Origin of the sequence: Janibacter sp. FSL W8-0316, assembly GCF_038004165.1 — a bacterium.
GTDB lineage: Bacteria > Actinomycetota > Actinomycetes > Actinomycetales > Dermatophilaceae > Janibacter > Janibacter indicus.
Genome location: NZ_JBBOQX010000001.1, coordinates 114850 through 1020199, shown reverse-complemented (window position 1 = coordinate 1020199; position 905350 = coordinate 114850). Strand labels below are relative to the sequence as shown.

Below are 905350 nucleotides of genomic sequence, written 5' to 3'. Positions count from 1 at the left end.
GGTCGAGGTCGTCTACGCGGCCCGCCACGAGGCGACGCTCCACCTCAACGACCTGCTCACCCGCCGGATGCGCATCTCCATCGAGACACCCGACCGCGGCGTCGAGGCCGCCGAGCCCGCCGCGCGGATCCTCGCGGCCGAGCTCGGCTGGGACGAGGAACGCACGACCTCCGAGATCGACCACTACCTGCGCCGCGTGCGGGCCGAGATCGAGAGCCAGCAGCTGACCGAGGACGAGCGGGCCGACGCCGAGCGCACCGAGGCGACCGACATCCGGGTTCTGGCCAAGGGCTGACCTGCCGGTCACGTGCCGGCCACCTGGTGCCCACGTCGTCGCCACCCGGGCGCGGGAGCCTCGACCCATGCCCGAGATCTCCCGTCGCGTCGTCCTGTCCACCACCGTCGTCGCCGCCGGTGCGGCGGCCCTCCAGCCGTCGGCCGTCGCCGCCCCCTTCCAGGTGCACCGCAGCCGGCCACTGCTGCCCTCCGGCGTCGCCTCGGGCGACGTCACGACCAACTCGGCGGTGATCTGGGCCCGGGCGGACCGCCCTTCGCGCATGGTCGCCACGCTCCGGGGGCCGGGTCGCTCCCGGCGGACCGTCCGCGGACCGTGGGTGACGCCCGGCACCGACCACACGGGCAAGATCGACCTGCGGCACCTCGCCCCGGGGCGGCGGCACGAGATCGAGGTCGCCTTCGAGGACGAGGAGAGGCGAAGGGGGCAGACCGCGGACCTGACCTTCACGACGGCACCGCGTGGCCGGTCCGGCCAGTCCTTCGTGTGGACCGGGGACACGGCGGGTCAGGGGTGGGGGATCAACCCCGACCTCGGCGGGTACACGGCCTACCGGACGATGCACGAGACCCGTCCGGACTTCTTCGTGCACTGCGGTGACACCATCTACGCCGACGGGCCGATCGAGGCCCGCGTCACCGAGCCCGACGGGCAGGTCTGGCGCAACCTCGTCATCCCCGAGGTGGAGGAGCGGGCGCAGAGCCTCGCGGAGTTCCGTGGGCGGCACCGCTACAACCACCTCGACGACAACCTGCGGGCGATGTACGCGGACGTGCCGGTGCTGGCCCAGTGGGACGACCACGAGACGACCAACAACTGGTACCCCGGCGAGATCCTCACCGACCCCGCCTACGACCGTGAGCAGCGTGTCGACGTCCTCGCCCGCTGGGCCAAGCAGGCGTGGTGGGAGTGGCAGCCGATCAGCAACGGCCAGGACCGTCGGGACGGGCAGCGCATCCACCGCAAGGTCTCCCGCGGCAGGCACCTCGACGTCTTCTGCCTCGACATGCGCACCTACAAGGACCCCAACACCGCGGGGCTCGAGGGCCACCGGACCTCCCTCATCGGCGACGAGCAGGTCCGCTGGCTGGCGGCCGAGCTCAAGGCGTCGAAGGCCACCTGGAAGGTCGTCTCGGCCGACCTGCCGATCGGGATCGTCGTCCCGGACGGCGACGCCCAGGAGTCGCTGGCCAATCGGGACCCGCGTGCCCCGCTCGGCAAGGAGATCGAGCTGGCGTGGCTGCTGCGCGAGATCAAGGACGTGCCCGGCGTCGTGTGGATCACCGCCGACGTGCACTACTGCGCGGCCCACCACTACAGCCCGGAGCGAGCGGCCTTCACCGACTTCCGACCCTTCTGGGAGTTCGTCGCGGGTCCGATCAACGCCGGCACCTTCGGGCCCAACGAGATGGACGCGACCTTCGGCCCGCGGGTCGACTTCGTCAAGAGTGCCGACTACCCCAACCAGTCGCCGCGCGGGGGCAACCAGTTCTTCGGGCACGCCGACATCGCCGACGACGGCACGCTGACCGTCACCCTGCGCGATGCCCGCGGCACCGTGCTCTACACCCGGGAGCTGTCACCGGAGAGGTGAGCCGCGTCCTCGAGGACGATCGGTGCCCTCCCTTCGTCCCGCACGAGGGTGAACCACGCGATCGTGAGGAGCACGAGGGCGCCGGCACCGACGAAGAAGGCGTTGCGGCCGGACTCGGTCGTCGCCAGCAGCACGATGACGCCGACCATGAAGGCCATCGCGATGACGTTGAGGATCGGGAAGAAGGGCATCGCGAAGCCGGTGGGTGCCACGCCCGCGCGGGCCATGCCGGCCCGCATCCGCCAGTGCGCGAGCAGGATCATCAGCCAGGTGAAGACCGTCGCGAAGGACGCGATCGCGGCGACGAAGAAGAAGAGCCGGTCCTCGATGACGAGGAAGAGCACGAGGCCCACCGCACCCGCACCGAACATGCACAGCACCGGGTAGATCGGGATGTGCGCCCGCGGCGACAGGTGGAGGAAGGAACGCGGCGCGTGACCCTGCTCGGCGAGGCCGTACATCGTGCGTGAGCAGGCGTAGAAGATCGCGTTCATCGCCGACAGGGCAGCGGTGAGGACGACGAAGTTCATCACGTGCTGCGCCGCGGGGACCTGGAGCGCGGCGAAGACCTCGACGAAGGGGGAGGACTCGCCGGTGACCTCGTCCCACGGGATGATCGACATGATCACCGCGAGCGCCGCCACGTAGAAGAGCAGGATGCGGAAGGGCACGGTGTTGACCGCGCGTGCGATGGAGTGCTCGGGGTCGTCGGCCTCGCCGGCCGTCATCCCGAGCGTCTCGATGCCGCCGAAGGAGAAGACGACGACGCTGAAGCTCATGATGATGCCCCACAGGCCGAAGGGGGCGAAGCCGTCGTGGCTCCACAGGTGGGCGACGTCCGGGGTCGTGCCGCCGACCTCGCGCCCCCAGAGGATGAGCGCCAGCCCACCGACGACGAGGGCGATGATCGCCGTCACCTTGATGAGGGAGAACCAGAACTCCATCTCCCCGAAGACCCGCACCGCCATGAGGTTGAGGGCGCCGATGAGGGCGATCGCCGCGGCCATCCACACCCAGCCGGGGACGCTGGGGAACCACAGCCCCATGTAGGTCGCGACGGCGGTCATGTCGGCGATCGCGACGACCGCGAGCTCGAGCCAGAAGACCCAGCCGACGATGAAGCCGGCGTAGGGGCCGAGGAAGGAGCCGGCGTACTGCGCGAAGGACCCGGCCACGGGATGGCGGACCGCCATCTCACCGAGGGCGCGCATGACGATGTAGACCATGAAGCCGGCCACGGCGTAGGCAACGAGGACGGCCGGGCCGGCGGCCTGGATCGTCTCGGAGGAGCCGTAGAACAGGCCGGTGCCGATGGCGGTGCCGAGCGCGATGAACTGCACGTGGCGGGGGTTGAGCCCGCGGTCGAGGTGCTCGTGCTCGGGGACGGTGGTGGGGGAGTCGGACACGGCTGGAGACCCTACGCTCTTGCCTCGTGCGACGCGGCACCGGTGGCACGATGCGGGTATGGGGATCTTCCCGACTCCGTCCTGCCGACGCTGAGCAGGGCGCGGCCGCCGGCTCATGGCGCTCGCTCGACAGCATCTCGCCTCACGAGGGGTCGAGACGACCATCGACGCCGGCCACCTCGAGGCCGCTGACGGGCAGGTCTACGGGTTGCGGTGCCCGAGCCGCTGCCCCCCTCGTCCTCGACGAGTGGCTCGCTCAGTTCGCCGCGGGCGAGTTCGAGTCCCAGCCCGGGCCGGTGACACCGCACGCCTACCACCGCGCTGCCGACGGGTCGACCAGCGTCGTCACCCATCAGGGAGAGGAGGGCATCGAGATCCTCGTCGCGGGCGCCTTCGGGCAGGCCTTCAATGCCGTCATGGGGGACGGCCGGGACTAATGGTTGGCCCTGCGGCGTTGCAGGGTGAGATCCTGAGGAGAACATGACCGAACCACTGCACAGCGCCCACGACGACGCCGACGACGACACCACCCCCAGCCCGATCATCGACCGGGTGCTCTCCCGCCGCGCCCAGGCGCTGGCCGACCGCGACGGCTTCCTCGAGCCGGCTGGCGACATCGACTACGACGGCGACCAGTTCGACCGCGAGGAGCGCTCCGCCCTGCGCCGTGTGCAGGGCCTGTCGACCGAGCTCGAGGACATCACCGAGGTCGAGTACCGGCAGCTGCGTCTGGAGCGCGTCGTCCTCGCGGCGGTCTGGAGCGACGGGACCGTTGCCGACGCGGAGAACTCCCTGCGTGAGCTGGCGGCCCTGGCCGAGACGGCCGGCTCCGAGGTGCTCGCCGGTGTCCTGCAGCGGCGCCAGACCCCTGACCCCAGCACCTATCTCGGCTCGGGCAAGGCCCAGGAGCTCAAGGAGATCGTCGTCGCCGAGGGCGCCGACACCGTGGTCTGCGACACCGAGCTGGCACCGAGCCAGCGGCGTGCCCTCGAGGACGTCGTCAAGGTCAAGGTCATCGACCGCACCGCCCTGATCCTTGACATCTTCGCCCAGCACGCCAAGTCCCGTGAGGGCAAGGCGCAGGTCGAGCTGGCCCAGCTGCAGTACCTCCTGCCGCGCCTGCGTGGCTGGGGCGAGTCGATGTCCCGGCAGGCCGGTGGTCAGGCCGCCGGCGGTCAGGGCATGGGCTCGCGTGGTCCGGGTGAGACCAAGATCGAGCTCGACCGCCGCCGGATCAACTCCCGCATCGCCAAGCTCAAGCGCGAGCTCGCCGGCATGAAGACCCACCGCGACACCCGTCGCGCGGCCCGCGCGCACCACGAGGTGCCGGCCGTGGCCATCGCCGGCTACACCAACGCCGGCAAGTCGACCCTGCTCAACCGCCTCACCCATGCGGGCGTCCTCGTCGACAACCAGCTCTTCGCGACCCTCGACACCACCGTGCGTCGCGCCGAGACGCCCGACGGGCGCGAGTACACGCTCACCGACACCGTCGGCTTCGTCCGGGCGCTGCCGCACCAGCTGGTCGAGGCCTTCCGCTCCACGCTCGAGGAGGTCGCCGACGCCGACCTGCTCCTGCACGTCGTCGACGGCTCTCACCCCGACCCCGAGGGCCAGATCTCGGCCGTGCGCGCGGTGCTGGCCGACGTCCACGCGACCGATGTCAAGGAGGTCGTGGTCGTCAACAAGGCCGACGCCGCCGACCCCGAGGTCGTCGACCGGATCCTGCGGCACGAGCGCCACTCGATCGCGGTTTCGGCGCGCACCGGCGCGGGGGTCGAGGAGCTGCTCCAGCTCGTCGCCGACGAGCTGCCCAAGCCCGACATCGACGTCGAGGTCCTCGTGCCCTACTCGCGCGGTGACCTCGTCAGCCGGTTGCACGACGAGGCCGAGATCGTCTCCGAAGAGCACCTGGGCCAGGGCACGCTCGTCGTCGCCCGGGTGCACGGTGACCTCGCGGCCGAGCTGACCCCCTTCGCCACCACGCCGGCGGCCGGCTGACCGTCGCGGTCAACGGCTGACGAGCAGGACCGCCAGCCCGATCATGGTCAGGCCGATGAGGCCGTCGAGGACGCGCCACGTCCCCGGGCGGCCCAGCGGGCCGGCGAGCGCCCGGGCACCGAGGCCGAGGCCGGTGAACCACACTGTGCTGCCGAGCGCTGCCCCCGTCGCGAAGGCCCACCGCTGCTCGCCGTGCCCGTTGGCGATCGACCCGAGCATGAGCACGGTGTCGAGGTAGACGTGCGGGTTGAGGAAGGTGATGGCGAGCGTGGTCGCGATGACCGACCCGCGGCCGGCCGGAGCGGAGGCCTCGAGGCCCTCCGGCGAGGCGGCCCGGCGCAGGGCGAGCAGCCCGTAGCCGACGAGGTAGGCCGCGCCGAGCCAGGTGACGACGCGCACCGCGGTCGGGTGGTCGCTGACGAGCGCGCCGACGCCCGCTGTGCCGAGCAGGATGAGCAGGGCGTCGGCGGCGATGCAGATGAGCACGACGGGGGCCAGGTGCTCACGCCGGATCCCCTGGCGCAGCACGAAGGCATTTTGTGCGCCGATGGCGACGATGAGGGTGAGGCCGGTGAGCAGGCCGGCGACGGCGGAGACGATCACGGACTGACGGTAGGCGTCGGGCCCATATGAAGGCCAACGAAAGATCCTGCAGCATCATGAGCATTGCTTCATGCAGATCGATCAGCTCCGCGCCCTGCTCGCCGTCGTCGACGAGGGGACCTTCGAGGCGGCGGCCGGTGCGCTGGGCATCACCCCCTCCGCCGTCAGCCAGCGCATCAAGGCGCTCGAGGCCGCGTCCGGCCGGGTGCTCGTCGAGCGCAGCGCTCCCGTGCGGGCCACCGCCGCCGGCACGGCTGTCGTGCGCACGGCCCGCCAGATGGTCCTGCTCGCCGACCAGCTCCGGGCCGATCTGGGCGAAGGGGGGTCCGCTCCCGTCGAGCTCCCGGTCGCCGTCAACGCCGACTCCCTCGCGACGTGGTTCGAGCCGGTGCTCGCTACCGCGGCCGGGTGGCCCGACGCCCTGCTGCACCTCGAGGTCGAGGACGAGGAGTACAGCGCCGACCACCTGCGGCGGGGTGCGGTCGTGGGGGCCGTGACCGCCGACCCGACCCCGGTCGCGGGCTGCCGCACCGAACCGCTCGGGTCGATGCGCTACCTGCCGGTGGCCTCCGCGGGCCTCGCGACGGAGTACGTGAAGGGCCGCGGTCACGACTGGGAGCGCATGCCGGTCCTGCGCTTCAACGCCAAGGACGACTTGCAGCACGGCGTGCTGCGTGACCTCGGGATCGGCGTGGTCCCGCCGACCTCCCAGGTGCCCTCCTCGGAGGGCTTTGCCGCGGCGGTGCGGGCCGGGCTGGGGTGGGCCATGCTCCCGGAGGCCCAGGTGGGCGATGACCTCGACACCGGCCGGCTGGTGCTGCTGCGTCAGCGGGAGCACCGCGACGTCCCGCTGTACTGGCAGGCGTGGACGCTGCGCACCACGCGGATCGACCGGCTCGGCGAGGCGGTGCACGAGGCGGCTCGGGCGCTGCGGCCCGTTCGCCCCACGCGGACCAGGTGATGCACGCCAGCCTCGTCACCGAGGCGGGCTAGACGATCTTCGCCAGCGACACCCCGCCCGGCATCCCGTGGATGGTCAACATCACCGTGAGCTGAGCACCGCCGCGCCCGTCGCGACCTCGATCTGCGGTGGGTACAGCGCCATGACCTGCAGGGCGGCCTCGTGGTTGTCCTGGGTCGAGCCTGCACAGGCGTCGGCGGCCACCACGACGGTGGCGCCGTCGTCGGCGGCCGGCAGCGCCGTCGAGATGACGCAGCAGTCGGTCGAGACACCGGCGAGCACGATCGTGGGGGTGGGGCCGGTGATGCGGGTCAGCGGCTCACCCCACTTGCCGAAGGTCGAGCAGTCCACCGACCCGCGGTTGCTCCAGCCCGCGGCCGGGGTGACGAGGTCGAAGACCGGGTCGGTCGCGGGGCGATCGGCGAAGGACCAGCGCTCGAAGTAGGGCCCCCACGAGCCGGGTCGCTCCGAGCCGGGGACCCACCGGGTGACGATCGTGCGCCCGGCACCGAAGCTCGAGCGCAGCGACTTGATCGGCGCGAGCGCGTCGTCGAACATCGGCGAGCCCCACTCCGAGGTGGGGTCGGCGAAGATCCGCTGGGGGTCGATGACCACCAGCCAGGCGTCGTCGAGCGGGGGCAGCTGGGTCATCGCTCCTCCTGCCGCCGCACGATGCCGCGTCGCGCGACCAGGGTGACGACGAAGGCGATCCCGAGGGCGACGATGACGCCGAGGTTGGCATAGGACCAGTCGCCGGCCCAGTAGTTGCCGGCGGGGTCCTCGACGAGCTCGGTGCCGAGGAAGGCCTTGAGCAGGTAGCCCTGCCAGTTGTTCCACGTCGAGTCGGGCATCGCATTGGTCACCAGACCCCAGCCGATGACCGAGGCGAGGACCATCGTGCCGATGGAGATCCAGTCGACCGAGCCGTAGCGCCCGCGGGCGTCGAAGAGCGCCTCCTCGTCGTAGTCACGCCGGCGCAGCGCGAGGTCCGACAAGAAGATGCCGGCCCACGCGGCCAGCGGCACGCCGAGGGTGATGAGGAAGGACTGGAAGGGGCCGAGGAAGTTCTCGGCGAAGAAGACGACGTAGATCGTGCCGAGGGTGAGCAGCAGGCCGTCGAGGCCGGCAGCCGCCGGGCGGGGGATGCGCACCCCGAGGCTCAGCAGGGTCAGGCCCGAGGAGTAGATGCCCAGGACCGCGCCCGAGACGAGCGCGAGCACGGCCGCGACCCCGAAGATCACGAGGTACCAGGTCGGCAGGATCGTGGCGAGGGTGCCGACGGGGTCGGCGACGATGCCGGCGCGCAGGGTCTCGTCGGAGCCGGCCAGACCGATGCCGTAGGCGACGAGGAGCGCGGGCGCCAGGGCGCCGCCGAGGGTGTTCCACGCGACGATCGCGCCGGAGGAGGCCTCGCGGCTCTGGTAGCGCGACCAGTCGGCGGCGATGTTGATCCACCCCAGCCCGAAGCCGGTCATGACCATGATGAGCGCGCCGAGCACCTGCTGGAAGGAGCCGCCCTCGAGGGAGGTCAGGGTCGACCACTCGATGTGCCCCACCGTCAGGCCCACGTAGACGATCGTCGCCAGCCCGGTCAGCCAGGTCAGCCACGACTGCATGCGCATGATCAGGTGGTAGCCCGCGACCGAGGCGCCGACGATGAGGGCCGCGACGACGAGCATGGCGACGACCTTGGTCGCCGTGCCACCGCCCCAGCCGAGCTCGCGCATGACGGTCGCCGTCGCGAGCGTGGCCATGATCGCCAGGAAGGTCTCCCACCCGATCGAGACGACCCACGAGACGACCCACGAGACGACCCCGGGCAGCTTCTGCCCCCGGACGCCGAAGGCGGCGCGCGAGATGACCATCGTCGGTGCCGAGCCGCGCTTGCCCGCCACGGCGACGAGCCCGCACAGCAGGAAGGAGACGACGATGCCGATGACCGAGACGAGGAGGGCCTGACCGAAGGAGATCCCGAAGTCGAGGACGAAGCTGCCGTAGGAGATGCCGAAGACGGAGACGTTGGCCGCGAACCACGGCCAGAAGAGGTCGGCCGGGCGGGCGGTCCGGTCGACCTCGTCGACGATCTCGATGCCGGTGGTCTCGACGCCCGCACGCCGGACGGACTCGAGGGTGTCGCTCCGCGGGGAGTCAGCGCTCATTCCGGCAGAATTGCACGGTGGACACGTTGCGCAGTCGATGGCACGCCGATGTGACCGCTCTGTGCCCAGACGCACCCTACGAGCGGGCCGCGGCGGAGGTCACCGATCTGCTCGACCGGTGGCTTGAGGACCACCGCTCCTACCACGACGTCGTGCACCTCGCGGAGGTCCTCGCGGCCCTCGACGAGCTGGCCGAAGGGGGTGACCTCCCCGCGCGGGATCGGCACCTTGCCGGACTGGCTGCGTGGTACCACGACGCGGTCTACGAAACCCACGCCGCCGCCGGCGCCAACGAGCAGGCGTCTGCGGAGCTGGCGCAGCAGCGCCTCGGTGCCCTCGGCCTCGGCCCGTCGGATCTCGCCCTCGTCGCCCGGCTGGTCCGGGAGTCGGCCACCCACGAGATGAGCTCGCCGGGTCCTGCGGCTCGCGCCTTCCACGACGCCGACCTGTGGATCCTCGCGGCGCCGACCGAGCGCTTCGACGCCTACTGCCACCAGGTCCGGATCGAGTACGGCATGGTCGGCGACGAGGACTTCGCGCAGGGCAGGAGCGCGGTGCTCGCTCCCTTCGTCGAGCGCGACCGTCTCTACCTCACCGACCACGCGCACGAGAGGTGGACCGGGCGCGCGCGGGTCAACCTGCGACGCGAGCTCGACCGGCTCAGCGGCGCTTCGCCGCGCTGACGCGCAGGCCGCTGGCGATGAGCCGGCGGATCAGGTCGCTCCCACTGACCTCGGTGGCACCCGCCGCCACGACCTCGTCGTAGCGCTCGACGGGCACGTCGTAGTGGTCCTCGTCGAAGAGCCGCCGTGGCAGCCCGACGCGCTGGGCGAACTCGTGCAGCTCCGCCAGCGACGAGTCCGAGACCAGATGGCTCCACGTGCGGCCCCAGCCGGGCCACGTGGGTGGGTCGACGAGGATCATCGCAGCGGCACCTGCACCGTCACAGCGGGTCGAGGATCCGCTGGAGGAAGGACCGGGTCCGCTCGGCCTGCGGGTCGAGGATCACCTGCTCGGGTGCGCCGCGCTCGACGACGACCCCGCCGTCGATGAAGAGCACCTCGTCGGCGACCTGCCGGGCGAAGCGGATCTCGTGGGTGACGACGACCATCGTCCAGTGCTGCTCGGCGAGGTCGCGCATGACCTGCAGCACCTCACCGACCGTCTCGGGGTCGAGCGCCGAGGTCGGCTCGTCGAAGAGCACGACCGACGGGCGCAGGGCGAGGGCCCGGGCGATGCCGACCCGCTGCTGCTGTCCGCCGGAGAGCTGGAAGGGGTACTTGTCGGCCTGCTCGGACAGGCCGACCTGGTGGAGCAGGGCCAGGGCGCGCTCGCGGGCGGCCTGCGGGTCCTCGCCCTGCACGACGACGGGACCCTCGGTGATGTTGTCGAGGGCGCTCTTGTGGGCGAAGAGGTTGTGGCCCTGGAAGACGAAGCCGCTTTGCCGGCCCAGCGCGGTCAGCTGCTCGCGCTGACCCCGGGGGAGCCGGTCGTGACGGCCGGGCGTCAGCTGGCCGAAGTCGAGGCTCGCGTCGCCGACCGTGATGACGCCGGCGTCGGGGCGCTCGAGCCCGCCGAGGGCGCGCAGCAGGGTCGTCTTGCCCGAGCCCGAGGGCCCGAGGATCACCGTCACCTCGCCGGAGCCGACCTCGAAGGAGATGTCGCGCAGGACCTCCTTGTCACCGAAGCTCTTGCGGACGTGGGCCGCGGAGACGACCACCTCAGGCTGCGACATAACGGCTGAACCTCTCCTCGGCGCGGTCCTGGAGGACGGACAGGATCGTGCAGATGATCCAGTAGTAGAGGGCGGCGAGCGCGAACATCGGCATGTACTGGAAGGTCGGTGCCGCGGCGAACCGGGCGGTCTGGGTCAGCTCGACGACGAGGATGATCGAGGTGAGCGAGGTGTCCTTGAGCAGGGAGACGAGGGTGTTGGACAGCGGCGGGATCGCCGTGCGGGCCGCCTGCGGCAGGATGATCCGCCGCAGTGCCGTCCGTGGCCCCATGCCGATCGTCTGCGCCGCCTCCCACTGCCCCTTGGGGATCGACTCGATGGCCGAGCGGATCACCTCGGCCGCGTAGCCGCCGACGTTGAGCGACAGGGCGATGACGGCGGCGACGAAGGGCGGCAGGTCGATGCCGATCTCGGGCAGCGCGTAGAAGATGAGGAAGAGCTGCACGAGCAGCGGGGTGCCCCGGATGATCGAGATGTAGGCGCGCGCGATGGCCCGTGGCACGGCGGAGGTCGACATCCGGCCGATGGCGGTGACGAGGGCGAGCACGAGGCCGATGGCGAAGGAGATCGCGGTGAGTGGGATCGTCACCTTGATCGTCGCCCAGGCCATGGGCCAGGCATTGTCCTTGACGAGTTCCCAGGCGCTCGGGGCGGCATTGTCGGCGGAGAAGTACTTGTCGTAGATCGCCTGGGTGGTGCCGTCCTCCTCCATCTCCGCGAGGGCCTGGTTGATCTCCGGCATGTAGCCGGTGCCCTTCTTCGCGGCGAAGACCGACTGGGCCTGGTCGTCGGTCTCGGCGACGATCTTGACCCCGGGGTCGGGGCTGGTCGCGATGTAGTTGCGCACGGCGAGCTTGTCGTTGACGATCGCGTCGACGCGACCCTCCTTGAGGCTCGACATCGCCTCGTTCATCCCGTCGACGCCGACGATCTGGGCGCCGTGGTCCTTGGCCACCTCGGCCCAGCTGCTCGTGAGGTTCTCGGCGGCGCGCTTGCCCTTGAGGTCGGAGAGCTCCTCGATCCCCTCGGGGTTGTCCTCGGCGACGACGAGGACGCCGGCGGTGTCGACGTAGGGGTCGGAGAGGTCGTAGAGCTTTTCGCGCTCGGGGTTGACGTTGACCTGGTTGGCGACGACGTCGAAGCGCCCTGCGGCCAGGGCGGCGAACATCGAGTCCCACGGCGTCGCGACGAACTCGACCTGGACCCCGAGACGCTCGCCGACGGCCTTCATCACCTCGACGTCGAAGCCGGTGAAGTCGTCGCCCTGCTTGATCGAGAAGGGGGCGTACACCCCTTCGGTCCCGACCCGAAGGGGGTCGGGCACCTGCGCAGACGCTGCGTCGGGGGTCGTGGGCGCGGCCTGCGCTGCGGGGGCGGACAGCAGTGCCGGGCCGAGGGCGACGGCGAGCGCGAGCAGGAGGTGGGCGAGACGCCGGGGGAGCGTGGTCATCAGGTCGTCAGGATATGCCCGGGCTCACAACCGCCGCAGGGCGGTGGCGAGCACGACCGCCTCGCCGACGCGGTCGGACGCGTCGAGGTCGACGGTGGCCTCGATGACCCAGTCGCCGTCGCCCTCGGGGTCGGCGAGCGTCTGGCGCACCTCCCACAGCCGCGCGTCCGGGGCCACGTCGGGGTCGAGCCCCGGTGCCGGGCCACGGACCTCCGCGACGTGCAGGTGGTGCGGACCGCGCGCGTCCTGGTCGGTCCCGATGCGGTCGTGCTCCTCCCAGTAGTCGCCGAGGGCGACGTCCCAGTCCTCGTGGCGCATCAGCGGCGCGCGGCCGTCGTCGGCGAGCTCGGCCGCCGCGGCCTCGAGGGCCGACAGCGCCGACAGGTCGTCGCGCGCGGCACGCTCGACGCGCTGCCACAGGGCACCGCGCACCATGGTGCGGAAGGGGCCGGTGCGGGCGGACAGCGGTCGCGGCGGTGCCGCGGCCTCGCGGCCCTCGGCCAGCCGGGTGGCCGCATCGGGGTCCGTGAGTGCCTCCCACTCGTCGAGGAGCGAGGAGTCGGTCTGCCGCACGGTCTCGCCGAGCCACTCGACGATCTCGCGCAGCTGCGGCGAGGAGTGCGCCTCGGGCACGGTGCGTGTCAGGGTGCGGTAGGCGTCGGTGAGGTAGCGCAGCACGAGTCCCTCGCGCGGGCCGAGGGTGAAGCGCCGCACGAAGTCGGCGAAGGACATGCCCTCCTCCCACATGAGGCGCACGACCGACTTCGGGACGAGGGCCTCCTCGGGCAACCACGGGTGGGTCTGGCGGTAGGTCTCGAAGGCGGCCGCGAGCTCCTCGGCGAGCGGCCGGGGCCAGGTGATCTCGTCGAGCAGGCGCATCCGCTCCTCGTACTCGATGCCGTCGGCCTTCATCTCGGCGACCGCCTCGCCGCGGGCGGCGTGCTGCTGGGCGACGAGGACCGCCATCGGCGCCTCGAGCACCGCCTCGATCGTCGAGACGACGTCGAGGGCGTGGGTCGGGGAGTCGGGGTCGAGCAGGTCGAGCGCCGCCAGCGCGAAGGGGGCGAGCGGCTGGTTGAGCGCGAAGTCCGGGGGCAGGTCGAGGGTGAGGGCCACGGTCCGGCCGGTCGCGTCCGGCTCCGGGAGGCGTTCCAGCACACCGGAGTCGAGCAGGCTGCGCCCCAGCCGGATGGCCCGTCGGGCGAGGCGAGCCCTCCCCTTCGCGTCCTCGTGGTTGTCCCTCGTGAGGCGCGACAGGGCGGTCACCGGGTCACCGGGCCGGGCGACGACGTTGAGGATCATCGAGTTGTCGACCTTCATCCGCGACCGCAGGGTCTCGGGCGCATTGCTCGTCAGCTTGGTGAAGGTGTCCTCGGTCCACACGACGAAGCCCTCGGGCGGCTTCTTGCGCTGGACCTTCTTGCGCTTCTTCTCGTCGTCGCCGGCCTTGAGCAGCGCGCGGTGGTTGTCGATGACGTGCTCGGGTGCCTGCACGACGACGTAGCCCTCGGTGTCGTAGCCGGCGCGGCCGGCCCGCCCCGCGATCTGGAGGAACTCGCGCACCCGCAGCACCCGGTGGCGGGTGCCGTCGAACTTCGTCAGCGAGGTGAAGAGCACGGTGCGGATCGGGACGTTGATGCCGACGCCGAGGGTGTCGGTGCCGCAGATGACCTTGAGCAGGCCCTCCTGGGCCAGCTGCTCGACGAGCCGGCGGTAGCGGGGGAGCATGCCGGCGTGGTGCACGCCGACGCCGCGACGCAGCATCCCGCCGAGGGTGCGGCCGAAGCCGGCGGAGAAGCGGAAGCCGGCGAGCCGGTCGGCGATGGCCTGCTTCTCGTCCTTGTCGAGCAGCTTGAGCGTCTGGACCAGCCGTGCGTGCTCGGCGGCATTGGCCTGGGTCTGGTGGACGACGTAGACGGGGGCCCGGCGCCACTCGAGGATCTCCTCGATCGTCTCCTGCAGCGGGGTGAGGGCCATGCGGAAGGTCAACGGGACCGGTCGCTCGGCGTCCTTGACGACCACGACGTCGCGCCCGGTGCGCTCGGCGAGGTCGTCCTCGATGGCCCGGGTGTCGCCGAGGGTGGCCGACATGAGGAGCATCTGCGCCTGCGGCAGCTCGAGCAGTGGGACCTGCCAGGCCCAGCCGCGCTCCGGCTCGGCGTAGTAGTGGAACTCGTCCATGACGACGAGACCGACGTCGGCCTCGCGACCCTCGCGCAGGGCGAGGTTGGCGAGCACCTCTGCGGTGCAGACGATGACGGGCGCGTCGGCGTTGACCGACGCGTCGCCGGTGAGCATGCCGACGTTGTCGGCGCCGAAGATCGCGCAGAGGTCGAAGAACTTCTCCGAGACGAGCGCTTTGATCGGCGCGGTGTAGAAGGCGACCTGGTCCTTGGCCATGGCGTGGGCGATGGCCCCGGTCGCGACGAGCGACTTGCCGGACCCGGTGGGAGTGGCGAGGACGACGTGGTCGTCGCCGAGGAGGGCGAGCAGCGCCTCCTCCTGGTGCGGGTAGAGCGCCAGGCCACGATCGGCCGTCCAGGCGGAGAACCGCTCGAAGAGCTCGTCGGGACCGGTGCCGACGGGCACGGAGAGCGGATCTGTCATCCGCCCATCGTCCCAGCGTGGTGACTCGGGTGTCACGATGGGGTCCGTGACCGCACCACGCACCCTCACGACCGACCTCGTCTCGCTGCAGCCACCCGAAGAGCAGGACGCCGCCCTCGTCGCCGAGCTCATGGGGGTGCCCGAGGACGCCGAGCGACCGGCAGAGATCGTCCGGGGCTGGCGAGAGCACTGGGACGAGCACGGCTACGGCACCTGGATCGCCACCGACGGGGCGGGGCGGCGCGTCGGCTTCGTCGGCCTGCGGGCGCACGACGACTTCATCCGGGTGACGATCCGCACGCTCGAGGGGCAGGGCGAGGAGGACCTCGCCGGCCCGGCCATGCGGCTGGTCGTCGCGCACGCCCTCGAGTGGCTGCCGGACCTGCCGCTGCGCCTGCGGGTGGCGCCCGAGGACCTCGCAACCCGCTTCGTCGCCGAGTCCGCGGGCATGGTCCACGCGCCCGACCTCGACCACACCGTCGGCGAGGACGACTGGCAGGTCCTCGAGCTGCCGTGGGTGCGGGTCACCGACAAGATCCCCGCCCGGGCGCGTGAGGCGATGCTGCGGATGTGGGTCGAGGTCAACGAGGCCGGGGGAGCGGTCGGTTTCCTGCCCGGCGCCGACGAAGGGGAGGTCGCGGCGGTCCTCGACGGGTACGCCGCGCGGCTGGAGCGCGGGGACACCACCCTCGTGGCGCTCAACTCCCCGCACGGGGACCTGCTCGGCTTCGGCTTCGTCGTCCGCCCCTCGGGCGCGACCGTGGCGCACACCGCCAACCTCGAGCGGATCATGACCGACCCGGCACGCCGGGGGACCAACCACGGGGCCCTGCTCATGGCCGGGATGCACCGCGCGGCGCGCGAGCGAGGCGTCGAGCTGGTGACGCTCGACTACCGCGGTGGCACCGGTCTGGGCGAGTTCTACACCCGCTTCGGCTACACCGAGGTCGGCCGCGTGCCCGGAGGCGTCCGGGTGGCCCCGGGCGAGGACCGTGACGGCGTCATCATGGCGCGCTCGTTGTGACCCACCTCGAGCCCTTCGGGTACAAGACCGCCTGGCTGGCGGTCCATGACCGCTCGCAGGCGCAGGTGGCCGAGGCCCTCGGCCTGACCGGCGGGCGCAACGTCTCGGGCGCCGAGGCTGCCGACGCCTTCGGTGAGGTCGGGATCCTGCCGCCGGTGCCGGGGGCCGACGGTCGGTGGACGCTGGCCGTCAGCTTCGAGCTCTCGGACATCTCGCCCACCCGGCTCGTCTCGCTCTCGGCGCTGCTCGGCACCCGGGTGCAGGCCTTCGCAACGCACCGCGTCGCCGAGGCGCACCGCTGGCTCGCGGCCGACCGCGGGCGACTGCAGCGCCACGTCGAGCTCGTGGGCGAGAGCGGTGAGCTCGTCGCCTGGACCGGGGAGCCCACGCCCACCGAGACCGGTCTCGGGCTTCCCGCCCTCGAGGAGATCACCGACGAGGAAGCGCGATTCCAGGTCGTCCTCGACGTCAACGAGGAGACCGTCATGGCGGTCGCGCGCGGCTGGAGCATCGACCCGACGACCCTCAGCGGCGAGGTCCCGGGGCACGCGCTCCTCTTCGACGACGTCGACGAGGGGCCACCCCCGCCCGAGCCGATGACGACGCGCCAGCGGCGCTGGTGGTGGCCGTGGTCACCACCGACCGACCGCTGACCTAGCATTCCGGCCATGACCGAGACCGAGCACGACCAGGCGACGCGACCCCCCTTCGGCCTCGGGTGGACCGTCCACGGAGACGGTCGCGGGGTGCAGCCCGGCGAGGTCGTGCTGCCGGGCGAGCGCCTGTCCTGGCCGCGCACGATCGGCCTCGGCGCACAGCACGTCGTCGCGATGTTCGGGGCGACCTTCCTCGTACCGCTGCTCACCAACCTGCCGCCGACGACGACCCTCTTCTTCTCCGGCATCGGCACGATGCTCTTCCTGCTCGTCACCGCCGGTCGTGTGCCGAGCTATCTGGGCAGCTCCTTCGCCTTCATCGCCCCGCTGACCGCCGCGACGGCCAGTCACGACATGTCGACCGCGCTCGGTGGCGTCGTCATGGCCGGCCTGACCCTCGCCGCCATCGGCGTCGTCGTGCAGGTGGCCGGCGACCGCTGGCTGCGGGTGCTCATGCCGCCGGTCGTCACCGGTGCGATCGTCGCGCTCATCGGGCTCAACCTCGCACCGAGCGCCAAGGCCAACTTCATGAAGTCGCCGGTCACGGCGCTCGTCACGGTTGTCGTCATCCTGCTCGTCACGGTCGCCACCCGGACCCTGCTGTCGCGCATCGCGATCCTCGTCGGCGTGGCCGCCGGCTACGGCACCGCCCTGCTGCGGGGCGAGGTCACCTTCGCCCGGATGCACGACGCCGACTGGTTCGGGGCTCCGGACTTCCACGCGCCCAGCCTCGACCTCGCCGTCGCCGGCCTCTTCATCCCGGTCGTGCTCGTCCTCGTCGCCGAAAACGTGGGCCACATCCGCTCGGTCGCCTCGATGACCGGGGAGGACCTCGACCCGGTGACCGGCCGGGCGCTCATCGCCGACGGGCTGGCGACGACGCTGGCCGGGGCCGGCGGCGGGTCGGGCACGACGACCTACGCCGAGAACATCGGCGTCATGGCCGCCACCCGGGTGTACTCGACGGCCGCCTACTGGGTCGCCGCGGTCGTCGCGCTGCTGCTGTCCTTCTCGCCGAAGTTCGGCGAGGCCATCGCCACCGTGCCCCCGGGCGTCCTCGGCGGTGCCGGAGTGGTCCTCTACGGCATGATCGGCCTGCTCGGGGCCAAGATCTGGGTCGAGTCGCGGGTCGACTTCGGCAACCCGATCAACCTCATGACCGCCGCCGTGGCCCTGATCATCGGCATCGCCGACTTCACCTGGACCATCGGTGACCTGGAGTTCGCCGGCATCGCCCTCGGCACTGCCGCCGCGCTGGGCGGGTTCCACCTCATGCGCGGCATCAACCTCGTAACCCGGGCCGTGCCCGACCCGCTGATGAAGGCTTCTTCATCCGACCCTCATCCGTGACTCATGCCCCCTTCGTAGCCTCGTCGACATGACCCCAGCCCCTCGACGTCGGCTCGGCCGCGACGGCATGCTCCTCGCGGCGATGCTCTGCGTCCCGCTGCTCGTGCTGCTCGGCTTCCGGGTGGCGGCCGCGCCCGCTGACCCGCCGCCGGTGCAGGAGCGCCCCCTGCAGCTGACGACCGACCCGACCTCGTCGCCGACGTCCTCGACGTCCAGCAGCTCGACGTCGAGCAGCAAGCCCTCCAGCAGCACGTCCAAGACCCCGAAGCCCACGAGCACCTCGAAGACCCCGAAGCCCACGAGCACGCCGACCCCGAAGCCGACGAGGACCTCGGCGCCGAGCACGACGCCGCGACCGACCTGGACGCCCACGCCGACATGGACCTCGCAGACCCAGGCGCCGGCGCCGCGGTATGACGATGATGATGACGACGACTGGGACGACGATGACGACGAGTGGGACGACGACGATGACGACTGATGGCCTCTGACCGCCCGCGGCCGAGGCTGGCCCGCGACACGATCGTCGGCTGGATGGTGCTCGTCCTCTTCGTCAGCCTGCTGAGTGTCGTCATCGTCGTGCGCGAGAGCCTGCACCTGTCGGTGACCGAGCGCGCCAATGCTGATGTCGCCCAGGAGATCGACGAGTTCCGGACCTTCACCGAGGACGGGACCGACCCCGAGACCTCGAAGCCCTTCACCACGGCCGACCGGCTGCTCGAGGTCTACCTGTCGCGACAGCGACCGGGCAACGACGAGATCATCGTCGGCTACGTCGGCGACACCGGTCAGGTCCTGCCGGTCCGCGGACCGGGCGCGCCCGAGCCCGAGGAGTACGACCTCACGCGTGACCGCGAGCTGCTCGCCGAGGCCGGCCGGGCGTCGTCGGGGACGCGCGAGACCCCCGCCGGGGAGATGAGGTGGGCCCGCGCCGGGGTCGACGTGCGCGGGGGCCAGGACGCCGTGCTCGTCGTCGCGGTCTTCACCGACCCGGCCCGGGCGGACGCCGACCGGACCGTGCGCACCCTGACCTTCGTCTCCCTGGGAGCCCTCCTCTTCGCCGGTGTCGTCTCCTGGCTCGTCGCCGGCCGCATCCTGCGCCCGGTGCGCCAGGTGCAGGAGGCCGCGGAGGAGATCACCGAGCACGACCTCACTCGCCGCATCGACGTCGGCGACGACGACGTGTCGGGTCTGGCCTCGACCTTCAACCGGATGCTCGACCGCCTCGAGGAGGCCTTCCGCGCGGAGCAGCGCTTCGTCGACGATGCCGGGCACGAGCTGCGCACCCCGATCACGGTGATCCGCGGACACCTCGAGCTCATGGACGACGACCCCGAGTCGCGGCAGGCGACGCTGCGCATCGTCACCACCGAGCTGGACCGCATGGGGCGGATCGTCACCGACCTGCTCGCCCTGGCCAAGGCCGACCGGCCCGACTTCGTGCGGGCGAGCGAGGACGTCGACACCTCGATGCTCACCGTGGCCCTCGAGGCGAAGATCTCGGCCCTGGCCGACCGCCGCTGGCGCGTGGCCCGGATCGCCGAGGGCACCGCCCGGCTCGATGCCCAGCGGATCACCCAGGCGGTGCTCCAGCTCGCGCAGAACGCCGTGCAGCACACCCGCGACGGCGACGCCATCACCCTCGCCTCCGACATCGTCGACGACCCCGAGCTCGGGCGCGCGCTGACGATCAGCGTCGAGGACACCGGGCCGGGCGTCCCGCACGCGGACCGGGAGCACATCTTCGAGCGGTTCAGCCACGGCGAGCCACCGGACGGCCGCCGCCACAGCGGTGCCGGCCTCGGCCTGGCCATCGTGCGCGCCATCGCCGAGGGTCACGACGGCCGCGTCGACGTGGGGGGCGAGCCCGGTCAGGGCGCCGTCTTCACCCTCGTGCTGCCCGTCGACACCCCCCTGCCCGAGCCGACCGACACGGAGGAGCCATGAGCGCCATCCTCATCGCCGAGGACCACGACGAGATCGCCAGCTTCGTCGACAAGGGGCTGCGGGCGAGCGGCTACCGCACGACGATCGTCGGCGACGGCCGGCAGGCCTGGGCCCTCGCCTCGACCGGTGCCTTCGACCTGCTCGTCCTCGACGTCGGACTGCCCGGGCTCGACGGCTTCGAGGTGCTGCGCCGCCTGCGGGGCGACGGTGTCGACGTCCCCGTCATCATCCTCACCGCGCGTGACGGCGTCGACGACACCGTCGCCGGGCTCGAGGGCGGGGCCAACGACTACATGACCAAGCCCTTCCAGTTCGCCGAGCTGCTCGCCCGGGTGCGACTGCGCCTGCGCGAAGGGGGTGCCGCACCTGCCGACGACGGCACCCTGACCGCCGGTGACCTCAGCCTCGACATCCGACGCCGGACCGCCCTCGTGGGCGGGCGCGAGGTCGAGCTGACCGCCCGCGAGTTCTCCCTGCTCGAGGCCTTCGTCGAGCACGCCGAGCAGGTCCTCTCGCGCGAGCAGCTGCTCGGCATGGTCTGGGACATGGACTTCGACCCGGGGTCCAATGTCGTCGACGTCTTCGTCCGCTCCCTGCGGGGCAAGATCGGCGCCGAGCGGATCCTCACCGTGCGGGGCGTGGGCTACCGCCTCAGGGGATGAGGCCGTCCTCGCGGGCTCGCGCCACGGCCGCCGTGCGCGAGTCGACCTCGAGCTTGGTGAAGACGTGCACGAGGTGCGTCTTGACCGTCGCCTCGGAGATGACGAGGGCGCGGGCGATCTCGCGGTTGGACAGGCCACGTGCGACGGCGGCGAGAATCTCGACCTCGCGGGGCGACAGGTCGGCCTGCGGGCGGGAGATGCGCGCGACGACCCGCTGGGCCAGGTCGGGGGAGAGGACCGTCTCACCGGCGGCCGCGCGGATCACAGCGTCGGTGATCCGGGCGGGGTCGGCGTCCTTGAGGAGGTAGCCCGCTGCGCCCGCCTCGACCGCGCGCACGATGTCGCGGTCGGTGTCGTAGGTCGTCAGGACGAGGACCGATGGTGCGGGGCGGGTCCCGCGGACTGCGCTCGTCACGCCCACACCGTCGAGCCCGTCGCCCAGCCGCAGGTCGGTGACGACCACGTCGGGATGCTCGCGCGCGACGACCCCGAGCGCGTCCTCGCCGGCGCCTGCCTCGCCGACGACCTCGATCCGCTCGTCCTGCCCGAGCAGGGCCACGACACCCATCCGGGTCACCGGGTGGTCCTCGACGACGACCACCCGCACCGTGCTCGTCGTGCTCATCGCCCGACCTCCACCCATCCGGAGACGGCCGTGCCCTCACCGGGGGCGGACTCGACGCTGAGGCCGCCACCCAGCTCGCGCAGGCGGGCGCGGGTGGCGCGCAGGCCGTAGCCCCCTTCGCCCGAGGTCGGGGAGGGTCGCTGCCACCAGTCGGTCGGGTCGAAGCCCACCCCGTCGTCGACGACGTCGACACGGACCGTCGTGCCGGCCTCCTCGAGGCTCACCCCGACGGTCTCGGCCCCGGCGTGCGTGCGGACATTGGCCAGCGCGCCCTGGACGAGGCGCAGCAGCGCTACCTCGACCGTCGTCGGGACCGGCGGCAGGTCCGGCGACGCGGTGACCGTCGCCCGCACCCCGCTCTCCGCGGCGAAGCGGTCGGTGACACGGCGGATCGCGGCGGCCAGGCTCCCTTCGTCGAGGTCGGTCGGGACGAGCGCGCCCACGATCCGGCGCGACTCCTCCAGCCCCTGGGCGGCACCGGACTCGATGTGCTCGAGCAGCTGCGCCCGCCGCTGGGGGTCGGACTCGGCACGGGCGGCCCGGGAGAGCAGGAGCAGGGAAGAAAATCCCTGGGCGATGCCGTCGTGGATGTCACGCGAGAGACGGGTCCGCTCGCTCGTCACGCCCTGGGCCCGCTGCACCCGGGCCAGCTCGTCGGTCAGGGCGGCGCTCTCCTCCTGCGCGGCGTAGAGCGAGGCGATGAGGCGCTGGCGCTCGATGCCGTCGCGGACCAGGGCCTGCTGCGCGCGGGCGACCCCGAGCGCGACGACCATGCCGATGCACGGCCCGATGATCGCGGCGTAGGAGACCTCGCCGCTGCGCCGCACCGGCTCGAGCGCGACGACGACGAGGACCGCGAGCGAGGTGAGCACCGCGGGCAGCAGCGGCAGCACGTGCCCGGCGAGGAGCCACAGGGGGAAGGCGAGCCAGACATTTTCGGGGGAGACGAGCACGAGCAGCCCCCACAGGAGCACGAGCCCGACGAACCAGCCGGTGCCGTCGCGGCCGGCGCGCGCGACCCGCGGGCCGAGGGCGTACCAGCCGGCGAAGAGCGCGAGCGCGGCGAGCTCGGCCGCCGGGTGGGTGCCGTCGGCGATCGCCCGCACGGCGCACACGACGGCGAGCACCGCGAGGAGCGCGTGCTGGCCCAGCCGCAGCCAGCGGCTCGTGCCCGTCGGGTCGCTCGTGCTGCTCACGAGCGCGACGCTACCCGGCCCGGCCACCAGAAGCGCTCACCCAGCAGGGCGGTCGCCGCCGGGACGACGAGGGTGCGCACGAGCAGGGTGTCGAGCAGGACCCCGAGGCCGACGACCAGGCCGAGCTGACCGAGGACGACGAGCGGCAGCACGCCGAGCGCGGCGAAGACCGCGGCCAGGACGATCCCCGCACTCGTGATGACGGCCCCGGTGCGCGCGACGGCTCGGGCGACACCCTCGCGGGTGCCGCGGCCGACCGCCTCGTGCCGGGCCCGGTGCATGAGGAAGATCGTGTAGTCGATGCCGAGCGCGACGAGGAAGAGGAAGGCCACGAGCGGGGTCTGCACGTCGAGCGCCGGGTGGCCGAGCAGGTGCTCGTCGAGCCAGGCGCCCAGACCGAGGGCGGCGAGGGCGCTCAGGGCGTTGAGGGCGAGCAGGACGAGCGGCCCGACGAGCGCGCGCAGCAGCACGACGAGCACGGCCAGGCTCACGAGGAGCACGAGCGGCACCACGGTGCGCAGGTCTGCCTCGGCGGCGGCCCGGGCGTCGAGCAGCTCCGCGGACCCACCGCCGACGAGGGCCCGGGCGCCCGGCACCTCGTGGGCTGCAGACCGTAGGTCGGTGGCGAGCTCGAGGCTCGCGGGCGTGCCGGGGGACGGCTCGCCGACGACGGTGAGCCGGGCGCGGCCTGCGCCGTCGGTGCCGGCCGGGGCGACGGTCGTCACGCCCGGCACCGAGCGCAGGGCAGCGGTCGTCGCGGCGGTGGAGTCCTCGTCCGTCGTGACGACGAAGGGGGCGGCGGACCCGGCAGGGAAGTGCTCGCCGACCGTCACGAGACCGTCGGCCGACTCGGAGGCGGTGCGGAAGGAGTCGGTCTGGCTCAGCCCGACGCGGGCGCCGAGCAGCCCCGAGGCGAGAACCGCCAGGACGACGAGGCCGCCGACGAGGAAGGCGGCCGGACGCCGCACGACCACGCGAGCGACCCGGGCCCAGACGCCCTCGTGGGAGATCTCGTCGCCTGGGTGCGGGACGAAGGGCCAGAAGACGCGGCGCCCGACGAGCGCCAGAGCGGCGGGCAGGACGAGGACGACCGCGGCGAGGGCGATGAGCAGGCCGACGGCGGAGGCGAGCCCGAGCCCACGGGTGCCGGGCACGGCCGCGAGGAGCAGGGTGCCCAGGGCGAGGACGACGGTGGCATTGCTCGCGACGATTGCCGGGACCGTGGCCCGCCAGGCAGCACGCAGGGCGATGAGGTGGTCGTCGTGCTCGTGCAGCTCCTCGCGGTAGCGGGAGATGAGCAGCAGCGCGTAGTTGGCCCCCGCGCCGAAGACGAGGACCGAGACGATCCCCGCGTCGAAGGGCAGGCCGCTCGCCTCGCCGACCGCGGCCGTCACGGTGCCGGCGAGCTGGTCGGCGATCCCGACGACGGTGAGCGGCACGAGCCACAGGACGGGGGAGCGGTAGGTGAGCAGGAGCAGCAGCGCGACGACGCCGATGGTCACCGCGAGGAGGGTGAAGTCGACCCCCTCGAAGGATGCGGCGATGTCGGCACCGAAGGCCGGCCCGCCGGTCACCTGCACGTCCAGACCCGCCGGCGCGTGGTCGGCGACCTCGGCGCGCAGATCCTTGATCTTCTGCACCTGCGCGTCGGAGTCCTCGCTGGTCGCGACGGGCACGGTGACCGTCGCGGCCTGCCCGTCGTCGCTGACCTGTGCCTGGGCGCGCTGCGCGCCGAGGTCGGTCGCCAGCCGGGTGAGACCCGTGGTGTCGGCCTCGGAGAGGGGCGCGCCCCCCTTCGTCGCGACGAGGAGGACCGGCGCCTCCTCGCTGCCCGGGAAGCCCTCGAGCTGCTCGGCGACGACTGCCGACTCCGCGGAGGCAGGGAAGGCATCACGCCGCGGCGGCGCCTCCGCCGATCCCAGCAGGGCCGACGCCAGACCCACGACGAGCACGGCGAGGACGAGCACGATCGCCGCCCCCCGCCGACTGACGAGGCGAGCCGCGAAGGTCGGGCGGTGGGTCATGGGTGGGTTCTCCTGGGGTGCGGGGCGCAGGGAGGTCGACATGCCATCCAGTCCACCGGCGCAGGGGGTCCCGCCACATCGCGCACGAGGTTGGTCCTGCGATCAACCTTTCGATGGATGGGCGACGCACCAGCGAGCGGACGACGAAGCAGGTCGGCGCAGGCCAGCGCCTGCCACCACGACCCCTGAATCTGCATTGCCCTACGGCAATGCAGATTGGTTGGGCCTGGAGGCGGCATTGCCGTAGGGCAATGCAGAGATCAGAGGGCCGGCCGCACACGGTGACGGGCGGGGAGGTCGGTGCGGGTCCTCGTCGGGAGCACACGGGCGACGGCGGCCGCGGGTTGTGGAAGGCGCGGCTGAGCTGTCCCCAAGGCGCATAGGGTGGGGCGGTGTCCTCGTCCGTGGAGTCCCTGCTTGCCGCCGCCGTCGGGGGAGTGGGTGGTTCGACCCGGCCCGGGCAGGTCGAGATGGCCCTGGCCGTCGCCCGCGCCATCGACACCGAGGAGCACCTGCTCGTGCAGGCCGGCACCGGCACGGGCAAGTCGCTGGCCTATCTCGTGCCGGCTGTCGAGCACGCCCAGCGGGTGGGCAAGCCCGCGGTGGTCGCGACTGCGACGCTCGCGCTCCAGGGGCAGATCGTCGACCGTGACATGCCTCGCCTGGCTGATGCCCTGACTCCGCACCTGCGGCGCCGCCCGACCTACGCGATCGTCAAGGGCCGCCGCAACTACGTGTGCAAGCACAAGATCGAGGGCGGCTTCCCCGACGACGAGGACGGGCTCTTCGACGTCGGCGAGGCCGATGCGCAGGCCGGCTGGCTGGGCAAGGAGGTCGTGCGGGTCCGCGAGTGGGCCGCCGAGACCGAGTCGGGCGACCGCGATGAGCTCGTCCCCGGCGTCTCCGAAAAGGCGTGGCGCCAGGTCTCCGTGTCCGCCCAGGAATGCCTCGGCTCGAAGTGCCCCATGGTCATCGAGTGCTTCGTCGAGCGCTCGCGCGAGGCGGCCAAGGACGTCGACGTCATCGTCACCAACCACTCCTTCATGGCCATCGACGCCTTCGAGAGCCGGCCGATGCTGCCCGACCACGACGTGCTCGTCATCGACGAGGCGCACGAGCTCGTCGACCGGGTGACCTCGACCGTCACCGACGAGCTCGCCCCCGGAGGAGTGCGGGCAGCGGCCAAGCGGGCCCGCAAGTTTGCCGAGACCTCCGAGGTGCTCGACGACCTCGCGACCGACCTCGAGGCGGTCCTCGAGGAGGCCCCAGAGGGACGGCTGGCCACCGGCATCCCCGACGCGCTCGCCGGGGTGCTCGGCCGCTGCCGCGACGTCGCCCGCTCCCTCCTCACGGAAATGAAGCCGCCCAAGGGCGAGCAGGTCGACGGCACCCGTCAGGTCGCGCTCGTCGCCGTCGAAGAGGTCCACGACACCGCTGCCCGGATGCTCGAGGAGCACGAGCTCGACGTCATCTGGGTCAGCCGCGACCTGCGGCGCGGTCCGCTGCTGCGGGTCGCACCGATGAGCGTGGCCATGCGCATGCGCGAGCGGATCTTCGGCACCGGGGCCAGCGACGACGACGAGTCGGTGCGCGACCGCACCGTCGTGCTCACCTCCGCGACCCTCGAGCTCGGCGGCACCTTCGACGCCGTCGCCGGCACGCTCGGGCTGCGCGGGCCGGGTTCGCCCGAGTGGACCGGGCTCGACGTCGGATCCCCCTTCGACTACGCGCAGCAGGGCATCGCCTACGTCGCCGAGCACCTGCCGGCTCCCGGCCGCGACGGGCTGGCGGCGCAGACGCTCGACGAGATCGAGGCCCTCGTGCGCGCCGCCGGCGGTCGCACGCTCGGCCTCTTCTCCTCGATGCGCGCGGCCAAGGAGGCCACCGAGGCGATGCGTGAGCGGCTGGGCGACGACTTCGCCGTGCTGTGCCAGGGCGAGGAGATGATCGGCACGCTCGTGCGCGAGTTCGCCCGCGAGCCGCGCACCATCCTCTTCGGCACGCTCACCCTGTGGCAGGGCGTCGACGTGCCTGGCAGCAGCTGCCAGCTCGTGCTCATCGACCGCATCCCCTTCCCCCGTCCCGACGACCCGCTCTCCTCGGCGCGCACCCAGGAGATCGCCCGGCGCGGGGGCAACGGCTTCATGGCCGTCTCGGCGACGCACGCGGCGCTGCGCCTGGCCCAGGGGGCCGGCCGGCTGATCCGCCGCGGCGACGACCGCGGGGTCGTCGCCTTCCTCGACCACCGGATGATCAAAGCGCGCTACGCGGGCTTCCTCCAGCGCTCGCTGCCGCCCTTCTGGCCGACGACCGACCGCGACCTCGTGCTCGGGGCACTGCGCCGGCTCGACCAGGTCGCGCCCCCTCCGCAGCCGGTCGCCGAGCCGGCCCGGCGCGGCATGACCGGCCGGGCGGGCGCGTCGGTCGCCGATCCCGGTCCGGCCGACGGAGCTCGCACGGCCGTCGTCCGTGGCGAGGGCTGGTCCGCCCAGGACGACGACGAGCTGCGCGACGGGGTCGACCTCGGGCTGCCGCTCACGGAGCTCGCCGAGTCCCTCGACCGCGACGAGGGCGCCGTCGCGGCCCGGGCCGCGACGCTCGGCCTGGTTGTCCCACCCCGCGGTTAGCCTGTCCTCCATGGAACTTCGTCGACTTGGTCACTCAGGGCTCACCGTCTCCGTCGTCGGGCTGGGGTGCAACAACCTCGGCCGCAAGGGCACCGCCAGCCGAACCCAGGAGGGCGCCGACGCCGTCGTCCACGCCGCGCTCGACGCGGGCGTCACCCTCTTCGACGTCGCCGACGCCTACGGCGCAGAGCCGGGGCTCTCCGAGACGGTGCTCGGTCGGGCCCTGGGCAGCCGCCGCGACGAGGTCGTCGTCGCGACGAAGTTCGGCATGGACGTGCGCGGGGCCAACGGCCCCGACTTCGGTGCCCGCGGGTCGCGGCGCTACATCACGACCGCCGTCGAGGCCTCCCTTCGTCGGCTCGGCACGGACCGCATCGACCTCTACCAGTTGCACACGCCCGACCCGCTGACGCCCGTCGAGGAGACGCTCGACGCGCTCGACGACCTCGTGCGCGCGGGCAAGGTGCGCTACATCGGCCACTCCAACCTCGCCGGCTGGCAGATCGCCGACGCCGAGCACACCGCGCGCGCCCGCCGGGGAGCGCGCTTCATCTCGAGCCAGAGCCACTACAACCTCCTCGACCGCCGGGCCGAGCTCGAGGTGACCCCGGCGGCCGAGCACTTCGGGCTCGGTGTGCTGCCCTACTTCCCCCTCGCCAGCGGGCTGCTCACCGGCAAGTACTCGTCGGGCTCCGCGCCCGAGGGCAGCCGGCTGACCCACTCGCGCCAGTTCCTGCTCGAGGAGGCCGACCTCGACCAACTGCGCGCCTTCGGCGACTACGCCCGGGCCCGGGACCTCACCGAGCTCGAGGTGGCCTTCTCGTGGCTCGCCTCGCGCCCGGCCGTCACGAGCGTCATCGCCGGCGCGACCCGTCCCGAGCAGATCGCGGCCAACGCCGCGGCCGTCTCGTGGGTGCCGACCCCCGACGACGAGGCCGAGCTCGACGAGATCTTCCCGACGGTGCCGCGAGTGGCCCTGTTTTGAGCACACCCCCCTTCGTCCTCGTCCAGGGACCCGAGGCCGTCCTGGCAGACCGCGCCGTCGAGCAGGTCATCGCCGACGTGCGGGTGACCTCGCCCGAGCTCGAGGTCGTCACCCTGCGGGCCGAGGGTTACGAGGAGGGCGCGCTCACCGTTCAGGCCAGCCCGTCGCTCTTCGGCGAGGACAAGCTCATCGTCGTGCGCGACCTGCACCAGGCGCCCGACGCGCTGCAGGTCGACCTGCTCGCCTACCTCGCCGACCCCGAGGAGTCGGTGACCCTCGTCGTCACCCACGCCTCGGGCAACAGGGGCAAAAAGGTCCTCGACACACTCAAGAAGGCCAAGGCGCTCGTGCTCGAGGCCCCGGCGATCAAGAGCGACCGCGACAAGGCCGACTTCGTGACCAACGAGTTCCGCCGCAGCCGTCGCAAGGCGACGAGCGAGGCCGTCCAGGCCCTCGTCGAGGCGGTCGGCAGGGACGTGCGCGAGCTCGCCTCAGCCTGCCAGCAGCTCGTCGACGACACGACCGGCACGATCGACGCCGACGTCGTCGAGCGCTACCACGGGGGTCGGGTCGAGGCGACCGGGTTCAAGGTCGCCGACGCCGCGGTCGCCGGGCAGACCGGCGAGGCGCTGCGGCTGCTGCGCCACGCGGTCAACGTCGGTGTCGATCCGGTGCCGATCGTCGCCGTCCTGGCCCAGCAGCTGCGCCAGCTGGCCAAGGTCGGGGGAGCGGGCCGCGGCCGCAGCGCCGACCTCGCCCGTGACCTCGGCATGGCGCCCTGGCAGGTCGACAAGGCGCGCCGCGCGCTGCAGGGGTGGACCGGGCCAGGACTCGGCCGCAGCATCCAGGCCGTCGCGGCCGCCGACTTCGAGGTCAAGGGCGGTGGTCGCGACCCCGTCTACGCCGTCGAGAAGGCGATCCTGTCGATCACCAGCGAGTTTGGCCGCGACCAGCGCCGCTGATAGATTTGTCGCTTGCGTGCGCGCATGGTCGTGCGCGCACCGCAGCAGTACCCAGGGCGTCTCTCCCACGGTGTCCCCACGCCGGTCCCGAGACGTCTTGCCGCCCTCTAACGGCAATCTTCGACCAAGCAGAAAGAAACCTCGTGGCAAACATCAAGTCCCAGATCAAGCGCGTCAAGACGAACGCCGCCCGGACCGAGCGCAACCGCGCCTACAAGTCCGAGCTGCGCACGTGGATCCGCAAGGTCCGCACGGCCGCCGACGCCGGCGACGCCGAGGCTGCCCAGGCCGCTCTCGTCACCGCCAGCAAGAAGCTCGACAAGGCCGTGAGCAAGGGTGTCATCCACGCCAACCAGGCCGCCAACAAGAAGTCGGCCCTGGCCAAGCGCGTCAACTCGCTCTGAGCTGACAACCTGACGAAGGGGGCCGGTCACCGCGAGGTGACCGGCCCCCTTCGTCGTGCGCACGACCTCCGGGCCAGGCGCTAGACCGGGTCGTCGTCGTAGTCTCGGCCGGCGGCCACGGCACGGACGGCGTCGGTCACCGCCGCGAAGACCTGCTCGTCGAGGACGGCTCCGTCGCGTCGGACCGAGCCGGGGTCGATCCGCAGCACCCGGTTGACCCGGGCCTCGCTGCGGCGACCGCCGCGGTCCCAGGCGCCGGCACCGATGTCGATCCAGCGTCGACCGGCGGCCGCCTCCTGCTCGGCGTCGAGGTCGTGGTCCTGACTGGTCAGCTGCAGACCGAGGAGCCAGCCGCCGTCGCGGCCGACGAGGAGCACCGGGCGGTCCTTGCCCTGGGCGTGGTCCTCCTCGTAGGGCACCCACGCCCACACGACCTCGCCGGGGGAGGGCGTCGGGTCGTCGGGGGTCGGGGCCCAGTGCATCGTCGGCGTGCCGGTGAAGTCGCCGGGGTAGTCGCTCATGGCAGCCCACGCTAGTGCCGGCGCCCGTGAGCATCCTCACGAACTGTCCGCCGGGAAAGTTACCCGCGAGGTAACCGGCCGTCCACCTCCGCCCGCAAGCCTTGCCGCCATGCCCTCGGACGCCACACCCCAGTCACCCCTGCCCGGACCCGCCCGACGCGATGTCGTGCGCGGGGCCGCCGCCGGGGTCGTCGTCACCACGGCGACGCTCGCCCCCTTCGCCACGTCGCCGGCGCACGCCGCACCGACCACCGGCTTCCTCCACGGAGTCGCCTCCGGCGACCCCCTGCCCACGTCCGTCGTCCTGTGGACGCGCGTGACCCCGACCGCCGACGCAACGCCCGGATCGGGCCGCGGGAGCCGCGTGTCCGTCGCCTGGGAGGTCGCGACGGACGCGAGCTTCGCCAAGGTGGTGCGGCGCGGCTCGATGGCGACCGGCACCGAGCGCGACCACACGGTCAAGGTCGACGCGACCGGACTGAAGCCCGGGACGCGCTACGCCTACCGCTTCCGCAGCCGCGGTCACGTCTCGCCGGTGGGCTGGACCCGGACCGCCCCGGCGGCCTCGGCGACGCCCTCCCGGCTGCGCCTCGGCGTCGTGTCCTGCTCCAACTGGGAGGCGGGCTACTTCGCCGCCTACCGGCACCTGGCCGACCGCGGCGACCTCGACGTCGTGCTGCACCTGGGGGACTACCTCTACGAGTACCCCACCGGCGAGTACGGCGCGACGAAGGGAGCGGTGCGCGCCAGCGAGCCGGCCCACGAGATCGTCACCCTCGCCGACTACCGGGTGAGGCACGGTCACTACAAGACCGACCCCGACCTGCAACGGCTGCACGCCGCCGCGCCCTGGGTGACCACGTGGGACGACCACGAGAGCGCCAACGACGCGTGGATCGACGGGGCCGAGAACCACCAGCCGGAGAGCGAGGGGTCCTGGGCCGACCGCGCGGCTGCCGCCCGCCGGGCCTACGACGAGTGGATGCCGATCCGCCTGTCGGGGACCTCCGCCCTGGGCGACGGGAGCCAGGTCTACCGGCAGCTCTCCTTCGGCACCCTGGCCGACCTGCGGATGCTCGACCTGCGCTCCTACCGCAGCGAGCAGGCGTCGCCCGCCGCGCTCGGTGCGGTTGGCGACGCCGACCGCACGATCCTCGGAGACGGGCAGATGGCCTGGCTCAAGCAGTCGCTGAGCGACTCGTCGGCCACGTGGAAGCTCGTCGGCAACCCCGCGATGATCTCGCCGGTGACCTTCGGCGCCGTGGACGTCGAGGTCGGGCAGGCGCTGCACGACATGGGCGGGATCCTCCCGCCCGAGGGGATCCCCTACAACGTCGACCAGTGGGACGGCTACACCGCCGACCGGCGCGAGCTCATCGACCACCTCGCCGACCACGCGATCACCAACACGGTCTTCCTCACGGGCGACATCCACTCCGCGTGGGCGTGCGACCTGCCGAAGAACGTCGGCACCTACCCCTTCAGCAAGAGCGTCGCCGTGGAGTGGGTCGGCACGTCGGTGACGTCCAACAACCTCGACGACATCCTCAAGGTCGCGCCGCGCACGGTGTCGCTGAGCGTCGAGGGCGCGATCCGCACGGCCAACCCGCACGTGCGCTACCTCGACTTCGACCGGCACGGCTACAGCGTGCTCACCCTCACCCCGGCGCGGGCGCAGATGGACTGGTACGTCCTGGCCGACCGCACCGACCCGGACTCCGCCGCTCGGTGGAGCGCGGGCTTCGAGACCCTGCCCGGCACGCAGCGCACCCGCCGCGTCTGGTACCCCGCCAGCTGACACCCCCGGAGAGACGATGACCGACCAGACCCAGCCCTCCCGCCGGACCCTGCTGCGCTTCGCCGCGGCCGGCGGCACGAGCGTGGCGATCTCGGGGGTGCTCGGTGCCCCCTGGGCGTCCGCGGCGCCCCGCAAGAGCTCGCGCCGCGTCTACGTGCTCGTCACCGACGGCCTGCGCCCCGACGAGATCACCGCCGACTGCACCCCCCACCTCCACGCCCTGCGCAGCGGTGGCACCTGGTACCCCAATGCCCGGTCGCTGCCGATCATGGAGACCATCCCCAACCACGTGATGATGATGACCGGCGTGCGGCCCGACCGTAGCGGCGTGCCGGCCAACAAGATCTACGACCGTGGCCTCGGCGAGGTCCGCGACATGGACCAACCGAGCGACATCAAGGTGCCGACGGTCATCGAGCGCCTCAACGCGCGGGGCCTCACGACCGGCACCGTGCTGTCGAAGGACTACCTCTACGGGATCTTCGGCGACCGGGCCACCTACCGGTGGGAGCCCAAGCCGCTCATGCCGATCACCGACCACGCGCCCGACGGCTACACCTACGACGCCCTGGTCAAGATGGTCGACGAGGCCGACCCGCACCTGGTCTTCGCCAACTTCGGCGACATAGACCGCGTCGGTCACGCCGACCTCGGCGGCACCATCAACCTGCCGGCGATGCGGTACGCCGCGCTGGCCAACACCGACCGCCTCGTCGGCAACTTCGTCGAGCACCTCAAGGCGAAGGGGGTGTGGGAGCAGTCGGTCGTCATCGTCCTCGCCGACCACTCGATGGACTGGTCGATGACCCACCGGGTCATCTCCATGGGCGCACCGATCTGGTTCGACACCACCCTGCGGGACAAGGTCGAGATCGCGCAGAACGGGGGCGCCGACAGCTTCTACTGGACCGGCCCGGCGGGGGAGAAGGCCGCCGGCATCGCCCGGCTGCGCGAGGTCGTGCTGCGCCAGCCGGGGGTGCTGTCGGTCCACGCGCCGGCCCAGCTGCGGCTGAGCCCGGTGGCCGGTGACCTCATCGCCTACTGCAAGCAGGGCTGGCGCTTCTCCGACCCGACGATCTTCGACAACCCGATCCCGGGCAACCACGGCCACCCGGTCACGGCGCCCATCCCCTTCGTCGTCGCAGGAGGCTCCTCGCTCGTGCGGCCCGGCACCCGGACCGCGACCGCGCACACCGTCGACGTGGCGGCGACCGTCGGTGCGGTCTTCGGCCTGCCGTCCCTGCCCGGCGGCTACGACGGGGTCTCCCGTCTCTGACCCGCGCCGTGTGCCGGCCCGGCCCCTCGTCCGTGGGAGGATGGGGGGCCGAGCCCTGTCCCGTCGATCCCGAGGTCCGTCACCCGTGTCACCCCAGGCCAGTCAGGCCCTCCCGCCGAACGCGACGCCGCCCGCGCAGATCCGCAACTTCTGCATCATCGCCCACATCGACCACGGCAAGTCGACCCTGGCCGACCGGATGCTGCAGATCACCGGTGTCGTCGAGGCTCGCCAGATGCGCGCGCAGTACCTCGACCGGATGGACATCGAGCGCGAGCGCGGCATCACCATCAAGTCGCAGGCCGTGCGCATGCCGTGGGCGCAGCAGGGCGAGGTCTTCTGTCTCAACATGATCGACACCCCGGGCCACGTCGACTTCACCTACGAGGTCTCCCGCTCGCTCGCCGCGTGCGAGGGCGCGATCCTGCTCGTCGACGCCGCGCAGGGCATCGAGGCCCAGACCCTCGCCAACCTCTACCTGGCGATGGAAAACGACCTGACGATCATCCCGGTGCTCAACAAGATCGACCTGCCGGCGGCCCAGCCGGAGAAGTACGCGGAGGAGATCGCCGGCCTCATCGGGTGCGAGCCCGAGGAGGTGCTCAAGGTGAGCGGCAAGACGGGCGAAGGGGTCGAGGAGCTGCTCGACGAGATCGTCGCCAAGCTGCCCCCGCCGGAGGGCGACGCGGACGCGCCCGCCCGGGCGATGATCTTCGACTCCGTCTACGACAACTACCGGGGTGTCGTCACCTACGTCCGCGTCGTCGACGGTGCCCTCCACCCGCGCGAGAAGATCGCGATGATGTCGACCAAGGCGACCCACGAGCTGCTCGAGATCGGGGTGATCTCCCCGGAGATGCTGCCGAGCAAGGGCCTCGGCGTCGGTGAGGTCGGCTACCTCATCACCGGCGTCAAGGACGTGCGCCAGTCCAAGGTGGGTGACACGGTGACCAATGCGGGGGCGCCGGCCACGGAGGCGATCGGGGGCTACAAGGACCCCAACCCGATGGTCTTCTCCGGGCTCTACCCGATCGACGGCAGTGACTACCCGACGCTGCGCGATGCGCTCGACAAGCTCAAGCTCAACGACGCTGCGCTCGTCTACGAGCCCGAGACCTCGGCGGCCCTGGGCTTCGGCTTCCGCTGCGGCTTCCTCGGACTGCTCCACCTCGAGATCGTGCGCGAGCGCCTCGAGCGCGAGTTCGACCTCGACCTCATCTCGACCCAGCCCAATGTCGTCTACGAGGTGACGATGGACGACGGGTCGCTCATCACGGTGACCAACCCGAGCGAGTTTCCCTACGGCAAGGTGGCCGAGGTCCGCGAGCCGGTCGTCAACGCGACGATCCTCGCACCGAGCGAGTTCATCGGCGCGATCATGGAGCTGTGCCAGTCCAAGCGCGGCCAGCTCGGCGGCATGGACTACCTCTCCGAGGACCGCGTCGAGATGCGCTACACGCTGCCGCTCGCCGAGATCGTCTTCGACTTCTTCGACCAGCTGAAGTCCAAGACCCGCGGCTACGCCTCGCTCGACTACCAGGAGGCCGGCGACCAGGCGGCCGACCTCGTCAAGGTCGACATCCTCCTGCAGGGCGAGACCGTCGATGCCTTCAGCGCCGTGGTCCACAAGGACAAGGCCTATGCCTACGGCACGATGATGGCCGGCAAGCTCAAGGAGCTCATCCCGCGGCAGCAGTTCGAGGTGCCGATCCAGGCCGCCATCGGCGCCCGGATCATCGCCCGCGAAAACATCCGTGCCATCCGCAAGGACGTGCTCGCCAAGTGCTACGGCGGAGACATCTCCCGCAAGCGCAAGCTGCTCGAGAAGCAGAAGGAGGGCAAGAAGCGGATGAAGAACATCGGCACCGTCGAGGTGCCGCAGGAGGCCTTCATCGCCGCGCTCTCCTCCGACGACTCCGCGGTGGACAAGGCCAAGAAGTAGCCCATCCCACTAGCGTGGGTGGATGACCGACGCCGTCACGGCCGCGCTGCCCCGGCACCTCACCCCCTTCGTCGAGGCGATGGTCGGCTATCGCATCACCGGCGCGTCCCCGGGGACGCACGTCGGGATGCCGTCCGGGACGGTCACGCTCGTCCTCTCCCTCGACGCCCCGCTCGACCTGGTCGGGCCGGACGGCCGGGAGGGTCGCTTCGACGCGGTCGTCGCCGGGCTGCACGACCGCCCCGCCCTCATCCGGCATGACGGCAGCCAGCACGGTGTCCAGCTCGACCTGACCCCGGCCGGTGCGTCGCTGCTGCGCGGCGGTCCGGCCGCGGAGCTCGCGGGGACGGCCGTCGACCTCGCCGCGCTCGTCGGCCCGGATGCCGCGCGGCTGCACGAGCGCCTGTCGGAGACCGACGGCTGGGAGGGCCGCTTCGCGCTGGTGACCGACGCCCTCTTCGCCCGGCGCGAGCCGCGCCGACGGCCGCAGCCCGAGGTCGAGCACGCCTGGCGACTCCTGCAGCGCACCGCCGGGCGGGCCCCGGTCCACGAGGTGGCCCGCGAGGTGGGCTGGTCCACGCGACACCTGGCCGCACGCTTCCGGGCCGAGTACGGCCACGCGCCCAAGACGACCGCGCGGGTCCTGCGATTCCAGCGCAGCCACCGCCTCGTCGGGGCGGGGAGGCCGCTCGCGGACGTCGCGGCCGTCTGCGGCTACTCGGACCAGTCGCACCTGACCCGCGACTGGGTCGCCCTCGCGGGTGCCTCCCCGACCCGCTGGCTGCGCGAGGACGAGATCGCATTCGTCCAAGACGCCGGCGGCCCCCACGCCCGAGACTGAGGGCATGGACACGACCACCGACCACAGCATCTGGCCCGGCCTGACCGCCCGCGACCCGCACGCCCTGCGCGCCTGGCTCGTCACGCTCGGCTTCACCGAGGGCGTCCTCGTCGAGGAGGGGGACCTCGTGCGGCACAGCGAGATGCTCTGGCCCGAGGGCGGCCGGGTGATGATCGCGAGCGCCCGGTCGGACGACCCGCACTTCACGACGCCGGCCGGCAGCGCGAACCTCTACGTCGTCACCGACGACCCCGACGCGGTGCACGCGCACGCCGAGGCGCTGGGGGCGAGCTTCACCCGGCCGATGAAGGAGGAGGACTACGGCTCGCGCGGGTTCAGCATCCTCGATCCCGAGGGCAACTCCTGGAGCTTCGGCACCTACGCCGGATGACGTGACGCAGCCGACGCGGCCACCGCTTCCCGGGGACTAAGCGCTGGCTTAGTGTGTCGGGCATGGCCCAGCAGACCTTCGACCTGTACCAGCGCATCACGAGTCTCCCGGCGGGTAAGCGGATCTTCTCCCTGCTCTACGCCGTCAAGGCGCCCTACTTCGCGACGGTGCGCCCCCAGGTGCGCGAGGTCCGCGCCAACCACGCCGAGCTGTCGATCCGCAACCGCAAGCGGGTGCACAACCACATCGGCACCCTCCACGCGATCGCCGTGTGCAACGGCCTCGAAGCCGCCATGGGCCTGCTCGCCGAGGCGACCTGCCCGGGCGACCAGCGCTGGCTGCCGCGCGGCCTGCAGGTGAGTTACCTGGCCAAGTCGACGACCGATCTGCTGTGCGTCGCCGAGACCGATCCCGAGCAGTGGACGGGCGAGGCTCCCTACGACGTCGACATCCGGGTCAAGGCGGTGCGCACCGACGGCGTCGTCGTCGTCGAGGGCGTCATCCCCGTCTACGTCACCGCCAAGCCGAAGAAGGCCTGAGCCTCACCCCACGAGCCGGTCGCGCAGCCGCGTGACCTCCTCCTGGGTCCACCCGGCGGCCTCGAGCCAGCCGACTGTCCCGCCGTGCTCCGCGTCGAGGTGCGAGAGCACCGCGGCCATCGACTCCGCGCGGGGTAGCTGCTCCTCGAGCGTGTGGGTCGGCAGCGACCTGCGGTAGGGCTCCACCTCGATCAGGCGCCCGATGATCCGCTCGAGTCGCTCGGCGGTCAGGACGTAGTCGGCGATGATCTCCTCCTCGGGCACCCCGGCGACGGCCAGGGCCATGCCGACGACCGTGCCCGTGCGGTCCTTGCCCGCGGCGCAGTGGACGACGGTGCCCCCGGCGCTGTCCCGGACCGCGGCGAGCGCGGCGGCCACGGAGTCGGGACGCCTCGTGAGGTAGCCCGTGTAGTGACGCGCCCAGAAGGTCCCGTCCCGCGGGGCGGGGTCCTCCCGACCCCACCGCACCGCGAGCGCCTCCGCGACCGTCTCGCCGGCATCGAGGTCCTCGCGCAGCAGGCTGTGGTGGTGGTGGGTGAGCGGCGTGGACCGCAGCGGCCCGGCGCCGGTGACCTCGTGCTCCACGTGGCTGCGCAGGTCGACGACGTCGGTCACCCCGAGCTCCTCGACGAGGTGACGGACGTCCCCTTCGCTCAGGGCCTGGAGGTTGTCGCTGCGGATCAACCGACCCTCGCGGGTGGTGCGGCCGTCGCGGGTGGGGAGCCCGCCGAGGTCCCGCATGTTGACGACGCCGTCGAGCTCGATCCACCGGGTCATGGCGACCACGCTATCGGTGGGAGGATGGGCCGGTGCGTCCCCCCTTCGGCATCTACCTGCACGTGCCCTTCTGCACGGTCCGCTGCGGGTACTGCGACTTCAACACCTACACGGCCACCGAGCTGGGTCCCGCCGGCGGGGCGAAGGGGGCGAGCGTCGCCACCTTCGTCGACGCAGCGATCAGCGAGCTCGACCTGGCGCTGCGGTCCGTGGGCACCGATCGCCCGGTCTCGACGGTCTTCGTCGGCGGCGGCACGCCGACCCTGCTGCCGCCGCAGGACCTCGTGCGCTTCCTCGACGCGGTGCGCGAGCGGTGGGGGCTGGCCGACGACGTCGAGGTGACCACCGAGGCCAACCCGGACAGCGTCACCGAGGAGTCGCTGCGCATGCTCGCCGACGGTGGGTTCACCCGGGTGAGCATCGGCATGCAGTCGGCCGTGCCGCAAGTCCTCGCGACGCTCGACCGCACCCATGACCCGGCCAATGTCGCCCGTGCCCTGGCCGCCGCCCGTGCCGCGGGTCTCGCGGTGAGCCTGGACCTCATCTACGGCACGCCGGGGGAGTCCCTGGAGCAGTGGCGCACCTCGCTCGAGACCGCGCTCGCCCTCGAGCCCGACCACCTGTCCGCCTATGCCCTGACCGTCGAGGACGGGACCAAGATGGCCGCCCGGGTGCGCCGCGGCGAGCTGCCGATGCCGACCGGCGACGACGAGGCCGACAAGTACGAGCTCGCCGACGAGCTGCTCGCCGCCGCCGGCTACGACTGGTACGAGATCAGCAACTGGGCCCGCACCGCCGCCGACCGCTGCCGGCACAACGAGGCCTACTGGCGCAGCCACGACTGGTGGGGCGTCGGGCCGGGCGCCCACAGCCACGTCGACGGTGTGCGCTGGTGGAACCTCAAGCACCCAGCGACCTGGGCCAAGGCGCTGGCCGAGGGCGACCCGGCCGCCGAGCGCGAGGCCCTGACGGCCGAGCAGCGCGCCGACGAAGAGGTCCTCCTCGGCGTGCGGCTGCGCGAGGGGCTGCCGACCGATCGCCTTGAGCCGCAGGGCCGCCGGGCGGTCGCCGGCCTCGTCGCCGACGGTCTCGTCGACGGCCGCGAGGCAGTGCGCGGTCGGGTCGTCCTCACCCGCCGGGGTCGGCTGCTCGCGGACACCGTCGTCCACCACCTCGTGGGGAGCGCCGGTGCCTGACGTCCCGCAGATCCCTGACCTCATCGCGGCCGTCGACCTGCTCGGCGTCTTCGCCAACGGTCTGCTGGGTGGGGCCGTCGCCCGCCGCCACCAGCTCGACCCGGTCGGATTCTCGGTGCTGGCGATCATCTCCGCCCTCGGGGGCGGCGCGATCCGTGACGTGCTCCTCGACGTCCAGCCCGTCGCGCTGACCGACCTGCGCTACCTCACCGTGGCCCTCGTCGCGGCGGGCATCGCCTTCTTCGTCCCGCTCGAAGGGCGCCGCTGGCGGCAGGTCTTCCCGTGGGTGGACGCCGTGGCGCTCGGCACCTGGGCCGTCGTCGGCACCCAGAAGGCGCTGCTGCTCGACATCCACTGGCTCCCGGCGATCCTGCTCGGCGTGCTCACCGCGTGCGGGGGAGGAGTCCTGCGCGACGTCATGCTCGGCAGCGTGCCCGCGATCCTGCAGCGCTCCGAGCTCTACGCGACCGCGGCCTTCGCCGGCGGCGCCTCCTTCGTCCTGCTCCAGCTGGTGACCACTGATCCGCTCGCCTCGTTGGGCGCACTGCTCATCGGCGGCGGCGTGTGCGACCTCGCTCGACGGCGTGGGTGGATGCTGCCGACCGAGCCGAAGTGGCGCCCGAGCAGGGTGCACCGCCGCTGACCCGGCCTCGATGACCGCTCCGCGGACTCAGGTGTGCGAGCGCTTACCCGATGGCGCACGATGGGCCGCATGACCACGACTCGTACCGCCATCGTCACCGGAGCCGCCCGCGGGATCGGCCGGGCCATTGCCCTTCGGCTCGCCACCGACGGCCACCACGTCGCCGTGCTCGACCTCGACGAGTCCGCCTGCCAGGCGGTCGTCGACGAGATCACCGAAGGGGGAGGCACCGCCCTGGCCGTGGGCGTCGACGTCTCCGACGCCGAGCAGGTCGAGGCGGGCGTCGCCCGCGTGGCCGAGGAGCTCGGTGCCCCGACGCTGCTCGTCAACAACGCCGGCATCATCCGCGACAACATGCTCTTCAAGATGAGCGTCGACGACTGGGACTCGGTCATGGCGGTCCACCTGCGGGGCGCCTTCCTCATGACCAAGGCCGTCCAGGCGCACATGACCGCTTCGACGTACGGCCGCATCGTCAACCTCAGCTCGACCTCTGCCCTCGGCAACCGCGGCCAGGCCAACTACTCGGCCGCCAAGGCCGGCATGCAGGGCTTCACCAAGACCCTGGCGATCGAGCTCGGCAAGTTCGGCGTGACGGCCAATGCGATCGCCCCCGGCTTCATCCAGACCGACATGACGGCCGCGACCGCGGAGCGCATCGGTGTGCCCTTCGAGGACTTCCTCGCCCACGCGGCCAAGGAGACCCCGGTCGGCCGCGTCGGCCAGCCCGAGGACATCGCCGCCACCGCGTCCTTCCTCCTGTCCGAGGAGGCCGGCTTCGTGTCCGGCCAGGTCATCTACGTCGCCGGCGGCCCGAAGGACTGACCCCTACTCGGCCGTGACGAAGTCGATGAGTTCCTCGACGCGCCCGAGGAGGGCGGGCTCGAGGTCGGCATAGTTGCGGACGGTGCCCAGGATCTGCTTCCAGGCGCGGGCGATGTCGGCCTGGGAGTCGTGGGGCCAGCCGAGGTGGGCGCAGATCCCGCGCTTCCACTCCATCGAGCGGGGGATCGTCGGCCAGGCCTCCATGCCGAGTCGCTGCGGGCGCACCGACTGCCACACGTCGACGTAGGGGTGCCCGAGGACGAGCACGTGCTCGGGCGCGAGCCTGTTGGCCTCGGCGACGATGCGCGACTCCTTGCTGCCCGGCACGAGGTGGTCGACGAGGACCCCCATCCGCCGACCGCGGCCGGGGGCGAAGTCGCGGATCGCGGCCGCGAGGTCGTCGACGCCGTCGAGCATCTCGACGACGACGCCCTCGACCCGCAGGTCGTGGCCCCAGACCTTTTCGACGAGCTCGGCGTCGTGGCGGCCCTCGACGAAGATCCGGGACCCGATGGCGACCCGGGCCTTGGCGTCGTGCACGGCGACGGACCCGCTCGCGGTGCGGGAGGCCTGCTTCTCGGCGGCTGCGAGGGCCGCGCGCTGGGCCCCCTTCGGCGCGGTGAGCGAGACCGGGGAGCCGTCGACGAGGAAGCCCGGACCGAGCGGGAAGGCCTTGACCTTGCCTCGCCGGTCCTCGAGGTGGACGACGTGGACGCCGCCCGCCTTCTCCACGGCGACCACGGCGCCGACCCAGCCGGTCTCGACGTCCTCGACGACGGTGCCCGGCGTGGCCTCCATCGCCCGCGCGGTCGGTCGGGCCAGCCGGCCCTTCGACTTCCAGTCGCCGGAGAGGACGTCCATGCCGTATCGATCGCTCACGGCACGGACGGTAGGCCGAAGGGAGGTCACTCGCGGCGTCGGCACGCCGGATTCCGGGGAATGGCCGCCCCGGTCGTAGACTTGGCACTCAGGTGGACCGAGTGCCAGCGGTCCCGTTCGTGGGTGTCGAAGGAGGTCAGCATGAGCCAGGAGCGCCGCATGGCCGTGCTCAGCGCCATCGTCGAGGACTACGTGCAGACGTCGGAGCCGGTCGGTTCCAAGGCGCTGCTCGACCGCCATCAGCTCAACGTCTCGGCCGCGACCGTGCGCAACGACATGGCCGCGCTCGAGGACGAGGGGCTGATCATCGCCCCACACACCTCTGCGGGGCGCATCCCGACCGATGCCGGCTACCGGCTCTTCGTCGACCGGCTGCAGGCGATCCGCCCCATGTCGCGGGGGGAGCGCGCGGCGATCACCGACTACCTCGAGGGCGCCGACGACCTCGACGTCGTCCTCGACCGCACGGTCCGTCTGCTGTCGACGCTGACCCGGCAGGTCGCGGTCGTGCAGTACCCCTCGCTCACCCGCAGCACGGTCAAGCACATCGAGCTGGTGCCGATGAGCGAGACCCGGCTCATGGTCGTCGTCATCATGGGCACCGGCCGCGTCGAGCAGCGCGTGGTGCCCACGGGGGTCGACTACCTGGCTCCCCAGGGCGCCGATGCCCTGGCCAGCGCACGCGGCCGGGTCAACGCCGCCACCCGCGACCGCCGCCTCGCCGAGGCGCTGGAGTCGCTGCGCACCCTGCACGACGAGGACGTCGAGACCGAGGACGCCCTCACGGCCGGGGTCATCGGTGTCGTCGAGGCGGCACTGGCCGAGGAGCGGGCGACCAAGGTCACCCTGGCCGGCACGGCCAACCTCGCGCGCAGCTCGAGCGACTTCCCGATGACCCTCGAGCCGGTGCTCGACGCCCTCGAGCAGCACGTCGTGCTGCTCAAGCTGCTCAGCGTCGAGGCCGATCAGGAGGCGCCCGGCGTGTCCGTGCGCATCGGCTCCGAAAATCCCGTGACCGGGCTGCAGGGGACATCGCTCGTCACCTCCGGCTACGGCGCAGGCGACGAGCAGGTCGGTGCCGTCGGCGTGCTCGGCCCGACCCGCATGGACTACCCGGCGACGATGGCGCAGGTGCGTGCCGTCGCCACCTACCTCTCGCGGATCGTGGACGCCTGACCGGCGTCCGCTCCGCACCGACCAGACCGACCCACGACCCACGAGGACGTCACGCGTGAACGACTACTACGAGGACCTGGGCGTCAGCCGCGAGGCGACGCCCGAGGAGATCAAGCGGGCCTACCGCAAGCTCGCCCGCACCCTGCACCCCGACGTCAACCCAGGCCCCGAGGCCGAGGAGCAGTTCAAGCGGGTCTCGCAGGCCTACGACGTCCTCTCCGACGAGGCGAAGCGTCGCCAGTACGACATGGGCGGCGACCCCTACGGCGGTGCCCACGACGGCTTCGGGGCCGGCTTCACCTTCAGCGACATCATGGAGCAGTTCTTCGGGCAGGCAGCCGGCGGCGCCGGCCGCGGCCCCCGCTCGCGCTCGGCGCGCGGGCAGGACGGTCTCGTCGGGCTCGAGCTCGACCTCGCGACCGCGGTCTTCGGCGGTCAGGAGGAGCTGACCATCGACACCGCCGTCGTCTGCGGCACCTGCTCCGGCGACGGCGCCCAGCCGGGCACCGGCCGCCGCACGTGCGACACCTGTGCCGGCCGCGGCGAGGTCCAGCAGGTGCAGCGCTCCTTCCTCGGCCAGGTCATGACCAGCCGCCCGTGCCCGACCTGCCAGGGCTTCGGCGAGGTCATCCCCAACCCCTGCCACGAGTGCTCCGGCCAGGGCCGGGTGCGCACCCGCCGCACGATGACCGTGCGCATCCCCGCCGGCGTCGACAGCGGCACCCGCATCCACCTCGAGGGCGAAGGGGAGGTCGGTCCCGGTGGCGGGCCGGCCGGCGACCTCTACGTCGAGCTGCGGGTGCGCGACCACGAGACCTTCACCCGGCGAGGTGACGACCTGCACGCGTCCGTCGCGGTGCCGATGACCGCGGCCGCGCTCGGGGTGACGATGAGCTTCGCCACCCTCGACGGCGAACAGGAGATCACCATCAAGCGGGGCACCCAGCCCGGCGACACGATCGTCCTGCCCGGCCTCGGCGTCACGCACCTGCGGCGCGAGGGCCGTGGTGACCTCGTCATCCACGTCGACGTGCGCACCCCGACCAAGCTCGACGCGGAGCAGGAGCGCCTCCTGCGGGAGCTCGCGGCCGTGCGCGACGAGGAGCAGCCCGACGGCGAGCTCGACGACGTCGACTCCGGCTTCGTCGGTCGGCTGCGGCACGCCTTCAAGCGCTGATTCGACGGGGGAGTCCTCCCCATGGCTGGCCCCTGCTGAGCCCGGATACGTTGTGGGCACCACGACAGGGAGAGGCCATGACGGTTACCGACGGGATGGACACCGCGCGAGCGCGGGTCGTCGCAACGCAGCTCAAGCACCAGGGGGCGGTGCTGGCCGGCATCGGGACGCAGGGCTCGGCCCTCGCCGACGTCCTCAAGGACGTCTGGGGTGGGCCCGATGCCGAGAAGTTCGCCCGTGAGTGGCAGGCGGCTCGCCCGGCACTGAACCGCTCGAGCCGGGACCTCGACGAGGTCGCCAACGAGCTGACCCGTCAGGCCGACGAGCAGGACGGGGCCTCGGAGGGTGGCCCTGGTCGCGGAGCCGCGGCTGGAGACGGCGGCGGGCCCGGCCGGGCGCCATGGCACGGAGGGCGTACCCCCGAGCTCGATGGTCGGCCGGGGCCGACCGATCCCTTCGCGCACCCACTCGGGGCTGCCCCTGCTGCGTGGGAGGCGATCACCGACACGCTGAAGGACGTCTGGGAGATTTACACCAGTCCGTTCTTCGGCCTGGCCCAGATGGTGGTCGACGAGGTCGTCGGCTACGTCGTCGACAAGCTCGAGAAGCTCGACGGCAGGTTCAAGATCCTGGGCAAGCTCGCCAAGATCGCCGGCGTTGCCGGTGGTTACCTCTCCATGATCTTCGGTCAGGTCGACATGGTCCAGGCCGTGTGGCGCCTCTTCACGGAGGGGCCTTCCGTGGACGGCGTCCTCCAGTTCTTCGAGGGCCTCACCGGGTGGCTCTCCGGTGGCCTCGCCATCGCCGCGGTATTCGCCGGGGGCACGATCTTGGGGGCACCCGCCGGCATCGTCCTCGGCGGTGCTGCAGCCATCCTGGCGGTGATCTCCCTAGGGATCGGGGTCGTCCGCGAGTACGGCCCGTGGTTCATCGACGTCGTCGAGGGGGACCCTGCCTGGGCGGCGGAGGTCGGCTTCGGCGGGGGCGGCATGCGACACGGGTACGAGATGCCCGAGCGCAACGGCCCCATCCCACCGCCCTACAAGGCCAGCGATCGGCGGTCCCAGATGGGGATGTTGGCAGGTGCCTGAGCGACGTGATGGGGTGAAGCCATGACCACGTGGGCCGACCTGAGCCTCGACACCCCCGTCGACGACCTGCCCGATCTCACGTCGATCGTCGACTCGCCGCAGTCCGTGGACGCAGTGACCGTCGTGATCGACGAGTACCGACAGGCCGACCGAGGTCTGGCTCTCGGAGCGCTCTCCGACGAGGAGCTCGTGGCCTGCGCGCCGGTCGGCGCCGAGGTCAGGCCACACGGAACTTGGTACGCGTCGCTCGGCGACCGGGAGCGTCGCACTGCCCGGGCCACGGCGTTGCGTTCGCTGACTACCCGCGAGGAGCTCTACGTCGAGTCGGGTGATGACGGGCTGCAGGCGCGCATGAGCCTGCGGCTGATGGCCCTGCTCCGCCTGCGCCGGGAGCCGGTGGTGCTCAGTGCGCAGGGCATGACGCGCCAGGGCCCCTCGTGGTACCAGCTGCGCCGGTACGACGACGTCTGGCTGCGCGAGGTCGTCTCGGAGCACGGTTTCCACAGCCATGATCTGGTCCCTCTCGACGAGATGGAGGAGACGTTCTTTCGTGTCTTCTGCGCGCTTGGCGACAAGCCGCAGCCGTCTCAGGCTTCCTTCCGCCAGTCGGCCGACGGCCTTCCGTCGCGCCAGCTGCGAGGCTTTCTTGCTGAACAGCGGCACGTCACCCAGCTGGCGATGGTGCACCCGGGTGAAGACGTCCCCGAGAGCTACGTCGTGTGCGTCGACCAGCACAACGCCATGACGATCGGCGTGCCCGACGGCGACGACCTGGTCTACTCGGGAGGCTCCGCGGACACGGTGGTGGAGCGATGGCGGGCGTGGCGCGACCTGTGGTGACGACGAGGACGGTGGCCGCATGACCGCGCCGCTCTTCCAGGTCGACCCCGGTGACCTGGACGGTCTCGCCGCGGACGGAGTCGTCGACCTCACCGGGCCCGAGGCCCACCACGCCGCCACCGTCGTGCGGCTCGAGGTGGGGGAGGAGGTGCTCGTGGCCGACCGGCACGGAGCCCGCGTGCTCGCCGAGGCCGTCGAGGTCGACCGCGACCTCGTGCGGCTGCGGGTGGTCGAGCGGCTCGACGAGTCCGAGCCCTCCCTTCGCCTGACGCTCGTGCAGGCCCTGTCCAAGGACGGGCGCGACGAGGACGCCGTCGAGGCGGCCACCGAGCTCGGCGTCGACGGGATCGTCCCGTGGCAGGCCGACCGCTCGATCGTGCGGTGGAAGGGCCCCAAGGTCGACAAGGGCCTGCGCAAGTGGGCCAACGTGATCGAGCGCGCCGCCAAGCAGTCCCGGCGCGGTCGGTGGCCGCGGCTGGACGAGCTGGTGACGAGCCAGGGGCTCGCCGAGCGGTTCGCCGGGGCGACCCCCTTCGTCCTGCACGAGGACGCCACGACGCCGCTGGCCACCGTCGACCTGCCCGACGAAGGGGAGGTCCTCCTCGTCGTCGGACCGGAGGGCGGGATCTCGCCGCAGGAGCTGGAGCGCTTCGTGGCTGTCGGGGGTGTCCCGGTCCGCCTCGGCACCCAGGTGCTGCGGGCCTCGACGGCCGGGCCTGCGGCCATCGCGGTGCTCAGCGCCCGAGGTCGCTGGCGGTAGGGGAGTGCTCCCCATGTCGTGGGGCCGTGATGGTCTCTAGCATCGGGAGCCGGTCATGACCATCGAGCAGGAGGGCCGCGCATGAGCGTGCAGGAGGGCATGGACGTCGAGCGCGTCCGTCAGATCGCGGGCGATCTGCAGCGCAACGGTGAGGCGCTGACCAACATCGGGGCCCAGGGGCGCGGTCAGCTCTCCGTCCTCTCCGGGGCGTGGGAGGGTCCGGACATCGAGAAGTTCAGCGGGTCGTGGGGCGGCGCGGAGAAGTCCCTCGCCGCGGCCAGCCAGACGATCCAGGCCATGGGCAAGGGCCTGCAGCAGCAGGCGACCGACCAGCACCAGAGCTCGCAGGCCAGCGGCAGCATTCTCGGCGGGGGTCGCGCCGGGCTGGGTGGCTCGGGCGCCCCGACTCTCTCGGGCACGAGCACGACCTCGCCCAACATCATCGACCATCTGTCGACGGTCGTCGGGCGGCTCGGCGCCCTCGGCGGGGTCAACGACATCGTCAAGGCGCTCAACGGCGGCCGTGGTCTGGGGGCCCTGCTCTCCCAGGTCCCTGCGCTCACCAAGCCGCTGCTGTCGCCCGGCGCCCGGCTGGGGCTCTTCATGCAAGCGCAGCTGACCCACCCGCTCTTCGGCAAGGGCGCGGCCGCGCTCTTCGGCAGCTCGCGCCTGGCGCCCCTCTTCAACGGCTCGGTCCTCAAGGGCCTCAAGGGGTTCGGCAAGCTCCTCGGCCCACTGGGCGCCTTCGTCGGTGGTTACGACCTGGCCGCGGGGATCATGAAGGGGGACTGGTCCCAGGCGATCTCCGGCGGGCTGGGCATCGCCTCGGTGGCCGCGCCGCTGCTCATCGCGTCCGGGCCGGTCGGCTGGGCCGTGGGTGGCGCCCTGGCCATCGGCTCCTTCGTCGCCGCGCAGTGGGGTGACGAGATCGCCGACGGCGCGAAGGCCGCCTGGAACTGGACCGGCGACCGGCTCGCGGACGCCGGCGGTGCCGTGGCCGACTTCGCCGAGGACGCCGGTAGTGTCCTGTCATCCGGCGCCAAGAAACTTGGAGGACTCTTCTCGTGACCGACACCAGCACCCCCGCCGAGGCGCCTCTGCTCGACCTCGTCGGCAGTGACGAGGCGCGTCGCGTCGCCGAGGACCTGCTCGCCACGGCCGGCTCCAGCGAGCTCCCGCTCGAGATCGGGACGCTGACCGACGAGGAGCTCGTGGCCTACCTCGGGTCCGAGGACGCCGCCGGGCCGATGGGTGTCTGGTACACCGCCCTCGTCGTCGAGGCCAAGGAGCTGGCCCAGCTGTCGACCCTGCGGGCGCTCACCGCCCGGGGCCAGTTCCGCCAGCTCGCCGACGAGTCCGGGCAGGAGGCCTACCAGCTCGCCGAGCCCGTGCTCGCGACGCTGCGGCTGCGCTCGACCGAGCCGCGCCTGTCCGCGCAGACCGCGCGTGACGACGGGCCCTGGTGGTACATCCTGCGCCCGCTCGAGGGCGGGCTGTGGTTGCGCGAGGTCGTGACGCCGGTCGGCATGCACAGCTTCCACCTCGTGCGCCTCGAGAGCGAGGAGGAGCTCTTCCTCACCGTCGTCGGCGTCGGGGCCGACGCCCCGCCGGCCGAGGTCAGCGCCGACCTGACCCCCGAGCAGCTCGAGGAGAAGACGCCGGCCAACTCCTTCCTCGAGGGCTGCACCCACTCGACGTCGCTCATGGCGATTGTCCCGGGCCAGCCCCACCCCGACGTGCTCAACATCCACGTCTCGAGCGAGGGCAAGGTCTTCCTCGGCCGCCGCATCGAGGACCGGATGGCCTTCCGCGGCGCGCCGGGTGACGTCGTCGTCGACACCTGGCGGTCGTGGGTCGCGGCCCAGTGACCCGAGCCTTCTACCAGTGGTCCGGCGGGACACCGCAGGACCACGAGGCCCTCGCGTGGTTCTCCGGCGCGACGCCCGAGCACATGGGCCCCAGGTGTGCGAAGTTCCACGGCGGCCTTACCGCGCGGGCCTGGGCCTCCTCGCTCGCCCTGTGCGCCGTCGTCGTCGTGGCCCTCGGCCTCCTCGTCGCGCTCCTGTCCCCGGAGGGGCCGAGCGTCGGCCTGCTGCTCGGGGTCGCGTGCACGGTCGGGGGGATCTTCTTCGCGATCATGGTGCTCGTGTGGGCCCTCGCCCGGGCCACCCGTCAGGACGTCCACCAGCACGGGCTCGTCGTGCGTGGGGCGTGGGGCCGCCGTGAGGCGATCCCGTGGGCGACCATCGACCCAGGTCGGATCTTCATCTCCAAGACGGTGCGGTCGATGACCCGCATGCCCCTCGCCCTGCACCGCCAGCAGGCCGTGCTCCCGCCCGGGGTCGTGGTCAACGGGTGGACCGATCGACCCCTCGGCTCCTTCCCGGGCCTCGAGGCCTTCTCGCAGGGCTACCGCTACCAACCCGCGCCGAGCGAGACGCCCTTCGGCTGGTGGCAGCTGGGCACCACCGACCCGGAGACCTTCCTCCGGGCGGTCGAGACGGCCATGGTCGCCGACGGCTACCCGGCGGCGGGGCTGACCCCCTTCGTCCTCGCCCGAAAAGTCACCGCGACGGACCTGCGCCGAGCCCCTGAGCTGCAGCGCGAGCGGATGCTCACCGATCCGGTCCTGGGCCTGCCGCGAGGCTGAGCACAACCCGGTCGTCCACAGCGGCTCGCGCCCGTAGAATCGGGAGCACGATGCCTCCATCAGACCACCCCGACCTGCGCGCCCTCGACGCGATCTCCGACGACCCGCGGGCGGCCGCGTCCGGCCCGGCGCCCCGGGTCCAGCAGACGATCGTCCTGCCCGACAACATCCCGATGGTCAGCCTGCTCGGCCCGACCGACGAGCTGCTGCGGACCATGGAGCGGGCCTTCCCGCGCACCGAGATCCTCGTCCGGGGCAATGAGTTCCGCCTCCACGGGCCGGCCGGCGACCTCGAGGTCCTCGACCGGCTGCTCGACGAGCTGCTCGAGATCCTCGAGGCCGGGCAGCCGCTCAACAAGGACGCCGTCGAGCGCTCGATCACCATGCTGCGCGGCCAGACCCGCGAGCGCCCCGCCGACGTGCTGACGACCAACATCGTCTCCAACCGCGGCCGCACGATCCGCCCCAAGACGCTCGGGCAGAAGCACTACGTGGACGCCATCGGCGACAACACCGTCGTCTTCGGCATCGGGCCCGCCGGCACCGGCAAGACCTACCTCGCGATGGCCAAGGCGGTCGCCGCCCTGCAGGCCAAGCAGGTCAACCGGATCATCCTCACCCGCCCGGCCGTCGAGGCGGGGGAAAAGCTCGGCTTCCTGCCCGGGACGCTCAACGACAAGATCGACCCCTACCTGCGACCGCTCTACGACGCGCTGCACGACATGATCGACCCCGAGTCGATCCCGCGGCTCATGGCCGCCGGCACCATCGAGGTCGCGCCCCTGGCCTTCATGCGCGGACGCACGCTCAACGACTCCTTCATCATCCTCGACGAGGCGCAGAACACCTCGCCCGAGCAGATGAAGATGTTCCTCACCCGACTCGGCTTCGGCTCCAAGATGGTCGTCACCGGCGACACGAGCCAGGTCGACCTGCCCGGCGGTATCGAGTCCGGCCTCAAGGTGGTCCAGCGGATCCTCACCGACGTCGACGGTGTGCACTTCGCCCACCTCGACGCCGCCGACGTCGTCCGGCACCGGCTCGTCGGGGAGATCGTCAGCGCCTACGACCGCTACGACGCGACGAAGGGGGCCCGCCGATGAGCATCGACGTGCTCAACGAGACCGACCACGTCGTCGACGAGGCCGAGTTCGTCGAGATCAGCCGCTACGTGCTGGCGCAGATGCGCGTGCACCCGCAGGCCGAGCTGTGCATCCGCTTCGTCGACGAGGCGACGATGACGGTGCTGCACGAGCAGTGGATGGACCTCGCCGGCCCGACCGACGTCATGAGCTTCCCCATGGACGAGCTGCGACCGGGGCGCGAGGGCGAGGCCCCGCTCGAGGGCGTCCTCGGAGACATCGTGCTGTGCCCCTCGGTCGCCGAACGCCAGGCCGCGACGGCCGGGCACGCCCCGATCGAGGAGATGCTGCTGCTCACCACGCACGGCATCCTCCACCTGCTCGGCTACGACCACGCCGAGCCCGAGGAGGAGCGTGAGATGTTCGAGCTGCAGCGCCAGCTCCTGCTCACCTTCCTCGCCGGGCGGCGCCGGGAGAGCGGCGCGTGACGACGCTGATCATCGGCGCGGTCGTCTCGATCGTCGCCGCCTTCGTCCTCACCCTCGTCGACGCGGCGATCGGATCCGCCTCCCGGGTGGCCGCCGACGAGGCCGAGGCCGAGGGTCGCCGCGGGGCCAGCGCGCTGCGGACGATCCTCGCCGACAGCGCCGGTCCGATCTCCGTGCTGGCCTTCCTCCGGGCGATCGCCGAGGCGACCGCGGCGGTGCTCATCACACTCGTCGTCGTGGAGCAGGCCGAGCGCACCTGGGTGGCCCTGCTCATCTCCACCGCCATCATGGTCGTCGTGACCTTCGTGCTCGTCGGGGTCTCCCCGCGGACCCTCGGGCGGCAGCACAGCACCGCGATCGCCCTGGCGTCCGCCCCCTTCGTCGTCGGGGTCCGGCGCGTCCTGGGGCCGGTGGCGCGGCTGCTCGTCACCTTCGGCAATGCCGTCACGCCGGGGCGCGGCTACCGCGACGGGCCCTTCCGCTCCGAGGCCGAGCTGCGTGACCTGCTCGACCTCGCGGGGGAGTCGTCGATCATCGAGGACGAGGAGCGCGACATGCTCCACTCCGTCTTCGAGCTGGGCGACACCCTGGCGCGCGAGGTCATGGTGCCCCGCACCGACATGATCACCATCGAGTCGGACAAGCCGGCGCGCAAGGCGCTCAACCTCTTCATCCGGTCCGGCTTCTCGCGGGTGCCGGTCGTGGGGGAGTCCAGTGATGACATCGTCGGCCTGCTCTACCTCAAGGACGTCGTGCGGCGCCTGCTCGCCGACGAGGAGGGACGCGACCTGCCCGTCGCGGACTTCATGCGGCCGGCCCCCTTCGTCCCCGAGAGCAAGCCCGTCGACCAGCTGCTGCGCGACATGCAGCGCGACCAGATCCACGCGGCGATCGTCGTCGACGAGTACGGCGGCACGGCCGGCCTGGTGACGATCGAGGACATCCTCGAAGAGATCGTCGGCGAGATCACCGACGAGTACGACCGCGAGGGGCCGGGCATCGAGGAGCTCGACGACGGACGCACGCGGGTGCCCGCAGGGTTGCACGTCGACGACCTCGCCGAGCACTTCGGCGTGACGATCGACGAGGAGGAGGTCGACACCGTCGGTGGCCTCATCGGCAAGATCTCCGGGCGCGTCCCCATCGTCGGGGCCCACTGCGAGGTCGCCGGCCTCTCCCTCACGGCTGAGAAGATGTCCGGACGACAGCACCGCATCGCGACGGTCATCGTCGAGCGGGTCGAGCCCGTCGACAGCCGGCAGAGCGAGCACGAGGAGATCGGGGCATGACGATGGACGAGACGCAGACCGAGTGGCGCGCCGGGTTCGCCTGCCTCGTCGGCCGGCCCAATGCCGGCAAGTCGACCCTGACCAATGCCCTCGTCGGCGACAAGGTCGCCATCACCTCGAGCAAGCCGCAGACGACGCGGCACACGATCCGCGGCATCGTCACACGCGACCACCAGCAGGTCGTGCTCGTCGACACCCCCGGCCTCCACAAGCCCCGCACCCTGCTGGGGGAGCGGCTCAACGACCTCGTCCGCGAGACTCTCCTCGAGGTCGATGTCATCGGCTTCTGCCTGCCGGCCGACCAGAAGATCGGTCCGGGCGACACCTTCATCGCCAAGGACCTCGCGGAGCTGCAGCGGGCCAAGCGCGTGCCCGTCGTCGCGATCGCGACCAAGAGCGACGCCGTTGACCGCGACCGGCTGGCCGAGCACCTCATCGCCATCGACCAGCTGGGCGACTGGGCCGCGATCGTGCCCTGCTCCGCGGTGCGCGGCGACCAGGTCGACGACGTGCTGCGCGTCCTGGCCGAGCACCTGCCGCCGTCGCCGGCGCCGCTCTACCCCGAGGACCAGCTGAGCGACGAGGACGACGAGCGGATGATCGCCGAGCTCGTCCGCGAGGCTGCCCTCGAGGGGGTCCGCGACGAGCTGCCGCACAGCCTGGCCGTCGTCGTCGAGGAGATCGTCCCGCGCGAGGGGCGCCCGGCCGACGACCCGATGCTCGACGTGCGGGTCAACGTCTACGTCGAGCGTGACAGCCAGAAGGCGATCATCATCGGGCGAGGTGGGTCACGGCTGCGCGAGGTGGGCACCACGGCGCGGGCGGGCATCGAAAGGCTGCTCGACCACAAGGTCTTCCTCGACCTGCACGTCAAGGTGGCCAAGGACTGGCAGCGCGACCCCAAGCAGCTGCAGCGTCTGGGCTTCTGACCGGGTCGGATCACCCGACCCCAGGTCACGAGTCGGTCACGACCATTTGGGCGGCCGTGCGCCCGTGGGTCAAAGTGAGTGGTTGGCAGCATGCTGCCCAGAGACCGCCACCAACTCGAGTTCGGGAGGAGTGGCCCCGGAGGCCTCGTCCACCGGGCCATACAGAACGTGACAGACACCGCGCAACCACCAGCCTCTGGCAAGAACGCCCCGCCGCGTGACACCCGCCGGGTGGACCACCCGGCTCTCGAACCGCGGATCATCCGCAAGCAGGACAAGCTCGGGATCGACTGGATCGTCTTCGGCATCACCGCCGTGCTGTCCCTGGCCTTCGTGCTCTGGGGCGTCATCAGCACCTCGTCGCTGTCCGATGCCTCGGCCACCGGCCTGGACTGGGTCGTGACCAACACCGGCTGGCTCTTCGCCCTCGCGTCGACCGGCTTCGTCTTCTTCGTCATCTGGCTCGCGGCGAGCAAGTACGGCAACATCCCGCTCGGCGCCGACGGCGAGGAGCCGGAGTTCCGCACCATCTCGTGGATCGCGATGATGTTCTCCGCCGGCATGGGCATCGGCCTGATGTTCTGGGGCGCGGCCGAGCCGCTGGCCCACTACATCACCCCGCCGCCCGGCACCGGTGAGGCGGGCAACGACAGCGCGACCCGCACCGCGATGGCGACCACGCTCTTCCACTGGACCCTGCACCCGTGGGCGATCTACACGGTGGCCGGTCTGGCCATCGGTTACGGCGTCTTCCGCAAGGGCCGCGGCCTGACGATCAGCGCGGTCTTCGAGCCGCTCATCGGCAAGCGCCAGGTCAACGGCCCCGTGGGCAAGGTCATCGACATCTTCGCCATCTTCGCCACGCTCTTCGGCTCGGCAACCTCGCTGGGCCTGGGCGCGCTGCAGATCGCCTCGGGCGCCAAGATCGTCGGCTGGGCCGACGACGTGACCAACACGGTGCTCGTGCTGATCATCGTCGTGCTGACCATCTGCTTCATCTTCTCCGCCGTGTCCGGTGTCGAGAAGGGCATCCAGTGGCTGTCCAACACCAACATGGTGCTGGCCTTCGTCCTGGCGCTCTTCGTCTTCGTCCTCGGCCCGACGATCTTCATCCTCAACCTCGTCCCGACCTCGCTCGGCACCTACCTCCACCACCTCATGGAGTACTCCGCGCGCACCAACGCGCAGGGCGAGCACGGCATCAAGTCGTGGCTGTCCGGATGGACGATCTTCTACTGGGCCTGGTGGGTCAGCTGGACCCCCTTCGTCGGCATGTTCATCGCCCGCATCTCCCGCGGCCGCACCATCCGTGAGTTCGTCACCGGCGTCCTGCTCGTCCCGAGCACGGTGAGCCTCATCTGGTTCGCGATCTTCGGTGGCGCCGCCATCAAGGCGCAGGAGATGGGCGCGACGCTCGACAAGTTCGGCGACGGCGAGGAGAGCACACTCTTCGCGCTCCTCGACTCGATGCCCTGGGCTGGGGTCACCTCGATCCTCGTCATGGTCCTCGTGGCGATCTTCTTCGTCTCGGGTGCCGACGCGGCCTCGATCGTCATGGGCTCGCTGAGCGAGCGCGGCACGCTCGAGCCCAACAAGTTCACGGTCGTCTTCTGGGGTGTCGCCACGGGTGCTGCCGCGGCGATCATGCTCACGATCGGCGGCGAGGACTCGCTGACCGGTCTGCAGCAGATCACGATCATCGCGGCCCTGCCCTTCGTGCTGATCATGATCGGCATGGCGGTCGCACTGGTCAAGGACCTGCAGACCGACCCGATGGCGGTCCGCCGCGCCTACGCTCGCGAGGCCCTCAAGCAGGCCGTCGTCGCGGGGGTCAAGGAGCACGGCGACGACTTCGTCCTGTCGATCGACCACGCCGAGCCGGGGGAGGGCATCGACCGCGACAAGGTCGTGCCCGTCGTCGCCAACGGTGACCCGGCGCCGACCACCGAGGGGAGCGACACGGACACGCGGAAGGACGACACGCCGACCGCCTGACCTGCTCCACCGCGTCCGGGGCCTGAACACGATGTGGGTGTTCAGGCCCCGACGCCTATCCTTGGCCCATGCACATCGGAGTCTTTGGAGCCACCGGCCAGGTGGGACAGGTCATGCGCACGCTGCTCGAGGAGCGGAACTTCCCCGTCACCTCGATCCGCTACTTCGCCTCTGCCCGGTCCGCCGGGTCGACCCTGCCGTGGAAGGGCGAGGAGGTGACCGTCGAGGACACCGCGACCGCCGACTTCTCCGGTCTCGACATCGCGCTGTTTTCCAACGGCGGGTCCACGAGCAAGGAGTGGGCGCCCAAGGTTGCGGCCGCCGGCGCCACCGTGGTCGACAACTCGAGCGCCTGGCGCAAGGACCCCGAGGTCCCGCTCGTCGTCTCCGAGGTCAACTCGGGCGACCTCGACGACCTGCCCAAGGGCATCATCGCCAACCCCAACTGCACGACCATGGCCGCAATGCCGGTGCTCAAGCCGCTGCACGACGAGGCGGGCCTGGTCGCCCTTCGCGTCGCCACCTATCAGGCCGTCTCCGGCTCGGGCGGTGCCGGCCTGACCGAGCTCGACAGCCAGCTGCGGGGCGGCTACGCCTCTGGTGACCCCAAGGACCTCGCCCGCGACGGTGGCGCCCTGACGCTGCCGGCCCCGCAGGTCTACGAGGTGCCCGTCGGCTTCAACGTCGTCGCGATCGCCGGGTCCGTCCAGGACGACGGCACCCTCGAGACCGACGAGGAGCAGAAGCTGCGCAACGAGTCGCGCAAGATCCTGCACATCCCCGACCTGCGCGTCTCCGGCACCTGCGTGCGCGTGCCCGTCTTCAGCGGCCACTCGCTGGCGATCCACGCCGAGTTCGAGCGCGAGATCAGCCCCGAGCGGGCCACCGAGATCCTTCAGGCGGCCGACGGCGTCGTCGTGACGGCCGTGCCCAACCCCCTCGAGGCCACCGGCAAGGACGAGGTCTTCGTCGGTCGCATCCGCGCTGACCAGTCGGTCGCGGACGGCAAGGGCCTGACGCTCTTCGTCGTCGGCGACAACCTGCGCAAGGGCGCCGCGCTCAACGCCGTGCAGATCGCCGAGGCGATCGTCGCGCGCAAGGGCTGACGGCGCCTCGTCCCACCCGTCACCCGATTCTCGGGTCACCCGATGAACCCCGGCTTCGCAAGGGTTTGGTACTCCTGTGAAGCCGGGGTTTCTCTTGCTCAGCGCGAAGGGAGGACCGCTCGGGCCGTCGTCGCGTCGAGGTGGCGGACGTAGAAGTCCTCGTGCGCGGAGGCCGCCGCGGCCCAGGTGTAGCCGGCCGCCAGCTCCCGCCCGGGCTCGGCATGGCCAGAGGGGTCGGACAGCGCAGCGTCGAGCGCCGCCGCCAGACCGTCGACGTCGCTGCCGTAGCGCACGGTGTCCCCGAAGACCTCCCGCAGCACCGGCAGGTCACGGGCGACGACAGGGACCCCGGCGGCGAGTGCTTCCATCGCCGCGAGCCCGAACCCCTCCTTCGTCGAGGGGAAGCCGAGGACCCGTGCGCCGGCGACGAGTGCTGGCAGCTGGTCGTCGTCGACCGGCCCCAGCACCAGCGGGCTGACGCCGAGCTCGCGGGCGCGGGCGTCACATCGTGCGCGGTAGTCGCGGTAGTCGAAGAGCGTCTCCCCACCACCGATGACGAGCTGCAGATCGCGGCGGTCGAGCCGGGCGAAGGCCTCGATCAGGTCGATCGTGCCCTTGCGTGGCTCGATACCACCGAGCGCCAGGACGTAGCCGCCCAGCTGGGCGGTCCAGGCGTCGCGGGCGGGCGCACCCTCGGGGCCGGCAGCGCGGGCGAACCGGCCCGCGTCGACCCCGTTGGGAATCACCGCCGCGCGGTAGCCGTAGGCGGCCTCGACCTCGTCGGCAACCGCCCGCGAGACGCAGATGCGCGCGGCCGGGGCGTGGATGGCGCGCTCGTGGCAGGAGACCAGACGAGGTGTCGTGAAGGCGTCGAGGTGGTGGATGGTGCGGATGGGCGCGACGCCGGCGTCGAGCACGGCATTGGCCGAGATGCAGTCCTGCGCGTGCACGACGTCCGCGCCGGTGTCGAAGGCCGCGGCCAGAGCCGCGATGGACCTCTCGATGCGGTCACCGACGCTCTCGTCCTCGCGGGAGACGAAGGGGACGACCCGCACCTGCACGCGCGGGTCGAGGTCCCGAAAGAAGGCGCGGTCACCGCCCCGTCCCAGGGTCCAGATCTCGACGTCGTGCCCGCGGGCCGCGAGTGCCTCTGACAGGGCGAGCGTGTGGACGACCCCGCCACGGGGCTTGGTGGAGTAGGTGAGCTGGGCGATACGCATGGGTGGTCCGATCGTGCGCCGCCGGTGACGGTCAGGCGCTGGTGGTGGTGAGTCGGTAGGCGTGCTCCACCCGCTGGTGGATGTGGTCGAGGGAGCGGCGGGCCCGCGCCACGGCAGTGCTGACATCGGCCCCGGCGACGGCCAGTCCCCCCTTCGCCCAGGTCTTGGCGACGATCTCGCCGGCGGGGTCGACGACCTTGGCCTGACCGAGGAAGCGCAGGCCCCCGAGCACCCCGGTCTGGTTCGACGACACGAGGTACACCTGGTTCTCGGCGGCCCGGGCGCAGTCGTAGAGGTCGAAGAGGTGGGCCTGGCGGTCGTTGCGGATCCGGTCCGACCGGTCTGTGACGCTGGCGGGCCACGCGCTGAGGCAGGTCACCACCTCGGCGCCGTCGAGGGCCAGCGTGCGGGCGGCCTCGGGGAAGGTCTTGTCGAAGTCGATGAGCATGCCGATCCGTCCGACCGGGGTGTCGAAGGCCCGGAACCTGTCGCCGGGGCGATAGGCCTCGGCCTCGCCGAGCGGTAGGTGCACCTTGCGGTGCACGCCGAGCAGGCCGTCGCCGCTCACGCAGGCCGCGGTGTTGAAGCGCACCTCCTCGCCGTCGACGACGGCGCGCTCCGTGAGGCCGAAGCAGACCGTCATCCCGCCCGCCAGCGACACAACGGCGGCGACCTCGGGCCCGTCGAGCGCGATGGCCGGAGGCAGGTCGGCCCCCGTGCCTCCCGGATGCCTCAGATCGCCGAGGTAACCGCCGATCGTGGCATCCGGGAGGACGAGCAGATCGACGCCGCGCTCGCGGGCCTGCTGGACGATGCCGGACAGCTTGGTGAGGGTGCGCTCGACGTCGCGTCCGAAGTGTGCGGCCACGGCCGCCATCGTCACGGTGCTCATCGGCCCAGACTAGGGACGCGTCAGGCCGCGCGGGCGGCCGCGCTCTCGGCGACGAGCGATGCCACGTGCTCCGCGTCGCGGGCGATCGCGTGGAACCGCCCGGAGCCCCAGGTGTGGAGCCACGGCAGCCCGAGGAAGTGGAAGCCGGGCACGGACGTGGCACCGCGCTCGTGCCTCGGGTGGCCGTCCTCGTCGAGGACGCCGAGCTCGCCGAGCCAGCCCCAGTCCGCCCGGAAGCCGACGGCCCAGAGGATGCTGCCGATGTCGCGGAGGTCGAGGCTGCTGCCCCCGGGCCGTGGTTGCCACACAGGGGCGTGGCGTGCCTCCACGGGGGCGTCGATCCCTTCCCGCTCGATGTACCGGTCGATGTCGTCCTTGATGGACTCGGCGACCGAGTCGGCGTGGTCGAGGTTGCTCGCCAGGGAGTCGTCGAAGTGGACTGCCCCGTCGACGACTGCGAGCGCCCGGCCGTGCAGCGTCATGCCGCCGACGGCGAACTGCCGCAGATCGATGTCGCGGCCGCCGTCGCGCCCCGTGACGTAGTGGTTGGTGGACTCCCGCTTGGTGAGGCCGCGCGTCGTGACCGGCACGTCGTACAGGCCCATCTCGGCGAGCCAGGTCATGCAGTCCCTGCCCCGGTAGAACCGGGCGACACGGGGTGCCCGGCCCACGGCGAGGTGCACGTTGCGGCCCTCGATGTGCAGGTCCTCGGCGATCTGGGTGCCCGACTGCCCGGTGCCGACGACGAGCACCGGCCCCTCCGGCAGCTGGCGCGCGTTGCGGTACTCGTGCGAGTGCACATGCGTGACCGACGCGGGGACGTCCTTCGCCCAGTCGGGCACCACGGGCTCGTGGTACCCACCGGTGGCGGAGGTGACGGTGTCGGCGGTGATCACCCCGGCCGAGGTGACGACGGTGAAGCCGCCCTCCGGCCGCTGCTCGACCCGGACGACCTCGACGCCCTGCGCGACGGGAGCGTCGAAGGTGTCGGCATACGCCCGCACCCAGGCGTGGACCTCGTCGCGCGTCATGAACCCGTCGGGGTCCGGGCCGTCGTACGCGTATCCCGGGAGCCGGCAGTGCCAGTTCGGCGTGACGAGCGTGAAGGCGTCCCACCGGCCGTCGCGCCACTCGTGGGCGACCTCGTCACGCTCGATGACGAGGTGCCGGATGTCCCTCTCGACGAGGTGGTGGCTGAGCGAGAGGCCGGCCTGCCCGCCTCCCACGATGACGGCGTCGAAGTGGTCACCTGCGACGACTGGGGTCGGGATCATGATCCGGTCCTCTCGAGCTGCGGTTCCATGGTGAGTACCTCGACCTCGGCCGTGGGGTGGATGTCGGCCGGGTAGTGGGCGGCCGTGGCCGCGATCGTCTGCTGCGACTGCATGGCCGAGGTGCAGGCCATGCCGTACTTCGCGCGCACGCGCTCGCTGGCCTCGCCCAAGGCCGCGCCCGTCCGGGCGACGAAGTCCGCAAGCGGGTACCGGGCACCCGCCTCGAGGTGGTCGTGCATCACCAGGCTGGGGGAGTAGTGCGAGGTCTCGGCGCCGTCCGGCCAGCGCACGGAGAAGGTCATCTCAGGCATGGGCGAGCTCCCGCCACCGGTCGACGTGCGGCGCCGAGACCTCGGCCACCGGGCCGTACACGTGCGGGCACCGGTCGCGCAGGTGGAACATCCCGGCACGCATGGTCCGGAAGGTCGCGTCGACGTCGATCTCCGCGATCGCCAGCCCGGTCCCGAGCAGGGTGGTGGCGAGGATGTTGCCACCCGGGTCGACGACCTTGGCGTTGCCGACGTAGCGCAGCGAGCCGAAGGTGCCGGACTGGTTCGCCGCCATCCAGAAGACCTGGTTGTCCAGGGCACGCGCGATGTCGAACTGGTTGAACCGGTAGGTCCAGCGGTCCTCCTGCAGGTTGTCCGCCGTCGCGGTCCGGGCGGCGGGCCACGCGGACATGCTCACGACGATCTCGGCACCGTCGAGGGCGAGCATGCGGGCGGCCTCGGGGAAGGCCTTGTCGTAGCAGATCTGCATGCCGACGCGGCCGACCGGGGTGTCGAACGCGCGGTAGCTGTCACCCGCGGAGTACGACATGTTCTCGCCGAGCGGCTGGTGCACCTTGCGGTAGGAGCCGTAGATCGTGCTGCCGTCGAGACACACCGCGGCGTTGTAGCGGGTGCTCCCGTCGTCGGCGAGCTCGCAGAAGCCGATCGTCAGCACGATGTCACCCGCGAGCTCCTGCACGCGTCGGATCTCCGGTCCGTCCAGCCGGATCGCCGGCGGCAGGGACCTGCTGGTCGTCTGCAGGGTGTCCCCGTGGTTGCCGAGCGACGAGAGGTAGCCTCCGATCGCGGCCTCGGGGAAGGCGACGAAGGAGACCCCCTCGGCGCGGGCGTCGTCGAGCAGCTGGGCGATGAGGGCGTAGTTCTGCTCCAGGTCCCGGGTGAAGTTCGCGGACACGGACGCGACTTTGATGGTCATCGCAGGCCCTCAGAGGTTGTAGGTGGAGTTGATGATGGCGCCCTTGCGGGCGTAGTGGATGAGGGCGTCCTGCACGTCCAGGGGGTGCGCGGGGATGACGCCCTCGATGAGGTCCTCCTCGCGGATGCCGTGGAGCGCGAGCCCGAAGCGACAGCAGTAGACCGTGCCGCCCTCCTTGATAAAGGTCTCGAGCGAGTCGTTCATGTTGAGCTCACCCGGGAAGCCCGAGTCACCCGAGGTCGGGAACCCGCGGTTCGCGGTGGCCGCCAGGGTGCCCGGTCCGTAGAGGTAGATCGCGGACTCGAAGCCCTTGCGCAGGGCGCGGGTGGCCTGGAGGACGGCGACGAAGCTCACCGACGACTCGTGCGGGATCCCGTGGATGAGGGTGAAGTAGCTCTCCCCGTCCTCGGCCTGATAGTCGGGGAAGATCTTCGTCGAGCCGTACACGTTGCTGCCCTTGGGCAGGGCGGGGTGGGGGATCTCGCCGAGCGACTTGGCGATGTTGTCGGCGATCTGGGCGTCGATGTCGTTCGTCACGGTGGTGCCTTTCGTGGGTGTGCGATGGGTGGTCAACCGGCCATGAGCCCGGTGGCTGTGGGGCCGACGGCGTCGGTCTCGACGCCGTCCGGCCAGAGGAGGCGCACGCCGGGCTCGGCGGTGGCGGTGCCGATGCGCGCGGTCCGCGCGATCGGGGAGGTCATCCGTCCCTGCCCGGGGCGGTCGGCGGTGAGCATGGCGAAGCCGGGGAAGCAGGTGAGCCAGTCGCCGAAGGGGACGCCGTCCGGTGCGGGGATCGAGTCCGGTTCGAGGGTTGCCCCGATGGCCGACGCCTCGGCGAGCATCGCGGCCGTGCCGACGATGCCGGCCATGCTGACGTCCTTGGCCGCTGCGGGACGAGCACCCGCGACGAGCGACCCCAGTGCGCGCAGGTCGGCGCCGGTGCGCGTGGAGGTGCTGTCCCACTGACGGCCCTCGAATCCGGGACGCCAGCGACCGTGCAGGTCGACGGTGAGCGAGATGTCGTCCCCACGGCGCGCGCCACCACCTGGGACCGGGGCGTCCGTCCGGCCGAGAGCGGTGACGGTGAGCGCGGAGGGCACACCGATCTGGGTGTGGCCGCCCAGGACGGGCGCACCCCACGCCTGGGCGGCGCTGCGGATGCCACCGACGACCCGCCGGGCGATCTCGGGGGAGGGGGCGCCGATCGCGTCGAGGAGGCCGACCGGCGAGGCGCCCATCGCGGCGAGGTCGTTGACGTTGACGAGCACGGCGCACCAGCCAGCCCACTCGGGGTCCCGGTCGACGAGGGCCGGGAGGATCGCGTCGCAGGCGGCGACGACGTCGGTGCCGGGGACAGGGGCTCCGTCGTCGCCGAGGAACTCGGCCCCGCCGAGGGCGAACGGGCTGTCCTGCCGCAGGTCGCCGACGAGAGAGCCCAGCTCGCTCTTGGTGGCCGCCACGAGGTCGCGGATCCGGGTGATGGGCCAGCGCATCCGCACGTGCGGCGTGCCTTGGATGCGCGTCGCCCCCCAGGCCGTCCACCCGAGTCTGCGGAAGAGGACCTCGTTGGGCTCCTGGACGGTCGCCTCGAAGCGCAGCACGCCCATCCGCAACGCGGTGGCGCAGGCCTCGCGGACGAGCGCGGGTCCGATGCCACCCGACTGGCGAGCGTCCCGACGGACCACGAGCCGGCTGCCCGTCCACCAGCCGATGTCGCGCCCCGGGGTGGCGGGGGCCAGCCTGACGCCGCCGAGCACTCGGCCGTCCGCGCCGCGGGCGACGAGGACGATCGTGCGCGGGTCGTCGTCGAGATCGTCGTCGTCGACGTCGAGGACGCGTTGCTCGGCGACGAAGACCTCGCGGCGCAGGGCCCGGTAGTCCGCCGTCTCGCGCGGGTCGGCACGGTCGATGGTCCAGGCTCGCGTGTCGTGGGCCACCGTCGGCCCCATGAGCGAGGGGATCTCGAGCCGCATCAGGCACCTGCCGTCTGCAGGGCGCTGCAGGCGCCGCAGGCGGCGCACCCGGCTCGCTGGTCGGCGCCGCGCATCCCGGCGTCCCGCAGCAGTGTCGCCACGCGGGCCGTGACGTCGTTGACGACCTGTCGGTCGGGGGCCGGGACGTGGTCGACGTCGGTCGCGAGGGTCCCAGCGAGCGGGCGGAAGGGGACGACGAAGGGGTAGACGCCCATGTCGACGAGCTCCCGTGCTCCGTCGACGAGCTCGTCCGGGTCCTCCCCGAGCCCGACGAGCAGGTAGGTCGAGACCTGGTTCCGGCCGAAGACCCGCACCGCCTCCCGCCAGGCAGTGCGGTACTCGGCCATGGTCACGCGTGACTTGCCCGGCATCCAGCGGGACCGTACGGCGTCGTCCATCGACTCGACGTGGATGCCGATGGATCGGGCGCCGGCGTCGTAGAGGTCGGTGATCGCCTGCAGGTCCGCGGGTGGCTCGCACTGGACCTGGATCTCCAGCGAGGGCACCGCGTCCTTGACCGCCCGGACGCATCGGGCGAGGTGCTTGGCGCCGCGGTCCCACCCGTTCGACGTCCCGGTGGTCATCACCATGCTCGTCACGCCGTCGAGGCGGACCGCCGCCTCGGCGACCTCGGCGAGCATCGCCGGGGTCTTGACGGCGATCGTCGAGCCGGCGTCGAGGGAGGCCTCGATCGCGCAGAAGCGACAGCGCTCGCTCTCCGCATACCGCACGCACGTCTGCACGACGGTCGTGGCGAGCACGTTGGTTCCGTGGAGCTTGGCGATCTTGTCGTAGGCGACGCCGTCCGCCGTCGACAGGTCGTAGAAGCTGGGGCGGGCGACGGGGGAGATGTCGAGGCCCAGGTCCGCGCCGTCAAGCGTCAGACGGCCGGCCGGATCGACGACGTAGGGGCTGCTGCTGTCGAGCCGGAGTGCGGCTCCGAGGCCATCAATGGCAAAATGTCCGTCATCGCTCGGGCCCGCACCACCCGTACGGCGGACCGGTGCGTCGCTACGGACGCCGAGGATCGCGATGTCGACACGAGTGGAGACGCGGTCGGGGTTCGGTGTCGGGTTCGGGGCCATGCGGCAAGTACACGGTCGGCCCGTTTCGGAGTGGTTTCACTCGGAATGCAGGACTGTTTCCGGGTGAAACGATCGTGTTTCGTCCGCATGGTGACCGCCGTCATGACCCTCCGGGGTGAGGGGTAGGGTGCTGGGCATGCGGACGGACCTCCTCCTTCTCTGCCGCGGCGAGGCCTGACAGACGGCCACCTCGTCGCGGAGTTCGTGGTGCCGGCCAGCCCCCACCCCACGTGACGAAGGACAGAGCATGATCCACCCCCAGCAGCCCACCGCGATGCCGGTGCGCAAGTACGTCCCCTTCCAGGACCAGATCGCCGTCGAGCTGCCCGACCGGACCTGGCCCGACCAGGTCATGACCCGGGCGCCGCGCTGGTGCGCGGTCGACCTGCGCGACGGCAACCAGGCCCTCATCGACCCGATGGACGCCGAGCGCAAGCTGCAGATGTTCCAGCTGCTCGTGAGGATGGGCTACAAGGAGATCGAGGTCGGCTTCCCCAGCGCGAGCCAGACCGACTACAACTTCTGCCGCCAGCTTATCGACGGCGGCCACATCCCCGACGACGTGACCATCCAGGTGCTCACGCAGTGCCGGGACCACCTCATCGAAAAGACCTTCGACGCCATCGCCGGCAGCAAGACCGCGATCGTCCACTTCTACAACTCGACGTCGGTCCTGCAGCGCCGGGTGGTCTTCAACTCCGACCAGGACGGCATCGTCGACATCGCCCTCCAGGGCGCCCGGCTGTGCAAGAAGCTCGAGGAGACCATCCCCGACACCGACGTCTACTACCAGTACTCGCCGGAGTCCTACACGGGCACCGAGCTCGACTTCGCGGCGCGCATCTGCAACGAGGTCATCGACATCATCGACCCGACGCCGGACCACAAGATGATCATCAACCTGCCGGCGACGGTGGAGATGGCCACGCCCAACGTCTACGCCGACTCGATCGAGTGGATGAGCCGCAACCTCGAGCGTCGCGAGTCGGTCGTGCTGTCCCTGCACCCCCACAACGACCGCGGCGAGGGTGTCGCCGCCGCCGAGCTGGGCTACCTCGCCGGTGCCGACCGCATCGAGGGCTGCCTCTTCGGCAACGGCGAGCGCACCGGCAATGTCGACCTGGTGACGCTGGGGATGAACCTCTTCAGCCAGGGCATCGACCCCCAGGTCGACTTCTCCCAGATGGACGAGATCCGTCGCACCGTCGAGCACTGCACCCAGCTTCCGGTCCACCCGCGCCACCCGTGGGGCGGCGACCTCGTGTACACCGCCTTCTCGGGCTCGCACCAGGACGCGATCAAGAAGGGCTTCGCGGACATGGAGGTGCGGGCCAAGGAGGCCGGCACCGATGTCAACGGCATCGACTGGGGCGTGCCCTACCTGCCCATCGACCCGCACGACATCGGCCGCTCCTACGAGGCCGTCGTCCGAGTCAACTCCCAGTCCGGCAAGGGCGGCGTCGCCTACCTGCTGAAGTCCGAGCACGGCCTCGACCTGCCGCGTCGCCTGCAGATGGAGTTCTCCGCGGTTGTCCAGCACAAGACCGACAGCGACGGTGGCGAGATGAGCGGCCTGGCCCTGTGGCAGGTCTTCAACGACGAGTATCTGCACAGCGAGGACAAGGACGGCTGGGGTCGCTTCCAGCCGGTGCGCTCCACGCTGACCGGTGAGGACTCCGGCCTGGACCGCATCGAGGGGCACATCCTCGACGCCGGCCAGGAGGTCGAAATCTCCGGCAGTGGCAACGGCCCGATCGCGGCCTTCCTCGACGCGCTGGCTCCGCTGGGTGTCGACGTGCGGGTCCTCGACTACGCCGAGCACGCCCTGTCGGCCGGTGGCGATGCCCGCGCCGCCGCCTACGTCGAGTGCGCCGTCGGTGACCGTGTCCTGTGGGGTGTCGGCTTGCACGACTCGATCGTCAAGGCCTCGCTGCGCGCGATCCTCTCCGCGGTCAACCGCGCCGAGCGGGACGCCGTCCAGGGCTGAGGTGCCGTCAGCGCACCCCGGCCACGCGGAACTGGATGGACACCCTGGGCCCGACCCGGGCGCTCGTCTTGGGCACGGCGTGGTCCCAGGTCCGCTGGCAGGCGCCACCCATGACGACGAGGTCACCGTGGCCGAGCGAGACCCGTTGCGAGACACCGCCATCGCGCGGGCGCAGGCAGAGGTGCCTCGCCGAGCCGAGGGAGACGATGGCGATCATCGTGTCCTGCTCGCGGCTGCGGCCGATGCGGTCGCCGTGCCAGGCCACGGAGTCCCGCCCGTCGCGGTAGAGGCACAGCCCCGCGGTGACGAAGGGTTCACCCAGCTCGGTCGCGTAGTGCGCCGAGAGCTGCTCACGCATGTCGGTGAGCAGCGGGTGGGGGAGGCTCTCGCCTGCGGCGTAGAAGCAGGTCAGACGAGGGACGTCGACGACCGAGTCGTACATCCGACGGCGCTCGGCCCGCCACGGGACGTCGTGGAGCAGGGCGTCGAGGACCTCGTCGCTGCCGCACGCCCACCCTGGCAGCAGGTCGACCCACGCCGTGCCGTCGAGGTAGCGCCGATGGCGCCGCTCGAGATCACCGAGCGTGGGGGAGTCGGCGGTGTCGAAGAGCGAGGACTGGAGCTCCTGCATGTTTAGACCATAGCAGTGGGTCGAACAACTGTTCGACAGGTCGTGCGGGTGCGGCGTGGGGTCGGCGCGCTGTCAGGGCGAAGGGAGACAATGGAGCCATGCCCCTCTACCGCGACTCCGGAGTCGTGCTGCGCACCCACAAGCTGGGTGAGGCCGACCGGATCATCACCGTGCTCACACGGGGCCGGGGCAAGATCCGCACGGTGGCCAAGGGGGTGCGCCGCACCAAGTCCAAGTTCGGCGCCCGCCTCGAGCCGGGCATGCACGTCGACCTCCAGTGCTACGAGGGCCGCAACCTCGACACCGTGACGCAGGCCGAGTCGCTCGACCCGTGGGGCGACCAGATCGCGCGCGACTACTCGCGCTGGACCGCAGGCACGGCGATCCTCGAGACGGCTGACCGCCTCAGCGAGGAGCACGAGCCCTCGGTGCAGCAGTACCTCCTGCTCGCCGGAGCCTTGCGGACCCTGGCCCAGGGCGACCACGCCGCCGAGCTCGTCCTCGACGCCTACCTCCTGCGGGCGCTGGCCGTCGCGGGGTGGGCGCCGAGCTTCCACGACTGCGCCCAGTGCGGCGAGCCGGGGCCGCACCGCGCCTTCCACGTCGCCCACGGCGGGGTCCTGTGCCGCAGCTGTCGGGTCCCGGGCTCGTCGGCCCCCGCGACCGAGACCCTCGAGCTCCTCGCTGCGCTGATCGTCGGTGACTGGGTCGTCGCCGACGCCTCCGACCCACGCCATCGACGTGAGGGGTCCGGCCTGACCGCCGCCTACCTCCAGTGGCACCTCGAGCGCGGGGTGCTCTCCCTTCGTCACGTCGACCGCACGACCAGCCACCCCACCCCATCGCAGAGGACCGGATGAGCCGCTACGAGACCCCCTTCGCCCACCCGAGCGGAGCGACGCCGCCGCCGGTGCCCGCCGACCTGGTCCCCGGGCACGTCGCAATCGTCATGGACGGCAACGGCCGCTGGGCCAACCAGCGCGGCCTGCCGCGGACCAAGGGGCACGAGGCCGGCGAGGGCGCGCTGCTCGACGTCGTCGCCGGCTCCCTCGAGATCGGGGTGCAGCACCTGTCGACCTATGCCTTCTCGACGGAAAACTGGCGCCGCTCGCCCGAGGAGGTGCGCTTCCTCATGGGCTTCAACCGCGACGTCATCCGGCGCCGGCGCGACCAGCTGCACGCGTGGGGCGTGCGCATGCGCTGGGTCGGGCGCCGGCCGCGGCTGTGGAGCTCGGTCGTCAAGGAGCTCGAGATCGCCCAGGAGATGACCCGCGACAACGACGCGATGACGCTGTACTTCTGCGTCAACTACGGCGGCCGCGCCGAGATCGTCGACGGGGTGCGGCGCATCGCCGACGACGTCAAGGCCGGCCGGCTCAAGGGCTCGGGCATCGACGAGCGCACCATCGCGCGCTACCTCACCGAGCCGACGATGCCCGACGTCGACCTCTTCCTGCGCAGCTCGGGGGAGCAGCGCACGAGCAACTTCCTGCTGTGGCAGTCGGCCTACGCCGAGATGGTCTTCCAGGACACCCTGTGGCCCGACTACGACCGCCGCCACCTGTGGGAGGCCATCGAGACGTATGCCCGGCGCGAGCGCCGGTACGGCGGAGCGGTGGACGCCCCCACCCCGGGGATCGTCTGAGCGTCACCTACGCTGGCGAGACCGTGCACCGACGCACGGTGAGCCGTCACGGAGAGGTCGCACATGTGTCGAGTCCTTGCCTACATCGGGCCGGAGACCCCGCTGGAGAGCCTGCTGCTCACGCCGGACAACAGCCTGATCAACCAGGCGCTCGACCCGGAGCGTCACCCCGAGCTGCAGCTCGCGGGGTGGGGCTTCGGCGCGTGGGGTGACCACCTGCTCAAGCCCGACGAGCCACTCATCTACCGCCGGCCGATGGCGGCCTTCTACGACGACAACGCCGCAAGTATCATCCCCAGCCTCGAGGCCAACACCCTCCTCGCGCACGTGCGGGCGGCGGCCTACGACTCCCAGGTCGTCCTGGCCGACGAGAACTGCCACCCCTTCTTCTTCGAGGGCGCGCCGTGGCTCGTCGCGCAGAACGGCTACCTGCCGGGCTGGCAGATCCTGCAGCGCGAGCTGCTGCAGCACTGCATGGACGAGTTCCTCCAGCAGATGCGCGGCACGACCGACACCGAGTTCCTCGCCGTGCTCCTGCTGTCCTTGCTCGAGGGTGAGAGCGACGAGGACGTCCAGCGTGCCGTCGAGCGACTGGTCCGACTCGTGGCCGATGCCATGGAGACCCTGCAGCTCCCGGGCCTGACCAAGCTCAAGATGGCCCTGGTCTCGCCGGGACGCATCATCGGGATCAACTGGGGTCTCGGGCACCACGGCGAGGTGGACCCGCCGGGAGACTGGCGCGAGCTGCGCAAGGCTCCCGCAGGCAGCGACGACTTCGACCTCGGGATGCTCCTCGAGCCGATGTACCTGCTGCTGGGACGCAACTTCGAGCAGGCTGAGGGAACCTACGGCTTCGAGGAGTGCACCGAGGAGGACGCCACCGCGGCCGTCTTCGCCTCCGAGCCCCTCACCGAGGACGGCGAGGGCTGGCTGCCGCTGGAGTACGGCTCGATGATGTTCCTCGCGAAGCAGGAGGACGGGCGCATCACCCGGTCGGTCCGCGGGCTCGCCCTGCCCGGCGCGCCGTAGCCGGATCGCCTAGCCGCAGTCCCCGCAGCGGCCGAAGAGCTCGAGGGTGTGCGACACGTCGGTGAAGCCGTGCTCGGCGCTCACCTTGTCGGCCCACCGCTCGACCGCCGGGCCCTCGACCTCGACGGTGCGGCCGCAGTCGCGGCAGACGAGGTGGTGGTGGTGCCCGGTGCTGCAGCGGCGGTAGACGATCTCCCCGTCGTCGGTGCGAAGGGAGTCCAGCGCCTCTTCGTCGACCATCGCCTGCAGGGTCCGGTAGACGGTCGCCAGACCGATCTTGTCGCCGCCGGCGACGAGGCTCGCGTGGACCTCCTGCGCCGAGCGGAACTCGTCGGACCGGTCGACGTCGGCCTCGATCGCCGTGCGCTGGCGGGTGGGGCGGCGGGTGCGGGTGTCGGTCATCGGGGGCTCCCTTCGAGGGTGGGGTCTGCGCGGTCGGGGGTGTGCTCGTCCCAGTGGTCGCCGTGGCGGGCGTGCCGGTGCCCGTCGTGCAGGTAGTCGACGTGGTCGCCGTGCAGGACGACCTCGTGACCGCAGTCCTCCCAGTGCACGTGCTCGTGCGCCTCGGCGGTGCGGTGCCGTCGGTGGCCGAGGGCCCGCACGAGCGTCATGCCCGCAGCGGCGACGACGAAGACGGCGATGGCCAGCAGGACGATCGTCGCGCCCGAGGGGGTGTCGGCGTAGAAGCTCGTGACGACGCCGCCGACGCTCGTCAGCGTGCCGACGAGCACCGCCCAGACCAGGCTCCCGCGGAAGGAACGTCCGAGGTACTGGCCGGTGGCATTGGGCAGGATCATCAGGGCGCTGATGAGCAGCAGCCCGATGACCCGCATCGAGATGACGACGGTGACGCCGGTGAGCACGGCGAGCAGGATGTTGGTGGCGAGCACGGGCAGGCCCGAGGCGCGGGCGTACTCGTCGTCCTGGGCGACGGCGAAGAGCCGCTCGCGCAGGACGATCACCGTGACGACCACGACCGCCGCGAGCACGGCGAACTGGACGAGGTCGCTGGGCGAGACGGTCGTCAGGGCTCCGAAGAGGTAGCCCTGCAGGTTGTTGGCCGACCCGGCGGGGGCCTTGGCGATGATGACCACACCGGCGGCGAGGCCGCCGTAGAACATCACGGCGAGCGCGAGGTCACCACCGGTGCGGCCGAGGTGGCGCAGCAGCTCGATGGCGACCGCCGCGAGGACGACGACGAGGAGGGCGGTGAGCACGGGGGAGGTGCTCGTGAGCACCCCGATGCCGACGCCGGCGAGGGCGACGTGCCCCATGCCGTCGCCGACGAGCGACATGCCCCGCTGCACGAGGAAGACACCCACGAGCGGCGCCGACGCCCCCACGAGCAGGGCGGCGATGAGCGAGTTGCGCATGAAGTCCAGGGCCAGCAGGTCCATCAGCGGTGCCCTCCCGTGGACGTGATGATCGTGGTCGGCACGGTCGAAGGGGGTGGTGCCGCCTCGCCGGAGTGGTGGGTGTGGGCCTCCTCGCCGGCGGCCAGCTCGCCCGGGGCGCAGTCCTGCCGGATGCCGCCGCCCCGCACGACGATCGTGCGGGTGACGATCTCGGCGAGGGCGTCGAGCTCGTGGGTGACGATGATCAGGGTCGCGCCCCGCTCGACGAGGCGGCGCATGACGGCAACGAGCACCGCCTGGTGCCCGCGGTCGACCCCGGCGGTCGGCTCGTCCATGAGGAAGACGTCGGCCCGGCTGGCCAGGGCGCGGGCGATGAGGACCCGGCGTTGCTGGCCGCCCGAGAGGGTGGCGACGTCGTGTGTGGCCAGGTCGGCGAGGCCGACGACCGACAGCGACTCGTGGACGAGGTCGCGCCCGGCGGCGTCGCGGATGCGCCACGGCGCCCACCACGGGGTACGCACGGTGCGGCCCATGGTGACGATCTCGGCGGCGGTGGCCCGCACGGCCGAGGCGAGGGTGTGCCGCTGGGGCACGTAGCCGATCCCGGCGCGCGCGCCGGGGGAGCCGACCTCGTGACCGAGGACCCGCGCACTGCCGGCGTGCAGCTCGGACAGGCCGAGCAGCCCCTTGACCAGGGTCGACTTGCCGGAGCCGTTGGGGCCGAGCACGGCGACGACCTCACCGCGGCGGACGGTGAGGTCGAGGTCGCTGACGATCGTGCGGTCCTCGTAGCCGAAGGCGGCGCCCTCGAGCTCGATGACGGGGGGTGCTCCGGTCATGAGCAGTCCTGCCCCTCACGCACGGTCTCGAGGTTGCTGCGCATGACCGAGACGTAGTCGTCGCCGGCGGACGCGTCGGTGAGCCCCTCGATCGGGTCGAGCACGGCGACCTCGGCGCCCGTCTCGCGGGCGATGGTGTCGGCGGTGTCCTGGGGGACGAGCGTCTCGGCGTACACGGTCGTGATCTTCTCATCCTCGATGTGCTCGACGAGGTCGGCGAGGGCCGTCGGGCTCGGCTCGGCGCCGGGGGCCAGCCCGCTCACCGACTCCTGGTGGAAGCCGTAGCGGTCGGCGAAGTACGCGAAGGCGGAGTGCCCGGTCACCAGGTCGGTGCTCGTGCAGTCGTCGAGCCCGGCCGTGAGGTCCTCGTCCAGAGCTGTGAGCTCGCCGGCGAACTCCTTGGCGTTGGCGCGGTAGTCGGCGGCGTGGTCGGGGTCGGCCTCGGCGAAGCGCTCGCCGAGGGCCTCGACGACGTCGGCGTAGCGCGTCGGGTCGAGCCAGAAGTGCGGGTCGGTGCCGCCGTGATCATGTCCGGCGTGGCCCTCCTCTCCTTTTTCGTGGTCGTGCCCCTCGTGCTCGTCGGTCTCGATGTCCAGGCGGGCGAAGGGGGAGACGTCCATCGCGCTGTCGCCGGCCTCCTTGGCCGCGTCGTCGACCGACGGCTGGAAGTCCTTCAGGTAGACGAGGGCATCGGCGCGGGTGGCCTCGAGGACCTGCTTGGGCGTCAGCTCGAGGTCGTGGGGCTCGGCGCCGGGCTTGGTGAGGTTGGTGACGGCGACGTGGTCGCCGCCGATCTGCTCGGCCGCGTGCTGCAGCGGGTAGAAGGAGGTGGCAATCGTGAGCGAGGCGTCACCGTCGGCGGAACCCCCTTCGCCGCCGTCGGCGGAACCGCACCCGGTGAGGGCGAGGACGAGGGCAGAGACGGTGAGGGGAAGGCGGTGGCGCATCGGCATGAGAACGATTCTCAGATGAAATGAGAACCGTTGTCAAACCGTGGGCGAGCTACCGGGGGAAGAGCCGCACGGCCGTCACGCCCACGACCAGGAGAATCACCGCGACGCGCATGAGGCGCTCGCTCGACGTCAGTCGCGGCCAGCTCAGCGCGAGCATCCACGCGAGGAAGAGCACGACGATGCCGAGCGGGATTGCTCCCCAGGGACCGAGGAAGGCGCCGACGAGCACGAGGGCGAAGACGACGACGATCGGCACGGCCGGCGGCAGGCCCGCGATGACACGGGTCAGCGGCAGGCTCGCGCGCTCGAAGGCATTGGTCGCGACGGGCTCGGGGCGGCGGGAGGAGCTGCTGGACACCCCCATAGGGTAAGCGGGCCGATGCGGCTGCTCGGCACGGCGCCGGATAACCTCTCCCACATGGCCAAGCAGACCTCCACCGTGGACACCGTCGTCAACCTCTGCAAGCGCAGGGGCTTCGTCTTCCCGTGCGGTGAGATCTACGGCGGTACCCGCTCCGCGTGGGACTACGGGCCGCTCGGTGTCGAGCTGAAGGAGAACATCAAGCGTCAGTGGTGGCGCTCGATGGTCACCGGCCGCGACGACGTCGTCGGCCTCGACTCCTCGATCATCCTGCCGCGGGAGACCTGGGTCGCCTCGGGGCACGTCGGCACCTTCACCGACCCGCTCACCGAGTGCCTCAACTGCCACAAGCGCCACCGCCAGGACCACCTGCAGGAGGCCGTGGCCGACAAGGCGGCGAAGAAGGGTGAGGAGATCGACCCCGACTCGATCCCGATGAGCGAGATCGTCTGCCCCGACTGCGGCACGCGCGGCCAGTGGACCGAGGCCCGCGAGTTCAACATGATGCTCAAGACCTACCTTGGGGTCATCGAGGACGAGTCCGGGCTGCACTACCTGCGGCCCGAGACCGCTCAGGGCATCTTCATCAACTTCAACAACGTCCTGCAGACCTCGCGCAAGAAGCCACCCTTCGGCATCGCGCAGACCGGCAAGTCCTTCCGCAACGAGATCACGCCGGGCAACTTCATCTTCCGCACCCGCGAGTTCGAGCAGATGGAGATGGAGTTCTTCGTCAAGCCGGGTGAGGACGAGGAGTGGCACCAGTACTGGATCGACGAGCGCACCCGCTGGTACACGGACCTGGGCATCAACCCCGACAACCTGCGCCACTTCGAGCACCCGCAGGACAAGCTGAGCCACTACTCCAAGCGCACCGTCGACATCGAGTACCGCTTCAACTTCGCGGGCAGCGAGTGGGGCGAGCTCGAGGGCATCGCCAACCGCACCGACTTCGACCTGACGAGCCACAGCCAGCACTCGGGCACCGACCTGAGCTTCTTCGACCAGGCCAACAACGAGCGCTACACCCCCTACGTCATCGAGCCGGCGGCCGGTCTGTCCCGCTCGATCATGACCTTCCTCGTCGACGCCTACGCCGAGGACGAGGCCCCCAACTCCAAGGGCGGCGTCGACAAGCGCACCGTCCTGCGTCTCGACCACCGGCTCGCGCCGGTCAAGGCGGCCGTGCTGCCGCTGTCGCGCAATGCCGACCTGTCGCCCAAGGCGCGCGACCTGGCGGCGCAGCTGCGCAGGAGCTGGAACGTCGACTTCGACGACTCGCAGGCCATCGGCAAGCGCTACCGCCGCCAGGACGAGATCGGCACGCCCTACTGCATCACCGTCGACTTCGACACCCTCGAGGACAACGCGGTGACGATCCGCGAGCGCGACACCATGGCGCAGGAGCGGGTCTCGATCGACCAGGTCGAGGCGTGGCTCGCGCCGAGGCTGCTCGGGTCCTGACGTCATGACCCGGGCGGGAGCGCCGATCCGGCTGCTGCTCGTCCACGGCAGCCGGCTCAACTCCGCCTCCTGGATCCCCCTCGAGGAGGCCCTCCTCGGGCGGGTCGTCTGCCACCACGTCGACCTGCCCGGGCACGGCCTCGCGACCGAGCTGCCCTTCACGATGGAGGGTGCGCTCGAGGCCGTGAGCGGCGGCGTGGCCGAGCTCGACCCCGGTCGTCACCGGGTCGTGCTCGCCGGCCACAGCCTGGGCGGCTACGTGGCGATGGAGTGGGCGGCGCAGCACCACATGGTCCTGTCCGGGCTCGTGCTCATGGGCTCGACGGCCCAGCCGAGCTCTCGGCTCGCGGGCGTCTACCGGGCGATGGGGTCCGCGCTGCGGGCCGGGCTCGGCGACGAGCGCCGGGCCTCGCAGATCCGCGAGACCGATGCGGCGTCGCTGCGCCGCATCATCGGTGACCGCACGGCCGACGCGGTGCTCGAGCGCGGCCCTGGCCTTGCGGCGATCCCCGACGCCTGGGATGCCGTGATCGACGAGGTCGACCTGAGATCACTCACCGAGGTCGACGTGCCGATCCTCGCGATCAACGGCGAGTTCGACCAGTTCCGGGTGGGCGAAGGGAGGGCCCGTCGCCTGCGTCAGGACCTCGAGATCGTCCACGTGCCCGGTGCCACGCACTTCGCGCCGATGACCCACCCGTCGCCGGTGGCCCGGGCGATCGCGGAGTTCGTGTCGGGCCTGCCGGCCTGAACCCGCCGAAGGATCTGCATTGCCCTACGGCAATGAAGGATCTGTATTGCCGTAGGGCAATGCGGAGTGGGCGGGGGGTCAGGCGCCGGTGGCGATCGGGCGGCTCGGGTCGGTGATCCACTCGCTCCAGCTGCCGACGTAGACATCGGCGTCGACGCCGGCCTCGTGCAGGGCGAGGGCGGTGTGGGCCGCGGTGATGCCCGAGCCGCAGTAGGTGCCGACGACGGTCACCTCGTCGATGTCCTCGCGGGCGAAGCGCTCGCGCAGCTCGCGCGCCGGCCGCAGCCGCCCGTCGGGCTGCACGAGGTCGCTCATCGGCACGTTGACCGCGCCGGGGATGTGGCCCGCGACCGGGTCGATCGGCTCCTCCTCGCCGCGATAGCGCTCCGGCGAGCGGGCGTCGACGAGCACCCCGAGCTTGGCCGTGGCGACGGCGTCCTCGGCGTCGAGCGCCACGAGCTGGTCGGCCTCGAGGTGGACCGCGCCCGGCTCCGGGCTCACCGGCTCGGTGACCACGGTGCCGCCGGCGGCACGCCACGCGGCCAGCCCGCCGTCGAGGACGCGCACGTCCTCGACCCCGGCCCACCGCAGGACCCACCACGCCCGGGCGGCGCCGAGCGAGGTGCCCTGGTCGTAGACGACGACGCGCGAGTCGTCGTCGAGACCGGCCGCGCGCAGGCCGGCCTGCAGCGTCTCCACGTCGGGCAGGGGGTGCCGCCCCCCTTCGCCCGCGGGGCCGGCGAGGACCGTGTCGAGGTCGACGAAGGGAGCGCCCGGCACGTGGCCCCCGGTGTACAGGCGGGGCCCGTCGCCGGTGAGCGTGTACTGGACGTCGAGGACGAGCAGGTCCTCCTCGTCGATCTCGTGCAGCAGGTCGTCGGCGGTGATCAGGGCGGTCATGCGGGCTCCTCGGGGTCGTGGGGCAGGGTCTGGATCGGGACCTCGTAGTCACCGAAGTCGTCGTAGGCGCGCGGGTCCTCGCGCGGCTCGATGTGGGTCGTCACCGTGAGGTCGTCGAACTCGTCCTCGAGCGCGCGCTCGATCCCCTCGACGATGTCGTGGGCGCGGCGCACGGACCAGGCGCCGGGGACCAGGACGTGCATCTCGGCGAAGGACAGGTGGCCGGCACCCCGGGTGCGCAGGCCGTGGATGTCGACCTCGTCGGTACGGTGCCGGGAGAGCGCGTCGGCGATGCGGGCATTGGTCTCCGGGTCGAGCGCCTCGTCCATGAGGCCGCGGCCGGACTCGCTGACGAGCTTCCACCCGGTCCAGATGATGTTGGCCCCGACGAGCAGGGCGACGACCGGGTCGAGCCGGTCGATGCCGGTGACGACGACGAGGAGCACGCCGACGACGACCCCGACGGAGGTCCACACGTCGGTGAGCAGGTGCTGACCGTCGGCCCGCAGGGTGATCGAGTGGTGGCGGCGGCCGGCGCGCAGAAGCACCCACGCCACCGCGCCGTTGATGACCGACGCGATGACCGAGATCGCCAGACCAACGCCGGCCTGCTCGACGGGCTGCGGGTCGAGCAAGCGACCGATCGACTGCCAGATGATGAAGCTCGCGGCGACGAAGATCATCCCGCCCTCGATCGCCGCGGAGAAGTACTCCGCCTTGCTGTGGCCGAAGTGGTGGTTGTCATCCGCAGATCGAGCCGCGACCCGCAGGGCGACGAGCGCGGCCACGGCCGCGACGAGGTTGACGATCGACTCGGCGGCGTCGGCGAGCAGGCCGACCGAGCCGGTGACCCACCAGGCGCCGGTCTTCAGTGCGATCGTCGCGAGGGCCGCGGCGATCGAGAGCCAGGCGAACCTCTCCAGACGGCTGCGCGATGAGGAGGCTCGGGTGGTCACGCCCACGATTGTCCCTGCTGGCCTCGCCGGTGCGACACTGGGAGGCGCGATGACGTCCTCCACTCTTGCCCCCACCACCCCGGCGACCACGGGGGAGCGCGTGCTGCCTCCCCTTCGCATCGGCCGGCACGTCATCGACTCGCCGGTCGTCCTGGCACCGATGGCCGGCATCACCAACCGCGCCTTCCGTCGACTGTGCCGCGAGGCCGGCGACGCCGGGCTCGCCGCGAGCGGGCTCACCGGCGCGAGCAGCCTCTACGTCAACGAGATGGTGACGTCGCGGGCGCTCGTCGAGCGCACCCCGGAGTCGATGCGCCTCATCGAGCACGACGAGGACGAGCGGCCGCGCAGCGTGCAGCTCTACAGCGTCGACCCGGCGACGACCGGGGCGGCCGTGCGCATGCTCGTCACCGAGGACCGGGCCGACCACATCGACCTCAACTTCGGCTGCCCGGTGCCCAAGGTGACCCGCAAGGGCGGGGGAGCTGCGCTGCCGTGGAAGCGCGACCTCTTCCGCGGGATCGTCTCGGCTGCCGTCACCGAGGCCGCCCGGGCCGACGTGCCGGTCACGGTCAAGATGCGCAAGGGCATCGACGACGAGCACCTGACCTATCTCGAGGCGGCGCAGGCCGCGGTCGAGGAGGGGGTCGCCGCGGTCGCCCTGCACGGCCGGACCGCGAGCCAGGCCTACTCGGGCCACGCCGACTGGTCGGCGATCAAGCTGCTCAAGGAGACGATCACCTCGGTGCCGGTCCTCGGCAACGGCGACATCTGGTCGGCCGAGGACGCCCTGGCGATGGTCGAGCAGACCGGCTGCGACGGCGTCGTCGTCGGTCGCGGCTGCCTCGGTCGGCCGTGGCTCTTCGCCGACCTCGCAGCCGCCTTCGCCGGGGCCGAAGTGCGCGTGACACCGACGCTGGGTGAGGTGACGGCCACGCTGCGCCGGCACGCCGAGCTGCTCACCGACTTCTACGCCGGCGACGAGCTGCGGGCCTGCCGCGACATCCGCAAGCACATCGCCTGGTACCTCAAGGGCTTCCCCGCCGGGTCGACGGTGCGCAACCAGCTCGCGCTCGTCGACTCGCTCGCCGCCCTCGACCGGCTCATCGAGACGATGGACCCGACGAGCCCGTGGCCCGGCGCTGCCGCCGAGGGTCAGCGTGGTCGGGCCGGGTCCTCGCGCGTCGTGGCGCTGCCGGAGAACTGGCTCGCCTCCCGCGAGCTCGACGAGGACCAGCGGGCGCAGGTCGCCGCCGCCGAGCAGTCCGTCGCCGACGGCGGCTGACCCTCACTCCACGACGACGAGCAGGTCGCCCCCTTCGACCTGCTGGCGCGCGCCGACCGCGAGCCGGCGCACCGTGCCCGCGACGGGGGTCGTGATGCCGGCCTCCATCTTCATCGCCTCGATCGTCGCGACGGTGGCGCCCGCCTCGACCTCGTCGCCCTCGGCGACCTGGACCGTGACGACCCCGGCGAAGGGGGCCGCGACCTGACCGGAGGCGCCCGGGTCGGCCTTCTCGGCCGCGACGACCTCCGCGTCGACGCCGCGGTCGCGGACCTGGACGGGGCGCAGCTGACCGTTGACCGTCCCCATGACGGTGCGCATGCCGTGCTCGTCGGGCTCGCTCACCGAGCTCAGGCCGATCGTCAGGGTCTTGCCCGGCTCGATCTCGACCTCGTCGTCGCGCCCCTGCTCCAGGCCGTGGAGGAAGAGGCCGGTGTCGAGCACCGAGGTGTCGCCGAAGCTCGCCCGGGCGGTGCGCATCTCCTGGGTCGGGCCGGGGAAGAGCAGCTCGTTGAGCGTCTCGCGCGGGGCGTCGCGCAGGGCCTGCTCCTGCTCGGGGGTGAGATCGGCGGTCGGCGGGTGCTCGCGGCGGCCCTCGAGCGCCTTGCTGCGGAAGGGCTCAGGCCACCCGCCGGGCGGGTCGCCGAGGTCGCCGCGGAGGAACCCGATGACCGAGTCGGGGATGTCGAAGCGGGCCGGGTCGGCCTCGAACTGCGCCGGGTCGGCGCCCAGGCCGACGAGGGAGAGCGCGAGGTCGCCGACGACCTTGCTGCTCGGCGTCACCTTGACGATGTGGCCGAGCATCGCGTCGGCGGCCGCGTACATGTCCTCGACCTCCTCGAAGCGCTCGCCGAGGCCGAGGGCGATCGCCTGCTGGCGCAGGTTGGACAGCTGCCCGCCGGGAATCTCGTGCCGGTAGACGCGGCCGGTGGGGGAGGCCAGCCCGGACTCGAAGGGCGCGTAGAGGCGCCGCACGCCCTCCCAGTAGGGCTCGAGCGCGAAGACCTGCTCGATGTCCAGGCCGGTCGGCCGGTCGGTACCGTCGGTCGCCGCGACGAGGGCGGACAGCGAGGGCTGCGAGGTGGTGCCGGCCATCGTCGCGCTCGCCGCGTCGACGGCATCGACGCCGGCCCCGATCGCCGCGAGGAGGGTGCCGATCTGGCCGCCCGCGGTGTCGTGGGTGTGCAGGTGCACCGGGAGGTCGAACCGGTCGCGCAGCGCGGTCACGAGTCGGGCCGCCGCGGGGGCGCGCAGCAGCCCGGCCATGTCCTTGATCGCCAAGACGTGCGCGCCGGCGTCGACGATCCGTTCGGCGAGGCGCAGGTAGTAGTCGAGCGTGTAGATCTCCTCGCCCGGGTCGAGGAGGTTGCCGGTGTAGCACAGGGCGACCTCGGCGACCGCGGTGTCGGTCGCGAGCACCGACTCGATCGCGGGGCGCATCTGGTCGACGTCGTTGAGCGCGTCGAAGATGCGGAAGATCGACAGGCCGCTGCGGGCGGCCTCGGCGACGAAGGCGTCGGTGACGCTCGTCGGGTAGGGCGTGTAGCCGACGGTGTTGCGCCCGCGCAGGAGCATCTGGAGGGCGACGTTGGGCATCGCCTCGTGCAGGGCCGAGAGCCGCTCCCAGGGGTCCTCGTGGAGGAAGCGCAGGGCGACGTCGTAGGTCGCGCCGCCCCAGGCCTCGACGGACAGCAGCTGCGGGGTGAGCCGGGAGACGTGCTCGGCGACGTGGAGCAGGTCGCGGGTGCGCACGCGGGTGGCGAGCAGCGACTGGTGGGCGTCGCGGAAGGTCGTGTCGGTCACCGGGACGTCGGTGCGGGAGCGCAGGTCGGCGGCGAAGCCGGCGGGGCCAAGCCGCAGGAGGCGGTCACGGCTGCCCTCGGGGCGCTCGCCCTGCGGCAGCTGCGGCAGCTTGGTCCTCGGGCGCAGGTCGCTCGTGCGCGGGCCGTGCGGCTGGTTGACCGTGACGTCGGCGAGGTAGGTGAGCAGCTTGGTCGCCCGGTCCTTGCCCGTCGGGGCCTCGAGCAGCTCGGGGCGCTCGTCGATGAAGCTCGTCGTGACCCGGCCGGCCTGGAAGTCGGGGTCGGCGAGCACCGCCTCGAGGAAGGGGAGGTTGGTCGCGACCCCGCGGACGCGGAACTCGGCGAGCGCCCGTCGGGCCCGGCGGACCGCGAGCGGGAAGGTGCGGGCGCGGCAGGTGAGCTTGACGAGCATCGAGTCGAAGTGGGCGCTCACCTCGGCCCCGACGAAGGTCGTGCCGCCGTCGAGGCGCACCCCGGAGCCGCCGGCGGAGCGGTAGGCGGAGATCGTGCCCGAGTCGGGGCGGAACCCGTTGGCCGGGTCCTCGGTCGTGATCCGGCACTGCAGGGCGAAGCCGTGCGTGCCGATGTCCTCCTGGCGCATGCCGAGCTCAGCGAGGGTCGCGCCGGCCGCGATCCGCAGCTGCATGACGACGAGGTCGACCTCGGTGACCTCCTCGGTCACGGTGTGCTCGACCTGGATGCGCGGGTTCATCTCGATGAAGACGTAGCGGCCGTCCTCTCCGAGGAGGAACTCGACGGTGCCGGCGTTGACGTAGCCGATGGACTTCGCGAAACGCACCGCGTCGGCGCACATCCGCTCGCGCAGGTCGGGATCGAGGTTGGGCGCCGGGGCGATCTCGACGACCTTCTGGTGGCGCCGCTGCACCGAGCAGTCCCGCTCGAAGAAGTGGAGGACCTCACCGCTGGCGTCACCGACGACCTGGACCTCGATGTGCCGCGGGTTGACGACCGCCTCCTCGAGGTAGAGGGTCGGGTCGCCGAAGGCCGACTCCGCCTCGCGCTGGGCGGCCTCGAGGGCCCCGCGCAGGTCCTCCCGGCGCTCGACGCGCCGCATGCCGCGGCCACCGCCGCCGCTCACCGCCTTGACGAAGACGGGGAACCCGATCTCCTCCGCGGCGCGCTCGAGGGCGTCGAGGTCGGTCGTCGCCTCGGCGCCGTCGAGGGTCGGCAGGCCGGCCTCCTTCGCCGCGGCGATCGCGCGGGCCTTGTTGCCGGTGAGCTCGAGGACCTCGGCCGGGGGACCGATGAAGGTGATGCCGTGGCGCGCGCACTCCTCGGCGAGCTGGGGGTTCTCGGAGAGGAACCCGTAGCCCGGGTAGATCGCGTCGACGTCGGCCTCGCGGGCCACCCGCACGATCTCCTCGGGGTCGAGGTAGGCACGGACCGGGTGGCCCTCCTCGCCGATGACGTAGGCCTCGTCGGCCTTCATCCGGTGCTCGGAGAGGCGGTCCTCGACCGGGTAGACGGCGACGGTCGTCGCGTCGACCTCGGTGGCCGCGCGGAAGGCGCGGATGGCGATCTCGCCTCGGTTGGCGACGAGGATCTTGCGGAACATGGGAGCCTCCGGGGTGTGTCGGCCATGGGTCGTGACAACGCTAGCCGCGATGCCGCTCCAGGCGCAGGGTGTGTTCCGCAAGCTGGGTCCGCCCCGGCCGACGTAGGCTCGCCAGCGTGAGCGAGAGCAGCGAGCGGGAGCGGTGGGTCTCCGAGGACCCGGTGCACAAGCGCGCCGACCGTGACGACTTCGCGCGCGACCGCGGGCGGCTCATCCACTCCGCGGCTCTGCGACGGCTCTCCGCCAAGACCCAGGTGCTCGGGCCCGGCAGCGACGACTTCGTGCGCAACCGGCTGACGCACAGCCTCGAGGTGGCCCAGATCGGCCGCGAGTTCGGCGGTGCGCTCGGCTGCGCGGCCGATGTCGTCGAGGTCGCCTGCCTCGCGCACGACCTGGGGCATCCCCCCTTCGGTCACAACGGCGAGACGGCGCTCGACGAGGTCGCGGCCGACATCGGCGGCTTCGAGGGCAATGCGCAGACGCTGCGCATCCTCACCCGGCTCGAGCCCAAGCGGGTCCACCCCGACGGGCGGCCCGCCGGCCTCAACCTCACCCGCGCGAGCCTCGACGCGGCCACGAAGTACCCGTGGCGGCGGGGTCGCGGCCCTGCTCCCACACCGAAGTTCGGCGTCTACGAGGACGACCTGCCGGTCTTCGACTGGATGCGCGAAGGGAGCCCGGGTGGCCTCGTGCGCTGCCTGGAGGCCGACGTCATGGACTGGTCCGACGACGTCGCCTACTCGGTCCACGACGTCGAGGACGCCGTCGCCTCCGGCCGGCTGGACCTGCGCCGACTGCGCGACGCGGAGGACACCGAGGCGGTGCTCGACATGGCGGTGCGCTTCTTCGCCGCCGACCTCGGTCGGGACGCCGTCGGCGAGGGGCTCGAGCGGATCCTCGCCACCGGTGCCGTGCCCGAGCACTACGACGGGTCGCGCGCCGGCCTCGCGGGGCTCAAGGACATGACCTCACGGATCATCGGACGCTTCGTCCACGCCGCCGAGCAGGCGACCCGGGCCGTGCACGGGCCCGGCGACCTCGGGCGCTACGACGCCCGTCTCGTCGTCCCCGACGACTCGCGTGCCGAGGTCGCGGTGCTCAAGGCCGTGGCCGCGCACTTCGTCATGTTCTCCGGCGAGCGTGACGACGAGTACGCGCACCAGCGCGCGGTCGTCGCCGACCTCGCCCGATGGTTCGCCGCGGACCCCGAGGCGCGGGTCGACGCCGACCTGCGCCCCGATCTCGCTGCGGCGCAGGACGACTCGGCCCGGCTGCGGGTCGTCGTCGACCAGGTGGCGAGCCTGACCGACGTGCGGGCCCTCGCGCTGCACGGGGCGCACTGCGACTGACGGGTGAACTCCCGGTGACAGGGGAGTCCTCCCCATTCCCGCAGCCCGCCGGGTCCTGCCACGGTCGGGCGCGTGACGGTCATGCAGGGGATGGACGCGGCGCGAGTCCGCGAGGTCGCGCAGGCGCTGCGCGGCTGCGCCCGCGACCTCGAGGAGGTCCGTGTCGCGGGGACGGCCAGCGCGGGCGTGCTCGGGGAGGTCTGGTGGGGCGGTGATGCCGAGTTCCTCCTGCGCTCGTGGGCGGACCTGACGCCCGCGCTCGTCGGCGCCGGGACGGCGCTCGAGGAGGCGAGCGCGACCCTGATGCGTCAGGCCGCCGACCAGGAGTCGGCCTCCGACGAAGGGGGAGGGGCCGCACCCTTCGTCCTCGCGTCCTCGACGACGCCGCTCAAGGTCGCCGAGGACACCAACCCGGCGCCGCGCGAGGCGCTCGCCGACGTCGACCCCGAGACGGGGGCGATGTCCCGGGACGCGGCGCAGCGGTGGCGCGATGAGCAAACCGACGGGGTCAACCCCGCGTGGGACGTCGACCCGGAGGACGGGACGGCGGTCGTCAGCGGGCGGGGGGTGCCCAATGGCGACTTCGCCGGGAAGACCTACGGCGGGCCGGACTGGAGCGAGGAGACGTCCGAGGAGCACGGGCCGCAGTGGAGCGAGGAGCTGCAGGAGGCCTACCCCGACGGCGTCGAGATCGACGAGTTCGGCTTCCCGAACTTCTACCCCTATGCCAGCACGGAGTACCCCCCGGTGCTCGTCGAGCTGACCACGACGTCGAGCAAGGACATCCGACTGGCCTACGAGGCCGCCGGCATCGACAAGGACACGGCCAAGGAGCTGCAGGAGGACTGGGTGTGGCACCACACCCACGCCTACGACCCCGAAACCGGGCGCGGTGAGCTGATCCTCATCCCGCGTGACCTGCACGCGGCGGTCAAGCATGCTGGGGGACGGTCACTGCACAAGCACAACGGAGCCGAGACGAGCGATTGATGGACTTCCGCACCCGCTACGCCGCACCCGACGACGCCGCGCTCGCGGCGCTCGAGGCGCAGATCGGCTCACCCCTGCCCGGCGACTACCGGGAGTGGCTGCGCGCCAACGGTGGTGGCGTCACCGAGGACGACCTCAAGTACGGCACCGACGACCTGGACGTCGACGAGGCCACCCACCCGGTGGTGACGATCTTCTTCGGGCTGGGCGTCGATCACGCCGAGCTCGACCTGCTCCGCTCGCGCGAGGTCTACGCCGGCCGGGTCCCGGACGACCTGACGCCCATCGGCACCAACGACGCCGGTGACCTCGTCTGCCTCGCGGTCGCGGGGGAGGCCCCGGGGTCGGTGTGGTCGTGGGCCCACGAGGAGGAGGCGGCCACCCGTGTCACCGCCGGCTTCACCCCCTTCGTCGAGGGTCTGCGGCCGATCCCCTGGTGACCGGGGCCGCCGGCGTCGGTGGCGCGACCTAGACTCGGGACCACGATCGACGTGGGAGCGAGGTGGCCAGTGGCGGGACGGATCCGCGCCGAGGACGTGCAGGCGGTCAAGGAGCGCTCGTCGATCACCGACATCGTCCGCGAGCACGTGAGCCTGCGCCCGGCCGGCATCGGCTCGATGAAGGGTCTGTGCCCCTTCCACGACGAAAAGACGCCGAGCTTCACCGTGCGCGAGACCGTCGGTGCCTACCACTGCTTCGGCTGCGGCGAGGGCGGCGACGTCATCTCCTTCGTGCAAAAGATCGACCACCTGACCTTTGCCGAGGCCGTCGAGCGACTCGCCGGCAAGCTCGGCATGGAGCTGCGCTACGAGGAGGGCGGCGGCCCCCGCGACGGCGTGGGGCTGGGCAAGCGAGGTCGTCTGCTCGAGGCCCACAGAGCCGCCGCGGAGTTCTACCACGAGCGGCTGCTCGGGTCGCCCGAGGCGCGCATCGGGCGGGACTTCCTGCGGGAGAGGGGCTTTGCCTCGCCCGAGGCCAAGCTCTTCGGCATCGGCTACGCGCCCCGCGGCGGTGAGGAGCTGGCCAGGCACCTGCGTGCAAAGGGCTTCACCGACGACGAGCTGACCATCGGTGGCCTCTGCGGCAAGGGCTCGCGGGGCCTCTACGACCGCTTCCGCGGCCGGCTCGTCTGGCCGATCCGCGACATCACCGGCGACACCATCGGCTTCGGTGCCCGCCGCCTGTGGGACAACGACCGCATCGGCGCCAAGTACCTCAACACCACCGAGACGCCGATCTACAAGAAGTCGAGCGTCCTCTACGGCCTCGACCTGGCCAAGAAGTCGATCCGCGACGAGCGCCTGGCCGTCGTCGTCGAGGGCTACACCGACGTCATGGCCGCCCACCTCTCCGGGGTCGAGGGTGCGGTCGCGACGTGCGGCACGGCCTTCGGCGCCGACCACATCAAGGTGCTGCGGCGCATCGTGCGCGACGAGGCCGACCAGGCCCCGGCCAAGGTCGTCTTCACCTTCGACGGAGACAAGGCGGGCCAGGAGGCCGCGATGAAGGCCTACGCCCAGGACGACAAGTGGGCCAGCCAGAGCTATGTCGCCGTGGCCAAGGACGGCATGGACCCGTGCGACCTGCGACTGCGCGAGGGTGACCTCGCCGTGCGTGAGCTCGTCGCCGACGCGGTGCCGATGTTCGAGTTCGCCGTCCGCACCACGCTGGGCCGCTTCGACCTCGACACCGCCGAGGGGCGGGTGCGGGCGATGGGCGCGGTCGCGCCGATCATCAACAGCATCCGCGACAGCGCCCTGCGCCCGGAGTACGTGCGCACCGTCGCCGGCTGGGTCGGGGTCGAGGTCGAGCAGATGCGTGAGGCCGTGACCCGTGCCGGGCGGATCCAGGCGCGCGACGAGGCGAAGGGGGAGCACCGCACCCAGGTCGACGCCCCGGAGCCGACGGCGGCCGAGGCGGCCGGCGGGGTGCCCGCCCCCGACCTGCGCGACCCGGTGGTGCTCACCGAGCGCCAGCTCCTCCAGTCGATGCTCCAGCACCCCTCCCTCTTCACCTCGCAGGACCTCGACGAGGTCGACCCGCAGGGCTTCTCCGCGCCTGCCCACCGGGCGGTCTTCGACGCGATCCGCTCCGTGGGCCCACTCGTCGAGGGGCTGACGCAGACGGCGTGGCACGCGCGGGTCGACGAGGCGACCCCCCTGGCGGCGTCGGCGCTGCTCGCCGAGCTGTCGGTCGCACCCCTGCCCGTCGTCCACGACTCCTCGACCGGTCTGCCGCCGCCGCACTACACCCGCTCGCTCCTCGTGCGGGTCCGCGAGGTGGCCCTGCAGCATCGGATCGCCGAGGCCACCTCGCGCCTGCGGCAGCTCGACACCGACCCGCAGTCCGACCCTGACCAGCGCCGTCAGCTGGGACAGGCGCTCTACGACCTGCAGCGGCAGCGGGCTGCCCTGCGTGAGGAGGCCCAGTGAGCCCCATGTGGTCCCGGCGCCAGCGCGCACGCGCGGTGCCCGTCCCAGACGGCGTCGAGCTCGCTCGCGGTGAGCGGGTTCTCGCGACGGCGGCAGCCGGCGACGAGGTCGTCGTCATCACCTCGCACCGACTCGTCGTGCCCGGCGGCAAGCTGGCCGAGGGGCGGCCGTGGCACCTCGTCGACCGCGGCCGGTGGGACCCCGGGACCGATGTGCTCACCGTGACCTGGGTCGACGGCGGCCCGACCGGCACATGGACCCTCAGCGAGCCCGGCGGCGTCCCCGACGCCTTCCACGAGCGGGTGCAGGCGAGCGTCGTGCTCGTCGAGGAGGTGACCCTCGACCGTGCTCGACGGGCCCGGGTCGTGCTGCGCAAGGACCTCACGAGCGACCGGGTGATCGCCCAGACGATCGTTGGTCGCGGGTGCGACCCCGACGACCCCGAGCTCGTCGCTGCGACCGAGGCCGTCGCGCAGCGACTCGCCGAGCAGGTCGGGAGGGAGGCCTGATGTCCCACGACGCCCTGCCCGTGCTCGACCTGGCTGATCTCTACGCCGGCCCCGAGGCCGTCGAGCGTTTCCGCGAGCAGCTGCGGGTCGCGACCCACGAGGTCGGCTTCTTCCATCTGCGGCATGGCATAGACCGTGCCGTCATCGACGAGCTCTTCGCGACCGCACGGGCCTTCTTCGCCCTTCCCGAGGAGGACAAGCGCGCCATCGAGATGACCAACAGCGCGCAGTTCCGCGGCTGGACGCGCCTGGGCGGCGAGCTCACCCAGGGCCAGGTCGACTACCGCGAGCAGATCGACATCGGCCCGGAGAGGCCGCTGCGGGTCGACGTCGATCCGCCCTACCTGCGGCTCGACGGGCCCAACCAGTGGCCCGCGGCCCTGCCGGAGCTCCGCACGGTCATCGAGGCGTGGACCGACCGGCTCGGGGCCATCGGCCGCGACCTCATGGCGCAGTGGGCGCTGTCGCTCGGCGCTCCCGCAGACCACTTCACCTCGAACTTCGACGACGCGTCGACGCTGCTGAAGATCGTGCGCTACCCGGGGACGGAGCAGACCTCCCAAGGGGTCGGTGACCACAAGGACCCCGGCTTCCTCACCCTGCTGCTCATCGAGCCGGGCAAGTCCGGCCTGCAGGTCCAGACCGACGACGGGTGGATCGACGTGCCACCGACCGACGACTGCTTCGTCGTCAACATCGGCGAGCTCATGGAGGCGGTCACCGACGGCTACCTGAGGGCCACCTCGCACCGGGTGACGGCACCGGCCGTGGGCTCGGAGCGGCTGTCGATCCCCTTCTTCTTCAACCCCGCTCTCGACGCGGAGGCGCCGGTCGTCCCCCTTCGTCCGGAGTACGCGGAGCGAGCGCGAGGGGTCACCCAGGACGCCGCCAACGTCATCTCGGCGCGCTACGGAGACAACCTCCTCAAGGCACGGCTGCGGGCCCACCCGGACGTCGCGGCCCGCCACCACGCCGACCTCGTGGGCGGCGCCGGCTGACCGCCGCCCCGTTTTCGTATCCCGGCCACCTTCTTGCTATGGTGGCGCAGCGCTTCGGCGCGATCCCCTGTAGCTCAATTGGCAGAGCATTCGGCTGTTAACCGGAGGGTTGTTGGTTCGAGTCCAACCGGGGGAGCCACCACGAGAGGCCCAGCGTCCGCACGGACCTGGGCCTCTGGTCTGCCCGGGCTCAGCTCGAGGCCGGAGAGGGCCCGGTGGTGCGTGTGCTCGGGCCGAGTGGGGCTGGGCAGTCGACGAGCGTCGGGGGAGTGGCGGTGCCCCTCGGCAGGCTGCGGGCGGGGCCGAGGTTGTCAGTGACCGCGCGCTTCCACGCGCCGGTCTCGACCATGTCCGCCAGGGCGTCGCTGACGTACTCGCACAGCGCAGTGTCCTCGCGGCGCATCGCCACGCCCCACCGCTCGCGGGTGAAGGGCCGGCCGACCAGCCGCAGGCGGTCGGCACCCGACGACCCAGGGACGAAGGGGAGCAGCACCGCCGCGTCGGACGTCACCGCGTCGACCGTGCCCTCGCGCAGCAGGGCGACACAGTCGGAGATCTTGGGTTCGACGGTCAGGTGCAGCCCCGGGTGGTCGTCGACGAGCTCGTCGGTCGAGCGAGACCCCTGCACGCTGCACAGGGTGGACCCCTGCAGCTGCCCCACGGAGCGGATCCGGCTGCGTGCCGGGACCAGCAGGTCCTGCCCGGTGGTCAGGTAGGGGCCGGCGAAGGTCACGTCGTCGGCCCGCTCGGGCGTCATCGAGTAGGCGGCGAGCACGAGGTCGACCTGGCCGGTCGCCAGCAGCGTGCGCCGCTGGTCGGTCACTGCCTCGACGAAGCTGATGCGTGGGATCCCGAGGTAGCGCGCGATGTGCTCGGCCACGGCGACGTCCAGCCCCGTGTACGAGTTCCCTTGCCGCAGACCGATGCCCGGCTGGTCGAAGGACACCGCCACCCGGAGGGTACGCGGCAGGTCGGTCCGGTGGGGGCTGGTGCGCGACGACGCGGATGCGGTGCCCGAGGGCGTGACCGTCGAGGTCACGGCCGGCTCGGCGGTGGTGCTCGGCGCGACGTCGACCGGCCGGAGGCACCCGGCGAGCAGGGCAGCTCCCACGGCGGCGGCAGCCAGCGCTCGGACCGGGCGCACGTCGTCCCCCTTCGTCGGACGGCTCCATCCTCGCAGCCCGCGGCCGCGGGCGAAGGGGGTGTCCGCCGAGTCGGGCGCACGGATGAGGCCACTTTCATCGCGGTCTCATCCATACTTCATCCGGGAGCGGTTGCCTGTGTCGTGTCAGCACGGCGGCCGGAAGTACGGGGAGGAACATCATGGGGATGACGACGAGGGCTGCGGTCGTGACCGCAGCGCTGCTGGTGGGAACCATCGGAGGAGCTGCGGCGAACTCCGCACGAGTTGCGACGCCACAGCTCGCACCGACGCAGTCGTCGGTGAGTGTCGGTGGCTGCGTCATCCGGCTCTACACCGCGGGGCCGGAGCTGCACGCCAACTCCACGCACACCTGCGTGGGCGTCCGCAGCGTCGATGTCACGTCGATGGGCCGGCTGCGTGTGCGCTACACGGCGGCGTCCGATGTCGTGGGGCTGAGCGCGGGGGCCGACGAGACGCTGGCCGGGCGCGGCATCCAGGTCGGCGTCGACGGGACCTCGAGCTACGCGACGATGACTCTCTACGACACCAAGCTCGAGCGCCGACTCAACCTCTCGCGGACCACCGACTACCGACGCGCCGCGGGCTCCTCGTCGAACATCTGGTTCGGCTCGGTGAAGGCCGCGTCGTGAGGCGGGCGACCTTCGTCACCGCGGCCCTGGCCGGAGCTGGTGTGCTCGCCGGAGCATCGACCGCCTACGCCACGCTCGCGCCTCGCATGCACGAACTCGCGCCGGACGAGACCGGGGTCCTCGCGTGTCACGTCGCGTGGGACGGGGCGGCCCGCGCGCCCGTGCTCGATCACCGGGAGGGGAGCGGCTGCGCGGGGTTCACGGGAGCATCGGTCGATGGTCAGGGCCGGATCAACGTGACCCACACCTACGACCCGGTGGTCGCCATCATCGTCACCCCGGACGAGGCCGCTGCCGGGCGCGGACTCACGGCCGGTGCGTCCGGGGGCTCTGCTCGCACGATGCTCACCGTCACCGACGCGCGCGTGGGACGACGGCTCTACCTGCACACCGAGGGCGATGCCGACCGCGTGGGGAGTGGCTCCGGGTGGTGGCTGGTCATCACGAACGACGCCCGGTGACCGTCCCCGACGCGGGATCGCCGGCGTGGCTAGGCTGGCGTGGTGACCACGACACTCGTCCTCTCCGTCATCGGCAATGACCGTGCCGGCCTCGTCAAGGCCCTGGCTGACGTCATCGAGCAGGAGGGTGGCAACTGGGAGCGCAGCCACCTGAGCGAGCTCGCCGGCAAGTTCGCCGGCATCGTCGTCGTCACGGTGCCGGGTGAGCGGGCGGACGGCCTGCGTGCGGCACTCGAGCCGCTCCACGGGCTGCTCGACGTCGCGGTGCACGACGCGACGGTCGCCGAGGACCTCGTCGAGAGCGGCCAGGAGGTGCGCGTCGAGCTGCTCGGCAACGACCGGCCCGGCATCGTCGGTGCCGTCTCCGGTGTGCTCGCACAGCACGGGCTGAGCGTCGCCGAGCTGGTGAGCACCACGAGCGACGCCCCCATGGCGGGCGGACGGCTCTTCGAGGCGATCGCGGTCGCGACGGTGCCGGCTGGCACCGATCTCGACGCCGTGCAGGGTGACCTCGAGCGCCTGGCCACCGAGATCATGGTCGACCTGACCCTCAGCCCCCACGACGACGAGGACTGAGGGCCCGGTCCCCCGGGCTCAGCGGCGCGCGGACGTCGAGGCTCGGCCCCAGGTGGTGCTGGTGTCGACCGTCGCGAGCTGCCAGTAGCGGGTGGTCGACGCGTAGGCCTTGAGCGTGACCCGGCCGTAGCGGTCGGTGGTGCCGGACTTGACCCACGTCCACGAGCAGGAGGAGCAGGTCTTCTGCCGGAGGGCGACCTTGGTGCCCGGCCAGGCGCGGAAGCCGCTGGGGTACGAGGTGCGCGAGTAGCGCGTCGAGGTGCCCTTGACCGTGACGTAGCGGCCCGACCGGCTGGTGCTGATGCTCTGCCGGGCGCCGATCTTGACCGTCATCTTGCGGGTGTTCTGCGTCATGTCGTTGTAGTTGTAGTCGTACGCGCCCTCCGGCCGGACTGTGTAGGTCCCGATGGGGTTCCAGTCGTACCAGTCCATGGTCTGGGTGGACGACGAACCGTCGTAGTAGATGAAGTCGAAGGAGCCCTGCGTCGGGTGGATGACGCTCCACGCGGCCGACTCCGCGTAGCGGAGGCAGCCAGCGCTGTAGGTCGCGGTGAGCGCACGGTAAGGGCTGGTGACGGACACCTTGCTCGGCGTGGTGACCGAGCACGAGTAGGCCGCCTGCGCGGGGACCGCGGTGACCGCGACGGGGACGAGGGAGAGAGCGGCGGCGGCCGCGACGCGCGTGAGCATGGGTGGATGACCTCGGGTGAGCGAAGGGAGTGTGGCGGGGCAGCCCCCCGACCGAGGAGAAGACTAGGGCCGGGCCCCGACAACCGCCAGACCCATGTCACACCTCGCTGTCACCAGGTGTGCGCGACGTCGACGACGAGGCGCGACCCGCCCGTGGTCTTGATGATGAAGACGCGCATCGGCAGGCGCGCGCGGGTGCCGACACCGAAGGTGCTCTGCCCCTCGAAGCTGCCCGCGAAGGCGATCTGGCGAAAGGTCCGGAAGCCGGTGACGTCAACCGCGTTGAGCTTCGAGCGGGGGTTGTAGGTGGCTCGTCCCCGGCTGTCGTAGGCCGGGCCGCGCACGATGACGCGCAGATCGGCTCCACCCTTGAGCCAGACCCGCTTGCCCTGCCCCTCGGTGTAGACGGGGGCGTAGCGCACGTCGTAGCCGCGCAGCGTGCCCCGCAGATCGACGACGAAGCGGTCGTAGCACGCGTGTCGCCCCGCCCGCGCGTTGGTGATCTGCGACCACGACATCGTTGGTGCGCTCTTGGCGCCCGAACCCCAGTCCGTCGCGCAGGCGGTGCCTGCCGCAGCGGCGCCGGTCGATCCCTGGGCGGGCGCGCTCGCCAAGGCACCTCCCGCGACCGTCAACGCCGCCGCACACGTCGCGGCCGCAAGCCGCGCCTTTATGGTCCTGCTCATGGTGCCCACATCCCCTGATCGGGCGGCGGCTCCGGTGTCGCCGCGATCCACCAAGGATCCTCCCGGGAGTGGAGTCACGCGAGAGGCTGTCGCCGAACGGCTCGTTGGCGGCATGGTGGGGCCACTGGGGCTTGAACCCAGGACCGACGGATTATGAGTCCGCTGCTCTGACCGACTGAGCTATAGCCCCTTCGCCCGAGGGCGACGGCGTGAGGTTACCCCGTCGGATCGACCCGGCTCGACAGCGGGATGGTGCCGGGGTGCTCTCGCCCCGGCACCAGCCCGAGTGGTCAGTCCTCCTCGAGGACCGGCGATCCGTCCTGCGGGATGACGATCGCACTGGCCTTCGTGAGGTCCACGCGGTAGGTGCCCCCCGCTTGCACCGTGCTGAGCACGGCCTCGGCCTCGGCCCGGGAGCCGAAGCGCTGGGTGCGCAGGATCTCCGTCGCCTCGGGCCGGATCGACTCGACGGGTCCCACTCCCGGGAGGAAGCCCGCGTAGGAGTCGTCGACGTCGAGCTCGAACTGCACGTACCAGCCTTGCGGGTCATGGACGTGCCCGTCGAGCGCAATCTCCACACCGTCGGCGAGCAGTGGGATCTTAGGGTTGACGTTCATGGCCCGGTCGTAGCCCTGGATGACCCGACCACCGTCGACGAGCGTGACCTCGGCATCGGTGACGCCCTCTTCGCGACCCGGCTTGAAGGGGCCGTAGGCCTCGATGGACTGGTAGCCCGGCTGCTCGTCGGAGACCTTGTTCGTCGCCACGGCGTAGCGCTTCTCCAACTGGTTGGTGAACTCGTCGGTGGTGAGCCCGTCGAGCGTCGTCAGCTGGTCGTCGGCATTGGCAGGGTCGTTGTTGTAGGCCACGAGCGCCTGGTTGATGTCGACGAGCGGGAACTGGTTGGCGTGCTGAGGCGCCGCGTAGTCCACGTCGCCCCATCGCTGCTGGAGCCAGGCGAGGTTGTGGGCGAAGCCCAGTCGCTGCCACCCGTTGGTCGCCGTGACCGTCTTGGGGCTCCAGCCGTATCCGCCCATGTAGCCGAAGGTGAGTCGCTCGCCCGATCCGGGGTCCTCGACGTCGAAGACGAAGGAGGTCGAGCCGGGCGTGTGGCCGGGAGACCACAGGGGGAGCATCCGCACGTTGCCGAAGTCCATCCACGTGTCGTACTCGATGAAGTCGGTGCGCTCGCGAATCTCCGACTCGGACGCGGGGAGCGCCGGCGGCAGGTTCCACGTGTTGCCGGCGGCGTCCTGAGCCAAGCCGTTGACGTCCTCACGTGGGGACAGCAGCTGGACGCTGCCCCCGGAGTTCTCGATCATCGTCACGAGCTCCATCGTCGTGCCGTAGTGGTCGAGGTGACCGTGCGGCATGACCACCACGTCGACGTCACGAGGGTCGTACCCCATGGCTTCGATGTTCTTCCAGTACTGGTAACCGCTGTTCGGCCAGCCACTGTCGACCAGCACCAGCTGGTCGTCCTTCGGGCTCTTCGTGCCCATGTCCGCGTCGAAGAGGTAGAGCGAGACCTCGTTGTCGCCGACGTAGTGGAAGGTCTCGGGGACGATGTTGAAGGGCTCGGTGCTGCGCGTGTAGGGCGCGGTGGTGACCCCGGTGGCGTTGATGTCCTGGTAGCGCTCACCGGACACGGGGTCGGTGCCCTTGTCGCCCAGCAGGTCGCTCTTGGTCGGCACGTCCCAGACCGGCTTGCCGTCTGAGGTGTCCGAGGGCGTGAAGTAGAAGACGTCGGTCACCTTGGCCTGCTTGGCGTGGGTGTGCGCGCGATCGAAGACGACGAAGACCTGCTGGCGCTGCGTCGTCGTGTAGTCGTGGTCCGGGGTCACGGGCACGTCGGCCAGCGTCGCGGGCTTGGACACCGACCAGTCCTCGGTGTCAACCTCGTAGATGTTGGCGTCCTTGGCGACCCGGTAGGTCTCCTCGTAGCGGGCCCGTGGCGAAGGGAGGGCACGTCCGGCCATGTCGTGGGTGACCTGGCGGCCGTCGCCGACGGTGAGGCTCGAGGAGCTCTTGTCGTAGACCCAGCCCGCGGCGACGCTGTTGCCGGGCTTGCCGCCGCGCGGTGCCAGCTCGGGGCCGTACTCCTGCATGTCGAAAACGGCGTTGTCCCCCTTCGTCAGGGCGGCGTGGAAGGTCTCTCGGGGAGCGCTCGGGACGACGACCTCGCCTCCGCGCACCTCGAAGTCGACCAACGTTCCCGCCGCCAGCGTCGAGCTGATCTCGGCCGCCTCCTCGGAGGAGATCTGTTCGGTGCGCACGCTCGTGCGCCGACCGTCGGTGAGGACCGGCACTCACCCGGGTCTGCGAGCCGTCGCCCACCGTGGTGGGTGCACCGACGACGAAGCCCACCTCGACGGAGGTCTTGCCTCGGCCGGGTGGGGGAGCTTCTTGCGTGGCCTGGGCGAGCTGTCCGCTCCCCAGAGCGATGAGAGCCACTGTCGACGCAGCGGCCACGGAATGTCTGAACACTTCGATCACCTCGTTGTGATTCGCGGGGCCCCAGGACGGCAGCACGGATCAACGGACGGCGGTCCGGCATTGGGGTGGCACCTGGCACGACGCAGCAGGGTGACGGCGTCCCGGTGGTGGAGTGACGGTGCCATGACGCTATGGCCGGCGCGTCGCTGCCGTCCAAGGCCGATCAGGCATGGTCCGATGCCCTGTGCGAATGGTGGCGGCGAGCGGCAGACCCCTGGATCGAAGAGCAGAGGGTGATGAGGGAGTGGCCAGGGTGAGGGCTGGTGCTCCTGTGGTAGTTGGGGCACAATGGCCGCACAAGCACGTTCGCGTGCACATATCGCTCGAGCAGCACGCCGCAGAGTCATCGCGCAGCAGCCGTTCGGTCCCACGGAAGTGCCTGGCGTTGGGGAAGACGTCCATCGCACTCAAGGAGGATCAGGATGTCTGCAGGTAAGCGCGTCACCACTCGAGGTGTGGTGTTCATCCACAGCACCCCGACGGCCCTGTGCCCCCACATCACGTGGGCGCTCGAGTCCGTGCTGGGGCAGTCCGTCACCCTCGACTGGACCGAGCAGCAGCTCGGCCGGTCGCTCAAGCGTGCCGAGTTCTCCTGGACCGGAGAGCCCGGCACCGGCGCCAAGCTCGCCTCCGCCCTGCGCGGCTGGGACAACGTGCGCTACGAGGTCACCGAAGAGCCGACGCCGGGCCTCGACGGCTCCCGCTGGAGCCACACGCCCACGCTCGGCATCCACCACGCCACGATCAGCGCGTCCGGCGACGTTGTCCTCCACGAAAACCGCCTGCGTGAGGTCATGACCCTCGCCCAGGGCGCCGGCGAAGCCGTCGAGGACATGCTCGGCGAGCTCCTCGGCGACGCCTGGGATGCCGAGCTCGAGCCCTTCAGGCACGCCGGCGACGGTGCCCCCGTCCGCTGGTTGCACAAGGTCGGCTGACCGGCACCCACCACCGCCCCATGCACGAAGGGGGCTGCGCACCCTCCTTGGCGCAGCCCCCTTCGTGCTGCCCTTCGAGGCGCCCTTCGAGGCGGTCGCTGAGCGACCTTCCTCAGGGAGCGGGAGATATGCCTCAGGGAGCGGGAGATAGCTGCCTCCGGGACCGGGGGAGCGGCTCCGTGACGTGACCTCTCGGTAGCGCGATGGATTCACAGGTGATTCACACACCACCCGTCCACGTGACCGTGACGAAACCCGTTGCGCGAGACCACGAAACACGCCCTCCATAGCGTCATCGCACCCAACCACAGGAGTGCTGATGATCGACTCGACCTCACGTCGTACCGTCCTGCAGGCAGGCGGGCTCACCGCTGGCTTGGCCGCCCTCACCGCCGCCGTCGGCTCGCCCGCCCACGCCGTCGAGACCCCCGACTTCACCCCGCTCAGCGGGTCGCGGGGCAAGGGGACCAAGGTCGTCGTGCTCGGCGGCGGGATCGCGGGCCTGACCGCGGCCTACGAGCTGCGCAAGGGCGGCTACGACGTCACGGTCCTCGAGGCCATGGACCGGCCCGGCGGACGCAACTGGACCGTCCGCGGCGGCACGAGCGCGACGGACACCCAAGGACGCACGCAGCGGGCGTCCTTCTCCCGCGGGGAGTACATGAACGCCGGCCCCGGCCGGATCCCGCAGCACCACGTCACCCTCGACTACTGCCGCGAGCTCGGCGTGGCCATCGAGCCCTTCGTCAACGTCAACGCCGAGGCGTACCTCTGGCGCCCCGGCACGGCGCTCGACGGTGAGCGGATCAAGCACCGGGCGGCCAAGTCCGACGTCCTGGGCTACATCAGCGAGCTGCTCGCCAAGGCGACGACGTCAGGCTCCCTCGACTCGAGCCTGTCCTCGGCCGAGAAGACCGCGCTGCTGCGCCTGCTCACCGGTCTCGGTGGCCTCAACAGCAGCTACGCGTACACCGGAGGCGGTCGGCGAGGCTACTCCGAGGAGCCGGCCGAAGGCCTGCAGGCGGGCGTCCCGCTCGACCCGTGGTCGATGAGCGACGTGCTGCTGAGCGGCATCGGCAACTACTTCCCCTTCGAGCTCAGCTGGGACCAGTCGATGATGATGTTCCAGCCCGTCGGGGGCATGGACCGCATCGCCTACGCCCTGGAAAAGGCCGTCAGCAAGGGCAACATCACCTACCGGGCCGTCGTCACCGACATCCGCACCTCGGCCGACGGCGTCGAGGTGGCCTACCGGACCAAGGGCGGCACCCGCCGCATCAAGGCCGATTACTGCGTCGCCGCGATGCCCCCGCACATCACCGCCAGGATCAGCTCGAACCTGCCCAAGGACGTCGTCGCGGCCATGAAGTCGGCCAGCGTGAGTGACGCCGGCAAGATCGGCATCGAGTACTCGCGACGCTGGTGGGAGCAGGACCACGACCTCTACGGCGGCATCACCAACTCCTCCAACGAGCTGGCCAACATGTGGTTCCCCTCGCACGGCTTCCAGGGCGACGGCGGCGTCGTCATCGGCTACTACAACACCGGTGCCTCCGCCCGCACCTACGGCAAGCTCTCGCCGGCCGCCCGCCAGGCCAAGGCCGTCGCCCAGGGCGCGGAGATCTTCGGTCCGACCTACGCCGAGGGCGTGCAGTCGGCCTTCTCCGTCGACTGGATGAGCGTGCCGCACATCGAGGGCGCGTGGGTCAGCTGGCCCGACGGCCAGGGCCCCGGCACCCCCTACGCCAAGCTCCTCGAGCCGAGCGGCCGCGTCCACTTCGCCGGTGACCACCTCTCGCACGCCATCGCCTGGCAGCACGGGGCGATGACCTCGGCCCGCGCCGCGGTTGCGGCGATCCACACGAGGGTCACCTCGTGACCCCGATCCACACCCCCCGCACCGGCACCACCCCTGCACAGCACCGCCACACCACCACGAAGGGCACCACCATGCGTCGTCGCACCACCATCGCCATCGCCACCGTCTGCGGTCTCGCCGTCGGTCTCCCCGCTGGGGCCGCGACCTTCAAGGCCGTCGGCCCGCCGAAGCCGACCGAGTACACCCGCGTCCTGCCGGCCGGTCAGGACAACCCGATGATCGCCGACGGCGTCGCGCTCGGCTCCAACCTCTCGACGTACCAGGCGAGCGGCCTCGGTCCGACCTCCGCCAACCCGAGCGCTCCGGCCGGGTCCGCCGAGCGCTACATCGACGCGGCGACCTTCCCCGGCGGCAACCTGCCGCAGGGTGTGACGGTCACCGAGGCGCAGGGGCTCAACGTGCTCGAGGCCATCGGCGACAACCTCGAGCGGGCCGGTCTGGACTACGACGACGTCACGACGATGCGCGTCTTCCTGTCCAACCCGAAGGGCGCCGAGACGGCCGACTTCAACGGCTGGAACCGGGCCTACCGCCAGTACTTCGCCAACACCAGCCTCTCCACGGGCAAGCCGATCCCGGTCTCGATGGGCACTGCCGCACCGAAGAACCCGATCGTCACCAACTCCGCCCGCCCGTCGCGCTTCGCGGTCGAGGTGGAGAACCTGCCGGTCCAGGGCTGGCTCGTCGAGGTCGAGGTGACCGCCGCCTACCCCAAGGGCAAGGGCAAGAAGTGACCCGGCCCCGGAGGTGCCGTCACGTGGCGTGACGGGACCATCGGCATGACGAAGGGAGGGGACGCGCGGGTGGCGCGTCCCCTCCCTTCGACCGTCTCGTGGGGAGGAGGCGTCAGTCGTCGGCGCCAGCGACGGTGGGTGCGGTTGCGACGGCGTCTCCGGCCGTGCGGCCGCGGCGGTTGAGCCGCCGCTCGAGCAGCCCGGCCAGCGAGGTCAACGTCCAGTTGACGATGATGAAGACGATCGCCACGACGACCAGCGCCGCGAAGATGTTGGAGTGCAGCGAGGAGAGGTTCTGCCCCTGCTGCAGCAGCTCCGGGTAGGTGATGACCGTGCCGAGCGCGGTGTCCTTGAGGATGACGACGAGCTGGCTGACGAGTGCGGGCAGCATCGCGGTGACCGCCTGCGGGATCTGGATCGAGCGCAGGACCTGGCCGGGGGCGAGCCCGACCGACAGCCCGGCCTCGCTCTGGCCGCTCGGCAGGGAGTGCACGCCCGAGCGCAGCAGCTCGGCCATGACCGACCCGTTGTAGAGGGTGAGTGCGGTGACGACGGCGGCGAGCGGGTTGAGGTCGGCGGAGAAGACGCCGTTGTAGGCGTAGATCCCGAAGAAGAAGATCATCATGATCAGCACCGGGATCGCGCGGAAGAACTCGACGACCGCACCGCTGACCCAGCGGACGACTCGGTTGCCGGAGAGCCGGCCCGCGCCGAAGACGAAGCCGAAGATGCTCGCGCCGACGACCGACAGGGCAGCCGCCTTGACGGTGTTCCACAGGCCGATGAGCAGGTAGTAGCGCCAGGTCTCCCAGGTCGCCATCGGCGACCACTTCGCGCCGGAGAACTCCTCGTACTCGTTGAGCTTGCCGACGACGACCCATGCGAGCGCCGCGGCGACGAGCAGACCGAGCGCGGCGATGATGCGGTAGCGCATCCGCGCCCGGGGGCCGGGGTTGTCGAAGAGGACGGTCTGGGTGCTCATCGCTTGACCGCCATCCGCCGCGACAGGCTCGTCAGCCCGATGCCGATCGGCAGGGTGAGGAGCAGGAAGAACCCGGCCACGAGGGCGAAGGTCACGTAGTTGAGGTCGGCACGCAGCTCGATCGCCTCGCTCATGAGGGCGGCGGTCTCGGCGACGCCGATGGCCGCAGCGACCGTCGTGTTCTTGATCAGGGCGATGGTCACCGAGGCGAGCGGAGCGATGGCACCGCGGATCGCCTGGGGGAGCACGACGTGGCGCAGGTTCTGGGTGAAGCCCAGGCCGATCGAGCGCGCCGCCTCGGCCTGTCCGGGCGGCACGGTGTTGATCCCGCTGCGGATCGCCTCGCAGACGAAGGCTGCGTGGTAGACGGCCAGGCCGACGATCGCCCAGCGCACACCGTTGTCGGTGATCGAGGTCGGGCTGTTCTCGTCGGCGAGGTTGATGCCCAGGTCGTAGAGCATGACCATGATCGTGAAGGTGAGGATCAGGGTCAGCGGGGTGTTGCGCACGATGTTGACGTAGGCGCTCCCGGCGAAGCGGAAGACCGCGACCGGCGAGACCCGCATGATCGCGATGATCGTGCCGAGCACGAGTGCCCCCGCGAGGGAGAACACCGCCAGCTTGATGGTGAGCCAGAAGGCGCCCCACACGTCGAACTGCTGGAAGAGCTCGCTCATCCACTACTCCTTGTCGATGGCGTCAGCGGCGGGACGAAGGGGGCCGACGCCCGCCACGCGCAGGTGGGCCGGCCCCCTTCGTCCTCGTCGGTCAGGAGCAGGCGTCGAGCTTCGGCGGGTTGGTCTCGGAGTCGACCTCGAAGCCGGCCGGCCCGAAGTTCTTCTCCACCGCCTTGTCCCACTCGCCGTCGTCGACCATCTTGGTCAGCGCCTCGTTGACCTGCTCGCACAGCTCGGTGTCGCCCTTCTTCAGGCCGACGCCGTAGCGCTCCTCGGAGAAGGGCGCACCGACGACCTTGAGCTTGCCCTTGTACTGGTCCTGGGCCGCGTAGCCGGCGAGGATCGTGTCGTCGGTCGTCAGCGCGTCGAGCTGGCCCTTGGAGACCGCCTCCGCGCACTTGGAGTAGGTGTCGAACTCCTGGAGGTTGACGCCCGGGACCTCCTTCTTGACGTTGTCCGCGGAGGTGGAGCCGGTGACCGAGCACAGCTTCTTGCCGTCGAGGTCCTTGGGCCCGGTGATCTTGGCGTCGGTGGCGACGAGGAGGTCCTGGCCGGCGATGAAGTAGGGGCCGGCGAAGGAGACCTTTTCCTTGCGCTCGTCGGTGATCGAGTAGGTCGCGAAGATCAGGTCCACCTGGCCGGTGGCGATGAGGTCCTCGCGCTGCTTGCTCGGGGCCTGGACGAACTGCACATCGGTCTTGCCCATCTCCTTGGCGACGTAGTTGGCCACGTCGACGTCGAAGCCGGTGTAGGTGTTGCCCTCCTTCAGCCCCAGGCCGGGCTGGTCGAACTTGATGCCGATCTTGATGCTGTCGCCGCCGTCACCGCCGGACCCGCCGTCACCGCCGCCGTCGTCGCTGCCGCACGCGGCGAGACCGAGGGTGAGGACGAGTGCGGCTGAGGCTGCGCCGAGACGTCGCATGGTCATGGTGTTCTCCTCATGGTTGTCACGACCCACACCCTGTGCGCCGCGGTCGAGCTGTCGTGCTGGTCAGTGGCTGAGGATCTTGCCGAGGAAGTCCTTGGCGCGGTTGCTGCGCGGGTTGGTGAAGAACTCCTCGGGGGTGGCGGTCTCGACGATCTGCCCGTCGGACATGAAGACGACGCGGTCCGCCGCCCGCCGGGCGAAGCCCATCTCGTGGGTGACGACGATCATCGTCATGCCGGTCTGCGCCAGCTGTGTCATGACATCGAGGACCTCGTTGATCATCTCGGGGTCGAGGGCCGAGGTCGGCTCGTCGAAGAGCATGACCTTGGGGTCCATCGCGAGGGAGCGGGCGATCGCCACGCGCTGCTGCTGCCCGCCGGAGAGCTGGGCCGGGTACTTGTCCGCCTGGGCCTCGACGCCGACCCGGGTGAGCAGCTCGCGGGCCCGCTGCTGTGCGTCCGCCTTCGACTTCTTGCGCACCTTCATGGGCCCGAGGGTGACGTTGTCGAGGATCGTCTTGTGGGCGAAGAGGTTGAAGGACTGGAAGACCATGCCGACGTCGGCGCGCAGCCGGGCCAGCTCCTTGCCCTCCTCGGGCAGCGGCTGGCCGTCGATGGTGATGCTGCCGGACTCGTAGGTCTCGAGCCGGTTGATCGTGCGGCACAGCGTCGACTTGCCCGAGCCCGACGGACCGATGACGACGACGACCTCGCCGCGGCCGACGGTCAGGTTGATGTCCTGGAGCACGTGCAGCTGCCCGAAGTGCTTGTTGACGTCGGTGAGCACGACGAGGGGCTCGTGGGTGGTGGTGTCGCTCGGCATGACGCAGAACCTACTGGCCCGCAAGGGTCAGGGGACGCGGGAACGGCGAGTGTGACCGGAGCGAGACACAACCGGCGCCTGTCGGGCGCCGATGCGTCAGTCGGTGGCGCGCATGTGCTCCCACGGCTTGTGCAGGTGGAAGCGGCGACCGCTCACCTCGTCGGGGGCGATCTCGATGACGTGGTGCTTGTCGTCGCCGACCCAGGGCCGCAACGGCACCTGCTCGGCACGATCGGCCTCGGCGCCCTCGAGCACCCGCGCGGACCCCCGCACGACGACCGACCATGCGCTCTCCTGCGTCAGCTCGTCGATCTCGAGCGCGACACGCGCATGCATGACCACGCCGAGCAGCTTGTTGCCCTCGGCGGTGCGGAAGAGCAGTCGATCACCGTCGACGGCGTAGTTGAGGGGGGTGATCTGCACGTCGCCGACGAGGGGGAAGGCGAGCCGCCCGAACTCGTGGGCGGCGAGCAGGTCCCAGCACTGGGCGGTCGACAGCGTCTGCGGCGGTTCGAAGCTCACAGGGGAATGTTCCCATGCTCACCCCGTCGAGCGGGAGCCTGCGCCAGGGCGGACGCCACGGTCGAGCGCGTCAGCCTCGGCTCGACGATCTCGTCGACGACACCGATCTCGACCGCGCGCGGCAGTCCACCCGAGAGGCGGTCGTGCTCATCGGCGAGCTGCTGCTCGACCTCGGCGACCTCGGACTCGTCGACCTCGGCGAGCCGGCGGCGGTGGAGGATGCGAATCGCCGCGACCGACCCCATGACCGCGACGTGGGCGTCGGGCCAGGCGAAGACCTTGGTGGCGCCCAGCGAGCGCGAGTTCATGGCGATGTAGGCGCCGCCGTAGGTCTTGCGCGTCACGACCGTCACCCGCGGCACAACGGCCTCGGCGAAGGCGTGCAGCAGCTTGGCCCCGCGGCGCACGACGCCATCCCACTCCTGGCCGACGCCGGGCAGGTACCCGGGCACGTCGACGAGCACGACGAGCGGGACACCAAAGGCATCGCACATGCGTACGAAGCGCGCCGCCTTCTCCGCGGATGAGGAGTCGAGGCACCCGCCCAGGCGCATGGGGTTGTTGGCGATGACGCCGACGGTGCGTCCCCCCATGCGGCCGAGGGTGGTGACGATGTTGGGTGCCCAGCGGCCGTGGAGCTCCTGCACCTCGCCGCTGTCGAGGAGCTGCTCGACGAGAGGGTGCACGTCATAGGCGCGCTTGGCCGACTCGGGCAGCTGCTCGGCGAGGTCGACGTCGGTCACCGCGTCGAGGTCGAAGTCGCCCTGACTGCTCAGCAGCCGGCACAGCGTGCCGGCCCGACCGTAGGCGTCGTCGATCGACTCGGCGAGCACGTGGACCACGCCGGAGCGGCGGCCGTGCGGCTCGGGTCCACCGAGGCGAAGGGCGTCGACGTCCTCACCCGTGACCGAGCGGACGACGTCGGGCCCGGTGACGAAGATGCGCCCCTCCGGGGCGAGGATGACGATGTCGGTCAGGGCCGGGCCGTAGGCGGCACCGCCGGCGGCGGCACCGATGACGACCGAGATCTGGGGGATCTTGCCCGAGGCGCGGGTCATGATCGCGAAGACCTCGCCGACGGCGTGCAGCGAGACGACACCCTCGGGCAGACGGGCGCCTCCGGAGTGCCACAGGCCGACGACCGGGACCTCGTCGGCGAGGGCCCGCTCGTAGGCCGTGACGACGACCTTGCACCCGGCGACGCCCATCGCGCCGCCCATGATCGTCGCGTCGGAGGCGAAGACGACGATGGGCTGACCGCCGACGGTGCCCGTGGCGGCGAGCATGCCCGAGTCGTCGTCGTTCGTGATCAGCTCGACCGACCCGTCGTCGAGGAAGTCGGCGATCCGGTGGTTGGGGTTGCGCGGGTCCTGCTCGCGGGGGACCTTGGTCCGCGTCGACACCGATGCGGAGGCCGCATTGGGCTGGCGCGTCACGAGTGCGTCCCGAAGGCCAGGGCAACGTTGTGCCCGCCGAAGCCGAAGCTGTTGTCGAGGACGAGCAGGTCGCCGTCGCCCAGCGGCCGTGGCGTGTCGCGCACGATGTCGAGGTCGACCGCCGGGTCGAGGTTGTCGATGTTGATCGTCGGGGGAGCGACCCGGTCGCGCACGGCCTGGGCGGCGAAGACGGCTTCGAGGGCGCCGGCGGCGCCGAGCAGGTGACCGGTCATCGACTTCGTCCCGCTGACGGCCATGTGGTCGGCGTCCGTGCCGAAGGCCCGGCGGATCGCCGCGACCTCGGCGACGTCGCCGACGGGGGTCGACGTCGCGTGGGCATTGATGTGGCACACGTCGGCGGGCGTCGCGTCGGCGTCGCGGACCGCGTCCGCCATGGCCCGCGAGGCGCCGGCCCCCTCGGGCTCGGGCGCGGCGATGTGGTGCGAGTCGGCGCTCACGCCGAAGCCGGCGAGGGTGCAGATGATGTTGGCGCCGCGTGCCCGGGCATGCTCCTCCGACTCGAGGACGAGGATCGCCCCGCCCTCACCGAGGAGGAAGCCGTCGCGGTCGGTGTCATAGGGCCGCGAGGCGGTCCGGGGGGAGTCGTTGCGCGTCGAGAGGGCCTGCATCGCGGCGAAGCCGGCGATGGGCAGCGGGTGGATCGAGGCCTCTGAGCCCCCGGCGATGACGACGTCGGCCAGTCCCTCGCGGATGAGGTGGGCGCCGTAGCCGATCGACTCGGCGCCGGAGGAGCAGGCCGAGACGAGGGTGTGGGCGCCGGCCCGGGCACCGAACTCGAGCGAGACCGTGCCCGACGCGGAGTTGGGCATGAGCATGGGGATCGACAGCGGGTAGACCCGGCGAGGACCCTTGGTGCGCAGCGCCTCCCACGCGGTGAGCAGGGTCTGCACGCCACCGATGCCGGTGCCGACGGCACTGGCGAGGCGCTCCGGCTCGACCTCGGGCGAGCCGGCATCGGCCCAGGCCTCACGCGCGGCGACGAGCGCGTACTGGGCGAAGGGGTCGAGGCGCTTGGTCTCGACCTTCTTGAGCACCTCGGTCACCGGCACGGCGAGCTGCGCGGCGAAGGTCACCGGGAGCTCGTACTCCTCGACCCAGGAGGCATCGAGCGTGCTCGCGCCGGAACGACCGGCGAGGATGGACTGCCAGGTCTCCTCGGCGGTCCCGCCGAGCGGGGTCGTGGCGCCGAGACCGGTGACGACGACGGTGGGTCGGGGGGAGGACATGCGGGTCTCCTGTGGGTCGGTGGACGAGGACCGGGCGGCTCCCCCCTTCGCTCATGACGAAGGGGGGAACGTCACCGTGGTCAGGCCGCCTGGTTGGCCTTGATGAAGTTGACGGCGTCGCCGACGGTCTTGAGGTTCTTGACCTCCTCGTCGGGGATCTTGGCCCCGAACTTCTCCTCGGCGGTGACGGCGATCGTCATCATCGACAGCGAGTCGACATCGAGGTCGTCGGTGAAGGTCTTGTCGGCGGTCACCTCGGACGCGTCGACACCGGTCTCCTCCGAGACGATCTCGGCGAGGCCGTCGAGGATCTCCTGGTCGCTGAATGCCATGGAACTGCTCCTTGTGTGTGCGGTTGGGGCGGTGTGCTGGCCCGATGACCCGTCGGACCGACGGGTGAACTAGGGGAGGGTCACGACCTGCGCGGCCCAGACGAGACCGGCGCCGAAGCCGATCTGCAGTGCCAGACCGCCGGGCTCGACCTCGCCCTCGCGGAGCATGCGCTCCATGGCGAGGGGGACCGAGGCGGCCGAGGTGTTGGCGGTGGTGACGATGTCGCGGGCGATCGGCAGGTCCGGGGGCAGGCCGAGGGTCTTGGCCATCTGGTCGATGATCCGCACGTTGGCCTGGTGGGGGATGAAGGCGGCGAGCTCGTCGGCACGCACCCCAGCGGCGTCGAGGGCGCGCTGGGCCTCCTTGGCCATCGACCACACGGCCCAGCGGAAGACGCTCGGGCCCTCCATGATGATCGCCGGCCAGCGCAGGTCGCGGTCGTCGCGCAGCTGCGTCCACGCGTCGCGCTGGGTGATGAAGCGGTGCTTGTCGCCGTCGCTGCCCCACACGGTCGGGCCGATGCCCGGGGTCTCGCTGCGGGAGACGATGGCCGCCCCGGCGCCGTCGCCGAAGATGAAGGCGGAGCCGCGGTCCTGCGGGTCGGTGAAGTCCAGCAGCTTTTCGACCCCGACGACGAGGACGTGCTCGGCGGTGCCGACCCGCACCATGTCGTTGGCCACGGAGATCGCGTGGCAGTAGCCCGCGCAGGCGGCGGAGATGTCGAAGGCGGCCGCGCCGGACCCGAGTCGGGCCGCGAGGATCGGGGCGGCCGCGGGGGTCTGGTAGGGGTGGGTCACCGTCGCGACGAGGACGGCGCCGACCTGCTCGGCCCGCAGACCGGCGTAGGCGAGGGCTGCGCGCGAGGCGTGCTCGGCCATGTCGACGACGCTCTCGTCCTCGGCCGCCTTGTGGCGCGAGGCGATGCCGGACCGCTCGCGGATCCACTCGTCGGAGGAGTCGATCGCCTCGATGATCTCGCTGTTGGGGACCACGTGCTCGGGACGGTAGGCGCCCACCCCGGTGATCCGGGCGTGGTGCAGGACGTCGGGGACGCCCAGGGTCGAGGTGCTCACGCGATCGACCCCTCGGGGTGCAGGCGCAGCAGGGGCTGGCCGGGGGAGACCGGGTCGCCGTCCTCGACGAGCCACTCGACGACGGTGCCGCCGTGGTGGGCCCGCACCTCGAGGGTGTCGCGAAGGGAGGAGATGCGGGCCACGACGTCGCCCGGGGTGACGGCCGCGCCGGGGCCGGCCGAGCCGACCTCGACGGTGCCCTTGACCGGTGCGGTGACCAGGCGCCAGGTCGGCTGCGAGGCCGACCGAGCCGAGCCGTGCTCGCGTACCATGCGGTGGGCGGCCTCGAGGTCGTCGGGCGTCTTGAGGGCGAGCACCTCGACTCCCTTGAGACCGCGCTTGGCCAGACCCGTGAGCGCACCGGCCGGCGGGATCTCGATGATCCCGGTGACGCCGAGGTCCTTGAGGGTCTCCATGCACAGGTCCCAGCGCACCGGGTTGCTCACCTGGCTGACGATGCGCGAGAGCACCTCGCGGCCGGAGTGGATGACGGCACCGTCGACGTTGGAGACGAGCGGGACCCGGGCGTCGTGGGTCGAGACGGCGCGGGCCAGCCGGCCCATCTCGGCGACGGCGGGGGACATGTACTCGGTGTGGAAGGCACCGGCGACCTTGAGCGGCATGACCCGCGCCTTGGCCGGCGGGGCCTCGGCGAGGGCGGCCAGCTGCTCGATCGTGCCGGCGGCCACGACCTGGCCGGCGCCGTTGATGTTGGCCGGGGTGAGGCCGTGCTGCTCGAGGACGGCGAGGACCTCGTCGGGGTCGCCGCCGAGGACGGCGCTCATCCCGGTGGGGGTGGCCTGTGCCGCGGCGGCCATGCCGCGACCGCGCTCGCGGACGAGGACCATGGCCTGCTCGGCGGAGATGACGCCGGCAGCCGAGGCCGCGGTGATCTCACCGACGCTGTGACCGGCACCGGCGCCGACCACGCGGAACCCGTCTGCCGGGTGCTCGAAGAGGGTCAGCAGCGAGAGCAGGCCCGCGGCGACGATGAGCGGCTGCGCAATCGCGGTGTCCTTGATCGTCTCCTCGTCGCTCGTCGTGCCGTGCGCGGCGAGGTCGATGCCGGCCACGGCCGAGAGCCAGTGCAGGCGGTCGGCCACGCCGGGCAGCTCGAGCCAGGGGTTGAGGAAGCCGGGGGACTGGGAGCCCTGTCCGGGGCAGGTGATGGCGAGCACCCATCCAGAGTCGCGGTCGAGGGGGGAGATGGGCGAGGTCGACCTCGCCAGAGAATCACCCCGCGATGTTGGAGGGATCCTCCAAGATCGCCCCGAGGGTCAGCGCGACGCGCACGGTGAAGGCCTCGTGCGGCACGGTGAGGTCGTAGCCGATGACCTCGCTGATCCGGCCCAGCCGGTAGCGGACCGTGTTGACGTGGACGATGAGGGTGCGTGCGGTCGCCTCGAGACCCGGGGACTCCAGATGTGTGCGCGCGGTGTCGAGGAGGCTCGGGTGCTCCTCGAGCGGCAGCTGCACCTGCTCGACGAGCGTGGCGCGGGCGAGGTCGTCGCCGGCGATGGCCCGCTCGCCGAGCAGGTCGTCGGCGGCGACGGGGCGAGGGCGCGTGGGCCAGCCGGGAGCGGCGAGGTGCCCGGCGACGGCGGCGTGCGCCGACACGGCTCCCTCCGTGAGGTCGGTGACGAGCGGTCCGTGCACGAGGTCTCCGTCGGCGAAGCACTCGGCGAACCCGGCAGCCGTCGCGGCCGGGTCCTGCACCGAGCCGACGACCGCCACGAGGCGGGCGCCCTGGACGCCGGCGAGCACGGGGAGATCGAGCCGCTGGGCTGTGCGGTGCACCTGCCCGACCGCGAGGGCAGGGTCGTCGTCATCGCTGCTGCGGGGCGAATCGCCCACCAGCACAACGAGATCGGTGACGTCGCCCCAGCCGAGGGCGGCGGCGCGGGTGCGGATGGACTCGTCGACCTCGCCGCGCATGACGGCGTCGATGACGAGCGACTCGAGCCGGGCGTCCCAGGCGCCCCGCTGCTCGGCGGCGTGGGCGTAGACCTGCGCGGCGCCAAAGGCGATCTCGCGCGAGTAGCGCAGGACGGCGATGCGCAGGTCGGTGACGTCTGCCGGCTTGGCGAGCTCCTCCACGTGCTCCTCGACGACCTCGACGACCGAGCGGGCCAGCTCGAGGGTCTGGGCGAGGCTGATCGTGCGGGTCAGCTCCCGGGGCGCGGCACCGAAGGTCGTGCGGGTGTCGGCCGACTCCTCGCCGTCGAGCCACTGGATGAAGTTGGCGATGCCGGCCTGCGCGACGAGCCCGACCCACGAGCGCTCCTGGGCAGTGAGCCTGGCGTACCAGTCGTGCTGCGCCTCGAGTCGCTGGGTCGCCGCCCGGGCCAGGGCGCCGCCGTTGCGGCGCACCTGCCGACGGGTGGTGAGGGAGACGAGGCCACGACGCGACACCCCGTCATCCTATGTGCGAAGACCACAATGCTCAGTCGGTGCCGAACTCCATGGCGGCGCGGTCGAGGGCGTCGTCCTCGTCGTCGACGTTGGCCGCGGCCGGGTTGGAGGCGATCTGGTCGCCGCCGCCGGCCTCGAGCTCGCCCATGATCTCCAGGTAGCCACCGGAGAGCTGGTCCTGCGCGGCGTAGACCTCGAGCTTGCTGCGGCTGTCGGCGATGTCGAGGTTGCGCATCGTCAGCTGGCCGATGCGGTCGACCGGGCCGAAGGCGGCATTCTCGGTGCGCTCCATCGACAACTTGTCGGGGTGGTAGCTGAAGTGCTCGCCGACGGTGTTGACGATCGTCCAGTCCTCGCCGCGGCGCAGGCGCACGGTGACCTCGCCGGTGACGACGGAGGCGACCCAGCGCTGCAGCGACTCGCGGAGCATGAGCGCCTGCGGGTCGAACCAGCGGCCCTCGTAGAGCAGCCGGCCGAGACGGCGGCCCTCGGCGTGGTAGCTCGCGATGGTGTCCTCGTTGTGGATCGCGTTGAGCAGGCGCTCGTAGGTCAGGTGCAGCAGGGCCATCGCCGGGCCCTCGTAGATGCCGCGGGACTTCGCCTCGATGATGCGGTTCTCGATCTGGTCGGACATGCCCAGGCCGTGGCGACCACCGATGGTGTTGGCCGCCATGACGAGCGCGACGGCGTCGCCGCCGAAGTCGTCACCGTTGATCGCGACCGGGCGCCCGCGCTCGAAGCGCACGGTGACGTCCTCGGCCTCGATGGCGACCTGCGGGTCCCAGAAGCGCACGCCCATGATCGGCTCGACCGTCTCGAGCGAGACGTCGAGGTGCTCGAGGGTCTTGGCCTCGTGGGTGGCGCCCCAGATGTTGGCGTCGGTGGAGTAGGCCTTCTCCGCGCTGTCGCGATAGGGCAGGCCGCGCTCGGTGAGCCACTCGGACATCTCCTGGCGCCCGCCGAGCTCGGTGACGAAGTCGGCGTCGAGCCAGGGCTTGTAGATGCGCAGCCCGGGGTTGGCCATGAGGCCGTAGCGGTAGAAGCGCTCGATGTCATTGCCCTTGAAGGTCGAGCCGTCGCCCCAGATGGAGACGCCGTCCTCCTTCATCGCCCGCACGAGCAGCGTGCCGGTGACGGCGCGGCCCAGCGGGGTGGTGTTGAAGTAGGTGCGGCCGCCGCTGCGGATGTGGAAGGCGCCGCACGCGATCGCGGACAGGCCCTCCTCGACGAGCGGGCCCTTGCAGTCGACGAGACGGGAGAGCTCGGAGCCGTACTGGCCGGCGCGACCGGGGATCGACTCGATGTCGTCCTCGTCGTACTGGCCGAGGTCAGCGGTGTACGTGCACGGCACCGCCCCCTTCTCGCGCATCCACGCGACGGCCACCGAGGTATCGAGACCGCCGGAGAAGGCGATGCCGACACGTTCACCAACAGGGAGGGAAGTCAGTACCTTGGACACGCCCCCACCCTAGGACCTCGGCAGCCCGTCGCCGTCCCCGGTCCGCGCCTCGAAGGCGAAGGGCGAACTCCCGTGCGTTCATCGACTGGTCACGACGGCGACACGGTGATGTCGGCAGATGGTGGGCACGACGCCCCTACCGTCCCCGACATGCACCCCACGAAGATCGCCACCGGACTCCTGGCTGCCGCCGCGCTCGTCGCGCCGCAGGCCACCTCGACCGCCGCCACTGCGGCCCCTGACGCCCAGGTCCAGGCCGCGTCGGGCAACCCCGGCTACCGGGAGAAGAACATGGCAGACCCCCTCGTCCTCGCCCACCGCGGCGCCTCGGGCTACCGCCCCGAGCACACCCTCGCCGCCTACGACCTGGCCGTTGTGCAGGGTGCCGACTACATCGAGCCCGACCTCGTCATGACCAAGGACGGGGTGCTCGTCGACCGCCACGAGCCCGAGATCTCGGGCACCACCGATGTCGCCGACCACCCGGAGTTCGCCGACCGCAGGACGACGAAGAACCTCGACGGCGCGCAGGTCACCGGCTGGTTCGTCGACGACTTCACCCTCGCCGAGCTGAAGACGCTGCGCGCCAAGGAGCGCCTAGGTGACATGCGTCCGGAGTCGGCCGGCTACGACGGCCAGTTCGAGGTGCCGACCTTCGAGGAGGTCCTGGCCAAGCGAGAGGCCCTCTCCCGCAAGACCGGTCGCGTCATCGGCATCATCCCGGAGATCAAGCACTCGACCTACCTCCACGACGAGGGCTTCGACCCCGAGGCCGAGCTCGCCCGTCTGGTGACGACGTACCACCTCAACCACCCCAAGGCCCCGCTGTGGGTGCAGTCCTTCGAGCTCACCGCGCTCAAGGACCTGCGCGACGAGCACGGCTACAAGGGCAAGAGCACCTTCCTCACGACGGTCAAGGGCGGCCCCTACGACCTGCACGCTCAGGGCACGACCTATGCCGAGCTGACGACGGCGACCTCGATGCAGGAGCTGTCCCAGTGGATCGACGGCTTCGGCCCGGAGAAGAACGCGGTCATCGCCCGCAACGCCGACGGCACCCTGGGTGAGCCCACGAGCTTCGTCGACGACGCGCACGCCGCGGGTCTCAAGGTCACGCCGTGGACCTTCCGGTCGGAAAACTCCTTCCTGCCGGTCGACTACCGCATCGGCACCGACCCGGCGACGCACGGCCGGGCCAAGGACGAGGTGACCCGCTTCTTCGAGGTCGGCATCGACGGCGCCTTCTGCGACCAGCCCGATGTCTGCGTCGAGGCGCGCGCGGACTTCCTCGAGCAAGACTGAGCCGGCAGGACGAAGGGAGGGCGCGCCCGGCGCGCCCTCCCTTCGTCATAAGGTTAGGCTTACCTTCATTCGACATGGAGGAGGCCCCAGTGGCACAGGACGCACAGCTGGCCAGGACGGTGGTCGCGACAGCGAGCTGCCTCGAGGTGGGACTGATGGGCACCCGTGCTCCCATCAGCCGGCACGCCACCGACGGCTCGGGAGCGGTGTTCTTCGCCCTGGCGGAGGCCGCTCCCGACTGCGTGCACTTGGCGGTCCCGGGTGAGCCCGGACCGGTCGTCGACGCGGTCGCGTACGACGTCTCGTCGGTGGCGCACCCGGGGCGCCTGCGCGGGCTGGTGCGACTCTCCGGCCCGGCCGAGATCGTGCCGCACCCGGTGTGCGAGGAGCTGCTCGACCACCTGGGGGTGGTGCCGGGTGCCCCCGTCGCCAAGCTCGTGCCGCAGACGGTCACCCTCGAGTGGGGCGTCGAGCGGCGTCCGGGCGAGGTCGTCTCGGTGGACCCGCTGGCCTACGCGCGGGCCGGCATGGACGCGCTGGCCGGCTGGCAGGACGAGTGGATCACCCACCTCGACCAGCACCACCGGGACGACCTGCGGGCCCTCGTCGTCGACGAGCTGCAGCCGGTGTCCTCTCTGCGTCCGGTGCTCGCCGACGCCCGGGGTCTGGTCCTGCGCGAGTACGTCGGCACCTGCCGCCGCGACCTGCGCGTCCACTTCCCGTACGAGGTGGCGTGCGGGTGCGAGGCCCAGTCGGCCCTGGCCGACCTCGTGGCGCTGCGGACCTTCTGAGCCCCCTTCGCGTCTCAGACCGTCCAGCCGTACTGCATCCGCAGGTCCTGGGTTGGTGACGGTGACGCCCTCGGGGCAGGTCCACGAGCGCAGCGTCCCGGAGGTGCCGTCGCGGCCGTGCCGGGTACCGTCCCACGACGTCGGATAAGTCGAAGAGCAGCGAACTCGGCGACCGTGGCGTGGCGGCTGCGAGGCGACGAAGGGGGTGCCCGCCCGTCGTCGTGCCACGGTGCGGACACCCCCTTCGTCGGGTGCCGTCGGCTGTGCGTCAGGCGTCACCGCCGGCATTGCCGGAGTTGCCTGCGGAGATGTCGAGCAGGCGGTACTTCTCCGCAGCCTTGCCGGGGGCGTCCTCGGCGACCCAGCCGCGGTCGGCGAGCATCTGCAGCGCCCGCACCGCCATCGACGGACCGTCGACGTGGAAGTAGCGCCGTGCCGCCGCCCGGGTGTCGGAGAAGCCGAAGCCGTCGGTGCCCAGGGCCGAGAACTCCTCGGGGATCCACGGCCGGATCTGGTCCTGGACCTGCTTCATGTAGTCGGAGACCGCGACGACCGGGCCGACGGTGCCCTCGAGCTGTTGCGTGACGAAGGGGGTGCGCCGCTCCTGGTCGGGGTGGAGGAAGCGCTGCTCGTCGCACGCCATGGCCTCGCGGCGCAGCTCGCTCCAGCTCGTCACCGACCACACGTCGGCGACGACGCCCCAGTCGTCGCGGAGCAGCTGCTGCGCCTCGAGTGCCCACGCCATGCCGACACCGCTCGCGAGCAGCTGGCAGCGCGGCGGGGTGTCGCCGAGGCCGGAGGCGTCACCGGCGGCGTAGCGGTAGATGCCCTTGAGCAGGCCGTCGACGTCGAGGCCCTCGGGCTGTTGCGGCTGGACGATCGGCTCGTTGTAGAGCGTGAGGTAGTAGATGACGTTGCGGCTGGGGTCGGACTGCGGGGCGTCGCCGCCGTACATGGTCGCCAGACCCTGACGCATGATGTGCGCGATCTCGAAGCCGTAGGCCGGGTCCCAGGTGACGACGGCCGGGTTGGTCGCCGCGAGCAGGGGCGAGTGACCGTCGGCGTGCTGCAGGCCCTCACCGGTGAGCGTCGTGCGCCCGGCCGTGGCGCCGAGGAGGAAGCCGCGGGACATCTGGTCGGCCGCCGCCCAGATGCCGTCGCCGGTGCGCTGGAAGCCGAACATCGAGTAGAAGATGTAGACGGGGATCATCGGCTCGCCGTGCGTCGCGTAGCTCGTCGCCGCCGCGGTGAAGGCCGCGACCGAGCCGGCCTCGTTGATGCCCGTGTGGATGATCTGGCCCTGCTCGGACTCGCGGTAGGCGAGCATGAGGTCGGCGTCGACCGAGGTGTAGTTCTGCCCGTGCGGGTTGTAGATCTTCTTCGTCGGGAAGAAGGAGTCCATCCCGAAGGTCCGCGCCTCGTCAGGGATGATCGGCACGATCCGGTCGCCGAAGCCCTTCTCCCGCATGAGGTCCTTGAGCAGACGCACCCAGGCCATCGTCGTGGCGATCTCCTGCTTGCCCGAGCCCTTGGCCATCTGCGCGTACTTGTCGTCGCCCGGCAGCTGTGGCGCCGTGTAGTCGACCCGCCGCGAGGGCAGCCCGCCGCCGAGCTTGCCGCGGCGCTCGCGCATGTACCGGATCGCCTCGTCGTCCTCGCCGGGGTGGTAGTAGGGCGGCAGGTAGGGATCGGCCTCGAGCTGCTCGTCGGTGATCGGGATCTTCAGCCCGTCGCGCAGCCCCTTGAGGTCGTCGAGGGTGAGCTTCTTCATCTGGTGGGTCGCATTGCGCCCGGCGAAGTGCGTGCCCAGGCCGTAGCCCTTGATCGTCTTGGCGAGGATGACCGTCGGCTGACCGGTGTGGTGCATCGCGGCGCGGTAGGCGGCGTAGACCTTGTTGTAGTCGTGGCCACCGCGCTTGAGCTTCCACCACACGTCGGCGTCGGACCAGTCCTCGACGAGCTTGCGGGTGCGCGGGTCGCGGTTGAAGAAGTTCTCCCGCACGTAGGCGCCGTCGTTGGCGCGGAAGGTCTGGTAGTCGCCGTCGGGCGTCTGGTTCATGAGGTTGACCAGGGCGCCGTCGCGGTCGGCGGCGAGCAGCGGGTCCCAGCCGCGACCCCAGACGACCTTGATGACATTCCACCCGGCACCGCGGAACTGCGCCTCGAGCTCCTGGATGATCTTGCCGTTGCCGCGCACCGGCCCGTCGAGGCGCTGGAGGTTGCAGTTGACGACGAAGGTGAGGTTGTCGAGCTCCTCGAAGGCGGCTGTCTGCAGCAGGCCGCGGCTCTCCGGCTCGTCCATCTCGCCGTCGCCGAGGAAGGCCCACACGTGCTGCTGCGAGGTGTCCTTGATGCCGCGGTTGTGCAGGTACTTGTTGAACTGAGCCTGGTAGATCGCGTTCATCGGACCGATGCCCATCGACACCGTGGGGAACTCCCAGAACTCGGGCATCAGGCGCGGGTGGGGGTAGGAGGGCATCCCGGTCTCGCCCTGCCCGGCGAGCCGAGCGGCCTCCTGACGGAAGCCGTCCATCTGCTCCTCGCTGAGGCGGCCCTCGAGGAAGGCCCGGGCGTACATGCCGGGGGAGGCGTGGCCCTGGAAGAAGATCTGGTCGCCGCCACCCGGGTGGTCCTTGCCCCGCCAGAAGTGGTTGAAGCCGACCTCGTAGAGGGTCGCCGCGGAGGCGTAGGAGGAGATGTGCCCGCCCACGCCGACGCCGGGGCGCTGGGCGCGGTGGACCTGGACCGCGGCATTCCAGCGGATCCACGCGCGGTAGCGGCGCTCGACCTCTTCGTCACCCGGGTACCACGGCTCGTCCGCCGGTCGGATGGTGTTGACGTAGTCGGTCGTCGTCAGCGACGGGACCCCGACGTTCTTCATGCGCGCACGCTCGAGCAGGCGCAGCATGACGTAGCGGGCCCGCTCGCGGCCCGAGTCGTCGATCAGCGCGTCGATGGAGTCCAGCCACTCGGCCGTCTCCTCCGCGTCGATGTCCGGCAGGTGGGTGGGGATGCCGTTGAGGATGGGGCCGTCGCTGAGGTGATCTGCTGAGCCGGGCACGAGTGTCGTCCTTTCACAAGACCTGTCCGCACGTGGTGACGACGGACACACCCATCCTCTCGCGTGGGTGTCGGGCGTCACAAACCGGGTTCGGACTCCGGGATGCGGTGGGTGTGCGTGTAGACGGTCGCGCGCGGCTCGCGGACGAAGCCGAGCAGGGTCAGCCCGGCCCTGTCGGCGACCTCGATGGCCAGGGTCGTCGCGGCCGAGACGCAGGCCAGGACGGGGACCCCGGCGACCGCGGCCTTCTGCGCGATCTCGAAGCCGGCTCGTGAGGAGACGAGCAGTGCGTGCCCGCGCAGCGGCAGCCGCCCCTCGCGGGCGGCCCAGCCGATGACCTTGTCGACGGCGTTGTGCCGGCCGATGTCCTCGCGCACCACGAGCAGCTCGCCGGCCGGGCCGAGGAGCGCGGCCGCGTGGACCCCTCCGGTCGCCTCGAAGACGCGCTGGCGCTCGCGCATCGCCGCCATGCCGGCGTGGATCGCGGCCAGGTCGACGCGGGCGCCGTCGTCGCCGGGGGAGGTCGGCAGGGCGGCGAGCAGGTCGTCGACGGTCGCCGAGCCGCACACGCCGCAGGCGCTCGTCGCGATCTCGGTGCGCTCGGTGACCCGGCGCTGCAGGGACACCCCAGCGGCGAGCGTCACCTCGACGACGTTGAAGGTCGGCGACCCGTCCGGGCCGGTGTCGGTGCAGTGCATCATCGTCGCCACAGCGTCGCCGTCCGCGACCAGGCCCTCGGCGACGAGGTGCCCCAGCGCGAGGTCGAAGTCGTCGCCGGGCAGGCGCATCGTCGTCGTCACGGTCGTCGACGGCGGACGAAGGGGGGAGCTCCCGGCAGGCACGCCCCCGTCGGGCAGGGCCGCGACCCGGATCTCGAGCGGCTCCTCGACGGCGACCGACTCGATGCGACGCAGGGTGCGTCCGTCACGTCCCTCCACCTTGAGCCGCTGCGTCACCCGACCCATCGGGCACCTCCTTGCTCGCTTGCACGTCGCTCGTCCACCACGCGTCCAGCCTACGGACCGTGGTCTGGTGTGATGGTGCCGTGGACGAGCAGCCGACCCCGCCCCCTTCGGTCCCGCACGTGCTCCCGCTGCACGGTGACGGTGGCGCGGACTGGCGGCCCGTCTCGCCCGCGCTCGCCCGCGTGCGCCGGGTGAGCACGAGCGCGGTGCTCCTGCCGGTGGCGCTGGCCCTCGGCGTGGCCGCGGCGCTGCTGTGGCCGTGGCTGGCGGTCGGCTCCGCGCTGGTCGTCGTCATCTGGGCCTGGCTCATGTGGCTCATCGGGGTCCAGGTGCGGGCGATGAGCTGGGCCGAGCTGCCCGAGGAGCTGGCCATCCGCCGGGGTCGCATGTGGCGGCGCCTGGTCACCGTGCCCTACGGCCGCATCCAGTACGTCGACCTCAGCTCCGGTCCCTACATGCGGCGCGCCGGGCTGGCCGAGATCACCGTCAACACCGCCTCGCCGGCGAGCAGCGGGACGATCTGCGGCCTGCCGGCCGACGTGGCCGAGGAGCTGCGTGTGCGTCTGGCCGCACGTGGCGAGGCGCAGCGAGCAGGACTGTGACCGGAGCCGACGCCGACGGGTTCGCCCGGGTCCACCCGATCTCGCCCTTCATCCGCGGCGGGCTCGTCGTCCTCGGCGTGCTCGGCTACCTCGTGAGCCAGCAGATCGACACCCTCGCCGCGGCCTTCGGTGGTGGTGACGGTGGCTCGGGCCGGGGAGGGCCCGCGGGCGCTGTGCCGGGCGTCGCGACGCTGCTGCAGGTCGGCGCGGTCGCACTCGTCGTCCTCGGCGCGATCCTCCTCGGCCTCGTGTCCTGGTGGTTCACGCGTTACCGGATCGGCGAGGACAGCATCGAGATGCGCACGGGCGCCCTCTTCCGCCAGCACCGTCAGGTGCGCTATGACCGCATCCAGGCCGTTGACGTCGTGCGGCCGCTGCTCGCCCGCCTGTGCGGCCTGTCGGAGGTGCGCGTCGAGTCGGCGGGCGGCGGCGACTCGCACCTGTCGATCGCCTACCTGCGAGCCGCCGACGCCGAGTCGGTCCGAGAGCGTCTGCTGGGCCTGGCCCATCGGGCGGCGGCCGGCCCGCCCGAGACCGCCGGGTCTCCCGAGGAGGGCGGGCTCGGGCCCGATCGCCGCGCAGGTCACCGCCCGGAGGAGCGGCTGTTGACCGTGCCGCCGGGACGGATCGTCGCCTCGGTGCTGCTGAGCGGCGAGGCGATCTTCCTCGCCGGCATCGGCGTCATCGCGGTCGTCCTCGCGCTCGTCGGCCTCTCCCCGGCCGTCACCGGGTTCTTCCCCGTCGTCGTCGTGGCCGGCGGCCGCGCGCTGCTGCGCCTCACCCGCTGGTGGGGCCTGGTCATCGGGCTGCGCGGGGGCACCCTGACCAGCCAGCGCGGCCTGACCGACACCCGTACGTCGTCCGTGCCGATCCACCGTGTGCAGGCCGTTGCGATCGAGCAGCCCTGGCTGTGGCGCCGTCCCGGATGGTGGTCGCTCAAGGTCAACGTCGCCGGCGCCGAGATCGGCTCGGCGTCCGAGGCGGCGTCCGACGCCGTCCTCGTCCCCGTCGCGACCACCGACGAGGTGCTGCGGCTGCTCGCCGTCGTCACCGACGACCCCGAGACCACCGCTCAGGTCGGGTCGCTCGTGGGGGCCACCCCCGACGGGTTCGTCGGCCAGCCGCGACGCGCCCGGTGGGTCCACCCGTTCGCCCACCGCCACATCGGCTACCTGGCCGGGCGCCGGGCCCTGGTCCTGCGACGCGGCTGGCTCGACCGCAGCCTGCAGGTCGTGCCGTGGCACCGGGTCCAGTCGCTCACGGTGAGCCAGGGGCCCGTGTCGCGCCGTCTCGACCTCGCGAGCGTCGCGGTGGTGAGCACCGTGGGGCCGGTGAGCCCAGAGGTCTGCCACCTCGACCGGGCGGGCGCCGAGGCCCTGCGCGGGCTCGTCGAGGCCCACGCGAGCCCCGCGCGACGCGACGAAGACGGTGGACCTGCTTGCAACGGCGGGCCGGACACGGTGGACTATGAGGGATGAGTGATCAGCGAGCAGCAGAAGGGACCAGTGTCGTGACGGGGGAGCCCCGGTCCGCGGGAGCGGATCTTGCCGAGGCCGCGGTGGAGAAGCTCGGCTTCACCACCGGGCAGATCGTGCAGGAGTACGGCTGGGACGACGACGTCGACGACGACCTGCGGGCGGCGGTCCAGGACGTCATCGGCGAGGAGCTCGAGGACGAGGACTACACCGGCGTCGTCGACGCGGTGATCCTGTGGTGGCGCGACGGCGACGGCGACCTGACCGACGCGCTCGTCGACACCCTCGGCACCCTCGCGGAGGGCTCCTCGATCGTGCTCCTCACGCCCCGTCCCGGTCAGGCGGAGGAGGTCGACCCCAGCGAGGTCGACGAGGCGGCGACGACCGCGGGCCTGCACACCTCCGGGTCGGTCATGTGCTCCGAGGAGTGGGTGGCCACCCGGCTGGCCGCGCCCAAGGGCGCGCGCTGAGCCTGTCTGTCGGGCAGCACGCTCCCGACTTCACCCTGCGCGACCAGAACGGCCGTGACGTCTCGCTCGCCGAGCTGCGCGCCGACCGGGCCGTGCTCCTGGTCTTCTACCCCTTCGCCTTCTCGGGCATCTGCACCGGCGAGCTCGGGGAGATCCGGGACGACCTCGGGCGCTTCGAGTCCGAGCAGGTGACGACCGTGGCGATCTCGTGCGACCCGATGTTCAGCCTGCGGGCCTGGGCCGACCAGGAGGGCTACTTCTTCCCCCTGCTGTCCGACTTCTGGCCGCACGGGCAGGTGGCTCGGGCCTACGGCGTCCTCGACGACGAGCGCGGGATGGCCCGGCGGGGGACCTTCCTCGTCGACCCCGCCGGACGCGTGGCCTGGTCGCTCGTCAACCCCACGGGGCAGGCGCGTGACTTCACCGGCTACCACGAGGCGCTCGCGCAGCTCGGCGCTCCCTGACGGGCCTGCACGCCGGGTAGTCTTCGCCCTCATGAGCGATGACATCCTCGAGGTGGACCTGCTGGCCTTCGAGTCCGGGGACGCTGAGCGCGAGCGGGCCGTCGTCGACGGCCTGATGACGTCGCTGGAGACCGGCTTCGTCTACGTCAAGCACGACCTGTCCGAGGACCTCATCGACAGCGCCTACGGGATGCTCGAGGAGTTCTTCACCGCCGAGCGCGAGGTCAAGGAGCAGTTCGTCGCGCCGGGCACCCACGGGCAGACCGGCTACACGGGGCTGCTCGTCGAGACCGCCGCGACCGCCGACGTCGCGGACTGGAAGGAGATGCTCAACTGGGGCCCCGCGATCCCGGCCGGGCACCCGCTGCGCACCCGCTACCCGCACCGCTACCACGACCCGGTGCTTCCCGAGTCGGCCGTGCCGGGCATCACCGAGACGCTGACGACCTTCCACCGCTCGGTCGCCGACCTGCAGCGCCGGGTGCTGCGCATCATCGCGACCGGTGTCGGTGCCCACCCCGACTACTTCGAGAAGATGCTCGTCGACGGGCCGACCCTCTCCCGCGCAATCCACTACCCGGCGATGGAGTCCGCGCCCGAGGCGCCCCACGTGTGGGCCGCGGAGCACGCCGACATCAACCTCATCACCGCCCTGCCGCGGGCGACCGCGGCCGGTCTGCAGGTGCGCCTCAAGGACAGTGGCGAGTGGATCGACGCGATCGCCCCCGACGGCGGCGCGATCATCAACACCGGCCTCATGCTCGAGGTCGTGACCAACGGCGTCATCGAGCCCGGCATCCACCGGGTCGTCGCGGCCCCCGGCCAGGAGGGCGACCGCTACTCCGTCGTGCAGTTCACCCACCCGACGCCGTGGACGGTCCTCAGCCCGCTCGTGTCGACGGTCACCGAGGCGACCCCGCAGCTCTTCTCGCCGATCAGCGCGGCCGATGCCCTCGACCTCGTCCTCTACGAGATCAACCTCATCGAGGACGCGCGGCGCGTCTGAGGTCGGGTCGCGGCCTGACACAATGACGCTGGCGCCCCCTCGGGGCGTCCGGGGCCTGTAGCTCAGTTGGTAGAGCACCGCGTTTACACCGCGGGTGTCGTCGGTTCGAGCCCGGCCGGGCCCACATGAGCCACCTTCGCCTCCAGGACGTCCTGGCGGTCCTCGAGCAGACCTTCCCGCTCGACTCGGCGCAGTCGTGGGACCGCGTCGGCCTCGTGACCGGCGACCCCGAGCAGCCCGTGCGGCGCATCCACGCCGCGGTCGACCCGACCCTCGCCGTCATCGAGGAGGCCCGCGAGGCCGGAGCGGACCTGCTCGTCACGCACCACCCGTTGCTCCTGCGCGGCGTGCACTCGGTCGCCACGACGAGCGCGAAGGGAGCGGCCGTCACCTCGCTCGTCGTCGGAGACGTCGCCCTCTACGTCGCGCACACCAACGCCGACGTCGCCGAGCCGGGCGTCAACACCGCCCTGGCCACCGCGTGCGGCCTGACGACGAGCGAGCCGCTGAGCGTCGAGGAGGGCCGCCCCATGGGACGCGTCGGTGACCTCGACGAGCCGGTGACCCTCGCGGACTTCGCGTCGGGCCTGGCGGCGGCGCTCCCTTGGGCACCGGCGGGGGTGCGGGTGTGCGGCCCGCCCGACGCGCATGTGCGCCGCGTGGCCCTGCTCGGCGGGGCCGGTGACGGGCTGCTCGACGCGGCGGCCGCGGCTGGTGCGGACGTCTACGTCACCTCCGACCTGCGCCACCACCCGGTGCTCGAGGCCCGCGAGGAGGCCACGAGTCGGGGTGGCACCCCCTTCGTCGTCGACGCCGGTCACTGGGCCACCGAGTCGCTGTGGCTGCGCGAGATGCTCGAGCGTCTCGTGGGGTCGCTCGCCGCGGCGGGGCACGATGTGATGGGCTTGGACACCCACGTGAGCACCATCTGCACCGACCCGTGGACCTTCACCGTCGGCGCCCGACCCCTCCAAGGAGACCCGCAGTGAAGGCAGACCCCTTCGTCCAGGCACGACTCCTCGAGCTGCAGGCTCTCGACACGAGGCTGCAGCAGATCGACCACGCGCGCACCCGCGTGCCGCAGATCGCGGCGCTCGCGGAGGCGCGGAGCCGGTTGCAGCAGGTGAGCGACGACGTGGTCCGTGTCGAGACGGGTCTGTCCGACATCCGTCGCGAGGTCGAGCGGGCCGAGTCCGACGTGCAGCAGGTGCGCGACCGGGCGGCCCGCGACCAGGCGCGGCTCGAGGCCGGCACCGGCATGACCTCCAAGGACCTCACCTCGCTCCAGCACGAGCTGCAGACCCTCGCGCGTCGGCAGGCCGAGCTCGAGGACGTCGAGATCGAGGTCATGGAGCGCCAGGAGGGCGCCGAGGCCCGGCTCACCGAGCTGACCACCGAGCGCGACGCGGCGCAGGCCGAGGTCGACCGACTCACGGCCGAGCGGGACACTGCCGTGGGTGACCTCGACGCCGAGCGGGTCGAGGTCGAGCGGCCGCGAGCCGACCTCGTCGGCGGCATCGACGACAAGCTCCTCGCCCTCTACGACCGCATCCGGGACAGCTCGGGCGGTCTCGGGGCGGCGGAGTTCACGCACGGCCGCTGCGGCGGCTGCCGGCTGGAGCTCAACCCGGTCGACGTCTCGGCCATCGAGCGGGCCGCGAGCGACGAGGTCGTGCGGTGCGAGGAGTGCGGCCGCATCCTCGTGCGCACCCATACCGAGAGCTGATGGGTCGCACGCTCCGCGTCGAGGCCGACGGTGGGTCCCGCGGCAACCCCGGCGTGGCCGGTTACGGCGCACTCGTGCGTGACGAGGCCGGGACCGTCCTCGTCGAGCTCGCCGCCCCCATCGGCACCGCGAGCAACAACGTCGCCGAGTACCGAGGCATGCTCGCCGGGCTGGCGGCGGCACATCGGATCAGCGCCGACGCCGAGGTCGTCGTCGCCATGGACTCCCAGCTCGTCGTCGAGCAGATGTCCGGTCGCTGGAAGGTCAAGCACCCCGACATGCGCGCCCTCGCGCAGCAGGGCCGCGACCTCGTCGCCCGCATCGTCGACGCCGGTGGCAGTGTCGACTTCGTGTGGGTGCCACGAGCGGACAACTCCGCGGCCGATGCTCTGTCCAACCGGGGCATGGACGGTGACGAGGTCGAGGACTGGCACGCCGACGAGCAGGAGCGCGACGACCTCGCGCCCTCCCGTGACGGCGAGCAGGAGCCGGCTCGACCATGGAGCGGCCGGGGCACCCCGACGCGCGTGGTGCTCGTGCGCCACGGGGTTACCGCGTTCACCGAGCAGGGGCGCCTCGACGGGCGAGGTGGGTACGACCCGGACCTCACCGACGCCGGCCGGCGCCAGGCGCAGCGAGCGGCCGATCTCGTCGCAGGGCTCGTCGGGGACGACCCCGTGCAGGTCCTCACGTCGGACCTGGCCAGGGCGCGGCAGACCGGAGCGGTGATCGCCGAGCGGCTCGGGACCGCGATCGAGGTCGATCGGGACTGGGACGAGCAGTCCTTCGGCGACTGGGACGGCGCCGCGGTGCGTGACCTCGTCAAAGATGCTGCCGAGGACTTCCGGGCGCTGCGCGACGACCGGGGTTACGCCCGGCCCGGGGGAGAGAGCCACGACGAGATGGTCGAGCGGGTGCTCGGTGCGTGGGAGCGGGTGGTCGCGCGCGGGGGCACGGTCGTCGTCGCGAGTCACCGCAAGCCCATCCTCGCGGTGCTCGGTCTGGTCCTGGGTCTCCCGCACGAGTCCATGTGGCGGATCGCGGGGTCACCCGGGTCCCTCACCGGCATCGAGGCCTGGCCCGACGGGCAGGCTGTCGTCGCCTTCACCAACCGCACCTGAGAGGCGCCGACATCGACGACCTGCCCACCTGGCTCACGGCCTCCGGACTCGTCGGGGCCGTGCTCTTCGGGCTGCTCTCCGCCTACTTCCCGCCGCTCAACGCCGAGATCTACGCCATCGCCGCCCCGGTGATCTTCCCCGAGACCTGGGCGCTGCACGTGGCGGCCATGACCGCCGGACTCGTCGCGGGCAAGATGACCCACTTCGTGGCCGCCGCCAAGGGGGCCGAGGCCTACACCCGGCGACGCGAGGCCAAGGAGGCCCGCGAGGCGCAGGAGGCGGCCGACCAGCGCCGCACCGTCGGTCCGGTCCGCGAGCGCCTCACCCGGTGGAGCAAGGCGATGATCGACGTCCTCGACCGCCCGCGTCTGGGGCCGCTGGTCATGCTCGCCAGCTCGGGCATCGGCTTCCCGCCGCTGGCCGTCGTCACCGTCGCCGCCGGGATCAAGCGGGTCAGCGCGGTCACCTTCCTCGCCGTGACGACGATCGGCTGCCTCGCCCGTTTCCTCGCGACATCGTGGCTGGTCAGCCACGGCGTCTCCCTGGGGCACTGACGCCCGCACCCGCCGACGTCTCGGGTGCTGACCCGAGCGGGGCGTGTGGGGGAGCGGTGACTAGCCTGACGCCATGAGTCAGCACGCAGACCTCACCCCCCAGGAGGCGTGGGAGCGCCTCGAGAGCGACCCCCACGCGGTGCTCGTCGACGTGCGCACGCAGGCCGAGTGGTCCTTCGTCGGGCTGCCCGACCTGACGTCGATCGGCAAGCGGGTCGTCCCCGTCGAGTGGACGACCTTCCCCGACGGCGCTCCCAACCCGCACTTCCTCGACCAGCTGCGCACCGCGCTGCCGAGCGAGGACGCACCCGTGCTCTTCCTCTGCCGCTCGGGCGCCCGCTCCACCGCCGCGACCGCGGCAGCCACCGCGGCCGGGTACACCGCGGCACACAACGTCACCGAGGGCTTCGAGGGAGAACTCGACGCGCAGGGCCACCGCGCCGTCAACGGCTGGAAGCAGGCCGGCCTGCCGTGGAGGCAGGGGTGAGCGCGACTCCCTTCGGCCCGGGCAACCCTCGTCCCTACCTCGATCCCGAGGGGCTGTCCCCGCAGACCCTCGCGGTGCGGGGCGGGCAGGCCAGGTCGACCTTCGACGAGACCTCCGAGGCGCTCTACCTGACCTCCGGCTTCGTCTACGGCAGCGCCGAGGAGGCGGAGGCGGCCTTCACCGACGAGGTGGAGAAGTTCGTCTACTCGCGCTACGGCAACCCGACCGTGGCGATGCTCGAGGAGCGGCTGCGGCTGCTCGAGGGAGCCGAGGGGGCCTACGCGACGGCATCGGGCATGTCCGCCGTCTTCACCGCCCTCGCGGCGCTCCTGGCACGTGGGGACCGAGTCGTCTCCTCCCGTGGCCTCTTCGGCAGCTGCTTCGTCATCCTCGACGAGATCCTGCCGCGGTGGGGTGTCGAGACCGTCTTCGTCGACGGCCCGGACCTTGACCAGTGGCGTGAGGCGCTGTCCGAACCGACGACCGCGGTGTTCTTCGAGACGCCGAGCAACCCGATGCAGGAGCTCGTCGACATCGCCGCCGTGAGCGAGCTCGCGCACGCCGCGGGCGCGCAGGTCGTCGTCGACAACGTCTTCGGCACACCGGTCTTCTCACGTCCCCTCGAGCACGGTGCCGACATCGTCGTCTACTCGGCGACCAAGCACATCGACGGCCAGGGCCGCGTGCTCGGCGGCGCGATCCTCGGGCCGCAGGACTACATCGACGGCCCCGTCCGCAACCTCATCCGGCACACCGGTCCGTCGCTGTCGCCCTTCAACGCCTGGGTGCTGCTCAAGGGCCTGGAGACGATGGACCTGAGGGTGCGGCGCATGGCCGAGTCCTCGCTCGCGGTCGCCCGGGCCCTGCAGGAGCACCCCAAGGTGGCCCGGGTCATCCACCCGTGGCTCCCGGAGCACCCCCAGCACGAGCTGGCTCGGCGGCAGATGACCGGGGGTGGCACGGTCGTCACCTTCGACATCGAGGGGGGCAAGGCCGAGGCCTTCGCGGTGATGAACTCGCTGCGCACCGTCGACATCTCCAACAACCTCGGCGACTCCAAGTCACTCATCACCCACCCGGCGACGACGACCCACCGCCGCATGGGCGAGGAGGCACGGGCCGCGATCGGCATCACCGACGCCACCCTGCGCATCTCGGTGGGTCTCGAGGCCGCCGACGACCTCGTCGCCGACCTGCGCCGCGCGCTGGGGTGAGCTGAGGCGCCGCGGTCACCCCGAGCGCGGTGCCCGCGGGTAGATCGCCCGTGCCGGGCACATGCGCTCGACGGTCGCGGCCTCCGCGGGGCTCGCCCGGTCGTCGAGGACAACGGGATAGCCCTCGGGGTCGAGCACCCACCCGTCGAGGAGCGCGGCGCACACCCCGTGACCGGTGCAGGCGACCCGGTCGACCGCGAGGTGGACGACGTGGGCCTCCGGCTGGCGCTCACCACCGACACCTGCCTGCGCCGTGCGCCACGAGATGACCGCCGTAGGCCCGCAGCGCCGAGCGGACGAGCGCCGCGACCCCGTCGGGGAAGCGGCACGCCCCGCGGCCAGGCAGCAGCCCGAGCCGGTCGTGCAGCGCCTCGAGCTGGCTCGGCCCGGGGTGCGTGAGCACCGCGTCGATGTCGCGGGCCAGGGCGGGCAGGCCGAACATGCACGGACCGCACTGCCCAGCGGACTCGCCGGCCGCGTGGTGCACGCGGGCGGCGACCTGCTCGAGCGGGCAGGTGCGGGGGGCGAGCGCCTCGATCGTGCCGGCACCGATGCGCGCGCCGAAGGGGGCCAGCCCAGCAGTCGACCACCTCGCCTGCTGCGCCTCACCCGGAGCGAGGAGACCACCGGCGAGGCCACCGACGAGGACGGGTCGGTCGTGGTCGCGCTCGAGGCCTCCGGCAGCGAGCAGATCGGCGAGAGCGAGCCCGGCCGCGGTGTCGAGGACCCCGGGACGCGGGAGGTGACCGGTGAGCGTCACCAGACGCGGGCCCGGCTCGTCGGGCGTGCCGTGGCTGCGGAACCACGCGGGGCCGCGCTCGCTCACCTGGGTCACGCGCCAGGCGGTCTCGGCGTTGACGACGAGCGTCGGTGTCACCGGGCGGCCCGCCCCGTCGCGGCCACCGAGCACGATGGGGACCCGGGCGGTCATCGGCCGAGCGAGGCCGCCCGCGGCGAGCGAGACGAGTGCCGACTCCTGCGAGGAGACGTAGCGCGCCGGGACCTCGAGCGTCGGCACACCGCCGGCCTGCAGGCCCGCGAGGGTCGCGCTGCCCTGGTGGGCGGCGAAGCGCACCGGAGCGCCGCCGGCGAGCAGCCCCGCCCCGTGGACGAGCTCGGCCAGGTGCTCGCGCACGACCCAGGCGTCCTTGAGCGAGCCCGGCTCGCCGTCGCAGGCGTTGACGATCAGCTCGGCGTGGGAGGCGCGAGCGGCCCGCAGCTTCGCGCCGGTGGGGAAGGCGCCGCCGCCCCGGCCGGTGAGGCCGGCCTCGTCGAGCAGGTCGGCGAGGGCGAGGTTCGTGACGACGGTCATGACCAGACCCCCGCGGCGGCCGTGGCCCGCTGCCGGGCGTCGTGGTGGGGCACGAGCAGCCGCCAGGCGATCGCCGCGCCACCCACGAGGGCGCAGCCGATGCTCGCCCAGCGCAGCAGCGGGGTGGTCGAGGTCCCGAGAGCGATGCCGTGGACGACGGCGACGGGCCACAGGGCGTAACCGGTGAGGTGCACGAGCCGCCAGACGTGCTCCGGGATCCGGTGCCGCAGCGCGGAGGTGACGACGACGGCGACGAGGACGTCGAGCGCGAGGGTCCCCAGACCGACCCACAGCCGCTCGTAGCCCGAGGTGAAGGGCAGCACGAGCGAGAGCCAGCCGATGTCGACCCAGGTCTCCACGATCGCCGTGACGACGTGCGCGACGACGAAGGTGCCGATACCGAGACCGAGCCAGCGGTGCACGGCGGTGACCGTGGCCCGGGTCGACGGGGAGCCCGAGCGGGAGCCCGACAGCGCGACGCCCAGCGCGAGGACCGCGGTCAGCAGCACGAGGCTCACCACACCGGTGGCCCGGGAGGTGACCCAGAGCAGCTCGTTGGTCGTCATGCCGACCGCACCCCCGCTCGCTGCCGGCGTCCGCCAGCGGACCAGCCGCGCGTCGTGACGACCGTGCCGTCGTGGCGCATGAGTCGGGCGGGCACCCCGTGCCGGGCGAGCCACGTCGGGGCGGCCTCGCCGAGCACGACCGCTGTCGTGGACGCCGCATTGGCGTCGAGGGCGGACCGGGCGGCGCAGGTCACCTGTGCCCAGGGGCTCGCCGCGACGCGGCCGGTGCGCGGGTCGATGATGTGGTGCCGCTCCTCACCCTCGGCACGCCACGTGCGTGCTCGGGTCGACGAGGTGGCGAAGGCCTGGCTCTCCATGCGCACGACCTCGGCCACGTGCCCGTCGGGGTCCTCGACCCCGAGCTGCCAACCGTGCAGCGGTCGTGGACCGGAGCTCGCGACGTCACCGCCGAGGTCGACGAGGAAGCCGCCGGGCAGGAAGCGCACGAGCTCGGCCGCGATCGTGTCGGCGGCGTGCGCCTTGCCGCTCGCCCCGAGGTCGAGCAGGGTGCCGCGCGGCAGGCTCACCGTGCCGTCCGGGTGCAGCCGCACGCTGCCCCAGCCCGGCACGTCGGGCGGCAGCGGGGCACGAGGAGCCGGCGGGGCGCTCCCTTCGCGCTCGTGGACCCGGTCGAGGTCGGTGTCGTAGCCGGCACGCACGAGGGCACCGCCGATCGTCGGGTCGACGATGCCCTCGCTCAGCCGGTGGGCTCGATCGGCCGCCCGCAGGTGCTCGCGGACCAGGGCCGAGACCGGCCAGCCGCGCTCGGCGGTGGTGAGCACATGGGCGAGCAGGTTGACCTCGGAGTCGGCACGAAACCGCGAGATCGCGGCGTCGAGCCGCTCCAGCTGCGTCGCCACCAGACGCATCGCCGCATCGATCTGGGCCGGGTCCGTGGCCGCGACCCGGACCGTCGTGCCGATGGCGCTCAGCTCGCCGGTGGCTCTCATGACGCCCTCGTCGTGCTGTCGACGCCCATCTGGCGACCGGGACCGACCTGCTGGACGGTGCCGAAGCCGTCCGAGGTCCCGGTGTCGGTGCTGCCTTCGGTGGTGCTGCTGCCGGTGTCGACGTCGGTGGTGCCGGGACCGGTGCTGCTCGTCGTCGCCGCGGAGACGGTCGGGTCGAGCGTCTGGGCCAGGCCGAGGCCGATCGAGCCGGCCGCGAGGGCGCCGGCTCCGAGGGCGGCAGCCGTGATGGTGCGGGCTCGACGAAGGGGGCGGGGGAGTGGGGTCATGGGAGCCTCCTGTGGGGGGTGCTCCCACGATGGCGGCCGCGCCTGTCGGTGTGCTGTGGTTGGTCTGTGGCTTCGCTCGGGGCGCCGTCGGGTCAGGCCGCCAGCGCGATCAGGGCCGCGCCGCCCGCGACGAGGGCGACGGCGAGGCCCTGGGCCACCAGGGCGCCGGGGCCGATGCGTACGCCCGCAGCCCGGACCCGGTGCAGCCACAGCAGGGTGGCGAGCGACCCCCACGGGGTGACGATCGGCGCGACGTTGGTGCCGACGAGCAGCGCCACGAGCCGCGTGGGTGTCGTCCCGGCAGCCGCCTCGAGGGCGAGATAGCCCGGCAGGTTGTTGAGCAGGTTGGCTGCCAGCGCGCCGAGGCCGGCGACGCGCGCGAGGTCCCCCACGCCCTCGCCCGAACCCGACAGGTCGGCCAGCACGGCTCCCGCGCCCGCGTCGAGCAGCAGCTGCACGAGCACGAAGAGACCGGCGACGACGAGGGCCATGCCCCACGGCGGACGGACCCGGCGCAGCAGGAAGGGGGCACGCCACGCCATCGCGACGACGAGGACGAGGGCGGCCACGGACGCGACGAGCCACGGCTGCAGACCCACGGCGAAGAGCGGCGCGCTCACGAGACATGTGAGCGCCGCGATCCGCAGCAGGACGCGGTCGTGGGGCGCTGCCGGGGGCTCGACGGCGTAGCGTCCGGTCAGCCCGCGACGGTGCACGAGCCCGATGACGAGCAGGGTGCCCGCGACCGCGGCGAGACCGGGCAGGAGGGTCAGTCGCACGAAGTCGCCGTGGCCTGCGCCCAGCGTCGCGAGGTGCTGCACGGCGAGCAGGTTGGTGAGGTTGGAGACGGGGAGGAAGAGCGAAGCGGTGTTGGCCAGGAAGAGCGTCGTCAGCGCGAAGGGGGCTGCTCCCACCCCGACCTGCCGAGCCACCGTGAGCGCGACCGGCGTGAGCAGCACTGCGGTCGTGTCGAGCCCGAGGAAGGTCGTGACGAGGACCGCCAGCGCGGCGAGCAGCAGCCACAGCACGACGGTGTGGTGACCGGCCAGGCGGGCCGTGGCGTGACCCGCGACGTCGAAGACGCCCGCGAGGTCGGCGATCTCGGCGACGACGGTGATGGCCACGAGGAAGGCCATGACCGGAAGGGTCCGGGCGAGGACCTCGGCGGCCTCGGCGGTGCTCACCTCACGGTGGTGTCGAGCACCCAGGGCTGGCCCGGCCGTGCCGGCTCGGTGAGGCCGACCTCGAAGGCCGGCTCAAGCGCGCGGGCGAGCGCCGCGGGCGTCCGCGGCTCCCGGTCGACCCCGAGCAGGTGTCGGGTCACCAGACCGCGGGTGTGCTTGGCCATGTGGGTCGCCCCAGGGACCCGCACCTGCACCCAGCGCCGGGCGGTCTCGCCGCTGGGGGTCCAGGCCGCGGTGTAGGTGCTCGACCGGCAGTCGACGACGAGCCCGGTCCCCGCCGCGGCGGTCAGCTCGTCGTCGAGGACGGGCCGCCAGTGCCCGGCGAGCGGGCCCACCCCGGGCAGGTTGACCGCCATCGACAGGCGGTAGGGCGGGATCCGGTCGGTGGGCCGGACCGCGCCGAAGAGCGCCGAGACGACGACGATCCAGCGGTTGGCCCGCCGGCGCTGCCCGGGGGTGAGGTCGCCGAGGTCGAGGGCGTCGTAGAGGACGCCGGTGTAGACCTGCGCGGCCGGGGGAGCGGGAGTGCTCATCAGGGCGGTGTTGCGGGCGACCTCGTCGACGAGGTTGGGGCTGACGCCGAGGACCTCGTGGGCGTCGTGGGCGGCGCTCGCCGCGGCGAGCGCGTCGAGCACCTGCTGCCGGTGCGCGGTGAGTGTGGGGAAGGACAGCCGCCCGAGGTCGAGGGGCGTGCCGCGCGAGCGGCCGGTCTTGGACTCCGAAGGGGGCAGCAGCACGAGCACCCCCCGGACGATACGTCAGCCACCTAAGGTGGCTGGCATGGCAGCCGCACAGCGAACCGTCACCCTGCGCCCGAGCGACCCCCAGTCCGGGGAGGTGGTCGCCGCCGCGGGGCTCACGGAGCGCTTCGACGCGATCCGGGCCGAGCAGGAGGTGCCCGACGAGTTCCCCGCGGACGTGCTGGCCGAGGCCGAGCGCGTTGCGGCCCAGCCGCTCTCGCAACCGGAGCGCGACGAGAGCGACCTCCCCTTCGTCACCATCGACCCGCCCGGCTCGATGGACCTCGACCAGGCCATGCACCTGTCGCGGGAGGGCGACGGCTACCGGGTGCGCTACGCGATCGCGCACCTCGAGTCCTTCGTCGAGCCGGGTGGGGCCATCGACGCAGAGGCTCGTCGTCGCGGGCAGACGATCTACGCGCCCGACGAGCGCACGCCGCTGCACCCGCCGGTGCTCAGCGAGGGTGCGGCCAGCCTCCTGCCGGAGGAGGTCCGCCCCGCCTACGTCTGGGACATGCGGCTCGACGCGACGGGCGCCCACACCTCGGCCGAGCTCTACCCGGCGCTGGTGCGCAGCGCCGAGCGGCTGGAGTACACGGCCGTCCAGGCGGCCGTCGACGCTGGTACCGACGACGAGCGGCTGGTGCTGCTCAAGGAGATCGGCGAGCTGCGGATCGCGCTCGAGCAGGAGCGCGGCGGCGCCTCGCTGCCGATGCCGGACCAGCAGGTCGAGGAGGTCGACGGAGGCTTCCGACTCCATCTGCGACCGCTCGTGCCCGCGGAGGACTGGAACGCCCAGATCTCGCTGCTCACCGGCATCGTCGCGGCCGAGATGATGCTCGAGGCCGGGGTGGGGATCCTGCGCACCATGCCCGAACCCGAGGAACGCGACGTGCAGCAGCTGCGCCGGATCGCCCGAGCCCTCGGCGTCGAGTGGGCCGAGGGCACCGACCACGGGACCTTCCTGCGGTCCCTCGACGGGACCGACCCCAAGCACCTCGCGCTGATCCACGAGTCGACCGTGCTCTTCCGCGGGGCTGGCTACACGGCCTTCGACGGCGAGCCCCCCGAGGTCGTCGAGCAGGCGGCCATCGCTGCTCCCTATGCCCACGTGACGGCACCCCTGCGTCGTCTCGTCGACCGCTTCGGGCTGGCGCTGTGCGCCGCGGTGAGTGCCGGCGCGGAGGTGCCCGGGTGGGTGCGCGAGGCGCTCCCGCTCCTGCCGGAGCTCATGGAAGCCTCCGACCGGCGGGCGGGCGCCTTCGAGCGGGCCACGACGGACGCCGTGGAGGCCGCGACCCTGGCCGACCGGGTGGGGCAGTCCTTCGACGCGGTGGTCGTCGACGTCCCGGAGGGCGACGACGGCAAGGGGCGCGTCCAGATCCAGCTCGTGGACCCGCCCGTGATGGCCAAGGCATCGGGTGCCGCGGAGCTCGGCGCCGAGGTCACCGTGCGGCTCGAGAGCGTCGACCTGGCGAAGGGCAGGGTCGAGCTCACGGTGGTGTGAGCCCCGCGTGCGACGGGTGGTTGTCGCTCCCTTCGTCCGTGGGCTAGGGTGGGGCCAGCGAAAGGGAGTAGTCCCCAACAGGTGTGTCGACACACTGAGCCTGAGGTTTCGGCCCCGGCTCCGGCACATCGGGCCAGCACCACTGGCGGACGAGACTTTCGACCGGTTTGTCATACGACGTCCCGGTCGAGGCTCGTCGCACGCAGGCTCCTCGTCCGGGCTGGACGAGGAGTTTTTTCATGTTCTCAGCACTGGTGCTCAGCACCGTGGTCATCTTCGTCGCCGAGCTCGGCGACAAGAGCCAGCTCATGGCGATGACCTTCGCGACCCGCTACCGGGCACGTGACGTCATCCTCGGCATCACCGCCGCGACGGCCGTCGTGCACCTGGCGTCGGTCGGCATCGGCTACTTCATCGGCGCGAGCTTCGAGCGCTACCAGGGACCGATCGCCATCGCTGCCGGCATCGCCTTCCTCGGCTTCGCCGCGTGGACCCTGCGCGGCGACGAGCTCACCGACGAGGAGGCGCAGAAGGCGCGCAAGGCGAAGGGGTCGGCCCTGCTGGCCGTCGGTCTGGCCTTCTTCCTCGCCGAGCTCGGCGACAAGACGATGCTGGCGACGATCACCCTCGCGGTGCGCGAGAACTGGTTCGGCACGTGGATCGGCTCGACCGTGGGCATGGTCGCGGCCGATGCGCTCGCCATCGGCGTCGGCGCCCTGCTCGGGCGCAAGCTGCCCGAGAGGGTCATCAAGTACGGGGCGGCAGCCGCCTTCGCCATCTTCGGACTGGTCCTGATCGCCGAGGGCGCGGGGTGGCTGGGCTGACCTGCGCCGCACCGTAGAATGCTCGTCGGATGAGTCGGCCGGACGGCTGCGTCACCGCCTCGGCGGTGTCGAGGAAAGTCCGGGCTCCACAGGGCAGGGTGGTGGCCAACAGCCACCCGGGGTGACCCGCGGGACAGTGCCACAGAAAGCAGACCGCCTCGACGACCTCGGTCGTCGCGGTAAGGGTGAAACGGTGGTGCAAGAGACCACCAGCGATCCGGGTGACCGGATCGGCTCGGTAAACCCCACCCGGAGCAAGTCCAGACAGTGTGCGTCCGAGGGCGGCCCGCCCGAGCACACGGGTAGGACGCTGGAGGTCGTCGGCAACGGCGACCCGAGATGGATGGCCGTCACCCCGGTCCGGGCAACCGGCCCGGGGGACAGAACCCGGCTTACAGGCCGACTCATCCCCACATCTTGCGGCGGCGTTGGGGTTTCGCCCGACATGCCGGGCGAAACGCGGGGGTTGCGGGGAGTCACGGCGTATCGCGGGGTGCCGTGAGAAACGGACCAGAGACGGACCTGGGTAGGTCCTGATGGACCAGAGACAGACCAAGATCACCGCCTTCGTCCACAGGCTCGCTTGTCGTCGAGTCGTCATCCACAGGTGGTGACGAAGGGGGTGCATCTCGCCCGGAATCACCCCACCCTTTTCACAGGGCCGGGATCACCCGCGTGATGGTCAGCCCTCGGTCGCCTGCCCCGTGCGCCTGGTCGGCGGGGCGGGTGGCCGGTACTCTGGTGGTGGTGATCCGTCCTAGGAATCGGTGATCGCCCAGCCTCAACCCCCGCCGCTCAGGGAGCAGCGGGGGTGCTGTGCGTCGCGGTACTCTGGTGGTGCTAGACGGTTGACCTAGGAAGAGCCGCCGAGCACGTCCTACGCCCTCGGGTCAGAGCTTCGGGCTCACAACTCGGGGGCGTAGTTCCGTCCGGTCTCCGTGGCGTTGTCCCTGCAGGTCGCTACGGTGTCCCGGTGGGCGACTGGGAGAAGCATCCGAAAAAGGAACTCGAGAGCGTGCTGGGTGAGTTCGCTCTCGCGGGATGGAGGGTGTCTCGCAAGAAGCGCTACTATCGGGTCCTCTGTCCGTGCGGGCATCACCAGCGGTCCATCCACCTCTCGCCGTCGGACCCTGCCTACGCCAAGAACGCGCTAATGTGGCTGTATCGACAGCCGTGCTATGAAGGGAGCCAGTGATGACGACGACGGTCCACGTCACCCACTTCTTCACGACCGCATCCCCGCACGTGCTCGACGAGTGCGACCTCCTCATGGACGAGCTCATGGAACTCGAAGAGGCAGACTCCAGCGTGCGTGACGCAGCGGTGAGTGCTGACTCCGACCAGGGCATCGTCGAGGTCGAGGTGCTCGCTGACGGCTACGACGAGTCGGATGCGCAGCGTGCCGCGGTGGCGCGCATCCGAGCGGCGGTCGCCCGGGTAGTCCCCCTTCGCGGATCCATGCGTCAGCGGGACGTGACGGCCGAGCCCGTCCCCTGCTGACCCCCCTGACGACACACGAAGAGCCCCCCCACCTCCGCAGAGGCGGGGGGCTCGCTCGTGCGGGTCGGGTCAGGCGCGCAGGCTGTCGTCGTGCTTGGACTCGTAGCCGGCGGGCGTGTTGGCGGTGGCGGTCCCGAACCCGAGGCCGCCGAGGATGAGCCCGGCGAACTCGACCCAGTCGCCTTGGCTGGCCTTGTATGCGCTGAGGGCGAGTGCCGCGAGGGCAAGCAGGGCGTACACGTACTTCCGGTACTTGGCCGGGATGGTGGTGAGGATCTGCATGTCAGGCTCCGTTCTCTCGGTTCGGTGCGTACTTCCGGACTCTGGCGAGCGCGGAGGTGGCGAAGATGCGGTGGTCGTCCCAAGCCGCGCGGTCGGCTGCCTTGCCGTAGAGCGGACGGGCGACGATGACCCAAATCCCAGGCAGGCGGATGGTCCAGCATCGGCGGCAGAGCATCACGGCCACGGCCATGTACTCACGGGCGTCGGTGTAGTCCCTGACGTAGGCAGGGCGGCTTCGGTGCCAGTCGACGACCGTGAGGACGTCCCGGGCCGCGAGCCACAGGACGCCGAGAGTGATGACGCTTGCCCCGACGAATCGCACGAGCCAGTCGACAGCCTCCACGGTCAGGCTCCGATCGAGGGTGCGTGGTGGGACAGGCGGTGTGCGGCGGCCATGAGCAGCAGCGCCCCGGCCATGACGAGCCCGAGCGCCCGGGCGATCACGCGGTCGTAGTCGCGGCAGTGGAGGGCGTCGGTCCGGCGAGGATGAGGGCGCGGGGGCTCATCGCTTGTGCTGCTCTCGCATGGCGCGCCAGGCAGCGTCCGTGGCCTCGCCCCAATCGCCATCGACGTCGACCTTGAGCGCCCACTGGATGGCGCGGCGCATCGAGTCGGACGTCTGCTTGCCCTGGGGCGGGAGCGGCGCGGTCGCCCGTAGCGGACGCGGTCCCAGACGCCGGGCTTCATGCCGGGCTTGAGGGTACGGCGCAGGGCGAGGGCCTGCCGTTCGGTGAGGCCGTCCCAGATGCCGGTGTCATCGAGGCCGAGGACGCGCTGCAGGCGGGCGACGTCCTCACGGGCGTAGGTCTGGGCGGCACTCGTCTTCGCGGGGGTCGCACCACTGACGGGCATCCCGGTCTTGACCCACGCGATCAGCTTGGGGCCGGGGCAAGCGGTCGGGTAGTCATAGCCGTGCCACGACTTGGCGAGGCCCTTGCCGGTGCGTCGGCACGCCTCGTCGTACAGCCAGCGGGCGGCGCGCTTGGCGGCCTCGGTGGGCTCCTGGTCGCCGCCGACGCCGATGTAGATTCCGAGCCCGTCGGTGTTGTGGCCGGGGCAGTGGGCGCCGACCTTGTCCCAGCCGCGGCCTTCGAAGATCTCGCCGGCCTGCGACACGATGAAGTGGTATCCGACTCCGCTCCAGCCGTTGGCGAGGTGGATGGCCTCGATCTCCTTGGGGACGTTCCGGGAGGCGTGGGCGGAGTGGCGACTCGCCCACCCTGCCTGCGTGGACATGGCCGAGCGGGCGAGTGCATAATGCGTCTCAGCGATTCGTCATGTCCTCGGGCTGGTCGGGTCGCTTCGCTACTTCCCGAGGTCGGTCAGCAGCGACGCCATGAACGCGTCGAAGCCATCTCGCCCCTCGCCGATCCTGACGTTCACCGTGACCATCCTGTCGCCGTAATGGAGTTCAACCGGAGCGGAGTGCCGCGGCCACCCTTCGTTGTTGGGACGCCCGTCCGGGGTGATGCGCGACCACGCGTAGGCAGAATGCTGCCGCCCGCCCGGCTCGTCGCTCGACAAGCGGACCTCACTCAATGCTCCACGGGGCACCAGAGTCACGTCCGTCGCGCCCTTCAGGGGCCCGCCGAGATGGTCGTGGTTCCGCATCTCGTCCGCCAGGTCGACGATGGCCATCACCGACTCCGTGAACACCAGCAGCTGCCCGCTGACGCTCATGTCCTCGTCCGTCAGGTGCCCATCGACCCAAATCACCTCTTGCCTGCCCAGGACCGTCGCGAGGCGGTCCGCCACGTGACGGTGCACGGACACGTGCGAGCCCGACATCAACTCCCCGAGCCGGATCACCCATTGCTCGTGCTCGTCCTTGTCGACCATTTGAACTCCCCTTCATCAACTGCCCCCTCCGGGTGAGGAGGCCGAGATGACCAGCGTGGCACCTACCACCGACAGCTACCGCTTGCCGCCGACTGGAGTCGACGCAGGGGCCCGGTCGCTTCGCTCGTACCGGGGGTGTCGGTGTCGCGCTCTACGCTCAGCGACATGAGCGAACTCGACAGCAACCAAGCCCACATTCGACTCCTCGGGATGGCCCAGACCCTCTTCGGCGACCTCAGCCGCGGTGAGGCCACGCCCGTCGGACCAACCCGAGACGTCTGCACAAACGAGGACGCCGCCCGGGCCATCGAGCACGCCGCCATCGTGCTCGACGCGATCGTGCAGGGTGAGCCCGTCGAGCAGGGCCAGGCAATCACAGCTGTCGCGCTCCTCATGCTCGCTCGTGACCAGCTTCTGCCACTTCCTGCGGTGGATGAGCCCGACATCGAGGGTGACCCCGTCAAGGCGGACCTCGTAACGATGAAGGACTACATGCGAGCAGCCGAGATGGACTTCCACATCGACGACTGACGCAGCGGGTACGGAGGGTGGTGGTCCCGATGACCGCCACCGACTGGGCTGAGGCCGCCGCCCGCTCCTTCGAACACCCCGCCCGACGCTGGGCCACCCCCGGGCACCTCGCCGCCCACCTCAACCCCGCCACCGTCCAAACCCCCGCGCTCGACCTCATCGACACCGAGCTCACCCGGCTCCTCGACACCCCCGACGGGCGGCTCATTATCTCCATGCCACCGCAGGAGGGGAAGTCCACCCGCGCCGCCGGAGACTTCCTCGTCTGGGCCCTCACCCAAAACCCAGACCTGCGGATCGTCACCGCGTCGTACGCGCAGTCCCTCGCCAACCGCAACGGCCGCGCCATCCGCCGACGCATCACCGAACACCCAGACCTCGGGCTACGCCTCGCCCCCGACAACGGCGCCGTCAGCGACTGGACCCTCGACGGCCACACCGGCGGCGTCCTCTCCGTCGGCATCGGCTCCGGCCTCACCGGCCGCCCCGCCGACCTCATGGTCATCGACGACCCCATCAGCAACCGCGAGCAGGCCGACTCCAAGGGGTACCGCGACCGCGCGTGGGACTGGTGGACCGACGTCGCATCCACCCGCCTCGCGCCCGGCGCGCCCGTCGTGCTCATCCTCACCAGGTGGCACCACGACGACCTCGCCGGCCGCTTGCTGGCCGCCGAAGACGGCCACCTGTGGCGCGTCGTCAACATCCCCGCCCAGGCCGTCACCACCGACGACCCCCTCCGCCGGGACCTCGACGAGTTCATGGTCTCCGCGCGTGGTCGCACGCTCGCGCAGTGGGCCGCCGTCAAGGTCCGCGTCGGGTCCCGCACGTGGGCGTCGCTCTACCAGGGCAACCCGACGCCCGACGCCGGCAACCTCTTCCCGTCCGACGGGTGGGCCCGCTACACGACCGCCCCGTTGATCGAACGCGACGACGGCACGAGGGTCGTCCCCGAAGCCGGCCGCGACCCCAACGTCGACCTCGTGCAGTCGTGGGACTTCACCTTCAAGGACACAGCCGCGTCCGACTACGTCGTCGGGCAGGTGTGGATGCGCCACGGCCACCAAGCGTGGCTCCTCGATCAGGTGCGGCGCCGTACCGGGTTCACCGAGTCCGTGCAGATGATGCTCGACCTGACCGCGCGGTGGCCGCAGGCCGTCGCGAAGCTGGTGGAGGACAAGGCCAACGGGCCCGCGATCTTGAACGCGCTCCGCTCCAAGGTCGGTGGCCTGATCCCCGTCGAGCCCGAGGGCTCGAAGTACGCGCGCGCCGCCGCTGTGACCCCCTTCGTCGAAGCCCAGAACGTGGTCCTCCCGGATCCGCTCGCGGTGCCCGGGACGGCGTGGGTAACGGAGTTGACGGAGGAGGCGCGGGAGTTCCCTGCGGGAGCTCACGACGACTCGGTGGACGGCATGTCGCAGGCCGTGCACCGGCTGCTGCTGGTGCCGCTCCTCGAGGGTGGCGACCTTCACGAGTGGGACGAGCTGCTCACCGACGACGGTGGCGGGCTGGCCTGGGCGGCGTCGTACTAGCGGCGGCGCTGCTGCCGGTGGCCGCCGAAGAAGAACGCGACCATGGCGACGATCGTGACGAAGAAGCCCACGAACGAGGCCAGCGGGACCTCGAACACGTAGCCGAAGCCCCACGCGAGTAGCCCCATCAGGGCGATGAGCAGCCACTGCGTGCCCGTGATCGAGTCCATGCCGCACATCCAACCAGCACACCGACACCGTGGGTAGGGGGCAGACGATGACCGACACCGTGACGCTCCCCCGCCACGACCTCGCCAACCTCGAGTCCCTCCTCGAGATGGCGGAGGAGGCCGCGCTCGACGCGCAACGCCTCCTGGCCGCCGAGGACCGCGGGTGGGCGCGTCTGTCCGCCGACGGTGAGGCCGTGATCGACCGGGCGAGCGTCATGCAGGTGTCCGCGGTCGCCCGCATCAACGTCGCCGCCGACCCCCTATCAAGCGTGGCGTCAACCTGCGTGTCGCCTACCTCGGCACCCCGTCCGTGTCCGCGCCCAGCTCCGACGACGGGCAGGACATCAACGCCGTCGTCCAGGCGTTCAGGGACGACCCCGAGAACGCGGAGACCTTCACCAGAGTCCTCGCTGGCGCGGAGCGTGAGCGGGCGTTCAACACCGACGGCAATGTCTTCCTCGCCCTGCCGACCGACCCCCGTTCGGGTGCGGGTGCGGGTGCGGATCATCCGGTGCCGGCGTTCCTCGAGCCTCGCGAGGAGATGGCCGTGGACGAGTTGGCGGCGCGGCGGTTGATCTCGTGGCCGGCTCTGCTGGATGCGTGCCGTTGGGCGCGCACCCTCGAGGAGCTCGCCGAGGAGTTGTGGATGGACGAGGCGACTGCGGAGTGCCGGATGCGGCACCTGCACATGAGCGAGAATGCGAAGCTGATGGAGGTGTGGGCGGATGACGCGCGAGCTCACGGGCACTGAGGTGAAGCTGCTGCAGGTGTGGCGCCGGTGGCCGCTGGACTCACAGCGGGACCGGCGGTTGAACGCGTACGCGCGGCTCGGGCTCACGGAGGTCCGGGCACTGCAGGCAGTGAACGGGCTCTTGACCGACCCGGCTGCGTGGGAGCACGATCCGGTGACCGTCGCGCGTGTGCGGCGGCTCAGGGACTTGAGGGTGAGGTGAGCAGGATGAAGCGTGTCGGGGGAGTGGCGGTCTTGGCCGCGGGGGTGGTCCTGCTTGCGGGGTGTGTAAGAGACAGCGGAGGAGCGTCAACGACCACAGTCACGAAGACGGCGGAGCCCATACCCGAGGAAAGTCTCGCGCCCGAGCCGAGCGCCAGCTCGACAACAACTGTCCCTTGGTCGCTTGGCGAGTACGCCCAGAACGACTATCAGAAGACGCGTGCTATCGCGGTAGAGCAAGCGAGTTCTGAATACTCGCAACTCGCCGCGGACCAGCAGTGGTGGAAGGTCGAGATCGAGACGTGCGCTTTGGCCGACCTGCAGGGAGAGACGGTCACGACGGGCTGGTCTCCGTGGGGTCTGCAGGGTGATGACGGCGGGTCGTACCCGGCCAGCAATATGACTTGGAGTGACTTCCCGAAGCCGCAGTATCCGTTCGGGAGTGATCCGATACCGGTCGGGCAGTGTCGAAAGGGCTGGGTGATGGTTGCCATGAATCAAGGAGTGTCCGCCTCTGCTGTTACGTACTCGCCCGATGGTGCGACGGGCACGACATGGACTGTGGAATAGGCGGGGTGCGTGGGGCACGTCGTAGACCGGTGGACCGTCCCCAACCCGGGCGGTGGACGCCGGCTGAAGGGGCCTCGGCACGGCCGGGGGAAGCGGTGGCTGGCGCGCTGGGTGGAGCCGGACGGCCGTGAGCGGTCGAAGGCGTGCGCGTCGAAGGACGAGGCGTTGGCGGTGCTCGCGCGGGTGGAGACGGACAAGCGTGCCGGCACATACGTCACCCCGTCGACGGTGACGTTCCGGGAGTACGCGGAGGCGTGGCGGGCGCGACAGGCGCATCACGCGCCGTCGACGGCTGCGCAGGTGAAGTCGAGGCTGCAGAACCATGCCTATCCGGCGTTCGGGGACGTGCAGCTGGCACGGGTGACGCGCGGGATGGTGCAGGACCTCGTCGCCCAGTCTGGGCTGGCGCCGTCGACGGTGAAGGTGCTCTACACCTACGTGTCCGCCGTCTTCGATAGCGCGGTGGAGGACCGGGTGATCGCGGTGTCGCCATGCCGGCGGATCGCGCTGCCACGTGACGAGGCTGCCGCGGTGACGCCGTTGACGGTGGAGGAGGTCGCGCAGATCGCCGACGCAGTACCGGGCCCGTTGCGGGCGATGGTGTGGCTGGGGGCCGGGTCTGGGTTGCGGCCGGGGGAGCTGTGAGCGTTGACGGTGGACCGCGTGGCCGGCGGGGTGCTGGTGGTGGATCGGCAGTTGGCGTCGGGGTCGACGCGTGATGGGCTGGTGTGGGGTCCGTTGAAGCGGCCGGGGTCGCGGCGGCGGGTGCCGCTCGCGGAGTCGACCGCGGAGGTGCTCGAGCAGCACCTGCGGGAGCGTCCGCCTGGGGCGTCGGGGTTGGTGTTCACGGCGCGGTCGGGTGGCCCGTTGTCGCGGTCGCATCTGCAGTACGCGTGGCGGGAGGCTGCGGGCCGGCCGAAGGGGGAGGGGTGGCGTGAGCTGCGGCATCATCACGCGTCGTTGCTGATCTCGGCGGGGTTGTCGCCGAGGGCTGTGGCGGACCGGTTGGGGCATGCGGATCCGTCGGAGACCTTGAGGACGTACGCCCATCTGTGGCCGTCAGATCAGTCGTCGATCTTGGCTGCGGTCGAGGCCGCGCACGGGGGTCTCGGGGTTGCGTGAGTGCGGGTCGGGACGGACCTGAGACGGACCTGCAGGGCTGGAGCCCGCTGTTGGCGGGGTGTGTTCGGGTACCCGGCTTACAGGCCGACTCATCCCCCTCCCTTCGCGCCACGTGCCGAAGGGGGTCACTCGCGCGTCGTGTGCCGCACCCATCCGATGAAGGCACCGATCGCCAGGACCACGGCCCCGGCGAGGACCGACTCCCACGGCAGCAGCACGGCCACGAGGAGGCAGCCGATGAACCCGACCGCCGCGACCGCGCGCCCGAGCCAGCCGTCGTCGAGGGTCCACGCGCTGGCATTGGCGATGGCGTAGTAGACGAGCACGCAGAAGCTCGAGAAGCCGATCACCCCGCGCAGGTCGACGAGCACGATCATCACGATGACGAAGCCAGCGACGACGATCTCGGCGCGGCGGGGGACCCGGTGTGGTCCCTCGAGCCGCGCGAGCACCGGTGGCAGGTGCCGGTCGCGCGCCATGGCCAGGACGGTCCGGGAGACGCCCAGTGTCAGGGCGAGCAGCGCGCCGCCAGCCGCGAGCACGGCCGCGATGCGCAGCATGGGGCCCAGCCAGGGCCAGGCGGAGATCTCGGCCGCCTCGGCGAGCGGCGCCTCGCGCGCGGCGACCCACCCGGCACCCAGGGTGCGTCCCAGGGCCACGGTGATGAGCACGTAGAGGCCCAGCACGACGCCCAGGCAGATCGTGACGGCGCGCGGGATGGTGCGCCGCGGCTCGACGACCTCCTCGCCGAGGGTCGCGACCCGGGCGTAGCCGGCGAAGGCGAAGAACATGAAGCCCGCGGCTTGCGCGACGCCCCACCAGCCGCCGGACCCGGGCGGGGTCGGCGGGGGAGCGTCGGCGGTGACCGGTGGGCTCATCAGGAGCACGACGACGAAGGTGAGCACCACGACGAGCACGGCGAGCGTGATCGCCCGCGCGACCCGTGCCGGTCGCTCGATGCCCTGGAGGTTGAGGGCGAGCACCACCAGCACGACGAGGATCGCCACGGCCTTGGACCAGCCGGGGAGCAGGTGGACACCGATCGTCAGTGCCATGGCCGCGCACGAGGCGATCTTGCCGCTGATGAAGGCCCACCCGGCCAGGTGGCCCCAGGGCATGCCCAGCCGCTCACGCCCGTAGACGTAGGCACCGCCTGCCCTGGGATATCGGATCGCCAGTCGAGCGGTCGAGGTGGCGTTGACGACGGCGAGCGCCCCGGCGAGGACGACGGCGAGCAGCAGCAGCGAGCCGGCCCGGGCCGCAGCCGGGGCGAAGACGACGAAGACCCCGGCCCCGAGCATCGAGGCAAGGCCGATCCCGACGGCGTCGGTCAGGCCGAGCCGACGTGAGAGGGCCTGATGGCCCGCTCCCCGCGAGGTCGTCATGGCCCCAGCCTGCCGCATGCGACGGGGCGGGCCGGGCCCGACACCACGAGCCGAGACCGGATCGTGGTCAGGTGCCCTTGGCCGCGAGGTGGGCGGCACCGATGATGCCGGCCTTGTTCTTCAGCTTCGCCGGGACGATCGGCGTCCGCAGGTCGAGCAGGGGCAGGAAGGTGTCGGCCTGCTTGCTCACCCCGCCGCCGACGACGAAGAGGTCGGGCCACAGCAGCGACTCGAGGCGCGAGTAGTAGGTCTGCAGGCGCTCCACCCACTCCTGCGTCGACAGGCCCTCGCGCTCACGCACGGACTCCGCGGCGCGGGTCTCGGCGTCGTGCCCGTCGATCTCGATGTGCCCGAGCTCGGTGTTGGGCACGAGGTGCCCGTCGACGAGCACGGCGGTGCCGATGCCGGTGCCGAGGGTGGTGAGGACGACGGTGCCCTTGGCTCCCTTCGCCGCTCCGTGGTGCCGCTCGGCGACCCCTGCGGCGTCGGCGTCGTTGACGAGGTGGACCTCCCGCCCGAGACGGTCGCTGAAGAGCTCGTCGGCGTCGATCCCGATCCACGCCTTGTCGATGTTGGCCGCGGTCTGGACCACGCCGTGCATGACGACGGCCGGGATCGTGATGCCCAGCGGCAGGTCCTTCTTCACCGAGAAGTGGTCGACGATCTGCGCCACGACGACGCACACGGCCTCTGGGGTCGACTCCTCGGGGGTGGCGATCCGCAGCCGGTCGTCGGTGAAGCTGCCCTTGTCGAGGTCGACCGGGGCACCCTTGATGCCGCTGCCGCCGATGTCGATGCCCAGGGCGTGGGGCTTCTTGCTCATCGCTACCTACCTTCAGGGGAGGGTGAGGATCTCGTTGCCGTCGTCGGTGATGAGGATCGTGTGCTCGAACTGCGCGGACCGTCGACCGTCTGCGGTCACGACGGTCCACCCGTCGTCCCACATCTGCCAGTCGGGCGTGCCGAGGTTGAGCATCGGCTCGATCGTGAAGGTCATGCCCGGCTCGATGACCGCGTCGTGACCGGGGGCGGCGTCGAAGTGGGGCACGACGAGCCCGGAGTGGAAGCTCGTCCCGATGCCGTGGCCGGTGTAGTCGCGCACCACGCCGTAGCCGAAGCGAGCGGCGTAGCGCTCGATGACCCGACCGATGATGTTGATCTGCCGCCCGGGCAGCGCCGCCTTGATGCCACGCATCATCGCCTCGTGCGTGCGCTCGACGAGCAGACGCGACTCCTCGTCGACCTCGCCGGCGAAGAAGGTCGCATTGGTGTCGCCGTGCACACCACCGACGAAGGCGGTGATGTCGATGTTGACGATGTCGCCCTCCTCGATCGCCCGCGAGTCGGGGATGCCGTGGCAGACGACCTCGTTGATCGAGGTGCACAGCGACTTGGGGAAGCCGCGGTAGCCCAGGGTCGAGGGGTAGGCGCCGTGGTCGAGCAGGAACTCGTGGCCGATCCGGTCGACCTCGTCGGTCGTCACGCCGGGAGCCACCGCCGCACCGGCCGCTGCGAGCGCCTGCGCGGCGATCCGCGAGGCGTGGCGCATCCGCTCGATCGTCTCGGCGTCCTTGATCTCGCTGCCGTCGAAGGGGGTCGGCGCCGGCCGGTCGACGTACTCGGGCCGCGCGATGGCGGCAGGGACGGCGCGGCGGGGCGAGACCTCACCGGGTGTCACGGTTGCGGCAGCGGCAGGCATGCGGTGAAGTCTAGGCAACGAGGGCGTGACCGATGCGCCCCGGTCCGCGGGTCACCGCGAGGAAGGACGGCACGACGATGGCGTACTGGTTCAACATCGAGACCCAGCAGGTCGAGACCGACGACAACCGCTCCCAGGGCGAGGACGTCATGGGCCCCTACGAGACCGAGGCCGAGGCCGCCGCCGCGCTCGCCACCGCGCGCGCCAAGACAGAAGCCTGGGACGAGGAGGACCGCAAGGAGCGCGAGTGGCAGACCGGCGACGCCGGGGCCTGACGATCAGCGCGGCCGGTGCACGGTCAGGCCATAGGAGCCGTCACCGGGCCAGCGCTGCGCCTCCCACGTCGCGTAGCGCGTGACGAGGGACAGGTCGGCGGCGAAGGCCGCCCGCTCGTAGTCCTCGGGCGAAACCGCGGCGGCCCCGTCGGGCTGGTGGCCCGGCAGGGACCACCCGGCGACGAGCAGCCCGTCACCCGTGAGGTGTGCCCGCAGTCGGCGCAGGACCTCGACGAGCGTGCCGTCGGCGAGGAAGGGCACGACATTGCCCGCGAGGAGCACGACGTCGAAGGCCTGCGTCGTGAGCGACAGCGTGGCCAGGTCGGCGTGGACGAAGCGGGTCACGTCGTCTCGCTCGCGGGCCACCTCGATCATCGCCGCGTCGGCGTCGACCCCGACGACGTCGTGGCCGAGCCGGGTCAGCTCGGTCGCGACCCGCCCGGTGCCGCACCCGGCGTCGAGGACGCGCACCGGTGCCTCGTGCAGGCCGTGGACGAAGCGGGCCTCGCCGTCGAGGTCGGCACCGCCGCTCGCCAGCTCGTCGAAGCGTCGCTGGTAGGCGTGCGCGGCGTCGATGCCGCCGGACACCTCCGACCACCGCGTGCGGATCTCGGGCAGGTCGTCGGGGGCCATCGTCAGCTCTCGAAGGAGTGCTCGGCTGCCGGGAAGGTGCCGGCCGCGACGTCCGCGGCATAGGCGCGCGCCGCGTCCTCGAGGACGGTGCCGACGTCGGCGTAGCGCTTGACGAAGCGGGGCGCCTTGCCCGTGCGCAGCCCGGCCATGTCCTGCCACACGAGGACCTGGGCGTCGCAGTCGGGGCCGGCGCCGATGCCGATGGTCGGGATGCTCAGCTCGCGCGTCACCTCGGCCGCGGCCGGAGCGGGCACCATCTCCAGGACGACCGCGAAGGCGCCGGCGTCCTGGACCGCCCGGGCGTCCTCGAGCAGCTTGCCCGCGGCCTCGCCGCGCCCCTGGACGCGGTAGCCGCCGAGGGTGTGCTCGCTCTGCGGGGTGAAGCCGATGTGCGCCATGACGGGGATGCCCCCCTGGGTCATCCGCTCGATCGTCGGCGCCATCTCGGCGCCGCCCTCGAGCTTGACGGCGTGCGCCAGGCCCTCCTTCATCAGGCGGGCCGCCGAGAGGTAGCCCTGCTCGGGGGAGGCCTGGTAGGTGCCGAAGGGGAGGTCGGCCACGACGAGGGCGCTCGCCGCGGCACCGGCGACGGCGCGGGTCAGCGGGATCATCTCGTCGAGCGTCACGGGCACGGTCGTCTCGTGGCCGTAGACGTTGTTGCCGGCCGAGTCGCCGACGAGCAGCACCGGGATGCCCGCGCGGTCGAAGACCTGTGCGGCGTACATGTCGTAGGCGGTGAGCATGGCCCAGCGCTCGCCGCGATCGGTCATCGCCTGCAGGTGGGGGATGCGCACCCGCTTGGGCGCCGAAGGGGGAGGGGTGCTCCCGGATCCGTAGGGGGCGGTCGTCTCGCTCATGGGGCCACCCTAGGCCTGACCGCACGATGCGCCGGAGGATAGAGGGAAAACCCGCAGGGTCGCCGGGTCAAGAGTAAGGATTCCTTCAGAAACTCCTGTGGTGACTCCCGGAGGCCGGCAAATCTTGGTTGAGTGCGCTCACCCCCTGTGGTTCGAGCCACAGCATCTTTTTGGAGGACCCGTGAAGAGACGCCACACCCATGTCGTGTCCGGCCTCGCGGCTTCCGCCCTCGTCCTGACCCTCGCGCCGATGGCCGCGAGTGCAGGGACGAGTGCCGCGGTGGCACCCGAGGACAAGGCCGCTTCGTCGGCCCGGCACGACGACCTGCCCAACCCCCTGGGTGACGCGCAGCGCGAGCTGCGCGAGGACGCCGTCGACAAGCTGATGCGCGGCGAGGCCCGCGTCGTCACCAAGAACGGCACGCAGGTCATCGAGATCACCAGCGATGACGCCGCCGAGACCCACGCCAAGGCCAAGGGCCACCAGGACAACACGACCGCGGCCAAGGGAAAGGGCAAGGGCAAGGGCAAGGGCAAGGGCAAGCGCACCAAGTACGTCCAGTACGACGTCGACCGTGAGGCGAGCGTCTTCACGGTCCTCACCGACTTCGGTGACCAGACCAAGCCCGCCCAGGGCGGCGACGCCGGCCCGGTCCACAACGAGATCCCCGAGCCGGACCGGTCGGTCAACAACTCGACCATCTGGGACGAGGACTTCAGCCGGGACCACTACACCGAGCTGATGTTCGGGTCCGACGCCGACACCAAGGGCAAGACCAAGGGCAAGGGCAAGGGCAAGGGCAAGAAGAAGGAGCAGGAGTCCTTCCGCGACTTCTACCTCAAGCAGTCGCAGGGCCGCTTCCTCACCAAGGGTGACGTGAGCGACTGGGTGACGGTGCCCTTCAACGAGGCCCGCTACGGCCACAACCCCGTCGCGGGCGACGGCACCACCGAGGCCGAGGGCTACTGGAACTACGTCAAGGACACCGCCACCGCCTGGTACGAGGACCAGAAGGCCCAGGGCAGGTCCGACGCGGAGATCAAGGAGTACCTCGCGCAGTTCGACGTCTGGGACCGCTACGACTTCGACGGTGACGGCGACTTCAACGAGCCCGACGGCTACATCGACCACTTCCAGGCGATCCACGCCGGGGAGGGCGAGGAGGCCGGTGGCGGCGAGCAGGGCGAGGACGCCATCTGGAGCCACCGCTGGTACGCCTTCTCCAACAACATCGGCAAGGACGGCCCGGGGCAGAACAAGCTCGGCGGTGTCCCGCTCGGTGACTCCGGCATCTGGATCGGTGACTACACGACCGAGCCGGAGAACGGCGGCCTGGGTGTCTTCACCCACGAGTTCGGTCACGACCTCGGTCTGCCCGACCTCTACGACACCGCCGGCGGCGACAACGGCACCGGCTTCTGGACCCTGATGTCCGGCGGCTCGTGGCTCAACGACGGCACCGTCGACATCGGCTCCAGCCCGGGCTACATGGGTGCCTGGGAAAAGCTGCAGCTCGGCTGGCTCGACGCCGGGACTGTCAAGCCGGGGCAGAACGTCAACCTCGACCTGGGCCCCGCCGACCGTGACCACGCCAAGCTGCCCCAGGCCGCTGCGGTCCTCCTCCCCGAGGAGACCGTGACGACCGACTACAACACCCCCCACTCCGGCAGCTACGAGTGGTGGTCCGGCTCCGCCGACAACCTCAACAACACCCTGACCCGCGAGATCGACCTCACCGGGGCGACCTCGGCGTCGGTCTCGGCGCAGCTGGCCACCCAGATCGAGGCCGGCTACGACTTCCTCTACACGGAGGTCAGCACCGACGGTGGGTCCACGTGGGAGGAGCTGTCCGCCACCGACGGCGGCGACCTGTCGTGGAACGAGGTCACGGCCGACCTGAGCGCCTACGCGGGCCAGAAGGTCCAGTTCCGCTGGCGTTACCAGTCGGACGGTGGTGTCTCCGAGCCCGGGGCCTTCATCGACGACATCACCATCACGGTCGACGGGACCGCGGTCCTCACCGACGACGTCGAGTCCGGCGACAACGGCTGGACCGCAGACGGCTTCACCCGGATGTCGGGCTCCACGTCGGAGACGGTCCAGAGCTACTACCTCGCGGAGAACCGCGTGTACTCGGGCTACGACAAGAACCTCAAGACCGGTCCGTACAACTTCGGTGACCCCGAGCGCCCCGACTGGGTCGAGCGCTTCCCGTACCAGGCCGGCTTGCTCGTCTGGTACATCAACAACGCCTACTCGGACAACAACACCAGCGTGCACCCCGGCTACGGCCAGGTCCTGCCCGTCGACGCCCGCCCGGCGCCGGTGAAGTTCTCCAACGGCAAGCTGCTCGGCAACCGCCGTCAGCCCTTCGACGCCACCTTCGGCACCCAGCGCACCGACCGGGTGACCTTCCACAACGCGGGCATCCCGCAGACGGTCCCCTCGACTCCGGGCATCCGCACGTTCGACGACTCCGACCCCAACCGCTACTGGTCGGCCGACAACCCGTGGAGCTCGACCAAGGTCGCCGGATCCGGCACGAAGATCACCGTCCTGAAGGAGAAGAAGGACGAGATGTCCCTCCGGATCCAGTCAGGTAAGTGATCGCACCCACCTGCTGAGCACCGCAGGCGATCGACGGGCCCGCTCCACCCCCTTCGACCGAAGGGGGTGGGGCGGGTCTCGTCGTGCCCTGCACGATCCGTGCCGCCCGCCTAGGGCAGGATGGGCGCATGGATCGTCAGCAGGAGTTCGTCCTCCGCACCATCGAGGAGCGGGACATCCGGTTCGTCCGGTTGTGGTTCACCGATGTCCTCGGCACGCTCAAGTCGGTCGCCATCGCCCCCACCGAGCTCGAGGGCGCCTTCAGCGAGGGCCTCGGCTTCGACGGGTCGGCCATCGAGGGCTTCACCCGGGTCTACGAGGCCGACATGCTCGCGCGCCCCGACCCCTCGACCTTCCAGGTGCTGCCGTGGCGCGGTGAGCACCCGGGCACCGCGCGCATGTTCTGCGACATCCAGCTGCCCGACGGCAGCCCCGCCCTGGCCGATGCGCGCTACGTCCTGCGCCGCACGCTGGGCAAGGCTGCCGACATGGGCTTCAGCTTCTACACCCACCCCGAGATCGAGTTCTTCCTGCTCAAGCAGGGCACGCCGCGGGGCGAGCGGCCCGAGCCGGTCGACGACGGCGGCTACTTCGACCACGTGCCGAAGGGGGAGGCCCACGACTTCCGTCGTGCCGCCATCACCATGCTCGAGTCGGTCGGCATCTCCGTGGAGTTCAGCCACCACGAGGGCGCCCCGGGGCAGAACGAGATCGACCTGCGCTACGCCGACGCGCTGTCGATGGCGGACAACATCATGACCTTCCGCACAGTGATCAAGGAGGTGGCCCTCGAGCAGGGTGTCTACGCGACCTTCATGCCCAAGGTCTTCGCCGAGCACCCCGGCAGCGGGATGCACACCCACCTCTCGCTCTTCGAGGGCGACACCAATGCTTTCTACGAGGCCGGTGCCCCCTACCGGCTGAGCAAGGTCGGCCGTCAGTTCATCGCCGGCCTGCTCCACCACGGTCGCGAGTTCACGGCCGTGACCAACCAGTGGGTCAACAGCTACAAGCGCCTGTGGGGCGGCGGCGAGGCGCCGGCGCACCTGACGTGGGGCCACAACAACCGCTCGGCGATGGTCCGGGTGCCGATGTACAAGCCCAACAAGAGCAACTCCAGCCGGGTCGAGCTGCGCAGCCTCGACGCGGCGTGCAACCCCTACCTCGCCTTCGCCGTCACCCTCGCCGCGGGGCTCAAGGGCATCGAGGAGGGCTACGAGCTCCCGGCGGAGACCGAGGACGACGTGTGGAGCCTCACCGACCGCGAGCGCAAGGCGATGGGCATCAAGCCGCTGCCCTCGAGTCTCTCCGAGGCCATCGAGGCGATGGAGGAGAGCGAGCTCGTCGCCGAGACCCTGGGCGAGCACGTCTTCGACTTCTTCCTGCGCAACAAACGGCAGGAGTGGGCCGACTACCGCAACCAGGTCACCCCCTTCGAGCTGGAAAGTCTGCTGCCGCGACTGTGAGGACCGCGTGACACCACCCGCCCGACCCGGACCCAGCATCTCCCGTCGAGGCTTCGACGACACCCGTCGGGCCGAGTCCCTGCTGGCCGACCCCGCACTCGCGCCGCTCGCCGAGGTCCGTGACGACCTCGTCGCGGCCCTGACACGAGCCGCCGACCCCGACAGCGCGCTGCTCGGGCTCGTCCGGGTCGTCGAGGCGGCTGGCGACGAGGTCGAGGCGCTGCTCGCCGCCCTGCGGGACGACGCGGCGGCGCGCGCCCGGATCATCGGGGCGATGGGCGTCTCGACGGCGCTCGTCGACCATCTCGTCGCCCACCCCGAGCAGTGGCGTGATGCCGTCGACGCCCGGGAGATGACACCGGAGGAGCGGACCGAGGCCCTGCTCGCCGAGATCGCCGACCCCGGCGACCTCGACCCGCAGGACGCCCTGCGGGTCGGCTACCGCCGCCAGCTGCTCGGCATCGCCGCCCGCGACACGACGGCCGAGGACCCCGTGGAGTTCCTGCCCCAGGTCGGGCGCGCCCTGGCCGACCTCGCCGGCTCGGCGCTCGAGGGCGCGGTCCGGATCGCGATCGACGAGCTGGGTGACGAGGGGCAGACCTGCCGCTTCGCCGTCATCGGCATGGGCAAGGCCGGCGGTCGCGAACTCAACTACGTCTCCGACGTCGACGTCATCTTCGTCGCGGAGCCGGTCGAGGGCGCCGACGAGGCCGCCGCGCTCGACGTCGCGACGCGGGTGGCGACCCGGATGATGCACGCGTGCTCCGACGCGACCGCCCACGGCAGCCTGTGGCCGGTCGACCCGGCGCTGCGGCCGGAGGGCAAGCAAGGCCCGCTCGTGCGCACCGTGGCCAGCCACCGTGCCTACTACGAGCGCTGGGCCAAGACGTGGGAGTTCCAGGCCCTGCTCAAGGCGCGTCACCTGGCCGGCGACGCCACGCTGGGGGCGGAGTACCTCGCTGCGCTGCGGCCGATGGTCTGGGAGGCGGCCTCCCGGGAGGACTTCGTCGACGACGTGCAGGCGATGCGCCGTCGCGTCGAGGAGCACATCCCAGCCGCCGAGGCCTCGCGCCAGCTCAAGCTCGGTCCCGGTGGTCTGCGCGACGTGGAGTTCTCCGTCCAGCTGCTCCAGCTGGTCCACGGCCGCACCGACGAGAGCCTGCACTCGGGCACCACGCTCGACGCCCTCGCGGCCCTCTCGGCGGGCGGCTACGTCGGTCGCGCCGACACGGCGGTCCTCACCGAGGCCTACAAGGTCCTGCGCACTCTCGAGCACCGGATCCAGCTGCACCGGCTGCGGCGAACCCACCTCATGCCGACCGCTGAGGCCGACCTGCGGCGGCTCGGACGGGCCCTGCACCTGTGGGACCAGCCGGACAAGCAGGTCGTGCGGCTGCGCACGGAGCACTCGCGCGAGGTGCGGCGCCTGCACCAGCGGCTCTTCTACCGCCCCCTGCTGTCGGCGGTCGCCAAGCTCAGCCCCGACGAGGCGCGGCTGACCCCCGACGCTGCCCGCGCGCGGCTGAGCGCGCTCGGCTACCGCGACCCGGCCGGTGCCCTGCGACACCTCGAGGTCCTCACCGACGGCGTCAACCGCACCGCGGCCATCCAGCGCCAGCTGCTGCCCGTCATGCTCGAGTGGTTCGCCGAGATGGCCGACCCCGACGCGGGCCTGCTCGCCTTCCGCAAGGTGAGCGAGGAGCTCGGCACGACCCACTGGTACCTGCGCCTGCTGCGTGACGAGGGCGAGGCCGCCCAGATCCTCGCCCACACCCTGGGGGCGAGTCGATTTGCCGGGGACCTGCTGCTGGCCAGCCCCGAGGCGGTGCAGATGCTCGGCGACGCCGACGGACTGCGCCCGCGCGAGCGGGAGGAGATCCTCAAGCGGATGCGGGCTGCCGCGAGCCGTCGGGACGAGGCCGATGCGGCCGTCGCGTCCATCCGCGCCATCCGGCGGGCCGAGATCTTCCGCGTCGCGGTCGCCGACCTGCAGGGGCGGATCAACCTCGAGCAGGTGGGCGACGCGCTCACCGACATCAGCGAGGCGGTCATCCAGGCCTCCCTCGAGGTCGTCGTGCGCGCGGTTGAGGCCGATCGAGGGGCGCCGGTCGGCACCGACCTGCTCATCGTCGGCATGGGCCGCCTCGGTGGCAGCGAGATGGGCTACTCCTCCGATGCCGACGTCCTCTACGTGCACGAGCCCCACGAGGGCACGGACGACCAGGCAGCCCAGGAGGCCGCACTCGCCGTCGTCGGTGAGCTGCGACGCCTGCTCGGCGCCCCGGGGTCCGACCCGCCGCTCGGTCTCGACGCCGACCTGCGGCCCGAGGGCAAGAGCGGGCCGATGGTGCGCTCGCTGGCGTCCTACGCGACCTACTACGAGCGCTGGTCCGAGACATGGGAGGCCCAGGCCCTGCTGCGCGCTCGTCCGGTGGCGGGCGACCCCGGGCTGGGGGAGCGCTTCACCGCCCTCATCGACCCCATCCGCTGGCCCGCCGAGGGGCTCGACGCGACCCAGGTGCGCGAGGTGCGCCGACTCAAGGCGCGCATGGAGGCCGAGCGGCTGCCGCGCGGCGCGGACCGCAAGGCGCACTTCAAGCTCGGCATGGGCGGTCTATCAGACGTCGAGTGGACCGTCCAGCTGCTCCAGCTGGAGCACGCGCACGACCACGAGGAGCTGCGCACGACCCGGACCCTGCCGGCGCTCGGGGCGGCCGTCGAGGCCGGGCTCGTCGGGGGCGAGGACGCCGTGGTCCTGCGCGAGGCCTGGTCGATGGCTTCGCTGCTGCGCAATGCCGGCATGCTCTTCCGCGGGCGACCCGTCGACTCGGTGCCGTCCAACCTGCGCGAGGCCGACGGCGTCGGGCGCATCGTCGGCATGGCGCCGCAGTCGGGGCTGGCCCTCGCCGAGTCCTACCGCCGCACCGCACGCCACGCCCGCCAGGTCGTCGACCGGATCTTCTACGGAGAGGTCTGACCCCGACGCATGAGACGCGGGTCAGGAGCCGGCGCGGACATACCTAGACTTGGGGGCATGCTCGCGACGATCGATCTGCGCTCACAGCCCCTCGGCGCCCGGCAGCTGCGTGCCGCCCTGCCGCGGGCCGAGTACGACGTCGAGGCCGCCCTCGACGCGGTCCGACCGATCTGCGACGACGTCCATGGCCGTGGGGCCGCAGCCCTCTACGACCTCGCCGAGCGCTTCGACGGGGTGCGGCCGTCCTCCCTTCGCGTCCCGCAGGAGGTCCTCGAGGCCGCCGTCGACACGCTCGACCCGGCCGTGCGCACGGCCCTCGAGGTGGCCATCGAGCGCACCCGGGCGGTGCACGCCGACCAGCGGCGCACCGACACCACGACCGACCTCGGTGGCGGCGGCACCGTCACCGAGCGATGGGTCCCCGTCGAGCGCGTCGGCCTCTACGTCCCCGGCGGCCGGGCGGTCTACCCGTCGTCCGTCGTGATGAACGTCGTGCCCGCGCAGATCGCCGGGGTCGGCTCGCTCGCCGTCGCCAGCCCGCCGCAGAAGGAGAACGTCGGCGTCTTCGCCGGCTACCCGCACCCGACGATCCTCGCCGCCTGCGCCCTGCTCGGCGTCGACGAGGTGTGGGCCATGGGCGGCGCCCAGGCGGTGGCGGGATTCGCCCACGGCTTCGAGGACGAGACCGCGGGGGAGCGCGGCGAGTGCCTCCCGGTGAGCCTCGTGACCGGCCCGGGCAACATCTACGTGGCCGCCGCCAAGCGCCTGCTCAAGGGGATCGTCGGCATCGACGCCGAGGCCGGCCCCACCGAGATCGCGGTCCTCGCCGACGCCACCGCCGACCCGGAGCACGTCGCGGCCGACCTCATCAGCCAGGCCGAGCACGACCCCATGGCTGGGTCGGTCCTCGTCACCGAGTCCACCGAGCTCGCCGACGCCGTCGCCGGCGCGGTCGAGCGACGGGCCGCCGCGACGAAGCACAGCGAGCGCGTCGCCGAGGCCCTCTCCGGCCGGCAGTCGGCGATCGTGCTCGTCGACGACCTCGACGCCGGCCTGCGGGTCGTCGACGCCTACGCCGCCGAGCACCTCGAGGTCATCACCGCCGACGCGCCCGCGGTCGCCGCCCGGGTGCGTAGCGCCGGGGCGATCTTCGTCGGGGCGCACTCGCCGGTGAGCCTCGGCGACTATGTCGCGGGGTCCAACCACGTGCTCCCCACGGGCGGCAGCGCCGCCCACAGCAGCGGGCTGTCGGTCCAGTCCTTCCTGCGCGGGATCCACGTCGTCGAGTACTCCGAGCAGGCGCTGGCCGAGGTTGCCCCGCACGTCCTCGCGCTGTCCGAGGCCGAGGACCTGCCGGCCCACGGCGAGGCCATCAGCGCGCGCACCGGGGAGGCCCTGCGATGAGCGAGATCGAGCAGCTGCTGCGCCCCGCCCTGCGCGGACGCACTCCCTACGGCGCCCCGCAGCTCGACGTCGACGTCCAGCTCAACACCAACGAGTCCTCCTACCCGGTGCCGCCCGAGGTCGTCGCGGCCATCGTCGATGAGCTCGAGGAGCAGCTCGGGGGGCTCAACCGCTACCCGGACCGGGAGTTCACCGACCTGCGCACGGCGCTCGTCGCCTATCTCGAGGACCGCAGCGGGGTCTCCCTTCGTCCCGAGCAGGTGTGGGCCGGCAACGGCAGCAACGAAGTCCTCTCGCACCTCGTCCAGGCCTTCGGCGGACCGGACCGCACGGCGCTCGGCTTCACGCCTGCCTACTCGATGCACCCGATCATCAGCGAGACGCTCGGCACGACGTGGGTCGACGGCCAGCGCGACAGTGACTCCTTCGACCTGACCGTCGAGTCCGCCGTCGAGCAGGCCGGGCGGGTCGACCCGCACCTGGTCTTCCTCTGCTCGCCCAACAACCCGACGGGCACGGCGCTGCCCTTCGACGTCGTCGAGGCGATGCTCGAGGCGGCTCCGCGGGCGGTCGTCGTCGTCGACGAGGCCTACGCCGAGTTCGCCCGACCCGGCACGCCGAGCGCACTGTCGCTGCTGGCCGCCCACCCGCGCCTGGTCGTCACCCGGACCATGAGCAAGGCCTTCGCCCTGGCCGGTGGCCGCCTGGGGTATCTCGCGGCCGATCCGCAGGTCGTCGATGCGCTGCGGCTGGTCCGCCTGCCCTACCACCTGTCGGCCCCCACGCAGACCATCGCCCGCGTCTCGCTCGAGCACGCCGACCGGCTGCTCGAGACCGTCGACGCGATCAAGGAGCAGCGCGACCGGCTCGTCGCCGAGCTGACCGCGATGGGCCTGCGGCCCGTGCCGAGCGATGCCAACTTCGTCCTCTTCGGCGGGCTCGCCGACGCGCCGGCGACGTGGCAGGCTCTGCTCGACCGGGGGGTCCTCGTCCGCGACGTCGGCATCCCCCACCACCTGCGGGTCACCGCCGGCACCCCTGACGAGACCGGTCGCTTCCTCGCGGCCATGACCGATCTCGTCACCACCCACGCATCGAGCCAGGAGGCCTCGTGAGCACACCGTCCCGCACCGCCACCGTCACCCGCGGCACGTCGGAGAGCCGGGTCGAGGTGAGCGTCGACCTCGACGGCACCGGCCGGGGTGACGTCTCCACGGGCGTGCGCTTCTACGACCACATGCTGCTCTCGCTCGCCAAGCACAGCCTCATCGACCTCACGGTCCGGGCCGACGGCGACGTCGACGTCGACGCCCACCACACGGTCGAGGACGTCGCGATCGTCCTCGGGCAGGCCGTGCGCGAGGCGCTCGGCGACAAGTCGGGCATCAGCCGCTTCGGTGACGCGACGGTGCCGCTCGACGAGGCCCTCGTCCACGCGGTCGTCGACGTCGCGGGGCGCCCCTACGTCGTGCACTCGGGTGAGCCGGCCGGCCAGGAGTACGTCATCATCGGCGGCAACTTCGTCGGGTCCCTCACGCGGCACGTCCTCGAGTCCTTCGCCTACAACGCCGGCATCGCCCTGCACGTGCGCGTGCTCGCCGGCCGCGACCCGCACCACATCGTGGAGGCGCAGTTCAAGGCGCTGGCACGGGCCCTGCGCGCAGCCGTCCAGCCCGACCCGCGCGTCGTCGGCATCCCCAGCGCCAAGGGCGCCCTGTAGAGGATGCGATGACCCAGCAGGGCAGGGGAGTGGTGCTCCTCGCCGCCTCGTCCGCGAGCGCGGTGGAGTGGGTACGTCGTGGTGTCGTGCCGTGCCACGTGCTCGAGCACAGCGCGTGGTCGATCGTCGTGCCGGCGACGCGGGCGAGCGTCACCGCGGCCCCCTACGACGACGCCCTCACGCTTCTCGCCTCGCGGCACGTGGGCCCTCGGCTGACCCCCGCGATCGGCCTGTTCGCCATGGACGACACGGCTGTGGTCACCGCCCGGGCCGGCCGCAGCCCTGCCCGGTGGGCCCTGCGTGCGGCCGACCGTGAGATCGTGCGCGGTCCCCGGTTGCCCGCGCTCACCCCCGAGGACCTGCACCGCACCCTCGCCGGCAATCCCGGCGCGCGGGAGGTGCCGATCCGTGAGGTCCGTGCCCTCTGGGGCCGGACCGACCTGACCCACCTGGAGTGGCTCGTCGAGGTGGTCACGGTGCTCGGGCTCCCCGGTGGGCGGGCACTCGACGGCAGCGACGGGGCCCTGGGGCCGGTCATCTCGCCCGACGAGAGCGCCGTGCGCGCCTTCGAGTCCGTCGTCAAGGATGTGCACCAATGAGCACCAGCCCCCACGTCGTCGTCCTCGACCATGGTTCCGGCAACGTCCACTCCGCCGTCCGGGCGCTCGCCCACGTCGGAGCCCGCGTCGAGCTGACCGCCGACCGCGAGGCGGTGCTCGCCGCTGACGGGCTGCTCGTGCCCGGGGTGGGCAACTTCCACGCCTGCATGGCCGGTCTGCGCGCGGTCGACGGTCCGTCGCTCGTCGACACCCGGCTCGCCGGTGGTCGTCCCGTGCTCGGCGTCTGCGTCGGCATGCAGGTGATGTTCGACGGGTCCGACGAGCCGGCCGGTGCCCAGCCACCGCAGCAGGGACTGCAGCAGTGGCCCGGGACCGTCGCCCGTCTCGACGCGCCCGTCGTGCCGCACATGGGCTGGTCGACCCTCGAGGTGCCCACCGGCACACGGCTCTTCGCCGGTGTCGAGGACGAGCGTTTCTACTTCGTGCACTCCTACGGGGTGCCCACCTGGGACATGCCCCGACCTGACGGTGCGCTCTCGGCCGCAGCGCCCCTGGTCACGTGGAGCGAGCACGGGTCCCCCTTCGTCGCCGCCGTCGAGAACGGCGCCTTGTCCGCCACGCAGTTCCACCCCGAAAAATCCGGGGACGCCGGGCTGCACCTCCTGAAGAACTGGGTGATGTCACTGTGACCACGACCGAGAGCCCCCGCCTGGAGCTCCTGCCCGCCGTCGACGTGCGCGAAGGGCGGGCCGTGCAGCTGCAGCAGGGCGTGGCCGGGTCGGGCTGGGACTTCGGCGACCCGCTGCAGGCCGCCCGGGCCTGGCAGGAGCAGGGCGCCGAGTGGATCCACCTGGTCGACCTCGACGCCGCCTTCGGCACCGGGAGCAACCGTGACCTGCTCGCGGGCATCGTCGGCGGTCTCGACATCAAGGTCGAGCTGAGCGGCGGGATCCGCGACGAGGAGTCGCTGACCGCAGCCCTCGACTCCGGCTGCGCGCGGGTCAACCTCGGCACGGCCGCACTCGAGAACCCGGAGTGGACCGCGCAGGCCATCGCCGAGCACGGCGACCGCATCGCCGTCGGTCTCGACGTGCGGGGCACGACCCTCGCCGCCCGCGGGTGGACCCAGGAGGGCGGTGACCTCTGGGAGACGCTCGCCCGACTCGACCGCGAGGGGTGTGCGCGCTACGTCGTCACCGACGTCGCCAAGGACGGCATGCTCGCCGGTCCCAACCTCCAGCTCCTGAAGGACGTGTGCGCCGCGACCGACGCCGCGGTCGTCGCCAGCGGTGGCGTGACGACCCGCGACGACGTCATCGCCCTGCGCGGGCTCGTCGCCGAGGGCGTCGAGGGCGCGATCATCGGCTCCGCGCTCTACAAGGGCACGGTCACCCTGGCCGAGGCACTCGACGCTGCGGGGCGGCCGTGACCACCGGCGACTCCGCCGGCATCCCGTGGCAGGGCCGAGAGCTGCCCACCGGCGGCTTCGGCGGGGACACGGGCGAGGCCGACCCGGCCCTGCTGCGCGCCCTGACGACAGGGGGCGAGGCCGAGGTCGTCGACCGGCTGGCGGGCGCCCGGCTGCTCGTGCCGGTCAAGGCCGTCGCCGGCGAGACCGCCGAGGGCGAGCACGGGGTCGTGGCCGACAAGGAGGCCGACATGGCGGTCGTGCTGCTCGAGCACCCCGACGGGCGCACGGCGCTCCCGGTCTTCTCCTCCATGGCCGATCTCGCGGCCTTCGACGGGTCCGTGCGGCCGGTGCCCGTCGAGGCCGCCCGGGCTGCCCAGGCGGCCGTGAGCGAGCAGGCCGACCTCATGGTCCTCGACTGCGCGAGCGAGCACGCCTTCGAGGTGCGGTCCTCCCTGGTCTGGGCCCTGGCCCAGCAGCGGGCCTGGCTGCCCGCCCACGAGGACCCCTTCGTCGCCGAGTCGGTGGCGCGGGTCGTCGCCACCCGTGAGGAGATCACCGAGCACGTGCTGGGGGCCGGCGTCCCCGACGGTCAGGGGGTCCTGCAGATCACGCTCACCCTCGTGCCGGGGCTCGGCGAGGAGCAGGTGCGCTCGCTCGTCACCGGTGTGGCCGAGCAGCTGGCCACCGACGGTGAGCTGCGCGCGCGGGTCGACGGGCTGTCCTTCGCGGTCGTCTGAGTCGGCGGCGATTTCGACTCTGCGGGATCCGCTGGTAGAGTTGTGCCACGACCGGTCACCGTCCTCGCGGCGGTGACGCAAGAGGAGCCTCGCTTCCACCCGCGTCGACCACAGGTTCGCATGGACCACTCGGTTGCCGGGTCACAGGTCTCGACGCGGTCCCGACCGCGGGAGTGGCACCGTCACTCCCTTCGTCCGGGTGTGGTGTCGTGCTCTGGTGAGGCTCCTCGCATCGGCGAGGAGCCTTTCTTCGTCGGTGGCGGGAGTGACACACCGAGCTAAGGAGCAGCACATCAGCGAGCCTCGCATCAATGACCGTATCCGCGTCCCGGAGGTGCGGTTGGTCGGCCCCAACGGGGAGCAGGTCGGCATCGTCCGCGTGGAGGACGCCCTTCGTCTCGCCGCAGAGGCGGACCTCGACCTCGTCGAGGTCGCTCCGATGGCCAAGCCCCCCGTCGCCAAGCTCATGGACTTCGGCAAGTACAAGTACGAAGCCGCCATGAAGGCGCGTGAAGCGCGCAAGAACCAGGTCAACACGGTCATCAAGGAGATCAAGCTCCGACCGAAGATCGACAGCCACGACTACGGCACGAAGAAGGGCCACGTCGAGCGCTTCCTGGGTGCCGGCGACAAGGTCAAGGTGACGATCATGTTCCGTGGCCGCGAGCAGTCCCGCCCCGAGCTGGGCTTCCGACTGCTGCAGCGTCTCGCGGAGGACGTCGTGGAGCTCGGCACCGTCGAGTCGGCCCCCAAGCAGGACGGCCGCAACATGGTCATGGTGCTCGCCCCGACGAGGAAGAAGTCCGAGGCCCGCGCCGAGGCGCGACGCAAGAAGGACGAGCAGAAGGCGGCCACCGCGGCCGCTGCCGCCCCGGCGGAGTCGGCCGAGACGACCGAGGCCGAGACCACCGAGGCCCCGGCCGAGTCCTGAGCCGGCCCCAGACCAGCACAGCAACGAGAAGGAGATCGGCGCCATGCCGAAGAACAAGACGCACTCCGGTGCGAAGAAGCGCTTCCGGGTCACCGGCTCGGGCAAGATCATGCGCGAGCGCGCCAACCACGTCCACAAGTTCCACGAGAAGACCCCGCAGCACGCGCGTCGTCTCGCCAACGACGTCCTGGTTTCCAAGGCCGACGAGAAGAAGATCAAGAAGCTGCTCGGTCGCTGACCTGAGCCTCTTGTCCCCACACATCTAAGGAGTCATCACGTGGCACGCGTGAAGCGGGCGGTCAACGCCCACAAGAAGCGCCGGGTCGTCCTCGAGCGCGCCAGCGGCTACCGGGGCCAGCGGTCCCGCCTGTACCGCAAGGCCAAGGAGCAGGTCACCCACAGCGCGGTCTACAGCTACCGTGACCGTCGCGCCAAGAAGGGCGACTTCCGTCGCCTGTGGATCCAGCGCATCAACGCCGGCGCCCGCGCCAACGGCATGACCTACAACCGCTTCATCCAGGGTCTGCGCGCCGCGGAGATCGAGGTCGACCGTCGCATGCTCGCCGAGCTCGCCGTCAACGACGAGGCCGCCTTCGCCGCGCTCGTCGAGATCGCCAAGGCCAACGTGCCGGCGACCACCGACGCCAAGGTCGAGGCCTGAGCGACCGCACCGGACGCCGGGAGCGCCCACCGCTGACCAACCCCGCCTCGGAGCGGGTGCGGTCGGTGCGCGGGCTCTCCCGGCGTTCTGCGCGTCGACGCACCGGCCGTGTCCTCGTCGAGGGACCCCAGGGGGTGCGTGAGGCGGTGCGCTTCACGCCGGAGAGGGTCGTCGACCTCTACGCGACGGCCGAGGCCGCCGAGCGCTACGCCGAGTTCGTCGAGCCGGCCCGTGAGCGCGGGATCTTCGTCCACGAGGTCACCGACGAGGTCCTCGACGCGATGTGCGATGCCGACACCCCGCAGGGGACGGTCGCCGTCGTCGACTGGTCACCCAGTTCGCTGGAGTGCGTCCTCGCCGGCGACCCGCGGCTGCTCGTCCTGCTCACCCATGTCCGCGACCCCGGCAACCTCGGCACGGTGATCCGTGGTGCCGATGCGGCCGGGGCCGACGCCGTGCTCGTCAGCGACGCGTCCGTGGACGTCACCTCGCCCAAGGTGGTGCGCTCCACGGCCGGCTCGCTCTTCCACCTGCCGGTGGTCACCGGTCTGGCGATCGAACCGACCCTGGCGACCCTCGGGGAGGGCGGGGTGCGGCGTCTGGCCGCCGACGGCGGGGGAGCGGGGACGATCGACGACACCGACCTCGCCGGCCCCCACGTGTGGGTCATGGGCAACGAGGCCTGGGGTCTGGAGGAGGCGACCCTCGCCGCCTGCGACGAGGCCGTGCGGGTGCCGATCCACGGGCACGCCGAGTCGCTCAACCTCGCGATGGCGACGACGATCTGCCTCTATGCCTCGGCGCGCCAGCAGCGAGCCTGACACGACGAAGGGCGCCGCCCCCGGTGCGGGGAGCGGCGCCCTTCGTCGTGGTGGGACCGGTCAGGCGTCCGCGCCGGCGCGGGCGTGGGTCTCCTGGCCGCGCAGGATCTCGCCCGGGTCGCTCGGCGCCTCGTCGGCCGCCTGCTTGCCCGCGGCGATGCGCTGGCCGATCTCGGCATCGATGTTCTTCCAGTACTGCAGGGCCTGACCGAGGACCGGCTCCTGCACCCCGGCGAGCGCCCCGACGACCGTCTCGACGAGCCGGTCGCGCTGGGCGTCGTCGAAGACCTCGCGCACGAGGGTGCCGGCCTGCCCGAAGTCGTCGTCCTCGGCGTGCAGCTCGTAGGCCGAGCGGACGATCTCGCCGTCGGCCTCCCACCCGTCGTCGACCGGGCCCTGGGTGTCGGCGTGAGGCCGACCGAAGCTGTTGGGTTGGTAGACGGGGGCGGCACCGGAGTGCTCGTAGCGCATCGGGCCGTCGAAGGAGAAGTGGTTCTCTGCGGCGACCGCCGGCCGGTTGACCGGCAGCTGGTGGAAGTTCGGACCGATCCGGGCGCGGTGGGCGTCGGCGTAGGCGAAGACCCGGCCGAGCAGCATCTTGTCCGGGGAGAAGCCGATGCCCGGCACGGTGTTGCTCGGGGCGAAGGCCGCCTGGTCGATCTGCGCGAAGAAGTTGACCGGGTTCTCGTCGAGGGTCATCGTGCCGACCTCGATGAGCGGGTAGTCCTCGTGCGACCAGGTCTTCGTCAGGTCGAAGGGGTTGAAGCGGTAGGTCTTGGCGTCCTCGTAGGGCATGACCTGCACCGACAGCTTCCACTGCGGGTGCTCGCCGCGGGCGATGGCGTCGAAGAGGTCACGCCGGTGGAACTCCGCGTCCTCGCCGGCGAGACGACCGGCCGCGTCGTTGGTCAGGCCCTCGACGCCCTGCTGGGTGTGGAAGTGGTACTTGACCCAGAACTTCTCGCCCGAGGCGTTGACCCACATGTAGGTGTGGCTGCCGTAGCCGTTCATGTGCCGCCACGAGCGGGGCAGACCGCGGTCGCCCATGAGGTAGGTGACCTGGTGCGCCGACTCGGGGTTGTTGGTCCAGAAGTCCCACTGCATCGTGTTGTCGCGCAGGCCGGAGTCGGGCAGGCGCTTCTGGCTGCGGATGAAGTGGGGGAACTTCAGCGGGTCGCGCAGGAAGAAGATCGGCGTGTTGTTGCCGACGAGGTCGAAGTTGCCCTCGCTCGTGTAGAAGCGCAGCGCGAAGCCGCGCACATCGCGCCAGGTGTCGGGGGAGCCGAGCTCACCGGCGACGGTGGAAAATCGGGCGAGCATCCGCGTCGTCGTGCCCTGCTGGAAGAGCGCCGCCTTGGTGTACTGCGAGACGTCAGCGGTCGTCTCGAAGTGCCCGAAGGCACCGGAGCCCTTGGCGTGCGGCTTGCGCTCGGGGATGTTCTCCCGGTTGAAGTGGGCGAGCGTGTCGACCAGGTGGGTGTCGTGGAGCAGCAGCGGTCCGTTGCTGCCGACGGACAGGCTGTTGCGATCGCTCACGGCGGGGGCGCCGTTGACCTGCGTCGACTGTCCCGACACGTCGAGCGTGCCGTTGGCGTCCGAGCGCGGGGCGGGGGTGGAGGGGGTGGATGACATCTGCTGCTCCTCTTTCTCTGCGGGGTGGGGAGTAGTGCGGGTCAGGGTGCGGCGGTCTGCGCGCAGCCGGGGCAGATGCCCCAGTAGATGACCTCGGCCTCGTCGATGGCGAAGCCGTGGTCGTCGGCGGCGTCGAGGCACGGGGCCTTGCCCGGGGCGCACTCGACGTCGACCATCGTGCCGCAGGTGCGGCACACGAGGTGGTGGTGGTTGTCGCCGAGCTCGAGCTCGTAGCGGGCGGGGTGCCCGGCGGGCTCGAACTTGCGGACCATGCCCTGTGCGGCGAGGGCGCCGAGGATGTCGTAGACGGCCTGGGTGCTCACCGAGCCCAGCCGCTCGCGGGTGGCGCGGGTGATCGTGTCGACGTCGGCGTGGGGGTGCGCGGACAACTCCCGCAGCACCGCCACCCGGGGGGCGGTGACGCGCAGGGAGTGCTCGCGCAGGAGGCCTGCCGCCACGTCGGTGTCGATCATCGTGCTCATCGCTTCCAGAGTCCCACCAGAACTTGAACGAGTCAAAAAAAGGGGCGCGGCTAGGGTGCCGTGCCATGACGTGGTGGCGGACCCTGCGGCAGTGGATCAGGTGGCGGCGACGCGGACCGGGCGAGGTCGAGGCCGGTGCGGTCATCCCCTTCGTCCCCGGCGGCACGGAGGTGCCCCAGGGGCTGGCCCACGACGCTGAGCGCGACGAGTGGCTCTACACCTTCTACGACGCCCGCAACCCCCGGGACGGCCTCCTCGTCATCGCCGATGCGAAGGGGGAGACCACGGCCCGCGTCGAGCTCACCGGACTCGACCACTACGGGGGTGTGACCGTCCTCGGCGACCGGACCTACGTCAGTGGTCGGGGGCGGCTGCAGGTCCACGAGACGGCCCGGCTGCGCGAGGGCATCGCCGACCCGGTGCTCACGGTCAAGGTCAAGGCCAGCTCGACCGTCACCGCCCACGACGGCGAGCTGTGGGTCACCCAGTTCGTCGTCGACGGACCGGGGCGCACCTACCGCTACGTCCTCGACGACGAGGGACGTCCGCAGTGGAGCGGTGAGGAGCTCGTCGTCCCGCCGCGCACCCAGGGGATGGCCTTCGACGAGGATCGGGCCGTGTGGTTCTCGCGCAGCTGGGGGCGCACCGCGCCGTCGACCCTCACCCGGGTGGACGCGGGGGACTTCCGCCGGGACGGAGGATGGACACCCCTGACCGGACGCAACACCCTGCTGCCGCCCATGGCCGAGGGCTCGGTCGTCGTCGACGGGCGGCTGCACCAGCTCTACGAGTCCGGTGCCACCGCCTACTCGCGCCACCAGCGCGGACCCGAGCCGGTGATGAACCTCGTCCTCGGCCGGCTGCACCCGCGCGACCGGCTGACCGTGCACGATCTGGACTGACGAGGGCCCGTAGACTCGGGCCTCGTGTCAGGACCCAACACCAACTACGACCCGGTCGAGGTCGCCGCGCTCGACCCGCAGGTGATCGACGAGGCCGTTCAGGCCGCGCTCGACGCCGCCGCGGCCGCCACGACCCTCGACGAGCTCAAGCGGATCCGCGGGGCGCACCAGGGCGACAAGAGCCCGCTCGCCCTCGCCAACCGCGAGATCGGTGCGCTGCCGCCGAGCGCCAAGGCCGAGGCCGGCAAGCGCGTCGGCCAGGCCCGAGGCCGCGTCGCTCAGGCCTTCTCGGCCCGGCAGGCCGAGCTCGAGGCCGAGCGCGACGAGCGGATCCTCGTCGAGGAGACCCTCGACCTGACCGTGCCCAGCCCGCACCAGCGCCTCGGGGCGCGGCACCCGATCAGCCTCGTGACCGAGCGGGTCGAGGACATCTTCGTCGGCATGGGCTGGGAGATCGCCGAGGGGCCGGAGATCGAGTCCGAGTGGCTGACCTTCGACGCGCTCAACATCGGGCCCGACCACCCGGCCCGCGGCGAGCAGGACACCTTCTTCGTCGAGCCGGCCGACGCCGGCGTCGTGCTGCGCACGCACACCTCGCCGGTGCAGATCCGCACGATGCTCGACCGCGAGCCGCCGATCTACGTGCTGTGCCCGGGCAAGGTCTTCCGCACCGACGACCTCGACGCGACCCACACTCCGGTCTTCCACCAGTTCGAGGGTCTCGTCGTCGACAAGGGCATCACGATGGCCCACCTGCGCGGGGCGCTCGACGCCTTCGTCCAGGGGCTCTTCGGCGAGGGCATCGTCACGCGGCTGCGGCCCAACTACTTCCCCTTCACCGAGCCGAGCGCCGAGATCGACTGCCAGTGCTGGGTCTGCCGTGGTGCCGACTCCTCCTGCCGCACCTGCGGCGGCACCGGCTGGATCGAGCTCGGCGGCTCCGGCATGGTCAACCGTCGCGTGCTCGCGGCCGCGGGCGTCGACCCGGACGAGTACACCGGCTTCGCCTTCGGCCTGGGCATCGAGCGCTCGCTCATGCTGCGCCACGGCGTCGCCGACATGCGCGACATCATCGAGGGAGACGTCCGCTTCTCGGCGGCGTTCGGGATGGAGATCTGATGCGGGCACCGATCGAGTGGCTCCGTGAGCTGACCGAGGTCGATCCGCAGGCGAAGGGGGCGGACGTCGCCGCCACCCTCGTGCGGGTGGGTCTCGAGGAGGAGGACATCCTCGGTGGCGAGGTCACCGGCCCGCTCGTCGTGGGCAAGGTCCTCGAGCGCACGCCCGAGGAGCAGAAGAACGGCAAGACGATCAACTGGTGCCAGGTCGACGTGGGTGCCGCCAACGGCACCGGCGAGCCGCAGGGCATCGTGTGCGGCGCGCACAACTTCGACGTGGGTGACCTCGTCGCGGTGATCCTGCCCGGCGGTGTGCTGCCGGGGAACTTCGAGATCTCCGCGCGCAAGACGTACGGGCACGTGAGCGCCGGCATGATCTGCTCCGCGCTCGAGCTGGGCCTCGGCGAGGACCACGACGGCATCATCGTGCTCACCGAGTACCTCGCCGACCGCCCGGAGGTGCTGGCGGCCCTCACCCCCGGTGACGACCTCATCCCCGTGCTCGGCCTCGACGCCGAGACGGTCGAGGTCAACGTCACGCCCGACCGCGGGTACTGCTTGTCCATGCGCGGCATCGCGCGGGAGTACGCGCTGTCCGAGGGCACCCCCTTCGCCGACCCCGCGGACATCGTCGTCGCGCCGGCCACCGGGCCCGGGCACGAGGTGCGGCTCGTCGACGAGGCGCCGGTCGACGGTGTGCCGGGCTGTGACCGCTTCGTCGCCCGCGTCGTGCGCGGGATCGACGCGTCGGCACCCTCACCCACGTGGATGCGCCGCCGCCTGACCGAGGTCGGCATGCGGCCGATCTCGCTGGCCGTCGATGTCACCAACTACGTGATGATGCTGCTCGGTCAGCCGCTGCACGCCTACGACCTGGCCAAGCTCGGGGGAGCCATCGAGGTGCGTCGCGCCCGGGCGGGAGAGACCCTCATGACCCTCGACGACGTCGAGCGCACCCTCGACCCCGCTGACCTGCTCATCACCGACGGCGGCACGACACCGCTCGCCATCGCCGGCGTCATGGGTGGCGCGACGAGCGAGGTCGACGAGACGACGACCGATGTGCTCGTCGAGGCGGCGCACTTCGACTCCGTCACCGTGGCCCGCTCCTCGCGTCGGCACCGGCTGACGACCGAGGCGTCCAAGCGCTTCGAACGGGGTGTCGACCCTGCCGTGACGGCTGCGGCCGCCCAGCTGGCCGTCGACCTGCTCGTCGAGCACGGCGGCGGTACGGCCGATGACGCGGCGACCGACATCGGGTCCGTCGCCGAGCCCGCGGCCATCCCCTTCGACCCCGCGCTGCCGAGCCGTTACATCGGGCTCGACTACCCGCGCGATGAGGTCGTCGAGACCCTCACCAGGATCGGGTGCACCGTGGTGGACTCAGGGGAGTCCCTCCTCGTCACGCCGCCCACCTGGCGCCCCGACCTCGGTGACGGCCCGGACCTCGTCGAGGAGGTCGCGCGGGTGCGTGGCTACGACCAGATCCCGTCCGTCGTGCCCCGGGCCACGGCCGGGCGTGGTCTGACCCACGGCCAGCGGGCGCGGCGCACGGTCGCCCGCACGCTCGCGGCCACCGGTCTGGTCGAGGTGCTCTCCTACCCCTTCACCTCGAGCGAGCGCCACGATGCCTTCGGCTACAGCGCGGACGACCCGCGACGCACGACGGTGCGGCTGGCCAACCCGCTGCAGGACGAGGCGCCGATCATGCGCACCTCGATCCTCGACACGCTCCTCGACACCCTGCGGCGCAATGTCTCCCGGGGTCACCGCGACGTCGGGCTCTACGAGATCGGCCTCGTGACGGCGGGCGGGATCACCCCCCTCCCGCTGCCGCCCGGTGGGGTGCTGCCCGCCGCGCCGACCCTCCAGCAGATCACCGACGGCGTGCCCCCGCAGCCGCGGCACGTGGCCATCGCCGCGGCCGGGGCGGCGCTGGCCGCCGGACCCCACGGGCCCGCGCGGTCCGTCGACCCGACCGACGTCGTCGGGTGGGTGCGGGCGATCGGTGACTCCATCGGCGTCGAGCTGGGCGTCGAGGCCGCGCAGCGGGAGCCCTTCCACCCGGGGCGCTGCGTCGCGGTCTCCGTGCCCGGTGGCGCGGTCGTCGGCCACGCGGGTGAGCTGCACCCCAAGGTCTGCTCGCGCCTGGAGCTGCCCGAGCGCACCGTCGCGGCCGAGGTCGACCTCGACGCGATCGTCGCTGCCTCCGGTGAGCCGGTCAAGCCCGCCCAGCTGTCCACCCAGCCGGTCGCCAACACCGACGTCGCGCTCGTCGTCGACGAGGGCGTGCCCGCCGCGGTCGTCGCCGCTGCGCTGCGCTCGGGTGCGGGTGACGACCTCGAGTCGCTGACGCTCTTCGACGTCTACCGGGGTGACCAGGTGGGCGAGGGGCGCAAGTCGCTCGCCTACCGCCTGACCTTCCGCTCCGGTCGCACGCTCACGACCGACGAGGTCAGTGCGCTGCGCGACCGGGCAGTGGCCTCGGCGGCTTCGGCGACGGGGGCCCAGCAGCGCTGACCCCGGCGAGCCTTGTGGCACGCGTTTGCATGAAACCATGCGTCTGCGTATGGTCATGCAGGTGATCACCGCAGCCATTGCCGGAGCCAGCGGCTACGCAGGAGCCGAGATCGCTCGGCTCCTGCTCGGCCACCCAGACGTCGAGAGCGGCGCACTCACCGCCTCGGGCAATGCCGGGGTCCGCTTCGGTGACCTCGCGCCGCACCTGCAGCCGCTCGCCGACCGGGTCCTCGAGCCGACGTCCGCCGACACGCTCGCCGGCCACGACGTGGTCTTCCTCGCCCTGCCGCACGGGCACTCCGCGGCGATCGCCGAGCAGCTGCCTGACGACGTGACGGTCGTCGACTGCGGGGCCGACTTCCGGCTCGACGACGAGCAGGACTGGACGGACTACTACGACACCCCCTTCGCCGGGACCTGGCCCTACGGGCTCCCCGAGCTCGTGCGGGCCGACGGCACCAAGCACCGTGACGACCTCGCCGGCGCGCGGCGGATCGCCGTCCCGGGGTGCTACCCGACGGCCGCCAGCCTCGCCCTCGCACCCGGCCTGGCCGCGGGCGTCGTCGAGCCCGGCGACGTGGTCGTCGTCGCCGCCTCCGGCACCTCCGGCGCCGGCCGCTCGACCAAGCCGCACCTCATCGGGTCCGAGGTCATGGGCGCGATGAGCCCCTACGGCGTCGGTGGGGTCCACCGGCACACGCCGGAGATCGAGCGCAACCTCTCCCGGGCCGCCGGGCAGGACGCGACGGTCTCCTTCACGCCGACCCTCGCGCCGATGCCGCGGGGCATCCTGGCCACCGTCACGGCCCGCGCCGCTGCCGGCGCCACAGTGGCGACCGTCCGCGCCGCGTGGGAGGGGGCCTACGCCGACGAGCCCTTCGTCCACCTGCTGCCCGAGGGGCAGTGGCCGCACACGGGCAGCGTCGTCGGCTCCAACCTCGTCCACGTCCAGGTCGTCCTCGACGAGCGGAGTGGCCGGGTCGTCGCGATCGCGGCCGAGGACAACCTGACGAAGGGGACGGCCGGCGCCGCCGTGCAGTCCATGAACCTCGCCCTGGGTCTCCCCGAGACCACCGGGCTGCCGACGACGGGAGTGGCACCGTGAGCACGACGACCCCTGCAGGATTCCGCGCCGCCGGCGTCACCGCCGGCCTCAAGGCGAGCGGCCGACCCGATGTGGCCCTCGTCGTCAACGACGGCCCCGACCGGCACGCGGCGGCGGTCTTCACCACCAACCGGGTCGAGGCTGCCCCGGTCACCTGGTCACGCCAGTCCCTCGTCGACGGTCGTGCCGACGCAGTGGTGCTCAACTCCGGCGGTGCCAACGCGTGCACCGGGGCGCAGGGCTTCCAGGACACGCACGCCACCGCCGAGCACACGGCCGAGGCGCTCGGCGTCTCGGCCGGCGACGTCGTCGTCTGCAGCACCGGCCTCATCGGTGAGCTGCTGCCGATGGCCAAGCTCACCGCGGGCGTCACCGCTGCCGCCGGCTCCCTCACCGCCGAGGGGGGAGCCGCCGCGGCCGAGGCGATCATGACGACCGACACCGTGCCCAAGACCGCTGCGGCCACCCGCGACGGGTGGAGCGTGGGTGGCATGGCCAAGGGGGCCGGGATGCTCGCCCCCGCCCTGGCCACGATGCTCGTCGTCGTCACCACCGACGCGGTGACGAGTGCGGCCGACCTCGACGCGGCCCTGCGCGAGGCGACCCGCACGACCTTCGACCGGATCGACTCCGACGGGTGCATGTCGACCAACGACACCGTCCTCGCCATGGCCTCCGGCGCGTCCGGGACCACCGTCTCCCGCGAGGAGCTCACGGAGGCGGTGCGCGAGGTCTGCGCCGACCTGGCCCGCCAGCTCATCGGTGACGCCGAGGGCGCCCACCACGACATCGAGATCGTCGTGCAGCGGGCCGCGAGCGAGGCCGACGGCCTCGAGGTCGCCCGCAGCATCGCCCGCAACAACCTCTTCAAGTGCGCGATCTTCGGCAAGGACCCCAACTGGGGCCGCGTGCTGGCTGCGGTCGGCACGACCTCGGCCGTCTTCGAGCCCGCACGGCTCGACGTGTCGATCAACGGCGTGCAGGTCTGCCGTGCCGGCGGGGTCGGTGAGGACCGCACGCTCGTCGACCTCGAGGCCCGCGAGGTGCGCGTCGAGGTCGACCTGCACGCCGGTGACGACGAGGTGACGGTCTGGACCAACGACCTGACCCACGACTACGTCCACGAGAACTCCGCCTACTCCACGTGAACGGAATGACAGGCATGCCTGCTGAATCCACCCTTCGCGGTGCCATCGACGCGGCCGCACTGCGGGTCGCCCAGACCAAGGCGAGCACCCTCGTCGAGGCCCTGCCCTGGCTCGAGCGCTTCCGCGGGGCACTCGTCGTCATCAAGTACGGCGGCAATGCCATGACCGACGACGCGCTCAAGGCGGCCTTCGCCGAGGACATCGTCTTCCTGCGCTATGCCGGCTTGCGCCCGGTCGTCGTCCACGGCGGCGGCCCGCAGATCCAGGCGATGCTCGACCGACTCGGACTCCAGAGCGAGTTCAAGGGCGGCCTGCGGGTGACGACCCCCGAGGTCATGGAGGTCGTGCGCATGGTCCTCACCGGCCAGGTCGGCCGCGAGCTCGTGGGCCTGCTCAACCAGCACGGCCCGGTGGCCGTCGGCCTGTCCGGCGAGGACGCGAGTCTCTTCGGCGGCCGCCGCAAGGCCGTCGTCGTGGACGGTGAGCCGGTCGACATCGGCCTCGTCGGCGACGTCGAGTCCGTGGAACCGGCGGCCGTCCTCGACATCCTCGACGCCGGTCGGATCCCGGTCGTCTCGACGATCGCACCCGACCTCGACGTCGACGGTCAGGTGCTCAACGTCAACGCCGACACCGCCGCCGCAGCACTGGCCGTCGCCCTGCGGGCACACAAGCTCGTCGTCCTCACCGACGTCGACGGGGTCTACGCCGACTGGCCCGACCGCGACTCGCTGCTGTCGCACCTCACCGCCTCGGGCGCGCGCGACCTGCTCGCCACGGTCGACTCCGGGATGATCCCCAAGCTCGAGGCCTGCATCCGGGCCGTCGAGCACGGCGTGCCCCAGGCGCACGTCGTCGACGGCCGCCAGCCGCACTCGATGCTCCTCGAGCTCTTCACCAACGAAGGCTTCGGCACGATGATCCTGCCGGACCCCGACGACACCGACGACGAAGGGGAGGGCAGCCCCTCATGAGCACCCCCAGCGAGCAGCACCAGGCTCTGCTCGAGCGCTATCGCGCCAGCCACATCGGGGTCTTCGGCCTCCCCGGCCTCGTCCTCGCCCGCGGTGAGGGCGCCTACGTGTGGGACGTCGACGGCACCCGCTACCTCGACCTCCTCGGGGGCATCGCCGTCAACGCGCTCGGTCACGGTCACCCCGAGCTCGTCGCGGCGATCTCCAAGCAGGCCGGTGAGCTCGTCCACGTGAGCAACTTCTTCACGACCCCCGCGCAGATCGAGGCGGCCGAGGCGCTGCTGCGCGTCGCGCAGGCGCCCCAGGGGTCGGGCGTCTTCTTCTGCAACAGCGGCTCCGAGGCCGTCGAGACGGCGATCAAGCTCTCCCGGCGCACCGGCCGCACAGGCATCGTCGCCGTCGGCGGCGCCTTCCACGGCCGGACCACCGGAGCGGTGAGCCTGACCCACAAGGAGGCCTACCGGGCCCCCTTCGAGCCCCTCCTGCCCGGCGTCACGCACATCGCGCCCGGCGACGTCGAGGCCCTGCGCGCGGCCGTCGGCCCCGACACCGCGATGGTCCTCCTCGAGCCGATCCAGGGCGAGGCCGGCGTGGTGACGCCGCCGCAGGGCTACCTCGCCGCAGCCCGCGAGATCACCCGTGAGGCCGGCACCCTCCTCGTCCTCGACGAGATCCAGACCGGCGTCGGGCGCACCGGGGCGTGGTTCGCCCACCAGCTCGACGGCGTCGTGCCCGATGCGATCACCGTCGCCAAGGGCCTCGGTGGGGGAGTGCCGATCGGTGCCCTGGTGACCTTCGGGCCCGAGAACACCGGGCTGCTCACGGCCGGCCAGCACGGCTCGACCTTCGGCGGCAACCCGCTCGCGTGCAGCGCTGCCCTCGCCGTGCTGTCGACCATCGAGTCCGAGGGCCTGATGGAGCACGCGGTCACTGCCGGCGAGCTGCTCGTCGACCGCGTCGCGGCGCTGGAGCACCCGCTGGTCGCCGGGGTGCGCGGGGCGGGGTTGCTCCGCGCCATCGCGCTGACCGAGCCGATCGCCCCTGCGGCGGCGCTCGTGGCTCGCCGTCACGGGTTCATCATCAACCCGGTCGCGCCCGACGCGCTGCGTCTCGCGCCGCCGCTCACCATCACCACCGACCAGCTCACGAGCTTCGTCGACGCCCTGCCCGGGATCCTCGACGAGGCCGCCAAGGAGTCCGCATGACCGTCCGTCACCTGCTCGCCGACGACGACCTCACGGCCGAGGAGCAGTCCGCGGTTCTCGACCTCGCGGCCGCCCTCAAGGCCGACCGGCACGCCGAGCAGCCGCTCGCCGGGCCCCGGTCGGTCGCGATCATCTTCGACAAGCCGACCCTGCGGACCCAGCTGTCCTTCACCACGGGTGTCGCCGAGCTCGGCGGCTACCCGATGGTCGTCGACGGCAACCTCGCCCAGATCGGCACCCGCGAGTCGATCGCCGACGTCGCCCGGGTCGTGGGGCGCCAGGTGAGCGCCATCGTCTGGCGCACGCACGGTCAGGACCGGCTGCAGGAGATGGCCGACCACGTCGACGTGCCGGTGGTCAACGCGCTCACCGACGACTACCACCCCTGCCAGCTGCTCGCCGACCTGCTGACGATCCGCGAGCACAAGGGCAGCACCGCCGGACGCGCCATCGCCTACGTCGGCGACGGGGCCAACAACATGGCGCACTCCTACCTGCTTGCCTGCGCCCTCGCCGGCATGCACGTGCGCATCGGCACCCCGGCGAGCCACCAGCCCTCGGCCGACGTCCTGGCCAGGGCCGAGCGCATCGCCGGCGAGCAGGGCGGCTCGATCCTCGTCACCGACGACCCCACGGCCGCGGTGGCGGGCGCCGACGTCGTCGCCACCGACACCTGGGTGTCGATGGGCATGGAGAGCGAGAAGGGCGACCGTACCGGACAGACCTCGCCCTTCGCCCCCTTCGCCGTGACGATGCAGCTGCTCGACCACGCCGCCGCGGATGCGATCGTCCTGCACTGCCTGCCCGCCTACCGAGGGCTGGAGATCGCTGCCGACGTCATCGACGGCCCGCAGTCGGTCGTCTGGGACGAGGCCGAAAACCGGCTGCACGCGCAGAAGGCCCTGCTCACCTTCCTGCTGCGCGCCTCGTCATGATCCCCGCGACCCGACCGGGCCGGCAGGCACGGATCATCGAGCTCCTGCGGGAGCACGCCGTGCGCAGCCAGCCGGAGCTGCTCGAGCTGCTCGCTGCCGACGGCATCGAGATCACCCAGGCGACGCTGTCCCGGGACCTGCTCGAGCTGCGCGCCGAAAAGGTGCGGGTGGGCCGCGACCTCGTCTACGCCATCCCCGGCGAAGGGGGCGACCGCACCCCGCGCGCGGCCGTCGACCCGGCGGAGTACGACGACCGGTTGCGCCGGCTGAGCGAGGAGCTCCTCGTCACGGCCAGGGCGAGCGCCCAGCTCGTCGTCGTGCGCACACCCCCCGGTGCCGCCAACTACCTCGCCTCGGCGATCGACCACGCACGTCTCACGGGAGTGCTGGGGACGATCGCGGGGGATGACACGATCATGATCATCACCGGCGGCCCTGACGAGGGTGCCGCCGTCACCGCACAGCTGCTGGGCCTGGCCCAGACCACCGACAGCCAGGAGGCACCGTGACCCAGGACGAGACCGCGACGACCGCCGAGCGGGTGAGCCTGTGGGGCGGCCGCTTCGCCGGGGGACCGAGCGATGCTCTCGCCGCCCTGAGCAAGTCGACGCACTTCGACTGGCGACTGGCCCCCTACGACATCGCGGGGTCGAGGGCCCATGCGCGCGTCCTCCACGGCGCAGGCCTGCTCGACGACGCGACGCTCGGGGCGATGCTCGACGCGCTGCGCCGGCTTGCCGACGACGTGGCGAGCGGGGCCTTCGAGCCCGCGCTCGACGACGAGGACGTGCACACCGCCCTCGAGCGCGGGCTCATCGAGCGCGCCGGTACCGACGTCGGTGGCCGGCTGCGCGCTGGGCGCTCGCGCAACGACCAGGTGGCCACCCTCTTCCGGATGTACCTGCGCGACCACGCCCGGGTCGTCTCCGGCCTCGTCCTCGACGTCGTGCGGGCGCTCGTGGACCAGGCCCGCGACAACATCGACGTGGCGATGCCGGGGCGCACCCACCTGCAGCACGCCCAGCCGGTCCTGCTCAGCCACCACCTGCTCGCGCACGCGTGGCCGCTGCTGCGCGACGTGCAGCGCTTCGTCGACTGGGACGAGCGCACCTCGTTCAGCCCCTACGGGTCCGGTGCGCTCGCCGGCTCGTCCCTCGGTCTGGACCCCGAAGCGGTCGCGGCGGACCTGGGCTTCGCCGGGGCGACCGCCAACTCGATCGACGGCACGGCCTCGCGCGACTTCGTCGCGGAGTTCTGCTTCGTCGCGGCGATGGCGGCGGTCGACATCTCGCGGCTGGCCGAGGAGGTCATCCTCTGGGCGACCAAGGAGTTCTCCTTCGTCACCCTCGACGACGCCTTCTCCACCGGGTCGAGCATCATGCCGCAGAAGAAGAACCCTGATGTGGCCGAGCTGGCCCGGGGCAAGGCCGGTCGTCTCGTCGGTGACCTCGCCGGCCTCATGACCACCCTCAAGGCGCTGCCGCTGGCCTACAACCGCGACCTCCAGGAGGACAAGGAGCCGGTCTTCGATGCCGTCGACACCCTCGAGGTCCTGCTGCCCGCCTTCGCCGGGATGATGGCGACGATGACCTACCACGGAGAGCGGATGGCCGCCCTTGCGCCGCAGGGCTTCTCGCTCGCCACCGACATCGCCGAGTGGCTCGTGCGCCAGGGCGTGCCCTTCCGAGTCGCCCACGAGGTCGCCGGGGCGTGCGTGCGGGTCTGCGAGGAGCGTGACATCGAGCTGTGGGACCTCACCGACGAGGACCTCGCCGGGATCAGTGAGCACCTGACGCCGGGGGTCCGCGAGGTCCTGTCGGTGGAGGGCTCGCTCGCCTCCCGCGACGCCAAGGGCGGCACCGCCCCCGCCCGGGTCCGCGAGCAGCTCGCCGACGCCACGGCCCTGCTCGAGGAGCTGTCCGCGTTCGCCACGAGCCGGATCGAAGCTCGCTGACGTGACCACGACGGGGCGTCGCCTGACCGGGTCCGACCTGGCGGGCGACCCCCTGTCCGTCGCACCCATGCTGCTCGGGACCCGGCTGGTGGCCGGCGACGTCACGCTCCGCCTGACCGAGGTCGAGGCCTACTGGGGCGGCAACGACCCGGGCTCGCACGGCTACCGGGGGATGACCCCACGCACCGAGGTGATGTTCGGTCCGCCCGGGCATCTCTACGTCTACCGCTCCTACGGCATCCACTGGTGCGCCAACGTCGTCGTGGGGTCGAAGGGGGAGTGCGCTGCGGTCCTCCTTCGGGCCGGTGAGGTGGTCCGGGGGGAGGAGACCGCTCGAGAGCGCCGCGGCGACGTGCGTGCGCGGGACCTGGCCCGTGGGCCAGGTCGACTGACCCGCGCCCTGGGGCTGACCGGCGAGCACGACGGCAGCGCGCTGGTCGGGAGCCGGGCTCCCATCGCCCTCGTCGCGCCCGACGAGCCCGTCGACCCCCAGCGCATCCGTACCGGGCCGCGGGTGGGGGTCTCGGGACCCGGGGGAGACGGAGCCGACTACCCGTGGCGCTTCTGGCTCGACGGGGAGCCGACGGTCTCGGCCTATCGGCCGGGCAAGCCGCGGGTCAGGCGGGGTTGACGCCCACGTCGACCTGCTGGGCCAGGTAGTTCTCGACGCCGACGCGGACGATGGCGTCGAGCTGCGCCTCGAACCAGTCGGCGTGACCCTCCTCGTCGCGTGCCATTTCCTCGAAGACCGCTGCGGTCGCGTGGTCACCCAGGTCGTGGCACTCCTGCGCGGCGGAGTTGAACTGCTTGACCGCGACGATCTCGCTGGCGAGGGCCAGCTCGAGCATCTCCTTGGCGTCCTCGCCGATCTGGATGTTGTTGAGCTTCTGGACGTTGGGGTGGCCGTCGAACATCAGGATGCGCTCGATGAGCTCGTCGGCGTCCTTCATCTCACCGATGGACAGATCGTAGAAGACCTTGCCCAGGCGGGGCAGGCCCCAGTTGTCGAGCATGCGGGCGTGCAGGAAGTACGTGTTGACGACGGTCAACTCGAGGGTGAGCGCGTCGTTGAGGAGCGTGATGACTCGGGGGTCAGCTGGCTGCACGGTCTACCTCCGCGGGAGATGGGAAGAGGCCGGTGTCGACCTCGCTCCCGACACTCTCGCAGAGGATCCGCCGTACTGAGAAGACACAGGCACCGCAATCGCGGCCGGCTCCGGTGCTCGCGCACACCCGGGAGAGGGTGGTCGCGCCCGCGGCGGCGGCGTCGGCGATCTGGCGTTCACCGACCACGGCACAGTGACAGACGATCACGCCCGGTCTCCCTTCGTCTTCGTGAGGTGAGGCATACCTTAGCCCGACGAAGGGAGGGTTCGTCACCTGGTGTTCCACATGGCGGACCGACTCTCGCCCACCGGTGCGCCTGACGGCAGTCGCCCCGGTCCGTGGCAGGCTGTCTCCGGGCGTGCGACCGCGTGCCCGGCAACCTCCCGGAAGGACCGAGACGACCGTGACCGACATCCTCGACGAGCTGCAGTGGCGCGGAGCGGTGGCGCAGACCACCGACGAGGCCGCCCTGCGACAGGCCCTCGCCGACGGACCGATCACGGTGTATTGCGGCTTCGACCCGACCGCGCCCTCTCTGCACTTCGGCAACTTCGTGCAGCTCGTCGCCCTGCGACGGTTCCAGCGCGCCGGCCACAAGGTGATCTGCCTCGTCGGCGGGTCCACCGGGCTCATCGGTGACCCCAAGCCGACGAGTGAGCGCCAGCTGCGGACCAAGGAGCACACGGCGCGCAACGTCTCCCGGATCAAGGAGCTCGTGCGCCCCTTCCTCGACTTCGACGGGAGCAGCGGCGTCGCGCACCCGGCGATCCTCGTCGACAACCTCGACTGGACCGCACCGATGACCGCGCTCGACTTCCTGCGGGACATCGGCAAGCACTTCCGGGTCAACCAGATGATCCGCAAGGACGCGATCTCGGCCCGGCTCGAGAGCCAAGAGGGCATCTCCTACACGGAGTTCAGCTACCAGCTCCTCCAGGCGTTGGACTACCTCGAGCTCTACCGCCAGTACGACTGCACGCTCCAGCTCGGCGGGTCCGACCAGTGGGGCAACCTCACCGCGGGGGTCGACCTCATCCACCGTGCGGAGGGCGGGTCGGTCCATGCTCTGACCTCGCCGCTGCTCACCGACTCCCACGGGGTCAAGTACGGCAAGTCCGAGGGCAACGCCATCTGGTTGTCCGCCGACATGACCAGTCCCTACGCCTTCTACCAGTACTTCCTCAACGTCGAGGACGCCTCCGTGGTCAAGCTGCTCAAGGTCTTCACCGACCGAGGCCGCGAGGAGATCGACGAGCTCGAGCGGCTGGTCAAGGACGAGCCCCACCGTCGTGCGGCCCAGCGAGCCTTGGCGTCCGACATGACGACGCTCGTCCACGGCGAGGCCGCCACGATCTCGGTCCAGGCGGCCTCGGAAGCCCTCTTCGGCAAGGGCGATCTCACGGCACTGGACGCCGGCACGCTGCTCGACGCGACGGCCGAGCTGCCCGGCGCCGATGTCCCCGTGGGCACGGGGCTGCTCGATGCTCTCGTGGCGACCGGGCTCGTCGACTCCAAGAAGGCCGCGCGTCGCGCGATCTCGGACGGCGCGGTCTCGGTCAACGGCACCAAGGTGTCCGACGAGCAGTTCGTCCTCGGGCCGGGGGACTACCTGCACGGGCGGGTGGCCGTCCTGCGACGGGGCCGCAGGAACCTCGCGGCGGCCCGGCAGCGCTGACCCGCCAACGACACCCACTCGGGGTCGGATCGCCCGGAAACTCGGGGGATCCGACCCCGATTTGGTGAAGTCGGGATCGGTGATCTAATGTTCTCGACGTCAGCCCGAGAGGGAGGAACGGACACCACGCGGCGGCCCTTGCAGGGTCGCACCAAGCAGGCCGGTCCCGCGAGCTGACACCACTCCCAGCGAGTCACGTGAAGCACTTTGGTGCCACTGCGAAGCGAGTTGGAGCGAGGCAGCCAGGCTGCTAGAGTGGGAGATCGCCGCAGGCGACAAGCACCGCAAGATCCACCGGATCAGCGAGTTTGACCCAGAGGCAATCACAGTAGTAACTTGAAGAAGTTGCCCCTTAAAGTACTGGCCGGTTGGTTGGTGGTGATGGGTGTGCGTGTGAATCTTGAGAACTCAACAGCGTGTCAAAAATCGATGCCAATACCTCGTCTTGGCTGATTGTGCCCTTGCCTTTGTGGGTGTGGGTGTGGTTGGTCGGATGATTTTTTTCCTTTGGTTGACAATGAATGAACACAGCGATTGCGCTGGTTGTTCTTGCTCAGTCACGGTTCAGCCCTTTGTTGGGTTATTGATTGGCCCTGGTGCTTGCTGCTTTTGGTGGTGGGTGTTGGGGTGTTGATCATCAACGGAGAGTTTGATCCTGGCTCAGGACGAACGCTGGCGGCGTGCTTAACACATGCAAGTCGAACGGTGAAGCTCCAGCTTGCTGGAGTGGATCAGTGGCGAACGGGTGAGTAACACGTGAGCAACCTGCCCCTGACTCTGGAATAAGCGCTGGAAACGGCGTCTAATACTGGATACGAGAAGGGCCCGCATGGGCACTTTCTGGAAAGTTTTTCGGTTGGGGATGGGCTCGCGGCCTATCAGCTTGTTGGTGAGGTAATGGCTCACCAAGGCGACGACGGGTAGCCGGCCTGAGAGGGCGACCGGCCACACTGGGACTGAGACACGGCCCAGACTCCTACGGGAGGCAGCAGTGGGGAATATTGCACAATGGGCGAAAGCCTGATGCAGCGACGCCGCGTGAGGGATGACGGCCTTCGGGTTGTAAACCTCTTTCAGCAGGGAAGAAGCGAAAGTGACGGTACCTGCAGAAGAAGCACCGGCTAACTACGTGCCAGCAGCCGCGGTAATACGTAGGGTGCGAGCGTTGTCCGGAATTATTGGGCGTAAAGAGCTTGTAGGCGGTTTGTCGCGTCTGCTGTGAAAATCCGGGGCTCAACCCCGGACTTGCAGTGGGTACGGGCAGACTAGAGTGTGGTAGGGGAGACTGGAATTCCTGGTGTAGCGGTGAAATGCGCAGATATCAGGAGGAACACCGATGGCGAAGGCAGGTCTCTGGGCCACTACTGACGCTGAGAAGCGAAAGCATGGGGAGCGAACAGGATTAGATACCCTGGTAGTCCATGCCGTAAACGTTGGGCGCTAGGTGTGGGACTCATTCCACGAGTTCCGTGCCGCAGCTAACGCATTAAGCGCCCCGCCTGGGGAGTACGGCCGCAAGGCTAAAACTCAAAGGAATTGACGGGGGCCCGCACAAGCGGCGGAGCATGCGGATTAATTCGATGCAACGCGAAGAACCTTACCAAGGCTTGACATATACCGGAAACTTCCAGAGATGGTTGCCCCCTTTGGGTCGGTATACAGGTGGTGCATGGTTGTCGTCAGCTCGTGTCGTGAGATGTTGGGTTAAGTCCCGCAACGAGCGCAACCCTCGTTCTATGTTGCCAGCACGTTATGGTGGGGACTCATGGAAGACTGCCGGGGTCAACTCGGAGGAAGGTGGGGATGACGTCAAATCATCATGCCCCTTATGTCTTGGGCTTCACGCATGCTACAATGGCCGGTACAAAGGGCTGCGATGCCGTAAGGTGGAGCGAATCCCAAAAAACCGGTCTCAGTTCGGATTGGGGTCTGCAACTCGACCCCATGAAGTCGGAGTCGCTAGTAATCGCAGATCAGCAACGCTGCGGTGAATACGTTCCCGGGCCTTGTACACACCGCCCGTCAAGTCACGAAAGTCGGTAACACCCGAAGCCGGTGGCCCAACCCTTGTGGGGGGAGCCGTCGAAGGTGGGACTGGCGATTGGGACTAAGTCGTAACAAGGTAGCCGTACCGGAAGGTGCGGCTGGATCACCTCCTTTCTAAGGAGCTCTGGCCACCGTTGGGTGGTCCAGGACCTATTTCGCCGGCGAGTGTTCGGCGGTAGGTGCTCATGGGTGGAACATCGATTATTTGGCATTGTGCTTCTGAGTGGGTCGAGTACCTGCCGGGTATCTGCTGGTTTTTTGCTGGTGGGTGTGTGGTGGTGGAAAGTGGCTGGCTTGGGGGTGGGGTGTCTGACACGTTGTTGGGTCCTGAGGGTTCACGCGAGTGAAGCTTCATGGACCACGACCCCGACGATTTCGGTTGTTGGGGTTGGGTTGTGGGCCTTGCCTGGTCTGCATACTGCTCCCCTGTGGGGGTGGGTGTGGCTGGTTGGTGGGGTTGCCGCCCGTATGTTGAGAACTACACAGTGGACGCGAGCATCTTTATCTTTGTGGCTCAAGTTTTTAAGGGCGCACGGTGGATGCCTTGGCACCAGGAACCGAAGAAGGACGTAGGAATCTGCGATAAGCCTCGGGGAGTCGATAACCAGACTTTGATCCGAGGATTTCCGAATGGGGAAACCCGGCTGGAGGCAAGTCCAGTCACTCCTGTCTGAATATATAGGGCAGGTAGAGGGAACGCGGGGAAGTGAAACATCTCAGTACCCGCAGGAAGAGAAAACAATAGTGATTCCGTGAGTAGTGGCGAGCGAAAGCGGATGAGGCCAAACCGGGTCTGTGTGATAGCTGTCAGGCGTTGCAGGTTCGGGGTTGTGGGGCTTTCTGTTCCAGGACTGACATTCTGGGCTGGAGTAAGAAATTCATGTCATAGTCGAAGAGTCTTGAATGGCTCGGCATAGAGGGTGCGACCCCCGTAGACGAAATGGTGTGGACTCCAGATGATTGTTCCCAAGTAGCACGGGGCCCGTGAAATCTCGTGTGAATCTGGCGGGACCACCCGCTAAGCCTAAATATTCCCTGGTGACCGATAGCGGACAAGTACCGTGAGGGAAAGGTGAAAAGTACCCCGGGAGGGGAGTGAAATAGATCCTGAAACCGTGCGCTTACAATCCGTCGGAGCCTCCGTGTGGGGTGACGGCGTGCCTTTTGAAGAATGAGCCTGCGAGTTAGTGCTCAGTGGCGAGGTTAACCCGTGTGGGGAAGCCGTAGCGAAAGCGAGTCCGAATAGGGCGAATGAGTCGCTGGGTCTAGACCCGAAGCGGAGTGATCTACCCATGGCCAGGTTGAAGCGACGGTAAGACGTCGTGGAGGACCGAACCCACTTAGGTTGAAAACTGAGGGGATGAGCTGTGGGTAGGGGTGAAAGGCCAATCAAACTCCGTGATAGCTGGTTCTCCCCGAAATGCATTTAGGTGCAGCGTCACGTGTTTCTTACCGGAGGTAGAGCTACTGGATAGCCGATGGGCCTCACCAGGTTACTGACGTTAGCCAAACTCCGAATGCCGGTAAGTGAGAGCGTGGCAGTGAGACTGCGGGGGATAAGCTCCGTAGTCGAGAGGGAAACAGCCCAGATCACCAGCTAAGGTCCCTAAGCGTGTGCTAAGTGGAAAAGGATGTGGAGTTGCCGTGACAACCAGGAGGTTGGCTTAGAAGCAGCCACCCTTTAAAGAGTGCGTAATAGCTCACTGGTCAAGTGATTCCGCGCCGACAATGTAGCGGGGCTCAAGCACACCACCGAAGCTGTGGCATTGACACACTGCTCGGCACCCTTGTGGTGTCCAGGCGTGTTGATGGGTAGGGGAGCGTCGTGTGGCGAGTGAAGCGGCGGAGTGATCCAGTCGTGGATGCCACACGAGTGAGAATGCAGGCATGAGTAGCGAATGACGGGTGAGAAACCCGTCCGCCGAATAACCAAGGGTTCCAGGGTCAAGCTAATCTGCCCTGGGTAAGTCGGGACCTAAGGCGAGGCCGACAGGCGTAGTCGATGGACATCCGGTTGATATTCCGGAACCGGCGAAGAACCGCCCATGATGAATCCAGTGATGCTAAGCGCCTGAAGCTCACCGTTAGATGCCCTTCGGGGTGTCGCTGGTGGGTGGAACGCGTGACCCGAGCTGGTAGTAGTCAAGTGATGGGGAGACGCAGGAAGGTAGCCTCCGCGTGGCGATGGTTGTCCACGTCCAAGGGTGTAGGGAGTCAGGTAGGCAAATCCGCCTGGCACGTATCCTGAGACCTGATGGTGACCGCTTTAGCGGGAAGCAGGGTGATCCTATGCTGCCGAGAAAATCCTCTAGCGAGGTTCGAGCCGCCCGTACCCCAAACCGACTCAGGTGGTTAGGTAGAGAATACCAAGGCGATCGAGTGAATCGTGGTTAAGGAATTCGGCAAAATGCCCCCGTAACTTCGGGAGAAGGGGGGCCTGGACCCTGAAGCTCTTTACGGGCTAGGGGAAAGGGCCGCAGAGACCAGGGAGAAGCGACTGTTTACTAAAAACACAGGTCCGTGCGAAGTCGCAAGACGATGTATACGGACTGACGCCTGCCCGGTGCTGGAAGGTTAAGAGGACCGGTTAGCCCTTTGGGCGAAGCTGAGAATTTAAGCCCCAGTAAACGGCGGTGGTAACTATAACCATCCTAAGGTAGCGAAATTCCTTGTCGGGTAAGTTCCGACCTGCACGAATGGCGTAACGACTTCTCCACTGTCTCAACCGCGAACTCGGCGAAATTGCACTACGAGTAAAGATGCTCGTTACGCGCAGCAGGACGGAAAGACCCCGGGACCTTCACTATAGCTTGGTATTGGTGATCGGGACGGCTTGTGTAGGATAGGTGGGAGACTGTGAAGCATGCACGCCAGTGTGTGTGGAGTCATCGTTGAAATACCACTCTGGTCGTTCTGGTTATCTAACCTCGGTCCGTGATCCGGATCAGGGACATTGCCTGGTGGGTAGTTTAACTGGGGCGGTTGCCTCCTAAAATGTAACGGAGGCGCTCAAAGGTTCCCTCAGCCTGGTTGGCAATCAGGTGGCGAGTGCAAGTGTACAAGGGAGCTTGACTGCGAGACAGACATGTCGAGCAGGGACGAAAGTCGGAACTAGTGACCCGACGGTGGCTTGTGGAAGCGCCGTCGCTCAACGGATAAAAGGTACCCCGGGGATAACAGGCTGATCTTCCCCAAGAGTCCATATCGACGGGATGGTTTGGCACCTCGATGTCGGCTCGTCGCATCCTGGGGGTGGAGTAGCTCCCAAGGGTTGGGCTGTTCGCCCATTAAAGCGGCACGCGAGCTGGGTTTAGAACGTCGTGAGACAGTTCGGTCCCTATCCGCTGTGCGCGTAGGAAACTTGAGAGAGGCTGACCTTAGTACGAGAGGACCGGGTTGGACGAACCTCTGGTGTGTGAGTTGTTCTGCCAAGGGCACCGCTCATTAGCTACGTTCGGGAGTGATAACCGCTGAAAGCATCTAAGCGGGAAGCATGTCTCAAGATGAGGTTTCCATGAACTACGGTTCGAGAGGCTCCCAGTAGACTACTGGGTTGATAGGCCAGATGTGGAAGTGCAGCAATGCATGGAGCTGACTGGTACTAATAAGCCGATAACTTGATACACAACACAACCTTGTTGCGTTAAAGAAGAACGAAGATTGTTCGCGTCCACTGTGCAGTTCCCGAGATACGGTCGGGACACGATGATTGTCCACGCATTTCCATAGAGTTACGGCTGTTATAGCGAAGGGGAAACGCCCGGTCCCATTCCGAACCCGGAAGCTAAGCCCTTCAGCGCCGATGGTACTGCACTGGTGACGGTGTGGGAGAGTAGGACGCAGCCGGACAAACATTCACGAAAGCCCCCCAGCCACCACGCTGGGGGGCTTTCGCCATTCCAGGCCCCATTGCCGACCATCGCGTCAGGGTGTTGCGTCATGTGCCCAGGTCGGGAGAGTCTGGCCCGAGACAACAGGTCAAGAGAGGTTGATGTCGTGGACGAGAGGTCGAGCAGGCCGGATCGTGGTCGTGACGGGTCCGCTGGGCGCGGGGGCCAGGGTCCCCGCGGTGGTTCCGGAGGAGGCCGCGGTGGCCGGCCGGAGCGGCGTGGATCTTCCGGGCGACCCGAGCGCGGTGACCGTCAGGCACGCCCGGAGCGAGGTGGTCGTTCCGATCGTCGCGGGGCACCGCGCGAGGCTGACGCCGACAACCGCGGTGGGTCGCGGCTGGTGCCCAAGGAGGGCCGCAAGCCGGAGCCGGCGATCGCGCCGGACGTCACCGGGGCCGAGCTGGACCGCAGCGTGCGCCAGCAGTTGCGCACCCTGAGCAAGGAAAATGCGGACGGCGTGGCCCAGCACCTCGTCATGGTCGCCGCACTGCTGGAGGCCGAGGACCTCGACGGTGCCTTGGCGCACGCGGAGACGGCGGTGCGACGGGCAGGTCGGGTGCCGGCCGCTCGGGAGGCGCTCGGCTTCGTCGCCTACCGCATGGGCGACTTCGCTCGGGCACTCACCGAGTTCCGCACGGTCCGGCGACTGAGTGGCTCCTCGCACCTGCTGCCGCTCATGGTCGACTGCGAGCGTGGCCTCGGTCGTCCGGCGCGGGCGCTCGAGCTGCTGGGCTCGCCGGAGGCGCGTCAGCTGGGCCAGGAGGAGCAGGTCGAGCTGCTCATCGTGGGCTCCGGCATCCGTCGCGACATGGGTCAGCCGCATGCCGCTGTCCTCGCCCTGCAGGGCCAGGTCGACAAGGTCAAGAACAAGCCGTGGGCTGCCCGCGTCTGGTACGCCTACGCCGACGCCCTGCTCGAGGTCGGTCGTGAGGCCGACGCGCGGTCGTGGTTTGCCAAGGCGGCTGTGGCCGACCAGGACGGCGAGACGGACGCGATCGAGCGCGTCGAGGAGCTCGACGGGGTGCACCTCCAGGAGGTGCCCGACAGCGACGGCCAGGCGGTGCCCGAGGGCGAAGGCGACGACCCGACGTCGACGCCGTGACCCCGCCGGCGGCGGGTGGCCAGCTGGCCGCGGCCTACGACGCGATCATCTGCGACATCGACGGCGTCGTCGTGGCCGGAGCATCGGCTGTGCCGCATGCGGTCGAGGCGCTCGGTGCTCTCGAGGTGCCGGTGGTCTTCGCCACCAACAACGCCTCGCGCACCCCGGCGCAGGTGGCCGACCACTTGGCGGCTCTGGGTGTCCCGCTCACCGAGGGGGACGTGCTCACCAGCTCGCTGGCAGCAGCGCGGGTCCTCGCCGATCGGTATCCGCCGGGGAGCGAGGTGCTGGCGGTGGGTGGTGCCGGGGTCGGGGCCTCCCTTCGCGCTGTCGGTCTGCTGCCGGTGGCACCCGGGACGAAGGGGGCGCCGGTGGCCGTGCTCCAGGGGTACGGACCGCACGTGTCGGCGTCGGACCTCGGGGAGGCCGCCTGCGCCATCCGCGGGGGAGCCCGGTGGGTGGCGACGAACACCGACCTGACCCTGCCGACGGACCGTGGGCCCTTGCCGGGCAACGGGTCGCTCGTCGCAGCGGTGCGCAACTGCGTCGATGTCGACCCGGAGGTCATCGGGAAGCCGCACCCGCCGATGTACCAGCTGGCCGCCCGACGACTTGGCGTCGCGATCGACCGGGTGCTGGCGGTCGGGGACCGGCTGGAGACCGATATCGAGGGCGCGGTGGCCACCGGGATGGACGGTGCACTCGTCCTCACCGGCGTGCACGGGATGGGGGACGCGGCCGCGGCACCCGTCCAGCGGCGCCCGACCCACGTCCTCGAGGACCTGCGAGGTCTCGCGGCCCCGTACCCACCGGCCGAGCAGCACGATGGCTGGGCCGTGCGTGACCGGTCCCGCGCTCGGGTGGTCGACGGGCGCCTCGAGGTCGAGGGCGGTGGCATCGACGCAGACCGGGCGAGCCTGGACGCACTGTGGTCGGCCGTCGACGCGGGGTTCATCACGCCGGCAGACGCGAGCCGGCTCGTCTTCAGCCGGTAGCGTGGGACGCCCCGACCCGAGGAGTGACGTGGACCCCGTACGTGGACTGATCCATCTGGGCCTGAAGACGACCGAGGCGACTCTCGACCGGGTGCTCGACGTCGTGCGTCTGGTCGACACCATGCTCGTCTCGAGCGCGGTGCCGCCCGTGCGTGAGCGCACCGACAGCACGCCGACCTGGCCCCAGGAGGAGCAGGGCGATCTCGACGCGCTGAGCACGGCGCTGCGCGAGCGCGCCGTGGCCGACGAGGTTTCGACTGCTCCGGTGACCGGACCGACGGAATCCACGCCGGCCACGAAGCGTCCGGCGCGCAAGGCGCCTGCCCGGCGCTCGACGTCGACGGCGGCGAAGAATGCGGCCACCAAGACGTCTGCGGCGCCGGCGAAGGCCACTGCGAGGAAGGCGCCAGCCAAGAAGTCTGTGCCGGCGAAGAGGGCCACTGCGAAGAAGGCGTCTGCGAAGAAGGCGTCTGCGAAGAAGGCGTCTGCGAAGAAGGCGTCTGCGAAGAAGGCGACTGCGAAGAAGGCGACGACCGCCAAGACCGCCTCCCCGGCCTCGACCCAGCCCGTGCTCCCCGATGCCTGAGGAGGCCACACCCGTGCCGGAGGCCCCGCGGCCCACTCCGGGCGACCTCGCCCCCAGAGCCCCCGAGCCGATGCCCGAGGGCACCCCGGAGACGGGCGACCTCGTCGTCGACGCGGCGTTGCGTGACCTCGCCGTCGTCGACCCCGACGACCTCGACGCGGTGCTGACTGCGGGGGAGTCGGTGCACGGCACCCTGACCTCGCGCCTGTCCGACCTCGGGACCTGACGGGTGCCCGAGACGACCCGACTGGACCTCGCCCTCGTCGAGCGCGGTCTGGCGCGCAGCCGAACCCGGGCGCGCGAGCTCGTCGAGTCGGGCCAGGTGCGCGTGGCCGGGCAGGTGGCCACCAAGTCCTCGCAGCAGGTCACGCCGGACACCCCCGTCGAGGTTGCCGGTGACGCCGATCGGTGGGTCGGTCGAGCGGCCGGCAAGCTGCTCGGGGCTCTCGACGCCTTCGAGATCGAGGTCGCTGGCCGTCGGGCACTCGACATCGGCGCCTGCACCGGCGGGTTCACCCAGGTCCTCCTCGAGCGGGGTGCCGACCACGTCATCGCCCTCGACGTCGGGCACGACCAGCTCGCACCGGAGCTGGCCGCCGACCCGCGCGTGACCGACCGCAGCGGCACGACGATCCGGGGCCTCGACCCGCACGACATCGGTGGCCCGGTACCCCTGGCCGTCGGGGACCTGAGCTTCATCTCCCTTCGTCTCGTGCTCGCCGAGATCGCGGACCTGCTCACCGACGACGGTGACGCGGTGCTCCTGATCAAGCCGCAGTTCGAGGTGGGCCGGGACCGGCTCGGGCGCAAGGGCGTGGTCACCGACCCCGCCGCCCGACGTGCAGCCATCACCGGGGTGCTCGAGCGGGCCGCCGAGGTGCGGCTCGCGGTCCTGGGCATCGCCCGCAGCCCGGTGCGTGGGGGAGAGGGCAACCACGAGTACCTCGTCCACCTGACCCGGCGCACGGGTGTCGGCCTGACGTGGCAGGCTCAGACCGACATCGCCCACGAGCTGGTCCAGGAGGAGGCCCCATGACCCAGCGGCGTGTGCTGCTCATGGCGCACCCGAGCCGGCCCGAGGCCCTCGAGGTCGCGATGGGCGTTGCCGACAAGCTCGCCCAGGCCGACATCGAGGTGCGCCTGCCCGCGGGCGAGCTCGGCGAGAGCCTGCTCGGCCAGCACCCCGGCGTCGTGGTCCACGACGGAGACCGGCCCGTCGACGGTGTCGAGCTCGTCGTGGTGCTCGGTGGTGACGGGACGATCCTGCGCGGTGCCGAGGCGGCCCGCGGCAGCGGAGTCCCGCTGCTGGGCGTCAACCTCGGGCACGTCGGCTTCCTCGCCGAGGCCGAGCGCGAGGACGTCGACGCGACCGTCGAGCACATCGTCGAGCGCAAGTACGAGGTCGAGGAGCGGATGGCCCTCGACGTCGTCGCGACCCTCGACGGGCAGGAGATCGCCCGCAGCTGGGCCCTCAACGAGGTCACCGTCGAAAAGGCCTCCCGCGAGCGGATGCTCGTGCTCACCGTCGAGATCGACGGCCGACCCCTCTCCACGTGGGGGTGCGACGGCGTCGTCATGGCCACCCCGACCGGCTCGACGGCCTATGCCTTCTCCGCGGGCGGGCCCGTCGTCTGGCCGGGGGTCGAGGCGATGCTCGTCGTGCCGATCAGCGCCCACGCCCTCTTTGCCCGCCCCCTCGTCGTCGCACCCACGTCGGCGCTGGCCGTCGACCTCGTCCCCGGCACCGAGGGCCACGGCGTGCTGTGGTGCGACGGTCGGCGGGCGGTCGACCTGCCGCCGGGGGCGCGCATCGAGGTCAGCCGCTCCGCGGAGCCGGTGCGACTGGCCCGCCTCAGCAGCTCGCCCTTCACCGACCGGCTCGTCGCGAAGTTCGACCTGTCCGTCCACGGCTGGCGCGGCCGCAACCGCTCGGGGGCCTGACATGCTGCGCGAGCTGCGGATCCGCGACCTCGGGGTGATCGAGGACGCCACGCTCACCCTCGATCCCGGCCTGACCGTCGTCACCGGCGAGACCGGAGCGGGCAAGACCATGGTCGTCACCGGCCTGGGGCTGGTGCTCGGGGGCCGCGCCGATGCGGCCCTCGTGCGCACCGGGAGCGACGAGGCGGTCGTCGAGGCCGAGCTCGATCTGGCCGACGACCACCCGGCCCGAGCGGTCGCCGAGGACGTCGGTGGCGTCGCCGACGAGCCCGAGCTGCTCCTGTCGCGCACGGTCTCCGCCGCCGGCCGCAGCCGCGCCCACGTGGGCGGTCGCCGGGCACCGGTCGGCACCCTCGCCGACCTCGGCGAGGGGCTCGTCGCCATCCACGGGCAGGCCGACCAGTGGCGCCTGAAGCGTCCCTCGCAGCACCGTGCCCTTCTCGATGCCTTCGGGGGCGACGAGGTCGCCGATCCGGCGGCGCAGGTCGCGCAGGCGCACCGCACCTGGCACGAGGCGAAGGGGGAGCTGGACCGCCTGGTCGACGGGGAGCGCACCCGCCTGCAGGAGGTCGAGCTGCTCACCCACCAGCTCGAGCAGATCGACGGCGTCGAGCCGCAGCCCGGCGAGGACGTCGAGCTCGCCCGCGAGGCCGAGCGCCTCGGCCACGCCGAGGAGCTGCGCACCGGGGCCGACACCGCCCACCGGCTGCTGTCCGACCCCGACAGCTTCGACGGCGACGACGTCGTCGGTCGGGTGGCCCGGGCAGCCGGCGAGCTGGAGCGGCTCGCCGACCACGACCCGCAGCTGTCCGACCTGCACCGTCGCCTGGCCGAGGTCGGCGTGCTCGCCGCCGAGCTGGCGACCGAGCTGTCCGGCTACGCCGCCGACATCGAGGCCGACCCGGCACGCCTCGGGGCCGTCGAGGAGCGGCGGGCCGCCCTGCACGAGCTCACCCGGCGCTACGGCGACGACATCGCCGCCGTGCTGCGTCACCGCGATGCCTCCCGGGAGCGACTGCAGGGCCTGCTCGGGGCCGACGAGCGGATCGAGGCGCTCACCGCGCAGGTCGCCGAGGCGGAGCAACAGCTCGCCGAGGCGGCCACCCGACTCACCGAGGCCCGGACCGCTGCCGCGGCCGGGCTCTCCCGCGCCGTCGAGGACGAGCTCGCCCACCTGGGCATGGACAAGGCCCGGGTCGAGGTGGCCGTCGAGCCCCGCGGCGAAGAGTCGGCGCTCGAGGTGACTTCGGCTGACGGGACCACCCGGCGGGTCGGACCCGATGGGGCCGATGTCGTCGAGGTCCGGGTCGCCGCCAACCGTGGCGCCCCGCCCCGTTCGGTCGCCAAGGCCGCGTCCGGGGGTGAGCTGAGCCGGATCATGCTGGCCATCGAGGTCGCGACCGCCGGGTCGACCGGCAGCCAGGTCCCCACCTTCGTCTTCGACGAGGTGGATGCCGGTGTCGGTGGCCGCGCGGCCCTCGACGTCGGGGCCCGGCTCGCGGCGCTGGCCCGCACCAGTCAGGTCATCGTCGTGACGCACCTGGCGCAGGTGGCGGCCCACGCCGACCGTCACCTCGTCGTGCACAAGGCCCACGGCGACCAGGTGACCGCGAGCGGGGTGCGCCCCGTCGAGGGCGACGAGCGACTCGGGGAGCTCTCCCGGATGATGGGTGGCGACGACTCGAGCGTGGGCCTGCGGCACGCCCACGAGCTGCTCGAGCAGTGTCGCCGCTGAGCCGCGACGGCTTCGTGGGACGATGCACCGGATGGCCCTTCGACGCACGCGCGATTCCGCCCGCCACCAGGCGCTGCCCGGTGTCCGCGGGCGTCTGCGGATCGACCGGCGGACCAAGAGCCTGACCAAGCGACTGCGTCCCGGCGAGATCGCCGTCATCGACCACTCCGACATCGACCGGGTGAGCGGGGAGGCCCTCGTCGCGTGCCAGCCGATCGCCGTGGTCAACGCCGCGCGCTCGATCAGCGGTCGCTACCCCAACGTCGGCCCGCAGATCATCGTCGACGCGGGCATCCCGCTCCTCGACGTCGACGACGAGGAGCTGCTCGACCGCCTCAAGGACGGCGCGACGGCCAGCGTCGACGGGAACACCATCCACCTGGCCCGCGAGAGCATCACCGGCAGCCGGTGGGACAGCGACCAGATCGCGGCCGCCATGGACTCCGCGCGCGCCGGGCTCGGCACCCAGCTCGAGGCCTTCGCCGCCAACACCATGGAGTACCTCAACCGCGAGCGCGACCTGCTCTTCGACGGGGTCGGCGTCCCCGAGATCGCGACGGACCTGCGGGGCCGCCACGCGCTCATCGTCGTGCGTGGGTACCACTACAAGGAGGACCTCGCCGCCCTTCGTCACTACATCCGCGAGTACAAGCCGGTCCTCATCGGGGTCGACGGGGGCGCCGACGCGCTCGTCGAGGCGGGCCACCGCCCCGACCTCATCGTCGGTGACATGGACTCCGTCTCGGACACGGTGCTCGGCTGCGGGGCGGAGGTCGTCGTGCACGCCTACCGCACCGGTGAGGCACCCGGCGTGGCCCGGGTCGAGGCGCTGGGCGTGACGCCCGTGGTCTTCCCGGCGACGGGCACGAGCGAGGACATCGCCATGCTCCTCGCGGACGACAAGGGAGCCCAGCTCATCGTCGCGGTGGGGACGCACGCGACGCTCGTCGAGTTCCTCGACAAGGGCCGGGCGGGCATGTCGAGCACCTTCCTCACCCGGCTGCGGGTGGGCAGCAAGCTCATCGACGCGAAGGGAGTCAGCCGGCTCTACCGCACGCGCATCTCCTCGTGGTGGCTGCTCGGGCTGGCCCTGGTCTGCCTCTTCTCGCTCTTCGTCGCCCTCTGGGCGACACCCACCGGTCAGGCTGCACTGCAACTGCTCGGGGCCCGTTGGGACGACCTGTGGGCCCTCGTCGAAGGACTCCTCACGTGATCGACTTCAGGTACCACCTCGTCTCCCTCGCGGCCGTGCTCATCGCCCTGTCGATCGGGATCGTGCTCGGGGCCGGGCCGCTCAACGACAACATCGGCAGCACCCTGTCGGGCGAGGTCACCAAGCTGCGTCAGGAGAAGGAGGAGCTGCGCCGCCAGGCCAACGAGGATCGTCGCGGCCTCGAGGCGCGCGACGCCTACGACGAGCAGACCCTGCCCGGGGTCGTCGGAGACCGGCTCGTCGAGCGCACCGCCACGGTCGTCGTGCTGCCCGAGGCGGCCGACGACGACGTGCAGGAGGCGCGCGACGCCCTCGAGGAGTCGGGGGCGAGCGTCGCCGACACCGTGGAGGTCGACGCCGACTGGGCTGCCGCGGGCGACGCGTCCGCGGACGAGCGGGATCGCACCGGCGACGGCGCCCTGCGCGACCTCGGCGTGGATGCCGAGGTCCCCGACGGGGCGCAGACCGTCGACCAGACCCTCGCGGTCGTCGTCACCGGTCGGGAGCGGGCGGGGTCGACGGAGCGGGTCGAGCGCTCGGCACGGGACGCCGCCTGGACGCGGTTGCGCGATGCCGGGCTCGTCGAGGGTCCCGCACAGGCCCCGGCTGCCGCCGACCTCGTCGTGGTCGTCGGAGGACCGGTCGCGGCCGAGTCGGCTGACGACACCTCGGGGTCCGTCGACCGCGCCGCCGAGGCGATTGCCGCCACCTGGGTGGCCCTGACCCACCTCGTGCAGACCCACGCCGACGGGACCGTGCTCGCCGCGCCCGAGGCCGAGGAGGGGTCCGCCGATGCCTCGCCCGTGACCATGGCGCGCACGCAGGGCTCACTCGCCGAGGGGGTGTCGACGGTCGACGACCCTGACCTGCCCATGGGCCGGGCGGCGATCGTCCTGGCTCTCGACGAGCAGCTCGACGGCGGCTCCGGCCACTACGGCATCGGAGCCGGAGCGGACGCCCCGGTGCCCGAGGGCGCATGAGCGCCGTCGTCACCGGCCTCGCCGGGATCGGCCTGACCCGAGCGCTCACCGGTCTCGGCCGCCGACTGCCCGAGGCCGCACGCGCCCCGTGGGCCCGACGCAACCACGCCGGTGCGCCGGTGACCCTCCTCGAGGGACCCGTCGTCGTGCTCGCGGCAGCGGCCACGGCCACGACGGGGGCCCGCGATGCCGGCACGGCCCTCGTCGTGCTGGCACCCGGCCTGCTCGGCGGGCTCGACGACCTCGTCGGCGACGGCACGACCAAGGGGCTACGCGGGCACCTCGGTGCACTGCGGCGTGGTCGCGTGACGACGGGCGCCCTCAAGATCCTCGGCCTGGGCGCCACTGCGGTCCTCGCTGCGCACCTCGAGACACGAGGCAGCACCCGACAGGGGGTGGGGCAGAGCGTCGCCGGGACCGCCGTCGACGCCGTCGTCGTCGCCGGCACCGCCAACCTCGTCAACCTGCTCGACCTGCGCCCCGGGCGGGCGCTCAAGGTGACCACCACGGCGGGGGCTCTGCTCAGCGTGCCCCGATCAGCGCGACCGCTGGGGGTGACCCTCGTCGGGGTCGGCCTCGGCGCCCTGCCCGAGGACCTCGCGGGCGAGACGATGCTCGGCGACTGCGGGGCCAACGCGCTCGGTGCGCTCGTCGGGCTGGCCTTCGTCCGTGGTCTCGGCCCCCGGGGACGTCTCGCCGTCGCCGGGGTGGTCACCGGCCTGACGCTGCTGTCGGAGCGGGTGAGCTTCACCCGGGTCATCGAGTCGACCCCCGTGCTGCGCGAGCTCGACGCCTGGGGCCGACCACGGTGAGCCGGGTGGCCCGGGACGCCGGCACCGTCGCGGTGGTCACGGCCGTGGCGAGGGTCGTCGGCTTCGTGCGCTGGCTCGTCTTCGCCTGGGCGGTGGGCGCGACCGGTGTCGGCACCGTCTACCAGAGCGTCAACACGGTGCCCAACATCGTCTACGAGATCGCCGCCGGGGGCGTCCTGGCCGCTGTGGTCGTCCCGCTCGTCGCGGCCCGCGTCGGTGCCGGCGGCGCCGAGAGCGCCGACGACGTCGCCTCTGCCCTCCTCACCCGCACCCTCGTGGTGCTGCTGCCGCTCGCCCTGCTCGTGGCGGGGGTCGCCCCCTTCGTCAGCCGGATGCTCCTGGGTGACCTCGAGGTCGACGGGGCCGTGCCGCTCGGTACCCGGCTGCTCGTCGTCTTCAGCCCGCAAGTGGTGCTCTACGGACTGGGCATCGTCGTCTCCGGAGTGCTGCAGGCGCACCGGCGCTTCCTCGCGGCGGCGATCGCCCCGCTGCTCTCGAGCCTCGTCGTCATCGTCACCTACGTGCTGTGGGCCCTCGTCGTGCCCGCCGGCACGACGCCGGCCGGCGTGACCTCGGGTGAGCTGCTCCTCCTCGGTGGTGGCACGACCCTCGGAGTCGTCGCGCTGTCGCTGCCGCTCCTCGTCGTGGCCGAGCGGGCGGGGATCCGGCTGCGGCCACGCTGGCGCCTCGCGCCCGAGACGGCGGCGCGGGCCCGGACCCTCGCTGCCGCCGGGGTCGTCGCGCTGCTGGCCCAGCAGGCCACCGTGCTCGCCACGCTCACCGTGGCCAACCGGGCCGGGGGCGACGGCACCCTCGTCGTGCAGAACTACGTCCAGGCTCTCTACCTGCTGCCCTATGCGGTCCTCGCGGTGCCGGTCGCCACGGCGGTCTTCCCGGTCCTCGCGGCCGCTGCGGACGAAGGGAGCCAGACCTCCGTCGCCGAGACGCTCGCCGCGTCGCTGCGTGCCGTCGTCGTCCTCGCCGCGTCGGCCGCCGCCGGGCTGGTCGCCGCGGCCGGCGCGGTGGGGCTGGTCTTCACCGCGATCGACCGCAGCGCCGAGGGCGCGGCCGCGCTCGCCGCGATGCCGGAGGCCCTCGTCGCGATGGCCCCCGGACTCGTCGGCTTCAGCATCGCCGCCGTGGCGCTGCGGGCGCTCTACGCCCGAGGCCGTGCGCTCGTCGCCGGCACGATCATGGCCGCGGGGTGGCTCGTCGCCGCGCTCCTGCCGCTGCTGCTGCTCGCCGGGACGGGTGGCGCCCGACGCACCCTCGTGGGCCTCGGGCTCGCCTCGTCACTCGGGATGACCGTCGCCGGTGTGGGGCTGCTCGTGCAGGTCCGGCGCGACTGGGGGAGCGGCGCGCTCGCCGGCCTGCCTCGGGTCCTGCTCCTCGCCGCCGCCGCGCTCGGCCTCGGCCTGGCCGTGCACCTGGGCCTGGGCGAGCGCTGGCCGGACGACGTCGTGACGGCCACGCTCTCGGGTGCTGTCGTGGCGCTCGTCGTCGCCGGCGGGGTGCTGCTCGGGGGGCTCGGGCTCGACCCGACGCTGCGCTCACGTCTGCCCGGGCGGCGGGTCACCCGATGAGGATCCTGCTGTGCCTCGCCTCGGCCGCCGGAGGGATCGGCACGCACGTGGCCGACCTCGCTGGGTCGCTGTCCGCGGCCGGCCACGACGTGCACGTCGCGACCGACCCGGCGACGCGGGGGCGCTTCGACCTGCCGGGAGACGCGATGCTCACCGTCGGCGAGGTGCGGGCGTTCGGTCGGGGAGCCGATGTCGTCCACGCCCACGGGTTCCGGGCCGGGCTCGTCGCCACGACGGCCATGGCGACGCTCGCTCCCTTCGGCGCAGGCGTGCCGGTCGTCGTCAGCCTGCACAACCCCATCCGAGGGTCCGGGTCTTCGCCGCGGAGGGTCGTGGGCGAGGCGGCCGCGCGCGGGGTCGTGCGTCGGGCCGCGCTCGTCACCGGAGCGAGCAGCGACCTCGTCGCCGACGCCCGGGCGCTCGGCGCCCGCCGGGCCGAGCTCGCCGAGGTGCCCTCCCCGCGCGTCCCGACGCTCCTGGCCACCGACCGGGCCGGGTGGCGGGCGGCGCACCGCGACGCGCTGCTGGCGCGGCACGACCTGGCGGGGGAGACCCCCTTCGTCCTGACGATCGCGAGGGTCGCCCCGCAGAAGGGCATCGACGTCCTCGCCGAGGCCGCCGCCGGTGCCCCCGGGCAGTGGGGGCTCGTCGGGCCGGGGCAGCAGGACCTGGCAGCGGACGGACCCCTGCACCTGCTCGGCGAGACCGCCGACGTCACCCCGTGGCTGCTGACGGCCGACGTGCTCGTCGTGCCGAGCGAGTGGGAGGCCCGCGCGCTCGTCGTGCAGGAGGCCATGGCCGCCGGGACCCCCGTCGTCGCCCGACGCGTCGGTGGCCTGCCCGACCTGCTCGACGGTGTCGGCCTGCTCGTCGACGGGCCCCAGGAGGCGTCGGCCGGTCCGCTCGCCGGTGCCGTGGCGGCGGTCCTCGACCACCCGGACCGGGCCGCGCACGCCGCGCTGGCCGCCCGGGAGCGGGCGCGGGGCTGGGACGGACTCGACGACAGCGCAACTCGCTGGGTGCAGCGTTACCGAGCACTCGCCCGCGTGACGTAGATTGGAACCCCGTGGTGGCACTGACGAAACACATCTTCGTGACCGGAGGAGTCGTCTCCTCACTCGGCAAGGGACTGACGGCCTCGAGCCTCGGGCACCTGCTTCGGGCGCGTGGCCTCAAGGTCACGATGCAGAAGCTGGATCCCTACCTCAACGTCGACCCGGGGACGATGAACCCCTTCCAGCACGGTGAGGTCTTCGTCACCGAGGACGGCGCCGAGACCGACCTCGACATCGGGCACTACGAGCGTTTCCTCGACACCAACCACGACGGCTCCGCCAATGTCACGACCGGGCAGGTCTACAGCCGGGTCATCGCGCGGGAGCGCAAGGGCGAGTACCTCGGCGACACCGTCCAGGTCATCCCGCACATCACCAACGAGATCACCTCGCGGATGCGTGCACCCGCCGCCGGCAGCCCCGGCGTCGACGACGCCGCCGCGCCCGACGTGATCATCACCGAGATCGGTGGCACCGTCGGCGACATCGAGTCGCTGCCCTTCCTCGAGGCCGCCCGACAGGTGCGTCACGAGCTCGGTCGCGACAACTGCTTCTTCCTGCACGTCTCGCTCGTGCCCTACATCGCGCCGAGCGGCGAGATGAAGACCAAGCCGACCCAGCACTCCGTCGCCGCGCTGCGCCAGGTCGGCATCCAGCCCGACGCGCTCGTGCTGCGCGCCGACCGCGAGATCCCCGCCGACATCAAGCGCAAGATCTCGATGTCGTGCGACGTCGACAAGGACGGCGTGGCCGCGTGCGTCGACGCCCCGAGCATCTACGACATCCCCAAGGTGCTGCACCGCGAGCACCTCGACACCTTCGTCATCCGCCGTCTCGGCCTCAACTTCACCGACGTCGACTGGGGGAGCTGGGACACCCTGCTGCGCCGGGTCCACCAGCCGCGCCACGAGATCGAGGTCGCGCTCGTCGGCAAGTACATCGACCTGCCCGACGCCTACCTCTCGGTCACCGAGGCCCTGCGCGCGGGTGGCTTCCACAACGACGCCAAGGTGCGCATCCGCTGGGTGCCCTCCGACGACTGCGAGACGCCGGCCGGGGCGAGCAAGGCGCTCGGCGGGGTCGACGCGGTGCTCGTGCCGGGCGGCTTCGGCGTGCGGGGCATCGAGGGCAAGCTCGGTGCGCTGCGCTGGGCGCGCGAGCAGCAGGTCCCCACGCTCGGCATCTGCCTGGGCCTGCAGTGCATGGTCATCGAGTACGCGCGCAACGTCGCCGGCATCGAGGGCGCCAGCTCCACGGAGTTCGACCCGGCGTCGAGCGCGCCGGTCATCGCCACGATGGAGGAGCAGAAGTCCTTCGTCGACGGTGCCGGTGACCTCGGCGGGACGATGCGCCTGGGCTCCTACCCGGCCGACCTGCGTGAGGGCTCGGTCGCCGCGACCGCCTACGGCTCCACCCAGGTCACCGAGCGGCACCGCCACCGCTACGAGGTCAACAACACCTACCGCGACCAGCTCGAGCAGGCCGGCCTCGTCGTGAGCGGCACCCACCCGCAGCTCGGGCTCGTCGAGTTCGTCGAGCTCCCGCGCGAGGTGCACCCCTACTACGTCTCGACCCAGGCGCACCCCGAGTTCAAGTCGCGCCCGGACAAGGCCCACCCGCTCTTCGCCGGGCTCATCGGTGCCGCGGTCCAGGCGCAGCGCGACTCGCGCCTCGTCGAGGTCGACCCGCCGGAGGAGTCGGCCGAGCCGGCGGCCGAGCCGGCGACCGAGCCGGCGAGCGTGGACGTCGAGGCCTGATGACCGACGAGACGGTGCCGCTGCGCGACGAGCTGCTCACCCGCTCGGTGACCTCCAGCGAGGTGGTCTTCGAGGGCGCGGTCTGGGATGTGCGTCGTGACACCTTCGAGCTCGAGGGCGAGACCCTGGTGCGCGAGGTCGTCGACCACCCGGGTGCCGTCGCCGTCCTGGCCCTCGACGAGCAGGACCGCGTGCTGCTCATCCGGCAGTACCGTCACCCCGTCTCGGCCAACGAGTGGGAGATCCCCGCCGGCCTGCTCGACATCGCGGGTGAGGACCCGCTCGTCGGCGCGCAGCGCGAGCTGGCCGAGGAGGCTGACGTCACGGCCGACGAGTGGGCGGTCCTCGTGGACTACTTCACCTCGCCCGGTGGCATGGACGAGGCGATCCGCGTCTACCTCGCGCGGGGGCTGCGTCCCGTGCCCGAGGGCGAGCGGCACCAGCGCGAAGGGGAGGAGGCGCACCTGCTCCAGCGGCGCGTGCCCCTCGACGAGGTCGCTGCGGCGGTCCTCGCCGGGGACCTGCACAACTCCACCCTCGTCATCGCGACGATGACGGCCCGGGCGTCCCGAGAGGGCGGCTGGACCTCCCTTCGTCCTGCCGACAGCCCGTGGCCCGAGCACCCCGGCCGCAGGGACGGCCCGACCGGCTGATCAACCCGTTGGCCCGGCACCCGCCGGGCTCCGTAGGATGGACCGGCCCGCGCGACCCGCCGGGCGACCCGAAGGACAAGGAAGAACACCCCGTGCTCCGCACCCACGACGCCGGCACCCTGCGTGCCGAGCACTCCGGCCAGACCGTCACGCTCACCGGCTGGGTGGGTCGTCGTCGTGATCACGGGGGCGTGGCCTTCCTCGACCTGCGCGACGCGTCCGGCGTCGCCCAGGTCGTCGCCCGTGACGAGGTCCTCACCGGTGCGGCGCACGACCTGCGCAACGAGTACGTCATCAAGGTCCTCGGCGAGGTCACCCCGCGCGATCCCAAGGACGTCAACCCCAACGTCGCGACCGGCGAGATCGACGTCGTCGCCAGCTCCATCGAGGTGCTCTCCGAGGCCGCGCCGCTGCCCTTCCAGATCGACGAGCGCGTGAGCGTCGGCGAGGAGGCCCGCCTCAAGCACCGCTACCTCGACCTGCGCCGCCCGGGCGCCACGAGCGCCGGCGCCGGCCTGCGCCTGCGCAGCAAGGTCAACGCCGCGGCCCGCACGGTGCTCGCCGAGCGCGACTTCGTCGAGATCGAGACCCCGACGCTCACCCGCTCCACGCCCGAGGGTGCCCGCGACTTCCTCGTGCCCGCGCGCCTGGCGCCGGGCGCGTGGTACGCCCTGCCGCAGAGCCCGCAGCTGTTCAAGCAGCTGCTCATGGTCGCCGGCATGGAGCGCTACTACCAGATCGCCCGCTGCTACCGCGACGAGGACTTCCGCGCCGACCGGCAGCCCGAGTTCACCCAGCTCGACATCGAGATGTCCTTCGTCGAGCAGGACGACGTCATCGAGCTCGGCGAGGCCATCGCCAAGGCCGTGTGGGCGACCATCGGGGTCGACCTGCCGACGCCCTTCCCGCGCATGACCTATGCCGAGGCCATGGAGCGCTATGGCTCCGACAAGCCGGACCTGCGCTTCGGGGTCGAGCTCGTCGACTGTACCGAGTACTTCGCCGACACCCCCTTCCGCGTCTTCAAGAACGACTACGTCGGCGCGGTCGTCATGCCGGGTGGCGCCAGCCAGCCGCGGCGCCAGTTCGACGCCTGGCAGGAGTGGGCCAAGCAGCGCGGCGCCAAGGGCCTGGCCTATGTCACCGTCGGCGAGGACGGCGAGCTCGGTGGCCCGGTCGCCAAGAACATCTCCGACGAGGAGAAGGCCGGCCTGGCCGCCCACGTCGGTGCGGCCCCCGGCGACTGCATCTTCTTCGCCGCCGACAAGGCCAAGGCCGCGCGGGCGCTCCTCGGTGCGGCCCGTCAGGAGATCGCCCAGCGGTGCGAGCTCATCGACGAGACCGCGTGGTCCTTCCTCTGGGTCGTCGACGCCCCGCTCTTCGAGCCGGCCGGCGATGCCGTCGCCGCCGGTGACGTGGCGGTCGGTGCGGGTGCGTGGACCGCGGTCCACCACGCCTTCACCAGCCCCAAGGAGGAGTTCCTCGACTCCTTCGACACCGACCCGGGCCCGGCCCTCGCCTACGCCTACGACATGGTCTGCAACGGCAACGAGATCGGCGGCGGGTCGATCCGTATCCACCGCAAGGACGTGCAGGAGCGCGTCTTCAAGGTCATGGGCCTGGACGAGGAGTCCGCGCAGGAGAAGTTCGGCTTCCTCCTCGAGGCCTTCAAGTACGGCGCCCCGCCGCACGGCGGCATCGCCTTCGGCTGGGACCGCATCTGCATGCTCCTGCTCGGTGCCGACTCGATCCGTGACGTCATCGCCTTCCCCAAGTCCGGCGGCGGCTACGACCCGCTCACCGACGCGCCGGCGCCGATCACCCCGGAGCAGCGCAAGGAGGCCGGCATCGACGCCACGCCCAAGCGTGACGAGGACGCCGAGGCGGCCCAGGCCGCGGGCGACCGGGCGGGCGCCTGATCCGATGAGCCAGCCGGTCGAGGTGCTCCTGTGGGACTGCGACGGCGTCCTGCAGCACGGGCGCTTCGACTGGCGGTCTCGGCTCGATGGTGCAGTCCGGCCGGGCTTCGCCCGGAGGGTCTTCGAGGCCGAGCTGCCGGCCCTGCGGGGCGAGCGGCCGCTGCGTGAGGTGCTCGAGGAGCTGCTCCGGCTGGAGCAGGAGCAGTCCGACCACGTGCCGATCACGGTCGAGGACCTGCTGTCGATCTGGGAGCAGTTCGACCTCGATCCCGAGGCGATCGGCGTGCTCACGGCCGTGCGCGACCTCGGCGTACCCTGCATGCTCGCGACCAACCAGCAGGACCACCGCGTGCAGCACATGCGCGAGGTCCGTGGCTACGACGACCTCGTCGACGGCTCCTACTACTCCAGCGAGATCGGCGCGATGAAGCCGGACCGGGTCTTCTTCGAGCGGGTCCTCGACGACCTCGGCCTGCCGGGGGAGCAGGTCGGTTTCGTCGACGACGTGCCGGCCAACGTCGAGTCGGCGCGTTCGGTGGGGATCCGGGCGGTGCTCCATGACCCGGCGTCCGGTGCGGTCGGCCTGGTCGAGGACCTCACCCCGCTCGTGCCGCAGCTGGCTGATCTGGGCGCACGACCTTAAGGCGATGCGGCCGGGAGACGGTCGAGGAAGGCCGTCTGTGCTGCGACGACGAGCTCTCGCGCGGCGCCGATGTCGTGCCACTCGCCACGGTCGAGCTCCGGGAAGGACTGGCGCAGACCGGACCTCGGGGGCCACTCCAGGTCGAAGGTGCTGCTCTCGACCAGGGTGACGTCAGCCCCCTTCGTCACCTCGATCGCCCACGCGTGGACGACCTTGCCTCCGGACTGGCGCACCTGGCCCAAGGCCAGGCGCGGCCCGGCGGGGGCGGGAGCGCCGGTCTCCTCGGCGAACTCGCGCTCGGCCGCCGCGAGCACGTCCTCGCCGGGCTCCACCTCGCCCTTGACGATGGTCCAGCCGCGAGGCCGACGGGCCCACAGCGGACCGCCCATGTGCCCGAGCCAGACGCGGGTCGCACCCTCCTCCCGGACGAAGGGGAGCAGCCCGGCACTCGTGCGCGGCACGTCAGGCCTCGGCGAGGATCGTCTGGACCCGGCGCAGGTCGGCGGTGATCTCGTCGGCCGACCGGTGGCGGGTCACGGGGTGGACGGTCAGGCCGGAGAGGGCCTCGCGCGCCTGGGCCATGACCTCGCCCTGGCCGCGGACCCGGGGGTTCCACGTCGCGCCGAGGACCTGGTAGCCGATCGCCGCGAGCACCTGCTCCATGCGTCGGTAGGGCGCGACCGCGGCGGGTGCGTCGGCGTGGGCCCGGGCAGCGACCCGGTCGGACTCGAGCAGCTCGACGTAGAGCTGCTTGCAGTGGTCGAGGTGGGCGGCCATGCCCTCGTCGGTGCGGGTGCGGCGCTCGGCGAGGTCGGCGAGGACGTCGTCGAGGGCGAGCACCACCCGACGGGCGTGGGCGCGCAGCAGCAGCTCGGGCCGGCCGAGACGGCTCGAGACGACGAGCACGAGGACGGCGGCGCCGACGCCGATGAGGGTGTCGACCGCGCGGTCGAAGACGATCGTGTCGGGGTCCATGCCGGTCACCGACTCGGAGATCAGCAGGGCGAGGGGGGTGAGGAAGACGACGGCAAGGGCGTAGTTGCGCGTGATCAGCAGCTCGACGACGAACTGGAGGCCGACGATGATCGCGATGATCCACCAGTGCGTGGGGTCGAGGCGCAGCAGGAGGGCGAAGACGAGCAGACCCGCTGCGGTGCCGACGGTGCGCTGGAAGGCCCGGTGGAACTGCACGGAGCGGGTGCCGCCGGTGTGCACGACGAGGACGGCGAAGGCCGCGGCCCAGTAGGCGTGGGCGTTGTCCAGGGCGAGGGCGATGCAGCCGGCGATCAGGGTCGCGGCCGCGACCCGAGCGGCGACGAGGAGGTCCTCGCTGGGCCAGCGCAGGGCCTGCCGCAGGGACCACGAGGCGCGAGGGCGGCCGAGCGAGACCTGACGCACCCGCGCCGCCTCGTGCAGGGCCAGCTCTGCGGTGACCTCGGCATCGGGGCCGTCGACGGCTCGGGAGACGGCGCTGGCGTACCGGCTGTGCACGCGCTGCAGCCGGCCCCCGAAGCGGTCGTCGGAGCCACCGTCGGTCACCGCGGTCCACGCGTCGTTGAGCGCCCTGGCCGCGGCGCGGCGAGCAGCGGGGACCCGGGCCGGGTCGCCTTCGTCGAGGTAGGCGCCGACGACCTGCTCGGCGTGGGTCACCGCTGCGTCCTCGATGCCGTGGGCCCGCAGCCAGAAGTCGGAGGTGCCCACGACGATCGCGGACAGGACACCGGTGCCCGCGATGCCGAGGAGGGTCGTGGCCGGGGTGCCGTTGGTGGCAGCGAGGTTGCCGATGCCGCACACGAGGGCGAAGAAGAAGCCTCCGGGTGGGCCGATCTGGAGCGTGTAGGTGAGCATCGCGGCCACCGTGGCGGCCAGCGCCATCGCGATGATCGCGAGGACGGGGTGACCGGCGAGGGCGATGCCGAGGGCCATCGAGGCCAGCAGGCCCAGGCCCGCGAGGGGGGTGATGACGAAGCGACGTCGGACGGGAGCCGAGGCGCCGTACAGGACGGCGAAGACGCCCATGCCGGCGAGGAAGCCCTGCTGGGCGTGACCGGTGATCGTGTAGCCGATGAGCGGCAGGGCCACGGCGATCGCCGCCCGTCCGGCGACCCAGCGACGCTGCGGTCCGGGGTTCCAGCTGACGAGCGGGCGCAGGTACTCGCCGACGACACCGGCCATCAGGTCAACCTCCCGCTGCTCCACTCGGCATGCACGACGTATCCCAGTGAACGGTAGACCCCGCGCGCCCGGTCGTTGTGCGAGTACATGCCGAGGGTGCACCACCCGTGCTCGGCCACCGCGACCCGGGTCAGGTCGGCGGTCACGGCCCGCCCGAGGCCCAGCCCGCGCGCGGCCGGGACGACGGTGATGCCGGCCAGGACGGGGGCGCCCGAGGACTCCGGCTCGCAGCAGCCGACCGCGAGGAGATCGCCATCCTCGTCGCGGACCCCGACCCACCGCTGCCCGGGGCAGGCGAAGGGCTGACCGTCGGTCCCGGGGTTGTGCTCGTCGAGCAGTGCCTGCACCTCGTCACGGTCGGCGACGGGCAGGTCGACGAGCCCGCGGGGGGCGACCACGGGGACGACCTCGGTCGTCGACATGAACTCCCAGCGTGAGGGCTCGGCGGCGATGAGCCCGAGGTCCTCGGCCGTTCGCGGCAGGGTGACGGCGTTCGCTCCCTTCGCCCGCGCCCGGTCCGACCACGAGGCGAAGGGGGAGGACCTCACGAGCTCACGGAGCAGGGTGTCGTCGCCGCGGAGCATGAGCGAGATGCCATGCGTGTGGGTGGGGCGCACGAAGGCGACGGCCCAGCGGCCGTCACGGCGCAGCCCGAGGGCGGCCGGCTCCACGCTCGGGGTGGCCTCGGCACCCACGGCCGGGTCGTCGTCGGTGAAGTGGAGCAGCCGGTCCATCGGGACCTCGGTGGGGGTCGTCGGGGCGGGGTGTCTGCTCACCGGGATAGCGTGCCACCTGTGGTTCCCGACGATCTCTTCGCCTCCGCCCAGGACGACACGGAACCCACCGGCGCCGACCTCAACGCGCCGCTGGCCGTGCGGATGCGCCCGCGCACCCTCGACGAGGTGCGCGGTCAGGGCGAGGTGCTGCGCCCCGGGTCGCCGCTGCGACGGCTCGTCGAGGGCAGCGCCAATGCCGTCGCCGGGCCGATGTCGGCGATCATCTGGGGCCCGCCCGGCACCGGCAAGACCACCCTGGCCCACCTGGTGGCGACGGCCGCGGACCGCGACTTCGTCCAGCTGTCAGCGGTGACGGCAGGGGTCAAGGACGTGCGTGCGGTCATGGAGCGTGCCGCGACCAATCGGTCGATGTACGGCCGGCAGACGGTGCTCTTCCTCGACGAGATCCACCGCTTCAGCAAGGCCCAGCAGGACGCCCTCCTGCCCGGCGTCGAGAACCGCGAGGTGGTCCTCGTCGCGGCCACGACCGAAAATCCCTCCTTCTCGGTCATCGCGCCCCTGCTGTCCCGCTCGATCCTCGTGACGCTCGAGTCGCTGACCCGCGAGGAGGTCGGCGAGGTCATCGACGCGGCCCTGACCGACGAGCGCGGGCTGGCCGGCGGCTACGACCTCGCCGACGAGGCCCGGGAGCACCTCGTGGCGATCGCCGGCGGCGACGCACGACGGGCCCTCACCTCGCTCGAGGCCTCGGCCGGGGTCGCTGACGGCGATCACCCCTTCGGTCGTGAGGTCCCGGAGGCCGGGATCCCGCTCACGCTGGCGCACGTCGAGCAGGCGGTGGCCCGGGCCGCGGTGCGCTACGACCGCACCGGCGACCAGCACTACGACGTCGCCTCGGCCTTCATCAAGTCGATGCGCGGGTCCGACGTCGACGCCGCCCTGCACTACCTCGCCCGACAGCTCGAGGCGGGGGAGGACCCGCGCTTCATCGCCCGGCGCATCGTCATCTCGGCCTCGGAGGACGTCGGCATGGGTGACCCCACGGCACTGCAGACCGCGGTCGCAGCCATGCATGCCGTCGCCCAGATCGGCATGCCGGAGGCACGGATCATCCTCGCCCAGGCGGTGGTCCACAACACGCTCGCGCCGAAGTCCAATGGGGCGTACACGGGTATCAACGAAGCCGTCGCCGACGTGCGCGCCGGCAAGGTCCAGGCCGTCCCGCCGCACCTGCGCGGGTCCGGCTACACCCAGGCGTCGGACCGGGCGAAGGGAGCCGTCGGCGGCGCCAAGGTCGAGGGCTACGTCTACGCGCACGACCAGCCCGACGGGGTCGCGGCCCAGCAGTACCTGCCCGACGACCTGCACGCCGAGCTGGCCGACCGGTCGTACTACCGCCCGACCGATCGGGGCTTCGAGGCGCGGCTGCAGGAGCGGTGGGCGTGGTTGCGGGGGCGGCTGCGCGGCAAGGGCTGAGGAGTCAGGCCTCGCCCATGAGCTCACGGACCCGCGGCACGACCTGCTCGCCGTAGAAGCGGATCGAGGACATCCGCAGGTCGTGAGGCAGGCGGCCGTTGCTGTACTTGAGCTGGAATCGGGTGGCGCCCAGTGTGCGCAGCGTCGTCGCGATCTTGCGCGCCACGGTCTCTGGGGAGCCGCAGTAGACCGCGCCTTCCGGGGTGAGCTGCTGACGGGCCTGCGCCTCGGTCATGGGTGGCCAGCCGCGCTCGGCGCCGAGCTTGCGCATCTGCTCGACGAAGTACGGGAGGTACTCCTGTGCCGCCTGCTCGTCCGTCTCGGCGACGTGGCCGGGGGAGTGGACCGCGACCGGAAGGCCCGGGTGACCGGCCTCCTCGCAGGCGCGACGGTAGAGGTCGGCGAGCGGCGCGAACTGCGCCGTCGCCCCACCGATGATCGCGATGACGATCGGCATGCCGTAGCGGGCCGCGCGGACGACCGACGCGGGCGTGCCGCCCACCCCCACCCACGTCGGCAGGTGACCGGACTCGGTCGGCGGCATGATCCGGTCGACCTCGACCGGCGGGCGGGTGCTGCCCTGCCAGCGGACCGGCTCCTCGCGCAGCACGTGCGCGAGGAGGTCGAGCTTGTCGGAGAAGAGGACCTCGTAGTCCTGCAGGTCGAGGCCGAAGAGCGGGAAGGACTCGACGAAGGAGCCGCGCCCGACGGTGATCTCGGCGCGCCCGTGGGAGAGGGCGTCGACGGTCGAGAAGCGCTCGAAGACCCGGATCGGGTCGTCGGAGCTCAGCACGGTGACCGACGTGCCCAGGCGGATCCGCTCGGTCGTCGTCGCCAGGCCGGCGAGGAGGGTGTCGGGTGCGGAGACGGCGTAGTCGGGGCGGTGGTGCTCGCCGACCCCGAAGACGTCGATGCCGAGGGAGTCGGCGAGCTGACCCTCCGCGAGGACCTCGCGGACGACGGTGGCCGCCGGCAGCGGCTGCCCGTCGCGGTCGAGGGCGATGTCGCCGAAGGTGTCGAGACCGAGCTGGAGATCCATGGCCCCATCCCAGCACGTCATGGGCCCGGGTGCGTTGTCGGTGCTCGCCCGTAGTGTTCCATCATGGACCTCACCGCACCCCTCGACACCCTCGACGCCACCGGCGTCACGGGGATGATCGAGCGTCTGCGGGAGCTCGGCGGTCCGGTCGACGAGGCGGAGGCGATCGACGAGATCGCAGCGCTGGAGCGGCTGAAGTCCGCCGCCGCGGCCGCCCAGGCCAGGGTCACCGCAGCCCTGCGTGAGGGCCGCGTGGCGCGCGAGATGGATGCCGGGGTGCCCGCCGCGGAGCGGGGCCGCGGGTTGGGGGACGAGATCGGGCTGGCGCGTCGGGAGAGCGCGACGCTCGGCTCCCGGCACCTGGGGCTGGCCCGCGCGCTCGTCGACGAGCTGCCCTGCGCCCTGGCACACCTCAGCGCGGGGACGGTGAGCGAGTGGGGCGCGACCGTCCTGGCCAAAGAGACGGCGGTCCTGGACCCCGACGACCGGCGGCGGGTCGATGCCGAGCTCGCCGACCGGCTGGCGAGCATGACGCCGCGGCAGATCGAGCGGGCAGCTCGGGCGATGGCCGTGGCGATCGACTCCCGGGCCATGGCCCGTCGGCGAGCGCGGGCTACGGCGGACCGGCGGGTGTCGATCCGCCCCCAGCCCGACACGATGGCCGTGGTCACCGGGCTGCTGCCCGTCGAGCAGGGCGTGGCCGCGTGGGCCGCCCTGCGGCGCGATGCCGAGGCCGCCAAGGCTGCCGGCGACGAGCGCGGCATCGGGCAGCTCATGGCCGACCTCTTCGTCGAACGTCTCACCGGCCAGGCCGCCGCCGATGCGGTCCCGGTCGAGGTGCAGCTCGTCATGTCGCCGGGCACCCTGCTCGGCGTGGATGACGCGCCGGCGTCGTTGCTCGGGCACGGTCCGCTCCCGGCCGGACTGGCCCGTGACCTCGTCCTCGGGGTCGACGGCGCGGGTGACGACACCGCGGGTGACGACGCCCCCCGTGATGGCGAGGCCTCGGGTCGCACCTGGTTGCGGCGCATCTTCACCGACGAGGTGGGTCGCGTCGTCGCCACGGATCCGAGCCGGCGTTCCTTCCCTTCATCGCTGCGGCGGCTGCTGCGTGTGCGCGACGGGGTGTGCCGGTTCCCCTTCTGCGACGCGCCGATCCGGCACGACGACCACGTGGTGTCCGTGACCCTCGGCGGCGCGACGACCGCGCACAACGGCCAGGGGCTGTGCGCGCGCCACAACCTCACCAAGGCGCGACCCGGGTGGCGTTCCGCAACCGTCGAAGCGCGCGCAGGCGGCGAGAGCTCGGCCGCGAGCAACGCGCCCGAGGTCGTCACCCTGACCCCGACGGGGCACCGCTACGGCAGTCCCGTGCCGCCGGTCCTCGAGCGCCTGCCGGAGCCTTCCCTCCCGGACCCTTCAAGCGCGGAAGCCCAGTTGCTGTCGATGCTCCCGTGCCGCGACAGGATGGCCCGGCGACGACGCCGAGTCGATGTGCTCACACCCGACGTGCTCAGACCCGCCACAACCATCGAGCTGCTCGACACCGGGTGAGCGTCAGACGGGGCGGGCGCCCTCTGGAGGTGGGGAGGCCCACTCGCCCGAGAACTCCGTGGCACGGGGCGCCTCGGGCCGTCAGACTGCCGACATGTCCGAGCACCCGATCGCCGAGCACGCGAAGGCGTTGCATCACCACCTGACGTTGCACCCACCGACGGAGGGCTTCAACCTCGTCGACGTGCGCGCCGAGATCGGCACCGAGTCCACGGCGGAGGACGAGGTCGCCGTCGTCTTCAGGTGGCGGCGCAACCCGCACACCTTCGTCGTGTGGTTCGGCCGGGACCTCCAGGGGCCGTACAGCGACCACGAGGTCTGGCCTGAGGGGCAGAACCCTCTGGAGGCGTGGTGCGAAGACGTGCAGTTCTGGCTCATGGAGGAGCTCGACACCGGCCTGCTCGCCCGGGCCACCCGGCGTCGGGAGGGGGAGGAGATCGTGCTGTCTTCTCCGTCGACAACGATCGGAGACGAGGTCGGGCTGTGGGTTAGTGATGTCCCGCAGTGCGCGCCCGAGGTCAGCTGGCACCCGGGGCGCAGGGTCCGGTTGCCATGGCGCACGCGCCTCAGGGTGGCCCTTGGCATGCTGCTGGCGCTCCTGCGTGGACGGTCGTTCTCCTTCGGGTGGCTGGCCGACGTCGACACCGAGGCCGAGGCAGGTGACGGAGCGAGTGACGGGAGCTGGTTGGCACGTGCCGGCCTCGACCCTGGCCGGGTGCGCGCCATCCGCGCCGAAGGACGCCTCCTCGTCTGGCTGCAGCTGCTGGGCGAGGACCTCGCTGAGGGGCCCGCTGGGCACTGCGCCGTCGTGACCTGCCCGGAACAGGACGTGGCGTGCATCGAGGTGCTCGAGCTCTCCGAGGACGCACCGCACGATGCTCGTCAGCGCATGGTCGACGCCGCCGTGCACGCTGCGGCCGACCTCGGCGTCCGAACGATACTCGTCCCTGATGGCCAAGGCGGCCACGAGGCCGTCGGCACCGCGCTGTGCTGAGGTCGGACACCGACCGGTGGGTAAGGTAGGGGCCATGACCGTGCCTCTCGGACGGCCGCGCTGGATCACCGCGCGGCGAGCTACCTCGGGGGCGACCCGCGCCTGACGCGCCGCTCGCCCCCTTCGCTCCTGCCCCGAGAACCCCACTGCATCACTGATTGGACGCGAACACCCATGGAAACTGCCGAGATCCGGCGCCGTTGGCTCACCTTCTTCGAGGGCAAGGGACACGCGGTCGTCCCCTCCGCCCCGCTGATCCACGAGGACCCTAACCTCCTCTTCGTCAACGCCGGCATGGTCCCCTTCAAGCCCTACTTCCTCGGGCAGGAGACCCCGGCCTGGACGCGCGCCACGAGCGTGCAGAAGTGCGTGCGCACCGGTGACATCGACGAGGTCGGCAAGACCTCCCGCCACGGCACCTTCTTCCAGATGAACGGCAACTTCTCCTTCGGCGACTACTTCAAGCGCGACGCCATCGCCTTCGCCTGGGAGCTGCTCACCACCCCCCAGCCCGAAGGGGGGTACGGCCTGGACCCGGAGCGGCTGTGGGCGACGGTCTACACGGACGACGACGAGGCCGAGCAGCTGTGGCTGGAGCTGACCTCGATCCCCAAGGAGCGGATCGTGCGTCGCGCCGAGGCCGACAACTACTGGTCGATGGGCGTGCCCGGCCCCGGCGGGCCGTGCAGCGAGATCTTCTACGACCGCGGCGAGGAGTACGGCCGCGAGGGCGGGCCGGAGGTCGACGAGGACCGCTACATGGAGATCTGGAACCTCGTCTTCATGCAGTACGAGCTCTCGGCCGTCCGGTCGAAGGCGGACTTCGACGTCGCCGGTCCGCTGCCGGCGCAGAACGTCGACACGGGCATGGGCCTGGAGCGGATCGCGAGCATCCTCCAGGGCGTCGACAACATGTACGAGATCGACGAGGTCTACCCGGTGCTGGAGAAGGCCGCGGAGATGACCGGCCGCTCCTACGGCACCCAGTCGGGCCAGACCGCGGGCGACTCGCACCCCGACGACGTCCACCTGCGGGTCGTCGCCGACCATGTGCGCTCCTCGCTCATGCTCATCGGTGACGGCGTCACCCCGGGCAACGAGGGCCGCGGCTACGTCCTGCGCCGCATGCTGCGCCGCGCGGTGCGCGCGATGCGACTGCTCGGCTACGAGGACCCGGCCCTGCCGCACCTGCTGCCCGTCTCGATGGAGCGGATGAGCGCGTCCTACCCCGAGCTGCGCACCGGCTTCGACCGGATCGCGCAGATCGCCTACGCCGAGGAGCAGGCCTTCCGTCGCACCCTCGCGCAGGGCACGACGATCCTCGACACCGCGGTGAGCCGGACCAAGGAGAGCGGCGGCGACACTCTCGCCGGCGAGCAGGCCTTCGCCCTGCATGACACCTACGGGTTCCCCATCGACCTCACCCTCGAGATGGCGGCCGAGCAGGGGCTCAAGGTCGACCGTGACGGCTTCGTGCGGCTCATGGACGAGCAGCGCCAGCGCGCCAAGGCCGACGCCAAGGCGAAGAAGGGCGGCCACGCCAACACGGAGGTCTGGAAGGAACTGCGCTCGCTCGGCGCCACCGACTGGCGCGCCTACGAGGAGCTGACGACCCAGGGCTCCGTCGTGGGCCTCGTCCGTGACGGTGCCCGGGTCGAAGAGCTCGAGCCGGGCCAGACCGGTCAGGTCGTCCTCGACCGGACGAGCTTCTACGCCGAGTCCGGCGGTCAGATCGCCGACTCCGGCACCATCGTCGTCGACGGTGCCCGTCTGCTCGTGCGCGACGTCCAGCGCCCGGTCAAGGGCCTGGTCGTCCACACCGTCGAGGTCGCCGACGGGCCGGTGCGTGTGGGGCAGGAGTCCTCGGCCGAGGTCGACCCCCAGTGGCGCATCGACGCCTGTCAGGCGCACTCGGGCACCCACGTCGTCCACGCGGCGCTGCGCCAGGTGCTCGGCCCGTCGGCCCTGCAGTCCGGTTCCTACAACAAGCCCGGCTACCTGCGCCTGGACTTCGCGTGGAACCAGTCCCTCTCCGCCGACGCGCGTGCCGAGATCGAGCACGTCGCCAACCTCGCGGTCCGTGACGACCTGCCGGTCTCCGCCGACTGGATGACCCTGCCCGAGGCGCGTGAGCGCGGCGCGCTGGCCCTCTTCGGCGAGACCTACGACGAGCAGGTGCGCGTCATCGAGATCGGCGGTGCGTGGTCGCGTGAGCTCTGCGGTGGCACCCACGTGCGCCACTCCAGCCAGATCGGCGCGCTCACCCTCACCGGCGAGTCCTCCGTCGGCTCCGGCGTGCGCCGACTGGAGGCCTACGTCGGCATGAACGCCCTGCAGCACCTGGCGACCGAGCGTGCGCTCGTCGCAGAGCTGTCGACCATCGTCAAGGCGCCGGCCGCCGACCTGCCCGAGCGGGTCGGTGAGCTCGTCGCCCGGCTGCGTGAGGTCGAGAAGGAGCTGGAGAAGGTCCGCCGTGAGCAGGTCGCGGCCTCGGCCGGCTCGCTCACCGACGCGGCCAGCGACGTCGGAGGTGTCACCTACATCGGCCAGCACATCTCCGGCGGTGCACCCGACGACCTGCGGCAGATGGTGACCGACACCCGCGCCCAGCTCGGCGAGGAGCGGCCGACGGTCGTCGCCCTCACGGGTGACGGCCCCGGCAAGCCCGTCGTCGTCGTGGCCACCAACGGCGCAGCCCGGGCGAAGGGGGTCAAGGCGGGGGCCCTCGTGCGGGTCGCCGCCCAGGTCCTCGGCGGCGGGGGCGGCGGCAAGGACGACCTCGCCCAGGGCGGCGGTCAGGACGCCACCAAGGTCGAGGACGCCATGGCCGCGATCGAGCGCGAGCTCGGTGCCTGAGAAGGGCACGGCCGAGCGGACCCCGCGGCGCGGGGTCCGCATCGGCATCGACGTGGGCGAGGCCCGCGTGGGGGTCGCGATGAGCGACCCCCACGGGCTCCTCGCCACGCCGGTCGAGACGGTGGCGCGTGATCTCGAGCACGCCACCGACATCGACCGGGTGGTCCAGATCGTCTCGGAGGCGCAGGCCCTCGAGGTCGTCGTCGGCCTGCCGCGCTCCCTCGACGGGAGTGAGGGGCCGGCGGCCGACAAGGCCCGTTCCTGGGCCAGATCACTGGGTCAGGCGCTGTCCGAGGCACCGATCGGGAACACGCCGATCCGCCTCGTGGACGAACGCCTCACGACAGTGGATGCTCATCGGGGCCTGCGGGAGAGCGGTGTTGCCGGTCGTCGCCATCGGGACGTGGTGGACCAAGCGGCAGCGGTGCTCATCCTGCAGACTGCGCTGGACACGGAGCGCGCAACCGGTAGACCCCCTGGGGAACGGGTAGGTCGGCCGCGCCGACGCACACCGCGGAAGGGCAAGAAGGCATGAACCAGCTCGACGACGACATCTTTGACGACGGGCCGCGCGAGCACGGCCACACCCGCCGTCAGCGCCGGTTCAAGGAGGCGCGCTCCAGCCGCAGTGGCGGCGCCGGATGCCTGGCGATGGTCATCGCGGCCGCCGTGGTCGTCGGTGCCGTCTTCTTCGCCTTCGGGTCGCTGCGTTCGATGATCCCCGGCGGCTCCGAGGACAAGGACTTCGAGGGCCCGGGCCACGGCAAGGTCGAGGTCGAGGTCGCCTCCGGCCAGGCCGGCTCCGAGATCGGTGAGACGCTCGTCGAGGCGGGAGTCATCAAGTCGACGAGCAGCTTCACCGAGGTCGCCGCGACGCAGCCCGACAAGGCGGCGTCGATCCAGCCGGGCACCTACGCGATGCTCAAGGAGATGAAGGCCGCCGATGCCTTCGACCGACTGCTCGACCCCAAGAACCGCGTGGCCAAGGGCATCACGATCCCCGAGGGGCTGTGGCGCTCGGAGATCTACACAAAGCTCTCCGAGGGCACCGACGTGCCCGTCGCCGACTACGAGAAGGCCGAGAAGTCGGCGCAGCTGAAGCTGCCCGACGAGGCCGAGGGCGACCTCGAGGGGTGGCTCTTCCCGTCGACCTACGAGTTCGACAAGGACGCCAGCGCCGTCGAGCAGCTCAACGAGATGATCTCGATGACGACCAAGGAGCTGGAGAAGGCCGGCGTCGAGCGGGCCGACTGGGAGCGCACCCTCACCATCGCCTCCATCGTCGAGGGCGAGGCAGGGGCCGCCGACCGCGGCAAGGTCGCGCGGGTCATCGAGAACCGGCTCGAGGACGTGGGCGGACCGACGGTCGGCATGCTCAACATGGACAGCACGGTCCACTACGTCTTCCAGGAGCGCGGCAAGGCCGGCACGACCGACGAGATGCGCAACTCGGACAGCCCCTACAACACCTACAAGCACACCGGTCTGCCTCCGGGGCCGATCAACAACCCCGGGGCCGAGGCGATCAAGGCTGCCGGCAACCCCGACGAGGGGGACTGGCTCTTCTTCGTCACTGTCGACCCCGACACCGGCGAGACGAAGTTCGCCGAGACGCAGCGCGAGCACGACAACAACGTCAAGGAGTTCGAGCAGTGGTGCGCGGACAACCAGGACCGGTGCTGACGAGCGAGACGACCCGGCACGCGGGCGTCCTCGGCAGCCCGATCCGGCACTCCCTCTCGCCGACCCTCCACGTGGCCGGCTACGAGGCGGCCGGCCTCGCCGACTGGGACTACACGCCCCACGAGGTCGACGAAGGGGGACTGGCCCCCTTCGTCGCCGGCCTCGACGTCATGTGGCGCGGCCTGAGCCTGACGATGCCGCTCAAGGTCGCGGCCTTCGACGTGGCCGACGAGGTGAGTGAGCTGGCCCGCCGGGCCGGGGCGATCAACACCCTCGTGCGCACCGACGCCGGCTGGATCGCGGACAACACCGACGTCTACGGGCTCCGGGCCGCGCTGCGCGAGGCGGGGGTGACCGCGCCCGCGAGGACCCTCGTGCTCGGCTCCGGCGCGACGGCTCGCTCGGCGGCGCTCGCGCTGCACGAGCTCGACGCCGAGCAGGTCGGCATCGCCGCCCGCGACGAGGCCAAGGCCGCCGCCCTCGCTGACGCCGTGCCGGGCGTGATCACCGGTGGGACCGGCCCGCTTCGCTCGTGGACCTCGACCGGTCCGCAGGTCGTCGTGAGCACCGTGCCGGGCGGCGCGGCCAACGAGGCCGTGGCGGCCACGGTCGACGGAGCCGACCTCGAGGGGGTCGTCCTGCTCGACGTCGTCTACGCCGACTGGCCGACACCACTGGCTCGCGCCGCGAGGGAGCGTGGCGCCACCGTGGTCTCCGGGCTCGAGATGCTCGTCCACCAGGCGGCGCGGCAGTTCGAGCTCTTCACCGGAGAGCCGGCGCCGGTGGTCGCGATGCAGGCCGCGGGCCGGGCGGCCCTCGGCCACACCCCGGACGCCTGACGGGGTCGCGCCCGCGGGATGGGAAGATGCCGGACATGTTGCGTTGGTTGACTGCTGGTGAGTCGCACGGCCAGGCCCTCGTGGCGACCCTCGAGGGGCTGCCGGCCGGGGTCGAGGTCACGACCTCGGACGTCGCGGGTGCGCTCGCCCGTCGTCGTCTCGGCTACGGGCGCGGTGCCCGGATGAAGTTCGAGCAGGACCAGGTGACCTTCCTCGGCGGAGTGCGCCACGGCAGCACCCTCGGCTCCCCGCTCGCCGTGATGATCGGCAACACCGAGTGGCCCAAGTGGGAGACGGTCATGAGCGCCGACCCCGTCGACGCCGCCGCCTTCGCCGCCTCCGACGACGTCAACGCGGACAAGGAGATCGCCCGCAACCGCCCGCTGACCCGCCCCCGCCCCGGTCACGCCGACCTCGTCGGCATGCAGAAGTACGGCTTCGACGAGGCCCGGCCCGTCCTCGAGCGCGCCTCGGCTCGCGAGACCGCCGCCCGCGTGGCCCTCGGCGAGATCGCCGAGCGCTTCCTCGAGCAGGCCTATGGCATCCGGCTCGTCGCGCACACCGTCGCGATCGGCGAAGGGGAGGCCCCCGCCGACGGTCCGCTGCCGACTCCCGACGACACCCCCACCCTCGACGCCAATCCTGTGCGGGCGATGACCCGCGAGGGCACCGACGCGATGGTCGCCGAGATCGAGGCGGCCAAGAAGGACGGCGACACCCTCGGCGGCGTCGTCGAGGTCCTCGCCTACGGGCTGCCGCCGGGCCTGGGCAGCCACGTCCACTGGGACCGTCGCCTCGACGCCCGGCTCGCCGGCGCGCTCATGGGCATCCAGGCGATCAAGGGGGTCGAGGTCGGCGATGGCTTCACCACCGCCCGCCGCCGCGGCTCGGCCGCCCACGACGAGATGGAGCGTGACGGCGACGGCACCATCCAGCGCCGCACCGGCCGCGCCGGGGGCACCGAAGGGGGCATGAGCACCGGTGACGTGCTGCGCGTGCGCGCCGCGATGAAGCCGATCAGCACCGTCCCGCGGGCGCTCGAGACGATCGACGTCGCCGGCACCGACCCGGCGACCGCGATCCACCAGCGCTCCGACGTGTGTGCCGTCCCCGCCGCGGGCGTCGTCGCCCAGGCGATGGTCGCGCTCGTGCTCGCCGAGGCCTGCGTCGAGAAGTTCGGCGGCGACTCGGTCGCCGAGACCGCCCGCAACCACCGGGCCTACCTCGACGCGATCCCTGAGCTCATGCGGACGTGGGAGGCGTGAGCGGGGCTCCCTTCGTCGTCGTCATCGGTCCGCCCGGGGTCGGCAAGTCGACCGTCGCCGCCGCCCTGGCGCAGCGATTGGGTCGTCGCCTCGTCGACACCGATGCCCTCGTCGAGGAGCGCGAAGGGCGCACGATCTCCGACCTCTTCGTCGACGAGGGCGAGGACTACTTCCGGGCCGCCGAGGAGCGCGCCGTGCTCGACTCCCTGACCGACGACGGCACGGTGCTCGCCCTCGGTGGGGGAGCGCCGATGATCCCCGCGGTCACCGAGGCCCTGGCCGCGCACCGCGTGCTCTTCCTCGACGTCGGTATCGCCGATGCCGCCAAGCGGATCGGCTTCGACAAGAGCCGACCGCTGCTGTCGGTCAACCCCCGCCAGAGCTGGATCAAGACGATGGAGGCGCGCCGCCCGACCTACGAGTCGCTGGCCGACCACCGCGTCGACACCGCCGGACGCGACGTCGAGGCCGTCGTCGCCGAGGCCCTGACCCTGCTCGAGGTGAGCGCATGAGCGACGTGACGACCATCCCCGTCGGTGACGACTACGAGGTGCTCGTCGGCCACGGGGTCTCGGCGCGGGTCGCCGAGGTGCTGCCCGAGGGCGTGGCCCGGGTCCTCGTCGTCCACGGTGCTCCGCTGACCCGACTCGCCGAGCCGGTGACCACCGCCCTGCGCGACGCCGGGCTCGAGGTCCACGTCGCCCCGGTGCCCGATGCCGAGGCGGCCAAGACCGTCGAGGTCGCCGCCGGGCTGTGGGCCGTCATGGGACAAGCCGGCTTCACCCGCACCGACGCGGTCGTCGCGGTCGGTGGCGGCAGCGTCACCGACCTGGCCGGCTGGGCGGCAGCCGCCTGGCTGCGGGGCGTGGCCGTCGTGCACGTCCCGACGACGGTGCTCGGCATGGTGGACGCGGCCGTCGGTGGCAAGACGGGGATCAACACCGCCGAGGGCAAGAACCTCGTCGGCGCCTTCCACACCCCGGCCGCCGTGCTGTGCGACCTCGACCACCTCGCGACCCTGCCCCCGGCCGACCTGTCCGCGGGTCTGGCCGAGGTCGTCAAGGGCGGCTTCATCGCCGACCCGCGCATCCTCGAGGTCGTCGAGGCCGACGAGTCGAGCGTGCAGGACCCCGGCTCGACGGCACTGCGCGAGGTCATCGAGCGCAAGATCGCCATCAAGGCCCGGGTCGTGGCCGCCGACCTGCGCGAGTCGAACCTGCGCGAGATCCTCAACTACGGCCACACCCTCGGGCACGCCATCGAGCACCACGAGGGCTACCGGATGCGGCACGGCGAGGCCGTCGCGATCGGCATGGTCTACGCCGCGGAGCTGGCCCACCGCACCGGCCACATCGACGCCGCACTCCTCGAGCGGCACCGCTACGTCCTGGGTGTGCTCGGGCTGCCGACGAGCTACTCCGGCGCGAGCTTCGACGAGCTGCTCACGGCCCTGCGGCGCGACAAGAAGACCCGAGGGGCCACGCTGCGCTTCGTCGTCCTCGATGCCCTGGCCGAGCCCACCCGCCTCGTGGGCCCCGACGAGAGCCTGCTGCGCGAGGCCTACGCCGCCCTCGCCTGACGCCGGGGTCAGGCAGGCCTCAGATGTCGTCGAGCTCGGCCTCGTGGACCGTGATGGCCACCTGCACGCGGTTGTCGGCGTCGAGCTTGTCGAGGATCCGGCCCACGTGCGCCTTGACCGTCGCGACGCTCAGGTAGAGACGGGCCGAGATCTCGGCGTTGGACAGGCCGGCACCGACCGCCTTGGCCACGTCGAGCTCACGCTCGGTGAGCGCGGTCAGCCGGGCGCGGGCATCGTCGCGGGCGACGTGCGCGCTGCCGCCGGAGGCGGTGCGCACCGACTCGAGCACCTGGGCGGTGACGCGGGGGGAGAGGATCGACTGGCCGGCCGCGACGAGACGGACCGCCTCGACGATCCGGTCCGGCGGGGTGTCCTTGAGCAGGAAGCCGTCGGCGCCGTGCCGCAGCGCGCGCATGACGTCGTCGTCGGCGTCGAAGGTCGTGAGGACGATGACCTTGCTCGGCGATCCGCTGCGCACGAGCTCGTCGGTCGCCGCCAGCCCGTCGAGGCGCGGCATGCGGATGTCCATGAGCACCACGTCGGGGGAGCGCTCGGCCACGACGGACACCCCCTGGCGCCCGTCCTCGGCCTGCGCGACGACGGTGATCTCCGGGGCGCCGCCGAGGATCATCGCCAGCGCCGTGCGGACCATGGGGTCGTCGTCGACGAGGACGACGGAGATCGGTGCCCTGCTCGAGTCGCTCACGTCGGCCACGGTAGCCACACCGCGAGGCGGTGCCGTCCCTCGGGGGTCCAGCCGTGCTCGATGCGGCCACCGGCGAGGTCGACGCGTTCGGAGAGCCCCAGCAGCCCGGTGCCCGTCCCGGGCACCTCGGCGTGGGCCGTCTGGACGGAGCGGGGGTTGGTCACGCTGATGTCGAGACCGGCCCCCGGCGCGCCGGTGAGGCGCACCTCGACCCCGGCTCCGGGCGCGTGCTTGCGGGCATTGGTCAGGCCCTCCTGGACGACCCGGAAGGCCGTGCGCCCGATGGTCTCGGGCACCTCGTGCAGGTCGAGGCCGCCCCCGTCGAAGGTGACCCGAGTGCCGGTGGCCCGGGCCTCGTCGAGGAGCTCGGGCAGGTCCTGCAGCCGGCTCTGCGGGCGAAGGGGGACCCCCTCGCCGTCATCGCGCAGGACCCCGAGCACCTCACGCAGGTCGGTGAGGGCGGCCCGTGCGTTGGCGTCGATCGCCGTGATCGCGTCACGGCGCTCGCTTTCGGGCAGGTCGGCGCGGTAGACGAGCAGGCCCGAGTGCATCGTGATGAGCGAGATGCGGTGGGCGAGCACGTCGTGCATCTCGCGGGCGATCCGTGACCGCTCCGCGGTCTGGGCCTGGGCGACCCGGGCGCTCTGCTCCGACTCGGCGACCCGGGCCCGCTCGACCCACGAGGCGATGAGCGCCCGGCGCGATCCGATGGCGTAGCCGATGGCGACGATGACGGCGATGACGAGCAGGGTCATGAGCGTCTCGGCCCACAGCGGCAGCGGCTGCGACTCGGGATAGACGACCCGGGTGGCCAGGAGGCTCACCGCCACCGTCAGGGCGGTGACGGGGACGATCTCGCGCCACCGCCGGCGCGTCGTGAGGGACACGAGCGCGATCGTCTGCGGACCGGTCGCGACCATCGACACCCCGGTGAGGAGCGTCGTCACGACGGTCACGGGCACCGGCCACCGGCGCCGCCAGAGCATGAGTACGGTGGCGACGAGGCCGAGCAGCGGGTCACCGATGACGAACCACGTCCCGCGCAGCAGGGGTGGGTCGCCGCCGTCTTCGGGGAAGATCATCGCGGCCGTGAGGAGCCACGAGGACCCGCCGAGGAGGAGCGCCACGAGGACCCGCCACGTCGTGTCCCACCACGTCAGGCGGTCGGGCAGTCGCTCGGTGGGGAGAGGGGGGTCAGCGGTCACCGGCCCACCGTAGGCGCCCGTCGCGCGTCGGGCATCCGACCCGCGGATGATCTGCGGCCGGGCGCCCCCCGACCAAAGTCGTAGGGAGGTCGAGACCGTGGGCCGATGTCCCCGCGAGCCCGGCGCAGCGATCGTGGGAGCCATGATCACGGTCAACCACCTCACCAAGCGCTACGGCGACTTCACCGCCGTCGACGACATCTCGTTCACCGCCCGCCCGGGCAGCGTCACCGGCTTCCTCGGCCCCAACGGCGCCGGCAAGTCCACCGCGATGCGGATGATGACCGGTCTCACGCCGCCGACGTCGGGTGAGGCGCACGTCCTCGGGCGCCGCTACGCCGACCTGCCCAACCCGGGCCGTCACGTCGGGGTCATGCTCGACGCCTCGGCGCAGCACCCGGGCCGCACCGGGCGCGAGGTCCTCACGCTCGCCGCGCGGACCATGGGGGTGGGCTCCGACACCGTGACCCGTGGGCTCGCCCGGGTCGGGCTCACCGACAAGGAGGCCGGACGCCGGGTGCGCAACTACTCGCTCGGCATGCGTCAGCGACTCGGTCTGGCGGCGGCCCTGCTCGGCGACCCGCAGGTGCTCGTCCTCGACGAGCCGGCCAACGGGCTCGACCCGCAGGGCATCCACTGGATGCGGGGGCTGCTGCGGGACTTCGCTGATGCCGGTGGCACCGTGCTGCTCTCCTCGCACCTGCTGAGCGAGGTGCAGATCATCGCCGACGAGCTCGTCATCATCGGCGGGGGCCGGATCGTCGCCGAGGGCACGACGACCCAGCTGCTCGAGCAGCAGGGCACGCGGGTGCGCTCGCTCGACGACGACGCCCTCGAGGTCGCCCTGCGCGCGGCCAACATCGACGTCGCCCTCACGCCCGCCGGTCTGGTCGCCCAGGCGCCGACCGCAGCCGTCGGGCGCGTCGCCCTCGACGCCCGCATCGTCCTCACCGACCTCGCTGCCGGCTCCGCCGGTGGACTCGAGGAGCTCTTCCTCACCCTGACCGCCGCTGACTCCCGAGGAGCTGACGCAGCATGACCACCACGACCGCACCGTCCACGACCACCGACTCGACCCCGGCGCCGATCGACCTCGCCGGTGACCGCATCCCCTTCGCCCGCCTCGTGGGGGTCGAGGTGCGCAAGATGGTCGACACCCGCGCCGGGATGTGGATGCTCATCACCATGGCGGCGATCAGCTTCGTCGTGTGCGGGGTGCTCATCGCCGTCGGGGAGGGCGATGACATCTCGATGGCGACCTTCCTCGGCTTCATCACCATGCCGATGCTGGTCCTGCTGCCGATCATGGGGATCATGTCGGCGACCCAGGAGTGGAGCCAGCGCACCGGGCTGGCGACCTTCACCCTCGTGCCCCGGCGCGGTCGGGTGCTCTCCGCCAAGGTCGTCGCCTCGCTCGTGCTCGCTCTCGGGCTGCTCGTCGTCGCGGCCCTGGCGGCGGCGCTGTCCACGCTCGTCTCCGGAGGGGACGTCGCGCTGGAGGGGCTGTCCGTGCCCGGGCTGGTCCTCACCGCGCTCATCTTCACCCTGCAAGGCGTGGCCTTCGGGGCGGCCCTGCTCAACACCCCGCTCGCGATCGTCACCAGCCTGGCGCTGCCGACCGTGTGGACGATGCTCACGTCGATGAGCGAGCGGATGAGCGACATCGCCCAGTGGCTCGACCTCAACATCGTCACCGGGCCGCTCGTCGAGGGGACGATGACCGGCTCGGACTGGGGTCACCTGGCGACCGGTGGCCTGGTCTGGGTGGGAGTGCCCCTGGCGATCGGGACCTACCGGGTGCTCACCCGGGAGATCAAGTAGCCGGGACCTCCTCGTCCTCGCTGGAGGGCGCGGCCTGCGACATGATCTCGATGATCGCGGCCGCGTCCTCCTCGCCGAGGTGGCCCCAGCCGGGCTCGTAGTCGTAGACCTCGCCGAGCGGGGTCGCCTTGCGGTTGCCGAGGAGCAGCTCGACGTCGTCGACGGTGAGCAGGCCCGGGTGCCAGACCCCGCAGGCCTCCGAGACCTTGAGCAGGTCGCGGCGCAGGGTGCGCAGGTAGTTGTCGACCCGGTGCGCCTTGAGGGTCGGGTCGAGGCCCCGGGAGAGCCAGGGATTTTGCGTGGCGACACCGGTCGGGCAGTGGTCGGTGTGGCACTTCTGGGCCTGGATGCACCCGAGGGCGAGCATCGGCTCGCGGGCGACGTGCACCATGTCGCACCCCAGGGCGAAGGCGACGAGCGCGTTTTCGGGCAGGCCGAGCTTGCCGGAGCCGACCCACGTCACGCGGTCGGTCAGCCCGGCGCGGGCGAAGACCGCGTAGACGCGGGTGAAGGCCAGTCGGAAGGGCATCGCGACGGCATCGCTGAAGACGAGGGGAGCCGCGCCCGTGCCCCCTTCGCCGCCGTCGATGACGATGAAGTCCACCCCGCGCTCGCCGTCGGCCATGGCCGCGGCGAGGTCCTCCCAGAAGTCCATGTCGCCGACGGCCGACTTGATGCCGACCGGCAGACCCGTGACCTCCGCGACCCGCTCGACGAAGTCGAGCATCGAGTCCACGTCGTCGAACTCCGTGTGCCGCGACGGGCTCGCGCAGTCCACGCCCTGGGGGATGCCGCGGGTCTCGGCGATCTCGTCCGAGATCTTCGCCGCCGGGAGCATGCCACCGAGCCCCGGCTTGGCGCCCTGGCTCAGCTTGATCTCGATCGCGCGCACGGGTGCCGACGCCACGACCTCCTTGAGGATCTCGAGGTCGAAGTTGCCGTCCTCGTCACGGCAGCCGAAGTACGCGGTGCCGACCTGGAAGATCAGGTCGCCACCCTGCCGGTGGTGGGGGGAGAGCGAGCCCTCGCCCGTGCAGTGCATCGCGCCGGCCAGGCGGGCGCCCTCGTTGAGCGCGTGGATCGCGTTGGCGGACAACGAGCCGAAGCTCATCCCCGAGATGTTGACGACCGACTGCGGGCGGAAGGCGTGCCGACGGCCGCGGGGCCCGCCGAGCACCTTGGCACTCGGCAGCGGGGTCTCCTCGCCGTGGTGGGTGCTCGTCGGTGCGGCGACGTCGGAAAAGGTGCGGTGCTTGAGGACCGGGTAGCCCTCGACCCGCTCGACGTCGTTGTCGGTGCCGAAGCCGACGTAGTTGTTCTCCATCTTCGACGAGGCGTAGACCCAGGCCCGCTGGTCGCGGCTGAAGGGCCGCTCCTCGTCGTTGCTCGTGACGATGTACTGCCGCAGCTCCGGCCCGATCCGCTCGAGCAGGTAGCGGGCATTGGCCACGACGGGGAAGTTGCGCTTGAGGGAGTGCTGCTTCTGCAGGAGGTCCCGGGCGGCGAGACCAGCGGTCCCGGCAGCGACGGCGGCGAGCAGGGCGGTGGACTTCATGTCCGCCATCCTGCCTCGTCCGGAACCGGTCTGCGAGGATGCACGACATGGCGATCGGGGGACGGCGACGACGCGGGATCGTCGGGCTCGCCGCGCTCCTCGTCGTGGCGGTCGTCGTCGCGGCGCTCCTGTGGCGGCCCCGGGGTGACGGCGACGAGCTGGTGACCGGGCCGTCGGGAGAGGCCTTCTACGAGACCACCGCCGAGCAGCTGGCCGCCGGCCGGCACGGCACGATCATCTGGTCACGCCGCGTGGTCGACGGGCCGACGATCGGCGGGACGACCCACCTGATCATGTACCGCTCCACCAGCGCGAAGGGAGAGCCCGTTGCCGTGTCAGGTGTGGTCTCCGTCCCTGAGGGCGAACCGCCGGTGGGTGGGTGGCCGGTCATCAGCTGGGGCCACGGGACGACCGGCACCGCAGACCGGTGCGCGCCGTCCCGGTCCCTCGTGGACGAGCAGACCGGCGTCTACGCGGCCTGGATGGACCAGGCGACGGCCGATCTGGTCGACGACGGCTTCGCCGTCGTGCGCACCGACTACGAGGGGCTGGGCACGCCCGGGCCGCACCCCTACCTCATGGGCCAGTCCGCCGGGGCGGCGATGAGCGACATCGTGCTCGCCGCGCACGAGCTCACCCCCGACCTGTCCTCCCGATGGGTCGCGATGGGGCACTCACAGGGGGCGCAGGCGGCGATCTTCACCGCGCGCTTCACCGATGCCTACACGCCGGGTCTCGACCTCGCCGGCATCGTCGCCATCGCCCCGCCGAGCCAGCTCGGTGTCGTCGTGGAGATGACCGACGGTGGGGCGCCGGCAGGGACCTCGGCCGACGAGGCAGCGGCGGTCGAGGGGCAGGACGCGAGCTTCCTCGGCCCGCTCGTCGTCGCGGCGGCGCGCACCGCGGACGTCCCGGTCGAGCAGGTCGTGAGCCCCCAGGGGCGGCGGTTGCTGCCCCAGCTGGAGCAGCGGTGCATCGCCGAGCTCTTCCGTGACGACTCCTTCGGCGGGATGCAGCTCACCGACTTCGTCCGCGAGGACGCCGACCTCTCCCGGATCCGGCGGACGGTCGGGACCAACGACGCGGCAGAGGTGCTACCGCAGGTGCCGGTCCTGCTCGTCCACGGCGACCGGGACACGACCGTCCCGGTGCTCCTGAGCGACCGGCTTGCGGAGCAGTACGAGGAGCAGGACGCGGACCTGGAGTACGAGCGGGTCACCGGGGCCGACCACATCTCGGTCCTCACCGAGGGGGAGCCGCGGGTGCGCGCGTGGGTGGATCGGGTCTTCGCCGGTTAGGATGCTGGGCGGCCCGCGCGCCCTCGGCGCAGCAGTGGCAGGCACATCTGACGACGACGCGAAGGCGAGCACACCCGTGGCAACGACGAATGACCTCAAGAACGGCATGGTCCTCAACCTCGAGGGGCAGCTCTGGAGTGTCGTGGAGTTCCAGCACGTCAAGCCCGGCAAGGGCCCGGCCTTCGTCCGGACCAAGCTCAAGAACGTCACGAGCGGCAAGACCGTCGACAAGACCTTCAACGCCGGCACCAAGGTCGAGACGTCCAACGTCGACAAGCGCACGATGCAGTACCTCTACAACGACGGCACCGACTTCGTCTTCATGGACCCCGACACCTACGACCAGATCCCGGTCGCGCCGGAGGTCGTCGGTGACGCGGCGAAGTACATGCTCGAGAACCAGGAAGCGGTCGTCGCCCGCCACGACGGCAACGTCCTCTTCGTCGAGCTGCCGGCGTCGGTCGTCCTCGAGATCACCTACACCGAGCCGGGCCTGCAGGGCGACCGCTCCACCGGTGGCACCAAGCCTGCGACCCTCGAGACGGGTGCCGAGATCTCCGTGCCGCTCTTCCTCGAGCAGGGCACCAAGGTCAAGGTCGACACCCGCGACGGGTCCTACCTCGGTCGCGTGAACTGAGTGGGAGCCCGGACCAAGGCGCGTCGCCGCGCGATCGACCTGCTCTTCGAGGCGGAGTCCCGAGGGCTCAACGCCGGTGAGCTCGCCCGCGAGCGTGCCGAGTCGCCCGTGACCCCCGCGCCGCTCAACGACTACACGATCAGCGCGGTCCAGGGAGTCGTCGCCCACTGGGGCGACATCGACGACGCACTGACGACCTACAGCCAAGGGTGGAGCCTGGACCGCATGCCCGACGTCGACCGCGCGATCCTGCGGCTGGGCGCGTGGGAGATCCTCTTCAACGACGAGGTCCCCGACGGCGTCGCCGTGAGCGAGGCGGTCGCCCTGGCCACCGAGCTGAGCACGGACGAGTCGCCGAAGTTCGTCAACGGCCTCCTGGCGCGCCTCGTCGAGGTCAAGCCCACCCTCGTCTGAGGAGAGACATTGAGCACAGCGCACGACCCGGCGCGGGAGCCGGCGACCACCGTCGACCGAGGCACCGTCATCGGTGAGGGCTTCACGTGGCTGGCGCGCTGGTCGTGGCGCCTGCTGCTCGTGTCCGCCGGCGCCGCCATCCTGTGGTGGATCCTCGGCAAGCTGTGGGTCGGGGTCTTCCCCGTCGTGCTCGCCCTGATCGTCGCGACCGTCCTGTGGCCGCCGACGCGGTGGCTGCGGTCCAAGGGGCTGCCCGACGCGCTCGCCGCGGTGCTCGTGATCCTCGGCGCCCTCGTCATCTTCTTCGGCGTGCTGGGGGCCATCACCCCGTCGCTCATCAGCCAGTCGGGCGACCTGGCCGACTCGGCCGCCAAGGGTCTGTCGGAGCTGCAGCAGCGGGCGGCCAAGCCGCCCTTCAACCTTGACAACCAGACGATCAACGACGCGGTCCACACCGCCCGCACCTGGCTGCAGGACCGGGGCGGCCAAATCGCCACGGGCGCTCTCGCCGGCGCCTCGGCGGTCGGCTCGGGTGTCGTCACGCTGGTGCTCGTGCTGGTGCTCGTCTTCTTCTTCCTCAAGGACGGGCCGGCGTTCCTCCCCTTCGTCCGTCGCGTCAGCGGACCGCGGGCCGGCGCCCACCTCACCGAGGTCGCCACCCGCTCGTGGGCCACCCTCGGTGGCTTCATCCGCACCCAGGCGGTCGTCTCGGCCGTCGACGCCGTGCTCATCGGCATCGGTCTCGTCGTGCTCGGGGTGCCGCTCGCCTTCGCCCTGGCCGTGCTGACCTTCTTCGGTGGCTTCATCCCGATCGTCGGTGCCTTCGCGGTCGGCTTCCTGTCGGTCCTCGTGGCCCTCGTCGCCGAGGGGCCGATGACGGCCCTGCTGGTGCTGGCGCTGATCATCGCGGTGCAGCAGATCGAGGGCAATGTCCTCCAGCCCTTCCTCCAGGGCCGCTCGATGCACCTGCACGCCGGGATCATCCTGCTCGCCGTCACCATCGGGGGCACGGTCTTCGGCATCGTCGGGGCCTTCCTCGCGGTCCCCGTGGCCGCCGTGGGCGCCGTCGTCCTGCGCTACCTCAGCGAGCAGGTGGCCCTGCGGGCCGGTGAGATCACCGCCGATGAGGCGGAGCCCGAGACCGAGGAGGGCTCCGAGGTCGCCGAGGTCGAGCAGGACGCCGCGGTCACCGAGTGAGCGTCCTCCCGCGTCCGGCCGTCAGCGTCATCCCGCTGCGGGACGGGGCGCGGGGCCCGGAGGTCTTCGTCCAGCACCGTCAGCAGACGATGGACTTCGCCGCCGGTGCCGTGGTCTTCCCCGGCGGACGGTGCGACCCCGACGACGTGGCGAAGGGGGCCGACCTCGCCCTGTCGTCCGCGACCGTGGCCGACCACGTCCACAGGTGGCGACTCGTGCCCGTCGACGGGGACCGCGCCGTCGACGCCCGCACCCTCGTCGCCACCGGGCTGCGGGAGCTGGTCGAGGAGACCGGCCTCGTCGCCGAGCCCGAGGCGCTGCTGCCGTGGGACCGCTGGGTGACGCCGGAGGGCCCGCCGAAGCGCTTCGACGTCTCCTTCTACGTCCTGCCGGTCCCGCACGCGTCGGCGCGTCAGCCGGCGCACCTCACGAGCGAGGCGGTCGACTCGCGCTGGGAGGCCGTCGCCGACCTGCTCGCCGCCGGCCGCGACGGGAGCGTGCGCCTGATGACCCCGACCCGCGTCATCCTCCAGGAGCTGCTCGACCTGGGCACCGTCGCGGCCGTGACACGACTGCGGCCGGTCATCACGGGTGTCCGTGACGACCGGCCGGGGTGGCGCCCGCGGGCCACCGACGTGGCGCCGCAGGGCTGAGCGGGCTCTAGAAGGCGGGCAGGACCTCGCCCTTGGGCCACGTCTCCTCGATGTACTTCTTCACCTCGGGGGAGTGGAGCAGCTCGTCGAGCTTCTGCAGGCCCTCGTTGTCCTCGTTGGCGGCCTGGACGGCGAGGAAGTTGGCGTAGGGATTGTCCTTGCCCTCCTCGACGACCAGGGCGTCGTCGACCGACAGGTCGGCCTCGATCGCGTAGTTGCCGTTGATGACGGCCGCGTCCAGGTCCTGCAGGGAGCGCGCCAGCTGCGCCGCGTCGGTCTCCTTGAACTCCAGGTCCTTGGGGTTGTCCTCGACGTCGAGGATCGTCGCGTTGGTCGCGTCGACGCCGTCCTTGAGGGTGATGACGTCGTGGTCGGCGAGCAGCTGCAGCGCCCGGCCCTGGTTGGACGGGTCGTTGTTGATCCCGATCGTCCCGCCCTTGGGCAGGTCCTTGATGTCGTCGATCGAGTCGGCGTAGAGCGCGAAGGGCTCGATGTGGATGCCGTCGTAGTGGGCGAAGTCGTAGCCGCGGTCCTCGACCTGCTCCTCGTAGTAGGGCAGGTGCTGGAAGTAGTTGGCGTCGAGCGTGCCCTCGGAGAGCTGGACGTTGGGCTGCACGTAGTCGTCGAAGGTCTTGATCTCGAGGTCGAGGCCGGCGTCGGCGGCGAGCTCCTTGTCGACGTACTCGAGGATCTTGGCGTGCGGCGTGGGGGAGGCGCCGACGGTGATCTTCGTGACGCCGTCACCGTCGGCAGCGGGACCCTCGGCGTCGTCCTGCATCAGACCGCACCCGGTGAGGGCCAGGGCGGAGATGGACAGGACCGCGGCGGCGCGGGTGGCGGTGCGGGCGGGGGACATGGGGGTTCCTCTCTGTGGTGGCCGGTCGGCCGGGGTGGGACGAAGGGGGTGGGACGCGGGATGATGCCGGGGCTCGGTCAGCGGCGGTCGAGTCGACGGGCGACGAGGTCGCCGATGACCTGCACGGCGGTGACGATGACGACGAGCAGCGCGACGCACACGACCATGACGTCGGTCTCGAAGCGGTTGTAGCCGTAGCTCATGGCCACGGCGCCGAGGCCACCTCCACCGACCGCGCCGGCCATCGCCGTGTAGCCGATGAGGGCGATGAGGGTCGTCGTCAGGCCGGCAACGAGACCCGATCTGGCCTCGGGCAGCAGCACCTTGCGGGTGATCTCGCGCCGAGTGGCGCCCATCATCGTCACGGCCTCGACCTTGCCGCTCGGCACCTCGCGCAGGGAGGTCTCGACGAGTCGGGCGTAGAAGGGGATGGCGCCGACGGTGAGCGGCACGACCGCGGCCTGCCAACCGATCGAGGTGCCCACGATCAGCCGGGTGACCGGGATGATCGCGATCATCAGGATGAGGAAGGGCAGGGAGCGGCCGAGGTTGACCAGTGCGCCGACGAGACGGTGGGTCACCGGGCTGGGCGAGGTGCCGTCGGGCGAGGTGGTGAAGAGCAGCACCCCGAGGGGGATGCCGAGCAGAGCCGTGATGACCCCGGCGACGGCGGTCATGCCCAGGGTCTCGAGCACCGCGGTCGGGACGATCTCCCGGATGACCGGGTTGTCGAACCACTGGTCAGCGGGAATCGCGGTCAGGGCGCTCATGCGGCCACCTCCGGCGACAGGTGGGCGGCCTCGAGGAGCCGGACGGCCTCGGCAGCGTGCCCCGGGTCGACCTCGAGCTGGATCCGACCGACGCGTCGGCCGGCGATCGTCTCGAGGGTGGCGGCGGCGACCTCGGCCGGCACCCCGCCCTCGCGCAGGAGGCTGAGCACGGCGTCAACGCTCGTCGTGCCGGAGCGGGGGTCGCCGAGCGAGACCTCGACGTAGCTGCCCGCGTGCTCGAGGGGGAGCGGGGGCAGCGGGATGAGATCGCGGTGCAGCTGGGTGGCGGCGTCGGTGACGACCTCGCGGATCGGGCCGGTCTCGACGACGCGCCCGTCGGCCAGGAGGGTCACGGTGTCGCAGACCTCGCGGACGACCGAGGGCTCGTGGGTGATGATGACGACGGTGATCCCGAGGCGCTCGCGCAGGTCGCGCAGCAGGCCGAGGATCTGGCGCGTGGTGCCGGCGTCGAGCGCCGAGGTCGGCTCGTCGCACAGCAGGATGTCGGGGCGCGTGGCCAGGGCACGGGCAATTCCGACGCGCTGCTGCTGACCGCCGGAGAGCTGCCCGGGGTGGTTGTCGGCGCGGTCGGTGAGGCCGACGAGGTCGAGCAGCTCGGCGACCCGGGCACGGCGGTCCTGCGCCGACCAACCGGCGATCTCCAGGGGGAGCGCGATGTTGTCGGCGGCCGAGCGTGAGTCGAGCAGGTTGGCGTGCTGGAAGACCATGCCGAAGCGGCGCCGGGCGGCCCGCAGGTCGGCGCCGCGGAGGGCAGGGATGTCGGTGCCGTCGAGGTCGACGGTGCCGGCCGTCGGCTCCTCGAGCCCGGTGAGGCAGCGGATGAAGGTCGACTTGCCGGCGCCGGAGCGGCCGACGATGCCGTGGATGGAACCGCGGGGGATCGACAGGGTGATGTCGTCCAGGGCGACGACGGGGCCACGGGCGGAGGCGTACTCCTTGCGCAGGCCGCGCACGTCGAGCAGAGCAGGGGTGTCGGTCACCGGAAGATAATAGAAAGTTATGGAACGCATAAGCAAAACGCCTGCGTCAACCTGCATTGCCCTACGGCAATGCAGGTTGGGGGCCACTCGACTCTGCATTGCCGTAGGGCAATGCAGAGTTGGTGAGACGGGTTCGGTCGCGGGGGCGGGCGCGGGTAGAGTCGACGCCGATCGACATCCTTTAACCACTGTCCCGTGAGGCAGAGAAGGAGGTCTTGAGACACCTATGTGTCCGGAGACGCCCCCCGAGGTCACCCCTCAGCCACCCGCCCGTGAGGTCATGAGCAGCTCCGACGTCGCGCGCGGCCTGCGCCGCATCGCGCACGAGATCGTCGAGCGCAACAAGGGGGCCCAGGACGTCGTCCTGCTCGGCATCCCCAGTCGCGGCGTCGAGCTCGCCCAGCGCCTCGGCGCGCTGATCACCGAGATCGAGGGCGCCAACGTGCCCGTCGGCTCCCTCGACGTGACGATGTACCGCGACGACCTGCGCGGTCGTCCGACGCGCTCGCCGCAGCAGACCCAGTTCCCCGCCTCGGGGGTCGACGACCGCGTCGTCGTCCTCGTCGACGACGTGCTCTACTCCGGCCGGACCGTGCGCGCCGCCCTCGACGCCCTCGCCGACTACGGCCGGCCCCGCGCCGTGCGCCTGGCGGTGCTCGTCGACCGGGGTCACCGCGAGCTGCCGATCCGCGCCGACCACGTCGGCAAGAACCTCCCGACCTCCCAGGCCGAGCGGGTCACCGTGCGCCTCACCGGCCACGACGGCGTCGATGACGCCGTGTCGATCTCGGGAGGCGAGGCCCGATGACGCGCCACCTGCTCTCCGTCGCCGACCTCGACGACGACGCCCTGCGGGCGGTCCTGGACACCGCGGCCAAGATGCACGAGGTCCAGCATCGCCAGGTCAAGAAGCTGCCCACCCTGCGTGGTCGCACCGTCATCAACCTCTTCTTCGAGGACTCCACCCGCACCCGCTCCTCCTTCGAGATCGCGGGCAAGTGGATGAGTGCCGACACGATCAACATCACCGGCAAGGGCTCCAGCACGTCGAAGGGGGAGTCCCTCCGCGACACCGTGCGCACCATCGCGGCCATGGGTGTCGACGCCATCGTCATGCGCCACCAGGCCTCCGGGGCAGCGCACCAGGTCGCCCGCTGGTTCGACGAGACGGGCACGCCGACGAGCGTGGTCAACGCCGGCGACGGCACCCACGAGCACCCGACGCAGGCGCTGCTCGACGCCTACACCATCCAGCGCCGACTCGGCTCCCTCGAGGGCAAGCGGGTCGCGATCGTCGGTGACGTCACCCACAGCCGGGTCTTCCGCTCCAACGTCCTGGCGCTGCCGCGCCTGGGCGCCGAGGTGACCGTCGTCGCACCCCCGACCCTCATGCCGAGCGGGGCTGCCGCGTGGGCGCAGGCCGAGGGCTTTGCGCTGAGCGACGACCTCGACGAGGTCATCGCGTCCGGCGTCGACGCCCTGATGATGCTGCGGGTCCAGCGCGAGCGGATGTCGGGTGGGTTCTTCCCCACGGCCCGCGAGTACACCGTCGGCTACGGCCTGACCCGCGACCGGCTCGCCGCACTGACCGCAGCCAATCCCGAGGCGGTCATCTGCCACCCCGGCCCGATGAACCGTGGCCTCGAGATCGCCGCCGACGCGGCCGACGCCGCGAGCAGCCTGGTCCTCGATCAGGTGAGCGCCGGTGTCGCCGTGCGGATGAGCGTCCTCTACCACCTGCTGGCGTCGGGACCCACCGACGCCCCGACCACGACGGGAGACGCGGCATGAGTCGCCCCGCCACCGAGCCGAGCGATCTGCTGATCACCGGCGCCTCCCTGCTCGGCCGCACGAGCGCCGACGTCCTCGTCCGCGAGGGCACCATCGCGGCCGTCGGCCCGGACGCCGCCACCGATGCGGCCGCCGGGACCCCGCGCGTCGACGGCGACGGCCTGGTGCTGCTGCCCGGGTTCGTCGACCTGCACACCCACCTGCGCGAGCCGGGGCGCGAGGACGCCGAGACCGTGCGCACCGGGTCCGCGGCCGCCGCCGCTGGCGGCTTCACCGCCGTGCTCGCCATGGCCAACACCAGCCCCGTGACCGACACCGCTGAGGCCGCCGAGCGGGTGGTTGACCTCGGCGTCGCGGCCGGCCACTGCGACGTGCAGCCGATCGGCGCGGTGACCAAGGGGCTCGAGGGCGCCGAGCTCGCCGAGCTCGGGCTGATGCACCGCTCGCGCGCCCGGGTGCGCGTCTTCTCCGACGACGGCCGGTGCGTGCACGACGCGCGCGTCATGCGTCGGGCGCTGGAGTACGTGCGCGCCTTCGACGGCGTGATCTCGCAGCACAGCCAGGACCCGACCCTCGCCGGGCCCGCGGCCTGCTGCCACGAGGGCGAGCTGAGCGGCCGACTGGGTCTCACCGGCTGGCCGGCGGTCGCCGAGTCGAGCATCATCGCCCGCGACGCCGAGCTCGCGCTGCACACCGGGTCGCGGGTGCACGTCGCGCACGTCTCGACCGCCGAGGGCGTCGAGGCGGTGCGCTGGGCCAAGCGCCGGGGCGCCCGGATCACCGCCGAGGTCACGCCCCACCACCTCGTCCTGACGACCGACCTGCTCACCGGCTACGACCCGGTCTACAAGGTCAACCCGCCGCTGCGCCCGGCCGAGGACGTCGAGGCCCTGCGCGAGGCGCTCGCCGACGGCACCATCGACGCCGTCGCGACCGACCACGCCCCGCACGCCCGCCACGACAAGGAGCACGCCTTCCCCGACGCGGCCTTCGGCATGCTCGGTCTGGAGACCGCCTTCGCCGTCGTCCACGACGTCATGGTGGACTCGGGTCGGATCGACCTGGCGACCCTCGCCGAGCGCATGTCGCACGCCCCGGCACGCATCGCCGGCCTCACCGACCACGGCCGCGCGATCGAGGCGGGCGCCCCCGCCCACCTCGTCCTCGTCGACCCGACCGACCGGATCACCGTCGACCCGGCCACGTCGCACTCCCTGTCCCGCAACACCCCCTTCGCCGGGCACACCCTCACCGGGCGTGTCCGCACGACGATCCTGCGCGGCCGCGTCACGGCCGCCGACGGAGAGGTCCGCAATTGAGCACGCACAGCAGCACCGGCGCCCCCGCACCGGCCGTCCTCGTCCTCGAGGACGGACGCACCTTCGCCGGCACCGCCTACGGTGCCGTCGGTGAGACGGTCGGCGAGGCCGTCTTCAACACCGGCATGACCGGCTACCAGGAGACTCTCACCGACCCGAGCTACCGCGGTCAGGTCGTCGTCATGACCGCGCCGCACGTCGGCAACACCGGCTGGAACGACGAGGACGACGAGTCCTCGCGGATCCACGTCGCCGGCTATGTCGTGCGCGACCCAGCGCTGCGGCCGAGCAACTGGCGCTCGCAGCGCACCCTCGAGGACGAGCTGCGCGCCCAGGGCGTCGTCGGCATCGCCGGGGTCGACACTCGGGCCCTCACCCGGCACCTGCGTGAGCGGGGCGCGATGCGCGTGGGCATCTTCTCCGGCGACGCCGTCACCGACGAGACCGCGATGCTCCAGCGGGTGCAGGCCGCCCCCGAGATGGCCGGCTCCGCGCTGGCCGCCCAGGTGAGCACGAGCGAGCCCTACGTCGTCGCGGCGAAGGGGGACAAGCGCTTCACCGTCGCGGCCCTCGACCTGGGCATCAAGACGATGACCCCGACCCGCCTCGCCGAGCGCGGGATCGAGGTCCACGTCCTGCCGGCGACCGCGACGATCGACGACGTGCGCGCCGTCTCGCCCGATGGTCTCTTCTTCAGCAACGGCCCGGGCGACCCAGCGACAGCGGGCGACCAGGTCGCGCTGCTCCAGGAGGCGCTGCGCGACGGGCTGCCCTACTTCGGCATCTGCTTCGGCAACCAGCTCTTCGGCCGGGCGTTGGGCTTCGGCACCTACAAGCTCAAGTACGGCCACCGCGGCATCAACCAGCCGGTCTTCGACCGCACGACCGACAAGGTCGAGGTGACCGCGCACAACCACGGCTTCGCCGTCGACGCCCCGCTCGACGAGGCGACGCAGACCCCCTTCGGCACGGCCACCGTGAGCCACGTGTGCCTCAACGACGACGTCGTCGAGGGACTGGAGCTGCACGCCGACGACGGCCGGCTGCTCGGCTTCTCCGTCCAGTACCACCCCGAGGCCGCGGCCGGCCCGCACGACGCCGCCTACCTCTTCGACCGATTCACCGACCTGCTGGCGAGCGCCGGCACCAAGGAGGCGCAGGCCTGATGCCCAAGCGCGACGACATCTCCAGCGTCCTCGTCATCGGCTCCGGGCCGATCGTCATCGGGCAGGCCTGCGAGTTCGACTACTCCGGCACCCAGGCGTGCCGCGTCCTGCGCGAGGAGGGCATCCGGGTCATCCTCGTCAACTCCAACCCGGCGACGATCATGACCGACCCGGAGTTCGCCGACGCGACCTACATCGAGCCGATCACCCCCGAGGTCGTCGAGAAGATCATCGAGCGCGAGCGTCCCGACGCCGTCCTCGCGACACTCGGTGGTCAGACGGCCCTCAACACCGCGATCTCGCTCCACGAGGCCGGGGTGCTCGAGCGCTACGGCTGCCCGCTCATCGGGGCCAGCGTCGAGGCGATCGAGCTCGGCGAGGACCGCGAGCGCTTCAAGGGCGTCGTCGAGCGCTGCGGCGCCGAGTCGGCCCGCTCGGTCATCTGCCACACGATGGACGAGTGCCTTGCCGCCGCCGACGAGCTGAGCTACCCGGTCGTCGTGCGGCCCTCCTTCACCATGGGCGGCCTGGGCTCCGGCTTCGCCTACGACGAGGCCGACCTGCGCCGCATCGCCGGCGCGGGCCTGCAGTACAGCCCGACGACCGAGGTGCTCCTCGAGGAGTCGATCCTCGGCTGGAAGGAGTACGAGCTCGAGGTCATGCGCGACACGGCGGACAACGTCGTGGTCGTCTGCTCGATCGAGAACTTCGACCCGGTCGGCGTGCACACCGGTGACTCGATCACCGTCGCGCCCGCGCTGACGCTCACCGACCGCGAGTACCAGCGCATGCGCGACGTCGGCATCGCGGTCATCCGCGAGGTCGGGGTCGAGACCGGTGGCTGCAACATCCAGTTCGCGATCAACCCCGACGACGGCCGGATGATCGTCATCGAGATGAACCCCCGCGTCTCGCGCTCGTCCGCGCTGGCGTCCAAGGCCACCGGCTTCCCAATCGCCAAGATCGCCGCCAAGATGGCCATCGGCTACACCCTCGACGAGGTCCCCAACGACATCACCGAGGAGACCCCGGCGGCCTTCGAGCCGACCCTCGACTACGTCGTCGTCAAGGTGCCGCGCTTCGCCTTCGAGAAGTTCCCCGCCGCCGACCCGACCCTCACGACGACGATGAAGTCCGTCGGCGAGGCGATGGCCATCGGCCGCAACTTCACCGAGGCGCTGCAGAAGGCCCTGCGCTCTGCCGAGCGCAGCGGCGCGGCCTTCCACTGGGACGGCGACCAGCCGACCCTGGAGCAGGGACGCGAGCTCCTCGAGGCGGCGAAGACCCCGACCGACGGGCGGATCGTCCAGGTCCAGCAGGCGATGCGCGCCGGACTGTCGGTCGAGGAGGTCTTCGAGGCCACGAAGATCGACCCCTGGTACCTCGACCAGATGGAGCTGATCAACGACGTGGCCCAGCAGGTCCACGACGCCGACGAGCTCAACCCCGAGGTGCTGCGCCTGGCCAAGCGGCACGGCTTCTCCGACGCGCAGATCGCCCGGCTGCGCCGGATGGACGAGGCCGTCGTGCGCGGCGTGCGGCACGCCCTCGGGGTGCGCCCGGTCTTCAAGACCGTCGACACCTGCGCCGCGGAGTTCGCTGCCCGCACGCCCTACCACTACAGCTCCTACGACGAGGAGACCGAGGTCGAGCCGCGCGAGCGCCCGGCCGTCATCATCCTCGGCTCCGGTCCCAACCGGATCGGTCAGGGCGTCGAGTTCGACTACTCCTGCGTCCACGCGAGCTTCGCCCTGCGCGACGCCGGCTACGACACGGTCATGGTCAACTGCAACCCCGAGACGGTCTCGACCGACTACGACACGAGCAGCCGCCTGTACTTCGAGCCGCTGACCCTCGAGGACGCGCTCGAGGTCATCCACGCCGAGACCCAGGCCGGTCCGGTCGCCGGTGTCATCGTCCAGCTCGGTGGTCAGACGCCGCTCGGCCTGGCCGACCGGCTCAAGGCCGAGGGTGTGCCGATCGTCGGCACCTCGCCCGAGGCGATCGACCTTGCCGAGGACCGCGGCCACTTCGGGCGGGTGCTCCACGAGGCCGGTCTCAACGCGCCCAAGCACGGCACCGCCTTCAGCGCCGAGGAGGCCGTCGAGATCGCCCGCGAGATCGGGTACCCGGTCCTCGTGCGTCCCTCCTACGTCCTCGGTGGGCGCGGCATGGAGATCGTCTACGACGACCAGACCCTCTCCGAGTACGTCACCCGGGCGGCCATCGCCAGCCCCGAGCACCCGATCCTCGTCGACCGCTTCCTCGACGACGCGATCGAGATCGACGTCGACGCGCTCTACGACGGCACCGAGATGTACCTCGGCGGGATCATGGAGCACATCGAGGAGGCCGGCATCCACTCCGGTGACTCCAGCTGCACCCTCCCGCCGGCGACGCTCGGCACCTCCGAGCTGCAGCGGGTGCGCGAGGCCACGCTCGCCCTCGCCGAGGGCATCGGGGTGCGCGGCCTGATGAACGTCCAGTTCGCCCTGGCGCAGGACGTGCTCTACGTCCTCGAGGCCAACCCGCGGGCGTCGAGGACCGTCCCCTTCGTCGCCAAGGCCACCGGTGTCCCGCTGGCCAAGGCCGCGGCCCGCGTCATGCTCGGCGCCACCATCGCCGAGCTCAAGGACGAGGGCATGCTGCCGCGCGACGCGGACGGCGGCTCGATGCCGGCGCACGCGCCGATGTCGGTCAAGGAGGCCGTCCTGCCCTTCAAGCGCTTCCGTACCAAGGAAGGCGACGTCGTCGACTCCCTCCTCGGGCCCGAGATGCGCTCCACCGGCGAGGTCATGGGCATCGACGCCGACTTCGGCGCCGCCTTCGCCAAGAGCCAGCTCGGGTCGCTCGCCTCGGGTCTGCCGACGAGCGGCAACGTCTTCGTCTCCGTCGCCAACCGGGACAAGCGGGCGATGATCTTCCCGATCAAGCGCCTGGCCGACCTCGGCTTCACGATCCTCGCGACCGAGGGCACCGCCGACGTGCTGCGTCGCAATGCCGTCGAGTGCGAGGTCGTCGTCAAGCACTCCGAGCGCGGCGAAGGGGAGGCCAGCGTCGTCGACCGGATCCTCGCCGGCGAGGTCGACATCGTCTTCAACACCCCGTCGGGGCAGCACGCCCGGGCCGACGGCTATGCGATCCGCGCGGCGACGACGGCGATGGACAAGCCGATCGTCACGACCGTGCAGCAGCTGACCGCCGCGGTCCAGGCCATCGAGGCCCGCATGCACGGCGAGCTGCGGGTCAAGCCGCTGCAGGAGCACGCCCGCGACCTCGACCTCTACGGGGTCGGGCGGTGACCGCCCGCACCGTCGCGGCCCGCGAGGGTGCGGGCGTGGTCCAGATCGACGCCGAGGTCCTGGGCAATGTCGCCGTCGGGGCCTACCGGCACCTGACGCTCGTCACGCCCGGCCTCGCCGAGCTGGCGCGACCGGGTCAGTTCGTCGCCCTGGCCGTCGGTGACGGCACGAGCTCGATGCTGCTGCGGCGCTCCTTCTCGATCCACCGGGTGCGCCCGGCCGGCACCTACGGGGGCACGACCGAGATCGTCGTCGCCGCCCACGGGCCGGGCACGCAGGTGCTCACCGCCCTCGAGCCGGGGGAGAGCGTGAGCGTCGTCGGCCCGCTGGGCCGGGGCTTCCCGCTGCCCTCCCAGCCGGTGCCGTGCATCCTCGTCGGCGGTGGCTACGGGTCGGCGCCGCTCTTCTGGCTCGCCGAGCAGCTGCGCGAGCGTGGCTGCCCGGTCGAGATCGTCCTCGGCGCCGCGTCCGCCGACCGGCTCTTCGGGGTCGTCGAGGCCCGGCGGGTCGCCGACGGCGTCACCGTGACGACCGACGACGGGTCGGCCGGCACCCAGGGCTGGGTCTCCGACGTGCTGCCCGACCTCATCGCGCGCACCGGCGCCGGGGTGCTCTACGGCTGCGGCCCCATGGGCATGCTCCGCTCGATGAGCGGGATCGCCGCCGAGCACGGCATCGTCGCCCAGGTGGCGGTCGAGGAGGCCATGGCCTGCGGTGTCGGCATCTGCATGACCTGCGTCATGCCGGTGAGCGACGCCCAGGGCACGACCAAGATGGTCCGCAGCTGCCTCGAGGGCCCGGTCTTCCGCGGTGACCGCGTGCGCTGGGATGCCTTCGAGGACGGCCTGTGCCGTGTTCCTGCCGACGCCGTCGGCGCTCCCAAGGAGGTCCGATGACCACCGGAGCGACACCCCCTTCGACCGTGGACATGTCCGTCGACCTCGCCGGGGTCCGCCTGCCCAACCCGATGATGACGGCCAGCGGGTGCGCGGCCAACGGCCGGGAGATGCACCGCTTCATCGACGTCGCCCAGCTGGGTGCCTTCGTCACCAAGTCGGTCAAGGCCCAGCCGGTCTCCGGGCGCGGCACGCCCCGCATGGCCGAGACGCCCTCCGGGATGCTCAACTCGATCGGTCTGCAGGGTCCGGGGGTGCAGGCCTTCGTCGACGAGGACCTCGCCTGGCTGCACTCGATCGGTGCCCGCGTCGTCGTCTCGATCGCCGGCAACACCGCCTCGGAGTTCGCGGGCGTCGCCCGCGCCGTCGTGCGCAGCCGCTACGCGAGCGCGGTGGCCGCCATCGAGGTCAACATCTCGTGCCCCAACGTCGCCAACCGCGGCCTCGTCTTCGCCTGCGACCCGGCGAGCTCCCACAAGGTCATGACCCTCGTGCGCGAGGAGGTCCCGCGTGGCCTGCCGATGCTCGCGAAGCTCAGCCCCGACGTCACCGACATCGTCGAGATCGCCGACACGGTCCTCAAGGCCGGCGCCCACGGCCTGACGATGATCAACACCACCCTCGGGGTGGCCATCGACGTCGACCGGTTGCGGCCGCACCTCATCGCCGCGACCGGAGGGCTCTCCGGCCCGGCGATCCGCCCGATGGCCGTGCGCGCGGTGTGGCAGGTCGCCGGTGCGATGCGCGCCGGGCGGATCAAGACCGCGCCCATCGTCGGCGTCGGGGGAGTGCGCAGCGGGCGCGACGCCCTCGAGCTCGTCGCCGCCGGCGCGAGCGCGATCCAGGTGGGCACCGCCGCCTTCAACGACCCCACGGCACCCGAGCGGGTCGGCCGTGAGCTCGAGCAGCTCGTGGCCGAGCGGGGATTCGACCGACTGGCCGACGTCGTCGGCATCGCCCACGAGAGGTTCATGCCATGAGCAGCACCCGTCGAGGCTCCTCCGTCGCACCCCAAGGAACATTTGGGGAGCGACTGCAGGCCGCGATGGCCGAGCACGGGCCGCTCTGCGCCGGGATCGACCCGCATCGCGGGCTCGTCGAGTCGTGGGGCCTGACCTACGACCTCGCCGGGGTGGAGCGCTTCACGATGACCTGCGTCGAGGCCTTCGGCGGGTCGGTGGCCGCGGTCAAGCCCCAGTCGGCCTTCTTCGAGGTCTTCGGGGCGAAGGGGGTGGCCCTCCTCGAGCGGGCCCTCACCGAGCTGCGTGCCGCCGGCACCCTCACCGTCCTCGACGTCAAGCGCGGCGACATCGGCACGACCGTCGACGCCTACGGCGAGGCCTTCCTCAGCAAGGACGCCCCGGCAGCGGCCGATGCGATCACCCTGAGCCCCTATCTCGGCTACGGGTCCCTGCGCCCGGCCATCGACCTGGCGCACGCGACCGGCCGCGGTGTCTTCGTCCTCGCGCTCACCTCCAACCCCGAGGGCGCGAGCGTCCAGCACGCCCGCCTCGCCGACGGGCGCTCCGTCGCCGGTGCGGTCGCCGACGACGCAGCCGCGGACAACGCCGAGGCCCGCGGGCGCGGAGAGCTCGGCAGCGTCGGACTCGTCGTCGGTGCCACCGTCGGCTCGGCGGTGCGCGACCTCGGTGTCGACCTGCCGGGCATGGCCGGACCGATCCTCGCCCCGGGACTGGGCGCCCAGGGGGCGACCGCCGCCGACGTGCGCTCGGTCTTCTCCGGGGCACTGCCGCAGGTGCTCGCCAGCAGCAGCCGCGACGTGCTCCGTGCGGGGCCGGACGTGACCTCCCTTCGTGCTCGTGCCCGGGAGGTCGCGACCGAGGTGGCCGCCATCACCGCCGCGTGAGAAGGTGACCGGACCCGTCCCCGGTCGACCTGGAGGAGCCGTGCCCGTCCCGACCCTCAGCGCGCAGCAGCGCGCCCGGGCCCTGGAGCAGGCCGCGCAGGCCCGCCGGGAGCGTTCGCTCCTGCGGGATCGGCTCAAGCACGGCCGCACGACTCTCGCCGAGGCGCTCCGAACCGCCGACACCGACCAGGTGATCGCCCGGATGCGGGTGGTCACGGTGCTCGAGTCCCTGCCCGGCATCGGGCCCGCCCGGGCCCGCCGGGTCATGGCCGAGCTCGACATCGCCGACTCCCGACGGCTGCGCGGGCTGGGCCCGCACCAGCGTGCCGCACTCATCGAGAGGTTCACATGAGCAGCCCCCGCCTGACCGTCCTCGCCGGACCGACAGCCGTCGGCAAGGGGACGGTGGCCGCCTGGGTCCGCGAGCACCACCCCGAGGTGTGGCTCTCGGTGTCGGCGACGACCCGTCCGCCGCGGCCGGGTGAGATCGACGGCGTCCACTACTGCTTCATGTCCGGCGACGAGTTCGCCGAGTTGGTCACCCGCGGCGCGATGCTCGAGTGGGCCGTCGTGCACGGGCGCGCCTCCTACGGCACCCCGCGTGGGCCCGTCGAGGACGCGCTCGCGGCCGGGAGGCTGCCGCTGCTCGAGATCGACCTGCAGGGCGCTCGCCAGGTCCGGGCCTCCATGCCGGACGCCCGATTCGTCTTCCTCGCGCCCCCGTCGTGGGAGGAGCTCGTCGGCCGGCTCGAGGGCCGCGGCACCGAGACGGCGGACGAGCGTGCCGTCCGACTGGAGACCGCCAAGGTCGAGCTGGCGGCCCAGGGCGAGTTCGATCACGTGATCGTCAACGACGACATTCGTCGTGCGGCGGAGGAACTCGTATCATTGATGGGATCCCACTGACCCCGACGACAAGGACCACCTCGACGTGTCCGGCACCCAGGCCAACCCCATCGGCATCACCAACCCGCCGATCGACGACCTCCTGACCAAGGCTGACTCCAAGTACGCCCTCGTCATCTACGGCGCCAAGCGCGCCCGTCAGATCAACGCCTACTACTCCCAGCTCCAGGAGGGGCTGCTCGAGTACATCGGCCCCCTCGTCGACGCACAGGTCCACGACAAGCCCCTGTCGATCGCGCTGCGCGAGATCAACGAGGGCCTGCTCACCAAGGAGGCCACCCCCGAGGAGGGCACCGCGCCCGCCGCACCGGTCGCCGAGGCGCCGGTCGACGAGGCCTGAGCGGACCCCCTTCGTGCGTATCGTCCTCGGTGTCGGTGGCGGCATCGCCGCCTACAAGGCAGCCCTGCTGCTGCGCCTGTTCACCGAGGGCGGTCACGAGGTGACGGTCGTGCCGACCGACGCGGCGCTGCGCTTCGTCGGGGCACCGACTTGGGAGGCCCTGTCGGGTCGACCCGTCCAGACCGACGTCTGGAGCAACATCACCGACGTCCCGCACGTGCGCATCGGCCAGGAGGCCGACCTCGTCGTCGTCGCCCCGACGACGGCCGACCTCCTCGCCAAGGCCGCGCACGGGCTCGCCGGTGACCTGCTGACCAATGTGCTGCTCACCGCGCGCTGCCCCGTGGTGCTCGCCCCGGCCATGCACACCGAGATGTGGGAGCACGCCGCGACCCGCGCCAACGTCGCGACCCTGCGCGAGCGCGGGGTCACCGTCGTCGAGCCCGACTCCGGCCGGCTGACCGGAGCCGATACCGGCCCGGGCCGCCTGCCCGAGCCCGAGGCGATCCACGCGGCCGCGATGGCCGTGGTCGCTGGCGACGCCGGGGGAGCAGGCGGCACGCAGCCCGGCCACGTGCGTGACCTCGAGGGGCGTCGGGTGCTCGTCAGCACCGGCGGCACCCGTGAGCCGCTCGACCCGGTGCGCTACCTGGGCAACAGGTCCTCAGGCAAGCAGGGTCTGGCCCTGGCCGAGGCCGCGGCCGCCCGAGGGGCGCAGGTGACGCTCGTCGCGGCCAACCTCGCCCTGCCGGTTCCCGAGGGCATCACCGTCGTGCCGGTCCAGACGGCACTGGAGCTGCAGGCCGAGATCTCCGGCCGCGCGGGCGAGCACGACGTCGTCGTCATGGTGGCGGCGGTGGCCGACTTCCGGCCGGCGGAGTACACCGAGAGCAAGATCAAGAAGACGCACGACCCGGCCGACCCCGACGCGGCCCCGACGATCCGGCTCGTGCGCAACCCCGACATCCTCGCCGGGCTCGTCGCCGACCGCGGTGCGGCGAGCGCCCCGGTCATCGTCGGCTTCGCCGCCGAGACCGGCGACGCGACCGGCTCCGTGCTCGACCTCGGGCGGGCCAAGCTCGCGCGCAAGGGCTGCGACCTGCTCGTCGTCAACGAGGTCGGCACCGACAAGACCTTCGGCGCCGACGAGACGAGCGTGCACGTGCTGACCCGGGGCAGCGACGACGTCGTCGACATCGGACCGGCGAGCAAGTCGGTCGTCTCGCACGGCATCTGGGACGTCGTCGGGGGATCGGCGCTCATCCGCTGACCCCGGGTGCTTAGACTGGCCCGGCCCGTACCGGGCGGTCACGACGGCCGTCCACCCACGACCTTGGGAGTCTTGCGTGTCCGGACGTCTCTTCACCTCGGAGTCGGTGACCGAGGGTCACCCCGACAAGATCTGCGACCAGATCTCCGACTCGATCCTCGACGCGATGCTCGAGCAGGACCCCCGCAGTCGGGTGGCCGTCGAGACGATGGTCACGACCGGGCTGGTGCACATCGCCGGTGAGGTCTCGACCGAGTCCTACGTCGAGATCCCGCAGCTGGTGCGCAAGGTCATCGCCGAGGGCGTCGGCTACGACTCGTCCGACAAGGGCTTCGACGGCCGCTCGTGCGGCGTCTCGGTGTCGATCGGCGCGCAGAGCCCCGACATCGCGCAGGGCGTCGACACCGCCTACGAAAACCGGACCGGGGGCATCGACCCCAAGGACAAGCAGGGGGCCGGCGACCAGGGTCTGATGTTCGGCTACGCCTGCGAGGACACGCCCGAGCTCATGCCGCTGCCGATCTTCCTGGCGCACCGGCTCTCCCAGCGCCTCACCGAGGTGCGCAAGTCGGGCGAGCTGGAGTACCTGCGCCCGGACGGCAAGACCCAGGTGACCATCGACTACGACGGTGACCGGGCCGTGCGCCTCGACACCGTCGTGCTGTCGACGCAGCACTCCGCCGAGATCGACCACGAGCGCCAGCTCCCAGCCGACATCAAGGCGCACGTCTTCGAGCCGGTCATGACCGCGCTCAAGGACTCCGGTGTCGAGCTCGACACCTCCGACTACCGCACGCTGATCAACCCCACCGGCAAGTTCGTCATCGGCGGGCCCATGGGCGACGCCGGCCTGACCGGCCGCAAGATCATCGTCGACACCTACGGCGGCATGGCCCGTCACGGTGGCGGCGCCTTCTCCGGCAAGGACCCGTCGAAGGTCGACCGCTCGGCCGCCTACGCCATGCGTTGGGTCGCCAAGAACGTCGTCGCGGCCGGGCTCGCCGGTCGCTGCGAGGTCCAGGTCGCCTACGCGATCGGCGCGGCGCAGCCGGTCGGCCTCTACATCGAGACCTTCGGGACCGAGCAGGTCCCGGTCAACAAGATCCAGGCCGCGGTCAGCTCCGTCTTCGACCTGCGCCCGCTGGCGATCGTCGAGGAGCTCGACCTGCTCCGCCCGATCTACGCCCCGACGGCGGCCTACGGCCACTTCGGCCGCACCGAGGCCGCCGGCTACGACAATCCCTTCCCGTGGGAGCAGACGACCAAGGTCGAGGCCCTGCAGGCCGCGGTCCGCTGACCCACGCTCGCTGACCGGGTGGGGCGTCGCTGACACCCCACCCGGTTACGTTTGTCCCCGTGCGCGTCGCCCAGGTCCTCGTCGACTCGGGGCTGGTCCATCTCGACCGGCCCTTCGAGTACCTCGTGCCCGAGGAGCTCGACGAGGCCGCCCAGCCGGGCGTGCGGGTCAAGGCCCGCTTCGCGGGGCGTGACCTCGCCGGCTACGTCGTCGAGCGCAGCGACGTCGCCGAGCACACCGGGCGACTGGCGCCGATCCGCACCGTCGTCTCGTCGGAGCAGGTGCTCACGCCGCAGGTCCTCGAGCTGGCGCGCCGGGTCTCCCGGCACCAGGCCGGCACCGTGATGGACGTGCTGCGGCTGGCGATCCCGCCGCGGCACGCCCGGGCGGAGAAGGCACTGCCCGTCGAGCCGCCGGCGCTGGCCGACGGCGAGTCCGACGAGCCGGCCGCGGACCAGCAGGTCGAAGGGGAGGACCCCCCTTCGCCTGTACCAGCGCCCGAGGTGTGGGCCGGCTACCGAGCCGGTGCCGCGTGGTGGTCCCGGGTCGCGGCAGGGGAGTCGCCCCGCGCAGCCTGGCTGGCCGGGCCCTCGCGCCCGGCCGCGAGCGACTGGCCGCGCGCCCTCGCCGAGGCGGCGCGGGCCGCGCTGCTCTCGGGCCGGGGCAGCGTCGTCGTCGTGCCCGACCAGCGCGACGTGGCGCGTGTCGACGCCGCCCTGACCGAGGTGCTCGGCCGGGACCAGCACGTGCGGCTGACGGCCGACCAGGGGCCGCAGGCCCGCTACACCGCGTGGCTCAAGGTGCTGCGCGGCCACGTCCGGGTCGTCGTCGGCACGCGCGCCGCGGCCTACGCGCCCGTGCGCAATCTCGGGCTCGTCGCCTGGTGGGACGACGGCGACGACCTCCACGAGGAGCCCCGCGCGCCCTACGCCCACGTGCGAGAGGTCCTGATGACGCGGGCCGACGTCGAGGACAGCGCCCTGCTCGTCGGCGGCCTGGCCATGTCGACAGACGTCGCCGCGCTCGTCGACGCCGGTCGGGTCCATCTCGTCGGCGGCTCGACCTCCCGACGCGAGGCGCCACGCGTCCTCGTGGCCGGTGAGGGGGTCGACGAGGAGCGCGACGGGCCCGGCGCCCGTGCCCACATCCCCTCCTCTGCTCACCGGGCCGCGTCGGCGGCGCTGCAGCAGGGGCCGGTCCTGCTGCAGGTGCCGCGGCGGGGCTACCTGCCCGCGATGTCCTGCGCCACCTGCCGGGCGCCGGCCCGGTGCCCTGAGTGCCGGGGGCCGCTCGCCCTGCCGGCGCCCGACCAGGCGCCCCGCTGCGGCTGGTGCGGCAAGAGCCCGCGCGGCTTCGAGTGCCCGCACTGCGACGGCACCCGGCTGCGCGCCGGGATCATCGGTGCGCGGCGCACGGCCGAGGAGATCGGGCGCTCCTTCCCGGGCACGCGCGTCATCACCTCCGGGGCAGGCGAGGTCCACGAGGAGGTCGGGAGCCAGCCGGCCATCGTCGTCTCGACCCCGGGGGCCGAGCCGGTCGCCGAGGGTGGCTACGCCGCCGTGCTGCTGCTCGACGCGTGGGCGAGCCTGGACCGGCCGGACCTGCGGGCGGCCGAGGAGGCGGTGCGGCGCTGGGTCCTGGCGGCGGGGCTGGCCAGACCGTGGAGCGACGGGGGAGTGGTCGTCCTCTGCGGAGCGCCCTCGCACGTGACGATTCCCGCGGTCGAGGCGCTCGTGCGCTGGGACCCCCAGTGGTTTGCGGCGCGCGAGCTCGCCGAGCGGGCCGAGCTGTCACTGCCGCCCACGACGTGGACCGCCGAGGTGGTCGCCGACCGCAGGCGCGTCGAGCCGATCGAGCACGCGGTGCGGGCAGCCGCGCCCGACGCCCAGCTGCTCGGACCGCTGCCCGTCACGGGCTCGCAGGACAAGCGCCGACTCGTCGTCACGGCTCCCTTCGGCGACGGGCCGCTCGTCGCCGCCGCGCTCAAGGACGTGCGGGCAGGGGAGAGCGCCCGCAAGGCCGCGGACCTCACCTCGGTCAAGGTCGGGCACCTCACCGTCGGGTGACCTGGGGGCACCGGCGGTGCCCGCGGGGCATCTAGACTGCGCCGGGTGCGACTGATCTTTGCCGGGACCCCCGAGGTCGCCGTCCCCTCCCTTCGTGCCCTGCTCGACTCCGACCACGAGGTCGTCGCCGTCGTCACCCGACCCGATGCCCGGGTCGGGCGCGGCCGTCGGCTCGAGCCCTCGCCGGTCAAGGCCGCCGCCCTGGAGGCCGGGCTCGAGGTGCTCACGCCGACGCGGCCGACGGACGAGGACTTCGTCGCCCGGCTCACCGAGCTCGCGCCCGACTGCTGTCCGGTCGTCGCCTACGGCGCCCTGCTGCCCGCCGAGGTCCTCGACATCCCGACCCACGGCTGGGTCAACCTGCACTTCTCGCTGCTGCCCGCCTGGCGCGGCGCGGCACCCGCGCAGCGGGCGCTCATCGCCGGCGACGAGATCACCGGCGCGAGCACCTTCCTCATCGAGACCGGGCTCGACACCGGGCCCGTCTTCGGGACGGTGACCGAGCGGATCCGACCCGATGACACCTCCGGGACGCTGCTCGACCGGCTCGCCGACGCCGGCGCGCCGCTGCTCGCCGCGACGATGGACGGCATCGCTTCGGGCGCCCTCGAGCCGCAGCCCCAGCCGGGCGAGGGTGTCAGCCACGCCGCGAAGCTCACCGTCGACGACGCCCGGATCGACTTCACCCACCCGGCCCTGGCCGTCGACCGGCTCGTGCGCGGGTGCACGCCGGCACCGGGTGCCTGGACGACCTTCCGCGGCGAGCGGCTCAAGGTCGGGCCCGTGGCGATCACCCACGAGCAGCTGCCCGCCGGCGTCGTCGACGCCCGCAAGCGGGAGGTGCTCGTCGGCACGGCGGACCGCGCCGTGCGCCTGGGCGAGGTCACCCCCCTCGGCAAGAAGCCCATGCCGGCCGCCGACTGGGCCCGAGGCGTGCGCATCGACGCCGACGAGCGGCTCGGGGAGGAGACGGCATGAGCGACCAGCGACGTCAGGGCGGCGGCGGTGCGGGCGGGTCCCGGGGCGGTCACCGTGGTCCACGCCAGAAGTCACGCACGGCACCCTCGGCCCGCTCCCGTCAGGGCGACCTGCCGCGCAGCACCGCACTGCGGGTGCTGCGGGCGGTCTCGCACGAGGGCGCCTACGCCAACCTCGAGCTGCCCAAGGCGCTGCGCCGGGCGCGGCTCAGCGGCCGGGACGCCGGCTTCGCCACCGAGCTGACCTACGGGACCCTGCGGATGCAGGGCCTCTACGACGCGATCATCGCCGAGGCCGCCCAGCGCCCGGTCTCGAAGCTCGACGGGGGAGTCCTCGACGTGCTGCGCATGGGCGTCCACCAGGTGCTCGGCATGAGAGTGCCCGAGCACGCCGCCGCCGACCAGTCCGTCGCGCTCGCCCGCTCCGTCGCGGGGCAGGGCGCTGCCGGTCTCGTCAACGCCGTGATGCGCCGCATCGGAGAGCGCTCGCGCGAGGAGTGGCTCGAGGCGGTCGTGCCCACCGAGCCCGTCGTCGAGCGCCTCTCCGTCGCGCAGTCCCACCCCGTGTGGGTCGTCAAGGCGCTGCGGCAGGCCCTCATCGGTCACGGGGTGGCGACCGCGGAGTCCGCGGACACGGTGCTCGAGGACCTGCTGGCCGCCCACAACGTGCCCGCCGACGTCACCCTCGTCGCCCGCCCCGGGCTCGCCACGGTCGACGAGCTGCTCGCCGCCGGTGCGCAGCCCGGGCGGTGGTCCCCCTTCGCCGTGGAGCTCGAGTCCGGTGCCCCTGGAGACCTCGAGGCCGTCCGCGACAGCCGCGCCGCCGTCCAGGACGAAGGGAGCCAGCTGCTCGCCCTCGCGCTCGCCGCCGCGCCGGTCACCCCCCGCAGCGACGGTGCGCCCGAGCGGTGGCTCGACCTGTGCGCCGGCCCCGGAGGCAAGGCGGGCCTCCTCGCCGCCCTCGCGCTGCAGCAGGACGCCGACCTCGTGGCCAACGAGGTGAGCGAGCACCGCACCGATCTCGTCCGGCAGAGCCTGCGCCCCGCGCTCACCGCGGCCGGTGAGGCCGGCCGCGAGATCGTCGTGCGCACCGGCGATGGTCGCGAGGCGGGGCAGGAGGAGCCCGAGGCCTACGACCGGGTCCTCGTCGACGCACCGTGCACCGGGCTGGGGGCGCTGCGCCGCCGGCCCGAGGCCCGCTGGCGCCGTCAGCCCGGCGACCTCGTCGGCCTCGGTCCGCTGCAGCGCGAGCTGCTCGCCTCGGCCATCGACGCGACCCGCCCCGGTGGGGTCATCGCCTACGCCACGTGCAGCCCGCACCTGTCGGAGACGACCTTCGTCGTGCGCGACGTGCTCAAGAAGCGCGACGACGTCGAGGCGATCGACGCCCGGGAGCTGCTCGCGGGCGCCGCCGTCGACGAGCTGACCGGGCTCGGTGAGGGGCCGCACGCCCAGCTGTGGCCGCACCTGCACGGCACCGACGGCATGTTCCTCGCACTCCTGCGGAAGAAGGGCTGAACCGATGCGCGTCATCGTCACCGGGCTGCACGTCACCGACACCCACCGCGCCTACGACTTCTACACCGAGGTGCTCGGCTTCCGCGACGTGCTCGTCGTGCCCGACAAGGAGCTCTACATCCTCGGGCCGAGCACCGGCTGGGAGCAGGGCTGCCAGATCAACCTCGAGCCGATCCCCGACGAGCTCACCCGGCGCTACTGCGAGCACCAGCTGCGCGAGGGGCTGACCGCGCTCATGCTCGGCGTGCCCGATGCCGAGACGGAGTACCGCCGGCTCAAGGAGCTCGGGGGCCTCGTCTTCCGCGAGGAGCTGACCAAGGACGCCATCGGTCTGCACTTCCAGGTCGAGGACACCGTCGGCAACATCCTGTCGATCCACACCGCCTGATCGCCCGTCGACCCGAACCCGCCTCTCCCGCAAGGACTCCCGTGCAGATCTCCCCGAGCATCCTCTCCGCCGACTTCGCCAACCTCGAGTCCGAGCTTCGCGCGATCGCCAACGCCGACTGGGTGCACGTCGACGTCATGGACGCGCACTTCGTGCCCAACCTCACGCTCGGCCTCCCGATCGTCGAGTCCCTGCTCAAGGTCAGCCCGATCCCGATCGACTGCCACCTGATGATCGAGGACCCCGACCGCTGGGCACCGCCCTACGCCGAGGCGGGCGCCCAGAGCGTCACCTTCCACATCGAGGCCGCTTCCGACCCGGTGACCCTCGCGCGCGACATCCGGGCCCAGGGCGCCCGGGCGTCGATGGCGATCAAGCCGGGGACCCCCTTCGCGCCCTACGAGGAGCTGCTGCCCGAGCTCGACATGGTGCTCGTCATGACGGTCGAGCCCGGCTTCGGCGGGCAGTCCTTCATGGCCGACCAGATGCCCAAGGTCCAGCAGGTGCGCGAGGCCGTGAAGCGGCATGGCGGAGACATCTGGGTCCAGGTCGACGGCGGCGTCTCCGCCAGGACCATCGAGCAGTGCGCCGAGGCGGGCGCCGACGTCTTCGTCGCCGGGTCGGCCGTCTACGGGGCCGAGTCAGCCGCGGCGGCCGTGGACGAGCTGCGCGAGCTGGCCCGGGGCCACCGGCACTGAGTCGGGCTCGTGGCCCGGATCACGGGACCACCGAATTGCCGAGCGGGACCTCCCTTCGGACAATGGCCGTGCACGTGCCACGTGACGCGGTGAAACTCCGCACCGGCGGTGAGAGCCCGCGACCCGACTGCTGAGGCAGGCGGTGAACTCCGGTCAAGAACCCCGGGGCCGACGGTGACAGTCCGGACGAGAGCGGCACGCGCGGATCGGATCACGCATGTCCATCATCGAATGGATCTACTCGGCCGGGGTCGACATCGCCGGCTACCGGCTCTCCCTCATGGAGGTCATCGGGATCGGCTTCGGGCTGGCCTCGGCGGTCGGCGGGATGCTCCGCAAGGTCTGGGCCTGGCCCATCGGCATCGTCGGCAATGTCATCCTCTTCTTCGTCTACATCGGCATCACGCTGGGCGTCGACGACAAGGCGCCGCTCTTCGGCCAGTCGGCCCGGCAGATCTTCTTCATCATCACCTCGCTCTACGGCTGGTGGCGCTGGCGCCAGGTCAAGCTCGCCGACCACAGCGGGGACGCCCACGCGATCACCCCGCGGTGGGCGACCTGGGGGGAGCGGGCCGGGCTGGCCCTCACCATGGTGCTCGGCATCGCCGTCGCCCAGCAGGTCTTCACGATGCTCGGCGCCGGCTGGCCCGCCCCGCGCTGGTACCACGTCGCGGACGCCTGGATCTTCATGGGCTCGCTCCTCGCGACCTATGCGATGGCGCGCGGGTGGAACGAGTTCTGGCTCATCTGGATCGGGGTCGACCTCGTCGGCGTGCCGCTGCTGTGGACGAGCGGCTACATCCCCACGGCCGTCCTCTACGCCTTCTACGCCGCGTTCGTCCTCTACGGCTTCGTCGTGTGGCTGCGCGCCTCGCGCAGCGAGCGTCCGGACGGTGAGCCCGTGGACGGGCGCGCACCGGTCGCCAACTAGTCTGGGGCCCCGTGAAGACCTTCGAGACCCTCTTCGACGAACTCTCCCGCAAGGCCGCCGAGCGGCCCGAGGGCTCGGGCACCGTGGCCCAGCTCGACGCGGGGACCCATGCCATCGGCAAGAAGGTCGTCGAGGAGGCCGCCGAGGTGTGGATGGCCGCCGAGTACCAGAGCAAGGAGGAGCTGGCCGAGGAGATCAGCCAGCTGCTCTACCACCTGCAGGTCCTCATGATCGACGGTGGGCTCACCGTCGAGGACGTCTACACCCACCTCTGAGAGGACTCCCGTGCGCATCGCCGTACCCAACAAGGGCTCCCTGTCCGAGCCGACCGTCGAGATGCTCCGCGAGGCGGGCTACCGGGTCCGCCGCGACAGCAAGGAGCTGATCGTCGCGGACCAGGACAATGACGTCGAGTTCTTCTACCTGCGTCCCCGGGACGTGGCCCTCTACGTCGGCAAGGGTCAGGTCGACGCCGGCATCACCGGCCGTGACCTGCTCCTGGACTCCGGCTCCACCGCGACCGAGGTCATGGGCCTGGGCTTCGGCGGCTCGACCTTCCGCTTCGCCGGCCGGCCCGGCGAGGCGAGCAGCGCGGCCGACCTCGACGGTCGTCGTGTGGCCACCTCCTACGCCGGCCTCGTGCGCTCCCACCTCGAGGCGAAGGGGGTGACCGCCGACGTCGTGCGTCTCGACGGCGCCGTCGAGACGGCCATCACCCTCGGCGTCGCCGACGCGATCGCCGACGTCGTCGAGACCGGCACGACCCTGCGCCAGCAGGGGCTGGAGGTCTTCGGCGAGCCGATCCTGCGCAGCGAGGCCGTGCTCATCCGCCGGGCCGACGCGAGCGAAGGGGGGATCGACGTCCTCCACCGTCGTCTCACCGGCGTCGTCACCGCCCGCGAGTACGTCCTGCTCGACTACGACTGCCCGGCGGCCATCGTCGAGCAGGCGGTGCAGCTGACGCCCGGCCTGGAGTCGCCCACGGTGAGCACGCTGCACGACGAGACCTGGTGCGCGGTGCGCTCGATGGTGCCGCGCGGACGCACCAACCGGATCATGGACGAGCTCTACGACCTCGGCGCCCGGGCCATCCTCGTCACCGAGATCACGGCGTGCCGACTGTGACCGCCCCGGACCGTGCCACCGCAGCCGTCTTCCGCCCGACGCGGGGACGCTGGGTCTCGACGGTCCTCGGCGTGGCGACGCTTGTCGGTTCGGTGCTGCTCGCCCTGGGCCTGCCCGAGCGCTTCGGGATCATGGACCAGCTGACCTGCATCGGCATCGGGGCCGGCGTCGCCGTCCTCATGTCGCGCTACGCGACGATCCACGCCCGGCCCACGGCCGAGGGGCTCTACGTCCGCAACCTCGGGCCCGGGGAGCTCGTCCCGTGGGAGCAGATCACCGCGGTGCGCTTCTCCCAGGGGATGCCGTGGCCGCGGATCGATCTCGCCGACGGGCTCGACATGGCCGTCATGGCGATCCAGCGCTCCGACGGCCCGGTCTCGGTCGACGAGGCCCAGCGCCTGGCGGACCTCATCGGTCGCTGACCCGCGGTCACCTCGGCCGGCGGTCAGGTCGGCCCGACCGACTCCAGGACCAGGTGGGCCCGCGAACGGGTGCCGTCGGTCCCGAAGACCCTCTCCTCCTGCGCGGCCCACATCTCCCAGTAGGCCTCGAAGATCGCGCCGTCCCGGGCGATGGCGCGGGCCCGACGCAGGTCGGCCGGGCCGTCGAGCCACACGCGCGTGCCGGCGAAGTCCGCCGCCTCGCCGACCGTGCTGCCGCAGCCCTCGACGACGAGACGGTCGGTCACGGCGAGCGGGATGCGAGGACCGGGGCGGTCGGCGAGCCAGTCCCAGGTGGGCACGATCGGCTGCTCGCCCCGCGAGAGGGGCCGTAGGACGTGCTCGACGAGCAGGTCGGTGGCGGCGGCCAGCCCGGACCACCCGGGGTAGATCGAGTCCATCGACACGAGCGGCGCGCCCCAGGCGCTCGTCACCTCACGGGCGAGCGAGGTCTTGCCCGACCCGCTGCGCCCGTCGATCGCGACGACGTGGACCCGGCCGCACGAGGGCGGTGCCGTGGCGGCGTGGTCGAGGACCTGGCGAAGGGCGGACACCGCACGGAGCGTAGCCGCCCACCGGGCCCACCACGTGACCGGCGGCGGTGCCCCCTTCGCGCTGCTGGGTAGGCTGCCCGCGTGTCCCTCGCCGTACGTGTCATCCCCTGTCTCGACGTCGACGCCGGCCGCGTCGTCAAGGGCGTCAACTTCGAGAACCTGCGCGACGCGGGTGACCCCGTCGAGCTGGCCCGCCGCTACGGCCGGGAGGGCGCCGACGAGCTGACCTTCCTCGACGTCACCGCGAGCAGCTCCGACCGGGCGACGACCTACGACGTCGTCACCCGCACGGCCGAGGAGGTCTTCATCCCGCTGACCGTCGGTGGTGGCGTGCGCACGGTCGACGACGTCGACCGGCTGCTGCGGTGCGGCGCCGACAAGGTGGGCGTCAACACCGCCGCGATCAACCGCCCCGAGCTGATCAGCGAGGTCGCCGAGCGCTTCGGGGCCCAGGTGCTCGTGCTGTCGGCCGACGTGCGCCGCCGCACCCGCGAGGACGGCTGCGCCGCAGGCGGGTTCGAGGTGACGACCCACGGTGGTCGCACCCGCACGGGTATCGACGCGATCGAGTGGTGCGCCCGGGCGGCGGAGCTCGGGGCGGGGGAGATTCTGCTCAACTCGATGGACGCCGACGGGACCAAGGTGGGCTTCGACCTCGAGCTGATCCGGGCCGTGCGCGCCGAGGTGGGCATCCCGGTCATCGCCAGTGGGGGAGCGGGCGCCCCCGAGCACATGCCGCCGGCCGTCGACGCCGGCGCCGACGCGGTGCTGGCGGCGAGCATCTTCCACTTCGGCGAGGTGAGCATCGGGCAGGCCAAGGACGCGCTGGCGGCGGCCGGCCACCCGGTGCGGCGTGGTCGCGCCGACTGACGGAGGGGCTCAGACCTCGTAGCGCCCGGTGCGCACGACCTCGACCGCCTCGGGAGGCCCGATGAGCTCGACCTCGGCGACCGCCTGCCGCCCGAAGCCGAAGAGCAGGATCTCGCCGGGGCGTCCGTGGATCTCGACGACCGGGCCGGCGCCCGACCCGATGCGGGTCCGCCGCTTGGCGGTGACCAGGGCGAGGTCGACCCCCTTCGCGCTGCGGAAGAGCATCCGGGCCATGACGTTGAGGCGGTCACCGAGGGCCGAGGTCATCTCGCTGCTGATCGTGCGTCGCGGCGCACCCAGCTGGGCCCGTAGGACGTCCTCGTGGTGGATGAACATCTCGACGAGGTTCATCTGCTCGTCGACGAGGGGCACGCGAGCCGGGTGCAGCTTCGGTGGCCCCTGCCGCAGCCGCTCCACCAGGTCGCCGAAGTCGTGCTCCGCGAGGAGGCGCGTCATGGCGCTCTCGGTCCGGCCGGCCAAGGGCGCGACGAAGATGCCCGCCGCCAGGTCGGGCCGGCCCTCACGGACGATGAGGTGGGCGAGCAGCTCGGCGCTGGTCCAGCTGCCGCACAGCGTGGGCACGTCGGGACCGACCTCGAGGAGGGTGTCGCACAGGGCGCCGCGCTCGGCGTGGGCGTAGCGGGTCATGTGGGTCTCCTCGGCGGGCGGGTTCGTGCTGCTGACGTGGCAGGGTAACCCCGGGCAGACGCACGGCGCGATGCGAGCGGGTGCCAGAATGCGGGGGTGCCCACCCCGACGACCTCACCCCTGCCCGCCGACCTCGCCGCACGCCTTCGCCGGGACCCGGCCGGTCTCGTCGCGGCCATCGTCCAGCAGCACGACACCCGCGAGGTGCTCATGCTCGGCTGGATGGACGACGAGGCGCTGCACCGCACCCTGACGAGCGGGCGGGTGACCTTCTGGTCGCGCAGCCGTGAGGAGTACTGGCGCAAGGGCGACACCTCGGGCCACGTCCAGCACGTGCGCTCGGTGGCCCTCGACTGCGACGGTGACGCCCTGCTCGTGCAGGTCGACCAGGTGGGCGCGGCGTGCCACACGGGCGAGCGCACGTGCTTCGACGCCGGTGACCTCGGCGCGACGGTGGGGGAGATCGCGTGAGCGCACCCCGCACCCACGTGCCCGACCTCACTCCGGGCCGCACCTGGCCCGAGCTCGACACCTTCACCGTCCTGGCCCGTGACCGGCGGATCGTGCCGGTCGTGCGTCGGCTCGTCGCCGACGGCGAGACCCCGGTCGGCGTCTACCGCAAGCTGGCGGGGGACGCGCCCGGCACCTTCCTGCTCGAGTCGGCGGAGCACGGCGGGGTGTGGTCGCGCTGGTCGATCATCGGCGCCCAGAGCCGCGGGACCCTCACCGAGCGTGACGGGCAGGCCCACTGGATCGGCGAGCCGCCGGTCGGCGTCCCGACGGACGGGGACCCGACCGCCGCCCTGCGGGCGACCCTCGAGGCGCTGGCGACCGACCCGGTCGAGGGCCTGCCGCCCCTCACCGGGGGCATGGTCGGGGCGATCACCTACGACGCCGTGCGACGGTGGGAGCGGGTGCCGAGCGAGCTGCCCGACGTCCTCGGCGTCCCCGAGCTCGGCATGGTCCTGGCCACCGACGTGGCGGTGCTCGACCACAGCGACGGATCGCTCCTCCTGGTGGCCAATGCCATCAACTACGACGACACCGACGAGCGGGTCGAGGAGGCGTGGCAGGACGCCGTCGACCGTCTCGACGCGATGACCGAGCGTCTCGCGGCCCCGGCGCCCAGCACGGTCGCCACCGTCGACCCCGACGTGGCGGCGCAGGCGCGCACCGAGGTCGAGAGCGACGTCACCGTCGAGCGCTTCGAGGAGATCGTCGAGGAGGCCAAGGAGGACATCCGCGCCGGCGAGGTCTTCCAGGTGGTGCTGTCGCAGCGCTTCTCCACGCCGTGCCCGGTCGACGCGCTCGAGGTCTACCGCGCCCTGCGTCGGTCCAACCCCAGTCCTTACATGTACTTCGTGCGGCTGCCGCACCCCGATGGCTCCGTCTACGAGGTCGTCGGCTCCTCGCCCGAGGCCCTCGTCAAGGTCTCGGGTCGGCGGGCCATCACCCACCCGATCGCCGGCACCCGCCCCCGTGGCAAGAACCCCGAGCACGACCTGCTGCTCGAGGAGGACCTCGTCGGCGACCCCAAGGAGCGGGCCGAGCACCTCATGCTCGTCGACCTCGGCCGCAACGACCTGCAGCGGGTGTGCGATGCGGGCACCGTCGACTGCGTCGAGTTCATGACGCTGCGGCGCTACAGCCACGTCATCCACCTCGAGTCGACCGTCGTCGGCGACATGGCGAAGGGGGTCAACGCCTTCGACGTGCTCGTCGCCACCTTCCCCGCCGGCACCCTCTCGGGCGCCCCCAAGCCGCGTGCCCTCCAGCTCATCGAGCACTACGAGCGCAGCCGTCGCGGGGTCTACGGCGGGGTGGTCGGCTACCTCGACTTCCACGGCGACATGGACATGGCGATCGCGATCCGCACGGCCTTGGTCAAGGACGGCACGGCGCACGTGCAGGCTGGTGCCGGCATCGTGGCCGACTCGGTGGCGCGCCTCGAGCAGGAGGAGACGGTCCACAAGGCGGGCGCCGCGCTCGCGGCGGTGGCCGCAGCCCGGGCTGGGCGACCCGTGGGAGGCGCCTCGTGAGCCTCCTTACGCGCAAGCCGGTCGTCGTCCTGCTGGCGGTCGCCGCGGGCATCGTCCTGCTCGCCGCCGGCCGGGCCGACTGGATCACCGGCACGGTCGACGGCGTCGCCGGTCCGGTCCGCAGCAGCGCGGTGGGCACCGAGGCTGCCCCCGGGCTCGCGGGGCTGGCCCTCGTCGCGATGGCGGCGTCGATCGCCGCGACGACCTCGGGACGCATCGCCCGCTGGATCTGCCTCGCCGTGCTGGGCCTGGTCTCCGCCGGCGTCATCGCCCTGTCGCTGCGGGCGGTGCTCGACGCACCCGCCGTGCTCGGCTCGGTGGCCGCCACGCACTCGGGCGGGACCGGGGCGCTCGAGGCCGAGGGGTCGGCCACGGCCTGGCCGTGGGTCGCGGTCGTGGCCGCGGTGCTCCTCGCCGTCTCGTGCGTCGGGGGCATCGTCGGCGGGCGGCGGTGGGGCGGTCTCGGGCGCAAGTACGAGCGGCCCGGCACCGATCCCGACAGCGGTCAGGTGAGCGGCGCCCGTGGTGAGCGGGTCGGGTCCGACTGGGACCGGGTCACCCTCGGGGACGACCCGAGCGTCGACTAGCCTGTCGGCATGCCCAGCGTCCTCGACCAGATCATCGACGGCGTCCGTGAGGACCTGGCGGGGCGAGAGGCCCAGACGCCTCTCGAGCGTCTCCAGCGCCAGTGCGACGGACAGCCCGCACCCCGCGACGCCGAGGCGATCCTGCGTCGGCCCGGTCTCGGCGTCATCGCCGAGGTCAAGCGGTCCAGCCCGAGCAAGGGTGCCCTGTCCGACATCCCCGACCCCTCGGCGCTCGCCAGCGCCTACGCCGAGGGCGGCGCGTCGGCGATCTCGGTCCTCACCGAGGAGCGCCGCTTCGACGGCAGCCTCGCCGACCTCGACGCCGTGCGCGCGGCGGTCGATCTGCCGGTGCTGCGCAAGGACTTCATGGTCAGCGAGTACCAGATCTGGGAGGCGCGGGCCCACGGGGCCGACATCATCCTGCTCATCGTCGCCGCCCTCGACGACCGTCGGCTCGCCGACCTGCTCGCCCTGACCGGGTCGCTCGGCATGACGGCGCTCGTCGAGGTCCACGACGAGGCCGAGGCCACCCGCGCGGTCGACCTCGGCGCCACGGTCATCGGCGTCAACAACCGCAACCTCAAGACGCTCGACGTCGACACCGACACCTTTGCCCGACTCGCCCCGCTCATCCCCCCTTCGTGCGTCCGGATCGCCGAGTCCGGCGTCCGCGGGCCCGACGAGGCCGCGCTCTTCGCCCGGGCCGGAGCCGACGCGATCCTCGTCGGCGAGGCGCTCGTCATCGGCGGAGACCCCGCGGGTGGGGTGCGCTCGATGATCGCGGCGGGCCTGCAGTGACGACCGGAGGACCAGTGAACGACCAGACCACCCCCGAGCCCGTGCCCGGCCGCTTCGGCCGCTTCGGCCGCTTCGGCGGGCGCTACGTGCCCGAGGCGCTCATCCCGGCGCTCGAGGAGCTCGACGAGGCCCGGCAGAAGGCACTCGTCGACCCCGACTTCGTCGACGAGCTGGCCCGGCTGCACCGCACCTACACGGGCCGGCCGAGCATCATCACCGAGGTGCCCCGCTTCGCCGAGCACGCCGGTGGCGCCCGCATCGTCCTCAAGCGCGAGGACCTCAACCACACGGGCAGCCACAAGATCAACAACGTCCTGGCCCAGGCGCTGCTCACCCAGCGCATGGGCAAGCGGCGGGTCATCGCCGAGACCGGCGCCGGCCAGCACGGCGTCGCCACCGCGACGGCAGCGGCCCTCATGGGCCTGGAGTGCACCGTCTACATGGGCAAGGTCGACACCGAGCGCCAGGCCCTCAACGTCGCGCGCATGCGCATCCTCGGTGCCGAGGTCGTCGCCGTCGAGCACGGCAGCGCCACGCTCAAGGACGCGATCAACGAGGCCATGCGCGACTGGGTGACCAACGTCGAGCACACGCACTACGTCCTCGGCACGGTCACCGGCCCGCACCCCTTCCCCGAGATGGTCCGCGACTTCCACAAGATCATCGGTGAGGAGGCCCGCGAGCAGGTCCTCGAGCTCACCGGCCGCCTGCCCGACGCGGTCATCGCCTGCGTCGGCGGCGGGTCCAATGCCATGGGCATCTTCCACCGCTTCGTCGGTGACGAGGGGGTCCGCCTCATCGGCGTCGAGGCCGGGGGAGAGGGCATCGAGTCCGGCCGGCACGCGGCGCGCTTCGCCACGGCCGAGCCCGGCGTCCTCCACGGAGCGATGAGCTACCTCATGCAGGACGACGAGGGGCAGACGCTCGAGACGCACTCGATCTCCGCCGGTCTCGACTACCCGAGCGTGGGGCCCGAGCACTCGCACCTGCGCGACTCCGGGCGGGCCGAGTACCGCTACGCGACCGACGAGCAGGTGATGCACGCCTTCCGGCTGCTGTGCCGCACCGAGGGGATCATCCCGGCACTGGAGTCCTCGCACGCCCTGGCGACGGCGCTCGAGATCGGGCAGGAGCTCGGCCCCGACGGCCTGCTCCTCGTCAACCTCTCCGGTCGCGGGGACAAGGACATGCACACCGCCGCCGAGTACTTCGGCTACGTCGACGGGTCGGAGGAGCAGGCGTGAGCGCCCTGGACGAGGTCTTCGCCCGCTGCCGGGCCGAGGGGCGCGCGGCGCTCATCGGTTACCTGCCCGTCGGCTTCCCCGACGTCGAGGGATCGATCGCCGCGGTGCGGGCCCTCGCCGAGGCCGGTGCCGACATCGTCGAGGTCGGGATGCCCTACAGCGACCCGGTCATGGACGGTCCCGTCATCCAGCGAGCCGCGACCGAGGCGCTGGCCCAGGGGGTGCACGTCGACGACGTCTTCCGGGCCACCGCCGCGGTGCGTGACGCGGGCGCGGTGCCCGTCGTCATGTCCTACTGGAACCTCGTCCTGCGCCGCGGGGTCGACCGCTACGCGGCCGACCTCGCCGCCGCCGGTGGAGCCGGCATCATCACGCCCGACCTCATCCCCGAGGAGGCCGGGGAGTGGACCGAGGCGAGTGAGCGCCACGGCCTCGACCGGATCTTCCTCGTCGCCCCCAGCTCGACCCCCGAGCGCATCGCGACCGTCACGGCGGCCTGCAGCGGCTTCGTCTACACCGCGTCGACGATGGGTGTGACCGGCACCCGCGGCAGCGTGGGCAGCAGCGCCCCGCAGCTCGTCGCCCGGGTCCGTGAGGCGACCGACCTCCCGCTGTGCGTCGGGCTCGGCGTGAGCAACGGTGCCCAGGCGGCCGAGGTCGCCACCTTCGCCGACGGCGTCATCGTCGGCAGCGCGCTCGTGGCGACGCTGCTCGACCGGGGCCGCGAGGAGGGGCTGGCGGCCCTGCGCGACCTGACGGCCGAGCTCGCCGAGGGCGTGCGGGGCCGGGCGTGAGCGCTGCCGCGCTCCGAGACCACACCGGGCTCCTCGCCCGCCTCGTCCTCGGGGTCGTGCTCGTCGTCGCCGGTGCGCTCAAGATCGGCAACCCGCTCGGCGCGGCCCGGGCCGTGCAGGCCTACGACGTCCTCCCCTTCGAGGTGGCGCGCTGGGTCGGCTACGCCCTGCCGTGGCTCGAGATCGTCGTCGGGGTGCTGCTCGTCCTCGGGCTCTTCACCAGGGTGTCCGCAGCCATCGGGACCCTGCTCATGCTCGCCTTCGTCGTGGGCATCGCCCAGGCGTGGGCCCGCGGGCTGACCATCGACTGCGGCTGCTTCGGAGGCGGCGGTCAGGTGTCTCCCGAGGAGACGAAGTACGGTCGCGAGATCGTCCGCGACCTGGCGCTCGCCGTGTGCGGCACCTGGCTGGTCGCCCGGCCCGGTTCGACCTGGAGCCTCGATCGGCTCCTCTTCGGTGACAAGGAGAGCGTGTGAACGCCAACGATCGCAAGGCCAAGGCCAAGGCCCAGGCGGCCGTCCGCCGGAGCGGGGGTGGTGCCAACGTCATCCTCGTGGCCGGCATCGTCATCGTCCTCGCGATGGCCCTGATCATCGGCGGCGTCATCTGGGCAAGCCGCGACGACGGGGGGAGCGCGGGTGGCTCCACCCAGCTCCCCGACGGAGTGACCAAGGGCGAGCCCATCGAGCCCTTCGCCGCGGCGAAGCCGGCCAAAGACGCCCCGGTCGTCGACGTCTACGAGGACTTCCGGTGCCCGATCTGCCAGGTCTTCGAGCAGAAGATGGGTGGGTCGATCAACGAGCTCGCCCAGGACGGCAGGATCAGGCTGCGCGTCCACCTCAAGACGGTCATCGACACCAACACCGGTGGCAACTCGTCCGCCGTCGCCGGGTCGACCGCGGTGTGCGCCGCCGACCAGGGCCGGTGGGAGGAGTGCCACTCCGCGCTCTTCGCGCTGCAGCCGGCGCAGGAGACCCGAGACGGCTTCCCCTACGGGTCCTGCACCGAGGCCGCGGAGGAGGCCGGGCTCTCCGGTGAATCCCTCGCCTCGTGGGAGGACTGCGTCAACAAGGACACCTACGTCGACTACGTCAAGAGCGTCGACGACCAGACGGTCAAGGACGGCATCACCGGCACGCCGGCGATCTCCGTCGGCGGGACCAAGCTCAACTGGGGAGCGCTCATCGACGAGAAGACCGGCCGGGCCGACACCGAGCGCCTCGAGCAGGTGCTCACCAGCGGCACGGTGCCCCGGGACCTGAGGGTCACCCGATGAGTCCGGCAGCCCTCCCTTCGCCCACCGTCGGGGTCCTCGAGCTCGGACCGCTGACGATCCACGCCTACGCCCTGTGCATCCTCGCCGGCATCGCTGCTGCCATCTGGATCGGCGACCGCCGCCTGCGTGACCGCGGTGGCGAGCCGGGCGTCGTGCTCGACGTGGCCATGTGGGCGGTGCCCTTCGGCATCGTCGGCGGCCGGATCTACCACGTCATCACCACCCCCCAGCCCTACTTCGGCGAGGGCGGCCACCCGATCGACGCCCTGAAGATCTGGGAGGGCGGGCTCGGCATCTGGGGTGCCGTCGCGCTCGGCGCCGTCGGCGCCTGGATCGGCTGTCGCCAGCTCCGGGTGTCATTTCTCACCTTCGCCGACGCCGTCGTGCCCGGGATCCTCGTGGCGCAGGCCATCGGGCGGTGGGGCAACTGGTTCAACAACGAGATCTACGGTCCGGCCACGGACCTGCCCTGGGGGCTGGAGATCCACCGTTGGGACGGCGCCACGGGGCGGGCCGCGGTCGACGCGGCTGGTGACCCCGTCGTCCTCGGGACCTTCCACCCGACCTTCCTCTACGAGTCGCTCTTCCTGCTCGTCCTCGCGGTCGCGCTCCTCGTGCTCGACCGGCGGCTGCGGCTGGCGCCGGGGCAGGTCATGGCCCTCTACATCGCGGGCTACCCCGTGGGGCGCTTCTTCATCGAGCTGCTGCGCACCGACGCCGCGAACACGATCCTGGGACTGCGCGTCAACATCTGGACGAGCCTCGCCGTCTTTGTCCTCGGTGTGGTTCTGTACATCGTCCTCGGCCGACGCGCACGCTCGGGCGAGGAGAAAAACATCTCAGACAGTGAGACGGTGCCTCTCAGTAGGTAAGACAGGCGCTGTTACACTTCCACTCACCGTGGCCGTCGACGTCCGCGGATGCCCCCCTGAAACAGGTACCCCGTCGACCCGGCCCCGGTGTCACGGGTACCTGTCCGAACCTTTGCACCCGAGGACGGTGACCGACGTGACCGATGTGTCCTTCTCCCCTTATGACCGCTGGTCCGCCCTGCCGCCCGACACCGGTCTCTACCGTCGTGACACCGAGAAGGACGCGTGCGGCGTCGCCATGGTCGCCACGATGCGTGGTCACGCCGGTCACGACATCATCGACCACGCCCTGCTCGCCCTGGCCAACCTCGACCACCGCGGCGCCACCGGTGCCGACCCGCTCGTCGGGGACGGCGCCGGCATCCTCAGCCAGGTCCCCGACCGGTTCCTCCGTGAGGTCGTCGACTTCGAGCTGCCCGAGGCCGGCCACTACGCCGTCGGCATCGCCTACGTCCCGACGGACGCGAGCGAGCGCGAGACGATGACCCAGCGCATCGACGAGATCGTCCGCGAGGAGGGCCTGACGGTCCTCGGCTGGCGCCATGTGCCCGTCCAGCGCGACATCGTCGGCCAGATGGCCCGCGACTGCATGCCCGACTTCTGGCAGCTCTTCGTCGCCGCACCCGGCGGCGAGGTCTCCGGGCTGACCCTCGAGCGGCTGGCCTTCGTCGCCCGCAAGCGCGCCGAGCGCGAGACCGGCGTCTACTTCTCCTCGCTGTCGGCCCGCACCATCACCTACAAGGGGATGCTGACCACCGCGCAGCTCGAGCCCTTCTACCCCGACCTGTCCGACGAGCGCTTCGAGAGCGAGCTCGCGCTCGTCCACCAGCGCTTCTCGACCAACACCTTCCCGAGCTGGCCGCTCAGCCACCCCTTCCGGTTCATCGCGCACAACGGCGAGATCAACACGGTCAAGGGCAACCGCAACTGGATGCGGGCGCGCGAGTCCCTGCTGAGCAGCGACATCATCCCCGGTGACCTGCAGCGGATCATGCCGATCTGCGCCCCGGAGGCGTCGGACTCGGCGTCCTTCGACGAGGTGCTCGAGCTGCTCCACCTCGGTGGCCGCTCGCTGCCGCACGCCGTGCTGATGATGATCCCCGAGGCGTGGGAGAACCACGCGACCATGCCGCAGGAGCTCAAGGACTTCTACGAGTTCCACTCCATGTTCATGGAGCCCTGGGACGGCCCGGCCTGCGTGACCTTCACCGACGGCAGCCTCGTCGGCGCGGTCCTCGACCGCAACGGCCTGCGTCCCGGTCGTTACTGGGTCACCGACGACGGCCTGGTCGTCCTCGCCTCCGAGTCGGGCGTGCTCGACCTCGAGCCCGAGCACGTCGTGCAGAAGGGGCGCCTGACGCCGGGCCGCATGTTCCTCGTCGACACCGCCGCCGGCCGGATCATCGAGGACGAGGAGATCAAGGGCCAGCTCGCCGCCGAGCGCCCCTACGGGCAGTGGCTGGACGAGGGCCGGATCATGCTCGGCGACCTGCCGCCGCGCGAGCACATCATGCACACGCCGGCGTCCGTCGCCCGCCGCCAGCAGACCTTCGGCTACACGCAGGAGGAGCTGAGGATCCTGCTCATGCCCATGGCGGAGAAGTCCATGGAGGCGCTCGGCTCGATGGGCACCGACACCCCGGTGGCGGTCCTGTCGGAGAGGCCACGGCTGATCTTCGACTACTTCACCCAGATGTTCGCCCAGGTGACCAACCCGCCGCTCGACGCGATCCGCGAGGAGCTCGTCACGGCGCTCGGCACGGCGATCGGCCCGGAGGGCAATGTCCTCGACGCCGACCCCGACCACGCCCGCCAGCTGGTCCTGCCCTTCCCCGTCATCGACAACGACGAGCTGGCCAAGATCGTCCACATCGACGCCGACGGCGAGCTGCCCGGCAAGGTGACGCACGTCGTGCGCGGTCTCTACGACGTGACCGGGGGAGAGGAGGCGCTGCGCGCCACCCTGGCCCGCATCTGCGCCGAGGTCTCCGACGCGATCGCCGAGGGCGCCCGGTTCATCGTGCTGTCCGACCGCGACTCCGGTCGTGACCTCGCGCCGATCCCGTCGCTGCTGCTCACCTCGGCCGTGCACCACCACCTCATCCGGGAGCGCACGCGTACCCAGGTCGGCCTGATCGTCGAGACCGGTGACGTCCGCGAGGTGCACCACGTCGCGCTGCTCATCGGCTACGGCGCCGCCGCGGTCAACCCCTACCTGGCCATGGAGTCCGTCGAGGACATGGTCCGTCGCGGGGTCATCACCGCTGTCGACGAGGAGACGGCGGTCCGCAACCTCATCAAGGCGCTCGGCAAGGGCGTGCTCAAGGTGATGTCGAAGATGGGCATCTCCACCGTGGCCTCCTACCGCGGCGCGCAGGTCTTCGAGGCCCTCGGCCTGAGCCAGGAGCTCGTCGACGAGTACTTCACGGGCACGGTCAGCCAGCTCGGCGGCATCGGTCTCGACGTCATCGCGGCCGAGACCGCGGCCCGGCACGCGCGGGCCTACCCGCCGGAGGGCATGCGCCCGCCGCACCGGGTCCTCGAGGTCGGTGGCGAGTACAAGTGGCGTCGCGAGGGCGAGCCGCACCTCTTCGACCCGGAGACGGTCTTCCGCCTCCAGCACTCCACCAGGGCGCGGCGCTACGACATCTTCAAGCAGTACACCGACCGGGTCAACGAGCAGTCCGAGCGGTTGATGACCCTGCGTGGGCTCTTCGCCCTCGCCGACGACCGCCCGTCGATCCCCATCGACGAGGTCGAGCCGGTCAGCGAGATCGTCAAGCGCTTCTCCACCGGTGCGATGAGCTACGGCTCGATCAGCCGCGAGGCCCACGAGACCCTCGCGGTCGCGATGAACCGCCTCGGTGCCCGCTCCAACACGGGTGAGGGGGGCGAGGACCTCGAGCGCCTCATGGACCCCGAGCGTCGCAGCTCGATCAAGCAGGTCGCTTCGGGTCGCTTCGGCGTCACGTCGGCCTACCTGACCAACAGCGACGACATCCAGATCAAGATGGCGCAGGGCGCCAAGCCGGGCGAAGGGGGGCAGCTCCCGGGCCACAAGGTCTACCCGTGGGTCGCGAGCACCCGTCACTCGACCCCGGGTGTCGGCCTGATCAGCCCCCCGCCGCACCACGACATCTACTCGATCGAGGACCTGGCGCAGCTGATCCACGATCTGAAGAACGCCAACCCGCAGGCGCGCGTGCACGTCAAGCTCGTCAGCGAGATCGGTGTCGGGACGGTCGCGGCGGGCGTGAGCAAGGCGCACGCCGACGTCGTGCTCATCTCGGGTCACGACGGCGGCACCGGTGCCTCGCCGCTCACCTCCCTCAAGCACGCCGGTGGTCCGTGGGAGCTCGGCCTCGCGTCGACCCAGCAGACTCTCGTGCTCAACGGCCTGCGCGACCGCATCGCGGTGCAGGTCGACGGGCAGATCAAGACCGGCCGCGACGTCCTCATCGGCGCGCTGCTCGGCGCCGAGGAGTTCGGCTTCGCGACGGCACCGCTCGTCGTCAGCGGCTGCATCCTCATGCGGGTGTGCCACCTCGACACCTGCCCGGTCGGCATCGCGACGCAGAACCCCGAGCTGCGCGAGCGCTACTCGGGCAAGCCGGAGTTCGTCGAGACCTTCTTCGAGTACATCGCCGAGGAGGTGCGTGAGCTGCTCGCCGAGCTCGGCTTCCGCACCCTCGACGAGGCCATCGGCCGGGTCGACCTGCTCGACACCCGCAAGGCGGTCGAGCACTGGAAGGCCTCGGGTCTCGACCTGGGCCCGATCTTCGCCAAGGTCAGCTCCTTCGACGGCTCGGGCGTGCGCCACGCGCGGGCCCAGGACCACGGCCTCGACAAGGCGCTGGACCACGAGCTCATCGCGGCGGCGCAGCCGGCCCTCGAGGGTGGCGAGCACGTCGCGGCGGAGTTCGCGGTGCGCAACGTCAACCGCACGCTCGGGACGATGCTCGGCCACGAGGTGACCAAGCGGCACCCGGAGGGCCTGCCCAACGGCACGATCGAGCTGACCCTCACCGGCTCGGCCGGTCAGAGCCTCGGCGCCTTCCTGCCCGTAGGCATCACCGTGACGATGGTCGGTGACGCCAACGACTACGTCGGCAAGGGCCTGTCCGGTGGCCGCATCATCGTGCGGCCCCCGGAGGACGCGAAGTACGTCGCCGAGGACAACGTCATCGCCGGCAACGTCATCGGCTACGGCGCCACCTCGGGCGAGATCTTCCTCCGTGGTGTCGTCGGCGAGCGCTTCTGCGTCCGCAACTCCGGCGCCACCGCCGTCGTCGAGGGCGTCGGCGACCACGGCTGCGAGTACATGACCGGTGGCACGGTCCTCGTCCTCGGGCCGACCGGCCGCAACTTCGCGGCTGGCATGTCCGGGGGCAATGCCTTCGTGCTCGATCTCGACGAGTCCCTCGTCAACCCCGAGCTCGTCGATGTCACCCCCCTTCGCGAGGGCGACCGGGAGGTCGTGAGTGGTCTGCTCCAGCAGCACCTCGAGCGCACCGGCTCCGCCGTCGCCCAGCGTCTGCTCGACGAGGGTGGTGCGGGCCTGGACCGCATCAAGCTCGTCCTGCCCCGCGACTACCAGCGCGTCCTCGACGTGCGGGCGGACGCCGAGGCCGAGGGCCTCGACGTCGACGGCTCCGTCGTCTGGGACCGGATCATGGAGGCTTCCCGTGGCTGACCCGCATGGATTCCTGAACACCCGCGAGCGCGAGCTCCCGCAGCGTCGTCCCGTCGACGTGCGCATCAAGGACTGGAAGGAGGTCTACGAGGAGCAGGAGCGCGGCCAGCTGCAGCGCCAGGCCGGCCGCTGCATGGACTGCGGCATCCCCTTCTGCCACTCGGGCTGCCCGCTGGGCAACCTCATACCGGAGTGGAACGACCTCGCGTGGCGCGGCGACTGGCACGACGCCATCGAGCGGCTGCACGCGACCAACAACTTCCCGGAGTTCACCGGTCGCCTGTGCCCGGCGCCCTGCGAGACCGCCTGCGTGCTCGGCATCAACCAGCCGGCCGTGACGATCAAGCAGATCGAGGTGCGCACGATCGAGGAGGCCTTCGGCCGCGGCGACGTGCCCCCGCATATCCCCGACCGGCTCACCGGCAAGACCGTTGCGGTCGTCGGCTCGGGCCCGGCCGGCCTGGCCGCGGCCCAGCAGCTGACCCGCGCCGGTCACACGGTGGCCGTCTACGAGCGCGCGGACGCCCCGGGTGGCCTGCTGCGCTACGGCATCCCGGAGTTCAAGATGGAGAAGCGGGTCCTCGACCGGCGCATCCAGCAGATGACCTCCGAGGGCACCCGATTCCGCTCCGGTGTCGACATCGGCAACGAGATCACCGGCCAGCAGCTGCGGGACCGCTACGACGCCGTCGTCCTGGCCATCGGCGCGACCGTCCCGCGCAACCTGCCGGTGCCCGGGCGTGAGCTCGACGGTGTCGTCCAGGCGATGGACTTCCTGCCGCCGGCCAACCGGGTCGCGCTCGGCGAGGAGGTCGAGGGCCAGGTCACCGCCGAGGGCAAGGACGTCATCATCATCGGTGGCGGCGACACCGGCGCCGACTGCATCGGCACCTCCATCCGTCAGGGCGCGAAGTCCGTGACGAGCCTGGAGATCATGCCGCAGCCGGGCACGGAGCGTCCGGGCAGCCAGCCGTGGCCGACCTACCCGATGCTCTTCCGCGTCGCCTCGGCGCACGAGGAAGGCGGCGACCGGGTCTACGCCGTGTCGACGACCGAGATCATCGGCGACGACGAGGGCAAGGTCTCCGGCCTGCGCCTGACCGAGGTCGAGCGCACGGACCAGGGCTTCGAGCCGGTCGAGGGCACCGAGCGGGTCCTGCCGGCCCAGCTCGTCCTGCTCGCCATGGGCTTCCTCGGCCCCGACCCCGAGGGTGTCGTGGCGCAGCTCGGGCTCGAGACCGACGAGCGCTCCAACATCGTGCGCGGCAAGGACTACCAGACCGGTGTCCCGGGCGTCTTCGTCGCCGGTGACGCCGGCCGCGGGCAGTCGCTCATCGTGTGGGCGATCGCCGAGGGCCGCGCCGCGGCCAACGGTGTGGACACCTATCTCATGGGCCGCTCGCAGCTGCCGCGCCCGATCAACCCCACGGACCGTCCGCTCGTCGTCTGAGCCGGCACGGCCCGACGAAGGGGGATGACCGTCTCGGCGGTCATCCCCCTTCGTCCGTGGTGGCGTCACGGTCATAGGGTGGAGACATGCGTCGCGCCAAGATCGTGTCCACCCTCGGTCCCTCGACATCCACCCCCGAGCGCATCCGTGAGCTGGTCTCGGCCGGCATGGACGTCGCCCGGCTCAACCTCTCGCACGGCGAGTACGCCGTCCACGAGGCCAACTACCGCAGCGTGCGCGAGGCGAGCGACGCGACCGGCCACGCCGTGGGTGTGCTCGTCGACCTGCAGGGGCCCAAGATCCGCACCGGGCGATTCGCCGACGGTCCGATCACCCTCGCCGCCGGCGACCACTTCACCATCACCACCCGCGACGTGCCCGGCGACCGGGAGGTCGTCGGCACGACCTATGCCGGCCTCGCCGGTGACGTGAGCGCGGGCGACACGATCCTCGTCGACGACGGCAAGATCACCCTCGCGGTCCACGACGTCGACGAGACCGACGTGCACTGCGTCGTCGTCTACGGCGGCCCGCTGTCGGACAACAAGGGGATCAACCTGCCGGGTGCCGCGGTGAGCGCGCCGGCGTTGTCCGACAAGGACGAGCAGGACCTGCGCTGGGCGCTCGGTCTGCGGGCCGACTACATCGCCCTGAGCTTCGTGCGCTCTGCCGACGACATCACGAGGGTCCACGAGATCATGGACGAGGTCGGCGTGCGCCTGCCCGTCATCGCCAAGATCGAGAAGCCGCAGGCCGTCGACGCCCTCGAGGAGATCATCGACGCCTTCGACGGCATCATGGTCGCCCGCGGTGACCTCGGGGTGGAGCTGCCCCTCGAGCAGGTGCCGCTCGTGCAGAAGCGCGCCGTCGAGCTGTGCCGGCAGAAGGCCAAGCCGGTCATCGTGGCCACCCAGGTCCTGGAGTCGATGATCGACAACAGCCGCCCCACCCGCGCCGAGGCCTCGGACGCGGCCAATGCGGTCCTCGACGGTGCGGACGCGCTGATGCTGTCGGGCGAGACCGCGGTCGGCAAGTTCCCTATCGAGGTCGTCAAGACGATGTCGAAGATCATCGAGACGACCGAGGAGCAGGGTCTGAGCCGCATGCGCGACCTCATGGCCCCGCCGACGACCCAGGGTGGCGTCATCGCTGCGGCGGCCGCCGAGACCGGAGAAGCGCTCGGGGTGAAGTACCTCATCGCCTTCACCCAGCTCGGTGGCTCCGCACGCCGGCTGGCGCAGGTCCGCAGCGGCCTGCCGATGCTCGCCTTCTCCCCGGTGCAGGACACCCGCTCCCAGCTGTCGCTCGTGTGGGGCATGCAGACCTTCCTCACCCCGCCGGTGACCCACACCGACCAGTACGCACTCATGGTCGACGAGCAGCTGCTCGACCTCGGGTGGGTGACGGAGGGCGACCGGGTGGTCATCGTCGCCGGCTCGCCGCCCGGGGTCCCCGGCTCGACCAATGCCCTGCGGGTGCACCGCATCGGCGATGCTCGCAACAAGACGACCATCGCCTACCGTGACGACTCCGAGCCGCCCGCTGGGGCGCTGCCCGGCGGCATGGGCTGAGTCGGGCACCACCTGATCCGGTCGGTATGCTGACCACGCCCCGGCCGGGGTGGTGGAATGGCAGACACGGAGCACTCAAAATGCTTTGCCCGCAAGGGCGTGCGGGTTCAAGTCCCGCCCTCGGCACCAGAGCACAACCTACGACGAAGGGTCCAGCATGACCGCGCAGACGGAGTCCTCCCAGGGGCAGCGAGTGCTGCTCGCCGAGGACGAGGCACTGATCCGCCTCGACCTCGCCGAGATGCTCACCGACGCCGGCTACGACGTCGTCGGCCAGGCGAGCAACGGCGAGGAGGCCGTCTCGCTGGCGGAGTCGCTCCAGCCGGACCTGATCATCATGGACGTCAAGATGCCGGTGATGGACGGGCTCCAGGCTGCCGAGACCATCGGTGAGAAGCGCATCTGCCCGGTCATCATGCTCACCGCCTTCTCCCAGAAGGAGCTCGTCGAGCGTGCCCGCGACGCCGGCGTCATGGCCTACATCGTCAAGCCCTTCACGGTCTCCGACGTCACGCCGGCCATCGAGGTCGCCACCTCGCGCTGGGCGGAGCTGAAGGCGCTGGAGTCCGAGGTCGCCGACCTCGGCGAGCGGCTCGAGACGCGCAAGGCCGTCGAGAAGGCCAAGGGCGTGCTGATGAAGAAGCTCAAGATCAGCGAGGCCGAGGCCTTCCGGTGGATCCAGAAGACGGCCATGGACCGCCGTCTGGGGATGCGTGAGGTCGCCGACGCCGTCGTCGCCGGGATGGACAAGGCCTGAGTCGGACCTGAGGGCTCAGCCCAGCGCGACGACGAGCTGGGTGAGCAGGGGAGCGACGACCAGCGCCGGCAGCATGTCCCCGACGGGGATCTGCCGGATCTGCAGCAGTCGCAACGAGATCCCGACGAGCACCAGGCCGCCGGTGGCGGTGAGGGCGGCGATGTGTGCCTCCGGCAGGACCGCGCCCAGGGCGACTCCCACGAGCGTCAGCGAGCCCTGGACGACCCCGACGCTCACGGCCGACATCAGCACACCCACACCGAAGGTCGAGGCGAAGGCCAGGGCGGCGAAGGCGTCGAGCACGGACTTCAGCGCCAGCTTGTCGATGCCGCGACCGAGCCCGTCGTCGAGGGTGCCGAGGATCGTCAGCGGGCCGACGCAGAAGAGCAGGCTCGCGGTGAGCCACCCCTCGACGAAGCGCTCACGGCCCTCGCTGTCGTCGCGCCGCGCCCCGACGACGGCCTGAACCCGCCCGGCGAGGCGACCGAGCCGCTCCTCAATCCGCAGGAGCGAGCCGACGATGCTGCCGATGAGCAACGAGCCCAGCACGATGAGTACCGGCGCCCCGGTGCCGACGGCGTCGGCCAGCGCCGGCGAGGTGACGTCCACGGCCGACAGGCCCGCCATGAGCAGGGTGACCAGACCGAGGCAGTCGGTGACGACCTCCCGGGTGTGGGCGGGCAGGCGTCCGCCCACGGCCATCCCGGCGAGTGCGCCGGCGACGACCGCGAGCACGTTGATGACGGTGCCCGCACCGATGAAGTCCACGTCGGCCCCCTTCGCTCAGCTGCCGGGGTCACGATAGACGTCGATGTCTCCCTCACGGTGCGTCATCCGCAGGACGGCGACCTCCCGGGCGGTCGCCGGGACGTTCTTGGCCAGCTCGGCCTCGGCGCTGTCGGTGAGGTAGATCGTGTCGGCGTCCTCGGGGCCGGTCCCGGCCCACAGGTGGTCGGCGTCCTCGGGGAAGGGCCAGGGCGTGAGGTAGTGCGGCTGCCAGCCCTGCCGGTGGGCCTGCCAGGCGACGGCCGGTGAGGCGCCGAGCGTGGGGACGAAGCCCAGTCCGCTGATGCGCAGGTGACGGCCCTCGCCGGCACCCAGGTCGTCACCGGCCGCTCGCGCCACGCGGGTCATCGAGTCGTACTCGGCCCATGCCGGCGGCAGGGCGAGGACCGTGGCCGCCACGCCGCCGGCCACCAGCGCCGCCCCGAGCGGGCGAGCAATCCGCGCCGGGAGGTGCGGTGTCGCGGAATCGAGGTAGGCCAGCCCGCGCCAGACGAGGGCACACCACGTGAAGGCGGCCACCGGCAGCCACGTGATGACCCAGTAGGGGGCCAGCGGCCACTCCGGCAGGCGAGATGCCGTCGCGAGCATCCCGAGGTTGGCCACGAGCGCCACCCGCGCCGGCCAGGCGCTGCTCGCGCGCCCCTGCGGCACGCGGTAGCCGGTGGCGATCGCCGCGAGCAGCACGATGATCCCGATGCCGACGACCGTGGCGAGCTCGCCCCCCTGGGTGAGCAGGTCGGAGGAGTTGCGGCGGAAGCCTCCGGGGCCGGGGGCGATGAGGTCGAGGTGCCCGATGCCGGCCGTGAGGCCGATCGGGTCGCCGGTGCCGGAGGTGGCCCAGCGGACGATCTGGGCGAGGTTGTTGGGCTGGTGGACGACCAGCTCGACGATGCTCGGGAGCCACACGAGCACGCCGAGCCCGAGCGCCCACCGGTGCGCCGGACGGTCGTCCGGGTGCCGTCGTCGACGGGTCCGGGTGAGGCGTGGCCGCAGCACGAGGCCGGTGGCCAGCGCGGCGAGGGCCACTGCGAGCGGCAGAAAGGCCAGGTTGGACTGGGCGATGAGCGAGACCGCGACGACGAAGGGGGGCAACGCCCGGCGGTCGCCATGTGCCAGCCCCCAGAGCAGCAGCAGCGCGAGGAAGGTCGGCAGGAGCGGGGCGTAGGGGTTGAAGGGGCGGAACATCGCCTCGCCACCGATGGCCCACTGGGTGAGCAGGACCCCGGCCGTGAAGACGACGACCCCGAGGGTGCCGCCGAGGCGACGGGCCCACACGACGCTCAGCACCGATGCGGCGGCGGCGACGAGGGCGCCGCCGACCGCCAGTCCGGCGGCGGACCCGCCGGTCAGGGCGAGGGGGAGGGCCAGCAGGTAGAACTGCAGCGGACCCAGGTGGTGCGTGGCCAGGTCCTGGTGGCCGCCGTCGCCGGAGGTGCTGCGCATGCCCGTCACCGGGAGGTGGCCGTCGAGGATCCCGGCGGTGCGCAGGGCGACGGTGGCGTCGTCTCCGCTGGGCTGCCAGCCGTGGGCGATGGCCTGGACGGCGGCGGCGATCGGGCCGATGACGACGGCCAGGAGCGCCACGGCGAGCAGGGCCTCGCTCGTCGTCCAGCCGCGAGGGTCGAGCCGGTACCGGAGGTCGGTCAGACGCCGAAGGGGGAAGGGCCGCGGCCTGGTGCGTCGAGGGCGTCCCAAGCGTCAGGCGCCCGGCGCCGCGGGGCGCAGGATGCACGTGATGCGCGAGGTGCAGGTGCGCCGGCCGGAGTCGTCGACGATCGTCACCTCGTAGCAGGCCACACTGCCGCCGAGCGTCACCGGGACCGCGGTGCCGGTGACCCAGCCCTCGCGCGCCGCGCGGTGGTGCGTGGCGTTGATGTCGAGCCCCACGGCGATCTTGCCGAGCGTGTGGGCGTGGAGCGCCGAGCCGATGGACCCCAAGGTCTCGGCCAGGACGACGCTGGCGCCGCCGTGGAGGATCCCGTAGGGCTGGGTGTTGCCTTCGACGGGCATCCGGGCGACGACCTTGTCGGCCGCCGCCTCAAGGATCTCGATCCCCATCCGCTCGGCCAGCGCCCCTCGGTGGGTCTGCAGCTGGTCACCCACGAGCGTCGGCGCGACGGTGGGGGCGGGGGTCTCGTTCATCGGGGGTCTCCTGGGTCGGTCCTCGGGGCTGTGCCCAGCCTGCCACGGGCCGGGGCCGTCGGTGCAAGCGCCTAGGGTGTGACGTGTGAGTCGACTACTGCTGCTGGACGGACACTCCTTGGCCTACCGGGCCTTCTTCGCCCTCCCCGCTGAGAACTTCTCGACGAGCACGGGACAGCACACCAACGGCGTCTACGGCTTCGTCGCCATGCTCATCAACGTCCTGCGCGACGAGGAGCCCACCCACGTCGCCGTCGCCTTCGACGTCTCCCGGGCGACCTTCCGCAGCGACGAGTACGCGGAGTACAAGGCCGGCCGCAGTGCGACCCCCGACGCCTTCTCCGGGCAGATCCCGCTGCTCAAGGAGGTGCTCGACGCGCTCAACATCACGCACGTCGAGCTCGAGGGCTTCGAGGCGGACGACATCATCGCGACGCTGGCCACCCAGGGGCGCGAGGCCGGCATGGAGGTGCTCATCTGCTCCGGTGACCGCGACACGCTCCAGCTGGTCGACGAGCACACGACGGTCCTCTACCCGCGCAAGGGTGTCTCCGACCTCGTGCGGATGACGCCCGAGGCGGTCGCCGACAAGTACGGGGTCGGGCCCGATCGTTACAGCGATCTCGCCGCGCTCGTCGGCGAGGCGAGCGACAACCTGCCCGGGGTTCCCGGCGTCGGCCCCAAGACGGCGGCGAAGTGGATCAACGCCCACGGCGACCTGCAGGGCATCGTCGCCTCGGTCGACCAGATCGGCGGCAAGGCCGGCCAGTCGCTGCGCGACCACCTCGACCAGGTCCTGCGCAACCGTCGGCTCAACGCCCTGCTGCGCGACGTCGACCTGCCGGTCGGCGTCGACGACGTCGCCCGGCGCGAGTGGGACCGCGAGCAGGTCCACACCCTCTTCGACAGCCTCGAGTTCCGGGTCCTGCGCGACCGGCTCTTCGCGACCTTCGACACCCAGGAGTCGGAGGTCACCGGTGGGGTCGAGGTCGACGGCCGGGTGCTCGGTGCCGGCGAGGTCGGCCCCTGGCTCGAGGAGCACCGCACCGACCGGCTCGGCGTCGACGTCGTCGGTGAGTGGGGCCGGGGCGGCGGCGAGGTGCTCGGGCTGGGGCTGGCCACGGCCGAGGGCGAGGCCGCCCACGTGCCGGTCACCGACCTCGCCCCCGACGACGAGGCCGCCCTGCGCAGCTGGCTCGCCGACGCCGAGCGACCCAAGGTCATGCACGACGCCAAGGGCCCGATGCTCGCCCTCGCCGCCTCCGGCCTGCCGCTCGACGGACTGACCGTCGACACGGCCATCGCCGCCTACCTCGTGCGCCCCGACCAGCGCTCCTACGACCTCGCCGATCTCGCCGTGCGCCACCTCGGCCGCGACCTCACCGCAGGTGAGGAGGAGTCCGACCAGGGCATGCTCGACTTCTCCGCCGACGACTCCGAGGCCGGTCGCTCGTCCATGGTCCGCGCCGCGGCGGCGGTGGAGCTGGCGCCCGTCCTCGAGGAGCTCGTCGAGGAGACCGGCGGCACCCACCTCATGCGTGAGGTCGAGCTGCCCGTCGTCGGGGTCCTCGCCGCCATGGAGGCAGCGGGCATCGCCGTCGACGGCGACGCGCTCACTGGCCTCGAGGCCGACTTCGCCGACAAGGTCGCGACCGCCCAGGCCGACGCGTGGGCCGCCATCGGAGACGAGCAGATCAACCTCGGCTCGCCCAAGCAGCTGCAGACGGTGCTCTTCGAGACCCTCGGGTTGCCCAAGACCCGGCGGACCAAGACCGGCTACACGACCGACGCGGACGCGCTCGCCGATCTCTACGCCAAGACCGAGCACCCCTTCCTCGAGGCGCTGCTGCGCCACCGCGACGCCACCCGGCTGCGGGTGACCGTCGAGGGCCTGATCAAGTCGGTGGCCGACGACGGTCGCATCCACACGACCTACCAGCAGACGATCGCTGCCACCGGTCGGCTCTCCTCGACCGATCCCAACCTGCAGAACATCCCGATCCGCACCGAGGAGGGCCGGCGCATCCGCGAGGTCTTCGTCGTCGGGCCCGGCCACGAGTCGCTCATGTCCGCCGACTACAGCCAGATCGAGATGCGCGTCATGGCGCACCTGTCCGGCGACGAGGGGCTCATCGAGGCCTTCCGGACCGGTGAGGACCTGCACCGCTTCGTCGGGGCGCGGGTCTTCGGCGTCGAGCCCGAGGGTGTCACCGCCGAGATGCGGAGCAAGGTCAAGGCGATGTCCTACGGCCTGGCCTACGGGTTGAGTGCCTTCGGGCTGAGCAAGCAGCTGGGCATCTCCACCGGCGAGGCTACCGACCTCATGGACGAGTACTTCGTGCGGTTTGGAGGCGTGCGCGACTACCTCGAGGAGGTCGTCGACCGCGCGCGAGCGACCGGCTACACCGAGACGATGCTCGGTCGTCGGCGCTACCTGCCCGACCTCACGAGCGACAACCGCCAGCGCCGTCAGATGGCCGAGCGGATGGCTCTCAACGCGCCGATCCAGGGCTCGGCCGCCGACATCATGAAGGTCGCGATGCTGCGCGTCGACCGGGCACTGGCCGAGAGCGACCTGCGCTCCCGGGTCCTGCTCCAGGTCCACGACGAGCTCGTCCTCGAGATCGCGGCAGGTGAGGCCGAGCCCGTCGAGCAGCTCGTGCGCGAGCAGATGGGCGGCGCCGTCGACATGGACGTGCCCCTCGACGTCTCCGTGGGGCTGGGTCGCAGCTGGCACGACGCCGCCCACTGACCCGGGTCAGTGGGCGGCGACCTCGCCGGTGCCCAGCACGCCGTCGGTCAGGTGCCGCCCCTCCGGGACGACGGCGTCGCGCCCGACGACGCTGCGGGTGATCCGGGCGCCGGACCCGACCCTTCCGCCGGGCAGGACCAGCGCCCCGTCGAGGAGGGCACCGTCGGCGACGGCGGCCCCGGGGTGGACGACGCTGCCGCCACCGAGCCGGGCCGACGGCGAGACCCGGGCACCGTCGATGACCAGTGACTCGCCGCGTGGGGTCGGCGCCGCCCCGGGCCACGGTGCGCGCAGCAGGTCGCGGTTCGCGGCGACGAGCGCCGCCGGGGTGCCGACGTCGAGGAAGTAGGCGTCCTCCCGGTGGGCGACGAGGCGTGTATCGGCCACGAGTGCGGGGAAGACCTCGCGCTCGAGGGACACCGAGCCGGCCGGGGGGATCTCGTCGAGGAGGTGCGGGCGCACGACATAGGTGCCGGCGTTGACCGTCGTCGACGGGGGAGCCGGCGACTTCTCGACGAAGGCCACGACCCGCCCCCGGTCGCCGACCACGACGCTCCCGTAGGCGCGGGCGTCGTCGACCTCGCGCACGTGCACGCAGGCGAGGACCCCGGCATCGGCGGCGGTGAGGGCCGACACCTGGGCCCCGAGGTCGTGCCCGGTGAGCAGGTCGCCGTTGACGACGACCACGACGTCGGCGTCACGAAGGGGGCCCAGCGCCTCCCGCAGGCCACCGCCGGTCCCGAGCGGAGTGGCCTCGACGACACACGTGAGGTCCACCCCCTTCGCCCGGCAGCGCTCGACGAGCGGCTCGAAGTCCTCGTGCCGGTAGCCGGTGGACAGCACGACCCGACGCACGCCGGCGCGCTCGAGCGCACTCAGCTGGTGCTCGACCAGGGTCCACGGGCCGACGGGCAGGAGCGGCTTGGGGCAGTCGTCGGTGAGTGGTCGCATCCGGCTGCCGACCCCGCCGGCGAGGATCACCGCTGCCGGGGTGGTCAGCGCAGCTCCTCGCCGCGGGCGATCGCCTGCACCTGCGGGGCCAGCCAGCGCCAGAAGATCGGGCCGGACTCGCTCGTGAAGTGGATCGAGTCCTCGTAGAGCGGGACGTCGTTGATCGTGTCGTGCACCTCGTCGTCGGCGCAGAGCAGCGAGTACTGGTCGATGACCGGCACGTCGTGCTCCGTGGCCCAGGAGGCGACCGTGCGGTTGAGGGTGGTGACGTACTCGGTGTCGTTGATCCGCTCGACCTCCTCGAGGTTGAAGGTCGGCATCGAGTGGCAGGCGAGGTTCATCAGCGCGAACCGGCTGTCCCCGGCGGCCTCGTGGGCCTCGTCGAGGTTGTCCTCGATGAGGTCAACCCACTCCGGGGAGCCGAAGCGCACGACCTTGCCGTCGACCATGCGGTCGGTCACCAGGGTCTGGGCGACGAAGTAGACGACGACGTCGGGCTGGTCCTGGGCGATCGACGAGCGCCAGGACGAGCGCCAGTCACGGCAAGCCTGCGAGTCGTCCTGGGTCTTGCCGTCGCTGTAGCGCGGGACGTCGAGCGGGTCGCATCCGACGTCGGTGAGGGTGTCGACACGCAGGTCCGGGTGGGCCGACGCGCGGAAGGTGGTCGCCAGACTCTCGGGGATCGAGTTGCCGACGAGCGTCACCCGGGTCATCCGGCTGCCCGGTCGGTAGGAGTCCTCACCGACCTCGACCTTGCCGGACGCGCCGATCGCGGTGGGCGCGACCCGGTCCGCTGCCGCGGGCAGGGCAAGGGCCCCCATGACGAGCAGCGGTGCGCTGGCCCAGCACACGACTGCGCTCGCCCGGGGGAGACGGGGTACCAGGGCCTGGACCCCCTCACGCCGGACAGGGCGCTCGACGAAGCGGTAGGACAGGGCGGCGAGCGCGACCGTCAGGGCCACCTGCAGGGCTGCCCGGGCCGCGGTCGGCCACGGCACGATCTGGTCGTTGAGGAAGACGACGATCGGCCAGTGCCAGAGGTAGAGGCCGTAGGAGATCATGCCGATGCGACGCAGCGGCTCGAGCGCGAGTGTCCGCTGGACGAGGGACTCCGCGGGGCTGGTGGCCGCGACGAGGACGATGCAGACGAGCACGGAGAGCGGCACGGCCACACCCTCGAGGATCAGGCTCTGCCCGCGGTCGGCCCACCAGAAGGTCGAGACGACGACGAGCAGGGCCGGCAGCGCCAGCCGTCGGCACCACAGGTCGAGCGTGCGCACGACGTCGCGGGGGATCGACCCCGGGCCCCCGCTGATGAAGGCGGCGACCGCCGCCCCTACGAGCAGCTGGTGGGCACGGGTGTCGGTGCCGTAGTAGACACGGCTGGGATCCAGCCCGGGCTGGTGGAGCGCGGCCATGAGCAGCGCCGAGGCGGCGGCGAGCCCGGCGAGGGACCACACGAGGGTCGCGCGACGACGCACGAGCGCGAGCAGGGCGACGAGCAGCAGCGGGTAGACGATGTAGAACTGCTCCTCGACCGCCAGTGACCAGGCGTGCCGCAGGGGCGAAGGGGAGGCCACCTGCCCGAAGTAGGCCTCGTCGCCGAGGACGAAGCGCCAGTTGGCGACGTAGAAGAGCGTCGCCAGGGCGTCCCCGGCGACACTCGCCCGTCGCCCCGGCAGGGTGAGGAAGAGCGCCGCGACGATGACCGCCGCCAGGACGAGGAAGAGCGCGGGCAGCAGGCGTCGTGCGCGGGCCAGCCAGAAGTCGACGAGGTCGATGCGACCGCGGTTGCCGCGGTACTGCGCGAGGAGCAGCGAGGTGATGAGGAAGCCGGAGATGACGAAGAAGATGTCGACGCCGAACCAGCCGCCCGGCGCCGACCGCGGGTAGACGTGGTAGGCGATGACGGACACCACCGCGAGCGCCCGCAGACCGTCGATCGCCGGTCGGTAGGGCAGGGAGGTGTGCTGGGTTGCTCTGGACATGTCCTGCTTCCGAAGGGGGCGGCTCATTATGACCCAACTCGTGGGTAATATGACGGCCATGACCGAGCACACCGAGGCGAGCTCTCCCACACGGCAGTTCGCGCCACTGGCCATCATCCTGGGCATCCCGCTGATCTTTGCGGCGATCTTCTTCTACACCAGCCCGGTCACCCTGGTGACCGGTGGGGACCAGGGCATCTTCAAGTGCGGTTCGCCCAGCTCGCCCAACAGCGACGCCGACAACGTCTGCGCCCAGCCGGAGAAGGCTGCCCGCAACAAGGCCATCTACTCGGGCCTCTCCGGCGTGGTCCTCGTGGGCCTGGGCGCGGTCTGGCTCCTGCGCGGGCAGCGGCACGACGACGAGGACGAGTGGGACGACGAGCGACCCCGTCGGCGCTCCGACGACATCGACCTGCGCGCCGACGCCGACGAGCGTCGCGGCGCTGACGAGCCGCTGCGCGGTGCTCGCCGTGAGCGCCGCGCCGACGCCGACTCGCGCTCGCGTCGGCGCGACGAGGACGACGACCTCGACCTCGATGCCGACGAGCCGCGTGCCCCGCGGCGCGACGAGGCCCGACGCAGCCGCCGTGACGACGACCTCGACTCGCGCTCACTCCGGCGTGACGACGACTGGTCCTCGGACGGCTGGCGCTGATGCGGGTCGAGGACTTCCTCACCGAGGTCGAGCGCTCCTTTGCCGGAGACCCGCAGACGAGCGACCCGATCGACCCCGTCTTCGCGCACATCGCCGAGACGGTCAACGGCTACACCGCGGTCAACGAGCTCGCCGTGCTCAACGCCGCAGCCCGTGTGCTGCCCGATGACGAGTGCTACCTCGAGGTCGGCAGCTACAAGGGTCGGTCGATGTCGGCCGCTGTGCAGGGCATCACCGACAAGACCTTCTACATCGTGGAGAACTACCTCGAGTTCGGCATGCAGGGGCAGCAGGCCCGCGAGGAGCTCGACCGCAACCTCGCGACCCACGCCCAGGACGTCGACGTGCGCCTCCTGGAAGGCAACTGCTTCTCGCTGCTGCACCGCCCGGGGGTCGTCGACCGCCCGATCGGCGTCTACTTCTACGACGGCGAGCACACCGGCCTGTCGCACTACCTCGCCCTCGGCATCATCGAGCCGTGGCTGGCCGACGAGGCGGTCATCCTCGTCGACGACGCCACCTACCCGATGGTCAGCGACGCGCACGACGCCTTCCTCGCCAAGCACCCCCAGTGGCGCCTCGAGCGGCGCTGGGACGCGTCGAGCAACAACGACCCCCGCTGGGCCAACGGCCTGCACGCCCTGAGCTTCCGCCGTGACGAGGCGACCGCACGCGGCGCGGACGAGCCGTGGGACGTGCGCTGGCGCCGTCTGGCCTATCTCTCCTCGCTCGGCCCCGGTCAGAAGGCGGCGTGGAAGGCCATCCACCGCTTCCCGGAGCTCATCCCGCTGGCGAAGAAGCTCTACCCGTCGAAGAAGGCCAGCTCGATCGACTGACGCGCGGGTGACCCCGGCCGGCCCGTGATCACTCGCGGGTCAGGCCGAGCGCCTCCGTCGTCTCGGCCGAGTCCGGTCCGGGTGTCATCTCGCTGCCGGGCACGCGCAGCAGCCCGATGAGCGCGACCACCGCGGCCGTCGCGCCCACCGCGGTCAGCACCTCGGTGGGCGAGTGGTCGAACCACAGCAGCACCAGGGCGCTCTGCACCCCCGCAGCCGCCCACACGACGGCGGTCATGACGTGGTCGCCGCGGCTCATCCCGGCGAAGAGCCACACCTGGATCACCGCCCAGAGGGTGCCGATCAGGGCGAACCACACGAGGAGCGGCTCGGCGTCGACGAAGGCTCTGCCGCCGGAGATCGCGACGAGCGGGCCGGGGACGAGCGCGCACCCCAGGGCCACGACCAGCCCGATGGCCAGCACGCCGAGGGCCGAGCGGTGCAGCGTGGCCCGTACCCGCCCCCCTTCGGCCGAGTCGGCCACCGACGGTACGACGGCGAGGGCGACGAACTGGGTGCCCCAGAAGACGACCTTGCCGAAGAGCGCCGCGAGTGCGTAGGCGCCGCTGTCGTGGTCGGTGAGCACGGAGCGGGCGAGCACGACGTCGAGGCTGGAGAGCGCCATGAGCCCGGCCAGGGCGATGTTGCTGCGCACGAGGTCGCCGAGCAGCGCGAGGGCTCGGGGCGCCCGGCCCCCTGTGTCGAGAGCCGGCGCTGCGAGGAGCAGCGCCACGAGCAGCGTGACGAGCGAGGCGGCGAAGGTCGCGGCGAAGACCTGCGCCACCGAGAAGTCGAGTCCGGTGGCGGCGAGCGCCGCGAGCACCCGTGTGCCTGCGGTCACGAGGTAGACGACGGACAGGCGGCCGTAGGACTCACGGCCGAGCAGCACCCCCTGGAGCGCACCGGTGACGGTCATCGGCGGCAGCATCAGCGCCATCCACACGATCGACCACGACGTGTCCAGCCGCAGCCCGTCGCGGATCAGGGGGGCGCACGCGATCGTGCCGGCCGCGAGGGCGGACCCCACGGCCAGTGCCGGCCAGACCCCGGTCACCTGGGTGCCCCGCTCGCGGTCGGTGGTCGTCTGCCGCCGGGCCACGACGACCTGGAAGGCGCCCGCGGGCATGGCGAGCAGCACGCCATAGGTGTTGAGCGCGGAGAAGCCCCCGAAGTCGGCCGGGCCGAGGGTCGCCGAGACCAGCGCCACGAAGACATAGCTCATGACATTGGCGAGCCCCATCGCCACGCCGAGGGAGAGTCCGGCGACCGGCAGAGCGCGTCGTGCACGCGGCGACATGGCGCTCCTGACGAGGGGGTGGACGAAGGGGGTGGATGTGACCGCCACGATGTTACGCCCCGGTAGCGCACGGGTGTCCGTCGGTTAGGATCGGTTGGTCCGGCGTGCTGCAGGTGCGTCATCCCTGACCACGACGAGAGGAGTCGCCCCGGTGCGCAGCCGGTTCCGGTTCCCTCGTGCCCGCCTCCCTCGGGTCGGCCCCCGGTCGCGGCACCCACGACCCGGGCGGCCGCGGTCGATCTCGGTGCGCGCGGTGTCGCTGCTCCTGCTCGCGCTGCTCGCGGTCGTCGTCTTCGCCAACAGCTGGGGCGTCTTCCAGACCGACATCAAGCCCGAGGTCTACCTCGCGCCGGGGGAGATGCTGCCGCGCTACCTGTCGGCGTGGACCTCCTCGCCCTACCTGGGCTCGCCCAACTTCAACGTCGGCCTCGTCCCGGTGCTCGTCGTGACCGCCCTGCTGCGCGCGGTCGGCCTCGACCCGGAGCTGGCCTTCAAGGTCTACCACCTCCTCCTCTGGGGCCTGGCGGCCTGGGGAGCCAACCGGTTGCTGAGGACCCTCGTACCCACAGCAGGGGCCTGGGCCGGTCTCGTGGCCGGTGTCGCCTACATCGCCAACCCCTACGCGGTCGCCGGGGGCGGCACGCTGGCCATCGCGCTGCCGATGGCCCTGCTGCCCTGGCTGCTCGTGGCGATGACCCTGGCCCTGCGCGACCCGTCGGGCTGGAGCTGGCCGGCGGCCGTCGGTCTGGTCTTCTTCGGGATGAGCGGCATGAATGTCGGCGTCGTGCCGGTCTACCAGCTGCTGCTCGTCATCCCCCTGGCCCTCTTCGTGCGGGCCGAGCGCGGTCTGCCCTGGCGTGACGTCGCGATCGCCGTCGGCAAGTGCGCGCTCTTCGTCGTCGTCGTCTCGCTCTACTGGCTCATCCCGGGTGCCGCCGCGAGCGAGACCGGCGGCCAGATCGCCGAGAGCTCCGAGTCGCTCGACGGGATCGCCCGCACAAGCTCCTTCGTCGAGGTCCTGCGCGGGCTCGGCCTGTGGTCCTACTACGGCGCCTCCGACGCCGGCCCCTGGCTGCCGCAGTACGCCGTGTACTTCACCAGCGGAGTCATCATCCTGCTGACGATGCTCTGGCCCGCTGCCGCGCTCATGTCGCTCAAGGTCGTGCCCGCCCGGTTGGCCCGGCTCGCCGCCGCCGCGGCGGGCATCGCCGCGGTGATCATGGTCGGCCTCTACCCGGGCGGCTACGGGGGCTCTCCCTTCGCTGCTCTCCTGCGACTCCTGCTCGAGCACATCGGCCCGCTCGTCGCCTTCCGCACGACCAACAAGATCGGTGCCGGGCTGGCGCTCGCCTTCGCCCTGGTCATCGGCTGGGCGGTCATCCACGCTGCTCCACGCCTGCTGCGCCGACGAGCAGTCGCACCCGCGGTGGGTGCCGCCGGCGCGGCCGTCGTCGTCGCCCTCGTGGCTCCCGCCGTCACCGGCAACCTCTACGTCTCGCCCGTCGATGTCCCCGACTACTGGGAGCAGGCCGCCGCCGCAGTCGACAAGGGTGATCCCGACAAGCGGGTGCTGCTCCTGCCGGGGCAGACCCGCTCGAGCTACCGCTGGAGCCTGGAGCGGCCCGACGACCTGCCCAACTCGCTCTTCCACCGCGACGTCGTCATCCCCGAGACCCGGCCCAACACCTCGGCCGAAGGCGGCAACTTCCTCGCCGCCCTCGACGGCACGCTCCAGTCGGGCACCTCCGGCAGCAACGACATCTCTCCCTTCGCCCGCTACCTCGGCGTCGACAACGTCCTGCTCCGGCACGACGTCGAGTGGGAGGGCGACGGCGGTGCCCGGCCGGGGGACACGGCGCGGGCTCTCGCGGACGACCCGGGGCTGCGCGGTCTGGACAACTTCGGCGATCCCGGGACCAACATGTTCACCCGAGCGACGCCACCGCAGTCGCAGGAGGAGGCGGTGCTGTCGCCGCTGCAGCTCTATGCGGTCGACGACGCCCCGGCTGCGGTGCGGGCGACCCCGGCCGACGGGACCCTCGTCGTCGCGGGCGATGCCTGGGCCGTGCCGGCCATGGACCGAGCCGGGCTGCTCGACGACACCCCGGCGATCCGCTACGCGCAGGACCTGTCGGGCGAGGAGCTGCAGGAGCTGCTGCGTCGAGACGGCCGACTGGTCCTCACCGACACCAACCAGCGTCGCTCGGCGATCACCAACCGGTTGCGCTCCAACCAGGGAGCGGTGCTCGCGGCCGATGAGGACCCCGGCGTCAGCCGCACGCTCGGCGACGACCCGAGGGACCAGAGCACGCTGGTGCGCGACGGCGTCCGGGTCACGGCGTCCGACAGCGGCGGCGCCTTCTTCGACCTGCCCCACGGCGTCGCCGAAAATGCCATCGACGGCGACCGCTCGACCTCTTGGCTCTTTGGTGACTTCCGCCGTGCCCCGGGCACGACCCTGACTCTCGACCTGCCCGAGCCCCGCACCCTCGACGAGCTGTCCATCGACACCACTGCGCTCGGCGACGTGACGATCTCCGGCTTCGACGTCGAGGTCGACGGGGAGCGCACGAGCGTCGAGGTCGACGAGGACGGCACGGCGACGGTCGACCTGGGCGGGGTCCGCGCCGACGAGATCACCCTGACGGTCGAGGGCATCCGGGGCGAGGGGTTCTCCCTCGTGGGGATCTCCGAGATCGACCTCGGCGATGACGACCTCACCGCCACGCGCACGACCCGGCTCCCCTCCACGCTCAGCGACCTCTACGGCGAGCTTCCCACGCAGGAGCGGTCGGCCTTCGCCGACACCCCGCTGGACGTCTTCCTCACCCGGGTGACCAACACCGGCGACACGGCTGACGACACAGAGCAGGGCCTGCGGCGCAACTTCACCCTTCCCGACGACCGCACCTTCGACACGAGCGCGCGGGTGCGCGTCGAGGGCCAGCGTGAGGAGCTCGCCGACGAGCTCTCCGGGCTCGACACGACCTACCGCGCCCGGTCGAGCTATACCTACTTCGACTCGATGACCCACCGCGCGTCCGGCGCCGCCGACGGTGATGATGAGAGCGCGTGGGTCCCCGGTGGCCGACTCACGCAGTCGTGGTGGCAGCTGGCGGGCCCCGAGCGTGACCTGTCCGAGGTGACGGTCACGCAGGCTGTCGGTCCCGGTGACGAGGACGACACCGCCTGGGCGACCCGGGCCACGGTCCTCGTCGACGGCGAGGAGGTTGCCGAAGGCGAGCTGCGCCGCGGCACCGCCACGATTGCGCTGCCCGAGGGCACGAGCGGCCGCACGGTCCGCCTGCAGATCGACGAGGCCGACGACTCCGACGGCGAGCGGCCGCCGCGCTTCACCCAGATCGACACCGGGGTTCGCATGGAGGCCGGTGACGAGGAGCGCCCGTGCATCACCGTGGCGACCCTCGACGGTTCGCCGGTGCAGATGCGTCCCGAGGACCCCGAGGTCATCAACGGCCGATCCGGGCCGGCGACCGCCTGGGAGGGGTGCGGTCCCCTCGACGTGTCCTGGGGCGAGCACCGCCTGCGGCCCGTCGACGACGTGCAGCTCGACGGGATGTCCTTCGAGGACACCCAGCGCTCGCGTCACGAGCCGGTGCCGGCCCCGGTCGTCGAGGTCGACCGGAGTGCGATCTCCTCCTCGATGACCATCGACGTCGGGGAGTCGAGCAGCCCCTACTTCCTGAGCATCGGTCAGGGCCACGACCCACGATGGCGGGCCACCCTCGAGGACGGTACCGACCTCGGTGACCCCGTCGTCGTCGACGGCTACGCCGCCGGCTGGTACATCGACGACCTCGACGCCCAGCAGATCACCGTGCGCTACGGGCCACAGACCCGCGCCGACATCGGTCTGGTCCTCTCCGGCCTGGGCCTGCTCGTCGCCCTGGTCGTCTTCTTCCTCCCGCTGGCCCGACGTCGCGCCGCGCAGGTCCGGGCCTCGCGGGAGTCCGAGTGGGAGACCCCCGCAGACCCGGCCTCCGCCGACCCTGCCCCCGCCGATCCGGCTCCCGCCTCCGAGTGGGACGACGAACTCGCGCTCGTCGAGGCTCCTCGCCGTGGCACGGCGACCGCGACCGCAGCGAGCCCCGTGGCCGACGTCGCCCCGAGCACCGAGACGAGTCCCGTGACCGGCGACGTGACCGGCGGCGACGAGGACGAGCCCGCGCGGCCACGCGGGTCGCTGCGCTTCCGCGGGCTGGGCGAGGTCCTCGCCGGGCGCTCCGGGGCACGCCGACTCGCCATCGAGGCCGCCGTCGTCGTGGGCGCCGGCGCGCTGACCGGCGTCGGTGGCGCGCTCGCCGCCCTGGCCGCGATGCTCGTCGTCCGGCTGCGTGGCCCTCGCGCCGGCCTGCTCATCGGGGTCGGCGCCGGCCTCCTCGTCGTCGCCGCCCTCGCCTTCGTGGCCCAGCTCGCCTGGGTGGATGGCACCCTCGGCTCGGTGAGCGCCGACTCGGTCAAGTCCGCCCTCGTGCCGCACCACATCGCCGGTGCCGGCCTCGTCCTCGCCATCATCGGCACCTACCTGCGCCCCGACCCACCGGAGGAACTCGACCCGTGAGCGATCGCCCCCAGCAGGACACGACGGCATCCGTCACCGTCGTCGTCCCGACGCGCAACAACATCCGCACCATCGAGGCCTGCCTGCGCTCGGTCGTCGAGCAGACGCACCCCGACGTGGAGCTCGTCGTGGTCGACAACCACAGCACCGACGGCACCCCCGAGGTGGCCCGTCGGCTCGCCGACCGCTTCATCACCGCCGGGCCCGAGCGATCCGCCCAGCGCAACACCGGCATCGAGGCCGCACGCGGGGAGTGGGTCCTGTGGCTCGACAGCGACATGATCCTGCCCCCGCGCACCATCGCCCTCGCCCTCGAGACCGCCGAGGCCACCGGGGCCACCGGCATCGCCCTGCCCGAGCGGACGATCGGCGAGGGGTTCTGGACCGCCTGCCGGGCGCTCGAGCGCGAGTGCTACCTCGACGACCCGTGGCTGCACAACCCCCGGCTGGTGCGGCGTGACTACCTCCTCGGCGAGGGGGCCTTCCACACCGACATGTCCGGGCCCGAGGACGCCGACCTGCGGATGAAGATGCGCGCCTCCGGCGCCGGCATCGAGCTGGCCCCGATCATCATCGACCACGACGAGGGCCGCCTCACCGTCTCCGACGTCATGAGCAAGCGCTACTACTACGGCCGCAGCATCCCGGCCTTCGCCCGCGAGCACGAGGGTGCCGTGGGCCAGCAGGGTCGGGCCGTGCTGCGGGCCTACGTGCGCAACCACCGCCGGCTCCTCCAGGACCCGGCCCACGCTGCCGGCATGGTCGCGCTGCGGGCCATGGAGGCGGGCGGCTACGCGCTCGGGGCCCGTCGCGGACGCAAGGACCGGGCCGCGTCGTGAGCACGGCCGAGCGCCGCATGCTCTGGGTCTCGTTGCCAGACCAGCGGGCCCGCCGTGAGCTCTACTGGATGTCCCGGATGCCCGGCACCCGCGTGCGGGCGATGGCCCGGCAGGAGCCGGTGGGTGACATCGAGTGGGTCCCGAGTACCTACCGCCGGCCCATCACCCGCTTCGTCGAGGCGGGCGCCCTGGCCTGGGTGCGGGGCCTCGACGAGCAGCCACCGCAGGAGTTCGACTGGGTGACCTCGCTCGAGCTGTGCTCGCTCGTCACCGGTCAGGCGTCGCGGTGGCGTCGAGCGGCCCGTGCCTCGGGGGCGCGACGGCCGCTCCAAGCCGTGATCACCTGGGAAAATCTGCCCGATCAGCCGCTGTACAAGGTCCCGCCCTATCGCCAGGCGCTCAACTCCTGCCGCGACGCCGACCTCCTGCTGTGCATGGTCGATGCCGCTCGCGACCACCTCCTGGCCAACGACTTCGACGACGAGCTCATCCGCGTGGTCAAGCCCGGCGTCGACACCGAGGTCTTCCACCCGGCCGAGCGACCCGTCGAGGAGCCGGTCGTCGTCTTCGCCTCACCCCTCGCCGACAACAAGGGCATCGACCGGGTCCTCGACGCCATGGCGATCGTGCGCCGGGAGATCCCCGAGGCCCGTCTGCGCGTCGCCGGCCGCGGCCCGCTCGAGCACCTCGTGCGCGCCGCCGCTGAAGACCCGTCCTCGGGCGTCGAGCTCGTCGGCTCGCTCGACACGGCGGGCGTCGCGGACCTCATGCGTTCGGCGGCGGTCTTCACGACCGCCCCGCGCCCCACCTGGAAGTGGACCGAGCAGCTCGGTCTGGCCTACCTCGAGGCGCAGGCGTGCGGCCTGCCGGTCGTCACCACGCGGTGCGGCACCAACGACGAGGCGGTGCAGCCGCCCAACTCCCTCGTCGACGACGACGTCGAGGAACTCGCCGAGGCGCTGCTGGCCTTCCTGCGCGACCCCGCGCACCGGGCCGCGGTGGGTGCCGCCAACCGCAACCACGTCGTCGCCCACCACGACCTCGCCACCCAGTGCGTCGCCATGGGCGCGGCCTTCGCCGAGATCGAGGCGCTGCACGCGAGATGAGTGCTCAGCGAGGGCCCGTCCGCCCCGGCGTCGTCGGGGCCCTGACGGGTGCCCTCGCCGGGATCGCCGTGCTCGGTCCGGCCCTCGCCCCGGGCTACACGCTGCACTACGACCTCGTCTTCGTCCCGGACCTGCCCCTGTCGGCGCGCACCCTGGGCACCGACGGCAGCGTGCCCCGGGCCGTGCCCAATGACCTCGTCGTCGCGCTGCTCGGCACCGTCCTGCCCGGCTGGGTCGTGCAGAAGCTGCTCCTGCTCGGCGCCTTCGTCGTCGGGGGAGCGGGTGCCGGGCGCCTCGCCCGGACGGTCCCCGGTGCCGTCGCGGCGGCCGTGCTGTGGTCGTGGAACCCTTGGCTGGGCGAGCGTCTGGGCATCGGCCACTGGGGCTACGTCGTCGGGGCCGCGCTCCTGCCGTGGGTCCTCGTCGCCGCCACCCGGGTGCGGAGCGGCCCACGTGGTGTCGCCGCCCTCGTGGCCACCCTGACCACCGCCTCCCTCTGGGGCTCCACGCCGGGGGTGCTGGCCACGCTGCTGGCCCTCGTCACCGTCCTCTGCCTCGGCGGCCCCCTGCGTCTCCTCGCGCGTGATCTCGCCCTGGTCGCCGGCGTCGCGCTCCTCGCCAACGCCGCGTGGTGGTGGCCCTTCCTGCGGGCCGCCTCCCGGGCCGCCGACCCCGCCGGCACGAGCGCCTTCGCGGCCGGGGCGGACACTCCCTTCGGCATCGTCGGCTCACTCGTCCTCGGCGGTGGGCTGTGGCACGACCGCACGTGGTTCGTCGAGCGGACCGGCTGGCCCGTCGCGGCCCTGGCCATGACCGCGGTGCTCGCGCTGCTCGTCGGGGCGGTGCGCACCCGGCGGTGGTGGCGCGACCCGGTGACGCGGGCCGCGAGTGCTGCCGGGGTGGCCGGTCTCGGGCTGGGGGCGATCGCCGCGCTCCCGGGTGGTCACGGTCTGCTCACGTGGGTCGTGACGAGCGTGCCGGGGGCCGGACTGCTGCGCGACGGCCAGAAGTTCGCCGTGCTGTGGGTCTTGCTGCTCACCGTCGCCACGGCCGTCGTCGTCGACCGCCTGCACGAGCGTCGGCTGCCCGTGGTGGCGCTCGTCGTCGCCGTCGTGTGGCCGGTGGCCACCCTGCCCACACTCGCCTGGGGTCACTCCGGGACGTGGGGGAGCGTCGACTACCCCGACGACGTCCGCGCGGTGGCGGCCGACCTGCGAGCCGAGGGCGAGCCGGTGGCGGTCTTCCCGTGGTCGACCTACCGGCGCTACGCCTGGGCCGACGACCGGGTCGTCCTCGACCCGTGGAACCGGCTGCTGCCCCAGACCGTCGTCGGCGACGACCGCCTGTCCCTGCGGCAGGGGGAGTCGGTGGCGGGTGAGGACCCGACCGCGGCGGCCGTCACCACCGCCTTGGCCGAAGGGGGCGACGTCACCGACCTCCTGCGCCGGCACGGCGTGCGCTGGGTCGTCGTGGCCACCGACCAGCCGGCACCGGCCGGCAGCGTGCCCGAGCTGTCCGGCACGTCGTCACGACGGGTCGGTGACCTGGTCGTCCACGACCTCGGTCCGGTGACGACGAGCCAGGCACCGCCCGGCTCGGCTCGGTGGCTGGGGCTCGCCGGGACAGGGGCCGCGGTGGTCGGTTCGCTCCTGCTCCTGCTCGGGACCCGACGGGGTGAGACGTGGCCGACACGGCGACGGGCTCGCCTGAAGTGACCGCCCGGTATAGAGTGGGCGGCGAATCGACACCCGCTCACGAAGGATGCTCATGAACGACGGCTCCAAGAAGGTCGCCTACAACGTCGGCGGCACCGTGCTCGGCGCACTGCTCGCGGCCGCTGCCATCTTCGGGATCGTGCAGTCGCAGAACCAGTCGATGCCGCAGGAAAACCAGCAGGTCATCAACTACAACAGCTGAGCGGCCCTCCAGACCCACTGACGAAGGGGGCCGTCCGCTCGACGCTTCGGTTCACATGGTCCTCGCAACACCTCGATCTGAGGAGTTGCGAGGACCATGGTCATTTCGAGCGAAAAGCGGCGTCGTGTTGAGGTCTCTGCGGAGGTAGTTGCTGTGATGGTGGCTGCCTTCGAACGGGAAAGATCGATTGGTGCCGCAGCCAGGGCGGCTGGATGTGCTCACTCCACAGCTCGTCGGCATCTGGTTCGGGCGGGGTTGGTGCAGGCCGAGCCGATGCCGTTGGGCAAGCCGCGTCAGCGGGCCGAGTTTGACGAGCTGATCGCTTCCGGGGTCCACAACGCCGTGGCCGCTCGTCGGGTTGGGGTCACGCTCGACACGGGCCGGTATTGGATGCGGGGCGTGCGTAAGAGTCATGGCCGCACGATCTATCCCGATGGGCGCGTCACGGGCCCGCCGGCCAAGCGAGCGGCTAGGAACAGGCCCATGATCGAGGTCGTGGGTACGGGCAGGTTGCTGTCATTGCAGGATCGTCTGGTGATCGCCGACGGGCTGATCAACCGGGAGTCGATGCGTTCGATCGCTGCCCGGCTGGGCCGGCCGACCTCGACGGTCACACGTGAGGTCGCCGCCCACCGCGATGAGCAGGGCCGGTACGCGCCCCACCGGGCGCATCGTGACGCCGCGGATACCCGGGCCCGGCCGAAGGCATCAAAGCTGGCGCGGCCGGGAGCGCTACGCGAGTACGTCGTGGACGGGTTGTCACGGAAGTTGTCACCGGAGCAGATCAGCAACAGGCTCAAGGTCGACCACCCCGACGACGAGAGCATGCGCGTGAGCCACGAAACGATCTACCAGGCCCTGTACTTCCAGGCCCGCGGCGGCCTCAAACGCGAGGTCCAGACCGCTCTGCGCACCGGCCGCACCCGCCGCAAACCCCAAGCCCACGGGGTGCGGCGGCCGCGGTTCGTCGACGAGATGATCATGATCAGCGACCGGCCCGCCGCGGTCGAGGACCGCGCCGTCCCGGGCCACTGGGAAGGCGATCTGATCACCGGCAAGAACAACGGCTCAGCGATCGGGACGCTCGTGGAGCGCTCGACCCGGTACGTGATGCTGCTGCACCTGCCCGATACCCACGACGCGATCACCGTGCGTGACCGGCTCGTCGCCGCGATGCATCGCCTGCCGCAGCACCTGCGCGGGTCGCTGACCTGGGACCAAGGATCCGAGATGGCCGCGCACGCCTCGTTCACCACCGCGACCGACATGCCGGTCTACTTCTGCGACCCGGCATCGCCCTGGCAGCGCGGCTCGAACGAGAACACCAACGGGCTGCTGCGCCAGTACTTCCCCAAAGGCACCGACCTGAGCGTCCACGGCCACGCAGAGCTGGAGTACGTCGCCCAAGAACTCAACGCCAGACCACGAAAGACGCTCGACTGGGCAACCCCAGCCGAGCGTCTTCGTGATCTACTCCAGGAGGCCTAACCACCCAGGCCGAAATCCACACGGTGTTGCGAACACCCCATGAATCCGCCACGCGAGCGGACGGCCCCCTTCGTCGTGCCCGCAGGTCAGGAGGCGACGACCTCCAGCTCGGTGCGGCGCGGCTCGGGCCGGGTGGCGATGAGCGCGTCGAGGTCGATGACGTCGTCGCGGTAGCGGTCGGTGAGACCCAGGACCGAGCCGATGACCGACTCGAGGCGCCGGCCGGTGCGCACCCAGTCGAAGGAGCTCGCGTAGAGCCGGGCGGTGCGCCCGAGGTCGCGGCGCATGGCGTGGTCGTCGACGAGCCGGATCACGTGGTCCTCGAACTCGCTCACGGAGTCGGCGAGCAGCCCGGTACGGCCGTGGACGATCGACTCGCTCGGGCCGCCGGCGAACTCGTAGGCGACGGCCGGGGTGCCGTGGAGGCCGGCCTCGACGATCGTCAGCCCCCAGCCCTCCTTGTGGGAGGGCATGACGACGACCCAGGCGCGGGCGAGGAGCTCGTGCTTGCGGCTCTCCTCGACGAAGCCGTGGAGGTGGACGCGGTCGGCGACGCCGCGGGCCCGGGCGTGCTCGGCGATCGCGTCCTCCCAGTAGCCGCCGCCGACGACGTGCAGCTCGAGGTCGGGGTGCGACATGGCCCGCGAGGCGAGGATGTCGACGGCCTGCTCGACGTGCTTGTGCGGGACGAGCCGGCCGAGGAAGAGCATCGTGGGCGCCTCGGTGCGCTCCAGCCGGGCGTAGGCGTCGAGGTCCTCCGGGCGGTCGTTGCCCGAGTAGACGAGGTCGACGCGACCGGGGTCGACGCCGAGCTCCTCGAGCTCGCTGCGGGTCGATCTCGAGACCGTGACGTAGCGACTGCGCCGGTAGACGAAGGGGGCCAGCCGCGACTCGAGCAGCCAGCCGAGGCGGGCCACCTTGGGCCCGAAGACCGCGGACCACTGGTCGCGGTGGACGTGGTGGACGATGTTGATGACCGGCAGGTCCCCGGCGACGAGCGGGGCCCAGAAGGGGACGCCGTTCTGCACGTCGAGGACGACGTCGTAGTCGTCGCGGTGCCGCAGCACGTGCAGCATCCCGTGGAGGTAGACGCTGAACTTCGACCCGCGCCGCAGCACCCGGACGTCGCCGTGCCTGGTGCGCGGGCTGGCGCCGGGGAAGGAGGCGGTGAAGATCGTGACGTCGTGACCCTGCTGGGTGAGCACCTCCGAGGTGCGCTCGGTGAAGGTCTCCGCACCGCCCGCCTCGGGGTTCTCACGGTCACGCCACGACAGGTAGAGCACCCGCAGCCGCTGCTTCGGGGAGGTCGTGCTCTGGGTCATCATCACTCCTTGTCGGCGTCGCGGAGCTCGCAGCGCCGACGGATAGGCTAACGCCGTGAGTTACCCAACGGTAGGCGAACGGCGCGTCCGGGAGTGTGAGATGTGCGGCTCCGCGGTCCGTGGCCTGGCGCTGCGCGGCGGCTGCGTGGTCGACGCGTGCGAGCGCTGCGGTCATCTCGAGCGCGATCTTCAGCGATGCCCCGCCGACCACCGCGACCTCGCCTACGGCGGCGAGCCGACGCTGGACCGCATCCGTCTCGACCTCACCTACCGGGAGCTCGTGCGTGATGGTGTGCCCGGGCGGGTCTTCGAGGTCGGCTTCGGCGCCGGCTCGATGCTGCGGCGCTTCCTCGACGACGGTGCCGAGGTCGCGGGCGTCGACCCCGATCAGCTCGGCGTCGACGTCGACGAGGTCGTGCGGGCCCGGGGTGATCTGCGCACCGGCGGCATCGAGGACGTTCGTGATCTGCCGGGGGAGCAGGACCTCGTCTACGGCATCCACGTGCTCGAGCACGTGGCCGACCCGCACGCGGCGCTGCGCTCGTCCCTCGAGCTGCTGCGCCCCGGCGGCCGGGCGAGCTTCCTCACCCCCGCCGGTGACAGCTCCGGGGTCGAGCGCTACGGCGCGGCCTGGTGGATGCTCGAGGACCCGACGCACATCCGCTTCTTCACGGCGGACTCGCTCGCCCGGGCGGCCGCGGCCGCCGGCTTCGTCGACATCGAGGTCCGTCGTCTGCTGCTCGACAGCCTGAGCGTCGACGCCGCGAGCCTGGCCCGCGCGGTGCGTCCGGGGGACCGACCCCGGGGTGTCCTCGGGTCCCGCCCCGTCCTCGCGGCCGCCCTCGCCAGCGTCCCCCTCGTCCTCGGGCAGCGGCTGCTCTCACCGCGCAGCCGGCCCACGCTGCAGCTGCTGGCGCGTCGTCCATGATGGTGGGGTGCCGATGACCCCCGCCCACCCGCAGCGCCGTGGGCTGCGCCGCTCGGTGCGCCTCTTCCGTTCCTTCCTCGTCGAGCAGACCGAGCCGGAGCGCTTCTACTCGACGCTCGCCGACGACTCGATCGAGCTGCTGCGTGAGCACACCGAGCTCGCCGGGCGCACCGTCCTCGACGTCGGTGCCGGTCCGAGCGAGTTCGCGCGCGCCTTCCGCGCCGCGGGGGCCCACTACGTGCCCGTCGACCACGACCCCACGGTCGCGTCGGTGCGCGACGGGGGTGTCGTCGGTGACGCCCTGCGCCTGCCGCTGGCGGACGGCAGCGTCGACATCGTCTTCTCGAGCAACATGTGGGAGCACGTGCCCGACCCGGAGGCGGTGGCCGACGAGCTGCTGCGGGTCACCCGCCCGGGCGGTCTGGTCTTCCTCTCCTACACCAACTGGCTCTCACCCTGGGGCGGCCACGAGACCTCACCGTGGCACTGGCTGGGGGGAGAGCGGGCCATCGCGCGCTACGAGCGCAGGCACGGTCACCCGCCCAAGAACCGCGTGGGTGAGACGCTGCACCGCGTCAGCGTGCGCCAGGGCCTGGAGTGGGCGGCCGGTGCCGATGCCGACGTCCTGGCCGCCCGACCGCGCTACCTGCCCGACGCAGCCCGAGTGGTCCTGCGGGTCCCCGGTCTGCGCGAGGTCGTCACGTGGAACCTCCTGCTGCTGCTGCGTCGCCGATGACGGCCCACCCGGAGCGGGACGCCCCGGGCCGCAGCGTCGAGGAGGCTCGGCAGCGGCTGCAGCGCGTCGTCGCGACCCTGCTCGTCGCCGTGCTCCCGTGGCTCGTCGCCCCGGGCCTGGTCCAGCCGGACACCAAGACCGACCTGGTGCTGTCGCCGGGGCGCTACCTCGGGCGCGCCTTGTGGGCGTGGAACGACCACACCGGCATCGGCGAGCTGCAGAACCAGGCCTACGGCTACCTCTTCCCGATGGGGCCGGTCTTCCTCGCCGGGGAGGCCGCCGGTCTGCCCGACTGGGCCGTGCAGCGCCTGTGGTGGATGCTCCTGCTCGTCGTCGCCTTCGTCGGTGCCGAGCGCGTGGCCGCACGTCTCGCCGGGCTGCCGACGGTCCCCGCCATGGTCGTCGGCGCTGCCTTCGCCCTCTCGCCCCGCGTGCTCACCGTGCTGGCGGAGATCTCCGTCGAGGTCTGGCCGCAGGCGGTGGCCCCGTGGTTGCTCCTGGCCGCGGCGAAGGGGGTGGCCCCGGGTGCCGTCCCCGCCACCCGTCGGCGGATGGCCGTCACCACGGGGGTGCTCGCCGCCTGCCTCGGTGGGGTCAACGCGACGGTCTCCCTCGTCGCGCTCGTCCCCGCGGCCGCATGGGTCGTCCTCGCCCCGGCCGGTCGCGGTCGGTGGCGGGCCCTCGGGTGGTGGCTGCTCGGCGCAGTCGCCGGTGCCGCGTGGTGGCTGGGACCGCTCCTCGTGCTCGGCCGGTACTCCTACCCCTTCCTCGACCACATCGAGCTCGCCTCGACGACCACGGCCGTGGCCTCGGTGACCAATGTCCTGCGGGGGGCCAACCACTGGATCGCCTACATCCTCACCTCGGGCGACCACCCGACGTGGCAGAGCGGGTGGCTGCTGGCCCAGTCGGTCGGGGCGATCATCGCGACGACGGCGCTCGCCGGTCTCGGGCTCGCGGGTCTGGTCCGGCGACGCCACGAGGCCGCCGCAGGCCGGCCCGCGCCCGACCCGGGAGCCCACCTGACGCGCTGGGCCCTGCTCCTCGTGCTCCTCGGTGTCGTGGCGATGGCGGTCGGCCGCACCGGGTCCGCCTCCGGGCCGCTCGCTACCACCGTCCAGCACTGGCTCGACGGGCCGCTCGCTCCCTTCCGCAACGTCCACAAGGCCGATCTGCTCGTGCGGCTCCCCGTCGCACTGGGCGTCGGCCTGCTCGCCCACTGGGCCACCCGCGTCGAGCGCGGAGCCGGTCCGATCGTCCGCCAGGTCGTCGTCGTATCGACCGTGCTCGCGCTCCTGGGGTCCCTGGCGCCGCTCTGGGTGGGCCGGGCCGGCGATGCCTGGGCCACCACCGGCGTGCCGCAGACCTGGCACCGGGCGGCGGCCGAGGTCGACGATCTCGCGGCACGCGACGGGGGCACGACCCTCGTGCTGCCGGGGGCCCGCAGCGCCGACTTCACCTGGGGGCGCACGACCGACGAGCCGCTCACCGCCCTCGCCGAGTCGCCGGTGCTGGCGCGGGCCGCGGCCCCTCTGGGCCACCCGGGCGCCACGCGGGTCCTCGACCACCTCGACGAGATGACTTCCGGCGGACACCGCCAGCCGCAGCTCGCCGCCGGGTTGCAGCGGTTGGGCGTCTCGCGGGTCGTCGTCCGCGGGGGCCTGTCCGCCGACGTCGAGGCCGTCGACCCGCAGCGGGTGGCAGCCACCCTCGCGGCCTCGCCGGGACTCACCCGGGTCTGGACCGAGGGTGACGGCTCGGAGCAGGTGAGCATCTGGCGCCTCGACTCTCCTGCCCGACCGGCGACCCTCGTGCCCACCTCCGGCCTCGTGGAGGTCGCGGGCGCACCCGAGGCGTGGTTCTCGCTGGTCGCGACCGGTCTGCTCGACCCCGACGCGGTGACCACCACGGCTGGAGACAGCGCCGAGGTGCGCACCGACTCCCTTCGCTGGCAGGCGCTCAACTCCGGTCGCCCGTCGAGCCGCGGTCACGGGCCGACCCTGCCGGCGGAGGATCCACGACCACAGGTCGTCGGGACCCGAGACCTCGCGCCGGGCGGGCAGACCATGGGGCGGACGACGCGGTTCCACGACGGGATCACCGGCGTGACGACCTCCTCGAGTGCTGCTGCTCCCTTCGCGCGCTACTGGCGCAGCGCCGGCTCGGGGCCGGCGGCGATGCTCGATGGCGACGCCCGCACGGCGTGGCTCAGCGGCGACGGCGAGCCGGTCCAGCGGGTGACGCTGCGGCTGCCGGAGGGTTCGCGCCCGACGGGTGTGCTCGTCCACGAGGCGTGGGGCAGCGACATCGCCGACCTCGAGGCGGTCGAGGTCGGCGGCAGCGACGGCGTCAAGCGTGAGGGCACGGAGACCTGGCGCGTCCCGCTCGACGGCCGCGAGCGTGACCGCGTGACCCTCGAGCTGCGGCGCTCCGGGGACGATCCGACCGCCGCGCAGGCCCCCGTCGGCATCCGCGAGGTCGAGTTCGAGGGTGGTCCGCGGGCCACCACGGGTCTGACCCTTCCCGAGGGCGACGGCGCGGTGCTCGTCACCCGCGATCCCAGGGGCGCGGCCGACCCGATGGCCGGCGAGGACCCGCAGGACCTCGTGCGGGACGTCGGCCGGCTGCCGGAGACCCGGGTGTCGGCGACCGTGCGACTGCGGCCCGGCGAGGAGGCCCAGGACGTCGTGACCGCGCCGTGGAGTCTTACCGGGAGCACCCAGCCGACGAGCAGCGAGGGTGCCTCGGACCTGTCGAGCTGGCCGGTGGCCGCGATCGACGGCGACCCCGCGACCCGGTGGCGCCCGGCCCCGGGAGCGGAACCGGTGCTCACCTTCGACCTCGGCGAGCGCCGCAGCGTCGAGACGATCACGCTCGATCGTGCAGCCGGCCCGGTGACGGTCGCCACCGAGTCGGCCCGCTACGTCCTGCCGAGCGGCACGAGCCTGCGCATCCCGCCCCAGCAGACCCGACACCTCACCCTGACCTTCAGCCGGCCGCAGACCCGGGCGTCCTGGTCGGCGCCAGAGGTGACCCTGGACGGGGTCGACGGGCCGAGCAGCGAGGTGCGCCTCGAGTGCAGCGAGGCGGGGGCCGTGGGGCGCGAGAGCGGGCGGATCGGGCTGGCGCTCACCGCGCCCCGGCCCGCTCTCGTCGCCGGCGATGCCGTCCCCGCCACGTCCTGCGGCACCCTGCCCGCGGGGACCGGTGTCGTGTCGGCCAGCGCGACCGCAGCCCTGCTCCCCGAGACGCTCACCCTGGTGCCGACGGACTGGACGGCCACCGACGTCACCCCGCAGCGCAGCGTCACGAGCGCGCGCGAGCACACCGGCCGCTGGACCTTCGCGGTCGGGGCCGGCGAGGAGTCCCTGCTCGTGCTCTCGCAGGGGGCCAACGACGGGTGGCGGGCGACCGACGAGCGGGGGAGAGCGCTCGAGACGACGACCGTCGACGGCTGGCGGCAGGCCGTCGTCGTCCCGGCCGGCGGTGCGCAGACCGTGACCGTCGACTTCGCGCCCAACGCGCAGCACCGCCTGGCGCTGCTCCTCGGTGCGCTGGCCGTCGTGCTGCTGGTCCTGTGGGGCGCCGTCGAGCTGTGGGTGCTCCGTCGTGCGCGGCGGGCCTCCGGCGTCGCGCAGGAGGAGCTGCCGGAGGAGCCGGCGGAAGGTGCTGCTCGGGCGCACCCGGCACCCCTCCTGGTGGCCGTGCTGCTCGGTGGGCTCGTCGGCCTGCTCGTCGCCGGCTGGTGGGGTCTGCTCGCCGGAGCGCTCGCCGCGCTCGTCCCGATCCGCTCACGCGCCCTCGCGGTCGCGGTCGTGCTCACCGCGGCCGGCCTCGCGCTCGCCGTGCTCGGGGTGGCCGAGCGTCAGTCCGCAGGCGCGCTCGTCTCCCAGGTGCTGGGGACGATCACGCTCGGGGTGCTGGCTGCCGCTCTGGTGCGGCCGTCGAGCGGTGGGCCCGACGCAGGACCGGGCGCTCCAGGACCAGCCACGACAGATGGGCCAGACCCACGCTGACGATCGTCACGAGGAGCAGGGTCGCGGCGAAGGGGGCCGCGAAGAGCCGTAGGTCGAGCACGGCGAAGACCACCTGCAGCACGAGCACGTGCCAGAGGAAGACGCCGTAGGAGATGTCGCCGAGCCACCGTGCCGTGCCCGCGAGCGGCGAGGTGCTGATCGTCTCCGACAGGCCCCGGGTGGTGCCCGCGAGGAGGAGGCAGCCCGCGACGAGGCCGTAGAGCACCTCGGCGGCCAGCGCCTCGGTCGCCGACGACGCGTCGATACCACGGGGTCCGGCGACCGGGGTCGAGGCGACGAGCCAGAGCACCGCGGCGAGGGCCACGAGGGTGCCGGGACTGGTCCGCAGCACCGTGAGGCCGGGGCGCTCGGTGAGGACCACCCCCGCCCGGTCGGCGCACACGAGCACGGCCACGGCCACCCCGACGGCGAACCACGCCGCGTGCCCGAAGGCACTGGTCGCGAGCACGGCTCCCCACTGACCCTCGGGGAGTGCGGCGAGCGTCTGCAGGGCCAGGCCGCCGATCGCGAGGGCGGCGCAGAGCCAGAGCACCCGGCGTGCCGCGATCGCGGGGACCTCGTGCCGGACGACCGGAGCACACGCCGCCGCGACCACGGGCAGCAGGAGGTAGAAGGTCACCTCGCTCGTCAGGCTCCAGGTCTGCGTGAAGGCCTGGAAGGTCCGGCCGGTCCACCCCTGCCCGATGACCAGGTGGACGAGCACGGTGGGCAGGTCGAGGACGGCAGCGGCAGCCCCACCGAGCCAGGCGGCCACGGCGACGACGGCGACCAGTGCCAGGAGGTAACCGGGCAGGATCCGTGCCGCACGACGTAGGAGGTAGCGACCGGCGCCCCACGGGACGTCCTCGCCGAGCGCCCGCCGGACGAAGGGGGTCGACAGCAGAAAGGCGGAGAGGGCGAAGAAGACCGCCACGCCGAGCTCGCCCCGGACCGCGAGCCCACCGACGACGCCCTCGGCGCCGGCGCCGGTCCAGAAGGCCACGTGCGACAGCAGCACCAGCCAGGCCGCGACGGCCCGCAGGGCGTCCAGGCCGAGCAGGCGTGACGTGGCGCTCATCGGGGGAGCCTGTCGTGTGTCGATGCCTTCACCTACCATTCGGTAACGCTTGCCCATTCTGCCTGCTCGAGAGGACCGCGATGACCCTGCGCCCTGTCCTGCGGGCCCGTGCACCCTTGCGGGTGAGCTTCGCCGGGGGTGGCACGGACGTCGCACCCTTCACCGAGCGCGAGGGCGGCGCCGTCCTGAGCGCCACGATCGGCAGCTATGCCTACGCGACGCTGCGTCCGCGCACCGACGGGCACATCACCGTCGAGTCCCACGACTACGGGACGAGCATCGGCTACGACATCGGTACCCCCTTCGAGCTCGGCGGGGAGCTGGACCTGCCCAAGGCGGCGATCGCCCGCATCATGGCGCTCGAGGGAGCGATGCCCTCCGACGGGTTCGACCTTTTCCTGCACACCAACGCCCCACCCGGCTCCGGCCTGGGCAGCTCGAGCGCCGTGATGGTCGCCGTCATCCAGCTCGTCGCCCGCCACTGCGGTCTCGACCTCGGCCCGCACGAGACGGCCGAGCTGGCCTATCGGCTCGAGCGCGAGGACCTGGCGATCCCCGGTGGTTACCAGGACCAGTACGCCGCGGCCTTCGGCGGCTTCAACTTCATGGAGTTCCGCACGGACGGCCAGGTGGTCGTCAACCCCCTGCGGGTGCGCCCCGACACCGTGCACGAGCTCGAGCACAACATGCTGCTCGCCTACACCGGCCGCACGCGGGTGAGCGACCACATCATCGCCGACCAGGTCTCCCGCTACGAGACGGGCGACGAGGACGCCATCGCCGGTCTGCGGGCGCAGCGCGACCTCGCCGACGCGATGCGCGTGGCCCTGCTGCGTGGTCGTGTCGACGAGATCGGTCACCTCCTCGGCCAGGCCTGGCAGCAGAAGCAGCGGATGTCCTCGCGGATCACCACCCCGCTGATCTCCGAGGCGGTCGAGCACGCGCTCGCGCACGGTGCGCTCGGCGGCAAGGTGACCGGCGCCGGCGGTGGCGGCCACATGATCTTCATCTGCGAGTTCGAGAAGCGTCACGTCGTCGCCGACGAGCTCATCCGGCTCGGTCTGACCGTCTCGGAGTTCACCTTCACCAAGCACGGCGTGACCACGTGGAAGGGACAGCAATGACGGCCACCGAGGCTCACCACTCGTTAGTGACCCGACAGCTCGGCGCGGGCATCGCCGCGTGGGCGCAGCTCGCGCGCGAGATCGCCGAGCCCGGGCTGGTCGCCGCCGTCGAGGCGGCCGGGCGTGACGTCGTCGACGCCCTGCACGCCGACGGCACCCTCCTCGTCGCCGGCAACGGCGGGTCGGCGGCGATCGCGAGCCACGTCGCCGCGGAGTTCCTCGGCAAGTGTGTGCACGACCGGCACCCGCTGCCGGCGATCAGCCTCGCCGAGTCGCACTCCTCGCTCACGGCGATCGGCAACGACTACGGCTTCGACCAGGTCTTCCTGCGCGGCGTGCAGGCCTTCGGCCGGCCCGGTGACGTGCTGCTCGCGATGTCCACGTCAGGCACCAGCCCCAATGTCGTCGCCGCCCTCGCCGAGGCCCGGCGCCGCGGGGTCACGACGATCTTCATGGTGGGGGCCAAGGGGGCCGGCCAGGCCGACCTCGCCGACCACCTGCTCGTCGTCCCCTCGACGGAGACGCCGCGGATCCAGGAGGTCCACATGCTGTGGGCGCACGCCTGGTGCGAGGCCGTCGACCTGTCGATGCAGGAGTCGGGCTGACCCCGCAGCCGTGGTGGTTCGGCCCGCAGGAGCTCGCTCCTCCCGGCGACGGAGCCCCCTTCGACCTCGTGCTGCTCGACCGTGACGGCACGATCAACGTGCGCATCCCCGACGGCTACGTCACCGCGCCGGAGGAGCTCCTCCTGCTGCCCGGGGCGGCCGACGGCGTGGCCCGGCTGACGCGTGCCGGGTGCCGGACGGTCCTGGTGACCAACCAGCGAGGCGTGGCCAGGGGGCTGCTGTCGCGGGAGGGGCTGGTGGCGGTCCACCGGCAGCTGGACGCGCTCCTCGCGCCGGCAGGCGGGAGGCTGGACGCCGTCGTCGTCTGTCCCCACGAGCCGGGGGCCTGCCGCTGCCGCAAGCCGCTCGACGGGCTCTTCCGGGAGGCCCTGTCAAGGGCGCCGTGGGCGCGCGCCGAGCGCTGCGTCATGGTGGGGGACATGCCGAGCGACCTCGAGCCGGCGGCGGGTCTCGGGATGCGGACCGAGCAGGTCTCGGCGGCACGCGATCTCGCCGAGGTCGCCCGCCTTCTCGCGCCGTCGGTCCGGGGGAGTGTCGTGCAGCGTGGCGAAGGCCACGTCCCCTAGGCTGTCGCGCGGCTGCTCAGGTGCCAGCAAAGTGCTACTGTCCGGTAAGTTTCATAGGGCCAAGGAGGGTCAACTCGTGCGCAAGTACCTGTTGCCGGCGATCATCATGGGCGTCGGCGCATTCATTCTCACCATGGGGCTGCTCTTCCGGTTCTATGCCTACCCCAAGCTGGCGGTCGTCCCCAACGACCAGAACACCACGCAGATCGTCCAGGACCCCAACGCGAAGTTCTTCGGCGCCGACAACGTGCGTCCCGCCGAGGGCGAGCTGACGACGACGGCGCGCATCATCGGGGACCCGCAGGCCGCCGAGGCCGCCTCCGAGGAGTCGGGCCGCGACCTGGCCGTGTGGAACAGCGGTCAGATCAGCGACAACAACGGCGACAACATCCCGATGGACGGCAGCACCGAGGTCTACGTCTTCGACCGGCACACCGGTGAGGCCGTCAACTGCTGCGGCGAGTCGAAGAACGGCGAGGAGGTCAAGCGCGACGGCCTGCTCGTGAAGTTCCCCTTCGACACCCAGAAGGACGGCTCCTACAGCTGGTGGGACAGCACGGTCGGCAAGTCCTTCCCCGTGCAGTTCGAGGGCGAGGAGGACCTGCAGGGGATGAACGTCTACAAGTTCACCCAAGAGGTCCCCGAGACCAAGTACGCCACGCGTGAGCTCCCCGGCAACCTCTTCGGCGGCTCGGACAGCTCCGGTGCCGTCAACGCCGACCGCTACTACTCCAACAAGCGCACCTTCTGGGTCGACCCGGTGACGGGCGTCGTCATCGACCGCGTCGAGGAGCAGAACCAGGAGTTCCGCCACAACGGCAAGTCCCTCACCGCCCTCGAGACGACCTCCAAGTTCACCAAGGAGACCGTCGACAAGAACGTCGAGGACTACAAGTCGAAGTCCTCGCTGCTCGACATGGTCCACAGCACCTTCCCGATCGTCTTCGCGATCCTGGGCGTCCTCCTGCTGCTGACCGGACTGCTGCTGTCGGTGCTCATCGGCCGCCGCAGCCGCCTCGACGAGCAGCCGGCCTACGTCGACCGCGGCCCCGACCCGGTCTTCGGCAACTCCGGCCCCGACGAGACGACGGTTCGCCGCAGCGACCTGCACGGCAACTGACGCTCGCGATCGCGGCGCCTCCACCCCGGCACGGGGTGGAGGCGCCGCGGCGTGCCGGGCCCCGACCTCTCAGCCGGGGCGACGGGCGACGAAGATCGCCGTCCCGGGCAGGTGCGCACCGCGCAGTGGTGACCAGCCGCCCCAGGTCTCGGTGTTGTCCGGCGGCCACTCCGGCTCGAGCAGGGCCTCGAGGACGAGACCCGCGTCGACGATCTCGGCGATCCGGTGGCCCGTCGTGCGGTGGTGCTCCACGTAGGTGGCGCGGCCGTCGGTGGACTCGACGTAGGGCGTCTCGTCGAAGTACGAGCCGGATGCGGTGAGGCCCTCCGGCCCGGGAACGTCCGGGAAGGCCCACCGGATCGGGTGCGAGGTCGAGAAGGCCAGGCGCCCGCCCGGTCGCAGCACGCGGGCCAGCTCGGCCATGAGCGCGGCGGAGTCGGCGACGAAGGGGGTCGCGCCGTACGCCGAGAAGACGAGGTCGAAGCTGCCGTCGGCGAAGGGGAGTCGCGTCGCGTCGGCCTGGGCGAGCAGTGGCGCCGGGCCGGGGGAGCGGGCGCTGAGCGTCGCGGCGGTGGCGAGCATGCCGGCCGACAGGTCGGTCGAGACCACCCGGGCGCCGTGCTTGGCGCACCAGCGGGCGCCCTGCGCCCCCCCGCCGCCGAACTCCAGGACCGTCAGGTCGGCGAGCGACTCGACCGGGCCGAGGACGTGCAGGTCCTCCTCGGTCCAGCCCTCGGGGCCCCACACGAGGTCGGCGTCGCCGAGGAAGCGACCGTGCTCGGCGAGGTAGTCGTCCGCCTCACGGTCCCACCACCCGCGGTTGGCGGTGACCGTCTCCTCCTGTGCGCTCTCGCGGCGCAGGACGTCGTCCGGCGTGGCCGGACCGGTCGTCGTGAAGCCCTCATCCATGGGGTGGACGCTAGTCGACGGGCGGTTTTGCTCCCTTCGCCCCGGTAGCACTAGGATGGACAAGCGCTTTGTGTGCCCACCCGGGCACCCGGGTGCTGCAGCACCCGTCCATCGAGATCAACTGTCCACAATCGGAGTTCCTACTACATGACTGCCAGCACGGTCGACACGACCGCCCCTCAGATCGCCGTCAACGACATCGGCACTGAGGAAGATCTTCTCGCCGCGATCGACGCCACGATCAAGGACTTCAACGACGGCGACATCGTCGAGGGTCACATCGTCAAGGTGGACCGCGACGAGGTGCTCCTCGACATCGGCTACAAGACCGAGGGTGTCATCCCCTCGCGTGAGCTGAGCATCAAGCACGACGTCGACCCCTCGGAGATCGTCACCGTCGGTGACAGCGTCGAGGCCCTCGTCCTCCAGAAGGAGGACAAGGAAGGCCGACTCATCCTGTCCAAGAAGCGCGCGCAGTACGAGCGCGCCTGGGGCACCATCGAGAAGATCAAGGAAGAGGACGGCGTCGTCACCGGCACCGTCATCGAGGTCGTCAAGGGTGGTCTCATCCTCGACATCGGCCTGCGTGGCTTCCTCCCCGCCTCCCTCGTCGAGATGCGTCGCGTCCGCGACCTCCAGCCCTACGTCGGCAAGGAGATCGAGGCCAAGATCATCGAGCTCGACAAGAACCGCAACAACGTGGTCCTGTCGCGCCGTGCCTGGCTCGAGCAGACGCAGTCCGAGGTCCGCACGACCTTCCTCAAGGAGCTCCAGAAGGGGCAGGTCCGCTCCGGCGTCGTCTCCTCGATCGTCAACTTCGGTGCCTTCGTGGACCTGGGTGGCGTCGACGGTCTCGTCCACGTCTCCGAGCTGTCCTGGAAGCACATCGACCACCCGTCCGAGGTCGTCGAGGTCGGCGACGAGGTCACCGTCGAGGTCCTGGACGTCGACATGGACCGCGAGCGTGTCTCCCTGTCGCTCAAGGCGACGCAGGAGGACCCGTGGCAGCACTTCGCCCGGACCCACGCGATCGGTCAGGTCGTCCCGGGCAAGGTCACCAAGCTCGTTCCCTTCGGCGCCTTCGTGCGGGTCGAGGACGGCATCGAGGGTCTGGTCCACATCTCCGAGCTGGCCGAGCGCCACGTGGAGCTGCCGGAGCAGGTCGTCAACGTCGGTCAGGAGATCTTCGTCAAGGTCATCGACATCGACCTCGAGCGTCGCCGCATCTCGCTGAGCCTCAAGCAGGCCAACGAGGACGGCGCCAACCTCACCGAGTTCGACCCGACGCTCTACGGCATGGCCGCCGAGTACGACGAGCAGGGCAACTACAAGTACCCCGAGGGCTTCGACCCCGAGACCAACGAGTGGCTCGAGGGTTACGACGCCCAGCGCGAGGCCTGGGAGAAGCAGTACGCCGACGCCCACGCCCGCTGGGAGGCCCACCGCGCCCAGATCGAGAAGGCCGCGGCCGACGACGCCGCTGCCGCCGAGGGCGGTGCCGACTCTGTCGCCGCCACCTCGTACAGCTCGGACAGCACCCCCGCCCCGAGCGCCGGCGCCCCGGCCCCGACGAGCGAGGGCACCCTGGCCTCCGACGAGGCCCTGGCCGCGCTCCGCGAGAAGCTCACGGGCAACTGACCCGAGGCTTGTCGAAGGGGGCGTCGCACCATCCGGTGCGGCGCCCCCTTCGTCATGCGTCGACGCCTCAGTCCTCGGCGGGTGTCATCCGTAGGCGCGCGACGCGACGACCGTCGACCCCGATGACCTCGAGGTGGTGGCCGGCGACCTCGACGACGTCACCGACCTTGGCCACGCGGCCCAGTCGAGCCATGACCAGGCCACCGGCGGTGTCGACGTCCTCGCCGGAGAGGTCAGTCCCGATGAGCTCTGACAGCTCCTCGACGTTGAGCGAACCGTCGACGACGACGACCTCCCCGCGGTGGTGCGTGGCGTCCTCGGGGTCGGTGCCGGTGTCGTACTCGTCGTAGATCTCGCCGACCACCTCCTCGACGAGGTCCTCCATCGTCACCATGCCGGCGGTGCCGCCGTACTCGTCGACCACGAGGGCGAGGGACTGCTTGTCGCCGCGCAGCCTGGCCAGCGCAGGCAGGACGTCGAGGCTGTCGGGCAGCGCGAGGATGGGCCGGGCCAGATCTCTGACCTGCGTCGTCGCACGCGAGGCCGGGTCAGCGCGCATGAGGTCACGGATGTGGACGAAACCCGTGACGTCGTCGACGTCGCGGCCCGTGACGGGGAAGCGGGAGTGGGAGGAGTGCACCACCTGTGCGATGGCCTCCTCGACGCTCAGGTCGCCGGCGAGGAACTCGATGTCGGTCCGGGGGCGCAGGACCCGTGCCAGGGGCCGGTCACCCGCGCGGAAGACGTCGGTGAGGATCCGCCGCGGGTAGGGGTGCAGACCCTGATGACCCTCGATGAGGTCACGGATCTCCTCGGGCGTCATCTCCTCCTCCTCGGCGGAGGTGGAACCGCCCACGAGGCGCATCACGGCGTTGGTCGAGACCGACAGCAGCCAGATCACCGGGCGCACGAGCATCGCGAAGACGCCGAGGGGAGGGCCGAGGACCCGGGTGAAGGCGAGGTTGCGCTGCATGGCCAGTCGTTTGGGGACCAGCTCACCCAGAACGAGTGAGAGATAGGCGATGAGCAGCGTCATGGCCACCAGCGCGACCGTCGCCGCGGCTCCCTCGGGAATGCCGATGGCGACCAGACCCGGGACGAGGTCGGGCGCGATGGTGGAGCCGCCGTAGGCCGAGGAGAAGAAGCCGGCGACCGTCACACCGATCTGCACGGCGGACAGGAACTGGTTGGGGTTGCGCACGAGATCGGCGAGACGGCGCCCGCGCTCACCGCCGGCCTCGAGGGCGCGCACCTGCCCCTCGCGCAGGGTGACGATGGCCATCTCGGTCGCGGCGAAGACACCCCCGACGAGGACGAAGAGCAGGACGAGCAGGAGGTTGACCAAGGTCTGTGTGTCCACGCACTGACGCTACCGATGGAGGACGACGTGCGGGCCGGCGGCCCGGCCTAGGATCGGGCTCATGCTGCGCATCGGACTGACAGGCGGGATCGGGTCGGGGAAGTCGACGGTGTCGGCCAGGCTCGCCGAGCTCGGGGCGGTCGTCGTCGACGCCGACAAGATCGCCCGTGAGGTCGTCGAGCCGGGGGAGCCGGCACTCGAGCAGATCCGGGAGCGCTTCGGGGAGCGGGTCTTCGGGCCCGACGGGGCCCTGGACCGCCCCGCCCTGGGCCGGGTCGTCTTCGGCGACCCGGCGTCGCTCGCCGCGCTCGAGGGCATCACCCATCCGGCGATCTGGCGCCGGACGGCGAAGTACTTCGCGCAGGCCGAGGAGGCCGGCACGCCGATCGGTGTCCATGACATGCCCTTGCTCGTCGAGAAGGCGATGGCGGGGGAGTACCACCTCGTCCTCGTCGTCGACACCGACGAGGAGGTCCGGCTGCAGCGCCTCGTCGAGCTGCGGGGGATGCCGCCGGAGGAGGCCCGTTCGCGGATCGCCGCCCAGGCCACCGACGAGCAACGTCGCGCCGCCGCCGACGTGCTGCTGGACAACAACGGCACGCCCGAGGAGCTCGTGGCGCAGGTCGACCGGCTCTGGCAGGAGCGGCTGACCCCCTTCGCCGACAACCTCGCCGCCGGGCGTCGACGCGAGCGCGAGCCGGTCATCACCCTCTCCGACCCGGACCCGACGTGGCCGGAGCAGGCCGCGCGCCACCTGGCGAGGATCCGGCACGCACTCGGGGAGCGGGCCGTGACGCTCGACCACATCGGCTCCACGGCCGTGCCCGGCTTGGTGGCCAAGGACGTGCTCGACCTGCAGGTGGGGGTCTCCTCGCTGGCCGATGCCGACGAGGAGGACTTCGTCGCGGCCCTCACGGCGGCGGGGTACCCGCGGGTCGCGGGCTACCTGGCGGACACGCCGCGCGTCGACGGACAGGAGCCGCAGGAGTGGCCCAAGCGGTTCCACGGCAACTGCGACCCGGGCGTCGCGGTGCACCTGCACGTGCGTGAGGTGGGCTCTCCGGGTTGGCGGTGGGCCCTGCTCTTCCGCGACTGGCTGCGCGCCGAGCCGGCTGCGCGCGAGGAGTACGCCGCGGTCAAGCGGGGGGTCGAGGCGCGGCGGCTGTCGATGGAGGACTACGCCGAGGCCAAGGAACCGTGGTTCGACGGGATCCACGAGCGACTCGAGGTCTGGGCCCGCGAGAGCGGCTGGACCCCGGAGACTCGCTGATGCCCTCGTACCGCGTGGCGATCGACGTGCACGGGGTGGTGCCGGGATACGCGCCGGAGGACCTGCTGCCGCGGGCGGAGGAGCTGCTCGCCGTGGGGCACCGGGTCGAGGACCGCTCGGTCGAGCTCGTCCGGGGTCAGCCGCAGATCCACCTGAGGTTCCTCGTCACCGGCAGCCACGACGCCGCCGAGGACGACGAGGCCGAGGACGCCGTGCGGGCGCTCGTCGACGCGCTGGTGCCCGTCGCCTCCTTGGGGCGGTGGACGCTGCGGCGGGGCCCCGGTGGGCACTGGCGCACGATCCGCGCCGGCGACGCGGGCGACGGGGTCGAGGAGCACCCGGTCGACTTCTGAGCCTTGTCGGTGGCGTGACATACCGTGGACGTCATGCGCCCAGTGACCGATCTGCAACGCACGGTGGCTCCCTTCGAGGTCATCTCCGAGTACGAGCCGGCCGGCGACCAGCCGACCGCGATCGCCGAGCTGGCGCGGCGGGTGCGCGCGGGCGAGGAGGACATCGTCCTGCTCGGTGCGACGGGCACGGGCAAGTCGGCGACGACGGCCTGGCTCATCGAGGAGGTCCAGCGGCCGACGCTCGTCATGGCGCCCAACAAGACGCTGGCTGCCCAGCTGGCCAACGAGTTCCGCGAGCTGCTCCCCAACAACGCCGTCGAGTACTTCGTCAGCTACTACGACTACTTCCAGCCCGAGGCCTACGTCCCGCAGACCGACACCTACATCGAGAAGGACAGCTCGATCAACGAGGAGGTCGAGCGGCTGCGGCACAGCGCCACCAACAGCCTGCTGACCCGTCGCGACGTCGTCGTCGTCGCCTCCGTGTCGTGCATCTACGGCCTCGGTACCCCGCAGGAGTACGTCGACCGCATGGTCAGCCTGCGCGTCGGTGATGAGATCGACCGTGACGAGCTGCTGCGGCAGTTCGTCACGATGCAGTACACCCGCAACGACCTGGCCTTCACCCGCGGCACCTTCAGGGTGCGCGGCGACACGGTCGAGATCATCCCGGTCTACGAGGAGCTCGCCGTCCGGATCGAGTTCTTCGGCGACGAGATCGAGGCCATCCACACCCTCCACCCGCTGACGGGTGAGGTGGTCCGCGAGGAGGAGACCGTGCACGTCTTCCCGGCGACCCACTACGTCGCCGGCCCCGAGCGCATGGAGCGGGCGATCACCGGCATCGAGCGTGAGCTCGAGGAGCAGCTGGCCACGCTCGAGAGGCAGGGCAAGATGCTCGAGGCGCAGCGGCTGCGCATGCGCACGACCTACGACATCGAGATGATGCGCCAGGTCGGCAGCTGCGCGGGGATCGAAAACTACTCGATGCACATCGACGGGCGTTCTCCCGGCTCGGCGCCCAACTGCCTGCTCGACTACTTCCCCGAGGACTTCCTCCTCGTCATCGACGAGTCACACCAGACGGTGCCGCAGATCGGCGCGATGTACGAGGGTGACGCCTCCCGCAAGCGCACCCTCGTCGACCACGGCTTCCGCCTGCCGAGCGCGATGGACAACCGTCCGCTCACCTGGGAGGAGTTCCTCGAGCGCATCGGTCAGACGGTCTACCTCTCGGCCACGCCGGGCGACTACGAGATGGCCAAGGCCGACGGGCACGTCGAGCAGGTGATCCGCCCGACCGGCCTCATCGACCCCGAGGTGGTGCTCAAGCCGACCAAGGGGCAGATCGACGACCTGCTCCACGAGATCCGTGAGCGTGCCGAGCGCGACGAGCGGGTGCTCGTCACCACCCTGACCAAGAAGATGGCCGAGGACCTCACCGACTACCTCCTCGACAAGGGTGTGCGGGTGCGCTACCTGCACTCCGACATCGACACCCTGCGTCGGGTCGAGCTGCTGCGCGAGCTACGGCTGGGCGAGTTCGACGTCCTCGTCGGCATCAACCTCCTGCGTGAAGGTCTCGACCTGCCCGAGGTCTCGCTCGTGAGCATCCTCGACGCCGACAAGGAGGGCTTCCTGCGCAGTGCCCGCTCGCTCATCCAGACGATCGGTCGTGCAGCGCGCAACGTGTCCGGCCAGGTCCACATGTACGCCGACAAGGTGACCCCGTCGATGCAGGAGGCGCTCGACGAGACCCAGCGCCGCCGCGACAAGCAGATCGCCTACAACCGCGAGCGGGGCATCGACCCGCAGCCCCTGCGCAAGAAGATCGCCGACATCACCGACATGCTGCAGCGCGAGGACGCCGACACCGATGCGCTGCTCGGCTCGGGGCGCAGCCAGAGCCGCGGCAAGGGCAAGAGCTCTGCGGCAGCGGACGAGAGCGCGGCGCGGCGCGAGCGCGACCTGCCGGCGAGCGAGCTGGCCAGACTCATCCAGGAGCTCACCGACCAGATGCACCAGGCGGCGACCGACCTGCACTTCGAGCTGGCGGCCCGGCTGCGCGACGAGATCGGCGACCTGAAGAAGGAGCTGCGGCAGATGACGGCCGCGACCCGCTAGGGCGTCACCACGGGTCCTGGTCCTAGATGGCTCGCGTTACCCGCACCGCGTGGTGTGACGTGAGAGACTTCGAGAAGCCAGCGGAGGGGAGTATCCCCCAGCGGTGTCTCGTCAGCACGGTCGGTCCGCCGACCCGGGGCATCGGCCCACACGGGTGGGAGAGACCTCCGGACGCGTGACCCCTGTCCGGAAGGTTCCCCTTGCCCACCATCTCCACTCTCCAACCCGCGATCATCAGCGGCGGCACCATGGACGTGCCGACCTGGGCGTGGCTGCTGACGCTCGCTGTCGCGGCGGCGGTGCTCACCTTCGACGTCATCCACGTCGCCCGCAACCCGCACGTGCCCTCCACGCGCGAGGTCGCGACCATCCTCGGGATCTACGTCTCGGCGGCCGTCGTCTTCGGGCTCGGCCTCTGGTACGCCGAGGGTGGTGAGCGCGGCACCGAGTTCTTCGCCGGCTGGTTGACAGAGTACTCGCTCTCGATCGACAACCTCTTCATCTTCATCATCATCATGGCGAAGTTCGGGGTCCCCGGACGCTTCCAGCAGACCGCGCTGCTCTGGGGCATCATCATCGCCATCGTCCTGCGGACGATCTTCATCTTCGTCGGCGCGGCCGCGATCAACCAGTTCGCCTGGGTGTTCTACATCTTCGGCGCTTTCCTCATCTACACCGCCGTCAAGCTCGCGACCGAGAGCCACGACGAGGATGACGACTGGGAGCCCAATGGCATCATCAAGTGGTTCCAGCGCACCGTGCCGAGCACGACCGAGTGGTCCTCCAAGCTCTTCACGAAGGAGAACGGCAAGCGCGTCGCGACCCCGATCTTCATCGTCGTCATCGCGCTGGGCATGACTGACCTGCTGTTCGCGCTCGACTCCATCCCGGCGATCTACGGCCTCACCAAGGAGCCCTACATCGTGCTGACGGCCAACCTCTTCGCCCTCATGGGTCTGCGGCAGCTCTACTTCCTCATCGGTGGCCTGCTGAAGAAGCTCGTCTACATGAGCCTGGGTCTGTCGGTCCTGCTCGCCTTCATCGGCGTCAAGCTCATCCTGCACGCCCTCCACGAGAACACGCTGCCCTTCATCAACGGCGGCGAGCACGTGAGCGTCCCGGAGATCCCGATCACCGTCTCGCTCGGCGCGATCGTGGTCATCCTCGGCGTGACGACGGCGGCCAGCCTCTGGAAGTCCAACCGGGACGCCAAGCAGGGCATCGACTCCGGTCACTGACCGGGCGCCCGACCGCACCTCGAGGGGGTGGCTCACCGTCAGGTGCGCCACCCCCTTCGCGCTGCCGTCGCGGGTGGTGCTCAGGCGGGCAGGTCCGGCTGACGCCTCCGGCTGGCGCCCAGACCGAGGACGAGGAAGCTGGCGAGCACGACGAGGGCCATCCCGGTGAGCTGGATCGGGTCGAGCCTCTGACCGAGGACCAGCAGACCCGCGAGCGCGGCGACCGCGGGCTCCAGGCTGAGCAGGATCCCGAAGACGGCGGGGGTCAGCCGCCGCAGCGCGAGCAGCTCGAGGGAGTAGGGCAGCACCGAGGAGAGCACGGCGATCCCCAGTCCCTTGAGCAGGACGGTGCCGTCCCAGGCCGAGGTGCCGTGGACGCTCACGTCCCAGATGCCGAAGGGCAGGACGACGGCGGTCGCCACGACCATGGCCAGCGCCAGTCCCTCCAGCTGGGGGAAGGCCGCACCGGTCCGACCCGAGAAGACGATGTACGCGGCCCAGCAGGCACCCGCGAGGAGCGCCAGCACGATACCGGTGCGCTCGAGGTCGGCGAAGGGGAGGCTGAGGGCCTGCGAGATGAGCACGACCCCGACGCCGGCCGCGGCGACCGCGAGGAGGTCGCGGGGGCGGCGGGAGAGCACGGCTGCGAGCGTCAGGGGTCCGATGAACTCGATGGTGACCGCGACGCCGATCGGCAGGTGCCCGAGCGAGGCGTAGAAGGCGAAGTTCATCAGGCCGAGCGCCAGCCCGAAGCAGCCGACGGTGGCCCAGTCCCGGGGGCGGTGACCGCGCCATCTCGGTCGGGCGAAGAGCAGGAGCAGCGCGGTCGCGATGAGCAGGCGCAGGACGACGGATCCGGCGGCGCCGATCTGCGGGACGAGGGTCGCGGCGAGGGCACCGCCGAACTGGACCGACACCACTCCGGCGAGCACGAGGAGCGGGGCTGGAACGGCATCGACACGACTCACGGCGTCACCCTAGTCTTCGCCCCATGGCGACCTATCTGTCCTTCCTCGCCCTGGTCCTCGTCATCACGATCGCCCCGGGTCCGGACACCGCACTCACCCTGCGTGCCGCGCTCGTCCGCGGGCGTGGTGCCGGGCTGCTGACCATGGCCGGAGTCAGCTGTGCGGGCGCCGTGCAGGGCCTGCTAGCAGCCGGTGGTCTGGGTGCGATCATCGTCGCCAGCGAGCCGCTCTTCCTCACGGTCAAGTGGGTGGGTGCGGCCTATCTGCTGTGGCTGGGAGGCCACGCGCTGTGGACGGCCTGGCGCGGGGACTTCTCGGCGGAGGCCGCCCGGGAGCCGGAGTCACGCGGGCGTGGCGGTTGTGGTCGGCTCTTCGCCCAAGGCTTCCTGTGCAACATCACCAACCCCAAGGTGCTGGCCTTCAACCTCGCCGTGCTGCCGCAGTTCGTCGGTGACGGCGCCGGTCTGCCCGTCCTCGCCCTCTACGCCCTGAGCCTCGTGGCCCTCGGCTCCGTCTACCTCTCGACGGTCGTGCTGCTTGCCGACCGGGCCCGCTCCTTCCTGTCCGCCCCGCGGGTGCGTCGACGGATCGAAGGGGGCATGGGCGCGGCGATGATCGGCTTCAGCGCCAAGGTCGCCACGACCCACTGACCGTCACCAGCCGCGCTCGCGCCACTCGGCGAGGTGCGGGCGCTCGGCGCCGAGGGTGGTGTCGGAGCCGTGGCCGGGGTAGACCCAGGTGTCGTCGTCGTAGACGTCGAAGACCCGCTGGGTGACGTCGGCGAAGAGCGCGTCGAAGCTCTGCCCCTCCATCTTGGTGTTGCCCACACCGCCGGGGAAGAGGCTGTCCCCGGTGAAGAGGTGCGTGTGCCCCTGCGGGTCGTCGTAGGCCAGGGCCACCGAGCCCGGGGTGTGCCCGCGCAGGTGGACGACGGCGAGGGTGATCTCGCCGAAGCGCACGGTGTCGCCGTGCTGCAGGCGCACGTCGGGCGCGAGCGGCAGGGCGTCGGCGTCGTCCGCGCCCGCCTGGGTCGTGGGGGAGAAGGTCTGCGCGGTCTCCTCGAGGGCGCGGACGTGGTCCCAGTGCTGGTGCGTCGTCACGAGCTGGGCGAGACCTGACCCACCGGCGGCGACGAGCTCACGGATGCGCTCCCCTTCGTCCGCGGCGTCGACGAGCAGCTGCTCACCGGTGGCGCGGCAGGTGAGCAGGTAGACGTTGTTGTGCATCTGCGAGACGGCCATCTTGCGGATCGTCAGGTGGGCCAGCTCGCGGGTCGACCAGGGCCCGCCCGGCTGGACGTCCGGGTCGTAGGTGTCGGTGGGGGCGCTCATGAGGGGTCTCCTTCGTCGGTGGCGGCAGCAGCGGCCTCGGCATCGCGCAGGGCGTAGGCGGCGCCGATGAGGGTCAGGTGGCTGAAGGCCTGCGGGAAGTTGCCGGCCTGGCGGTCGCCCTCGACGTCGTACTCCTCGGCGACGAGACCCACGTCGTTGAGCAGGCCGCACAGGCGCTGCATCAGCGCGTGGCCCTTGTCGAGCTGACCGGTGAGAGCATACGCGCTGACGAGCCACCACGAGCAGGCGAGGAAGGGGTGCTCGTCGCCGGCGAGCCCGTCGACACCGCTCTCCGTGCGGTAGCGCAGGAGGAACCCGTCGCGCATGAGGTCGCGCTCGACCGCGGCGACGGTGCCGAGGACCCGCGGGTCGTTCGGCGGGAGGAAGCCCACCATCGGGATGAGCAGGAGCGAGGCGTCGACCTCGTCGGTGTCGTAGTGCTGGGTGAAGGTCTGCTTGGCGTCGTTCCAGCCGCGGTCGAGGACGTCGGCGCGGACCCGCTCACGCAGGTCGCGCCAGAGCTCGACCTCGCCCTCGTAGCCGTGGACCTCCACCGCCTGGATGGCCCGGTCGAAGGCTGCCCAGACCATGACCCGGGAGTGGGTGAAGTGGCGCAGGGGACCACGGATCTCCCACAGGCCGTTGTCGGCTTGGTCCCAGTGCTCGGCGAGGTTGTTGACGAGGGAGCGCTGCACGGCCCACGACTGGGGCGACTCCTGCAGACCCTGGGCGCGAGCGTCCTCGAGGGCGATCATGACCTCGCCGAGGACGTCGGTCTGCTTCTGGTCGACGGCGCCGTTGCCGATGCGCACGGGGCGGCTGCCGGCGTAGCCGGGCAGGTGGTCGAGCTCGCGCTCGGGTAGCTCGCGTCCGCCGTCGACGGCGTACATGATCTGCATGTCCTCGGGGCTCCCTGCGATCGCCCGGACGAGCCAGTCGCGCCAGAGCTTGGTCGCGCCGACGTAGCCCGACTTCAGGAGGGCCTCGAGCGTGAGCGAGGCATCGCGCAGCCAGCAGTAGCGATAGTCCCAGTTGCGCACGCCGCCGAAGTCTTCCGGAAGGCTGGTGGTCGCGGCCGCGACGATGCCGCCTCGGCGGGTGTCGGTGAGCAGGCGAAGGGTGAGGAGCGACCGGATGACCTCGGCCCGGTAGGGGCCCTCGTAGGTGCAGCGGGAGGCCCACTGCGACGAGCGCTCGTGGGTGGCCTGGATGCGGGAGCTGATGTCGAGCGGCGGGGGGATGGCCTTGTAGGAAGCGAACCAGGTCGTGGAGAAGTTGTAGTGCTCGCCGGCGCGCACGGTCCAGCGGTCGCGGTGGTGGTCGCCCTCGGGGCGCGGCAGGCGGGAGCCGCGCAGGACGAGCATGTCGTTGCCGGCGATGGCGGTGATGACCTCGCTGTCGAGCTCGTGGCCGGGGGAGTGCGCGACCCAGGGGCGGATGCGGCCGTAACCGAAGCGCACGACCCACTCGTGCTCCATCTCGACCTCGCCCTCGAGGCCCTCGACCATGCGGACGAGGTCGGCCCGGCCGTCACCCAGCGGCATGAGGTCGGTCATCCGGACTGCGCCGGTCGCCGTCCGGTGGATCGTCTCGAGGATGAAGGAGTCGCCGCGGTAGGAGCGGGTCGTCGTGGCCTCGCCGACCGGCCCGATGAGCCACCGACCGTGCTCGGGGGTGCCGAGCAGCGCGGTGAAGCAGGAGGAGGAGTCGAACCGGGGCAGGCAGAGCCAGTCGACGGATCCCCCCTTCGACACCAGGGCGGCGGTCTCGGTGTCACCGATGGCGGCGTAGTCCTCGATCGGGGTACTCATCCGGACAGGCTAGGCCCTGCAGCGGCCGCCTCGCCGGAGGCCTGGCGGCGTTGTCGGTGGCGCCACTTAAGGTGGAGGGCGTGACTGCTGCCAAGGCTTCTGGCTCCCGCCTGCACGACCGGATCGTCGTCCAGGGGGCCCGTGAGCACAACCTCAAAGACATCCACGTCGACATCCCGCGCGACTCGCTCGTCGTCTTCACCGGTCTGTCCGGCTCGGGCAAGTCGTCGCTGGCCTTCGACACGATCTTCGCCGAGGGCCAACGCCGCTATGTCGAGTCGTTGTCGGCCTATGCCCGGCAGTTCCTCGGCCAGATGGACAAGCCGGACGTCGACTTCATCGAGGGCCTGTCGCCGGCGGTCTCCATCGACCAGAAGTCGACCAACCGCAACCCGCGCTCGACCGTCGGCACGATCACCGAGGTCCACGACTACCTGCGTCTGCTCTTCGCGCGCGTCGGGCGGCCGCACTGCCCGGTCTGCGGCGAGCCGATCACCCGGCAGAGTCCGCAGCAGATCGTCGACCGGCTGCTCGAGCTGCCGGAGCGCACCCGCTTCCAGGTCCTCGCGCCGGTGGTCCGCGCTCGCAAGGGCGAGTTCGTCGACCTCTTCGCGGAGCTGCGGACCAAGGGCTACAGCCGGGCCATGGTCGACGGCGAGGTGGTCTCGCTCGCCGAGCCCCCCACCCTCGAAAAGCAGGTCAAGCACACGATCGACGTCGTCGTCGACCGCCTCGTGTCCAAGGGGCCGGACGACCGGGCCGCCAAGCAGCGGGTCACCGACTCGGTGGAGACCGCGCTGGGGCTCGCCGGGGGCGTGCTCGTCATCGACTTCGTCGACCTCGACGAGGACGACCCGCAGCGACAGCGCCGCTACTCCGAGACGATGGCCTGCCCCAACGACCACCCGCTGAACATCGACGAGATCGAGCCGCGCTCCTTCTCCTTCAACTCTCCCTTCGGCGCCTGCCCGAAGTGCGCGGGTCTGGGCACCGAGCTCGAGGTCGATCCTGAGCTCGTCGTGCCCGACGACGACCTGACGCTGGCCGAGGGCGCCATTGCCCCGTGGGCCCAGGGCACGCAGTCGGCGCAGTACTTCCAGCGGACCATGGCCGCGTTGGGCGACGACCTCGGCTTCGACATGGACACCCCGTGGCGGGCTCTTCCGAGCCGCGCCCGCACGGCGCTCCTCGAGGGGCGCAACCACAAGGTGCACGTCAAGTACCGCAACCGCTTCGGCCGGGAGCGCTCCTACAGCACGGGCTTCGAGGGGGTCATCCCCTTCATCAAGCGCCGCCACACCGAGACCGAGTCGGACTGGAGCCGGGAGAAGTACGAGGGCTACATGCGGGAGATCCCGTGCCCGACCTGCCGGGGCACCCGCCTCAAGCCCGAGTCGCTCGCCGTCCTCGTCGGTGGCCGCAGCATCGCCGATGTCTCGTCACTGTCGATCCGTGAGGCCGCAGGCTTCCTCGACACCGTCGACTTCTCCGACCGTGAGCGGCAGATCGCCGAGCAGGTGATCAAGGAGATCAACGCCCGACTCGGGTTCCTGCTCGACGTGGGTCTGGAGTACCTCTCCCTGTCGCGCGCGGCCGGCACGCTGTCGGGCGGCGAGGCCCAGCGCATCCGTCTGGCCACGCAGATCGGGTCGGGCCTCGTCGGCGTGCTCTACGTGCTCGACGAGCCGAGCATCGGTCTGCACCAGCGGGACAACCACCGACTCATCGAGACGCTGACCCGGTTGCGCGACCTCGGCAACACACTCATCGTCGTCGAGCACGACGAGGACACCATCGCGGCCTCCGACTGGGTCGTCGACATCGGTCCGGGCGCCGGTGAGCACGGGGGGCACGTCGTGCACTCGGGCCCGCTCGCGGAGCTCTTGACGAGCGAGCGCTCGGTCACCGGCCGTTACCTCGCGGGCGAGCTGGAGATCCCGGTCCCCGAGGTACGCCGGCCCCAGGAACCGGGCCGTGAGCTGACGGTCAAGGGCGCCCGCGAGCACAACCTCGCCGGGGTCGAGGTCGACTTCCCGCTCGGCAACTTCATCGCCGTCACGGGCGTCTCGGGCTCCGGCAAGTCGACGCTCGTCAACGACATCCTCTACAACGTCCTGGCCAACAAGCTCAACGGCGCCCGGCGGGTCCCGGGCCGGCACAAGACGGTCACCGGTCTGGAGCACCTCGACAAGGTCGTGCACGTCGACCAGAGCCCCATCGGGCGCACCCCGCGGTCCAACCCCGCGACCTACACCGGGGTCTTCGACCACGTGCGCAAGCTCTTCGCCGCCACGAGCGAGGCCAAGGTTCGTGGCTACCAGCCCGGTCGCTTCTCCTTCAACGTCAAGGGCGGTCGCTGCGACGCCTGCTCCGGTGACGGCACCCTGAAGATCGAGATGAACTTCCTGCCGGACGTCTACGTGCCGTGCGAGGTCTGCCACGGTGCGCGCTACAACCGCGAGACGCTCGAGGTGCACTTCAAGGGCAAGAACATCGCCGAAGTGCTCGACATGCCGATCGAGGAGGCCGAGGACTTCTTCGCCGCGGTCCCGGCGATCGCGCGGCACATGAAGACGCTCAATGCCGTGGGGCTCGGCTACGTCCGACTCGGGCAGCCGGCGACGACGCTCTCCGGTGGTGAGGCACAGCGCGTCAAGCTGGCTGCGGAGCTGCAGAAGCGCTCCAACGGCCGCACGATCTACGTGCTCGACGAGCCGACGACCGGCCTGCACTTCGAGGACATCCGCAAGCTGCTGCTCGTCCTGCAGGGGCTGGTCGACAAGGGCAACACCGTCCTGGTGATCGAGCACAACCTCGACGTCATCAAGTGCGCCGACTGGGTCGTCGACATGGGCCCCGAAGGAGGTTCCGGAGGAGGCACCGTGGTCGCCACCGGCACCCCCGAGCAGGTGGCCTCCGTCCCAGAGTCCTTCACGGGGCAGTTCCTCGCCCCGGTCCTCGCCAAGAGCGCCACGCAGCCGATCGTCGGCGAGCTCGTTGAGGGCACTCCGCCCTCCGCCAAGAAGGCGACGGCCAAGAAGAAGAGCGCTGCGAAGAAGACCGCAGCCACGAAGAAGACAGCTGCCGCGAGGACCCCGGCCAAGACGAAGGCGACGGTCTCGAGCAAGGCGACCGCAGCGGCCCGACGCGCCAAGAAGGCCGGCTGACAGAGCGGGAAGGTGAGGACCGCTACGGCTCACCGCACGGTGCCCGCTCCGCACGGCGCGACCCCGCCCGTCCCGGCCGCGAACGACCCGGACGGGCAGGGTGGGACGAGCTAGTCCTCGCCGAGATACGCCTTGCGCACCTCGTCGGAGTGGAGCAACTCGTGGCCGGTGCCCTGGGTGACGATCTTGCCCACCTCGAGCACATAGCCCTTGGTCGCGAGCTTGAGTGCCGCACGGGCATTTTGCTCGACCAGCAGGATCGTCGTGCCCTGGGACTGAAGCGTCTTCACCGTCGCCATGATCCGCTTCATCATGATCGGCGAGAGACCCATCGAGGGCTCGTCGAGCATGAGGAGCTTGGGACGCGAGAGCATCGCGCGGCCCATGGCGAGCATCTGCTGCTCGCCACCGGAGAACGTGCCGGCCGGCTGGTCCCGACGTTCTCCGAGGATCGGGAAGAGCTCGTAGGCGGCCTGGATGTCCTTGCCCACCTCCTTGTCCCGGCGACCGAAGGCACCCAGACGCAAATTCTCCTCAACGCTCATCCGAGGGAAGATCCGTCGGCCCTCGGGGGAGTGGGCCAGCCCCATGCCGACGATCTGGTGCGCTGCTGTGGTGTCGATGCGGTCTCCGCGGAAGCGGATCTCACCACCACTCGGACGCAGCAGCCCGGAGATCGTGCGCAGCGTCGTCGTCTTGCCGGCACCGTTGGTGCCGATGAGGGTGACGACCTCGCCCTCGTCGACACTGAAGGAGATGCCCTTGACGGCGACGATCTTGCCGTAGGAGACCTCCAGGTCCTTGACCTCGAGCATGGCGCTCATCGGCCCTCCTCCTCGTCCGTGGCCGCGCTGAAGGTCGTCTCGACCTCGAGCGGGGCGACCTCTTCGTCCTCGTCCTCGGCCCCACCGATGTAGGCCTCGATGACCCGCGGGTCGGACTGGACCTCGCCGGGGGTGCCCTGGACGAGGACCTCGCCCCGCACCAGGCAGAGCACGCGGTCGCAGAGGTTGAAGATGAAGCGCATGTCGTGCTCGATGACGACGACCGCCAGGCCGGAGTCGCGGATCTTGAAGATCAGCTCCATGGCCTGCTCGGTCTCGCGCGGGTTCATGCCGGCGGTCGGCTCGTCGAGCAGCAGCACCTTCGGATCGGTCGCGAGGGCGCGGGCGATCTCGAGGCGGCGCTGGTCACCGTAGGGCATGTTGCGGGCGAGCAGGTGGGCGCTGCTGCCCAGGCCGACGTACTTGAGCAGCTCGTGCGCCTTCTCGGTCGTCTCCCGCTCCTCACGGCGGAACTTCGGGCCCCGGATGATCGAGGTGAAGGCCCCGGACGAGGTGCGGCAGAAGCGCCCGACCATGACGTTCTCGAGGGCGGTCATGTTGCCGAAGAGACGGATGTTCTGGAAGGTGCGCGCCATGCCGGCCCGGACCACGGCCCGGGGCTTCGGCGGGATCTGCGTGCCGAAGAGCGAGACCTGACCCTCGGTCGGCTTGTACATGCCGGTCAGGCAGTTGAAGAAGGTCGTCTTGCCGGCGCCGTTGGGGCCGATGAGACCGACGATCTCGCCCTCACGGACCTCCATCGAGACGTCCCCGACGGCCACGAGGCCGCCGAAGCGCATCGTGACGTTGCGGGCGTCGAGGATGACCCCGGCGTCCCCCTTCGCCTGCGGTGCGGTCGGGGTGTCGGTTGCGGTGCTCACTTGGCTGCCTCCAGCTCGTCGATGACCACGGTCTCGGCCAGCTTCTCGTCGTCGTCGTGGAACTCCAGCTGGCGACGCTTGCTCGCGACGAGGCCTTCGGGACGCACGCGCATCATGACGACGAGCACGAGCCCGAACATCAGGAGCCGGTAGTCGTCGAGGAAACGCAGCTTCTCCGGGAGGAACTTCAGCAGGGCCGCGCCGATGAGAACGCCACCGACCGTGCCCATGCCACCGAGGACGACTGCCGCGAGGAGGAAGGCCGACTCGAGGAAGATGTAGCTGTCGGGGGAGACGGCCTGGTCCATGTGGGCCTTGACCGTGCCGGCCATGCCGGCCAGCGAGGCGCCGCCGGCGAAGGCCAGCAGCTTGAGGCCGAAGACGTTGACGCCCATGGCCTCGGCCGCTCGCTCATCCTCACGGATGGCCACCCACCCGCGGCCGATCCGCGAGTTGTTGAGGTGCGAGAAGACGACGATGACGAAGACGATGAGGGCGATAAGCACGAAGTAGTAGTTGCCCGCCCTCGGGATCTCGACGCCGAGGATGGTGTGCGTGTCCCCGAAGTTGAACCCGAAGAACTCGAGGTCCGGGATGGCGTTGATGCCGTTGGAGCCACGCGTGATCATCGGCCCGGACGTGCCGTCGAGGTTGAACATCGCGAGGCGGAAGATCTCACCGAAGGCGAGGGTGACGATGGCCAGGTAGTCGCCCGAGACCCGCAGCGTCGGCGACCCGATGATCAGGCCGAGGATGCTCGAGACGATGCCGCCGATGATCATGACGACGAGGAAGGGGGGCTTCCAGCCGATCGTCGCGAAGGCCGACATCGACATCGAGGCCCCGACGTAGGCGCCGGCCCCGAGGAAGGCGATGTAGCCCAGGTCGAGCAGCCCGGCGAGGCCGACGACGATGTTGAGGCCCAGCGCGGTCGCCGCGAAGATCAGCACGTTGCCGGCGATCGTCAGGTTGGACTCGGACCCACCCTGGGTGAAGGGGAAGGCCAGTGCCACGACGAAGGTCGCCAGGGTGAAAACGCGCCGGTGGCGCATCGTCACGCCACCCAGCCACGCCGCCATGTTGGAGCGGGTGAGGGTGAGCGTCACGCCGATGAGCATGGCGACGAGGAGGACGAGCACCCACGGCTCGCTCTGCTTGAGGGCGTACTGCGCCGTGAAGAGGGCGACGCCGACCAGGGCCGCGATGGCCAGGATCTCGATCCACGCGGGCAGGGCGACGGTGCTCGGGTCGAGCACCTTGCTCTCCGCGCGCAGGTACCCGCCGGCCGTGACGAGCGCGGCACCCACGAGGGCGATCCACACGCCTTCGTTGGCGTTGATCAGGCCACCCGTCTCGAGGGTGATCGCAGCGAGCGAGGCCACGGTGAAGAGCACACCGGTGACTCCGATGGTCCGCAGACCGCGGGCGGGGTCGATGTAGTCGTCCCACCGGCGCAGCGGGCCGGCCGAGACGAGGCCGAGGACGAGGGCGACCGCGCCGATGACCATGGCGTAGACCTGCAGGGTGACCGGCCAGAAGCGCACCGAGATGTCACCGAGGATCGGCTCGTAGCTCCACGACAGCAGGCCGGAGAGCAGGAGCAGGACAGAACCGACGACGGCGAGGATGCCGCCGAGACGGGGATTGCGGGACAACGTCTTCATGCGCGGTCCACCACCTTTGCGCCCATGATGCCCTGCGGTCGGAAGACGAGGACGAGGATGAGGATGGAGAAGGCCCAGATGTCCTTCCACGGCGAGCCGCCGGGCAGGTACTGGATGGCCATGGCCTCGAGGACACCGAGGACGAGGCCGCCGACGACCGCGCCCTGGATGTTGCCGATGCCGCCGAGGACGGCGGCGGTGAAGGCCTTGAGGCCGTAGATGAAGCCCATCTTGAAGTTGATGTTGGTCGTCTGTAGGCCGTAGGCGACGCCGGCGATCGCGGCCAGCCCGGCGCCCACGGCGAAGGCCGTGACGATCATCCGGTCGACGTTGATGCCCATGAGGCGAGCGGTGTCGGGGTCCTGGGAGACGGCCTGCATCGCGCGGCCCGTGCGGGTGCGGTTGATGTAGTACCAGAGACCGACGGCGCAGATCGCCAGGCAGGCGATGGTGAAGAGCGCCGGCCGCTGGAGCGTGACCCCGCCGAGGTTGAAGGCCTCACCGGAGATCCCGTCGACCCGGGGGAAGACGACCTTCTGCTTCGCCGACGGGAAGTCGAAGGGGTTGACGTCGGAGACGAAGAGGGTCGGGTCGTTGTAGCCGACCCGGACCAGCTCCTGCAGGAAGACGGAGATGCCGATGGCCGTGATCAGCGGGGCCAGTCGTGGCGCGTTGCGCAGCGGACGGTAGGCGACGCGTTCCATGACGACGGCCACGGTGACCGAGGCGGCGATGGCCCCGATGAGGATGAGCGGCAGCGTCCACAGGGCGGTGGTGCCCGGGAAGAGGATCAGCGAGGTCGACAGGGCGCCGAAGGCGCCGATCATGAAGATCTCGCCGTGCGCGAAGTTGATGAGCTGGATGATGCCGTAGACGACGGTGTAGCCGACGGCGATGAGTGCGTACAAAGACCCGATGGTCAGACCGTTGACGATCTGCTGGGCGACTTGTTCCACGTGTCCTCCTGGGCGTGGCCGCAGGTCGTGCGGCCACCACGGGGCGTCGAGGGGTGGGCGACGGATGGCGAAGGGGGCTGGCAGGGGTGGGGCGGGGTGCGTCAACACCCCGCCCCACCTGCGGTCAGACCGTGCAGGTCATGACCGCATCGATCACTTGAACTCCTCCGTGAGGACGTCCGTCCACTCGCCGTCCTTGACCTCGTAGGCGGTGAGGACTCGCGTGGTGTTGTCGCCGTACTCGTCGAAGGAGACCTTGCCGGTGACTCCGTCGAACTCGACGTCGGCCATCGCGTCGATCGTCGCCTGACGAGCGTCCTCGACGGTGTCGGCGTCCTTGAGCGAGACCTTCATCGCCTCGATGATGGACTGGCCGGCGTCGTAGGCGTAGGCACCGTAGGCCTCGGCCGGGTCGCTGTAGCCGGCAGCCTCGTAGTCCTCGAGGAACTTCTTGCCGGCGTCCAGGCTCTCCGTGGGAGCGCCGACCGAGGTGGCCAGGTCGCCGTCGGACCCGTCGCCCGCGAGCTTGATGAACTCGGGCGAGAAGATGCCGTCGCCACCCATGAGCGGCACCTTGAGGCCACCGGCCTTAAGCTGCTGGCTCAGCGGGGCGGCCTGCGGGTACTCACCGCCGTAGTAGACGGCCTTGGGGTCCTTGGCCTTGAGCGAGGAGACGACGGCGTCGTACTTGTCCTCGTCGGGGTTGATCGTCTCGGCGGCGACGACCTTGCCGCCGAGCTTCTTGTACTCCTTGGTGAAGGCGTCGACGAGGCCCTGGCCGTAGGTCTTCTTGTCGTGGACCGTCGCCAGCTCCTTGATGCCGGCCTCGTTGTAGAGATAGCGAGCGGCGAAGGGGCCCTGGACGGTGTCGGTCGTGCACACGCGGTAGTAGCTGGCGTAGACGCGCTCGGGCGAGTCGTCCGGCTTGGCGCCCCGGGTGAGGGTCGGGTTGGTGTTGGCCGGCGAGACCATGGTGATCTTCGCCTTGTCGAGGATCGGCTGGACCGGGCCGGCCACCGAGCTGTTGAGGGTGCCGACAACACCGATGACCTCGTCGTCGGAGGCCAGCTGGGAGGCGGCGTTCTTGCCGACCTCGGGCTTGCCCTCGTCGTCCTGGGCGACGACCTCGATCTCCCAGTCACCGAGGTCACCGGACTCGTTGGCCTGCTCGGCCGCGAGCTCGACCGAGTGCTGGATGCCGAGGCCGAGAGCGGACAGGTCGCCCGAGAGCGGCGAGATGACGCCGATCTTCACGACCTTCTTGTCGCCCCCGCCGTCGCCGTCTCCGGAACCGCCGCTGTCACCGCCGCGGGTCCCGCATGCGGACAGGGCCATGGTGGCGACGAGCATGGTCGCCCCCGTTGAGATGACGGAACGCCTGATCACGTGTCCTCCTGATGAAGAAGTGTGGCCCTTGGGCCGCGGCCGGCGACCTGGGTGTCGCGGGCTGTGGAGGGACAGTAGTCCGGTCTGACTGTGTTCTGACCCACATTGGAAGAGCCGTGTCCTGCTCGTTACCAAGTGGTCGCCCAGACGGGTTACTGACGGGTCATGCATGGTGCATGCACAGGTGGCGGTGGGACGATCAGGTTCCGTTCCCCCCTTCGACTCGAGGCCCGACATGACGACAACGCGACGCACCGCACTGACCATCGCCGCAGCAGGCGGCACCGTGGCCCTCTCGGCCTGCGGCGGGGACGAAGGGGGGAGCGGCGGCAGTGGCGCAGGAGGCTCGGCGTCGTCCGGCGACGGCGTGAGCGTCGCGGCCGCCGACGTCCCCGAGGGCGGCGGTCTCGTCGAGGGCCGGGTCGTCGTCACCCAGCCGAGCGCGGGGGATTTCAAGTCCTTCGACGGCACCTGCCCGCACCAGGGCTGCGCGGTGACCCGGGTGACGACCGAGGCGATCGTCTGCCCCTGCCACGGCAGCGAGTTCGACCTCACCGACGGGTCGGTCCTCAAGGGGCCGGCCACGGAGGGGCTCACCACCAGGACCGCGACCGTCGACGGCGACCAGGTCACCGTCTCGTAGGGTCGGGGGGTGGCAGACCCCTCGACCTACCGCCCCGCTCCCGGGTCGATCCCGACCGACCCCGGCGTCTACCGGTTCCGTGACGAGCACGGGCGGGTCATCTACGTGGGCAAGGCCAAGTCGCTGCGCTCGCGGCTGTCCTCCTACTTCCAGGACATCTCGGCCCTGCACCCGCGCACCTCGCGGATGGTGCGCACCGGGGCCAGCGTCGAGTGGACCGTCGTCGCGACCGAGGTCGAGGCGCTGCAGCTGGAGTACGCGTGGATCAAGGAATTCGACCCGCGCTTCAACGTCAAGTACCGCGACGACAAGTCTTACCCCTACCTCGCGGTGACCATGGGCGAGGACTACCCGCGCGCCCAGGTGATGCGTGGGGCCAAGCGCAAGGGGACGCGCTACTTCGGCCCCTACACCCACGCCTGGGCGATCCGCGAGACCCTCGACCTGCTGCTGCGGGTCTTCCCCGTGCGCACCTGCAGCAACGGCGTCTTCCGACGGGCCGAGCAGTCCGGCCGCCCGTGCCTGCTCGGCTACATCGACAAGTGCTCCGCCCCCTGCGTCGGCCGGGTGAGCGCCGACGAGCACCGCGCCATCGCCCAAGAGCTGTGCGACTTCCTCGCCGGTGACACCGCCCGCTTCGTGCGCCGGCTGGAGCGGCAGATGAAGGCGGCTGCCGCGGACCTCGACTTCGAGCAGGCCGCCCGCCTGCGCGACGACGTCGCCGCCCTGACCAAGGCCCTGGAGAAGTCGGCCGTCGTCCTGCCCGACGGCACCGATGCCGACGTCTTCGCGCTCGCCGACGACGAGCTGGAGGTGGCTATCCAGGTCTTCCACGTGCGCGGTGGCCGCATCCGCGGCCAGCGGGGGTGGGTCGCGGAGAAGGACGCCGAGGACCTGCCCGAGCTCGTCGAGCACCTGCTCCAGCAGGTCTACGGCGGCGAAGGGGGTGAAGGCGTCCCCCGCGAGGTCCTCGTCCCGGTCCTGCCGGCCGACGCCGACGGCGTGGCCGCATGGCTGGGCGAGCGCCGGGGGAGCGCGATCAGCCTGCGGGTGCCGCAGCGCGGGGACAAGCGCTCGCTCATGGAGACCGTGGCGCGCAATGCCGAGCAGTCGCTGGCCCGGCACAAGGTCGCCCGAGCGGGTGACCTCACCGCGCGCAGCCAGGCCCTCCAGGAGCTGCAGGAGGCTCTCGGGCTGGACGATGCCCCCCTTCGCATCGAGGGTTACGACATCAGCCACGTGCAGGGCAGCGATGTCGTCGGGTCGATGGTCGTCTTCGAGGACGGACTCGTGCGCAAGCCCGAGTACCGGCGCTTCATCGTCCGCGGTGACGTCGACGGACGCACCGACGACACCGCCGCGATGCACGAGGTGCTCACCCGGCGCTTCCAGCGGCACCTCAAGGACCGCGAGCGCGATGCCACCGACCCCGAGACGGGCGAGGCGCGGCGATTCGCCTACCCGCCCAACCTCGTCGTCGTCGACGGCGGTGCCCCGCAGGTCGCGGCGGCGCAGCAGGTGCTCGACGAGCTGGGGGTCGACGACGTCGCGGTCGTCGGCCTGGCCAAGCGGCTCGAGGAGGTCTGGGTTCCCGGCGACGACCACCCGGTGATCCTCGCCCGCAACAGCGAGGCGCTCTACCTGCTGCAGCGGCTGCGCGACGAGGCTCACCGCTTCGCCAACACCTTCCACCGCGAGCGGCGCAGCAAGTCGATGACCCGCAGCGCGCTCGACGGCATCCAGGGTCTGGGGGAGGCGCGACGCAAGGCCCTGCTGGCACGCTTCGGCTCGGTCAAGCGGGTGCGCGCCGCGACGGCGGACGAGCTTGCGGAGGTCCCCGGGATCGGACCTGCCCTCGCACAGCGAATTGCGGCAGAGTTGGCGGGGAGGACGACCGAGCCCGCCGTCAACCTCACCACGGGCGAGGTCCTCGACGAAGGAGAGCAGCAGTCGTGAGCGAAGCAGCCAGCATCCCACCCCAGGGCGAGGCCCAGGGGTGGGACACCCCCGAGGTCGTCGTGGTCACGGGCATGAGCGGTGCCGGGCGGTCGACGGTGGGCAATGTCATGGAGGACCACGGCTGGTACGTCATCGACAACCTGCCGGTCACCCTCCTGCCGGACCTGCTGCGGCTGTCGTCCGAGCGGGCCCAGGACCTCGCCGCCTCCGGGCAGCCGGTCCGGGTCGGCATCGTCCTCGACGTGCGCGCCCAGGGCTTCGACACCCTGACCGCGGCCCTCGCGACGCTGCGCGATCGCGGCTGGCTCACCCACCTGCTCTTCCTCGAGGCGACCAACGAGTCGCTCGTGCGGCGCTTCGAGAGCGTGCGGCGCCCCCACCCGCTCCAGGGCACGGGCCGCCTCCTCGACGCCATCGTCAGGGAGCGTGAGGTCCTCGCCGACGTACGGGCCACCGCCGAGACGGTCGTCGACACCTCGGGCCTCAACGTCCACCAGCTCAGCCGCAAGATCAGCCCGATCTTCCAGGGGGAGACGAGCGAGCGGCTGCGTCTGGCGGTGCTCTCCTTCGGCTTCAAGTACGGCGTGCCGCTGGACGCCGACTTCGTCTTCGACATGCGCTTCCTGCCCAACCCCTACTGGGTGCCGGAGCTGCGGGCCCACACCGGTCGTGAGACTCAGGTGTCCGAGTACGTCCTGTCGCAGCCGGGCGCCACGGAGTTCATCGAGAGCGTCGACGTCCTCCTCGCTCCCGTCATCGCCGGGTACCTCCGCGAAAACCGGCGCTACGTCACGCTTGCCGTCGGCTGCACCGGCGGCAAGCACCGCTCTGTGGCGGTGGCCGAGGCGCTCGCAACCCGGTTGGCGTCCTCCGAGGTCGCGACCTTCGTCGTCCACCGTGACCTGGGGCAGGAGTGAGCGTGGCCGACCCCCTGCGCTCCGCCGATGTCGTCGCCCTCGGCGGCGGCCACGGGCTCGCGGCGAGCCTGTCCGCCCTTCGCCTCGTCTGCGAGCGGGTGACGGCCATCGTCACCGTCGCCGACAACGGCGGGTCCTCCGGACGACTGCGCGAGGACTTCGACGTGCTCCCGCCCGGTGACCTGCGGATGGCGCTGACCGCGCTGTGCGACGACGGCGAGTGGGGACAGACCTGGAGCGACGTGCTCCAGCACCGGTTCACCGGCGACGGGCACCTGGCCGGGCACGCCTTGGGCAACCTGCTCATCGTCGCGCTCTGGCAGCTGCACGAGGACCCCGTGACAGGCCTCGACCTCGTGGGGCGACTGCTGAGTGCCCGCGGCCGGGTCCTGCCGATGGCGGCGGTGCCCCTGGAGCTCGTCGCCGAGGTCAGCGGTCTGGACGCCACGGACCCCGCCCGGCTGGAGACGGTGCGCGGTCAGGTGGCGATCGCGCGCACCACCGGGCTCGTCGAGTCCATCGCGCTCGTCCCCGACAACCCGCCCGCGCGGCCGGAGTCCGTCGCGGCCGTCGACGCGGCCGACCACATCATCCTCGGGCCCGGGTCGTGGTACACCTCCGTGCTCACCCACCTGCTCGTCCCGCAGCTGCGGGAGGCGCTGGTGCATGCGCGGGCGCGCAAGGTCCTCACCCTCAACCTCGAGATGCACACGGCCGAGACGCGCGGCTTCTCGGCCACCAGGCACATCGAGACCCTGCACGAGACCGCGCCGGACCTCACGGTCGACGCCGTGCTCGCCGACCCGCAGACGATCGACGACCGTGACCGGCTCACCCGGGCGTGCGGGAGCCTGGGTGCGGAGCTCGTCGTCGCCCCCCTGTCCCGCCTCGACCACCCGGGGCAGCACGATGCGCTGCGGCTCGCGGCCGCCTATCGTGACATCCTCTCGTGACCGCGCACCCGTGATCACGACAGGCACACCGGAAGGAACCCACCGATGGCGATGACCGACAAGGTCAAGGACGAGCTGAGCAGGTTCGAGGTGACCAAGACCTGCTGTCGCAAGGCCGAGGTCGCCAGCCTGCTGCGTTTCGCCGGCGGTCTGCACATCGTCAGCCGCAAGATCGTCGTCGAGGCCGAGCTGGACACGGCCCATGCCGCGCGCCGCCTGCGCAAGGACATCGCCGAGCTCTACGGCTACTCGTCGGAGCTGATGGTGCTGGCGGCGGGTGGCCTGCGCAAGGGCAGCCGCTATGTCGTCACCGTGGGCGAGCACGGACCGGCCCTCGCCCGGCAGACCGGGCTCGTCGACGCCGAGGGGCGTCCGGTCCGTGGCCTGCCACCCCGGGTCGTCGGGGGTTCGGTGTGCGACGCCGAGTCCGCCTGGCGCGGAGCCTTTCTCGCCCACGGCTCCCTCACCGAGCCCGGGCGCAGCTCGTCCCTCGAGATCACCTGCCCCGGCCCCGAGGCCGCCCTCGCGCTCGTGGGCGCGGCACGGCGGCTGGGCATCCCGAGCAAGGCCCGCGAGGTCCGCGGCGTCGACCGCGTGGTCATCCGCGACGGTGACGCGATCTCCGCGATGCTCACCAGGCTCGGCGCCCACGAGGCCGTCATGGCGTGGGAGGAGCGCCGGATGCGGCGGGAGGTGCGGGCCACGGCCAACCGACTGGCCAACTTCGACGACGCCAACCTGCGTCGTTCCGCGCGCGCGGCGGTGGCCGCCGGAGCGCGCGTGCAGCGGGCCATGGAGATCCTCGGCGACGACATCCCCGACCACCTGCGCGAGGCCGGGCAGCTGCGCCTGGAGCACACCGGCGCCTCGCTGGAGGAGCTCGGCCAGCGAGCTGACCCCCCGATGACCAAGGACGCCGTGGCCGGGCGGATCCGCCGGCTCCTCGCCATGGCCGACAAGCGAGCCGAGGACGAGGGCATCCCCGGCACCGAGGCATCGCTGACCTCGGACATGCTCGACGGCTGAGGCCTGGAGCTGACCCGGGCGGGCCACCGACGAGACGGTGTGACGCAGGCCATAGGGTGGGTGCTGACCGGGTCGCTCCGGCGACTGCACTCGCACCACTGACGTGGAGGTACCCAGCGTGACAGTTCGAGTTGGCATCAATGGATTCGGCCGGATCGGCCGCAACTTCTTCCGCGCCGCCAAGGCCTCCGGGGCGGACATCGAGGTCGTGGCCTTCAACGACCTCGGTGACGACGCGACCCAGGCCCACCTGCTCGCCTACGACTCGATCCTCGGGCGCTACGACGGGAGTGTCTCGGTCGTCGACGGGGGCATCGAGGTCGACGGCACGCTCGTGACCTCGCTGGCCGAGCGGGACCCCGCCGCGCTGCCCTGGGGTGACCTCGGCGTCGACGTCGTCATCGAGTCGACCGGCTTCTTCACCGACGCGACGCAGGCACGCGCGCACATCGAGGGCGGGGCTCGCAAGGTCGTCATCTCGGCCCCGGCCAAGCACGAGGACATCACCATCGTCATGGGGGTCAACGACGGCCTCTACGACCCCGAGCAGCACACGATCATCTCCAATGCCTCGTGCACGACCAACTGCCTCGCGCCGATGGCCAAGGTGCTCAACGACGGGCTGGGCATCGAGCGGGGGCTGATGACGACGATCCACGCGTACACCGCCGACCAGAACCTCCAGGACGGCCCGCACAAGGACCTCCGGCGTGCCCGGGCGGCCGCGCTCAACATCGTCCCGACGTCCACCGGCGCCGCCAAGGCGGTCTCGCTCGTGCTGCCCGAGCTCAAGGGCAAGCTCGACGGCTACGCCCTTCGCGTCCCGACCCCGACCGGCTCGGCGACCGACCTGACCTTCCAGGCCAGCCGGGAGACGTCGGTCGAGGAGGTCAACGAGCTCATGCGCGCGGCGGCCGAGTCCGGACCGCTCGCCGGCAAGCTGGTCTACACGCAGGACCCGATCGTCTCCAAGGACATCGAGACCGACCCGGCCAGCTGCATCTTCGACTCCGGCCTGACCAAGGTCCTCGGCACCCAGGTCAAGGTCGTCGGCTGGTACGACAACGAGTGGGGCTACTCCAACCGCCTCGTGGACCTCGCGGCCCACGTCGGCGGCTCGCTCTGAGACGATGCCCCCACACCACCACCCGCATCGCCCGAAAGGCCACCGTGAAGACCACTGCTGACCTCGGGGACGTGCGCGGCAAGCGCGTCCTCGTCCGATCCGACCTCAACGTGCCGCTCGACGGCGAGACGATCACCGACGACGGGCGCATCCGTGCCTCCCTGCCGACGATCTCGGCCTTGGCGGACGCGGGCGCTCGGGTCGTCGTCTGCGCCCACCTCGGCCGCCCCAAGGGCGCGCCCGACCCGCAGTACTCGCTGGCTCCGGTGGCGTCGCGGCTCGGAGAGCTCCTCGGGGCGCCGGTGGCCTTCGCCACCGACACGGTCGGGGAGTCGGCTCGCGCGGTCGTCGACGGTCTGGCCGACGGTCAGGTCGCCCTCCTCGAAAACCTGCGGTTCAACGCGGGTGAGACGAGCAAGGACGAGGCCGAGCGCGGCGCCTTCGCCGACGAGCTGGCCGCACTGGCCGACGCCTACGTGTCCGACGGCTTCGGCGTGGTCCACCGGGCGCAGGCCTCGGTCTACGACATCGCGACCCGGCTGACGGCGGCGATGGGCTGTCTGGTGCGGGCCGAGATCGACGTCCTGCAGCGACTGACCCGCGACCCCGAGCGCCCCTACGCAGTCGTCCTCGGTGGCGCCAAGGTGAGCGACAAGCTCGGGGTGATCGACAACCTCCTCGGCACCGCGGACCGGCTGCTCATCGGTGGCGGCATGGTCTTCACCTTCCTCAAGGCCCAGGGCCACGAGGTCGGCACGAGCCTGCTCGAGCAGGACCAGCTGGCCACGGTGAGCGAGTACCTCGAGCGCGCGCAGCGTGACGGGGTCGAGATCGTGCTGCCGACCGACGTCGTCGCGGCCACCGCCTTCTCCGCCGACGCCGACCACGAGGTCGTCGCGGCCGACGCGATCCCCGCTGACCGGATGGGACTGGACATCGGTCCCGAGTCCGCGCGGCTCTTCGCCGACAAGCTCGCCGACTGCCGCACCGTCTTCTGGAACGGCCCCATGGGTGCCTTCGAGATGGCGCCCTACGCCGCCGGCACCGAGGCCGTGGCCCGGGCGCTGGTCGAGGCGACGAAGGGGGGAGCCCTCACCGTCGTCGGTGGTGGTGACTCCGCTGCCGCGGTGCGTCAGCTCGGCTTCGCCGACGAGGACTTCGGGCACATCTCCACCGGTGGTGGCGCCAGCCTCGAGTACCTCGAGGGCAAGAGCCTGCCGGGCATCGCCGTCTTCGACCAGGCCCAGGAGGGCTGACATGGCCACGTCGCGGACCCCGCTCATGGCGGGCAACTGGAAGATGAACCTTGACCACCTGCAGGGTACGCACCTGGTGCAGAAGCTCGACTGGACCCTGCGGGACGCCAAGCACGACTTCGGCGCCGTCGAGGTCGTCGTGGTCCCTCCCTTCACCGACCTGCGCTCGGTCCAGACGCTCGTCGAGGGTGACCGGCTCGCCCTGCGCTACGGGGCGCAGGACGTCAGCCCGCACGACTCCGGGGCCTACACCGGCGACATCTCCGCGGCCTTCCTCGCGAAGCTCGGCTGCGCCTACGTCGTCGTCGGGCACAGCGAGCGCCGCGACGGGCACTGCGAGACCGACGAGGTCGTGGCGAGCAAGGCAGTCGCCGCCTACCGGCACGGGCTCGTTCCGATCGTCTGCGTCGGCGAAGGCCTCGAGGTTCGTCAGGCCGGCGAGCACGTGGCCCACGTCCTGGCGCAGGTCGAGGGCAGCCTGACCGGCATCACCGCAGAGCAGGCCGCGACGCTCGTCATCGCCTACGAGCCCGTCTGGGCCATCGGCACCGGTGAGGTCGCCACGCCCGAGGACGCCCAAGAGGTGTGCGCGGCCATCCGCGGCAAGCTCGCCGAGCTCTACTCCGCCGAGACCGCTGACCGGGTCCGCATCCTCTACGGCGGCTCGGTGAAGTCGGGCAATGTCGCGAGCATCATGGCCGGCGCGGACGTCGACGGTGCACTCGTCGGAGGTGCTTCGCTCCAGGCCGAGGAGTTCGCCTCGATCTGCCGCTACCAGCAGCACCTCACCGCGTGATCGCGGGGCCAGGCGCGGGGACCGCGTGTCGCACACCCCGGCCTGGCCCACCATCCACGTGACAGGGGTATCCTGACCCGGGCGTCACCCGGTGACGCCGCACCCGAGACCCGACCGACAAGGACCTGATCGCGTGAACGCCGTCCGCATCGGACTGCAGGTGATCCTCGTGATCACCGGCCTGATCCTCACCCTGCTCATCCTCATGCACAAGGGGAAGGGCGGTGGCATGTCCGACATGTTCGGTGGCGGCATGTCCGCGTCGCTGGGCAGCTCGTCCGTCGCCGAGCGCAATCTCACGAGGTTCACGATCGTCATCGGCCTCGTCTGGTTCACGGCCGTCGTCGGCATCGGCCTCATCGACCGTTTCGACGCCTGACGCGTCACGCACCCACAGGAGCTTCGCATGGCAGGTGGAAACGCGATCCGCGGCAGCCGCATCGGCGCCGGCCCCATGGGCGAGGCCGAGCGTGGCGAGGCCGCCCCCCGCACCTTCGTCTCCTACTGGTGCGCCAATGGCCACGAGGTGACGCCCTCCTTCGCCGTCGAGGACGGCGTGGAGATCCCCGAGCAGTGGGAGTGCAAGCGCTGCGGCCTCCCCGCCGGCAAGGACAAGGACAACCCGCCGGCACCGCCGACCGCCGAGGTCTACAAGACACATCTCGCCTACGTCAAGGAGCGCCGCTCCGACAGCGAGGGCGAGGCGATCCTCGAGGAGCGCCTCGGCGAGCTGCGCGACCGCGGCCTGATTCGCTGACCCGCGGCCCCGACTCACCCCGACCGGACAGACCTGAATCCGCATTGCCCTACGGTAATGCGGATTCAGGTCTGTCTGACGTGGCTCCGGTCCGACTCGACAGCAGGTCCGAGCGTCAGGTGAGCTGGGAGGCGGCGGCCTCGTCGACGAGCCACAGCGTGCGCTCGAGCCCGCGGACCTGGGCGGCGCTGCTCTCTGCAGGCGAGGCGCCGGCGACCCCCTTCGCCACGGCCTCGGCCTTGTCCGCACCCGAGACGACGAACCACACCTCGCGCGACCTCGACAGGCAGCCCATCGTGAGCGAGACCCGGGTCGAGGGCGGCTTGGGCGAGTCGTGGACCGCGATGGCCAGGGCGTCGTCGCGCAGCTGCGCCGGGTGACCGGGGAAGAGCGAGGCCACGTGACCGTCGGGCCCGACCCCGAGGAGGACGACGTCCCACGCGCCACCGCCCGAGACCCGCAGCGCCCGCTCGTAGGCGGCTGCCGCCGCTTCGGCTGACTCGGAGTCGTCGGGCCCGGGCACGTGGTGGACCTTCGCCGGGTCGAGCGGGAGCCGGGCGAGGCCGGCATCGACGTTCTGGGTGTCGTTGCGGTCGACGTCACCCGAGGGCAGGTAGCGCTCGTCGCCCCACCACAGGTGCACGCGCGACCAGTCGACGACGGAGACCGCCGGGTGGTCGGCGAGAGCGGTCACGAGGGCGGAGCCCATGGATCCGCCGGTGAGCGCCACGTGCGCCGTACCGCGCAGGGCCAGGGCCTCCTGCACCGCGGCCAGCAACCGACCCGCGATCATCTGGGCCGTCGTCCCGGCGTCGGGGTGGACCAGGACGAGGGAGTCGGTCACGACGGCTCCTCCTCGAGACGGTCGCGCACCGCGCTCTTGACCGCCTCGGTGCTCCGGTCGGCATCCTCGGGGGATGCCTCGACCATCGCGCTGCGAATCGCCTCGCGCGAGGCCTCGGCGAGCTGCTCCGCCGTGCGGCGGGCATCGCTGGGGGAGGGCACGATGCCGTCCTTGACCGCGTCGGTCATCGTCACCCGGCGGCGGGTCACCTTGGGCAGGCCGCGCGTGAGCGCGTCCTCGTAGACCTCGTCGGGGTCGAGGCGACGCAACTCGTCGGCCAGGCACTCGGCGTCCGACCGGGGCGCGAGCGCGATCGCACGACGCGGCTGACCGGCCTGGTCGAGGGTCGCGGTGTCACCGGCAGGGGGACGCACGAGGTCGATGGGGCCGGAGGCGCGTTCCAGCCGCACGCTGACGATGCCGGTGCCGGTGCGGGACCTCACGATGGCCACCGGGCACCGCAGGCGGTGCTGGAGCCACCCCGCGAGCAGGTCGGCGGAGGGCGAGTCGGCGCCACCGACCACGGTCGCTGCGCTCACCTGCTCGAAGGGGGCACGGTCGAGCGTCGTGGCGAGCAGACCCCGCCACAGCGTGATCCGGCTCCATGCCAGGTCGGTGTCGCCGGGGGCGTAGGTCTTGGCCAGTCGCTTGAGGGTCGCCGAGGTGTTGTCGGCGGCGGCGCAGTCTGTGATCCGTCGCTGGGCCATCGCGCCCACGGGGTCCTGCGAGGCGTCCTTGGGAGCCTCGGTCGGCCACCACGCGACGACGGGTGCGTCGGGGAGCATCAGCGGCGTGACGACGCTGCGCGCGTGCCGGGTCAGCTCGCCGAAGAGCCGCAGGACGACGACCTCGGAGGCGCCGGCATCGCCGCCGACCCGGATCTGCGCGTCGAGCCGTGCCTTGCCGCGGGCATTGGCGAGGATGACGCAGATGATCCGCGCGGGGTGCTGGTGGCTCGCGGAGTTGGCGACCGCCAGGGCCTCCTCAGCGTCGTCCTCGGGGACGACGAGCACGAGGGTGAGCACCCGGCTGAGCGCCATCGCGCCGACGTCCTCACGGATCTCGATGAGCCGCTGGCTGATCTTCGAGGTGCTGGCATTGGGCAGGTCGACGATCACGGCATCCTCCAGGTGCGTCCGTCACGCTGCATCATCTCGTCGGCGGCGCCCGGGCCCCAGGTGCCGGCCGGGTACTGCTCGACCGCGGCTCTGCTCCTGGCCCAAAAGCGCTCGATCGGGTCGAGGATCTTCCACGAGAGCTCGACCTCCTCGTGGCGCGGGAAGAGCGGGGGGTCGCCGAGCAGGACGTCGAGGATGAGCCGCTCGTAGGCCTCCGGGCTGGACTCGGTGAAGGCACGCCCGTAGCCGAAGTCCATCGTCACGTCGCGCACCTCCATCTGGTTGCCCGGGACCTTGGCGCCGAAGCGCATCGTGACGCCCTCGTCGGGCTGGACGCGGATGACGACGGCGTTCTGGCCCAGTTCCTCGGTCTCGGTGTCGTCGAAGGGCAGGTGCGGTGCCCGCTTGAAGACCACGGCGATCTCGGTGACGCGACGCCCCAGGCGCTTGCCGGTGCGCAGGTAGAAGGGCACCCCGGCCCATCGTCGGGTGTCGACGTCGAGTCGCATCGCGGCATAGGTCTCGGTCGTCGAGTCGGCGGCGACGCCGTCCTCCTGCAGGTAGCCGATGACCTTCTCACCGCCCTGCCAGCCCGCGGCGTACTGCCCGCGGACGGTCGCGGAGGCGAGGTCCTCGGGCACGCGGACCGCTGCGAGCACCTTCTCCTTCTCGGTGCGCAGGGCCGCGGCGTTGAAGCTCGTCGGCTCCTCCATGGCGGTCAGCGCGAGCAGCTGGAGCAGGTGGTTCTGGATGACGTCGCGGGCGGCGCCGATGCCGTCGTAGTAGCCGGCCCGGCCACCGATGCCGATGTCCTCGGCCATGGTGATCTGCACGTGGTCGACGTAGTGGCTGTTCCACACCGGCTCGAACATCTGGTTGGCGAAGCGCAGTGCGAGCAGATTTTGCACCGTCTCCTTGCCCAGGTAGTGGTCGATCCGGAAGATCGAGTCGGGCGGGAAGACCTGCTCGACGATGGCGTTGAGCTCCTGGGCGCTCTCGAGGTCGTGCCCGAAGGGCTTCTCGATGACCACGCGTCGCCACGAGTCGTCGGTCGGTGTTGCCAGGCCGGAGCGCTGCAGCTGCTCGCACACCGTGGAGAAGAACCCCGGCGGGATCGACAGGTAGAAGGCGTGGTTGCCGCCCGTGCCGCGGGCCTCGTCGAGCTCGTGCACGGTCTGCGCCAGCAGGTCGAAGGCCGCCGGGTCGTCGAAGGTGCCCGGTACGAAGCGGAAGCCCTCGGACAGGCTGCGCCAGACCTCCTCGCGGAAGGGGGTGCGTGCGTGCTCGCGGACCGCGTCGTAGATGACCTTGCCGAAGTCCTGGTCGGCCCAGTCACGGCGAGCGAACCCCACGAGTGAGAACCCCGGCGGCAGCAGACCACGGTTGGCCAGGTCGTAGATCGCCGGCATGAGCTTCTTGCGGGCGAGGTCGCCCGTCACGCCGAAGAGGACCAGGCTGCAGGGCCCGGCGATGCGCGGCAGGCGCTTGTCGCGGGGGTCGCGCAGCGGGTTGCTGTCGGGCGTGACCCGGGCCGGGCTCATGCCCGGCCCCCCGCGAGGGCCCGCGTGACCCGTGCCAGCCCCGCGTCGTGGTCGGTGAGGTGCAGGACGAGCACCGGACGACCGTGGTCGGCGAGGACCTGTGCGTCACCCCCGGCCTGGGCCGCGATGAACTCGCCCAGCGTGAAGTCCCGGCCGGGCACGGGCAGGTCCTCCCGCGGGGTGTCGGTGACCTGCAGGTAGACGCCGGTCGCCGGACCACCCTTGTGGTACTGACCCGTCGAGTGCAGGAAGCGCGGCCCCCAGCCGAAGGTCACCGGCCGTCCGACCCGCTCGGCCAGGGCGTCGGCCACCTGCGCGAAGGGGGCATCGCCCTCCCGGTCGAGGTAGGCCATGACCGCGACGTAGCCGTGCTCGGGGTCGACCTGGGCGAGGAGGGCGGCGACCGCCGCGTCGACGTCGGCCGCGTCACCGAGCCAGTCACCACCGAGGTGGCGCACGCTGACCGGGCCGTCGGCGAAGTCATCGCTCACCTCGTCGCCGCCGGAGCCGGACATCAGGTCCCGGGCCGCCTGCTTGGCGCTCTCGACGTCGGGCTGGTCGAAGGGGTTGATCCCGAGGAGCCGGCCGGCCACGGCCGTGGCGACCTCCCACAGGAGGAACTGCGCGCCGAGGGAGCCCCCGACGTCGACCGTCGAGGCCGCGACCGGGGCGCTGTCGTCGCCGTCGTCGGGCACGAGCCGCACGATCGTCGCGTCCGTCGGGGGCGTGCGCCCGCCGGGGCGGGGGAGGACGACCGGCAGCAGCCCGGTGCCGTCCTTGCCGGTGGACTCGGCGATGAGCTGCTCAGCCCAGGCGCCCAGGCCACGAGCCTCGGTGCCGTGGTCGACGAGGTAGAGCTTGTCGCGAAGGGGGGAGGTCCCGCCGATCGCGGACCCCAGCCGCAGTGCGGGGTTGGCCTCGTCGTCCTCGGCGAGCAGGTCGGCGACGGCCTCGGCGTCGTCGAGGAGGGCCTCGATGTCGGCCCCGGCCAGGCCCGAGGGCACGAGACCGAAGGCGGTGAGGGCCGAGTAGCGGCCGCCGACGTCGGGATCGGCGTTGACCACCCGGTAGCCGGCCTCGCGGGCCTGCTCGTCGAGCGGGCTGCCCGGGTCGGTGACGACGACGATCCGGCCGGCCGGGTCGATGCCCGCATCGGTGAAGGCCTGCTCGAAGACCCGTCGCTGGGAGTCGGTCTCGACCGTGGAGCCGGACTTGCTCGACACGACGACCACGGTGCGCTCGAGCTCGGTGACTGCCCCGCGCACGACGTCGGGGTGGCTGGAGTCGAGGACCACCAGGGGCAGTCCCTCCGTCGCGCAGATGACCTCCGGCGCCAGCGAGGAGCCGCCCATGCCGCAGAGCACGACCCGGTCGAGGCCCTGCTCGCGCAGCTCGTCGCGCAGGGCCGAGACCTCTCCGACGAGGTGGCGCGAGGTGCGTCCCAGGCCGACCCACGACAACCGCTTGCCGGCCTCCTCCTCGGCGGCAGGCCCCCACAGCGTGGCGTCCTGCGCGAAGATGCGGCCCGCGACGCCGTCGGCGACGAGGGACGGGACGTGGGCGGTGACCGCGTCGGCCGCCGCCCCGGCCGCTGCGACGAAGAGGCTGGTCACTTCGAGGTCGCCTTCGCCAGCTCGGCGCTGACCCCGTCGAGCAGCTCGCCCCACGCCTTTTCGAACTTGTCGACGCCCTCGACCTCGAGCTTGTCGGTGACCTCGGTGTAGCTGATGCCCAGGGCCTCGAGCCGGTCGAGGACTTCTTGGGCCTGCGCGTAGCCATCGGTGATGGTGTCGCCGGTGACCTCGCCGTGGTCGATGGTCGCGTCGAGGGTCTTCTCCGGCATCGTGTTGACCGTGTCGGCCGCGACGAGCTCGGTGACGTAGAGCGTGTCGGGGTAGGCCGGGTCCTTGACACCCGTCGACGCCCACAGCGGACGCTGGCGGCGCCCCCCTTCGGCCTCGAGACGCTGCCACCTAGGCGTGCTGAAGACCTCCTCGTAGGCCTGGTAGGCGAGGCGAGCGTTGGCGACGCCCGCCTGGCCGCGCAGGGCCTTGGCCTCGTCGGTGCCGATCTCGTCGAGCCGTGCGTCGATCTCGGTGTCGACGCGGGAGACGAAGAAGGAGGCCACCGAGTGGATCTTCGAGATGTCCTTGCCGGCGGCAAGGGCCTGCTCGAGGCCTTCGACGAAGGCGTTCATCACCGCGCGGTAGCGCTCGAGGCTGAAGATCAGCGTGACGTTGACGCTGATCCCCTCGGCCAGGGTGCGGGTGATCGCCGGCAGGCCGGCCTCGGTCGCCGGGATCTTGATGTGCACCTGCGGCCGGTCGACCGCCGCGGCGAGCTCCTGGGCGGAGGTGGCGGTGGCCTCGGGGTCGTGTGCCAGTCGCGGGTCGACCTCGAGGGACACCCGGCCGTCGACACCGTCGGTCGCCTCGAAGATCGGGGCGAAGAGGTCGCAGGCCTCGCGTACGTCGTCGGTCGTCAGCGCGAAGACCACCTCGTCCACGCCCTTGCCCTCGGCCGCCAGGGCGTTGAGCTGCTGGGTGTAGGCGTCGCCGTCGGCGAGCGCCGCCTGGAAGATCGACGGGTTGGTCGTCACGCCGACGATGCCGGTGGTGTCGATGAGCTCCTGGAGGTTGCCCGAGCGCAGCCGCTCACGGCTGAGGTCGTCGAGCCAGACGGAGACCCCGGCCTCGCGCAGCGCGGCGATCGGAGCGGGTGCGGTGGGGAGCTGGTTGGCCATGACGGTCATCCCTTCGCGTTCTTGATGGAGGCCTTGGCCGCCTTGACGACGGCGGCCGGGGTGATGCCGAACTTGTCGTAGAGGGTCGCCGCGTCGGCCGACGCGCCGAAGTGGTCGATGCCGACGATCTCGCCGGCATCACCGACGATCTCGCGCCAGCCGAAGGGGGTCGCGGCCTCGACCGAGACGCGGGCCCGGACCGCGGCCGGCAGGACCTTGTCCTGGTAGGCCTTCGTCTGGGCGTCGAACCACTCGCGGCACGGCATGGAGACCACGCGGGTGCCGATCTTCGCCTTCTCGAGGGTGGCCCGAGCCTGCATCGCGACGGCGACCTCGGTGCCGGTCGCGACGAGGATGACGTCGGGCACGTCGGTGCTCGACTCGGCGAGGACGTAGGCGCCCTTGGCCGCTCCCTTCGCCGAGGCGTACTCGCTGCGGTCGATGGTCGGGGTGCCCTGGCGGGAGAGCGCCAGCGCGGCGGTGGAGCGGTTCTTGAGCACCTGGCCCCAGCAGACGCTGACCTCGTTGGCGTCGCCCGGGCGGACGACGTCGAGACCGGGCATGGCCCGGAGCGCGGCGAGGTGCTCGATCGGCTGGTGCGTCGGGCCGTCCTCGCCGAGGCCGATGCTGTCGTGCGTCCACACGTAGGTGACCGGCAGCTGCTGCAGCGCGGCCAGGCGGACGGCCGGACGCATGTAGTCGGAGAAGACGAGGAAGGTACCGCCGTAGACGCGGGTCAGCCCCTCGAGGGCGATGCCGTTCATCGCCATGCCCATGCCGTTCTCACGGATGCCGAAGTGGAGCGTGCGGCCGTACTCGTCGCCCTTCCACGTGTCGGTCTGCTTGCTCCTGGGCGTGAAGGAGGGCTGACCGTCCATCGTCGTGTTGTTGGAGCCGGCGAGGTCTGCGGAACCGCCCCACAGCTCGGGCATGACGTCGGCCAGGGCGGTGAGCACCTTGCCCGAGGCGGCGCGAGTGGCCAGACCCTTGTCGGAGGCCTCGAAGGTCGGCAGCGCCTTGTCGAGGCCCGCTGGGACCTTGCCGGCGACGACCCGGTCGAACAGCTCGGCCCGCTCGGGGTTGGCCTTGCGCCACGCGGCGAAGCTCTTGTCCCACTCCTTGTGGGCCTCCTTGCCCCGCTTCTTCACCGCGCGGGTGTGGTCGAGGACGGCCTTCTCGACGGCGAAGGACTTCTTCGGGTCGAAGCCGAGCAGCTCCTTGGTGGCCGCGACCTCGTCCTCGCCGAGGGCGGAGCCGTGCGAGGCGCCGGTGTCCTGCTTGGTCGGGGCCGGCCAGGCGATGATCGTGTGCAGCACGATGAGCGTGGGGGCCTTCGTGTTCTTCTTCGCCTGCTGGGTCGCGGCGAGCAGGGCGTCGATGTCCTCGACGTAGGCCTTGCCGTCACCGGTCTTGCGCCAGTCGACGTCGATGACCTCCCAGCCGTAGGCCCGGTAGCGCGCACCCACGTCCTCGCTGAAGGCGATGTCGGTGTCGTCCTCGATGGAGATCTGGTTGGCGTCGTAGATGACGTTGAGGTTGCCGAGCTCCTGGTGGCCGGCGAGCGAGCCGGCCTCCGCGGAGACGCCTTCCTGCATGTCGCCGTCGGAGGCGAGGCACCAGATCGTGTGGTCGAAGGGGGAGGTCCCCGGCTTCGCGTCGGGGTCGAAGAGACCGCGCTGGCGGCGCTGGGCCATCGCCATGCCGGTGGCGGAGGCCAGTCCCGACCCGAGGGGGCCGGTGGTGATCTCGACGCCCGCGGTGTGGTGGACCTCCGGGTGGCCCGGGGTCAGCGAGCCCCAGGTGCGCAGGGACTTCAGGTCGCTGAGCTCGAGGCCGTAGCCGGAGAGGAAGAGCTGGACGTACTGAGTGAGCGAGGAGTGCCCGACGGAGAGGACGAAACGGTCGCGGCCCAGCCACGCCGGGTCGGACGGGTCGTGCGTCATGACCTGCTGGTAGAGGAGGTAGGCGACGGGGGAGAGGCTCATCGCGGTGCCGGGGTGACCGCTGCCGCACTCCTGGACCGCGTCGGCGGCGAGGACCCGGCCGGTGTCGACGGCGCGCACGTCCAAGTCGCTCCACCCGGCCTTCTTCACCACGGGCATCGGCAGGTCGCTCGAGCGGGACGAGGTGCCCGCCGGGCCGGCGGGGTTGGCCGAGGCCACGGTGCGGGTCGTTCCCTTCGAGGCAGCACGACCGGCTGCCTTCTTCGCGGGAGCCTTGGGCGAGGTGTCGGTGTCCGTGCTCACGGAGGACCTTTCTGCTGCGGGAGCGTGCGTGCTGCCGTCCACACTAGTCCCGGCCGCCGGAGCCGTGACGAGTGCAACCCGGGGCCGGCAGCACTGGCCGTCGCGGGTAGACTCCTCGGAGGCCGTGCCCAGTCGGCCGTGACCCAACCCCCTTCGGCAAAGGCAGTCCGTGACCACTCTCGAGTCGACGCGCGAGCTGTCGCCGGCGACCCGTTCGTGGCGCCGCAGCGTGGGCGCCTACATCGCGCTCACCAAGCCGCGCATCATCGAGCTGCTGCTCGTCACGACGGTCCCGGTGATGTTTCTCGCCGAGCGTGGCGTCCCCTCCCTCGCGCTCATCGTGCTCACCCTCGTCGGTGGCAGCCTGAGCGCCGGGGCGGCCAACACCTTCAACATGGTCTACGACCGCGACATCGACGCCAAGATGGGCCGGACGCAGAACCGTCCGCTCGTCACCGGCGAGGTGACCCCCAGGGCGGCGCTGGTCTTCGGCCTGGTGCTCACCGCGCTGTCGACCGCCTGGCTGTGGCTGCTGGTCAACCCCCTGTCGGCGATGCTCTCGCTCGCCGCGATCGTGCTCTACGCGGTCGGTTACACGATGATCCTCAAGCGGCGCACCCCGCAGAACATCGTCTGGGGCGGCATCGCCGGCTGCATGCCGACCCTCATCGGGTGGTCTGCCGTGACCAACTCCGTCGGCTGGCCGGCGATCATCCTCTTCCTCGTCATCTTCTTCTGGACCCCGCCGCACTACTGGCCGCTGTCGATGAGCTTCACCGACGACTACGCCAAGGCCGGGGTGCCGATGCTGCCCGTCGTCGAGCAGATGACGACCGTGGCACGCCAGATCGTCGCCTACTCCTGGGTGATGGTCCTCACCTCGCTGGCCCTCGTCCCGGTGGCCGACATGGGCTGGGTCTACCTCGTCGCCGCCCTCGCCTCGGGTGGGCTCTTCGTCGCCGAGGCCCATCGGCTGCTCGCTGCCGCCGGGCGGGGTGCCAAGCAGTCGGTGCTCAAGCCGATGCGGCTCTTCCACTTCTCGATCACCTATGTGACGCTGCTCTTCCTCGGCGTCGCGATCGACCCGCTGCTGCACCTGCCGCTGCCCGGCCTCTCCTGATCCCCTTGGCCCCGCACGACCCGCGTGGTCGGGTCGTGCTGCTCTGGTCCCTGACGAAGGGAGCAGTTCGGCGCGGTCTGGGAAACCGGCCCCCGGAAACTCAGGGGTGAGCGGACCCCCTTCGCCCGAACTGCAGGGTGACGCGCCTCCGGGCGGCCGCTCGATCAGTCGACGGGCGTGCGGGAGAGGACGATCGCGCGGGTGATGGCGACGACGAGGAGGCTGGCGCCGAGCATGTGGGCCAGCACGAGGACCTCCGGCAGCTTCGTCAGGTACTGGACGTAGCCGACGAGGCCCTGGGCGAGGGTGACCATGAGCACGACCCACCAGGCGGGCGCGGGACCAGCGGCACGCTCGGTGAGCTTCGCGCCGAGCCAGACGGCGACGCAAATGCCGACGAAGAGCATCACGGCGTCGGCGTGCAGCCACGAGATGGTGCGTGGGTCGAAGCCGGTCCGAGCCGGCGTCTCGGCATCGCCGGAGTGCGGGCCGGAGCCGGTGACGACGGTGCCGAGCGCGAGCACCGCGACGGCGACGGCGACGAGCACCCACTGCAGACGCGTCACGAGCGGGTGGAGCAGGGAGCGGGTGCGGCCGGAGGGCTGCCGCTGGCGCCAGTAGAGCCAGGCCGAGACGGCGATGAGCGCCATCGAGCACAGGAAGTGGAAGGCGACGATCCAGGGATTGAGCCCCGTGCGGACCGTGATGCCCCCGACGATGGCCTGGGCCGCGATGCCGACCATGACCACCCAGGTGCCGGTGATCAGCTCGCGCCGGTCACGGGCCCAGCGGTAGAGCGCGATGAGCAGCGCGAGCGCGACGAAGCCCAGCAGGCCGGTGAGCGTGCGGTTGCCGAACTCGATGAGCTTGTGGATGCCCTCCTCCTGCTCGACCGTCGGCACGTAGGAGCCGGGGACGCACTCCGGCCACGTCGGGCAGCCGAGCCCGGAGCCGGTGAGCCGCACCAGGCCGCCGGTGACGACGATGCCGATCTCGACGATCAGGTTGAGCAGGAGCAGGCGCGGCAGCCACGTGCGGGCGGTCTGGGGGAGGGTCTCGGGCACGCCACTACGGTATGTCGTAGCCGGGCCTGCTCCGACCACCGGGTCTTGAAGGGGGTCAGTCCCGCCAGCGGAAGGTGCGCACGACGGCGAGGCTCAGCACGACGCCCCAGGCGACGAGCACGAGCCACGGCACGAGCGGGATGCCCGCGCCGGTCAACCCGTCGCGGAAGGCGTTGCCGAGGGCCCCTGACGGCAGCCATCGGACCACCGCGTCGAGACCGCCGACGGTGTCGCCCGGCAGGAGCAGGCCGCCGGCGCCGGCGAGCAGGACCCAGACGAGGTTGGCCACCGCCAGCACGGCCTCGGCTCGCAGGACCCCGGCCAGCAGCAGGGCGAGGGCGACGAAGACCCACACACCGAGCGCCGCGCTCACGGGGGTGACCAGCAGGCCCAGCGGGTCGGGCCGCCAGCCGGCGACGGCGGCGATGAGCCCGAGCACGAGGAGCTGGCCGACGACGACCCCGGCCACCGCCAGCGCCTTGCCCGCGAGCAGCCCGTCGGTGCCGACGGGCGAGGTCGCGAGCAGTCGCAGCACGCCGTAGCGGCGGTCGAAGCCGGTCTGGATCGCCTGGCCGGTGAAGGCCGTGGACACCACGGCGAGCGCGAGCACGCCGGGGGCGACGAGGGCGATGCGGGGTTCGGGCAGCTCCGGGTAGGGGCTCGCGACGAGCGCGAGGAGGGCGAGCACGGGCAGCACGAGCGCGACGAGGATCTGCTCGCCGTTGCGCACGAGGATCTCCGCCTCGAAGCGCGCCTGGGCGCGCACCCGGCGGCCGCGCGGCTCTGCGGGGGAGAGGGACTCAGCTGCCACGCAGGCCTCCGGTCAGGGCGAAGTAGGCGTCCTCGAGCCGGCCGCCGGCGGCGATCGCTGCCGGGGTGTCGTCGGCGACGACCCGCCCGCGGTCGAGGATGACGACCCGGTCGGCCAGACGCTCGGCCTCCTCGAAGCCGTGCGTCGTCACCACGAGGGCGACCCCCTCGTCGCGTCGCTCGCGCAGCAGATCCCACACGGCCAGTCGCGCGTGCGGGTCGAGACCGGCGGTCGGCTCGTCGAGGAAGGCGACCTCGGGGTCGCCGAGGAGGGCGGCTGCCAGGGCCACCCGCTGGCGCTGGCCTCCGCTCAGGCGGCGGACCGGTGTCCGGGCGAAGGGGGTGATGTCGAGTCTCTCGACGAGCTCCGGACCGCGGTGGGTCCGGTAGAGCCGGCCGAGGTGGGCGAGCAGGCGGCTGGCCGGGACGCTCTGCGGCAGCCCGCCGTCCTGGAGCATGACGCCGACGCGGGCGCGGTGGTCGGCGGAGGCCTGCCAGGGGTCGGTGCCGAGGACGCGGCAGCGGCCGCCGTCGGGCTGCTGGAGGCCTTCGAGGCACTCGATGGTCGTCGTCTTGCCGGCGCCGTTGGGTCCGAGGACGCAGGTGATCTCGCCCGTGCCGGCAGCCCACGAGGCCCCGTCCACGGCGATGGTGTCACCGAAGACGCGGCGCAGGTCCTCCACGACGACGGCACGATCCACGAGAGGGGAGTCTAGGCAGCCGGACCCCGGATGTGGGGTTAGGCATACCTTTGTTGTGTCCACGGCCGAATTACATAACATGGATGTGTGGTTATTGCTCCGCAGGACCAACGCGCGTCGGACACCGACGCGGCGACCCGTGATGCTCGCACCCGCGACCGGGTCCTGGCGACGATCAGCGAGCGCGGTCCCATCACCGCCGCCGACCTGGCCAGCCACCTCGGGCTGACCGCCACCGGCGTGCGGCGACACCTCGACCAGCTCGCCGAGTCCGGCGCCGTCACCAGCCGCGCACCCCACACCGGCAAGCGCGGTCGGGGGCGCCCCGCCCGCGAGTGGGTCGTCGGCGACACCGGCCACGAGCGGCTCGCCTCCGACTACGACGACCTCGCGACCGACGCGGTCCGCTTCGTGCGCGACACCGTTGGCCCCGAGGCCGTGCGTGCCTTCGCCGACCAGCGCATGAGCGCCCTCGAGGCCCGCTGCGCCGCACAGGTCGACGCCGCGGGCGACGACCCCCGGGCCCGCACCGAGGCCCTGGTGTCCGCCCTTCGCTCCGAGGGCTACGCTGCCAGCGCCCGCACGGTCGGTCACGACGTCGTTGTCGGCCTCCAGCTGTGCCAGGGCCACTGCCCGGTCCAGCATGTCGCCGCAGAGTTCCCGGAGCTGTGCGAGGCCGAGACCGATGCCTTCAGCCGACTCCTCGGCGTCCACGTCCAGCGCCTGGCCACCCTGGCCCAGGGCGATCACGTCTGCACCACCTTCGTCCCCACCGCGGGGGCGCGTCCCCACACAGAGAGGTCCACCCGATGAGCACCAACATCGAAGAGCTCAACCCAGGGCTCAAGGACATCGGCAAGTACGAGTTCGGCTGGGCCGATGCCGACACCGCCGGTGCCAGCGCCAAGCGTGGCCTCAACGAGGCCGTCGTGAGCGACATCTCCGACCGCAAGGGCGAGCCGCAGTGGATGCGTGACCTGCGCCTGAAGTCGCTGCGGCTGTTCGACAAGAAGCCCATGCCGAGCTGGGGCAGCGACCTCACCGGCATCGACTTCCAGAACATCAAGTACTTCGTGAAGTCCACCGAGAAGCAGGCGGCCTCCTGGGAGGACCTGCCCGAGGACATCAAGAACACCTACGACAAGCTCGGCATCCCCGAGGCGGAGAAGCAGCGCCTCGTCGCCGGTGTCGCAGCGCAGTACGAGTCGGAGGTCGTCTACCACCAGATCCGCGAGGACCTGGAAGAAAAGGGCGTCATCTTCGTCGACACCGACACCGGCCTGCGCGAGCACGAGGACCTCTTCCGCGAGTACTTCGGCACCGTCATCCCTGCCGGTGACAACAAGTTCTCCGCGCTCAACACCGCGGTCTGGTCCGGTGGCTCCTTCATCTACGTCCCGCCGGGCGTCCGCGTCGACATCCCGCTGCAGGCCTACTTCCGGATCAACACCGAGAACATGGGCCAGTTCGAGCGGACGCTCATCATCGCCGACGAGGGCTCCTACGTGCACTACGTCGAGGGCTGCACCGCCCCGATCTACAAGACCGACTCGCTGCACAGCGCCGTCGTAGAGATCGTCGTGAAGAAGAACGCCCGGGTGCGCTACACGACGATCCAGAACTGGTCCAACAACGTCTACAACCTCGTCACCAAGCGCACCACGGTCGCCGAGGGCGGCACGATGGAGTGGGTCGACGGCAACATCGGCTCCAAGGTGACGATGAAGTACCCCGCATGCTTCCTCCTCGGCGAGCACGCCAAGGGCGAGACGCTGTCGATCGCCTTCGCCGGCGAGGGCCAGCACCAGGACGCGGGTGCCAAGATGGTGCACGCGGCGCCCAACACCTCGAGCTCGATCGTCTCCAAGTCGGTCGCCCGAGGCGGCGGTCGCACCTCCTACCGAGGCCTGGTGCAGGTGCTCGAGGGCGCGACCAACAGCAAGTCCAACGTCGTCTGCGACGCCCTGCTCGTCGACACGATCAGCCGGTCCGACACCTACCCCTACGTCGACGTCCGCGAGGACGACGTGCAGATGGGTCACGAGGCGACCGTCTCCAAGGTCTCGGCCGACCAGCTCTTCTACCTCATGTCACGCGGGCTGAGCGAGGAGGAGGCCATGGCGATGATCGTGCGTGGCTTCGTCGAGCCCATCGCGCGCGAGCTGCCGATGGAGTACGCCCTCGAGCTCAACCGCCTCATCGAACTCCAGATGGAAGGAGCCGTCGGCTGATGAGCCTTCTGGCTGACTCGGGCCCCAAGGCCCACACCCACTCCGGCGAGACCCTGGTGCCGGACCAGTCCCGCGCCGAGCGCACGCGCTCGTGGTCGGTGGCCGACTTCGAGCTGCCGACCGGCCGCGAGGAGGACTGGCGCTTCACCCCCGTCGGGCGTCTCACCGACCTGCTGGCGGACGCCGGCGGGTCCGCCGAACTCGAGGTGACCCACCACCTGCCCGAGGGCGTCACCCGCTCGGTCGTCCCCGCCGACGAGGCCCGCGCGCTCGGTGCGCCGGCCCCCGGTGACCGCGCCGCGGCGGTCGCCGCGGCCGGTGGTGACGTGACGATCATCGACATCCCGGCCGAGGCCGAGCTCACCGAGCCGGTGCGCATCTCGCTCACCGGCACCGGCGGTGACACCGTCCGCGCCCACCACGTCGTGCGCGTCGGGCACTTCGCCCGGGGCACGATCGTCGTCGAGCACTCCGGCACCGCTGACTACACCGAGCTGCTCTCGGTGCTCGCCGGTGACGGCTCGCAGCTGACGATCGTCTCCCTCCAGGACTGGGCGGACGACGCCAACCACCTCGGCCAGCACGACGTGGTCGTCGGCCGCGACGCGAGCGTGCGGCACATCGCCGTGACCATCGGTGGCGGCATCGTGCGCCTCAACACCAACGCGACCTACGCCGGTCCGGGTGGCTCCTTCGAGGGCCTGGGCGTCTACTTCGCCGACGCCGGCCAGCACCTCGAGCACCGCCTCTTCGTCGACCACGAGGCGCCGCACTGCTCGAGCAATGTCGAGTACAAGGGCGCGCTGCAGGGTGAGACGGCCCACACCGTGTGGGTCGGCGACGTGCTGATCCGCGCGGCCGCCGAGGGCACCGAGACCTACGAGCTCAACCGCAACCTCGTCCTCACCGACGGCGCGCGGGCCGACTCCGTGCCCAACCTCGAGATCGAGACCGGCGAGATCGTCGGCGCCGGGCACGCCTCGACGACCGGGCGCTTCGACGACCAGCAGCTGTTCTACCTGCAGGCTCGCGGCATCCCCGAGGACGAGGCCCGTCGCCTCGTCGTGCGCGGCTTCTTCAACAGCATCGTCGCGCGCATCGGTGACGCGGAGATCAGCGACCGGATCATGGCCGCGATCGACGTCGAGCTCGAGGGCGGTGCGGCATGAGTGCCGTCGCCGAGCCCGCCTACATTCGCGTCTGCAGCCTCGACGAGCTGACCCCGGGTGAGGCGGCCAAGGCCGACATCGGTGGCCGCCTCGTGGCGATCGTGCGCACCGACGACGGCACCGTGCACGCCGTCGACGACACCTGCACCCACGCCAACGTCTCGCTCTCCGAGGGCGAGGTCGACGGCTGCGCCATCGAGTGCTGGCTGCACGGCTCGCGCTTCGACCTGCGCACCGGTGCCCCCAGCAACCTGCCGGCGACCGTGCCCGTCGCCGTCCACACCGTCCAGGTCACCGAGGCCGGCGACGTGCTCGTCGCCCTCGCCGACTGACCTTCCCCTTCGACCGAAAGAACCGACATGGCAACGCTCCAGATCACCGACCTGCACGTCAGCGTCGAGACCGAAGACGGCCCCAAGGAGATCCTCAAGGGCGTCACCCTGACCATCCGGTCCGGCGAGACCCACGCGATCATGGGCCCCAACGGCTCCGGCAAGTCCACGCTCGCCTACTCGATCGCCGGCCACCCCAAGTACACCGTCACCTCCGGCGAGGTCACCCTCGACGGCGAGGACGTGCTGTCGATGTCCGTCGACGAGCGCGCCCGCGCGGGCCTCTTCCTCGCGATGCAGTACCCCGTCGAGGTCCCGGGCGTCACGGTGAGCAACTTCCTGCGCACCGCCAAGACCGCCATCGACGGCGAGGCCCCCAAGCTGCGCACCTGGGTCAAGGAGGTCCGCGGCACGATGGACGAGCTGCGCATGGACTCCTCCTTCGCCGACCGCAACGTCAACGAGGGCTTCTCCGGTGGTGAGAAGAAGCGCCACGAGATCCTCCAGATGGAGCTGCTCAAGCCGAAGTTCGCCGTCCTCGACGAGACCGACTCCGGCCTCGACGTCGACGCGCTGCGCGTGGTCTCCGAGGGCGTCAACCGCGCCAAGGAGTCGACCGACGCCGGTGTCCTGCTCATCACGCACTACACGCGGATCCTGCGCTACATCAAGCCCGAGTTCGTCCACGTCTTCGTCGACGGCAAGATCGCCGAGGAGGGCGGCCCGGAGCTGGCCGACCAGCTCGAGGCCGAGGGTTACGACCGCTTCATCGCGACGGGGGAGCCCGCCACGACCGCAGGGGCCTGACCATGACGCCGCAGCTGATCCCCGAGGGCGAGCTGGCCGCGATCCGCGGTCAGTTCCCGATCCTCGAGCGCACCGTGCGCGGGGGCAAGCCGCTGGTCTACCTCGACTCCGGCGCGACCTCGCAGAAGCCGCTCGCCGTCCTCGACGCCGAGCGCGACTTCCTCGTCACCGCCAACTCCGCGCCGCACCGTGGTGCCCACGCGCTGTCCGAGGAGGCCACCGAGGCCTACGAGAGCGCCAGGGCCGACATCGCCGGGCTCATCGGCGCCCAGCCGCGCGAAGTGGTCTTCGCCAAGAACGCGACCGAGGCGCTCAACCTCGCCGCCTATGCCTTCTCCAACGCCGAGGCGGGGTCCCCCCTTCGTCTCGGTGAGGGCGACGAAGTGCTCATCACCGAGGCCGAGCACCACGCCAACCTCATCCCGTGGCAGGAGCTGTGCCGACGCACCGGCGCGACCCTGCGCTGGATCGGCGTGACGACCGAGGGCCGGCTCGACCTCGACCAGCTCGACGAGATGGTCACCGACCGGACCAAGGTCGTGGCCTTCACGCACGCGTCCAACGTCCTCGGCGCCATCACCGACGTCCCGCGGGTCGTCGCCGCCGCCCGCGCCGTCGGAGCCATCACGGTCCTCGACGCGTGCCAGTCGGTGCCGCACCTGCCCGTCGACGTCACCGAGCTGGGTGTCGACCTGCTCGCCTTCTCCGGCCACAAGATGTACGGCCCGAGCGGCATCGGCGTGCTCTGGGGTCGCTACGACCTGCTCGAGCAGATGCCCGCCTTCCTCACCGGCGGCTCGATGATCGAGATCGTGCGCATGGAGGGCAGCACCTATGCGCCGCCGCCCACGCGCTTCGAGGCCGGCGTGCCGATGACCAGCCAGGCCATCGGCCTCGGCGCCGCCGTGCGCTGGATGCGTGACATCGGCGTCGAGCGCATCGCCCAGCACGAGCAGGCGCTCACCGCGCGGCTGCTCGACGCGCTCGCGCAGCGCCCGTGGGTGCGTCTCGTCGGCCCCGCCGACACCGACCACCGCGGCTCGGCCGTCTCCTTCGTCGTCGACGGGGTGCACGCCCACGACGTCGGCCAGGTCCTCGACGACCAGGGCGTCGCCGTGCGCGTCGGCCACCACTGTGCGTGGCCGCTGCACCGCAGCTTCGGCGTCGCGGCGACCACCCGCGCCTCGCTGGCCGTCTACAACACCCCCGCCGAGATCGACGCCCTCGTGGCCGCGCTCGACCGGGTGCCCGAGATCTTCGGCGTCGATGCAGGAGCCGCCTGATGGACCTCTACCAGGAGCTCATCCTCGACCACTCCAAGCGCAAGGTCGGCCACGGCCTGCGTGAGGGGCACGTCGCCGAGGTGCACCACGTCAACCCGACCTGTGGCGACGAGGTGACGCTGCGCGTCCACCTCGACGGCACCGGCCCCGACGCCCACATCACCGACATCTCCTACGAGGCCATGGGCTGCTCGATCTCCATGGCGAGCACCTCGATCCTCGCCGAGGAGGTCACCGGTGAGGTGATCCATGACGCCATGGACGTCCACGCCGCGATGCGGCACATGCTGACCAGCCGTGGTCAGGACCCGGGCGACGAGGAGGTCATCGGCGACGGTGTCGCCCTGGCCGGTGTCGCCCAGTACCCGGCACGCGTCAAGTGCGCGCTGCTCGGCTGGATGGCCCTCACCGACGCCCTGGCCCAGGCCGGCGTCGACGTCCCCAGCACGACCGAAGGAGAGTCCGCATGACCGCCCAGGCACCGACCCCGAGCAACGTCGCCGATGTCGAGGAGGCCCTGCGCGACGTCGTCGACCCCGAGCTCGGCATCAACGTCGTCGACCTCGGTCTCGTCTACGGCATCACCGTCGACCCGCAGAACCACGCAGTCATCGACATGACCCTCACCTCCGCCGCCTGCCCGCTGACCGACGTCATCGAGGACCAGGTCGACGGGGCGCTGTCGGACATTGTCGCCGACGCCCGGATCAACTGGGTGTGGATGCCGCCGTGGGGCCCCGACAAGATCACCGACGACGGTCGCGAGCAGCTGCGCGCGCTCGGCTTCAACATCTGAGCCACTCCTCACGATGACCCGCACGGTCGAGGTCGACCGGGCTCGGCTCGACCGGTGGGTCGAGGGCTTCGGTGCCCGGCACGACGGCGTCACGCGCGCCGACGGGCCGGGCACCGTCGTGCTCACCGGCGGTGACGGCGCCACGGCGACGGGGGAGCGCTTCGAGCACCAGCGGATCGGTCTGGTCCTCGTGCGGCGCGGCGGGTACGCCGTGGGCCGTGACGAAGGGGGTGACCTCACCGCCCACACGTGCGGCACCGCCTACGTCCAGTCCCGGACGAAGAAGGGCGGGTGGAGCCAGCAGCGCTACGCCCGGCGTCGCGGCAACCAGGCCGACGGGGTGCTCGACAAGGTGCGGGAGATCTCCCTTCGTCATCTGGGGCGGGACGCGGTCGACGCCCTTGTCCTCGGAGGCGACCGGCGGATGGCCGAGCAGGTGCTCGAGGACCCGCGCCTGGCGCACCTGCGCGACCTGCCGCAGCGCACCCTGTGGGACCTGCCCGACCCGCGGCTTGTGGTGCTCCAGGAGGCCGCGCGACGATCCCGGTGCGTGCGGCTGCAGATCAGCGACTGAGCCTGCGCAGGGGAGCGCGTCGGCGGGTGTAATCTGCGCGCGTAGGCGAGGACGGGGAGAGCCTTGCCACATTCCTTCGGGGGAAGCACCGTGCGCTCTTCACGTACTGCCGTCATGTCCACCGTCGCCCTCGTGGCGGCCCTGCTGACGGGGACCGCCGCCGTGGCGGCACCACCGCCAGCGGCGACCACCGCGCCGCAGGCGCAGCAGGCACCGCCGGACCCCGTCCCGCCCGCCGCCAAGGGCACGCCGATGACCCAGCGCGCCACGGCCCAGCAGCAGCGGGTCGCCGACTCGGTGGCCGACGAGTCGCTCCAGACCGCCGAGCAGCCGGCGCAGCCCGTGGCGGCGGCGCCGGCCACGGCCGACTCGCTCGAGGCGCGCACGGTGCGGATGACCTCCAACGGCGCATGGACCTGGTACTCCGACCCGCGGGTCCTGCAGACCTCGCGTTACACCTACTTCGCCTACGTCACCAGGGCGGGCTCGGTCATGCTCACCTCGCTGAGCAAGGCCGACCAGCGGATGGCCACGACGACGCTGAGCCAGTACCAGCTGCGCGACGACCACAACGTCCCTGGCCTCGTCGAGACGGCTGACGGGCGGATCGCGGCCTTCTGGGGAGGCCACGGCAAGGCGCCGGTGCAGTACCGCGTGAGCAACACCGCGGGTGACGTCACGAAGATGTCGGCGGTGCGCAAGCTCAAGGGCTCGAGCATGGAAAATGCGAAGTCGACGTACGTCCAGGTCTTCCGGATGCGCGGCGTGAGCAACCAGTACCACGTGCTCACCCGTCGCTACTCCGACCAGAACTGGGTCGTCTCGACGAGCAAGGACCTCGTCAACTGGTCCGCTCCCGTCCAGCTCTTCAAGAACTCCGGGGGCGGGCTGCGCACCTGGCCCTACCTCGAGGCGGCCTCCTCGGGCTGGAAGCAGATGCATCTGGCCGTGAGCGACGGGCACCCGGCCCAGGACGTCAACAACTCGCTCTACCACTTTACCTACGACGCCGCGACCAAGAAGCTGGGTCGGACCAACGGCACGGCCGTCGCTCGCCCCGCCTACCCGCGCTCGGGCACCCAGATCTACGACGGACGCAGCCTCGACGGTCGGGTGCGCGTCTACGACTTCGGACTGCGCTCCGGTGGCTATCCCACGGTCGCCTTCACCACGACCGACCGGACCACCGGGAGCAGCGGCTACACCTACAAGTGGGCGACCACCGTGAGCGGCTCGTGGACCACCCGGACGGTCGCGCGGCAGGAGGAGTACCCCGAGGGCATCACGCTCGACGCGCGAAACGCCAACACGGCCTACGTCATCACCCGCGCGGGCGAGGAGACCCAGCTGTCCGAGCTGTCGACGAGCGACCGGGGCGCGTCGTGGCTCTCCCGGCCCATCGCCCTCCAGCGGGGCGTGCAGCGCACGCCTGCGGCGCCCGCGGGTGCGGTGGGGCCCTTCTCGGTCATGTGGATGACCGGCTCCTACACCGACTGGACCGACTACTCGACGGGCATCGTCGCCGAGACGACCGGGCGGACGCCGATCGAGCTGCGGGCCACGTGGCCGAAGACCTGGGCCACGGGTGGGGGCGTCTCCGCCCGGGTCAAGCAGGGCATTGGGGGGCCGGCTGCCAGCGGCATCAAGACCTGGCTGCTCGTCAAGAAGCCCGGCGAGCCGCAGCAGTACATCAAGTCGGCGCGGACCAGCTCGACCGGCTACGTGAAGTTCAGCATCAACCGCTACTACCCGAAGGGCACGACGGTGTGGGTCTTCGCCCCGACGGAGGGCCAGTGGGGCGCCGGCAAGTCGGAGGGCAGGAAGAAGTAGCTCGGGAGGCTCAGATGTTGTTGGGGTCGGCGACCTCGAAGGTGTCGCACGAGCCGACCGAGTGGGCCTTCATCCCGCGCAGCAGCCAGGCCTGACGGGCCTTGGCCGAGCCGTGGGTCCAGCCCTCGGGGTTGACTCCGCCACCGGACTTCTTCTGGATCTCGTCGTCGCCCACCGACTTGGCCGCGCCCATGGCATTGCGCACGTCGGCCTCGCTGATCTCGGTGATGAGGACCTCGCCGTTGGCGTCCTTGGTCTGCGTCGCGTGCTTCATCCACATGCCCGCGAAGCAGTCGGCCATGAGCTCGACGCGCACCGCGCCCGAGTCGGCGCCCTGCGGGTCCTTCTGCGACTCCTCGAGGACGCCGTAGACGTTCTGGATGTGGTGGCCGTACTCATGGGCGAGGACGTAGAGCTCGGCGAGGGTCCCGTCCTCGGCGCCGAGCTGGCTCTCCATGATGTCGAAGAAGTCGGTGTCGATGAAGATCTTTTCGTCCAGGGGGCAGTAGAAGGGACCGATCTGGTTGCTCGCCGTGCCGCACTGGGACTGCGTCTGCCCCTGGTAGACGACCGTCTGCTTGGGCCCGCGGAAGTCCTGACCCGCGTCGTCGAGGGCCTTGGCCAGGTCGGGCTGGTCGCTCCAGAAGTCGTAGAGGCTGTTCTCGCCGAGGACCATCAGGCAGCGGCGCTCCTTCTTGGCGTCGGCCCCGGTCTTGCAGTTGTCCTGCACCCAGGTGTCCTCGCCCGATGCGCTCTCCTGGGGTTGTCCTCCGACACCGAGGTCCGAGGGATTGACGCCCATGAGCAGCGCGACGATGACGACGATGACACCGACGATGCCGCCACCCCCGGCGATGACCGGGCCACGGCCCCCGCCGCCACCCCCGCCGCCCATGCGCGAGGTGTCGAGCGAGGCGTTGTCGTTGATGCTCATGTACTGACCTCCATCAGGAGCGGGCCCGGACCGCCGCGACCAACCGATGCGGGAACGCGCGGTCGCGCGACTTACACTAGCCGCCGACCGACCCCTCGCACGTGCAGGAGAACCACCCGTGATCACAGCCAGCGGCATCGAGCTGCGCGCCGGGTCCCGGATCCTCCTGGAGGGAGCGAGCTTCCGGGTCGCCCCCGGCGACCGGGTCGGCCTCGTGGGACGCAACGGCGCCGGCAAGACCACCCTGACCAAGGTCCTGGCAGGGCAGGGTCAGCCGGCGGCCGGCAGCGTCACCGCGAGCGGCGGGATCGGCTACCTGCCGCAGGACCCACGCACCGGGGACCTCACCGTCACGGCCCGGCAGCGCATCCTCTCGGCACGCGGGCTCGACCGGATCGTCACCGACCGCCGGACGGCCGAGCAGCGGATGGCCAGCGCCGACCCGGAGACGCTCGAGCGGGCGATGGCGCGGTTCGCCCGTCTGCAGGAGGAGTTCGAGTCGGCGGGTGGGTACGCCGCGGAGTCCGAGGCCGCGAGCATCGCCTCGGCGCTCGGCATCGACGAGGCCCGGCTCGACCAGAGCCTCGAGACCCTCTCGGGTGGTCAGCGCCGTCGGGTGGAGCTCGCCCGCATCCTCTTCTCCGGCAACGAGACCCTGCTGCTCGACGAGCCGACCAACCACCTCGACGCCGACTCGATCGCCTGGCTGCGCGACCACCTCAAGAACTACAAGGGCGGGCTGATCATCATCAGCCACGACGTCGACCTGCTCGAGGTCGTCGTCAACCGCGTCTTCCACCTCGACGCCAACCGCTGCGAGATCGATCAGTACAACATGGGCTGGAAGAACTACCTCCAGCAGCGCGAGACCGACGAGCGCCGCCGCAAGCGCGAGCTGCAGAACGCGCAGAAGAAGGCGGGCGCCCTGCTCGACCAGGCCGAGAAGATGCGGGCCAAGGCGACCAAGGCCACCGCGGCGCAGCAGATGATCAAGCGCGCCGAGCGCATGCTCGCCGGCGTCGAGGGGGAGCGGACCCAGGACCGCGTGGCCAAGCTGCGCTTCCCCGACCCCGCGCCCTGCGGGCGGACCCCCCTTCGCGCCTCCGGCCTGTCCCGCTCCTACGGGAGCCTCGAGATCTTCACCGACGTCGACCTCGCGATCGACCGGGGGAGCAAGGTCGTCGTCCTCGGGCTCAACGGTGCCGGCAAGACGACGCTGCTGCGGATGCTCGCCGGGGTCGACGCACCGGACACCGGACAGGTCGAGCCGGGGCACGGGCTCAAGCTTGGCTACTACGCCCAGGAGCACGAAAATCTCGACGTCGACCGGTCGGTCCTGGCCAACATGAAGTCGGCCGCGCCGGACCTCGGTGAGACCGAGGTGCGCAAGGTGCTCGGCTCCTTCCTCTTCACCGGCGACGACGTCGACAAGCCGGCCGGCGTGCTCTCCGGCGGGGAGAAGACCCGGCTCTCGCTCGCCCTCCTCGTCGTCTCCAGCGCCAACGTCCTGCTCCTCGACGAGCCGACCAACAACCTCGACCCGGCCAGCCGCGAGGAGATCCTCGGGGCGCTGTCGACCTTCAAGGGCGCGGTCGTCCTCGTCACCCACGACGAGGGCGCCGTCGACGCCCTGCAGCCGGAGCGGATCCTGCTGCTGCCCGACGGTGTGGAGGACTTCTACAGCGCGGACTACCGCGATCTGGTGACGCTCGCCTGATCGCCCGCGTGCGGCCTGCTCCAGCAGGTGAGACGCATAACAGGCGGTTATGCAATCCATAAGGTGGCTCGTAGGATGGGCGGGTGACTGTGACGACCCGCCCCACCCGCACGAAGTCCACCGGCGCTTGGGCAGACGGCGACCGGACCCCGCTGAACCACAACGAGGAGTTCAAGCAGGAGGACGACGCGCTCAACGTGCGCGCCCGGATCGAGGACGTCTACGCGCAGGGCGGCTTCGCCTCGATCGCCCCGGACGACCTGTCCGGTCGCTTCCGCTGGTGGGGCCTCTACACCCAGCGCAAGCAGGGCCTCGACGGCACGCACACCGGCGAGGACGGCCTCGACGACGAGTACTTCATGATGCGCGTGCGCAGCGACGGCGGTCGGATGAGCACCGAGCAGCTGCGCACCGTTGCGGGGATCAGCACCGAGTTCGCCCGCGACACCGCCGACGTCTCCGACCGGCAGAACATCCAGCTGCACTGGGTGCGCATCGAGGACGTGCCGGAGATCTGGCGCCGCCTCGAGTCCGTGGGCCTGTCGACCACCGAGGCCTGCGGCGACTGCCCGCGCACGATGCTCGGCTCTCCGGTCGCCGGCATCGACAAGGCCGAGATCATCGACGGCACACCGGCCATGGAGATCATCAAGCGCGAGTACATCGGCAGCCCCGAGTTCTCCAACCTGCCGCGCAAGTACAAGACGGCGATCTCCGGCTCGCCGGTCCTCGACATCGCCCACGAGATCAACGACATCTCCTTCGTCGGCGTGGAGCACCCCGAGCACGGGCCGGGCTTCGATGTGTGGGTCGGTGGCGGCCTGTCCGTCAAGCCGATCTTCGCTCAGCGGCTCGGCGTGTGGGTGCCCGTCGAGGACGTGCCGGCCGTGTGGCACGGCGTCACGTCGATCTTCCGCGACCACGGCTACCGGCGCCTGCGCAACAAGGCTCGCCTGAAGTTCCTCATGGCCGACTGGGGCGCGGAGAAGTTCCGCCGGGTCCTCGAGGACGACTACCTCGGCCGCCGTCTCGTCGACGGGCCCGAGGCCGTCGCGCCGAAGGGGAGTCGCCGTGACCACGTCGGCATCCACGAGCAGGTCGACGGCCGCGTGTGGGTCGGCGCCGCGCCGATCGCCGGCCGCATGACGGGCACGAAGCTCACCCGTCTGGCGGATCTCGCCGAGGCGGCCGGCTCCCAGCGGATCCGCTTCACGCCGCACCAGAAGATCCTCGTCCTCGACGTCGAGCCCGACCGGGCCGACGCGCTGGCCACGGACCTCAAGGAGATCGACCTGGACGTCCACCCCAGCGAGTGGCGCCGCAATGTCCTCGCGTGCACGGGTCTGGAGTTCTGCAAGCTGGCCCTGACCGACACCAAGAACCGCGCCCGGTGGACCGTCGACGAGCTCGAGAAGCGCCTGAGCATCGACGTCCCCTTCAGCATCCACTTCAACGGCTGCCCCAACAGCTGCGCCCGCAGCCAAGTTGCCGATGTCGGCCTGAAGGGCATGCTCGACAAGCGCGAGGACGGCACCCACCAGGAGGTCTTCCAGGTTCACCTCGGCGGCGCCTTGGCCGAGGAGACCGCGCTGGCCCGCAAGACCCGCGCCCTCAAGGTCGCCGGCGACGACCTGCCCGACTACATCGAGCGCCTGGCGCGCACCTACCTCGCCCAGCGTGACGAAGGGGAGTCCTTCGCCCTGTGGGTGCGCCGGGCCGACGAGGACGACATCCGATGACCACGCACCTCGAGACCGACCGCCTGCGCGACCTGGCCCGCGAGGGCGAGGAGCTCTTCACCGCACTCGAGGCCGAGCTGGGCGACACCCACGAGGGCCGAGTCGAGATCGGCCGCCGGGCCCTGACCTGGGCGCACGAGACCTTCGGTGACGGCCTGACGGTCGCCAGCTCGATGGGCGACGAGGTGCTGGTGCACCTCGTCGGCACCACCCTCGAGGGCGCCGACGTCTTCTTCCTCGACACCGGCTACCACTTCGCCGAGACCCTCGGCACGCGCGACGCCTACGAGGCGATGCTGCCGATCCGGCTGCGCACCATCTACCCGAGGCTCACCGTCGCCGAGCAGGACGCCGAGCACGGCCCCAAGCTGCACGACCGGGACCCCAACCTGTGCTGCGCCATGCGCAAGGTCGAGCCGCTCAACCGTGCCCTCGAGGACCACGACGCCTGGGTGACCGGCATGCGCCGCGAGGACGCCCCGACCCGCACCGACATCACCGTCGTCGGCTGGGACGAGCGTCGCGGCATGGTCAAGCTCAACCCGATCGCCGCCTGGACCCAGGACGACGTCGACCAGTACGCAGCCGAGCAGTCGGTCTTCCTCAACCCCCTGCGGCAGAGCGGCTACGCCTCGATCGGCTGCGCCCCGTGCACCCGGCCCGTCGCCGAGGGCGAGGACGCCCGGGCCGGCCGCTGGTCGGGCACGGACAAGGTCGAGTGCGGCCTGCACACGTGAGCGCGTGACGACGGTCCTGCTCGCGCACGGTTCGCCCGACGCGCGCCACTCGGCAACCCTGGAGCGGCTGCGCTCCCGGGTCGCCGAGCCCTTGGCGGCGGCCGGCCGGGGGAGCACCCACCTCGTCTACATCGAGAACGACCACCCACGACCGGAGGAGCTCGGGCCCCGGCTCGATGGCGACGTCACCGTCGTCCCGATGCTCATCACGCCGGCCTTCCACGCGCGGGTCGACGTGCCCGCTGCCGTCCGGGCGCTCGGCGTGACCGGAGCGAGAGCACAGGTCGTCGGTGCGCTCGGCGGTCACCCGCTGCTCCTCGACGCGGTCGGCGAGCGGCTGCGCGCCGCGGGCCACGACGAAGGGAGCGCCACCCTGCTCGTCGCCGGCGGGTCCAGCTCCGGTCAGGCCGGTCAGAGCATCCGCACCCTCCTCGACGCCCACCCCCGGCCGGGGTGGCTGAGCATGACCCTCGCCGCACCCCGTGCCGGCGCGACGAGCGGGCGGGTCGTCGTGCCGGCGACCCTCGCGGAGGGCGTGCTCCACGACAAGGTCGCGGCTCTCGCCGAGGCGACGGGGTCCCCCTTCGTCCCGGGGGGACTCGCGGACACCGAGGCCGTGGCCCGGCTGGTGCTGCACCGCGTCCTGGGCTGACGGCCGACTTTGCGTGCACGGGAATCCCGTGTGCGGCACCGTGGTTGACGTCCCGGAAGGACGAGGAGACCACGACGATGATGACCAACAGTGCCTGGGGGCTCATGCAGTCCATGAGCTCGGGCGACAAGGCGCGCTCGACGCCCCTGCCCAAGGGCACCGCCCGACGCGTCCTCGGCTATGCCAGACCCTTCAAGGGCACCATCGCGGCCTTCCTCACGCTGGTCGCCATCGGCTCGATGACCGTCGTCGCGGTGCCGCTGCTGCTCCAGCGGCTCATCGACGACGGCGTCACCCCGCAGGACCGCGGGGTGGTCATCACCCTGGCCCTGCTCGTCGCGGCCATCGCGGTCGTCGAGGCCGTGACCAGCCTCGTGCAGCGCTGGATGTCCGCGCGCATCGGGGAGGGGCTGATCCACCACCTGCGCACCGAGGTCTTCGCGCACGTGCTGCGCCAGCCGATCGCCTTCTTCACCCGCGCGCAGACCGGCGCGCTCGTCACCCGGCTCAACAGCGACGTCATCGGGGCGCAGCAGGCCTTTACGACCGTGCTGTCGTCGGTCGTCAGCAATGTCATCTCGCTGGTGCTCATCCTCGGGGCGATGTTCGCCCTCTCGTGGCAGCTGACGCTGGCCTCGCTGGTCCTCGTGCCCTTCTTCGTCCTGCCGGCCAAGTGGATGGGTCGGCGCCTGGCCGGCCTGTCCGCCGAGCAGATGAACCTCAACGCCGACCTCGGCAACCAGATGACCGAGCGGTTCAACGTCGCCGGTGCGCTCCTCGTCAAGATCTTCGGCCAGCCGGCGCGCGAGATCGAGCAGTACGACGTGCGGGCGGCGCGGGTGCGCGACATCGGGGTGCGCATCGCCGTCAACCGGGGCTTCTTCTTCGTCATGCTCACCGCGCTCGCCTCGCTGGCCACGGCGATGGTCTACGGGGTGGGCGGCCTCATGGCCGTCGAGGGCACGCTGACGGTCGGCACCCTGCTGGCGCTCGCGGCGCTGCTCGCCCGGCTCTACGGGCCGCTCACCGCGATCTCCAACGTCCACGTCGACGTCCTCACGGCGCTCGTCTCCTTCGCCCGGCTCTTCGAGCTGCTCGACATGCCCTCGAGCATCCGCGAGGCACCCGACGCGCAGCCGCTGCCCGAGGGCGAGGCCCTGTCCGTCGAACTCGACGACGTCCACTTCACCTATCCCGGTGCCGACGCGATCTCGCTGCGCTCCCTCGAGGGCGCCACGACCGGCGACCGCGAGCAGGGTGGCCCGGTGCTGCAGGGCGTGACCCTGCGCGCCGAACCGGGGCAGCTCATCGCGCTCGTCGGGCCGAGTGGTGCCGGCAAGAGCACGATCACCTCGCTCGTGACCCGCTTCTACGATCCCACGAGCGGGTCGGTGCGCATCGGCGGGCGCGACCTGCGCGAGGCCACGATCGAGTCGGTGAGCTCGACCGTCGGCATGGTGACCCAGGAGGCCCACCTCTTCCACGACACGATCCGGGCCAACCTCGCCTACGCCAAGCCCGAGGCGACCGAGGAGCAGATGTGGCAGGCGCTGCGGGCGGCACAGATCCACGCCCTCGTCGCGGCGCTGCCGGCCGGTCTCGACACCGTGGTCGGCGACCGTGGTCACCGCCTGTCCGGGGGAGAGAAGCAGCGCTTCGCCATCGCCCGCCTCCTGCTGAAGTCGCCCGCCGTGCTCATCCTCGACGAGGCGACCGCTCACCTCGACAGCGAGTCGGAGGTCGCCGTGCAGCGTGCCCTGGACACCGCCCTCGAGGGCCGGACGGCGATCGTCATCGCCCACCGGTTGTCGACGATCCGGGCCGCCGACCAGATCCTCGTCGTCGACGGTGGGCGGGTCGTCGAGCGCGGCACCCACGAGCAGCTGCTGTCTGCCCGCGGGATGTACGCGATGCTCCACGCCACGCAGTTCGACGGGGAGGCCGACCCGGTCGAGGTCGGGTGACGAGACGTCGGCCGATGCCGACATCAGGGCGGTGCCCTCAGCCGTCCTCCTCGTCCCAGATGCGCACCTTCTTGGGCCGGGGGGCGCGGCCGACGCCCTCCTGCGCCTCGCGTCGCAGGGCGAGGACGACGAAGACCCAGCCGGCCGGGATGACCAGCCACCACTGGATCGCATAGGCCATGTGGGGCCCGGTGTCGGTGTCGGGGACGGCGAGGGGGTCGGGTCGCTCGCTGCGGGGGTCCTCCGACTGGAGCGAGACGTAGCCGCCGAGGAGGTCGGTGCCGACCTCGTCGGAGACCTCCTCGAGGTTGATGCTGGCGACCTGCCCGCGCGGCATGTCGCGCTCAAGGCTCTTCTCGCCCAGGCGGATCCAGCCGGTGACGGTCACCTCGCCGGTCGGTGCGGCCGGGACCTCGGGGGCGACGTCCGCCCCCTTCGGGCTGTTGGGGACCCAGCCGCGATCGACGAGGAGGGTGCCGCCGCCCTCGAGCCGAAGGGGGAGGAGCACCTCGTAGCCGTAGGTGCCGTCGAGCGGACGGTTGCGGACGAGGACCTGGTGACCGGTGTCGTAGGTGCCGGTCGCGCGCACCCGGGTCCACTCGTCGTCGATGGCGACCGGATCGTCGGTGAGGACCTCGGTGACGGGCACGGGGTCCGCCTCGTAGTGGCTCTCGATCCGCTCGGCACGCGCGGACCTGTCCTCGTAGCGGCCCCACTGCCACTGGCCGAGCCACAGGCACGCCAGGGACGCGAGGACGACGAGGAGGAACCACCCGAGCCACCTCGGGGTGAGGGCAAGACGAAGCATCAGCCGGCGTCGTCCGGGATCTCGTCGAGGGCGCAGGTCGTCACCGGGAAGCCGCGGATGGCGAGGTGCTCGCGCAGGACCTCCTCGTGCTCGGCGCAGGCGAGCCAGACCTTGCGACGCGACTCGTCGTGGATGCGGGGGTTGCGCCACAGCACGGCCCGGGTCGCGGCGTCGCGGCAGGCCTTGCGGCTGCACACCAGCTCGTCGGTCGGCATCAGGCGTCCAGCTGCCGGCGGTGGTCGGTCACGGGCTGGAAGGCCTCGTCGGCCACGCGGGGGCGCACGGCGTTGACGAGGACGACCGCGATGTAGGGCAGGACGACGGCGAGACCGACGCACACCCACCGCAGCCACCCCTCGAAGAAGTAGGCGCCGACGAAGCACGCCGTGCGCAGCGCCATCGTCGCGAGGTACTGGCGCATCCGACCGGCCTGCTCCTCCTGGAGCGAGATCGGTGCGGTGGTCACCGAGGGAACGGACGCGTGCGGCACGCTCTCAAGGGTACGCCGCGTGTCTGGGCGCTCTGCGGACCGGTTCGGGCTACCCGACGGTAGTGCTCTAGCGTCGACGGTGCGTGATCTGACCCACACGCGGCCACCGACGAAGGAGAGACATGACATCGCGGCGAGTGCTCGTCACGGGAGGCAACCGAGGCATCGGGGAGGCGATCGCGCGACGGCTGGTCGCCGACGGTCACCGGGTCGTCGTGACGTCGCGATCGGGCGACCCCGTCGAGGGTCTGAACGTCGTCGCCTGCGAGATCACCGACACCGCGTCGGTCGACGCCGCCTTCACCGCGGCGAAGGAGAAGCTCGAGGGTGACGTCGAGGTGCTCGTCGCCAACGCGGGCATCACCAAGGACACCCTGCTCATGCGCATGACGGACGAGGAGTTCTCCTCGGTCGTCGACACCAACCTCCACGGGACCTTCCGGTGCGTGCGCCGCGCGGCCACGCCGATGGTCAAGGCCCGCTTCGGCCGGGTCATCCTGCTCTCCAGCGTCGTCGGCCTCTACGGCTCGCCCGGGCAGACCAACTACGCCGCGTCGAAGTCAGGCCTCGTCGGCATCGCCCGCTCGATGACGCGCGAGCTCGGTGCCCGCGGCATCACCGCCAATGTCGTCGCGCCCGGGTTCATCGAGACCGACATGACGGCCGAGCTGCCCGACAAGACCAAGGCCGAGTACCAGGCCGCCATCCCCGCCCGCCGCTATGGGCAGGCCGACGAGGTCGCCGCAGCCATCTCCTTCCTCGCCTCCGACGAGGCGTCCTACATCTCCGGCGCGGTCATCCCCGTCGACGGCGGCCTCGGCATGGGCCACTGAGCGCTTCGCCACCGCACTCCTCGCACCCCCCTTCGAAAGGCAGCTAGATGCTCACCGGCAAGACCTTCCTCATCACCGGCGTCCTCATGGAGTCCTCGATCGCCTTCCACGTCGCCAAGCTCGCCCAGGAGCAGGGGGCGCAGGTGATCCTCACCAGCTTCGGCCGGACGATGAAGATCACCAAGACGATCGCCAAGCGTCTCCCGCAGGAGGCTCCGGTCATCGAGCTCGACGTCACGAGCGAGGAGGACCTCGCCGCCCTGGCCGACCGCATCGGTGAGCACACCGAGCGACTCGACGGCGTGCTCCACTCGATCGGCTTCGCGCCCGAGGGCGCCTTCACCTTCCTCGACGCGTCGTGGGAGGACGTGAGCACCGCGATCCACGTCTCGGCCTACTCGCTCAAGGCGCTCGGCGTCGCGGCGCTGCCGATGATGACCGAGGGCGGGTCGATCGTGGGTCTGACCTTCGACGCGAGCTTCGCCTGGCCGGTCTACGACTGGATGGGCGTGGCCAAGGCGGCCTTCGAGTCGACCAACCGCTACCTCGCCCGCGACCTCGGCCCGAAGGGGGTCCGCTGCAACCTCGTCGCCGCCGGCCCGATCCGCACGACCGCGGCGAAGTCGATCCCCGGCTTCGAGACCTTCGAGAACTCGTGGGACGACCGGGCGCCCGTCGGCTGGGACGTCAACGACCCGGTGCCCACGGCCAAGGCCTGCACGATGCTGCTGTCCGACTGGTTCCCCGCGACGACCGGCGAGATCCTGCACGTCGACGGTGGCGTGCACGCGATGGGGGTCTGAGCCCCTCTCCCGGTCCCTGAGGAAGGCCGTCGGCGGCCGCCTCGAAGGGTCGGCTTCCGGTCGAAGGGGGACGGCGGCACCCGCCGAAGTCCTACGTCTTCTCGTGGCTGAGTTGTCGTGTCCGACTTCGGCTTGATGTGTGCCGACATCCCCCTTCGACCTCCCGTAGTCTCCGGCACCCGCAGCGTGTCGCGCGGCAGTTCAAACCCTCGGGGGGACCTGAGACCCCGGACCTCGTTGCACCTGGTGCGAACTGCCGCCCGACACGCCGTCAGGTGAGGGGGTGGCCGCCCTCGTCGTCGGGCTGGGGGAGCGGGGTGATGCCGAGCAGGTCGAGGACGCGGCGCAGGTCGGGCTCGTCGATGGCTGCGTCGGCCTGCTCGCGCACGGCGGGCTTGGCGCAGAAGGCGATGCCGAGCTGGGCGGCGGCCATCATGTCGAGGTCGTTGGCCCCGTCGCCGACCGCGACCGTGCGATCGCGCTCGATGCCCGCCGAGGCGGCGAGCCGGGTGAGGAAGTCGGCCTTGGCCGCGCGGTCGACGACCTCACCGAGGACCTTGCCCGTCAGGTGCCCGTCGACGATCTCGAGGGTGTTGGCCCGTGCCGTCGGGATGCCGAGCTCTCGGGCCAGGTCGTCGACGACCTCGGTGAACCCACCGCTGACGAGACCGACGGTGTGCCCCGCCTCGACGAGGGTCGTGACCAGAGTCCGCGCACCCGGCGTCAGTCGCACCGCCGCACGCACCCGGTCGAGGACCTCGACCGGCAGCCCGGCGAGGGTGGCCACCCGCGCGTGCAGGCTCCCGGCGAAGTCGAGCTCGCCGCGCATCGCGGCCTCGGTCACGGCGGCGACCTCGTCACGAGTGCCCGCGTGCTCGGCGATGAGCTCGATGACCTCGTCGCGGATCAGGGTGGAGTCGACGTCCATGACGAGCGCAAGCGGGCCCTCGCCCGGCAGCTCGACGGACGACGGGGAGTCGGTGCCGGGGCGGGAGGTCATGCGGCGCAGTCTAGGTCTCGTCGAAGACGTGTCCCTTGCCGACCACGGTGATGCCGGACTCGGTGACCTGCAGGCCGCGCGCCAGGTCCTGTTCGCGGTCGTGGCCGAGGCGGATCCCGGCCGGCAGCCGGACGCCCTTGTCGACGATCACCCGGTGCAGCTGGGCGTGCCGACCGACGTCGACGCCGTCGAGCAGGACGCTGTCGATGACGTCGGAGTAGCTGTGCACGAAGACCCCGGGGGAGAGGACCGAGTTGTGGACGTGCCCACCGGAGACGACGACGCCGGGTGAGACGACCGAGTTGGTCGCGCCGCCGGCGCGCTCGGTGTCGGCGTGGACGAACTTCGCCGGCGGGTAGGGCCCGTGGTGGGTGTTGATCGGCCAGCTGTAGTTGTAGAGGTTGAAGACCGGGTGGATCGACGTCAGGTCGAGGTGTGCGTCGAAGTAGCTGTCGATCGTGCCGACGTCGCGCCAGTAGCCGCGGTCGCGGTCGGTCGACCCCGGCACGGTGTTGTCGGCGAAGTCGTAGGCGTAGGCCGTGCCGCGGGAGACGAGGTCGGGGACGATGTCGCCACCCATGTCGTGCCGGCTCTCGGTGTCGGCGTCACGGTTGACCGCGTCCATGAGCGCGTCGGCGGAGAAGACGTAGTTGCCCATCGACGCGTAGACCTCGTGGGGCGCGTCGGGCAGCCCGATCGGGTCCGTCGGCTTCTCCCGGAAGGCGGTGATGCGGCGCCCGTCGTCACCGACCTCCATGACGCCGAACTGGTCGGCCATGGCGATCGGCTGGCGGATCGCGGCGACGGTGCAGTCGGCGCCCGTCTCGAGGTGCTGCTCGACCATGTCGGAGAAGTCCATGCGGTAGACGTGGTCGGCACCGACCACGACGACGATGTCCGGGCGCTCGTCGGTGATCGCGTTGAGCGACTGGTAGATCGCGTCGGCGCTGCCCGTGTACCAGCTCTTGCCGCGTCGCTGCTGGGCGGGGATCGGCGCGACGTAGTGCCCGAGCGGGGAGGCGAGCCGCCAGGCCTGGCTGACGTGCCGGTCCAGGCTGTGCGACTTGTACTGCGTCAGCACGATGACCTTGGCGTAGCCGGAGTTGACGACATTGCTCAGCGCGAAGTCGACGAGCCGGTAGATCCCACCGAAGGGGACGGCAGGTTTGGCCCGGTCGGCGGTGAGCGGCATGAGTCGCTTGCCCTCACCACCGGCGAGGACGATCGCCAGGACACTGGGCTGACCTCTGTGGACCATGATCCAAACCTAGTGGCTACGGGGCGGGGCGTCCCCCCTTCGGCCCTAGGCTGGTCACGTGCGCGTCGACATCCTCAGCAAGGAGTACCCCCCGGCCGTCTACGGCGGTGCCGGGGTCCACGTCGCCGAGCTGACGCGGGCGCTGCGCGAGCGGGGCGACACCGACGTGCGGGTCCGGTGCTTCGGCGAGCCCCGGGACGAAGGGGGGACCACCGGTTATCCGGATCCGCCGGGTCTGGCGGGGGCCAACCCCGCCCTGACGACGATGGGCGTCGATCTGGCGATGGCGGCCGACTGCGCGGGGGCCGACCTGGTCCACAGCCACACCTGGTACGCCAACTTCGCCGGCCACACCGCCGGACTGCTGCACGGGGTGCCGCACGTCGTCTCGGCGCACAGCCTCGAGCCGCTGCGGCCGTGGAAGGCCGAGCAGCTGGGCGGCGGCTACGCCTTGAGCTCGTGGGTCGAGCGCACCGCCTACGAGGGGGCGGCCGGCGTCATCGCCGTCAGTCACGGCATGCGCGCGGACATCCTGCGCAGCTACCCGTCCATCGACCCCGAGCGGGTGCACGTCGTCCACAACGGCATCGATGCCGGGCTGTGGCAGCCGGCACCCGACCCGGAGGTCGTGCGACGCCACGGCGTCGACCCCGACCGCCCGTCGGTCGTCTTCGTCGGGCGGATCACCCGGCAGAAGGGACTGCCCCACCTGCTGCGTGCCGCCCGCGAGCTGCCCCCGGAGGTGCAGCTCGTCCTGTGCGCCGGAGCCCCCGACACCCCCGAGATCCTCGCCGAGGTCGAGGACCTCGTCGCCGAGCTGCGAGCCACCCGTGACGGGGTCGTGTGGATCTCGCAGATGCTGCCGCGGGCCGAGGTCATCGCGCTGCTCACCGCCGGCACCGTCTTCGCCTGCCCCTCGGTCTACGAGCCGCTCGGCATCGTCAACCTCGAGGCGATGGCGTGCGAGCTGCCCGTCGTGGCCACGGCGACCGGCGGCATACCCGAGGTCGTGGACGACGGCGTCACCGGGTGGCTCGTTCCCATCGAGCAGGTCGACGACGGCACGGGGGCACCCGTCGACAGCGAGCGCTTCGAGACCGATCTCGCGGCGGCCCTCGTGCAGGCGGTGGCCGACCCCGAGCGCGCGCGAGCACGTGGGGTCGCCGGCCGCGAGCGGGCGGTCGAGCACTTCAGCTGGACGAGCATCGGCGACCGGACCATGGCGGTCTACGAGAGCGTGCTCGCCCAGTCCTGACGGGTGATCTCGGCGACGACCTCGCCGAGCTCGGCGCCGGGCAGCGGCTCCTCCCACTCACGCACCTCGATGCGCACCTCCCGCATGCCGAGGCGCCGCATGACGCCGCGGGAGCCGGAGTTGACCACCATCGTCTCGGCGCGGACGACGTCGAGCCTCGGGTCGGAGAAGCCCTCTGCCACAACGGCCCTCGCCCCCTCGACCGCCAGACCCTGCCGCCACCACGACCGGGCGAGGCGGTAGCCGAGCTCGGCCACGCCCCCTTCGCGTGGCCACAGGGACCACCACCCGACGGGACGTTCGTCGACGTGCCCCACCCACATGGGGCCGGGGACCTGCGGCGTCCAGAAGTCCAGTGCCTCCTCGCGGGTGCGGGCCCGGCCGATGATGTGCCGTAGGACCTCGGGGTCGGCATCGAGGTCGGCGAGGAAGGGGAGGTGCTCGCGGCCGACCGGATCGAGGCGCAGCCGAGCGGTCCGCAGGACCCGCATCAGCGGGCCGGGACCCAGCCGGCCATCGTGGCGCAGGCGGTATTGGTCGCGTCGGCGAGGCAGCGCTCGCTCTCGCGCCGCAGGGCACGAAGGGCGGAGGCGCGCGCCTCGTCGCCGGCGGCCGTGATCGCACCCGAGGCCTGCAGCCCCAGCTCGGTGGCGATGGAGACGGTGCCGGCCAACCCGATGACCTTGCGGGCGCGCTCGGGCAGGGCATCGGGGAGAGCCCACTCGGCCCCGAGCCGGTCGTCGGCGAGGTCGCGTGCCAGGTCGTCGGCCCAGGGGGTGCCACCGATGGCATCGAGCTCGTCGATCGCGGCGAGGAGGGTGCGTCGCAGGTGTCGCTCGAGCTGGGAGGGCTCGAGCGCCTCGATGCGGTGCGGGGGAATCGGGTCGGCGTCGTGGGCCATCCAGTCGATGCGCACACCTTGCGCGCCCTCGGAGCCGAAGGTCGACGTCGACGGCACGAGCAGCCCACCGAGGCCGGCGACGTAGAGGGCCTCACCCGCCTCCACGGCGGCGTCGGTGGCCACCGGTCCGCAGCGGGGCAGGCCGGTCAGGTCACCGGGGCCGGGGAGGGCGACGAGGACGGCTGCCTCGCCGAGGTCGCGCCACAGCCGCAGCTGCTCGACGAGCCCCTCGGTGTGGTCGATGTCGGGCAGGGCCCGCTCGACCGCCTGGGTCAGGGTCACGCCACCGGCCCAGGCGTGCGTGACCCATGCGGCGACACGGACGGAGGCGGGCAGCTCGGGCATCTGACAGATGGTAATCCGCGACGGTTAGGGTCGGACCATGAGTGATGTCCTCGCCCTCGCCGGCGCCACCGTGGTCCGCGGGGAGTCGACCCTGCTCTCGGAGATCGACTGGGAGGTCGAGGAGGGGCAGCGCTGGGTCGTCCTGGGGCCCAACGGCGCGGGCAAGACGACGCTGCTGCAGCTGGCCGCCGCGCGCATGCACCCCACCCGAGGTGTCGTCGGTGTCCTCGGCGAGGTCCTCGGCGCGGTCGACGTCTTCGACCTGCGGCCGCGCATCGGTCTGGCCTCCGCGTCGCTGGCCGAGCGCATCCCGCCGCGCGAGCGGGTGTCCGACGTCGTCGTCACCGCCTCGTGGGGTGTCGTCGGTCGTTGGCGCGAGTCCTACGACGGGCTCGACCACGCCCGCGCGGTCGAGCTCCTCGAGGCCCTCGGGGCCGGCCACCTCGCCGACCGGACCTACGGCACGCTCTCCGAGGGGGAGCGCAAGCGCGTGCAGATCGCCCGCGCCCTGATGACCGACCCCGAGCTCATGCTGCTCGACGAGCCGGCGGCTGGTCTCGACCTCGGCGGACGCGAGGACCTCGTCGGTCGCCTCGGTCAGATCGCGGGCGACCTGGAGGCGCCCGCCCTCGTCATGGTGACCCACCACGTCGAGGAGATCCCCCCGCACTTCACCGACGTGCTCCTCCTGCGCGAGGGCCAGGTCGTCGCGCAGGGCCCGATCGAGATCACGCTCACCGAGGCCAACCTCTCGCAGACCTTCGGTATCGACCTCGTGCTCGAGCAGCACGGTGACCGGTGGTCGGCGCGGGCGCGCACCTGACGCCCGCCGTCCGGGCTCGACCGGGACTGATCCCACCGGGCCGCTCGGACACGCTGCGGTCACGGTGGGCGGGTCCCACCCCCTTCGTCAGGAGCGGTTGACATGATGGGGGCCACACACGAGACGGGGGCATGACGATGGAATGGCTCGGCGACAACCTCTGGCTGGCCTGGCTGGGGCTGGCCTTCGTGCTGATCGCGATCGAGGCGGCGACGGTCGACTTCGTCTTCGTCATGCTCTTCGGCGGTGCCCTCGTCGGAGCCCTGGCTGCCGCCCTCGGCGCGCCCGTGGTGCTGCAGATCGTCCTGGCGGTCGCCGTGGCCCTGCTGCTCATCGCGGTGGTGCGCCCGATCGTCAAGCGCCAGTTCAGCGACCCCGCGGCATCAGCCGACATCGGCTCGGCGGCCCTGGCCGGGCGCACCGCGCGGGTCCTCGAGACGGTCACCGAGACCGACGGCCGCGTGCGGCTGGCCGGTGAGACGTGGAGCGCGCGGGTGCCCGACGGCGCCGCCTCCTGCCTGCCCGGCGACGAGGTGCACGTCGTCTCCATCGACGGCGCCACGGCGATCGTCACCAAGAGCCCCTGACCCGACCCTCCGTCTGAAAGGACCCCGCCCATGGAAGGCGCCGGCATCCTCATCTTCCTCGTCGCACTGCTGGTCTTCGCGCTCGTCATCCTCTTCAAGACCGTACGCATCGTCCCGCAGCAGACCTCGCTGATCATCGAGCGGCTCGGCCGCTACTCACGCACGCTCGAGGGCGGCATCCACATCCTCGTGCCCTTCGTCGACAAGGTGCGGGCGAGCATCGACCTGCGCGAGCAGGTCGTGAGCTTCCCGCCCCAGCCGGTGATCACCTCCGACAACCTCGTCGTCAACATCGACACGGTCATCTACTACACGGTCATCGACTCCAAGCGGGCCGTCTACGAGATCGCCAACTTCATCCAGGGCATCGAGCAGCTGACCGTCACCACCCTGCGTAACGTCATCGGCTCCCTCGACCTCGAGCAGACGCTCACCAGCCGCGACCAGATCAACGGCCAGTTGCGTGGGGCGCTCGACGAGGCGACCGGCCGCTGGGGCATCCGCGTCAACCGCGTCGAGCTCAAGGCGATCGACCCGCCGATGTCGATCCAGGAGTCGATGGAAAAGCAGATGAAGGCCGAGCGTGACCGTCGTGCGGCCATCCTCAACGCCGAGGGCGTCAAGCAGTCGCAGATCCTCACCGCCGAGGGCGAGAAGCAGTCGGCCATCCTGCGGGCCGAGGGCTCGGCCCAGGCCGCGGTCCTCGAGGCCCAGGGCCAGTCGCGCGCGATCAAGCAGGTCTTCGACGCGATCCACCGCGGCAAGCCGACGCAGAAGCTGCTCGCCTACCAGTACCTGCAGGTCCTGCCGCAGATCGCGACGGGTGACGCCAACAAGATGTGGATCATCCCCAGCGAGCTCACCGACGCCCTGCGTGGCATCGGTGGCGCGCTCGGTGGCGGCGACGGCGACGGGCCGAAGGGGGGTCTGGACGCCGAGGAGTGGGTCGACCCCGGTCCGGAGGACGCCAACGTCTTCGACCAGACCGCGCTCGAGGACCCGGGCGACGCCCTCGCCGAGGCGCGCGGTCAGGCCGGTCAGGCCAGCCGTGAGGCGAGCGAGCACGCCACGCCCGCCTCGCGGGTGCAGCCGGCCAAGGGGCCGGGTGTGCGGCTGCCCGAGGCGACCGACCCGCCGGAGGCGACGGCGGCCCCGGCCCCGGCCGAGCCGCAGCCGGAGGCGACCGACCAGCCCGACGAGGGGCCCGACGCGGTCCGCTGACCACACTGCGACCCCGCTCCACGGCACCCGGTCCGCCCTCACTAGGGTTGGCCGGGTGTCGTGGCTCGAGATGGGTGCAGTGATCCTCGCCGGTGTGTGGGCGGGAGCCATCAACACCCTCGTCGGGTCGGGCACCCTCGTGACCTTCCCCGTCCTGCTCGCGCTGGGCACACCGGCCGTCACGGCCAACGTCTCCAACTCCATCGGCCTCGTCGCCGGAGGTGTGAGCGGCACCATCGGCTACCTCCCCGAGCTGAAGGGGATGGGACGTCGCGTCGCGCAGCTGGTGCCGATGTCGGTCCTCGGTGCGATCACCGGCGCCCTGCTGCTGCTGTGGTTGCCGCCAGAGGCCTTCGAGGCGGTCGTGCCGGTGCTCATCGGCATCGGGATCCTGCTCGTCATCTTCGGTCCCAGGCTGCAGGCGTGGACGAAGTCACGTCACGAGGAGGGCGGCTCGATGCCGACCAGCCACCTCGTCGCGCTCATGGCGGGCGTGCTCGTGGCCGGCGTCTACGGCGGCTACTTCGGCGCCGCACAGGGTGTCATCCTCATCGGCCTGCTGTCTGCCTTGTCGACCGAGCCGCTCCAGTCCCTCAACGGTCTGAAGAACGTGCTCGGCCTCTTCGTCAACGCGGTCGGCTCGCTCGTCTTCATCATCACCGCGCCTGACCTCATCGACTGGCGTCTCGCAGCCCTCGTCGGCGTCGGGGCCATCCTCGGCGGAGTCCTCGGCTCCCGCTACGGTCGGCGCCTGCCCCCCAACGCCCTGCGGGCCGTCATCGTCGTCGTCGGCGTCGCGGGCCTGGTGAAGTTCGTCTTCTTCCCGTGACCGAGCTCCTGGACCCCACGCTCCTTGCCCTCGGTGTCGTCGTCGCCATCGGGGCGATGGTGCAGTCGACGATCGGCTTCGGGATCGCGGTGGTCGCGGCTCCCTTCGTCGTCATGGTCCGGCCCGACCTCATGCCGGCCTCACTCATCGTGTGCGTCTTCTTCCTTCCCCTGCTGCAGCTGCTCGGAGGCGCCCGGGAGATCGCCTGGCGCCACCTGCGGTGGGCACTGGGCGCCCGAGTCCTCGCCACACCGCTCGGGGTGGCCCTCGTCGCCCTGGCACCCGCCGACGCCATCGCCCTCACCGTGGGCGTGCTCATCCTCGTGACGGTCGCGGCGTCGGTGTGGGCCGTGGACATCCGGCTGGACCGGCGCAACTCGGCACTCGCCGGCGCGATCACCGGCGTCTCTGGCACGGCCGCCTCCATCGGGGGGCCCTTCTTCGCGCTCGTCCTACGGCACGAGCGGCCTGAGCTGCTACGCGGGACCCTGGCGGCCTTCTTCCTCGCCGGCACGGTCATCGGGATGACCGGTCTGGCCATCGGCAGGCAGGTCGACCGGGAGGACCTGCTCGCCGGGCTGGTGTGGGCTCCCTTCGTGCTCGTGGGGCACCTGCTGGCGGGGCCGGTGCGACGGCGGATCCGGCCCGAGGCGGTGCGCCGTGGCGTGCTCGTCTTCTGCGTCATCGCGAGCATCGGGGTCATCTCCCGCGCCCTGATCTAGCCTGCTCCCGTGCCGATCACCATCACCGACCCGACCGACGAGCGGTTGCGCGACTTCGTCGGGCTGACCGACGTCAAGCTGCGCCGTGTCCTGGAGCCGGCCGGCGGCCTCTACCTCGCGGAGAGCGAAAAGGTCATCCGCCGGGCGCTGGCGGCGGGCCACCGTCCTCGAGCGCTGCTCATGGGGGAGCGGTGGCTCACCGACCTGGCCGATGTCGTGGCGCAGGCCGAGGACGACGGCGTGCCGGTCTACACGGGGACGGCAGAGGTCATCGAGGGGATCACCGGCTACAACCTGCACCGGGGCGCTCTTGCCTCGATGCACCGGCCCGCGGTGCCCTCGGTGGAGTCGGTGCTCGACGGCGCCCGGCGGGTGCTGATCATCGAGGACGTCGTCGACCACACCAACGTGGGAGCCATCTTCCGCTCCGCCGCCGCGCTCGGGACCGACGCGGTCCTCGTCACGCCACGTTGCGCCGACCCCTTGTACCGCAGGGCGATCCGCGTCTCCATGGGCACGGTCTTCCAGGTGCCGTGGACCCGGATCGACCCGTGGCCGGCCGGCATCGCCGACCTGCGTAAGGCCGGGTGGACGGTCGCGGCACTGGCCTTGGCCGACGACGCGGTCTCGCTCGACGAGCTGTCCGCCGACCCTCCGGAGCGCCTCGCCCTCGTGCTGGGGACGGAGGGCGACGGCCTGGCCCGGCGTACGCTCGGGCACGTGGACGTGACCGTGACCATCCCGATGGCCGGGGGAGTCGACTCCCTCAACGTCGCGGCGGCGGGGGCCGTCGCCGCGTGGGAGCTGAGGGTCCGCGACTGACGACCGGGCCGGCTTCGCCCGAGGACGGGTCGAGGTGATCTCGACCGTCTATCCGGTCGTATTCATCTCGACCCGCCACGTGGCGAAGGGGGGCCGCCCTCAGCTGCGGTACATGCCGGTGATGACGGCGCGCCCGATCGTGTGCTGGAGGTAGTTGAAGGCCGCCACGGTGCACGAGACGGAGTCGTCGATGCCCAGGTCGTCGGTGTCGAGCGCGTGGACGGCGAAGACGTAGCGGTGGGCGATGTCGCCCTGCGGAGGGGCCGCGCCGCCGAAGGCCTTGGTCCCGTAGTCGGTCGCGGTCATGAAGGCACCCTCGGGCAGCTGTGCTCCGCCCTCGACCCCCGCGCCCTCGGGCAGCGAGGTGGTGTCGGCCGGGAGGCCGACGACGGTCCAGTGCCAGAAGCCGGCGGGGGTCGGCGCATCCGGGTCGAAGCAGGAGACCGCGTAGCCCTTGGTGCCCTCGGGGGCGCCGGACCAGCTGAGCTGGGGGCTGAGGTTGCCGCCGGAGAAGCCCCAGTCGTCGAAGACCTGGGCCTCGGGCAGGTCGTCGCCGTCGGTGAAGCTCTCGCTCGTCACCTCGAAGGTCGCGGTGGGCGGGAGCAGGTCGTAGGGAGCCGGTGCGGTCGGTCGCGTGAGGTCCATGTCCCCGACCCTAGGGCGTCATGGGCACGCGTCAAGACGACCGTCAGCGCACGAGGCGGTCGAGCAGTCGCTGCACTTCGGCCGCGGGGTCGTCCGTGAGGCCGCTGTGCACAGGACCGGGACGCACGACGGTCGAGCGGGGCGCGCTCAGCCAGCCGAAGCGTCGGCCGTCGTCGCCGAGACGGGGCAGGCCGCCGCCTTCGCGACCGGAGGCGACGTCGCAGACGGTCTGCAGCGCGGCGTCGAGCTCGTCGAGGTCGAGGTCCGGCGCGAGGGCCCGCACCCGGGCCGCGTCGACCGCGAAGGCGGCTTCGAGGTGGTCGGCGGCCTGGCTGCGCAGGACGATGCCGACGTTGACGAACTCTTCGCGCTCGGCGCGAGGGACGCAGCGCAGGACGACGTACTGGTAGGGCAGGCGGGTCACGGGTGACCTCCGGGGAGCCAAGCAGCGGGGTGGTCGCGGCGGGCCGTGAGATGGGCCACGTAGGCCTGGCGGACGGACTGCGGCGAAGGGAGGTGCTCCCCGGTCTCGAGCCACGCGTCGGGGACGAGGTCGACGATGCCCGTGAGGACCTCGTCGGTCAGCACCGCGGCGAGCGTCTCGTGGGTCGACGTGAGATCGCCGATGAGGTCGCCGAGCACGTGGTCGCTCGCGTCGAAGGGTTGGGCGGAGAAGCGCTCGGCGTCGGGAGCTCGGCGAGCCCAGGAGTGGTGGAAGTAGAGCGCGGCGCCGTGGTCGATGACCCAGGGGCGGCCGCCCCATACGAGCAGGTTGGGGTTGGCCCACGTGCGGTCGATGTTGGCCGTGTAGGCGTCGAGCCAGACGATCGGCGCGGCCTGCTCTGCCGTCGCGGGACGGCTGCCGTCGTAGCCGAAGGAGCCCGGCAGGTAGTCGAGGCCCAGGTTGGTGCCCACGGAGGCGGTGAGCAGGTCCTGCACCTCCTCGTCGGCCTCGTAGCGGGCGATGTCACGCGGCAGGTCGACGACGGCCAGGCGGGGGACCGGGATGTCCAGGGCGCGGGCGATCTCGCCGACGAGGACCTCCGCGACGAGCACCTTGAGCCCCTGACCGGCACCTCGGAACTTCACGACGTACATGCCGAGGTCGTCGGCCTCGACGAGACCGGGGAGGGAACCCCCTTCGCGCAGGGGGACCGCGAATCGGGTCGCGGTGACGGTCTCGAGCACGGGTCAAGCCTATGCACGGTTTGCCCTCGGGCCGACTTCAGGCAATGGTGGAAGGCATGCTCTCAGGACGTCGCCCACCCCACGACTACCTCGGCACCGTGATCGGTACGCCGGACCCTCGGGGTCTCGCGCGCTTCTACGCCGAGGTCCTCGGCTGGACGATCCACAGCGACGAAGAGGACTGGGCGACGATCGCGCCGGAGCGAGCCCACGTGTACCTGGGCTTCCAGCTGGAGCGCAACCACGTCGAGCCGAAGTGGCCGGCGCTCGAGGGCGAGCAGCAGATGCAGATCCACCTCGACATCGAGGTGAGCGATCTCGAGGCAGCGGTCGCGGCCGCGCTGCGTCTCGGTGGGCGCCTGTCGGAGCACCAGCCGCAGGAGGAGGTGCGGGTCATCATCGACCCCGCCGGACACCCCTTCTGCCTCTACGTCGGCGCCCCCGAGGAGGCCGCCCAGACCCCGGTCTGACCCGCTGACCGGTGGTCGGCGAGGCCGTGGCGGAGCGGATTTCGCACTCACGACATCCGCGTGTAGAGTTTCTCGTCGTTGCCCCGGTGGTTCCCAGACCGCCGGATGCACCACTCGTCCGGGTGGCGGAATTGGCAGACGCGCTAGCTTGAGGTGCTAGTGCCCGTATTAGGGCATGGGGGTTCAAGTCCCCCCTCGGACACAGATGAGGGGTTTTCGCGAAACTCGCGAACTTCCCTCACGAATCCCCAGTCAGATTGAAAATCTGGCTGGGGATTCGTGGTTTCAGGGACCTATTTGGCTTGGGGACCAGCTCTGCGCAGTACGAAGCGGCCCTGACCGGGTGGTCAGGGCCGCTTGGGACTGCTGCACCGATAGGTGACAGTGGGTATTCACGCAGCCCGGTCGGCTGATGTGGTCATGGTGGTCTCGTATTCGATGGGCGTCAATCGGCCAAGGCGGTCTTGTCGTCGTCGGCGGCGGTAGGTGCGTTCGATCCAGGTGACGATCGCGATCCGCAACTCGTCGCGGGTGTCCCAGCGGCGTTGGTTGAGGACGATCTTCTGCAGGAGCGCGAAGAAGGATTCCATGGCGGCGTTGTCGCCGCAGGCGCCGACTCGACCCATGGACCCGAGGAGTTGGTGGTGGCCCAGGCGGTGGACGTATCGGCGGCTTCGAAATTGCGAGCCTCGGTCGCTGTGCACGATGCACCCGGCCACGTCGGCGCCGTCAGCGGCGCGGCGTGCGACGGCTGAGTTCAGCGCGGTGACAGCCAGGTGCGACGTCATGCGTGAGTCGATGCTGTAGCCCACGATCCGCCCGGAGCAGGCGTCCTTGATCGCGCACAGGTACAGCTTGCCCTCGCCAGTCCAATGCTCAGTGGGGGCACCTCCCTGCACGCAGTGCTTGGGGGAATGTCGGTCAGCCACACCTGATTCGGTGCCGTCGTGCTGGTGAAGTCGTGGCGGACGCGGCCCGCCTCGGGGCGTGTCAGATGGTCTGTGTAAGTGGGGTCTCCTATCTGAAGGAGATTGACTATGGCTATGACCAAGCCGAAGGATGACGCGCAGCGTGAGGAGCCGGAGGCTCGTCGGTTGCGTCGTGAGCTGTTCGATGACGAGATGCTCGACAAGTTGATGGCCGCGACGGATGAGCGTGGCCTGTCGCTGACGGGTGAGGGCGGTTTCTTGCCCGAGATGATCAAGGCTGTCCTCGAGCGTGGGATGCAGGCTGAGCTGACCGACCACCTGGGCTACGAGAAGGGCGACCCGGGAGGGCACGGCTCGGGGAACTCACGCAACGGCAGCACCCCCAAGAATTTGGGCACCGAGGTCGGTGACATCGGTCTGGACCAGCCGCGGGATCGCAACTCCACGTTCGCGTCGGCGTTGGTGCCCAAGGGCGCTCGGCGTTTGGGTGGGCTGGAAGACATGATCATCTCGCTGTACGCGGGCGGGATGACGATCCGCGACATCCAGCACCACCTGGCCGCGACGTTGGGCACCGAGCTGTCCCACGAGACGATCAGCAATGTCACCGACGCCGTCGCCGAGGAGGTCACCGCCTGGCAGACCCGCCCGCTGGAGGCGTTCTACCCGGTGATCTACCTCGACGCTCTGGTGGTGAAGATCCGCGACGGCGCTCACGTGAGCAACCGCGCCGCGCACATCGCTGTCGGCGTGGACATGGATGGCGTCAAGCACGTCCTGGGCATCTGGGTCCAAGCCGCCGAGGGCGCGAAGTTCTGGGCGTCGGTGTGCGCGGAACTGGCCAACCGCGGCGTCAAGGACGTGCTGATCGTCTGCTGCGACGGGCTGACCGGCTTCCCCGAGGCCATCGAGGCGACCTGGACCCAGGCGATGGTCCAAACGTGCGTGGTCCACCTGATCCGCGCCTCGATGCGGTTCGTGTCCTACACCGACCGTAAGGCCGTCGCGGCGATGCTGCGCCCGATCTATACCGCCGCGAACGAGGACGCGGCGTTGATGGCGCTGACCACGTTCGCCGACTCGAACCTGGGTAAGAAGTACCCCGCCGCCGTGGCCTCCTGGGAGAACGCGTGGGAGCGGTTCACGCCATTCCTGGCCTTCGGTCCCGCCTTGAGGAAGGTCATCTACACGACCAACTCGATCGAGTCGCTGAACTACCAGCTACGCAAGATCATCAAGAACCGCGGCCACTTCCCCAGCGACACCGCCGCGATCAAGCTGCTGTGGCTGGCCATCCGCACCATCGAGGACAAGCGAGCCCGTGAGCGCGCCAAAGAAGCCGGCACCCCCAGAGGCACTCCCCGCAAGGCACCCGGCAAGCTCGTCGAAGGCTCCGTCATCCAAGGCTGGAAAGCAGCCCTCGGCGAACTCGCCCTGATCTATCCCGACCGCATCAACACCTACCTGTAACCCACCGAGACCCAGTCACTTACACAGACAACTTGACAAGCTCCCGCCTCGCCCTCGACCGCGAGGCGGTCATCGTGCACCGGCGGTCCGGGCCTGGGCCGGGCTGAGCGCTTCTTGCCGAAGATCGACCACCATGCGTTCGCTGAGCAGATCCGCCACGCCGTGCGGGCCGACATGCCTGCTCCGGCGTGGGCGGCCTCCTCGTGGAGGTACCGGTACCCGAACGCGGGGTCATCGCGGTGGGCGTCGAACAACGCGTTCGCGCGATGGGCCCAGGCCAGCTCGGCCTCGGTCACCGGAGGAGCAAGCCACCGGTAGTACTGCGCTCGACACAACTTCAGTACCCGCTCCACGCCGCTACGCGACGGCCCTGCGTGGCTCCATTGTCACCGACACAGGCACCCGGATCCGGGCGCTCTTGTCGGCCAGCTCGCGGACGAGCGGGAACATCCTTTTGGGGGCAGGTTCGCCCGCGACAGGTACGCCGCCGCGCGCCGCAGGACCTCGTTCTCTTGCTCCAGCAACCGGTTACGGCGCTTGAGCTCACGAAGCTCGGCCGCCTGCTCGCGTGTGATAGCCGACGCGTTCCCGTCCTCGACATCGGCACGCTTGAGCCAGTTCGTCCGGCACGACTCACTGATCCCGAAGTCAGCAGCGATCTGCTTCAACTGCCGACCCGGCTGACGATTCCTCGCGACCCGAACCACGTCATCGCGGAACTCTTTGGGGTAGGGCTTGGGCACGGTGTCCATCCTTCCAGCAGCGCCCCTCGACGCCACAGGTCAGATGTCACCTATCGGTGCAGCAGTCCCAGACACGTCACATGGCCTGTGCTGCGGGCGTGTCGAGTGGGTCGTCCAGGGGCGACGCAGGAGCGTCGACGCGACGTGGTGAGAGGTGGTTCCAGTCGAGCACTAGGACACCGGCTACAGGCATGGCGATAGGTCAGGAACGGCGTCGCTCCCTACGCAGGAGGGAGCGCAGAGTCTCGGCGTTCGCGTAGCCGACCCGTAGCGCGATCTCGGCGGAGGTGAGGTCCGTGGTTGCTGAGAGGTGCCGAGCTCGTTCGATGCGAAGCCGTTGGACGAAGCCGAGCGGAGTGAGGTTGAGCGCCGCACGGACTCGTCGTTCGAGGGTGCGCCGGCTGGTGCCGAGCGACTGTGCGACGAAGGCGACGTTGAACGGTTCGTCCAGGCGGGCGCGCACGAAGCGTTCGAACTCGACGACGATCGGGTCATCGTGCCGGAGATGTTCGTAGGCGACGAAGGCCGCCTGCGACGGACGCTCGTCGATGATGAGGAGCTTGGCGACATGTTGGGCCAGGTCGGGGCTGATCGATCGCACGAGTGAGAGCGCGAGGTCGATGTGGGCGAAGGCGGCGCCGGCGGTGACGAGGTTCCCGTCGACCACGACCATGGTGTCGAGATCGAGGGCGACGGTCGGATAGCGCTTCAGGAACTCCGGCCCCAGGAACCAGCTGGTCGTCGCCCGCCGATGATCCATCCGTCCGGTCTCGGCGACGGCGAACACGCCGGTGCACGCCGCGGCGATCCGGGTGGTCGCGTCGTCGAGGCGCCCGAGCGAGGCGATGACCGAACGCACATCTCGGCTCTGTAGGGCGTCGTTGGTAGCGGCGGCAGTGAGGGTTCCAAGCGCAGGGACGACGACCACGTCGAACTCTGCGGACTCCGACAGCGGGTGGTCCACCGACAGGGTCATCGATGCCGTCGTGGTCACTGTCCGTTTCGGTCCGAGGATGGCGAGTTCGATCGGGTCGATCCGCGGGTCGACATCGCCGCGGGCTCCGTCGGCCACCCGCACGATGTCGATGACCGACGCGACAGCCGAACCGAAGCAGCCGTCGATCGCGATCAGTCCGATACGCATGGCGCAAACAATAGCAATACTGCCGTATACGCCACTTCTCACATGCCCTTGCTCGTCCTACGCTGAACTTGCTTCACCGGCAAACCTCGACACCTAGGAGAACACCTCATGTCCACACCCGCATCACTTCCGTATGCCTTCGTCGCCAAGATCGTCGCGGCCGATGGACAGCACGACGCGCTCGCCGATCTGCTCGCCGGCGCTGTCGCGCTCGCCAACGAAGAAGTAGGAACGATTGTCTGGTTCGCGGTCAGGACCCACGCCGACACTTTCTGGATCTTCGATGCATTCCCCGACGAGGCCGCTCGCGACGCCCACGCCAACGGCGCCATCGTCGCAGCCCTGACGGACAATCAGCACCTCCTCGGCGCAGCACCCGAGATCATGGCGGCCGACGTCCTCGCGTCCAAGCTCCCGTAGTCCGCCAACGCACGTCCGCAACGCGAACACAACACGAGCGCTGTCGGTCACAAACTCAACAGGCAAACCAACGGGCGGCTCTGGAGCGGCTCGAGCCACAAAGCGCACGCCACGTTCGAAGGAGCAATTGATGCCATCTATTCCTACATTGTCGTTGGACGACGCCAAACGTGTCATCGCGGCAGCAGAAGCTGAATCCAGCACGCAGGGTCAGCCCAGTAACATCGCCGTCGTCGATGCCGGCGGCAATCTCGTCGCTCACGTACGGATGGACGGAGCGTGGCTGGGCAGCATCGACATCTCGATCAACAAAGCTTTCACGGCCCGAGCGTTCGACACAGCCACCAAAGACCTCGGCGACCTCGCCCAACCCGGTGAGCAGTTCTACGGCATCAACGCCTCCAACGACGGTCGGGTGATGATCTTCGCCGGTGGCATCCCGCTCGAGCGCGACGGCCAGGTCGTCGGCGCCGTCGGCGTCAGCGGAGGAACCGGCGTCCAAGACCAGGCCGTCGCCGAAGCCGCCGCCAGCGCCTTCTGAGACCGACCCGCACCGAACCCGGCCCCCGGCCGGCACGGGGCTGGATGTGTGCGTCGTCCACGTAGACGGTCACGGCGCGGACCTTGGGGTCCGTCGCAGAGGAGAGCGACGTCGGTGTCGGGCAGAGCCGTGAGGCCAGCGCATCGCGCGACCACCAGACCCGAACAGCCCCTGCCCTGCGTTTCCGCAGGGCAGGGGCGGTTCGCCGGAGCCGCCTGTGGGAATCGAACCGACGACCTCATCACGTCGGCTTTGCGTCTATCGCTTGATGTGCCCACTGGGCGAACGAGCCGCTGACCTGCGCAAACGCCGAGCGCGGGGGACGCCGCCATCCGGTGGTGACCGACGACGACCGACCAGTACCGACCGTTCACCGGAGCTTGCGGCGGCGTCGAAGTCGAGCAAGCTCCATTCCTTTAGCTCACCGCGCCCTCCTCCTCGCCGGTCCCGTCGTCGTCGAAGACGTTTCAGGGGTCGTCTCAGATGACGGTGTAGGTCGGCCGGGCGCGTCCGTCCGCAGATAGACGTCGAGGTCTCCCGGGCCGAGGTCGCCGAGATTCCCTTCACCGCGTTCACCTCGAGGAAGAAGGCCGAGCAGGTCGGTGGCCGGCTCGTGGTCCGCCGGATCCCGGACCTCAACCCGGCAGGCAAGGACGGGCAGGAGACGCTGTTCGACACCTGGCGCTTCCACGCGTTCTTCACCACCACCGACCCGGGCGTGGCCGACACCGTGGCCGCGGACAAGACCCACCGCGGCCACGCGATGATCGAACAGGTCCACGCCGACCTCAAGAGCTCCGCGCTGGCACACCTGCCGTTCGGGACGTTCACCGCGAACGCAGCGTGGCTGGTGCTCGCCGTGATGGCGTTCAACCTCACCCGCGCCGCCGCCACCCTCGCCGGACCAGGCCTCGCACGCGCGATTACCGCCGCGATCCGCCGCAAGCTCATCGCCGTCCCAGCTCGGATCGCGTCCTCAGCCCGATGCGTGACCATGCATCTACCAACCGGCTGGCCATCGTGCTGTGGTCACGCTCTGCTGCGGTGGAAAGCGCAGTCTCGTGCCCGCGAATAACGCGCGTTCCGATCGGCGAGCTCGCCCGCTGCCAGATCAAGCGGTGAGTCTCCTCACCGATGCCGGTTGGAACAAGAATGGGATCCGGGAGCGCTGCTGGAGACATGGCTGATCTCTTCGAACCCCTGACCGTTGGCGCTTGGACGCTCCCGAACCGGCTCGTGATGGCACCGCTGACCCGCAACCGCGCCGAGGGCACTGTGCCGGGCGACCTCGCGGTGGAGTACTACTCCCAGCGCGCCTCGTCCGGCCTGATCATCACCGAGGGCAGCCAGCCCACCGCCGAGGGCCAGGGCTACTTGAACACGCCCGGCTTCCACACCGAGGAGCAGCTCGCCGGGTGGCGCCGAGTGGCCGACGGCGTACACGCAAACGGCGGCCGCATCGTCGCACAGCTGATGCACGTCGGTCGCATCTCCCACCCCGACAACACTGGCGGTGAGAAGATCATCGCGCCGAGCCCGGTGGCGGCTCCCGACGAGATGTTCACCGCCGACGGGATGAAGCCGTACCCGACCCCACGAGAGATCACCGTCGAGGAGATCCCCTCAATCGTCGAGGGCTACGTGCAGGCCGCCCGCAACGCGATCGAGGCCGGGCTCGATGGCGTCGAGGTGCACGGCGCCAACGGCTACCTCATCCACCAGTTCCTCGCGCCCGGCTCCAACCATCGCACCGACCAGTACGGCGGATCGCCCAAGAACCGGGTCCGCTTCGCCCTCGAGGTCACGCGTGCGGTCGCCGACGCGATCGGCGCTGACCGGGTCGGCATCCGCATCTCGCCGGCCCACAACATCCAGGGCGCCACCGAGGAGAATCCCGTCGACGTCGCCGCGACCTACCGGCTCCTGGTCGCGGGCCTGGCTCCGCTCGGCCTGGCCTACCTGAGCATTCTCGCCGACCCGAAGCAGGACCTGGTCCAAGAGCTGCGCCGCTCCTTCGGCGGCGCCGTCGTCGCCAACGACGGCTTCGGCAAGATCACCACGCGCGAGTCGGCGCAGGAGATCCTGGACAAGGGCCTCGCCGATGCGGTCGCCGTCGGGCGACCCTTCCTGGCCAACCCGGACCTGCCCGCCCGGTGGCGCACCGGCGCGGAGCTCAACGAGCCGAACCCCGACACCTTCTACGGCGGTGGCGCCGAGGGCTACACCGACTACCCGTTCCTCGACAGTTGATCTGACCCGAGCGGAACTTCCAGATACCTCCGACCTTCGCCCCGACCTAGGTCATCGGCATTCGGAACGTCTCAACTCGCCGCCCGGGTGCACGATGACGTCAGCGACCTCGGCGTAGGGCACCGCAGTCTCGCCGACCACGACCTCGGGGTGCCGCAACTCTTGCGACCGCCATCGAATCTGACCCTTGGTGTTCCGATGTACTCGTTGCGGTCGTGGGCCTCGCTGTTCGGCGTCGGGCTTAGTGGCGTGTCTCAGGACCAGCTGACCCGGTGAGCCGGACAACGCCCCGACGGCGGTCGTACACGTCCAATGGTCGCCGTGATTCTCGATGAACGCGCGTTCCCCGGGCCGCAGGCTCGACGTCGTCGGGTGCCCGGGGGCCAGGTGGTCCACTCGTGATGTCGTTGGAACGTGTCATGAACCAGCTGGCAGCCGGTCACCGACTCCACCGCGTGAGCCAGCACTTCGATGACCTCGTCCACGTCGTGACGGTCCAGCATCAGCGTGGACATCACCAGCAGCTCATGGAGCCCGGTCAGGGCCCGCCGCAGGTCCAGTTCGTTGTCCGTCGCCGCAGTTTCAGTTGAGGGAGGCTCCGAGAGGGTCATCGCTGGATCCCTAGCCGGTCCGTTCGTACAGGGTGTTCTCCCAGTACGAGACCGGACAGTCAGATCCGGGGGTGCACCCTCATCGCCTCGAAGACGACGCCGGTGCCCAAAGCGTCTATGTCGTAGAGGCACAGGATCGACTGGGGGTGCCGAGGGGCGAAGTCGTTGAGCCGGGCCTCGTAGGCGAGCAGGTCCGCGACCGAGGTTCCACCTCCACGTGATCCCTCGCTCCTCCGCGAAGGACAAGGACGGGCTGACCGTCCCGTGGCAGCCCGGCGTGCCCGGTGATGCCGACGCGGTCGCCGGGATCGGCGGTCGACTTGCTGTCGCTCTGGGGTAGGGGCTAGACGACTGGTCTAATACTCGGTAGGGTCGAGTCATGCTCGATGCCAGGGAGAACATCCTCGTCGCCGGCCAGCGCGCCGTCGCACACAAGGGGTGGGCCGCCGTGGGGCTGACCGAGATCCTCGGCGCGGCCGGGGTGCCCAAGGGATCCTTCTACCACTGGTTCGCCTCGAAGGACGCCTTCGGTGAAGCGATGCTCCAGGCCTACTTCGCGACCTACCTGGCCGAGATGGACGCCACCTTCGCGCATGAGGACGAGACGGCGGTCCGCCGACTGATGGACTACTGGCAGGGCTGGCGCCGTACGCAGTCGCTGAACGACTGTGAAGGGAAGTGCCTGGCGGTCAAGCTGGGAGCAGAGGTCGCCGACCTCTCCGAGCCGATGCGCCGCGCCCTCGAGCAGGGCACGGGAGCGATCGTCGAGCGGATCGCCGCGATGCTCGAGGCGGGAGCCATCGACGGCTCGGTCGTCGCCTTCCGCGACTCCAAGGCCGTCGCGCTGTCGCTCTACGGCCTCTGGGTCGGCGCGAGCGTCCTGACGAAGATCCATCGTGAGCCGACGCCCATGGATGACGCGCTCGCGCACACAGAACGGGTGCTTCGCCCGGCATGAAGATCTTCTCGCGCGGACGACCGGCCGCGCGGGCCACAAGGAGACGACCGGTCACTGGAGGAATCATGAAGGTGCTCATCGTCCTGACGTCGCACGACCAGCTCGGCGACACCGGCAAGAAGACCGGCTTCTGGCTGGAAGAGCTTGCCGCCCCCTACTACCGGTTCAAGGAGGCCGGGTACGACATCACGCTCGCCTCCCCCGGCGGCGGTGAGCCACCGCTGGATCCGAAGAGCAACGAGCCCGAGTCCCAGACCGACGACACGCGGCGCTTCGAGGCCGACTCCGAAGCCGTCGCGGCGCTTGCGAGCACGGTTCGGCTCGCGTCGGTCTCGGCTGCCGACTTCGACACGGTGTTCTACGCCGGCGGTCACGGACCGCTCTGGGACCTCGCGGAGGACCAGGACTCGATCCGCCTGATCGAGACGGCACTACGGGCGGAGAAGCCGGTGGCCCTGGTCTGCCACGCCCCCGGCGTACTGCGGCACACCACCCACGAGGACGGCACGCCCGTCGTGCGTGGCAAAAAGGTCACCGGCTTCACGAACTCCGAGGAGGTCGGGGTCGGGCTGGACAAGGTGGTGCCGTTCCTGGTCGAGGACGAGCTGGTCCGCCTGGGCGCCGACTACTCCAAGTCCGACGACTGGGCGCCGTACGTCGTCGAGGACGGGCTGCTCCTGACCGGGCAGAACCCGGCCTCGTCGGCCGCGACCGCGGACGCGCTGATCGCCAAGCTCGGCGCGTAGAGCGGCTCGAGAGCATTGAACACGAGTGCCTTGCCCCGGCGACTGTCGCGACGGAGTCCGCCATGCTGTCCCGTCCGGGTTCGCGGCGGCATTTCGACGTCGTCGACCCCAGCGAGGGGAGCGTACTGGCCACTGGCGACGGGCTAAACGCGAAGGACGCGCAGAGGCTGTCGACTGCTCTCGACCGGGCACTGTCGCAGGGGCGCGTCGAGGAGCACCTGCGGCAGTTGCACAACGCCGCGGGCGCCGTTGACCGGCAGCCCTGCCCGCTGTGGAGGCACCGGACTGCGCCGCGACGAGGTGGGAGTCCGCTACGGCTACGACCGCCGCGACACGATCGACGCGGGAGGCTGTAACGGGTGCCAGGGACTCGGCACGACGCTGCCCTTTCATGCGCAGGTGTGCTTATCCCGCGAGCACGCCGAGGAGTTCGGGGCTTTCTCCGCGAGAGCGGGGGGTGTCCCTATGGGTTCCGTCAAGCGGCTGTGGCTGGGCCGGGTTGGTAGGGGGTGCCGTCTCTGAGCATGGCGTAGATGACGTCGCAGCGGCGTCGGGCTAGGCAGATCAGGGCGGCGTTGTGTTTCTTGCCTTGGGCGCGTTTGCGGTCGTAGTAGGCGCGTGAGGTCGGGTCGGACAGCGCGGCGAACGCGGACAGGAACATCGCGCGTTTGAGGTTCTTGTTGCCACCGCGTGAGGGGTGTTCGCCGCGGATGGAGGATCCGGAGCGTCGGGTGACCGGGGCCAGTCCGGCGTAGGCGGCCAGGTGCCCGGGTGTGGGGAAGGTGGTCCCGTCGCCGACTTCGAGCAGGATCCGTGCTCCGGTCCTGACCCCGATGCCGGGCATCGAGGTCAGGACCGCGGCAAGAGGGTGTGCATCGAGCATCTCCTCGACCTGGGCCGCGGCCTGCTCGCGTTGAGCCAGTAGCGAGGTCAGCTGGTCGGCCAGTTGGGGCAGGACCAGCTCGGCGGCCCGGGTGCCGGGGGCAGTCACGCTCTGCTCGTCCAGGGCGACCATGACGGCTTCGACGATGGCGTGGTGGCTGCGCGGTGCCCGGGGCCTGACGACGTTGGCGATGCGCTTCTTGCCGGCTGTACGTAGCCCGGTGGGGCCGCCGTAGCGGTGGAGCAGTTCCAGGATCGCCTTGTGGTGCAGCTTGCCGCCGATGGCCCGTTCCAAGGCCGGGTGGATCTGGGTGAGCAGCCCGTGGATGCGGTTGGTCACCCGGGTGACCTCGGCGGCCAGGTCGTCGTCGAAGCCGACGATGACGTCCAGGTCGGCCAGCGCTTCGTCGCCGGTGTCGACGCGGCGCAGTGCGTGCGGCAAGGTCCGTGCTGCTTCAGCGATGACATACGCATCGCGGGCGTCGGTCTTGGCGTTACCGGGGTGCAGGTCCGCGATCCGCCGCATCGCCAGCCCGGGCAGGTATGCCACGTCCACACCCACATCGCGTGCGACGGCAACAGGTAGTGCGCCGATCGAGGCGGGCTGGTCGACGACCACGAGCACCGGCCCGTGGCCGCTCAGCTGCTCGAACAGGGCCCGCAAGGCGTGCTCGTCCTGAGGCAATGGTCGGTCGCGCAACAGATGCCCATCGGGGTCGATTGCGGTGGCGTGGTGCTCGCCCTTGCCGACGTCCAACCCGAGGAACACCGCGTACCCGCGGCGTGCTGATGGCTCTTGCATGACGGGCCTCCTTGCCCACGCAGACAGTTGGTCGCGCCGGCCGCGGTCTGGCGTCAGCAGCCGGCAGCCACGTTACGAAGAGACCACCCAAGCGGGGGCCGTGTCCCTATCAGCGGTCAGACCGACGCCACCAGGCCCGGTGACAACACCCCCGGATCATCCATGCGACAGGGGCAGTAAGTCATGCCGGACCCAGCGACCAACACCCCCATCATCGAGGGCACGAAGAAGGTAACGGGTCCAGATCTTCTGACCTCTGCTGACAGATCGGATCGGCCCCTCGCTCTTCGGAGCGGGGGGCCGTCGTCGTGTCGTCGCGCCGTGGTGTGGCCGCTCTGGTAGGACGGACGATCACACGAAGGGAGAGTGACGATGACCGACCCCCGCATCGAGCACGCGGCCGAGGTGGTCCGGCGTGCCGTGGCCGAGGTGACCTTCCTCGGGCTCGACGAGAGCCTGGCCGTGGCGGAGGCGCTGCGCGATGCCGGGTGCCTGCCCGACCCGGCCGTGGCCTGGGAGCAGGGCTTCGAGGCCGGCCGAGAGATGGCCCGGCAGTGGGGCGACGCGCAGTGGTGGACCCTCGGCGAGGAGCCGCCCAACCCCTATCTGGCCCCCTGAGGCCACGGTGCCCGGCACCGGCCCGCCGGCCCGCACGTAGGGTGGCGACATGAGCGAGATTGAGGGTGGTGCCCCCACCGCGCCCGAGCAGGAGGTCGTCCGGATCTGCCGTGACCTGCTGCGGATCGACACGAGCAACTACGGTCCCGGCCAGGACGGCCCGGGCGAGCGGGAGGCGGCGGACTACGTCGTCGCGCAGCTGCGTGAGGTGGGCCTCGAGCCGCAGGTCTTCGAGTCCGAGCCGGGCCGCACGACGGTCTCCGTGCGCATCGCCGGAGCCGACCGCGACCGCGGAGCGCTGTGCATCCACGGCCACCTCGACGTCGTTCCGGCGCACGCCGAGGACTGGAGCGTTCCCCCCTTCGACGCGGTGGAGCGTGACGGGTGCCTCTGGGGCCGCGGCGCGGTCGACATGAAGGACATGGTCGCGATGATGCTCGCCTGCGTCCGCCACCTCGCCCGCACGGGGACGGTCCCGCCGCGCGACCTGCTCTTCGTCTTCTTCGCCGACGAGGAGGCCGGGGGAGTGCTCGGCAGCCAGTTCATGGTCCGGGAGCACCGCGAGGTCTTCGACGGCGTCACCGAGGCGATCAGCGAGGTCGGTGGCTACAGCGTCACCGTCGACGACGCGAAGGGAGAGCCCCGCCGGGCCTACCTCCTCCAGACCGCGGAGAAGGGCATCGCCTGGCTCAAGCTCGAGGCCCAGGGGACGGCCGGGCACGGGTCGGTCCCGACCGCGGACAACCCGATCGTCCACCTCGCCGAGGCCATCGCCCGGATCAACGCGCACAAGTGGCCCCGCGAGTTCATCGCGAGCGTCCGAGGGCTGCTCGACGGCCTGTCCGAGATCACCGGGGTGGGTTACAGCGACGAGGACGCCGAGGCGCTGCTCGAGCGCATCGGGCCGGCCGCGGGCTTCGTCCGTGGGGCCCTGCAGGACACGGCCAACATCACCATGCTCGACGCGGGGTACAAGCACAACGTCGTCCCGCAGACGGCGACCGCGGCCCTGGACTGCCGCTTCCTGCCGGGCCACGAGGAGGACCTCATGGCCACGATCCGTGACCTCGCCGGCGAGCACGTCGACGTCGTCGTCGAGCACCGCGACATCTCCCTGGACTCGCCCTTCGAGGGCGACCTCGTCGAGCGCATGCGGGCCGCGCTGCTCGCCGAGGACCCGGAGGCGGCGATCCTGCCCTACTGCCTCTCGGGCGGCACCGACAACAAGGCGCTCGAGACGCTCGGGGTCACCGGCTACGGGTTCGCGCCACTGCGGCTCCCGGCGGACCTGCCCTTCGCCCCGATGTTCCACGGGATCGACGAGCGGGTGCCGCTGGAGTCGCTGGAGTTCGGTGCCCGCGTGCTGTGGCGGCTCGTCGAGGACTGCTGAGCGGGTCTGCCGACGGCGCGGATGCCGTCAGAGGGACGGCAGGGCCGGCGGGCGCGGCACGCGGATGATCTTGCGGCGCAACCACGCTCGCTGCTTGCCGCTCATGTAGACCACGGTGCGGTGCAGCTCCCACCTGCCGTACTCGGCGTGGTCGGCCAGCTCCTGCCGGATCGCGGAGCGCGCGGCACCGCGGGGGAAGACGATCGTGCGGAACTCGTATTCAGGCATCGGTGCCATTGTCGCCCATGACCGGTAGCGTCATGCCCATGAGCGACCCGCGCCCCGCCCTGAACAAGCTGATCGCCGCCTTCGAGCGCCACCTCGAGGCCTCGTCCCAGCGCCGCGGCGAGGACGACCCGACCGTCGTCGCCGCCTACGAGGACCTCGCCGACGCCTTCGAGGCCTACGACGACGCGCTCCACGACGCGACCGGCGAGATGACCCCGCTCGTGGTCGTCGACGAGCAGTTCATGGTCGATGACGACGACGAGTCCGACGACTACGACGACGACGAGGACGACCAGTCCTACTCCGGGCTCGACGACGAGGACTACGACGCCGACGACCGCTCCTGAGGCCGGTCGGTCGAGGCCCGACCTCAGAGCCAGCCGGAGCGCTTGAAGAGGCGGTAGAGCCCGAGGCAGATGAGCACCATCGCCAGCAGGGCCAGCGGGTAGCCGTAATAGACGTCACGCCCGGCGAGCTCGACACTCGCCGACAGCTCGGGCATTCCCTCGAAGTTCATCCCGTAGATCCCGGCGACCATCGTCGGCAGGGCCGCCATCGCCGCCCACGCGGAGATCTTGCGCATGTCCTGGTTCTGCTGCACCCCGACCTGGGCGAGGTGGGCGTTGAGCACGTCCGACAGCAGGCGGTCCTGCGACTCGGTGTTGTCGACGACGAGGGAGACGTGGTCGTAGACGTCGCGGAAGAGCAGGCGCAGCTCCTCCGTCGGCACCGGGGTGCTCGGACCGACGAGCTGGGAGAGCGGTCGGGCGAGGGGGAGTGCGGCCCGCTTGAACTCGAGCACCTCGCGCTTGAGGGCGTAGATCTCCTCGGTGTCGACGACCCGGTCGTGTGAGAAGACGCCTGCCTCGATGTCGTCGAGGTCGATCTGCAGCTCGTCCTCGATGTCGAGGTACTGGTCGACGACGAAGTCGATGATCGCGTGGAAGACACCCCACGGGCCGTGCTGCAGGGCCTCGTGGTCGTGCTCCTCGAGCCGGCTGCGCAGTCCGGCGAGGGGGCTGGCCTCGCCGCGGCGGATCGTCACGATGTAGCCGGGCCCGAGGAAGACCATGAGCTCGCCGGACTCGACGTCGGAGGTCTCCTCGACATAGCGCAGCGGCCGCAGGACCACGAAGTGCCCGTCGCCGTAGCGCTCGATCTTGGGACGCTGGTCGCCGTTGACCGTGTCCTCGATCGCCAGGGCGTGCAGCCCGAGCTGCTCCGACACCTCGTCGAAGGTCTCGGCCGACGGGTCGCGCATGCCGATCCAGAGATAGTCCTCGCTCGCCTCGGACCGGATCTCGTGGAGGGTCTCTCGGATGTCGGTGCACGGGAGTCTGCGCCCTGCGCTGTAACGGGCCTTGTCGACGATCACCCGGGCATCGTCTCAGGGCCGGGGGACCCGGCGCCTAGGGTGTGGGCGTGGCGTACTGCATCCTCATCCGGCACGGGCGGTCCACCGCCAACAGCCAAGGCATCCTCGCGGGCTGGACCCCGGGTGTCGCCCTGGACGAGACCGGGCGGGGGCAGGCCTCGGGCCTCGTCGACCGGCTGGGGGAGACCCCCTTCGTCCACCTGGCGACCTCACCCCTCCAACGGTGCTGCGAGACGGCCGGTCCGCTGCTCGAGGCCCACGGGCTCGAGGCGCAGGTGCACGACGGGCTGGGGGAGTGCCGCTACGGCGCGTGGACCGGCAGGAGCCTCAAGGAGCTCGCCGACGAGCCGCTGTGGCGGGTCGTCCAGGACACCCCGAGCCGGGCGACCTTCCCCTCGGGTGAGGAGTTCCCCGGCGAGTCGATGCAGGCGATGTCCGACCGCGCCGTCGCCGCCGTCCGCGAGATCGACGCCGCGGTGACCGAGGAGCACGGCGCGCACGCCGTGTGGGCCGCGGTGAGCCACGGAGACGTCATCAAGGCGGTGCTCGCCGATGCCGTGGGCACCCCGCTCGACGACTTCCAGCGGCTGCACGTCGACCCCGCCTCCATCTCGGTCGTCCACTACACCTCGACGCGGCCGATGGTGCTGCGCACCAACGACACCGGCTCCGCAGTGTTGCGTCCGCCGAAACCGACGCAGGACACCCCGGCGACGGGCGACGCGGCCGTCGGCGGCGGTGCAGGACTAGGGTCGACACCATGACCGTCGTCGAGTTCGATCCCCCCGAGCGCTTCATCCTGGGCACCGTCGGCCCCGCGGGCCAGCGGACCTTCTTCCTTCAGGCGAGCGATGCCACCCGTCGGGTGCAGGTCTCCCTCGAAAAGCTGCACGCCCAGGTCCTCGCCGAGCGCATCGGCGAGTTGCTCGACCAAGTCGCCGGCCTCGAGGCGACCGTCGCGGCGGCTGCGGAGGCCGCCGACAACGCACCGCTCGACACACCCATCGCGGAGGACTTCCGCGTCCAGGCGCTGGCCCTCTCGTGGGACGGGGAGCGTCACGTGGTCCTCATCGAGGCCCACGACCACGATCCCGACGAGATCGACGAGGGCGAGGCCACCCCCGAGCTCAACAGCCTGCGGGTCTCCCTCGGTCCCGCGCAGGCGCGAGCCTTCGCCCGCCGCTGCGAGACCGTCGTGCGTGCCGGTCGACCCGCCTGCCCCTTCTGCGGTGGCGCCATCGACGCCGACGGGCACATCTGCCCGCGGGCCAACGGCTACAAGCGCTGACGGTGACGGCACCCCCTTCGCTCGTCAGCGGGGACCTGGTCGTCCTCGGCCGGCACCCCCTCGCAAGCAATGCCGTCTTCGTCGCCGAGGTGCGGGCCCCCGACCAGCCCGCGGTCGCCGTCGCCTACAAGCCGGTGGACGGCGAGCGACCGCTGTGGGACTTCCCCGACGGCAGCCTCGCCGCACGAGAGGTCGCGGCGTCGCGGATCGATGCGCTCGGCGGCTTCGACCTGGTGCCGCCGACCGTCTGGCGCGACGGGCCGGCCGGCGCCGGTGCCGTGCAGCAGTGGATCGGCGAGATCACCAGCCTGTGCCCGACGCCCGTCACAGTGACGCGCCCCGACGAGGTGCCCGACGGCAACCTCGTGGTCCTCGAGGGCGAGGACGAAGGGGGCGCACCGGTCCTGCTGTCGCACCCGGACGACCCGCGCCTGCGCTCGATGGCCGTGCTCGACGCGGTCCTCAACAACTCCGACCGCAAGGGCGGTCACGTCCTCGACCACGGTGGCCGCCTCTGGGGCATCGACCACGGCGTGAGCCTGCACGAGGAGCCCAAGCTGCGCACGGTGCTGTGGGGATGGGCCGGTGAGCCCCTGCCCGACGGCGATCTCGAGCGTCTGGCCCGGCTCGACGCCGAGCTGGCGCGACCTGAGGTGGAGGCCGAGCTGGCCGGGCTGATCACGCCCACCGAATTCGACGCGCTCCGCCGCCGGGTGAACCGGTTGCTGGCCAGGCGCACCCACCCCGTGCCGCACGGTGACTGGCCGCCGATCCCGTGGCCGGCGCTGTGAGTGCCACCTCGTAGGCTGTCCGCGTGAGAGCCTGGCCTGCCCCCCACCTGCCCGTCGTCCCCGGAGAGCCGATCTCCCTTCGCCTGCACGACGTGGCACGTGACGAGGTGGCTCCCGTCGAGCCCGAGGGCGCGGCCCGCCTCTACGTGTGCGGTGTGACTCCCTACGACACCACCCACATGGGCCACGCGGCGACCTACGTGACCTTCGACCTCGTCGGGCGTGCGCTGCGTGACGGCGGACGTCCGGTGACCTACGTGCAAAACGTCACCGACGTCGACGACCCGCTCTTCGAGCGCGCCGCGCGTGACGGTGTCGACTGGCGCGATCTCGGCAGCGAGCAGATCGCGCTCTTCCTGGAGGACATGACGGCGCTCGGGGTCATCCCGCCCGATCACTTCATGGGCGTCATGGAGTCGATGCCCCAGATCATCGAGGCCGTGCAGCGCCTCGTGGACCGCGACGTGACCTACGAGGTCGTCGAGGACGGGGTGCGTGACACCTACCTCGACCTCACCGCCGCCGGCGGACTGGGCGAGCTCAGCCACCTCGACCGCGAGACGATGCTCGCCTTCTCCGCCGAGCGGGGCGGCGACCCGCAGCGCCCAGGCAAGCGTGATCCGCTCGATCCGATGCTCTGGCGCGGCGAGCGCGAGGGCGAGCCGGCCTGGGACGCAGGCGCGCTCGGGCGCGGCCGACCCGGCTGGCACATCGAGTGCACGGCCATCGCCATGGAGCACCTCGGCGACCGCGTCGACGTCCAGGGCGGCGGGACCGACCTCGTCTTCCCGCACCACGAGATGTCGGTCGTCCAGGCCGAGGCCATCACGGGGGAGCGGCCCTTCGCCCGGCACACCGCGCACCAGGCGATGGTCGCCTACGACGGCGAGAAGATGAGCAAGTCCAGGGGCAACCTCGTGCGGGTCTCGACCCTGCGCTCAGAAGGCGTCGACCCGATGGCGATCCGGCTCGTCCTGCTGGCGCACCACTACCGCGGTGAGTGGGAGTGGACGGCGCAGGACCTGACGCAGGCCCAGGAGCGGCTCGAGCGCTGGCGTCGTGGACTGTCGACGGACGGCGGTCCCGATGCGACGGGGACGATCGCGCAGATCCGGGCCGCGGTGGCCGACGATCTCGACACCCCGGCCGCGCTGCGCGCCGTCGACACGTGGGTCGAGCAGCCGCTGGCGACGACCGGCGACGTGCGCTCCGCACCTGGTGAGCTGGCCCGGGCGATCGACGCCCTCCTGGGGATCCGTCTCTGACCCCACCGGCGAAGGGGGGTCAGCCCGGGTTGTCGGTGCCGTCGCCGCGACGACGCAGGTAGCGCTCGAACTCCTTGGCGATCGCGTCGCCGCTCGCCTCGGGCAGCTCCGAGGTGTCCTGCGCGCTCTCGAGAGCCGAGACGTACTCGGCGACGTCCTCGTCGGTGTTGGCCAGCTCGTCGACGCCGCGCTCCCACGCCTGCGCCTCCTCCTCGAGGTCACCGTGGTCGATGACCGTGTCGAGCAGGTCCTCGAGCTGGCTGAGCAGGGCGAGCGAGGCCTTGGGGCACGGGACCTGGGAGGTGTAGTGCGGCACGCTCGCCCAGGCCGAGATCGAGACCATCTCCGCCTGGTGGGCCCCGTCGGCGACGACGCCCGTGATGCCGGTGGGGCCCTCGTAGCGGGCAGGCTCGAGGTCGTGCTTGAAGGCGACCGCCTCGTCCTCGCTCGTGCACACGACCGGGATGGGGCGGGAGTGGGCGACGTCGGCGAGCAGGGCACCGAGGGTGATGACGGTCGTGACGCCGTTGGCCGCGGCCAGGTCGAGCAGCTCGGTGGTGAAGGCGCGCCAGCGGAAGGAGGGCTCGATGCCGGTGACGAGCAGGACGTCGCGGCCGAGGCTGTCGGGGGAGGCCAGCAGGATGCGCGTGGTGTTCCAGTGGATGCCGCGCCCCTGACCCTGGTTGATCACCCGCGGGCGGGTCACCTGGAAGTCGTAGTAGTCCTCCGGGTCGATGGCTGCGACGGTCTCGGCGTCCCAGAGCATCCCGAGGTGCTCGATCGCCCGGGAGGCAGCCTCGCCTGCGTCGTTCCAGCCCTCGAAGGCGCAGATCATCACCGGGTCGTGCAGCTCGGGCAGGTCCTCGATCTCGATCACGACCACCACCCTACGACGCGTAGCCTTGGCCCCTGTGAGCACCGAGCCCGCCGCCCTGCCCGCCGCCGTCCTGTGGGACATGGACGGCACCCTCGTCGACACCGAGCCCTACTGGATCACCGCCGAGCACGAGCTCGTCGAGGAGTTCGGCGGCACGTGGACCCACGAGCTGGCCGTCCAGCTCGTCGGCAACCCGCTGCTCGTCTCGGCGCAGTTCATCCTCGACAACTCGCCCGTCGACCTGCCTGCCGAGGAGGTCGTCCACCGGCTGCAGTCCCGGGTCGTCGAGCAGATCGCGCAGGAGGTGCCCTGGCGCCCCGGGGCTCGTGAGCTGCTGGCGGCCTGCCGTGAGCTCGACATCCCCCAGGCGCTCGTGACGATGTCGTGGACCGAACTCGCCGGGGCCGTCGTCGACGCCACCGAGCCAGGCTCCTTCGGCCTCATGGTCACCGGGGACGTCGTCACCCACGGCAAGCCCCACCCCGAGCCCTATCTCACCGCCGCCGCGCAGCTGGGTGTGCACCCGGCCGCCTGCATCGCCATCGAGGACTCGCCGACCGGCGTGCGCTCCGCGACGGCCGCCGGTGTGCCGACGCTCGCCGTCCCGCACATCGTCGAGATCCCGGCCATCGAGGGCTCGGTGCACGTCGACAGCCTGGCGGGGCTGACCCCCTTCGACCTGGTGCCGCTCACCGCCGGCGCCGGGGAGCACGCGCGCACCTGAGCCTGCATTGCCCTACGGCAATGCAGAGTCCTGGTCATCGCCGGCCGTGGCCTCGGGTGGTGCCGAAGGGGGATAGGGCGGCGGTGTCCCACCGAAGGCCGGGCACAGCGGCTTGAAGTCGCACCAGCTGCACAGGCGCGACGGGCTGGGCCGGAAGTCCCCGGTCGCACTGGCCTGCTGGATGGCGCTGGACACGGCGCGCACGTTGCGCTCCAGCGCGAGCAGGTCGGCCGCGTCGGGGGCATAGCGGATCACCTGGCCGTCGCGCAGGTAGACCAGCTGGAGCAGGTCCGGCACTCGGCCCGTGGTGCGCCAGTGGACGAGGCCGTAGAACTTCATCTGGAAGAGGGCCTTGCCCTCGAAGCGCTCCGAGGGGGAGCGGCCGGTCTTGTAGTCGACGATGCGCACCTCCCCGGTCGGTGCCACGTCGACCCGATCGATGATGCCCCGCAGGGTCAGCCCCTCCAGCTCGACCTCGACCTTGACCTCACGTCGAGACGGCTCGAGTCTCGACGGGTCCTCGAGGGTGAACCAGCGCTCGACGAGCGCGGCCGCCTCGGCGAACCACGAGTCCTCGGTGCGCGACTCGTCGTCCGCGATCATCTCGGCGAGCTCGGGACGCTCCTCGACGAGTGCCTGCCATCGCCCCGGCACCAGCCCGAACGCGGCCTCCGGGGTGCGCTCGGCCGCCGGCAGCTCGAAGAGCTCTTCGAGGACGGCGTGCACCAGCGTGCCGCGTGCGGCGGCCGGGGAGGGCGCCTCGTCGAGCCGGTCGATCGACCGGAAGCGGTACAGCAGCGGGCACTGCTTGAAGTCGGCCGCGCGCGACGGCGAGAGACTCGGGCTCACTCCGGGGCGTAACCGAGGTTGGGTCCGAGCCAGCGCTCGGCTTCGGCCATCGTCCAGCCCTTGCGCCCGGCATAGCTCTCGACCTGGTCCTTGCCGAGGCGCCCCACGACGAAGTACTGGCTGTCCGGGTGACCGAAGTACCAGCCGGAGACCGAGGCGCCCGGCCACATGGCCATGCCCTCGGTGAGCTCGATGCCGATCTCGTCCACGTCGAGCAGCTGCCACAGGGTGCGCTTCTCGGTGTGGTCGGGGCAGGCGGGATAGCCCGGTGCCGGCCGAATGCCGTCGTACTGCTCCTTGATCAGCTGCTTGTTGTCGAGGTCCTCGTCGGGGGAGTATCCCCAGATCTCGGTGCGGATCCGCTCGTGCATCCGCTCGGCGAAGGCCTCGGCGAAGCGATCTGCCAGGGCCTCGAGCAGGATCGCGTTGTAGTCGTCGCTGTCGGCCTTGAACTGCGCGATGCGGTCCTGGATGCCGATGCCACCGGTCACGGCGAAGGCGCCGATCCAGTCCTTGATGCCCGTGTCCCGGGGCGCGACGAAGTCGGCGAGCGAACGGTTGGGCACGCCCGGCCGGTGCTTGCCCTGCTGCCGCAGCATGTGCAGCGTGTGCGCGACCTCGGAGCGCGACTCGTCGGTGTAGACCTCGATGTCGTCGCCGACGGAGTTGGCCGGGAAGAGGCCGATGACGCCCTTGGCGGTCAGCCACTGCTCGGCGATGATCCGGTCGAGCATCTCCTGGGCCTCGTCGTAGAGCTTGCGGGCCACCTCACCCGTCGACGGGCTGTTGAGGATGTCGGGGAAGGATCCCTTGAGCTCCCAGGCGTTGAAGAAGGGCTGCCAGTCGAAGTACTCCCGAAGCTCCGCCAGGTCGTAGTTGGCGAAGACCTGTCGCGTCGGCGTGACGCCCGTCAGGTGCGGCAGCTCGGCCGTCCAGTCGACCGGGGTGCGAGCCTCGAGCGCCTCCTCGTAGGAGAGCAGCTGCCGATCACCCTGCTTGGCAGCGTGCCGCTCGCGCAGCGAGGTGTAGTCGGCGGCGATCTCGCCGAGGAGCTTGTCCTTGCCCGTGGCGCTCAGCAGCTGGCTGACGACGGGCACCGAGCGGGAGGCGTCCTTGACCCAGACGACCGGCCCGTCGTACTGCTGGTCGACCTTGACCGCCGTGTGCGCCTTGGAGGTCGTCGCCCCGCCGAGCAGGAGCGGGATGTCGAAGCCCTGGCGCTGCATCTCGGAGGCCACCCCGACCATCTCGTCGAGCGAGGGGGTGATCAGACCCGAGAGCCCGATGACGTCGGCGTCGTGCTCGCGGGCGGTCTCGAGGACCTTTTGCGTCGGGACCATCACCCCGAGATCGATGACCTCGTAGTTGTTGCACTGCAGGACCACGCCGACGATGTTCTTGCCGATGTCGTGCACGTCGCCCTTGACCGTGGCCATGACGATCAGGCCCTTGGAGCGCGAGGCGTCGCCCGGTGTCTTGGACGCCTCGATGTAGGGAATGAGGTGGGCGACGGCCTTCTTCATCACCCGGGCGGACTTCACGACCTGGGGCAGGAACATCTTGCCCTCGCCGAAGAGGTCACCGACGACGCCCATGCCGTCCATGAGCGGTCCCTCGATGACCTCGAGGGGCTGGCCGCCGGCGGCGTCGATCTCGACGCGCAGCGCCTCGGTGTCCTCGACGACGTGGGTGTCGATGCCCTTGACCAGCGAGTGCGTGATCCGCTCGCGAAGGGGGAGCGAGCGCCACTCGTGCGTCGCCTCCTCGGCCTTGGCCCCCGTGCCGCGGTGCTCCTCGGCGATCTCCAGGAGGCGTTCGGTCGAGTCCTCGCGTCGGTTGAGCACGACGTCCTCGATCCGCTCGCGCAGCTGTGGGTCGAGGGTGTCGTAGGGGACGAGGGCGCCGGCGTTGACGATGCCCATGTCCATGCCCGCCTCGATGGCGTGGAAGAGGAAGACGGCGTGGATCGCCTCACGCACGGGGTTGTTGCCGCGGAAGCTGAAGGAGACGTTGGAGACACCGCCGGAGACGAGCGCGTGCGGCAGGTTGGCCTTGATCCAGCGGGTCGCCTCGATGAAGTCGGTGCCGTACTCGGCGTGCTCCTCGATGCCCGTCGCCAGGGCGAAGATGTTGGGGTCGAAGACGATGTCCTCGGCGGGGAAGCCGACCTCCTCGGTGAGGATCGTGTAGGCGCGCTGCGCGATCTCCTTGCGGCGCTCGAGGTTGTCGGCCTGGCCCTCCTCGTCGAAGCCCATGACGACGACCGCGGCGCCGTACTTGCGGCACAGCCGCGCCTGCTCGACGAAGGTCTCGACCCCCTCCTTCATCGAGATGGAGTTGACGATGGGCTTGCCCTGGGTGCGCTTGAGCCCGGTCTCGATGACCTCCCACTTGGAGGAGTCGATCATCAGGGGCACGCGCGAGATGTCGGGCTCGGAGCCGACGAGGTTGACGAAGGTGCCCATCGCGGCGACGCCGTCGAGCATGCCCTCGTCCATGTTGATGTCGATGATCTGGGCGCCGCTCTCGACCTGCTGCTGGGCGACGGCGAGCGCCGCGGGGTAGTCGGCCGCCTCGATGAGCTTGCGGAACTTCGCCGAGCCCGTGACATTGGTCCGCTCGCCGACGTTGACGAAGAGCGAGTCGGCGGTGACGTTGAAGGGCTCGAGACCGGACAGGCGCAGCGCCGGCTCGACGTGGGCAGGGACGTGCGGCGTGGCGCCGGCGGCCCCGCGGGCGATGGCCGCGATGTGCTCGGGGGAGGAGCCGCAGCAGCCACCGAGGAGGTTGACCAGCCCGGACGTGGCGAACTCCGCCACGAGCTCGGCCATGTACTCGGGCGACTGGTCGTACTCGCCGAAGGCATTGGGCAGGCCGGCATTGGGGTAGGCCGAGACGAAGGTGTCCGCGACCCGGCCGAGCTCGACGACGTACTGGCGCAGCTCCTCGGCGCCGAGGGCGCAGTTGAGCCCGATGGCCAAAGGCTGCGCGTGGCGCACGGAGTTCCAGAAGGCCTCGGTGGTCTGACCGGTGAGGGTGCGCCCGGAGGCGTCGGTGATCGTGCCGGAGATGATGACCGGCCAGCGGCGGCCGTGCTGCTCGAAGAGCGTCTCGAGCGCGAAGATCGCCGCCTTGGCGTTGAGCGTGTCGAAGATCGTCTCGACGATGAGCAGGTCGACCCCACCCTCGACGAGACCGCTCGCCTGCTCGAGGTAGGCCTCGACGAGCTCGTCGAAGGTGATGTTGCGCAGACCGGGGTCGTTGACGTCGGGCGAGATCGACGCGGTGCGGTTGGTCGGGCCGAGTGCGCCCATGACCCACCGGGGCCGCGTCGGGTCCGCGGCCATGGCCTCGTCGGCGGCACGGCGCGCCAGGCGCGCGGCCTCGAGGTTGATCTCGTGCGCGAGGTCGGCCATGCCGTAGTCGGCCAACGAGATGCGCTGCGCGTTGAAGGTGTTGGTCTCGACGAGGTCGGCGCCCGCGGCGAGGTACTGGTGGTGCAGGTCGACGATGAGCTCCGGCTGGGTGAGCACGAGCAGGTCGTTGTTGCCCTGCAGGTCGCTGCCCCAGTCGGCGAAGCGCTCGCCGCGGAAGTCGGCCTCCGACAGCCCCTGCTGCTGGATCATCGTCCCCATGGCGCCGTCCATGATGAGGACGCGCTCGGTGAGCGCCTCCCGCAGCTCGGTGGTCGCGTCGGGGCGCAGGTCGGTGTCGGTCACCGGGTAGATCCTTGTCCGAAGGGGGTGGGTGGACCTGCCATTATCCCCATCCGGTCCTCTCGCCTAGGGTCGTGTCCATGGCGGCCCCCCACGACGACACTCCCCGCGGGATCCGCCTGGCGACGATCGGTGGTGTCCCGGTCTACCTGGGGTGGTCCTGGCTGATCATCGGTGGCCTCATCGTCTTCCTCATCGGCCCGGGCGTCGCCAGCACCCATGGCCCGGTCACCGGCTACGGCGTCGCCGTGGTCTACGCGCTGTCGCTGCTGCTGAGCGTGCTGGCCCATGAGGCGGCCCACGCCGTGACGGCGCGGTCCTTCGGGCACACCGTCCACCGGGTGGTGGCCGACCTCTGGGGCGGGCACACGGCCTTCGAGGCCTCGCGCGCCACGCCGGCCACCCAGGCGGCGGTCGCCGTGGTCGGTCCGTTGGCCAATGCCCTGCTCGCCCTCGCGTGCTTCCTCGCCTCGGCGGCCCTCGACACCGGGCTGGTGGCGTCGGTCCTCGGCGGGATCGCCTTCGTCAACGCCGCGCTCGCCGTGCTCAACATGCTGCCCGGCCTGCCGCTCGACGGCGGCCAGATCGTCGAGTCGCTCGTGTGGGGCGTCACCGGTGACCAGGGCCGGGCCCGGGTCGCCGCGGGTCTCCTCGGCCGGGCCATGGTCGTCGTCATCGTCGTCGCGATCGTGGGTCTGCCACTGCTGCGCGGGCAGCAGCCGTCGCTGTCGACGATGGTCTGGACGATGCTCATCGCCGCCTTCCTGTGGTCCGGCGCCAGCTCCGCCATCGCCCACGGCCGGGCGCTGGGCCAGCTCTCGGGCCTCGACGTCGCCGCGTTGATCGAGCCGGCCGCCGCGATCCGTGCCGACGCGTCGGTGGCCGAGCTGACCTCCCTTCGTGCCCTGCCCGTGGTCACCACGCCCGATGGGCTGCCGATCGGTCTCGTCGACCACGACGCGCTGCGGGCCGTGCCGCCGGCAGCGGTCGCGACGACCCCGGTCTCCGCCGTCGTGTCCACCGCCCCGGAGGGCTGGGCGGTCGACCTGCCCCCGGGCCGCGAGGCCATCGAGCTCGTCCACGCCTTCCAGTCCTCACGCTCGCCTGTCGTCGCCGTGAGCGAAGGGGGAGTGCTCCGGGGCATCGTGCGCGTCGAGCGGGTCAACGCCGCCCTGTCGCGCAACTAGACTCGCCCACCATGACCGCCACCGGATCCGCCTACCGTCGCGGCCCCTTCCGTGAGGGTGACCGCGTGCAGCTGACCGACCCCAAGGGGCGCATGCACACGATCACCCTGACGCCGGGGAAGCAGTTCCACACCCACCGAGGGCACGTCAAGCACGACGACCTCATCGGGGCGCCCGACGGATCGACGATCACCAACACGGCTGGCACCGAGTACCTCGTGCTGCGGCCGCTGCTGTCGGACTACGTCATGTCGATGCCGCGCGGCGCGGCCGTCGTCTACCCCAAGGACGCGGGGCAGATCGTCCAGATGGCCGACGTCTTCCCCGGTGCGACGGTCGTCGAGGCGGGCGTGGGCTCCGGTGCCCTGTCGATGTCGCTGCTGCGAGCGGTGGGCGACACCGGCCGGGTGCACTCCTTCGAGCGTCGGGCCGACTTCGCCGAGATCGCCCGGGCCAATGCGCGCGCCTTCTTCGGCGAGGACCACCCGGCGTGGACCGTGAGCGTCGGCGACCTCGTCGAGGAGCTGCCGGGCGCCGTCGAGCCGGGCAGCGTCGACCGGGTCGTGCTCGACATGCTCGCGCCCTGGGAGTGCCTCGAGGTCGTCGCCGAGGCGCTGGCGCCCGGTGGGGTGCTCATCTGCTACGTCGCGACGGCCACTCAGCTGAGCAAGGTCGCCGAGGCGATGCGCGACTTCGGCAGCTTCACCGAGCCCGAGGCGTGGGAGTCCCTCGTGCGAGGCTGGCACCTCGAGGGGCTGGCCGTGCGCCCGCAGCACCGCATGCACGGGCACACCGGCTTCCTCATCACCACCCGCCGGCTCGCCCCCGGGGTGACCCCGCCGATGCGCAAGCGCCGCCCGGGCAAGGGCTACGCCGCCCAGGAGGGCGACGAGACGACCACGCCGGCCGAGGTGCCGCCGGGCGCCGACGACGCCGAGTGGACCTCGGAGGCACTGGGGGAGCGGGTCGCGTCGGAGAAGAAGATGCGCAAGCTCGCCCGAGGGGTGGTCCCCCCTTCGCCGCGGTGAGTCGACAGGGGAGACTGGAGCCGAGCCGACACGACCGGCCGAAGGGAGCACGACGATGACGACCGAGCCCACGCCCCAGGACCTGCGGGCCCTGCAGGACAAGCTGACCCAGCAGAAGTCCCAGATGGCCACCGTCGCCTCGCAGAACGAGCGCCTCGTACGCACGCTCAAGGACGCCCGGCAGCAGATCGTCACCCTCCGCGAGGAGATCGAGCGGCTGGCCCAGCCCCCGTCGTCCTACGCCGTCGTCGTCGACGTCCACGAGCAGGACAACACCGTCGACGTGCTCTCCGGCGGCCGCAAGATGCACGTGGCCGTCTCGCCGGCGGTCGAGCCGGCCGAGCTCGGAGTCGGCCGGGAGGTGCGGCTCAACGAGGCGATGAACATCGTGTCCGTCCACCCGGAGGACGTCGCCGGCGAGGTCGTCGTCGTCAAGGAGGTCCTCGAGGACGACCGCCTGCTCGTGCTCATGCGCCAGGACGAGGAGCGGGTCGTGCGCAGCGGGGGCCGGGTCACCGGCAAGCAGGTGCGCGTCGGCGATGCGGTGCTCGTCGACCAGCGCAGCAACATCGCCGTCGAGCGGATCCCGCGGGCCGAGGTCGCCGACCTCGTCCTCGAGGAGGTCCCCGACCTCGACTACGACGACATCGGTGGCCTGAGCACGCAGATCGAGGCGATCCGCGATGCCGTCGAGCTGCCCTACCTGCACGCCGACCTCTACGAGCGCCACCAGCTCAAGGCGCCCAAGGGGGTGCTCCTCTACGGGCCGCCAGGCAACGGCAAGACGATGATCGCCAAGGCGGTCGCGGCCTCGCTGGCCCGCAAGGTCGCCGAGCGCACCGGGCAGGACAGCGCCACGGCCTACTTCCTCAACATCAAGGGCCCCGAGCTGCTCAACAAGTACGTCGGCGAGACAGAGCGCCACATCCGGCTGATCTTCCACCGGGCCCGCGAGAAGTCGAGTGACGGCACCCCGGTGGTCGTCTTCTTCGACGAGATGGACAGCCTCTTCCGCACCCGCGGCTCGGGCGTCTCCTCCGACGTCGAGACGACGATCGTGCCGCAGCTGCTCGCGGAGATCGACGGTGTCGAGGGCCTCGACAACGTCATCGTCATCGGCGCGACCAACCGCGAGGACATGATCGACCCGGCGATCCTGCGGCCCGGGCGGCTCGACGTGAAGATCAAGATCGAGCGCCCCGACGCCGAGGGCGCGCGCGACATCTTCAGCAAGTACCTCACCGCCGACCTGCCGCTGCACCCCGAGGACCTCGAGGAGCACGACGGCGACCGGCAGGCCACCGTCGAGGGGATGATCGAGGCGGTCGTCGAGCGGATGTACGCCGAGAGCGACGACAACCAGTTCCTCGAGGTGACCTACCAGGGCGGCGACAAGGAGATCCTCTACTTCAAGGACTTCAACTCCGGCGCGATGATCCAGAACATCGTCGACCGCGCCAAGAAGGCCGCGATCAAGGACCTCATCACCACTGGCGCCGAGGGCCTGCGGGTCGGGCACCTGCTCGACGCGTGCATCGCGGAGTTCAAGGAGAACGAGGACCTGCCCAACACGACCAACCCCGACGACTGGGCGAAGATCTCGGGCAAGAAGGGCGAGCGGATCGTCTACATCCGCACGCTCATCGGCGGCAAGACCGGGGCCGCCGAGCCGGGTCGCTCGATCGACACCGGCTCGCGGACAGGGCAGTACCTCTAGTCACAGCAGGGCGACGAGCGTCGGGCGCGACGACCCAGGCGAAGACTAGCCCTGCGGCCGAGGGTCCTCGGGTGTGCGCGGCTGCCGGATGTCGAGCTCTTCGGCGACCCGGTCCCGGTCGCCCGGCGGGACGACGCCGCGGCCCCGTGGCCGGTCGGACGGACCGTGCAGGTCCTCGAGGCCGAGCGGGTCACCCACGCGGGTGTGCTCGACCGGCGGTCGCCCTCGGCCCCGACGCGGATCAGTCGTCCGCGTCGGCTCCGGTCGCCGGCGGTCCACGACCCAGAGCACGAGCCGCCACCCGACGAGCGTGACGCCGAGGAAGATCGTGGCGACGATGACGAAGGGCAGGGCCGTGCCCTGACCGACCATGTCCCGCAGGGCCATCCCGCCGAAGACCGTGGCGATCCAGACGGTCAGGCCGTGCCACCAGCGGGTCGGCCAGGTCTGGCTCGAGGCGGCGACGACCGCCCAGCCGATTGCCAGGCCAGCGAGGAAGGGCCAGGCGGTGTCCCACCACCCGGCCGGATCGAGGGGCTCGTCGTGGGTGCGTCGCCCGATGAGGGTGAAGACCGCGACGACGAGCGCGTCCAGCCCGGCCGCGAGTGCAGTCCGTCGACCGGGCGACATCAGCGGCTCGTCACGTTCACGCACCGGCGCTCCTCCCCACGAGGTGGCGGCGGATCTCGGTGACGAGCTCGTGCCGTGCCTGGGCCCCGATGCGTGCTACCCCGGGGAAGCTCGCGAAGCCGTGCGGCAGCCCGAGGTAGTTGGTGACCCGCACCTCGACCCCGGCAGCCCGCAGGGCCTCGGCGTAGCGCAGCCCGTCGTCGCGGATGGGGTCGAGGTCGGCGGTCTGGATCAGGGCCGGCGCCACCCCCGAGGCGTCACCGAAGAGCGGCGAGACGATCGGGTCGGCGTAGGCGACGGCGTCGTCCGCCTCGCCGATGTAGTGCGCCCGGAAGGCGATGATCTTGGCCTCGGTGAGGATCGCGCCCTCGGAGTGCTCGCGGATCGACGGGGAGGACATCGTCAGGTCGGTGGCCGGGTAGATCAGCGCCTGGTGACGGATCACCGGCTCTTTGGACTCCGTCCGCAGATCACGAAGCTCCTGGGCGACGATTGCCGACAGGTTGCCGCCGGCGGAGTCACCGCACAGGCCGATGCGGTCGCGGTCGACCCCGTGGTCGGCGTGCTCGTGGAGCCACCGGACGACGTCGATCGCGTCGTGGCTCGCCGTCGGTGCCCGGTGCTCGGGCGCCATCCGGTAGTCGACGCTCACGACGACGGCGTCGAGCTCGGCCGCGAGGTGTGTGCACAGCGGGTCGTACATCCGGGTCGACCCCTGGACCCAGCCGCCACCGTGGAGGTAGACGAGGAGGGGGCGGTCCTCCCTTCGTCCGGCCGGGGTGTACCAGCGAAGGGGGATGCTCGCGCCGTCGCGGACCGGCGCGCTCCCGTCGTCGATGGCCACGTCCGCGCGCACCCGTCCGGTGATCCAGGCGAAGGGTGCCGACGTCGGGTAGACCTTGGCGCGGGCCGCACGGATGTCCTCGAGCGTGGCGTCGACGATCGAGACCCGACCGATGTTGTCGAGGAAGGTCGTCAGGGCCGCGACGAGCGGGGGCAGGCCGGGGTAGGGACGCTTCATGATCGCTTCTCGTGCAGGTGGTGGGCGACCTCGCCGATGAGCTCTTCGAGCGCCGGCTGTGCGGCCGGAGCCAGCCCCGGGAAGGTCTGGTAGCCGTGGGGCGCACCGCGATAGATGGTGTGGCGGACCTCGACCCCGGCGTCGCGCAGCGCCTGCGCGTAGGCGTCGCCGTCGGGACGAAGGGGGTCGACCTCCGCCGTCTGGACGAGAGCCGGCGGCAGGCCGGTGAGGTCGCCGAAGGCGGGGGAGACGATCGGGTCGCGGTCGTCACCCTCCTCGCCGAGGTAGAGGCTGCGGAAGGAGCGCATCATGTCGGGGGTGAGGACGGGGTAACGCTGGGTGAGCAGCTGGAGGTCCTCGGTCTCGCGGTCGGAGAGGTCCGGCGCCGGGTAGACGAGGGCCTGGTGCCGCAGGCCGGTGAAGCCCTCGTCACGCAGGGACTGGGCCACGACGGCGGCGAGGTTGCCGCCGGCCGAGTCGCCGGTGACCCCGACGGCGTCGGTGCGCGCGCCGATCTCGGCGGCGTGCTCGATCGCCCAGCGGGTGGCGTCGAGGCAGTCGTGTGCCGCCAGGGGAGCGCGGTGCTCGGGGGCCATGCGGTAGGCGACTGTGACGGCGACGACCTGCGCCTGAGCGGCGATGCGCGTGCACAGCGGGTCGTAGACCCCCATGTGACCGAGGACGAAGCCGCCGCCGTGGAAGTGCATGAGCAGGGGCAGCGGGTCGTCGGCCTCGGGCCGGTGGACGCGGATCTTCAGCTGGTGGCCATCACGGGCGCTGATCCGTCGGGTCTGCGAGGTCACCCCGCGCTCGGGGCGACCGAAGAACCACGTGTAGGGCGCCCGCATCGGGATGTTGGCGCGCATCCAGGACAGCTGCGCCGCTGTCAGCTCCTCGGCCGGAACCCCCTTGCGCGTCAACCAGCCCAGCACCCGCGTCCGCCACGGCATCCACGTCGAAGTCACGGCCCCATTCCAACACGCCGCCCCTCGGTCCCTGAGGAGGCCGCCCGCGGCCGTCTCGAAGGGAGGATCCTCGACGCCAAAGTCGGTGGTGCCCTCGCGGCCGTTGCACGAGCATGGCCGTCATGAGTCTGGCGACCCCGACCCTGGTGACCGAGCGGCTGCGGCTGCGCCCCGTGGAGGAGGGGGACGGCGACTTCCTCTGGGAGCTGATGTCGTCCCCCTTCGTGCTGCGCTACTGGGACGAGCCGCCGTGGACCGATCCGTCGCGGGCCCAGAGGTTCGTCGACCAGTCGCGGAGCGCTGCGTCCGAAGGGAGTGGCACCCGGGTCATGGTCGAGAGGGTGGCGGACGGTGCCCGCCTGGGGTGGTGCGGGGTGAGCAGCTGGGACCCGACCTTCCGCAGCGCGGAGCTGACCCTGTGCTTCGGGGAGGCCTCCTGGGGCCACGGCTACGCGACCGAGGCCGCCTCGGCCCTGCTCGACTGGGCCTACGAGGTGCTCGACCTCAACCGGGTCCAGGCCATGGCGGACACCCGCAACACCGCCTGCGGGCGCGTCCTGCACAAGCTGGGCTTCGTCCACGAGGGCACGCTGCGGGAGGACTGCGTCGTCGAGGGCATCGTCTCCGACTCGTGGGTCTTCGGGCTGCTCGCGAGGGACCGGACCTAGGGTGGGCCCATGAGCGTGCGGCGGATCATGGGCATCGAGACGGAGTACGGCATCGCGGTCCCGGGCCAGTCCTGGGCCAACCCCATGACCTCCTCGGGAGTCGTCGTGACCACCTATGCCCGCGCCCACGGGCTGCGGGCCGGACACGGGGCGTGGGACTACAGCGACGAGCACCCCCTCGTCGACGCGCGCGGCTTCGAGATGCCGCGCGCTCGCGCCGACATCTCCCAGCTGACCGATGCCGAGGACCCGACCCTGGCCAATGTCGTGCTCGCCAACGGCGCCCGGCTCTACGTCGACCACGCCCACCCCGAGTACTCCTCGCCGGAGGTGACCTCGCCCCGGGACGTCGTCATCTGGGACCGGGCGGGCGAGCTCGTCATGCGTGAGGTCGTCGAGCGCCTCGCCGACAGCCCGCCGGGGATCAACCTCTACAAGAACAACACGGACGGCAAGGGGGCCTCCTACGGCACCCACGAGAACTACCTCGTGAGCCGGGCGACCCCCTTCGACCGGATCGTGGGCGGCCTGACCCCGTTCTTCGTCGCCCGCCAGGTGATGTGCGGCGCCGGGCGCGTCGGCATCGGCCAAGAGAGCGAGCGCACCGGCTACCAGATGTCTTCCCGCAGCGACTTCTTCGAGGCGGAGGTGGGGCTGGAGACGACCTTCAAGCGGCCGATCATCAACACCCGGGACGAACCCCACGCCGACCCCGACGTCTGGCGCCGGCTCCACGTCATCATCGGCGACGCCAACCAGGCCGACGTGGCCAACCTCGTCAAGGTCGGCTCGACCTCGCTCGTGCTGCGGCTCATCGAGGCCGACGCGATCGACCGAGACCTGGCGCTGCTCCATCCGATCACCGCGCTGCGGACGATCTCCCACGACCCGACGTGCCGGGCCACGGTCCCCCTGCGGGACGGTCGCGAGCTCACGGCGGTGCAGATCCTCACCGAGTACCTCGAGATGGCGCGCGCCTTCGTCGAGCGCGAGGGCAGCGACCCGGCCACCGACGAGGTGCTGGGTCACTGGGAGCGGCTGCTCGGGCTCCTTGCCGGCGACCCGATGGACGCGGCCGCGGACATCGACTGGGTCGCCAAGCTCGCTCTCCTGCAGCGCTATCGGGACCGTGACGGCCTGGAGTGGGGTGACCCGCGACTCGCGGCCATCGACATCCAGTGGTCCGACGTGCGCCCGGCCAAGGGCATCTTCCACAAGCTCGAGGCGGCGGGGCGGATCACCCGACTGACGACCGACGAGGAGGTGCGCCGGGCCGTGGCGGAGCCGCCCGAGGACACCCGGGCCTGGTTGCGGGGCCGGGTCGTCGAACACTTCGGCGACGCGGTGGTCTCGGCGTCGTGGGACTCGCTCGTGCTGCGTCTGCCCCGCGCGGAGCGCGTGACCCGGGTGCCGCTGCTCGACCCGCTGGCGCACGGTCGGTCCGCCACCGAAGACCTCGTGTCAGCAGGTGACGTGGACGACCTCGTGGCCGGTCTCGGGGCATAGGCTCGGGTCACGACCCGACGCGACAGGAGCAGACGATGGCGCAGGAGCAGATCCGACCCCAGAGCAGCGGCGGGGGCGACGACGCCCAGCCCGACGACGGCTTCGGTCAGGTGGGCGCGTCCAATGCCGCCCGTGACGAGGACATCGACTCGGTGCTCGACGAGATCGACGGGGTGCTCGAGTCCAATGCCGAGGAGTTCGTCAAGGGCTTCGTGCAGAAGGGCGGCCAGTGAGCCGCGATGCCGCGCAGGGGCGACTGCCCGCCGCCTACCTGGCGGCCGGCGGGTCCTCCTTCACGGACTTCGTCGCCCAGCACGACCCGCGCCTGCTCCCCGGAGCCGGCGCCGCGGGCGCCCCCACGGGGCAGCCGCTCGAGGCACCGCACGCCACGACGATCGTCACCCTCGCCTGGCAGGGCGGCGTGGTCATGGCAGGTGACCGCCGTGCGACGCTCGGCAGCCTCATCGCCAACCGCGACATGCGCAAGGTCTTCGCCGCCGACGAGCGCTCGCTCGTGGGCATCGCCGGTGCGGCGGGCGTCGCCGTGGAGATGGTGCGCCTCTTCCAGGTCGAGCTCGAGCACTACGAAAAGATCGAGGGCGTCGTCATGTCGCTCGAGGGCAAGGCCAACCGTCTCGCCGCGATGCTGCGTGGCAACCTCGGTCTGGCGATGCAGGGGTTGTCCGTCGTCCCCGTCCTCGGGGGCTTCGACGCCGAGCGCGGCGAGGGGCGGATCTTCTCCTACGACGTGACGGGTGGGTGCTACGAGGAGCAGGAGCACCACAGCGTGGGCTCCGGCTCCTTCTTCGCCCGTGGCGCGCTCAAGAAGCTCTGGCGGCCCGGCCTCGACCGCGCCGCGGCCGTCCGGGTCGCGCTCGAGGCCCTCTACGACGCAGCCGACGACGACTCGGCGACGGGCGGGCCCGACGTGCACCGCCGGATCTGGCCGGTCGTCGGCGTGGTCGACGCGGGCGGGGTCGACTTCGTCGCCGAGGCCGAGAGCGAGCAGGTCGTCGAGACGATCCTCGCCGACCGTCGTGGTCAGGCGGGCCCACGATGACCCAGCCTCCCTTCTACGTCTCGCCCGAGCAGGTCATGGCCGACCGGGCGGAGTTCGCGCGCGCCGGCATCGCCCGCGGCCGTTCGGTCGTCGTCCTGGGCTACGACGAGGGCATCCTGCTCGTCGCCGACAACCCGAGCAGCCGCTCGCTCAACAAGCTCAGCGAGATCTACGACCGGATCGCCTTCGCCGCCGTCGGCAAGTACAACGAGTTCGAAAACCTGCGGGTGGCCGGCATCCGCTACGCCGACCTGCGGGGCTACTCCTACGACCGATCCGACGTCACCGCCCGAGCCCTCGCCAATGCCTACGCGCAGACGCTGGGCACCGTCTTCACCCAGGACCAGAAGCCCTACGAGGTGGAGATCGTCGTCGCCGAGGTGGGCCGGCTCCTCGCCGGCGACCGGATCTACCGGCTGGCCTACGACGGCTCGGTGACCGACGAGCGCGGGTGGGTCGCCATCGGCGGCGACAGCGAGCGGCTCAACGACGCCCTCGGCTCCCGCTGGGTGCCCGGCATGGACCTGCACGATGCCTTCGACCTGGCCCGCGACGTCCTGTCGCTGCGTGACGAAGGGGGAGACCTCCTGCCCGACGCCGCCCTCGAGATCGCGGTGCTCGAGCGGACCGCGACGCGGCGCTGCTTCCGCCGGGTGAGCGCCCCCCTTCGCGCCGACGGTTAGCCTGCAGACGTGGAGCGACGCATCTTCGGGATCGAGACCGAGTTCGGCATCACGGCCGTCTCCGACGGCCAGCGGCGACTGACGCCCGACGAGGTGGCGCGCTACCTCTTCCGCAAGGTCGTCACCTGGGGCCGCTCCAGCAATGTCTTCCTGCCCAACGGCTCCCGGCTCTACCTCGACGTCGGCAGCCACCCGGAGTACGCGACCGCCGAGTGCGATGATCTGCCCACCCTCATCGCCCACGACAGGGCGGGGGAGCGCATCGTCCAGGACCTCGTCGACGACGCCCAGGCGCGCCTCGAGGAGGACGGGGTGGCGGGGGAGATCTACGTCTTCAAGAACAACGTCGACTCCGCCGGCAGCTCCTACGGCTGCCACGAGAACTTCCTCGTCGAGCGCACCTCCAACTTCTCGGCCGTGACCGACGGCCTGCTGCCCTTCCTCATCACCCGCCAGCTCGTCGCCGGCACGGGCAAGCTGATGTCGACCGGCCGGACCACGCAGTTCTCCGTCAGCCAGCGCGCCGACCACATCTGGGAGGGGGTCTCCTCCGCGACGACCCGCTCGCGCCCGATCATCAACACCCGCGACGAGCCGCACGCCGACGCCGAGCACTACCGCCGCATGCACGTGATCGTCGGCGACTCGACGATGACCGAGACGACGACGCTGCTCAAGGTCGGCTCCGCCCACCTCGTGCTGCGCATGCTCGAGGACGGCGTCGCGCTGCCCGACATGACCCTCGACAACCCGATCCGCGCGATCCGCGACATCAGCCTCGACCGCACCGGCCGGACCCCGGTCAAGCTCGCCGACGGCCGACGCATGAGCGCCCTGGAGATCCAGGGCGAGTACCTCGCCCGGGCCCTCGAGTACGCCGACCGCGAAGGCGTCGACGACCCGGTGAGCCGTCGGGTGCTCGACCTGTGGCAGCGCACCCTCGACGCCATCGCGGGCGATGACCTGTCCGCCGTGGCCACCGAGATCGACTGGGTCATCAAGTACCGCCTCCTCGACGCCTACGCCGCCAAGCACGGACTCGACATCTGCGACCCTCGGCTGGCGCAGCTCGACCTCGCCTACCACGACATCAACCCGCAGCGCGGCGTCCACCACCTGCTCCAGCGGGCCGGTCGCATCGCGCGCGTGGTGAGCGACGAGGCCATCGCCGAGGCCGTCGACACCCCGCCCCAGACCACGCGGGCCAAGCTGCGGGGCGACTTCGTGCGCACCGCCCGCGAGCACGGCCGCGACGTCACCGTCGACTGGGTGCACCTGAAGATCAACGACGAGGCCCAGCGCACCGTGCTGTGCAAGGACCCCCTCTCAGCGGTCGACGCCCGCGTCGACAAGCTCATCGAGATCCTCTCCTCGCGGCCCACGCCGAGCGGACCCTGAGTCAGGCTCCACCCAGACTCCGTGGTTAGGGTGAGCCAGATCGTTGTCCCCGACACATTGAGGTAGACCGTGCCGAAGGCTCCCCGCCTGACCACCGCCGTCGCGGCATCAGCCGCTGCCGTCCTCGCCCTGAGCGCCTGCGGAGGCGACTCCGACGACTCGTCGGACTCCGGCAAGGACGACAAGAAGTCCTCGGCCTCGTCCTCGCCGGGTGTGACCCTCGCCGAGCCCAAGGAGGAGGACTCCAAGGCTGTCGAGGCGATCGAGGTCACCGAGGCCAAGGGCAACAAGGGCCCCTCGATCACGCTTGCCGACAAGCCGGTCAGCGTCTCCGAGACCACCCGTGACGTGCGCGAGGAGGGTGACGGCAAGGAGCTGTCCGACGACGCCTACGTCGAGGTCGACCTCGCGATGTTCTCCGGCAAGGACGGCAAGGTCATCGAGGGCTCCGAGACCTACACCAGCTCGCCGATCGTGCTCGACCTCGGCAACGCCGAGGCGCTGCCGGGCCTCGTCAAGTCGATCCAGGGGCAGAAGGTCGGCGCGAGCGGCGTCTCCGTCATGCCGCCCAAGGACCTCTTCGGGGACGAGGGCATGCCCGAGTACGGCGTCGACGGCGAGGACAACCTCGTCCTCGTCTACGACGTGCGCGGCCAGCTCCCCGACAAGGCCGAAGGCGAGCAGAAGTCCGTCGACAAGGACCTGCCCCAGGTGAAGTACAACGAGGGCAAGCCGGCCGACATCACGATCCCCAAGGGCGCGACGAAGCCGAAGAAGCTCGTCACCGAGACCCTCATCGAGGGCAAGGGCAAGACCGTCAAGAAGGGCGACACCGTCTACGTCAGCTACACCGGAGTCACCTGGGACGACGGCAAGGTCTTCGACTCCTCGCTCAAGGACGGTCGCGGTCCCTTCTCCTTCCCGGTCGGCCAGCAGAGCGTCATCTCCGGCTGGGACAAGGCCGTCGAGGGCGCCAAGGTCGGCGACCGCCTGCTCATCGTGGTCCCGCCGGACCAGGGCTACGGCGAGGAGGGCACGCCCGACGGGTCGATCAAGCCCAACTCGACCCTCGTCTTCACCATCGACGTCCTCGGCGCACCCTGACCGACCCCTCCAGACGCCACCACCCCACGACAAGGAGACCCACATGCCCTTCGACCCCACCACGACCAAGCCCGAGATCGACTTCCCCGAGGGCGAGGCGCCCACCGAACTCGTCGTCGAGGACATCACCGTCGGTGACGGTGCCGAGGTGACCGCCGGCTCGCCGATCCAGGCGCACTACGTCGGTGTCGCCTTCTCCACGGGCGAGGAGTTCGACGCCTCGTGGAACCGCGGCGCCCCGCTCGCCTTCACGGCCGGTATCGGCCAGGTCATCAAGGGCTGGGACGACGGCCTGCTCGGCATGAAGGAGGGTGGCCGTCGCAAGATCGTCATCCCGCCGCACCTGGGCTACGGCGACCGCGGCGCCGGCGCCGCGATCAAGGGCGGCGAGACGCTGATCTTCGTCGTCGACCTCGTCAAGGTCGGCTGACCCGCCACTTCTCCACCCGAGAACCCTGCATTGCCCTACGGCAATGCGGGGTTCTCGTCGTCCGGAGGGGGACCGGAGTCGGCTAGGGCAGGAGGGCGGCGGCGTGGCGGCCGGCCAGAGCAGCCGTGGCGAAGGGGGTGACGTCCTGCGTCGCGCTCCGGCCCATGCTCGACAGCGGCACCGGGCTCGTCGCGAGGTCGTCGCCGACTCCCGCACTCGGGAGCGCCACGACCCGCGGCGTCCCGCTCGAGGCCGCGACGGCGGCGTCGAGCTGGGCCCGCACCTGCGGCCACGGTGCGGTGGCGTCGTCGGGCACGACGACGTCGGCGCTGCCGAGCAGGACCCGCGACAGGACCGTCGTGGTGTGGTGGGAGAGTCCGAGGTGACGCTCGCGCGGGTCGCTGGCGGACACCCGCGGCACGACGACGGCCCGACCGCGCAGCACGTGCGCGGCGTTGAGCACGTCACCCGTGGCCAGCCCCGACCAGCCCCATGTCGTCGACGAGCCGGCATTGCCGGGGCCCTGCGTGACGACGGCGACGTCGCAGCCGAGCACGTGCCGTGCGGCGAGCAGGGCCGAGTGCACGGTGATCGCCTCGTGCTCCCCGCCGAAGGCCTGCCCCGCCGTGATCGTCGTGTCGAGCCAGCCGGCGTCGACGAGCCCGGCCACGAGATCGGATTGCGCGAAGGGGAGCGCTGCCGTGTCCGTCATGACGTAGCCCACGCGTGCGCCCGGCCGGGCAGACCGCAGGCCGGCGAGGACCGCCGGCAGGGCCGAGTGCAGCTCGGCGACGACGACCGGCATCCCCTGGAGGTCGCCGGCGGCGACCGCGGGGTGATCGCGCATCGCCTCGTGGTGCGGTGACTCCTGCTCCTCGAGCGCCAGCACCATCTGCTGCAGGGGCGTGTAGCGGGCCTTGACGATGTGGCCGGGGGCCGGCGGTGGGTCGGCCGGAGGACGGGTCGCATTGGCGACGACGAGCGCGTGGCCGCCCGTGCCCAGCCCACGACGCAGCGCGGAGACGTTGAGCAGGACGGTGTCGCCGATCTCGGGGGTGCCCACGAGCTCCGGCAGGGCGAGGGCGGGTGTGTCGGCACCGTCGACCACGACGGTCAGGCGCACCGCGCCACGCCGGGCGCGGCCGATCTCGCGGACCGTGCCGCTGCGCCAGTGGATCATGTGCGGCAGGTTAGCCTCAGGACGACGAAGGGAGCGACGTGGCAGCACCCAACACGCCCGCGGCCAAGACGGAGCGACTGCTCAACCTCACGATGACCCTGCTCTACGCGCGCATGCCGGCGCCCAAGCAGCGCATCCGGCAGATGGTCGAGGCCTATCGGGCGATCGAGTCCGACGAGGCCTTCGATCGGATGTTCGAGCGCGACAAGGAGGACCTGCGGGCCATGGGCATCCCGCTGGTCACCGAGGACATCGGGGTCTTCGAGGACGAGCAGGGCTACCGCATCGACCGTCGCGACTACGCCCTGCCGCCCGTGGAGCTGGCCGCCGACGAGCGTGCCGTCGTCGGGCTGGCCAGCCGCGTGTGGGCCCACGCCACCATGGCCGGCACCGCCGCGACCGCCTGGCGCAAGGTGGCTGCGGGCGACGAGGTGGGGGAGGACCCCTTCGTCGGCCTGGAGCCGCAGGTCGGCGGGACCGAGCCGGCCTTCGAGCCGCTCAAGGACGCGGTGCTGTCGTCGACCGCCGTCCGCTTCGACTACGCACGTCCTGGCACGGGCGGCTCCCGGCCCCGTCGCGTCGAGCCGTGGTACCTCACGGCCTGGCACGGCCGCTGGTACCTCGTCGGGCACGACCTCGACCGTGAGGCCGCCCGCGTCTTCCGGCTCAGCCGCATCACCTCGTCGGTGACGGTCACGGGTGACGCGCTCACCGTGCCCGTGCCGGACGACGTCGACCCGGTCCGGATGATCGCCGCCACCGACCCGAGCCCCTCCGAGACCGTCCCGGCGCGCCTGCGCGTGCGTGTCGGCACCGGTCACGGTCTGCGTCGTCGCGCCCAGGAGGTCGTGCGGGTCGACGACGACTGGGACCGGGTCGACGTCCCGGGTGCCGACCTCGACGGCTTCGTCAGCGAGGTCGTCAGCCACGGCGGCGACGTCGTCGTCGAGGAGCCGAGCGAGCTGCGCGAGGCGGTCATCGGCCGGTTGCGAGCCGTCGCCACCGCCCACGAAGGGAGCGCCCGATGAGCCGTCCCAAGGTCGAGACCGCGACGAGCCGCGTCGAGCGGCTGCTCACCATGGTCCCGTGGCTCGTCGGTCGCCAGGGCATCGAGATCTCAAGGGCCGCCGAAGGTCTGGGCATCAGCGAGGACCAGCTGAAGAAGGACCTCGACCTGCTCTTCGTGTGCGGCTACGGCCCGATGACCGACGAGCTCATCGAGGTCAGCTACGAGGGCGGGCGGGTCTTCGTCACCAACGCCGACACCATCGCCCGACCGCTGCGCCTGAGCGTCGACGAGGCGATCTCGCTCATCGTCGGGCTGCGCTCCCTGTCGGCACTCGGGGCGGGGGAGTCCGGTGCCGTCGAGCGGGCCCTGGCGAAGCTCGAGGAGGTCGCCGGCTCCATCCCCGGGGTCGAGCGCGTCATGGTCGTCGACGACGACACCGAGGCCGGGCGCACCCGCTCGGTCCTGCAGGACGCGCTCTCTGCCGGTCGCCGGGTCCACCTGACCTATCACGTGCCCAGCCGCGACGAACGCACCGAGCGCGACGTCGACCCGATGCGCCTGGCCCGGGTCGAGGGCCACTGGTACCTCGAGGGGTGGTGCCACCGGGCGCAGGACGTGCGGCTCTTCCGCACCGACCGGATCGAGTCGGTCGAGGTGCTCGACGTTCCCTCCGAACCGCCCGCTGACGCCGTGCGTCGCGACCTGAGCGCGGGCGCCTACCAGCGCGGTGAGGGCGATCTGCCCGTCACCCTCCGCCTGGCGCCGTCCGCCCACTGGGTCGCGGAGTACTACCCGGTGACATCTCGTGAAACGTCCGGTGAAGACCTCGTCGTCACCCTGCCGACGAGCAACGAGGGCTTCCTGCGCCGCCTGGTGCTGCGGCTCGGCGGCGCGGCGCAGGTCGTGGCGCCGGAGGTGGCCCGGACGGCCGTCGCAGAGGCCGCTCGAGAGTCCCTGGCGGCATACGGGACACACTGAGGCCGCACGGTCCGCTCACAGGAGCGAGGCCTACACTGACACCGTTGGTCGCCATCCGAAAGGTCTTGCCATGCCCAACCTGGGTCCCATGGAAATCATCCTCATCCTCCTCGTCATCCTGCTGCTCTTCGGCTTCAAGAAGCTGCCTGATGCCGCCCGCAGCATCGGCAAGTCGGCCCGCGTCTTCAAGTCCGAGGTCAACGAGATGAAGGAAGAGGACCGGCAGCGCGAGGAGGCCAAGAAGGCCCGGGACACCGGCCGCACTCCGACCGCTGACGGCAACGCCGTCATCGACGAGGCCAAGCCCCGGACGGACAACCAGTCCGGCCCGGTGTACTGACCCCACCCCCTTCGCCCGCCACCCGCATGGCTCGTAGCCTCCGCACGCCCAAGGACCCCGAAGGGCGGATGCCGCTCAAGGGGCACCTCCTCGAGTTCCGCAACCGGCTGATGATTGCCGCCGCCGCGATCGTCGTCGGGGCGATCATCGGGTGGATCATCTACAAGCCCGTGACCATTGGGTCATGGACCTACGGTGGGATCTACGACCAACTGACGCTGCCCTTCACCGAGTACAAGAAGTCCAACCCCGACAGTGTCGTCACGCTGAACTTCGGCAATGCGACATCGGCCTTCACGACCCAGCTCGGGCTCTCGCTCTTCACCGGCGTCATCCTCTCCAGCCCCGTCTGGCTCTGGCAGATCTGGGCCTTTATCCTCCCGGGCCTCACCAAGCGCGAGAAGCGGATCTCCCTCGGCGTCTTCGGCACCGCGCTGCCGCTCTTTCTCGCGGGCTGCTTCTTCGCCTACCAGACTCTGCCCAAGGCGCTGCTCATCCTCTTCGGCTTCACGCCCGACGACAACAAGTCGAGCAACATCCAGCAGGCGAGCGACTACTTCACCTTCATCACCCGCTTCATCCTCGCCTTCGGCCTGGCCTGGCTGCTGCCGGTCTTCCTCGTCGGCCTGTGCACGATCGGGGTGCTGTCCGGCCGCACCCTCAAGAAGTCCTGGCGGATGGCCATCCTGCTCATCTTCATCGCCTCGGCGGTCATCACCCCGACCCCCGACCCCTTCACGATGTTCCTGCTCGCCGGCCCGCTGTGCGTGCTCTACTTCGCCGCCCTCGGCATCTGCCTGCTCATCGACCGCCGCAGGGTCGAGCGGGGGGAGGAGCCCGACTGGTCGGACCTCCCGGACGACCAGGCCTCGCCGCTGACCTAGGGTCGGGTCCATGACCCGTGTGACCGCCGCCCGCATCGGCCTGCTCGTCAACCCCACCGCCGGCAAGCACCGCGGGGAGCAGATCGGCACCCGGGTGGCCGACCTCCTCGAGGCCGGCGGACGTGAGGTCGTCGATCTCACCGGCCTCGACGCCGCGCGGGCCGAGGCCAAGGCACGCCGAGCCGTGGCCACGGGCGACATCGACCTGCTCGCCGTCGCCGGCGGTGACGGGGCCGCCGGGCTCGGTGCCAACATCTGCGCCGACACCGACGTCCCGCTCGGCATCGTGGCGGTCGGCACCGGCAACGACAACGCCCGTGAGCTCGGGCTGCCCGTGCAGGACGTCGAGGCCTCGGTCCAGCGGATCCTGCAGGGCTCGGTGCGCACCATGGACCTGGGGCGGGTGAGCGGCCCCGACGGTGAACCGGTCCGCGTCTACCTCGGCGTCCTGTCCTGCGGCTTCGACGCCGTGGTCAACGAGCGGGCCAACCGCATGTCCTGGCCCCGGGGGCCGCAGCGGTACAACCTCGCGATCCTGCGTGAGCTCCCGGTCTTCGGTGCCATCCACTACGACCTGACGATCGACGGTGTCGAGCGCGAGGTCGACGGGATGCTCGTGTGCATCGCCAACGGCCGGGCCTTCGGCGGCGGCATGAAGGTCGCCCCGGCAGCCGAGGTCGACGACGGTCTGCTCGACGTCGTCATCGTCCACGACATCCCCATCCCGACCTTCCTGTCGGTCTTCCCCAAGGTCTTCTCCGGTACCCACACGACGCACCCGGCCGTCGAGATCGTGCGGGGCGCGCGGGTGAGCATCGCGACCGAGCGGATCGTCAGCTACGCCGACGGCGAGCGCGTCGCACCCCTGCCGGCCACCGTCGAGGCGGCCCGCGGCGCGCTGTCGATCGTGCGCTGACGCGCTGGCATAGCGTGGGGTCATGTCCTCGCCCGCCGAACGCTTTGCCGCCGCCCGCCGTCGCCGAGCCAGTGAGCTCACCCCCTTCGTCGAGGGCCTGGGCTTTGAGCTCGACACCTTCCAGCGGGAGGCCTGCGAGGCGGTCGAAGGGGGACACGGCGTGCTCGTCGCTGCCCCGACCGGCGCGGGCAAGACGGTCGTCGGCGAGTTCGCCGTGCACCTGGCCCTCGCGCGGGGGCAGAAGGCCTTCTACACGACGCCGATCAAGGCCCTGAGCAACCAGAAGTACCACGAGCTCGCCGCCCGCCACGGCTACGACCGCGTCGGCCTGCTCACCGGTGACGTCTCGGTCAACGGCGAGGCCCCGGTCGTCGTCATGACGACCGAGGTCCTGCGCAACATGATCTACGCCGGCTCCTCGACCCTCGACACGCTGGCTTTCGTCGTCATGGACGAGGTGCACTACCTCGCCGACCGCTTCCGCGGCGCCGTGTGGGAGGAGGTCATCATCCACCTGCCCCGCTCGGTCCAGGTCGTCTCCCTCTCGGCGACCGTGAGCAACGCCGAGGAGTTCGGTGCCTGGCTCGCCGAGGTGCGCGGCGGCACCGAGATCATCGTGTCCGAGGAGCGCCCGGTCCCGCTGTGGCAGCACATGCAGGTCGGCCGCGACGTCTACGACCTCTTCGTCGACGACGGCTCCGCCGGGACCCCGGCGAAGGTCAACCCCGAGCTGCTCGATGCCATCCGCGCCCGCGTGCGAGGTAACGGCGAGGACGACCAGCGTGGCCGCGGTGGCCACCGGGGTGGTCGTGACCGTCGCGGCGGACGCGGGCGTCGCAACGACCGGGGCCGCGGCGGCCAGGGGCCGCGCGGTGGGGGAGGGGGCCGCTTCGGCGGGGCCGCCTCCCGGACCGAGGTCATCCGCGAGCTCGATCGCGACGGGCTGCTGCCAGCGATCACCTTCATCTTCAGCCGAGCCGGGTGCGAGGGCGCCGTCGGTCAGCTGCTGGGCAACGACGTGCGTCTGGTGAGCGAGCGCGACGGCGAGCTCAACCGACGCACGGTCGAGGAGCGGGCTGCCGTCCTCGAGGGGGAGGACCTCGACGTCCTCGGGTACCACCAGTTCGTCGAGGGCATCTCCCGCGGCTTCGCCGCCCACCACGCCGGCATGCTCCCGCTCTTCCGCGAGATCGTCGAGGAGCTGTTCACGGCAGGGCGCATCCGGGCGGTCTTCGCGACGGAGACGCTCGCTCTCGGGATCAACATGCCCGCGCGCACGGTGGTCCTGGAGAAGCTGGTGAAGTTCAACGGCGAGTCGCACGTCGAGATCACCCCGGCCGAGTACACGCAGCTCACCGGACGCGCCGGCCGTCGCGGCATCGACGTCGAGGGTCATGCCCTCGTCGTGTGGTCACGCGGGCTGGACCCGATGTCGGTGGCCGGTCTCGCATCGACCCGGACCTACCCCCTTCGCTCCAGCTTCCGGCCGACCTACAACATGGCCGTCAACCTCGTGGCCCAGGTGGGCCGCCAGACGGCCAAGGAGGTGCTCGAGACCTCCTTCGCGCAGTTCCAGGCCGACCGCGCCGTCGTCGGGCTGGCGACCAAGGTGCGCGAGCAGCAGGAGTCGCTCGAGGCCTACAGCGAGGCCATGCACTGCCACATGGGCGACTTCCGCGAGTACGCCGCGCTGCGGCGGCGCATCTCCGACCTCGAGAAGGAGGGCTCGCGCAAGCGCAATGCCAACCGTCGCGCCGAGATCGCCGTCTCGCTCGAGGCCCTGTCCGTCGGAGACATCGTCCGCATCGGGGGCCGCCGGTCGGGCATCGCGATCGTCGTCGCCCCGCCACGCTCCTACAAGAGCGAGCTGACGGCACCGACCGTGCTCACCGAGCACCAGCAGATCCGCCGGCTGACCGCCGCCGACCTCGACGGTCCGGTCACCCCCCTCGGGCGGCTGGCCGTCCCCAGGGGGTTCAACCCGAAGTCGGCGAAGCAACGCTCCGACCTCGCCGCCACGTTGCGGATCAAGGCGCCCCACGAGGACGCCCCGAGCGTGCGGGCGCGCGCCGTCGAGAGCGCGAAGGGGGAGGACGAGCGCCTCGAGCAGCTGCGCCGCGAGCTGAAGTCGCACCCCTGCCACCAGTGCCCGGAGCGCGAGGAGCACGCCCGCTGGGCGGCGCGCTGGTGGAAGCTCAAGCGGGAGACCTCCGCCCTGCAGCGCAAGGTCGAGCACCGGACCAACTCCGTGGCGCAGACCTTCGAGCGGATCTGCGTCGTGCTGACCCGCATGGGCTACCTCGGCGACGACGGCGAGAGCGTCACCGACCTCGGCACCCGTCTGCGCCGGCTCTACACGGAGAAGGACCTGCTCGCGGCCGAGTGCCTGCGCGGGGGAGCGTGGAAGCGCCTCGACCCCGCCGAGCTGGCGGCCGTCGTCTCGATGCTCGTCCACGAGCCCCGGCACGACGAGCACGACCCCTTCCCGAGGATGCCGACGGACAACGTCTCCGACGCGTGGCAGGACATGGTTCGCCGCTGGAGCGAGCTCGAGGACCTCGAGCAGGCCAATGCCCTGCCCGCGACCGGCGAACCCGACGGGGGACTGGCCTGGACGGTCCACCGGTGGGCCAGCGGGCGCCGGCTCGACGAGGTGCTGTCGGGGTCGGACCTCACCGCAGGTGACTTCGTGCGGCGGTGCAAGCAGGTCGTCGACCTGCTCGACCAGGTGGCCGACGCCGCGCCCGAGCCGCACCTGCGCGGCGTGGCCCGCACGGCGGTCGACAAGGTGATGCGGGGCGTCGTCGCCGCCGACCGGCTGGACTGACCTCCCCTTCGGCCTCAGCCCCGCAGGGCAGTCGCGATCCGGTCGAAGGGGGAGGTCAGGCCGTGGTCGACGGCGAGCCGGCTCATCGCGGCCGGGTCGGCGATGTCGGGCGGCAGGCGCAGGTCGACGTCGGGGATCGGCACGTCATGCGCCACCCGGACCACGAGCGGGGCGACGTCGAGGTAGTCGCTCGCGGCCTCGAGGTTGGCGCGGCGTGCACCCTTGATCCGGGGGTCACCGGAGGCGACGGCCTCGCGCACCCCCGCGAGGGAGCCGAAGTCGGCGATGAGCGCGGCCGCGGTCTTGTCGCCGATGCCCTTGACTCCCGGCAGCCCGTCGCTCGTGTCGCCGCGCAGCGCGGCCATGTCGGCGTAGGCGTCACCCGAGGCGACGGCGTACTTGTCCGCGAGGAAGGCCTGGGTCACGACGTCGGGGTCGCGCACCCCACCCCGGGCGGTGTAGATGACCCGGGTGCCCGAGGCGTCGTCGACGAGCTGGAAGAGGTCGCGGTCGCCCGTGACGACGTCGACCGGCATCTGCCCGCGGTGGGCCATGGCCAGCGTGCCGATGACGTCGTCGGCCTCGTAGCCGGCGGCACCGATGCGGGGGATGCCGATGGCGGCCAGGGCCTCGGCGATGACCGGCACCTGCGGGCTGAGCTCGTCGGGGACCTCCTCGCCCTCCGCGGGGTCGTCGGCGACGCGGTGCGCCTTGTAGGTCGGGATCGCGTCGACCCGCCACTGCGGCCGCCAGTCGTCGTCCCAGCACGCCACGACGTGGGTGGGGCGGTAGCGGGTGATGAGCGTGGCGATCATGTCGAGGAATCCGGCCACGGCGTTGGTCGGGATGCCCGACGGCGCCTCGGCCCTCGCCGGCACGCCGTAGAAGGCGCGGAAGTACAGGGAGGCGGAGTCGAGCAGGAGCAGGCGGGGCGCCGAGTCGGACATGCCCTGACCCTACGGCTCTCGCTTATGGTTCATCCATGGAAGCGGCGGATCGACGGATCATCGACCTCCTGCGCGAGGACGGACGCATGAGCTACACCGACCTGGGCAAGGCCATCGGGTTGTCGACCTCTGCCGTGCACCAGCGGGTGCGACGCCTCGAGGAGCGGGGGGCCATCACCGGCTACGCGGCCGTCGTCGACCCCTCCGCCGTGGGCACGCCGCTCACCGCCTTCGTCTCGGTGACGCCTCTCGACCCCCGCGAGCCCGACGACATCCCCGACCGCCTGCGCGACATCCCCGAGATCGACGCGTGCTACTCGGTGGCCGGCGACGCCAACTACCTCCTGCGCGTGCGGGTGGGCACCCCGCAGGACCTCGAGGAGCTGCTGGCCACGGTCCGCAACCGCGGTGGCGTCTCGACCCGCACGACGGTCGTGCTCTCGACGCCGTGGGAGTGATCTCTCGGCTCCCGGTGCGTCTGGCCCTGGCCCTCGTCGGGGGCCTGTGCCTGTGGCTCTCCTTCCCTGACCACGACCTCGCCCTCATGGCGATCGTCGGGGTGGCCATCACCGGCATCGCCATGTGGGACGTCTCCGCGCGTGTGGGCGCACTGCTCGGGCTGGTCGCGGGGCTCGGCTGCTTCGTCCCCACCCTCAGCTGGTCGGGCATCTTCGTCGGGACCTTCCCGTGGGTGGCCTTGGCCGTCACCGAGTCCCTCTACGTCGCCGCGATGGGCGCGGTCCTCGCCGCGGTGCAGCGGCCCCTGCTGCGCCGCGGGCACCCACTGCCGGCCGCGCTGCTCGTCCCCCTGCTGTGGGTGCTCCAGGAATGGGTGCGGGGCACGCTGCCCTACGGCGGCTTCCCGTGGGCCCGCATCGCCTTCAGCCAGGCGGGCACCCCCTTCGCCCGGTGGGCCGCGGTCGGGGGAGCGCCGCTCATCACGCTCGCGGTCGCCCTCGTCGCGGTGCCGCTCGTCCTCGTCGTCGTCACCCGTCGCCCGCCGTGGGTGGCCCTCGGGCTGGCCGTCGCGGCCACGGCCGGCGCCTTCGTCGTGCCCGTGCCGACGAGCGGGGACGCGAGTGCCCGGGTCGGGCTGGTCCAGGGCAACGTGCCGCGGGCGGGCCTGGACTTCAACGCCGAGCGTCGCAAGGTCCTCGACAACCACGTCGTCGGGACCGAGCGCCTCGCCGAGCGGCACGACGACCTCGACCTGGTCATCTGGCCGGAGAACTCCTCCGACATCGACCCCCTGCGCAACCCCGACGCCGGCGCCCAGGTGCAGCGGGCTCTCGAGGCGGCCGGTGTGCCGGTCATCGTCGGGGCGATCCTCGACGAGCCGGCACCGGCGGTGTCCAATGCCTCGCTGTACTACCGGCCCGGGGGAGGGGAGCCGGAGCGCTACGTCAAGCAGCACCCCGTCCCCTTCGCCGAGTACGTGCCCCACCGCGACTTCTACCGGCTCTTCAGCTCCAAGGTCGACCTCGTGCGGGTCGGCTTCGCGAAGGGGGACCGCAACGCCGCCTTCACCGTCCCCGGCCGCAATGGTGACTTCTCCGCCGTGCCGACGATCTGCTTCGAGGTGGCCTACGACGGTCTGATGCGTTCGGCCGTCAAGGACGCGGAGGCGAAGGGGGACCCCAGCCTCCTCGTCGTGCAGACCAACAACGCCACCTTCGGCTACACGGCCGAGTCCACGCAGCAGTACGCGATCTCCCGGATCCGGGCCATCGAGCACGGCCGCAGCGTCGCCCACGTGTCGACCGTCGGCGTCTCCGGGTTCGTCAACCCCGACGGCAGCACGACGCCGACCACCGAGCTCTTCACCGCCGCCCAGCCCGTCGACGACGTCGTGCTGCGCAGCGGCCTGACGCTCTCCGACCGGCTCGGGCCGTGGGTGGAGTGGGCCTGCGGCCTCGGCCTGCTCGTCGCGGTGGGGTGGCGGCTGCGCCACCGGGCGACGGGTAGTGTCGGAGGCGAGCCACGGACCGACCCGAGCCCGACCGAGCAGACCGAGGAAGCCACCACCGGTGCCTGACCAGCCCCACGCCCAGCGACCGCCGATCGAGCGGGTCGCGGTGCTCATCCCGACCTACAACGAGCGCGACAACCTGCCGCTCATCGTCGAGCGGGTCCGCGAGTCGGTGCCTGCCGCCGATGTCGTGGTCCTCGACGACAACTCTCCCGACGGCACCGGCGAGGTCGCCGATGACATGGCCGCAGTCGACCCGCAGGTCATGGTGATCCACCGCCAGGGCAAGGAGGGCCTCGGTGCCGCCTACCTCGCCGGCTTCCGGTGGGCGCTCGAGCGCGGCTACGACGCCATCGTCGAGATGGACGCCGACGGCTCCCACCGCCCGGAGCACCTGTCGCACATGCTCGACGTCGCGGCCGACGCCGACCTGGTGATCGGCTCGCGCTACGTGCGCGGCGGCAAGATCGTCAACTGGCCCGCAGACCGCAAGGCCATCTCGATGGCCGGCAACATGTACATCAAGCTCGTCCTGGGCATGCCGGTCAATGACGCGACCGCCGGCTACCGCGTCTACCGCGCCGAGACCCTGCGCACGATCGGCCTCGACGAGGTCGAGAGCGCCGGCTACGTCTTCCAGACCGACCTGACGGTCCGCACGGTGCGTGCCGGGCTGCGCGTGGTCGAGGTCCCGATCACCTTCGTCGAGCGAGAGATCGGCGACTCCAAGATGGACGGCGACGTCGTGCGCGAGTCGATGACCCGGATCACCCGCTGGGGCCTGGCCCACCGGTGCCAGCAGCTGCGCCGACTGGTCGATCGAGAGCCGACATGGCACCGGTTGTGATCTTCGGGTCCGGGCCGACGGGGCCCGGACCCGCACCGCGCCGCCGCCGTCGGGTGGCGTGGGTGCCGCTGGCCATGGTGCTGTGGCTCGTCGTCGAGGTGCTCGCGGTCTACGGCGTCGCTCGACTCATCGGCGTCGGCTGGACGCTCCTGCTCTTCGTCGCGCTGTCCGCGCTCGGCGTGTGGCTGCTGCGACGCGAGGGGCGCCGTACCTGGCAGTCCCTGCGGGTCGCCCTGCGCAGCGGCGAGATGCCCTCGCGGGAGATCGCCGACGCGATCCTCGTCTTCCTCGGGGGCGCGCTGCTCACCCTGCCCGGTTTCGTCTCCGACGTGCTGGGCCTCGTGCTCGTGCTGCCCTTCACCCGGCCGGTGGCCCGCATCGGGCTCGAGGCCGTCATCGCCCGGCGGCTGCTCGCCGCGGGGATGCCGGTGGCCCCGGGGGAGGCGCGGGTGCGTCGTCGGCGGCGCCACGACGGTGGGGATGACGACGTCGTCGAGGGCGAGATCGTCGACGACTGAGGGGTGCGCACGACATGACGAAGGGGGCGGCCCACCGTGATCGGTGGGCCGCCCCCTTCGTGGTGCCGGGAGCCGAGGCTCAGGCGCTGCGCTTGCGCGGCTTCTCGCCACGGGAGGCGCGCAGGAGGTCCAGCCGCTCCTCGAGGAGCTCCTCGAGCTCGGGGATCGAGCGGCGCTCGAGCAGCATGTCCCAGTGGGTGCGGACGTGCTTGGCCGGCTTGAGCTCCGGCTCGGGGCCGTCGAGGAGCTTGCCGAGCTTGCCGCAGCGGCACTCCCAGGTGCCGGGGATGTCGGCCTCGACGGAGAAGGGCAGCTCGGTGCGGTGGCCGTCGTCACAGACGTAGGTCGTGATCTGACGGTCGCTCGGGACGACGTTGTCCGTCGTCTCCATGCTGAAGCTGACCATGCGCGTTCCGCGCAGCGTGCGCTCTGCCATGTTGCAAGTCTCCTGGTGTCTCTCGCGATGTCCGCGCCCCTGCCGCGCGGGCCCCTGTCACATGACAACGCTCAATGAGCATCATCTGTTCCGGCTGCTCGCGTCGTTGCGGCGCCGTGGCCCACGGCGGGCCTTCCGGATGGGCCCGATCTGGCGGTCGGCTCGCGGCGCGACCTGGGGCGACCCCACAGGATAGCGTCTCCCCACCGTGTCGCGCACATCGAGGCGCTCGGGGCGGTTAGCCTCGCCTCGTGACCGACGTGACGACACCCCCCGTGGAGCCGACGACCGCGCTGCGAGCCGAGCCGCAGGGCGGCTTCGGCCGGATTCTCGGCTGGGCGATGTGGGACTGGGGCTCGCAGCCCTTCAACACCGTCATCACGACGTTCGTCTTCTCCGTCTACCTGACCAGCTCGAGCTTCGGTCCGACCAACACCACGTCGACGGCGCTGGCGATCGCGACCGCCCTGTCCGGGCTGCTCGTGGCGCTCCTGGCGCCGGTCCTGGGGCAGAACTCCGACCGGGCCGGTCGGACGGTGCGCAACCTGCGCGTGCAGACCTGGGTGCTCGCGGCCGTGTCGGCCGCGCTCTTCCTCGTCCAGCCGGACCCGAGCTTCCTCGTCCTGGGGCTGGTCCTGCTGGGCGCCGGCTCGATCATCTCCGAGATCGCGGGCGTCAACTACAACGCCTCTATCGAGCAGGTCGCCTCACCGAGCAACGTGGGTCGGGTCTCCGGCTTCGGCTGGGGGATGGGCTACCTCGGCGGCATCCTCGTGCTGCTCCTGCTGTACTTCGTCTTCATCCAGCCCGAGGTCGGGCTCTTCGGCGTCACCGACACCGACGGCCTGGACATCCGGGTCTCCATGGTCGTGTGCGGCCTGTGGATCCTGCTCTTCACCCTGCCGACCTTCTTCGTGCTCAAGGACCAGCCGCGGGAGAAGGCGCCAAGGGTCGGGGTCGCCGAGTCCTACCGACTGGTGTGGGCCTCCCTTCGCCGCCTGTGGGCCCGCTCGCCGCACACCGTCTACTTCCTCGGCGCCTCGGCACTCTTCCGCGACGGCCTCGCGGGAGTCTTCGCCTTCGGCGCCGTGCTCGCTGCGGGGACCTTCGGGATGTCGGCCGGCGATGTGATCATCTTCGGCGCCGCCGCCAACATCGTCGCCGGCGTCGCCACGATGCTCTTCGGCCTCCTCGACGACGTCCTCGGGCCCAAGCGCGTCATCCTCATCTCGCTCGTGGCGCTCGTCGTGCTCGGACTGGCGATCTTCGTGCTCCACGACGGTGGGGCCACGGTCTTCTGGACGCTCGGGCTGGCGATGACCGCCTTCGTCGGTCCTGCCCAGGCGGCCTCCCGCAGCTTCCTCGCCCGGGTCATCCCCGAGGGGCACTCCGGTGAGATCTTCGGCCTCTACGCGACGACCGGGCGCGTGGTGTCCTTCCTGTCGCCGGCAGCCTTCGCCCTCTTCATCTGGCTCGGTGCCGTCATCACCGGCGACGACAACACCCAGTACTGGGGGATCCTCGGGATCGCGGTCGTGCTCATCGCAGGCCTGGCAGTGCTCATCCCAGTCAAGACCCCGCAGGAGCAGGTCGGCTCGCACCAGGCCTGATCAGCCGGCGTACTCCCAGTGCCAGGGCTCGGGCAGCGAGCCGCCGGCGGCCGCCCACGACGGGTGGAACCACCCGTAGAGCGGCGCATTCTGCTGCATCCACGCATGGGCGGGGTGGCCGAAGGAGTTGACGCCACCACACAGGTCGAGCGCCTTGCCGAGACCGTGGTTGCTCCTGCCCGGTGTGGCCGCCCACCCGCCACGCTGCTGCTTGGTGACGACCTGCTCGGCGTAGGAGCGGTAGCTGTCGGTGATGCACAGCAGGTGGCCGGTGTCGCGCTGGTAGGCCTTGCTCATCGCGTTGAAGGCCGCGGCGGCATCGGGGCGCAGCGACTCGCCGGGCCCGCCGAGCAGCGGGCACAGCCCGCTCGGGGGGATCTGGCCGTTGGGGTACGTGCCCATGTTGGTCGAGCAGGGCTTGGACCCCTCGAACTGGCTGACGTCCTGACCGAGCTCCTTGAGCGCGGAGGTGAGGCGGTCGCTCGCCCCCTGGGCGCGGTCGTCGGGCTGGCTGATCAGGGCGTTGACGATCGGGCCGGCCTCCTTGAGCTCCTCGGCGTGCTTGCGCCGCAGGGACTCCAGCTCGCTCTTGCGCTCCTTGAGCACCGCGTCGGCGCGCTCCTTGGCCCGGTCGGCACGTCGCTTGGCGCTCGCGGCCTTCTTCAGCGCCTTGTCCTTCTTCTTCGTCAACGACGCCTTGGTGACGGTGTCCTCGCGGACCAGGTCGACGGTGCGGATGCGCTCGTCGGTCAGATAGCTCAGGTCACCCGCCGAGTCGCCCGAGGTCTTCGAGCCGTCGGTCATCGTGCCAATCATCGTCATCGTGTCGCTGTAGCCCCCGGCCTGGGTGTAGGTGTCGAAGGCCCAGCTGCGCAAGTCCTTGCGGCCCTTGGCCAGGCGGTTGCGGTACTTGTCGAGCTCGCGCTGCGCGGTGTCCGCCTCCGACTTCGCGGCGGTGTACTCGTCGCGGGCCTTGGCCTTCTTCTGCAGCAGGCTGTTGGCCTTGGTCGAGTAGGACTTCAGCGACTTCACCGCAGCGGCGATGTCCTTGTTGTTCTTGACCAGGTCGGCGGTCAGGCGGTCGGCCTCGGCGATCTGGTCCTCAAGGTCCCCGGAGGAGAGCGGGGTGTCGTTGGCATCGCCCACGGGAGAGCTCTCGTCCACCGACCAGGCCGTGCTGGGATCGGCGGCCGTCCCGTCGTCCGTGGGCTCGGTCGCGGGAGCCGTGGTCGGCTCGACCGTCTCGGTCACGGGAGTCGTGGGGTCGACAGGCTCGGCCGACGCCGACGAGGCGGCAAGACCGGTGGCCAGACACAGCGCGATGGCCGCGCTGGTCGCGCCGCCGCGGCGGCGGATGCCAGATCGCATGAGTTCTCCTGGGAAGGGTCAGACCCGGGTCATCCTAGGCCCGCCGCGGCGTCACGTACACGTCCGCGTGACCGCGGCCTCGTCGAGCGAGCTCGCGGTCAGTCGGTGGACGCCGCCGACCTGCCCGAGGTGGTCTTCGTGGTCGTCGCCTTCTTCGCCGAACGGCTGGCGGGAGCGGTCTTGCGGGCGCGGGTGCGCAGACGCACCTGCCGCTGGGAGCCCTCGGCGCGGGTCTCGAGGTAGGGCTGCTCCTCGACGAGGCTGGAGAGCTTCTGGTGGCCGAAGGTCCGTGGGTCGAAGTCGGCGTGCGCCCGGCTGAGGTGCTGACCGACGAGTGCGAGCGCACTCCAGCCGTCGTCGCCCGAGGTCGCGTTGATCGCCTTGGTCAGCGCGGACTGGAGGTTGATCGTCGTCTCGGGCTCGCCGCCGTCCTCGGCAGGGGAGGGGGACCTCCCTTCGTCCTGGCCGGAGTCGTCGTCACGGGCCTGCTCCTGCAGCAGCTCGAGGAAGATGAACTGGTCGACCGCACGCCGCAGCGACTCCGGGGTCTTGCGCAGACCGAGTCCGTAGACCCGCTTGCCGGACTCGCGCAGTCGCGTCGCCAGCCGGGTGAAGTCCGAGTCGGACGAGACGAGCGCGAAGGCCTCGACATTGCCCTGCCACAGCAGGTCCATCGCGTCGATGATGAGCGCGCTGTCGGTGGAGTTCTTGCCGACGGTGTAGGCGAATTGCTGGACCGGCTGGATGGCATTGCGGTGCAGCTCAGGCTTCCACCCGCCGAGCTGCGAGGTCGTCCAGTCGCCGTAGGCCCGCTTGACGGTCGGGGTGCCGTACTTCGCAAGCTCCTCGAGCACCGCGGCGGTGTGCTTGGCGGAGACGTTGTCGCAGTCGATGAGGACGGCGATGCGGGTCGAGCTGCTGGGGTCGTCCATGCCCGCAACCTACCCTCTGGTGCAGGAGCGCGAAGGGGGACATACTGCAGCCGGACGACGGGCCCGGGAGAGTGAGATCGGGCGCCGGATCCGCCACACCCACCTCGCCTCGCAGGAGTCCTGTCATGCGCCTGTCCCGACGCACCATCGCCCTCTCGTCCGCCATCGCTGCCGCCACCGTCGCGGCCGGTAGCGCCGTGTCCGCCGAGACCACCTCGACGCCGCCCCAGATGTCGACCGTCACCTACGTCGGCATCTACGACGGGTCCTTCGCCGGCTTCCCGGGCACCGCCCACCGGGTGTCCGTGCTGATGAAGCGCGGCACCACCGCCGACTTCGGCAAGAACCAGCAGAACTACGTCAACGTCGAGTCCTTCCGCTGCGCCAGCGGGGTCACCGTGCCCCCGACGGGTTCCGCCCCGGCCGGGTGCGAGCTGGCGGCGACGACCCCGATGCGCAACTCCGCCTCGTCGGCCTACGTCTCGAGCACGGGTCGCTCGGCCAACATGAGCGGGACCTTCGCCGCGCGCTCGGGCAAGGCGCGCACCCTGAAGAGCACGCTGCGCTTCTACGCCGCCGACCCCGGCGGTGAGCACTCCTTCGGCCCGGACCTGACCGTGCGCAACGGGTCCGGTCGGGTCACCGGCCTGCTCGGGGGGAAGACCCCGACGAGCGCGTCGGTCCTCGTGACGACCTTCGGGGCCTGAGCGAGGGCTGGGCCACCGGTCGCGTCGAGTCGCGACCGGTGCCCCAGCCGAACTCACGCCTTGGTGCGGCGGCGCTGTCGGGGGACCGGGCGGACGACGAGCACCGGGCAGGGAGCGGTGCTCTGCACCCGCTGTGCCGTGCTGCCGATGAAGACCTTGTCGGTCAGTCCGCGGCTGCCGCTGGCCACGACGATCAGCTCGATGCCCGACACCTTGGCCGCTCGGATGATCTCGGAGGAGGGCGTGCCGCTGCGCACCCGGGTGCGCACCCTGGTCGTCTCCGACCAGTCGTCGAACTCCGCGGCGATGACCGCGACCGCTGCCTCCGCCTCCGCCTTGAAGGAGCTCCCCGTGAGCTGCCTGGGGGCCTTGGCGTCGGCCGAGATCTCGTCGACGAAGGAGACGCTCGCCAGAGGCCTGGTGACCGCCAGGACGAGGATCTGCTCGACCTTGCCCGGGTCCGCGAAGGACTTGAAGTGGCGGGCGGCCCGTAGGGACTGCCGGGAGCCGTCGGTGGCGATGAGCACGTGCATGTCAGCTCTCCAGATCGGTGGTGGGGGTGCCGCCGCCGAGCAGCCGCTCGGCGATGAAGAGGACGACGCCGACGCCGAGCAGCGCCGCGCAGTACAGGAGCGACCCGGGGTCGTCGTAGATGACGTAGCCGAGGATGAGGAAGTTGGCGACGACACCGATCGCGAGCAGGACCCGTGGCGCCCTGAAGGTCTCGTCGGTGCGGTCATGACGATCGAGCTTGACCGCCGAGACGATGACGAGGGCGTAGATCAGCAGCGTGAAGACGACCGTGACATTGGCCAGCTGGGCCAGGTCGGCTCCGGAGACGAGCAGCGCGGCGATGACGACGACGGAGAAGAGGATCGCCAGCCACGGCACCTGCCGGCTGCTCACCTTGGCGAAGGGGGCGGGGACGACGTCCTCGCGTGCCATGCCGTAGAGGATGCGGGACTCCGTCACGAGGCAGACGAGGCAGGTGTTGGTGATCGCCACCATCGCGATGATCGCGAAGATGATCGTCAGCACGGCGACGGAGAGCGGCAGGATCCCCGTCTTGACGACCTCGAGCAGCGCGGCGTCGGACTCGGCGAGCTGCTGGATGGGGACGGTGACCGCGGCGGTGATGGCGATGAGCACGTAGAGGACACCGGCGGTCGCCATGCCGCCGATGAGCGCTCGGGGGAAGTCGCGGCGAGGGTTGCGTGTCTCCTCGGCGAGGTTGGCCGCGTTTTCGAAGCCCGTCATCGCGAAGAAGGCCAGGGCCACGCCCGCGAGCAGGCCGAGGGCAGGGTTGCTGTCGGTCGAGAACTCGGTGATCCGGCCGAACTCGACCTTGCCCTGGGCGGTCGCGACGACCCCGATGACGAGCACGATGATCAGGCCGGTGACCTCGACGAAGGTCATGATCATGTTGGCGACGACGGACTCGGTGATGCCGATGAAGTTGATGATCGCGAGGGCGACGATGAAGGCCAGGGCGACGACGAGCGCCGGAGCCGCCTCCCACACCTCGCCGAAGTACTGGGCGAACCCGGTCGCGAGCGAGCCGGCCGCCGCATAGCTCGCGGACAGCATGCAGAAGGTGATGAAGAAGGTCAGGGTCTTGTTCTTGAAGGCCTTGTTGACGTAGAGGGCGGCTCCTGCGGCCTGCGGGTACTTCGTCACCAGCTCCGCGTAGGCGAGCCCGGTGATCGTGGCGACCGTGACTCCGACGGCGAAGGCGGCCCAGAAGGCGCCGCCCACCGCGCCGGCGACGAGGCCGATGAGGACATAGATGCCAGATCCGAGGACGTCTCCGAGCACGTAGAAGTAGAGGAGGCGACCGCTGACCCCTTGCTTGAGCTCGGAGTCCTCGTTGACCGCTGGTGTGCCTTCCGGTCCGGTCGTGTCGACGGACATGCCTTGGCCTTCCTCGTGAGCGGGCCACCGCTGCGGCGGCTTCGTCTGTGATCCACACCACAGCCGATGACGCCGGCTGTCAAATGGAGGGCGTCAGCAGCGTGTCGCAAGAACGCCGATCGAGCCCCTGGATGGCCGCGCCATATGACAATTGCAGCAGCTTAAGAAGAATGGTCAAAAGATTGGCGTGAGATGCGCGAGGAATTCCACCAATGAATGTGATCATGCGCGCCTCCAGGGCTGGCGACCGGGGAGGAGTAGCGCCCGTCGGCGATACACGCAGGAGCCCCCGCGCCACGATGATCGGCTCGGGGGCTCCTGCCGCAGAGGCGAGCTCGGAGGTCAGAGGCCCAGCAGGTGGAGCAGATCGGTCGCCAGGCCGGCGACGGACGACAGGAGTTCGGCCAGGGGTCCAGACAGCATCTTCAATACCCTTCTCATCGAGATGCATTCACCGTTCGGCGATGCATTTCTATTTCAGTAGAGGAGAATTCTGCCTGCAACTGGGGGCGGTTAATTCGGCGTAACCAGTTCACCCGGGACGAAACATGGATGACATCACGTCAGTCATCACGCGAGGGCCTGGACCGGCCACGCTTGATCTCGCCCCGCCGGGTCTTTGCGGCCAGCCGCCGCCGTTGCGACCCTCGGGTCGGTTTCGTGGCCCGACGAGACGGGGGAGGAGGTGCCAGCGCCTCGCGCAGCAGCGCGGCCATCCGCTCACGTGCAGCACTGCGGTTGCGTCGCTGCGCACGGTGCTCCGACGCGTCGACGGTGAGGGTGGTACCCACGAGACGGGTCGACAGGCGCGCCGCCCGCTCGCGCTGACGGTCGGTCAGCGCGCTCGTGGTGGCGAGGTCGAGGGAGAGCTGGACGCGCGAATCGGTCGTGTTGACCCCTTGGCCGCCGGGTCCGCCGGCCCTGCTGAACTGCTCGGTGAGCTCGCCCGCGGGCACGACGAGGCCGGCGGGGATCCCGGGCCCGGGGGGCACGCGCAGCTCGCTCACCCCACGAGGGTCTCATTCCGACCGGGTGTGCTGGTCACGCGCGGGCCGCACGAGGCCTGCGCTGCGCTCGAGCGCGACCTACCGGAGGAGCACCACGAGCACGAGGTCGACCGGCTTGGGAAGATCGGCGCCGGGGTCGAGCACGCCGGCCGGCAGGGGAGTGCCGTTGACGAGCAGGCCGTCGGCCGCAGCCGTCGGGCCCGCTCGCCCGAGGCGACGAGTGAGGTGCACGACCCCCTTCGACGAAGTGGGCCTCGTACATGGCCCCCATGGCTCCTGCACCGACGACGGCGACGGACTCGACGGGCTGGCTCACGGCCGCAGACTATCGACGCGACCAACGAGCGCGACCGTGGCGAGACAGACCGCCGTCGCGACGAGGAGGGCCAGCCCCCCGAGATGGCCTGCGGTGCAGGCCACGACGAGACCGAAGGCGGCCGCCCCGAGCGAGCCCCGGACCACCCCGCCCAAGAGGTCCTGCACGGCCCGCGCCCCGCGCTGCGCATGGGTGGACGGCGAGAGCGCGAGCGCGACGAGGGGGGCCGCCGCCAGCGTCCCGGCGAGACTTGAGCCCAGGGTCTCGACGGCCGCGGTCAGCGCAATCACGAGACCGGAACGGATGGCGACCCGGACGAGGAGATCGTGCCGTGCACTCCGGGAGGGGACGGCCGTGTCCGCAGTGTCGGAACGTGGCCACCCGGCCAGCGCAGCGAGGGCGACAAGTGCATGGAGTCAGGCGGTGACGAGGACTCCCTCCACGAGCGTCCTCGCGATGGCGACGCCCACCACCCAGGCGACGAGGGCCGCGCCCAGGGCAACGGCGGGGGAGTGGCGTGGGGCCGCGATCGCATAGGTGACGCACATGGCGACGACCGCGACCTGACCGCCGAGCAGGCCGACGGCGCCGTGGGCAAGCGCCTCGGAGCCGTGCGACAGGTGGAGCAGGCACAGGAAGGTGCCGGAGGTGAGGGGGAGTCCGACGACGAGGCCCCCGAGGCGATCACCGAGGCGACCTTGCGCGAGGCTCGCGAACACGATGACGAGGGGAGGGAGGATGAGACGCAGGGCGATGGTTTCCACGTGGCACCACCCTTGTCGGGGGCCGGCCGTGGAGGGGACGGACATCGGACCATCCACGGGCCACCTGCCGGGATGATCGCGGCGAGATCGAGATATGGGCGATGATGTCACGGTGAGCCAGCCCGACCGCCTCGACCGACAGATCCTCAGCCACCTCGTCCATGATGGACGCGCGACCTACCAGGAGCTCTCCCGTGAGGTGCGCCTGTCCGCCAGCTCGGTGGCCGAGCGCGTGCGTCACCTGCGTGCGACCGGCGTGATCCGTGGCTACCGTGCCGAGCTCGATGCGGCGGCCCTGGGTCGGCCGTTGACCATGGTGAGCGAGGTGCGGTTGCGTGAGCCCACGATCCGCAGAGAGTTTGCTGCCAGCCTCGCGGCGATCCCGCAGGTCGTCGCCGGGTCACGCCTCACCGGCGACTACGACTACGAGCTGCGGCTGGCCTGTCGTGACGCCGCGGAGTTCGAGTCGATCGTCGACCGGCTGCGCGCCGACCACGGCGTCGTGGCGATCAGGTCCCGGATGGTGCTGCACGACCTCGAGATCGATCCCGGGGGACTTGCCGGGCTCGAGTAGGCAACCGAAAGTCCGTTGTCCCGGACGACCCGAGGGACCTCCCCATCCACTTCCGTCGACGGCCCGACGTGCATCGAGGCTTGGGCAGAGCCCACGTCGATCTCACGAGCGCGACTGCGGCAGAACAGGACTCGACCTTGCGCGGGCACTGGTGCCGGGGCCCTCGCATGTCGACGTCGGGCAGCTCCCGGAGGAGGGGCACGTCGTGCTCGCCGATCCCGAGGGCAACGAGTTCTCCATCGCCCCGACGACGCGCTGAGCGCGCGCCGCGGCGCTAGCGTGAACTCGTGATCACCTCGGGCCTCGTCAACGTCTTCACCCGCGACGTCCTCGAGGCGCTCGAGTTCTACGTCGGGCGCCTGGGGGTCACGGAAACCTTCGGCACACCGACCGAGGGCGTGCCCGAGCACGTGGAGCTCGCCGCGGACGGCTTCGTCCTCGCGATCAGCAGCGCCGAGGCGGCACGACGGGTGCACGGTCTCGAGGCACAGGTCGGCAGCCCGGCGATGAACCTCGTCTTCTGGGTGGACGACGTCGACGCGACCTACCGGGACCTCACGTCCCGAGGCGTCGTCGGCCACACCGAGCCGCACGACACCGGCAACGACAACCGCAATGCCGTCGTGCTGGACCCGGCCGGCACGCTCGTCGAGCTCGTGGCCAAGCGCGGATGACCCGCACCGACCGCCTACGGTGAGGCCATGCGCCTGACCGCGGCCGTGCGCGCCTCCGCACGCGACCCACTCCTGCAGGTCGCCAAGACCGCCCTGGCGACCATCGTCGCCTGGATCGTCTGCGACCTGCTGATCACCGACGGTCCGCCGCCGGTCTTCGGCGCGATCGCCGCGATGCTCGTCGTGCAGCCGAGTCTCAACCAGTCCCTGACGAAGGGGGTCGAGCGCAGCGTCGGCGTGGTGGCCGGGGTCTTCCTGGCGACCGGCATGGGGGTCGTGCTCGGGACATCGTCGTGGGTGGTGCTGCTCGCGGTGAGCGCGGCACTCGTGCTGTCGTGGGCGCTGCGGCTGACGAGCGGATCGGGGATCCAGATCGCGATCACCGCACTGCTCGTGCTCACCCTCGGAGCATCGACACCGGACTACGCCACGATCCGCATCGTCGAGACGATGATCGGTGCTGTCATCGGCATCGTCGTGCACCTGCTGCTCGTCCCTCCGGTCGCGCTGGCGCCGGCGCGTACGGCGCTCGATCTGCTGGGGGAGGAGACGGCAGAAGCCCTCGAACGTCTGGCCGATGCGCTCGTCTCCCGCAAGACGCGACCTGGTCGCCTGCTCCTGCTCCACGACGCCCGGCGGCTGCACCCCCTTCGCGACAAGGCGACGGAGGCCATCGACGCGGCGGAGGACTCGCTGCTGCTCAACCCGCGCGCCGCTCGCTACCGCGGAGAGCTCGAAGCGCTGCGCGACACGCTCGACATGCTCAACAAGGTCGGTACCCAGGTGCGGGGGATGACCCGGGCCTACGTCGACCACTACGACGAGGGCGTCCGGGAGGAACCCCTGGTCGTCGGCATCTCCGAGGAGCTGCGGCGGGCCGCGCACGACACCCGGCTGAAGCTGCGCCTGGCCGTGCCGCGGACGTCGCCGGACGCGCTGGACGACACCCAGCCCGCGCTGACCGAGCCGCTCGACACGAGTGCACCGCAGGGGATGCGGTGGGTGCTCGTGGGTTCGCTCATGGAGGACCTGCGGCGCATCCGGCACGAGCTGGGCGCCGACGGTCGTGGGGGGCAGGGCCACTCGAGCAGCTCCGACTGAACTGACATAATCTATGTTATCGGCAGTGTGATTTAAGGTGTGATTCGATGCGGGATTAGGTATTGGATTCGACTGCGGCGCGTGGCACACTGCAGGTATGAGCACTCAGTCGACCATCGCCCGCGGCGACCTGCGCGCCTACGAAGAGTCGGTGCGGCTGGCCACGCCGGAACTCGTCGAGCGGCTGCGTGACCTGCTCGGCGCCAAGCTGGTTGCCTACCTGGGCTCGGTCCAGGAGACCCGGGCGGTGCGGCAGTGGGCCGACGCCGGCGACGCGCGCACGCCGTCGACCGACGTGGTCAACCGACTGCGGATGGCCTACCGGATCGCAGCACTGCTGCGCGGCAAGGACTCGGCCGCGGTCGTCCAGGCATGGTTCCAGGGCATGAACCCGCGGCTCGACGACGTCGCGCCGGCACGGCTGCTGCGTGAAGGCGACCTCGAGCAGGTCGGCCCCAGCGTCCTGGCAGCCGCGCGCGCGTTCGCCGCTGCCGGATGACGTCGCCGGTGGCTGAGGCGCCCCAGCTGGTCGTCGTCGACGCGGCCGAGGAGGTCTGGCGGGTCGGCTTCAAGCCGGAGCCCTGGGCGTGGTCGGGTTGGGAGTGGGCCGGCGCCGACGGCCGGTTCCACGGTCGCTGGGACGACCGGCAGGGCAACTTCCGCACCATCTATGCCGGCTCCACGCTTCTGGCCTGCCTGCTCGAGGTACTCGCCGGCTTCAGGCCGGACCCGACGCTCGCGCTCGAGCTGGACGACATCGTGGAGGACGACGAAGACGGGGCGGTGTATCCGACCGCGCGGGCCGGCGAGATCTCCTACTCGTGGCTGGAGCCTCGTTCAGCGGCGAGTGCGACACTGACCGGCCGCTTCTGTGCCGTCACGGCGGCCGAGTCCATCGCCGCGCTGCGGCCGCAGTTCGTCGCCCTCGCTCACATGCTGAACCTGCACGACTTCGACGCTGCGGCGCTCAAGGACGGGCGCCCGAGGGCACTCACCCAGTCTGTGGCCACCTACCTGCACGCCAGCACTGAGCTCGACGGCGTCACCTTCGCCTCCAGGCACGGTGACGACCTCGCCCTCTGGGCCATCTTCGAGCGAGCCGAGGACCCCGCGATCAGCCGGACCCTCGACGCGATCGAGCACCACGCGCTCTCCCCTGAGCACTCAGACGTCCAAGAGGCTCTCCGGATCCTCGGCCTCCGCTGGTCGACCCACTGAGCAGCCCAGCTGGCACAAGCCGTTCCACCCCTGCGCAAGGGGTCGGCGTGCCACGATTAACCCGTGGGACTCTTCAAGCGCGGTGAGGCCATCAGGGCCAAGAAGATCGGGGCTCATGCCCGCTACGTCGATGAGGACGTCCAGCGCGTCGACCTCAAAGTCACCAGCACCGACGGCGAGACGGTCACCATCGACCTCAGCCTCGACCAGACCCGCCAGCTCGTCATCGACCTGACCAACGCCTACGGGGCCTGTCGACCGGCTCTGCTGGACCAGAAGCAGGTCGACCGGATCACCTCGTACTTCGGGATGCGCTGATGACCCGCTACGAGTACGACGAGGAGGCCAGCGCGGCCTGGCACATGGACGTCGCGCACGAGGTCGACGACTCGCCCGCGCCAGTCTCTCGGTGGGTGGACGCGATGCGTCGCCTCAACACGATCAACGACCCGCTCGCCCGCAAACTCCTGGCGCTGCACCGCGACTGCGGTGCCGGCACGGGCGTTTGCGACTCACTCGATGACGACCCGGACCCCATGGATCGCCGCTCGACCTGGGGCTGTGAGACGACCGGCCTCATCGCAGACCACTTCGGCGTCGAGTACCCACAAGGCTCGTCGAGCGATCGCCCGTGAGCTCGCACGACTCCAACGGCCGCCTCGTTGACCTCATCCGGGCCGGACTGAGCCGAGCCGACGAGCTCGGCCGCGCCCGGGTGCCGCTCAAGCTCTACCGCCCCGAGGAGCAGGAAGAACTCGTCACGCTCCTCCACGCCTACCTGTGGGACACCGCAGCGCCCCACGACGACGAATGGCATCGCTCCCCCGGCAACATCATGACCTTGTGGGCCGAGCTGCTCAAGATCGGCAAGGAGACCCGCGAACGGCTCATCCCGCTCCGCACTGACCTGGTCAAGGTCCTCACGGAGCGCGGCCTGGGCTACCGGACGCACCCACGGTCGGTGCCAGTGCTCGTTCGCGAGTACAGCGGTCCGATCGAGACCCCAGTCCATCCCGGCGACCCACGCGAAACCTCGAGCACGATCGCCGTCGGGTCCTGGGGAGCCGGCTTCGGAGATGCAGTCACGAACCGCAAGGTCGAGCTGGCCGCCGAGGCGGTGGTCCAGCGCCACTACGAAGCGGCCGGTTGGACAGTCACCCGCGTCGCACACCTCAAGTGCGGCTGGGACCTGACCGCGGAGCGCGACGGCCAGGCGCGCCACCTCGAGGTCAAGGGCGTCTCGAGCTCGCTGCCCTCGATCCTGCTCACCCGCAACGAGCTGCGCAGCGCCGGGACCGATCCCGACTGGCTCTTGGCCGTGGTGACCAACGCGCTCACCGATCCGACGCTCCTCGAGTTCGAGCGCGAGTCTGTCACCGCGGCCGCCGACCCCACCGTCTACCGGGTCAACCTCTCCCAGTGACCTCAGCCCCTGGCCGTGAGCACCGACCACGTCGGTCGTGGATGATGCGCTGATGGAGACACGCGTGGTCGCAGTCGACGTCGGCTCAGTCCGCTCCAACTTCGCCTGGGGCGCCCTCGACCTTCCCGGAAGGCGGCCAGTCGGTGAGGGTGGCAGCCACCCTGAGGGGGCGGCGCTCGCGGTCCTCGAGGCGCTCGACGCCGGTGTGCCGGTGGCGCTCGGGTTCGAGGCTCCCCTGATGGTCCCTGTCAGTCCGGTCGGCCCCGTCGACGGCTGGAGGACGCTGGGGCAGGCGCGCCAGGGCGAGACCGTCGACGGACGCTCGAAGGCCCTGGTCGGCCGGCGCCGGCAGCGGCGCCCTGGCCACGGGGCTGGTGCAGATGGCGTGGGTGCTCGAGCGGGTTGGCTCCGGAATCCCCGGGCTGCGCTGCACGACCAGGCCCGAGCCCTGGCTGGCTGGCGAGGCCGAGCTGTTCGTCTGGGAGGCCTTCGTCTCCGGCACGGGCAAGCCGGTTCCGTCAGAGATCTCCCAGCACGCAGCTGACGCAGCCGCGGCTGCGGACACCTTCGCCGACCGGTTGGAGGCGGGGTCGTTGAGCGCCTCAGACGTCGTCTGCACGCCGGCGTCGTCGTTCAATCTGGCGGCCGCGGCCGCGGCGTACGCGGGGCTGGCGATCGCTAGCAACGAGCTGCGCGACCAGGTGCAGGTCTACCGCACCCGCCCGGCCCTCCTGTAGATCGCCGTCGGCGGGCGCGGCTGGTCCGGGATCTCGACCTCGAGCAGCACGATCCGCTGCTCGGGGCCGCATGCCCGTGCAAGGGCCCGCCGCTCCGCCTCAGTGGCGACGAACAGGGGCAGGCCCATGAGCCGCGCACGCACCTCGGTCGAGATCCTGCTGAGCACCGGGCTGATCACGCCCTGCGGCATGTCGTGGACGAACAGGGGCACGCCCATCGCCCACTCTGGCGTCGCGTCTCGCACGCCGACGTAGCCGCGCGCCTCTCGGCCGACGAGCTCGACGGCCGGCGGCGTGAGTGCCTGCTGGCGGGCGAGCTTGGCCGCGATCGCGGCCAGGTGGCGCTCGTGCTCCGCGGTCGCCAGGTCGTCGTGTTCACGGCGGCGCTCGCTGGCTTCCAGCTGGGGCGCGCTCGGTGATCACGTGAGGCCGGGTGGTCCACACGATCCGTGCGGACTCCAGGAAGAACCTGCTGTACCTAGGGGTCCGGTGCGCTCTGATCGTGCCCGCCAGCACGCCGGCGACGAACACGCTGAGGTCCACGTCCGGCTCAACCGGGCGCCACCAGCCGTGCCCCGGACAAGGACCGGGGGCACCGCCGTCGTTCTCGCAGCGCCGGCGCGGACACCACGCCTCGCGGAATACCCCGGTCCCGTCGACGACCTTGGCATCCACAGCCACAGGCGGCCCGGACTCGTCGGCCAGGGACAGCCGGATGGCGGGGACCGCTCCGATCCACGGCCGCTCGCGGTCGGTGACCCAGCACACCGGCACGCCGGAAGCCTCCATCCGAGCGGTGCGCTCGCGCAGCTCGTCGACGGTGATCTGCGCCAGCTGAGCCTCCCAAGCCATCCGCCGGGCGCCGTCGGGGCTGGTCGCGAGCACGTCGGCCCGCCAGCCGTCCCCGGCGACCTCGAGCTCGGCGTACCAGCCGGTATCGCGAATGGCTGAGGCCAGCTGCAGTTTGAGCAGCCGGTGGGCCATCGTCTCGCCCACCAGGGAGCAGGTCGGCGCGGCACGGTCGTGGGCGAAGAACCGCAGGCCCTTGGGCGAGACCTTGGCGTGAAGCCCATGCCCGCACTCGCGGCAGGTCAGGGGCGCGCGAGGCCGCGCCCGGTGGATCGCCTCCCAGGGCACCCCTTCGCCGAGCGGATCAACGGTTGCGTCGAGCACGCCGGTCGAGGCATGCTGCGCCGTCAGTGGCACGAGGGCACTCTGCCGGAGACGGCCGACGCAAGTCGCTGTATCAGTTGCGATTGAGGCCGTGTCGGCGGGAGTCGAGCGCGTACTTGTAGTGACTCTCGGCGGCGTCGATCTCGCGAGTCGGGGTCGCGGGATCGAAAACCCTCAGCACCGACAGCCGGAAGCTGGACGGATTCAGGTTGCGGAGCTCGACGTTGCCGCCGTGACCGTTGGTCGCATACGCGGCCCAGCGCTGCAGGATGTTCTCGGCGCCGTCGGCTTTGCCCACGTAGTGACGACCGTCGCGGGTGTCGGTGATGAGGTAGACCCCGATCACGGACGAGAGGGCGGTGCGCCAGGCGGCGTAGCGGTGCTCGCGGATGACGGCCTGCAGCTGGGGGTAGTCCAGCGTGAGCGCGTCGAATCCGGGGAACCTCACCGGCTCGGCGTCGGCGATCTCCATCACCGGGTACGCGGCCGCGGTGGTCGCGTGGATCCGCCACGTCCGCGGGGAGCGCCACCCGATGACGAGCCGGTTCCGCAGGTCACTCATCAGCTCCGAGTGCTCGAGGTGGAAGGTGCGACGTAGGCCGTCGTTCTGCGTCTCACCATGGTTCACCAGGACCGACCACAACCGGGCGCGGTCTCCGCCCTCGGGGCGGAACACGATCCAGACGCCTGGAGGCTGCGCCGGGAAGATCCGGGGGTTGGCCACCTGGACGCTCGTGTAGGCCAAGATCTCCTCGTCCGAGGAGTCGCCGTGAAGGCCTACGGTCCCGTCCTCGTGCTCGCGCACGTAGGCGTGCCGGATGACCAGGGCCGCGGCCGAGTCGAGGCCCGCGCTGGCGATGATCGAGGCGAAGGTGAGCGTCATGCGGGATCTTCCGTTCCGGGGGCGGCTGGAGCCGCGGCGATGCTGACCAGCACGTCGTGGCCAAGTGAGGGATCGACCAGGACGTGCAGGCCGAGGTCGGTGATCCGCCCGTCCTGGGGATGCCAGTCGCGGTCCTCGCGGGTGCGGCCCAGCAGTGGGTCGAGAGCATCGATCGTGGGCTTCCACAGGGTCAGCCAATTGCGCTGCCGACCGACGACGAAGGACAGCTGCAGCTGCACGGCGCCGGCGGGGATCGCCGCGGCGTCGAGGACCGCGGCACGGACCTGCGCCTTGTACGCCGCCGTCGAGGCCGAGGCGGTGGTGCGGACCGTGTAGGTATCGCGTGGACCTGCCGTCTCGGCCGCCGGGGCGACGAGGACCCGCGAGGTGTCGGCGTGCCGCTTGGTGCACCACACCGCCACGAGGTCCTCGTTGCGGAGCCGGGTGGCCAGCGGGAAGGCGTAGTTGTCCAGGTCGGCCATGTCAGCGAGGTCGCGTCCCCTGGGTAGGCCGACCTCGAGCGACAGCACCCAGGGGCCGCTGGCCACCAGGTGGGGCGCCAGCAACTCGGCGGTGTCCTCGAGGTACTCGCGGAGCCGGACTTGGTCAGGGTCGGTGGCCTTGTTCCAGCTGGCCAGGCGCGGGACCTTCCGGAGCACCAGGCCGTCTCCGGCCGGGCGGCGATACCACCTCGAGGCCGTCAAGGGCGGTGCACCGTGCCGGTCTCGTCGACCCACCAGACCTCGATCTTCGCCGCGGCGAGCGACCCGGCCGTTTCGGCGTGCAGGTCGCGGTAGCGGGGGAAGTCGGGCAGGGCGATCACGCTGTCCCACTCCGGCTCCTTGCTCCGCAGGCGCATGGCGGCCAGCACGGCTTGGGAGTACCAGTGGCCGGCCTGGGTGCTCGGGCTGGTGCGCTTGGCCTCGCCGGCACGGGCCGGGTCGGCGTAGTTGCGGCTGGGGAATCCCTTGACCTCCACCCCGGCGGTGCGGCCGTCGCGGGCGGCGATCACGTCGATGCCGTGCTCCTTGGTCGCGGTGTTGGCCACCGAGAGGATGCGCCATCCCTCGCCCGCCAAGGCCGTGACCAGGGCGGCCTGGACGTTGGCCTCGGTGTGCCACTCCCCTCCGACCTCGACTGGGGCGGCAGTAGGGCGGGGCGCAGTCCACGCGGCCGCCGCGCCGCGCAGGGGTGGTGCTGTCGTGCGTGATTCGACGTTGCCGGCGACCTCGAACCCCAGCGCGGCCAGGTGCCGTCGGGCGGTGTGGGAGATGAACTCAGACCGCGGAACCCCTGTGGCGACCTCGAAGGCCTGGATGGCCGGGTACCACGTGTCGTTGATCCTCACCGCGTGCTTGCGGATCACGTCGGGAGGTACGTCGGTCAGCCGGGCCTCGACGTCCTCACGCGCCAGCTCGTAGCGCTGGCCGTTCAGCGTGAACCGGATCGACGCACGGCCCTGACTGTCCATGGCCAGAAACTACGGCAACGAGCCGACACGCGCGTCCGTTCCGGGTCGGCGTCGACCGCCGCGCCCTCGAACACGTGTTCTACCCTAGGAGTCATGGCGGGCGGTGGTTACGGACGCGGGGCGGGGATCCCGTTGAAGGATCGCGTGCGCGTCGACCAGGACGCCCAGGTCGACTCGCGGCCGCCGGCGGCTCCAGCTGGTGCCGAGCACCCGGGGCGGCACTGCTGGGTCTCCGTTCCCGTCGATGCGGCGCGTCCGCGGCCGGGTCTGCTGCTGGAGTGGCGACGGACCGGGCACCTGTGGGAGGGAAGGGTCGTCTACGTCGCGCAGCTGAGACCCGGGCGGTGGGCCACGGTCGAGGAGTGGATCCCCTCAGAGCTGCTCACCACGGAGTGAGCACCGTGTCTGCCAACCCGCCGAAGAACGACGCCTGGCGACCGTACGGCGATGTGCGGTTCGTGCTGATCCGGAACACGGGCCGGCTCAAGCCGTCGCGTGGGCTGATCCTCGACTGGAAGCGCGAGGGGCGACGCTGGGAAGCCCTTGTGGTCTGGCACGACGACGCAGCGCTCAGGCCGGTCGTCAAGATGGACTGGCTGCGGACCGAGAACCTGATCCCGGGGCCGGTCGACCCGAACTGGACCGGCCCCGGAGACTGAGGCGGTCACGCGACGCCGAGCTCGTCGTCTAGGTCCTCGAGCGCGAGTGGCGGCACCCAGCCCTGTTCCTTCGCGTACCGACGCGACCGGGTCGCGGTGACGCGTTGCGGCACGGTGTCGGCCGGCGGCAGCGTCATGCACAGCTCCTCGAACAGAGCGTTGGCCTTGCGAGCGGTTGCGACGGTCATCCGCCGTTCCCCACGGACGATCGGGATCACGTTCGCGGCATGCCGCAGCCCGAGCCGACGTCCGATCTCGGACATCGACCATCCAAGCGCGACGAGCGCCTGCAGCCGCCGCGACACCGCGGCCGAGCGCTCCTGGTCGAGCACCGCTCCGCCAGCCAAACGCAGCTGCGTCGACCAGGCCGGGTCCAGGGCGTAGAGCTTCTCTGCGGTCTGACGCAGGACCCGCCGCGAGGGCGTCTGTGAGCCGTCAGGCTGGCGTTTGCCGTACATCAGCTTCCACAGCGCGCCGTGGGCCACGCCCGAGCGTTCGGCGATCGTCTTGAGGCCCATCCCGGCCTCGCGCAGCTCCTGGACGTGGAGGCGCAGCGGGTAGGCGTCGACGTAGCGGTGGTAGCGGCCATAGGCCTTCAACCGATTGCGTTCGTTTTCTGAGGCGGTGTTGGCCGTCGCGCACGGCGTGCACCGGCAGCGGTCGAGGACGTAGCAGGCGCGGGTTCCGTGCTGGTGGTTCGCCTGCTTGTGGTGGCACGGCTTCGGTGTCCGGTCGACCGCGGCGGCGCGCTCCTCGGCCAGGGCGGCGCGGAGCATCGCCTCTTCCTGCTTGCGGCACGAGTGGCGGGAGAACCAGTAGCGGGCCTCGGTTGCGCCGGCGTTCTCGTAGACCGCCTCCAGGCCGCAGCGGGCGCAGCGGTGCTTGCGGGTCGCGCGGCGTACGCCGGCGGCACAGGCGTGGTCAGTGGCGGCGGCCGCCGCCTTCTCCCTGGTCTTGTACAGGCGAGACCAGCCGCAGTCGCACACCGCCCGGACCGCCATCAGCTGACGCCTCTCCGTGCGTCCAGGTCGTCGTGGGCCAGGCGGGCCTCGGTGGTGGCCACGGCACGCAGCAGGGCTCCCTGCAGGGTGTGCGGCATGGGCTCCGGATCGGGGTTGAGGACCGCGGGGACAACCACTCGCAGGGTGCGAGGGCCGTGGGGGATCAGCAGTCCCCACCCCACGGGCAGGTCATCGCGCACGATGTCCCGCGCGGCCGCGACGAGCCACCAGTAGTGCATGTGGGGCTGGAAGGCGGCGGCTTTCGACGGGTCGCGCAGCTCGGCGAGCCAGTCGGACCGCGACACCTTGACCTCGTGTCCGTGGAACACGGGCGGGAAGGCCATCGGCTGCTCCCGGGCCCAGGGTGTCGAGTGCATCGAGGTCGCCACGAAGTCGCAGATGCGGTGGCGCTGCAGCCGCAGCCCGGCGGGCACATGCTCAGCTCGCAGGTACTTGGACCCGCTCCATCCGCCGTTCGTGACGCGGCTCGAGTAGCGGACGTTCAGCCGGTCCAGCATCGACCGTTCGGTGTGGGCGCTGCGCATCGTCGGCTCACTCGGTGCGAGGTGCGTCGGCCCAGGTGAGCAGGTCGGGTGCGGCGTCCAGGACGCGCTCGACGCTCACGGTCCACATCCAGTCGACGCACACGGCCGGCGGCTCGGTGGTCAGGGTGATCATCGGAGGTTCCTCCCTTGTCGGTTCGGTTGGGTTTCAGGTGGTCGGCTACGCCAGAAGCGCTGCTGCGGCGCAGGCCACGACCAGGAGCCAGGTGATGACGAACAGGCGACTGCGCAGCCGGTCGCCCGGGGTCGCAGCTCGGCCGCCGACGCGGCGGTTCTCAACGAGGAACCCGGCGCCAGTGAGAGTCAGGCCGAGTGCGCTGATCGTCACCGAGGGAATCGCTGTCAACATCCCGATCGGCAGTGCGGCGATGGCGAGGGCAACGCCCGTCCAGATCACGCGGGAGATCCAGCGCGATCGCGGCCGGGCGGCGCTCTGCGCCCTCGGGTCCTCCGGGTCGATGCCGTGGAGGCGAGCGTGGGCAAGGTCGCCGGCGCGGATGAGGCGCTCGTGGGTGTCCTGGTCGCAGTTGCAGTGACCGGTGTCCAGGGACTCCCCGATCGCCGCGGCCTCTGCCTGGATCTCCGTGTCGAGCTCGACAAGTGCGAGCACGCGCGGGTCCGTGGCGCTGCTCGCGGCGTGCGGGGGCCGGACGATGGTGTCCTTGGACAGGGCGCGGTGGAGCCGGCCGGCCATCACCAGGTCGTCGGTCCGTGCTCGAGCTCCGGCGCAGATCTGCGTGGCTGTCTGGCTGGATCGCACACGGAGGTCCTCGAGGAGGAGGCGGTGGCGGTCTCCCAGCTGCTCCAGATCCTCAGACGTGATCGGGAGCCCTGCTGGGTCGATACCTCCGAGCCTGGCCAGTGCCCGGCTCAGCGCCTCTACGCGCTGCCGCGCCAGCTCCTCACGTTCCTCCTCGGGCAGCGAGCACCAGGCGGCGTAGGCGTGGCGGCAGATGAACCAGTAGCCGACCCCGAGGACGAGGGAGATTCCCGCCAGCACCCACGAGAACGCCGTCACGAAACCGGTCAGCTGATCGATGAACGCGGCCAGCTCGGGCGCCTTCTCGGCGGCCGCCAGGTCGGCCCCGCCGATCATCTTGATCAGGAACGGCGTGCCGAATAGGAGCGCAGCGCCCGCGAGGGGCTGCAACCAGGGACGGCGGCCCGATGCGACCTCGAGGCCGAGGTCCAGGACCCATGGGGCAGGGCGGTCGCTGGACTCGTGGGGTGTCGGTTCGTCTCGCGGCGTGTTCCGCGGTGGGTTGTTCATGGTGTCTTCCTCCCGAGGTGCGGTCGGGTCGGCGGCGCCGACGAGACCTAGGAACTCTCAGCAGAGTAGGTGTGCGTTCAGACCCAAATCGGGTTATCCACAGGCGCCAGTTGAGGCTTCATCGGAGGGGCGCGGAAACCCCGGCGGCCGGGCTGGGAACCGCGCGCTGCGTGGAGCGCACCGGGCCCGGGACGAAGGACTCGTCGAGCTGCTCAGCGCCACCAGCTACTGACCTGGCAGCGTGGGTCATGACATCGGTGATGACGTCCTGGGCGTTGGTGACCATGCTGGCCTGGCCGAGACGGATCAGCTGGTTCACGCCGGTGGAGGCCACGCTGCTCACGGGACCAGGGACGCCCATGAGGGGTCGGTGCAGGTTGGTGGTCCAGTGGGCAGTGTTGATCGCGCCGCTGCGCACGGCGCCCTCGACGACCACGGTTCCTTCGGCGAGGCCGGCGACGATCCTGTTCCGGGCCAGGAAGCGGGTTCGGGTGGGGCCGGCTCCCGGAGGTGCCTCCGAGACGACCAGGCCGCGTTCGGCGATCGCCTCGAGCAGCTGGGCGTGTGCGGCCGGGTAGGGCCGGTCGACGCCGCCGGGCAGGACGGCGATGGTCGGGCCGCCGGCGACGAGGGCGCCGCGGTGGGCCGCCTGGTCGACGCCGTAGGCGAGGCCGCTGACGACGGTGTGGCCCATGGCTGCGAGGTCGCGGCTCAGCTCGGTTGCCTGCTCGGTGCCGTAGCTGGTGGCGGATCGTGAGCCGACCACCGCCACGGCGTTGCAGGCGAACTGGCGCAGGTCATGGACTCCGCGGACCCACAGGCCGACGGGTTCGCCGCCGCGGTCGTGGAGCGCGCCGGTGTTGCGGAGTGCGCCGAGCTGGGTGGGCCACTCGGTGTCGCCGGGGACGATGAAGCGGATGCCTCGGGCGGCGGCCTGCTCGAGGACCTGGGCGGGGTCGACGCGGCCGAGCTCCTGGGCGATGCCGAAGCCCCAGTGGTTCTCCACCTCGCCGGCGGCCTCGAGGTAGTCCAGGACCTTGCCGGCGCCGAGCTCGCCGACCAGGCCGGTGACGCGGAGATCTCCAGGCTCGATGGTCCGACTGAGGGTGACGCGGGCGAGCCGGTCAGCGTCGTCGACGTCGGCGCTCATGCCTGGCCTCCCCACAGCAGGTCGAGGTCGGGGGCGTGGATGATGTCGAGGCGCTTGTCAGGGGCGTAGGCCGCGGGCTCTGGCACCACCAGGCGGCGCAGCTGGCGCTCGGTGGCGCTGGGCTGGACGTCGTCGATCGGGTCGGTGTCGTCGTAGTTCATCGCGGTGTCCCTTCTCAGCGGCCCGGGGCCGGGCGGTCGGTGACGGGCGGCGTGCCCGGGATGTCGCGCTGCTGGCCGGGAGGCTTGGGCACGTAGGACTCGTCGAGCTCGCCGGCGAGATCGCGCATCTGGGTCTGGTATCGATCCCACTCGCGGGGGTGGATGCCGTTCTGCAGGGCGGAGGCGACGACGGCGGCCATGGAGTAGGGCCGGTCGGCGGGCACCTGGTCGAGTGCGCACCAGGCCTTGGCACCGTCGCCGTGCAGCCAACTGGCGAAGCCGAGCATGGAGGCCGGCGCTGCGCGGACCTCGTCGGGGGCGCGGCGGGTGAGGTCGTTCCAGAGGGCCATGTGGGAGGTGTGGTTCTCCCGGCTCATGTCCTCCCAGACCGCGTCGCGGGTACCGATCGACTCCAGGGCGACGAGCATCCGTGCGCCGTCGACGTCGGAGAGCCGGTTGCCGTCGGTGTGGAACTGCTCGAGGCGGTCCAGGGCCCAGTCCCGCTCCAGGGCGGGAGTGCTGTCCGCGGCCGCGGCCCGGGCCGCGGGGATCAGCTGGGCGATCGGCTCACGGTCGCCGACCATGGACGCAGCCAGGGAGGCCCTGCTGGCGGCTGGCTGGGCGGCGCCGGTCAGCACGGTCGCGGCCGCGATCCGCTCAGCGGTCGCCGGGTTCTGCAGGCCGGTGGAGCCGGTATTGAACTCACGCCACCGCTCGCCGTCGGCCCATAGCCGGATGTGGGTGGTGATGCCCACGGTCTCGAGGCGGTTGGACAGGTGCTGGCTGGCCAGCTCGGCGCTGCGGCGGTCGTCAGTGAAGCAGAGGATCGCCAGGCGCGAGCCGGGTCGGGCGTGGCGGCCGTAGGGGCCGCTGATGGCGTCCCACACTTCCTCGCGGTCGGCGGCCGTCTTCGGCAGGTCGACGCGGGTGATGGGGAGCCCGGGCCGGAAGGGGACGAGGACGATCGACTCCTCAGGCTTGAAGCCGAGGACGTGCGGCACTGCGGCGAGCAGCTCGTCCGGGGACTGTACGACGAGATCCATGGAAACCTCCGCGCGGTCAGCTGGCCTGGGCCGGGCGGGTGGCGCGCTCGATGCGCGCGGAGACGTACTTGAGCGAGACGCCGACTTCGCCGAAGCGGTTGTCGACGACCACGACGTCCTTGGTGCGCTTCTCGCCGGTCTCCTTGTCCGGCCAGCTCTCGGTGCGCTCGAGGCCGTGGACGAAGATCGGGTCACCGGATCCGCAGCTGTCGTGTACGTGGGTGGCGGCGGTGCCGAAGATCTTGACGTTGTGGGCGGTGGGCTCGTCGTTGACCCACTCCCCCTCGTCGTTCTGCACGCGCCGGTTGACCAAGACCCGGCAGCTGACGAACGGCTTGTTCTCGCGGGTGTAGAGCAGCTCGGGAGCCTCGGCCAGGTTGCCGGCGAAGGTGACGGTGGTGGACATGACTTCCTCCTTGGTGACTGCGAGACGTTCGGATTCGTCCCGCAGTCACCTAGGTCCGATTGGGGTCCGGCAGCGATCACTTCGGCCGAACTTGTTCGGATCCGGCTCGAGCTTCGTGCGGGGTTGCTCAGCAGGGCACCAGGTAGTCGAAGCGGTACTTGAAGACGACAACGCGGATGCCCTTGTAGGTGGTCCGCCTGACGCCGGACAGGTGGTAGTCGCCGACCCGGCACTCCGAGCTGGCCAGGTGGTTGTTCAGCCGCCACTGCCTCTCCTTGAGGGCGCGGTAGGAGTTCGTCGACCAGCCGCGCTTGACCAGGCAGCCGCGGAAGGTGTGCCGCATGCCGTCGTGGGCGTAGGAGGTGTCGAAGACGCTGTCGGAGGCCCAGATGAGCATCCGGCAGCCCATGTCCTCGACGGGCTCGGCCGCGTCCGCCGGCGAGGCGGCGGCCAGGCACAGTGCGGACGCCAGGACCACGGCGAGGGTGGCCACGACTGCTCGGTGGGTTGAGCCGCGTCGAGCGTGGTGGGGTGAGCTGGACATGCGTTCCCTCCTCAGTTCGGGCGGGACACAGGTCGGCCCCGCGGTCACCTAGGTCCGCGAAGGGGTCCGGGGCGATCAACGAGGGCGCAAAGAAGCGCCCCGACCGGCTCTCGGGCACCGGGTCGGGGCGCTTGGAAGCACGCATGGCGGAGGCGCCGACCAGAACTCTGGCCGACTCATGCCTCCGCCGATCAGCCCGAGACCCGCCGGATCAGTTCGGCCAGGTCTGCATCGCCGAGGCTCGTGGAGAGGCTGTCCCCGGGCATGACGTACTCGGCCGGCTGCAGGCCGAGGAGCTCAAGGGTCCTATCGTCGGCGTTCGGACCCTGCACCCACCGCTCGGCGAGATCGACAGGGGAGCCCGTAGCACTCACGCGGTAGAGCTCGATCTCGAGCTCCTCGTCGGTGTAGTGAACATCGGCGGCGAGGCCGGGGCGCGGGAGGTAGACGCCGTCGGCGCCGAAGCCGCTCATCCCAACAGCCGAGTAGGTGGATGCAACTGGTGCAGTTGCGGCGCACCCATGTGGTGCCCGACGACGAGGCCGCGCTGCGGGCGCTGGGCCGGTCCATGGGGTTCCTGAAGGACCCGGTGGCCGGGTTGGAGGACGCCTGGCGGGGGCACCGGCGCGAGGTGCGTCGCCTCCACGAGAAGCTCTTCTACCGCCCGCTGCTGGCCGCCGTGGCCGCGTTGCCCGGCCAGGAAGCGAGGCTCTCCCCGGCCGCGGCCGAGGCGCGGATGGCCGCCCTGGGGTACTCCGACCCCACTGCCGCGTTGCGCCACCTGGAGGCGCTCACCTCCGGGGTCTCGCGCACCGCCACGATCCAACGCACCCTGCTTCCCGCGATGCTGGAGTGGTTCGCCGACACCCCGGACCCGGACGCCGGACTGTGGGGGTTCCGCCGGATCAGCGACTCGCTGGGCCGCACCCACTGGTACCTGCGCACGCTGCGCGACGAGGGGGAGGTCGCCCAGCGGCTGGCCACCCTGCTCGGCACCTCGCGGTATGCCACCGACCTGCTGGAGCGGGAACCCCGCGGCGTGCAGTTGCTCGGCGAGGACCTCACCCCGTTGGCCAGCGAGACGCTCACCAGCGAGATGCTCGCCACCGGTGGTCGACACCAGCAGTTGGCCGACGCCGTCCGAGCGATCCGGGGGGTGCGCCGCCGTGAGCTCTTCCGGATCGCCGCCGGCGAACTCTTCGGGGTCAACGACGTGGCCGGTGTGGGGCAGGGATTGAGCCGGCTCACCGACGCCACCCTGGAGGCCACCCTGCAAGTCGTGATGGCGTCGGTCGCGGCCAGCAAGGGCTACCCGGAGCCGCCCACCCGGATGGCGGTGGTGGCGATGGGCCGGTACGGCGGCTTCGAGCTCTCCTACGGCTCGGATGCCGACGTGATGTTCGTCCACGACCCGATCCCGGGAGCGGACCCGCATCGGGCCTCCAAGTACGCCATTGCGGTGGTCAACGAGCTGCGCCGGGTGTTGGCCCTGCCCGCCACGGACCCGCCGTTGGAGGTCGATGCCGATCTGCGGCCCGAGGGCAAGCAGGGACCGCTGGTGCGCACCCTGGAGTCCTACGCCGCCTACTACGCGAAGTGGTCGCAGACCTGGGAGTTCCAGGCCCTGCTGCGGGCCGATGCGGTGGTCGGCGACCAGGAGTTGCGGGACCGGTTCCACGAACTGATCGACCCGCTGCGGTTCCCGGCCGGCGGCATCGACGAGGACGCGGTGATCGAGGTGCGTCGGATCAAGGCACGCGTCGAGGACGAGCGACTGCCGCGAGGAGCCGACCCGAACACCCATCTCAAGCTCGGGCGTGGGGGACTGGCCGACGTGGAGTGGACCGTGCAGTTGCTGCAGATGCAGCACGCCGGTGCGGTACCGGCGTTGCGCACCACCAGCACCCTGGATGCGCTGGCCGCGGCCAAGGAGGCCGGACTGCTGGAGGCCGAGTACGCCGATGTGTTGTGCGAGGCCTGGCGGTTCGTCTCCCGGGTCCGCAATGCCTCGACCCTGGTCCGGGGGCGTTCCAGCGACCAGTTGCCCACCGCGACCCGGGAACGGGCGGCGGTCTCGATGGTGCTGGGCTACGAGGCCGGGGAGAGCGACAAGCTGCTCAACGACTACCTGCGCACCACGCGGCACGCCCACGCGGTGGTGGAACGGGTCTTCTGGGGCTGATGCTGGACATCCGGTGAATCGTGAAGCTATCTTCTTCAGGTGAGTAAAATGAAGACGAATGCTTCATTTGTGGTGATCGGTGATGTGGTGGCCTCCCGGGCTGCCGCTGACCGGGTCCTGCTGCACCAGGTACTCAGCGAGACCCTGGCCGCGGCCAACGAACGCTTCGGCTCCGACCTGCGGATCACCGTGGGAGACGAGTACCAGGGGCACTGCCAGACCCTGGGGCAGGCCCTGGGCCTGGTCTGGTGGCTACGGATCCAGCTGCGTCCGCGGTTCGACGTGCGGCACGGCATCGGGGTCGGCGAGGTGCACGCCCTCGCGGTTCCAGCCGATCCCTCTGCTCCCTCCGATCCCTCTGCTCGATCGGAAGAGCCGGGCCAGCCGGTGGACCTGACCGAGGACGGACCGGGCTGGTGGGCCGCTCGGGAGGCGCTGGAGCAGGTGGCCGCCGAACAGCGCCGCGCGCGCAGCCGACATCGTCGGGACCGGCTGGCCGTGGCGGCAGGTCCCGGCAGTTCTGGTGGTCCCGGCAGTTGTGGCGGGGGTGCGTGGTCTGCTGTGGCCATGGCCGTGAATTCAGCCCTCGTCGGGCGCGACGAACTGACCGCCCACCTGTCGGCGCGGGACCTGGCCATCGTGCGGGGGCTGGTGGCCGGCGAGAGTCAGCGCGCGATCGCCGAGCGGCTCTCGATCTCGGGCTCGGCGGTCTCGCAACGGATCAGGAACCAGGGCATCGGGACGCTGCTCGAGATGACGGCCCAGCTGACCCGGATCGGGAGTGAACGGTTCGGGAGTGAACGGATCGGGAGTGAACAGGACACCGCTGACCAGGAGGGGATGACGCCGTGAGCTGGGTGGCACTGCTGCTGATCGGAGTCGGGATCACCGACCTGGTCTTCTCGGCCCGTCCGATGCGTTGGCTCCCCGAGGTGATCGGCGCGGCCGGGGTGGTCGGCCTGGGGCTGGCCGCCGGACTGACCTCGCCGCGCGACCTGGTCGCACTGGCGGTACTGGTCCTGGTGGTCCTCGGCTGGGGCCGGCTGGTCCCGATCGGCTTCGGTGGTGGCGCCCGCCGGGCCGCTCGTGCTCCCCGCACCCCCCGGGCGGCCGGTGCGGCCTGGTGGCCATTGGGATGGCTGATGTGCTGGCTGGCCCTGGCCCTGGTGCTGGCCCCCTGGGCGGGCACCGGAGACGGGCTGCTGGGCCGATGGGTGCAGGCCGGTGGCGGGGCGGTGTGGCACCTGGACAGCGTCGACCGGCTGCTGCTCGTGGTCGGTGCGTTCCTGGTCCAGCTCTCCACGGGCAATGTGGTGGTGAGGCTGGTGCTGCGGGCCACCGGCACCCTCAGCCCGAATCGAGGTACGGGCTCCCAGGAGGTCCAGCGGGTGCGACTGTTGGAGGGCCCCGCGCACTCCTTGAAGGGCGGGCGGCTGCTGGGCCCGATGGAACGGGTCTTCATCCTGGGGCTGGGGCTGACCGGCCAGTTCACCGCCGCCGGCATCGTGGTGGCGGCCAAGGGGTTGCTCCGTTTTCCCGAACTGCAGGCGGCCCGGGACTCCTCGCGTGGTCCCGGCATCCATGCCGTCACCGAGTACTTCCTGGTGGGCAGCTTCGCTTCCTGGCTGATCGCTCTGGCAGCGGTGGCCCTGCTGGGCTGACGTCCCAGCGCCGGCCCGTGCCGTCGGGCCCCGAAAATGTCGGAACCGGTGGCGGCCGCACCTGCCGCAGAGCAGGTGCTGGTCGCCACCGGTTCCGGTGGGCGGTCTCAGCGCTGGACGCCGAAGTCCTGGGTGACCCAGGCGATGCCGCCGCCGAAGCGCACGGAGACGCCGATGTGGCGCAGTCGGCAGTCGTCCAGGTTGGCCTTGTGGCCGGGGCTGGCGATCCAGGCGTCCATGTTGGCCCGCGGGGTCTCGAAGCCCATGGCCAGGTTCTCGGCCACCACGCGCCAGGGCTTGTAACCGGCCTTGACGATGCGGGTCGAGAGCTTGGCCTCGCCCTTGAGGCGGTGCGAGAGCTCGCCGCGCTTGACCATCAGGTCGCTGTGCCGACGAGCAGCCAGCTTCAGGTGCTTGTCCACCTTCAGCGCCTTGCAGCCCTTGCGGAGCCGGTAGGCGTTGGTCTGCTTCACGATCGCTGCCTCGTAGGCAGCGGCCCTGCTGTTGTTGTTGGACCGGGCAGCCTTCTTGGCAACCACGGTCTTCCCCGTCATCTTGTGGCCAGCAGCCTTCGCAACCGTGATGTTCGTCCCCCCGGACGCTACCCCCGCAGCGTTGGCCGCCGGCGCGAAACCGGCGAGCAGGCCGGTGATGACCACCGCCACTGCCGCCGACGCGATCCGTCGACTCATGGGTAGAACACTGCACTCCGAATCGGCGGCAAGTAACCCCTTGGTCAACCGTTTTCCCCGTTGCGTAAGAGGCTGGCCCGGTTTCGTAGTGAGGGATTTTTCGGGTTTCCTTCCCGCGTAAGCAGGTGGCCCGGATTCGTATCGGTGTGCTCCACTGGGGGTATGGAGACGACCCCCAGCAACAGCCCCGAAAGCACCGATCAGCCGCTCGGCACCGTCGAACAGCGCGCGGCCGACCTCCTGGCCCTGCACCGGGCACCCGAGCTGCTCACGGTGGTCAACGTCTGGGACGCGATCAGCGCCAAGGTGGTCACCGAGGTCCCCGGAACCGCTGCCCTGGCCACTGCCAGCCACTCCATCGCGGCCACCCTGGGCTGGCCCGACGGAGAGGTGATCCCGCTGGCGGAGATGCTCGACATGTGTCGTCGGATCGTGGCGGCCACCCACCTGCCGGTCACTGCCGACCTGGAGGGCGGCTACGGCGACGCGGCTGGCACCGTGCGGGCAGCGATCGAGCTGGGCATCGTCGGGGCCAACATCGAGGACCAGATGAAGCCGCTCGACCAGGCAGCCGAGCAGGTGGCCGCGATCATGGCCGCGGCCCGGGAGGCCGGAGTGCCCAGCTTCGTGCTCAACGCCCGGACCGACACCTTCCTGCGGGCCGGTGACCGGAGTCCCTCGGCCATCCTGGACGACGCGGTGGAACGGGGCCGGGCCTACCTGGCGGCCGGGGCACCGGTCGTCTTCGTGCCCGGCAAGCTGGGGGAGGAGCAGATCGCCACTCTGGTGGAGGCCTACGGTCCGCAGCGGCTCAGCACCATTGCGGTGCCCGGGTCGGTGCCGCTGGCCCGGCAGGCAGAGCTGGGCGTCGCGCGGGTCTCCTACGGTCCGAACCCGCAGCGGGTGGCCCTGACGGCGCTGGCCGATCTGGCTGCTGAGGTGCTCGCCGGGGGAGCCCTGCCGGAAAACATGCGCATCCTGAACTGATGCCCGTCAAGGCAGGGTAAATTTCCCTCCCGTGACCTCGCCGCAGCAGACCAGCCCCACCTCGACCTTTGCCGACATCCTCGGCCACACGATCTTCGTCTCGCGCTGGCTGCAAGCGCCGCTGTATCTGGGCCTGATCATCGCCCAGGGTGTCTACGTGGCCCAGTTCGGCAAGGAACTGTGGCACCTGGTCACGCACTTCAACGCCATGAACGAAGCCCAGATCATGATGCTGGTGCTGGCCATGGTGGACGTGGTGATGATCGCCAACCTGTTGATCATGGTGATCATCGGCGGCTACGAGACGTTCGTGTCGAAGATCCGGATGGACGACCACCCCGACAAGCCGGAGTGGCTCAGCCACGTCAACCCGAACGTGCTCAACGTCAACGTGCGCAGAACCTTGACGTGGTGATACGGAGTACACCTCAGACTGCACGAAGGCCCCCCTCCCGCTCGGGGGAAGGGGGCCTAGCGTGTATACGACCTCTACTTCACCGGCACGGCGGTGACGACGAGGTTGTTGGTGTAGTGCCAACGACCGTCCTTGGTCACCTTGTCGGCGCAGGAGATGAGGACGAGGCGGTGCTGGCCGGCGGTGTTGAAGAGCCGGGCCGGGAGCTTCCCAGCTCGCGAGAAGCGTTCCACCTTGGTCACGCGGTACTTGACCTTCTTACCGTTGGCGTCAACGGTGATCACCTGGCCCTTGCGGGCCTTCTTGAGGCTCCACATGGCCCCGGGACGATCCTTCGCATCGGAGACATGTCCAGCCAGAACGGTGGTTCCGACCTTGTCGCCGATCGCTGCCGAGGCGTTGAGTTGGCCCACGGTCTGAACGTCGCCGGGGATGAGCATCCGACCCTTGCGGTGACCCGAGCCAGTCAGGGTGGCGTTGAGCTGGGTAGCCGGCATGGAGACAGTGTTGGGACGCATCCGTGCCAGTGTCTGGTCGGACGCGGCAACTCCGCTGAAGCCGGTGTCGACCTTCGAGATGTTGTACTGCTTCTTACGGACAAGAGTGGTCTCAACTGCGAGGCCGCACTTGTGGCTGGCCGCCTTGTTCTTCGAGTCAGCAGACGTCGATGCCACCCACGTGTAATACCCGGGTCGTGTGACCTTGATCTTGGAGGTGCGCACGCTGCCGTTGCGAGGGGTGAAGCTGACGCTTGCGACCTTGTTCGCCGGGGTGCAGGACTTGCTGGTGACCTTGGTAAGGGGACCGAACAGAGTGGCGGTACCCCGCGAGCCGTGACCGGCCTTGAAGCCGGTGAGCTTCACGGTGTCGTGCAGTTTGGCGCCAGGACGAGCGACCTTGTGGGACGCCTTCGTCGTCAGTTTCGGCTGGCTCTTGGTGCTGTTGTCGAGGCCCTGCTTGATGGTGAAGCCGATACGCGCGGAGACCGGCGCCCCGGCGTCGTGGCGGAACCGTGCGAAGACCTGGCAGTCCGACCCGCTCTGGGCCCACTGCAGATGGTCGGACGAAACTGCTGCTGCGGTGGCCTCCAAGCCATAGGAGCCAGCCTTGGACGGCGTGAGGCACAGCTTCACCGTCGTGTTCTGGGTCGGGTCCGTCCCGCTGACGGTGAGCTGGTTGCCGTTCAGGGCGGCCGGTCCACCGCAGACTGTCAACGACCCTGCAGCGGTACCGGTGGCGTTCAGGGTGATGGGCTGGTTGTAGACATTGGTGTTCAGGGTGATCTCGCGCGGGGTGCCCACGACGACATCACCGGAAGAAGTCAGCAAGAGGTTCACCACCGCGGTCTCTGCCGTCATGGACAGGATCCGGTCCATCTCGGTCTGCGGGAGGTTCCTAGAACACATGGCCTGGAAGGTCGCGTTCGTGAGGTCCGGGTCGGACACGCACCAGATGAGGTTCTGCAGTGCGAACCGATTTGCGCTACTGGTCTGGTCTGCTCGGGTTGTTGCGGGCTCGCCGGGAGAACGATCGTAGGGGTGACCGTTCTGCAGGAGCCAACCGATGATCCGCTCCTGGGTCTTGTCCAAGCGCGAGTTCTTGGGCAGATCACTCATCTCGCCCTTCGGGGTCGCACCCTCGCTGAGGGTGCCTCCGGGGCCAAGATCGCCGCACACCTTCGACCGAACGTCAGTGCAGAACATCCACACGGACTTGGGGCCTTGTGTCTCGGGGTCGTAGTACGTGCCACAGAGGGCGGGGTACGCACCATCGGCACCACCGAAGGTGTCGTAGAGGGGGACCACGTTGCCCTTGTTGTACGACACCAGACGTGCACCGAAAACTCGGGTCAGGTCCGTCTCGCCGTGGTGGTCTCCAGGGTTGACCTGTTTCGGGTCCTGGCTGGTGGTGCCGGCACACACTGGTGCACGGAACTCGGTGACGGGCGCAGGGGGAACGTCGCCTGCCTGCGCCGGAGTTGCGGTCGCCAGCCCGGCAAGCAGGAGGGCGGATACCCCTGCGAACACACCGAGCGCTCTGGGAAGCCTACGGGATCTTGGGAGTCTCATCTTGTGCCTCATCGTTTCGGTTGCTGACGGGGGTCGGAGCAAGCCCGAGCGGCTCTCACCCTGATGAGACGGGAAGCAATGTGACGGATGACGCGAGTCTGACGGCAAACTTTCGCTGGACAGTTCCACCTGGGCTGATGGTGGCTGGTCGCGCCGGCCGGCAAGCACCTCGGGTAGCCAGAGAAGGCCCCCACCGAGGCGGGGGCCTAGGGGGAGTGTGGAGGGTCCATAATGCCGTGAGAGCTGAGGAGACCCCCATGCCCGACCCCGTAGACCAGGCCCCCCCGATCCTTGCAGGTATGACCCCCATCGCCACCGACGCCCCGATGACCGCCGCCGAGTTCCGCACCATGCGCGAACAGTTGGGTTTCTCGCGCGCCGAGATGGCCCGATTTCACAACGTCTCCTCGCAGACCATCGAGAACTGGGAGCGTGTGAAGGGTAAGAACAACTACCCAGTTCCTGCAGGCGTCACCGTCGCCATGATGCTTCTGTGGGACCAGCAGACATCCACTGTTGGCGAGCTCACCCGGCAGTTGAAGGACTCCACCAAGGCGACCCTGACCCTGCCAATCGGAAACCCGACCATGCCCGACGGGTACTGGCGTTCCATCGCTTGGCTGGTGATGCAGACCGTCCCTGGCGTGCGCGTCACCTACGCCGGCGACTGAGAGGTCGTGCCGAGGCGAGGCCTGGCGCTGCGCGAATGAGCGCGGCGAGCAGTGACGCGTTCTGCCCCTCACCCGGACGGGTGAGGGGCAGAACAATGCGCGAGAAGGGTCATTCGCCCTTGGGAGGGTGCACGTCCCGGAGCAGGCCTCGACCTGCCCGGTCCTCAACGGCATTCCACAGCAGGTTGAGCACGGCCACGACCCCGGCCACGCTGGCCGACACCGCCAGGTAGGCAAGCCCGTGCGCATCGGGGAAAGGGGTGGAGCCCTGGCCGTCGGCCCAGGCGGTGAGGGCGTGGAGCCAGCCCAGCAGGCCGGGGACCAGGAGGCCGAGGGTGGTGATGAGCCAGGTGCGGATGGCCCGGCGGACAGCGTCGCGGGCGAGGAAGCGGCGGAGGATCTTCATCGGGGTCGTCCCTTCGTTGTGCGGATGGTGCGGATCGAGTAGGTGGCGGTGATGGCGCGGTGGTCGGAGTGCAGCCGCAGGGGCAGTACCCGGGCGCTGCGGAGGCGGACGCGGGTGTCGTGGCGCCAGTTGGCGATGACGTCGACGCCAGGTGGCCGGGCCCAGCAGGGCTGGAGCGCCGTCTTCGGGAAGGGGCTGTGCGAGCGGGTGTTGACGTCACCGCCGAAGAACACGAGCCGGGTGCCCTTGGCGAACCGTCGGGCGTCGGTGGCCAGGGCCCGGGTGAGGCGCCGGTTCGCGGCCCGGGCGTCGTGCATCCTGCGGGGCAGGTAGTGGCTGGCCAGCACGGTGATGCGACCGGCGCCGGGGATGCTGAAGGAGGCACGGACGATGCCGCGGGGATTCAGGCCACGCCGCCCCGGGATCACCGGCTGCCAGGAGGCCTGCCACCGCCTCACGTATCGCTCGTTGATCGCGATCCAGGTGCCCTCACCACCTGGAGGGAGCCACAGCCGGTACCCAGCACCCCGGGCCTCATGGTGGAGCCGCTTGGGCAGAGCACCACTCCACGGGTGCGCCTCGGTGCCGGTCACCCACGCGGTGCCGGTGCGACGGGCCTCGGTGAAGATCCGGCGAGCGTCGCGGGCCTGCTGCCAGCCGGGGTCGCCTGCCCAGCGGCCTGGTCCTGGCCGCGGACGGCACCATCACCGGCACCCCGCAGAACGCCGCGTCGCACTCCTTCACGGTGCAGACCACCGGTGCCGCGGCCGCCACCAAGCGATTCACCGTGAGGGTGACCCCCTCGGTGCGCAAGCCGGGCGCACCCTACGGCTACGACCTGGTCAATGCGGTCAACGCCTCCTCGGGCAAGACCGTGGTGGATGCGACCGCACACCGGGGCTACGTGCTGCAGTACCGCGACGGTCTGGTGGACGTCTACGACACCACCACCGGTGAGCCGGTCGAGACCATCACCGGTCTGCCCGACTACGCCACCGGCATCGCGGTGGACTCCACCACCGGCAAGCTCTACGTCTCGGGTGGCAAGAAGGTGGCGGTGGTCGACACCCGCGGCACCGGCGCCGACCGGAACAAGGTCACCACGGTGGAGGTGCCCGGCAACGTCAACACCGGCTCGCTGCGGGCCCTGGCGGTCGACGAGCAGAGCCACACCGTCTACGTGGCCGACTTCTACGGCGGCAAGCTGCATGTCTACGACGGCGCGCTCGGCGCCACCCCCAGCACGTTGGCCATCAACGCCGACGCGACCCCCTCGGACCTGGCGATCGACCAGCGCCGCGGGCTGCTCTACGTGGTGGACACCAGCCTGATGACCGACAACCCGACCACCTACCTGCGCAAGTTCGACCTGCGGGCGAACAACGCCGCCAGCCTGGTGATGAGCAGCCGTGACGTCTACGTCTCGGGGTTGACCATCGACGAGGAGGCCAACAAGGTGTGGTTCTCCTCGACCAAGGACACCTCGGTGTGGCAGATCGACCCCACTCGTACGCCCACCTCTCCGGGCGGCAATGTCGTGACCAGCACCCTCAACTCGGGCTCGGCACCCAACGGCATCACCGTGGACCCGAGCACCGGCAAGCTGCTGGTGGCCGACACCAAGCTCAACAAGGTGTGGGCCGTCGACACCGCCAACCCGAACAACCGCGGCACCGCCCTGGAGGGGCCCGACCCGCTCACCTACGTGATCCGGGTGGCCGCCGACCCCAGCGCCGGCACCGTGCTGGGCGGTACCAACAAGGGGTCGGTCTTCCTGATGGCCGACCGGCCCCGGTTCACCACCGAGGAACTGCCGCTGGCCACCGCCGGTGCGGAGCTGAAGGCATCGGTCGCTCCCACGTCGCGGGCCGGCGACCGGGCACCGGCTGCCCGCTACAGCCTGGTCTCCGGTGAGCTGCCGGCCGGTGTCACCCTGAGCGCCGACGGGTCCCTGAGCGGCACCCCGACCGCCGAGGGACGTTTCGACTTCGTGGTCCAGTCCGACCGGGTGCTCGGGTCGCAGGAGAAGTTCGTCCTCGAGGTGGAGAAGGCCGCTCCGGCGGTCACCTCCCTCAGTGCCCCAGCCACCTCGGTGGTCTACGGCAAGGCGGCGACCGTCACCGTGCGGGTCGCACCCCAGGCGAACGGCACCCTGCGGGCCGTGGTCGGCTCCCGGACGATCACCGCTCCGGTCAGCAACGGCTCGGCCAGGATCGTGCTGCCGGCGGCCAGCCTGCAGCCCGGCACCCGCACCGTCGCGCTGGCCTTCACCGGTGCCGAAGGGTTCACCAACAGCAACGGGACCCTGCGGGTCACCGTGGCCAAGGCCAAGGGCAGCGTCAAGGTCACCGCGACCAAGAAGGTGAAGCGGGGCAAGGCCGTCACCGCCACCGTTCGGGTCACCGCGCCCGGCCTGGCCGCCGCCGCGGTCAACGGGAAGGTCACCATCCAGGTGGGGGCCACCAAGAAGAGCGCAGTGGTGAAGAAGGGCGTGGCCGTGGTGAAGCTGACGGTGAAGAAGAACCAGAAGCCCGGCACCGTCAAGGTGACCGCGACCTGGGCCGGCTCGGCCACCGTCTCGGGTGGCAAGGCCACCGCTGACGTGAAGGTCACCCGATGAGCCCGCGACGTTGTCGAGCAATGCGTTCCCGGTTGCTGGGAGCCGCTGCGGCCCTCGCCACCGGTACCGCCTCGATCGCCCTGCTGGCCGCCCCCGCCCACGCGGCCGGCACCGTGCAGATCTTCCCGGCCAACAGCCTGGGCCTGCCCGGCACCGTTCTCTCGGTGGGGTCGGAGCAGAAGTTCGAGCTGCGGGCCACCGGCCTGGAACCCAAGTTCCTGGTCGCGATCCGGTCCGGCTCGGCCACCGGGGTGGAGCTCAACGGCTTCATGGACACCGGCGACCGGGGGGAGATCCACCTGGACGGCGGCTCGGCCCCCGAGCACTACGAGAACGGCCACCGCGGCTCCTTCCACGTGGTCGACCAGTTCGAGAACACCTCGCTGGCCTCGGTGGAGTACACCGTCCAGCGGCTCCCGAAGGCCGAGGTCACCGCTCCGGTGGTGGCCGGGGCTGAGGCCACCGTGCTGCTCAGCGGCAACGTGGGCACGGCTCCCACCTTCGACCGGGTCCAGATCGGCGCCCGGGTGTTGGGGGAGCCCACGGTGAAGCGCACCGCCGCCGGTCAGCAGGTCACCTTCACGGTGCCGGGCGACGTGGCACCGGGTCGGGCCACCGTGGCCCTGGTCCAGTCGACACCGTGGCAGCGCGTGGTCGACGTGCCCGTCACCGTGGCGTCCGCGCCGGTGGTGGCGCCGCGATTGAGCGCGACTGCGGTGAAGGTCGAGTTCGGTCGAGCCACCTCGGTCCCGGTCCGGGTGGCCGGAGCCGACGCCGGCACCGTGCGGGCCCAGGTGGCCGGGAAGGTGTACAGCGCACCGGTGACAGCGGGTCGGGCGAGCGTGAAGGTCCCGGCCAGGAGCCTGCCGGTGGGCACCCACCGCGTCTCCCTGGTGCTGGCAGCTCCCGGCGCCGGTGAGGTGCACGCCGCCACCTCGGTCCAGGTGCGGAAGGCGGGGTCCCGGGTCCGGGTGAGCGCTCCACGCACCGCCCGCCCGGGCAAGAAGGTCACGCTGCGGATCAAGGTGACGCCGAGTGTGGCCGGGGTGCCGGTCGCCGGCACGGTCCGGGTGAATGCCTGGGGCCGGATCCAGCAGGTGCGGGTGAAGGGCGGCGCCGGAACGGTCGTTGTGAAGGTTCCCGCCAAGGCCACGGGCAAGGCCACCCTCACCGTCCGCTGGCTCGGCTCGGCCAGCGTGACGTCCAGCTCTGTCAAGCAGGTGGTGCAGGTCAAGCGGCGCTGAGCGCCGCACCGACGTACCGACGTACGAGTGGGGCATCCGCAGGACGGGTGCCCCACTCGTCGTGGGTGAAGAAATGTGAGCAAGCCCACGAATCCGCTTGCATGTGACCATGTGGTCACATAGAGTTCTTCCCATGCTCGCTGATTTCTGGAACTCCCTGCCTGACGGGGTGAAGCAACCGACAGTCCTGGCCATTCCGTTCTTTTTCGCCCTGATCACTCTCGAGGCGCTCGCCTCGTGGTTGTTGGAGGAGAAGGAGCCCGAGTCCGAGGCCAGCAAGAAGCTGCCTTCGGGGGAGTCGCAGCACGCGATCGGCTCCTACTTCCGCAAGGACGCCGTCACCTCGATGTCGATGGGACTCGTGTCCCTCCTCTTCTCGGGTCTGTTGAAGCTGGTCTTCTTCGGCGCCTACATCGCTCTCTACGCCATCTCGCCCTGGCAGATCCCGGCGAACAGTTGGTGGGGCTGGGTGGTGGCCATCGTGGTCGTCGACTTCGTCTACTACTGGGCCCACCGGATCAGCCACCGGGTGCGTCTGGTGTGGGCCACCCACCAGGTGCACCACTCGAGTGAGTACTTCAACTTCTCCACTGCGCTGCGCCAGAAGTGGAACGGTTCGCTGCACTACCTGCTGTGGCTGGGGCTGGCGTTCCTCGGATTCCACCCGGCAATGATCTTCACCGCCTACGGCGTCAACCTGGTCTTCCAGTTCGTGGTGCACACCGAGCGAGTCCACAAGATGTGGCGGCCGGTCGAGTTCATCATGAACACCCCGAGCCACCACCGGGTCCACCACGGGAGCGATGCGCTCTACCTGGACCGCAACTACGCGGGCATCTTCATCATCTGGGACCGCATGTTCGGCTCCTTCCAGGAGGAGATCAACCGGCCGCTGTACGGGCTCACCAAGCCGGTGAACACCTACAACATGGTGAAGCTGCAGACCCACGAGTACGTCGCCATCGCCCGCGACGTGAAGCAGGCGGGCACACTGCGCGAGAAGCTCGGCTATGTCTTCGGTCCGCCCGGCTGGACCCCCGAGGAGGGAGCGCCGGTGCACGTCGGCACCATCAAGGTCACCCCCGAGATGCGCAAGCAGGCGTCGTGGAAGAAGGAGGACGTGGATGTCGTCGCCTGAAATCCCGGTCGGCGGAGGATCGGTCCGCGACCTGGGCCCGCTGGGTCGGCTCACCGTGACGGTGGTGCTGGTGATCTCGGCGCTGCTCTTCGGCTACATCGCGGTGAATGCGATCTTCAACCCGAATGCCGCCCACAACGCGGGCTGGCTGGAGCTGAACGCGCACTCGCAGAACGAGTTCATCGCCAACTACGGCGGCATGCACGTGGCCTTCTCCGCGATCAGCATTGCCGGGCTCTTCCGCGACTCGCTCAAGCCGGTGGCACTGTGGATGCTGGGCCTGGTCTGCGGCGGGCTGTTGGCGGGCCGACTGTGGAGCCTGGTCGTGGACGGCAACCCCGGAGGGTTCGCGATCGCGCTGATCATCCTTGAGGCGGTGGCGGCGGGCTTCGCCTTCGGGTTGCTCTGGGCCATGAAGCGGGCCAGCAGCAGCCGCGCGTCCGGTGCCCGCAGCGAGGTCGGCGCCCACTAGGCTCGGTGCGTGGCCGAGAACACTGCTTTCGACTCGCTCTACGCCCATGGCTTCGCCCGGGTTGCTGCCGTCACCCTTCCGGTGGCGATCGCCGACCCGGTGACCAACGCCAGCAGGATCGTCGCCGCTGCCCGGCAGGCCCACGCCCGCGGGGTGGCGGTCGCGGTCTTCCCGGAGCTCGCGCTGACCGGCTACGCGATCGACGACCTGCTGTTGCAGGACGCGTTGTTGGAGACGGTGCATGCCCAGATCCGACGGATCGCGGCCGACTCCGAAGGGCTCACCCCCGTCCTGGTCTTCGGTGCCCCGATCCGACACCGGAACCGACTCTTCAACTGCGCGGTGGTGGTCAAGGACGGTGAGGTGCTGGGCGTCGCGCCCAAGACCTACCTGCCGAACTACCGGGAGTTCTACGAGAAGCGTCACTTCGCTTCGGGGGTCGGCCTGGAGGGGGAGTACCTGACCCTGCCCGGGCTGCGCCGCGCCCAGCAGGACCAGGCGAGCGCCGGGCCCGACGGATTCGAGGACGACTTCGAGGATGAGTTGGCCGACGAGATCGAGGTGCCGTTCGGTCCCGACCTGATCTTCCGCGCCACCGACCTGCCCGACCTGGCCCTGCACGTGGAGATCTGCGAGGACATGTGGGTGCCGGTGCCGCCCTCGGCGCGGGCCTCGCTGGCCGGAGCCACGCTGCTGGTGAACCTGTCCGGATCGCCGATCACCATCGGCCGGGCCGAGGACCGGCGTCAGCTGGTCGCCTCGGCCAGCGCCCGCTGCCTGGCCGGCTACGTCTACGCGGCCGCCGGGCAGGGGGAGTCGACCACCGACCTGGCCTGAGGCCCCCGAGGCGATCACCGAGGCGACCTTGCGCGAGGCTCGCGAACACGATGACGAGGGGAGGGAGGATGAGACGCAGGGCGATGGTTTCCACGTGGCACCACCCTTGTCGGGGGCCGGCCGTGGAGGGGACGGACATCGGACCATCCACGGGCCACCTGCCGGGATGATCGCGGCGAGATCGAGATATGGGCGATGATGTCACGGTGAGCCAGCCCGACCGCCTCGACCGACAGATCCTCAGCCACCTCGTCCATGATGGACGCGCGACCTACCAGGAGCTCTCCCGTGAGGTGCGCCTGTCCGCCAGCTCGGTGGCCGAGCGCGTGCGTCACCTGCGTGCGACCGGCGTGATCCGTGGCTACCGTGCCGAGCTCGATGCGGCGGCCCTGGGTCGGCCGTTGACCATGGTGAGCGAGGTGCGGTTGCGTGAGCCCACGATCCGCAGAGAGTTTGCTGCCAGCCTCGCGGCGATCCCGCAGGTCGTCGCCGGGTCACGCCTCACCGGCGACTACGACTACGAGCTGCGGCTGGCCTGTCGTGACGCCGCGGAGTTCGAGTCGATCGTCGACCGGCTGCGCGCCGACCACGGCGTCGTGGCGATCAGGTCCCGGATGGTGCTGCACGACCTCGAGATCGATCCCGGGGGACTTGCCGGGCTCGAGTAGGCAACCGAAAGTCCGTTGTCCCGGACGACCCGAGGGACCTCCCCATCCACTTCCGTCGACGGCCCGACGTGCATCGAGGCTTGGGCAGAGCCCACGTCGATCTCACGAGCGCGACTGCGGCAGAACAGGACTCGACCTTGCGCGGGCACTGGTGCCGGGGCCCTCGCATGTCGACGTCGGGCAGCTCCCGGAGGAGGGGCACGTCGTGCTCGCCGATCCCGAGGGCAACGAGTTCTCCATCGCCCCGACGACGCGCTGAGCGCGCGCCGCGGCGCTAGCGTGAACTCGTGATCACCTCGGGCCTCGTCAACGTCTTCACCCGCGACGTCCTCGAGGCGCTCGAGTTCTACGTCGGGCGCCTGGGGGTCACGGAAACCTTCGGCACACCGACCGAGGGCGTGCCCGAGCACGTGGAGCTCGCCGCGGACGGCTTCGTCCTCGCGATCAGCAGCGCCGAGGCGGCACGACGGGTGCACGGTCTCGAGGCACAGGTCGGCAGCCCGGCGATGAACCTCGTCTTCTGGGTGGACGACGTCGACGCGACCTACCGGGACCTCACGTCCCGAGGCGTCGTCGGCCACACCGAGCCGCACGACACCGGCAACGACAACCGCAATGCCGTCGTGCTGGACCCGGCCGGCACGCTCGTCGAGCTCGTGGCCAAGCGCGGATGACCCGCACCGACCGCCTACGGTGAGGCCATGCGCCTGACCGCGGCCGTGCGCGCCTCCGCACGCGACCCACTCCTGCAGGTCGCCAAGACCGCCCTGGCGACCATCGTCGCCTGGATCGTCTGCGACCTGCTGATCACCGACGGTCCGCCGCCGGTCTTCGGCGCGATCGCCGCGATGCTCGTCGTGCAGCCGAGTCTCAACCAGTCCCTGACGAAGGGGGTCGAGCGCAGCGTCGGCGTGGTGGCCGGGGTCTTCCTGGCGACCGGCATGGGGGTCGTGCTCGGGACATCGTCGTGGGTGGTGCTGCTCGCGGTGAGCGCGGCACTCGTGCTGTCGTGGGCGCTGCGGCTGACGAGCGGATCGGGGATCCAGATCGCGATCACCGCACTGCTCGTGCTCACCCTCGGAGCATCGACACCGGACTACGCCACGATCCGCATCGTCGAGACGATGATCGGTGCTGTCATCGGCATCGTCGTGCACCTGCTGCTCGTCCCTCCGGTCGCGCTGGCGCCGGCGCGTACGGCGCTCGATCTGCTGGGGGAGGAGACGGCAGAAGCCCTCGAACGTCTGGCCGATGCGCTCGTCTCCCGCAAGACGCGACCTGGTCGCCTGCTCCTGCTCCACGACGCCCGGCGGCTGCACCCCCTTCGCGACAAGGCGACGGAGGCCATCGACGCGGCGGAGGACTCGCTGCTGCTCAACCCGCGCGCCGCTCGCTACCGCGGAGAGCTCGAAGCGCTGCGCGACACGCTCGACATGCTCAACAAGGTCGGTACCCAGGTGCGGGGGATGACCCGGGCCTACGTCGACCACTACGACGAGGGCGTCCGGGAGGAACCCCTGGTCGTCGGCATCTCCGAGGAGCTGCGGCGGGCCGCGCACGACACCCGGCTGAAGCTGCGCCTGGCCGTGCCGCGGACGTCGCCGGACGCGCTGGACGACACCCAGCCCGCGCTGACCGAGCCGCTCGACACGAGTGCACCGCAGGGGATGCGGTGGGTGCTCGTGGGTTCGCTCATGGAGGACCTGCGGCGCATCCGGCACGAGCTGGGCGCCGACGGTCGTGGGGGGCAGGGCCACTCGAGCAGCTCCGACTGAACTGACATAATGTGGATTATCGGCGTTCAACACATCTGGCAGTGGCAATGCTCCCGAGGCGTAGCTCAGGGGCGACGCGCCACGACGAGGTGCCGGCTCGAGGGCGCCACCATGGTCTGCCCCTGACGTAGCCGAGCATCCAGCCGGCGCAGCATGGCCTCATGGCGCTCGACCGTGAAGTCCGGGCCTCACCAGACGCAGCTTGCGCAGGATCCGCACGATCGCCCCGATGTCGAAGAACTCCATGCGCAGACGTGCCGTACGCAGGTCCTCGACGACAAGCCCGGCGGCGCGGGCCTGGGCCGACTCGACGTCCGGGTGTCGCCCCCGTCGGGCCGTGTCGGAGGTCACCAGGTCGAAGGAGCGCTCCTCGAAGGGCAATGCGTCGGTCCTCGCGCCGACCACCACGGCACCACGCGGCCCCAAACGATCACGCGCCCGGAGCGCATTGGGCGGCCGAGCCTCGGTGACGACCATCCACGAAGGGAGGTCGCCGGCCACGTCGATCACCTCTCCCCGGCCGGTGTCGATGTCGAGGGCCGAGTCCGAGGCGGCGAGTGCAGCCTCGAGCGATCTGACATAACTCTACGTCGGGCGCTCCTCGGTCGCCCGGCCGTCGAGCCAGTCGAACCCCCATCCCGTGACGTCAGCGGCAACTGCTTCGGCCACCAGGTCGTCGAAGGAATGCACCAAGGGAATCAGTAGCCGTCGGGCGTGAAGTCGACCTGCGTCGGCGGGGCCAGCGCCTCCTTGGAGACCTTGCGTCGCGCCGCCGTGAAGAGGTTCATGACGGCCTCCGGGTCGTGGGTCCGACCCTGACTGATGGCGGTGAGGATGCCGGCAGCTTCGGCCTCCATCGTGCGTCCGTGGCTGCGGGCCACCTCGCTCAGACGCGTCTCGACGTCGGAGCCGAGGTCGTGGATCTCGGGTGTCATCTGGATCACATCCCTTCCTCGACCACGGTACCGCCGCCCCTCCTGCCCGTCACGCACGACACCGCGCAACCGACGGCAGGGACGTCGTGGGCGTCAGGCAGCGTCCACGTCGAAGACCGACCAGCAGATGTCGTTGCGCCGCGTCATGTCGTCGAGCACCAGATCGCGGACCGCGTCGGGGAGTCGCTGGCGCTGCCACGAGCACTCGGCCAGCCGGGTCTCCTCTCCCCCACCCCGGGGCGCGTCGGCCACGACCGCCTTGATCGCATAGGCGGCGGCCCCGAGGTCGTGCTCGGCGACATGGCCGACACAGGCCGCCTGCCCGGCGGCGTAGGCGGCGAAACGCGCGGCCCCCGTGAGCGGTCGCGCCGCCCCCATGGCATGGCCCCCGAGAGCCCGAGCGGTCATCATCGGCATCTCGCCCCTCGCCCAGGCCCTGGCTGCCTCGATCGCCTCACGTGGCCGACGGTCCTCGGGCGCCACGTCCTCGAAGAGCGTCAGGACGTGCTCGGCGCAGTCGGCGGCCCAGCGCGCGAGCAGCTGGTGGTGGTCGTCCATGAGGGTCCCGCCACGACGGACCGTGATCATCCGCGGGTCACGGACCGGGGGCAGGATCACTGCTCGACCAGCCCTTCCTCACGAAGGATGGCGAGCGCCGCGCGCACGTCGGTGCGGCCCCCTTCGTCGAGGGGCAGGACGGGTCGAGGCAGGCAGGGGTGGGCCACGGCCCCGAGCTCCTCGGCGAGCGCGGCGACGACCCGATAGCTGCCGTGGGCACCGAACAGCCGCCACAGCGGATCGAGCTGCCCCGAGATCCTCTGGGCCTCCTGCGCGTCACCGGCGGACGTCGCGTCGACGATCGCGCGGCACGGCCCCGGCAGCGTGCCGGCCAGCACGCTGTACCAGGCATCGCAGCCCGCGACGAGCGCATCTACAGCCGCCGCGTCGCCACTGATGCCGATGGCCACCCCGGGCGCGACGGCGGAGCGAAGGGAGCTCACCCTCGCCTTGACTACGCCCACTCCCCCGGTGACCGGCGGGATCTTGATCGCTGCGACGCGCGGCAGCCGGCTGATCCGCGCGTGCAGCTCGTCGCTGAAGCTCACGTGGGTCGTGCCGGGGTTGTCGTAGACGACGACGGGCACCGAGACGGCCGACGAGACGTCGGCGAAGAGCGTGAGGACCTCGTCGTCGGTCAGGGCCTGATAGGTGACCGGCGCGAGCAGCAGCGCGGCGGCACCGGCGGCCTGCGCGTCGTCGGCGTGGCGCAGCACCTCGCGCGTGCGCACGTGACCGATGCCCGCGAGGACGGGGACCTCACCGGCCGCGGCCACCGCGAGCTCGACGGCCCGGCGGCGCTCGTCACGGTCGAGGTAGGCATAGCTGCCGGTCGAGCCGAGGGCCGTGATGCTGTCGACGCCCGCCGTGGCGAGGCGCTCGACGACCCGGACGAAGGCCCGCTCGTCGACGGCGTCGTCGGCGATCGGCGTGAGCGGGAAGGCGCTCAGCCCGGTGAGGAGCTGGGACGTGGTCATGCCCCCAGTCCACCATCGGGATCCACCCACGGCGACAGCACGGCCCGGATGGCAGGACTGTCATGGGCGCTGACCCGGCTCGCCGAGCTGCCACCCGCCGCCGCACACCAGTGGCTCACCGCATGCCACTCCCCCGCTGCGTGAGCCCTTGGCAGGGTCTCTGTCAGCCGCGCAGGTCGACGACGGTGAGGCCGGTGACTGCTGCGATGCGCTCGAAGTCGGCGTCGCGATGGGCCACCGGAAGACCGACCCGCAGAGCCACGGCAGCGATGAGGCAATCGTTGATCGACCGGATCGGGTGGCCGTCGGCACGGCATGCGTGGAAGACGTCCACGGCACCGCGGTAGTCGAGCGCAGCGTCGAGTCGCACCCAGGACTGGCTGAGGAGCAGTCGCTCGAGGCGAGCCGTCGCCCCCCCGGCACGAGCACCGGCCAGCACCTCCAGGAGTACGGGCTCGGTCGTGTGCAGGTCTCCCCCGAGGTGCTCACGCACGTATCGGGTGGGCGGCCCCTCGGTCCCGCGCAGGAAGTCGACCCAGACGGACGAGTCGACGAGCGTCACACCGGCTCCACCGGGTCGGCCCTCAGCTGATCGAGGTCGCCCTCCCAGCCGCTGCCCTCCATCGCCAGCATCTCCTCGCGGGTCATGACCGGCCCCACGAGACGTCGCAGGGCGAAGTCGACCGCCTCACGCTTGGTCGCCAGACCGTAGCGACGCATGGCCTCGGCGATGAGGTCGTCGTCGATCTCGATGTTGGTGCGACCCATACACCAAGGATACACCTCGATCATCTACGGTCCCTGACCAGCCGCCGGACCTCGACCTCGTAGCGGCTGGCCGCCCCGGCCGGGGTGCGGAAGAAGCGGCGCCGCAGGCTCCCTTCGACCCGGACGCGATCACCGTCGGCCAGCCGCCGCGCGGCCCGACGGGTGCCGGCGGTCCAGCAGGCCAGGTCGATCGTGTCGACCGGCTCGCCCTCTCCCCGCGCGACGACGACCCGCCACGTCACCAGCTCGTCCTCGCTCGGCAGCTCGCGGATGCTCGCCTCACCACTCAGCCGCCCGGTCAGCGCGACCTCGTTGGTCTCCTCGATCGCCTCGGTCGTCGACCCGCTCATGGCACTCCCCTCGTCGTGTGTCCGTCCACCGTGGCCCAGCGAGCGGCCGACCGAGGTGTGGCACCCGGACCTGTGGACGGGCACCGACGTGCGTCGTCGTGTGGGGACGAGCGCAGGTCACGAAGGGATGACGACGACAACCACGTGGCGTGCCCACACGTCTGACGAGGCATGGAGATCACACGCCGTACCGTCCTCGGCGCGGGGGCCGCGCTCCCCCTCGTCGCCGCTCAGGGAGCGTCGGCCGGACCGAGCCCCGGGGACTGGGCCGACCTGTCTGCCGCCCTGCGCGGGAGCGTGTCCCTGCCGGGCACCTCGGCCTACCGCAGCCGCGCCCCGCTCTTCGACCCGCACTGGGACTTCCGGCGTCCAGCCGCCGTGGCCCGGGTGCTGTCCACCCGCGACGTCGCCACCTGCGTGGGCTTCGCCCGTGACCACGGGCTGCGGGTCACCGGCCGCTCCGGGGGCCACTCCTACGTCGGTGCCTCGGCCACGACCGGCGCCCTCGTCGTCGACACCCGCAGCCTGCGTTCGGTCGACCTCACACCGGGCCGGACCCAGACGACCGTCGGGGCGGGCGCCGGCCTCTACTCCGTCCACGAGGCCCTTGCCGCACAAGGGCGCTCGATCCCCACTGGCACCTGCCCCACGGTCGGCACCGCCGGGCTCACCCTGGCCGGCGGACTCGGCGTCGACAGCCGGCGCTACGGCCTGACCGCGGACCGCCTCGTCCGTGCCACCGTCGTCGACGGCCGCGGTCGGATCCGCACCGTCGACGCCTCCCACGACGCGGACCTCTACTGGGCGCTGCGCGGCGGCGGCTCCGGCGCGGCCCTCGTCACGTCCTTCACCTACCGGACCATCCCGGCGACCTCGATGGGCTTCTTCTCGCTGAGCTTCCCCGCGTCGTCGGCCGCCACCGTGGTGCGCCGGTGGGCGGAGTGGGTCGCCGAGCAGCCGAGCGACACCTGGGCCAATGCACACGTCGACACCGCCGGGTCGTCGCTGTCCGTGCGGGTCTTCGGCGTCTGCCCCGCCGGACGGCAGGATTCCCGGGCGCTCTCCCTTCGCCGCGCCATCGGCATCACCCCGACACGCACGAGCACGACGTCACGTGCCCACCTCGACGCCATCCGCTACCTCGGCGGCGGGTCGACGACGCCCCGCACGCGCTTCGTCGCCGGCTCCGACATCGTGCGGGTCATGACGAGCGGCACGGCCGAGGCCGTCGTCTCCGCCATGCGATCGGCAGCCTCTCGGGGCCTGGCTGCCTCGGCGATCCTCGACCCCCTCGACGGGGCAGTCCGCACGCCCGAGGCGACGGACACCCCCTTCCCCTGGCGTGGTCACACCGCGAGCGTCCAGTGGTATGTCGGCATGTCCTCGTACGCCGGGTCGACGCAGTACTCACGTGCCCGATCGTGGCTCGCCCACGCCCACGACCTCATGGGCACGCGCAGCTCCGGGGGCTACCTGGGCTACCTCGAAGCGGGGCGAACGCAGCGCGAGCTCCTCTCGACCAATGCGACGCGGCACGCACGGGTCTGCGGCACCTACGACCCCGACGCGGTCATCCTCTGAGCCCACGATTTCTCCGTCAGGGGCCGTCTCCGTAGACTCCGACTAGCGAAGGGGAGTATCCCGACACGCCACGATCGTCACTACGGAGCCTCGGCTCCCGGTCGTGGAGGCGCACACAGCGCGGGAGAGACGTTCGCGGAGTTGTCCGCCGTCCCCCACCCCGAAGGGTTCTTCCGTGTCCGCCTACCAGATCTTCGAGATCGCCTCGCTGACCGTGCTCAGCGCGATCCTGATCCTCGACCTGCTCCTCGTCATCAAGCGCCCCCACGTGCCGTCGATGAAAGAATCGAGCGCCTGGGTCGCCGTCTACGTCTCACTCGCCCTGGTCTTCGCCGGCGTGCTCTTCGCCATGGGCGACACCCAACGCTCCGGCGAGTTCCTCACCGGTTGGCTGCTCGAGTACTCGCTCTCGATCGACAACCTCTTCGTCTTCATCATCCTGCTGGGCAGCTTCGCGGTGCCGCACGCGCTCCAGCAGCGGGTGCTGATGATCGGCATCCTCATCGCCATCGTCCTGCGGGGCATCTTCATCCTCGTCGGCGTGCAGGTCATCGAGTCCTTCGCCTGGGTCTTCTACCTCTTCGGCGCCTATCTCGTGTACGTCGCCTGGAAGCAGGCCTTCGGCCACGACGACGAAGGGGGCGCCCCCGACAACCTCGTCATCCGCACCCTCAAGCGCCGCCTGAACTTCACCGACGAGTGGCACGGGGCCAAGGCCGTCGTGCGCAAGGACGGGGTGCGCTTCTTCACCCCCTTCGTCCTGGTGATCCTTGCGCTGGGCACCGTCGACCTCGTCTTCGCCATCGACTCGATCCCGGCGATCTTCTCGGTGACCACCGACCCCTTCCTGGTCTTCGCGTGCAACATCTTCGCGCTCATGGGTCTGCGCCAGCTGTACTTCCTCCTCGGCGGGCTGCTCGAGCGCCTCGTCTACCTCCACTACGGCATCGCCGCGATCCTCGGGTTCATCGGCGTCAAGCTCGTCCTGCACGCCATGGAGGCCAACGAGGTGAGCTGGATCAACGGCGGCGAGCCGATCACGTGGGTGCCGCACATCGAGACCTGGCACTCGCTCGTGGTCATCCTCGTGTCGATGGTCGTGGCCGTGGTCGCGTCGCTGTGGCGGATGCGCTCGCTCGACCGGACGGACGCCACGCAGGCGGACCTCCGCGACGACGACCACGAGAGGGTCGACGTCTGAGCGTCGCGGCTGATCTCCCGCACCGGTGGCCCCGGTGCGGGAGACTGCCGCTGTGACCCCTGCCAACCACCGCAAGAGCCCCCGCGCGAGCGACACCCAGCCCGTCAACACCGCCCCCGCCACGGGCCATCGCTGGCCGGCCGGGGCGGTGGTCACCGGGGCCGGGCGCGGTCTCGGCCGCCAGATCGCCACCATGCTCGTCGAGCGCGGCCACCACGTGCTCGTCACCGACCGCGACCACGCTGCAGCGCAGCAGCTAGCGAGCGAGCTCGGCGAGCGGGCCACGGCCCTCACCCTCGACGTGCGTGACGACGCGGCCGTGCGGGCCGCGCGCGACCAGATCATCGCCATCGCCGGTCGTCTGGACGTCTGGGTCAACAATGCCGGCGTGCTCTTCACCGGGCCCGCGTGGGAGCACGACGCGCAGCAGCGCCGGCTGATGCTCGAGGTCAACGCGATCGGGACGATGAACGGCACCCTGGCCGCCATCGAGTCGATGCGGGCCAGCGGTGGCGGACAGATCATCAACATCGCCTCGCTCGCCGGCCTGACCGCGGTGCCCGGCGAGGGGGTCTACGCCGCCTCGAAGCACGCGGTCATGGGGTTCAGCCTGAGCACCATGGCCGACCTGCGCGCGGCGAAGGTCAAGGACGTGCACATCTCGTGCATCTGCCCCGACGGCATCTGGACCCCGATGCTCCACGACCGGCTCGACGACCCCGGTGCCGCGCTCTCCTTCTCCGGCAGGCTCCTCCAGCCCCATGAGGTGGTGACCGCGGTGGGCAAGGTCCTCGACGAGCCGCGGCTCGTCACCGCCCTGCCCGGGTGGCGAGGGGCCGTGGTCCGGTTCGGCGACCTCTTCCCGGCGATCGGGCTGGCCCTGACCCCCTTCGTCGTCCGGCAGGGCGAGCGGACCCAGCGTCGGATGCGCAAGCAGCAGCAGGGCCGCCGGCGGCTCGGCCGGCGCTGAAGGTGAGGCGGTCCTAACTCTCGTGACCCACGTAGGCCGCAAGGTGCGTTGCGGTGAGGGTCTCCCCCTTCGCCACGAGATCGGCAGGTGTGCCCTCGAAGACGACCCGGCCACCGTCGTGACCGGCACCGGGCCCGAGGTCGATGATCCAGTCGGCGTGGGCCATGACGGCCTGGTGGTGCTCGATGACGACCACCGACTTGCCGGAGTCGACGAGGCGGTCGAGCAGGGCCAGCAGGTTGTCGACGTCGGCAAGGTGCAGGCCGGTCGTCGGCTCGTCGAGGACGTAGACCTCGCCCTTGTGCCCCATGTGCACGGCGAGCTTGAGGCGCTGACGTTCGCCGCCGGACAGCGCCGTGAGCGGCTGGCCGAGGGTGAGATAGCCCAAACCCACGTCGACGAGACGGGTGAGGATCTTGTGCGCGGCCGGCAGGGCGGCCGGGCCCTCCTTGGCGAAGAAGGCCTCCGCCTCGCTCATCGACATCTCGAGGACGTCGGCGATGTTCTTGCCGGCGAGCTCGTACTCGAGCACGGCCTCCTGGAAGCGGCGCCCCTCGCAGTCCTCGCACGGCGACTCGACCGTGGCCATGACCCCGAGCTCGGTGAAGATCACGCCCGCGCCGTTGCACGTCGGGCAGGCGCCCTCGGAGTTGGAGCTGAAGAGCGCCGGCTTGACGCCGTTGGCCTTGGCGAAGGCCTTGCGCACCGGCTCCAGCAGCCCGGTGTAGGTCGCGGGGTTGCTCCGCCGCGAGCCCTTGATCGCCGACTGGTCGACGACGACGACCTCGTCGCGGTGGTCGAGACCGGAGTGGACGAGCGAGCTCTTGCCCGACCCGGCGACGCCCGTCACGGCGACGAGGACCCCGGTCGGGATGTCGACGTCGACGTCCTGGAGGTTGTGCGTGCTGGCTCCCCGGATCTCGAGCGCCCCTGTGGCGGAGCGGACCTCGTTCTTGAGCGAGACCCGGTGGTCGAGGTGGCGCCCGGTGAGGGTGTCGCTGGCCCGCAGCTCCTCGACGCTCCCCTCGAAGACGATCTCGCCCCCCTTCGACCCGGCCATGGGACCGAGGTCGACGGCGTGGTCGGCGATCGCGATCGTCTCCGGCTTGTGCTCGACGACGAGCACGGTGTTGCCCTTGTCGCGCAGGCGCAGGAGCAGATCGTTCATCCGGTCGATGTCGTGGGGGTGCAGGCCGATCGTCGGCTCGTCGAAGACATAGGTGACGTCGGTGAGCGAAGACCCGAGGTGGCGGATCATCTTCGCCCGCTGCGCCTCTCCCCCGGACAGGGTGCCGGCGGGACGGTCGAGGGAGAGGTAGCCCAGACCGATCTCGGTGAAGGAGTCGAGCAGGTGCTGCAGGCCGGCGAGCAGCGGCTCGAAGCCGGGCTCGTCGAGCTCACGCACCCAGGCCGCCAGGTCGTTGATCTGCATCGAGCACAGGTCGGCGATGCTCTTGCCGTTGATCTTCGACGCACGCGCCTCCGGCGTCAGGCGGGTGCCCTCGCACTCGGGGCAGGTCTGGAAGGTCACCGCCCGCTCGACGAAGCGGCGCACGTGCGCCTGCATGGCCTCCGGGTCCTTGCTGAGCATCGACTTCTGGATCTTGGGGATGATCCCCTCGAAGGTGAGGTTGACGCCCTCGACCTTGATCTTCGTCGGTTCGCTCCACAGCATCGTCTCGAGCTGCTTCTTGGTGAAGTCCTTGATCGGCTTGTCCATCGGCAGCCCCATGCCGGCGAAGAGGCGGCCGTACCAGCCGTCCATCGAGTAGCCGGGGACGGTCAGCGCGCCGTCCTCGAGCGTCTTGGTGTCGTCGTAGAGGGCCGTGAGGTCGATGTCGCTCACCTGTCCCATGCCCTCGCAGCGCGGGCACATGCCGCCGAGGTAGACCGCCTGCTTGACCGTCTTGCGCTCGGTGTGGGTGCCCTTGTCCGTCGTCATCGACCCGCTCGCCTTGCGCGTGGGGACGTTGAAGGAGAAGGCCGTCGGCGGGCCGACGTGAGGCTGGCCGAGGCGCGAGTAGAGGATGCGCAGCATGGCGTTGGCGTCGGTCGCCGTGCCGACGGTCGAGCGCGGGTTGGCCCCCATGCGCTCCTGGTCGACGATGATCGCCGTCGTCAGCCCCTCGAGGTGGTCGACGTCGGGCCGCGCCAGCGAGGGCATGAAGCCTTGGAGGAAGGCGCTGTAGGTCTCGTCGATGAGCCGTCGCGACTCGGAGGCGATGGTCCCGAAGACGAGCGAGCTCTTGCCCGAGCCCGACACGCCGGTGAAGACCGTGAGGCGCCGCTTGGGCAGGTCGACGCTCACGTCCTTGAGGTTGTTTTCCCTCGCTCCCTGCACCCGGATGAGGTCGTGGCTGTCGGCGGCGTGCGGCATGCGAGCTCCAGACGAAGGGAGTGGGTGGGCCACCTGTGATCCAACCAGATCGTCCCGACGACGTCGTCAAAATCCGGTGGCGGCCCGCGACCTCGCCCTGCTGTGCTGGTGCGATGACGAGCAGCGACGTGTGGACCGCCGAGCAGGCGCAGCGCTACGACGACCCGGCGGGTACCGTCATGTCCGCGCCGGAGGTGCTGGATCCCGTGGTGGACGCGCTCGCCGAGCTCGCGGGCGGAGGGCCCGTGCTCGAGCTCGCGATCGGCACCGGACGTGTCGCAGTCCCCCTGCTGGCGAAGGGGGTCCCGGTCACCGGGATCGAGCTGTCCGCCCCGATGGTCGACGTGCTGCGGACAAAGGTCTCTGCGGAGGAGCTGCCGGTGGTCGTCGGTGACATGGCGACGGTGCGCGTCGACGGGGAGTTCACCGTGGTCTTCCTCGTCTTCAACACCATCGGCAACCTGCGGACGCAGGACGAGCAGGTCGAGTGCTTCTGCAACGCCGCACGTCACCTATCCCCCGGAGGCCGGTTCGTCGTGGAGGTCGGCGTCCCTCCCCTGCGGCGGCTCGTCCCGGGCCAGGTGGCGGTCCCCTTCGACGTGTCCGAGGGCCACGTCGGGTTCGACACCTTCGACCCGGTGACCCAGCAGGCGACCTCGCACCACCTGACCCAGCGGCCCGACGGCGGCTACCGCCGGGGCACCCACAACTACCGCTACGTCTGGCCCAGCGAGCTCGACCTCATGGCCCGCCTCGCTGGGCTCGAGCTCGAGAGCCGCCACGAGGACTGGAGCGGGACCCCCTTCAGCCCCGACAGCGAGTCCCATGTCAGCGTGTGGCGCCGCCCATGATGAGGGGGGCAGCATGTCCGGGCCGTCCTCGCCGGACCTCCTCGTGCCGCACACGGGAGCAACGACACCCACTCCTGAGCGTCAGGCCTCGGCGAGGGCGACCTCGACGAGGTGGGCGGCGGTGCGCTCGCCGGCCGCGATGGCACGCTCCTGGTCGCCGCGCAGCATGCCGGTGATGGCGCCGAGGTAGGCGACGACGACCTCGTCGGCCAGCCGCACCCCACGCTCCCCCGGCACGACCTCGGCGGAGAGCGACTCGATCCGCTCGTGCAGCAGCGTGTCCTCGGCTGTAAGCATCTCGGCCACGGCCGCTGCCGGTTTGCCCGTGGCGGCGGCCGTCCCGCTGAAGGCGCACCACCGCTCGTCGAGCCGCTCACGCTGGTAGGTGCGCAGCGCCGGGAAGATCGCCAGGAGTCGGTCGGTGGGCGTCTGCGCGGCCGCGATCGCCGCGTCCCAGACCTCGGTCCACTCCGCGAGCCGACGCTCGAGAGCGGCGGCGATGAGCCCGTCCTTGTTGCCGAAGTTGGCGTAGAGCGTCGCGGGCGAGGCGCCGGCACGACGCAGGATGACGTCGACGGGCGTCAGGACGACACCCTCGACGAACATCAGCTCGTCGGCTGCGGTGAGCAGCCGCTCCCGCGCCGGACGTCGGCGCTCCGTGGTGGCCATGCCGCCAGCCTAACCGTAACGCGCGTTTCACACAGAACTGAAACGTGCGTTACGGTCGGTGCCGACCCACGCCACCGACAGGGAGCCACCGATGACGACCTTGCACATCAACGGGCAGTGGCGGACCGCCGCGTCCGGAGAGACCCGTGAGATCACCTGCCCCGCCGACCGATCCGTCGTCGCGACGGTCGACGAAGGGGGTGCCGCGGACGCCCTCGAGGCCGTCCGCGCCGCCCGGGAGGCCTTCGACTCCGGCCCCTGGCCGAGCACGCCGGCGCCCGAGCGCGCCGCCCTCCTGCACCGCCTCGCCGACCGACTCGAGAGCGAGCTCGAGGAGGTCGCCCGCTTCGAGGCCCTCGACACCGGCAAGCGGATGGTCGAGACGCGCATCGACATGCACGACATCGTCGCGGTCTTCCGGCACTTCGCCGGGCTGGCCCAGGCCGAGGCCGGGCGCGTCGTGGACCCGGGGATGCCGGACGTCTCCTCCCGGGTCGTGAGCGAGCCCGTCGGTGTCTGCTCCCTCATCACCCCGTGGAACTTCCCGCTGCTGCAGACGGCGTGGAAGGTCGCTCCGGCTCTGGCCGCGGGCAACACCTTCGTCCTCAAGCCGAGCGAGCTGACGCCCCACACCTCGATCTGGCTCGTGCGCACCCTCGCCGAGCTCGGTCTGCCCGACGGCGTCGCCAACCTCGTGCTCGGGCCCGGTGCCACCGTGGGCGCTGCGATGACCGAGGCCCCCGAGGTCGACCTCGTCTCCTTCACCGGTGGCCTGCTCACCGGCCGCACGATCATGGCCGCGGCGGCCCCGACCGTGAAGAAGATCGCCCTCGAGCTCGGCGGCAAGAACCCCAACGTCATCTTCGCCGACGCCGACCTCGACGCCGCGGTCGACAACGCGCTCACCGCGATCTTCCTCGACTCGGGCCAGGTCTGCTCCGCGGGCTCGCGTCTCGTCGTCGAGGAGTCGGTGCACGACGAGGTCGTCGACGAGCTCGTCCGCCGCGCCCGGGCGATCCGTCTCGGCGGCCCCTTCGACGAGCGCGCCGAGACCGGCCCGCTCATCAGCGACGCCCACCGGGACAAGGTCGAGGCCTACGTCGCCGCGGCTCTGGCCGAGGGCGCGGTGCTGCGCTGCGGCGGCGAGCGCCCCGGTGGCGACCTCGCGGTCGGCAGTTACTACCCGCCGACGATCCTGGACGGGTGCACGAGCGACATGACGTGCGTCCAGGACGAGTCCTTCGGGCCGGTCCTGACCGTCGAGACCTTCGCCGGCGACAGCCGCGAAGCCGCGGAGGACGCCGCGGTCGCGATCGCCAACGACACGATCTACGGCCTGGCCGGCGCGGTGTGGACCCAGGACGCCGGGCGCGCCGAGCGCGTCGCCCGCCGACTGCGCCACGGGACCATCTGGATCAACGACTTCCACCCCTACGTCCCAGCGGCGGAGTGGGGCGGCATGAAGCAGTCCGGCATCGGCCGCGAGCTCGGCCTGGCCGGCCTGCACGAATACCTGGAGACCAAGCACATCTGGCACAACACACGCCCGGCGCGCGCCGGGTGGTTCGACGACGCCACGACCGAGGGAGAGGACGCATGAGAGATCGCTACGACTACGTCATCGTCGGAGGTGGGTCCGCCGGATCCGCCTTGGCCAACCGCCTGAGCGCCGACGAGGGGACGAGCGTCCTCGTCCTCGAGGCCGGCCGCGCAGACTTCCTCGCCGACCCGCTGATCCACATGCCCGCCGCGCTGATGTTCCCCTCGGGCAACCCGCTCTACGACTGGGCCTACGAGACCGAGCCCGAGCCGCACATGGGCGGCCGCCGGGTCCCGCACGCCCGCGGCAAGGTGCTCGGCGGCAGCTCGAGCATCAACGGCATGATCTTCCAGCGCGGCAACCCCGGTGACTTCGACACCTGGGCCTCCTTCGACGGGATGGCGGCGTGGGACTACGCCCACTGCCTGCCCTACTTCAAGCGCATGGAGACGACGATCGCCGGCGCCGACGCGTGGCGCGGCGGAGCCGGCCCGCTCAAGCTCGAGCGCGGCCCGGCCGACTCGCCCCTCTTCCAGGCCTTCTTCGAGGCGACGACCCAGGCCGGCTTCGCCCGGACCGACGACGTCAACGGCTACCGCCAGGAGGGCTTCGCCCCCTTCGACCGCAATGTCTACAAGGGCAGCCGGATGTCGGCCTCGCGCTCCTACCTGCGGCCGGTCCGTGATCGCAAGAACCTCGACGTCACGACGCTGGCCATGGTCACCGGGCTGCGCTGGCAGGGCACCCGCGTCACCGGCGTGGACTTCGTGCGCGGCGGCCGCAGCCGGCACTCGGTCGACGCCGGCGAGGTCATCCTCTGCGGTGGCGCCTTCAACTCTCCGCAGCTGCTCCAGCTCTCCGGTGTCGGCAACCCCGACGTGCTCGGCGCCGCGGGTGTGCAGACCCGCGTCGAGCTGCCCGGTGTCGGCGAGAACCTGCAGGACCACCTCGAGGTCTACCTGCAGCACACGAGCCTGCAGCCGGTGTCGATCTCGCCGTGGCTGAAGAAGTGGAAGGCGCCCTACATCGGCGCCGAGTGGCTCTTCCTCAACCGCGGCGTCGGCGCCTCCAACCACTTCGAGGGCGGCGGCTTCATCCGCACCAACGACGAGGTGGCCTACCCCAACCTCATGTTCCACTTCCTGCCGATCGCCGTGCGCTACGACGGCACGGCGGCCGAGGGCAAGCACGGCTACCAGGTGCACATCGGGCCGATGAACTCCGACGTGCGCGGCCACGTCCACATCAAGAACGCCGACCCGCGGACCAAGCCGGCCATCCTCTTCAACTACCTGTCGACCGAGCGTGACCGTCGCGAGTGGGTCGAGGTCGTGCGCGCCGCGCGGCACATCCTCTCGCAGCCGGCCTTCGCCCCCTTCGACGGTGGCGAGATCTCGCCCGGGCCGGACGTGCAGACCGACCAGGAGATCATCGACTGGGTCGCCAAGGACGCCGAGACGGCGCTGCACCCGTCGTGCTCGGCCAAGATGGGCACCGACGAGATGGCGGTCGTCGACCCCGGGTCGATGCGGGTCCACGGGACGCAGGGGCTGCGCGTCGTCGACGCCTCCGTCTTCCCGACCATCACCAACGGCAACATCTACGCCCCCGTGATGATGGTCGCGGAGAAGGCCGCCGACCTCATCGCCGGCAACACGCCGCTCGCGGCGGAGCACCCGCCGGTCTACCGCGCCAAGCAGGGCATGCCCCTCTACCCGCAGGGCGACCCGCGCAACGACGCCTGGGATGCGCGCACCGAGATCCCCAGCGCCCTGGCGGCAGTGCGTGATGCCCAGCCGAAGGGGGACGCCCGATGAGCACGGTCATCGACCCCGAGCTGACACGGGACCGGGTGACGCAACCCCGTGCCAAGAAGTCGGTCCTCGTCGTCTCCGTCGTCGCGACGGTCGTCGTCGCCGCCTGGGCCCTCATCGCCCCGACCAACGCCGAGGCCACCCTCGGCAGCGTCGTGGGATGGATCTCCAACTGGTTCGGCTGGTTCTACATCCTGCTGGCCACCGCGATCCTCGTCTTCGTCGTCTACGTCGGCATGCGCTACCGCCGGATCCGCCTCGGCGACGACGACGACCGTCCTGAGTACTCGACCTTCGCGTGGGCCTCGATGCTCTTCGCGGCCGGCATCGGCACCGACGTGATGTTCTTCGCCGTGGCCGAGCCCGCGAGCCAGTACCTCGCTCCCCCGCAGGGTCAGGGCGAGACCGTCGACGCGGCCCGCGAGGCCACGGTGTGGACGCTCTTCCACTACGGCATCACCGGCTGGGGCATGTATGCGCTCATGGGTGTCGCGCTGGGCTACTTCGCGCACCGCAAGAAGCTGCCCCTCGCCGTGCGCTCTGCGCTCTACCCGCTCGTCGGCAAGCGGGTGCGCGGACCCATCGGCGACGTCGTCGACATCGCGACCGTGCTCGGGACGATCTTCGGCGTCGCGACCTCGCTCGGCATCGGCGTCGTCATGCTCAACGTCGGCCTCGGCGTGATGTTCGACGTGCCGCAGGGCATCCCCGCCCAGATCGGTCTCGTCGTCCTCGCCGTCGTCACCGCGACCGTGTCGGCGACCACCGGCGTCGACCGCGGCATCCGGCTGCTCAGCCAGCTCAACGTCCTGCTCGCGATCCTGCTCGCGTTGTGGATCCTCGTCACCGGCGAGACCGCCTTCCTGCTGCGCGCCATCACGATGAACGTCGGTGACTTCGTCTCGATGTTCCCCGGGATGACCCTGGACACGATGGCCTACGACCACCCGACCGAGTGGATGTCGCTGTGGACCCTCTTCTTCTGGGCCTGGTGGATCGCCTGGGCGTCCTTCGTCGGGATGTTCCTCGCGCGCATCTCCAAGGGCCGCACGATCGGGCAGTTCATGCTCGGCACGCTGACGATCCCCTTCAGCTACATCGTCATGTGGGTCTCGATCTTCGGCAACAGCGCGGTCAAGCAGATCGCCGACGGCGACGCGGCCTTCGGCGAGATGGCGACGAACCAGCCGGAGCAGGGCTTCTACGCCCTCCTCCAGCAGTACCCCGGGGCGCTCTTCCTCGTCGGTCTGTCGACCTTCGTCGGGTTGCTCTTCTACGTCACCTCCGCCGACTCCGGCGCCCTCGTCATGGCCAACCTCAGCTCGGAGCTGCCGGACAGCGAGACCGACGCCCGCCCGTGGCTGCGGATCCTGTGGGCCGGTGCCACCGGCGTGCTGACGATCGCCATGCTCGTCGTCGGCGGCATCGTGGCGCTGCAGTACGCGACGATCGTCATGGGACTGCCCTTCGCGATCGTCATGGTCCTGGTGATGATCGGCCTGCACCGGGCGCTCGAGGCCGAGCGCACCCAGACGACGGCCGCCCGCCTCTCGCTCGCCTCGCACCTCGTCGGTCGCGAGGGGGCGCACCAGGGGTCGTGGCGTCGCCGGGTCGCCAACACCTTCGGCACCGTGAGCCTCAAGCGCGCCAACCAGCGCCTGGCGAGCGTCGTCGTCCCGGCCCTGCAGGAGGTCGCCGACGCGATGACCGACGAAGGGAGGGCCGCCACCGTCGAGGTGCACGACGGCGGTCCCCACCGGCCGGGGTCCGCCCGGCTCGTCGTCGGTGAGGGGGCCGCTCCCTTCGCCTGGTCCGTGCAGGTGCGCCAGGTGGCGGCGCCCAGCTACGGCGCCCGGATGATCGAGGCCGACGACCGCACGGCGCGTCTCGAGGTCGCCCTGCCGACCGGTGGTGGCTACGACGTCTTCGCCTACGACCGCGAGGAGGTCTGCCACGACGTGCTCGACCACCTCGAGCGTTGGTCCGCCGCGGGGGTCCTCGCCGACCAGGTCTAGACGGAGCCGCTCGCCACGGGAGGGCCGCGACACCACCCGGTGTCGCGGCCCTCCCGTCTGCCCGATTGCGTTACATAGGCTCCCTATGTAACGTGACGGGACGTGCCCGACGACTCCATCGACCAGACCGCGAGCGACCTCGTCACCTACGCCGCCCGTCTCGTCCGCGCCTCCCGCCAGCACATCCACCACACCCCGCCCGCCGGGATCCGGGTGCTCTCGCTCGTCGACGAGCACGGGCCCACCGGCATCGGACGACTGGCTGAGCTCGACCGCACCTCGCAGCCGACGATGTCCGGAGCCGTCGCGACACTCGTCGAGCGTGGCTGGGTGACCAAGGAGCCCGACCCGGCCGATGCCCGCGCCACGAGGGTCACCCTCACCACCCCCGGACGCCGCGCGCTCGCCGTCGTCCGCGAACGCAGCGCCGCCACCGTCTCCCGGGTCATCCGGGAGCACCCCACCCTGACCCCCGAGGACCTCGCGACCGCCGTCACGGTGCTGCGCGCGGTCATGGAGGCCAGCTCGTCCCAGCAGGAAGGTCAGCAGTGACAGCCCCATCAGCACCCGCCGAGTCCACCCCGTCGATGTGGCGGCAACCGCGCGCCGTGTGGGCCGTGGCCTTCGCGTGCGTCATCGCGTTCATGGGCATCGGCCTCGTCGACCCGATCCTCAAGCCGATCGCCGACGAGCTGGGCGCATCGCCCAGCGAGACCTCGCTGCTCTTCACGAGCTACATGGCGATCATGGGCGTCGCGATGCTCGTCGCCGGCTTCATCTCCTCGCGCATCGGCGCCAAGCGCACCCTCATCACCGGGCTGGCGCTCATCATCGTCTTCTCCGCGCTCGCCGGCATGTCCGACAGCATCGGCGCCATCGTCGGCTTCCGTGCCGGCTGGGGTCTGGGCAATGCGCTCTTCGTCGCGACCGCGCTGTCGACGATCGTCGTCGCCTCGGCCGGCAGCGTCGGCCAGGCCGTGATCTTCTTCGAGGCCGCGCTGGGCCTGGGCATCGCCGTCGGCCCGATCGTCGGCGGCCAGCTCGGCTCGCTCTCCTGGCGGGCGCCCTTCTTCGGCGTCGCGGTCCTCATGGTCGTCGCCGTGGTCGTCACGTCCGTCCTCCTGCCGGCCACTCCCCCGTCCGGCACCAAGACCTCGCTCGCGGCACCGCTCAAGGCCCTGCGCCACCCGGGGCTGCTCACCGTGGCGCTCACCGCGCTCTTCTACAACATGGGCTTCTTCACCCTGCTGGCCTTCACCCCCTTCCCGCTCGACATGAGCGCCTCGCAGGTCGGCTGGGTCTTCTTCGGCTGGGGGCTGCTGCTCGCGATCACGTCGGTCAAGACCGCCCCGTGGCTGCAGCGGCGCTTCGGCACGATCCCCTCGATCATCGGGGCCCTGACGCTCTTCGCCCTCGACCTGGCGATGATGGCGCTCCTCGTCGACTCCAAGGCCGCGCTCGTCGTCGGGGTCGTCCTCGCCGGCGCCTTCCTCGGGGTCAACAACACCCTCATCACCGAGGCCGTCATGGGCTCGGCGCCGGTCGAGCGCCCGGTCGCCTCGTCGGCCTACTCCTTCGTTCGCTTCTCCGGAGGTGCCGTGGCCCCGTGGGCGGCCGGCCGGCTGGGCGAAGAGGTCGGCCTCAGCGCCCCCTTCTGGATGGGCACCGTCGCCGTGCTCGTGGGCGTCGCGATCTTCACCTACGGCTCGCGCTTCCTGCGGGGCGAGGAGACCCCGCCCGTGCACAGCCCCGCCGAGGGCGAGGCGGTGCTGGTCGGCGACGCCGACTGAGCAGAGTCGTCGAGAACGGTCCAGACCGCGTCAGCGGGCGTCGTCGCGCAGGTCGAGGAACATCACGTGCAGTCCGACGGGACCGTGCTCCGGGTGGTCGAAGGCCCCCGGCACGGTCCCGATGACGTCGAAGCCCAGGGAGCGCCACAGCCCCACCGCACGATCGTTGGTCTCCACGACGGCGTTGAACTGGATCCCGGCGTAGCCCTCGTCGCGCGCCCACCCGATGACGTGCTCGCCGAGCGCCCGGCCCACTCCCCTGACGCCAGCGTCCGGGTCGACCATGAAGGACCCGGTCGCGATGTGCGACCCACGACCCGGGCGGTTGGGGCCCATCTTGGCCGAGCCGGCCACACGGCCACCGACCTCTGCGACGACCGTGCGGCCGGGGGCCGGCTCCATCCACAGGCAGCGCGCCCCGTCCGACGACAGGTCGGGCGGGTAGGCGTAGGTCCTGCCCTCGGCCACGATGCGCGACCAGAAGGGGAAGATCTGCGGCCAGTCGTCGTCGGTCGCGGGTCGGATGCTCAGGTCGTGGCTCGTCACGTCGACAGCATCGCAAGCCCGGTCGTGGCAGGCTGCTCCGGTATCGCAACGACGCGACCGCAGGAGGTTCGACGCATGGCCCAGCCCGCACTCCCTTCGTACTCGTCCGGCACCTCGGACACGCCCCTGCTCGGGGACACGATCGGCGACAACCTCGCCAGGACCGTGGCGCGGCACGGTGACCGCGAGGCCCTCGTCGACGTCCCGAGCGAGCGGCGCTGGACCTACCGGGAGCTGCTCGCCGACGTCGACGCCCTCGCCAAGGGCCTGCTGGCGAAGGGCGTCTCCGCCGGCGACCGGATCGGGATCTGGGCGCCCAACTGCGCCGAGTGGACACTGCTCCAGTACGCCACGGCGCGCGTCGGCGCGATCCTCGTCAACATCAACCCCGCCTACCGGGCCCACGAGCTGACCTATGTGGCCCAGCAGTCCGGCCTGCGGATGCTCGTGAGCGCCCAGCAGCACAAGACCTCCGACTACCGCGCCATGGTCGAGGAGGTGCACGGTGAGGTGCCGGACCTGCGCGACGTGGTCTACATCGGGGACCCGTCGTGGCAGGAGCTCGTGGCCGACGGGGCCACGGTCCCCGACGAGGCCATCACCGAGCGTGGCGTGACCCTCACCCCCGACGACCCGATCAACATCCAGTACACCTCGGGCACGACCGGCTTCCCCAAGGGCGCGACGCTCAGCCACCACAACATCCTCAACAACGGCTACTTCGTCGGTGAGCTGATCCGCTACACCGAGGCCGACCGGATCTGCATCCCGGTGCCCTTCTACCACTGCTTCGGCATGGTCATGGGCAACCTCGCGGCGACCTCGCACGGCGCGTGCATGGTCATCCCGGCGCCGTCCTTCGAGCCTGCTGCCACCCTCCAGGCGGTCGTCGACGAGCGGTGCACCTCGCTCTACGGCGTCCCGACGATGTTCATCGCCGAGCTCGGCCTCGCGGACTTCGCCGACTACGACCTGTCGACCCTGCGCACCGGGATCATGGCCGGATCGACCTGCCCCGTCGAGGTGATGAAGCGGGTCGTCGCCGAGATGAACATGGCCGAGGTGGCGATCAGCTACGGCATGACCGAGACCTCCCCGGTCTCGACGATGACCCGCGTCGACGACGACCTGGCCCGCCGCACCGAGACCGTGGGTCGGTCCATGCCGCACATCGAGTCCAAGGTGGTCGACCCGGTGACCGGCGTGACCCTCCCGCGCGGCGAGACCGGCGAGCTGTGCACCCGCGGTTACAGCGTCATGCTCGGCTACTGGGAGCAGCCGGACAAGACCGCCGAGGCCATCGACGCCGCCCGGTGGATGCACACCGGCGACCTCGCGACGATGGACGAGCACGGCTACGTCGAGATCGTCGGGCGGATCAAGGACCTCGTCATCCGCGGCGGCGAGAACGTCTACCCCCGCGAGGTCGAGGAGTTCCTCTACACGCACCCGTCCATCGCCGACGTGCAGGTCATCGGCGTACCCGACGAGCGCTACGGCGAGGAGCTCATGGCCTGGGTCGTGCTCAGGGAGGGTGCCGAGTCCCTCACGGCCGACGAGGTGCGCGAGTTCGCCACCGGCAAGCTCGCGCACTACAAGATCCCGCGCTACGTGCACGTCACCGACGCCTTCCCCATGACCGTGACCGGCAAGGTGCGCAAGGTCGAGATGCGCGAGCAGGCGCGCCAGCTCCTGCAGGACTGAGCGACGACGAAGGGTGGCACCCCGGTCACCGGGGTACCACCCTTCGAGACGGCGCTGGCGCGCCTCCTCAGGGCACCGCCTTCGTCATGGGTCGGGAGGTCAGACCTGCTGGTCACCCGACGAGGTGGGGCCCGACTGCGCCTCGGCCTTGGCCGAGAGCTTGTCGAGCGTGCGGGCCGCCGCGTCGCGACCACCGAGGCCGAAGGCCAGGGCCGCGGCCGCGGCGCCACCGACGACGAGCGCACCGAAGCCGAGCTCGATGATCGAGTCGGCGATGCCCATGTACTTCAGGCCCATCGCGACGAAGAGCACGATCGTCGCGTACTTGACGATCGTCGCGCTGACGCCGGTGAGCAGCTTCGCCAGGAGGTTGGCGATGAAGAGACCGGCCGCGATGATCGCCGCACCGAAGATCACCTTGCCACCGAGGCCGAGGACCTCGCTGAGGAAGGCAGTGATCTGCGGGAAGTCGAGCAGCTGGGCCGCCATGACCGCGAAGAAGAGCACGATCGCGATCTGGACGATCTTGGCGACGACCGGCACGACCTTGGTCTCGGCCGGCAGGACGTCGAGCTCGGCGATCTGGCGGTCGAGGCCGACGCCGTCGAGAACCTGCTCGACGATGTCACCGGCGAAGCGGGCGATGAAGATGCCCAGGGCCAGCATGATGCCGGCGGCGATGATCACGGGGACGGCGTCGAAGATCGACTGGAGCATCTGCTCGGCCGGACGGGAGATCGACTCGATACCCAGGATCTGCAGCGAGGCGATGGTCACGACGATCATGATCAGCGCGTAGACGACCGTGGCCAGGGTGCGCGGGATCGACGCCGCGGGCCTCTGCCCACCGGACTGCTGGAACTGCTGGGTCTGCTGCTGCGGCGGAGCCGGCTGCCCCGGCGGCGGGGGCGGCGGGCCGGCCGGCGAGACCTGCGGCGCGCCGGGGAGCGAGCTCGTCGTCGAACCGGCCTTCTTCAGCCAGCGGTCGAAGGGCAGCGCGGAGAGCGCCGTCTGCACCAGTTGACGCACGACCTTGGCCAGCAACGCACCGACGAAGAAGACGACGCCGGCACCGATGAGGTTGGGCAGGAAACCCAGGACCCCGTCGGCCATGCCCTGGATCGGCGTGAGCACCTGGCTCAGACCGAGGACCTGCAGGATGGCGACGAGGCCGAGCATCCACACGACGAGCGACCCTATGGAGCCGAGGGTCGTGCCGACGGAGGCGCCGTCGGCACCCGCCCGCTGCAGCGCCGGGATCTTGCTGGAGAGCTTGGTGAAGAGCGACTTGACGATCATTGCGACGAGCCATGTGATGACGAGGATCGCCACGGCGGCCAGCGCCTTGCCGATCAGTCCTGGCCAATCGACCCCGTCGAAGAAGCCGGAATCCATGATGTCCTCCCAGATTGTCGTGACATTCAGGTGTATTGCCCTTCGACCGTACTGACCATCCGCCGTCGGTGCCGGATGAGAGACCTGACGATGCCGGATGGTTAGGTGAACCCCATGCGCTGCTCACACCACGAGGCCGGTGAGTGCCGTTCGTGCACCCTCATGGGCCTCCCCTACGAGCGGCAGGTCGTCGACCTCGAGCGCGAGGTGCGCGAAGTCCTCGCGGACGCCGTCCCCGCGGACGTGTGGCAGGCCCCCTTCGTCGGGCCGGAGTCGGCCTTCCGCAACAAGGCGAAGCTCGTCGTCGCCGGGACCCGCGACGCACCGACCTTCGGCATCCTCGACGCCGCCCAGCGGGCGTCTCCCTGCCCGAGTGCGGGCTCTACGAGCCGCACCTCGCGGCTGCACTGGACCGGCTCGTGCCCGCCGTCGCCGAGCTGGGCCTGACCCCCTTCGACGTGCCGGGCCGCCAGGGCGAGCTGAAGCACCTCATCGTGACCGGCTCGCCCGACGGCGAGCTCATGGTGCGCTTCGTGCTGCGCTCACCCGGGCAGGTCGGCCGGATCCGACGGGGTCTGGACGCGCTGCGCGCGGCGGCACCGGGCCTGCGGGTCGTCTCGGTCAACCTCCAGCCGGAGCACAAGGCGGTACTCGAGGGCGAGGAGGAGATCGTCCTCACCGACGAGGAGACCCTGCCGATGCGGCTGGACGACATCGTCTTCCACCTGCGACCGCGCAGCTTCTTCCAGACCAACACCGTGGTCGCGGCCGGGCTGTACCGCCAGGCCCGGGCGTGGGTCGACGAGATCGCGCCACGCAGCGTCCTCGACCTCTACTGCGGGGTCGGCGGCTTCGCCCTCAACGCCGCGATGGCGAAGGGAGCCGACGCGCGCCGTGTCGAGGGGGTCGAGGTGGCGCCCGACGCGGTCGCGAGCGCCCGCCGCTCGGCGGCCGAGCTCGGGGTCGCCGCCGACTTCCGGGTCGGCGACGCCCGGGTGCTCGACGAGGTCGATCACGAGCTCGTCGTCGTCAACCCTCCCCGCCGCGGGATCGGTCCCCGGCTCTGCGCCGCGATCGAGGCCGCGGCGCCACGGCACGTGGTCTACTCCAGCTGCAACGCCCGCAGCCTGGCGGTTGATCTCGCCGCGCTCCCGGGCCACCGGGTCGTCGAGGCGCGGCTGTTCGACATGTTCCCCCAGACCCGGCACCACGAGGTCATCGTGCTGCTGGAGCGGCGCTGATCCCGTCGGTCTGGACCACCCGGGGCCGCTCGGGCTCGCCCGCGGGGGTGGTCGTGTCGTCGCCCGGGCCCGTCGAGGGTGGTGCCGGCGCGGTCGGCTCCGCGGGTCCGCCGGGGTCGGTGGGCTCGGTGGGCTCAGTGGGTTCAGTGGGTTCCCCCGGCTCCGTGGGCTCGCCCGGGTCGGTCGGCTCCGTGGGCTGGTCGAGGGCACACTCGCTGCGCGGAGGGGTGCCGCCGGGCGTGGGCCGCTCCGTCCCGAGGTCGGCGAAGACCTCCTCGAGCACCGAGGGCCGAGCCGGCATCAGGGCATCGACGCAGGTCTCCACCACCTCGCCGTAGGTCCTCGCGTCATCGGGGGCGCTCCCGCTGAACCACGCGTGCACGGCGTAGCCGTCCTCGTGGGCACGGTCGACGAAGTCACGGGTGACGACACGGAGGCCGGAGTAGGTGATCGGCACCTGCAGGGCGACGACCCCGTCGGGCAGCGGCGCGTCCGTCAGGTATTAGCTGATCATCGCCTGCTGCCCCGCGGACATGTCGACCTGCGGTGCCAGCTCGTGGAAGCGGGCCAGCGCCGCGTCGTCGAAGGAGCCCACGATCAGGTCGGTCCGGTCGCTGTCGGCCAGCCGGCTCCCGAGGGCCTCGGCGGCCGCGAGGAAGGACTGCGGGGTGCCGCTGCCCTTGATCTCGATGTTGACCGGGGTGTCCGGGAATCGCTCGAGGACGTCCTGCAGCGAGGGGACACCGAAGTCGCTCGGTTCGTGCCCGGACACCGTGACGTCGCCGTACCTGGCCCCCCGCAGCGGGTGCTCGGCGTCGGGGTCGTCGTGCACCGTGCTGCGCCCGGGGACGAACCAGTGGGCGGCGTCCATGGCCCGCAGCTGCTCCATCGTGAAGTCGGCGACCCGGCCCGTGTGGTCGGTGGAGTCGTCCACCGTGGCGTCGTGGATCACCGCCAGATCGCCGTCGGCGGTCAGCTGCACGTCGAGCTCGAGCATGTCGGCCCCGAGCTCCTCCGCCCGCTCGAAGGCGTACATCGTGTTCATCGGGGCCTCGTCCTCACCGCCCGAGTGGGCCATGTTCATCACCCGCTGACCGAGCCAGGGGTTGTCCGGCTCGGGTGCCGACCCGGCGGCGGTCGTGCCGCAGGCGAGGAGGAGGGCGGTGGCGGAGGCGACAAGGGCGGTGCGCACGTTCGAGACCCTAGCGAGGTGCCACGTGCCGCAACAGGGGTCCGCGCCGCGGGTCAGGCTCCTGATCCGGCGAGGATGGCGAAGAGCCCGACGAAGTACAGCCCGACGCAGAGGAAGATCATCGCGAACAGGGCCGTGCCGACGATGCCGAGGATCTTGCCGATGTTGGCGTGGTCGCGGTTGGACCACCCGGCCTGCGGGTTGGCGTCGATCTCCTTGAGCGCCATGTGGCCGAGGATCCACGCGACGATCCCCAGACCGGGCACGACGACGATGCCCAGGATCCCGAGGACCAGCGCGGCGGTCGCCGTGCCGTGCTGGCGCACCGGTTGGAAGGGGTAGGGCGGCGGGATCTGCGGGGGTGGCTGCGTCATGGTGACTCCACCGTATGCGCGCCGCGCCGCGACGACCACGGGGAGCACTCCCCCCTTCGTCACAGGGTCTACTGTCGTGTCCGCGGTCACCCCCGCACCCCACGACAGGAGAAGCATGCGAGCACTCGCCAAGCCCCGTCCTGGCCCCGGTCTGGAGCTCGCCGACGTCCCCGAGCCGCACCCCGGCGACGACGACGTCCGCATCCGTGTCCTGCGAGCGGGCCTGTGCGGCACCGACCTGCACCTGCACGGGTGGGACGACTGGGCAGCAGCGGCCGTGCCCCGCACGCCGCAGGTCATCGGTCACGAGTTCTACGGCGTCGTCGACGAGGTCGGCCGCAACGTGACGAGCGTGCGCGTCGGCGACCGGGTCTCCGGCGAGGGCCACATCGTCTGCGGCACCTGCCGCAACTGCCGCGCCGGGCGACGGCACCTGTGCATCAACACCATCGGGGTGGGCGTCAACCGCGACGGCGCCTTCGCCGACCACGTCGTCATCCCGGCGGGCAATGCCTGGGTCCACCACGACGACATCGACCCCGACCTCGGTGCGGTCTTCGACCCCCTGGGCAATGCCGTGCACACCGCCCTGTCCTTCCCCCTCGCGGGCGAGGACGTCGTCATCACCGGGGCGGGGCCGATCGGCGTCATGGCCGCGGCCATCGCCCGTCACGTCGGTGCCAGGCACATCGCCGTGACCGACCTGTCGGACACCCGGCTGGAGCTGGCGAAGGGGGCCGGTGCCGACCTGCTCGTCAACGCCGCCACGAGCAACCTGGGTGAAGCCATGCGCGAGCTCGGGATGAAGGAGGGTTTCGACGTCGGCCTCGAGATGTCGGGGGCTCCCCCGGCGGTCGCCGACATGCTCGACCACCTCAACCACGGCGGCCGGATCGCGATGCTCGGGCTGCCCAAGGACCCCTACCCCGTCGACTGGGGCAAGGTCATCACGCACATGGTGACCATCAAGGGCATCTACGGCCGGGAGATGTACGACACCTGGTACACCATGAGCTCGATGCTCTCGACCTCGCCCGCGCTGCGCGAGGCGATCTCCTCGGTCATCACCCACCGCTTCCCCGCGGAGCAGTGGGAGGACGCCTTTGCCACCGCCGCCTCGGGAGAGTGCGGCAAGGTCATCATCGACTGGAGCTGACGCATGTACACGATCAAGGACGACCTCTCCGCCACGCTGCAGGAGATCCGTGACGCCGGGCTGTGGAAGGACGAGCGGCAGCTCACCAGCCCCCAGCAGGCCCACATCACGACGACCAAGGCGCAGGCGATCAACTTCTGCGCCAACAACTACCTCGGCCTCGCCGACCACCCCGAGGTCCTGGCCGCAGCCGCGGATGCCTTGCAGGAGTGGGGCTTCGGCATGGCGAGCGTGCGCTTCATCTGCGGCACGCAGGAGCAGCACACCCGCCTCGAGGGCGCTCTGTCCGACTGGTTCGGCACCGAGGACACGATCCTCTACTCGAGCTGCTTCGACGCCAACGGCGGCGTCTTCGAGGTGCTCTTCGGCAAGGACGACGCGATCATCTCCGACGCACTCAACCACGCCTCGGTCATCGACGGCATCCGGCTGAGCAAGGCCGCGCGCTACCGCTACGCCAATGCCGACATGGACGACCTGCGGGCCCAGCTCGAGGCGGCGAGGGGAGCCCGGCGCACCGTCATCGTCACCGACGGCATCTTCTCCATGGACGGCTACCTCGCCCCGCTGGAGCAGATCTGCGACCTCGCCGAGGAGTACGGCGCGATGGTGCTCGTCGACGACTCCCACGCGGTGGGTTTCGTCGGTGCCGGTGGCGGCGGCACTCCTGAGGCCTGCGGTGTCGCCGACCGCGTCGACCTGCTCACCGGAACGCTCGGCAAGGCCCTCGGCGGAGCGAGCGGCGGCTACGTCAGCGGCCCGGCGGAGGTCATCGCCCTGCTGCGCCAGCGCTCACGGCCCTACCTCTTCTCGAATGCCGTGGCCCCGGTCGTCGCGGCCGGGTCGCTCAAGGCGATCGAGATCGCGCGCGGCTCCGACGAGGCGCGAGAGACGTTGCAGCGCAACACTGCTCTCTTCCGTGAGCTGATGACGGAGGAGGGCTTCGAGCTGCTCCCGGGGTCGCACCCGATCACCCCGGTGATGTTCCCCGGCGAGGACGGCGCGCGGCAGGCCGCGCAGATCGCCGATGCCATGCTCGAGCACGGCGTCTACGTCATCGCCTTCTCCTACCCGGTGGTCCCGCAGGGTCAGGCACGCATCCGGGTCCAGCTCTCGGCGGCGCACAGCGAGGACGACGTGCGGGCCTGTGTCGCGGCCTTCGTCGCCGCCCGGGACGAGGTCCTCGGCTCCTGACGGGTGGTCGCCCCCTTCGTCACTCGAAAGGGGTGACATCCCCCGCCCCGTAGCGGGCGATCTCGGCAGCGCCCGACGACAGGTCGACGACCGTCGTCGGCTCGGTGCTCACCTCGCCGGCGTCGATGACGATGTCGACCTGGTGGTCGAGCTCCTCCTTGACGTCCCAGCCGAAGGTCGGGGTCCGCGACTCCCCCGGCAGCAGGAGGGTCGAGATGAGCATTGGGTCGCCCAGCCCGGCGAGCAGCGCCTGCGAGAGCGGGTGGTCGGGGATGCGCACGCCGACGGTCTTCTTCTTCGCGTGGAGCAGTCGACGGGGCACCTCCTTGGTCGCCGGGAGGATGAAGGTGTAGGGACCCGGCGTGGCCGCCTTGACCGCCCGGAAGATCGCGTTGTCGACGTGCACGAGCTGCCCCAGCTGGGCGAAGTCGGCGCACAGCAGCGTGTAGTGGTGCTTGTCGTCGAGGCGGCGGATCTCGCCGATCCGGTCCTTGATCGCCTGGTCGTCGAGGCGGCCGCCGAGGGCATAGCCGGAGTCCGTGGGGAAGGCGACGAGGGCCCCCTCGCGCAGCCGCTCGACGACCTTGCCGACGGTGCGGGGCTGGGGGTTGTCGGGGTGGACTTCGACGAAGGTGGCCATGGGTCCACCGTAGGCGTCGCGCACCGCGCCACGCGAGGGCCCCGACTCCCCCGGATCCGGGGCGTCTGCTGTGAGACTGGACGAGCCACAGGTCGTTGCTGCATTCTTCAACGACTTTTCCTTCGTCCCAGGGGAGCACATGACGGACAACGAGCTCGACCTCAACGGTCACTGGACCATCGACCCCGGCCACAGCCGCATCGGCTTCTCGGCCCGCCACGCGATGATCTCCACGGTCCGCGGCTCCTTCAACGACGTGACCGGCGACGTGCGCGTCGACGTCGACGACCTCGACGGCTCCACCGCCCAGGTCACCCTCAAGGCAGCGAGCGTCGACACCCGCAATGGCCAGCGCGACGACCACCTGCGCAGCCCCGACTTCTTCGACGTCGAGCGCTTCCCCGACATCACCTTCGTCAGCACCAACATCGAGGAGATCCGCGAGCGCGCCTACATCGTGAGCGGCGACCTGACGATCCGCGACGTCACCAAGCAGATCACCATCCCCCTCGAGCTCGGTGGCGTCATGGTCGACTCCTTCGGCGCCGTCCGTGCCGGCTTCGAGGGCTCGCGCCGGGTCAACCGCCGCGACTACGGGCTGGAGTGGAACATGCCGCTCGACAAGGGGGGCGTGCTCGTCTCCGACAAGATCGACCTCGAGTTCGAGATCTCCCTGGTCAAGCAAGACCAGTAGTCACCCTCGCGCGCCGAGCTCCGTGGCGAGCTCGGCCGCGAGTGCCTTGGCCGTGCGTCCGACCCCGATGAGGGTTGCCGACGCGGGCCCGGTCCAGTCGCCGTACCCGACGAAGCAGACCCGCCGGTCGCGCACGGAGCGGTTGCCGCTGACCTCCGGGATGCCGGCGGAGGTGCGCAGCCGCAGCGAGCGCAGATGCCGCAGCGCGGGCCGGAAGCCGGTGCACCAGATCACCGTGTCGAGCTCGATCCGGTCGCGCCCGATGACGGCTCCCTCGGGGACCATCCGGTCGAACATCGCCCGCACGCGCAGCGCTCCTCGCTCCCGGGCGCGGCGCACGGCGGGCAGGGCGACGATGTTGCCGACGAAGGCCGCCTCGGCGGCGTGCGGGTCGCGCAGCCGGGCGCTCGCCTCGTCGAAGAGGTGCCGACCGTCGACGTCGTCGGGCAGGAAGCGCAGCCGCCGTGCCGTGACGAGCGAGACCCATTCGGCTGTCTCGACGAGGTCGGCAGTGATCTGCACCCCGGAGTTGCCCCCACCGACCACCGCGACGCGCTGCCCTGCGAACTCCTCGGGACCGCGGTACTGCGCGCTGTGCAGCTGGCGACCGGCAAAGGTGCTCGCCCCCTCGATCATCGGGACGAAGGGGGCCGCCCACGTCCCCGTGGCACTCACGACGTAGCGCGCCGCGAGCTCGCCGTGGTCGGTCCCGACGAGGAGCCGGTCGGGGGTGCTCCGTACGTCGTCGACACGCACCGGTCGCTCCACGGGCAGGTCGTAGCGCGCCTCGTAGTCGCGCAGGTAGGCCCGCACGTGCTGCACCGGCGGGAAGGTGTCGGGGTGCGGTGGCATGGGCCAGCCGGGAAGGGAGGAGTAGGCCGACGGCGAGAAGAGCCGCAGCGACGGCCACGTCGAGGCCCAGGCCCCACCCGGATGGGCGCGATCGTCGAGCACGACGTGGTCGATGCCGACGCGGCGCAGGTGGTAAGAGGTCGCCAGACCCGCCTGACCACCGCCGAGGACGGCGACGTCGACCTGTCGGGGCATACGGCCTCAGGCGTCCTCGGCCGTCATCTCCACGGGGACCCCGATCTGCACCGTCCGCGAGACGGTGCACAGCCGGTCGCGCGACTGGGCCACCGATCGCGGGAAGGCCGCCCGGGCGCGGTCTCCCCCTTCGCCCTCGGGGAAGCCCAGTCGGAAGGTGACGGCCAGGTCGCTCATGTGGTTGCCGTCCTCGGGGGTGGAGACCTTCTCTCCCTCGGCGACGACGTGGAAGGACTCGGGCTCGGCGCGACGGGAGGTGATGTGGTCGACGTCGACGGAGCTGCACCCGGCGAGCGCGGCGAGGAGCAGCTCCACGGGCGTGAAGTCGTCGGTCGAGCCGTCGCCGATGGTGATCGTGCCGCCCCGAGCATTGCGGATCTCATAGCGCCCCAACGCGATTCGGGTCAGCTCGACACTGCGGTGGCCAGGGCCCGTCCCGCCCGTGGGCTCATCGCTCGTCATGGTCAGCCTCCAAGTGGTCGGTGCGGCCGCCGCTCACGGCCCGAGGGCAATCCTGACAGACCGGGCCGTCACTAGTCTGGGCCGCATGGCCTCCCCCACCCCCATGTCCCCGCCCGCCGGTCGACTCGTGCTGCTGCGGCACGGCGAGACCGAGTGGAGCCGCGACGGACGGCACACGGGCAGCACCGACCTGCCCCTGACCGACGAGGGCCGGGCCCGCGCCACCCGGGCCGCAGGGCGGCTCGAGGAGCTCGGCGTCCGCCCCGTGATGACCCTCACCTCCGACCTGCGGCGAGCTCGCGACACCGCAACCCTCGCCGGGCTCGAGGCCTCGGTCGACCCGGACCTGCGCGAGTGGGACTACGGAGCCTACGAGGGTCGCTCGACGGCGCAGATCCGCGAGGAGCTCGGCGCCGACTGGGACGTCTTCCGCGACGGAGTGCTCCCGGGGGCCACGCCGGGCGAGACCGTCGAGGAGGTCGCGGCCCGGGCCTCTCGGGTGCTGGCCCGTGTGCGACCACACCTGCACGACGGCGACGTCGTCCTCGTCGGCCACGGTCACACCTCGCGGATCCTGGCGACCGTGTGGCTGCGCACCTCTCCCCGGCTCGCGGCCCAGCTGACGCTCGACGCCTCCCGGCTGGCCGTGCTCGGCCACCACCGCGAGGACCCCTGCATCATCAGCTGGAACTGCTGACGACACTCTGCATTGCCCTACGGCAATGCAGGGTCCGGCCCGCGGAGGCCGCATTGCCGTAGGGCAATGCAGCCACAGGGGCTAGGGCAGGGGCCAGGTGTGCACCGGGGCGTTGGTGTGCATGTGCTCGGTGTAGAGCCCGGTCATCTCGGCCAGGGCGGCAGCCCGGTCCAGCCCGGCCTCCTCGAGTCGCCGTACGCACTCGCTCTGCCACACGGCGCCGTTGACGCCCGAGGTGCAGCGTCCCTCGATGACCGACAGGTAGCGGGTGATGACTCTCTCGGCCACGCCCCAGTCCTCCAGGCCGCGTCTGGCCATCGGCAGCAGGTGGCGCAGCACGAGCTCGTCGGCGCCGAGCTCGCCGAGGCCGGGCCAGTAGAGCCGGGCGTTGATGCCGTCGCGGGCCGCCGTCTCGAAGTTGGCCTCCGCGGCCGGGAAGGACATCCGGGTCCAGATGGGCCGGTCCTCGTTGGCCAGCGTGCGCACGCAGCCGTAGTAGAAGGCGGCGTTGGCCAGGGTGTCGATGATCGTCGGGCCGGCGGGCAGGACACGGTTTTCGACGCGGACGTGCGGGTGCCCCTTGCCGGGATCGTAGATCGGGCGGTTCCACCGGTAGACGGTGCCGTTGTGCAGGTTGAGCTCGCCGAGCTCGGGGGTGCCCCCGGCGTCGAGCACGGCGACCGGGTCCTCCTCGGTCGCCTCCGCGAGCAGCGCCGGGAAGTAGCGCACGTTTTCTTCGAAGAGGTCGAAGATCGAGGTGATCCACCGCTCGCCGAAGAAGACGCGCGGACGCACGCCCTGGTTCTTCAGCTCGATCGGCCGGGTGTCGGTCGCCTGGGCGAAGAGCGCGACCCGGGTCTCGGCGTGCAGCCGACGTCCGAAGAAGAAGGGCGAGTTGGCGGCGAGCGCCAGCTGCGGCGCCGAGATGATCTGTGCAGCATTCCAGTGGTCGGCGAACTGCGTCGGACCGACCTGCAGGTGCAGCTGGACCGAGGTGCACGCCGACTCCGGGGCGATCGAGTCGGCGAAGGTGTGCAGCCGCTCCCCCGTGGGTCCCTCGATGTCGAGGACGATGTCCTCGCCACGGGCGACGAAGATCGAGTCGTTGAGCGCCGTGTAGCGGTTGTTGTCGCTGATCCACTCGCCCTGGAAGTGCTCGGGCCGGATCGTCGGCAGGATCCCGATGGCGATGATCCGCGCCCCCGCCTCCTCGGCCTTGGACTCGGCGCGGTTGAGCGACTCGCGCAGGCTCTCCTCGAGTCGCAGGGCCGAGTCACCCGGCAGCGGCCGCGGCGCGACGTTGAGCTCGATGTTGAACTGCGCGAGCTCGGTCTGGTACTCGGGGTCGGCGATCGCCTCGAGCACCTCGTCGTTGACGAAGGCCGGCTGCTGCCCGTCGTCGATGAGGTTGAGCTCGATCTCCAGCCCGGTGAGCGGCACCTCCTCGTCGAAGGCGCGCTCGTTGAGCATCCGCTCGAAGACGTCGAGGTTCTGCTGGACCTTCTCCCGGTAGCGCTGACGCTCCTCGCGGCTGTAGCTCTGCGCGGCAACTTCCTTGCCCATGGGTCCACCTCTTCGCGGTCGGCTGCTGCTGAATCTACCCACGCGACCGGTCCACGGCGAGGATCAGACCACGGTCGGATGCGCGCCCCCTTCGCCCTGCCTACGCTCGGCCGGTGACCTCCGAGACGACGCCCCGACGACCGGAAGGCACCGCCCGCGCCCGGGCGTGCCTCGACGGGCACGCCGGCCCTGCTCGCGGTCGAGGCCGTGCACCTCGCACTCGTCGGCACGCTCCTGGGCGCTGCCCTCGGAGCCGGGTACGCCTGGGTCGGGGTCAACGCCCTCCTCAGTGAGTTCACGAGCGCACCCCTCGTGCTCACCCCCTTCGTCATGGCGAAGGGGGTGTCGCGCCACCGGGTTGTCGGCGGTGCCTCATAGCGTGGTGGTCATGAAGCTGATCCACACCTCCGACTGGCACCTGGGGCGGGCCTTCCACGGCGCAGGCCTGCTGCCGGCACAGTCGGACTACGTGGACCACCTCGTCGAGACGGTGCGGAGCGAGGCGGTCGACGCCGTGCTCGTCTCGGGTGACGTCTACGACCGGGCCCTCCCGCCGCCCGAGGCCGTCGAGCTGCTCTCCGAGGCGGTGACCCGGCTCATCGATGCGGGGTCACAGGTCGTGCTCTCCAGCGGCAACCACGACTCCGCGATCAGGTTGGGCTTCGCCGCCGACCTCCTGCAGCGGGCCGGGCTGCACATCCGCTCCGACGTGCGCTCGATCGGATCTCCCGTGCTCGTCGGCGACACGGCCGTCCACGCCATCCCCTACCTCGAGCCGACTGCCACGACCGTGACCGACGAGCTCGGCGTCACCGAGCGCTCGCACGCGGCCGTGCTCACCGCCGCGATGGAGCGGGTGCGCGCCGACGTCGCGGGTCGTGGTCCGCGGTCCGTCGTCATGGCCCACTGCTTCGCCAGCGGCGGCGCGGCGAGCGACTCCGAGCGCGACATCACCACCGGTAGCGTGGCGATGGTCCCGGCGAGCACCTTCGACGGCGTGGCCTACACCGCCCTCGGTCACCTCCACCGGCCCCAGCAGGTGGGAGAGACCGTCCGCTACAGCGGGTCGCCGGTGGCCATGTCCTTCAGCGAGGCCGGCCAGACCAAGGGGTCCCTGCTCGTGACGCTCGACGAGCGCGGAGCGACCACCGTCGAACAGGTTGCCGCGCCCGTCCACCGGGAGATCGCCCTCGTGCGCGGCACTCTCGACGAGGTGCTCACCGACGCGTGTCACGAGGCGGCGGAGCGGGCGTGGGTCCAGGTCACCCTCACCGACCCGATCCGTCCCGTCGGTGCCTACGACAGGTTGCGACGACGCTTCCCCCACCTCCTCCAGCTGGGCTTCGAGCCCAGTGGTGACGTCGTGCCCGTGCACAGCTACGCCGCCCGGGTCCGGCGGCGCGAGCCGCTCGAGGTGTGCTGCGACTTCGTGAGCGACGTGCGGCGGGGAGCCACCGCCGACGACGACGAGCGCCGGTTGCTCTCCGATGCCCTCGAGGCCGGTCGACGCGACCGTGACCGGGCAGAGGAGCACGGGGCTCCTCGGCGTCGCCGGCGAGGCGTCGCGTGAGACTCCACCGCCTGCGGGCCAGCGCCTTCGGGCCCTTCGCCGGCACGATCGAGCTCGACCTCGAGACCATCGGGGCGGGCGGCCTCTACCTCATCCACGGTCCGACCGGCTCGGGCAAGACGAGCCTGCTCGACGCGATCTGCTTCGCGCTCTACGCGGGCGTGCCCGGCGACCGCCAGAGCACCTCGCTGCGCAGCCAGCACGCCGCAGCCGATGTCCCCACGGAGGTCGAGCTCGAGCTGACCCTGGGCGAGCGTCGGTTGCGGGTGGTCCGCCACCCCGCCCACGAGCGTCCCAAGCGACGCGGCTCGGGCACGACCACCGAGCCCGCCGGAGTGCGCCTCGAGGAGCGACGCGCTGCTGGCTGGCACACCGTGAGCACCCGCATCGACGAGACGGCCCAGGTGCTCGACGACCTGCTGGGCATGGGGCTCGAGCAGTTCCGTCGGGTCGTCATGCTGCCCCAGGGAGACTTCGCCGCCTTCCTGCGGGCCACCGACGAGCAACGTCGCGAGGTCCTCGAGCGGCTCTTCGACATCTCCGACTACGCCGGCGTCGAGGAGGAGCTGGTCCGACGCCGGCAGTCGACCGAGGCGACGCTCAAGCAGTCACGGGCCCAGCTGTCGACCCACGTGACGCACCTCGTCGACGTGCTCTCGGCCGTCGAGGAGGAGCTGCCCGAGCCCGACGCCGCGTGGGCCGACCTCGACGCGACGCAGCTGCCGGAGGCGCTCAGCGCGGTCGGCGAGGCCTTCGAGCGGGTGGTCGCCGAGGCGATGACCCGTGTCGACCAGGCCGATACGGCTGCCGGGGCCGCGCGCGAGGCTCTTGATGCCGAGCGGCGATGCATCGACCTGCGGCGTCGTGGTGCTGCGGCCCGCAGCCAGGTGGCCGACCTCGAGGCGGTCGCCGACGAGCACGCCACCCGGCGACGCACCCTCGAGGAGGCGAGGGCGGCCGCCGCAGCTCTCCCCCACGTCGCGGCCATGGCGCGCGCGGAGTCCGCCCTCGCCGCGGCACGGCAGTCACGCGAGGAGGCCGTCGCCGCGCTGCCCGAGGGGCTGCGCACCCGGTGGGCCACGTGGGTCGACGCGATCGACCTCCAAGAGCCCGACGAGGGGTCCGACGGGCCCGTGGACGGCGGCGAGGACGCTGGGGCGCTCGCCGAGGGCACTCTCCGCCTCGAGCGGGCGCGCCACGAGGCCGTCGCTCTGCGGCGCCGATCGGAGGAGCTGCCCGTCCTCGCGGAGCGACTCTCCCGGTCTCGAGCCACGCTGTCACGGACCGAGGAGCTCGTCACCCGGCTCACGGAGGAGGCCGAGGCCGACGACGTGGTGCGCGAGCGACTCCAGCACGACCGGGAGCGACTGACCGCGTCCGCTGCCGAGCTCGACCGGCTCGACGCGCTGATCGCGGCCCGCCGTGGGGCGAGGGCTGTCGAGTCGGACCTGCGCCGCGCGACCGACGAAGCCCAGGCGGCGCGCGAGCACGTCCAGGAGCTGCGCGCAGGCGTCCAGGAGCTCGTGGCGGCCCGTCTCGACAACATGGCGGGGGAGCTCGCGGGGTTGCTCTCCGAGGGCGACCCCTGCTCCGTCTGCGGGTCCACCGAGCACCCCCGGCTCGCGCGGTCGACCCGGGTCGTCACCCCGGAGGACATCGAGGCCGCGCGAGCGGTCGCCGGTGACGCCGAGCGGGTCCACGAGGCCGCCCGCCAGGCACGGGGAGAGGTGGCCGCACAGCTGGAGGTCGCTCGCGCCGAGGTGCTCCGCCTCGCCGCGGTCGGCGCGTCCGAGTGCGGCGAGTCCGACGAGCCCGACTGCGAGCCCGCCGCGGCAGCGCCCAATGCACCGGTGGACCTCTTCGAGGTGTCGCCCGCCGAGCTCGCAGTCCGCGAGGAGCTCGCGAGCGAGGTGTCCGAGCTGCGCACCTCGGTCGGGACGTCCGCTGAGGTCGAGCGTCGCGTCGAGGAGCGGGCCGCCCGGCTGCTGCGTGCCCACGCATCCGTGCGTGAGGCCGCCGACGAGCTCGCCTCGCTGCGGGCCCGCCGCGACCAGCTCTGCGAGCAGCTGGCCGAGGCTGCCGACGCGATCGGCGCGGCCGTGGCGGAGCACGCGACCACCTGCGCGTGCGTTGACCCGGCCGACGCGCGCCTCGACGAGGTGAGCCGCCCCCCCTTCGACCGCGTGGACCGCCCGGAGGAGGTCGAGGCGACCCGCCGATGGGTCGGTGACCTCGTGGACCACGTGCGACGGGTCGACCAGGTACACGCCCGGGCCGTGACGCATGCAGAGACCCTCGCCGCGGCCACGATCGACGAGCGTCGGGCACGAGCCGGGGTGGCCCAGGCGGCTCGCCACCTGTCGGACGCCCTCGTGGAGCACGGCTTCGACGACGCTGACAGTGTGCGGGCAGCGGCTCGCCCGAGGACCGAGGTGGCTGAGCTCGACAGTCGTGTCCGATCGCATGAGCAGCAGCTGGCCACAGCACACCAGGTCCTCGCCGAGCCCGATGTGGTGGCCGCGCTCGATGCCGAGCCTGCCGACGTCGACGAGCTGGCAGCCACTGCCGCGCGAGCCAAGCACGAGGCCGACGACGCTCGCCGCCATCAGGCGAGCACGGCCACGGTGCACCGACAGCTCGTGCGCGTCTCCCAGCTCGTGATCGACGAGTGCGCGCTCATCGGACCCGCCGCCGCCGAGGCCGAGCTCGTGCGGCGGATCGCCGACCTCGTCACCGGGACGAGCGCCGACAACGACAAGCGCATGCGGCTGAGCACCTATGTGCTCGCCGCGCGACTGGAGCGGATCGTCGAGCTGGCCAACTCACGCCTGTCGGCGATGGCCGACGGGCGCTACGAGCTGGCGCACGACGACACGTCCGCCAGGGGCCAGCGGCGCGGAGGCCTGGGCCTCCTCGTCCGCGACCTGTGGACCGGTCAGGACCGGGCGACGGCGACCCTGTCCGGAGGTGAGTCCTTCACCGCCTCCCTCGCCCTGGCGCTCGGGCTCGCCGACGCGATCCGTGAGGAGTCGGGCGGGATCGAGTTCGGCACGCTCTTCGTCGACGAGGGCTTCGGCAGCCTCGACCAGGACAGCCTCGAGCAGGTGCTCGACGTCCTCGACGGCCTGCGTGACGGCGGTCGCTGCGTCGGGGTGGTGAGCCACGTCAGCGAGATGCGCACCCGCATCCCCACCCAGGTGCGCATCGACAAGTCGCACCACGGCTCGACCGTCACGATCACGGGCGTCCCGGGCGCAGCCTGACCCCTCCGCCCGGGTCGAGGTGGCCGCGACCGGATAGACGGTCCCCATCACCTCGACCCGCCCACGAAGGGGGCCGACTCAGTCCTCGAAGGCCTCCGGCGACGGGCAGGAGCAGACGAGGTTGCGGTCACCGTAGGCACCGTCGATGCGGGCGACCGGGGGCCAGTACTTGTCTGCTGCGTCGACGCCGACCGGGAAGACGGCGGTGGACCGGTCGTAGGAGTGGGTCCACTCCCCCGCCAGCTCGGCCGCCGTGTGCGGAGCATTGCGCAGGACGGAGGCCTCGACGTCGCCGGAGGTACCCACCTCGTCGATCTCGCGGCGGATGGCGATCATCGCGTCGCAGAAGCGGTCGATCTCGCCCTTGTCCTCGGACTCGGTCGGCTCGACCATGAGCGTGCCCGCGACCGGGAAGCTCATCGTCGGCGCGTGGAAGCCGTAGTCGATGAGTCGCTTGGCGACGTCGTCGACGGTGACCCCGGTGTCCTTGGTCAAGCCACGCAGGTCGAGGATGCACTCGTGGGCCACGACGCCACCCGGGCCGCTGTAGAGCACGGGGTAGTGGTCGCCCAGACGTCGGGCGATGTAGTTGGCGTTGAGCACGGCCACCTGGGTCGCCCGCGACAGACCGTCACCGCCCATGAGCCGCACATAGGCCCACGAGATCGGGAGGATGCCCGCCGAGCCGTAGGGCGCCGCACTGATCGGGCCGACACCGGTGGCCGGACCCGCTGCCTCCGCCAGGGGGTGGTTGGGCAGGTAGGGCGAAAGGTGCTCGCGCACCGCCACCGGGCCCACGCCCGGGCCGCCGCCCCCGTGCGGGATGCAGAAGGTCTTGTGCAGGTTGAGGTGGCTGACGTCCGCGCCGAAGCGCCCGGGCTGCGCGAGGCCGACGAGGGCGTTGAGGTTGGCCCCGTCGACGTAGACCTGACCGCCCGCGTCGTGCACCAGGGCGCACAGCTCGCTGATCGTGTCCTCGAAGACGCCGTGGGTGCTGGGGTAGGTCACCATGATCGCCGAGAGGTCGTCGCGGTGCTGCTCGACCTTGCTGCGCAGGTCGTCCATGTCGATGTCACCGCCCTCGGCGGTCTTGACGACGACGACCTTCATGCCGGCCATGACCGCAGACGCGGCATTGGTGCCGTGGGCGCTGGCGGGGATGAGGCAGATGCGCCGCTCCGCCTGGCCGTTGGCCGCGTGATAGGCGCGGATCGCCAGCAGACCGGCGAGCTCGCCCTGCGAGCCGGCGTTGGGCTGCAGCGACACCGAGTGGTAGCCGGTGACCTCGCTGAGCCAGCCGCTCAGCTGCCCGACGAGCTCGCGGATGCCGACGGTCTGGTCGTCGGGAGCGAAGGGGTGCAGACCGGCGAACTCCGGCCAGGTGATGGCGACCATCTCGGTCGTGGCGTTGAGCTTCATCGTGCACGAGCCGAGCGGGATCATGCCGCGGTCCAGCGCGAAGTCCCGGTCGGACAGCCGCCGCAGGTAGCGCAGCATCGCCGTCTCGCTGCGGTGGGAGTGGAAGACCGGGTGGGTCAGGTAGTCGCTCGTCCGCACCAACGCCGCGGGCCAGTCAGGGCTGACGCGGGGAGCGTGCGTGGAGTCGACCTCGTCGGCCACGGCACCGTCACCTGAAGCGCCGAGCGCACCCGCCACCGCAGCGACCTCGCTCGGGTCGGTGGTCTCGTCGACGGAGACCAGGAGGGTGTCGGCGTCGGCCTGCCAGATGTTGACCCCCGCGGAGAGCGCAGCCGCGACCGCGTCAGCGGCGCCACCGGGGATCGTCACGCGCAGGGTGTCGAACCACGGACCCTCGGCCACGTCGACGCCCGCCTCGCGCAGCCGCGTCGCGAGCCCGACCGCGGTGGCGTGGACCCGCTCGGCGATCGCCTGGAGGCCGTCGGGGCCGTGGTAGACGGCGTACATCGAGGCCATCACCGCGAGCAGGACCTGCGCGGTGCAGATGTTGCTCGTCGCCTTGTCGCGACGGATGTGCTGCTCACGCGTCTGGAGGGCGAGGCGGTATGCCGGACGGCCGACGGCGTCCACGGAGACCCCGACGAGACGACCGGGCAGGGTCCGCTCGAGGCCGGCCCGGACGGCCATGTAGCCGGCGTGGGGACCGCCGAAGGCCATCGGCACACCGAAGCGCTGGGTCGTGCCGACCGCGACGTCCGCGCCCCACTCCCCCGGTGCAGTGAGCAGCGTCAGTGCGAGCAGGTCGGCGGCGGCCGTGACGAGTGCCCCGACCTCGTGGGCCGCGGCCGTCAGGGCGCGCCAGTCGCCGATGATGCCGTCGGCGCCCGGGTACTGGACGAGGACGCCGAAGACGTCACGATCGCCGGCGGCCGCGCGCAGCGCGTCCACGGTGTCGACACCAGTGAGGTCGGCGACGACCACGTCGATGCCCAGGGGCACCGCACGGGTGCTGATGACCGCCTGCGTCTGCGGGAAGGTGTTGGCGTCGACGAGGAGGACCGCGTCCTTGGCGGCCTTGCTCGAGCGCCGCATGACGGTCATCGCCTCGGCTGCGGCGGTGCCCTCGTCGAGAAGGGAGGAGCCCGAGGTCTGCAGCCCGGTGAGGTCGGCGACCATCGTCTGGAAGTTGAGCAGCGCCTCGAGCCGGCCCTGGCTGATCTCGGGCTGGTAGGGCGTGTAGGCGGTGTACCACGCGGGGTTCTCGAGGACATTGCGCTGGATGACCGACGGCGTCACCGTGCCGTAGTAGCCCAGGCCGATCATCGACGTGTGCACCGTGTTCTTGGCGGCGAGGGCGCGCAGCTCCTCGATGACCGCCAGCTCGCTCGGGGCCGCCTCGATGCCGAGCGCATCGGTCTGGCGGATCGCACCGGGGACGGCCGCATCGCAGAGCGCGTCGAGCGTGGGCTGGTCGATCAGGCCGAGCATCTGCTCGACGTCGTCCGCACGGGGGCCGACATGACGGCCGACGAACTCGGACAGGGGGGACGAGGCGCTCATGAGGCTCCCTTGAACGTGGGTGGACACGAAGTCAGCCTCCCCATCTGTCACGCGCGAGCGCTCCAGAGGTGCCTGATCCACGAGGTCCTGGCGCCTGAGAGGTTCCGGGGAGTTTGCCCCTTCGGCGCCCCGCAACCGACAGGTGCGAGGACTCTCCCCCGCGGGGTGAGCAGCGGCCACAGGCTATCAGCGGCCACGCTGAGGGGATGGCGTCAGGCGAGCTTGGCGCGGCGGCGTGCCGAGAGCTCGTCGCCGGGCAGCTCGGTGGGCGCCTCGTCGTCGCCGCCCATGCGCTCGCTCGGGATCTCGAGCAGCGAACCCTCGACCTCGCGCCACACGCGACCCACGGCGATGCCGAAGACCCCCTGGCCTCCCTGGACCAGGTCGATGACCTCGTCGGCCGACGTGCACTCGTAGACGCTCGCGCCGTCGCTCATCAGGGTGATCTGGGCCAGGTCCTCGACCCCGCGCTCGCGCAGGTGCTGGATCGCGACGCGGATCTGCTGGAGGGAGACACCGGTGTCGAGCAGTCGCTTGACCACCTTGAGCACCAGGATGTCGCGGAAGCCGTAGAGCCGCTGGCTGCCGGAGCCGGCGGCGCCTCGCACCGACGGCTCGACGAGCCCGGTGCGGGCCCAGTAGTCCAGCTGGCGGTAGGTGATCCCGGCGGCGCTGCACGCGGCGGGACCGCGGTAACCGATGTCCTCGGACAGCTCGGGCAGGTCGTCGTCGAAGAGCACGCCTTGGGCGCGAACCGGGGTCTTGCCCTCGTCCGTCGTGGCGTCCACTGCGCCCTCCTGCTTCACCGTCGGCCCGACCGATGCGACCGGGAATGACACCGGTGTGCTACCGGTGATGTCTTCGACGCTACGGCGACCTCCCCCGGGGGTCAAACATCTCGCCCGCGAGGAGGGCGCGTGTCGGTAACGATCAGGTCGCGGACTCAGTCCTCGCCCGGCGCCTCGAAGTCCTCCGGGGACACCTCGTCGAGGAACTCCTTGAACTTGGCCACCTCGTCCTCCTCGTCGTCGGACGACTCGATGCCGACCTCGTCGAGGACCTCGTCGGTGGTCACCACCTCGGCGCCGGTGCGCAGCGCGAGAGCGATCGCGTCCGAGCTGCGCGAGGAGATCTCCGTGCCGTCGTCGAGGACGAGGGTGGCGTGGAAGACCCCCTCGAGTACGGCGTCGATGCGCACCGTCGTCAGCTGGCGGTCCAGTGCGTCGATGACGTTGACGAGCAGGTCATGGGTCAGCGGCCTCGGCGGCTCAACCCCCTCCTGGGCGTAGGCGATCGCCGTGGCCTCCGCGGCCCCGATCCAGATCGGCACGTGACGACCGCCGTCACGCTCCCGCAGGAGCACGATGGGCTGGGAGGTGGGCATCTCCACGCGGACACCGAGGACGTCGAGCGGCTTCACCCCCACACCGTATCCCTCCGGGTCAGGTGCCGTCGTCGAGGCCACGTCGCACCAGCGCGACGTGGAGCTCGAGGCAGTCCTCGACGACCTGTCGCTGCACCCTCTCGTCGTCGAGCCCGGCGGCGTCGGCGCCGCGGCCCCGCAGGGCCTGCTGACCCAGGACGTGCTCGGCGAGACCGAGCTCGCGCTCGGCGGCACTCTTGAAGGGACGCAGGTGGCGCACGTCGATGCCCGCGTCGACGAGTGCCCCGCAGGCGCGAGCCACCTCGAGATCGGCGGCGTCGAAGTGGTCGCGGGACTTGGGCAGCAGCCCGTAGGCGATCAGCTCACGGAAGGTGCCGGTGTCGATGTCGGCTGCGTGCTGCAGCTCGATGGCCGTCAGCCGAAGGGGGCGGCCCCGGTCACGTGGACCGAGCCGCCCACCCGCGGGCTGGTCGTGCGTCGGCGCCACGACCGCCCCGTCGTCGGCGACGTCGAGACCCCGGTCGAGGGCGTCGAGACGCTCCCTGATGACCTTGAGCGGCCAGAAACGGTCCCGCTGTGCCGTGAGGACGTAGCGCAACCGGTCGACGTCGTCGGCCGAGTACTTGCGGTAGCCCGACGCCGTGCGGGCCGGCGTCACCAGGCCCTCGCTCTCGAGGAAGCGCACCTTGCTGATCGTGAGGTCGGGGAAGTCGCCCTCGAGCCGAGCGATCAGGGCCCCGATCCCGATGCGGTCATCAGGCAATGTCAGCTGGCGGAGCTGGCGTAGTAGACGAGGCGGAACTTGCCGATCTGGACCTCGTCGCCGGTGCGCAGCGCAGCCTGGTCGATGCGCTCCTTGTTGACGTAGGTGCCGTTGAGCGAGCCCACGTCGCGCACCCCGAAGCCCTGCCCGTCGCGGGAGAAGACCGCATGCTTGCGCGAGACGGTCACGTCGTCGAGGAAGATGTCGCTCTCCGGGCCACGACCGGTGGTCACCTCGGCGTCGTCCAGCAGGAATCGCGCCCCGGTGTTGGGACCACGCAGCACGATGAGCAGCGCCGTGCCGGGGTTGAGCGCGTCGACCGTCGCCTGCTCGTCGCGGGTGAGGTGGTAGTCCGAGTCCGGCAGGTCAGCCGGCAGGCTGCTCCCCACGCCGGTGAACTGCTGGGTCGCCGGGTCCTGTCGTGCGGGCTGGTTGTCGTTGTTGCCGCTCATCCAGCGCTCCCTCCTGTCGTGTCCGTGGTCAAGCCTACGTGACCGGCCCCACGTCGGGCCGGTCACGGTCGTGCGCGTGCGTCAGCCGATCTCGGCCTGGTAGGCGGCCGCGTCGAGCAGACCGGAGGTGTCGGCACCGTCGCCGAGCTGCAGCTCGTACATCCAGCCCTCGCCGTAGGGGTCGGAGTTGACCAGCTCGGGGGTGGCGTCGAGGGCGTCGTTGACCGCCGTGACCGTGCCCGGGAGGGGCGCGTAGAGGTCGCTCACCGACTTCGTCGACTCGACCTCGCCGCAGGAGCCGCCGGACTCGACGGCGTCACCGACCGCAGGGAGGCTGACGTAGACGACGTCGCCGAGCGCCTCCTGCGCGTAGTGGGTGATGCCGACGCGCACCGTGCCGTCACCCGTCTCGCGCACCCACTCGTGGTCGGTCGTGTACCGCAGGTCCTCGGGGTAGGTCACGTCGCTCATCTCTCTCCTCGTCGAGCCCGCATCAGTTCGAGCCGTCGGTCGGCTCCGGGACGGGCTGAGCGTAACGAGGCGACGAATCCGTGTGCAACGCCTCGACGTTGATCGACTCGTACTCCCGGATCGTCAGCTCTCCGCCCTTGCTGCGCACCGACTCCGACACGCCACCGGGAATCTCCATCGCCGAGCTCATCGTCTGCGGGTCACCGATGACCGTGAAGGTGTAGGGCTTGTCGAGCGTCTTGCCGTCGGCGATGACCCCGTCGTCGCCGTCGCGGAACCAGGTGCTGGCCACGATGCGCACGTCGCCCACCTGCATCGCCTCGGCTCCGGCGTCGCGCAGCTCCTGCACGGCGTCGAGCAGTGCGGCCGCGTCGACCGCACCGTCGGCGTCCTCGATCGTCAGGGTGATGCCCGGGCCGGTGGCGCGCTCGGTGCCCGCGAGGATGCCGAGGGTGTCGGCCCGCTGCTGCGCCGCCGCGATGGCCTCGGGCGAGTTGCCCTCGCTCGAGGCCAGCCCGTCGCGGGTCGTCTCGAGCTCGTTGATCTCGTCGTCGAGCCGGGTGCCGTTCTGCGTCACGTCGTCGAGGATGCGCACCAGCTCGTCCTGCCGCAGGTCCTCGAGGCCCTGCGACTGCGTCTGCCGCACCTGGGTGGCAATCGCGAAGCCGAGCAGGCAGGCGAGCAGCAGCGCGAAGGCATTGGCCCGCGTGGCCCTCGGCCGGGCCATGAGGTAGACCCGCCGCCAGGCGCTCGTCGACGCCACGGTCTCGTCGCCCTCGGGCTCGGGCGTCTCGGGTGTGGTGCTCATGCCTTGAAGAGGTGTCGTCGGATCGAGGCCACGTTGGAGAAGATCCGCACGCCGAGCACGACGACGACACCCGTCGACAGCTGCGAACCGACGCCGAGCTGGTCGCCGAGGAAGATGATGAAGGCGGCGACGACGACGTTGGACAGGAAGCTGACGACGAAGACCTTGTCGTCGAAGATGCCGTCGAGCGTCGCCCGCACGGCGCCGAAGACGGCGTCGAGGGCGGCGATGACCGCGATCGGCAGGTAGGGCTGCAGCCAGATCGGGACGTCCGGCTGCAGGACCAGGCCGAGGACGATCCCGACCACGAGTCCGAGGGCGGGGATCACGAGGTCTCCTTCTCGAGTGGAACCACCTTGGGCGGGGTGCGTCCCTCGGGGACGACCGTCGCCTCACGGGTGCTGACGTTGACGGCGCTGGGCAGGTGGAGCTCGTCCTGCGTCGTCAGGGAGGTCTGGATGCCGTAGTTGGACTCGAGGCCGGTGAGGTAGGACCCGGCGACGCTCTCGGCGAAGCGCGTCTGCATCTGGCCGGAGTCGCCGATCGCCTCGATCGTGTAGGGCCTGGTGAGCGGCCGAAAGTTGACGAGGATCGCCTCGCCTGCGAAGCGGATCGCGGTCCTGGAGGTGAGCCGCTGGCCGTTGATGCTGATGGCCTCGGCCCCGGCGTCCCACAGACCGTTGGTGATCAGCTGCATGTCCTTGGACTGGACCCGGCCCTCGTTGCTCACGTTGGTCCGGGGGTCCCCGTCGGCGCTCGTGCCCCCACCCGGCGCGTCGTCGAGGGTGATGCGCAGGCCAGGGCCCTGGACCGCCACGAGTCCGCTGGCGACCCGGCGCGCGTCGAGCTCCGCCTGGCGGGTGCCGACGAGGTCGGGGTCCAGCCGTGCGGTCGCGGCGTCGACCTCGCGTTGCAGGGTCCGCGCTCGACGGTCGCTCTTGTCGACCTCGGCCTGCTTGTCCTCGATCTGCTGGATGAGCTGGGCCCGGGCCTCGGAGCGGGCCCCGTCACGATCGCGAAGGGCGGCGGTGCTGATGCCGATGACCAGCCCGATGAGCAGCAGCCAGACGAGCAGCAGCGGTCGGCGGGTGCCGGTCGACGCCGGCAGCCCCTCGGCTCGGCGCTTGTCGGCGGCCGCGGCGTAGCCCGGGTCGAGGGGACGCTCGAGCATCGAGATGAGCAGGGTCATCGAGGCATCGCGGCGACGCTCGGGGTGGGCGACCCCCGACGCGTCGGCGTAGTCGACCTCGTCCTCGCCGAGGTCCTCCTCGGCCATCCGCTCGGGAGCAGGGCGCCGGCGGCCGCCGTCTGGTGCGTCAGGTCGCACGTGCTGCTCCTCTCGTCCGACGCGCAGTGGTGACCTCGAGACCGTAGATGGCGATCGAGATCCAGTACAGCCACACACCCCACCACGCGAAGGCCCAGCCGAGTGGGAGGGCGAGGTCCGCCAGCGTGCCGCGCCCGTCGGCGAGCAGCAGGAGGGGGAAGGCGTACAGAAGGTTGAGGGTTGCGGCCTTGCCCACGAAGTGGACCGGGATCTGCGCCCGCACCTGCCGACCGGCCACGAGCAGCAGCACGGCCAGCACGGCGTCCCGGGCGACCAGCAGCACGACGAGCCACCACGGGATCACGTCGCGCCAGGCGAGTGCGACCACCGTGGTGAGGATGTAGAGGCGGTCCGCGAGGGGGTCGAGCAGCGCACCGACGCGTGAGGTCATGCCGAGGGCTCGCGCGAGCTTGCCGTCGAGGTAGTCGGTGATGCCCGAGGCCATGAGCGTGATCAGCGCCAGCCCGTCGCGCCCGGTGAGGATGGCCCACAGGAAGAGCGGGACACCGAGCAGCCGCAGCAGCGACAGCGCATTGGGCAGGGTGAGGACCTCGTCGACCCGCCAGGGGCCCTCTCGCTCCTCGACCGCACCCACGTCGCCAGCGTAGGCGCTGCGGTCGATGCCAAAGTAGACCCATGGACCGCCGCGTGCTCACCCTCGACGAAGCCACCTGCCGGCGCCGCACGAGCATCAAGTGGCGGCTGCACCCCGAGGACGTCCTGCCCCTGTGGGTCGCCGAGATGGATGTCCTGCCGGCGCCCGGCATCGCCGACGAGCTCGCCCGGATCACCCGCGACGGCGATCTGGGCTACCCGGTCAACGAGCCCTACCTCGAGGCCCTTGCGGACTTCTACCGCGAGTGCGGCGCCGACGTGGACCCGGGCCGCATGCGCCCGGTGGCGGACGTCATGTCGGGCATGAAGGCGGCGCTCGCGGTGATGACCGACCCGGGCGACCCGGTCTACATCGCGGTTCCTGTCTACCCGCCCTTCCACGCGGTCGTCGCCGAGCTCGGCCGTCGTCTCGTCACCGTCCCCCTGACCGAGGAAGGTCGCCTCGACGCCTCGGCCCTCGAGGAGGCCTTCGCCCGGGACGGGCGCGGGGCCCTGATGCTCGCCAACCCGCACAACCCCACGGGGGTCGTCCCGACCGCCGACGAGCTGCGTGCGGTCGCCGAGGTCGCCGATCGCCACGGGGTCCGCGTGGTCAGCGACGAGGTCCACGCCCCCCTGGTCCTGCCGGGCGCCTCCTTCACCCCCGCTCTGGCGGTCCCCGAGGCGCAGGGATGGCTGTCGGTGATCTCGGCAGCGAAGGGGTGGAACCTCGCCGCGGTCAAGGCGGCCGGCATCGCGGCGGGCACCGCCGCCGACGACCTCCTCGCGGCACTGCCGGAGGATCTCGGCTACACGACGAGCCACCTCGCCGTCCGGCTGCACACGGTGGCCCTCGAGCAGGACCGCTCGTGGCTGGTCGACCTCGTCACCGACCTCGATGCCAACCGCACCCTGCTGGCCCAGCTGCTCGAGCGTCACCTGCCGTCGGTGCACTGGCGGCCCGTCGAGGCGACCTACCTGGCCTGGCTCGACCTGCGCGAGCTGGACCTCGGCGACGACCCTGCGGTCCGGCTGCGGCAGGACGCCCGGGTGGCCCTGATGTCCGGACCCCCCTTCGGCGCCGGCGAGGGTCACGCGCGGCTGAACTTCGCGACGTCGCCGCAGATCCTCGAGGAGGCGATCCTGCGGATCGCGGCCAGCCTCCAGTGACCGAAGGGAGGGGCCCGGCCACGCTCCCTTCGCGAAGGTCACGAGGTGGCCCGGATCACGATTCGACGAATACCGTTGCAGCGCAACGGAATTCGAGACCCGTGCCGAACCCTGATTTGATCTGTCAGCAGGTCACGTTAAGTTGAAACAGGTGACCGCTGACGACGAGACGACCCTCCCGACCGACCAGCAGTCCCCCTTCGTGCTGCGCCGACCGACCCTCGAGGACGGTGGCGCGATGTGGCGCGTGGCGCGGGACTCCCAGACGCTCGACCTCAACTCCTCCTATGCCTACCTGCTGTGGGCGCGGGACTTCGCCGCGACCAGCGTCGTGGCCGAGCGCGACGGCGCGGTCGTCGGCTTCGTCAGCGGATACGTCCGCCCCGACTCCCCCGGCACCCTGATGGTGTGGCAGGTGGCCGTCGACGCCGACCAGCGGGGCCACGGCCTCGCCGGGCGGATGCTCGACCACCTGGCAGCCGCGGTCCCCGGCGTGACGATGCTCGAGACGACCATCACGGACGACAACGAGGCCTCGCGCGCGCTGTTCGCCCGCTTCGCCCGCACCCGTGACGCCCAGCACGAGGAGACCGACCTCTTCGTGAAGGCCCACTTCCCCGACGAAGGGCACGACCCGGAGGTGCTGCACCGCATCGGACCGTTCTGACCCGGCCCCACGACAGCTGAGCCCCAGTCCCCCTTCGACCAAAGGACCTGACATGACCAACCCCGCCACCGAGATCTTCACCCAGCGCGAGTCCGAGGTGCGCAGCTACTGCCGCAACTGGCCCGTCGTCTTCGACACGGCCAAGGGCGTGCACCAGACGACCGAGGACGGCGAGGTCTACACCGACTTCTTCTCCGGTGCCGGCGCGCTCAACTACGGGCACAACAACGACGTGCTCAAGGAGGCGCTCCTCGACTACGTCTCCCGCGACGGCGTGACGCACTCGATGGACATGCACACCAAGGCCAAGCGCGACTTCCTCGAGACCTTCACCGAGGTCATCCTCGAGCCGCGAGGCCTGACCCACAAGATCCAGTTCCCCGGGCCGACCGGCACCAATGCCGTCGAGACCGCGCTCAAGACCGCGCGCAAGGTCACCGGCCGCGAGGAGATCGTCTCCTTCACCAATGCCTTCCACGGCATGACGCTCGGCTCGCTCGCCGTCACGGGCAATGCCTTCAAGCGCGCCGGTGCCGGCACGCCGCTCTACCACGCGACCTCGGCCCCCTACGACGACTACATCGTCGGCGAGACCTCCGACTTCGCCTGGCTCAAGCGCATCTGGGCCGACAGCGGCTCGGGCCACAACCTGCCCGCCGCGGTCATCGTCGAGACGGTTCAGGGCGAGGGCGGCCTCAACGCCGCCCGCGGCGAGTGGCTCAAGGAGCTCGAGGCCCTGTGCAAGGAGCACGGCGTCCTGCTGATCATCGACGACGTGCAGGCCGGCTGCGGCCGCACCGGCACCTTCTTCTCCTTCGAGCCCTTCGGTCTCGACCCCGACATCATCACGCTGAGCAAGTCCATCTCCGGCTACGGTCTGCCGATGGCGCTGACACTGATGAAGCCCGAGGTCGACGACTGGGAGCCCGGCGAGCACAACGGCACCTTCCGCGGGCACAACCCGGCCTTCGTCACCGCGACCCAGGCGCTGCGCACCTATTGGACCGACGACGCCCTGGAGCGCAACATCGCCGACCGCGCCGCCCAGCTGCGTGAGCGGCTCAAGGTCCTCGCCGGCCTCGCCGAGGGCAGCGAGGTCCGCGGCCGCGGGCTGCTGGCGGGCGTCGCCTTCGCCGACCACGAGGTCGCCGAGAAGATCGCCAAGGCCGCCTTCGCGCGCAAGCTCCTCGTCGAGACCTCGGGTCCCGACAGCGAGGCGGTCAAGGTCATGCCGCCCCTGACGATCACCGAGGAGGAGATGGCCGCCGGCCTCGACCAGCTCGAGGACGCCGCCCGCGAGGTCCTCGGGGCACCGGCTCGCACCGGCGCCTGATCCCCCTTCGCCCCACCGAACTGCACCACGAGACAAGGAGATCCGCATGAAGGTCCTCAACGTCAACGACCTCGACGGCACCGAGTACGACGTCACGCACGGCAACTGGCAGAGCCGCCGGATGGTGCTCGCCAAGGACAAGGTCGGCTTCAGCTTCCACATCACGATCCTCAAGGCGGGGACGTCCTCGGAGTTCTGGTACGCCAACCACGTCGAGGCGGTCTACGTCTACCAGGGCAAGGGCACGCTCCTCGACCGCGACACCGGCGAGGAGTACGTCCTCGAGCCGGGCGTCATGTACATGCTCGACGACGCGGACAAGCACACCGTGACCGTCGAGGAGGACATCCACTGCGCGTGCGTCTTCAACCCGCCGGTCACCGGTCGTGAGGTCCACGACGAAAACGGCGTGTACCCGGTCCTCACCGAGGACTGAGCACTCCCCCGGCTCCGGCCGACGAAGGGGGCGGACCCGGTGTGGTCCGTCCCCTTCGCGCTCTCCCGACGAGGACGGGATCAGTGGTGACGCAGGGCGTCGATGAGCTCAGCCTTGTCCATCGACGACCGCCCCTCGATCTCGAGCTCTCTGGCGCGCTCGCGCAGCTCGTCGACGCTCCAGTCGTCGTACGACCCGGACTCGCCACCGCGGCGCCCGACCTCTGAGCGTGAGCTGTTGGCCGCGGCGTTGGCGATCCTCGCCGCCTTCTCCTTGCTCGCTCCGTCGTCGCGCAACTCCTCGTAGAGCTCGTCGTCCTTGACGCTCGGGCCTGGTGTCCGCTCGGGCATGGTGTGCTCCTCTCATGGTCACGTCAGACAGTCCTACCCCCGCCCCCGAGTGACATGCACCGGGCGGCATGATCCACCTGCGGTGGGGTAGATGGGCAGCATGCACCACTCCACCGCCGGACCGCACGCCGACCCGACCGAGGGGGCGCGGTGACCGCTCAGCCGACGGCACCCAGCACGTCGAGCATCGCGGCGTTGAAGGCCGGCAGGTCGTCAGGCTTGCGGCTCGTCACGAGCGAGCCGTCGGTGACCACCTCCGGGTCCACCCACGTCCCGCCGGCATTGCGCACGTCGGTCTGCAGGCTCGGCCACGACGTGAGCGTGCGGTCGCGGACCGCGTCCGCCTCCACGAGCATCCAGATGGCGTGGCAGATCGCCGCGACCGGCGCCCCAACTGGAACGACCTGCTGCAGGAGTTCCGGGTCCTGAAGACCGGGGTGCAGGTGCTTGGGCACCGGCTTCCTCGAGTTCCCGGCCGCCTACATGATGGGCGCCTGCGTCATCGGCATGATCGCGATGCTCTTCGTCAAGGAGACCGCCGGCGGTCGCTGAGCCACGACCGGAGCACGAAGGGAGGTGACCGCGGCGAGTCCGCCGATCACCTCTCTTCGTCGATCTCTAGACTCTCCCTGTGACCGGTCCTGAGTCGCGCTCCGCCGCGCAGCCCCGCCTCCTCGCGGAGGCGGCGCGCATGCGCGCGCACATGCGCACGGTGCGCCACCCCGGGACCAACGGCTGGATCAGCACCTGGGGCACCAATGCCCACGGGGAGATCGCCGGCTGCCCGCCGCCGAGCGGCTGACGTGCCACACGTCGCCACCAGCCCCCCTCCCCTCGCAAGACAGGTCGTCACGCATGTCCCAGACCCCCCCAACCACGAGCCGTCTGGCTCCCCACGAGCTGTGGCGCGGCGTGCACGCCACGGCGCAGAGCGACGCCGTCGGCGGAGCGCTCCTGCTCGGCGCGACCGTCGTCGCCCTCCTCCTGGCCAATACTCCCGCCGCTGATATCTACACCGCGGTCCGCGACTTCACCGTCGGCCCGCACGCCCTTCACCTCGACCTGACGATCGGCGAGTGGGCGGCCGACGGGTTGCTCGCGATCTTCTTCTTCGTCGTCGGCCTCGAGCTCAAGGAGGAGTTCGTCGCCGGCAAGCTGCGCGACCCGCGGCAAGCGGCGCTACCCATCGCCGCGGCCTTCGGCGGCGTCGCCGTGCCGGCCCTGGTCTTCGCCGGCATCGCCATCTCGTCCGACTCGGAGGGAGCGCTGCGCGGGTGGGCCATCCCGACCGCAACGGACATCGCCTTCGCCGTCGCGGTCCTGGCCGTCGTCGGGCGGTACCTGCCCCCAGCGCTGCGCGTCTTCCTGCTCACCCTCGCGATCGTCGACGACCTCATCGCCATCACGATCATCGCCGTGGTCTACACGCAGGGCCTGCAGCTGCAGTGGCTCCTGCTCGCCCTCGTGCCCCTTGCGGCCTTCGCGGTCCTCGTCCAGCGCGGCGTCATCACCTGGTGGGTGCTCGCGCCGCTCGGCGTCCTGACCTGGGCGCTCGTCCATGCGTCGGGGATCCACGCCACCGTCGCCGGCGTACTCTTGGGCTTCACCGTCCCCGTCGTGGCGACTGAGCGCGCCCGGGTGCAGAGCTCGACCGACGAGGACGGCACCCCCATCTACGACGGACTGACCGCCTACTTGGCCGACCAGTGGGGAGTCTTCACCACCCTCGTCGCCGTCCCGGTCTTCGCCTTCTTCTCGGCAGGCGTCACCGTCGGCGGGCTCGAGGGCTTCCGCACCGCCATGCAGGACCCGATCACCCTCGGCATCATCGCCGGCCTCTTCCTCGGCAAGCCGATCGGGATCACCGCCACGGCCTTCCTGTTGAGCCGCCTGCCGGCCTTCCAGCTCGACGACTCGCTGCGCTGGCCGGACATCATCGGCATGGGTTTTGTCGCCGGCGTCGGCTTCACCGTCTCGCTCCTCGTCGGCGAGCTCGCCTACGGCGCTGCGAGTGTCGCCGAAGAGCACGTCAAGATCGGCGTGCTCCTGGGCTCGCTCGTCTCGGCGCTCGCCGGGGGCGGCGTCCTCGCGATGCGCAGCCGGGCCGCCAAGGCCGCCGGGGCGCAGCCGGCCTGACCTGCTCGCTCTACCTCAGGCGGCCAGAGCCGTGAGCAGCTGGCTCTCGGCCGTCTCGAGGTAGGCGAGCAGCGACTCCTCCGCCTCGGCCCAGCGGCCGGCGTCGAGGAGCTCGACGAGCTCACGGTTGTGAGCGAGGTAGGGCTGGTGGAAGGTGCGGGGGTCGTCCATCGCCGCGAAGACCAGCCGCATCTGCGCGAGGACCTGTCGCATCGCGTCGTCGAGCCGGCGGATCCCCGCCAGCGCGGTGAGCTCGGCATGGAAGTGCATGTTGGCCGAGCCCAGCGCCCGCCAGTCGCCGTCGGCCGCGGCGCGCCCCCCTTCGTCCACGGCGGCACGGACGCCGGTCAGGTCGCCGCCCCGCTCGGCCAGGCGTCGGACGGCAGCGGTCTCGAGGACCCGGCGGAAGGCGTAGAGGTCACGCACGTCAGTGGCCCCCAGCGAGCGGACGAAGACGCCGCGGTTGAACTCGCGGACGACGAGTCCCTCGTGGCCGAGCAGGTGGAAGGCCTCGCGAAGGGTGTTGCGCGAGACGCCGAGCGCTCGCCCGATGCGCTCCTCCGACAACCGCACCCCCGGGCGCAGATCGCCCTCGATGATGCGGGTGCGCAGCGCATCGGCCACCTTGTCGGTCGCGCTCGCGCGCCCCATCTGCTCGCGCTGCGCCTCCAGCGCCGCGACCCAGTCGTCCGCCATCCCGCTCACCCCTTCGTCACCGGCCTGCCGCGACTCTAGCCGATAAGGGTATTGCAGGATTGTTGAACAATCGCTAGTTTGGCGGATCGGGAGCACACTGAGGTGGTCCCGTGAGCGACAGGAGAACCCCGATGACGCAGGCTCCCAACCCCGACACCCAAGACGACGGATCGGTGATGCCGCCCTCCGGCACGGCCGCGACGGCCACGAAGGGGGCTCTCCTCGGGGCGATGTTCCTCATGGCCACCAGCGCGATCGGCCCGGGCTTCATCACCCAGACCACCGTCTTCACCGCGCAGCTCGGCGCGGCCTTCGCCTTCGCGATCGTCATCTCGATCATCGTCGACGTCGCCGTGCAGCTGAACGTCTGGCGCGTCGTCGGCATCTCCGGCCTGCGCGCCCAGGACCTTGCCAACAAGGTGATCCCCGGCTTCGGCTACGTGCTGGCCGGACTCGTCGTCTTCGGCGGGCTCGTCTTCAACATCGGCAACATCGGCGGTACCGGACTGGGCGCCAATGCGATGCTCGGCGTGGACGCCAAGATCGGCGGCGCCGTCTCCGCCCTCGTCGCCATCGGCATCTTCGTCAGCAAGCGTGCCGGTGTGGCCATGGACCGGATCGTCGTCGTCCTCGGTGTGCTGATGATCGCGATGGTCGCCTATGCGGCCGTCGCGACCGAGCCGCCCTACGGCGAGGCGCTCAAGCAGGCCGTGCTGCCCGACAAGGTCGAGTTCCTCATCATCACCACCCTCATCGGCGGCACCGTCGGCGGCTACATCACCTACGCCGGCGCCCACCGCATCGTCGACTCCGGCATCACCGGGCCCGAGCGCGTCGCCGAGATCAGCCGCGGCTCGATCACCGGCATCCTCGTCACGGGCGTCATGCGGGCGCTGCTCTTCCTCGCGATCCTCGGTGTCGTCGTCGGTGGGGTCAACCTCGTCGGTGTCGACAACCCGCCCGCCGTGGCCTTCGAGTCGGCGCTCGGCAAGGTCGGGCTGCACATCTTCGGCGTCATCCTCTGGGCCGCGAGCATCACGAGCGTCATCGGGGCGTCGTACACCTCGGTCAGCTTCCTCACGACCTTCAGCGAGACGATCAAGCGGCACGCCCAGTGGGTCGTCATCGGCTTCATCGTCTTCTCCGCGGCCATCTACCTCTCGCTCGGGCAGACCCCGGCGACGCTGCTCGTCCTCGCCGGTGCGCTCAACGGCCTCATCCTCCCCTTCGGCTTCGGCATCGTCATCTGGGTGGCGCTGATGCGACGCGACCTGCTCGGCGGCTACCGCTACCCCAAGGTCCTGGCCTACGTCGGGCTCGTCGTGTGGCTGCTGACGATCTACCTCGGCTACGAGTCCTTCAGCGGGATCGTCGACCTCTGGCAGCAGTGAGGCCCGGGACCGACCGCGACGCACGACGAAAGGAGCAGATGATGCAGATCGACCTCAACGCCGACCTCGGCGAGAGCTTCGGCAGGTGGTCCCTCGGCGACGACGACACGATGCTCGAGGTGGTGACGAGCGCCAACGTCGCCTGCGGGTTCCACGCCGGGGACCCCACGGTCCTGCGGCACAGCTGCGAGGGCGCGGCGGCGCGCGGGGTCGCCATCGGGGCCCAGGTCGGCTATCGCGACCTGGCCGGCTTCGGGCGCCGCTTCATCGACGTCGTGCCGGCCGAGCTCACCGACGACGTGCTCTACCAGATCGGGGCGCTCGAGGCCTTCGCCCGGGTCGCCGGGACGCGGGTGCGCTACGTCAAACCGCACGGCGCGCTCTACAACGCGATCGTGCACCACGAGGAGCAGGCGGCCGCGGTCGTCGAGGCCGTCGTCCAGTACGACCGCAGCCTGCCCGTTCTCGGGCTGCCGGGCTCGGCGTGGCTGCGGCTCGCCGAGGAGGCCGGGCTGACGACCGTCGGCGAGGCCTTCGCGGACCGCGCCTACACACCCGAGGGCAGGCTCGTCTCCCGCCGCGAGCCCGGGGCCGTCCTGCACGAACCCGACGAGATCGCCCAGCGATGCGTGCGCATCGCGACCGAGGGAGAGGTCGTCGCGGTCGATGGCAGCGTCGTCCCGGCACCCGCCGGGTCGCTGTGCGTCCACGGCGACAGCCCCGGCGCGGTCGAGATCGCCCGACGCGTCCGGGCGGGGCTGGACGCGGCCGGGGTCGGCGTGACCCCCTTCGCCGGGGAGCCGAGGTGAGGCTCATGCCGGCAGGTGACACGGCCCTGCTCGTCGAGCTCGCTGATCTCGACGAGGTGCTCTCCCTGTATGCCCGTCTCGACGAGGACCTGCCCGACGGGGTCGTCGACCTCGTCCCGGCCGCGACGACCCTCCTGCTGACCATCGACCCGCGGGTCACCGACGTCGAGGGGCTGGCGCGCCGGGTCTCGGGCATCACCGTCGGCAGCCACGAGCGGGCGACGACGGGCGAGGTGGAGATCCCGGTCGTCTACGACGGTGAGGACCTGGCCGAGGTCGGTCGGATCACCGGCCTCGGCGAGCGGGGCGTCATCGAAGCGCACACCGGGTCACCGTGGACCGTCGCCTTCTGCGGCTTCGCGCCCGGCTTCGGCTACATGGTCGGCGGGGACGAGCGGCTGCGGGTGCCGCGCCGCGACAACCCGCGCACGCGGGTGCCGGCGGGATCGGTGGCGATCGCCGGCGAGTTCGCCAGCGTCTACCCCCGCGAGTCCCCCGGCGGCTGGCAGCTCATCGGCCGCACCGCGCTCGAGGTCTGGGACATCGGCCGGGAGCCGCCCGCACTCCTCGTGCCCGGCACGACCGTGCGCTACGTCGAGGTGTCGTCGTGAGCACCGGGGCAGTGACCGGGACGCGAGCGCTCGAGGTGGTCGCCACCGGGCCCCAGGCGACGGTGCAGGACCTCGGCCGCGTGGGTCTGGCCGGACTCGGGGTCGGCCGCTCCGGTGCCGCCGACCCCGCCTCGCTGCGGCTCGCCAACCGGCTCCTCGGCAACCCCGAGGGCACCGCCGCACTCGAGGTCACCTTCGGTGGCCTCGAGGTGCGGGCCCTCGGCGGCATGTGGGTCGCGGTCACCGGCGCGACGACCCCCGCGACCGTCGACGGGCAGCCCGTGGGGCACGCCGCCGTGACCTGGCTGCCGGACGGTGCCTCCCTTCGCCTGGGGGCGGCGACGGCGGGGCTGCGCAGCTATGTGGCAGTCCGCGGCGGCATCGACGTCGACCCGGTCCTACGCTCGCGGTCCACCGACACGCTCGCGGGCCTCGGGCCCGCGGTGCCCTCCCCCGGCACCCTGCTCCCGGTGGGGCGGGCTCCCTTCGCGGCACCGGTCGTGGACGTGGCCCCCGTGGCCGCGCCGACGACGGGCGAGGTCCGGCTGCGGGTCGTGCCGGGTCCGCGTGACGACTGGTTCGTCGCGGACGCCCTCGACACACTGGTGGGCGGCGCCTACGAGGTGACCTCGGAGAGCGACCGGGTCGGCATGCGTCTGTCCGGCCCCCGCCTGGAGCGGGCCCGCGACGGCGAGCTCAAGAGCGAGGGCATGGTCCCGGGCGCCCTGCAGGTGCCCCCGTCTGGTCAGCCGACGCTCTTCCTCGCCGACCACCCCGTCACCGGCGGCTACCCCGTGATCGGGGTCGTCGTCGCGGCGGACATCGGGCGGGCGGCCCAGGCCCAGCCCGGCCAGCAACTGCGTTTCGAGATCGAAGGGAGTGTCCGCCGTGGCTGACCTCGTCCCGGCCACCCTGTCCCCCACCGAGGCCCGCGCGCGGTTCCGCGACGGGCTGTCGGTGCCGACGTCCGGGTGGAGTGCCGGCTGGACGCAGGCCAACCTCATCGCGGTGCCGCGTGAGCAGGCCTACGACGTCCTGCTCTTCGCCCAGCGCAACCCCAAGCCCTGCCCCGTCCTCGACGTCACCGAGCCGGGCGAGGTGGCCTGCGAGATCTTCGACGGCGACCTGCGCACCGACCTGCCGGGCTACCGCGTGTACGAGCACGGCGAGCTCGTCGACGAGGTGACCGACGTGCGCGACCTCTGGCGCCCGGACCTCGTGGCCTTCCTCATCGGCTGCAGCTTCACCTTCGAGGCGGCCCTGCTCGAGGCCGGCGCCCCCGTGCGGCACATCGAGACCGGCAGCAATGTGCCGATGTACCGCACCAACCGTCCGTGCCGCTCGGCCGGATCGATCGGCGGCCCGCTCGTGGTGTCGATGCGACCGATGCCCGCGGACCAGGTCGCCACCGCCGTCAGGGTGACCTCTCGCTACCCCGCCGTCCACGGCGCACCCGTCCACGTCGGCGACCCGGCTGCGCTCGGCATTCGCGACCTCGGGTCGCCGGACTTCGGCGACCCGGTGCCCGTGCGCGACGGTGAGGTCCCGGTCTTCTGGGCCTGCGGCGTGACCCCGCAGGCGGCGATCATGCAGTCCCGCCCGCCCTTCGCCATCGGGCACGCTCCCGGGATGATGGCGATCACCGACGCGCGCGACTCCGACTACCTCGTGCCCTGACATACCCCTTGGTCCTTCGGCGCACTATTGTCGGCACCGGCCCCAGACCCGCCGTCGCGCCGGCATCACTCGTCGAACCAGAAGCCCCGGTCGCCGAACCAGCTGCCGTAGCCGCCCGCGTCGCTCCCGCGCCCGGGGTGCCGCGCGCCGAGGTAGGAGCCGACGACCGCAGCACCGAGGTCGTCGAGCTCGGGCGCCACGACCCGGCCGTCCGCCCGCCGGGCGAGTGACTCGATGAAGCGCGCGAGACCGGGGTCCTCGCCCAGCCTGAAGAAGGTCGTCTGCGCCCCGAGCCGGCTCACCGCGTCGAGCTCGCGGACCGTCCTGGCGATCGTCAGGGGGTGCGGCGGGTAGTCGAAGAAGGTCTCCCCGTGCGGCTCGAGGTGCGCGGTGGGCTCGCCGTCGGTCACGACGAGCAGCACGGGCTGCGCGTTGGGGTGCTTGCGGAAGTGCCGGTGCGCCAGGAGCAGTCCGTGGTGGAGGTTGGTCCCCTTGTCCCAGAAGGCGTCGAGCGCGGTGAGCTCCTCGATCTCCATGACGCGCGCGTGCCGACCGAAGGCGATCAGCTGCAGGTGGTCACCGCGGAAGCGGGTGCGGATCAGGGTGTGCAGCGCCAGCGCGGTCCGCTTCATCGGCACCCAGCGTCCGTCCATCGCCATCGAGAAGGAGGTGTCGACGAGCAGCGCGACGGCGGCCTGGGTGCGCGCCTCCGTCTCGGCCACCTCGATGTCATCGGTCGTGATGAGCCGACCACCGTCGGCGCCGGCACCCGCCCGGCGCAGCACGCCGTTGAGCACGGTGCGCGGGATGTCCCACGGCTCGGTGTCGCCGAAGGCCCAGAGCCGGGTCGCTCCCGAGCGCTCCCCCGCCGCGCCCGCCTGTCGCAGGTCGCGCTGGCCCTGACGGCCGGACATGCGCTGCGCGATGTCACGGAGCAGGGCCTTGCCCAGCTGACGCATGGCTTTGGGCGTCAGCCGCAGGCGTCCCTCGGAGTCCCGGCGCAGCGCCCCGCTGCCGCGCAGGGCCTGCTCGAGCTCGCGGAGCGCACGGGCCTCGACAGCGGCGTCCTCACCGAGGAGCCGGGCGAGGGCGTCGAGGTCGATGTCGTCGAGCCGTGCTCCGCCGTAGGTCTGCGACACCTGCTCGGCCAGGGCATCGAGGCTCGCGATGTCCTGGAGCATCCCGGTCCCGTCGCCCAGGCCCAGCCCCTGGTCACCGCCGAAGCGCTCCGACCCGCTCCAGTCCTCTCCCGGACGCATGGCCTGCAGGTTGCCGTCGAGCTGCCCCAGTGCCTCCATCAGGTCGGGCGAGCCGAAGGCCTGCGCGGACAGCTCCATGAGCTCCTGGCGCTGCTCGGGCGTCATCGAGGCAAGCATCCGCTGGGCTGCGGCGGCTCGCTGGGCCAGCGCGTCGACGAGCTCGTCGATGTCCTGAGGCCCTTCGGGGAAGAAGTCCCCGTGCTGGGCCATGAAGTCGTCGAAGTCCTGCGGCGTGTCCTCGCCGCGCTGGTGCTTCTCGAGCAGGGAGTTGAGATCGCGCAGCATCTCCCCGACGGCAACGCGGTCCTCGTCCGTGGCCCCCTCCAGCGCCTGCTTCATGCCGGCGAAGCGCTGGTCGAGCACCTCCCGACCGAGCAGGTCCTTGATCTGCTCGTAGTCGGCCCGCGCCTGCGAGGACTGCCACGGGTAGTCCTGCAGCTCGCTCACCGCCGCGGCCGTGGACGAAGGGAGCCCGTCGAGCCTCATCTCGGCGAAGGCCCGGTCGGTGTCGTCCATCTGCACGTCCCGGGCCAGCTGCCCCCGCTCCTCGAGCACGGCGCGGTCGAGCAGCTCGCGCACCTGCTGGAGGGTGCCGTCGAGGTTGTGCCGCTGCAGCAGCTCCCGCCGCTGCTCGTGGATGCGTCGGGACAGCTCGTCGAGCCCGATCCGGTCGGACGTGCCCCGGCGCAGCAGCTCCTGCAGCGCCCGCTCGGGCGAGGAGCCGCCCATGACCCGCTCGCCGATGTCGTCGAGCGCCTCGGCGATGTCGACGGGCGGGGCAAGCGGGTCACCCCCGGCGTAGCGACGAAATCGACTGCGGCTACTGGCCATACACGGTCTCGCCCCCAGCAGAGTCCTTGCCGACCTTGCGCGCCAGGTAGAGGCCCTCGAGCGCGAGCTCGGCGGCTGCGGCCCGCTGACCGTCGGTCTGCGCGTCGAGCCGCTCGAAGAGCTCCTCGTAGACGCGCGACTCGCCGAGTGCGGGCAACCCGTCGAGGAAGTCCCGTGCGCTCACCTGCTCACCCGTGGCGATCTCGGCACCCTCCTCGATCGCCGTGACGAGCGGGCCGAAGTCGATCCCCCGCACGAGGTGCCGGACCGTGTCGGCGACGGCGGTGCGCAGCAGGTGCGTGAGGACCTCGTGCTCTCGGCCCTCCTCGCCGCTCTCGAACTCGATCTTGCCGCCGAGGACCTCGACCGCGGTCTCGAGGTCGACGATGCGGGCGACGGCCTCCCCTTCGTCCTGGCGGGCTGCGCGGTGCAGGGCGGACGCCGCGATCGTCTCCGCGCCCGCGATGGTGAAGCGGGCGCTCACGCCACTGCGCTGGTCGACCGAGGAGGACTCGCGCAGGTTGCGGGTGAAGCGGGCGAGGATCTCGACGAGGTGGTCGGGCACCTCCGCCACCAGCTGCGCCTCCTGGCGGGTGACGGCGACCTCGGCCTCGAGCTCCTGCGGGTAGTGCGTGCGGATCTCGGCGCCGAAGCGGTCCTTGAGGGGCGTGATGATCCGGCCGCGGTTGGTGTAGTCCTCGGGGTTGGCGCTCGCGAGGACGAGCACGTCCAGCGGCAGGCGCAGGACGTAGCCGCGGACCTGGATGTCGCGCTCCTCCATGACGTTGAGCATCGCGACCTGAATGCGCTCGGCGAGGTCGGGCAGCTCGTTGATCGTCACGATGCCGCGGTGGCTGCGCGGGATGAGTCCGAAGTGGATCGTCTCGGGGTCGCCGAGCGAGCGTCCCTCGGCGACCTTCATCGGGTCGACGTCGCCGATGAGGTCGGCGACGGAGGTGTCGGGAGTGGCGAGCTTTTCGACGTAGCGCTCGTCGCGGTGCCGCCACGTGATGCGAAGGGAGTCCCCCTCGGCCTCCGCGCGACGGCGGGAGGCGTGCGTGATGGGCTCGTAGGGGTGCTCGGCGAGCTCTGAGCCCTCGATGACCGGGGTCCACTCGTCGAGCAGCCCGGCGATGGTCCGCAGCAGGCGGGTCTTGCCCTGACCGCGCTCGCCCAGCAGGACGATGTCGTGCCCGGCGAGCAGGGCCCGCTCGACCTGCGGGATCACCGTGTCCTCGTAGCCGTGCAGGCCCGGCCAGGGGTCCTCACCGGCACGCAGTCGGGCCAGGAGGTTGTCGCGGATCTCGACCCGCAGGGGCTTGGCCTCATGACCAGCGGCGCGCAGCTCGCCGACGGTCGAGATGGTGGGGGCGGCAGTCGCGGTGCTCACCCTCCGCAGACTAGACCCCTTCGCTGTGGGCAGATCTGCTGCAGGCGGAATCCCGCCGGCATCCGGACGACCCAGCGCGACGGTGGAGGTATGAGCGAGACACCCACCCCTTCCCCCTTCGACGACCGAGCCCGACGCGAGCTGATGCGGCAGCGCGTCCTCGTCCTCGACGGCGTCCTCGACGACGACAACGGCACGCTGCTGATGTCCCAGCTGATGTCACTCGCCGCCGACGACCCGACGAGAGACATCGCCCTGTGGATCCACTCCCCCGGTGGCGCCGTCCCCGCCATGCTCGCCATCCGCGACATCATGCGGCTCGTGCCCAATGACGTGAGCACGCTGGCGCTCGGGATCGCTTGCAGCGCAGGCCAGTTCCTCCACTCGGCCGGCACTGCGGGCAAGCGGCGGGCGCTCCCGCACTCGCGGATCCTGCTGCACCAGGGGTCGGCCGGCATCGGTGGCACGGCCGTCGACGTCGAGCTGCAGGCCGACGACCTGCGGCACACGCGTGACACGGTGCTCGGGCTCATCGCCGACGACACCGGCCAGCCGCTGGAGCGCGTCTTCGAGGACTCCCTGCGCGACCGCTGGTACAGCGCGCAGGAGGCGCTCGACTACGGGTTCGTCGACGAGATCGTCACCAGCTACGCCGACGTCGTACCGGGCGGCCGCACACCCACGGGCTTCCGCGGTGGCCTCGTCGGGAGCACCCGATGAGCACCTACCCGATCCCCAACGTCATCGCCCAGCACCCGCGGGGTGAGCGGGTCCTCGACGTCTACTCCCACCTGCTCGCCGAGCGGATCATCTACCTCGGCACGGCCATCGACGCGGGCGTGGCCAATGCCCTCATCGCCCAGCTCATCCACCTCGAGGCGGTGGCCCCCGAGAGCGACGTGCAGCTCTACATCAACTGCGAAGGGGGTGACCCCAGCGCGATGCTCGCGGTCCACGACACGATGCGCTACATCCGCCCCGATGTCGCGACCACCTGTGTGGGACAGGCGATCTCGGTAGGGGCTGTGCTCCTTGCGGCGGGCGCGCCGGGCAAGCGGTCGGCGCTCTCCCACGCCCGGGTCGTGCTGCACCAGCCGTCGGCCCAGGGCAGGGGGCCGATCCCCGACCTCATCCTGCAGGCCGACGAGCTCGTCCGGGTCCGGGCCGACATCGAGGGCATCCTCGCCCGGGCCACGGGGCGGACGACGGAGCAGCTCCGGGCCGACACCGACCGCACCCGGGTGCTCACCGCCGCGGCAGCGCTCGAGTTCGGGATCGTCGACGAGGTGATCGACGTGCGGTGAGCTCAGGCGGCCAGGGCGAGGGCGGAGGCGCTCCCCCTCGTCCTGGTCGGTGCCTGCAGCGACTCGGCGACCGAGAGAGTGAGGTCGAGCAGCGTGACGTCGAGGGCCCCCGCGACCGCGGCGATCATCTCGCTCGACGGCTCCTTGCGCCCACGCTCGATCTCGGAGAGGTACTGCATCGAGATGCCGGCTCGCTCGGCCGTCTCGTCGAGGGTGTCGCCCCGCTCGTGCCGCAACGCGCGCAGGCGCTCGCCGAGGGCCTCACGCCACAGGGGCTCGGCCGTGCGTCGTCGTCGCTGCAGGAGGGCGCGCTCGAAGGGGGTGGGGTCGCGGTGGGTGTTCTCGGCGGTCTCGGCCATGACTCAGCGTAGGCCTGCGGAAGGCTGACAGCGCTCGCTTCTGCTCAGAGCAGAAGCCAGCAAGGCGAGGTGATTCCCTACGGAATGGCCGGTCGCTCCCACCCCCACCCACGGAGATCTTTGCCCTCCCCGGGGAATGACTGAAGCCAACCTCGGTCTCCCGAGATCGGCTTCATGTCAACGGATTTCCGTCCGTCGGGCTGACAGTGTGCTGGCTCAGGACATCGGAATGGGGTGTCTCGAGTCATTGGAATAGGGGTGTCTCACGACATCGGCATGGGTGTGGTCCTGATGCTGGGGCATGTCGAAACGTCGTCTCGTGATCACCGCGGTCCTGGCCGGCCAGTCACAGTCCGAGGTCGCCCGGACCTATGGCGTCTCTCAGGGCTGGATCAGCAAGCTGATGGCCCGCTACCGCGCGGAGGGCGAGCAGGCCTTCGAGCCTCGCTCCCGCCGCCCCGCAACCTCCACGAACGCGACCCCGCAGGCCACGGTCGACCTCGTGCTGCAGCTACGTGACCAGCTGAGCGCGCAAGGCCTGGACGCCGGCGCCGAGACCATCGGCTGGCACCTGCGTCACCACCATGACGTCACGACCTCCCGGGCCACGATCAACCGCATCCTGACCCGAGCTGGACGCGGGGTGCCAGAGCCGAAGAAACGCCCGAAGTCCTCCTACATCCGCTTCGAAGCCGAGCAACCCAACGAGACCTGGCAGTCTGACTTCACGCACTACCGGCTGGCCACCGGCCGCGACGTGGAAATCCTCACCTGGCTGGACGACCACTCCCGCTGCGCGCTGCACATCAGTGCCCACACCCGAGTCACTGGCCCGATCGTGCTGGCCGCATTCCAAGCCGCCATCGACGAACACGGTTGCCCCGCAAGCACGCTGACCGACAACGGGATGGTCTTCACCACCCGACTGGCCGGCGGCCGCGGCGGCAAGAACGCCCTCGAAACCCACCTGGCCGCCCTGGGCGTGACCCAGAAGAACTCCCGACCCGCACACCCCACGACCTGCGGCAAGGTCGAACGCTTCCAGCAGACGATGAAGAAGTGGCTACGCGCCCAAGCCGAACAACCCGCCACCGTCCAGGCCCTGCAAACCCTGATCGACGACTTCCGCGACGAGTACAACAACCGACGCCCCCACCGATCCCTACCGCACCGCGCCACCCCCGCCACCGCGTACACCGCCCGCCCCAAAGCCGCCCCCGGCACCCCCACCACGACGACCCACGAACGCGTACGCACCGACAAGATCGACAAATCCGGCGTCGTCACCCTGCGCCACCACGGACGCCTGCACCACATCGGAGTCGGCCGAACCCACGCCGGAACCTACGTCCTGCTCCTCGTCCAAGACCTCGAGATCCGCATCATCAACGCCGCCACCGGCGAGATCCTGCGCGAGCTGACCCTCGACCCCACCCGCGACTACCAACCCACCGGCCGAAAACCCGGCCCACAAAAGCAATAGCCGGACCTACAAAAACGTAGGTCCGGCTATGCCGATGTCCTGAGACATCACACCGTCGGGCTGACAGTGTGCTGGCTCAGGACATCGGAATGGGGTGTCTCGAGTCATTGGAATAGGGGTGTCTCACGACATCGGCATGGGTGTGGTCCTGATGCTGGGGCATGTCGAAACGTCGTCTCGTGATCACCGCGGTCCTGGCCGGCCAGTCACAGTCCGAGGTCGCCCGGACCTATGGCGTCTCTCAGGGCTGGATCAGCAAGCTGATGGCCCGCTACCGCGCGGAGGGCGAGCAGGCCTTCGAGCCTCGCTCCCGCCGCCCCGCAACCTCCACGAACGCGACCCCGCAGGCCACGGTCGACCTCGTGCTGCAGCTACGTGACCAGCTGAGCGCGCAAGGCCTGGACGCCGGCGCCGAGACCATCGGCTGGCACCTGCGTCACCACCATGACGTCACGACCTCCCGGGCCACGATCAACCGCATCCTGACCCGAGCTGGACGCGGGGTGCCAGAGCCGAAGAAACGCCCGAAGTCCTCCTACATCCGCTTCGAAGCCGAGCAACCCAACGAGACCTGGCAGTCTGACTTCACGCACTACCGGCTGGCCACCGGCCGCGACGTGGAAATCCTCACCTGGCTGGACGACCACTCCCGCTGCGCGCTGCACATCAGTGCCCACACCCGAGTCACTGGCCCGATCGTGCTGGCCGCATTCCAAGCCGCCATCGACGAACACGGTTGCCCCGCAAGCACGCTGACCGACAACGGGATGGTCTTCACCACCCGACTGGCCGGCGGCCGCGGCGGCAAGAACGCCCTCGAAACCCACCTGGCCGCCCTGGGCGTGACCCAGAAGAACTCCCGACCCGCACACCCCACGACCTGCGGCAAGGTCGAACGCTTCCAGCAGACGATGAAGAAGTGGCTACGCGCCCAAGCCGAACAACCCGCCACCGTCCAGGCCCTGCAAACCCTGATCGACGACTTCCGCGACGAGTACAACAACCGACGCCCCCACCGATCCCTACCGCACCGCGCCACCCCCGCCACCGCGTACACCGCCCGCCCCAAAGCCGCCCCCGGCACCCCCACCACGACGACCCACGAACGCGTACGCACCGACAAGATCGACAAATCCGGCGTCGTCACCCTGCGCCACCACGGACGCCTGCACCACATCGGAGTCGGCCGAACCCACGCCGGAACCTACGTCCTGCTCCTCGTCCAAGACCTCGAGATCCGCATCATCAACGCCGCCACCGGCGAGATCCTGCGCGAGCTGACCCTCGACCCCACCCGCGACTACCAACCCACCGGCCGAAAACCCGGCCCACAAAAGCAATAGCCGGACCTACAAAAACGTAGGTCCGGCTATGCCGATGTCCTGAGACATCACACCGTCGGGCTGACAGGATTTGAACCTGCGACCCCTTGACCCCCAGTCGCGGGCGTAGCGTCCGGGGAAGTCCGTAACCGTGCAATATCAAGGGTTCCGACGTCGGCACACTCCCCCGGACACCCCCGGACGAGACTCAATGGCGGTCAAAAATGGCGGTCAAATGCCGACACGGCAGGCGTTAGCGAGAGGCAGGTTCGCGACGACCTGCATGACAACAACAAAAGCGGCAGAACTGCCGAAATCGTCGACCCGACGCCCGGAGCCGACGACGACGTGATCGACGCCGAGAGAGGCCCCCGGCCGGGAGCAATCGGTCGGGGGCGTCGGTCCTTTCCGGGTCAGCCGTTGACGGCCCTCAGCGGGACCGTGAGGTGGTGGTCCCGGCCGTTGATCCGTCGCAGCATCGGCGGCCCGTCGTTGGTGTAGTCCGTGCCGTTCCACCGAAGCCGGTTCACGATCGGGTCGAAGTCCACAGGCGGGATCACCGCGCGAAGCTCCTCGACCATCGCTTGACGACCGGGCATGCCCCCGTTGGTGACCGACACGGACGCGTAAGACACGTGCGCGGGCAACAGGGTGGAGGTCACTCCCGTAGTCCAAGAGACGACCGTCTCGCCGCTGTAGGGGTCCTCCTCCGTGCCCGCGGTGAGGAGCTCGACCTGGTCGGTGAGGATCATCCGTGAGCCCGCTTCCGGTAGCGATTCAGGACGAACGTCTCGGCGAGGCTGAAGCCCTGGAAGGCGTCATTCATCTGGACGTCTGCCACGCCGTAGCGCAGTTGGCCGGGGTTGCTGACCAGACGCGCGGTGGCGGTGGTGATGACCGCGGCGAGGTCGTCGCCGGGCATCCCCCCGTCGAAGCCGTTGTCGCGGGTGTACGCCTTGACCATCGCGGTGACGATGACAACGTGCTCCCTGGCCAGGGCAACCAACGTGGTGTTGGTGCCCTGGCCGAGGAAGTCGGCCACGTCTTGGCCGGTCACGTGAGCCATGCTCAGGCGGCGTCCGTGAGGACGACGACACCCTCGGGGTGCAGGAGACCGAGGTCGTATCGGCAGACGACACGGAGGCCGATCTCGTCGTACTCGGCGTAGCGCTCCGAGAGCACCGTCACGGACGGGTTGACGTCGCGGACCACGGCGACCTGAGACATGTCGGCCAAGACGGCCTTGCCCGCGGCCAGCTTGTTGGTGACCGTGACCGGGATGCCGAAGAGGCGATAGGTCGCGTCCTTGGTGAGGTCGGACTCCAGGAGGTACTTGCCGGAGGTGTCCTTCAGCTTGCGAATGGCGATGAAGTCCGCGCCGGAGATGAACCAACGGTTCGGGGTGACCTCGGCCGCGGTCGCCAGCGCGATGCCGTCGAGGAGGCTGTCGGCGTCGGTGACGTCGAGCTCACCGGTCTGCACGTTCGCCTGGTTGATGATCCCCGTGATGGAGCCGGTCGCGCCGGTCCCGGTCAGGAGCTCGGTGTCGAGCTTGGTCGCCACGTCGTTGACGAGGCGGGCCTTCAGGACCGCGTCGAGGCCGATCGTCGCGGAGCGGGCCAGCTCGTTGGTGAACCGCAGGATCGACTTGATGCTCCGGCGCGTGGTCGGCATGAGGCTGACCTCGTCGAAGGCCACGTCGTGGTTGTCGGGGATGAGTCCACCCTCGGCGACATAGCCGGGATCGGTGGACGAGACGAGTCGGGGGATCTTCAGCGGCTCGGAGGAGTCGAAGATGCGCGGTCCGCTGGAGAGGACGACGCTCGCAGCCTCCAGCGGCTGCACGAGGAGGGAGGAGACCTGGTCCTTGACCAGGGTCGGGTTGGTGGTGGTGCTCTCAGACATTGGGGGTCCAATCAGGCGAAGGGGAGGGAGTTGTCACCTCGGCCGCCGGGACCGTGAAGGGGAGGCACGCCGGGTGCCTCCCCTTCAGGATACTTCAGATGAGAACCGTTCTCAATGGACTCGCCTCGCGGACCGTGGGACAGGCGGCTCGTTGAGGGACTGCTCCACGACGAGGCTGTAGGCGCGAGCCAAGGACTCCAGCCCTTCGCTGCTGTGGCGATGTGCGTCCGGAGCGGCCTCCTTGATCGCCTCCAAGAGCACTGCCGCTGTCTCGTTGATCAGGTCCTGGTTCTGCTTAGCCATGTTCTGTCTCCCTCTCAGACTCGTGACCGGAGGATGCCGGCGAGATCGACCGTAGCGGCGTCCTCGGACAGCGCGCCGGCTCCGACGTCGCCACGCGGCGTCCTGGAGGCCAGGTGAGGCTTGCGGGCGACAAGGGCGTCCACAGCAGCGGTGAGGGCGTCGTGGTCGTCGAGGAGGGCCGCGTCGAAGGGCAGGTCGTCGGCGTCGGCCAGGCGTCCCGTGGCGGCCACGCGGGCGTAGAAGAGTTCTCGGGCGTAGGTCTCAGCCTTGCGCGCCTTCTCCCGGTAGCCGGCGTTCTCCTTGCGGAGCTTCTCCACGACGGAACGGGGGAAGGTGTCGGGCTCGTCGATCTCGGTCGCGTCGGCACTCTGATCGTCGGGGGTGTCATCTGGCGTGACGCCCTCCTCGGCCGAAAGGGTCTGCCGATCTGCCACACCCTCGGCCTCGTCGACGTCGGCCTCGGTCAGCGGCTGGATCTCATCGTTTTGCTCGGTCATGATCTTCTCCTTCATCGTGAGGTCCGGCGTCAGGCGACGACGGGGTCTTGGCTGCACACGCATCCGGTGTGCCGGGTCATCGGCCGGTCGGCCGGGTAGACGTATCCGTCCTTGTAGAGCCACTGGCAGAGCTCGCAGGCTTTGGAGTCCAGGGCGCGTGTCCAGCCGGTGACGCGCTCGGAGGCTGCCAGCACGTCCCCTGACCCGTCGGCGGCAGCCTGCTTCGGCTCGTTGTCCGCGATGCGCTGCACCTGCATGAGGGTGTCGAGCTCGGAGGCCATGACGGTGGTCAGCGCGGTCTGGATCCGGGCGTTGTCGAGGTGGTGCGGCGTCGCCACAGCCGGGGTGATCTCGACCGCACCGACTTTGGCTTCGACGAGCGAGCGCACCGAGGCGGAACCGAGCGAGTACGCGTGAGCGTTGCCAGCCAAGATGATGTTGGTGACCACCTCGACGAACTCACTCGACGTCAAGAGACCTTCCTCGAAGGACGCGAAGGCGACCCGGGCGCGCTCCTGCTGCGACGCGCTCAACCTCTGAAGGATCTCCTCCAGCGGGTTCACGCGGTGGCTCCGAGGTCGAGACCGACCGTGTCCAGGGCCTCGGCGCGGCGGGCTGCCCGGATCGCGGCGATCTCGTCGTCCGTGTAGCCGAGCTTGGCGAGCGCAAACGTCGTCGGCAGGATCCCCGCGGCGTGGAGCTTGACGACCGCGTCAGCCTCCTGGGCGATCGACCGAGTGCCGGGGTCGGCCCACTGGACGGCCACGTCCACGCTTTCGGGGTCGACTCCCGTGTCGGCGGCGACGACGAGCCGAGCGACCTGCTCCCAGCTCCGGCCGAAGGTCGCCATACGGGACTGCGCCTTGGCCGTCAGGGATGCCTCAGCGGCTCGCAAGGAGTCGGCCGAAGGCGGCTGGGAGGACAGCACACCGAGGTAGTGCGACGGCAGGCTCGAGACGGCCATGATCTGGCTGGTCAGGAGCGTGACGGCCGACTCGTAGGCGGCGAGGTCCGAGCCGGGCAGAGACCCGAAGCGACCCTCGGGAGACTCGTTGACCATCGTGCGGTTGCCCTCGGGGATGGGGTTGACCGCGTTGCCCTCGTCGTCAAGCTCCAGCTCGAGACCGGTCGCCCACCGACGGGGACGGGAGTAGTACTCGGAGGCGACCATCATGTCCGCCAAGAGCTTGTTGAGGGCGTCGACGAGCGGCAGGAGGTCGGCGAGCTCGGATCGTCCGTCGACGTCGAGGAGCCGGTCGGTGTTGACCAAGGGCACGATGGGGACGACTCCGAAGGGGTTGTCGATCGTCTCCAGCGTCCTCCAGCCGGCGACCCCGCTGTCTGAGATGAAGGTCGTGATCCGGTCCGGCTCGAAGAGCGAGGCGCGGGAGACCTTCCCGTCGCTCCAGCGCTTGACCGCTGCGACGACCTCACGCGTGGCGGGATCGCGGAGCGTGGTGACCTGGCGCGCGGACTCCACGGTCACCTGTGAGCGTCCGAGCCGGTCGGCCCACACGAGCGCGTAGGACCGGCCGTGGATGAGCGCTTCACGATGGGCCACGGGGGCGAGCTGGTCCATGTCGTTGCGAGCCCAGGCGGTCCACAACGCGCTGTCAGCCTGCCCGCTGCGGGTGAAGCCGGTGACGCGCAGCCGCTCGGACAGCGCAGACACGGCGACTCGACACACGTTGGAGGACATCGTCGTCAGCCGGTCCCCCAGAGCCGTCTTCGCCTCCGGGGACAGGAAGGCGAGCGGCTGCTCGCCGGCGTAGTAGCGGTCCAGGAGCGTGGCGCGGGGCTCGTGCTCGTCGAGGCGCTGGATGAGCTTGGTCAGGGTGTCGTTCATGCGTGCTTCCTTCCGGGCTTGCGTCGGCGCTGCCGCGCCTTGGTCTTGTGGGTGGGCCATCCGTCGCGCTTGCTGCTCACTCGGGGTGGGATCGGGATTTCCTGCGGGTGGTTCACGCGAAGCTCCTCGTCTTGCGCTTGGTCTTCTTGCTCGCTCGCCATGTCGCGCGCGAGTGGCACATGAGCAGCGCGGCCGCCAGGTCGATCTTTCGGGCGCTGCGAGATCGGGACTGCTTGTCGAGGCGAATGCCTCGGGCGTCGTCGCGCACGACCGCTGCGGCGATGTGCGCGGCCAACTTCGTGTTGCCGGAGTGCGTCATGTCGCCGTTCGTCGCGGCGTTGTACAGGTCTCCGGTCGCGGCCGTCAGACGGCTGGGCGAGTGCGGGAACTCCACGACGGGCAACTTCTCGGCCTCCAGCACCTGGAGGGTGCGGGTCCACCGGAACGGGTCGGCGATGATCTCCACGACGTTCCAGCGCTTGCAGGAGGAGCGGACCTCCTCCTCCACTTCCAGCACCGGCACGCGCCACGACTCGTCATCGGAGGGCTTCTCCCAGACCTTGACGACGTCGAAGTGCGGCGCTGTCGAGACCGTGCCCACGACGAGCGCGCACGTGTCGTCGGAGAAGGAGCCGTCGAGCGCGATGACGACGTCCGAGCCGTCCGGCACCCCCTCGCCAGTGCTGAGCCCGTCCCAGACGCCGGGAGGCAGGAAGGACCCCGCGGTCTCGGTGACGACCTGACACAGCCGAGCGCGCCGGAACGTCGCCTCCCGCGTCTTCGGCGGCAGGAGAGCCTTCAGCGCGTCGCGATGCAGGAAGCCGGCGGCCAACGCGGGATTGGCGAGATCCCAACAGTGTTCGCAATCGACGGGGTGGTCCTTGAAGGCGTCCGCGGAGTGCTCCCGGAAGGCCAGCGACTTGTCCTCCGGGTGGTCACGTGCGTAGTCGCGAAGGGACAGGAGGACTTGGTCGTCGAGGTTCGGACCGGGCGTGCCGATCGCGACGAGGACCGATCGCTCCCGCTTGCCCTGTGCGAGCTGCACGACCTCGAAGACGTCACGCGAGACGACACCGGCCTCGTCGACGATCGCGAGGACGTAGTCCAGTCCCTCCAGCGCGGCAGGCGACGCAGGCAGCGTCTGGAAGGTCGAGTCCGTCAGCGGCACGTACAAGCGGTCTTTGTAGATGTGCGTGCGGGTGACGAGCTCCTCGTCGAGCTCCACCATCCGGCGAGCAGCGTTGAAGGCCAGACCGGCTTGTCGCTCGTCGACGGCGACCACCACGACGTTGGCACCCTCCCCCCACGTGAAGAGCGCGTAGAGGCCGATCGCGGCGTTCAGGGTGGTCTTCCCCGACCCACGCGGCAACATCAGACCGACCGTGCGCGCACCGGAGTCCAGGACCGCGCGGGCAAGATCCATCTGGAAGTCGTGGATCTCCAGCGGAGACTTGGCTCCCGTGCCCTTGGGCGTCTTCAGGAACTTCTTGGCGAAGGCCGCGAACCGCTCCGACTCGACCTTCGTCCGCGGCGCGAACGGGAGCGGGACGTCGCCGTTCTCCAGCTTCGCCTTGGGACCGGCCTTCATCGGTCCTCCTTGGTGAGAATCATTCCCAAGTGAGTTGCCCTCTGAGGCTTACCGGCGCTTAGGGCATCCTTACCCGGCACCCCTTCCCCCCTGCCCTTCGCCGCGTTGTGCGAGCGGCAGAGGACCTGGAGGTTGGCGAGGTCGAAGGGTGCGCCGCCGTTGACGAGCGGGACGATGTGGTCGACGGTCAGCTCGGTGTTGGCGCAGCCGGGCACCGAGCACCACGGCTGCATGCGCCGGAGGCGTCGGGAGAGCTTCTTCCACGCGGTGGGGTTGCCCGTGATCGCGGTCGTGGTCTTCGCCTTGCCGCTGCGAGGCTCGCGAGGATGCTCGGGGCATCGTGGGCCGCTGCTGGGCTCACCACAGACGATGCAGGGCTTCACTCGTCGCCCCCCTCGGCCTCGATGTGGTCGAGTACCTCGTCGGCCACGAGCGAGGCGACGGCATCGGGGTGGGTGCAGTCGGCGTCGAGGCAGGAGCACTGCCACGGCTTGCCGACTGTCTTGGTCACGAGGAATCCGTCGACGAAGGCGCGGACGTGGCCTCGCATCAGGGACGAGCCTCTACCTCGCTTCCACCTGCGGTGAGTGGCGGTGAGGCGGGTGAACTTCACGGTGGGGGTGGTCATGGGGTGCTCCTTCAGGTGGTGGGGGGCATGGCCCGGTAGGACGGGCAGGTCTCGTCGTGGAAGACGAGGAGGGTGTAGAGGCCGGGGTGCTGCTGCACGAGACGGGTGTCGGCCTGGCAGTCGGGGCACTCGTAGTCCGCTTGCAGGTGGCGTCGGTCTTCCCACTCTTCGCGGAGGCGGGCCTTGCGTCGTCGCTCCTGGCGGTTCATCACTCGTCACTCCCAAAGGGGGTGTCGAAAGTGTTGTTTGTGTTGAAGGCGACGGGGATGACGTTCTGCCCTTCAACACTTGCAACGCTTTCAATAGGGCTATACCGACCCCGTCCGGTCTTCTGGAGTCGACCGGCGTCCACGAGGCGCTGGAGGTACACACCGGCCGCGTTGGCATCGAGGCCGACGGCCTTGCCCACCTGGGTGGGTCCGATTCCGGGGCTGGCTGCGACGAGCTCGAGGATCTCCGCGGACCGGTCACCGAGCCCATCGGCCACTCGGTTGGAGGCGGCCTTCTTGGCTGCCTCTGCGAGCGCTTCGCCGTCGAGGGTCCAGACGCATCGCTCGGGGTCGAAGGTCACCGCGTACTCGGACTCGACGACGTCGCGACCGGTGACGTGCATCGTGGCCGCATTCTCGCCACGGGCTCGCTTGACGACGAGCGTCGCGTCGGCGGCTCCGGTCAGGCCGGTAGATCCCGAGACCTGGTCGAAGACGTCGCTCGCCTCCATCTTGCGGAGGTGGGTGACGACGACGACGGCAACACGGCTGTCGTCTGCGAGCTTCTTGAGCCGTGACAGGACCGCGTAGTCGGCCTCGTAGGCGCTCGTGCCGGCTTGCGCTGGCGGTCGGATCTTGGCGAGCACGTCGACGATGACGAGCCGGGCGTCTGGGTGCTCTCCGAGCCACTCGGCGATCATGTCGAGCGCGACCGTCATGTTCGGCAGCTCGGTGACGATCGCGAGGTTGCCGGGCGCGGGTCCGTCGTCGAGCACCTTGCGGAGCCGGGACTTCAGTCGCCGTGGCGGGTCTTCCAGCGCGGCGTAGAGGACGTCTCCTTGCAGCGTGTCGATCTTGCCAAGAGCGGGCGTTCCGGAGGCGATGGAGATTCCGAGGTCGAGGCAGAGCCAGGACTTGCCGAGCTTCGGCGCTCCGCTGAGGATTGTCAGCCCTTCGGCGATGAGTCCGGGGACGGCCCATCGGGGCTCCGGGAAGTGGGTGTCGACGAGGTCAGCTGCGGTCCAGTAGACACCGCGCTGGCGGCCGTCGGTTTCGAGGGTTGAGGTCACGCGGGCCTCCTTTCGTTGAAGCGGGCGTCGATGCGGGCGCGACGTGCCTTGTCGGCTTCGCGATCGCGCTCGGGGATGCCAGCCATGAGGTGGACGATCCGGGCTGCCTCACGGCCGATCGCGGCGGCCTCGGCGTCTGCGAGGGCACGACCGCGGTCGAGGCCGGCCATGTAGCCGCTGCGGTAGTAGTCCATGCACCGGTCCCACTCGGCATTGCTGAGTGTCGTGACGTCGGTAGGCTGGAGGTCGGTATCTGCTGCCAGGTAGTTGCCGTCACCCTCGGTCGAGTTGCAGCTCGGCCGGGGGTTCTTCTCGTTGGGGGTGAACATCAAGCGCTCACCTCGGTGAGGCTGCGGACGTAGCGCTCCAGCTCGTCCTGGGCGATGAAGGTTCGGCGGCCGATCTTCACTGGCTTGAGTGCGCCGGCGGAGATGAGCTCATAGATCGTCGTGCGACTGACGCCGAGTGCTTGGGCTGCATCGGGGATGGGGTGAAGTAGACGCTTCATGGCGTCCTCCTTGGTAGGTGGATGAGGTGGGGACCGGCTTCCTCTGGGGATCGCGACCGACGTCGTGCTCGTCTCGTGCGGCCAGCCGGCCTGCTGCTCTATGTAGTTCCTAAACTTCGTACGGACGTGTCCGTTAGGAACAACGATGAGCCGCGGGCGTTGCGAACGGCAAGCCAACACGGCTATGCTGCATTTCGTTAAGGAACGGAGGCGACATGGCACGACGGAATGCGGTGCGGAGCATCGAGGGCGAGACCAACCTCGCTTGGCGGATCTCGCACGAGCGCGAGGAGCGGGGCTGGTCCTACGACGCGCTGGCGAGGCGAATGACGGAGGCCGGGTGTCCCATCAACGCGTCGGCGATCTACAAGATCGAGAAGGGCGACCCGCCACGGAAGATCGGCGTTGACGAGCTCATTGCTTTCGCGCGGGTCTTCGGCAGGGAGGTTGAGGACCTGCTGACACCACGCGACATCTACCAGAAGGCGCGCATGAAGGAGGTCGTGAGGGCAGTCGAGGACGCCAGGGCGAACTTCATCGACGCGCTACACCCACTCGTCGACGCACACTTCGAGTTCTTCAACCTCGTTGCCGAAGACTCGGAGGCGGCAGAGGCCGCGATGGGTCACATCTTCAACGCACCGAGGGAGTACGCGGAGGGTCAGGTCGAGAGCGACGTGTCGATTTTCTCGGTGGAGTCGAACGACGGAATGGTGCTCGACGTCGATCAGACGCCGTTGAAGGAAGGCATCGTCGAGCTCTACTTGGCCATCATCAAACAGGCGGAACTTGTCTTCGAGGCTGTTAACCCAGAGTTGAAGGGGACGTCGAAGTGACGAGGCGAGCGAACGGTGAGGGCTCCAAGCCACGCCAGAGGAAGGACGGCCGTTGGGTCGTGGAGGTCCGCTACGTCGACCCGGACGGACTGAGCAAGCGCGCGACGGTCTACGGGAAGACGGCGAAGGAGGCTCGGGAGAAGGGCGAGGAGGTCCGGGCGCGGGTCAAGAAGAAGCGGCCTCCGAAGGACGCGAAGGTCACGCTCGCGGCGTTCGTGGAGGACTGGATCGGGTCCACGCTCGCCGTCAGCGACAGGAAGGCGAGCACCAAGTCGATGTACTCGACGCTGGCGCGCAAGCACATCTCCGACTCCGACCTCGGACGATCGTCCTTGGATCGTCTGACCCCGAGGAAGGTTGAGGCGTGGGTCGCCGGCCTGCGAGCGAAGGGCCTGTCGGAGTCGACAGTCCGCTCCACGTACACAGTCCTTCGCGCGGTGCTGGACACGGCCGTCCGGGACCGCGCGATCGCGGAGAACCCTGCGGCGATCGTCAAGCGTCCGAAGGTGACCTCGAAGGAGGCGACGTTCCTCCAGGCGCACGAGGTCACCGACGTCATCCGGCACGCGGAGGGGTCCAGGTACGCGCTGCTGTTCCAGTTGCTGGCGAACACGGGCATGAGGCGCGGCGAGGCGCTGGCGCTGCGCTGGAGTCACGTGGACATGACGAACGGGACCTTCCGCGTGGTCGGGACGCTGGCGCGCGAGGAGGGCCAGCTCGTCGTCACGGACACGAAGACGGCGAAGTCGAAGCGGCCGTTCGCGATGACCGAGGAGACGAAGGCGATCTTCCAAGCGCTGCGGGATCGTCAGCGCGAGGAGCGGGAGGTCGCCGGGTCAGTGTGGATCGACTCGGGCTTCGTCTTCACCACGGAGCTGGGCGAGCCGTGCGACCCGAGGAACGCGCTGCGGGCCTTCAAGGTGGCCGCGACGAAGGCCGGGCACCCCGATGCGGGCCTGCACACCCTTCGCCACTCGGCGGCCTCGGTGATGCTCTCCAAGGGCGTGCCGCTGAAGGTGGTCTCCGAGCTGTGGGGGCACTCGTCTGTGGCGATCACGGGCGACATCTACGGCCACGTTGCGCCGACCGTGGCAGCGGATGCGATGCGGACTCTGAGCGGGGCCTACTCGTCCTGACCGCAATGGCGGTCAAAAATGGCGGTCAGGACTCCCCCACGGAACGACTGAAGCCGACCTCGGTTTCCCAAGATCGGCTTCATATCAACGGATTTCCGCTGGTCGGGCTGACAGGATTTGAACCTGCGACCCCTTGACCCCCAGTCAAGTGCGCTACCAAGCTGCGCCACAGCCCGTGGCTGCTCCCTGAGGAGCGAACGTCACCTTATCCCACGTCCTCGGCACTCACCGAATCGGGGTCCGCGGGTCCCGGATCAGCGTCGACGACGCTTCTCGCGCACCCGCACGGAGATCTCGATCGGCGTCCCCTCGAAGCCGAACTCCTCGCGCAGGCGGCGCTCGAGGAAGCGTCGGTAGCCGGCCTCGATGAAGCCCGAGGCAAAGATGACGAAGCGCGGCGGACGGGTCGAGGCCTGGGTCGCGAAGAGGATCCGCGGCTGCTTGCCCGAGCGCACGGGGTGCGGGTGCGCCGAGGCGATCTCGCCGAGCACGGCGTTGAGCCGCGAGGTCGGTACGCGGGTGTCCCACGAGTCGAGGGCGGTGTCGAGTGCCGGCGTCAGCCGGTCGACGTGGCGACCGGTGAGCGCCGACATGTTGACCCGCGGCGCCCACTGCGTCTGCACGAGCTCACGCTCGATCTCGCGCTCGAGGTAGAAGCGCCGCTCCTCGTCGAGCATGTCCCACTTGTTGTAGGCGATGACGAGTGCTCGGCCAGCCTCGACGACCTGGCTGATGATCCGCAGGTCCTGCTCGGTGATCGACTCGTGCGTGTCGATGAGCACCACGGCGACCTCGGCCTTCTCGAGCGCCGCCTGGGTGCGCAGCGAGGCGTAGAAGTCGGCGCCCTTGGTCTGGTGCACCCGGCGCCGGATGCCGGCGGTGTCGACGAAGCGCCAGGGGCGCCCGCCGAGTTCGATGATCTCGTCGACCGGGTCGCGCGTGGTGCCGGCGAAGTCGTCGACGACGACCCGCTCCTCCCCCGCGATCTTGTTGAGCAGGCTCGACTTGCCGACATTGGGCCGCCCGATGAGGGCCACGCGACGCGGACCCCCTTCGGGCAGGGCCTTGCCCGACGCGGAGACCTCCGGCATGACGTCGAGGACGGCGTCGAGGGCGTCGCCGCTCCCCCGGCCGTGGAGGGCGGAGACGGGCATCGGCTCGCCCAGACCGAGGTTCCACAGGGCGGCGGCGTCGGCCTCGAAGCGCTGGTCGTCGACCTTGTTGGCGACGAGGACGACCGGCTTGCCGGACTTGCGCAGCAGGCGCACGACCGCCTCGTCGTCGTCCGTCGCGCCCACGATCGCGTCGACGACGAAGACGACGACGTCGGCCATCTCGATGGCGACCTCGGCCTGCTCGGCGACGCGCAGGTGGATGCCCTCGGCGCCGATCTCCCAGCCGCCCGTGTCGAGCAGCGTGAAGCGCCGGCCGGACCACTCGGCGTCGTAGGCGACCCGGTCACGGGTGACGCCCGGCGTGTCCTCGACGACCGCCTCACGGCGGCGCAGGACGCGGTTGACGAAGGTCGACTTGCCGACATTGGGCCGGCCGACGATGGCGACGACCGGCAGCGGTCCGGCGGCCTCCTCGGCGGCCTCCGGCTGGAAGCCGTCGATGATCGCGCGGTCCTCGGGCGTCAGCTCGAAGTCCTCGAGCCCGGCACGCAGCACCCGCTCGACGCCCTCGGCGCTCTCGTCGTCCCCGTGGGGTGCGGTGGGTTCGGTGGTGTCCACGATGCTCCTGGTCAGTCGGTGGTGACGGCCATTGTCGCAGCCGTGGGCGGCCGCGGCCGCAGATGTCGAAGGGGGTGTCAGCTCGCTCGCGCAGCAGCGACGACGTCCATCACCGCGGCGACCGAGCCCTCGAAGTCGAGATCGGAGGTGTCGACGACGGTCACACCCTCCGCGGCCTCGGTGAACTGCGAGACGGTCGAGTCGTCGCGGTCGCGCCGCACGACCTGGTCGCGGGTCGCGGCGATGGCCGCGTCGTCGGTGGCGCCGTGCACCTCGAGCGAGCGGCGCCGCAGCCGGGCCTCCTCGGTCGCGGTGAGCAGGATGCGCACCTGGGCGTCGGGCGCGATGACGGTCGTGACGTCGCGTCCCTCGGCGACGCACGCACCGTGGCGCGCGGCGATGTCGTCGATGAGCGCGCGCTGACGTCGCTGCATCTCGACGCGCACCTCGGGCACGGTCGCGACGGTCGAGACGAGCGAGCTGATCTCGCTGGTGCGGATCGCCGCCGCGACGTCGATGCCGTCGACGGCGACCGTCGGCGCCTGCGGGTCGTCGCCGATCTCGAGCGGCAGGCCGAGCGCGGCCGCGACGATCGCGTCGGCGTCGCCGAGATCGACCTCGGTGTGGCGGCACCACCAGGTCAGGGCGCGGTACATCGCGCCGGTGTCGAGGTAGCCGGCGCCGAGCCGGGCGGCGACGGCACGCGAGACGCTGGACTTGCCGGATCCCGAGGGTCCGTCGATGCCGATGACGAAGGGGGCGGGCGGGCTGGTCACGAGGGGTCAGCCTAGTCGCCGCTCAGGAGTGGATCTGCCACCCGCGGGTCTGCAGGGCCTCGGTGAGAGGTCCCGCAGCAGCCGGGAGCACGGAGATCTCCGCCACGCCGAAGGGCAGTCCGAGCCCGTGGTCGAGGCGCAGGTCCTCCATGTTGACCCCCTCCTCGCCGATCTCGGTGAGCAGCCGCGCGACCTCGCCCGGGCGGTCGTCGACGACGACCCGCACCACGGCGTAGTCAGCCGGCGGCGCACCGTGCTTGCCCGGGATGCGGGCGTGGCCGGCATTGCCGTCGGCGATGCTGCGGGCGAGCACCGCGCGGGCGCCGGGGGCGTCCGCGACGTGCGGGTCCGTCGACAGGGCGTCGAGGGCCTCGACGATCCCGACGAGGTCCTGGGACATCGCGCGCAGCACCTGTGCGACGGCTCCGGCGTTGCCCGAGAGGATCTGGGTCCACAGGCCGGGGTCGCTCGCGGCGATCCGGGTGACGTCACGCACGCCCTGGCCGGCCAGGCCCACGGCCTGCTCGCTCAGGTGCTCCAGCCGGGCCGCGACGAGCGAGGCGGCGACCTGCGGTGCGTGGGAGACGGCGGCCACGGCGGCGTCGTGGTCGGCGGGGCTGAGGGTCGTGACCGCGGCGCCCGTGGCCTGGGCGAGCCGGGAGACGACCTGCGTGGCGGCCGGGTCGCTCCCTTCGTGCGGGCAGAGCACCCACGCCCGGCCCTCGAAGAGGTCGGCCCGCGCACTGATCGCGCCCGAGCGCTCGCGGCCGGCCATCGGGTGGCTGCCGACATAGCGCTCGATGGCCACGCCGGCGCGCACGAGATCGGCGAGGATCACCTGCTTGACGGACGCGACGTCGGTGACGACGGCCTCGGGCCACCGCTGCAGCGCGGCGACGACGAGCCGAGGCGTGACGTCCGGCGGCGCGGCCACGACGACAACACCGGGGGCGACGTCGGCGCTGATCCGTCCTGCCCCGAGGTCACGGGCCAGCGAGACCGAGGTCTCCGACTGGTCCTCGAGCGTGACGTCGGCACCGGCGGCGGTGAGCGCCAGCCCGATGCTCGCGCCGATGAGGCCGGTCCCGATGACGTGCACCGGGGGCAGCGCGGAGGCCGCTCCCTTCGCCTCGGTGGAGGCGGTCACAGCCCCGCAGCCTTGTAGAGGTCGCTGATCTCGCGCTGGCTGAGCGGCCGCCAGCGGCCGGACTTCGTCGACCCGAGGGTGATCGGCCCGACCTGGGTGCGCACGAGCGAGATGACCGGGTGACCGACGTGCTCGAGGAGGCGACGCACGATGTGCTTGCGCCCCTCGTGGAGGATCACCTCGACGATCGCCTTGCCCGGCTTGGAGTCGACGATGCGGAAGGAGTCGACCTGGACCGGCCCGTCGTCGAGCTCGACGCCGGCGCGCAGCGTCTTGCCGAGGTCCTTGGGTACCGGGCCGGGGATCTCCGCGATGTAGGTCTTGAGCACGCCGTGCGCGGGGTGCTGCAGCCGGTGGGCGAGGTCGCCGTCGTTGGTGAGGATGAGCAGGCCCTCGGTGTCGGCGTCGAGCCGGCCGACGTGGAAGAGCCGCTCCGGGCGGCCGGCGACGTAGTCGCCGATGTTGAGCCGGCCGAGCTCGTCGGACATCGTCGTGACGACGCCCGCAGGCTTGTTGAAGGCGAGGTAGACCCGCGACTCGTCGAGCTGGATCCGCTCGCCGTCGACGTGGACGGTCTGGCGAAGGGGGTCGACGCGCACCCCGAGCTCGGTGACGACCTGACCGTCGACCTCGACGCGGCCCTCGGCGATGAGCAGCTCGCAGGCGCGGCGGGAGCCGACGCCTGCGGTGGCCAGCACCTTCTGCAGGCGGGTGCCCTCGGGGTCGTGGACGTCGATCGTCGGCAGGCGCGGCGGCTCCGGGGCCAGGTCGGGCTGGCCCTTGCGGCTGCGACCGGTGGTCCCCCGGTCGGGTTGGGGGCGTCGGCCGGGGCGGGGGGGCTTCTTCGGTCCGGTGCCTCGGGGGGCACCCTGGGGGCCTCCGGGACGGCGGTTGCGGGGTGGGGTCATCAGCGGGCCTCGTTCACGAGTTCGTCGAGCACGGATGCGTCGGGCAGGTAGGGGGCGATGGGCGGCAGGTCGTCGAGGGAGTTCAGCCCCATGCGCTCGAGGAAGTAGGGCGTCGTCCCGTAGAGCGTGGCACCGGACTCCTCGTCCTTGGTCACCTCGATGATCAGGCCACGGGTGAGCAGGGTGCGCACGACGCCGTCGACGTTGACGCCGCGGACGGCGCTGATCCGCGCCCGGGAGATGGGCTGGCGATAGGCGACGACGGCGAGGGTCTCGAGGGAGGCCGCGGTCAGCCGCGACTGCTGGCCGTCGAGGACGAAGCGCTCGACGACCGGGGCGTAGGCGTGGTGGCTGTAGAAGCGCCACCCTCCCCCGACGTTGCGCACGGTGAACCCGTGGGTGCCGTCGCCGTAGTGCCGCTCGAGGTCGTCGAGGACCTCGCGGATCTCCTCGACGGGCAGCTCCAGGGCAGAGGCGAGCGCGTGGTCGGTCACCGGCTCCTCGACGACCATGAGCACGGCCTCGATCGCCGCGCGGGCACCGCCGGGCAGCTCGCCGACGTCGAAGGCGACCTGCACGTCGTCGCCGGTCTCCGCCTCCGGGGCTGTGGCGTCGTCCTGCGGCTGGTCCGGCAGAGTCTCGGGTTCAGTCATCATCGTCCTCCACGTCCGCTGCGTCCTCTTGCTCCGGCGAAGGGGGCGCAGCCTCCCCTTCGTCGAACTCGGCCCCGACGTCCACGGTGCCCTCGTCGCTGCCGGTCCAGCTCACCTCGAGGTCACCGAGCGCCTCCGGCTGGTCGAAGACGACCTGCTTGTCGCGGAAGAGCTCGAGCAGCGCGAGGAAGCGCGCCACGACGACGAGGGTGGAGTCGGCGTCGCGCACCAGCGCGCGGAAGGACGTCGTGCCCTCGCTGCGCAGCCGGTCGACGACGACGACCGCCTGCTCGCGCACGCTGACGGCCGGCGCGTGCAGGTGGGTCAGCCCGACGGTCTCGGGCTCCTTGGGGGTCAGGGCCCGGGCGGCGATCATCGCCAGCTGCTCGGGCGTGATGCTGATGACCAGCTCGGGCAGCAGCTGCGCCAGGTGCGGCTCGAGGCCGGCTTGGCGGGCGGTCATGCGCCCGGTCGCCTGCATCGTCTCGCCGAGGTGGGCGGCGACGTCCTTGAAGGCGCGGTACTGCAGCAGGCGCGCGAAGAGCAGGTCGCGGGCCTCGATGAGCTCGAGGTCCTCGTCGTCACCGTCGCCGGTGTTGGGCAGCAGGCGGGCGGCCTTGATGTCGAGCAGGGTCGCTGCCACGAGGAGGAACTCGCTCGTCTGCCCGAGGTCCCACGAGGGTTCGCTCGCCTGCAGCGCCCGCAGGTGGGCCATGAACTCGTCGGTGACGCGCGCCAGCGCGATCTCGGTGATGTCGAGCTGGTGCTTGCTGATCAGGCCGAGCAGCAGGTCGAAGGGACCCTCGAAGTTGTCCAGGTGGACGGTGAAGGCCTGCTCCGCACCACGCTTGGTGATGACCCCGCCGGGGACGGCCTCCACGGTCGTCAGGGGGCGCCGCCGCGCGAGATGAGCTCGCGGGCGAGCTGACGATAGGCATTGGCTCCCGAGTGGCCGGTGGCGTAGGTGGTGATCGGCTCCGCGGCGAGCGTGGCGTCGGGGAACTTCACCGTGCGGGAGATGACGGTGTGGAAGACCTTGTCGCCGAAGTGCTCGACGACCGAGCCGACGACCTCGCGGCTGTGGAGGGTGCGTCCGTCGAACATCGTCGCGAGGATGCCGTCGATCGTCAGGCCGGGGTTGAGCCGGTCGGTGATCTTGTCGATCGTCTCGACGAGCAGGGCGACGCCACGCATGGCGAAGTACTCGGTCTCGAGCGGGATGATCACGCCGTGGGCGGCGGTGAGCGCGTTGACCGTGAGCAGGCCCAGCGAGGGCTGGCAGTCGATGAGGATGACGTCGTAGTCGTCGACGACCGGGCGCAGCACCCGGGTGAGGATCTGCTCGCGGGCCACCTCGCCGACGAGCTGGACCTCGGCGGCCGACAGGTCGATGTTGGCCGGGGCGACGTCGAGGCCCTCGACCGAGGTGTGCTGGATGATCTCGGTGATCTCGTGCCCACGGCTGACGAGCAGGTCGTAGATCGTGAGGTCGAGTGTGTGGGTGGGCACGCCCAGCCCGACGGACAGGGCGCCCTGGGGGTCGAAGTCGACGAGCAGGACCCGGCGACCGGCCTCGGCGAGCGCGGCGCCGAGGTTGATCGTCGTCGTCGTCTTGCCGACGCCGCCCTTCTGGTTGCACATCGCGATGATGCGGGCCGGGCCGTGCGACGCCAGGGGCGGCGGCTCGGGGAAGGAGGGCATGGGTCGGCCGGTCGGACCCGGCTGGGCCATGTCGTGCTCGAGGTCGAGCGGCGGCGTCACCTCGGATGCCACAGTCGGATCACTCCATCGGGTCTGGCGGTCGGTCAGCCTCTCGCTGATCAGCGCCGACACTATCAGCGGGCGCGGGGGTGGCTCTGTGCGTAGACCTCGCGCAGCTGGTCGACGGTGACCATCGTGTAGATCTGCGTGGTCGTCACGGAGGCGTGCCCGAGCAGCTCCTGAACGACCCGCACGTCGGCTCCGCCCTCGAGCAGGTGGGTGGCGAAGGAGTGTCGCAGGGTGTGCGGCGAGACGTGCCCCGAGAGGTCGGCCCGACCGGCCGCCGTGGTGATGACCTCCCAGGCGCTCTGCCGGGAGAGGCGGGCGCCGCGGCGGTTGAGGAAGAGCGCCGGCCCCGCCTTCCCCTTCGCCGACAGCTCGGGGCGACCGCGCACGAGCCAGGCCCGCACCGCGTCGACGGCGTAGGAGCCGAGCGGCACGACCCGCTCCTTGCCACCCTTGCCCAGGAGCCGCGCGGCACCGATGTCGAGGTCGAGATCGTCGAGGTCAAGGCCCACTGCCTCGGAGATGCGCGCCCCGGTGCCGTAGAGCACCTCGAGCAGGGCCTGGTCGCGCAGGGGGATCGCCCCGTCGCCGACGCCGGCCGCGTCGATGAGTCGGGTCACCTCGTCGCGGCCGATGGCCTTGGGCAGGCGCGAAGGGGGTGCCGGTGGCGCCACGTCCTGGGCCGGGTTGTGCGCGGTCTCCCCCTCGAGCGCGAGGAACTTGTGCAGCCCGCGCACGGCCACGAGCGTGCGTGCAGCGGAGGTGGCGGCCAGCGGTGGGTGCTCGTCGTCCCCGGCGCGAAGGGAGGCCAAGAACCCTGAGACGTGCAGCTCGGTGACGTCGCCGGGAGCGGTGATGCCTTGCTCGGCGAGGTGCGCGACGTAGCGCCGGGCGTCACGGGTGTAGGCCGCGAGGGTGTGGGCGGAGACCCCGCGCTCGACGTCCAGCTGGGTCAGCCAGGTGCGCACGGCCCGCTCCATGGGCGTGCTGCTCACCGGGGCCGGCCTTCCGTGGAGGGTGCATGTTGTGCCGCGGGCACGCCATTGTGCCCACGGGTGGCAGGGCCACGGATGGGGAGTGTAATGGCCTGCATGAAGCTTTATGCGGATCTGCCCGCACGTCGAACCGGACAACTCGTGGCCGACGCGCTCATGCTCGTCTGGGTGCTCGTCTGGGCCCGGATCGGCGTGGCCGTGCACGACACGACGATGCAGCTGGCCGAGCCGGGGCGGCGTCTGGAGTCGGCGGGCAGTGGGTTCAAGGAGCGGCTGGAGTCCGCCGGCGACAACGTCGACGACCTGCCGATCCTCGACGACCGGGTGGCCGACCCCTTCCGGGACGCCGCTGGTGCCGGGACGAGCATCGAGGACGCCGGTCACGATCTCGTCGACGCGGTCGGGCGTCTGGCCACGACCCTCGGCTGGGTCACCGCCCTCACCCCCGTGCTCATCGTCGGTACCTTCTGGATCGCCGCCCGGCTGCGGTTCGTCCGACGCGCCACTGCGGCCCAGTCGCTCGTCGACCACGTCGACGACCTCGACCTCTTCGCGTTGCGGGCCATGGCCAACCAGCCGCTGCAACGCCTGTCCCGGATCAGCCCCGACCCCGCCGGCGCGTGGCGCCGCGGCGATGTCGACGTGATCCACGAGCTGGCCCTGCTGGAGCTCGCCGACTGCGGACTGCGCCCGCCCCCGGGCGCGGGGCACCGCGGCCCAGGCCACAGCGGCCCAGACGGCAGCGGCTCCAGGACCTGACGCGCCCAGTCGGTCGGCAGGGCAGTGGCCGTCCGAGCCGTACGCCGTTGCTCCGAACCACGGGCCAGAGTCCGCGCAGACGGACAGTAATGGCCATCCCAGCCCATACGCCGTTGCTCCGAACCACGGGCAAGGATCCGCACAGTCCGACAGCAATTGGCCGCCCCAGCCCATACGCCGTTGCTCCCTAGGACGGACCACGATTCCGCGCATCACGGCAGTCCTGATCCTTGGTTGGTCGGTCTGCCGCGTGGTCCAAGGGCGTTCGAGCTGATGCCCGTAGCCGCCGAACCCCGCCCGTCGTACGGAGCAACGGCGTAGTGGATGGAGCCGGTGGGTGCCTGCCGGCGACGGCCCAGCCGCTCGTCGTACGGAGCAACGGCATAGTGGCTGGAGCCGGTGGGACCTGCCCGCGACGGCCCAGTCGCCCGTCGTACGGAGCAGTGGCGGCAACTGTTCGTCCCCAGTCGGGTTCGCCTCGCCGCTGCCGTCCACAGGCACGTGGTCGGTCCCCACCGCATGACCCGGAGGGCGAAGGATCGGAGCATGACCAGCTCACCGGACCCGGACCACTCCCCCGCACCAGACGCGCCTGACGAAAGTCGACGTCCATCGGGCGGAGCGTCACAACCCGAGACGACCTGCCCCCTGCCGTGCACGACCTGCGCCGCGCCGGGTGACTGCGAGGACTGCCTCGACTGCCTCTACTGGCCGGCAAGAGTCGATGACGAGCCAGAGCCGGTGAGCACCCCGCGAGGCTACGCCCACCCCAGCAAAGCAGCTGAGCTCGACCGCGCACGAGCCGGCCTGAGCATCGCCGATCGGGTGGGCCTCCTGTCGCGGCGCCACCGTCGGCTGCACCACCTGAGCCAACGTGACATGGCCGCCGAGATCGGGTGGAGCCGCTCCTCCCTGGGCAGGTTGGAGAGCGACGCGGGGGCACTGACGGTCGCCAAGGTCGACGGGCTCCTGCGGCACATCGGCTTCCGACTGGCCCTGCTGCCAGTGGACCCGGCTCCGCCCGACCCCGAGGAGCCAGACCCTGAGCCTCCCGACCCCGTGGCAACGGCGATGCCCATCCCCCGCCCGCCCGGTCTCGTCGGAGCGGAGCCGCCGAGCACGTGGTGGGGCGCCGAGGACCTGCTGGCGCGCGATGCCGGATCCCGGCGCCCGCCACCTGACGCACAGGTCACGTGGCACACGGCGCAGGAGCTGCGCGAGGACTCGACTCTCAAGGGGCGCGCGTGGACCTGGCGACGACCCCAGCGAGGGTCTGCTGCGTGACCTGCCGCGCGGCGCTCAGCCCTCGAGCGCCACGACCTGAGGTCGCAGGTCCTGCGCCGGGCACTCCCAGGACGCCGCATCCGCGTCACTCTGCTCGCCGGACCGGATGTCCTTGACCTGGTCGCCGTCGCCCTCGGCCGCGCCGGGGAACCACACGTACGGGATGCCCCGGCGCTCCGCGAAGCGGATCTGCTTGCCGAACTTCGCCGCCGCCGGCGCCACCTCGCAGGGGATCCCCCGCGCACGCAGCGCCGTGGCCACCGCCACGGACCGGGCCCGGGTCTCCTCGTCGGTCACCGCGACGAGGACCGCCGACGGCGACTTCCGCGAGGCACCGACGAGTCCCTTGCCGAGCAGCAGGCCGAGCAGTCGCGAGAGACCGATCGAGATCCCCACACCCGGGTAGGTGGTGCGCCCGTCACTGGCGAGCTCGTCGTAGCGGCCGCCGGAGCAGAAGGAGCCCCACGACTCGTAGCCGACCAGCTGTGTCTCGTAGACCGTGCCGGTGTAGTAGTCGAGACCGCGGGCGATCCGCAGGTCCGCAACCATCGCCCCGGGCGCTGCCGCGGCGCCGGTCTCGATGACCGCCGCCAGGGCGGCGAGCCCCTCGTCGAGCACCTCGTGCGCGACGCCCAGGGCACGGACGCGCTCCACGAAGGAGGTGTCCTCGGTCCGGATCGCCGCAAGGTCGAGGCAGGCCTGCGCCTGCTCGGGCGTGCGCCCGGCCTCGACGAGCAGCGCGACGACCTTGTCGGGCCCGACCTTGTCGAGCTTGTCGACGATGCGCAGCGTGCCGGCGACGTCGTCGATCCCCAGCCCGCGGTAGAAGCCCTCCGGGATCTTGCGGTTGTTGACCTGGATGACCATCTGCGGGATCGGCAGCTTGGCGAAGATCTCCGCCATGACGAGCGGCATCTCGGCCTCGAAGTGCGGCGCCAGCTCCCCCGCGTCGACGACGTCGATGTCGCACTGGGTGAACTCGCGGTAGCGCCCCTCCTGGGGCCGCTCGCCACGCCAGACCTTCTGGATCTGGTGGCGGCGGAAGGGGAAGTTCAGCCGACCCGCATTTTCGACGACGTAGCGCGCGAAGGGCACGGTCAGGTCGAAGTGCAGGCCCAGCTGCCCCTCACGACCGGCGGCGGACCCCCCTTCGTCCTCGGCGAGACGGTGGATCCCGTAGATCTCCTTGTCGGCGTCGCCGCCCTTGCCCAGCAGACGCTCGACCGGCTCCACCGCACGGGTCTCGATCGACGGGAAGCCGTGCAGCTCGAAGGTCGAGCGGATGACGTCGATGAAGTGCTGCTCGACGACCCGCTGCTCCGGCAGGTACTCGGGGAAGCCCGACAGGGGGGTGACCTTGGTCGGTCGGGGGGCGGTGGCGCGGTCGTTCATCACAGTCCTTGCAGGTACGGGTTGGTCGCCTTCTCACGGCCGAGCGTCGTCGCCGGTCCGTGTCCGGGCAGGACGAGGCTGGAGTCCGGTCGCGGATGGACGACCCGACGAAGGGAGTCCTGCATCGCTGCGTCCGACCCGCCCGGGAGGTCGGTGCGACCGATCGAACCGGCGAAAAGCACGTCCCCGGTGATCAGGGTGCGGTCGACCTGCGCCTCGTCGGGGATGCCATCGGGTACCCGGCTCATCCCGAAGACCACGGACCCCTCGGTGTGCCCGGGCGCGTGCGCGACCTCGAGCTCCAGACCGGCCACGGTCAGCCGCTCGCTGTCGGTGATCTCGACGACCGTCTCGGGCTCACGCCAGGTGACCTGCTTGCCGAACTGCTGCTCGAGCATGCCGCTCAGGGCCGGGCCGAGCGACGAGCTCGACAGCGGGTCGGCGAGACGGTAGCGGTCGTCGGTGTGGATGTAGGCAGCCAGCTCGCCGCCGCAGACGGGGGTCACCGAGAAGACGTGGTCGACGTGACCGTGGGTGAGGAGCACCGCCGCCGGCTTGAGCCGGTGGGTGGTGAGCACCTCCCGCAAGGTCTCCTCGATGCCGATCCCCGGGTCGACGATGACGCACTCCTCGCCCGGGGCGTCGGCGAGGACGTAGCAGTTGGTCCCGAAGGCCTGGGCCGGGAAGGAGACGGTGAGCACGTCCCAACCCTACGTGCGCCCCCGCACGCGCTACGGGAATGGGTAACCTCGAGCCTGTGAGTGACGACACCAACGCCCCGCGCCCCGCTGCGCCCTCCCCTGCGGCCCTGGCCCGCATGGCTCCCCACCCCTCCGTGACCCCGGCCCCCGAGGTGCCGGCGGTCACCACCGACCACTCCGCCTCGGCCGCCTTCGGCCGCGCGGACGAGGAGGGCCGGGTCTTTGTGCGCGAGGGCGACGGCGAACGCGAGGTCGGCTCCTACCCCGGCGCCACCCCCGACGAGGCCCTGCAGTACTTCGCCCGCAAGTACGACGAGCTCTTCGCCTCCGCCACCCTCCTGCGCCAGCGTCTGGACTCCCACGACGTCTCCGCCAAGGAGATCGCCGACGGGCTGAAGTCGCTGCGCGAGCACGCCGAGCAGCCCAATGTCGTCGGTGACCTGCCGGCACTCGCAACGGTCATCGGCGAGCTCGAGGAGGGCCTGACCGCCAAGCGGCAGACCGAGACCGCCGAGCGCGCCGAGGCCAAGAAGGTCGCAGCCGCCGAGCGGGAGAAGATCGTGGCCGAGGCCGAGCACATCGCGGCCCAGCCCGTCGGCAAGGTCCAGTGGAAGCAGTCCACCGCGCGCATGCGGGCCCTGCTCGACGAGTGGAAGGCCCACCAGCGGGGCAAGGTCCGGCTGGACAAGGACGTCGAGAGCGCGCTGTGGCAGCGGTTCTCCAAGGCGCGCAACGGCTTCGACAAGGCCCGGCGTTCCCACTTCGCCCACCTCGAGCAGTCGCGCGGCGAGTCCAAGGCGATCAAGCAGGACCTCGTCGAGCAGGCCGAGCGCCTGTCGACCTCGACCGACTGGAATGCCACCGCGGGCGCCTACAAGCGCCTCATGGACGAGTGGCGCCGCGCCGGCCGGGCCGGCCGCGCCGACGACGACCGGCTGTGGGAGCGCTTCCGCACCGCCCAGGACACCTTCTTCAACGCCAAGGACGCCGAGGCGGCCAAGGAGGACGAGGCGCACCGCGGCAACCTCGAGGTCAAGGAGTCGCTGCTCGCCGAGGCCGAGGCGCTGCTCCCGGTCAAGGACCTCGACAAGACCAAGGCCGCGCTGCGCGGCATCCAGGAGCGCTGGGAGGCCGCGGGCAAGGTGCCGCGTGCCGACATCGACCGCATGGAAAAGGGGATGCGCCGCGTCGAGCAGACGGTGCGCGAGGCCGAGGACAAGAAGTGGGCCTCTTCCAACCCCGAGTTGTCCGCCCGCGCCTCGTCGATGGTCACCCAGCTCGAGGCCAAGGTTGCCGAGCTGCGCGCAGACGCCGAGGCCGCCGAGGCCAATGGCGATGCCTCCCGCGCGGCGAAGCTGCGCGAGCAGCTCGACGCCCAGCAGGCCTGGCTCGACCAGGCCCGCAAGGGCCTCGACGAGTTCGGCGGCTGACGTTCACTCGGGCGGCGAGGAGGGGTGGCGCAGGTTCACCCCTTCTTGCTCGACCCACCCGTGATGCGGAAGCAGTCGAAGACCGACTCGATCCGCTTGACCTGGTCCATCACGTGGCTCAGGTGGGCGACATCGCCCATCTCGAAGGTGAACCGTAGGACGGCCACCCGGTCGCGGGAGGTGTGCACGGCAGCCGAGAGGATGTTGACGCCGGTCTCGGACAACACCCGAGTGACATCGGAGAGCAGCCCCGCCCGGTCGAGGGCCTCCACCTGCACCTGCACGAGGAAGAGGCTCGTGCTGCTGGGGGCCCACTCGACCTCGATGAGCCGCTCGGCCTCCTTCTTCAGCGACGAGGCGTTGGGGCAGTCGACCCGGTGGACCGAGACGCCGTTGCCCCGGGTGATGAAGCCCATGATCTCGTCGCCCGGCACGGGAGTGCAGCACTTGGCGAGCTTGACCCACAGGTCGTCGACGCCCTTGACGACCACACCCGGGTCGTTGGTGCTGCGCGGCCGCCCGACCGGGCCGGGCATCGTCGCCTCGGCGAGGTCCTCGGTCGCCCCGTCCTCTCCCCCGGCCGTGGCGATGAGCCGGGAGACAACGTGCTGCGCCGAGACGTGCCCCTCGCCGACCGCGGCGTACAACCCGTCGACGTCCTGACGACGCAGCTCGCTCGCGACGGCGGTGAGGCTCTCGACGGTGAGGATGCGGTGCAGCGGGAGGTTCTGCTTGCGTACGACCTTGGCGATGGCCTCCTTGCCGGCGTCGACCATCTCCTCACGGCGTTCTTTGGTGAACCAGTGCTTGATCTTGTTGCGGGCCCGTGCCGAGCGCACGAAGTTGAGCCAGTCGCGCGACGGCCCCGCCCCCTCGGCCTTGGAGGTGAGGATCTCGACGGCGTCGCCGTTGTCGAGGGGCGAGTCGAGCGGGACGAGCCGGCCGTTGACCCGGGCGCCGATGCACCGGTGACCGACCTCGGTGTGCACCGCGTAGGCGAAGTCCACCGCCGTCGCCCCGGCCGGCAGGGCGATGACCTGTCCCTTGGGGGTGAAGGCGTAGACCTCCTGGGTGTTGATCTCGTAGCGCAGCGAGTCGAGGAACTCGCTGGGGTCGGAGGTCTCCTTCTGCCAGTCGAGCAGCTGGCGCAACCACGCCATCTCCCCCACCTGGCCATCGTCGACGCGACCGCCGTCCGGGCTGCCCTGGTCCTTGTACTTCCAGTGCGCCGCGACGCCGTACTCGGCCCGCCGGTGCATCTGGTGGGTGCGGATCTGGATCTCGACCGGCTTGCCCTGCGGCCCGATGACCGTCGTGTGCAGCGACTGGTACATGTTGAACTTCGGCAGCGAGATGTAGTCTTTGAAGCGCCCGGGCAGGGGGTTCCACCGGGCGTGCAGGGCGCCGAGCGCCGCATAGCAGTCGCGCACCGTGTCGACGAGGACACGTACGGCGACGAGGTCGTAGATCTCCCCGAACTCGCGGCCGCCGACGATCATCTTCTGGTAGACGGAGTAGTAGTGCTTGGGACGGCCGGTCACCACGGCCTTGATCCGCGCCTCGCGCAGGTCGGTGACGACCTGGGAGCGCACCGTCGTGAGGTACTCCTCCCGTGCCGGCGCCCGCTCGGCGACGAGGCGCACGATCTCCTCGTAGACCTTCGGGTAGAGCGTGGCGAAAGAGAGGTCCTCGAGCTCCCACTTGATGGTGTTCATGCCGAGCCGGTGGGCCAGGGGCGCATAGATCTCGAGCGTCTCCTGGGCCTTGCGCTGGGCCGACGCCGGTGAGACGTAGCGCCAGGTGCGCGCATTGTGCAGCCGGTCGGCGAGTTTGATGACGAGCACCCGGATGTCGCGCGCCATCGCGACGATCATCTTGCGCACGGTCTCGGCCTGGGCGTTGTCGCCGTAGGTGACCTTGTCGAGCTTGGTCACCCCGTCGACGAGCTTGGCCACCTCGGCGCCGAACTCCTCCTCGAGGTCCTCGAGGCTGTAGTCGGTGTCCTCGACGGTGTCGTGCAGCAGTGCCGCCGCGAGCGTCACCGGCGTCATGCCGAGCTCGGCGAGGATCGTCGTCACGGCGAGAGGGTGGGTGATGTAGGGGTCGCCGCTCTTGCGGACCTGCCCGCGGTGCGCCCGCTCGGCGACGGCGTAGGCGCGCTCGATGATCGAGACGTCGGCCTTGGGATGGTTCTGCCGCACGATCTGCAGCAGGGGGTCGAGCACGCCGGGCGTCGCGGCGCGGCCGCTGCCGATGCGCGCCAGCGAGGCACGCGCCAGCGACCGCGGTGAAAATCCGCTGCTGCCGGTGTTGCGCTCGCTCATGGAGTGAGCCTAGACCGTGACGAGGCTCCGGACGTCACGACCCGTCAGGGCGGTACGTCCACCGAGTGCGGCGATCTCGACGAGCACCTCGACGCCGGGCACCTCTGCGCCGCAGGACTCGAGCAGACGGCAGGCGGCAGCCGCGGTGCCACCGGTCGCCAGGACGTCGTCGACGACGAGCACCCGGGCGCCGGGCGCGATCGCGTCGTCGTGCACCTCGATCCGGGCGCTGCCGTACTCGAGGTCGTAGTCCAGACCCACCGTGCGGCCGGGCAGCTTGCCCGCCTTGCGCACCGGCACGAAGCCCACGCCCAGGTGCACGGCCACGGCCGCACCGAAGATGAAGCCCCTCGCCTCCAGACCGGCGACGGCATCGACCCGACCGGCCCAGGGTCGAGCGTGCTCGGCGACGACGTCGGCGAAGAGCACGGCATCCGCGAGCAGCGGCGTGATGTCCTTGAAGGTCACCCCCGGCTCGGGGAAGTCCGGGATGTCGCGCAGCGCGTCGAGGATGCGGTTGCGCAGCGTCGCGTCGACCTCGCGCGTCGGCAGGGTCACCCCTTGCCCCGGCCGTTGCGCGCGGTCTTCTTCGGCTGGTTGCGCGGTCCGGACTGCGCGTACTTGTGCACCTTGCGGCCCGTGACCGTCTGGCCCTCGCCCGACTCCTCCGACGACGAAGGGGAGGTCCCCTCGGTGGTCGAGGTGGCACGGGAGGGCGCCTCGGTGACGGCCGAGCCGTCGTCCGCACCACCAGCCGCAGAGCCTGCCGCAGCGCCGGCGCCGGCGCTCGCTCCCGCCGGCACGCGCTCGCGCACTGCGGAGGCCTTGTGGTGCTTGCCCGCGGCCTTGTCGAGCGCGACGACCTCAGGGTCCTTGCGGCGCAGGTCGACGAGCAGCGGGGTGGCGATGAAGACCGAGGAGAAGGCACCGACGGTCATGCCGATGAAGAGCGCGAGCGACAGGTCGAGCAGCGTGCCGGGCCCGAGCTTGGCGAAGCCGATGATGAGGACGGCGACGATCGGCAGCACCGCGATGACCGTGGTGTTGATCGAGCGGACCAGGGTCTGGTTGACCGCGAGGTTGGCCGCGTGGGCGAAGGTCGAGCGCTTGTTCTGGAAGGCCGCCCGGGTGTTTTCCTTGACATGGTCGAAGACGACCACGGTGTCGTAGAGCGAGTAGCCCAGGACGGTGAGGAAGCCGATGAGCGTGGCCGGCGAGACCTCGAAGCCGGTCCACGTGTAGATCCCGACGGTGATGACCATGTCGTGGGCCAGCGCGACCATCGAGGCGACGGCCATCTTCCAGTTGCGGTAGTACAGCGCCATCAGGGCCGTGGTGATGACGAGGAAGACGACCAGCGCCCGCAGGGCCTGCTGGCTCACCGAGGCACCCCACGAGGGGCCGATGAAGTTGGAGCTGACCTCCGACTGGGGTACGCCGAAGGTGCTGGCCAGCTCGCGCGCGACCTCGCGCGACTCGTCGCCGTCGAGCTCCTCGGTCTGCACCCGGATCGTGTCGCCGCCGATGGTGGTGACATTGGCCGAGGCGGAGCCACCGGCGACCTCACGGACGGCCGAGGTCGCGTCGTCCTCGTAGGAGGCTGGCGCCCCCTGGGTGACGACGCGAAACTCCGAACCGCCGGTGAACTCGAGGCTGAGGTTGAGCCCCTGGACGACGAAGCCGAGTGCGGCGATCGCCATGATGACGGCCGAGGCGATGTACCAGGTCTTGGACTTGCCGACGAAGTCGATCGACCGGTCGCCGGTGTAGAGGTCGTTGCCCCACTGCGCCATGCGACTCATCGGGCGCTCCCCTCGGCCGGCACGGCGACCGGGTTGTCGATGTCGAAGTTGCCGCGGCCCTTGTAGCGGACCTTGGCCTCACGCAGCGTGTCGACGTCGAAGCCGGACCACTTGTGACCGGAGGCGAAGAACTTGTTGCGGGCCAGGATCGTCAGCAGCGGGTGCGTGAAGAGCCAGAAGATCGCGAGGTCGATGAGCGTCGTCAGACCCAGCGTGAAGGCGAAGCCACGCACACCCGAGCTGGCGAGGACGTAGAGGACGACGGCGGCGATGAGGTTGACGCCGTCGGCGACGAGGATCGTGCCCTTGGCCCGGGCCCAGCCGGCCTCGACCGCGGCCCGCAGGTTCCTCCCTTCGCGCAGCTCGTCCCTCACTCTCTCGAAGTAGACGATGAAGGAGTCGGCTGTGACGCCGATGGCGATGATCAGACCCGTCACGCCGGCCATGTCGAGGCGATAGTTGTAACCCCACGCCAGCAGCGCGATCGCCAGATAGGTGATGCCGAAGGCCACGAGCATCGAGCCGATGACGACGACCGAGAGCGCACGGTACTGCAGGAGCGAGTAGAGCAGCACGACGAAGAGGCCGATGAGGCCGGCGATGATGCCGTAGCGCAGCTGCTCGGAGCCGAGGGTCGGGCTGATCTCCTGACGACTCTGCACGTCGAAGGACAACGGCAGGGCGCCGAACTTCAGCGACTTGGCCAGCGACCGGGCCTCGTCGATCGAGAAGCCGGAGATGCTCGCCTGGCCGTTGGGGATGGCCTCGTTGAAGCCCGGGTCGATGAGCACCTTGGAGTCGAGGACGGCCGCCAGGGCGTTGTAGGAGCCCGGCGGGTTGGTCGGGTTGGCCGGGTTGAGCCCCGGCAGCTTGACCATCTCCTTCGAGATGTCGCCGTACTCCTTGCGGCCCTTGCTCGTGAGCGTCAGCTGGATCTCGGGCTCGTTGGTCTGCTGGCCCTGCGGGCCGACCCGGTAGCCGGCCTCGGCGTCGGCGATCTCGGTGCCGGCGACGACGACCGGACCGAGGACGTACTTGAGGCTGCCGTCGTCCTTGCACGCGACGATCGCCTCGTCGGTCTTGCCGACGGGCTGGTCCTCCGGCGGGTTGGCGCAGTTGAGGTCCTGGAACTCGCGCCAGAGCTTGGTCGAGATGTGGTTGGGGTCGGTCGCGCTCGTGGGCTCGCCCGTGGGCTTCCAGGAGTCGGCCGAGGGGTCGGTGCCGGTCGGTGCGGCGGTCGAGCTGCTCGACGGGGCCGAGGCGGACGAGCTCGGCGACGACGTGCCCGACTCGCTGCCCGACGAGCTCGGGGTGGGTTCGGCGGTGCGCTCCTGGTTGCGCGAGGCCGGCGTCGAGCTGCTGCGGCTCGCGCTCGGCTGGGCGCTGGAGCTGCTCGAGCTCGAGGACCCCGAGCCGGAGGAACCCGACCCGGAGGAGCTCGAGGCGGACGGCTGCGGCTGGGCAGCCTCGGGATCACCGATGTCGGTGGCGAGCACCGGGCGGAACTGCATCTGCGACGACGCGGCGATCGCGTCCTGCTGCTCCTTCGTCGGCACACCGGGCATGGCGACGACGATGTTGGACGAGCCCTGCGTGGTCACCTCGGCGCCAGAGGTGCCCTGCGCGTCGATGCGCTGGACGATGATGTCGCGGGCCTCCTCGAGCTGCTGCTGGGAGACCGAGCCGCCGTCGGTGCTGCGCGGCGAGAGGATGAACTGGAAGCCGCCCTCGAGGTCGAGCCCGAGCGCGGGCGTCCACGAGGCGTCCTTCTTCCACACGCCGTAGCCCAGCGCGCCGGTGAGCATGATGATGAAGGCGAAGAGCCACATCAGGGTGCGCTTGGCGTTGTCCTTGCGGGCGACGTCCTGAGTGCGTCGACGCTGGGCCATGTCAGTCCTGCCCGTCGGGGTCGATGGTGGCGTCCCCGCTCGGGGTCTCCTTGGCGCCGATGGCGCGGCGGTCGATGGTCAGCACGGTGCCGGGAGCGACCTCGAGGCGCACCCGGTCGTCCTCGACCTCGGTGATCCGCCCGAAGATGCCCGAGGTCGTCACGACCTCTTCCCCCACCTGCAGGGAGGCGGAGAAGTCCGCCATGGTCTTCTGCCGTCGCCGCGCGCTCCAGAGCATGAATCCGATGAGGACGAGCGGGAGGATCAGCAGGATCAGGCTGGCGGTCTGCGAGCCTTGGTTCATGGGTGCGGACTTCCTGGGTCGGGACTGGTCGGTCGGCTGACGTCGCAGTGGCTCGGGGTCTCCCGAGCCAGTGGCCGAGTCTAGGTCAGCGCTGTTGCCCTCACCAACGGACACGGCGGGGCGTGGGGTTCCGTCGTCGGCTCAGCCGAGTCGACCGGTGTCGGGGCCGTCGACGAAGGGGAGGCCCACCTGCTCCCCCGCTTGTGGCGTGAGCCCGAGGTGCTGCCAGGCCGCCGGGGTGGCGATGCGGCCGCGCGGGCTGCGGACGATGTAGCCCTGACGCACGAGATAGGGCTCGGCGACGGTCTCGACGGTGTCGGTCTCCTCCCCCACGGCGACGGCCAGGGTCGACAGGCCGACCGGCCCACCGCCGAAGCGCCGGCACAGGGCGTCGAGCACGGCCCGGTCGAGCCGGTCGAGCCCGGCCTCGTCGACGTCGAAGAGCGCCAGCGCGGCCTGCGCGGCGTTGACGTCGACCTGCCCGGTGCCGTGGACCTGGGCCCAGTCACGGACCCGTCGCAGCAGGCGGTTGGCGATGCGGGGTGTGCCGCGGGAGCGCAGCGCGATCTCGGCCAGGGCGTCGTCGTCGGCCGTGACCCCGAGCAGTCGGGCGCTGCGCGCGAGGATCCGCTCGAGGTCGGCGACCTCGTAGAAGTCGAGGTGGCCGGTGAAGCCGAAGCGGTCGCGCAGGGGTGCCGGCAGCAGGCCGGCGCGCGTCGTCGCCCCGACGACGGTGAAGGGCGGCAGCTCGAGCGGGATGGCGGTCGCGCCCGGGCCCTTGCCGACGACGACGTCGACCCGGAAGTCCTCCATCGCCAGGTAGAGCATCTCCTCGGCGGGCCGGGACATGCGGTGGATCTCGTCGAGGAAGAGCACCTCCCCCTCCGACAGCGAGCTCAGGACGGACGCGAGGTCGCCGGCGTGCTGGATCGCCGGGCCGGAGGTCACCCGGATCGGCTGCTCGAGCTCGGCGGCGACGATCATCGCCAGGGTCGTCTTGCCCAGCCCGGGCGGACCGGACAGGAGCACGTGGTCGGGCGCGGCGCCGCGGCGTCGGGCGGCCTCGAGCACGAGACCGAGCTGGTCGCGCACCTTGGGCTGACCGGGGAACTCGTCGAGCCGACGCGGCCGCAGCGCCGCCTCGACGGTGGTGTCGTCGTCGGTGCCGCCCGCGTCGACGATGCGGGCGGTCGCGTCGTAGGAGCCGTCGCCGGCGCGGGGGTCCTCGTCATCGGCGACGCGCATCTCGGAGCTGAAGCCACTCATCGGGCGAGCACCTGCAGCGCGGCGCGCAGGGCGCCGGAGACATCACCCGGGCCGTGCTCGTCGGCGACGGTGGCCACGGCCTCGGCGGACTGCTTGGCCGAGTAGCCGAGCCCGACGAGCGCCTCGGACACCTGCTCCTGCCAGGCCGCGGCGGGCGCGGCAGCAGCCGCGGCCCCAGCGGCACCGCCGGGTACCTCGGGCAGCTTGCCCCGCAACTCGAGGGCGATGCGCTCGGCACCCTTCTTGCCGATGCCGGGGACCTTGGTGAGGGTCGCGATGTCGTCGGCCGCGACCGCGGCCGCCAGCTCGAGGGGGCTGAGCACGGACAGCAGCGCCATGGCCACCCGCGGGCCGACCCCGGTGACCGTCTGGGCCAGCTCGAAGGTGTCGCGCTCGTCGGCGCTGGCGAACCCGTAGAGGGTCATCGAGTCCTCGCGCACGATCATGCTCGTCGCGAGCTCGACCGGCTGGCCGACGCGTGCCGAGGCGGCGACGGCAGGCGGGGTGTGGACGAGCAGGCCGATGCCGTGGACGTCGACGACCACCCGGTCGAGCCCGACGTGCCGTGCGGCGCCGGTGACCGAGGCGATCATCGGGCGACCGACCGCAGACGCGCCCGTTCGCTCGCCGCGGCGAGCTCCCGGCGGGCCGAGCCGGCGCCCCGCCACTGGTGGCAGATGGCCAGCGCCAGCGCATCGGCCGCGTCGGCGGGTCGGGGGGCCTCGGAGAGGGAGAGGATGCGGGTGACCATCGTCGTGATCTGCGCCTTGTCTGCCCGGCCGGAGCCGGAGACGGCTGCCTTGACCTCGGTGGGCGTGTGCAGGGTGACCGGCAGCCCCCGTCGGGCCCCGGCGAGGTGGACCAGGCCGCTGACCTGGGCGGTCGTCATGACCGTGGGCACGTGGTCCGCGGCGTAGACGCGCTCGAGGGCGATCGCATCGGGCTCGAAGCGGTCGAGCCAGGCGTCGAGCTCGTCCTGGACGTAGGCCAGACGGTCACCGGTGGACCGCTCGCTCGAGGTCCGCACGACGCCGACCGCGACCATGCGCAGGGCGCGGGCCTCGCCCTCGACGACCCCCAGGCCGCACCGGGTCAGCCCGGGGTCCACGCCGAGCACTCGCACCGCGGCCTCCTGGGATCGACTCGAACACGTGTTCTGGTCGAGGTTACGTGTCGGCGGCGCACCCGGCGCCGCCGACACGCCGGGTCAGGAGTCGTCGGCCTCGAGCTCGGCGAGGACCTCGTCGGAGATGTCGCCGTTGGTGAAGACGTCCTGGACGTCGTCGCTGTCCTCGAGGGCTTCGACGACGCGGATCATCTTCTTGGCGCCCTCCTTGTCGAGGGGCACCTGCATGCTCGGCAGGAAGGAGGCCTCGGCCGAGTCGTAGTCGACCCCGGCCTCCTGGAGCGCCGTGCGGACGGCGACGAAGTCGGTCGCCTCGGACACGATCTGCCACGAGTCGCCGAAGTCGTTGATCTCCTCGGCGCCGGCCTCGAGCACGATCTCGAGCAGGTCGTCCTCGCTCTTCTCCGCCTTGGGCACCATGACGACGCCCTTGCGGTTGAAGAGGTAGGCCACCGAGTTGGGGTCGGCGAGGTTGCCGCCGTTGCGCGACAGGGCCGTGCGCACCTCGGTGGCGGCGCGGTTCTTGTTGTCGGTGAGGCACTCGATGAGGATGGCGACACCGCCGGGGGCGTAGCCCTCGTAGGTGATGTTCTCCCAGTCGGCGCCACCGGCCTCGGCGCCCGAGCCGCGCTTGACGGCGCGGTCGATGTTGTCGTTGGGGACCGAGCTCTTCTTCGCCTTCTGGATCGCGTCGTAGAGCGTGGGGTTGCCGGTGGGGTCGCCACCACCGGTGCGCGCCGCGACCTCGATGTTCTTGATCAGCTTGGCGAAGAGCTTGCCGCGCTTGGCGTCGATCGCCGCCTTCTTGTGCTTCGTGGTTGCCCACTTGGAGTGGCCGGACACGTTGGTCTCCTCGATGTGGCTGGCAGGTGGTCCGAGGGTCGATCCTACGCGGCGCGCCGCACCATCTCGACGAAGAGCGCGTGGACGCGGTGGTCCCCGGTCACCTCGGGGTGGAAGCTCGTGGCCAGCAGGTGCCCCTGCCGCACGACGACGGGACGGGACTCCCCCTTCGCCTCGATGCTCGCGAGCACCTCGACGCCGGGACCGGCCTGCTCGACCCACGGAGCGCGGATGAAGACCGCGCGCACCGGCCCGCCCTCGACCCCACGCACCTGGAGATCGGTCTCGTACGAGTCGACCTGGCGGCCGAAGGCATTGCGCCGCACCGTGATGTCGAGCCCGCCGAGGGTCTGCTGGTCGGGGTGGCCGTCGAGGATGCGGTCCGCGAGCAGGATCATCCCGGCGCAGCTGCCGTAGACCGGCATCCCGTCGGCGATGCGGGAGCGAAGGGGGGCACGCAGGCCAAAGGTGCGGGTGAGCTTGTCGATGGTCGTCGACTCCCCTCCGGGGAGCACGAGCGCGTCCACCGTCGCCAGCTCCTCCGGTCGACGTACCGGCAGCGTCGCTGCGCCGGCCTCCTCGAGGGCGGCTCGGTGCTCCCGGACGTCGCCCTGGACCGCGAGGACTCCGATGACGGGACGGGAGAGGTCGCTCATGGAGCGGAATGTAGTCGCCCGCACGCCTGCGACTGCCGCCGCCTCGATGCGTGGACGTGTTTGGTCCCCCGGTCAGCGGGTAGCCAGATGAACCAACCGCACGACTCAACCCAGGAGGTTGTCATGGGCAAGATCTCGATGCTCGCCGCCGGAGCCATCGGCTACGTGTTCGGCACGCGAGCCGGCCGTGAGCAGTACGACAAGATCAGCGGCCAGGCCAAGCGGCTGTGGAAGGACCCCAAGGTGCAGCGCAAGGCCGGTCAGGCCCAGGAGGCCGCCGAGGACCTGGGGCACAAGGCGGGGGACAAGATCACCGCCAAGGTCAAGGAAAAGGCGGGGAACGACTCCACCGACACCCCGACGACGACCACCACCGCCTCCCCCGGCACCGGCGTCGGCACCACCCCCGGGACCGGCGCAGGCGGTCTCGGGTCGGGCGAGCCCACCTCGGGCCCCGGCACCACCCCGGGACGTGGCGGCCTTGGCTGATCCCACCCACGCGAGCGGCTCGCACGCCGCGGGCCGCGACGACATCCCGACCCAGCACGAGAGCACGGGGCAGCTCGTCGCCGACGCCACCGAGCAGATCGGACAGCTCGTCCGTCAGGAGATGGCGCTCGCTCGTGCCGAGCTGACGCAGAGCGCGAAGAAAGCCGGGACGGGAGCGGGACTCTTCGGAGGTGCCGGTCTCGTCGCGCTGTACGGCGTCGCCGCGCTCGTCGCGACCGCCATCATCTCCCTCGACCTCGTCATGCCTCTGTGGCTGGCCGCGTTGGTCGTCGGCGTGGTCCTCCTGGCGGTCGCCGGTCTCCTTGCCCTCGTGGGCAAGAAGCAGGTGTCCGAGGCGGCACCGCCCGCCGAGCGCACCGTCCACAACGTCATGGCCGACATCGACACAGTCAGGGGAGGCAACCACCCGTGAGCACCTTCGACGAGCAGGAACCCCGCCATGACCTCCGCGCGGTCCCGGACGAGCACCATCCGTCACCGGACGAGGGGGTCGAGCAGCTGGAGCGCGAGGCCGCCGCCACGCGAGCCGAGCTCGGTGAGACGGTCGACGCACTCGCCGCGAAGCTCGACGTCAGGACGCGGGCGAAGCACGGGGCCGACGAGCAGAAGGCGCGGGTGCAGCACGCCGTGGCCAACGTGCGGCGCTCCGCGACCGATCGTGAGGGGAAGCCGCTGCCGCAGGTCTGGGCAGCGGGTGTCGCCGCGGCCGTCGCGCTCGTCGGGCTGCCGCTCGCCGTGCGCCTCGTCCGTTCACGTGGCAGACGGCTCCACCGGTACCGGGGCTACCGGCTCTGATGACCGGACGAGCTGACCGCAGCGGTCCAGCACCGCACTCGGAGGACTCCCGCGCGCCGGACGGACCGACCGACCTCGAGAAGCCCACGCTGCGCCACGTGCTGCGCCGGACGGCGCGGGAGTTCTCCGCGGACGAGTGCACGGACCTCGCGGCGGCACTGACGTACTACGCCGTCCTGGCACTCTTCCCGGCATTCATCGCGCTCGTCTCACTCGTGGGCCTCGTCGGGCAGGGGCCGCAGACGGTCGACACGGTCCTCGGCGTCCTGCGGGACACGGCGGGAGCCTCCGTGGCGGACACCCTCGAGCCGGTCCTCACCTCACTGGCCCAGGGCACCGGCGCCGGCTTGGCCTTGGTGCTCGGCCTCGCCGGTGCCCTGTGGTCGGCATCGGGATATGTGAACGCCTTCTCCCGGGCGATGAACAGGATCTACGGCGTCACCGAGGGCCGGCCGGTCTGGAAGCTGCGCCCGCTGATGCTCCTCGTCACCGCGGTGCTTCTCGTCCTGGTGGCCGCCGTGCTCATGGCACTGGTCGTCTCGGGACCGGTCGCGGAGTCGATCGGCTCGTTGCTGGGGCTCGGGTCGAGTGCCGTCACGGTCTGGCAGATCGCCAAGTGGCCGGTCCTCCTCCTCGCCGTGGTCGTTATCGTCGCGCTGCTGTACTGGTCGACGCCGAACGTACGCCAGCCGAAGATCAGGTGGATGAGCCCCGGCGCGCTCGTGGGGATCCTCGTGTGGGTGCTCGCGTCCGTGGCCTTCGGCATCTACGTGGCGAACTTCGGCTCCTACAACAAGACCTATGGATCGATGGCCGGCGTCATCGTCTTCCTGCTGTGGCTGTGGCTGACCAACCTCGCCCTGCTCTTCGGTGCTGAGCTCGACGCCGAGCTCGAGCGTGGGCGGGAGCTGCAGGCCGGCATGCCCGCCGAGGACGAGATCCAGCTGCCTCGGCGTGACACGACCGGCATCGACAAGAAGAAGGACAAGCACGAGGCGGACGTCCGGGATGCGCGAGCACTGCGCCGCAGGGGGCACGGGCGCACCGACGGCGACTGAGCGCAGGCCACGCGGTGTGCCCCGGTCGGAACCGCCGCGGAAATGCACGGACGTCCGCCTCGCCCACGGCGCGGCACGGTGCGCTAGGTTTTCCCCCGCACGCAGTGTGCGTGCCTTGCCCGGAGGGGAAGCCCGGGCTGGTCACCGGGGGTCACCTTGCTCATCATGCCTCGCCGCGGGCTGATCGCGTCCGTCCTGTCAGCACTTCTCCTCGCCGTCCTCCTCGTCCCGTCCGGGAACCCTGCGGCCATCGACGACGAGTTCGTCCCGGTCGACCGGTACGTCGTCGGAGGGTGCCGGATCGCCTTCGACGCGGCCGGGACCGCGAGTCCGGTCGGCTCCGCGGGGCGGCCCTGCGTGGGCGTCAGCTCGCTCGGGGTCGACAGCCGCGGCGACCTCATCGTGCGGCAAGCACGTCACCGTGAGGTTCTACGACGCCCGGGACAAGAGCCGGATCAGCCTGCGCAGCACCACGCAGCGGCGGAGGGTGGTCGGCGCCGACCTGGTCATCGGCTGGGTCAAGGTGACACCGTCCGGGACGACCGCGGCGTCCCTGCTCAAGGACCCGGGGTACGACGCGCTCGGCCCCTACCGTGACCGCACGGCGACGTCGGAGACGACGATCGCGGGCGGATGCGTCATCCGCTTCGACAGCGAGACCCCGCGCGTCCACGCCAACTCGTCGCACCGATGCATCGGGGTCTCGTCCGTGCGCCTGTCATCCACGGGTGACCTGCAGGTCGTCTCGTCGACCGAGCAGCGTGGAGCGGTCGTCAACGCCCAGGCGGACCCCGACGAGACGCTCGCCACCCGCGGTCTGGTCACCGGCGTGTCCGCGACCCCGTCGGTCAGACGGTGAGCATCTTCGACTCCCGTCTGCGTCGGAGGCTCGACCTGCGGCAGCTGCAGGACTACGCGCGAGTGGTCGGCAGCACCGCGAACGTGTGGCTCTCCTGGACCAAGACGAGCCAGCGACCGGGAGTGTCCAATGCCGTGACGACGCCCGCAGCGCACGCATACGGACCCTTCATGGACGGCTCCGTCGAACCCATCGCCCTCGTTCAGCGCGGGTGTCGCATCCGCTTCTCGGAGACGTCTGCCGGCGCGCTCGCCTACGGCAACCGACATCACCTGTGCACCGGGATCACCGGGTTGGGCGTGGACCGGGCCGGGTACGTGGCCGTCTACGGCCCCCGCACAACATCATCTCCACCACGACGATCGCCATGAGCGGCAAGACCGACCACGGGTTGCGGGCGGGCCTGAGCGGCGGGGGCGGTCGCTCGGTCATCCGCATCTACAGCCTCAAGCTGGGCCGCCCGCTCGACCTGCGCAAGGCCACGGACCGCAAGATCCTGGTGTCCGACGGCGCCGAGCTGTACCCGGGATGGACCCAGTTCGTCGGCAGCTACTGACCGGCCGGCGGCAGGTGAGGGGCCCCGGTCGTCGACCGGGGCCCCTCACCCATGCGCTGGGTGACACGTCACCAGCCGCGCTCGGCCAGGCGGTGCGGCTGCGGGATCTCGTCGACGTTGATGCCGACCATGGCCTCACCGAGCCCGCGAGAGACCTTGGCCAGCATGTCCGGGTCGTCGAAGAAGGTCGTCGCCCGGACGATCGCCTCGGCCCGCTGGGCGGGGTTGCCGGACTTGAAGATCCCGGAGCCGACGAAGACGCCCTCGGCGCCCAGCTGCATCATCATCGCGGCGTCGGCGGGCGTGGCGATCCCACCGGCGGTGAAGAGGACGACCGGGAGCTTTCCGGCAGTCGCAACCTCCTTGACCAGCTCGAAGGGGGCCTGCAGCTCCTTGGCCGCGACGTAGAGCTCGTCCTCCGCCAGCCCCTGGAGGCGGCGGATCTCCTGGCGGATCTGGCGCATGTGGGTCGTGGCGTTGGAGACGTCGCCGGTGCCGGCCTCCCCCTTCGAGCGGATCATCGCCGCGCCCTCGGTGATGCGGCGCAGCGCCTCGCCGAGGTTGGTGGCCCCGCAGACGAAGGGGACGGTGAAGTTCCACTTGTCGATGTGGTTGGCGTAGTCGGCCGGGGTGAGGACCTCGGACTCGTCGATGTAGTCGACCCCGAGGGACTGCAGCACCTGGGCCTCGACGAAGTGGCCGATGCGCGCCTTGGCCATGACGGGGATCGAGACGGCCTCGATGATGCCGTCGATCATGTCGGGGTCGCTCATCCGGGAGACGCCGCCCTGGGCACGGATGTCGGCCGGCACCCGCTCGAGCGCCATGACGGCGACGGCGCCGGCGTCCTCGGCGATCTTGGCCTGCTCCGGCGTGACGACGTCCATGATGACGCCGCCCTTGAGCATCTCGGCCATGCCGCGCTTGACGCGTGCGGTGCCGGTCTCGGTCTGGGTCTCGGTGGTCATGTCGTGCTCCTCGTCGGGCCGCGTGTCGCGACGTCCATTTGATCTAGGCCAAAACGTAGCACGGCACAGGACAATGTCCTGGTCCGCGTCCGCAGAGCGGTCGGGACCACCTAGACTCGCCCGTGATGAGCACCCAGACGCCGCAGATCTCCGGCGGCACCGCGGCCGAGATCGCCGACAGCGTCCGCGGCCTCGTCGAGCGCGGCCACCTGGCCCCCGGCGAGGTCCTCCCGCCGGTCCGTGCCCTCGCCGAGCAGCTCGGCGTCAACCGCAACACCGCCGTCGCCGCCTACCGCGACCTCGCCCGATCGGGGGTCGTCGTCTCGCAGGGACGCGCCGGGACCCGGGTGGCACGTCGCAGCCGGGTGCCCCAGGAGGGCTTCGCCGCGGCCGGCGCGCTCCGCGACGTCGGCACGGGCAACCCCGATCCGCAGCTCATCCCCGACCTCGCGCCGGCCCTGGCGAGCGTCGCCGACCGCGGCCCCGTGCTCTACGGCGAGCCGACGGTCGACCGGGACCTCGGGTCGTGGGCGCTCGACTGGATGGCCCCCGACGTGCCGGTCCCGGCCTCGGACGTGCGGCTGACCCTGACGAGCGGCGCGGTCGATGCCGTCGAGCGCCTGCTCGCGCAGGCGCTGCTGCGCGACGACGCCGTGGCGCTCGAGGACCCGTGCTTCCTCGCGAGCATCCATCTCGCCCAGCTCGGTGGCTACCGGGCGGTCCCGGTCGCGGTCGACGCCGAGGGCATGACGGTCGAGGGGCTACGCCACGCGCTCGAGCAGGGTGTGCGGGCGATCGTGTGCACCCCACGGGCGCAGAACCCCACCGGGTCCTCGCTGAGTGCCGCACGCGCCGCGGCGCTGCGCGAGGTGCTCGCCGACCACCCCTACGTCCTCGTCATCCAGGACGACTACTTCTCCTACCTGTCCCAGCAGCCCTTCCACTCCATCGTCGGCCCCGACCACCGGCGTTGGGCGCTGGTGCGCTCGGTCTCGAAGTTCGTCGGCCCCGACATGTGCCTGGCCGTCACGGCCTGCGACGCCGACACCGCCGCCCGTCTCGAGATGCGCCTGAGCCCCGGGACCACCTGGGTGAGCCACCTGTTGCAGCGGGTCACCCACGCGGTGGTCACCGACCCCTCCGCGCTCGCGCTCATCGAGCGCGCCGGGGTGCACTACGCCGAGCGCAATGCCGCCTTCGCCGCGCTGCTCACCGACCGGGGCCTGGCCACCTCCCCCGGCGACGGCGTCAGCCTGTGGGTCACGCTGCCGGTCGCGGCGCGCGAGGTCGCCGACCGGCTGACCCGGCGTGGCTGGCTGGTGCGCACGGGAGACGAGTTCCGCCTGGCGGAGGGCGCACCCCCTTCGCAGCACCTGCGCCTCACGGTGCACGACCTCGACGAGGCCTCGGCCGCGACCCTCGCCGACGACATCGTCGCTGCCGCGACCGCCACGGCCTGAGCCCGACGTCAGGGCAGCTGGTGGCCGGGCCCGCTCGGTGACGGCGGCTCGACGTGGCCCGGTGTCGTCTCCGTTGGTCGGTACCCGGCCCCACCACGAAGGGGAGGCCGGCGGGCCCGCTCGTCGCGCACCGCGAGCAGGAGCGCGGCGACGAGTGCGGCGAGCAGCAGGGGGAGGCAGCACAGCACCCCGAGGACCAGCGACGACATGCCCCGATCATGACGGCTGTGCGGCGCTCAGGCTCCCGGGAGCGTGTCGTCGAACTCCACGGTCTGCGGCAGGTCGGCGTGGCCGGCCAGTCGGAACAGGCGCACCACCCGCTTGGCCCGCACCCGCTGGACGTCCTTGACAGCGTCGTTGTGGAAGCGACGGGCGAGCTGCACCCGCAGGCCCGCCTCGCGGACGCGCTCGAGCGCAGCGGCTCCGGGGTCCCCCTGCGCCTCGATGTCGCGGGTGACCTCGGGTGGCAGCGCCGCGTGCAGGATCTCGGTCAGCTCGCTCTCGACCGACTCCCGGCCGGCAAAGTGCTGTCCCTCGAGGAGGTCGGCCTCGAAGGTGCGCTCGTTGACCCGCTCCAGCGACTCGCTCGCCGCGGCCGCCAGGAGGAAGCCCGTCGCCGGGTCGAGGGCACCGGAGTTGGCCAGCTCCAGGCTTGCCTCGGCCCGGCGCACGACGTGCGCGTCGAGGGCCGACAGGGCGCCCTCGACCTTGGCGTGCAGCCGATCGAGCCGCGCGGCGCTGTAGGAGAGGTACCAGGCGAGGAGGAGCAGGACGCAGAGCGTCAGGGCGATCCAGCTCAAGGTCTCCATGGCTCTCCTGCCCGGCCACGCGGCCCGCGGTCACCGATCCGGCCCAGTCCCGGCCGCAGCCGGGTCACCTCGCGGGGGTGCCCCGCGTCGAGGACGGTCTCGTAGACGGCGATGATCTCGCGGGCGACGACGTCCCAGTCGAAGGCCCGCGCGCGCTCCCGCCCCAGTCGCGAGAGGGTCGCGCGTCGCTCTGGGTCGCCGAGCAGCTCGACGATCCGGGCGGCGAGGTCCTCGGGGCGCTCGCTCGCGAAGAGGGCTCCGGCCATACCGGCGCGCCCCGCGTCGAGGACCCTCTGGAAGGCCGCCAGGTCGCTGGCGAGGACGGGTGCGCCGGCCGCCATCGCCTCGACGAGGACGATCCCGAAGCTCTCTCCCCCGGTGTGGGGCGCGATGTAGAGGTCGGCGGACGCCAGGGCCGACGCCTTGTCCTCGTCGGACAGGGCTCCGAGGAACTCGGTGGACGCCGCGACCGCCTCGGGTAGCTTGGCCCGGGCCGCCTCGGCGCTGCCGGGGCCGACGACGAGCAGCCGCGCACCCGGGACGGCGTCGAGGACCGCGGGCATCGCCTCGGCGAGGACCGGCAGCCCCTTGCGCGGCTCGTCGATCCGACCGAGGAAGACGATCGTCGGGCGTCCGGGCGCGCCGGTCCACCGCGGGTCACGCTCGGCGCGGGCGAAGGCGCTGGTGTCGACGCCGTTGGGGATGACGACGGCGTCCCCACCGATGTGGGTGGTGACCGTGCGTCGCGCGTCCTCGGAGACGGCGATGCGCCCGTGGATCTTCTCCAACGACGGCCGCAGGAGCGGGTAGGCGGCCTGCATGACGCGTGAGCGGACGTTGGATGTGTGGAAGGTGGCGACGACGGGGCTCGTGGCCGCCCACAGCGCGAGCACCGACAGGCTGGGCGCGAGCGGCTCGTGGATGTGCACGACGTCGAAGTCGCCTTCCTCGAGCCAGCGGCCCACGCGGGCCGACGCGACCGGACCGAAGAGCAGCCGGGCGGTCGAGCCGTTGTAGCGGATCGGCACGGCCCGACCGGCCGGGACGACGTGCTCGGGCAGGACGGTGCCCTCGTCGGCGGGGGCGAGTACCGACGGCTCGTGCCCGTGGCGAGCGAGGTAGTCGGCGAGGTCGCGGATGTGGAACTGCACTCCCCCGGGCACGTCGAAGGAGTAGGGGCTCACCAGACCGACCCTCACGCGGCGCTCCGGTCCGCGGTCGTGATCGCTCGGTCGCGTGCGGGGTCGAGGTCGTCGACGAAGACCCGCTGCATCATGTGCCAGTCGGCGGTGTGCCGGGTGATCGCGCTGCCGAAGGCGTCGGCGCAGGCCTGGGTCGTGCGGGCGACCGCGTCGGGCGAGCCGGCGGGCGCGACGGTGACCGCGTCGTGGACCGTCACGACCATGCCCCACCGGCGACCGACCCGCTCGTGCCGCAGGGTGACCGGGTAGAGCGGCAGGCCGGTCTCGACGGCCAGGGCTGCCGGACCGGCTGCCATCCGCGCGCGGTGGCCGCACAGGTCGACCTCGACCCCGCTCGCCGACAGATCGCGGTCGGCGAGCAGCGGCATGACGACCGGCTCCCCCGTCGCGAGCTGTGCCCGCAGCCGCTCGTAGGTGCCCCGCTCGGCCGGGTGGATGACCATGCCCAGCTGCTCGCGGTAGTCGAGGAAGGCCCGGAACATCTCCTCGGGCTCGAGCCGCTCGGCCACCGTGACGACGGTGCCGAGGTGACGGGCGCACCACACCCCCGCCAGGTCCCAGTTGCCGGTGTGGCCGAGGAAGGCCAGCACCGGTCGCCCGGCGAGCAGGTGCGACTTCAGCTCGGGCATGGCGCCCTCGAAGCGCACGAGGGAGTCGACGTCGGTGCCGCTCACGGACGGCAGCCGGAAGGCCTCGACGTAGTAGCGAAGGGAGGCGCGCACCCCCTCGGCGACGAGCGCCTCGAGCTCCTGCGGCCCCAGCTCCGGACGCACCCGGGCGTAGTTGGCCCGCAGCCGCTGGACGGAGCTGCCGTTGCCCGCCACGGTCCGGTCGGCGGCGAGGTCGAAGAGCGCGTAGGCCGCGCGGGTCGGCAACAGCCGCAGCACCCGCCACGCCAAGAGGAAGGCGAGGACGGTGGCGCGCTGCCGCAGCCGGGTCACGGTCCCGAGGGTGTGGTTCCGGCGGCCTCTGCGGCGATGACCTGCTGGCGCACGAGGAGGACCCGCTGGAGGATCGTGACGAAGCTCGCGACGGCGAGCAGGCCGAGCACCACCGTGAGGACGATCTCGGGCAGGCCCAGCCCGACGAGGCCGGTCGTCACGAGCGCGGCGACGAGCCGGTCGGCCCGCTCGGCGATGCCGACATCGGCCCGCATGCCCAGGCCCTCGGCCCGGGCGCGGGCGTAGGAGACGACGCTACCGAGGACGAGGCAGGCGAGAGCGAGCCAGGCCTTGAGCCGGTCGTCGCCACCCTGGAAGTACCAGATCGTCAGGCCGGAGAAGATCGCCGCGTCGCCGATGCGGTCGAGCGTGGAGTCGAGGAAGGCGCCCCACTTGCTCGAGTGCCCGAGCTCGCGCGCCATGATCCCGTCGATGGTGTCGGAGAAGACGAAGGCGGTGATGACCAGGACACCGACGAGCAGTTGCCCCTGCGGGAAGAAGACGAGCGCCCCCAGGCAGACGCCGAGCGTGCCGAGGATGGTGACGACGTCTGGGCTGATGCCCAGGCGGAGCAGCAGGCGCGCCACCGGGGTGAGGATCCGGGTGACGGCTGCGCGCGCGTATCGGTTGAGCATGGCGGGTCAAGCGTAACTGCGCGGGGCCGGTGCTCCTGACGGCGCACCGGAGTGTGATGCAGGCCCCGTCGGCTCAGCTGCCGGCGTCCGGCCAGGCCGCCGCCAGGGCGGCGCGCGCGTCCTCGAGGAGGATCGGCAGCGCCTTGGTCTGCGCGACGATCGGCAGGAAGTTCATGTCGCCGCCCCACCGCGGGATGACGTGCTGGTGCAGGTGGGCCGCGACGCCCGCCCCGGCGACGGCGCCCTGGTTCATGCCGAGGTTGAAGCCGTGCGGGTTGGAGCTGTCCTGCAGCGCCCGGATCGCCGCCTTGGTCAGGGCGGTGAACTCCAGGGTCTCCTCGTCGGTGAGGTCGATGTAGAGCGAGACGTGCCGGTAGGGGCAGACGAGGACGTGACCGGCGTTGTAGGGGAAGAGGTTCATGACGACGAAGCAGGTTTCGCCCCGGTGGACGATGAGGCCCTCGGCGTCGCCCTTGTCGGGGGCGACGCAGAAGGGGCAGCCGTCCCCGGCCTCGTCGCTGGGCCGCTCCCCCGTCACGTAGGCCATCCGGTGGGGCGTCCACAGCCGGTCGAAGCCATCGGGCACGCCCACGAGGGAGCGATCGTCCTCGGTCGGGTGGTCGTGCTGCGTCATGGGCCCGATCCTGTCACGCCCCACGACGAAGGGGAGGTCCTCCCCCTTCGTCAGGGGCGGGGCGGGGTCCACTCGCGCAACCGGCCCGTCGGGTCGCCGAATCCGGTCGCATCGAAGAGCGGACGCCCGGCGTCGCTGGCGTTGAGCCGGACGAAGCGGACCCGCTCGGCCGTCGCCGCCTCCTGCACCGCGTGGAGGAGGCGGCGCCCGATGCCGTCGCGACGCCGGTCGGCGGTGACGAAGACCTGCTGGACGTACCACCACTCGGGCCGGCCGAGGTGGCCGAGCGTCGGCAGTTTGCGCACGGGGTGGACGAGGACGCACCCGACCGGGCGACCGTCGGGCTCCTCCGCGATCCAGCCCCGCTGCGCGGCGAAGTCGGCCAGGAGGGCATCGGCGTACTCCGTGAGGAAGCCCGGCCGTGGCGTGCGCCCGGCCTCACGGTCCTGCTGGAGGCGCAGCGCGCCGAGTGAGAGCGCGTCGTCGCGCTCGATCGGGCGGATCCGCGTCGTCATGCCCGAAACCTAGCCAAGGACCGCCCCCGCCGTCCGCATTTCCCTAGGGAAATGCGGACCAGACCCCACATCTCCCTAGGGAAATGCGGACCGGCCTGCGCATTTCCCTAGGAAATGCGCAGGCCGGTCAGGCGGAGCGGATCAGATCGTGCCGTCGGGCGCGGCGTCCGGGCCGGGGTTGGTCAGGCTCGGCGCCGACATCACCTGGTCCTTGGCCTCGACGGCCGCGAGGACGCGGGCGATCGCGGTCTCGATCGGCAGCCCGTTTTCCTGGGACCCGTCGCGGTAGCGGAAGGAGACGGCGTTGTTGCTGCGGTCCTCCTCGCCGGCGATGAGGGTGAAGGGCACCTTGGACTTGCTCGCATTGCGGATCTTCTTCGGGAAGCGGTCGTCGCTCTCGTCGAGCTCGACCCGGATCCCCTGCGCCCGCATCTGCTGCAGCACGTCCCAGAGGTAGTCGTTGTACTCCTCGGCGACCGGCACACCGAGCACCTGGACGGGCGAGAGCCACACCGGGAAGGCGCCGGCGTAGTGCTCGACGAGCACCCCGATGAAGCGCTCGATCGAGCCGAACTTCGCCGAGTGGATCATCACCGGCTGCTGACGGGAGCCGTCGGCGGCCTGGTACTCGAGAGCGAAGCGGTCCGCGGACGGCTGGTTGAAGTCGTACTGGATCGTGCTCATCTGCCAGGTGCGGCCGATCGCGTCACGGGCCTGCACCGACACCTTGGGGCCGTAGTAGGCCGCGCCGCCCGGGTCGGGCACGAGCTCGAGACCGGTCTCGGAGCACACCTGCTCGAGGACGGACGTCGCCTCGGCCCAGTCCTCGTCGCTGCCGATGAACTTCGAGCTCTTGTCGCCCCCTTCGTCGCGGGTCGACAGCTCGAGGTAGAAGTCGTCGAGACCGAAGTCGCGCAGCAGCCCGAGGATGAAGTCGAGCAGGTGACGGATCTCGTCGGGCGCCTGCTCCTTGGTGACGTAGGAGTGGCTGTCGTCCTGCGCGAAGCCGCGCACCCGGGTCAGGCCGTGGATGACGCCGGACTTCTCGTGGCGGTAGACGTGCCCGAACTCGAAGAGCCGCAGCGGCAGCTCGCGGTAGGAGCGCTGCTTGCTGCGGTAGATGAGGTTGTGCATGGGGCAGTTCATCGCCTTGAGGCGGTAGTCCATGCCGTCGACGTCGAAGGGGGGATACATGCCTTCGCCGTAGTACGGGAGGTGGCCGGAGGTGTGGAAGAGCCCCTCCTTGGCGATGTGGGGGGTCCCGACGTACTCGAAGCCCTCCTCGATGTGCCGCTGGCGGACGTAGTCCTCCATCTCGCGCTTGATGACCCCGCCCTTGGGGTGGAAGACGGGCAGGCCGGAACCGATCTCGTCGGGGAAGGAGTAGAGGTCGAGCTCGCGGCCGAGCTTGCGGTGGTCGCGCTTCTCGGCCTCCGCGAGGCGGTCGAGATAGGCCTTCAGCTCGTCCTTGGTCGGCCAGGCCGTGCCGTAGACGCGCTGCAGCTGCGGGTTCTTCTCGCTGCCGCGCCAGTAGGCCGCGGCGCTGCGCATGATCTTGTAGGCATTGCCGATGACCTTGGTGCTCGGCACGTGCGGGCCGCGGCACAAGTCACCCCAGGCACGGGTGCCGTCGCGGCGGACGTTGTCGTAGATCGTCAGCTGGGTGCCGCCCACCTCGACCGAGGCGCCCTCCGCAGCGTCCTCGGAGGCGCCGCCCTTGAGGCCGATGAGCTCGCACTTGTAGGGCTCGCCGGCCAGCTCGACGAGCGCGTCGTCGTCGCTGATCTCGCGGCGAACGAAGGTCTGGCCCTCGTTGATGATCCGCTGCATCGCCTTGTCGAGGGCCTTGAGGTCCTCGGGGGTGAAGGGCTCCTCGACGTCGAAGTCGTAGTAGAAGCCGTCGCGGATCGGCGGGCCGATGCCGAGCTTGGCGGAGGGGTTGATCTGCTGCACGGCCTGGGCCAGGACGTGGGCCGTGGAGTGCCGCAGCACGTCCAGGCCGTCCTGCTCCTGCGCCGTGACCGGCTCGACGACATCGCCCTGGGCGAGCTCGTGCGCGAGGTCCCGCAGCTCGCCGTTGACCCGGGCGACGAGCACGGCCCGGTCGCCCTCGAAGAGGTCCGCGGCAGTAGTGCCCTGGTCCACCGATCGCTCGTCTCCGGCGACGTTGATGGTGATCTGGGCAGACACGGGTGGCTCCTGTGGGACGGTTCGCGGTGCCCGGCCGGGCACCCGTCGAACTCTATCCCCGCGAAGGGGGCGGCCCCCAACGCATTCCCCCGCTGAGTACGAGACCCCATGTGCGACCCCCTTCGTCGTCCCTACCGTCGAGTCATGCTCACCAAGGACGCTCGACTGCTCCCGCACACCGCCTGCTGGTTCGGCGTGCTCAGCCTGCTCGCCGTGCTGTGCTTCCACTTCCCCGAGCTGCTCACGAGCCAGGAGTTCCGCCCCGTCTACACCTCGGGGTTTGCTCGTGGCCTGCTGCTCGTCGGCATCATCGGGGCCTTCGTCATCGGCACGGTCGCCGTGCTCGCCGGGCAGCGACGGCCCATCGCCTTCACCGGTGTCGTCGCGGCCACGGTGGCCGTGCTCCTGGGTGGCTCCTCGATCCCGCTCGGCGAGATCGAGTCGACCCCGTGGTCGCTCGGGGTCGACTGGTTCATCCTCTCGCTCGTCTTCTCCGCGCTCGTCTTCATCCCGCTCGAGCGCTACCTCGCCCACCGGCCGCACCCCGTGCTGCGCCGGGGCTGGCGCACCGACGTCTGCTACTTCTTCCTCAGCCACGTCCTCGTCCAGCTGATCCTCATCGTCGTCACGACGTCGACGACGACGGTCGCCGCCGCCATCGCCGTCGACCCGGTCAAGGAGCTGGTCGTCGGCCTTCCCCTGTGGCTGCAGGTCCTGCTCGCCGTCTTCGTCGCCGACCTCGCCCAGGCCGTGCTCCACCGCGCCTACCACCGGGTCACGAGCCTGTGGCGCTTCCACGCGGTGCACCACTCCAGCCGCGACCTCGACTGGCTCGCCGGCTCCCGCGTCCACCTCGCCGAGACGGTGCTCACCCGCAGCATCGTCCTGCTGCCGCTGATGGTCCTCGGCTTCTCGACGCCGGCGATGAACGCCTACGTCATCATCGTCGGTCTCCAGGCCGTCGTGGCCCACGCCAACATCGGGGTCCGCTTCGGCTGGCTCGAGTACCTCCTCGTCCTGCCGCGCTACCACCACTGGCACCACGCCCGGCACGTCGACTACTGGGACCGCAACTACGCGATCCACCTGCCGGTGGTCGACATGCTGATGGGCAGCTTCAAGCTCCCGCGTGACGGCAGCTGGCCGGAGGAGTACGGCGTGCTGCGGCTCGAGACGGTCCCGGAGGGCATCGTCGAGCAGCACCTCATGCCCTTCCGTGGTGACCGCGACTACGAGCGCCACGTCGCCTGAGCCCACGGCTGGTTGACTGGCCGCCGTGCACATCACCCGGATCGGCCTCACCCCGCTCAAGGGCGCCCGCCACGCAGACCTCGACCACCTCCGGCTCGACCCGTCGGGACCGCGCGGTGATCGGCTCTTCTGCCTGCTCGAGGCCGACGAGGACCGGGTGCTGCGCACCGTGGAGAACCCCACAATGGTGCTCGTCTCCGCGGCCCGGGACGGCGCGGTCCTCACCGTCACCACGCCGAAGGGAGGGACGGTCGCCGGCGAGCCCGTGCCCACCGGGCACGTCGTCGAGGCGGACTACTGGGGGCGACCTGCTCGGCTCGAGGTCATGACCTCGGACCACGCCGAGCTCCTCGGGGACCACCTCGACCGCCCGGTCCGCCTGGCCGGCATCCGGTCCGCGGGCGAGGTCGTCTACGGCGGGTCGGTCAGCATCGTGACCACCGGCGCCCTGCGCGAGCTCGGCGAGGTGCAAGATGCGCGGTTCCGCGCGACGCTGACGATCGCGGCCGACCGCGACCCCGAACCGGGCAGCCTGCTGCGCCTGGGCGAGGCCGTGGTGCGGGTGCGTGGTGCGGTCCCCCGCTGCCGGGTCGTCGACATCAACACCGAGACCGGTGAGCTGGACACGAGGCACCTGCACACGCTGGCGCGCCGCGACCGACCGGAGGGCGAGGTGCCCTTCGGCATCGACGCCGACGTCGTCACCCCGGGCGTGGTGCGTCGAGAGGACCCCGTCGCCCTGATCTGAGAGTGTGGGCGGGCACACCACGGCGCACCCCATGAGAGGCACGACCATGCACGTCATCTGGGGCCTGGGCGGCATGCTCGGCCTGCTCCTCATCGCCGCCGCGCTGTCGACCAACCGTCGCGCGATCCGGCTGCGGACGGTGCTGCCGGCGCTGGCGATCCAGGTCGGCTTCGGGGCGCTCGTGCTCTACGTCCCGTGGGGCCGGACCGCGCTGCGGTGGGCCTCCGACGGCTTCCAATCCGTCATCGACTCGGCGACCGAGGGGATCAGCTTCCTCTTCGGCCCGCTGCTGCCCGACGAGGGCGTCGTCTTCGCCCTGCAGGTGCTGCCCGTCGTCGTCTTCTTCGCCTCGCTCACCGGTGTGCTCTTCCACCTGGGCTGGCTCCAGGTCGTCGTGCGGGTGCTCGGCGGTGGCCTGCAGCGGGTCCTGGGCACCGGCAAGGCCGAGTCCACCAATGCCGCGGCCAACATCTTCCTCGGGCAGACCGAGGCGCCCCTGGTCATCCGGCCCTACGTCGCCGGCCTGACCCGCTCGGGGCTCTTCGCCGTCATGGTCGGTGGACTGGCGACGGTCGCGGGCTCGGTCCTCGTCGGCTACTCGCTGCTGGGCGCCGACCTCGACTACCTCATCGCCGCGAGCTTCATGGCCGCACCCGGCGCCCTGCTCATGGCCAAGATCCTCGTGCCCGAGGAGCCGGACAACGTCGCGTCCGGCACCGAGTTCGACGAGGCCGAGGTCGAGGCGGCCAAGCACACACCGAGCGAGCTCGGTGAGGTCACCGAGCACCGCAATGTCATCGACGCCGCAGCCGCCGGCGCCGCCGACGGGGCGAAGCTCGCGATCAACATCGGCGCGATGCTGCTCGCCTTCATCTCGCTCATCGCCCTGCTCAACGCCATGATCGGCGGGGTCGGCGGCTGGTTCGGCCACCCCGACCTGTCCTTCGAGACGATCATCGGCTACGTCTTCGCGCCGATCATGCTGATGATCGGCGTCCCGTGGCACGAGGCCGTCGACGCCGGGTCCTTCCTCGGGCAGAAGGTCATCGTCAACGAGTTCGTCGCCTTCACCAACTTCGGGCCCGAGGTCGAGTCCTACAGCCCGCGCACGCAGGCGATCGTCACCTTCGCGCTCACCGGCTTCGCCAACCTCAGCTCGCTCGGCATCCTCCTCGGCGGGCTCGGGTCGATGGCCCCGAGCCGCCGCAAGGACATCGCAAGCCTGGGCATGCGCGCGATCCTCGCCGCGACCCTGGCCAACCTCATGAGCGCGACAATCGCCGGGATCATGCTCGGCTAACCTTGCGCCGGGCGCAGCCCAGCGCAAGGGTCAGCTCGGGCGGGCTCAGCCCGCCTCGGTCGTGCCCTCGTAGAGCCCGATGTGGTTGCCGTCGGGGTCGGCGAGCACGGCGAACCAGCTCGTCTCCGAGATCGGTGACTTGTCCATGACGACCGACCCCCCGCTCTCCGTCGCCCTGGCGAGGACCTCGTCGATCGAGTCGACCTCGACGTAGGAGCGAGGATGCTCGAAGCCCTCGCCCCTGGGGGCCAGACCTCCCCCGCTGATCTGGTTGGGGGCCTGCCACATGGGATAGCCCTCGAAGCCGGGGATCTCGGCGATCTGCCAGCCGAAGAGCCCGCTGTAGAAGGCCGCGCCCGCCGTGAGGTCGCTGACCGGGATGTCGATGTGCGTGATGTCTCCGTGTGCCATCTGCCGAGCATGACACTGCGGTGTGACAGCCACCACACCCGCGAGGTGAGCGGTCCGGCCAGCCGCGACACCCTCACCTCCGCGACACCCTCGACCCCCGGGGCTACCGACGAGTAGCATGCGGCCATGCAGCCCCCGTCGGGCGTCACCGTCGACGCCCCGGACCCCTTCGCGGACCCGACGACACCGGTCCCGCCCGGGTGGATCGCCCGCCTCGGCCTTGCCGGTGTGGGCATGTGCGCCGGATGGTTCGGCCCGATCCAGGTGCTCCTCGGGCTCCAGGCCGCGAGCCTGACGCCCGGCCACAAGGAGGCCACCCTCTCCCTCGTCACCGGCGTCGGCGCCGCCGTGTCGACCCTCGCCAACCCGCTCGCGGGAGCCTTCAGCGACCGGACGACCTCGCGCTTCGGCCGGAGGGTCCCGTGGCTCGTCGGCGGGACGCTCGTCGGGGCCCTCGGCCTCGTCGTCCTCGCCGCGGCCGGGTCGGTCCCCGTGATGATCCTCGGCTGGTGCCTCGTCCAGGCCGGGCTCAACGGCACCCTCGCCGCGCTCACCGCCGCCGTGCCCGATCTCGTCCCCGTCGAGCAGCGCGGGCTCGTGAGCGGCGTCGTCGGCATGACCCAGACCCTCGGCATCGTCGTCGGCACCGGGGTCGCGACCCTCGTCTCCGGCACCACCGGCGCCTACCTCGTCCTGGCCGTTCTCGCGGTCGCCGCGGTCACCCCCTTCGTGCTGCGCTCCCTCGACCGGCCACTCCCCCGCGGCCACCTCCCGAAGACGCCCGTGCGGCAGTTCCTCGCCGGCTTCTGGATCTCGCCGCGACGCCATCCCGACTTCGCGTGGGCCTGGGCCACGCGCTTCCTCGCGACGGTCGCCAACTCGATCTGCACGATGTACCTGCTCTTCTTCCTCACCGATGCCGTCGGCGTCGCCGACCCCGAGCTCGGCGTCCTCGTGCTCACCCTGCTCTACGCCGCGTGCCTCATCGTCTCCGCGATCGTCGCCGGCATCTGGTCAGACCGGATCGGCCTGCGCAAGCCCTTCGTCACCGCCTCCGGCGTCGTCATGTCGAGCGCGGCGGTCCTCCTCGCGATCGTCCAGACCTGGTCCGCGGCGCTCGTCGGTGCGGTGATCCTCGGCATCGGCTACGGCGTCTACCTCGCCGTCGACTTCGCGCTCATCACCCAGGTGCTCCCGCGGGCCGGTGACCGGGCCCGCGACCTCGGCGTCATCAACATCGCCAATGCCCTCCCACAGGTCCTGGCTCCGGCGATCGCCGGACCGATCATCACGTGGTTCGCCGCCCACGCGACCCACGCTGCGGGCTACCGCACGCTCTACCTGCTCGCCGCGGCCATCGGCCTGGCGGCCGCCGTCCTCATCCGCAAGATCCGCAGCGTCGCCTAGGAGACCCATGCCCACGCCCCTGCCCCGCGACTTCCTCTTCGGCACGTCAACCGCCAGCTACCAGATCGAAGGGGGTGTGGCCGCCGGTGGTCGTGGCCGCAGCATCTGGGACGACTTCTGCGACCGCCCCGGCACGATCGCCGACGGGTCGTCGGGCGCGGTGGCCTGCGACAGCTACCACCGGTGGGACGAGGACGTCGAGCTCCTGCACGGGCTGGGCGTCGACGCCTACCGGTTCTCCATCGCCTGGCCGCGCATCCAGCCTGACGGGGCGGGGCCGGCCAATGCGGCCGGTCTCGACTTCTACGACCGTGCCGTCGACGCCCTGTGCGAGGCGGGGATCGCCCCCTTCGCCACGCTCTACCACTGGGACCTGCCCGCCGCCCTCCAGGCGAAGGGCGGCTGGATGGCCCGGGAGACCGCCGAGCGCTTCGGCGACTACGCGGCCCTCGTCGCCGACCGCCTCGCCGACCGGGTGGCCATGTGGATCCCGGTCAACGAGCCGGTCGTCGCCACCCTCTTCGGCCACGCCATCGGGCTGCACGCCCCCGGCGAATCCCGCGGCTTCGAGGCTCTGGCCGCAGCCCACCACCTGCTCCTGGGCCACGGGCTGGCCACGCGGTCGCTGCGCGCGAAGGGGGTCGCTGCGATCGGCACGGCCAACAACCACACCCCGGTCCACGCGGTGAGCGAGGCCGACGAGGACGTCGCTGCCGCAACGCTCTACGACACGATCCACAACCGGGCCTTCGCCGAGCCGATCCTGCTCGGCGAGTACCCCAACGGCATGGGTGACGGGATGCCCGGCCCGGTCGCCGAGGACCTGACGGTCATCAGCTCGCCCCTCGATGCCTACGGGGTCAACTACTACAACCCGACGCTCGTCGGGATGCCCGGGTCGCCCGGCACCGCGGCCGCCCGCGCCGCGGTCCCCGACCAGCAGGTCCAGCTGGAGGTGCCCGATGGCATCCCCTTCCAGCTCGTGCCGGTGCCGGCTCGCGAGTACACCGCCTTCGGGTGGCCGGTCGCGCCAGAGGGTCTGACCGAGGTCCTCGTGCAGCTGCGCGAGCGCTACGGCGACCGGCTCCCCCCGGTCCACATCACCGAGTCGGGGTGCTCGACGCACGACGTGGTCGAGGACGGCACGGTGCACGACGAGGCGCGCATCCGCTACCTCGACCAGCACCTCGATGCCGTGGCCGATGCCCTCGACGCCGGGGTCGACGTCAGGGGCTGGTTCGTGTGGTCGCTGCTCGACAACTTCGAGTGGGCCGAGGGCTACACGCAGCGCTTCGGGCTCGTGCGGGTCGACGTCGAGGGTGACCAGCAGCGGGTGCCCAAGGACAGCTATGCGTGGCTGCGGGAGCGCATCCGGGAGATCCGGACCCCGGGCTGACCACGGGGACGACGACGGCCCGTGTCCCCCCTGCGGGACACGGGCCGTCGTGACCTCGGCGCTCAGGCCAGGGTGAGCACGAGGTGCTCGGTCTCGGGCTTGCGCGTGCTGCGCAGTCCCGCGACGACCTTCTCGCCGGTGGTGTCGATGACGAAGTCGACCTTGGCCGGCAGCATCACCGGCTTCTTGAACCACACGTGGCTCGTGCACGGACCGCTGGTGCGCGGCCCGATGGCGCCGAGGACCCGTGCATAGGTCCACATGCCGTGGGCGATCGCCTTGGGGAAGCCCATGGCCTTCGCCGTCACGGCGCTCATGTGGATCGGGTTGATGTCACCCGACGCGAGCCCGTAGGTGCGACCGAGATCGCCGGGCAGCGACCACTTCGCGGCGGCCTGGCCCGTGGGGATCGCCGGGGGCTGCGCACCCCGGTCCGCCTCGGCGTCGCCCTTGCCGCGGGCCAGGTAGGTCGAGCGACCCTCCCAGACACGCTCGCCGGCGACGTCGACCTCGGTGACGAGGTCGACGACCTTGCCCTTGGGGTGGGCCCGGAGGTTGTCGGCGGAGACGGTGATGTCCATGGCCTCGTCGAAGCGGACCTCACGGTGCACCGTGATGACGTTCTCGACGTGGACCAGGCCCATGAGCGGCAGAGGGAAGCCCTTGCCCGACATCAGCTGCATCTGCAGCGGGAAGCCGACGACGTGCGGGTAGGTGTGCGGCAGCACGTCGCTGTTGTTGAAGCCGCAGATGCGCTGGTACTCGAGCAGGTCGAGCCGGTCGACCTGGTGGCCCTCGAGGCGCAGCCGGGTGTCGGGGAGCGACGAGCCGCCACCCTTGCCCGGCAGCGCCGCCTTGGCGTAGATCGGCCCGAGCGCCGGGATGCTCTTGACGGTCGTGACGGCCATCAGGCGCCCAGCAGCATCTGACCGCACACGCGCACGGTGTTGCCCGTGACGGCGCGGTTACTGTCCCACGCGAACCACCCGATCGTCTCGGCGACGTCGACCGGCAGACCACCCTGCGACAGCGAGTTGGTCAGGCGGCCGATCTCGCGCGTCGCGAGCGGGATCTTGGCCGTCATCTCGGTCTCGATGAAGCCCGGGGCGACAGCGTTGACCGTCACGCCCTTGGCGAGGACCTGCGGGTCCTTGGCCAGGCTCGAGGTCATGCCGATGACGCCGGCCTTGCTCGCGCCGTAGTTGGCCTGACCGCGGTTGCCGGCGATGCCGGCGATCGAGGCGACGTTGACGATGTGGCCGCCCTCGTTGATGGCGGGCACGAGGGCCTCGTTCATCTTGAGGATCGACAGCAGGTTGACGTTGAGCACCGATCCCCAGCGGTCGGCGTCGGTGTTGACGAGCAGCTTGTCGCGGGTGATGCCCGCGTTGTGCACGACGATGTCGAAGCCACCGTGCAGCGTGCTCGCGTGCTCGACGATCTTGGCCCCCGCGTCCTCGGCGGTGACGTCGACCTGCAGGGCCGAGCCACCGATGCGGTTGGCGACCTCGGCCAGCGGGCCGCCGGCGGCGGGGATGTCGACGCACACGACGGTCGCGCCGTCACGGCTGAGGACCTCGGCGATCGCGGCACCGATGCCGCGCGCGGCCCCGGTGACGACCGCGACCTTGCCCTCGAGCGGGGCGTCCCAGCTCTCGGGCACAAGGATGTCGCCGACGGCCTCGCCGACGTGCACGACCTGGGCCGAGACGTAGGCCGAGCGGCCGGAGAGGAAGAAGCGGACGGTCGCCTCGGCGTTGGCATCGGCACCCTCGGCGACGTAGACCATGTTGGCCGTGCCGCCGGCACGCATCTCCTTGCCGACCGAGCGCACGATGCCCTCGAGCGCGCGGCGGGCCGCGGCCTCGGCGACGTCGTCGGTGTCCGCGACCGGACGGCCGATGACGATGACCCGGCCGGTGGGGGCCAGGGTCTTCAGCGCCGGGGCCAGGATGCCGCGCAGGGTCTCCAGGTCCGCGGGGGTGCGGGCCTGGGTCATGTCCACGACGACACCGGCAACCGAGGTCGACGGAGAGGTCGCGATCTGCACGCCGTCGGCCTGCAGGGCCTCGGTGAGCAGAGCGGCGACCGGGGCGTCACCGTGCCCGGCGAGCAGGACCGCGCCGCCGATGAGCGGGGCGCCGGCCTTGTGGCGACGCAGCTTGGTCGGACGGGGCAGGCCGAGGGTGTTGGCGATCTGCTTGCCCAGACCGGAGCTGACGAACTTGCCGTACTCGAATCCCATGTGGGTGTTCTCCTTGAGTCGGTGCGGGGAAGGCTCAGGCGCCCTCGAGGATGGCCACGACGCCCTGTCCACCGGCGGCGCAGATGGAGATCAGGCCACGGCTGCCCGGGCCCTTGGCGTGCAGCATCTTGGCCAGCGCGGCGACGATGCGGCCACCGGTGGCGGCGAAGGGGTGACCAGCGGCGAGCGAGGAGCCGTTGACGTTGAGCTTGTCGCGGTCGATGGACCCGAGCGGGGCGTCCAGGCCGAGCTTCTCGCGGCAGAAGTCCTCGTCCTCCCACGCGGCGAGCGTGGAGAGCACCGTCGCGGCGAAGGCCTCGTGGATCTCGTAGTAGTCGAAGTCCTGCAGCGCCAGGCCGTTGCGCTCGAGCATGCGCGGGATGGCGTAGGCGGGGGCCATGAGCAGGCCCTCGGCACCGTGGACGTAGTCGACCGCGGCGGCCTGGCCGTCGACGAACCACGCGAGCGGGGTCAGGCCCTGCTCCGCGGCCCACTCCTCGGAGCCGAGCAGCACCACGGACGCGCCGTCGGTGAGCGGCGTCGAGTTGCCGGCGGTCATCGTCGCGTCGTCGCCCTTGCCGAAGACCGGCTTGAGCTTGGCGAGCTTCTCCATCGAGGAGTCGGCCCGCATGTTCTGGTCCTTGGACAGACCCATGAAGCTCGTGACGAGGTCGTCCTGGAAGCCCTCGTCGTAGGAGCGGGCGAGGTTGTGGTGGCTCTTCATGGCGAGCTCGTCCTGCGCCTCGCGGGTGATGCCCCACTTCTTGGCCGTGATGGCCATGTGGTCACCCATCGACAGGCCGGTGCGCGGCTCGACGTTGGCCGGGGTGGCGATGCCGAGGTCCGTCGGGCGGATCTTGGTGAGCGCCAGGGCCTGCGCCTTGGCGCCTTTGGCCCGGTTGACCTTGAGCAGCTTCTTGCGCAGCGACTCGGTGACGGTGATCGGGGCGTCCGAGGCGGTGTCGACGCCACCGGCGATGCCGGACTCGATCTGGCCCAGCTTGATCTTGTTGGACACGAGGATCGCGGTCTCGAGGCCGGTGCCGCAGGCCTGCTGCAGGTCGTAGGCGGAGGTCGTCGGCGCGAGGGCCGAGCCGAGGACGGCCTCGCGGACGAGATTGAAGTCGCGGGAGTGCTTGATGACCGCACCACCGGCCACCTCGTCGATGTGCTTGCCACCGAGGTTGTAGCGGGCGACGAGCCCGTCCAGGGCGGCGGTGAACATGTCCTGGTTGGACGCCTCGGCGTACGCGGCGAACTGGCGGGCGAAGGGGATGCGGTTGCCACCGAGGACGGCGGCGCGACGCGGCAGGTTGTTAGCCACCACAGGTCTCCTGGGTCGTGTTGGTGTCAGTCGGGGACGGCGTCGTGCGCCGCCTCTCCCACCACTGACTTTATGCGATACGGACGGTAGCAGGTACTCCTCGTCCCTGATACCGTCCCGCCTTGTGAGTGACACCACCGACGGCCGCAGCGCCCGCTGGGAGGTGCATCGTCAGGAGCGTCGCAAGGCGCTCGTCGAGTCGGCGATCCGCACCATCCGCAGCCGGGGCGCCACCGTCGGCATGGACGAGCTCGCCGCCGACGCCGGCACCTCCAAGACGGTCTTCTACCGGCACTTCACCGACCGACGCGGCCTCTACCAGGCCGTCGCCGCCCGGGTCGACGAGCTCATCCTGCGTGACATCGGCAAGGTCCTCGGTCGCCGGACGGGCGGGTTCGGCTCCGGGCTCGACGCGCTCGACGTCGACCCGCGCTCGGTGATCCACGCCGCGATCGACGCCTACCTCCAGCTCGTCGAGCGCGACCCCGAGGTCTACCGCTTCATCGTCTCCGCGCCGATCGTCGGCACCTCGACCGGCGGCAATGCCGCGGAGGTCGCCGCCAGCGCCACGGGTCGGATGGCGGGTCAGATCAGCGACCTCGTGGCCGCCGCCCTCGTCGAGCGCGGCAACGACCCGGCCCCCGCGATGCTGTGGGGCCAGTCGATGGTCGGCCTGGTGCGAGCCGGCGCCGACGCGTGGCTCGCCGGCACCGCGGGCGAGGTCTCCCGCGAGGAGGTCACCGCCCAGCTGACCGACCTCGCCTGGTCGGGTCTGAAGATCGCCTGGAAGCAGCCTACCGACGCGTAGGGTGGCGCCCATGGACCCCATCGACGCGGCTCCCGTCACGGCACTGCGCGAGATCCTGCGGCTGCCGACCGTGGCCTCCGCGGACCCGGAGACGACCGACCCCGCTCCCTTCGTCGAGCTGCACTCCCGCCTGCGCGAGCACTTCCCCCTGACCCACGAGGTGGGCGAGGTCATCGACGTCCCGCCGCACGCGCTGCTCATCCGGGTGCCCGCCGATCCGACCTCGCCGACGGCCACCGCCGACCCCGTCGTCCTCATGGCCCACATGGACGTGGTCCCGCTCGGCGACGAGAGCCTGTGGACGCACCCGCCGCTGGCGGCCGAGGTCGTCGACGGCGTCATCTGGGGCCGAGGGGCCCTCGACGACAAGGGCCAGCTCGTCGCCGTCATCGCTGCCGTCGAGTCCCTCCTGGCCGACGGGCAGCGCCCCGCCCGCGACGTGTGGCTCTCCTTCGGCAGCGACGAGGAGGTCATGGGCAGCAGCGCCCGTCGTGCCGTGGAGACGCTGCGCGAGCGGGGCATACGCCCCTGGTTCGTCCTCGACGAGGGCGGAGCCGTCGCCTCCGAGGCCTTCCCCGGGGTCACGCGGCCCCTCGGGGTCGTGGGCGTCTCGGAAAAGGGGGTGCTCTCCCTTCGGCTCACGGCCAGCGGCCGCGGCGGTCACGCTTCGCGACCGGCGAAGGGGGGTCCCGCCGCCCGCGTGGCCGCGGCGATCACCCGACTGGAGCGCCGGCCCTTCCCGGCCCACGTCTCCCCCGCGACGCTCGAGATGCTCCGGCGGCTCGCGCCGCACCTGCCGCGCCCCCTGCGACCGGTCGTCGAGCGGGCCGACCGCTTCCCCGGCGCCCTCGCCCGGCTGCTCGTCGCCGCCGGCCCCGAGGCCGCCGCACTGGCCCGCACGACGGTGGCGGTCACGACGCTCACCGGGTCGCCGGCGATCAACGTCAGCCCGACCTCCGTCGTCGCCGGGCTCAACCTGCGCATCGCGGTCGGCGAGACCACCGCGGACGCCACCGACCGGATCCGGCGAGTCGTCGGGTCCGACATCGACGTCGAGGTCGCCGACGCGCACGAGCCGAGCCCGCTCTCGCCGGTCGACGACCCTGCCTTCGCACTCCTCGAGGGGACGATCACCGAGGTCTTCGCCGAGGCGGTGCCGGTGCCCTACGTCATGTACGCCGCGACGGACGCGCGCCACTTCACGACGATCTGCGAGCGGGTCTACCGCTTCGCACCCTTCCGGATGAGCGCCGCCCAGCGCGAGGCGATCCACTCCTACGACGAGCGCCTGGGGGTCGAGGACTTCCTCGACGGAATCCGGTGGTACCGCGCGCTGCTCGACGGTCTGGCGGGCGAGCGGTGAGCCCGACCATCTGGCGGATCGTCGGCTTCCTCGCTGCCGTCGAGATCGCCTCCGGTGTCCTGCAGGGGTACTACACGCCGATCTACAGCGACATCGCCGACCACCTCCGCATCGCCGACGGCGACGTGAACTGGTTCGAGGCCGCCCAGCTCATCGTCGCGGCACTGGCCGTGCCCGTGCTCTCCCGGCTGGGCGACCTGCACGGTCACCGTCGGGTGCTCGTCGTCGCGACGATGATCACCGCCGTCGGCGGGTGGGTCGTGGCCCTGGCCCCCGGCTTCTGGACCTTCCTCGTGGGCTGGGCGATCCAGGGTGCCTACACCGTCTGGCTCCCGATGGAGATCGCAATCCTCCACGAGCGCTCTCGCGAGCACCCCGACCGCCCGGCGCTCGTCAGACGCGGCGCCGCCCTCCTCGTCATGGCACTCGAGGTCGGCGTCATCGCCGGCGCGCTGGGGGCCGGCGCGCTCCAGCCGGTCCTCGGCATGACCGCACTGCTCGCCGTGCCCGCCGCCGCGACGACGATCGCCCTGGTGGCCATCCTCCTCGGAGTGCGCGACGAGTCGGCCCCGGCCACCGGCCGCCTCGACCTCGTCGGCACCGCCCTGTTGAGCACCGGGCTGCTGCTCGTCCTGGGTGGGCTCGTCGTGGTGCGCCTGCAGGGCCTCGGCAGCCCCCCGGCCTGGCTGCTCGTGGCCCTCGGCTGCGCCGTGATGTGGCTCTTCGTCCGCGTCGAGATGTCGAGCAGCTCGCCGCTCCTCGACGTACGTGCCCTCGCCGCCCCGACGATGTGGCCGGTGCAACTGGCCGCGGCCCTCTTCGGCATGAGCGTGCTGGGCGCCCAGATCCCCCTGTCGACCTTCGCCCGGACCGACCCCGCGGAGGTGGGCTACGGACTAGGCGTCGACGCCGCCGCGATCGCCAACCTCATCGGCCTCTACGTCGTCGCGATGGCCGTCGGGGCGCTGCTGTCCCCCTTCGCCGCCCGTCGTCTCGGGGTGCGGGGCATGCTCGTCGGGGCCGCCGTGCTCGTCGCCGTCGGCTACGCGACCTTCATCCCGCTGCACGACGCGCTGGCGCACGCGATGCTCGCCATGGGCATCGCCGGCCTGGGATCGGGGGCCCTCGTCGCCTCGCTCCCGGCCGCCGCGGCCGCGGCCTCGACGCACGGGGGCACGGCCGAGGCGGCGGGCCTGACGAATGCGACCAAGACCGTCGGCGGCTGCCTGGCCTCGGCGCTCTTCGCCGTGGCCCTGGCGTCCACCGGCAGCATCTCCGACCCGACCGAGGGGCACGCACCGCTCTCGGGCTATCTCACGGTGTGGGGCATCTGCGCCGGCTCCGCCCTGCTCGCCGCGATCGCCCTCTCCCGCCTGCCCGCGGCGGACCGCGAGCTCGAGCCGGTCGACGTCTGAGCCACCCCGAGGCCGCATTGCCCTACGGCAATGCAGGTCGAGCGGCTAAGCAGAGACGTCTGACGGGGCCCGCGGGGGCGGCCGCGTGACGCGGTCGCCACCGTCCCCCACGCCCGCGGCGACCGGGGATCTGCGAGCATGCGAAGCATGAGCGCCGAGCAGACCAAGGACCCCGTCGCCGAGCAGATCCGCGCCGTCCTCGACGGTCGGTGGGAGGCGATCCGTCAGCAGCTGCGAGCGGACCCGCGCTTCCCCGTGGCCGAGCCCGACCTGCGGCTCGACCTCGAGCAGCACCGGGCGCGCACCCTGGAGCTCGTCACCGCCCTCACCGACAGCGAGCTCGTCCGGGCGACCCTGCCGGTCGAGCTGGGCGGCACGGGTGACGTTGGGGCCTCGGTCACCGGGCTGGAGATGATCGGCCACGGGGACCTGTCGGTCTTCGTCAAGGCGGGCGTGCAGTTCGGCCTCTTCGGTGGGGCCATCGCCAACCTCGGCACCGAGCGCCACCACCGCGAGTACCTGCCCGGCATGGCCGACCTGTCGCTGCCCGGGTGCTTCGCGATGACCGAGACCGGCCACGGCTCCGACGTGCAGTCGATCCTCACCACGGCCACCTACGACCCCGAGACCGACGAGCTGGTCGTCCACTCCCCTTCGCCCGCCGCCCGCAAGGACTACATCGGCGGCGCGGCCCGCGACGCCCGGCTCGCCGCGGTCTTCGCCCAGCTCGTCGTCGGCGAGGAGCAGCACGGCGTGCACTGCGTCCTCGTCCCCCTGCGCGACGAATCGGGCCAGCCGATGCCTGGCGTGACGATCGGCGACTGCGGGACCAAGCTCGGCCTCAAGGGCGTCGACAACGGCCGGCTGATGTTCGACCAGGTGCGCGTCCCCCGCGCCAACCTGCTCAACAAGTACGGCGACATCGACGACCAGGGCCGCTACTCCTCGCCCATCGAGAGCGTCAACCGGCGCTTCTTCACCATGCTCGGCACGCTCGTGCGCGGCCGGGTGACGGTCGCCGCCGGCGCCGGTGCGGCCACCCGCAGCGCCCTCACCCTCGCGGTGCGCTACGGCCTCCAGCGCACGCAGTTCACCTACCCCGACGGCGAGCACGAGGTCGTCGTCATGGACTACCGGGCCCACCAGCGCAAGCTCCTGCCCCGGCTCGCGAGGTCCTACGCGCTGGCCCTCGCGCAGAACGCCCTGACCGGCAAACTCGCCGACATCAGCACCGGCGAGATCACCGACGAGTCCTCGCAGCGCGAGCTCGAAGCGCGCGCCGCCGGGCTCAAGGCGATCACGACCGAGCACGCCAACGACACGATCCAGGCCTGCCGGGAGGCGTGCGGCGGTGCCGGCTACATGGCGCTCAACCGCTTCGCCGACCTCAAGGCCGACACCGACGTCTTCGCGACCTTCGAGGGCGACAACACGGTGCTGCTGCAGCTGCTCGCCAAGGGCATGCTCACCGACTACAAGAGCGACTTCCAGGAGCTCGACACCCGCGGCGCGATCCTCTTCGGTGCCCGGCAGGTGACGACCTCGGTCATCGAGCACACCATCGGCGGGTCGATCATCCAGCGACTCATCTCCGGCGCCCCGGGCAAGGACGGCGACAACGCCCTCGAGGACCGCGGCGGTCAGCTCGCCGTCTTCGAGGACCGCGAGTCGCACCTCACCGAGACGCTCGCGATGCGCCTGCGCCGCGCCGGCGAGGAAGGCGCCGACTCCTTCCGGGTCTTCAACGAGGCCCAGGACCACCTGCTCGAGTCGGCCCGCGCGCACATCGACCGGATCGCGCTCGAGGCCTTCGTCACCGCGATCGAGGAGGCCCCCGACGGTCCCGGTCGCGATCTGCTCAACCTCGTGTGCGACCTCTTCGTCTTCAGCACGGTCGAGGCCAACCGCGCGTGGTTCATCGAGCACGGTCGGCTGAGCGCCAGCCAGTCGAAGGGGGTCGTCGCGCGCGTCAACGAGCTGTGCGGCGAGCTGCGGCCCCACGCGGCGACGCTCGTCGGTGGCTTCGGCATCCCCGACCACTGGCTGACCACGGAGATGATGGCGGACCTGGCGAGCTTCTAGGCCGGACCGGCCACCGCGGGGCAGGAGGTCACCGGGTGCGGGCGACCCTCCCTTCGTCCCAGACGGGACCGTCGCTCTCCCGGACCCGCCCGTCGGCCCCGTAGACGAGGAAGCGGTCGAAGCCGCGGGCAAACCACCGGTCGTGGGTCACGGCGAGGACGGTGCCCTCGAAGGCGTCCAGCCCCTCCTCGAGGGCCTCGGCGGACTCGACGTCGAGGTTGTCGGTCGGCTCGTCGAGCAGGAGGAGCGTCGCCCCGGACAGCTCGAGCAGCAGGATCTGGAAGCGCGCCTGCTGCCCACCCGAGAGCGACTCGAAGGTCTGCTCCCCCGCGTGGGCGAGCTCGTAGCGGTCGAGGACCCGGCTCGCGGCCTCGCGGCCCAGACCCGAGCGGTGGCCGTCGCCGCGGTGCAGGATCTGCAGCAGGGTGCGGCCGATCAGCTCGGGGTGCTCGTGGGTCTGGACGAACCAGCCCGGGCGCACCCGCGCTCCCAGCCGGGCACGGCCGGTGTGTGCGACGGGCGCGATGACGGCCTCGCCGACGGGCAGGTTGTCCACCTCGGGGTCACTGCCCCCGGCGGCGAGCAGCCGCAGGAAGTGCGACTTGCCCGAGCCGTTGGACCCGAGCACCGCGACCCGCTCGCCGTACCAGACCTCGAGGTCGAAGGGCTGCATGAGGCCGGTGAGCTCGAGCCGCTCGCAGACGACCGCGCGCTTGCCGGTGCGACCGCCGTGCAGCCGCATGGTCACCTTCTGCTCGCGCGGCTGCTCGGTCGGCGGGCCGTCGGCCTCGAAGCGCTCCAGCCGGGTCCGCGCCGACTGGTAGCGCGTGGCCATGTCGGAGTTGTACTTGGCCTTCTGCTTGTACATGAGCACGAGGGCCTTGAGCTTGGCGTGCTCCTCGTCCCACCGCTTGCGCAACTCCTCGAAGCGCGCGAAGCGCTCCTGCCGCGCCTCGTGGTAGGTCCCGAACCCGCCGGGGTGGGTCCACACGCGGTTGCCCGCGCTGCCGAGCTCGACGGTGACGACGCGGGTGGCGGTGTTGGCCAGCAGCTCCCGGTCGTGGCTGATGAAGAGGATCGTCTTGTCGGAGGCGCGGATCTGCTCCTCCATCCAGATCTTGCCCGGCACGTCGAGGTAGTTGTCGGGCTCGTCGAGCAGCAGCACCTCGTCGGGTCCGCGCAGCAGGTACTCCAGGACGAGCCGCTTCTGCTCGCCGCCGGAGAGCGTGCTCAGCTCGCGGTACTTGCACCGCTCGAAGGGGACACCCAGCGCGGCCGTGGTGCACACGTCCCAGACGACCTCCTGGTCGTAGCCACCGGCGTCCGCGTAGTCGCTGAGGGCCGTGGCGTAGCGCATCTGGGTGCGCTCGTCCTCGGTCTCCATGAGGGCCAGCTCGAGCCGGTCGACCTCGGCCGCCGCGTCCCGAACCGCCTGCGGGGAGACCGACATCAGCAGGTCGGCGACGGTGGGTCGCTCCCCCAGCCCGGCGCCGACGTGCTGGCGCATGATCCCGAGCCCACCGGTGCGGGCGACGGATCCCGCGTGCGGGGTCAGCTCGCCGGTGACGATGCGCAGCAGCGTCGTCTTGCCGGCGCCGTTGGCCCCGACGAGCGCGACCTTGGCGCCCTCACCGACGCGGAAGGAGACCTCGTCGAGCAGCACCCTCCCGTCGGAGAGCTCGTACCTGACACCGGCGACGTCGACATGTCCCACGAAGGGGGATCCTCCCCGATCCGCCCGGTGCCACCAAGCGCATTCTCTGCCGGGCCCTGAGGAGGCCGCCCACGGCCGTCGCCCCGCGCCCTGAGGAGGCCGCCCACGGCCGTCGCCCCGCGCCCTGAGGAGGCCGCCCGCGGCCGTCGCCCCGGTCCCTGAGGAGGCCGCCCGCGGCCGTCTCGAAGGGTCAGCGCACCTCGAGGATGCGGTGCTCCTTGATCGACATGACGAGCGCGATGATCCAGCCGATGACGGTCCAGCCGAGGAGCAGGTTGACCCAGAAGACCGACCACGCGTTGCGGTTGCCGCGCACCGCCGCGATGGCCCACGGGAGCATGTAGCCGGCGGTGACGATGGCGACGATGATCGCCACCGGGGCGCTGACGACTCGGGTCTTCTGGTCGGTGACGATGCGTGCCATGGCCCCAGCCTAGGGTCAGAGCCTGATCGTGCCCTCCACGAGCGTGGTGACAGCACCGCCGACGCGGACCTCACCGTCGTCGTCGGCGGTCAGTGACAGCACACCCGCCCGACCGATGCACACGCCCTGGGTGACGGTCCAGCGGCGCGGGACCTCCCCTTCGCCCGCGAGCCACTGGGCGATGCCGGCGTTGAGGCTGCCGGTCACCGGGTCCTCACCGACGCCGAGACCGGGGACGAAGGCCCGTGTCTCGTAGAGGTGTTCGCCGCCGTCCTCGTGCCACCCGATGACGCCGACCTTGGCGTCGGGTGCCTGCGTCCAGTCCGGCTCGAGGGCCCGCACCTGCTCGGCCGAGCGCAGCCGCAGCGCGGCCCAGCCCGGCCCGTTGTCGACCCACTGGTGTGCGACGACGTCGGCGCGCGAGATCCCGAGGGCCGCGACGAGCGGGTCGAGGTCCGCGTTGTCGAGCGGCCCGGTCCGCATCAGCGGCGGCGCGGTGAAGGCCAGCTCGCTCCCGGAGCGGTGGACGTCGACGAGACCCGCGCCGCACTCCTGGACGACGCGGTCGCTCTGCCGTGGGGTGCCGCCGTGGGCCAGCCAGGCGTGCGCGGTCCCGAGCGTCGGGTGACCGGCGAAGGGGAGCTCGCCGCCGGGGGTCATGATGCGCACCCGGTAGTCGGCCTCGGGCGTCGTCGGCGGCAGGACGAAGGTCGTCTCGGACAGGTTGGTCCAGCGCGCGACGTCCTGCATCGCTGCGTCGTCGACGCCCTCTGCGTCGAGGATGACGGCGAGCGGGTTGCCGGCGTACGGCCGGGTCCCGAAGACGTCGACCTGGGTGAAGGCACGGGAACGGGGCATCGCAGTCCTCTCGTCGGGGTGCCCCATCCTCCCCGGCCGGGCGGTGCTCGACATCATGGGGGCATGAGCGCCGACCCCGTGTACCTCGACCACAACGCGACGACGCCGGTCGCCCGCGAGGTCGCCGAGGCGGTGTGGCCGCACCTCACCGGGGACTTCGGCAACCCGTCGAGCGCCTCGGTGCAGGGTCGGCGGGCACGGGCGGCGGTCGACCACGCTCGCGAGCAGGTCGCGGCACTCGTCGGCGCCGAACCGGACGAGATCGTCTTCACCTCGGGTGGGACAGAGGCCAACAACATCGCGATCCGGGGCGCCGCTCGGCACCTCGCGACCCGGGTGGCCGTCACGTCGTGCGTCGAGCACCCCGCGACGGCCGCGCCCCTGGCGCACCTGCGCGACCACCACGGCTGGCAGGTGCACGAGCTGCCGGTGGACGACGAGTGCCGGGTCGTCCTGGACGAGATCCCCTCTGCCGCAGTCGGTCTCGGCACGCTGATCCTCGCGCACAACGAGACCGGCGCGCTCCAGCCCGTGCCCGACTTCGCCGAGCGGGTCCACCGGCTGGGTGGTCTGGTCCACGCCGACGCGGCCCAGGCAGTCGGCAAGATCCCGGTCGACGTCGACGATCTCGGGGTCGACCTACTCTCGATCGCGGGACACAAGCTCTATGGACCGAAGGGGGTCGGTGCCCTCTACGTGCGGCGCGGCACCCGCGTCGCGCCGGTCGTCCTCGGTGCCGGGCAGGAAGGTGGCCTGCGCCCGGGGACCGAAAATGTCGCGCTCATCGTCGGTCTCGGTGTCGCCGCCGAGATCGCCGCGAGCCTGCTCGCCACCGAGGCCGAGCGACAGTTTGCCCTGCGGGAGACGTTGTGGGACAGGCTCGCCCGCGCGGTGCCGGGACTGGTGCGGGTGTCGCCCGAGCAGGGCTGTCTGCCCAACACCCTCATGGTCGCCCTGCCGGGCCGCGTCGGTGCGCACGTCCTCGAGGCAGTCGGCGACGTATCAGCCTCGACCGGCAGCGCCTGCCACGCGGGCGTGCACTCCCCCAACGCCGCCCTGCTCGCCATGGGACTCGACGCCGACACCGCGCTCGGTGCGCTCCGCCTCTCCCTCGGCCGGTCGACGCGCATTGCGGACGTCGAGTCCGCGGCCACCGCACTGGCCCGGGGACTCGGCGGATGAGCGCGCCCGCATGGCTTGGCCCGGTGGTGCGGTCCTACCGCATGACGCCGGCCCCCTTCGACATCGCGGTCGCGGTCGTCGTCAGCTTCGCCCCCTGTGCGGCTCTCCTCTCCGAGGGCGGCCGGGAACGGTGGGCCTGGGCCGGCTTCGGGACCCTCGTCGTCGGCACGCTGGCCGTCGCGTGGATCGTGTGGTCGACCTCCTCGACGCTCCACCTGCACGCCCACGGCGTCGCCCTCCGCCGGATCGGGGAGCGCCACGACATCCCCTACGGCTCGATCCACCCCGCGTCGATCGCCACCTACAGCGACATCTCGGGTGTGGTGTCGGTCGTGGGGCGTGTGGTGCCGCACGCCTGGCACATCCACCCGACGTCGACCGGGGCCATCTCCTTCGTCGGTCCGTCGCCGGGCGCCGTCCGTGGGCCTGGGTTCACCCCGCCTCCAGCTCCGGGTGACGGCTTCGTCCTCTTCGCCTCACGCCACGCGGAGGAGATCGCGCAGGAGCTGCGGGTGGCCCTCGTCGCCCACGGGGTGCCCCAGCACCTGGCCTGGTGGTCGGCGTCAGCGGGACCGCGCGAGCCGGGCGGTCTCGTCAGCGCGGCGCGCGACGAGATGCCCGGCTACCGGGCCGACTGGCGTCCCTGAGCGACCGTCAGCCGCCACAGCGACGTGACCTCGGCGCGCCGCGCAGCGTGCAGGGCGTCCTTGGCATCACTCGCCCGCTGGTGTCGGGGCACTGTCTCGAGCCGGTCGACGACCTCGAGCCCCGCGTCGTCGATGAGCCCGAGCAGCTCCTCCCGGGCACGCAGACCGAGGTGCTCGGCGAGGTCGGAGATGATCAGCCAGCCCTCGCCGCCCGGCTCGAGGTGGTCCGGCAGCCCGGCGAGAAATCGTCGCAGCATGTCCGAGCCGGGGTCGTAGATGCCTGCCTCGAGGGTGGAGGTCGGTTCGCCGGGCAGCCACGGTGGGTTGCACACGACGAGGTCGGCCCGACCGTCCGGGTAGAGGTCGGCCTCGAGCGCCTCGACCCGGTCGGCGGCCCCCAGCCGCTGGGCGTTGTCGCGGGCACAGGCGACGGCTCGGGGGTTGATGTCGGTGGCGACGACCCGCTCCACGCCCCGCTGCGCCAGCACGACGGCGAGCACACCGGTGCCGGTCCCGAGGTCGAAGGCGGTGCGCGGGACCGGTTGCGCCAAAGGCGCATTGGCCACGAGGTCGATGTACTCGCCGCGGACCGGGGAGAAGACGCCGTAGGCCGGGTGAATGCTCGCCCCGAGCGCGGGGACGTACACCCCCTTCGTCTGCCACTGGTGGGCACCGATGACGCCGAGGAGCTCGCTGAGGGCGACCACCACGGGGCCTGACCCCGGGCCGTAGGCGGCCAGGCAGGCCTCGCGCACGTCTGGGGCCCGTCGCAGGTCGAGGGACCGATCAGGCCCCAGCTCGACGACGAGGTGCGCCATGAGGGTGGCCCGCTGGGTGCGCTCGGCCCGGTGCCCGGCGAAGGTCACCTCGCCCCGCTGCCGTCGCGACGCGCGGCGCTCGATGCGGCGGTCCATGGCCTTCAGCAGCTGGCGGGCGTTGTGGTAGTCACCGCGCCAGAGGATCGCGGTACCGCGGGAGGCGAGCCGCATCGCCGCGTCGGCGGTCATGGTGTCGTCGGCGACGACGACCCGCCCCGGGACGGGCGCCCCGCTCTCGGAGTGCCACTCGGCCTCGTGGTCACGGTCGCGCTCGACCCAGCGGATGGTCTCCATGGTGCGGCGAGTCTACGGTCGGGACCTCACATCCGGCGGGGCCGGCGCGACTACCGTGCGATGACGATGAAGATTCCCTTCGAGCAGGCCGTCGAGCAGCACGGTGAGACCGTGCTGCGGGTCTGCCGCGCCGTCCTCGGGCCCGGCCCGGACGCCGACGACGCGTGGTCCGAGACCTTCGTGGCCGCGCTCACCGCCTGGCCGGACCTGCCCGAGGAGACCAATGTCGAGGCCTGGCTGGTGCGCGTCTCGCAGCGCAAGGCGATCGACGTCACGAGGGCGCGTGCCAGGCACGCCGTGCTTACCGACCGGCTCCCCGAGCGGGTGTCGCGGCGGGGCGACCCCGGTGACGACGCGCACCGCGTGTGGTCGTCCGTGGCGGCCCTGCCGGAGCGGCAGCGCCTGGCGGTCGCCTACCACTACCTCGGGGGCCTGCCGCACGCCGAGACGGCCGAGATCATCGGCGGCACGCCGGAGGCCGTGCGCCGGGCCGCCTCCGACGGCATCAGGAGCCTGAGACGACAGCACTCCGGCGAGGACGCGACAGGAGCACCACGATGAACCCCACGACCTTCCCCATCGAGCCCGGCGCCATGGCCGACCTGCGCGCGCGCCTGGCCGAGCGTGCCGACGAGCTGACCCTGCTCGACATCGCCTACCGCACGATCGACTCCCCCGTCGGCCCGCTGCTGCTGGCCGCCACCGAGACGGGCCTCGTCCGCGTCGCCTTCGAGCGCGAGGGCTTTGACACGGTGCTCGAGTCGCTCGCGACCCGGGTCAGCCCCCGGGTGCTACAGGCGCCGCGACGGCTGGACACGGCCGCTGCCGAGCTCGACGAGTACTTCGCCGGCACGCGACGGGCCTTCGACCTGCCCTTGGACCTCACGCTCTCCTCAGGCTTCCGCCAGGTGGTGCAGCGCTACCTGCCGCACATCGGCTACGGGCACACGCAGACCTACACGGAGGTCGCCGAGACCGTGGGCAGCCCCCGGGCGGTTCGTGCTGTAGGCACGGCCTGCGCGACCAACCCGCTGCCGGTCGTCGTGCCCTGCCACCGGGTGTTGCGCACCGACGGCAGCATGGGCGGCTACCTCGGCGGTCTCGACGCCAAGCGGACCCTGCTGGAGCTGGAGGGCGCGGCATGAGCGCGACTGACGACCCGGGCGTCGTCGTCGGCGACGACGGTCTGGCCCGCCCGGTCTGGGCGAGCGTCGACCCGATGATGCGCGAGTACTACGACACCGAGTGGGGCATGCCCGTCCGCGACGAGCAGGGTATGTACGAGCGGATCAGCCTCGAGGCCTTCCAGGCCGGCCTGTCGTGGGCGACGATCCTGCGCAAGCGTCCGGCCTTCCGGTCGGCCTTCGACGGCTTCGCCCCGGACGTCGTCGCCCGCTACGGGGACGACGACGTCGAGCGGCTCATGGCCGACGCGGGCATCGTGCGCAACCGCGCCAAGATTCACGCCACCATCACCAACGCCCAGGCGACCATCCGGCTGCGGGACAAGGGCGGGCTCGCCCCCTTCGTCTGGTCCTTCCAGCCCTCGGAGACACCGACCCCGCGGACCTTCGACGAAGTCCCGACGAAGTCCGCCGAGTCGCTCGCGCTGTCCAAGGCGCTGCGCACGGAGGGCTTTGCCTTCGTGGGGCCGACGACGATGTACGCGCTGATGGAGGCGGTCGGGATCGTCGACACCCACCTGCTCGGATCGCACCGGCGTGGCACCTCGGGGGTCTGGTCCGGGTGAGGCGCGGGCACGACGAAGGCCCGAGACCTGCTGGTGCGGGTCTCGGGCCTTCGGGGTGGTGGACCTCCGTAGCAGCTTCTCAAACCCCCGGAAGCCGCTCGGATCGCTGATTTCCCGTGTTCTACGAGGTTCTGGGGCTCGTCGGCCGCGCGCTCGGGGTGCTCGGATGACCGATGAGCGCGGTCCCATGCGTGAGAATTCTCGGCAGTCTCAAACCCGTTTGAGCGTCTCCAATAGAGCCGAGCTGATCGCCGGGTACGCCGATGGGGTGCCCGTGCGGGAGCTGGCGACGCGATTCAACGTGCACCGCGGCACCGTGCGGGAGATAGCTCGGCAGGCGGGCTTGGCAGCGCGTCGCCCGGAGTTGCCCGACGCGATCCGACAGGACGCCGCTCAGCTCTATGCGGGTGGGATGACGCTCGCTCAGGTCGCCGCGCGACTCGGAGTCAGCCATGAGTCCGTGCGCTCGGCGGTGATCGCGTGCGGCGGGACGATCCGTGCCGGCGGTCGTCGCCGGGTCACCGCCTGAGCATGCCCGTGATGCTCGCCGAGGCGGTGGCGGAAGGTCGGCGCGTCGATGCGATCACCGCCCAGGGCATCGGAACCAGCGCAAGTGGACTGGCGACCCGGCTGGAAGGTCGGGCCGCCGAGGCTGGCCCTAGGGTTAGAGCGTGTCAACCGTCTACTACTCAGCGCGAACTGAGGAGTGGACCGTCCGTGGTGAGGAACGTCGTGCAGGCATCAGTGGGCAACTTGTCCTGACCAAGCAAGACCTGCCTCACCTCCGGGCGGTGGACTTGAAGGCCGCGCTCGTGGCGCACGCGAAGAACTACCGCAGCGACGAGAGTGAAGCTGATGTCTCTGAACTGCACGAAGACCATTTCGATGCAGATCTTGGCGGTGGACAAGTTGGGTTCGAGCTACGCCAAGGCGCGCTGCTTGTGAGCGTTCTCTACTTCGGTGCGTGGCCCAGCGATGGCGAGGAAGAGAATCCTCTGCATTCCGTCAGCCGTCTAGTTGCGCCCTTTCTCGATCACGTGGGCGCATCCTTGCATTCAGTTGAGATCGAAGACGGCTGGTCCGGCCCGGAGGTGCTCGCGGTTCGGCTACGCCTCCGGATACCGTGGCGCGGCCGTACCCTCGACTACTTATTCGCAGTCGGTGAGGATGTCCTACAACTATGCGATGCGTTTGGGGCGGCGGAGATTACTCGCGACTCGGTGGCCGACTTGGTTCGTGGTGGGTGTGCTGGACTCCTTGTCGGGCAGGCTGAGGGTCATTGGCTCGATGCGAAGTCGGAGGAGTATGACCTAACTTCCACCCGAGGAAAGATCAGCCTTGCGCAAGCTGTTGCGCGGTTCGCCAACGCCGAAGAGGGCGGTCTGATCGTGGTGGGAGCAAAGGCTAAGAAGATTCCCGATGGTGAAGTGATCCGCGAGGTTCGCGGCATCGTACCTCGCCATAGCGACACCCGAGCCCGCTATCTTCGCGTGCTAGACCACCACCTCTATCCGCCTGCGCTCGGGATCAGGATTGACCTAATCCCTGCCGAAGGTAAGCGCGCACTGATTGCGATCGACATTCCGCCGCAGCCTGAGGAACAGAAGCCATTCCTTGTGCATGGAGCAATTACTGCCGAGGGTGAGACCGAGGGTGCATTTATTAGCATCGTTCAGCGTCGCGGCGAAGGAAGCATCCCGATCACGGCACCGATGATCCACTCCACGCTCGCGGCCGGTCGGGCACTTCTACGTGGACAAACCACGCACAAGGGTGACCGACCACGCGTCGAGGAATCCGATTAGCGCGGTTGTCGCCTCACGATGGTCGTCAGCCAGACCTCTGGTTCTGCGGCGTACCTCACCGCGCTCGACCGTTGGCCACCCTGTCCACGAGAGGACGCCTCCTGATGCCATCGGCCTCGGCGGTCGAACGGATCTCATCCCAGCGGGCGACGGCCTCGCGGAGGCGGGCACGGATCAGCAGAGCGACGCTGATCGGCCCGATCCAAAGCATCTTGAGCATGTTCCAGATCGCCCACAGCACGACCAGGTGGAGCCATCCGGGGGCACCTTCCTCAATGAGTTGGACACAGACGTTGGCGATCAGCAGGTACGGGATTGCGAGCAGCATCGCCGGCACGCCCCACTTCAAGCCGCGGCGGCGGGTGCGGATCGAATCCAGCAGGATGTTGGTGGGCATGTAGCGCCGCATGAAGTAGCGGGTGTAGACGCTCGCGGCCCAGATAAGGCGGATCATGGCTTTCGTTCCTCTCCATCGCACAGCGCATCTGGCGAGGCAGTGCGTTGGAGAGTGACCCAGAGGGTCTGCCGTGACCGGCGCGTTGCAGAGGAGAAATCTGCCTCAGGATCGAGTCTACGCCTGATCGCGCTTGGTTCTCCACCCATTGGTGGCGGCGCGTGCGGGCGGGCTACGGTGCCTTCGTTCGGGCGACCCGTGGCGACGTGCTACTCGGGGTCAGTGACCGGTACGCGGGCCACGGCGACGCTGAACCCCATGGTGACGAGTTGCCGGCCTTGCTGCATCAGGTTCAGCTTGCTGAAGAACGGGAGCCAGTCGCGTCCCTCGCGAGTCGAGTTCGCGATCACGGCGTACGTGACGCGGTACCGCGACCTGTCCACCGTCTCGTCGGCTCTTGGCACGAGGCGGAGCCACGCCTCGCGTGAGTCCGCCGCGACCTCATCTTCGATGAGCTGGCGGACTTGGGTTCGGAACACGCCGTCATTGATGAAGGTGGAGGCGGAGACGCCTCCTTGCGCGAAGAGGTGGCTCAGTGTTGCGGAGCGGGACTTCCGCTTGACGTGGATCAGGTCACCCTGGTCGGAGAGGACGTCACAGAACTCGATACCGCTGCTGGCACCGCCGGGTCTTTTGATGCGGGCGTCCAGTTTGAGTAGGTGCTCCGGTGAGGTCTCCGCCAGGCGGGCGTTGTAGTCGGCTTCGATCTCGCCTGCGCGTGCCGCTGGAAGGGCTACCCGCGTGTCCGGCAGTCCGGCAGCAAACGCGTCTACTTCCTCGACGAGCGTGGAGCTGACAGCGAACCAGCGTCCTTCGATGAGCACGTGGAGACGGTCATCGAGTCGTTGTTCGGTCACGATGCACTGATAGAGGTTCCACCGCTTGTCGAAGTTGCCGGAGCGTCCGAACCGGACCGAAACGGACCTTGACTTGAGATTCTCCAGTGTGGTCGTGGTGCGCTCATCGCCGAGGCGACGCAGATAGTCATCGAGGTCCAAGTCTTCGTAGACGTGGCTGCGGGTTCCACCAATCTTGAATCCGTCGATGTCCTCCCAGTCGATCGCCTCTGGCATGGCGAGGTGGGTCGATCCAGTCGCTCCAGTCCGCAACTGTTCTACAAGAAGGTCGTTGAGCGCGTCGATGGTGGCGTTGTCTCGTACGAGCGCGAGTTGATCGATCCAGCCGAAGTCCGACTTGTACGCGTCTGCGGTGAATGCGGTCAAGAGGTCGTCGCAGATGGCGGGGAGTTCCGATGCCGTCGTCTTGACGCCCATGACCAGTGAGTCTGCTCCGGCGATTCTCTTGGAGAACGTCTGGTCGCGGGGCTCGCCGGTCACTGCGCGCAGGATGTCTCGGGAGATGTCCACGCCGAAGGTCGGTAGCTCAGCGCTCTTGCTCGCTTGCGTGTTGGTTGACACGACCAGGTCCTCGAACGTCTTGGTGTCGAGACTCCGAATCTGACGAGGGTCGATGCGGTTGAGCGCGACACGGAGACCGAATTGATACTCGATCTTCGAAAGGTCGAGCAGCGAGCGCCCGTACCCGAAGGTCAGCGCGAAGATGCGGTCACTCGTCCGGAGGATCAGCAGCGCCGAGGTGGAGGCCGAGCGAATGCCGCTGAGTTGATCTGTGAGTAGCGGTTGCACGAAACCGACCCAGGCCGGTACCGACGAGTGAGGCTCGACGTAGAGGAAGCGGCCGTCGATACCGGTCGATGGGTCGACTTCAACGGTCACACTGGCCTTGTCCGGGTCCAGGGCGTCGTCGAAGTCAGTGATGTCCTCCCGGAGGAGGTAGAAGGTGAGTCGTCTCGACTTCATGATGATCCTGTCGACGGTGACGGGTGTCCGCGGAGCCAGATTGGCCGTCAGACTCCACGGACGGGTACCCCTGTCACCCCTTGGAGGATTTCGGGTCGTTGCCGGGGGCGATCGTGTCCTGTGCGCGGATGGTTCCCTTCTTGGAGCGGACCTGAAGCTCGCCGCCTCCATCGTTGCCCAGGATGGCGCGCGCTCGCCCGATGCCGTCGGCCTGGGTTTGGGTGACCGCGCTTGCCCGCGCGGCACCTGGCTTCCGGACTTCCCAGTCGCCGTCGTCGCGTTGCTGCACCACACGCTTGTTGGGCTTTCCCATGGTGTTCCTCTCCTTCTTCTGCATGAACTCGTGCGGTAGTGCCGAGTTCGGGTCGTCGGGCTGATTCGGCACAAGTGTCAGTTTCGGCTGGGGATCGTCGATGTCTGCCAGGCGTCGTACGTGGCGCGGGGTCATCTGTAGGTCGGCTGCGATCTCGGCTAGGTTCACGCCTGCGCCATCGAGAAGATCGATCGCTGACTTCAGTAGCTCGGGACGTTCACCGGGAAAGTCACGGATGGGCATCGGCCGCCGCGGGAGGCTGTTAAGCGTGATGTAGGCGCGGCGAACCGTGGACTCGGAGAGTAGATCAAGCTCACGGGATCGGTAGAGCAGAGATGCCACCGAGACGCCCCATCGCTGGCTGATTTGTTCGTAACGGTTGAAGTTGATCCGCTTCGGTAGCTCGTTGGCGATCACGTCGCGCGGGGTCAGGAACTCGGCAGCGAACATGTCCGCTTGACGCTCCAACTGGCTGTCAGTCCCCTGGCGGCCGTGATGCAACACGATGTGTCCTAGTTCGTGCGCTGCTGAAAAGCGGTGCCGCATCACGTCGTTCGCCTTGTCAGGTGTGAGCACGATCATCGGGCGCGGGAGCGCCGTTGTCGAGAACGCGTCGATGCGGCTCTTCTCGTCCAAGCTGTCGTCCTGCTTCATGGAGAAGAAGACCGTCAGGATTCCGTGCTGTTCGATCTGATAGACGAGGTGCCGGATGGGTTCGCTCCCCAAAGACCAGTGCCGCCGAACGGCCTGTGCCGCACTCACGGGGTCCGGGACATCGGCCGAGTCGGCGCTGGCCCACTCAGGAAGGTCGACTTCCGGGAACTCGACGCTCTCTTCGAGATAGCACGCGAGTTCCCATGCCTGCTCGACGTAGGCAGTGGCCTGCTGTTGTTGAGCGACGCTGGTAGAACGAAGACGACGGAAGGACGCCTCGGCGATATCGACCTGGGCGCGAGGGCGCCCAAGGGCGAAGAATCCCGGCGGTACGCGGAGCGCGTCGGCCAGTGCGGTTACGGTTTCGGCGCGGGGGCGGACCTCGCCGCGTTCGTATTGTCCGATCGCAGCGGCGGAGACGCCGACCTTGCGGTGGAGTTCTGTCTTGGACATCTTGTTGATGCGTCGTGCCTGGGTGAGTCGGGCAGGATCGAACAGTCTCGCGACGCCCGCCGGGTCTGCGGACTGGCTACGGGGGTCGCCCATTGTTAGCTGTCCTCCTTTTCGGTCGGGCGCGGGCGGAGCTTCACGGTGGTGCGGGGGCGATCACCGTCGGCGAAACCGCCGACAGGTGCCAGCACGGCTGCGGGCTCCTCGCCCGCAACGGGCACCTGATAGGTGAGGCGTTCGGGGTCGGTGAACTCCAGGTAGCGGCCGTTCAGCCGTGCGGGAGCGAAGTAGATCGTGCCGACGCCCTGGGGCGAGCTGCTGTAGTAGGGCACGAACAGCGTTGCGCGTGTGTCACCCTCGCTGAGGAGGGTGAGCGCGTCGTCGAGTCGAGCGGGCTGCTCGGTACCGGGAGTCTCGTCAAGCTCGAACAGTCCGGCGTCGACGTACTTGGTGTTGCTGGTCTGCTCCAAGAGTTCGCGACGCGACTCCGGGAGGTAGTTGAGTCTGATGCGGCGATGGTTGCGAGGCATCTGCTTGCCCACCCGCAGCGGGAAGATCAAGGCATCGCCGAGGAAGGTCAGCGTGCGGCGACTCCTGGGTACCTGCATCTCGCTGTAGGAGGAGAGGTTCGCGAGAAGAGGACGGAGTTCCTTCTGTACGCCACGGGACATGCCGGCGCCATACACGTCTTGGTCCCCGTCGGGATCGTCGTACTCCGTGTGGGCTCTGGCGGAACGCTCCTGGCTCCTCTGGATCGCATGCGGAACCTGGCGTCGGATCGCGGATAGTTCCTCTGCCGTGAACTCGCCGCACCAGTCCTGGCGGTCGTGCTGCCCAGTCATGGGACTCCTCTCGATGGTGAGTCGAGACTACCTCGAACTTCAGCCAGGATCGTGAATCCGTCATTTTGGCGTGTCGCGGGATAGACGGATCGTTCGGAGGAGTGAGAGCCTTGGACGTCCCGCGGTCAGTCCACTCCAGACCTGACCCATCAGGTCGCCGCTGGTAACCCGACCCCGCGAACCCGGCATGTGGCTCCACGGCACGGCCGCCGGCAGGGCTCGCCGGCGCGACGAGGCGGTTCACTCATCAACGATCCGCCCGAAAGTCCGTTACATCGTCGGACCTACGGGGTCCCTGTCCGCCGCTGCTCATGGAGCAGAACCGGACGCACTCAAAGACGTGACCGCCTGCCCTTGTTCCACTGCGACCCGAGCACGGACGTGGTCGATCTTCTGCACGGTACTCTCCGGCATCGGGCCCAGAGGCGAGTCTTCGGTGATGCCGTAACAGTCGCGATAGGCAGCGACGGTGCGGGCATGGCGTCGCCAGGTCGCTACCTTGCGCGGGTCTCGCGGTGCGCTGCCGAGCGCCATGATCCACGACTCGTTGTCTGCTGTCGCAGCGTCGAGGGTTGCGTCGGCGCGGGCCTCGACCAGTTCGCGTCGCTCGTCGAGCGCGGGGCGCATGTCGTCGGTCATCGGGCCATCGGCGGACGCCATGAGTCCGGTGATCAGCTGTGGCGCCTTGCGTGTGCGACCCGAGCCAGCCAGGCGCGCGGTGGCACGCGCGACCAGATAGTGCAGCACCGAGGCGATGTCGTCAGCATCGGCGAACACACGAGCGGGAGCAGGGTGTCGAGGTCGTGATGATTGGTATCCACTCGGCGCAGTTTCGCGGTGAACGCTCCGAACGCCTCCGACTCGACGGCGGTCCGCCTGTTCCGCGGTCAGGCTGGAGGATCGAATCAGGGTGGCCAACGGGTCTCGTTCGGCAGCGGCAGCAATCGTCTCGTACTCGGCGGCGAGTTGGGCGATCGCGCCCCATGCTCGTGTTCGGCGGTGATGGTCTCGTGCGCGGACAGCTCGGCACCGACGTGCTGGAGCACACCGAAGACCACGGACCGGCCGGTGGCGTCGGCGTTGTCGCCCGGATGCGGATGGCGTGCTCGTCAGACGGGCGCTCATCTGTTGCCCAACGCTAGCCGTGAGGTCCGACACGGCCGACGGTGTCCCGCCCAATGCGATGCATGCCAGGTCTGTGGTGACGCAATCAGATGCGCTTCGGCGGCGACGCTGACGTTCAATGGCCGGCGGCGACGTCCTCGAATGGATCGCGCGGACCGACGACGCTGGCTGAAGCAAGTCGATCCGGTGCCGCCAATCCCGAGCTCTCAGCGGGTTGCTCGTCTTCGTCCTCGTCGTTGGACGCACGGTCGTTGATGTGTTCTTCTGCGCGGTCACAGAGCCGGAGAATGTCCGGGCGTTCGGGGAAGGAGCTTCGGATGGCGGCGACGTAGTCGCGCGGAGTTTGGTAGAGTTCCTCCTTGGTCATGTCGCTGACGATCGAGTCGACAAGGACGTCGATACGCTTCTCCAGCTCTGGCAGCACTTCCTCTTCCACTCGTCTACGCAGGTCCGCGCGCTCATCTTCTGTGAAGAGCCCGGCGAGGGACGAGTCTGCCCAGGCGGGGTCGAGGTCGTCGATGCTGTACTCGACAATCCGCTCGACCGCTGTCCGGCGTACGTCTTCGGGCAACGCCGCAGCTTCGTTGAGTCGGCTCAGGAGAGCGGGCTCCCACATCGCATCCACCATCATCCCGAACTCCGCCATGCCGGGCAGCGCGTCCTCGTGAGCATCCGCCCACATACGCAGGAACTCATCTGAGCACCGTGTCTGTAGGAACCACGCCCGAGGGCCTCTCGACCATTCCCTCCGTTCGGGGACGGGTACGCGCGGGACAACCAGCGGGTACATGGCGGGTGGGACCTGGACCAGCGTCCCCCGCTGGTTCGGGCCGCCGCAGTCAAGTTGGGCGACAAGCTCATCGACCGTCATGCCTTCGAGATAGACCGACAGCGTGGAAATGTCACGGGCAACGGACGCAGCGAAGCCTTCTCTGATCGTCGGGTGATGGAAGCGCCAGACGGTGTTTCCGTCCGCTCTCACGCCCTGGGACAGGAACGTGCCTTCGATGGCAGAGAAGGCGCGGGCGGTCTCGGCGACCGTCGTGCCCAGGGCTGTCACCGCCGCAGTCAGCCGTTCGTCTGGCTCGAACGGCGCCACGAGTTCTCCGCCCGAGAGGTAAACTGCTGCGAGTGCGGCGCGCTGCGCAGGGTCGAGGCCGTCGAGCACATCAACCAGAAACTCGCTCGGGTGCTCGAAATACGACACCAGCGCGGCTTCGCCCCGTAGCCCGGAGGCCGGCACGAAGTCCTGCAGGGACAGGCGGCGCGCCACCTCTGGCTGGAATCGAGTAGCAGCCGCTACTGCACGTAGGTGCGGTCGCCACTCGTCCAGCACCGCTGCAGGCTGATCGCCTGCCTTCAAGTGGTTGTAGAGTATCTGCTCTCTCTCGGAGATGCTCAGGTCGGTGATGTCGATCACGACCTGCTGCTCTCGCAGCCGAGGGAAGGCGTACTCCTTCATCCTCGGGCGGGCTTCCCGGTAGATGTAGTCGCGGCTCGTCATCAGCACCCGAGCGCCGTGGCCGACGGCTGCCATGACCTCCGGCATCCGTCGCACCCAGGCATCGGTTAGGTGCGGTTCGTGACGGATGCTGCCGAAGGCATCGTCGACCCAGAACATCTGTCGGGGGTCGTCAGGGTTCCAGTGCGCGAGGAGCTCATCCGGGCCGTCGACGCGCATCACGTCGCACTGCCAGTTGTCGAGCGCGGTCATGCAGAGCATCGCGGCGATGGTCGACTTCCCGCTGGCAGGTTCGCCGAGGAGCAACACGAACCCGCGATCGGTGATGGCATCGCTAGCGCCCCGGTAGGCGCCGGTAGGGACGAACGTTTCCAGTTCTCGGGTCAGGCTTGTTAGAAGCGCGCGGGCTTGCCGCATCCTGCGTTCGTCCAGGATGGTCGTAAGGTCGCCGAGCCCGTAAACGCGCGGTACGTAGCGACGTAGGTTCCAGTTCTTCTCGATCTGCGTGCAGATCCAGGTCCCGGGAAGAATCGCTGCAACCTGAGGACCGCGTTTGCGCACTTCTTCGGCGAACCAAGCCTGTGTCCGGCCGGTGACGCGCAGGTTCGTCAACACCAAGTAGCCGTCGCATAGACCACGGGCGTGCAGCGCCTCGATCTTGGCGAGTTCGTCCTCAAGGTCTGACGGCGCCAGCGTGCCTGACGGCTCGACACTGAACTTGCATTGCACGACGACAGGCATCGCTGTCGTGGCGAAGTCTTCGAGTTCCGTGACTGGCTTTTCTCCAGTTGCCGCCCAGAGGCCATGAAAGGCGCCATCTTGACCGGCGTCGTTCGTGTCCGCGAACGCAGTGAAGGCCTGCCCCAGAGTCTCCTGTAGGACGACAGCGCAGAGGTCCTGGAACGCTCGCCAGCCGAGCTTGTGGAGGTCGTAGTCAGGCCCAGGCATCGATGCTGATCTAACCAGAACTTGACCGCCTCCGAAGTGACGTTCGGGAACGATGCGGCGTCAAGCCAGCCCCGGAAGGGGCGTCGGGAGAGCCTTCACCACGCGTAGAAGGCTCTCGACACTCTCACGCAGATCCTCGTCTGAGAGCACGTTGTTGGGGTTCTCCGGGTGGTGGATCATGTTGCGGACGGCCGTGGGGAGCGTCGTCGTTTCTGGCGTCACGGTGCCGTCCGAGTTGGCCTTCGAGTAGGCGGTCATCTTGGGTAATCCGTTGCCTGCGAGCCAGGCATCGAACCCCTTCACAGTCGTCTTGCCGGCGTGATCCTGGAGGCGCCCGTACAACCTGGTGTGGTCGATGACGTAGGTCTGTCGGTCGATGTCAGTCAGATCCTCGAGCGCAACCCATCCGCTCTCGACCAAGTCTTGGTGGTGCCATCGAAGCGGGAGCGGGCCGCTTGCAGCGCGATCGGCGAGCGCTCGGAGGGTGATGGCGAAGTCGAGGCTTGCGATGAAGTCTTCGAGTCCTGCGTCATCCGTGTCCCAGGTTGCGAGCAGGCTTCTGACGTAGGAACGGAAGTCCCAGATGAACGTCTTCATGTCCGCTGGTGTCAGCGTGCCGAAGTCGATGCTGGTGAGAGCGCTGCGGAAGTCTTCGAACGAGAGCTGAAGATCGGCTGTCCGATTCCATCGTCTGACTGCGGCGTCGAACTTGGTTCTCGTCTCCTGGAGAGAGTAGCCGAGGTGACGAAGTCGGAAGCCAGTCTCATTCAGGGTGGTCTGGAATCCGGGCTTCGTCTCAACAGCGTCGTTCGCGTAGCGATACTCGATGTCGGTGAGGCTCCCAGGGGGAAAGAGCCAGTGGTGACTCTTCCAGTAGCGGTTCTTGCCATAGTCGATGTCGACGCCGTTGAGCGACAACGTGATCTCCGTACCCACGAACCGATCTTCGCACCGTCACTCGATGTATCTGTGGCGAAGAACGGACGCGTCAGAGTCTGAGGTCAAGTCCGATTCGCCGACCCATCGCTGCGTGCTCGTTGGGCTGTGCAGCCTGATGACGGGCACGGTCTAGCGCGGCCTGGGCGCGGACGCGATCGAGCCGCTGCGCGCCCGGTGTCGCGGCCGGGCCGAGCGGGTCGTCTCTGGTGATGCCGTAGCGGTCTCGGTACGCGGCGATGATCTGCGCCTGCCGCATCCAAGTCGCGACTCCGGCGCGGTCACGTGGCCGTGACCCGAGTGCCGTCGTCCAGGGATGCTTCTCGGAGACTGCGTGGTCGGCGAGCGCAGCGGCGCGTTGCTCGATCAGCTCGCGGCGCTCGACGAGTGCGCGCCGGAAGGTCGGGTCGCTGACCGAGGTGGCCTCGGGGATCAGACCGGCGATCAGCCGGGCCGGACGACGGGCGCGCCCGGAGCCGGCGGGCCGCTCGGTAGCTTTGGCGACACGGTAGTGCAGGACGGAGGCGATGTCGTCGGCGTCGGTGAACCCGCGTGCGGCAACCAGGCGCGGGAACAAGGTGTCGAGGTCGTGGTGGTTGGCCTCGGCACGGCGCAGTTCTGCGGTGAGTGCACCGAACGCGTCGGACTCGATCGCGGCGTCGGCTTGCTCGTTGGTGAGCCCGGAGGATCGGATCAGGGTGGCCCAGCGGTCGCGTTGGGCAGCAGCGGCGATGGTCTCGTACTCGGCGGCAAGTTGAGCGATCGAGCCCCAGTGCTCCTGCTCGGCAGTGATGGTCTCGTGTGCGGACAGCTCCGCCCCGACGTGCTGGAGCACACCGAACAGCACCGACCGGCCCGTGGCGTCGGCGTTGTCGCTGGGATGCGGGCGGGCGTGCTCGTCGGGCCGGTCGAGGATCACATAGGCGCGGTTGGAGTGCTTGCCGCGGGTTATGGCGACGTAGAAGTTCTCTCGCGTGGTCGTCGGCTCGACCAGGGCGTGTGCGGTGTCGACGGTGACGCCTTGCGCCCGGTGCGTCGTAATCGCGTATCCAAGATCAACGTGATCGGTCACGTAAGCGGCGGGGAGGACGATGGAGCCGCCGAACCTGCGGCCGGTCTTGCGGATCGTCACTGAGCCGTCGACGCGGACACCGGTGACGGTCCAGGTGTCACCGTTGCGCACCCACGTCTTCCCGTTGCGGAGGCGGCGGTCGTTGCGGCGGGTGATGATCGTGTCCCCGACCCCCGCCGTGGTCCCGTCCGTGAGCTCTACCTCCCGGCCCGGTTTCAACGTGCCGTCGAGAATCAAGTCCGCACGAGCACGCTGGTTGAGGGCGCTCACGTCGTCGCGGGTCTCAGCGACCAGCACCGACACCAACCCGGCGGTGCGGTCGGCGCGCCAGGCGGTGTAGGCCGCGTCGGTCATCGCCTCGGCCTCACCGTCGCGGATGCGGTCATGGTCGAGGTAGGTGTCGATCACCTCGGTGCGGCCGTGACGGAGTGCGAGGGAGGCGGTCTTCTCCCACTCGTTGGTGAACCGGTGGACGTCGACCAGCTCGGGCGCACCGTCCCGGTCACCGACGAGGAGCCCGAACGCGCCGCCGGCGTCGACGGACTGGAGCTGCGCGTAGTCGCCCACCAATAGCACCTTCACTCCGGCGCGTTCGGCCAGGTGCGTGATGCGATCCAACGAGAGGGTGCCGGCGAGGGAGGCTTCATCGATGATGACGAGCTGACCGGCTTTGAAGTCGGTCCCGTGGATGAGGTGGTTCTGCCACCACTTCGCGGTGTTCTCCGTCGCGATGCCGAGGTCGTCGGCGAGAACCTGGGCGGCTACCGCGGACGGTGCAAGCCCGACCACGGAGTCCTGGCCGTGCTCCTTCTCCCACGCCCGCCGCAGTGCGTTCATGGCGGTGGTCTTCCCGGCGCCGGCCGGGCCGACGAGCACATCGAGGACGCGGCCGGAGACGGCGATCTTCATGAGCGCGTCGGCCTGATCCTCCCCGAGCATCCGGCCCTCGGCATCGGGCCGTGCGGTGATCTTCTCCACCGTCCGCAGCGGGACGGTGGGGGCGGTCATAGTGCGCGAGCGTTCGAGCAGCCGGTCTTCGGCCGCGAGCAGTAGCTCGGAGGAGAACACCGTGGAGTGCTTGGGCCGGAACACGCTGGTTCCGTCCACCCGCCGGAAGGTGGCCGGGCTCGTGGTGAGGTCGGGCGGCGTCAACCGCAGCGAGGCTTGCTCGGCGGCATCGGCGATCATCCCCACGATCGCCTCGCGGTCGTGCATGGTGGCGAAGCGCCAGCCCATCGTCTGCCGGGACGCCTCGGCCATCAGGTTCCACCGCCGCCACGTGGACCGCTTCTCACCCACCACCTCGACCACCGACTGGCCGAAGTCGGCGATCGCATCCAGGGGCACGTCGTCGGCGCGCAACGGCAACGCCTTGTCGTTGTCGGTCACCTCACGTGCCCATTTGGTGGCGTCCTGGCCGAGCACCCCGGTGGCGCGGACGCGCCACTCGCCAGTCAGGTCGGCCAGCGACCGCACCTCCTTCTCCGGCCGTGTGGCGAGGGTGGCATGGGCGCGGAGCTTAATGATGGTGGCTGTGGAGGGCTGGCGGCCGTGCCGGGCGACGTACTCGGCGATCAACCGGTCCTTCTCGACGTCAATGTGGCGGGCACGGGTGGAGAACTCCTGGACCAGCTTCTCCGGAACGGTGGTGATCGCCCAGGCGGGGTTGCGGTCTCGGCCCATGTCGCGGGCTTCCCATTCGACGCCGAAGGTGCGGGTCATGTGGTCGGCGAACACCGCCTCGTGCAGCTCGGACAGGGCAACGACGGCGGCGTGCATCGGCCGCCCATCCAGACTGCGCCATCTGCCGTCGAACGCGGTCTGCACCTTGTTGGAGATGACGACGTGGGTGTGCAGGTGGGGGTCGCCGGCACGGGAGTCGAAGTGATCGAACGCCGTCGCTACCAACCCGGTGACATCGACCTGCGCAACGGCCCCGTCACCGGCGGTCGTGCCAGTGCGGGTGGCTGCAACCTCGCGCTCCATGAATGCAACCACCTCCGCAACCGCCGCATGATGCGCCTCACCGATCAGGGCCTGGGTCCCTGCGTCGGCGACCGCCCACAACGCTGAGGCCGACTTCGGGACCGAGAAGGTGAAGTCGAACCCCGCCACGGCCCGCCGCCGGCAGCGCTCGGCCTCCTCGGCCTCGATCTGCGCAACCGCCTCACCCTTCGCGCCAGGACCCATCGCCGGATCGAGGTCAGCGATACGGACCTCGATCCGTTCCGGCACCGACTTGTAGGCGGGGAAGGCGTGACCGAGCGGGTCACCGGTGATCGGGTCACGGCCCATCCCCATCAAGAGCTGGAGCTGGGCCTCCGACACCCGATCACCGACCGCGAGCTGCCCCTTGCCAAGTGAGGTGACGCCGGAGCCGAGCCATTGGCCCGGTGGTGTGCCCGCCTCCGCGTAGTACCTCGTCAGTGGCGTGGACAGCTCACGGTCGCCATCCGCAGCCGCGACCGTGCGCAGGAGATACCTGTAGCCATCGCCAGCGCTCATCACCCGCATCGAGACCGTCACACCACCCAGGTGCGCGACTCACTTCGAGGAGCTACTAGATAGGGCGCTCCTCGCCAAGCAGCTCCACGACCTCATGGGGTACCGCAAAGTGAGACGACTTCACGCCAGTCTCATACACAGCGTCGAGCAAAGCGGCAACGCCGTATGGCACATCCCCCTTTGCTTGAAGTTCAGCCGTGACGCGCTTGACGGGTCGCGTGAATCCACGCAGCATCTGACTCTCGTCACGATTATCCAGTTCATAGACGCGCGCCCGCGAGATTCTGCCGCCATTCGCAATCGCTTCTCTAATCACGTCAGCCTGCGTATGACCCTGAGAATCGAGTTCCTTCAGAACTGCTCTCGCCGCGTCAGCGCTCCACGGGACGTGCTCTGGTGCTTCGTCACGCACACGTTCGATGTCCTGGACGGATTCAAGGCTGGTTCCAACGCCCAGCGCCGATGAGTGCTTGATCAGGTCCGCTGGTTCGAGAAGAAAGAACCGACACCCAGTCGCTTGGAGGTACTCGTCAACCAGTTCGTGGCGAGCACCAATGATCGACCCTCGATCTGCCCGGTTCCACCAATCTTCTTTCGTGTCCGCGGTCACAAGCACCAAGTCGACCCCACGCTCACCGCCCTCAAGAAGCAGTTGATGCCAGACGAGATAGTCCCCCGATGCCCCTTCCGGGAGGTCAGACTCAAGCTTCTCGACATCCATATAGCCAGGAGGGATCGAGTTCTCTACCCGTCGTTCACCCTCCTCGACAGCCTTCTTCCACTCCTCTTCCGAGAGCGCCGGGCCAACAGTGTCCTCCAGCAATTGTTCCAGTCGTGCCAACAACCTGTCCTCGGACGTGGGCGCGTGAGCGGAGACTCTGATGGGCTCCTCACCTACTCGTTCACGCAACCCGTCGTAGAAGTCGTCCACGTCCTTAGTCAGGTTGGCACGTTCCTCGCTAGGAAGGGCAACGCTCTTGGCCCAACGGGCTATTGCGTCCTTCGTTGAGGTCGAGTTCTTCGCCAGCGCTGCCTGGGCGTCTTTGGACGCGCTGCCTAGGCTCGCGATGACCGACTGGCGATTACGCCAGAACTCTCGGACCACCTGGTGCGGTACGAAGAGGCGCTCTGCGGCAGCCTCGGCCACGCGCAGCAAGTCATCGACAGTCTTCTCGTTGTACCGGTAGAGGTTCAGCAACACATTGGTGTCAAGGGCGACGAGGCCGTGCTGGAGCGCTCTCTTGATGTCTTCCGCTGTGAGGACGCGGTACGCCTCGAAACCTGAGTACAACCCGCCTCTGCCCACTCTCGCTCCTCAGCGCCCGTTCGTCGTTGGGTGTCAGCCTACGACCAGCGCGCCGCCCCAGTGGCGACCTTGCCTCGACCTGCAAGACGCGTGGCAGCTCAGAGAGGGCTGAGCGGGGAGACGGATCGGCGTCGGGCTGCCGGTCGAGAGCGGACGCGCTCCGTCGGGTTATGGGCGGGGTTTCGCGGGCGGCCACCCGGGATCGTGCACCTGGCAGGTGATCAGCCCGGCGAAAGGGCTCCGTGAGGGGCTCGGGTTCGGGGTCCCCGAACTGCCGGAGTCTTCATGCACGACCACACCCCGTCTGGTGAGCGTCGCCTGCGGGTCGGGTCGCTGTTCTCTGGGTACGGCGGACTCGATCTGGCTGTCGAGTATGTCTTCGACGCCGAGACGATCTGGTCTTCGAGATCAACGAACCCGTCGCCCGCCACTGGCCCGACGCGCTGAACTTCGGTGACGTCGCCAGCATCGACTGGAGCGCCGTCGAACCGATGGACATCCTCTGCGGTGGCTTCCCCCTGCCTCAATGTCAAGCCTGGGAGCGAAGCGCTCGTTCAGCGGGGTGTCGCACGGTGTCAGTGCTGGGTGTCGTAGTGGTCGCGATGGGTCTGGACAGTGTCCATGTGGTCTTGCGCCCAGACCCTGAGCTGCCGGGTGGTCTGGTAGAGCGAGAGACCGAGGTCGGTGAGCGCGTAGTCGACGGTGACGGGGACAGTCGGGGTGACCGTGCGGGTGATGAGGCCGTCTCGTTCCAGGGATCGGAGGGTTTGGGTGAGCATCTTCTGGCTGACGCCGGCGATGAGGCGGGAGAGTTCGGAGTACCGCATCGATGCCGGCTCTCCAACGCTGCCGGTGCCGTCGCCGCCGAGAGCGCAGAGGATGAGCACGACCCATTTGTCGGCGAGCCGGTCGAGGAGCTGGCGGCTCGGGCAGACCGCCAGGAACGCGTTGTACGCGCTCTTGGCCCGCTCGCGCTTTTCGGCCGCGGTCGTCGTCGCCATCATGTCCGCCTTTCACGCAGGAGGTAACGCACTGCGAAGTGCGTACTTCCCAGAAGAGAGTTGCTCTCCAACACTGATACAAGACGGGGCGGAGCACCACCCCTGATCCGAACAAGGAAGGCACGACACGATGACCACAGCATCAACCACGCTCCCCGGCGGCACCTGGAACCTTGGTGACCGGACCGTCACCCGCTTCGGCTACGGGGCCATGCAGCTCGCGGGACCCTGGGTGATGGGGCCACCGGCTGACCGTGACGGCGCGATCGCGGTGCTACGCGAAGCTGTCGCGCAGGGTGTCACGCACATCGACACCAGCGACGCCTACGGCCCGCGGGTCACCAACGAGTTGATTCGTGAGGCGCTGCATCCGTATCCGGGGTCGGTACTGATCGCGACCAAGGTCGGCGCGAACCGCGACGCCGAGGGCGGCTGGCCAACCGCGCGCACTCCCGAGGATCTGCGCAAGCAGGTTCACGAGAACCTCGAATCCCTGGGGGCCGAGCGCCTCGACCTGGTGAACATGCGCATGGGAGACGCCAACGGCCCCCAACCAGGCTCGATCGCCGAAGCCATGGAGACCCTCGCCGGCCTCCAGCAAGAGGGACTGATCGGCCAGCTCGGAGTCAGTAACGTCACCGCCGAGCAGGTCGCCGAAGCCCGCACGGTGACATCGATCGTCTGCGTGCAGAACATGTACAACCTCGCCAACCGGTGGGACGACCACCTGATCGACAGCCTCGCCGCCGACAACATCGCCTACGTCCCCTTCTTCCCCCTCGGCGGGTTCACTCCGCTCCAGGCCGATGCCCTCACCGCCGTGGCAACCCGGCTGGAGGCCACCCAGATGGCTGTCGCCCTCGCTTGGCTGCTGCAGCGCTCGGAGAACATCCTGCTTATCCCTGGGACCTCGAAGGTCGCGCACCTGCGCGAGAACATCACCGGCGCCAGCTTGTCCCTCACAGCACAGGACGTCGCCGAACTCGACAACATCAACTCCTGACGACCCGATCCAATCAGGGAGACACCTCACGCAGCCCGACGCATGTCCGGGACATCGTCCTCCTGACCACGGCAACTACTAGTGGACGTGGGCATGGCTCTCGATCTCGGCTCGCACTTGCGCCATGTCGAGCGCCCGTACCTGTGTGATCAGGTCGTCAAGCGCAGGCCTCGGGAGCGCGCCGGCCTGGAAGAACACCCTGATCGAGTCGCGGTAGACCGCGATTGTTGGTAGCGCGCGGATTGCGAGTGACTCAGACAACTGCTGCGCCGCCTCCGTGTCGACCTTGCCAAAGAGGATATCCAGGTGGCTCTCAGATGCTGCCTCGTACACCGGCGCAAACGCCTTGCATGCACCGCACCAGGTAGCCCAGAAGTCAAGGATGACGATCCCTTCCCGCTCGGTCACTTCGCGGAAGTTCTTGTCTGTCACATCAACCGTTGCCATCTTCCGTCCAATCGCTCGGTAAGCCATAATGGACCTAGGGGTCCACTCTCATGATTGCCGATCGTCGTGAGCGGCGCAAGCGCCATGGACCCCAAGCCAAAGGCAAGCCGGGAGAGCGTAGCGCCTTCCCTACGCGTGCGACTTGAACACGTTTTGGACCCTAAAGTCCACAGACTCTAGGAGCCGGGCGAATCTCAGGGTCGCTGCGCTGGCCTAGCAAGCCGGGGCGCAGTCACGCAGAGTTGCTCTCCGTCGAGTACGCCCGCACCTGTGCGATGGCCATGTCGAGGACCACCCGCATGGGACGGACGTCTCGGGCCGTCTTAGCGAGTAGGTAACCTCCTTGGAGAGCAGCCAACAGCCCAGTGGCCAACGCGTGCGCCTCGGCGCTCGGGGTTAGCACACCGCGCTTCTTCAGCTCTTCAATCGCATCAGTCAAGAGTTGGAGCCAGGCGTCAAAATGAGCAGCAATGACTTTCCGTGTGTCTTCGTCATGATCAGCGATCTCATTCGCCAGCGCTCCTAGTGGGCACCCATAGGCGCCGTTTCGGAGCGCATTGCGTTCAACGAGCTCATCGCGCCAGAGTTCGAGTCCGCGCAGCGACTCAACCCTCGCAAGGCGACGGCGCTGCTGTGACAGCAGAGCCTCCGCACGTGCCTCGATGACTTCTTTCACCAGTGCGTCCTTCTCAGCGAAGTGCTGATAGAGCTGCGACTTCGACGTCCCACTCGATGCACGGACGTCGGCCAGAGTCGTCGAGGCAACGCCGCGCTCATACATCAACTGATCGGCCGCCTCGATAATCCGGGCCTTCGTTGCGGCGCCGCGAGCCGTCAAGCGGCGCGGGCGGGGGCCGCTGGCGCTGTCAGTCATACCCCAAGGCTAATCGCCTCGGGTTGGGCGGTCTCTCGCCCGCACTCAGGTGCCAACGACCATCCGGGTGGACCACCCTTGCGAGCAGCCGATGAGAGCCTCATGTCGTACTTCAGGATCGGGGCCCTCGCGGTTGGGCATGGCTGTCCAGTCGTCAACCGTCACCGGACCCTTCGGGGGGCGGCGAGGCGGATCTCGACCCCAGATGCCCGGGCCCAAACCGCAGAACCTTGCTATGTGGCCACGCTGGGCGAACTCCGCTCCGGTAGCACCCAGCCGTCGCGGGGGAAGTGGCACGTGTAGCCGCTCGGATACTTCTCCAGGTAGTCCTGGTGCTCGGGCTCCGCCTCCCAGAACGGACCGACCGGCTCGATACTGGTAACCGCCTTACCCGGCCACAGACCCGATGCGTTCACATCCGCGATCGTGTCGCGGGCGATCCGCTCCTGCTCCGACGTCACCGGAAAGATCGCGGACCGGTAGCTCGTGCCCCGGTCGTTCCCCTGACGGTTCAGCGTCGAGGGATCATGGATCTGGAAGAACAGCGCCAGGATGTCCCGATAGCTCGTCTTCGAAGGGTCGAAGACGACCTCGATCGCCTCCGCATGGCCTGGGTGGTCGCGGTAGGTCGGGTGTTCGTTCTGCCCACCCGTGTACCCGACGCGGGTTCCGAGGATGCCCGGCTGGCGACGGATCAGGTCCTGCATGCCCCAGAAGCACCCGCCCGCCAGAACGGCCGTCTCCGCTCCCGAGACCTGCGTGATCTCTCCGCTGTCGTTGGTCCCGCTGGTCATGCGTTGGCTCCCTTCGTAGAGTCCTGGTCGGTGTCGAACAGTGCACCGAACTGGCCGTAGCCCTCCTCGACAAGCCTGGAGGCAGGAACGAAGCGCATCGCGGCCGAGTTCATGCAGTACCTCTGCCCCCCGGCGGCGGCGGGTCCGTCGTGGAATAGGTGCCCAAGATGGCTGTCGGCGCCCGCCGAGCGCACCTCTGTGCGGATCATGCCGTGCGTCCGATCCACCTTGGTCGCGACAGCGTCGGCGGCGATGGGCGCCGTGAAACTCGGCCATCCCGTGCCGCTGTCGTACTTGTCGGTGGACGAGAACAGCGGCTGACCCGAGACGATGTCGACGTAGATGCCAGGCTCGTGGTTGTCCCAGTACTCGTTCCGATAGGCCGGCTCTGTGCCGTCCTGCTGCGTCACCCGATGCTGCTCGTCGCTCAGGCGGCTGAGCAACTCAGGGGTCTTGCGGTAGTCGTTGGTGGTCACTTTGGCTCCTCCTAGCAGGTGACGCGGCCGCGCCATTACGTGCTGTAACGGACCCGGCGGTCCAACTATTCCACATGTCCTGCGGTAGAGTCGAGGCCAGACGGTGCGTCGCCCCCGAGGCCGGGCGGCTGGTCTCGCGACGACCGACAAGACCGATGTCACCGGGCTGCTAAGGGCTGAAACAAGACTCCTCGGCGATGCAGGTCCGGCGACAGAGGTTGGAGAGGAAGCGGCATGAACGAACCCGAGGACCTGGGTCAGGTGACAGGAAGTATGGACCCACAGGACCAGAATCAGGCTGGTGGCGCCTTCACGGACACAGGCGCACGGCATCACGAGCCCGATGCCAGGTCGACGAACCTCGAGAACGGCACGTCGTTCTCGATCGCAGTAGATGCTCAGGCCAGCGCCTTCGTCGCAACCAAGGATGGCGTCGAGTTCGGAGCCGTCCCGTTCGCGGACAAGAACGGCAGAGTGACGCTGCTGGCGACCTCGATCCTGCCGGACTACCGAGGACAGGGCTTGGCGACCGAACTCACCCGCAGAGTGCTGGACAGCATCCGCGCGGAGGGCAAGAGCGCGACCGTGAGGTGCCCCGTGTTCCGGTCCTTCATCGAGCGCAACCCCGAGTACGCCGCCATGGTAGCCATTCCGGGCGATGGACGGGACGGTCGGGGCGATGTCTGAGCCCGGCACCGAAGACCCGAAACCGGTACTCGGGAGTCTCCGGTTCGAGAACACTCGCTTCGACCCAGACCTCACGCCGTTCCACGAACTCGCAAGAGACATGGCCACGCAATTCGGCTACGCCGCAGAGCTGTCGGGAGACCGTGCCCTGCTACAGCTCCTCCGTCTGCGCGTCGCACAGCTAAACCCCTGCTCGTACTGCCTGATTCTCCACGCCGAGGTGGCGGCCAGGATCGGGATCCGGTCCGAACAAGCCGCACACCTGGCGTCGTGGCGTGAGAGCACCATGTACTCGCCCGGGCAGAGAGCCGCGCTCGCCTACTGCGAAGGTCTCACCTCGTTCCGTCACGAGGAGATTCCGGCCCTACATGAAGAACTGCGGCTTCACTTCACGGAGCGCGAAGTCGCAGAGATCGCCGCGGTCGTCATCAACATGAACGTGTGGACCCGCCTGAAGCTAGCTCAGGGTGCCACTCCGAGCCTGGCGTCAAAGGAGTCGCCATGAGCCACGCACCAGTCAACGCGAGCGAGCTGTCATGCGCCGAGTACACCGAGGAACTCACCCAGTTCCGAATGGGTCTTCTGGATGAAGCCGACACCGAGGTGGCCCAGCAACATCTCTACGCGTGCCCGGACTGCCGGCTGTTCACGCACCAGGTCGAGACCGTCACTGATCTCGTCGCTGATGCCGAACCGCATGATCTGCCCCATCTGCCCGACAGTGTCTCGCTCCTACTTCACGACATCGTCGACGGCGAGGCCGAGAGGCCCAGCGATCCCAGTGAGATCACTCGCCTCCTCTTTGGACTCGCCCGGAGTCTCGCCCCACACGCTGCGGAAGACCTGGTCCAAGAGACTCTGCTCTCAGCATTCGAGGAAAGCCCAAGGGGGCTGGACCCCCTGTCGCTCGCCCGGGACCTAGCCGATCGAGCATTCGCTGAGCCTGAGCCAATGGTACGGAGCCTCGGCGACTATCGAACAAGAGCCGAGAACCAGACCGCCGAGCTGGATCCCGACGCTGATACTGCGGAGTTCTTCTACCCCGACTTCTACGACATTGGACCCGATGCTGGACGCCACATTGACGCGCCGAACCGCTGGGGCCAGACCAGTACCCTGAGCCCGGACGACGAGGTGTTCACCACCGATCTGTATCGAGTGGTGGACGGCGCCATCGCACGTTTGGCCGATCCGCTCGGCCAGTTGGTACAACTCGTCGACATCAATGACGTGTCACTGGCGGACGCGGCTTACGTGCTTCGCCTCGACAAGGTCGATGCCGTCGACGCTCTGCATCGCGCTCGGATACACCTCCGCGGCGTCGTCAACGAGTACATGGCTGTCAGAGCGTGACTGCGTCCTGCCGACCCGGCCGCCCTACCGAGGGCACTTGGCGTGGTGACTGGCACCCGTTTCCAGCGGATGAACGAGGACACGCGCCGGAGGCCATGCCGCTCGGTCGGCTATCTGCCAGGAAACTCCGGCGACGAACTGCCGGCAGTGGCTCAAGACCATCGAACATCAAGAAACGGGAGGTTTCACAATGACCCTCGCCGTCTTCCGGTCCTACGTCGCGCCCGAGCACCGGGCCGAACACGACCGGCTCTACAACCAGATGCAGATCCTTATCCAACAGAGTCCTAGCCACATCGAGCACAAGATGTTCACCGCTGAGGACGGGGACTCGGCACTGGTCGTCGAGTTCGACGACCGACAGAGCCTTGAAGAATGGGGCGAAAACCCCGATTACAGGATCGCCAAGACGTCGGCAAGAGCTACGTCTTCACGAGTTGCGACGTCGCGGTCCGCGAAGTCGTCGAACGTCATGTCAAGAGCGATGTTCGTCCGGAACACCTACCCAGCATCGCTCCCTCGTGAGCGACGCCGACCGTTTGCGCAGGCCACAGTAGCGAGTTCCCGCAGGAGGGGCAGTCATGGGAGTGATCAACAGCGGTTTCGGAGGACGGCGTGGCTCCAGCGACCCACGACTGCCTCCCGGGCAGACCCACGTCTACGACTGGCCGGTGCTCTCGACGGGACCCACGCCCAATGTCGACGAAGGCCGATGGAGCTTCACGATCACGACCGAAGACGAGGTCGCGCACCGCTGGAACTGGAGTGAGCTTCAGGAGGTAGGCGTCGAAGACATCGTCACCGATATCCACTGCGTCACCCACTGGTCGAAGCTGGACATGGCTTGGCGTGGCGTGCCCATAGACCGGCTGTTCGAGGATGTCGAGACCAGTTACGACTATGTGATGGTCCGTAGTTACGGCGGATACACCACCAACCTCCCACTCGAAGACCTCCTCGATGGACAGGCATGGGTAGCCACTGAGGCGGAGGGCGAGCCCCTTACTCCCGAGCACGGCGGTCCGGCCCGACTCCTCGTGCCCCACCTCTACTTCTGGAAGAGCGCGAAGTGGATTCGAGGAATGGAGATGATGCCCTCGGACGACCCGGGGTTCTGGGAACAGAACGGCTACCACCTCCGTGGCGACCCATGGCGCGAGGAACGCTACTGGTGATGACTCCTATTCGCGTCCGGTGGCACCTCGGGCGGGTGCTCAGTCGGCAATTTGAGACCGAGTCGGCCATCCGTCTTGAGTTGGATGTTCCGACCTGGCCTGGAAACGTCGCCGGAGCTCATCTCGACATCAGGCTCACGGCACCGGACGGGTACCAGGCGTCCCGGTCTTACTCGCTGGCGTCCTCGGGTGAGTCGACACGGGTCATGCTGGTGGTCCAGGAACTGCCCGGGGGCGAGGTGTCGCCCTTTCTCGTGCGCCAACTCGCAGAAGGTGAAGAAATCGAGGTACAAGGACCGCTCGGGCGCTTCTTCGTCTGGATCCCCGCTGAGCCCGAGCAGTCCCCGGTTCAGCTCATCGCAGGCGGATCAGGGGTTGTGCCCTTGTTTTCGATGGCCTCAGCACGTGAACGTGAGCCGAAAGGCGCTGAGTTTCGGCTGCTGTACTCGGTCCGCAGTCCGCGCGATGAGTTCTTCGCTGACGAACTGGCAGAACTCTCACGAACCCTCGTCGAGATTGTCCACACGCGCGAGTCAGCGCCGGGAGCGGGCCAGCCACCTGGACGACTGACGCGTGAGGCGCTCGCAGCGTCGACCTTTCCCGCGTCGCTGTCGCCACGCATCTTCATCTGCGGACCGACGCCGTTCGTCGAGGCCGTCGCCGGTTGGCTTGTCGAACTCGGCCACGACCCCACGCAGATTCGTACGGAACGATTCGGAGGAAGTCCATGACTCACGTTGACGGAAACGCCCTCGCGGGTGCCTTCGCGACTACTCTCGGTATCGAGATCACTGTGACGGTCGGCAGGTGCCGCGGCTGCGGCAGCTCTTTCAACCTCGCCTGCGCGCATGTCTTCATCACAGCCATGGGTGCAGTCATGCGATGCGGCCATTGTCAGGCAGTCCTGGGCGTCATCGTCCGCGGTTTCCGAGAGACGCTAGTGAACCTCTCGGGCCTGGACTACATCAGCGTGCCCCACCTATGACTGGTCCGCTCGCCGCGATCGCGGCTTCTACCAGGCAGGAGACAGCGGACTGATGCTTCGCATCTACGACAGTGCTGTCCGGGAGCTACGTAGCTTCGTCCCGCTGACCCCAGGACGAGTCTCCATCTATGTGTGCGGGCCGACCGTGCAGTCCGCGCCGCACATCGGGCACCTTCGTAGCGCCCTCGTCTACGATCTCTGGCGACGCTGGCTCACCCACCGCGGCTACGCGGTCACCCTCGTTCGCAACGTCACCGACGTCGACGACAAGGTTCTGGACCTTGCAACCGAGACTGAACCATGGTGGGCACGCGCCTACCGTGTCGAGACGGAGTTCGCGCGCTCGTACGCCGCGTTGGGTGTTCTCCCGCCAACCCATGAACCCCGAACCTCCGGTCACATCCCGCAAGCACTGACCCTGATCGAACGACTCCTTCGCCGCGGACACGCCTACGTCGCCGGCGACGGCTCCGGCGACGTCTACTTCGATGTCAGCAGCTGGCAGGCATACGGCACGCTCACCCGGCAGACTCCCGACGCCGTGGCAGACCCTGACGAAGGGCCTGGCGGGGCAAAGACCGATCCCCGCGACTTCGCGCTTTGGAAGGGAGCCAAGCCCAGCGACCCAGCATCCGCCCGTTGGCGCTCACCATGGGGAACCGGCAGGCCGGGATGGCACATACAGTGCTCAGCGATGTCCCAGCACTACCTCGGACGTGCATTCGACATCCACGGAGGTGGCCTCGACCTGCGGTTCCCACACCATGAGAACGAGCTCGCCCAGTCCACCGCAGCAGGCGAGGAATTCGCCAAGTACTGGGTGCACAACGGCCTCGTCACCGTCGGCGGTCAGAAGATGGCCAAGTCGCTAGACAACTCTCTGTACGCCGACGAACTCCTCCGCCGCGTCGGCCCGGCGACCCTGCGTTACTACCTGCTCAGCGCGCACTACCGCAGCGCCCTGGACTATCAGCAGGAAGCCCTCGCGCACGCCGAAGCTGCGGTCACGAGAATCGCGACCTTCCGACGCCGCGCACGAACACAGCTCGCGAACACAGCATCCGACGTCCCGAAGCCGCCCATTGCCTTTGCGGCCGCGCTCGACGACGATCTGAATGTTCCAGCGGCGCTCGCCGTACTACACGACCACGTGCGCGCGGGCAACATCGCTCTGGATAGCGGCGATGCAGCTGCCGCCATGTCCGCGTACGAATCGGTGCTCGCGATGACCGAAGTGTTAGGAGCCGAGCCCGGCGGCTTCACGACCGCCCCGCGAGCCGACGTGCAGAGCAGCACGATCTCTACCCTCGTCGAGGTCCTGCTCGCGAATCGCTCTCATGCGCGAGACGCAGGAGACTTCTCCACCGCCGACCGCATCCGGAACGAACTGGCTAGTGCTGGGATTGCCATCCAGGACCACACCTCCGGCACCACCTGGACGCAGGCGTAGCCAGCTCGTGCACGATGGCCGAATATTGCCAGTCCGGGGTGATCCGATCAGAGCAAGAGACCGAGTGAAGCGTCCGCCAGACGTCGAACCGTCATAGAGGCAGAGCTGTCTCGCTTGTCCGCCACAGTGTCGGTACCAAGCGAGGCGTCAACCCACGCCTGCACAATCGTAACCGCGGCCGGAGCGTCCAGGTCGGCGGCTAATGCCGATAGCACGGCCTGCACGACCGGTGCTGCCGGCGCCCCGCTACCGAGCGCCAGGGCACGACGCCACTGCTTCAACGTGACGAGTGCGGCAGGGAGTTCGGCGTCTGTCCACTCCCAGCTTGATCGGTAGTGGTGCCGCATGAGGGCGAGGCGGATGGCCGCAGGGTCCACTCCTTGCTTTCGCAGAGAGGAGACGAAGACCAGGTTTCCGCGCGACTTCGACATCTTCTCGCCGTCGTAGGCAACCATCCCGGCATGGACGAAGGTCTGCGCGAACCGATGCTGTGGATGAATGACATGACCGAGTCCTGCGGACATCTCGTGGTGCGGGAATGCCAGGTCTCGTCCTCCGCCCTGTACGTCGAAGGATGGTCCCAGATATTCCTGGGCGATTGTGGTGCATCCGATGTGCCAGCCGGGTCGTCCCGGCCCCCACGGACTGGGCCAGGACGGCTCCCCTTGCCGCTCGCCGCGCCAAACCAGACAGTCGAGCGGATCGCGCTTGCCTTTCCGGTCGGGGTCACCACCACGCTCGGCGAAGTCATTCAGCATCACGTCGCGGTCGAGTGACGATATACGGCCGAAGGATGGGTCGGCAGACACCTCGAAGTAGAGGTCGGTTCCCACTCGGTAGATGGAGCCGCGTTCTTTCAACATCTCGATGCGAGAGATGATCTTGGTGACGGCCTCGGAGACTCCGACGAAGCGTGCGGGTGGCAGCACGCGTAAGGCTGTCATGTCCTGCCGGAATCGCTCGATCTCGCGTTGTGCGAGATCACTCCAGGGAATGCCTCGCGCGTGGGCGCGTTCCAGCAGCGGGTCATCGACGTCGGTGACGTTCTGAACATAGATGACATCGTGACCGGCGTTTCGAAGGGCGCGGTTGAGTAGGTCAAAGCCGACGTAGGTTGCCGCATGGCCGAGATGAGTGGAGTCGTACGGTGTGATGCCACAGACGTACATCCGCGCGACGTCGTCCGGCCGCAACGTCACCAACGATCGGTTCTCAGTGTCATAGACCGAGACTGCGGGCCCGTGCACATCCAAGCGTGGAATCTCTAAACGGGGCCATGCCAACATGTCGTCGTCCTCGTAGTCGATGAAGCCACACCGGAGGATCCGGCGTGGATTCCTGATCCTGCTGACAGAGTGTCGCGAGGGGTCATGCGGGCGTCCACCCGCGCAGGAATGCCAGCACCTTGGCTTCGGATACCTCACAGGGCCGTAGGTGCTCTGCTTTGCGAGTGCGGTACACGTTGGCGCTGATCAGGTCTTCGCCTCCTAGCTCTTCGGCCGAGATGCTGATGCTCTGGCCCTGCACTCGCGTGGTCCGGGTCAATCCGTATGAGCGACCTTCGTATGCGACGACGGTCCAGCCTTCAGGAACCCGGTCGACCATTGCCCGCAAGCTGGCCGTGGCCTGACTCGCACCATCATGCTCGGGAGGCATCGAGTGGATAGAGCTCGAACTGTGAAAGTCCGGGGCAGAACTCCTCCTCACGGCATGGCTCTTGGAATCGTCCGCGGGCTCTGGGACTCGTGCCTCAGAAGGCATGTGCTCTCCTCCGCAGTTCACTCTGCGGCGCTCAGCGCGACGCGGATGGAATCGAGAGCCATGTCGAGCGCGATTGCCATGCTGCGCTCGTCCCGTGTGGTCTTGACGAGGAGGTACCCGCCTTGGACAGCCGCCATCAGACCGACGGCGAGTTCTTCAGGGTCTGCGTCCGGCCGTAGCTCGCCTGAGTCCTGCATGCGCTCCAGTCCGAGACGGAACCAGTGCTGCCAGACGCTGAATCCTCGCTGGAGATTCTCACGCGCAGTCTCAGACCGGCCAGCGATCTCGCTCGCCAGCGACCCCATCGGACAGCCGTGAGCACCTCGCCAACCACGCACTCCTGCCACGATCGCATCCCGCCAACGCTCGAAGCCGCGCATCGTGCGCAGGTCGTCGAGGAATGGTGCCTGCTCGCCAAGCACCCGCTCAATCTGGGCCCTCACGACTGCCTCAACCAACTCGGTCTTGTCCGAGAAGTAGTGGTAAACCTGAGACTTGCCCGTTCCACTGGCCTCTATGACATCGTCAACGCTGGTGGCCTCGACGCCCTGCGAGTACATGAGATCGGCGGCTGCCGCGACGATACGCAGACGAGTGGCCTCGCCCTTGGCGGTCAGCCGTCGCGGCTTCTTCTCACTCACCGTGCTCCCAATCTGGACTGAACCCGCCAGTCTCGGAGGTCACGATGAGTCCTGCGATCGAGTGGCTCCCGTCCGCGGTTTCTCAGCCGTACCGCCACCTCCCGGTACGTCAACGGCACCTGACGACCGGTCGCGTTCCCACTGCTCAAGAACCGAGTTGATGGCATGACTGATCGAGTGCAGATCGGCTTCGGTGTTTTGAGAGATGTGGAACGTCTCGATGTCTCGCGCACGGTCCCGGTCCGACTCCCGTCGCTGAGTGAGCAGAATCAGCGGTCCCTGCAGAGCCGCGACGATCGCAAGAGCCGTTCCTAGATAGTCCAGCATGGCCGTCGGGTGGGGATAAAAGAGCGGCAGGATAGTGTTCACGACAAACCACGCGAGAATCGCCACCACCAGGATTAGCAGGAACGGCCATGAGCCCGCGACGCTCGCCACCCAGGCAGCGGCCTTGTCTCCGGGGCTCGACCGCGCTTCTCTGAACATGCTGAGTTGGTGCCCGCAGTGCGGGCAAGCGAACATCTCGCGGCCAACGCGGTCGTTGGAGTGGTCGCCCGCCTCCGGATCGGCGTGGTGTCGAGAAGCGCTGCGGGAGCCAGGGCTACCTCCCGTTCCAGCGTCTGGTGATCGTTCTGTCCGCTCGTCGCGTCCCGGCTCGGTCATCGCTCTCGCTCTCCCCGGGTGCTCTCCCCGGCACTGGCGCGTTCCTGCGCGATTTGCTCACGGAAGCGCGCGTCCTCCTGTTTCACCGCTGTCGCACCGAGCAGGACCTCGTCGATCTCCGCGCCGGGGATGATGACCGCCCCCGATCCGTCGGCGAGAACGTAGTCGCCCGGCATGATGCCGACACCATCCAGCACCACGGGAACGTTCGCCTGGTGTGGAGTGATCAGCGCACCGCCAGCCTCGACCGCTTCCCCGGCGCAGTACGCGGTGAACCCGTACGTTCGAAGCTCGGCGTAGTCCCGGAGCCGACCATCTGTCAGCACGCCGTCGAGCCCGTAGTGGTGAACGCGACCAAGCTTCGTTCCACCACCGACCGAGACGCCTGGATGGCCGTTGGTCGCGAGCACGAGGACCTTTCCCTCGGCGTCGTCGCCAACCGCCTCACGGAACAGCGATCGGAAATCGTGTACAGCGGGGTCGACGCTGGCAGCGCAACTGGGGAAGAAGGCGATAGTCACGGCTGGTCCGAAGAGGACCCTGCCGGGGGTGGGGCTCTCCAGCCCCAGGATGTGCGCACGGTGGCGGTGACGACGACCCAGCGCATCGACCACGTCGGCACAACTGATCTGCTCGGCCTGGGCACGCCGACGCTCGGCACCCCAACCGTTGGCCACACGAGGATCTCCACTCACAGCACATCACGATGCCAGAGCCATTTATGTACTGTCAAGTACGATCTTTGATGCCAACGGCGTGAGTAGGGGTTGGGAATCTCGCAGCCTGCGATGCCCTAGCTAGGTCCAAGACTGAGGTAGAGAACTCGTTCTAGAGTGCGCTAAGTCCCCCGCGTATGACGGTGACATCTCCCTCTCGGGAGCTACGACACGTCTCGCCCCCTTCGCCCGCGACTCGACACCGACGCGGCCACCGCGGCCTCAGCATAGGCGGTCAATTGTACTATCTGCTACATTTTTCACACGTGATGCCCGTTGGGAGACCACACACGCGGCAAGAGCCGTGGCAGGCCCTTGGGCGGGGATCCAAGCACCATTGCTGCCGGAGGAGAGGACCAAGAACGCCGACTATGACCACCCCGACTTCACCATGGCGCGACCGGTCGGCCAATGGGCTGCTCGCCGCGACGCGCTGGGGTAGGGCTGCCCGACTCCCCCTTTGGGGGTCAGCCCCGTGACGTCTCTGGTTCCTAGACCTCGTGGCGCCCCACCAGCGACCGCAATGAGAGGGTGCGCGCCATGACCCGTTCCACGCCTGGCGCGGGTCGGCAGTAGCAGGCATGTATGCCTTCGGCGCGCTTTCAACCAATCATTGCTCGCACTTGCAGCATCCGTGTGCCTATTGCGCCCGTGGCGCATGACTGCGTCAAGCTGATCTTCGTCCGCGCTGGGTCTGCGATCGTGCTCAGCGAGTTTGGTGAGAAGCCCGTCTGCGCCGGTGACGTCGTGGCCCTGGGTGCCAACACCCTGTGTGGCAGCGAACCCGAAGATCTAGTCACCGTCACCACGCTCTACCTGGACCGAGACTACGTCGTCGACCAGGTCTTCTGGCAGCATGCCGAGCTGCTTGCAGACCGGCTCGATGCCCATGACTTCGCCGACGAGATCTACTCCGAGTCGGCCCAGATACTCCGCCTTGGAGAGAACCGCACTCGGATGTTCACGCCACTCCTGGACGAGCTGGTCGCGCTCAGTGTTGACGGACCGTGCACCAAGAGGTTCTACCGGATGCAGGCCCTGCTCTTTGCCGTGCTCGATGTCGTGAGCCCGTACGTGAAGACCTCGCCTGTATCACGAACCACGACCCAGAAGAGGACGGGTCGTCCTAGCACACCACGTTACCGGCGGTTGGCGCCCCTGCGGGCCGAGGCTCGCGAAGCGCTCGACCTGCTTCGCAATGCACCGGCCGAGGGCTGGACACTCGGTCGACTCGCCGCCGGAGTACATCTATCGCCCTCACAGCTCGGGCGGATCTTCGTGGACGCTTACGGCAAGACCCCCATGACGTACCTGACTACTGTCCGAGCCGAGCATCTGGCTCGGCTGCTGCGTGAGACTGACCTGTCTATTGAGGCAGCGATGCGCGAAGTGGGGTGGCGCAGTCGCGGTCATGCCGCACGGATGTTTCGCCACGCCGTAGGTGTTACACCAACTCGCTATCGGCTGATGATCCGGCAGAAAGCGGCCGCCTGATCCTGAAGGTACACATCGCAGCGTCGACGGTACGGATCTCCGCATCCTTCCCGCCTGCTGGCAGGGAACGCGCCAAGGGCTAGTAGTCCGGTGGGCACTCGCCGGGTTCACCGCCGTAGCTGACGGTCACATCGCTTGTTTCGTTGTCCGTCTGCCGTTGCTGGTTTTCGCGGCGTACCTGATGGTCACCGAGCCTGGTCGGGCCGGTGCTCAGGGTATCGGGAGGACACGCCGATGGCGAAGACACGAGAGCAAGCGCAAGCCGCAAGAGAGGCCAAACTCGATGAGCTGCACGAGAGCCTGACCGGCGCGGTCGAAGAACTGGTGTCCGGGCCGGATTGGGCGCGCGCGTTGGCGTTCGCGGCCCGGTTCCGATCGAGGAGCTTCAACAACACCCTGCTGATCTGGGTCGCCCACGCGGAAGCATACGAGCAGGGCCGGGTGCCGGAGCCGTTCCCCTCGTACGTGGCCGGCTACAAGCAGTGGCAGGCCCTCGGACGGCAGGTGGAGAAGGGCCAGCCCGGCTACCAGATTCTCGCGCCGATGACGGGCAGGTTCGCCTCGGCTACACCGCAGGATGCGGAGTCTTGGCGCCGGCTCAGTAAGGGTGAGAAGCCGCGTGCCGGTGAGGTGGTGCGTTCCAAGATGGTCGGCGTCCGACCGGCGTATGTGTGGGATGCGAGCCAGACCGCCGGTGACCCGATCCCCGAACCCCCGGCACCGCGGCTGCTGGAAGGCGAAGCGCCCGCCGGGTTGTGGGGCGGTCTGGCGGCGCAGGTCGAGGCGGCCGGGTTCGCGGTGCTGCGGGTACCGCACGAGGGCATGATCCACGGCGCGAACGGGATGACCGACTACACCGCGAACACCGTGGCGGTGCGGGAGAACATGGACCCCGCCGCGCAGGTCAAGACCCTCGCCCACGAACTCGGCCACGTCCTCCTCCACGGCCCCGACGCCGAGGATGCCCGTCAGCATCGCGGCATCGGCGAGGTCGAAGCCGAGTCCGTGGCGTTGATGGTCGGTGCCGCCCACGGAATGGACACCTCCGGGTACACGATCCCGTACGTCTCCACCTGGGCCGCCCGCGTCGACGGGAAAGAGCCGGTGGAAGTGGTCAAGGCCACCGGGGAACGGGTCCGCAAGACCGCCCTGGCGATCCTGGACCAGCTCGACACCGCGCAGGTCAGTGACGGCACTCCACCGAGTCAGGACCGGGACGCGACCCACCGCGAGACACCCGCGCACGTACGCCCGGCACCGGAGCCGGCGCCGTCGCGGCAGGTGGCGTCGCTGCCCGAACCAGGTGCACGCCCCGTCCCGGTACCGGCGGTCGAGGGGCGGGGGTTGTGATGGCCGAGCACGGCGCGGTCTCCTCAGTGCTGCTGCGGATGAGCGTAGCGTGGCCGTTGTCGGCGGCCGCGCGGGAGTTCGCCCGCGCCGGGGTGCCGGTCTTCCCCTGTGTGGCGTATGGGAAGCGGCCGGCCACCGGACACGGGTTCCACGACGCCACCACGGACCTGGATCAGGTGCAGGCGTGGTGGCGGCAGTCACCGGGGGCGAACATCGGTGTCCCGACCGGCGCCGACTCCGAGGTCGTCGTGGTGGATGTGGATGTGCACGGCCCCGTCGATGGGCGCGCCAGTTTCGACCGCGCCGCCCGTGCCGGGCTGGTGGACGGGTGGGAGCTGCTGGTCCGCACGCCCACCGGCGGGCTGCACGCCTCCTACCCGGCGACACCCGGGACGGAGCAGCGGTCGTGGCAGGCCGGGCGGGCCGGGATCGACTTCCGCGGCGACGGCGGCTACATTATCGTCCCGCCCTCCCTACGCTCCATTGAGGGCAGGACGGTCGGGTACGGGGTCGAGACGATTAACACCGGTCCGACTGGCCTGCTGGACTCCGACGCGCTGCGGGACTTCCTCGATCCCCGTCCCGTGTCTCGGCCACGGCCCGAGACCTGGCAGCCGGTGGGCCGGGAGGATGCGCAGCGGTTGGCGGCGTGGCTGGACCGGCAGGACACCGACCGCAACCTGAAGCTGTTCTGGGCCTCCTGCCGTCTCGCTAAGGGCGGCGTCCCGCTCACCGATGCCCTCGACGCCGTGCTGACAGCGGCGAAGTCGGACTTCGGGCCGCGGGAGATCACCGCCACGGTCCGGTCCGCCTACCGCACCGTCCGCGGCGAACCGCTCCGACGCGGCCCATCGTCGTCGCCGGTGCGGGGTGAGTCGCCGCAGATCGCGGACGGCTGGTTCAGCCGCGACGCCAGCACCACACCGGAGACCTCGAGGGTGCGAGGGCTGTGATGACCACCCCGATCACGAGCAGCACGGTCGCGAGTAGGACGGCGGGGCACCGGTGGGCGGTGGTGACGGCGGTGTCGGGGACGGTGTTCATCGCCGCCGGCGCGTTCTGGCTCAGTTTCACGGCCCTGGCGGACCTGGCGGCCCGGTCGGGTGTGGGATCGGGACAGGCATGGGCGTGGCCGCTGATCGTGGACGGCATCATCGTTGTCGCCACCGTCGCCGTCGTCGCCCTCGCAGGTCAACGGTCGGCGTGGTATCCGTGGGTGCTGCTGATCGGCGGCGCCGCGGTGTCGGTGACCGCCAACGCGATCCACGCCGTGGTCGCCGCCGAGGCCGACGTGCCCGGCGTGCTCGCCGCCGCGGTGGCGGCGGTGCCGCCGGTGGTGCTGCTGGCGATCACCCACCTGACCGTCATCCTCACCCGCCCCGCACCCGACACCGCCAGCGCCGATGACCTTGCCGGTCTCGCGGCGCCCGAACCCGCGGTCCTCGACGCGCCGACGCAGCCACGCCGTGTGGAGCTGACCGTGCCACCCCGCCCAGATGACCCGGCGCCCGGAATGCAGGCGCTCACAAGTGACACGCCAACCACCGCGACGGAGCGAAGGAGCCGGGCGGCCGAGCTGCGGCGTCGGGGCTGGTCGAACAAGCGCATCGCCCGCGAACTCGGGGTGCACCCCTCCACAGTCGGGCGCTGGTTCGCCGGTGCGCACCTTCCAGACAGCAACGAAGGTGAGGAGGCGACCCGATGAACGGGAACCCACACGAACAGCACGAGCAGCACCAGCGGCGACGGTCGACCCCCGAGCCAGTGGACGAGCGGTCGGAACCGGTCGAGAGGACGGGCACGCCGGATGCGGTGGAAGCTGCGACGGTGACATGCGACGACCAGGACAACGCGCTCGCGCGTCAGAGGCGGGCGCGGGGTGTGGAGTGGGTGCGTCCCACGGACCTGATCGCCCGGCATGGGGCGACGCTGTCGGGGCGGGGTATCGACTTCGAGGCCGAGTTGGCCCGCCGCGCCCGCGCCCCGATCGCGAACCGGGTGCACGACCTGACCGACCGGGCGCGACGGTTGCCGCCGTTGTCCGCCTTTGGTCGCAGCGCCACCAGCCCCACGGGTCCGGTGCGCTCTGGTGTCGGGATGAACAGGTGACCGGCCATGTCCACGACGACACACCACGACCACGACGAGGCCGGCGAGGACTTCACGACCGGTGAGGGCCTGCGTGCCCTGCTGAACCGGCTGCACGAGGCGGGCGAGGGGACATGGGCGTCCGACCCCCTGGCGCGGGAGCTGATGGCCTACGCGGCGGAGAAGTACACGCCGTTGGCGCGCAAGCACGGCCTCGATCCGTGGGAGGCAGCGTCGGCGGCGTTCGATGCGATGCAGTACGCCTCCACCCGGCGCGCGGACGATCCGTGGGCGATGGTCACCCACGGGGTGCGGATCACCTGCATCTTCGAGGAACGCGCCCAAGGGCTGCTCTGCTCGGTCCACCAAGCACGCCGCCCGCACGTGTCGGCGTTCCACGACCCGGAGCGGTTCGGCGACCGCGACAACCCGCTCACCGACTACCACCCCGCCTTCCACATCCACGACCCCTATCCGGGCGGCACCGACCCGGAGTCCGCCGCAAACGGCGACAGCTCCGGCAGCGGTTCGGGGTCGGATCGGGCGTGCATGTCCGCGGGCTCGGCGAGCGAGGATGCCATCGGCCTGTTGTGCTTGCTGGGCTGGGCACCGGAGACCGCGCGGGCGTCGGTGGAGCACGTGTGCGGGGCGCTGATGCGGGCTGGCACCCGGCAGAGCGCCTATGAGGGGCTGCGGCGGGACCGGCATGCCCGCGTCCTGCTGGACCTGCCCGGCCGATCCTGGACGGTGCTGCTGCGGTCGCTGCTCGGCAACCCCCACCCCGCCTACGCCGCCACGAACGCGGGCAAGGGGGTGCTGTTGCGGCTGCTGATCGGCGAGACGCTGCCGGTGCTGCTGCGCGACGACGACCTGGTGCTGGCCCTGTCCCTGGCCGCCCCAGCCCATCGCGACCGGAACCGCGACCGAGATCGTGGCGGGGGTGATGGGGTGTGAGTGAGGTGCAGGCCGGCGGGGTGCAGCTCGACCGGGTGGTGGACTCCATCATCGTCGGGACACGGCACCGTGCCGACCTGGGCGACATCGACGCCCTGGCCGCCTCCATCGAACGCGAGGGCCTGCTGCAACCGCTGACGGTCACCATCGACGGAGTGCTGGTGTGCGGGGCACGGCGACTGGCGGCGATCAAGCAGCTCCGCTGGCGCACCGTCAACGTGTGGGTGAGAAGCGGCTTGTCGGATCGTCTCGGGCAGTTGCTGGGCGAGCAGGACGACAACGCTCTGCACAAGCCGCTGACCCAGCTCGAAGCCGCCGCCCTGTACCGGGAGCTGAAACAGGAGATGGCCGAAGACGCCGCCCGGAGGCAGGCCGCGACGCGGTTCACCAGCGACCATCAGCCCGGAAGCGACGGTGGTGGACAATGTCCACCACCGTCAACCGGGTCAGACAAGCAGTTCGGTAAGACCCGCGAGCAGGCCGCCGCCATGATCGGCGGCGGCGCCTCCTACAAGACCTTCGAGCGGATCGGCTACCTCGAACGCATCGCCGCCGACCTCGCCCAACCCGAACCCCTGCGCGCGCAAGCTGCCGCGGGATTGGAGCAGATCGAGGCAGGCGCCCCGGTGCATCCCATCTTCCAGGCCGTCCGCGACGCCGCGACCATCGCGCAGGATGTACGGGAGGTCGACCTGCACCAGATGGCCGACGAGGCCGTCGCCCGCGCCACCGCCGCCAAGAAGCAGAAAGGCAAGACGCCGGCTCCCCGTCCGGTGCCGCTGACCGATGTGGATGGGGAGCCGGTGCGGTATCCGGTGCGGGCCTTCATCCACACCTGGGGCGAGCTGACCCAGTGGTGGACCCACTACGACCCAGACCAGCTCGCCGCCGAACTGAGCGACGAGCAGATCGAGTCCTTCCTGGACACCGCCGTGGGCACGAGCCGGTTCGCCGAGGAATTGCGCGCCGCCCGCGACCGCGAACCGGCCAACGACGCCCCATCGGCCCGAGGGCACCTGCGCGCCCTCTGACTCCATCGTGCTGAGCGCGAGGAAAGGGTGCGCGCACCTATCGGGCATGAAGACTCCTTTCGCTGCCTCTGATGCTCGTTCCCGTCGCCGGCTCATCGCCCTGCTGGCCGCTCTCGTGGCGGTCGTGGTGCTGGCCGGGGTCGGCGTCTACGGCCTCCTCACCGGACCACCACCCACGAGCGACCGCGGCGCCGATGACGAGGGCGGTACGTCGCCGGGGCCGGTGGTCACCACTCCTGGTGAGCCGACGCCGACCGGAATCCCGTCCCTCTCAGCCCTGCCGGAGGTCGAGGCGTCGGACAACCCGGAGACCTTCGCCCGCAACGTCGCCACCGCGTTGTTCGCGTGGGACACCGCCTCGGGCTTGATGCCCTTGGACTACAGCTCGGTGGTCCTCGCGGTGGGCGACCCTTCGGGTGCGGAGCAGGCCGGGCTCGCCTCCGATGTCGCCGCCTACCTCCCGACCAGAGATGCCTGGGTGGAGCTGCGCCAGTACGCCACCGCCCAACACCTCACCATCGACAACACGTTCGTCCCAGATGCGTGGGAGACCGCGGTCGAGCAGGCCCAGCCCGGGCAGCTCGCCGAAGGCACCGTCGCCTACACGATCGAGGGCACCCGCCACCGCACCGGAGTCTGGAACGACGAGCAGATGACCTCGGAGCATCCGGTGGCGTTCACCGTCTTCATCGTCTGCGGCCCCACGTATGACACCTGCCATCTGCTGCGGCTGTCCCAGCTCGACAACCCCCTCCGATAACGGGCCGGGGTGAGTGGTCGTGTTGAAGAAGGTCATCGTCGCCGCACTGGTCTTGGTGTTCTTCGGACCCACCCTGGCTCTGCTGTCGCTCGGGGTGCTGATGAACCCCGCCGCAACCGCGACCGTCACCTGCACAGTCGGGAGCGGGATCACGGTCGGAGACGTCCCCGACTCCTTGACCGTGACGACGGCGAACGGTGAGACGTTGACGCTCAATCGGCAACAGCTCACCCACGCGGCGACGATCATCGAGACCGGCTCGGCGATCGACGGGATCACCCGCGACGGCCTTCAGATCGCGTTGATGGCCGCGCTCACCGAGTCCACCCTGCGGATGCTCTCCAACACCTCCGCCTACCCCGAGTCCGCGGACTACCCGAACGACGGCGACGGCTCGGACAACGACTCCCTCGGACTGTTCCAGATGCGGCCACAGTCGGGCTGGGGCACCGTCGCGGAGCTGATGGACCCCGTCTACCAGGCGCAGGCGTTCTTCGGCGGCCCCGCCGGCCCGAACCATCCCTCGCCGCGGGGACTGTTGGACATTCCCGGCTGGGAGGAGATGGACAAGGGCGAGGCCGCCCAAGCCGTCGAAGTCAGCGCGTACCCGGACCGGTACCGGAACTACGAGCCAGTCGCCGAGACCATCCTTGCCACCCTCACCACCACAACAACGGCCAGCACGAGCAGCACGGGCGGTGAGGTTGTTCCGGTCGGGCAGCCCGGCGGACCGGAGTCGTCGCGGGTGGTGTTCCCGGTCCCGGAGGGCACCTGGGTCCTCACCTCCGAGTACGGGCCGCGGGTGCATCCGATCACCGGAGAGGACTCCTTCCACACCGGCACCGACTTCGCCGCCCCCGACGGCACCCCGCTCCTTGCCGCAGCGGACGGGACGGTGACGGTGGCGGAGTTCTCCGGCGGCTACGGCGGTCTCATCGTCATCGAGCACATCATCGACGGCGCCACGGCCGCCACGGCGTATGCGCACATGTGGGAGCACGGCATCCACGTCCAAGCCGGCGACACCGTGACCGCCGGGCAGCACATCGGCGACATCGGCAGCTCGGGCAACTCCACGGGTCCGCATCTGCATTTCGAGGTCCGCCTCGGCGGCACGAACGGTGAGCACACCGACCCCGCCGCCTGGCTCAACTCCCACGACGCCGCGGACCTGCCCGAACCCGACACCGGTGGCCCCGGCGGCGAGGATTGCGACCCGGACACCGGTGCGCCTGGTGGGGCGTCGGAGCCGTTCGAGGGCGACCCGAACCGCATGGTCGACGACCCCACCACAGGCGGGCAGATCACCGCCCGGATGCTGCACCTGTACACCCAGACCATCGCCGCGTTCCCCGACACGAGCTGGGCCTGCTACTCACCCCGCCCCGGCACCGTCTCCGAACACCCCCTCGGCCGGGCGTGCGACGGGACGTTCGGCAACGCCATCGGCTCCCACCCCACCCCGGCACAGCGTGAGCTCGGCTGGCAGGTCACCAACTGGATGAAGACCCACGCCGAAGCCCTCGGGGTGGAGTACCTGATCTGGGACGGCCGCATCTGGTCGCTGTCCCGCGACGGCGAAGGGTGGCGTCCTTACGGCGGCGGCGGGATGCACGACCCCGGCGACGTCACCGGCGGCCACTACGACCATCTGCACGTCACCGTGTCTCAGAATCCGTGATTGATTGTTCGCCTACATCTGATGCACGAATCATGCATCAGATGTAAGCGCCGGATCAGCCACCGCCCCGGTCACCGCGGCCGCTGAGGCGGCGCCGGCAATCCGAGCGAGGTGCCCCAGTCAGGCGGCGTTTCCGCCGGACCCGGCGGGCCGTGCCGGAGCGGCCTGGGCCGGCGGGTCGCACCTACCGGCATGAGGGCTATTCCGGCAGTTCGATCATCCGACATTCGCGGCGGCGATGCCGCATGAACGTGTTTCCTGACTTCGATGGCCTCGGCGGCATCGGCGACCTGCGGGCGGTGATCGGTGCGCTGCTGACGTTCGTGCTGATCGTCGCGGTGCTGATGCTGATCGTCTCCGCGATCGTGTGGGCCATCGCTGCCGCGAACGGCAACCACGTCATGGCCGGCAAGGGGCGCACCGGGGTGCTGGTCGCTCTCGGCGCCGCCGTGCTGGCCGGCGGCGGAGTGGCATGGATGAACTGGCTGATCGCCCTCGGCGACCAACTCTGACGCCCGCCCTGCGCAACCATCGCCACCGATGCCGTCTCACCCTGCCCCGGGGGGCGGCATCCGTCTGTCGCGGGCCTCTCGGCGGGCGGGCGCGGTGCGTGGACGTGTGCGCGCACCTGATGCGTGAACCCCGTCCGTGTTCCCCGCCCCTTGGCGGGTCCGCATCCGTCAGGAGCCCATCGTGTTCGACCTCGCCACCGTCCTCCTCGCCGCACCCGTCGTGGTGCCGATGGACATCAACATCGACCCCAACAGTGACGGCCTTCCCGGCATCGCGCAGTTGCGCACCATCGTCGGCGCCGTTATGACGGTCGGCCTCATCCTCTCCGTCCTCGCCCTGATCATCAGCGCGATCGTGTGGGGCTTCGGCGCCAACTCCTCCAACCCCCACCTCGCGGGTAGAGGCAAGGTCGGCGTCCTCGTGAGCTGTGGCGCCGCGGTGATCTGTGGGGCGTCGGTGACGCTCATCAATTTCTTCTGGAACGTCGGCCAGCAGGTCTGACCCACCCACCAAACGTCTCGACTTCTGAGGAGTGATCTGCGGTGGGTGTGTGCGATATCCCCCTCGTCTCGACCGTCTGCGACACCGCCGGCGAAGCCGCCGCCTCCCTGGTGTCGGCGCCGTTCGACTGGCTCGCCGGCGCGATGGGCGCCGCAGCCGGCTGGCTGTTCGAGGCCGTCTGGAGCGTGTTCGACACCACCACCCTGGTCGACGTCACGTCGCCGGAGTATGTGGCGGTCTACAACATCCTGTTTGGCATCGCGGTGTTCGTGATGCTGCTCTTCTTCTGCCTCCAGCTCATCACCGGCCTCATCCGACGCGACCCCACCGCACTCTCCCGTGCCGCGCTCGGGCTCGCCAAGAGCGTGCTCGGGTCGTTCGTGGTCATCACCCTGACCGCCCTGCTGCTGGAGATCGTGGACCAGCTCTGCGTCGGGATCATCCAGGCCGCCGGGGAGACCACCGAGTCGATGGGCGACAAGATCGCCCTGCTCGCCGCCGGCCTGGTCGGCATCAACATCGCTGCCCCCGGGGTCGGGGCGATCATCACGATCTTCCTCGCCGGCCTGGCGATCGCGGCCGCCGCGATCGTCTGGCTGTCCCTGCTGGTCAGGAAGGCGCTGTTGTTGGTGGCGATCGTGTTCGCCCCGCTGGCGTTCTCCGGGGCGTCCTGGGACGCCTCGCGGGGGTGGATCAGCAAGTGGGCGATGTTCGTCATCGCCCTGATCTGCTCCAAGCTCGTCCTGGTCGTGATGTTCCTCGTCGCGATCACCCAAGTCAGTGCGCCGATCGACGGGGACCTGGCCTCGGTGGCCGATCCGATCGCGGGGATCGTGCTGATGGCGATGGCCGCGTTCGCGCCCTACTTGACGTACAAGTTCATCGCGTTCGTCGGGTTCGACATGTACCACGCCATCGGCTCCGAACAGGACGCCAAGAACGCCCTCAACCGGCCGGTCCCGGTTCCCTCCAAGCCCGGCGGCAGCGGAAACGAGCCGAAGAAGGTCCTTGACGGCAACGACGACGGCGGCGGCAACGGAGGCGGCAGAGGTAGTGGGCAGAAGCCGCCGGAGCCGAAGAACCCTGCACCAGCGTCCTCTAGCGGGTCGGCCGGCGCCGGCAGCCCGGCCGGGGCAGGTGCTGGTGCTGGTGGCGGAGCAGGCGCGGGCGCTGGGGCTGGTGCGGCGGCCGGTCCGGCAGCGGCCGCGGTGGTGGCAGCAAAGGTCGCCAAGGACACCGCCACGGCAGGCCCCAAGGCCGGCAAGGCCCTCGGCAACCAAGGTGACAGCGCCGCCGACTCCGCGGGCCAGACCGGCAACACCCCACCGCCCGCACAGGCACCACCACCCTCGACTCCGGCTCCCAAGACACCCTCCGCGGGTCCCTCGACGGGGCCGTCGCAGCCGGAGTCGGGTCCGCCGAAGCAGCCACCGCCGCCGGCGCCGAAGCCGACCGGAAAGGAGTAGCCGATGCCTGCGAAGCAGAACGAGCCCACGGCGTCGTCGGGCGAGCTGGTGCCGGTGAAGTTCTCCCGCCTCACCCGTCGCGGCATCCTGCTGGGGTTGTCACTGGCGCAGCTCATCACCCTCGCCATCGGCATCCTCTCCATCGTCGGTGCCCTGTACGCCGGGGGCGGCATCCTGCTCGCCTACACCGCACCCGTCTGGGTCGTAGCGGCCTGCCTGACGTGGATACCGGTGGCGGGGCGCCCGGCGGTGGAGTGGCTGCCGGTCGCGTGCTGGTGGCTCTGGCGCACCACCGGCGGCCAACTCCTCTACCGGCGCCGAGTCGTCAAGCCCCGGCCAGTGGGCACACTCGCGCTGCCCGGCGACATGGCGAGACTGCGGGAGTACACCGACCCCGAAACGAACGCGGGGATGATCCACGACCCCACCGCCGGCACGCTGACCGTGGTCTGCGAGGTCACCCACCCCGCGTTCGTGCTCCTCGATCCGGGCGAGCAGGAGCGCCGCGTGACCTCCTGGGGCCGCGTCCTCGCCACCGTGTGCCGGTCCGGACGCATCGCGACCTTGCAGGTGCTGGAACGGACGCTGCCGGACTCCGGCACCGGACTCGCGGAGTGGTGGGCCAGCCACGGCACCGCCGACGACACCTGGGCCGCACAGACGTACGCCGAGCTGATCGACCGGGCCGGTCCCGCCGGCGAGAGGCACGCGACCACCCTGTCGCTCGCGCTGGACATGAACGCCAGCGCGCGGCAGATCAGGACCGCCGGCGGCGGCCTACGTGGCGCTGCCGCAGTGCTCCGGCAGGAGATGAACACCCTGGTCGCCGCGCTCCGCTCTGCGGACCTGTCGCCCTCGGGGTGGCTGACACCGGGGCAGATCGCAGTGATCCTCCGCAGCGCGTATGACCCGGCGATCGCCGCCACCCTGGAACGCCACGGCCAGCTCGGCCAAGACTTGGCGACCGCCGGCCCGGTCGCGGTCAACGAGTCCTGGGGTCGCATCCGCACCGACTCCGCCCACCACGCGGTGCTGTGGGTCTCCGAATGGCCCAGGTCTCTGGTCTATCCGGGATTCCTGTCCCCGGTCCTGCTCTCCACGGGCATCCAACGCAGCTTCTCGTTGCTGTGCACGCCGATGCGCTCCGACCAGGCCGCCAGAGACATCCGCAAGAAAAAGGTCGAGCACATCTCTGATCAGGCGCAGCGGGCCAAGATCGGGCAGATCGAGGACGCGAGCCAGACCGCGGAGTACCACGACGTCCTCCAGCAGGAAGCCGACCTCACCGCCGGCCACGGCGTCCTCAGATACACCGGCCTCATCGCCGTATCAGCCCCCACCGTGGAAGAACTCGACGCGGGCATGGCGGCGATCGAACAGGCCGCCATCCAAGCCTCCTGCGAGACCCGCCTCCTGGTCGGCCAGCAGGCCGCGGCATTCACCGCCGCCGCGCTCCCGCTCTGCCGCCGCATCTGACCCGCCCGCCGCGGGTTGTTCCGGCGCTCCGGTGGGGCGGGTGCACCTGACCGGTGGCCCCCGAATCGCGGGGGTTCTCGCCCTCGTCTGGGAGGCTGTCATGCCCACGTTCCACGACCCGCTCGCCGATGCCGCCGAAGCATCCGAGGCGATGCGGGGTCTCGCCCACGCATCCCGTGTGTTCGATGACCCGGCCGACACCTACACCGTGTTCGGCGATCTCACCGCGACCATGCGATCGCTGCGGCAGGTACTCGACCAACTCGCCGCCACCCACCTCAGCCACCAGGACCGGGCACACCACGACGACGGCGACCACCTGGCCGGGGACCGCTCCGCGCTCGCCGCCGCCGACGAGCTGCACCAGGCCGGCACCCTTCTCGACCAGGCCCACGACCACCTCAACGCCGCGTACTCCCACTCCGGGCGCATTGCCTGGCACCCCGAACCCCCACAGACCGGCCTCGATCATGACGCCCCCGTGCCCACGATGGTTACCGCTGGGACGCTGCGACTGACGGTCTGGCCAGACACCCCGGTGGGCGAGCATCAGCGCTACGCCTACCGGATCACCGACACCACCACCGGGCACGAGCTGGAGGGCCGGGACCTGTTCACCGGCGCCGGCCAACCCGTCGACCCCGATCACGCGATCCGCGACCTCGCCACCTTCCTCAGTGCCGCCGGTGAAGCCCGCCAATACGCCATCGACAACCCGAAGAGCGAGCCCGAGCACGCGAGCCTGTTCCCCGGATGGGTGGCCGAGGCCGCCCGCACCAACACCGACGCCCTCACCGAACTCACCGAGCTGGCCGAACCCGCCGAACGGACGGCGCCAGCCGAGGCGTCCCGGCCTGAGCGGCAGTGGGTCAGCGTGGTGTTCCTGCAAGGCGAGGAAGCCGACGAAGTGCTGGACCTGATCGAGCGGGACGGCACGCCTGCGGGCATCGAGCACCTGAAAGGCTGGGACTACGGGGACGAGACCACCCAGGCGGCGCTGGAGAACGGCTACGTCTACGACGAGCCCCCGACCGGTGCTCTGGACCGGGTGATAACCAGCGAAGACGGCTACACCCTGACCTACAACCCCTTCGCCGGACACGTCAGCCTCCTCCGCGAGCACCACACCCGACCAGCCGACGCTCTCGACGATGCCGCCGTGGTGCCGGCACGGGAGGCGATCGCCGGGATCGGCGCCCCGCCCGGACCCGAGCCAGCGCAGGCGTCCGCCCCGCAGCGGACGGCCCTCGGCGCGGACAAGGACTGGTTCACCGGACCCGTCCGCGCGAGTGGATCGGCCGGGCGGGGATTGTCCCTGTGACCGGCACCGAGCCCGAGCGGCTGCACACCTCCGTCCTGGTCGCCCCTGCCGCCGAACGCCGCCGGTTGCGAAAGCAACGCCGACAGGCCGCCGTCCGCCTCCAAGCCGAACAACGCCAGACGGAGAAACAGGCGGCGCGAGCGAAGGCCGAAGCCGAGAAGGCGGAGCGGCGCGCGACGACCTACCTGCCGGCCGCCGGGGAACCTGGCCCGGCCGCGCTCAGGTCGCCGGGGCGGTTCCGGATGCCCCGTCATCAGGACACGTCCGCGACATTGGCGGGGGCCTATCCGTTCGTCGCCGAAGGTGGCCTCGGCTCCGACGGCGTGTTCGTCGGACAAGACCTCTACTCCGGCGGATCATTCGTCTACGACCCATGGGTGCTCTACGCCCGCGGGATCATCACCGCGCCCAACATCGTCCTGGCCGGGATCGTCGGCTCCGGCAAGTCCTCCCTCGCCAAGAGCCTCTACACCCGGTCGCTGCCGTTCGGGCGCCGCGTCTACGTGCCCGGTGACCCAAAGGGCGAGCACACCGCCGTCGCCGAAGCGGTCGGCGGCCGGGCGATTGTCTTGGGCCACGGACTTCGCACGAGGCTGAATCCGCTCGACGAAGGCCACCGGCCCTCCGGCCTTTCCGACGAGCAATGGGCCTCCACCGTTTCGTCCCGGCGTCGTGACCTGATCGGCGCCCTCGCCGAGACCGTGCTCGCGCGCGGGTTGACGCCGCTGGAGCACACCGCGATCGACCTCGCCCTGACCCAGACGGTGCGGGAGAACGACGTGCCGATCCTGCCCACCGTGGTCGACCACATCCTCACCCCCACCCACGACGATCACGACGGCGGGCGCCTGGCCGAGGACGGCCGGCTCGTCGGCCACGCCCTACGCCGCCTCGTTGCCGGGGACCTCGGCGGACTCTTCGACGGGCCGAGCACCGTCGCCTTCGACCCGTCGCTGCCGATGATCTCCCTCGACCTGTCCCGCGTCACCGAGAACTCCACGCTCATCAGCGTGCTGATGACGTGTTCGTCGGCGTGGATGGAATCGGCGCTGCTGGACCCGGCCGGCGGGCAACGGTGGGTGATCTACGACGAAGCCTGGCGCCTGATGTCCCACCCCGCGCTGCTCAGGCGCATGGACGCGCACTGGCGGCTCGCGAGGCATTACGGGATCGCGAACATGCTGATCTTCCACAAACTCACCGACCTCGACAACGTGGGCGATCAGGGCTCCGCGATGCGATCCCTCGCCAACTCCCTCCTGGCGAACGCCGAGACTCGGATCGTCTACCGGCAGGAGTCCGACCAGCTCGGACCGACTGCCGCCGCGCTCGGGCTGACCGGGACCGAGCAGAAGCTTCTCCCCACCCTCGGCGTCGGCCAAGGGCTGTGGAAGATCAAGTCCAGAAGCTTCATTTCGCAGCACCAGCTCCATCCCGTCGAGCTGGAGCTGTTCCGGACCGATGCCCGCTACCTGGGCATTCCCCGCAAGTTCAGGAATTCTGAAGCCTGAATCGCGGGAACGTGCGGGTCCCGAGCTGCGGTGAAGGGTTGCGGGGGTGCATGTTCGTGGAACTTGCACCCTGTGTGGCTTCATCGTATCCAGCCTCGCCGCCCTGCGCTCTGGGTGTGGGTGCCGCCGCGATTTGGCGCAACGGCACCCACCCGAGATGAGGTAGCGCGGCCGATAGAGGCCTGTGCGATGATAATGTAAGCGGTGCATACTTGATGGCGGGAGCAATGGGTGAGTTCGGACACGGCGAGGGTGGGCTATCACCACGGCGATCTGCGGGCGACGTTGCTGCGCGCCGCCCTGGAGGGGTTGGAGGCCGGCGAGCCGCTCTCGCTGCGCGCGGCTGCCCGCCGGGCCGGCGTGTCCACCGGTGCTCCGTATCGGCACTTCGCCGACCGGGAGGCGCTGGAGTCGGCGTTGGCGGTTCACGGGCTGCGTGAGCTGATGAGCGATCTCACCACCGGCAAGAAGCCTCCGGCCTCCGCGTCCGAGGTCGGTGAGCTCGCCGTCGAGTATGTGCGTTTCGCACTGCGCAGGCCGGCGTTGTTCCGACTCATGTTCGGGCAGGAATGCGACGACCAGGACGACGAGCGGGTGCGCGCAGCCCGCGCACTGCATGGCTATCTCGAAGCGGTGATGACTGAGGTCTTCCCGCAATCCGACCCTGTCGCTCTGGCGACCGCGGGGTGGTCGCTCGCCCATGGGCTGGCGTTCCTGCACCTCGACGGCAAACTTCCCGCCACCGACCCTGCCGCTGTCGACGAGCGCGTGCGATCAACTCTCGCTGCCGTCTTCCCACCCACCGCCTCCTCCAGAATCGAGCGTCCCAATGAGTAAGCGCGTCCTGCTCGTCGTCACCAATGTCGACCACTATGAGATCGACCCCTCGCATCCGACCGGGCTGTGGCTGTCCGAGTTGACACACGCCTACGACATCTTCGCCGAGCGCGGCTTCGAGCAGATGATCGTGAGCCCTGCCGGTGGGAAGTCGCCGCTGGAACCGCGGTCGCTCAAGCGGCCCAACTACGACAAGTCCGCCAGAGCATGGCGCGAGAACCCGGCGCGGATGGCAATGCTGGAGGACACGGCCAGCCCCGAGCAGGTCGACTCCGCAGACTATGACGCGATCTACTTCACCGGCGGTCACGCGGTGATGTTCGACTTCCCCGGCAGTATGGGCCTGCAGCGGATCACTCGTGAGATCTTCGAGCGCGGCGGAATCGTCGGTGCGGTCTGCCACGGATACTGCGGCCTCGTGGACACGACCCTCTCCGACGGCAGCTTCTTGGTCGCGGGCCGCGACCTGACCGGCTTCTCCTGGCGCGAGGAGATCCTGGCCCGGGTAGACAAGCTCGTCCCCTACAACATCGAGGAAAGCATCCAACAGCGCGGCGCGCGCTACTCCAAGGCGCTGCTGCCGTTCGTCTCCAACGCCGTCGTGGACGGGAACCTCGTCACCGGCCAGAACCCCAGCTCGGCCAAGGCAACCGCGACCAAGGTCGCCGCCCTCCTCGCCGACCGCTAACGACCACGCCGAGGTATCGACAGGAAGGGCGGAACGCATGCAGACCGTGCTCGGATCAGGCGGGCAGATCGCCGAAGAGCTCACCCGTGAACTGCGCCGGAGCTTCACCGACGACATCCGCCTCGTCAGCAGGAACCCCCGCACAGTCCACGACACCGATCAGCTCGTGCCCGCCGACCTGATGGACGCCGACGCCACTGACAGGGCGGTGGCGGGAAGCGACATCGTCTATCTCACTGTGGGTCTGCCGATGGACGCAGGCCTGTGGGAGCAGCGGTTCCCGACCATGATGGCCAACACGACCGCCGCCTGCCGCAACCACGGCGCACGACTGGTCTTCTTCGACAACACCTACATGTACCCGCGCACCGCCACGCCCCAGACCGAGCAGACGCCGTTCGAGCCGGTCGGCCGAAAGGCGACCGTGCGCGCGCAGATCGCCGCGACTCTGCTCGCTGAGATGGCCGCCGGCACGATCGACGCGGTGATCTGCCGCGCCCCTGAGTTCTACGGCCCCGGCAAGACCCAGAGCCTGACCAACGCCGCGGTCTTTGACCGGATCAGACGTGGCAAGCGCCCGCTGGTGCCGCTGAGCGCGCGCACCCGGCGCAGCCTGATCTGGACCCCCGACGCCAGCCGCGCCATGGCCCTCCTCGGCAACACCCCCGACGCCTACGGGCAAACCTGGCATCTCCCCGTCGACCCGGACCGACTCACCTACCGCGAAATGATCGACACCGCCTCCGACGTCATCGGCAGGAAGATCCCGTTCACCACAGTGCCCGAGTGGGCGTTCCGGATCGGCGGTCTCGTGAATCCGGCGGTCAAGGAGGCCGAAGAGCTGCTGCCCCGCTACCGGCAGGACAACATCTTCGACTCATCGAAGTTCACGGCACGATTCCCCGACTTCCCGACTACCAGCTATCGCGACGGGATCAGCTACCTCCTCCAGAGTTAGCGTCATCGCACCGCCGGTCGCCGTGTTCGTCGCCGAGCGGACGGCCCGCTGCCGCCCGCGAGCGGTCCTGATGCTGCGAACCGCGGCGAGCCTCATCGCTCCGCCACATCAGCAATCCCGACCGTTCATCACGATTACCTCGAAGCCGTCAGGAATCGTGATGTTCTTTCGCGATTCCAGAGAGCAGTCCTGCCCGCTGCCCGGGCGGGCGCGACGCACCTCATGGGCATGAACTCCTGCAACGAAGATGCGGCTGTAGAGACAGGTCAGTCATGAGTGGCCGCAACTCGCTGCACCGCACCACGTCCCAGCAGCCCGACGAGACACCGGTAGTGCTGCCCCACGTCGTCATCGCCGTCACCGAGAGCGGCGCCCTGGACGTCACCGTCGACGGGACCGCGTTCCCGCCACCGGCGGCGGGTTCGGAGTGGACGCGGGGCACCTTCGGTCCGCTGCTGGACGCGGTGACCAAGGACCGCACCATCGCCGTGCGGATCGAGGTCCGCGAGGTCGACGGGACCGTGTTCACCGACCTCATCCGCGCCCGCAAACCCACCCCACCCCAGCCAACCGACGACGATCCGGCCATGCCGGGCACACGGCGCGCACGCCGCACCAAGCAGCCGCCGGTGTTGGTCGAGGTCACCGGGGAGGGGTTCGTGCCCGGCGAAGACATCGCCGTCGCGGTGATCGTCTCCCGCACCGACGCCACCGGCACCGGGGCGGCGCGCGCCCTGCTCGACAAGCACCAGCTTGACTCCGTACCGCCCGAGGGTCCCGGCGAGGTTGTCCTCTACGGGCGCATCTCCGGCACCATCGTGGTCAGGCGGGTGCCGTGAGCGGCCCGCAGGGTCGGCAGGCCAGCTCGTTCGGGGACGAGCTGACCAACGCCGCTCTGATCGGCCTGGTCGGCATGTTCGGTGTCGCGCTCGTCCTGCGCGCCGCCGGCAGCGTGGCGGCGTTCCTCACCGGCACCGCCCAACCCGCCGCGGGACCGGCGTCCGGGCTCGGGGTGCTGTTCAACTCCGCCGACCCCGCCGCCGCGCTCGACGCCGCCGGGCTGAACCCCGTCGTCTACTGGATCGTCACCGCCGTCCTGCTCGCGGGGCTGTGCGTCGGTGGCGGGTGGGTGTGGGGGCGGCTGCGCCGCCACACCCGCAAGACCGAGACCGACCCCCGCCGCCTCGCCGGCACCGCCACCGGGCATGAGGTCGCCACCACCGCCTCCGGGAAGGCGCTGCTGGGCCGCGCCGGCACACTGCGCCCCTCCCTGGAGGCTCCCGCACCGGCGGATGTGGGCTATCTACTCGGCGCCAGCCACGGCAAACAGGTCTGGGCGTCGGTGGAGGACTCGATCCTGCTGCTCGGGCCGCCCCGCTCCGGGAAAGGGCTCCACGTGGTGATCAACGCCATCCTGGACGCGCCCGGCGCCGTGGTCACCACCTCGACGCGGCCGGACAACCTCACCGCCACCCTCCGCGCCCGTGAGCACGACGGTCGGCCGGTGGGGGTGTTCGATCCCCAGCACCTCGCCGAAGGCGTCCCCTCCGGACTGCGCTGGTCCCCAGTCCGCGGCTGCGAAGACCCGCTGACGGCGATGATCCGCGCCACCGGCCTCGCCTCAGCCACCGGCCTATCCTCCGGCGGCGTCGAGTCCGGCGGGTTCTGGGAAGGCAAGACCCGCACCGCACTCCAAGCGCTACTGCACGCCGCCGCCCTCGACCACCGGCCACCGGCCGAGCTGTTCCGATGGACGCTGGACCCCTCCATCGCCGCCGAAGCCGTCGCCGTCCTCACCAACCACCCCAACGCCGCCACAGGGTGGGCCGACTCCCTCGGGGCGATGATCGACTCCGACCCCAAGACGCGCGACTCCATCTGGCAAGGCGTCTCCCTCGCCCTCTCCGCCCTGGCTGACCCGCGCGTCCTGGACGCCGTCACCCCACGAGCTGGTGAGGACTTCGACCCCGAAGCCTTCCTCACCCAACGCGGCACCCTCTACCTCCTCGCCACGGGCGCCGGGGCCGGCGCGTCCGCGGCCCTGGTGGCGGCGTTCGTGGAGGACCTCGTCGAAGCCGCCCGCCGTCTCGCCGCCCGCTCACCCGGCGCCCGGCTCGACCCGCCACTCCTGCTCGCCCTGGATGAGATCGGCAACCTCTCACCGTTGCCCTCGCTGCCGACGCTGATGGCCGAAGGCGGCGGCACCGGCATCACCTGCCTGCCGGTGCTCCAGTCCCTCGCCCAAGCACGTGAGAAGTGGGGCGACAACGCCGCCGGCGCCATCTGGGACGCCAGCATCGTCAAGATCATCCTCGGCGGCGCCTCCAACTCACGCGACCTCCAAGACCTCTCCTCCCTCATCGGCGAACGCGACGAATACACCGACTCCGTAACCCTCGGCGATCAAGGCACCAGGTCGAACCAGCGCTCCGTGCGCCGGGTGCCGATCCTGCCGCCCGACCGCATCCGCACCTTGCCGTTCGGCACGGGCATCACCCTGCTCCGTAGTGCGCCGCCGATCGTGACCGACCTACGCGCCTGGACCACCCGCCCCGACGCCACCCAGCTCGGCCTGGACCGCTCCGCCATCGAGGCACTGCTGCGGCGCCCGGCGGCCACCTGACGCGGGGAGCCGGTCGTGCACCTGCCTGACATGAGCGGCCCTGATCGGCGGGGTCGCGTGAGTGCCAGGAGGAGAGTCCAATGGCCATCCAGACTCAGCAGTCGTTCTCGGGGTTCGTGGCGTCCGACCCGCAGCTCACCCGAACCGAGAACGGTGATGCCCGGCTGTTCATGAAGGTCGGCAAGGAGCACTACCGGCAGGAGCAGGACGGGTCGTTCACGCAGTTGGAGACCACCTTCCACAACCTGGTCGCGTTCAAGGCCGCCGCCGAGCAGGGCCACGAACGGCTCGCCAAAGGCGACAAGATCATCGCCGAAGGCTATGTCCGCGAGTACAGCTATCAGCGCGACGGGCAGAACATGGAGGGTGAGGAGTTCGTCGCCCGCCGGCTCGGGCACGACATGGCCCGCACCCGCTACGACGTCGACCGCACCCCCCGACGCACTGCGCCTGAGCGTGACGCGGCCGCATTCGCCGCGCCCGCGCGCGCCACCGCCCAGTCGGCTCCGGCCGTGAGCATGTGACCGGAAGGGCTGACCACGATGGATGAGTACACGCCCGAGCCTGACGAGCCCGACCACTTCGACCCGGACGATGAGCCCGACACCGCAGCGGATGACGTGGCCGAGCCGCCGCACCCGGTGAACTGGAACCTGCTGTCCGCCGACGATCTGGAAGTCGAGTGGCTCGCGCTCAACGACTGGGTGGCGTGGCTGCGCCGCACTTACGGGCTGCCCGCCAGTGTGGTGCCGCCGTTCTGGCACCGCCATCCCGAACTCGTGTGGGAGCTGTCGGCCCTGCATCTGCACTGGCTGGGCGCCTACGACCCCGAGCAGGCCGGGTCCGCGCCGTTCGGCTGGCATCGAGACTTCACCGACGCCCGGAACCGGCTCCGCGAATGGGTCGCGGCCTCCGGCACCCGGCTGGACCGCGACCGGCCCACCAGGCAGACCACGTGGCCCGGCGAGGAACCGGCCCCACCTGTGGAGGACGTGTTTATCGCCGACCGTGGGGAGGACTTCGTGCAGTTCGTGTTCGAGCAGGTCGAGGCCCGCCGCGAGGCCGAGGAGGCGTTCTTCCGCACCCTCGGTGAACACACCGGAGGGCTCTCATGACCGCGCTCAACCGCGACGAACGGCTGCCCGACCGGATGCGCGACTACCGCATCGAGGCTGAGCTGCGTGAGAGTCCTGACTTGCACAAGCTCGCCCGATTGTTCATCGGCATGGCTCGCGCCCGAGCCGAACAGGACCGCTCCAACCCCGCGCCAGACCGCATGCCGCCAGATTCCGGCGCCTGTCGGAGTGCCGGGGTAGAATTGGAGCAGCAAGAAGCCAAGGACTGAACCTCCACGGGTTCGGTCGTGGTGCGCAGTCCTGTTTGGCCTTCGTGGCTTACCCGGCTCGCTCCCTCGGAGCCGCCGGGTCGTGTTTCCCCGTTACGAGTCGCACCGCACCAGCGGTCCCGCGTCCGCTCGTGCTGGCCCCAACTCACTGGGGAAGGAAACACGACCCATGACCACCACGACCACGACGCAGCAGCCACCCGCCGCCACCGCGCTCGACCGCATCGGCGAGACCACCACCCTCGCGGTCTCTTACTTGCGCGTCTCCACCAAGGAGCAGGCCTCCAAAGGCGGCCGGGACGGGGGGTTCTCGATCCCCGCGCAGCGCGAGGCGAACCTACGCAAGGCCCGCGAACTGAACGCGATCATCACCGACGAATTCGTCGACGCCGGCGAGTCCGCACGCAAGGTCGACCGGCCTGAGCTGATGCGGATGATCGAGTACGTCAAGACCCACCAGGTCGCCTACTGCATCGTCCACAAGGTCGACCGGCTCGCCCGCAACCGGGCCGACGACGTGACCATCCACCTCGCCCTCAAAGAGGCCGGGGTCATGCTCGTCTCCGCGACCGAGAACATCGACGAGACCCCCTCGGGGATGCTGCTGCACGGCATCATGTCCACCATCGCCGAGTTCTACTCCCGCAACCTCGCCAGCGAGGTCTCCAAGGGCATGAACCAGAAGGCCCAAGGCGGCGGCACCAACGGCAAGGCCCCGATGGGCTACCTCAACGTCACCCGCCGTGACGAACTCGGCCGCGAGGTCCGCACCGTCGAGATCGACCCCGACCGAGCACCGCTGGTCAAGTGGGCGTTCGAGGCGTACGCCACCGGCAACCACTCCACCATCAGCCTGCGCGAGGAGTTGATCGACCGGGGCCTGACCACCGTGCCGACCCCGAAGCGGCCGTCCAAGCCACCGGTGCTCTCCACCATCCACAAGATGCTCACCAACCCCTACTACAAGGGCAGCGTCCGCTTCCGTGGCGCCAGCTACGACGGCCTGCACGAACCCCTCGTCGCCCCCGAGGTCTGGTACCGCGTCCAGGCAGTGCTCACCGCCCACCAGACCTCCGGAGAGAAGACCCAGAGCCACGACCACTACCTCAAAGGCAGCCTCTACTGCGGCCAGTGCGGATTGTCCCGTGTCAAGGAAGTGGCAGGTTTTCGCCCTCGGGAAAGTTGGGTGTGCCGGGGTCGGCCAGGCCCAGGTGCACGTCCCGGGGCCGGTTCCAGGAGAGTGCTTCGTGGGGCCGGACGGTGTTGAACTCGGCGCGGAAGTCCTCTCCGTGCTCGATCAGGTCGTGGATGTCGTCGATCTGCTCCCTGTAGAGCCGCTCGTACTTCAGCGACTGGAACGCCCGCTCGCGCACCCCGTTCTGCCCAGGAGTCCTGACCCGGGTGCGGACATGGTCCAGCTCTGGGGTGTTCTCGATCAGGGCCGCGAAGGTGGCTGAGCGGAACGGGCCACCGTTGTCGGTCACCAACGTGATGGGCACGACCTCCCCGGTGACGGGGTCGGTGAGGTACTCCAGCAGGTCCAGCCCCTCAGGCAGCATCGAGGCCGCCTCCGCCAGCGCGAGCTCGACCGCGGCGACCGCGTCGTGCTTGTTCGCGGTCGGTGACCAGTGCCACCCGAACTCGTACTTGGACCAGTAGTCCGCGATCCCCGCGACCCGCCAGGTCCCGCCCTTGGCGGTCTCGTACTCGGAGAAGTCGAACTGCCAGACCATGTTCGGACCCGTCGGGGTCTTGGCGAACGCGGCCTTGCGCTGCTGGGCGAGGTCACGACGTTCCCGCTGGTAGTCCGCCTTCAGCAACAACCCGGCGTCGTCCAGGATCCGCGCCGTGGTCGACATCGACACCCGGTGGCCGCCGTGGCGGGCCATGGCCCAGATCTTGCGGTGCCCCCACGCGGCGTGCTTGGCCGCCAGGCCTGTGATCACCTCCCGGGATGCCTCGCGGGCCGGCTGCGGCCAGGGCCCCTTGGCGGGGCGCCCGGCGCGGGCGTGTGCCTGCCAGCGACGGTAGGTCCGTTCGGGGATGCCGACCAGTGCGCAGAACCTCGTGGTCGGCATCCCCGCCTCGGTACGGATTACCTCGAGGTCCTCGAAGGGCCCAGGCGGCCCTCAGCGCTCTTCTTCCACACCCGCGCCTCAAGATGGGCCTCACCCAATGCGGTGGTCAGCTCGGCGATCTCCGCCTCCAGCTGCTCCTCCCGGGTCGAGGGACCGGTCCGGCCAGAGGCCAGCGCGGTTCGTCCCGCCTCCAGGAACTCAGCCTTCCAGCGGCCGATCGACTGCTCGGAGACCTTCTCCTTGCGCGCCGCTTCGGCGATGCTCATCTCGCCCGCCAGGACACTCAGCACGATCCTGGTCTTCTTCTCCGCCGGGATCACAGGTGGTCGACCCATAGGCCATCTCCTCCTCGGTCACGCCGATCATGCCCTCATAACCGGTCTGCCAAGAAGTTTGAGACGCGACAGGATCACGCTTGACGTTGACCAACGCCAAGAGCCGCCGCGGCGTGATCTACCCCTACTTCATGTGCACCGGACGGCACGCCAAACGCACCAACTGCGAACGCAAGTCCATGTTCGTGCCCGACATCGAAGCCGCCGTCGAGGACCACTACCGGCGCGTGGAGATACCCGAACACGTCCTGCCCGCGCTGCGTGAGCTGGTCACCAGCGAGTTCGACCGTCTCCACCAGGTCGCCAAGCAAGAGGCCCAGGGGTACAAGGCCGAACGCGATGCGTTGCGCGACGAACGGACCAAGCTCATGCAGGCCCACTACGCCGGCGCCGTCCCCCTCGACCTCCTCGCCACAGAGCAGGACCGCATCGCGCGCCGGCTCGCGTTCCTCGACGCACAGATCAACGCCGGCGACATCGAGTACGAGCAGGCCAAGACGCACCTGGACGACTGCCTCGCCCTCGCCAGCGACATGCACGCCATCTACATGAGCATCGACGACTCGCTACGCCGGATCGCCAACCAAGCCTTCTTCGACAAGCTCATCGTCACCGACGACGACACCATCGACGGCGAACCCGGCGTGCCGTTCAACGTGTTCCTCAACCCGGACGTCCAGACCCTCGCCCTCCGCCACCAAGGACGGAAGGCGAAGTCTGGAACTCAAACCGGTGATGTCGCTGGTTTGAACAACGACCTTCTGGTGGACGTAAAGGGACTCGAACCCCTGACCTTTCGCGTGTGAAGCGAACGCTCTAACCAACTGAGCTATACGTCCGTGGTGCTCCCCGGGCCAGCGTCCCGGCCGGGCAACCTGAGCAGAGTACCCGGCGGGCTCCCTTCGGTGCCAATCGGTCCCGCGGCGTGTCGCCCCTTCGAGACGGCCGCGGGCGGCCTCCTCGGCAGCGACGTCAGGCCAGGTGCAGCCCCGGGACCTGCAGCAGCAGGTCGAGCACCTGCTGGGGCAGCCATCCGGGGACGCCCGTGATGAGCAGCGCGAGGTAGAAGCAGAACCAGCCGAAGGCCGCCGAGAGCAGCAGCATCGGGATCTTCGCCTTCCACGGCAGGGCGCGCGTGTACTGCTCGAAGGCCTTGACCTCGGCCATGACGAACTGCGTCACGCGACGGGCCCAGATGAACTCCGTGCTCCACAGGAAGAGGCCGACGAAGATCACCGCCCACCCCGGCCCCACGAGCGGGACCATCGGGATGCCGGCGATGATGAGCAGCAGGCCGAGCGTCGCGATGACGACCCGGTAGACCGGCCCGATGACCGGATGGGTGCGCAGCGCCCGTCGCCAGCGGATCGGGTCCTCGTGCGCGTCGATCCGGCCGTCCTCGCCGAAGCGGTCCAGCAGCTCCTGACGCACGATCGCGTGCTGCTCGCGGCGCACGTCACGGTAGGCCCGTCGGGCCCCCGATGCGTCCTTGCCCTGACCAGCCGTCTCGCTGGTCGTGTCCACGTCCCCCGCCATGGTCTCCACTCCGGTCAGGGGTTGATCTCGGTCGCGGACGCCGCGGCCCAGGCCTGCTGGACGCGGGTGGTCACGGGGCCGGGCGCCGGCAGCTCACGCTCGTCGACCCGGTGGACCGGGTGCACGTCGCGGGTGGTGCCGGTGAGGAAGACCTCGTCGCACGTCTCGAGGACGGACATCGGCAGGGCCTCCTCGACGACCTCGATGCCGGCGGCGCGGGCCCATTCGATGGTCAGCTCACGGGTGATGCCGGCCAGCGGGGCGCTGCTCAGCGCGGGTGTGCGCACCACGCCGTCGACGACGACGAAGATGTTGCTGCCGGTCGCCTCGCACAGCTCGCCGCGGTTGTTGCCGAAGATCGCCTCCGACGCGCCCTGGGCCTTGGCGTGCGCGAGCGCGATGACGTTGTCGGCGTAGGAGGTCGTCTTCAGCCCCGCCGTCGCGGCGCGCTCGTTGCGCGTCCACGGCACGGTGGCCACCGCCACGCTGGGGGCGAAGGGGGGAACCTCCGCCGCGGTGACGATGTAGGTCATGCCGCTGTCGCCCCGGTCGGAACCGAGCGGCCCCAGACCCGCGGTGACCGTGTAGCGCAGCCGGCCGAAACCGATCGTGGGGCCGGCCCCGAGGACCGCGGCGACACCCTTCTCGATGACCCCGCGGTCGGCGGGCGGCAGGCCCAGCCCGGCGAGGGTGCGGTCGAGGCGGGCGTAGTGCCGGTCAGCCGCGAAGACCTGCCCGTCGACGATCTTGCACGTCTCGAAGGCGCCGTCGCCCACGGTGACCCCGTGGTCGAGGGCGGCCAGCGCCGGCTGGTCCGCCGCGACGAGCGCCCCGTCGACCCAGGCGCGTACCTCGTTGCTCATGTCACCACTCTTCCAGATGCCAGCCCGACGAGGACACGGGCCTTGAGCTCGCACTCACGCCACTCCCCCTCCGGGTCGGATGCCCATGTGATGCCCGCCCCGGTGCCGAAGCGCAGCCGACGCACCCCGTCGGGGTCCGTCGCAGTCCAGAACGTGCGGATCCCCACGGCGAGTTCCCCGCGTGGACCGTCAGGATGATCGGCGTCGACCCAGCCCACCGCACCGCAGTAGGGACCGCGCGTCACCGGCTCGATGTCGGCGATGGCGGTGAGCGCGCTCGACTTCGGGGCCCCGCTCACCGACCCGGGCGGGAAGCTCGCCCCGAGCACCTGCGCCCACGTCGTCCCCTGCCGCAGGGTGCCCGCGACGTCACTCACGAGGTGGACCAGCCCGGGGTGCGCCTCCGGCCCGCAGAGTCGCTCGACGACGACGCTGCCGGGCGCACACACGTGCTGCAGGTCATTGCGGACGAGATCGACGATCATGACGTTCTCCGCGACGTCCTTGGTGAGCATCTGCTCGACCGTGGGCGCGGTCCCCTTGATCGGGCTCGACACGAGCCGGTCCCCCGTGCGGGTCAGGTAGCGCTCGGGCGAGGCCGTGACGACGTCGACGCCGGCGGAGGGCACGTGCACGACCCCGGCGAAGGGGGCGGGGTTGCCTGCCGCGAGCCGCGCGGCGAGATCGGGCAGGCGGGCGTCGTCGGGCAGCGGCGCCGAGAGCACCGTCGTGAGGTTGACCTGGTAGACCGTGCCGGCCGCGATGCGGCGGCGGACCTCCTCGACCCCTGCGACGTAGGCGGCTCGGTCGAGCGACGGGCTCCAGTCCGTGACCGCCGGCCAGCAGGCCGCGTCACCGGGGGCGCTCCCCCCTTCGTCCCGACGCGCGAAGCGCACGGCGGTCAGCTCGCCCTCGAAGGTCACGACGACGGCCCACCGGCCACGCTCGAGGTCGGCCGGATCGTGGCTGACCTCGACCGGGTCCCACCACGTCGTCGACCCGAAGCGCGCGAACTCCACGCGACGAGGATAGGCGGCGGGTCAGTCGGCTCCGCGCTCCGCGTCGAGGCGGGCGACGAGCCGCGTGCCGGCGGTGCGCCGGTAGGAGATCTCGAGCAGCTCGGCGACCTCGTCCCAGTCGGTGCCGTCGTCGAGGTCGAGACCGACCCACCCGCTCGGCCCGAGGTAGGCCGGCCGGTAGCAGCGGGGGTCCTGCAGGAGCGCCCGGGCCTCCTCCTCGTCCGGCTGGACGACGAGCGAGGTGGTGTGCTGCTCGTACTGCCCGTCGACCTTGATCGAGCCGCCGTAGTAGGCGAAGACCTTGGTCGTGAAGAAGGCGGGGTGCCCGTGGCTGACCTTTTCGTCGCTGCCGGGCAGGGCGAGGGCCAGCCCGCGGACGCGCGCCAGCAGGGGATCGTCGTCGTCGAACATCAGGGGGTGCGCCATGCGCTCCACAGTAGGCATGGCCCTCCTACCCCGTGGCGGTCCGCACAAGCGGCAATCCAGCGGCAACCTTGCCGCCATCACTGGAGTCCACCGCGGCCACAGACCTACCGTTGGGTACGCACCAGTACATCGCTCCGGGGAGACGATCGAAGGGGGCCGCTGCCGAGGTCGGCAGCGGCCCCCTTCGGCACGCCGTGGAGGCGCGCGCCCGCGCGCCGGAGCCGACTCTGATGCACTCTGGGGGGATGAGTCGTGCAGCACGGGGAGGCGCGTGGCTGCGTCGGGTCCGCCGCGAGGAGGGTCTGACCCAGGGCGACCTCAGCGAGCGTTCCGGGGTGAGCGTGCGCACGATCCGCGGCCTCGAGCGCGGCGAGATCCTCACGCCACACATCGCCACGCTGCAGCAGATCGCCGTCGCGCTCGAGCTCACGCCCCAGGAGCAGACCGAGTTCATGCACGCCTGGGCGACCGAGCGGCTCATCACCTTCGAGGAGCTCCTCGACCCCGGGCTCAGCGAGCTCGAGCAGATCGACGCCCTGACCCGCCGCTCGCTGGGCACCTACCGCGTCATCAGCCAGGTGTGGCGCACGAGCGTCGCGGCCAACCGCCGCATCACCCGCACCGGGTGCCAGACCTCCATCGCCGCCGTCGAGGACGGCCTCGAGCGGGTCTTCAGCGTCCAGGGCGGCGACGAGACGACGTGCGCGGCGGACATGCGCTTCGTCCCGCTGCTCGGGTGCTCCCTGCTGGGCCGACAGGACTTCCCCGACAGCAATGTCGTCGTCTTCGAGGTGGGTCTCCCCCGCCGTCTGGCGAAGGGGGAGATGCACGCCTACGCGTACCAGATCATCGACGAGGTGGCACCGGACGCCGACCTGGGCGACAGCGACGGCTTCGTCTGGGGTCCGCCGCACACGGCCCGGTCGGTCGTCGTGTCGGTGGAGTTCGAGGTGGCGCCGGCCGCGATCACGCGGGTCGAGTGCCCACCCGGAGGACAGCTGGTCCTGGGTGAGGCCGTGACCCTCGACGACGACCGCCGCGCGTCGATCGTCCTGGAGGACGCGGGCCCGGGCGCCTTCGGCTTCACCTGGCAGTGGTGAGGCCGCAAGGGTCATCGCCCTGACCGCTCGAAGAAAGAAAAGGACCCGTTGGGCTCGAGCAGTCCCAGCCTGATCTCGGCGAGGTCCTTGATCCCCTGCGCGCGTGCCGCATCGGCCAGGTCGTCGACGGTGACCCGCTCGCGTCGCATCACCCGCTCGTCCGGCGCGCCGTCGATGAGGACGATGCACGGCACCCCGTCGACCACCGGTCGGGCGGGCGCCCACCGATAGCTGATCCAGGAGAAGAGGACGGTGAGGACGGCAAAGGTCGCGGTCGCGATGAGGGCCCCGACGAGCGAGGTGTCCTCGGCGACCACCGACTCTCCGACGATGTCCCCGATGACGAAGAGCATGACGAGCTCGAAGGCGGTCATCTGGGACAGCTCGCGCTTGCCCATGACGCGCAGGACGACCATCAGGACGAGGAAGACGGCGGCCGCGCCGAGGATCGTCGTCACGGCAGCACCCACGTCCGTGTCGAGACGGTCTGGACGTCGCCGTCGACGACGGCGGAGATGTCCCCGTCCCGAGCGCCTGCACCCAGCTGGGTCGGGACGCGGCCGTCGAGGCTGACCCTCGTCGCCCGGGAGCCCGCTCCTTCGAACTCCAGCTCGACCTGGCCTCCCCGGCGACGGGTCGCCGACGGCTGCGGGTGGAAGGTCTCGATGCCCAGGTCGTCGAGGACGGTCCGGTCGATCCGGACGACGTGCCGAGACGAGTCGCGACCCGGCGGGATGGTGACCACGATCCTGCTGTCGAGGCCCGGGCGGGTAACGGTCGGGTAGGTGACCGTCAGGTCCCCGGCTCCGGCCGTCCTCGTCCCGGTCCCCGGGGCCGAAGAGTCCCGCTGCAGCGGCGATGAGGACGAGGCACAGCACACCGACGCCGACGCGCCTGAGGAGAGCCTCGCGCTCCTGCCACCGCGTGGGGAGCGCCACGCGCGCCGTGGGCACCTCCTCGACGACGTCGCCACGATCCATGCCGCTCCCCTACCCCCCGTTGTCGCGGGGATGCACGCGGCGTCGCACGGTCAAGCCGGGTCAGCCCTCGAGGCGTGTGCGCAGTCGCTGGCAGATCCCAGTGATGAGCCGCGAGACCTGCATCTGGCTGACGCCGATGCGCTCCCCGATCTGCCGCTGGGTGAGGTCCTGCCCGAAGCGCAGGCTGATGATGCGGCGGTCGCGCTCGTCGAGGTCGGCCATCGCGGCGCGCAGCGAGATGAGCGTGACCGACCGGTCGAAGGGGTCCTCCCGCCCGTCGTCGAGGGTGTCGCCGAGCGTCGCCGCGGCGTCGTCGTGGACGGGCTGGTCCAGCGAGGTCGAGCGGTACCGGTCTCCGGCCGCGCGGGCCCGGCGGACGTCCTCCGGCGTGACGCCACCCTCCTCGGCGATCTCGTCCACCGACGGGTCGCGTTTCAGGCGCTGCTGCAGGCTGGTGGTGGTCTCCCGCACGCGGTGGTGCATCTCCTGCAGACCGCGCGGCGGACGCACCGCCCACCCGTGGTCGCGGAAGTGGCGCTTGAGCTCCCCGGTGATCGTCGGGGCGGCGAAGGCGCTGAAGCCACTGCCCCTCTCGGGGTCGTAGCGCCGGGCGGCGAGGACCAGGCCGAGCATCGCGACCTGGACGAGGTCGTCGAGGTCGATGCCCCGGCCGGCGAAGCGGGTGGCCAGACCGACGGCGAGGCCCTCGTTGGCCATGACGGCGCGCTCGCGCAGCCGTGCGGCATGGGCGGGGTCGGACTCGGCGCGTGCCTGGGCCAGCAGATCGGTGGTCCGACGGTCACGCTCCCCGTACGATCCGGTGGATTCTTCGGTACCGGTGTGGGTGATGGACATGCGGCGGCCTCACTCTCATGGAGCAATGGGCCAGCCACGGTCTCGAGCCGACGTCGTGCACCCCAAGCCAACCACCGCGTCGGACGACACGCAACACATCGGCGCATCACCTGCGCCGAGCGGGGCATGCCCGCTTGCCCGTGAGGGTAGGGGCGACAGTGACGATCTGGCCTGCAGCCGAACCGAGACAGGGGGTGAGCTCAGCCGTGACCACGCGTGACCGGAAGACGTGTGAAGCCTTGGAGCGCTACCTCGGCCGCGAGGTGCACGCGGCCGACGGGACCCTGCTCGGGCGCGTCAGCGACGTCCTCGCGGACGCACGGGGCGGCCCCCCGGACTGGCTCGTCGTGCGACTGGTCGGCCCGCTCCCCCGTCATCGCGCCATCCCGTTGCGGATGTCGATCGAGGTCACCGGGCGTCTGCTCGTCCCGACCTCGCGTGCGGCGCTCCGCTCGGCACCTGCGGTCCGTCCGGGCCGGGGCCTGACCGCACCCGAGGAGCTGCGTCAGCGCCGCCACTGGTCCGAGGGATAGGCATCCTCCCGACCGGAGCGGGTATGACGCCATGATGGAGCATGTCCGCACCACCAGAGGAGTCGTGAGCGCGTGAAGGATGCCGACCTGGCGCACATCGTCGAACAGCTGTCGACGGAGCCGGACGAGAGCTACACCCTGCAGCAGGTCGTCGACCAGGCGGTCGCCAACGTGCCCGGGTGCGACATGTGCAGCGTCTTCGTGCGCGACCGCAAGACCGTGCAGGTCGCGGCCACCACCGATCCGCGGGCCAGGGCCGTCGACGACCTGCAGTTCGACCTCGACGAGGGCCCCTGCCTGTCGGTGGTCAGGGAGCACGAGATCGCCTCCGTGCCGGACACGGACACCGACCAGCGCTGGCCCCGGTGGAGCTCGGGCGCCGCCGAGCAGGGCGTCCGCTCGTCGCTCAGCGTGCGGCTGGCGATCGAGGATCCGTACCTCGCCTGCCTCAACATGTACTCGTCACGGGTCGATGGCTTCGACGACGACGCCCTCGAGGAGTCGGTCGTCTACGCCCGTCTGGCCTCGGTCGCCCTGCTGCAGGCCCGGGAGATCTCCGGGCTGCGCAGCGCCCTGGGCAATCGTCTGCTCATCGGGGCCGCGCAGGGCATCCTCATGGAGCGCTACGGCCTGACGATGGGTCGGGCCTTCGAGGTGCTGCGTCGCCACTCCAACGACACCAACACCAAGCTGCACGACGTGGCCCAAGGGGTCGTCGACGGCATCACGCTGCGCAGCTCCTGACGGCGTCCCCGCGGCCGTCAGCCGGGCGGGGCGGGGATGGGCTGCACGCGCAGCGCCCGGGCGACCGCCACGAGGTTCGAGGCCATCGTGCGGCCGGTCTTCGCCGACCAGTCGTGCTTGTGGTCGGTCTCGGTGTACGAAGGACCGGGTCCGGGACCCATGTTCCAGTAGGTCCACGCCTGACCGGGCACGGTGAAGCCGATGTCACCGAGCGCCCCGGCCACCTCGGCGATGACGTGGTGCGCGCCGTCCTCGTTGCCGGTGACGACGACACCGGCGACCTTGTTGTAGGCCACCGGGGTGCCGTCGTCGTGGGTCTCGGAGATCATCGCGTCGAGACGCTCGAGCACCACCTTGGACACACTCGACGGCTGGCCGAGCCACGTGGGTGTCGCGATGACGAGGATGTCGCTGGCGACGACCTCGGCATGGATCGCCGGCCACTCGTCCCCGCTGCCCATGTCCGTCGACACGCCGTACGGGATGGAGTGGTCGACGACCCGGTGGACGCCCACGTCCACGCCATGCTCCTCCAGCGCCGAGATCACCACGTCGGCGAGCGCCTGCGTGTTCGACGGCTCCGGAGAGGCCTTGAGGGTGCAGTTCAGGACGAGTGCCTTCATGCCGCCGGACTACCCCCGGGGTGCTTCGACAAAACCCCTGGCCTCCGCCACGCCGTCAACGCCCCGGGGGCGGCATGGGACCTGCCGCGTCGGGTAGGTGGACGCTGGCCGAAGGGAGAGCAATGCCCGCAACCGACGTCACCGTCCCTCGTGACGAGTGGCGCGACCGCGCCCGCGCGCGTGCCACCTCGCTCGTCCCGCCCCTGCGCTCCCCGCGCACCCGCTCCGACCTCGTCCAGATCCTCAACGCCGTGCTCGCTGCCGTGCTCGCGTGGTACGTCGCAGCGCACCTGCTCGGGTTGACCGAGTCGTTCATGGCTCCGTGGACGGCGATGCTCACCGTGCACGCCACGGTCTACCGCTCCTTCACCCGGGGCGGCCAGGTCGTGCTCGCGTCGCTCGCCGGCATCGTGCTCGCCTACCTGGCCGTCGAGTTCGTGGGGCAGTCGCCGGCGGCCCTCGGGGTGGCCCTGCTCGACCGCGTCATCTGCACCGGCGTGAGCATCGCCCTCGGCGTCATCGTCAACTTCGTCGTGCTCGCCCCGCTCGACGACCGCCTCGCCCGCCGGGAGGTCGACGCCGTGCGCGCACAGCTCGGGGAGCTGCTGCGCGACATGGCCGATGCCCTGCGCGGCGACGGCGAGGTCGACCCGCTCGCCTGGCTCCGCCGCTCCCATCGCGCGGAGGACCGGATCGGGCGTGCCCGGGAGTTGTTGCGGCACACCCGGGAGGCCCGCCGCGGCAACCCCCGCCGCCGCTCCCGTCAGCTGGACCCCGTCGCGTACGAGACCCTGCTGCTGAGCATCGACGAGGGCATCGCCCAGGCTCGGGCGATCGCCCGCACCGTGCAGCAATCGCCGCTCGAGCCCGCGCGGTGGGACGAGGACTTCTGCGAGATGTGGACGCAGCTGCTGTGCGACCTCGGGGAGCGGGTGGCCGACCCGCAGGCCGGGCTGCCAGAGCCTGCAGCCACGGCTGCACTCCCTGACCCAGCAGACGTCCCGTGAGGACCTGCCGGAGGTCGAGTGGCCGGTGTACGGGGCGCTGATCAACAGCACGCGCAGCATCATCAACATCCTCGACGAGGTCCTCACCCGCCCGCAGGGGTGAGGACCTCGTCGGTGGACGCACTGGTCAGTCCTGCGGGGTGAGGCGCTCCCACGCACGGTGACCGCCGAGCAGCTCGAGGACCTCGCCCAGGACGCCGTCGGCGTCCTCGCCCACGACGACCCCGGGAGCACTGCCGGTGGCCAGGGCCGCGAGGGCGTCGCTGCCCCGACCCCAGGCACCGATGGCCTTGCCGTGGCGGAATGCCTCGGCGACGAGCAGCTGGAGCGCGGGTCGATCGCCGTGCTCGCCGACCCACCGGAGGGGTCGAAGGCACGGGCGTCCGCGCCCGACTGCGGGTCGCTCGTCGCGGCCGGGGCTCCCGCGAGGAGCACGGCGTCGAACTCGACCGAGCGGGCCGTGAGGAGCGTGCGCTGCACGGGCACGGCGTCGTCACCGGAGCCGAGGACTCCCCCGACGGGTGCGATGACCAGCGGCACGAGGCCGCTCTCGTGGACCGACCTGCGCAGCTCGGCGAGCTCGTCGAGGTCCGTGTCCTCGTCGACGACGATCCCCACCGTCCGGCCGTCGACCGGCCACACCCCGCCCAGCTGCGACAGCGCCGGACTCGGCTCCAGCTGCGGCAGGTCCTGCCGCTGCGGCGTCTCCAGACCGAGGCCCTGCGCGACGCGCTGCGCGAGGTCGGCGTCGATCTGCGCCAGCGCAGCCACCTGCCGCTCACGCACGGCCTGCTCGTAGCAGCGCCCCAGCTCGAAGGTGTAGGCGGAGACGACGTGGCCCTGCTCGGTGGGCGAGAGGCTGAGCCAGAACAGGCGCGGTTGGCTGAAGTGGTCGTCGAAGGAGGCCGCCGCAGCTCGCGACTTCGGCCCGGACACCGGCTGCGGCACCTCGATGAGCGCACCGTCCTGCGTCCCCGCGTGGAAGGGGCACCCACCGTCCAGCGAGTTCGGTCGGTACGGGGCGACGCCGGTATGGTCCCCGGTCTGGTGCATGCCGTCACGCAGCATGTCGTTGACCTCCGCGTGCGGCCGGTTGATGGGGATCTGCCCGAAGTTCGGGCCGCCGAGCCGGCTGATCTGCGTGTCGAGGTAGGAGAAGAGCCGGCCCTGCAGCAGCGGGTCGTCGGTGACGTCGATGCCGGGCACCAGGTGGCCGGGGTGGAAGGCCACCTGCTCGGTCTCCGCGAAGTAGTTCGTGGGGTTGGCGTCGAGACGCAGCCGACCGATCGGTTGGACCGGCGCCAGCTCCTCGGGCACGAGCTTCGTCGGGTCGAGCAGGTCGATGCCCTCGAAGGTCTGCTCGGGTGTGTCGGGCATGACCTGGATGCCGAGCTCCCACTCCGGGTACGCGCCGGACTCGATGGCGTCCGCGAGGTCGCGCCGGTGGAAGTCCGGGTCGGCGCCGTTGACGAGCTGTGCCTCGTCCCACACGAGCGAGTGCACGCCGAGCCTGGGCTTCCAGTGGAACTTCACCAAGCTGGTGCCACCGTCCTCGTCGACGAGCCGGAAGGTGTGGACACCGAAGCCCTCCATCATCCGGAAGGAGCGCGGGATCGCCCGGTCCGACATCTGCCAGATCGCTTGGTGCTGGGCCTCGGTGTGCAACGAGACGAAGTCCCAGAAGGTGTCGTGGGCGCTCTGGGCCTGGGGGATCTCGCGGTCCGGGTGCGGCTTGGCCGCGTGGACGATGTCGGGGAACTTGATGGCGTCCTGGATGAAGAACACGGGGAAGTTGTTGCCGACGAGGTCGAAGGTGCCCTCGCTCGTGTAGAACTTCGTCGCGAAGCCCCGCGTGTCCCGGACCGCGTCGGCGGAACCCCGGGAGCCGACCACGGTGGAGAACCGGGTGAAGACCGGCGTCTCGACTCCGTCCCCGAGGAAGGCCGCGCGGCAGATTCCCTTCGCCGTGCCGTACCCGGTGAACGTGCCGTGCGCTGCCGCGCCGCGGGCATGGACCACGCGCTCCGGGATGCGCTCGTGGTCGAAGTGGGTGATCTTCTCGCGCAGGTGGTGGTCCTGCAGGAGGGTCGGGCCGCGTTCACCGGCCGTGAGGGAGTGGTCGGTGACGCGCAGCCGGGCGCCCTGGGCGGTGGTGAGGTGGGCGCCGCTCTGGGCCCGATCTCCCTCGGCGCCGCTCGGTCGACCCGTCGGGGAGAGGGGGGCCACGGGTCGCTGGTCGGGCGACGGCTTCAGCGGCTCGCGGGGTTGCGTCGGCTCCTCGACGGTCGGTGTGCCAGAGCCCGGCGAGCCGGGGACGGGGATGTCGTCGTGGGGCTTGTTGGAGGTGCTCAGATCTCTCCTCGGGGACGAAGGGGGCTCTGCGCCTACCCCTGCGGCTCCCCCGGTATGCGCCGTTGCGCCAGCGGACGTGACGCCGGCCCCTCGAGCACCTCGCCCGTCGCCGCAAAGCGCGACCCGTGCAGCGGGCAGTCCCAGGTCCGCTCCGCGTCGTTCCACTCGACGACCCCGCCCAGGTGCGTGCACAGTGCCGAGACCGCGCACGTGCGACCCTCGATCGTGGCCCGGGCGACGGGGACGATCCCGTCGCGTCCGACCTCCCCTTCGCCTTCGGGCGGACGAGTGGGGCGAAGGGGGCGCACCGCCACCCCCGCGGCACCCGAGAGCAGGTCGAGACCGACGCGTGCGTTCATGCCGACGATGCGCGCGGCGGCGCGCGGACGGGTGATGCGCCGGTGGACCGGTCGCGACCACGACATGCTGCCGCCGAGGATGTCCGCGCTGATGTCGAGGGCAGCGGCGACGCCGCCGGTCATCCCCCACTTGTCGTAGCCGGTCGCGACGTGCACGTGGCCGAGGCCGCGCGGCATGCGGCCGACGAAGGGAAGGCCGTCGTGCGAGCGGTAGTCCTGGGCCGACCACGCGTGGGTCTCGACGGCATCGGGGAAGTGCACGGCGGTCCAGGCGCGCAGGCGCTCGAGGTGCTCGGCCTCGGAGCGGGTCCGGCCGACCGGGTGGCCCTCACCGCCGACGAGCAGGAGCGACCCGGGGGCGTCGCGCACCGACCGGGTCGGCCCGTCGGCGGAGATGAGCATCAGCTGCGGCGGGTCGGGGTGCTCGTGCGCGATCGCGTAGGAGCGCGAGGCGCTCACCTTGGCGAAGTAGCCACCGCGGTCCAGCACCGGCGTGCCCGTCGCGAGGACGATGTGCGCGCACCGGGTCCGACCACGGGTGTGCCGCACGACCGGCCGCAGCGGCGAACCCACGCCGGTGACACGGGCGCCCGTGACGACCCGCCCTCCGTGGGCGCGCAGGTCCTCGACGAGCGCGGTGAGCAGGTCCATGGGATCGAGCTGCGCCTGGTCGTCGAGGACGACTCCCCCGGCGTGCTCGAAGGGCACCGGCAGGTCGCGCGCCCAGTGCACGGGCAGGCCGAGGCGTGAGGCGGCGTCGAGCTCCTCGCGCGCCCGCTCGAGGCCCTGACCACGGTCCGGTGCGTAGGTCACGGCAGGACGCACCTGGTAGGGCACATCGCGCTCCTCGCAGTAGCGCAGCAGCCAGTCGCGCCCCTCGCGGTTGCCCTCGACGTGGGCACCGACGACCTCCTCCGACTGGTCGCGCAGCAGCCGCGACCACCGGGTGCCCTGCAGCACGGACACCTTGGCGGTGCTGTGGCCGGTCGTCACCGCCCCGACGTCGCGCGCCTCGAGGACGACCACCTGGCGCCCCGCGCGGGCGAGCAGGAGCGCGGTCACGAGCCCGGTGATGCCGGCGCCGACGACCACGTCGTCGCACCGCTCCGGCGGGTCGTCCGAGGTGATCTGCGGGCGCGAGGCCCGCCACAGGGAGGTCATGATGGCTCCTTCGTCTCAGACGAGGTCCCGGGGGATGACCCGGTCCCAGCTCTCGGCGTGCACGCGTCGGTGGCCGCGCGCCTCGTCCAGCTCGTAGGCGTCGAGGTCGGCCCGGATGACGAAGTCGTCCTCGGTGCACGTCAGGACCGTGCTCGTCACGACCTCGGTGCGCCAGTCCCCTCGCTCGAGACGGCGCACCGTCCGGGTCTCTCCGCGCACGGACGTCACGTCGTCCCAGCGGAAGGAGTACCACTCCGTCGTCGACCTGCGCACGACCGTGCCGGTCTCCTCGATGCGGAAGGCGCCCTGGTCGTTGACGATCTCGAGCGTCGAGACGTCCGTGGCCAGGTCCCTGGTGACCCGCCAGTCGTGCTCGCTCGGCTCGAGGACCGTCGTCTCCAGCTCCGGCGCCATGACCGGCTCGTGGAAGGGGGATGCCCTCCCGTCGTCGTCCTGCCGCGGCCTGATCGGCACCCGCAGGACGCTGTCGGCCGGGTGGATCGTCAGCTCTGCCGAGCGCGGCGCCGGCCACACGAGCGGCCAGTACGACGTCGAGATCGACAACCGCAGCCGGTGCCCGGCCGGGAAGGAGTGGGCCACGCCGTTGAGCTGGACCTGCACGTCGTAGCGCTGACCCGGCACGAGCGGCTCGGGGCTGCTGCTCGAGCTGCGGTGGGTCAGGTTGAGCACCCCGTAGGTGATCCGCGTCGCCTCACCCGTGGGCGCGACGTCGGACAGACGCACCGCGATCTGGGCGACCGGTTGGTCCGCCGAGAGCGAGACGTCCAGTCGCGGCAGCCCGAAGACCTCGGTCACCTCCTCGAGCGGCGCCCCCTCCCACACGAGGGCGCCCCCGTCCTCCTCGCGCTGGTCGTACGGCAGGTCGGGCACGGCGGCGTACGAGGCCCACTTCCCGGCGAACATGCCGACGCTCAGCGGTGACCGCAGCGTGAGGGGGGTGCCATCCCCTTCGCCCTGGTCGCCCTGGGCGAGGCTCGCCCGGGTGAGCCGCAGCTCGCACTCGGTGATCCGTGGCGACGGCCAGGTCTCCTCGGCGACCCAGCGACCGGGCCGCTCCTCGTACGACGCGCGCGGCGGGACGCTCTCCTGCATCCACGCCCGCAGCGCCGGCTCGTCGTCCAGACCGGTGTCGCGCCCCTTGAGCCAATGGTCCCACCACCGCACGAGCTCTTGGAGGAACCCGATCTCCGGACCCGGGACGCCCAGGTGCGGGTACTTGTGGCCCCACGGGCCGATGAGCCCGTGGCAGGGCACCTCGAGGTGCTCGAGGAGGCGGAAGATCGCGTTGGTGTAGCCGTCCGCCCATCCTCCGACGGCCATGACAGGGCACCGGATCGAGGCGTAGTCCTCACTCACCGAGGCGGGACGCCAGTACTCGTCGCGGCGCTGGTGGCTCAGCCAGGTGTCGAGCCACAGGCCACTGCCCCGGAGGCGCTCGAGCCACATCTCGCGCCACGCGTCACCGACGATCTCGGGGTCCGGCGGCAGGCTGTTGAAGGCGAGCATCACCGTCGCCTCGGACAGATTGTCGCCGAGCAGGCAGCCGCCCATGTAGTGCATGTTGTCGACGTAGAGGTCCTCCGTCGCCGACGCGCTGACGATCGCCTTGAGCGCAGGGGGCTGCCGTGCGGCGACCTGCAGGCTGTTGAACCCGCCCCACGAGATCCCCATCATCCCGACGTTGCCGTCGCACCAGTCCTGCTCCGCGGCCCAGGCGATGACGTCCTCGGCGTCGGAGAGCTCCTGCTCGCGGTACTCGTCGACGATGACGCCGTCGGAGTCACCGCTCCCCCGCAGGTCCACCCGCAGGCAGACGTACCCGTGGGCGGCGAGGTAGGGATGGTTGACGGAGTCGCGACCTCGGGTGAGGTCCCTCTTGCGGTAGGGGATGTACTCCAGGACCGCCGGCAGCGGCCCCACCTCTCCCACCGGCCGCCACACCCGGGCGGCGACCCGGTGCCCGTCGCGAAGGGGGATGAAGACGTTCTCCTCGGCCTCCACCTCGTGGGGGACCTGGGTGTCGATCTCCATACGGTCATGCACTCCTCTCGTCGCAGTCCTCCAGCTCAGGCCGGAGTCGCTGCTCGATGTCGTCGATCCGCTCCTGCAGGCTCTCACGGTCGGGTGCGCCGAGATAGACGAAGGCGAGCATGTAGCGGTAGGAGTCCTGGTGCGGTTGGTCGGAGAGCCGGTCCCCCGGGGTGAGGCGTAGGTCGACGACCGTCCCGGGGTACTTCTCGCTGACCTGCCGCAGGGCCTGCTCGTCGGGCACGGAGCGCACGATCGCGTCGTGGTCGTGCGCCATGTAGTACTGGGCCGAGACGGCGTACTCGCCGCCACCCTCGGGCATCCGCGGTGCGTGACCGAGGGCGACGTCGACGGCGACCTGGTGGTTGGACCGACCGTCGACGAGCGCGAAGAGCTCGCTGTGCGACTGCGAGATGCGCGTGTTGACCTCGATGAGACGCAGCTGCTCGCGCTCCTCGTCCCACATGAACTCGGAGTTGAAGCAGCCGTCGTCGAAGCCGATGTGCTCGAGGAGCCGCCCGGTCACGTCGATGGCCTGCTGCTGGACGTGGTCGGGGACGGTGGCCGCCGGGTAGTCGATCCGCTCGATGCTCACGCCGTTGTCCCTCTTGTGCATGTCGACGACGCCGTGCACGGCGTACTGCCCGCGCGAGACGCTGCCCTCGGGGGCGAACTGGGTCCCCCGGATGATCTCCTCGGCGAGGCAGGCCGAGCCGCCGAGGTCGCGCAGCTCCTGCGGCAGGTCGACGCGCCCGAGCACCTGCTCGAAGGCGTCGCCGACGTCGGTGATGTCGGCGCGGATCTCCTCCAGCGCCTCCTCGAGGTCCTCCTCGCTGCGGATCTCGTAGCCGAGGCTGGACGAGTGTCCCTTGATCGGCTTGACCCAGTACGGGAAGTCGAGGTCGATCTGCTCGGCCACGTCGTCGGTGAAGGGGTCGAAGGCGACGAAGCCGGGCACGACCTCCGGGACGCACCGACGCTGCTCCAGTCGGCTCCAGTACTTGTGCTCGCACTTGAGCAGGCTCGTGAGGGACGGGGCGGGCAGCCCACGCTCGGTCGCCAGGACGGGCCCGAGGACGGAGGTCGGGAAGTCCCAGTGGGTGACGATCGCATCGACGCTGCCGTCGAAGGCGTCGAGCTCGGCGCGGGAGCGCTCCAGCAACGCGTCGAAGTCGATCTCCTCCGTCTCCACGAGCGCCTCGTGGTCGAGCAGGCCGTGGAACTCGAGCGGCCCGTCCTCCCGGACGGTGTCGAGCTCCTCCCGCTGTCGGTCGGTCAGGCCGAGGACGAAGACGTGTGTGTTCATGCACGGGCACTACCCGCTCCCCCGCTGACAACACCTGCTGGGCTCGGCCCCCGTGGAGGTCGTCAGAGCAGGGCGCGCAGATGCTCGCCGGCCCGGGCGAAGAGGCGCTGCACGCTCTCCTCGCCCTCGGGCGTACCGGGCAGCAGGGCGAGCACGTGCATCGCCGACTCCTCCCGCATGACCCAGGCGGTGACATTGCTGTCCCGACCCCCGCGCGAGACGAGCACCGCGTCGGCGTCGCCCCACGTCGCCGCGCCGGGCAGGTGACGCAGGTCCATGTACGACAGCATGAAGCGCTCCCCGACCTGCGAGAGCTTGGCGCCGAGCGTCTGCTCGACGACCTCGTAGACCTTCGCCGCCGGCAGCGCGGACGCCCCGCGAGCCTCGCGGAAGGACTGCCGCACGCGTCCGGCCACCTCGACGAGGTCACCCTCGGCCACGTCGACATGCACCGGCATGACGTTGATGAACCACCCTGCGGCGAGCAGCCACTCCGGGGCATCGCGGGTGTGCACCGGGTTGAGGAAGCGCAGGCTCTGCGCCCCGCCCAGCTCGCGCGCGGCTACCCCGACCGCGGCGTAGACGAGCTGGGTGGTGCGTACGCCGAGCCGCTCGGCGACGAGATCGAGGGCCTCGGCCTCCTCCCCCGTGAGCAGCGGCTCGTGGTAGCGCTCGAGCTCGACGGGCTGGTCCGCCGTCGTGCCCAGCGGCAGCGGGAAGCGGCCCAGCTCCTCGTCACCGGCGAACCAGAAGCCGGCCCATGCCGCGAGCGCGGGGTGGGTCAGGTCGATGTCGGTGGTGCGCTCGCGCTCGGCCTGGGCGAAGTCCATGAAGTCGCCGACCGGCGGCAGCTCGATCGCCTCTCCCCCGGTCTCCTCGCGGTAGATCGCGTCGAGCTCGAAGAAGACGAGGAAGAAGGAGAACCCGTCGGTGTAGCTGTGGTCGAGCCCCAGGTAGAGGACCGTCTCGTCCTCGGCGACGACGGCCCGGAAGCAGTAGCCGATGCGGCCCAGCGGGTTGCACCCGGCCCGGAAGTCGTCGCTCACCCGCGCATTGACGTCCGCCGCGGCCACACTCCCTTCGCTCCGGGGCTCGAAGGCGATGTCCTCCGGCGCGAGGTCGACCCGGGCCCAGCCGGTCGGGCGCTGCTCGTCCCGGGTGAACCACCCGCGCATGACGCCGTGCCGACGCACCCACCGCGTGATCGTGCGTGCGAGGGCGTCGGCGTCGAGGCGCCCGGGGATCCGGTAGGTGAAGCCGAGCCAGATGTCGTCCTGCGCACCCGTCCCGAGCGTGTCGGAGCGCAGGTCGAGGTGCGCGGCCTGCATGTACGACGGCTGCCGCTCCCCCGGCGTCGCCGTGGCGATCGCCCGCTCCGTCCCGGCGGTCGGCACGAAGGAGAGGTACTCGCCGCCGACCGTCTCGCGGTCGGTGATGCGCTGCATCTTGATCATGCGGACAGCTCCTGCTGGACGAAGGGGGCGGACGTCTCGACCTCGACGAGCCGGGCGAGGCGTGCGGCGACGCCGTCGAGCCAGTCGCGGCTGCCCGGGGCGAGCGGCAGCCGGGTCACGAGGCTGACGCCCTCGGGCAGGATCGTCAGCCACAGATGGGTCTGGCTGCTCGGCGGGACGTCGCCGAGCAGGATCCCCGCCTCGAGCGGTCGCCACCACTCGTGCCCCTCGACCCGCGACCCGTCGATCGTCGACAGCACGACCTGGGGGCAGACCGGCACGTCGAGCACCCGGTGGACGAGGCCGAGCGGGAGCGCAGCGGCCGGGGCGCACGCGCGCCACCGGTCGACGGCGGCGAGGACCCAGTCGCGGGAGGAGGCGCCCGACGGCATGCTCAGCGCGAAGGGGGCGACCCCCGCGAACCAGCCGACCGACTCGGTCCACAGGGCGGAGGGCCGTCCGTGGGTGGAGACCATGGCGTGCACCTCGTCGCCCATCGCCTGCATGAGCAGCGCGGTCCAGAGCATGCCGGTCGGGATGCCCTCGGCGGCATAACGCAGGTCGAGGGTGGCGGCGACGTCGCCCTCGCAGATGTCGTGACGCACGAGGTCGTGCTCGTACCGGCCCTCGGGGTCGATCCCGGACGCGGCGGGGGCAGCCGGCACGGAGCCACCGGCGAGGAACTCCCGCCATGGTCGCAGGCGCGCGTCGTCGTCGCCGAGCCCGTCACCGACGGCGAGCTCGAGCGTCGTCGTCTCCACGTGGCTCGGGGACGTGTGCGGCTCGTGCAGACCGGCGGCCATCGCGGTGTGCAGACCGGCCAGTGCGCCGACCGCTGCATAGGCCGACAACCCGTCGAAGGTGATGTGGTCGAAGGCGGCGTGCAGGACGTGGCCACCGTCGACCTCGACGGCGAAGACGGTGAAGGCCGGCGCCGCGCTCGGGCGGCACCGGGTGTGGAACTCGTCGAGGAGGAGCGCTCGCAGCGCCTCCGCGTCGTGGTCGCCGAGTGCGGTCGCGGTGACGTCGACCGCGTCGGCCGGCAGGGTCCGCCGGCGGATGCTGCCGTCGTCGAGGGTGAGTCGGCTGCGCAGCGACTCGTGCTGGCGCACCCAAGCGGTCAGGGTGGCGCGCACGCTCTCCGGCGTCGCGTCCGGGAGCAGCACCGAGAGCCCGATCCACGCCGACCAGGGGGCCGTGCCGTCCGGGTCCTCGCGCAGTCGGCCCTGCTGGTCGAAGCTCGCGGGGCGCGGGTCGGTGGGTTGCTCGCTCCAGCGCGCGAGCGTCGCGACGTCGAGCTCCCAGCGGGTGACGTCACCGCCTCGCAGCTCTTGGTCGGCCAGCGTGCAGGGGATCATGCGGGCCTCCTCGGGTCGGTGGGATGCGGTGCAAGCGTGGCAGCGGAGGGCCGGTGCCGCGACCGCTCCCGGTGTGATCTGGACCTCCCTCGGCGTCGCGAATCCGCTTGTGCCTCAACGGTTCCGCGCCACATCGTGGGCAGGATCGGCCGCCACGACGCCCGGGGCCCGCCCGGGTGGCAGGCTGTCCCGGTGACCAGCCGCCGAGATCGCCCCACCCTCCTGCACCGACTCGGCACCGGCACGGCCAGGCACCCGTGGGCGGTCGTCGGGACCTGGGCGGTGCTCGTCGTGTCCTTCTTCGCGCTCGCCCTCGGCGGGGTCACCGGCCAGGGTCTCTTCGACCGGCTGCACAGCGGCGAGATGACCACGCCCGGCGAGGCCCAGCAGGCCCGGGACCTCCTTGCGGACTCCGGCGGCAGCGAGCTGGCCAGCGACACCCTCATGGTGTCGGGGTCCCCGGCCACGGACCCCTTCGTCCGCCGTGGCGTCGCCGAGCCCATCCGCCGGATCCACGAGATGGACGGTGTCGCCTCGGTCATCAACCCGCTCGTGCTCGACGGTGGCGTCAAGAACCCGCGGGCCGAACCGCTCGTCGTCGACGAGCCGGGCGACCGCAGGTACGGGTTCCTCACCGTCGTCGAGTACGACAGCACGCTGAGCGAGAAGGAGCTGGCAAAGGTGCGGCGCGACGTCGGCATCCAGCTCGACCAGGTCGTCCTCGGCTCGCAGGGCACGAGCAGCCAGCGCGGGAGTGTCGCCGATCTCGTCGACGAGGTCGTCGGCCAGGTCGAGACCGACATGAAGGTCGGCGAGGGCCTCGCCCTGCCGATCTCCTTCGTCGTCATGGTCCTCGTCTTCGGGGGCTTCCTCGCCGCAGGCATCCCGATCGCCGGTGCCATCGCCTCGATCGGGGGTGCCCTCGCCTCGCTGTGGGGCTTCTCCCACCTCATCGACCTCGACGCGACCGTTGTCAACATCGTGAGCGTCCTCGGGCTGGGCCTGTGCATCGACTACGGGCTGCTCGTCGTCTCGCGCTTCCGCGAGGAGATGCGCGACCTCCTCGACGGCCAGCCGCTCGGCGCGGACGGGCGCGAGCTCGTCGTCGAGGCCACCGGACGCACCGTGGACCGCGCCGGACGCACCGTCGTATTCTCCGCGGTCACGGTCGCCATCGCGCTGTCCGGGCTGCTCTTCTTCCCCACCGTCTTCATGCAGGCGGCCGGGGCCGCGGGCGTCTCGGTCGTCGTCCTCTGCCTGCTGGTGGCCGTGACCCTCGTGCCCGCGATCTGTGCCCTGTCGGCCCGCCGCCTCCTGCGTGGCCGCACCGACCGCACCTCGGACACCGGCGTCTTCGCCTCGCTGGCCGGTGGCGTGCAGCGCGCGCCGTGGCTCGTCGTGGCACTTGTCCTCGCCGCCCTCGTCGCCATGGCCCTGCCGGCCACCCGCATGGAGGTGACCTCCTCGGGTGTCGAGCTGCTCCCGGCCGACAACGAGCAGCGCACCTTCTTCGAGGACCTCGGACGCGAGTACCCCCTCCTTGCCTCCCCCGACCTGCAGGTCGTGACCACGGCGGAGGCCGACGAGGTCAAGGACTGGGCGAAGGGGGATGCTCGCGACCTCCCCGGGGTCGAGTCCGCCGAGGTGGTGACCGTGGGCAAGCTGGACGGGCAGACGGTCCGCAGCGTCGACCTGCGCACGTCCGACGGTCCGCTCGGGTCCGGCACGCGCGACCTCGTGACGCACCTGCACGAGGAGCGTCCCCCCTTCGATGCCAAGGTCGGCGGACAGGCGGCCGACCTCGCCGACTTCACAGGCTCGATCATCGAGACGGCGCCGCTCGCCATCGGCACGGTCGTGCTCGCGACCTTCGTCCTGCTCTTCCTCATGACCGGGTCGGTCGTCGTGCCGATCAAGGCGCTGCTGATGAACATCGTCTCGCTCGGCGCCTCGCTCGGGGTGCTCGTCTGGGTCTTCCAGGACGGCCACCTCGAGGGGCTGCTGGGCTACGACTCGGTCGGGGCGGTCGAGGTCTCGATCCCGGTGCTCGTCCTGGCCTTCGGCTTCGGGCTGTCCATGGACTACGAGGTCTTCCTGCTCTCCCGCATCGTCGAGCTGCACGAGCGCGGCCACTCGACCAACGAGGCGGTCCGGCTCGGCCTGCAGCGCTCGGGCAAGATCATCACGAGCGCCGCGCTGCTCATGTGCATCGTCTTCGGCGGGTTCGTCCTGGCGCGGGTCCTGGCGGTCAAGGAGACCGGCGTGGCCCTCGTGCTCGCGATCGTCATCGACGCGACCCTCGTGCGCATGCTGCTCGTCCCCGCGACCATGTCGGTCCTCGGCGAGTGGAACTGGTGGGCGCCGCGGTGGATGAAGCGCCTCCACGCGCGGTTCGGGATCACCGAGTAGGTCGGGCCGGCCGGCCGCTGACCTCGGTCACCGTCGGCGACGCGGCTCCGTGGGTGGCCATTCGCCGTCGTCGCTGCCGTCGTCGGCGGAGAAGAGGAGGTTCTGCAGCTCGACCTGCACCTCCTCGACGCGGGGCACGTCGTGCAGCTCCATGCCGGCCTTGTCCGTCGCGTCGGAGATGACGAGCGTGCCGCAGCCGAGCATGCGGTCGAGCACGCTCTTTTCGATGGCGACGTCGTTGATCCGGTAGAGGGGGATGTCGCGCCCCCTCTTGGTCAGCAGGCCGTAGCGGTTGCTCACCCGACGGTTGGTGAAGACATAACGCGTGGAGTTCCACCGCCAGACAGGGACGAGGACCCCCGGCACGGCCAGCGCCAGGGCCACCACGGCGACGCCGAGCACGATCCACGTGCGCTGGTCGCTGTCGCGGGTGAGCACCGCGGCCGCCGCCACGAAGGCGACCAGGAGGACGAGGAGCACCAAGGGTCCGACGAGGGCCTTCCAGTGGGTGCGCAGGTCGAGCCGGATCTCCTCGCCGTCGGCGAGGTGCTTGTCCTTGAGGGCCATGGACGCATCCTGCCACCGCCGACGCGGACGGGGCCGGTTGCGGCTGACGAGGACAGCTCAGCAAGAGAAACTGCCCCTTCGCAAGAGTTTGAAACCCATGCGAAGGGGCAGTTTCTCGGGTCACCCGGAAATCGTGGGGCGCCGTGGCACGACGAAGGCCTCGGACCGCTCTCGCAGTCCAAGGCCCGTCGGTTGTGCTGGTGGGCGATACTGGGTTTGAACCAGTGACCTCTTCCGTGTCAAGGAAGCGCGCTACCGCTGCGCCAATCGCCCGGGTCATGCAGCTGACTGCATGGTCGAGGTGGAGACGGGATTTGAACCCGTGTAGACGGCTTTGCAGGCCGTTGCCTCGCCTCTCGGCCACTCCACCACCGAAGGTGGCTATCAACCTTCTGAGCGGATGACCGGGCTCGAACCGGCGACCTCAACCTTGGCAAGGTTGCGCTCTACCAACTGAGCTACATCCGCACGCCCCGCCAGGTCGCGTTGTAACGCGGGGCACGAGGAGAAACATTAACCCATGGACCGCCGACTCTCCCAACCGACCCCCTTCGGCGTGGCGCAGGGCACCGAGCGGGCACGACGAAGGCCCCGGACCGCTCTCGCAGTCCGGGGCCCAAGTACCTCCGGTGGGCGATACTGGGTTTGAACCAGTGACCTCTTCCGTGTCAAGGAAGCGCGCTACCGCTGCGCCAATCGCCCGGGGACGGCGCCACCGGGGTGGCGCCGTCAGAGCGGATGACCGGGCTCGAACCGGCGACCTCAACCTTGGCAAGGTTGCGCTCTACCAACTGAGCTACATCCGCACTCGCGGTCGGCATCGCTGCTGACCGCGCTGGGCGAGATTAGCCCACCTCGGGCACAGATTCCAAACCGAGGGTCCGGACCTCCCCTCGCCACCCTCGCGCGGGGTCGTATCGTGCGGTCATGCCGACGCACGAGGTCACCAACCAGGTCCCGCCCTACGGGGGTCACGACGTCTTCGCGAGCGATCCCGTCGTCGCACAGGGCGTCGATCGCTGGGTCCCCGACGAGCACCTTGCCGTGACCACCAGCGAGCTGTCCGCGCTCGGCCGACTCGCCGGGTCCGACGAGGCCGCCGAGCTGGCCGACCGCGCGCAGCGCAACATCCCCCGCCTCGTGACCCACGACCGCTGGGGCCACCGCATCGACGAGGTCGAGTTCGACCCTGCATGGCACGCCCTCATGGGCCACGCGGCAGCGGCCGGACTCACGGCGGTCCCGTGGACCCGACCGTCCGGCAGCGGGGCGCACGTGACCCGCGCCGCCGGCTTCCTCACCTGGAGCCAGGTCGAGCCGGGGCACATCTGCCCGATCACCATGACCAACGCCGCGGTCCCCGCCCTTCGCCACTCCCCCGAGCTCGCGGACCGGTGGACGCCCAAGCTCGCCTCCCGCGACTACGACTTCGGCCTGCGCGAGGTGGGCACCAAGGCGGGCGCCATCGCCGGCATGGGCATGACGGAGAAGCAAGGCGGCTCCGACGTCCGGGCCAACTCCACCCTCGCCGTGCGGGCCCCCGGTGGCCCACTGACCGGCGAGACCTACCGGCTCACCGGGCACAAGTGGTTCTGCTCCGCACCGATGAGCGATGTCTTCCTCGTCCTGGCCAAGACCTCCGAGGACGCACCGCCGAGCTGCTTCCTCGTGCCGCGGGTGCTCGAGGACGGCACGCGCAACCCCTTCGCCCTGCAACGTCTGAAGGACAAGCTCGGCGACCGGTCCAATGCCTCCTCGGAGATCGAGCTCGACGGCACCTGGGGCGCGCTCGTCGGCGAGGAGGGGCGCGGGGTGCGCACGATCATCGACATGGTCTCGGCCACCCGGCTCGACTGCGTCCTCGGCTCCGCCGGCACCATGCGCGCGGCGCTGACGCGGGCGGTTCACCACACCCGTCACCGTCGGGCCTTCGGGGCGCTGCTCGTCGACCAGCCGCTCATGCGCAACGTGCTCACCGACCTCGCGCTCGAGTCGGAGGCGGCCACCCTCCTCGGGCTGCGACTCGCCCACGCCCTCGACGAGGACGACACCGAACTGACCCGGCTCGGCGTCGCGGTCGGCAAGTACTGGGTCTGCAAGCGGACCTCCCCCTTCGTCGCGGAGGCCCTGGAGTGCCTCGGTGGCAACGGCTACGTCGAGGACCACGGCATGGCCCGGCTCTACCGGCAGGCGCCGCTCAACTCGATCTGGGAGGGCTCGGGCAATGTCAACGCCCTCGACGTCCTGCGCGCGATCTCCCGCGAGCCCGCGTCCCTCATGGCGCTGCTCAAGGAGGCCTCCGTCGCCCGCGGGCACCTCGCCGCGCTGGACACCGCGCTCGACGACCTCGAGCGCGACTGCGCCGGGCTCGCCTCTCTCGACGGGGTCGAGGTCGCCGCGGGCGCCCGACGGCTCGTCGAGCGGCTGGCGGTCACCCTGCAGGCGAGCCTGATGGTGCGGCACTCACCCGCCGAGCTCGCCGAGGCCTTCGTGGCCTCACGCCTCGACGGCCGCCGCGGCGAGAGCTTCGGCACGCTCGACGCCGGCCTGGTGACCGCCGCCGGCGCCACGGCCATCGAGCGGGCCACGGTCACCGCCTGAGGCGCTGGACCCTGTGTCCGGTCTGCATTGCCGTAGGGCAATGCAGACCGGGGGTGTCAGGACTTCTTGAGCCGCTTCAGCTCGGCCGCGACGTCGAAGTCGGCCACGGGCCACTGCGGGTCGAGCTGCTCGAGGTGCTCCTTGAGCAGCTGCATCACCGCCAGCCGCGCAAACCACTTGCGGTCTGCGGGCACGACGTACCAGGGCGCGACGTCGGTCGAGCACTTGTCGATGACGGCCTGGTAGGCCTCCTGGTAGTCCACCCAGTGTTCGCGCTCGTCGATGTCGCCGGGGTTGAACTTCCAGTGCTTGTCGGGACGCTCGAGGCGCTCGGTGAGCCGCGCCTTCTGCTCGTCCTTGCTGATGTGGAGCATGACCTTGATGATCGTCGTGCCCTTGTCGGCGACGCTCTCCTCGAAGGTGTTGATCTGCCCGTAGCGGCGCGACCACTGGGCCCGCGGGACGAGGTCGTGCACGCGCACGATAAGCACGTCCTCGTAGTGGCTGCGGTCGAAGACGCCGATCATGCCGGGCTTGGGCAGCGCATTGCGGATGCGCCAGAGGAAGGGGTGCTTGCGCTCCTCGGCAGTCGGCGCCTTGAAGCTGGTGATGTCGACGCCCTGGGGGTCGACCGCGCCGACGACGTGTCGCATGATGCCGCCCTTGCCGGCGGTGTCCATCCCCTGCACGACGAGCAGGACGCTGCGAACGCCGCCCCCCTTGGACTCGGCGAAGAGCCGCTCCTGCAGGTCGGAGACGACATCGGCCAGCTCGGCGAGGGCCGCCTGCCCGGCCTCCTTGTCCCCGTCGAAGCCCGGCGTGCTGCGCGGGTCGATCGACGCGAGGTCCGTGCCGGGGTCGGCGCGCAGGGCCTCGCTGAAGGACGCGGCAGACGACTTCTTGGCTGACTTCTTGTCCTTGGCCATTGCCGCATCATGTCAGCACCGCGGCCGCTGGGGCAGACTCGGCGCCATGCGGATCCTCAGCGCGGACGCCCCCGCGGCCGATGTCACCCCCGGCTCCCCCCTCGACGACGACCTGCTCGACCGGCTCTACGCTCACCCCGGCCCCCTGCTGCGGTTGAACTTCGTCAGCACCCTCGACGGCGCCGCCACCGGCCCCGACGGCCTGTCGGGCTCGATCAACTCCCCGGCCGACCACCGGGCCTTCACCGCGATGCGACGCGCCGCCGACGTCGTGGTGGTCGGTGCCGGCACCGCCCGAGCCGAGGGCTACGGGTCGGCGGGGCTGCCCCTCGTGGTCGTCTCGCGCCGGGGTGTGCTCCCCGAGACCCTGCACGGCGCCGAGCAGGTCGTCCTGGCGACGACCCGCGCCTCCGGCATGGACGAAGGGGAGGACCGCTGGCTGTGCGGGGACGAAACGGTGGACCTGGCGCAGGTCCTCCAGCGCGCCCGGTCCGCCTTCGGGCCCCACGTGCTGTGCGAAGGCGGCCCCTCGCTCGCCGCGGATTTGGCCGCGGCCGGCCTCGTCGACGAGCTCGGGCTGACGTGGACTCCCCGGCTGGTCGGTGGCCACCGGGTGGAGCACCCGCGCATCCTCGACGGCGACGGGCTCTCCCTTCGCCTGACGTCGCGGCACCTGCTCGAGGAGGACGGGACGCTCCTCGGCCTGTGGCGCCTGACGCGCTGAGCGGGTCTAGCGCACGAAGTCCAAAACCGTGTCGGTCCACCGTCGCGGGTCGACGTTCCACTCCTTGCAGTGGCGAGCCAGCGACCACGGGACGAAGGTGACCAGGTCGGGCCGGGCTGCGGCGAGCGCCTCGCTCGGGCCGACGGGCACGAACTCGTCGTCGCGGGAGTGGATGAGCAGGATCTCGTGCTGCAGCTCGTCGGCCCGCTTGACCCAGTTGGTGCGGGCGACGTCGACGCTCTCGGAGACCCCGACGAGCCGGCGGGCCCAGTGCTGGCCCATGAGGGCGCTGCCGAGGTGCGAGACGGGCGCCGGGACGCGGTGCAGCGCTGCGTGGTGGCGCAGCACGTCGCCCCAGTCGACGACCGGGCCGTCGAGGACCGCACGCGACACGTCGGCTGCCAGCGGCGACCGGTCGAGGAACTGCAGGACGATCGCCCCGCCCATGGACCAGCCGACGAGGACGATCTCGCGGGCCCCACGGGCGAGTGCCAGACGGACGGCATCCTCGATGTCGCGCCACTCCGACAGGCCGAGGTTGTAGCGGCCGTCGGGGCCGCGGGGGGCATCTCCGTCGTTGCGGTAGCTGGGCACGAGGCAGGTCAGGCCGGCGGCGTGGAGCGCCGGGATGGCGCGCAGCGTCTCGTGGCGACGGGCACCGCGGCCGTGGACGAGCACGGCCCACCGGTCGCCGCTGCCGCCCGGGACGACCCAGGCGGGCATCGGTCCGAGCTGGGCCGGGACGGCGACGTCCTGGGTCTCCAGCCCGAGGTCGGCGCGCGGGTCGCGGCCGTAGTAGTAGCCGTTGAAGCGGGCCGGCCCGGGCTGCAGCACGCCCTCGTCGACGCCGAGCAGCTCGCGGCGCACCCGCTGGCGGCGGTGGTCGACCTCGAGCACGCTGCCGATGCGGGCGTGGCCGCGGCCGCCGTCGAGCCACAGCCCGTAGCGGCCGGGCACGAGCAGGTCGGGGGTTCCGGAGAGGGTGAGGCTGTCGGAGTGGATGACGTGGATCTCGGTGTCATCGGGTCGCACGAGGTCCGGGGTGAGCACCTTGCGGGCGAAGTAGGTGCCGGCGCCGACCCAGACGGACCCGGCCCCGACGAGGGCGGATCCCGTGGCGACCGCGCCATAGGTGAGGGCGCGCTCGGCGGCCGTCCGTTGAGTCACGGCGCCATCGTCTCAAATGTCGTCGCCCACGGGCAGAATGTGGTGAGTGACACCACTTCCCGCTGACCTGGTCCTCGACCCGATGCTCGCCAAGGCCGTCAAGGACGTGCCGGGTGCCGACGCCGTCGAAGGCGGCTACAGCTACGAGCCCAAGTGGGACGGCTTCCGCTGCCTCGTGCGCAAGGACGGCGACGACGTCGAGCTCATCAGCCGCGGCAAGAAGCCCCTGACCCGCTACTTCCCCGAGCTCGTCGCGGCGATCCGCGAGCACCTGCCGGGCAGCGCCGTTGTCGACGGCGAGGTCGTCGTGCGCAGTGGCGAGCCGGGCGCGCAGCGCCTCGACTGGGAGGCGCTGGGTCAGCGGATCCACCCCGCCGAGTCGCGGATCACCAAGCTGTCGCAGGAGACGCCCGCGGAGCTGATCGCCTTCGACCTGCTCGCCGTCGGTGACGAGGACGTGACGGACTCCCCCTTCGCGGAGCGGCGGGAGCGGCTCGAGACGCTCTTCGACGGCATGGCGAAGGGAGCGCCGCTGCACCTCACGCGGGTCACCCGTGACGCCGACGAGGCCCGCGACTGGTTCACCCGCTTCGAGGGGGCCGGGCTCGACGGGGTCGTCGCCAAGGCGCTCGCCTCGCCCTACTCCCCCGGCAAGCGCACGATGCTCAAGATCAAGCACAAGCGCACCGCCGAGGCCGTCGTCACCGGCTATCGCGTGCACAAGTCCGGCCAGGGCGTCGGCTCGCTGCTGCTCGGGCTGTACCAGGACGGGCAGCTCTTCAACGTCGGCGGCATCGCCGCCTTCACCGCGAGGCGCCGGCTCGAGCTCGTCGACGAGCTCGAGCCGCTCGTGCGGCGTGACGCGGAGGGCAACGTCGAGCACGCCGAGACGGACCGGTCCCGGTTCAGCTCGGGCAAGGACGTGAGCTTCGTGCCGCTGCGGCCCGAGCGGGTCGTCGAGGTGGCCTTCGACCAGCTCGAGGGGTGGCGCTTCCGGCACACCGTGCAGTTCCTGCGCTGGCGGCCCGACCGCGAGCCCGAGTCGTGCACGCTCGATCAGATCGACCGGGCCGCGGCGTACGACCTGGGCGAGGTCCTCGACTAGCCGTCGATCCGGTTGCCGTCCTCGTCCCAGTGGGCGGCGACCTTCTTGCTCGGCTGCACCCGCGGCGGCTCGCCCGGCATCTTCGGGTAGTCGGGCGGGAAGTTGAGCTCGCCGCCCGGCAGGGTCTCCCACAGGTCGAGGAGCGGCTCGAGCGAGTGGGACGTGTCGTCCATGTCGGCCCACGGGTCGCCGTCGGCCAGGTGGTCGAGCACGGTCGTGATGTTGTGCTCGGCGGGGTCGGTGACCTCGGCGATCTGCTTCCACGTCATCGGCGTGCTCACGGGTGCACCGGGTCGGGCGCGCAGGCTCCAGGCGCCGGCGATGGTGCGGTCCCGGTTGTTCTGGTTGAAGTCGACGAAGATCCGCTCGCCGCGCTCCTCCTTCCACCAGGCCGTCGTCACCCCGTCGTCACGCCGCTCGAGCTCGCGGCCGAAGCCGATCGCCGCGTGCCGCAGGTCCTCGAAGGACCATCGCGGCTCGATGCGCACGTAGACGTGGATGCCGCGGTTGCCGCTCGTCTTGGGGTAGCCGCGCATGCCGAGGTCCTCGAGCAGCTCGCGGGCGACGCCCGCCACCCGCTGGACGTCGGTGAAGGTCGTGCCCGGCTGCGGGTCGAGGTCGATGCGCAGCTCGTCGGGGTGGTCGACGTCGGGCCGGCGCACCGGCCAGGGGTGGAAGGTCAGCGTGCCCATCTGCGCCGCCCACACCAGGGCCGCCGGCTCGCTCGGGCACAGCTCCTCCGCGCCCCGGCCGCTCGGGAAGGTGATGCCGACCGTCTCGACCCAGTCGGGCGCTCCCCGGGGCAGGCGCTTCTGGTAGAAGCCGTCGGCGTCCTTGTCGCGCGGGCCGACGGCCAGCCGCATGCCCTCGCGCCACCCGTCGGGCCAGCGCTCCATCGCCGTCGGCCGGTGGCCGATGTGCCGCATCATCGCCTCGCCTACGGCGGCGTGGTACTCGCACACCTGCAGCTTGGTGACCTCGGGGATGCGGTCGGTCGCCTCGTAGATCACCCGGTCGGGGCTGGAGACGCGCACCTCCCGGTCGCCGGCGGGCACCATGACGGCGGGGGTCTTGGCCATGCGGTCAGCGTATGGGCTGCCACCGACGAAGGGGGGCGGCTCGCCCCCTTCGTCCCGTCGGGTGATCGTCACGCGACGTTCACCCGCTCGCGCTGCGCGCAGCACCCTGCGGTTCTAGTGTGCCCGTGGCCACACCCACCCCTTCCCAGGAGCCCACATGCCCTCCCGTCGTCGCCGCGTGCTCGCGGCACTGACCATCGCGCCGCTCGGCCTCACCGGCCTCGCGGCGCTTGCCCCGAGCGCCTCCGCCGCCTCCCCCGACCTCGTCATCTCCGAGGCCTACGGAGGCGGTGGCAACTCGCGCGCGACGCTCCGCAGCGACTTCGTCGAGCTCGCCAACCGCGGCCAGGCGGACGTCGACCTCACCGGCTGGACGCTGCGCTACTACTCCGCCAGCGGCACGACGCCGCAGACGACCTCGCTGAGCGGCCAGGTCGTCGCCGGCGGGCGCTACCTCGTCAAGCAGGCCGACGGCGCCAACACCTCGCTGCCCGCGCTGCCGACGCCGGACGCAACCGGCACCGTGGCGATGTCCTCCTCGGGTGCCCGTGTCGAGGTCGTGCGCCCCGACGGCCAGGTGGCCGACCGTCTCGGCTGGGGGGCCGCGACGACCGCTGAGGGCGCACCCGCCGACGCGACCGACAACACGACCTCGGTCGCGCGGACCGACGTCTGCGCCGACACCGACAACAACGCCGCGGACTTCGCGGTGGGTGCTCCGACGCCGCAGAACTCCTCGACCACGCCGGTCGTCTGCGAGCCCGACGACGGCGGGGAGCCGCCGGTCGACGAGCCTGAGACCATCGCCGAGATCCAGGGCAGCCACCACCTCTCCCCCTTCGACGGGGCGAAGGTCAACGGCGTCGAGGGTGTCGTCACCGCCGTCTCGTCCTCGGGCTTCTGGCTGCAGAGCACGACGCCGGACGACGACGAGGCGACCTCCGAGGCCGTCCTCGTCTACACGCGCTCGACGCCCACCGTCGCCGTGGGCGACACGGTGACCGTCGACGGTGTCGTCGACGAGTTCCGCCCCGGCGGCTCCAGCGGCTGGGACAACCTCACGACGACCGAGATCGTCTCGCCCGTCGTGACGAAGACCGGCACCGGCGGCGTGCCCGAGCCGGTCGTCCTCGGTGAGGACCGCATCGCGCCGCAGCAGACGATCGACGCCGAGGACCCCAAGAGCGTCGAGTACGACGACGCGGCCTTCCGCCCCGACCGGGACGCGATCGACTTCTACGAGTCGATGGAGGGCATGCAGGTCGGCGTGCGCGACGCCGAGGTCGTCGGGCCGACCGGCTACGAGATCCCCGTCGTGCCCGGCAGCGCCGTCGAGGCGACGCGCTCGTCGGCCGGCGGGGTCGTCTATGGCGGCTACGACCAGCCCAACGCGATGCGCGTGCTCGTCGACGACGTGCTGCTGCCGAGCGGCTCGCTGCCCGACGCCGACGTGCGTGACCGCCTGCCCGGCCTGGTGGCCGGGCCGCTCGACTACTCCTTCGCCAACTTCAAGCTGCTCGCCACGCAGGTCCCGACCGTCGAGGATGGCGGGCTCGAGCGTGAGGTGACCCAGCCGCAGCACGACCGGGAGCTGTCGGTCGCCTCCTTCAACGTCGAAAACCTGGCGCCGGGCAACGACCAGAGCAAGTTCGACCGGCTCGCCGGCCAAGTGGTCACCAACCTGCGCAGCCCCGACGTCATCGCCGTCGAGGAGGTCCAGGACAACAGCGGCCCGACCGACGACGGCACCGTCGACTCCTCCGCGACGACCGACAAGCTCATCGCGGCCATCGAGGCCGCCGGCGGGCCCACCTACGAGGCCAACTGGGTCGACCCGCAGGACAAGGCCGACGGCGGCCAGCCCGGCGGCAACATCCGCAACGTGCTGCTCCACCGCACCAACCGCGACATCGACTTCGTCGAGCGCAGCTCCGGCGCCGCCGACCACGCGACGAGCGTCGCGAAGGACAAGAAGGGCCCCTACCTCACCGAGTCGCCCGGTCGCGTCGCGCCGTCGTCCGAGGCCTTCGCCGGCTCGCGCAAGCCCCTCGTCGGCGAGTACCGCTTCCGCGGTGAGCGCGTCTTCGTCGCCGCCGTGCACTTCAGCTCGAAGGGGGGCGACGACCCGCTCTTCGGTCGCTGGCAGCAGCCGGTGCGCTCGAGCGAGGACGCCCGTCACGAGCAGGCGCGCGAGGTGCGGGCCCTGGCCGACGACCTGCTGGCTGCCGACCCGCAGGCCAAGTTCGTCGTCGCCGGTGACGTCAACGACTTCGAGTTCAGCGAGACGAGCGACATCCTCGCCGACATCGTCGAGGGCTCGGGCACGACGGCGATGACCGATCTGCCGCGCACGCTGCCGGCGTCGGAGCGCTGGACCTATGTCTACGACGGCAACAGCCAGGTGCTCGACCACATCTTCGTCTCGCCGGCTCTGGCGACGCTCGACTCGAAGAAGAAGAACGCCGGACCCTTCCGCCCCGGCAAGGGGCACCGGCCGGCCTTCACCTACGACATCGTCCACACCAACTCGCCCTTCGCCGACCAGGACAGCGACCACGACCCGCAGGTCGTGCGCCTGGACCTGAAGAAGTGAGCTGATCTCCCTTCGCCCCACGGCGTGCGACGGCCCCCGGATGATCTCCGGGGGCCGTCGCGTTGCATGATGAGCAGACCGATCGACGAGGAGCCTGACGATGATGGAGCCCACCGGCCGCGACTACGCGGTCACCAAGTCCGACGAGCAGTGGCGCGAGGAGCTGTCGGCCGACGAGTTCACCGTCCTGCGGGCCGCGGGCACCGAGCGGCCCTTCACCGGTGAGTACACCGACACCAAGACCGAGGGCGTCTACGCCTGCCGCGCCTGCGGGTCCGAGCTCTTCACCTCCGACACGAAGTTCGACAGCCACTGCGGCTGGCCGAGCTTCTACACCCCCCTCGCCGAGGACCGCGTCGAGTACATCCAGGACGACTCGCTCCCCGGCCGCCCCCGCATCGAGGTTCGCTGCGCCAGCTGCGGCAGCCACATGGGCCACGTCTTCGAGGGCGAGGGCTACGACACCCCGACCGACCAGCGCTACTGCATCAACTCGATCTCGATGACGCTGCGGCCCGCTCAGGGCTGAGGGGCTGGTAGCTCACCCGCCCCACGATTTCCGGGTGACCCGAGAAACTGCCCCTTCGCAGGAGTTTGAAACTGCTGCGAAGGGGCAGTTTGTCTTGTCAACCTCAGGCGGCCGCAGCGAGGGCATACCGGACCGCGCGCACGATGCGCTCGGCGTGGAAGAGGTCAGCCCAGGTCACGCGGATGACGACGTAGCCGAGGGACCTGATCCGGTCCTCGCGCTTCTTCTCCCGGAAGAGCGCATCGGGCCCACCATCCGTGTACTTGACCTTGCCGTCGAACTCGAGGAGCACGTGGGTGCCCTCGATGCCCAGGTCGACACGGGCGACGACCACCCCGTCACCGTCGGCGATGCGCACCTGCGAGTCGACGCGGTAGCCGGCACCACGCAGGATCGCGCGAGTGACGCTCTCTCCCAGCGACTCCGCGCGCCCGTCGGACCAGGCAATGGCGCATCGAGCCCGGGACGAGTGCGGCCACGCGGCGATCTCGCCCAGCGCCGCCTGCAGCGCGTCCGTGTCCGTGGCGCCGGTGTGCAGGGCCGCGTCGATGGACGCGATCCCAGCCGGGATGCCGTGGTCCATCGTCAGCTGGAGGAGCGAGGTCGGCAGATCCGTCGCCGGCCCCCAGTCGGTCTCCACCGACGCATGACGAAGGGGGCGGATCCGCAGCTGCGCAGTCCGCGCCTCCCTGACGATCGGTCGCGCAATGTCCCCCGGCAGCGCCGGCACCTCGAAGAGCGGGATGCCATGAGCGGCGACGGCGGGCGCGCCTACGAGCACGGCGTCCTCGTAGGAGCGCAGTGCTGCGCGGGCCACGAGGTGACGCTGCTCGTCGACGCTGAGAGGGCCGGGTGACGTGTACACACCACGACAGACCCGGACGATGAGCCGACGGTGTACGGCGGCGGCGATGACGCGGTCACGCACTCCCGCGCGCACGGCGTCCTGGCGCGTGAAGAGACCGTCGGGCAGCCGCAGCAGGTCGCCGAAGAGGTCGCTGGTGACGTCGATCATGGGACCACGGTGCTGGTCCCGCGGCCCGGCTGACCCTCCCTTCGTCCGGCTGTGGACGAGCCCACACGGCACCGAAGGGTGTGGACGCGGCCGGCTCAGCAAGAGGAACTGCCCCTTCGCAAGGGTTTGAAACCCTTGCGAAGGGGCAGTTTCTCGGGTGACCCGGAAAGCGTGGGGCGGGTGGGACCTGAACCGCCGCGCCGCGTCAGCGCAGGCCGGCCACCAGGGCCTCGACGCTCACGCGCGGGCCGGTGAAGAAGGGGATCTCCTCGCGCACGTGCAGGCGCGCCTTGGAGGCACGCAGCTCGCGCATGAGGTCGACGATGCGGTGCAGCTCGTCGGCCTCGAAGGCGAGAATCCACTCGTAGTCGCCGAGGGCGAAGGCGGGGATGGTGTTGGCGCGCACGTCCGGGTAGTCCTTGGCCATCGCCCCGTGCTCGGCGAGCATGAAGCGGCGGTCCTTGTCGTCGAGGACGTACCAGTCGTAGGAGCGCACGAAGGGGTAGACGCAGACGTAGTCGCGCGGCTCCTCCCCCGCCATGAAGGCCGGGACGTGGCTGCGGTTGAACTCCGCCTGGCGGTGGACCGCGGCGTTGGACCACACCGGGTCGAGGTGCGCGCCGAGCTCGGTGCGCAGCAGTCGCTTGTAGGCGTCCTGCAGCAGCTCGATGTCGTCGGCGTGCCACCACACGAGGATGTCGGCGTCAGCGCGCAGGCCCGCGACGTCGTAGACGCCACGGATGCGCACGCCCCCCTCGGTGAGCTCCGCGAAGAGCGCCTCGACCTCCTGCGTGATCGCCGCGCGGTCGTCGTCACCGACGGGCGTCACGAGCGCGAAGGCGCTGAACATCGCGTAGTGCACGCTGCTGTTGATCGCCTCGAGCTGCTCGCGCGTGGGCTTGGCGGGGACGGGCCGGGTGGTCATCGGTGCTCCTGTCGAGGGGTGGACGAAGGGGGAAGTGCGTCGAGGATCGTCGTGGCCGTGGCGGCGGCCCCGGTGAGGACCGCGCCGATGCCCACACCGTCGTAGGCCGCCCCGGTGACCTCGATCCCGGGCAGGTCGGCCACCGCAGCGCGGACCGCGGCGACCCGCTCAGTGTGCCCGAGGTCGTACTGCGGCAGCCCGCCGCCCCAGCGCTGCACGTGGTGGTCGACCGGCGTGGGCAGCGGCGAGCCCACCGCCTCGCCGATCTCGGCGAGCGCCGCGGCGACGAGCTCGTCGTCGTCGCGCTGGAGGGAGGCGACCTCGCCTGCGCGCCCTGCCGAGGCGCGCAGCAGGACCACGTCACCGCCGGCCTCGCGGACCCAGGCCCACTTCGAGGCGCTGAAGGTGCTCGCCTTGATCGCCTTGCCCTCGACGGCCGGCACGAGGAAACCGCTGCCCGGAAGCTGCGGCGTGGCGGCCGTGGGCAGCGCCATCGTCATGACCGCCATCGAGGCGTACTCGATGCCGGCAAGCGCGGACGACGCGGCCGGCGCGTGGCCGGCGAGCAGGCGAGCGGTCGGGGTCGCGGGCGTGGCCAGGACGACGTGGTCGGCGTCGTGGACGACGGGCGCGGTGGTCGCTCCGGCGACGACCTGCCAGCCCGTCGGTGTTTGCTGCAGGCGCCGCACGAGGGTCCCGGTCCGGATCCGACCGCCGGCGGCAACGACGGCGTCGGCCAGGGCGTCGGCGAGCCCCCCGATGCCCCCGCGCAGCCCCATGACGCGCGGGCGCGGCGCGGTCCCCGGCGGCGGGAGCAGCCCGTCGACGGCCTCGGTCATCGACCGACCCTCGGCGAGCGCGGACCACAGCAGCGGCATCGTCGCGCGCAGCGACAGCCGATCCACCCGCCCGGCGTAGACCCCACCGAGGAGCGGCTCGACGACCCGGTCGACGACGCCACGGCCGTGGACGGTCGCGACCGCCTCGGCGACGGTGACGTCGTCGCGGTCCACGACGAAGGGGGTCGGCTGCGTGGCGCGGGCGACCTCCCCTTCGTCGAGGAGACCGGAGGGGTCGCAGTCGTGACCGGGGACGCCCATGAAGGTGCGGGCCGGCACCGGGTGCCGTCGGCCGCGGGACCAGATCGAGGCGGGCACCGGCTCGGGGTGGACGATCCGGTCGGCCAACCCCAGCCCGGTGACGAGCTCTCGGGCGGCGACGCTGCTGGCGACGACCGACTCGGCGCCGACGTCGACCCGCACACCGCCGACCTCCTCGCGGCGGACCTTGCCGCCGGGGCGGTCGCCCCCGTCGAGGACGGTGACCTCGAGGTCGGGGCGGGAGCTCAGGAGGTGGTGGGCCGTGGCCAGACCGGCGAGTCCGCCACCCACGACGACGACCGAAGGGGGCATGCCCCCACTCTCCCACCGCCGCCCGCGTCGGGAGGAACCGGCCCGCACGGAACCGCCCGCACGGCCGCCCCGTCACACCCATGACAGCGAAGGGAGCAGACCCGACGCACGACGCAGGGGTGATCGAGATGAGCAACACACGAGGGACGACACGGTGGACCACGGCACGCTGGGCGGCGCTGGTCGCCGCGGGCGGGGTGGCCCTGGCGGGCTGCGCCGGCGGCAGCGACAGTGGCAGCGACGTGGCACCCAGCATGTCCACGACCCAGAGCTCCGGGGACGGGCAGAGCGAGTCGGCCGCCGGTGGAGCGGCGCCGGGCTCGGCGCAGGACGCGTCAGGGCGGGACTCGTCAGGGCAGGGTGACCAGCAGCGGTCCAGCGCCAAGGCATCGGACACGACGCCGGCCGGGACGCACGTGGCCCGCTCCGCGGAGCTGTCGCTGACCGTGGGGGACGTCGACCAGGCCAGCGCCAAGGTGCGCTCGACGGCCCGGCGCGCCGGCGGCTACGTCTCGAGCGAGGAGTCGCGGGCTGATGACGGGTCGCGCGGCGACTGGGCGGAGATCACCGTCACCGTCCCCGTCGACGAGCTCGACGCGACGATCACCAAGCTTGCCGACGTCGGCGAGGTGACCCACCGTTCGGCCGAGGCGGAGGACCTCACCTCGCAGTACACCGACACCGACGCCAGGGTGCGCACGATGACCGCCTCGGTGGAGCGACTGCGCAAGCTCATCGACTCCGCCGACGACCTCGACCAGATCGTCTCGCTCGAGAGCCAGCTGTCGACGCGCGAGGCGGACCTCGAGGCGCTGAAGAGCCAGCAGAAGTCGCTCGAGAAGCGCACGACGACGGCCCCGATCACGGTGAGCCTGACGACCGAGGACGCACCGGCCGACGAGCCCGAGGAGGAGCGCACCGGCTTCCTCGCCGGGCTGGGCTCCGGGTGGTCGGCGTTCACCGACGCACTGGCCGTCGGCATGACCGTGCTCGGCGCGGTGACCCCCTTCGCCGTGACGCTGGCGGTCATCGGAGCGCCGCTCGTGTGGTGGGTGCGCCGCCGTCGGGCGGCTCGTCCCGCGGCCACGCCTGCGACCCCGACCGCGGAGGCCTGAGCCCCGAGGGCTCAGCGCGCGCTGACCTCGTGGACCAGCTCGACGACCCGGGTGAGGACCACGGGGTCGGTGTCGGGCAGGACGCCGTGGCCGAGGTTGAAGATGTGGCCGGGGGCGGCCCGGCCCTCGTCGAGGATGCGCCGCACCTCGCGCTCGACGACCTCCCAGGGGGCGAAGAGCAGCGCCGGGTCGAGGTTGCCCTGGACCGGCTGGTCACCGCCGACCCGCTCGATGGCCTCGGCGAGGTTGACGCGGTAGTCCACGCCGATGACCTCGGTGCCCGCAGCGGCCATGTCGGGCAGCAGCTCGCCGGTGCCGACGCCGAAGTGGATCCGCGGGACGCCTGCGTCGGCGAGCGCGGCGAGGGTCGCCTGGGTGTGCGGCAGGACGTAACGGCGGTAGTCGGCCTTGGAGAGGAAGCCGGCCCACGAGTCGAAGAGCTGCAAGGCGCTGGCGCCCGCCTCGACCTGGACCTTGAGGAAGGCGGCGGAGATCTGCGTCAGCCGGGCGCACAGGTCGTTCCACAGCTCGGGGTCGCCGTGCATGAGCGACTTGGTCAGCTCGTGGTTGCGGCTGGGCCCGCCCTCGATGAGGTAGGAGGCGAGGGTGAAGGGGGCACCGGCGAACCCGATGAGCGGGGTCGGGCCGAGCTCGAGGACGATCCGCCGGACCGACTCGGCGATGTCGGGGATCATGTCGGCGGTCAGCTCGGGGATCCGGTCGAGGTCCTCGCGAGAGGCGAAGGGCTCGTCGAGGACCGGTCCGACGCCCGGCTCGATGTCGATGTCGACGCCGGCGGCCTGCAGGGGGACGACGATGTCGGAGAAGAAGATCGCGGCGTCGACCCGGTGCCGGCGCACCGGCTGCAGGGTGATCTCGGTGACCAGGTCGGGCGTGCGGCAGGCCTCGAGCATGTTGGTGCCGCGTCGGACCTCGCGGTACTCGGGAAGGGAGCGACCGGCCTGGCGCATGAACCACACCGGGGTGTGCGGGACGGTCTCCCCGCGGGCCGCGCGGACCAGGGGGCTGTCGGAGGGCGAGGCAGAGGTGGTCACGGGCCGCATCCTCCCATGCCCGTCCGGCGTGCCCTCCCGCGCTGGCGGCCGTCGGCGACCTACCCTCGCAGGGTGGCCACCCGAGAGATCTCCGACGCCCAGTCGCCGGACTTCGCGCACGCGCTGCGCAGCCTGCACGAGTCGCGGCTGCGCCCCGAGGTGCGCCTGACGGAGGTGCCCGCGCCCAGCCGCCTGGCACCCCACGCCGTCGCCATGACCGCCGACATCGTCGACGCCTCCGACGGCGAGGACCTGGCGACCGGGCGCTTCGTGCTGCTGCACGACCCGAGCGAGCCGGAGCCCTGGGGCGGCGCGTGGCGCGTGGTGACCTTCGCCCGGGCCGAGCTCGAGCCCGAGGTCGCCGGTGACCCCATGCTCGGCGCGGTCGGCTGGTCCTGGCTCACCGACGCGCTTCAGGCGCACGGGATCACGCCCGGCAACCTCGCCGGCACCGTGACCCGGGTCGTCTCCGAGTCCTTCGCCGACCTCGAGGAGCGCGAGCCCGACGTCGAGATGGAGATCCGCGCGTCGTGGACCCCCGCCGACTCGGCCGTCGGTGTGCACCTGCAGGCCTGGGTCGACATGCTCGGCACCGTCGGCGGGCTCCCGCCCCTGCCCGCAGGCGTCACGGCTCTCCCGGGGCGCCGCCGGTGAGCGACGAGCCCGTCACGGACGAGGCAGCGGAGGCGCCCGCTCCGCTGCCGGTGCTCACCGAGCCCGCCGAGGGCGTCCCGCCGGTCATCACGAGCGAGTCCGAGCTCGACGACTGCGCGGCGGCGATCGCCGCGGGCGTCGGACCGGTGGCGCTCGACGCCGAGCGTGCGTCCGGATATCGCTACGGGCAGAGCGCCTACCTCGTCCAGGTACGTCGCGAGGGCGCCGGGACCTGGCTCATCGACCCGGTGACCCTGCCCGACCTGACACCTCTCGACCGGTCCATCGGCACCGGTGAGTGGATCCTGCACGCGGCCACCCAGGACCTGCCCTGCCTGCGCGAGGTAGGTCTGGTGCCACGGCAGATCTTCGACACCGAGCTCGCCGCGCGCCTGCTCGGGCTCCCGCGCGTCGGGCTCGCCGCCGTCATCGAGCACTACCTCGGCATCAGCCTGGCCAAGGAGCACTCCGCGGTCGACTGGTCGACCCGACCGCTGCCCGAGCCGTGGCTGCGCTACGCGGCGCTCGACGTCGAGGTGCTCGGCGAGCTGCGCAACCTCATGGGCGCGGACCTGGCCGCCCAGGGCAAAAGCGAGTGGGCGCGACAGGAGTTCGAGGCCCTGCTGTCCTGGCGCCCGGTCGTCAAGGAGGACCCGTGGCGACGCACCTCCGGCCTCCACAAGATCCGTCAGCCGCGCGTCCTCGCGACGGTGCGCGAGCTCTGGTACGAGCGCGACCGCATCGCGCGCGACCGCGACACCTCGCCGGGTCGGGTCATCCCCGACACCTCCCTCGTCGACATCGCCCTCGCCGACCCCCACGAGCCCACCGACCTGCCTCGCGGCCACCGGTCAATCCAGCGCAACCAGCGCGCCTGGCTCGACGCCGTGGCCCGGGCCCGCAAGCTCCCCGACGCCGAGCTGCCCCCGGCCTCGGTCAAGGCCGACGGGCCTCCACCGCAGCGCTCCTGGGCCAACCGCGACCCGCTGGCCGCGGAGCGGCTGGCCGCCACCCGCGAGGCGCTCGGCGCCTTCGCCGAGGAGCGCACGGTCCCGATCGAAAACGTCTGCTCCCCCGACCCGCTGCGCCGGGTCGTGTGGAGCCCGCCGGCGGAGCGCACCCCCGCTGCCTTCGCCGCCGCCCTCGCCGACCTCGGCGTGCGCCCCTGGCAGCGCGAGATCGTCGCCCCGATGCTCGCCGACGCCTTCGCCGCCCACCCCGACGCCTGACGGGGCCGGGGTCGCGATCCCGCAGCGGGTAGAGGTTCCAGCGACCGGATAGTCGGACGCGTTTACCTCGACTCACCAGTCGGCGGGTGAGGGGCAGGTCGAAGGGGGACGACGGCGCGACGCACGCGGGAGCGGACGGCGAGGAGGTGGGCGCCAACGTGGGCGGGGTCACGCGAGGCGCACCTGTCGCAGGTGAGCAAGCGCTTAGTAGCCTCGGAGGCGTCGGGTGGAACCGCCCGGCTGCTCCTGCACCACGACAGAGAGGCCCACCGTGCCCCGCACTTCACGCGAGGTCGTTTTCGTCGACGGCGTCCGCACGCCCTTCGGCAAGGCCGGGGAGAAGGGCATGTACGCCCAGACCCGCGCCGACGACCTGGTCATCAACTGCATCCGCGAGCTCATGCGCCGCCACCCGGAGCTCCCGCCGGAGCGGGTCGAGGAGGTCGCGATCGCGGCGACGACCCAGATCGGCGACCAGGGCCTGACCCTGGGCCGCATGGCGTCGCTCCTGTCGGGCCTGCCCAACACCACCCCCGGCTACTCCGTCGACCGCATGTGTGCCGGCGCGATGACCGCGGTGACCAACATCGCCGGCGCCATCTCCTTCGGCTCGATCGACGTCGCCGTCGCCGGTGGCGTCGAGCACATGGGCCGCCACCCCATGGGTGAGGGCGTCGACCCCAACCCGCGCGTCGTCGCCGAAAAGCTCGTCGACCCGTCCGCACTCGTCATGGGCAAGACGGCCGAAAACCTGCACGACCGCTACCCCACGCTCACCAAGGAGCGGTCGGACGAGTTCGCCGTCAACAGCCAGCGCAAGCTCGCGCAGGCCTACGAGGACGGCAGGATCCAGCCCGACCTCGTCGCGACCGCCACCCGCCACGCCGACAAGGGCTGGGGCCTGGCCACGGCAGACGAGCCCCCGCGCCCGCAGACGACGCTCGAGTCCCTGCAGAGCCTGAAGACCCCCTTCCGCCCGCACGGCAAGGTCACGGCCGGCAATGCCGCCGGTCTCAACGACGGTGCCACGGCCTGCATCCTCGCGGCCGAGGAGACCGCCCAGGAGCTGGGCCTGCCCGTCGGCATGCGCCTCGTCGAGTTCGCCTTCGTCGGCGTCGAGCCGGAGGTCATGGGCTACGGCCCCGTCCCCGCCGCGGAGAAGGCTCTGGCCAAGGCCGGCCTGACGATCGACGACATCGGTCTCTTCGAGCTCAACGAGGCCTTCGCCGTGCAGGTGCTCGCCTTCCTCGAGCACTTCGGCATCGCCGACGACTCCGACAAGGTCAACCGCTACGGCGGCGCCATCGCCACCGGGCACCCGCTCGCCTCCTCCGGCGTGCGCCTCATGACGCAGCTGTCCCGGCAGTTCGCCGAGGACCCGAGCGTCCGCTACGGCATGACCGCCATGTGCATCGGCATCGGCATGGGTGGCGCCGTCATCTGGGAGAACCCGCACCACGCCGACTACGGCAAGGAGAACTGAGCATGAGCGAGCCCAAGCCCGAGGTCGTCACCCGCGCCCTCGTCCAGGACGTCCAGCTCCCCGCCGATGGCGGCACGCTGGCCCTCGTCACGCTGGACAACGGCCACGACCACACCAAGCCCAACACCTTCGGCCTCGAAGGGATGGCCGGTCTGAGCGCCGCCGTCGCGACCCTGCAGCAGCGCGCCGAGGCCGGCGAGATCGTCGCCGTCGCCGTGACCGGCAAGCCCTTCATCTTCGCGGTGGGCGCCGACCTGTCCGGCGTCCCGGGAGTCGCCTCGCGTGAGCAGGCCCTCGAGATCGCCCGCGCCGGCCACGCCGCCTACGCGGCGATCATGGACCTGCCGGTGCCGACCTTCGCCTTCGTCAACGGCGCGGCGATGGGCGGCGGCGTCGAGCTGTCGCTGGCCTGCGACTACCGCACGATGAGCAAGGCCGTGCCGGCCATCGCCCTGCCCGAGGTCTTCCTCGGCCTGGTCCCCGGCTGGGGCGGCTGCTACCTGCTCCCCCGCCTCGTCGGCCCGGAGAAGGCCCTCAAGGTCATCGTCGAGAACCCGCTCAACACCAACCGGATGCTGAACGGCCCGGCCGCGGCGAAGCTCGGCCTCGCCGACGCGCTCCTCGACGGCGCCGACTTCCTCGAGCAGTCGATCATCTGGGCCGCCGGTGTGCTCTCCGGCGAGACGAAGGTCGAGCGCGAGCCGGTGAACGACGACGCCGCCGTGTGGGAGGCCGCTGCCGCGGCCGCCACGCAGCTCGCCGACGCGAAGACCGCAGGAAAGTCCCCTTCGCCCTACCGCGCCATCGAGCTCGTCAAGGCCGCGCGCACCGCCGAGCGCGATGCCGCCTTCGCCGCCGAGGACGAGGCCCTGGCCGACCTGCTCATGGGTGACGAGCTGCGCGCCGGGCTGTACTCCTTCGACCTCGTGCAGAAGCGCGCGAAGCGACCTGCCGGCGCCCCCGACAAGGCGCTCGCCCGCCCGGTCGGCAAGGTCGGCATCGTCGGCGCCGGCCTCATGGCCAGCCAGCTGGCGATGCTCTTCATCCGCTCGCTCAAGGTGCCTGTCCTCATGACCGACCTCGACCAGGAGCGCGTGGACAAGGGCGTCGCCTACGTCCACGGCGAGATCGACTCCTCCCTCGCCAAGGGCAAGATCACGCAGGACAAGGCCAACCAGCTCAAGGCCCTCATCACCGGCTCCACGAGCAAGGAGGGCTTCGCCGACGCGGACTTCGTCATCGAGGCCGTCTTCGAGGAGATGGGCGTCAAGAAGAAGGTCTGGGCCGAGGTGGAGCAGATCGTCACCCCCGAGTGCATCCTCGCCTCCAACACCTCATCGCTCTCGATCACCGAGATGGCGTCCGAGCTGCAGCACCCGGAGCGGGTCGTGGGCTTCCACTTCTTCAACCCCGTCGCCGTCATGCCGCTGCTCGAGATCATCCCGGGCGAGAAGACGGACGACGCGGCGCTCGCGACGGCCTTCGCCACCGGCAAGGGCCTGAAGAAGACCTGCATCCTCGTCAAGGACAGCCCCTCCTTCATCGCCAACCGACTGCTCGGCCGCTTCATGGGCGAGTTCTCCAAGATCGTCGACGAAGGCACTCCGGTCGAGGTCGCCAACGAGGGCATCGCGGGCCTGGCCCCGATGCCGCCGCTGGTCCTCGTCGGCCTCGTCGGCCCGGCGATCGCGCTGCACAACAGCGAGACGCTCCACCGTGAGCTCGGCGAGCGCTTCTACGTCTCGCCCAACCTCAAGGCGCTCGTCGAGGCCGGCAAGCGCTCCTACGACGACGAGGGCGTGGCCGAGCTGCTCACCGCCCCCGAGTCGCCGGTGGAGCTGACCGCGCAGCAGGTCCGCGAGCGGGTCCTCGGCGTCCTCGCCGAGGAGGTGCGCACGATGCTCGACGACGGTGTCGCACAGGCCCCCATGGACATCGACCTCGCGATGATCACTGGCGCCGGCTTCCAGTTCTGGAACGGTGGCCTCACGCCGCTCCTGGACCGTGAGGGCGTCTCGGAGAAGGTCACCGGGCAGCGCTTCCTGCCGAAGGGTGTGGCCAGCGTCCCGGCCTGATGCGTTGGCAGCATGACGGGGCCTGACCGGCTTCCGGCATGTCGAAGGGGAGGTCCCGACGACGACCTTCGCTTCTCGTGGTCCTCGCAACTCCTGCGTCCGAGGAGTTGCGAGGACCACGGTCGTTTCGACGTGAAGAAGGGCCGAGGGGCCTGCCGGTGACCAACGCCGTCGTGGTGATCGTCGTGGGCGTCAACGGCGACGGGCAGAGCGAGGTCTTGGACCTGCGGGTGGACACCAGGGAGACAGGCGGCGTGGAATGAGTTCTTCGCCGACCCGACGCGGTCCAGGCGCAGTTCGAGCCGTGCGAGGCCGACACTGTCATGGGATCTGGTTATAAGGTCCAGATGGGCATCTCGACCTAGACGATGTCGCAAGGGGACGTGATGAGATGAGTGCGGATCTGGCTATGTCGAGCGTCGTCCCCCTCTCCCGCATCCCGAAGATCGTCGGGGTCGTCCAGGCGGGTGGTCAGGGCTCCCGGATGGACGTCCTCACGCGTGAGCGCGCCAAGCCCGCCCTCCCCTTCGCCGGCAGCTACCAGCTCGTCGACTTCGCTCTGAGCAACTTCGGCAACAGCGGCATCCCTGACGTGTGGGTCTCGGTGCAGTACGAGGCGTCCTCGCTCGACCGCCACCTCGCCGGTGGGCGGCCCTGGGACCTCGACCGCACCCGCGGCGGCTACCGGCGGCTCGTGCCGGAGGAAGGGCAGGCCAGCGGGTCCGAGGGCTTCAGCGCCGGCAACGCCGACGACCTGCTGAAGATGGGTGCCCAGCTGCGCGAGGCGGGCGCCAAGGTCGTCGTCGTGACGAGCGCCGACCAGGTCTACCGCCTCGACATGCGCGCCGTCGTCGCCCAGCACCTCGAGCGCGGGTCCGAGGCCACGGTCGTCACCGTCGAGGTGCCGCTCGCGCAGGCCAAGCACAAGACGGTCGTCGACGTCGGCCGGGACGGCGTCGTGCAGGGCCTGACCGACAAGCCCACCGCCCCGCCGCACGGGACGATCGCCGCCGAGATCTTCGTCTACGACGTCCCGGTGCTGCTGCGCACGCTCGACGCGATCCGGCACGAACGGGCGCAGGCCGACCCAGGGCTCACGGAGGGGATCGGCGACTTCCCCGACCGCCTGCTTCCGCGGCTCGTCGAGGGCGGGAAGGCCCACGCGTACGCGCTCACGGGCTACTGGCGCGACCTCGGCCGCCCCTCCGCCTACCTCGCCGCGCACCGCGAGCTGCTGCGCGGACGAGTCGACGTCTTCGACGACCCGGCGTGGCCGATCCTCACCCGGTCGCCGGAGATGCCACCGCCGATGATGCACGCGGGCAGCGTCGTCGAGGACTCGATGATCAGCCCCGGGTCGCACGTGCACGGCACCGTGCGCCGCAGCGTCGTCGGACCGGGCTGTGTCGTCGAGGCGGGAGCGGTCGTCGAGGACTCGGTGCTCATGCACCGGGTGCGGGTCGCGGCCGGTGCACAGGTCTTCGCCTCGGTCGTCGACGACTCGTGCCGGGTCGGCGAGGACGCGCAGGTCGGGTCCCAGCCGAAGCGCTGGCCGCCCTCGGACTCCGCCGTCGTGCTCGTCGGTCGTGAGTCGCACGTGGCGAAGGGGGTCGTCCTGAAGCCGGGAGCCCGCCTCGAGCCCGGCACCACTGCGAGCTGAACGAGCCCCCACTCCTTCGGTGTTCCTCAGTCGTGGACTCAGCGTAGGGCAGGTGTCGTCACTGGCCCGTGTGCGGACCTGAGACGATTCGTGAAATCTGTGCTCACGCGAGCAGTGAAGGGTTCACGGGCTGCTCTAGGTACACTCCCCGCATGCAGAACACGGCAGCAGGTCGCCTAGGTGTACTCGGCCGTCAGGTTGTTGACAGTCGGCTGGTCGGGGGAAGGCCGCCGAGTGCGGTGTGGCGGCGTTCAGTGTTGTAGTGCTCGAGCCAGGGCGCAAGGGCGTCTGCTCGTTGCTGGTTGCTGGTGAAGACCTGCCGGTAGGCCCACTCGGTTTGCAGGGTGCGGTTGAAGCGTTCGACCTTGCCGTTCTGCCAGGGGCAGTGGGGCTTGATGAACTTGTGCTTGGCGCCCAGTTCGTCGAGGACGGCGCGCACGTCGTGGGAGTTTTTGTAGGAGAAGTGGTTGTCGGTCATCACCCGCTCGATCGAGGTGATGCCGTGGCCGGCGAAGTAGGCCGCGGCGCGGCGGATGAACCCGGCGCAGGAGGTGCCCTTCTCGTCGGGCAGGATCTCGCTGTAGGCCAGCCGTGAGTGGTCATCGACCATGGAGTGCACGTAGTCGTAGCCGATCCTGGCCTTCTTCTTCGCCGAGGTCGATCCCATCGCTCGACCGTGGGCCTTCCACCCGCCGCCGTCGGGGATCTTGCCGACCTTCTTGACGTCGACGTGGACCAGCTCGCCGGGCCGGTCGCGTTCGTAGCGCACCGCGGTGGTCTTCGACGCGCGGATCACTTCGCCGGTCAGCGGGTCGCACTCGCGCAGGTAGGGCACGCCGTGGCGCCGCAGAACCCGAGAGACGGTGCGCGCGGGCACGCCCAGCTCGGGACCGATCCAGTCCTGACCGCGACGCTGCTCGCGGCGGATGGCCACGATGCGTTCCTCGACCTCCACCGGGGTCTGTCGCGGGCTGTGGTGCGGACGGCTGGAACGATCGACCAGCGCCTCCTTGCCGTGCTCGCGGAAGCGGTTGATCCACCGGTGCGCGCACTGACGCGAGATGCCCTGGGGGCCTGACCCCGGTTCTTGGACACGCTGAATCCAGCATCTGCTGGGGAAGCGAGATGATCGAGGGACCATGGCCAGGAAGAACTACTCCGAGGAGTTCCGTCGTCAGGCCGTCGACTTGTATGAGTCCACGCCGGGGGCCACGGTCCGCGGTATCGCTGAGGACTTGGGCATCGTGCGCGGCACGCTGCGTCAGTGGCTCCGGGCGTACGGGTCGGGCAAGAAGACCGCTGCCGACGGGACGGCGACCTCCAGCCCCTTGCAGTCCAAGGCAGCGCCACCGGGGCCGAGCGAGAAGGAGTCGCTCGAGCAGCGGGTGGCTCGGTTGGAGGCCGAGAACGCGACGCTGAGGGTGCAGGCGACGAAGCTGACCACCGAGCGGGAGATCCTGCAGAAGGCGGCCAAGTATTTCGCCGGGGAGACGCGCTGGTGAGTCGAGCTTGTCAAGTTGTCTGTGTAAGTGACTGGGTCTCGGTGGGTTACAGGTAGGTGTTGATGCGGTCGGGATAGATCAGGGCGAGTTCGCCGAGGGCTGCTTTCCAGCCTTGGATGACGGAGCCTTCGACGAGCTTGCCGGGTGCCTTGCGGGGAGTGCCTCTGGGGGTGCCGGCTTCTTTGGCGCGCTCACGGGCTCGCTTGTCCTCGATGGTGCGGATGGCCAGCCACAGCAGCTTGATCGCGGCGGTGTCGCTGGGGAAGTGGCCGCGGTTCTTGATGATCTTGCGTAGCTGGTAGTTCAGCGACTCGATCGAGTTGGTCGTGTAGATGACCTTCCTCAAGGCGGGACCGAAGGCCAGGAATGGCGTGAACCGCTCCCACGCGTTCTCCCAGGAGGCCACGGCGGCGGGGTACTTCTTACCCAGGTTCGAGTCGGCGAACGTGGTCAGCGCCATCAACGCCGCGTCCTCGTTCGCGGCGGTATAGATCGGGCGCAGCATCGCCGCGACGGCCTTACGGTCGGTGTAGGACACGAACCGCATCGAGGCGCGGATCAGGTGGACCACGCACGTTTGGACCATCGCCTGGGTCCAGGTCGCCTCGATGGCCTCGGGGAAGCCGGTCAGCCCGTCGCAGCAGACGATCAGCACGTCCTTGACGCCGCGGTTGGCCAGTTCCGCGCACACCGACGCCCAGAACTTCGCGCCCTCGGCGGCTTGGACCCAGATGCCCAGGACGTGCTTGACGCCATCCATGTCCACGCCGACAGCGATGTGCGCGGCGCGGTTGCTCACGTGAGCGCCGTCGCGGATCTTCACCACCAGAGCGTCGAGGTAGATCACCGGGTAGAACGCCTCCAGCGGGCGGGTCTGCCAGGCGGTGACCTCCTCGGCGACGGCGTCGGTGACATTGCTGATCGTCTCGTGGGACAGCTCGGTGCCCAACGTCGCGGCCAGGTGGTGCTGGATGTCGCGGATCGTCATCCCGCCCGCGTACAGCGAGATGATCATGTCTTCCAGCCCACCCAAACGCCGAGCGCCCTTGGGCACCAACGCCGACGCGAACGTGGAGTTGCGATCCCGCGGCTGGTCCAGACCGATGTCACCGACCTCGGTGCCCAAATTCTTGGGGGTGCTGCCGTTGCGTGAGTTCCCCGAGCCGTGCCCTCCCGGGTCGCCCTTCTCGTAGCCCAGGTGGTCGGTCAGCTCAGCCTGCATCCCACGCTCGAGGACAGCCTTGATCATCTCGGGCAAGAAACCGCCCTCACCCGTCAGCGACAGGCCACGCTCATCCGTCGCGGCCATCAACTTGTCGAGCATCTCGTCATCGAACAGCTCACGACGCAACCGACGAGCCTCCGGCTCCTCACGCTGCGCGTCATCCTTCGGCTTGGTCATAGCCATAGTCAATCTCCTTCAGATAGGAGACCCCACTTACACAGACCATCTGACACGCCCGGTGAGTCGCTTCCAGTTCGTCGCCGACAACTCCGCCACCTACCCGGTGAAGCGACTGTGCGAGCTCCTCGAGGTGAGGCGCTCATCGTTCTACGCCTGGCAGGCAGGCGCACCAGCCAGGACCGAACGGGCTGCGGCGGACGCCGAGCTCGAGACTCGGATCCGCAAGGTCCACACCGCCGACAACACCGTCGGAGCCCCGAGGATCACTGCCGAGCTCAATGACGGGGTCCCCCAGGGCGAGCGGGTCAACCACAAGCGGGTGGCGCGGGTGATGCGCGCGGCCGGGATCACCGGATACGTCAAGCGACGCAAGGTCCGCACGACCGTGCCCGAGCCGGCCGATCGGAAGGTGCCTGACCTGCTCAAGCGCGACTTCACCGCCACCGCGCCGAACCGGCGCTACGTCGGTGACATCACCTACCTGCCGTTGTCCCAGGCAGCCGGCGGTGGGAATCTCTACCTCGCGACCGTGATCGACTGCTACTCCCGTCGCCTCGTCGGCTGGGCCATCGCCGACCACATGCGCACCGAGCTCGTCGAAGACGCGCTCAAGGCCGCCGCCGCGACCAGAGGATCACTCGCTGGGGCCGTCTTTCACAGCGACCACGGGTCGGTCTACTGCTCGAAGGACTACGCCACACTCTGCAGCACGCTCGGCGTCGCTCAGTCCATGGGCGCCGTCGGCTCCTCGGCCGACAACGCACTGGCAGAGTCGTTCAACGCCGCTCTGAAGCGAGAGGTCCTCCAGGACGCCAAGACCTGGCCCGACGAGCTCACCTGCCGCCGGCAGACCTTCAAATGGCTCACCCGCTACAACACCAAGCGCCGCCACTCCTGGTGCCGCTACAACACGCCGATCACCTACGAGATCGCCGCCACGGCTACGCTGCAACCTGCTGCGTAATCACACCCCGTGTCCAAGGACCGGGGGTAGGGCCCCGGAGCGGATCAGGGCCGTCCATGCCGAGGACAACACCCAGGGTGCGCCTCGGATCACCGCCGAACTCAACGACAACACCCCTGCCGGTGCACGGGTGAATCACAAGCGCGTGGCCAGGGTGATGCGGCTGGAGGGCATCCGCGGCTATGTGAAGAAGCGTCGCGTGCGGACCACGATCCCCGAACCCTCGGGGCAGAAGTACCCAGACCTGCTGAACCGGGACTTCACCGCTCCTGCGCCGAACCGACGCTACGTCGGGGACATCACCTACCTGCCGTTGGCCGACGGGACGAACCTGTACCTAGCGACCGTGATCGACTGCTACAGCCGTCGGCTGGCCGGGTGGGCGATCGCCGACCACATGCGCACCGAGCTGGTCGAGGACGCTCTCAACGCCGCTGCCGCGACCCGCGGCAGCCTCAAGGGCGCGATCTTCCACAGCGACCACGGGTCGGTCTACTGCTCGAAGGCCTACGCCAAGCTCTGCAAGAAGCTCGGCATCGCCCAATCCATGGGAGCCGTCGGGTCGTCGGCCGACAACGCGCTCGCCGAGTCGTTCAACGCCACGATGAAGCGCGAGGTCCTCCAAGACGCCGCCTGCTGGAGTGACGACCTGACCTGCCGCCGGCTGTCAAGGGCCAGTGAGAACTGCCCAGTGGCGGACATGAAACCTGCCCGCTGACGGCCACGAGAACTGCCCGGTGGTGGCCATGGGATCTGCCCATGGGGGCTGCGGCCACCACCGACCAGGGTGCTCAGCTCAACGGGCTCACCCCTTGGCCAGCCAGTGCTTGGGTGAGGCGCACGGAGTCGCCGCTGGTCTGGCAGACGTGGGCGTGGTGCAGCAGCCTGTCGACGGTGGCGGTGGCCAGCGTCTTGGGCATGAGTTCGTCGAATCCGGACGGGTGCAGGTTCGAGCTGATCGCGACCGAGCGCTTCTCGTAGGCGGCGTCGACGAGCCGGTAGAGGCCCTCGGCGGCGTCGGCGGCAACCGGCAGCAGCCCGATGTCATCAACGATGACCAGGTCGGCGCGCAGGACGCGGGCGATCGCCTTCGACACCGTGTCGTCCGCGCGGTGTCGGCGCAGTAGGACGCCGAGGTCTTCCAGGGTGAACCAGGCGACTTTCAGACCGGTCTCGACGGCTTGTTGGCCGAGCGCCTCGAGCAGGAACGTCTTCCCGGTCCCCGACGGCCCACAGACGACAAGGTTCTCTCGTCGGTGGACCCATTCCAGGGTCCGCAGTGCCTGCTGGGTGGGCGCCGGGATCGAGGACGCGTCGGGCTGCCATGCGTCGAAGGTCTTCCCGGTCGGGAACCCCGCCGCTGCACGCCTCGTGGCGAGTGCGGAGCGTTCCCGGCCGGCGACCTCCTCTGCGAACAGCGCCTTGAGGACCTCGGCCGGTTCCCAGCGTTGGGCCTTCGCGGTCGCGACGACTTCCGGGGCGTGGCGGCGGATGTGCGGCAGCCGCAGCCTGCGCAGCAGGTCTTCCAGGTCGGCTGGCAGTGGCGGCGCGGTGGTCGTGGTCTTCATGCGATCACCTCGTCGGTGTCCGTAGCGGACTGCTGGCCGAGCCGTGCCCAGGCGCTGGTGCCCTGGGTCAGCGAGGAGTCCTCGCTGGCCCGGTGCTCACCGGCGCCGGGTTGGCGGGCGTGGTGGTCCAGGATCGAGGACAGGTCGGCCTCGGCGAACCGGCCATGGACCGCGGCATGGCCCAGTGCCCAGTCGACCTCGACGGGGTCGAACAGCTTGGCCAGGGCAAGTGCCTCGGCCATCTTGACCCGCATCCGCGGCGTGCCCGCGGCGGCGGCCTCGACCAGCCACAACCTCGCGCCCTCGCCCAGGTCGAGGAACTCCGACTCAGCAGCGTTCTTCGCCCGCGGCCGACGGTCCAGCGGTCCCTCGGGCTGGGGCGGGAAGTGCTCGTCGTTGATCTTCGGCGTGCCCGGGGTGGCCCGGGCGTGGCGGGCGACCTCGACCGGACCATCGGCGCCGACGTGGACGATCACGACCTGCTCGTCGACCCCGACTCCTTGGGTGCGGACCCACACCGTGGCGCCCAGTAGGGACTGGTCGTCGTGGACGTGGGGGACCGAGTACTGGCCGGACTCGAAGGTCACCATCGGGGTGTTGGTCGGCACCTGCCGGGTGGTGCCGAACGCGACCGTGTGCGGCACCGCGGGGACCGGGTGCAGCCGGGTGGCTTCCTCGGCGAGCATCTCGACCGGTGGCCGCTTGGTGAGCCGGTGCGGGCGGGTGTTGACCTTCTGACAGAACGCCTCGCAGGCGGCCTCGAGCTCAGCGAACGTCGCGTACTCGACGAGCAGGTTGGTGTCCTTGGGGACCAGGTCGGCCTTGCTGATCTTCACCGACGACTCGGTGCCGCCCTTGGACGCCGGATCCGCCGGGACACAGGTGTGCACGACCACCGAGTAGTGCTCGGCGAAGCTGACGAGCTGGGCGTTGCGGACCGGGATCCCGGCGATGTGCTCGACCGTGACGGTCTTCTCGTTGTCGGTCAACACGTAGGTCGGCACCCCACCCAGTCGCCGGAACGTCTGGTCCAGCGCGGCGAACACGCTCGGCATCGTCTTGTCGCGGATCGGGAGGACGACCCGGAACCGCGACCACGCCAGCCAGGCGACGAACAGCACGGTCTTCGCGCCGTCGACGACCGGACCGTCGCCGTAGTCGTACTGCAGCCACATCCCCGGCTCGGTGACCCACGGTCGGTGCACCCGCACATGGCCAGCCCGGTAGGACTGCTTCACGGTCGCGACCGCGCGGCGGGTGGTGCGCTCCGAGCCGGTGTAGCCCAACGCCACGAGCTTGTCGTGGGCCACGTCCGCGCGGACCTTGCCCTTCGAGCGTTCGACCCATTCCTCGACCTTGGGCAGGTACTCATCGATCACCTGCGGCCGCGTCGCGGCCCGGTCCAGCTCGCCGCCAGCGGCACGCCGCTCGACGTAGTGCTTGACCGTGTGGTGGGAGCAGCCGGCCAGCTCCCCGGCATCACGCAACGACCCTGTCAGGTCGTAGGCATCCAGAATTTTCATGATCTCCTCGGCAGACTTCAACTCATCCCTTCCTCGGGGCGATGGGGCGCTTCAGCACCGCTCATCGCACCCGAGGAAGGGGCCTCAACCACGCAGCACGGCGAGGCAGACGACGTCGTGTCGGGCAGATCCCATGACCGTCAGCGGGCAGTTCTCATGTCCGCCACCGGGTAGTTTCGTGGCCGTCTCCGGGCAGTTTCTCGTGGCCGCCGACACCGGCAGGTCTTCAGGTGGCTCGTCCGCTACAACACCCGCCGCCGTCACACTTGGTGCGGCTACCTGTCCCCGTCCACCTACGAGGCCCGCCGGGCCGCTACGCTGCCGACCGCCGCGTAATCACACCCTGTGTCCAAGAACCGGGGGTAGGGCCCACCCGGCTACGAGAGAAGATCGGTTCGGCGATCGCGTCGGGCAACCGCGCCGTCAGCGAGGTCGCTAGCGAGTACCAGGTGGCGTGGTCGACCGCGCACCGGGCGCTCATCGCACTGGCCAACCAGTGGCTGCCCGAGCCGGAACCCACCCGCGTGCTCGGCATCGACGAGACCCGCGCCCGGTCGGTGCGCTGGGTGCTCGAAGAGGCCGGCTGGACACGGTCGAACCCGTGGATGACCTCGTTCGGGGCCTGACCCCGGTTCTTGGACACGCTGAATCCAGCATCTGCTGGGGAAGCGAGATGATCGAGGGACCATGGCCAGGAAGAACTACTCCGAGGAGTTCCGTCGTCAGGCCGTCGACTTGTATGAGTCCACGCCGGGGGCCACGGTCCGCGGTATCGCTGAGGACTTGGGCATCGTGCGCGGCACGCTGCGTCAGTGGCTCCGGGCGTACGGGTCGGGCAAGAAGACCGCTGCCGACGGGACGGCGACCTCCAGCCCCTTGCAGTCCAAGGCAGCGCCACCGGGGCCGAGCGAGAAGGAGTCGCTCGAGCAGCGGGTGGCTCGGTTGGAGGCCGAGAACGCGACGCTGAGGGTGCAGGCGACGAAGCTGACCACCGAGCGGGAGATCCTGCAGAAGGCGGCCAAGTATTTCGCCGGGGAGACGCGCTGGTGAGTCGCTTCCAGTTCGTCGCCGACAACTCCGCCACCTACCCGGTGAAGCGACTGTGCGAGCTCCTCGAGGTGAGGCGCTCATCGTTCTACGCCTGGCAGGCAGGCGCACCAGCCAGGACCGAACGGGCTGCGGCGGACGCCGAGCTCGAGACTCGGATCCGCAAGGTCCACACCGCCGACAACACCGTCGGAGCCCCGAGGATCACTGCCGAGCTCAATGACGGGGTCCCCCAGGGCGAGCGGGTCAACCACAAGCGGGTGGCGCGGGTGATGCGCGCGGCCGGGATCACCGGATACGTCAAGCGACGCAAGGTCCGCACGACCGTGCCCGAGCCGGCCGATCGGAAGGTGCCTGACCTGCTCAAGCGCGACTTCACCGCCACCGCGCCGAACCGGCGCTACGTCGGTGACATCACCTACCTGCCGTTGTCCCAGGCAGCCGGCGGTGGGAATCTCTACCTCGCGACCGTGATCGACTGCTACTCCCGTCGCCTCGTCGGCTGGGCCATCGCCGACCACATGCGCACCGAGCTCGTCGAAGACGCGCTCAAGGCCGCCGCCGCGACCAGAGGATCACTCGCTGGGGCCGTCTTTCACAGCGACCACGGGTCGGTCTACTGCTCGAAGGACTACGCCACACTCTGCAGCACGCTCGGCGTCGCTCAGTCCATGGGCGCCGTCGGCTCCTCGGCCGACAACGCACTGGCAGAGTCGTTCAACGCCGCTCTGAAGCGAGAGGTCCTCCAGGACGCCAAGACCTGGCCCGACGAGCTCACCTGCCGCCGGCAGACCTTCAAATGGCTCACCCGCTACAACACCAAGCGCCGCCACTCCTGGTGCCGCTACAACACGCCGATCACCTACGAGATCGCCGCCACGGCTACGCTGCAACCTGCTGCGTAATCACACCCCGTGTCCAAGGACCGGGGGTAGGGCCCTTCGTCAACGCCGACCCCACCCTGCCCGGGCACCTTCTCGGGCTGACCCCGGGACGCTCCGGGGCGTGCGTGATCGACTGGCTCGCGCTGCAGACACCCGCGTTCCGGCCGGCATCGACCTGGTCGTGATCGACCCGTCCGCGCCGTACGCGGGCGGGATCCGCACCGCCCTGCCGGACGCGCGGATCGCAGTCGACAAGTGGCATCTCGTCGCCCTCGCCAACCTCATGGTCACCCAGGTCCGTCAACGGATCACCCGGCAACTGCACGGCCGCCGCGGCACCGCCACCGACAAAGTCTGGGCCAGCCGGCAACTGCTGCTCACCGGCTACGGGCACCTCACCGTGAAGCAAAAGGCCCGGTTCAACGCCGCCCTCGCCGCCGAGGATCCGACCAACGAGATCGCCGCCGCGCATGCCGTCAAGGAACGCCTGCGCCTGCTGCTGGCCGAACACCAGCCGCACCAGATCCGGCGCAGGCTGTACGACTTCTACGACGCCGCCGCCCGCGCCGACATGGAGGAAACCAGCCGCCTGGCGACCACGATCGACACCTGGCGGCCAGCGGTGCTCGTCGCGCTCACCGAGGACGTGACCAACGCCCGCACCGAGGGCTTCAACCGGATCATCAAGCAAACCAAGCGTGCCGGATGCGGCCTCACCAACATGGACAACTACCGAAGGCGCATCATGGTCCACATCGCCCTCACCCGAGGGCCGAGACCAGCAGCATGAAATCAGCACACGCCCCGCTCAAATGCGGAGAGCCATTTATCTCTGCAGTATACGCCCGGCCCGTCTTCGGCGCCTCGTGCCACACATGCCTTCCCGCTCGGGTTGCGGCGGGCCATCATTCGCCTTTCACGTGCCCGGCTTGCCGTCTTCGGAGCTGGGCCTTGACACCCCTGCAGCGGGTACCCCCGCATCAGTACCGCACCTGCCGCTGGGCAGTCGATGCATCACCTGTCCGAACGGAATCGACCGGCCCCACGCTGATCACTGCTCCCACACCGCCGAAGCACTTCAACCGATCCGTCACTGCAGCATCATCGAGAAGCCGTCCTCGACACCGGCAGGTCCCGGGCCCGCTGGCTGTGATGTCTTCGCGCTGGCGGCGCCGGGCGGGGAGAGGATGGGGCCTGACCCCGGTTCTTGGACACGCAGAATCCAGCACCTGGTGCTGGGGAAGCGAGATGATTCGAGAATCATGGCCAGGAAGAACTACTCCGAGGAGTTCCGTCGTCAGGCAGTCGACTTGTACGAGTCCACCCCGGGCGCCACGGTCCGCGGCATCGCCGAGGATCTCGGCATCGTGCGGGGCACGCTGCGGCACTGGCTCGAGGTCTACGGGGCCGGGAAGAAGACCGCTGCTGACGGGACGTTGACCTCCAGCCCGCTGCAGTCCAAGCCGTCGAAGAGTTCCTCGACGCCGGCTGATGAGACGTCGGAGCAGAAGATCGCCCGGCTCGAGGCTCGGGTCGACGAGCTCGAGGTCGAGACGACGAAGCTGACCACCGAGCGGGAGATTCTTCAGCGGGCGGCCAAGTATTTCGCCGGGGAGACGCGCTGGTGAGTCGCTTCCAGTTCGTCGCTGACAACTCCGCCACCTTCGCCGATCGCGGCGGGGTGAAGCGACTGTGCGAGCTCGTCGAGGTCGAGCGCTCGTCCTACTACGCCTGGCTCAAGGCTGCCCCGACACGCGAGGGGCGTGCCCGGGCTGATGCCGAGCTCGCGGAGCGGATCAGGGCCGTCCATGCCGAGGACAACACTTGCGGTGCGCCGCGGATCACCGCCGAACTCAACGACAACGCGCCTGCCGGTGCACGGGTGAATCACAAGCGCGTGGCCAGGGTGATGCGGCTGGAGGGCATCCGCGGCTATGTGAAGAAGCGTCGCGTGCGGACCACGATCCCCGAACCCTCGGGGCAGAAGTACCCAGACCTGCTGAACCGGGACTTCACCGCTCCTGCGCCGAACCGACGCTACGTCGGGGACATCACCTACCTGCCGTTGGCCGACGGGACGAACCTGTACCTAGCGACCGTGATCGACTGCTACAGCCGTCGGCTGGCCGGGTGGGCGATCGCCGACCACATGCGCACCGAGCTGGTCGAGGACGCTCTCAACGCCGCTGCCGCGACCCGCGGCAGCCTCAAGGGCGCGATCTTCCACAGCGACCACGGGTCGGTCTACTGCTCGAAGGCCTACGCCAAGCTCTGCAAGAAGCTCGGCATCGCCCAATCCATGGGAGCCGTCGGGTCGTCGGCCGACAACGCGCTCGCCGAGTCGTTCAACGCCACGATGAAGCGCGAGGTCCTCCAAGACGCCGCCTGCTGGAGTGACGACCTGACCTGCCGCCGGCAGGTCTTCAGGTGGCTCGTCCGCTACAACACCCGCCGCCGTCACACTTGGTGCGGCTACCTGTCCCCGTCCACCTACGAGGCCCGCCGGGCCGCTACGCTGCCGACCGCCGCGTAATCACACCCTGTGTCCAAGAACCGGGGGTAGGGCCCGATTTCGCAGTGAGCAGCACCGCTCTCTCCGGGATCGAGGCGACCACCGTATCCGGCCCGCGGTGCTGCACGAAACCTTGGGGGCTCCATCGAGCCAGTGGCAATCCGGCCCGTGGTTGCCTCACCATGGAGCGGTGACTGCTGAGCGTTGCCGATCCACCGCCGATCCTGCCGAACCCCTTTCCGATGCCGAGCTGCTCATCGGCCTGGTGGTCTCACCATCCCTGAGTGCGATGCTCGGCCCCGAGGTCACCACCTCGGTGCGCAAGATTTTGGTGCAGCGGTATCCGGGAGTGCGCTGGCAACTGAAGATGGCCGAAGACCGGCTGGTCGATCCACCCACCGAGACCTTGGACCTGCTGGAGGCGGCCCGAAACCGCGTGCTGGAGGAGAACTGGGATTTGGCCGTGGTGCTCACCGAGATCCCCCTGGAGACCGGCCGACGTCCGGTGCTCACCCAGCTCAGCCCCGTGCACGGGGTAGGACTGGTCTCCGTCCCAACCCTGGGAGCCGTGCACGTGCGGCAGAAGGTGCAAGAGACCACCGTGCACGTGGTCGGGCAGCTCCTGGGCTACGACGCCAAAGACCTCAACGCCCAGCGGGATCTTGCTCGAAGAGCCCACCAGCTGTCCACCGATCTCGACGAACGCCCGGACGACAACGTCGTGCAGTTCACGGCCCGAGTGCTGAGCGGCAACGTGCGGTTGCTGCTGGGCATGATCCGCGCAAACCAGCCTTGGGCCTTCGTGGCCCGGCTCTCCCGGGCGATGGTCGTGGCAGCGGCCACCGGCATGCTGACATTGGTGGCCTCGGACCTATGGGTACTGGCCATGGCCTACGGGCCGGTGCGCCTGGTCCTGCTGGCGGTGATGGCGATCGGGGCGGTGAGTGCCACCCTGATCCTGGGAGCCGACTTGTGGGAGCGCCCACGGCGGCGAGCCCAACGTGAGCAGGTGATCCTGTTCAATTTGGCCACCACCGCGACCGTGGCCATCGGGGTTGTGGTGTTCTACCTCGGCTTATTCATCCTGTCCTGGGTCGGCGCGCTGCTGCTCATCGACGAGCAGGTACTGGCCGGTGTCGCCGGTCACCCAGTGAACGCTTTGGACTACGCGAAGATCAGCTGGCTCACCGCCAGCCTGGCCACCGTGGGCGGAGCACTAGGAGCTGGACTGGAGGACGACGATGTGGTGCGCGCCGCTGCCTACACCCGGTCCAGCACCTGACACAGGCCCAGCACAGAAGAAACTGAAACATCTACGCGTTGATGCCACGTCTATGCAGGTGTCATTGCCGGTCGCGATGACTTGGTGGGCTCAGCGCAGTGCGCTGCCTCGTACTCGGCGGGTGGGGCGTTGCCGAGGCGGGTGTGCGGGCGGGCGCTGTTGTACCTGTCGATCCGGGATCCGCACCGCCCTGCCGGACGCGCGGATCGCAGTCGACAAGTGGCATCTCGTCGCCCTCGCCAACCTCATGGTCACCCAGGTCCGTCAACGGATCACCCGGCAACTGCACGGCCGCCGCGGCACCGCCACCGACAAAGTCTGGGCCAGCCGGCAACTGCTGCTCACCGGCTACGAGCACCTCACCGTGAAGCAAAAGGCCCTGTTCAACGCCGCCCTCGCCGCCGAGGATCCGACCAACGAGATCGCCGCCGCGCATGCCGTCAAGGAACGCCTGCGCCTGCTGCTGGCCGAACACCAGCCGCACCAGATCCGGCGCAGGCTGTACGACTTCTACGACGCCGCCGCCCGCGCCGACATGGAGGAAACCAGCCGCCTGGCGACCACGATCGACACCTGGCGGCCAGCGGTGCTCGTCGCGCTCACCGAGGACGTGACCAACGCCCGCACCGAGGGCTTCAACCGGATCATCAAGCAAACCAAGCGTGCCGGATGCGGCCTCACCAACATGGACAACTACCGAAGGCGCATCATGGTCCACATCGCCCTCACCCGAGGGCCGAGACCAGCAGCATGAAATCAGCACACGCCCCGCTCAAATGCGGAGAGCCCGTAACTCCCGCCCATGGTTGATAACGTTGGCTCATGACCCCGCCCTCCGCGCAGACTGATGAAAACTCGGCCTTCATTCAACCGGACGTTCGAGTGCGCGGCGCCCGCGAGCACAACCTCAAAAACATCGACCTGTCAATACCGCGTGATGCCATGGTGGTGTTCACCGGCGTCTCTGGCTCGGGCAAGTCCTCGCTGGCCTTCGGCACGCTATATGCGGAGTCCCAGCGACGTTACTTGGAATCGGTTGCACCGTATGCCAGGCGCCTCATCGACCAGGCGGGAGTCCCCGAGGTGGACTCCATCACCGGAATGCCGCCCGCCGTGGCATTGCAGCAACAACACGGCGGGCGCAGCACCCGGTCAACGGTCGGAAGCATCACGACGCTCTCCAGCCTGGTTCGCATGCTGTACTCCCGCGCGGGTACATATCCGGATGGGCAGCCGATGCTCTATGCAGAGGACTTTTCGACCAATACTGTCGAGGGCGCTTGCCCGGAATGCCACGGAATCGGTCGGGTCTACGACGTGCCAGAGGACACGATGGTCCCCGATCCGACACTGACGATCCGAGAGCGCGCCATCGCCTCGTACCCCACGGCGTGGCATGGGCACCAACTGAGAGATGTCCTCGTCGGGCTTGGTTACGACGTCGACGTGCCGTGGAAGGACCTCCCGAAGAAAGACCGCGACTGGATCCTCGACACGGATGAAACGCCTTACGTTCCCGTTTACTCACGACTCACCCTTGCTGAAGCGCGTGAAGCCATAGACGCCGGAGTCGAGCCAAGCTATTCCGGAACCTTCGTAGGAGCGCGTCGCTATGTGCTTGACACATTCGCGAATACGAAGAGCAAATCGATGAAACGCCGTGTTGCTCAGTTCCTCACGTCGGTCCCGTGTCCCGCATGCCATGGCAAACGTTTGAAGCCGGAAGCGCTATCGGTGACTTTTGAGCAGCTCGACATCGCCGACTTCTCACAGCTGCCCTTGCATGAAGTCTTGTCTGTCATCGAAGCCGCAGTCGTCGCGGCGGAAAGCGCAACTGACGGTGCCGGTGACGAGTCTCGCTCGTCGGGTGAGGCCCTGGACGAAGCCCCGCGTCGCGAAGCACACGAAGAGCGCGTGGCAGCCGGAGGGTCAGCCCATTCCGCGGCTTCTGATGTCCGCCGAACCCAGAACCAATCGGTCGAAAAGCTGGCCGCAACCGTCCGCTTGGGGACCGGACTCGTCGATCGGATCCGTCCGATCATCGATCTCGGCCTGGGCTACCTGTCGTTGGATCGCACGTCCCCGACCCTTTCAGGCGGAGAACTTCAGCGTCTGCGTTTGGCAACTCAGCTGACTTCCGATCTTTTCGGCGTCGTCTACGTGTTGGACGAACCTTCCGCCGGGCTCCATCCGCAAGATGTCAGTGCGCTGTTGGACGTCCTCCAGGGGCTCAAGAAGCGCGGTAACAGCCTCTTCATCGTCGAGCACTCCGTCGACGTGATGCGGCGTGCGGATTGGCTTGTGGACATCGGGCCCGCCGCAGGTGAACGCGGAGGGCGTGTCATCTACAGCGGCCCGACCGAAGGACTGGCTGACGTCGAGGAATCCGCCACCCGAGACTACCTCTTCGGCGGCAACGGGCTCCCCCTTCATGAGCCAAGGAAGCCACGCGGGTGGTTGCGTCTCGAGAAGATCTCGCGCAACAACCTGCGGAGCATCTCCGTCGAGATCCCGTTGGGTGCACTCACAGCAGTCACAGGTGTGTCGGGGTCAGGCAAATCCAGTCTCGTCAGCCAAGTTCTCCCGACCTTGGTCAGTGAGCATCTCGGACGCCCCATCACAACTGATGAGCCAGTGCCCGACGGCGATGACATGCTGCTTTCCGATGTTTCCCAGGAGCTCGAGGGTTCTGTCGCGGGTGACCTCACTGGAGTTCGCCGGGTAGTAACCATCGGCCAGAAACCGATCGGACGCACACCTCGGTCGAACGTCGCAACCTACACCGGCCTGTTTGACCACGTACGTCGCCGATTCGCCGAGACCCCGGAATCTCGTGCACGCGGCTACAAGCCCGGGAGATTCTCATTCAACGTCGCCGGCGGCCGTTGCCCGACCTGCGAGGGAGAGGGATCAGTCATGGTTGAGCTGCTCTTTCTCCCTTCCGTGTACACGGAATGCCCGGAATGTCATGGCACCCGCTACCAGTCGAGCACTCTCGAGATCCTCTGGCACGGACGAAACATCGCGGAGATCCTCGCTATGAGCGTTGAGGATGCGCACGAATTCTTCGAGGGAGAGGCCGACATCATGCGCTCCCTGACCGCGCTCCTCGATGTCGGACTCGGTTACCTACGTCTCGGCCAACCCGCAACCGAGCTCTCTGGTGGTGAGGCCCAGCGAGTCAAGCTGGCCAGCGAGCTGCAGCGGGCTCAAAGCGGCGACACGCTCTACGTACTCGATGAACCAACTTCCGGATTGCACTGCGCCGATACCGACCGGCTCGTAGCTCACCTGCAAACACTCGTGGACGCCGGGAACACCGTGGTCATGGTCGAGCTCGACATGCGAGTCATCGCACAGGCCGATCACGTCATCGATCTCGGGCCCGGTGCTGGGGGCGACGGCGGACAGGTCGTCGCGGCCGGCACTCCAGCAGAGGTCGCCGGTTCGTCCACGAGCGCTTCAGCACGTTATCTGGCCACTGCGCTCGAAGAGGCTGCTGCCGTCTCGAGGGTGGACACAGTCGTTGCCTGAGGCAGTTGCGCGTGTGATGACATCTCGCTCCGGTCTGTCGCCATGCTCGCGGCACCGCACGTCCTGCACCTCGCGTGCCGATCGCGCTGACCGGCGACACGCGGGGAACGACGACGGGCGGCACCTATCTCATATATGGGTTACCGTGGCTGGTATGTCTGACGACTACCTCGCCCGAATCGGCACGACGATCAAGGAGGCGCGTCACCGCGCTGGCCTGTCCCAAGCCGACCTCGCCACCAAGCTCGAGACGAGCCAGAGCGCCGTCGCGCGCATCGAGGCCGGGGGGCAGAACCTCACCCTCGACAGCCTCGCGCGGATCAGCGAAGCGCTCGACACCGAGCTCGTCGCCCTCACGCGTACCTCGAGCGGCGGCGCCGTGCACCTGAAGATCGAAGGCGGCCGCCGGCTGTCCGGCGCCATCGACGTCAAGACGAGCAAGAACGCCGCCGTTGCGCTGCTGTGCGCCTCGCTGCTCAACAAGGGGACGACCACCCTGCGCAACCTCGCCCGCATCGAGGAGGTCAACCGGATCCTCGAGGTCCTCGACTCCATCGGCGTCAAGACGCGCTGGCTGCCCGGCAGCTCCGACCTGGAGATCATCCCCCCGGAGCGGATCAACCTCGACGCCATGGACGAGGAGGCCGCGCGACGCACCCGCACGGTCATCATGTTCCTCGGCCCCCTGCTCCACGAGTTCGACAGCTTCCGCCTGCCCTACGCAGGTGGCTGCGACCTCGGCACGCGCACCGTCGAGCCGCACATGACCTCGCTGACCCACTTCGGCCTCGACGTCGAAGCGACCCACGGCTGGTACGAGGCCAAGGTCGTCGGGCAGGGCAGCCAGGACAAAACCTTCGTCCTCACCGAGCGCGGCGACACCGTCACGGAGAATGCGCTCATGGCGGCCGCCCGTCACCCGGGCCGCACGACGATCCGCAATGCCTCGCCCAACTACATGGTCCAGGACCTGTGCTTCTTCCTCGAGAAGCTCGGCGTCCGCGTCGAGGGCATCGGCACGACCACACTCGTGGTCACCGGCGTGAGCGAGATCGACGTCGACGTCGAGTACTCGCCGAGCGAGGACCCGATCGAGGCGATGAGCCTGATCGCGGCCGCCGTGGTCACCAAGTCGGAGATCACCATCCGCCGCTCCCCCATCGAGTTCCTCGAGATCGAGCTGGCGACACTCACCGGCATGGGCATGCAGTACTCCCTCTCCGAGGAGTACCTCGCCCACAACGGCCGCACCCGCTTGGTCGACATCACGACCCATCCCGGGCCGCTCAAGGCGCCGATCGACAAGATCCACCCGATGCCCTTCCCGGGCCTCAACATCGACAACCTGCCCTTCTTCGCGCTCATCGCCAGCTGCGCCGAGGGCACGACGACGATCCACGACTGGGTCTACGACAACCGCGCGATCTATCTCACCGAGCTCAACAAGATCGGTGGGCGGGTCACGCTCATGGACCCCCACCGCGTGCTCGTCGAGGGCCCGGTCCGCTGGCGCGCCAACGAGGTCACCTGCCCGCCCGCGCTGCGCCCCGGCGTCGTCGTGCTGCTGGCGATGCTCGCCGCGCCGGGCACGTCCTACCTGCGCAACGTCTACGTCATCAACCGTGGGTACGAGGACCTCGCGGAGCGGCTCAACGCGCTGGGTGCCAGCGTCCAGCCCTTCCGCGACATCGGCTGACGACCCGAGCGCACGAAGGGAGGGCCCCACCGGATCACCGGTGGGGCCCTCCCTTCGTCACAACGCCCGAGGAGATCGCGGTGACCCCGTCAGAGGTGCGCGCGCAGCCGCTCGACGATCGGCTCAGGGGTCAGGCCGACGCTCTCGAGCACCTGGGCCCGCGAGGCGTGGTCGATGAACTCCTTGGGCAGGCCGAAGCGGTGCACCGGTGCGGCGACTCCCGCCTCGTCGAGGACCCGGGAGACCTCGGCGCCGACGCCACCGGAGACGTTGTTGTCCTCGATGACCGCGACCCGGCCGGACCGACGGGCGAGGCCGACGAGCGCCGCCGGCACCGGGAGCACCCAGCGCGGGTCGACGACGAGAGCCGAGTGTCCCTCTGCCGCAAGCTTTTCGGCGACGGTCGTGGCGGTGCCGGCCATGGAGCCCACGGCGACGAGGAGGATCTCGGGGTCGACCTCCGGGTCGCCGGCGAGCACGTCGAGCCCGTCGACGACGGCACGCGCCTCGATTGGGTCGGCGACGCTGCCCTTGGGGAAGCGGATGAGCGTCGGGCCGTCCTCGACGTCGACGGCCTCGCGCAGCGCCACCCGGATCTGGTGGCCGTCGCGGGGGGCCGCGAGGCGCAGCCCGGGCACGAGGGAGGCGAGCGACATGTCCCACATGCCGTGGTGGCTCGCCCCGTCGGGGCCGGTGACCCCGGAGCGGTCGAGGACGAAGGTCACGCCGGCCTTGTGCATGGCGCAGTCCATGAGCAGCTGGTCGAAGGCGCGGTTCAAGAAGGTCGCGTAGATCGCGACGACCGGGTGCATCCCGGCGAAGGCCAGGCCCGCGGCCATGGTCGTCGCGTGCTGCTCGGCGATGCCGACGTCGAAGATCCGGTCGGGGTGGGCCTGGGCGAAGGGCTGCAGGCCCACGGGCATCATCATCGCGGCGGTGATCGCCACGACGTCGGGGCGTTGCGCCCCCAGGGCGAGCATCTCGTCACCGAACTCGTCGGTCCACGAACGACCCGCGATCTCCAGCGGCAGCCCGGTCTCGGGGTTGATCTTGCCGACGGCGTGGAACTGGTCGGCCTCGTCGCCGACCGCGTGCTCGTAGCCGCGCCCCTTCTGCGTGATGACGTGCACGAGGACCGGCCCGCCGAAGGCCTTGGCGCGGCGCAGCGCCTGCTCGACGCTCGCCTCGTCGTGCCCGTCGACGGGGCCGAGGTACTTGATGCCGAGGTCCTCGAACATCCCCTGCGGGGCCCAGAAGTCCTTGGCACCCTTCTTCATCGAGTGGAAGGCCTGGTAGGCGGCCCGCCCGACGACCGGCGTGCGGTTGAGCTTGTCCTTGCCCCAGTCGAGCACCTGCTCGTACTGACGGTTGGTGCGCAGCATCGCGAGGTGGTCGGCGAGCCCGCCGATCGTCGGCGCGTAGGAGCGCTCGTTGTCGTTGACGACGATGACCAGCGGCAGGTCCTTGTCGGCGGCGATGTTGTTGAGCGCCTCCCAGGCCATGCCGCCGGTGAGTGCTCCGTCGCCGATGACGGCGACGGCGTGACGCTCCTCGCCGCGCAGCCGGTAGCCCTTGGCGATGCCCTCGGCCCACGACAGCGACGTCGACGCGTGGCTGTTCTCGACGACGTCATGCTCGGACTCGGCGCGGCTCGGGTAGCCCGACAGGCCGCCGCGGGTGCGCAGCGCGCTGAAGTCCTGACGCCCGGTGAGCAGCTTGTGCACGTAGGACTGGTGACCGGTGTCGAAGACGACCGTGTCGTCGGGCGAGTCGAAGACCCGGTGCAGGGCGATGGTCAGCTCGACGACCCCGAGGTTGGGCCCGAGGTGCCCGCCACTGCGGGAGACCTCGGCGACGAGGAAGCTGCGGATCTCCTGCGCGAGGGTGTCGAGCAGCTCCTCCGGGAGCCGCTTGAGGTCGGCGGGAGAGGTGATCGTCTCGAGGACTGCCACGCTGGGCTTCCTTCCGGTGTCGGGGACCGCCCGAGTCTACGTCTCGCAGGCTGGGTAGTGGCTGTGACCTGCCCAGCCTGTCACCGCATCGGACGAAGGGGGTCACAACCGGTCGACGAAGACGCTCCCGTCGAGTGCCTCCCGGATGAGCAGGATGCTCCGCTGCGCCGAGCGCAGCCGCAGCCCCTCGTGCTCGAGGCAGACGAGCAGTGCGTCGACGGTCCCCTCGGGCAGGGCCTCGGCGAGGTTGACCCGCACCGTGCGATAGGCCTGCCGCATCGCCTCGACCTGGGCGGCGACGTGCTGCTCGGCGAGCCAGGCCAGTGCCGCCGGGTGCCGCCTCAGGACCGCGTGCCCGCGGTAGTCCGGCGGGCACAGGTCGAGCAGCCACGAGACCGCAGCCGGCTGCCACCCGCGCACCCCGGGCGGCGGGACCCGGTCCGGCCAGCCCGGCGGTCCCCCCTTCGCCCCGGCCGCGGCCGTGCGCGCACCCGGCGACCCGGGCAGCGCCGTGCGCACCGGCGGACGCGCGGACTGCTCGAACATGCGTTCGAGTGTACGTCGTCGAGGCGATGACCCACCACCCTGCGCATTGCCCTACGGCAATGCAGGAGGACCCGACGGCACGACGAAGGGGGTGGCCACCCGTAGGTGCGGCCACCCCCTTCAGCGGTGCGTCGGAGATCAGCCGACGAGCGAACGCAGCACGTACTGCAGGATGCCGCCGTTGCGGTAGTAGTCCGCCTCACCGGGGGTGTCGATGCGCACGACCGCGTCGAAAACAACGGTCTCCCCGCCGTCCTTGGTCGCCGTGACCTTGACCGTCTTGGGCGTCGAGCCGTTGTTGAGCTCGGTGATGCCCGCGATGTCGAAGGTCTCGGTGCCGTCCAGGCCCAGGGAGTCGGCGCTCTGCCCCTCGGGGAACTGGAGCGGGATGACGCCCATGCCGATGAGGTTGGAGCGGTGGATGCGCTCGTAGGACTGGGCGATGACGGCGCGGACGCCGAGCAGGCGCGTGCCCTTGGCCGCCCAGTCACGCGACGAGCCCGAGCCGTACTCCTTGCCCGCGAGGACGACGAGCGGCACACCGGCCTCGATGTACTTCTCCGAGGCCTCGAAGATCGTCGTCTGCCCGCCGTCGCCGAGGAAGTCGCGGGTGAAGCCACCCTCGACGCCGTCGAGCAGCTGGTTCTTCAGGCGGATGTTGGCGAAGGTGCCGCGGATCATGACCTCGTGGTTGCCACGGCGCGAGCCGTACGAGTTGAAGTCCTTGCGCTCTACCCCGTGCTCGGCGAGGTAGACGCCCGCCGGGCTGTCGGCCTTGATCGCGCCGGCCGGGCTGATGTGGTCGGTCGTGACCGAGTCACCGAGCTTGGCGAGCACGCGCGCACCGGTGATGTCCTCGACGGCGTCGAGGTCCATCTTCATGCCCTCGAAGTACGGGGGCTTGCGCACGTAGGTCGACTCCTGCGCCCACTCGAAGGTGTTGCCCTCCGGGGTCTCGAGCGAGGTCCAGCGCTCGTCACCGGCGAAGACGTCGGCGTACTTCTCGACGAACATCTCCTGGTTGACGGCCTCGTCGATGACGCCCTGGACGTCGGCCGGCGCGGGCCAGATGTCCTTGAGGAAGACGTCCTTGCCGTCCTGGTCCTGCCCGAGGGGCTCGCTCTCGAAGTCGAAGTCCATCGTCCCGGCGAGGGCGTAGGCGATGACGAGCGGCGGAGACGCGAGGTAGTTCATCTTCACGTCGGGGTTGATGCGCCCCTCGAAGTTGCGGTTGCCCGAGAGGACCGAGGTCACCGCGAGGTCGTTGGCGTTGACCGCGTCGGAGACCTCCTCGATGATCGGGCCCGAGTTGCCGATGCAGGTCGTGCAGCCGTAGCCGACGAGGTGGTAGCCGAGCTTCTCGAGGTAGGGCCACATGCCAGCCTTCTCGTAGTACTCGGTGACGACCTTGGAGCCGGGCGCCATCGACGTCTTGACCCAGGGCTTGACCTGCAGGCCGCGCTCGACGGCGTTCTTGGCCAGCATCGCGGCGGCCATCATGACCGACGGGTTGGACGTGTTGGTGCAGCTGGTGATCGAGGCGATGACGACGTGGCCGTGGTCGATCTCGACCTCGGCACCGTCGATGACGGCCGTGGCGGGGTTGGAGGCCCGGTCACCGTTGGCGCGCGGCTCGGAGTGCGACGGCCGACCGGCGCTCTCGGACGCCTCGAGCGCGTCGTGGCTCGGGGCGTCGGAGGCCGGGAAGGTGCCGGCGAGCTCTGTGTCGACCGAGGACTTCTCGATGCCGTTGCCGTCGACGACGTAGTTCTTCAGGTCACCGCGGAACTGCTCCTTGGCCCGGCTGACCTCGATGCGGTCCTGGGGACGCTTCGGGCCGGCGATCGAGGGGACGACCGTCGACAGGTCGAGCTCGAGGTACTCGGAGAAGCGGGGCTCGACGGCCGGGTCGAGCCACATGCCCTGTGTCTTGGCGTAGGCCTCGACGAGCGCGACCTGCTGCTCGGAGCGGCCGGTGAGGCGCAGGTACTCGAGGGTGACGTCGTCGATGGGGAACATCGCGGCGGTCGAGCCGAACTCGGGGCTCATGTTGCCGATGGTGGCGCGGTTGGCGAGCGGTACCTCGGCGACGCCCTCGCCGTAGAACTCGACGAACTTGCCGACGACGCCGTGGTCGCGCAGCATCTCGGTGATCGTCAGGACGACGTCGGTCGCGGTCGCGCCGGCCGGGATCGCCCCGGAGAGCCTGAAGCCGACGACACGCGGGATGAGCATGGAGACCGGCTGGCCGAGCATCGCGGCCTCGGCCTCGATGCCGCCGACGCCCCAGCCGAGGACTCCCAGGCCGTTTTCCATCGTCGTGTGCGAGTCGGTGCCGACGCAGGTGTCGGGGTAGGCGACGCCGTCGCGGGTCATCGTGACGCGGGCCAGGTGCTCGATGTTGACCTGGTGGACGATGCCGGTGCCCGGAGGGACGACCTTGAAGTCGTCGAAGGCCGTCTGGCCCCAGCGCAGGAACTGGTAGCGCTCGTTGTTGCGCTCGTACTCGAGGTCGACGTTGTGCGCGAAGGCACCCGGGGTGCCGAACTCGTCGATCTGCACCGAGTGGTCGATGACCAGCTCGGCCGGCGCGAGCGGGTTGATCTTCGTCGGGTCGCCACCGAGCTCGGCGACGGCCTCGCGCATCGTGGCGAGGTCGACGACGCAGGGGACACCGGTGAAGTCCTGCATGATCACGCGGGCGGGCGTGAACTGGATCTCGGTGTCAGGCTGGGCGTCCTCGTCCCAGGAGCCGAGCGCGTTGATGTGGTCGGCGGTGACGTTCTCGCCGTCCTCGGTGCGCAGCTGGTTCTCCAGCAGGACCTTGAGGCTGTAGGGCAGGTTCTTCGAGCCCTCGACCTTGTCGATCCGGTAGATCTCGTAGGACTCGTCACCGACGGTGAGCGTGTCCTTGGCGTTGAAGGTGTTCGAGCTGGCCACAGTCGACTCCTCTGTCGTGGTTATCTTGACGTCAAGATAAAACTATCACAGCGCCCGCGGACGCGAACCCACCGGCGCGCTCCCCTGCACTCTTCCCCACGTCGCCCTCCCTGTCACGGGGCGGGCGGCGCCCCCTTCGCCTCGAAGGTCGCCACACACTCGACGTGGTGGGTCATCGGGAAGGCATCGAAGGCTCGCAGGCCGGCCATCTCGTAGCCGAGCTCCGCGAGGTAGGCCGTGTCGCGCCCCAGCGCCGCCGGGTCGCAGGCCACGTAGACGAGGCGCCGCGGGCGAAGGGAGGTCAGCGCCTCGACCACCTGTCGGCCGGCCCCGGTGCGCGGCGGGTCGAGGACGACGACATCGGCGCTCGGCGGCAGCAGGTCGGAGCGCGCCGGGCGGCGCGGCCCCCGGCGACGCCCCTTGCGTGGCACGCCGAGCAGGTCGTCGACACGGCCCGGGACGACGAGCGCCCACGGCTGGCCGGCGAGGTTGTCGCGCAGGTGCTCCGTGGCCCGACGGTCGGACTCGACCGCGATGAGCTGTCCCTGCGGACCGACCGCCTCGGCGAGCGGCAAGGACAGCAGGCCGACACCGCTGTAGAGGTCGAGGACCCGCTCCCCCGGGCGCACGTCGGCCGCGTCGATGACGGCGGCGACGAAGCTGCGGGGAGCATCCCGGTGCACCTGCCAGAAGCCGCGCGCGTCGACGTGCAGCGCACGCTCCCCCGCCGGCGTCACCACGGTCTCGGTCAGGGTGATCGGTGGCGTCGGCGCGTCCTGCGGCACCTCGACGACGACGGTGTCCGCCTCGCCGGAGGGTACGACGACGTCGAGCGCGCCGATGCCCTCGAGCGCCGTCGGGGTGCCGTCGGTCTCGGCGAGCGTGTCCGAGAGCGCGGTGTCGATCTCGGGCACGGCGATCGGGCAGCCGGTCACGGGGACGATGTCGTGGCTGCGGTGGCGCCGCAGCCCGACCCGCCCGTCGGCCACGGCGAACTCGACCCGGGTGCGGTAGCGCAGCCCGTCGTCGTCTGCGAGCGGCTCGACGACGACCTCCCGCTCGACTCCCCCGAGCCGACTCAGCTGCTCGGCGACGACCGTCGCCTTGAGCTCGCGCTGGTGGGCGGTCTCGACGTGCTGGAAGTCGCAGCCGCCGCACCCTCCGGGCCCGGACACCGGGCAGCGGGGCGCGACCCGGTGCGCGGAAGCCTCGAGGACCTCGATGGCATCGGCCCGCAGGAAGCGGTCACCGGGACCCCCTTCGGTGATGCGGGCACGCACCCGCTCACCCGGGAGGCTGTGCCGCACGAAGAGCACCCGCCCCTCGTGACGGGCCACGCAGTGCCCGCCGTGCGCTACGGGGCCCACCTCGACGTCGACCTCGTGCCCCACGGTCAGCTCGTCTGCGCTCGGCCTCGTCATGATCCACCTCGTCGTACGTCGCCCGCGACCGGGCCGTCCATGCGTTCCTCGGCGCCCTCGGAGCTCGCGAGCTGCCAGGGCACCGAGGACACCATGACACCGGGGGTGAAGAGAAGGCGACTGCGCAGCCGCAGCGCTGACTGGTTGTGCAGGACCTGCTCCCACCAGTGACCCAGGACGTACTGCGGGATGTAGACGACGACGAGGTCCCGGGGGTTGCCCGAGCGGATCGACTTGACGTAGTCGACGACCGGGCGGGTGATCTCGCGATAGGGCGAGTCCAGGGCCTTGAGCGGGATCGGGATGCCCCGACGGTCCCACTCGCGCTGCAGCGCACGGGTCGCGTCGTGGTCGACGTCGACGGTGATCGCCTCGAGCCGGGAGGGACGGGTCGCGGAGGCATAGGCCAGGGCCCGCAGGGTCGGTCGGTGGATCGTGCTGACGAGGACGATCGCGTGCACGCGCGAAGGGAGCATCTGGTGCTTCGTGTCCCCCTCCGGGACCGCGAGCTCCTGGCTCACGTGCCGGTAGTGCCGACTGATCGCCCCCATGAGGAGGAAGAGCCCGGCCATCGCGGCCATGGCGAACCCGGCCCCGTGGGTGAACTTCGTCAGCACGACCACGACGAGGACGGTCCCGGACATCGCCGCGCCGACGGCGTTGATCGCCCGGCGGCGCATCATCCGTCGCTGCTCCGGGACGTCCTTCTCCACCGCCAGGTGACGGTTCCAGTGCCGGACCATGCCGATCTGGCTCAGCGTGAAGGAGACGAAGACGCCGACGATGTACAGCTGGATGAGCTTGGTCACCTGGGCGTCGTAGATGACGATGAGCAGCGCCGCCGAGGCGGCGAGCAGGATGATGCCGTTGCTGAAGGCGAGCCGGTCGCCACGGGTGTGCAGCTGGCGCGGCAGGTAGCCGTCGCGGGCAAGGATCGAGCCGAGGACGGGGAAGCCGTTGAAGGCCGTGTTGGCCGCGAGCACGAGGATCAGGCCGGTGACGACCGAGACGAGGACGACCCCCGCGGGGAACCCGTCGAAGACCGACATCGCCACCTGGGCCATGACCGTGTGCTGGACGTAGCCGTCGCCGACCGGCACGCCGTCGCGCAGCAGCTGCTGGCCCGGGTCCTCGGCGACCTTGACCCCGGTCCACGTCGCCAGCGCGATCATCGACAGAAGCATCGTCACCGCGATCGCGCCCATGAGGAGCAGGGTCGTCGCCGCATTGGCGCTCTTGGGCTTGCGGAAGGCGGGCACGCCGTTGCTGATCGCCTCGACACCGGTCAGGGCGGCACAGCCGGAGCTGAAGGCCCGCAGGAGCAGGAAGGCCATCGCGAGGGTGCCCAGCTGCTCCATGCCCGGCTCGGGGGCGAGCGTCAGGTCGGCGCTCTCGGCGGGCGGCAGCGTCCCGGCCGTGCGGCGGACCAGCCCGACGAGGGCCATGCCCACGACCGTGAGCATGAAGAGGTAGGTGGGGATCGCGAAGGCCTTGCCGGACTCCCTCACGCCGCGCAGGTTCATGCCGGTGAGGGCGGCGATCAGGACGAGCGCCGTGAGGACCTCGTGCCCGCGGATCCACGAGAAGGCCGCCGCGGCGTTCTGCACCCCCGAGGAGATCGACACCGCCACCGTCAGGACGTAGTCGACGAGGAGCGCGCTCGCGACCGTGAGCCCGGCCTTGGGGCCCAGGTTGGTGCTCGCGACCTCGTAGTCGCCTCCGCCGGAGGGATAGGCGTGGACGTTCTGCCGGTAGCTGGCGACGACGACGACCATGACGGCGACGACGGCGAGCGCGACCGGCCACGAATGGGTGACCGCGAGGGCACCACCGGCGAGACCGAGCGTCAGCAGGATCTCGTCCGGGGCATAGGCGACCGAGCTGAGCGCATCGCTCGCGAAGACCGGGAGAGCGAGCTTCTTGGGAAGGAGTGTCTCGCCGAGCCGATCGCTGCGCATCGCGCGACCGACGAGGAGACGCTTGATGAGTCGTCCTGATGACACCACCCGAGTGTAGGCCCGCCTCGGGAGGGGTACCGTTCGAGCCGTGCACTTCGTCATCATGGGCTGCGGCCGTGTCGGCGCCTCGCTCGCGCGTTCCCTCGAGCGCATCGGCCACGACGTCGCCGTCGTCGACCAGGACCCCAGCGCCTTCCGCCGCCTCGGCAGTGACTTCAACGGACGCCGGGTCGCCGGGGTCGGCTTCGACCGCGACACCCTGCTGCAGGCGGGGATCGAGGACGCCTACGCCCTTGCGGCCGTCTCGAGCGGCGACAACTCCAACATCCTCGCCGCTCGGGTGGCGCGTGAGACCTTCGGCGTCGAGCACGTCGTCGCGCGCATCTACGACCCCGACCGGGCGCAGGTCTACCAGCGCCTCGGCATCCCGACGGTCGCGACGGTCCGCTGGACCGCCGACCAGGTCCTGCGGCGGATGCTGCCCCAGGGTCAGGCCACCGAGATGACCGATGCCTCCGGCCGACTCGTCGTCGCCGAGATCCAGGTCTCGTCGGCCTGGGTGGGTCGCCGGCTGACGAGCCTCGAGGAGGCCACCGGCGCCCGCATCGCCTACATCACCCGGCTCGGCGAGGGCATCCTGCCCCGGCCCGACACCGTCCACCAGGAGGGCGACCTCGTCCACCTGGTCATCCCCCGCGACCGGGTGCCCGACGTCGAGCGGATCCTCGACGGCCAGCCCCCGCAGGAGGTCTGAGTCATGCGCGTCGTCATCGTCGGAGCCGGGTCGGTCGGCCGGTCCATCGGCCAGGAGCTCCTGCAGAACGGCCACAGCGTCCTGCTCATCGACAAGGACGCCAACGAGAGCCGGGTCGCCAAGCTCGCCGAGGCCAGCTGGCTCTCCGGCGACGCCTGCGAGATCTCCACGCTCCAGGAGGCCGAGGTCCACACCAGCGACGTCGTCGTGTGCGCGACCGGTGACGACAAGGCCAATCTCGTCGTCTCCCTGCTCGCCAAGACCGAGTTCGGCGTGCCCCGCACCGTCGCCCGCGTCAACAACCCCAAGAACGAGTGGATGTTCGACGAGTCCTGGGGTGTCGACGTCGCGGTGTCCACGCCGCGCCTGATGACCGCCCTCGTCGAGGAGGCGGTGAGTGTCGGCGACCTCGTGCGCATCTTCGACTTCCAGCAGGGCAGCGCCGCGATGGCCGAGATCACCCTGCCGGCCGACAACCCCAATGTCGGTCGCCGCGTCGGCGACATCGACTTCCCCGTCGACACCCTGCTCGTCGGCATCATCCGCGACGGTCGCCCGCTCGGTCCGACGGCCGACGACGCCCTCGAGGCGCACGACGAGCTCCTCCTGCTCACCACCGCCGAGGCCGAGCCCCAGCTCGAGGCGATGATGCGGCCAGGCTCGACACCGCGGCGCCGCTCCTCCTGACGTCCCGGAGGGCGAAGGGGGATCAGGCGCGGCCGACGTCGACCGGCTGGACCAGCTCGTCGTCGGGGTCGATCGGGGTGTGCCCCTTGAGCAGCATCGCGCCCATGACGGCGACGGCGCCCACCCACAGCGGCCAGCCGAGCACGACCTTGGAGATGGTCAGCCCGGCGACATTGCCCGCGAGGTAGAGCGGACCCATGATGCCGACCCGGATGACGTAGACGGCCACGAGCACGAGGGTCAGGCGGCTGCACACCCGCACGGCGGCGGCATTGCGTCGCCAGCGGAAGGGGTCGCCGGCGGCCACCGCGGCCTGGTCCGCGACACCGACCATGAGCCCGACGACCGGCCAGCGCACGAGCACCGACACCAGCGACCCGATGAGGTAGGCGAGCGAGGTGAGGATCCCGGGCAGGAAGGCGTCCTCGGCATTGCCCGAACGGAGCGCGAAGAAGGCCGCGAGCGCGGTCGCAAAGACCCCGCCGAGGACGTACTGGAGGGTCTGGCGCTGCACCAGACGGACCACCGCGAAGGCCACGGTGAGCACGGCGGCCGCGCCGATCGCGAGGTTGCGCTCCCGGGTCGCCGACCAGACGATGACGAAGGCCAGCATGGGCATGGCCGCCTCGAGCGAACCCCGCAGCCCGCCGAGCGCCTCGCCGAGTCGGTGGCGGATCAGGGCCTCGACCGTGGGGTGGATCGGTGCGGCGATCGGCTCCGGGCCCTCAGCCGCCATGGCCGGGCAGGATCTCGTAGGCGGGGTTGTACATGACCGGCGTGCCCTTGGGGCGGCACACGAGCCCGGTCGCCTTGACGTAGACCCCCGGGTTGATCCCGCCGATGCTGCGCCGGCCGAGCCAGACGAGCTGCACCGTGCCGGACCCGTCGAAGACGTCGGCGACGAGCGCCGGGACGGTGACCTTGGGGCGAAGGGTGACGGCTGTGACCGTGCCGGCGACCGTGACGACCTCGCGGTCGGTCTCGTCGGTGATCGGTCGACACCCGTGGGCGCTGGCGGCGTCGCGCAGCTCGTCGGCCGCGACCTCGTCATCGGAACGCCCCAGGTCGACCAGACGCCGCAGCAGCGAGGCCATCAGCGCACCTCGGTGATCTCGGGACCGCGCTCGAAGGGCTTGAGGTCGTCGACCGGGGCCTCGGCCTCCGGCTCGGCGGCAGCGGGTCGCTGCTGGCCCACCGGCATCTGCAGGGGCAGCATCTCGCGCGGTGCCCGCGGGTCGTCACCGCGTACGACGACCGCCGTGCGCACGACCTCGTCGAAGCGGGCGCGCTCGCCCTCGTCGACGGCAGCGGACCCGGAGTAGACGGCGCGCAGGAACCAGCGCGGGCCGTCGACACCGGCGAACACGGCGGGGGCGAAGACGGTGCGGCCCTGCGGGCCGGGCTGGGCCAGGCGGCTGCGCAGCTCGTCGCCGAAGGGACCGGGGACGCTCTCCACCGTGCCGCCGCTGCCGGAGATCATCTCGGCGATCTCCTCACGGATCTCGTCCCAGATGCCCGCCGAGCGCGGGGCGGCGAAGACCTGCAGCTGGACGGCGCCGTGGTCGTCGGCGACCTGCACGGCCGTCACGTCGTCACTCTGCTGGTCCACCTCGAGACGCACCTCGGTGCCGGGCGTGGGGGTGAGCAGGAGCGCGCCCAGGTCGAGCAGTGCGCTGACGTCGGTGACGTCGTTGGAGTCGCGCGGGCCGGTAGCGGCGTCGGCGTCGGCCTCGTCGGCCGGTGCGGCAGGGTCGACGGCGTCGGTCGTCGGGTCCGGGGCGGTGCTCGCCTCGTCAGCTGCGGCAGCGGCCTTCTTCTTGCGCCCGAACATCACTCACGTCCTGTCGTCGACTCCGGGCCGAAGCCCCCAGTGGATCCGTGCCCAGTCTCTCCCCGTGGGCTGGGTGGAAGCGAATCGGAGAGCTCGAAGAGCCCCTCGGCGACCTCCTGGAGCACCAGCTGGGCGATCCGGTCACCCACACGGACGGTGAAGGACTCCCGCGGGTCGAGGTTGACGAGGTTGACGAGGACCTCGCCGCGGTAGCCGGAGTCGACGGTGCCGGGGGCGTTGACCACGGAGATGCCGTGGCGGGCCGCGAGCCCCGAGCGCGGGTGCACCAGCCCGACCCAGCCGTGCGGGATCGCGAGGCTGACGCCGGTGGGCACGAGCGCCCGCTCCCCCGGTGCGAGGGTCACCTCCGCGACCGAGGTGAGGTCCGCGCCCGCGTCGCCGTGCTGGGCGTAGGCGGGCGCGACGGCGTCCCGGTGCACGAGGCGCACCGGGACGGTGATCTGACGGGCTCCGTCAGTCACGGGTCAGGCAGCGCACTCGGTGCAGACCGGACCGTTCTTGCCGTCGCTGGCCAGCTGACTGCGGTGGTGGACGAGGAAGCAGCTCGTGCAGGTGAACTCGTCCGCCTGGCGCGGGACGACCCGCACCGACATCTCCTCGCCGGAGAGGTCGGCGCCGGGCAGCTCGAAGCCCTCGGCCATCTCGGTCTCGTCGACGTCGACATTGGCGGAGGTCGCGTCACCGCGACGGGACTTGAGCTCCTCGATGGAGTCCTCTGACAGGTCGTCGTCGGTCTTGCGAGGGGCGTCGTAATCGGTCGCCATCTCTCCTGATTCCTTGGGGGTTAGCAGGGCTGAAAACGTGATGCGCCGTCATCAACGCAGCAGGTGCTGAATTTGTGCCCGGCGCGCCGGATTGTGCCCCATCGGCGGGGCGAACGCCACCTCTTTGGGGTCAGCGCCCGGATTCTGGTCCGACGGCGGCGACGGCCGCGGCCAGCACGGCACTCATCTCGGCGTGCACGCCGGGAGCCCCGGCGAGGGTCATCCGCTCCCGCGGGGCCCCGCCGGCGAGGTCGGTGACCACGGCTCCGGCCTCGGTCGCGACGAGCCACCCGGCCGCCATGTCCCAGGGGTTGAGGCCACGCTCGTGGTAGACGTCGAGACTCCCATCGGCGATGCGGCACAGGTCGAGGGCCGCGCTGCCGAGCCGCCGGATGTCCCGCACCCGCGGCAGGACGTGGGTGAGGACTGCTGCCTGCCAGGCCCGGCGGTCGGCGTCGTAGCCGAAGCCGGTGCCGCACAGCGCGAGCTCGAGCGGGGTCTCGCCCACCTGCAGGCGGCGCGGCTCCTCGTCATCGACGCCGCGCCACGACCCGCCGCCGAGCCAGGCGCGATAGCGCTCCCCCGTCACGGGGTTGACGACCGCACCGGCCACCGGTCGCCAAACGCCGTCGACCGTCGGGTCACCGACGACCGCGGCCACCGACACCGCATAGGCGGGGATCTCGTAGAGGTAGTTGACGGTGCCGTCGATCGGGTCGACGACCCACGTGATGCCGGAGGTGCCGACGCGACCGCCGCGCTCCTCCCCCGCGAAGCCGTCGTCCGGACGCAGCTGCCCGAGCCGGGCGAGCAGGTGGTCCTGGCTGCGCTGGTCCATCACGGTGACGACATCGGTGCGCGAGCTCTTGGTCTCGGCGACACCCAGGTCACGGGGCCGCTCGACGGTGATGAGCTCGCCCGCCTCGACCGCGACCGTGAGGGCGATCGCGGCGAGCTCGGCCGGGTCGACACCGGCGGGCAGGGTCGGCGTGGGTGTGGCGGTCACGTCAGTCCGATCCGCACGACGCCGGCAGGGCCTCGCGCAGGTTGGGGCAGCAGCCGACCGGGCACACAGACGGGTGGGAGTCGAGGTCGCGCCACACCGCCCGGACCGGCTCCTCGCCGCGTGCCTGGGCTGCCCGCTCGAGCATGAGGTCGACGAGTCCGCGGACGAAGTCGCCGTCAGCCCCCGGGGTCGGCACACGGGTCATCCCCAGGCCGACCTCTGCCGCGGTCTCGGCGGCCTCGACGTCGAGGTCGTGGGTGACCTCCATGTGGTCGGAGACGAATCCGATCGGCACGACGACGACATGCCGCAGCCCCTCGTCGGCGAGCTCGCGCAGGCGGTCGTTGACGTCCGGCTCGAGCCACGGCGTGCGCGGCGAGCCCGAGCGCGAGCAGAAGGCCAGCCCCGCCGGCAGGTCGGTGCCGAGGACCGCGTCGACCTCGGCGGTGATCGCCGCGGCCAGCTCGGCCTGGTCGGCGGAGTAGGCACGCCCGTCACCGTCCCCCGGCCCCGAGGTCTCGTCCATCGCGTCGGGGATCGAGTGCGTGACGTAGAGCAGGGCGACCCCGTCGGCACCGACCTGCTCCACGGCGCCGCGGGCGGCGTCGAGCGTGTGGCGGGCGAGCGTCGCGGCGAAGCCGGGGTGCTCGCCGAAGGGCCGGACCTTGTCGACGACGAGACCCTCCCTCCCTTCGACCGCCTCGGCCAGGCCCTCGCGGTACTGTCGGCACGAGGAGTAGCTGCGCCAGGCGCTCGTCGGCACGACGAGGACGCGCCGGGCGCCGCCGGCCTCCAGCTCGTCGAGCGCCTCCGTGACGAAGGGGGTGGAGTTGCGGTTGCCCAGGGCCACCGGCAGGGGGCACTCGCGGGCCGTGAGCTCGGCGGTCAGGTCGGCGACGAGCCGCCGGTTGAGCGCGGGCAGCGGGCTGACGCCGCCGACCCGCTCGTAGTGCGCGCCCACCTCGACCAGGCGCTCGTCGGGCACGCCGCGACCGGCGGTCACCCGGCGGAGGAAGGGCAGGACCTCGTCGGGCCCCTCGGGACCACCGAAGGACTGGACGAGGACCGCGTCGTAGGGGCGAAGGGGGTGCTCGGTCACTGGGTCGGGCATGGACACAAGGTAACCCCGCGGCGTGTGCGTCACCGGATCGGGCGCGGCAGGTGGCAGAGTCGTGCCGAGCACGAAGACGAGAGGGATTGTTGATGCGCGACCTGCGACTCATCGGGGTGCATGACGACGGCGAACACCTCGTGGTGACCGACGATGCCGGCGAGGAGTACCGCCTGCGCATCGACGAGCCCCTGCGCGCCGCTGCGCGCCGCGATCGCCCGCGGCTGGGCCAGCTGCAGATCGCGATCGACAACAACGTGCGCCCGCGCGAGGTGCAGGCCATGATCCGCGCCGGTGCGAGCGCCGACGAGGTCGCCGCCCGCACCGGCTGGGACCTCGACAAGATCGCCCGCTTCGAGGGACCCATCCTCGCCGAGCGCGAGCACGTGGCGACCCGGGCGCAGACCGTGCGCATGCGCGGCACCAACCAGGCCGGCTCCCCCGAGACCCTCGCCCAGCGCGCGGCGACCCGCCTCACCGGGCGCGGTGTCGAGCCCTCCTCGGTCGAGTGGGACGCCTTCCGCGACGCCGAGGGCCAGTGGACCGTCTCCGCGGTCTTCGCCGCAGGCGGTCGCGACCGCACGGCCACGTGGTGGTTCGACCTCGCTGGCATGAGCGTCGTGGCCAAGAACGACGAGGCCAAGTGGCTCTCCGAGGCCGACACCCCGCAGGCGGGCCCGGTCCCGACCCCCGTGCACCGGCCGACCGCGGTCTTCGACGTCGAGGTCGAGGAGACCAAGGCCGAGCGGGCGACCCGGGCCAACACCGACGACCTGATCAACTCCATGCGCGAGCACTCCGGCGCCAAGAGCCGTCGCCGTGGCGGCGGTCGCCGCAAGCGCGCGAGCGAGGCCGCCGCCGCGCCGGCGCACGACGACGCCCTGCCTCTCGAGGAGCTGCCGCCCCCGGCGCGCGGCACCCACCCGCGTGACGAGCAGCCGGCCGAGCCGACGCAGACCCAGCCCACCCCCGAGCAGGCGCCCGGGCAGTCCTCGGCCGGCTCCGAGCCGACTCAGGCACAGGCCGAGGCGCAGCCGGCTCCGGCCACCGACGGGCCCACTCCGGCGTCCGCGACACCGGACGAGTCCAAGGACGACACGCCTGTCGAGCCCGAGGACCTCACGCCCGACGAGGCATCTGGCCCCGCGGGCGACGCGGCCGACTCGGAGTCCACCGACACCGACTCCGACACCGACTCGGACGACCTGGCCGCGTCCGAGGGCACGGCACCGCAGGCCGAGGCAGAGACCGAGACCGAGGCGGCGCCGCAGCCCCAGGAGTCCTCGGCCAAGGGTCGTGGCCGCAAGGGCCGCAAGGGCGTGCCGAGCTGGGACGACGTGATGTTCGGGACGACCCGGGACTGACCGCCCCGGGTGTCACCCGGGCGGCGGGACCGGGCAGGCGTCGAGGTCGAAGGGCAGGACGTCCGCCGACTGGGCCGCGGTCTGGGCCGCACGCGAGTTCATCCGCCGCATGTGGTGGCGGCGGCAGAGCACCTCGTACTCCACGTGGCTCTCCCGGGCGGGCTCCGCGGTGTCCCCGACGACGACCTGCTCGCCCTCGACGACCATGACCCCGTCGACCACGCGGGCATTGTGCGTCGCCCGACGGCCGCACCAGCACAGCGCCGACACCTGCAGCACCTGGGTGCGGTCGGCGAGCTCGATGAGCCGCTGGCTCCCCGGGAAGAGTTCGGTGCGGAAGTCGCTCGTGATCCCGAAGGCGAAGACCTCGATGTCGAGCTCGTCGACGATCCGCGCGAGCTGGTCGACCTGCTCACGCGTGTAGAACTGCGCCTCGTCGCAGATGAGGTAGTCGACCCGCGCACCGGCAGTGAGCGAGGCGACGACCGTCTCCCAGAAGTCGAGCTCCTCGGCGACCTCGACCGCGCTCGTCGACAGACCCAGGCGCGAGGAGAGCACTGCCTCGCCCGAGCGGTCGAGGCGGGTGAAGATGATGCCGACCCGGCCCCTGGCCCGGTGGTTGTGGTCCATCTGCAGCGCGAGGGTGGACTTGCCGCAGTCCATCGTGCCGGCGAAGAAGCTCAGCTCGGCCACGTCAGTGCTCCCGGGGGTCGAGGACGAGCCACGGGATCGCCACCTCGTCGGTGGTGATCGACCCGTGCACACCGAGTAGGGCCCGCAGCTCCGGACGGTGGCGACGCGAGTCGACGACCGCCACCGGTCCGGTCATCGCGGCGATGACATCGCCGATGCGGGGCCGGACGAGGTCGCTGACCGGACCGAACCACCCGCGGGCGATGGCGTCGTCGGCGTCGAGGACGACGGCGTCGTCGCCGAGGCGTCCGCGCCAGGCCGCGAGGACGTCCTCGCGAGCCCCGGGCACGACGTGCAGCTGCAGGCAGCGGGGCTCCCCCGCGACGTGCCGCACGCCGGCGTCGAGCTCGGCGTCGTGCGCCATGTCGGGTCGCGCGTCCAGCGGGACGTCGACCATGCCGTGGTCGGCCGTGATGTGCAGGGTGGTGTCGGGCGGCAGCAGCCCGGCGAGGCGGGCCAGCTCGGCGTCGACGGCCTCGAGCTCGTCGCCCCACTCCAGCGACCCGACGCCGTGCACGTGACCGACCTTGTCGAGGTCACCCCAGTAGAGGTAGACGAGGCAGCGCGGCTGTGCCCGAAGGGCGCTCACCGTCGCGTCGACCCGAGCCGCCAGGCTGGAGGCGGCGGTGAAGCGGCCGCCTCGCAGGGCGGCCTCGGTGAGACCGGAGCCGTCGAAGAACCCCGGCCCGACCCGGGTCACCGAGACCCCGGCATCCTGGGCGGCCTCGAAGACCGTGGGAGCCGGTTGCCAGCGCCGCGGCTCGGGGCCCTCCTCCCATGACAGCTCGTTGAAGACGCTGTCGGTGTCGGGGTCGTAGGCCTCGTAGCCGACGAGCCCGTGGGCGCCGGCGAGCGTGCCGGTGCCGAAGGTGCCCATCGAGGTCGCCGTCGTCGACGGGAAGCCGCAGTCGAGGGTCACCGCAGCCTGCGGGTCCTGCAGCAGGCGGCGCAGGAAGGGCGCGTGGCCACCGCGACGGGCGAGCAGATGGGCTCCGAGTCCGTCGACGAGGACGACGACGGCCCTGCGGGCGGGACGAAGGGGGCGGTCCCCTCCCTTCGTCAGGCCGGGGACGCCCAGGCTCGTCGCAACGGCCGGCAGCACGCGGTCGAGCCGCGGCGTGGCGGGCAGGAGGGGCGAGTGGTGGTGCGTCATGCGGGCGAGCGGTGCCCGATGCTCGCCGACAGGTCGCGGGCGAACTCGATGGCGCGGTCGAGCGCCTCACGGCCTTCGGCCTGCGCGCTGATCCGCAGGGCGATGTCGTCGCTCGTGATGGTGCCGTCGTAGCCGTGGTCGCCGCCCTCGCAGTCCGGGTCGTTGCACTGCGCGGGCAGCAGGTCGACGCGGCTGACCGCGCCCCAGCCGACGGTGAGCGTGACCTCGCTGCCGAGGGACCCGGGCACATAGCTCGAGGGGTCACCGACGACGTGGGTCAGCATGACGCCGCGCACCGAGGCGAGCGGGATGCACTCGGTCGTGGCCGTGGCGACCTCGTGGGCCCCGGAGAAGTGGTCCGGGAAGTCGTCGGCGTGGGCGACGACGAGCCGGGTGCCGGTGCGGGCGAAGACCGTGATGTGCCGCCGCACGGCGTCCTGGTCGAAGGTCGTCTCCTGGTGCACGAGGTGACCGTGCACGTCCTCGGACCCGACCGCGGCCTTGATGACGTCGGCGACGAGGGCCGGGTAGTAGCCCGCGCGCTCGATGTCGGCCATGAGGGCGTCCGGGAGCGAGATCGCCGTGAGATCAGCAGGTGCGGGCATGTGGGCCATTGTGCCCCAGCGTCAGGTGAGGCTCCGCGCGCCGGTGTCGATCCGGCGACGGGTCACCGGCGCGATCATGACGTCGGCGCCGAGCACCGTGGCGCCCTCGGGGTGGGCGACGACGGGGTTGAGCTCGACCGACGACAGCTCGAGGAAGTCGTCGGACATGATCGACAGCCGCCCGAGGATGTCCTCGAGCGCCGCCCGGTCGACCGGCGCCGCGCCATCGTGCCCCATGAGCAGCGGGGCGAGCTTGAGGTCCTCGACGAGCTCGCGCACGTCGACGTCGGTGAGCGGCGGGATCCGGTAGGCGATGTCGTCGAGCAGGGTCGTCGGCGCCCCCGCGATGCTGAAGGAGACGACCGGCCCGAAGAGGGGGTCCTCCAGCGTCGAGAGCACCGTCGAGACCCCCGGCCGGGCCATCCGCTGCACGACGAAGTAGTTGGCGTCCATCGGCGCCAGCCGCCGGTCCAGGGCCTCGAAGGCCGAGCGCACCGCGTGCGCGTCGTGCAGGTCGACGCGGATGCCCTCGAGGAGGGCCTGCCCACGCACCAGCGGGGAGAGTGACTTGACGACGACCGGGTAGCCGACCTCCTCCGCGATGGCGACGGCCTCGTCGGCGTCAGCCGCCTCGAAGCGGGGCCACACGTCGATGCCGTAGGCGGCGAGCAGCTCACGGGACTCGTCGCTCGTCAGGGCCCGGCCCTCCGGGTCCTCCTCGAGCACCCGGTCGAGCAGCGCCCGCGCAGCCCACCGGTCGATGCCGTCGCGCACGACGGTCTCGCCCTTGTCCTTGTCGCGCCACTGCCCGTAGTCCGTCGCCAGGGCCAGGGCCCGGATGGCCTCCTCGGGCATCGGGTAGAGCGGCACCGCCTGGCGCGGGGTGTCGTCGGCGACGTCACCGGTCTCGTGGAGGAAGGCGGCGTCACCCCCTTCGTCGACGCCAAGAAGACCGAGCAGCGTCGCCACGCACGGCTTGTCGGATCGGGAGGCGGCGTGCCGCAGGGCCTCGACGACCTCCTGGTCCAGGGCACCGACGGGCGGGATGAAGCAGACGATGACGGAGTCGACGTCGGGGTCACCGAAGGCGGCGTCGACCGCTCTCTGGAACTCGCGCGCCGAGGCCTCGGTCGGGATGGCGACCGGACCGTGCACGACCTCGAGGCCGCGCTCGGTGGCGTTGTCGGCGCACAGCGCGGCCAGCTGGCTGGAGTTGCCGACGATGGCCACGCGGCGCCCCGCCGGCAGCGGCTGGTGGACGAGCAGCTGCGCGACGTCAAACATCTGGTGGACGTTTTCGCAGTGGATGACCCCGGCCTGCTGCAGCATCGAGCCGAAGACGTGCGGCTTGACCTTGGGCTTGCGGACCTTGTGCCCGGGGGGCGCGCCGTAGGTCGCCGACGCCGGCTTGACGACGATGACCGGCTTGTTGGAGGCGAGGTGGCGGGCGACACGGGAAAACTTGCGCGGGTTGCCCATCGACTCGAGGTAGAGCCCCACCGCGTGGGTGCGCTCGTCGTCGACCCAGTACTGCATGAGGTCGTTGCCGGAGACGTCGACCCGGTTGCCCGCGGAGGCGAAGACCGAGATGCCGAGGTTGCGTCGCGCCGCCGAGTCGAGGTTGGCGATCGCGAGCGCGCCGCTCTGCGAAAACAGGCCGAGGTGGCCCGGGCGCGGGATGACCGGGGTCAGGGTCGCGTTGAGGCTCACCGCGGGGTCGTTGTTGATCAGGCCGAAGGAGTTGGGCCCGAGCACCCGCATGCCGTGGGTCCGGGCGAGCCGGAGCACCTCCTGCTGCCGCGCGGCCCCGGCCTCGTCGACCTCGGCGAAACCCGAGGAGATGATGAGCAGGGTCTTGACCCCTGCCGCGGCGCACTCGAGGACGACCTGGGTCACCCGCTCGGCGGGCACCGCGATGACGGCGAGCTCGACTCCCCCGTCGATCTCGCCGACCGTGCGCACGGCCGTCAGGCCGAGGATTTCCCCCGCGTCCGGGTTGACCGCGTGGACCTGACCGGTGAAGCCGCCGTCGAGGACCTGCTTGAGCACCTGGTGGCCGATGGCCCGCTCACGCCGGCTGGCGCCGATGACCGCCACCGAGGCCGGGTGGAGCATGGCCCGCACGCTCTGCGACTCGGCGCGGTGCTCGCGGGCGAAGCGCACCGACAGCGACTCGGCGGTGGGCTCGATGGCGAAGTGGAGGGTGACGACCCCGTCCTCGAGGCGGCGGCTCACCTGGTAGCCGGCCTCGGAGAAGACGGAGAGCATCTTGCGGTTGTGCGGCAGCACCTCCGCCTCGAACTCGGTGATGTCGCCGGCGTGGGCGATGGCCGCGAGGTGCTCGAGCAGCACCGACCCGATGCCCTTGCCGTGGTAGTCGTCGGAGATGTTGAAGGCGACCTCGGCAGTGTGCGGGCCCACCCGGTCGTAGCGCCCGATGCCGATGATGTCGTCGCCGATCGTCGCGACGAGCGCCATCCGGTCGTGGTAGTCGACCTCGGTGAAGCGCTTGATGTCGCGGTCGCTCAGGGTGCGCATCGGCGCGAAGAAGCGCAGGTAGATCGACTCGTCGGACTGGCGCGAGTGGAAGTGCCGGATGGCGTCGGCATCGGACGGCTTGATCGGCCGCAGTCTGCAGACCGAGCCGTCCCGCAGGACGACGTCGGCCTCCGCCAGCACCGGGTACCCCGGTGGGAGCTCCGTCATGTCCCCAATCCTGCCACGGGCCCCTCGTGCCGCCCCCGCGGCAGGTCACGTGTGTCGGTCCCGGCCCGACAGCGGCGAAGGGGGAAGATGGGTGGACTCATCAGCACCAGCCCACGAGGAGTCACCGCCCGCATGGCCCGCCGCCCCGCAGCCTCTCCCCCCGTCGACGCGCCCGAGCGGATCGTCGACATCGACGTCGCGGACGAGATGCGCAATGCCTTCCTCGAGTACAGCTACTCGGTGATCCACGCGCGCGCCCTGCCCGACGCCCGTGACGGCCTCAAGCCGGTGCACCGCCGCATCCTCTACTCGATGAGCGAGATGGGCCTGCGCCCCGAGCGCGGCCACGTCAAGTCCTCCCGCGTCGTCGGCGAGGTCATGGGCAAATACCACCCGCACGGTGACTCGGCGATCTACGACGCCCTCGTGCGCATGGCCCAGCCCTTCTCCATGCGCCTGCCGCTCGTCGACGGCCACGGCAACTTCGGCTCCCTCGACGACGGCCCGGCCGCCAGCCGCTACACCGAGGCCCGGATGGCCCCCGCGGCGCTGCTCATGGTGACCGGGCTCGACGAGGACACCGTCCCCTTCGTCCCCAACTACGACGACCAGCTGCTGCAGCCCGAGGTGCTGCCGGCGGCCTACCCCAATCTCCTCGTCAACGGCACCACCGGCATCGCCGTCGGCATGGCGACCAACATGCCGCCGCACAACCTCGTCGAGGTCATCGGCGCGGCTCGGCACCTGCTGACCCACCCCGACGCCAGCCTCGACGACCTGATGAAGTTCGTCCCCGGCCCGGACCTGCCCGGCGGCGGCCGGATCATCGGCCTCGACGGCATCCGCGACGCCTACCTCACCGGGCGTGGCAGCTTCCGCACCCGCGCGACGACGCGCATCGACAAGGTCTCGCCGCGCCGCCAGGGCATCATCGTCACCGAGCTGCCCTACCTCGTCGGCCCGGAGAAGGTCATCGAGAAGATCAAGGACGCCGTCCAGGCGAAGAAGCTGCAGGGTATCGCCGACGTCAAGGACCTCACCGACCGCGAGTCCGGACTGCAGCTGGTCATCGAGATCAAGAACGGCTTCAACCCCGAGGCGGTCCTCGAGCAGCTGTACAAGCTGACCCCGATGGAGGACTCCTTCTCCATCAACAACGTCGCGCTCGTCGACGGCCAGCCCCGGACCATGGGGCTGAAGGAGCTGCTCACCGTCTACGTCGACTTCCGCCGGGACGTCGTGCGGCGCCGCAGCGAGTACCGCCTGGCCAAGCGCCGCGAGCGGTTGCACCTCGTCGAGGGCCTGCTCATCGCAATCCTCGACATCGACGAGGTCATCCAGGTCATCCGCAGCAGCGACGACGCGTCGATCGCGCGCACGCGCCTGCAGGAGGTCTTCGACCTCTCCGAGGTCCAGGCGACCTTCATCCTCGACCTGCAGCTGCGCCGCCTGACGAAGTTCTCCAAGCTCGAGCTGGAGCGTGAGCAGAGCGAGCTGCTCGAGCAGATCGCCGCGCTCGAGGAGATCCTCGGCGACGACAAGGTGATGACCCGGCTCATCTCCGGCGAGCTCGCCGACGTCGCCAAGATGCACGGCGACGCCCGCCGCACGGTGCTGCTCGAGTCGGCCGGGCAGCCGGCCGCGGCCTCCACGCCGCTCGAGGTCGCCGACGACCCGTGCTGGGTGCTGCTGTCGAGCACCGGTCTGCTCGCCCGCACGAGTGATGCCGAGCCGCTCTCGCGCGACGGGGGTCGGGCCAAGCACGACGCGATCGTCGCCGCCGTGCGCACGACCGCGCGCGGGGAGCTGGCCGTCGTCACCTCCGCGGGGCGCGTGGTGCGTCTGGGCGCGCTCGAGCTGCCGACGCTGCCGCCGTCCAACGGCGCGCCCTCGCTGTCGGGCGGGGCTCCCCTCGCGGCCTACGTCGACCTGGCCGCCGACGAGGTGCCCCTGACCCTGATGAGCCTGTCGCCCGACTCCCCCGGCCTGGCCCTCGGCACGGCTCGGGGCGTGGTCAAGCGGGTGACGACCGACTACCCCAAGGGCCACTCCTGGGAGGCCATCTCACTCAAGGACGGCGACCGCGTCGTCGGCGCCGTCGAGCTCAAGACCGGCGAGGAGGAGCTCGTCTTCGTCACCAGCCAGGCCAGCCTGCTGCACTTCTCCGCCGCCGACGTCCGCCCGCAGGGCCGCTCCGGGGGCGGCGTCGCCGGCATCCGGCTCACCGACGATGCCCAGGTCGTCTTCTTCGGCGCCGTCGACCTCAACCACGACAACATCGTCGTCACGGTGTCGGGCTCCTCCGACGCGCTGCCGGGCACCGACGCCGGGTCGTGGAAGGTCACCTCCTTCGACGAGTACCCCGGCAAGGGTCGCGCGACCGCCGGCGTGCGCGCCCACCGCTTCCTCAAGGGCGAGGACGCGCTGATCACCGCTTGGGTGGGCCGCGCCGGCGCCCGTGCCGCGCAGCCCAACGGCGTGGCGATCACCCTGCCCGAGGCCGACGCCCGCCGCGACGGCTCCGGCACCCCCGCCTCCGCCGTGATCGGCGGCATCGGCTCCCTCTGAGCCCCCCTCCCGCATTGCCCTACGGCAATGCAACCTCTCGACATCAAGACTCTGCATTGCCCTACGGCAATGCGGGATCGACCGTGCATTGCCGTAGGGCAATGCAGGGACACGGCGGCCACGCAGAGCGAAGGGGGCGGCACCGGATCACCGGTGCCGCCCCCTTCTCCTCGTGGAGCTCAGTCGTGGTCGATGTGCTCGGGGTCGCGCATGTAGGTCCTCTTGGCGTAGACCGCGCGGTTGATGAACCACGTGACCACCCACAGCAGGACGCCGAGACCAAGCAGGATGCCGGCGATCTCGTACTGCTGCTGCTGCTCCTCGCTGCGGGCCCACGGGCCGACGAGGAAGGCACAGGAGATCGCACCGATGATCGGCAGCACGGTCGGGGCCTTGAAGTGCTCGCGGCCGACCTTGTCGCGACGCAGCACGAGCACCGCGATGTTGACGATGGTGAAGACCGCCAGCAGCAGGAGCGAGGTCGTGCCACCGAGCAGCGCGACGACCTGCGACTCGCTGTCGAGGACGACGTAGCTGATCAGGCCGAAGGAGATCAGCGTCGTGAAGATGATGGCCACCCAGGGTGTCTGACGGCTCTTGTGGACCACGCCGAGGCCGGGAGGCAGGACCTCCTGACGGGCCATGCCGTAGACCAGGCGCGAGGCCATGAGCATGTTGATCAGGGCCGAGTTGGCGACGGCGAACATCCCGATGAAGGGGAAGATCTTGTCGAAGGGCAGCCCGGGTGCACCGGCCGCCACGACCTGCGTCAGGGCCGAGGCCTTGTCGGGATCGGTGAGGTCACCGACGGGGACCAGGGCCACGGCGGTGATCGACACGAGCACGTAGATCACACCGGTGATGCCCAGACCGGTGAGCATGACCTTGGGGAAGATCCGCGAGGGCTCGTGCGTCTCCTCGGCCATGTTGACCGAGTCCTCGAAGCCGACCATGGCGAAGAAGGCCAGCGAGGTAGCCATGGTGATGGCGAAGAAGGTGTTCTTGTCGCTCGCGCTCTCGAAGACCATCACGCGGGAGAAGTCGGCCTTGCCCTGGGTCACGGCGTAGAGGCCGATGAAGATGATGAGCAGCAGACCGGAGAGCTCGACCAGGGTCAGCACGACATTGGCCTTGACCGACTCACCGACACCGCGGAAGTTGATCAGCGCGATGACGAGCATGAAGGCCAGTGCGGCTATCAGCAACTGGTTCGGGCCCCATGTGAGGCCCAGTCCGTCGCTGAGGAAGCCGGCGAAGGCATTGGAGGCGGTCGACGCCGAGGTGATGCCGGAGCACATGACGGCGAAGGCCACCATGAAGGTGAGGAAGTGCAGACCGAAGGCCTTGTGGATGAAGGTTGCCGCGCCTCCGGCCTTCGGGTACTTCGTCACCAGCTCGAGGTACGAGAAGGCCGTGATCGTGGCAACGACGAAGGCCGCGATGAAGGGGGCCCACGCGGCGCCGCCGACTTCGCCGGCCACCGCGCCGGTCAGGGCATAGACGCCCGTACCGAGGATGTCTCCGACGATGAAGAGGAGCAGGAGCTTGGGGCCCATGACCCTCTTGAGCTCGGTGCTGTCCTCACCTGCGGCATGGTCCGAGGTGGCGACGTCGGACATGGGTCCTCCCTGGGTCGGGGGTGCACGGGTGCGCGCACCGATCCCCTAACCGTGACCCAGAGCACGTCCGCGTGCAACCACCGACGCGGCGACGCGCCGAGATCGTGTCCCAACGGGCGCGTCGTGCCGGAGCAGCCCGGCCTCAGGCGTCGATGCGCTCCCGGTCGAGCTGGTCGGCCGAGGAGACGATGAAGTCGCGCCGGGGGTCGACGTCCTTGCCCATGAGCAGCTCGAAGACGTGCTCGGCGATCTCGAGGTCCTCGGTCGTCACCCGGCGCAGCATCCGGTGGCGCGGGTCCATCGTCGTCTCGGCGAGCTGGTCGGCGTCCATCTCGCCCAGACCCTTGTAGCGCTGGATCGGCTGCTTGATGTTCTTGCCGCGCGAGCTGAGCGACGACAGCCGTTTGCGCATCTCCGCCTCGGAGTAGGTGTAGATCAGCTCGTTCTTCTTCGAACCGGGGTTGACCACCTCGATGCGGTGCAGCGGCGGGACCGCGGCAAAGACCTTGCCGGCCTCGACGAGCGGACGCATGTAGCGGAAGAAGAGGGTGAGCAGCAGGGTGCGGATGTGCGCGCCGTCGACGTCAGCGTCGGTCATGATGATGACCTTGCCGTAGCGGGCCGCGTCCAGGTCGAAGCTGCGCCCGGACCCGGCGCCGATGACCTGGATGATCGAGGCACACTCGGCGTTCTTGAGCATGTCGCCGACCGCGGCCTTCTGCACGTTGAGGATCTTGCCACGGATGGGCAGCAGCGCCTGGAACTCGCTGTTGCGCGCCTCCTTGGCCGTGCCCATGGCCGAGTCACCCTCGACGATGAAGAGCTCGGTGGCCTCGACGTCGCTGCTGCGGCAGTCGCGCAGCTTCGGCGGCAACGACGAGGTCTCCAGCGCGTTCTTGCGGCGCTGGGTCTCCTTGTGCAGCCGCGCGGAGATGCGCGACTTCATCTCGGCGACGACCTTTTCGAGGAGCTGGGTCGCCATCTGCTTGTCGCCGCGCTTGGTCGACGTCAGCTGCGAGGTCAGCTCGGTCTCGACGACCTTGGAGACGATCTGGCGCACGGCGTTGGTGCCGAGCACCTCCTTGGTCTGGCCCTCGAACTGCGGCTCGGCCAGGCGCACGGTGACCACGGCGGTCATCCCGGCGAGGACGTCGTCCTTGTCGACCTTGTCGTTGCCGACCTTGAGCTTGCGGGCGTTGACCTCGAGCTGCTTGCGGAAGACCTTGAGCAGGGCCTGCTCGAAGCCGGCCACGTGGGTGCCGCCCTTGGGCGTGGCGATGATGTTGACGAAGGAGGAGAGCTTGGCGTCGTAGCCGGTCCCCCAGCGCAGCGCGATGTCGACACCGCACTCTCGCTCGACCTCTGTCGGGGTCATGTGGCCCTTGTCGTCGAGGACCGGCACCGTCTCGGTGAAGGTGCCGGTGCCCTCCAGCCGCCAGACGTCGGTCACCGCCGCGTCCGGCGCGAGGAAGTCGACGAACTCGCTGATGCCACCGTCGTGGTGGAAGACCTCCTCGAGCGGCTCGTCGCCCCGCTCGTCACGCACGACGAGGGTCAGGCCGGGGACGAGGAAGGAGGTCTGGCGGGCCCGCGCCGCGAGCGCCTCGCGGTCGATGGCCGCGCCCTTGAGGAAGATCTGCGGGTCGGCCCAGTAGCGCACCCGGGTGCCGGTGACACCGCGCTTGGCCTTGCCGACGACCTCGAGCTCGCTGCCCTTGTCGTAGGGGACGAAGTCGTGGTCCGGCGACTTCGCCCCCTTCGCCCCGGCATTGTCGGAGAAGGTGCCGGGCTCGCCGCGACGGAAGCTCATCGCATAGGTCTTGCCGCCGCGGTCGACCTCGACGTCCAGGCGCGAGGAGAGCGCATTGACCACGGAGGCGCCGACACCGTGGAGACCACCGGAGGCGGTGTAGGAGCCACCGCCGAACTTCCCGCCGGCGTGCAGCTTGGTGTAGACGACCTCGACTCCCGTCAGGCCGGTGCGCGGCTCGATGTCGACCGGGATGCCGCGGCCGTTGTCGCGGACCTCGACCGACCCGTCGGCGTGCAGCACGATCTCGATCCGGTCGCCATGGCCGCCCAGGGCCTCGTCGACGGCGTTGTCGATGATCTCCCACATGCAGTGCATGAGGCCGCGCTGGTCGGTGGACCCGATGTACATACCGGGCCGCTTGCGCACGGCCTCGAGGCCCTCGAGCACCTGCAGGTGGTGCGCGGTGTAGTCCTGGGCGGACTTGCTGCTCGCGGTCTTCTTCGCGGTGGTGGCTGCCGGAGGCACGAAGGGGGCCGTCCTTGCGTCGTCGGGTCAGTGGGCTCCTCGCAGGGTAGACCGCAGCACCGACGACGCCCGGGAGGCACCGCCGGTGGCGCCGTGACGGTGTGCCCTCGATCACGCCGCGCGGAACGGGTGCGGGACGGGAAGGCTTTCGCGTGTTTGACTGTTGACCGAGACGTCCACGCAACACTGCAGGAAATGAGGCACACGTGAACGCGACTCTGGCCAGCCCCTTGACCGCAGCCGACCGCTGCGACCGCTGCGGAGCCAAGGCCTACGTGCGCGCCCGCCTCCACGCGGGCGGCGAGCTGCTCTTCTGCGCCCACCACGGGCGTGAGCACCTCCCGGCACTGAAGGACCTCGCCGACATCGAGGACGAGACCGCCCGTCTCGACGAGAGCACCCCCGCGTCGGCCCCCGTCGACGAGCGCTGAGCGCCCCCCGGCCGTGCTCTCCCTGGCTGCCGAGGCCACCCACGACCCCACGTCGATCGCCCTTGCGATCGGCATCCTCTTCTTCGTCGTGGGTGTCCTCGGCATCGTCATCCCCGTGCTGCCCGGGCTGCTCCTGTGCGTCGCGGGCGTGCTCGTCTGGGCCGGCTACACCGGTGGAACAACCGCGTGGGTGACCTTCGCCGTCGTCGCGGCGATCTACGCCGTGACCCTGCTGCTGCAGTTCCTCATCCCGGGCCGCCGGATGAAGCGCGAGGGCGTCGGCGGCATGACTCTGGCTCTCGGCGTCGTCGGCGCGATCATCGGGCTCTTCGTCATCCCCGGCATCGGCCTGCCCATCGGCTTCGTCGCGGGGATCTTCGCGGCGGAGTACGTGCGCTTCCGTGACCTCGACCGCTCCTGGCAGGCGACGAAGTCGGCCCTGCGCGGGGTGCTGCACAGCATGGGGATCGAGTTGTCGGCCGCCGCGCTCATCGCCGTCGTCTGGGTCGGCGGGATCCTCGCCCACTGACCCCTCGCTGGTCGAGGTGGCCTTCGGCGGGACCTACCAGCCCTGCCCCTGCTGGCGCCGCTCCTCCCAGCGCGCCTCCATGCGCTGCATGAAGCTGCCCTGGTGCTTGCTCTTGGGCGAGCGCCCCTTGCCCGGGCGGGATGCTCCCTTCGACCGTGGGGTGCGGGCGCTGCGGACGGACCCGTCGGAGCCGACGACCCCCAGACCCGCACCGTCACCGGAACGACCGGGGGTCAGGGCGAGGGCCACCGAGGCGACGATGAGGGCGAAGCCGGCGACGCCGACCCAGATGCTCGTGTTGATGCCGAGCAGGACCAGCCCGAGGCCCGCGAGGGCACCGACGATGCCCAGGGCCATGCGGCGGCGGTCTCCCCCGGGGGCACGCACGCCGTTCATCTGCGAGGCGAAGCGAGGGTCCTCGGCCCGGATGGCCTCTTCCATCTCCTCGAGCATCTGCCGCTCGCGCTCCGACAGCGCCACGGTGACCTCCTGACCAAGCCTGTTGTCGGGCGGGCTCTCTGCCCGCGGGGTGCACACGGCGGGCTCGCCGCCGTGGTCTCCTCATGATAGGTCGCCTCAGCGCCCTGCGGTAGGTGGGCGCTCCCGTCGACCTCGATCGGAGATCAGGCTCGCCGGGCGGACACTGCCCGCACCGAAGCGGGCGCTCGCCCGGTCGACCGCCCGATCGGCGTCGCGCCACCCGTGCTCCGGCTCGTCGAGCGCCACCTGGACCGGCGTCGAGGAGGCCTCGGAGAGCTGCTCGACGCGCACCCCGACCAGACGGACCCGGGCGCGCTGCAGGCCGAGGGCGTCGTAGAGCTCACGGGCCAGCGCCGCGATGTCGCGAGAGACGTCGGTGGCATCGCGAAGGGAGCGTGACCGCGAGATCGTCGTGAAGTCGGCGAAGCGCACCTTGATGCTCACCGTGCGCCCGACGAGACCGGCGGACCGCAGCCGCGAGGCGACCTTGTCGCTCAGGGCCAGCAGGGTGCGGTGGACGACGTCGGGGTCGTCGACGTCGTGGTCGAAGGTGCGTTCGTTGCCGATGGAGCGCTCGCGGCGGACCGGCTCGACGGACCGCGGGTCGCGGCCCCAGGCGAGATCGTGCAGGTGGCTGCCGGTGGCCTCGCCGAGGGCGCGGATCAGGGTCTGCCGCGGGGTGTGCGCGATGTCGGCCACGGTGCGCAGGCCGAGGCGGGAGAGCGCCTCCTCGGTCTTGTCCCCGACACCCCAGAGGGCTCCGACGGGCAGCTGCTGGACGAAGGTGACCACCTCGTCTGCCGGGATGACGAGGAGCCCGTCGGGCTTGGCCAGGCCGGAGGCGAGCTTGGCGACGAACTTCGTGCTCGCGACACCCACCGAGCAGGTGATGCCCTGCTCGTCGGCGACGGTGTCGCGGATGCGCTGGGCGATCGTCGCGGGTGAGCCCATGAGGCGCACGGCACCGGCGACGTCGAGGAAGGCCTCGTCGCTGCTCAACGGCTCGACGAAGGGGGTGATGTCGGCGAAGGTCGCCATGACCGCCGAGGAGATGCGCGAGTAGAGCTCGTGCTCGGGCGGCAGGACGGTCGCCTGCGGGCACAGCCTCCGGGCGCGGCCCATCGGCATCGCCGAGGTGACCCCGAAGGCGCGCGCCTCGTAGGTCGCCGAGAGGACGACCCCGCGGTTGCCCCCACCGATGATCACCGGAGTGCCGACGAGCTCGGGGTGGGCGATCAGGGAGGCGGACGCGTAGAAGGCGTCCATGTCGACGTGCAGGATCGTGCACCCGGTGTCGTCCGGGGGGCCGTGGCCGACCCGCGGTGGGGGCCGGTACTGACGCCGGCTCATCGGGGCCTCAATCGCGGCGGGCGACGAGGTGGACTGCCGCGCCCAGCCCGGACAGCCCGGTGCGGCCCTCGTCGGCGGCAGCGATCTCCTCGAGCTCGAGCAGGGCCGCCCGCTCGGCGTCGGAGTCGACGAAGGCGCTCGGGACGAGGTCGCTGAAGATCCGCACGCCCCGGGCCTCGAGGGTGCTGAAGCCAGCACGAGTGAGCATCTCGGCGAGCTCGTCGCGGTCGAAGCGGCGCGGGATCGGGTCGTCGTCGCCCCAGCGGCCGTCGGCGCTCGTGAGCGCCTCCTTGGCCTGGTCGAAACGCCCGGCGATGGCCCGCGCGATGACGGCGGCGACGCGCTGGGCGGTCACGAGGGAGAGGTGGCCCCCGGGGGCGAGGACCTCGGCGATGCGGGCCAGCGTGGCGGTGGGGTCCTCGACGTACTCGAGGGTGCCGTGGCAGCACAGCAGGTCGATGCTGCCGGGCTCGACCGTGCCGGCGAGGGTGTCGGCATCGCCCTGGACGGCGCTGATGCGGGAGGCGGCGTCGGACTCGGCGACCCGGCGGCTCAGCGAGGCGAGGGCGTCGGGGCTCGGGTCGACGACGGTGACGGTGTGCCCCTGCTCGGCGAGCGCGACGGCCAGGCCGCCGGTGCCACCGCCGAGGTCGAGGACACGCAGCGGCCGCGAGAGCTCACGCTGGCGCGACTCGCTCAGGGCACGGACCTGGGACCACACGGCTGCCGTCCGGACATTGCCCTCGACTCCGCTGCCGCCACGTCGCCACGCACGCTCCTCACTCATGGCCCCAACCCTAGTCGCCGCCCCCGACACCCCCTTCGGCCTCCCCGCTCCGGGTCGAGGTACCTGCGACCGACTATCCGGTTGTCTTGTGAAGGGACCTATCGGACAGTGTGTGAAGACACTTGTCTGACAGTCAGGGGCGTGCTGTGACTCGAACGTAGTGGCGTTCGCCCTTGGGTGTCTCGATCTTTGCGGGATCGAGTCTGATGTGGGCCAGGAGCCGGTTGTCGTGGAAGAGGACCGCGTGGTCCTGGTCGACGAGGTACTGCAGTTTGGCTCGAGCCCAAGCGACTCCCAGGGCCACGCGTGCTCCGGGCAGGTCGAAGTAGCCGGCCGGGCTCAGGGTGACCTCGCGGATGAACTGACGCTGCGTGAGCTCGCTGGCGTCGGCAACGGCCTTGTCGCTGCTCGCGTAGCGGCTGGCCGGGGTGACCCCACCGATGCCTTGGTGAGGGCGCTGGGTGTTGAACAGCACGTCGTAGGCGTCCAACAGCTGCTGCAACTGGGGCAAGTCAGCCGCGGTGGGCCGAGCAGCGAGCCACTGGTCCAGGGTGCGCCACTCACGTTCCTTCTTGCCGTTGGTCTGGGGATGCCCCGGGCTGGAGTTGATCATGCCGACCCCGATGCGGTGCAGCTTGGACTCGAATGTGGAGTACCCGCCACCACGGGTCAGGCGAGCGGTGAACGCGGAGCCGTTGTCGCACTGGATGAACGCCGGCTTGCCGTGACGGTCCATGGCCTGCAGCAAGCACGTCCACGTGTCCTGACCGTTTTCGCTGGGCGCGGCCAGCGAGCCCATCAGCATCCTGGAGTGGTCGTCCTGGAACCGCAGCACGACTGCCGAGCCCTCGACGAGCTCGACCCCGTGCCCGTCGAGCTGCCAGACCCCGTTGGGGTGCATCGCTTCGAACCGTCGATAGCTGGACTTGGGCCGTTTCGACGGTGTGGGCGTGGTGCGGCCGTGATCGCGCAGGATCTTGTGACAGGTGCGCGCCGAGGGCGCCTGCACGCCCTGACTCGTCAGCCAGTCGTGCACGGACTGCGCGCCGCCGTCCCAACCCTGCTCGACCAACTCGTCGTGCTTGGCCACCACCACGGCCACCACGTCAGCAGGGGTTGCCCTGGGAGAGTTGCGCGGGCGCGTGGAACGGGGAACAAGCCCTTCCACCCCTTCCTGCAGCATCCGCCGTCGATACCGGTAGTACGTATCCCGAGAGATCCCGTACTCCCGACAGATCTGCGTCACCGAAGCCCCAGAGACCTCCTCCAAGACCACCTGGGCGCCAATGGCCAACCGTGCCTCCACCGAGACCGCCTTCGTGCTCATGCAGCCGATCATCCGGCCACCGACCGAGCCCCAAGGACTGTCAGCGATGTCCCTTCACATGTCTGTCAGAAAGGTCCCTTCAAAACACAACCGACTATCCGGTCGGGGATACCTCGATCCACCGTCAGGTGAGGAGGGTCCCCTGGTGATGGACCTGGCGCCAGCCTCCATCCCGTTCGCACCAGATCGACGTGCGTCGCGCGCGGCGCTCCCCCTGGGCCGACGTCCACGAGACCCGGATGACGCTCGGTGCGATGACCCGGGCTCGCAGGTCGTCGATCTCGATGGTCGACGAGTCGGGGTCCGCGGACTCCGACTCGAGCATCGCAAGGATCGAGTCGCGGTCCCAGACCCGACCAGACGCCCCGACCTCCTCGAAGTCCGGGGCGATGAGGTCGCGCAGACGCCCGGCATCGGCCCGCGTCTGTGGCGACTGCAGCTCGCGCTCGAGGTCCAGGACCGTGATCAGCGCCAAGTCATCCATGTGGACATTCAAGTACAGGTCGCCACCAACACCCGCTGCGCCTCCCCGCTCGGGGTCGAGGTACCTGCGACCGACTATCCGGTTGTGTTTTGAAGGGACCTTTCTGACAGACATGTGAAGGGACATCGCTGACAGTCCTTGGGGCTCGGTCGGTGGCCGGATGATCGGCTGCATGAGCACGAAGGCGGTCTCGGTGGAGGCACGGTTGGCCATTGGCGCCCAGGTGGTCTTGGAGGAGGTCTCTGGGGCTTCGGTGACGCAGATCTGTCGGGAGTACGGGATCTCTCGGGATACGTACTACCGGTATCGACGGCGGATGCTGCAGGAAGGGGTGGAAGGGCTTGTTCCCCGTTCCACGCGCCCGCGCAACTCTCCCAGGGCAACCCCTGCTGACGTGGTGGCCGTGGTGGTGGCCAAGCACGACGAGTTGGTCGAGCAGGGTTGGGACGGCGGCGCGCAGTCCGTGCACGACTGGCTGACGAGTCAGGGCGTGCAGGCGCCCTCGGCGCGCACCTGTCACAAGATCCTGCGCGATCACGGCCGCACCACGCCCACACCGTCGAAACGGCCCAAGTCCAGCTATCGACGGTTCGAAGCGATGCACCCCAACGGGGTCTGGCAGCTCGACGGGCACGGGGTCGAGCTCGTCGAGGGCTCGGCAGTCGTGCTGCGGTTCCAGGACGACCACTCCAGGATGCTGATGGGCTCGCTGGCCGCGCCCAGCGAAAACGGTCAGGACACGTGGACGTGCTTGCTGCAGGCCATGGACCGTCACGGCAAGCCGGCGTTCATCCAGTGCGACAACGGCTCCGCGTTCACCGCTCGCCTGACCCGTGGTGGCGGGTACTCCACATTCGAGTCCAAGCTGCACCGCATCGGGGTCGGCATGATCAACTCCAGCCCGGGGCATCCCCAGACCAACGGCAAGAAGGAACGTGAGTGGCGCACCCTGGACCAGTGGCTCGCTGCTCGGCCCACCGCGGCTGACTTGCCCCAGTTGCAGCAGCTGTTGGACGCCTACGACGTGCTGTTCAACACCCAGCGCCCTCACCAAGGCATCGGTGGGGTCACCCCGGCCAGCCGCTACGCGAGCAGCGACAAGGCCGTTGCCGACGCCAGCGAGCTCACGCAGCGTCAGTTCATCCGCGAGGTCACCCTGAGCCCGGCCGGCTACTTCGACCTGCCCGGAGCACGCGTGGCCCTGGGAGTCGCTTGGGCTCGAGCCAAACTGCAGTACCTCGTCGACCAGGACCACGCGGTCCTCTTCCACGACAACCGGCTCCTGGCCCACATCAGACTCGATCCCGCAAAGATCGAGACACCCAAGGGCGAACGCCACTACGTTCGAGTCACAGCACGCCCCTGACTGTCAGACAAGTGTCTTCACACACTGTCCGATAGGTCCCTTCACAAGACAACCGACTATCCGGTCGGGGATACCTCGACCCAGGGCGAAGGGGGCTGCCCCGGCCGGTCTACACCCTCAGTGCCCGGAGCTGCCGGGCGAGGAGTGCCACAGCTTGCGCGGGGGCTCGACGCCGGTGCCGGCAGGGCGGGTGTCGGCCCACGGCGACTGCCGGAAGCCCGACGCATGGACGAGCACCCGGTGCCCCTCGGGCTGCTGGTGCGCGGCATCGCGGGCGCGGGCGAGCTCGTCGGCCTCGTCGAGAGCGGCGTGGACGGCCGAGATGCCGCCGCGCTGCCAGGCCTCCCACAGCGTCGACAGCTCCCACGCGCCGGAGGCGAGCACCGAGACCCCGCGCGGGCCGGCCCGGCGGATCGTGCCGCGCACGAGGAGCAGCCAGGAGTGGAAGATCGTCGCCGCATAGGGCCCCTGGACGTCCTCGAAGAAGGTCGCGTCGACCGGCCCGGTCGCGTCGTCGACGGTGAGGAAGACGACCCGGCGCCCGGAGCGGATCGGTGGGGTCTGGGTCGCGACCTTGACCCCCGCGGCGAGGATCTGGGCACCACTGCGCACCGAGAGCAGGTCGGCGCTGCGAGTCACCCCGAGCGCCTCGAGCATCGGCGCGTAGAAGTCCATGACGTGCCGCGAGGCGTCAAGCCCGAGGATCTCCAGCTCGGCACCCACCTGGTCGGGCACGCTCATCTCGGGCAGGCCGACGCCCTCTCCGAGCTCCGGGGAGTCGCCGAGGTCGAGGGTCAGCTGGCTCGCGACCGGGGTCGGCGTCGTGCTCGTACGCACCTGCTGCGCCCCGGGTCGCCCCGCGGCCCAGGCCGGCGCCTCGATCGCCCGGGTCCGGGTGCCCCGGCCACCAGCACTCCGCCCCCGCGAGCGCCCGGTCGCCGCCCGGGACCACCGGTCGAGCTCGGCGACATGGAGCAGCAGGTCGCGTCGGGTCAGCCGCCCCCGGTGGCCGAGCCCCGGCCCACCGCGGTCGGCGCCGGTGCCGTGGACGGAGTCGAAGGCCCCGACGAGGACGAGCCGCTCGACGACCGGCCGGCTCACCCGGGCCCGCTGCCAGAAGTCGGTGAGCGAGTCGAAGGGGGCCCCGGCGACGACGCGGGCGATCTCCCCTTCGCTCATGCCCTTGACGTCGGCCAGCGAGAGCCGGATCGCCCACGTCGACCCGTCGGGCAGGTCGGGGTCGTCCGGTCGGGGGCCGGGGACGGGGGCGCGCTCGACGCGGTACTCCCCCGTGCTCGCGTTGACGTCGACGCCGAGGATCGTCACGCCGAGCGAGCGGGCCTCCTCGAGGAGCAGCCGCTTGGGGTACATGCCCGGGTCGTGGGTGAGCACGCCGGCGAGGAAGGCCGCCGGGTGGTGCGCCTTGAGCCAGGCCGACTGGTAGGTCGGCATGGCGAAGGCCGCCGCGTGCGCCTTGCAGAAGCCGAAGGACGCGAAGGCCGCGAGCACCGCCCAGATGCGGTCGACGTCCTCCGGCGGGTACCCGCGCGCGGCCGCAGCCGGGCGCCACCACGCCTCGATGCGTGCCTGCCCGTCGGGACTGCCCATCGTGCGCCGCACCTCGTCGGCCTGGGCGAGGGTCGCCCCGGTCGTCTCGGCGATGATCCGCAGCATCTGCTCGTGGAAGACGACGACCCCCTCGGTCTCGGCGAGCGCGGGCACGAGCCGGTCGTGGAGGAACTGCGGCCGGCTCCACCCGTGCCGGGCCTCGAGGAAGGGTCGGATCATGTCGGACTTCACCGGGCCGGGGCGGAAGAGCGAGATGTCGATGATCAGGTCGTCGAAGACGGTCGGCGCGAGCTTGCCGATGAGCTCGCGCTGCCCCGGGCTCTCGATCTGGAAGCACCCGAGCGTGCGGGTCGTGCGGATCATCGCGAAGGTCGCCGGGTCGTCGAGCGGCACGTCGGACCGGTCGTCGAGGTCGACCCGCTCCCCCGTGACCCGCTCGACCTCACCGACGGCGTGCGCCATCGCCGACTGCATCCGGATGCCGAGGACGTCGAGCTTGAGCAACCCGAGCGCCTCGACGTCGTCCTTGTCGAACTGGCTCATCGGGAAGCCCAGCCAGCTCGACTCGACCGGGGTGCGGTCGAGCAGCCCGCCGTCGGAGAGCACCACCCCACACGGGTGCAGGGCGATGTGTCTCGGTAGCCCGTCGAGCCGCTCGACGAGGTCGAAGAGCGTCGTGAGCCGCCCCCCGTCGAGGCTGCGGGTGCGCAGCTCGGGCAGCTCGGCCATCGCCGAGCGCACGTCGCGGGCCCGGATGTGCGGGAAGGCCTTGGCGATCTCGTCGACCTCGGCCGGTGGCACCCCGAGCGCGGCGCCGACGTCGCGGATCGCGTGCCGCGCCTTGTAGGTGTCCATCATCGACACGCACGTCACCCGGTCGCGGCCGAAGCGCTGCAGGACCAGCTCGTACATCTCGGTGCGGCGGGCCGACTCGACGTCGATGTCGATGTCGGGCAGCTCGGCCCGCAGCGGCGAGCAGAAGCGCTCCATGAGCAGGTCGTGCCGGATCGGGTCGATGGCACTGATGCCGAGCAGGTGGTTGACCAGGCTGCCGGCCCCGGAACCACGGGCGGCGACCCGCACCCCGGCGCCGGTGATGATGTCGACGACCTCGGCGACGGTGAGGAAGTAGGTCGGGTAGCCCAGGGCCTCGACGACGTCGAGCTCGTCGGCCAGCCGCTCCTCGACCTGCCGCAGCACCGACGGCGGCGCGTCGGGGTAGCGCGCGCCGATCGCCGCCCGGCAGCGCTGCGCGAGCACCGCCTGCGGGTCCTCGTCGGGGCGCAGCCCGAGCACGTGCGCCTCGGGCAGGTGGACCCGGCCGATGCCGAGGTCCTTGCGGTCGTCGAGCGCGCACCCCATCGCCGTGCGCGCCGTCTCGTCGAGCAGCGCCGCGGCCCGTTGCCGGGGGCTGGCGCAGGCAAAGCCCCCGGCACCCCCGCCGAGAACCGCCGCGACCCGCTCGGCGCGCGCGGCCATCGTCGCGTCGTCGGCGAGGTGCCCGGCGGTCGTCACCCGGTCGAGGTGGCGGGTGTCGAGGACGACGAGGCGGCGGGTCGCGTCGAGGACGTCGGCGGTCGCCGCGTCATGCGGGTGCAGGTGCCGCACGGCGGCGGTGAGCACGGCCGGCACGTCGCAGGCATCGGCGAGCCCGAGCAGGTGGGCGGCGTGGCCGGTCGACGCGGGCGTGCCCGGCGGGCCGCCGTGGTCGACGACCTCGATGGCCACGGCCCCCGGCGGCAGCAGCCGCTGCCAGGCCCGCAGCCGCTCACGGGCGACGTCGGGCCGGCGGGCGAGCAGCGCGGCACCGACGTCGGAGGTCGGGCCGAGCAGGAGCAGCAGCGGGGCCGGCTCGTCGGGCCCCGGCGCCGCCGCGTGCCGGGCGAGCATCGCCGCGGTCGCGACGGCCTCGCCGCGCTCACCCGTGAGGTGCACCTCGCTGACGAGCCGGCACAGCCGTGCCCAGCCGACCCCGTGCGGCACCCCGGCACCCGCCCCGCGGGCGAGGACGGTAACCCGCGGGTGCCTCGGGTCGACCTCGGCTCCCCCGCGCACCGGGGTCCGCCGGCGGTCCGGGGCGCGCCCGCCACCGTCGACGGCGAGATCGACCCCGAGCACGGGGGCGATGCCCGCGGCGGTCGCGGCCCGGACGAAGCGCACCGCCCCGTAGAGCCCGTCGCGGTCGGTCAGGGCGAGCGCCGGCTGCCCGAGCTCCGCGGCCCGGGCCACGAGGTCCTCCGGTGTCGTCGTGCCGTGCCGAAGGGAGAATCCCGACGCCACGTGCAGGTGGGCGAAGCTCACCCGGCCTCCCCCCTTCGCCGCATGTCCTCGAGGTCGTGCGAAGGGGGGATGGCGACGAGGTCGGCGGTGACCCGGACCGGGGGCAGGCCGAGCACGCCGGAGACGATCCGCACGAAGTCCTCGCCCTGGCGGAGCAGGTCGTCGACCTCGCGGACCGACATCGGCCCGGACGCCCCGTGGCCGGGGCGGGAGCCCCCTTCGGGCAGGACGGTCGCGAAGAAGTCCGCCCACTCGGTCAGCTCGGGCGCGACCCGCGGCAGCAGGCGCCACACGTCGACCGGGCCGTGACCCCGTGGGCCGGCCAGGTCACGGACGGTGAGGACCGCCGCGGCAGCACGCAGCACCGCGACCCGGGTGCCGGCGCTGCGGGCGGCGACCGAGCGGGCCATGTGCGCGCCGGACAGACTCTCGCCGGCGGCGGTGAGCAGGTCGAGCGCGGCGTCGAGCCGCTCGGGATGCAGGACGGGGACGGCCACCACGACGACCGCCTCAGTCCTGGGTCCGCAGGAGCTGCCACCCGGCGGACCCGCCCGACGCGCCCTCGCCGTCGACACCGAGGTCGTAGACCCCCGGCGCACCGGCCCGGCCGCGCTGCGCGCTCACCCGCCACACCTCGCGGGCGAGCGGCACCTGCGCCAGCGCGCCCTCGCTCGAGCGCCACCACGCGTGCCGCTCCTGCCAGTGGTCGACGACCTCCGTCACCCGGTAGAGCCGCCCCCTCCAGAGGAACTGCTCGGGGACCGCACCACCGACCGGTCGCGGGTCGCCCACCCGCACCTCGATGGCCTCCTCGACGAGCCTGACCATGACCACTCCCTTCGCTCGAACACCTGTTCGAACACAGTACGCCGGGGGGCCGACACCCCGTCAACCCGGTCGACGTAGGCTGGTCACGACCCGGTGATCCGACCACGGAGCACCGACACCACCGCCCCCTTCGTCACTGGAGCCCACGTGCCGCACCCGTTGGACCGGGCCGACCTGCGCTCGCGGGTCCAGACCCGCATCGACGTCGAGCTCGACCGCTGGGCCGACGAACTCGCCGAGATCGGGCCCGACGTCGTCGACCTCACCGATCCCGTCCGGGCCCTGCTGCAGGGCGGCAAGCGGCTGCGGGCCGGCTTCGCCTACTGGGGCTGGCGGGCCGCCGGCCGCGACGACCACGAGGGCGCGATCGCGCTGGCGGCGGCGATGGAGCTCTTCCAGGCCGCCGCTCTGGTCCACGACGACGTCATGGACGACAGCGAGACCCGCCGCGGGGCCCCGGCGATGCACCGGGCCCTCGCCCGCGCGCACTCCGAGCGCGCCTGGCACGGCGACCCCGAGCGCTTCGGCACCGCCGGCGCGATCCTCGCCGGCAACCTCTGTCTCGGCTGGTGCGACGACCTCTTCGCCGACTCCGGCCTGCCACCCGAGTCGCTCGCCGCGGCCCGACCGGTCTTCGAGCGGATGCGCGGCCAGCTCATGGGCGGCCAGTTCCTCGACATCGTCACCTCGATGCGACCGTGGCACGACCTCGCCGACGACGAGCGCATCGAGTGGGCCCGCAAGGTGATCCGCTACAAGAGCGCGAAGTACTCCATCGAGCACCCGCTGCTCATCGGCGCGACCGCCGGCGGCGCCTCCGCCGCCGACCTCGACGCGCTCTCCCGCTACGGCCTGGCGCTCGGCGAGGCCTTCCAGCTGCGCGACGACGTGCTCGGCGTCTTCGGCGACCCCGAGGTCACCGGCAAGCCCGCGGGCGACGACCTGCGCGAGGGCAAGCGCACCGTGCTCATCGCCCGGGCCCTCGCCGACGCCGACGACGTGACGACGACCCGCATCGACCAGTGGCTCGGTGCTCCTGACCTGGGCACCGACGAGGTCGAGGCCTTCCGTGAGCTGCTGGTGGTCACCGGCGCGCTCGAGGGTGTCGAGCAGGACATCGCCGCGGGGGCACAGGTCGCCCGCGAGGCCCTCGCCGCGGCGGTCGGCGTCGGCGGCGAGGCCCGTGAGGTGCTCGCCGAGCTCATCGACGCGACGACGGCCCGCAGCACCTGAGGCCTACGCCTCCTCCATCGCCCGGCGGCGCACCTCGGTCTTGAAGCCGGCACGGATCGCCGCGATCGGCGTCGGCCCGCCGGGCAGGGTCTCGTCGTGGGCAAACATCCACTCGACGATCTCCTCGTCGTCGAAGGCATTGTCCGACAGCACGGTGAAGGTCCCCGCGAGCTCGGGCAGCGGCCCGTCCTCGCCGAGGAAGTCCACCGGCACCGACAGCACCTTGCGCTCCCCGCGGCGCACCGCGACGAGCTGGCGCTCGTCGAGCATCCGGCGCACGTCGCTCAGACGCACGTCGAGCCTCTCGGCCACGTCGGGGAGGGTCAGCCAGTCGATCTGCGCAGGGGTCTCGTCCACGCCCGACAGTGTGTCAGCCGCTCCCCGAGATCCCGCGCGAAGGGGGCGCGTCGCCGTTCATCCGGCCTCCCGAGGAGATCTTCGGTACCGTCGATGCCGAATCAACATACGTCACACCAGTCACACGCACCCCATGCCACCGGGCGTCCCCTGCGCCCCGAACATCGGAGTCCCCCTTGGTCCTTCCGCTCATCGTCCCCGTCCCGGCCACCCCCGTGGCCCCGGCGATCGACCTGACCGCCGAGACCACCACGCACGTCACCTCCTCCGCAGGGTCGCGCCACCACACCGTGCGCTCCGGCGAGACGGTCTACGACATCGCCGCGCGCTACCGCGTCTCCCCCGCCGCCCTGCTCTCCCGCAACGGCCTGTCCTCGAGCGACTTCATCCACCCCGGCCAGAAGCTCACGGTGCCCGGCCGCGCATCGGGCGGGTCCTCCCCTTCGTCCTCGGCCAAGCCCGCCCGCTCCGGGGCGACCCGCGGCTACACCGTCCGCAGCGGTGACACCCTCTCCGGCATCGCCGCCCGCCACGGCATGAGCGTCGACCGGCTGCGCAGCCTCAACAACCTGGACCGGGGCTTCATCCACCCCGGCCAGCAGCTGCGCGTCACCGGCACCGCCGCCAAGCCCGCCAAGCGGGCCACGAGCCGACCCGCCGCGACGGGGTCGCACACCGTGCGCTCCGGCGAGACGCCCTCCGGCATCGCCGCCCGCCACGACATGAGCGTCACCCGCCTGGCCAAGCTCAACGACCTGAGCACCCGCGACTTCATCCACCCGGGCAGCACGCTCAAGGTCGCCGGCTCCTCGAGCCCGGCGAAGAAGGCATCGCGACCGGCGAAGAAGAACAACACCTTCGCCGGTCGCACCTACGCCGACCACATCGTCGACGCCGCCGACCGCAACCGCTCGACCCTGGCCGCCCGCTCGGTGCCCAGCCGCGACGCGACCAAGGACAAGATCACCCGGATCTCCCGCCAGCACGGCGTCGACCCCTCCTTGGCCCTGGCGATCTCCTACCAGGAGTCCGGCTGGGACCAGCGTCAGGTCTCCGTCGCCAACGCCGTCGGCGCGATGCAGGTCATCCCGAGCTCCGGCGAGTGGGCCTCGCAGATGGCCGGGCGCGATCTCGACCTGCTCGACACCGACGACAACATCACCGCCGGCGTCCTGCTCCTCAAGGTCCTCACCCAGCAGGCCGACACGACCTCCGAGGCCATCGCCGGCTACTACCAGGGCCTCGCCTCGGTGGAGAGCAACGGCATGTACGGCGACACCAAGCAGTACGTCGCCAACGTCAAGGCACTCCGAAGCCGGATGTGACGGGCTGACGCAGGGGGCGAACCTAGACTTTGGGCGTGACCACCGCATCCACGCACCCGCTCGTCGGCGATCTCGTCGACGGTCGCTACCGCGTGCTGCGCCACCTCGCCGACGGCGGGATGGCCACGGTGCTGCTCGCCACCGACACCCGGCTCGACCGGGAGGTCGCGCTCAAGGTCATGCGCCCAGACCTCGCGGCGGACGAGACCTTCGTCTCCCGCTTCCGCCGCGAGGCCCGCTCCGCCGCGCGGCTGAGCCACCCCAACGTCGTGCCCGTCTTCGACCAGGGCGAGGACGGCGGTCAGGTCTTCCTCGCGATGGAGTACGTCGAGGGACGCACCGCGCGCGCAGTGGTCGACACCGAGGGCGCGCTCACCGTCCGCGCCGCGCTCGACGTCCTCGAGCCGGTGCTCACCGGCCTGGCGGCCGCCCACGAGGCCGGCTACATCCACCGCGACGTCAAGCCCGAAAACATCCTCATCCCCGAGCGGGGCGCGATCAAGGTCGCCGACTTCGGCCTGGCCCGGGCCGTCACCTCGCAGACGACCACCGCCGAGGACGGGGTGCTCTTCGGCACGGTCGCCTACCTCTCCCCCGAGCAGGTCGAGCGCGGCATCGCCGACGCCCGCAGCGACGTCTACGCCGCCGGGCTGATCCTCTTCGAGCTGCTCACCGGGCAGCGGGCGATCGACGGCGAGTCGCCGATCCACGTCGCCTTCCAGCACGTCCACGGCTCGGTGCCGCGCCCCTCCGAGCGGGTCGAGGACCTGCCGGGCGAGCTCGACGACCTCGTCGCCCTGGCCACCGCGCGCGACCCCGACGAGCGCCCGCGTGACGCGGGTGCCTACCTCGCCGAGCTGCAGCGGGTGCGCGCCGGGCTGACACCCCAGGAGCTCGACCGTCGGCCGCACGTCGTCGCCGGAGGAGCCGCGGCCACGGCGTCCCCGCAGTGGCGGTCGGCGGGTGGCGCAGCGGCCACCGTCGCCCACCCACGCCCCGAGCGCACGCGCGCGATCGACACCGGTGCCGCGAGTGCCGCGAGTGCCGCGGGTGGCACCGGCGCAGCGGGTGGCGCCTCGACAGCTGCAGCGGAGCCCCCTTCGTCCCGGCGGGGGTGGCGCCGCGCGCTCGTCGCACTCCTGCTCGTCGTCGCGGTCGCCGCCGGCGGTGGCTGGTGGTGGACCCAGGAGGGCCCGGGCAGCACGGTCGTCGTGCCCGACGTCACCGGCCTCTCCCGCGCCGACGCGGAGGCCAGCCTCACGCAGGACGGCGACCTGGGCTACGTCGAGTCCGCGGCCTTCGACGAGCAGGTGCCCAAGGGCGAGGTCATCACGTCCAACCCGCCGACCGGCACCGAGCTGTCGAAGGGGTCCGACGTCACCGTCGTCGTGTCCAAGGGGCCCGAGCGCTACGAGGTCCCTGACCTCACCGGCCGCACCGCCGCCCAGGCCAGGACCACACTCGAGCGACGCACCCTGACGGTCGGTGCGACGACGCAGGCCTGGGACGACGACGTCGCCAAGGGCCGCGTCGTCTCGACGACGCCCGCCCCCGGCACCGAGGTCAAGCGCGACGCCAAGGTCGCCCTCGTCGTCTCCAAGGGCCCCGAGCCAGTGGCCGTGCCGACGGTGACCGGCCAGGGCGCCGAGGCGGCAACCAGCGCGATCGAGGAGGCCGGGCTCGAGGTCACCCGCGCCGACGACGCCTACTCGACGAGCGTGCCCAAGGGCTCGGTCATCAGCCAGTCCCCGAGCAGCGGCACGCTCCTGCCCGGCGAGACGGTGACGATCACCGTCTCCAAGGGCCCGGAGATGGTCGCCGTCCCGTCGGTCGAGGGTCTGAGCCGCTCCGCGGCGACGACCAAGCTGGAGGCCGCGGGCTTCAAGGTCGCGGTCCAGACCTTCCTCGGCGGGCCGCTCGACGAGGTGCGCGCCTCCCGCCCGAGCGGCGGCACCGCCCCCAAGGGCTCGACGGTCACGATCCTCGTCGTCTGACGCCATCAGGTGGTCGCCCGGTGCTGCACTCCCGTGGGGATGCAGCACCAGACGACCACCTGATGCCGGACGAAGGGGGTCAGACCGCCGGCGCGTAGTGCGAGGCGTCGCCCATGATCGAGCGGCTGCGCTCACCGTCGATGCCGACGGGCACCTCACCGGCGACGGTGACCCGCTCGAGGCGGCGGGGAAGCCCGTCGTAGTTGTCGGGGGCGTAGTGCTGGGTGATCTGGTTGTCGAAGATGACGAGCTGGTCGGGCTCCCAGACGACCCGGACGACATTTTCCGGGCGGGTGACATGGCTCTGGAGCAGGCGCAGGATGTCCCGGCTCTCGGTCTTCGACAGCCCGACGAATCGGGAGACGAAGCCACCGAGGTAGAGGCCCCGCTCCCCCGTGCGCGGGTGGACCCGCACGACCGGGTGCTCGGTCTCGAAGGTCTGCGAGGTGAACTCGGCCCGGCGCTCCTTGACCGCGTCGTCGTGCTCCTCCGGCGGCGTCGCGTAGTCGTAGTCGTTGGTGTGCACCGCCCACAGGCCGTCGGCCAGGCGACGCAGCGGCTCGGGCAGGTCGCGGTAGGCCGCGGCGGTGTTGGCGATGAGGGTCTCGCCGCCGTGCGGGGGCACCACCTTGCTCGACAGGGTCGTGTAGGCCGGGGGCGCTTGGACGAAGGTGACATCGGTGTGCCAGTGGTTGGCCGCGGACCCCCCGAAGGTCTCCGACGCCACCGGCAGCACGCGCGGCGCGCCCTCGACCGAGGCGACCGTCGGGTGGGCCGTCGTCAGCTCGCCGAGCTGCGCGGCGAAGCGCTGCTGGCCCTCGCCGTCGAGCGGCGCACCCCGGAAGACGAGCGCCTGGTGCTCGTCGAGGGCCTCGCGGACGAAGGCCAGGGTCTCCGGGTCGAGCGGCGCGGTGATGTCGACGCCGACGACCTCGGCGCCGATCCGGCCGGTGATCTTGCGGATGTCACGGATGGGTGTGGTGCTCATGCTGCGTGCTCCTTCGTGGTGGACGTTCTGGTGGTGGACGTGCGCGTGCTGGAGGTGCCGCCGATGTGGCCCGCCTCCGGGCGAGCGAGCCCGTAGTGCTCGCGCAGGGTCGTGCCGGTGTACTCGCGACGGAAGAGGCCGCGCTCCTGGAGGATCGGCACGACGGTGTCGACGAAGACCTCGAGGCCCTGGGGATAGGTCGGCGGCATGATGTTGAAGCCGTCGGCCGCCCCCTTCGTGAACCACGTCTCGAGGTCGTCGGCGATCTGCTCGGGCGTGCCGGCGAGGACCCTGTGCCCCCGCCCGCCCGCGAGTCGTTCGATGAGCTGGCGGACCGTGAGCTCCTCGCGCCGGGCGAGCTCGGTGACGAGGGTGAAGCGGCTCTGGTTGCCCTGGGTGATGCGCTCGACGTGCGGCAGCGGACCGTCGAGGTGCTCCTCGGTGAGCTCGACGTCGAGCATCGAGCTCAGCTGCGCCAGACCGTAGGCCGGGACGATGCCGGCATTGATCTCCGCCTCGAGCCGCTGCGCCTCCTCCTGCGTCGACCCGATGATCGGGCTGATGCCGGGCAGGACGAGCAGCTCGTCGCGGGAGCGTCCGTGACGGGGCAGGCGCCGCGTGAGGTCGTCGGAGAAGTCGATGCCGTCCTGGAGGGTCTGCTGGGCGGTGAAGACCGCCTCGGCGTACCGCGCGGCGTAGGCCTTGCCCGCCTCGGACGAGCCGGCCTGGACGAGCAGCGGATAGCCCTGGACCGGCCGCGGCACGTTGAGCGGGCCCGCCACGTCGAAGAACTCGCCGTGGTGGTCGATCGGCGCGATGCGGTCGGTGTCGGCGTAGACGCCGCTCGTCGTGTCGGCGACGATCGCGTCGTCGCCGAAGCTGTCCCACAGCGCGGCGACGACCTGGAGGAACTCCTCGGCCCGCTCGTAGCGACGGGCGTGGTCGGGTCGCTCGATGCCGAAGTTGCCCGCCTCGATCGCCGAGCTCGAGGTGACGATGTTCCACCCGGCGCGGCCACCGCTCAGGTGGTCGAGCGAGGCGAAGGCCCGAGCGAGCGTGTAGGGGTGGTTGTAGGTCGTCGACGCGGTCGCGATGAGCCCGATGTGCTCGGTGCTCGCGGCGAGCGCCGACAGCAGGGTCAGCGGCTCGAAGCCCGAGTGCGAGTTGTGCCGCACGTTGTCCCCGAGCCCGACCACATCAGCGAGGAAGACCGAGTCGAGCCGGCCGCGCTCCGCGGTACGGGCGATGTCGACGTAGTGCTGCAGGGTCAGCGCCCGCACGGGGTCGGTGGAGTGGTGGCGCCAGGCCGCTTCGTGGTGCCCGTTGGGCATGACGAAGGCATTGAGGTGGAGCTGTCGTTGAGGTGCCATGTCGTGGATTCCTTTGTGGGCGAAGGGGGTTCAGGTGCCGGTCGGCGTGGTGCGCCACTTCGAGAAGTGCCTCTCGAGCCGCACCAGCACGGTGTTGACCACGAGGCCGAAGACCGAGACCGTGAGGATCCCCGCGTACATCTGCGGGATCTGGAAGCTGCTCTGCGCGTTGACGATGAGATAGCCCAGCCCGGCCTTGGCGCCGACCATCTCGACGGCGATGAGCACGAGGATCGAGGCGGTTCCGGCCATGCGGACACCGGTGAAGATCGTCGGGACCGCCGAGGGCAGCACGACCCTGGCGAAGAGCTGCAGGTAGCTCAGGCCGAGAGTGCGAGCGGCCCGCACGAGGAGCGGGTCCACCGTGCGCACCCCCGCCACGGTGTTGAGCAGCACCGGGAAGAAGGCCGCGAAGGCGACGATCGAGACCTTGCTCAGCTCACCGATGCCGAGGAGGAGGGTGAAGACCGGCAGCAGCGCCAGGGCCGCGGTGTTGCGGAAGAGCTCGAGCAGTGGGGTGAGGAACTCGCGCAGCCCCTCGTACCAGGCGACGGCGACGCCCAGGACGACGCCGGCGACGACGGCCAGGCCGAAGCCGATGACCGACCGGGTGAGGCTCGCCTGCAGGTGCTCCTGCAGCTGCCCCGTGCGCCCGAGGTCCCACAGGGCCTCGAGGACGACGTGCAGCGGTGGGAGGAAGACCTTGCGCGAGGGCTCGAGCAGGTACTGGGTGCCGAACTCCCACAGCAGCAGGAAGAGCACCACCGCTGCCGAGCGGCGCACGCCGGTGCGCAGGGCCCGCGTGGTGCGCTGGGCCCGCGTGGGCAGCGGGGGGACGACCACTCCGGACGAAGGGGGTCCCTCTGCGCCTGTCGTGGTGGGCTGGGTCAGGGTCGCGGTGCTCATCAGGCCGCCCTCTCGGTGCCGTCGGGCTGGATCTTGTGGTGGCCGGCGCGCTGGGCGCGCTCGACCTCGTCGTGCAGGAGGCTCCAGATCTGGTGCCGGTAGCCGACGAAGTCCGGGTCGGACCGCAGGTCGCGAGCGCCCGCGCGCTCGCCGAGGTCGATGTCGACGACCTGCTTCAGGCGCCCGGGGCGTGAGGAGAGGATCGCGACGCGCTGGCCGAGGTAGACCGCCTCCTCGATGCCGTGGGTGATGAAGACGGCGGTCGTGCCGGTCGTGCGCCAGATGCGCAGCAGTTCGTCCTGCAGCTGCTCCCGGGTCTGGGCGTCGAGCGCAGCGAAGGGCTCGTCCATGAGGAGGATGCCCGGCTCGTAGGCGAGGCTGCGCGCGATCGCCACCCGCTGCTTCATCCCGCCCGACAGCTCGTGCGGGAGCCGCTCCTCGAAGCCGGACAGGCCGACGAGCGCGAGGTACTCCCGAGCGCGCTCGGTGCGCTCGCGCCGGCTGAGCGGCAGCTGCTCGAGCCCGAAGGCGACATTGGCCAGGGCCGTGCGCCACGGGAAGAGGGCGTACTGCTGGAAGACGACACCCCGGTCCAGGCCGGGCCCGGTGACGACCTCGCCGTCGACGAGGACCTCACCGCTGGTGGGTGTGCTCAGCCCGCCGAGCAGGTCGAGCAGGGTCGTCTTGCCCGACCCGCTCGGGCCGACGAGAGTGAGGAACTCCCCCGCCGGGACGGTGAGGCTGATGTCCTCCAGGGCCCGCAGCACGCTCGCGCGGGGCTGGTCCTTCGTCGGGCGGACGACGAACTCCTGGGTGACGTGGCGCAGCTCGATGCTCGAGGTCACGTCGTCCCCTCCTCGGCCAGGTCGTTGTACTCGTTGGTGTAGATCGAGGCGGGGTCGAGCTCGTCGCGATCGACGATCCCGGTGCTCTGCAGCCAGTCGGCCCACTGGGTGAAGTCCTCGTCGGTGACGACTCCCCCCTTCGCCGGGACGCCGGTGCTCTTCCAGTACTTGACGTTGTCGGTCGTCTCGTTGCGGTCGCGGCCCTCGATGATCCGCGCGAAGCGCGCGTGCACCGTGGTGCGGGGGCTCGTGCGGGCCCACTCGATGGCCTTGGCGACACCGGTGGTGAACTCGCGGACCGCCTCGGGGTGCTGCGCGATGAAGTCGTCGCGGAGCACGTACTGGCCGCCGTTGAGCTGGTGCCCGAGGACCTCGGTGTCGCGCACGAGCTCGCGGATGTCGGGCTGGGCGAGCGCCCGGTCCTGGAGGATCCCGCCGAGCGCGCCGACGTCGACCTGCTTGCGGCGGATCGCCTCCTCGGTGTCGTTGGGCGGCAGGACGACGAGCTGGACCTGGTCGATCTCCTTGCGGGTGAGGCCCGCCGACGTCAGCCAGGTCTCGACGTAGGCCTCGGCGTGGGCCCCCAGGGTGTTGACCGCGATCTTCTTGCCGACGAGGTCCTTGGCCTCGGTGATCTCGCTGTCCTTGCGGACGTAGAGCCCCTGGTAGGACTGGCGGTCCGAGCCGTAGTAGTTGATGACGGCGGTGATCGGCGAGCCGGCCTCGACGAGCTTGACGATCGCCCCAGAGAAGGCGCCGCCGACGTCCGTCTGACCGGTCGCGACGGACTGGATGTCCTGCGGCCCGCTCACCGTCGCCCCGACGTACTCGAGGGAGATGGTGTCGAAGTACCCAAGGTCCTCGGCCAGCTCGGGGAAGGTGACGTTGTTGGCGCTGCCCTGGTATCGGAAGGTGACGGGTCCCCCTTCGTCCTCGGCGGCGGCGTCGCTGCTCGGCAGGGCGCACCCGGCGAGGGCGGAGGTCGTCGCGATCCCGGCGAGGCCGAGCAGGACGGTACGGCGTGAGGTGGAGGTGCTCATCAGGCCACCGCCACCGATCGGGCCAGCAGCTCGCCACGGTGGGCGGCGTCGGCCGCGGCGACGAGCGAGCGGCCGGCGACCGCGTCGAGGAAGACGCGGGTGACCTCGGCGAGCGGCCCGGCCGCGGAGTCGGCGATGCTCACCTCGCCCCCGTCGAGCCGGGTGACCTCGGAGGCGAGGACGAACCAGCCCGGTGTGATCGCGCTCGGCGCCAAGCTCGCGAGCACGGGGCGCAGGGCGTAGTCGACGGCCAGGACATGGGCCGGGCTGCCGCCGGTGGCGATCGGCAGGACCACCTTGTCCTTCAGCCCGGTCTGCGGCAGCAGGTCGAGGAAGGCCTTGAGCAGGCCGCTGTAGGCCGCCTTGTAGACCGGCGTCGACACGATCACGGCGTCGGCCCGCTCGAGGGCGCAGGCGGCCCGGGCGATGTCGTCGTGCTCGGCATCGGCCCGCAGCAGCGGCTCCGCGGGCAGGTCCCGCAGGACGATCGGGTGCACGACGTGGCCGGCGCGCTGGACCCGCTGGGCCAGGTGGCCGAGCACGGCGTCGGTGCGGGAGGTGGTCGAGGGAGAGCTGGAGATCGTGGCGATGACGGCCATCGGGTGCCTTTCGGTGGGCAGGTGGGTACGACGGATCGACGGTCGACGAAGGGAGGCTCGTCGCCGGTGGTGGGAGTGCTGGGTCGCCGGGGGTCTGCATTGCCGTAGGGCAATGCAGGTTCAGGTCGGCCGGGCATCGCATTGCCGTAGGGCAATGCAGATTCAGGTCAGCGACAGAGGGCGCTGTTGACCCGCAGCAGGTCGACGTGGCGCCGCAGCGCCGGACGCAGCGACCGCGGTGCGGTCGTGACGGTGGTGCTCATGGGTGTCCGTCCTGTCATGAGGCCGGTGAGTGCCTCGCGCTTGCTCCGGCCGCGACGACCGGAGCCAGGTCCTCACCCGGAGCACCCCACCGCGAGTGGAGGGTTGCCGCCCAGCAAGCCGGGGCTTGACGCTGGATCTCGTGACCTGATGAAGAACCTACGCGGATGCATCTCCTACTGCAACGACAGGAGTTACGAATCTCGCCATCCGGGACGTGCGAATCCCCCTGCCCCGCAACGAGACCTGCTCGACAAGAGAAACCCTCGCTTCGCAAGAGTTTCAAACTCTTGCGAAGCGAGGGTTTCTCGGGTGACCCGGAAATCGTGGGGCGGGTGGGACTCGACTCAGCCCTCGCTGAGCATCTCCGCGGTGAGGAAGGCCAGCTCCAGGCTCTGCTGGTGGTTCAGGCGTGGGTCGCAGACGCTCTCGTAGCGCTTGTTGAGGTCCTCGTCGAGGATGCGCTCGGCGCCGCCGAGGCACTCGGTGACGTCGTTGCCGGTGAGCTCGACGTGCAGGCCGCCCGGGACGGTGCCCAGAGAGCGGTGCACCTCGAAGAAGCCACGGACCTCGTCGACGACGTCCTCGAAGTCGCGCGTCTTGAAGCCGGACGCGGACTCGAAGGTGTTGCCGTGCATCGGGTCGCAGATCCAGGTGACCATCGCCCCGGAGTCACGGACCTTTTCGACGATGGCCGGCATGGCCTCGCGGATCCGGCCGGCCCCCATGCGGGTGATGAAGGTCAGGCGGCCGGGCTCACGCTGCGGGTCGAGCAGGTCGATGATCCGCAGCAGCTCGTCGGGGTCGGCCTTGTCGGAGACCTTCATGCCGATGGGGTTGCGGATCCGGCTGACGAAGTCGAGGTGCGCGTGGTCGATCTGCCGGGTGCGCTCGCCGATCCACAGGAAGTGCCCCGAGGTGTCGTAGAGGTTGCCGGTGCGCGAGTCGACGCGCGTCATCGGCCGCTCGTAGTCGAGCAGCAGCGCCTCGTGGGCGGACCAGAACTCGGTGGCCCGCATGGCCTCGAAGTCGACACCGCAGGCGGCCATGAAGCGCATCGCCTTGTCGATCTCGCGGGCCAGGCCCTCGTAGCGCCGGTTGGCGGCGTTGGAGACGAAGCCGACGTTCCAGTCGTGGACGCGCCGCAGGTCGGCGAAGCCGCCCTGGGTGAAGGCGCGCACGAGGTTCAGCGTCGCGGCGCTCGTGTGGTAGCCGCGCAGCAGGCGCTGCGGGTCCGGCTCGCGCGACTCGGGGGTGAAGGCGAAGTCGTTGACCATGTCGCCGCGGTAGGCGGGCAGGGTCACGCCGTCACGGGTCTCGGTGTCCTTGCTCCGCGGCTTGGCGAACTGCCCCGCCATGCGGCCCATCTTGACGACCGGCATGCCGGCGCCGTAGGTGAGGACGGCGGCCATCTGGAGCACGGTCTTGATCCGGTCGCGGATGTTGTCGGCGGTGGCGTGGACGAAGGTCTCGGCGCAGTCACCGCCCTGCAGGACGAAGGCCTCGCCGACCGACGCCGCGGCCATCCGGTCGCGCAGGTCGTCGCACTCGCCGGCGAAGACGAGCGGCGGATAGGTCGCCAGGCTCGCCACGGTCTCGTCGAGGGCGGCGCGGTCGGGCCAGCTCGGCTGCTGGGCGGCCGGCAGGTCGCTGTCGATGGTTGCGGCGGTCATGGGCGCGGGGACTGCAGTGGTCACCCGTCAAGGATAGGCCGCGACCCCCTTCGCCCCGGCACCCGTCCAGCCACAGGACGAAGGGAGGTCACTCCGGCTGGTCGAGGCCGCGGCTGATGGCGAAGCGGGTCAGCTCGACGCGGTTGTGCAGGTGGAGCTTGCCGAGGATGTTCTGCACGTGGTTTTGCACGGTGCGGTGGGAGATGACGAGGTCGGCGGCGATCTCCTTGGCCGTCATGCCCATGGCGACGTAGCGCAGGATCTCGGTCTCGCGCTCGGTGAGCTCGGGCACCGGCGAGGCCGACTCCTCCTCGGCCACGGCAGGTGCGGTGCGGGCCCGGCTGCTCATCTCGCGGAACTCGCCGAGCACCAGGCCGGCGAGCCCCGGGGTGAAGACGGCCTCTCCCGCCCCGGTGGCCGTCACGGCGTCGCGGATCTCCTGCGGCGAGGCGGACTTGACGAGGTAGCCGCTGGCGCCGGCCTTGACCGCGGCGAGGACGTCGTGCTCCTCGCCGCTCGCGGAGAGGATGAGCACCTTGGTCGTCAGGTCGTTGATCGCCGTGCACACCTCGTCGCCGCGCAGCTGCGGCAGGTTGAGGTCGAGCACGAGCACGTCGGGGGTGGTCGCCCGGGTGCGCCGGACGGTCGACGGGCCGTCGGCCGCGGTGCCGACGACCTCGAAGCCGGCGTCCTCGAGATCGCGCACGAGGGCGTCCCGCCACAGCGGGTGGTCGTCGGCGACGAGGACCTTCAGGGGCGCGGTGGACTCGCTCATGGGGCCGAGCCTGCCATGTCGCCCGTCGGCACGGTGAGCGTGACGGTCGTGCCGCCGGTGCCCGGCGAGCGCCAGCTCGCGTCGCCGCCGAGGTCGAGCATGCGGCCGCGGATCGAGCTGCTCGCCCCGAGCCGCCCCTGCGCGGCCGCCTCGACGAGTCGGTCGGGGGCCATCCCCACGCCGTTGTCGCGAACGACGACCTCGAGGCCGGTCTCGTCGGCGTCGAGCAGCACCCAGGCCTTGGCTCCCGCGCCCGCGTGCCGCTCGACGTTGTCGAGTGCCGCGGCGACGGCGGCCTCGACCTCACGGGCGGTCGCGGCCGGCACGGTGACCGGCCCGGCGGGCAGCACGACGTCGACCCGCGCCGAGCGAAGGGAGGCCAGCCCCGCGGCGAGGTCGCGCACCTGCGGGCCCGGGTCGGAGGACGTGGCCGCCGAGGGGGTGTCGACGGCCGCCGCCGGCTCGAAGCGGGTGATGAGCGTGCGCAGCGAACGTTCCTGGTCCGCGGCAAGGTCGGCCAGGGCCTCCCCTTCGCCCCCGAGCTGACGACCGCGGCGGTTGATCATCGCCAGCGCCTGCAGCACGCCGTCGTGGACCTCGCGCCCGATGCGCTCCCGCTCGGCCAGCCGCTCACTGGCCGCGAGAGCCTGCTCGAGACGCTTCTGGCTCTCGCGGGCCAGCTGCACGGCCAGGCCGACGAGGATCCCGAGGATGTAGAGCAGGAAGATGTTGTGCCAGGTCAGCTGGCCGGGGTGCTCGGCCTGGATGAGGTTGGCGGTGGCGATGACGGTGGCCGCCAGGACGCCGCCACGGATCCCGCTGAGCAGGGCGCCGGCCATCACCGAGGCGGCGCTCCACACCCCCGGGACCGTGGAGATGCCGGCGCTCACCTCGACGGGGTCGTAGACCTCGCTGGTGAGGAAGATGCCGATGCAGGCGATGGCCAGCTCGACGGCGATGGCCACCCACGTCGGTCGCGGCAGCAGCGGCGCGGCGACCGACCACGCGAGCGCGACGACGAAGAAGACGACGATCGGCCACCACAGGATGACGTGCTCGCGGTGGACGCCCACGAGGATGCCGGCGTAGACGAGCGCGACGAAGCGGTAGAGCGCCAGTCCCCGGCCCCCGGCGCTGTCGATGAGCGGCGACGGGTTGTAGTGCCGCCGCAGCGCGCTCGACCCGGGGTCGATGACCACGGCCTACAGACCGTCCTTGCTGTCGGCGGACCAGGGGTCGTTGCCGTCGGCGCGCTCGAGGGCGTCCTCGAGCTCGGGCACGGCCCGCCCGGGCCGGGCGGCCTCCTGCAGCTCGCGTGCGCGACGACGAGCCTTGGTGAGCAGCTTTTCCTTCATCGACGTCGCGTACATGTCGACGTACTCCTGGTCGGACAGCTGCATCAGCTCGTACATGATCTCGTCGGTGATGGAGCGCAGGACGAAGCGGTCGCCCTCCATGCCCTCGTAGCGGGAGAAGTCGAGCGGTGCACCGATCTTGACGCCGATGCGCCGGATGTTGGGGATGACCTGGCCGGTCGGCTGCGCCTTGTCGGTGTCGATCATCGCCACGGGGATCACCGGGACGCCGGCCGTCAGGGCCATGCGGGCGACGCCGGTGCGGCCGCGGTAGAGGCGCGAGTCGGGCGAGCGGGTGCCCTCGGGGTAGAGACCGAGCAGGTCGCCGGCGTCGAGCACGCGCAGGCCGGCGTTGAGTGCCGCCTCGCTCGCCTTGCCGCCGCTGCGGTCGATCGGCAGCTGCCCGACGCCGCGGAAGAAGGCCGCGGTGAGCCAGCCCTTGATGCCGGGGCCGGTGAAGTAGTCGCTCTTGGCGAGGAAGGTGACTCGGCGGTCGACGACGAGCGGCAGGAAGATCGAGTCCGAGAAGGACAGGTGGTTGCTGGCCAGGATCGCCGGCCCCTCCTTGGGGATGTGCTCGATCCCCTCGACCCACGGCCGGAAGAGCACCCTGAGCACGGGCCCGATGAAGACCCTCTTGAGCATCCAGTACAGCACTGCCGCATCACCTCCAGATCGCTGCGAACTCTACGGTAAGGAGCGGGTGGATGGCGCGTGCGAGACTGTCCACGAGCGAGCACCCCGAGACACGGCGACGGAGCACGAGATGGTCGAGCGTCAGCACCCCGACGAGGAGGACGTCGACGCGGCCTTCGCCTCGATCGTCGCCCGCTGGGACGACGAGTTGCCTGCCGAGGACCTGCCCGACCATGAGCGCCCGGAGCCCCCGGTCGACCCCACCCCGGCAGCACGCCGGCAGAGCACCGGCGACGTCCGCGGCGCACTGCGCCCCCGCGACCCACGGCCCGACACCGACGAGCCCCGCTCCCCTGCCGCCGACGAGCCGGCCGTCCCGTGGCGGGTCGACCCGAACCACTCCGTCGCCGACGCCCTGCTGTCCTCCGACGACGACCCGAGGCAGGCCGACGACGGTGAGGGCTTCACCCCGCCTCCCCCGGCCCCTCTGCCGCCACGCACCGACCGCCTCTTCTGGGGGGCGCTGCTCGGCCTCGTCCTGGGGCCGTTCCTCCTCGTCTGGCTGGTCGCCACCCGCCCCGACTCCGGAGGATGGCTCACCGCCGTCGCGATCGGGCTCATCGTGGGCGGCTTCGCCTGCCTGGTCCTGCGCCAGCCGAGCAACCGCGACGACGACCCGACCAATGGTGCCCGGGTCTGACGCACCCGCCGCGCCCCCTGCTCGCCGGCTCGTCCTTCAGCCGCTGACCGTGACCGGCGGCCCGGTCAGCGGCCCGGTCAGCGGCGCGGTCTCGACATCAACCCACACCGGTCGGTGGTCGGTGCCGGCCGTGAGGTCCTCCGCCACCCACGGCACGTCGCGGTGCGGCAGCACCCGCACGTCGGGCGTGGCGAAGACGACGTCGAGCACGTGCTCGGGCCGCCCGGAGGGGAAGGTCGGCTCGAGCGGGCTCACCGGCCGCATCGCCCCGCCGAAGAGCTGCCAGGCGGCCCCGTCGTCCTGCTCGTTGAGGTCACCGGCGAGCAGCGCCGGACCGGGCTGCGCGGCGAGGTGCGCCATGATCTCGCGGGCGTGCTCGAGGCGCTCGTCGCCGTCGAGCCCGAGGTGGACGCTGGCGACGGACACCGCCGTGCGGCCGAAGGGAGCCACCCGCGTCACCGCGAAGCCGCGCCGGTCGCGCCGGGTCCGGTACGGCAGTCGGTGGTGGGTCACGGAGACGACATTGGTGCGCAGGTGGGTCAGCACGCTCGTCTGCCCGGCGCGCTGGTCGCGCCCGGACCACACGAGCCCGCAGCGGCGGGCGAAGTCCGCGATCCGGTGGTCGACCGGCCCGATCCACGGCACCTCCTGCAGGCACAGCACGTCGGGGTCGATGGCCCGGACCGTGCGGGCGAGCGCCGCGACGTCGTCCTGCAGCGCACGCACGTTGTAGGAGGCGACGCGCAGGGTCACACCTGCTCCTCGGCCCCCAGTGCCGCCGCCCCGATGAGCCCCGCGTCCGGACCGAACCGCGCCGCGACGATGCTCGCCGCCGGGCGGTAGCCGCGGCCGGTCAGCTGGCGCGCGAAGGTGTCGCGGGCCGGGTCGAGCAGCAGGTCGCCGGCGGCACTCACGCCACCACCGATGACGAAGATCTCCGGGTCCAGCGCCGCGGCGAGGTTGGCGATGCCGACCCCGAGCCAGTGCCCGATCTCGGCGAGCAGCTCCACCGCCGTGGCGTCGCCGGCCTTGGCCGCCTCGGTGATCATCGGTCCGGTGAGTGAGGCCGGGTCGCCCCCCACGTGGGCGAGCAGGTCGGTGGCCATCGGGGAGTTGGCCATCGCCAGGCCCCGGGCCTCGCGCACCAGGGCATTGCCAGAGGAGTACTGCTCCCAACAGCCACGGTTGCCGCACTCGCAGCGCTGTCCACCCGGCACGACCTGCATGTGGCCGAACTCGCCGGCGATGCCGTAGCGACCGCGCACCAGGTGGCCCCCGACGATGATGGCGCCGCCGATGCCGGTGCCGAGGGTGATCATCACGGCGTGCGTCGCCCCGCGGGCGGCCCCGAAGCGGTGCTCGGCCCACAGGGCGGCGTTGGCGTCGTTGTCGATGGAGATCGGCAGGTCCAGGCGCTGGCCGAGGGCCTCGCGCAGCGGTTCGTTGCGCCACGACAGGTGGGGCGCGAAGACGACCGTCGAGCGATCGGCGGCGACGAAGCCGGCGGCCCCGACCCCCACGGTGCTCGGCGCCTCGACCTCGGCCTCGTCGGCGAGGCGGCGCAGCTCCTCGATGACCTCGACGATGGTGTCCTCGACGACGCGCGGCGCGTTGGACCGGTCGGGGGTGTCGCGTCGGGTGCGCACGAGGATGCGCCCGTCCGCGTCGAGGACACCGCCGGACACCTTGGTGCCGCCGATGTCGATGCCGATGCTCGTGGTCATGCGTGGGCCTCCCGGGCCAGGGTCGCGGCCCCGACGATGCCGGCGTCGTTGCCGAGGGTCGCCGGAACGATCTGCGGCGCGGGGCGGTGGCCCCGTCCGATGAGGTGTCGCGCGAAGGACGCGCGCGCCGGATCGATGAGCAGGTCCCCCGCGTCAGCGACGCCGCCGCCGACGACGACCAGACGTGGGTCGAGGACCGCGCAGATCGAGGCCAGGCCCTGCCCGAGCCGGGCACCGAGGTCCTCGAGCAGCTCGATGCTCGCCCCGTCGCCCTGCTGTGCCAGCTCGGTGACGTCCTGACCGGTGAGGGCCTCGGGGTCGCCGCCGCACCGCTCGCGCAGCGCGGCCCCGATGGGCGAAGGGGAGGTCACCAGCTCGCGCGCGGAGCGCACCAGGGCGGTGCCGGAGGCGAAGACCTCGAGGCAGCCGGAGTTGCCGCAGCCGCACCGCGGGCCGCTGGGGTCGAGGGCGACGTGGCCGATCTCGCCACCGATGCCGAAGGCCCCCTGCAGGAGCCGGTCGTCGACGATGCAGCCGCCGCCGACCCCGGTGCCGACGGTGACGAGCACCATGTCGTCGCAGTCGCGGCCGGCGCCGTGGCGGTACTCGCCCCAGGCGGCGGCGTTGGCGTCGTTGTCGACGACGACGTCACGCCCGACGAGCGCGCCGACCTCGTCGGCCAGGTCGAGGTCGCGCCAGGGCAGGTTGGGGGCGAACCACACGTGACCGCGCCGGGAGTCGACGAAGGCGGCACAGGCCATGCCGACCCCGACGACCTCGTCGGGGGCCTCCTGCTCGAGGGACCGCACGAGCCCGGCGGTCGCCTCGATGATCGCCGCGGTGTCGTCCGCGGGGGTGGCGACCTGCTGCCGCTGGGTGATCCGCCCGCGCTCGTCGACGAGCGCCCCGGCGATCTTGGTCCCGCCGATGTCGATGCCGATGGCCGTCGTGCTCATGCCCCGCTCACTCCTTCGTCGGCCGCACCGGCCTCGTCGTCGTGGACCTCGACCCGCTCCCCGCGGGAGCGCAGGGGGACGTGCGGGGGCGCCTCGTCGAGCTCGACCCCGAGCGCTCCGCTCACGGCCGCCGAGCCGAAGGCCGCCCGGGTGAGCGCCTCGGCGAGCAGGCTGGCACCGGTCATCGCCCGCCGCGTCGTCGCGTCGTCGAGCCGGCGCAGGTCCTCGCCGAGGCCCTCGACGTCGACCTCGGAGAGCACCTGCAGCAGCTGCACGACGACGTCCTCGGCGTCCGGTGTCTGCTCCTGGTCAGCCACGGGGCCACACCGCCTCGTCGGGGGTCATCGTCACGGTGAGGACCCCGCCGGCCACCCCCGCACGCTCGATCTCGCAACGCCGCAGGACCGACGGCAGCAGCACCCGGCGGCTGCGCCCGGCGCACCCGAGGACGAGCTCGTCGTCGTGCCGGACGAGGTCGAGGTCGGCCGCCCGCACGCCCGGCAGGTCGATCATCAGGTGCCAGGCGCCGCTGCCGTCGTCGAGCGGCTCGACGCGCGGCCCGTGGTCGGGGGCCGGGTCGGGCAGGTGCTCGACGCCCGCACCCCCGGGTGGGTGGACGGCGGTGAGCCGACGTCCCATCAGCGCGAGGAAGACCTCGGCGTCGGCTCGCCGGGCCGCGCCGACGGGGCCGGCGGGTGCGGCGAGGTGCAGGGCGGTCTGCGCCGGGTCGGCGAGCGCCGTGTCGAGAGCGTCGAGCAGGGCGGCTCCCTCGCGCAGCGCCGCGAGCACGGGGGCGTCGGGCTGTGGGAGCGTGCCGATGCCGTCGGGGGCCACGAGCACCTCCCAGCGCGCGATGACGGGGACGAAGGCGCTCATCGCTCGAGCCCCCCGCTGGGGTGCGTCGAGCAGTCGGGCGACCTCGACGTCGACCTCGACGACGATCTCGTGGCCGTCGGCCGCGGCCCGCTCGAGCTGGCGGGCCAGCCGCAGCAGCGCCGGCAGCTCGGCCGGCAGGATCCGCGCGATGAGGTCGGCGACGACGGGCGAAGGGAGGTCCAGTGCCGTGAGCAACCGGTCGAGGAGGTCCTCGACCGCCACGACGACCGGGTCGGGCGCGCCGTGCTGGGGCGCGGGTCGCACGACCGCGTGGTGCGGGGTCAGTGCGGCGAGCACCCGGGAGGCGACGTCGGGTCCGTGGTCACCGCCACCGACGACGAGGTGGGCGCGCACGGTCCTCTCAGGCCTCGGCGCGCTTCTTGAGGTCACGCAGCGCGGTGTCGACGATGACCTTCTCGGCCTTGCGCTTGAGCATGCCGAGCATCGGCACCTTGAGGTCGACGGTCAACTCGTAGATGACCTCGGTACCGCCGTCGGCCGTGGCGCTCAGCGTGTAGGAGCCGTCCATCGCCTTGAGCATCGTCGCCTCGACGAGGGTCCACGAGGCGACACCCTGACCGTCCTCGGCGACGTCCCACGTGTAGTCGAGGGTGTAGGTGTCCTGGATCGGGCCGGCGTCGAGGCTGAAGGAGGCGGTGTCGGGCCAGCCGTCGCCGTCCTCGGTGAGGATCTCGACCTGTCGGATCTCCTTGGCCCACTCCGGGTAGGCCTCGAGGTCGGCGATGATGTCGAGGACCTCGCCGGGCGAGGCGTCGACGACGGTGCTGGAGCGGGTGCTGTCGGCCATGCGGGCGAGACTATCGCGTGCGACCCTCGAGCCGGTCCTTGATGTGGTTGAGCCCGCTCTTCCACCGGCGCCGGTGCTCCCGAGACCACCGCGCGGCGCCGCGACCGTGCTCACCGTGGACGAAGTGGTGGACGATCGTGCCGCCGTGCCCGGCCTCCAGCCAGATCTCCATCCGCCCGACGACGTCGCCCTGCACGCGCCAGCGCACCCCCTTCGCCCCGCGGTCCTGCACGACCTCCCGGTGCAGCCCCGGCCACAGCCCGTCGAGCACCCCGGGGGCATCGAGCTCGGCCCGCACCACGTGCGGCGCGGCGCGGACGTAGGTCTCGTCGACGATGTCGACGAGGGGTACCTGACGACGCAGGAGCACGGAGGGTCCTTCCGGTGGCTCGGTCGTGGACGGGGGCGAGGAGAACAGTATGGCCACCGTCACGGGCACGACCTCCTGACGCGCCCGGTCGCGCGGGTAGGCTCCACGCGAGCCAGCCTCCCCGCAGGTGCAGCCGGACGGCGAACGAAGGAGATCCCCGTGAACGACAGCACGATGCCCCGCCTCATCGAGGGCAACCCCACCGACTCCCTGGCAGACCTGCCGGGCCGCAACGCGGACAAGGACCCGCAGCGGGTCGCCTTCAGCGTCAAGGAGTCGGGCGCGTGGCGTGACGTGACCGCCGCGCAGTTCAACCTCGAGGTGCGCGCCCTCGCCAAGGGCCTCATCGCCCAGGGTCTCGAGCCCGGCGACCGCCTCTCGATCATGGCCCGCACCCGCTACGAGTGGACCGTCCTCGACTTCGCGACCTGGGTCGCCGGCGGTGTGCCGGTGCCGATCTACGAGACGAGCTCCGCCGAGCAGGTCGAGTGGATCGTCAAGGACTCCGGCACCCGCTTCCTCGTCGTCGAGACGACCAAGCACGCCGCGGTCGCCGACGAGGCCCGCGCCAACCTCACCGGTCTCGACCAGGTCTTCATCATCGACAACGGCGACCTCGACACGATCGTCGCCGCCGGCTCGGACGTCACCGACGAGCAGCTCGAGGAGCGCATCGCCGGTCAGGATCGCGCGACCATCGCGACGATCATCTACACCTCGGGCACGACCGGTCGCCCCAAGGGCTGCGAGCTGACCCACGACAACTTCCTCGGCCTCACCGAGAACACCATCGCCAAGCTCGGCGATGTGCTCAACAAGGACGACGCGTCGACGCTGCTCTTCCTCCCCCTCGCGCACGTCTTCGCCCGCTTCATCGAGGTCCTCGCGGTCACCGCCGGCCGCCGGATGGGCCACAGCGCCGACATCGCCAACATCCTCGACGACTTCCAGGCCTTCCGGCCCACCTTCATCCTCGCCGTGCCGCGCGTCTTCGAGAAGATCTACAACAAGGCCAACGAGACCGCCGTCGCCGGAGGCAAGGGCAAGATCTTCGCCCGCGCCTCCGATGTCGCCATCGCCTGGTCCGAGGCCCAGGACACCGGCTCGGTCCCGCTGAAGATCAAGGTGCAGCACGCGGTCTTCGACAAGCTGGTCTACAGCACGCTGCGGGCCAAGATGGGCGACAAGGTCGAGTACGCCGTCTCCGGCGGCGCCCCGCTCGGCACCCGTCTGGGGCACTTCTTCCGCGGCATCGGCGTGACGATCCTCGAGGGCTACGGCCTCACCGAGACGACCGCCCCCGCGACGGTCAACATCCCGGGCAAGGTCAAGATCGGCACCGTCGGCCCGCCGCTGCCCGGCGTCTCGCTGCGCATCGCCGACGACGGCGAGGTCCTCATCAAGGGCGTCAACGTCCTGCACGGCTACCACGACAACGAGAAGGCCACCCTCGAGGCGCTCCAGGACGGGTGGTTCAGCACCGGTGACCTCGGCGAGCTCGACTCCGACGGCTACCTGAAGATCACCGGCCGCAAGAAGGAGATCCTCGTGACCGCGGGCGGCAAGAACGTCGCCCCCGGTGTCCTCGAGGACCGCCTGCGGGCGCACCCGCTCATCAGCCAGTGCCTCGTCGTCGGCGACGGCAAGCCCTTCATCGCCGCGCTCGTGACGATCGACGAGGAGATGCTGCCGGGCTGGGCCGCCAACAACGGCCTCGGCGCGCTGACCGTCGAGCAGGCCCGCACCAACGAGACCGTCCTGGCCGAGATCCAGGGCGCCGTCGACGAGGCCAACAAGGCCGTCTCCAAGGCCGAGTCGATCCGCAAGTTCTCGGTGCTGTCCGAGGACTTCACCGAGGACAACGGCACCCTCACCCCGTCGATGAAGCTCAAGCGCAACATCATCATGCGCGACTTCGAGGACGAGGTGGAGGCGCTCTACGGCAGCTGACCGACCGGCCGGCCGGTGCGCGGGTCAGCCCGCGTGCCGGCGCAGGTCGTCGTAGTCCGAACGAGGCTCGTGCACCGCACGGGCCTCGTTTGCCGTCTCGGCGCTCACCAGGCCCGCGGCGATGAGCCGCGAGACCACCTCGCGCTCGCGCCGGTCGAGCGGCAGCAGCTGTGGGTCCGGGTCAGCGAGGGTGGCCGGGCTCCCCAGCGCCGTCACCATGCAGTCGGCGCAGCCGACGTCCCGGACCGGGCAGGTGCCGCAGTCGATCGTCAGCGGCAGTGGTCGACGGGTCATGTCCGTCACCTCCTCGTCGTCGCCGGGTCCCTCCCGACACCGACCACGCTAGGAGCGACCCCCGACAGCCCTCCCGACGCGGGTGGTGAGTGGGACCGACGCGGGAGCGGGCGAAGGGTGGGGCGGCGACGTCAAGCCGAAGTCCGGCACGACAACAGGCGGCCGCAGGAGGACGAAGGGACTTCGGCAGTGTCGCCCCACCCTTCGTCCGCGACCAACCCGCCTCCCTTCGTCCGCTCGCGTGTCTCCGCGTCAGCAGACGGTGAGGCGGCGGCCGTGGCCGTGGGTCCAGCCGACGGCCGAGCCGTCGAGGCCGAGGCAGAAGTCGCTGCCCTCCCCCGCGCAGGTGGCGGTCGCGGTGACGTCGGGCAGCACGGAGGCGCCCTCGTTGGAGACCCAGTGGGCACGGCCGCCCGCGGCGCGGACGCGGGCGACGACGTCGTGGGCCAGCTGCTGCCACTGCCTCCGGCCCGCGTCGTCGAGGTAGGCGATGACCGCCGAGTGGAAGAGGACGAGGGTCGCGTCGGGTGCCTGGGACCGCGCCCGGTCGACGACCGCGTCGAGGTCGGCGAGCAGGTCGCCGCGGGTGATGTCGACGGGCGCGTCGGCGACCACCCGGCAGGCCGCGGCCAGCCGGGCCCGGCGGTCCTCGTGCTCCGGCCACACGAGCGTCTCGAGCCAGCGTGCCGTGTCCGGCACGGACAGGTCGAGCGGGTTGAGGTCGATGCCGCCGCGCCAGACGACCTCCGGGAGCGAAGGGGGGATCGCCGCCGGTCCACGCACGGTGCAGTCGAGGACGACCGGTGAGGGACCCGACGACGGGTCGACCCGGGCGACCTGCGCCCCGGCCTCGTCGAGGTAGCGGTAGGACCAGCGGTCCGGGTGCAGGCACAGGCCGGCGCTGGCACCGACCTCGAGGAGGGCCAGCGGGCCCTCCAGGCCTCCGAGCACCGGCAGCAGCGTCGCGCACCGAGCGACCTCGTTGGTCTGGGTGGACCGGGCGAGGATCGTCTCGCGCACCTGCGGCCACCGCGTCAGGAGGGTCTCGCGCAGGGCGCCCGGGTCGGCGTAGCCGGACGGCGTCACCGCACGGTGCCACCGGGCGGCCCCGAAGACGAGATTGGGCTGGCGCTTGGCGCTCGGCACCTGCTCGAGCAGGGCGAGGACCTCCGGGTCGTCGGCGACGCCGGCGGCCCACAGCTCGAAGGTGCGCGACTCCCCCTTCGCCTCCTGCTGGGCGAAGTGCCGGTAGAAGCCGACCACGTCCGCCAGGTCATCCATCGCGCGCATGTGGGCACCCTCCCACGCCGCGCCTCACGGACGTTGTCGGGGGCGGCACCTACGGTCGTCGGCATGGAGGTCGTCCAGGACAGGCTCGGTGATCTCGGCACACCGCTGGCCGAGGTCACCTTCGTCGTCGTCGACCTCGAGACGACGGGCGGGTCGGCCCGCGACTGCGGCATCACCGAGATCGGTGCGGTCAAGGTGCGCGGCGGCGAGGAGCTCGGCGAGCTGCAGACCTTCGTCAACCCCGGCGAGCCCATCCCGGCCTTCATCCAGTCGCTCACCGGCATCACCGACGCGATGGTCGCCGACGCACCCCGGGCCGGTGAGGCGGTCGCGAGCTTCCTCGAGTTCGCCCGCGGTGCGGTGCTCGTCGCGCACAACGCCGGCTTCGACATCGGCTTCCTCAAGGCGGCCTGCGCCGCCCACGACCTGCGCTGGCCCGGCCACACCGTCCTCGACACCGTGCGGCTGGCGCGGCAGGTCGTCTCCCGCGACGAGGTGGCCAACCACAAGCTGGGCACCCTCGCCCGTCACTTCGGCGCGAGCACGACACCCGACCACCGTGCCCTGCACGACGCCCGCGCGACCGTCGACGTGCTGCACGGCCTCATCGGGCGCCTCGGCTCGGTCGGGGTGCACACGCTCGAGGAGCTGAGCTCCTACACCTCCCGGGTCAGCGACGAGCTGCGCCGCAAGCGCCACCTCGCCGACGGGCTCCCGTCGGCACCCGGCGTCTACGTCTTCAAGGACGAGCGCGGCGAGCCGCTCTACGTCGGCACCTCCGTCGACATCCGCGCGCGGGCCCGCAGCTACTTCACCGCCTCCGAGCAGCGTCGGCGCATGGGCGAGATGGTGCGCCTGGCCACCGAGATCACCCCCATCGTGTGCGCGACGACGCTCGAGGCCCAGGTGCGCGAGCTGCGCCTCATCGCCGCCCACAAGCCGCGCTACAACCGCCGCTCGCGCCACCCCGAGCGGGCCTGGTGGCTCAAGCTCACCGACGAGACCTTCCCCCGGCTGTCGATCGTGCGCTCGGTCGGCCCCGACGACCTCGCCCATGCCGGCCCCTTCGGCACCCGCGGCTCGGCCGAGGAGGCCATGGCCGCGCTCCACGACGCCGTCCCCCTGCGCCAGTGCCTGGCCCGGCTCTCCCCACGACGTCCGACCTCGGCCTGCGCTCTCGCCGACATGGGCCGGTGCTCGGCGCCGTGCACCGGCGAGGTACCCGTCGAGGACTACGCGGTGACCGTCGCCGAGGCCGCCGCCGTGCTCGTCGGCGACTCCCGAGCCGCGGTCGCCGCGCTGCGCGAGCGGATGGCTGCGCTCTCCTCCCAGGAGCGCTTCGAGGAGGCCGGGGCCCTGCGCGATCGCCTGGCCGACCTCGTGCGCGCGGCCTCCCGCAGCCAGCGGGCCGCCCCGCTCGCCTCGACCGCCGAGCTGGTGGCCGCGCGGCGGACCGCCCGCGGCGGGTGGGACCTCGTGTGCGTGCGCCACGGCCGCCTCGCCGGCAGCTCCCACTCCCCCGTCGGCGCCGACCCGATGCCCTACGTCGCCGCGCTGCGGGCCAGCGCCGAGGTCGTTGCCCCGCCGACCGGCCCGGGCACCAGCGCACTGCCCGAGGAGACCGAGCTCGTCCTGCGCTGGCTCGAGGCCGAGGGCACCCGGCTGGTCGACATCGACGGCGAGTGGACCTGCCCGGTCGGGGGTGCCGCCGCGGCCCATCGCGAGCTGGCCCCTGCTCTAGGGTGGGCCTCGTGATCACCGCCATCGTCCTCATCCACGCCGACACCGCCCGCATCCCCGAGGTGGCCGAGACCGTCGCCGACCTCGACGGCGTGAGCGAGGTCTACTCCGTGGCGGGCGACGCCGACCTCATCGCGATGGTCCGCGTGCACGAGCACGAGGAGCTCGACGACGTCATCGCCGGCCGCCTCAACAAGGTCCCCGGCATCGTCGACACCTCGACACACATCGCGTTCCGCGCCTACAGCCGACACGACCTCGACGCCGCCTTCAGCATCGGCCTCGAGTAGTCAGGGACCGCAGCAGTCGGGCCCTCGAGCGATCCGGCAGGGGCGTCAGGCGCCCTGGCCCTCCGTGCGCGTGGCGCTCACCCAGCGCTGCAGCTGCTCGGCGGCCCGACCCGAGTCGAGGACGGCCTCGACCGTGTCCATGCCCGCCCGGATCGCAGCCACCGGGTCGCCGGGCTGCTCGTCGCCCTGCTGGGCCAGGCCGACCGCGGCGCCGGCGTTGAGCACGACGGCGTCACGGACCGGCCCCCGCTCCCCGGCGAGGAGCCGCCGCGCCACCTCGGCGTTGACGTCGGCATCGCCACCGCGCAGGGACTCCAGCGGGCTGCGGGTCAGGCCCAGCTCCTCGGGTGTCACGTGCACCTCGCGGACCTCGCCGCCGGCGACCCACCAGACGTGGGAGCCGTCGGCGACCGTCAGCTCGTCGAGCCCGTCGTCGCCGCGGAAGACCAGCGCCCGGGTACCGCGCTCGGCGAACACCCCGGCCATGAGCGGTGCGATCCGGGCGTCGGCCACGCCCACGACGGAGTAGGTCGGCCGGGACGGGTTGGTCATCGGGCCCAGGACGTTGAGGGCGGTGCCGATGCCCAGGTCACGACGCGGGACGGCGGTGTGGCGGAAGGACGGGTGGAAGGTCTGGGCGAAGCAGAAGGTGATGCCGGCCTCGTCGGCCACCCGGCCGACGTCCTGGGGGCTCAACGTCAGGTTGACCCCGAGGGACTCGAGCACGTCGGCGGAACCGGACTTGGACGACGCGGCGCGGTTGCCGTGCTTGACGACCCGCACCCCCGTCGCGGCGATGCAGATCGACGACATCGTCGAGATGTTGACCGTGCCGGCCATGTCGCCGCCGGTGCCGACGATGTCGAGGGTCGGGCCCGAGACCTCGATCGGCAGCGCGTGCTCCAACATGACGTCGGCCAGCGCCCGCAGCTCGGTCACGGTCTCCCCCTTCGCCCGCAGGGCCACGAGGAAGCCGGCGATCTGCGCCGGGGCGGCGTCGCCCGACATCATCTCGCGCATCGCCCACGAGGTCTCGTCGGACCCGAGGTCACGCCCCGACAGCAGCTGGGTGAGGACGCCCGACCAGGTGGGGGTGTCCGCCGCGCTCATCGGGCGGCCACGCCCCGGGCGAGATCGGCCACCGCGTCGGCGAGGGCGATCGCGTCGATGGGGTGGGAGACGGCAGCGTCGGCCATCGACCAGGTGGCGAGCCACCCGTCCTGGGGCCGCCCGGTGATGACGAGGACCGGGGGGCAGTCGTGGATCTCGGACTTGAGCTGACGGCACAGCCCCAGCCCGCCGAGCTTGGCCGCCTCGCCGTCGAGCACGAGCACGTCGACCTCACCGGCCTCGACGGCCTCGATGACGGCAGCCGGTGTGGCGCACTCGCGCCACGCGCTCACCTCGACGTCACGGGCCGGCCGGCGGCCCACCGCGGCGCGCACGGCGTCACGGGTGGTGATGTTGTCGCTGTACAGGAGCACCCGCACGGAGACGGAGGGGCCCTCTCCGGCAGAGGATGCCGGGGCGGAGGGGGTCGCTGACGAGGTACCGGTCATGCTCCAGAGCGTAGCGGTGAGCCACCCCACGAGACTCGCGGAGGGGGGTGGCGCACATGCGCTCGCAGTTGAGGACATAATGGGCCCGTGGCCACTGCAACCTCCCTGCCTTCAAACGTGTCCGGGCACACCGCCGCCGACCCCGCGATGGGTCCGGTCAGCCGCCCCAACATGGTGTCCGTCGGCACCATCGTCTGGCTGTCCAGCGAGCTGATGTTCTTCGCCGGGCTCTTCGCGATCTTCTTCACGGTCCGGTCGCTGCGCCCGGACCTGTGGGAGCACAACATCGAGCTGCTCAACGTCCCCTTCGCGGCCGCCAACACCCTGATCCTCGTGATCTCGTCGGTGTGGTGCCAGCTCGGTGTCCTCAAGGCGGAGCACGGGCAGAAGTCGCGGACCGGGTCACTGCTCAACGTCGCCGGCTGGGGCATGCGTGAGTGGTACGTCCTCACCTACATCTTCGGTGCGGTCTTCGTCTCCGGCCAGGTCCTCGAGTACGCCACCCTCGTCTCCGAGGGCGTGACGATCTCGACCGACTCCTGGTCCTCGATCTTCTACCTGACGACGGGCCTGCACGGCATCCACGTCACCGGTGGCCTCATCGCCTTCCTGCTGATCATCGGGCGGACCTACACGACGCGCACCTACAGCCACGCGCAGCAGACCGGTGCGGTCGTCACGTCCTACTACTGGCACTTCGTCGACGTCGTGTGGATCGCCCTCTTCGCCGCCATCTACCTCCTCGGCGCGTGATCGACGTGCGCCTCCCCCTGCCCCGTACCCGTCGTTCCCAGAGGAGCGGACCCTCCATGCCCACCCTCTCTCGCCGTCACCCCGCGGCGATCGCCCTGCTGATCATGCTCGGCCTCTTCGTCACCGGCACGGCCTATGCCGCCGTCGCCCCCCAGCAGACCGAGGCCACGGTCACCAGCTCCGACAGCGTCGCCAACGGCAAGAAGCTCTTCGTGGCCAACTGCGCGACCTGCCACGGCGCCAACGGCCTGGGCATCAAGGACGCCGGCCCGAGCCTCGCCGGTGTCGGTGCGGCGTCGGTCGACTTCCAGATGGGCACCGGCCGCATGCCGATGGCCGCCCCCGGCGTGCAGGCCCCCTCCGACATCAAGGTGAAGTTCACCGACGAGGAGATTTCGGACATCGCCGCCTACGTCTCCACCCTCGGCGCCGGCCCGTCCGTGCCCGACGCGGAATACACCGACGGCTCGAAGGGCGACCCGGGCAAGGGTGGCCAGATCTTCCGCGTCAACTGCGCCATGTGCCACAACAGCGCCGGCGCCGGTGGCGCCCTCACCCGCGGCAAGGACGCCCCCAAGGTCAACGACGTCTCCGGCAAGCACATCTACGAGGCCATGGTGACCGGCCCGCAGAGCATGCCCGTCTTCAACGACAAGAACCTCACCCCCGAGGACAAGCGCGACGTCATCGCCTACATCGAGGCGCAGCAGGAGGCCGGCAACCCCGGCGGCAACCCGCTCGGCAGCCTCGGCCCGGTGCCCGAGGGCCTCTTTGCCTGGACCGTCGGCCTGGGGCTCCTCGTGGGCTTCGCCGTCTGGCTCGGCCAGAAGTCCGCCTGACAGACCTGACAACTCGCCACACAGACAGGACCGACAACAGATGAGTGAGCACACCCCGACAGGGGCAACGCCGCAGGAGCCCTCCGGCTCCGAGCCGGTGCGCCTCGACCAGGGCCACGTGCAGGGCTCCGGTGGTATCCCGGAGCGGTTCAGCAACCCCGGGCTGCCGCCCCACGTGCTGCGCAACGCCGACCGTGACGACAAGGCAGCCAAGCGGGCCGAGCGTCAGGTGGCTGCGCTCTTCACGCTGTCGATCCTCGGCACGCTGCTCTTCGTCGTCTCGTACTTCATCGTCGACGTCGACGACACCGTGTGGGTGCCCTTCACCAACGAGATGAGCCTGGCCAACCTGCTCCTCGGCCTCGGACTGGCCTTCTCCCTCCTCGGCATCGGCCTCGGCGCGGTCCACTGGGCCAAGACGCTCATGCCCGACACCGAGGTCGTCGAGATGCGTCACCCGATGCGCTCCGCGGATGCGGACCGTCAGGCCTTCGTCGAGACGATGCTCGACGGCGCCGAGTCCTCGCAGCTGACGCGTCGTCCGCTGCTCAAGGCGACCTTCGCCGGGGCCATGGGCCTGTTCGCGCTCCCCCTCGTCGTCCAGCTCGTCGGCTCGCTCGGCCCGCTGCCCAAGAACGACCTCTCGGTCACCTTCTGGAACGGCGAGAAGGGCGAGGACGGCACCTACACGCCGAAGAAGCTGCGCCTGCACAAGGACCCCGAGGACACCCCGATCAAGCCGGGCGACGTCACCATCGGATCGGTCTTCCACATCCAGCCCGAGGGCCTGCTCGAGCGTCCTGACTTCCTCGACGAGATGAGCAAGGCCTCCGTCCTGCTCATGCGCCTGAACCCCGAGGACTTCCAGGACACCGACAAGGGCCGCAAGGCCCGCGAGTGGGGCTACCAGGGCATCGTCGCCTACTCCAAGGTGTGCACCCACGTCGGCTGCCCGGTCGGCCTCTACGAGCAGACGACGCACCACCTGCTCTGCCCCTGTCACCAGTCCACCTTCGACGTGACCAACGACTGCGAGGTGATCTTCGGTCCCGCCGGGCACCCCCTGCCGCAGCTGAAGATCACCGTCGACAGCGAGGGTTACCTCATCGCTGACCAGCCCTTCCAAGAGCCGGTCGGCCCGAGCTTCTGGGAGCGTGGTTGATCGTGACCGCCAATGCCCGTCCCGCAGACGGCCTGCGCACCGGTGACGCACCGGCAGGGCCCTCCTACTCCCCCAGGGTGAAGAAGGTCGGCGGCGTCGCCGGCTGGATCGACGACCGCACCGGTGCCGCCAAGGGCATCGGCTACCTCATGAAGAAGGTCTTCCCCGACCACTGGTCCTTCATGCTCGGCGAGATCGCCATGTACTCGATGATCGTGTGCATGCTGACCGGGGTCTTCCTGACCTTCTGGTTCGACCCGTCGATGGCGCACACCACCTACGAGGGCAGCTATGCGCCGCTCAAGGGTGTCGGCATGTCCCGCGCCTACGCGTCGACCCTCGACATCTCCTTCGACGTCAAGGGCGGTCTGCTGATCCGCCAGATCCACCACTGGTCGGCGCTGCTGTTCATCGTTGCTTTGTCGGTGCACATGCTGCGCGTGTTCTTCACCGGCGCCTTCCGCAAGCCCCGTGAGCTCAACTGGGTCATCGGCTGCGTCCTGTCCCTCCTCGCGCTCGTCGAGGGCTTCGCCGGCTACTCCCTCCCCGACGACCTGCTCTCGGGCACCGGCCTTCGCGCCGCCCAGGGCTTCATGGTCGCGGCGCCGGTCATCGGCAGCTACCTGAGCTACGCCCTCTTCGGTGGCACCTTCCCCGGTGACGACATCATCCCGCGCCTGTACTCCGTGCACATCCTGCTGCTGCCGGCGCTGCTCATCGCACTCTTCACGGTGCACATCGTCCTGGTGGCGCTGCAGAAGCACACGCAGTACCCCGGCCCCGGCAAGACCAACGACAACGTCGTCGGCTTCCCGGTCATGCCGGTCTACGCGGCCAAGGCCGGTGGCTTCTTCTTCATCGTCTTCGGTGGCATCGCCCTGATCTCGGCGCTGGTCCAGATCAACGCCGTGTGGGTCCACGGCCCCTACGAGCCCAACGCCACCACGGCCGGCGCCCAGCCGGACTGGTACATGGGCTTCCCCGACGGCGCGCTGCGTCTGCTGCCGGGCGGCATGGAGTTCGAGACCTTCGGCTTCACGTGGGCTTGGCCGGTCATCGTCGGTGCCCTGCTGGTCATCCCCGCCTTCTACGGCGGCATGATCGCCTACCCCTTCATCGAGGCCTGGGTCACCGGCGACAAGCGCGAGCACCACCTGCTGGACCGCCCGCGCAATGCCCCGACCCGCACCGCTCTCGGGATGGCCGCGCTGACGCTCTACGGCGTGCTGATGTTCGCCGCGAGCAACGACATCATCGCGATCAAGTTCGGGATGTCGATCAACGACATCACCCAGATCCTGCGCGTGCTCACCTTCGTGGGGCCGGTCATCGCCTTCTGGGCGACCCGCCGGATCTGCCTGAGCCTGCAGCGGCACGACCGTGACCTCGTCCTCCACGGACGCGAGACCGGGCGCATCCAGCGCGGTGCCGGCGGTGACTTCCACGAGGTCCACGAGCCCCTCGACGAGTACACCCGGTGGACCCTCGTCCAGCACGAGGCGCCGGCCCCGCTCGAGCTGGAGTCGGCCACCGACGCCAACGGCGTCGACAAGAAGGGCGCCCGCAAGCGCAAGCTGCGCGCCAAGCTGCACGACTTCTACTTCGGCGGTGCCGTCCAGCCGGTCACGCCCGCCGAGCTCGAGGCCGCGCACCACGACCACGGCCACGAGGCCATCGAGTCGGGAGACAAGGTCTCCACGCACTGACCTCGGTCAGCGCCACCGAAGGGCCCCGGAGGATCATCCCTCCGGGGCCCTTCGTCGTCCCGCACCATGACCCGGGACGAAGGGAGGATCCCCCCGGTGCGAGGATGGCCCGGAGATGCTCACCCGACCCGCCGCCGGTGCCCGCCACCCGCGCACCGCCCCGCTCGCCGTGACGACCGTCCTGCTGGCGCTCCTGGGCATGTTCGGTCCCTTCTCCATCGACACCCCCTTCCCCGCCTTCCAGGAGATGGGCGCCGACCTCGACGTCTCCGAGGCGTCGATGCAGCTCGTCGTCAGCGCCTACCTCGGCGCCTTCGCCGTGATGAGCCTCTTCCACGGACCGCTGAGCGACGCCGTCGGACGCAAGCCCGTCATGGTCACCGGTGCCGCCGTCTACGCCCTCGCGTCGATCGGGTGCGCCCTCGCGCCCTCCCTGCCGGTCCTGCTGGGCTTCCGGGTCCTGCAGGGCATGTCCGCGGGAGCCGGCACGATCATCTCGCGCACCGTCGTGCGCGATCTCTTCGAGGGGGCACGGGCCCAACGGCTGATGAGCACCATCGCGATGATCTTCGGCATCGGTCCGGCCCTGGCGCCGATCGTCGGGGGCTGGCTGCTCCTCCTCGGGCCCTGGCCGCTCGTCTTCTGGTTCCTCAGCCTCTTCGGCACGGTGATCGCGCTGTCGGTGCTCGTGCTGCTCCCCGAGAGCCACCCGCGTGAGCGACGCACTCCGCTCGACGTGCGGTCGATCGTCTCGGGTGTCGTCGACGTGGCGCGCATGCGGCACTTCCAGGTCCTGTCCGCTGCCTCCGCCTTCTCCTTCGCCGGGCAGTTCCTCTACATCGGTGCCGCACCGATCTTCGTCGTCACGCTGCTCGGCCAGGGACCTCAGGACTTCTGGGTCTTCTTCGTGCCGATGGTCGTCGGCATGGTGCTCGGCTCCTTCACCAACGGACGGCTCGCGGAGCGGGTCAGCGGGGACCGGCTCATCGTCGGCGGTCAGACCGTGGCCATGACCGGTGCCGTGGCCGGCGTGGCCCTCGCCGCCGTCCCCGCCACGGCCGCACTCCCCTGGGCCGTCGTCGGCCCGACGGCCATCGCCTTCGGCACCGGCATCTCGATGCCGGTCTACCAGCTCGCCCTGCTCGACGCCGTGCCGCACGCCCGAGGCACAGCCGCCTCGGTCTCAACCTTCCTCATGCTGATGCTCAATGCCACGCTCACCGGGCTCGTCGTCCCCGTCGCCGCGTCCTCGCTGCTGAGCCTGGCGCTGACGAGCCTGGGCCTGCTCTGCCTGGGGATCGTGCTCTTCCACGTGCACCGTCGGCACAGTCGCCCGGTGCGTGCGCAGCCCGTCATCCCACCCACACCGGAGGTGACCTGACCATGGTCGAGATCAGCGAGCACGACTTCGAGCTGGCCGTGCGCGACGCGCTCGACGAGGTCCCGCCGCAGCTGCTGGACCTGCTCGACAACGTGGCCTTCTTCGTCGAGGACGAGCCGGGACCGGAGCACGCCGATCCGGGGCTGTCCGACGAGGACAACGCCGAGCTGCTCGGGATCTACCTCGGCACCCCGCTCACCGAGCGCGACGGTGGCTGGGCCGGCTCGCTGCCGGACCCCATCGTGCTCTTCCGCGGGCCCTTGACGAGGATGTGCGATGACCTCGACGAGCTGCGCGAGGAGATCGCCGTCACCATCGTCCACGAGGCCGGCCACCACGTCGGTATCGACGAGGAGCGGCTGCACGAGCTCGGCTGGGGCTGAGCCCGCTCACCCGCTGCCCGGTCACGCCGTGGCGCTCTGCTCCTGCCACTGGCCGTAGGAGTACTGCCACACCCCGATCCCCTCGGTGGGCAGGAACTCCCGCCCCGAGCCGGTGAAGTCGACGGGGTCACCGGGCAGCGAGTTGTCGTAGAACCACTCGGCATTGCCCGGGGCCATGTTGACGCACCCGTGGGAGACGTTGGAGCTGCCCTGGGAGCCGACCGACCACGGGGCGGAGTGGACGAACTCGCCGGTCCAGGTCACCCGGACGTTGAAGTCGGTGTCGACCTTGTAATAGCCCGGCTCGCCCTTGTCGATCCCGATGGTCGAGGAGTCCATCGTCATCTCGCGCTGCTTGTTGATGACGACCTTCATGCCCGAACGCGTCTCGGTGTCCTTGCCGGGCTTGCCGCTGCTCACCGGGAAGGACTTGACCTGCTGGCCGCCCCGACTGACCGTCATCCGGTGGTTGGCGATGTCGACCTTGGCCATCTGCTCACGACCGATGGTCATCGTGCCGGAGTGGTCCTCGGCGACCCACTTGTCCTTGCCCGTCTGGAAGCCGGTGAGCGGTGCGTCGACGGTGACCTTGGTACCGGGGGCCCAGAAGTCCTTGGGGCGCCACATCAGCTGTCGATTGTCGAGCCACCCCCACGAGCCCTCGACCTGCGGGGTCGTCTTGACCGACACCGCCTCCTCGATGGCCTTGCGGTAGGAGGCCTCGGTGACCTCGGAGTCGAACTGGATGCTCACCGGCATAGCCACACCCACCGTCTGGCCGTCGTAGACGATCCCGTAGGTCGCCGTGACCTCCGGCTCGTGCGTGGTGAAGGTCGACTTCTGCGTGGAGGTGCCACCCTCGGGGCCCTCGGCGGTCACCGCCACCGTGTAGGTCGTGCCGGGCTTCATCCGCGAGCTCGACGTCCAGGTCTGCCCCTGGACCTCGCCCTCGACACTCGCCCCGCCCGGTGCGCTCACCCGCACCTCGTCGAGCGTGCCGCGCATGACCTGCACGCTGATCTCGTCGTCGGGCATGACGCCCTTGGCGCCCTTGCCGGGGTTGACCTTGACCTCGGCGGGGGGCAGGTCACGGGTCGTCGAGCTCGACGAGCTGCTGCGACCATCACTCGCCGACGGCGTGGCCGCGTCTCCCCCGGCGCAGGCGGCGAGGCCGAGAAGGGCGATGAGAGCGAGTGCGCAGATGCGCAGCGGTCGGATGATTCGACTCACGAGACGGTGCACCCCAGTGCATGACGCGGGTATCGGCCCGGTGCCGGTCACCCGACCCCGGACGTGCTGAAGGGGCCCCGGACCGATGTCCGTGGCCCCTTCGGCCGAGTGTACGCCCCGTCAGTGGGCGTGCTCACCCTTGTAGTACTCGAAGACCCAGCCGCACAGGGCCCAGACGCCGACGAGCGCACCGAAGGCCGAGACCCACAGGCCGACCGCGACACCGAGGAAGACCAGGGAGCCGGCGAGGGAGAGCCACAGCGGCCACCACGAGTAGGGCGCGAAGGTCCCGTAGGGGCCCTCGGCCTGCTCGATCTCGCCGTCCTCGTCGTCATCGGGACGCAAGGGCAGCTTGCGGGCGGTGTTCCACAGGAAGAAGGCGATCATGAAGCCCAGGCCCGCGGAGAGGAAGAGCGCCACCCAGCCGACCGGCTCGACCCAGTCGGTGACGATGCCGTAGCCGACGGCCACGGCGGCGAAGAAGACGCCGATGACGCTGAAGAGCTGGATCTCGGACTTCATCGGGTGCCCTCACCGTCAGTCGTGGAGGTCGTGGAGGTCGCCGACGTCACGGCCGCCGCACTCTGCTGGACGCGCGAGCGGATGGCTGCCGGGGCGTACTCGGGGTGGTTCATGTCGAAGGTCGGCCGCTCCGAGCGGATCGGCGGGATCGACGTGAAGTTGTGCCGCGGCGGCGGGCAGGAGGTCGCCCACTCGAGGCTGTTGCCGTATCCCCACGGGTCGTCGACCTCGACGAGCTTGCCCGTCATCTGCGTCTTCCAGACGTTGTAGAAGAAGGGCAGGAAGCTCACCGCGAGGATCAGCGAGCCGACCGTGGAAATCTGGTTGGCGAGCTGGAAGCGGTCCTCGGGCATGTAGTCCGCGTAGCGGCGGGGCATGCCCTCGACGCCCAGCCAGTGCTGGATGAGGAAGGTCATGTGGAAGCCGATGAACAGCAGCCAGAAGTGGATCTTGCCCAGGCCCTCGTCGAGCATCTTGCCGGTGAACTTGGGCCACCAGAAGTACATGCCGGCGAAGAAGGAGAAGACGATCGTGCCGAAGAGCACGTAGTGGAAGTGCGCGACGATGAAGTAGGTGTCGGTGATGTGGAAGTCCAGCGCCGGGCTGGCCATGATCACACCGGTCAGACCACCGAAGAGGAAGGTCACGAGGAAGCCGATCGTCCAGATCATCGGCGTGTCGAAGACGAGCTTGCCGCCCCACATCGTGCCGATCCAGTTGAAGAACTTCACACCGGTCGGCACCGAGATCGCCATCGTCATGATCGCGAAGAAGGGCAGGAAGATCTGGCCCGTGCCGTACATGTGGTGGGCCCAGACCGAGACGGACAGCGCCGCGATGGCGATCGTCGCGAAGACGAGCGTCTTGTAGCCGAAGATCGGCTTGCGGGAGAAGACCGGCAGGATCTCGGAGGCGACGCCGAAGAAGGGCAGCGCCAGGACGTAGACCTCGGGGTGGCCGAAGAACCAGAAGAGGTGCTGCCAGAGCAGTGCTCCACCGCTCTCCGCAGCGAAGATCTGACCGCCCCAGGCACGGTCGACGCCGAGGCCGATGAGGGCCGCCGCGAGGACCGGGAAGGCCATGAGGATCAGGATCGAGGTGATCAGGACGGTCCAGGTGAAGATCGGCATCCGGAACATCGTCATGCCGGGCGCGCGCATGCAGATGATCGTGGTGATGAAGTTGACGCCACCGAGGATCGTGCCGAAGCCGCTGAGGGCCAGACCCCAGACCCACAGGTCGCCACCGACGCCGGGGCTGTAGGTCGGGTCGGACAGCGGGGTGTAGGCGGTCCAGCCGAAGGAGGCCGCGCCACCGGGGGTGAACAGGCCCGCACCGGCGATGAGGCCGCCGAAGAGGTAGAGCCAGTAGGCGAACATGTTCAGTCGCGGGAAGGCGACGTCAGGGGCACCGATCTGCAGCGGCATGAGCGCGTTGGCGAAGCCGGCGAAGGCGGGCGTCGCGAACAGCAGCAGCATGATCGTGCCGTGCATGGTGAACATCTCGTTGAACTGCTCGGGGTTGTCCACCACCTGCAGGCCGGGGGCCCACAGCTCGAGCCGGATGACGAGCGCCATGAGGCCTCCGAGGAGGAACCAGATGAAGCTCGTGATCATGTAGAGGTTGCCGATGACCTTGTGGTCGGTCGTCGTGATGTGCCGGAAGAACTGGGATCCGGCCTTTTCACGGCGGGCGATGGTGCGCTCGGAGAGCTCGGTCTCCGAGGTGTTCCTGGCGAGTGCGCCGGATGCGGTTGACATCAGTTCTCCTCGGAGGTGCGGGCGGCGTCGTCCTCGGGCAGCAGGTCGCGGTCGCGCTCGAGGATCTCCTCGCGGTTGAGGCCGTTGTCGAGCAGACCGGTCTGGCCCTTGTCCTCGAGCTCCTGCATGTGGGCGTCGTACTCGTCGCGCTCGACGACCTTGACGTTGAAGAGCATCTGCGAGTGGTAGGCGCCGCACAGCTCGGCGCACTTGCCCTGGAAGGTCCCGGTCTGGTTGGGGGTGACCTGGAAGCGGTTGACCATGCCCGGGTTGACGTCCATCTTCTCGAGGAAGGCGGGCACCCAGAAGGAGTGGATGACGTCGCGGGAGGTCAGGACGAACTCGACGCGCTCACCGACCGGCAGGTAGAGGGTCGGCAGCTTTTCTTCAGCGCCCTCCTTGCCGTCGAGCTCGGCCATCTGGCCGGCCTCGTGGACGTCGTCGTCGACGTAGTTGAAGTCCCAGCTCCACTGCTTGGCCGCGATGTTGATCGTGGTGTCGGGCTCCTGGGAGACGTCCTGCAGCTTGGTCGTGGCGTCCTGGGTGTAGTAGAAGAGCGCACCCACCATCAGCATGGGGACCACGGTGTAGAGGATCTCCAGCGGGACGTTGTACTGCAGCTGGACCGGCAGCGAGCCGTCGTCGTCCTTGCGGCGACGGTAGGCGGCCATGCACCACAGGATCAGGCCCCAGACGAGGACGCCGACGGCGAGTGCCGCGACCCAGGCCCAGATCCAGAGGTTCTCGACGAGCGCGGCCTCCTCGGTGATCCCCTCAGGGAGGTAACCGTTCTTGGGGTCGGTGTTGACACCGACCGCGCTGCACGCGGACAGGGCCACGACGGCAATGACGAGTCCGATGGCACCGATTCCGCGGCGTGTACGCCGGGAGGGGCTCGAAGACACAGGCAAGGGGCACCTACTACTGGTCCGAAGTTTTCAGAAGACGAAGGTCACGTTACCGCAGGTCAGGTGCCCCGCAGGCGAAGGGGGGCACTAGCCTCGATGCGTGGCGCGACACAGTGATTCGGTCCAGCAGGACCCCGCGGTGACGACCCCCGCGAGCGGGGTCGACGGTCTCCTCGACGCGACCCCCGGACCACTTCTGCCGCAGGCCCTGCAGACCCTCGTCGCGGCCCAGGACATGGCGTGGGCCGACCCCACGTCGCGGCACGCCGCCGGGCGCCGCAGCAGGAGTCTGCTCGACCGTGCCCGCTCCGTGCTGGCCGACGGCCTCGGCGTGCGTCCCGACGAGGTGAGCTTCCACGCCAGCGGCGACCAGGCGGCCCGGGCCGGGCTGGCTCTCCTCGCCCGGGGCCGCCGACGCCTCACCGCTCCCCCGGTCGCCTCCGCCGTCGAGCACTCGGCCCTCCTGCGCTGGCTCCGCGCCGGCGACACCCCGGCGACGGAGGTCTCGGTGGGGCCCACCGGCGCCGTCGACGTCGCGGCCTGGGACGACGCGATCGGGGGCGGGACCCCCTTCGCCGTCCTGCAGGCCGCCAACCAGGAGGTCGGGACCCGGCAGCCGCTCGCCGCCGCCCGCGCGGTGACCCGTGGACGCGAGGTGCCCCTGCTCGTCGATGCCCGCGCCGCGCTGGGCCGTGACGACGTCCCGAAAGACTTCGACGTGCTCGTCGGCGACGCGACGACCTGGGGCGGCCCGCGTCTCGGCGTGCTCGTCGTGCGCACCGGCACCCGGGTGGCCCCGCACCACCCCCCGAGCCCCCACGAGGGCGGCCTCGCGCTCGACCCGGTCCACGTCCCCACGGCCCTCGCGGCCGCCGAGGCCTGGCAGCAGACCGCTGCCGCCCGGCCGGCCGAGGAGGCGTCGGCGCGTCACCTCGTCGCCCGCATCCGGGAGGTGGCCGGGGCGATCCCCCAGGTCGACGTCGTCGGCGACCCCGACGACCGGCTGCCGCACGTGTGCACCTTCAGCGTCCTCTACGTCGCCGGCGAGACGATCGTCGACGAGCTGGCCCGGCGCGACCTGTCGGTGGCCTCCGGCTCCGCGTGCACGGCCGACACGCTCGAGCCGAGCCACGTCCTCGCGGCGATGGGTGCCCTGACCCAGGGCAATGTGCGCATCACCCTCCCGCTCGCTGCGGTCTCCCCCGCCCGCGAGGCGGCCGTCGAGCGGCTCTGCGCCGCCCTGCCCGAGGTCGTGGCCGACTGCCGCGCGCGACTCGGCATCACCGACCTGTGACTCAGATGCTGCCCCGGACCATCGCCGCGAGGTCGAGCGCCGGCGCCTGCAGGGCGTGCTCGAGCCGCGTGAGGTACTCGCGGCGGTGGACCTCGACGACCCCGAGCGTGCCGAGGTGGGGCGTGCGCCACTGGACGTCGATGATCCGGCGGGGGTCCCCGTCGGCGCCGACGAGCCGGTCGAGCCCGACGAGCGCCGCCTTGGAGGCATCGGTGACGTGGTGGAACATCGACTCCCCCGCGAAGAGTCCGCCGATCGCCACGCCGTAGAGGCCACCGACGAGCGCCCCGTCGTCGTCGCGCACCTCGACGCTGTGCGCCCACCCGAGGGCGTGCAGCTCGGTGTAGGCGCTGCGGATCGCGTCGGTGATCCAGAAGCCGTCCCGGTCCGGGTCGGCGCAGGCGGCGAGCACACCGGCGAAGTCCTCGTCGACGGTCACGGTGAACCGGCGCAGCGAGCGGCGCAGCGACCGGCTCACGTGGACGGTGCCGGGCTCGAGCACGCCGCGCCATCGGGGGCACCACCACCCCATCGGCGGGGTCCCCCCTTCGCCCAGACCCATGGGGAAGATCCCGTGACGGTAGGCGGCGAGGAGGGAGGCGGGGTCGAGCCGACCGCCGACGCCGACGACCTCACCCACGTCACCGGGGGCGGTCTCGGCAGCCTGCAGCCCGGCGCGCAGGTACCCCTCCCACAGGGCCGAGGAGCCCGGCGGCTCGATGGGCGGAAAGGGGGCGGGGCTCATCGGCGCGACGAGTCGCGTCAGGGGCGCGGGCAGGTGATGCGCCCGGCGATGAGGTCGGCGCTCTCCTGCCCGTAGGCCTCGGCCAGGCGCTCGAGGAAGCGGCCGGTGCCGATCTCGTACTCCTGGGTGCCGATGGTCTCGATGACATAGGTCGCGAGCATCGAGCCGAGCTCGGCCGACTCCCGCAGGGGCAGACCCTCGGAGACACCGGTGAGGAAGCCGGCGCGGAAGGCGTCGCCGACGCCCGTCGGGTCGGCCTTGGTCACCTCGCGCGCAGCCGCGACGACGATCGGCTCGTCGAGGGCGCGCCCGGTGATGCGCACGCCGTCCTTGCCCAGGGTCGTCACGCGGTAGCCGACGCGGGAAGTGATCTCCTCGTCGCTCCACCCGGTCTTGCGCTCGGTGAGGTGCGACTCGTACTCGTTGGTGATGAGGTACTCGGCGCCGTCGATGAGGTCGCGGATCAGCTCGCCGTCGCCGAAGGCCAGCTGCTGGCTGGGGTCGGCGACGAAGGGGATGCCGCGGGTACGGCACTCGGCGGTGTGGCGGCGCATCGCCTCGGGGTCGTCGGCGCCCACGAGGACGAGGTCGAGCGCGCCGACCCGGGCGACGATGGGCGCGAGCTCGATCTCGCGGGCCTCGGACATCGCCCCGGCGTAGAAGGTCGCGATCTGCGCCATGTCGTCGTCGGTCGTGCAGACGAAGCGCGCGGTGTGCTGGGTCTCGGAGACGTGGACCGAGTCGCAGTCGACACCGTGGCGCTCGAGCCAGCTGCGGTAGTCGGCGAAGTCCTCACCGACGGCGCCGACGAGCACCGGCCGCTGGCCGAGGTTGGCCATGCCGAAGCAGATGTTGGCGGCGACCCCGCCGCGGCGGATCTCGAGCTTGTGCGCGAGGAAGCTGACCGAGATCTTGTCCAGCTGGTCGACGACCAGCGAGTCGGCGAAGCGACCCGAGAAGGTCATCAGGTGGTCGGTGGCGATGGATCCGGCGATGGCGATGGGCACCCGGCCACCCTACGACGAAGGGCCTCCCCGCCGGTCCGGCGGGAAGGCCCTGTGCGTCGCGAGAGCGTCGGTCAGCTGAAGCTGTCGCCGCAGGCGCAGGAGGAGCCGGCGTTGGGGTTGTCGATCGTGAAGCCCTGCTTTTCGATCGTGTCGGCGAAGTCGATGGTCGCGCCACCGAGGTAGGGAGCGCTCATCCGGTCGACGACGACCTCGACACCGCCGAAGTCGCGCACGAGGTCACCGTCGAGGGCGCGCTCGTCGAAGTACAGCTGGTAGATCAGGCCGGAGCAACCACCCGGCTGGACGCCGATGCGCAGGCGCAGGTCGTCGCGACCCTCCTGCTCGAGCAGCGACTTGACCTTGCCGGCGGCGACGTCGGTGAGGATGACGCCGTGGCTCTCGGCGGCGTCGGTGGTCTCGGGGGTGGTGGCCTGGGTGTCCTGGACGCTCATGCGATGTCCTCACGGCTCGGGGTCTCGATGGGTGACGGGGTCCGCCACGACGGGGTCGACACGGCTGGTGGGCTGGTTGTTCCCGTACGTCCACCATACGTCAGGGGCGAAGGGGGGTCACCGTCGCGGTGACCACGTGGCGGCCACCCGCTCGGCCCGGTCGGCGAGGGTGCCCACCGGGTCGGCCATGACCGGGGCGAGGTCGGCGTGCTTGTCCGCCACGGCGTAGCTACCCGCCAGGCCCATGGCCATGGCCTCGCGCCGCCCGATGAGGACCTGGCCGGCGAGCGCGACCGCGGGGGTGGCGTGGGCCGAGGCGAGCTCGGCGACCCCGGCGACGACCTTGCCCTGCAGGCTCTGCCAGTCGAGGCACCCCTCGCCGGTGATGACGAGGTCGGCGGCGGCGACGAGCCGCTCGAGACCGACGGCCGACAGCACGGTCTCGACCCCGCTCACCCGGCGACCGCCGAGGAGCAGCAGGGCGTAACCGACCCCGCCGGCGGCGCCGGCGCCGGGCTCTCGGTCGAGACGGCGCTCGCGTCCGGTGAGCAGGTCGGTGCCCGGGGGCAGCACCCGCCGGACGACGTCGGCGAAGTGCCCCAGCGCGCCCTCGAGGACCTGCGCCTCCTCGGGCGTGGCGCCCTTCTGCTCGGAGAAGACGGCGCTCGCGCCCTGCAGGCCGAGCAGCGGGGAGGCGACATCGGTCGCGGCGACGAGCTCGACCCCGGCGAAGCGCTCGCGCGCGGCGGCCAGCCCGGCGAGGTCCGGCTCACGGACGGCGATGAGACCCGCTCCCCCGCCACTCAGCGCCTCGCGCGGCCCGGCGCCGAGCGCCGCGAGCATGCCCGCGCCCGCGTCGTTGGTGCCCGACCCGCCGAGGCCGACGACGATGCGCTGCACGTCCTGGGCCAGGGCGGCGTCGAGCAGCTCGCCCAGCCCGTGCGTCGTGGTGACCCGAGGGTCACGCTCGGTCGCGTCGAGCAGGTGCAGGCCGATCGCCTGGGCCGACTCCACCCAGGCCGTGCGGGTCCCCCCTTCGTCGGTGGTGATGTGCAGGACCGCCGGTACGGAGCCGCCGCGGGGGCCGCTCACCGTGACGATCGTCGAGTCACCGGGGCGGCTGGTGGTGATGACGTCGAGGAAGCCGGGGCCACCGTCGGAGAGGGGCACGAGGGTCAGCAGGTCGTCGGGGGCACGCCGGCGCCAGCCGGTGGCCATCGCCTCGGCCGCCTGCGTGGCGGTGAGGGTGCCGGTGAAGCAGTCGGGCGCGATGAGCACGTGCACGCATGGACTCTACCGAGGCGCTCGGCGCCGCTGTGGGATCATGCCTGCCGTGAGCGCCCCGACGCAGTCCTCGCCGAAGCCCCTCTCCCTGCTCGTCCTCGGGCAGGGCACCGACCCGCACTCCGAGCGGGGCGTCGAGTGCCCGGGCGACCTGCCCGCGCCCTCCGACCCCGACCTCGTGGCGCGCGCTCGCGCGGCCAAGGAGGCACTGGGCGACCGGGTCTTCGTCCTCGGGCACCACTACCAGCGTGACGAGGTCATCGAGTTCGCCGACACGACCGGCGACTCCTTCAAGCTGGCCAAGGAGGCGGCAGCGCGGCCCGACGCGCCCTACATCGTCTTCTGCGGCGTGCACTTCATGGCCGAGTCGGCCGACATCCTCACCAGCGACGAGCAGACCGTCGTCCTGCCGGACCTCGCCGCCGGGTGCTCGATGGCCGACATGGCCGCCCTGCACCAGGTGCAGGAGTGCTGGGACGAACTCGTCGAGGCGGGCGTCGCCGAGTCGACGATCCCGGTGACCTACATGAACTCCTCCGCGGCGATCAAGAGCTTCACCGGGCGCCACGGCGGGACCATCTGCACCTCCTCCAACGCGCAGACCGCCCTGACCTGGGCCTTCGACCAGACGGGCGGGGTCGACGGCACCGGCAAGGTGCTCTTCCTGCCCGACCAGCACCTCGGCCGCAACACCTGGGCGCGCGACCTCGGCCGCGACCTCGACGACTGCGTCGTGTGGAACCCCCACCTGCCGATGGGCGGCCTGACGCCCGAGCAGATCCGCGACGCGCGGATGATCCTGTGGCGCGGGCACTGCTCGGTGCACGGCCGCTTCACCGTCGACGCCGTCGAGACCGCCCGCCGCGAGATCCCGGGGGTCAAGGTCATCGTCCACCCCGAGTGCCGCCACGAGGTCGTCGAGCTCGCCGACGAGGTCGGCTCCACCGAGCGGATCATCAAGGTGGTCTCGCAGGCCCCGGCGGGCACGAAGTGGGTCGTCGGCACCGAGCTCAACCTCGTCCAGCGCCTGGGGCAGATGTTCCCCGAGCAGCAGATCAGCTTCCTCGAGAAGAACGTCTGCTACTGCTCGACGATGAACCGCATCGACCTGCCCCACCTGGTCTGGGCGCTCGAGTCGCTCGTCGAGGGCCGCGTCGTCAACCCGATCTCGGTCGACCCCGACGTCGCCCACTGGGCCAAGGTCGCGCTCGACCAGATGCTCGCGCTGCCGGGCGAGACGTCGAAGGACTGAGGCGGCTCCGGCGTCACATCGGCCCCACGATTTCCGGGTCACCCGAGAAACCCTCTCTTCGCAGGAGTTCCAAACCCTTGCGAAGGGAGGGTTTCTCTTGTCGAGTGCCCCTGACAGGCTGGGCCGGTGGACGACGCCCAGCTCCTCGCCCGGACCGCCGACAACCGGCGGCTCTTCGCCGATGTCCTCGACTCCCTCGGTGAGGGCCACGCTCGCGACGCCACGCTGTGCACCGACTGGGACGTGCGCACCCTCGCCGGACACATGCTGCAGCCTGTGCACGTGCCGTCGTGGCGCTTCCTGCTGACGGCCGCCCGGCACCGGTCGATGGCTCGCGCCTGCGACGTGCACGCGGCCCGGCTCGGTGACCGTCCGCTCGCGCAGATCGCGGCCGAGCTGCGGCACCCCGCTCGCACCGGGTCGAAGCCCTGGTACATCGGCTGGGCCGGCCCCTTCACCGACTCGTGCATCCACCTGCGTGACCTCGCCGAGCCGCAGGGTCTGGACGCCACCGTCCCCCTGGAGCACTGGCAGGCGGCTCTGGGGATCATCGTCTCCCCGCGCGGCCGCGAGTCCTTCGTCCCGACGCCGGGGCTCCTCGACGGCCTGCGGTGGGAGGCCACCGACACCGACTGGGTCCACGACCCCACGGACGAAGGGGGCGACCCCGGCCCCACGGTCACCGGCACCTCCGAGGCGCTCGCCATGGTCATGAGCGGCCGGCCGGCCTACCTCGACCGGATCGGCGGGGACGGGGCCGCGACGGTACGCGAGCGCCTGGGCGGCTGACCTCCCCTTCGCCCGCGCCGGCCGTTACTCCTGCGCGAGGAACTCCTGCAGGCCCTCGAGGTCGTCGGTGTTGATGTGGTCGACGCCGGCGTCGCGCAGCTCACGCCACAGGTTGGTGCGGGCCTCGCCGGCGATGTCATTGGTCGCCCAGAAGCGCACCCGGTAGCCGTCGCGGTGCGCCCCGGCGACGTAGTCGTGCAACCGCTCGCGCTCGGCCGCGGGCATCTCGCCGACGCCCTGCCAGGTGAACAGCTTCGTCCAGTTGTCGCTGACGAGCGGCATGAGGGCGGCGTCGGTGCCCGAGTCGAGGTCGGTGGAGCGCCCGTCGTAGAAGGAGTAGCGCGTCGTCGCCGCCTCCATCTCGGCCCGGGGGCGGTTGCCGCTGATGACGGCCTCGACGGCGCGGTCCTTGACCTTGCCACGGTGGACGCGGGTGAAGATCCGCGAGTGCTCGGCGAGCTCGGCCTCGACGGCCCGCCACGTCGCCGGTCCTTCGCTCTTGATGTCGATGAGCAGCTGGACGTCGCCGCCGTAGCCCGGGTAGATCTCCTTGCCGTTCGGCGAGGCGATCTCGGTCAGCGGGTCGAGGTAGGCCTCCTCGAGCGTCGGCGCGTCGGCGACCTCCCACGAGTCGTGGGCGACGCGCAGCTCGCCGTCGACGAGCCAGACATCGGCCTCCACCGAGGTGAAGCCCTGCTCGAGCGCGTCGAGCAGCGGGCGCTCGTGCTCGTAGTCGTTGTGCGCGTGGGCCTGCGGCAGTGGCGTGCCCAGCTCGACGGGTGCCGGTGCGGCGAGCGCCGTGCCGGTAGGCAGGGCGAGGGCGAGGGTGGCGGCTGTGACGGCCAGGGCGCGGGAGGTGGCGATCATGGCCCCACCCTCGCGAGCCGGGGTGTCCACCAGCCGCCCGGGCGGTGAACCACCGACCAACGCCGCGTCTCCAGCGGTCAGGCGGAGCGGACCATCCCGGTCTCGTCGAGCAGGGGGTTGTGCGCGACGGGAACCCGCTCCCCTTCGCTCGGCGGGCCGGGGGGCGTGGCCCCCGGGGCGAAGGGGGATCCGCCCAGCTCCTCGCGACCGTGCGGCTCCAGCCAGTTGGCCAGGTCCGGGCCCGCGGGCACGATCCCCGTCGGGTTGATGTCCCGGTGGACCTCGTAGTAGTGGCTCTTGATGTGCACGAAGTCGGTCGTGTCACCGAAGCCGGGCGTCGTGAAGAGGTCGCGGGCATAGGCCCACAGGACCGGCATCTCCGACAGCTTGGAGCGATTGGCCTTGAAGTGGCCGTGGTAGACGGGGTCGAAGCGCGCCAGGGTCGTGAAGAGGCGCACGTCGGCCTCGGTGATGTGCTCGCCCATGAGGTAGCGGCGGGTCGACAGCCGCTCCTCGAGCCAGTCCATCGCGGTCCACAGCCGGTCGTAGGCGGCCTCGTAGGCGGCCTGGTCGCCGGAGAAGCCGCAGCGGTACACGCCGTTGTTGACCTCGGTGTAGACCCGCTTGTTGACGACCGCCATCTCCTCGCGCAGGTGCTCGGGCCACAGGTCGGGAGCCCCCTCGCGGTGGTGCTCGCGCCACTGGGTCGAGAAGTCCTCGGTGATCTGCGGGAAGTTGTTGGTCACGACCTGGCCGCTCGGCACGTCGACCATCGCGGGGACGGTGATCCCCTTCGGGTAGTCGGGGAAGCGCGCGAGGTAGGCGTCCTTGATCCGCGGGATCTGCAGGACCGGGTCGAGGTGGCCGGGGTCGAGGTCGAAGGTCCAGCTGTCGGCGTCGTGGGTCGGGCCGGTGATGCCCATCGAGATGACGTCCTCGAGGCCGAGGAGGCGGCGCACGATGATCGCGCGGTTGGCCCACGGGCAGGCCCGGGAGACGACGAGGCGGTAGCGCCCCGGCTCGACCGGCCAGTCGCTCGACCCGTCCGAGGTGATCCGGTCCTCGATGTAGGTCGTGTCGCGGGTGAATTCCTTCTCGACGTAGCTGCCCTGTGTCATGCCACCACTTTAGTTGAAAGTTGAACTTATTTCCAGTGGTAACCGGGGGCCTCCCCCCATGGCGCACCTCCCCCGTCGCTCGCCATGGTGGTTCCGTGCGAGCAGCGACCCGTTCACGGTACGGCGGACCCGACGTCCTCCGCCACAAGACGATCCCCGACCCCACCCCCGGCCCGGGCGAGCTGCTCGTCCGGGTCCACGCGACGACGGTCAACCGGACGGACACCGCCTACCGCTCCGGCCGGCCGTGGATCAACCGGCTCGTCTGCGGGTGGCCGCGACCGCGGGTGACGGTGCTCGGATCCGAGTACTCCGGGGTGGTCGAGGCCCTCGGCGAGGGCGTCCACGGGTGGGACGAGGGCGAGCGCGTCGCGGGCTTCGTCGACGGCCGACCGGGCGCGTACGCCGAGCTGGTTGCGGTCCCGGCCAACGGCCTGGTGCTGCGGGTGCCTGACGACCTCGACCTCGAGGCGGCGGCCGGCACCGCCGAGGGCGGGCACTACGCGCACGCCTGCCTGCGGGTCACGCACCTGCGCCCCGGCGACCGGGCCCTCGTCCACGGCGCCACCGGAGCCATCGGGACGACCCTCGTCCAGCTCCTCCGGGCGAAGGGAGCCGACGTCACCGCGGTCTGCGACCGCCTCCCCCCGGACCGCCTCGACCTGCTCACCGCCCTGGGCGCACCACGTCGTCGACCTGTCGGTCGAGGGTCTGGCCGCGGCGGGCACGGACTTCGCGGCGGTCTTCGACGCGACGGGGCACCTCCCCTTCGCCGTGGCCCGGCCGATGCTGCGAGCCGGCGGGAGCTACGTCTCGTCCGACCCCGGCGGCCTCGCCCTGCTCCTCGCCGCCGCCTCCCCCGTCACGCGGCGGCTGGGTCGGCGGCACGTGCGCTTCCCCTACCCCCGCGCGACGACCGAGGTGGCCGCCGACCTCGAGCGACTCCTCGCTAGCAGCGCGTACCGGCCGGTCGTCGATCGCACCTACCGCTTCGACGAGCTGTGCGCGGCCCACACCCACGTCGACACCGGTCGCAAGGTCGGCTCGGTCGTCGTCAGGGCACCTCAGGCCAAGCGCGCTGCCACCTGATCGAAGGCGGCCTCGTCGAAGGCGACGACCCGCACCTCCTCGACCGTGGTCCGCGCGGCCCTGATCGTCTCGACGGCAGCCGCGATCGCGTCGTCCTTGGGCCAGCCGTAGACACCGGCGCTGATGAGCGGGAAGGCCACCGAGCGCGCGCCCAGCTCGTCGGCAACCTCGAGGCTGCGCCGGTAGCAGGAGGTGAGGAGGGACCGGTCGCGTTGTCCCGCTGCGTGGTTGGGCCCGACCGTGTGGATGACCCAGCGCGAAGGGAGGTTCCCCGCGGTCGTCCACCCGGCGTCACCCGTCGCCAGGCCGTCGGGGAAGCGGGAGATGCAGTCCTCGAGGATCGCCGGGCCTCCCGCACGATGGATCGCACCGTCGACTCCCCCGCCCCCGCGCATGGCGGTGTTGGCGGCGTTGACGATCGCGTCGACCTGCTGGGTCGTGATGTCTCCCTGCACTGCGGTGAGCGTCGGCATGGGGCCAGTCTCCACCCGCTGAAGACCCGTGGAGATGTGGCGAGGTACGGGCGGAGGAGCGGGGACGAACTGCTTGGTCCCCACCAGCGGGGACGAACGCACCCTTGCCATAACCCTTCCCTAGCCGGAATACTTGTGGCATGGAGTTGGATGACTACGTCCCGGTGGCCATGGCGGCGCGGCACCTCGGCCTGTCCGACCGTCGCGTCCGGCAGCTCATCGAGTCCGGCGCCCTGCCCGCCCGGAGGATGGGACACGCGCTCCTCGTCCCCGCGTCGGCCGTGGCGTCGATGAAGGTCCACCAGTCTCGTCGCCGCAGGCCCCTGTCCCCACGGTCGGCCGCGACCCTCCTCGGCGCTCTCGACGAGCTCCTCGGAGCTCCCTCTCCGTTTCTCGACGCTGCCATCGATCGCGATCGCTCACGGGCGCGGGCCCGCGCCCGCCAACTCGTCGACGATCCTGAAGCCATGGCGCTCCTGCGCGCTTGGATCCCACCTGGGGGTCGGCGTCTGGCTCTGGTCCACCTCGGATCCCCGGAAGCAGTTGCCGATGATCCGGGAGTGGCCGTGACGGGCATCAGTCACCCGTTGTCGGGGATGGCACCCGCAGGTGAGTTCGAGGGCCACGTCGCCCCCACCGAGGTCGACGACGTCGTGGCACGCCACCGGCTGGTGCCACCACCGACCGGTCAGCCGGCCAACGTCGTCCTCCATGTCGATGAGGCACCCGTGACCCCCGCCCGAGTGCTCCTCGCCCTGGCCGACTGGGCCTCGCCGCGAGAGGACGAACAAGCACTCCGGATGCTCCGCGGTGCGGCTGGCAGCGACTCATGACCGCCCTCGTCGTCGCGCCCACCCTCCTGCGCGCGCATGAGCAGTCGTGGCACACCCTGCTGGAGCTGGCGCGGCGAGTTCCCGGCGGCTGGACGGTGATCGGAGGACAGATGATCCACCTCCACGTGTGGGAGCGAGGCGGCATCACGGCGAGGCCCACCGACGACGGCGACGCCGGGTTGGATGTGCGTGCCGATCCGGGTGTGGCTCGAAGAGTGACCGGTGCCCTCGCCGACATGGGTTTTTCTCCCCGCACCACGTCCCCCGACGGGCCACAAGTTCGGTGGACCAGGGGCGAAGCCACTGTCGACGTACTCGTCCCCGCCGCGACAGGAGCCGAGCGGCTGGATGTCGCTGGACGTCCCATCCTCGCGTCCCACGGGGTCCAGCAGGCCCTGGACCGCACGACCACTGTGACGCTTCGCGTGGGCACCGTCGAGGGCGCCGTTCCTCGACCGAGACTGGTGGGTTGCTTGGTCAGCAAGGCCGCGGCACTCGCCAACGACGACCCGCGACCAGCGCGACACCTCCACGACCTCGCCGTGCTGTTGCATCTGCTGCGGTCTCGCGATCTTGACCTCGACCCCCTGACACCACGCGACGTGCATCATCTGCACCCGGCTCTTCGGCGCTTGGACGATCCCTTCTCGGGCGTCAGCCTCACGCCAGATGCACGCGTGGCGATCGCGGTGCTCCGACAGGCTGCGCCCGGACCGTAGGGGCACTCCGTCGGACGATCCGGCGACTCACCCCCAGGCCTCCGCGTTGGCCATCACCGCGACGACCTCGTCGACCTCGCGCTGCCAGACCTCCTCGGGCACCGGCGGCAGGATGTCGTCCCACTCGACGGCGAAGGAGCCGATGACCTGCGGCAGGCGCGCCGGCCGGACCATCGCGAGGGTGTGCAGGTGGGCACTCCCGTCGCCCCACTTGCCAAGGTGGACGCGACCGGCGTTGGGCAGGGCGAGCATCGCGTTGTGCAGGCGGTGCACGAGCCGCCCCCACTCCCCCGCGAGGTCCTCGTCCATGTCGCCGAAGTCCATGTGCTCGCGGGTCTGCAACCACAACGCCAGCAGACCGCCGCGCCCCTCGCGATCGGCCGAGAGCACCCAGCGCTCGTTGCTCCAGACCACCCCCTCGTCGGGGTGGTCGCAGCGCCAGCAGTCGCGGCCCCCTTCGCCGTCGCGGACGCGGTCGACGTCGGTGGGCGGGTCGAGCTCCTTGGCCACGATCCGACTACCGTCGGCCACCCATGGGAAGGCCGGCCACTCCACGAAACCCAGGTCGGGGACATCCGTCCGCGCTCTGGTCAGCTCGTAGATCTCCTCCGCGCTCTGCGGCACGGGTCAGCCCCGTGGCATCGCGCCGAGGCGGGCGAGCAGCAGCGCCTCGGCGACGCACACCTTCTCGAACTCACCGAGGTGCAGCGACTCGTTGGCCCCGTGGGCGCGGGTGTCGGGGTCCTCGACACCGGTGACGAGGATCGCGGCGTCGGGGAAGCGCTCCGCAAATGCCTGGACGAAGGGGATGGAACCGCCGATGCCCACGTCGACCGGGTCGGTGCCCCAGGCGTCGGCGAAGGCCGCCCGAGCCTGGTCGTAGACCGGCCCCTGCGCATCGGCCGCGAAGCCCCAGCCCTGCTCGTCGAGCTCGACCTCGACGGTCGCACCCCACGGGGCGTGCTCCTGCAGGTGGCGCTGCAGCGCCTCCCACGCCTCGGCCGGGTCCTGGGTCGGGTTGAGCCGCAGGTTGATCTTGGCGCGGGCGCTCGCGGCGAGGACATTGCCCGCCTCGTCGACGGCGGGCGCGTCGATGCCGATGACCACGGCGGCCGGCTTGGTCCACAGCCGCGAGGGGATCGAGCCGGTGCCGATGAGCTCGGTGGCGTCGAGCAGCCCCGACTCCTCGCGCAGCCGCGCCTCGTCGTAGTCGATCTCGGGCGCGTCCTCGTGGACGAGCCCCTCGATCGCGACGTCACCCTGGTCGTCGTGCAGGGTCGCCATGAGCCGGCACAGCGAGGTGATCGCGTCGGGGCAGGCGCCGCCGAACATGCCGGAGTGCACGCCGTGGTCGAGGGTGCGCACGGTGACGACGGCGCGAAGGGAGCCGCGCAGGGTCGTCGTGAGCGCGGGCGTGCCGATGGCCCAGTTGAGCGAGTCCGCGAGGACGATCGCATCAGAGGTCAGGCGGTCGCCATGACGCTCGAGCAGCCGCGGCAGCGACTCGCTGGCGATCTCCTCCTCGCCCTCGACGAAGATCGTCACACCGACCGGCAGGTTGCCCGAGTGGGCGCGCAGCGCGGCGACGTGCGCCATGACGCCTGCCTTGTCGTCGGCGGCGCCGCGGCCGTAGAGGCGACCATCGCGCTCGACCGGCTCGAAGGGGTCGGAGTCCCAGTCGTCGAGGTCACCGGGCGGCTGCACGTCGTGGTGCGCGTAGAGCAGCACGGTCGGCGCGCCCTCGGGGCCGTCGACGTGCCCGATGACGGCGGGGCGTCCCCCTTCGCTCACGATCTCGACGTCGAGGCCCTCCGCGCGCAACAGCTCGGCGGTGCGCTCGGCGGAGGCCTGGACATGGGCCTGGTCGAAGGAGTCGAGGCTGACGCTCGGGATCCGGGTGAGGTCCTCGAGGTCGGCGCGCACCTGCGGCATCAGCTCGCGCACGCGGGCGCGCAGGGTCTCGATCTGGTCTGCGGTGAGGGTGGTGTCGGTCACGCGGCAGACGCTATCGCGGACGACCGGCTCCGACCCACCGGCGCGGTGCACCTAGAGTTCTCCTCGTGTTCGGACGCAAGAAGGACGAGAAGCCCGCCTCCCCGGTGCAGGAGCGCCCCCACCGCGAGGGCGCCAAGAACCGGCCCACGCCCAAGCGGCGTGACCAGGAGGCGGCACGCAAGCGTCCCCTCGTCACCAACGACCGCAAGGCGGCCAAGAGCGCCGACCGCGAGGCCCGTCGTGAGGCCTCGATGAAGATGCGCGAGGCCATGGTCACCGGCGACGACCGGCACCTGCCCGCGCGCGACAAGGGGCCCGTGCGGCGCTTCGTCCGCGACAGCGTCGACGTGCGCTTCAACCTCGGCGAGCTGCTCCTGCCGCTGATGCTCGCGGTGCTCGTGCTCAGCCTCTTCGCCGGGACCTGGGCGACCTACGTCTTCCTCAGCGTCTACGTCCTCATCCTCATCGCCGTCGTCGACGTGTGGCTGCTGTGGCGCCGCACCAAGGCCAAGATCCTCGAGCGCTTCGGCGCCGACACCCCGCTGCGCGGCCTGGGCATGTACCAGAGCATGCGGGCCTTCCAGATGCGCCGCACGCGCATGCCCAAGCCGCAGGTCGAGCGCGGCGCGAGCCTCTGAGGCCCTCGCTCAGTCGGCCGACAGCGGCATCGGCCCGTAGACGACCTCGGCCTCGCGCAGCAGGCTGACCTGGGCCACGCCCGCGTCGGCGAGGTCCTGCCAGGACTCGGTGAACCACGCCTCGGCGTCGGCCTGCGTCGGGAAGGGCACCGAGTGCTCGGACGCCAGCGGCTGCCCCGCCTCGTCCTCGAGGCGCCAGCGGTAGGTCTCGGTGAACTCCTCGCTCATGACTTGACCTGCACCTCGACGAAGGGGGGCTTGGTCACCGTGGCAGCGACCTCGCGGCCGCGCACGTCGATGACGACCTCGTCACCCTCGGCGACCGACCGCTCGAGCAGCGCGAGCGCGATGCCCTGCTTGAGCGTCGGGCTGAAGGTGCCGGAGGTGACCTCACCGACCTCGGCGCCGTCGACGAGCACCGCGCAGTGGCTGCGCGGGATCCCGCGGCCGGTGACGAGCAGGCCACGCAGCAGGCGCGAGGACTTGGCCACGCGCTGGGCGACGAGCGCGTCCTTGCCCCAGAAGGACTCCTTGTCCCACCCGACGGCCCACGCCGAACGCGCCATGACCGGCGTGATCTCGGGCGACAGGTCGTTGCCGTGGAGTGGGTAGCCCATCTCGGTGCGCAGGGTGTCGCGGGCACCGAGGCCGCAGGGCAGCCCGTCGAAGGGAGCCATGGCCTCGACGAGCGCGTCCCACAGCTCCAGGCCGGCGGCGGCCGGGGCGACGAGCTCGTAGCCGCGCTCGCCGGTGTAGCCGGTGCGGCAGACTGTGATGTCGTGCCCCTGCCACTGGGCGTCGTCGTAGGACATGTAGTCGTGGTCGACGGGCAGCCCCATCGACGTGAGCACCTCGTCGCTCTGGGGCCCCTGGACGGCGAGCACGACGTAGTCCTCGTGCAGGTCGGTGACCTCGACGCCCTCGGGCGCGGCCTCCTGGAGCATCGCGACGACGGTCGCGGTGTTGGCGGCGTTGGGGATGAGGAAGACGTCGTCGTCGCTGCGCAGGTAGGCGATGAGGTCGTCGACGACACCACCGGACTCGTTGCAGCACAACGTGTACTGCGCCTTGCCCGGGCCGATCCGACCGAGGTCGTTGGTCAGCGTGGAGTTGACCAGCTCGGCCGCGCCGGTGCCGGAGACCCGGGCCTTGCCCAGGTGGCTGACGTCGAAGATGCCGACCCGCTCGCGCACGGCCGTGTGCTCGGCGACGACCCCACCGCCGGGGTACTCGATGGGCATCTCCCAGCCCCCGAAGTCGGCCATCTTGGCGTTGAGCGCGACGTGGCGCTCGTGGATCGGTGAGGTGCGCAGGGGGTCACTGGCGGTCATGGCCCAGACGCTACCGTCTCGGCATCCGGGATAGCCTGCCCGTGGTACATCCACCGTCCTCCCGCCCGAAAGGTGCCCTTCACGTGCCCTCGCTGATCCTCGGTTCCCGTTCCCTCGCCGCCTGGTCCGGCCGCACCCTCGTCCTGGGTGTCACCGGCTCGCAGCCGACCGCCGTCGCGAGCGCGGACCTGCCGAAGTCCGCCGCAGCGCACCTGGAGGCGGTCCTGCCGGCTCTCGAGGTGAGCACCACGGTCGGCGCCACCACCACGATCCCCGCGGTCCCCGCCCTCAAGGCCACCAAGGTCGTGCTCGTCGGGCTGGGCGAGGAGCAGGGCGAAGGGGGGACCGACTCCCTTCGCCGTGCCGCCGGCTCCGCCGTCCGCGCCGCGGGCCAGGGCTCCGTCGCCATCGCCCTCCCCCACGACGACGACGCCGACCTGGCCGCCATCGGCGAGGGCGCGCTGGCCGGTGACTACACCTTCACCGCGCACAAGTCCGCGACGGGCGAGCAGGAGGAGCGGGAGATCACCGTCTTCTCCTCGCTCGACCGCAAGCCCGCCCCCAAGGAGGTCCTCGAGACGGCCGCGACCATCGCGCGCAACGTCGCCTGGGCCCGCGACCTCGTCAACACCGCGCCCAACCTGCTCTACCCGCAGTCCTTCACCGAGCAGGTGCAGCAGGTGGCCAAGGCCTCCTCCGGCAAGCTCAAGGTCGAGGTGCTCGACGACAAGGCGCTCGTCGAGGGCGGCTTCGGCGGCATCGTCGGCGTCGGCCAGGGCAGCAGCCGCCCGCCGCGCATCGTCACCCTCTCCTACAGCCCGCGCGGCAAGAAGCCGCACGTCGCGCTCGTCGGCAAGGGCATCACCTTCGACACCGGCGGCGTGTGCATCAAGCCCTCCGCCAGCATGGCGACGATGAAGTCCGACATGGCCGGCGCCGCCGCCGTCGCCGCGACCGTCGTCGCCGCCGCCGAGCTCGAGCTCGACGTCGCGGTCACCGGCTACCTCTGCCTCGCCGAGAACATGCCCGGCGGCAACGCACAGCGCCCCGGTGACGTCGTCACCATGCGCAACGGCATGACCGTCGAGATCCTCGACACCGACGCCGAGGGCCGCATGGTCCTCGCCGACGGCATGTCCCTGGCCGCCGAGTCCGGCCCCGACCAGATCCTCGACGTCGCCACCCTCACCGGCGCCTGCGTCGTCGCCCTCGGCCCGCACATCTTCGGTGTCATGGGCAACGACGAGGAGCTGCGCACGGCGATCACCGAGGCGGCCGACCGCGCCGACGAGCCGAGCTGGCCGCTCCCGCTGCCGATGGCCCTGCGCGCCGGCCTCGACTCCCCCACCGCCGACATCGCCCACAAGGGCGACCGCATGGGCGGCGCCCTCACCGCGGGCCTGTTCCTGCAGGAGTTCGCCAAGGACGCCGACGGCGAGCTGATCCCCTGGGCCCACCTCGACATCGCCGGCCCCTCCTTCAACGAGGGCGGCGCGACCGGCCACCTGCCCAAGGGGGCCACCGGCGTCGCCGTCGGCACCCTCCTGGAGCACCTCGCCAACCTCGCCTGACGCGTCTCAAAGGGCCCGCCCGCCGCAGCCACGGGGGCTGGGGGCCCAGGCCCCGCGGCTGCCGACGTGGCCATGCGGACCCCTTACGCTGGGGCCGGTCCGTGACCCCGGACACACCCCCGTGCAAAGGAGCATCTCGTGGCAGACCCCGCGACCTCGACCCCCTTCGACCTCGTGATCCTCGGAGCCGGCAGCGGCGGCTATGCCTGCGCCCTGCGCGCCGCCCAGCTCGGGATGAAGGTTGCGCTGGTCGAGGAGGACAAGATCGGCGGGACCTGCCTGCACCGCGGGTGCATCCCGACCAAGGCGCTGCTGCACGCGGCCGAGCTGGCCGACGGCGCCCGCGCCGGGGCGGCGCACGGGATCCTCACGAGCTTCGAGGGCATCGACACCGCGGCCCTGCACGCCCGCAAGGACAAGGTCGTCGGTCAGCTGTACAAGGGCCTGACGGGTCTCATCGGGCAGGCCGGCATCGAGGTCGTCGCCGGTCGCGGCCGACTCGTCGACGCCTCCACGATCGCGGTCGAGACCGCCGAGGGCGTCCGGACGGTCAGCGCGAAGACCGTGGTGCTGGCGACCGGTTCGTACGCTCGCACCCTCCCGGGCGTCGAGCTCGGCCCCCGCGTGATGACGAGCGACCAGGCGATGAACCTCGAGACGATCCCGCAGCGCGTCGCGGTCCTCGGCGGTGGCGTCATCGGCGTCGAGTTCGCGTCGATGCTGCGCAGCTTCGGCGCCGAGGTGACGGTCGTCGAGGCGCTCGACCGGATCGTCGCTGCCGAGGAGCCGTCGATCTCCAAGCACCTGACGCGTGAGTTCAACAAGCGCGGCATCACCGCGAAGACGTCCACCCGGGTCGCCTCCGTCGAGGCCGACGACGAGGGCGCCGTGGTCCACCTCGAGGGCGGCGACGCGCTCGAGGTCGACCTCGTCCTCGTCGCCGTGGGGCGGGGCCCGCGCAGTGAGGGCCTCGGCTTCGAGGAGACGGGGGTGACCGTCGACCGTGGCTTCGTGCCGACGGACGAGCGGCTGCGGACCAGCGTCGAGGGCGTGCGTGCCGTCGGCGACCTCGTGCCGGGGCTGCAGCTGGCCCACCGCGGCTTCGCCCACGGCATCCTCGTCGCCGAGGACCTCGCCGGGCTCGACCCGGCGCCGGTCGACGACGTGACGATCCCCAAGGTGACCTACTGCGACCCCGAGATCGCCTCCGTCGGGCTGGGGACGGACGCGGCGAAGGGGGCCGGTCACGACGTCGAGACCGTCACCTATCCCTTGGGCGGCAACGGCCGCAGCATCATCCGGGGCACGACCGGGTCCGTAACCCTCGTGCGGGCCAAGGACGGTCCGGTGCTCGGCGTGCACATGGTCGGGCTCGGTGTGAGCGAGCTGATCAGCGAGGCCCAGCTGGCCGTCGGGTGGGAGGCCCACCCCGAGGACATCGCCCCCCTGGTCCACGCCCACCCGAGCCAGGGCGAGGCCTTCGGCGAGGCGGCCATGCTTGCTGCCGGGCGGCCGCTGCACGCGCACGCCTGACCCCGCGAGGGCGGCGGCGCGTCGGACGCATCCCGACGCCCGCCGTCCTAGTCTGGTCCGCACACCCTTCAGCGACCCCGGAGAGACATGAGCCCCGACCCTCGTTCACTGCCCCGCGCCGCCAAGCGCCTCACCAAGCAGACCGCAGCCAAGGTCGGCGGGGTCGACGAGGTCCGTGGCCGCCTCGACGAGACCAAGGAGCGACTGGAGCGTGCCCGTCAGGAGCGTGATCGGGCCCGTGAGCAGCGCGACGAGGCGCGCGAGCAGGTCTCCTCGCTCAAGGCCGAGGTGCGCCGGGCCGAGCAGCGTCGTGACGCCGCGAGCGAGCGTGCCAGCGGCCTCGGCTACGCCCACCGCGGGCTCCTCGCCGCCGCGGGCGGCCACCGCCTGCCGAGCGAGCTTGGTCCGGCGCCCGGCAAGGCACCCGAGGCCGAGGTCCGCAGGGAGCAGGAGCGCGAGCTGAAGTGGCTCAATACGCGCGCCAGGTTCGCCACGACGCTGGCGACCGGGCGCGGGTTCGAGGCCGCGGTGACCGACCTCGTGCGCGGCGCCCAGGGCTCGCCCCAGGTGACCGTCGCCCGGCAGATCGCCCAGTGGCTCTACGACAACGAGCCCACCCGGCAGGCGGGCGCACTCGCGACCGGTCTCATCGCGCACCAGATGGGTCTGCCGAAGTTCGCCTGGGAGCGGCTGTCGACGCTGCCCGACGAGGTGTGGCTCGAGCACGCGCCGAGCGAGTACGTCCTCCTCGCGGGTCAGCACGACGCCACACTCGCCCGCTCGGCCGTGGAGCGCGCCCTGGCGCACACCGGGCAGCTGAGCGCGCACACGTGGCTCACCCTCACCCGGCGCGCCATGGGCCTGGGGCTGGGTGACCTGTGCACCCGTCTGGCCGAGCGCTTCGACACGGCCGCCGCCGAGGACCTCGCCGGCGGCGAGCTCTCCGAGGACGAAGCGAAGGCGCTCGAGATCGACCGCACCTGGATGGCGCGCTGGGCGCCCCGCATCGCTGCCGGACCGGCCTCCCCTTCGCCCGCCGCCGAGGGCACTGTCTCGATCGGCGTCATCGGCTACGACCAGCCCGACCCGCGCAACACCTCGAGCAACATCGGGGACTACGTCCAGACGATCGCGTCGATGTCGCACCTCGTGCGGCACACCGGGGCGCGCTTCGACGACAGCGACCTCGGGCGCTTCGCCCGGGACCTGCAGGCGCGGGTCCCGGCGGACCTGCGGGTCGACTCGCCCGAGGCGCAGGTGAGCGTGCACCAGGTCGACCGCGACGCCTCGAGCTACTCGCAGGTGCCCGAGGGCACCTGGATGATCGCCTTCGGCTGGTACGCCCACAAGCTCGGCGGCGTGCGCCACGACTTCCCCTTCCCGGAGCACCTGCGGCCGATCTACGTCTCCTTCCACCTCAACAAGCGGGCACTGCTCACCGACGAGACCATCGAGCACCTCAAGGCCCACGCACCGATCGGCTGCCGCGACCACTCGACCGTCGACCTGCTGCTCGGCCAGGGCATCCCGGCCTTCTTCTCCGGGTGCCTGACGACGACGGTGCGCTACGTGCGCCCCGACGAGACTCCCGCGCGGCCGGCCGATGCCCCGACCGTGTGGATCGACCTGCCCGCTCCCAAGGGGGCCCTGCGCGTGCGCAACGAGCGCCCCGACGTGCGCGCTGCCGGCATGGTCGACAACCTGCGCACGGCGCTGTCGAGCCTCGACGACTACGCGAGTGCCTACGGCAAGGTCGTCACCGGGCGACTGCACGCCTACCTGCCGGCCCGCAGCCTCGGGTGCGCCGTCGACTTCTCGCCGCGCAACCCCTCCGACATCCGCTTCGCCGGTCTGGCGCCGCTCACCGACGACGAGGTCTTCGAGATGGGCAAGGGCATCGCCGACCTGCTCGAGCCCGTCATGGCCGCGATCCTGCGCGGCGAGGACGAGGCCACCGTCCGGGAGGCGTGGACCGAGGTGACCGCCGAGCGCGTCGCCGCCGCCCGGGCTCGCCACGAGCAGGAGGTGGAGCTCCCTTCGCTCGTGGACATCGACGAGGCGGTCGCCACGATCCGCGCCGGCCGTGTCGACGTGCCGCGCACCCAGGACGCACCGGCCGGTGACGAGATGGAGATCGTCCTGGCCCTCGACGGCAACCTCAAGGACCAGTTCCTCGTCGTGGTCGACGGGCTCGTCGAGCACGCGAGCCGGCCGATCCACCTCAACGTCCTGGTCCGTGAGCACGAGGAGGCCGACTTCGACCGGGCGGCCGCGCTCTTCCCGACGGTGTCCTTCACGTGGTGGCCGTGCGACGAGGTGACCTACGGCGACATCCACGCGATGATCCCGCACATCACCGTCTCGACCATGGACCGCCTGGTGCTGCCGGAGCTGCTGACCGACGTCGACCGGGTCGTCTACCACGACATCGACGCACTGCCCGTGGCCGACATCGCCGAGCTCTACGAGACGGACCTGCAGGGCACGGCGATCGCCGCCCGCGACTCCGAGGCCAGCTCGATGCAGAGCGGCTACACCAACATCTTCAACCCCGCCTCGCTCAAGGAGCTGGCTCCGGGCATGGGGTCGGAGCTCATCCGCCGCGAGACCCGGCGGCACCGCTTCGACTTCGTCGGCTTCAACGCCGGGATCATGGTGCTCGACCTCGCCCGGATGCGGGCCGACAACTTCTGCGAGCGCTTCCTGCCGTATGCCAACAACTTCGGCATGCACGACCAGCACATCCTCAACGTCTACGTCGGCGCCGACCGGCTGAGCCTGGCCCCCGGGTGGAATGCCCGCCCCTCCCAGGAAGACGTCGTGGACCCCAAGATCATCCACTGGGCCGGCGGCCAGAAGCCGTGGGTCGACGGCTATGTCTCCTACCAGTCGTCGTGGCGCCGCCACGAGGACGAGCTGCGTCGTCGGGAGGCGGAGATCCCTGCCGACCGCGACGCGGGCCCCGTGGACAACAGCACACCGACTCGTGAGAGTCTGTGACGTATCCCATCTCGATAGAAGGAGCAGAGGCGCATGTCTGAGCGGGTTGCCATGCCGGCACTGGGTGAGTCCGTGACCGAGGGCACCGTGACGCGATGGCTCAAGAACGTGGGCGACACGGTCGAGGTCGACGAGCCGCTGCTCGAGGTCTCGACCGACAAGGTCGACACCGAGATCCCGTCGCCCGTCGCGGGCACGATCCAGGAGATCCTCGTCGAGGAGGACGAGACCGTCGAGGTCGGTGCCGACCTCGCCGTCATCGGTGACGGTGACGCCCCGGCCTCCTCCGACTCGGGCGACGACTCCGCACAGGAGTCGGCTGCCGAGGAGTCTCCTGCCGAGGAGTCCGCCACCGAAGAGGCCCCTGCCGAGGAGCCCGCCGAGCAGGAGGCACCGGCCGCCGAGGCCTCGTCCTCGGGCGACGGCGAGGGCACCACGGTGGCCATGCCGGCCCTCGGCGAGTCCGTCACCGAGGGCACCGTCTCGCGCTGGCTCAAGGCCGAGGGTGACACGGTTGAGGTCGACGAGCCGCTGCTCGAGGTCTCGACCGACAAGGTCGACAGCGAGATTCCCTCCCCCGTCGCCGGCACCCTGACCAAGATCCTCGTCCAGGAGGACGAGACCGTCGAGGTCGGCGCCGACCTGGCGATCGTCGGTGGCTCCGGTGGCGGTTCCGCCCCGGCTACCGAGGAGCCGAAGGCCGAGGCCCCCAAGGAGGAGCCCAAGGCGGAAGAGCCAAAGGCTGAGGAGCCCAAGGCGGAAGAGCCAAAGGCTGAGGAGCCCAAGGCTGAGGAGCCGAAGGCCGAGGCCCCCAAGGAGGAGCCGAAGCAGGAGGCGCCCAAGGAGGAGCCGAAGGCCGAGGCCCCCAAGGCGGAGCCGAAGCAGGAGGCGCCCAAGGAGGCCCCGAAGCAGGAGGCGCCCGCCGCCTCCGGTGGTGACGCCGCCGCCTACGTGACCCCGCTGGTGCGCAAGCTCGCCGCCGACAACGGCATCGACCTCTCGCAGGTCGAGGGCACCGGCATCGGCGGCCGCATCCGCAAGCAGGACGTGCTCGACGCCGCCAAGGCGAAGAACCAGCCGCAGGAGGCTGCTGCTCCGGCCGCCGCCGCTCCGGCTGCAGCTCCCGCTGCCGCGGCCCCCGCGGGCGTCCCTGCCGGCCTGGAGTCCAACGTCCCGCAGTCCAAGCGCGGCACCCGCGAGAAGATGAGCCGCCTGCGCAAGGTCATCGCCGAGCGGATGGTCGAGTCGCTGCGGGTCTCCGCCCAGCTGACGACGGTCGTCGAGGTCGACATGACCAAGGTGGCTCGCGTGCGCGACGCCGCGAAGGCCGACTTCGCCCAGCGGGAGGGCACCAAGCTCTCCTTCCTGCCCTTCATCGCCCAGGCCACGGCCGAGGCCCTGAAGGCGCACCCGGGCATCAACGCCAGCGTCGAGGGCGACGAGATCGTCTACCACGGTCAGGAAAACCTCTCGATCGCCGTGGACACCGAGCGCGGCCTGCTCACCCCGGTCGTCAAGAACGCCGGTGACCTCAACGTCGCCGGTCTCGCCCGGGCGATCGCCGACGTCGCCGACCGCACACGCAACAACAAGATCACGCCGGACGACTTGTCGGGCGGGACCTTCACCATCACCAACACCGGCAGCCGGGGTGCGCTCTTCGACACCCCGATCCTCAACCAGCCGCAGGTCGCGATGCTCGGCACCGGCGCCATCGTGCGTCGCCCGGTCGTCATCACGACCGACGACGGTGGGGAGACGCTGGCGATCCGGTCGATGATGTACCTGGCCCTCACCTACGACCACCGGGTGGTCGACGGCGCCGACGCGGCCCGCTTCCTCGGGACCGTCAAGGCCCGTCTGGAGGAAGGCCGCTTCGAGGCCTGAGATGACCTCACGACAACAGCGCGTCGCCATCACCGGAGCATCCGGGCTGATCGGCGGCGCGCTGTCGTCGTCCCTGGAGGCTGACGGCCACGAGGTGGTCCACCTCGTGCGACGCGAGCCGAAGGGGGACCACGAACGTCCGTGGGACCCGTCGCGTCGGCAGCTGGACCCGGCGGTCCTCGCCGACGTCGACACCGTCGTGCACCTCGCGGGCGCCGGTGTCGGCGACCGACGCTGGACCCCGACCTACAAGATGCTCATCCGCACCTCACGGGTGCACGGGACGGACCTCGTCGCCCGCGTCGTGGCCGCTGGCGCCGGACCGACCCGGCTCGTGACCGCGTCGGCCGTCGGCTTCTACGGCGACCGGGGCGACGAGGTGCTGACCGAGGCCTCTGCCCCCGGCCGCTCCTACCTCGCCGGTGTCGTGCGCGACTGGGAGGCGGCGGCCGCCCCGGCCCGCGCAGCCGGGGTCCCCGTGGCCCACGCGCGCACCGGCATCGTCCTGGCGACACATGGCGGGGCGTTCGTGCCCATGCTGCGCGTCGGCCGGCTGGGACTCGGCGGGCCCCTGGGCTCGGGCCGCCAGTGGACGCCGTGGATCTCGCTCGACGACGTCGTGGGTGCCTACACGCGCCTCGTCGAGGACGCCTCGATCGTCGGCCCGGTCAACCTCACCGCGCCCCACCCCGTCCGCCAGCGCCACCTGGCGCGTGAGATCGGGCGGCGGCTGCACCGGCCCGCGATCGTGCCGGCCCCCCGTGCCGCGATGCGGGTGGCGCTCGGCCAGTTCGCCGACGAGGCGCTGGCCTCAGCCCGTGTGCTGCCGCAGCGGTTGCAGGAGCTCGGCTTCGAGCACCGACACCAGGTCGTCGAAGACGCCCTCGACGACCTCATCGCCTGACCCGGGTCGCACCGCTCACGGCCCGTCGGGTGCCCGCACGTCGCGCACCCGCCACCGCTGACCGTCCCAGACCAGAACGAGGTCAGCCTGCTGACCCCGCCGGGCCGGGCGCTGCTGCCGCGACCCGTCGCGGGCCACGACCTCGTAGGCGCTCTCGTCGACGACGGTGCTCAGCACCGCGGTCGAGCCGCTCGTGCGCTGCAGGCTGGCCGTGCGCACGATCATCTCGACGCCGCGGTAGCGGTGCCCGCTCGACTCCAGGCCCTCGATGAGCTCGTGGTCGCGTACAGCGGCCGGCGACCCCGGCTCGTCGAGCGCTCGGAGCACCACGGGGTCGAGGTCGGTGACGACGGACTGGCGCATCGAGGTCAGCTCCTGTGCCAGACGCACCGGTGCCTCGCGCGGTGCGCCGCGGTCGGTGAGCACCTGCTGGCCCGAGGGCGAGGTGACGGCGGCGGTCGACGGGGCGGCACCCCCTTCGTCATCGGCGGCAGCCAGCTGGCGCCAAGGGACGACGACCGCGAGGGCCAGCGTGAGCGCGACCACGACGGCCGCGGCGACCCGGCGACCACCCGGCGTCTCGGCCGCCGATCGGGCGATCGCCCGGGTCTGCGAGGCCTCGTGGTCGACGGTGAGGTCCACGGGCTCGTCACGGCGACGTGGCGCCGCGTGACGACCCCGACGCGAGGACGCCGGCGGGACCTCGACATCGCTGTCGACGGGCGGTCGCCGCTGCCACCATCGGCCGCGGGGCTCGGGCTCGCCGGCGGAGGCCAGCTCGAGCTGCCACCGGGGTGTCTCGACCGCGTCCTGGGCGGCCGCCTCGCGGATGCGCCGCGTCAGACCCGAGGCGACGTCGCCGGGAGAGGTCATGCGCAGGGGTTGGGCGACGGCCGCGTCGAAGACCGCGACCGCCACCTCGTCGGCCTCCGGTCGGGCCCCCGGGTCACCGGCAAGGCAGGACTCGACGGCCTCGACCAGCTCGGTGTCGCCGGGCAGGTGCGAGCGCAGGTCGAGCCGGTCGGCGACGTGCCCGGGAGGAGCCCCGACGAGGCAGAGCCAGGCGAGCGCCCCGAGCGCGTGGACGTCACTCGCTCGGGTGGGCTCCTCGCCGTCGAGGACCTCTGGGGCGACGTAGCCGTCGGTGCCGTGCACGTCGCCGGGGGCTTCCCCGGTGAGGCGGGAGAAGCCCAGGTCCGCGAGGACGGGACGACCGGTGCTGTCGAGCAGGACATTGCCCGGGCTGAGGTCACCGTGGACGACACCGAGATCGTGCAGGCCGGCGAGGGCGCGCGCGATCGGGGCGATGACGGTGACCGTCTCCCCCGGTGTCAGGTGCTCGCGCTGGGCCACGACCTGACCGAGGCTGCCGCCCGAGAGCAGCTCGAGGACGAGCGCGGTCGCTGGACCGTCGTCGGTGTCGACGTGGAGGACCTCGTGGAGGGTGACGACGTGCTCGTCGGCCGCGTGCTGGAGCAGCGTCCACTCGCGCAGCGCGTCGTCGTCGGCCCCACCCCGCAGCAGCTTGACCGCCACCAGCTCGTCGTCGACCTCACGCCGGGCCCGCCAGACCGTCGACGTCGAGCCGGTCCCGAGCAGGCGGGTCAGGCGGTAGCCGGGGACCTGGGGCGGGATCTCGTCCATGCGCCCCAGCCTGTCCCAGATCGCCGATCCGGCCGCAGAGATTTCCACAGGGTGCCGCGGCGTAGGCTGGCGGCCATGCGTTTCGAGGAGCTCGGCTTCGCGCCAGACACCGTCGACTACCTGACCGCGTGGGAGCACCAGAAGCGGGTCCATGCGGCCGTCGTCGCCGGCGAGCTCGAGGACACGACCCTGCTGCTCGAGCACACGGCCGTCTACACCGCCGGCAAGCGCACCGAGCCCCACGAGCGACCGATGGACGGCACGCCGGTCATCGACGTCGACCGCGGCGGCAAGATCACCTGGCATGGCCCCGGCCAGCTCGTCGGCTACCCGATCGCCCACCTGCCGGGCCGGCGTGACGTCATCGCCCACGTGCGCCGTCTCGAGGAGATGATGATCCGGGTCGCCGCCGACGTCGGCGTCACCGCGACCCGGGTACCGGGGCGCTCGGGCATCTGGGTGCCCGGCACCGACGGTGCTCGCGACCGCAAGCTCGGCCAGATCGGCATCCGCGTCTCGCGCGACGTCGCCATGCACGGCTTCAGCCTCAACGTCGACTGCGACCTGTCGTGGACGCAGACGATCGTCCCCTGCGGCATCCCCGATGCCGACGTCTCCACACTGGCCCTCGGGACCGGTCGCGAGATCACGGTGGCCGACATCCTCCCTTCGGCCAGGGCCCACCTGCTCGAGGTGATGACCGAGGACCTGCCCCTGACCACGGGGGCTGCATCGGCACAGCGGGTGGAGGCGTAGTCTGGAGTGACTCCGGACACCACCGGGGTCACCGAGATTGCCAGGAGAGCTGCGTGACCGTCGCACCCGAAGGACGTCGTCTGCTGCGCGTCGAGGCGCGCAACGCCGAGACCCCGATCGAGCGCAAGCCGGAGTGGATCCGGACCACCGCCAAGATGGGCCCCGAGTACAACCAGATGCGTGGCCGCGTCAGTGGCGCCGGCCTGCACACGGTCTGCCAGGAGGCCGGCTGCCCCAACATCTTCGAGTGCTGGGAGGACCGCGAGGCGACCTTCCTCATCGGCGGTGACGTGTGCACCCGGCGCTGCGACTTCTGCGACATCGCGACCGGCCGCCCGACGAGCCTCGACATGGACGAGCCGCGCCGCGTCGCCGAGTCCGTCCAGGAGATGGGCCTGCGCTACTCCACCGTCACGGGCGTCGCCCGCGACGACCAGCCCGACGGTGCCGCCGCGCTCTACGCCGAGACGATCCGCCAGATCCACGCCCTCAACCCCAACACCGGCGTCGAGATCCTCCCGCCCGACTTCGGCGCCAAGCCGGAGCTCGTCGGCCAGGTCTTCGACGCCCGGCCCGAGGTCTTCGCGCACAACCTCGAGACGGTGCCGCGCATCTTCCGCAAGATCCGGCCCGCCTTCACCTACGAGAAGTCGCTCAAGGTGCTGTCGATGGCCCGCGAGGCCGAGCTGGTCACCAAGTCCAACCTCATCCTCGGGATGGGCGAGGAGGACCACGAGATCGAGGAGGCGATCCGCGACCTGCACGAGGCGGGCTGCGACATCCTCACGATCACCCAGTACCTGCGCCCCTCCAAGCTGCACCACCCGATCGACCGGTGGGTCAAGCCCGAGGAGTTCGTCCACTGGAGCGAGCTCGCCGAGGAGATCGGCTTCAAGGGCGTCATGGCCGGGCCGCTCGTGCGCTCGAGCTACCGTGCCGGACGGCTCTACGCGACCGCGATGCGCAAGTGGGGTCGGCCGATCCCCGAGCACCTCTCGCACCTCGCCGAGGCCATCGACGAGCCGGCCCGCCAGGAGGCGGCCGCGCTCGTCGCCACGTCGCGCGCCCAGGCGATCCTCGACCAGCCGGCCACCGGCACCGAGGGCTGACCGGGGCATCCAGCGAGAGCAACTAGACTCTCTCCTCATGGCCAAGAAGAGCGACCAGCCCGCCAAGCCGAAGCGCGAGAACCCCTTCAAGCGGATCGCCTCGGTCTACAAGACGATCAAGGCGATCGACCCCCAGGTCACCCTGTGGATGCTCCTCGCCTTCGTCGTCGTGCTCGGCGTCGGCACGCTCATCGGCCTGCTCGTCGGCCACGTCATCCTCGCCCTGATCGTGGCGATCCCCTTCGCGCTGCTCGCGGCGATGATCGTGCTCTCCCGTCGCGGTGAGCGCGCGGCCTTCGCCCAGATGGAGGGCCAGCGTGGCGCCTCCATCGGCGGCCTGTCGGCGCTGCGTCGCGGCTGGTACTACGACCAGGAGCCGGTCGCCGCCGACGCGACGAAGCCCAGCGAGATCAACACCGCCGCCGTGGTCTTCCGCGCCCTCGGTCGCCCGGGCATCGTCCTGCTCGGCGAGGGGCCCAAGCACCGGGTCGACAAGCTCTTCGTCAAGGAGACCAAGAAGGTCTCGCGGGTCGCCCCCGGCGTCCCCGTGCACACCTTCATCGTCGGCACCGGTGAGGGCGAGCTGCCCCCGCGCAAGATCCGCATGACGCTGACCAAGCTGCGCCCGGCGCTGTCCAAGGAGGAGATGTCGGTCGTCAACAAGCGGCTGAAGTCCCTCCCCGGCATCCGTCAGGGCGTCCCGGCCGGGGTCGACCCGAGCCGGGCCCGGATGAACCGCAGCGCCCTGCGCGGCCGCTGACCCACCCGCGGCGCCGGCCCGCGGCGCCACCACCGTCGACCCTCGGGAGACCACTCGTGACCGCCACCGCCCACGCCGAGGACCTCGCCGCCTTCGTCGACGCCTCCCCGTCGAGCTACCACGCGGCCGCTGAGGTGGCCCGACGCCTCGAGGACGCCGGCTTCACCGCTCTCCTCGAGACGGATGCGTGGCCGCAGGCCCCCGGGCGCTACCTCGTCGTGCGCGAGGGGGCGGTCATCGCCTGGGTCGTGCCGACCTCAGCGACGGAGACGACCCCGGTGCGCATCTTCGGCGCCCACAGCGACTCCCCCGGCTTCAAGCTCAAGCCGCAGCCCACGACCGGCCGCCTCGGGTGGCTGCAGGCGGGCGTGGAGGTCTACGGCGGGCCACTGCTCAACTCCTGGCTCGACCGCGAGCTGCGTCTGGCCGGCCGCCTCGTCCTCGACGACGGCACCGTCGTGCTCGCCGACTCCGGCCCGCTGCTGCGGCTGCCCCAGCTGGCGATCCACCTCGACCGCCAGGCCAACGAGCGCTTCGCGCTCGACAAGCAGACGCAGACCCAGCCGGTGTGGGGCGTGGGCGCCACCGAGTCCGCCGACCTGCTCGCCGAGCTGTCCGCCACCTCCGGTGTCGACGCCTCACGGGTCCGGGGCTACGACCTCGTGACCGCCGACAGCGCCCGCGGCGCCGTCTTCGGCAAGGACGACGTCTTCTTCGCCGCCGGCCGCCTCGACGACCTGGCGAGCGTGCACGCCGGCACCGTCGCCATGGCCCGGATCGGCGACGACCTCGCCGCAGACCACATCCCGATGCTCGCGGTCTTCGACCACGAGGAGGTCGGCTCCGCGACCCGCTCCGGTGCGGGCGGTCCCTTCCTCGAGGAGGTCCTCGAGCGCATCGGTCTCGCCCTGGGTGCCGACCGTGGTGAGCGGATGCAGGCGCTGGCCTCCTCGTGGTGCGTCTCCAGCGACGTGGGCCACTCGGTGCACCCCAACTACCCCGAGAAGCACGACCCGCAGGTGCGTCCGGTCCTCGGCTCCGGTCCGATCCTCAAGCTCAACGCCAACCAGCGCTACGCGAGCGACGGCGTCGGCTCCGCGGCGTGGCGCGGCTGGTGCGCCGACGCCGGTGTGACGAGCCAGGACTTCGTCTCCAACAACACCGTCCCGTGCGGGTCGACCATCGGCCCGATCACCGCGACCCGACTGGGCATCCGCACCGTCGACGTCGGCATCCCGATCCTGTCGATGCACTCGGCGCGCGAGCTCGCCGGCACGAGCGACCTGCTCGACCTGTCGCGGGTGGCGCAGACCTACTTCGACGGCTGATCCCCTCGACGGGTCACCGGCGGGTCACCGGCGGGTCACCAGCCGGTCGGCAGGTCCGCCGGCCGGAAGGCGTAGAGCGCCCGCAGCCGTGCTCGGGTGAGTGCGCGATAGCCAGCCGCCGCCTGCGTGGTGCGCTCGTCGGGTCGATAGCCGGCGAGCACCCCGGCCTCGACGTCACGGGCACTCCCCCGGTCGGTCCAGCCCTGCTCGACCCGCAGGTCGAGGTGGGCCAGGAGGTTGCCCAGGTCGAGCGCCGGGTCCCCGAGCCCGAGGGTGTCGACGTCGAGCATCCCCACGTCGAGCGCCCCGTCGGCGCCGACGTCGACGAGCAGCTGCTTGTCGTGCAGGTCGCGGTGGAGCAGGCTGCGGCGGCCGACCCAGCCCGCACCGACGACGACGGCGGCAGCGCGGGCCGCGTCCTGGTGGAGGGCCTCGAGTCGACCTACCGGCAGCGCGCGATGGTGACGGGCGAGATCGAGCAGGCCGCGGGTGGCGTCGACCTCCGCGCCGAGGTCGTGCCCGGCGACCCCGTCGACCTCGCCGGCGTCGTGGAGCCCGCGCACGGACTCACCGACCGCCACGCCCACCGCCTCGCCGACCGGCTCGGCCACATCGGCGGCCGGCCCGTCGACCACCGGGCCGTGCAGCAGGTCGTGCAGGGTGCGCCCCGGCAGGTGGCTCAGCGTGATCGTGCCGCACTCCTCGTCCCATCCCGTGACGACCGGGGCCCGCAGTCCCGGCACGTCGGCGGCCACCTGCATGCGCCGCACGAGATCACCGGCCCGCCGCGGGCGCACCGCCTTGGTCCACACCGGTCCCGCGGCCGACTCCCCCCGCACCACCGCCCGCCGCTCCGGCCGGTGCACGACGAGCTCGGCGCCGCCGGCGACGAGCCGGGCGAGCGAGACCAGACGAGCGTCCGCGCCCCCGTGCTGCAGGACGAAGTGCTCGCCCCGCCTCTCGACCAGGCCGGGCGCCACCGCCTGCGTCACATCAGCCGTGCGCGCGGCCGCAGCGCCGTCGGGCAGCCACTGACCGATCACGCGTCGACCGGCCTCACGCAGATCGAGGTGCAGCCGGTCGGGCCGCGGGTGAGCCCGCTCGAGCTCCAGCCCGAGGTCGGAGCAGCCGGCGACGACCTCGGCGAAGTCCGTGCTCACCACCGCCACCTCCCCAGCTCCTCCGCGGCCCCCAGCACCTGGGCGGTCAGCTCCGGCCACATCGGGTGACCGGCGCGGAAGGGCTCCAGCGCTCGGGCCAGCAGCTGCAGGGCGATCCGCGGCCCGAGGTCGTCGCCGAGACCGGTCGGCCCCGTCGCCGCGTGTCCGGCGACAAGGGGTGCGGCGGCCCGCGTCACCACACCCGGTGCCGCCTGCGCGCAGAGTCCGTCCGACAGGCGGTCGAGGACGAGCACGGCGAGCAGGCTCGCGATGTCGTCGAGCGGGTTGCCTCGGCCGGCCCGGTCGAGGTCGATGAGCCCGAGGTCGTGACCGTCGGCCACCACCTGGTCGAGCGAGAGGTCTCCGTGGACGAGCCCCACCGGCCCCGGGCGAAGGGAGCCGCGCGCGGTCGACTCGATGTCGGCAGCGGCGTCGGCGGCACCCGGCAGGACGGGCTCCAGCGCACGCAGCGCGCGATGGGTGCCCGACGGCGGCTCGACGCACGGAGCCGCGCGGTCCACCCCCTTCGTGTGGAAGGCGCCGAGGCAGGCACCGAGGCGACGCAGCGCCGGCTCGCCCACCGGCGCGCCGAGGGTGCTGCCGGGCAGGTGCCGCAGCACGATCAGCCCGGCGTCGTCGCGCTCGAGCACCTGCGGCAGGCGAAACCCCAAGCCGCCGCCACCGTCGGCGAGCACGGCGGCGTGGCCGGCGAGCGCCCGCGCGTACCCGCTCCTGGCGTAGACCCGCAGGACGCGGGGACCGCTGCGCCCCACCCAGCGGCGGGCCGGCTTGTGGGACAGCGTGTAGGTGCCGCCCGGCCAGGCGCGGACGCGGGTGCGCAGCGCCTTGAGGTGCCGGTCGGTGCGCGCGTCGACGACGAGCAGACCCGCGGCGGGGTCGTCGAGGAGCACGTCCTCGGCGGTGACCCGGCGGACCGCCTTGTGCCGCTTCTCCTCACGCGCCGGGCCCCAGGCATAGCCGATGGCCGACCGGCCGTCGACGTCGAGCAGCGCGGTCGCGCTCGTCCCCGGCTTGTAGCGCAGGTAGCCGCGGGTCACCGGGGCACCGAGACGCTCCGCCAGTCCGGTCCCCAGCAGCAGGCGAAGGGAGCCCACCGCCGGGTCGTGCGCAGCGAGCAGCTCGTGGGCGTCATGGGCGGGCACCGCTCGCCACCTCCTCCAGCTCGTCGGCGTGCCGGGCGAGGACCTCGTCGGGGCGGCCCGAGTCGGCGACCCGGCCACCGTCGATCCACAGCACCCGGTCGGCGGCGCGGGCCGCGTCGAGATCGTGGGTGATGACGATCGTCGTGCGCCCGGCGGTGAGCCGGTCGAGGGCGGCGGTGACCTCCTCCTCGGTGGCCCCGTCGAGGCCGGTCGTCGCCTCGTCGAGGACGACGACGGGCGCGTCCCTGACGACGGCCCGGGCGATGGCGATCCGCTGTCGCTGCCCACCCGAGAGGGTCGTGCCGCGCTCGGAGACGACGGTGTCGTAGCCCTGCGGCAGGGCGGTGATGAACTCGTGCGCACCGGCGACCCGCGCCGCCTCGACGACCTGCTCGTCGGTCACCGACCCCGCCCCGCCGGGAGCGCCCATGGCGATGTTGTCGCGGATGCTCGTGGCGAAGAGCAGGCTCTCCTGCAGGACCATCGCGACCTGGCTGCGCACGTCGTGGACCGTGAGGTCGCGCAGGTCCCAGCCGTCGAGGCGCACCGTGCCCGAGTCGGGGTCCTGCATGCGCAGCAGCAGGCCGGCGAGCGAGGACTTGCCGGCGCCGGACGGGCCGACGACCGCCACCCTCTCCCCCGCGGCCACCCGCAGGTCGACCCCGCGCAGCACGGCGTGACCGGGCACGTAGGACAGCCAGACGTCCTCGAGCTCGACGTGGCCGCGCAGCCGGCGCCCGGAACGGGCCCAGGACGCGTCGCGCACGCGGGGCTCCTGCTCGAGCAGGTCGACGACCCGCTCCGCGGACGCGGCCGCCTGGGCGATGCGCCCGGTGTACTTCGCGAGGTCCCGCATCGGCTTGAAGGCCGCCTTGAGGTAGGTGACGAAGACGACGAGCTCGCCGGGGGTGAGCGCGCCCGCGAGGACGCGCTGGGCGCCGACGTAGAGCACGAGCGCGGTCGCCACGCCGACGAGCACGTCGGTGGAGCGCTCGAGGCCGGCCGACAGCTTCTTGGCCTTGACCCCGTCCTTGAGCGTCTTGACGTTGTCCGAGGCGAAGCGCGACTGCATCTCGGGCTCGAGGGTGTAGGCCTGCACGACCTTCATCGACGAGAGGGTCTCCGTCGCGAGCGTCGCCAGGTGACCCTCCGCCTTGCGCTGCTTGCGCGAGACGGTGTGGATGCGACTGGTCGCGGTGCGGCCCGTGAGCAGGAAGACCGGGAAGACGACGAGCATGCACAGCGCGAGCTGCCAGTCGAGCACGAGGACGACGACGAGCATCGCGGCGAGGGTCGCGAGATTGCCGACGAGCGGCAGGGCCGCGGTGACGGCCACCTCCTTGAGCCGGCCGACGTCGCTCGTGATCCGCTGCACGAGGTCACCGGTGCGGGCCCGGTCGTGGAACCCCAGGGAGAGCCGCTGCAGGTGGGCGAAGGCGTCGGCGCGCACCGAGGTGAGCAGCCGGTTGCCGGCGAGCGCGAAGCAGACCGTCATCGCATAGCTGGCGAGGGCGCGCAGCAGCACGACGACGAGCAGCCCGAGGCAGGCGAGCACGAGGACCTGCTGGAGGTTGTCGGGCTGGTCCTGCGACAGGTCGGCACCGAGGTGGCCGATGACGCCGTCGATGACGAACTTCATCGGCCACGGCTCGAGCAGCCGCATGACGACCTCGAGGGCCATCGCGACGCCGCCGCCGGCGATGAGCGTGCGCTGGCGCCGCAGGTGCGGTCGCACGTGCGGGACGAGCCGACGCAGCCCGGGGACCGCCTCGCGGATGCCCTGCGGCTTGCGGGGCTTGGGCAGGACGGGAGCGGTCATGCGCTCCGCCCGAGCAGGTCGTCGGCGAGCGAAGGGGGTCGCACCGGCACCGTGGTGAGGATCCGGGCGACGACCAGGCTCCAGTCGTGCCGGCTCACGGCCGCCCGGCGACCGAGGTCGCCCAGCTCGGCGCGGAGCGCGGCGTCGCTGCGCAGCCCGGCGAGCGCGGCCGCGAGCTCGGTCATGTCCCCGGGCGTGACGAGCACACCGAGGTGCCCTCCGTCGAGCACCTCGCCGACGGGGCCGATGTCGCTGGCGACGACGGGCAGGCCGGCCGCGAGGTACTCGTAGAGCTTGAGCGGGGAGAAGTAGAAGTCCGGCAGCTGCGGGTAGGGCGCGACGGCCAGGTCCATCCGGGCGAGTTCCTCGGGCATCCGCTCGGGGGCGACGGCACCGACGAGGTCGACCCGGTCGGCGACACCCAGGCGCTCGGCCTGCGCCGCGATCGCCGCCCGCTGCGGGCCGTCGCCGACGAGCCGCAGCCGCGTCCCGTCGTCGGTCCGGGCGAGCCGGGCGAAGGCCTCGACGAGCACCTCGACCCCGTGCCAGGGCTTGAGCGTGCCGACGAAGCCGATGACGAAGGGGGCCTGCTGGTCGAGGTGGGAGGCCGCCCGCGGCTCCCCACGCTGGTCGAGGTGGGAGGCCGCCCGCGGCTCCCCACGCTGGTCGAGGTGGGAGGCCGCCCGCGGCGCCCCACGCTGGTCGAGGTGGGAGGCCGCCCGCGACTCCCCACGCTGGTCGAGGTGGGAGGCCGCCCGCGGCTCCCCACGCTGGTCGAGGTGGGAGGCCGCCCGCGGCTCCCCACGCTGGTGGAGGTGGGAGGCCGCCTGCGGCCGACCCTCGAGACCCGGCCGGATGTAGCGGGTGTCGACGCCGTTGGGCACGACGGTGACGTTGCGGTTGTCGGTGCGGTCGAGCACCCAGCGGGCGACCGGCTCGGACACCGCGATGACGGAGTCGGCCGCGTCGAAGGCCCGCCGGGCCATGGCCTCGGCGCCGACCCGGTCGGCGAGCACCCGGTGCTGCGCCTGCTCGTCGACGAGCGGCGAGTTGACCTCGAGGACACCGGGGACGTCGAAGGCCCGGGCCCAGGTCATCGCGGCGTCGGACCACAGCGAGTAGCGCTCCATGACGAGGTCGAGTGGGGTGTCGGAGTGCACCCGGGCGAGGACGTCGGCAGCGGCGCGTGCGGACCGTCGGGCGGACTCCTCACGCTCGCGGCCCGGGGTGCCGGTGATCCGCGGCAGCTCGTGGACGACGACACCCTGCAGCCCCCGGGGCAGGTCACCACCGAGGCGTGTGGCTACGAGGTGCACCTCGGTGCCGCGGCGGAGGAGCTCGCGCACGACCGCCTGGACGTGGACCGAGGCGCCCTTGCTCCCGAAGACGGGGACGCCCGGGTCGGTGGAGACGTATGCGACGCGCTTCATGCCACGGCCCTCCCGCCCCCACCAGCGCATTGCCCTACGGCAATGCGGTCTCCCTGGCCCCCATCAGCGCATTGCCCTACGGCAATGCGGTCTCCCTCGGTCGTGCGGTCTCCCTGGGAGGCGATGGCGGCGGCGAAGATCACCTGCAGCTCACGCGCGTGGTCGCGGAAGTCGAAGTCGGCCTCGAGCAGGGCCCTGGCCGCGCGGGCCCGCCCGGCGGCCGCGTCGGGGTCGTCGAGGGTCGCGGCGATGGCATCGGCGAGGGCGGCGGGGTCGCTCTCCGGCACGAGCAGCCCGGTCTCCTCGTGACGCACGATCTCGGGGATGCCCGTGACAGGCGTCGAGACCGCCGGCGTGCCCAGGGCGAGCGCCTCGAGCAGCACGGTCGGCAGGCCGTCGCGGTTGCCGTCCTCACCGATGACGCAGGGCGCGGCGAAGACGTCTGCGGCAGCGACGATATCGCGCACCCGCGACTGCGGCAGCGCCCCGTGCATCGTCACCACCTCGTCCAGCCCGAGCTCGCCGACCTGCTGGCGCAGGGTCGCCTCGAGCGGGCCGGTGCCGACGAGGTCCACGCGGACGTCACGGCCCACGGCGACGAGTCGGGCCACGGCGGTGAGCAGGTCGCCGAAGCCCTTCTTCTCGACGAGGCGACCCACCGCGGCGATGCGGGAGGGGCCGGGGGTCTCCCCCTTCGCTGCGAAGGGGAAGGCCGTCAGGTCGACGCTGTTGTACAGCCGGACCACGCGGTCCGCGTCGGCACCGAAGGTGGAGCGCAGGTGGGTGCGGTTGAACTCGCTGACGGTCACCGTCGTGTGCGCCTCGCGCAACTTCGTCGCCAGCGAGGCGTGGTCGACCTCGTCGTGGAAGATGTCCTTGGCGTGGGCGGTGAAGGACCACGTGACGCCGGTGAGCCGGGCGGCCAGACGAGCGACGTCGGCGGCGATCGAGCCGAAGTGGGCGTGCAGGTGCTCCAGGCGCGAGCGCCGCACCGCACCGGCGAGCTCGACGGCGGCCAGGGCGACGTCCTCCGGCGCGGCGAGCAGCTCGTCGAGGTGGTCGGCGACCGTCGGCACGTCACGCGCGGCCTCCTGCAGCGCGGACCAGAAGAGGCTCGCCTTGTGCTCCCGGGAGAGATAGGTGACCGGCGCCTGCACGTGCGCGAGGGCCTCGTGGAAGCGACCGTCGATCGGCAGGCGAAGGGAGAAGACCTCGACGTGGGTGCCCGCGGCCTCCTGCTGGAGGATCTCGTGGACGATGAAGGTCTCGGAGAATCGCGGGTACATCTTCAGCACGTAGCCAACGCGGGGGGCGGGTGTCGTGGTCATCAGCTGGCCATCTCCTGCAGGTCGTCGAGGTGGGGTGCCGTGGCGGGCTGGAGCCCGGCGACGAGGTCGGGGACGCGACGCAGCCCGTCGAGGGCGACCGCGTCGTGGTCGCGGGTGGAGCTCGAGGTCACCGCGGCGGTCAGCCAGGCGCCGAGCTGCTCGGGGGTGACGTCGTCGGGGTGGATGGTGTCGACGAGGCCGAGGTCGTGCAGTCGCCGGGCGCGCACGAGCTGCTCCTGCCGGGGCCGGACGCGCGGCACGACGAGAGCGGGCACCTGCTCCGCGAGGACCTCGCAGACGGTGTTGTAGCCGCCCATGGACACGACGGCCTCGGCGCCGCCGATGAGGTCGAGGGTGTTGGTGACGAAGTCACGCACGAGCAGGTCGTCCCGCTCGGCGGCGATCGCGGTGAGCCGGCGGCGCAGCGAGGGCTGCATGTAGGGGCCGGTGACGATGACACCGGTGTGCCCGTCGGGGTAGCCGGCCCGGGCGAAGGCGAGCGCGGTGTCGTAGCCGTCCTGCCCGCCGCCGACCATGCACAGCACGTAGGGCCTGGGGACCGGACGCCGCTTCGGCTCGTCGCGCGGGGCGAGCAGCCCCTCCCTGCGGCCCTCGGCGAGATAGCCGGTGTAGCGGATCTTGGCGGCGACGGCGCGCGGCAGGTCGTAGTCGGCGACGACGTCGACGACCGACCGGTCGCCATAGACCCAGACCTCGGCGTAGTGGTCGCGGATCGCCTGGGTCGTGCGCGCCTCGCGCCATTCACGGATCGCGGTCAGCGGGTCGTCGAGGACGTCACGCAGGCCGAGGACGATGCGCGGTCGCTCCCCCGTCGTGTGGCCGCGCACGTCGTGCAGCGCCTCGAGCGCCTGCTCGAGCTCCCCGTCGAGGCCGCGGGCCACCTTGTCGACGACGACGACGTCAGGGGCGAAGGCCACGAGCGCCGAGGTGATCAGGTCGGAGCGCAGGGCGAGCACCGCGGACAGGTCCATGGCGAAGGTCCCTGCGGCGTAACCCCCTTCGCCGTCCTTGGCCACGGTCGGGACGGTGACGACCTCGGTGTTGGGCGGCAGCGGCAGCGACGTCGCCTGTGGGGCACCGGTGAGGACGAGGACGTCCGTGCGCGGTTCGGCCGCCACCATGGTGGCGGCGAGGGCGAGGTTGCGCCGGATGTGTCCCAGTCCCTGGGTGTCGTGGGAGTAGAAGGCGATGCGGCGCCGGGGTGTCGTGGTCACGCGGACAACAGTGGGTGCCCGTCGTGAGGTGAACGTGAAGTGGAGATGAGGAAGCCCTCATCCGTCGCGGTTCAGCGGGAGGCGCGCACGATCCGCGTGCCGGCGGCGCGGTCGTGCAGGCCACGGCCGTCGTCGGAGATGACGATCATCGCCGGGATCGCCAGGCACAGCAGGGCGGCCCGCACGGCGGCACGAAGGGGGGTGACCCACTCCCCGACCATCGGCACCACGCGCAGCCCGAGGAGCCGGTGACCGAAGGTCGCACCGCCCAGGGTGGCACCGGCGAGGTTGAGCAGGAAGAGCAGGGCGAGCGGGGCGAAGGAGAAGGCCTCCGGCGACAGCTCGACGACCCGGCCGATGAGGCCGTGGGTGATGAGCAGGCAGGCGACCCAGTCGACCACGATGGCGACGAGGCGGCGCCCGAGCGGGGCGCGGTCACCCCCTTCGTCCGGGGTGGGGGCGGGACGGCCGGTGCTGCTGCTCACCGGGGCAGCCTATGCGGCGGTCGTGGACGTTCCTGAACCGTGGGGCCCGCGACCGCTAGGGTTGGTCTCAACCCGTGGGACGCCAGTCTCACGTAACACCGGTGAAACATTCGGGTCATGGTCGGGAAACCGGCCCTGCCTACAGTCGTCACCAACAGTTGATGCGGCAGGTCAGAGCGGCCCGCCGCCCCCACCCCAGGAGGATGGTTTGTTCAGCTCCCCTGACGAGGTTCTTGAGTTCATCAAGGCCGAGGACGTCAAGTTCGTCGACATCCGCTTCTGCGACCTGCCGGGCATCATGCAGCACTTCAACGTGCCGGCCGAGTCCATCGACGAGGACTTCTTCACCGAGGGCCAGATGTTCGACGGCTCCTCGATCCGCGGCTTCCAGGCCATCCACGAGTCCGACATGAAGCTCGTCCCGGACATCAAGACCGCCTACCTGGACCCCTTCCGCGAGGAGAAGACGCTCATCGTCAACTTCTCGATTGTCGACCCCTTCACCGGTGAGCAGTACAGCCGCGACCCGCGCAACGTCGCGGCCAAGGCCGAGGCCTACCTCAAGTCGACCGGCATCGCCGACACCGCCTACTTCGGCGCCGAGGCCGAGTTCTACGTCTTCGACGACGTGCGCTTCGACACCCAGCCGCAGGGCTCCTACTACTTCGTCGACTCGATCGAGGCCAAGTGGAACTCCGGTCGCAAGGAGGAGGGCGGCAACCAGGGCTACAAGACGGCCATGAAGGGCGGCTACTTCCCCGTGCCGCCGGTGGACCACTTCGCCGACCTGCGCGACAAGATCTGCCTGAATATGAAGACCGTCGGCCTCGAGGTCGAGCGCGCCCACCACGAGGTCGGCTCCGCGGGTCAGCAGGAGATCAACTACAAGTTCAACACCCTGCTCCAGTCCGGCGACGACATCATGAAGTTCAAGTACGTCGTCAAGAACACGGCCTGGCAGGAGGGCCGCACGGCCACCTTCATGCCGAAGCCGATCTTCGGCGACAACGGCTCGGGCATGCACACCCACCAGTCCCTGTGGAAGGACGGCGAGCCGCTCTTCTACGACGAGCAGGGCTACGGCGGCCTGTCCGACATCGCCCGCTGGTACATCGGTGGTCTGCTCAAGCACGCCCCCGCGCTGCTCGCCTTCACCAACCCGACGGCCAACAGCTACCACCGCCTGGTCCCGGGCTTCGAGGCCCCGATCAACCTCGTCTATTCGGCCCGCAACCGCTCGGCCTGCATCCGCATCCCGATCGCGGGCAACTCCCCCAAGGCCAAGCGCGTCGAGTTCCGCATCCCGGACCCGTCGAGCAACCCCTACCTGTGCTTCGCGGCGCAGCTGATGGCCGGCCTCGACGGCATCAAGAACCGCATCGAGCCCCCGGAGCCGGTGGACAAGGACCTGTACGAGCTGCCCCCGGAGGAGCACGAGGCCATCGAGCAGGTCCCGACCTCGCTCCCCGAGGTGCTCAAGGCCCTCGAGGCCGACCACGAGTTCCTGCTCGAGGGCGACGTCTTCACCCAGGACCTCATCGACACCTGGATCCAGTGGAAGTACGAGAACGAGGTGCTCCCGCTCCAGGTCCGCCCGCACCCGCACGAGTTCGAGATGTACTTCGACATCTGAGCCGACAGGGCAAGCATGACGAAGGCCCCAGACCCCCGGTATTCCGGGGCTCTGGGGCCTTCGTCATGCTTGCCCTGTGTCCAACCGGTAGCCCTGGGAGCCGGCGGGCCCCCATCAGTGCTGCCGGCTCCCAGGGCTACCGGTTCAACACACAACCTTCAGGGTGGAGCCGTGCAGACCGGCTCTGTCCAGGTCGTGAGGGGCCACTGACACGATGGCCTCATGAGCCGCATCACCTGCCCGGTCCTCGCCACCCGCGTCACCACCGCCGAGGATGCGGCGCAGCTCATCCACCCCGGCGACAACGTCGGGATGAGCGGGTTCACCGGGGCCGGATACCCCAAGGCGCTGCCGACCGCTCTGCACGACCGGATCGTCACGGCGCACGCTCGGGGCGAGGACTTCCGCATCGGGCTGTGGACGGGTGCCTCGACCGCGCCCGATGCCGACGGTGTCCTCGCCGAGGCGAAGGGAGTCTCCTCCCGCCTGCCGTACAACTCCGACCCGACGATGCGCAGCCTGATCAACTCCGGCGAGGTCGACTACGTCGACGCGCACCTGAGCCACTCCGCCCAGCACATGTGGTTCGGCTTCTACGGCAACCTCGACGTCGCCGTTGTCGAGGTCACCGCGGTCCTGCCCAACGGCCTGCTCGTGCCGAGCAGCTCGGTCGGCAACAACAAGACCTGGCTCGACCAGGCCGACCGGGTGATCCTCGAGGTCAACCACTGGCAGCCGCGCGAGTTCGAGGGCTTCCACGACGTCTACTACGGCACCCAGCTGCCGCCGCACCGTCGCCCGATCCAGCTGACCGACCCGATGCAGCGGATCGGCGACCCCTACCTGCGGGTCGACCCGGCCAAGGTCGTGGCCGTCGTCGAGACCGACCGACCGGACCGCAACTCCCCCTTCACCCCGCCCGACGAGACCTCGCGGGCGATCGCCGGCCACGTCGTCGACTTCCTCCGGCACGAGGTGAGGGCCGGGCGGATGCCCCCTTCGCTCCTGCCGCTGCAGTCCGGCGTCGGCAATGTCGCCAATGCCGTGCTCGCGGGGCTGGACGACAGCGAGTTCACCGACCTCGTCGCCTTCACCGAGGTGCTCCAGGACGGACTGCTCGACCTCCTCGACAGCGGGACCGTGCGGGCCGCGTCGGCGACCTCCTTCGGCCTCTCCGACGTGGGCGTCGAGCGCTTCCTCGCCAACATCAGCAGCTACAAGGGCCGGATCCTGCTGCGCAGCGAGGAGATCTCCAACCACCCCGAGCTCGTCCGGCGCCTCGGCGTCATCGCGATGAACGGCATGATCGAGGCCGACATCTACGGCAACGTCAACTCCACGCACATCGCCGGCAGCCAGATCATGAACGGCATCGGCGGCAGCGGCGACTTCACCCGCAATGCCTTCCTCAACTTCTTCCTCACCCCCTCCACGGCGAAGGGGGGCAAGGTCTCCGCCTTCGTCCCGATGGCAAGCCACGTCGACCACACCGAGCACGACGTGCAGATCATCGTCAGCGAGCACGGGCTGGCCGACCTGCGCGGCCTCTCCCCGCGCAAGCGGGCGCCGCGGATCATCGACCACTGCGCCGACCCCGCCTTCCGCCCCGCGCTGCACGACTACCTCGCCCGCGCGCAGGCCGCCCGGCCAGACGCCGTGCACACCCCGCACCTGCTCGGCGAGGCGCTGGCCTGGCACGAGCGCTTCCTCGAGACGGGGAGCATGCTCGAGAGCTGAGTGGATCCGGCCCCTTCGAGATGGCCGCGGGCGGCCTCTGAGGGACCAGGAGGAGACGGCCGCGGTCCCGAGGCTCGTCGCACAGCTCCTCGCACCTCGACCAACGTGAGGGTGAGAGACTGCTGCCAGTGAGCAGTGTGTGGACCGCGCGAGGGATGCCCTCCCTCCTCCTGGCGACCTTCCTGGGGTTCAGCGGGTTCGCCGTCCTCATGCCCGTGGCGCCCCTGTGGGCGGTGCACGGTGGCGCCGACGAGGGCGGCGCCGGTCTGGTCAACGGCGTGCTGCTGCTCGTCACCGTGCTCACCCAGTTCACCGTCCCCGGACTGCTGCGCCGCTTCGGCTGGGGGCCAGCGCTCGCCGCCGGCCTCGCCCTGCTCGGCGCCCCGTCGCTCGGGCTCATCGCGAGCGATGCCCTGCCCGCCGTCCTCGCCCTGTCCGCCGTGCGCGGCGTGGGCTTCGGCATCCTCACCGTCGCGGGCAGCGCGGCGGTCGCAGAGCTGTCCGACCCCAAGACCCGAGGCAAGGCCGTCGGTGCCTACGGCCTGGCGATCGCCGGGCCCCAGGTCGTGCTGCTGCCCCTCGGCTCGTGGGTGGCGGAGACGATCGACTTCGTGCCGGTCTTCACCATCGGCGCCGCTCCCCTGCTCGGGATCCCCGCAGCCTTCGCCCTCGGGCGCGTCCTCGACGACTTCCCCTCCTCCGGTGACCACGACGCTGACGCGGGCGGGCCGAGCACCGCCCGCGCCGCGATCACCCTGCTGCGACCGATGGTCCTGCTGCTCGGCGTGACCATCGCCGGCGGCGCGGTCCTCACCTTCGGCCCGCAGATGGTGCGCGACCCCGCGGTCGTCATCCCGGCGCTGGCTCTCATGGAGCTCATGGCGGCGATCTTCCGATGGTGGATCGGTGGCGTCGCCGACCGGCACGGTGCTGAGCGATTCGTCGCCCCCTTCGTCATCATCACGGTGCTCGGGGTCGGCGCGATCGCCTGGGCCGTCCACGACCAGTCCGTCCCGGTCCTGCTGCTCGGCGCGCTGCTCCTCGGCAGCGCCTACGGAGCGCTGCAGAACCTCACCCTCCTCATCTCCTTCGCCTCGGTCACCCGCCGGCACCTCGGGCTGGCCAGCTCGATCTGGAACGTCGGCTTCGACCTCGGCTCGGCCATCGGCTCGGTGGTCGTCGGTGCGATCGCGGTCGCCGCGGACTTCTCCACCGCGCTCGCCGCGACCGGGGTCTTCGCGCTGCTGACGCTGCCGCTGGCGGTGCGGCGACGGGGTCTCGAGGCTCGTCGCTAGCGCTCCTCACACCTCGACCACCGAGGTCATGGCCCAGCGGCGGGGTCTCGAGGCTCGTCGCTAGCGCTCCTCACACCTCGACCACCGAGGTCATGGCCCAGCGGCGGGGTCTCGAGGCTCGTCGCTAGCGCTCCTCACACCTCGACCACCGAGGTCATGGCCCAGCGGCGGGGTCTCGAGGCTCGTCGCTAGCGCTCCTCACACCTCGACCACCGAGGTCGTGGCCCAGCGGCGGGGTCTCGAGGCTCGTCGCTAGCGCTCCTCACACCTCGACCACCGAGGTCGTGGCCCAGCGGCGGGGTCTCGAGGCTCGCCGCTAGCGCTCCTCACACCTCGACCACCGAGGTCATGGCCCAGCGACAGGGCCCGATCAGTGCCACGCTGGAGGGGTGAAGCGCACCCTCGCCCTGACCAGCGCCGTCGCGACCATCACGCTCACCGCGACGTCGGCCACCGCCGCCCCGACCGCGGGAGCGGCGCCCCCTTCGTCGGTGGCAGCCTCGCGGGCCGAGCAGGTGCACGCCGCGATGACCCGGGACCAGCGCATCGGACAGCTCTTCATGGTCGCGACCCCCGCGGACTCGGTCTCCCCCGGGCTGCGGTCGGTCGTCAGCCGGCAGCACGTCGGCAACGTCATCCTCATGGGGCGCAGCACCGCCGGCGCCGACCACATCCGCTCAGTGACGACGGGCGTGCAGCGGCTCACCGAGCCCACGGCGGTGACCGCCCGGGTGCCCGCCTTCGTATCCGCTGACCAGGAGGGCGGCAACGTCCAGGTGCTGCGGGGGCCGGGCTACTCGACGATGCCGACGGCGCTCACCCAGGGTCGGTGGACGACGGCCACGCTGCGCAGCCAGGCCCGCTCGTGGGGTCTGCAGCTCTCCCGCTCCGGCGTCAACACCAACCTCGCCCCGGTCCTCGACACGGTGCCGACGACCGACAAGTCCACCAACGAGCCCATCGGTCGGTGGGACCGCGAGTACGGCCCGCTGACCACGACCGTCACGACGAAGGGAGGAGCCGTCCGGTCGGGCATGTCGGGCGCGGGCGTGGCGACCACGGTCAAGCACTTCCCGGGACTGGGGCGGGTGCGCGGCAACACCGACACCACGAGCGGCGTGACCGACACCGTCACGACGAGCACGTCGGGAGTGCTGCGGCCCTTCGCCGACGCCGTGGACGCGGGGACCCCCTTCGTCATGATGTCCTCGGCCTACTACTCGCGGATCGACGCCTCGCAGCCGGCGCTCTTCTCCCCCACCGTGATCGGGACGATCCTGCGCCAGCGGATGGGCTTCGACGGCATCGTCATGACCGACGACGTCGGCAATGCCAAGCAGCTCGCGGCGTGGACTCCCGGGCAGCGGGCGACGAAGTTCATCTCGGCCGGCGGCGACATGGTGCTCACGGCGAGGACCGACAGCCTCCCGGCGATGGTCTCGGCGGTGCGGTCGAAGGCCGCGAGCGATCCCGCCTTCCGGGCCAAGGTCGACGCCGCGGCCCTGCGGGTGCTGCGCGCCAAGGACCAGGCCGGCATGCTCGGCACGCGGCTGACGCCGACCGGCACCTTCACGCCCTACTTCGCGGAGCGGTTGCAGGGGTGGCTCGGCAAGCCGGTGACGCGCACGTGGGACACGGCGACGATCCGCTCGCTGCAGTGGCGGATCGGTGCCACGACGACGGGGCGCCGGGACGCCGCGTCGATGCGGGCCCTGCAGGACCACCTCGGGATCAGCCGTGACGGCGCCACCCGGTGGAACTCGCGGACGGTGGCCCAGGTCCAGCGGTACCTCAACACGCAGCTGTAGCCCTTCGAGGCCACCCACCAGGTCTCGAGGCTCGTCGCGGAGCTCCTCGCACCTCGACCAACGTGGGCGAAGGTGGGGAGAGCTCCCCCTCCCCCGGGCTGGCCTCCGCGTGAAAGGATCGCGGCAGACCAGCACCACGAAGGGGATTGGGTTGAGCACAGGGGCGCAGCAGTTCATGAACGCTGCCCGGCAGGTCGCGGACGCGGCCGGCATGGGTGGGGCCGTCGACCAGGTCATGGAGCGGGCGCAGGGCGCCGGCTTCGACCTCAACGCGCGGGACTTCCCCGCGGCCCGGGGGGAAGGGGGGTCTGCCGGCACCCGGATCAACGCCGAGCACGTCTCCCTCGACAACGCGGCCGAGGCACTCAGCCGCAGCCGCTACGAGATGAGCCAGACCGGCCCGGTGCACGTCATCACCCCGATGGTCATGCCCAAGGGCGGTCGCCTCACGGCCATGCTGCCTGTCCTGGCGCTCGCGGCGCTCGGCGTCGTCGGGCTCATCGTGCTCATCCCCTTCGGGATGAGCTTCGCCGTCTTCGGGCCGCACTACTGGCTGCTCGTGCTGCTGGCCGCCGCCTTCCTGTGGTGGCGCCAGGGCATGGTCATGGTGCCCGAGGGCTGCACCGCCCTGATCTCGCGCTTCGGCAAGGTCGAGGCCGAGGTGGGCCCGGGTCGGGTGACGCTGTGGAACCCGTGGAAGCGCGTGTCCTACATCGTCAACACCACCCGTGAGTACCCCTTCAACGCGCCGATCCGCTCGGCCCCGACGAAGTCCGGCGTGCAGGCCTCGGTCGACCTCTTCCTCCAGTTCCGCATCGTCAGCGCCCGCGAGTTCGTCTTCGTCCTCGGTGCCGTGCAGGGCTTCCAGGACAAGCTCAACAACGCCATCTCCGAGACGACGCGCTCGCTGATCTACGAGCAGGAGGCCTCGGGCATCTACGACCTCGTCGGCGAGAGCACCGCGCGTCTGCTCGAGCAGCTCAACGCGCAGTTCGCACCCGCGGTCGAGCTGACGACGGCCAACATCACCCACGCCGAGCCCTCCGCGCAGGAGTACCGGATGGACCTCGCGGCACCGGAGATGATCCGGGTGGCCAAGGAGGCCTACACCTACGACTACGAGCTGGGGCTGAAGAAGGAGCAGAACGAGGGTGACCTCAACAAGGACCTCGCCTCGCTCAACGAAAACCTCTCGGCGATCCAGGCCGACATCGCGCGCTACCAGGCCCAGATGGACACCGCGCTCGAGCGCGAGACCAACCGCGCCAACGCCGTGGCCCGCCAGCGCTTCGTCGAGTCGGAGTCCGAGGCCAACGCCAATGCCGCGCTCCTCGAGGCCCAGGCCCTCGACATCCGCGCGCTGAGCGCGGCTCTCGCGCCCGAGATCCTCGACTACCGCTACCAGCAGGACATGCTCGACAAGATGGAGGGCGTCTCCGGCTCGCTACCGCAGATCGTGCGCGTCGGCGAGGAGTCCGAGGGCGTCGACTACCTGCAGATCGCCCGCCAGCTCGTCGGCGGTCAGGCCGCCCAGCTCTTCACCCCCGAGGACATGGAGGCCATCCGCGCCCGCCAGGCCGACATCGCCAGCCGGGTTGCCGAGCGCGAGTCCGAGATCACGGACCTGCTGCAGGCCCCCGAGGAGACCGACGTCGAGATCCTGCCGATCTCGCAGTCCGAGCTCGACGCCGAGGGCGAGCAGCGCCTCGACGAGATCCGCCAGTCGGTGAGCGATGAGGCCGTGGCCGAGACCCTCGGTGCGGTCGACGAGGGGGCGGCCCCGCCCCCTTCGCTCCCGGAGGACACCAACCCCCGGACCGACCTGCAGGACGAAGGGGAGGACCCGCCGCCCCCGCCGCCGGGCACGGCTCCTCCCGGGCCCGCAGCCCCGCCGGCGCCGCCGGCCCCCCGTGTGGCCCCGGCCCCGCGCGTCCAGGTGACCGACATGTCGACGGAGGGTGAGCGCAGTGAGTGAGCAGACGATGGAGCAGGCGGTCCGCGCGGTCCGCGGTCAGGGCATGAGCTCGATCAAGGAGGTCGTCTCCGGGTGGGGTGACGTCGCGCGCTACCTGCGCGGTGGCGACTCCGGCTCGCTCGTGCCGGTCGTCATCCCCAAGGACAAGCGGGGCATGCGCTGGACCTCGCTCATCTGGTTCGGCGTGTGGGCGCTCTTCAGCGGCGTCTTCCTCGCCGCGACCGACCACGGCGCGCTGGGCGGCCTCGCGATCTTCGTCGCGATCATCTCCTTCCTGCTGTCGGCCCTGTGGTGGTGGCGCAGCTCGATCGTCGAGATCGAGGAGGGCACCGTCGGCGTGCTGACGAAGTTCGGTGCCATCACCGGCCCCGGCCTCTCCCCGGGTCGCCACTACCTGTGGCACCCCTGGGCGCGGGTCGCCTACGTCGTCGACGTGACGACCGAGATCCCTTACACCGCACCGGTGCTCAGCTCGCCGACGCACGAAAACGTGCCGCTGAAGTCGATCGAGTTCTTCCTACGCTTCCGCATCGTCGACGCGATCCGCTTCGTCCAGACGATCGGTGCGGGCAACTTCGACCTCGTGCTGAGCAACTCGGTCCAGGACGCGATCCGGCAGCGCAGCCGGCAGGTGCGCACCGAGCAGGCCTACGACCTGCGCGGCAGCGACGTCAAGGACATGCAGGAGCTGCTCAACCGCCAGCTGACCCGCTACGGCGTGCAGATCATGGGCTGCAACATCCCCGATGTGCAGCTGCCCGACCAGTACCGCGAGCACCTCGCGACGCGTGAGCGGGTCGCCAAGGAGCTCGTGGCCTACGAGAAGGAGTGGGAGCTGACCCGCAAGCGCCGCATCGACACCCTGCTGCTCGAGATCGAGCGGTCGAAGAAGGTGCGCGACGCCAAGGTCGTCGAGGTCCAGGCCTCGCTCAACAAGGCCCGCAAGGACGTCGCCCAGATGCTCGAGGAGCGCGAGACCGAGGCGCAGAAGATCCGCTACGAGATCGAGACCCGCGCCCGCACCAACCTCGTTGCGGCACAGGGTGAGGCCAAGGCGCAGGAACAGCTGGCCACGGCCTACCGCGACAACCGCGCGGTGCTCGGCTACGAGCTGGCCCGCCGTCGTCTCGACGTCGGCGCGACCCTCGCCGAGGACGCACCGCGGCCGGTCATCGTCCACACCGACGCCGGTGCCGGCGACAGCTCCGCGCTGTCGACGCTGCTCATGGCCCAGCTGCTGCCGCAGCTGCAGTCCGGTGGCGACTCGGCCCCGCGGCGCGGTGCGCGGCAGGTGACGCAGAGTGCGAGCGCCGTCGGTCAGGCCGCGCAGCGGGCCGCCGAGGCCGTGCAGGAGCGCTCGCAGGGCTGAGGCCACCCCGGTGGTCGAGGTGCGTCTCGAGGCTCGGGCGGGTCTCGAGGCTCGGCCGCGGGCGGCCTCGCACCTCGACCAACGTGACGGTTGGCGGGCGGCCTCGCGCCTCGACCAACGTGACGGTTGGCGGGCGGCCTCGCACCTCGACCAACGTGACGGTTGGCGGGCGGCCTCGCACCTCGACCAACGTGTCGGTTGGCGGGCGGCCTCGCACCTCGACCAGCGGAGGGCTGCCCCCTTCGTCGCGCTACGCCGCTGCTCCACAGCACGGGCCAGACGCTGCATTGCCCTACGGCAATGCTGGAACGAGCGCGCATTGCCCTACGGCAATGCAGGAAACCGGCGCATTGCCGTAGGGCAATGCGAAGGGGGTCAGGCGTCGGAGCGGGCGTCGAGGACGGCGATCACCCGACGGCCCCAGCGCAGGTTCTCCTCCTCGAAGCTGATCCCCCGCAGCAGCGTGAGGTACTGGCCGACCGGCTCGCCCGAGGCGAGGAACTCCTCCTCGCTGCGGCCGGCGAGGGTGCGCTCCTGGACGAGGTGGTAGATCGCGAGCTTGGCCTCGAAGGCCTCCATCCGCTCGACGACGTGCTCACGGATCGCCTCGGGATCGCCGGACTCGAGCGCGGCGACCTGGACGAGCATCTCGTCGCGCACCGCCAGGGGCTTGGGCGAGCGCAGGGTGTGCGCCCGCAGCGCCTTGCGGCCGGCGGCGGTGAGTCGGAAGACCCGCTTGTCCGGGCGCTTGGACTGGGCGACCGTGCGCGCGGTGACCAGCCCGGCGTCCTCCATCTTGTCCAGCTCGCGGTAGAGCTGCTGCGGGCTCGCGGTCCAGTAGTTGGCCACCGACACGTCGAAGGCCTTGGCCAGGTCGTAGCCTGACGACTCGTCGTGGGCGAGAGCGGTGAGGATCGCGTCCTGGAGGGCCATGGGGCGATCGTAGGCGTCCCTTCGAGACGGTCGGCCGCGGGCGGCCTCCCTCTCAGGGACCGAGGGTTCCACTTATTCACTTTGTTGAGTAGGTTGGCGGCATGTTCCGAGACGCAGTTGAAGCCAAGGACCTCGACGCGGTCGACGCACTGCTCGCGGAGGACGTCGTCTTCCGCAGCCCGGTCGCCCACACCCCCTACCCCGGCAAGGCGATCACGAGCGCGATCCTGCGCGAGGTCGTGGAGGTCTTCGAGGACTTCCGCTACGTGCGCCAGCTGCGTGACGGGTCGGAGGAGGCCTACGTCTTCGAGGCGAAGGTCGACGGGCTCGAGATCACCGGCTGCGACTTCCTCACCCTCGACGACGAGGGCAAGGTCGTCGAGTTCATGGTCATGACCCGCCCGCTCAAGGCCTCGCAGGCCCTGGCGGCGCGGATGGGCGAGCGCTTCGAGGCGATCAAGCAGGCGGCCGCCAGCCGGTGAGGTCCGGCCGCTTGGCCACGACACCGTCACCGGACGAGCGTCCGGTGAGCCGGCGCCCGACCCAGGGGCCGAGATGGCGGCGAGCCCACGCCACCTCGGAGCGAAGGGAGGTCCGCGGCGGATCCCCGTGTGGCACAGCGGCCCACGCGCCGACGTCCGGCACCCCGAGAGCGTCCGCCGCGGCCATCGCCAGACGCTCGTGCCCGAGCGGCGACAGGTGCAGCCGGTCCTCGGCCCACGCCCGCCGGTCCTCGAAGACCGTCCCGGTCGTCATCGCCGGCGGCTCCATCCCGTGCTCCGTCGACAGCCACGCGTAGATCTCGTTGAGCCGGACCCGCCGCCGCGCGAGCAGCCGCCCGGCCGGCGAGACCGACCGGATGTCGGGGATCGGCACGACGACGAGACGCGCCCCCTTCGCCGTGAAGGGGGCGACGATCTCGGCGAGCGTCGCCCACAGCACGTCGGGGTCGAAGCGCGGGCGCAGCAGGTCGTTCATGCCCGCGGTGAGCGTGACGACGTCGGGCTCCATCACCAGCGCCGCCTCGACCTGCGTCGCGAGCACCTCGTGGGCACGCTGCCCACGCACGGCGAGGTTGGCGTAGTCGACCTCACCGTGGTGGGCGCCGAGCAGCTCGGCGAGCCGGTCGGTCCAGCCGCGCGGGGTGCCGTCGGGCCACGGCTCGTCGCCGATGCCCTCGGACAGGCTGTCGCCGATGGCGACGTAGCGCAGCGGTGGTGTGGTCATGCGGTCAGACCGCGGCGGCGACGCGGGTGCCCTGGTCGATCGCTCGCTTGGCGTCGAGCTCGGCGGCGACGTCGGCACCGCCGATGAGGTGCACGGCGACCCCCTTCGCCTGGAGCTCGTCGTGGAGGGTGCGGTTGGGCTCCTGCCCGGTGCACAGGACGATCGTGTCGACGTCGAGCACCTGCGGCGCGCCGTCGACGGTCACGTGCAGACCTGCGTCGTCGATGCGCTCGTAGGTGACGCCCGGGACCATGGTCACCCCGCGGGCCTTGAGCTCGGTGCGGTGGATCCAGCCCGTCGTCATACCCAGGCCGGCACCGACCTTGGAGGTCTTGCGCTGCAGGAGGGTCACCTCGCGTGCTGCCGACCGGTGCGAAGGGGAGGTCAGCCCACCCGGCGTGGTCTCGGCCTCGTCGATGCCCCAGGTCTGCTGGAAGGCCGCGATGTCGAGGCTCGCGTCGTCGCCGGGGTCGGTGACGAAGGCAGCGACGTCGAAGCCGATGCCGCCGGCACCGAGGATCGCAACGCGCTCCCCCACCTCGGCGCCGCCGCGCAGCACGTCGAGGTAGCCGACGACCTTGTCGTGGTCGACGCCCGGCAGCTCGGGCACGCGCGGGGTGACGCCGGTGGCGATGGCGACCTCGTCGTAGCCCTCGAGGTCGTCGGCCTCGACACGGGCGCCGAGCTTGACGTCGACGCCGGTGTCGGTGAGCTTGTGCCGGAAGTAGCGCAGGGTCTCGTTGAACTCCTCCTTGCCCGGGACGCGCCGCGCGACGTCGAGCTGACCGCCGATGTCGTCGGCCGCGTCGAAGAGCGTGACGTGGTGGCCGCGCTCGGCGGCGGTCGTCGCAAAGGCCAGGCCGGCCGGGCCGGCACCGACGACGGCAATCCGCTTCGCCAGCCGGGTCGGGCCGATGACCAGCTCGGTCTCGTGGCAGGCGCGGGGGTTGACGAGGCAGGAGGTGATCTTGCCGGCGAAGGTGTGGTCGAGGCACGCCTGGTTGCAGCCGATGCACGTGTTGATCGTCTCGGGGGCACCGGCGGCGGCCTTGTTGACCAGCTCGGGGTCGGCGAGGAAGGGCCGGGCCATGGAGATCATGTCGGCGTAGCCGTCGGCGAGGAGCTGCTCGGCGACCTCGGGGGTGTTGATCCGGTTGGTCGCGACGAGCGGGACGGTGACGGCGCCCATGAGGCGCTTCGTCACGCCGGCCCAGGCGGCGCGCGGGACCTGGGTGGCGATCGTGGGCACGCGGGCCTCGTGCCACCCGATGCCGGTGTTGATGATGTCGGCGCCGGCGGCCTCGACCTCGCGGGCCAGCTCGACGACCTCGTCGTGGGTCGAGCCGTCGGGCACGAGGTCGAGCATCGACAGGCGGTAGACGAGGACGAAGTCGTCGCCGACGGCGGCGCGCACCCGGCGGATGACCTCGATCGGGAAGCGCATGCGGTTGGCGTAGGACCCGCCCCAGTCGTCCGTGCGCTGGTTGGTGCGCGTGACGATGAACTGGTTGATGAGGTAGCCCTCGGAGCCCATGATCTCGACGCCGTCGTAGCCGGCCTGCTGGGCCAGTCGCGCACACCTGGCGTAGTCGTCGATGGTGCGCTGGATGTCGGCCTCGGTCATCTCCCGCGGGACGAAGCGGCTGATCGGCGCCTGGATCGGCGACGGCGCGACCATCTGCGGGTGGTAGGCGTAGCGGCCCGTGTGCAGGATCTGCATCGCGATCCTGCCGCCCTCGGCGTGGACCGCGTCGGTGATCAGCCGGTGGTCGGCGACGTCGGTCTCGCTCGTCAGCGCCTTGCCCCCGGGCAGCGGGGCGCCCTCGTCGTTGGGGGCGATGCCGCCGGTGACGATGAGGCCGGCTCCCCCCTTCGCCCGCTCGGCGTAGAAGGCGGCCATCCGCTCGAAGCCGTCGGGCTGCTCCTCGAGGCCGACGTGCATCGAGCCCATGAGGCTCCGGTTGCGCAGGGTGGTCCGCCCGACGGTGATCGGCTCGAGCAGGTGCGGGTACGAGTGAGGCATGGTCGACGACTCCAATGGTCAATTTGTTGTCTAGGTGGAGTCTGCCACGAGGACGGCGTCGACGAAAGGTCGGGCGACTCAGCCGACGCCCTGGTCGACGAGGCGCCATCGCTCGTCGTCGCCGTTGCGCGCGAAGACATAGCCCCAGCTCGTGCGACTCGTCGCGGAGAAGGACCCGTCGGACTGGAGGACCCGGAACTGCACCGGCACGTACTGCACCTGCCGCCAGTCGCCGAGGCGGGTGCCGGTCCGGTTGTAGGCACGGGCGTTGCCGATGCTGTCCTCGGCGACGATGAGGTCCCGCTGGCTCAGCAGGTCGACGTAGGACGGCACGAAGTGCTCCGCCCGCTCCTCGGAGACGATCGCCCGCATCGTGTCGAGGTCGCGGGCATTGGAAGCGTCGATCCACGCCTGGGCGACCTCCTCCGGCGTCGCCTGCGCCGTCGGCACGGGCACCTGCCCCCGTGGTGCGACGAGCACATAACCCCCGACCCCACCCAGCACGACGGCCGTCACGACCACCACGGTGAGCCACTGCCAACGCGACATCGCGTCCCCCTTCGATCCCCTGGGGGCAGGGTACTCCGACGGGCCGCGATGACGGGGACCTCGCGGACATGAGCGAAGGGAGGCGACGCTGCGGTCACACCCCCGACGCCACACCGCCGTCAGCGGGCGCTCGAGCTCGAGCGTCGTCCGCGCGACGGCCAGTCCCCCGGTGCCACCGGTCCGGCGAGTGGCTCGACACCTGCGGCCTCGCGCCTCGACCGACGTGGATCAGGCGTCGGCGTAGGAGAGGGAGTCGGCGCGGGGGCGCGGCGACAGCGTGGGTGAAGTCCACGAGGTAGTTGTTGAGCGCGATCGAGGCGCGCGCCGCGCGCTCGGGGTCACGGGCGAGGACGGCGTCGACAATGCCGCGCAGGAGGCGGGCTCCCGTCGCCATCTCCGACGCGGCATCCCGCACGTGGTGGTACCAGTAGCGGCGGGAGAGCGACTGCAGCGGGGCGATGGCATCGGAGAGATAGGCATTGCCGGCCGCCGAGGCGATGAGGTGGTGGACCTCGCCCACGAGACCGGCGTAGTCGCGCAGGGAGCCGATGTCGCCGGCGAGGCGCTGGCGCAGGGCGCACAGCTGCTCGGCGTGCTCGGGCCGCTGGCGCGAGCAGGCGAGCCGCACGGAGGTCACCTCGAGGGCGCGACGCACCTCGAGCAGGGCGTACTCGTCCTCCGCGACGATCGGCGGGATGAGTATCCCCTTGCTCACCTACTTCTCGAGCAACGACCAGCGCCACCTCTTCCTCTGGTACCTCGTCGCGGTCGTCGCCCTGACGCTCGTGACCGGGATCCTCACCAAGGAGACGCGTGACGTCGACCTCGACCGGTAGTCGACGACGGCGAAGGGGGCGGACCGGCCGGTCCGCCCCCTTCGTCATGTCGTGGTGCTCAGGTGCGTCGCTCGACGACGTCGAGCACGGCGTCGGCAGCAAGCCGGTGCCACCTCCACGGGCGGTCCATCAGCGCGTGGCCGCCACCGGGTACACCGTCCCAGGTCGCGTCGGCGCCCTCGGCGCGCAGCCGCTCGACGAGCTCCCGGGAGCGTTGGGGGCTGCACACGGCGTCGGCCTCGCCGTGGATCACCCGCACGACCCGATCGCGCAGGTGCTCGTAGGTCTCGTCCTCACCCACCCAGGGTGCGAGGGCGACGCTGCCGATCACCGCGTCCTGCCCGCCACAGCGCAGCGCCGCCCAGCCACCGCTGGAGTGGCCGAGCAGGACGACGGGGCGACCGTGCTCCTCGTGGAGGCGGCGGACGATCTCGCGGGTCTGGAGCAGGCCGCTTCCGGAGGGGGCGACCCATCCCCCGTCGCTGTTGTGCACGAGTACGGGGGCGACCCGGCCGCGGGCGGCCCGGGTCACCGCGGTGACGAAGGGGAGCATCCGCAGGTAGGAGACGTCACGATGGCGCCGGGGCTGGGTCGCGTCGGCACGACCGCCGTGCAGGATCAGCGCGATCGCGCGCGTGCGCGGGCCGACGCGGACCCGGCCCTGCCGGATCGATGACATGAGGGTCTCGAGGTCGGGCGGGGTCGTCATCGCGCGAGTCTCGCAGGTCGTCGACCGCTACGGCATGGCCGTTTCGTCGACGTGGTGCAGCTCGCAGTCTCGAGGCGGGTGACCATCTCGCGGCGTCGTCCTGCGCCGCGGCGATCTGAGGGCTGCCGACGACTCCCTGCGCGAGGTGGAGGAACACGAGGAGGGCCACGAGCCCGCCGGCGATCCGGGCAGCCCACGCAGTGCTGTCCTGGTCCGGCCACCGTGGGCGGGGTGCGCCGCCTACGCCACGGTGCCGCTACCCGTCGCCGGGGGACGAAGGGGGGCTCAGCCCGCCGAGTCCGTGGCAACGGCGAGCAGGGTCGCCGTCGCGGTGCTCATTCGAGCACCCTTGCGCCACACCGCTGTCAGTGGACGGTCGAGGTCGAGGGGCGTGGGCACGACGACCAGTCCTCCGGTGTCCACCTCGGCGGCGACGGCCCGCTCCGACACGACCGCCGGCCCCAGGCCGGCGCGGACCGCGCCGAGGAGCGCGGCGGTCGAGCCCGCCTGCAGCGCCACCGTCGGCCGCTGCCCGAGCGCCCGCTCGAAGGTGCTGCGTGTCCCGCTGCCCTCCTCGCGCAGCACCCACTCGGCAGCGCCGAGTGCGGGCGCGGTCAGCGGGGAGCGCCGGCGCGCCCACGCGTGACCGGGTGGCACCACGACGACGAGCCGGTCGGTGCCGACGACGCGGTGCTCGAGACCCGGGGTCGTCATCGTCGTCTCGACGAAGCCGATGTCGACGAGCCGGCTGCGGACCATGTCGGCCACCCGGTCGCTGTTGACGACGTGCAGCTGCGGGTGGACCTCGAGCCGCTCGCGCAGCTCGCCGAGCCAGCGCGGCAGGATGTGCTCGGCGATCGTCAGGCTCGCGGCGACGCTCACCTCGCCCCGCCTGGCCCCGCGCAGCGAGGCCAGACCCGAGCGCATCGTGTCGACCTCGCGCAGCACCTGCCGTGCCCAGGCGACGACGGCCTGACCGTCGGTGGTCAGCCTCGAGCCTCGGGGGGTGCGGTCGAGGAGGGTGAGCTGCCAGCGCGCCTCGAAGGCCCGCACCCGGGCGCTCGCTGACGGCTGGCTCAGCCCGCGCGCCCGAGCGGCCGCGCTCAGGCTCCCGGTGTCGTCCACGGCGACGACCAGCCGGAGGGTCTCGATGTCGAGGTCGGGCAGGTCAGTCATAGGGCAAGACTATGACCCGTGCTGCACTCGGGGTCTACCGGAGGCGCGGCCGTGCGGGCAGCGTGGTCGACATGCAGACCCTGGCCCGAGGCATCCACGCTCCGGTGCTGAGCCGCACCTACGCCCCGCCGCTCGTGGCTGCGGGCGCGGCACTCGCCCTGAGCACGGTGGTCCCCCTGCTCGGCCCCCTGCTCATCGCCCTGGTCATCGGCGTCGCCGTCGTCAACAGCCGTCTGGGCAGCCACCCGGCGATCGCCGATCACGGCGCCGCCACTCGGCTCCTCCTCCGGCTGGGCGTGGCCGCGCTCGGGCTGCGCCTCCCCTTCGCCGACATCGTCTCGATCGGGCCGAGCGGGCTCGTCGTCATCGCGGCCACGGTGCTCGCGACCTTCACCGGCACGCAGTACGTCGGTCGGCGACTCGGCCTCGAGGACGGACTGGTCATGCTCATCGCCACCGGCTTCTCCATCTGCGGCGCCGCGGCCATCGCCGCCGTCGAGGACACCGTCCGGGCCAGGCAGCAGCACGTGGCCCTGGCCGTCGCCATGGTCACGATCTATGGCTCGGCGATGATCGTCGTCGTGCCCTGGCTCGCCGGGGTCATCGGTCTGAGCGATGAGCAGGCGGCGATCTGGGCCGGCGCGAGCATCCACGAGGTCGCGCAGGTGGCCGCGGCGGGCTCGCTCATCGGCACCTCCGCCGTGGCGCTGGCCATGACGGTCAAGCTCGGCCGGGTCGCCCTGCTCGCACCGCTGTCGGTCGTGCTCGCCCGCACCACCCCCGGGGCGAAGGGAGCGACCGCTCCCCTGGTCCCGTGGTTCATCGTCGCCTTCGTCGGCGCCGTCGCGGTCCGCACGAGCGGCCTGCTGCCGCAGGGGGTCCTGTCGGTCACCGACGTGCTGACGACGCTGCTGCTCGCGGCCGGCATGTACGGCCTCGGCATGGGCATCCGCGCCCGTGACCTGTGGCCGCTGCCGGTTCAGGTGCTCACCCTCTCGACGATCTCGACGCTCATCGCCGCCGGGACCTCGCTGGCGCTGGTCCTCGCGCTCACCTGAGGGCATGGCGCAGCGACGTCTCGCAGCCCTCTAGGCTCGGGCCCGGGTCGCCGTCGAAGGAGGGGCATGAGCCAGGACCGTCTCGCGGAGCGCGCACCTGGCGCGACGCCCGCGCCCGGCACGACCACGTGGATCACGCTCGTGGCACTGCTGTCGGCGGGGTGGGCGACCAACCACTTCGCGGCGATGCTGCCCGTCCTCGCCGAGGTCGCGCACATCTCCAAGCCGGGGCTGGACGCCGCCTTCGGTCTGTATGCCCTGGGTCTGCTGCCGAGCCTGCTGCTCGGCGGGGGGCTGTCCGACCGGCACGGCCGACGCCCGGTCGTGGTCACCGGCCTGACCCTCGCGGGCCTCGGCAACCTCGTCATGCTCGCCTGGTCGACGCTGCCCGGCGTCACCGTCGGCCGCCTCGTCGTCGGGCTCGGCGTCGGCATGGTCGCCAGCGCGGGCACAGCGTGGGCGGCCGACCAGGACGAGACGAAGGGAGCAGCCCGCGCCGGGGTCGTGCTGACGAGCGGCTTCGCCGTCGGTCCCGTGGCCACGGCCCTCATCGCGTGGGCGGTGTCGGGCCGTACCGGCGCCCACCTCGCCTTCGCGGTGCCCGTGGTGCTCACGGCGGTCTTCGCGCTGCTCTGCTTGCGGGTGCCCGACCCTGGTCCCTCGCGGGTCGCGGCGCGGCGCGCTGCCGACGGCCACGACAGTGCCGCGGCGCCCGTGACGGACGAGCGACGACTGGGGCCGGCTCTGGCGGCGTCGCTGCCGATGGCGCTGTGGGTCTTCGCCTGCGTCACCGTCTCGATGATCGTGCTCACCGAGCGGATCGACGAGCAGTACTCCGGTCCCCTGTTGCCAGCCGTGGCCGCGGTCCTGTCGCTCGGCACCGGCGTGCTCGCCCAGGTGGGGATGCGTCGTGTCGGCGGGTTGCGCGGCCTCGGCGCCGTCGGGGCGGGACTGGCGACGACCGGCTACGTCATCGCGGGGGTCGCGGGCGCACAGGTGGGGCTGGCGACCTTCGCCGTCTGCTCGGTGGTCCTCGGCTGCGCCTACGGCCTGTGCCTCGGGCAGGGGCTGCGCGATGTCGAGCGTCTCGCACCGCTCGCCAGCCGCGGCGTGGCGACCGGCCTCTTCTACGTCGTCTCCTACTCGGGCTTCGCCCTCCCCTTCGTCCTCAACACCTACGAGGACAGCCTCGGCGCGTCGGCCCCGATGTACTTGCTCGCTGCGCTGGCGGCGACCACCGCGCTGACGCGACTGCGGCAGGTGCGCCGCGGCAGCACAGCGGACCTCCAGCCGGTCCGCTGACGCTACGCCGTTGCTCCGTACTGCGGGGCAACGGCGTAGCAACCGGGCGGAACCGCCGCCCCTCTCCTCAGTGCGGGAGCCCGTGCTCGTCGTACATCGCCTCGAGATCGGCTCTCATGGCCTCGCGGTCGGCATCTGTCGAGGCGTCCCGCATCGCGTCAACGATCTCTCGGACTCGCTCGACTCGTCTCTCGGCGGAGATGTCGCTCCCGCTGCGACGAGCCCGGCGAGGAGCTGCTCGGGCGTCGCTTCCAGTCGACTCCATGGCTGGACCTCCTACGTGCGAAGTTGCACCCGCGCACAACGACTCGGTTCACGCTGCCTAGAGCAGCTCGTCGAGGACGAGCTCATACAGTCGCGAGCCGACACGATGCTCGCCCACCTCGCTGGTCTGGGTCCCACGTTTGCGTGGGCGGTGCGACGAGCGCAGCGCGGAGCCTCGATACCCGCCCCGCGACCATCACCCACATTGGCTGCCATTCGCGCGGTCGGGCGAGCTGGGGCCGAAGGCCTGCCTGAGGCGCTCAGCGACTGTCGCACCCTCGATGCGGGACGAGCCGTCCTACGTCGAGACGTGCTGGACTCCGTGGACTGCCCGCACGAGTGCCGCCAGCTGCGGATTGACCCCAGCCTCCGACTCGAGTGCCGACTCGACCTGCAGCAGCTCAGCCGGCGAGAGCCGTAGCACTCGCTCCTCCGCCATCACCGCGCGAGCGCGCTCCAGCGACGCGCCCATGATGAAGGACGTCAGGTCTTGCCCCTGGAGTGCGGCGGCATCGCGCAGGAGCTTGAGCGAGTCCTCGCTGCAGCGCACGTTGATGCGCTCTGTCTTGGTTGTCATCGGCTGCCTCCTGAGCACTTCAGCGTACGCACTCTGTATGTACACGGCAAGTGACTTACAGACCATCGAACGTCGCACGCAGTTCTTTGGTCGTCAGGAATAGATGCATGGGGTTGTCGGCGAAGGGTGTGAAGCCGTGCGTGGTGTAGAAGGTCACCGCATCGACGTCGAACGCGTGAACTACCACCATCTCGAAGCCAACCTGCCGACTCGCGGTGACGAAGCCCCGAAGGGCATGCACGAGCAATTGGCGACCAACACCTCGACCGGCGCTCCGCTCGTCCACCGCAAGACGTGCAAGGAGCACTGCTGGGATGGGGTATCGCCTCCTCGGGGAACCGTGGAGACGCGCAACCTCAACAAAAGCCTGAACGGTCAATCGCCCGGGAGAACGAAACGATCTCCACGGGGCGCATGCCCTCAGCCACCCTCGCCCCTCCGTCATTGTCCTAGAGCAGGGTGACCCAGTACCAATCCGGCGTGCGGGACCCGGGCCAGCCGGTCACGACGTCGTCGGGAAGGATCTCGCCCCCCGGCCACCCGGGGCCGTCGCCGCCGACACGCAACGCCTGGACCCGCGCTCGCTCGGCCATGGCCTCGCGCCACTGGTCGGCCATCTCCCGGTCCTCCGGCCGCTCGAAGCCGACCCAGTCGCCACAGCAGTCGCTGACCTCCAGCTGCTCGGCCCGGGTGGCCGGCCCGCGACGCCACTCGTCCAGAACCCGCTGCGCCAGCGCGGCCAGCTCGCCCGTGCCCAGACCGCTCCGCAGGCCGTCCGTCATCCCACCCAACGTCACTCCCCCTTCGTCCTCCGCCGACGAGGCCAAGACTAGGTGCGGGCACCGACAACGCTCGGGCGTCGGACTGCTGCGAGGCTCCTCCGTCGCACTTCAGCCAACAGGGGGGAGCGCTCCCCCTGTCCGCCGGCCGGCGGGAGGACAAGGATGGAGCCATGGCGACCTTCCCGCTCCCCTCGACCCAGCCCGAGCCGCAGCCTGCCGTCGATCTCGGTGGTGGCACCGTGGCGACGCTGCGCTGCGCGGGTGAGGTGGCTCCCTTCGCCCGGCCGGTCGTCGACCGCTACCGCCGCCACCACGAGGCGGGCAACACGGAGGACAGGCTGCGGACGATGGTGGGCTTCGGCTTCTGGCAGCTGCGGCAGGACCGGGAGACGCAGTTCGCGATCACGGCGCCGGACTACGCGGCGGAAGACTTCGTCGACGCCACGACCGACGACCTGACGCTCGCGCTGTGGATCGAGGCCGCCCAGGCGGACGTGCTCAGCCGCGCGGACGTCGATGGTGCGCCGGTAGACATGGCGATGGGCGTGACCTTCACCAAGGCGGCACTGACGGTCGTCGAAAAGGGTCGGACCGACGAGCTCGTCCTGGTGCGGCGCGCGTCCACTTCGGAGGACGACTCCGGCTGGCTGGTGCGCACGGCCGAGAAGTCCTTCCTGCGCAACAAGGAGGTCGAGGTCCTCGCCGGGCTGCTCGTGCAGTCGGCCGCCCACCTCGTGCCGCTACTCGCGCTGCCGACGGGCACGGTGGCGCGGGTCGCCGACGGCCGGTTCCTCGGTGCCTGGGCCACGCGGGCCACAGACGGCACCGTCACCGCTGCGGACCGACAGCTGCTCGACGCCGACGGTCGCGGTGCCGGCGCTCCCATCGGCGAACGGAGCCAGGCGGCCGCGCCGACCACCGAGACGATCGAAGAGGTCGTCGACGGCGTGACCCTGCGCGCGCGGATCCACCCCCGGCTCGCGCCGCTGGCCGGCAGCGTCCTCATGGCCTTCGCCGCCGGCGCGGCCGGTCCGCTGGAGCCGGGCGCCCGGCTCCAGATGTCGTATGCGCCGTACACGCTCGAGGCCACGGACGAAGGGGGTGTCCTCCTCGTCACGACCCCGGACTTCTCCTCTCCCGAGGCCTATCGGGAGCGGACGACCGACGACCTCACCGGCGCGCTGATCGGGCAGGTCGAGCAGGTGCAAAAGGCTCGCCAGGCAGGCGTGGACGCGGCGCCGGTCAGGGCCACCGAGACCATCGCGATCCAGTCGGCCGCGCTCGACGCGATCGTCCTGAGGCAGCCCGCCGCGTTCGTCATGGAGCGCTACGAGCTCGACCCCGGCGCGCAGGCCCTGACCGATGGCACCCGCCGGTCCGGGTGGTCGATCGCCATGACCACCGCGCAGACCGACGAAGAGCGCGCACTGCGCAACATCGACGCGGGCGAGCTGCAGGCGTGCGACCGCACCTTCGGCCCCTACCTCGGGCTGACGGTCGGCTCGCTGCTCTTGATCGCTGGCGATGAGCTGCAGTCGGCGCACCTCGTCGACCAGGCGAAGCTCGACGAGGTGCTCGAGCGGGGTGAGTACCGCACGATGGGTGAGGTGCTCGCCTCGGGTGAGGCGTCGCGACCGCTCTTCGTCGACGCTGACTGAGGGTGGGGGCTGTCAGTCGAGCTCGTCGGGCGACTGGAGCGGCAACAACTCGATGGCCTCGCTCGTGAGGCGAGTGGTGGTCTCGAGCAGCTCGCCGAGGGATGACGACCGCAGCAGCGCGAGCTGGTCGAGGGCACCGAGCTGAGCGACCCACGCCAGCTGCCAGCTGCGCGTGACCGGGTCGTCGGACAGCTCGATGTCGGCGGGCAGCGCCGGCGATCGGTACTCGCTCATCACCGTCAGCGCGCGTCGGACGGTGCGCTCGGTCTCGGCCAGGCGCGGGGCGTCATCGTCGGCCCACGTCAGGTCCGGCAGGCGCGTGATCTCGGCTCGCGGATAGGGATCGTCGGGCAGCCACCGGGCGACCTCGATGCGCTCCTGACCACGAGCGATGAGCCCGACCCGACCTCCGCCCATCGGCCGGACCTGCTCGATGCTCGCGACGCATCCGACGGCGAAGCGCTGGTCTCCCCCACCGACCTCGAAGCCGCGCTCGATGAGCACCACGCCGAAGCGCCGGTCTCCGGCCGCCACGTCGCGCAGCATCGTCAGGTAGCGCGGCTCGAAGACCTGCAGCGGCAGGGGCTGCCCGGGCAGCAGCACGGTCCCGAGCGGGAACATCGGCAGGACGTCCATGGACTCAACGTCGCACATCTGCGACCGGCCTGGGCTGCTGGTGAGCGACCATCACACGATCTCGCCACGCTCCCGCATCCGCGCCTCCTTGTAGGCTGACAGCGCGGCAGCCTCGTCGGGGTCGGTCTCGGCGAGCAGCTCCAGAGCTTCCCCGTCGGAGTCCATGTAGTTGGGTCCGGGGACCCACGCGCTGACGAGCGGCACGCCTTCCCACGCCCCGCCGCGCGCAACGGCTACGACAGCGTGCGGGGCACGGAAGTCGAGATCGACCCGCTCCACGTCTACCTGCTCGAAGCTCGGCGCGGACCCAACCCGGTCCAGCGCCGTGAGCGCAGCCGCCCGGAACCCGTCGGCGTCGTACTCCGCCCGCACCGACTGCACGCAGCTCGTCGCCGCGCCGGGCTCGTCGGGCAGGATCGCGTGTGCGGCCTCGGCGACGCCGGGCGCCTCGGTGAGGTCGAGCGTCTCCTGAGCCGACCACGACGGCACCTGGCTGCGCCACTGCTGCGGCCTCCCCCAGGCATCGGTCGGCAACTCTGCGCGCGCCAAGTCGGTCATCTGCACCCGCGCTGCCCTGGACCGCCAGCCGAATCCCCGGCGCGGCAGCCCGTGCGGTCGCTCGCCGTGCCACAGCGCGCCGTCGTCCAGCAGCGCCACGATTTCGTCGACGGCCTGCCAGACCTGCGCCGGAGCGACCCTCGGGTGAGCGCGCACGCTGATGACGTCGATGCCGTCCTCGGAGTGCGGCTTGGCCACGAGGACGGCCCCGGCAGCGGCAGTCTCGACGATCGTCTGCAGGCCCCCACCGAGCCTCAACCACTGGCCGCCGCCACCGGTGGTGAGCTGCTCGGTCCACCGTGGCTCGAGGACGAGCGCCGTCGCCAGCACGATGCGGGTCAGCTCGGTGACCTCGAGTGGGAACTGCGGGATGAGTCCGCGTGTGCGCTCTGACGCCCACGCATCCAGCCAGGCCTGGTCAGGGATCGGCCGCTCCACCCCGACGGGTGTCACCGCATCCCCCGCAGCCCAGGCTCCAGCCGCAGCAGCGAGGGTCGGGTGCGGTGCGCCGAGCAGCCGACGTGCGGCAGCACTCGCCTCCCCGACCGGCATGCCAAGGATCTCCTCGAGCACGGCGCAGTCGTCGCCGGTGACGTGCTCAGCGACGGCAGCGAGAAGCAGCCACAGCCCGGCGTGGGAGACGACGGAGGTCGTCGCCTGGCCGAGCTTCTCGCGGCAGCGAGCGGCGTACCGGGTGATCGCCCGGGCGACGGTGCAGTCGGGTGGCGGCGCCGGCATGAAGTCGGTTGGGCCCCCTTCGACCGCCTCTCGCTGACCGCAGGTCAGGCACTCGGCCGTCCACATGCCCGGCACGATCAGACACCCACCGAGCCGCTGCCACGGCGTGGCCGCGACCTGCGCCGCCGTCTCGGCAGTGGGCATGCCCATGACGAGCTGGTGGGTGGCGTGCGACCCGCAGCGGTCGCAGCGCAACCGGCTGGCTGGGGCTTCGCTCACGGCGTCTCCTGTCGGTCGCGTGCCTCAGGGAGGAACTCGTCCTCCCAGCCATTGATGATGCTGAAGAGGTGCCTCCAGGTGCTCGCGCAGGTGCTCAGGCACGAAGGGGCTGGCCAGCATGTCGACCATGACGAGGAAGTCCTCGCCGTCGAGCACGACGAACTTCAGCGCATGCATGCACTCGTTGAGCCGCTGGGCGATCCGGGTGGCCTCGTCGAGGTCATGCTCGTGGTGCGGCAGCGTGCAGCACATGCGGATGCGCGGCGCTCGCCTCGACGGCTGCACCAAGATCGACGTGTCGTAGAAGTGGACGATGGCGTCACCGTCGTCAGTCGTGTGCACCTCCCCCACGAGAGGGCGAAGGGCGATGGCGACCAGAGCGTTGACCTCCGCCCGACTGGTGGGTTGGGCGCCGTCGGCGAGCAGCGGGCTGGTCTCCCAGGGCTCGCGCGTGGGTGGAGTCAGGACGGGGCTCGGGCTGGTGAGCAGCGCCGGGTCGACGACACCGAACCCTTCGCGCAGTGCCGTGATCGCCGCCGCGGCCGCCTCGTCGGGCCGCGCGATGTCGTAGTACTTGCCGTATGTCGGCTCCTGCCGCGTCGGGCACACCATGCCCAGCCGGCGGACCCTCGCCTGCTGCGTGCGGCTCATACGCCATGTACGAGCCAAAGTCATGTTGGAGGCGACCTCGACGAGCACCTGCGGCAGGACGACATTGAGCTCGACGAAGGGAGCGTCCCCCGCCTCGTAGACGCTCGTGCGGTCGAGTGAGATCCGGAAGATCTCGCCCTCGCCGAACCGTTCGATGGCCGCCACGAGACGCTCGTGGAAGTCCCTCCACGCTGCCTCGACCCGCTGATCGAACATCAGCCACTCCCCTCCGTCGACCTGCTCCACAGCGTAGGTGGGACCACCGACAACGATCCGGCTGAGCGTTTGACACCCCACCGAGGGACCAAAAGTGTTCATACATGGCACAAGGGATCTACTGCTTCGAAGGTGAATGGGGCCCCGCCCGCGACCGACGGACCGTCGAGCCAGTGCTCGGCCTGCTCCGGGACTGCGAAGGGACCCCCTACGTCCACCGCAACGTCGCGACAAGGGACGCCCTCGAGTTCTATGCAAAGAAATGGCGTCGGCTCACCTCGATGCCCATCGGCTACTTCGTCTGTCACGGCGCTCGTGGGCAGCTCTGGTTCGGCGATGAAGGCGTGACGATCAAGGAGTTCGCTGAGATTCTCGGGAGCAGGTGTGAGGACAAGGTCTTGTTCTTCGCCTCGTGCTCGACGATGGCCGCCAAGGATCAAGAGCTCATAGACCTCTGTCGGGCCACCAACGCCAGGGCAGTCGTCGGGTACACCAAGACGGTGGACTTCGTCGAGGCGGCCGCGTTCGAGGTCCTGCTCCTGCGCGATCTGCTGTACACGACCAACGTCAAGTCGGCCTACACACGAATGGAGCGCGAGCACCCTCGGATGTCGCAGCGGCTGGGCCTTCGTATGGCACACAGGACCTGGGCCTCACCTCGGAGCGTTGCTCAGGGGGCCCTGGATTCCGCCTGAATGACCTGACGCAAAGCGGCGCGGATCTCTTATGCCAACACCTTGGCCTTTGCCGCCGCGAACTCGTCTTCGGTAAGCAGCCCTCTGACCTTCAGGTCCGCCAGGCGCTCCAATTGGTCGATGACGTCGACCGCCGCGACTGGGGACTCCGCCGGCCGCTCGCCATCCGCCGTCACGTCATATGGCCGATCAGGTATCGGGTCCGAGCGCACCTGAACCGCATCGAAATCATGAGTCTCAATCTCTGGTCGTGTCGCAACCACGCCAACGACATGGGCGATGTCGCGATCCACTCGCCAGGTCGCCAGAAGACAGCAAACCGCATAGCCCTCGGGCTCTTCAATCACGGTTGAGCCGGTCCCGAGGTCCAGTTCGAAGATCGACCTCGCCTCGCGCAACGCATCACTCATCCGCAGTTCGCCCAGTTCGAAGACGTCGCACACCTGCTCGAGCGCATCCCCTGTGAAAAGGATCGTCGCCGGGACGAGGCTGTCCAGGACGACGACCTCTTCGTCAGGCATGGCGGCCATCGATCGTTCTCCATCACCGACCGTCGCCTGCGGATCTAGCGTCGCGGCAGCCGGGCGCCGATAGAGGCGGTACCCGACGAAACGGTCCGGAGTGATGACGAGCTCCTGCACGTCATCGCGCAGGGCGAAGCCGCCGAAGACGGATGTCTTGCGGTAGACGCGCCTGCTGGTCATCAACACCCGCAGCGCCTCTCTGAGGCCTTCCTCTGCCGTGTCTGCATCGACATCGTGGGCCCGGGCATACTCACCGCGCGCCTTCACCGTCATGGGCAAGCGGTCTGGATCGACGTCACGCAGCGCCTGCGGCAGGTTCGACTCGGGGCGCTCGGGTTGGCCGACGTCCGACTGGAGCACATGCTCAGGCACTCCCCCGAGAAGTCGAACAGCCGGCTCTCCGGGCGCGATCTGTCGCCGCGTTACCGGCACCTCACGCTGGACCAGCAGCTGACCGTCACGCTCGAGGTGGAACACCCGGTCAGCACTCTCGAGGATGAGGTCGAGCGCTCCCTCCTGACCGTCCCCCGAGGAGAGGTCCTCCGCCGTCCCTCTCGCGTACACCACGATGAAGGTGGCCTTGCGACCATCCGCCTTCCGCCGGAGCACACGGCCCATCCGCTGGATCATCTGGCGGCGCGACTTGGAGCCGCTCATCACGATCCCCAGATCGACGTCGGGGACGTCCACCCCTTCGTCGAGGACTGTCGGAGCGACGAGCGCCTGGATTCTGCCCGTCTTCAGACCGGCGAGGCGCTCACGCCTCTGGGTGGCCGTGTGCCCGCTGTGGATCGGGTGCGCCTCCACGCCCCCGTCACGCAGGATCGAGGCCAAGTCCTCCGCAGCGTCCTTGCGACGGGTGAAGACGAGTGCACCTCGGGAAGCCCCGACAGCTGGCGCGAGCACCTCCATGGCTTCGCTCTTGCCCACGGCTCCCGCCATGACGTCGACTCGATCCGAGAAGGCCTTGAGGTACTGGCGTGCGACGTCTTCGATCGTCGGGTCCGCGTCTCCCTCGGCCGCGCGCTGGACCTCTGTCATGAAGGCCCCGAAGGGTTCAGCAGGGAAATCCGCAGCCAACAGCTTGACCCGCGCGTCCCGAACGCGCTCCTCGGCGTCGTCGTAGTCCAACCGTTCACCGGGGGTCAGGTCAACCCCCAGCAGCTTCACATCGTAGCGCGCCACGACGTTCGTCCTGATCGCCTCGGGGAAGCCAATCCGATAGATGGGGCCTCCACCGAAGTACCGCTGGAGAAGAGCGAGACCCTCGTCATTGCGCTCGAAGGTTGCCGTGAGACCGAGCCTCCGGCGATATCCAGCATCGAGGACGCGGGACCACTCAGCGGCTCCGTACCGGTGACATTCGTCCGCGACGATGAGCACCTTGCCATCGGCTCGCTGCGGGGGCGACTGGTACAGGGACTGCACGGTCCCGACGATGACTCGATGACGAAGCCAGGTAGGCCGCGAGCCCTCCAGTGTCGTCAGGACGCCGGTGATCCCAGCGTTCAGGAGTGTGCGAACCCACTGCTCGACAAGAGCCGTCGTGGGCACGACCACCACCACGTCGAAGTCGTCGTCGAGCGCCTCGCGGATCGCTTCGACTCCGACCCTGGACTTCCCCGTACCCGTCACCGCTTCGACTACGCCCTGCCTGCCGTGGTGCGCCCAGGCGTTCAAGGCTTCGGCCTGCCAGTTGCGTAGTGAGGGGGCGCTCGCCGGCCCCGCACCTGCCCAATCGACCGGCGGCTTCCCGTGATCGATGAGCCAAGACTCACCTGCCGGCGAGAGCTTCAGGCGCGGGCCGTCCTGCGCCAAGTGACTCGCGGCGACATGGACATGGAGCTCGTGGCCAACGGGGCATGAGGTGTCCGCGATCGCCTCCATGAGGTCTCCATGCGGGATGCCTGACGACTCGTCCACATGAATCAGCAGCTGTCGCAAACGATCAGTGCACGTCCTCATGGGCACGCGTCCCCCCACCATGCTTCCATCCCAACCAGACTTACCTTCTCCACGACGAGGTCGACTCTAGGTGAGGCCTCGGACAGCCCGGATAGCGCCTGCGGCACGACCTGCTGACGACGGCTGGGCACCCGACACCCCTGCTGATCGCTCGCCCCCGCGCATGGTTCCGGCGATCGAGACGAATCGGCTCATGAGCTCGTCTCGAGACCCCTCGAGGTCAAGCGCGTGGCAGTGGATCTGCACATCAGCTCCCACGACCCGGTGCACCACCGGCTCCTGCTCCCCCTTCGCGTAGATCAGATGCCCGTCCCTGAGTCCGAGCACCGTGCAGTAGCTGAGCATCTGGTACAGATCAGCGTTGGGATACCCAGACGGTTTCTCGAGCTTGTACTTCGCGTCGGCGACGACGAGTGGCACACCGCCGCTCTCCCACACGAAGTCCGGCTTCATCGGCACCGCCCCCATCACGTCGAAATGCGCCGGGTACTGCAGGTGCGACCGACCGTGCGCGAAGGGAGTGGCCTCCATGAGTGCCGTGCACACGAAGTCCTCGAAGACCTTCGCCATGCTAACGAGAAATCCTGACACCTCGAGGTCGCCTCGGCGCTGCTCGAAGGACCGTCCGCGCAGCACTTGCTCGGCAAGCCGCAGTGCCGGCACGTAGCGCGCATTGAGGCGCGACGCCTGCCATCGTGGCAGCTGCCCACCACGCAGCACGCTCACATCCCCCAGCTGCAGTCGGAGCCTCTGCAACAGGGCGCGCACGTCCGCGCTGATCCCCGGGGCCTTGAGCAGACGCAGCACTGCGGCCAGCAGGATCTGGTTCTCTGCCACGTCCACGGTGTAGTCGTCGTACGTGATCTCCAGCGGGATGGCCCGACCGAAATTTCGCCGGATCTGATCCGACTCCCTGATCCGCCCGCGCAGCACGGTGGCGGACTCGTCGACGGTCCGGTAGCCCTTGAGCACGCCCTGTTCCAGGGCTCGACGAGTCAGCCGCGTACAGGAGTGCGCCAAAGCCTCAACCAAGTCGGGCTCGCCGTCCAGGAGCACCGACTCGTCACGCCAGTATCCGGGGTTTCTGGCGTACCCCAGCATGAAGAGGAGTCGACTGATCGTCACCTTGGGCTTGATCGACACCTGCACGTCCCCGACACGGACCACGCCGACCTGGCTCGCCGCAGCGATCGTCCACTGGCCTCGGACAGCACCTCGGGCAGCGGTGACCGCCCCCTCCGCCATCAGGATTTCGACGACCTCGTCACCGATCTCGACCAGCTGCTCGGGTCCGCCTTCACGGAGAGTCAGGTGCCGGGCCACCGCTGCTCACCTCATCGTCGCCGAGGCCACGACCATCTCGCGGGTCGTCATCGACCAGCATCTGAGCAGGACGCAGCGACGCACGGACGGCATCGAGCCCGTATCGCTTGGCGACATCGGTCCCGTCGCCGTAGTGGTGCTCCTCCAGCAGCGGGAGGATCGCGGTCCGCCACACACGTTCGATCCCGCCGGGCTCGTGGACGGCAGGACGCATGAAGTACGACGGCCCGATCTTGAAATCGACGTCGTGGATCCGCGCGTTGAGCGCGTCGAGCAGGTCGGCCACTGCGTGGTCCAGTCCCTCCGCATCGAGCCATCGACGGAGCACGTCCTTGGTCGGCACCTCGTCGGGGTGCAGCGGGAGGAAGGCGAACCGTCGCCGCATCGCCGCGTCGACGAGAGCGATGGATCGATCCGCGGTGTTCATCGTGCCGATGATGAAGACATTGGAGGGCAGGGAAAAGCCTGCGTCGTCCCCGCCGTCCGCATAGAGCAGATCGACATTGCGCTCGCGGTACTCGAGGAGGAAGTAGAGCTCACCAAAGATCTTGGCCAGGTTGCCGCGGTTGATCTCGTCGATGATGAGGAAGTAGGGCGTGGACGGGTTCTCACGAGCCTGATCGACGACCTTGCGCATCGGCCCGGGCTTGAGCGCGAATGCGCCCTCTCGCGTCGGCCGATAGCCCTCGAAGAAGTCCTCGTAGGAGTACGAAGGGTGGAACTGGACGAGGCGCACGTTGTCGCCAGCGAGGTGGGCGGCCAACTCCAGAGCGAGATAGGTCTTCCCGGTGCCTGGCGGGCCGTAGAAGATCAGCTGCGGACGGTCGCGCAGCAGGTCGACGCACTCGGTCAGCCACGTCTGGTCGACGTTGAGCCTCGCGGCCAGCTCGGGCGTGGGCTCTACAAGCACCACCTCTTCCACCTCGGTTGCAGACGCCACCTCAGCCGGGCTGCCGAGGAGTCGCTCGAGGGCGTCGATCTGGGCGGTGAGCTCGACGACCTCGTACTGCACCTGGAGTCTCGACGAGATGGACGGGGGGAGGTCGCCGTAGTCCACGCCCTCGCCACTGGCCCAGGTCACGGCTCGGCGGAGGTTGCTGCGCCCGTCCTCCGTCGGTGCGTAGGTCGCCGGACCGGTCACGGTCCCGAGATAGAGGTTGCCCTGACTCACGGTCCCGACGAGGTCGCCCTCGCGCATCCGGCTGAGGAAGGCATGCAGCTCGTCGACCTTGGAAGCCCGCGAGTTGTAGGAGACCGAGGCATAGTCCTCGGCCACGATCGCCTTGAGCTCGGCTCGGTCGAGTCCGGGCTCGACGGGACGCAGCTTGGTCGCGGGCAGGGAGACGAAACTCTGATCGCGCCACAACGGCACGAGGTCGTGCCCGTTGACGTTGCTGCCACGCACCAGCCAGGCGCGTCGTGGCAGCGGCTTGAGCGCCCCGAGCTCTTCGAGCGGACCTCGCAGATCCTCTGCCCGTTGGTGCTTCGTCTCGTCGGCCCTGCCGTCGGCCGTGAAGTCAAGTCCCTCGCTCTCCAGGACACTGCGCTGAGAGCCCTGACCCGCCCCCACGACCGCGTCGGGATCCACTCTTCCCCCGTCGAGGAGGAGCCGGTGGGCGCCCTCAGGCGATGTAGCGAGCACAAAGGCCTTGACCTGAGACGCACCGACCCCGCTGACCTCGATCATGTCGGTCACCGATGTCCACTGGCCGTCGCCGAGCAAGGAGAGAGCTGCCCGGATGACGTCATAGGCCGGCTTGGCGTACTCCTGGCCTTCCTTTTGCTCGGCGACGTGCAGGGCGTAAAGGCGGTTGTGCTCCGCCAGGAGCGAATCTCCGCTCCGGAACTGCTCCAGGGCCTCCTGTCCGGCGTCCGTGATGCTCCAGCCCTGCGGGGTCTTGTCCATCCACCCGATGGCCGCCAGCGACGTCGTCATCCATGTCGTGTTGTTGCTCCACCGGGTGCGCCCGGTCTTGCCGGCCATCCCGAGCTCGTAGGGAGTGAAGGTGACTCGCTCGGACATCATCTGGAGCGCTTCAGAGCGCGGGAGAGGGCGTCCGGCGTCGGCAAGAGTCTGCAGCAGCGCGGGTAGGAGGACGGAACGTCGGATGACGTTGACCTCGAGATCGGGAGCTGCAGCGTCCGACTGCTTCACAAAGGTCACCTGCACCGGCAAGTTCACTGTCTCGACTCTCCACCCGGCGCCCAACCAGCTGGCCGCCTGTCCGTCCGCTGACACGGCGTTGGCCCACCACTCGCGATACTGCCGGGCCGAAGGGGGCAGACCCCCTGGGACTAGAGCGTCGAGCTCGTCGAAGGTGAGCGTCCTCGACGTCGCCTGCGTCTGCTTCAGTGCCACGGCCAGCGCGTCGTACTTGGCCACGTCACTTGCCTTCTGCCAGCAGGTCGTCGAAGGGCGACTCGTACGGGACGCCCGTCTCGATGGCCTGGGCCATCGCGTCGTACGTCTCGAGGATAAGGCTCTTGGTGCGGTACTCCCCGTGTGCCGCGATGTCCTTGCGCTTGACGATGGGGAAGGTCTCCATGACGTAGTCCACATCCTCTCGTGCGATGACGTAGGAATGAAACATTGCTGCATCGATCTCGGATCTCACCTCGTGACGAGGGAAATCCTTCCAGCTACTGGGCAATGAAAGTGCTTTGACCCGGTCCCCGAGCCAGTGGTCGAGGCGTGACCCCGGCTGCCCCCATGGAGCGGTCTTAGCGAGTTCCTCGGGCGGGAGCACTGCAAGTTGATGCGCGATGAAGAAGTTCAGATGCACACCACCTACCTTCGGTCGCGCGACGAAATCCAGCACAAAGCTAGAGAGCACGCCCGTCAACGACCACGGGTCCTCCGCGCCCAGAACAATTGGAAGATTGTTCCCCACAGCGGCATACGGGAAAATGGACGCCAACACCGTCCGCTCATTCGTGCTGTTCGTGATGTCGCGGACGCCCAACAGCGGCGTCCCGTGGTCGACCAGTGCCTCGTTCACGACTTCTTCACGGACCCAATAGCGAGGCAGTGGCTCGAAATCCGCATCGCGCTTCTCGCGCAGAGTGACGTCACGCACAGCGCTGCCGTCGACAAAAGTCGCCCACCGTGGGTCGAAGTGATGGATCATCTTCGCCTCGTACAGGGGAAGCATGCGCTCAACTCGGGTCATGTGCGGCCTCCTTCAAGGGCGCTGACGTAGGTCGTTCCCGTCTCGATGGCCCCAGACATGGCGTCGTAGGCTTCCAGTACCAAGCGCTGCGTCAGGAACTCGCCATGCTGGTCGATGTCCTTCGACCTGGTGATGGGGAAGGTGCCCATCATGTACTCAGCGTCGTCTCGGGTGACGCCGTAGAGGTGGAAGAAGTAGGCGTCGAGCTCGGCTCGCGTGTGGCGTGCTCGCTCAGGAGTCATACCGTGGAGGTCGAGCAGTTCCGTTGCCCGGGCCAACCACGAATCCTGCGGGACGTCGAACTGCAGACCGTCGACCTGGCTCCCCGGCCCGGGGGCAGGGAGCTGCTCGACGAGAAAGAAGTTGAGGTTCGTGCCTCCCATGTTCTGACGAGTCACGTAGTCGAAGCACAGACTCGACATGGCCCCACGCAGGAGCGCCCGCGCGGAGGCGGAAGACTTCGGAAGCATGAGGAAGATACTGTCTCCCATCGCGACCTTGGGCACGACAGTCGTGACCATCGTCCGCTCGTTTGTCGTGTTGCTGATACGACGCCATGCCAAGAACCATGCCTTGTCCCACTTGCCGTCGAGCTTGCGATCGACCTCCTTCTCCGCCACCCAGTAGCGGGGCATGGGGGCCTTGCGGTCGGCCTTCTCCTGCTCGGTCATAAGGCGGGTCGTGCCGTCGGGCTCGTAAGTGGCCCAACGGGTGTCGTAGAGGTGGATCATCTTCGCCTCATACAGCGGCAGCATCTGGGTCATCCCCCCCCCATCGATTTCGCGCTCGAAGACGTTGCCGTTGAGCACCCAACCATCGTCCTCGAGCTCTTCGCGGGTGTGGAAGAGGTGCGAGTCGGTGGTCATGTTGAACAAGCCCTGCATAAAGGAAATGCCCCAGGGGTTGCCGTTGACCGGGTCGTTCTCGTTGATCAGCACGGGAACCCGGCGGTAGATCCCGAGGGTGATCTCGGCGTCGCGGCGGGTACGGAAGACCGGGCACGTGCCGGTGTTGGGGTTCAGGAGGTTGATCTCCTCGGGCGTGAGCGTGAAGCGCACCCCGTCACGGTTGAGGTCTACCGGGTCGTGGAGAAAGAAGGCGAACTGCGCCTCAAGTTCGCGGTGGGCGTGCCCAGCGAGCGTCAGCAGGCAGAACTTGAAGCTCCGGTGCACCCCGTCGAAGAGCGGCTTGGCGTTCTCGAAGTCGAAGAGCGATACCAGTGAACCCTGCGTAACCAGGTCCTTGAAGTAGTACTGGGTCGTCGCATCCGTCGCGATGCCGGTCGGCAGGATCAGCCCGAACCGCCCACGGGGCGCAAGGATGGTGCGCCCAAGCTCCGCGAAGACGGAATCTGTCTTGACACGGCCACGACCGCACAGGGGAAACACCCCCGATGTGGCCGTGAAGTGCCGCATCCCATCAATCCTGCGCTTCGCGCCCTCGTACCGCTCAGCCAGGAGGGGATTGGTGTCTGAGAGATTTTGGATCAGCTTCTTGCGCTTCGCCCCAGCGGCAGCGGCGATCTCCGGGTCAGTCGCCGCGAAGAACTCCTGTTCTTTGAGCTCAATGTGCTCCCACGGCGGGTTGCCCAGCACGGCATCGAAGCCACCGCTCCACCCCGTCCCAGGGTTCGTCCCGGCGTCCTGACGATCGGTGAAGACGTGGGGGAATTCGAGGTGCCAGTGGAAGAACCGGTACTCGGCGGTCAGCCGGTCGATCGTGGACTGGACGTCCGGGGACAGCGCCTCACCCGCGTGCAGACGCTCCAGCACGGCGTTGGTGACGCCACCCGCTGCTGCCGCCGACGAGACGTGCTGGGTGTCCATCGGCCAGACGAAGGCGGCGCACCATGCGTCCGCAACGCGCTTGGCGGCCAGGTACTCAGCTGAGCGCTCGTACCCGGCGAAGCGGTCCCGCTGCGCGTGGACATCGGTCAACGAGAGTGCCCGGGCTCCGATCACCCCTTCAATCTGGTCCGCGAGGTCCGCCTCGACCGACGGCGAGTCCTCGACGAAGAGCGCCGACTGACCGACCGCCTCGTTCTTGTTGCGCTTCGCGAGAGCAGACGCGACCTTCTTGTCGTCGCCCGTGATCGGCTTGAAGGCCTCCTGCGGAAGGCCTTCCTCCACCAGGCGCGGGGTGGCACCGATCAGTGAGTTCCCCAACTTGATCTGGGCGTCGAGGAAGGGCATGGGCACCCCTGGCCCCATCGTCTCCATCCACAGCGAGACCTTGGCCAGCTCGACCGCCAAGGCGCTCACATCTACGCCGTAGATGCACTGCGACACGACGTCGGCCATCGCGACGCGCACCTGCTCCGGAGGAGGCTCGGGGTCGCCCGTACGCAGAGCCGCCACCCGCTTGGCGATGCGTCGAGCAGCGGCCACGAGGAAGTGTCCCGAACCGCACGACGGGTCGCAGACGCGCAGCGCGAGGAGCGCCGCCTCCGGGTCCGCGGCCTTGGCCGCCCGGTCGAGGACTGGGTCCAGCGCGGTGTCGAGCAGGGACTCGATGAGCGACGTGGGTGTGTAGTAGGCCCCCGTCGTCTTGCGGCTGTTGCCGGCCGCGAGCGCCAGGGTGTAGCGACTCCCCGACGGATCCCAGTGCGGGACGTACTCGAGGAGCGACTCGTAGATGGACCCGAGCTCCTCGGCGCCCAAGTTGCGGTAGTCGACCACCCGGACATAGCCCGTCTTCGGCTCTCGCGTGATCGACAGCTCACGGACCGCCGCGAGCAGGTCGGAGTTGGCCAGCGAGCCCCGCACGAGCTCGTCGAGGGGGCCGTCCTCGAAGAGACCCCCGATCCCGACGATGCCCAGCCTCGGCTCACCCCCGACCCGGCCGAGTCCCCGCCACACCGTCTGGAGCGCTGCCCAGCGATCAGAGTGCCGATCGCCCAGACGCTTGCGGGCGACCCTGCGCAGCCGGTCACTGGAGAAGTAGTCGAGGTAGCGACGCCGCACGGCCGGGTCTGCCGTCGGGTCCAGCAGTGCGCCGCGGTCCTCCGCGACGAAGGTGAAGAGCAACCGGTACACGAGGCGCAGCAGGGCATGGTTGAAGTCGTCCCTGGAGACAGCTCCGCTCGTCACCTGCGCCCTGAGGTCATGGTTCGCCGGGTGGTTGAGCAGACCGGTGCCGAGCGCCTCGATCGCGGCAACCACGCCGTCGCGCAGGAGGCCGAGAGCCCGCGAGCCCTGCTCCAGCGACTCGGAGCGCCACCGCTCCAGCCAGCACGAGTCGGGCCCCACCTCCTCGTCGAGCACCTCGAGCCGTGACTGGTGACAGGTCGCGTAGAGGGCGACGAAGTCCGAGAAGAGGTCACCGTCGAAGATCGCCTCGAGGTCGAACTCGACGAAGGCGCCACCGACGAGCGAGGTCGAGTCGCGCAGGAGTCGCAGGACCCGGCCGTTGCTGAGGATCGCCCACGTGTGGTCGTCCGAGCGGTTCAGCAGTTCCTGCACCATCGACTGTGGCGATGCCGTCGCAGCGCCGGCCACCTTCGCCGTGCGGCTGTCGACGCGTACGCCGGCTCCGAGCAGGTGGATCGGCACCGGTCCCCACTGGTGGCTCACCGGGAAGGTCTTGCCGTCAGCGGACATGCCCCCGCTCGTCGTGGGCACGCGACCGTAGCCGAGTTGGTCGAGCAGCAGCAGCGACCAGCGCTCACGCGTGAGTCGGGTCGCCGGGTCGCCCTCCGGCAGCTTGGCCAGCTCGTCGCGGTAGGCGGCCCATGCACCGGTGAGGTAGGCCCACACCCGGTTGGCCGCCTCGCGGACGGTCTCTCCCGCTGCGAGGTGGTAGTCGACCGACCCCATCCCGGGCAGATTGCTGTCGCCTCGAGCAGAGACCACTCGGGTGAGGACCTCCGAGGGAAGCACTCCCCCTTCGATCCGAACGGCGACGAAGGACGACTGAGCCATCAGGACACCACCGTGGGCAGGAAGTGATAGGTACCAAGGACATCAGGCTCGCCCTGACCCTCGACGGACAGGCCACGCAGGCTCGCGCCCTGCGCAGCCTTGCGCACCCGGCGATGCGAGTCGACGAGCTCTGCGGCCAACTGTGCGCCATGGTCGGCGAGGGCTGGCCGGAGGTGATCGATCCCGTCCAGGGTGCGCTGCATGAAGTGCGCCGCCTGCTGGCTGGGGACGTTGCCCGTGGCTTTGGCTGCCAGGAGCGCCTCGACATCGTCAGCCGAGAGCCACCTCGGGTCGCTCGGCGGACCCGTGTAGGCGAGGGTGGCGACCTGCTCGGCCACGGATGCCCGCTGCTCGTCCCGACCGGGGACCACGACGCGGAAGCGGTATCGCACCAGCAAGAGGGTCGTGGCGGTGCCGATCGAGGCGGTGCGGACGACCCCACACCTGCGGGCGGGCCGCTCGTGATCCGGGACCTGAGGGTCGAGAGCTGACTCGAGCACGTAGCGGGCCACAGCCTCGACGGCGTCGTCCGTCCGGTGGAGCACAGCCTCGCCACGACTGACGGGGTAGTCCTCGACGAAGGGCAGAGGCTCCTTGGCTCCGCGCGGCAGCGCGTCTCGCAGCCCGATCGGCAGGCTCGTCGTCGTAGCGGCGTACCCGCGCTCGGAGGGCGTCACGGAGGATCCGAGCTGGCTCATCGCCTCGGAGACGAAGTCGCGCACCTCGGCTCGACTGCCCAGAGCGGCACGCATCGCCTCGACCTCCGCAGCGACCTCCTCCGGGTGGATCGAGGTCTGGGCGTACTTGGTGACCGCCTTGCTCTCGCGGTCAGCCGCGCTGTCCCATGCCGCATCGAGCGCGTCCTTCTTCTCCTCCAGGCCCAGGGGCAGCTCGCCCTGCTCGGCGTCGAGACCACGCAGCAGCAGTCCCTCCATGAGCGCCTCGACGACCTCCTGGCTGTTGTCCGGCACCGGCACGGACACGCCGGTCGCCTTGCGGATCGCCTGGTGCTTGCGCAGCAGCACGTCGAGCACGATGCCGTCGATCTTGTTGTCCTGCCCGTACATCGTCACGGCGCGCACGACGTCGTGGCGCTGACCGAACCGGTCGACGCGCCCCTCGCGCTGCTCGTGACGCGTGGGATTCCACGCCAGGTCGTAGTGGACGACCGCCTGGAACTGGTCCTGGAGGTTGACGCCCTCGGAGAGACAGTCCGTCGCCACGAGGACTCGCGGGCCCTCGACCCGACCGAGCTCATCGATCCGGGCGCTGCGCTCAGCAGGAGGCAGGGTGCCGGTGACCACCTCGAAGGTGGTGTTGCGGATCGCCTTGGACAGGTGCTCGTACACGTAGTCGGCGGTGTCGATGAAGCGGCAGAAGACGATCGGCTGGTAACCGTCCGCCAAGAGTTGCTTGACAACCTTGGTGACCGACGTGAGCTTGGCGTCCGCTGCGCCCTCCAGGGCCACGGCCGCCTTGTGGAAGGCCCGAAGTCGCCGTGCCCGGGTGGTGTCGTCGTCCGCCCCGGCACCGGGCGCGACGTCCGCGGCCTCGAGGGCCTCGTCATCGGCCTGGTCGAGCACGACAGCCCGGCCGAGGGCGTCGGCCGCCTCGATGGAGACGGCCTCGGCTGTGGCACTGCGCGTCGCGAGTGTCTGGGCCGCCGCGCGGGGCGAGGAGGCCAGTGCGCGTAGCAGGGCCAGGGCCGACCACCAGCTCACGCGCTGGGCCAGCCCCCCTTCGCTCGACGTGACCGTCTCGCGCGCGTACTGGAGCACCTGCTCGAAGAGGTCGAGATATGCGGACGTGAGCTTGTAGGGCACCTCCTGCGTCTGCCGATCCTTGGGGAAGGGGGTCGACTCGTCGAGGTACTTGCGGATGTCCGCCCGCCTGCGCTGCACCATGTGACGCGCGAGGTGCTCACGACCGCTGCGCTGCTCCAGATCGACTGCTGCGAGAGCGGGGTCGAGCAGGGCGATGAGATTGCGGAAGGTCTCGTCCTTGCCGCTGTGCGGAGTCGCGGTGACGAGGAGCAGGTGACGGGACGCGTCGACCGCGAGCGACTTCACCAGGTCGTAGCGCTGGGTACGGGCCCGACCACCCGTGCCGTCATCCGCCACGCACGTGTGCGCCTCGTCGACGATGACCAGGTCGGGACAGGTCCGCAGGAACTCGTGGCGACGCCGGTCACTCTTGATGAAGTCGGTGGAGACGACGGTGACGGGGAAGTGCTCGAAGACGGACTCGGACCCGATGAGCTCACGCTCGAGGCGACGAGCCGTGCTGGGCAGGACGAGCTCTGCCCGGAGCCCGAACTTCTCCCGCAGCTCATCACGCCACTGCTCGGCCAGGGCCGGGCTGCACAGGACGGTCAGTCCGCGCGCCTCGCCGAGCTCGAGGAGCTCCTTGGCGATGAGCCCGGCCTCGACGGTCTTGCCGATACCGACGTCATCAGCAATCAGCAGCCGGACGACGTCCTGGCGCAGGGCCATCAGGAGGGGAACGAGCTGGTAGGACCGCGGCTCGACTGCGATCCCCGCCAGGGAGCGGAAGGGGCCGGCGCTGGAGCGAAAGCCGATCCGCAGGGCCGCCCGGAGCAGCGCGGCGCTCGACTCGTCGCCCAGGTCGTCCACACGGGGAGGCGGGAAGGACGCCGTCCTAGCCTCATCGGTGAAGACCCCGGCGATGTCGTCGTCCGATCCACCCAGCGGACGCAGCACGAGGAAGTCGTCCTCGCTCTCGGGGAGGACCACCCACTCACGTCCCCGCGCCTCGACCAATGTGCCTGCGGTGAACCCCATCAGTCCCGCCCCTCTCCGAAGGTCTGCGTGTTGTCGCGGAAGATCTGGCGCCAGTCCTCACCGGCCTTGAATCGTAGGACCATCAACCCGGCGTCCCACAGACGGCCCTCTGCGGCCGCGTCGCGCTCCGCGACGTCGGCGCGCTCGTGCACCGGGCCGTCGACGAAGACGGCCACGGACGAGTCTCGGCTGCGATACACGAAGTCCGGACGGCTACTGGCTGACTCAATGAGGGCCTGGGCCTCGTCGGGCAGCAGGAGGTCGGCGTCGGCCACCTGCCTCACCCACTCTCGCTCGAGCTCGGTGTCGGCAGCCGCGAGCAGGTCGTCGATGTGCTCCTGCCGGGATCGACCCTCAGCGCCAGCCACGGTGCGCGCCGTGAGCAGGGACAGCAGGAGGTCCCGGGTCGAGTGACGATCGATGAGGCGGTGGTCGTACTGGTTGCCGTAGGCCAGCAGGCAGTCGTAGCAGGCCTTTTCGCAACGATCGTCACCGTCGGGGCCAACTGTGCTCGTGCTCAGGTCCGCGCCGGTGTCCGGGTCGAAGTGCATGATCGACAGGGCTTCACGGGCAGCAGCGGCCAGCGCCTCGGGCTCGCTCTGCACGCGCTTGAGCACCCCAGCGCCGCCCTCGGCCGCCTCGGTGAGCAGCATGCGGCCGCGCTCCTCGTCGTCGGGCAGAGCCTCGCTGCCCAGCTCGGAGTCCTCGAGCTGAAAGGCCGCCTCGATGCCCCGCTCCAGCGCATAGCGCAGCGTGGTCGTCTCGACCTCGGACAACGACTCCCTCAGGCGCACGAGCAGGACGTTGCGGGAGTCCTCGACGAAGGGGATGACCCGGCGTGGGTTGCTCACCTGCGAGACGTCGACATCGTCGGAGTCGTCGTCCAGGGCCTCCTCAGCCTTCTTGTCCGAGAGCCAGCGCCCCTTGACCGGGTCGAGCCAGTAGCCGGGAGGCGCGTCGTCGCTGCGCCTGCGCAGGCCGAGGTTGGTCACCCTGACCATCGCCGTGTCCCCGTAGACGAGGTCCAGCACGGGCTGTCCATCGGCAGTGGTCACCTGCGCATCACGCCGGTTGAGACGCGAGCCGTTGCGCGAGAACCGGTAGGAGGTCTCGATCTCGAACCCAGCGCGGCGACGCTCCTCTTCGTCGCTGGAGATCCGCTCGCGGCGACGCGTGAAGACGGTCTGCAAGCGCATCATCCCCGTCCGGGTCGCCGACAAGGTGGTCCCGCAGGCGTCGCAGACATCCAGACCGGGCTGCCGATCGTGGTGGTAGCCGCACGAGGCACATCGACGCGCCTCGCTCAGATCGATGGACCCGGCACCCTCGGCGGCCATCGGGACCTGCACGCGGTTGACCTCGTAGCGCGCACCCTCGTGGTAGATCAGCGCGCCCGGGCCGAACTCGTTGATGGCCAGGAAGCGGGGGCGCTGCAGGTAGTCCCCTCCGTCACGGCCACCCGAGCCTGCGCGCACGGCAGGGATGTACGCGGCCAGGGGCAAACGCGGGAAGCTGTACCCGGGGAGGAAGCCCTCTGACGCGAAGTAGCGGTAGGTGTAGAAGTCCGAGTGCGATTGGCCGGAGTCCTCGTTGCGCAGGAGGCGCAACTGGTTCTCCGCCTCACGGCGACGGGCCTCTGCGGCCCGCTTGTCCGATGCCGACCGCGTCGCCGACAGGACAATCTTGTTCTGCTCGGCCTGGTCCCGGAGCGCGGCCCGGTAGAGCGAACGCCACCGATCACACGCCCGATCGAAGGCATCGGGCGCGTTGCGCACCTTGACCTCGATCCACTCGTCGTGGAACCAGGTCGTCGAGCGAAGCTCGGGCAGGAGTGGCGCGAAGACCTCCCGGCAGCGGTCGATGGCCCGTCGGATCGCGTCAGTGTCAGCGAGCGCCATCGCCTTGTCCGGACGCAGCTCGAAGGTGGGGTTCTCCCCTTCGGCGTCGATGAGCTGGGACATCCGCGTCTCCAAGGACTCCCCGGTCTCGGCGAGCCAGATCGCGTGGAGATGCCCGACCAGGAGAGCCTCGTTGGTCAGGTCGAGACGAGGCGCGGCCACGGTGCCGGCCACCATGTCCTGCGACCGTCGGAAGTAGTACTGGTCGTGCGCATTGCCGGTCGCGCAGTAGGTGACGACGAGCGCCGGCTGCCCCGAGCGGCCGGCGCGACCGCTCCGCTGCGCGTAGTTGGCAGGAGTCGGCGGGACATTGCGCAGGCCCACGGCGTTGAGGCTGGCGATGTCGACGCCCAGCTCCATGGTCGGTGAGCAGAAGAGCATCGGGAGGTCTCCGCGACGGAACGATTCCTCTCGCTGCTCTCGGTCAGCCGGGCCCACCTGCGCGGTGTGCTCACGTGCGTGGAGCCCCCTCAGCTCTGCGGCATCATCGCGGTAGAGGTCGCGGAAGAAGGCGTTGACCCTCCCCTTGGTCTCCGTCTTGATCGTCTTGCGCAAGGGGTCGGCGACGGCCCCCTCGCCCGATCCGGCACGCCAGATGAGCGCCGATGCCTTGACCCGGTAGCCCAACCCTTGCTCCCCCGTCACCGCGGCGAGGAGGCCGGCCCGCTCGAGCACCGACATGATGTCGCGGATGATCTCCTGGGCGTCGTCACTCGTCAGTGGTGTGGCGTGGAAGGAGAACAGGCCCGGGCGCTTGAGGTAGCGCCCGAGGGCCGACCTCCCGGAGAGGTTCAGGGCGTGCCGAGACGCACCCTTCTGCCCAGGCCCTGCGTAGGCGATACCCGAGGGGATGACGAACTCGCTCAGCGAGATGGACCACAGGCCGCTCAGGCGCTGCCGAGACTGCCGCTTGAGCCGGTCGAAACCCTCCTCCGTCAGGCAGTCGACGTCCACAGCCAAGGCTCGGCGACACTCGTCGAGGACGATGCGGCAGATCTCCTCGCGCTGGTCGGCGCGCGCCGTGGCCAGGGCTGCGTGGGAGCTGCTCCACGACTCGCTGTGGCCGGCCAGATCAGACAGGGACTCGTAGTCGATCTCCAGCAGACCAGTCTGCTCGAGATTGGGCATCGTCACCCGCCAGCCGCGCTGGAGGTCGGCGTAGAGGCGGTACTCGACGAGGTCACGCAGGGCCGCCTGCGTGCCACGCTGGGCGCCGAAGAGCTCGCCGGGGTTGGCGGAGTACTCGTCCGGGGTCAGGCCCAGTTCCTCCACGACCCTGGCAGCCACCGTCTCGTGTGTGAGCCCCTCGACCGACTTGAGAGCGGCCCGGTGGAGGGCACCCCGCAGCTGCGAGACCTGCACGTAGTCGTTGAGATGGCCAGCCTGCAGGGAAGCGTCCTGGCGGTTGTCGACGAAGGTGAGCAGCTTGCGAGCCTCGGGGGCGAGCGCAGAGTTGGACTCGTGCTTGAGGGACCGCACGATGCTGCTGGAGATCACCGTGACGGCGGAGCTACGCCCTTCGGCGTCGAGTGTGGCGAGCTTGCCGAAGTCCCGTCCCCGGACCTGCTCGTAGCTCACCGTGCACCGCAAGCAGAAGGCGAAGGGTGCCGGGACGAAGGCCGCGGGAGTGCCTCCCGGCGTCTCCTGACCCGTCGTGCTCACGGTGACCGGGGTCGGCAGGTGCTTCACCCGGCGTGGGACGACCTGGTTGTCGACCACCCACTCGTCGGGGAGGCGACCCTCGACGATCGGCTCCACGGGCCACGGCTGGTCCGTGGAGATGTAGAGGTAACCGTCCTGGCTCTGCTGACCGCTCTTCTCCCGCGTGCTGCCCGGGGTGTACGTCGTGACGCCGTTGACCTTGCGTCGGGTGACGATCACGTACTCCTGACCGCACTCGCGGCAGAAGGCCAAGGGGAAGAGCAGCTTCATCGGGGCGTCCGGCACCGCCACCTGGTACTTGGTCGTGATGTACCGATCTGCCTCCGGCTCGAGAGAGACGTGGACCGTGTCTCCCTTCGAGAGGAACTGGTGCAAGCGGAAGGCGAAGAGCGGCCGTCCGGTGTCCGGGTGCTTGGTGTTGGCGCCGTGCAGGAGCATCTGCTGGATGGCGGTATGGCAGGTGTCGCTGGGCAGTCCAGTGATCTCGGAAAGTCGGGGCGCGGCGTCCTTGAAGACCCGCTGCGGGACCTCACGCAGGAGAGCACCCGTGGCATCTGCGCGCAGGCCGAAGGTGGTCTCGACCCAGGAGGCCAAGGGGGACTCCGCCAGATCGCGGTAGTCGTGGGGGAAGGTCGCGCTGCGCACCATCCTGGTCAGCTCGTCGACATCGTCGGACGCGGTTGGGGAGGTCGCCCGCGTCAGGGTCTCGCCGATGACCCGCTCCGGGGTGACCTCGGCTCCGAAGAGACGCGAGGCGGCTCCCGCCACCGTGACGCGCTGCTCCTCCGGAGTACCGGCGCTCGACATCGTGGCCGAGGTGCCGATGCACTGGAGGTCGGGAGCCTGGCACGCCTCCCGGACTCGCCGCACCAGCATGGCGACGTCCGCGCCCTGCCGGCCGCGGTACGTGTGCAGTTCGTCGAGCACGAGGAACTGAAGCCCCTTGGCAGCGTTGACGAGCTTGCGCCTCTCCTCCGGTCGAGTGAGGACGAGCTCGAGCATGACGTAGTTGGTCAACAAGATGTCGGGCGGGTCCCGCAGGATCCGCTCGCGCTCCTCACCCTGCTCCTGGCCCGTGTAGCGCGCGAAGGTGACCGGTTCCTTGCCTTCGCCGTACCCGAAGCGCAGGAACTTCTCGAGCTCTCCGACCTGCGAGTTGGCGAGCGCGTTCATCGGGTAGACGACGATCGCCTTGACCCCGCGCGACCGGGGCTGACGCAGGACGCGGTCCACGATCGGGACGATGTAGGCGAGCGACTTGCCGGAGCCCGTGCCGGTCGTCAGGACGTAGCTCTTGCCGGTGGCGGCGGTCTCGATGGCCTGCCGTTGGTGGTGGTGCAGCGTCAGGAGCGGCCCGCGGCTGTCCTCGGGGTCACCCTTGACTCGGAAGATGCGGTTGCACTCCTCGTGCAGCAGCCCCTCGGCCACTAGGTCGTCGACGCGGCCACCAGAGGCGAAGGCGGGGTTCAACGAGAGCCACGGCTCCGGCCACTGCCGGTCGCCGTCGAGCTGGTCCGAGACGTACTGGTCGATCCGGGGATCGGCAATGTCGACCGTCGACGTCGTGAAGGCCTTGTAGTCATCGATGAGGCGTCTGCGCACGTCGAAAACGTCCACGAACTTCCCCTCCTTGGTCGACCTCGCCGCCGTCTGGCGTCACTCTAGTCACAGGTCCGGGAGCAACTGTCCGGAAGTGCGAAGCCCTTTCGGCTGCACCCACAGGGATCGGTAGCAACGCCCGGCGGTGGGCCATAGAGTCCCGGTATGGGTCACCAAGAACCGATGTCCATCGCCAAGGCACTGCGTCAGATCCAAGAGCACAGGTTGATCCTCCCTGCAATCCAGAGGGAGTTCGTGTGGAAGCCCTCGCAGGTCATCCAGGTCTTCGACTCGATCATGCGGGGTTACCCCGTCGGGAGCTTCCTCTCCTGGCGCGTGAGCCCGGAGATGATCAAGCAGTTCAAGTTCTACGGGTTCATGAAGGACTACAGCGCCTTCGACAACTTCCACAACCCGGTGATCGACATCCCGACCGACCACGAAAACGTCGCCGTCCTCGACGGCCAACAGCGCCTGACATCGCTCAACATCGGGCTCCGGGGCTCCTACGCCTATCGAAATCGTGGTGGCTGGTCGAACAAGTCCTGGTCCTACCCGCCACGCAGGCTCTGTCTCAATCTGGCAGGACCGGCTCCTGAGAACGAGCTAGGGCTGCAGTACCAGTTTCAGTTCCTCACCGCCGAGGACCTCCAGGCCGCGGCAGACGACGTGACCAAGACCTGGCTTCCCGTTTCCGAGATCTTCGATGCTGCTGACATGCCCGCCATGATGAGCCTGGCCGGAAAGTACGCGGTCGGCCCCGACAACCAAACGGCCCTGAGGATGATCGGGCAACTGTGGGATGCGGTGCACAGCAAGGCGAGTCTGCACTTCTACCAAGAGGAAGTGCAGGACATCGAGCGAGTGCTCGACATCTTCGTCAGGGTCAACTCCGGCGGGACGGTGCTGTCGTACAGCGATCTGCTCCTGTCCATCGCCACCGCTCAGTGGGAGGGCGATGCCAGGGCTGCGGTCCACGGACTGGTTGATTCGCTGAACAACACGGGAACGGCTTCAGCTTCTCGCGAGACACCATCCTCAAGGGTGGTCTCGTCCTGGCCGACGTCGGCGACATCTCGTTCAAGGTCAAGAACTTCACGGCTGAGAACATGGCGAAGCTCGAGGACGAGTGGGATCAGCTGGGTCAATCGCTGCATGTCGCTGTCGAGCTCCTGAGCGACTTCGGGTTGTCGGGGGGCGCGCTGACAGCCGACAGCGTCCTCATCCCCGTCGCGTACTACGTCCATCACCGAAAGCTCACCCACGCCTACCGTGAATCACCGAACACGCGCGAAGACCGTGACGCTCTGCGATCGTGGGTTCTGCGTTCGCTGATCGTCAGAGGTGTGTGGGGCTCCGGGCTGGACACCCTGCTCCGTGACCTTCGCGAAGCCATCAGGACCGCCGGGTCGGAATCATTCCCACTCGCAGGATTCGAGAAGGCGATGGCGCTGCGCGGCAAATCCCTCGCGGTCACCGACGAACTCATCGAGGACGTGCTGAACCTCGAGTACGGCAAGCCGCGGACCTTCCCGGTCCTCGCCGCCTTGTTCCCGCACGTGGACACCCGGAATGTCCACCATGTCGACCATGTCTTCCCCGTCGCGCAGCTGCAGCGCAAGCGCCTTGCCGCCCTCCAGACTCCGGACGGGACACCGCTCCTGTCGGATGCCGACATTGCGGAGCTGGCGGCCAGGCGAGACCGCCTGCCTAACTTGGAGCTCCTTCAGGGGTTGGAGAACATCGGCAAGAGCGATCAGGCACCCGACGTGTGGCTCGCCCAGGCGTATCCGAGCGATGCGATGCGTGGTGCCTTCCTCGAGCGGAACTCGCTGCCGTCCCCGCTCCCGCACTCGGCCACAGAGTTCGCCGAGTTCTACGACGCTCGCCGAGACCTTCTGGCCACGTTGATCCGGACCCGGCTACAAACCCAGGTTGCTCAACCAAGCCCTGGGCCCTCAGGCCCCCCTGGCTCCCACCTCGACCAAGAAGTCCTCGAGGGCGACTTCGAGGACTGACGCACGGGTCACCGACCAGCCAGCCTCGCGAGACCACCCCGAAACCCACGGTTGGGGTGGGCGTCCGGCAGAGCCGAGCAGACCCCCTTCGTCGCGGTGTCGAGGTCCACGCCGCTGATCATGGCGTACGCGATGCCCACGGTGGGGGTTCGGGACTGGGCGGCCACGCAGTGGATGAGCACCCGGTGGCCTTCGGCCCGAAGGGAGGCGACCGTCCGGGCTGCGTCCGTGAGGACGAAGTCGAGGTTGGGATTCTCCTCGGGCTGCGGCTCGTCGATGAGGCGGAAGGGCACGTGCACCACGCCCGTCGGCACCTGCTCGGAGCCGGTGAGGCAGAGGCTGACGACGGCGGTGATCTCCTCCGGCAGCTCGTCGAGCGCCAGCACGTTGCCGAGGCAGACGCCGTCGTCGAAGGGGTGCCGCACGAGGACCGGCCGGTGCGCCTGGTGGTAGGCGATCCGCGCGACGCCGGGCCAGCCGTAGGCATTGGGTCGGCCACCGCGAACGGCCAGCGTGGCCGCCTCGACGAGGTCCTCCGCAGTGCGCCCCGGGTAGCCGTGGACGATGCGACGCCACTCGGCCGGGACCGCAGACGCACCCCATCGCGCACCGAGCAGGCCACCAGCGATCGCCGCAACCGTGTCGGTGTCGTTGCCGATGCGGATGGCGGTGTCGAGCGAGTGCTGCAGGTGCAGGCACGGCATCTCGGCGGGCACCGGCGTGTGGTGGATCGCCGACCACGCGGCCTGGAGCGCGGTGACGACGTAACCGTTGGGGCTGAACGTCGCCGGCTCCCGGGACTCGGCCTCGTCGATGCGGGCCGTCCAGAAGTCATGTCCCTCGTCGGACAAGTACGGCAGACCGACCCGCACGTCGAGCTCGCCCTCGAGCACCGCGTGCCGGATCGCGTGCGACCACAGGACGCACGCCTGCCCGGCGCGCTCATCGGTGTGCGTGAGCGCCGAGATCGCCTCGGCCGCGGCCGTGAGGCGCTGCGGGTCGTCGAGGTGAGCCAGCGCGACCGGTGAGGTGCGCATGAGCGAGCCGTTGCCGCCGGTGCGGCCGGTCCTCGCGTGGAGGGTGGCTGCGGCTTGGGCCATGCGGGTGCTCAGGTCGCCTGGTTTCGAGGCTCGTCGCAGCGCTCCTCGCTCCTCAACCAGCGTGGGGTTGGCTCCTCGCTCCTCAACCAGCGTGGTGCCCAGGACCTTACGGGTCTGGGTGCCGATGTCGGCCGGGCCCGAGGCGTACCAGTCGAGGAAGCCCTGGGCGATCTCTTCGAGCGCCTCCGGGGAGGCGAGGTCCGCCCCCTTCGCCGCGGCTGCGAGGACCGGCCACGTCATGGCCGTGTCGTCGGTCCACTCGCCAGGCGCGAAGTTGCCGAGGCCGCCGCCGATCATCCCCGGACCGTCGGGACCGACTGCGGCACAACCGAACTCGTAGCCAGCGCCGAGGGCATCGCCCACCGCGGAGCCGAGGGGGGCACCGCACGCGCGGTCCATCTGTGCACTGGTGAGCCGCATCAGGCCACCTCTCCCCCGACGCGCAGCGCCAGGTCGTCTCGGGTCGCCATGGCGTCGAGAAAGACCTCCATGGTCGTCATCAGGTGGTGCGGGGCGAAGGGCATGGCCTCGACCGTCGCCGTCTGGACGATGTCCCGACCGATGACCTGCCACCAGACCCACGCGTTGGAGCGGTTGAGGATCCCGACCTCGACCGCGGCCTGCCGCCGCGAGCGCGCCCCGTGGGTCACGCGGGTGCTGATCACGATGGCCGGCGCGTCCGGCAGCACCCGCACCCAGACCCGCTGGCCGAGGTGCTCGACGAAGAGGTCGTCGTCCTCGTCGCGGAAGACCTCGTAGTCGTCGCTCAGCGCCTCCTCGACGATGTCGACCAGCGCCTCCCGGTCGGTCTCGACGTACACCTTGGGGGCCGGGCGCGGCCCACCCGTCCACGCCAGACCGAGGACCGGTGACAGCTGCGCGCAGGGCCCCTGGGCCCGGTGCGTCAGCAGCTGCGGGTGCGGCACACCGACGATGTTGCGCAGCAACATGATCGCCCGGTGGACGAGCGGCTCCCGCCCGATCGCGTGGTTCTCGGTGTACTCGTCGTCACCGACGGTCGCGCAGAGCGCGCCGCTTTGCATGCGGAAGGCCACCACCGGCACCTCCACCTGCTCCCCCACCTCGAGAACCAGCCGGTCCTGCGGGTGCACCATCGCCTCGACGAGCGTCAGCAGCTTGCGCTCGATGGCCTTCCACGCGGCGTGGATCTCCTCGACGCCCGCCGCCATCTCCTGCTCGGTCATGGCCATCACATCCCCTCCATTCGATTTAACCCCTTGAACTCGCTAACTATAACACCTCAATCGCGCTAAAGTGCAAGTCATGGCTCGCCGCACCCTCGACAGCTACCCCCGCCCCGGCGTCACCGTGGACCTGGCGGTCCTCACGGTCACCGACGCGGGCACCGACGACGCGGCGCTGCGGGTGCTCGTGCAGGAGCGCAACGACCCCGACGGCCGGGTGCTGCCGGGGCGCTTCCTCCGCGAGCGGCACACCGTGGTCGACACCGTGCAGGAGGTCTTCGAGCACAAGGTCGGCGTGACCCCCAGCGAGGTCACTCCCCCGCGACTGTTGCGGCTATTCGACGCACCTGACCGCGACGACCGCACCTGGGCGATCTCTGTCGCCCACTCCGTGTCCATGCCCGAGGCGGAGCTCGAGGGGGCGAAGGGGGACCTAGTCCCCGTGTCGTCGGACGGAGCACTCGACGACGGCGGCCCGATGCTGTGGGACCACGACGAGATCGTCTCTGCCGCAGTCGAATCGCTGCGTGAGCGCTACGAGTTCCGCTTCCGCAACGACAGCCCTCCGCCGGACCCGGACGGCTTCCTGCCCGAGCCCTTCACGCTGCACCAGCTGCGCAAGGTGCACGAAGCGGTCATCGGCGAGGAGCTGCACAAGGACAACTTCGCTAGACGCATGAAGCCGCAGCTCACCCCTGTGATGCGGGGTGGTGAGGTGGTGAGATCCTCCGCGCAGCGGGGGCGGCCGGCGACGCTGTATCGAAAGGGCTGAATCGTCGCTGCCCACAACGCCCCTGCAGCAGCCGCCGAGCTGACGCTCGTCGGGGCAAGCGCTCAGAGGTCGAGGAGCTTCGCCTTGGCCGCCGTGAACTCTTCGTCAGACAGCACGCCGTCCCGATGCAACTCAGCCAACTCGCGCAGCCGCTGCCCGACCGTAGGAGCTGCGTTCTGCAGCACCTCAGACGATGAGCCAGAATCCGTCTGAACGGCAGCTGAGGAGATCGCGTCGAGGCCGAGCACGGCGTTACCTGCTTCTTCCAACAACAACCCGACGTCGTTGTGCCCCTTGTTCACGACCTTCATGAGGCCGTTGTGGGTCTCGTTCGTCAGGACATGGGTGGCCCGGTCCGTGCTGATCGTCAGGTAGGTCTTCCCCATCTTGGCCTTGGCCATCTGGGAGAGACCAGCTACAGCGAGTCCAGGTGCACTTGCCTTGAGCACACCACTTCCACCCTTGACGAGCAGCGATGCGCCCTTCACCAGAGACGACGCGTCGAGTGCCGGCGCCGCCTCGCCTTCCGGGACTCCGGTGAACCTGATGACCCGCAGCTTCTCGTAGGGGGTTCGGCGGGAGATCCTTCCGACCCTGAGTCCGTCCCGGCCACCTTCGGCGACTCGCACGTACTTGGCGGAGTAGATCTCAACTCTCGCCGCACCAAACACACCGGCCGTGACGAGCTCTCCCACATCCGCCGACCCATCCTTCGCAGACGTGGACTGGCCACCCAAGAAAGCACGTCGCGTGTTGAGCCCAGACGATCCCCCACGGCGCGACGTCGCCTTCGACTCGGGTGGCTGCGGGTTGGGATCCGTCGAGGGTCGAAAATGCTCGGTCCACGCGGTGCCGTCCCAATAGCGTTCCCGCCCCTGGCCATCGGGGTACCAACCAGATGGAGCCTGCTCACTCATGTCGGTGATCATCCCACGCCAGCGAACCGCAGCGGCTTGATCAGCGCCGCTTTCCGACCCACCAAACCGCCACAGGCCAAAGGTCGCCTACGGCTGCCCTACCAGCCAGGTCATGGAATGCCTGTCCCAGCGCCCAAGTCAGCCGTGGAGTGATGCCGGGGTTCGCCCTCGTCCTGTGGACCGACCCTCTGGGCGTGACCACCTCGCTGTTCGGCTCGGAGAGGCGCCGCTAGCGTGACGACATGGGTGACATCAGGATCGGCCGCGTCCGCATGAGCACTACTGCCGCTCAACAGCGAGTAGGCGAATACACGGATCCCGACCACATCGACAGCAAGAGCCCGTACGCCTACCCGGCGTATGACGAGCTCGACACCGGGAGCGACGCCAACCAGCTCAATGACGGCGACCTGCTCGCGTGCACACTGCTCAACGTGCGGCTGTCAACCAGCGCCTTCTACCGATTCCGGGACATGCGGCCAGATTTGGAAGCAGCGTTGAGCGCGACGCCCGACGCGCCCCTCGTGGATCTCGACGACGAGAGCGTGTCCGCGAAGACGCGTTCCCTGTACGCGGTGCTCGACGCTGACAGGTCGGCTCACGGAGCACGCGGCCAGAGCGGCACGACACTCTCGAAGATCCTCCACCGCAAGCACCCTGAGTCACTGCCACTGCACGACAAGTGGGTCCGGGAGTGCTATCTGGGCACAGAGGCTGTCCCGCGGGTACGTAGGCGGTCTTGGGCCGACTACATGGTGCTCGTGACCCTCGCGATGAAGCAGGATCTTGCCCGCCACCAGGAGGAATTCGCCCAACTTCGGGCCGCGGTCCGCGGCGACACACATCTGACGGACCTGCGAATCCTCGACATCCTCGCGTGGACCAGCAAGGGCGCAGGCTAACCAGCGCCTCACGGAACGGTGATGTCAGAGGTCTGGCCCATGCTGCCCAACCATGGAACTCGACGGCCAAGCCATCGGACACATCATCGCCCGCCTGCTCGACGAGCCCGGCGCCACGGCAGAGCGCGATCGCACCATCCCGACGCTGCTGAGTGAGCTCGACGACCTCCTCGCTGGCGGCCTACGCACCGGACAGACCACGATCGTCGCTTCTCGCCCCGGAGTGGGCTCGTCGACGTTCGCCCTGGGCCTGGCGCGAGCGGCGGCTCTCCACCAAGGGATATCGACACTCGTGATCACACCCGACGCCCCAGAGTCTGAGGTGGTCATGCGGCTCATCTCCGCCGAGACCCACGTCCCGCTCCAGCGCCTGCGCAGTCGCGCTCTGGACCACGTCGAAACTCGACGCCTGCGAGAGCGGCGCGGCCGCCTCGAGTCCGCGCCGCTGACCATCGTCGCCGGCAGTCCTCCGGCCGGCACCCTCGTGGACACTGTCGGCGCGATGACCTTCGAGGAAGACCTGCACCTCGTCATCGTCGACGGACTCACCAGCCTCGGGGTCTCCACCCGCGAGGCGGTCGCGCGGATGTGTGCCTGGGCCCGCCAGGACCACTACGCGCTCGTCATCGTCGCCGGGGTCCTGTCGACGAGGACGGGGTCCGACACGGCACCCAGGCTCGACGACCTGCGCAACCACGACTCCCTCGCGGACATCGTCGACACCGTGTTGGTGCTCGAGCCCCAGGCGCCTCCCGAGGTGGACGTCCACGTCGTCAAGCACCGCTACGGGCCGACCGGTACGGTCCGCGTCGCTCACTCCGCCCACACCTGCGCGTACGTCAACCTGCCGGCTTCGTCATGACGGCGGCTGGCGACCCGCGCCCCCTTCGCCTGCGCCAGACTGAGCGCAGCGAAGGAGGGACTACATGGACCAGCACCACCGCAGCCCGTGGGCGATCGCCGGTCAGGTCATCGCCGCCCTCATCACCACCGCGGCGGCGGTCTGCAGCGTGGTGCTCGCCCTCCTCGTGGTCGAGTCGCGACTGGGCCCCACGAGCAACGACCAGCACGGGTACACGCTCATCTTCGGCTCCCTCCTGCTGGTGCCCACGTCCATCGTCGGGGCGATCGCCCTCCCCTTCGTCCCACCGCGGCGGCGGCGTCCGGCGCGCATGGTTGCCGCCGTCGCCTCGGTCGTCTGGGTCGTGGCGGCACTCCTGTTGGCGGGGTTCGCCCTGGCCGAGTGATGCACCGACAACGTCGCCGAAGGTTGTCGGTGGTCACCGCTTGACTGTCCTCATGACCGACATGGTGATGAGGCCGGCAGAGCAGCCGGCGGGGGTGGGGGCGGTTTCGAGGCTTCGGCCGCAGGCGGCCTCGCGCCTCAACCTGCGTGAGACGCACATCGACATCGACGCCGAGATATCCGCGCTCGAGCAGCACCTCGCGGAGCTCGTCGCGGCCCGCGAGGCGCAGACCACCGAGGACACCACCCCGTGGGTCCTCGACCACAGTGACGACGAGTGGACGAGCTCCGGAGCGGTCGGCCAGTCCGCCTTCGGCCGGCGCGCCCACCGCACTCCCCTGCTCACCGCGGAGCAGGAGGTCGTCCTCGCCCGCCGCATCGAGGCCGGCGCCTTCGCGCAGCAGCGCCTCGACTCCGGTGTCGAGCTGCGCCGCACCGAGCGCCGCGGCCTCGAGCACGTCGTCCGCACCGCCGACGAAGCCCGCGAACAGATGATCCTCGCCAACGTCCGGCTCGTCACGAGCATCGCGCGCAAGGCCCTGCCGCGCGTGGGTCACGGCATGCAGTTCGACGACGTCCAGCAGGCCGGGCTCATCGGCCTCATGCGCGCGGTCGACAAGTTCGACCACACGCTCGGCCACAAGTTCTCCACCTACGCCACGTGGTGGATCAAGCAGAGCATCAGCCGCGCCATCGACGACGAGGCCCGCGTGGTCCGCGTCCCCGTGCACGCCCTCGAGTCCGCGCGGCGCATCGACACCCCGAGGCGAAGGGAGGGACTCACCTGGCAGGAGGCCCTCGCCGACCCCGGTCGGCTCGGTCTCGACGCGACGAGTGACGACATCGCGAAGGCTCAGGCCCACCTGCGGCCGTGCCTGAGCCTCGACCAGGTCGGCGAGGAGCTCGACATCGTCGACGACGACCCGGGCCTCGACCCGATCGAGCAGTGCATCGGCCGGCTCGACGACGAGGCCGACGTCCACGACCTGCTCGAGAGCCTGGTCGAGTTGCCCGGCCTCGGCACTCGCGCGGTCACCGTGCTGCAGCTGCGGCACGGGCTCACCGGCCAGCCGCCCATGACGCTCGACGAGATCGGCAAGCGCTTCGGCGTCACTCGCGAGCGGATCCGCCAGATCGAGAAGAAGGCGCTCGATGCCCTGCGCGAGCGCGGCGAAAATCGTTGACCAACCAGCTTGACCAACTACCGTTGACGATATGGAGGTCACGGTGCACGAGGCCAAGACCCACCTCTCGCGGCTGCTGCGGAGGGTCGCGGCCGGCGAGACGATCGTCATCCGGCGGGGCGCCCATCGGGTCGCGATCCTCAGCCCTGCGCCCGTGGTCACCGAGCAGCGCATGATCTGGGGTGACCTCGCCGGCTCCTTGCCCGACGACTTCGACGCGCCTCTGGCCGACGTCGCCGACTACTCATGACGCGATATCTGCTCGACACCAATGTCGTGGTCCGCCTGCTCCTCGGCGACCGCGACTCCATCTCGCCCGAGGCCACGGAACTCATCAGCGACCCAGGCAACGAACCACTGCTGAGCGCTGGCACCACCGCGATCCCTTCGACAGGCTCCTCGTCGCACAAGCTCTCTGCGAGGAAGCGATCGTGGTGACGAGCGACCCGCAGATCGACGCCTACGACGTCGCCACGCTCAGGGCCTGACCACGGCGCGAGCAACCCCCCTTCGCCTCAGGAAACGGACGAACGCCGCTCCGCCAGCCTCTCCAGCAGCCGCTCCTCCGCGTCCTCACCGGGCGCCACTCCCCCGGGCACCCGCACGAGGAAGACCACGCCGAGCAGCCACCACAGGCCGAGGATCACGTAGGGCTGCACGTCGAGCATCGCGGGCATGCCGGGGACGTAGAGCGCGAGCAGGCAGGCGGTGGTGATGACGGCGGCGACGCCCACGGCGATGCCGCCGGCGGCCGAACGCCCACCGACGCGCAGCGGGCGCTCCATCTGGGGCTCACGCCGACGCAGCACGATGAAGACGGCGGACACGAGCAGATAGGTGATGACGATCGACACCGAGCTCGAGTCGACGAGCCAGCCCATGGGCCCGAACATCAAGAACGAACGCGCCCACGGTCTGGCGCGTCAGGCTGCCGCGGCCACGGGCAAGAGCCAGACCGAGGCCGTCGAGGAGGCGCTCATCCGACTGCTCGCGGACTACGGCATCGGATCGGACGAGCCACAACTCGCGGCGAGGACCGCCCGAGTCCACAGCATCGTGCGGGCGTACGTCGACACCCCGCCCGGCCCCGAGCGCGCAGTCACCGATGTGGACGACCTCTACGACGAGCACACCGGGCTGCCCCGATGATCGTCGGCTCGTCCGCGCGCGGCCCAGGCTTCCCCGCGATCACGAGTCCGAGCTGAGTTCGGCGATGTCGAGCTACGCAGGCGCCTGCGAGGTGTGCACCGCCGTGTGCGTCCACGCCGCCCGCCACCCCAGCGTGCGTCAGGTGGCCGAAGCCGACTGGGTGCAGATCCGCCACTGCAGCCGGTGCGGCGCCTGGTGGGACATGCAGCCCGCCAACCGGCCCGCCGTCATCACGCGCGACGAGGCGGCGCGCCGGGTGCCCGATGCGGACGGCTGGATCATCGTCGGTCCCCTGCTCGAGCCCCGCGACACCGGCGCCCTCCTCGTCGACGCCCAGCGGGTCGACGCCCACCCGGGTGACCAGGTCGACCTGCACCGTCAGTTTGAGATCGCGGGCGACGCCACCCTGCGCGACGTCGTCGTCACCGTGGTGGAGCCCTTCGTGTGGAGTGCGCCGCGCACGACATGGCTGGTCCGCGGCCGGACCGAAGGGGGCAAGTTCCTGCCCCTTGCCGAGGTGGTCACCGCAGGTCCACCGGAGACGCACGGCACCCGGATGCTGGTGGCGGACAGACCAGCTCGTGAGTTCGCGGGTGGGTCCCGTCTGGAGATCTCCTGCCTGACGCCGCGGTGACGAGCGCCTACTTCCCCGCGAAGACCGCCTTGGTCACCGGGCCGCCACCGGCTTGCCCTGGGTGGTGGAGCGCTGCACCGTCCACGTCGCCTCGGCATCGTCTGTCCTGGCCGTGCTGACCTCGGTCGCTCGGCTGGTGGATGTCGTGAGGACCGATCAGGCAGCAACAGCGTCGACCGACAGCTCCGCCTGACGGCCACGCCACCGTGGGCTCCGGTCACCTCGAGGACGTGAGGAACCCGCGCAGCGCCTTCGTCAGCACGGGCGAGACGAGGTAGACCATCGCCCCCACGATGAGGACGACGTTGATCGCCGTGGCGAGCAGGAAGGGCAGGCCGAGGTCCTGCCAGATCGGGGCGACGAGCCACAGGACGATCGACGCGAGCGGCCAGATGCCGAGCCACGTGACGACGGCCGTCTTCCACCTCGGCACCTGTGTCCCGCTCGGCACGCTCGGGCCGAGGAACCACTCGTCGATCGCGCGGAGCCGACGGTGCTCGGGCTCTGCCTCCGCATGCGGGCGCATACGGGCCAGGATCTCCCGTCGCTCCGCTGAGCCGTCCCAGCGAGCCAGGTCGTCCTCGGAGGCGAAGTGCACCACGACCTGGTGCTGGCCGCCCTCGGTCTCCGGCGGGATGAGGTCCGCACCGAGGAAGCCGTGGTGACGGCGCATCAGGCCGAACATCTCCCGGACGAGCTCCTCGTACTGCTCGGCGTGCCCGGGCAGCGCCCGCCGCCGGGCGATCCGGGTGACAGCCGACTGGTTCGCACGATCAGACACGGGAGATCTCGCTCTCTCCTCCGGGCGCGGCCGCTACCGCGCCGATCCTCCCGAGCCCACCACGGCCGGCGCCGCGGTGGGCGAGGCGTTCGCGGGCAGGGAACGGCAGGCTGGGCCCGGACAACCAGGTCGCTCACGCCCGACGAGAGGAGCCCGGAGTCGTCGGCGCAGCTGTAACGGCTTGACCTACCGGTCCAAGTCGCAGGGAGTGCCCTCCAGCCGTACGGTGAGGTATCACCCGACCCCAACGCCAAGGACTGCCATGGAGACCGACATCACCCTCGTGGTCGACGGCGAACGTCGCTCGCTCACGCTCGACACCCGCACGAGCCTGCTCGACGCGCTGCGTGAGCATCTCGGCGTCACCTCGCCCAAGAAGGGCTGCGACCACGGCCAGTGCGGCGCCTGCACCGTCTTGCTCGACGGTCGCCGGGCAACGTCCTGCCTGACCTTCGCCGTCGCCCAGGACGGCGCGGAGGTGGTCACTGCCGCCGGCCTCGCCCAGGACGGGCTCCATCCGGTGCAGCAGGCCTTCGTCGACAACGACGCCTTCCAGTGCGGCTTCTGCACACCCGGCCAGGTGTGCTCCGCGGTCGGGATGCTCGAGGAGCTCGAGCAGGGCAGCCCCAGCTATGTCACCGAGGACCTCACGAGCACCGCCTCCGCGGACGACGACGAGATCCGCGAGCGCATGAGCGGCAACCTCTGTCGCTGCGGGGCCTATGGCGGCATCCGCTCGGCCATCCGGGAGGTCTCGTCGTGAAGCCCTTCGACTACCGCCGCTCCGAGGACGTCGCGGGCGCGATCGCCCTCGCGACGTCCAGCCCGCAGGCGCGCTATCTCGCCGGCGGGACCAACCTCGTCGACCACATGCGTCTGGGCCTGGAGTCACCGCAGCTGCTCGTCGACGTCAGCCGGCTGCCGCTCGACGGCATCGAGGACCTCCCCGACGGTGGCCTGCGCATCGGCGCCACGGTGCGCAACAGCGACCTCGCGGCCGACCCCCGCGTCCGTGAGCGATACCCCGTCCTCTCTCGTGCCCTGCTCGCCGGGGCCTCGGGACAGCTGCGCAACCTCGCCACCACGGGCGGCAACCTGCTCCAGCGCACCCGCTGCCCGTACTTCCAGGACGTGACGACGCCGTGCAACAAGCGTGAGCCGGGCACCGGCTGCTCGGCGATCGGTGGCTACACCCGTGACCACGCCGTCGTCGGCGCCTCCGACGCCTGCGTCGCCGTCCACCCCTCCGACATGGCTGTCGCGATGCTCGCGCTCGACGCCATCGTTCGCGTCGAAGGACCGGACGGGCCGCGGGACATCCCCCTCGACGACTTTCACCGCCTGCCCGGCGCGCACCCCGAGTGGGACACTGTCCTCGCCGCCGGTGAGCTCATCACCGGCGTCGACGTGCCGGCCACCCCCTTCGCCAAGCGCTCGGAGTACCGCAAGGTGCGCGACAGGGCCTCATACGCCTTCGCCCTCGTCTCGGTCGCCGCGGCCGTCCACGTGGACGAAGGGAGGATCGCCGACCTGCGCATCGCCTGCGGCGGCATCGCCCACAAGCCGTGGCGAGCCCGCGCCGCTGAGGACGTGCTGCTCGGCCGGGCTCCGGACGCGGCGGCCTTCGCCGAGGCGGCCGAGGCGGAGCTCACCGACGCGACCCCGCTGCCCGACAACGGGTTCAAGATCCCGATGCTGCGCCGGACCATGGTCTCGGTCCTGCGCGACCTCACCGAGGAGGTGCGATGACCGACATGATCACGCCCCGCGCGATGGGCACCGACCGGGCCCGCCACGACGCCGTCGCCAAGGTCACCGGCACCGCGCCGTACGCCGCCGACCACGAGCAGGCCGAGCGGGTGCACCTGTACCCGGTGCAGGCCACCATCGCCCGCGGCCGCATCGCCGGCATCGACACCAGCGCTGCGGAGGCGCTGGACGGGGTGATCCTCACCCTGACGCACCTCGACGCCCCCCGGCTCGCGAGCTCCGACGACACCGAGATGCTCATCCTGCAGAGTGACGAGGTCGCCTTCCGCGGTCAGCTCATCGGTGCCGTCGTGGCGCGCACCAGCGAGACGGCCCGCGAGGCCGCCTCCCTCGTGCAGGTCACCTACGAGGAGCAGCCCGTCGACGCCACCCTGTCGGCCGAGCGCGACGCCCTCTACGCACCCGACGAGGTCAACGCCGGCCACGAGACGGACACCGCCAGCGGTGACGTGGACGCTGCCTTTGAGGCGGCCGAGGTACGGCTCGAGCAGACGTACACGACGCCGATGGAGCACAACAACCCCATGGAGCCGCACACGACGGTGGCCCTGTGGCAGGAGGAGCACCTCACGCTGTGGGACTCCATCCAGGGCGCCCACACCGCGCGCTCCGCTCTCGCCCCCCTGTTCGGGCTCGAGCCGGAGCAGCTGCGGGTGCTCGCCCCCTTCGTCGGTGGTGGCTTCGGCTCCAAGGGCAAGCCGCACTCCCACGAGGTGCTCGCCGCGATGGCCGCCATGCGGCTGCCCGGTCTGTCGGTCTCCTTCTGCGTGACCCGCCAGCAGATGTTCACCCTCACGGGCTACCGGACCCCGACGATCTCCCGGGTGCGCCTCGGCAGCGACCGGCAGGGGCGGCTGTCGGCGATCTCCCACGACGTCGTCGAGCAGAGCGCGCGACTGTACGAGTTCGCCGAGCAGACGGCCGCACCCACGCGCACGATGTACGCAGCGCCGCACCGCCGCACGACCCACCGGCTCGCGACGCTCGACGTGCCGGTCCCCTTCTGGATGCGCGCGCCCGGTGAGTGCCCGGGCATGCACGCTCTCGAGGTCGCGATGGATGAGCTGGCGATCGCCTGCGAGCTCGACCCGATCGAGCTGCGGGTTCGCAACGACACCGCGATCCACCCGGACACCGGCCTGCCCTTCACCCACCGCGACCTCGTTGGGTGCCTGCGCGAGGGAGCGCGGCGGTTCGGCTGGGCCGACCGCGACCCGCGACCGGGACGACGGGAGGGCGACTGGTTCGTCGGGACCGGCGTCGCCGCGTCGACCTACCCGGCACTGATGATGACGGGCAACGTGGCCCGCGTGACGTACGACGGCGATCGATACCGCGTGGAGATCGGGGCGACGGACATCGGCACCGGGACGTGGACCGCCCTCGCGCAGATCGCCGCCGACGCGCTCGAGTGCCCGGTCGAAGACGTCGATCTGCGGATCGGCGACAGCGACCTGCCGACGGGCAGCCTCGCGGGTGGCTCGACAGGTACCTCCTCCTGGGGCACGACCGTCGTCACCGCGGCGCGCGCCTTCCGCGAGGAGCACGGGCGCACGCCCGCCGCGGGGGCGACGACGCAGGCCGAGCAGCCGGAGAGCGATCTCACCGAGCGCTTCGCGCCGCACTCCTTCGGGGCGCAGTTCGCCGAGGTGCGGGTGCACGCCGAGACCGGCGAGGTGCGGGTGCCGCGCATGCTCGGCGTCTTTTCCGTCGGGCGGATCATCAACCCGCGCACCGCGCACTCCCAGCTGACCGGCGCGATGGTCATGGGCCTGTCGATGGCCCTGCACGAGCACAGCGTGCTCGACGAACGCTGGGCTCACGTCGTCAACCACGACCTCGCCGGCTATCACGTCGCCGCGCACGCGGACGTCGCCGACATCGAGGCGGTGTGGCTCGACGAGACCGACGAGCACATCAACCCGATGGGCTCGCGCGGCGTCGGCGAGATCGGCATCGTGGGTGCCTCGGCAGCGGTGGCCAACGCGACCTATCACGCCACCGGTATCCGGGTGCGCGAACTTCCGCTGACGCCTGACCTCTTCCTCAGGGGCGACCCTCAGCGCGTGGCACGGTAGGCGGACCGACACTCAGGCGCTCTCCTCGACGCCCCGTCGCCGGGATCTCCTGTCGCGACGCGACTGCGGTGGGCACCGCATTGCCTGCGGCCATCGAGAGGGCCGCGACGGTGGACTCGCCCACGTCGACATCGGGCCGGGCCCGCCTGGTCGTGCGCGCGGCTGGGTCGGCGCTGGTCGGCGTCCGCCACCGGGGTAGCAGCCGGTCGCGCTGACTGCAGCACGACGACGGTGCTGCAGTCCGCTCCCTTCGCCTCAGGAGTCACCGTGGCCGCAGCTCATCGGGCCAGGCGCCCCATCGTCAGTCCCCCTGCTCGAGCCGCGTAACGTCAAAGTCGACGCCCGCCTCACCGGCCAGTACCGCGTCAACGGCGGCCAGTGGCAGGACATCGCCACCGTCGCCGACCTCCAGAACGAGCCCGTCGACACCCTCGAGGTCCTCGGCACCCGCACCCGCCTGACCTCCTACACCAACTGACCGTGCGCGCAACCGCCCTCGCGATTGCCTGACCCACCAGCCGGAGCAACGGCGTAGCGTCCGACTCACCCCCTTCGCTCGCGCCCCCGCTCGCCCAACGGGAATTACTTGCCGCAACAACCAGTTACACGGGTTATGCACGCCTTCGGATTCTTGAGCTTCGGGCACTACGGCCACGGCAGTGGGCCAGGTGACCCCGACGCGGGTCAGGCCCTGCGCGACGCCGTCGAGATCGGGGTCGGGGCTGACGAGATCGGCGTCAACGGCGCCTACTTCCGCGTCCACCACTTCGCCCGGCAGGCCGCCGCGCCCATGCCGGTCCTGTCGGCGATCGCCGCCCGCACCCGCCACATCGAGGTCGGCACCGGCGTCATCGACATGCGCTACGAGACCCCGCTTCAGCTGGCCGAGGAGGCCGCCGCCCTCGACCTGATCTCCGAAGGGAGGGTCGCGCTCGGCGTGAGCAGGGGGTCACCGGAGCCGGCCCTGCGCGGGTGGGAAGCCTTCGGCCACACCGGTGCCCGCGATCCGCGCGGCGCCGACATCGCCCGCGAGCACTTCGACACCTTCATGTCCGCGGTCCGCGGGGACAAGGTCGTCGACGCCGACCCGACGCAAGGTCCCGCCGGCCGGCTGCGGCTCGAGCCGCACTCCCCCGGCCTCGACCGCCGCATCTGGTGGGGCGCCGGCAGCCGCGAGACCGCCGAGTGGACCGCGCGCCAGGGGGTCAACCTCATGAGCTCGACGCTGCTCACCGAGGCGACCGGCGCCTCCTTCGGCGAGCTGCAGCGCGAGCAGATCGAGCTCTACCGCGCCGCGTGGCGCGAGGCCGGCCACGACTGGGCGCCGCGGGTGTCGGTCTCCCGCAGCATCTTCCCGATCGTCAGCGACCTCGACCGGCACTTCTTCGGCCTGCAGGGCCAGGGCAGCAGCGACCAGGTCGGCGTCATCGACGGCTTCCGCTCGACCTTCGGCAAGACCTATGCCGCCGAGCCCGACCAGCTCGTCGAGCAGCTCAAGGCCGACCCGGCCATCGAGGCCGCCGACACCGTCATGCTCACCATCCCCAGCCAGCTCGGCGTCGACTACAACCTGCACATCCTCGACTCCTTCGCCCAGCACGTCGCCCCCGAGCTCGGGTGGCGCCGCAACAGCGACGGCCCCGTCGAGGCCCTCCCCGCCTGAAACCCCCACAAGAAAAGGAACAACCCATGAGCACCATCGTCATCTTCGGCGGCACCGGGTACGCCGGCGGCAACATCGCCCGCGAAGCCGTCTCCCGCGGCCATCAGGTCATCTCCTACAGCCGCACCGCCCCGGCCGAGCAGGCCGACGGCGTCGAGTACCGCACCGGCTCGCTCACCGACGACGCCGTCCTCGCGCAGGCCGCGGCAGACGCCGACGACCTGGTCGTGGCCACGCAAGGCGCCGACGTCGGCGGTTCCCCGCTCGTCGACCACGTCGGTCGCCTCACCTCCGCCGCGATCGAGCACGGCGCGCGCCTGTCCTTCGTTGGCGGCGCCGGTTCGCTCCACGTGGCGAAGGGGGGTCCCCGCCTCATCGACACCCCCGACTTCCACGAGGACTGGAAGCCCGAGGCCCTCTCCCACGCCAAGGTCCTTGACGCCCTGCGCGAGGCGCCGCAGGAGCTGCGCTGGTTCTACGTCTCCCCCGCGGCCCTCTTCGGCTCCTTCGCCCCCGGTGAGACGACCGGTAGCTACCGGCTCGGTGGC

872 protein-coding genes, 12 tRNA genes, 3 rRNA genes, 1 other RNA gene, 11 pseudogenes and 3 riboswitches (2 of these 902 running past the window's edge) are annotated in these 905350 nt (G+C 70.8%); of the genes and pseudogenes, 497 read left to right on the top strand and 402 right to left on the bottom strand.

Going from position 1 to position 905350, the window contains the following annotated elements; genetic code table 11:
* Positions 1 to 295, top strand: partial view of a glycerol-3-phosphate dehydrogenase/oxidase gene (locus NYE39_RS04970; protein ID WP_341011997.1) — the end only. It extends 1412 nt beyond the left edge of the window; the window shows 295 of its 1707 coding nt (coding positions 1413-1707); its start codon lies off the left edge, out of view; the stop codon is at positions 293 to 295.
* A 67-nt stretch (positions 296 to 362) separates the two neighbouring features.
* Positions 363 to 1889, top strand: a complete 1527-nt coding sequence (locus tag NYE39_RS04965; protein ID WP_341011996.1) for an alkaline phosphatase D family protein — start codon at positions 363 to 365, stop codon at positions 1887 to 1889.
* On the opposite strand, the gene NYE39_RS04960 is transcribed toward NYE39_RS04965, so the two are convergent.
* Positions 1859 to 3295: an amino acid permease gene (locus tag NYE39_RS04960; RefSeq protein WP_072624951.1), complete on the bottom strand. Its 1437-nt coding sequence runs from the start codon at positions 3293 to 3295 to the stop codon at positions 1859 to 1861. The two genes, NYE39_RS04965 and NYE39_RS04960, sit on opposite strands and share 31 nt — an antisense overlap.
* Before the next feature lie 296 nt (positions 3296 to 3591).
* Between NYE39_RS04960 and NYE39_RS04955 the strand changes: the two genes are divergently transcribed.
* A complete protein-coding gene (locus NYE39_RS04955; RefSeq protein ID WP_164513591.1) occupies positions 3592 to 3732 on the top strand; it encodes a hypothetical protein in 141 nt (46 codons plus the stop codon).
* Positions 3733 to 3775: 43 nt separating this feature from the next.
* A complete protein-coding gene (gene hflX, locus NYE39_RS04950) occupies positions 3776 to 5296 on the top strand; it encodes a GTPase HflX (protein ID WP_341011995.1) in 1521 nt (506 codons plus the stop codon).
* A 9-nt stretch (positions 5297 to 5305) separates the two neighbouring features.
* Here the strand turns inward: hflX and NYE39_RS04945 are convergent, their stop codons facing one another.
* Positions 5306 to 5899, bottom strand: a complete 594-nt coding sequence (locus tag NYE39_RS04945; RefSeq protein ID WP_341011994.1) for a LysE/ArgO family amino acid transporter — start codon at positions 5897 to 5899, stop codon at positions 5306 to 5308.
* Positions 5900 to 5969: 70 nt separating this feature from the next.
* On the opposite strand from NYE39_RS04945, the gene NYE39_RS04940 reads away from it, so the two are divergent.
* On the top strand, positions 5970 to 6860 hold the full coding sequence (locus tag NYE39_RS04940) for a LysR family transcriptional regulator ArgP (RefSeq protein WP_341011993.1): 891 nt from the start codon (positions 5970 to 5972) through the stop codon (positions 6858 to 6860).
* 81 nt (positions 6861 to 6941) lie between these two features.
* Here NYE39_RS04940 and NYE39_RS04935 read toward each other — a convergent pair whose 3' ends face one another.
* Both NYE39_RS04935 and NYE39_RS04930 read right to left on the bottom strand, forming a co-directional pair.
* On the bottom strand, positions 6942 to 7511 hold the full coding sequence (locus NYE39_RS04935; RefSeq protein ID WP_341011992.1) for a cysteine hydrolase family protein: 570 nt from the start codon (positions 7509 to 7511) through the stop codon (positions 6942 to 6944).
* Positions 7508 to 9019 carry a purine-cytosine permease family protein gene (locus tag NYE39_RS04930; protein WP_341011991.1) on the bottom strand — a complete coding sequence of 504 codons (1512 nt, stop codon included), beginning with the start codon at positions 9017 to 9019 and terminating at the stop codon, positions 7508 to 7510. Before NYE39_RS04930 ends, NYE39_RS04935 begins: the two co-directional genes overlap by 4 nt.
* A 26-nt stretch (positions 9020 to 9045) precedes the next feature.
* Here NYE39_RS04930 and NYE39_RS04925 point away from each other — a divergent pair, with 26 nt between their 5' ends.
* A complete protein-coding gene (locus tag NYE39_RS04925) occupies positions 9046 to 9702 on the top strand; it encodes an HD domain-containing protein (RefSeq protein ID WP_341011990.1) in 657 nt (218 codons plus the stop codon).
* On the opposite strand, the gene NYE39_RS04920 is transcribed toward NYE39_RS04925, so the two are convergent.
* The 4 genes from NYE39_RS04920 to NYE39_RS04905 are packed head-to-tail and all read right to left on the bottom strand — an operon-like array spanning position 9680 to position 14811.
* On the bottom strand, positions 9680 to 9943 hold the full coding sequence (locus NYE39_RS04920; RefSeq protein WP_192910472.1) for a DUF4031 domain-containing protein: 264 nt from the start codon (positions 9941 to 9943) through the stop codon (positions 9680 to 9682). The genes NYE39_RS04925 and NYE39_RS04920 overlap by 23 nt on opposite strands.
* A gap of 19 nt (positions 9944 to 9962) precedes the next feature.
* On the bottom strand, positions 9963 to 10754 hold the full coding sequence (locus tag NYE39_RS04915; RefSeq protein ID WP_341011989.1) for an amino acid ABC transporter ATP-binding protein: 792 nt from the start codon (positions 10752 to 10754) through the stop codon (positions 9963 to 9965).
* The gene (locus tag NYE39_RS04910) at positions 10741 to 12204 is read right to left on the bottom strand and encodes an ABC transporter substrate-binding protein/permease (protein WP_341011988.1); all 1464 of its coding nucleotides are present in this window, start codon (positions 12202 to 12204) and stop codon (positions 10741 to 10743) included. The genes NYE39_RS04915 and NYE39_RS04910 overlap by 14 nt, the downstream gene beginning before the upstream one ends.
* Before the next feature lie 24 nt (positions 12205 to 12228).
* Positions 12229 to 14811 carry a DEAD/DEAH box helicase gene (locus tag NYE39_RS04905; RefSeq protein WP_341011987.1) on the bottom strand — a complete coding sequence of 861 codons (2583 nt, stop codon included), beginning with the start codon at positions 14809 to 14811 and terminating at the stop codon, positions 12229 to 12231.
* Positions 14812 to 14857: 46 nt separating this feature from the next.
* Here NYE39_RS04905 and NYE39_RS04900 point away from each other — a divergent pair, with 46 nt between their 5' ends.
* Genes NYE39_RS04900 through NYE39_RS04875 form a run of 6 tightly spaced genes read left to right on the top strand, consistent with a single transcriptional unit; the run spans position 14858 to position 20450 of the window.
* On the top strand, positions 14858 to 15835 hold the full coding sequence (locus NYE39_RS04900; protein ID WP_341011986.1) for a GNAT family N-acetyltransferase: 978 nt from the start codon (positions 14858 to 14860) through the stop codon (positions 15833 to 15835).
* Positions 15832 to 16488 carry a hypothetical protein gene (locus NYE39_RS04895; protein ID WP_341011985.1) on the top strand — a complete coding sequence of 219 codons (657 nt, stop codon included), beginning with the start codon at positions 15832 to 15834 and terminating at the stop codon, positions 16486 to 16488. The genes NYE39_RS04900 and NYE39_RS04895 overlap by 4 nt, the downstream gene beginning before the upstream one ends.
* A 15-nt stretch (positions 16489 to 16503) precedes the next feature.
* Positions 16504 to 17841, top strand: coding sequence for a uracil-xanthine permease family protein (locus NYE39_RS04890; RefSeq protein WP_341011984.1), 1338 nt, complete (start codon positions 16504 to 16506; stop codon positions 17839 to 17841).
* A 28-nt stretch (positions 17842 to 17869) separates the two neighbouring features.
* Positions 17870 to 18322 (top strand): hypothetical protein, encoded by a 453-nt coding sequence (locus NYE39_RS04885; RefSeq protein WP_341011983.1) that lies wholly within the window; start codon positions 17870 to 17872, stop codon positions 18320 to 18322.
* Positions 18322 to 19788, top strand: coding sequence for a sensor histidine kinase (locus NYE39_RS04880; RefSeq protein WP_341011982.1), 1467 nt, complete (start codon positions 18322 to 18324; stop codon positions 19786 to 19788). The genes NYE39_RS04885 and NYE39_RS04880 overlap by 1 nt, the downstream gene beginning before the upstream one ends.
* Entirely contained in the window at positions 19785 to 20450 is a 666-nt protein-coding gene (locus NYE39_RS04875; RefSeq protein ID WP_072624940.1) for a response regulator transcription factor, read from the top strand. Before NYE39_RS04880 ends, NYE39_RS04875 begins: the two co-directional genes overlap by 4 nt.
* On the opposite strand, the gene NYE39_RS04870 is transcribed toward NYE39_RS04875, so the two are convergent.
* From NYE39_RS04870 to NYE39_RS04860, 3 genes are read right to left on the bottom strand one after another with little or no spacing between them, the layout of a single operon-like run.
* Complete coding sequence (locus tag NYE39_RS04870; protein ID WP_341011981.1) at positions 20440 to 21075, bottom strand: response regulator transcription factor; 636 nt, start codon at positions 21073 to 21075, stop codon at positions 20440 to 20442. The two genes, NYE39_RS04875 and NYE39_RS04870, sit on opposite strands and share 11 nt — an antisense overlap.
* Positions 21072 to 22271, bottom strand: a complete 1200-nt coding sequence (locus tag NYE39_RS04865) for a sensor histidine kinase (protein WP_341011980.1) — start codon at positions 22269 to 22271, stop codon at positions 21072 to 21074. Before NYE39_RS04865 ends, NYE39_RS04870 begins: the two co-directional genes overlap by 4 nt.
* Positions 22268 to 24337 (bottom strand): MMPL family transporter, encoded by a 2070-nt coding sequence (locus tag NYE39_RS04860; RefSeq protein ID WP_341011979.1) that lies wholly within the window; start codon positions 24335 to 24337, stop codon positions 22268 to 22270. Before NYE39_RS04860 ends, NYE39_RS04865 begins: the two co-directional genes overlap by 4 nt.
* A 350-nt stretch (positions 24338 to 24687) precedes the next feature.
* Between NYE39_RS04860 and NYE39_RS04855 the strand changes: the two genes are divergently transcribed.
* The 4 genes from NYE39_RS04855 (at position 24688) to rpsT (ending at position 29273) form a co-directional block, all read left to right on the top strand.
* Positions 24688 to 26922: an ATP-dependent DNA helicase gene (locus tag NYE39_RS04855; protein WP_341011978.1), complete on the top strand. Its 2235-nt coding sequence runs from the start codon at positions 24688 to 24690 to the stop codon at positions 26920 to 26922.
* A gap of 10 nt (positions 26923 to 26932) precedes the next feature.
* Positions 26933 to 27907, top strand: coding sequence for an aldo/keto reductase (locus NYE39_RS04850; protein ID WP_341011977.1), 975 nt, complete (start codon positions 26933 to 26935; stop codon positions 27905 to 27907).
* Positions 27904 to 28869 carry a DNA polymerase III subunit delta gene (gene holA, locus NYE39_RS04845; RefSeq protein ID WP_341011976.1) on the top strand — a complete coding sequence of 322 codons (966 nt, stop codon included), beginning with the start codon at positions 27904 to 27906 and terminating at the stop codon, positions 28867 to 28869. The genes NYE39_RS04850 and holA overlap by 4 nt, the downstream gene beginning before the upstream one ends.
* 143 nt (positions 28870 to 29012) lie before the next feature.
* A complete protein-coding gene (rpsT, locus tag NYE39_RS04840) occupies positions 29013 to 29273 on the top strand; it encodes a 30S ribosomal protein S20 (protein ID WP_072624931.1) in 261 nt (86 codons plus the stop codon).
* Positions 29274 to 29353: 80 nt separating this feature from the next.
* Here rpsT and NYE39_RS04835 read toward each other — a convergent pair whose 3' ends face one another.
* Positions 29354 to 29794 carry a type II toxin-antitoxin system PemK/MazF family toxin gene (locus NYE39_RS04835; protein ID WP_341011975.1) on the bottom strand — a complete coding sequence of 147 codons (441 nt, stop codon included), beginning with the start codon at positions 29792 to 29794 and terminating at the stop codon, positions 29354 to 29356.
* Positions 29795 to 29903: 109 nt separating this feature from the next.
* Between NYE39_RS04835 and NYE39_RS04830 the strand changes: the two genes are divergently transcribed.
* The 6 genes from NYE39_RS04830 (at position 29904) to NYE39_RS04805 (ending at position 36581) form a co-directional block, all read left to right on the top strand.
* Positions 29904 to 31592: an alkaline phosphatase D family protein gene (locus NYE39_RS04830; protein WP_341011974.1), complete on the top strand. Its 1689-nt coding sequence runs from the start codon at positions 29904 to 29906 to the stop codon at positions 31590 to 31592.
* Positions 31593 to 31608: 16 nt separating this feature from the next.
* Positions 31609 to 32868 (top strand): alkaline phosphatase family protein, encoded by a 1260-nt coding sequence (locus NYE39_RS04825; RefSeq protein WP_341011973.1) that lies wholly within the window; start codon positions 31609 to 31611, stop codon positions 32866 to 32868.
* Between the two features lie 85 nt (positions 32869 to 32953).
* A complete protein-coding gene (lepA, locus tag NYE39_RS04820; protein WP_341011972.1) occupies positions 32954 to 34810 on the top strand; it encodes a translation elongation factor 4 in 1857 nt (618 codons plus the stop codon).
* Positions 34811 to 34832: 22 nt separating this feature from the next.
* Complete coding sequence (locus NYE39_RS04815) at positions 34833 to 35651, top strand: AraC family transcriptional regulator (protein WP_341011971.1); 819 nt, start codon at positions 34833 to 34835, stop codon at positions 35649 to 35651.
* Positions 35652 to 35655: 4 nt separating this feature from the next.
* On the top strand, positions 35656 to 36042 hold the full coding sequence (locus NYE39_RS04810) for a VOC family protein (RefSeq protein ID WP_341011970.1): 387 nt from the start codon (positions 35656 to 35658) through the stop codon (positions 36040 to 36042).
* Positions 36043 to 36104: 62 nt separating this feature from the next.
* On the top strand, positions 36105 to 36581 hold the full coding sequence (locus NYE39_RS04805; protein ID WP_341011969.1) for a hotdog fold domain-containing protein: 477 nt from the start codon (positions 36105 to 36107) through the stop codon (positions 36579 to 36581).
* Between the two features lie 3 nt (positions 36582 to 36584).
* On the opposite strand, the gene NYE39_RS04800 is transcribed toward NYE39_RS04805, so the two are convergent.
* On the bottom strand, positions 36585 to 37358 hold the full coding sequence (locus tag NYE39_RS04800) for a tyrosine-protein phosphatase (RefSeq protein WP_341011968.1): 774 nt from the start codon (positions 37356 to 37358) through the stop codon (positions 36585 to 36587).
* Positions 37359 to 37390: 32 nt separating this feature from the next.
* Between NYE39_RS04800 and hemW the strand changes: the two genes are divergently transcribed.
* From hemW to fabG (NYE39_RS04785), 3 genes are all read left to right on the top strand, one after another.
* The gene (gene hemW / locus NYE39_RS04795) at positions 37391 to 38554 is read left to right on the top strand and encodes a radical SAM family heme chaperone HemW (RefSeq protein WP_341011967.1); all 1164 of its coding nucleotides are present in this window, start codon (positions 37391 to 37393) and stop codon (positions 38552 to 38554) included.
* Positions 38547 to 39197, top strand: a complete 651-nt coding sequence (locus tag NYE39_RS04790; protein WP_341011966.1) for a trimeric intracellular cation channel family protein — start codon at positions 38547 to 38549, stop codon at positions 39195 to 39197. Before hemW ends, NYE39_RS04790 begins: the two co-directional genes overlap by 8 nt.
* 69 nt (positions 39198 to 39266) lie before the next feature.
* Positions 39267 to 40022, top strand: a complete 756-nt coding sequence (gene fabG, locus NYE39_RS04785) for a 3-oxoacyl-ACP reductase FabG (protein ID WP_341011965.1) — start codon at positions 39267 to 39269, stop codon at positions 40020 to 40022.
* A 3-nt stretch (positions 40023 to 40025) separates the two neighbouring features.
* On the opposite strand, the gene NYE39_RS04780 is transcribed toward fabG (NYE39_RS04785), so the two are convergent.
* On the bottom strand, positions 40026 to 40901 hold the full coding sequence (locus NYE39_RS04780; protein WP_341011964.1) for a DUF3097 domain-containing protein: 876 nt from the start codon (positions 40899 to 40901) through the stop codon (positions 40026 to 40028).
* A 141-nt stretch (positions 40902 to 41042) separates the two neighbouring features.
* On the opposite strand from NYE39_RS04780, the gene hrcA reads away from it, so the two are divergent.
* From hrcA to NYE39_RS04710, 14 genes are all read left to right on the top strand, one after another.
* On the top strand, positions 41043 to 42077 hold the full coding sequence (gene hrcA, locus NYE39_RS04775; RefSeq protein WP_084451267.1) for a heat-inducible transcriptional repressor HrcA: 1035 nt from the start codon (positions 41043 to 41045) through the stop codon (positions 42075 to 42077).
* Positions 42078 to 42132: 55 nt separating this feature from the next.
* On the top strand, positions 42133 to 43254 hold the full coding sequence (gene dnaJ, locus NYE39_RS04770; RefSeq protein WP_341011963.1) for a molecular chaperone DnaJ: 1122 nt from the start codon (positions 42133 to 42135) through the stop codon (positions 43252 to 43254).
* 77 nt (positions 43255 to 43331) lie between these two features.
* Entirely contained in the window at positions 43332 to 44345 is a 1014-nt protein-coding gene (locus NYE39_RS04765) for a WXG100 family type VII secretion target (RefSeq protein ID WP_341011962.1), read from the top strand.
* A gap of 21 nt (positions 44346 to 44366) precedes the next feature.
* Entirely contained in the window at positions 44367 to 45185 is an 819-nt protein-coding gene (locus NYE39_RS04760) for a hypothetical protein (RefSeq protein WP_341011961.1), read from the top strand.
* Positions 45186 to 45204: 19 nt separating this feature from the next.
* A complete protein-coding gene (locus NYE39_RS04755) occupies positions 45205 to 45945 on the top strand; it encodes a 16S rRNA (uracil(1498)-N(3))-methyltransferase (protein WP_341011960.1) in 741 nt (246 codons plus the stop codon).
* Positions 45946 to 46026: 81 nt separating this feature from the next.
* Complete coding sequence (locus tag NYE39_RS04750; protein ID WP_341011958.1) at positions 46027 to 47013, top strand: WXG100 family type VII secretion target; 987 nt, start codon at positions 46027 to 46029, stop codon at positions 47011 to 47013.
* A complete protein-coding gene (locus NYE39_RS04745; protein WP_341011957.1) occupies positions 47010 to 47813 on the top strand; it encodes a hypothetical protein in 804 nt (267 codons plus the stop codon). The genes NYE39_RS04750 and NYE39_RS04745 overlap by 4 nt, the downstream gene beginning before the upstream one ends.
* Complete coding sequence (locus NYE39_RS04740; RefSeq protein ID WP_341011956.1) at positions 47810 to 48595, top strand: hypothetical protein; 786 nt, start codon at positions 47810 to 47812, stop codon at positions 48593 to 48595. Before NYE39_RS04745 ends, NYE39_RS04740 begins: the two co-directional genes overlap by 4 nt.
* 50 nt (positions 48596 to 48645) lie before the next feature.
* Positions 48646 to 49698, top strand: a complete 1053-nt coding sequence (locus tag NYE39_RS04735; RefSeq protein ID WP_185220405.1) for a PhoH family protein — start codon at positions 48646 to 48648, stop codon at positions 49696 to 49698.
* Positions 49695 to 50165, top strand: a complete 471-nt coding sequence (gene ybeY, locus NYE39_RS04730) for an rRNA maturation RNase YbeY (RefSeq protein WP_341011955.1) — start codon at positions 49695 to 49697, stop codon at positions 50163 to 50165. The genes NYE39_RS04735 and ybeY overlap by 4 nt, the downstream gene beginning before the upstream one ends.
* A complete protein-coding gene (locus NYE39_RS04725) occupies positions 50162 to 51454 on the top strand; it encodes a hemolysin family protein (protein WP_341011954.1) in 1293 nt (430 codons plus the stop codon). Before ybeY ends, NYE39_RS04725 begins: the two co-directional genes overlap by 4 nt.
* Positions 51451 to 52383 (top strand): GTPase Era, encoded by a 933-nt coding sequence (gene era, locus NYE39_RS04720; RefSeq protein ID WP_072624905.1) that lies wholly within the window; start codon positions 51451 to 51453, stop codon positions 52381 to 52383. The genes NYE39_RS04725 and era overlap by 4 nt, the downstream gene beginning before the upstream one ends.
* A 231-nt stretch (positions 52384 to 52614) precedes the next feature.
* Entirely contained in the window at positions 52615 to 54378 is a 1764-nt protein-coding gene (locus NYE39_RS04715; RefSeq protein WP_341011953.1) for a BCCT family transporter, read from the top strand.
* Between the two features lie 68 nt (positions 54379 to 54446).
* A complete protein-coding gene (locus NYE39_RS04710; RefSeq protein WP_341011952.1) occupies positions 54447 to 55484 on the top strand; it encodes an aspartate-semialdehyde dehydrogenase in 1038 nt (345 codons plus the stop codon).
* Positions 55485 to 55582: 98 nt separating this feature from the next.
* Here NYE39_RS04710 and NYE39_RS04705 read toward each other — a convergent pair whose 3' ends face one another.
* Genes NYE39_RS04705 through NYE39_RS04670 form a run of 8 tightly spaced genes read right to left on the bottom strand, consistent with a single transcriptional unit; the run spans position 55583 to position 63134 of the window.
* The gene (locus NYE39_RS04705; RefSeq protein WP_341011951.1) at positions 55583 to 56704 is read right to left on the bottom strand and encodes an MSMEG_0565 family glycosyltransferase; all 1122 of its coding nucleotides are present in this window, start codon (positions 56702 to 56704) and stop codon (positions 55583 to 55585) included.
* Positions 56705 to 56735: 31 nt separating this feature from the next.
* Positions 56736 to 57596 (bottom strand): carbon-nitrogen hydrolase family protein, encoded by an 861-nt coding sequence (locus NYE39_RS04700; protein WP_341011950.1) that lies wholly within the window; start codon positions 57594 to 57596, stop codon positions 56736 to 56738.
* Positions 57597 to 57616: 20 nt separating this feature from the next.
* On the bottom strand, positions 57617 to 58870 hold the full coding sequence (locus NYE39_RS04695) for an MSMEG_0569 family flavin-dependent oxidoreductase (protein ID WP_341011949.1): 1254 nt from the start codon (positions 58868 to 58870) through the stop codon (positions 57617 to 57619).
* On the bottom strand, positions 58867 to 59181 hold the full coding sequence (locus NYE39_RS04690) for an MSMEG_0570 family nitrogen starvation response protein (RefSeq protein WP_084451254.1): 315 nt from the start codon (positions 59179 to 59181) through the stop codon (positions 58867 to 58869). The genes NYE39_RS04695 and NYE39_RS04690 overlap by 4 nt, the downstream gene beginning before the upstream one ends.
* Positions 59174 to 60055: a carbon-nitrogen hydrolase family protein gene (locus NYE39_RS04685; RefSeq protein ID WP_341011948.1), complete on the bottom strand. Its 882-nt coding sequence runs from the start codon at positions 60053 to 60055 to the stop codon at positions 59174 to 59176. The genes NYE39_RS04690 and NYE39_RS04685 overlap by 8 nt, the downstream gene beginning before the upstream one ends.
* A 30-nt stretch (positions 60056 to 60085) precedes the next feature.
* Positions 60086 to 60613 (bottom strand): MSMEG_0572/Sll0783 family nitrogen starvation response protein, encoded by a 528-nt coding sequence (locus NYE39_RS04680; protein WP_007926309.1) that lies wholly within the window; start codon positions 60611 to 60613, stop codon positions 60086 to 60088.
* Positions 60614 to 60645: 32 nt separating this feature from the next.
* Positions 60646 to 62049, bottom strand: a complete 1404-nt coding sequence (locus tag NYE39_RS04675; RefSeq protein ID WP_341011947.1) for an MSMEG_0567/sll0787 family protein — start codon at positions 62047 to 62049, stop codon at positions 60646 to 60648.
* Complete coding sequence (locus NYE39_RS04670) at positions 62049 to 63134, bottom strand: MSMEG_0568 family radical SAM protein (protein ID WP_341011946.1); 1086 nt, start codon at positions 63132 to 63134, stop codon at positions 62049 to 62051. Before NYE39_RS04670 ends, NYE39_RS04675 begins: the two co-directional genes overlap by 1 nt.
* Before the next feature lie 247 nt (positions 63135 to 63381).
* Here NYE39_RS04670 and leuA point away from each other — a divergent pair, with 247 nt between their 5' ends.
* Positions 63382 to 65121, top strand: a complete 1740-nt coding sequence (gene leuA, locus NYE39_RS04665; protein ID WP_341011945.1) for a 2-isopropylmalate synthase — start codon at positions 63382 to 63384, stop codon at positions 65119 to 65121.
* A gap of 7 nt (positions 65122 to 65128) precedes the next feature.
* On the opposite strand, the gene NYE39_RS04660 is transcribed toward leuA, so the two are convergent.
* The gene (locus tag NYE39_RS04660) at positions 65129 to 65752 is read right to left on the bottom strand and encodes an alpha-ketoglutarate-dependent dioxygenase AlkB (protein WP_341011944.1); all 624 of its coding nucleotides are present in this window, start codon (positions 65750 to 65752) and stop codon (positions 65129 to 65131) included.
* Positions 65753 to 65850: 98 nt separating this feature from the next.
* On the opposite strand from NYE39_RS04660, the gene recO reads away from it, so the two are divergent.
* From recO to NYE39_RS04645, 3 genes are all read left to right on the top strand, one after another.
* A complete protein-coding gene (recO, locus tag NYE39_RS04655; RefSeq protein WP_341011943.1) occupies positions 65851 to 66612 on the top strand; it encodes a DNA repair protein RecO in 762 nt (253 codons plus the stop codon).
* Positions 66609 to 67397, top strand: a complete 789-nt coding sequence (locus NYE39_RS04650; RefSeq protein ID WP_341011942.1) for an isoprenyl transferase — start codon at positions 66609 to 66611, stop codon at positions 67395 to 67397. Before recO ends, NYE39_RS04650 begins: the two co-directional genes overlap by 4 nt.
* A gap of 63 nt (positions 67398 to 67460) precedes the next feature.
* Positions 67461 to 68426, top strand: a complete 966-nt coding sequence (locus tag NYE39_RS04645; protein WP_341011941.1) for a class II glutamine amidotransferase — start codon at positions 67461 to 67463, stop codon at positions 68424 to 68426.
* A 9-nt stretch (positions 68427 to 68435) separates the two neighbouring features.
* Here the strand turns inward: NYE39_RS04645 and NYE39_RS04640 are convergent, their stop codons facing one another.
* The 5 genes from NYE39_RS04640 to NYE39_RS04620 are packed head-to-tail and all read right to left on the bottom strand — an operon-like array spanning position 68436 to position 71931.
* A complete protein-coding gene (locus NYE39_RS04640) occupies positions 68436 to 68828 on the bottom strand; it encodes a Fur family transcriptional regulator (RefSeq protein WP_341011940.1) in 393 nt (130 codons plus the stop codon).
* A complete protein-coding gene (locus tag NYE39_RS04635) occupies positions 68825 to 69826 on the bottom strand; it encodes a metal ABC transporter permease (protein WP_341013359.1) in 1002 nt (333 codons plus the stop codon). Before NYE39_RS04635 ends, NYE39_RS04640 begins: the two co-directional genes overlap by 4 nt.
* On the bottom strand, positions 69823 to 70620 hold the full coding sequence (locus tag NYE39_RS04630; protein WP_341011939.1) for a metal ABC transporter ATP-binding protein: 798 nt from the start codon (positions 70618 to 70620) through the stop codon (positions 69823 to 69825). Before NYE39_RS04630 ends, NYE39_RS04635 begins: the two co-directional genes overlap by 4 nt.
* A complete protein-coding gene (locus NYE39_RS04625) occupies positions 70617 to 71573 on the bottom strand; it encodes a metal ABC transporter substrate-binding protein (protein ID WP_341011938.1) in 957 nt (318 codons plus the stop codon). The genes NYE39_RS04630 and NYE39_RS04625 overlap by 4 nt, the downstream gene beginning before the upstream one ends.
* A gap of 49 nt (positions 71574 to 71622) precedes the next feature.
* Positions 71623 to 71931 carry a DUF6703 family protein gene (locus NYE39_RS04620; RefSeq protein WP_072624887.1) on the bottom strand — a complete coding sequence of 103 codons (309 nt, stop codon included), beginning with the start codon at positions 71929 to 71931 and terminating at the stop codon, positions 71623 to 71625.
* Positions 71932 to 71991: 60 nt separating this feature from the next.
* On the opposite strand from NYE39_RS04620, the gene NYE39_RS04615 reads away from it, so the two are divergent.
* Together NYE39_RS04615 and NYE39_RS04610 are read left to right on the top strand one after the other, a co-directional pair.
* Positions 71992 to 73398 (top strand): glycine--tRNA ligase, encoded by a 1407-nt coding sequence (locus NYE39_RS04615; RefSeq protein ID WP_341011937.1) that lies wholly within the window; start codon positions 71992 to 71994, stop codon positions 73396 to 73398.
* 4 nt (positions 73399 to 73402) lie between these two features.
* Complete coding sequence (locus tag NYE39_RS04610; RefSeq protein ID WP_341011936.1) at positions 73403 to 74149, top strand: alpha/beta fold hydrolase; 747 nt, start codon at positions 73403 to 73405, stop codon at positions 74147 to 74149.
* Between the two features lie 78 nt (positions 74150 to 74227).
* Here NYE39_RS04610 and NYE39_RS04605 read toward each other — a convergent pair whose 3' ends face one another.
* Positions 74228 to 75049, bottom strand: coding sequence for a sulfurtransferase (locus tag NYE39_RS04605; RefSeq protein WP_341011935.1), 822 nt, complete (start codon positions 75047 to 75049; stop codon positions 74228 to 74230).
* Positions 75046 to 76005: a cation diffusion facilitator family transporter gene (locus NYE39_RS04600; RefSeq protein ID WP_084451340.1), complete on the bottom strand. Its 960-nt coding sequence runs from the start codon at positions 76003 to 76005 to the stop codon at positions 75046 to 75048. Before NYE39_RS04600 ends, NYE39_RS04605 begins: the two co-directional genes overlap by 4 nt.
* A 49-nt stretch (positions 76006 to 76054) precedes the next feature.
* Between NYE39_RS04600 and dusB the strand changes: the two genes are divergently transcribed.
* Positions 76055 to 77290 (top strand): tRNA dihydrouridine synthase DusB, encoded by a 1236-nt coding sequence (gene dusB / locus NYE39_RS04595; RefSeq protein WP_341011934.1) that lies wholly within the window; start codon positions 76055 to 76057, stop codon positions 77288 to 77290.
* 3 nt (positions 77291 to 77293) lie between these two features.
* Here the strand turns inward: dusB and NYE39_RS04590 are convergent, their stop codons facing one another.
* Positions 77294 to 80668, bottom strand: coding sequence for a pyruvate carboxylase (locus tag NYE39_RS04590; RefSeq protein ID WP_341011933.1), 3375 nt, complete (start codon positions 80666 to 80668; stop codon positions 77294 to 77296).
* A gap of 116 nt (positions 80669 to 80784) precedes the next feature.
* On the opposite strand from NYE39_RS04590, the gene NYE39_RS04585 reads away from it, so the two are divergent.
* From NYE39_RS04585 to NYE39_RS04555, 7 genes are all read left to right on the top strand, one after another.
* Positions 80785 to 82017 carry a deoxyguanosinetriphosphate triphosphohydrolase gene (locus NYE39_RS04585; RefSeq protein WP_192910425.1) on the top strand — a complete coding sequence of 411 codons (1233 nt, stop codon included), beginning with the start codon at positions 80785 to 80787 and terminating at the stop codon, positions 82015 to 82017.
* An 81-nt stretch (positions 82018 to 82098) separates the two neighbouring features.
* Complete coding sequence (locus NYE39_RS04580; protein WP_341013358.1) at positions 82099 to 83007, top strand: HNH endonuclease; 909 nt, start codon at positions 82099 to 82101, stop codon at positions 83005 to 83007.
* Complete coding sequence (locus NYE39_RS04575) at positions 83007 to 83447, top strand: SMI1/KNR4 family protein (RefSeq protein ID WP_192910423.1); 441 nt, start codon at positions 83007 to 83009, stop codon at positions 83445 to 83447. Before NYE39_RS04580 ends, NYE39_RS04575 begins: the two co-directional genes overlap by 1 nt.
* Before the next feature lie 69 nt (positions 83448 to 83516).
* Positions 83517 to 85439 (top strand): DNA primase, encoded by a 1923-nt coding sequence (gene dnaG, locus NYE39_RS04570; protein ID WP_341011932.1) that lies wholly within the window; start codon positions 83517 to 83519, stop codon positions 85437 to 85439.
* The gene (locus NYE39_RS04565; protein WP_341011931.1) at positions 85436 to 85948 is read left to right on the top strand and encodes a hypothetical protein; all 513 of its coding nucleotides are present in this window, start codon (positions 85436 to 85438) and stop codon (positions 85946 to 85948) included. The genes dnaG and NYE39_RS04565 overlap by 4 nt, the downstream gene beginning before the upstream one ends.
* Positions 85948 to 86946, top strand: a complete 999-nt coding sequence (locus NYE39_RS04560; RefSeq protein ID WP_341011930.1) for an isopenicillin N synthase family dioxygenase — start codon at positions 85948 to 85950, stop codon at positions 86944 to 86946. Before NYE39_RS04565 ends, NYE39_RS04560 begins: the two co-directional genes overlap by 1 nt.
* A 63-nt stretch (positions 86947 to 87009) precedes the next feature.
* Positions 87010 to 87085: transfer RNA gene (locus tag NYE39_RS04555), tRNA-Asn, on the top strand.
* Between the two features lie 51 nt (positions 87086 to 87136).
* Here NYE39_RS04555 and NYE39_RS04550 read toward each other — a convergent pair.
* Positions 87137 to 88090, bottom strand: a complete 954-nt coding sequence (locus tag NYE39_RS04550) for a transporter substrate-binding domain-containing protein (RefSeq protein ID WP_341011929.1) — start codon at positions 88088 to 88090, stop codon at positions 87137 to 87139.
* A gap of 299 nt (positions 88091 to 88389) precedes the next feature.
* Here NYE39_RS04550 and NYE39_RS04545 point away from each other — a divergent pair, with 299 nt between their 5' ends.
* The 3 genes from NYE39_RS04545 to NYE39_RS04535 are packed head-to-tail and all read left to right on the top strand — an operon-like array spanning position 88390 to position 89777.
* Positions 88390 to 88740, top strand: coding sequence for a hypothetical protein (locus tag NYE39_RS04545; RefSeq protein WP_072624875.1), 351 nt, complete (start codon positions 88390 to 88392; stop codon positions 88738 to 88740).
* Positions 88737 to 89201 (top strand): hypothetical protein, encoded by a 465-nt coding sequence (locus NYE39_RS04540; protein ID WP_072624874.1) that lies wholly within the window; start codon positions 88737 to 88739, stop codon positions 89199 to 89201. Before NYE39_RS04545 ends, NYE39_RS04540 begins: the two co-directional genes overlap by 4 nt.
* A 42-nt stretch (positions 89202 to 89243) precedes the next feature.
* A complete protein-coding gene (locus NYE39_RS04535) occupies positions 89244 to 89777 on the top strand; it encodes a glycine cleavage system protein R (protein ID WP_072626244.1) in 534 nt (177 codons plus the stop codon).
* Positions 89778 to 89795: 18 nt separating this feature from the next.
* Here NYE39_RS04535 and NYE39_RS04530 read toward each other — a convergent pair whose 3' ends face one another.
* The 4 genes from NYE39_RS04530 to NYE39_RS04515 all read right to left on the bottom strand — a co-directional run bounded on the left by NYE39_RS04530 (position 89796) and on the right by NYE39_RS04515 (position 93429).
* On the bottom strand, positions 89796 to 90467 hold the full coding sequence (locus NYE39_RS04530; protein ID WP_072624873.1) for a hypothetical protein: 672 nt from the start codon (positions 90465 to 90467) through the stop codon (positions 89796 to 89798).
* Between the two features lie 110 nt (positions 90468 to 90577).
* A complete protein-coding gene (locus NYE39_RS04525) occupies positions 90578 to 91153 on the bottom strand; it encodes an AMIN-like domain-containing (lipo)protein (RefSeq protein ID WP_072624872.1) in 576 nt (191 codons plus the stop codon).
* Between the two features lie 113 nt (positions 91154 to 91266).
* Positions 91267 to 91343, bottom strand: a tRNA-Ile gene (locus NYE39_RS04520).
* Positions 91344 to 91443: 100 nt separating this feature from the next.
* On the bottom strand, positions 91444 to 93429 hold the full coding sequence (locus NYE39_RS04515; RefSeq protein ID WP_341011928.1) for an MBL fold metallo-hydrolase: 1986 nt from the start codon (positions 93427 to 93429) through the stop codon (positions 91444 to 91446).
* A 642-nt stretch (positions 93430 to 94071) separates the two neighbouring features.
* On the opposite strand from NYE39_RS04515, the gene NYE39_RS04510 reads away from it, so the two are divergent.
* From NYE39_RS04510 to NYE39_RS04500, 3 genes are all read left to right on the top strand, one after another.
* A complete protein-coding gene (locus tag NYE39_RS04510; RefSeq protein ID WP_072624870.1) occupies positions 94072 to 94584 on the top strand; it encodes a DUF3145 domain-containing protein in 513 nt (170 codons plus the stop codon).
* A gap of 319 nt (positions 94585 to 94903) precedes the next feature.
* Complete coding sequence (locus tag NYE39_RS04505; RefSeq protein WP_072624869.1) at positions 94904 to 96463, top strand: flavin monoamine oxidase family protein; 1560 nt, start codon at positions 94904 to 94906, stop codon at positions 96461 to 96463.
* Positions 96460 to 97197 carry a Rid family hydrolase gene (locus tag NYE39_RS04500; protein ID WP_341011927.1) on the top strand — a complete coding sequence of 246 codons (738 nt, stop codon included), beginning with the start codon at positions 96460 to 96462 and terminating at the stop codon, positions 97195 to 97197. The genes NYE39_RS04505 and NYE39_RS04500 overlap by 4 nt, the downstream gene beginning before the upstream one ends.
* 112 nt (positions 97198 to 97309) lie before the next feature.
* Here NYE39_RS04500 and NYE39_RS04495 read toward each other — a convergent pair whose 3' ends face one another.
* From NYE39_RS04495 to argG, 12 genes are all read right to left on the bottom strand, one after another.
* The gene (locus tag NYE39_RS04495; RefSeq protein ID WP_072624868.1) at positions 97310 to 98179 is read right to left on the bottom strand and encodes an amino acid ABC transporter permease; all 870 of its coding nucleotides are present in this window, start codon (positions 98177 to 98179) and stop codon (positions 97310 to 97312) included.
* Positions 98176 to 98856 (bottom strand): amino acid ABC transporter permease, encoded by a 681-nt coding sequence (locus NYE39_RS04490; RefSeq protein ID WP_072624867.1) that lies wholly within the window; start codon positions 98854 to 98856, stop codon positions 98176 to 98178. Before NYE39_RS04490 ends, NYE39_RS04495 begins: the two co-directional genes overlap by 4 nt.
* 91 nt (positions 98857 to 98947) lie before the next feature.
* The gene (locus tag NYE39_RS04485; protein WP_192910414.1) at positions 98948 to 99784 is read right to left on the bottom strand and encodes a glutamate ABC transporter substrate-binding protein; all 837 of its coding nucleotides are present in this window, start codon (positions 99782 to 99784) and stop codon (positions 98948 to 98950) included.
* Positions 99785 to 99847: 63 nt separating this feature from the next.
* Positions 99848 to 100606 (bottom strand): amino acid ABC transporter ATP-binding protein, encoded by a 759-nt coding sequence (locus NYE39_RS04480; protein ID WP_341011926.1) that lies wholly within the window; start codon positions 100604 to 100606, stop codon positions 99848 to 99850.
* A 96-nt stretch (positions 100607 to 100702) separates the two neighbouring features.
* Positions 100703 to 101128 carry a pyridoxamine 5'-phosphate oxidase family protein gene (locus tag NYE39_RS04475; protein ID WP_072624865.1) on the bottom strand — a complete coding sequence of 142 codons (426 nt, stop codon included), beginning with the start codon at positions 101126 to 101128 and terminating at the stop codon, positions 100703 to 100705.
* On the bottom strand, positions 101125 to 102564 hold the full coding sequence (locus tag NYE39_RS04470) for an acyl-CoA carboxylase subunit beta (RefSeq protein ID WP_192910412.1): 1440 nt from the start codon (positions 102562 to 102564) through the stop codon (positions 101125 to 101127). Before NYE39_RS04470 ends, NYE39_RS04475 begins: the two co-directional genes overlap by 4 nt.
* Positions 102561 to 103811, bottom strand: coding sequence for a beta-ketoacyl-ACP synthase II (fabF, locus tag NYE39_RS04465; RefSeq protein WP_072624864.1), 1251 nt, complete (start codon positions 103809 to 103811; stop codon positions 102561 to 102563). Before fabF ends, NYE39_RS04470 begins: the two co-directional genes overlap by 4 nt.
* Before the next feature lie 80 nt (positions 103812 to 103891).
* Complete coding sequence (locus NYE39_RS04460; RefSeq protein ID WP_068318328.1) at positions 103892 to 104143, bottom strand: acyl carrier protein; 252 nt, start codon at positions 104141 to 104143, stop codon at positions 103892 to 103894.
* 69 nt (positions 104144 to 104212) lie between these two features.
* Positions 104213 to 105217: a beta-ketoacyl-ACP synthase III gene (locus NYE39_RS04455; RefSeq protein ID WP_072624863.1), complete on the bottom strand. Its 1005-nt coding sequence runs from the start codon at positions 105215 to 105217 to the stop codon at positions 104213 to 104215.
* Positions 105214 to 106395, bottom strand: coding sequence for an acyltransferase domain-containing protein (locus NYE39_RS04450; protein ID WP_192910409.1), 1182 nt, complete (start codon positions 106393 to 106395; stop codon positions 105214 to 105216). The genes NYE39_RS04455 and NYE39_RS04450 overlap by 4 nt, the downstream gene beginning before the upstream one ends.
* Before the next feature lie 55 nt (positions 106396 to 106450).
* Positions 106451 to 107629 carry a PucR family transcriptional regulator gene (locus NYE39_RS04445; protein WP_341011925.1) on the bottom strand — a complete coding sequence of 393 codons (1179 nt, stop codon included), beginning with the start codon at positions 107627 to 107629 and terminating at the stop codon, positions 106451 to 106453.
* 31 nt (positions 107630 to 107660) lie between these two features.
* Positions 107661 to 109088 (bottom strand): argininosuccinate synthase, encoded by a 1428-nt coding sequence (gene argG / locus NYE39_RS04440; RefSeq protein ID WP_192910407.1) that lies wholly within the window; start codon positions 109086 to 109088, stop codon positions 107661 to 107663.
* Between the two features lie 150 nt (positions 109089 to 109238).
* Between argG and NYE39_RS04435 the strand changes: the two genes are divergently transcribed.
* Both NYE39_RS04435 and NYE39_RS04430 read left to right on the top strand, forming a co-directional pair.
* The gene (locus tag NYE39_RS04435; RefSeq protein ID WP_072624859.1) at positions 109239 to 110390 is read left to right on the top strand and encodes a glycerophosphodiester phosphodiesterase family protein; all 1152 of its coding nucleotides are present in this window, start codon (positions 109239 to 109241) and stop codon (positions 110388 to 110390) included.
* Between the two features lie 155 nt (positions 110391 to 110545).
* A complete protein-coding gene (locus NYE39_RS04430; RefSeq protein WP_192910406.1) occupies positions 110546 to 111181 on the top strand; it encodes a hypothetical protein in 636 nt (211 codons plus the stop codon).
* Between the two features lie 268 nt (positions 111182 to 111449).
* On the opposite strand, the gene aceE is transcribed toward NYE39_RS04430, so the two are convergent.
* Both aceE and fdhD read right to left on the bottom strand, forming a co-directional pair.
* The gene (gene aceE / locus NYE39_RS04425) at positions 111450 to 114242 is read right to left on the bottom strand and encodes a pyruvate dehydrogenase (acetyl-transferring), homodimeric type (RefSeq protein ID WP_341011924.1); all 2793 of its coding nucleotides are present in this window, start codon (positions 114240 to 114242) and stop codon (positions 111450 to 111452) included.
* 77 nt (positions 114243 to 114319) lie between these two features.
* On the bottom strand, positions 114320 to 115207 hold the full coding sequence (gene fdhD, locus NYE39_RS04420; RefSeq protein WP_341011923.1) for a formate dehydrogenase accessory sulfurtransferase FdhD: 888 nt from the start codon (positions 115205 to 115207) through the stop codon (positions 114320 to 114322).
* A gap of 80 nt (positions 115208 to 115287) precedes the next feature.
* Here fdhD and NYE39_RS04415 point away from each other — a divergent pair, with 80 nt between their 5' ends.
* From NYE39_RS04415 to NYE39_RS04360, 12 genes are all read left to right on the top strand, one after another.
* On the top strand, positions 115288 to 115809 hold the full coding sequence (locus tag NYE39_RS04415; RefSeq protein ID WP_223277592.1) for a PH domain-containing protein: 522 nt from the start codon (positions 115288 to 115290) through the stop codon (positions 115807 to 115809).
* Positions 115806 to 117287: a PH domain-containing protein gene (locus NYE39_RS04410; RefSeq protein WP_341011922.1), complete on the top strand. Its 1482-nt coding sequence runs from the start codon at positions 115806 to 115808 to the stop codon at positions 117285 to 117287. Before NYE39_RS04415 ends, NYE39_RS04410 begins: the two co-directional genes overlap by 4 nt.
* Positions 117288 to 117319: 32 nt before the next feature.
* Positions 117320 to 117754: a DUF3052 domain-containing protein gene (locus NYE39_RS04405; protein ID WP_083546107.1), complete on the top strand. Its 435-nt coding sequence runs from the start codon at positions 117320 to 117322 to the stop codon at positions 117752 to 117754.
* Positions 117712 to 118218 carry a peroxiredoxin gene (locus NYE39_RS04400; protein ID WP_226282559.1) on the top strand — a complete coding sequence of 169 codons (507 nt, stop codon included), beginning with the start codon at positions 117712 to 117714 and terminating at the stop codon, positions 118216 to 118218. Before NYE39_RS04405 ends, NYE39_RS04400 begins: the two co-directional genes overlap by 43 nt.
* 31 nt (positions 118219 to 118249) lie before the next feature.
* On the top strand, positions 118250 to 119224 hold the full coding sequence (locus tag NYE39_RS04395; RefSeq protein WP_084451211.1) for an isopenicillin N synthase family dioxygenase: 975 nt from the start codon (positions 118250 to 118252) through the stop codon (positions 119222 to 119224).
* 51 nt (positions 119225 to 119275) lie between these two features.
* A tRNA-Val gene (locus NYE39_RS04390) sits at positions 119276 to 119348 on the top strand.
* 1 nt (position 119349) lies between these two features.
* A complete protein-coding gene (locus NYE39_RS04385) occupies positions 119350 to 120213 on the top strand; it encodes a Nif3-like dinuclear metal center hexameric protein (protein ID WP_192910403.1) in 864 nt (287 codons plus the stop codon).
* Positions 120210 to 120950, top strand: a complete 741-nt coding sequence (locus NYE39_RS04380) for a zinc ribbon domain-containing protein (RefSeq protein WP_192910402.1) — start codon at positions 120210 to 120212, stop codon at positions 120948 to 120950. The genes NYE39_RS04385 and NYE39_RS04380 overlap by 4 nt, the downstream gene beginning before the upstream one ends.
* Positions 120950 to 122071, top strand: coding sequence for a bifunctional RNase H/acid phosphatase (locus NYE39_RS04375; protein ID WP_072624850.1), 1122 nt, complete (start codon positions 120950 to 120952; stop codon positions 122069 to 122071). Before NYE39_RS04380 ends, NYE39_RS04375 begins: the two co-directional genes overlap by 1 nt.
* 59 nt (positions 122072 to 122130) lie before the next feature.
* Entirely contained in the window at positions 122131 to 122625 is a 495-nt protein-coding gene (locus NYE39_RS04370) for a hypothetical protein (RefSeq protein ID WP_072624849.1), read from the top strand.
* A 73-nt stretch (positions 122626 to 122698) separates the two neighbouring features.
* Positions 122699 to 123112, top strand: a complete 414-nt coding sequence (locus tag NYE39_RS04365; protein WP_072624848.1) for a rhodanese-like domain-containing protein — start codon at positions 122699 to 122701, stop codon at positions 123110 to 123112.
* Positions 123109 to 124326, top strand: coding sequence for an O-succinylhomoserine sulfhydrylase (locus NYE39_RS04360; RefSeq protein ID WP_094078831.1), 1218 nt, complete (start codon positions 123109 to 123111; stop codon positions 124324 to 124326). The genes NYE39_RS04365 and NYE39_RS04360 overlap by 4 nt, the downstream gene beginning before the upstream one ends.
* 15 nt (positions 124327 to 124341) lie before the next feature.
* On the opposite strand, the gene NYE39_RS04355 is transcribed toward NYE39_RS04360, so the two are convergent.
* From NYE39_RS04355 to NYE39_RS04325, 7 genes are all read right to left on the bottom strand, one after another.
* Positions 124342 to 124491 (bottom strand): hypothetical protein, encoded by a 150-nt coding sequence (locus NYE39_RS04355; protein WP_192910400.1) that lies wholly within the window; start codon positions 124489 to 124491, stop codon positions 124342 to 124344.
* 64 nt (positions 124492 to 124555) lie between these two features.
* The gene (locus tag NYE39_RS04350; protein ID WP_192910399.1) at positions 124556 to 125638 is read right to left on the bottom strand and encodes an NADH-ubiquinone oxidoreductase-F iron-sulfur binding region domain-containing protein; all 1083 of its coding nucleotides are present in this window, start codon (positions 125636 to 125638) and stop codon (positions 124556 to 124558) included.
* Complete coding sequence (locus tag NYE39_RS04345; protein WP_072624845.1) at positions 125635 to 126204, bottom strand: ferric reductase-like transmembrane domain-containing protein; 570 nt, start codon at positions 126202 to 126204, stop codon at positions 125635 to 125637. Before NYE39_RS04345 ends, NYE39_RS04350 begins: the two co-directional genes overlap by 4 nt.
* Complete coding sequence (locus NYE39_RS04340; RefSeq protein WP_192910398.1) at positions 126201 to 127154, bottom strand: FAD:protein FMN transferase; 954 nt, start codon at positions 127152 to 127154, stop codon at positions 126201 to 126203. The genes NYE39_RS04345 and NYE39_RS04340 overlap by 4 nt, the downstream gene beginning before the upstream one ends.
* A complete protein-coding gene (locus tag NYE39_RS04335; RefSeq protein ID WP_072624843.1) occupies positions 127151 to 127441 on the bottom strand; it encodes a hypothetical protein in 291 nt (96 codons plus the stop codon). Before NYE39_RS04335 ends, NYE39_RS04340 begins: the two co-directional genes overlap by 4 nt.
* 92 nt (positions 127442 to 127533) lie before the next feature.
* Positions 127534 to 128625 (bottom strand): ArsB/NhaD family transporter, encoded by a 1092-nt coding sequence (locus NYE39_RS04330; protein WP_226282557.1) that lies wholly within the window; start codon positions 128623 to 128625, stop codon positions 127534 to 127536.
* Positions 128622 to 129368, bottom strand: a complete 747-nt coding sequence (locus NYE39_RS04325) for a YaaA family protein (RefSeq protein ID WP_192910397.1) — start codon at positions 129366 to 129368, stop codon at positions 128622 to 128624. The genes NYE39_RS04330 and NYE39_RS04325 overlap by 4 nt, the downstream gene beginning before the upstream one ends.
* A 37-nt stretch (positions 129369 to 129405) precedes the next feature.
* Here NYE39_RS04325 and NYE39_RS04320 point away from each other — a divergent pair, with 37 nt between their 5' ends.
* From NYE39_RS04320 to NYE39_RS04305, 4 genes are all read left to right on the top strand, one after another.
* Positions 129406 to 130872, top strand: a complete 1467-nt coding sequence (locus tag NYE39_RS04320; protein WP_341011920.1) for an RNB domain-containing ribonuclease — start codon at positions 129406 to 129408, stop codon at positions 130870 to 130872.
* 239 nt (positions 130873 to 131111) lie between these two features.
* Entirely contained in the window at positions 131112 to 131696 is a 585-nt protein-coding gene (locus NYE39_RS04315; protein WP_072624840.1) for a TMEM165/GDT1 family protein, read from the top strand.
* Between the two features lie 30 nt (positions 131697 to 131726).
* Positions 131727 to 132107: RNase P RNA component class A (gene rnpB, locus NYE39_RS04310), an RNA gene on the top strand.
* A gap of 783 nt (positions 132108 to 132890) precedes the next feature.
* Complete coding sequence (locus tag NYE39_RS04305) at positions 132891 to 133196, top strand: hypothetical protein (RefSeq protein ID WP_072624838.1); 306 nt, start codon at positions 132891 to 132893, stop codon at positions 133194 to 133196.
* A 69-nt stretch (positions 133197 to 133265) separates the two neighbouring features.
* On the opposite strand, the gene NYE39_RS04300 is transcribed toward NYE39_RS04305, so the two are convergent.
* The 4 genes from NYE39_RS04300 to NYE39_RS04285 form a co-directional block, all read right to left on the bottom strand.
* Positions 133266 to 133478: a hypothetical protein gene (locus NYE39_RS04300; RefSeq protein ID WP_072624837.1), complete on the bottom strand. Its 213-nt coding sequence runs from the start codon at positions 133476 to 133478 to the stop codon at positions 133266 to 133268.
* Between the two features lies 1 nt (position 133479).
* Entirely contained in the window at positions 133480 to 133821 is a 342-nt protein-coding gene (locus NYE39_RS04295; protein ID WP_072624836.1) for a hypothetical protein, read from the bottom strand.
* A gap of 2 nt (positions 133822 to 133823) precedes the next feature.
* A complete protein-coding gene (locus tag NYE39_RS04290) occupies positions 133824 to 134714 on the bottom strand; it encodes a peptidoglycan recognition protein family protein (protein WP_072624835.1) in 891 nt (296 codons plus the stop codon).
* A 69-nt stretch (positions 134715 to 134783) separates the two neighbouring features.
* A complete protein-coding gene (locus NYE39_RS04285; protein ID WP_072624834.1) occupies positions 134784 to 135317 on the bottom strand; it encodes a hypothetical protein in 534 nt (177 codons plus the stop codon).
* Between the two features lie 165 nt (positions 135318 to 135482).
* Between NYE39_RS04285 and NYE39_RS04280 the strand changes: the two genes are divergently transcribed.
* Positions 135483 to 135848 (top strand): hypothetical protein, encoded by a 366-nt coding sequence (locus NYE39_RS04280; protein ID WP_125932825.1) that lies wholly within the window; start codon positions 135483 to 135485, stop codon positions 135846 to 135848.
* 29 nt (positions 135849 to 135877) lie between these two features.
* Complete coding sequence (terL, locus tag NYE39_RS04275; protein ID WP_072626236.1) at positions 135878 to 137380, top strand: phage terminase large subunit; 1503 nt, start codon at positions 135878 to 135880, stop codon at positions 137378 to 137380.
* On the opposite strand, the gene NYE39_RS04270 is transcribed toward terL, so the two are convergent.
* On the bottom strand, positions 137377 to 137550 hold the full coding sequence (locus NYE39_RS04270) for a hypothetical protein (RefSeq protein ID WP_164513588.1): 174 nt from the start codon (positions 137548 to 137550) through the stop codon (positions 137377 to 137379). The genes terL and NYE39_RS04270 overlap by 4 nt on opposite strands.
* 310 nt (positions 137551 to 137860) lie before the next feature.
* On the opposite strand from NYE39_RS04270, the gene NYE39_RS04265 reads away from it, so the two are divergent.
* From NYE39_RS04265 to NYE39_RS17275, 5 genes are all read left to right on the top strand, one after another.
* Complete coding sequence (locus tag NYE39_RS04265) at positions 137861 to 138301, top strand: hypothetical protein (protein ID WP_072624832.1); 441 nt, start codon at positions 137861 to 137863, stop codon at positions 138299 to 138301.
* Entirely contained in the window at positions 138276 to 138503 is a 228-nt protein-coding gene (locus tag NYE39_RS04260) for a DUF3263 domain-containing protein (protein WP_072624831.1), read from the top strand. Before NYE39_RS04265 ends, NYE39_RS04260 begins: the two co-directional genes overlap by 26 nt.
* A 5-nt stretch (positions 138504 to 138508) precedes the next feature.
* Positions 138509 to 139072 carry a hypothetical protein gene (locus NYE39_RS04255; RefSeq protein WP_125932824.1) on the top strand — a complete coding sequence of 188 codons (564 nt, stop codon included), beginning with the start codon at positions 138509 to 138511 and terminating at the stop codon, positions 139070 to 139072.
* A 111-nt stretch (positions 139073 to 139183) separates the two neighbouring features.
* Positions 139184 to 139717: a site-specific integrase gene (locus NYE39_RS04250; protein WP_072624830.1), complete on the top strand. Its 534-nt coding sequence runs from the start codon at positions 139184 to 139186 to the stop codon at positions 139715 to 139717.
* A gap of 9 nt (positions 139718 to 139726) precedes the next feature.
* The gene (locus tag NYE39_RS17275; RefSeq protein ID WP_072624829.1) at positions 139727 to 140194 is read left to right on the top strand and encodes a tyrosine-type recombinase/integrase; all 468 of its coding nucleotides are present in this window, start codon (positions 139727 to 139729) and stop codon (positions 140192 to 140194) included.
* A 125-nt stretch (positions 140195 to 140319) separates the two neighbouring features.
* On the opposite strand, the gene NYE39_RS04245 is transcribed toward NYE39_RS17275, so the two are convergent.
* The 3 genes from NYE39_RS04245 to map all read right to left on the bottom strand — a co-directional run bounded on the left by NYE39_RS04245 (position 140320) and on the right by map (position 143278).
* Positions 140320 to 141579 (bottom strand): APC family permease, encoded by a 1260-nt coding sequence (locus NYE39_RS04245; RefSeq protein WP_192910394.1) that lies wholly within the window; start codon positions 141577 to 141579, stop codon positions 140320 to 140322.
* A gap of 67 nt (positions 141580 to 141646) precedes the next feature.
* A complete protein-coding gene (gene ppgK, locus NYE39_RS04240; RefSeq protein WP_072624828.1) occupies positions 141647 to 142402 on the bottom strand; it encodes a polyphosphate--glucose phosphotransferase in 756 nt (251 codons plus the stop codon).
* A gap of 12 nt (positions 142403 to 142414) precedes the next feature.
* A complete protein-coding gene (map, locus tag NYE39_RS04235; RefSeq protein WP_072624827.1) occupies positions 142415 to 143278 on the bottom strand; it encodes a type I methionyl aminopeptidase in 864 nt (287 codons plus the stop codon).
* Positions 143279 to 143310: 32 nt separating this feature from the next.
* On the opposite strand from map, the gene NYE39_RS04230 reads away from it, so the two are divergent.
* A complete protein-coding gene (locus tag NYE39_RS04230; protein WP_318843239.1) occupies positions 143311 to 143553 on the top strand; it encodes a methionine aminopeptidase in 243 nt (80 codons plus the stop codon).
* A gap of 3 nt (positions 143554 to 143556) precedes the next feature.
* Here NYE39_RS04230 and NYE39_RS04225 read toward each other — a convergent pair whose 3' ends face one another.
* Positions 143557 to 144186, bottom strand: a complete 630-nt coding sequence (locus NYE39_RS04225; protein ID WP_072624826.1) for a class I SAM-dependent DNA methyltransferase — start codon at positions 144184 to 144186, stop codon at positions 143557 to 143559.
* A gap of 2 nt (positions 144187 to 144188) precedes the next feature.
* Positions 144189 to 145043, bottom strand: coding sequence for a 3-methyl-2-oxobutanoate hydroxymethyltransferase (panB, locus tag NYE39_RS04220; protein ID WP_072624825.1), 855 nt, complete (start codon positions 145041 to 145043; stop codon positions 144189 to 144191).
* Positions 145044 to 145293: 250 nt separating this feature from the next.
* Between panB and NYE39_RS04215 the strand changes: the two genes are divergently transcribed.
* From NYE39_RS04215 to NYE39_RS04150, 14 genes are all read left to right on the top strand, one after another.
* The gene (locus NYE39_RS04215) at positions 145294 to 147651 is read left to right on the top strand and encodes an immune inhibitor A domain-containing protein (protein ID WP_236953355.1); all 2358 of its coding nucleotides are present in this window, start codon (positions 145294 to 145296) and stop codon (positions 147649 to 147651) included.
* A gap of 128 nt (positions 147652 to 147779) precedes the next feature.
* Positions 147780 to 149117 carry a glutamine synthetase family protein gene (locus NYE39_RS04210; protein ID WP_072624823.1) on the top strand — a complete coding sequence of 446 codons (1338 nt, stop codon included), beginning with the start codon at positions 147780 to 147782 and terminating at the stop codon, positions 149115 to 149117.
* 7 nt (positions 149118 to 149124) lie between these two features.
* A complete protein-coding gene (locus NYE39_RS04205) occupies positions 149125 to 152094 on the top strand; it encodes a bifunctional [glutamine synthetase] adenylyltransferase/[glutamine synthetase]-adenylyl-L-tyrosine phosphorylase (protein ID WP_192910389.1) in 2970 nt (989 codons plus the stop codon).
* Positions 152095 to 152151: 57 nt separating this feature from the next.
* The gene (hisD, locus tag NYE39_RS04200) at positions 152152 to 153498 is read left to right on the top strand and encodes a histidinol dehydrogenase (protein WP_341011919.1); all 1347 of its coding nucleotides are present in this window, start codon (positions 152152 to 152154) and stop codon (positions 153496 to 153498) included.
* Entirely contained in the window at positions 153495 to 154613 is a 1119-nt protein-coding gene (locus tag NYE39_RS04195; RefSeq protein WP_341011918.1) for a histidinol-phosphate transaminase, read from the top strand. The genes hisD and NYE39_RS04195 overlap by 4 nt, the downstream gene beginning before the upstream one ends.
* On the top strand, positions 154610 to 155218 hold the full coding sequence (gene hisB, locus NYE39_RS04190; protein WP_341011917.1) for an imidazoleglycerol-phosphate dehydratase HisB: 609 nt from the start codon (positions 154610 to 154612) through the stop codon (positions 155216 to 155218). The genes NYE39_RS04195 and hisB overlap by 4 nt, the downstream gene beginning before the upstream one ends.
* Before the next feature lie 8 nt (positions 155219 to 155226).
* Entirely contained in the window at positions 155227 to 155817 is a 591-nt protein-coding gene (locus tag NYE39_RS04185; RefSeq protein ID WP_143445524.1) for a hypothetical protein, read from the top strand.
* Entirely contained in the window at positions 155814 to 156467 is a 654-nt protein-coding gene (hisH, locus tag NYE39_RS04180; protein WP_341011916.1) for an imidazole glycerol phosphate synthase subunit HisH, read from the top strand. Before NYE39_RS04185 ends, hisH begins: the two co-directional genes overlap by 4 nt.
* Positions 156464 to 157207, top strand: coding sequence for a bifunctional 1-(5-phosphoribosyl)-5-((5-phosphoribosylamino)methylideneamino)imidazole-4-carboxamide isomerase/phosphoribosylanthranilate isomerase PriA (priA, locus tag NYE39_RS04175; protein ID WP_072624816.1), 744 nt, complete (start codon positions 156464 to 156466; stop codon positions 157205 to 157207). Before hisH ends, priA begins: the two co-directional genes overlap by 4 nt.
* A complete protein-coding gene (locus tag NYE39_RS04170) occupies positions 157204 to 157926 on the top strand; it encodes an SseB family protein (protein ID WP_072624815.1) in 723 nt (240 codons plus the stop codon). Before priA ends, NYE39_RS04170 begins: the two co-directional genes overlap by 4 nt.
* Before the next feature lie 292 nt (positions 157927 to 158218).
* Entirely contained in the window at positions 158219 to 158857 is a 639-nt protein-coding gene (infC, locus tag NYE39_RS04165) for a translation initiation factor IF-3 (RefSeq protein ID WP_083546307.1), read from the top strand.
* A 43-nt stretch (positions 158858 to 158900) separates the two neighbouring features.
* The gene (gene rpmI / locus NYE39_RS04160) at positions 158901 to 159095 is read left to right on the top strand and encodes a 50S ribosomal protein L35 (RefSeq protein WP_007925928.1); all 195 of its coding nucleotides are present in this window, start codon (positions 158901 to 158903) and stop codon (positions 159093 to 159095) included.
* A gap of 39 nt (positions 159096 to 159134) precedes the next feature.
* The gene (gene rplT / locus NYE39_RS04155) at positions 159135 to 159518 is read left to right on the top strand and encodes a 50S ribosomal protein L20 (protein WP_072624813.1); all 384 of its coding nucleotides are present in this window, start codon (positions 159135 to 159137) and stop codon (positions 159516 to 159518) included.
* Positions 159519 to 159574: 56 nt separating this feature from the next.
* Positions 159575 to 160339, top strand: a complete 765-nt coding sequence (locus NYE39_RS04150; protein WP_341011915.1) for a TrmH family RNA methyltransferase — start codon at positions 159575 to 159577, stop codon at positions 160337 to 160339.
* 60 nt (positions 160340 to 160399) lie between these two features.
* On the opposite strand, the gene NYE39_RS04145 is transcribed toward NYE39_RS04150, so the two are convergent.
* Complete coding sequence (locus NYE39_RS04145; protein ID WP_072624812.1) at positions 160400 to 161971, bottom strand: catalase; 1572 nt, start codon at positions 161969 to 161971, stop codon at positions 160400 to 160402.
* 41 nt (positions 161972 to 162012) lie between these two features.
* Positions 162013 to 162453, bottom strand: a complete 441-nt coding sequence (locus NYE39_RS04140; RefSeq protein ID WP_185220348.1) for a Fur family transcriptional regulator — start codon at positions 162451 to 162453, stop codon at positions 162013 to 162015.
* 65 nt (positions 162454 to 162518) lie between these two features.
* Between NYE39_RS04140 and NYE39_RS04135 the strand changes: the two genes are divergently transcribed.
* Genes NYE39_RS04135 through NYE39_RS04085 form a run of 11 tightly spaced genes read left to right on the top strand, consistent with a single transcriptional unit; the run spans position 162519 to position 174945 of the window.
* A complete protein-coding gene (locus NYE39_RS04135; protein ID WP_341011914.1) occupies positions 162519 to 163355 on the top strand; it encodes a hypothetical protein in 837 nt (278 codons plus the stop codon).
* A gap of 24 nt (positions 163356 to 163379) precedes the next feature.
* A complete protein-coding gene (pheS, locus tag NYE39_RS04130) occupies positions 163380 to 164474 on the top strand; it encodes a phenylalanine--tRNA ligase subunit alpha (protein ID WP_341011913.1) in 1095 nt (364 codons plus the stop codon).
* Complete coding sequence (gene pheT / locus NYE39_RS04125; RefSeq protein ID WP_341011912.1) at positions 164474 to 166993, top strand: phenylalanine--tRNA ligase subunit beta; 2520 nt, start codon at positions 164474 to 164476, stop codon at positions 166991 to 166993. Before pheS ends, pheT begins: the two co-directional genes overlap by 1 nt.
* A 37-nt stretch (positions 166994 to 167030) precedes the next feature.
* Positions 167031 to 168098 carry an N-acetyl-gamma-glutamyl-phosphate reductase gene (gene argC / locus NYE39_RS04120; protein ID WP_226282553.1) on the top strand — a complete coding sequence of 356 codons (1068 nt, stop codon included), beginning with the start codon at positions 167031 to 167033 and terminating at the stop codon, positions 168096 to 168098.
* Positions 168095 to 169246: a bifunctional glutamate N-acetyltransferase/amino-acid acetyltransferase ArgJ gene (argJ, locus tag NYE39_RS04115; RefSeq protein ID WP_341011911.1), complete on the top strand. Its 1152-nt coding sequence runs from the start codon at positions 168095 to 168097 to the stop codon at positions 169244 to 169246. Before argC ends, argJ begins: the two co-directional genes overlap by 4 nt.
* 14 nt (positions 169247 to 169260) lie before the next feature.
* Entirely contained in the window at positions 169261 to 170220 is a 960-nt protein-coding gene (gene argB / locus NYE39_RS04110; RefSeq protein WP_072624807.1) for an acetylglutamate kinase, read from the top strand.
* Positions 170217 to 171425, top strand: a complete 1209-nt coding sequence (locus NYE39_RS04105) for an acetylornithine transaminase (RefSeq protein ID WP_341011910.1) — start codon at positions 170217 to 170219, stop codon at positions 171423 to 171425. Before argB ends, NYE39_RS04105 begins: the two co-directional genes overlap by 4 nt.
* Positions 171422 to 172360 (top strand): ornithine carbamoyltransferase, encoded by a 939-nt coding sequence (argF, locus tag NYE39_RS04100; protein WP_341011909.1) that lies wholly within the window; start codon positions 171422 to 171424, stop codon positions 172358 to 172360. The genes NYE39_RS04105 and argF overlap by 4 nt, the downstream gene beginning before the upstream one ends.
* Entirely contained in the window at positions 172357 to 172869 is a 513-nt protein-coding gene (locus tag NYE39_RS04095; RefSeq protein ID WP_072624804.1) for a hypothetical protein, read from the top strand. The genes argF and NYE39_RS04095 overlap by 4 nt, the downstream gene beginning before the upstream one ends.
* Entirely contained in the window at positions 172866 to 174314 is a 1449-nt protein-coding gene (gene argH / locus NYE39_RS04090; protein WP_341011908.1) for an argininosuccinate lyase, read from the top strand. The genes NYE39_RS04095 and argH overlap by 4 nt, the downstream gene beginning before the upstream one ends.
* Position 174315: 1 nt before the next feature.
* Positions 174316 to 174945, top strand: a complete 630-nt coding sequence (locus tag NYE39_RS04085; protein WP_072624802.1) for a DNA-3-methyladenine glycosylase — start codon at positions 174316 to 174318, stop codon at positions 174943 to 174945.
* On the opposite strand, the gene bfr is transcribed toward NYE39_RS04085, so the two are convergent.
* Both bfr and NYE39_RS04075 read right to left on the bottom strand, forming a co-directional pair.
* A complete protein-coding gene (gene bfr, locus NYE39_RS04080; RefSeq protein WP_072624801.1) occupies positions 174932 to 175420 on the bottom strand; it encodes a bacterioferritin in 489 nt (162 codons plus the stop codon). The genes NYE39_RS04085 and bfr overlap by 14 nt on opposite strands.
* The gene (locus tag NYE39_RS04075; RefSeq protein WP_192910378.1) at positions 175407 to 175835 is read right to left on the bottom strand and encodes a (2Fe-2S)-binding protein; all 429 of its coding nucleotides are present in this window, start codon (positions 175833 to 175835) and stop codon (positions 175407 to 175409) included. The genes bfr and NYE39_RS04075 overlap by 14 nt, the downstream gene beginning before the upstream one ends.
* Here NYE39_RS04075 and tyrS point away from each other — a divergent pair.
* The 20 genes from tyrS to NYE39_RS03975 all read left to right on the top strand — a co-directional run bounded on the left by tyrS (position 175825) and on the right by NYE39_RS03975 (position 200006).
* Complete coding sequence (tyrS, locus tag NYE39_RS04070; RefSeq protein WP_192910377.1) at positions 175825 to 177096, top strand: tyrosine--tRNA ligase; 1272 nt, start codon at positions 175825 to 175827, stop codon at positions 177094 to 177096. The genes NYE39_RS04075 and tyrS overlap by 11 nt on opposite strands.
* Positions 177097 to 177733: 637 nt before the next feature.
* A 16S ribosomal RNA gene (locus NYE39_RS04065) occupies positions 177734 to 179256 on the top strand.
* A gap of 398 nt (positions 179257 to 179654) precedes the next feature.
* Positions 179655 to 182767, top strand: a 23S ribosomal RNA gene (locus NYE39_RS04060).
* A gap of 107 nt (positions 182768 to 182874) precedes the next feature.
* Positions 182875 to 182991, top strand: a 5S ribosomal RNA gene (rrf, locus tag NYE39_RS04055).
* Together the 16S, 23S and 5S rRNA genes form the textbook arrangement of a ribosomal RNA operon.
* A 381-nt stretch (positions 182992 to 183372) precedes the next feature.
* A complete protein-coding gene (locus tag NYE39_RS04050; RefSeq protein ID WP_072624798.1) occupies positions 183373 to 184134 on the top strand; it encodes a tetratricopeptide repeat protein in 762 nt (253 codons plus the stop codon).
* Positions 184131 to 185129, top strand: a complete 999-nt coding sequence (locus NYE39_RS04045) for an HAD-IIA family hydrolase (RefSeq protein ID WP_072624797.1) — start codon at positions 184131 to 184133, stop codon at positions 185127 to 185129. The genes NYE39_RS04050 and NYE39_RS04045 overlap by 4 nt, the downstream gene beginning before the upstream one ends.
* A 28-nt stretch (positions 185130 to 185157) precedes the next feature.
* On the top strand, positions 185158 to 185715 hold the full coding sequence (locus tag NYE39_RS04040) for a hypothetical protein (protein ID WP_192910376.1): 558 nt from the start codon (positions 185158 to 185160) through the stop codon (positions 185713 to 185715).
* Positions 185708 to 185941, top strand: coding sequence for a hypothetical protein (locus NYE39_RS04035; RefSeq protein WP_192910375.1), 234 nt, complete (start codon positions 185708 to 185710; stop codon positions 185939 to 185941). Before NYE39_RS04040 ends, NYE39_RS04035 begins: the two co-directional genes overlap by 8 nt.
* 3 nt (positions 185942 to 185944) lie before the next feature.
* Positions 185945 to 186751: a TlyA family RNA methyltransferase gene (locus NYE39_RS04030; RefSeq protein ID WP_341011907.1), complete on the top strand. Its 807-nt coding sequence runs from the start codon at positions 185945 to 185947 to the stop codon at positions 186749 to 186751.
* Positions 186748 to 187656, top strand: coding sequence for an NAD kinase (locus tag NYE39_RS04025; protein ID WP_341011906.1), 909 nt, complete (start codon positions 186748 to 186750; stop codon positions 187654 to 187656). Before NYE39_RS04030 ends, NYE39_RS04025 begins: the two co-directional genes overlap by 4 nt.
* A 1-nt stretch (position 187657) precedes the next feature.
* Positions 187658 to 189391: a DNA repair protein RecN gene (gene recN, locus NYE39_RS04020; RefSeq protein ID WP_341011905.1), complete on the top strand. Its 1734-nt coding sequence runs from the start codon at positions 187658 to 187660 to the stop codon at positions 189389 to 189391.
* 31 nt (positions 189392 to 189422) lie between these two features.
* Positions 189423 to 190604: a putative cytokinetic ring protein SteA gene (gene steA, locus NYE39_RS04015; protein ID WP_341011904.1), complete on the top strand. Its 1182-nt coding sequence runs from the start codon at positions 189423 to 189425 to the stop codon at positions 190602 to 190604.
* Positions 190601 to 191584: a copper transporter gene (locus NYE39_RS04010; RefSeq protein WP_341011903.1), complete on the top strand. Its 984-nt coding sequence runs from the start codon at positions 190601 to 190603 to the stop codon at positions 191582 to 191584. The genes steA and NYE39_RS04010 overlap by 4 nt, the downstream gene beginning before the upstream one ends.
* Positions 191581 to 192396, top strand: a complete 816-nt coding sequence (locus NYE39_RS04005; RefSeq protein ID WP_341011902.1) for a hypothetical protein — start codon at positions 191581 to 191583, stop codon at positions 192394 to 192396. The genes NYE39_RS04010 and NYE39_RS04005 overlap by 4 nt, the downstream gene beginning before the upstream one ends.
* 5 nt (positions 192397 to 192401) lie before the next feature.
* Entirely contained in the window at positions 192402 to 193979 is a 1578-nt protein-coding gene (locus NYE39_RS04000; RefSeq protein WP_072624789.1) for a lipid II flippase MurJ, read from the top strand.
* Complete coding sequence (locus tag NYE39_RS03995; protein WP_072624788.1) at positions 193976 to 195034, top strand: glycosyltransferase family 4 protein; 1059 nt, start codon at positions 193976 to 193978, stop codon at positions 195032 to 195034. Before NYE39_RS04000 ends, NYE39_RS03995 begins: the two co-directional genes overlap by 4 nt.
* A gap of 11 nt (positions 195035 to 195045) precedes the next feature.
* Complete coding sequence (locus NYE39_RS03990; RefSeq protein ID WP_341011901.1) at positions 195046 to 196791, top strand: CTP synthase; 1746 nt, start codon at positions 195046 to 195048, stop codon at positions 196789 to 196791.
* Positions 196791 to 197444: an NUDIX domain-containing protein gene (locus tag NYE39_RS03985; protein ID WP_072624786.1), complete on the top strand. Its 654-nt coding sequence runs from the start codon at positions 196791 to 196793 to the stop codon at positions 197442 to 197444. Before NYE39_RS03990 ends, NYE39_RS03985 begins: the two co-directional genes overlap by 1 nt.
* 92 nt (positions 197445 to 197536) lie before the next feature.
* A complete protein-coding gene (gene aspS, locus NYE39_RS03980) occupies positions 197537 to 199363 on the top strand; it encodes an aspartate--tRNA ligase (protein WP_072624785.1) in 1827 nt (608 codons plus the stop codon).
* A 4-nt stretch (positions 199364 to 199367) separates the two neighbouring features.
* On the top strand, positions 199368 to 200006 hold the full coding sequence (locus tag NYE39_RS03975) for an HAD family hydrolase (protein WP_072624784.1): 639 nt from the start codon (positions 199368 to 199370) through the stop codon (positions 200004 to 200006).
* On the opposite strand, the gene NYE39_RS03970 is transcribed toward NYE39_RS03975, so the two are convergent.
* Genes NYE39_RS03970 through NYE39_RS03960 form a run of 3 tightly spaced genes read right to left on the bottom strand, consistent with a single transcriptional unit; the run spans position 200003 to position 202957 of the window.
* Complete coding sequence (locus tag NYE39_RS03970) at positions 200003 to 200467, bottom strand: NUDIX domain-containing protein (protein WP_072624783.1); 465 nt, start codon at positions 200465 to 200467, stop codon at positions 200003 to 200005. The genes NYE39_RS03975 and NYE39_RS03970 overlap by 4 nt on opposite strands.
* Position 200468: 1 nt before the next feature.
* Positions 200469 to 202181, bottom strand: a complete 1713-nt coding sequence (locus tag NYE39_RS03965; RefSeq protein WP_072624782.1) for an FUSC family protein — start codon at positions 202179 to 202181, stop codon at positions 200469 to 200471.
* The gene (locus tag NYE39_RS03960; protein ID WP_341011900.1) at positions 202181 to 202957 is read right to left on the bottom strand and encodes a GNAT family N-acetyltransferase; all 777 of its coding nucleotides are present in this window, start codon (positions 202955 to 202957) and stop codon (positions 202181 to 202183) included. Before NYE39_RS03960 ends, NYE39_RS03965 begins: the two co-directional genes overlap by 1 nt.
* 18 nt (positions 202958 to 202975) lie before the next feature.
* Here NYE39_RS03960 and NYE39_RS03955 point away from each other — a divergent pair, with 18 nt between their 5' ends.
* Positions 202976 to 204394, top strand: coding sequence for a replication-associated recombination protein A (locus NYE39_RS03955; RefSeq protein ID WP_341011899.1), 1419 nt, complete (start codon positions 202976 to 202978; stop codon positions 204392 to 204394).
* A gap of 4 nt (positions 204395 to 204398) precedes the next feature.
* Here NYE39_RS03955 and NYE39_RS03950 read toward each other — a convergent pair whose 3' ends face one another.
* Positions 204399 to 205433 (bottom strand): LLM class flavin-dependent oxidoreductase, encoded by a 1035-nt coding sequence (locus NYE39_RS03950; protein ID WP_341011898.1) that lies wholly within the window; start codon positions 205431 to 205433, stop codon positions 204399 to 204401.
* A 63-nt stretch (positions 205434 to 205496) separates the two neighbouring features.
* Between NYE39_RS03950 and NYE39_RS03945 the strand changes: the two genes are divergently transcribed.
* From NYE39_RS03945 to aroB, 9 genes are all read left to right on the top strand, one after another.
* A complete protein-coding gene (locus NYE39_RS03945; protein ID WP_341011897.1) occupies positions 205497 to 206987 on the top strand; it encodes an HNH endonuclease signature motif containing protein in 1491 nt (496 codons plus the stop codon).
* Between the two features lie 94 nt (positions 206988 to 207081).
* Positions 207082 to 207981 carry a hypothetical protein gene (locus tag NYE39_RS03940; protein ID WP_341011896.1) on the top strand — a complete coding sequence of 300 codons (900 nt, stop codon included), beginning with the start codon at positions 207082 to 207084 and terminating at the stop codon, positions 207979 to 207981.
* 174 nt (positions 207982 to 208155) lie between these two features.
* Positions 208156 to 210837 (top strand): alanine--tRNA ligase, encoded by a 2682-nt coding sequence (gene alaS, locus NYE39_RS03935; RefSeq protein WP_341011895.1) that lies wholly within the window; start codon positions 208156 to 208158, stop codon positions 210835 to 210837.
* Positions 210838 to 210916: 79 nt separating this feature from the next.
* Entirely contained in the window at positions 210917 to 211372 is a 456-nt protein-coding gene (gene ruvX, locus NYE39_RS03930; RefSeq protein WP_234993858.1) for a Holliday junction resolvase RuvX, read from the top strand.
* A complete protein-coding gene (gene mltG, locus NYE39_RS03925; RefSeq protein WP_341011894.1) occupies positions 211369 to 212520 on the top strand; it encodes an endolytic transglycosylase MltG in 1152 nt (383 codons plus the stop codon). Before ruvX ends, mltG begins: the two co-directional genes overlap by 4 nt.
* A complete protein-coding gene (locus NYE39_RS03920) occupies positions 212514 to 213359 on the top strand; it encodes a shikimate dehydrogenase (protein ID WP_236953353.1) in 846 nt (281 codons plus the stop codon). The genes mltG and NYE39_RS03920 overlap by 7 nt, the downstream gene beginning before the upstream one ends.
* A gap of 35 nt (positions 213360 to 213394) precedes the next feature.
* Positions 213395 to 214624: a chorismate synthase gene (gene aroC, locus NYE39_RS03915; protein ID WP_072626228.1), complete on the top strand. Its 1230-nt coding sequence runs from the start codon at positions 213395 to 213397 to the stop codon at positions 214622 to 214624.
* Entirely contained in the window at positions 214621 to 215136 is a 516-nt protein-coding gene (locus NYE39_RS03910; RefSeq protein WP_072624773.1) for a shikimate kinase, read from the top strand. Before aroC ends, NYE39_RS03910 begins: the two co-directional genes overlap by 4 nt.
* Positions 215133 to 216203, top strand: coding sequence for a 3-dehydroquinate synthase (aroB, locus tag NYE39_RS03905; protein ID WP_072624772.1), 1071 nt, complete (start codon positions 215133 to 215135; stop codon positions 216201 to 216203). Before NYE39_RS03910 ends, aroB begins: the two co-directional genes overlap by 4 nt.
* 19 nt (positions 216204 to 216222) lie before the next feature.
* Here aroB and NYE39_RS03900 read toward each other — a convergent pair whose 3' ends face one another.
* Positions 216223 to 216909, bottom strand: coding sequence for a response regulator (locus NYE39_RS03900; protein WP_205703055.1), 687 nt, complete (start codon positions 216907 to 216909; stop codon positions 216223 to 216225).
* Positions 216906 to 218114 (bottom strand): sensor histidine kinase, encoded by a 1209-nt coding sequence (locus NYE39_RS03895; RefSeq protein WP_164513586.1) that lies wholly within the window; start codon positions 218112 to 218114, stop codon positions 216906 to 216908. The genes NYE39_RS03900 and NYE39_RS03895 overlap by 4 nt, the downstream gene beginning before the upstream one ends.
* A 142-nt stretch (positions 218115 to 218256) precedes the next feature.
* Between NYE39_RS03895 and NYE39_RS03890 the strand changes: the two genes are divergently transcribed.
* Positions 218257 to 219153, top strand: coding sequence for an ABC transporter ATP-binding protein (locus tag NYE39_RS03890; protein ID WP_341011893.1), 897 nt, complete (start codon positions 218257 to 218259; stop codon positions 219151 to 219153).
* Complete coding sequence (locus tag NYE39_RS03885; protein WP_341011892.1) at positions 219150 to 219935, top strand: ABC transporter permease; 786 nt, start codon at positions 219150 to 219152, stop codon at positions 219933 to 219935. Before NYE39_RS03890 ends, NYE39_RS03885 begins: the two co-directional genes overlap by 4 nt.
* Here NYE39_RS03885 and NYE39_RS03880 read toward each other — a convergent pair.
* On the bottom strand, positions 219928 to 221490 hold the full coding sequence (locus NYE39_RS03880) for an FMN-binding glutamate synthase family protein (protein WP_341011891.1): 1563 nt from the start codon (positions 221488 to 221490) through the stop codon (positions 219928 to 219930). The two genes, NYE39_RS03885 and NYE39_RS03880, sit on opposite strands and share 8 nt — an antisense overlap.
* A gap of 47 nt (positions 221491 to 221537) precedes the next feature.
* On the opposite strand from NYE39_RS03880, the gene NYE39_RS03875 reads away from it, so the two are divergent.
* The 5 genes from NYE39_RS03875 (at position 221538) to NYE39_RS03855 (ending at position 225689) form a co-directional block, all read left to right on the top strand.
* Positions 221538 to 222788, top strand: a complete 1251-nt coding sequence (locus tag NYE39_RS03875; protein WP_341011890.1) for an alpha/beta fold hydrolase — start codon at positions 221538 to 221540, stop codon at positions 222786 to 222788.
* 76 nt (positions 222789 to 222864) lie between these two features.
* Positions 222865 to 223425: an elongation factor P gene (efp, locus tag NYE39_RS03870; RefSeq protein WP_072624767.1), complete on the top strand. Its 561-nt coding sequence runs from the start codon at positions 222865 to 222867 to the stop codon at positions 223423 to 223425.
* The gene (nusB, locus tag NYE39_RS03865) at positions 223426 to 223839 is read left to right on the top strand and encodes a transcription antitermination factor NusB (RefSeq protein WP_341011889.1); all 414 of its coding nucleotides are present in this window, start codon (positions 223426 to 223428) and stop codon (positions 223837 to 223839) included. It begins immediately after the preceding gene.
* 9 nt (positions 223840 to 223848) lie between these two features.
* Positions 223849 to 225036: an AI-2E family transporter gene (locus tag NYE39_RS03860; protein WP_341011888.1), complete on the top strand. Its 1188-nt coding sequence runs from the start codon at positions 223849 to 223851 to the stop codon at positions 225034 to 225036.
* Positions 225033 to 225689: an NUDIX hydrolase gene (locus tag NYE39_RS03855; RefSeq protein ID WP_072624764.1), complete on the top strand. Its 657-nt coding sequence runs from the start codon at positions 225033 to 225035 to the stop codon at positions 225687 to 225689. The genes NYE39_RS03860 and NYE39_RS03855 overlap by 4 nt, the downstream gene beginning before the upstream one ends.
* A 7-nt stretch (positions 225690 to 225696) precedes the next feature.
* Here the strand turns inward: NYE39_RS03855 and NYE39_RS03850 are convergent, their stop codons facing one another.
* The 3 genes from NYE39_RS03850 to NYE39_RS03840 form a co-directional block, all read right to left on the bottom strand.
* A complete protein-coding gene (locus tag NYE39_RS03850; protein ID WP_072624763.1) occupies positions 225697 to 226545 on the bottom strand; it encodes a MetQ/NlpA family ABC transporter substrate-binding protein in 849 nt (282 codons plus the stop codon).
* 77 nt (positions 226546 to 226622) lie between these two features.
* Complete coding sequence (locus tag NYE39_RS03845; protein ID WP_072624762.1) at positions 226623 to 227315, bottom strand: methionine ABC transporter permease; 693 nt, start codon at positions 227313 to 227315, stop codon at positions 226623 to 226625.
* Complete coding sequence (locus NYE39_RS03840; RefSeq protein WP_341013356.1) at positions 227312 to 228298, bottom strand: methionine ABC transporter ATP-binding protein; 987 nt, start codon at positions 228296 to 228298, stop codon at positions 227312 to 227314. The genes NYE39_RS03845 and NYE39_RS03840 overlap by 4 nt, the downstream gene beginning before the upstream one ends.
* A 244-nt stretch (positions 228299 to 228542) precedes the next feature.
* Between NYE39_RS03840 and pyrR the strand changes: the two genes are divergently transcribed.
* From pyrR to NYE39_RS03730, 22 genes are all read left to right on the top strand, one after another.
* Positions 228543 to 229124: a bifunctional pyr operon transcriptional regulator/uracil phosphoribosyltransferase PyrR gene (gene pyrR / locus NYE39_RS03835; RefSeq protein WP_192910356.1), complete on the top strand. Its 582-nt coding sequence runs from the start codon at positions 228543 to 228545 to the stop codon at positions 229122 to 229124.
* Positions 229121 to 230107, top strand: coding sequence for an aspartate carbamoyltransferase catalytic subunit (locus NYE39_RS03830; protein ID WP_192910355.1), 987 nt, complete (start codon positions 229121 to 229123; stop codon positions 230105 to 230107). Before pyrR ends, NYE39_RS03830 begins: the two co-directional genes overlap by 4 nt.
* Complete coding sequence (locus NYE39_RS03825; protein ID WP_192910354.1) at positions 230104 to 231426, top strand: dihydroorotase; 1323 nt, start codon at positions 230104 to 230106, stop codon at positions 231424 to 231426. Before NYE39_RS03830 ends, NYE39_RS03825 begins: the two co-directional genes overlap by 4 nt.
* Positions 231423 to 232592 carry a glutamine-hydrolyzing carbamoyl-phosphate synthase small subunit gene (gene carA / locus NYE39_RS03820; protein ID WP_192910353.1) on the top strand — a complete coding sequence of 390 codons (1170 nt, stop codon included), beginning with the start codon at positions 231423 to 231425 and terminating at the stop codon, positions 232590 to 232592. Before NYE39_RS03825 ends, carA begins: the two co-directional genes overlap by 4 nt.
* Complete coding sequence (gene carB, locus NYE39_RS03815) at positions 232592 to 235894, top strand: carbamoyl-phosphate synthase large subunit (RefSeq protein WP_341011887.1); 3303 nt, start codon at positions 232592 to 232594, stop codon at positions 235892 to 235894. The genes carA and carB overlap by 1 nt, the downstream gene beginning before the upstream one ends.
* A complete protein-coding gene (locus tag NYE39_RS03810) occupies positions 235891 to 236790 on the top strand; it encodes a dihydroorotate dehydrogenase electron transfer subunit (protein ID WP_341011886.1) in 900 nt (299 codons plus the stop codon). The genes carB and NYE39_RS03810 overlap by 4 nt, the downstream gene beginning before the upstream one ends.
* Positions 236787 to 237770, top strand: a complete 984-nt coding sequence (locus NYE39_RS03805; protein WP_072624756.1) for a dihydroorotate dehydrogenase — start codon at positions 236787 to 236789, stop codon at positions 237768 to 237770. The genes NYE39_RS03810 and NYE39_RS03805 overlap by 4 nt, the downstream gene beginning before the upstream one ends.
* The gene (gene pyrF, locus NYE39_RS03800; RefSeq protein WP_072624755.1) at positions 237767 to 238657 is read left to right on the top strand and encodes an orotidine-5'-phosphate decarboxylase; all 891 of its coding nucleotides are present in this window, start codon (positions 237767 to 237769) and stop codon (positions 238655 to 238657) included. Before NYE39_RS03805 ends, pyrF begins: the two co-directional genes overlap by 4 nt.
* 40 nt (positions 238658 to 238697) lie before the next feature.
* On the top strand, positions 238698 to 239009 hold the full coding sequence (gene mihF / locus NYE39_RS03795) for an integration host factor, actinobacterial type (protein WP_072624754.1): 312 nt from the start codon (positions 238698 to 238700) through the stop codon (positions 239007 to 239009).
* The gene (gene gmk, locus NYE39_RS03790) at positions 239006 to 239563 is read left to right on the top strand and encodes a guanylate kinase (protein WP_341011884.1); all 558 of its coding nucleotides are present in this window, start codon (positions 239006 to 239008) and stop codon (positions 239561 to 239563) included. The genes mihF and gmk overlap by 4 nt, the downstream gene beginning before the upstream one ends.
* 25 nt (positions 239564 to 239588) lie before the next feature.
* Entirely contained in the window at positions 239589 to 239903 is a 315-nt protein-coding gene (rpoZ, locus tag NYE39_RS03785; RefSeq protein WP_084451754.1) for a DNA-directed RNA polymerase subunit omega, read from the top strand.
* A gap of 13 nt (positions 239904 to 239916) precedes the next feature.
* Positions 239917 to 241173: a bifunctional phosphopantothenoylcysteine decarboxylase/phosphopantothenate--cysteine ligase CoaBC gene (gene coaBC / locus NYE39_RS03780; RefSeq protein WP_341011883.1), complete on the top strand. Its 1257-nt coding sequence runs from the start codon at positions 239917 to 239919 to the stop codon at positions 241171 to 241173.
* 76 nt (positions 241174 to 241249) lie between these two features.
* The gene (gene metK, locus NYE39_RS03775; protein WP_341011882.1) at positions 241250 to 242470 is read left to right on the top strand and encodes a methionine adenosyltransferase; all 1221 of its coding nucleotides are present in this window, start codon (positions 241250 to 241252) and stop codon (positions 242468 to 242470) included.
* A 59-nt stretch (positions 242471 to 242529) separates the two neighbouring features.
* Entirely contained in the window at positions 242530 to 244536 is a 2007-nt protein-coding gene (locus NYE39_RS03770; RefSeq protein ID WP_072624749.1) for a primosomal protein N' family DNA-binding protein, read from the top strand.
* A 45-nt stretch (positions 244537 to 244581) separates the two neighbouring features.
* Positions 244582 to 245514: a methionyl-tRNA formyltransferase gene (gene fmt / locus NYE39_RS03765; RefSeq protein WP_341011881.1), complete on the top strand. Its 933-nt coding sequence runs from the start codon at positions 244582 to 244584 to the stop codon at positions 245512 to 245514.
* Positions 245511 to 247031, top strand: coding sequence for an RsmB/NOP family class I SAM-dependent RNA methyltransferase (locus NYE39_RS03760; RefSeq protein WP_341011880.1), 1521 nt, complete (start codon positions 245511 to 245513; stop codon positions 247029 to 247031). The genes fmt and NYE39_RS03760 overlap by 4 nt, the downstream gene beginning before the upstream one ends.
* A 4-nt stretch (positions 247032 to 247035) precedes the next feature.
* Positions 247036 to 247419 carry a VOC family protein gene (locus NYE39_RS03755; RefSeq protein WP_341011879.1) on the top strand — a complete coding sequence of 128 codons (384 nt, stop codon included), beginning with the start codon at positions 247036 to 247038 and terminating at the stop codon, positions 247417 to 247419.
* A 41-nt stretch (positions 247420 to 247460) separates the two neighbouring features.
* Positions 247461 to 248117, top strand: coding sequence for a ribulose-phosphate 3-epimerase (gene rpe, locus NYE39_RS03750; RefSeq protein WP_341011878.1), 657 nt, complete (start codon positions 247461 to 247463; stop codon positions 248115 to 248117).
* A gap of 71 nt (positions 248118 to 248188) precedes the next feature.
* Positions 248189 to 248319: riboswitch (FMN riboswitch) on the top strand.
* Between the two features lie 15 nt (positions 248320 to 248334).
* Complete coding sequence (locus NYE39_RS03745) at positions 248335 to 249048, top strand: nicotinamide mononucleotide transporter family protein (protein WP_072624744.1); 714 nt, start codon at positions 248335 to 248337, stop codon at positions 249046 to 249048.
* 11 nt (positions 249049 to 249059) lie between these two features.
* Positions 249060 to 249323, top strand: a complete 264-nt coding sequence (locus NYE39_RS03740; RefSeq protein ID WP_072624743.1) for a phosphoribosyl-ATP diphosphatase — start codon at positions 249060 to 249062, stop codon at positions 249321 to 249323.
* Positions 249324 to 249333: 10 nt separating this feature from the next.
* Positions 249334 to 250173 (top strand): ATP phosphoribosyltransferase, encoded by an 840-nt coding sequence (gene hisG / locus NYE39_RS03735; RefSeq protein ID WP_072624742.1) that lies wholly within the window; start codon positions 249334 to 249336, stop codon positions 250171 to 250173.
* On the top strand, positions 250161 to 250595 hold the full coding sequence (locus NYE39_RS03730) for a PH domain-containing protein (RefSeq protein WP_341011877.1): 435 nt from the start codon (positions 250161 to 250163) through the stop codon (positions 250593 to 250595). The genes hisG and NYE39_RS03730 overlap by 13 nt, the downstream gene beginning before the upstream one ends.
* A 23-nt stretch (positions 250596 to 250618) precedes the next feature.
* On the opposite strand, the gene NYE39_RS03725 is transcribed toward NYE39_RS03730, so the two are convergent.
* Positions 250619 to 251167: a hypothetical protein gene (locus NYE39_RS03725; protein WP_341011876.1), complete on the bottom strand. Its 549-nt coding sequence runs from the start codon at positions 251165 to 251167 to the stop codon at positions 250619 to 250621.
* A gap of 81 nt (positions 251168 to 251248) precedes the next feature.
* Here NYE39_RS03725 and hisF point away from each other — a divergent pair, with 81 nt between their 5' ends.
* Positions 251249 to 252037 (top strand): imidazole glycerol phosphate synthase subunit HisF, encoded by a 789-nt coding sequence (gene hisF, locus NYE39_RS03720; RefSeq protein ID WP_072624739.1) that lies wholly within the window; start codon positions 251249 to 251251, stop codon positions 252035 to 252037.
* A gap of 9 nt (positions 252038 to 252046) precedes the next feature.
* Here hisF and NYE39_RS03715 read toward each other — a convergent pair whose 3' ends face one another.
* The gene (locus NYE39_RS03715) at positions 252047 to 252685 is read right to left on the bottom strand and encodes a TIGR03085 family metal-binding protein (RefSeq protein ID WP_341011875.1); all 639 of its coding nucleotides are present in this window, start codon (positions 252683 to 252685) and stop codon (positions 252047 to 252049) included.
* Between the two features lie 96 nt (positions 252686 to 252781).
* Here NYE39_RS03715 and hisI point away from each other — a divergent pair, with 96 nt between their 5' ends.
* From hisI to NYE39_RS03645, 14 genes are all read left to right on the top strand, one after another.
* Positions 252782 to 253156 (top strand): phosphoribosyl-AMP cyclohydrolase, encoded by a 375-nt coding sequence (gene hisI, locus NYE39_RS03710; protein WP_341011874.1) that lies wholly within the window; start codon positions 252782 to 252784, stop codon positions 253154 to 253156.
* Positions 253153 to 254724: an anthranilate synthase component I gene (locus NYE39_RS03705; protein WP_341011873.1), complete on the top strand. Its 1572-nt coding sequence runs from the start codon at positions 253153 to 253155 to the stop codon at positions 254722 to 254724. The genes hisI and NYE39_RS03705 overlap by 4 nt, the downstream gene beginning before the upstream one ends.
* Positions 254721 to 255311, top strand: a complete 591-nt coding sequence (locus NYE39_RS03700; RefSeq protein WP_084451734.1) for a Trp biosynthesis-associated membrane protein — start codon at positions 254721 to 254723, stop codon at positions 255309 to 255311. The genes NYE39_RS03705 and NYE39_RS03700 overlap by 4 nt, the downstream gene beginning before the upstream one ends.
* 9 nt (positions 255312 to 255320) lie before the next feature.
* Complete coding sequence (gene trpC / locus NYE39_RS03695; RefSeq protein ID WP_341011872.1) at positions 255321 to 256109, top strand: indole-3-glycerol phosphate synthase TrpC; 789 nt, start codon at positions 255321 to 255323, stop codon at positions 256107 to 256109.
* 14 nt (positions 256110 to 256123) lie between these two features.
* Positions 256124 to 257353, top strand: a complete 1230-nt coding sequence (gene trpB, locus NYE39_RS03690) for a tryptophan synthase subunit beta (protein ID WP_341011871.1) — start codon at positions 256124 to 256126, stop codon at positions 257351 to 257353.
* Positions 257350 to 258147 carry a tryptophan synthase subunit alpha gene (trpA, locus tag NYE39_RS03685; protein ID WP_084451731.1) on the top strand — a complete coding sequence of 266 codons (798 nt, stop codon included), beginning with the start codon at positions 257350 to 257352 and terminating at the stop codon, positions 258145 to 258147. The genes trpB and trpA overlap by 4 nt, the downstream gene beginning before the upstream one ends.
* On the top strand, positions 258144 to 258623 hold the full coding sequence (locus NYE39_RS03680; RefSeq protein WP_341011870.1) for a MauE/DoxX family redox-associated membrane protein: 480 nt from the start codon (positions 258144 to 258146) through the stop codon (positions 258621 to 258623). Before trpA ends, NYE39_RS03680 begins: the two co-directional genes overlap by 4 nt.
* Entirely contained in the window at positions 258620 to 259423 is an 804-nt protein-coding gene (locus NYE39_RS03675; RefSeq protein WP_341011869.1) for a DsbA family protein, read from the top strand. The genes NYE39_RS03680 and NYE39_RS03675 overlap by 4 nt, the downstream gene beginning before the upstream one ends.
* Entirely contained in the window at positions 259420 to 260295 is an 876-nt protein-coding gene (lgt, locus tag NYE39_RS03670; protein WP_341011868.1) for a prolipoprotein diacylglyceryl transferase, read from the top strand. Before NYE39_RS03675 ends, lgt begins: the two co-directional genes overlap by 4 nt.
* A 127-nt stretch (positions 260296 to 260422) precedes the next feature.
* Positions 260423 to 264988, top strand: coding sequence for a glutamate synthase large subunit (gltB, locus tag NYE39_RS03665; RefSeq protein ID WP_341011867.1), 4566 nt, complete (start codon positions 260423 to 260425; stop codon positions 264986 to 264988).
* A complete protein-coding gene (locus tag NYE39_RS03660; RefSeq protein ID WP_072624727.1) occupies positions 264981 to 266438 on the top strand; it encodes a glutamate synthase subunit beta in 1458 nt (485 codons plus the stop codon). The genes gltB and NYE39_RS03660 overlap by 8 nt, the downstream gene beginning before the upstream one ends.
* 86 nt (positions 266439 to 266524) lie before the next feature.
* On the top strand, positions 266525 to 268009 hold the full coding sequence (gene pyk / locus NYE39_RS03655; protein ID WP_072624726.1) for a pyruvate kinase: 1485 nt from the start codon (positions 266525 to 266527) through the stop codon (positions 268007 to 268009).
* 43 nt (positions 268010 to 268052) lie between these two features.
* A tRNA-Leu gene (locus NYE39_RS03650) sits at positions 268053 to 268138 on the top strand.
* Positions 268139 to 268166: 28 nt separating this feature from the next.
* On the top strand, positions 268167 to 268766 hold the full coding sequence (locus NYE39_RS03645; RefSeq protein ID WP_072624725.1) for an ANTAR domain-containing response regulator: 600 nt from the start codon (positions 268167 to 268169) through the stop codon (positions 268764 to 268766).
* 15 nt (positions 268767 to 268781) lie between these two features.
* Here the strand turns inward: NYE39_RS03645 and NYE39_RS03640 are convergent, their stop codons facing one another.
* The 3 genes from NYE39_RS03640 to NYE39_RS03630 are packed head-to-tail and all read right to left on the bottom strand — an operon-like array spanning position 268782 to position 271694.
* Positions 268782 to 269534 carry a DUF554 domain-containing protein gene (locus tag NYE39_RS03640; RefSeq protein ID WP_072624724.1) on the bottom strand — a complete coding sequence of 251 codons (753 nt, stop codon included), beginning with the start codon at positions 269532 to 269534 and terminating at the stop codon, positions 268782 to 268784.
* Between the two features lie 15 nt (positions 269535 to 269549).
* Entirely contained in the window at positions 269550 to 271247 is a 1698-nt protein-coding gene (locus NYE39_RS03635; protein WP_341011866.1) for a hypothetical protein, read from the bottom strand.
* Between the two features lie 3 nt (positions 271248 to 271250).
* Positions 271251 to 271694, bottom strand: a complete 444-nt coding sequence (locus NYE39_RS03630; RefSeq protein ID WP_083546098.1) for a PaaI family thioesterase — start codon at positions 271692 to 271694, stop codon at positions 271251 to 271253.
* Positions 271695 to 271779: 85 nt separating this feature from the next.
* Here NYE39_RS03630 and polA point away from each other — a divergent pair, with 85 nt between their 5' ends.
* Positions 271780 to 274446 carry a DNA polymerase I gene (gene polA / locus NYE39_RS03625; RefSeq protein WP_072624722.1) on the top strand — a complete coding sequence of 889 codons (2667 nt, stop codon included), beginning with the start codon at positions 271780 to 271782 and terminating at the stop codon, positions 274444 to 274446.
* A gap of 6 nt (positions 274447 to 274452) precedes the next feature.
* Here the strand turns inward: polA and NYE39_RS03620 are convergent, their stop codons facing one another.
* Both NYE39_RS03620 and NYE39_RS03615 read right to left on the bottom strand, forming a co-directional pair.
* Positions 274453 to 275427, bottom strand: coding sequence for an NDP-sugar synthase (locus NYE39_RS03620; RefSeq protein ID WP_341011865.1), 975 nt, complete (start codon positions 275425 to 275427; stop codon positions 274453 to 274455).
* Positions 275428 to 275441: 14 nt separating this feature from the next.
* A complete protein-coding gene (locus NYE39_RS03615) occupies positions 275442 to 277385 on the bottom strand; it encodes an acyltransferase family protein (RefSeq protein ID WP_341011864.1) in 1944 nt (647 codons plus the stop codon).
* A gap of 58 nt (positions 277386 to 277443) precedes the next feature.
* Here NYE39_RS03615 and NYE39_RS03610 point away from each other — a divergent pair, with 58 nt between their 5' ends.
* Both NYE39_RS03610 and NYE39_RS03605 read left to right on the top strand, forming a co-directional pair.
* Positions 277444 to 278040 (top strand): hypothetical protein, encoded by a 597-nt coding sequence (locus NYE39_RS03610; protein ID WP_341011863.1) that lies wholly within the window; start codon positions 277444 to 277446, stop codon positions 278038 to 278040.
* Positions 278040 to 278876 (top strand): class I SAM-dependent methyltransferase, encoded by an 837-nt coding sequence (locus NYE39_RS03605; RefSeq protein WP_192910338.1) that lies wholly within the window; start codon positions 278040 to 278042, stop codon positions 278874 to 278876. The genes NYE39_RS03610 and NYE39_RS03605 overlap by 1 nt, the downstream gene beginning before the upstream one ends.
* 28 nt (positions 278877 to 278904) lie before the next feature.
* Here the strand turns inward: NYE39_RS03605 and NYE39_RS03600 are convergent, their stop codons facing one another.
* Entirely contained in the window at positions 278905 to 280173 is a 1269-nt protein-coding gene (locus NYE39_RS03600; protein ID WP_341011862.1) for a lipopolysaccharide biosynthesis protein, read from the bottom strand.
* A 244-nt stretch (positions 280174 to 280417) separates the two neighbouring features.
* Here NYE39_RS03600 and NYE39_RS03595 point away from each other — a divergent pair, with 244 nt between their 5' ends.
* The 6 genes from NYE39_RS03595 to NYE39_RS03570 all read left to right on the top strand — a co-directional run bounded on the left by NYE39_RS03595 (position 280418) and on the right by NYE39_RS03570 (position 290105).
* Complete coding sequence (locus tag NYE39_RS03595) at positions 280418 to 284755, top strand: alpha-(1->3)-arabinofuranosyltransferase domain-containing protein (RefSeq protein WP_341011861.1); 4338 nt, start codon at positions 280418 to 280420, stop codon at positions 284753 to 284755.
* Positions 284752 to 285594 (top strand): glycosyltransferase family 2 protein, encoded by an 843-nt coding sequence (locus NYE39_RS03590; RefSeq protein WP_072624715.1) that lies wholly within the window; start codon positions 284752 to 284754, stop codon positions 285592 to 285594. Before NYE39_RS03595 ends, NYE39_RS03590 begins: the two co-directional genes overlap by 4 nt.
* The gene (locus NYE39_RS03585; protein ID WP_341011860.1) at positions 285591 to 286700 is read left to right on the top strand and encodes a glycosyltransferase family 4 protein; all 1110 of its coding nucleotides are present in this window, start codon (positions 285591 to 285593) and stop codon (positions 286698 to 286700) included. Before NYE39_RS03590 ends, NYE39_RS03585 begins: the two co-directional genes overlap by 4 nt.
* Positions 286697 to 288415 carry a hypothetical protein gene (locus NYE39_RS03580; RefSeq protein WP_072624714.1) on the top strand — a complete coding sequence of 573 codons (1719 nt, stop codon included), beginning with the start codon at positions 286697 to 286699 and terminating at the stop codon, positions 288413 to 288415. The genes NYE39_RS03585 and NYE39_RS03580 overlap by 4 nt, the downstream gene beginning before the upstream one ends.
* Positions 288416 to 288467: 52 nt before the next feature.
* On the top strand, positions 288468 to 288617 hold the full coding sequence (locus tag NYE39_RS03575; protein WP_125932816.1) for a DUF2613 family protein: 150 nt from the start codon (positions 288468 to 288470) through the stop codon (positions 288615 to 288617).
* 273 nt (positions 288618 to 288890) lie between these two features.
* Positions 288891 to 290105, top strand: coding sequence for an IS30 family transposase (locus NYE39_RS03570; RefSeq protein WP_445667084.1), 1215 nt, complete (start codon positions 288891 to 288893; stop codon positions 290103 to 290105).
* A gap of 86 nt (positions 290106 to 290191) precedes the next feature.
* On the opposite strand, the gene NYE39_RS03565 is transcribed toward NYE39_RS03570, so the two are convergent.
* A complete protein-coding gene (locus tag NYE39_RS03565; RefSeq protein WP_341011858.1) occupies positions 290192 to 291427 on the bottom strand; it encodes a glycosyltransferase family 4 protein in 1236 nt (411 codons plus the stop codon).
* Positions 291428 to 291527: 100 nt separating this feature from the next.
* On the opposite strand from NYE39_RS03565, the gene NYE39_RS03560 reads away from it, so the two are divergent.
* The 3 genes from NYE39_RS03560 to NYE39_RS03550 are packed head-to-tail and all read left to right on the top strand — an operon-like array spanning position 291528 to position 297107.
* Positions 291528 to 292355 carry a class I SAM-dependent methyltransferase gene (locus NYE39_RS03560; RefSeq protein ID WP_072624713.1) on the top strand — a complete coding sequence of 276 codons (828 nt, stop codon included), beginning with the start codon at positions 291528 to 291530 and terminating at the stop codon, positions 292353 to 292355.
* Between the two features lie 13 nt (positions 292356 to 292368).
* Complete coding sequence (locus tag NYE39_RS03555; RefSeq protein ID WP_072626221.1) at positions 292369 to 293091, top strand: class I SAM-dependent methyltransferase; 723 nt, start codon at positions 292369 to 292371, stop codon at positions 293089 to 293091.
* Positions 293058 to 297107 (top strand): alpha-(1->3)-arabinofuranosyltransferase domain-containing protein, encoded by a 4050-nt coding sequence (locus NYE39_RS03550; protein ID WP_341011857.1) that lies wholly within the window; start codon positions 293058 to 293060, stop codon positions 297105 to 297107. The genes NYE39_RS03555 and NYE39_RS03550 overlap by 34 nt, the downstream gene beginning before the upstream one ends.
* Here the strand turns inward: NYE39_RS03550 and NYE39_RS03545 are convergent.
* Entirely contained in the window at positions 296998 to 298185 is a 1188-nt protein-coding gene (locus tag NYE39_RS03545) for an acyltransferase family protein (RefSeq protein WP_341011856.1), read from the bottom strand. The genes NYE39_RS03550 and NYE39_RS03545 overlap by 110 nt on opposite strands.
* A gap of 80 nt (positions 298186 to 298265) precedes the next feature.
* Here NYE39_RS03545 and NYE39_RS03540 point away from each other — a divergent pair, with 80 nt between their 5' ends.
* The 4 genes from NYE39_RS03540 (at position 298266) to NYE39_RS03525 (ending at position 301621) form a co-directional block, all read left to right on the top strand.
* A complete protein-coding gene (locus NYE39_RS03540) occupies positions 298266 to 299309 on the top strand; it encodes a GHMP family kinase ATP-binding protein (protein WP_192910325.1) in 1044 nt (347 codons plus the stop codon).
* 26 nt (positions 299310 to 299335) lie between these two features.
* Positions 299336 to 299914 (top strand): D-sedoheptulose-7-phosphate isomerase, encoded by a 579-nt coding sequence (locus NYE39_RS03535; protein WP_341011855.1) that lies wholly within the window; start codon positions 299336 to 299338, stop codon positions 299912 to 299914.
* Complete coding sequence (locus NYE39_RS03530) at positions 299875 to 300501, top strand: D-glycero-alpha-D-manno-heptose-1,7-bisphosphate 7-phosphatase (RefSeq protein ID WP_341011854.1); 627 nt, start codon at positions 299875 to 299877, stop codon at positions 300499 to 300501. Before NYE39_RS03535 ends, NYE39_RS03530 begins: the two co-directional genes overlap by 40 nt.
* Positions 300502 to 300577: 76 nt before the next feature.
* A complete protein-coding gene (locus tag NYE39_RS03525) occupies positions 300578 to 301621 on the top strand; it encodes a DUF3068 domain-containing protein (RefSeq protein ID WP_341011853.1) in 1044 nt (347 codons plus the stop codon).
* A gap of 69 nt (positions 301622 to 301690) precedes the next feature.
* Here the strand turns inward: NYE39_RS03525 and NYE39_RS03520 are convergent, their stop codons facing one another.
* Complete coding sequence (locus NYE39_RS03520) at positions 301691 to 302530, bottom strand: class I SAM-dependent methyltransferase (RefSeq protein ID WP_341011852.1); 840 nt, start codon at positions 302528 to 302530, stop codon at positions 301691 to 301693.
* Between the two features lie 147 nt (positions 302531 to 302677).
* On the opposite strand from NYE39_RS03520, the gene rpsA reads away from it, so the two are divergent.
* Positions 302678 to 304168, top strand: coding sequence for a 30S ribosomal protein S1 (gene rpsA / locus NYE39_RS03515; RefSeq protein ID WP_192910317.1), 1491 nt, complete (start codon positions 302678 to 302680; stop codon positions 304166 to 304168).
* Positions 304169 to 304235: 67 nt separating this feature from the next.
* Here the strand turns inward: rpsA and NYE39_RS03510 are convergent, their stop codons facing one another.
* The gene (locus NYE39_RS03510; protein ID WP_341011851.1) at positions 304236 to 305528 is read right to left on the bottom strand and encodes a hemolysin family protein; all 1293 of its coding nucleotides are present in this window, start codon (positions 305526 to 305528) and stop codon (positions 304236 to 304238) included.
* Positions 305529 to 305589: 61 nt separating this feature from the next.
* Between NYE39_RS03510 and coaE the strand changes: the two genes are divergently transcribed.
* The 4 genes from coaE to NYE39_RS03490 all read left to right on the top strand — a co-directional run bounded on the left by coaE (position 305590) and on the right by NYE39_RS03490 (position 310513).
* Positions 305590 to 306798: a dephospho-CoA kinase gene (coaE, locus tag NYE39_RS03505; protein WP_072624703.1), complete on the top strand. Its 1209-nt coding sequence runs from the start codon at positions 305590 to 305592 to the stop codon at positions 306796 to 306798.
* The gene (locus NYE39_RS03500; RefSeq protein ID WP_341011850.1) at positions 306798 to 307151 is read left to right on the top strand and encodes a hypothetical protein; all 354 of its coding nucleotides are present in this window, start codon (positions 306798 to 306800) and stop codon (positions 307149 to 307151) included. The genes coaE and NYE39_RS03500 overlap by 1 nt, the downstream gene beginning before the upstream one ends.
* 33 nt (positions 307152 to 307184) lie before the next feature.
* Positions 307185 to 309275 carry an excinuclease ABC subunit UvrB gene (gene uvrB, locus NYE39_RS03495; RefSeq protein ID WP_072626220.1) on the top strand — a complete coding sequence of 697 codons (2091 nt, stop codon included), beginning with the start codon at positions 307185 to 307187 and terminating at the stop codon, positions 309273 to 309275.
* A gap of 248 nt (positions 309276 to 309523) precedes the next feature.
* Entirely contained in the window at positions 309524 to 310513 is a 990-nt protein-coding gene (locus NYE39_RS03490) for a TerC family protein (RefSeq protein ID WP_072626219.1), read from the top strand.
* Positions 310514 to 310593: 80 nt separating this feature from the next.
* Here NYE39_RS03490 and NYE39_RS03485 read toward each other — a convergent pair whose 3' ends face one another.
* A complete protein-coding gene (locus tag NYE39_RS03485; protein ID WP_072624701.1) occupies positions 310594 to 311481 on the bottom strand; it encodes an EamA family transporter in 888 nt (295 codons plus the stop codon).
* Positions 311482 to 311504: 23 nt separating this feature from the next.
* Between NYE39_RS03485 and NYE39_RS03480 the strand changes: the two genes are divergently transcribed.
* Complete coding sequence (locus NYE39_RS03480; RefSeq protein WP_192910314.1) at positions 311505 to 312131, top strand: LysE family translocator; 627 nt, start codon at positions 311505 to 311507, stop codon at positions 312129 to 312131.
* A 3-nt stretch (positions 312132 to 312134) separates the two neighbouring features.
* Here the strand turns inward: NYE39_RS03480 and NYE39_RS03475 are convergent, their stop codons facing one another.
* The gene (locus NYE39_RS03475) at positions 312135 to 312812 is read right to left on the bottom strand and encodes an MBL fold metallo-hydrolase (RefSeq protein ID WP_192910312.1); all 678 of its coding nucleotides are present in this window, start codon (positions 312810 to 312812) and stop codon (positions 312135 to 312137) included.
* Entirely contained in the window at positions 312809 to 314623 is a 1815-nt protein-coding gene (locus NYE39_RS03470; RefSeq protein WP_072624698.1) for a glycoside hydrolase family 15 protein, read from the bottom strand. The genes NYE39_RS03475 and NYE39_RS03470 overlap by 4 nt, the downstream gene beginning before the upstream one ends.
* Before the next feature lie 71 nt (positions 314624 to 314694).
* On the opposite strand from NYE39_RS03470, the gene uvrA reads away from it, so the two are divergent.
* Positions 314695 to 317790, top strand: a complete 3096-nt coding sequence (uvrA, locus tag NYE39_RS03465; protein ID WP_404813241.1) for an excinuclease ABC subunit UvrA — start codon at positions 314695 to 314697, stop codon at positions 317788 to 317790.
* 110 nt (positions 317791 to 317900) lie between these two features.
* Here the strand turns inward: uvrA and NYE39_RS03460 are convergent, their stop codons facing one another.
* From NYE39_RS03460 to NYE39_RS03440, 5 genes are all read right to left on the bottom strand, one after another.
* Positions 317901 to 318605 carry an ABC transporter ATP-binding protein gene (locus NYE39_RS03460; RefSeq protein WP_241382046.1) on the bottom strand — a complete coding sequence of 235 codons (705 nt, stop codon included), beginning with the start codon at positions 318603 to 318605 and terminating at the stop codon, positions 317901 to 317903.
* Between the two features lie 5 nt (positions 318606 to 318610).
* Positions 318611 to 319495, bottom strand: a complete 885-nt coding sequence (locus NYE39_RS03455; RefSeq protein ID WP_083546090.1) for an ABC transporter ATP-binding protein — start codon at positions 319493 to 319495, stop codon at positions 318611 to 318613.
* Complete coding sequence (locus tag NYE39_RS03450) at positions 319492 to 321159, bottom strand: branched-chain amino acid ABC transporter permease (protein WP_072624695.1); 1668 nt, start codon at positions 321157 to 321159, stop codon at positions 319492 to 319494. Before NYE39_RS03450 ends, NYE39_RS03455 begins: the two co-directional genes overlap by 4 nt.
* Positions 321156 to 322115 (bottom strand): branched-chain amino acid ABC transporter permease, encoded by a 960-nt coding sequence (locus NYE39_RS03445; RefSeq protein WP_072624694.1) that lies wholly within the window; start codon positions 322113 to 322115, stop codon positions 321156 to 321158. Before NYE39_RS03445 ends, NYE39_RS03450 begins: the two co-directional genes overlap by 4 nt.
* Before the next feature lie 153 nt (positions 322116 to 322268).
* Entirely contained in the window at positions 322269 to 323501 is a 1233-nt protein-coding gene (locus NYE39_RS03440) for a branched-chain amino acid ABC transporter substrate-binding protein (RefSeq protein WP_072624693.1), read from the bottom strand.
* Between the two features lie 235 nt (positions 323502 to 323736).
* Here NYE39_RS03440 and NYE39_RS03435 point away from each other — a divergent pair, with 235 nt between their 5' ends.
* The 10 genes from NYE39_RS03435 to NYE39_RS03390 all read left to right on the top strand — a co-directional run bounded on the left by NYE39_RS03435 (position 323737) and on the right by NYE39_RS03390 (position 332934).
* Positions 323737 to 324144 carry a Rieske (2Fe-2S) protein gene (locus NYE39_RS03435; protein WP_072624692.1) on the top strand — a complete coding sequence of 136 codons (408 nt, stop codon included), beginning with the start codon at positions 323737 to 323739 and terminating at the stop codon, positions 324142 to 324144.
* Between the two features lie 9 nt (positions 324145 to 324153).
* Positions 324154 to 326100, top strand: coding sequence for an excinuclease ABC subunit UvrC (uvrC, locus tag NYE39_RS03430; RefSeq protein WP_072624691.1), 1947 nt, complete (start codon positions 324154 to 324156; stop codon positions 326098 to 326100).
* Positions 326097 to 327020: an RNase adapter RapZ gene (gene rapZ, locus NYE39_RS03425; RefSeq protein WP_083546089.1), complete on the top strand. Its 924-nt coding sequence runs from the start codon at positions 326097 to 326099 to the stop codon at positions 327018 to 327020. The genes uvrC and rapZ overlap by 4 nt, the downstream gene beginning before the upstream one ends.
* Positions 327021 to 327022: 2 nt before the next feature.
* Positions 327023 to 327973, top strand: coding sequence for a gluconeogenesis factor YvcK family protein (locus NYE39_RS03420; RefSeq protein WP_072624690.1), 951 nt, complete (start codon positions 327023 to 327025; stop codon positions 327971 to 327973).
* Between the two features lie 45 nt (positions 327974 to 328018).
* The gene (gene whiA / locus NYE39_RS03415) at positions 328019 to 328999 is read left to right on the top strand and encodes a DNA-binding protein WhiA (RefSeq protein WP_072624689.1); all 981 of its coding nucleotides are present in this window, start codon (positions 328019 to 328021) and stop codon (positions 328997 to 328999) included.
* 118 nt (positions 329000 to 329117) lie between these two features.
* Entirely contained in the window at positions 329118 to 330125 is a 1008-nt protein-coding gene (gene gap, locus NYE39_RS03410) for a type I glyceraldehyde-3-phosphate dehydrogenase (protein WP_072624688.1), read from the top strand.
* Between the two features lie 44 nt (positions 330126 to 330169).
* Positions 330170 to 331381 (top strand): phosphoglycerate kinase, encoded by a 1212-nt coding sequence (locus NYE39_RS03405; RefSeq protein WP_341011849.1) that lies wholly within the window; start codon positions 330170 to 330172, stop codon positions 331379 to 331381.
* A 1-nt stretch (position 331382) separates the two neighbouring features.
* Entirely contained in the window at positions 331383 to 332177 is a 795-nt protein-coding gene (gene tpiA, locus NYE39_RS03400) for a triose-phosphate isomerase (RefSeq protein ID WP_072624686.1), read from the top strand.
* Between the two features lie 133 nt (positions 332178 to 332310).
* Complete coding sequence (gene secG / locus NYE39_RS03395; RefSeq protein WP_072624685.1) at positions 332311 to 332556, top strand: preprotein translocase subunit SecG; 246 nt, start codon at positions 332311 to 332313, stop codon at positions 332554 to 332556.
* A 27-nt stretch (positions 332557 to 332583) separates the two neighbouring features.
* Positions 332584 to 332934: an RNA polymerase-binding protein RbpA gene (locus NYE39_RS03390; RefSeq protein ID WP_072624684.1), complete on the top strand. Its 351-nt coding sequence runs from the start codon at positions 332584 to 332586 to the stop codon at positions 332932 to 332934.
* 115 nt (positions 332935 to 333049) lie between these two features.
* On the opposite strand, the gene pgl is transcribed toward NYE39_RS03390, so the two are convergent.
* Genes pgl through tkt form a run of 6 tightly spaced genes read right to left on the bottom strand, consistent with a single transcriptional unit; the run spans position 333050 to position 341282 of the window.
* On the bottom strand, positions 333050 to 333778 hold the full coding sequence (pgl, locus tag NYE39_RS03385) for a 6-phosphogluconolactonase (RefSeq protein ID WP_072624683.1): 729 nt from the start codon (positions 333776 to 333778) through the stop codon (positions 333050 to 333052).
* Entirely contained in the window at positions 333775 to 334896 is a 1122-nt protein-coding gene (locus NYE39_RS03380) for a glucose-6-phosphate dehydrogenase assembly protein OpcA (RefSeq protein WP_072624682.1), read from the bottom strand. The genes pgl and NYE39_RS03380 overlap by 4 nt, the downstream gene beginning before the upstream one ends.
* On the bottom strand, positions 334893 to 336437 hold the full coding sequence (gene zwf, locus NYE39_RS03375) for a glucose-6-phosphate dehydrogenase (protein WP_072624681.1): 1545 nt from the start codon (positions 336435 to 336437) through the stop codon (positions 334893 to 334895). The genes NYE39_RS03380 and zwf overlap by 4 nt, the downstream gene beginning before the upstream one ends.
* On the bottom strand, positions 336434 to 338050 hold the full coding sequence (locus tag NYE39_RS03370; protein ID WP_072624680.1) for a glucose-6-phosphate isomerase: 1617 nt from the start codon (positions 338048 to 338050) through the stop codon (positions 336434 to 336436). Before NYE39_RS03370 ends, zwf begins: the two co-directional genes overlap by 4 nt.
* Entirely contained in the window at positions 338047 to 339189 is a 1143-nt protein-coding gene (tal, locus tag NYE39_RS03365) for a transaldolase (protein WP_072624679.1), read from the bottom strand. Before tal ends, NYE39_RS03370 begins: the two co-directional genes overlap by 4 nt.
* Complete coding sequence (gene tkt / locus NYE39_RS03360; RefSeq protein WP_192912270.1) at positions 339186 to 341282, bottom strand: transketolase; 2097 nt, start codon at positions 341280 to 341282, stop codon at positions 339186 to 339188. The genes tal and tkt overlap by 4 nt, the downstream gene beginning before the upstream one ends.
* A 313-nt stretch (positions 341283 to 341595) precedes the next feature.
* Between tkt and NYE39_RS03355 the strand changes: the two genes are divergently transcribed.
* Positions 341596 to 342546 carry a heme o synthase gene (locus NYE39_RS03355; RefSeq protein ID WP_072624678.1) on the top strand — a complete coding sequence of 317 codons (951 nt, stop codon included), beginning with the start codon at positions 341596 to 341598 and terminating at the stop codon, positions 342544 to 342546.
* Between the two features lie 164 nt (positions 342547 to 342710).
* Here the strand turns inward: NYE39_RS03355 and NYE39_RS03350 are convergent, their stop codons facing one another.
* From NYE39_RS03350 to NYE39_RS03340, 3 genes are read right to left on the bottom strand one after another with little or no spacing between them, the layout of a single operon-like run.
* Positions 342711 to 343610 (bottom strand): COX15/CtaA family protein, encoded by a 900-nt coding sequence (locus tag NYE39_RS03350; RefSeq protein ID WP_072624677.1) that lies wholly within the window; start codon positions 343608 to 343610, stop codon positions 342711 to 342713.
* Positions 343611 to 343665: 55 nt separating this feature from the next.
* Positions 343666 to 344421, bottom strand: a complete 756-nt coding sequence (locus tag NYE39_RS03345) for an ABC transporter permease (protein ID WP_341011848.1) — start codon at positions 344419 to 344421, stop codon at positions 343666 to 343668.
* Positions 344411 to 345121 carry an ABC transporter ATP-binding protein gene (locus tag NYE39_RS03340; RefSeq protein ID WP_072624675.1) on the bottom strand — a complete coding sequence of 237 codons (711 nt, stop codon included), beginning with the start codon at positions 345119 to 345121 and terminating at the stop codon, positions 344411 to 344413. The genes NYE39_RS03345 and NYE39_RS03340 overlap by 11 nt, the downstream gene beginning before the upstream one ends.
* 87 nt (positions 345122 to 345208) lie before the next feature.
* Here NYE39_RS03340 and NYE39_RS03335 point away from each other — a divergent pair, with 87 nt between their 5' ends.
* The 10 genes from NYE39_RS03335 (at position 345209) to NYE39_RS03290 (ending at position 354143) form a co-directional block, all read left to right on the top strand.
* Positions 345209 to 345934, top strand: coding sequence for a helix-turn-helix transcriptional regulator (locus NYE39_RS03335; RefSeq protein ID WP_072624674.1), 726 nt, complete (start codon positions 345209 to 345211; stop codon positions 345932 to 345934).
* Positions 345931 to 347352 (top strand): Fe-S cluster assembly protein SufB, encoded by a 1422-nt coding sequence (gene sufB / locus NYE39_RS03330; RefSeq protein WP_192910306.1) that lies wholly within the window; start codon positions 345931 to 345933, stop codon positions 347350 to 347352. Before NYE39_RS03335 ends, sufB begins: the two co-directional genes overlap by 4 nt.
* The gene (gene sufD / locus NYE39_RS03325; protein WP_192910304.1) at positions 347352 to 348521 is read left to right on the top strand and encodes a Fe-S cluster assembly protein SufD; all 1170 of its coding nucleotides are present in this window, start codon (positions 347352 to 347354) and stop codon (positions 348519 to 348521) included. The genes sufB and sufD overlap by 1 nt, the downstream gene beginning before the upstream one ends.
* Positions 348518 to 348853 carry a non-heme iron oxygenase ferredoxin subunit gene (locus NYE39_RS03320; RefSeq protein ID WP_072624671.1) on the top strand — a complete coding sequence of 112 codons (336 nt, stop codon included), beginning with the start codon at positions 348518 to 348520 and terminating at the stop codon, positions 348851 to 348853. Before sufD ends, NYE39_RS03320 begins: the two co-directional genes overlap by 4 nt.
* 27 nt (positions 348854 to 348880) lie before the next feature.
* Entirely contained in the window at positions 348881 to 349660 is a 780-nt protein-coding gene (sufC, locus tag NYE39_RS03315) for a Fe-S cluster assembly ATPase SufC (protein ID WP_072624670.1), read from the top strand.
* 2 nt (positions 349661 to 349662) lie between these two features.
* On the top strand, positions 349663 to 350943 hold the full coding sequence (locus NYE39_RS03310) for a SufS family cysteine desulfurase (protein ID WP_341011847.1): 1281 nt from the start codon (positions 349663 to 349665) through the stop codon (positions 350941 to 350943).
* On the top strand, positions 350943 to 351413 hold the full coding sequence (sufU, locus tag NYE39_RS03305; protein ID WP_084451629.1) for a Fe-S cluster assembly sulfur transfer protein SufU: 471 nt from the start codon (positions 350943 to 350945) through the stop codon (positions 351411 to 351413). Before NYE39_RS03310 ends, sufU begins: the two co-directional genes overlap by 1 nt.
* The gene (locus NYE39_RS03300; RefSeq protein WP_072624667.1) at positions 351410 to 351739 is read left to right on the top strand and encodes a metal-sulfur cluster assembly factor; all 330 of its coding nucleotides are present in this window, start codon (positions 351410 to 351412) and stop codon (positions 351737 to 351739) included. Before sufU ends, NYE39_RS03300 begins: the two co-directional genes overlap by 4 nt.
* Before the next feature lie 13 nt (positions 351740 to 351752).
* Positions 351753 to 352313: an acVLRF1 family peptidyl-tRNA hydrolase gene (locus NYE39_RS03295; protein WP_185220241.1), complete on the top strand. Its 561-nt coding sequence runs from the start codon at positions 351753 to 351755 to the stop codon at positions 352311 to 352313.
* Between the two features lie 114 nt (positions 352314 to 352427).
* Entirely contained in the window at positions 352428 to 354143 is a 1716-nt protein-coding gene (locus NYE39_RS03290) for a BNR-4 repeat-containing protein (RefSeq protein ID WP_185220240.1), read from the top strand.
* A gap of 10 nt (positions 354144 to 354153) precedes the next feature.
* Here NYE39_RS03290 and ypfJ read toward each other — a convergent pair whose 3' ends face one another.
* The gene (gene ypfJ, locus NYE39_RS03285) at positions 354154 to 355077 is read right to left on the bottom strand and encodes a KPN_02809 family neutral zinc metallopeptidase (RefSeq protein WP_341011846.1); all 924 of its coding nucleotides are present in this window, start codon (positions 355075 to 355077) and stop codon (positions 354154 to 354156) included.
* Between the two features lie 118 nt (positions 355078 to 355195).
* Between ypfJ and NYE39_RS03280 the strand changes: the two genes are divergently transcribed.
* The 5 genes from NYE39_RS03280 to NYE39_RS03260 all read left to right on the top strand — a co-directional run bounded on the left by NYE39_RS03280 (position 355196) and on the right by NYE39_RS03260 (position 361886).
* Positions 355196 to 356794: an ABC-F family ATP-binding cassette domain-containing protein gene (locus tag NYE39_RS03280; RefSeq protein ID WP_341011845.1), complete on the top strand. Its 1599-nt coding sequence runs from the start codon at positions 355196 to 355198 to the stop codon at positions 356792 to 356794.
* 89 nt (positions 356795 to 356883) lie between these two features.
* Entirely contained in the window at positions 356884 to 358533 is a 1650-nt protein-coding gene (locus NYE39_RS03275; protein ID WP_341013355.1) for a nitrite/sulfite reductase, read from the top strand.
* Positions 358530 to 359270, top strand: a complete 741-nt coding sequence (locus NYE39_RS03270; RefSeq protein WP_341011844.1) for a phosphoadenylyl-sulfate reductase — start codon at positions 358530 to 358532, stop codon at positions 359268 to 359270. Before NYE39_RS03275 ends, NYE39_RS03270 begins: the two co-directional genes overlap by 4 nt.
* A 4-nt stretch (positions 359271 to 359274) precedes the next feature.
* Complete coding sequence (locus tag NYE39_RS03265) at positions 359275 to 359922, top strand: sirohydrochlorin chelatase (protein WP_341011843.1); 648 nt, start codon at positions 359275 to 359277, stop codon at positions 359920 to 359922.
* 80 nt (positions 359923 to 360002) lie between these two features.
* Positions 360003 to 361886, top strand: a complete 1884-nt coding sequence (locus NYE39_RS03260) for an ABC transporter ATP-binding protein (protein WP_445667083.1) — start codon at positions 360003 to 360005, stop codon at positions 361884 to 361886.
* Positions 361887 to 361923: 37 nt separating this feature from the next.
* Here the strand turns inward: NYE39_RS03260 and NYE39_RS03255 are convergent, their stop codons facing one another.
* The 3 genes from NYE39_RS03255 to NYE39_RS03245 are packed head-to-tail and all read right to left on the bottom strand — an operon-like array spanning position 361924 to position 363184.
* Entirely contained in the window at positions 361924 to 362694 is a 771-nt protein-coding gene (locus NYE39_RS03255) for an SURF1 family cytochrome oxidase biogenesis protein (protein WP_341011842.1), read from the bottom strand.
* Positions 362694 to 362909, bottom strand: a complete 216-nt coding sequence (locus NYE39_RS03250) for a hypothetical protein (protein WP_185220237.1) — start codon at positions 362907 to 362909, stop codon at positions 362694 to 362696. The genes NYE39_RS03255 and NYE39_RS03250 overlap by 1 nt, the downstream gene beginning before the upstream one ends.
* Positions 362909 to 363184: a DUF3099 domain-containing protein gene (locus NYE39_RS03245; protein ID WP_072624657.1), complete on the bottom strand. Its 276-nt coding sequence runs from the start codon at positions 363182 to 363184 to the stop codon at positions 362909 to 362911. Before NYE39_RS03245 ends, NYE39_RS03250 begins: the two co-directional genes overlap by 1 nt.
* A 122-nt stretch (positions 363185 to 363306) precedes the next feature.
* Between NYE39_RS03245 and fabG (NYE39_RS03240) the strand changes: the two genes are divergently transcribed.
* From fabG (NYE39_RS03240) to NYE39_RS17270, 3 genes and pseudogenes are all read left to right on the top strand, one after another.
* Positions 363307 to 364017, top strand: coding sequence for a 3-oxoacyl-ACP reductase FabG (fabG, locus tag NYE39_RS03240; protein WP_341011841.1), 711 nt, complete (start codon positions 363307 to 363309; stop codon positions 364015 to 364017).
* 47 nt (positions 364018 to 364064) lie between these two features.
* A complete protein-coding gene (gene fabI / locus NYE39_RS03235; RefSeq protein WP_341011840.1) occupies positions 364065 to 364820 on the top strand; it encodes an enoyl-ACP reductase FabI in 756 nt (251 codons plus the stop codon).
* A 137-nt stretch (positions 364821 to 364957) separates the two neighbouring features.
* Positions 364958 to 365191: pseudogene (locus tag NYE39_RS17270) on the top strand (hypothetical protein); the annotation flags it as partial.
* On the opposite strand, the gene serB reads toward NYE39_RS17270, so the two are convergent.
* The gene (gene serB, locus NYE39_RS03230) at positions 365092 to 365820 is read right to left on the bottom strand and encodes a phosphoserine phosphatase SerB (protein WP_341011839.1); all 729 of its coding nucleotides are present in this window, start codon (positions 365818 to 365820) and stop codon (positions 365092 to 365094) included. The pseudogene NYE39_RS17270 and the gene serB overlap by 100 nt on opposite strands.
* Before the next feature lie 10 nt (positions 365821 to 365830).
* On the bottom strand, positions 365831 to 367078 hold the full coding sequence (gene glgC / locus NYE39_RS03225; RefSeq protein ID WP_341011838.1) for a glucose-1-phosphate adenylyltransferase: 1248 nt from the start codon (positions 367076 to 367078) through the stop codon (positions 365831 to 365833).
* 58 nt (positions 367079 to 367136) lie between these two features.
* Here glgC and glgA point away from each other — a divergent pair, with 58 nt between their 5' ends.
* Positions 367137 to 368333, top strand: a complete 1197-nt coding sequence (glgA, locus tag NYE39_RS03220) for a glycogen synthase (protein WP_341011837.1) — start codon at positions 367137 to 367139, stop codon at positions 368331 to 368333.
* Here the strand turns inward: glgA and NYE39_RS03215 are convergent.
* Together NYE39_RS03215 and NYE39_RS03210 are read right to left on the bottom strand one after the other, a co-directional pair.
* A complete protein-coding gene (locus NYE39_RS03215; RefSeq protein ID WP_072624651.1) occupies positions 368306 to 368824 on the bottom strand; it encodes a GNAT family N-acetyltransferase in 519 nt (172 codons plus the stop codon). The genes glgA and NYE39_RS03215 overlap by 28 nt on opposite strands.
* The gene (locus NYE39_RS03210) at positions 368824 to 369579 is read right to left on the bottom strand and encodes a hypothetical protein (protein ID WP_072624650.1); all 756 of its coding nucleotides are present in this window, start codon (positions 369577 to 369579) and stop codon (positions 368824 to 368826) included. Before NYE39_RS03210 ends, NYE39_RS03215 begins: the two co-directional genes overlap by 1 nt.
* 37 nt (positions 369580 to 369616) lie before the next feature.
* On the opposite strand from NYE39_RS03210, the gene NYE39_RS03205 reads away from it, so the two are divergent.
* The 6 genes from NYE39_RS03205 (at position 369617) to NYE39_RS03180 (ending at position 374583) form a co-directional block, all read left to right on the top strand.
* The gene (locus NYE39_RS03205; protein WP_084451598.1) at positions 369617 to 370402 is read left to right on the top strand and encodes an ABC transporter ATP-binding protein; all 786 of its coding nucleotides are present in this window, start codon (positions 369617 to 369619) and stop codon (positions 370400 to 370402) included.
* A gap of 131 nt (positions 370403 to 370533) precedes the next feature.
* A complete protein-coding gene (locus tag NYE39_RS03200) occupies positions 370534 to 370989 on the top strand; it encodes an NfeD family protein (RefSeq protein ID WP_083546088.1) in 456 nt (151 codons plus the stop codon).
* A 30-nt stretch (positions 370990 to 371019) separates the two neighbouring features.
* Positions 371020 to 372210, top strand: coding sequence for an SPFH domain-containing protein (locus NYE39_RS03195; RefSeq protein ID WP_072624648.1), 1191 nt, complete (start codon positions 371020 to 371022; stop codon positions 372208 to 372210).
* A gap of 55 nt (positions 372211 to 372265) precedes the next feature.
* Positions 372266 to 373039 carry a sulfite exporter TauE/SafE family protein gene (locus NYE39_RS03190; RefSeq protein ID WP_072624647.1) on the top strand — a complete coding sequence of 258 codons (774 nt, stop codon included), beginning with the start codon at positions 372266 to 372268 and terminating at the stop codon, positions 373037 to 373039.
* Positions 373036 to 373761, top strand: a complete 726-nt coding sequence (locus tag NYE39_RS03185) for a sulfite exporter TauE/SafE family protein (protein ID WP_083546087.1) — start codon at positions 373036 to 373038, stop codon at positions 373759 to 373761. The genes NYE39_RS03190 and NYE39_RS03185 overlap by 4 nt, the downstream gene beginning before the upstream one ends.
* 9 nt (positions 373762 to 373770) lie before the next feature.
* Positions 373771 to 374583 (top strand): TrmH family RNA methyltransferase, encoded by an 813-nt coding sequence (locus tag NYE39_RS03180; protein WP_072624646.1) that lies wholly within the window; start codon positions 373771 to 373773, stop codon positions 374581 to 374583.
* Positions 374584 to 374682: 99 nt separating this feature from the next.
* Here the strand turns inward: NYE39_RS03180 and NYE39_RS03175 are convergent, their stop codons facing one another.
* From NYE39_RS03175 to NYE39_RS03165, 3 genes are read right to left on the bottom strand one after another with little or no spacing between them, the layout of a single operon-like run.
* Positions 374683 to 375228, bottom strand: coding sequence for a YbhB/YbcL family Raf kinase inhibitor-like protein (locus NYE39_RS03175; protein ID WP_072624645.1), 546 nt, complete (start codon positions 375226 to 375228; stop codon positions 374683 to 374685).
* A 43-nt stretch (positions 375229 to 375271) separates the two neighbouring features.
* On the bottom strand, positions 375272 to 375652 hold the full coding sequence (locus tag NYE39_RS03170) for a DUF3037 domain-containing protein (RefSeq protein ID WP_072624644.1): 381 nt from the start codon (positions 375650 to 375652) through the stop codon (positions 375272 to 375274).
* A complete protein-coding gene (locus NYE39_RS03165) occupies positions 375649 to 376416 on the bottom strand; it encodes a HipA family kinase (RefSeq protein ID WP_072624643.1) in 768 nt (255 codons plus the stop codon). Before NYE39_RS03165 ends, NYE39_RS03170 begins: the two co-directional genes overlap by 4 nt.
* A gap of 56 nt (positions 376417 to 376472) precedes the next feature.
* On the opposite strand from NYE39_RS03165, the gene NYE39_RS03160 reads away from it, so the two are divergent.
* Together NYE39_RS03160 and NYE39_RS03155 are read left to right on the top strand one after the other, a co-directional pair.
* Complete coding sequence (locus tag NYE39_RS03160; RefSeq protein WP_072624642.1) at positions 376473 to 376886, top strand: VOC family protein; 414 nt, start codon at positions 376473 to 376475, stop codon at positions 376884 to 376886.
* Positions 376887 to 377002: 116 nt separating this feature from the next.
* A tRNA-Leu gene (locus tag NYE39_RS03155) sits at positions 377003 to 377088 on the top strand.
* Positions 377089 to 377278: 190 nt separating this feature from the next.
* On the opposite strand, the pseudogene NYE39_RS03150 reads toward NYE39_RS03155, so the two are convergent.
* Positions 377279 to 377856, bottom strand: a pseudogene (locus NYE39_RS03150) (IS3 family transposase); the annotation flags it as partial.
* Between the two features lie 73 nt (positions 377857 to 377929).
* Here NYE39_RS03150 and NYE39_RS03145 point away from each other — a divergent pair.
* Positions 377930 to 379285 carry an IS256 family transposase gene (locus NYE39_RS03145; RefSeq protein ID WP_445667061.1) on the top strand — a complete coding sequence of 452 codons (1356 nt, stop codon included), beginning with the start codon at positions 377930 to 377932 and terminating at the stop codon, positions 379283 to 379285.
* A gap of 386 nt (positions 379286 to 379671) precedes the next feature.
* Here the strand turns inward: NYE39_RS03145 and NYE39_RS03140 are convergent, their stop codons facing one another.
* Positions 379672 to 380028 carry a transposase gene (locus NYE39_RS03140; protein ID WP_072626212.1) on the bottom strand — a complete coding sequence of 119 codons (357 nt, stop codon included), beginning with the start codon at positions 380026 to 380028 and terminating at the stop codon, positions 379672 to 379674.
* A gap of 202 nt (positions 380029 to 380230) precedes the next feature.
* Positions 380231 to 381172 carry a GlxA family transcriptional regulator gene (locus tag NYE39_RS03135; protein WP_072624641.1) on the bottom strand — a complete coding sequence of 314 codons (942 nt, stop codon included), beginning with the start codon at positions 381170 to 381172 and terminating at the stop codon, positions 380231 to 380233.
* 108 nt (positions 381173 to 381280) lie between these two features.
* On the opposite strand from NYE39_RS03135, the gene NYE39_RS03130 reads away from it, so the two are divergent.
* The 5 genes and pseudogenes from NYE39_RS03130 (at position 381281) to NYE39_RS03110 (ending at position 384973) form a co-directional block, all read left to right on the top strand.
* The gene (locus NYE39_RS03130; RefSeq protein WP_050670096.1) at positions 381281 to 381592 is read left to right on the top strand and encodes a putative quinol monooxygenase; all 312 of its coding nucleotides are present in this window, start codon (positions 381281 to 381283) and stop codon (positions 381590 to 381592) included.
* 154 nt (positions 381593 to 381746) lie between these two features.
* Positions 381747 to 382133: a GlcG/HbpS family heme-binding protein gene (locus NYE39_RS03125; protein WP_229117445.1), complete on the top strand. Its 387-nt coding sequence runs from the start codon at positions 381747 to 381749 to the stop codon at positions 382131 to 382133.
* A 532-nt stretch (positions 382134 to 382665) separates the two neighbouring features.
* A pseudogene (locus tag NYE39_RS03120) lies at positions 382666 to 383208 on the top strand (transposase); the annotation flags it as partial.
* Positions 383209 to 383312: 104 nt separating this feature from the next.
* On the top strand, positions 383313 to 384383 hold the full coding sequence (locus NYE39_RS03115; protein WP_072624640.1) for an alkene reductase: 1071 nt from the start codon (positions 383313 to 383315) through the stop codon (positions 384381 to 384383).
* 419 nt (positions 384384 to 384802) lie between these two features.
* Positions 384803 to 384973 (top strand): hypothetical protein, encoded by a 171-nt coding sequence (locus NYE39_RS03110; RefSeq protein ID WP_164513580.1) that lies wholly within the window; start codon positions 384803 to 384805, stop codon positions 384971 to 384973.
* A gap of 80 nt (positions 384974 to 385053) precedes the next feature.
* Here the strand turns inward: NYE39_RS03110 and NYE39_RS17265 are convergent, their stop codons facing one another.
* A complete protein-coding gene (locus tag NYE39_RS17265) occupies positions 385054 to 385185 on the bottom strand; it encodes an MEDS domain-containing protein (protein WP_083546298.1) in 132 nt (43 codons plus the stop codon).
* A gap of 188 nt (positions 385186 to 385373) precedes the next feature.
* Between NYE39_RS17265 and NYE39_RS03105 the strand changes: the two genes are divergently transcribed.
* Both NYE39_RS03105 and NYE39_RS03100 read left to right on the top strand, forming a co-directional pair.
* Entirely contained in the window at positions 385374 to 385952 is a 579-nt protein-coding gene (locus tag NYE39_RS03105) for a TetR/AcrR family transcriptional regulator (protein ID WP_072624636.1), read from the top strand.
* 65 nt (positions 385953 to 386017) lie between these two features.
* The gene (locus NYE39_RS03100; RefSeq protein WP_072624635.1) at positions 386018 to 386698 is read left to right on the top strand and encodes a type 1 glutamine amidotransferase domain-containing protein; all 681 of its coding nucleotides are present in this window, start codon (positions 386018 to 386020) and stop codon (positions 386696 to 386698) included.
* A 475-nt stretch (positions 386699 to 387173) separates the two neighbouring features.
* Here NYE39_RS03100 and NYE39_RS03095 read toward each other — a convergent pair whose 3' ends face one another.
* Positions 387174 to 388382 (bottom strand): IS110 family transposase, encoded by a 1209-nt coding sequence (locus NYE39_RS03095; protein WP_341011836.1) that lies wholly within the window; start codon positions 388380 to 388382, stop codon positions 387174 to 387176.
* Positions 388383 to 388754: 372 nt separating this feature from the next.
* Here NYE39_RS03095 and NYE39_RS03090 point away from each other — a divergent pair, with 372 nt between their 5' ends.
* Positions 388755 to 389000 carry a hypothetical protein gene (locus tag NYE39_RS03090; protein ID WP_084452081.1) on the top strand — a complete coding sequence of 82 codons (246 nt, stop codon included), beginning with the start codon at positions 388755 to 388757 and terminating at the stop codon, positions 388998 to 389000.
* 49 nt (positions 389001 to 389049) lie between these two features.
* Positions 389050 to 390390, top strand: a complete 1341-nt coding sequence (locus tag NYE39_RS03085) for a M20/M25/M40 family metallo-hydrolase (RefSeq protein ID WP_192910232.1) — start codon at positions 389050 to 389052, stop codon at positions 390388 to 390390.
* A 27-nt stretch (positions 390391 to 390417) separates the two neighbouring features.
* Here the strand turns inward: NYE39_RS03085 and NYE39_RS03080 are convergent, their stop codons facing one another.
* Positions 390418 to 390618, bottom strand: coding sequence for a DUF5703 family protein (locus NYE39_RS03080; RefSeq protein WP_072626210.1), 201 nt, complete (start codon positions 390616 to 390618; stop codon positions 390418 to 390420).
* A 38-nt stretch (positions 390619 to 390656) separates the two neighbouring features.
* Between NYE39_RS03080 and NYE39_RS03075 the strand changes: the two genes are divergently transcribed.
* Complete coding sequence (locus NYE39_RS03075) at positions 390657 to 390965, top strand: primosomal protein (RefSeq protein ID WP_318843236.1); 309 nt, start codon at positions 390657 to 390659, stop codon at positions 390963 to 390965.
* 23 nt (positions 390966 to 390988) lie between these two features.
* On the opposite strand, the gene NYE39_RS03070 is transcribed toward NYE39_RS03075, so the two are convergent.
* Complete coding sequence (locus tag NYE39_RS03070; RefSeq protein WP_192910230.1) at positions 390989 to 391993, bottom strand: magnesium and cobalt transport protein CorA; 1005 nt, start codon at positions 391991 to 391993, stop codon at positions 390989 to 390991.
* Between the two features lie 47 nt (positions 391994 to 392040).
* Here NYE39_RS03070 and NYE39_RS03065 point away from each other — a divergent pair, with 47 nt between their 5' ends.
* The 4 genes from NYE39_RS03065 to mshC (NYE39_RS03050) are packed head-to-tail and all read left to right on the top strand — an operon-like array spanning position 392041 to position 395337.
* A complete protein-coding gene (locus tag NYE39_RS03065) occupies positions 392041 to 392757 on the top strand; it encodes an MSMEG_4193 family putative phosphomutase (protein WP_341011835.1) in 717 nt (238 codons plus the stop codon).
* On the top strand, positions 392754 to 393281 hold the full coding sequence (locus tag NYE39_RS03060) for a DUF3090 domain-containing protein (protein WP_341011834.1): 528 nt from the start codon (positions 392754 to 392756) through the stop codon (positions 393279 to 393281). Before NYE39_RS03065 ends, NYE39_RS03060 begins: the two co-directional genes overlap by 4 nt.
* A 2-nt stretch (positions 393282 to 393283) precedes the next feature.
* On the top strand, positions 393284 to 394072 hold the full coding sequence (locus NYE39_RS03055) for an SCO1664 family protein (protein ID WP_341011833.1): 789 nt from the start codon (positions 393284 to 393286) through the stop codon (positions 394070 to 394072).
* A 23-nt stretch (positions 394073 to 394095) separates the two neighbouring features.
* Complete coding sequence (gene mshC, locus NYE39_RS03050) at positions 394096 to 395337, top strand: cysteine--1-D-myo-inosityl 2-amino-2-deoxy-alpha-D-glucopyranoside ligase (RefSeq protein WP_341011832.1); 1242 nt, start codon at positions 394096 to 394098, stop codon at positions 395335 to 395337.
* Between the two features lie 19 nt (positions 395338 to 395356).
* Here mshC (NYE39_RS03050) and NYE39_RS03045 read toward each other — a convergent pair whose 3' ends face one another.
* Positions 395357 to 396214 (bottom strand): PAC2 family protein, encoded by an 858-nt coding sequence (locus NYE39_RS03045; RefSeq protein WP_341011831.1) that lies wholly within the window; start codon positions 396212 to 396214, stop codon positions 395357 to 395359.
* Between the two features lie 34 nt (positions 396215 to 396248).
* Between NYE39_RS03045 and NYE39_RS03040 the strand changes: the two genes are divergently transcribed.
* Positions 396249 to 396938 carry an HAD family hydrolase gene (locus NYE39_RS03040; protein ID WP_341011830.1) on the top strand — a complete coding sequence of 230 codons (690 nt, stop codon included), beginning with the start codon at positions 396249 to 396251 and terminating at the stop codon, positions 396936 to 396938.
* Between the two features lie 12 nt (positions 396939 to 396950).
* On the opposite strand, the gene NYE39_RS03035 is transcribed toward NYE39_RS03040, so the two are convergent.
* Positions 396951 to 397787 (bottom strand): RecB family exonuclease, encoded by an 837-nt coding sequence (locus tag NYE39_RS03035; protein ID WP_341011829.1) that lies wholly within the window; start codon positions 397785 to 397787, stop codon positions 396951 to 396953.
* On the bottom strand, positions 397784 to 401506 hold the full coding sequence (gene metH / locus NYE39_RS03030; RefSeq protein ID WP_341011828.1) for a methionine synthase: 3723 nt from the start codon (positions 401504 to 401506) through the stop codon (positions 397784 to 397786). Before metH ends, NYE39_RS03035 begins: the two co-directional genes overlap by 4 nt.
* 77 nt (positions 401507 to 401583) lie before the next feature.
* Between metH and NYE39_RS03025 the strand changes: the two genes are divergently transcribed.
* Genes NYE39_RS03025 through arc form a run of 3 tightly spaced genes read left to right on the top strand, consistent with a single transcriptional unit; the run spans position 401584 to position 405435 of the window.
* Positions 401584 to 402690 carry a site-2 protease family protein gene (locus NYE39_RS03025; protein WP_341011827.1) on the top strand — a complete coding sequence of 369 codons (1107 nt, stop codon included), beginning with the start codon at positions 401584 to 401586 and terminating at the stop codon, positions 402688 to 402690.
* A gap of 11 nt (positions 402691 to 402701) precedes the next feature.
* Complete coding sequence (locus NYE39_RS03020; RefSeq protein WP_341011826.1) at positions 402702 to 403718, top strand: tRNA (adenine-N1)-methyltransferase; 1017 nt, start codon at positions 402702 to 402704, stop codon at positions 403716 to 403718.
* A 55-nt stretch (positions 403719 to 403773) separates the two neighbouring features.
* Positions 403774 to 405435 carry a proteasome ATPase gene (arc, locus tag NYE39_RS03015; RefSeq protein WP_341011825.1) on the top strand — a complete coding sequence of 554 codons (1662 nt, stop codon included), beginning with the start codon at positions 403774 to 403776 and terminating at the stop codon, positions 405433 to 405435.
* A gap of 45 nt (positions 405436 to 405480) precedes the next feature.
* On the opposite strand, the gene NYE39_RS03010 is transcribed toward arc, so the two are convergent.
* Genes NYE39_RS03010 through NYE39_RS03000 form a run of 3 tightly spaced genes read right to left on the bottom strand, consistent with a single transcriptional unit; the run spans position 405481 to position 408051 of the window.
* The gene (locus NYE39_RS03010) at positions 405481 to 406089 is read right to left on the bottom strand and encodes a DUF3054 domain-containing protein (protein WP_341011824.1); all 609 of its coding nucleotides are present in this window, start codon (positions 406087 to 406089) and stop codon (positions 405481 to 405483) included.
* Positions 406082 to 407086, bottom strand: coding sequence for an alpha/beta hydrolase (locus tag NYE39_RS03005; RefSeq protein ID WP_341011823.1), 1005 nt, complete (start codon positions 407084 to 407086; stop codon positions 406082 to 406084). Before NYE39_RS03005 ends, NYE39_RS03010 begins: the two co-directional genes overlap by 8 nt.
* A complete protein-coding gene (locus tag NYE39_RS03000; RefSeq protein ID WP_341011822.1) occupies positions 407083 to 408051 on the bottom strand; it encodes an alpha/beta hydrolase in 969 nt (322 codons plus the stop codon). Before NYE39_RS03000 ends, NYE39_RS03005 begins: the two co-directional genes overlap by 4 nt.
* Positions 408052 to 408173: 122 nt before the next feature.
* Between NYE39_RS03000 and NYE39_RS02995 the strand changes: the two genes are divergently transcribed.
* From NYE39_RS02995 to NYE39_RS02960, 8 genes are all read left to right on the top strand, one after another.
* A complete protein-coding gene (locus NYE39_RS02995; protein ID WP_341011821.1) occupies positions 408174 to 408719 on the top strand; it encodes a GNAT family N-acetyltransferase in 546 nt (181 codons plus the stop codon).
* A gap of 9 nt (positions 408720 to 408728) precedes the next feature.
* Positions 408729 to 410225: a depupylase/deamidase Dop gene (dop, locus tag NYE39_RS02990; protein WP_341011820.1), complete on the top strand. Its 1497-nt coding sequence runs from the start codon at positions 408729 to 408731 to the stop codon at positions 410223 to 410225.
* Between the two features lie 35 nt (positions 410226 to 410260).
* Positions 410261 to 410458, top strand: coding sequence for a ubiquitin-like protein Pup (locus NYE39_RS02985; RefSeq protein ID WP_072624618.1), 198 nt, complete (start codon positions 410261 to 410263; stop codon positions 410456 to 410458).
* A complete protein-coding gene (gene prcB, locus NYE39_RS02980) occupies positions 410455 to 411285 on the top strand; it encodes a proteasome subunit beta (protein WP_341011819.1) in 831 nt (276 codons plus the stop codon). The genes NYE39_RS02985 and prcB overlap by 4 nt, the downstream gene beginning before the upstream one ends.
* Positions 411282 to 411968, top strand: a complete 687-nt coding sequence (gene prcA / locus NYE39_RS02975; protein ID WP_072624616.1) for a proteasome subunit alpha — start codon at positions 411282 to 411284, stop codon at positions 411966 to 411968. Before prcB ends, prcA begins: the two co-directional genes overlap by 4 nt.
* Before the next feature lie 9 nt (positions 411969 to 411977).
* Positions 411978 to 413366, top strand: a complete 1389-nt coding sequence (gene pafA, locus NYE39_RS02970) for a Pup--protein ligase (RefSeq protein ID WP_341011818.1) — start codon at positions 411978 to 411980, stop codon at positions 413364 to 413366.
* A gap of 69 nt (positions 413367 to 413435) precedes the next feature.
* Entirely contained in the window at positions 413436 to 414470 is a 1035-nt protein-coding gene (locus tag NYE39_RS02965; protein WP_341011817.1) for an FKBP-type peptidyl-prolyl cis-trans isomerase, read from the top strand.
* Between the two features lie 43 nt (positions 414471 to 414513).
* On the top strand, positions 414514 to 414900 hold the full coding sequence (locus NYE39_RS02960; RefSeq protein WP_185222209.1) for an FKBP-type peptidyl-prolyl cis-trans isomerase: 387 nt from the start codon (positions 414514 to 414516) through the stop codon (positions 414898 to 414900).
* A gap of 82 nt (positions 414901 to 414982) precedes the next feature.
* On the opposite strand, the gene NYE39_RS02955 is transcribed toward NYE39_RS02960, so the two are convergent.
* The gene (locus tag NYE39_RS02955; RefSeq protein WP_341011816.1) at positions 414983 to 416080 is read right to left on the bottom strand and encodes a DUF3866 family protein; all 1098 of its coding nucleotides are present in this window, start codon (positions 416078 to 416080) and stop codon (positions 414983 to 414985) included.
* 38 nt (positions 416081 to 416118) lie between these two features.
* Between NYE39_RS02955 and NYE39_RS02950 the strand changes: the two genes are divergently transcribed.
* From NYE39_RS02950 to NYE39_RS02925, 6 genes are all read left to right on the top strand, one after another.
* Positions 416119 to 417108 carry a helix-turn-helix transcriptional regulator gene (locus NYE39_RS02950; RefSeq protein WP_072624611.1) on the top strand — a complete coding sequence of 330 codons (990 nt, stop codon included), beginning with the start codon at positions 416119 to 416121 and terminating at the stop codon, positions 417106 to 417108.
* Positions 417105 to 418067 (top strand): helix-turn-helix transcriptional regulator, encoded by a 963-nt coding sequence (locus tag NYE39_RS02945; protein ID WP_341011815.1) that lies wholly within the window; start codon positions 417105 to 417107, stop codon positions 418065 to 418067. The genes NYE39_RS02950 and NYE39_RS02945 overlap by 4 nt, the downstream gene beginning before the upstream one ends.
* A gap of 70 nt (positions 418068 to 418137) precedes the next feature.
* A complete protein-coding gene (gene tatA, locus NYE39_RS02940; RefSeq protein ID WP_341011814.1) occupies positions 418138 to 418407 on the top strand; it encodes a Sec-independent protein translocase subunit TatA in 270 nt (89 codons plus the stop codon).
* Between the two features lie 26 nt (positions 418408 to 418433).
* Positions 418434 to 419291 (top strand): twin-arginine translocase subunit TatC, encoded by an 858-nt coding sequence (tatC, locus tag NYE39_RS02935; RefSeq protein WP_341011813.1) that lies wholly within the window; start codon positions 418434 to 418436, stop codon positions 419289 to 419291.
* A gap of 10 nt (positions 419292 to 419301) precedes the next feature.
* Positions 419302 to 420207 carry a diacylglycerol kinase family protein gene (locus tag NYE39_RS02930; protein WP_341011812.1) on the top strand — a complete coding sequence of 302 codons (906 nt, stop codon included), beginning with the start codon at positions 419302 to 419304 and terminating at the stop codon, positions 420205 to 420207.
* 22 nt (positions 420208 to 420229) lie between these two features.
* Positions 420230 to 423034 (top strand): DEAD/DEAH box helicase, encoded by a 2805-nt coding sequence (locus tag NYE39_RS02925; protein WP_341011811.1) that lies wholly within the window; start codon positions 420230 to 420232, stop codon positions 423032 to 423034.
* Positions 423035 to 423048: 14 nt separating this feature from the next.
* Here the strand turns inward: NYE39_RS02925 and NYE39_RS02920 are convergent, their stop codons facing one another.
* Positions 423049 to 423981, bottom strand: coding sequence for a 5'-3' exonuclease (locus tag NYE39_RS02920; protein ID WP_341011810.1), 933 nt, complete (start codon positions 423979 to 423981; stop codon positions 423049 to 423051).
* A gap of 35 nt (positions 423982 to 424016) precedes the next feature.
* On the opposite strand from NYE39_RS02920, the gene NYE39_RS02915 reads away from it, so the two are divergent.
* From NYE39_RS02915 to NYE39_RS02900, 4 genes are read left to right on the top strand one after another with little or no spacing between them, the layout of a single operon-like run.
* Positions 424017 to 424439 (top strand): Lrp/AsnC family transcriptional regulator, encoded by a 423-nt coding sequence (locus NYE39_RS02915; protein ID WP_072624604.1) that lies wholly within the window; start codon positions 424017 to 424019, stop codon positions 424437 to 424439.
* Positions 424430 to 426016, top strand: coding sequence for an apolipoprotein N-acyltransferase (gene lnt / locus NYE39_RS02910; protein WP_341011809.1), 1587 nt, complete (start codon positions 424430 to 424432; stop codon positions 426014 to 426016). Before NYE39_RS02915 ends, lnt begins: the two co-directional genes overlap by 10 nt.
* Positions 426009 to 426797, top strand: coding sequence for a polyprenol monophosphomannose synthase (locus NYE39_RS02905; protein ID WP_341011808.1), 789 nt, complete (start codon positions 426009 to 426011; stop codon positions 426795 to 426797). The genes lnt and NYE39_RS02905 overlap by 8 nt, the downstream gene beginning before the upstream one ends.
* On the top strand, positions 426782 to 427315 hold the full coding sequence (locus NYE39_RS02900; protein ID WP_083546084.1) for an FxsA family protein: 534 nt from the start codon (positions 426782 to 426784) through the stop codon (positions 427313 to 427315). Before NYE39_RS02905 ends, NYE39_RS02900 begins: the two co-directional genes overlap by 16 nt.
* A 79-nt stretch (positions 427316 to 427394) precedes the next feature.
* On the opposite strand, the gene NYE39_RS02895 is transcribed toward NYE39_RS02900, so the two are convergent.
* Entirely contained in the window at positions 427395 to 427751 is a 357-nt protein-coding gene (locus tag NYE39_RS02895) for an RNA polymerase-binding protein RbpA (protein ID WP_341011807.1), read from the bottom strand.
* Positions 427752 to 428002: 251 nt separating this feature from the next.
* Between NYE39_RS02895 and NYE39_RS02890 the strand changes: the two genes are divergently transcribed.
* On the top strand, positions 428003 to 429361 hold the full coding sequence (locus NYE39_RS02890) for an MFS transporter (protein WP_341011806.1): 1359 nt from the start codon (positions 428003 to 428005) through the stop codon (positions 429359 to 429361).
* On the opposite strand, the gene NYE39_RS02885 is transcribed toward NYE39_RS02890, so the two are convergent.
* Both NYE39_RS02885 and NYE39_RS02880 read right to left on the bottom strand, forming a co-directional pair.
* Positions 429362 to 430729, bottom strand: coding sequence for a D-alanyl-D-alanine carboxypeptidase family protein (locus NYE39_RS02885; RefSeq protein ID WP_341011805.1), 1368 nt, complete (start codon positions 430727 to 430729; stop codon positions 429362 to 429364).
* A 98-nt stretch (positions 430730 to 430827) separates the two neighbouring features.
* Complete coding sequence (locus tag NYE39_RS02880) at positions 430828 to 431661, bottom strand: NYN domain-containing protein (protein ID WP_341011804.1); 834 nt, start codon at positions 431659 to 431661, stop codon at positions 430828 to 430830.
* A gap of 125 nt (positions 431662 to 431786) precedes the next feature.
* On the opposite strand from NYE39_RS02880, the gene NYE39_RS02875 reads away from it, so the two are divergent.
* Positions 431787 to 432368: a hypothetical protein gene (locus NYE39_RS02875; RefSeq protein ID WP_341011803.1), complete on the top strand. Its 582-nt coding sequence runs from the start codon at positions 431787 to 431789 to the stop codon at positions 432366 to 432368.
* Positions 432369 to 432421: 53 nt separating this feature from the next.
* Here NYE39_RS02875 and NYE39_RS02870 read toward each other — a convergent pair whose 3' ends face one another.
* The 7 genes from NYE39_RS02870 to NYE39_RS02840 all read right to left on the bottom strand — a co-directional run bounded on the left by NYE39_RS02870 (position 432422) and on the right by NYE39_RS02840 (position 436366).
* Positions 432422 to 432901 (bottom strand): universal stress protein, encoded by a 480-nt coding sequence (locus NYE39_RS02870; RefSeq protein ID WP_341011802.1) that lies wholly within the window; start codon positions 432899 to 432901, stop codon positions 432422 to 432424.
* Position 432902: 1 nt separating this feature from the next.
* Positions 432903 to 434279, bottom strand: a complete 1377-nt coding sequence (locus NYE39_RS02865) for an APC family permease (protein WP_341011801.1) — start codon at positions 434277 to 434279, stop codon at positions 432903 to 432905.
* A 79-nt stretch (positions 434280 to 434358) separates the two neighbouring features.
* Positions 434359 to 434505: a hypothetical protein gene (locus NYE39_RS02860; protein ID WP_341011800.1), complete on the bottom strand. Its 147-nt coding sequence runs from the start codon at positions 434503 to 434505 to the stop codon at positions 434359 to 434361.
* Positions 434506 to 434842: 337 nt separating this feature from the next.
* Positions 434843 to 435286 carry an alternative ribosome rescue aminoacyl-tRNA hydrolase ArfB gene (gene arfB / locus NYE39_RS02855; RefSeq protein ID WP_341011799.1) on the bottom strand — a complete coding sequence of 148 codons (444 nt, stop codon included), beginning with the start codon at positions 435284 to 435286 and terminating at the stop codon, positions 434843 to 434845.
* Between the two features lie 78 nt (positions 435287 to 435364).
* Entirely contained in the window at positions 435365 to 435517 is a 153-nt protein-coding gene (locus NYE39_RS02850; RefSeq protein ID WP_341011798.1) for a hypothetical protein, read from the bottom strand.
* An 81-nt stretch (positions 435518 to 435598) separates the two neighbouring features.
* Complete coding sequence (locus NYE39_RS02845; RefSeq protein ID WP_341011797.1) at positions 435599 to 435892, bottom strand: hypothetical protein; 294 nt, start codon at positions 435890 to 435892, stop codon at positions 435599 to 435601.
* Between the two features lie 126 nt (positions 435893 to 436018).
* The gene (locus NYE39_RS02840; RefSeq protein ID WP_341011796.1) at positions 436019 to 436366 is read right to left on the bottom strand and encodes a hypothetical protein; all 348 of its coding nucleotides are present in this window, start codon (positions 436364 to 436366) and stop codon (positions 436019 to 436021) included.
* Positions 436367 to 436478: 112 nt separating this feature from the next.
* Here NYE39_RS02840 and NYE39_RS02835 point away from each other — a divergent pair, with 112 nt between their 5' ends.
* The 9 genes from NYE39_RS02835 to NYE39_RS02795 all read left to right on the top strand — a co-directional run bounded on the left by NYE39_RS02835 (position 436479) and on the right by NYE39_RS02795 (position 442093).
* A complete protein-coding gene (locus NYE39_RS02835; RefSeq protein WP_341011791.1) occupies positions 436479 to 436940 on the top strand; it encodes an Lrp/AsnC family transcriptional regulator in 462 nt (153 codons plus the stop codon).
* A 287-nt stretch (positions 436941 to 437227) separates the two neighbouring features.
* Positions 437228 to 437614: a VOC family protein gene (locus tag NYE39_RS02830; protein ID WP_341011790.1), complete on the top strand. Its 387-nt coding sequence runs from the start codon at positions 437228 to 437230 to the stop codon at positions 437612 to 437614.
* 27 nt (positions 437615 to 437641) lie between these two features.
* Positions 437642 to 438715, top strand: coding sequence for an FUSC family protein (locus NYE39_RS02825; protein WP_341011789.1), 1074 nt, complete (start codon positions 437642 to 437644; stop codon positions 438713 to 438715).
* Positions 438716 to 438812: 97 nt separating this feature from the next.
* The gene (locus tag NYE39_RS02820; protein WP_084452012.1) at positions 438813 to 439214 is read left to right on the top strand and encodes a hypothetical protein; all 402 of its coding nucleotides are present in this window, start codon (positions 438813 to 438815) and stop codon (positions 439212 to 439214) included.
* Positions 439215 to 439222: 8 nt separating this feature from the next.
* Complete coding sequence (locus NYE39_RS02815) at positions 439223 to 439933, top strand: RES domain-containing protein (protein ID WP_159451209.1); 711 nt, start codon at positions 439223 to 439225, stop codon at positions 439931 to 439933.
* Between the two features lie 63 nt (positions 439934 to 439996).
* Positions 439997 to 440251 carry a hypothetical protein gene (locus NYE39_RS02810; RefSeq protein ID WP_084452008.1) on the top strand — a complete coding sequence of 85 codons (255 nt, stop codon included), beginning with the start codon at positions 439997 to 439999 and terminating at the stop codon, positions 440249 to 440251.
* The gene (locus NYE39_RS02805; RefSeq protein ID WP_084452006.1) at positions 440251 to 440568 is read left to right on the top strand and encodes a hypothetical protein; all 318 of its coding nucleotides are present in this window, start codon (positions 440251 to 440253) and stop codon (positions 440566 to 440568) included. Before NYE39_RS02810 ends, NYE39_RS02805 begins: the two co-directional genes overlap by 1 nt.
* A complete protein-coding gene (locus tag NYE39_RS02800) occupies positions 440565 to 441356 on the top strand; it encodes a protein NO VEIN domain-containing protein (protein WP_084452004.1) in 792 nt (263 codons plus the stop codon). Before NYE39_RS02805 ends, NYE39_RS02800 begins: the two co-directional genes overlap by 4 nt.
* Before the next feature lie 380 nt (positions 441357 to 441736).
* On the top strand, positions 441737 to 442093 hold the full coding sequence (locus NYE39_RS02795) for a hypothetical protein (protein WP_084452000.1): 357 nt from the start codon (positions 441737 to 441739) through the stop codon (positions 442091 to 442093).
* On the opposite strand, the gene NYE39_RS02790 is transcribed toward NYE39_RS02795, so the two are convergent.
* From NYE39_RS02790 to NYE39_RS02770, 5 genes are all read right to left on the bottom strand, one after another.
* The gene (locus NYE39_RS02790) at positions 442066 to 442311 is read right to left on the bottom strand and encodes a hypothetical protein (protein ID WP_143445582.1); all 246 of its coding nucleotides are present in this window, start codon (positions 442309 to 442311) and stop codon (positions 442066 to 442068) included. The two genes, NYE39_RS02795 and NYE39_RS02790, sit on opposite strands and share 28 nt — an antisense overlap.
* A 157-nt stretch (positions 442312 to 442468) precedes the next feature.
* Positions 442469 to 443299 carry a competence protein CoiA family protein gene (locus tag NYE39_RS02785; RefSeq protein ID WP_143445581.1) on the bottom strand — a complete coding sequence of 277 codons (831 nt, stop codon included), beginning with the start codon at positions 443297 to 443299 and terminating at the stop codon, positions 442469 to 442471.
* A 40-nt stretch (positions 443300 to 443339) separates the two neighbouring features.
* The gene (locus NYE39_RS02780) at positions 443340 to 444149 is read right to left on the bottom strand and encodes a GIY-YIG nuclease family protein (protein WP_084451992.1); all 810 of its coding nucleotides are present in this window, start codon (positions 444147 to 444149) and stop codon (positions 443340 to 443342) included.
* Positions 444146 to 444808 carry a hypothetical protein gene (locus tag NYE39_RS02775; protein ID WP_200811229.1) on the bottom strand — a complete coding sequence of 221 codons (663 nt, stop codon included), beginning with the start codon at positions 444806 to 444808 and terminating at the stop codon, positions 444146 to 444148. Before NYE39_RS02775 ends, NYE39_RS02780 begins: the two co-directional genes overlap by 4 nt.
* A gap of 41 nt (positions 444809 to 444849) precedes the next feature.
* Entirely contained in the window at positions 444850 to 445620 is a 771-nt protein-coding gene (locus NYE39_RS02770; protein ID WP_084451990.1) for a hypothetical protein, read from the bottom strand.
* A gap of 144 nt (positions 445621 to 445764) precedes the next feature.
* Here NYE39_RS02770 and NYE39_RS02765 point away from each other — a divergent pair, with 144 nt between their 5' ends.
* Positions 445765 to 446016, top strand: a complete 252-nt coding sequence (locus NYE39_RS02765) for a hypothetical protein (protein WP_200811228.1) — start codon at positions 445765 to 445767, stop codon at positions 446014 to 446016.
* 5 nt (positions 446017 to 446021) lie between these two features.
* Complete coding sequence (locus NYE39_RS02760) at positions 446022 to 446279, top strand: hypothetical protein (protein WP_143445580.1); 258 nt, start codon at positions 446022 to 446024, stop codon at positions 446277 to 446279.
* A gap of 5 nt (positions 446280 to 446284) precedes the next feature.
* Here NYE39_RS02760 and NYE39_RS02755 read toward each other — a convergent pair whose 3' ends face one another.
* The 10 genes from NYE39_RS02755 to NYE39_RS02710 all read right to left on the bottom strand — a co-directional run bounded on the left by NYE39_RS02755 (position 446285) and on the right by NYE39_RS02710 (position 452890).
* On the bottom strand, positions 446285 to 447280 hold the full coding sequence (locus tag NYE39_RS02755) for a hypothetical protein (protein ID WP_084451984.1): 996 nt from the start codon (positions 447278 to 447280) through the stop codon (positions 446285 to 446287).
* Positions 447280 to 447825, bottom strand: a complete 546-nt coding sequence (locus NYE39_RS02750) for a hypothetical protein (RefSeq protein WP_084451982.1) — start codon at positions 447823 to 447825, stop codon at positions 447280 to 447282. The genes NYE39_RS02755 and NYE39_RS02750 overlap by 1 nt, the downstream gene beginning before the upstream one ends.
* 7 nt (positions 447826 to 447832) lie before the next feature.
* The gene (locus tag NYE39_RS02745) at positions 447833 to 447958 is read right to left on the bottom strand and encodes a hypothetical protein (protein WP_264158390.1); all 126 of its coding nucleotides are present in this window, start codon (positions 447956 to 447958) and stop codon (positions 447833 to 447835) included.
* A gap of 45 nt (positions 447959 to 448003) precedes the next feature.
* Positions 448004 to 449113, bottom strand: coding sequence for a hypothetical protein (locus tag NYE39_RS02740; RefSeq protein WP_143445579.1), 1110 nt, complete (start codon positions 449111 to 449113; stop codon positions 448004 to 448006).
* A 118-nt stretch (positions 449114 to 449231) separates the two neighbouring features.
* Entirely contained in the window at positions 449232 to 450263 is a 1032-nt protein-coding gene (gene dprA / locus NYE39_RS02735; RefSeq protein ID WP_084451978.1) for a DNA-processing protein DprA, read from the bottom strand.
* Positions 450260 to 450424 carry a hypothetical protein gene (locus tag NYE39_RS02730; protein WP_192910208.1) on the bottom strand — a complete coding sequence of 55 codons (165 nt, stop codon included), beginning with the start codon at positions 450422 to 450424 and terminating at the stop codon, positions 450260 to 450262. The genes dprA and NYE39_RS02730 overlap by 4 nt, the downstream gene beginning before the upstream one ends.
* A gap of 14 nt (positions 450425 to 450438) precedes the next feature.
* Positions 450439 to 451467, bottom strand: coding sequence for a DUF4192 domain-containing protein (locus NYE39_RS02725; RefSeq protein ID WP_084451976.1), 1029 nt, complete (start codon positions 451465 to 451467; stop codon positions 450439 to 450441).
* A 16-nt stretch (positions 451468 to 451483) separates the two neighbouring features.
* Positions 451484 to 451873 (bottom strand): single-stranded DNA-binding protein, encoded by a 390-nt coding sequence (locus tag NYE39_RS02720; RefSeq protein WP_084451974.1) that lies wholly within the window; start codon positions 451871 to 451873, stop codon positions 451484 to 451486.
* Between the two features lie 127 nt (positions 451874 to 452000).
* Complete coding sequence (locus NYE39_RS02715; RefSeq protein WP_200811227.1) at positions 452001 to 452366, bottom strand: hypothetical protein; 366 nt, start codon at positions 452364 to 452366, stop codon at positions 452001 to 452003.
* Between the two features lie 242 nt (positions 452367 to 452608).
* Positions 452609 to 452890, bottom strand: a complete 282-nt coding sequence (locus NYE39_RS02710) for a hypothetical protein (RefSeq protein WP_084451970.1) — start codon at positions 452888 to 452890, stop codon at positions 452609 to 452611.
* A gap of 20 nt (positions 452891 to 452910) precedes the next feature.
* Here NYE39_RS02710 and NYE39_RS02705 point away from each other — a divergent pair, with 20 nt between their 5' ends.
* The 3 genes from NYE39_RS02705 to NYE39_RS02695 are packed head-to-tail and all read left to right on the top strand — an operon-like array spanning position 452911 to position 456260.
* On the top strand, positions 452911 to 454599 hold the full coding sequence (locus NYE39_RS02705) for a bifunctional [glutamine synthetase] adenylyltransferase/[glutamine synthetase]-adenylyl-L-tyrosine phosphorylase (RefSeq protein ID WP_084451968.1): 1689 nt from the start codon (positions 452911 to 452913) through the stop codon (positions 454597 to 454599).
* Between the two features lie 48 nt (positions 454600 to 454647).
* Positions 454648 to 455451 (top strand): SatD family protein, encoded by an 804-nt coding sequence (locus NYE39_RS02700; RefSeq protein ID WP_341011793.1) that lies wholly within the window; start codon positions 454648 to 454650, stop codon positions 455449 to 455451.
* Between the two features lie 5 nt (positions 455452 to 455456).
* Positions 455457 to 456260: a hypothetical protein gene (locus NYE39_RS02695; RefSeq protein WP_226282483.1), complete on the top strand. Its 804-nt coding sequence runs from the start codon at positions 455457 to 455459 to the stop codon at positions 456258 to 456260.
* Positions 456261 to 456367: 107 nt separating this feature from the next.
* On the opposite strand, the gene NYE39_RS02690 is transcribed toward NYE39_RS02695, so the two are convergent.
* Positions 456368 to 456952: a CAP domain-containing protein gene (locus NYE39_RS02690; protein ID WP_084451962.1), complete on the bottom strand. Its 585-nt coding sequence runs from the start codon at positions 456950 to 456952 to the stop codon at positions 456368 to 456370.
* A 162-nt stretch (positions 456953 to 457114) separates the two neighbouring features.
* Here NYE39_RS02690 and NYE39_RS02685 point away from each other — a divergent pair, with 162 nt between their 5' ends.
* Positions 457115 to 457939, top strand: a complete 825-nt coding sequence (locus NYE39_RS02685) for an isocitrate lyase/PEP mutase family protein (RefSeq protein WP_084451960.1) — start codon at positions 457115 to 457117, stop codon at positions 457937 to 457939.
* 31 nt (positions 457940 to 457970) lie between these two features.
* On the top strand, positions 457971 to 458354 hold the full coding sequence (locus NYE39_RS02680; protein ID WP_200811226.1) for a YqhA family protein: 384 nt from the start codon (positions 457971 to 457973) through the stop codon (positions 458352 to 458354).
* 74 nt (positions 458355 to 458428) lie between these two features.
* Here NYE39_RS02680 and NYE39_RS02675 read toward each other — a convergent pair whose 3' ends face one another.
* The gene (locus tag NYE39_RS02675) at positions 458429 to 460381 is read right to left on the bottom strand and encodes a sortase domain-containing protein (RefSeq protein ID WP_143445578.1); all 1953 of its coding nucleotides are present in this window, start codon (positions 460379 to 460381) and stop codon (positions 458429 to 458431) included.
* A gap of 341 nt (positions 460382 to 460722) precedes the next feature.
* On the opposite strand from NYE39_RS02675, the gene NYE39_RS02670 reads away from it, so the two are divergent.
* Entirely contained in the window at positions 460723 to 461094 is a 372-nt protein-coding gene (locus NYE39_RS02670; protein WP_143445577.1) for a helix-turn-helix domain-containing protein, read from the top strand.
* 109 nt (positions 461095 to 461203) lie between these two features.
* Here the strand turns inward: NYE39_RS02670 and NYE39_RS02665 are convergent, their stop codons facing one another.
* Together NYE39_RS02665 and NYE39_RS02660 are read right to left on the bottom strand one after the other, a co-directional pair.
* Positions 461204 to 461500 (bottom strand): hypothetical protein, encoded by a 297-nt coding sequence (locus tag NYE39_RS02665; protein WP_084451954.1) that lies wholly within the window; start codon positions 461498 to 461500, stop codon positions 461204 to 461206.
* Entirely contained in the window at positions 461497 to 461958 is a 462-nt protein-coding gene (locus tag NYE39_RS02660) for a hypothetical protein (RefSeq protein WP_143445576.1), read from the bottom strand. The genes NYE39_RS02665 and NYE39_RS02660 overlap by 4 nt, the downstream gene beginning before the upstream one ends.
* Positions 461959 to 462164: 206 nt before the next feature.
* On the opposite strand from NYE39_RS02660, the pseudogene NYE39_RS02655 reads away from it, so the two are divergent.
* The 9 genes and pseudogenes from NYE39_RS02655 to NYE39_RS02615 form a co-directional block, all read left to right on the top strand.
* A pseudogene (locus NYE39_RS02655) lies at positions 462165 to 462287 on the top strand (putative Ig domain-containing protein); the annotation flags it as partial.
* Between the two features lie 543 nt (positions 462288 to 462830).
* Complete coding sequence (locus tag NYE39_RS02650; protein ID WP_341013353.1) at positions 462831 to 464120, top strand: hypothetical protein; 1290 nt, start codon at positions 462831 to 462833, stop codon at positions 464118 to 464120.
* Entirely contained in the window at positions 464117 to 465364 is a 1248-nt protein-coding gene (locus NYE39_RS02645) for a hypothetical protein (RefSeq protein ID WP_143445574.1), read from the top strand. Before NYE39_RS02650 ends, NYE39_RS02645 begins: the two co-directional genes overlap by 4 nt.
* 133 nt (positions 465365 to 465497) lie before the next feature.
* Positions 465498 to 466502, top strand: coding sequence for a sterol desaturase family protein (locus NYE39_RS02640; RefSeq protein ID WP_084451946.1), 1005 nt, complete (start codon positions 465498 to 465500; stop codon positions 466500 to 466502).
* Positions 466489 to 466974, top strand: coding sequence for a DUF4345 family protein (locus tag NYE39_RS02635; protein WP_159451208.1), 486 nt, complete (start codon positions 466489 to 466491; stop codon positions 466972 to 466974). The genes NYE39_RS02640 and NYE39_RS02635 overlap by 14 nt, the downstream gene beginning before the upstream one ends.
* Positions 466975 to 466983: 9 nt before the next feature.
* Positions 466984 to 467808: pseudogene (locus tag NYE39_RS02630) on the top strand (nitrilase-related carbon-nitrogen hydrolase); the annotation flags it as partial.
* Between the two features lie 209 nt (positions 467809 to 468017).
* Positions 468018 to 468479 carry an Lrp/AsnC family transcriptional regulator gene (locus NYE39_RS02625; RefSeq protein ID WP_341011791.1) on the top strand — a complete coding sequence of 154 codons (462 nt, stop codon included), beginning with the start codon at positions 468018 to 468020 and terminating at the stop codon, positions 468477 to 468479.
* A 287-nt stretch (positions 468480 to 468766) separates the two neighbouring features.
* On the top strand, positions 468767 to 469153 hold the full coding sequence (locus tag NYE39_RS02620; protein ID WP_341011790.1) for a VOC family protein: 387 nt from the start codon (positions 468767 to 468769) through the stop codon (positions 469151 to 469153).
* Positions 469154 to 469180: 27 nt separating this feature from the next.
* Complete coding sequence (locus NYE39_RS02615; RefSeq protein WP_341011789.1) at positions 469181 to 470254, top strand: FUSC family protein; 1074 nt, start codon at positions 469181 to 469183, stop codon at positions 470252 to 470254.
* 159 nt (positions 470255 to 470413) lie between these two features.
* On the opposite strand, the gene NYE39_RS02610 is transcribed toward NYE39_RS02615, so the two are convergent.
* The 7 genes from NYE39_RS02610 to NYE39_RS02580 form a co-directional block, all read right to left on the bottom strand.
* Positions 470414 to 470755 carry a hypothetical protein gene (locus NYE39_RS02610; RefSeq protein WP_341011788.1) on the bottom strand — a complete coding sequence of 114 codons (342 nt, stop codon included), beginning with the start codon at positions 470753 to 470755 and terminating at the stop codon, positions 470414 to 470416.
* A gap of 197 nt (positions 470756 to 470952) precedes the next feature.
* Positions 470953 to 471198 carry a hypothetical protein gene (locus NYE39_RS02605; protein WP_084451938.1) on the bottom strand — a complete coding sequence of 82 codons (246 nt, stop codon included), beginning with the start codon at positions 471196 to 471198 and terminating at the stop codon, positions 470953 to 470955.
* Between the two features lie 84 nt (positions 471199 to 471282).
* Positions 471283 to 471807 (bottom strand): putative immunity protein, encoded by a 525-nt coding sequence (locus tag NYE39_RS02600; RefSeq protein WP_341011787.1) that lies wholly within the window; start codon positions 471805 to 471807, stop codon positions 471283 to 471285.
* On the bottom strand, positions 471804 to 472724 hold the full coding sequence (locus NYE39_RS02595) for a dihydrodipicolinate synthase family protein (protein WP_341011786.1): 921 nt from the start codon (positions 472722 to 472724) through the stop codon (positions 471804 to 471806). Before NYE39_RS02595 ends, NYE39_RS02600 begins: the two co-directional genes overlap by 4 nt.
* A 163-nt stretch (positions 472725 to 472887) precedes the next feature.
* A complete protein-coding gene (vapC, locus tag NYE39_RS02590; RefSeq protein ID WP_341011785.1) occupies positions 472888 to 473286 on the bottom strand; it encodes a type II toxin-antitoxin system VapC family toxin in 399 nt (132 codons plus the stop codon).
* Positions 473283 to 473492: a type II toxin-antitoxin system VapB family antitoxin gene (locus NYE39_RS02585; protein WP_341011784.1), complete on the bottom strand. Its 210-nt coding sequence runs from the start codon at positions 473490 to 473492 to the stop codon at positions 473283 to 473285. The genes vapC and NYE39_RS02585 overlap by 4 nt, the downstream gene beginning before the upstream one ends.
* A 20-nt stretch (positions 473493 to 473512) precedes the next feature.
* Entirely contained in the window at positions 473513 to 473842 is a 330-nt protein-coding gene (locus tag NYE39_RS02580) for a single-stranded DNA-binding protein (protein WP_341011783.1), read from the bottom strand.
* A 171-nt stretch (positions 473843 to 474013) separates the two neighbouring features.
* Between NYE39_RS02580 and NYE39_RS02575 the strand changes: the two genes are divergently transcribed.
* The 3 genes from NYE39_RS02575 (at position 474014) to NYE39_RS02565 (ending at position 477594) form a co-directional block, all read left to right on the top strand.
* A complete protein-coding gene (locus tag NYE39_RS02575; protein ID WP_341011782.1) occupies positions 474014 to 475423 on the top strand; it encodes an FAD-binding oxidoreductase in 1410 nt (469 codons plus the stop codon).
* Positions 475424 to 475598: 175 nt separating this feature from the next.
* On the top strand, positions 475599 to 476624 hold the full coding sequence (locus tag NYE39_RS02570) for a TerC/Alx family metal homeostasis membrane protein (RefSeq protein ID WP_341011781.1): 1026 nt from the start codon (positions 475599 to 475601) through the stop codon (positions 476622 to 476624).
* Between the two features lie 52 nt (positions 476625 to 476676).
* Positions 476677 to 477594, top strand: coding sequence for an SDR family oxidoreductase (locus NYE39_RS02565; RefSeq protein ID WP_341011780.1), 918 nt, complete (start codon positions 476677 to 476679; stop codon positions 477592 to 477594).
* Positions 477595 to 477607: 13 nt separating this feature from the next.
* On the opposite strand, the gene NYE39_RS02560 is transcribed toward NYE39_RS02565, so the two are convergent.
* Positions 477608 to 479971, bottom strand: a complete 2364-nt coding sequence (locus tag NYE39_RS02560) for an excinuclease ABC subunit UvrA (protein ID WP_341011779.1) — start codon at positions 479969 to 479971, stop codon at positions 477608 to 477610.
* A 113-nt stretch (positions 479972 to 480084) separates the two neighbouring features.
* Here NYE39_RS02560 and NYE39_RS02555 point away from each other — a divergent pair, with 113 nt between their 5' ends.
* On the top strand, positions 480085 to 480822 hold the full coding sequence (locus NYE39_RS02555; protein WP_341011778.1) for a class I SAM-dependent DNA methyltransferase: 738 nt from the start codon (positions 480085 to 480087) through the stop codon (positions 480820 to 480822).
* 81 nt (positions 480823 to 480903) lie between these two features.
* On the opposite strand, the gene NYE39_RS02550 is transcribed toward NYE39_RS02555, so the two are convergent.
* A complete protein-coding gene (locus tag NYE39_RS02550) occupies positions 480904 to 481491 on the bottom strand; it encodes a TetR/AcrR family transcriptional regulator (RefSeq protein WP_341011777.1) in 588 nt (195 codons plus the stop codon).
* Positions 481492 to 481582: 91 nt separating this feature from the next.
* Here NYE39_RS02550 and NYE39_RS02545 point away from each other — a divergent pair, with 91 nt between their 5' ends.
* From NYE39_RS02545 to NYE39_RS02525, 5 genes are all read left to right on the top strand, one after another.
* Positions 481583 to 483091, top strand: a complete 1509-nt coding sequence (locus tag NYE39_RS02545) for an aldehyde dehydrogenase family protein (protein ID WP_192912153.1) — start codon at positions 481583 to 481585, stop codon at positions 483089 to 483091.
* Complete coding sequence (betA, locus tag NYE39_RS02540; RefSeq protein ID WP_192912152.1) at positions 483088 to 484848, top strand: choline dehydrogenase; 1761 nt, start codon at positions 483088 to 483090, stop codon at positions 484846 to 484848. The genes NYE39_RS02545 and betA overlap by 4 nt, the downstream gene beginning before the upstream one ends.
* Complete coding sequence (betT, locus tag NYE39_RS02535) at positions 484845 to 486860, top strand: choline BCCT transporter BetT (protein WP_192912151.1); 2016 nt, start codon at positions 484845 to 484847, stop codon at positions 486858 to 486860. Before betA ends, betT begins: the two co-directional genes overlap by 4 nt.
* Before the next feature lie 102 nt (positions 486861 to 486962).
* The gene (locus tag NYE39_RS02530; RefSeq protein ID WP_192912150.1) at positions 486963 to 487412 is read left to right on the top strand and encodes a MarR family winged helix-turn-helix transcriptional regulator; all 450 of its coding nucleotides are present in this window, start codon (positions 486963 to 486965) and stop codon (positions 487410 to 487412) included.
* Between the two features lie 35 nt (positions 487413 to 487447).
* A complete protein-coding gene (locus tag NYE39_RS02525) occupies positions 487448 to 488650 on the top strand; it encodes an MFS transporter (protein ID WP_094078826.1) in 1203 nt (400 codons plus the stop codon).
* A gap of 30 nt (positions 488651 to 488680) precedes the next feature.
* Here the strand turns inward: NYE39_RS02525 and NYE39_RS02520 are convergent, their stop codons facing one another.
* Entirely contained in the window at positions 488681 to 489196 is a 516-nt protein-coding gene (locus tag NYE39_RS02520; RefSeq protein WP_341011776.1) for a GNAT family N-acetyltransferase, read from the bottom strand.
* Between the two features lie 75 nt (positions 489197 to 489271).
* Between NYE39_RS02520 and NYE39_RS02515 the strand changes: the two genes are divergently transcribed.
* Positions 489272 to 490900 (top strand): AMP-binding protein, encoded by a 1629-nt coding sequence (locus NYE39_RS02515; protein WP_341011775.1) that lies wholly within the window; start codon positions 489272 to 489274, stop codon positions 490898 to 490900.
* A gap of 99 nt (positions 490901 to 490999) precedes the next feature.
* Here the strand turns inward: NYE39_RS02515 and NYE39_RS02510 are convergent, their stop codons facing one another.
* Positions 491000 to 492295 (bottom strand): mechanosensitive ion channel, encoded by a 1296-nt coding sequence (locus NYE39_RS02510; protein ID WP_341011774.1) that lies wholly within the window; start codon positions 492293 to 492295, stop codon positions 491000 to 491002.
* Positions 492296 to 492409: 114 nt separating this feature from the next.
* On the opposite strand from NYE39_RS02510, the pseudogene NYE39_RS02505 reads away from it, so the two are divergent.
* Positions 492410 to 493536, top strand: a pseudogene (locus tag NYE39_RS02505) (methyltransferase domain-containing protein).
* Here the strand turns inward: NYE39_RS02505 and NYE39_RS02500 are convergent.
* Genes NYE39_RS02500 through NYE39_RS02490 form a run of 3 tightly spaced genes read right to left on the bottom strand, consistent with a single transcriptional unit; the run spans position 493511 to position 495102 of the window.
* Complete coding sequence (locus tag NYE39_RS02500) at positions 493511 to 493993, bottom strand: hypothetical protein (RefSeq protein WP_341011773.1); 483 nt, start codon at positions 493991 to 493993, stop codon at positions 493511 to 493513. The pseudogene NYE39_RS02505 and the gene NYE39_RS02500 sit on opposite strands and share 26 nt — an antisense overlap.
* 45 nt (positions 493994 to 494038) lie before the next feature.
* Positions 494039 to 494728 (bottom strand): glycerophosphodiester phosphodiesterase family protein, encoded by a 690-nt coding sequence (locus NYE39_RS02495; RefSeq protein ID WP_341011772.1) that lies wholly within the window; start codon positions 494726 to 494728, stop codon positions 494039 to 494041.
* A 53-nt stretch (positions 494729 to 494781) separates the two neighbouring features.
* The gene (locus tag NYE39_RS02490; RefSeq protein ID WP_072626200.1) at positions 494782 to 495102 is read right to left on the bottom strand and encodes a DUF4190 domain-containing protein; all 321 of its coding nucleotides are present in this window, start codon (positions 495100 to 495102) and stop codon (positions 494782 to 494784) included.
* Positions 495103 to 495217: 115 nt separating this feature from the next.
* On the opposite strand from NYE39_RS02490, the gene tdh reads away from it, so the two are divergent.
* Together tdh and NYE39_RS02480 are read left to right on the top strand one after the other, a co-directional pair.
* Positions 495218 to 496258 (top strand): L-threonine 3-dehydrogenase, encoded by a 1041-nt coding sequence (gene tdh / locus NYE39_RS02485; protein WP_072624569.1) that lies wholly within the window; start codon positions 495218 to 495220, stop codon positions 496256 to 496258.
* 3 nt (positions 496259 to 496261) lie between these two features.
* Positions 496262 to 497452 carry a glycine C-acetyltransferase gene (locus NYE39_RS02480; RefSeq protein WP_072624568.1) on the top strand — a complete coding sequence of 397 codons (1191 nt, stop codon included), beginning with the start codon at positions 496262 to 496264 and terminating at the stop codon, positions 497450 to 497452.
* Between the two features lie 19 nt (positions 497453 to 497471).
* On the opposite strand, the gene NYE39_RS02475 is transcribed toward NYE39_RS02480, so the two are convergent.
* Positions 497472 to 498092: an L-threonylcarbamoyladenylate synthase gene (locus NYE39_RS02475; RefSeq protein WP_072624567.1), complete on the bottom strand. Its 621-nt coding sequence runs from the start codon at positions 498090 to 498092 to the stop codon at positions 497472 to 497474.
* A gap of 139 nt (positions 498093 to 498231) precedes the next feature.
* Here NYE39_RS02475 and NYE39_RS02470 point away from each other — a divergent pair, with 139 nt between their 5' ends.
* The gene (locus NYE39_RS02470; RefSeq protein ID WP_072624566.1) at positions 498232 to 498786 is read left to right on the top strand and encodes a YceI family protein; all 555 of its coding nucleotides are present in this window, start codon (positions 498232 to 498234) and stop codon (positions 498784 to 498786) included.
* Here NYE39_RS02470 and NYE39_RS02465 read toward each other — a convergent pair whose 3' ends face one another.
* Positions 498787 to 499833: an ArsO family NAD(P)H-dependent flavin-containing monooxygenase gene (locus NYE39_RS02465; RefSeq protein ID WP_192912143.1), complete on the bottom strand. Its 1047-nt coding sequence runs from the start codon at positions 499831 to 499833 to the stop codon at positions 498787 to 498789.
* 6 nt (positions 499834 to 499839) lie between these two features.
* Positions 499840 to 500226, bottom strand: coding sequence for an OsmC family protein (locus tag NYE39_RS02460; protein ID WP_404813239.1), 387 nt, complete (start codon positions 500224 to 500226; stop codon positions 499840 to 499842).
* Between the two features lie 154 nt (positions 500227 to 500380).
* On the opposite strand from NYE39_RS02460, the gene NYE39_RS02455 reads away from it, so the two are divergent.
* Positions 500381 to 500992 (top strand): histidine phosphatase family protein, encoded by a 612-nt coding sequence (locus NYE39_RS02455; protein WP_341011771.1) that lies wholly within the window; start codon positions 500381 to 500383, stop codon positions 500990 to 500992.
* 81 nt (positions 500993 to 501073) lie between these two features.
* On the opposite strand, the gene NYE39_RS02450 is transcribed toward NYE39_RS02455, so the two are convergent.
* The gene (locus NYE39_RS02450; RefSeq protein WP_341011770.1) at positions 501074 to 502555 is read right to left on the bottom strand and encodes a glutamate--cysteine ligase; all 1482 of its coding nucleotides are present in this window, start codon (positions 502553 to 502555) and stop codon (positions 501074 to 501076) included.
* A gap of 207 nt (positions 502556 to 502762) precedes the next feature.
* Between NYE39_RS02450 and NYE39_RS02445 the strand changes: the two genes are divergently transcribed.
* The 3 genes from NYE39_RS02445 to NYE39_RS02435 are packed head-to-tail and all read left to right on the top strand — an operon-like array spanning position 502763 to position 507388.
* Positions 502763 to 502933: a hypothetical protein gene (locus NYE39_RS02445; protein WP_341011769.1), complete on the top strand. Its 171-nt coding sequence runs from the start codon at positions 502763 to 502765 to the stop codon at positions 502931 to 502933.
* A 10-nt stretch (positions 502934 to 502943) separates the two neighbouring features.
* The gene (locus tag NYE39_RS02440; RefSeq protein WP_341011768.1) at positions 502944 to 504125 is read left to right on the top strand and encodes an exonuclease SbcCD subunit D; all 1182 of its coding nucleotides are present in this window, start codon (positions 502944 to 502946) and stop codon (positions 504123 to 504125) included.
* Positions 504122 to 507388: an SMC family ATPase gene (locus NYE39_RS02435; protein ID WP_341011767.1), complete on the top strand. Its 3267-nt coding sequence runs from the start codon at positions 504122 to 504124 to the stop codon at positions 507386 to 507388. The genes NYE39_RS02440 and NYE39_RS02435 overlap by 4 nt, the downstream gene beginning before the upstream one ends.
* 78 nt (positions 507389 to 507466) lie before the next feature.
* Here NYE39_RS02435 and gcvP read toward each other — a convergent pair whose 3' ends face one another.
* From gcvP to NYE39_RS02385, 10 genes are all read right to left on the bottom strand, one after another.
* A complete protein-coding gene (gene gcvP, locus NYE39_RS02430; protein ID WP_192912138.1) occupies positions 507467 to 510367 on the bottom strand; it encodes an aminomethyl-transferring glycine dehydrogenase in 2901 nt (966 codons plus the stop codon).
* A gap of 72 nt (positions 510368 to 510439) precedes the next feature.
* A riboswitch (glycine riboswitch) is annotated at positions 510440 to 510536 on the bottom strand.
* 43 nt (positions 510537 to 510579) lie between these two features.
* Positions 510580 to 511155, bottom strand: a complete 576-nt coding sequence (locus NYE39_RS02425; protein ID WP_094078824.1) for a MerR family transcriptional regulator — start codon at positions 511153 to 511155, stop codon at positions 510580 to 510582.
* Between the two features lie 155 nt (positions 511156 to 511310).
* On the bottom strand, positions 511311 to 511787 hold the full coding sequence (locus tag NYE39_RS02420) for a bifunctional nuclease family protein (RefSeq protein ID WP_192912137.1): 477 nt from the start codon (positions 511785 to 511787) through the stop codon (positions 511311 to 511313).
* A 22-nt stretch (positions 511788 to 511809) separates the two neighbouring features.
* Positions 511810 to 512514 carry a transcriptional regulator FtsR gene (ftsR, locus tag NYE39_RS02415; RefSeq protein ID WP_226283242.1) on the bottom strand — a complete coding sequence of 235 codons (705 nt, stop codon included), beginning with the start codon at positions 512512 to 512514 and terminating at the stop codon, positions 511810 to 511812.
* Between the two features lie 2 nt (positions 512515 to 512516).
* Positions 512517 to 512966 carry an FHA domain-containing protein gene (locus NYE39_RS02410; protein WP_185222169.1) on the bottom strand — a complete coding sequence of 150 codons (450 nt, stop codon included), beginning with the start codon at positions 512964 to 512966 and terminating at the stop codon, positions 512517 to 512519.
* Positions 512967 to 513047: 81 nt separating this feature from the next.
* Positions 513048 to 513437: a glycine cleavage system protein GcvH gene (gene gcvH / locus NYE39_RS02405; protein ID WP_072624552.1), complete on the bottom strand. Its 390-nt coding sequence runs from the start codon at positions 513435 to 513437 to the stop codon at positions 513048 to 513050.
* Positions 513438 to 513459: 22 nt separating this feature from the next.
* On the bottom strand, positions 513460 to 514245 hold the full coding sequence (locus tag NYE39_RS02400; protein WP_072624551.1) for a DUF881 domain-containing protein: 786 nt from the start codon (positions 514243 to 514245) through the stop codon (positions 513460 to 513462).
* On the bottom strand, positions 514242 to 514574 hold the full coding sequence (locus NYE39_RS02395) for a small basic family protein (RefSeq protein ID WP_341011766.1): 333 nt from the start codon (positions 514572 to 514574) through the stop codon (positions 514242 to 514244). The genes NYE39_RS02400 and NYE39_RS02395 overlap by 4 nt, the downstream gene beginning before the upstream one ends.
* Positions 514571 to 515572 (bottom strand): DUF881 domain-containing protein, encoded by a 1002-nt coding sequence (locus tag NYE39_RS02390; RefSeq protein WP_125932812.1) that lies wholly within the window; start codon positions 515570 to 515572, stop codon positions 514571 to 514573. Before NYE39_RS02390 ends, NYE39_RS02395 begins: the two co-directional genes overlap by 4 nt.
* Positions 515562 to 516167, bottom strand: a complete 606-nt coding sequence (locus NYE39_RS02385; protein ID WP_072624548.1) for a CDP-alcohol phosphatidyltransferase family protein — start codon at positions 516165 to 516167, stop codon at positions 515562 to 515564. Before NYE39_RS02385 ends, NYE39_RS02390 begins: the two co-directional genes overlap by 11 nt.
* Before the next feature lie 41 nt (positions 516168 to 516208).
* On the opposite strand from NYE39_RS02385, the gene NYE39_RS02380 reads away from it, so the two are divergent.
* The 4 genes from NYE39_RS02380 to NYE39_RS02365 all read left to right on the top strand — a co-directional run bounded on the left by NYE39_RS02380 (position 516209) and on the right by NYE39_RS02365 (position 519772).
* The gene (locus NYE39_RS02380; RefSeq protein WP_341011765.1) at positions 516209 to 517336 is read left to right on the top strand and encodes a MalY/PatB family protein; all 1128 of its coding nucleotides are present in this window, start codon (positions 516209 to 516211) and stop codon (positions 517334 to 517336) included.
* 151 nt (positions 517337 to 517487) lie between these two features.
* Entirely contained in the window at positions 517488 to 518003 is a 516-nt protein-coding gene (ectA, locus tag NYE39_RS02375; protein ID WP_072624546.1) for a diaminobutyrate acetyltransferase, read from the top strand.
* Between the two features lie 52 nt (positions 518004 to 518055).
* Positions 518056 to 519336 carry a diaminobutyrate--2-oxoglutarate transaminase gene (gene ectB, locus NYE39_RS02370; protein ID WP_341011764.1) on the top strand — a complete coding sequence of 427 codons (1281 nt, stop codon included), beginning with the start codon at positions 518056 to 518058 and terminating at the stop codon, positions 519334 to 519336.
* A gap of 46 nt (positions 519337 to 519382) precedes the next feature.
* A complete protein-coding gene (locus NYE39_RS02365; RefSeq protein ID WP_072624544.1) occupies positions 519383 to 519772 on the top strand; it encodes an ectoine synthase in 390 nt (129 codons plus the stop codon).
* A gap of 80 nt (positions 519773 to 519852) precedes the next feature.
* Here NYE39_RS02365 and NYE39_RS02360 read toward each other — a convergent pair whose 3' ends face one another.
* Together NYE39_RS02360 and NYE39_RS02355 are read right to left on the bottom strand one after the other, a co-directional pair.
* Positions 519853 to 520122 (bottom strand): DUF7218 family protein, encoded by a 270-nt coding sequence (locus tag NYE39_RS02360; RefSeq protein WP_072624543.1) that lies wholly within the window; start codon positions 520120 to 520122, stop codon positions 519853 to 519855.
* Between the two features lie 158 nt (positions 520123 to 520280).
* Positions 520281 to 520577, bottom strand: a complete 297-nt coding sequence (locus NYE39_RS02355) for a DJ-1/PfpI family protein (RefSeq protein WP_192912136.1) — start codon at positions 520575 to 520577, stop codon at positions 520281 to 520283.
* On the opposite strand from NYE39_RS02355, the gene NYE39_RS17260 reads away from it, so the two are divergent.
* Genes NYE39_RS17260 through nhaA form a run of 3 tightly spaced genes read left to right on the top strand, consistent with a single transcriptional unit; the run spans position 520488 to position 522258 of the window.
* Positions 520488 to 520757, top strand: a complete 270-nt coding sequence (locus tag NYE39_RS17260) for a DUF6328 family protein (protein ID WP_404813238.1) — start codon at positions 520488 to 520490, stop codon at positions 520755 to 520757. The two genes, NYE39_RS02355 and NYE39_RS17260, sit on opposite strands and share 90 nt — an antisense overlap.
* Positions 520754 to 520924, top strand: a complete 171-nt coding sequence (locus tag NYE39_RS02350) for a hypothetical protein (RefSeq protein WP_164513578.1) — start codon at positions 520754 to 520756, stop codon at positions 520922 to 520924. The genes NYE39_RS17260 and NYE39_RS02350 overlap by 4 nt, the downstream gene beginning before the upstream one ends.
* Before the next feature lie 53 nt (positions 520925 to 520977).
* Complete coding sequence (gene nhaA / locus NYE39_RS02345) at positions 520978 to 522258, top strand: Na+/H+ antiporter NhaA (protein ID WP_341011763.1); 1281 nt, start codon at positions 520978 to 520980, stop codon at positions 522256 to 522258.
* A 15-nt stretch (positions 522259 to 522273) separates the two neighbouring features.
* Here nhaA and NYE39_RS02340 read toward each other — a convergent pair whose 3' ends face one another.
* Complete coding sequence (locus NYE39_RS02340) at positions 522274 to 522954, bottom strand: GntR family transcriptional regulator (protein WP_072624540.1); 681 nt, start codon at positions 522952 to 522954, stop codon at positions 522274 to 522276.
* A gap of 176 nt (positions 522955 to 523130) precedes the next feature.
* On the opposite strand from NYE39_RS02340, the gene NYE39_RS02335 reads away from it, so the two are divergent.
* Genes NYE39_RS02335 through NYE39_RS02315 form a run of 5 tightly spaced genes read left to right on the top strand, consistent with a single transcriptional unit; the run spans position 523131 to position 527442 of the window.
* Positions 523131 to 524345, top strand: coding sequence for an NRAMP family divalent metal transporter (locus NYE39_RS02335; protein ID WP_341013352.1), 1215 nt, complete (start codon positions 523131 to 523133; stop codon positions 524343 to 524345).
* A gap of 38 nt (positions 524346 to 524383) precedes the next feature.
* Positions 524384 to 525154, top strand: coding sequence for a LamB/YcsF family protein (locus tag NYE39_RS02330; protein WP_226283238.1), 771 nt, complete (start codon positions 524384 to 524386; stop codon positions 525152 to 525154).
* 5 nt (positions 525155 to 525159) lie between these two features.
* A complete protein-coding gene (locus tag NYE39_RS02325; protein ID WP_226283236.1) occupies positions 525160 to 525765 on the top strand; it encodes a 5-oxoprolinase subunit B family protein in 606 nt (201 codons plus the stop codon).
* The gene (locus tag NYE39_RS02320) at positions 525762 to 526661 is read left to right on the top strand and encodes a 5-oxoprolinase subunit C family protein (RefSeq protein ID WP_226283234.1); all 900 of its coding nucleotides are present in this window, start codon (positions 525762 to 525764) and stop codon (positions 526659 to 526661) included. The genes NYE39_RS02325 and NYE39_RS02320 overlap by 4 nt, the downstream gene beginning before the upstream one ends.
* Positions 526654 to 527442: a putative hydro-lyase gene (locus NYE39_RS02315; protein WP_226283232.1), complete on the top strand. Its 789-nt coding sequence runs from the start codon at positions 526654 to 526656 to the stop codon at positions 527440 to 527442. The genes NYE39_RS02320 and NYE39_RS02315 overlap by 8 nt, the downstream gene beginning before the upstream one ends.
* 65 nt (positions 527443 to 527507) lie before the next feature.
* Here NYE39_RS02315 and NYE39_RS02310 read toward each other — a convergent pair whose 3' ends face one another.
* Both NYE39_RS02310 and NYE39_RS02305 read right to left on the bottom strand, forming a co-directional pair.
* Entirely contained in the window at positions 527508 to 529532 is a 2025-nt protein-coding gene (locus NYE39_RS02310; RefSeq protein ID WP_192912133.1) for a vWA domain-containing protein, read from the bottom strand.
* Positions 529522 to 530922 carry an AAA family ATPase gene (locus NYE39_RS02305; protein ID WP_192912132.1) on the bottom strand — a complete coding sequence of 467 codons (1401 nt, stop codon included), beginning with the start codon at positions 530920 to 530922 and terminating at the stop codon, positions 529522 to 529524. The genes NYE39_RS02310 and NYE39_RS02305 overlap by 11 nt, the downstream gene beginning before the upstream one ends.
* 90 nt (positions 530923 to 531012) lie before the next feature.
* On the opposite strand from NYE39_RS02305, the gene NYE39_RS02300 reads away from it, so the two are divergent.
* Together NYE39_RS02300 and NYE39_RS02295 are read left to right on the top strand one after the other, a co-directional pair.
* On the top strand, positions 531013 to 531642 hold the full coding sequence (locus tag NYE39_RS02300; protein WP_192912131.1) for a ClpP family protease: 630 nt from the start codon (positions 531013 to 531015) through the stop codon (positions 531640 to 531642).
* A complete protein-coding gene (locus NYE39_RS02295) occupies positions 531639 to 532226 on the top strand; it encodes a ClpP family protease (RefSeq protein WP_084451862.1) in 588 nt (195 codons plus the stop codon). Before NYE39_RS02300 ends, NYE39_RS02295 begins: the two co-directional genes overlap by 4 nt.
* A gap of 2 nt (positions 532227 to 532228) precedes the next feature.
* On the opposite strand, the gene NYE39_RS02290 is transcribed toward NYE39_RS02295, so the two are convergent.
* Complete coding sequence (locus tag NYE39_RS02290; protein WP_192912130.1) at positions 532229 to 532585, bottom strand: helix-turn-helix domain-containing protein; 357 nt, start codon at positions 532583 to 532585, stop codon at positions 532229 to 532231.
* 301 nt (positions 532586 to 532886) lie between these two features.
* Between NYE39_RS02290 and NYE39_RS02285 the strand changes: the two genes are divergently transcribed.
* Together NYE39_RS02285 and NYE39_RS02280 are read left to right on the top strand one after the other, a co-directional pair.
* Positions 532887 to 534068: an IS481 family transposase gene (locus NYE39_RS02285; protein WP_433955121.1), complete on the top strand. Its 1182-nt coding sequence runs from the start codon at positions 532887 to 532889 to the stop codon at positions 534066 to 534068.
* Positions 534069 to 534229: 161 nt separating this feature from the next.
* On the top strand, positions 534230 to 535411 hold the full coding sequence (locus NYE39_RS02280) for an IS481 family transposase (RefSeq protein WP_433955121.1): 1182 nt from the start codon (positions 534230 to 534232) through the stop codon (positions 535409 to 535411).
* 392 nt (positions 535412 to 535803) lie between these two features.
* On the opposite strand, the gene NYE39_RS02275 is transcribed toward NYE39_RS02280, so the two are convergent.
* From NYE39_RS02275 to NYE39_RS02215, 14 genes are all read right to left on the bottom strand, one after another.
* Positions 535804 to 536052, bottom strand: coding sequence for a hypothetical protein (locus NYE39_RS02275; RefSeq protein ID WP_341011761.1), 249 nt, complete (start codon positions 536050 to 536052; stop codon positions 535804 to 535806).
* An 86-nt stretch (positions 536053 to 536138) separates the two neighbouring features.
* Complete coding sequence (locus tag NYE39_RS02270) at positions 536139 to 536447, bottom strand: hypothetical protein (RefSeq protein WP_341011760.1); 309 nt, start codon at positions 536445 to 536447, stop codon at positions 536139 to 536141.
* A gap of 11 nt (positions 536448 to 536458) precedes the next feature.
* A complete protein-coding gene (locus NYE39_RS02265; RefSeq protein ID WP_341011759.1) occupies positions 536459 to 537295 on the bottom strand; it encodes a phage major capsid protein in 837 nt (278 codons plus the stop codon).
* A 111-nt stretch (positions 537296 to 537406) separates the two neighbouring features.
* The gene (locus NYE39_RS02260) at positions 537407 to 537598 is read right to left on the bottom strand and encodes a hypothetical protein (protein WP_341011758.1); all 192 of its coding nucleotides are present in this window, start codon (positions 537596 to 537598) and stop codon (positions 537407 to 537409) included.
* A 14-nt stretch (positions 537599 to 537612) separates the two neighbouring features.
* Positions 537613 to 538110, bottom strand: a complete 498-nt coding sequence (locus tag NYE39_RS02255) for a hypothetical protein (protein ID WP_341011757.1) — start codon at positions 538108 to 538110, stop codon at positions 537613 to 537615.
* Positions 538111 to 538124: 14 nt separating this feature from the next.
* Complete coding sequence (locus NYE39_RS02250; RefSeq protein WP_341011756.1) at positions 538125 to 538568, bottom strand: hypothetical protein; 444 nt, start codon at positions 538566 to 538568, stop codon at positions 538125 to 538127.
* 86 nt (positions 538569 to 538654) lie between these two features.
* Positions 538655 to 539941 (bottom strand): phage portal protein, encoded by a 1287-nt coding sequence (locus NYE39_RS02245; protein WP_341011755.1) that lies wholly within the window; start codon positions 539939 to 539941, stop codon positions 538655 to 538657.
* A 112-nt stretch (positions 539942 to 540053) separates the two neighbouring features.
* Positions 540054 to 541529 (bottom strand): terminase large subunit domain-containing protein, encoded by a 1476-nt coding sequence (locus NYE39_RS02240; protein WP_341011754.1) that lies wholly within the window; start codon positions 541527 to 541529, stop codon positions 540054 to 540056.
* On the bottom strand, positions 541526 to 541762 hold the full coding sequence (locus NYE39_RS17255) for an HNH endonuclease signature motif containing protein (RefSeq protein WP_445667082.1): 237 nt from the start codon (positions 541760 to 541762) through the stop codon (positions 541526 to 541528). The genes NYE39_RS02240 and NYE39_RS17255 overlap by 4 nt, the downstream gene beginning before the upstream one ends.
* A 146-nt stretch (positions 541763 to 541908) precedes the next feature.
* Positions 541909 to 542157 carry a hypothetical protein gene (locus tag NYE39_RS02235; RefSeq protein ID WP_341011753.1) on the bottom strand — a complete coding sequence of 83 codons (249 nt, stop codon included), beginning with the start codon at positions 542155 to 542157 and terminating at the stop codon, positions 541909 to 541911.
* Positions 542158 to 542168: 11 nt separating this feature from the next.
* The gene (locus NYE39_RS02230) at positions 542169 to 542366 is read right to left on the bottom strand and encodes a hypothetical protein (RefSeq protein WP_341011752.1); all 198 of its coding nucleotides are present in this window, start codon (positions 542364 to 542366) and stop codon (positions 542169 to 542171) included.
* Positions 542366 to 543436 carry an AAA family ATPase gene (locus NYE39_RS02225; protein WP_341011751.1) on the bottom strand — a complete coding sequence of 357 codons (1071 nt, stop codon included), beginning with the start codon at positions 543434 to 543436 and terminating at the stop codon, positions 542366 to 542368. The genes NYE39_RS02230 and NYE39_RS02225 overlap by 1 nt, the downstream gene beginning before the upstream one ends.
* On the bottom strand, positions 543433 to 543765 hold the full coding sequence (locus NYE39_RS02220; protein ID WP_341011750.1) for a hypothetical protein: 333 nt from the start codon (positions 543763 to 543765) through the stop codon (positions 543433 to 543435). Before NYE39_RS02220 ends, NYE39_RS02225 begins: the two co-directional genes overlap by 4 nt.
* Positions 543765 to 543944 carry a helix-turn-helix domain-containing protein gene (locus NYE39_RS02215; protein WP_341011749.1) on the bottom strand — a complete coding sequence of 60 codons (180 nt, stop codon included), beginning with the start codon at positions 543942 to 543944 and terminating at the stop codon, positions 543765 to 543767. The genes NYE39_RS02220 and NYE39_RS02215 overlap by 1 nt, the downstream gene beginning before the upstream one ends.
* A gap of 215 nt (positions 543945 to 544159) precedes the next feature.
* Between NYE39_RS02215 and NYE39_RS02210 the strand changes: the two genes are divergently transcribed.
* Complete coding sequence (locus NYE39_RS02210) at positions 544160 to 544780, top strand: helix-turn-helix domain-containing protein (RefSeq protein WP_341011748.1); 621 nt, start codon at positions 544160 to 544162, stop codon at positions 544778 to 544780.
* A 109-nt stretch (positions 544781 to 544889) separates the two neighbouring features.
* Here NYE39_RS02210 and NYE39_RS02205 read toward each other — a convergent pair whose 3' ends face one another.
* The gene (locus NYE39_RS02205; RefSeq protein WP_341013453.1) at positions 544890 to 545078 is read right to left on the bottom strand and encodes a hypothetical protein; all 189 of its coding nucleotides are present in this window, start codon (positions 545076 to 545078) and stop codon (positions 544890 to 544892) included.
* On the opposite strand from NYE39_RS02205, the gene NYE39_RS02200 reads away from it, so the two are divergent.
* Positions 545056 to 545916 (top strand): tyrosine-type recombinase/integrase, encoded by an 861-nt coding sequence (locus tag NYE39_RS02200; RefSeq protein WP_341013351.1) that lies wholly within the window; start codon positions 545056 to 545058, stop codon positions 545914 to 545916. The genes NYE39_RS02205 and NYE39_RS02200 overlap by 23 nt on opposite strands.
* A gap of 99 nt (positions 545917 to 546015) precedes the next feature.
* Here the strand turns inward: NYE39_RS02200 and NYE39_RS02195 are convergent.
* The 9 genes from NYE39_RS02195 to NYE39_RS02155 form a co-directional block, all read right to left on the bottom strand.
* Positions 546016 to 546092: transfer RNA gene (locus tag NYE39_RS02195), tRNA-Pro, on the bottom strand.
* Between the two features lie 78 nt (positions 546093 to 546170).
* Positions 546171 to 547652 (bottom strand): ribosome biogenesis GTPase Der, encoded by a 1482-nt coding sequence (der, locus tag NYE39_RS02190; protein ID WP_341013350.1) that lies wholly within the window; start codon positions 547650 to 547652, stop codon positions 546171 to 546173.
* A 74-nt stretch (positions 547653 to 547726) separates the two neighbouring features.
* Positions 547727 to 548425, bottom strand: a complete 699-nt coding sequence (cmk, locus tag NYE39_RS02185) for a (d)CMP kinase (protein ID WP_341011747.1) — start codon at positions 548423 to 548425, stop codon at positions 547727 to 547729.
* Positions 548426 to 548447: 22 nt separating this feature from the next.
* On the bottom strand, positions 548448 to 549572 hold the full coding sequence (locus tag NYE39_RS02180) for a prephenate dehydrogenase (protein WP_341011746.1): 1125 nt from the start codon (positions 549570 to 549572) through the stop codon (positions 548448 to 548450).
* Positions 549569 to 550480, bottom strand: coding sequence for a pseudouridine synthase (locus NYE39_RS02175; RefSeq protein ID WP_192912127.1), 912 nt, complete (start codon positions 550478 to 550480; stop codon positions 549569 to 549571). Before NYE39_RS02175 ends, NYE39_RS02180 begins: the two co-directional genes overlap by 4 nt.
* On the bottom strand, positions 550480 to 551136 hold the full coding sequence (scpB, locus tag NYE39_RS02170) for an SMC-Scp complex subunit ScpB (RefSeq protein WP_226283230.1): 657 nt from the start codon (positions 551134 to 551136) through the stop codon (positions 550480 to 550482). The genes NYE39_RS02175 and scpB overlap by 1 nt, the downstream gene beginning before the upstream one ends.
* Positions 551126 to 552013, bottom strand: coding sequence for a segregation and condensation protein A (locus NYE39_RS02165; RefSeq protein ID WP_341011745.1), 888 nt, complete (start codon positions 552011 to 552013; stop codon positions 551126 to 551128). The genes scpB and NYE39_RS02165 overlap by 11 nt, the downstream gene beginning before the upstream one ends.
* A gap of 5 nt (positions 552014 to 552018) precedes the next feature.
* Positions 552019 to 552864, bottom strand: coding sequence for a ParA family protein (locus tag NYE39_RS02160; protein ID WP_083546293.1), 846 nt, complete (start codon positions 552862 to 552864; stop codon positions 552019 to 552021).
* Between the two features lie 104 nt (positions 552865 to 552968).
* The gene (locus tag NYE39_RS02155) at positions 552969 to 553880 is read right to left on the bottom strand and encodes a site-specific tyrosine recombinase XerD (RefSeq protein WP_072624529.1); all 912 of its coding nucleotides are present in this window, start codon (positions 553878 to 553880) and stop codon (positions 552969 to 552971) included.
* Positions 553881 to 554036: 156 nt separating this feature from the next.
* Here NYE39_RS02155 and NYE39_RS02150 point away from each other — a divergent pair, with 156 nt between their 5' ends.
* Complete coding sequence (locus tag NYE39_RS02150) at positions 554037 to 554654, top strand: hypothetical protein (protein WP_226283227.1); 618 nt, start codon at positions 554037 to 554039, stop codon at positions 554652 to 554654.
* Between the two features lie 741 nt (positions 554655 to 555395).
* The gene (locus tag NYE39_RS02145) at positions 555396 to 555938 is read left to right on the top strand and encodes a helix-turn-helix domain-containing protein (RefSeq protein ID WP_072624528.1); all 543 of its coding nucleotides are present in this window, start codon (positions 555396 to 555398) and stop codon (positions 555936 to 555938) included.
* Positions 555939 to 555953: 15 nt separating this feature from the next.
* Here NYE39_RS02145 and hisS read toward each other — a convergent pair whose 3' ends face one another.
* Complete coding sequence (gene hisS / locus NYE39_RS02140; RefSeq protein WP_192912125.1) at positions 555954 to 557330, bottom strand: histidine--tRNA ligase; 1377 nt, start codon at positions 557328 to 557330, stop codon at positions 555954 to 555956.
* The gene (locus NYE39_RS02135; RefSeq protein WP_192912124.1) at positions 557330 to 558031 is read right to left on the bottom strand and encodes an MBL fold metallo-hydrolase; all 702 of its coding nucleotides are present in this window, start codon (positions 558029 to 558031) and stop codon (positions 557330 to 557332) included. Before NYE39_RS02135 ends, hisS begins: the two co-directional genes overlap by 1 nt.
* A gap of 56 nt (positions 558032 to 558087) precedes the next feature.
* Here NYE39_RS02135 and NYE39_RS02130 point away from each other — a divergent pair, with 56 nt between their 5' ends.
* Positions 558088 to 559461, top strand: coding sequence for a DUF349 domain-containing protein (locus tag NYE39_RS02130; RefSeq protein ID WP_226283225.1), 1374 nt, complete (start codon positions 558088 to 558090; stop codon positions 559459 to 559461).
* A gap of 35 nt (positions 559462 to 559496) precedes the next feature.
* Here NYE39_RS02130 and NYE39_RS02125 read toward each other — a convergent pair whose 3' ends face one another.
* The 10 genes from NYE39_RS02125 to pdxT all read right to left on the bottom strand — a co-directional run bounded on the left by NYE39_RS02125 (position 559497) and on the right by pdxT (position 569671).
* A complete protein-coding gene (locus NYE39_RS02125) occupies positions 559497 to 561785 on the bottom strand; it encodes a RelA/SpoT family protein (RefSeq protein WP_072624525.1) in 2289 nt (762 codons plus the stop codon).
* A 9-nt stretch (positions 561786 to 561794) separates the two neighbouring features.
* Complete coding sequence (locus NYE39_RS02120) at positions 561795 to 562343, bottom strand: adenine phosphoribosyltransferase (protein WP_226283224.1); 549 nt, start codon at positions 562341 to 562343, stop codon at positions 561795 to 561797.
* On the bottom strand, positions 562340 to 563578 hold the full coding sequence (gene secF, locus NYE39_RS02115) for a protein translocase subunit SecF (protein WP_083546079.1): 1239 nt from the start codon (positions 563576 to 563578) through the stop codon (positions 562340 to 562342). Before secF ends, NYE39_RS02120 begins: the two co-directional genes overlap by 4 nt.
* Before the next feature lie 5 nt (positions 563579 to 563583).
* A complete protein-coding gene (secD, locus tag NYE39_RS02110; RefSeq protein WP_072624523.1) occupies positions 563584 to 565476 on the bottom strand; it encodes a protein translocase subunit SecD in 1893 nt (630 codons plus the stop codon).
* A gap of 1 nt (position 565477) precedes the next feature.
* Positions 565478 to 565780: a preprotein translocase subunit YajC gene (yajC, locus tag NYE39_RS02105; RefSeq protein WP_072624522.1), complete on the bottom strand. Its 303-nt coding sequence runs from the start codon at positions 565778 to 565780 to the stop codon at positions 565478 to 565480.
* Between the two features lie 141 nt (positions 565781 to 565921).
* Complete coding sequence (gene ruvB / locus NYE39_RS02100) at positions 565922 to 567046, bottom strand: Holliday junction branch migration DNA helicase RuvB (RefSeq protein WP_341011744.1); 1125 nt, start codon at positions 567044 to 567046, stop codon at positions 565922 to 565924.
* Positions 567043 to 567639, bottom strand: coding sequence for a Holliday junction branch migration protein RuvA (gene ruvA / locus NYE39_RS02095; protein WP_072624521.1), 597 nt, complete (start codon positions 567637 to 567639; stop codon positions 567043 to 567045). Before ruvA ends, ruvB begins: the two co-directional genes overlap by 4 nt.
* Entirely contained in the window at positions 567636 to 568169 is a 534-nt protein-coding gene (gene ruvC, locus NYE39_RS02090) for a crossover junction endodeoxyribonuclease RuvC (protein WP_072624520.1), read from the bottom strand. The genes ruvA and ruvC overlap by 4 nt, the downstream gene beginning before the upstream one ends.
* Positions 568170 to 568253: 84 nt before the next feature.
* The gene (locus NYE39_RS02085; RefSeq protein WP_084452761.1) at positions 568254 to 569015 is read right to left on the bottom strand and encodes a YebC/PmpR family DNA-binding transcriptional regulator; all 762 of its coding nucleotides are present in this window, start codon (positions 569013 to 569015) and stop codon (positions 568254 to 568256) included.
* A gap of 44 nt (positions 569016 to 569059) precedes the next feature.
* Entirely contained in the window at positions 569060 to 569671 is a 612-nt protein-coding gene (pdxT, locus tag NYE39_RS02080; RefSeq protein ID WP_341011743.1) for a pyridoxal 5'-phosphate synthase glutaminase subunit PdxT, read from the bottom strand.
* 123 nt (positions 569672 to 569794) lie between these two features.
* On the opposite strand from pdxT, the gene NYE39_RS02075 reads away from it, so the two are divergent.
* From NYE39_RS02075 to NYE39_RS02060, 4 genes are read left to right on the top strand one after another with little or no spacing between them, the layout of a single operon-like run.
* Positions 569795 to 570160, top strand: coding sequence for a YtxH domain-containing protein (locus NYE39_RS02075; RefSeq protein ID WP_255186202.1), 366 nt, complete (start codon positions 569795 to 569797; stop codon positions 570158 to 570160).
* Entirely contained in the window at positions 570153 to 570593 is a 441-nt protein-coding gene (locus NYE39_RS02070) for a phage holin family protein (RefSeq protein ID WP_341011742.1), read from the top strand. Before NYE39_RS02075 ends, NYE39_RS02070 begins: the two co-directional genes overlap by 8 nt.
* A complete protein-coding gene (locus NYE39_RS02065) occupies positions 570590 to 570976 on the top strand; it encodes a DUF3618 domain-containing protein (protein WP_255186200.1) in 387 nt (128 codons plus the stop codon). The genes NYE39_RS02070 and NYE39_RS02065 overlap by 4 nt, the downstream gene beginning before the upstream one ends.
* Complete coding sequence (locus tag NYE39_RS02060) at positions 570976 to 572034, top strand: YihY/virulence factor BrkB family protein (RefSeq protein ID WP_341011741.1); 1059 nt, start codon at positions 570976 to 570978, stop codon at positions 572032 to 572034. The genes NYE39_RS02065 and NYE39_RS02060 overlap by 1 nt, the downstream gene beginning before the upstream one ends.
* 198 nt (positions 572035 to 572232) lie before the next feature.
* Here NYE39_RS02060 and NYE39_RS02055 read toward each other — a convergent pair whose 3' ends face one another.
* The gene (locus NYE39_RS02055; protein WP_341011740.1) at positions 572233 to 572445 is read right to left on the bottom strand and encodes a hypothetical protein; all 213 of its coding nucleotides are present in this window, start codon (positions 572443 to 572445) and stop codon (positions 572233 to 572235) included.
* 10 nt (positions 572446 to 572455) lie between these two features.
* Here NYE39_RS02055 and NYE39_RS02050 point away from each other — a divergent pair, with 10 nt between their 5' ends.
* Genes NYE39_RS02050 through NYE39_RS02040 form a run of 3 tightly spaced genes read left to right on the top strand, consistent with a single transcriptional unit; the run spans position 572456 to position 573449 of the window.
* Positions 572456 to 572893 carry a hypothetical protein gene (locus tag NYE39_RS02050; protein ID WP_341011739.1) on the top strand — a complete coding sequence of 146 codons (438 nt, stop codon included), beginning with the start codon at positions 572456 to 572458 and terminating at the stop codon, positions 572891 to 572893.
* Complete coding sequence (locus NYE39_RS02045; protein WP_341011738.1) at positions 572890 to 573264, top strand: hypothetical protein; 375 nt, start codon at positions 572890 to 572892, stop codon at positions 573262 to 573264. The genes NYE39_RS02050 and NYE39_RS02045 overlap by 4 nt, the downstream gene beginning before the upstream one ends.
* Complete coding sequence (locus NYE39_RS02040) at positions 573261 to 573449, top strand: hypothetical protein (protein WP_341011737.1); 189 nt, start codon at positions 573261 to 573263, stop codon at positions 573447 to 573449. Before NYE39_RS02045 ends, NYE39_RS02040 begins: the two co-directional genes overlap by 4 nt.
* Before the next feature lie 68 nt (positions 573450 to 573517).
* Here NYE39_RS02040 and pdxS read toward each other — a convergent pair whose 3' ends face one another.
* Positions 573518 to 574417 carry a pyridoxal 5'-phosphate synthase lyase subunit PdxS gene (pdxS, locus tag NYE39_RS02035; protein ID WP_341011736.1) on the bottom strand — a complete coding sequence of 300 codons (900 nt, stop codon included), beginning with the start codon at positions 574415 to 574417 and terminating at the stop codon, positions 573518 to 573520.
* Positions 574418 to 574542: 125 nt separating this feature from the next.
* On the opposite strand from pdxS, the gene NYE39_RS02030 reads away from it, so the two are divergent.
* Complete coding sequence (locus NYE39_RS02030; protein WP_341011735.1) at positions 574543 to 575877, top strand: aminotransferase class I/II-fold pyridoxal phosphate-dependent enzyme; 1335 nt, start codon at positions 574543 to 574545, stop codon at positions 575875 to 575877.
* A gap of 8 nt (positions 575878 to 575885) precedes the next feature.
* Here the strand turns inward: NYE39_RS02030 and NYE39_RS02025 are convergent, their stop codons facing one another.
* From NYE39_RS02025 to thrS, 8 genes are all read right to left on the bottom strand, one after another.
* Positions 575886 to 576086 carry a hypothetical protein gene (locus NYE39_RS02025; RefSeq protein ID WP_341011734.1) on the bottom strand — a complete coding sequence of 67 codons (201 nt, stop codon included), beginning with the start codon at positions 576084 to 576086 and terminating at the stop codon, positions 575886 to 575888.
* 27 nt (positions 576087 to 576113) lie between these two features.
* Entirely contained in the window at positions 576114 to 576686 is a 573-nt protein-coding gene (locus tag NYE39_RS02020) for a hypothetical protein (RefSeq protein ID WP_072624515.1), read from the bottom strand.
* The gene (locus NYE39_RS02015) at positions 576674 to 577885 is read right to left on the bottom strand and encodes a glycosyltransferase family 4 protein (RefSeq protein ID WP_341011733.1); all 1212 of its coding nucleotides are present in this window, start codon (positions 577883 to 577885) and stop codon (positions 576674 to 576676) included. Before NYE39_RS02015 ends, NYE39_RS02020 begins: the two co-directional genes overlap by 13 nt.
* On the bottom strand, positions 577882 to 578829 hold the full coding sequence (locus NYE39_RS02010; protein ID WP_341011732.1) for a phosphatidylinositol mannoside acyltransferase: 948 nt from the start codon (positions 578827 to 578829) through the stop codon (positions 577882 to 577884). The genes NYE39_RS02015 and NYE39_RS02010 overlap by 4 nt, the downstream gene beginning before the upstream one ends.
* Positions 578826 to 579464 carry a phosphatidylinositol phosphate synthase gene (pgsA, locus tag NYE39_RS02005; protein ID WP_072624512.1) on the bottom strand — a complete coding sequence of 213 codons (639 nt, stop codon included), beginning with the start codon at positions 579462 to 579464 and terminating at the stop codon, positions 578826 to 578828. Before pgsA ends, NYE39_RS02010 begins: the two co-directional genes overlap by 4 nt.
* A 73-nt stretch (positions 579465 to 579537) precedes the next feature.
* Entirely contained in the window at positions 579538 to 580098 is a 561-nt protein-coding gene (locus NYE39_RS02000; protein WP_341011731.1) for an HIT family protein, read from the bottom strand.
* A gap of 50 nt (positions 580099 to 580148) precedes the next feature.
* Complete coding sequence (locus NYE39_RS01995) at positions 580149 to 580613, bottom strand: GNAT family N-acetyltransferase (RefSeq protein WP_341011730.1); 465 nt, start codon at positions 580611 to 580613, stop codon at positions 580149 to 580151.
* 141 nt (positions 580614 to 580754) lie between these two features.
* A complete protein-coding gene (gene thrS, locus NYE39_RS01990) occupies positions 580755 to 582803 on the bottom strand; it encodes a threonine--tRNA ligase (RefSeq protein WP_341011729.1) in 2049 nt (682 codons plus the stop codon).
* A gap of 144 nt (positions 582804 to 582947) precedes the next feature.
* Here thrS and NYE39_RS01985 point away from each other — a divergent pair, with 144 nt between their 5' ends.
* The 3 genes from NYE39_RS01985 to NYE39_RS01975 are packed head-to-tail and all read left to right on the top strand — an operon-like array spanning position 582948 to position 586102.
* Positions 582948 to 584054, top strand: a complete 1107-nt coding sequence (locus NYE39_RS01985) for a sterol desaturase family protein (RefSeq protein WP_341011728.1) — start codon at positions 582948 to 582950, stop codon at positions 584052 to 584054.
* 25 nt (positions 584055 to 584079) lie between these two features.
* Positions 584080 to 584802, top strand: coding sequence for an MOSC domain-containing protein (locus NYE39_RS01980; protein WP_341011727.1), 723 nt, complete (start codon positions 584080 to 584082; stop codon positions 584800 to 584802).
* A gap of 31 nt (positions 584803 to 584833) precedes the next feature.
* A complete protein-coding gene (locus NYE39_RS01975) occupies positions 584834 to 586102 on the top strand; it encodes a NupC/NupG family nucleoside CNT transporter (RefSeq protein WP_341011726.1) in 1269 nt (422 codons plus the stop codon).
* Positions 586103 to 586147: 45 nt separating this feature from the next.
* Here NYE39_RS01975 and NYE39_RS01970 read toward each other — a convergent pair whose 3' ends face one another.
* Complete coding sequence (locus NYE39_RS01970; RefSeq protein ID WP_084452739.1) at positions 586148 to 586513, bottom strand: VOC family protein; 366 nt, start codon at positions 586511 to 586513, stop codon at positions 586148 to 586150.
* Between the two features lie 126 nt (positions 586514 to 586639).
* On the opposite strand from NYE39_RS01970, the gene NYE39_RS01965 reads away from it, so the two are divergent.
* Together NYE39_RS01965 and NYE39_RS01960 are read left to right on the top strand one after the other, a co-directional pair.
* A complete protein-coding gene (locus tag NYE39_RS01965) occupies positions 586640 to 587920 on the top strand; it encodes an MFS transporter (protein WP_341011725.1) in 1281 nt (426 codons plus the stop codon).
* Positions 587921 to 587927: 7 nt separating this feature from the next.
* Positions 587928 to 589316 (top strand): GH1 family beta-glucosidase, encoded by a 1389-nt coding sequence (locus NYE39_RS01960; protein ID WP_192912107.1) that lies wholly within the window; start codon positions 587928 to 587930, stop codon positions 589314 to 589316.
* A 62-nt stretch (positions 589317 to 589378) separates the two neighbouring features.
* On the opposite strand, the gene NYE39_RS01955 is transcribed toward NYE39_RS01960, so the two are convergent.
* From NYE39_RS01955 to NYE39_RS01945, 3 genes are read right to left on the bottom strand one after another with little or no spacing between them, the layout of a single operon-like run.
* A complete protein-coding gene (locus NYE39_RS01955; RefSeq protein ID WP_341011724.1) occupies positions 589379 to 590224 on the bottom strand; it encodes a MaoC/PaaZ C-terminal domain-containing protein in 846 nt (281 codons plus the stop codon).
* A complete protein-coding gene (locus NYE39_RS01950) occupies positions 590224 to 591561 on the bottom strand; it encodes a 3-oxoacyl-ACP reductase (protein WP_341011723.1) in 1338 nt (445 codons plus the stop codon). The genes NYE39_RS01955 and NYE39_RS01950 overlap by 1 nt, the downstream gene beginning before the upstream one ends.
* A gap of 34 nt (positions 591562 to 591595) precedes the next feature.
* Positions 591596 to 592885 carry an acetyl-CoA C-acetyltransferase gene (locus tag NYE39_RS01945; protein WP_072624501.1) on the bottom strand — a complete coding sequence of 430 codons (1290 nt, stop codon included), beginning with the start codon at positions 592883 to 592885 and terminating at the stop codon, positions 591596 to 591598.
* A gap of 124 nt (positions 592886 to 593009) precedes the next feature.
* On the opposite strand from NYE39_RS01945, the gene NYE39_RS01940 reads away from it, so the two are divergent.
* The 4 genes from NYE39_RS01940 (at position 593010) to NYE39_RS01925 (ending at position 598553) form a co-directional block, all read left to right on the top strand.
* Entirely contained in the window at positions 593010 to 593693 is a 684-nt protein-coding gene (locus NYE39_RS01940) for a TetR/AcrR family transcriptional regulator (RefSeq protein ID WP_159451229.1), read from the top strand.
* A gap of 10 nt (positions 593694 to 593703) precedes the next feature.
* Positions 593704 to 595056, top strand: a complete 1353-nt coding sequence (locus NYE39_RS01935; RefSeq protein WP_341011722.1) for a M20/M25/M40 family metallo-hydrolase — start codon at positions 593704 to 593706, stop codon at positions 595054 to 595056.
* Complete coding sequence (locus NYE39_RS01930) at positions 595053 to 596471, top strand: MFS transporter (RefSeq protein ID WP_341011721.1); 1419 nt, start codon at positions 595053 to 595055, stop codon at positions 596469 to 596471. Before NYE39_RS01935 ends, NYE39_RS01930 begins: the two co-directional genes overlap by 4 nt.
* A gap of 147 nt (positions 596472 to 596618) precedes the next feature.
* Positions 596619 to 598553 carry an acyl-CoA dehydrogenase family protein gene (locus tag NYE39_RS01925; RefSeq protein ID WP_341011720.1) on the top strand — a complete coding sequence of 645 codons (1935 nt, stop codon included), beginning with the start codon at positions 596619 to 596621 and terminating at the stop codon, positions 598551 to 598553.
* A 28-nt stretch (positions 598554 to 598581) separates the two neighbouring features.
* Here NYE39_RS01925 and NYE39_RS01920 read toward each other — a convergent pair whose 3' ends face one another.
* From NYE39_RS01920 to NYE39_RS01910, 3 genes are all read right to left on the bottom strand, one after another.
* Entirely contained in the window at positions 598582 to 600267 is a 1686-nt protein-coding gene (locus NYE39_RS01920; RefSeq protein WP_341011719.1) for an ABC-F family ATP-binding cassette domain-containing protein, read from the bottom strand.
* 190 nt (positions 600268 to 600457) lie between these two features.
* Complete coding sequence (locus tag NYE39_RS01915) at positions 600458 to 600691, bottom strand: superinfection immunity protein (protein WP_068316049.1); 234 nt, start codon at positions 600689 to 600691, stop codon at positions 600458 to 600460.
* 15 nt (positions 600692 to 600706) lie between these two features.
* Complete coding sequence (locus NYE39_RS01910) at positions 600707 to 601549, bottom strand: PhzF family phenazine biosynthesis protein (RefSeq protein WP_341011718.1); 843 nt, start codon at positions 601547 to 601549, stop codon at positions 600707 to 600709.
* Positions 601550 to 601612: 63 nt separating this feature from the next.
* Between NYE39_RS01910 and NYE39_RS01905 the strand changes: the two genes are divergently transcribed.
* Together NYE39_RS01905 and NYE39_RS01900 are read left to right on the top strand one after the other, a co-directional pair.
* Entirely contained in the window at positions 601613 to 602731 is a 1119-nt protein-coding gene (locus NYE39_RS01905; RefSeq protein WP_341011717.1) for a cysteine desulfurase family protein, read from the top strand.
* Entirely contained in the window at positions 602728 to 603378 is a 651-nt protein-coding gene (locus NYE39_RS01900) for a hypothetical protein (protein WP_341011716.1), read from the top strand. The genes NYE39_RS01905 and NYE39_RS01900 overlap by 4 nt, the downstream gene beginning before the upstream one ends.
* On the opposite strand, the gene NYE39_RS01895 is transcribed toward NYE39_RS01900, so the two are convergent.
* A complete protein-coding gene (locus NYE39_RS01895) occupies positions 603354 to 604490 on the bottom strand; it encodes a class I SAM-dependent methyltransferase (RefSeq protein ID WP_341011715.1) in 1137 nt (378 codons plus the stop codon). The two genes, NYE39_RS01900 and NYE39_RS01895, sit on opposite strands and share 25 nt — an antisense overlap.
* A gap of 66 nt (positions 604491 to 604556) precedes the next feature.
* Here NYE39_RS01895 and NYE39_RS01890 point away from each other — a divergent pair, with 66 nt between their 5' ends.
* From NYE39_RS01890 to NYE39_RS01870, 5 genes are all read left to right on the top strand, one after another.
* Positions 604557 to 605051: an RNA polymerase sigma factor gene (locus NYE39_RS01890; RefSeq protein WP_341011714.1), complete on the top strand. Its 495-nt coding sequence runs from the start codon at positions 604557 to 604559 to the stop codon at positions 605049 to 605051.
* A complete protein-coding gene (locus tag NYE39_RS01885) occupies positions 605048 to 605635 on the top strand; it encodes a methylated-DNA--[protein]-cysteine S-methyltransferase (protein ID WP_341011713.1) in 588 nt (195 codons plus the stop codon). The genes NYE39_RS01890 and NYE39_RS01885 overlap by 4 nt, the downstream gene beginning before the upstream one ends.
* Positions 605632 to 606240 (top strand): DNA-3-methyladenine glycosylase I, encoded by a 609-nt coding sequence (locus NYE39_RS01880; RefSeq protein ID WP_341011712.1) that lies wholly within the window; start codon positions 605632 to 605634, stop codon positions 606238 to 606240. Before NYE39_RS01885 ends, NYE39_RS01880 begins: the two co-directional genes overlap by 4 nt.
* A 166-nt stretch (positions 606241 to 606406) precedes the next feature.
* The gene (locus tag NYE39_RS01875) at positions 606407 to 606769 is read left to right on the top strand and encodes a helix-turn-helix domain-containing protein (protein WP_341011711.1); all 363 of its coding nucleotides are present in this window, start codon (positions 606407 to 606409) and stop codon (positions 606767 to 606769) included.
* A gap of 142 nt (positions 606770 to 606911) precedes the next feature.
* The gene (locus NYE39_RS01870; RefSeq protein ID WP_341011710.1) at positions 606912 to 608045 is read left to right on the top strand and encodes a hypothetical protein; all 1134 of its coding nucleotides are present in this window, start codon (positions 606912 to 606914) and stop codon (positions 608043 to 608045) included.
* Between the two features lie 55 nt (positions 608046 to 608100).
* Here NYE39_RS01870 and NYE39_RS01865 read toward each other — a convergent pair whose 3' ends face one another.
* The 10 genes from NYE39_RS01865 to NYE39_RS01820 all read right to left on the bottom strand — a co-directional run bounded on the left by NYE39_RS01865 (position 608101) and on the right by NYE39_RS01820 (position 622933).
* Positions 608101 to 608499 carry a hypothetical protein gene (locus tag NYE39_RS01865; RefSeq protein WP_077347062.1) on the bottom strand — a complete coding sequence of 133 codons (399 nt, stop codon included), beginning with the start codon at positions 608497 to 608499 and terminating at the stop codon, positions 608101 to 608103.
* 209 nt (positions 608500 to 608708) lie between these two features.
* Entirely contained in the window at positions 608709 to 610319 is a 1611-nt protein-coding gene (locus NYE39_RS01860; RefSeq protein WP_161490096.1) for a DUF6119 family protein, read from the bottom strand.
* A 73-nt stretch (positions 610320 to 610392) separates the two neighbouring features.
* Entirely contained in the window at positions 610393 to 611832 is a 1440-nt protein-coding gene (locus NYE39_RS01855) for an ImmA/IrrE family metallo-endopeptidase (protein ID WP_077347066.1), read from the bottom strand.
* 2 nt (positions 611833 to 611834) lie between these two features.
* Positions 611835 to 612578 carry a hypothetical protein gene (locus tag NYE39_RS01850; RefSeq protein WP_077347068.1) on the bottom strand — a complete coding sequence of 248 codons (744 nt, stop codon included), beginning with the start codon at positions 612576 to 612578 and terminating at the stop codon, positions 611835 to 611837.
* Positions 612579 to 612887: 309 nt separating this feature from the next.
* Positions 612888 to 613355: a hypothetical protein gene (locus tag NYE39_RS17250; protein ID WP_077347070.1), complete on the bottom strand. Its 468-nt coding sequence runs from the start codon at positions 613353 to 613355 to the stop codon at positions 612888 to 612890.
* Between the two features lie 463 nt (positions 613356 to 613818).
* Entirely contained in the window at positions 613819 to 616113 is a 2295-nt protein-coding gene (locus tag NYE39_RS01840; RefSeq protein WP_341011709.1) for an nSTAND3 domain-containing NTPase, read from the bottom strand.
* Positions 616114 to 616173: 60 nt separating this feature from the next.
* Positions 616174 to 617049 carry a HEPN/Toprim-associated domain-containing protein gene (locus tag NYE39_RS01835; protein ID WP_077347072.1) on the bottom strand — a complete coding sequence of 292 codons (876 nt, stop codon included), beginning with the start codon at positions 617047 to 617049 and terminating at the stop codon, positions 616174 to 616176.
* A 52-nt stretch (positions 617050 to 617101) separates the two neighbouring features.
* Positions 617102 to 620635, bottom strand: coding sequence for a MobF family relaxase (mobF, locus tag NYE39_RS01830; protein WP_077352607.1), 3534 nt, complete (start codon positions 620633 to 620635; stop codon positions 617102 to 617104).
* Positions 620636 to 620681: 46 nt separating this feature from the next.
* Entirely contained in the window at positions 620682 to 621932 is a 1251-nt protein-coding gene (locus tag NYE39_RS01825) for a PIN-like domain-containing protein (protein ID WP_077347074.1), read from the bottom strand.
* Between the two features lie 575 nt (positions 621933 to 622507).
* Positions 622508 to 622933, bottom strand: coding sequence for a winged helix-turn-helix transcriptional regulator (locus tag NYE39_RS01820; RefSeq protein ID WP_077347076.1), 426 nt, complete (start codon positions 622931 to 622933; stop codon positions 622508 to 622510).
* A 130-nt stretch (positions 622934 to 623063) separates the two neighbouring features.
* On the opposite strand from NYE39_RS01820, the gene NYE39_RS01815 reads away from it, so the two are divergent.
* Positions 623064 to 623936 (top strand): aldo/keto reductase family oxidoreductase, encoded by an 873-nt coding sequence (locus NYE39_RS01815; RefSeq protein ID WP_077347078.1) that lies wholly within the window; start codon positions 623064 to 623066, stop codon positions 623934 to 623936.
* Positions 623937 to 624014: 78 nt separating this feature from the next.
* Here the strand turns inward: NYE39_RS01815 and NYE39_RS01810 are convergent, their stop codons facing one another.
* The 4 genes from NYE39_RS01810 to msrB (NYE39_RS01795) form a co-directional block, all read right to left on the bottom strand.
* Complete coding sequence (locus NYE39_RS01810) at positions 624015 to 624383, bottom strand: thioredoxin family protein (RefSeq protein ID WP_077347080.1); 369 nt, start codon at positions 624381 to 624383, stop codon at positions 624015 to 624017.
* A 232-nt stretch (positions 624384 to 624615) separates the two neighbouring features.
* Complete coding sequence (locus NYE39_RS01805) at positions 624616 to 625257, bottom strand: TetR/AcrR family transcriptional regulator (protein WP_341011708.1); 642 nt, start codon at positions 625255 to 625257, stop codon at positions 624616 to 624618.
* 233 nt (positions 625258 to 625490) lie between these two features.
* The gene (gene msrA / locus NYE39_RS01800; RefSeq protein WP_077347082.1) at positions 625491 to 626051 is read right to left on the bottom strand and encodes a peptide-methionine (S)-S-oxide reductase MsrA; all 561 of its coding nucleotides are present in this window, start codon (positions 626049 to 626051) and stop codon (positions 625491 to 625493) included.
* Positions 626048 to 626563: a peptide-methionine (R)-S-oxide reductase MsrB gene (gene msrB / locus NYE39_RS01795; RefSeq protein ID WP_077347084.1), complete on the bottom strand. Its 516-nt coding sequence runs from the start codon at positions 626561 to 626563 to the stop codon at positions 626048 to 626050. The genes msrA and msrB (NYE39_RS01795) overlap by 4 nt, the downstream gene beginning before the upstream one ends.
* A 198-nt stretch (positions 626564 to 626761) precedes the next feature.
* Here msrB (NYE39_RS01795) and NYE39_RS01790 point away from each other — a divergent pair, with 198 nt between their 5' ends.
* The 7 genes from NYE39_RS01790 to cysS all read left to right on the top strand — a co-directional run bounded on the left by NYE39_RS01790 (position 626762) and on the right by cysS (position 632177).
* Entirely contained in the window at positions 626762 to 627214 is a 453-nt protein-coding gene (locus NYE39_RS01790; protein WP_077347086.1) for a GNAT family N-acetyltransferase, read from the top strand.
* On the top strand, positions 627186 to 627719 hold the full coding sequence (locus NYE39_RS01785) for a carboxymuconolactone decarboxylase family protein (protein WP_341011707.1): 534 nt from the start codon (positions 627186 to 627188) through the stop codon (positions 627717 to 627719). Before NYE39_RS01790 ends, NYE39_RS01785 begins: the two co-directional genes overlap by 29 nt.
* Positions 627716 to 628567, top strand: coding sequence for an RNA polymerase sigma factor (locus tag NYE39_RS01780; RefSeq protein ID WP_077347088.1), 852 nt, complete (start codon positions 627716 to 627718; stop codon positions 628565 to 628567). Before NYE39_RS01785 ends, NYE39_RS01780 begins: the two co-directional genes overlap by 4 nt.
* 581 nt (positions 628568 to 629148) lie before the next feature.
* On the top strand, positions 629149 to 629742 hold the full coding sequence (locus tag NYE39_RS01775) for a molybdopterin-dependent oxidoreductase (RefSeq protein ID WP_077347090.1): 594 nt from the start codon (positions 629149 to 629151) through the stop codon (positions 629740 to 629742).
* The gene (locus NYE39_RS01770; RefSeq protein ID WP_179947129.1) at positions 629718 to 630473 is read left to right on the top strand and encodes an FAD-binding oxidoreductase; all 756 of its coding nucleotides are present in this window, start codon (positions 629718 to 629720) and stop codon (positions 630471 to 630473) included. The genes NYE39_RS01775 and NYE39_RS01770 overlap by 25 nt, the downstream gene beginning before the upstream one ends.
* The gene (locus NYE39_RS17245) at positions 630470 to 630727 is read left to right on the top strand and encodes a DUF6510 family protein (RefSeq protein WP_077347092.1); all 258 of its coding nucleotides are present in this window, start codon (positions 630470 to 630472) and stop codon (positions 630725 to 630727) included. The genes NYE39_RS01770 and NYE39_RS17245 overlap by 4 nt, the downstream gene beginning before the upstream one ends.
* Before the next feature lie 49 nt (positions 630728 to 630776).
* Entirely contained in the window at positions 630777 to 632177 is a 1401-nt protein-coding gene (gene cysS, locus NYE39_RS01765) for a cysteine--tRNA ligase (protein WP_341013349.1), read from the top strand.
* A 47-nt stretch (positions 632178 to 632224) separates the two neighbouring features.
* Here the strand turns inward: cysS and mshC (NYE39_RS01760) are convergent, their stop codons facing one another.
* The 4 genes from mshC (NYE39_RS01760) to NYE39_RS01745 form a co-directional block, all read right to left on the bottom strand.
* Positions 632225 to 633463, bottom strand: coding sequence for a cysteine--1-D-myo-inosityl 2-amino-2-deoxy-alpha-D-glucopyranoside ligase (mshC, locus tag NYE39_RS01760; RefSeq protein ID WP_077347096.1), 1239 nt, complete (start codon positions 633461 to 633463; stop codon positions 632225 to 632227).
* 492 nt (positions 633464 to 633955) lie between these two features.
* Positions 633956 to 634579: a TetR/AcrR family transcriptional regulator gene (locus tag NYE39_RS01755; RefSeq protein WP_202970246.1), complete on the bottom strand. Its 624-nt coding sequence runs from the start codon at positions 634577 to 634579 to the stop codon at positions 633956 to 633958.
* Positions 634580 to 634618: 39 nt separating this feature from the next.
* Entirely contained in the window at positions 634619 to 635065 is a 447-nt protein-coding gene (locus tag NYE39_RS01750) for a DUF1003 domain-containing protein (RefSeq protein ID WP_157551415.1), read from the bottom strand.
* A gap of 173 nt (positions 635066 to 635238) precedes the next feature.
* On the bottom strand, positions 635239 to 635919 hold the full coding sequence (locus NYE39_RS01745; RefSeq protein WP_077347100.1) for an RraA family protein: 681 nt from the start codon (positions 635917 to 635919) through the stop codon (positions 635239 to 635241).
* Between the two features lie 624 nt (positions 635920 to 636543).
* Here NYE39_RS01745 and NYE39_RS01740 point away from each other — a divergent pair.
* The 24 genes from NYE39_RS01740 to NYE39_RS01620 all read left to right on the top strand — a co-directional run bounded on the left by NYE39_RS01740 (position 636544) and on the right by NYE39_RS01620 (position 659822).
* Positions 636544 to 637452: a helix-turn-helix transcriptional regulator gene (locus NYE39_RS01740; protein WP_077347102.1), complete on the top strand. Its 909-nt coding sequence runs from the start codon at positions 636544 to 636546 to the stop codon at positions 637450 to 637452.
* A gap of 234 nt (positions 637453 to 637686) precedes the next feature.
* On the top strand, positions 637687 to 638802 hold the full coding sequence (locus NYE39_RS01735) for an ArdC-like ssDNA-binding domain-containing protein (protein WP_077347104.1): 1116 nt from the start codon (positions 637687 to 637689) through the stop codon (positions 638800 to 638802).
* A complete protein-coding gene (locus NYE39_RS01730) occupies positions 638802 to 639755 on the top strand; it encodes a bifunctional DNA primase/polymerase (RefSeq protein ID WP_179947130.1) in 954 nt (317 codons plus the stop codon). Before NYE39_RS01735 ends, NYE39_RS01730 begins: the two co-directional genes overlap by 1 nt.
* Positions 639755 to 640507 (top strand): DUF2637 domain-containing protein, encoded by a 753-nt coding sequence (locus NYE39_RS01725; protein ID WP_179947131.1) that lies wholly within the window; start codon positions 639755 to 639757, stop codon positions 640505 to 640507. Before NYE39_RS01730 ends, NYE39_RS01725 begins: the two co-directional genes overlap by 1 nt.
* Positions 640504 to 640911 (top strand): hypothetical protein, encoded by a 408-nt coding sequence (locus NYE39_RS01720; protein ID WP_077347110.1) that lies wholly within the window; start codon positions 640504 to 640506, stop codon positions 640909 to 640911. The genes NYE39_RS01725 and NYE39_RS01720 overlap by 4 nt, the downstream gene beginning before the upstream one ends.
* Before the next feature lie 6 nt (positions 640912 to 640917).
* Positions 640918 to 641844, top strand: a complete 927-nt coding sequence (locus NYE39_RS01715; protein ID WP_341011706.1) for a hypothetical protein — start codon at positions 640918 to 640920, stop codon at positions 641842 to 641844.
* Complete coding sequence (locus NYE39_RS01710) at positions 641841 to 642875, top strand: ParB N-terminal domain-containing protein (protein ID WP_077347112.1); 1035 nt, start codon at positions 641841 to 641843, stop codon at positions 642873 to 642875. Before NYE39_RS01715 ends, NYE39_RS01710 begins: the two co-directional genes overlap by 4 nt.
* Positions 642876 to 642921: 46 nt before the next feature.
* Positions 642922 to 643635: a hypothetical protein gene (locus tag NYE39_RS01705; RefSeq protein WP_077347114.1), complete on the top strand. Its 714-nt coding sequence runs from the start codon at positions 642922 to 642924 to the stop codon at positions 643633 to 643635.
* Positions 643636 to 643654: 19 nt separating this feature from the next.
* Positions 643655 to 645316, top strand: coding sequence for a M23 family metallopeptidase (locus tag NYE39_RS01700; RefSeq protein ID WP_077352617.1), 1662 nt, complete (start codon positions 643655 to 643657; stop codon positions 645314 to 645316).
* Positions 645317 to 645561: 245 nt separating this feature from the next.
* Positions 645562 to 645828 carry a DUF6112 family protein gene (locus NYE39_RS01695; RefSeq protein ID WP_075812464.1) on the top strand — a complete coding sequence of 89 codons (267 nt, stop codon included), beginning with the start codon at positions 645562 to 645564 and terminating at the stop codon, positions 645826 to 645828.
* 229 nt (positions 645829 to 646057) lie between these two features.
* Positions 646058 to 646330: a DUF6112 family protein gene (locus NYE39_RS01690; RefSeq protein WP_202970327.1), complete on the top strand. Its 273-nt coding sequence runs from the start codon at positions 646058 to 646060 to the stop codon at positions 646328 to 646330.
* Positions 646331 to 646371: 41 nt separating this feature from the next.
* Positions 646372 to 647796, top strand: a complete 1425-nt coding sequence (locus NYE39_RS01685; protein WP_077347116.1) for a conjugal transfer protein TrbL — start codon at positions 646372 to 646374, stop codon at positions 647794 to 647796.
* 3 nt (positions 647797 to 647799) lie between these two features.
* Positions 647800 to 649272, top strand: a complete 1473-nt coding sequence (locus NYE39_RS01680) for an SCO6880 family protein (protein WP_077347118.1) — start codon at positions 647800 to 647802, stop codon at positions 649270 to 649272.
* 100 nt (positions 649273 to 649372) lie between these two features.
* Positions 649373 to 650593, top strand: a complete 1221-nt coding sequence (locus NYE39_RS17240; protein ID WP_202970247.1) for a hypothetical protein — start codon at positions 649373 to 649375, stop codon at positions 650591 to 650593.
* Positions 650590 to 652104, top strand: coding sequence for an ATP-binding protein (locus NYE39_RS01665; protein ID WP_077347120.1), 1515 nt, complete (start codon positions 650590 to 650592; stop codon positions 652102 to 652104). Before NYE39_RS17240 ends, NYE39_RS01665 begins: the two co-directional genes overlap by 4 nt.
* Positions 652105 to 652335: 231 nt before the next feature.
* Entirely contained in the window at positions 652336 to 652941 is a 606-nt protein-coding gene (locus NYE39_RS01660; RefSeq protein ID WP_341011704.1) for a TetR/AcrR family transcriptional regulator, read from the top strand.
* The gene (locus tag NYE39_RS01655; protein WP_077347122.1) at positions 652934 to 653629 is read left to right on the top strand and encodes a type 1 glutamine amidotransferase domain-containing protein; all 696 of its coding nucleotides are present in this window, start codon (positions 652934 to 652936) and stop codon (positions 653627 to 653629) included. The genes NYE39_RS01660 and NYE39_RS01655 overlap by 8 nt, the downstream gene beginning before the upstream one ends.
* Positions 653630 to 653666: 37 nt before the next feature.
* A complete protein-coding gene (locus NYE39_RS01650) occupies positions 653667 to 654587 on the top strand; it encodes an NAD-dependent epimerase/dehydratase family protein (RefSeq protein ID WP_077347124.1) in 921 nt (306 codons plus the stop codon).
* 332 nt (positions 654588 to 654919) lie between these two features.
* Positions 654920 to 655426 carry a hypothetical protein gene (locus NYE39_RS01645; RefSeq protein WP_341011703.1) on the top strand — a complete coding sequence of 169 codons (507 nt, stop codon included), beginning with the start codon at positions 654920 to 654922 and terminating at the stop codon, positions 655424 to 655426.
* The gene (locus NYE39_RS01640; RefSeq protein ID WP_077347128.1) at positions 655423 to 657210 is read left to right on the top strand and encodes a type IV secretory system conjugative DNA transfer family protein; all 1788 of its coding nucleotides are present in this window, start codon (positions 655423 to 655425) and stop codon (positions 657208 to 657210) included. Before NYE39_RS01645 ends, NYE39_RS01640 begins: the two co-directional genes overlap by 4 nt.
* An 80-nt stretch (positions 657211 to 657290) precedes the next feature.
* Entirely contained in the window at positions 657291 to 657734 is a 444-nt protein-coding gene (locus tag NYE39_RS01635; RefSeq protein ID WP_077347130.1) for a single-stranded DNA-binding protein, read from the top strand.
* Between the two features lie 18 nt (positions 657735 to 657752).
* The gene (locus NYE39_RS01630; protein WP_341011702.1) at positions 657753 to 658325 is read left to right on the top strand and encodes a hypothetical protein; all 573 of its coding nucleotides are present in this window, start codon (positions 657753 to 657755) and stop codon (positions 658323 to 658325) included.
* Positions 658322 to 658555 (top strand): hypothetical protein, encoded by a 234-nt coding sequence (locus tag NYE39_RS01625; RefSeq protein WP_077347134.1) that lies wholly within the window; start codon positions 658322 to 658324, stop codon positions 658553 to 658555. The genes NYE39_RS01630 and NYE39_RS01625 overlap by 4 nt, the downstream gene beginning before the upstream one ends.
* Positions 658556 to 658724: 169 nt before the next feature.
* A complete protein-coding gene (locus NYE39_RS01620) occupies positions 658725 to 659822 on the top strand; it encodes a recombinase family protein (protein ID WP_341011701.1) in 1098 nt (365 codons plus the stop codon).
* Here NYE39_RS01620 and NYE39_RS01615 read toward each other — a convergent pair.
* The 8 genes from NYE39_RS01615 to NYE39_RS01580 form a co-directional block, all read right to left on the bottom strand.
* On the bottom strand, positions 659704 to 660444 hold the full coding sequence (locus NYE39_RS01615; RefSeq protein ID WP_341011700.1) for an integrase core domain-containing protein: 741 nt from the start codon (positions 660442 to 660444) through the stop codon (positions 659704 to 659706). The two genes, NYE39_RS01620 and NYE39_RS01615, sit on opposite strands and share 119 nt — an antisense overlap.
* 206 nt (positions 660445 to 660650) lie before the next feature.
* Positions 660651 to 660953 (bottom strand): helix-turn-helix domain-containing protein, encoded by a 303-nt coding sequence (locus tag NYE39_RS01610; protein ID WP_226283169.1) that lies wholly within the window; start codon positions 660951 to 660953, stop codon positions 660651 to 660653.
* An 89-nt stretch (positions 660954 to 661042) separates the two neighbouring features.
* A complete protein-coding gene (locus tag NYE39_RS01605) occupies positions 661043 to 661507 on the bottom strand; it encodes a hypothetical protein (protein WP_237268263.1) in 465 nt (154 codons plus the stop codon).
* Positions 661508 to 661730: 223 nt separating this feature from the next.
* A tRNA-Val gene (locus NYE39_RS01600) sits at positions 661731 to 661807 on the bottom strand.
* Positions 661808 to 661940: 133 nt separating this feature from the next.
* Positions 661941 to 662492, bottom strand: a complete 552-nt coding sequence (locus NYE39_RS01595) for a PGPGW domain-containing protein (RefSeq protein ID WP_341011699.1) — start codon at positions 662490 to 662492, stop codon at positions 661941 to 661943.
* Between the two features lie 26 nt (positions 662493 to 662518).
* Positions 662519 to 663367, bottom strand: a complete 849-nt coding sequence (locus NYE39_RS01590) for an aminotransferase class IV (protein WP_341011698.1) — start codon at positions 663365 to 663367, stop codon at positions 662519 to 662521.
* Positions 663364 to 664386 (bottom strand): chorismate-binding protein, encoded by a 1023-nt coding sequence (locus NYE39_RS01585; RefSeq protein ID WP_341011696.1) that lies wholly within the window; start codon positions 664384 to 664386, stop codon positions 663364 to 663366. The genes NYE39_RS01590 and NYE39_RS01585 overlap by 4 nt, the downstream gene beginning before the upstream one ends.
* Before the next feature lie 21 nt (positions 664387 to 664407).
* Positions 664408 to 664812: an MmcQ/YjbR family DNA-binding protein gene (locus NYE39_RS01580; RefSeq protein ID WP_341011695.1), complete on the bottom strand. Its 405-nt coding sequence runs from the start codon at positions 664810 to 664812 to the stop codon at positions 664408 to 664410.
* A gap of 245 nt (positions 664813 to 665057) precedes the next feature.
* Here NYE39_RS01580 and NYE39_RS01575 point away from each other — a divergent pair, with 245 nt between their 5' ends.
* The gene (locus NYE39_RS01575) at positions 665058 to 665912 is read left to right on the top strand and encodes a helix-turn-helix domain-containing protein (protein ID WP_341011694.1); all 855 of its coding nucleotides are present in this window, start codon (positions 665058 to 665060) and stop codon (positions 665910 to 665912) included.
* An 11-nt stretch (positions 665913 to 665923) separates the two neighbouring features.
* On the opposite strand, the gene NYE39_RS01570 is transcribed toward NYE39_RS01575, so the two are convergent.
* From NYE39_RS01570 to NYE39_RS01560, 3 genes are all read right to left on the bottom strand, one after another.
* Entirely contained in the window at positions 665924 to 666370 is a 447-nt protein-coding gene (locus NYE39_RS01570) for a DUF421 domain-containing protein (RefSeq protein WP_341011693.1), read from the bottom strand.
* Positions 666367 to 666657, bottom strand: a complete 291-nt coding sequence (locus NYE39_RS01565; protein ID WP_341011692.1) for a hypothetical protein — start codon at positions 666655 to 666657, stop codon at positions 666367 to 666369. Before NYE39_RS01565 ends, NYE39_RS01570 begins: the two co-directional genes overlap by 4 nt.
* Positions 666658 to 666952: 295 nt before the next feature.
* Positions 666953 to 667747 (bottom strand): SigB/SigF/SigG family RNA polymerase sigma factor, encoded by a 795-nt coding sequence (locus NYE39_RS01560; protein ID WP_341011691.1) that lies wholly within the window; start codon positions 667745 to 667747, stop codon positions 666953 to 666955.
* 239 nt (positions 667748 to 667986) lie between these two features.
* Here NYE39_RS01560 and NYE39_RS01555 point away from each other — a divergent pair, with 239 nt between their 5' ends.
* Together NYE39_RS01555 and NYE39_RS01550 are read left to right on the top strand one after the other, a co-directional pair.
* On the top strand, positions 667987 to 668280 hold the full coding sequence (locus NYE39_RS01555) for a PRC-barrel domain-containing protein (protein ID WP_162786848.1): 294 nt from the start codon (positions 667987 to 667989) through the stop codon (positions 668278 to 668280).
* 72 nt (positions 668281 to 668352) lie between these two features.
* Complete coding sequence (locus tag NYE39_RS01550) at positions 668353 to 669024, top strand: GAF and ANTAR domain-containing protein (RefSeq protein WP_341011690.1); 672 nt, start codon at positions 668353 to 668355, stop codon at positions 669022 to 669024.
* Positions 669025 to 669041: 17 nt separating this feature from the next.
* Here NYE39_RS01550 and NYE39_RS01545 read toward each other — a convergent pair whose 3' ends face one another.
* Positions 669042 to 669647: a flavodoxin family protein gene (locus tag NYE39_RS01545; RefSeq protein WP_341011689.1), complete on the bottom strand. Its 606-nt coding sequence runs from the start codon at positions 669645 to 669647 to the stop codon at positions 669042 to 669044.
* A 74-nt stretch (positions 669648 to 669721) separates the two neighbouring features.
* Between NYE39_RS01545 and NYE39_RS01540 the strand changes: the two genes are divergently transcribed.
* Positions 669722 to 670654, top strand: coding sequence for an FUSC family protein (locus NYE39_RS01540; RefSeq protein ID WP_445667063.1), 933 nt, complete (start codon positions 669722 to 669724; stop codon positions 670652 to 670654).
* Positions 670655 to 670781: 127 nt separating this feature from the next.
* On the opposite strand, the pseudogene NYE39_RS01535 reads toward NYE39_RS01540, so the two are convergent.
* The 6 genes and pseudogenes from NYE39_RS01535 to NYE39_RS01510 form a co-directional block, all read right to left on the bottom strand.
* Positions 670782 to 673006 (bottom strand): annotated as a pseudogene (locus NYE39_RS01535) (catalase).
* A 32-nt stretch (positions 673007 to 673038) separates the two neighbouring features.
* Positions 673039 to 674526, bottom strand: coding sequence for an FAD-dependent oxidoreductase (locus NYE39_RS01530; protein WP_341011687.1), 1488 nt, complete (start codon positions 674524 to 674526; stop codon positions 673039 to 673041).
* 15 nt (positions 674527 to 674541) lie between these two features.
* Complete coding sequence (locus NYE39_RS01525; protein ID WP_341011686.1) at positions 674542 to 676578, bottom strand: CocE/NonD family hydrolase; 2037 nt, start codon at positions 676576 to 676578, stop codon at positions 674542 to 674544.
* Positions 676579 to 676582: 4 nt separating this feature from the next.
* Complete coding sequence (locus tag NYE39_RS01520) at positions 676583 to 677881, bottom strand: ATP-grasp domain-containing protein (RefSeq protein WP_341011685.1); 1299 nt, start codon at positions 677879 to 677881, stop codon at positions 676583 to 676585.
* Positions 677882 to 677943: 62 nt separating this feature from the next.
* Complete coding sequence (locus NYE39_RS01515; protein WP_341011684.1) at positions 677944 to 679335, bottom strand: condensation domain-containing protein; 1392 nt, start codon at positions 679333 to 679335, stop codon at positions 677944 to 677946.
* Positions 679332 to 680693: a condensation domain-containing protein gene (locus tag NYE39_RS01510; protein WP_341011683.1), complete on the bottom strand. Its 1362-nt coding sequence runs from the start codon at positions 680691 to 680693 to the stop codon at positions 679332 to 679334. The genes NYE39_RS01515 and NYE39_RS01510 overlap by 4 nt, the downstream gene beginning before the upstream one ends.
* Positions 680694 to 680885: 192 nt before the next feature.
* Between NYE39_RS01510 and NYE39_RS01505 the strand changes: the two genes are divergently transcribed.
* Entirely contained in the window at positions 680886 to 683102 is a 2217-nt protein-coding gene (locus tag NYE39_RS01505) for an MMPL family transporter (protein ID WP_341011682.1), read from the top strand.
* Positions 683103 to 683129: 27 nt separating this feature from the next.
* Here the strand turns inward: NYE39_RS01505 and NYE39_RS01500 are convergent, their stop codons facing one another.
* The 6 genes from NYE39_RS01500 to NYE39_RS01475 form a co-directional block, all read right to left on the bottom strand.
* Complete coding sequence (locus NYE39_RS01500; RefSeq protein ID WP_341011681.1) at positions 683130 to 683669, bottom strand: PH domain-containing protein; 540 nt, start codon at positions 683667 to 683669, stop codon at positions 683130 to 683132.
* Positions 683670 to 683867: 198 nt separating this feature from the next.
* Positions 683868 to 683942: transfer RNA gene (locus tag NYE39_RS01495), tRNA-Val, on the bottom strand.
* 26 nt (positions 683943 to 683968) lie between these two features.
* A tRNA-Cys gene (locus NYE39_RS01490) sits at positions 683969 to 684039 on the bottom strand.
* A 25-nt stretch (positions 684040 to 684064) separates the two neighbouring features.
* Positions 684065 to 684137 (bottom strand) — tRNA-Gly (locus NYE39_RS01485).
* Between the two features lie 162 nt (positions 684138 to 684299).
* Positions 684300 to 684371 (bottom strand) — tRNA-Val (locus tag NYE39_RS01480).
* Positions 684372 to 684402: 31 nt separating this feature from the next.
* A tRNA-Gly gene (locus NYE39_RS01475) sits at positions 684403 to 684475 on the bottom strand.
* A gap of 121 nt (positions 684476 to 684596) precedes the next feature.
* Here NYE39_RS01475 and NYE39_RS01470 point away from each other — a divergent pair.
* The gene (locus NYE39_RS01470; RefSeq protein WP_341011680.1) at positions 684597 to 686270 is read left to right on the top strand and encodes an acyl-CoA dehydrogenase family protein; all 1674 of its coding nucleotides are present in this window, start codon (positions 684597 to 684599) and stop codon (positions 686268 to 686270) included.
* A 56-nt stretch (positions 686271 to 686326) separates the two neighbouring features.
* Here the strand turns inward: NYE39_RS01470 and NYE39_RS01465 are convergent, their stop codons facing one another.
* Positions 686327 to 687196 (bottom strand): polyphosphate kinase 2 family protein, encoded by an 870-nt coding sequence (locus tag NYE39_RS01465; RefSeq protein WP_341011679.1) that lies wholly within the window; start codon positions 687194 to 687196, stop codon positions 686327 to 686329.
* Positions 687197 to 687242: 46 nt separating this feature from the next.
* On the opposite strand from NYE39_RS01465, the gene NYE39_RS01460 reads away from it, so the two are divergent.
* Entirely contained in the window at positions 687243 to 687920 is a 678-nt protein-coding gene (locus tag NYE39_RS01460) for a dihydrofolate reductase family protein (RefSeq protein WP_341011678.1), read from the top strand.
* Positions 687921 to 687926: 6 nt separating this feature from the next.
* Here NYE39_RS01460 and NYE39_RS01455 read toward each other — a convergent pair whose 3' ends face one another.
* On the bottom strand, positions 687927 to 689087 hold the full coding sequence (locus NYE39_RS01455; protein WP_341011677.1) for an alpha/beta hydrolase family protein: 1161 nt from the start codon (positions 689085 to 689087) through the stop codon (positions 687927 to 687929).
* 46 nt (positions 689088 to 689133) lie between these two features.
* On the opposite strand from NYE39_RS01455, the gene NYE39_RS01450 reads away from it, so the two are divergent.
* Positions 689134 to 690192, top strand: a complete 1059-nt coding sequence (locus tag NYE39_RS01450) for an ATP-dependent DNA ligase (RefSeq protein WP_341011676.1) — start codon at positions 689134 to 689136, stop codon at positions 690190 to 690192.
* On the opposite strand, the gene NYE39_RS01445 is transcribed toward NYE39_RS01450, so the two are convergent.
* Positions 690189 to 691271 carry a DNA polymerase domain-containing protein gene (locus tag NYE39_RS01445; RefSeq protein ID WP_341011675.1) on the bottom strand — a complete coding sequence of 361 codons (1083 nt, stop codon included), beginning with the start codon at positions 691269 to 691271 and terminating at the stop codon, positions 690189 to 690191. The two genes, NYE39_RS01450 and NYE39_RS01445, sit on opposite strands and share 4 nt — an antisense overlap.
* A 157-nt stretch (positions 691272 to 691428) precedes the next feature.
* Here NYE39_RS01445 and NYE39_RS01440 point away from each other — a divergent pair, with 157 nt between their 5' ends.
* The gene (locus NYE39_RS01440) at positions 691429 to 693864 is read left to right on the top strand and encodes a lamin tail domain-containing protein (protein WP_341011674.1); all 2436 of its coding nucleotides are present in this window, start codon (positions 691429 to 691431) and stop codon (positions 693862 to 693864) included.
* Between the two features lie 103 nt (positions 693865 to 693967).
* Positions 693968 to 694393 (top strand): peptide-methionine (R)-S-oxide reductase MsrB, encoded by a 426-nt coding sequence (msrB, locus tag NYE39_RS01435; RefSeq protein ID WP_072626183.1) that lies wholly within the window; start codon positions 693968 to 693970, stop codon positions 694391 to 694393.
* A 103-nt stretch (positions 694394 to 694496) separates the two neighbouring features.
* Here msrB (NYE39_RS01435) and NYE39_RS01430 read toward each other — a convergent pair whose 3' ends face one another.
* The 3 genes from NYE39_RS01430 to hemG form a co-directional block, all read right to left on the bottom strand.
* A complete protein-coding gene (locus NYE39_RS01430; protein WP_192911966.1) occupies positions 694497 to 695408 on the bottom strand; it encodes a type IV toxin-antitoxin system AbiEi family antitoxin domain-containing protein in 912 nt (303 codons plus the stop codon).
* A gap of 205 nt (positions 695409 to 695613) precedes the next feature.
* Positions 695614 to 696333: a hydrogen peroxide-dependent heme synthase gene (hemQ, locus tag NYE39_RS01425; RefSeq protein WP_072624474.1), complete on the bottom strand. Its 720-nt coding sequence runs from the start codon at positions 696331 to 696333 to the stop codon at positions 695614 to 695616.
* Positions 696330 to 697745, bottom strand: a complete 1416-nt coding sequence (gene hemG / locus NYE39_RS01420; protein ID WP_341011673.1) for a protoporphyrinogen oxidase — start codon at positions 697743 to 697745, stop codon at positions 696330 to 696332. Before hemG ends, hemQ begins: the two co-directional genes overlap by 4 nt.
* 128 nt (positions 697746 to 697873) lie before the next feature.
* Here hemG and NYE39_RS01415 point away from each other — a divergent pair, with 128 nt between their 5' ends.
* On the top strand, positions 697874 to 698860 hold the full coding sequence (locus NYE39_RS01415; RefSeq protein ID WP_341011672.1) for a DUF4349 domain-containing protein: 987 nt from the start codon (positions 697874 to 697876) through the stop codon (positions 698858 to 698860).
* A gap of 11 nt (positions 698861 to 698871) precedes the next feature.
* Here NYE39_RS01415 and hemE read toward each other — a convergent pair whose 3' ends face one another.
* On the bottom strand, positions 698872 to 699924 hold the full coding sequence (hemE, locus tag NYE39_RS01410) for a uroporphyrinogen decarboxylase (protein ID WP_072624471.1): 1053 nt from the start codon (positions 699922 to 699924) through the stop codon (positions 698872 to 698874).
* 63 nt (positions 699925 to 699987) lie between these two features.
* Here hemE and NYE39_RS01405 point away from each other — a divergent pair, with 63 nt between their 5' ends.
* The 5 genes from NYE39_RS01405 to NYE39_RS01385 all read left to right on the top strand — a co-directional run bounded on the left by NYE39_RS01405 (position 699988) and on the right by NYE39_RS01385 (position 707016).
* The gene (locus NYE39_RS01405) at positions 699988 to 700569 is read left to right on the top strand and encodes a DUF3000 domain-containing protein (protein ID WP_341011671.1); all 582 of its coding nucleotides are present in this window, start codon (positions 699988 to 699990) and stop codon (positions 700567 to 700569) included.
* Positions 700566 to 701798 (top strand): HRDC domain-containing protein, encoded by a 1233-nt coding sequence (locus tag NYE39_RS01400; protein ID WP_341011670.1) that lies wholly within the window; start codon positions 700566 to 700568, stop codon positions 701796 to 701798. The genes NYE39_RS01405 and NYE39_RS01400 overlap by 4 nt, the downstream gene beginning before the upstream one ends.
* Positions 701799 to 702069: 271 nt before the next feature.
* Entirely contained in the window at positions 702070 to 703281 is a 1212-nt protein-coding gene (locus tag NYE39_RS01395) for a thiolase family protein (protein ID WP_341011669.1), read from the top strand.
* Between the two features lie 2 nt (positions 703282 to 703283).
* Complete coding sequence (locus NYE39_RS01390; protein WP_341011668.1) at positions 703284 to 705356, top strand: 3-hydroxyacyl-CoA dehydrogenase NAD-binding domain-containing protein; 2073 nt, start codon at positions 703284 to 703286, stop codon at positions 705354 to 705356.
* A gap of 391 nt (positions 705357 to 705747) precedes the next feature.
* Positions 705748 to 707016 carry a glucose-1-phosphate adenylyltransferase family protein gene (locus NYE39_RS01385; protein WP_341011667.1) on the top strand — a complete coding sequence of 423 codons (1269 nt, stop codon included), beginning with the start codon at positions 705748 to 705750 and terminating at the stop codon, positions 707014 to 707016.
* Between the two features lie 193 nt (positions 707017 to 707209).
* On the opposite strand, the gene NYE39_RS01380 is transcribed toward NYE39_RS01385, so the two are convergent.
* Complete coding sequence (locus tag NYE39_RS01380; RefSeq protein ID WP_445667062.1) at positions 707210 to 708157, bottom strand: IS481 family transposase; 948 nt, start codon at positions 708155 to 708157, stop codon at positions 707210 to 707212.
* On the opposite strand from NYE39_RS01380, the pseudogene NYE39_RS01375 reads away from it, so the two are divergent.
* Positions 708156 to 708523, top strand: a pseudogene (locus tag NYE39_RS01375) (transposase); the annotation flags it as partial. The gene NYE39_RS01380 and the pseudogene NYE39_RS01375 overlap by 2 nt on opposite strands.
* A 41-nt stretch (positions 708524 to 708564) precedes the next feature.
* Here NYE39_RS01375 and NYE39_RS01370 read toward each other — a convergent pair.
* Positions 708565 to 709920 (bottom strand): IS256 family transposase, encoded by a 1356-nt coding sequence (locus NYE39_RS01370; RefSeq protein WP_445667061.1) that lies wholly within the window; start codon positions 709918 to 709920, stop codon positions 708565 to 708567.
* A gap of 61 nt (positions 709921 to 709981) precedes the next feature.
* Here NYE39_RS01370 and NYE39_RS01365 point away from each other — a divergent pair.
* Both NYE39_RS01365 and NYE39_RS01360 read left to right on the top strand, forming a co-directional pair.
* Positions 709982 to 710887 (top strand): annotated as a pseudogene (locus NYE39_RS01365) (IS3 family transposase); the annotation flags it as partial.
* Positions 710888 to 710921: 34 nt separating this feature from the next.
* Positions 710922 to 711551: pseudogene (locus NYE39_RS01360) on the top strand (IS3 family transposase); the annotation flags it as partial.
* Positions 711552 to 711678: 127 nt separating this feature from the next.
* Here NYE39_RS01360 and istB read toward each other — a convergent pair.
* Together istB and istA are read right to left on the bottom strand one after the other, a co-directional pair.
* Positions 711679 to 712455 carry an IS21-like element helper ATPase IstB gene (gene istB, locus NYE39_RS01355; RefSeq protein ID WP_341011666.1) on the bottom strand — a complete coding sequence of 259 codons (777 nt, stop codon included), beginning with the start codon at positions 712453 to 712455 and terminating at the stop codon, positions 711679 to 711681.
* A complete protein-coding gene (gene istA, locus NYE39_RS01350) occupies positions 712452 to 713999 on the bottom strand; it encodes an IS21 family transposase (protein ID WP_192911957.1) in 1548 nt (515 codons plus the stop codon). Before istA ends, istB begins: the two co-directional genes overlap by 4 nt.
* A gap of 428 nt (positions 714000 to 714427) precedes the next feature.
* Here istA and NYE39_RS01345 point away from each other — a divergent pair, with 428 nt between their 5' ends.
* The 8 genes from NYE39_RS01345 (at position 714428) to NYE39_RS01310 (ending at position 724933) form a co-directional block, all read left to right on the top strand.
* A complete protein-coding gene (locus NYE39_RS01345) occupies positions 714428 to 714604 on the top strand; it encodes a hypothetical protein (RefSeq protein ID WP_341011665.1) in 177 nt (58 codons plus the stop codon).
* A gap of 61 nt (positions 714605 to 714665) precedes the next feature.
* Positions 714666 to 715930 (top strand): IS3 family transposase gene (locus tag NYE39_RS01340; protein WP_404813217.1). Its coding sequence is split into 2 segments (ribosomal slippage): positions 714666 to 715008 and positions 715008 to 715930, totalling 1266 coding nucleotides; the frame shifts between segments, so codons are not numbered across the junction.
* Positions 715931 to 716030: 100 nt separating this feature from the next.
* On the top strand, positions 716031 to 716699 hold the full coding sequence (locus NYE39_RS01335) for a transposase (protein WP_192911955.1): 669 nt from the start codon (positions 716031 to 716033) through the stop codon (positions 716697 to 716699).
* Between the two features lie 472 nt (positions 716700 to 717171).
* Positions 717172 to 718442 (top strand): IS3 family transposase gene (locus NYE39_RS01330; protein WP_341011664.1). Its coding sequence is split into 2 segments (ribosomal slippage): positions 717172 to 717517 and positions 717517 to 718442, totalling 1272 coding nucleotides; the frame shifts between segments, so codons are not numbered across the junction.
* Positions 718443 to 718611: 169 nt separating this feature from the next.
* Positions 718612 to 719703 (top strand): hypothetical protein, encoded by a 1092-nt coding sequence (locus NYE39_RS01325; RefSeq protein WP_192911954.1) that lies wholly within the window; start codon positions 718612 to 718614, stop codon positions 719701 to 719703.
* Positions 719663 to 720457 (top strand): transposase, encoded by a 795-nt coding sequence (locus NYE39_RS01320; protein WP_318843260.1) that lies wholly within the window; start codon positions 719663 to 719665, stop codon positions 720455 to 720457. Before NYE39_RS01325 ends, NYE39_RS01320 begins: the two co-directional genes overlap by 41 nt.
* Positions 720458 to 720525: 68 nt before the next feature.
* A complete protein-coding gene (locus NYE39_RS01315; RefSeq protein ID WP_341011663.1) occupies positions 720526 to 723237 on the top strand; it encodes an excinuclease ABC subunit UvrA in 2712 nt (903 codons plus the stop codon).
* Positions 723238 to 723391: 154 nt separating this feature from the next.
* Entirely contained in the window at positions 723392 to 724933 is a 1542-nt protein-coding gene (locus tag NYE39_RS01310; RefSeq protein ID WP_341011662.1) for a helix-turn-helix domain-containing protein, read from the top strand.
* Between the two features lie 89 nt (positions 724934 to 725022).
* On the opposite strand, the gene dxs is transcribed toward NYE39_RS01310, so the two are convergent.
* The 5 genes from dxs to NYE39_RS01285 form a co-directional block, all read right to left on the bottom strand.
* On the bottom strand, positions 725023 to 726885 hold the full coding sequence (dxs, locus tag NYE39_RS01305; RefSeq protein WP_192911951.1) for a 1-deoxy-D-xylulose-5-phosphate synthase: 1863 nt from the start codon (positions 726883 to 726885) through the stop codon (positions 725023 to 725025).
* A 102-nt stretch (positions 726886 to 726987) separates the two neighbouring features.
* Positions 726988 to 727431 carry a hypothetical protein gene (locus NYE39_RS01300; RefSeq protein ID WP_341011661.1) on the bottom strand — a complete coding sequence of 148 codons (444 nt, stop codon included), beginning with the start codon at positions 727429 to 727431 and terminating at the stop codon, positions 726988 to 726990.
* A 138-nt stretch (positions 727432 to 727569) separates the two neighbouring features.
* On the bottom strand, positions 727570 to 730371 hold the full coding sequence (locus NYE39_RS01295) for an aconitate hydratase (protein WP_341011660.1): 2802 nt from the start codon (positions 730369 to 730371) through the stop codon (positions 727570 to 727572).
* Positions 730372 to 730484: 113 nt separating this feature from the next.
* Positions 730485 to 731792 (bottom strand): class I SAM-dependent RNA methyltransferase, encoded by a 1308-nt coding sequence (locus NYE39_RS01290; protein WP_341011659.1) that lies wholly within the window; start codon positions 731790 to 731792, stop codon positions 730485 to 730487.
* Positions 731789 to 733750, bottom strand: coding sequence for an APC family permease (locus tag NYE39_RS01285; protein ID WP_341013348.1), 1962 nt, complete (start codon positions 733748 to 733750; stop codon positions 731789 to 731791). The genes NYE39_RS01290 and NYE39_RS01285 overlap by 4 nt, the downstream gene beginning before the upstream one ends.
* A gap of 88 nt (positions 733751 to 733838) precedes the next feature.
* Between NYE39_RS01285 and NYE39_RS01280 the strand changes: the two genes are divergently transcribed.
* Together NYE39_RS01280 and NYE39_RS01275 are read left to right on the top strand one after the other, a co-directional pair.
* Positions 733839 to 734504 (top strand): potassium channel family protein, encoded by a 666-nt coding sequence (locus NYE39_RS01280; RefSeq protein ID WP_185222076.1) that lies wholly within the window; start codon positions 733839 to 733841, stop codon positions 734502 to 734504.
* A gap of 3 nt (positions 734505 to 734507) precedes the next feature.
* Positions 734508 to 735191 carry a potassium channel family protein gene (locus tag NYE39_RS01275; RefSeq protein WP_341011658.1) on the top strand — a complete coding sequence of 228 codons (684 nt, stop codon included), beginning with the start codon at positions 734508 to 734510 and terminating at the stop codon, positions 735189 to 735191.
* 22 nt (positions 735192 to 735213) lie between these two features.
* Here NYE39_RS01275 and NYE39_RS01270 read toward each other — a convergent pair whose 3' ends face one another.
* From NYE39_RS01270 to NYE39_RS01240, 7 genes are all read right to left on the bottom strand, one after another.
* On the bottom strand, positions 735214 to 735927 hold the full coding sequence (locus NYE39_RS01270; protein ID WP_185222074.1) for a DUF3159 domain-containing protein: 714 nt from the start codon (positions 735925 to 735927) through the stop codon (positions 735214 to 735216).
* The gene (locus tag NYE39_RS01265) at positions 735917 to 736285 is read right to left on the bottom strand and encodes an OB-fold nucleic acid binding domain-containing protein (RefSeq protein WP_072624450.1); all 369 of its coding nucleotides are present in this window, start codon (positions 736283 to 736285) and stop codon (positions 735917 to 735919) included. The genes NYE39_RS01270 and NYE39_RS01265 overlap by 11 nt, the downstream gene beginning before the upstream one ends.
* Positions 736285 to 737022: a DUF3710 domain-containing protein gene (locus tag NYE39_RS01260; RefSeq protein WP_185222073.1), complete on the bottom strand. Its 738-nt coding sequence runs from the start codon at positions 737020 to 737022 to the stop codon at positions 736285 to 736287. The genes NYE39_RS01265 and NYE39_RS01260 overlap by 1 nt, the downstream gene beginning before the upstream one ends.
* Complete coding sequence (gene dut / locus NYE39_RS01255) at positions 737022 to 737504, bottom strand: dUTP diphosphatase (RefSeq protein ID WP_185222072.1); 483 nt, start codon at positions 737502 to 737504, stop codon at positions 737022 to 737024. The genes NYE39_RS01260 and dut overlap by 1 nt, the downstream gene beginning before the upstream one ends.
* 3 nt (positions 737505 to 737507) lie before the next feature.
* Complete coding sequence (locus tag NYE39_RS01250) at positions 737508 to 737807, bottom strand: DUF4193 domain-containing protein (RefSeq protein WP_068317285.1); 300 nt, start codon at positions 737805 to 737807, stop codon at positions 737508 to 737510.
* Positions 737808 to 737937: 130 nt separating this feature from the next.
* A complete protein-coding gene (locus tag NYE39_RS01245) occupies positions 737938 to 738813 on the bottom strand; it encodes an inositol monophosphatase family protein (RefSeq protein ID WP_341011657.1) in 876 nt (291 codons plus the stop codon).
* A gap of 1 nt (position 738814) precedes the next feature.
* Complete coding sequence (locus NYE39_RS01240; RefSeq protein ID WP_341011656.1) at positions 738815 to 739924, bottom strand: ferrochelatase; 1110 nt, start codon at positions 739922 to 739924, stop codon at positions 738815 to 738817.
* A gap of 92 nt (positions 739925 to 740016) precedes the next feature.
* On the opposite strand from NYE39_RS01240, the gene sepH reads away from it, so the two are divergent.
* Positions 740017 to 741288, top strand: a complete 1272-nt coding sequence (sepH, locus tag NYE39_RS01235; protein ID WP_072624445.1) for a septation protein SepH — start codon at positions 740017 to 740019, stop codon at positions 741286 to 741288.
* A 12-nt stretch (positions 741289 to 741300) separates the two neighbouring features.
* On the opposite strand, the gene NYE39_RS01230 is transcribed toward sepH, so the two are convergent.
* The 4 genes from NYE39_RS01230 to NYE39_RS01215 are packed head-to-tail and all read right to left on the bottom strand — an operon-like array spanning position 741301 to position 746445.
* Entirely contained in the window at positions 741301 to 741981 is a 681-nt protein-coding gene (locus NYE39_RS01230) for a thymidine kinase (RefSeq protein WP_072624444.1), read from the bottom strand.
* Between the two features lies 1 nt (position 741982).
* On the bottom strand, positions 741983 to 743134 hold the full coding sequence (locus NYE39_RS01225; RefSeq protein WP_072624443.1) for an alkaline phosphatase family protein: 1152 nt from the start codon (positions 743132 to 743134) through the stop codon (positions 741983 to 741985).
* Positions 743131 to 743748 (bottom strand): DUF5998 family protein, encoded by a 618-nt coding sequence (locus NYE39_RS01220; protein ID WP_072624442.1) that lies wholly within the window; start codon positions 743746 to 743748, stop codon positions 743131 to 743133. Before NYE39_RS01220 ends, NYE39_RS01225 begins: the two co-directional genes overlap by 4 nt.
* Positions 743749 to 743760: 12 nt before the next feature.
* The gene (locus NYE39_RS01215; RefSeq protein ID WP_072624441.1) at positions 743761 to 746445 is read right to left on the bottom strand and encodes a bifunctional acetate--CoA ligase family protein/GNAT family N-acetyltransferase; all 2685 of its coding nucleotides are present in this window, start codon (positions 746443 to 746445) and stop codon (positions 743761 to 743763) included.
* Positions 746446 to 746577: 132 nt separating this feature from the next.
* On the opposite strand from NYE39_RS01215, the gene NYE39_RS01210 reads away from it, so the two are divergent.
* A complete protein-coding gene (locus tag NYE39_RS01210; protein WP_072624440.1) occupies positions 746578 to 749013 on the top strand; it encodes a DNA gyrase/topoisomerase IV subunit A in 2436 nt (811 codons plus the stop codon).
* 179 nt (positions 749014 to 749192) lie between these two features.
* Here the strand turns inward: NYE39_RS01210 and NYE39_RS01205 are convergent, their stop codons facing one another.
* Positions 749193 to 750632 (bottom strand): APC family permease, encoded by a 1440-nt coding sequence (locus NYE39_RS01205; protein WP_072624439.1) that lies wholly within the window; start codon positions 750630 to 750632, stop codon positions 749193 to 749195.
* 142 nt (positions 750633 to 750774) lie between these two features.
* Positions 750775 to 752910, bottom strand: a complete 2136-nt coding sequence (locus NYE39_RS01200; RefSeq protein ID WP_072624438.1) for a DNA gyrase/topoisomerase IV subunit B — start codon at positions 752908 to 752910, stop codon at positions 750775 to 750777.
* 206 nt (positions 752911 to 753116) lie between these two features.
* On the opposite strand from NYE39_RS01200, the gene NYE39_RS01195 reads away from it, so the two are divergent.
* The gene (locus tag NYE39_RS01195; RefSeq protein WP_072624437.1) at positions 753117 to 753341 is read left to right on the top strand and encodes a DUF7455 domain-containing protein; all 225 of its coding nucleotides are present in this window, start codon (positions 753117 to 753119) and stop codon (positions 753339 to 753341) included.
* A 13-nt stretch (positions 753342 to 753354) separates the two neighbouring features.
* Positions 753355 to 753870, top strand: a complete 516-nt coding sequence (locus NYE39_RS01190; RefSeq protein WP_083546068.1) for a DUF456 domain-containing protein — start codon at positions 753355 to 753357, stop codon at positions 753868 to 753870.
* Positions 753871 to 753903: 33 nt separating this feature from the next.
* Here the strand turns inward: NYE39_RS01190 and NYE39_RS01185 are convergent, their stop codons facing one another.
* From NYE39_RS01185 to NYE39_RS01165, 5 genes are all read right to left on the bottom strand, one after another.
* Positions 753904 to 754350 (bottom strand): DUF3040 domain-containing protein, encoded by a 447-nt coding sequence (locus NYE39_RS01185; RefSeq protein ID WP_072624436.1) that lies wholly within the window; start codon positions 754348 to 754350, stop codon positions 753904 to 753906.
* A 96-nt stretch (positions 754351 to 754446) separates the two neighbouring features.
* Positions 754447 to 755700, bottom strand: a complete 1254-nt coding sequence (dinB, locus tag NYE39_RS01180; protein ID WP_072624435.1) for a DNA polymerase IV — start codon at positions 755698 to 755700, stop codon at positions 754447 to 754449.
* A 7-nt stretch (positions 755701 to 755707) separates the two neighbouring features.
* Positions 755708 to 756487 carry a class I SAM-dependent methyltransferase gene (locus NYE39_RS01175; protein WP_072624434.1) on the bottom strand — a complete coding sequence of 260 codons (780 nt, stop codon included), beginning with the start codon at positions 756485 to 756487 and terminating at the stop codon, positions 755708 to 755710.
* Between the two features lie 133 nt (positions 756488 to 756620).
* Positions 756621 to 757814, bottom strand: coding sequence for an integrase core domain-containing protein (locus tag NYE39_RS01170; protein ID WP_192911330.1), 1194 nt, complete (start codon positions 757812 to 757814; stop codon positions 756621 to 756623).
* A gap of 124 nt (positions 757815 to 757938) precedes the next feature.
* Positions 757939 to 758298, bottom strand: a complete 360-nt coding sequence (locus NYE39_RS01165; protein ID WP_341011655.1) for a nuclear transport factor 2 family protein — start codon at positions 758296 to 758298, stop codon at positions 757939 to 757941.
* 172 nt (positions 758299 to 758470) lie between these two features.
* On the opposite strand from NYE39_RS01165, the gene NYE39_RS01160 reads away from it, so the two are divergent.
* The gene (locus NYE39_RS01160; protein WP_192911330.1) at positions 758471 to 759664 is read left to right on the top strand and encodes an integrase core domain-containing protein; all 1194 of its coding nucleotides are present in this window, start codon (positions 758471 to 758473) and stop codon (positions 759662 to 759664) included.
* Positions 759665 to 759781: 117 nt separating this feature from the next.
* Here NYE39_RS01160 and NYE39_RS01155 read toward each other — a convergent pair whose 3' ends face one another.
* Genes NYE39_RS01155 through NYE39_RS01145 form a run of 3 tightly spaced genes read right to left on the bottom strand, consistent with a single transcriptional unit; the run spans position 759782 to position 764341 of the window.
* A complete protein-coding gene (locus NYE39_RS01155) occupies positions 759782 to 763534 on the bottom strand; it encodes a DNA polymerase III subunit alpha (protein ID WP_341011654.1) in 3753 nt (1250 codons plus the stop codon).
* The gene (locus tag NYE39_RS01150) at positions 763531 to 764010 is read right to left on the bottom strand and encodes an SAV_6107 family HEPN domain-containing protein (RefSeq protein ID WP_143445475.1); all 480 of its coding nucleotides are present in this window, start codon (positions 764008 to 764010) and stop codon (positions 763531 to 763533) included. The genes NYE39_RS01155 and NYE39_RS01150 overlap by 4 nt, the downstream gene beginning before the upstream one ends.
* Before the next feature lie 13 nt (positions 764011 to 764023).
* Entirely contained in the window at positions 764024 to 764341 is a 318-nt protein-coding gene (locus NYE39_RS01145; protein ID WP_341011653.1) for a DUF6504 family protein, read from the bottom strand.
* Positions 764342 to 764434: 93 nt separating this feature from the next.
* On the opposite strand from NYE39_RS01145, the gene NYE39_RS01140 reads away from it, so the two are divergent.
* The gene (locus tag NYE39_RS01140) at positions 764435 to 765574 is read left to right on the top strand and encodes a polyprenyl synthetase family protein (RefSeq protein WP_341011652.1); all 1140 of its coding nucleotides are present in this window, start codon (positions 764435 to 764437) and stop codon (positions 765572 to 765574) included.
* Positions 765575 to 765577: 3 nt separating this feature from the next.
* Here the strand turns inward: NYE39_RS01140 and NYE39_RS01135 are convergent, their stop codons facing one another.
* The gene (locus NYE39_RS01135) at positions 765578 to 765931 is read right to left on the bottom strand and encodes an Rv2175c family DNA-binding protein (RefSeq protein WP_084450456.1); all 354 of its coding nucleotides are present in this window, start codon (positions 765929 to 765931) and stop codon (positions 765578 to 765580) included.
* A gap of 176 nt (positions 765932 to 766107) precedes the next feature.
* Between NYE39_RS01135 and NYE39_RS01130 the strand changes: the two genes are divergently transcribed.
* Both NYE39_RS01130 and pknB read left to right on the top strand, forming a co-directional pair.
* A complete protein-coding gene (locus NYE39_RS01130) occupies positions 766108 to 767256 on the top strand; it encodes a LysM peptidoglycan-binding domain-containing protein (RefSeq protein ID WP_341011651.1) in 1149 nt (382 codons plus the stop codon).
* A 35-nt stretch (positions 767257 to 767291) separates the two neighbouring features.
* A complete protein-coding gene (pknB, locus tag NYE39_RS01125; RefSeq protein ID WP_341011650.1) occupies positions 767292 to 769250 on the top strand; it encodes a Stk1 family PASTA domain-containing Ser/Thr kinase in 1959 nt (652 codons plus the stop codon).
* Between the two features lie 79 nt (positions 769251 to 769329).
* Here the strand turns inward: pknB and NYE39_RS01120 are convergent, their stop codons facing one another.
* The 10 genes from NYE39_RS01120 to NYE39_RS01075 form a co-directional block, all read right to left on the bottom strand.
* Positions 769330 to 770238, bottom strand: a complete 909-nt coding sequence (locus NYE39_RS01120; RefSeq protein ID WP_341011649.1) for a TauD/TfdA dioxygenase family protein — start codon at positions 770236 to 770238, stop codon at positions 769330 to 769332.
* The gene (locus tag NYE39_RS01115; protein ID WP_341011648.1) at positions 770235 to 771608 is read right to left on the bottom strand and encodes an LLM class flavin-dependent oxidoreductase; all 1374 of its coding nucleotides are present in this window, start codon (positions 771606 to 771608) and stop codon (positions 770235 to 770237) included. The genes NYE39_RS01120 and NYE39_RS01115 overlap by 4 nt, the downstream gene beginning before the upstream one ends.
* A gap of 30 nt (positions 771609 to 771638) precedes the next feature.
* The gene (locus tag NYE39_RS01110) at positions 771639 to 772514 is read right to left on the bottom strand and encodes an ABC transporter permease (RefSeq protein WP_341011647.1); all 876 of its coding nucleotides are present in this window, start codon (positions 772512 to 772514) and stop codon (positions 771639 to 771641) included.
* The gene (locus NYE39_RS01105) at positions 772514 to 773359 is read right to left on the bottom strand and encodes an ABC transporter ATP-binding protein (protein WP_341011646.1); all 846 of its coding nucleotides are present in this window, start codon (positions 773357 to 773359) and stop codon (positions 772514 to 772516) included. The genes NYE39_RS01110 and NYE39_RS01105 overlap by 1 nt, the downstream gene beginning before the upstream one ends.
* Positions 773356 to 774399, bottom strand: coding sequence for an ABC transporter substrate-binding protein (locus NYE39_RS01100; protein ID WP_341011645.1), 1044 nt, complete (start codon positions 774397 to 774399; stop codon positions 773356 to 773358). Before NYE39_RS01100 ends, NYE39_RS01105 begins: the two co-directional genes overlap by 4 nt.
* Complete coding sequence (ssuE, locus tag NYE39_RS01095) at positions 774399 to 774998, bottom strand: NADPH-dependent FMN reductase (protein WP_341011644.1); 600 nt, start codon at positions 774996 to 774998, stop codon at positions 774399 to 774401. Before ssuE ends, NYE39_RS01100 begins: the two co-directional genes overlap by 1 nt.
* 294 nt (positions 774999 to 775292) lie before the next feature.
* Positions 775293 to 775407: riboswitch (SAM riboswitch) on the bottom strand.
* Between the two features lie 199 nt (positions 775408 to 775606).
* Positions 775607 to 776932 (bottom strand): class II 3-deoxy-7-phosphoheptulonate synthase, encoded by a 1326-nt coding sequence (locus NYE39_RS01090; RefSeq protein ID WP_072624422.1) that lies wholly within the window; start codon positions 776930 to 776932, stop codon positions 775607 to 775609.
* Between the two features lie 88 nt (positions 776933 to 777020).
* Complete coding sequence (locus NYE39_RS01085) at positions 777021 to 777707, bottom strand: response regulator (protein WP_072624421.1); 687 nt, start codon at positions 777705 to 777707, stop codon at positions 777021 to 777023.
* Positions 777704 to 778906, bottom strand: a complete 1203-nt coding sequence (gene macS / locus NYE39_RS01080) for a MacS family sensor histidine kinase (protein ID WP_192911933.1) — start codon at positions 778904 to 778906, stop codon at positions 777704 to 777706. The genes NYE39_RS01085 and macS overlap by 4 nt, the downstream gene beginning before the upstream one ends.
* A 3-nt stretch (positions 778907 to 778909) precedes the next feature.
* Complete coding sequence (locus NYE39_RS01075) at positions 778910 to 779719, bottom strand: lysophospholipid acyltransferase family protein (RefSeq protein ID WP_192911932.1); 810 nt, start codon at positions 779717 to 779719, stop codon at positions 778910 to 778912.
* Positions 779720 to 779828: 109 nt separating this feature from the next.
* Between NYE39_RS01075 and NYE39_RS01070 the strand changes: the two genes are divergently transcribed.
* Complete coding sequence (locus NYE39_RS01070) at positions 779829 to 780398, top strand: hypothetical protein (protein WP_192911931.1); 570 nt, start codon at positions 779829 to 779831, stop codon at positions 780396 to 780398.
* Between the two features lie 36 nt (positions 780399 to 780434).
* Here the strand turns inward: NYE39_RS01070 and NYE39_RS01065 are convergent, their stop codons facing one another.
* From NYE39_RS01065 to NYE39_RS01035, 7 genes are read right to left on the bottom strand one after another with little or no spacing between them, the layout of a single operon-like run.
* Positions 780435 to 781151 carry an endonuclease/exonuclease/phosphatase family protein gene (locus NYE39_RS01065; protein WP_341011643.1) on the bottom strand — a complete coding sequence of 239 codons (717 nt, stop codon included), beginning with the start codon at positions 781149 to 781151 and terminating at the stop codon, positions 780435 to 780437.
* A complete protein-coding gene (locus tag NYE39_RS01060; protein WP_341011641.1) occupies positions 781148 to 782122 on the bottom strand; it encodes an ROK family glucokinase in 975 nt (324 codons plus the stop codon). The genes NYE39_RS01065 and NYE39_RS01060 overlap by 4 nt, the downstream gene beginning before the upstream one ends.
* The gene (locus NYE39_RS01055; protein WP_341011640.1) at positions 782119 to 783078 is read right to left on the bottom strand and encodes an ROK family glucokinase; all 960 of its coding nucleotides are present in this window, start codon (positions 783076 to 783078) and stop codon (positions 782119 to 782121) included. Before NYE39_RS01055 ends, NYE39_RS01060 begins: the two co-directional genes overlap by 4 nt.
* Positions 783075 to 783395, bottom strand: coding sequence for a hypothetical protein (locus tag NYE39_RS01050; protein WP_341011639.1), 321 nt, complete (start codon positions 783393 to 783395; stop codon positions 783075 to 783077). Before NYE39_RS01050 ends, NYE39_RS01055 begins: the two co-directional genes overlap by 4 nt.
* Positions 783388 to 784308: an ArsA family ATPase gene (locus tag NYE39_RS01045; protein ID WP_341011638.1), complete on the bottom strand. Its 921-nt coding sequence runs from the start codon at positions 784306 to 784308 to the stop codon at positions 783388 to 783390. Before NYE39_RS01045 ends, NYE39_RS01050 begins: the two co-directional genes overlap by 8 nt.
* Before the next feature lie 7 nt (positions 784309 to 784315).
* The gene (locus NYE39_RS01040; RefSeq protein WP_341011637.1) at positions 784316 to 784762 is read right to left on the bottom strand and encodes an SRPBCC family protein; all 447 of its coding nucleotides are present in this window, start codon (positions 784760 to 784762) and stop codon (positions 784316 to 784318) included.
* Between the two features lie 10 nt (positions 784763 to 784772).
* Positions 784773 to 785132, bottom strand: coding sequence for a hypothetical protein (locus NYE39_RS01035; RefSeq protein ID WP_084450469.1), 360 nt, complete (start codon positions 785130 to 785132; stop codon positions 784773 to 784775).
* 159 nt (positions 785133 to 785291) lie between these two features.
* On the opposite strand from NYE39_RS01035, the gene NYE39_RS01030 reads away from it, so the two are divergent.
* The gene (locus tag NYE39_RS01030) at positions 785292 to 787082 is read left to right on the top strand and encodes an AMP-dependent synthetase/ligase (protein ID WP_370543563.1); all 1791 of its coding nucleotides are present in this window, start codon (positions 785292 to 785294) and stop codon (positions 787080 to 787082) included.
* Between the two features lie 24 nt (positions 787083 to 787106).
* On the opposite strand, the gene NYE39_RS01025 is transcribed toward NYE39_RS01030, so the two are convergent.
* Entirely contained in the window at positions 787107 to 787376 is a 270-nt protein-coding gene (locus NYE39_RS01025) for a hypothetical protein (RefSeq protein WP_223277815.1), read from the bottom strand.
* 252 nt (positions 787377 to 787628) lie between these two features.
* Complete coding sequence (locus NYE39_RS01020; protein ID WP_341011636.1) at positions 787629 to 788666, bottom strand: DUF2332 domain-containing protein; 1038 nt, start codon at positions 788664 to 788666, stop codon at positions 787629 to 787631.
* A 63-nt stretch (positions 788667 to 788729) separates the two neighbouring features.
* Between NYE39_RS01020 and NYE39_RS01015 the strand changes: the two genes are divergently transcribed.
* Together NYE39_RS01015 and NYE39_RS01010 are read left to right on the top strand one after the other, a co-directional pair.
* A complete protein-coding gene (locus NYE39_RS01015) occupies positions 788730 to 790421 on the top strand; it encodes a DEDD exonuclease domain-containing protein (protein WP_341011635.1) in 1692 nt (563 codons plus the stop codon).
* Entirely contained in the window at positions 790418 to 790696 is a 279-nt protein-coding gene (locus NYE39_RS01010) for an Lrp/AsnC family transcriptional regulator (RefSeq protein ID WP_072626174.1), read from the top strand. Before NYE39_RS01015 ends, NYE39_RS01010 begins: the two co-directional genes overlap by 4 nt.
* 45 nt (positions 790697 to 790741) lie before the next feature.
* Here NYE39_RS01010 and trpD read toward each other — a convergent pair whose 3' ends face one another.
* Both trpD and NYE39_RS01000 read right to left on the bottom strand, forming a co-directional pair.
* Positions 790742 to 791806, bottom strand: a complete 1065-nt coding sequence (trpD, locus tag NYE39_RS01005; protein ID WP_072624410.1) for an anthranilate phosphoribosyltransferase — start codon at positions 791804 to 791806, stop codon at positions 790742 to 790744.
* Positions 791803 to 792255 (bottom strand): response regulator, encoded by a 453-nt coding sequence (locus tag NYE39_RS01000; protein ID WP_072624409.1) that lies wholly within the window; start codon positions 792253 to 792255, stop codon positions 791803 to 791805. Before NYE39_RS01000 ends, trpD begins: the two co-directional genes overlap by 4 nt.
* Positions 792256 to 792402: 147 nt before the next feature.
* Between NYE39_RS01000 and ctaE the strand changes: the two genes are divergently transcribed.
* The 6 genes from ctaE (at position 792403) to NYE39_RS00970 (ending at position 798479) form a co-directional block, all read left to right on the top strand.
* A complete protein-coding gene (gene ctaE, locus NYE39_RS00995) occupies positions 792403 to 793008 on the top strand; it encodes an aa3-type cytochrome oxidase subunit III (RefSeq protein ID WP_164513628.1) in 606 nt (201 codons plus the stop codon).
* Positions 793009 to 793064: 56 nt separating this feature from the next.
* On the top strand, positions 793065 to 793847 hold the full coding sequence (gene qcrC / locus NYE39_RS00990) for a cytochrome bc1 complex diheme cytochrome c subunit (protein WP_072624408.1): 783 nt from the start codon (positions 793065 to 793067) through the stop codon (positions 793845 to 793847).
* Positions 793848 to 793887: 40 nt separating this feature from the next.
* The gene (gene qcrA / locus NYE39_RS00985; RefSeq protein WP_341011634.1) at positions 793888 to 795009 is read left to right on the top strand and encodes a cytochrome bc1 complex Rieske iron-sulfur subunit; all 1122 of its coding nucleotides are present in this window, start codon (positions 793888 to 793890) and stop codon (positions 795007 to 795009) included.
* Between the two features lie 2 nt (positions 795010 to 795011).
* Complete coding sequence (gene qcrB / locus NYE39_RS00980; RefSeq protein WP_341011633.1) at positions 795012 to 796715, top strand: cytochrome bc1 complex cytochrome b subunit; 1704 nt, start codon at positions 795012 to 795014, stop codon at positions 796713 to 796715.
* 115 nt (positions 796716 to 796830) lie between these two features.
* Positions 796831 to 798096, top strand: coding sequence for a multidrug effflux MFS transporter (locus NYE39_RS00975; protein WP_341011632.1), 1266 nt, complete (start codon positions 796831 to 796833; stop codon positions 798094 to 798096).
* 2 nt (positions 798097 to 798098) lie between these two features.
* Entirely contained in the window at positions 798099 to 798479 is a 381-nt protein-coding gene (locus NYE39_RS00970; protein WP_341011631.1) for a metallopeptidase family protein, read from the top strand.
* A gap of 21 nt (positions 798480 to 798500) precedes the next feature.
* Here NYE39_RS00970 and NYE39_RS00965 read toward each other — a convergent pair whose 3' ends face one another.
* From NYE39_RS00965 to ctaC, 4 genes are all read right to left on the bottom strand, one after another.
* A complete protein-coding gene (locus NYE39_RS00965) occupies positions 798501 to 799709 on the bottom strand; it encodes a L,D-transpeptidase (RefSeq protein WP_341011630.1) in 1209 nt (402 codons plus the stop codon).
* A gap of 120 nt (positions 799710 to 799829) precedes the next feature.
* The gene (locus tag NYE39_RS00960; protein WP_341011629.1) at positions 799830 to 800231 is read right to left on the bottom strand and encodes a cytochrome c oxidase subunit 4; all 402 of its coding nucleotides are present in this window, start codon (positions 800229 to 800231) and stop codon (positions 799830 to 799832) included.
* A complete protein-coding gene (gene ctaD / locus NYE39_RS00955) occupies positions 800228 to 801991 on the bottom strand; it encodes an aa3-type cytochrome oxidase subunit I (protein ID WP_083546060.1) in 1764 nt (587 codons plus the stop codon). Before ctaD ends, NYE39_RS00960 begins: the two co-directional genes overlap by 4 nt.
* Complete coding sequence (gene ctaC, locus NYE39_RS00950; protein ID WP_434966851.1) at positions 801991 to 802896, bottom strand: aa3-type cytochrome oxidase subunit II; 906 nt, start codon at positions 802894 to 802896, stop codon at positions 801991 to 801993. Before ctaC ends, ctaD begins: the two co-directional genes overlap by 1 nt.
* A 103-nt stretch (positions 802897 to 802999) precedes the next feature.
* Here ctaC and NYE39_RS00945 point away from each other — a divergent pair, with 103 nt between their 5' ends.
* A complete protein-coding gene (locus NYE39_RS00945; RefSeq protein ID WP_341011628.1) occupies positions 803000 to 804193 on the top strand; it encodes an aminotransferase class V-fold PLP-dependent enzyme in 1194 nt (397 codons plus the stop codon).
* Position 804194: 1 nt separating this feature from the next.
* Here NYE39_RS00945 and aat read toward each other — a convergent pair whose 3' ends face one another.
* The 4 genes from aat to NYE39_RS00925 form a co-directional block, all read right to left on the bottom strand.
* The gene (aat, locus tag NYE39_RS00940; protein WP_084450481.1) at positions 804195 to 804938 is read right to left on the bottom strand and encodes a leucyl/phenylalanyl-tRNA--protein transferase; all 744 of its coding nucleotides are present in this window, start codon (positions 804936 to 804938) and stop codon (positions 804195 to 804197) included.
* A 17-nt stretch (positions 804939 to 804955) separates the two neighbouring features.
* Positions 804956 to 805945: a carbohydrate kinase family protein gene (locus NYE39_RS00935; RefSeq protein ID WP_192911919.1), complete on the bottom strand. Its 990-nt coding sequence runs from the start codon at positions 805943 to 805945 to the stop codon at positions 804956 to 804958.
* A 71-nt stretch (positions 805946 to 806016) separates the two neighbouring features.
* Positions 806017 to 806397, bottom strand: coding sequence for a HesB/IscA family protein (locus tag NYE39_RS00930; protein WP_072624396.1), 381 nt, complete (start codon positions 806395 to 806397; stop codon positions 806017 to 806019).
* A 117-nt stretch (positions 806398 to 806514) separates the two neighbouring features.
* Positions 806515 to 807681: a glycerate kinase family protein gene (locus NYE39_RS00925; protein ID WP_341011627.1), complete on the bottom strand. Its 1167-nt coding sequence runs from the start codon at positions 807679 to 807681 to the stop codon at positions 806515 to 806517.
* Between the two features lie 40 nt (positions 807682 to 807721).
* Between NYE39_RS00925 and nadA the strand changes: the two genes are divergently transcribed.
* Positions 807722 to 808933, top strand: a complete 1212-nt coding sequence (gene nadA, locus NYE39_RS00920) for a quinolinate synthase NadA (protein WP_192911915.1) — start codon at positions 807722 to 807724, stop codon at positions 808931 to 808933.
* Between the two features lie 126 nt (positions 808934 to 809059).
* Positions 809060 to 809722, top strand: coding sequence for a maleylpyruvate isomerase family mycothiol-dependent enzyme (locus tag NYE39_RS00915; protein ID WP_341011626.1), 663 nt, complete (start codon positions 809060 to 809062; stop codon positions 809720 to 809722).
* Positions 809723 to 809746: 24 nt separating this feature from the next.
* On the opposite strand, the gene NYE39_RS00910 is transcribed toward NYE39_RS00915, so the two are convergent.
* Together NYE39_RS00910 and NYE39_RS00905 are read right to left on the bottom strand one after the other, a co-directional pair.
* On the bottom strand, positions 809747 to 810589 hold the full coding sequence (locus NYE39_RS00910; RefSeq protein ID WP_341011625.1) for a phosphatidylinositol-specific phospholipase C/glycerophosphodiester phosphodiesterase family protein: 843 nt from the start codon (positions 810587 to 810589) through the stop codon (positions 809747 to 809749).
* 77 nt (positions 810590 to 810666) lie between these two features.
* Positions 810667 to 811707 carry a glutathione S-transferase family protein gene (locus tag NYE39_RS00905; protein WP_072624392.1) on the bottom strand — a complete coding sequence of 347 codons (1041 nt, stop codon included), beginning with the start codon at positions 811705 to 811707 and terminating at the stop codon, positions 810667 to 810669.
* 35 nt (positions 811708 to 811742) lie between these two features.
* On the opposite strand from NYE39_RS00905, the pseudogene NYE39_RS00900 reads away from it, so the two are divergent.
* Both NYE39_RS00900 and NYE39_RS00895 read left to right on the top strand, forming a co-directional pair.
* A pseudogene (locus tag NYE39_RS00900) lies at positions 811743 to 812147 on the top strand (alcohol dehydrogenase catalytic domain-containing protein); the annotation flags it as partial.
* Positions 812122 to 812796, top strand: a complete 675-nt coding sequence (locus tag NYE39_RS00895) for a zinc-binding dehydrogenase (protein WP_083546059.1) — start codon at positions 812122 to 812124, stop codon at positions 812794 to 812796. The pseudogene NYE39_RS00900 and the gene NYE39_RS00895, both read left to right, overlap by 26 nt.
* Here NYE39_RS00895 and NYE39_RS00890 read toward each other — a convergent pair.
* Complete coding sequence (locus tag NYE39_RS00890; protein ID WP_072624391.1) at positions 812772 to 813269, bottom strand: O-acetyl-ADP-ribose deacetylase; 498 nt, start codon at positions 813267 to 813269, stop codon at positions 812772 to 812774. The genes NYE39_RS00895 and NYE39_RS00890 overlap by 25 nt on opposite strands.
* A gap of 140 nt (positions 813270 to 813409) precedes the next feature.
* On the opposite strand from NYE39_RS00890, the gene NYE39_RS00885 reads away from it, so the two are divergent.
* Positions 813410 to 814102 carry a helix-turn-helix domain-containing protein gene (locus NYE39_RS00885; RefSeq protein WP_072624390.1) on the top strand — a complete coding sequence of 231 codons (693 nt, stop codon included), beginning with the start codon at positions 813410 to 813412 and terminating at the stop codon, positions 814100 to 814102.
* Positions 814099 to 814821 (top strand): hypothetical protein, encoded by a 723-nt coding sequence (locus NYE39_RS00880; protein ID WP_341011624.1) that lies wholly within the window; start codon positions 814099 to 814101, stop codon positions 814819 to 814821. Before NYE39_RS00885 ends, NYE39_RS00880 begins: the two co-directional genes overlap by 4 nt.
* Before the next feature lie 27 nt (positions 814822 to 814848).
* Here NYE39_RS00880 and NYE39_RS00875 read toward each other — a convergent pair whose 3' ends face one another.
* Positions 814849 to 815445 carry a hypothetical protein gene (locus NYE39_RS00875; protein ID WP_072624388.1) on the bottom strand — a complete coding sequence of 199 codons (597 nt, stop codon included), beginning with the start codon at positions 815443 to 815445 and terminating at the stop codon, positions 814849 to 814851.
* Positions 815446 to 815448: 3 nt separating this feature from the next.
* Complete coding sequence (locus tag NYE39_RS00870) at positions 815449 to 816816, bottom strand: dipeptidase (protein ID WP_185222042.1); 1368 nt, start codon at positions 816814 to 816816, stop codon at positions 815449 to 815451.
* Between the two features lie 65 nt (positions 816817 to 816881).
* Here NYE39_RS00870 and NYE39_RS00865 point away from each other — a divergent pair, with 65 nt between their 5' ends.
* Positions 816882 to 817454, top strand: a complete 573-nt coding sequence (locus tag NYE39_RS00865; protein WP_072624386.1) for a DUF3043 domain-containing protein — start codon at positions 816882 to 816884, stop codon at positions 817452 to 817454.
* 9 nt (positions 817455 to 817463) lie between these two features.
* On the opposite strand, the gene NYE39_RS00860 is transcribed toward NYE39_RS00865, so the two are convergent.
* Together NYE39_RS00860 and gcvT are read right to left on the bottom strand one after the other, a co-directional pair.
* Entirely contained in the window at positions 817464 to 817682 is a 219-nt protein-coding gene (locus tag NYE39_RS00860) for a hypothetical protein (RefSeq protein WP_341011623.1), read from the bottom strand.
* The gene (gene gcvT, locus NYE39_RS00855; RefSeq protein WP_341011622.1) at positions 817679 to 818785 is read right to left on the bottom strand and encodes a glycine cleavage system aminomethyltransferase GcvT; all 1107 of its coding nucleotides are present in this window, start codon (positions 818783 to 818785) and stop codon (positions 817679 to 817681) included. Before gcvT ends, NYE39_RS00860 begins: the two co-directional genes overlap by 4 nt.
* An 83-nt stretch (positions 818786 to 818868) precedes the next feature.
* On the opposite strand from gcvT, the gene NYE39_RS00850 reads away from it, so the two are divergent.
* From NYE39_RS00850 to NYE39_RS00830, 5 genes are all read left to right on the top strand, one after another.
* Positions 818869 to 820356, top strand: a complete 1488-nt coding sequence (locus NYE39_RS00850; RefSeq protein ID WP_341011621.1) for a leucyl aminopeptidase — start codon at positions 818869 to 818871, stop codon at positions 820354 to 820356.
* Positions 820357 to 820494: 138 nt separating this feature from the next.
* Positions 820495 to 821889 carry a dihydrolipoyl dehydrogenase gene (gene lpdA / locus NYE39_RS00845; protein WP_341011620.1) on the top strand — a complete coding sequence of 465 codons (1395 nt, stop codon included), beginning with the start codon at positions 820495 to 820497 and terminating at the stop codon, positions 821887 to 821889.
* An 87-nt stretch (positions 821890 to 821976) separates the two neighbouring features.
* Complete coding sequence (locus NYE39_RS00840) at positions 821977 to 824889, top strand: glycosyltransferase (RefSeq protein ID WP_341011619.1); 2913 nt, start codon at positions 821977 to 821979, stop codon at positions 824887 to 824889.
* A gap of 33 nt (positions 824890 to 824922) precedes the next feature.
* Positions 824923 to 826776, top strand: a complete 1854-nt coding sequence (gene sucB / locus NYE39_RS00835; RefSeq protein WP_341011618.1) for a 2-oxoglutarate dehydrogenase, E2 component, dihydrolipoamide succinyltransferase — start codon at positions 824923 to 824925, stop codon at positions 826774 to 826776.
* A gap of 1 nt (position 826777) precedes the next feature.
* Positions 826778 to 827680, top strand: a complete 903-nt coding sequence (locus NYE39_RS00830) for a TIGR01777 family oxidoreductase (protein ID WP_341011617.1) — start codon at positions 826778 to 826780, stop codon at positions 827678 to 827680.
* A gap of 15 nt (positions 827681 to 827695) precedes the next feature.
* On the opposite strand, the gene NYE39_RS00825 is transcribed toward NYE39_RS00830, so the two are convergent.
* Entirely contained in the window at positions 827696 to 829324 is a 1629-nt protein-coding gene (locus tag NYE39_RS00825) for a serine/threonine-protein kinase (protein ID WP_341011616.1), read from the bottom strand.
* A 75-nt stretch (positions 829325 to 829399) separates the two neighbouring features.
* Here NYE39_RS00825 and lipB point away from each other — a divergent pair, with 75 nt between their 5' ends.
* The 4 genes from lipB to NYE39_RS00805 are packed head-to-tail and all read left to right on the top strand — an operon-like array spanning position 829400 to position 833277.
* Positions 829400 to 830080, top strand: coding sequence for a lipoyl(octanoyl) transferase LipB (gene lipB / locus NYE39_RS00820; RefSeq protein WP_341011615.1), 681 nt, complete (start codon positions 829400 to 829402; stop codon positions 830078 to 830080).
* Between the two features lie 53 nt (positions 830081 to 830133).
* Positions 830134 to 831189, top strand: a complete 1056-nt coding sequence (gene lipA / locus NYE39_RS00815; protein ID WP_341011614.1) for a lipoyl synthase — start codon at positions 830134 to 830136, stop codon at positions 831187 to 831189.
* 37 nt (positions 831190 to 831226) lie between these two features.
* Positions 831227 to 831949, top strand: a complete 723-nt coding sequence (locus NYE39_RS00810; protein WP_072624376.1) for a DUF4191 domain-containing protein — start codon at positions 831227 to 831229, stop codon at positions 831947 to 831949.
* Positions 831950 to 832005: 56 nt separating this feature from the next.
* Positions 832006 to 833277 (top strand): M18 family aminopeptidase, encoded by a 1272-nt coding sequence (locus tag NYE39_RS00805; protein WP_072624375.1) that lies wholly within the window; start codon positions 832006 to 832008, stop codon positions 833275 to 833277.
* A 35-nt stretch (positions 833278 to 833312) separates the two neighbouring features.
* On the opposite strand, the gene NYE39_RS00800 is transcribed toward NYE39_RS00805, so the two are convergent.
* The 7 genes from NYE39_RS00800 to NYE39_RS00770 all read right to left on the bottom strand — a co-directional run bounded on the left by NYE39_RS00800 (position 833313) and on the right by NYE39_RS00770 (position 841897).
* Positions 833313 to 834437 (bottom strand): phosphotransferase, encoded by a 1125-nt coding sequence (locus NYE39_RS00800; RefSeq protein WP_125932808.1) that lies wholly within the window; start codon positions 834435 to 834437, stop codon positions 833313 to 833315.
* Complete coding sequence (locus NYE39_RS00795) at positions 834434 to 835600, bottom strand: phosphotransferase family protein (RefSeq protein ID WP_341011613.1); 1167 nt, start codon at positions 835598 to 835600, stop codon at positions 834434 to 834436. Before NYE39_RS00795 ends, NYE39_RS00800 begins: the two co-directional genes overlap by 4 nt.
* Positions 835587 to 837419, bottom strand: a complete 1833-nt coding sequence (locus tag NYE39_RS00790; protein WP_341011612.1) for an ABC transporter ATP-binding protein — start codon at positions 837417 to 837419, stop codon at positions 835587 to 835589. Before NYE39_RS00790 ends, NYE39_RS00795 begins: the two co-directional genes overlap by 14 nt.
* Positions 837416 to 838849, bottom strand: a complete 1434-nt coding sequence (locus NYE39_RS00785; RefSeq protein ID WP_341011611.1) for a glycosyltransferase family 4 protein — start codon at positions 838847 to 838849, stop codon at positions 837416 to 837418. Before NYE39_RS00785 ends, NYE39_RS00790 begins: the two co-directional genes overlap by 4 nt.
* Positions 838846 to 840177: a glycosyltransferase gene (locus tag NYE39_RS00780; protein WP_341011610.1), complete on the bottom strand. Its 1332-nt coding sequence runs from the start codon at positions 840175 to 840177 to the stop codon at positions 838846 to 838848. The genes NYE39_RS00785 and NYE39_RS00780 overlap by 4 nt, the downstream gene beginning before the upstream one ends.
* Positions 840177 to 841412, bottom strand: coding sequence for a glycosyltransferase family protein (locus NYE39_RS00775; protein ID WP_341011609.1), 1236 nt, complete (start codon positions 841410 to 841412; stop codon positions 840177 to 840179). Before NYE39_RS00775 ends, NYE39_RS00780 begins: the two co-directional genes overlap by 1 nt.
* A gap of 71 nt (positions 841413 to 841483) precedes the next feature.
* Entirely contained in the window at positions 841484 to 841897 is a 414-nt protein-coding gene (locus NYE39_RS00770) for an RDD family protein (RefSeq protein ID WP_341011608.1), read from the bottom strand.
* A 208-nt stretch (positions 841898 to 842105) separates the two neighbouring features.
* Between NYE39_RS00770 and glnA the strand changes: the two genes are divergently transcribed.
* The 6 genes from glnA to NYE39_RS00740 all read left to right on the top strand — a co-directional run bounded on the left by glnA (position 842106) and on the right by NYE39_RS00740 (position 851714).
* Entirely contained in the window at positions 842106 to 843530 is a 1425-nt protein-coding gene (glnA, locus tag NYE39_RS00765) for a type I glutamate--ammonia ligase (RefSeq protein ID WP_072624367.1), read from the top strand.
* 222 nt (positions 843531 to 843752) lie between these two features.
* Complete coding sequence (locus NYE39_RS00760; protein WP_341011607.1) at positions 843753 to 845267, top strand: acetyl-CoA hydrolase/transferase family protein; 1515 nt, start codon at positions 843753 to 843755, stop codon at positions 845265 to 845267.
* Between the two features lie 155 nt (positions 845268 to 845422).
* Positions 845423 to 846562: an MFS transporter gene (locus NYE39_RS00755; RefSeq protein WP_072624365.1), complete on the top strand. Its 1140-nt coding sequence runs from the start codon at positions 845423 to 845425 to the stop codon at positions 846560 to 846562.
* Positions 846563 to 846951: 389 nt separating this feature from the next.
* Positions 846952 to 848370 (top strand): glycoside hydrolase family 3 N-terminal domain-containing protein, encoded by a 1419-nt coding sequence (locus NYE39_RS00750; protein ID WP_341011606.1) that lies wholly within the window; start codon positions 846952 to 846954, stop codon positions 848368 to 848370.
* 151 nt (positions 848371 to 848521) lie between these two features.
* A complete protein-coding gene (locus NYE39_RS00745; RefSeq protein WP_341011605.1) occupies positions 848522 to 850345 on the top strand; it encodes an SPFH domain-containing protein in 1824 nt (607 codons plus the stop codon).
* The gene (locus tag NYE39_RS00740; RefSeq protein WP_341011604.1) at positions 850338 to 851714 is read left to right on the top strand and encodes an SPFH domain-containing protein; all 1377 of its coding nucleotides are present in this window, start codon (positions 850338 to 850340) and stop codon (positions 851712 to 851714) included. The genes NYE39_RS00745 and NYE39_RS00740 overlap by 8 nt, the downstream gene beginning before the upstream one ends.
* Positions 851715 to 852089: 375 nt before the next feature.
* Here the strand turns inward: NYE39_RS00740 and NYE39_RS00735 are convergent, their stop codons facing one another.
* Positions 852090 to 852647 (bottom strand): PadR family transcriptional regulator, encoded by a 558-nt coding sequence (locus NYE39_RS00735; RefSeq protein WP_072624361.1) that lies wholly within the window; start codon positions 852645 to 852647, stop codon positions 852090 to 852092.
* 101 nt (positions 852648 to 852748) lie between these two features.
* On the opposite strand from NYE39_RS00735, the gene NYE39_RS00730 reads away from it, so the two are divergent.
* Entirely contained in the window at positions 852749 to 853129 is a 381-nt protein-coding gene (locus NYE39_RS00730; RefSeq protein WP_341011603.1) for a nuclear transport factor 2 family protein, read from the top strand.
* Here the strand turns inward: NYE39_RS00730 and NYE39_RS00725 are convergent.
* From NYE39_RS00725 to NYE39_RS00710, 4 genes are all read right to left on the bottom strand, one after another.
* On the bottom strand, positions 853104 to 853874 hold the full coding sequence (locus NYE39_RS00725; RefSeq protein ID WP_341011602.1) for an SGNH/GDSL hydrolase family protein: 771 nt from the start codon (positions 853872 to 853874) through the stop codon (positions 853104 to 853106). The two genes, NYE39_RS00730 and NYE39_RS00725, sit on opposite strands and share 26 nt — an antisense overlap.
* Positions 853875 to 853878: 4 nt before the next feature.
* Positions 853879 to 855897 carry an NADPH-dependent 2,4-dienoyl-CoA reductase gene (locus NYE39_RS00720; RefSeq protein ID WP_341011601.1) on the bottom strand — a complete coding sequence of 673 codons (2019 nt, stop codon included), beginning with the start codon at positions 855895 to 855897 and terminating at the stop codon, positions 853879 to 853881.
* 78 nt (positions 855898 to 855975) lie between these two features.
* Complete coding sequence (locus NYE39_RS00715; RefSeq protein WP_192911873.1) at positions 855976 to 856446, bottom strand: hypothetical protein; 471 nt, start codon at positions 856444 to 856446, stop codon at positions 855976 to 855978.
* A gap of 94 nt (positions 856447 to 856540) precedes the next feature.
* The gene (locus NYE39_RS00710; protein WP_341011600.1) at positions 856541 to 857161 is read right to left on the bottom strand and encodes a GntR family transcriptional regulator; all 621 of its coding nucleotides are present in this window, start codon (positions 857159 to 857161) and stop codon (positions 856541 to 856543) included.
* Here NYE39_RS00710 and NYE39_RS00705 point away from each other — a divergent pair.
* On the top strand, positions 857142 to 857282 hold the full coding sequence (locus NYE39_RS00705; protein ID WP_259909763.1) for a hypothetical protein: 141 nt from the start codon (positions 857142 to 857144) through the stop codon (positions 857280 to 857282). The two genes, NYE39_RS00710 and NYE39_RS00705, sit on opposite strands and share 20 nt — an antisense overlap.
* A gap of 58 nt (positions 857283 to 857340) precedes the next feature.
* Here NYE39_RS00705 and NYE39_RS00700 read toward each other — a convergent pair whose 3' ends face one another.
* Positions 857341 to 857991 (bottom strand): alpha/beta hydrolase, encoded by a 651-nt coding sequence (locus NYE39_RS00700; RefSeq protein WP_083546055.1) that lies wholly within the window; start codon positions 857989 to 857991, stop codon positions 857341 to 857343.
* Positions 857992 to 858276: 285 nt separating this feature from the next.
* On the bottom strand, positions 858277 to 859167 hold the full coding sequence (locus NYE39_RS00695) for a LysR family transcriptional regulator (protein WP_341011599.1): 891 nt from the start codon (positions 859165 to 859167) through the stop codon (positions 858277 to 858279).
* A gap of 71 nt (positions 859168 to 859238) precedes the next feature.
* Here NYE39_RS00695 and NYE39_RS00690 point away from each other — a divergent pair, with 71 nt between their 5' ends.
* Positions 859239 to 860225 (top strand): YeiH family protein, encoded by a 987-nt coding sequence (locus tag NYE39_RS00690; RefSeq protein WP_341011598.1) that lies wholly within the window; start codon positions 859239 to 859241, stop codon positions 860223 to 860225.
* 66 nt (positions 860226 to 860291) lie between these two features.
* Complete coding sequence (locus NYE39_RS00685) at positions 860292 to 861527, top strand: MFS transporter (protein ID WP_341011597.1); 1236 nt, start codon at positions 860292 to 860294, stop codon at positions 861525 to 861527.
* Positions 861528 to 862089: 562 nt separating this feature from the next.
* On the opposite strand, the gene NYE39_RS00680 is transcribed toward NYE39_RS00685, so the two are convergent.
* The 3 genes from NYE39_RS00680 to NYE39_RS00670 are packed head-to-tail and all read right to left on the bottom strand — an operon-like array spanning position 862090 to position 863150.
* Positions 862090 to 862368: a type II toxin-antitoxin system TacA family antitoxin gene (locus NYE39_RS00680; protein WP_341011596.1), complete on the bottom strand. Its 279-nt coding sequence runs from the start codon at positions 862366 to 862368 to the stop codon at positions 862090 to 862092.
* Positions 862369 to 862423: 55 nt separating this feature from the next.
* Positions 862424 to 862813: a GNAT family N-acetyltransferase gene (locus NYE39_RS00675; protein WP_341011595.1), complete on the bottom strand. Its 390-nt coding sequence runs from the start codon at positions 862811 to 862813 to the stop codon at positions 862424 to 862426.
* Positions 862814 to 862817: 4 nt separating this feature from the next.
* On the bottom strand, positions 862818 to 863150 hold the full coding sequence (locus NYE39_RS00670) for a hypothetical protein (protein WP_341011594.1): 333 nt from the start codon (positions 863148 to 863150) through the stop codon (positions 862818 to 862820).
* Between the two features lie 170 nt (positions 863151 to 863320).
* On the opposite strand from NYE39_RS00670, the gene NYE39_RS00665 reads away from it, so the two are divergent.
* Complete coding sequence (locus NYE39_RS00665; RefSeq protein ID WP_341011593.1) at positions 863321 to 864808, top strand: hypothetical protein; 1488 nt, start codon at positions 863321 to 863323, stop codon at positions 864806 to 864808.
* Positions 864809 to 864820: 12 nt separating this feature from the next.
* Here the strand turns inward: NYE39_RS00665 and NYE39_RS00660 are convergent, their stop codons facing one another.
* The 3 genes from NYE39_RS00660 to NYE39_RS00650 are packed head-to-tail and all read right to left on the bottom strand — an operon-like array spanning position 864821 to position 867826.
* Positions 864821 to 865444: an LON peptidase substrate-binding domain-containing protein gene (locus NYE39_RS00660; RefSeq protein ID WP_341011592.1), complete on the bottom strand. Its 624-nt coding sequence runs from the start codon at positions 865442 to 865444 to the stop codon at positions 864821 to 864823.
* Positions 865445 to 865495: 51 nt separating this feature from the next.
* Entirely contained in the window at positions 865496 to 866959 is a 1464-nt protein-coding gene (locus tag NYE39_RS00655; RefSeq protein WP_341011591.1) for a hypothetical protein, read from the bottom strand.
* 24 nt (positions 866960 to 866983) lie between these two features.
* Positions 866984 to 867826 carry a TY-Chap domain-containing protein gene (locus NYE39_RS00650; RefSeq protein ID WP_341011590.1) on the bottom strand — a complete coding sequence of 281 codons (843 nt, stop codon included), beginning with the start codon at positions 867824 to 867826 and terminating at the stop codon, positions 866984 to 866986.
* A 104-nt stretch (positions 867827 to 867930) separates the two neighbouring features.
* Between NYE39_RS00650 and NYE39_RS00645 the strand changes: the two genes are divergently transcribed.
* Complete coding sequence (locus NYE39_RS00645; RefSeq protein ID WP_341011589.1) at positions 867931 to 868521, top strand: DUF6642 family protein; 591 nt, start codon at positions 867931 to 867933, stop codon at positions 868519 to 868521.
* A 29-nt stretch (positions 868522 to 868550) separates the two neighbouring features.
* Here NYE39_RS00645 and NYE39_RS00640 read toward each other — a convergent pair whose 3' ends face one another.
* From NYE39_RS00640 to NYE39_RS00610, 7 genes are all read right to left on the bottom strand, one after another.
* The gene (locus NYE39_RS00640; protein ID WP_341011588.1) at positions 868551 to 870932 is read right to left on the bottom strand and encodes a DEAD/DEAH box helicase family protein; all 2382 of its coding nucleotides are present in this window, start codon (positions 870930 to 870932) and stop codon (positions 868551 to 868553) included.
* A gap of 144 nt (positions 870933 to 871076) precedes the next feature.
* Positions 871077 to 872333 carry an McrC family protein gene (locus tag NYE39_RS00635; RefSeq protein WP_341011587.1) on the bottom strand — a complete coding sequence of 419 codons (1257 nt, stop codon included), beginning with the start codon at positions 872331 to 872333 and terminating at the stop codon, positions 871077 to 871079.
* A complete protein-coding gene (locus NYE39_RS00630; protein ID WP_341011586.1) occupies positions 872308 to 874716 on the bottom strand; it encodes an AAA family ATPase in 2409 nt (802 codons plus the stop codon). The genes NYE39_RS00635 and NYE39_RS00630 overlap by 26 nt, the downstream gene beginning before the upstream one ends.
* A gap of 1 nt (position 874717) precedes the next feature.
* Positions 874718 to 875503: a hypothetical protein gene (locus NYE39_RS00625; protein ID WP_341011585.1), complete on the bottom strand. Its 786-nt coding sequence runs from the start codon at positions 875501 to 875503 to the stop codon at positions 874718 to 874720.
* Positions 875500 to 879423, bottom strand: a complete 3924-nt coding sequence (locus NYE39_RS00620; protein ID WP_341011584.1) for an Eco57I restriction-modification methylase domain-containing protein — start codon at positions 879421 to 879423, stop codon at positions 875500 to 875502. Before NYE39_RS00620 ends, NYE39_RS00625 begins: the two co-directional genes overlap by 4 nt.
* Positions 879423 to 882176, bottom strand: a complete 2754-nt coding sequence (locus NYE39_RS00615; protein ID WP_341011583.1) for a helicase-related protein — start codon at positions 882174 to 882176, stop codon at positions 879423 to 879425. The genes NYE39_RS00620 and NYE39_RS00615 overlap by 1 nt, the downstream gene beginning before the upstream one ends.
* 47 nt (positions 882177 to 882223) lie before the next feature.
* On the bottom strand, positions 882224 to 887401 hold the full coding sequence (locus NYE39_RS00610; RefSeq protein ID WP_341011582.1) for a DEAD/DEAH box helicase: 5178 nt from the start codon (positions 887399 to 887401) through the stop codon (positions 882224 to 882226).
* A 165-nt stretch (positions 887402 to 887566) separates the two neighbouring features.
* Here NYE39_RS00610 and NYE39_RS00605 point away from each other — a divergent pair, with 165 nt between their 5' ends.
* Positions 887567 to 888559, top strand: a complete 993-nt coding sequence (locus NYE39_RS00605) for a DUF262 domain-containing protein (protein WP_341011581.1) — start codon at positions 887567 to 887569, stop codon at positions 888557 to 888559.
* Complete coding sequence (locus tag NYE39_RS00600; protein WP_341011580.1) at positions 888493 to 889401, top strand: hypothetical protein; 909 nt, start codon at positions 888493 to 888495, stop codon at positions 889399 to 889401. Before NYE39_RS00605 ends, NYE39_RS00600 begins: the two co-directional genes overlap by 67 nt.
* An 8-nt stretch (positions 889402 to 889409) precedes the next feature.
* Here the strand turns inward: NYE39_RS00600 and NYE39_RS00595 are convergent, their stop codons facing one another.
* Together NYE39_RS00595 and NYE39_RS00590 are read right to left on the bottom strand one after the other, a co-directional pair.
* The gene (locus tag NYE39_RS00595; protein WP_341011579.1) at positions 889410 to 890921 is read right to left on the bottom strand and encodes an ADP-ribosylglycohydrolase family protein; all 1512 of its coding nucleotides are present in this window, start codon (positions 890919 to 890921) and stop codon (positions 889410 to 889412) included.
* Positions 890921 to 891706 (bottom strand): T3SS (YopN, CesT) and YbjN peptide-binding chaperone 1, encoded by a 786-nt coding sequence (locus NYE39_RS00590; protein WP_341011578.1) that lies wholly within the window; start codon positions 891704 to 891706, stop codon positions 890921 to 890923. Before NYE39_RS00590 ends, NYE39_RS00595 begins: the two co-directional genes overlap by 1 nt.
* Before the next feature lie 79 nt (positions 891707 to 891785).
* On the opposite strand from NYE39_RS00590, the gene NYE39_RS00585 reads away from it, so the two are divergent.
* Positions 891786 to 892478: an NrtR DNA-binding winged helix domain-containing protein gene (locus NYE39_RS00585; RefSeq protein ID WP_341011577.1), complete on the top strand. Its 693-nt coding sequence runs from the start codon at positions 891786 to 891788 to the stop codon at positions 892476 to 892478.
* Between the two features lie 62 nt (positions 892479 to 892540).
* Here the strand turns inward: NYE39_RS00585 and NYE39_RS00580 are convergent, their stop codons facing one another.
* Entirely contained in the window at positions 892541 to 893395 is an 855-nt protein-coding gene (locus tag NYE39_RS00580) for a DUF2510 domain-containing protein (protein ID WP_341011576.1), read from the bottom strand.
* Between the two features lie 242 nt (positions 893396 to 893637).
* Between NYE39_RS00580 and NYE39_RS00575 the strand changes: the two genes are divergently transcribed.
* The 6 genes from NYE39_RS00575 (at position 893638) to NYE39_RS00550 (ending at position 897165) form a co-directional block, all read left to right on the top strand.
* A complete protein-coding gene (locus NYE39_RS00575; RefSeq protein WP_341011575.1) occupies positions 893638 to 894297 on the top strand; it encodes a DUF6308 family protein in 660 nt (219 codons plus the stop codon).
* Between the two features lie 52 nt (positions 894298 to 894349).
* Positions 894350 to 895159 carry a DnaB-like helicase C-terminal domain-containing protein gene (locus NYE39_RS00570; RefSeq protein ID WP_341011574.1) on the top strand — a complete coding sequence of 270 codons (810 nt, stop codon included), beginning with the start codon at positions 894350 to 894352 and terminating at the stop codon, positions 895157 to 895159.
* Between the two features lie 64 nt (positions 895160 to 895223).
* On the top strand, positions 895224 to 895544 hold the full coding sequence (locus NYE39_RS00565) for a hypothetical protein (protein WP_341011573.1): 321 nt from the start codon (positions 895224 to 895226) through the stop codon (positions 895542 to 895544).
* Between the two features lie 52 nt (positions 895545 to 895596).
* Positions 895597 to 896727 (top strand): sigma-70 family RNA polymerase sigma factor, encoded by a 1131-nt coding sequence (locus tag NYE39_RS00560; protein ID WP_341011572.1) that lies wholly within the window; start codon positions 895597 to 895599, stop codon positions 896725 to 896727.
* A gap of 31 nt (positions 896728 to 896758) precedes the next feature.
* Positions 896759 to 896977, top strand: coding sequence for a type II toxin-antitoxin system Phd/YefM family antitoxin (locus tag NYE39_RS00555; protein WP_341011571.1), 219 nt, complete (start codon positions 896759 to 896761; stop codon positions 896975 to 896977).
* Positions 896974 to 897165, top strand: coding sequence for a hypothetical protein (locus NYE39_RS00550; RefSeq protein WP_341011570.1), 192 nt, complete (start codon positions 896974 to 896976; stop codon positions 897163 to 897165). The genes NYE39_RS00555 and NYE39_RS00550 overlap by 4 nt, the downstream gene beginning before the upstream one ends.
* 77 nt (positions 897166 to 897242) lie before the next feature.
* Here NYE39_RS00550 and NYE39_RS00545 read toward each other — a convergent pair whose 3' ends face one another.
* Complete coding sequence (locus NYE39_RS00545; RefSeq protein WP_341011569.1) at positions 897243 to 897581, bottom strand: hypothetical protein; 339 nt, start codon at positions 897579 to 897581, stop codon at positions 897243 to 897245.
* Here NYE39_RS00545 and NYE39_RS00540 point away from each other — a divergent pair.
* Together NYE39_RS00540 and NYE39_RS00535 are read left to right on the top strand one after the other, a co-directional pair.
* Complete coding sequence (locus tag NYE39_RS00540) at positions 897568 to 897876, top strand: type II toxin-antitoxin system VapB family antitoxin (RefSeq protein ID WP_083546049.1); 309 nt, start codon at positions 897568 to 897570, stop codon at positions 897874 to 897876. The two genes, NYE39_RS00545 and NYE39_RS00540, sit on opposite strands and share 14 nt — an antisense overlap.
* Before the next feature lie 64 nt (positions 897877 to 897940).
* Entirely contained in the window at positions 897941 to 898510 is a 570-nt protein-coding gene (locus NYE39_RS00535) for a hypothetical protein (protein ID WP_341011568.1), read from the top strand.
* Positions 898511 to 898727: 217 nt separating this feature from the next.
* Here the strand turns inward: NYE39_RS00535 and NYE39_RS00530 are convergent, their stop codons facing one another.
* Positions 898728 to 899291, bottom strand: a complete 564-nt coding sequence (locus NYE39_RS00530) for an antibiotic biosynthesis monooxygenase (protein ID WP_072624335.1) — start codon at positions 899289 to 899291, stop codon at positions 898728 to 898730.
* Positions 899292 to 899553: 262 nt separating this feature from the next.
* Between NYE39_RS00530 and NYE39_RS00525 the strand changes: the two genes are divergently transcribed.
* The 5 genes from NYE39_RS00525 to NYE39_RS00505 form a co-directional block, all read left to right on the top strand.
* Positions 899554 to 900054: a 2Fe-2S iron-sulfur cluster-binding protein gene (locus NYE39_RS00525; RefSeq protein WP_072624334.1), complete on the top strand. Its 501-nt coding sequence runs from the start codon at positions 899554 to 899556 to the stop codon at positions 900052 to 900054.
* Positions 900051 to 901040 carry an FAD binding domain-containing protein gene (locus tag NYE39_RS00520; RefSeq protein WP_341011567.1) on the top strand — a complete coding sequence of 330 codons (990 nt, stop codon included), beginning with the start codon at positions 900051 to 900053 and terminating at the stop codon, positions 901038 to 901040. The genes NYE39_RS00525 and NYE39_RS00520 overlap by 4 nt, the downstream gene beginning before the upstream one ends.
* Positions 901037 to 903139: a xanthine dehydrogenase family protein molybdopterin-binding subunit gene (locus NYE39_RS00515; RefSeq protein ID WP_341011566.1), complete on the top strand. Its 2103-nt coding sequence runs from the start codon at positions 901037 to 901039 to the stop codon at positions 903137 to 903139. Before NYE39_RS00520 ends, NYE39_RS00515 begins: the two co-directional genes overlap by 4 nt.
* Before the next feature lie 613 nt (positions 903140 to 903752).
* Positions 903753 to 904802 carry an LLM class flavin-dependent oxidoreductase gene (locus NYE39_RS00510; RefSeq protein WP_341011565.1) on the top strand — a complete coding sequence of 350 codons (1050 nt, stop codon included), beginning with the start codon at positions 903753 to 903755 and terminating at the stop codon, positions 904800 to 904802.
* A gap of 26 nt (positions 904803 to 904828) precedes the next feature.
* Positions 904829 to 905350 carry the 5' portion of an NAD(P)-dependent oxidoreductase gene (locus tag NYE39_RS00505; RefSeq protein ID WP_192911839.1) on the top strand. 123 nt of this gene lie beyond the right edge of the window, so only the first 522 of its 645 coding nucleotides appear in the window; its start codon is at positions 904829 to 904831; its stop codon lies beyond the right edge, outside the window.

What these genes read in the sequence shown, in the direction of transcription:
- NYE39_RS04965 (WP_341011996.1), top strand. Translation starts at nt 363, where the DNA reads ATGCCCGAGATCTCCCGTCGCGTCGTCCTGTCCACCACCGTCGTCGCC.
- hflX (WP_341011995.1), top strand. Translation starts at nt 3,776, where the DNA reads ATGACCGAACCACTGCACAGCGCCCACGACGACGCCGACGACGACACC.
- NYE39_RS04940 (WP_341011993.1), top strand. Translation starts at nt 5,970, where the DNA reads ATGCAGATCGATCAGCTCCGCGCCCTGCTCGCCGTCGTCGACGAGGGG.
- NYE39_RS04935 (WP_341011992.1), bottom strand. Translation starts at nt 7,511, where the DNA reads ATGACCCAGCTGCCCCCGCTCGACGACGCCTGGCTGGTGGTCATCGAC.
- NYE39_RS04930 (WP_341011991.1), bottom strand. Translation starts at nt 9,019, where the DNA reads ATGAGCGCTGACTCCCCGCGGAGCGACACCCTCGAGTCCGTCCGGCGT.
- NYE39_RS04920 (WP_192910472.1), bottom strand. Translation starts at nt 9,943, where the DNA reads ATGATCCTCGTCGACCCACCCACGTGGCCCGGCTGGGGCCGCACGTGG.
- NYE39_RS04915 (WP_341011989.1), bottom strand. Translation starts at nt 10,754, where the DNA reads ATGTCGCAGCCTGAGGTGGTCGTCTCCGCGGCCCACGTCCGCAAGAGC.
- NYE39_RS04910 (WP_341011988.1), bottom strand. Translation starts at nt 12,204, where the DNA reads ATGACCACGCTCCCCCGGCGTCTCGCCCACCTCCTGCTCGCGCTCGCC.
- NYE39_RS04905 (WP_341011987.1), bottom strand. Translation starts at nt 14,811, where the DNA reads ATGACAGATCCGCTCTCCGTGCCCGTCGGCACCGGTCCCGACGAGCTC.
- NYE39_RS04890 (WP_341011984.1), top strand. Translation starts at nt 16,504, where the DNA reads ATGACCGAGACCGAGCACGACCAGGCGACGCGACCCCCCTTCGGCCTC.
- NYE39_RS04885 (WP_341011983.1), top strand. Translation starts at nt 17,870, where the DNA reads ATGACCCCAGCCCCTCGACGTCGGCTCGGCCGCGACGGCATGCTCCTC.
- NYE39_RS04880 (WP_341011982.1), top strand. Translation starts at nt 18,322, where the DNA reads ATGGCCTCTGACCGCCCGCGGCCGAGGCTGGCCCGCGACACGATCGTC.
- NYE39_RS04875 (WP_072624940.1), top strand. Translation starts at nt 19,785, where the DNA reads ATGAGCGCCATCCTCATCGCCGAGGACCACGACGAGATCGCCAGCTTC.
- NYE39_RS04870 (WP_341011981.1), bottom strand. Translation starts at nt 21,075, where the DNA reads ATGAGCACGACGAGCACGGTGCGGGTGGTCGTCGTCGAGGACCACCCG.
- NYE39_RS04860 (WP_341011979.1), bottom strand. Translation starts at nt 24,337, where the DNA reads ATGTCGACCTCCCTGCGCCCCGCACCCCAGGAGAACCCACCCATGACC.
- NYE39_RS04850 (WP_341011977.1), top strand. Translation starts at nt 26,933, where the DNA reads ATGGAACTTCGTCGACTTGGTCACTCAGGGCTCACCGTCTCCGTCGTC.
- NYE39_RS04835 (WP_341011975.1), bottom strand. Translation starts at nt 29,794, where the DNA reads ATGAGCGACTACCCCGGCGACTTCACCGGCACGCCGACGATGCACTGG.
- NYE39_RS04830 (WP_341011974.1), top strand. Translation starts at nt 29,904, where the DNA reads ATGCCCTCGGACGCCACACCCCAGTCACCCCTGCCCGGACCCGCCCGA.
- NYE39_RS04825 (WP_341011973.1), top strand. Translation starts at nt 31,609, where the DNA reads ATGACCGACCAGACCCAGCCCTCCCGCCGGACCCTGCTGCGCTTCGCC.
- NYE39_RS04815 (WP_341011971.1), top strand. Translation starts at nt 34,833, where the DNA reads ATGACCGACGCCGTCACGGCCGCGCTGCCCCGGCACCTCACCCCCTTC.
- NYE39_RS04810 (WP_341011970.1), top strand. Translation starts at nt 35,656, where the DNA reads ATGGACACGACCACCGACCACAGCATCTGGCCCGGCCTGACCGCCCGC.
- NYE39_RS04805 (WP_341011969.1), top strand. Translation starts at nt 36,105, where the DNA reads ATGGCCCAGCAGACCTTCGACCTGTACCAGCGCATCACGAGTCTCCCG.
- NYE39_RS04800 (WP_341011968.1), bottom strand. Translation starts at nt 37,358, where the DNA reads ATGACCCGGTGGATCGAGCTCGACGGCGTCGTCAACATGCGGGACCTC.
- fabG (WP_341011965.1), top strand. Translation starts at nt 39,267, where the DNA reads ATGACCACGACTCGTACCGCCATCGTCACCGGAGCCGCCCGCGGGATC.
- hrcA (WP_084451267.1), top strand. Translation starts at nt 41,043, where the DNA reads ATGAGCCAGGAGCGCCGCATGGCCGTGCTCAGCGCCATCGTCGAGGAC.
- NYE39_RS04765 (WP_341011962.1), top strand. Translation starts at nt 43,332, where the DNA reads ATGACGGTTACCGACGGGATGGACACCGCGCGAGCGCGGGTCGTCGCA.
- NYE39_RS04760 (WP_341011961.1), top strand. Translation starts at nt 44,367, where the DNA reads ATGACCACGTGGGCCGACCTGAGCCTCGACACCCCCGTCGACGACCTG.
- NYE39_RS04755 (WP_341011960.1), top strand. Translation starts at nt 45,205, where the DNA reads ATGACCGCGCCGCTCTTCCAGGTCGACCCCGGTGACCTGGACGGTCTC.
- NYE39_RS04750 (WP_341011958.1), top strand. Translation starts at nt 46,027, where the DNA reads ATGAGCGTGCAGGAGGGCATGGACGTCGAGCGCGTCCGTCAGATCGCG.
- NYE39_RS04735 (WP_185220405.1), top strand. Translation starts at nt 48,646, where the DNA reads ATGCCTCCATCAGACCACCCCGACCTGCGCGCCCTCGACGCGATCTCC.
- ybeY (WP_341011955.1), top strand. Translation starts at nt 49,695, where the DNA reads ATGAGCATCGACGTGCTCAACGAGACCGACCACGTCGTCGACGAGGCC.
- era (WP_072624905.1), top strand. Translation starts at nt 51,451, where the DNA reads ATGACGATGGACGAGACGCAGACCGAGTGGCGCGCCGGGTTCGCCTGC.
- NYE39_RS04710 (WP_341011952.1), top strand. Translation starts at nt 54,447, where the DNA reads ATGCACATCGGAGTCTTTGGAGCCACCGGCCAGGTGGGACAGGTCATG.
- NYE39_RS04705 (WP_341011951.1), bottom strand. Translation starts at nt 56,704, where the DNA reads ATGCGTATCGCCCAGCTCACCTACTCCACCAAGCCCCGTGGCGGGGTC.
- NYE39_RS04700 (WP_341011950.1), bottom strand. Translation starts at nt 57,596, where the DNA reads ATGAGCACCGTGACGATGGCGGCCGTGGCCGCACACTTCGGACGCGAC.
- NYE39_RS04695 (WP_341011949.1), bottom strand. Translation starts at nt 58,870, where the DNA reads ATGATCCCGACCCCAGTCGTCGCAGGTGACCACTTCGACGCCGTCATC.
- NYE39_RS04690 (WP_084451254.1), bottom strand. Translation starts at nt 59,181, where the DNA reads ATGCCTGAGATGACCTTCTCCGTGCGCTGGCCGGACGGCGCCGAGACC.
- NYE39_RS04675 (WP_341011947.1), bottom strand. Translation starts at nt 62,049, where the DNA reads ATGCGGCTCGAGATCCCCTCGCTCATGGGGCCGACGGTGGCCCACGAC.
- NYE39_RS04670 (WP_341011946.1), bottom strand. Translation starts at nt 63,134, where the DNA reads ATGGCCCCGAACCCGACACCGAACCCCGACCGCGTCTCCACTCGTGTC.
- leuA (WP_341011945.1), top strand. Translation starts at nt 63,382, where the DNA reads ATGATCCACCCCCAGCAGCCCACCGCGATGCCGGTGCGCAAGTACGTC.
- NYE39_RS04660 (WP_341011944.1), bottom strand. Translation starts at nt 65,752, where the DNA reads ATGCAGGAGCTCCAGTCCTCGCTCTTCGACACCGCCGACTCCCCCACG.
- recO (WP_341011943.1), top strand. Translation starts at nt 65,851, where the DNA reads ATGCCCCTCTACCGCGACTCCGGAGTCGTGCTGCGCACCCACAAGCTG.
- NYE39_RS04650 (WP_341011942.1), top strand. Translation starts at nt 66,609, where the DNA reads ATGAGCCGCTACGAGACCCCCTTCGCCCACCCGAGCGGAGCGACGCCG.
- NYE39_RS04645 (WP_341011941.1), top strand. Translation starts at nt 67,461, where the DNA reads ATGTGTCGAGTCCTTGCCTACATCGGGCCGGAGACCCCGCTGGAGAGC.
- NYE39_RS04640 (WP_341011940.1), bottom strand. Translation starts at nt 68,828, where the DNA reads ATGACCGACACCCGCACCCGCCGCCCCACCCGCCAGCGCACGGCGATC.
- NYE39_RS04630 (WP_341011939.1), bottom strand. Translation starts at nt 70,620, where the DNA reads ATGACCGGAGCACCCCCCGTCATCGAGCTCGAGGGCGCCGCCTTCGGC.
- NYE39_RS04625 (WP_341011938.1), bottom strand. Translation starts at nt 71,573, where the DNA reads ATGCCGATGCGCCACCGCCTTCCCCTCACCGTCTCTGCCCTCGTCCTC.
- NYE39_RS04615 (WP_341011937.1), top strand. Translation starts at nt 71,992, where the DNA reads ATGGCCAAGCAGACCTCCACCGTGGACACCGTCGTCAACCTCTGCAAG.
- NYE39_RS04610 (WP_341011936.1), top strand. Translation starts at nt 73,403, where the DNA reads ATGACCCGGGCGGGAGCGCCGATCCGGCTGCTGCTCGTCCACGGCAGC.
- NYE39_RS04605 (WP_341011935.1), bottom strand. Translation starts at nt 75,049, where the DNA reads ATGACCGCCCTGATCACCGCCGACGACCTGCTGCACGAGATCGACGAG.
- dusB (WP_341011934.1), top strand. Translation starts at nt 76,055, where the DNA reads ATGACGTCCTCCACTCTTGCCCCCACCACCCCGGCGACCACGGGGGAG.
- NYE39_RS04590 (WP_341011933.1), bottom strand. Translation starts at nt 80,668, where the DNA reads ATGTTCCGCAAGATCCTCGTCGCCAACCGAGGCGAGATCGCCATCCGC.
- NYE39_RS04580 (WP_341013358.1), top strand. Translation starts at nt 82,099, where the DNA reads ATGCAGGGGATGGACGCGGCGCGAGTCCGCGAGGTCGCGCAGGCGCTG.
- NYE39_RS04575 (WP_192910423.1), top strand. Translation starts at nt 83,007, where the DNA reads ATGGACTTCCGCACCCGCTACGCCGCACCCGACGACGCCGCGCTCGCG.
- NYE39_RS04560 (WP_341011930.1), top strand. Translation starts at nt 85,948, where the DNA reads ATGTCCCACGACGCCCTGCCCGTGCTCGACCTGGCTGATCTCTACGCC.
- NYE39_RS04530 (WP_072624873.1), bottom strand. Translation starts at nt 90,467, where the DNA reads ATGCTCACGCGCGTCGCGGCCGCCGCCGCTCTCTCCCTCGTCCCCGTC.
- NYE39_RS04525 (WP_072624872.1), bottom strand. Translation starts at nt 91,153, where the DNA reads ATGAGCAGGACCATAAAGGCGCGGCTTGCGGCCGCGACGTGTGCGGCG.
- NYE39_RS04510 (WP_072624870.1), top strand. Translation starts at nt 94,072, where the DNA reads ATGTCTGCAGGTAAGCGCGTCACCACTCGAGGTGTGGTGTTCATCCAC.
- NYE39_RS04505 (WP_072624869.1), top strand. Translation starts at nt 94,904, where the DNA reads ATGATCGACTCGACCTCACGTCGTACCGTCCTGCAGGCAGGCGGGCTC.
- NYE39_RS04495 (WP_072624868.1), bottom strand. Translation starts at nt 98,179, where the DNA reads ATGAGCACCCAGACCGTCCTCTTCGACAACCCCGGCCCCCGGGCGCGG.
- NYE39_RS04490 (WP_072624867.1), bottom strand. Translation starts at nt 98,856, where the DNA reads ATGAGCGAGCTCTTCCAGCAGTTCGACGTGTGGGGCGCCTTCTGGCTC.
- NYE39_RS04485 (WP_192910414.1), bottom strand. Translation starts at nt 99,784, where the DNA reads ATGACCATGCGACGTCTCGGCGCAGCCTCAGCCGCACTCGTCCTCACC.
- NYE39_RS04480 (WP_341011926.1), bottom strand. Translation starts at nt 100,606, where the DNA reads ATGCCGAGCGACACCACCACCCACGAGCCCCTCGTCGTGCTCACCGAC.
- fabF (WP_072624864.1), bottom strand. Translation starts at nt 103,811, where the DNA reads ATGTCCTCCCCCCGACCCACCGTCGTCGTCACCGGTCTCGGCGCCACG.
- NYE39_RS04460 (WP_068318328.1), bottom strand. Translation starts at nt 104,143, where the DNA reads ATGGCATTCAGCGACCAGGAGATCCTCGACGGCCTCGCCGAGATCGTC.
- NYE39_RS04435 (WP_072624859.1), top strand. Translation starts at nt 109,239, where the DNA reads ATGCACCCCACGAAGATCGCCACCGGACTCCTGGCTGCCGCCGCGCTC.
- NYE39_RS04430 (WP_192910406.1), top strand. Translation starts at nt 110,546, where the DNA reads ATGGGCACCCGTGCTCCCATCAGCCGGCACGCCACCGACGGCTCGGGA.
- fdhD (WP_341011923.1), bottom strand. Translation starts at nt 115,207, where the DNA reads ATGGGTCGGGTGACGCAGCGGCTCAAGGTGGAGGGACGTGACGGACGC.
- NYE39_RS04395 (WP_084451211.1), top strand. Translation starts at nt 118,250, where the DNA reads ATGAGCGATGACATCCTCGAGGTGGACCTGCTGGCCTTCGAGTCCGGG.
- NYE39_RS04385 (WP_192910403.1), top strand. Translation starts at nt 119,350, where the DNA reads ATGAGCCACCTTCGCCTCCAGGACGTCCTGGCGGTCCTCGAGCAGACC.
- NYE39_RS04375 (WP_072624850.1), top strand. Translation starts at nt 120,950, where the DNA reads ATGGGTCGCACGCTCCGCGTCGAGGCCGACGGTGGGTCCCGCGGCAAC.
- NYE39_RS04365 (WP_072624848.1), top strand. Translation starts at nt 122,699, where the DNA reads ATGAGTCAGCACGCAGACCTCACCCCCCAGGAGGCGTGGGAGCGCCTC.
- NYE39_RS04350 (WP_192910399.1), bottom strand. Translation starts at nt 125,638, where the DNA reads ATGACCGTCGTCACGAACCTCGCCCTCGCCGACCTGCTCGACGAGGCC.
- NYE39_RS04345 (WP_072624845.1), bottom strand. Translation starts at nt 126,204, where the DNA reads ATGACGACCAACGAGCTGCTCTGGGTCACCTCCCGGGCCACCGGTGTG.
- NYE39_RS04340 (WP_192910398.1), bottom strand. Translation starts at nt 127,154, where the DNA reads ATGAGAGCCACCGGCGAGCTGAGCGCCATCGGCACGACGGTCCGGGTC.
- NYE39_RS04335 (WP_072624843.1), bottom strand. Translation starts at nt 127,441, where the DNA reads ATGACCCCACTCCCCCGCCCCCTTCGTCGAGCCCGCACCATCACGGCT.
- NYE39_RS04320 (WP_341011920.1), top strand. Translation starts at nt 129,406, where the DNA reads ATGGCAGCCGCACAGCGAACCGTCACCCTGCGCCCGAGCGACCCCCAG.
- NYE39_RS04315 (WP_072624840.1), top strand. Translation starts at nt 131,112, where the DNA reads ATGTTCTCAGCACTGGTGCTCAGCACCGTGGTCATCTTCGTCGCCGAG.
- NYE39_RS04305 (WP_072624838.1), top strand. Translation starts at nt 132,891, where the DNA reads ATGACGACGACGGTCCACGTCACCCACTTCTTCACGACCGCATCCCCG.
- NYE39_RS04300 (WP_072624837.1), bottom strand. Translation starts at nt 133,478, where the DNA reads ATGCAGATCCTCACCACCATCCCGGCCAAGTACCGGAAGTACGTGTAC.
- NYE39_RS04290 (WP_072624835.1), bottom strand. Translation starts at nt 134,714, where the DNA reads ATGTCCACGCAGGCAGGGTGGGCGAGTCGCCACTCCGCCCACGCCTCC.
- NYE39_RS04285 (WP_072624834.1), bottom strand. Translation starts at nt 135,317, where the DNA reads ATGGTCGACAAGGACGAGCACGAGCAATGGGTGATCCGGCTCGGGGAG.
- NYE39_RS04280 (WP_125932825.1), top strand. Translation starts at nt 135,483, where the DNA reads ATGAGCGAACTCGACAGCAACCAAGCCCACATTCGACTCCTCGGGATG.
- terL (WP_072626236.1), top strand. Translation starts at nt 135,878, where the DNA reads ATGACCGCCACCGACTGGGCTGAGGCCGCCGCCCGCTCCTTCGAACAC.
- NYE39_RS04270 (WP_164513588.1), bottom strand. Translation starts at nt 137,550, where the DNA reads ATGGACTCGATCACGGGCACGCAGTGGCTGCTCATCGCCCTGATGGGG.
- NYE39_RS04260 (WP_072624831.1), top strand. Translation starts at nt 138,276, where the DNA reads ATGACGCGCGAGCTCACGGGCACTGAGGTGAAGCTGCTGCAGGTGTGG.
- NYE39_RS04255 (WP_125932824.1), top strand. Translation starts at nt 138,509, where the DNA reads ATGAAGCGTGTCGGGGGAGTGGCGGTCTTGGCCGCGGGGGTGGTCCTG.
- NYE39_RS04245 (WP_192910394.1), bottom strand. Translation starts at nt 141,579, where the DNA reads ATGACGACCTCGCGGGGAGCGGGCCATCAGGCCCTCTCACGTCGGCTC.
- ppgK (WP_072624828.1), bottom strand. Translation starts at nt 142,402, where the DNA reads ATGAGCAAGAAGCCCCACGCCCTGGGCATCGACATCGGCGGCAGCGGC.
- map (WP_072624827.1), bottom strand. Translation starts at nt 143,278, where the DNA reads ATGCCTGCCGCTGCCGCAACCGTGACACCCGGTGAGGTCTCGCCCCGC.
- NYE39_RS04230 (WP_318843239.1), top strand. Translation starts at nt 143,311, where the DNA reads ATGCGCCCCGGTCCGCGGGTCACCGCGAGGAAGGACGGCACGACGATG.
- NYE39_RS04225 (WP_072624826.1), bottom strand. Translation starts at nt 144,186, where the DNA reads ATGGCCCCCGACGACCTGCCCGAGATCCGCACGCGGTGGTCGGAGGTG.
- panB (WP_072624825.1), bottom strand. Translation starts at nt 145,043, where the DNA reads ATGAGCGAGACGACCGCCCCCTACGGATCCGGGAGCACCCCTCCCCCT.
- NYE39_RS04215 (WP_236953355.1), top strand. Translation starts at nt 145,294, where the DNA reads ATGGCCGCGAGTGCAGGGACGAGTGCCGCGGTGGCACCCGAGGACAAG.
- NYE39_RS04210 (WP_072624823.1), top strand. Translation starts at nt 147,780, where the DNA reads ATGGATCGTCAGCAGGAGTTCGTCCTCCGCACCATCGAGGAGCGGGAC.
- hisD (WP_341011919.1), top strand. Translation starts at nt 152,152, where the DNA reads ATGCTCGCGACGATCGATCTGCGCTCACAGCCCCTCGGCGCCCGGCAG.
- NYE39_RS04195 (WP_341011918.1), top strand. Translation starts at nt 153,495, where the DNA reads ATGAGCGAGATCGAGCAGCTGCTGCGCCCCGCCCTGCGCGGACGCACT.
- NYE39_RS04185 (WP_143445524.1), top strand. Translation starts at nt 155,227, where the DNA reads ATGACCCAGCAGGGCAGGGGAGTGGTGCTCCTCGCCGCCTCGTCCGCG.
- hisH (WP_341011916.1), top strand. Translation starts at nt 155,814, where the DNA reads ATGAGCACCAGCCCCCACGTCGTCGTCCTCGACCATGGTTCCGGCAAC.
- rpmI (WP_007925928.1), top strand. Translation starts at nt 158,901, where the DNA reads ATGCCGAAGAACAAGACGCACTCCGGTGCGAAGAAGCGCTTCCGGGTC.
- NYE39_RS04145 (WP_072624812.1), bottom strand. Translation starts at nt 161,971, where the DNA reads ATGTCATCCACCCCCTCCACCCCCGCCCCGCGCTCGGACGCCAACGGC.
- NYE39_RS04140 (WP_185220348.1), bottom strand. Translation starts at nt 162,453, where the DNA reads ATGAGCACGATGATCGACACCGACGTGGCGGCAGGCCTCCTGCGCGAG.
- NYE39_RS04135 (WP_341011914.1), top strand. Translation starts at nt 162,519, where the DNA reads ATGACGTGGTGGCGGACCCTGCGGCAGTGGATCAGGTGGCGGCGACGC.
- pheT (WP_341011912.1), top strand. Translation starts at nt 164,474, where the DNA reads ATGCGGGCACCGATCGAGTGGCTCCGTGAGCTGACCGAGGTCGATCCG.
- argC (WP_226282553.1), top strand. Translation starts at nt 167,031, where the DNA reads ATGCGTCTGCGTATGGTCATGCAGGTGATCACCGCAGCCATTGCCGGA.
- argB (WP_072624807.1), top strand. Translation starts at nt 169,261, where the DNA reads ATGCCTGCTGAATCCACCCTTCGCGGTGCCATCGACGCGGCCGCACTG.
- NYE39_RS04105 (WP_341011910.1), top strand. Translation starts at nt 170,217, where the DNA reads ATGAGCACCCCCAGCGAGCAGCACCAGGCTCTGCTCGAGCGCTATCGC.
- argF (WP_341011909.1), top strand. Translation starts at nt 171,422, where the DNA reads ATGACCGTCCGTCACCTGCTCGCCGACGACGACCTCACGGCCGAGGAG.
- NYE39_RS04095 (WP_072624804.1), top strand. Translation starts at nt 172,357, where the DNA reads ATGATCCCCGCGACCCGACCGGGCCGGCAGGCACGGATCATCGAGCTC.
- NYE39_RS04075 (WP_192910378.1), bottom strand. Translation starts at nt 175,835, where the DNA reads ATGTCGGTCACGGTCGTCTCGGTCCTTCCGGGAGGTTGCCGGGCACGC.
- NYE39_RS04035 (WP_192910375.1), top strand. Translation starts at nt 185,708, where the DNA reads ATGCCTGAGGAGGCCACACCCGTGCCGGAGGCCCCGCGGCCCACTCCG.
- NYE39_RS04025 (WP_341011906.1), top strand. Translation starts at nt 186,748, where the DNA reads ATGACCCAGCGGCGTGTGCTGCTCATGGCGCACCCGAGCCGGCCCGAG.
- recN (WP_341011905.1), top strand. Translation starts at nt 187,658, where the DNA reads ATGCTGCGCGAGCTGCGGATCCGCGACCTCGGGGTGATCGAGGACGCC.
- steA (WP_341011904.1), top strand. Translation starts at nt 189,423, where the DNA reads ATGGCCCTTCGACGCACGCGCGATTCCGCCCGCCACCAGGCGCTGCCC.
- NYE39_RS04005 (WP_341011902.1), top strand. Translation starts at nt 191,581, where the DNA reads ATGAGCGCCGTCGTCACCGGCCTCGCCGGGATCGGCCTGACCCGAGCG.
- NYE39_RS03995 (WP_072624788.1), top strand. Translation starts at nt 193,976, where the DNA reads ATGAGGATCCTGCTGTGCCTCGCCTCGGCCGCCGGAGGGATCGGCACG.
- NYE39_RS03985 (WP_072624786.1), top strand. Translation starts at nt 196,791, where the DNA reads ATGACCGACGAGACGGTGCCGCTGCGCGACGAGCTGCTCACCCGCTCG.
- NYE39_RS03975 (WP_072624784.1), top strand. Translation starts at nt 199,368, where the DNA reads ATGAGCCAGCCGGTCGAGGTGCTCCTGTGGGACTGCGACGGCGTCCTG.
- NYE39_RS03965 (WP_072624782.1), bottom strand. Translation starts at nt 202,181, where the DNA reads ATGGCCGGTGTCGTCGGCGAGTACCTGCGCCCGCTCGTCAGCTGGAAC.
- NYE39_RS03950 (WP_341011898.1), bottom strand. Translation starts at nt 205,433, where the DNA reads ATGGATCTCCAGCTCGGTCTCGACACCTTCGGCGACATCGCCCTCGAC.
- NYE39_RS03945 (WP_341011897.1), top strand. Translation starts at nt 205,497, where the DNA reads ATGGACCTCACCGCACCCCTCGACACCCTCGACGCCACCGGCGTCACG.
- NYE39_RS03940 (WP_341011896.1), top strand. Translation starts at nt 207,082, where the DNA reads ATGTCCGAGCACCCGATCGCCGAGCACGCGAAGGCGTTGCATCACCAC.
- alaS (WP_341011895.1), top strand. Translation starts at nt 208,156, where the DNA reads ATGGAAACTGCCGAGATCCGGCGCCGTTGGCTCACCTTCTTCGAGGGC.
- ruvX (WP_234993858.1), top strand. Translation starts at nt 210,917, where the DNA reads ATGAGCGACCCCCACGGGCTCCTCGCCACGCCGGTCGAGACGGTGGCG.
- mltG (WP_341011894.1), top strand. Translation starts at nt 211,369, where the DNA reads ATGAACCAGCTCGACGACGACATCTTTGACGACGGGCCGCGCGAGCAC.
- aroC (WP_072626228.1), top strand. Translation starts at nt 213,395, where the DNA reads ATGTTGCGTTGGTTGACTGCTGGTGAGTCGCACGGCCAGGCCCTCGTG.
- aroB (WP_072624772.1), top strand. Translation starts at nt 215,133, where the DNA reads ATGAGCGACGTGACGACCATCCCCGTCGGTGACGACTACGAGGTGCTC.
- NYE39_RS03890 (WP_341011893.1), top strand. Translation starts at nt 218,257, where the DNA reads ATGATCACGGTCAACCACCTCACCAAGCGCTACGGCGACTTCACCGCC.
- NYE39_RS03885 (WP_341011892.1), top strand. Translation starts at nt 219,150, where the DNA reads ATGACCACCACGACCGCACCGTCCACGACCACCGACTCGACCCCGGCG.
- NYE39_RS03880 (WP_341011891.1), bottom strand. Translation starts at nt 221,490, where the DNA reads ATGAAGTCCACCGCCCTGCTCGCCGCCGTCGCTGCCGGGACCGCTGGT.
- NYE39_RS03875 (WP_341011890.1), top strand. Translation starts at nt 221,538, where the DNA reads ATGGCGATCGGGGGACGGCGACGACGCGGGATCGTCGGGCTCGCCGCG.
- NYE39_RS03850 (WP_072624763.1), bottom strand. Translation starts at nt 226,545, where the DNA reads ATGTCCCCCGCCCGCACCGCCACCCGCGCCGCCGCGGTCCTGTCCATC.
- NYE39_RS03845 (WP_072624762.1), bottom strand. Translation starts at nt 227,315, where the DNA reads ATGAGCGCCCTGACCGCGATTCCCGCTGACCAGTGGTTCGACAACCCG.
- pyrR (WP_192910356.1), top strand. Translation starts at nt 228,543, where the DNA reads ATGTGTCCGGAGACGCCCCCCGAGGTCACCCCTCAGCCACCCGCCCGT.
- NYE39_RS03830 (WP_192910355.1), top strand. Translation starts at nt 229,121, where the DNA reads ATGACGCGCCACCTGCTCTCCGTCGCCGACCTCGACGACGACGCCCTG.
- NYE39_RS03825 (WP_192910354.1), top strand. Translation starts at nt 230,104, where the DNA reads ATGAGTCGCCCCGCCACCGAGCCGAGCGATCTGCTGATCACCGGCGCC.
- carB (WP_341011887.1), top strand. Translation starts at nt 232,592, where the DNA reads ATGCCCAAGCGCGACGACATCTCCAGCGTCCTCGTCATCGGCTCCGGG.
- NYE39_RS03805 (WP_072624756.1), top strand. Translation starts at nt 236,787, where the DNA reads ATGACCACCGGAGCGACACCCCCTTCGACCGTGGACATGTCCGTCGAC.
- pyrF (WP_072624755.1), top strand. Translation starts at nt 237,767, where the DNA reads ATGAGCAGCACCCGTCGAGGCTCCTCCGTCGCACCCCAAGGAACATTT.
- gmk (WP_341011884.1), top strand. Translation starts at nt 239,006, where the DNA reads ATGAGCAGCCCCCGCCTGACCGTCCTCGCCGGACCGACAGCCGTCGGC.
- NYE39_RS03760 (WP_341011880.1), top strand. Translation starts at nt 245,511, where the DNA reads ATGAGCGACCAGCGACGTCAGGGCGGCGGCGGTGCGGGCGGGTCCCGG.
- NYE39_RS03755 (WP_341011879.1), top strand. Translation starts at nt 247,036, where the DNA reads ATGCGCGTCATCGTCACCGGGCTGCACGTCACCGACACCCACCGCGCC.
- NYE39_RS03745 (WP_072624744.1), top strand. Translation starts at nt 248,335, where the DNA reads ATGTCCATCATCGAATGGATCTACTCGGCCGGGGTCGACATCGCCGGC.
- NYE39_RS03715 (WP_341011875.1), bottom strand. Translation starts at nt 252,685, where the DNA reads ATGACCCGCTACGCCCACGCCGAGCGCGGCGCCCTGTGCGACACCCTC.
- trpC (WP_341011872.1), top strand. Translation starts at nt 255,321, where the DNA reads ATGCCCAGCGTCCTCGACCAGATCATCGACGGCGTCCGTGAGGACCTG.
- lgt (WP_341011868.1), top strand. Translation starts at nt 259,420, where the DNA reads ATGAGTCCGGCAGCCCTCCCTTCGCCCACCGTCGGGGTCCTCGAGCTC.
- pyk (WP_072624726.1), top strand. Translation starts at nt 266,525, where the DNA reads ATGCGTCGCGCCAAGATCGTGTCCACCCTCGGTCCCTCGACATCCACC.
- NYE39_RS03645 (WP_072624725.1), top strand. Translation starts at nt 268,167, where the DNA reads ATGACCGCGCAGACGGAGTCCTCCCAGGGGCAGCGAGTGCTGCTCGCC.
- NYE39_RS03630 (WP_083546098.1), bottom strand. Translation starts at nt 271,694, where the DNA reads ATGAACGAGACCCCCGCCCCCACCGTCGCGCCGACGCTCGTGGGTGAC.
- NYE39_RS03615 (WP_341011864.1), bottom strand. Translation starts at nt 277,385, where the DNA reads ATGTCCAGAGCAACCCAGCACACCTCCCTGCCCTACCGACCGGCGATC.
- NYE39_RS03610 (WP_341011863.1), top strand. Translation starts at nt 277,444, where the DNA reads ATGACCGAGCACACCGAGGCGAGCTCTCCCACACGGCAGTTCGCGCCA.
- NYE39_RS03605 (WP_192910338.1), top strand. Translation starts at nt 278,040, where the DNA reads ATGCGGGTCGAGGACTTCCTCACCGAGGTCGAGCGCTCCTTTGCCGGA.
- NYE39_RS03600 (WP_341011862.1), bottom strand. Translation starts at nt 280,173, where the DNA reads ATGTCGCCGCGTGCACGACGCGCTCTGCCGGTCGCCGGACTCTCCCTC.
- NYE39_RS03580 (WP_072624714.1), top strand. Translation starts at nt 286,697, where the DNA reads ATGAGTGCTCAGCGAGGGCCCGTCCGCCCCGGCGTCGTCGGGGCCCTG.
- NYE39_RS03575 (WP_125932816.1), top strand. Translation starts at nt 288,468, where the DNA reads ATGAACGACGGCTCCAAGAAGGTCGCCTACAACGTCGGCGGCACCGTG.
- NYE39_RS03570 (WP_445667084.1), top strand. Translation starts at nt 288,891, where the DNA reads ATGCCGTTGGGCAAGCCGCGTCAGCGGGCCGAGTTTGACGAGCTGATC.
- NYE39_RS03565 (WP_341011858.1), bottom strand. Translation starts at nt 291,427, where the DNA reads ATGACCCAGAGCACGACCTCCCCGAAGCAGCGGCTGCGGGTGCTCTAC.
- NYE39_RS03560 (WP_072624713.1), top strand. Translation starts at nt 291,528, where the DNA reads ATGTGCGGCTCCGCGGTCCGTGGCCTGGCGCTGCGCGGCGGCTGCGTG.
- NYE39_RS03555 (WP_072626221.1), top strand. Translation starts at nt 292,369, where the DNA reads ATGACCCCCGCCCACCCGCAGCGCCGTGGGCTGCGCCGCTCGGTGCGC.
- NYE39_RS03545 (WP_341011856.1), bottom strand. Translation starts at nt 298,185, where the DNA reads ATGAGCGCCACGTCACGCCTGCTCGGCCTGGACGCCCTGCGGGCCGTC.
- NYE39_RS03540 (WP_192910325.1), top strand. Translation starts at nt 298,266, where the DNA reads ATGACCCTGCGCCCTGTCCTGCGGGCCCGTGCACCCTTGCGGGTGAGC.
- NYE39_RS03520 (WP_341011852.1), bottom strand. Translation starts at nt 302,530, where the DNA reads ATGGATGAGGGCTTCACGACGACCGGTCCGGCCACGCCGGACGACGTC.
- rpsA (WP_192910317.1), top strand. Translation starts at nt 302,678, where the DNA reads ATGACTGCCAGCACGGTCGACACGACCGCCCCTCAGATCGCCGTCAAC.
- coaE (WP_072624703.1), top strand. Translation starts at nt 305,590, where the DNA reads ATGCTGCGCATCGGACTGACAGGCGGGATCGGGTCGGGGAAGTCGACG.
- NYE39_RS03500 (WP_341011850.1), top strand. Translation starts at nt 306,798, where the DNA reads ATGCCCTCGTACCGCGTGGCGATCGACGTGCACGGGGTGGTGCCGGGA.
- uvrB (WP_072626220.1), top strand. Translation starts at nt 307,185, where the DNA reads ATGCGCCCAGTGACCGATCTGCAACGCACGGTGGCTCCCTTCGAGGTC.
- NYE39_RS03490 (WP_072626219.1), top strand. Translation starts at nt 309,524, where the DNA reads ATGGACGTGCCGACCTGGGCGTGGCTGCTGACGCTCGCTGTCGCGGCG.
- NYE39_RS03480 (WP_192910314.1), top strand. Translation starts at nt 311,505, where the DNA reads ATGGCGACCTATCTGTCCTTCCTCGCCCTGGTCCTCGTCATCACGATC.
- NYE39_RS03475 (WP_192910312.1), bottom strand. Translation starts at nt 312,812, where the DNA reads ATGAGCGCCCCCACCGACACCTACGACCCGGACGTCCAGCCGGGCGGG.
- NYE39_RS03470 (WP_072624698.1), bottom strand. Translation starts at nt 314,623, where the DNA reads ATGAGTACCCCGATCGAGGACTACGCCGCCATCGGTGACACCGAGACC.
- NYE39_RS03460 (WP_241382046.1), bottom strand. Translation starts at nt 318,605, where the DNA reads ATGCTCGAGGTCAAGGACCTGGAGGTCTCCTACGGCAAGATCGTCGCC.
- NYE39_RS03450 (WP_072624695.1), bottom strand. Translation starts at nt 321,159, where the DNA reads ATGAAGACGTTGTCCCGCAATCCCCGTCTCGGCGGCATCCTCGCCGTC.
- NYE39_RS03435 (WP_072624692.1), top strand. Translation starts at nt 323,737, where the DNA reads ATGACGACAACGCGACGCACCGCACTGACCATCGCCGCAGCAGGCGGC.
- whiA (WP_072624689.1), top strand. Translation starts at nt 328,019, where the DNA reads ATGGCGATGACCGACAAGGTCAAGGACGAGCTGAGCAGGTTCGAGGTG.
- tpiA (WP_072624686.1), top strand. Translation starts at nt 331,383, where the DNA reads ATGGCCACGTCGCGGACCCCGCTCATGGCGGGCAACTGGAAGATGAAC.
- NYE39_RS03390 (WP_072624684.1), top strand. Translation starts at nt 332,584, where the DNA reads ATGGCAGGTGGAAACGCGATCCGCGGCAGCCGCATCGGCGCCGGCCCC.
- zwf (WP_072624681.1), bottom strand. Translation starts at nt 336,437, where the DNA reads ATGAGCCCGGCCCGGGTCACGCCCGACAGCAACCCGCTGCGCGACCCC.
- tal (WP_072624679.1), bottom strand. Translation starts at nt 339,189, where the DNA reads ATGACCGTCATGGCCAACCAGCTCCCCACCGCACCCGCTCCGATCGCC.
- tkt (WP_192912270.1), bottom strand. Translation starts at nt 341,282, where the DNA reads ATGCCCGTGGTGAAGAAGGCCGGGTGGAGCGACTTGGACGTGCGCGCC.
- sufB (WP_192910306.1), top strand. Translation starts at nt 345,931, where the DNA reads ATGAGCACCAACATCGAAGAGCTCAACCCAGGGCTCAAGGACATCGGC.
- sufD (WP_192910304.1), top strand. Translation starts at nt 347,352, where the DNA reads ATGAGCCTTCTGGCTGACTCGGGCCCCAAGGCCCACACCCACTCCGGC.
- NYE39_RS03320 (WP_072624671.1), top strand. Translation starts at nt 348,518, where the DNA reads ATGAGTGCCGTCGCCGAGCCCGCCTACATTCGCGTCTGCAGCCTCGAC.
- sufC (WP_072624670.1), top strand. Translation starts at nt 348,881, where the DNA reads ATGGCAACGCTCCAGATCACCGACCTGCACGTCAGCGTCGAGACCGAA.
- NYE39_RS03310 (WP_341011847.1), top strand. Translation starts at nt 349,663, where the DNA reads ATGACGCCGCAGCTGATCCCCGAGGGCGAGCTGGCCGCGATCCGCGGT.
- sufU (WP_084451629.1), top strand. Translation starts at nt 350,943, where the DNA reads ATGGACCTCTACCAGGAGCTCATCCTCGACCACTCCAAGCGCAAGGTC.
- NYE39_RS03300 (WP_072624667.1), top strand. Translation starts at nt 351,410, where the DNA reads ATGACCGCCCAGGCACCGACCCCGAGCAACGTCGCCGATGTCGAGGAG.
- NYE39_RS03295 (WP_185220241.1), top strand. Translation starts at nt 351,753, where the DNA reads ATGACCCGCACGGTCGAGGTCGACCGGGCTCGGCTCGACCGGTGGGTC.
- NYE39_RS03290 (WP_185220240.1), top strand. Translation starts at nt 352,428, where the DNA reads ATGTCCACCGTCGCCCTCGTGGCGGCCCTGCTGACGGGGACCGCCGCC.
- ypfJ (WP_341011846.1), bottom strand. Translation starts at nt 355,077, where the DNA reads ATGAGCATCAACGACAACGCCTCGCTCGACACCTCGCGCATGGGCGGC.
- NYE39_RS03270 (WP_341011844.1), top strand. Translation starts at nt 358,530, where the DNA reads ATGACCACGCACCTCGAGACCGACCGCCTGCGCGACCTGGCCCGCGAG.
- NYE39_RS03260 (WP_445667083.1), top strand. Translation starts at nt 360,003, where the DNA reads ATGACCAACAGTGCCTGGGGGCTCATGCAGTCCATGAGCTCGGGCGAC.
- NYE39_RS03255 (WP_341011842.1), bottom strand. Translation starts at nt 362,694, where the DNA reads ATGCTTCGTCTTGCCCTCACCCCGAGGTGGCTCGGGTGGTTCCTCCTC.
- NYE39_RS03250 (WP_185220237.1), bottom strand. Translation starts at nt 362,909, where the DNA reads ATGCCGACCGACGAGCTGGTGTGCAGCCGCAAGGCCTGCCGCGACGCC.
- fabG (WP_341011841.1), top strand. Translation starts at nt 363,307, where the DNA reads ATGACATCGCGGCGAGTGCTCGTCACGGGAGGCAACCGAGGCATCGGG.
- fabI (WP_341011840.1), top strand. Translation starts at nt 364,065, where the DNA reads ATGCTCACCGGCAAGACCTTCCTCATCACCGGCGTCCTCATGGAGTCC.
- serB (WP_341011839.1), bottom strand. Translation starts at nt 365,820, where the DNA reads ATGACCTCCCGCCCCGGCACCGACTCCCCGTCGTCCGTCGAGCTGCCG.
- glgC (WP_341011838.1), bottom strand. Translation starts at nt 367,078, where the DNA reads ATGGTCCACAGAGGTCAGCCCAGTGTCCTGGCGATCGTCCTCGCCGGT.
- NYE39_RS03215 (WP_072624651.1), bottom strand. Translation starts at nt 368,824, where the DNA reads ATGCGGGTCCTGCGGACCGCTCGGCTGCGCCTCGATCCGGTCGGCCGC.
- NYE39_RS03210 (WP_072624650.1), bottom strand. Translation starts at nt 369,579, where the DNA reads ATGCCCGAGCTGCCCGCCTCCGTCCGTGTCGCCGCATGGGTCACGCAC.
- NYE39_RS03205 (WP_084451598.1), top strand. Translation starts at nt 369,617, where the DNA reads ATGAGTGATGTCCTCGCCCTCGCCGGCGCCACCGTGGTCCGCGGGGAG.
- NYE39_RS03200 (WP_083546088.1), top strand. Translation starts at nt 370,534, where the DNA reads ATGACGATGGAATGGCTCGGCGACAACCTCTGGCTGGCCTGGCTGGGG.
- NYE39_RS03195 (WP_072624648.1), top strand. Translation starts at nt 371,020, where the DNA reads ATGGAAGGCGCCGGCATCCTCATCTTCCTCGTCGCACTGCTGGTCTTC.
- NYE39_RS03175 (WP_072624645.1), bottom strand. Translation starts at nt 375,228, where the DNA reads ATGGACCTCACGCGACCGACCGCACCGGCTCCCTACGACCTGCTCCCG.
- NYE39_RS03160 (WP_072624642.1), top strand. Translation starts at nt 376,473, where the DNA reads ATGCTCTCAGGACGTCGCCCACCCCACGACTACCTCGGCACCGTGATC.
- NYE39_RS03145 (WP_445667061.1), top strand. Translation starts at nt 377,930, where the DNA reads ATGACCAAGCCGAAGGATGACGCGCAGCGTGAGGAGCCGGAGGCTCGT.
- NYE39_RS03135 (WP_072624641.1), bottom strand. Translation starts at nt 381,172, where the DNA reads ATGCGTATCGGACTGATCGCGATCGACGGCTGCTTCGGTTCGGCTGTC.
- NYE39_RS03130 (WP_050670096.1), top strand. Translation starts at nt 381,281, where the DNA reads ATGTCCACACCCGCATCACTTCCGTATGCCTTCGTCGCCAAGATCGTC.
- NYE39_RS03115 (WP_072624640.1), top strand. Translation starts at nt 383,313, where the DNA reads ATGGCTGATCTCTTCGAACCCCTGACCGTTGGCGCTTGGACGCTCCCG.
- NYE39_RS03110 (WP_164513580.1), top strand. Translation starts at nt 384,803, where the DNA reads ATGAACCAGCTGGCAGCCGGTCACCGACTCCACCGCGTGAGCCAGCAC.
- NYE39_RS03105 (WP_072624636.1), top strand. Translation starts at nt 385,374, where the DNA reads ATGCTCGATGCCAGGGAGAACATCCTCGTCGCCGGCCAGCGCGCCGTC.
- NYE39_RS03100 (WP_072624635.1), top strand. Translation starts at nt 386,018, where the DNA reads ATGAAGGTGCTCATCGTCCTGACGTCGCACGACCAGCTCGGCGACACC.
- NYE39_RS03095 (WP_341011836.1), bottom strand. Translation starts at nt 388,382, where the DNA reads ATGCAAGAGCCATCAGCACGCCGCGGGTACGCGGTGTTCCTCGGGTTG.
- NYE39_RS03090 (WP_084452081.1), top strand. Translation starts at nt 388,755, where the DNA reads ATGACCGACCCCCGCATCGAGCACGCGGCCGAGGTGGTCCGGCGTGCC.
- NYE39_RS03085 (WP_192910232.1), top strand. Translation starts at nt 389,050, where the DNA reads ATGAGCGAGATTGAGGGTGGTGCCCCCACCGCGCCCGAGCAGGAGGTC.
- NYE39_RS03080 (WP_072626210.1), bottom strand. Translation starts at nt 390,618, where the DNA reads ATGCCTGAATACGAGTTCCGCACGATCGTCTTCCCCCGCGGTGCCGCG.
- NYE39_RS03075 (WP_318843236.1), top strand. Translation starts at nt 390,657, where the DNA reads ATGAGCGACCCGCGCCCCGCCCTGAACAAGCTGATCGCCGCCTTCGAG.
- NYE39_RS03060 (WP_341011834.1), top strand. Translation starts at nt 392,754, where the DNA reads ATGACCGTCGTCGAGTTCGATCCCCCCGAGCGCTTCATCCTGGGCACC.
- NYE39_RS03025 (WP_341011827.1), top strand. Translation starts at nt 401,584, where the DNA reads ATGGCGGCCCCCCACGACGACACTCCCCGCGGGATCCGCCTGGCGACG.
- NYE39_RS03020 (WP_341011826.1), top strand. Translation starts at nt 402,702, where the DNA reads ATGACCGCCACCGGATCCGCCTACCGTCGCGGCCCCTTCCGTGAGGGT.
- arc (WP_341011825.1), top strand. Translation starts at nt 403,774, where the DNA reads ATGACGACCGAGCCCACGCCCCAGGACCTGCGGGCCCTGCAGGACAAG.
- NYE39_RS03005 (WP_341011823.1), bottom strand. Translation starts at nt 407,086, where the DNA reads ATGAAGCGTCCCTACCCCGGCCTGCCCCCGCTCGTCGCGGCCCTGACG.
- NYE39_RS02995 (WP_341011821.1), top strand. Translation starts at nt 408,174, where the DNA reads ATGAGTCTGGCGACCCCGACCCTGGTGACCGAGCGGCTGCGGCTGCGC.
- dop (WP_341011820.1), top strand. Translation starts at nt 408,729, where the DNA reads ATGAGCGTGCGGCGGATCATGGGCATCGAGACGGAGTACGGCATCGCG.
- NYE39_RS02985 (WP_072624618.1), top strand. Translation starts at nt 410,261, where the DNA reads ATGGCGCAGGAGCAGATCCGACCCCAGAGCAGCGGCGGGGGCGACGAC.
- prcA (WP_072624616.1), top strand. Translation starts at nt 411,282, where the DNA reads ATGACCCAGCCTCCCTTCTACGTCTCGCCCGAGCAGGTCATGGCCGAC.
- NYE39_RS02960 (WP_185222209.1), top strand. Translation starts at nt 414,514, where the DNA reads ATGCCCTTCGACCCCACCACGACCAAGCCCGAGATCGACTTCCCCGAG.
- NYE39_RS02955 (WP_341011816.1), bottom strand. Translation starts at nt 416,080, where the DNA reads ATGATCCACTGGCGCAGCGGCACGGTCCGCGAGATCGGCCGCGCCCGG.
- NYE39_RS02945 (WP_341011815.1), top strand. Translation starts at nt 417,105, where the DNA reads ATGAGCCGTCCCAAGGTCGAGACCGCGACGAGCCGCGTCGAGCGGCTG.
- tatA (WP_341011814.1), top strand. Translation starts at nt 418,138, where the DNA reads ATGCCCAACCTGGGTCCCATGGAAATCATCCTCATCCTCCTCGTCATC.
- tatC (WP_341011813.1), top strand. Translation starts at nt 418,434, where the DNA reads ATGGCTCGTAGCCTCCGCACGCCCAAGGACCCCGAAGGGCGGATGCCG.
- NYE39_RS02930 (WP_341011812.1), top strand. Translation starts at nt 419,302, where the DNA reads ATGACCCGTGTGACCGCCGCCCGCATCGGCCTGCTCGTCAACCCCACC.
- NYE39_RS02925 (WP_341011811.1), top strand. Translation starts at nt 420,230, where the DNA reads ATGTCCTCGCCCGCCGAACGCTTTGCCGCCGCCCGCCGTCGCCGAGCC.
- NYE39_RS02920 (WP_341011810.1), bottom strand. Translation starts at nt 423,981, where the DNA reads ATGTCCGACTCGGCGCCCCGCCTGCTCCTGCTCGACTCCGCCTCCCTG.
- NYE39_RS02915 (WP_072624604.1), top strand. Translation starts at nt 424,017, where the DNA reads ATGGAAGCGGCGGATCGACGGATCATCGACCTCCTGCGCGAGGACGGA.
- NYE39_RS02900 (WP_083546084.1), top strand. Translation starts at nt 426,782, where the DNA reads ATGGCACCGGTTGTGATCTTCGGGTCCGGGCCGACGGGGCCCGGACCC.
- NYE39_RS02895 (WP_341011807.1), bottom strand. Translation starts at nt 427,751, where the DNA reads ATGGCAGAGCGCACGCTGCGCGGAACGCGCATGGTCAGCTTCAGCATG.
- NYE39_RS02885 (WP_341011805.1), bottom strand. Translation starts at nt 430,729, where the DNA reads ATGCGATCTGGCATCCGCCGCCGCGGCGGCGCGACCAGCGCGGCCATC.
- NYE39_RS02880 (WP_341011804.1), bottom strand. Translation starts at nt 431,661, where the DNA reads ATGGACGACCCCAGCAGCTCGACCCGCATCGCCGTCCTCATCGACTGC.
- NYE39_RS02875 (WP_341011803.1), top strand. Translation starts at nt 431,787, where the DNA reads ATGCGCCTGTCCCGACGCACCATCGCCCTCTCGTCCGCCATCGCTGCC.
- NYE39_RS02870 (WP_341011802.1), bottom strand. Translation starts at nt 432,901, where the DNA reads ATGCACGTGCTCATCGCCACCGACGGCTCCCGGCAGTCCCTACGGGCC.
- NYE39_RS02865 (WP_341011801.1), bottom strand. Translation starts at nt 434,279, where the DNA reads ATGTCCGTCGACACGACCGGACCGGAAGGCACACCAGCGGTCAACGAG.
- NYE39_RS02860 (WP_341011800.1), bottom strand. Translation starts at nt 434,505, where the DNA reads ATGATCACATTCATTGGTGGAATTCCTCGCGCATCTCACGCCAATCTT.
- NYE39_RS02825 (WP_341011789.1), top strand. Translation starts at nt 437,642, where the DNA reads ATGCGCCTGACCGCGGCCGTGCGCGCCTCCGCACGCGACCCACTCCTG.
- NYE39_RS02820 (WP_084452012.1), top strand. Translation starts at nt 438,813, where the DNA reads ATGAGCACTCAGTCGACCATCGCCCGCGGCGACCTGCGCGCCTACGAA.
- NYE39_RS02805 (WP_084452006.1), top strand. Translation starts at nt 440,251, where the DNA reads ATGACCCGCTACGAGTACGACGAGGAGGCCAGCGCGGCCTGGCACATG.
- NYE39_RS02795 (WP_084452000.1), top strand. Translation starts at nt 441,737, where the DNA reads ATGGCGTGGGTGCTCGAGCGGGTTGGCTCCGGAATCCCCGGGCTGCGC.
- NYE39_RS02790 (WP_143445582.1), bottom strand. Translation starts at nt 442,311, where the DNA reads ATGGGCGTGCCCCTGTTCGTCCACGACATGCCGCAGGGCGTGATCAGC.
- NYE39_RS02780 (WP_084451992.1), bottom strand. Translation starts at nt 444,149, where the DNA reads ATGACGCTCACCTTCGCCTCGATCATCGCCAGCGCGGGCCTCGACTCG.
- NYE39_RS02770 (WP_084451990.1), bottom strand. Translation starts at nt 445,620, where the DNA reads ATGGACAGTCAGGGCCGTGCGTCGATCCGGTTCACGCTGAACGGCCAG.
- NYE39_RS02755 (WP_084451984.1), bottom strand. Translation starts at nt 447,280, where the DNA reads ATGGCGGTCCGGGCGGTGTGCGACTGCGGCTGGTCTCGCCTGTACAAG.
- NYE39_RS02750 (WP_084451982.1), bottom strand. Translation starts at nt 447,825, where the DNA reads ATGCGCAGCGCCCACACCGAACGGTCGATGCTGGACCGGCTGAACGTC.
- NYE39_RS02745 (WP_264158390.1), bottom strand. Translation starts at nt 447,958, where the DNA reads ATGATCACCCTGACCACCGAGCCGCCGGCCGTGTGCGTCGACTGGATG.
- NYE39_RS02740 (WP_143445579.1), bottom strand. Translation starts at nt 449,113, where the DNA reads ATGAACAACCCACCGCGGAACACGCCGCGAGACGAACCGACACCCCAC.
- dprA (WP_084451978.1), bottom strand. Translation starts at nt 450,263, where the DNA reads ATGAGCGCCGACGTCGACGACGCTGACCGGCTCGCCCGCGTCACCCTC.
- NYE39_RS02730 (WP_192910208.1), bottom strand. Translation starts at nt 450,424, where the DNA reads ATGAACTACGACGACACCGACCCGATCGACGACGTCCAGCCCAGCGCC.
- NYE39_RS02725 (WP_084451976.1), bottom strand. Translation starts at nt 451,467, where the DNA reads ATGGATCTCGTCGTACAGTCCCCGGACGAGCTGCTCGCCGCAGTGCCG.
- NYE39_RS02720 (WP_084451974.1), bottom strand. Translation starts at nt 451,873, where the DNA reads ATGTCCACCACCGTCACCTTCGCCGGCAACCTGGCCGAGGCTCCCGAG.
- NYE39_RS02710 (WP_084451970.1), bottom strand. Translation starts at nt 452,890, where the DNA reads ATGAGCGGCTTCGGCGCCGACGGCGTCTACCTCCCGCGCCCCGGCCTC.
- NYE39_RS02705 (WP_084451968.1), top strand. Translation starts at nt 452,911, where the DNA reads ATGCAACTGGTGCAGTTGCGGCGCACCCATGTGGTGCCCGACGACGAG.
- NYE39_RS02700 (WP_341011793.1), top strand. Translation starts at nt 454,648, where the DNA reads ATGAAGACGAATGCTTCATTTGTGGTGATCGGTGATGTGGTGGCCTCC.
- NYE39_RS02690 (WP_084451962.1), bottom strand. Translation starts at nt 456,952, where the DNA reads ATGAGTCGACGGATCGCGTCGGCGGCAGTGGCGGTGGTCATCACCGGC.
- NYE39_RS02685 (WP_084451960.1), top strand. Translation starts at nt 457,115, where the DNA reads ATGGAGACGACCCCCAGCAACAGCCCCGAAAGCACCGATCAGCCGCTC.
- NYE39_RS02670 (WP_143445577.1), top strand. Translation starts at nt 460,723, where the DNA reads ATGACCCCCATCGCCACCGACGCCCCGATGACCGCCGCCGAGTTCCGC.
- NYE39_RS02665 (WP_084451954.1), bottom strand. Translation starts at nt 461,500, where the DNA reads ATGAAGATCCTCCGCCGCTTCCTCGCCCGCGACGCTGTCCGCCGGGCC.
- NYE39_RS02650 (WP_341013353.1), top strand. Translation starts at nt 462,831, where the DNA reads ATGACCGACAACCCGACCACCTACCTGCGCAAGTTCGACCTGCGGGCG.
- NYE39_RS02645 (WP_143445574.1), top strand. Translation starts at nt 464,117, where the DNA reads ATGAGCCCGCGACGTTGTCGAGCAATGCGTTCCCGGTTGCTGGGAGCC.
- NYE39_RS02640 (WP_084451946.1), top strand. Translation starts at nt 465,498, where the DNA reads ATGCTCGCTGATTTCTGGAACTCCCTGCCTGACGGGGTGAAGCAACCG.
- NYE39_RS02635 (WP_159451208.1), top strand. Translation starts at nt 466,489, where the DNA reads ATGTCGTCGCCTGAAATCCCGGTCGGCGGAGGATCGGTCCGCGACCTG.
- NYE39_RS02615 (WP_341011789.1), top strand. Translation starts at nt 469,181, where the DNA reads ATGCGCCTGACCGCGGCCGTGCGCGCCTCCGCACGCGACCCACTCCTG.
- NYE39_RS02595 (WP_341011786.1), bottom strand. Translation starts at nt 472,724, where the DNA reads ATGACCACGTCCCAGCTCCTCACCGGGCTGAGCGCCTTCCCGCTCACG.
- NYE39_RS02585 (WP_341011784.1), bottom strand. Translation starts at nt 473,492, where the DNA reads ATGGGTCGCACCAACATCGAGATCGACGACGACCTCATCGCCGAGGCC.
- NYE39_RS02580 (WP_341011783.1), bottom strand. Translation starts at nt 473,842, where the DNA reads ATGAGCGGGTCGACGACCGAGGCGATCGAGGAGACCAACGAGGTCGCG.
- NYE39_RS02575 (WP_341011782.1), top strand. Translation starts at nt 474,014, where the DNA reads ATGGAGATCACACGCCGTACCGTCCTCGGCGCGGGGGCCGCGCTCCCC.
- NYE39_RS02560 (WP_341011779.1), bottom strand. Translation starts at nt 479,971, where the DNA reads ATGCCGCACGCCGCCGACAGCCACGACCTCATCCGGGTGCAGGGAGCG.
- NYE39_RS02555 (WP_341011778.1), top strand. Translation starts at nt 480,085, where the DNA reads ATGACGAGCAGCGACGTGTGGACCGCCGAGCAGGCGCAGCGCTACGAC.
- NYE39_RS02550 (WP_341011777.1), bottom strand. Translation starts at nt 481,491, where the DNA reads ATGGCCACCACGGAGCGCCGACGTCCGGCGCGGGAGCGGCTGCTCACC.
- NYE39_RS02545 (WP_192912153.1), top strand. Translation starts at nt 481,583, where the DNA reads ATGACGACCTTGCACATCAACGGGCAGTGGCGGACCGCCGCGTCCGGA.
- betA (WP_192912152.1), top strand. Translation starts at nt 483,088, where the DNA reads ATGAGAGATCGCTACGACTACGTCATCGTCGGAGGTGGGTCCGCCGGA.
- betT (WP_192912151.1), top strand. Translation starts at nt 484,845, where the DNA reads ATGAGCACGGTCATCGACCCCGAGCTGACACGGGACCGGGTGACGCAA.
- NYE39_RS02525 (WP_094078826.1), top strand. Translation starts at nt 487,448, where the DNA reads ATGTGGCGGCAACCGCGCGCCGTGTGGGCCGTGGCCTTCGCGTGCGTC.
- NYE39_RS02515 (WP_341011775.1), top strand. Translation starts at nt 489,272, where the DNA reads ATGGCCCAGCCCGCACTCCCTTCGTACTCGTCCGGCACCTCGGACACG.
- NYE39_RS02510 (WP_341011774.1), bottom strand. Translation starts at nt 492,295, where the DNA reads ATGGATTCCGGCTTCTTCGACGGGGTCGATTGGCCAGGACTGATCGGC.
- NYE39_RS02490 (WP_072626200.1), bottom strand. Translation starts at nt 495,102, where the DNA reads ATGACGCAGCCACCCCCGCAGATCCCGCCGCCCTACCCCTTCCAACCG.
- tdh (WP_072624569.1), top strand. Translation starts at nt 495,218, where the DNA reads ATGCGAGCACTCGCCAAGCCCCGTCCTGGCCCCGGTCTGGAGCTCGCC.
- NYE39_RS02480 (WP_072624568.1), top strand. Translation starts at nt 496,262, where the DNA reads ATGTACACGATCAAGGACGACCTCTCCGCCACGCTGCAGGAGATCCGT.
- NYE39_RS02475 (WP_072624567.1), bottom strand. Translation starts at nt 498,092, where the DNA reads ATGGCCACCTTCGTCGAAGTCCACCCCGACAACCCCCAGCCCCGCACC.
- NYE39_RS02470 (WP_072624566.1), top strand. Translation starts at nt 498,232, where the DNA reads ATGACGGACAACGAGCTCGACCTCAACGGTCACTGGACCATCGACCCC.
- NYE39_RS02465 (WP_192912143.1), bottom strand. Translation starts at nt 499,833, where the DNA reads ATGCCCCGACAGGTCGACGTCGCCGTCCTCGGCGGTGGTCAGGCGGGT.
- NYE39_RS02455 (WP_341011771.1), top strand. Translation starts at nt 500,381, where the DNA reads ATGGCCTCCCCCACCCCCATGTCCCCGCCCGCCGGTCGACTCGTGCTG.
- NYE39_RS02450 (WP_341011770.1), bottom strand. Translation starts at nt 502,555, where the DNA reads ATGGGCAAGGAAGTTGCCGCGCAGAGCTACAGCCGCGAGGAGCGTCAG.
- NYE39_RS02440 (WP_341011768.1), top strand. Translation starts at nt 502,944, where the DNA reads ATGAAGCTGATCCACACCTCCGACTGGCACCTGGGGCGGGCCTTCCAC.
- gcvP (WP_192912138.1), bottom strand. Translation starts at nt 510,367, where the DNA reads ATGAGCGCCTCGTCCCCCCTGTCCGAGTTCGTCGGCCGTCATGTCGGC.
- NYE39_RS02410 (WP_185222169.1), bottom strand. Translation starts at nt 512,966, where the DNA reads ATGAGCGGCAACAACGACAACCAGCCCGCACGACAGGACCCGGCGACC.
- gcvH (WP_072624552.1), bottom strand. Translation starts at nt 513,437, where the DNA reads ATGAGCGACGTGACCTACCCCGAGGACCTGCGGTACACGACCGACCAC.
- NYE39_RS02400 (WP_072624551.1), bottom strand. Translation starts at nt 514,245, where the DNA reads ATGAGCACCACACCCGAGACGCCCGAGCCCGAGGGCGACGAGACCGTG.
- NYE39_RS02380 (WP_341011765.1), top strand. Translation starts at nt 516,209, where the DNA reads ATGGACCGCCGCGTGCTCACCCTCGACGAAGCCACCTGCCGGCGCCGC.
- ectB (WP_341011764.1), top strand. Translation starts at nt 518,056, where the DNA reads ATGACCAACCCCGCCACCGAGATCTTCACCCAGCGCGAGTCCGAGGTG.
- NYE39_RS02365 (WP_072624544.1), top strand. Translation starts at nt 519,383, where the DNA reads ATGAAGGTCCTCAACGTCAACGACCTCGACGGCACCGAGTACGACGTC.
- NYE39_RS02360 (WP_072624543.1), bottom strand. Translation starts at nt 520,122, where the DNA reads ATGCCCGAGCGGACACCAGGCCCGAGCGTCAAGGACGACGAGCTCTAC.
- nhaA (WP_341011763.1), top strand. Translation starts at nt 520,978, where the DNA reads ATGTCCCAGACCCCCCCAACCACGAGCCGTCTGGCTCCCCACGAGCTG.
- NYE39_RS02340 (WP_072624540.1), bottom strand. Translation starts at nt 522,954, where the DNA reads ATGGCGGACGACTGGGTCGCGGCGCTGGAGGCGCAGCGCGAGCAGATG.
- NYE39_RS02335 (WP_341013352.1), top strand. Translation starts at nt 523,131, where the DNA reads ATGCCGCCCTCCGGCACGGCCGCGACGGCCACGAAGGGGGCTCTCCTC.
- NYE39_RS02330 (WP_226283238.1), top strand. Translation starts at nt 524,384, where the DNA reads ATGATGCAGATCGACCTCAACGCCGACCTCGGCGAGAGCTTCGGCAGG.
- NYE39_RS02325 (WP_226283236.1), top strand. Translation starts at nt 525,160, where the DNA reads ATGCCGGCAGGTGACACGGCCCTGCTCGTCGAGCTCGCTGATCTCGAC.
- NYE39_RS02310 (WP_192912133.1), bottom strand. Translation starts at nt 529,532, where the DNA reads ATGGCCAGTAGCCGCAGTCGATTTCGTCGCTACGCCGGGGGTGACCCG.
- NYE39_RS02300 (WP_192912131.1), top strand. Translation starts at nt 531,013, where the DNA reads ATGAGCGAGACACCCACCCCTTCCCCCTTCGACGACCGAGCCCGACGC.
- NYE39_RS02295 (WP_084451862.1), top strand. Translation starts at nt 531,639, where the DNA reads ATGAGCACCTACCCGATCCCCAACGTCATCGCCCAGCACCCGCGGGGT.
- NYE39_RS02290 (WP_192912130.1), bottom strand. Translation starts at nt 532,585, where the DNA reads ATGGCCGAGACCGCCGAGAACACCCACCGCGACCCCACCCCCTTCGAG.
- NYE39_RS02285 (WP_433955121.1), top strand. Translation starts at nt 532,887, where the DNA reads ATGTCGAAACGTCGTCTCGTGATCACCGCGGTCCTGGCCGGCCAGTCA.
- NYE39_RS02280 (WP_433955121.1), top strand. Translation starts at nt 534,230, where the DNA reads ATGTCGAAACGTCGTCTCGTGATCACCGCGGTCCTGGCCGGCCAGTCA.
- NYE39_RS02265 (WP_341011759.1), bottom strand. Translation starts at nt 537,295, where the DNA reads ATGTCTGAGAGCACCACCACCAACCCGACCCTGGTCAAGGACCAGGTC.
- NYE39_RS02260 (WP_341011758.1), bottom strand. Translation starts at nt 537,598, where the DNA reads ATGGCTAAGCAGAACCAGGACCTGATCAACGAGACAGCGGCAGTGCTC.
- NYE39_RS02255 (WP_341011757.1), bottom strand. Translation starts at nt 538,110, where the DNA reads ATGAAGGAGAAGATCATGACCGAGCAAAACGATGAGATCCAGCCGCTG.
- NYE39_RS02245 (WP_341011755.1), bottom strand. Translation starts at nt 539,941, where the DNA reads ATGAACGACACCCTGACCAAGCTCATCCAGCGCCTCGACGAGCACGAG.
- NYE39_RS02240 (WP_341011754.1), bottom strand. Translation starts at nt 541,529, where the DNA reads ATGAAGGCCGGTCCCAAGGCGAAGCTGGAGAACGGCGACGTCCCGCTC.
- NYE39_RS17255 (WP_445667082.1), bottom strand. Translation starts at nt 541,762, where the DNA reads ATGCAGCCGTGGTGCTCGGTGCCCGGCTGCGCCAACACCGAGCTGACC.
- NYE39_RS02235 (WP_341011753.1), bottom strand. Translation starts at nt 542,157, where the DNA reads ATGACCACCCCCACCGTGAAGTTCACCCGCCTCACCGCCACTCACCGC.
- NYE39_RS02230 (WP_341011752.1), bottom strand. Translation starts at nt 542,366, where the DNA reads ATGAACCGCCAGGAGCGACGACGCAAGGCCCGCCTCCGCGAAGAGTGG.
- NYE39_RS02220 (WP_341011750.1), bottom strand. Translation starts at nt 543,765, where the DNA reads ATGTTCACCCCCAACGAGAAGAACCCCCGGCCGAGCTGCAACTCGACC.
- NYE39_RS02215 (WP_341011749.1), bottom strand. Translation starts at nt 543,944, where the DNA reads ATGAAGCGTCTACTTCACCCCATCCCCGATGCAGCCCAAGCACTCGGC.
- NYE39_RS02210 (WP_341011748.1), top strand. Translation starts at nt 544,160, where the DNA reads ATGGCACGACGGAATGCGGTGCGGAGCATCGAGGGCGAGACCAACCTC.
- NYE39_RS02200 (WP_341013351.1), top strand. Translation starts at nt 545,056, where the DNA reads ATGTACTCGACGCTGGCGCGCAAGCACATCTCCGACTCCGACCTCGGA.
- NYE39_RS02175 (WP_192912127.1), bottom strand. Translation starts at nt 550,480, where the DNA reads ATGACCCCACCCCGCAACCGCCGTCCCGGAGGCCCCCAGGGTGCCCCC.
- scpB (WP_226283230.1), bottom strand. Translation starts at nt 551,136, where the DNA reads ATGATGACTGAACCCGAGACTCTGCCGGACCAGCCGCAGGACGACGCC.
- NYE39_RS02160 (WP_083546293.1), bottom strand. Translation starts at nt 552,864, where the DNA reads ATGGCCCAGCCGGGTCCGACCGGCCGACCCATGCCCTCCTTCCCCGAG.
- NYE39_RS02155 (WP_072624529.1), bottom strand. Translation starts at nt 553,880, where the DNA reads ATGGAGCGGGCCGTGCGCACCTGGCTGACCCAGCTGGACGTCGAGCGC.
- hisS (WP_192912125.1), bottom strand. Translation starts at nt 557,330, where the DNA reads ATGAACGACCGCGCCACCGCCCCCCGACCGACCAAGGTCACCCCCCTG.
- NYE39_RS02125 (WP_072624525.1), bottom strand. Translation starts at nt 561,785, where the DNA reads ATGAGCGAGCGCAACACCGGCAGCAGCGGATTTTCACCGCGGTCGCTG.
- secF (WP_083546079.1), bottom strand. Translation starts at nt 563,578, where the DNA reads ATGGCGCAGTGGGGCAACGACCTCTACACCGGCGACCGGTCGATCGAC.
- secD (WP_072624523.1), bottom strand. Translation starts at nt 565,476, where the DNA reads ATGGCCCAGCGTCGACGCACTCAGGACGTCGCCCGCAAGGACAACGCC.
- yajC (WP_072624522.1), bottom strand. Translation starts at nt 565,780, where the DNA reads ATGAACCAAGGCTCGCAGACCGCCAGCCTGATCCTGCTGATCCTCCCG.
- ruvB (WP_341011744.1), bottom strand. Translation starts at nt 567,046, where the DNA reads ATGAGTGGCTTCAGCTCCGAGATGCGCGTCGCCGATGACGAGGACCCC.
- ruvA (WP_072624521.1), bottom strand. Translation starts at nt 567,639, where the DNA reads ATGATCGCCTCGGTCACCGGCGCCGCACGGCACGTCGGGCTCGACCGG.
- pdxT (WP_341011743.1), bottom strand. Translation starts at nt 569,671, where the DNA reads ATGAGCGACCTCTCCCGTCCCGTCATCGGAGTCCTCGCGGTCCAGGGC.
- NYE39_RS02075 (WP_255186202.1), top strand. Translation starts at nt 569,795, where the DNA reads ATGGGCAAGATCTCGATGCTCGCCGCCGGAGCCATCGGCTACGTGTTC.
- NYE39_RS02060 (WP_341011741.1), top strand. Translation starts at nt 570,976, where the DNA reads ATGACCGGACGAGCTGACCGCAGCGGTCCAGCACCGCACTCGGAGGAC.
- NYE39_RS02040 (WP_341011737.1), top strand. Translation starts at nt 573,261, where the DNA reads ATGAGCGGCAAGACCGACCACGGGTTGCGGGCGGGCCTGAGCGGCGGG.
- pdxS (WP_341011736.1), bottom strand. Translation starts at nt 574,417, where the DNA reads ATGACCACCGAGACCCAGACCGAGACCGGCACCGCACGCGTCAAGCGC.
- NYE39_RS02030 (WP_341011735.1), top strand. Translation starts at nt 574,543, where the DNA reads ATGAGCACCCAGACGCCGCAGATCTCCGGCGGCACCGCGGCCGAGATC.
- NYE39_RS02025 (WP_341011734.1), bottom strand. Translation starts at nt 576,086, where the DNA reads ATGTCGTCGCTGGTCCTCGGGGTGCTGTGCTGCCTCCCCCTGCTGCTC.
- NYE39_RS02020 (WP_072624515.1), bottom strand. Translation starts at nt 576,686, where the DNA reads ATGGAGACCTTGAGCTGGATCGCCCTGACGCTCTGCGTCCTGCTCCTC.
- pgsA (WP_072624512.1), bottom strand. Translation starts at nt 579,464, where the DNA reads ATGCTCAACCGATACGCGCGCGCAGCCGTCACCCGGATCCTCACCCCG.
- NYE39_RS02000 (WP_341011731.1), bottom strand. Translation starts at nt 580,098, where the DNA reads ATGACGCAGCACGACCACCCGACCGAGGACGATCGCTCCCTCGTGGGC.
- NYE39_RS01995 (WP_341011730.1), bottom strand. Translation starts at nt 580,613, where the DNA reads ATGACGACGCGGATCCGCCCGATCGAGCGCGACGACGCGCTCTCACTC.
- NYE39_RS01985 (WP_341011728.1), top strand. Translation starts at nt 582,948, where the DNA reads ATGCTCACCAAGGACGCTCGACTGCTCCCGCACACCGCCTGCTGGTTC.
- NYE39_RS01975 (WP_341011726.1), top strand. Translation starts at nt 584,834, where the DNA reads ATGAGAGGCACGACCATGCACGTCATCTGGGGCCTGGGCGGCATGCTC.
- NYE39_RS01970 (WP_084452739.1), bottom strand. Translation starts at nt 586,513, where the DNA reads ATGGCACACGGAGACATCACGCACATCGACATCCCGGTCAGCGACCTC.
- NYE39_RS01965 (WP_341011725.1), top strand. Translation starts at nt 586,640, where the DNA reads ATGCAGCCCCCGTCGGGCGTCACCGTCGACGCCCCGGACCCCTTCGCG.
- NYE39_RS01960 (WP_192912107.1), top strand. Translation starts at nt 587,928, where the DNA reads ATGCCCACGCCCCTGCCCCGCGACTTCCTCTTCGGCACGTCAACCGCC.
- NYE39_RS01955 (WP_341011724.1), bottom strand. Translation starts at nt 590,224, where the DNA reads ATGGCCGTCACGACCGTCAAGAGCATCCCGGCGCTCGGGCCGATCTAC.
- NYE39_RS01950 (WP_341011723.1), bottom strand. Translation starts at nt 591,561, where the DNA reads ATGGGATTCGAGTACGGCAAGTTCGTCAGCTCCGGTCTGGGCAAGCAG.
- NYE39_RS01935 (WP_341011722.1), top strand. Translation starts at nt 593,704, where the DNA reads ATGGACCCCATCGACGCGGCTCCCGTCACGGCACTGCGCGAGATCCTG.
- NYE39_RS01925 (WP_341011720.1), top strand. Translation starts at nt 596,619, where the DNA reads ATGAGCGCCGAGCAGACCAAGGACCCCGTCGCCGAGCAGATCCGCGCC.
- NYE39_RS01915 (WP_068316049.1), bottom strand. Translation starts at nt 600,691, where the DNA reads ATGGCACGCATCGTCACCGACCAGAAGACCCGAGTCGTCAGCGCCCCG.
- NYE39_RS01910 (WP_341011718.1), bottom strand. Translation starts at nt 601,549, where the DNA reads ATGCCCCGTTCCCGTGCCTTCACCCAGGTCGACGTCTTCGGGACCCGG.
- NYE39_RS01905 (WP_341011717.1), top strand. Translation starts at nt 601,613, where the DNA reads ATGAGCGCCGACCCCGTGTACCTCGACCACAACGCGACGACGCCGGTC.
- NYE39_RS01900 (WP_341011716.1), top strand. Translation starts at nt 602,728, where the DNA reads ATGAGCGCGCCCGCATGGCTTGGCCCGGTGGTGCGGTCCTACCGCATG.
- NYE39_RS01895 (WP_341011715.1), bottom strand. Translation starts at nt 604,490, where the DNA reads ATGGAGACCATCCGCTGGGTCGAGCGCGACCGTGACCACGAGGCCGAG.
- NYE39_RS01890 (WP_341011714.1), top strand. Translation starts at nt 604,557, where the DNA reads ATGAAGATTCCCTTCGAGCAGGCCGTCGAGCAGCACGGTGAGACCGTG.
- NYE39_RS01885 (WP_341011713.1), top strand. Translation starts at nt 605,048, where the DNA reads ATGAACCCCACGACCTTCCCCATCGAGCCCGGCGCCATGGCCGACCTG.
- NYE39_RS01880 (WP_341011712.1), top strand. Translation starts at nt 605,632, where the DNA reads ATGAGCGCGACTGACGACCCGGGCGTCGTCGTCGGCGACGACGGTCTG.
- NYE39_RS01875 (WP_341011711.1), top strand. Translation starts at nt 606,407, where the DNA reads ATGACCGATGAGCGCGGTCCCATGCGTGAGAATTCTCGGCAGTCTCAA.
- NYE39_RS01865 (WP_077347062.1), bottom strand. Translation starts at nt 608,499, where the DNA reads ATGATCCGCCTTATCTGGGCCGCGAGCGTCTACACCCGCTACTTCATG.
- NYE39_RS01860 (WP_161490096.1), bottom strand. Translation starts at nt 610,319, where the DNA reads ATGAAGTCGAGACGACTCACCTTCTACCTCCTCCGGGAGGACATCACT.
- NYE39_RS01855 (WP_077347066.1), bottom strand. Translation starts at nt 611,832, where the DNA reads ATGGGCGACCCCCGTAGCCAGTCCGCAGACCCGGCGGGCGTCGCGAGA.
- NYE39_RS01850 (WP_077347068.1), bottom strand. Translation starts at nt 612,578, where the DNA reads ATGACTGGGCAGCACGACCGCCAGGACTGGTGCGGCGAGTTCACGGCA.
- NYE39_RS01840 (WP_341011709.1), bottom strand. Translation starts at nt 616,113, where the DNA reads ATGCCTGGGCCTGACTACGACCTCCACAAGCTCGGCTGGCGAGCGTTC.
- mobF (WP_077352607.1), bottom strand. Translation starts at nt 620,635, where the DNA reads ATGCGGGTGATGAGCGCTGGCGATGGCTACAGGTATCTCCTGCGCACG.
- NYE39_RS01820 (WP_077347076.1), bottom strand. Translation starts at nt 622,933, where the DNA reads ATGGCGACGACGACCGCGGCCGAAAAGCGCGAGCGGGCCAAGAGCGCG.
- NYE39_RS01815 (WP_077347078.1), top strand. Translation starts at nt 623,064, where the DNA reads ATGACCACAGCATCAACCACGCTCCCCGGCGGCACCTGGAACCTTGGT.
- NYE39_RS01810 (WP_077347080.1), bottom strand. Translation starts at nt 624,383, where the DNA reads ATGGCAACGGTTGATGTGACAGACAAGAACTTCCGCGAAGTGACCGAG.
- NYE39_RS01805 (WP_341011708.1), bottom strand. Translation starts at nt 625,257, where the DNA reads ATGACTGACAGCGCCAGCGGCCCCCGCCCGCGCCGCTTGACGGCTCGC.
- msrA (WP_077347082.1), bottom strand. Translation starts at nt 626,051, where the DNA reads ATGACCAGCGGGACCAACGACAGCGGAGAGATCACGCAGGTCTCGGGA.
- msrB (WP_077347084.1), bottom strand. Translation starts at nt 626,563, where the DNA reads ATGGCGCGGCCGCGTCACCTGCTAGGAGGAGCCAAAGTGACCACCAAC.
- NYE39_RS01790 (WP_077347086.1), top strand. Translation starts at nt 626,762, where the DNA reads ATGAACGAACCCGAGGACCTGGGTCAGGTGACAGGAAGTATGGACCCA.
- NYE39_RS01785 (WP_341011707.1), top strand. Translation starts at nt 627,186, where the DNA reads ATGGACGGGACGGTCGGGGCGATGTCTGAGCCCGGCACCGAAGACCCG.
- NYE39_RS01780 (WP_077347088.1), top strand. Translation starts at nt 627,716, where the DNA reads ATGAGCCACGCACCAGTCAACGCGAGCGAGCTGTCATGCGCCGAGTAC.
- NYE39_RS01775 (WP_077347090.1), top strand. Translation starts at nt 629,149, where the DNA reads ATGGGAGTGATCAACAGCGGTTTCGGAGGACGGCGTGGCTCCAGCGAC.
- NYE39_RS01770 (WP_179947129.1), top strand. Translation starts at nt 629,718, where the DNA reads ATGGCGCGAGGAACGCTACTGGTGATGACTCCTATTCGCGTCCGGTGG.
- NYE39_RS17245 (WP_077347092.1), top strand. Translation starts at nt 630,470, where the DNA reads ATGACTCACGTTGACGGAAACGCCCTCGCGGGTGCCTTCGCGACTACT.
- mshC (WP_077347096.1), bottom strand. Translation starts at nt 633,463, where the DNA reads ATGTTGGCATGGCCCCGTTTAGAGATTCCACGCTTGGATGTGCACGGG.
- NYE39_RS01750 (WP_157551415.1), bottom strand. Translation starts at nt 635,065, where the DNA reads ATGTTCAGAGAAGCGCGGTCGAGCCCCGGAGACAAGGCCGCTGCCTGG.
- NYE39_RS01740 (WP_077347102.1), top strand. Translation starts at nt 636,544, where the DNA reads ATGCCTTCGGCGCGCTTTCAACCAATCATTGCTCGCACTTGCAGCATC.
- NYE39_RS01735 (WP_077347104.1), top strand. Translation starts at nt 637,687, where the DNA reads ATGGCGAAGACACGAGAGCAAGCGCAAGCCGCAAGAGAGGCCAAACTC.
- NYE39_RS01730 (WP_179947130.1), top strand. Translation starts at nt 638,802, where the DNA reads ATGGCCGAGCACGGCGCGGTCTCCTCAGTGCTGCTGCGGATGAGCGTA.
- NYE39_RS01725 (WP_179947131.1), top strand. Translation starts at nt 639,755, where the DNA reads ATGACCACCCCGATCACGAGCAGCACGGTCGCGAGTAGGACGGCGGGG.
- NYE39_RS01720 (WP_077347110.1), top strand. Translation starts at nt 640,504, where the DNA reads ATGAACGGGAACCCACACGAACAGCACGAGCAGCACCAGCGGCGACGG.
- NYE39_RS01715 (WP_341011706.1), top strand. Translation starts at nt 640,918, where the DNA reads ATGTCCACGACGACACACCACGACCACGACGAGGCCGGCGAGGACTTC.
- NYE39_RS01705 (WP_077347114.1), top strand. Translation starts at nt 642,922, where the DNA reads ATGAAGACTCCTTTCGCTGCCTCTGATGCTCGTTCCCGTCGCCGGCTC.
- NYE39_RS01695 (WP_075812464.1), top strand. Translation starts at nt 645,562, where the DNA reads ATGAACGTGTTTCCTGACTTCGATGGCCTCGGCGGCATCGGCGACCTG.
- NYE39_RS01690 (WP_202970327.1), top strand. Translation starts at nt 646,058, where the DNA reads ATGGACATCAACATCGACCCCAACAGTGACGGCCTTCCCGGCATCGCG.
- NYE39_RS01680 (WP_077347118.1), top strand. Translation starts at nt 647,800, where the DNA reads ATGCCTGCGAAGCAGAACGAGCCCACGGCGTCGTCGGGCGAGCTGGTG.
- NYE39_RS17240 (WP_202970247.1), top strand. Translation starts at nt 649,373, where the DNA reads ATGCCCACGTTCCACGACCCGCTCGCCGATGCCGCCGAAGCATCCGAG.
- NYE39_RS01655 (WP_077347122.1), top strand. Translation starts at nt 652,934, where the DNA reads ATGAGTAAGCGCGTCCTGCTCGTCGTCACCAATGTCGACCACTATGAG.
- NYE39_RS01650 (WP_077347124.1), top strand. Translation starts at nt 653,667, where the DNA reads ATGCAGACCGTGCTCGGATCAGGCGGGCAGATCGCCGAAGAGCTCACC.
- NYE39_RS01635 (WP_077347130.1), top strand. Translation starts at nt 657,291, where the DNA reads ATGGCCATCCAGACTCAGCAGTCGTTCTCGGGGTTCGTGGCGTCCGAC.
- NYE39_RS01630 (WP_341011702.1), top strand. Translation starts at nt 657,753, where the DNA reads ATGGATGAGTACACGCCCGAGCCTGACGAGCCCGACCACTTCGACCCG.
- NYE39_RS01625 (WP_077347134.1), top strand. Translation starts at nt 658,322, where the DNA reads ATGACCGCGCTCAACCGCGACGAACGGCTGCCCGACCGGATGCGCGAC.
- NYE39_RS01620 (WP_341011701.1), top strand. Translation starts at nt 658,725, where the DNA reads ATGACCACCACGACCACGACGCAGCAGCCACCCGCCGCCACCGCGCTC.
- NYE39_RS01615 (WP_341011700.1), bottom strand. Translation starts at nt 660,444, where the DNA reads ATGGCCCGCCACGGCGGCCACCGGGTGTCGATGTCGACCACGGCGCGG.
- NYE39_RS01590 (WP_341011698.1), bottom strand. Translation starts at nt 663,367, where the DNA reads ATGAGCAACGAGGTACGCGCCTGGGTCGACGGGGCGCTCGTCGCGGCG.
- NYE39_RS01580 (WP_341011695.1), bottom strand. Translation starts at nt 664,812, where the DNA reads ATGGCGCACCCCCTGATGTTCGACGACGACGATCCCCTGCTGGCGCGC.
- NYE39_RS01575 (WP_341011694.1), top strand. Translation starts at nt 665,058, where the DNA reads ATGAGTCGTGCAGCACGGGGAGGCGCGTGGCTGCGTCGGGTCCGCCGC.
- NYE39_RS01560 (WP_341011691.1), bottom strand. Translation starts at nt 667,747, where the DNA reads ATGTCCATCACCCACACCGGTACCGAAGAATCCACCGGATCGTACGGG.
- NYE39_RS01545 (WP_341011689.1), bottom strand. Translation starts at nt 669,647, where the DNA reads ATGAAGGCACTCGTCCTGAACTGCACCCTCAAGGCCTCTCCGGAGCCG.
- NYE39_RS01540 (WP_445667063.1), top strand. Translation starts at nt 669,722, where the DNA reads ATGGGACCTGCCGCGTCGGGTAGGTGGACGCTGGCCGAAGGGAGAGCA.
- NYE39_RS01530 (WP_341011687.1), bottom strand. Translation starts at nt 674,526, where the DNA reads ATGACCTCCCTGTGGCGGGCCTCGCGCCCGCAGATCACCTCGGACGAC.
- NYE39_RS01525 (WP_341011686.1), bottom strand. Translation starts at nt 676,578, where the DNA reads ATGGAGATCGACACCCAGGTCCCCCACGAGGTGGAGGCCGAGGAGAAC.
- NYE39_RS01520 (WP_341011685.1), bottom strand. Translation starts at nt 677,881, where the DNA reads ATGAACACACACGTCTTCGTCCTCGGCCTGACCGACCGACAGCGGGAG.
- NYE39_RS01515 (WP_341011684.1), bottom strand. Translation starts at nt 679,335, where the DNA reads ATGATCAAGATGCAGCGCATCACCGACCGCGAGACGGTCGGCGGCGAG.
- NYE39_RS01510 (WP_341011683.1), bottom strand. Translation starts at nt 680,693, where the DNA reads ATGATCCCCTGCACGCTGGCCGACCAAGAGCTGCGAGGCGGTGACGTC.
- NYE39_RS01500 (WP_341011681.1), bottom strand. Translation starts at nt 683,669, where the DNA reads ATGGCCCTCAAGGACAAGCACCTCGCCGACGGCGAGGAGATCCGGCTC.
- NYE39_RS01470 (WP_341011680.1), top strand. Translation starts at nt 684,597, where the DNA reads ATGCCGACGCACGAGGTCACCAACCAGGTCCCGCCCTACGGGGGTCAC.
- NYE39_RS01465 (WP_341011679.1), bottom strand. Translation starts at nt 687,196, where the DNA reads ATGGCCAAGGACAAGAAGTCAGCCAAGAAGTCGTCTGCCGCGTCCTTC.
- NYE39_RS01460 (WP_341011678.1), top strand. Translation starts at nt 687,243, where the DNA reads ATGCGGATCCTCAGCGCGGACGCCCCCGCGGCCGATGTCACCCCCGGC.
- NYE39_RS01445 (WP_341011675.1), bottom strand. Translation starts at nt 691,271, where the DNA reads ATGGCCAAGACCCCCGCCGTCATGGTGCCCGCCGGCGACCGGGAGGTG.
- NYE39_RS01440 (WP_341011674.1), top strand. Translation starts at nt 691,429, where the DNA reads ATGCCCTCCCGTCGTCGCCGCGTGCTCGCGGCACTGACCATCGCGCCG.
- msrB (WP_072626183.1), top strand. Translation starts at nt 693,968, where the DNA reads ATGGAGCCCACCGGCCGCGACTACGCGGTCACCAAGTCCGACGAGCAG.
- NYE39_RS01430 (WP_192911966.1), bottom strand. Translation starts at nt 695,408, where the DNA reads ATGATCGACGTCACCAGCGACCTCTTCGGCGACCTGCTGCGGCTGCCC.
- hemQ (WP_072624474.1), bottom strand. Translation starts at nt 696,333, where the DNA reads ATGACCACCCGGCCCGTCCCCGCCAAGCCCACGCGCGAGCAGCTCGAG.
- hemG (WP_341011673.1), bottom strand. Translation starts at nt 697,745, where the DNA reads ATGCCCCCTTCGGTCGTCGTCGTGGGTGGCGGACTCGCCGGTCTGGCC.
- NYE39_RS01415 (WP_341011672.1), top strand. Translation starts at nt 697,874, where the DNA reads ATGAGCAACACACGAGGGACGACACGGTGGACCACGGCACGCTGGGCG.
- hemE (WP_072624471.1), bottom strand. Translation starts at nt 699,924, where the DNA reads ATGCGGCCCGTGACCACCTCTGCCTCGCCCTCCGACAGCCCCCTGGTC.
- NYE39_RS01390 (WP_341011668.1), top strand. Translation starts at nt 703,284, where the DNA reads ATGAGCGAGCCCAAGCCCGAGGTCGTCACCCGCGCCCTCGTCCAGGAC.
- NYE39_RS01385 (WP_341011667.1), top strand. Translation starts at nt 705,748, where the DNA reads ATGAGTGCGGATCTGGCTATGTCGAGCGTCGTCCCCCTCTCCCGCATC.
- NYE39_RS01380 (WP_445667062.1), bottom strand. Translation starts at nt 708,157, where the DNA reads ATGGTCCCTCGATCATCTCGCTTCCCCAGCAGATGCTGGATTCAGCGT.
- NYE39_RS01370 (WP_445667061.1), bottom strand. Translation starts at nt 709,920, where the DNA reads ATGACCAAGCCGAAGGATGACGCGCAGCGTGAGGAGCCGGAGGCTCGT.
- istB (WP_341011666.1), bottom strand. Translation starts at nt 712,455, where the DNA reads ATGAAGACCACGACCACCGCGCCGCCACTGCCAGCCGACCTGGAAGAC.
- NYE39_RS01320 (WP_318843260.1), top strand. Translation starts at nt 719,663, where the DNA reads ATGTGGTGCGCGCCGCTGCCTACACCCGGTCCAGCACCTGACACAGGC.
- NYE39_RS01315 (WP_341011663.1), top strand. Translation starts at nt 720,526, where the DNA reads ATGACCCCGCCCTCCGCGCAGACTGATGAAAACTCGGCCTTCATTCAA.
- NYE39_RS01310 (WP_341011662.1), top strand. Translation starts at nt 723,392, where the DNA reads ATGTCTGACGACTACCTCGCCCGAATCGGCACGACGATCAAGGAGGCG.
- NYE39_RS01300 (WP_341011661.1), bottom strand. Translation starts at nt 727,431, where the DNA reads ATGTTCGAGCAGTCCGCGCGTCCGCCGGTGCGCACGGCGCTGCCCGGG.
- NYE39_RS01290 (WP_341011659.1), bottom strand. Translation starts at nt 731,792, where the DNA reads ATGACGAGGCCGAGCGCAGACGAGCTGACCGTGGGGCACGAGGTCGAC.
- NYE39_RS01285 (WP_341013348.1), bottom strand. Translation starts at nt 733,750, where the DNA reads ATGCGCAGCGATCGGCTCGGCGAGACACTCCTTCCCAAGAAGCTCGCT.
- NYE39_RS01275 (WP_341011658.1), top strand. Translation starts at nt 734,508, where the DNA reads ATGCGCGTCGTCATCGTCGGAGCCGGGTCGGTCGGCCGGTCCATCGGC.
- NYE39_RS01270 (WP_185222074.1), bottom strand. Translation starts at nt 735,927, where the DNA reads ATGGCGGCTGAGGGCCCGGAGCCGATCGCCGCACCGATCCACCCCACG.
- NYE39_RS01265 (WP_072624450.1), bottom strand. Translation starts at nt 736,285, where the DNA reads ATGGCCTCGCTGCTGCGGCGTCTGGTCGACCTGGGGCGTTCCGATGAC.
- NYE39_RS01260 (WP_185222073.1), bottom strand. Translation starts at nt 737,022, where the DNA reads ATGTTCGGGCGCAAGAAGAAGGCCGCTGCCGCAGCTGACGAGGCGAGC.
- NYE39_RS01250 (WP_068317285.1), bottom strand. Translation starts at nt 737,807, where the DNA reads ATGGCGACCGATTACGACGCCCCTCGCAAGACCGACGACGACCTGTCA.
- NYE39_RS01240 (WP_341011656.1), bottom strand. Translation starts at nt 739,924, where the DNA reads ATGCCCGACCCAGTGACCGAGCACCCCCTTCGCCCCTACGACGCGGTC.
- sepH (WP_072624445.1), top strand. Translation starts at nt 740,017, where the DNA reads ATGCGCGACCTGCGACTCATCGGGGTGCATGACGACGGCGAACACCTC.
- NYE39_RS01225 (WP_072624443.1), bottom strand. Translation starts at nt 743,134, where the DNA reads ATGACGCACCACCACTCGCCCCTCCTGCCCGCCACGCCGCGGCTCGAC.
- NYE39_RS01220 (WP_072624442.1), bottom strand. Translation starts at nt 743,748, where the DNA reads ATGGCCCACATGCCCGCACCTGCTGATCTCACGGCGATCTCGCTCCCG.
- NYE39_RS01215 (WP_072624441.1), bottom strand. Translation starts at nt 746,445, where the DNA reads ATGACGGAGCTCCCACCGGGGTACCCGGTGCTGGCGGAGGCCGACGTC.
- NYE39_RS01210 (WP_072624440.1), top strand. Translation starts at nt 746,578, where the DNA reads ATGGCCCGCCGCCCCGCAGCCTCTCCCCCCGTCGACGCGCCCGAGCGG.
- NYE39_RS01205 (WP_072624439.1), bottom strand. Translation starts at nt 750,632, where the DNA reads ATGTCCGACGTCGCCACCTCGGACCATGCCGCAGGTGAGGACAGCACC.
- dinB (WP_072624435.1), bottom strand. Translation starts at nt 755,700, where the DNA reads ATGAGCCGGCGTCAGTACCGGCCCCCACCGCGGGTCGGCCACGGCCCC.
- NYE39_RS01175 (WP_072624434.1), bottom strand. Translation starts at nt 756,487, where the DNA reads ATGAGTGAGGAGCGTGCGTGGCGACGTGGCGGCAGCGGAGTCGAGGGC.
- NYE39_RS01170 (WP_192911330.1), bottom strand. Translation starts at nt 757,814, where the DNA reads ATGAGCACGAAGGCGGTCTCGGTGGAGGCACGGTTGGCCATTGGCGCC.
- NYE39_RS01165 (WP_341011655.1), bottom strand. Translation starts at nt 758,298, where the DNA reads ATGGATGACTTGGCGCTGATCACGGTCCTGGACCTCGAGCGCGAGCTG.
- NYE39_RS01160 (WP_192911330.1), top strand. Translation starts at nt 758,471, where the DNA reads ATGAGCACGAAGGCGGTCTCGGTGGAGGCACGGTTGGCCATTGGCGCC.
- NYE39_RS01145 (WP_341011653.1), bottom strand. Translation starts at nt 764,341, where the DNA reads ATGGTCAGGCTCGTCGAGGAGGCCATCGAGGTGCGGGTGGGCGACCCG.
- NYE39_RS01120 (WP_341011649.1), bottom strand. Translation starts at nt 770,238, where the DNA reads ATGAGCACCACACCCATCCGTGACATCCGCAAGATCACCGGCCGGATC.
- NYE39_RS01115 (WP_341011648.1), bottom strand. Translation starts at nt 771,608, where the DNA reads ATGGCACCTCAACGACAGCTCCACCTCAATGCCTTCGTCATGCCCAAC.
- NYE39_RS01110 (WP_341011647.1), bottom strand. Translation starts at nt 772,514, where the DNA reads ATGAGCACCGCGACCCTGACCCAGCCCACCACGACAGGCGCAGAGGGA.
- NYE39_RS01100 (WP_341011645.1), bottom strand. Translation starts at nt 774,399, where the DNA reads ATGAGCACCTCCACCTCACGCCGTACCGTCCTGCTCGGCCTCGCCGGG.
- ssuE (WP_341011644.1), bottom strand. Translation starts at nt 774,998, where the DNA reads ATGGCCGTCATCGCCACGATCTCCAGCTCTCCCTCGACCACCTCCCGC.
- NYE39_RS01090 (WP_072624422.1), bottom strand. Translation starts at nt 776,932, where the DNA reads ATGACCGCCGCAACCATCGACAGCGACCTGCCGGCCGCCCAGCAGCCG.
- NYE39_RS01085 (WP_072624421.1), bottom strand. Translation starts at nt 777,707, where the DNA reads ATGAGCGAGTCCACCGCGCCCCTGAAGGTCCTCGTCGCCGACGACCAC.
- NYE39_RS01070 (WP_192911931.1), top strand. Translation starts at nt 779,829, where the DNA reads ATGGTCGAGCGTCAGCACCCCGACGAGGAGGACGTCGACGCGGCCTTC.
- NYE39_RS01060 (WP_341011641.1), bottom strand. Translation starts at nt 782,122, where the DNA reads ATGACCACGAGCATCGGCATCGACATCGGCGGCACCAAGGTGTCCGGC.
- NYE39_RS01055 (WP_341011640.1), bottom strand. Translation starts at nt 783,078, where the DNA reads ATGAGCACGACGGCCATCGGCATCGACATCGGCGGGACCAAGATCGCC.
- NYE39_RS01040 (WP_341011637.1), bottom strand. Translation starts at nt 784,762, where the DNA reads ATGGCCGACAGCACCCGCTCCAGCACCGTCGTCGACGCCTCGCCCGGC.
- NYE39_RS01025 (WP_223277815.1), bottom strand. Translation starts at nt 787,376, where the DNA reads ATGACCCGTCGACCACTGCCGCTGACGATCGACTGCGGCACCTGCCCG.
- NYE39_RS01020 (WP_341011636.1), bottom strand. Translation starts at nt 788,666, where the DNA reads ATGCGCGCGATGGATGACCTGGCGGACGTGGTCGGCTTCTACCGGCAC.
- NYE39_RS01015 (WP_341011635.1), top strand. Translation starts at nt 788,730, where the DNA reads ATGGAGGTCGTCCAGGACAGGCTCGGTGATCTCGGCACACCGCTGGCC.
- trpD (WP_072624410.1), bottom strand. Translation starts at nt 791,806, where the DNA reads ATGAGCGCGGCGGACACCCCCACCTGGTCGGGCGTCCTCACCCAGCTG.
- NYE39_RS01000 (WP_072624409.1), bottom strand. Translation starts at nt 792,255, where the DNA reads ATGACCGGTACCTCGTCAGCGACCCCCTCCGCCCCGGCATCCTCTGCC.
- ctaE (WP_164513628.1), top strand. Translation starts at nt 792,403, where the DNA reads ATGGGTCCGGTCAGCCGCCCCAACATGGTGTCCGTCGGCACCATCGTC.
- qcrC (WP_072624408.1), top strand. Translation starts at nt 793,065, where the DNA reads ATGCCCACCCTCTCTCGCCGTCACCCCGCGGCGATCGCCCTGCTGATC.
- qcrA (WP_341011634.1), top strand. Translation starts at nt 793,888, where the DNA reads ATGAGTGAGCACACCCCGACAGGGGCAACGCCGCAGGAGCCCTCCGGC.
- NYE39_RS00975 (WP_341011632.1), top strand. Translation starts at nt 796,831, where the DNA reads ATGCTCACCCGACCCGCCGCCGGTGCCCGCCACCCGCGCACCGCCCCG.
- NYE39_RS00970 (WP_341011631.1), top strand. Translation starts at nt 798,099, where the DNA reads ATGGTCGAGATCAGCGAGCACGACTTCGAGCTGGCCGTGCGCGACGCG.
- NYE39_RS00960 (WP_341011629.1), bottom strand. Translation starts at nt 800,231, where the DNA reads ATGAAGTCCGAGATCCAGCTCTTCAGCGTCATCGGCGTCTTCTTCGCC.
- ctaD (WP_083546060.1), bottom strand. Translation starts at nt 801,991, where the DNA reads ATGTCAACCGCATCCGGCGCACTCGCCAGGAACACCTCGGAGACCGAG.
- aat (WP_084450481.1), bottom strand. Translation starts at nt 804,938, where the DNA reads ATGAGCCCCGCCCCCTTTCCGCCCATCGAGCCGCCGGGCTCCTCGGCC.
- NYE39_RS00930 (WP_072624396.1), bottom strand. Translation starts at nt 806,397, where the DNA reads ATGAGCGTCCAGGACACCCAGGCCACCACCCCCGAGACCACCGACGCC.
- nadA (WP_192911915.1), top strand. Translation starts at nt 807,722, where the DNA reads ATGCCTGCCGTGAGCGCCCCGACGCAGTCCTCGCCGAAGCCCCTCTCC.
- NYE39_RS00910 (WP_341011625.1), bottom strand. Translation starts at nt 810,589, where the DNA reads ATGATCGCCACCTCCCGCGCCCTGGCCGTCACAGCCGCCACCCTCGCC.
- NYE39_RS00905 (WP_072624392.1), bottom strand. Translation starts at nt 811,707, where the DNA reads ATGACACAGGGCAGCTACGTCGAGAAGGAATTCACCCGCGACACGACC.
- NYE39_RS00890 (WP_072624391.1), bottom strand. Translation starts at nt 813,269, where the DNA reads ATGCCGACGCTCACCGCAGTGCAGGGAGACATCACGACCCAGCAGGTC.
- NYE39_RS00885 (WP_072624390.1), top strand. Translation starts at nt 813,410, where the DNA reads ATGGAGTTGGATGACTACGTCCCGGTGGCCATGGCGGCGCGGCACCTC.
- NYE39_RS00880 (WP_341011624.1), top strand. Translation starts at nt 814,099, where the DNA reads ATGACCGCCCTCGTCGTCGCGCCCACCCTCCTGCGCGCGCATGAGCAG.
- NYE39_RS00860 (WP_341011623.1), bottom strand. Translation starts at nt 817,682, where the DNA reads ATGAGCGAGGAGTTCACCGAGACCTACCGCTGGCGCCTCGAGGACGAG.
- gcvT (WP_341011622.1), bottom strand. Translation starts at nt 818,785, where the DNA reads ATGACCGCCAGTGACCCCCTGCGCACCTCACCGATCCACGAGCGCCAC.
- NYE39_RS00840 (WP_341011619.1), top strand. Translation starts at nt 821,977, where the DNA reads ATGAGCCCCGACCCTCGTTCACTGCCCCGCGCCGCCAAGCGCCTCACC.
- sucB (WP_341011618.1), top strand. Translation starts at nt 824,923, where the DNA reads ATGTCTGAGCGGGTTGCCATGCCGGCACTGGGTGAGTCCGTGACCGAG.
- NYE39_RS00830 (WP_341011617.1), top strand. Translation starts at nt 826,778, where the DNA reads ATGACCTCACGACAACAGCGCGTCGCCATCACCGGAGCATCCGGGCTG.
- NYE39_RS00825 (WP_341011616.1), bottom strand. Translation starts at nt 829,324, where the DNA reads ATGGACGAGATCCCGCCCCAGGTCCCCGGCTACCGCCTGACCCGCCTG.
- lipB (WP_341011615.1), top strand. Translation starts at nt 829,400, where the DNA reads ATGCGTTTCGAGGAGCTCGGCTTCGCGCCAGACACCGTCGACTACCTG.
- NYE39_RS00810 (WP_072624376.1), top strand. Translation starts at nt 831,227, where the DNA reads ATGGCCAAGAAGAGCGACCAGCCCGCCAAGCCGAAGCGCGAGAACCCC.
- NYE39_RS00790 (WP_341011612.1), bottom strand. Translation starts at nt 837,419, where the DNA reads ATGACCGCTCCCGTCCTGCCCAAGCCCCGCAAGCCGCAGGGCATCCGC.
- NYE39_RS00785 (WP_341011611.1), bottom strand. Translation starts at nt 838,849, where the DNA reads ATGAAGCGCGTCGCATACGTCTCCACCGACCCGGGCGTCCCCGTCTTC.
- NYE39_RS00780 (WP_341011610.1), bottom strand. Translation starts at nt 840,177, where the DNA reads ATGACCACGACACCCGCCCCCCGCGTTGGCTACGTGCTGAAGATGTAC.
- NYE39_RS00760 (WP_341011607.1), top strand. Translation starts at nt 843,753, where the DNA reads ATGAGCCGCATCACCTGCCCGGTCCTCGCCACCCGCGTCACCACCGCC.
- NYE39_RS00755 (WP_072624365.1), top strand. Translation starts at nt 845,423, where the DNA reads ATGCCCTCCCTCCTCCTGGCGACCTTCCTGGGGTTCAGCGGGTTCGCC.
- NYE39_RS00735 (WP_072624361.1), bottom strand. Translation starts at nt 852,647, where the DNA reads ATGGCCCTCCAGGACGCGATCCTCACCGCTCTCGCCCACGACGAGTCG.
- NYE39_RS00730 (WP_341011603.1), top strand. Translation starts at nt 852,749, where the DNA reads ATGTTCCGAGACGCAGTTGAAGCCAAGGACCTCGACGCGGTCGACGCA.
- NYE39_RS00725 (WP_341011602.1), bottom strand. Translation starts at nt 853,874, where the DNA reads ATGACCACACCACCGCTGCGCTACGTCGCCATCGGCGACAGCCTGTCC.
- NYE39_RS00720 (WP_341011601.1), bottom strand. Translation starts at nt 855,897, where the DNA reads ATGCCTCACTCGTACCCGCACCTGCTCGAGCCGATCACCGTCGGGCGG.
- NYE39_RS00715 (WP_192911873.1), bottom strand. Translation starts at nt 856,446, where the DNA reads ATGTCGCGTTGGCAGTGGCTCACCGTGGTGGTCGTGACGGCCGTCGTG.
- NYE39_RS00705 (WP_259909763.1), top strand. Translation starts at nt 857,142, where the DNA reads ATGAGTATCCCCTTGCTCACCTACTTCTCGAGCAACGACCAGCGCCAC.
- NYE39_RS00700 (WP_083546055.1), bottom strand. Translation starts at nt 857,991, where the DNA reads ATGACGACCCCGCCCGACCTCGAGACCCTCATGTCATCGATCCGGCAG.
- NYE39_RS00695 (WP_341011599.1), bottom strand. Translation starts at nt 859,167, where the DNA reads ATGACTGACCTGCCCGACCTCGACATCGAGACCCTCCGGCTGGTCGTC.
- NYE39_RS00690 (WP_341011598.1), top strand. Translation starts at nt 859,239, where the DNA reads ATGCAGACCCTGGCCCGAGGCATCCACGCTCCGGTGCTGAGCCGCACC.
- NYE39_RS00685 (WP_341011597.1), top strand. Translation starts at nt 860,292, where the DNA reads ATGAGCCAGGACCGTCTCGCGGAGCGCGCACCTGGCGCGACGCCCGCG.
- NYE39_RS00680 (WP_341011596.1), bottom strand. Translation starts at nt 862,368, where the DNA reads ATGACAACCAAGACAGAGCGCATCAACGTGCGCTGCAGCGAGGACTCG.
- NYE39_RS00675 (WP_341011595.1), bottom strand. Translation starts at nt 862,813, where the DNA reads ATGACGGAGGGGCGAGGGTGGCTGAGGGCATGCGCCCCGTGGAGATCG.
- NYE39_RS00670 (WP_341011594.1), bottom strand. Translation starts at nt 863,150, where the DNA reads ATGACGGACGGCCTGCGGAGCGGTCTGGGCACGGGCGAGCTGGCCGCG.
- NYE39_RS00665 (WP_341011593.1), top strand. Translation starts at nt 863,321, where the DNA reads ATGGCGACCTTCCCGCTCCCCTCGACCCAGCCCGAGCCGCAGCCTGCC.
- NYE39_RS00660 (WP_341011592.1), bottom strand. Translation starts at nt 865,444, where the DNA reads ATGGACGTCCTGCCGATGTTCCCGCTCGGGACCGTGCTGCTGCCCGGG.
- NYE39_RS00650 (WP_341011590.1), bottom strand. Translation starts at nt 867,826, where the DNA reads ATGTTCGATCAGCGGGTCGAGGCAGCGTGGAGGGACTTCCACGAGCGT.
- NYE39_RS00645 (WP_341011589.1), top strand. Translation starts at nt 867,931, where the DNA reads ATGGCACAAGGGATCTACTGCTTCGAAGGTGAATGGGGCCCCGCCCGC.
- NYE39_RS00640 (WP_341011588.1), bottom strand. Translation starts at nt 870,932, where the DNA reads ATGGAGGCGATCGCGGACACCTCATGCCCCGTTGGCCACGAGCTCCAT.
- NYE39_RS00625 (WP_341011585.1), bottom strand. Translation starts at nt 875,503, where the DNA reads ATGACCCGAGTTGAGCGCATGCTTCCCCTGTACGAGGCGAAGATGATC.
- NYE39_RS00620 (WP_341011584.1), bottom strand. Translation starts at nt 879,423, where the DNA reads ATGGCTCAGTCGTCCTTCGTCGCCGTTCGGATCGAAGGGGGAGTGCTT.
- NYE39_RS00605 (WP_341011581.1), top strand. Translation starts at nt 887,567, where the DNA reads ATGTCCATCGCCAAGGCACTGCGTCAGATCCAAGAGCACAGGTTGATC.
- NYE39_RS00600 (WP_341011580.1), top strand. Translation starts at nt 888,493, where the DNA reads ATGGCGAAGCTCGAGGACGAGTGGGATCAGCTGGGTCAATCGCTGCAT.
- NYE39_RS00595 (WP_341011579.1), bottom strand. Translation starts at nt 890,921, where the DNA reads ATGCGGCTCACCAGTGCACAGATGGACCGCGCGTGCGGTGCCCCCCTC.
- NYE39_RS00590 (WP_341011578.1), bottom strand. Translation starts at nt 891,706, where the DNA reads ATGACCGAGCAGGAGATGGCGGCGGGCGTCGAGGAGATCCACGCCGCG.
- NYE39_RS00585 (WP_341011577.1), top strand. Translation starts at nt 891,786, where the DNA reads ATGGCTCGCCGCACCCTCGACAGCTACCCCCGCCCCGGCGTCACCGTG.
- NYE39_RS00580 (WP_341011576.1), bottom strand. Translation starts at nt 893,395, where the DNA reads ATGAGTGAGCAGGCTCCATCTGGTTGGTACCCCGATGGCCAGGGGCGG.
- NYE39_RS00575 (WP_341011575.1), top strand. Translation starts at nt 893,638, where the DNA reads ATGGGTGACATCAGGATCGGCCGCGTCCGCATGAGCACTACTGCCGCT.
- NYE39_RS00570 (WP_341011574.1), top strand. Translation starts at nt 894,350, where the DNA reads ATGGAACTCGACGGCCAAGCCATCGGACACATCATCGCCCGCCTGCTC.
- NYE39_RS00565 (WP_341011573.1), top strand. Translation starts at nt 895,224, where the DNA reads ATGGACCAGCACCACCGCAGCCCGTGGGCGATCGCCGGTCAGGTCATC.
- NYE39_RS00560 (WP_341011572.1), top strand. Translation starts at nt 895,597, where the DNA reads ATGACCGACATGGTGATGAGGCCGGCAGAGCAGCCGGCGGGGGTGGGG.
- NYE39_RS00555 (WP_341011571.1), top strand. Translation starts at nt 896,759, where the DNA reads ATGGAGGTCACGGTGCACGAGGCCAAGACCCACCTCTCGCGGCTGCTG.
- NYE39_RS00550 (WP_341011570.1), top strand. Translation starts at nt 896,974, where the DNA reads ATGACGCGATATCTGCTCGACACCAATGTCGTGGTCCGCCTGCTCCTC.
- NYE39_RS00540 (WP_083546049.1), top strand. Translation starts at nt 897,568, where the DNA reads ATGACGATCGACACCGAGCTCGAGTCGACGAGCCAGCCCATGGGCCCG.
- NYE39_RS00535 (WP_341011568.1), top strand. Translation starts at nt 897,941, where the DNA reads ATGTCGAGCTACGCAGGCGCCTGCGAGGTGTGCACCGCCGTGTGCGTC.
- NYE39_RS00525 (WP_072624334.1), top strand. Translation starts at nt 899,554, where the DNA reads ATGGAGACCGACATCACCCTCGTGGTCGACGGCGAACGTCGCTCGCTC.
- NYE39_RS00515 (WP_341011566.1), top strand. Translation starts at nt 901,037, where the DNA reads ATGACCGACATGATCACGCCCCGCGCGATGGGCACCGACCGGGCCCGC.
- NYE39_RS00510 (WP_341011565.1), top strand. Translation starts at nt 903,753, where the DNA reads ATGCACGCCTTCGGATTCTTGAGCTTCGGGCACTACGGCCACGGCAGT.